Below are 922,746 nucleotides of genomic sequence, written 5' to 3' on the forward strand. Positions count from 1 at the left end.
GAGACGAGAGTACATGGGTTCGACGCAATGCGGTTGAAGCTTTGGGCATGATCGGAAATGCGGGAGGAGAGGTATGTCTGGCATTGTCCAAGGTGCTTGAAGCATCGATTCGTATCGAGGCGTATGATATGGATGCTTTGAATGATATAAGCAATCAAGGGCATATTTTGAACAAAATCGGTTATACAGCTGCATTGTCTCTGCTCCGCACGTGTAGGGAAGATGACGCTCCATTCATCCTTCGTTCCTTGGAGATGGCCCTGCATAGTAAGGATCGTTACGTAAGAGCCTATGCATTCGAAGCGTTGACACATCTGCGTACAGATGAATCAGTGGATATTCTAATCCGGTATTATCGCACTTCAAGATGGTGTCCTGATACGAACAAAGCGAGTACGTTTTAGAATAGTATAGAAACGGTATATTTGTATATAAAAATTATGTAAAAAAGGCACCCTCGACGTTAAGTCCGTGGTATGATCCCCTTACGATAGACTGTGAGCCTCAAGTTCATACTTATGAGCTGAAGCTGCAGTTTATTGGAGGGGATTTTGTTAAGGAGGAAAGACTGAGCTGTGCTTGAAATCAAAAGTTTCATTGGAACGCATGATCAGGATTGGGAAGATGAACAGCAGTGGCGACACCCGTATCTGGAGATTACCGTCATACTTGAGGGTAGCGGCATATTCCGTAGCGAAAATGATGAATGTACGGTGCATGCTGGACAAGTTGTCTTAATCCCGCCGAATGTTCCGCATTCTTTTCATGCCGTCACACCGATACGTTTTGGAGTACTGTTGATTCAAGATTTGCCTATCTCAACACGTGAGCTGTTCAATCGGATGATTACAGACGATCTTCCGCGTATCATTACCTTGTCTCCGCTGGATCAGGAGCATTATGAACTACTGTTCCGTGAGTGGTTACGAGCGTTTGCATCGACCTTGAAAGAACGCGAACGAAATTATACAGCTTGGATTGAGATCCTATTGTTATTTTTGAGTGAGCACTCATACGCTGATCAGCAAGCGCTTTCAATAGCGCGTGTAGGTGATTTTATAAGAGAGCATTTAAGCAGCCCCATTCAAATGTCGACGTTAGCGGATATGACTGGACTTTCGGAGGATGGTTTTCGCAAAAAATTCTTCAAAGTGTATGAGATGACTCCCAAACAGTATCAGCAAGTATGCCGATTGGCGGAAGCGAAATGGCTCCTCAGCTCATCCGATAAAGACATGCAGACCATCGCGAATCATATCGGTTTCTCACAGCTGCATTCATTCTCATTATGGTTCAAAAAACTAGAAGGCTGTCCCCCCACCGAATGGAGAAACAGCCAGCGTTTATATCATCAATAATGATGATGAATTAATGTGGATAAACATTGTCGAACTCGATACCGCAAGGGCCGCCGTCCGGATTCGCCTCAAGGTCAACAGGGGTCCCGTCTGCACGGAATAGTGGACGGTAGTGTGTACCGATATGCGTCGCGGATGCATTGGCATAATGGCAAATAAAAGCACGTCTAAATTGATCTTTCGTCTTATTACGGTAGGACCCGTGAATCAGGTTTCCGTTGAAGAACAGTACATCACCTCGATCCATGATGGCGGGAATCGCTTTCTCCTCCTTAGGAGGTTTTACATAGTGAGTCGTAAAGGATTCATTCGAATCAGCAAGTTCAGGACACACGATTTCATAATCACTGGTCTTCGGAACAACAAGTAGTCCCCCATTCTCGAGTGTTGCAGGATCGATAGCTGTCCAGGCAGCAATACAATTACCGGGCTCTACTTGCAAGTAAAAATTGTCCTGATGTAGCGCCTGTCCGCGTGAGCCCGGAGGCTTGTAATAGAACATACTCTGTGCAGCCAGTGCCTCTTCTCCATATAGATCTTCGAGTGCATCCAGTACAGGTCTATGGAGCATATACGACTTGGCTGTTTCGTTAAAACGATGTGGATGCATGACACGAGGATAACGTTTCAGAGGATCTTCAGCTCCTGCATTCATATCAGGTTCGAAATGACCGGGAATATGCTGATTGCTTATGGCGTCAAATGTATCATCAATGATTCGAAGATCTTCTTCACTAAATAAACCTTTGACGATGACATACCCCTCAATTTGAAAATGGGATAATTGTTCTGGAGTTAGCTGTTTTAGTACTTTATTCATTATTTATTCATCTCCTTGTTTGTGCGAAATGATATTGTTCATTGACTTTAGCTTAAAACAATACATAGGGGAGAAGAAGTAGCATTTTGGCTATAAACTGCATGGATGCTGCTATAGCTTAAACAGAAGTGGAGGATGAAGGATGACTCCTCAATTCCAAGTAGACGATGATACAGGGACCCCGTATGGGAACATTTTATGTGGACATTTTGTAATGAATGATACCTATGTACTTCGCAGGCCTAAGGCTAGAGGTGACTGGTTAATGGTGTACACCCTGGGGGGAGAGGGATATTTTTGCACCCCGGAGGGAAGGAAAGAGACTCGAGCAGGACAGGTCACTCTCCTGCGTGAAGGCGTGCCTCATGAGTATGGGACCGTACAGGGTAAGCATTGGGATTTCGTGTGGGTGCATTTTCATAAACTCCTTGAAATGAGCTATTTACCACAAGAGGAAGTACTGGTCGTTCCCATATCTGATGAATATTCTCAGCAGAGGGTCATGTCCGCAATGGATCATATTGTATACCTGACAAGAGATCGTTCAGATTACTGGTATGCCTTATGTGAGAATTCAGTTCGAGAGATTGTACTGCTTATTGCACAGCAGCTACAGACGAGACGCGATCCAAGAATTGTGTCTGTACTTCAGAGATTGTCGCAGTCTATGCAAGAGGAGACTACGGTTGGAGATCTGGCAAAAGCAGTCGGTCTGTCTTCTTCCCGATTATCTCATCTCTTTAAACAAGAGGTTGGTGAGGGAATTATCGAGTATGTGAACCGAATGCGAATCAAGCAAGCGGCCTTATTCATGGAGCATATGGGAAGGTCAGCCACGGAAGCTTCATTAGATGTAGGATTCAATAATTATAATCATTTTGCAGCGCTCTTCCGTAAACAGATAGGCGTTAGTCCAAGGGCGTACCGGCAAGAAAAAGGAATGCGTTAAATATTATAATCGAAGGGTTGGGAAACGAAATGTCACTGAGCATTGGATTAATTGGTACAGGTGGATTTAGCAAGGTACATGCAGATATTCTTACTACAATGGACGGAGTGTCTGTTAAAGCGTTCGTTGGGACTAGCCTCGATAAGGCTGAAAAGGCAGCGCAAGGTTATGCTTCAGCCAAAGGTTACGGGGATATTGAGCACATGCTGGATGCGGCGAAGCCGGATGCTGTGTATGTTTGTGTTCCACCTTTTGCACACGGAGAGATTGAGCGCAAACTTGTTGAGAGAGGGATACCATTCCTCGTCGAGAAGCCGCTTGGTATTAATCTTGAAGCTCCGCAAGAAATTCTCAAAGGAGTTACATCTTCTGGCTTAATTACCTCTGTTGGATATCATCTCCGTTATACGGATGCGGCATTAAAGGCAGTGGAAGTGCTGCGTGATCGGAAGACGGGTATGGCGCTTGGCTACTGGATGGGGAATATGCCACTCGTTTCGTGGTGGAGAAAGCAAGATGGGTCTGGGGGGCAGTTCATCGAACAGACTACGCACATGGTGGACATGCTCCGCTTCTTGCTTGGCGAGGTGGATGAAGTGTACGCGGCATTCGCTCAGCGAGCCATGCATGAAATACATGATGGGGTTACCGTCCCGGATGTAGGAACCGTGACCTTGAAACTAAAGAGTGGGGCTGTAGCGACTATCTCGAATACATGCATGCTTCCGACTTCTGAAAAGGTGGGACTAGCCATTTATACCGATCAGGGTAGCGTTGATGTTCTAATGGATAAGCTCATAGTGAAAGAGAATAGTGGGTCGGTAGAGTATCCGAATATAGCGAATGCTTATCAACGGGAAAATGAAGCTTTTATTCATGCTGTACGAACTGGTGATACTTCGGGAATCTTGTCTAGCTATGAAGATGCTTTCAAGACGATGGAGATTACATACGCCGCGCAGCAGTCAGCGGAGACGGGAATGCCGGTGAAGCTATAAGTAAAAGAAAAGAAAACAGCAGTGAACTTGGAGATGGGAGTTTGCTGCTGTTTTTGTTGTATGGGTAGGTGATATTCCCGAAGTTTGTGGATATGGTAATATTGGAGGTGATTGATGTGAAATTGTATTCAATTATCAAAGACGATTTTGACTAGTGAACTCGAAGAAGGTCAAATATCCTCAAAATCCTTGAGAGAGTGATTAAAATTGCGTAAGTCTATGATATGCATGTTTCTACTATTAATACTAATGGGGTGTTCTGAAGACTCCCAATACAAGGGAATTGAATGGGGGACATCAAAAGAAGAAGTAAAGAAGATCGAATCCTTAGAGCTTTTAAATGAATCAGATAAGGAATTAGAATATAAGTATAATACAAACTTAGTTGAAGAGGCTGTACTTCGATATTCTTTTGATGCGAATCATAATGGTTTAATAAATAGAGTTGTAGAATATGATTTCAATAATGAGCAAAATGAAGACCGACTGAAAAACTTAAATCTTGTGTATGAAAAACTGGAAACTGAATATGGAACTGGTAGGTACACAAAAGATTCAGAGTTCCAGGGTTATAGTTGGGCTGTAGATGATACATATATTCGAGTAGTATTATCAGAAGGAACTAAGGGCTCAGTATTCGTTATTTATTACGATTATGAGCATTATAAGGCAATACTAAATAACAATTGAAAGGTTGATATGATGTATCAAAAGAGTAGATTACTTCGTGAATTTTCTTGCTATTAAGGCCATAAGAAAGGTGTGATTTATCAATGATTTACCGTTCAATAGTAGATACTTTTTTCATAATATTTATTTCCATAACGGTATTAATTACAGGTGCTGTAACGCTAATACCTCCGTTCATTGATAAAGAAGCATCAATATCTATCGTAATAACTATGTCCGCTATCTTTATGATTTCAGCAGGTTTTATATTATGGACAGCTTTTTCTATTAAATACGTTTTCTATGAAGATTATCTATTAGTGAAAGGCGGACCATTCAGGAGTAAAATCCCTTATCAAACCATAACAAAAGCTTCTCCAACGAACGATATTTTTACTGGTTATCGAATCTTATCTTCTAGGAACGGACTTGAATTATTTTATAAGTCGGCACTACTTGGTAGTGTGAAGATTTCACCAAAGGATAGGAAAGAGTTTATCACTGAGTTAAAAAAACGATGTCCAAATGCAGTAATTCAGGAATAAACCATTCAAGTAATTGATATTACGAATCTCCTTAATGGGGCTTTTTTTTATGCACTTTCTTCTACGGTTCCATAACCTTATTCCATTCTAAAACGTTACTATTTATAGAACGACAAAGCCAATAATGAATTGTTCAGAAAAGAGAGGGAGTTATGAAAAGCATCATTATAATCATAGTATTCTTGATGTTACTGCCTGATTGTAATCCAACCAGTTACTCACGCTCAAAAAGTAGTAAACCAATAGAAACGGCTTCAACAGGAACTCCGATGTACTTAGATGAAGGGCAATATGCAGGGGATCAATTGGAATTGATCAAACTCATAAACCTACGAATGAAATACTTGTGGGAAGTAGATGAGACAAGTTATATGAAGTTGTTTCATAAGGAAAGTCCGATTAGCGGCATTCCATCATTTAAAATTAAAAGTACAACATTGAGAAGTGAAATCACAATTCGTGAGCACAAAAATGTATATCAAGCAGTAGTAAGCGTCACTGAGTTAAGATATGACAATGCGGAGGAAGAGAATCCAACCTATGTTTTTCAAAAAGATAAAACTAAAGGCGCTGAATGGTGTATTCGAGATATCGATTAAGGGTGGAGAACCAAATCTCTAACAAAGGATGAAAGTTGATAATGAGGAATCTATTCTTGAAGGTTGAATGGACGACAAAGTCGAAGGAAATGGATGCGTTATTGGCTATGGATGATCTAGAGATCTTAGAATTAGGGTCAGGGATGGAGGCAACTGTATACAAAGTAAGTTCCACAATGATGAACCGGAGTTATGCGTTGAAATTATGGAATAAACGCCTTCCTACGGATGTGGAGAGGCAGTATCATGTGCTATTGCAATTACTTGAGGCAGGAATGTCTGTCTCCAAGCCATATGGGTGGGGACGGAATTTAAATGGGGAATATATCTTACTCACAAGTTACGATGGTGAGCCACTCCCTTTTAATAGCGTACATAGTAGTCATATGAAAGTAATCGCTCATCAGCTTGTAAAGATCCACAGTCTAAGACTATCTTATTTGGAGGAATACCTCCCCCAATATGATGACATTATGGGCTACTTCTTCCCTCGAAATGAAGTGCACTCTGACATCTTGGAGTTATTACAGAAAATTCTTGAAGATATTAATGTTAGAACGAATTGTCTCATTCATGGAGACTACAACCTTGGCAATATTCTAATCGATCAAGGGCGGTTTACTATCATTGATTGGACCAATGCTCAACAGGGAGATAGTAGGTATGATTTTGCTTGGGCTAGTTTCTTAATCAAGATTTATAATGGCGAGAAATGTTATGCAGAGTTTGTTAAAACCTACATCGAACGTATTCCTACGGATGACAAAGACGTTTATTTGTTTGAGATACTCGCATGTCTGAGATGGATTTGGCTCAGTCGTATAGCGCCCATTCCCTTACATAAAGATACTCTACATCGTGTGAAGAAATTTATAGAGGATCATAGAGAATTAGAAGACATTGTTTTAAAAATGTAAAAGATCAGAAATGACTTCGATTTTGAATTAATAAAGGCGCTAACATCATGTAACAACGAATAAACAAATAAAAATCGAGGATGAGAGAATGAATTCAAATATGCTTAATGATTTTGAACAGCAGTTGAAAAAAGCAAAGATCAAGAGTTGTCTTATGATAAGGGAAGAGCATTTGATTTTTGAGTACTACAAGAATAAAAAAGTTAAAGCTAATCCACAAAAAGTCAATTCGTGCACTAAAAGTATTCTATCCATACTTATTGGAATTGCAATTGATAAAGGATATATAAAAAGTATTTCAGAGCCAGTTAGTTGTTATTTTCCTGAACTCATTCATAATCTCGTTGATCCTAGGAAGAGATCTATCACGATTGAGGATTTGCTTACAATGTCGGCGGGGTTTGACTGGCCTGAATTCGGTGAATGGAATTACTTTGCTCCAATGGTGTTTAGTTCTGACATTGTGAAATACGTGTTTGAGCGAGAACTGCAAGATAATCCAGGGGATAAAATGAATTATAATTCTGGTTGTTCACATGTATTAACAGCAATTTTACAGAAGGCTACAGGAATGAAAGCTAGTGAATTTGCAAACCTTCATCTCTTCAGACCTTTAGAAATTACGAATACGAATTGGTACGAAGACAGTAAAGGTATTAATCGAGGCGCTGACGGCTTAACTATGAGTACTAATGATATGTTAAAGATAGGGACCTTGATTTTGCATGAAGGTGTTTGGAACAATAAATGTGTTGTGTCTGCAGACTGGTTGAAGAAATCCACACAACCTTATTATTTAACTTATGAATCTATCGGCCATTATGCATATCATTGGTGGGTAAGAGAACTAAATACCAAAAACGACGAAATGAGTAGAACTGAATTGATTTTTGCGTTGGGATATGGTGGTCAGTATATATGCGTTGTGCCTAAATTAAGAATGGTTATTGCAATAACTAGCGAGCTCTACGAGGATTCGATGAAACCATTAAGAATACTTGAAAAACTCATTGTTAATATCCAAGGGATTTAAAATAGAAGGGAGATTGATTTGATATGTCTGCTTGGCCTAATCTTGTTAGTCTTGTGTTTGGAATTATCGCATGGATTGTCCCAATATTTAATATGTCTAGATATGATGAACGTTCTAGAAATTGGACTACTCTTTCCATGGTAAGCATAAGTGCTTGTGCCATTTCGTTATTTTTCCAGACACTTAGTTTCTATGAACGTGTTAAGGCTGAAGATTGGACTGCTCTTAAGGATACAGTAAGTGTTATCGCATCTGTTCCAGCAATTCTACTCATCGGTACAATCACACTGAATGTAATTACATTATATGTATACCGTAAAAGGGCAGCGTAAAGAATGTCGATTTGAATGTGTGCCAAGATTAGAGAGTGGTGTGATGCTATAGAGAGGGTTTTTAAAATATGAAAAATAGAAATAAAAATGATTTTAATACTATAAGTTTACGCTTAAAACTCTTATTATTTTTGCTTCTGTTTGTGTTCATATCGGACACAACATTAATGTTACTAAGTTTTAATGACTATCGTTTTATATTTGATACCTCTGGATGGAAAACTCCTATTTTAATTAATTTAATATTTGTACTTTTAATATTTTTTATAACTAGAAAAAAAATAGTATGGGTACCGATTATTCTTTTGCTTTTTTTGTTAGTAGCAAATCATTTTGGCTTTTTAATTATGGATTGGCATTATACCCAAGTGGTCTCTCCTAAAGGTACGGAAACCCTAATTATAAAATACCGCCAAGCAACATTAGGAGAAAGTCATTACTCATATGAATTCTATCAAAAATCTTATTCTATCTTAATGAAAAAACACATTTATGATGACATGGGATTTATCATTTTTAATGGCCCTTTAAATGCTAGACAAGCATTAGGAATTGACGATGCTAACTGGTTGAATGAAAAAGCAGTCATCTTTGAAACAGCAAACGGTAGAAAAAAGATTAATTTATACTAAACTATGAGGGACTCCAAAAGCTTCATTAAATAGATCCTTGTCACAACTATAATATATCCCAAGCCCTTGCTATTGTTGGTTAGGGTTTTTTCTATCTAATAAAAATTGGTATACTCCAGTAAAAAAGGGTATTATTGTATCCTCATTCAGATAGGTAATATATAATAGATATAACTAAAAATTATCAAAGGAGAGTAATTAAATGTGATGCGTTTTAAACTATTACAACGAAAACAAAAAGAGAAAGATGTTACAAGTGAGCTTAATTTAAGAATGAATATATTCTTTTTTTCTACATTTATTATATTTTGCATCATTATTATTCGGCTTGCCATTCTTCAATTTGTTGAGGGTCCTGAGCTTACCGAGCAAGAGAATTCTGGTCGAACAAAAAATGTCCCTCTTCAACCGGTTAGAGGAAATATTATTGATGCTTCCGGAGTTCCTATAGCTTTTTCTAAGCCGTCAAATGCACTCTATGTAACTTTATTAAAGAATTACGATAACAGGACAGAAATTGGTAAGGAGAATCTTCCTGAAATTGAATCTATTGCAGAGGATATTTATCGAGTATTTGAGAAATATGGAGACAAAGAGGGAGAGAGGCTGTCAGTTGAAGAAATAGTAGCACAATTGGATATTCAATTCAAAAAACAAGGAGGATACGAACCCCGAAGGATAAAAGGTGATCTTACTGAGCAAGAAGTAGGCTACTTTTTAGAGAATAAAAACACCTTTCCAGGCATTGAAATTATTGAAGAGAATAAACGATATTACGATAAAGATAGCGTAGCTGTTCAGACAATTGGATATCTTAGGTTTTTCAAGGGTGTCAAAGATTCAGAAAAATATAAAATAATCGATGAACAAAACAAAAAACAAGAAGATCCTAGCTTAATATATACCGAAGACGAGTATGTAGGTAATGATGGTTTGGAAAAAATGTTTCAGGAGGATCTTCGAGGTAAAAATGGTTATATGAGCATACCTATTAATCCACAGAATATGGTTGATGGTGTCCCAACACTTATTCCTCCTGTGAAGGGTAATAATGTCTACACCACTATTCATAAAGAAATTCAGCTTCGAACTGAACAAGCAATTTATGATCAATTGAATTGGCTAAAAACAACACAATTTTCAGGACGTACACATCCAGAAGCCCAGACTGGATATGCTGTAGCTATGGAAGTAGATACGGGCAGCATTATTGCTATGGCGAGTATTCCAGACTACGATGCTAACGTTTGGACTGAGGGAACAAATGAGTGGGATAAAGTAAAGCCCTATTGGGGGAACGGTACAATAAGTCCCTATAGTTCTGGAAAGTCTGTAAATAATTTAGAATCTGTTATATTGCTTGGTTCTACTATTAAACCATTAAGTGTACTAATTGGACTTAATGAAGGTTTATTTAATGTGGATTCTTATTACCCTGATAAGGGATATTCTGAATTCGGTAGGGATAAAACAAGAGTTCGTAACTCTCAATCCAAAGTTTTAGGATCAATCGATCCCTCAGCTGCTCTCCAGAACTCTTCTAACGCTTTTATGGTCGATATGGTTGGTAGAAAATTATTTGATAAATATGGAGCCGAAGGAATAGAGGTCTGGCATAAATATATGTTGGAATTTGGACTTGGAATCCCTACCGAAGTTGGTCTTCCTGGTGAGTATCGGGGCAGATATGAGTATAAAAATATAAAACAAGCCGGAAGCCCACTAGCAGCATTAGCCTATGCCTCTTTTGGACAGTCTGGTAAATATACAACAATGCAGTTGGCACAATATGCTACTACACTTGCGAACAAAGGAAAACGTATTAAACCACAGCTAGTAAGTGAGATAAGAGATCAGGAAGGAAACGTCATAAAAAAGTTTAAGCGTGAAGTATTGAATGAAGTAGACTTTCCAGAACCTTATTGGAATGAAGTTATAAAGGGAATGAATACTCAAGGTATTAAATCATTTGAAGGTTTTCCATATGATTTCGCTCGAAAAACAGGAACATCACAGCAATATATTTTCGATAAAAAAATTAATGCTGATAATGGTATTTTTATTGCTTTTGCACCCCGAGAGAGTCCTAAACTGGCAGTAGCTGTTGTGATTCCTGAAGGTGGTTTTGGAGCTTATAGTGCTGCTCCTGTTGCACGTAAAATCTTCGATGCATATGATGAAATATACGGCTTAGACGGTACACCACATCCTAAACAGAAAGATACCGCAGGTCAGAAAGACTAGCTGGTAGGAGACTACTTATTGATAGAGGGAAACCCATATTTTTAATTACAGGTGCAAGTGGATCAGGAAAACAAGAGGTTGGTCTGATCGGATATTGAATAATGCATATACGGCATTTAGTACATAAAGAACCATGCTCGAAAGGATGAATGATTATGGTCGATTGGCGGCAAAGGGGGTAAAGAAACATCATAGCAAGATCCTAGGCTAATAATTTAGTAAAGGGTGATAAATTTGAAAATAAGATATTTTTTTGTGGTGGCGATGTTGTTCCTCAGTATGTCCCTTTTAACGGGGTGTGTGCCTGGAGATGGAGCAAATAATAATCAAGACCTTGCGGGATTCTTCTGGGGGATTTGGCATGGATGGATTGCTCCCATCTCATTAATCATTGGATTGTTCAACCCTGATATTCGAATATATGAAACATATAACTCGGGATGGTGGTACGATTTTGGATACTACATCGCGATTATAAGTGGTTTCGGTGGGATTTCACTATTTCGTCGCAATAAAAGAAAGTGATATTGATCTTGACTAAATTGCATGGTTGGTTTGATGAAAGAATGAACCGCTCGAAATGAGCGGTTTTCTAATGTTAAAGATAGTCGATTACGTAGGAGATAAGATACTGCGTTTGCAACGAAAAAGATTAACGATGAAAGATTAATAATAAAGGGAGGTTTACTAAAATGAGTAAAGCTACATTTTCCGGATCAGCGATGGTGCTTCTTGTGAGTGATATTGAGAAATCAATTGATTTTTATAATAGGCTTGGTTTCAAAGAAGAATTCATTGGTGGTCCAGATGTTCAACATGTACATATGACAAGAGATAGCGTAACGTTTATTCTCCATCAAGCACGTGATCCTAAAGATGTAAGATCATTTTCATCGGTTGAAGGTGGATTATATTTCGATGCTTTCTGTTATACCAATGTGCGTCAATTACTAGAAGAAATAAAAGATAAAGATATCCCAATTGTTAGAGGCCCTGATTTAAATGATTTTTTCAGTGAATTTACGATTCAAGATGTAGATGGATATAGAATTTCGTTTGGAGGAAATGGTTAGAAGGGATTCAGAACATGCAAAATTTCTTATTAGTTGTTTTCATTTTTGTATTTTTACTAGGTATAACTTCAGCTTTGATTTATAGAAAAAACACAGGGAAAACAATAGTAATTATATTAATTATGATGTCAATAAACGCATGTATCTTTTTTACAATCTTAAAAATCCATGATAATACCCTGAGGAAGGAAATAAAAAATGTAATAGCATCAAGAAATGGTGAGGTTGTGGATATTCGAAAGATTCAGATAGAAGATGCTGGCTCAACACCGTTTCATGATGAAGTTAGTAGCAAAAATCTTATATATAAAGTGGAATACAAAAAAGATAATCATTATTTTATTGCATGGTATAGAGGCGTCAATACTATAAATGATATACATAGTCAAAACCCTGGTAGACATGGAATGGGTATTGGTGAGAAATGGATATTTATAGAGGGTGAATAAGGAAAATCTAATTGAAGGCTGGTACCTTATTAAAATAGTGTACATAAGTATGGATTACTTAATTTGAACATCGGATGTATAATTACGGAAGCTGTAACATGACAAACACCTCAACCTAAGATAAAGCTATCTAAGGGTGGGGTGTTTTGTATTAGAATTAGAATGGAACTTTTAAAACATCAACCTGATAGTATAAAGTGACAACGCTATAAATAGGTTATATACGGATATTTCCCGTGCAATATTCTCAAGTATAATCGGAACTTTTTTAAAAGATTCCAAATAACTTGTTGATTTCATGTCCGAAAAGTAGTCTCAAAAAAAGTTAAATAAACGTATGTTTATGTACAAAGGAGAACTCTGAGAATGTATCTTGTGTGGAAGGATTATGATCAATCGTATGCGAACGAAATCAATCAATGGTTGAAACATCATGATACCTATAAGTATACAGAAATAGAAGACTGGCATGTCTCATATAAAAATATCATTGATGGAATCGATTTTTATTATGCCAATGGTTCTGACGGAGAGAAGTGCTACTACAAATTAAATGATGATTATTATTGTAAAGTGGTATTTGATCAAGAACAATTGATTGCTGTATTAGATGTGTATATTAATCCTCTGGGGACAGAAATTATCATAAACCCGATCATTGTTTCTCCCAGCTATCAAGGAAGAGGGTATGGGACTTTGATCATTAATGAATTTACCATACATAGGAACAAAATTCTCAAAGAAGGTGCTTTTAGCAAAATCAGCGTGGTCATAGAAAGAGGCAATATCCCCAGTATTAGATGTTTTGAAAAGTGTGGATTCATGTATGTGAACGATAGTGACAACGGTGCATTTTTAATATATGAGTATGAGCTTGTTTAGAATATCATCACATATTTTCTATGAATAATGGGAATTAATCTACTTATTGAGGTGAGATGATATGCCAATACACTTGGAAACTGAACGATTAAAATTACGTCCTTTCTATAATACAGATGCAAAAAGAGTTCAAGAACTAGCAGGAGATATAGAAGTAGCAAAGACCACTCTGGGGATCCCTCACCCCTATACTGTTGAACATGCGGATCAATGGATTTCTAATCACAGTCAAAATATTGAAGCTGGGACGATCTTTCCACTTGCCATCGTATTAACCAACAGTGAGGTTTTATTAGGAACTATGACATTAAGAGTAGATAAACAGCATAATAAAGGTGAATTAGCCTATTGGGTCGGAAAAGACTTTTGGGGAAAAGGTTATGCTACAGAGGCTGCTTCTTTAATAACGAAATTTGGTTTTTACGAGATTGGTTTAAATCGGATCTGGGCCATGGCGATGTCTAGTAATCCTGCATCGACGAGAGTTATGCAAAAAGTAGGTATGAAAAAAGAAGGAACTTTAGTAGAGCATATTAAAAAGTTTGATAAGTACGAGGATCTTGATGTTTATGGAGTCTTAAAGAATGAATTTATGTAACATATCGAAAGTGAGAAAAATATTAACCGCCACTTGGCAATAATGGGCGGTTAATATTTCGCAATAAATGAATAGAATACAATTATTGAAGGTTCAGTTCGACTATTTTTCACAGGCGATTAAATCTTTGTCTCGATCGAGTTTCTTATTTGCATTATAGAGATCTTTAGAAACATGAGGTTTATATTTGGTTTTACCACCTTTGTTTTTTACGGAAGAGGATTGGGCAACTCCACCTTTATAATCCTTGCGCAGTTCTGTGCAGTTTTTATAGGACTTAACGTTTGTAGATGCACTAACCGTAGTAACATTTAGAACCATAAGAAATGCGACACACACAATAGTAGCTTTTTTCATAATAATACCCACCTTTTAGATAATGAGTATATCTTAACTGGTATTCTTTTCTTGCTCAACTGTAAAATTAATAAGAACTAACATTTATATTGATGGGGAATCTGTTACATAGTGAACGTCTAACGGATTTATGATTACAGCCACTGTGAAAAAATAGTAAGTAAGACAACTCGGAGGTTATAAATTGTCCAGAATTATGATAGTCGGGTCGGGTGGATCGGGTAAGTCTACATTCGCTAAAGAACTTGGAGATATCTTGAAAAAGCCGGTTTATCATCTAGACGCATACTATTGGAAGCCTGGATGGACACCAACACCCAACGATGAATGGGATCAGTTCTTAAATGAAATCCTTTCAGAAGATGAATGGATTATCGATGGAAATTATGGGAGAACTCTTGAATTAAGAATGAAGAGGTCAGATGTTATTATTTTTTTCGATTTGTCCCCATGGATTACAACGTACAGAGTCATTAAACGAAGAATTAAGTACCATGGCAAGACTAGAGCGGATTTAAATGAAGGATGCCTAGAACAATTAGATTGGAATTTTGTGAAATGGGTGTGGAATTTTCGGAAGAATAAAAGACCGGAAATACTAGATAAGATACATAGGAATGGACAGAACAAGAGGATCATTATCTTTAAGGATAGAGCCGAGGTATCGAATTGTTTGAAAGCAATTAGGGTAGAGGGAGAAGGGTACTTCGAAGAGAGGCTATATAATCCTGCGAGATATTCACAAGGAGTTGAAATAGAATGATGATATCAAAAGTTGAAAATTCAGATCTAAAAGAAATTCTTGAACTTCAATACAGAGCGTATAGAAGTGAAGCTGAAATTTATAATGACTATACGATTCAACCACTTGTACAGACAATGGATGAGCTGGAATTTGAACATGAAAATCTCGTTATATTAAAAGCAACTGAAAATAATAAAATTATAGGCTCAGTTAGAGTAAGCGAAGAGAACGATGTTTATAAGATTGGTAAGCTGATCGTAGATCCAAGTGTTCAAAATCAAGGTGTTGGTACAAAACTTATGCAATATGTTGAACAATATTTTAATCACGTTCAAAGATTCGAACTTTTTACAGGTCACAGAAGTGAGAGAAATCTATATCTATATAAGAAGCTCGGTTATAGGCCGTTTAAACAAGAAGAAATAACTAAAGATTTAATATTAATAAGCATGTACAAGGATATTCATGAAGCGGAGATAAGTTGATAGTGTTCCCGGGGGTGTAGAATGAAGCGGAAATACGCAGATCGATTAGATTGGTATCGAGTATTAAGGAGAACCTATGCATGTGAATATATTGAAGAAGCTGAGTTTAGCGGGCATATTTCTCTAATCAGTATTGATCAAGTCAGTTCCCCGATAATAATAAGAATTGGTGATGAAAATCTCTGTCTTGCAAATGACGGATACTATTGGATGCAGCATTTTCCTGAAGGATCTAATTATTGTGTAACTACTATGCTAAATGAGAACAAAGAGATTATCCAGTGGTATTTCGACATATCGAAGAGCATTGGGCTGAATGAAGAAGGGGTACCTTACTGGGATGATTTATACATAGATATTGTAGTTCTCCCCAATGGGGATTTTTACATTAAAGATGTAGATGAACTTGAAGATGCCTTAAATGAAAAGAAAATTGACGAAGACGATTTTTTGCTGGCTAAGAACACATTGGATGGATTATTACAGGAAATTACATCTGATGAGAATCATATTATGAGGAATAGTATGAAGCATTTTGAATATCTATTAACTTCAAATATAGAAGGGGAATGAGCTTGTCGAATCCGAATAAAGGAAGATGAATTCATGAATATAATTACTAAAAACATTATTAACCATGGTCATTACATCCATTATGTGGATACTAAAAACGAATCAGATGATGCTTTAATTCCATTATTGATATGTCCGGGGTTGTCTGAAACTACCGAGGAATACGTAGACTTGTTGATTAATATTCTGCCGAGGAGAGGAATAGTTTTATCCTTTAGAGGTAGAGGTCAAAGCGGGACTCCATTAGATGGATATGATTTAGGGCAACATGTTACCGATATTGTATCGGTAGTCGATGATGCAGGAATAACAAGGTTTCATATACTAGGGAATTCACGTGGAGTATCGTATGCGTTAGGCTATGCAAGGAGCAATACGAATAAAGTCGCTTCACTAATCTTGATAGACTATCCTTTAGAGCATAAAGCGATGTCTGAAGATTGGGCAGATGATTATATCCATAATTATTTAGTACCATGTAATCGTATAGACAATATACGTCCTGCTGCTGTTCGAGGAATTCAAAAAGAATCAACACAGGAATCTTTACAATTTCACTATGAAGAACCGGTACTCGTGATTCGAGGTTTACTGGAAGGATCTTTGGTATCTAATCATGAACTAGAAAAATACAAGAATAGTTTTATGAATATAGAAATAGAAGAGTTTCAGAAAAGCGGACATGATATAAGAGTTACAGAAAGAGCGTTATTATATAAAAAGATAATAGACTTCATTGATTAAGAATTTATCACTTATATGTTTAATTAAAAAAAACCGCCAAGAGCAGCCGGATAGGCACTTTTGACGGTTATTTCCCTTAGGGGATAATAAGATATAAATGCTATTTGCTAGTATTTCGTTTCAAAACCTCATAATCTGCAGTCGTATAATTACCCATATACCACAGGGAAACCCCATGAAGTCCATAATACTTGGCCAACCAGATCTTGGCCTCAATGCTCCGTTCATCCTCGTACCAGATCACATGACTTCCACGGTCATCTTCAAATGTAATTTTCTCTAAAAAGTAAGGATAAGAAAATGCGGTTTTGCTTCCCGACTTAGCTGCTCGCTCCTCTACCAGTTTAATGGCTGGATTCTCAAGAGTCACCGTACCATCCTTGCGCGTAATCCATTGATTCGCTTGCTTCGAGATCCCCAGAACGATTTTCTCCTTAGGAATATCCTTAAGAACAATCTGGATGGTTTCATTGACTAATGGAAGCGGGGCCGAAGGCAAGTTGCTCTCCAAATGAGTATAGTCATAGGCCATCACAATCACTTGATCCGCAATTTGACCGATTTGACGTAAGTCATAACCTTTGTACCATTCCGTTGGCGGGACTGCTACCGATAAGGTGAGTCCATCAAGACTTTGACTTAATGCCTTCAAAAAGTCTACAAAAGCAGATCGTTCTGAAGCATTCAACAAACCTTCAAAATCGATAGAGATCCCAGTAAAGCCATACGTATTATTCTTCATTGTATCTTGGACGGATTGAATGAATGCCTTCTGCGCCGGAAGATCCTTCAGAAACTTGCTTAGCTTTTGATCCTTGTTATCTGAAAATACACTAAGCTCTTTCTGGACTTGATACTGGTCAGCAACCTGGATAGCAGACTCCCAGCCTTTCGGTACAGAATAAAAACTACTATTCAGGTCTAGTGAAGCTGTTCCATCTGCTTTATAAGACAGTTCGGACCAACCGAATTTCACTTCATTCATGAACTGCATCTGCTGAGCCTGTTTGAAGGATTCAATAGCGTAATATCCAATGCCTGCTACTTCCGTTTCCTTCATTCGTTCATTAATCATGCGTTCGATAATGACCGCAGCTTCTTTGCGGGTAAGGGAGGCTTTGGGTCTGAATCTACCTGCTTCATCACCAACCATCATCCCGAGCTGGGCACTGTAATAAAGATCTGCTTGATAGCTTGTATCAATTTGAGTAGCGTCTTTAAACTTTCGTTTATTGGCTTCTGCCTTCCAGCCTGAGTTACTCCATGTATCCTGCTCCTGCTCATCCAGTTCTTGAAGCAGCATACGTCCGGTGAGTACAGCGACCTCTTCGCGTGTAATCTCTTGTGTAGGTTTAAAGCGATTATCCTTGATCATAAAATTGATAAGGTCTTGATCATAAGCACTCTTAATATAAGGATAGGACCAACGTTTTGGGTCCTGCATATCTTGTAATTTCATCGACTTTGCTGAAGTGGATCCAATTTGAAGCGAAGCCATTAGCATTTTTATAAAAGCTTCTCTAGTCAGCACCGCATCGCCTTTAAACGTACCTTTTCCCATACCCGAAATCACACCTACTGCAGATAGCTTGTAAATACTGCTGGCAGCCCAATCATTCGAAACGTCGGAAAAAGCCTTTGTCTGTGCGCTATATGCCATTGTGCTGCTTGAACCTGCACAAAGCATAATACCCATCGAAAATAAAGCGATTTTTTTAAGCATATTACCCTCCTAATGTTCACTCTCTAAAAGTTTAAAGTCTCGAAAACTCTCAGATATCTGTGATAGAATCATACAAACAGCTCACAACTAACCCTTATTCTACCATTACGAACATGTTCTTTATAGTATTATTTTACATGTGAGATTGTTTCGCTGATCATCTATGATTCAAAAACAGGTATTAAATGTTATTTGATGATGATCTACTAAACTTTGAAGCTAAAAGAGAAAGGGTGGCAATATGAATATTTTACAGAGTATTATAGGACTGCTGATTTTAATTTTTGGAACGGTAGCGGGCGTGTATTCAGGGAACCTCCTCATATTAATCATTAGTTTTACTTCGGGATTTTTACTGATATCTCTATCTAAATTGGTCGATAATCTAACAGATATAAACCATAAGTTACTGGGTTTGCCTTTTACAACAAGTCAGTTAAATACAATCCTAAAATATTCACCTCAATATTATGTTGAGTCTCCAACGTTGGACGTATATCCGGATAATGAAACCTTGTATCCATTAATTAATTTAGAGAATGAGTTGTATATAAAAGCAAAAGTATTCTATAAATATCTGAGTCAAAATGAACATCAATACACATTCAGTTTGCCAGAGAAAGGGGCCATAGTTCTTAATTGTTCATCTGCGTATTATCAGGGGGTTGATTTATTCCAATATGGAGAGCAAGTTCTGGTGAAACTATCGGTTCTAAAGTTGAATATATCAATCTATAAAGATCGTTTAATTCTAAAATAGAAAACTTGAAGGGAACGGATTGGCATGGTTGTATTCCCAGATATCGAGACCCATAGACTCTACCTTAGAGAATTGACTTTATTAGATGTTGAATCTGTATGTAAACATTTCTCGGACCCCAACGTAACACAGTATATGGATATTGAGCCATGTAAGACAATGAATGAAGCAGAAGAAATCATTCAATTCCATATTCACGATTCAGGGTGTAGATACGGAATATTTCATAAAATGGATAATAAACTCATTGGTACATGTGGTTTTCACTGTTGGGTACAAGGGGAAGAGCCCAGAGCCGAAATCGGGTTTGATCTATCGAGTGATTTTTGGGGGCAAGGATTCATGAAGGAAGCTCTCGCGGAACTCATTAGGATCGGTATTAATGTTATGAAGCTTCATTATATTGAAGCAACAGTTGAGCAAGAGAATATTCGGTCACAACGACTTTTACAAAGCATGAATTTTACAAAACATAATGAGTTGAAAGACGGTCTTTTCTATTACACATTCATAGCGATGGATACTAAATTATAGATTACGATATGAGGGGGAGAATGATGAAAAATTCAAATCTGATCATGACTGGACTAATTCTAATTATAAGTTTTTTAGTATATCAAATATATGATATGAAACAAGAGGTGAAAAGGGTTGGTTCCTCTCAGCCACAAATATCGTTCCCGAATGGATTTGATATTTATGGTCAAGTGACTGGGGGGAGTAGTCAGGATGGGTATTGGCTTTTTAAAAATGATGAGAAAATATTATATTATTTTTATTATGATCCAGAAACGAATGAAATCGTAAAAACGGAGCGAGGTATATATGATTGATATTTCAAGTATTGACCCCAAACAACCCATTAAGATTATTGTTGGAGCTTCAGACCTGGTGGATATATTCGTTGTGCTGTTCCGGATGGATATTTCAGGAATGAATGGTATCAGAACATAGTGCAAGTGGGTGGGCCTGGACCCAAAGATCACCCAGCAGCGAGCCATAAAATTGTACATAATTACAAAACACTTAGCAAGTTATTCAATGAGGCAGGTTTTACTGTCAAACTGCTTGAGTACTGTGATGAAGCGGGTCAGTTTCATTATAACGAGTGGGATCCAGAAGAAGGTTTTATTTATCGATCGTATCGTTATGACCATAGAAATAATAATGGAGAATTAGACTTTGTATCCTTAATCATAGATGCGGTTAAGGGATAGATGGAGGACAATAATGAAGGGCTGCTTAGCTTGCCAAAGTATTCATGTCAAACAAACCAGTTCATATGTAACTAGATTATTACTGTCGATTTATATATTCTTATCTTTTTATTTTTTCACGGGGAGTGTAGATTACGGAGCGCTAATTGCTTTGATACCGCTCTTTATTCCTTATAGATTTGTGTGCTCTGACTGCAAAAGATACTATTTTAGGATGCCTGCATTCAGGGGTTACCATAATTTAGGAATAAGAAATATTCAAGATAAATTAGTTCTAGCAATGCTACCTTCCATGCTTACAATTACACTTTTAGTATATCATTTTCCATATACTGGCCTTCAGCGCATTGTGTATTTAGTAGGGATATATTTTATCAACAGTATGATAATCTTTATTAGTTTATATAATTCTAGAAAACTAAATAAAACACTAAAACTTTTAGTAGGGGTATTGACCATTCTAACGACTGTTTTGTTCTCTGTGCTATCTTATCCACAAGATTCAAGGGAAGAAATCTTAGATCTGATATTCAATTAATACATTTTTAATTACTTTTTATTTATTTACTGCATTCATCATTCATCACTCAAGTGAAGGCTGGTAGGAGCATATCATGACGATCATTGGACTAATTTAACGAGGGCTTACAAAACATCCGAAATGATAAGCGCAGCTTTGGGGATTGACTCTATTACTACAGATGAGCGACTTAGGGAGATTAACTGCGGGCTTATCGAAGGGACAACTGAAGAAGAGCGGATCTTACAATGGGGAGAGGAGTGGCGCCTCAAGGATATCGGAATGGAGCCCTATGATGAAGTCGCAATGCGAGGAATCGAATTTCTCTATGAGATAAGCATTCAGCACCCTGATCAATATGTTCTAATCGTGAGTCACGGAGCGCTAATAGGGTTGACTTTACAACGACTATTACCTGAGTTTTTCACCAAAACATATATTGATAATGCGGCATTAACCGTGATTGAACGTAATAGAGATAATATTTGGCAATGTAATCTGTATAATTGTACAAAGCATTTGGGAAGCAGATAACCTTCTGGATGAATTTAGCGGCCCACGCCATAATGCATTTTCTTTATTTAGAACCGCCATAATGGCGGTTTTTGTAAGGAGTACATCTATTGCCTCAGGCATTGGGAACTCCGCTCGTGATCGACTAATCATTCGGCGTGAACATGCTTATTTGCTGCCTAAGGGCAAAGAGCTACCTTTTTATCCAAAAGGTCCAGTTTTTCGGATCAGTTAAGAAAGAAAAACTCCCTTCTTCATGCGTAGAAAGGGAGTTTGTTGTCATAACTAACTTGTTTAACACTTATAAGGAGCTGCGTAATGAACTTAAATCATACCAGATTAATTCTAGTTGAAGGAATACCAGGGTCGGGTAAAACATCAACAGCAACGTATATCAAGGACTGGTTGGAGAGAGGTGGAATACCCACTCAATTGTATCTCGAAGGTGATGTAAATCATCCAGCGGACTATGAGTATGTTGCTTGTCTTGGGATTAAGGAATATGGAGAGCTGAAGGACAAGTTCCCAGAATTAACGGATGTATTAGATCAGGTTACTGATGATGTACAAGAATATAAACTAACTAGCTATGGAAAATTACAGGAGCAAATTGATACAGAAACCTATAAAGACTTAATCGATGCGTTAAGACAATCGGATGTATATAATCTTTCCCTAGATCTATATCAAGAGTTAACTGTTGAAAAGTGGCAACAATTCGTTAGAGAAGTTCAACAGACTCGTGAAACGGTGGTATTAGAATGTTGTTTTATGCAAAATCCGGTTACGATGATGTTTGGGCGATTTAACTGCCCTGAAGAGAAAATCATAGACTTTATTAAAAGGCTAGAGCAGATCATAATTCCCTTGAATCCTAAGCTCATTTACTTCTATCAAGATGATATTAGATCAACCATTGAACGAGTTAAAAAAGAGCGTTCAGCAGAGTGGCTGAGACATTTAATATGGTATTTTACGGAACAAGGGTATGGAAAAGAAAATGAATATCAAGGCTTGAATGGAGTCTATGAAGTGTTGAAGAAACGAAAAGAATATGAGTTAAATATTGTAGATCAATTAGATATGAATACAATATCAATGAATAATTCTGCATTTCATTGGGATGTTGTATTACAGGACGTAAGAGATTTCTTGCATGGAGAAGACGGAATGACCAGAACTTTAAGAGAGGAATAAAAGGAAGATGTTCCCGGTACGTAAAACCCAAAGGTTGGTCCTTAGACAATTGCGGCAAGAAGATGCAGCTGATGTATATCATTATTTTTCAACGGATGAAGTAACGGCGTTTTATGATTTGGATCGTTTTACAGAGGTACAGCAAGCAGAAGATTTAATCCAGTTTTGGAATGATAGATTCGATACAAGGGATAAGATGGGGAATTACGCTTAGATCAGAAGATCGGGTTATTGGAACGTGTGGGTTTTTTAATTGGTCTAAGAAACATTATAAGGCTGAAATAGGGTATGAATTATCACCTGAATACTGGAGCCGAGGGTATATGACCGAAGTACTAGAATCTGCTATTGATTTTGGGTTTAAAGATTTGGGATTCAATCGAATCCAGGCTTTGATACATCCTGAGAACGTAAAATCTAGGGGATTGTTAGAGAAATCAGGATTTACGGAAGAAGGATTATTGAATGAGTATTACTTTAAGAAAAACAGATTTGTGGACGCGGTAATATTCTCTAAATTGAAAAAGGAGTGAAGCTTATGAGTGCTTCTGATGTTGATAATATTTTTCAACTCTCTGAATTAGGGTTTAAGGTCATTAGTATTTTAATCATCGTAGCGATAATTATAGGGTTAATTGCTTTATTCATTTTTTTCCGAGTTTTAGATGGGAAGAAAGTTATGTTGTTCGGTTTGCAGTTCATTGTTCTAGGTTTTGTTTTCAATGCGATTGCTGATTTTCGGATGTATTATCCTAGCTTAAGTTTCATTACCATCTTCATTGGGATAATCGTAAGTACTATTGGATTGTGTAAGCGGGATTAAGTGTGTTGAGGAATTGGCTTGTTTTGCAGAACATACTTTTGAATCAAAAAGAGAGGAGTTCAAATGAAATCTTTTAGAATATTCGCTGTCTTATTCGTTGTGTCAGTCCAATTCCTGATATCTGGTTGTGCACAAGATAATAAAAGTCTAATACTTGGAGTCTGGGAAGGTAATCAAGCAACTCAGAAAGTCGGAAGTGATGAGGAGCATTTTAATTATTTAGAAATAACCGACACTACGATTCATGCTAAACATTTTAATATGGTAGCAATCGAAAGTGGAATACCTCAAAAGAAATTTAATGATGAAACAAAGGATATGAAATATGAATGGAAATCAGAGAATGAAATTTTAATAGAAGACTCATTATTTGAAGTAGAATTAAAGAAAAATGAAATGATTTTAAGTAATGAGAATATTGAAATAAACTACTCAAGACAGCGTTAAGGGCATGTAGTCTCGATTTCATGTCATTTACTGGGAATGACTGGAGGAAGAGCACATTGAAGATTTCTCTTAGTAAGGCAGGTTTAACCGACGCTTCTGATATTCTTGAAATGCAAATCAAAGCATTCATGCCCTTGTTACATAAATATCAGGATTATGAAACAAGTCCTGCGAATGAGACCATTGAACGAATAATTAGTCGAATGAATCAATCATTCTCGGAGTATTACATCATTAAAAACATCTCTAATCCTGTTGGTGCTATTAGAATCATCAGAAAAAGCAATAAAACATACCGTATCAGTCCTATATTTATTCTACCGGAACATCAAGGTCAAAGAATTGCTCAGCAAGTATTTGCAATGATCGAAGAAATGTATAATGACGCAATCGTGTGGGAACTAGATACCATTCTGCAAGAACACGGAAATTGCTATCTATACGAGAAGTTGGGTTATAAGAGAACGGAACATATAGAAGTGATAAATGAAAAAATGACAATCGTGTTTTATGAGAAGCATATGACCTACCTGGACGTGAACATGTAAACACTATAAGATAATAATTCAAAACCACAAGAAACAATAATGAAAGGTGCATCTATGATGAAATCAATAAAAATTATGATATTCGGTGCAGCATTAATTTTAGTTAGTTTATTCATTCAAGGAGAACCGGGAATAAGATTTTATGGAAATGAAGTTTTTATTGGGGCTATTGGATTCATTCTAGTCTGTGTGGGCCTCTTTATGAAAGAGGAGTAAGAAGATTTTTCTGTCGCACCTAGTTGCTGACTTTGCGTGGGCCTTACTGACTAAGATGAGAGCTATCTAGGTCAGTTGGGTAACACTTACTTTGGACATTTTTAGAGATTTGATAATATTAATTTCATATAACAATGTGTTATCGATCTTATTGTATTTGTATAATCAATGAATAGTGGATGACAGTAAGAGCTTATCGAGGGAGGGGAAATTGATTATGCAAGCAATGCAGAAAGTCGCAATGATCCTTGTGAGCATTGCTGTGGCCTTGATGATTGTTGTACTCGTAAATAGCAATTATACGATTAAGACCAGTTCGGAAAACTATAGGGAGTCTTCAGATGCAAACATTGAGATATTCCCACGCTCAGAAGAACAAGCTTCCGAAACTCCAACATCTATTAGAGAAGCAGGGAGTATAGAAACTAGGGACGGCAAAGATTTTTTTATAAGGCTCAGTGGTGAAGGGAGCAATAATTTTGGAGAGCTGCCGTTTAGAAAAGGAGAGTCGTTCACACTTTCAGTGAGTAGTGAAGAGGTAAGATCACTAGAAATTGGACTAAAGTCTATTTCGACTGAAAAAGTGTACAAAGAACTCGTGAGAGAAGGAACCGGGTCCGTGGTCATTTCTATTCCAGAGGACGGGAAATACCGAGTCTATATAAAAAATAAATCTTCAGATACTGCAGAATTCAAGATGATCCTTAGTAAGGCAATTGAGGGACCTATCGTATAGAGAGAACGGGAGGAGTAATTGAGGATGAGGATATTAGTAACTGGGGGAGCAATCATTCGAGACAACCAAGGTAGGATATTACTCCAAAGAAGATCTGATTACGGTAATTGGGGACTTCCTGGCGGTGGGATGGAAGCGGGTGAATCTATTGAAGAGACTATGATACGAGAAGTATTTGAGGAGACAGGATTAGAAGTACAACAATATGAACTTTATACGGTTTATAGCGGTTCACGCATGAAGTATAGATATCCTGACGGGAATGAAGTTGTTTTCGTTATGTTTATTTTTAATGCTAGGGTTGATTTAGAGGGGAGAATTGCTGAAGACAGGAAAACTCTTATTTATTCCGATGAAACTCGAGAATCATTAAAACTTGAATTCAAATCAATCGAGGATATTAATATTGAAGACATAAGTACTGTACAAAGACCTGTATTTGATGACCTAAAGAAAGAGGTAAGTACATTATTAAGGACATAAAGAAATCACTACAAGATACATAACAAAAATCAAAACATGGAGGCAATCAACAATGACAAATCAATTAGCCAAGGAAATTTATGAGATCGCTCATTTAACAGGTGAATTCACTCTAAGATCGGGACAGGTTTCGAGTGAATATTTTGATAAGTACTTATTCGAATCAGATCCAGTTATATTATCTAAGGTCGCGGAAGAATTATTTGCTTTATTACCTGAAGGAATTGAAGTACTTGCCGGTTTAGAGATGGGAGGTATACCTATCGCCACTGCCCTCTCACTGAAGTCAAATATTCCTGCCGCTTTTGTACGAAAAAAAGCAAAAGAGTATGGAACCTGCAAGCTTGCTGAGGGAACTAGTATTGTAGGTAAGCGGATTTGTGTAGTAGAGGATGTAATTACAACCGGTGGGCAAGTGATTTTAAGTACCCATGATTTAAGAGAAGCGGGAGCTATCGTTACGGATGTAGTATGTGTCATTGAGAGAAATCCAGAAGGCAGAAGTAAGTTAGAAGAGATCGGACTTAAAGTACATTCGTTATTCAAAATGGAAGAACTACTAAGCGCGGGAAACGTTAGATAGATAATAAATTAATCATTTTCTGAATAAAAGGAAGGTGTCGTATGGAAGTAAGACAAATGGCAACAGCTTTTTTGTTTAACCAAGACAATGTATTGATGATGAAAAAGGAAAGAAGTAAGATATTTGATTTCGAATTTTGGGGAGGTATTGGAGGACATCTCGAATATGAGGAGCTAAATCATCCCAAGCTAGCAAGTTATCGCGAGATTGAAGAGGAAACTGGATTCAAGAAAAGCGAGATTAAGAACTTTAGACTCAAGTATATTTTAATAGAAAGTGGCAGTGGAGAAATTCGTCAGCAATATGTTTATTTTGGTGATACGGAACATACGAATTATATATCTTCCGATGAAGGCGAATTATTCTGGATACATAAGAATGATTTATTGAGTTTACATATGTCTAAAATTATTAAGTTCACGATCGAACATTATTTACATAATCCAAATTCAGAACATATTTATGTTGGAATAATTACGACGAGCAAAGAACAGATACCTAGTATTCAATGGTCGATGCTTGAAGAGACAAGTACATTTTAAGGTGTATAAGAGTGTGAAATGGCTATAGAAACTGAATTCAACTTCTTATAACAGCGGTATTTTGATGACATTTATTTGATTTTCTGAAAAGCATTTAGGATTTTCATATCGAAATACACAGAGAGTAGGTGTGCACTCTGATTCGAACTGCTGCAAGGGCCATCATCATTCAAGGAGGTAAACTACTTGTCTTAAGAAGAATAGGTGCTCAAGGGGTCTTTTACGTTCTCCCGGGTGGAGGACAAAATCACGCCGAAAGTATTACAGATGCCTTAAAGCGGGAAGTTAAGGAAGAAACCGATTTAGTTGTTTTAAATCATGAGTTACTATTTATTAACGAGTTTATAGCTAAGAGAGATTCACAATTTTATGAACTGGAACCGGATGTACACCAGATTGATTTTACTTTTCTATGTGAAGTAAGAGCGGATAGAGAAGCTAAAGTAGGACAGACCCCAGATGTACATCAAATCGGAATAGCCTGGATACCTTTAGATGAAATTACTGATTATATGGCGCATCCGAAGCAAGACCATAATTTTATAATGGGTGCTCCTACAAGAGATGTATTAGCTGAATGGATAATAAATAGAAACTCAGTTGAAGTACCAAGATTTGTTGAAGGTTGAATCAATTTGAGTAGGGGAGGAGAGAAGCATATGAACCATAAAATGCTTGTAGTTGTTTACATCCTAACGCTTACTCTAGTTCTTTTTGGCTGTCAGAATATCAAGGAAAATAATAGTTCGAACACATGGGGAAATAACAACAAAATCAGCACAGAAGATATTAGTGAAATTAAAATACAGAACAAAAAAGACTCTGCTCGGAGTCTGACTCAGCAAGAAATTAAAGTGTTTATGAATGCAATCAATAATAGTGTTTACAATCAAGGAAAACTTGATATTCGACCTCCTGATTATGAGGTGGAAATAAGCTTGGAGAGTGGCCAGGCCAAGAAATTATACTTGTGGATAGATGATGGTGGAGATTTATTTATGGATGAAGATGAGAGTGGACATTATATTTTAAATGAAGCAGACCGGACAGAACTTAAAGATATTTTTAAATGATTCATTTCCAAAAATCTGGAGATAAAAAGCTAATCTAACCCTATATTTATTGCCAATTCCTTCATTCACATGATATTATTGTGATATCACATTGATATGTAGGGGGTTTGTAGAAATGCATGAGAAACAAGCATTCAAAATGAACGGTTATTACGGTATTATTGTGTCACTGCTCCTTATCGTACTCGCTGGATTTATGTTTATTTCCACGGATACGGTTAGCGCAGCTTTGGTTATTCCAGTTCTTTTGTTCATTGTAGCTTTGTTTATTCTTTCAGGCATAACTGTTGTTCAACCAAACGAAGCCAAAGTGCTTACATTATTCGGAACGTATATCGGTGTAATTCGAGAGCAAGGGCTATGGGTAGCTATTCCCTTAACCGTTAAGTCGAGAGTTTCTCTTCGTGTCATCAACTTTAACAGTGAAAAGCTAAAGGTAAATGATCTGGAAGGTAATCCGATTGAAATTGCCGCCGTTGTTGTATATAAAGTATCGGATAGTGCAAAAGCTACGTTCGATGTAGAAGATTACGAAGAGTTTGTTCAGATTCAAAGTGAAACAGGCATTCGTCATATTGCAAGTCAATATGCGTATGATCATTTTGATAAAGATACGGATATGTCCCTACGGAAGAATAGCGATGAGATTGCTGACTTTTTGGCACAAGATCTTCAAAGTCGTCTGGCGGTAGCTGGCGTTGATGTTATGGAAGCACGTATTATGCATCTCGCTTACTCATCTGAAGTTGCATCTGCTATGTTACAAAGACAACAAGCACAGGCCGTATTATCAGCACGTAAAGTCATTGTAGATGGGGCTGTCGGTTTAGTGAAAAGCGCAATAGAGCAATTAGCGGCTGAAGGGGTAGTTGAGTTAGATGATGATAAAAAGGCACAAATGGTGAATAACCTGATGGTTGCGATTGTTTCTGAAAAAGGGACGCAACCTGTCATTAATACAGGAAGCATCCACTAGGATTAACTAATGGCCAAACGAAAAGCTTACCCGCTAAGAATTGACCCCAAGCTCTATGACGCGCTTGAAAAATGGGCAGATGACGAGTTGCGAAGCGTCAATGCTCAAATCGAGATTATTTTAAAGGAAGCAGTGAAGAAAGCAGGAAGATTGAAAAAAGATAGTGATGACAAGGAAAGTCATGAGTAGGAAGTAAATAGTGTCTAAATAAATACAGAATGAGTAGTAAAAAGGATAGATACATCAGATCATCTTATCTGTTATGTATCTGTCCTTTTGTATTATAAGAGGAATTAGTCTAGAAATACCGAATTTTAAGATTAATTAATTCGTATAACAACGTATTTTGGAGTAAATGGATTTGGTGCCAAACTCTAAGGGAGGAATGATCATATGAAAGAACACACCATTAAAAGCCAGGAGGATCTCTTCAGGTTGCTAGATTCCCAATTTAAACCTTCAACTCATTTTTGGGATCCTTTTTATTCAGATCGGGAACGAAAGGTTCCCTTTTTCAACAATAAACCAGATGAGAATTTGGTTTCTTATGTACATACTGGCATGATTCAAAGGGGCAGAGTTTTGGAGTTAGGATGTGGGCCTGGAAGGAATGCTCTTTTTCTAGGTGCTAATGGATTTGATGTGGAAGCAGTCGATATATCTCAAGTAGCGATCGATTGGGCCAAAGAAAGAGCGGCAGAGTTATCTTTGGATGTTCAATTTAAATGCCAATCGGTTTTCGAATTATCTCCAATCAACGAATATGATCTTATCTACGATTCAGGGTGTATGCATGGACTACTTCCTCACCGCAGGATTCAATATCTTAAGATGATTCATGATGGATTAAAGTCTGGAGGATATTTTGGTTTAACTTGTTTTGCTCCAGGATTTGGTGGATTAGGCGGGCCAGAGTTTGAATTGAGTGATTGGGATGTATATGAAGAGCGGGGAATGAGAGGCGGGCTTGCATTTACAGAAGAAAAGATTCGATATCTTTTGTCTGATAATTTTGAGTGTATTGAATTAAGGATGATGAAGGAAATGGATAAAGACAGTGAACGGTTCGGTGTGCCATTTTTGTGGACGTCGCTGTGGAGGAAAAAGTAAGAATTATGAAGTGCAAGTGATCACAAAAAAAGATACATAAAGAGGGAACCCCATTGGAGTTAATCGCTGAAATACTTGAAAGTGAAATCATTGAAAGCAGTAATGAGCTTGAAAGTAAAAAATTTAATGTTAGAAAATCATCCAGAGCGGTAGTTGTAAACAGTGACGGAAAGATTGCCTTATTATTTGTCTCCAATAATAATTACCATAAGCTTCCTGGTGGTGGTGTTGAAGAAGGAGAGAACTTACATGCTGCTCTGAAACGAGAAATCATAGAAGAAGTTGGATCACAGATAGATATCATGGACGAGATAGGATTGGTCATTGAGTACAGAAATAAACATGAATTACTTCAATTATCCTACAGTTACTTCTGTAAGGTGGTAGGAGAGATTGGCTCGCCTAAATATACTAACCAAGAATTAGATTCAGGTTTCCAGCTTATTTGGATTGGAATTGAGGAAGCGATTTTAATACTTAGGAATGATAGACCTAACAACTATATCGCGCAATTTATTCAGCGAAGAGATTTAGCGATTTTAGAGAAGGTTAGAGAAAAAATGTAAGTAGTGAATGGTTGCTTTGAAAATAGCTAGATGAAGTACTAAGAAAAAAATATTAATAATAGTAAAGGAAAATGCATAATGTCTTTTTCATTTGAATTGTTTAGAGAGCGTATTGACCGGATAGCCAATCGGATTAGAGAATTCGGTGGAGAGGTTCAGGAACTAATCATTAAAGATCCTGCTACGAAAGATCAAATACAATCCGTAGAGAATAAGTTGGGCGTCTTATTACCGGAAAGTTTTAAGTATGTCTTGTTAAATTTCTCAGCTGAATTTAGTTTTCGCTGGTATTTACCAGATAATTTTGAACTTCCTTATGAATATAGAGGGGTTTTTAGTGGACGAGTTTACTGGAACTTAAACAAAATTGTGGAGCTTGATGAAGAGAGACGAGGATGGATCGACCATGTTTTTCCTGATCCAGAAGACAATTATGATAAAGTGTGGCACCAGAAGCTAGCTTTTCTAGAAGTAGGGAATGGTGATTATTTTGCATTTGATTTAAGTAAACAAACAGAATATCCAATTGTATATTTGAGTCATGATGATGGTAATGGACATGGTTATACGCTAGGCCATAATTTTATTGCGTTTATTGATAATTGGTCAAGAATTGGATTCGCTGGACCTGAGGACTGGCAGTGGATTCCATTTGTTCTAACGAGAGAAAGTGGAATAGTACCTGAAAGTGATTTAGCTCATGAGTTAAGAGATTTTTTAGACATAAATATATAAGTAAGGTGGAAAATACGAAATAAGGAGTCTTCATATGGGAGTTCAGTTAAAGAATTCAAATCAAGTTTCTGGTGGAGGTGAGGAACATAAATATGTTTGATATTCCAAGTGTCATTCCTCATCGATATCCATTTTTAATGATAGACCGGATTACAGCGATAGAACAGGGCAAATGGGTTAAGGGTTATAAGAATGTGACATGGAATGAGTGGTATATTACTGAATCACATCAATGTATGCCGAGTATGATGATTGTGGAGGCATTAGCGCAATTGGGAGCATTTGCAACAATAGAGCAAGAGAAAAGTTTAGGCTTTCTTTCGTCTATTAGTGGTGTGGAAATTTTAGGAGAGGCATATCCTGGTGATCGAATTGAATTGTTTTATGAGGTTGTGAAGAACCGAAGAGGCTTTGTACTAGGTAGAGGAGAAGCTACAGTTGAAGATAAAGTCATTATCAGAGCAGAAGAGATTATGATATATATCCAAAAGTCTACTGAGGGATAGTTCATCAGAGAGAAAAGAGGAAAGCGGAATTGATGCCGGGTTTCCCACTTGATCGGGGTTTATTCGAATCCAGGCACTGAATAGAGGAATATCTAGGGGACAGGAATACGAATGGATTTATTACTGAGCTGAAAGAGTCTAGTTTATGAGAATAGAAGACTGGAGATACGCTGCTCTATGCGAAAATAAAATAATACATATTGGCTGAAAAGGACTGAGCATACGAGCTCTAGTCCTTTTTCATTGCTTAATCATCTTCCAGATATTAGTATGAAGGTGCTAGATGCTGTTACTTCTGGTACAAAATTATTGATGTAAAAAGGATGATACTCATGAGACAACGTGCCCAAGCAATAATTATTAGAGATCAAGCGATGTTATTCGCATATGGGATGGCTTCTAGCCATAACCAATTACGTCATTCTTTCATTGGTGGAAGGATCGAACAGGGGGAAACTCCAGAGGAAGCGGTTTTACGAGAACTGATGGAGGAAGCTCAAGTAAAAGGGGAGATTCTTTTTAGGTTCAATCAAGAAATAGCAGAAGGACATCATACCTTCCTGATTGATATTGGGAACCAGAGCTGTAAGTTAGGATGCGACCCAGAAGAGATGCACCTAACTATGGATGAACGAAATCTGAAGGATTTAATCTGGATTAGTTTATTAGATAAGGAATCTTTTACAGAATGTGATCGTGAGTATATTGCAAGATTAATTAATGAATGTAAAGAACGTGATTATTATCCAGAGTGGCTTGGTAGTTTGCAGGAAATAATAGAAGAAGTAGAGGGCCATGCTGTATAAGAAGAGGTATTCGTTCATGTTTTATGTTAATGCAAGGGCCTTTATTGAACGTGAAGAGAATGGCACAACGGAAATCGTTATTCAAACTCGAAATAAAAAGAACGAGCAAGCATTGGAATTACCAGGAGGAAGATTAGAACTATATGAACCCATCTTAGATGGGTTAAAGCGTGAGGTTTTCGAAGAAACAGGTTTAACAGTTGTTGAGGTGGAGGGTAGTGAGAAGCGTATCGATACCCGGGGAATTAACCCGGATTTCGAAGTGGAATGCTTGGAACCTTTTTGTGTATACCAGACGGTAAAAGGGCCAGTAGATTCAGTAGGGATGTACTTTATTTGTAAGGTGGAAGGAAGTCTCCTGACCGTTGGGGACGATACAAAGGATGTTCGATGGGAAACGGTAGAAGAGGTTAATAGATTAATGTTTGAAAATCCAAGGCAGTTCTCTGATGTAGATCGGGCAGGGTTGCAATATTATTTAAAACATAGGGTTTAAGAAAGCTTTTGATTAAGAAGGTCTATCATTTATAGTAGAAGTTATGACAAAAGGAGGAAGTCTGATTTTTAATCTTTTACCAAGGAACAAGCATGATTTCGAAAAAGTAAATGACTTAAAAAAATTACCAAAAGAAGACATCGTTCAACTTATACCGGAATTGCTAGGTTGGCTTCAAGATATAAACTGGCCAATAGCTATCAATATATCACAAATCCTATTAACAATCCCTGAAGAAACAATCCCACACATAAGTCTTGTACTCTCAGGTGATGATGATATTTGGAAAGAATGGTGCCTAAGATATTTTGTCATGGAATTACCGGATGAGTTGATACTATCTTTACAAGAAGAAATTAAGAGAATAGCTTATACACCAACGAAGGGAGAAGAACTTGAGGAAGTACATATTACAGCTCTGGAAATTCTAAAAGATTTAAAATAATGCGAAACACCGTATAAAGTGAGGTCAAGTCGTTCATGAAACTATACCATTTTAGTGAAGAGTCAAATATTCAGGTCTTTGAACCAAGGAAGATATACAATCAGGCAGAGGCAAAGGTATGGACCATTGATGCATATCATGCTCCCCATTATTATTTTCCTCGCGAATGTCCGAGAGTGTGTCTATGGCCCAAAGAAGATACTACTGAGGATGATCTAGTAAAGTTCTTTGGAATGTCAAAGACTAAGCGGATTGTTGCGATTGAGACAGGTTGGTACGATCGGTTAAAAAAAGGAACAATCTATAAATACACGTTTGATTCAGAAGGATTTAAATTAGAGGAACCGAATGCAGGTTATTACACCACAAATCTTACCGTTAAACCCTTAAGTATCGAGAAAATTGATGATTTGATAAGCGCAATTTTACATGAAGGGATAGAGCTGAGAGTGACCCCCTCATTAATCCCATTGAAAGAACGTATTTTAGAGTCTACGGTCAATTTCTCTATGATTCGTATGAGGAATGCGGTACAGGAGTGATAAAACTCTTAATGATGAAGGGAGCTTTAATATGATTATTTTTGCTTATATCGGTATATATTTAATGCCAGTTATAGCATACTTCTTCATTGTTGCACTATTAAGAGCCGTTAAAAAAATCGTTAAGAACAAACCCTATAAAGTAGAATTGTTCTGGTCAGGATCTTTATTTGCACTAATCGTTTGGACCATAAGCATGCTAGCTTTTATGGCTACACAATATTAAAACGAAAAGGAATAACATGATGAACCACATTTTATATCATTATTTTGATGAGGATATGGGTCCATTTAGAAATCTATCCAGTTTAACTGCTGAAGAAGCGTTAAACATTTCTAAACAAATAAGACTTGAGGGAAGAACATTCGCGAGTCAGAGATCGTCAGATTACTTAACGATTAGAAGAGATTTGGAGAGGAAGGCAAGAGAACAATTTATTGCAAAAGGTGGAAATCCGAAGAGGAATTATCCCCATTACATGACTTTAGGCGCGTGTGATTGGCTCGAAACATGGTATGTGAAACCGAGCAGACTAGCAATAAATTGGAATATGTTCGTAGAAGATTCCATTAGTTTTACATATGGTGATCTTTTTCCCACAATGAGGTATGAGGATAATAAACCCTATAGTAAACAAGTGTATACCAAACAAGAAATAATGAAAGTGATAGAGGACTTTGGATTTCCGCAACATTGGAACAGACATGGAGACAAGGGGCCGGAAAGATATATTGAAGTGCAGGTTTGGGATGACGAAGTGATTAAGAACTATTTTAGGTACACATAACGCTTGGGGTGATGATGAATGTATGGTGTTATCGCTTTATTCGATGAACAAACAGAACAGATGATCAGAAACATTTGGGATGAGCTGACGGAGAGATCTATATCTTTTTATGCAGATGAAGTGGTAGATAGAAAGCCTCATATTACGCTGGCGAGCTATAACCATTTCATTAAATCTGATTTTATAAAACAAATGGATGATTTCTATAATAACGCCCCCGAATTGGATATTTCATTCAGCTCTATTGGATCTTTTTTGAGATCAGGAGCATTGTATTTCACGCCCATTGTCACAAGAGAACTGTTGGATTTCCATTCTAATCATCACAAACGTTTTGTACTGTTTAACGATGATCCTGAGTCTCTATATCTGCCTGACAGATGGATACCTCATTGTACAATCGCGAATCGATTGTCACCCGAGAAGTTAGCCGAGGGATTTCACTATTGTTCTAGAAGGAATGACGCGATCTACGGAAAAATAACAGAAGTGGCCATCATTGAATTTATGGATAAGAGTAATGTGCCTGTAATCTATTCAAAGAAATTAGAGAGGTAGTACGTTAATGATTGAAATTAAACCACATTTCGTAAGATCAGGCAGACAAATTGAGGAAAAATACGGGGTTAGAAACTGGTTGGAACTTATACACACGGAAAAGCAATATGTAAATATCGATAATGTTGAAGAAGTATATGAAATCATACATGATGATAAATTCTCAACTCGACATATTCAGATGCTCTTTACTATTACATATGATCAAGAAGTTATCGCCGGATTTAATGTGCCTAGTGCACATGATTTATGGCTGACATATTTAAATGCTGCTGAGGAAGTAATTAACTATGGTGAATCTAGACGACAATATGGTATTGACCCATACATTATAGAGTTGAAATCGCTTAATCAAGAGTTCCTTCATCTATCCATCTACCAAGAGTTTGATAGAACTAATAAGTGTGTGGATGCACAGCTTCCATATCAAGCGTTCTTGGTCTCTTTACTAAAAGCTATTCAACATTTTTATACTAAAATGAACAATGACTATGAACAATCCTTCGAGGATGAGAGAATAGAAATACGAGTTGAGAGTCTTATATGCCGAGTTGTGAATTATCCTATATAGAAGCGGTGATATCAATGATCATTAGAGACTTCAAACCTAGTGATTTAGAATTTTGTGTCGAGTTATTTATGGATGTATTCAACAGTGAGCCTTGGAACGATCAGTGGACAGATGACAGGGCTAAGCAATATTTAATGGATTTTGTAAGCACACCGGGTTTTATTGGCGTAGTAGCAGCGAACGACTCTGGAATTCATGGTTTTATTTTTGGAGTAAGTAAGTGTTGGTGGAAGGGGAATGAATTCTTCATTCATGAATTGTGTGTTAGATCGGATTTTCATCGCGCTGGAACTGGAACAAACATGCTTCAATATCTTGAGCAGACATTAACTACTGAGGGCATAGAGGACATAGCTTTGCTTACGAACCGAGATATACCCGCAGAGAAGTTTTATGTGAAGAATGGCTTTAAGGAAGTCAACAGAATAGTCTTTTTAGCGAAAAACCTCAATGGATAATATGTGGTGGAGGTGAATATACATGAGAAGAGCACATTTTTTAGTTTGTATTCTTGTCATGATTGTTCTGTTAATGGGATGTCAGCGATATTCTGAGGTCTTTGTTAAAGAGGGAGAAATTACAGGGATCGATAAGGAGAAGTCCCTTATATATGTGGATCGAGACCCGATAAAAATTAAAGATACTAATGAATTTACTATAGGTCAAACTTTGAGAATAACGATAGAGGACCGATCACCAGACGATGATTGGAATCCAGATGATTTTAAGGTAAGGGAAATTGAGTATATCGAATAAAGAGCTTGAACTGAAATCTTCTTGGTATGATGGGAGTGATTGCATGGAGAGGGAAGCTGGGTTTTGGATAAGATTAGGTGCTATGGTGTTGGATGGTCTGATTATTGGGATTCCATTAGGTTTTCTTTCTTATCAAATTGACGGAGGAATGGATCGGGAACCGATCACTGACATTTTGTCGATGTTATACTCGCTGCTACTACCGATATTCTGGTATGGTTACACAATTGGAAAGCGTATTTGCGGGATACGTATTCGGAAGGTATATGATCATATGCCTCCCAGTTTCGGCACCATGTTAATGCGCAACGTTGTCGGGGGCGTGGTCTACGTATTGACTCTAGGCATAGGATTAATCGCAAGTATTATTATGATCAGCATGAGAGAAGATAGACGGTCACTGCACGATTTAATCGCAGGCACAGAAGTGGTTTATGATCGTGAATAGTAAGCGTTCTAGCCTATGGCTGGGGCGCTTTTTTTATTGTGTGTGGTTATAAATGGTATATTATTATAATTAAGGATATTTAATTCTACGTATATGAGGATGTGATCTAATGTTGAATTACACCAACACAACGAAAGAATTATCGGAAAGCGGGATTGATACCGCAATCATATCGGTAGGTGCAACCGAACAGTTTGGGCCGTATTTGCCTATGCACTTGGATAATTTAATTGCTGAACGTTATGCAGAAGAATACGGAAAAGCTTTAAATGCATATGTACTACCAACGTTACCGTTCAATACTTCTGAGGAACATGCGAATTTCAAAGGGACAGTAACGATTAGCCCTAATCTAATTTCAACCATGTTGGAGGAAATCATTATTAGTCTAATGAGGCAAGGGTTTAAGAAGTTTGTTGTATGTTCAGGCCATGGTGGCTCTTATTGGGAAGGGGCATTTATCAAACACATCAATTATAAATATCCAGAGATAATAGTCATTCATCCACATCATAATCATGATGCTTGGGTCTTAGCCATTCAAGCAGCAGAATTAGAAGGATTAGATGAAATGCACGGTGGATTGTTATCCGTATGTACTGCGATGTGGCTATGTCCAGATAAAGTGAAGTTAGAGTCCATGGGATCCTCCATTCCTATTGAGAACAAAAAGTATGCTGATTTTATGGGCTGGGACAAGCTTACCTCAGATGGGTGTTGGGGAAGCTTTGAACCGGAATTGTATACTACTGAAGAGTTAGCTCAAAAGGGTATGATTTTTTGGAGTACATATATGAAGAGGAAAGCGGAAGGTCTTAAAGAACTATTAGAAGACGCATATCATAAAAAAACCTGTGGGTGAATGAAAGGAATGATTGAGGAACATGAAAATGATAGATTTAAACGCGTTTCCAGCCCTGTCTGGCGTAATGGATTGGGGGATTGTTCAAGCTAAGTTTGTCATAACAGATAGGATAGACGAAAGCTTAGTAAGTAACGTCAGCATCATACCTTTTTGCGGAAGCAAGTGTGTTGTCTTTCAAATCGATAATGGGAACTGGGAGCTTCCCGGGGGCACATTAGAAGAAGGTGAGCGATATATAGATGGATTAAGGCGAGAAATGATGGAGGAGCTTGGAGCGGAGCTAATATCCTATCAAGTATTTGGTAACTTTAATTGCTTATCCCGTGCAGATCAACCGTACAAATCCCATATTCCTCATCCTAATTTCGTTCGTTTAATCGGTTATGGAGAGGTGAATATCGTTGATGTTCCATTAAATCCAGAAGATGGCGAGACAGTTGTAGCCGTTGAATTAGTGGATATCGAAGAAGCAATCAAGAGATTCGAAGACATCCAAAGGCATGATATAGCGGAGATGTATAAGCTGGCCTACATGATTAAGGAGGCAAAATGATTAAATACAATTTATGCTTAATCAGACAAGGAGGACATTGTCATTTCATAGCTTTTGTGAGAGGAGAAATGATTTATGAGTATATTTAGCAGCTATTTGTACATAACCGTAAGTGATTTTAAGCGTTCCGCAGAATGGTACAATCAACATTTTGGATTTCGAGTTGTTAAAGAAGATGCATTATTCTTAGAGCTTCGGAGTGAGTTTGGTGTACGAGTGATGCTAATTATGAATGAGCCAAGCATTAATTCACATATGAATTATTCAACTGGAACACAAGCTGCCTATGGCTTTGTAGTACATAACATTCACGAGATCTATCAGAAGTTAATATCCTTAGGAATTGAAGTTACATCGATGAAGGATTATGAAGGAACTTCTTTTAAATTCTACGATCCAGATCGTAATATTATTGAGCTATGGGGTGATTATCCAGAGGCCGGATGGACTACGTTCGAACAAATTGATGATTAGTTTTTTTTATAATGAAAGGGGGGAATTCATGTTTCTAAATGGTTCGAAAGCGGGAGACAGGATACAGTTATCAGGGAAGTCAAAATTCAAATTCAAAGATAAGAAAAAATATTTAATTGAAGATCATAATTAAATAAGAAGTAATGACCTACTTATTCCTGCAGATAACTTCTTCAACATCGTGGATAGGACTCGTTGATCTTTTTCAAGGAGGAGGTTCACTATGAATCGCGGAGCCAAAATAACAATAGGCATATTCTTAACTATATTCGTTTTGATCGCGAGTGGATTTTTATTTTATCGTAATCTATCACCGGAATTTATGCCAACGAATATAACAATTGAGAGTACAATACATAAATTGAACGCAAATGAATATATGGTTGAATTACAAGTGAATCAAAAAAAAGATGACTATCATTCGAATATGATTTACCCCATCATACCGGGCAAAGGGAATATTTCCTTCATTCAGGATGATGATCTATTTACACCTTCTTCTATCGGGAATGACCACGCTAGTCTTCAGATGCTTACGAATGAAACTTCAAATATGCCAATGGCTCAAGAGCCTTTTGGATTCGGGATTCCAGGCATGAAGGGGATCTATAATATGAAATTCACGGTAGATGCATTAAGTGAAGCACAAGAGAATTTAAACCCCCAAATTTACTATATTCATAAAGAGAAACGTTACGGTAAGGATCTAAGCTGGATTAAGGGTTTCGAGATGACAGTTGAATGATTATCGTAACTTTTCAGGTGCTAACTTCGTCAAACATATAATAATCGCTATTATGCGATCGTTTATGGAGGTACACTATTGTTGAAAAAAATTATTATTCTAATGCTTTTATCCATTGTATTTACCTCATGTAGCTCAGATCCCATTCAGGAGAACATTTCATTACACAAGAATATGAGTTTTAGGGAGGCAAAATCAGAAGGCTATGTTGTTACAGGACCATCTGGACTGGCTAATGTGGATAGACTGGAAGAGTTCTATGAGGATGTTCAGAACAAAGTTAAGAATCGGATCACAATCGCTCACTATACAGATGAAGGAGATCCGATCTATATTGATCTGGAGTTTGATGGAGAGAAGTTTATATATGTTTACGATAATACATGGGATGCATTCGGAGGACAGGATAAAGGTGTGAACGAGGCAACTTGTACAGAACTGGGTAAACGGGTAGGTCCTTATGGAAACCTAAACGGTACAGAATATTATCTCACCTCGTGCAAGGATGACGTTGGGTATAGCAGTCCGGAGAAGAAAGAGTACTATTTGTTATTTGTTAGTGATGGAGAGAAGTAGTATGAAATAACATCATTCGGATGGAGATGAGAAAAATTCAACAACTAAGCTATCGCCTAGCTACATCTGAAGACGCTGAATGGTTAGCCACAATGAATAAGGAATTAATTCAAGATGAACGCAGTGATAATTCAATGGCTCTTGGAGAACTGGTTACTCGAATGTATCAATTCTTAACAGAAGGATGGAATGCAGCCATATTATTGTTAGATGACGAACCAATTGGCTACGCTCTATACCTATTAAGGAACAATTTATATAACAATAAAATCAAAGAAATTTATATTAGGCAATACTTTATCAAGCGTGAATATAGGCAACAGGGGATCGGTAAGCGGGGGATTGAGTTACTTGAAGAGGAGCTTTTTCCAGAGCATAGTACCTTGGTCATTGATGTACTAAGTGTTAATGAAAGTGGATATCGATTTTGGGAAGCTATTGGATTTGAACCCTACTATATAAACATGAAAAAAAAGAGTGTAGATCAATACTGATTCTTCAATGTTCAGGAGTGAACTTAGATTCGATATATTGGAGTCTTATCTAATTTTCCAGAGTCAATACAAGATATTATGCGAAAAAGTGTTGAAATGACTCGAATGAATACGGGAATGATTATTAATTTTGCTATGAATTACGGTGGGAAAGCTGATATTATTCAAGCCATTCATAAATGCATTGAAGATCACCCGAATTCAAGTGAAATAACGGAAGATATAATGGAATCCTATTTATACACGAAGGGTTGCCCTGCCCCAGATCTCATTATTAGAACGAGTGGAGAAAAAAGATTAAGTAATTTCCTCTTATGGCAGTCGGCTCAATCAGAGCTATGGTTTACAGATACATTATGGCCTGACTTCAATTTGAATTTGTTGTTATCGGCGATAGATGATTATAGAGAAAGAAAGGTTAGAGAGTATGCCTGATCCTATTATTATTGTTCCTTACGATACAAAGTGGCAGATAGAATTTAAAGAAATTGGAAAGGAAATAAGACAAGCTCTTGGTCAGACAGCAATACGAATAGATCATATTGGTTCTACTTCTATAGAAGGCCTCGATGCTAAACCAATAGTAGATATTCAGGTTTCTGTAGCTAGATTAGAGGCCATAGAGCTATATAAATCTCACTTCGAAAGAATTGGCTTCAGACATAGAGTCGACAACATCGATTTAACGAAACGATATTTCCGAGAAAAACCAGGAAAAAGGAGAGTACATATTCATGTTCGAGAGTCGGGAAGCTGGTCAGAACAATTTGCATTGTTATTTCGGGATTATTTGAGAGTTCATCCAGCCGACTGTAAGAAATATGCTGAAGAGAAGTATAGATTGATGGAATTATTCAAAGATGCACGTGAAAGGTATGTTGAAGGGAAAGAACCCGTAATTTGGGATATTATGACAAATGCAAGTCGGTGGAGTCAAGAAATGGGCTGGAAACCAGGATTAACCGACGTTTAATTCAATTACTTATTATGTAGAAGGTAGTGTGACCCATGCGCAAAAAAATAGAAGAGTTTTCTTTAAATGCTTGGCCGGCATTACAGACATTTCTCTATGACGGTTGGCTTTTACGTTTTGCTGACGGATATACGAAGAGATCTAATTCCATTAATCCTATTTACCATAGTCATGAACAGAGCCTCCAAGAAATCGAAGAGAAAATCCGGAGATGCGAATCATTATACTCCCATGTTGGACTTGATACGGTCTTCAAAATCACTCCTTTTGTGATTCCTGAACATTTAGACAGCATTTTGGAACAGCAAAGCTATGAAGTTCTTGACCTTACAAGTGTTCGGATCTTGGATCTATCAGAGATGGAGGAGCCTCAAACTAACAACGTGACAATACAAGCTGAAATTAGTAATACATGGTTAGAGGTTGTAAGTTCGCTTAACAACCTCACAAAAACACATACAGAAATCACAAGAAAGCTATTATCTAGTTCATATTTGAAAAAAGGTTTCTTTACACTGTACGAAGATTCGATTCCTGTTGCTTGCGGAGTCGGAATCATTGAACAAGATTATGTTGGACTATATGACATCGTTACGGATCATAGTTATCGAAATCGCGGATACGGAATGGAATTGGTTTTACATATTTTGAAGTGGGCCAAGGCAAATGGAGCAAGTCATAGTTATTTACAGGTGCTATACAGTAATGAGCCAGCCAATCGATTATATGAACGACTCGGTTATCGAGAGATATATACATATTGGTATAGGCGTAAAAAGAGAGAGTTGGATTAGATATAGATAATTAGGAGGTTATTTGGTTTGAGAGTCATTAATTTTGATTACCCAGTTATTCAAAAGTCATATAAGACAGTAAATCTACGAGATCTATCATTGTACATATTTTACCCTAAAGAGAATAGAGGTCATAGACCGGCTATTTTATTTTTTAATGGAGGAAGTTTTAATAAGGGTCCACATACTCCTGCTCAGTTTCAACATCAGGCCCATTATTTTTCATCTATAGGTTTGGTAGCGATTTGTGTGGATTATCGAAACGGCCATGATGAGGGGTTCGTGCCAGAACAAGCTATATGTGATGTTAAATCTGCTGTACGCTGGGTGAGAGATAACCATGATGAAATGGGCGTAGATCCGAATCGAATTATCATGTGTGGAGCATCGGCTGGTGGATATATTTCCGTCTCGTCCATCATGTTTCCGGAGATCGATGATGAAGAAAACACTACAGATCATGTACCCAATGCATTGATCGTGTATGCAGGAGGGATGGATGCAATAGACATTATGAATCGCCTTTTTCCAGAGCGAGTAGAGAAAGCAGAAAGTGTGTCCCCTATGCACCATATTAGAGCGTGTTTGCCATCAACACTTTGGATGTGCGGAACAGAAGACATTTTATATGAACAAAATATAGATTTCACTGACCGAATGCGGGCATCGGGAAATGAAATTGAATGGATAACATATGAAGGTATGGATCATGGTTTCTTTAACTACGGAAATCATGACAACATTTATTTCAATAGGACCATGAAAGATATGGAGAATTTCCTTAAAGACGGAGGTTACATCAGGTGAATAAACCAAGAAAGCTGGGACAAAATGACTGTGTTCAAAGAATGTATGCCTAGTGGAGAGAGCTTTATTAAGCTTGTGGATAGTACGGGATGGAATGGGATAACGGATAAAGGACCTAAAAGATTAACTGAGGCGTTAAGGAATAGCTGGTATGTCGTTTCAGCCTTTGAAGAAGATGAACTCATTGCAATGGGTAGGGTTATTTCAGATGGTGTATTTCAGGCTCTTATCTGCGATCTGATCGTGCTTCCCGATTATCAAGGAAGAGGGATTGGAAGCGAGATAATGAGACAACTGTTATCGAAATGTTATGAGAATGATATCTTAATGGTCCAGCTATTTGCAGCTAAAGATAAGCATAGTTATTACAAGAAATTTGGTTTCGAGGCAAGGCCGACGGATGCACCAGGGATGAGATGGATGAATAGAGATATTTTTTAGGGAGTAAAGTCAATGAAGCGAATTTATCTCGTTAGACACTGTAAAGCTGAGGGACAAGAGCAAACAGCCAAGTTAACGACTGAGGGTGTAGCGCAATCTCATCAGCTTGCTGATTTTTTAGACAAAAGGGACATTGATTATATTGTAACAAGTCCATTTGTACGTGCCATTGAAACGATAATCCCCTTTTGTAACAGAATAGGCATGGATTATTCGGTGGATAACAGGCTGGAAGAAAGAGTATTAAGTTCGAAGAGTCTAGATAATTGGATGCAGTTCTTAAAGGAATCTTACGAGAACTTGGATCTTGTTTTTGAAGGTGGAGAGTCTTCTAGAGAAGCCATGATTAGAGGGATGGAAGTTATTCATGAGGTTATAAATGGACCATATCACAATACGGTAGTTGTAACTCATGGTGCATTGATGTCACTGGTTTTAAAATATTTTGATAGCTCAATAGGGTATGCCGAATGGAGTAAACTTACGAACCCAGATATTTACGTCATAAGCTATGACTATCAGAGGGTTGAAGTGGAGCGAATTTGGAATTAATGGGAAGCGTTACTATTTCCGTATTTAATAAGGGTCGATGATATTAGAGCAGTATTTGTGTTTGGTAACACGCCACCCTATACCCTTCAAGGTAGTGAGTATTGAGGAGTATGCCGAGACAATAAATGATGATTATAAGTTTCAGGTTTGATCATCGCATAATTTAGCAACCAATTGCTACTGTTGGTGTAATAGAGGAGGTTCTTTATGGAGATCCACGGAGAGAAAGTTATGCTTTCCAGAATTTCAGTTAGTGATCTGGATTTTATTTACAGGATAGAATGTGACAAGGATTTATGGTATTTCGAAGAATCGGTAGAGTCAGATGAACAAGTTGTTCGAGCTAAGTATTTACATAAAATTAGTGAGGGCAACCAATCAAATAGCTATGACTTCATTGTACGTTTAAAAGTGGATGGTCAGATGGTTCCAATCGGTCTTGCGCAAGTGTGGAGTTATATAGACTTCCGAAAAAGTTGGGAAATAGGATTTGCAATAATTCCGGAATATGGTGGCCATGGGTATGGAAGTGAAGCAGCTAAGCTATTGTTGGGTTATGCATTTGAACAGCTAGATGCTCATAAAGTGGTTGGTATGTGCAACGCTAAAAATATTCGTTCAGAAATGCTGATGAGACATGTTGGTATGAGGCAAGAGGCGATTTTTAAAGAAGAGCTAATGTGGCATGATCAATGGACGGATCAGTATTATTTTTCAATACTGGAAAGAGAGTTTTTGAAGGCAGATAACAAAGAAAGAGGGATATGAAATGAAATCACCAGGCGGCTCAATATTTCCATACTACTATAAGGGTGGGGAGATCCACTGTCTAAAGTATGGAAATAAATATAAAGATGCGGACGCTCTCTTTCATGTGATGAAGCAAGAGGAGGACTTTATATTAACTACAAATCGGCAATTAAAAGTCTGGGTTGATTTCTATAAGACTTCTATTACTGATAACGTATTGATAGCGTTTGTTGAGAACATAAATCGTCTAAACGGACATATTAACAAATTAGCTGTCGTTGGATTATCCAGCTTCAATATATGGAGACTGAAGAGGAAAATAAGAAAAACGAAGCTCTCATTGAACATATCATTTTATGCAGATCCAGAAGATGCGAAAACTTGGTTAGTGAGTGATAGATAAGTGACCAACTCTAGCAGAGAGATCAAGAGTTTTGTATCTACTAACAACGTAGTATAACTATGTTAATTATTAATTATTGGGCCGTCACCACAGATGTGGCTAGTAAAGGAAGTGAACACGGTTCGAACAATAACGAAGAAGATATTGATATGGATGTTAGTCATTGGAACACCAATATTCATAATTTTTTATCATTGGCCGAAGGAAATATCCCGAACCTATTCTGCGATGGAGTATAGGGATGACGAATATAGACCCGTTAGCTTAAAGCTGGATCTTACAATAAAAAAGCAGCTGTTCTCGAAACATTTAATCGATGGTTCGATTGAAATTGATGGAAGTGAATTTGAAGTATCGAATCACTTAGTTTTTACGGGGAGAGAAGAGACGAATGACGGAACCATGAAAATTGCAGGCACAAGTAATCCGTTAAAATCTATTAAGGATCATTTATTTGGTGATACCTATGAATTTGGACGAAGAGTTATCGGATATAATGGCTTCACATTTACGGAAGGCGAATCAATGACCATAGTTATAACGAAAGATTTTAAGTATTTGAGTGCGTTCAGAACGGACGGAGAGAATAGTCTATTAAATTATATACCACCCGCGAACAATATGAACGATGTGCAAGAAGTATCACAAATTTTATTCTCACTTCCCTGAATTCGCTGAAGACCATATCAAAGGAGTAACTATGTACAGACTCATTGTAAGTTTATTGATCGTCATTTTGATTACAGGATGTGCCGGCAAAAATGAATCAACTCAAGAAGATGATATGAATCGTATATATTCTATAGAGTTAAATTCGATTGAGCCCGAACATGTAGATAAGGTATCAACGTGGCTAGATAAATCTCGTATTGAAGCCAAGGAGAAGCAGTATTTTCTATACTCTGTTAAAGATGATAGCAGTGAATATTCCTATGAATATGTTTACGGAAAGGGCTTTACAGATTACGAAGTAACACTAATTCATTCGAAGAGTCAATCTAACCAACAAGGCTCGATTCATGTTACAGGACTTTCATGGAATGATACAGGAGATAGCTTCGTGAAAATTAAATACAGGGATAAGTCCATCGACATGATCTCTCTGTCAGATGTACCAATAGCAGAGAAACTAAAATAAGGGGGGGATTCTTTATGAGTAGAAATCATTTCATTATTACAGGAACATCACGGGGGATCGGGAATCAATTGGCCAAGATGTTACTGGAGAATGGCAACGTTGTCCATGGCATCTCGAGAGGGGATTCACCTGTTCTTAGTGAGCATGAGAATTACACGCATCATCCATTTGATTTAGGTCAAATATCCAGTATACAAGATTTGCTGCTGCATATCTTCAGTCTAATGGATCTAAGTAATTCGGAAATGATATGCCTGATCAACAATGCAGCGATGCTTGAACCACTGAAGACAATAGATAAGTGTACACCTGAAGAGATTAACTTGAATCTCCAAACCAGTCTAATTGCCCCGATCGTGTTGACATCTTGTTTTATGAATCAGACGAGTGAAATGCACTTAAGACGAAAAATCGTCAATATATCCTCCGGATCAGGGACCTATCCAGCACCAGCGATGAGTGTGTACTGTACTGCAAAAGCTGGAATCAATATGTTTACTGCCTGTGTTGGAGCAGAACAAGCGAATCAGCTATTCCCTGTCGAGATTGTTGCTGTTGATCCAGGCATGGTAGAAACGGAGCTACAAATGATCGCTAGAGGAAAGGCTGATGAACAATTTGAGATGGCAAAATATTTTCGACAAGCACATGATACAGGCCAGCTACTCTCAACCGAGACGCTAGGAGAGCATTTACTGCGTATCATTGAGAAGAAGATCGAACCTGGAAAGCTTGTCGCGTATAGTGATATTTAATCTTTCGAAGCGAGTGATACCATCTAACGAAGAGTCAATGTCGTGTCGTGAAACATTACGATCATAACAGATCTAAGGGGGAGTATCATTCAGATGACAGAAAACATAGGAATCAGTAAGAAAGAGCAGTCTTTTCTTAATAGATGGTCGGTTATTAGAAAAAAAGGGAAGGTCCGTTATATCATAACCAGAGGGTTAATACACGGACTTTCAATATTCTTAGTATGGTTCATAATCACATTAGTAGAGATTCAAATGTCTGAATACAAACAGGCTTTATATACTCCAGAATATTTAATGAAGAGAAGTACGACGTGGTTAATAACATATTTACTCATTGGTCTGGTCATTGCGCAAGGTAGCTGGAAGGCGAAAGAAGACAAGTTTAGATACCTATCCTAATCAGTTAAGAGAAAAATCCATCCGGCTTAGTGGTTGAGTCACCTGTAACTTCATTCAATAAGCCGTTTGGATAGTAATTCTTAATCGGGATGGATTAAATGAGCTCCACCATTTTGATATAGTTGGCATTTTGGATAAGGGACAGCAGTTGCTTCATATCGTATTTCACAGGCAGCTTCACCGTTAGATTCAGGATAAGATCGGCCGTTTCACTCCTTTTCTCTGCGTGGAAATGCAATACGGTTACACCTTTCTTGTGTAGCAATTCCTGAATATAATCAACGGAACCTGGCTCGTTGTTCATGATAATCGTGATTTGTTCGGATCGAGGTGAGCTAAGCCATCCATTTCCACTGTGTAGCAGCATCTGGGCTACTACAATCAGAATCGTCACACCTATTCCTACTTCGTAAAGTCCAGCAGCTATTGCCATACCTATACCCGCAGTTGCCCATATGCCAGCAGCAGTGGTTAGGCCCTTCACGGTTTGTCTCTGCATAAATATCATACCTGCCCCAAGAAATCCGACTCCACTTACAACCTGAGCAGCAATCCGTGATGGGTCAAGTGCAATATCACTGTTTCCTATAATGTCTTGAAAACCATATTTGGATATCACCATCATTAATGATGCGCCGATAGCTACCACAAAATGAGTTCGGATTCCGGCTTCCTTCATTCGGCTTTTACGTTCATATCCAATAATCAAACCACAAATGCCCGCAATAAGTACTCGAAATAAATAATGGTATTCGATGATATTCGCCTCCTCATAAACAGTCTTCATAGAAATAAGTGACATTATATCATACAAGGCTAAAGGGATAAAAATACGCATGTATTACGAATATCGTAACTTCCATTTGGGAATGAGCCATTTATGTGGTACGATTTTAGAGAATAATTCTTAATGATACATAGAGAGCAGGTTTATCTTGAATGACAGAAAATAGACAACAACGCTACCGCTTCAGTAATGCACCCATATGGGATTTGCAGCGGGCTTATTACGAAGAACAAGGCACAAAGGCATGGAATAATGATCAGGTTCCGCAATATATAACCAGTAACCCGATGATTGCTACTGCTTATGCAGAAATGATATTTGGATTTCTAAGAGATCAAGCTGACAAAGGTGAAGTAACAGAAACGGTAACAATCGTTGAATTGGGAGCAGGAGCGGGACGTTTTGCATTTCATGTGCTCCATAAGCTGTGTGAACTGAGAGACTTCGCAGGAATACAGTTACCACCTTTCCGTTATGTTGTCACTGATTTGCCCATTAAAAATGTAAATGCTTGGCGTGAACATCCAGCGTTCCAACCTTATATTCATGAGGGGATCGTTGACTTTGCTCGGTTTGACGCTGTACATGATACGGAGCTTAACTTGGTTGTATCGGGTCTCACCATTAAACCGGGCGATTTGAAGCAGCCACTGCTGATCATCGCGAATTATTTCTTTGATGGGATTCCACAGGAACTAATTTACGTTGGTGATGGTCATATTTATGAAACAGATGTGTTGGTGGAGACTCCTCCTGAAGCGGAGTCCTTGAAGCCTTCAGAAGCACTTAGTCTATTGAAACTGAATTATGAGCATCGCAGGGCACCTGAATATGAAGCAGATGATTACCCGTATCGTGATGTAATCGCCTATTATCAGCAGGAACTTGAAGATTCACACATTCTATTTCCTCATGCTGGACTTGTATGTTTGGAGCGATTGAATCAACTATCTCAGGCAGGGTTTCTACTGCTTACGGCAGATAAAGGTGACCACCTTATTGAGGATTTTAAATTCGCTGAACCACCTGAATTAATTCGTCACGGCAGCTTCTCATTTACAGCCAACTATCATGCACTTAAACATGTGTTTGAGCAGAGGGGGGCAGAGACTCTATTCACAGCCCATCACTATAAGAATATTAATGTTGGCTGTATATTTATGCTGGACAAGCCAATGACCTATACGAATACCCGCCTTTCCTTCCGGCAGTTTATTGAACGCTTCGGACCCGATGATTTCTTTAGTATGAAGGAATGGGTAGACCCGCGTTTAGAAACGATGGGACTGCAGCAAATTTTGGCGTTTTGGCGTCTAGGTGGGTATGATGCAGAGTTCTTCATCCAGTGTGCAAAAAGGATCTCAACTCTGATTCCTGAAGCTTGTGATGAAGAATTGCAGGATATTAAAAGAGGCATACACATTATGTGGTCATCGAATTATGAAATGGAGCAGCGTTATGATCTAGCACTGGACGCAGGGCTACTATTGTTCGAGATGGATATGTATGTGGATGCGATGCAGTTCCTTGCAACGTCTGTGGAAACAGACGAAGATGAGCCTGTTCCGACCGTTCTTTATTGCCTGGCTATATGCTGTTATGAGCTTGGTCTGGATGAAGCGGCGCTGGAATATACACGTGAAGCGCTTGTTCTTGAACCAGGGCATGAAGAGGCTTTGGCTCTGCTGAAGTGTTTTGAGTAAGCGATAAGTTTCTTAAACAAAATAGTACAAACATACGACCGAAGCCTAGGATAAGGATATCTAGGGTTTCGGTCGTTTTTTCTATGTATTCCTCAGATCTGATGCTTGAAAGGTTCTTTAAGGTAGATCACGAATTAAATATAGATCTGAACCTAATATATTGCTCACAAAAATAATTTTGAGAACCCCCCAACCTTTTAACATTTCCACACACTATTTATTTGATAGGAATTTCTGAGAGGTAATTGCAGGAGGCGACAGATGAGGCACTTAAGTCAGAGTGACAATGAAATAGCAGAAATAATCCGGCCATTCATTAAACCCATCTTCGGGTTTGCGATGAACCGGGTAAAGCAGCGGATAGAAGCAGAAGACCTGGCACAGGAGATCCTGTTACAACTACTAAAATCGATCTCTTCAGGGGCGAATATTCAGAACATGGATGCCTATGTCTGGACCATCGCGAGGTATACTTGGGTCAACTGGTTGAAAAAGCGTACGCACATGCCCCAATCGATTGAGGTCAATGGGATGTCTGAATGGCTGCTCGATCATCAGAAGGAGCCGCTTGAACAACTGATAGAAATTGAGGCTTACCGGATGCTGCGCAGGGAAATCGCGTTTCTATCTGAAATTCATCGCCGAGTCGTTGTTCTCCATTACTACGATGGCCTAAAGCAAATTGAAATTGCAGGCATCCTTGGTATTCCTGTTAATACAGTGAAATGGCATCTGAGTGATGCCAAGAAGGAATTGAAAAAGGGGATGAAACGTATGAGAACAACGGGTGTTTTAAGTGTAAATCCAATTAAATTGAATGGTATTGGTCACTCCGGTACACTCGGGAAACTTGGTGAGACAAATGATTTCCTTGGACGCACCTTGGCTCAGAATATCGTATATGCAGCTTATCATAAGGCACTGTCTATTCATGAAATCGCTCAAGAATTAGGGATGCCACCGTCTTTGCTTGAAGCTGAAGTTGAGCATTTGAGTGAATACGGTTATCTCATTGAAGTTGTTTCAGGAAAATATCAAAGTAATACAATCATCTGGGATACAACCACTGAACATATTGAAGCGGGGCATCAGCATTATAAAAATTGTGCTGGTGAAATTGCTGATTTACATTTTGAAGCATTAATGGACATTCGTAAGGATATTGAGGAAAGTGGGGTGTATTTCCCGGATCAAGACTTTAACTTCCTTCTCTGGACTTTACTGCCCAAGAACATCGAAGAACAGTCTTGGCGAAGTCGCCCAGCAGAAGTAAACTTTCACGCGGTTGCTCCAATGAGGAAGGATGGGGGCCAGTATATCGCTTATGCAACTTTAGAAAAGAGCAAACAACCGGAGTTAACCTTTGATCCACATAATTATGATATTTGTGGTACAATGACTCGTTATCAGGAAGGTAGCTCCCTATACCTATGGCAACTTAATACACATTGGAGTGACCGGGAAGGTTGGCGGGATCTTCACTATAAAGATGTTGAGGTTTGCAGTCAGTTTTGGAATGGGGGATTACCCGACGACGAATCTCACCGTGAGTACTATGCTTTTCTTCTTGAAAAAGGTTATATCCGAAAATCAGAAGGGAAATATCATTTTAATGCCGTTTGGATTGATTCACCTGAAACACTTCAACGTTTAAATCGAGTTATGCCGGACTTGTCTAGTCTTTACACACCAGCGGTTACTAAGCTGTATGAGAACATGCTAGAACTGAGTATTCTAAACCAACCGAAACATCTGGAACCACAGATTGCTCATTTAGTACATGGGAGAGTCTGTGGGGGAATATTGACCGCCTATGTACTGAAGCATCTTGTAGATAATGGAAAGCTGCAAGAGCCGCTATCACATCAGAAGAAGACGATCACTACCTGGATGGGTCCGGTTAAGTAAAATAGAATAGCGTTTGAAAAGGCCATTCAATGGAATGGCCATAAAACTTTACACAGACATGGAACAGGTTTTGCATTCTGACAGCAAAAGCCCCTCCACCGTTTTTGGCGGAAGGGCTAAAGTGATCATCTAAACTGTGTTATTTAACATCTTCCTCTTTAAGTTGTCTTTTTCCCCTTTATAGTAATCAACGGTCTTACCCTCTGTAATCTTCCAATCGCTTTCCAAGAGTGTAATTATTTCGTGGAGCTTTTCAATGGCCTTATCATATTTCCCTTGAATTTCATATATGTGAGAAATCGCTTCTAATGAATCTGAATATTTTGGATTTGGCTGTAATTCGTAACCTTTGGAGTAATATGCGATCGCTTCATCGTATCTACAGAGTTTAGCCATGCAGTCTCCTCTAGAGGACCATGCAAGCCATTCATCTGGATAAAGGTCGGTCATCTGCTCCCAAAGAGCTAATGCCTCAGCAAGATTACCTTCCTCCTTGTATATCAGACCTCCATATAATTGATATAAATAACTTGGATGGATAGTATTCAATTTTTCTAGAGTTTCCCGAGCTTCAGTACATCTGCCATCTGCAATGAAGTAGTTCATAAGCCACTTATAAGCTGGCCAGTAATCCGGATGATTAGACACAAAATTCTTATAGTACGCTATGAGTTTATGGTTATTGGAGAAGTTCCAGTCAAACATGACTCCATTCTCTCCATCGCGCAAAGCATTATGATTACTCTTTTTATTCGGATCTAATATCAGTGCATCCTTGGCATAATGGGAAGCTAATTCACGGTGCTCATTGGAACGATGAATGTGTAACTCAGCTAGCAAGGTGATACATTGGGATTTTTTTTCGTTATCATTTCGTTTTTCTTTAAGAAATTTCTCTGCATAATTAAAATCATCATTTGATATAAAATGTTCAGTATAAATCATATTTTCAATGCGTTCTATATGTGTATCATCGGTTAGTGCAAATAGCTCATCAATGGTAACACCCAAAATTACAGATAAACTAGGAAGAGTTTGAATGTCAGGCATGGTTACGTTGTTTTCCCATTTGGATATGGCTTGGGATGACATATTCAGTTTTGTTGCAAGTTCTTCTTGAGTCATTCCTTTTTGTAAACGTAGTGTTTTAATCTTCTTTCCTATCTCAATATTCATTATTTGAATAACCTCCGTTTTATATCATTTCGACTAGTCCATTGCATTATAGCTTTTTGGCTTAAATTTCCTCAATGACCGCGTAGTTAAACGAATGAGCTTAACAGTTACATTACCGTTCACATTTTTAATTAAGCGTAACACCTTCAGGAAAAAGAAATTGCCTCTCGAAAAGGAGGAGGGACCTAGTTCACGAATAGATATAACAACCATTTAATAATATCGGAGGAATTAAAGACTAATGAACATATCAGATATCCGATACGAACCTTTCAGTGAACAAGATTATAATGCAGTTAGAGAATTATTACGTACTGACATCGAAATAGGACAAGACATCCTTCATGTACTTGAAGAATACCCGGAATTATTCATTACTGTACTGTATGAAGATAAGCTTGTTGCGCTTGCCCAAGTAAACAAACCTGGACCACAGTCGTATTTAACCGTGTTCGTGGCTCCACAGATTCGCAGGCAAGGAATCGGATCAGCAGTTGTAAGGTATGGTGAGAGCATATTACGAGCTGGTGGAACTCAAAAAGTCAGAAGTTCCTTTCTTGCCGGTCGTCCTTCGTCCGTTGCGTTTGCACGGAAGCTTGGCTATGCCTCTTATTTCTCCTCGGCCTACATGCAGCGAATAGGGGATCCTTTTCAGATCGAGAAGCTCCCCATAAGGATGTACACGGACGAAGATTATTTTTCAAGTCAATCGATGTATGCCACAGCTTTTCATGAAATGCGCGTCCGTGTGGGTAGATTTCCTGATTCTGTGATTGCAGAGCCTAGCGAAAATGAGCGGCAAGCTTGGAAAGAGAATGCTAAGGACTATTTCGTATACGAATTAAATGGGGTAATAGTAGGGTTTAGCCATATTCATGGCAATGAGATTAGTAGTGTTTCAATACGTACAGACGCTCAAGGGCAAGGGATAGGAAGAAAATTTATGATGTATTTATGTAATGAGATCTATCAGCGCGGATACGAAACGGTCAAGCTTTGTTGCGTCATCGGAAATGATAATGCCAGAAGTCTCTACGATAGCCTTGGATTCAGGGAAATGTATATTAAGGACATGATGGTAAAAATGTTGTGAGATTAGATGACAGATTTAATTAGGGACATGGAATGATATGGGCTGTGCAAATGGATGATGTACTCACCCTGCAATAGTTGAACTGAATTAATCGGATGTCTTGAAAAATATCTTGCTACTCTTAGAAAGAAGGGAGGTCGTTGGGATGAATGTGCTGGAAAATTTAAATAGGGCATTAGACTATATTGAACAGAATTTGGAGAACGAAATCGACGAATACGAAATAGCAAGGCGTGCGTATTGTTCGGTTCACCATTTTAAAAGAATGATCTCCTATCTGGCAGACATTTCACTTCAAGAATATATCCGCCGTAGACGTCTAACGCTCGCAGCATTGGAATTACAGAATAGTGCTGTGAAAGTGATTGATATCGCCATCAAGTATGGATATCTTTCACCCGATGCATTTACACGTGCTTTTCAAATTCAGCATGGAATCACACCAGCAGAAATGAGACTGACGAACCAATCACTAAAAGCATATCCCCAAATGACCTTTCGCTTATCTATTGTAGGGGGCGAGCCGATGAAATTTAGAATTGAGAACAAGGAAGCTTTTCAAGTGATCGGGATTACCAATCGAGTTACACCGATTGAAATGGGTGAACACCCTGGTGTCGAGCAAGTGTGGAGTTCAACAGATCCTAACACGTATGCCGAGCTGATATCACTTAATAACGTCGAACCATTTGGAATTCTTCATGTGGATGTAGGAGAAGGGGGGGGACGTAGGAAGGGCGATTACAATTACTATTTCTCAGTTGCTTCAACAGAGTCATGTCCGGTCAAATTCTCTCGGTTATATGTACCGAGTATGACCTGGGTAGTCATTGAAGTGAAGGTTCCTTGGGAGCCAGAGAAATGGAAGCAAATTTATGGAGAATGGTTCCCTTCCTCAGGTTATGAGCAAATTGAAGGGCCTACGATACAGGTTGGACCAGAAATCCAAGTAGGTGTAGAGAAGCAGGTATTTACCGAAGAAGTTGAGGTCGAATATTGGATACCTGTTAAGAAAGTCCGGTAGAAGAATTTAATAAAACATTAAAAAAACTCGTCCTCTGCCTAGAAAGCACTGGACGAGTTTTTACTACTATATAGCTTCAATTAACGATTTACTTGATCTGGTTTTATTTGTAGGTGGACATGAATAATAATCATGGTTTGATCATCCTTTTTGTCTTGTGTACTTTAAAACTCGTGAATATGTTGAGCAATCACATATTTGAAAGCGAGCTTGCTTCGGGCTACCATCCCATAAGCGGGTAATGGCCACACTAACGATGTTTAGGACTTTCTGCCACGGAGAACTGAATTACTTCATCGACGTCGTATTATTTCCACGTCGTTACGGTTTCGACAGGCAGGCGGTAGGTTTGGAACCCCTCGCTGGCTGCTTTTCCGATGGAGATGAGCATAATTGGAATGTAGCGCTTTTCATCAAGACCCAATGCATTGGCGATTTGATCTTTCTCGTAGCCGCCAATAGGGTTGGTATCATAACCATGTGCACGTGCAACAAGCATGAGTTGCATGGAGACGAGACCTGCGTCGAGGATGGTGGTTTCTCGAATTACAGTCTCGGACATAGCTGCGTACATCGGTTTGAATGCGTTCAATTGATATTCTTTTATGTCAGCAGGCATGTAGCCTAGTTCAACCGCTTTACCATAAATCTCTTCGGCATAATCAAAATTATTCATATCTGCAAAGACAGCAATGACTGCTGATGAACTTAACACTTTATCTTTGTTGAATTTAGCGAGATCGCCAAGCGCTTTTTTTCCTTCTTCGCTATCAATAACGACAAAACGCCAAGGCTGCATGTTGATAGAAGATGGGGCAAGAGTAGCCTTAGCTATGATCTCTGTCATTTCCTCACGGCTTATTTTTACATTTGGATCATACGTTTTGATGGAACGGCGTCCATACACGATTTCGTTGAAGTCGTTTGTTTTTTGATATTTACTCATATTTATCCCTGCTTTCTTTGTGGTTGAATAATGTTTGATGGGTCAATGATTGATACGTCAATTAATATAATGCAAGGATAGGTGTAATTGCAACTCGGAAATGAATGAATACACGTAAAATAATGAATACTTTTCCATATCTGAATCTATTAAAAGGACTAACAAATTCAAGAGCCATACAGGAATGAATCATTAGAATAGAGTGGAATTTTTAATATTATTGGATATAATTACCTATAATATCTTCATTCTTTTTGATAGTTTTTGTGTGTAGATGTAGCAGGGGAGGGAATCATGACTAAACATCAATTGATACTAGATGTGGCTGGTGTGCTAGTCACTAATATATCCCCACGTTATTGGGAAGAGATCGCTGAATTAGGTAACGCTACGAATAAAGATCTCAAGACGATGTTCAAGCTACATATAAGGGATCGGTATTGGTCAGGAGTTTTACCTGAAGAGGCTTTCTGGGATTGGCTCCGAAAGGAGTGTCCAAATGTCGAGGTCACTGTGGCTAAAACGATGCTGTCTAAGCATCTTCAGACCATGCCAGCTTTTGAACGCATCCCTGAATGGAGTCATTTAGCTGATGTTCACCTGATAAGTAATCACCGTGAAGAATGGTTGACCCCGATATTAAAGCCTTTGGCTCCCTACTTACACAGCGTAACTGTATCAAGTAATGTAGGGTACTGTAAGCCTCAAGCTGAGATTTATGAGCTAGTACAATTGAAATTAGACCGGAATCGTCCAGTCACTTATGTAGATGATCAACAGAAGAACTTGAAGCCTGCTCAGGATTTGAGATGGAATACGGTGTTAGCAGACCGAGAGGGACAATGGATAGAGCGTGTGGAGTTTATTCTTGGTAATCGTTGATGTGGAGGGGAACGTATGGCAGTACAATTCGGGGATTATGTGATCAGTACAGATAAGGCGCGCTTAAACTATGAAACGATCCATTCGTTAATAGGTGGGAGTTATTGGGCGAATAATAGACCCAAAGAGCGAATGAATCGGGCGATTGAAACCTCTCTTTGTTATGGAGTGTATCACGGGAATCGACAGATTGGATTTGCTAGAATTATTACAGACTGGGCAACGACATACTGGCTGTGTGATGTGATCATCGACGATGAATATCAAGGACAAGGGATCGGCAAAAAACTGATCGAAACGATTACCACAAGCGAAGATCTTAAAGACTTATCCGGGTTTCTAGGAACAGCTGACGCTCATGGGCTTTATGAGCAATATGGCTTTCAGCGGAACGCTGACCGTTTTATGGTACGTCGTCCATAATAGAGGACAAGTCTATCAACGTTGCGTCATGACAAGACCAGGTGTTCAAGAGCACCTGGTCTTGTCATGTATATCTTTCTTTTCTTACGATAATCTCGAAGAATTTGAAAGGGAGCCATAACCATGGAATCTTTTGAACTCTTCGGGTGTCATGCCTTCTAAGCGTTTAAATACGGTGCAGAAATAACTCGGATGTTCGAACCCGGAGCGCTTAGCGATTTCTCGGATTTTTTGATGTGGTTCCAGAAAAATAAGTTGCTTACTAAGGTTAATCCGCTCCCGATTCACATATTCCATAGGCCTTACGTTCATCGCTTGCTTGAATAAATAGCATAGGTACTGAGGAGTCACATTGGCCTTTGCAGCAAGCTGTTCGATGGTGATCTGGTGCTGGCACTGCTGTTTGATGTATTGGATCACCGGCTGTAGCCGCTGAACACTTTGATGTATCGTGTGTTGACTCGTGTTTACACGCTGAGCCAAATCCAGAAGAAAGTTATAGATCAGCTTAGAGCAGCGTAAATCCATATATGAATCTTCTAATGAAGCTGCTCTAATGATTGCGAGTAGATCGGCCTTCATGTGAGCAAAATCCGTAATATCAAACACATCTGATTGCCGGACCCCTGCTAGGTCGAGTAGTGGACTACATTGAGATCCTTCCATTGAGAGGAAGATGACGCTCCAAGGCTCGCTGACTGCATGATAATGATGAGGTTCGTCTGGAAATAGACAGATCGCTTGTCCTGCTCTTGCCTTCTTCACTTGTCCATCTACATAGATGACACCTTCACCCGACAGAACAAACAACCATTGATAAGAGGAGAAGCCGCTTGGTCTTCGTACAGTCTCCTGATTATTCCACTGGCCCGTTATCGTAAGATAGACGGGAAGTCGCTTGGTTGAATCGGTAATTAATCCGAAATAAATGGAATCGATCATATCAACCGCTCACTTTCATATTTTTATATCATCATGAATATTGTTTAATAGAAATAAGAAATTCCTGACTCTATAATATGAATATAGTAATAGAATACCTCATTTACATAAAACTATCGAACAGGAGTGACACCACTTGAATAAACAAAAGCTAGCTTACCAGCCCCCTTCAAATGGTTATCCCGAATGGAACAATAATCCGGAGACTTTCCAGTTGAACCGTATGGATGCTCATTCAACCATGATTACTTACGATTCTTTAGAAGAGGCCTTAGCAGGAAAGTTGGAGCAGTCCCGTAGCTACTGTTCTTTGAACGGAATGTGGAAGTTTGCATGGGCAGAGAATCCGAATAGCCGAATCGTTAATTTTTATGAACAAGATTATAACTCCGATGCTTGGGCCGAAATCCCGGTACCATCACATTGGCAGCTGCAAGGATACGATTATCCGCATTATACGAATGTGATCTATCCGTGGGTTGAGCAAGAGGATCTAAAACCTCCTTATGCTCCGACGAAATACAATCCAGTCGGTTCTTATATCCGCACGTTTACGGTGCCAGAAGATTGGAAGGATCAGCCTGTATTTATTAGCTTTCAAGGGGTTGAATCCGCTTTCTATATTTGGCTTAATGGAGAACTTGTAGGATATAGTGAGGACTCCTTCACGCCGTCTGAATTTGATCTGACGCCGTATCTTGTTCCTGGTGAGAATAAGCTTGCGGTGGAAGTATACCGCTGGAGTGATGCAAGCTGGCTAGAAGATCAGGATTTCTGGCGGATGAGTGGGATTTTCCGGGATGTATACTTATTTACGGCTCCGGATGTTCATATCTATGACTTCCACGTTACTGCTGGATTAGATCACAATTATGAACATGGCTCACTATCTGTTAAATCTCGCATCCATAACTACAGTGAAACGGATCATAGCAGCGTTACTCTGGAAGTCCAACTGTATGATGAGGAACATAATCCCGTATGGACGAGTGCTCTGTCTGAGCAAGTTTCAATCGGTACGAAGCCGGAGGAAGTGTTGGAACTTGGGGCTGAGGTAGGTTCACCTAAGAAATGGAGCGCAGAGTTTCCTCACCTGTACACACTTGTCCTTGAACTAAAAGATCAGGATGGTCAGACGGTACAATATATTAGCTCAAAGGTTGGCTTCCGTTCTTTTGAAATTAAAGATGGTTTAATGAAAATAAATGGGGAAACCATTGAGTTCAAAGGTGTAAACAGACACGAGTTCTCCCAAACGAAGGGGCGGGCGATCGGTGAAGACGAAATGCTGGCCGATATAAAGCTCATGAAAGCATATAACATTAACGCTGTGCGGACCTCGCATTATCCGAACCATCCGAAGTGGTATTCGCTTTGTGATGAGTACGGATTATATGTGATTGATGAAGTGAATCTGGAGACCCACGGAACTTGGACCTACGGGCAAAAGGAATTGGAAGATACCCTACCAGGCAGCAAACCCGAATGGCGGGAGAATGTGCTGGATCGTAGTAAATCCATGGTTGAGAGAGATAAGAATCACCCCTCCATCGTGATCTGGTCTCTTGGTAATGAATCGTTTGGTGGGGATAACTTTATTCATATGTACGAGTACTTTAAAGAAGCAGACCCATCACGTATCGTTCATTATGAAGGTGTGTTTCATTATCGTGCTTCAGAGGCAGCATCAGATATTGAGAGCCAGATGTATACGCATGTCTCAAACATTGAGAAGTATGCAAAGAGCAATCCACAGAAGCCTTTTATCGTATGTGAGTACAGTCATGCCATGGGGAATTCTTGTGGTGGACTAAGCACCTACTGGGAGTTGTTTGATCGCTATCCGGTGCTCCAAGGCGGCTTCATCTGGGACTGGATCGATCAGGCTATTCTTACACGAAATGAAGATGGACAAGAGTACCTAGCTTATGGCGGAGATTTCGGGGATTCCCCGAATGACGGAACGTTCTGCGGAAATGGATTGATTTTTGCAGACCGAACGGTGACCCCGAAAATTTATGAAGTGAAGAAATGCTATCAAAATGTTAGATTTTCCGCGATTGATTATGATCAAGAGACGGTAAGTATTTCGAACCGGAACCTGTTTACGAATCTGGTTGACTATGATTTACAATGGAATGTGTTAAGGAATGGACAGCCTGTGGCTGAGGGAGTCCATCAGGTTGATATTGCACCTGGTGCTACAGTAGCTGTCGGGATTTCGGAGGCACTAGCGGCTTGCTCCGGTGGAGAATTCAGTGATGAATATGTGTTGACTCTTAGCTTTGTGTTGAAAAAAGAGCAATTATGGGCTGATAAAGGCCACGAGGTAGCCTTCGAACAATTTGTATTAAAAGTAGGCGACGATGCAGAAGTTATAAACAAGGACAAGAATTCTGGAAAACCAGTACAAATCACGGAACAAGATGCGCTTATTAGCGTAAGTGGTGATGATTTCTCCTTGAAGTTTGATAAAGCGACAGGCGCTCTAACATCGTACATGTATGCAGATACGGAGTTTATGAAGCAGACACCAGTTCCTAATTTCTGGCGTGCATTGATAGACAATGACCGAGGTAACAATCTGGAGGAGCGCAGCGGTGTATGGCGTACGGCAAGTGCGGAAAGAACACTGAAGAACCTAACCTGTGAGCAGGGTGCGAACATCGTGACGATCGAGGTGGTGTACTCGTTACCAACATCACCTGAGTCTACTTGTATATTGACCTACACCGTAAATGGAGAGGGAGCAGTACAGGTACAGCAAGAGCTAACACCAGGGGCAGATCTGTCCGAAATCCCTGAGGTGGGAATGATGTTCGAGCTGGAAGGATCCTTCGATACGTTGACTTGGTATGGAAAAGGCCCATTTGAGAACTATTCAGACCGGAATACAGGTGCGAAGATAGGGCTTTACTCAGGATTGGTCAAAGATCAATGGGTTCCATATCTCCGCCCGCAGGAATGTGGGAACAAAACAGAGGTGCGCTATGCGTCCATTCATAACAATCAAGGGCTTGGAATGGAAATTCAAGGTCTGCCGAAGGTTGAATTGAATGTACTTCCATTTACACCAATGGAGATTGAGGCTAGCGATCATGCCTATAAACTTCCAACATCAGATAAAACCGTTGTACGCGTAATGAGCCAGCAAATGGGTGTTGGTGGTGATGACAGCTGGGGATCGAAGCCACATCCAGAATATACACTTTATGCAGATCGAAGCTATCGTCTATCCTTCTCATTTAAAGGAACGAAGAAATAAGAAGTTTTGATCTGATTATGGAGCAGCATCCGTATTGATTATTAGGATGCTGCTCTTTTTGTATTCAAATGACACGATGAACGAAGCTCCTTGAGATTATACATCTAGGGAGTATTGAATTATCTGTGACATGTCGTAATTTTATATATGGTTTGTCGTATACTTCTACTAAAAAAATGATTCGTGATGTGATACCTTTATAGGTGAATGTCAGGATATTATATATCGGGAGGTAAGGCGAAGTGAGCATTAGAATCGGCAAGATTAGCTACTGGCACGTTCATGCTTGGGATTACACAAAACAAGCGCAGGAACATGATGATACAGACATCGTTGCAGTTTGGGACGAAGATCCGGTTCGCGGAAAGAAAGCTGCCGAGAAGTTGCAAGTTCCTTTTTATGATCATTTAGATGACATGCTTGCTCAAAAGGATATCGACGCAGTCATTGTTGATGCACCTACGAATAGACACCGTGAGGTTATGGTCGCTGCTGCTAAGGCAGGTAAGCATATTTTCACTGAAAAGGTGGTTGCACCTACGCTCGCGGAAACCAATGAAATTGTGTCTGAAACGGAGAAGCAAGGCGTTAAGTTAACGGTCTCGTTACCCCGCTTAAATGACGGTTATACCTTAGCTGTTCAGGACGTGCTGAATCAAGGGCTGCTTGGCAAAGTTACATATGTTAAAGTTCGCCTTGCTCATGGTGGAGCTCTTGCCGGCTGGCTTCCCGATCATTTCTATAGTTTAGAGCAATGCGGTGGTGGCGCCTTGATCGATCTAGGATGTCACCCGATGTATTTGACCCGTCTATTCCTTGGAGAAGAAATTACGGGTGTAAGTGCAAATTTCGGTTATATCACAGGTAAAGAGGTTGAGGATAACGCTGTTGCAACACTTCAAACAGCATCAGGAGCGATCGGTGTTGTAGAAGCCGGCTTTGCGAACAGTCATTCACCATTTACCATCGAGATTCACGGAACCGAAGGAACTTTATTGTTCGGAACACCAGAAGAGAAGCTTCTGCTGAAAACGAACCTTGCTAAAGATGAGACACCAGCTTGGACAGAGATCCCGGTATTCGATTCTCGTGAGAGTGCATTCCATCAGTGGGTTGGTCACATCCAGAACGATACAACCGCTGACGATAATATCGCTATGGCTGTTGAGCTGACAAAGTTAATGGAAGCTGCGAATCGTTCAGTTGCAGAAGGAAAAGTAATCAAGCTGGAAGAATTACAAGCATAGAACGATGGATGAGTTAAAGAGAGGCACTACTTTTCCTTATGGAGTGATGTTTGAGAAGCAGGATATGCTCGAACGCCTGGATATTCGGATTTCATGGGGACATTATGAGATTCATGTATTAAGGTTTCATCTTACGAAATTTCCTCCGGGAAAAGTGGTTGATTTTCATAACCATGCCGAGTTCGAATTTCACTTTATTCCAAGAGGAAAAGGTAAGGTAATTCTCGAAGAACAATCCTACTCCTTATCGGAAGGAATGTTCTACTTAACAGGTCCTGGTGTTATGCACTATCAAGAGGCAGATGCGCAGGAAGATATGGATGAGCTCTGCTTGCACGTGAATATTACGGAGAAAGCAAGAGATGAAGTGGACCCGTGGGAAGCCGCAGAGGCCGAGGAGTGTATCGAGAAGTTACAACAACTTCCTCTCATTCCAGCCTATGACTCGCATAAGGCGATGAGTTGTTTTCTTGAAGCTTACCAAGCATGTGATGGTAAGTTCGCAGGCTACTATACCTCTATTAAACATTTAGTGGTTAGTATTTTAGTGAAAGCAGTAAGAGCTTACGATTCTGATGGGATTCGAGTAGAGGCGCCAGTGAGGGATATGCTCTCCTACCGTTATCAATATGCCATTCATTTTATGGAGGCTAATTACTCAGCTAGTCTTACACTGGAAAGTGTAGCGGAGAAACTGAATATTAGTCCAAGGCAGTTACAGCGGGTATTCAAACAGATGAATCCGAGCAGTTCATTCAGTAAAGTGCTTGAGGATATTCGATTGGAAGCCGTATGCCGAAGGTTAGAGGAAAGCTCCTTACCGATTGAGCAGATCGCGCAACTTGAAGGGTTTACGAATGCCACCTATTTACATGCTGTGTTTCGCAAGCGAGTGGGTATGACGCCTGGCGCTTATCGCAAGGAACAACAAAATAAAAACTATGAAAAGTGAAGGTGATTAAGAATGAGTAAAGTATATCGTGTAGGAATTATCGGATGTGGCGGTATTGCAAACGGAAAGCATTTGCCTAGCTTAAGCAAGTTGAAGAATGTTGAGCTTGTCGCTTTTTGTGATATCGTTGAAAGTCGTGCAGAAGAAGCAGCGAAAAAATTTGGTACAGACGAAGCAAAAGTGTATGCTGATTACGCAGAGCTTTTGAAAGACAATACGATTGATATTGTTCATGTTCTTACACCGAATGATGCTCACGCTGAAATTTCAATCGCTTCACTTGAGTCCGGTAAGCACGTCATGTGTGAAAAGCCAATGGCTAAGACGGCTGCTGAAGCAAGAAGCATGGTTGAAGCGGCTAAGAGAACGGGTAAAAAACTCACGATTGGATACAACAACCGTTATAGACCTGATAGCTGGCATCTGAAGCAAGTATGTGAAGCGGGAGATCTTGGTGATATCTATTTTGCCAAAGCACATGCAATTCGTAGAAGAGCTGTACCTACTTGGGGCGTATTCTTGGATGAAGAGAAGCAAGGTGGAGGTCCACTTATCGATATCGGAACCCACGCACTTGATTTAACACTGTGGATGATGAATAATTATAAGCCGAAAGTTGTTTTGGGAACGAAGTATCACGAGCTTGCGAAAAAAGAGAATGCAGCAAATGCTTGGGGACCATGGGACCCAGAAAAGTTCACTGTAGAGGATTCAGCATTCGGTATGATCGTTATGGAAAATGGAGCAACTGTTATGCTGGAGTCCAGCTGGGCTCTTAATTCCCTTGAAGTGGATGAAGCGAAGTGCAGCTTGAGCGGTACCGTTGCTGGCGCGGATATGAAGGGCGGTCTGCGTATTAACGGAGAACAACACAGCCGTTTGTACACGCATGAAGTTGATTTGAAGTCTGGCGGAGTCGCTTTCTATGCAGGTAGTTCGGAGAGCGATGCAGATATTGAAATGAGAAAATGGATTGAAGCGGTTGATCAAGATCTTGAGCCGGTTGTAACACCTGAACAAGCTTGTGTCGTTTCTGAAATCCTAGAAGCTCTTTACGAATCCGCTCGCACAGGAAAAGCTGTTTACATGAATCAGGGGTAATAAACAAGGGAAGCATCTTAACTTATCGAAACAACATCAAGAGACTTATTAGCGCATTAGATGCTGATGTATTAAAAAGGAGCTGTGTATCCATGACAACGACCAAACACGCTATCGTAATTGTAGGCTTTGGCGGTATGGGAAACTACCATTCTAAACTAATCAAAGACAATCAGAAAGTTGAAGTTACTGGAACTTATGATGTTTTGGAAGAACGGCGCAAAGCGTCTGTGGAAGCGGGTTATCCTGCTTACGAGAGCTATGAAGCTGTTCTCAATGACCCTAAGGTAGACGTTGTTCTTATAGCTACACCGAATGATGTGCATAAGGAATTGGCAATTAAAGCTTTACAGGCAGGTAAGCATGTGATCTGTGAAAAACCGGTGACCCTTTCTGTAAGTGACTTTAAAGAGATTCTCGCTGCTGCAGATGAAGCTGGACGAGTACTTATGGTTCACCAAAATCGCCGCTGGGATGAAGATTTCTTGACTGTCAAGCAAATGTACAATGAGAAGACGGTTGGGGATCTCTTCCGAATCGAATCCAGAGTCCATGGAGCTAATGGAATACCAGGAGACTGGCGTCATCTTGAAGAATTCGGCGGAGGTATGCTCCTAGACTGGGGAGTGCATCTGTTGGATCAGATGATCTTCATGGTTGACAGTAAGATCACGAGTCTGAGCAGCCGACTTAGTTTCATTCTAGGTGATGGTGTAGATGATGGATTTGAGGCTTATCTTCAATTCGAAAATGGTGTATCTGCTGTAGTCGAAGTAGGAACGACGAATTTCATCACACTGCCTCGCTGGTATGTGAAAGGTACCGAAGGAACGGGTATCATTGAAGACTGGTCCATGAACGGTCGTATCGTTACTCGAAATCAGGATGCTGTAAAAGTGGAACCGAAGCCAATTCAAGCAGGGGTAGGTTTAACCAAGACGATGGCCCCTCCTTCAGAAGAAGCAACCATTACGGGTTCACTTCCAGAAGCGTTCCGTCAACCTAGTAGCTTCTTCGATAACTTCGCAGATATTATAGAAGGCACAGCAGAACCAATCGTTAAAAATGAAGAAGTACTGCGCGTACTGAACATTATTGAAGCTGTATTTGAGTCGGCTAGAACAGGCGAAACGTTGAAGGATTTTGATATATATCCTGCGTAACCTGAAAAATTAGTCCACATTAAAAAGTACCACTGCTCTCGAAACTCATTCAGAGAGCAGATGGTACTTTTTTTATGGGAAGTTATATGATCTATATTCCAAATAAAAAAAATGTTGAATTTTCAATCCGAATATTCTCGATCTTTGCGCAGTATGATGGGATGAACATATCGCGAAGGGGGAAAATGTGTGGTATTGAAAGGACACAGTAATGGATTAATGAGGTGGCTAGTAACGACTATGGCTTTATGTTGGCTGCTAAGTACTTCAATCGTCAACGCCTCAGATTCCGAAATAGTATTGGATCCAGTAATCGACACAGTAACGATTAGCGAAGATGCCAATCCGGCTGGAGAGATGGAGATGGCTAGCGAAGATGCAAGTACCGCAGCGGATATGGATACGGATCGTGAAGATGTAAATAACGCATTTGGTGGGGCAGTGACAGCGTTAAGCATTGGTGGGGTCTCGGTTACAAATATTGCGAATAACGGTGGCAATTACGGAACAAGTACCCTTAATAAAGCCATTGACGGAAATCCGGCTACGCACTGGGAGACGGGCACACCGAATTCCTCCAGCTTTACGAACAAGGTTACTTTCACTTTTGATCAGGTGTACACCCTATCAAGAATCGAATACCTCGTTCGTCAAGGCGCGGATTGGAAGGGATTTCCACTTCACTACAAATTATATGCAAGCGCTACCGAAACAGGTGAGAATTTTACTCTATTCAAAGAAGATACTTACGTTTCAGCCATCGGCACGTCCATCGAATTTGAATTTCCAAGCATCGATGCCCGCAGAGTCCGTATGGAATTCGTTCAAGCGAAAGAGAATTGGGCGAGCATCGCCGAAATCTCCTTTCATCAACCGGATGCCCTTCGAGATCAATTTAAGCAGGTCTTTACGGATCAAACCTATTCGAAATTAACCCCAGCTTACAATAACACATCGTCCATTCAGAACTTAATTAATATAGCGAGCGGTCATCCTGATGAGAGTAAATATATACCGATTCTGAATGACGCGCTTACCCTGGTCAATCAACCAACGGCGTTTGATAATAAGCTCTTTACTGCAATACAGCGCGGCAATATTAATCAAGAAGCGAGCCGTGGACAGATGGATTCTAGGCACACCATGGTTCCCACAGGCTATTATGTCACGCCTGGAGAAACGCTTCGTGTCTATGTAAAAGCTGATTATAATGGCATCCTTCCACAGCTTGTGTTAGGGCAGGCATTGACCGTAGGAGGAAACTGGGGAAGCTGGATAAAAGTCTACGATCTGGTGCCTGGGATTAACATCATCAAAGCTCCTCCATTAGCCGTCGATGACACGGATGGAAGTAAGATTAGACCTGCAGCAATCTATTTGCAAAACCAAGCCTATCCGAATCAACAGCCCTACGCGCCTCAGATTCGTCTGGTGGGTGGGACGAAGTTCCCAATGTATGTTCATGGGGTAACTAATGTGAACGATTTCATGTCAGAACTCACAACTTATGTAAGTAATGTGGAAAACAATGACTTATATTTTGATTACGATACGATCGTAAGTTCAGGGCAACCACCTAAATTCTACAACATCATGGAGCTCGTAACCGATAATACCATTACGACCACAAGTGCGAGAGCTGCACTAGAGGGGCTTAATGAGCAGTTTACCAAGAGTGGTCAGACCATAGCTGATACAGCAGAGACTTGGGAGAGATTCTATAGAGTCATGAACGAATATTCAGGTTTTGATGCCAACGACCCGAATCCTCTTCACCATGCGCCGAACAGCATGATGATGTCTAGATTGTTTACGAAGGGAGCTCATGCTTGGGCCGGCGGTGGACTTACAGGATATCAAGCCTATGACGATTTGAATAATGGTCCGCGTACGGGCGGATTTGCCAAAGAACTCATTCAGGTGGTTGGTCCTGGAGGAGGATGGGGCGAAGCTCATGAATGGGGACATATCTTTGACAATTATGCAATTGAAATTGGCGAGATTACGAATAATATGTACGCCTTACGTATGGAACGCGAGTTCGGCCTTGCTTCAAGAATAGAACGCGAAAACCGCTGGGATACCATGAGAAGGTTCAATGAGGGAGAGGCGGTCGAACTCAGTGTATTCGAACAAACAGCGATGAATTATCAGCTTGAAATAAAATACGGCTTAAATACGTTATATCCTTTAGTTAATCGTTATTTACGTGAAGAATCTTTAAAAGGAACATTTGCAGGATTAGACAAATGGCAGACGATGGCGGTTGCAATGAGTCGTGTTATTGGTGTGGATGTCACACCACACTATGCGCACTACGGCAAATCCATGGATCTTCAAAAAGTTCGTGATCTGGTAAGTGGACTGCCTGTACTGCCGGACAAAACTTGGCTGATTACCGACAAGTCCCGTACGCTTGGGAATTTCGTCAACGGAGCTAAACCGCAAATTACATCGGTAGACCGTTTTGATGTAGGCGTAGAGCTAACCCTCGGAATAAATGAACCTTCGAATACATTGCTTGCCTATGAGATTTATCGAAATGGAGTGCTGCTGGGGATTAGTTATGGTTCAACTTTTGTAGATACAACGGCTCAGCCTAATCAGGTCTATGAATATGAGGTTATCGCTTATGATGGCAAAGCAGTCGCTTCACCAAAGAGCGACAAATATTTGCTTCGCGGTAAAGCAGCTTCCATCTTTGCAGCAGATTGGACATTCAATGCAACACCTGCTGCTCAGTCGGCATTCCCGCTTGCGAATGCTTTTGACAAGAACACGGGCACTTTCTTCGAGTCACTCAAACAAAGTGGTAATAAGACGATTACTATTGATATGAAAAAGGAGTTCTATATCAAAGGTTTTTCCTATGTTGCAAGACCATTCGATCAATGGGACGAAGGTATGTTGGTTAACTATAACTTCTATGTGAGTCTGGATGGAACGAACTGGACGAAGGTAATTAATAATGGTACTGTACCGAATCCGAATGCTAGAGGGAACAACTATAACAACATTAATCTGCCTACCATTACCAAAGCGAGGTATATTAAGCTGGAGTCCTTGTCTGTTGTGAATGGTACAGCGCTTGCGGTAGCTGAATTCTCAGTCACGGGAAGTGAGACATTATTTGACCCGAACGGCACGTACAAAATTATTTCCAAATCAAGTGGGAAAGCAATTGGGGTGCAGGATGGTGCTACGGCGAATGGTTCTCAGGTGAAGCAGTTTACTTATATGAGTAAGGATAGTCTGCACTGGAACATTGTTCAGAACTCCAATGGTACCTTCAAGCTTGTCAATAAGCTGAGTGGTAAGGTGGCGGATGTGAACGGTGGCTCGACTGCGAATGGCGCGAATATTATTGTGTATGCTGATTCGGGAGCAGCTAATCAACAATGGCAGCTTTCTATAGGAACACAAGGCTATTACACAATCACAAGCCAACATAGCGCCAAAGTCATGGATGTAAATGCGAATTCAATGCAAGATGAAGCGAATATTATTCAATACGCACCAAGCGGAGCGAATAATCAACAGTGGAGTATTGTACGAGTGGATTAGTAAATAGAATAGACCCAGATCAGCGGATATTTGGCCGATCTGGGTCTTTGCTGTATTATCAAACGATGCAATTTGCTTATAGCGTATCTGTTTTTAGATCAAGCCAGTTCATTTCATCCGTTGTGAGATGAATCAGTGCGCCTTCCTCACAGGAGCGCAGTTCTTCTTCACTTTGAGCTCCGATTAGTGCGCATGTTGGAAATGGTTGATTGAGTACATAAGCGAGTGCAATCTGGATTGCAGTGGCACCTTTGGATGCACCAAGCTGCTTAGCACGTTCTAGGCGCTCCCAATTATCGTCATTGTAGAATACACGGACAAGATCCGCATTGTCACGGATTTCTGGTGAGAATCTTCCGGTGAAGAATCCTCTAGCTTGTGAAGACCAGGACAGGAGTGGAAGTTGTTGCGCTTCATGCCATGCACAAGTTTCTTCATCTGCGGACACACAGCCAGACCAGAAGGGCTCATTGGGCTTAGCTAGACTGAGGTTTGGGCTGCTAAATGAGAAGCCGGCAAGTCCATTCGCATCTGCATATTCGTTCGCAGCTTGAATGCGTTGCCAGGTCCAATTAGATACCCCAATCGCACCAACCGTTCCAGCTTTCACATATTCATTCAAGGCTTCTACAATTTCACCAACAGGTATATTCGGATCATCCCGATGAAGGGCGTACAAATCGATGAAATCGGTCTGCAGGCGTTCAAAGCTTGTTGTAATATCTTCACGAATGTGTTTGGCAGTAACACGAGGACCGTTGTGATCATGATGAGCGCCTTTGGTTAAAATGACCCACTCATCCCGGTTTCCTCTTTCCTTCATATAGCGCCCGATGACTTCTTCACTCTGACCACCACAGTATATATGTGCGGAATCAATAGAGTTACCACCGCTGGCAAAATAAGCATCTAGGTTGGCAGCCGCTTTCTCATAGTTGTCATGATAAAAATAATCAGAACCCTTCATTAAGACAGAGACAGGTTTATTCAATCCTTTAATGGATATCGTGTTCATATTCTCATAACTCCTTTCAACTTTAGAGAGTGACTCTAATTCGTTCATGGGCAGAGCGTAGACAAGCATCGATGACCTTCATGTTGTTTATAGCATCATCGACTCCGTATCGAACCGGCGCGTTGTTCAGAACGACACTAGCGAAATGATCTCCCTGTTCACTATAGGCATTTACAGATGGAACTGGCATTTCTTTACGTTCACCATTCTGGGTAAGGAAGATACTGGCACCATTAGCTGGGAAACTGTAAGCATGAGGCACTTCAATAATTCCTGTAGTACCGATGATCTCCAGTGGATTCCGCCCTGCAGCCCACATACCGCAGTCAAAGGTGAGTCCTACATTTCCGTCAAATTCAATCAGGCCAGAGGCCATCATATCTACGTTATCGTGTTCTGGGGAGAAGAATGCTTGGACTGTTACAGCTTCAGGTTCAGAACCAAGTAAGATTCGGGCAGCGTTGATCGGATAACAGCCGATATCGTAGATCGAGCCACCTCCCCAATCTTTTCGGAAACGTACATTCTGAGAATGACCTGAATTATTAAAAGTAAAGGAACTGTGAATTGCACGAATCTCACCAATAGCTCCTGAATCAAGCAAATCTTTAATGATATCGTACCGCGGATGATAACGATACATGAAAGCTTCGCTTAGATGAACACCAGCTTTTGCTGCAGCTTCCGCCATGTCAACTGCTTCGGCTTCCGTTAGTGCCAGTGGCTTCTCACACAGAATATGCTTTCCAGCTTCTGCGGCTCGGATCGTCCATTCCTTATGCAGATGATTCGGTAGAGGAATATAAACAGCATCAATACTAGGGTCTTCCAGAAGTTCTTCATAACTACCGTAAGCTTTCGGGATTTGAAGTTCTTCCGCTGTAGTTGTAGCTTTATCAATATCGCGGCTCGCGATAGCTGTTACTTCATTCAATTCGGATTGTTTAAGGCCGGGAATAACGGCACCTTTGGCGATATTGGCGCAGCCTAAGATACCCCATTGTAGTTTGCGACTCATAAGAGATAATTCAGCTCCTTCGGATGAATTAATATTATATTGCGATTATATTAGACAGGAATTAAAATTAATATAATATTATTTTGCAGTCACTTATAACAATATTGTCATGGAGATGCGATTCGAATGAAAAGACAAATTCACCTGCTAACACTACCGCAAATGCCATTTTTTTGTTTCCCGGAATCGGTCGGTATTTATAGAGATGAACCTGATCATCGTGTTTTTCGAAAGGCTGGGGCGCTGAATAACTTCAATATTCACTATGTCGCTTCTGGCAAAGGATATGTAGAGGTAGATAATAAAGTATATGAGCTTGGGGCGGGGGAGGCGGTACTGTACTTACCGATGCAGACCCAGCGATATTACAGCAGTGAAGATGACCCTTGGGATGTGAGGTGGATCCATTTTTATGGAAGTGGTCTGCAAAATTATTTCATTGAGCGGGACTTTCATAAAAGTCAATTGTGGAGTTTGCGTCACCCAGCTGCATTTGAGCAGGCACATGAGGCGTTGCTTCTAGAAGCGGAAACGCATCGGATGCTGGATTTACCGCATCTATCAACATTAACCTATGCTCTACTTGCGGTTTTCGTTGAACAAGCTTCTCCTTTAACTGGAAATAAACACAACACCTCAGGCAAGCGTATTCTGGAGCTGCTTCCCATGATGCAGCAGGAGGCGGCAGAGCCATTTATTTTAGAGGAATGGGCAGAGAGGCTTGGGGTCAGTTCGTATTATTTTTGTAAACTATTTCGAAGTGTCATGGAGATGACACCGATGGATTTCATTACACGCTGTCGTCTTCAGATGGCCAAGCAGTGGTTACTGGAGAGGAAGGATATAACGATTGGCCAGATTGCAGTAGATGCCGGATACCCGAGTGTTAGTTACTTCAATAAGCGATTTATGGAGCATGAGGGGATGACACCATCCGAGTACAGACGATTATATGAAGTGTAATATTTAAAATGAAAATGATAGAAACAGCAATAAGCACCTGTAAATCGAGCGAGTTATTCGCCGCTTACAGGTGCCTTTATTCCTCAGGCTTCACACATGATCATGATCCTGAGTCCGAAATATTAATCTAAAAGATTAGTAGGAAGAAAGATTTTGTAGTATATGCTGGCTACCTCGTTCTAACACCATTGGATAGAGCTTTACTTTTTCTGGTGACATTGCTTTTACTTCCTCATAGGCAGCTGCGGAAGCATAGATGGTGTCCGATCGCTCGAGCTGTTGAAGTAGATGTTCAGTATCATCGATACTAGAAATATAAGGATGGATATTGGTTAGACCAGCTTCTTGAACCCGGTTTACCATCCACTGTGCACCGGCTTTGCCCAAACATACAAATGTAACGTTACTGCCGGATTTAAGTTTAGAAATATCGAGAAGTGCTGACATGTCAACGGAAGCCCCGATGATGTGTATTTTTTTGTCCAGCTTTTTGAGTAGGTCTTTCACTTCGGTATCATGATTTAGAGTCGTGATGATATGCGTAAACGATTTAAGCGCCTTCATTTGATCCTTTACGGAGCCTCTCAAATCCTCTAAAAAGATAGAATGAACATCTGCGCCCGTAAAGCGCCTGATCGCTTCTAGGTAGAAAGGGTGATCATGCTCTTTGCACTCTATAAAAAGGATGTGTGCTCGTTCGTGTTTCACGTGATCTCTCATGAGAATGAACGCAAGTGATGCTGTGAAAAATTCATCCAGCGAAATACCCTTCGACTCCGCATCTTCAATCGTACGCAGAATCAGTTCATACATTGGTTTTCTACGGTAGGATAGGTCCTCCACGCATTGGTTATCTAGGACTTGTGTTCCTCGTCCCGCAAGCATGGATACAATCCCCTCGTCTTTTAACTGGTTATAGACCATATTCACGGTGTTGCGGTTTACCTTGAGCTGCTCTGCTAGATTTCCTGCAGCCGGAAGTAGATCCCCTGGCTTAATATGTCCAATTCCAATTAACCATTTAAGCTGTTCTTTGACTTGGGTACTAACACTGAAGGTCGTATTCGGATCGACTTTAAGGATAAAATCATCATTCATATCCAACATTCCAACCTCTTTTCATAGATCGGTAGTTATTTAACTGTAACGAATTACGAAGGACTAAGCAAGAAAAACTGTTGACAGATAAAGTAAAGTTCGTTTAAATTACAAACAACCAAATAACTAGTTAATTGTATATTATGGAGGAGTTAGATGAAGAATACCGTGTTGGTTAGCTTACGAAGTGTCTTGAAGAGCAATAGTCCGTTAACAGTTCATCCGAGAAATATGATCATCGGTTTTTTGGGAGGTGCGATGTCCATTGGACTACTCGCTTTATTTTCCTTAAATGGTCATAGTATCTGGATTATGGCGCCTTTTGGTGCGAGTTGTGTCCTTGCATTTGGTGTATGGGATGCACCGCTATCACAACCAAGAAATATCATCGGTGGACATCTCGTGTCTAGCTTGATCGGACTTTCGGTTCTACATTGGTTTGGTGATGGCATAATTGCTATGGCTGTCGCTGTGGGCGCTTCGATTAGTCTTATGCAGCTGACCCGGACCACTCATCCTCCTGCTGGTGCAGATCCATTAGTCATCATCATGTCAGGAAGCAGCTGGTCTTTTCTTCTGACACCTGTGCTTGCGGGTGCTCTCGTTATTGTTCTCATCGCACTCGTTGTGAATAATGTTGTTAAGGATCGAAAGTATCCGACCTTCTGGTGGTAATGATCCAACTCAAAAAAGGCAGGTTTCAATTCGCCAATGTATGGCTTTTGAGACCTGTCTTATTTTAATTCTAATAAAATCCGAAAATAAGTTTACTTTTACCGTTAGCAAGCGAAGAAATCACATGAAATGGGAAGTAAGATGTATTTATTGTTACATCGAACTACTTTTCATAGGAGGCTAAGCGCATGAGCGGAAAGTTAAGTGAAAATGAAGTGCAATTTTATCAGGAGAATGGTTATCTTCTCTATAAGCAGCCGTTGTTCAGTGCAGAGAAACAAGCAGAGCTAACGAGTATATTTGAAGAACATTGGGAACTTATCGGACGGAAGCTAAATAGTGAACTTGATACTCCGCATTTTCGAGATGAGCGGCTGTTGAAGTTTCTGCTAAGTGATGAGGTCCTTGATCTGGTCGAGCCTATCATTGGACCGAATATCGGTCTTTGGTCCAGCCATTTTATTGCGAAGGAACCGCTGAATGGCAAACAGACGCCATGGCATGAGGATTCGGCTTATTGGGAAGGAAGACTCGACCGTTTCGATAAGATTGTAACGGTATGGCTTGCGATCGACCCAAGTAATAAGGAGAATGGGTGTATGAGGGTAATTCCAGGTACACATAGGAATGGATTTTCTGAGTACGAAGAGGTAGACAGTAACGAGAACATTTTCTCAACAGAAATCAAGTCCCATTCCATCGATGATTCAAAGGCTGTATATTTTGAGCTGGAGCCGGGAGAGTGCTCCCTGCATGATTCTAGAATTATTCATGGTGCTCCAGCCAACAAAAGTCCTCATAGACGATGTGGTTACACGATGAGATATTTCTCTACGGAGGCGAAAGTACTACCGGAACGTAATGAGAATTTTAAGGTCTGGTTGGCACGGGGGAAGGATATTGCTGGTAATTCATTTGTGAACGCTTAATATTATGCACGGAAGGAGACGGGGAGATGTTAGATAACACCCATACACCAGAGAGATTGAGGAATGAGCATTTTCTGAACATGCCGTCTCCTTTTCGGATTTTTCAACATGAGATTGATCATCCGATTCCTACCCATTGGCATGAGTTTTTCGAACTAGCTTTTGTCGTATCAGGTGAGGGTAAGCATGTGATGAACGGCATAACTCAACCTATTCGACGTGGGAGTTGCTTTCTATTAACCCCCGCTGATTTTCATGCCATTATTCCGACACGAGGGCAGACGATACAGCTTTATGATGTGATTTTTTTGGAACAATTTATTCGGGAACAAGTGATCGATCTATTGTTCGAGGGGCGGACACAGTATGTTCATACCTTTAATATCGGGGAAGCGGATTTGATTGAGCAAGAATATATTCGGCTATGGGAGGAGTCTGAGAATCCTCAGAAGGGTGGGGAACTCATCAGGCAAGGTGGCTTAGAGCGGATATTAATTGATCTAGCCCGAAAATGTCCTACTTTATCCGCATCAATATCAAAGTACCCGATGGAGCAAGACAATAACCAGATGAATCCACTGATACGGAAAGCACTTCTCTACATTCACCATCATTTCAGAGAGCCTCTAACGTTAAGAGAAACGGCTGAAGTGTGCGGACTGTCAGCTAATTATTTCAGTGAGTGTTTCCGGAAATATACGGGATTTACATTCCAAAGTTATGTTTTAAACCAAAGATTATTGTTTGCTAAAGCGTTGCTACAGACGACAAAGTTGCCGGTGACGGAGATATGTTATGCTTCTGGATTCAATACGATTGCTCATTTTGAGAGAGCTTTTAAAAAAAGCTTTGATCTATGTCCAAGGGACGTAAGAAAAGGTTAAGCTTGCTTTTAGACCTGACACAAATCATGTGCCAGGTCTTTTTTGGTACACAGAGATTTACATCTTTCATTTATTGCTTTGGCTTATACTCCGTTGGAGATTGACCGGTCCAGCGGCGGAATTGTCTAGAGAAATGGCTCGCTGATCGAAACCCCAGTTTCTCTGCAATATCGGCGACAGACAGGTTTGTTGTGACAAGAAGCTCTTTAGCAGAATTGAGCTTCTGACGGCTTATATATTGTCTTGGGGATAGACCATACACTTTAGAGAAAAGTTTGCTGCACTGGCTCCGGCTCAGATTCAGTTCTTTGGCTACGCCAGCTACGGACATTTCATCATTTAAGCCTTGAGACAATCTCTCTTCAATAGCATGAGCTACATCTGTGGCTGGTAAAGGACCATCTCTAGTGGGGGCAATCGGTGGTGCTGGTAGTTCACGAAGTAAAGTAAGTAGATCATGGATGATTAGTAGGGTATAAGACTGGAGTAGCAACTTGTCTTCGAAGCGAAACTCCGGAGCTGACTCTTCTCCGTCCTCTGCATGATTACGCTGTACGATTGCCTCTAACTCTTGAATGTGAGAGCTAAGCTTGGTGCGCTTGGCTACATCGTGAGGAATATGCCGATAAGGTGCACTAGCCAGCATACTACGAATCTCTGGAACGTCGAGATCGAAGTGAACGTTGAAATACCCGTAAGGCAAGTCTGATTCATTGATCAATTGATGTCGGACCCCTGATTTAATAAGAAGCCAATCTCCCGTATGTAACGTAATTGTATCCCGATTTATCTCTTGAACGACTTCGCCTTCAAGACAGAAGAGAAGCTCAAATAGGTGATGATGATGTCTTGGGTAATACCATCCTGGAGGATGAACACCGAAATGGCAGCCTGAGACTTGTAACGTGTTTATTAAATAGGGGAATTCAAATAAATATCCCATAGGATACTCCTTTTTAGGTCATGACGTTTCTAACCTTATTTCTAGATACAACTATCATAACATGTGTGAATGACTAGTAAATGTTTATTTGGCACAAATGGTATAGAACATGCCCCATTTGGAGATTGAGGGTTTGCATCATTTCATGGATGATAAAAGTGAGCGTTTTCAACGTACAGAAAAATAATGAGGTTTTTGTTTATTATACTTTTTGGAGGGATAAACTTGGCACAACTAACAGTAGCGAATAAACAATTTCAATGGGAAGATAAACCATTACAGATCATCTCGGGTGCGATTCATTATTTCCGCGTAGTTCCTGAATACTGGGAAGACCGTCTCTTAAAACTGAAAGCTTGTGGATTCAACACGGTTGAAACCTATTTAGCTTGGAATCTACATGAGCCTGAGGAAGGACAGTTTTGTTTTGAGGGTATTGCAGATGTAGAGAAATTCGTTCGGACCGCTGAGAAGGTTGGTTTGCATGTCATTTTACGACCAAGTCCATATATTTGTGCAGAATGGGAGTTTGGTGGATTGCCATCTTGGCTGCTCCGTTATTCGGATATGAAAGTTCGCTGTATGGATGAGCTGTTCCTGAAAAAGGTTGACAGATATTACGATGAGCTCATTCCGCGCCTGGTTCCTCTGCTTAGCTCCAATGGTGGACCGGTCATTGCGGTTCAAATTGAGAATGAATACGGTAGTTATGGCGATGATCATGACTATATTAATTACTCTAAAGAGGCTCTTATTAAGCGTGGTATTGATGTTTTGCTCTTCACTTCTGATGGTCCTGGTGATGGTATGCTTCAAGGTGGAACGGTTCCTGACGTAGTTGCAACTGTGAATTTTGGATCTAGACCTATCGAGGCATTTGAGAAGTTAAGAGAATACCGTTCTGAGGATCCGCTTGTCTGCATGGAGTTCTGGAATGGATGGTTTGACCACTGGCTCAAGCCGCATCATACGCGTAGCGCAGAAGATGTTGCGAAAGTGTTTGACGATATGCTGCAAGCGGGCGCATCCGTGAACTTCTATATGTTCCACGGTGGAACGAATTTTGGCTTTTATAATGGTGCGAATTATGGTGACAAGTATGAAGCAACAATTACGAGTTATGACTATGACTCCCCGCTATCCGAGTGCGGAGATATTACTGCTAAGTTTGAAGCTGTTCGCAGTGTTGTCGCCAAGTTTAAAGGGGTAGATGTTTCAGAGTTACCTGAGTTGCCAGCACCGTTGCCGAAGAAGGCGTATGGTATTGTTTCCATGACCCAACAAGCTGATTTGCTTGAACAATTGACTCAAGTCTCCGACCCTGTGAAGCGTGTAACCCCTGTTCCGATGGAAGAGTTGGGTCAAAGTTATGGATTTATCGTCTATTCAACTCAGGTGTCTGGACCGCGTTCAGGGGAAAGCTTGTATATTCAAGAGGTTCGTGACCGTGCTCAGGTATATCTGGATGGAGTATACCAAGGTACAATTGAACGCTGGAATCCGCAAAGTTTACCGTTACAAATTCCTGCTGAAGGTGCCCGCTTGGACATCGTGGTCGAAAATATGGGACGTGTTAACTATGGTCCGAAGTTGTGGGATCATAAAGGGATTACCGAAGGCGTTCGTTTGAACAATCAGTTCTTGTTTGATTGGACGATCTATCCGTTACCATTAAATGATACTTCCGCAGTTACGTTTAGTGATATTTCAAACCATGAGTCTAGCAGAACCGATCGCCCGAACTTCTATAAAGGTGAATTCAATGTCGATGAGACTGCTGATACATTTGTTCGTCTAGATGGATGGGGTAAAGGTGTACTGTGGATTAACGGCTATAATCTTGGTCGTTATTGGGAGCAAGGTCCTCAGAAGACGTTATATCTACCTGCTCCATTGCTCAAAGAAGGTCTTAATGAGATCGTTATTCTAGAGCTGCATCATGCTGAGAAACCTCAAATTGAGCTGGTTGATGCACCGGATTTAGGATAAAGGCATATGTAACTTATGCCGTAATAGAAATACACTTCTTAGAATAGTAGTTGGAAGAACCTCCGGGTTTAACTGATAATTCTAGGGAGTGTGTTTTTTATTTCAACAAAAATGCGTAACAGATACTAAGTATTGAGGAGACGATTTACTTGTCGGCGATCAAGGAACTTTATAATGAAGATAGAGCATAACGAAAATAAAACAAGCTGACTCCTTAAGTAAAGGAGTCAGCTAACTGATATTCAAAAGAAATTCGCGGCCAACAGTGATTGGAAGAATGATCCGCTTTCGTAGTGATGCCTGGACTAATAAATTTTATCCAACTAACATAGGTGGTTTTCTAGAGACTTTTTTATTTCATGCTCCCCAGACTCTCGGCATCGGCATAGACTCTTTGCCAAGCTCTGCGGATATGTATTTCAGCATGAGTTCCGACTTTAAGGAAGCAAACGCAGGGTCATCCCATAAATTATTAAGCTCTTGCGGGTCTTCCTGCAAATCAAAGATTTCGCCATATGTTTGATTATAGTACACCGTGATTTTATATCGTTCATTCACATAAGTCTTCTGATGGATCGTGGTAGGTTCATGTCGGAACTCGCAGATAGCATGGTCTCTTGCAGACGCTGCCGATCCGGTCCACACCTTACTCTGATCAACACCGGTCATGGCGTAGGGGATAGGGATATCACACAAGGATAAGAATGTAGGCGCTAGATCAACTAAAGATTGAATGGCCTCGGAAGTTTTTCCCGCCGGGACATGCCCTGGATATCTGACGATGAAAGGTAATTTGATGAGATCTTCGTAATGGAATCCGCCCTTCGCCTGCAGTCCATGCTGACCGAAGAAATGCCCATGATCCGTGGTGAATACAATAACCGTGTTATCGGTAAGTCCGAGTTCATCCAACTTATCGAGGATCTGACCGATATATTTATCCATCATGCTGATCATACCGTAATACGTAGACATTTGTTTTTTCTTGAGCGAGTCATCCAGCTTTATATTCTTGCCATATCCATAGTATAGATGTGAATGATAGCCGTGAATTCCCTTGCCACTTTCGCTCAAATGAGAGAAGTCCGGTTTCTCTTCTTGTGTCATTCCGAAATGCGGAGGGTTCTTCTCATGCTCTCCAGGCACAATATCAGGAACCGTTAAATCCGCTTCATCGTACATTGTATCCCATGGTTCAGGAACCAAGTACTCAGGGTGAGGATCAAAAAAACTAGACCATAAGAAGAAGCTCTCATCTTCTTCTTGATATTGTTCTAGTAGAGCATTGGTGCGTTCGGCGATCCAAGTATTGTAATGATATTCCTCAGGAATGGGCCATTTGTAAGAAGTGTTCGGATCCATCGTCCCCGTTGGAGCTAGGAAGTAATCTCGCCAGTTCGTACATCCTTTCTCTTCCATCCATAATACATAATGCTGGCCTACATGCGCCTCATTCGTATGGTTCCTTGCAAGTTCAACATGATCGAATCCATAGAAAGGTTCTTTAAAAGCTTTCCAATAATCAAGATCCTGCATGAGCGGATAAGACTCTAAAGAAGGAAACTCATCTGTCGAACGAAGCTGCTGAAAATGAGCCTTCCCAATAAGAGCGGTATTGTAACCAGCCGCTTTAAAGTCTTCTCCCACGGTATGACGGTCTTCAAGGAGCTTCGTTCCAAGTGTCCAAGCACCGTGTTGACTTGGATACATACCAGTTATAATGGAAGCACGGGTTGGTGTGCATGTCGGATTGGGACAATAAGCCCTACCAAAAGTCGTTCCTTCTCTGGCTAGACGGTCTAGATTAGGTGTACTGATCTCATCATTGAACATGCCAATCGTATTCCAATGCTGTTGATCACTTGTAATAAGTAAAATGTTCGGTTTCTTCATAATAAATGAACACCTCCATCACTTATTCTATCGATAGAAAAGGTATAGAAGAATGGCATGTTGTCAGGTGAATTTATCATTTTGTCAGGTGGAATCTTGAAAAACAAGGGTGGATTGTATGCAGGATTATGGTCACGAAATCGCAGAGTACCTTTACTATTTACCAGAATCTTTAGATAAGGAAGGGGTTTTCTGGCTGCTAAGAGCAGGAATAATGACGGCTAAGCCAGGATATTATGCGGGGCCGAAGCGTATTAGCAGCTATAGTATGCATTTTGTTAGCAAGGGGAAGGTAATACTGAAATATGGCCGTGAGCAGGTTGTCCTGGAACAAGGAGATATCTTTTGTCTATTCCCCATGCAAACCTATGTTTACCGTGAATATGAAGATACGGATAATCTGGAGATGTGCTGGCTGAACATGGATGGGCCGGGAATGGAACAAATGCTGAAAAGATCAGGCTTCTCACCGTCCTTGCCTTACGTACAGAATCGATGGACTCTGTCCTTACAGAAGACGATTAATTCTATTATCGATCGGATGAAGCAAGATAAACCCATAACATCTGCCTTACGCTTAGAAAATCAAAGTCTGTTATATCAGCTATTCTCACAACTTCTGGATGGAAGTCGGGAAGAGTCGAATACAGAGCCTGACAATTGGTTGAAGCGGAGCATCGAATATATTGAAATGCATGCAGCCGAAGGGATCTCGGTACAACAGGTAGCGGAATGGGCAGGGGTTAGTCGTACGTATTTTTCCACAATGTTCTCGAATCAGACGGGGATGACACCGATGATGTATATTACTAAAGTTCGGATGGATCGAGCGATGCGTATGCTCGTGGATACAGATTGCTCGATTACGGAAATAGCCTATACTTTGGGATACCCGACGCTCTATTCCTTTACAAGAGCCTTTAAGAACAAATTTTCGCTATCTCCAACCGAATACCGCAATCATTCAAAGTCATTACACACGATTCGAGCTCCTAAAGAATAAGTGATGATCCCATGGGAGAGGGTGAAATAACAAATTAAATACCCAATATGTGGTGGGGTGACGCATTTTTCACCGTTTTTGATTCGAAAAGACTGTATACATCAGGATAAGATTACCGGTCTTTATTATAGAAGAAACTCATAAGTAGGTGTATTTAACCATGATACATAATGTTTAATAATGGAAGATGGAAGAGAGTCCCGGTGCGGGACTCTCTTCTTATTTTTAGTAACATCCTAATTATTTACAATCCTTTAGTGACGCGGTTTATTGCGGTTTGCATGTCGTACTTTGGTATCAATTTTGTAATATCTATGGATAATGATGTAAAAAAGACCGGAACTTTAGCAGTTTTTCGGCGTTTAACTAATCGATTCAAGAAAATTTTCTGAAAACTGTATCTCGTTTTAACGTGATCTACATCCCATTGCTCCCTGTTCTACCTATAGATGATGCGGGAACGGGGATTGTTAATCGATGCAATGAAAATGAGAACATGGCTCAGTGGATTTCTTTTGAATTGCTGATAAATAGGTGTTCGGACTGTTTAGGGCAGGAGAGAATCCTGTTGCTTCTTTTTGCCTACGATGGTGATTAGAAAAGTTGGTAAATCAGGTGCATAGCGCTGAGGACGTTGTCAGACGTAGAATTGCCTGTATAGCTGTTGCCGACAAGCGCAGCACAACAGACCGAAGAATTTTGGAGAACATGGAGAAGGTGAGTTGAGAAAGACAATGAGCAAAAGAAAACGATGGATGCTGCTAGGCATACTAACCGTCGTACTGCTCTGTGGTGGTGCCGCCATTTTTGGATATTTTCAATCCTCATTAACGACGTTCGCGGATGCTGATGGGAAGAAGATGAAATTCAAAACAGAGGGTACAAGCTTTCTTCTATACGGTGAGGATGAGCAGTGGAACGATATTTTTGTGAAAGGCGTCAATCTGGGAGCTACGGTTCCAGGGCATTTCCCCGGAGAGCTTCCCGCGACGGAAGAGGATTATCTCCGCTGGTTTAAACAGATTGATGATATGGGAGCAAACGTTATACGGCTGTATACCGTACACAATCCGGTTTTCTATTCAGCACTTGTGAAATATAACCGGGATAAAGGTGAAGACCCGCTTTACTTTATGCAGGGCATTTGGTCACCAGAGGAGCAGCTCATCGAACAACAAGACGCTTATGCGGACAATATTCATCAGATGTTTAAAGATGAGATACGAAAAGCGGTTGCTGCAGTGTACGGTGATGTCACGGTAGAAGCGAAGCACGGGGCATCAAGCGGCAAATATAAGACAAACGCAGGGAAGTATTTAATGGCATGGCACGTTGGTACCGAATGGGACCCGGCTATGGTTAAAAATACGAATAACAAGCATAAGGATGTTTCTCTTCACGAAGGTGCTTATTTCTCCGCGGCACCAGATGCAAGCCCTTTTGAGAATTGGCTCGCCGGGCTTCTCGATTACACAGCTACGGAGGAGCAAAAATATGGCTGGCAGCATCCGATAACCTTCACGAACTGGGTTACAACCGATGTTCTTGAGCATCCGGGAGAGCCATTGTTTGAGGAAGATATGGTTTCTGTAGATGCCAGACATATAGAACCCGTGAATTGGGATGCAGGGTACTTTGCTTCCTATCACGTTTATCCGTATTATCCTGATTTCTTCCGGACGGATAAAAGCTTACAGACGATTTCTGATGGGCAGGGAGGCTTCAACACCTATAAAGCGTATCTACGAAAACTCAAAGCGGAATATAAAGATATGCCTATTATGGTGACGGAGTACGGAGTCCCTTCCTCTATGGGAGTCTCCCATCATGGCCCTGGAGGTCGTGATCAAGGTGGGCATGATGAACAGGAACAAGGTGAGATCAACGTATCCTTGACGAAGGACATCTATGATGAAGGCTACTCAGGCGCGATTCTATTCATGTGGCAAGACGAATGGTTTAAGAAGACCTGGAATACGATGCCCTTTGAACTTCCAGCGGATCGTCGGTCGTTCTGGTTGAATGTGTTGACGAATGAAAAAATGTTTGGTGTTCTAGCCATGCAGCCTGGCAAAGAAGAGCAGATAACTATCGACGGCAATCTGGAAGACTGGGATGAACTGCCTAAGGAAGAAGTTACGCATTGGGAAGGCAATACCGAGGGTGTTAAAGAGATGCGGATAACTCACGATGAGGCATACCTCTACATTGGGATGAAGCTTGATCAAGCGTTTGACCCGAAGCGCTCTAAACTGTATATCGGTGCAGATACGATTGATGGTGGTGAATTGCCCGAGGAAGAGTTGGTAGGTCGAACCATAACCGGTGGCGGACTAGAGACATTAATCGAATTAGGCCAAGATCGTGAGTCTCAGGTTAAAATAGCTCCGTCTTACGATTTTCATCAGCGTCTTTATGGAAAAGACGGATATTGGATGCTTCCAGAGGAGGAAGAGGGCACTGGTTCTGATCGTTCAAATAAGCGAATCCAGTTCAACGAATGGAAGCTTGGAATCAGCTTATTAATGAATCCACCGGATACCCGCTTTGCTCATCCATTTGTCGATGAGAAAGTCGGACTGCTGAAGCGAGGGTCAAGTGATCCGGAAGCACAGGATTTCAGTTCACTTTCGTCATGGCAGTATCAGGGTGACACTGTAGAGATGCGAATTCCGTGGATGCTTCTGGGATTCTCAGATCCAAGCTCGCTGCAAGTCATTGATTACAGCCCAATCGAGGATCGTAGAACATTTAAGACTACAAAGATTGAAGCGATAAATCTGTTGCCGTGGATTACGGAGCGAACCAAAACGGAGCAATCTGAAAGTAGCACCTCTACGAAGCAATTAACAGAGGGTCAATCAGGTGAAGTACTCAGTTTGGATAACGCCGCTACCTATACATGGGAGCCATGGGAAGCAGTCAAGTATAGTGAACGTTTGAAGAAAAGTTATTATGCGATGCAGGAATTTTTCAACAAAATACCTGATATACGCAAAGAATAATAGAAATGAGAAGGAGGAACCATCGGATATGTTTTCAAATTTAGCCTTGGCTTATATGTTTATCTATGTCTGTCTAGGCATGATCGTGTTCGGCATAATCCTGTTGTTCCAAATGAAAATGAAGCATAATGCTGAACTTAGACAAATAGAGCAGTACACTGAGAAACACCGTGATTACTTCATTTACGTGCAGGCTCATCTGCATGACGAAGTTACACTTGAACTTCCACCAGGGGTACTCAAACCGCTGGAACGCAGAGTGATTCAAGATAAATTCATGGAGTGGATCGAACAATTTAAAGGTGATGCACGGCAGAAACTGATTGGTTTGTGTAGTGAAGCTGGATTTGTTAGTCAAGAAATACGTGCCCTTTCAAGTATTCGATATGGTCGCCGGATTGAAGCAGCTTATCGACTGGGTGGCATGCGGGCAGAAGAAGCTGTGCCGGCTCTTGAAGCATTGCTGGATCGAACGAAATATGGACCACAGACGATCATTATTGCTCGGGCTATATCCAAGAGTGCCTCTCGTCCGGATCAGATTCGTGCGATGCTTGGGAAGCTATTATCTTATAACAAACCGATTCATCATATGGCGGCAGATATATTGCTGGAAACTCAGCTCGATTCAGCTTCGCTGATCCGTAAGCTGCTTGATGATCCGAACCCAGACTTAGTCAAGATTGCTTTAGTTGCCATGTGGGGACAAGCCGTACCTTCTGTCGTTCCTGCCCTTAATCGACTTGTTGGATCTGACCAGAAAGATGTACGCGCTGAAGCAGTCAAGCTGTACCTTAGCTCCAATCCAGCTTTAAAAGACGAGACTATAACACAGCTGATGAATGATGAAGAGTGGGAAGTAAGAGCAGCGGCAGCTAAAGCGCTTGGTTTACTTCATGCGGCAGGTAGTATACCCCTTCTGACCGCTGCACTTGAGGATGAGAGCTGGCATGTTCGTAATAACAGTGCTGAAAGCCTATCTTTACTTGGAGAGCAAGGCTTTGAAGTTCTATGCCAAGTAGCATCTACAGGGGTGGGAGTCGCGAGGGAGACAGCAATCCACCGAATTGAACGAATGATGGATAAAGAGAACAATCATAAAGCCGTTGAGCAGATGGTTGCATTTAACAAGAATAAATTGATGTATGAAAGTTATTTCGGTATGGAGCCGAACAAACGGACTGTACAAATGGCAAGAGTAGGAGGGGATTCCACTGCTTAGAGATATCCTGCTTACTTATGGAATGATAGCCATTTACTACGCTATGACCGTCAACGTGCTGTATTTTGTAATTCTGATGTTCTCTTTCAGAAATATCGGGAACATTTTCCGAAGATCCGTGTATTCCAAATTCAATACCTTATCAGGTTCGGAGTTGGTTCCGTCAGTTTCGCTACTGGTTCCGTCCTATAACGAAGAGTTAACCATTATTGAGAATGTTCGCTGTCTGATGACTCTGAATTATCCGACATATGAAGTCATTGTAATCAATGATGGGTCTTCGGATCAGACATTAGACGTACTTATTAAGGAATATGGGCTCAAACGCGTTGAAAATCCCGAGTTTAGAGGGAAGATTAATACGAATAAAGTCCGCGGAGTTTACCATAACGAAAGATATCCACATCTATTGGTTATCGATAAAGAAAATGGTGGGAAAGCAGATTCCCTCAATGCGGGGATTAACATGTCTCGTTATCCACTTATCTCCTCCATCGATGCGGATTCATTATTAGAAAAAGACGCACTCATCCGTATGGCAAGGATGTACATGGAGAATCCAGAGGAAACGGTAGCCATCGGCGGTGACGTTCGTATTGCTAACGGCTGTGTAATTGAGAATGGAGCGGTGAAGAATGTATCTCTGCCTCGCAGGATCTGGCCGATGTTCCAATCCATCGAATACCTAAAAGCGTTTCTTGGTGGACGGATCGGCTGGAGTCACATTAACGGGCTCATCATCGTCTCCGGAGCATTTGGTTTATTCCGAAAGGATTATGTCATTGCAGTTGGAGGTTATCGCGGTGGTTATCCTGGTGAGGACATGAACATTATTATCAAGCTGCATCGATATATGCTCCAGAATAAACTTAAATACCGGATTGCATTCTGTCCTGAAGCCGTTTGCTGGACCCAGGCACCAGATAGCTATCACATTCTGTCCAATCAGCGCAAACGCTGGGGCCGGGGGAATCTGAAGAACATGATCGAGAATCGCGATATGTTGTTCAATCCGAAGTATAAGACCATGGGCATGATGACGATGCCGTACAACATTTTTTTTGAAGCGTTAAATCCTTACTTTAGAATCACGGGCCTGCTGGCTCTGATAGGATATGTTTTGATGGATATGACCAATTGGCAGATTCTTGTTGTGTTCGGACTTGTGAACATTCTGAGTGGCTACTTGCTCAGTGTAGGAGCACTTCTGTTGGAGGAAATTGCATTCCGCCGATATAACAAGCTGTCTGATCTGGTGAAGATGCTCTTTTTCTCAGCGCTTAAATTTGTTGGATATCATCAATTGGGTGTGCTGTGGAGAGTGCAGGGCCATATTCAATACATGCAAAATAATAATTCCTGGGGAACGATGACTCGGCAGAGCTGGAAAGATAAGAATGAGGCCGCCTGACAACAAGGCCCGTATGATTTTACATTTAAGCATGAATGATGAGAAAGGTGGATTTGATCATGTCTCAAACCGCAACATTGCAAAGAGAGAAAGGTACGGAGCTATACAATCTTTTGATACAAGAGGTACGTAAAGATCCAAGCGGGACGTGTGCCCTCCTATTTCTTTATTGCGCCGGAGATTCGCCGGGTCTAGAGGATCAGGTGAAAGGATTCTTTAACCCAATGTCCGGTATACAGGCGGAGGTCCGGAAGGACCCCGTCACCAACACCTTGGCGATTATTCTTCCGGGGGTGACGCTGGATGCAGCCCATTATCAAGCACTGCTTCTGAAGCAGCTTTTGCTTGATAGGAATGAGAATGCTGATCTTCGAATCACGCTGTCTGTGAATTCTGAGGCTCCTTCGCCAAAGATGCTTAAACAGATGGCTGAATCGACTCGTCTAAGCTCATCATCTGATATTCAGATCTTTAGTGAAGATGAATCCGGATCGGATTCAAGTCGTATTCTGATCGTTGATCATGATGCTACAGTGCGTGAATTTTTACAGATTCGCCTAGCCATGCAGGGATATGAAACGCTTGAAGCGGTGGATGGCCTAGAGGCGCTGGAGATGATTCCTAAGTGGGAGCCCGATCTGGTATTAACAGAGCTGAACTTGTACGGCATCGACGGACTTCCATTTATTCATCATATTCAGCAGTTAGATGTGAAGGCACCGCCCAAAATAGTCGTGTTAACCGAGAAACGGGTTGAGAAGACGATTAGTCAATGCTTCCAGAATGGTGTAGATGATTATGTAACAAAGCCCTTCTCACCCGTGGAACTGGATGCTCGCATTCGTCGTTGTCTTCACTAAACAATTGATTCACCCGCTTGTGATCTTCTTAAGATAATACACCAATGGAGGTAGATAGTTATGAACGAAGAATTCAAAACTTTATTAAGCGCAATTGAGACGAAGAAAGCTGTTCTAGGGGTAGTTGGACTCGGGTATGTAGGTCTTCCTTTAGCTGTAGAGATGGTTAAACAAGGATTTACGGTTGTTGGTATTGATCTGGACCCTGACAAAATTGATCGAATTTACCGAGGCGATTCGTATATCTCCGATATATCATCCGAAGAACTTGCAGCTTGTATGCAAACAGGAAGATTTAAGCCTACAACGGATTACAGTATGATTGCTGTGATTGATGCAATTAGTATCTGTGTTCCAACACCGCTGAGTGAGAATCAGGACCCGGACACTTCTTATATCACAATGGTTGTGGACCAGCTCAAGCGCTTTATGAAGCCGAGATTGTTGATCACCTTGGAGAGCACTACATATCCTGGCACGACGGAAGAACTGATTCAGACGGAGATTGAGGCACTTGGCTATGTTGCAGGCAAAGACTTCTTCTTGTGCTTCTCACCAGAGCGTGTCGATCCGTCGAACAGCCGGTTTAATACCCGTAACACACCGAAAGTTATTGGCGGAACGACCGAAGCCTGCTTGAAACTTGGGGAGGCATTGTACAAAGAATATGTCGATACCGTGGTACCTGTGAGCTCTCCAAAAGTTGCGGAGATGTCCAAGCTGCTTGAAAATACATTTCGAAGCGTGAACATCGCTTTTGTGAATGAAATGGCTATGATGTGTGACCGCATGGGAATCGATGTATGGGAAGTCATCGATGCTGCGGCAACGAAGCCTTTCGGATTCATGCCGTTCTATCCGGGTCCAGGAATCGGAGGTCACTGTATTCCACTTGATCCGATGTACTTATCTTGGAAAGCGAAGGGCTTCCGCTTCTACAGTAAATTTATCGAGCTTGCGCAATCGACGAATGACAATATGCCTTACTACGTTATTACGAAGACAGCGACGATCTTGAACGAATATGCGAAATCAATCAAACGTTCGAACATCTTGCTACTCGGAATGGCTTATAAGCCAGATATTAGCGATCTTCGCGAATCACCAGGACTTGAGGTATATGAGCAATTCAAAGAGAATGGAGCGAATGTAGATTACTATGATCCACATGCAAGTAGCTTCGTTGATAAACATGGTATAACCGTTCACAGCGTGGACTATGACATGAACAAATTCCGTAAATATGATTGTATGGTCCTTATTACGAACCATAGCAGTCTGGACTATAGCTTAATTGCTTCCATGGGCGTTCCAATTCTCGATACTCGTAATGCGTTCAAGACCCATGCACAGCCTCATATCTACAAAATCGGTCACTCGGTTGAGCACGTCGCGGAACCGGGCGAAGCGGTGCTAGTTTAAGGTGAACCGGAGGAGAAGGATACGTTTTTTGTCGGCAAAAGCCAAGTTGTACATCTTTGCTGCGATCTTCTGTCTTTTGCTGATCATCGTTCTTCTCCCATCCAAGGCCGTGAAACAAGATAAAGCCACATGGCTTTGGGATTCGAGTATCATTCGCAGTGATTCCGATGAGATTATCGATTTCAGCAAAAGAGAAGGGGTAACAACCATATTTCTTCAAATTCAAGAAAAAGTGGAGATGGAGGAGTATCGCCAATTTATCCGTGCTGCACACCACGCGAATATTTCCGTTCATGCTTTGGGTGGTGAGCCGGACTGGGCTTATGCTGAAAAGCGAGAAGAAGGAGAAGAATTATTGTCCTGGCTTGAGGAATATAACATGGATTCAGATCCAGAAGAGAGATTTGAAGGAATTCAACTGGATGTAGAGCCTTATATTTTAAAGCGCTGGGAGCGTGAGCAAGAGAAGGTTGTCGAGGAATGGAGCGGCAATATGGATTCTTGGCTTCAGGAAGCAAAACGTCAGAAGCTAAACATCAGTGTGGCAGTTCCTTTCTGGCTGGATTCTATTCCGGGACCAGGAGAATCAGATAGTTTCAGTTACTGGATTCTGGAGCGCTCAGATAGTGTTGCGGTGATGTCTTATCGTGATGACGGAGAGAAGATGTATGAATTGTCCAAGGAAGAATTGGAGCAAGCAGATGAGCTTGGGAAATCGGTCTGGATCGGCATGGAGCTGACGGATACGGCAGAAGGAGAGCATCTAACCTTCCATGGTAAAAGTGAGAAAGTGATGAATGATGAAGCGCAGCGTGCAGCTAAATTAGGTACGCCGCATAAGTCATTCGCTGGTCTTGCGGTCCATCATTATGAAGCTTGGCATCGGAAGTTGACAGCTTCTGCTGAGGAGAAGCATACCAATTAAACAACAAGCAAAAAGGAAGTAGTACCCATCCGGGGGTCCTGCTTCCTTTTTGCATTAGCCTAGTGAATGATCTTCGATTCCCTAGCTCTGCGCACGAGATGGTTACTAGCGCGGTTAATAGGTCCTTTCAGTCCGATGCCAACGACAACAGCGACTGCGGCAAAAATCATGAGGATGAGTAGATCTCGTTGGACGATATCCCATAAGATACCTCCCACTGCTTCACGCATCATACTGATTGCATAGGTGAATGGAAGATAGGGGTGCAGTGATTGAAAGAAAGCCGGCGTCATCTGAATTGGAAATGTTCCCCCAGCGCCAGCGAGTTGAAGTACGAGCAGAACAATCGCCATGGCTTTACCTACATTTCCAAAGACCGATACAAGCGTGTACACAATCAGCATAAACACGGAGCTAATAAGAACAGCAAATAGAACGAACCATACGGGATTAACAACATAGGTTCCAAGAATGAACAAATCACCGATTGTGACGAACAGCGCTTGGAAGACAGCAATCGTTAAGAAGGTAAAGAAACGGCCGAAGTAAACTTCAATGCTGAGGTAGTTTATATTTTCATGGTGAACTTCAACAGTCAATAAGGATACCAGAAGCAAGGCCCCGACCCATAGTGACAAGGTTGTAAAAAAGGGTGACATCCCTGACCCGTAATTCGGAATCGGATAGAGTCTATTCTCCTTCAGCACGACAGGCTCTGCGAAAAATTGACTCTCCTTCTCGAAATTGTTCTTGAGTAAACTAATAATTTCTTGGAGCTCTCCGCCTTGTTCCAGCTTCCGGAAGCGGTCTGCCAGATTCTTGATTTGCTGCTCAGCCTCGGGAAGTCGGTTCTGCACGGATAAGGCTTCTTTGCTGCCAGCCGCAAGCCCTGAACTAGCATCTTGAAGCAACTGTTTTACATCAGGTACGGCCTTTAGTGCTCGATTCAGTTCCGTTTGAACGGTTTGAGCCATGGTTCCGGTCTTCGCGAGCCCTGCCGAAATCTGTGGACCAATTTCGGAGTCGTACCGGTTAAGGATTTCACTTGATACTTTCGCTACATCGTCTGCAAGTTGCTTCAATTTTGCAAGCTGTTCAGCGCTAACCTCGCCATTCTGCTCTAATGCGACTTCTGCATCCTGAAAACCTTTTTGCAAAGATAACCAACGGTCACGAATGGATATTAGATTAGTGGCTGCAGTTGCTGCACCTGAACCTGGAAATGCTTTATCTAGTTTCCTGAACAACTCCGATAGTCGTTCTGCAATGTGTGCAACTTCTCCAGCACGATCACTTCCTTGCTTCAAAAGAGTTTTGACCTCTTCAGGTGAAATATCGGATTGCTGAATTCTTGAGATGACCTGCTGAACTGAAATGGCGGCTTCATTCAGGATGGCCAGGTCTTGTTTCACGCGCGGTTCGAGAGACTCGGAAGAAGCAGATACCTGCTGAGCAAACCCTGCCAGAGCTTCTGCTGTCTTTTGCCCTTTTTGTGCTATTTCCTCCAGTATGGGTAGTGTCTTCTGTGACTCGTTGACCAGCTTTGAAGCAGAGTTCATATCCTTGATGGCCGTATCCATCGCCCGGTTGAGATCAGGAAAATGACTCTCTATGCGGAAAACTAAGTTCTCAACTTTCTTAATTGTAGGTAATTCATTCTCTAGCTCAATACCGAGCTCATTAAAGATTTGAAAAATTGCTCCGTTTGCGGTTTGAATGAAGTTTTTACTAACCTCTTCAACGATACCAGAAGCACCCTTGCCCGTAACCTTAGGAGCGACAGCATTAATTTTTTCATTCGTATAATAAATAATCTCAGCTTTAGATAGTTCTTTTGAAAGGGCGGTTCCAATACGGGCTGAAAAATCTGCAGGTATGATGATAGCCGCATAGTCATCACCATGACGGACGCCCTTTATAGCAGAATCTTCATCCGTAAATCGCCAACCGAGACTGTGATTATCTTGTAATGAACGAATGATTTCCTCCCCAGCATTAATGGAGGTTCCGCGTAAGCTTGTGCCCTGATCGAGATTAGCTACAGCAATAGATATGCTCGACGTTTGGCTGTACGGATCCCATGAAGATGCGATATTGAACCAGGCATATAGAGAGGGAAGGACGGCTAGACCCAAAATGAGCACAGTCGCAACCCAGTTTGTTGTTATATTTTTGAGGTCGGTGATGTAGATATGGATAATATTCCGGATGATTTATCCCTCTCTTTCAAGTTCATTTTAGGCTAGTATGCCGCGATTGTTGAGCTAGAATACCGAAACCGTATACTTTGGAAAATATCGTCCGGATAAGAGACCATATCTTTTTGTTATAATGAATAGATAGTTTCTAATTGGGAAGGGAAAGAAGTGTATGATCTTACATAAAGGCGAAGTATTATTTCATCAAGGAGATAGCGGTCAATTCTTATATCATATTAAGAGCGGATTATTTAAGGTAACTCGATTACATCAGAACGGGAATATAGTGTTGTTTAATATCTTGTATCCAGGTGAGACCGTACCGCATCATTCATTAATCAGTCCTAAAGAAACACATGGTACGGCTACAGCAGTCATTCGAAGCGAGATTGAGATTATTCCGGCGAACGAATGGTATCGTGAACTGCAAGAGAATCCGGAGAAACCATTGGAAATAGCAAGATTATTGCAGGAGAAGTTGCGATTTATGCAGCAGCGTCTTGATCATCTGACGGTCGGTACGCCCGCTGAACGGCTTGAATTACTAACACAGTGGATGAACGATTATTCCCAAGGAATGGATTTAGCTGAAATATTGACCCAAGAAGAGATCGGGCAGTTAATTGGGGTACGGCGTGAGACGGTTAATCGATTGTTAAGAGGCGTGTAAATCGTCTTTTATCATGAAAATGGGGATGTTAGATGTTGCATCATCAAGGCAGCAGGTGGATGATAGGGCTTCTGATCTGAAAAAAAAGAGGGATACCTATCCTCTATGAGGACAAGTATCCCTATGCTGGTCGACCAAGTCATTACGCGCTTTTTTTCGAGGATCCTGATCGAATCAAGGTTGAAATTGTAGCGCCTGAGAATGATTAGCCTAATTTTATGCTTCTAAAGATGCTGCGGGTCCGAAGAATTCATAATGAATATTTTCGTCTGCTACGCCCAGTGCCTTGAGGTTCTTGTAGACTGAAGCCATGAACGGTTGAGGTCCGCAGAAGTAGCAGTCGGACAACCGAGCTATTTTATCTGCTAAGAAGGATTCATCGATGTAGCCTTCTTTATGGCAAACTTCACCTTCGCGTGGGCATTCATAAACAATGTAGGTGCTGAGTTGCTTATGTTTTGCTGCAAGCTGATCAACATGGTCTTTCATCGCATGATAACTGCCGTCGATCGCAGCATGAATGTAGGTTACAGGACGCTCAGGTTGATTTACGAGAACTGTTTCAAGCATGCTGATCATTGGAGTTAATCCCACACCACCACTAATAAGCACAAGAGGTTGATCATTCTTCATATCTAGAGTAAATGATCCAGCTGGCGCACTAAGCTCTACAACTGTTCCAACCTCAGCATGGCGATGAAGCCAAGATGAGACAACACCTTCTGGTTTCGTATCTGTTGCGTCTTCGCGCTTAACACTGATTTTGTAGTAGTTCTGACCAGGAGCTGTAGATAGGGTATAGTGACGGATGTGAGAATACTGTTCTCCATCTGGTTTAACACGCAATGTAATATATTGACCTGGTTCATACTGAGCAATTGGTTGTCCATCTTCCGGCTTTAGATAGAAGGAAGTGATTACGCTACTTTCTTGTTCTTTACGGTCAATAATGAAGTTACGATAGCCTCTCCATCCACCCGTAGTTGATTCGGCAGCCTGATACATTTCAGCTTCTACACTAATAAATGCATCTGCGATGACCTGATACGCTTTACCCCAAGCATCAATAATTTCTGGTGTAGCTGCATCACCGAGCACTTCTTGAATAGCAGCAAGCAATGTTTCACCAACAATAGGGTAATGCTCAGGCAGAACGTTAAGTGCGCGGTGCTTCTCACCGATCTGTTTTACAACGGGTAGAATGTTCTCTAATTGATCAATGTTAGCTGCTGCAGCGTAGACTGCACCAGCAAGTGCTGTTGGTTGTTTACCCTGACGCTGATTCGCATGATTAAAGATGTTCAGAAGCTCCGGGTGATGGTGAAATAGCTTTTGGTAAAATACAGTCGTTATGTTTTTCCCGTGGACTTCCAGAACGGGAACCGTGGATTTAATAATTTGAATAGTTTGTGTGTCAAGCATTGTAATATCCCTCTTCTCCAAAGTGCTAAATATCCTTGCCCTATTAGTATATCCAGCATAGAAGAGGGGGATTAGTGATTATGATCACACTGCATATTTCAGATTGATGAACATATATATTATTCATAAACCCTTTCTATGAATGTCTTCGATGAAAGCGAAAGAAATACATCATAGAGAGCAAGCTGTTTAGTTAACATTATAATTGTGTTATAATATATTTAGCGAAAGATTGAACGGAAGGTGATTTCACCGGTGAATCCCTGCGTCAGTTCAATCTATTTAATACAAACAAAATTAACAACAAGAAAGGATCAGGATACCATGTGTCCCCGAAGGACGAATCCCCAAAGGACGATTTGGAAACGTTATGATCTCTCATACACTTAGCTTCTTCCGTAGAGCAAAGTCGGACGTCTGAAGACAAGGACAGCCTCTGCGAAGGGAAGGAAGCTTTGATGCGAAGGATGAACTCCTCAAGGGTACCTTACCGTGGAGGTTGGCCGTTGTCTGACCAATCTACTAGGACTAGAGGGAACCTGTATGAGGACAAGAAAAGACATCAAAATGTTGATGTATACTATGTTAGCTATGTTATTCGGAACTTTTTTATTAGCGTTTACTTATTACCACATTAACTTTCAGAACCATTTATCAGAAGGCGGATTTATGGGGCTAGCCCTACTGGGCAAATATACGTTAGATATACCGCCGGCACTTAGTATGCTCCTGATGGATATACCTGTGCTAGTGATTGCCTGGTTTTTAAAGGGTCGGAAATTTATTCTGAATACGATGATTGCATCCGGCATGTTTACATTCTTTTATGCCATGATGGAACGTTACTCTCCGTTAGTGATTGATCTTAACCATAACTTACTGGTAGCTGCAATTTTATCGGGAATACTTACTGGTTTTGGAGCTGGAATTGTTCTTCGCTTCGGCGGAGCGACCGGTGGAGACGATGCGATTTCCGTTTTGGTGAGTGAATGGAGCGGAATGAAGGTGGGAACGGCGTTCTTCCTTATGGATGCCGTAGTACTTCTATTATCGTTATTCTACATGCCGCTAATTGAAACATTATATACAATTCTTGCTGTATCCATTGCTGGACAGATGATTACGATTACGGCAACGTATGGTCTGGTCAAGAAACCAGCACGTGTGCAGCGAAATAAGGTTACTCGGACCGCACCGCAATCGGTTGGAGGCCGTTAATTTTATTACGAGAAGCTCGCCCGGATCAGGGCGAGCTTTTTTAGTGTGTGAAGTAATGATATGCATTATTGAAAGCCCGCTAGGAGTTACAGATTTAACAACCGTGAGTCTAGGATTTCCGATGCTTGGGATGGTTATCATTCCATTCTTCAGCCTTAGATGTAGCGATTGCAATGGCACGACCTTCTTCATAATCTTCTTCCAGCAGTGCATTCGCAATCTCGATAGCTTTGTTTCGAACACGTGGCTCCAGATTTTTCATGGATGTGGGGTAATCCTCTTTATTCCAAGGCATAACATGTCCCTCCTCAAACTCAATTTAATATGTACTTACCCTTTTACCTCGATTGTAATCGAAACAAGAAAAAGCCCTCTGCTAAGAGGGCTTTTGATTCAGGTCTATTCAAATAGTTGCAGATATTCAGCATATCCTTCTTTCTCCATGTCCTCTTTTGGGACAAACCGGAGAGCAGCAGAGTTGATACAGTAACGTAATCCGTTCGGGCCGGGGCCATCCTCGAATACATGACCCAAGTGGGAATCGCTGTGCTTACTGCGGACCTCTGTACGTATCATCATATGGCTTAGATCGGCTTTTTCTTTAACATTATACTCACGAATTGGACGGGTGAAGCTTGGCCAACCACAACCAGCGTCATATTTGTCTAGAGAACAGAAGAGAGGCTCTCCAGAGACTATATCAACATAAATTCCTTCGCCATGATGATCCCAGTACTCATTACGGAAAGGTGGCTCTGTAGCACTGTTTTGTGTCACTTCATATTGCAGCGGGGTTAGACGAGATTTGAGTTCTTGTTGATCAAAGGATGCTGACCAATGGGATTCAATGAAATCTTCACGTCCAGAACCTTTACGATAACGCTTGTAGTGAGCTGGGTTTTTCTTATGATAACCTTGATGATATTCCTCAGCCTCATAGAAATCACTTGCCGGAATAATAGAAGTTACAATTGGTTTGTCAAATCGACCACTTGCCTCAAGCGCCTGCTTAGATGCTTCAGCCTTTATCTTCTGATCTTCATTATGATAGAAAATAGCTGTACGATAAGAAGCACCTCTGTCATGGAATTGTCCTCCGGCATCGGTTGGGTCAATTTGCTGCCAGAATAGCTCAAGCAGCTTCTCGTATGGGAAAACTTGAGGATCGAACGTTATTTGTACGGCTTCATAATGTCCCGTTGTATTCGAACAAACCTGTTCATAGGTTGGGTTCTGAATATGTCCGCCGGTATAACCGGAGACAACCTTAATGATGCCAGGCATCTCTTCAAAAGGAGAGACCATGCACCAGAAGCATCCTCCCGCAAATGTGGCTAGCTCTGTTGCGTTAGATTGTATATTATTCATGATATCCCTCCATAGTCATAGATAAATGGTTGCAATCTTCATTATATCGCATTTTAGTGCAGTAACCAAAAAAATACTATATCCGCTTTTTTCGTCGGTTTAAACCATAGTAAATTGCGAAACTGATTACTGCAATCCCGGCAATCATGAATGTGATCATCGTAACCTGAACCGGATGATTGGCAAGCCCATTCCCAAGGAAGGAATAGATAAAGATTGCAGGGATCTTTCCAAGACCGGAGGCTATCGTATAGATCCAGAAAGGAATCGATGCGACACCCGCATAGACATTGACCGCCATCTGCGGAACAATTGGTATCAATCTTGCGATAACCATGGTTTTGAAGGGATGCTGTTCTAATGCGGATGTAAATCTATCCAGTGACTTGAATTTGGCTAGAAACCTTCTTCCAGAACTCCTATAAATGCTGGCTGCTGCTGCGTAGATGATTATTGCGGCAATGGTCGTACCAAGCCATGCAACAAGGCCCCCCCAGAAAGTGCCATAGGTATATCCTAATACAGCGATGACGGCTTTATAAGGGAGGATGGGAAATAGAGCAAGTACTGTTGCTAACCCAAGAAGTAGTAAGAAGGAATCATTTGTTTGTAACCATTCGAATATTTCATTTCTATAAATAAACGCGAAGATTAGCGCTACGATATAGATAACAGGTGTGATCCATTTTTTCATAAAGATTCCTTTCTACACTTATAGAGAATGGATTGTATAGGACAATCATAACAAATTACAGGCAAAAAATAATAGTTAGCCAAGAAAGTAAGCCTTATGCTATAATATGTCCAACCGAATATTTCCCAAAGGGGAGTAGCTTTAAGCAGTAAAGTCGTCATTACGGGATCTATTCAATCCCCGGCTTTATTGGCAACGAATTATAGTTGTTAGCGAGACCTTTGCCTATTCTTGAATAAGGTAAAGGTCTTTTTATGTGTCTAAAAAGCGCCGTTACCTTATTTAAGGGGATGGCGCTTTTTTTTCATGGGATGGAGGTCATCGGGAAGAGGAAACATAGAGACATACAAAGAAAGGTGGGGGAAGCATGGATATCATGACCATGGAATTTTGGATGGCACTCCTGTCAATCGTCGTCATTGACTTGGTGCTGGCTGGAGACAACGCGATTGTCATCGGTCTTGCAGCTAGAAACGTGCAGAAGGAAGACCAGAAAAAAGTAATTATTTGGGGTACCATCGGTGCGATTGTAATCCGCATTGTTGCCACGCTTCTGGTCGTTCAGCTCTTATTAATCCCGGGCTTGAGACTGGTCGGAGGTCTGGCATTGCTGTGGATTGCCTACAAGTTGCTTGTAGATGAGAAACAACATGAAATATCTGCAGGCAGTCAAATGTGGGCTGCAATTCGTACGATTATTATCGCGGACGCGATGATGGGACTTGATAACGTACTTGCCGTGGCAGGTGCAGCAGAAGGCGACTTCATGCTTGTTATTATCGGACTTGCAATTTCGGTTCCGATTATGGTGTGGGGAAGTACTCTCATCCTGAAGTTAACGGATAAGTATCCCATCGTCATTACAATTGGAGCGGCTGTACTAGCTTGGACGGCATCCAAAATGATCGTGGAAGAACCGATGATCCACAATTGGTTTGCTAATTCGATCGTGAAGTATGGCTTTGAACTTGTCGTTGTTGCTCTTATTATTGGTCTGGGCACATGGATCAAGAAGAAGAAAGATGAAAAAGCAAAGCATGATCCTGTTCATGTCAAAATGGTGGATTAGGCATTATTTTTAATTATGACCATAAAAAAGGTATAATGACTTCATGGACAGAAGGAAGGCTGCTGACAGTGCTTCCCTCAGCATGAGGAGGAGAAATTTATGGAATCTGCGGACAAATCCGTAGAAGAGCGGATTGTGGAAAGTTACAGACAAGATGAGGATATGATGATTCTCGTCTTTGCACAGTGGTGTGTAAATCACAGTATAGATCCTGCTGAATTATACAGAAAGGCTTATCCTGATCAAGTAGAGAATGAGTCTTTAACGCGTGTGCTTGAATTAACTGTTCCTAAAGAAGAAGCTGGAGATATTCCGGATCAGACATTACTGGGAGTACTCTCTTTGTTCGGTAATGATGATCTAGCGATGACCGTTACCGAAGCCATTAAGCAACGGGATCAAGTCAAATCCAGTCCTAACGAATAAGTTCTTATCATTCATACCTATACACGAAAGCCCCCTGTTTCAGGGGGCTTTGTGCTGCTCATATGTACAAATGAATAAGTTCTACATGGATGTTCGACTAGCCATTCGAAATTGTTTAGGTGATATGCCGAATCGTGAACGGAAAACTCGGTGAAAATATGTATAGTTCGCAAAACCAGATGTTTCAGCCACATCTTCAAGTGACATTCCGCTAAATATGATTCTTTCTCGTGCCATATCAATGCGAACGTCCAGCGTATATTGCATAATCGTTGTACCGAATGCCTCTTTAAACAGATGAACGGCACGTGACACACTAATATCAACATGTGCAGCCACATCTTCCAGTTTAAATATGGATGAGGCATTTTCTTCGATATAATTTTTCATGCGATGTGCAAGATACAGTTTAGGCGTAGTGGACGGTTGCTCTGAAAGTAAACGATCGACCTCAAGGCAAAGTACACGGACAGTGTAATCTGATATTTCTGGACAAGGATTCGATAAACGCCGCTGCTCCATGATCACCTGACGGAAGAGTCCGATATGACGTTCATCGAGTGGGATACGAATCCGCGTAGGTCGTCTGCGTGATTGCCACCAGGAGTCTACCCAAGGTCCTTTGAAAAAAATGTGATAGTCTCCGCTTTCTACAATGGATTCTCCCTGTGGATTTATTTCTTCATCGATCCTCAATTCATAAGGTTGTCCAGGGCTGAATATGAGAAGATCACCTGATTCGATAAGTGATAACTCATTGTCGATTCGAGCGCGACAGCGGCCATCGGTTTGAAGGCGCATTAGATAGGTATCAAAACCGTTTAACATCGTCATTTCGAATGGTTTTCGATGAAACGAGAAATTGGCTGCCATGACTTGTGTGGAAATATCTTCAAGCATTGGTGAGTCCCCTTTAAACAAAAAATAATGACCAGATTGTTCATGTTTTGATCATATAATTCATTTTAAATGAATTCATTTCAGAATACCATGATACTAGTTGCTCGGGCATCTTCACAGTCATAAAGTGACCATAATAATCGAGCAATGATGGGGGCAATTAGCGTCAAGCCTATTACAATACAGATGCCGATACACATGACGGGAATAGTGGACATCGAGAACGGCGCCATTTTAACCATGATTACGAATGAAACAATATGTTTGGTCGCTCTGGGGTAACTGCACTTGACGAGATAGCTAAAGGCTCTCTAAACCCAACCCACCCCTTGAAGGAGGAAATATAAGTGTCTAAGACATTAAAGATTGGAATTATCGGATGCGGTGGCATCGCAAACGGCAAACATATGCCAAGTTTGAAGAAACAGAAGCAAGCAGAGATGGTTGCGTTCTGTGATATTATTCCGGAGCGTGCAGAACAAGCTGCAGCAGATTTTGGTGCAGAAGGCGCGAAGGTATACACAGATTTCCGTGAACTTTTGAAAGATGGAGGTCTGGATGTCATTCATGTATGTACGCCGAATGATTCTCACGCCGAGATTACCATCGCTTCTTTAGAAGCTGGTAAGCATGTAATGTGCGAGAAGCCAATGGCAAAAACAGCTGCCCAGGCAAAGGACATGCTTGATGCTGCGAAACGTACAGGCATGAAGCTGACGATCGGCTACCAAAACCGTTTCCGTAATGACAGCTTATACCTGAAAGAAATGTGTGAGAACGGTGAGCTAGGAGATGTTTATTTTGGAAAGGCATTAGCAGTACGCCGCCGTGCAGTCCCAACTTGGGGTGTATTCCTTGATGAAGAGAAGCAAGGTGGGGGACCATTAATCGACATCGGTACACATGCTCTTGATTTGACACTCTGGCTAATGGATAACTACAAGCCGAAAAGTGTAATGGGATCTACATTCCATAAACTTGGTGGACGTGAAAATGCAGCGAATGCATTTGGTCCTTGGGATCCAAAAGAGTTCAAGGTAGAGGATTCGGCTTTTGGTTTCATCACGATGTCCAATGGAGCTACCATTGTTCTTGAATCCAGCTGGGCTTTGAATGTAGTTGAGACAGGTGAAGCTAAGACTATTCTTGCAGGTACTGAAGGTGGAGCGGATATGAAGGATGGTCTGCGCATCAATGGTGAAAAAATGAGCAGACTGTATGAAACCAAAGTGGATCTTAGTGCAGGCGGCGTTGCATTTTATAGTGGATCATCGGAGAATGAAGCAGATCGAGAAGCAAGACTTTGGATCGAAGCTGTTCTCGAAGATAAAGAGCCAGTAGTGAAACCAGAGCAAGCCTATGTGGTTACACAGGTGCTTGAAGCTATTTATGAGTCTGCCAAAACAGGTAAAGCAGTCTATTTTGAAGATTAAGCTATTGTAAAATTTAATTATACTTACTACACAATGAACCAGGAGGGATCGTATGAAACTCGGAGTATTTATGGTATTGCTAAGCGGTCGTAAATTGGAGGATGCACTTGATTATGTAGCTTCAAAAGGTCTTAAGGCTGTAGAAATTGGGACAGGTGGTTTTCCTGGCAACGCTCACTGTAATCCAGCAGAACTACTTGAGAACGAAACTGCACTGAAGAACTTTAAAAATGCGGTTGAATCTCGTGGTCTAATTATTAGTGCGCTAAGCTGTCATGGTAACCCACTTCATCCTCAAAAGCAGATCGCTAAGGAATTCCATGACACATATGTAAAAACCGTAGAGCTGGCAGAAAAGCTTGAAGTTCCCGTCGTAAATACGTTCTCCGGTTGCCCTGGTGATCATGAGGATGCCAAATATCCGAACTGGCCTGTAGCGCCTTGGCCTAATGATTTCCAAGAAATTTTGACTTGGCAATGGGATAACAAAGTAATTCCTTATTGGACCGAGTGGGGGAAATATGCTGCTGATCGCGGAGTGAAGATCGGTCTGGAGCTTCATGGTGGATTCTCAGTGCATACCCCTGCTACGCTGCTTCGCTTGCGTGAAGCTGCAGGAGAGGTTATCGGAGCGAACCTTGATCCAAGTCACATGTGGTGGCAAGGTATTGATCCGGTTCAAGCTATTCAAATTTTAGGTCGTGAAGGAGCAATTCATCACTTCCATGCAAAAGATACAGTCATTGATCCCGTGAACGTGAATAAATATGGTCTAACAGATATGCAATCCTACACGAATATGATGGATCGTGCTTGGCAGTTCCGCAGCGTAGGTTATGGACATGATTTGAAAGCTTGGGCAGATATGATGAGTGCTCTGCGTCTCGTAGGCTATGATTATGTTGTAAGTATTGAGCATGAAGATGGTCTAATGTCCGTTGAAGAAGGTTTCTCTAAAGCGGTTCAAAACTTGCAGCAGGTATTAATTGAAGAGCCACTTGGTGATATGTGGTGGGTGTAAGGCTCAACACTTTGAACATGTAATACAATAGGGGGAAACAAACAATATGTTGAATGTTACCATTTGGAACGAGTTCGTTCACGAGAAGATTCATGATGAGGTTAAAGCGGTATATCCGGAAGGAATTCATAAGGTATTAGCTGATGGATTGAGCGATCCTGAGTTTAACATTCGAACAGCAACCTTAGATGAACCGGAACACGGCTTAACAGATGAGGTTCTGAACTCGACAGATGTGCTCCTATGGTGGGGTCACATGGCTCACGATCGTGTAGAGGACGTAATTGTAAATAAGGTTGTTAAGCGGGTACAAGAAGGTATGGGTCTGATTGTACTGCACTCGGGGCATTTCTCGAAGCCGTTTAAAGCACTAATGGGTACAAGTTGCGATTTGAAATGGCGCGAAGCGGGAGAGCAGGAAATTCTGTGGTCTGTGAATCCAACTCATCCAATTATGGCTGGAGTGAATAGCCAGATCATACTGGAGCATGAAGAGATGTATGGCGAGTTTTTTGACATCCCTGCACCAGATGAGCTGATTTTTGTTAGTAACTTTGAAGGTGGAGAAGTATTCCGGAGTGGTTGTACTTTCAAGCGTGGACAAGGAAACATATTTTATTTCCGTCCGGGACATGAAACGTATCCTACGTACTACAATCCTGAGATCATTAAGGTAATCTCGAATGGTATCCGTTGGGCGGCACTAAATGCCCTTACAGTTAAGCCTGTATTCGGAAATAGCCAGCCTGTCCGCTCATTGCGGGTTCTAGTTTAGTCAAATTCTGTTCTGAATAGAAGGTTGCCCATAGCGATATTTGGGCGACCTTCTTTTTGCTGTTTCATGCATACAAAAGGTTGTAACTGGGTAAATGTATATATTAAGTAGAATCTTATAAAATATTCCCCCTTTTGTATTCGGTAAGTCATCGCTATAATAGATAGATAATATAGAGAGACAACAATTTACAGATCAATGGTTTTCAGTTCCAAGAATATATGGTATTATTATATGTACTAACTAATTGTAAGTTTTATGAAGAAACACAACTAGGTAGTGTGACTCTGTAAAGAGGTGAATGATATGGAAGTTACGAATCTCTGCTTATGTCCTCGTTTTGAGTCCGCATTTGCTTTCCTAGGAAAGCGCTGGAACGGGCTGATTATTCAGACACTGATGAGTGGTCCCAAACGTTTTAAAGATATTTCAAACTTCATTCCATCGATGAGTGACAAAATGCTGTCCGAACGAATGAAAGATTTGGAAAGTGAAGGGATCTTAATCCGGCATGTTTATCCTGAAACTCCTGTTCGGATTGAATACGAGTTGACTGATAAGGGAAGAGCACTGAAACCCGTTATGGAACAGATTTCGAACTGGGCTGAGCAATGGGTAAAGTAAAAAGATAAGATGTTTCACAGAAACCCTCGCCCAAAGCTTAGTGCTTTGGGCAGGGTTTTTTCTAATTTAACAAGAGTACTTGCACCACAAGTTGTCCTGTGTAGTATAATTTGAAAAAAGCTCTGAAACACATTCAAGGAGGCGATTCTTTATGAAAGATACGGTCAAACTACCGCATATTCATTATGGACAAGAGGAAGCCGCCGAGCTTGAAAGGGCTTCGTTAAGAGTTCAGCATATTTTTGATAAGACTCAAAATCTTCTGGAACAATATTTGCCCGTCTCATTAAGAAATGCGCTATCTGGAATAGAGTCAGATGCGAGGGATCAAATGTACTCGATCCGAAGCAATCAAGAAAGTGGAATATTTCAGAAATGGGTTAAGAGTCCAAAAGGATGGAAGTGTATCGGATACGAGAGGTACAGCGAATTGCTGATGGATGGAGATTCATCGAATTCGAGTTCAATCATGGATGCCCAAGAAACAGCTATACTCCACGACAAGGGCCTAACCGGCAGAATGCTGCAAATGGTCATTTGGTCTTTGTTCGAGAAGATACAGCTCCTACATCCATTTTTGGGTGATGATCCGTTTTTTACTGACGATGAAATGGAAGCTATATCTGATTACTTAGTACCAACATACTTAAGTCCTTTACCCTTGAAGGAAAGAGGTAAAGATTTCAAGACCCTTTCGACGAGAATTCCTTTATACCAGGAGCATGTTCCAGCGCCTTCATTAGTTATGTCCACAGAAGGTGTCAGTGTATCGGGCAATTGGATGACAGGAGTCGATCTAAGCTCAAAAGGTTTTACCGGTCTTCGTCCATATTTGAAAATCCCTCAAGGTGGGCGAGCATATTTGAAAGCGTTAATTGTATAAATGAGATAATGATGAGACAGTGAAAACTGTCTTTTTTTTTCATCTTTTTCAATTAATTTTGTGAAAGTATTCACAATTGGTGTGAACATAATCACAATAAGCATTAAATTTTAAATGTATAATGTTGCCATAGAGCATAATATTGGAAATTCAAAGCGCGGGACATTCAAATCTGAACATGAGGACGGCTTGCTGACAGACATATCAAGCAGGCTGGTTATGCCTTTAAGGAGGAAGAGAACATGACTGGAGATCACAAACAAAAGCTAGTTGTCGTTGGTAATGGTATGGCGGGGATCAGTACGGTGGAGCAAATCATTAAATTAGGTGGCGCTTATAATATTACCGTGTTCGGCAGCGAACCACACCCGAACTATAATCGGATTATGTTATCTTATGTACTTGAGGGAAGCAAAACGGTAGATGATATCGTACTGAATGATTGGAATTGGTATAAAGAAAATGATATTACACTTTACACCGGAACAACCGTCACGAAAATAGATGAAGAAAATAAGGTAGTGGTGGCTGAGAATGGTCTCGAGGTTCCTTATGATCGAGTAATCATTGCCACAGGTTCAAATCAGTTCATTCTTCCCGTACCAGGTAGCGACAAAAAAGGTGTTGTTGGTTTTAGAGACATTGCTGATTGTAGCCAAATGCTTGCGGCGGCTAAGTTGTATAAAAAAGCTGCGGTTATAGGCGGTGGTCTTCTGGGTCTTGAAGCTGCTAAGGGGCTTGTCAATTTAGGCATGGATGTTACAGTCATCCACTTGATGAATGATCTTATGGAGCGTCAGCTTGATCATCAGGCATCGGCTATGCTACAAGCAGAGCTGGAGAGTCAAGGAATAAAGTTTGCCATGGGCAAGCAGACGGTTGAATTATTGGGTGAAGATCGAGTTACCGGGCTTCGTTTTAGTGACGGAACAGAATTAGAAGCGGGGTTTGTCGTCATGGCTGTCGGGATTAAACCGAATGTGGACGTGGCACAGGCGAGCGGAATTGAAGTTAATCGTGGGATCGTGGTGGATGATTATCTTCAGACATCGATGGCAAACGTGTATGCTGTCGGAGAATGTGATGAACACCGAGGGGTATGCTACGGCCTCGTAGCACCCTTATTTGAACAAGGTATGGTGCTTGCGAAGCATCTATGCGGTGTAGACACCATGCCATATGAAGGATCGGTCGTTTCGACCAAGCTGAAAATCAGTGGAGTCGATGTATTTTCGGCCGGTGAATTTATTGAAGGTCCAGAGCACACTGTCATTGTAGCTAAGGATGAATGGAAAAAAACATATAAAAAGATTCTGCTTAAAGACAATGTGATCGTTGGTGCTGTTTTGTTCGGAGATGTGACTGAATCGGCAGCTCTGCAGAAGCTAATCAAGCAGGAAGCCATAATGACAGATGAAATATATAGTACGGTAATGGGTACAGGGTGCTGTGGTGGAGGCACTAACAAAGGAGCTTCGGTCGAAAACATGGCAGACGAAGAGATTGTCTGTGGATGTAATGGGGTAACCAAGAAGACCATTGTGGATGCGGTAACGCTTCAAGGCCTGACCACTGTGGATGAAATTAAAGCATGTACAGGTGCAACCCGTTCGTGCGGCGGATGTAAACCCGTTGTTGAACAGATCTTGCAATATGTCCTTGGAGACGGTTTCCAAACGGTAGCTAAGCAAGGAATATGCGGATGTACGACACATAGCCGTGATGAAATCGTAGCTGATATTCGTGCCAAAGGATTGAGAACGACCGGAGAAGTTATGAACGTTTTGGAATGGAATAATCCTGAAGGGTGCTCGAAGTGCCGCCCAGCAATTAACTATTACTTAGGTATGATTTATCCTGAAACCCATGAAGATGAGAAGGAATCGCGCTTTGTTAATGAACGGATGAATGCTAATATCCAGAAGGATGGTACGTATACAGTCGTGCCGCGGATGTATGGAGGCGTGACGACACCGGAGGATTTGAAGCGAATTGCAGACGTCTCGCTCAAATATGACGTTAAGGTCGTGAAGGTGACGGGGGGACAGCGCCTAGATCTTATCGGTGTGAAGAAGGAAGATTTGCCTAAGGTATGGGAAGAGCTCGATATGCCTTCGGGTTATGCCTATGCTAAATCCCTTCGTACTGTAAAAACTTGTGTAGGTTCGACGTTCTGTCGTTTTGGAACACAGGACTCGATGGGGATGGGAGCGCAGCTTGAGAAAAAGTTCGAGAGACTGGATCTTCCCGCCAAGTTCAAGATGGCTGTAAATGGCTGTCCACGTAACTGTGCTGAATCGTGTACGAAAGATATTGGTATCGTTGGTAATGACGGAGGTTGGGAAATTTTCATCGGTGGGAACGGCGGAATTAAGGCTCGTATCGCAGACACTTTCTGTAAGGTGAAAACGGATGAAGAACTATTTGAAGTATGTGGTGCTATTATCCAGTACTATCGTGAAACAGGTAACTATCTGGAGAGAACTTCGGAATGGGTCGAACGTATGGGGCTTGATCATATCAAAAAAGTTATTGTTGAGGATCAAGCAGAGCGTAAAGCTTTGGTGGAAAGAATCGAGGTTGCTCTACAGCAGGTCGAAGAGCCTTGGCAGAAAGTGCTTAATGACAATCAAGTCCGTAAAGCTTTATTTCAAGATGCTAGTCCTGTAGTTGCTGAGTAGATTGTAATAAAGGAGATGATGACATATGAAGACAAGTCAGTATATAGCTATTGGGAAAATTGACGAGTTTATGGTGCGAATCGGAAGGGTTGTGGTAATAGAGAACGAAGAGATTGCGGTGTTCCGCACATCTGATGGACGATTTTTCGCGCTAGAGAATAAGAACCCGCACCCGAAAGGCGGGCCGCTTGCGGAGGGAATTGTGTCAGGACATTATCTATATGACCCTTTATACGACTGGCGAATTGACTTGGAGACTGGAAATGTGCAGGAGCCTGACAGTGGAAAGGTCCAGACTTATACCATCCGTCTAGAGGATGATATTGTACAGATTGCCTTGTAGTGAATAGCCATTACTCGGAATAACAATTCAGGAGGTACCCCTATGTTTACACAGGGAGTGGAAACCATCATTGAAGCAGCAGTCAAGAAAAAGGAACAGATGAGTGCCAGTATGACTCGTTATATAGTCTCAGCTATGCTTGCCGGCGCCTATATTGGAATTGGAATCATTCTGATCTTTAAGTTGGGAGCTCCGTTTGCAGTAGAGGGATCACCGCTACAGACTTTAGTCATGGGTGCATCATTCGGGATTGCGTTGACATTAGTTGTTTTTGCAGGAGCGGAGCTGTTTACCGGTAACAATATGTTTTTCACGATGAGTACTCTAGCTGGGCGAACATCCATCAGAGATACATTGAAGAACTGGGTGATCGTATTCCTTGGTAACCTTGGTGGGGCAGTGCTTCTTAGCCTGTTGATATGGGGAACCGGCTTGTTTAAAGCTATTCCATCGGATCATTTGCTCTTTACGGTTGCAGCTAATAAGATGAATACACCGTTTATGGAGCTGTTTTTCCGAGGCATCTTGTGTAATTGGCTTGTCTGTCTCGCGCTGTGGATGGGAAGTCGTGCGAAGGAGGACACTGCGAAGCTCATACTGATATGGTGGTGCTTATTCGCCTTTATTGCTACGGGTTATGAACACAGTGTAGCGAATATGACACTTCTGTCCTTGGCAACGATACTACCCGGCCATCCAGAAACGATTTCAATAACCGGCTGGGTTAGCAATATGATCCCAGTTACGCTTGGTAATATTATTGGAGGAGCCTTGTTCGTTGGGATGGCATACTGGTTCATTTCGCCGGTAAAAGGAAAAAAGATAATGTAATTTACATCAAAACATAAAGAGAAGGGACGTTCTAAAGCCAGATGTGTGGCTTACAGAGCGTCCCCTTTGGTTATATCCTCCAAAACAGTCTACCGGTGTTCTACTAAGTCAATCGCACCCAGTACGATATGGGCAAGACCGAACCCGAGAATTCCCGTTGCGGCAAGTTTGTACTTACTGCTGCTAAATAGAGCGGCGCCAGAAGCAGATACTACTGTTCCAAGAACGGCAGGAATCAAACCTTCTCTCATGCGAAACACTCCCTAGTGATTGATTTGGAAAGACCTCGTTATTGTGGACTGTGTATCGTTTTTTATGCACACCATAACAAAAAGACACCCAGAATCACATTTCATATTCGGGTGTCTTTAAGCTATCTATACAAACAGATTAGATCCGGCAAATTTCATGCGGGCATAGTTCACAGTGGCATATTTCTTGAAGTGCAGCTAAGTCTTTAATAACGATCATCCCGCTGATATATTCCACAACATCTTTCTTACGAAGATCACTGAGCATTCGGTTTACGCTCTCACGAGTAGCTCCGATCATATTTGATAGATCTGTATGTGTAATTTTCTTATTAATAAGAATCGATTGATCTTCAAGCGTCTCACCATAAGTGTTACTAAGACGGATCAGCGTTGAGCTAAGGGCACCCGGTTTACCATACATCATAAGGTCTCTAAATTTCGTTTGTGTAATACGATGATGGATTCCCATCCATTTCATAAAGTCGATCGCAAAATCACAGTGTTGGCAGATAAGGATTTCTAAATCTTTATGTTCAATGACTCCGACTTCACTTTCTTCAAGAACTTCAGCCGAGAAGCTGTGCTTCGTGCTAAAGAATGGATCCGCCTGACCAACCATGTCGCCAGCTTGATACATATATAGTATAAGTTCTTTTCCTTCGTCAGTCGATTTCGTTAATTTAATACGCCCACGCTTAATGTAATATAATTTATCTGAAAAATCACCTTCCCAGAAGAGATGTGATCCTTCCGGTATGATACGATCCTTCATGCTTACAAGCAGACGATTTAGATTTTGCTCCGAGAAACAGCTGGTATTTCCTTGGGTTACCATGACACTATCCAATGTTTTCATGTCTATATCCCCTAACTCCTTCATATTTTCGGTTAAATTTAAATTAATTATAACGTGAATACATTCACTTGTGGGGGAGGAAACCAAGGTAAAAGTGGCGAAATTTCAAACATTGTGATTATTTTCACTTTAAACAAGGGGGAACAAGTGCAAGAATACACAGACAAATGCATCATAGAAGCGATGTAAGCGTTTCAAACCATTTCAGAAAAAACATTTAACTTTGTGAAATAATTCACTATCTTTTTAGAGATCCCTGTGATATGATCAAGGTGTAGAGAGATAATAAACATTTTTTTACAGGAGGATGAGGGGAATGGCTATCAAGAACAATGGAGTTACTCAGGTAAAGGAGCAAACAGCAGGTGAGTATATTCAGGGTTTAATTGACAAAGCGAAACGCGCAAGTGAACAGTTTAAAGCTCTCAACCAAGAGCAGATTGATGGGATTGTTCAAGCAATGGCACTTGCAGGTCTAGAGAAACACATGCATTTAGCTAAATTGGCAGTGCAAGAAACTGGGCGAGGTGTCTATGAAGACAAAATCATCAAGAATATGTTCGCTACTGAATACATCCACAACAGCATTAAATATGATAAAACCGTTGGCGTAATTGAAGATAATCCATACGGTAACTATCAGAAGATTGCTGAACCTGTTGGGATCATTATGGGGATTACACCTGTAACGAACCCAACGTCAACCACCATTTTTAAAGCTCTCATATCCATTAAGACGAAAAATCCAATTATCTTCGGGTTCCATCCATCCGCACAACAGTGCAGCCGGGAAACAGCCAAGATATTGCTGGAAGCAGCGGTGAAGCACGGTGCACCGGAAGATTGTATTCAATGGATCGATGCTCCATCCATGGATAAAACCAATACACTAATGAACCATCCTGATGTTGCATGTATCCTGGCAACTGGTGGATCTGCAATGGTTAAGGCCGCTTACAGCTGTGGTAAACCAGCGCTTGGAGTAGGACCTGGTAACGTGCCATGCTTTATCGAAAAGTCTGCCAATCTTGATCAAGCCGTTAATGACCTTATCCTCTCGAAAACTTTTGACAACGGTATGATCTGTGCATCGGAACAGGCTGTTATTATAGAAGAAACTATTTTTGAACAAGTGAAGAAAAAGATGATTGCTAGCGGTTGCTACTTCGTGAATAAAGAGGAAGCTGCTAAGCTAACCGCTGGTGCTATCGTAGCAGATAAATGTGCCGTAAATCCGGCAATCGTAGGTCAACCAGCAACGAAGATCGCTGAAGCATGCGGTATTGAAGTGCCGGAAGGAACGAAAATCCTTGTTGCTGAGATTGAAGGTGTAGGACCGAAGTTCCCATTGTCGGCTGAAAAGCTTAGCCCAATTCTAGCTTGCTACAAAGTGAAGAATGCAGAGCAAGGGATAGAACGTGCTGCTGAAGTCGTTGCTTTTGGTGGTATGGGTCACTCTTCGGTAATCCATTCGAACAATGATGAAATCATTCAAAAATTCTCGAATCGTATGCAAACTTGCCGTGTGCTTGTGAATCAGCCATCTTCGCAAGGCGGAATTGGTGATATCTATAATACTAACCTTCCATCGCTTACACTCGGTTGTGGATCGTATGGACGCAATGCAACATCTTCGAACGTAAGTGCTGTCAATCTCATTAACGTGAAAAGGGTGAATCATCGTACGGTGAATATGCAGTGGTTCAAAGTGCCGAATAAAATCTATTTTGAAAAAGGATCAACACAGTATCTTGCTAAAATGCCGGACATTACTCGGGTAGCGATTATAACGGACCCCATGATGGTAAAACTCGGATATGTGGAGAGAGTTGAACATTATCTGCGTCAGCGTCAGATTCCTGTTGCTATTGAAGTATTCTCTGAAGTAGAGCCAGATCCATCGACAACAACGGTTGAACGTGGTGCTGAGATGATGAAGAGATTCCAACCTGACTGCATTATCGCACTTGGTGGGGGATCGCCGATGGATGCTGCTAAAGCGATGTGGTTGTTCTATGAATATCCAGATACAGATTTCAATAACTTAAAACAGAAATTCATGGACATCCGTAAACGGATTTACAAATACCCTCGTCTCGGTCAAAAAGCGAAGTTTGTTGCGATTCCAACAACATCTGGTACAGGATCGGAAGTAACCTCGTTCGCAGTTATTACCGATAAAGTGCTTGGAAATACGAAGTATCCTTTGGCTGACTACGAGTTGACACCTGATGTAGCGATTATCGATCCGGAGTTTGTATACAGCTTGCCAAAAACGGCTGTTGCCGACACGGGTATGGACGTTCTGACACACGCGATCGAAGCTTATGTATCGGTTATGGCAAACGACTATACCGATGGTCTTGCAATCAAAGCAATTCAACTCGTATTCCAGTACCTTGAACAGTCGGCCCTGACAGGCGACAAATTGGCTCGTGAGAAAATGCATAATGCTTCTACTTTGGCAGGTATGGCCTTTGCGAACGCATTCCTTGGTATCAACCACAGCTTGGCTCATAAATGGGGCGGGCAGTACCATACGGCTCACGGACGTACCAATGCGATTCTAATGCCACACGTTATTCGTTACAATGCTAAGAAGCCTACGAAATTTGCTGCTTGGCCTAAATATACTCACTTCGTTGCGGATGAAAGATATGCTGAGATCGCACGCATTCTCGGATTACCAGCTCGTACAACGGAAGAAGGGGTTAACAGCTTGATTAATGCCATTCGTGAGTTGAACAAGAAACTGGGTATTGAAGAATCGTTCCAACAGCTGGGCATTGATCCAGTGGACTTCGAAAATCGGGTAGAGTACTTGGCTGATCGTGCATTTGAGGACCAATGTACGACTGCGAATCCAAAGCTGCCACTTGTAACTGAGCTGGCTGATGTTTATCGCAATGCATTCTATGGACGTTTCTAACAGAAACGACAACTAACAAACAGCCCTTAACACAACGTGACTAATATCACCAATCTTGTGATATTAGTCACAGATGTATATATTGAACAGGACTACAATAAAAGTGTAAAAACAATCTCAGATGATAATTCTTACAGTTTCAAGTTCGCAATCAAACAGGGGATAGCGCCCAACATTGTGAAAAGCGTCACATTTATTGATCTGGGATGTTGGACATGAGAAGATATACCATAAGCTCATGCCTCAACAACAGAACATAAATTGGAGGGATCAGAGATGTCGGTGATTGAGAAAGAAATTAAAGACGTTCAGTCCGGTTGGAGAGGGTTCAAAACAGGTAAGTGGGCAAAAGCAGTAGACGTAAATGACTTTATTGCTTTAAATATTGAGCCATATTACGGTGTTGATGACTTTTTGGTTGGACCTACAGCGAATACAACAGCATTATGGGATATTGTATCCGATCTAACCAAAAAAGAGCGTGAAGCGGGCGGCGTATTGGATGTGGATGTAAACACACCTTCTACGATTGTGTCGCACAAACCAGGCTATTTGGATAAAGAGAAGGAACAAATCGTTGGTGTACAAACCGATGAGCCTTTTAAACGTTCGATTCAGCCATTTGGCGGAATTAAAATGATGATTGATGCTTGTAACGCCTATGGTTTTGAACTTCCAGCAAGCATCGTGGATATGTTCACAAATATTCGTAAAACGCATAACCAAGGTGTATTTGATGCCTACACTCCTGAGATGCGTGCAGCACGTAGAGCAGGTATCATCACTGGACTTCCAGATGCATACGGACGTGGACGTATTATCGGTGACTATCGCCGGATCTCACTATACGGTATTGACTTCCTCATTAAAGATAAATTGAAAGAACTAAGCAGCCTCGAAGTTGATGTGATCGATGAGCCAGTGATCCGTCTTCGCGAAGAGCTGTCAGAGCAAATCCGCGCACTGAAAGAATTGAAGCAAATGGCGGAAATGCATGGCTTTGATATTTCCAAGCCGGCAACAACAGCTAAAGAAGCATTCCAGTGGTTGTATTTTGGTTACCTGGCTGCAATTAAAGAACAGAACGGTGCAGCGATGTCCCTTGGACGTGTATCCTCGTTCTTGGACATTTACATTCAGCGCGATTTGGCTGAAGGTACACTGACTGAAGAAACAGCACAGGAACTGGTTGACCACTTTGTCATGAAACTTCGTATCGTTAAATTCTTGCGTACCCCAGATTACAACGATTTGTTCAGTGGTGACCCTACTTGGGTAACAGAATCCATTGGCGGTATGTCTGTGAATGGTGAAACACGTGTTACGAAGAACAGCTTCCGTTTCTTGCACACCCTTTACAACCTTGGACCTGCCCCAGAACCAAACTTGACTGTATTGTGGTCAGAGAAATTGCCTGAAGGATTCAAGAAATTCTGTGCAAAAGTATCTATCGAGACAAGCTCGATTCAATACGAGAACGACGATCTGATGCGTCCAATCTACGGTGATGACTATGGTATTGCTTGCTGCGTATCCGCTATGCGTATCGGTAAACAAATGCAGTTCTTCGGAGCTCGTGCGAATTTAGCTAAAGCCCTTCTGTATGCTATCAATGGTGGTCGTGATGAGAAATCTGGTGCACAAGTAGGACCTGAATTCCCTGCTATCACTTCCGAGTACCTGACTTATGATGAAGTCATGAAACGCTTCAAACCAATGATGGAATGGCTTGCGAAGCTGTACATGAATACACTTAACGTAATTCACTATATGCATGATAAATATTCTTATGAGCGGATTGAAATGGCTCTGCATGACCGTGATATCCTCCGTACTATGGCATGTGGTATCGCTGGCCTGTCCGTTGCAGCAGACTCACTGAGTGCCATCAAACACGCAAAAGTGAAACCGATCCGTAATGAGGAAGGTATCGCTGTTGATTTCGAAATCGAGGGAGATTTCCCTTGCTACGGTAATAACGATGATCGTGTAGACAGCATTGCTGTTGAATTGGTTGAGACCTTCATGAGCATGATCCGCAAACATAAAGCTTACCGTGATGCATTGCCAACACAGTCTGTACTCACCATCACTTCGAACGTTGTATACGGTAAGAAGACAGGTACTACACCAGATGGACGTAAAGCGGGAGAACCATTTGCTCCAGGTGCGAACCCAATGCATGGACGCGACAAAAAAGGTGCACTTGCTTCCTTGAGTTCTGTAGCTAAGTTACCTTATGAACACAGTTTGGACGGAATTTCGAATACATTCTCCATTGTGCCGAAAGCACTTGGTAAAGAGAAAGATATTCGTGAGAAGAACTTGGTAGCTATGATGGATGGATATTTCGGTAGCAACGCGCATCACCTTAATGTAAACGTATTTGATCGTGAACAACTGATGGATGCGATGGAGCACCCAGAGAACTATCCTCAGTTGACAATCCGTGTATCTGGTTATGCAGTGAACTTCATTAAACTGACCCGCGAACAGCAGCTAGATGTTATCAACCGTACTTTCCATGGTTCGATGTAATAAGGACGGGTAATGTATTAACAATTCTTGGCTTGTCACAGAGCGGATACGGAAAGGATGACATCATATGATAAAAGGTCATGTGCATTCCATAGAAACGTTTGGTACAGTGGACGGTCCGGGTATCCGCTTTGTACTCTTTATGCAAGGCTGCTTGCTCAAGTGCCAGTATTGTCATAACCCGGATACTTGGGCATTGAATGAAGGACAGGAGATGGAAGTTGAAGAGGCGCTTGCTGAAATAGAGCCATATCTTCAGTATTACCGTTCTTCCGGTGGTGGTCTCACGGTTTCAGGTGGAGAGCCAACCCTACAATATCCTTTCGTTACACAGGTGTTTAAGGAAGCTAAGCGTCGTTGGAATCTTCATACTACACTTGATAGTAACGGTTACAATGAACCGGAGAAAATCCGTGAATTGCTTGAGAATACAGACTTGGTATTATTGGATCTGAAGCATATTAATGATGAGAAGCACATTAAACTGACAGGAAAGTCGAATGAACGAACTTTGAAGATGGCACGCTGGCTTTCCGATAATGGTCGTAAGATGTGGATTAGACATGTATTTGTTCCAGGTATCCATGACCAAGAAGAAGATTTGCTTGAGCTCGGGCGTTTCATTGCAACTTTGAATGGGGTAGAGAAGTTCGAGATTCTTCCTTATCATCAGATGGGAATATATAAGTGGGAAGCTTTAGGAAAAACATATCCACTCGATGGAGTGCCTACGCCAACCGAAGCAGAGGTTGCACGGGCTTATGAGTTAATTGAGAAGGGTAGAATGGAAGTTCTATCGGTATAGGATTCATATATAATCATACTTGGTCATGTTACACATACCCTTGCCTATTCAGGCAAGGGTATTATTGTTTTATTAGAAGATTTTATCCCTATGTAAGAAAAATATAGTTCTATCGTAACTTGAAACCGCTTTCTATAATGAATATATAAACACAAACATTTTTTAGGAGGGTCAAATAATCATGAAGAAAAAAAGCCTAGCACTGATGATGTCGCTGCTTTTGGTTACTTCGGCTTTTGTGTCTGGTTGCGGTAGTAACAAGACAAGTGAAGAACCAGCTAAAGGAACAGATACACCGCCTGCAGCAAGTACCGAACCGTTTGAAATGACAATTCGACACACACAAGTTGGCGATGCTAAGAAATTCAGACTGGCTTTACTTCAAGATGTCGTGAAGAAGACGGAAGAAGCAGTACCTGGATTGAAACTAAATCTGGATGCTGTAGATTCGGAAGTGAATCGTAAAGAGAAGCTGAGAGGCGAGATGGCTTCCGGTAAACCACCTGAGATTTTTGATGTGTTTGGTAGCCCTGATGCTGGTGTGTATGCGAAAGAGGGCTTGATGCTGGATATTACACCGATCATTGAAGAGCTTGGTATTAAAGATAAATTCACAACTTTGGATCCATTTACACGTGAAGGTAAAGTATACGGATTGCCAATTGGTGGTTCAATCGAAGGGATCTTTTACAATAAAGAGTATTTTGACCAAAAAGGATTAACGGTTCCTAAAACACTTGCTGATCTAGAGAAGATTGCTGAGACCGTTAAAGCTGATGGTAAAATTCCATTTGCACAGTCCTCTAAAGATGCTTGGATTCCGTTAATGACAACAAACAATCTATGGGCTTACTATGCAGGACCAGAGATTACTTACGGATTTAAGACTGGTGAGACGAAGTGGACGGATCCTAAAGTGGTAGAAGGCGTGAAGAAGCATCAAGAGTGGGTTGAAAAAGGGTACTACAAAAAGGGTGAGCTTGGGTTCGAATATGCAGATATGAGAAACCAAATCATTTCCGGCGAAGCGGTCATGATGATGGACGGTTCTTGGGCTAACAGCGTATTCAGAGATCCGAAACAAGCTGGTGATATGGTAGGAAAGATTGGATTTTTTAACCTGCCTCCTGTAAATGAAGGTGATCCGGTAGTTGTCATGCAAGATGCGAACAATGGTTATGGCTTCTCAGCTTCTATTCAGGATGACCCTAGAAAGATGGCTGCGGTAAAAGAATTCATCAAGAACATGTGGACGGATGAAATGCAGCTTCGTGGTCTGAAAGAAGATGGCGTATTGCCAGCGATGAAGATGGATGTAGCGACAATGAACTCTACGTCTGATGAGGCGATCATGCAGGATATCTTCAAAGCCGTAAGCGAAATCGACAAATCATTCCCTGCGTTTGATGCATTGGTTCAAGCAAGTGTAAATACGGCACTGAGCCTTGGAATTCAGCAGGTGATCGGCGGCGAAATCGATGCTGAGAAGATGCTCCAAGATGTACAATCTGCACAAGATGCAGCCAATTCATCTGAAGAGTAATTAAGGAAGAATAGTTAGGGAGAGGGCGCACCCGCTAGACTGGGGGTGCCCTTTCCGCTAAGTATAAGACATGAAACTACGGAGGTTACCATGAATAAAGCGCTGAGAAATCCTCTGATTTATATTCTGTTTGTTCTGCCGGCATTCATCTTGTTCTTGGCCTTTTTCATCTATCCTATTTATACAGCGATCGATAACAGTTTTACGAGCTGGAATGGGATATCTAAAGACGTTAAGTACATTGGTTTTGACAATTACACGCGAGCATTTGATGATATTGCTTTTTGGAAATCCGTTAGAAATAATGTGTATTTCATTCTATTTTCATGTTTTATCCAGGTTCCTATAATTATTTTCTTCTCATTACTTATTGCAAATGTTAAGAAACTTAAAGGTCTTTATAAAACGGCTGTATTTGCTCCATCTATCATGTCCACCGCTGTAATCGGTATTTTGTGGGGCTTCATTTATAACCCAGACTTCGGTTTAATGAATGAAATCGTGGGTTTGTTTGGAGTCGAGCCGATCTACTGGCTGTCTGAGAAGAAATGGGCTATGATCTCGATTTTGATAACTAACGCCTGGCAGTGGACCGGATTTTATATCGTTATGGTGCTTGCCGCGATTATTTCGATACCTAAAGAATTAGATGAGGCAGCTGCGATTGACGGTGCAACCGGATTTCAGAGAGCAATCAAAATTACACTTCCACTAATTATGCCGATTATATCCGTTGTCATTATGTTATCTATCGCTGGAGCGATGAAAGCTGCAGACATTGTTCTCGTTATGACCAAAGGTGGTCCTTTTGGTTCAACTGATGTAATGGCAACCTACATGATTCGATATGCTATTACGAGCTTCCAGCATGGATTCGGAAATACAATTGCTGTTCTAATCTTTGTATTCACCATGATAATAACGGTAGTTTATCAGTTGCTGATTGCAAGACGTAACGAAAGGATTGAATACTGATGAGAGCATTGAAAAAATCTATCCCACACATCTTTTTATTAGCTTACATGCTCGTCATTTTATATCCTTTTCTCTTCGTATTATTCTCTTCCGTGAAAGTGGATAATCAAGCAATAGCAACGAATCCCTTCGGACTTCCGAATACATTCGTATTTGATAACTATGTAAATGCTTGGGTGAATGCCAAGATTAGCACTTATTTCTTTAATAGTTTGTATATTGGTATCTTATCTGCGTGTTTATCCATTCTGTTTGCGGCAATGCTAGCTTTTGCAGTAACTCGAATGAGATATAACCGAATCAGCGCGATTATATTTCAGCTCATATTAATCGGTATGTTGATTCCGAATAACTCCCTCTTACTACCAATTTACGGTATAATGAAAAAACTAGATATCCTTAATACACATATGGCTCTGATCTTGCCTTATGTTGCGAATGCTATCCCGTTCTCCGTAATCATTCTTGCCGCCTTCATGCGTTCATTGCCTGGTGAGATTGAGGAAGCGGCTGTAATTGATGGATTACGATCGGGTGGCTTATTTATGAGAATTATTCTCCCATTGACAGTGCCAGCCATCGTAACGGTTTTTATTATTAACTTCCTAGGTAACTGGAACGAGTTCTTGTTAGCTAACTATTTCTTATCGAACGAAGAACTAAGAACACTTCCTGTCGGCATGGTCGGATTTAGGGATGCGTACAATACGAATTACGCGCAGATGTCTGCCGGAATTGTATTTAGTGTACTGCCTGTCCTAATTATATATGCGATTCTTCAAGAGAAGATCATTGAAGGAGTAACAGCAGGCAGTGTGAAAGGTTAATTTACAATGAATTAGGGGATTGTGTATGAACCTGAGGAACAAGTTGTTTACAGCATTTTTAGGACTAATCATCATTCCTTTACTTGTATTGGGTTTGTTCACCTTCTTTGTCACGTATAACTCAATAGAGAAGAAATACAGTCAGCAAGCCGAATACTCCTTAAAAGCGATCAGTTACAGTATATTAAATGTATTTGATGAGATGGAGAATGTAACGGATAGTGGTATCGCATCATCGGTTTTTACAACTGCGCTAAAAGCCGATGATCCGGATTCTCAAGACTTTATTACGAACTCGGAACAACTAACATTGAATGCGAGTCAGCGGAATTTCCGTAACCTTCTATACAACCATCCAGCCATCAGCTTTGCATTTCTATACAATATGAATAGAGAGTCGAGTCATGTGCCGTTATTTACGAAGGAGAATTTCGGTGCCCTTCCGTTTACCGAGTTCAAACAGAGTCATCTCTACGAGGAAGTCATTAAACTTAACGGGGTTCCAAAGTGGATCGCACCGCATGAATATCCTGAACTCAGTGGAATGGAGCCTGTATTTACACAAATTCGACTTGTGAAGAACATGGAGACTTTTCGTAAAGAAGGGATTCTCGTTGTGCAGATTAAGCGACTTGAATTCGAACGGATTTTCCGTAATTTGACGATTCCGAATAATCTGCAAGACACATCGTTCTTACTTGTGAATGATGAGGGTCTGATTCTTTTTGATCCAAGAGAGCAAAATGACGGAAATAATATGAACACGTTCATGAAGCATGATATCGATTATCAATCCGAATATCAGAGCTTTAAGTCTCAATTTAATGGAGAAGAGAGTGTTGTATCGATCCATAAGCTTGAAGGGTATCCATGGAGCGTGGTTTCCGTAACAAAATGGGATTCGTTATCCCAAGAGGTCACCTCCTTTGCAAAGTGGTTTATTGTCATTCTAGGTCTTTGCTTAATTACGGCAATCGCCTTTAATAAATTTTTCATGAACCGTATTACAGGAACGATCGCAGTCATTGTTCGTTTTATGCGCCGCGTGGAAGATGGGGACCTGAGTGCTAGGGTTGAGGAAAAGGGTGAGGACGAGCTCCTCCTCTTATCAAAAGGATTTAACGATCTGATGAATCGTATCAATCGATTATTCGACCAGATTCGTAATGAGCAGCGATTGAAAACAGAAGCGCATATGCGGTTGTTACAAGCTCAGATTAAGCCACATTTCCTTTTTAATACGCTAGAATCTATCAATGTTCTTGCTGTTCAGAATGAGGGACGTAAAGTCAGCGAGATGGTATATCGTTTGGCTAGCATTTTACGAATTAGTATTCAGGATAAAGAAGAGATTACACTGGAAGAAGAACTGAAGTATTTAAGAAGTTATTTGGAGATCCAGAAGTTCCGTTTCGAAGATGTGTTTGATTATGAGATTGATGTGCCCAAAGAGTTGTTGTCGTGCCGAATCATGAAGCTAACTCTGCAACCGCTTGTCGAGAATAGCATTCAGCACGGCTTTGAAGGCATTGATTACACAGGGAAACTTTTGATCAAAGCATGGAGTGAACGTGGGAATCTGATTGTTAGTGTTGAGGATAATGGTCTGGGGATGTCTTCTAAGCAGCTGTCGGTCTTTGAATATATGATGCCTGAAGATAAAGAATCGCCTCTTATGGATGGAAAGGACTTAAAGTTGAATCAGGAAAGACGGGGGCTTGGTATTCGCAGTGTCGCCGATCGAATTCGAATTCAATATGGTGATGGATATGGGTTATTTATATGCTCAAGCCAGCCTGGAGGTACAGTGATACATTGTGTGATACCCAATTATGATGGGGGGGAAGGGCAACGTGCTAAAGGTATTATTGGTTGATGATGAGGCCCCTATTCTTAATAATCTTAACAAGGTCGTTCCTTGGAAGGATATGGGCATGGAAGTGGTTGGACTTGCTCGAAGCGGGATGGAAGCTCTTGTCATTGCAGAAGAGCATGATCCTGATTTAGTTTTATGTGATATACGTATGCCGGTGATGGATGGATTAACGTTTATCATGAAATTAAGAGAAAAAGGAAGCACAGCAGAAATATTTTTGCTCACGGGTTATCAAGAGTTTGAATATGCTCGTGAAGCAATCAAGTTACGTGTTAAGGATTATATTAGCAAGCCGATTAATTATTTTGAGTTACAAGATCGAATTCGTGAGATCGGTGATGAGATCCGGAAGAAGCAGGTGAAAGAGAAATACTTCACTTCGGTTTCTTTAATCGATAGTGATCCAGATCCTGATTCAGTCAAGAAGCCACCCGAACAATTGATGATGTCCGCTCTTGATTACATTAATACACATCTCGGTTCGGATTTGGGGATTGAGGAGCTTTCAGACTATCTTGGAATTAGCTCCAGTTACTTCTGTCTATTGTTTAAGAACCATGTGGGTATCACTTTTGTTGAGTACCTAACGAAGCAGCGTATGGAAGCAGCCAAGTTCCTTCTAACGAACAGCGATAAAAATATCGCTCAGATTGGTGCATTTGTCGGTTACCATGAACGGCGCTATTTCACAAAAGTGTTTCAGAAGGCTACCGGAATGACGCCATCCGAGTTCAGAGAAGTATGCGGAAGCTCTAATGCGTTGTAAGATGTTGTTTGTATCAATTATTAATGAAGAAGGTAGGTTAGTATGTTATGAATTGGAAGGTCTCAGATTTAACCCTGGAACAAAAGATTGGTCAGATGTTTATTTGTGGTTTTGATGCTTTAACACCGAATGAGCATGCCAAAAAATTGATCCAGGAGCATCATGTAGGTGGTATCGTATACTTCCGCAGAAACGTACAGAAACTCTCACAATTATCCGAGCTGTCTTCATCCCTCCAGCAACTGGCTGCTTCTAGCGGTGAGCCGCCACTTATCGTTTCTATCGACCAAGAAGGTGGTATGGTTGCAAGAATTGATCATGAAGGGATCAGCCGGATTCCAGGTAATATGGCACTAGGGGCGGCTGGAAGCACGGATTATACTTACGAGGTTGGAAAGATTGGAGCTAAGGAACTTAGAGCTCTTGGTGTTAATATGAATTTTGCTCCTTGTATCGATGTAAACAACAATCCATTAAATCCAGTAATAGGCGTTCGATCCTTTGGAGAAGATCCCAAGACGGTTGCTGCTCATGGCGTAGCTGCAATTAAGGGTTATCAGGAAGAGGGTGTTTCCGCGACGGCTAAGCATTTTCCAGGTCACGGAGATACAAGTGTAGACTCCCATCTAGGTCTGGCTTCTGTGCCTCATGATCGTACTAGACTTGAACAAGTGGAGTTATATCCATTCAAAGAAGCTATAGCAGGTAACGTCGATGCCATTATGACTGCACATGTTAGCTTCCCGGCTATTGAACCAGATCCCATTCCAGCTACGTTGTCATATGCTGTATTAACGGGACTGCTCCGTGAAGAGCTAGACTTCGATGGCCTAATTATTACGGACTGTCTAGAGATGCATGCGATAGCGAAAGAGTTTGGAATACCAGAAGGCGCTGTTCGTTCTATTGAAGCAGGTGCAGATTGTGTGCTTGTCAGTCATAGATTGGAACTACAAGAATCAGCAATCAAAGCCGTTGTTGAAGCTGTTAAGAGTGGACGTATAACGGAAGAGCGCATTGATTCCTCCGTTGAGCGGATTTTATCTCTTAAGATGCGAAATGCAGAGAAGGCAGCGAACTTACCAGCTGTTGATATTGCAGAAATAAGTAGCAGTGCTGAAGCATTATTGTTTGAAATTGCAGCTAAAGGAATTACACTTGTACGAGATGAGCAGCAGCTACCTTTAGACCGTGAAGTGTCCACACTTGTATACTGGCCAGAGTTATTAAAAGCGACCGAGGTAGATGAAGCTTGGAGTCGTTCCTATACGTTAGGTGACGCAATAGCTGCGAGCAAAGGGAAGGTAGAGGAAATCCGCATCGGTACTGATTTGACAGATGAGGAAGTTGAGGCGGCTGTCCAAGAAGCGAAACATTATAAGCAGGTTGTCGTAGCGACTTATACTTCCGAGAGCAAGCTTTCTTCAGGTCAACGTAAGTTAGTCGAGAAACTAATGCAGCTTGGATCAGTGAAATTGATTGTTGCTTCAACACGTAATCCTTATGATTTGAATGAGATTTCTCAGGTCCCTACATATCTATGTTGTTATGAGAACACACCATTTTATATGGATGCACTCTCAGGAGTATTGTATGGAGACGTGATACCGGAAGGGAAACTTCCGGTAAGCTTGAATGATGTTCAGGAATCAGGTTCGAAGGCGAATTAATTCATAGATTTATAGAGTCGGGAGCCCTGTCAACAGAGGGGGAATCTCCCGGCTTTTTCTTTTTTGGAAGAAATATAGCAACTTTTACCGGAAGTGGGCGTCTAATACTATGATGTTTAGATAGAGAGAATCAAAATCACACAGGAGTTGAAGGAGCAGAAATGAAACTTAAGAGAATGTCCATCATCACTGTACTTGTCATGGCACAGATATTATCTGTTGTGCCTGTGAGTGCGCAGTCTTCTGCTGTCATCGTACCCGGTCAAGATATGGTTCAATCCGAGGCGACGAACAGCGGACAATTAGAACAACAGCAATCTCTAAAGTTGCAATCACAAGAGGCAGATGCCTCAAGCCATGCGACTAAGTCACCATTGACACCAAATAACCCGTCGGAAGCCGTTGAAGATACTTCATCATCAGATAAGATCAATAATAATGAAATGAATGGCAAGGACAACAATCAAGAAGAAGTTGAACAACAAGAGCAATTGGAGCAAGAACCGATTCAGCAAGATAAACCGGTAGTCGATGAAGTGGAAGAGGATAAAGATAGCGAGAAGTCAGATGACCAAAAGGGTCAGGATGAAACCGAATCCCTAAACACGGAGAAACAGGAAACGAATACTTTAGCTGTATCCAGTAATGAGCTTGTACTAATCATGAATAGCGCCGATATGTACCACAATGGCAAGTTCTATAAGGCAGCTCAGCCAATGGCTGTCAAGAGTGGGGTATCATATATTTCGATTCGAGCTATGGTTGAGCGGGCTGGTCTGAAACTTACATATGATAATTCTACGAAAGAAACCATTATTATTAAAGACGGCAATGAGCTTCGTTTTAAAACGGATAGCAGTATTTATAAGGTTAACGGTGAGTCACGGCAAATGAAGGGGCCTTCCTATCAATACAAGAATACATTTATGGTGCCTCTCACTTCAATTACACAAGCATTAGGTATACCTTATAAAGTAAATCAGCCCGAGAAGAAGATCATTCTAGACCTTTCTTCTATGACCGGCGGAAGTGGAAACGGTGGTGGAGTAGTAGATCCCGAGCCGCCTATCCCGAATGAATCAGGTCTTATTCTCATGATGAATAGCGATAAAATGTACCACAATGGAAAGCTTTATATTGCGGGACAGCCGATGGCTGTGAAGAACGGTGTATCCTATGTAGCCATTCGTTCATTAGTTGAGCGTGTTGGGCTGAAACTGGCCTATGACAGTTCCACGAAAGAAACAGTAATTACTCGTGGGGCAGATACATTGCGTTTCAAGACGGATAGCAAAGTCTATACCGTGAATGGTGTAAAAACTACGATGAAAGGTGCAGCATATCAATCCAACAATGTATTTATGGTACCGCTGACCTCGATTACACAGGCCCTAGATATCCCATATAAAGTGGATCAGACGAATAAACGGATTATTCTTTCTTTGAGTACTAAGCCAGTTGCTTCCTTCACCATCGAGAATGATGAGATTTTTGCAGGACAGACAAAGGTGAGGTATAAGACAAGTCCTTACTCTCCATTGGGTCTCCCAATTATTGATGAGAAGTGGGAAGGTAGAGAGGAGATTTTTGCAGAGCCTGGTGTGCGGACGATTACATATTCCGTTCAGGACTCAAGTGGTGAGTGGAGTGATCCATATTCGGTAACCATCGAGGTATTAACTCCTAACGAACCGCCGGTTGCTATGTTTATCACGGATAAAGATGAATACAAGATGGGTGAACGAATCACTTATACCGATCAAAGTACGGATGATGAGAATGCGATTGTAAAATGGGATTGGGATAATAATGCTGAAGCATTTTTCACACCTGGACCCGTAAAAGTTGGATTGACTGTAACCGATAAACATGGTGCTACGAACTATTATGAGAAGACACTTATCATTACATCTGAAACGTTATATACACGTGAAGAATTCAGTCAGCTATTCTCAAAAATCGGTGAAAAATACATCTTTGACGGCTCTAAGGTTCCGTCGATGGAGGAGTTTCCTTACTCAAGAACTTCTGAACCTACCACGCTAATCCGTAGTAATAGTCCAGAAACGGTATACACGGAAGGAATCGTATATCGCGAAACAGGGATCGGATCGACTAGATTTATGATCCATCATTTGAATGCTACAGGTAAACGGATGAAAATGTATGTCGTTGCGACTAATATTAATGACACCAATGCCTTGTTAACGACACAATATGTAGGATTTGGCGGTCCAATTAATATTCCTACAGCTACGGGTAAGGCGTCTGTACAGAGATACTTAGAATCCATGCAGTCCGGTAAGGATTATCAGTCGATCTACCTAAAACCAGGTGAGAGCAGAGTCATTTTACAGGAGCTGAGTGCGACTCCGATGAAGAATGAACAAGTAATTTCGATGTTTGCAGATCTTTATACGGATTCACCTGTTCGTTATGATATTGTCATGATTGAAGAGAACAAAGACCCTATTCAAAAGCTTCCTTTCTTAAGACTACATCCGAGTGATGGAGTCCATAACCGGGGTACTTATTCGGATGCTACACGTATCATTGAATCGAATGAACTGATTGGTAACACACCTTCTCGTCTTGCAATTGGTGATAAGGTAAGTGATCCGAATCTAGTTGGTCATGACGGCATAACAGGTTATCAGACCTCTAATTCAGGTAATTTTGGTGTTGTCTACCGCATAAAGTTGAATCGAGTAGCTCCTAATACATTGATTTCATTTAATCCCCGTGGAGGTAAATACATGGGCGTTGTTATGGTCAATGGAAATATCGTAGGTGCACCGAACTCTGCTGCGTCTTCTGCGCCTAACGAGGCAAGTATTCTATATCGTACGGGTACCTATGAGCAGTCTGTGGAAATTACGTTTACAGCTGCACCGGGTAGCAGCTTACCAATCAACTTCCTATTCACGCCATTGCCAGAATTGAAATCGAATTAAGGTTAAACCTAGCCCCAAGTGTCCGATTAAGAGGAACTTGGGGCTTTTTATGTCTATTGATCAGTTCCTTTGAGATGATTTTGAATTCTGTCGGTGTCTACCATAGACTTGTCTCGTTGACTAGGCACATTTTTTCATGCATTATTAATAGATGACATGAAAGACCTAGACATTTAAGCGATCAGGAGGTTAACTGCGTATGCTGACGACGGAACAGATCATAAACGGCATGTCCGAGAACGGGCTGCGCATTACCGATCAGCGTAAGACACTTGCCAAATTATTTGGAGAACATCCAGGGTATTTAACAGCTAAGGATGTATACGAATATATGGGTAAGAAATATAGTGGTCTCAGTTTTGATACGGTTTATCGCAATCTTAGAGTATTATATGATCTTGGTGTGCTGGAACAGGTTGTGTTTGAAGAAGGTATTAAATTTAGAGCGAGCTGTAATGAAGAACATCATCATCATCACATGATATGTCTTCAGTGTCAGAAGACTTATCCGATCAAGTTTTGTCCGATGCAAGTGACCGATGGTCCAGAGGATTTCCAAGTGGTTCAGCATAAATTTGAAGTATTCGGATATTGTAAAGAGTGTGCCAAGGATACGACAACACTGAAGAAAAACACATCACCACATAAGACAAATTCGTGTGAAGATGGAAAGACGGAATCTTTATCATGAGTAAAATTTCAGCTAGTCGTGTTGTAAAGGTACCTATCCACATATACCGTAAGTTCATTTCACCCTTGAAACCGGCTACATGTCGTTTTTATCCTACGTGTTCTGCTTATGCTCTGGAAGCTATCGAAGTGCACGGAGCGCTGAAAGGATCATGGTTAGCGGCCAAGCGTATTGCTCGCTGCCATCCTTTTAACCCGGGAGGAATTGATCTGGTTCCACCACGTAAGGGGGCTTCGAATGATGTGGAAGTTCAAGGCCCGTGACAAGTAACCTTGACACCCGAAGGGTTCGTTGATTATATTGAAGTTATATATGCATTTCCGAGGAAGAGATAAGTACGAAAATCAAATCTTGTACAGAGAGCCGGGGAAGCTGAAAACCGGTCAAGGTTATTTTTGGAAAATGGTCTTGGAGGAACCACTTTTGAGCGATCCAGTTCGTCTGGACGTAAAGGAGTGGCGTGATCCAGCGTTAATGGACGGTCGTCTTTGAATAGGCGGTCGGTGAGCCTGTTGCCCGTAAGGGTACAGGGAATTTGGGTGGTAACACGTGAGATAACTCTCGTCCCATAGGGATGAGGGTTTTTTGTTGTGTTTTCACAGACCAAAATAAACGATAAATTAGTGAAAAGGATGGGTTAATCATGACAGACAAGAAGACATTTTATATTACGACACCGATCTATTACCCAAGCGACAAGCTGCACATCGGTCACGCTTATACGACTGTAGCAGGTGATGCTCTGGCACGTTATAAACGTCTGCGCGGTTTTGATGTTCGCTATCTGACAGGAACGGATGAACATGGTCAGAAGATTGAACGAAAAGCAGCTGAAGCGGGTAAGACACCACAACAATTCGTTGATGACATTGTAGCGGGCATTAAAGATCTGTGGAAGAAGCTTGATATTTCGAACGAGGACTTTATCCGTACAACAGAAAAGCGTCATACGCAAGTTGTTCAAGATGTCTTTGAACGACTGCTTGCCCAAGGTGATATTTACAAAGGGGATTATGAAGGTTGGTATTGTACACCATGTGAGTCGTTCTTCCTTGAACGTCAGCTCGTAAATGGTAACTGCCCAGATTGTGGCCGTCCTGTTGAATTGGTAAAAGAGGAAAGTTATTTCTTCCGTATGAGCAAATACGTAGACCGTCTCCTTCAGTTCTATGAAGAGAATCCGGACTTTATCCAGCCGATCTCCCGTAAGAACGAAATGATTAACAACTTTATTAAGCCGGGGCTTGAGGATCTTGCAGTTTCTCGTACTACGTATGAGTGGGGAGTTAAGGTGAAGAGCGATCCGAAGCATGTTATTTATGTATGGATCGACGCGCTTTTGAATTATATCACCGCGCTTGGCTATGGAACCGAAGATCGTTCTCTGTTTGATAAATACTGGCCGGCAGATGTACATCTGATGAGTAAAGAGATCGTCCGTTTCCATACGATTTACTGGCCGATTATTCTCATGGCTCTAGACCTTCCACTTCCTAAAAAAGTGTTCGCTCATGGCTGGCTCTTGATGAAGGATGGTAAGATGTCCAAATCTAAAGGAAACGTTGTCGATCCTGTAACCATGATTGATCGTTATGGCCTCGATGCACTCCGTTATTATCTACTTCGTGAAGTTCCTTTCGGAGCTGATGGAACATTCACACCGGAAAGCTTTGTGGAGCGTGTTAACTCTGATCTTGCGAATGACCTTGGTAATCTGTTAAATCGTACGGTTGCGATGGTTGATAAGTATTTCGGGGGAGAGGTGCCAGCTTATCAGACCGGAGTAACAGCATTTGATGCAGCTATGGAAGAAGCGGCAAAGGAAGTTTACGACAAGGTAGAAGAATCGATGGAGAATATGGAGTTTTCGGTTGCACTAACAGCTATCGGTCAATTCGTTAGCCGTAGCAACAAGTACATCGACGAAACACAGCCTTGGGGACTCGCTAAGGATGACAGCAAGCGTGAAGAATTAGCTTCGGTGATGAGCCATCTGGTTGAATCACTTCGAATTTCCTCCATCTTGCTGCAACCATTCCTTACGCGCACTCCTCAGAAAATCTGGCAGCAGCTTGGTATTCAAGAAGGTGAGCTGACAACCTGGGATAGTGGACGTGCACTTGGCAGCATTCCTGCCGGCACGAAGCTTGTTAAAGGAGATCCGATTTTCCCTCGCTTGGATGTTCCGCAAGAGGTTGCCTACATCGCTGAGGCTATGACAGGTGGCACGAAAGCTGCAGAAGAAGCACCGAAGCCTGAGGCACCTGCAGAGGATGAAGTGATTGAACATAAAGAGGAGATCGGTATCGAAGATTTTGCTAAAGTTGAGCTTCGTGTAGCTCAAGTTATTTCCGCTGAACCGGTTAAAAAAGCAGATAAACTGCTTAAGCTTCAATTGGATCTCGGTTATGAGCAGCGTCAGGTTGTATCTGGTATTGCAAAGTTTTATAAGCCGGAAGACCTCGTTGGTCGCAAAGTCATCTGTGTAACGAACTTGAAACCAGTCAAGCTTAGAGGAGAATTGTCTCAAGGTATGGTACTGGCGGCTTCAAAAGGTAGCGAGCTTACGCTCGCAACAGTACCGGATAGCATGCCTAACGGTGCGATCGTAAAATAAACCATCTCTTACTTGAATGGTTCATTTCAGAACGGTATACCCTGTTAATGGGGTGTACCGTTCTTTTTACATATTTAAAAGTATAAGAACATACTCTTAATAGTAATTTTTACGATTTAGTTGACAAGATCTTTCAGATGCTCTTATAATCTTGTTAGTAATCATTACGATTAAAACAATAGATCGGAGAGTAAACATAAGATGAAACATAGAATCAAAGCAGGTTACGGAATACTGATGTTAGCATTAATAATGGGTCTAACCGCTTGTGGAAGCCAAACAGATGGCGTTGTAGAGGGGAAAGTAAATGTCGTAACGACGATATATCCGATCTATGAGTTTACAAAAGAGATTGGTGGAGACGAAGTAAATGTTATAAATCTCCTTCCGACTGGGGTAGAGCCTCATGACTGGACACCGAAAAGTCAGGATATTATTAATACATCGAAATCTCAATTGTTCCTTTATAATGGTGCTGGTCTTGAAGGATGGGCTCCTTCATTTTTGAAAGGACTTAATAAAGATACGCAGGTTAAGCCGGTAGAAACTAGTCAAGGAATTGAGCTTATTGATTCTGAAGGGGACGACGGTCACGGACACGGAGAAGAAGGAGATCATGGTCACCATGTAGACCCTCACACTTGGGTAAGTCCAAAGTCTGCTCTAGTTATGGCACATAATATTCATCAAAGTCTTGTAGAAGTCGATCCAGATCATGCGGCCTATTATGATGAGCGTTATGCTGGACTTAAGGAAAAGTTAGAAAAACTAGATGAATCATTTACAACACAATTATCAGGACTTCCTAAACATGAAATTGTTGTGTCTCATCAGGCATTTGGTTATCTGGCCCGGGATTATAACCTGGAGCAATATGCTATTATGGGCTTGTCTCCAGATGCTGAGCCTCGTGCACAGGACCTTGTTAAGCTGACGAAGACAGTGAAAGAGAAAGGTATACGCTATATTTTCTTTGAGGAGCTCGTATCGGATAAACTAGCTAAGACCTTAGCTTCTGAGACCGGTGTGGAAACGCTCGTACTTAACCCTGTAGAAGGCTTAACGAAAGAACAAGAACAGAATGGTGATAACTACTTCACATTGATGGAGAAAAATTTGCAAAATCTCACTAAGGCTTTACAATAGTAAGGTGGATCACAAGGTTTTGAGAAATCTTATGTTTATTAGCAAAATAATGAGAAAGGCGGCCAAGGTATGATACCAGCACCACAGGATTGTCACGAATCGATTATACAACTGAGAAATATATCATTTTCCTACCGGGAGCAGCAGGTCATCAAAGATCTTGATTTTGCCGTCAAAGAACGCGATTTTGTCGGAATTGTAGGTTCCAACGGAGCGGGGAAAACGACCTTACTGCGAATGATCGTGGGTTTATTGCCAGCGACTGAAGGCAGTGTTGAATTATTCGGTCAGAAGGTCCGTAAGTTCAGGGATTGGGAGCGAATCGGGTATGTTCCGCAGAAGAACGCCTTTAATCCACTGTTCCCAGCAACAGTGCGTGAAGTCATTATGTCAGGACTTTATTACCGAAAAAATATGTTCCGTCGCATCGGCAAAGAGCAGCAGCAGAAATGTGATGATGCACTTGAAGTCATGCGTATACAAGATATAGCACACAAACGGATTGGTCAGCTGTCAGGTGGACAGCAGCAACGCGTCTTTCTTGCGAGGGCGCTAATCAACCGTCCGGATTTACTCATTTTGGATGAGCCTACGAAAGGAATCGATTCGGAGACCCAAGCAAGTTTTTTTGAATTGATCACCCATATGCATGCACATCACAATATGACCTTCTTGATGGTGACACATGATCTGGATATGGTAAATGGCTATTTAGGCACTTCTCCAGTGCAGCAGAACGGGAAAATTCAATTTTTTGTACGTCACTCACATGATATTGAAAACTGTACAAAACAAGATCTGCAACACTCACTCGTTTAATAAAATAAGATGATATAAAGTTAAAGCTGCGAAGGAGACGTTTTCATTGCTTGATATAATACAAAGTGATTTTTTTCAGCGGGCACTCCTCGGCGGTATTCTCATCGGTGTTACAGCGCCGCTGATTGGTATCTTTTTGGTGCTGCGAAGATTGTCCATGATTGGGGATACACTCTCCCATGTAACAATTGCAGGTGTGGCTCTCGGTTTTCTTATTGAAGTATATCCGCTGGCTGCGGGACTTGTATTTGCCGTGCTAGCTTCATTCGCGATAGAGAAGCTTAGAAAAGCTTACAAAAGTTATGCCGAACTATCGATCGCCATTATTATGTCCGGTGGGGTTGCACTGGCATCTCTCTTTTTCACATTAGGAATGGGTTATAATACCGATGTGATGAGTTATTTATTTGGAAGCATCTACACACTTGATACGACAGATCTATACATGGTAGGCGGAGTTACAATAATCGTTATCGTAGTTGTGAGCCTGTTCTTCAAAGAGTTCTTTCTGCTTAGCTTTGAGGAAGATGCAGCAAGTGTGAGTGGTTTACCAGTTAAACTGATGAATATGCTGATCACTGTGCTAACAGCGCTTGTGGTGAGTACCGCGATTAAGATAGTAGGCGCCCTGCTTGTATCAGCCCTGTTGACGATTCCAGTGGCGATTAGCTTGCTTGTGGCAAGAAGCTTTAAATCCTCTGTGATTCTCTCGGTTATCATTTCGGAGATTGCTGTTATAGGAGGTCTTATACTGGCGGGAGGGTTCAACTTAGCACCGGGAGCGACTATTGTTTTACTATTAATTGCTTTACTTGTAGTAACGTTGCTTGGTAAAAAGGGTTTTACAACATAAAGGGGGAGAAGATTGGCTGATATTAATGTCGGTATTGCGTTCGCCGCGGGTCTGGCTTCTTTTATATCTCCATGCTGTCTGCCGTTATACCCGTCTTACTTGTCTATTATTACAGGGATGTCTGTAAATGAACTTAAGACAGAACAGAACCGGAAGGAGGTGCGCACGCGTACACTTACGCATACGCTTGCGTTCATCCTTGGGTTCTCTGCTGTTTATTATTCACTTGGCTGGGGAGCTGGAATATTTGGTGAAATATTTATAGAATACCAGGATTTAATTAGACAGCTTTCTGCTCTTTTAATCATTTTAATGGGTTTGATGCTTGTAGGAATTTTTCAACCAAGATTTCTAATGAAAGACCGGAAATTTGATTTCAAATCAAAGCCGACCGGATACATAGGCACATTTTTGTTTGGCATAGGGTTCGCTGCAGGGTGGTCACCTTGTGTTGGCCCAATTCTTATGGCTATTATAGCGCTTGCTGCTACTGAACCAGGGACATGGTTCCCTTTAATCACATCATACTCTTTAGGCTTTGCCGTTCCATTCTTCGTACTTGCATTCTTCATCGGCTCTACTCGCTGGATCTTGAAATATTCAAGTGTCTTAATGAAGATTGGTGGCGTGCTTATGATTATTATGGGGATTCTGCTCTTCACGAATCAAATGTTCAAAATCACAATCTGGCTGCAGTCTTTGACTCCAGATTGGTTGAAATTTTAAGTGAAGTAATCAATCTTAGCTTTAGGGAAATGTTCAAAGATCCGCTCTGTGATGAATTCGCGCAGGGCGGTTTGTTGTTCTTGGGGATATACATATTTATATTGTCCCCAGCGGCCCCACTTTTGTTTACGCTTTGCAATATCCATTTCCAGCTTAGATTTCGGATATCTTTGTTCGATTAGATTTTTGGCTGTTTTGGTGAAACGGTGTTGAATCATTTCAAAGGTTAAACCATCTGTTGCATCTTTCGGCAGTTTCATTGCCAGGCGCTCTAGAAGCTCAGCATAGCCCTTTTCCCAGCCGTCATACCATATAATTGGAGCTATGATGAATCCTAGTGGATATCCAGCGTGAGCGATCTTAGCAGCGGCCTCAATGCGTTCATCGAACCGGGAAGTGGCTGGTTCAAATTGACGAATGACATAGTCAGCATTGATGCTGAATCGAATTCTTGTATGATTATTATGCTTAAGATCAAGCAAAGGACCAACATGATGAAACTTGGTGACGAACCTTAATCGGCCGAACTCTTCACCTGCCATGAATGTAATTAATTCTTGAAGGGAGTGGGTAATGTGCTCAAGCCCTACAGGATCCGAAGTACAAGCCGCTTCAAATGTTGTTATTTCAGGTGCTCGTTCCTCGATATATTGCTTAGCTGTGCGAAGAATATCCTCCGTGTTAACATAAACACGAATGTAAGGTTTAGCCCCGAGTGTTGTCTGCAAGTAACAATAATGGCAATGACCCATGCAACCTGTAGAAATAGGAATGGCATAGTCTGCTGAAGGCTTTGATTGATCGAATTTTAATGTTTTTCGCACACCCACAACAAGAGTTCGCTTTGCAATCCGGTATTTTTCTTGCTCGGTTTCACCCGGGAGATTTGTAATACGATTGTGGGATGTCGTCATACGATGCTCAATCCCTCTTGCTTTAACAAACTCCATAATTTCTTTACCTTTTGGATACTCTAAAGCGCCTGGTTCAAAATAAACAAGGTCTGGAATAAAAGCTTTAGTACTCTTTAAAGAGCGAGCAGGGCGTTCGATTGTTTTTACCGTCACGGCAAGCCATCCTTTCAACTCAGAGGTACATTTAGTCTGCTCTCACATAAGTGGTTCAACACGTGCCAATTATTCGAAGGAATCGGGCCAGGACTTGCCAAGTACTCTCTGAAACATGTATCATAACATGTGCAGGTAATATGGTTTTTTTAGTAAGACGTAATTTTTAGAAAAGAGGGAAAAAGATGCCGACACCCAGTATGGAGGATTATTTGGAGCGCATCTACAAGCTGATCGACGAGAAGGGATATGCGCGCGTTTCGGATATTGCCGAAGGCTTGGAAGTACATCCCTCATCCGTCACGAAAATGATTCAGAAGCTTGATAAAGATGAATATTTGATTTACGAGAAATACCGTGGTCTCGTGCTTACGAGTAAAGGTAAGAAGATGGGCAAGCGGTTAATGGCACGACATCAGCTTCTGGAAGAGTTCCTCGGATTAATTGGTGTTCTTGAAGAGAATATTTACAAGGATGTTGAAGGAATCGAGCATCATTTAAGTTGGGATTCCATTACTCGAATTGAAACGCTCGTTGAATTTTTCAAGCGAGATGAAAATCGCATTCAGGAATTACGTGACATTCATAACGAATTAGTCAGCGAATCTTAACAGGGCATCTGTCCGCTGGTGACAGATGCTTTTTTGCTTTTGTATGTTTACCTGCAAATCTATCAATGCTGGAGGATATGTGGAATGAAGTTTCGTAGATGGTTGCTTTTGTTGTTCATATCAGTACTATGTCTCCCGTCCTTTGCCCCCCCTGCCCAGGCCAAAAGCCCAGAGATTAGCATTATTCTGGATGGACAAAAATTAAACAGCGATATTTCACCATACATATTGTCCAAGGTAAACGTGACGATGGTCCCTACCCGTGTAATAAGTGAGGGACTCGGGGCATCGGTTCATTGGAATCAAAAAGAAAAAACAGTAACGGTTTCGAAAGATGGCTCAAAACTTGCAATGACTTCTGGGCGAAGCACCGCTCTAGTCAATGGCATTTCTATTCCTTTGGATGCCTCTGTTCAGATCAAAAATGGCAGAGTGATGGTGCCTCTTCGGTTTATTAGTGAAAACCTTGGTTTGACTGTAAACTGGAATCAGGCTGCACAGCAAATTACGCTAACTAGTGTACAGATTATTCCTCCACTAGAGCCTGAGAATCCACCTGTACACAATGACAATAAGGTGCGTGGTGCATGGATCTCTACAGTATTTAATCTGGATTGGCCAACGACCAAGAACAACATGCTGAAGCAGCAACAAGAGTATACAGCGCTACTTGATAAGCTACAGGATACCGGGATCAATGCCGTGTTCGTTCAAGTTCGTCCTGCTGGGGATGCGTTATATCCATCAGCATTAGTTCCGTGGTCTAAGGTGCTTACGGGTAAGCAAGGTGTTGACCCTGGATATGATCCATTAGCATTCATGGTAGAGGAAACCCACCGAAGAGGAATGGAGTTTCACGCTTGGTTCAATCCATTTCGAGCGAACTCCGATTTATCAACGGCTACACTAGCTCCTAATCATGTTGCTCTGTTATATCCTGAATGGATGATCAAGGTTAACAACCAATTGATGATCAATCCTGGTATCCCAGAAGCTCGTCAGCACATCATTGATACAATTATGGAAGTTGTAAATGGGTATGACATTGATGGAATACATCTGGATGACTATTTCTATCCTTCGAACACAACGATTAATGATTCAGCCGCTTATAAGTTGTACAATATTGGAAAATACAAGAACGTTGGGGATTGGCGCAGAGCGAACATCAACACATTTGTGCAGATGCTTGGAGAACGTATCCACCTAGCTAAACCAAATGTTGAGTTCGGTATTAGTCCATTCGGTGTATGGCGGAATAAGTCGGTAGATCCAAGTGGGTCAGATACCGCTGCTGGAGTGACGGCTTACGATAGTATGTATGCTGATGTACGGACATGGATTCAGAACGGATGGATAGACTATGTGGCACCACAGATCTATTGGAGCATGAATTATGCGCCCGCGGATTATGACAAGCTTGTAGACTGGTGGGTAAAAGAAGTCAGTGGTACCACAGTAGATCTATTAATCGGTCACGCTGCGTATAAGGTTGGCGATCTCACTCAAGAGAAGAGTTGGCAAAGTGCATCTGAGATTATTGCTCAATTAAAATATAATGAACAATACAGCGAAATTGGTGGAAGTATCTTTTTTAGAGCTAAAAACTTAATAAACAATCCTCTAGGCTTACTTGATCAATTGAAATTATATTATCAATCCTAAAACGCAAGTCCTAGAGGAATGAATGATCCCCCGCTTACATACATAGTCAGTAGACCATGTGAGCGGGGGATTTATTTATGCACATCAATGCCGTATTTGAAGGTGGAGGAGTCAAAGGAATCTCACTAGCAGGAGCTGTGAAAGCAGCAGAATTGGCTGGTGTACATTTCAGTAGAGTGGCTGGTACATCATCAGGATCCATAATTGCGGCAGTTCTTGCAGCAGGCTATACGGCAGATGAAATGAAAAAGATTATCGAAGAGACACCGTTTCAATCTTTGCTGAAGCGAGCACCAATCTTTAATGCTCGGGTGGTTGGGCCTGCACTTCGAGTGTTGATTAAGAAAGGTCTATACTCTGGGGAGGCGCTTGAGAATTGGGTTCGTCAAATATTACTGGATAAAGGAATCTTTACTTTCTCTGATATTCCTGCTGGAAAGCTGCATATAGTGGCTTCGGATATTACCAATAGCAAGCTGCTCGTCCTTCCGGATGATCTTCGGCAATATGGGATTAATCCACTTACATTTCCAGTAGCCAAGGCAGTGCGAATGAGCTGTAGTATTCCTTATTTTTTTGACCCTGTCATATTACGTTTAATCGGTGCACCCGCCCGAGGCAAATCCTTCAGTGAGCAGTTTGTTTACATTGTGGATGGTGGACTGCTTAGTAACTTTCCTCTGTGGCTATTTGATCTACACTCCAAAGAAGGTCCAAGTTCGCTTCCTGTTGTTGGGTTCCAAATGGTGGGGAAGAATAAGAACGAACCTCATCAGATTGATGGTGCGTTTAGTATGTTGACAGCGATGGTTGAAACCATGTTGTCTGCACATGATGAACGATATATTGAGCAGCACAATCGGGAGCGTACGATTAAGATTCCTACGCTTGGTATCAGTACAACGCATTTCAATTTAACATTAGAGGAGAGTATGAGCCTGTATGAATCGGGATTGTCAGCCGGGAAAGCATTCTTTTCTTCTTGGAAGCCAGATTGTGGTCATTAATCTTCGAAAAAAACCGCCCAAGTAAGCGCTAAGCGCTGACTGGACGGTTTTTTTAATGATATTTTGGCAAGTCATCAGACGAGTCATTCTTTCCTTTTTGACCGTCGATCACTTGAAATGGATATTGCTTACGTTTGGTTGGTGAGCTGCTTTTACGAATGCCATTAGGCTTCGCTGCCATTTTTGCTGCGGTTCTCTTTGAAGGTTTTACTTTAGGCCGTTTCGCTGTGCGATAACGAGTTGGTGGGAACTTATACAGCAGGAATACGATGCCAATAACGGCCAGCGGAATCAAAAAAACAGGAGAGAACAAGTTTCTCACAATTCCTAATACAGCTAGTGCAATCATAATCCAAAATACAATGTATTGAATTCTCAGCCTTTTCATGGCTTACTCATCCTTTCGCGGGATCCAAAACACTTCCTGCCAGAGGCTGTTGAACTGATACCTTTTCATATTGAGCATCCAGTTCACGCATCCGATTGAAGGAGGCAATGGATACTTCCACTTGATCATCGCTTGGTTCTTTTGTTGTCAAGAGTTGAAGCCAAAGTCCAGGATAACCCAAATATCGGAGTACAGGCACGTCTCTAAGTGAATTCGTAAGCTTCAAGAACTCAAAGGATAAGCCTAGCACAACCGGCAGAAGAGCAATCCTCTGGATGATCCGCTCTGTCATGGTATCCCAATGAAGGACAGAGTAAATCACGACGCCAAGAACAATGGTGAGCATCATAAAACTGCTACCGCAGCGGTAATGAAGGCGAGTGTACTTTTGTACATTCTTAACGGTTAACTCTTCGCCAGCTTCAAATGCTGATATTACTTTATGCTCCGCACCGTGGTATTGGAATAGACGCTTGATGACAGGCGTAAGAGAAATCCCCCACAGGTAGGCGAGAAGCAGAAGCAGTTTGATTACGCCTTCTACCAGATTATGAAGTGTTTTACTTTGAAATGAGTCACCGAACAAAAAATCTTCTACAAATACAGGAACAAGTGTGAACAATAGCTTACCAAATATGAAAGATAATACGCTGACTGCCGCAACGCCAATAATCATGCTTAGACTCCAGCCGGACTCTTCCTTTTCTTTCTGCTGCGCACGTTCCTCTGGTTCAAGAGTATCATCAGCATAGGCATCTGCCGAAAAATTCAGATGTTTGGAGCCCTTAATACTCGAATCTATAAGGCTGACGATGCCGCGAAGAAGCGGAATTTTACGTAACTTACGAATCCAGGACTTGTCTTCACGCGGCACCTCTAGAAACTTAATTTCGTGGTTTTTTCTCCGTACAGCTGTGACGTTGACATGCTTTCCGCCGAACATAACGCCTTCAATAACAGCTTGACCACCGTAGCTAACCGGAGCTGATTTTTGGGACAACCATTTCACCTTCCTGTCTAATAGTAAGAACTTTAATCCTATTGTATCGAATTTTTGAAGTAATTTCTAGTTGGATTAGGCTTTCAAGAACGGAGCATAATAATGACATTAGAAGAAGCTTCTAAATTTAACATGAAATCTAATACCACTGAGAGGAGCTCTGGTAAGTATGAGTCAATCACATAAACAATCACAGAGAATCCATACCAATCGATTTTTCTTCGCGTTGGAGCTAGGATTCTACGCTGGGTTTATCTGGGGAGGTATCCGTTGGATTTTTTATGCATTCCACTTTAGCTCCATACTTCCTGGTTTTTTGTTAGAGCCGTTTTTTAAACATTCTTTTCTAGAGAGCACGGCAGGGCAAGTAGCTGGCTGGCTATCTTTTATTGGATTGTCTATCATTGCGTCGTTGTTATATGTGTATGTATTCCGCAGAGCTAAAGGGCCCTGGCCTGGGATTGCTTATGGAGTTGTATGGTGGGTTGTGCTTATGATTGTGATCGCACCGCTGCTGAATATGAGTCCGCCTATGAAACAACTCTCTTGGGATACTCACATATCGGAAGCTTGCTTGTTTTTGCTGTGGGGATTGTTTATTGGCTATACAACAGCAGAGGAATACACGGATGAGAAAACACGCGAACCAGAAGAAGCATTGAGCTGATGCAAAAAAACTTCTCAAGAAGATACCGCCTATGGTAAAATAGCATTTGGTTATTTGACGAAAAGGTGGGGAACCCCATGAAATCCATATGGGTGATTAACGGACCGAACTTGAACTTGCTAGGCATCCGTGAGCCGGGGATCTATGGTTCGCTTAGCCTGCAGGCTATTGAAGATCGTTTACGCAAGGTGGCAGACAATGCCGGAATTGAAATTACCTTCTTTCAATCGAATCATGAGGGTGCCATTATTGATCGGATTCACGAGGCCATGGGACAGGCAGAGGGGATTTTATTAAATCCTGGTGCACTAACTCATTACAGCTATGCGGTTCGCGATGCGATAAGCTCTGTGAAAGTTCCTACTGTTGAAGTGCATCTTTCTAACATTCATGCTAGAGAAGCTTTCCGTCATACCTCGGTCATTGCGCCGGTGTGTGTGGGTCAGATCTCTGGGTTTAGTGCTACCAGTTATGAGCTAGGTATACATGCACTTTTGGATGTATTGGAGCAGCCGAATTCGTAAAGTAATGTTTTGTTTTGAACGGGAGAGGAGACTGAAGTAAATGGCTAACAAACGGGTTGAACAATTGCGTGTAAAGTTACAGGAACAAGGACTGTCGGCAATGCTAGTAGCAAGTCCGATCAACCGACGCTATTTGACCGGCTTTACTGGGTCAGCTGGGTATGTACTTATTACTCGCGATCAATCTTACCTCCTGACTGATTTTCGTTACATGACGCAGGCTCCGGAGCAAGCGATTGGTTTCCAAGTCGTTGAGCATGGACCTAAATTGATGGACACGGTAAAAGAACTACTAGCATCTGAGGGAATTACGTCCCTTGGATTTGAGCAAGAGCATGTTACATATGCGGTGTTTACCAGCTATACGGAACAGCTTAAGCCGGTAAGTCTAGTGCCGGTTTCAGGTCTTGTAGAACAACTTCGTATATTTAAGGATCATGAGGAACTGCAAGTGATGCAGCGTGCTGCTGACCTCGCAGATGCAACCTTCAGTCATCTCTTAAATATTGTGGGTACAGGTAAGACCGAACGGGAAATCGATCTTCAGATGGAAATGTTCATGCGCAGTCACGGTGCGACCTCGTCTTCGTTTGATACGATTGTTGCATCAGGTGAGCGTTCAGCCTTGCCTCATGGTGTAGCTAGTGAACGAGTCATCCAAGGCAATGAATTTATCACATTTGATTTCGGTGCTCTTCTGGACGGATATTGCTCGGATCTAACAAGAACCATTGCGATCGGTACACCTGATCCGAAATTAAAGGAAATCTATGATATTGTTCTTGAAGCTCAACTGCATGCGCTCGATCATATCAAACCTGGTATGACTGGACGCGAAGCTGATGCGTTGTGCCGCGATATTATAACAAAGTATGGATACGGCGAGTACTTTGGCCACAGCACAGGTCACGGTCTTGGTATGGAGGTTCATGAATCTCCTAGATTATCCAAGGCTAGCGACGATGTGCTTAAGCCTGGTATGGTTGTTACAGTTGAGCCAGGTATTTATTTGCCAGGGCTTGGCGGAGTTCGCATTGAGGATGATATTGTGATTACCGAAACGGGTATTCATATTTTGACAAGCTCAAGCAAAAAGTACACCGTTCTTTAGAAACAAAACAACTTGTAAAGACATCAATGAACTTATTTTAGGAGGGAATCGAATGATTTCAGTCAACGATTTTAAAACAGGATTAACCGTAGAAGTGGATGGAGATATTTTTACCGTTTTGGATTTCCAGCACGTTAAACCAGGTAAGGGTGCTGCGTTTGTTCGTTCCAAATTGAAGAACCTTCGTAACGGTAATACCGTAGAGAAAACATTCCGTGCTGGTGAAACGATTGGTCGTGCACAGATTGAGAACCGTGGAGTTCAATATCTGTATGCTAGTGGTCAAGAGCATGTATTCATGGATAACGAAACTTATGATCAGTTCAGCTTGACTAGCGAGCAGCTGGAGTGGGAACTGAACTTCTTGAAAGAGAACATGAACGTTAACATCATCAGCTATCAAGGGGAGATCCTTGGGATCAACCTGCCTAACAGCGTTGAATTGAAAGTTGTAGAAACAGAGCCAGGCGTTAAAGGAAATACGGCTCAAGGTGCTACAAAAACAGCTAAAGTTGAAACTGGACTGAACGTACAAGTTCCTCTGTTTATTAATGAAGAGGATGTTCTTCTGGTCGATACTCGTGAAGGTAAATATATTTCCCGCGCGTAGTCTGCATAGGAAATGCTAAGGAACTGCCTCAACAGATGGAATTAACTGTTGAGGCAGTTTTTTTTGTGGACTTTTTTTCCAATATAGTTATAAAAATAGTTATAATGCATGATATCTATATGTTTTTTGTCGAATTTTCAGATGTTATCTGAAAATTCTTGACGCAACCAAGCATTTTCGTATTATACTGTTTTAAAGCGAGAAACCAAAAGATACATAATTGAATAACTAGTGGGGAGTGAAGGAAGCGTTGTCACTGTATGTCATGAAATTCGGAGGCAGTTCTGTAGGGGATACGGAACGGATGCAGCGCGTCGCCCGAAGAATCGTTGAGAAGCAAGATGAAGGTCACCAATGTGTAGTTGTTGTATCGGCAATGGGAGATACAACGGATGATTTAATCGACCAATCTAAAGTATTGAATCCAAATCCTCCGGCTCGTGAGATGGATATGTTAATGACAACAGGTGAACAGATTTCGATGTCCCTGCTGTCAATGGCTATTCATGGCTTAGGACGTGAGGCGGTATCATATACGGGTTGGCAGGCTGGTTTCCGTACGGAGCCGGTGCATGGCAAGGCTAGAATTACGGATATCTCTCCCATTCGTGTGAACAGAGCGCTGGATGAGGGGAAGATTGTCATCGTTGCAGGCTTCCAAGGGATGTCAGACGACGGCGAGATCACAACACTCGGTCGTGGCGGCTCCGATACAACAGCTGTTGCACTCGCGGCAGCTATTAATGCAGACGTATGTGAAATCTATACGGATGTGGATGGTATCTATTCGACAGATCCACGTGTAGTGAAATGTGCGCGTAAGCTGAAAGAGATTTCCTATGATGAAATGCTGGAGCTTGCGAATCTTGGTGCTGCTGTTTTGCATCCTCGTGCTGTAGAGTATGCGAAGCATAACCAAGTTAAGCTTGTTGTCAGATCCAGCTTTAATTATAACGAAGGTACGGTTGTTAAGGAGGAAGCAAGCATGGAACAAGGTGTAGTTGTAAGTGGTATTGCTTACGATAAGAACGTTGCGAGAATCAGTATTTTGGGAGTAGGCGATTATCCGGGTGTCTTGGCTAAGATGTTCGGCGAACTAGCTAAAGAAGGCATTGATGTAGATATTATCGTTCAAAGTGGTGTAATGAATGGTGAGGCTGATTTCTCCTTTACCGTGTCTCTCAGCGATCGTGAGCGTGCACTTTCTGTCATTCATGGTATTCGTAACGATCTTCCTTTCCGTGATGTGACATCAGAGGATAACTTGGTGAAAGTATCCATCGTTGGTGCTGGTATGGTCAGCCACCCTGGTGTAGCTGCACAAATGTTTGAAGTGATCTCGAAAGAAGATGTCAGCATCAAGATGGTTAGTACATCTGAAATTAAAGTGTCTTGTGTCATTGAAGGGTCCAACCTACAAAAAGTTGTTCAAGCTCTTCACACGGCTTACGGTCTGGATACAGATCAACAGGCAATGGTTGGTGGACCACAAGATCGTAGATAAACAACATAAACTATCGTTAAATCCTGGTCTTTCATAGGCCAGGATTTTTTGCGTTCTTTTTCTATGAGAATTAAAAAAAGTAGAGATAAATCAAGAGAGGGATGCATATTTTATCACATCACGTAAAAAAGGAGGTTTCAGCATGTTGGACAAGTTTGTAGCTGGGATGGCGTCACTTCGGATCTTCTCTGGTAGTTTAGAGATCATAGCTGCGCTAATCATGCTCAGACTCAACCAAGTCGACAAGGCGCTTGCGGTTAATTCAGCACTGGCTTTTACAGGTCCTCTTATTCTGATTTTAACAACAACAATCGGTCTTGTAGGCATGGCTGATAAGTTGTCTTGGGGAAAGATAGGCTGGGTATTGTGCGGTGTCGCATTTCTTTTATACGGGATATTAAAAAAATGATAGATTCGCTGCATAAATTCGGAGTACAAGCATACATATGTGAATAAGAAGTACTTCAAGAAAAGGACAGCTTGGGGGAAATTGAAATGATAATGAATTGGTTGGAGCTGTTTCCCGAAAACGTAAAACGGCTTCTGCTACATCTGCCGAAAGGTGTTCTTGAAAGGTTGGAAGAAGTTCGGATTCGTGAGGACCGTCCGCTAGAAATAAATGCAGGAGGCAAATTTCACTTCGTGAGTCCTGACGGAGAGCTGACTCAAAGGCCTCAAGAAGCGTACAAGCCGAGCCGGGAAGATGGTCACAGACTGCTGGATCTGATAAGTAATCACTCTCTCTACACGATGGAAGAAGAACTCAGAAAAGGATTCATCACAATACCTGGGGGACATCGGATCGGTCTGACTGGACGAACCGTGCTTAGTGGTGGAAGAGTTGAACACATCCGGGATATCAGCGGGTTTAATGTCAGAATTGCTAAAGAGATAAGAGGAGCAGCAGACGAGATATTACCATACCTGCTTGATATCAAGCGGAAAAGATTGTTCCACACACTCATCATGTCACCACCTCAACATGGAAAGACAACTCTTGTTCGTGACTTGGCTAGGCAGGTTAGCTCAGGCTTATGGGGAAGATCGAACGTTCACTGGCCAGGGCTAAAGGTTGGGATTGTTGATGAGCGTTCTGAAATTGCTGGCTGCAAGCGCGGTGTACCTGGGTTTGATGTCGGTCCGAGAACGGATGTGCTAGACGGTTGTCCGAAAGCAGAAGGCATGATGATGATGCTGCGTTCGATGTCTCCAGATGTATTAATTGTGGACGAGATTGGCCGACCAGAGGATGCAGAAGCTGTCATAGAGGCACTTCATGCTGGAATCAGTGTCATTGCAACAGCACATGGTTCCTCTCTCCAGGATATGAGGGGACGGCCTGCACTGGCTGCTCTAGTAGATAACCAGATGTTTGAAATGTATGCCGTGCTAACACGTTCTGGGGATGAGAGATCATTCAGACTTCACGATAGTGGACAGCGTACACTGCAGACAACAAGGGGTAGTCGATTGGATGGTGATGCATTTGCTTAAATTGATCGGGGCGGCGATTGTGCTAGTCGCTGGAACATTAGCAGGATTCTTTCAAGCCCAGCAGTTTGCGGCAAGGCCCAGACAGATTCGTGAACTCATCTTAGCTCTACAAAGGTTAGAGACAGAGATAAGCTACGGATTTACTCCTTTACCCGAGGCTCTTCAGAGAATTGGTAACGGTCTGCGTGAGCCACTAAAATCATTATTTACAGCTGCAGCGAGGTATATGAGTCCTGAATATGGTCTATCTGCTCAAGATAGCATACGAAGAGCATTAGATGCTTATTGGAGACGAACTAGCATGAAATCCGCCGAACGGGATGCGTTGGAGCAGCTAAGTGGTGTACTTGGCACCAGCGACCGGCAGGATCAAATGAAGCATATTGCACTCACTGCTAGCCAGCTCAAACATGAGGAAGCTGCGGCTAGAGAGGACCAAGCGAAGTATGAAAAAATGAGCAAAAGCTTGGGACTGCTTGTTGGAGCGTTGATCGTCATTTTGATCTTTTAGCGAGGTGCCAAGGAATGAATATAGAAGTGAATGCCATTTTCCAGATTGCAGGCATCGGCATCATCATTGCGATGATCCATACTGTGCTGAAACAAATGGGAAAAGAGGATATGGCTCACTGGGTTACGCTCATCGGGTTTGTTGTAGTCCTGTTTATGGTTGTGCGGCTGCTGGATGATTTACTCCAGGAAATAAAAACGATATTCCTCTTTCAGTAGGTGGACAATGGAAATCATCCAAGTCGTAGGTTTTGGCTTATTAGCCACCATACTCATACTGGTTGTCAAGGAACAGAAACCACTTTTCGCCTTTCTCATCGCAGTAGCAGCAAGTGTAATGATCTTTTTGTTCCTTGTTGGGAAGATTGGGAATGTCATTCAGATGCTGGAGAACCTTGCAGAGAGCTCCGGTGTGCAGATGATTTACCTGAAAACGGTACTGAAAATAATAGGGATAGCTTACATTGCCGAAATGGGGGCACAGGTCGTAAGAGATGCTGGACAAGAATCCATTGCCTCCAAAATTGAAATGGCGGGAAAAGTACTGATTCTTGTTCTCGCTGTGCCGATCATCAGCATCATTATCGAAACGGTTTTGAAGCTCCTGCCGGCTTGAGAAAGCGGGGGATGACATGAATGAGCGACTGCATAATTGCAGGAGGCCCCTAATCAGAATGCTGCTGGCCCTGTTTGTACTTATGATAACTGGTTTAGGCTGCTGTACGGTCAGTGCAGACTCACCTGCTGATCAATTTATTGAAGAGCAGACGAAAGAGCTTCCCACAAGTCAGGTTGAGCAGTATTGGGATCAGTTGATGAAGGACTACGGAGGTTTTTTTCCAGAAGGTAGGACCCCTGCACTGATGGATATGCTGCTTCCAGGGGGCGATGGATTAGGATTAAAGAACGTTCTGTCCGCGATTGGTAAGTTTATGTGGCATGAGGTGCTCTACAACGGCAAGCTGCTAGCTACAATTGTGATGCTAAGTATCATGAGTCTCATCTTAGAAAATTTACAGACAGCCTTCGAAAAAAGCACGATTAGTCAAGTGGCTTACACGATCTGCTACATGGTCGTTCTTGTTATAGCAGTCAACAGCTTTAACATTGCGATCGGATATGCAAGAGAAGCAATCGACAGGATGATCGATTTTATGATGGCGATGTTGCCATTGTTGTTCGCGCTGCTCGCCTCTATGGGGAATATGGTTACTGTTTCAGTAACCCACCCTCTTATCATATTTATGGTTCATACCGTAGGGACGTTAATCAGTACAATCGTGTTCCCTTTGTTATTCTTCTCGGCATTGCTTCACTTAGTAAGTTCACTGTCCGAGAAGTACAAGCTGACACAACTTGGGAATCTGCTGAGGGGCATCGGAATGGGAGTGCTTGGGGTTCTGCTAACCGTATTTCTTGGTGTCATTTCTGTACAAGGTATTACGAGTTCAGTAACAGATGGTGTGACGATTCGGACAGCCAAGTATGTAACGGGGAATTTTGTGCCGGTTGTAGGTAAAATGTTCGCAGATGCGACAGACACCGTTATCTCCGCATCACTGCTTGTGAAGAATTCGATTGGACTTGCCGGTGTCATTATCATTTTATTCCTTTGTGCCTTTCCAGCCATTAAAATACTCACCTTGGCGCTCATTTACAACGTTGCTGGAGCGGTCATGCAGCCACTAGGAGACTCTCCAATTGTCACTTGCTTGCAAACGATTGGTAAGACGATGCTATTCGTATTTGCAGCTTTGGCAGCGGTCAGCATGATGTTCTTTCTAGCCATTACAATCATATTAACTGCTGCGAATGTCACCGTCATGATGAGGTAGCGATGACTTTAAAGGAGGAGATCGTAAGTGGAGTGGCTTGGCGAATGGTTAAAAAGTGTGATTATGATCGTCATGTTCGCTGCCTTCGTCGATCTCATCCTTCCAGGAAAGTCAATGCAGCGCTATGCAAGATTAGTGCTGAGCATGCTGATCCTCCTGGCCCTGCTTCGTCCGGTCATCAATTTGCTGACCGTTTCTCCTGAGAAGCAGCTTGCACAAGAGTTTGAGCGACTGGATAAAGGGAGCGATCTTCCTAAAGAAGCGGAGCTTGAGTATATTTTAGCCGAGGCCGAGAAGCTCAAGAACGTACAACAGAGTCAAAGTCTACAATGGGCTGGAGAAGAGGTTGCTAGGCAGATGAAGGATCAAATAGCTGCAGAGACGAAAGAGCAGGTTGGTGAGGTGAAGGTCGTTCTAGCCGCACCTAGTGAAGCTACGGGCAGTGCAGTGATCACATCTGTTCTAGTGAGTCTTAGAGAACCAGAAGACCCGAGTATTAATGCAGATACGACAACAACAACAAGAGACGAATCTAAAGGTGTAAAGCCGATTGATGATGTTCGGGTAACTGTGGAGATGAACTCGAGTAGTTCCAAGAACGACAAAGCCAGGACGGAAGATTCCATAGAAGCAAACAAAGTCATGGAAGCGAGAGCGGGTCCAGTAAGGGATCTTTTAAGCAGTCGTTGGAATTTGAATCCTGATCAAATAGAGGTACAAACTTTAGGGAGTGACCCAAATACCAAATTATAACGGGGGTGATGAGGTTGGGGAAGTGGCTGAAGAAGGTTGAGCATTGGCTTGGTGGGGGTGCTGGCGGAATCAAGAAAATGCAAACATTCCGTTGGTTAATTATTTTAGGATTGGTTGGCGTTGCCATCATGCTGTTTAACTCCTTCGTTCACGTAAAGAAGCTCGATAATGAGAACATTGGCCGTGAACCGCCAGATACAGCAATGACAACGTCTGTCCAGTCACCTGCTGGAGACGGAGTCAGTGAGTTTGGGACGATCGAGCAGGAATTCGAAGAAAGAACCAAATCCATGCTTGAACAGATTGTTGGGGTTGGCGATGTGCATGTCATGGTTACAGTGGAATCGACAGAAGAGATTGTGGTGCAGCGCGATGTGAAAGACACCCAGGAACTTACGGAGGAAAACGATGCTAATGGCGGAAAGCGACATGTAACAAGCTACACTCGAGACGGAAGGATCGTTACTTATGATTCTGCAGGGGATCAGACACCTATCGTTACGAAAAAAGTAAAACCGCAAGTACGCGGTGTGATGGTAGTCGCCAAAGGGGCAGAGAATGAGACAGTTCGCAATCTAATTATTGACGCTGTCCAAAGAGGTCTCAACGTTCCAAGCTACAAGATATCCGTTGTTCCTAGGAAGCAGGAATAGAATATCAATAGCGAGCCGATCGTTATTCATGCGTTTATTTAAAGGAGGAAGTATTCTAAATGAATAACAAAAGACAAACAATTTGGTTAGTTTCGATGTTAAGCCTGATGGTCATCCTCTCCGCGTATTACCTGTTTACTGACGACTCTGGTAAAGCGACGCCACCTGTTGCGGATAGTACACAAGCGAGCAACCAGAAGTCAGGAACAACTACAAGTACAATGGATGAATTGGTATTGAATGAAGTTACACCTGAGGGCATGGTGGGAGATTCCGGCGCAAGTGAAGTAACAGATAGTGTGGCAAATGATGAAGGCAAGAAGGATTCAAGTGAAGGCAAGCAAGATCAAACAACGAATGAAAAAGAAAACGGAAAAACGACAGAACCAAAAGAATCAAAAGAACCTAAAGGTGATGCAAAAGCAGGTGAATCAACAGGTACTGAGGATACAGCTAAGACTGAAGAAGATATCCTTGGGGAAGTAGCTGCACAAGCGAATTCAGCAGGTAGCAAGATTGAAGCTTATCAGCTCGATCGTGCGAATAAAAATATGAAGTTGTATGATGAGTTGATGACAAAGCTTGGAAATCAAGAGAACACTGCAGAAGAGACAGCTCAAGTGACAGAACAATTGAAAACTTTGGAAGAAAGAGAGCAAATCCTTCTAAGTCTTGAAGAAGAGCTGCAACAACAATACGAAAAAGCAGTGGTAAAAGAAGAAAATAATAGATATAACGTTGTTGTTCTAGGTGATCAATTAGATGCCAAAGGAGCAGCTGTCATCGTAAATAAAGTGATGAGCGAACTGAAGGTTAGCCAAGATAAAGTAAGTGTACAAATCGTTAAACAATAACATTTGAGAACGAGTATAGAGGATACTGTCTCCCTTCAGCCTACAATATGAATGAGTCCGGGGAAACTCTGGACTCTTTCCATTTCTTTGGATTGTGATATAATACTCTAAGCTATTGACTGACTGTCCGAAGTAGGGCTTCTAAGAAAGTGAAGGAGTGAGAGTCTAACATGTTTAAATTAAGCGAGATTAAGGAACTGATTAAGCTAGTGGATCAAACCACTGTACAAGAATTAGAAATTGAAAGTGAAGGTACACGTTTATCCATTAAGAAACCTGGTACACCAGAGGTGGTTAGCTTCCAGCAAGCTCCACAAGCGGTTATACCTGCACCTCAGGTTCAATATCAGGCTGCCCAGCCGATTGCTACAGGAAATCAGCCAGAGACGGCTAGCAATGCTGCACCAGCTGCGGATGCATCAAGTTCACTACATAAAATTGTATCTCCCATGGTAGGAACTTTTTATCGTTCTCCATCTCCTGAAGCTGCTTCATTTGTAAGCTCCGGTGATAAAGTGGATGAGAAAACAACGGTTTGCATTATCGAAGCTATGAAGCTTATGAATGAGCTTGAAGCGGAGATCAAGGGAGAAATCGTAGAAGTACTAGCCCAAAATGGGCAATTAGTCGAATTCGGACAGCCTCTTTTCTTGGTGAGACCGGATTGATTTCCATACTCGCAGAGAATCAGAGCTAACTTGAGTCCGAAGGAGGTTACTTGCATGACATTTCAAAAAGTGCTAATCGCGAACCGTGGAGAAATCGCTGTTCGTATAATCAGAGCTTGCCATGAGCTTGGCATATCTACGGTAGCAGTTTATTCGGAGCCAGACCGTGAATCTCTTCATGTTCGCCTTGCGGATGAAGCTTATTGCATTGGTCCAACTCTATCGAAAGACAGCTACTTGAACTTTACTAATATTATGAGTGTTGCAACCTTAACTGAATGTGATGCAATTCACCCAGGATACGGATTTCTCGCAGAAAATGCAGATTTCGCTGAAATTTGTGAATCATGCAACATTACTTTTATCGGACCTTCTGCAGATGCGATTACACGTATGGGAGACAAAGCCGTAGCTAAGCAGACGATGAAAGACGCAGGAGTTCCGGTTATTCCGGGATCTGACGGACTTGTTGAGGATTTGAATGACGCGATTATCGTTGCCCAAGAAATAGGATATCCAATCATTATCAAAGCTACCGCAGGTGGTGGAGGTAAGGGGATACGGATCGCTGAAGATGAGGAATCACTCGTTAAACAGATTACAGCTGCCCAGCAGGAAGCACAGAAGTCTTTCGGTAATGCAGGAGTATATCTGGAGAAATTTTTAACTGGCATGAAGCATGTTGAAATTCAGATCATTGCTGACAAGCACGGGAATGCTGTTCATTTGGGCGAACGTGATTGTTCAGTACAGCGTCGTCGTCAGAAACTTGTTGAGGAAGCACCATGTCCGGTGTTGACTGAAGAAGTACGTGAGCGCATGGGAGCGGCGGCTGTTCGCGCAGCTGAAGCGGTTAATTATTCCGGCGCGGGTACGCTTGAATTTTTGCTAGGACCCGATGGACAGTTCTACTTCATGGAGATGAACACTCGGATTCAAGTTGAGCACCCAGTAACTGAAATGGTTACCGGTGTTGATCTCATTAAAGAAATGATATCGGTAGCGGAAGGTCATCCGTTGTCCTTTACACAAGAAGAAGTCGTTATTAACGGCTGGTCGATCGAATGTCGTATTAATGCCGAGAATCCAGATAAGGGCTTTATGCCTGCACCGGGAACGATTCAATTTTATCTGCCTCCAGGTGGTCCGGGTGTTCGTGTTGATAGTGCGGCTTATCCGGGATATACAATTTCTCCGTATTATGATTCCATGATCGCGAAGCTAATCGTGTGGGCTCCAACTCGTGAAGAAGCGATTTCCAAAATGAAACGTGCCCTAATGGAATTTGATATTGAGGGAATTTATACAACGATACCTTTCCATCAGAAGCTAATGAATCATCCTACTTTTTTGAAGGGTGACTTCGACATTAAGTTTCTAGAAGAAAATGAGATTTAATATGTTTTTTATCGTTTGTCATTAGCATGGGCAGATGATATAGTAAGTTTAATAATAAGAAGCGCATGCCTTGTATCGTCCTATGCATCCGCAAACTTATTTTGAAAGGTGTGTTGAGACATGGTAGATTCTTTACCGACAGAATTTGATCGTACGGATATTGGTCAGATTCAAATCGCTCCGGAAGTTATTGAAGTTATTGCAGGGCTTGCGACGGTTGAAGTGCGGGGCGTTGCTGGAATGAGCGGTGGATTTGCTGGCGGGATCGTTGAATTATTAGGACGTAAGAACTTGTCCAAAGGCGTTACCGTTGAGGTAGGTCAGCGCGAAGCGGCTGTAGATGTATCCGTTATTGTGGAATACGGCCACCGTCTTCCTGAAGTAGCTGGTGAAATTCAGCGTAACGTGAAACGCTCAATTGAGAATATGACAGGACTTACGGTTGTGGAAGTCAACGTACATATTCATGACGTTCATTTCGTAAAGGCTGCCGAGAAGAACGAAGAGATTGATATGATTCAGCGAGTGAAATAAAGCTATACCTTAGCCCCCGACAGATATGTCGAGGGTTTAATCTAATTTTAAGGAGGCTGTGCTGTTCGTGGCTAAAATAGTGGACAGACTTTTGCTGTTTATTTACAGCTTAAGTATCGGCGTGATTTCTGTAGTTGCCATCCTCCTCTTGAGCGGCGCTATACCTTATGAATTAACGTTTGCCCAAGAGCAGCGTTTCTTCTTAATAGCTATTATTGTGGCTGCTGTCCTGTTTCTGATCAGTATTCGTTTCTTCTATATCTCCATTCGCCGTGACCGCACGGTTACGAATTCGATCGATCAGCGAACTGAATTCGGAGATATCCAAATTTCGGTAGAGACAATAGAGAATCTGTGTCTTAAGGCTGCCTCAAGAGTACGTGGGGTTAAGGATCTAAAATCTCGTATCAAGGTATCCCAATCGGGATTAGAGATTGCTATTCGTGCTGTGGTAGATGGTGAGGAATCTATTCCGACCTTGACTACAGACGTCCAGAAGCAGGTACATGACTTCGTTGAGGATACGACAGGAATTCCTGTTTCAAGTGTATCCGTATATATTGCTAACGTGGTACAGGCACCGAGCTTCAAGAGCAGAGTGGAATAGAGGTGAGTTTCCCAAAATGCCATGGAAACAAGTGTGGGAGAGTCACGGCGGACGTATATTTGGTGTTATAAGCGGCATTATATGCGGTGTGATTTATTTATTATCAGGTTTTTGGGATATGCTGTTCTTTGCATTAGTGGTATTTATCGGTTATACCTTCGGTAAACGAAGGGACTTACAGCAGGGCTCCCTGTTTCATTGGCAGGAGTGGGGGCGCTGGCTGTTTGAGCGTTGGCGGCCGTTTAAATGAACCCTGTGATATGCTTTCTCCGGAAAAATGCCGAGACATGCTGTATCTCGCCCGTTTTTGCGGAGAGAGCCGCTCACAGGTTTTTTTTTGCCGTAAATTATTACTCTTTGATCATACTAAACACAAAATGGATTTCAGACAGGATCCACAGGAGGAACATAATGAAAAGACGTGTATTAAGAGAAATTGCAGTTCAATGTTTGTACCAAATGGAGATGAACGAGGTGGACAGCGCAGAAGCTGTATCTATGCTTCTCTCTGAAGCTGCAGAGGAGAACGAAACCGAACGAGAGATTGGTGACGAAGCGAAAGTTAAAGAAATCGTACTTGAGCTTGTTAATGGTTCCTGGGCGGCTAAAGAAGACATTGATGCGGTGTTAACACATTATTTGAAAGGCTGGCAGGTTAGTCGTTTGTCTCGTGTAGACCGTCAAATCCTGCGTCTCGCTGCTTATGAGTTGGCGTTCCGTGAAGATGTGCCAGGAAAGGTAGCTGTTAACGAGGCGATTGAACTTGCTAAACATTTTGGTACAGATGAATCCGGTAAATTCGTTAATGGTGTTCTTGGACGCATGCTTCAGGAAGTGGACGATGTGAAAGCTAAGCTTAAGAAAGCTTAGAGGAGATGTCTTAATTCTTATGGATTCAATTCAAGTGTAACCATTACTTTCGGTTTAAGGGAGAGGTTGAAATGACAGCAGAAATCATCAGCGGCAAAATGGTATCAGAAGAAATTCGGGGAACGATTTCACAAGAAGTTCAAGAGCTTTTGAGCAAAGGGGTTCGTCCAGGTTTAGCGGTGGTATTAGTCGGTGAAGATCCTGCTTCTCATGTTTATGTGCGTAACAAGGAGAAGGCATGTCATGATCTCGGTTTTTACTCGGAAGTACATCGTTTGCATGAAACTGCAAGCCAAGAGGAAATTTTGATTCTCGTGGACAAGCTTAACGCTCAAGATAATATTCATGGGATTCTCGTTCAGCTGCCACTACCTAAACATATTGATGAAAAAGCAGTAATAAATGCGATAGCAGTTGAAAAAGATGTGGATGGTTTTCATCCGATTAATGTAGGTAACCTTGTAATTGGTGATGACAGTCTACTTCCATGTACTCCTGCCGGTGTTATTGAACTTATCAAACGAACAGGTATAGAGATGTCTGGGAAACATGCAGTTGTGATCGGACGCTCCAATATTGTAGGTAAGCCGGTATCACTGCTCCTTCAAAGAGAGAATGCCACGGTAACGATGTGTCATTCCCGGACGTCCAACATGGATGAGATTGCTCGTATGGCTGATATTCTAGTCGTTGCAATCGGCAGAGCCAAGATGATTGATGCAAGTTATGTTAAACCTGGAGCTGTTGTGATTGATGTCGGTATGAATCGTCTAGAAAACGGTAAGCTTGCTGGAGATGTGGATTACGACAGTGCGAGGGAAGTAGCGGGCTATATTACGCCAGTTCCAGGCGGTGTAGGGCCGATGACAATTACGATGCTGATGCAGAACACGCTGCTGGCTGCGAAGCGTCTGAATGGACTCGTCTAAGATGAAAACCTCAGATCAGCAGCATGTCTTATCCGTCAAGGATTTGAACCGATATATCCGTATGAAAATGGAAGGCGATACGAGACTGTCAGATGTGTGGATCCGTGGTGAAATTTCTAATTTCACTCATCACTCCAGCGGACATATGTATTTTACGCTAAAGGATGAGGGAAGCCGAATTCGAGCGATTATGTTTGCCACTCATAACCAGAGACTACCCTTTATACCGAAAGAAGGGGCCCGAGTTATAGCCAGAGGTAACGTCTCGGTATATGAAAGGGACGGACAATATCAATTCTATGCGGTTTCTATGCAGCCTGACGGAATTGGAAGTCTATATCTTGCATATGAGCAGCTTAAGAAGAAACTGGAAGAAGAAGGTCTGTTTGCTATTGAACGCAAACGTCCTCTTCCACATTTTCCTCGCACAGTTGGTGTGATCACGTCTCCTACAGGAGCTGCAGTTCGCGATATTATGATTACAATCAAGAGACGCTTTCCTCAAGTGAGAGTTATTCTATATCCTGTACTAGTACAAGGTAAAGGAGCAGCACCATCCATCGTTAAAGCTATAAGTTCAATGAATGAAATGGCCGAAGCTGATGTACTCATTGTAGGTCGCGGTGGAGGTTCACTTGAGGAACTTTGGGCATTCAACGAAGAAATGGTAGCACGGGCTATCTATCAGTCTGATATACCAGTTATCTCAGCGGTTGGGCATGAAACTGACTTTACGATTGCTGATTTTGCCGCTGATGTGCGGGCAGCAACACCTACGGCAGCGGCTGAGATTGCTGTGCCGAGTGCGATCGAGTTGAAATCACGTATACTGCAGCGTGAGCGTCAGCTTAGACAAGGACTAGAACACAAGCTTCGCCGGAGTAGTGAACGTTTGCAATCATTACAGCGGTCCCCTGTACTCGTGTACCCTCGTCGATATATGCTACAGCACGCTGAACGCTTAGATATGTTGAAAATGCGCCTTCAGGGGGCAGTTAAATCTCAGGTTTCCAGAAATCATCAAAAGCAGATTTCTTTGAAACACGGTTTAATGCGTCTTAGTCCGCATGTACAAGTTCAAATGGCATCTCGTAGGCATGAAAGTGCTCATCGTCAATTAACGGGCGCGATGCAAACGATGATGCGTGAGAAGTTACAGCATCTCCAGTCGGAAATCAGACATTTGGATGCTTTAAGCCCGCTCAAAGTTATGTCACGTGGGTATAGTCTTGTCTATGACGAACAGGAATCCAGACTTATTAAGACTCTGAGTGATGTCCAGCCAGGAGATCTAGTTAATGTGTTAGTTAGCGATGGACGATTACAGTGTCAAGTGTGGGGAATGAAGGAGGATGACAATCGTGGCGAATGAAACGGAAATGAGTTTTGAGGAAGCATTGGCACAGCTCGAAACGATCGTAGGCCAACTGGAAGATGGAGATGTTCCGCTTGAAAAAGCGATCGATCTTTTTCAAAAAGGAATGCATCTATCTCAAATGTGTAGTCAGAAGCTTGAGCAAGTAGAACAAAAAATCGAGATGATTGTGGAAGAGGGCGGAGAATTAAAGCGTCGTCCTTTCGGAAATATGCTCGAAGAATCGGGTGATACTAGTGAATAACACATCCCCGCTTGATCAATATATGAATGAGATTAATGACCTAATCTCAACCGAATTGTCTGTAATGATGCCTGAGGAATGGGATGTTCCGACTAGTCTCAAGGAATCTATGCTCTATTCTCTAATGGCAGGTGGAAAGCGTATGCGCCCACTGCTAGTCATCGCAGCTTGTGAGGCTGGTGGTGGAAAAAGAGAGGCAGCTTTACCAGTAGCATGTGCTGTTGAAATGGTACATACGTATTCTTTAGTGCATGATGATCTTCCAGCCATGGATAACGATGATTATCGACGTGGCAAGCTAACCAATCATAAAGTGTACGGTGAAGCAGCTGCAATACTGGCAGGTGACGCTTTACTAACACATGCTTTTTATAAAGTTGTTCAGACAAGCCGTAAATATGGAATTCCAGCAGAACGAGTTCTTTCAATTGTGGAAGATCTAGCTGAATATGCAGGTCCACGTGGTATGGTTGGTGGACAAGTTGCTGATATGGAAGGCGAGCAGGGATTGACTAGTCTTAAGCAGTTGGAGTATATCCATCTACACAAGACAAGTGATTTGATTATGTTCTCTCTTATGGCTGGTGGAAGAGTAGCTGGAGTGACGGATGCACAACTGGACGCACTTAGAACCTATGGACATCACATCGGTTTGGCGTTTCAGATTCAGGATGATATCCTTGATCTAACCGGAGATGAAGCCAAACTAGGGAAAAAGACTCAGAGTGATGTTAAACAACAGAAGGTAACCTATCCTTATTTCATCGGTCTTGAGGCCTCTAAGCAGGAGGTCGAACGGCTGACAGCTGAGGCAAAGGCCGTTATTATGCAGGGTGGATTTTCGGATCCTCAGCGGCTTATCGAAATTGCAGACTTTCTAATGTCACGGGATCACTAATCCCGATATTACTTGTGGGCTGTTTTTTTATGATATAATGTCTAAGATAAATAAAAGCTATGAAGCTCAGAAGAAATGGTGGGCTGTACATGAATGACAAATCTAAACAAGGAAAGCGGGGAGATTCTTCGTGCTGCTTCCGAACATACAACAACCAGAACAATTAAAAAATCTATCAGTTGACGAATTAGCTGATCTTGCAGGAGAAATCCGGCAGTTTTTAATCGAGAAGCTGTCTGTAACTGGTGGACATCTCGCATCGAATTTGGGAGTGGTTGAACTCACGCTAGCCTTGCATTATTGTTTCGATAGTCCTCGGGACAAAATGATATACGACGTGGGTCATCAAGCTTATGTTCATAAAATATTAACAGGGCGTATGGATCATTTTGATACATTACGCAAGTATAAAGGATTATGCGGGTTCGTAAAACGTAATGAGAGTGAGCACGATGTCTGGGAAGCTGGGCATAGTAGCACATCCTTGTCAGCGGCTATGGGTATGGCTTTAGCTCGTGATTTGAAATGTGAGGATAATCGGGTTATTGCCATGATCGGTGATGGCGCATTAACCGGGGGGATGGCTTTTGAAGCACTCAACCATATCGGACACGAACAGAAGAAGCTTATTGTTATTCTTAATGATAACGAAATGTCCATTGCTCCGAATGTGGGTGCAATGCACAATTACTTAAGTAAAATTCGTTCTGATCGTCACTACTTACGAGCTAAGGACGAAGTTGAAAGTCTGCTCAAGAAAATTCCAGCCATTGGCGGAAAGCTTGCTAAGACAGCTGAGAAGATGAAGGATAGCTTGAAGTACATGATGGTCCCTGGCATTCTTTTTGAAGAGCTAGGATTCACTTATTTAGGACCCGTTGATGGTCATGATTTGAATAAATTGATTGACACATTGCGTCAAGCAGATAATGTGGATGGCCCCGTACTTATTCATGCGGTGACAACGAAGGGTAAGGGCTACCGTCCAGCGGAATCAGATTCTCATAAGTGGCACGGAATCTCACCGTATAAGATTGAATCGGGACAGGTACTTAAGGCAGTTGGCAATCCAATGTATACTGAGGTTTTTGGCCAGACACTTATTGAACTCGGTGAGCAAGATGAACGTATTGTTGCTGTGACGCCTGCAATGCCAGGTGGCTCTGGATTAATACCGTTTAGTGAAAGATTCCCTGATCGAATGATTGATGTGGGAATTGCTGAACAACATGCTGCAACCATGTGCGCAGCGCTTGCTATGGAGGGAATGAAGCCGGTATTTGCCGTCTATTCTACTTTTATGCAGCGTGCTTACGATCAGATAGTACATGATATTTGTCGTCACAATGCTAATGTCATGTTTGCGATTGACCGAGCCGGATTTGTCGGTGCTGATGGAGAAACGCATCAAGGTGTTTACGATATCGCATTTATGCGGCATATCCCCAATATTGTATTGATGATGCCGAAAGATGAGAATGAATTGAGACATATGATGAAGACAGCGCTTGAATATAATGATGGTCCAATTGCATACCGATATCCGCGTATTAACGTCACGGGTGTTGCTATGGATCAAGAGTTAGTACCTATCCCAATCGGAAAATGGGAGATGGTCCGGTCCGGAGAGGGCTGTGCGATTCTTGCGATGGGTCCTATGGTTCAAATTGCAGAAGAAGCAGCAGATATGCTTAAGCGTGAAGGAATTCAAGTTCAGATTGTAAATGCACGGTTCCTGAAGCCGCTAGATGAAGATATGCTTAATGAACTGGCTTCATCAGGTACAGCTATGATTGTACTTGAAGAGGCATGTCAAGCGGGAAGTCTTGGAAGTGCGGTACTTGAATATTTTGCAGCTCAAGGCATGCATGAGGCTGTTGTATCCTTAATGGGCATTGAAGATCGTTTCATCGAGCATGGTAGCATCAAAGAACAACGAGCAGAGGTAGGCTTGACCACAGAAGCGGTATGTGCTGAAATTCGTGGGCTAATCTCATCCAGTTCTGCTATGGCAGGTAAGAGAAGTTTCTCGTCCTAATGACAGATCAGGAGACCAAGATGGATTCAATACAAAAAGAACGCATTGATGTCCTGCTTGTGGAGCAGGGGTTTTATGAAAGTCGTGAGAAAGCCAAGGCGGCCATTATGGCCGGCCTTGTATACTCAGGAAGTGAGCGGATTGAGAAGGCGGGTATGAAAATACCACGAACCACCGAACTTAGAGTAAAGGGATCTGTTCACCCTTATGTTGGTCGAGGTGGATTGAAGCTTGAGAAGGCTCTCAAAACATTTGGTATCGATATGACGGGACGAACGATGCTCGATATCGGATCATCCACTGGTGGTTTTACGGATTGTGCGCTCCAGCACGGGGCTGAATATGTGTATGCCATTGATGTTGGTTATAATCAGCTCGACTGGTCTCTTCGTAACGATGAGCGTGTCTGTGTAATGGAGCGAACGAACTTCCGTTATGTAACGCCTGAGGACCTGAACGGACCTCGCCCTAATTTTGCAAGTATTGATGTATCTTTCATCTCCTTGCGAATTATATTGCCACCACTGCTTGCTTTACTCGATAGACCTGCGGATGTTGCTGCTCTTATTAAGCCACAATTCGAAGCAGGTCGTGAGAAAGTGGGTAAATCGGGGGTTGTAAGAGATCCTAAAGTGCATAAGGAAGTTCTTACTCAAGTACTCACATTTGCGCATCAATTAGGTTTTGAACTAAAAGGTTTAACCTTCTCTCCCATAACCGGAGGAGAAGGAAATATCGAATTTCTGGCTCACTGGCAAGTTATGCCTGAGAGGCTAGCCCAATCGGAAGAACCGGGGATGGATTCACAACAAGTTCCGGATCAGTTGGGCGAGTGGATTGACAGCACTGTACAGCAGGCAGCTCATACATTTACGGGAAACTCATCGAAATGATGGGTTTCTTTTGCTGAAAAAAAGGAGTTATTACTTGTATCTCGAATACAAAGTTCGAGGTGAATAGGGATGAATGAGCGTTATGATGGGTTTCTCATGATTCTAATCGGAGTTGTTGTCATTATACTGCTTGTATGGCGACTCAATCGCTGGCTTATATCACCAGGAATCAGTCAACTACCGGGTGTGCCCATCAATGAACGTATTCAAGATCATCCTGCAATTGAGCTTATGGAACGTGAAGGATATGATGTAATTGGGGGTAAGGTAAAGATAAACCTGACCTTTGATACAGACGAACTTACGCTGCAAAGCCGACTTTTTATCGATTATGTTGCATCAGATGATAATGGAGATTTGTATTTGGTCAAGCTTTCACGTGACCGTTTGCCAATGGACTTTACAGGAAGTGGTATCAGAGACCGGTTAATGCCTTTTATGGTGATGTACCCGGAATGTGCCGGATTACTGTACATTGACCTGAATGAAAATGCTGTCCGGCGAGTGACCATGGAATGGTCTGACGAGGAATGGACCTTAAACGACGATTAAATCAGCTTAATAAATTCGGGAGGCTTCTTAATGAAGGGACAACGACACATAAAAATTCGGGATATTATTACCCATAGAGAAATTGAAACACAAGATGAATTAGTTGAAGCACTTAGATCCGAAGGCTTCCAAGTGACTCAGGCAACTGTTTCTAGAGACATTAAAGAATTACTACTTATCAAAGTTCCGATGGATGATGGACGTTACAAATACTCCATGCCGACGGATCAACGCTATAATCCAGTTCAAAAGTTAAAACGAGCACTTGTGGACAACTTCGTTCATATAGATCGTACTGGAAATTTGGTTGTCATGAAGTGTCTACCGGGTACAGCCAACTCCGTTGCTGTGTTACTGGATAATATGGAGTGGTCTCATATCATGGGTACAATTTGTGGAGATGATACCATTTTATTGATCTGTCGAACAGATCGTGACAGTGAGCAAGTCGTATCACAAATTATGGGATTCATTTCATAACCCTACGGTTATTGAACAGTTAAGTCGGAGGTGCTGCATATGTTAGTGACGTTATCGATTCGAAATCTGGCGGTTGTAGAGGCAGTAGATGTGCATTTTTTTCCTGGATTCCATGTACTGACGGGTGAGACGGGTGCGGGTAAATCGATTATTATTGATGCACTTGGACTTGTTGCAGGTGGACGTGGGTCAGCAGATTTGATTCGTTACGGCTGTGAGAAGTCAGAAATTGAAGCTTTGTTTGATTTGCCGAGTGCACATCCCGTGTGGGGAACACTGGAGAGATTGGGTATTGAAGGTGCACCTGAAGAACATTTGTTAATACGAAGAGAGCTGACATCTCAAGGGAAGAGCACTTCACGGATAAATGGTCAATTGGTTAACTTAAGCATGCTTCGTGAAATTGGTGAGCAGCTTATTAACATACACGGGCAACATGAACACCAGAGCTTACTTCGTTCGGACAGGCACCTCAGCCTTCTTGATACTTATGGGGACCAATCGATTGGACCGATTAAGCGAAAGTATCAGGATCATTATAGCCAGTTTATCAAGGTTGAGAAGGAATTAAATGACTTGCTTGAATCCAGTCAAAAAGCATATCAGATGCTTGATATGTACCGTTTTCAATTAGAGGAGATTGCTGCAGCAGAATTGAAACCTGGGGAAGACGAAGTGCTTGCTGAAGAGAGAAACAAGCTTTCTCATAGCGAGAAAATGATGGATTCTGTGGGAAGCGCATATGAGCTTCTATATGGATCTCAGGGACTTGAATCAATAAGCCGCGCTTTAACGCGAATCGATGATGTATCTAGTTTTGATGAAAAAGGATTGAAGCCCCTTGCAGAGCAACTTCAATCGGCTTATTACCAGTTGGAAGATGCAGTTTTTCAATTGCGGGATTACCGAGATCAGATTGAATTCAATCCAGATCGATTGGATGAAATAGAACAGCGTCTAAATATGATATCCGGACTGCGCCGGAAATATGGGGATAATGTAGAGCAGATTTTGGAATACTACAAACGCATTGAACAGGAGACAGATCTGCTTGAGAATAAAGATGAGCATATTGAAGCGCTCAGAAATCGCAGAGATAAGCTCTTAGAAGGGTTATTAAAGCTTGCTAAAGATTTGAGCGCCATAAGAAAACAATGTGCCAATGATTTAGCGAGACAAGTGGAGCGGGAACTGAAGGATCTCCAGATGGAGAGAACTTCACTCGAAGTACGGCTAGATCTTCAAGATGACGCTAATGGGTATGAATATGAAGGAAGACGTGTCCGTCTCAGCCGACAAGGACTGGATACTGCTGAGTTTTTAATATCCCCCAATCCGGGAGAGCCACTAAGGCCGCTGGCAAAGATCGCTTCCGGTGGTGAACTTTCGCGAATTATGCTTGCCATGAAGAGTATCTTTGCTCGACACGACCAAATTCCTGTTCTCATATTTGATGAGGTTGATACGGGTGTCAGTGGGCGAGCGGCGCAATCGATTGCTGAAAAGTTGTATATCCTGGCCAAGACATGCCAAGTCTTCTCCATAACCCACTTGCCACAGGTCGCTTGTATGGCTGATCATCAGTATTTAATTGAGAAGAAGCTTTATGATGGAAGAACGATGACACAAGTTGAATCTTTAAATGAAGATGGACGTGTAAAGGAACTAGCAAGGATGCTCGGTGGTGTCGAGATCACAGAAAAAACACTGCATCATGCCCAGGAAATGCTCAATTTGGCGGAAGCGCAAAAAGCATCCAGAACGGCATTGGGTCAATGATTGACAGTTATAAAAGCCTGAGGGCAGGGTTAACTTAAAGGTACGCAATTGGCGACCAACCTTTTCGTCAAGCGGAAGAAGAAAAAGGGAGCGTGACAGCCATTGAACCCCAACCTCAGGAAAAAACTGCTCGGTTTTATTCTTGCCTTCTTTCTTTGTTTCGTAGGAACTGCTGAACCTGTACAGTCTTTAGCCGCATTACCTAATGAAATGAGGTTGTTTACTGGACAACAGGCGAATTTGAACTTGGCTGTGCCGGTTCAGGCACTCGCTTCGGTAGACCGTCCTGATGTGCTTCAATTGAACGGGTCCTCAGAGTCAGCGTTAAATGTTTCTCTGAACCGTCCATTGCAGTTGAACCCTCAACAAACTGGTAAGGCCGAGGTTACCCTGAAATTATTCGGTACAATTCCTCTGAAGACAGTGCATGTTAAAGTCATGCCCGAACTCAAGGTATATCCGGGCGGCCAAACGATTGGTGTTAAAGTGAAGTCAGCGGGTATATTGGTTGTTGGTCATCACCTTGTGCATTCCAATGGAGCGAAGACTTCACCAGGAGAAGCCGCAGGTCTTAAATTGGGAGATCTGTTGACCCAGATGGATGGTACGGTACTTAGTGATGTAACTAAAGTAGCTCAAATCGTTGAAAATGCTGGCACTAGCAAAAGACCTCTTGATATCACTTTTAAACGAAATGGTAAGGAGTTCAGAACAAAACTGACACCATCTTACGACGATGAAGATCGTTCTTGGCGTCTTGGTTTGTACATTAGGGATTCAGCAGCTGGTGTGGGTACTTTAACCTTTTATGCGCCGCACCAGAAGGTGTATGGAGCTTTAGGACATGTTATTACTGACATGAACACACAAACACCGATCGAAGTAGGAAGTGGACAAATTTTACAGTCTAATGTAACTTCAATTTCACGAAGTGAACAAGGTGAGCCTGGTGAGAAGCGAGCTCATTTCCTAAAAGATAGCCGCATTCTGGGGAATGTTGAGCGTAATACCCACTTTGGCATCTTCGGTAAAATGCATGAAAAACCAAGTCATAGTCTCTATCCAGAACCTATACCGGTTGCATTTGCTGATGAGGTTAAGACAGGGCCTGCAGAAATATTGACTGTGGTTGAAGGTCAAGAGGTCGAACGTTTCAAAGTAGAAGTCATTCATGTTTCTCGTCAGGATGCTCCGGCAACAAAAGGAATGGTTATCCGCATCACCGATCCTGAACTAATTAAGAAGACCGGTGGTATTGTACAAGGGATGAGTGGAAGTCCAATTGTTCAGAATGGTAAGCTAATCGGGGCAGTTACTCATGTGTTTGTGAATGATCCAAAATCAGGCTACGGATGCTTCATCGAATGGATGCTTCAGGATTCAGGAGTGCTTCCTTCGAGTCATAGTAAGTCACACAATCTTAAGGCAGGTTAATGCCTTAAGATTTTTTTGTCGCAAAAAGCCGAAATATTAATGAATTTGAAATAAAATATTCATTATAAATCAAGATCAAAAAAAAATAAAGAAAAATAATTTTCGACAGAAGGAATTTAAATGACTGTGTCGAAAACTTTATTTACAAGAAATTTAACAAAAACAATTGATTTGATAAAGGAGGAGCACGAATTGCAAAAAATTGAGGTTTTATTGGCAGACGACAACCGTGAGTTTACTAACCTGCTTGGAGAATATATTACGGACCAACCTGATATGGTGGTTTCCGGGATTGCCTACAATGGCGAGGAAGTTCTAAGTATGATTGAGGAAACCGGGAAGGTACCTGATGTGTTAATTCTTGACATTATTATGCCTCATTTAGACGGCTTAGGTGTTCTTGAGCGCCTGCGTGATATGAATTTATCTCCACAACCAAAGATTATTATGCTTACAGCATTTGGTCAGGAGAACATTACTCAGCGTGCCGTGCAGTTAGGTGCTTCTTATTACATTTTGAAACCATTTGATATGGAAGTACTCGCCAGCCGTATTCGTCAGTTGGTAGGGGCACCTAACAGTATGTCCGCAAGTGCTTCATTTAGTACCATGAAATCAAATGTTGTTCCGATGGGCAAAGGGAAGAATCTGGATGCTAATATAACTTCTATTATTCATGAAATTGGAGTGCCTGCTCATATTAAAGGGTATCAGTACTTACGTGAAGCCATTACGATGGTTTATAACAACATTGAAATTTTGGGAGCGATTACGAAGACGTTGTATCCGGCAATTGCTGAAAAATTCAAAACAACTCCATCGCGTGTGGAACGTGCAATTCGTCATGCGATCGAGGTGGCTTGGACCCGTGGGAATATAGATAGTATCAGTCACTTGTTTGGGTACACAATCAATATTTCCAAGTCTAAGCCGACGAATAGTGAATTTATTGCGATGGTAGCTGATAAGCTCAGAATCGAACATAAGGTTTCTTGAAAGGGTTAGGAGTATTGAGTCTTCTTCAATATTAGGTGACCAATGCGTCACTTCTTTAGTGGATGATGAGTATATCATCGATTCATTAAAGAAGTGACGTATTATTTATAATATGCTCATTTTTGAATGGGCAGGGAATTACATAATCAATGAAGAAAAGAAGATATGGTGGCATTTAAGCCGGTGTATTGCGTATGCATTAACCATTTTCTTTCAGGGGGAAAAAGACAATGAAGAAAGTATTGGTACTTGGGGGTACCCGTTTTTTCGGAAAAAGATTGGTAGCGAACCTGATTGGCAGCGGAGCTGAGGTGACCATATTAACAAGGGGAAACAGTAAGGATGAGTTTGGTGAATCTGTGAAAAGGCTTTCAGCTGATCGTAAAGACTTTGAAAGTTTGAAAAAGGCAGTCCAAAGTAGCGATTTTGATATCGTGTATGATAATATTTGTTATACTCCAGAAGAAGCGGATTATACGGCTAAACTTTTTGCTGGGCGAGTAGGTCAATATGTTCTAACTTCTACACTTTCGGTTTATGATTTTGCAGACCATCCATTGAGGGAACAGGATTTTGATCCTTATCGGTACCCGATCATTACGAATGATCAAAGGGAGTACAGTTATAAAGAAGGGAAACGTCAGGCAGAAGCAGTACTCTTCAGTCGGCATGATCTGAATGTGGCAGCCGTACGTTTTCCAATCGTTCTAGGGATTGATGATTATACAAAGAGGCTGCTATTCCATATCGAACATTCGCTGAAAGGCGAGCCGATTGGCCTACCTGCACCTGATGCGCGTATTTCTTTTATCCATGCGGAAGAAGCAGCGCAGTTTTTGCAGTGGGCAGGGGAAGTGCGGTTCGAAGGTCCTGTTAATGCGTGCTCCAACGGAGAAATCTCAGTACGTGAAATCATGGATCTCATTTTACAGGAAACGGGAAGAACCTCCACGTTGCAGAGCTCAGCTGGAGTGGATCATATGTCACCGTTCGGCATTCCTGGAGATTGGACAATGGATAACAGCTTAGCAGAAGCTGCAGGATTTTCATTTTGGAGCTTGAAGGAATGGATGCCAGAACTTATTAAAGAGTATATGAAGATGATGAATTCGTAGAGTAAAACAGCAGATTCATTAGAAAGGAAGATCAACATGAATGACACCATTGTAAATTTGACGAATCAGGCAAAAAAACTGCAGGAAGAAGGACAATTAGGTCTTGAAGCTGCAAAGCTCGTCGAGCAGTTGCTTGAGGAACTCGAAATCATAACACGACAAAATGTGAACCTACGGAAGGCGGCACTAAAATCCTCCTCGAAGCAGGCTCGAATGTCTAGTAAATTGAAGGATGCTCTGATGGAATAGCGGCTATAAGGTTAAATAGTGTCAGGTAATATATCTATGCGAAAACAAACACCGGAGGTTATGACCCCCGGTGTTTGTTTATGAATGGTGATAGCAGTAGATTAAGTTTGCGCAGTTGTATCTGGTTTAGCTGGACGTTTCTTCTTGAATCTAGGGCCTACGTAATTACGCTTCCGGTCGCGGAATAATATCCATCCTCCCAAAAAGCTAATACCAATTCCAAATAGAAGAAGTCCACCGCCGAAATGGAGCCATTCAAATGAAGGATTTGTAACTTGATCGTCACCATGCACAGCGATATATGAGAAAAAGGCGTCTTTCATCATTAAAAAACCAATCATTGCCAAGAAGCCGGGTATAACCAAAATAATGATGGCAATGAATCGAGAGATCATAATTTTCATACAGGGTTCCTTCCTCTGTTGTAATATGAAAAATCTACTACTTATCATACCTTTTTCCACGGATGATGTCTATTTAAGAAGCTGAATCCGATTTGTAATACATAAAAAAGAGAGTACAATAATAGAGAAAAGAAGTACATAATGCGGAGGTGCCAACTATGGCGATTACATGTGATGTGGCGATTCTCGGTGGCGGTACCGGCGGCTATGTGGCTGCCATCCGAGCGGCTCAATTAGGAAAGAACGTTGTGATTATAGAGCAGGACAAACTAGGTGGAACATGTCTCCACCGTGGCTGTATTCCAAGTAAATCATTACTGCGAAGTGCAGAACTATATGCTGATATGAAGGAAAGCGAGAGCTATGGTATAGAGGCGGATGGTGTTCGTTTAGCATTCGATAAGGTTCAGAAGCGAAAAGATAATATTGTGGAAAAACTCCATCAAGGCGTACAGTATTTGATGCGCAAAAATAAAATACAAGTTATTCATGGTGTTGGACGTGTAATCGGGCCTTCCATATTTTCTCCACGAAGTGGTGCTGTAGCTGTAGAATTAGCGGATGGTGAAATGGAAACGATTGTTTCTACACATCTTATTATTGCTACAGGATCGCGTCCTCGCCATTTGCCGGGGTTAGAGCCGGATGGTAAGTATGTAATGACTAGTGATCATGCATTGCTTATGCAAGAGCTGCCAGCTTCGATCATTATTGTTGGTGGAGGCGTAATTGGTGTGGAATGGGCATCCATGCTTCATGATTTTGGTGTGGATGTTACAATAATTGAATCCTCTTCACAGATTCTTCCTGCTGAAGATGAAGAGATAGGCAAGGAAATGAACAGACTTCTTTCGGGTCGAGGTATTAAGATCATGACGGGAGCAGAACTCCTAACAGAGTCATATGAGGTCAAGGATAATCAAGTTACGCTTCGTGTTAATTACGAAGGGCAGGAGCACCAGCTGAATTCGGATAAATTGTTGATTTCTATAGGCCGAATAGGTAATGCTGAGAATATTGGACTTGAGAATACGGATGTGCGTGTTGACCGTGGATTGATCGTTGTTAACAAGTTTATGCAGACAACGGAACCGCATATTTATGCGATCGGAGATGTAATTGGTGGTCTTCAACTTGCTCACGCTGCGAGTCACGAAGGATTGGCTGCCGTACATCATCTTGCAGGTGAACAAGAAATGGCGTATCGCAAAGAATGGACACCTCGTTGTGTCTATACTAGACCAGAGGCTGCGAGTGTTGGCCTTACGGAGAAGCAGGCGCTGGCACAAGGCTACGAGGTTAAGAGTGGTAAGTATCCTTTCTCGGCAAATGGGAAGGCGCTTGTATTCGGTATGAGTGATGGATTCGTTAAAGTAATTGCAGATAAGGCCACGAATGACATACTAGGTGTTCATATGATCGGGCCTCATGTAACTGAACTCATCGGTTCCGCCGCACTTGCTCAGGTACTTGATGCAACCCCTTGGGAGATTGGTTCTATGGCTCACGCACACCCAACATTGTCGGAAATATTAGGCGAAGCTAGTCTGGCTGTAGACGGAAAAGCAACAGGTATTTAAACTGCGAGAGCCTATAATGAGCAATCCCTCATTTCTTTTTCGGGAAAAAGGGATTATAATAACATTAAGCCAAGTCTTAGTACCAGGTTTTAATACTAGATCCGTAAAAGGGGATTTAGATCTGTATTTGAATCAAAGGTATGATTCCACGGACGGTTGGTGTGATGAATTAAGGAGGGATCTCCATGAAAGAGCGGGAAACAATACTCAAGAAAAACAGGCATGAGCAGCTTGGATTGACAGACGGTCAAGTACTGGACATGTACAAATATATGGTGCTGGCGCGAAAATTTGATGAGCGCAACATGCTTTTGCAGCGTGCAGGAAAAATTAATTTCCACGTTTCAGGAATTGGGCAAGAGACATGCCAAGTAGCGGCAGCTTATGCTCTGGACCGGGAGAAAGATTACTTCCTCCCTTATTATCGGGACTACGGGTTCGTACTAACTGTGGGCATGACGCTAAAGGAACTTATGCTCTCTGCATTTGCAAAAGCAGAAGATCCGAATAGTGGCGGCCGTCAAATGCCAGGACACTTCGGAAGCAAGAAGCTTCGTATTGTAACAGGTTCAAGCCCTGTAACGACTCAAGTTCCTCATGCTGTCGGATTTGCTTTAGCGGCAAAAATGCAGAAGAAGGACTTTGTTTCTTTTGTTACGTTTGGAGAAGGTTCGAGTAATCAAGGTGATTTTCATGAAGGCTGTAATTTCGCTGGCGTGAATAAGCTGCCTGTCATTATTATGTGCGAGAACAACCAGTACGCGATTTCCGTTCCACTTCATAAACAGCTTAGTGGTAAGGTAAGTGATCGTGCACTCGGATACGGATTCCCTGGAATCCGTGTAGATGGTAACGATGCGCTGGAAGTGTACGCAGCTGTTAAAGAAGCTCGCGAACGGGCAGTGCGAGGCGAAGGTCCGACACTGATCGAAGCGATGATGTATCGTTTGTCTCCACACTCGACCTCTGATAATGATCTGGCTTACCGTACGAAAGAAGAAGTCGAGGAGAATTGGAAGAATGACGGCGTAGCTCGCTTCAAACAATACTTGACGGACTTAGGTTTGTGGGATGATAACAAAGAGCAGGATCTAGTAGCTCAGCTGAACCTAGAAATTAAAGAAGCGACGGAATATGCTGACCGTGCTCCTTTCCCGAAGCCGGAGGATACACTTCGTCATGTGTACGCCGAGAACGAAGGAGGAGTATAAGATGGCTCAAATGGAATATATCGATGCGATTCGTTTAGCGATGAAGGAAGAGATGGAGCGAGATGAATCTGTATTTGTTCTTGGGGAGGATGTCGGCGTAAAAGGCGGCGTGTTCACGACAACAAAAGGGCTAATTGAACAGTTTGGTGAAATGCGTGTAATGGATACCCCGCTTGCGGAGTCAGCGATTGCTGGTGTTGCCATCGGAGCTGCGATGTATGGAATGAAACCTATTGCGGAGATGCAGTATTCTGATTTCATGCTGCCTGCAACCAATCAAATTATTAGCGAAGCAGCCAAAATCCGCTATCGTTCCAATAATGATTGGAGCTGTCCGATTGTCGTTCGCGCGCCTATTGGTGGCGGGATTTTCGGTGGGTTGTATCACTCTCAGTGCCCAGAATCGATCTTCTTTGGTACACCAGGTCTTAAGATCGTGGCTCCGTTTACAGCCTATGATGCTAAAGGATTGTTAAAGGCTGCTGTACGTGACCCAGATCCAGTTCTGTTCTTTGAGAACAAGAAGTGTTATAAGCTCATTAAAGGTGATGTGCCTGAGGATGATTATATCGTACCTATTGGTAAAGCCAACTTGCTCAGAGAAGGTGCAGACATCACCGTTATAGGATATAGCCAGCCACTGCATTTTGTACTCCAAGCTGCTGAAGAGCTTGAAAAAGAAGAAGGAATTACTGCACATGTACTAGATCTCAGAACACTGCAGCCGCTTGATCAAGAAGCGATCATTGAGGCAGCTCGCATGACTGGAAAAGTTATGATTGTTCATGAAGATAATAAAACCGGTGGTATTGGAGCCGAGGTAGCAGCAATTATTTCAGAGCATTGTTTGTATGACTTGGATGCTCCAATCATGCGTTTATGTGCTCCGGATGTGCCTGCGATGCCAATCAGCCCTCCAATGGAGAAATTTTATATGCTGAACAAGGACAAAGTGAAAGAATCAATGCGTCAATTGGCGCTCTATTAAGATACAAGGAGTTGTGAGCATGTCTGAAAATGGGAAAATGACCGATGTGGCGATGCCGCAGCTGGCGGAATCACTCGTGTCCGCTACGATAGGTAAATGGTTAAAACAACCTGGAGATCAAATTGAGCAGTATGAGCCTATTTGTGAAGTGATTACCGATAAAGTAAACGCTGAAATACCATCAACGATGGACGGCTTCATGGGAGATATTTTAGCGGAGGAAGGTCAGACGGTGGCTGTAGGAGAAATCATCTGCCGTATATCTTCTACTTCAGGGGGAGCAGTTGTTGACACGGCAGCTCAGGTAGTTCATGAGCCCACGTCCAGTCAACAGGCTCCTTCATCGGACCAATCTATGCGCAGTCGGTATTCACCTGCAGTACAAACACTTGCTGCGGAGCATGGAGTTGATCTTAACCAAGTAGTTGGAACAGGGATGGGTGGACGTATTACTCGCAAAGATGTTCTTTCGTATATTGAGCAAGGAGGGACAGCTAAACCTGCAGCAGAACCAACTGTTGTTCCTTCAACATCAAATAATCCGTCCTCTACATCATCTTCTTCGCCATTTATAGGAATGGTAAGTCCACCTCAGGCTGAACCAAGTCCTCCTGTAGGAACGGCTATTCCGAATGTTAGACACTCGGGTCTCCATTTAACAGAAATGCCGAAGATTCCTACCATAGAAGTAGAGGGAGCCGGAAATGGTCGATCAGATTATTTTGTTGACGTGACTCCGCTTCGGAATACGATTGCACGCAATATGCGTCAAAGTGTATCGGAAATTCCTCATGCGTGGACCATGATTGAGGTTGATGTGACCAATCTTGTGCTAATCCGGAACAAGTTGAAAGATGAGTTCAAGCGTAATGAAGGTGTTAATCTAACGTATCTTGCTTTTCTGTTGAAAGCGGTAGTGAACGCAATCAAGGATTACCCGATCATCAATTCGTTCTGGGCTGTTGACAAAATCGTTGTAAAACGGGACATTAACATCTCTCTTGCCGTTGGAACCGAAGATTCGGTCATTACGCCGGTAATTAAGCGAGCGGATCAGAAGAACATTGCTGGTTTAGCCCGTGAAATTGATGAGTTGGCTCGAAAAACTCGTGAAGGAAAATTGAAGTTTGACGATTTACAAGATGGTACCTTCACTGTGAATAATACCGGTTCATTCGGGTCTATTTTATCGTATCCAATCATTAATTATCCACAAGCGGCTATTCTAACTTTCGAATCCATTGTGAAGAAACCTGTCGTCATTAATGATATGATTGCGGTTCGGTCGATGGCTAACCTTTGTCTTTCATTGGATCACAGAATTCTTGATGGGGTCATTTGTGGTCGGTTCTTGCAACGTGTGAAGGATAACTTGGAAGGATACACACTTGATACTAAGTTGTATTAATGACTAACATCTAAGAAATGCATACACTCGCTCGTCTAAGGATTCTTAAGTAAAGTGATTTTTTTAGGGTATTCTAAGAAAGAAGGCGTAGTAAGATGATAAAAGCATTAGATGTGTCGTATACGCCACTGCTTGATTATGGAACAGCCTGGGATATACAAAAAGAGCGGGTGAAAAGTATTGATCTGGGGGAGCGTAATGAATGTCTGATGCTCCTCCAGCATCCCCCAACGTATACGATAGGCTCGCAGAGGCATCCAGAGCATCTCCTTCTCAGCCGCGAACAGCTAGAAGCTAAGGGGATTGGCCTGTTCGAAATTGATCGTGGTGGAGATATTACATATCATGGACCTGGACAATTGGTGGGATACCCACTGCTCCTTCTGGATGGTGGTAAGAATCTGGATCTTCATGGGTTCTTAAGAAGTGTTGAACAGGTTATTATTGATTATCTTCTCCAATTCGGCATCGAATCCGGACGCAAACCGGAGTATACCGGGGTTTGGGTTGGGGATAAGAAAATATGTGCGATTGGTATGAAGTTCAATAAATCTCGTCATCATCGTGGATTCGTAACAAGTCATGGTTTTGCGCTGAATGTAAAAGCCGGCATCGAAAAGGAAGGGTTTACAGGCATTATACCCTGTGGAATTCAAGAGTACGGCGTAACTTCATTAGAGGAATGTACGGGTAAGGAGTTTCAAATAGAGGAAGTTGCCCGGGGGATTATTCCCTACTTCACCCGGGTTTTTCCCTATGAGATACAGCTGCAAGCAGCTGACGCCTAATTCGGCGGCCATATGTTAAGTTTTAGCGCAAGAGTAGAGGCTCTAAGACAATAAATAAAGTGGAACCGATCATAGCGGCCAGCATGAGATAAATAACGATACGAAACCATTTTTTACGTTGCATTGTGTTACTCCTTTGGTTTAAGTTTAAATGATGTACATAAGGACTTAGTCCTTTATGCATTAATCGTACAAGCACATTGTAACTCATCTAAGAAGGAGAGGGAAGTCCAATGATTTCACAAGACCGTATTATAAATGAGTTTATGGAATTGGTTCAAGTGGATAGTGAGACGAGACATGAAGAGCAGATTTCTGCTGTGTTGAAAGAGAAATTTGCTAGTCTTGGACTGAACGTATTTGAGGACGATACCAAGGAGAAGACCGGTCATGGGGCTGGCAACTTGATTATTACTTGGGATGCGGAACAGGCTGAGGAAGCAGCTAAGCTTTTATTTACATGTCATATGGATACCGTTACACCAGGCAATGGTATTAAGCCTATCCTTGGTGAAGATGGATGGATTCGTAGCGATGGTACGACGATCCTAGGATCTGATGATAAAGCTGGGATTGCAGCTCTTCTAGAAGCAATACGTGTCATTCAAGAGAACAAAATCCCACATGGTAAGATCCAGTTCGTGATTACTGCGGGTGAAGAATCGGGCCTTGTAGGTGCGCGTGCACTTGACCCTAAATACTTGGATGCTGATCTCGGATATGCACTGGATTCGAACGGGGAAGTAGGAGCTATCGCTGTAGCAGCACCGACTCAAGCCAAGGTGACGATGATCATTAACGGCAAATCTGCCCATGCTGGAGTGAATCCAGAAGATGGAATCAGTGCCATTCAAGTTGCGGCAAAGTCGATTGCGAAAATGAGCTTAGGTCGGATTGACGAAGAAACGACTGCTAATATTGGAAAATTCCAAGGCGGCGGTCCGACAAACATCGTGTGCGATTATGTACAGATTGATGCTGAAGCTAGAAGTATTGTACAGGAAAAAGTAGAGAAGCAGATTAATCAGATGCGTGAAGCTCTGGAAACTACGGTTCGTGATTTTGGAGCAAAATGTGAGTTCCGTAGTGAGATCATCTACCCTGCTTTCAGTTACAACGAGAAAGATGAAGTCGTTCAATTGGCACAACGGGCAATTGGTGGATTAGGTATGCCTAGCCGAACCTTCCCTTCAGGTGGAGGAAGCGACGCTAATATATTTAATGGTTTAGGTATTCCAACGGTAAATCTTGCCGTAGGTTATGAAGAAATTCATACAACAAATGAGCGAATTAAAGCTTCAGATTTGGTCAAAGCAGCGCAAGTTGTTGTAGCCATTATCCAAGAAGCAGCTAAGGTTGATTCTAAATAACAAGCATAATGATACGAAATCTTTGATAGATCCAAAACAAAAAAAGCACCTCTTAGGACGGACATTGGAATAAACGTACAGTTTATCCAACGAAAATCTAAGAGGTTCTTTTTATAGGTCAATGAAGTGAGAATATTAGTTAAGTATGGATGATTGATCTAAACCGTACTTTCTACGCTTCTGGGCAGGTGTCCAGCTCGTGTGCCACTTCGTGTTTTCAACAATATGAAGTGCAGCATTGATACTATGCATGTATTCTAATGACTGTTCTTTTACTGTTCTTGTGCTTTCAATACGAGTCATTCGTGATGTAAGGGAGAGAAGGGCTGAATGTAAGTAGCAGGCAGCTTCTCCAAACCTCGCATTCGTATGCTCGGCTTGAGATAATCGTAAATTTTCAAATATTGCAGACGCTTTATCATATTCCCTCTGATCATATAATCGTTCAGCAGCGATAAAGTGAAGTTGATTACTATATGAAGTTGAATTAATCCTTGGTAGTTCAACCATTTGCTTCAGAAGAGAATCAACGAGATCGATGTAACCTTCTGTATACAACATACAGATGAGGTTGTGTTTCTCGAGATCATCTTCTATGGATAGCATATAATCTGCTTCTGTTACCATTCCTACTGATAATGCGGCCTTGGCTATCTGAATGCGTTCTGAATCAGATGGAGGTAAATAGGGGAGTGTACCACTTAGTCTCCAGTTGCACAGAAAAATAGCATGGTTAATAAAACAGCGATCCCCTTCTGAGGGCAAATGAAGGATTGTACACTCATACTGTAGACGAGTTAATAATGTTAATGCTTCATTGAGACGACCATCGTTAATCAGACAGCGGGCATGTTTGATGCCTGATTCAGTGTCATTGTATTCGGCCATGTTAAAGCAGTGTACAGCCTCTTTGTAGGCTCCGATTTCAGTGAGTGCATTCCCAAGCTCTGAAGGTGGAATGGAATGTGTTGATAATTCAGCAAGGAGACGTGTGAGTATGTCCGCGTCATTGATCCCTTGTTTGTGGAGCATTACAGCCCATTCTCTTAATGATGATGAAGTGTAAGGTACACCGAAGCATAGTGCTTGTCTGAAAGAAGTTGTGGCTTCATCGCATTTATTCATTCTGGCGCTTAGACGCCCGTATTCAATCCAACTTAATGCGGAGCCTTTCTTTTCCGTAGGTGATGAAGGATTTACTTGGATGGCATTAATTGCTCCTCGTTTGAAGTACTTCAACGCTTCTTCAAAATGACCACGAGACTCGTGCCATTTCCCAAGCTCATAATCATCTGATGGTGGTTCTGTATGATGTTCGGGTTCTCTATTTATTAGATGTCGCATTTCGAAACCTCCCAATAATAGAACACATAAACAGGCATATTAGTCATGGTTTTTGTAAGAAAAAAATAGAAAAAAGTCGAATTTTGATTCTAAAGACCTAGTTGATTGCTCATTTTTTGCATTATTTATTGGATTGAAGAAGTTCAGCAATCGTGACTTCTGGCCCCCACTGCTTTTGCCATTGTTTCAACATGACTTTGATCTGCCAAGCTTGTCCAACCATATGTATGGACTTTGTACCTTGATAGCTTTTCATTGTCACATACCTTCTCTCATATGAAGTTTGATATAATACACCTTATGCACTAGCATGGGCAGACATGCCGTTTTTAAACAAAGGAGGCCATAATATGAGTGATCTCGGGAATAAAGAGCTCCATTCAAGTAATAAATCTTTAGAAGAAACAACGGTATCTACAGAACAGATTTTTGAAGGGAAGATTATCTCTTTACAAGTGGATACAGTGACACTTCCTGATGGCAACCAAGCAACAAGAGAAGTCGTTCGGCATCCGGGAGCTGTAGCCGTTCTCGCACTGCACGGTGATAAAATGCTGGTCGTGGATCAGTACAGACAACCTTTAGGGCGTTGTGAAGTAGAGATTCCTGCTGGGAAATTAGAACGTGGGGAAGATCCTCTCGAAGCTGCTAAACGTGAGCTGCAAGAAGAAACGGGATATACTTGTGGTAAGATTCGAAAACTACATTCTTTCTATACCTCGCCTGGGTTTGCAGATGAGATCATCCACCTCTACTTGGCTGAGGATTTGGAGTTAGGGGAGATGAATCCGGATGAGGATGAATTTCTTGAAATGTCAGAAATCACGTTGGAAGAAGCATATCAACTTATAAAAGAAGAACGCATCAGTGATGCGAAGACAATCATGGCTGTTTATGCGTGGAATATGTACAAGCTTACAGGTGTTATCTAATATGGATACTACGTCCCATCAGGAAGTAACCGCGGACTTGCGAGAGTATTACTGTGATATGCACATTCATATTGGACGAACACAAAGCGGTCAAGCTGTAAAGATCAGCGGGAGCAAAAACTTGACCTTTGAGAACATAGCTAAGGAAGCAGCAGAACGCAAGGGAATAGAAATGATTGGAATTATAGATTGCCATTCTCCATCGGTACAGGATGATATTCGTGCATGTCTTGATGAGGGTTTAATGAAGGAACTTGATGGCGGAGGAATCGCGTATCAGAACACGGTTATTTTGATGGGCAGTGAAATAGAGATTAAGGGTACAGGGAAAGGGGCAGCTCATGTATTGGCATTCTTCAGAGACTTGGATACCATTCAAGATTTCACGAAGTGGATGTCACGTTATATGAAGAATGTCCAACTTAGCTCCCAGCGAATATACGTGGAGCCAAGAGAGCTACAACAGGAAATATTGGTACGGGATGGTATTCTCATTCCAGCACACGTATTCACCCCACACAAAGGTCTTTATGGCAGTATGGCAGATCGAATGTCCGAGGTATTCGATTTAAATGGGATTGCTGCTATCGAGCTTGGACTTAGTGCCGATTCAAGCATGGCAGGTTATATTTCTGAGATGGATAACTATTCGTTTCTAACGAACTCAGACGCTCACTCTCTTGGTAAAATCGGGCGTGAATACAATTCGATCCAGATGGCTTCTCCCTCTTTTGATGAGTTTAGAAAAGCACTTGCACGCCAGGATGGAAGGTATGTTGCAGCGAACTATGGACTTAACCCGCTTCTTGGGAAATACCACCGAACGTACTGTTCAAACTGTAATAGTATTTTAGATGAAGTGATGATTGTATCCTCGAAGGATAGATGTCCGCTCTGTGGAAGTTTAAAGACAGTACAAGGGGTCTTCGATCGGATCATGTCTATTGCGGATAGAGAAGAGCCTTACTATCCTTCTCACCGGCCTTCTTACCACTACCAGGTACCGCTAGAATTCATTCCGGGTCTAGGTAAAGCAGTGATGTCCAAGTTACTTGCTGCGTTCGGTACAGAAATGGCAATTCTACATCGAACATCTACTGCTGATCTTGCTTCTGTTGTTGGTGAGGGGATTGCTAACCGTATTGTTGAGGCGAGAAATGGAATCCTCGAACTATCATCTGGAGGCGGAGGAACCTATGGAAAAGTTGTTCGGGATTCGAAAACTATGAAATCTATTCGATAGTCATAGACGGTATCAAACTCACATAGTGTAGAAATAGGGACAGGAAAGGAGACTCTATTTCATGCATTTATTAAGGCAAAGTTTTAAGGAACAGATGCCACTATATGTTTTTGTTGCCGTTCTTTTTTTAGTTGGAGTTCTTTTTGGAGCTTTAATGGTTAATGCATTGTCACTAGAGCAGCAACAGGATCTTGCCAGCTATTTAGATCATTTTTTTCTGACAATGCATGAAGGGGCTGAAGGCCAAAGCGCACCTTCTTTTGGTAGTATCGCAGCACTTCACCTGAAATGGATCGGTTTAATCTGGATTTTGGGGCTATCTGTCATCGGTCTTCCGGGAATACTAATTCTGGATTTTCTCAAAGGGGTATTGGTTGGTTTTACAGTAGGGTATCTTGTAGGTCAATATTCTTGGAAAGGATTGCTGTTTGCTTTAGTTTCAATTGCACCACAGAATATGCTTATCATTCCCGTATTAATGATGAGTAGTGTAGCAGCAATAACCTTTTCTTTATATATCATCCGAAATCGACTTCTAGCACAGCGTGCGGGAAGTGTGACAAAACCATTTGTATCCTATGTCGGATTAACTTTTGTCATGGTTATGCTCATGTTAGGCATTTCTTCATTTGAAACATGGATTGCTCCAAGTATGATGCGTTGGGTAGCGCCTATGTTACTTCCTGCAAGCGGCTTGTAGGATGTAGCAAAACCGTTTGACTTTGTTTGCAAAGTCCCCCTATAATGAAAGAAGTGAACAATTACGTGCAGTGATTTCCAAGGGGGAGGGAAACGATGGAAGCACGGATCGACAAAATCAAACAGCAGTTACAATCCCAAGGCTATAAATTAACGCCCCAAAGGGAAGCCACCGTCAGCGTATTGTTAGAGAATGAGGATGATCATCTCAGCGCAGAGGATGTTTTTATGCTCGTTAAAGAAAAAGCTCCCGAGATCGGTCTGGCAACCGTATACCGTACCCTCGAGCTTCTGAGCGAGCTGCATGTGGTGGAGAAGATTAACTTCGGCGACGGCGTTGCCCGTTATGATTTGCGGACAGATACGTCTAAGCACCATCATCATCACTTAATTTGTACCCAATGCGGAAGCATGGATGAGATACGTGAAGACTGGCTCGGACCACTCGAAGAGCGGCTTGAGAAGGAATTTAATTTCACGGTTCATGACCATCGTCTTGATTTCCATGGCATCTGTTATCGGTGCAAAGAAAAGGGAAAGCAAGATAATAACGAAACTTAATGCAATAGCAATAATCTGTGTTTGATTACGCAGGTAGCCCTCTTACGGAGATACAAGTCTCCGAGAGGGTTTTTTCAACTTTGAAGGTTCAGTTACATAGGATTGGTTTACTGTTTCTATACAGCAGCTATATAACATTTATACATTTTCAGAGTTAATTCATGTGATCAGCTTATTCACGGGCGTCATAATACATGAAATAAGCTCATAGGCTTGGGTGACAGAACTTTTTCAAGTTATCTCATGAAAGAGAGGCGCCTTGCTTATGATTATTTCTATAAGAAGAGTTGGAGCTTTTATAAGGTTTATCCTTATGTTTAGTGTTCTGACTTTGTTTTTTTACTATACCCTTGCTCTCGTTAATGAATGGGTGATGCCGCATGATCCATATCGAGTGCCAGTAGGGCATGCTGTAAAGGCTTTTCAACCTGAAAATTCAATGGACACATGGGTAACACCTCGAGACAGACTTCGCTTATACTATTGGTATGGTGAATAAATGTCTGCTGAGGATGGAAAAGCAGTGATAAGGAGCAGAATATCTCATGAAGCAGTATTTGGACGATTATATCTCTTTCTTAACGGAGGAGAGAGGGTTGTCACGCAGTACTACAGAGTCTTATCGCAAAGATATCGCGTTGTTGATCGAGTTTGCCGAGCAGCGTGGTGTGAATGAAGCGGCGGATGTGAATCGTACGCTTCTTAGTTTATACCTTGGAAATCTGAGGCAACGAGGTAGAGCTCCGTCCACGATGATGAGATGCACCGTTTCCATACGATCTTTTTTTCAATATTTGATGCGTCGTTCTATTATTGTGCAAGATCCTTCAATTCATCTTGAAGCCCCGAAGCCGGAGCGCAAGGTCCCTAAAGGACTTTCTATTGATCAAGTAGACAAGTTGTTGAATGCACCAGATGGGTCTACTCCTCAAGGAGCTAGAGATAAAGCGATGCTTGAGCTGCTGTATGCGGCAGGTATTCGTGTCTCAGAACTGGTGAATCTGGGTGTGAATGATGTGAATACAGACATGAAGTTTGTACGATGCACTGGAAGCTCAGGTAGAGAGCGAATCTTGCCTATTAGTCCACTTGCTGCACAAAGTGTGGAATGGTATGTAAACGGTATGAGGCAGAAGCTGCTAAAGAAAGATGATGAAGAAGAGGGTCTATTTCTGAATTCATTAGGTACTACGCTAACACGTCAAGGTTTTTGGAAGATCATTAAGAAATATGGTAGAGAAGCAGGGATTACAGAAGATATTACACCGCATACACTTCGACATTCCTTTGCTATCCATATGCTTGATAATGGTGCGGATCTTCGTTCCGTACAAGAAATGCTTGGACACTCTGACATTTCTACAACACAGATGTACCAGACGCCGAGGAAAAGTATGAAAGAAGTATATGAATCTCACCATCCACGAGCAGGAAATTAATGAATATATAAGTTTCCGTCGTAATGGTAGTCCTAGAATCAAAACTAGATGAGTTCCTAACCAATAATCAAGGAGTGATCAACATGTCAGACAACACCAAACATCGTTTCGAGCGAATCTGTTTTATTGTACTTGACAGTGTGGGGATCGGAGAAGCACCGGATGCTGCCAAATTCGGAGATATTGGGGCTCATACCCTTGGGCATATTTTGGAACATAATCCTGATTTGACTTTACCCAATCTTCAGAAGCTTGGTCTAGGTAACATCGCTTCCTTACCGTCTGTTGCTCCTATGGACGCACCACTAGCTTATTATGGTAAAATGCAAGAGCAGTCCGTAGGTAAGGATACGATGACGGGCCACTGGGAATTAATGGGACTTAGGATGAATTCACCTTTTAATTCATATCCGCAAGGCTTTCCATCTGCACTTATAGCTCAGTTTGAACAACAGACTGGACGTAGAGTCATTGGGAACAAACCTGCCTCTGGAACAGAGATCATTGAAGAACTTGGGGAAGAACAGAAGAAGACTGGAGCATGGATTGTATATACCTCTGCGGATAGCGTGTTTCAAATTGCAGCTCATGAAGAGGTAATCCCACTGGAGGAGCTTTACGCAGCTTGTGAAATCGCCCGCCGGCTTACGCTACAGCCTGAATTCTCTGTTGGGAGAGTCATTGCACGTCCTTATGTGGGACATCCCGGGAAGTATATTCGTACATCGAATCGTCGTGATTACGCTGTGAAACCTCCAGAGCCAAGCGTGATGAATGCACTTGAGCATCATGGGTTGGATGTGATATCCATTGGTAAGATCAATGACATATTTACAGGAGAAGGCATTACGAAATCGCATCCGACCAAAAGTAATGAACATGGTATTGAAGTAACGCTTGCAGAACTAAGTCAAGATTTTAAAGGCTTGCTGTTTGCGAATCTGGTTGAGTTTGATTCACTCTATGGACATCGGCGTGATCCGATGGGATATGGACAGGCATTAAAAGTCTTTGATCAAGCACTTCCGGATATCATGGACCGCTTGAATGAGAAAGACTTGCTTTTGATTTCAGCAGACCATGGTAATGATCCGACACATAAAGGCACGGATCATACTCGGGAGTTTGTGCCTTTACTTGCTTATAGTCCGGGTCTTAAAGCCCCAGGAAGTCTAGGTGTGCGGACGACCTTTTCGGATGTTGGTGCAACCATTGCGGACAATTTTGGGTCGAAACCGCCAGAATACGGCAAAAGCTTTTTATCACAACTAAAATAAAGATGGATTGGGAGAGGTGCTTGAATGAGTACGTTAAATCAGGGGATTATTGAAGAAGCAGCAGCTTTTATTCGTGGAAAAGGCGGTGTGAGGCCAGAGGTTGGACTTATTCTAGGTTCTGGGCTTGGGATATTAGCTGATCTCTTGGAAGATTCCGTTTCTATTCCATATACGGATATTCCACATTTTCCAGTTTCAACGGTAGAAGGTCATGAGGGAGAATTGTTACTTGGGAATATCAAGGGACGTCCTGTTGTTCTCATGAAAGGGCGCTTCCATATGTACGAAGGATACGGTCCGGAGTTGACTGCATTTCCAGTCCGAGTGATGAAACAACTTGGTGTCAAAAGTCTGCTTGTCACGAATGCAGCAGGTGGAGTCAATACAGATTTCGAACCAGGTGACTTGATGCTCATCACAGATCACCTTAATATGACAGGTCAAAACCCTCTAATTGGACCGAATGATCCGGCGCTAGGTGTACGTTTCCCGGATATGTCAGAAGCTTATAGCCGTCGGCTGCGCAAACTGGCTTTGGATACCGCAGAGAGCCAAGGCATCACACTTCAGCAAGGTGTATATGCAGGTTTACTCGGTCCTACATATGAAACGCCTGCTGAAATTGTAATGCTGCGTACCATTGGTGCAGATGCAGTTGGAATGTCCACGGTATCAGAAGTCATCGTTGCGCGTCATTCGGGTTTGGAAGTGCTAGGTATATCCTGCATTAGTAATATGGCAGCAGGCATACTAGACCAACCTTTGTCTCATGATGAGGTAATGGAAACGGCTGAGAAAGTGCGTGAGAAGTTCCTAGGTCTTGTGATGGCCATCATTCCAGGTATGTAAAGACCATAAGATCGATTGAGGTATTGATGGATGAGTTCACTTCCGGGCATGCTAGTTGTAAACAATTTGGGAGTGAAGCTTATGGCAAGAAGAAATAGAAGATATGTGGTGCCCGGAGCAGCTAAGCAGATGGGAGCCTTTAAAGCAGAAGTTATGAACCATGAGGGCTATGTGACGGACCCAGGACATCCTGATGATGTAAAGTATGAGGTAGCCAAAGAACTTGGAATACCTCTAAAGGCCGATGCAAATGGTGATCTGACAACAGAAGAAGCAGGCCAGATCGGTGGGAGAATCGGCGGTTCCATGGTCCGTGAAATGATCCGTCTTGCTCAGCAGGAGCTGGTGGACCGTGAGACCCACAAATGACCGGATTCATATGGATTGGTATCTAGGTCGTGCACATGCTAAATAACGAACGAGAATGGTTACTCTATATGACAGCCATTTTCCGTAACTTTTATCCTGAGCAGTTGGCACTAAACACTTCCATAATTTCTCTATTTGAAAGATATGGATATATTCACCATATGGATAGTAGTTCTTTTGGATAGACCTCAAATATCTTTTAATACAAGTGAGCCCGTCCTTTAAGGATATGGGCTCATCTTTTTTTTGATTATCAATGCTATAATAAACCCCGTTTACTACAGGAGGATACGAAAACCTCACTGGGGAATGGAGGGAGATTATGATTACGAGAACATACAAAATGAATGCTGGACTGTTGTTTGTGGTTGCTTTGCTTTTAATAGGATTTCAGTCTCCGGCTTATGGAGAATCGACAGGGAAAAAGGCAACATGGCTATGGCAAACAGAGTTAATATCAGATGGTGGGGAGCAAATCCTTAATTTCGCTCGTGAAGAAGGCATTAATCTGATTTATTTACAAATCAATCGAAAGCTACCGAAGGAACTATACGAAACATTTATAGAACGTGCACATAACGCACAAGTGGCTGTACATGCATTGGGGGGAGACCCGCGTTGGGCTTTACGAGAACATCAGGAAGATATGTATGGTCTTGCTAACTGGGTTGTTGATTATAATGCTAGTGTATCGTCTGAGGGGCGATTTGATGGTATCCATCTTGATATAGAGCCTTATGTCCTTAACAGATGGGCAACAGAGCAGGGAGAGATCATCTCATCTTGGAAGGAGAACATTGAAGTCTTCCTGAGTATTGTATCAGGGTCAGACTTAGAGCTTGGGATCGATATCCCATTCTGGTTTGATTCGATTCAAATGGCTGATGGACAATATTTAAATGAGTGGATGATCAGGTCGTTTGACCATATAACGGTACTTGCATATCGGAATCAAGCGGATACTGATCATGGCATCATTGCTCAATCGAAACATGAGCTCGAACTCGCAGATCGTCTGGGGAAGCAAGTTATTATTGGTGTAAATACGATGGAAATGCCGGGTGAGAAACATACAACATTTTATGAAGCTGGCAAAGAACGAATGGATCAGACACTTGAGTATGTAGCAGAGGCACTGAGTTCACACCCTTCTTTTGCAGGTCTGGCAGTGCATGATGTACTCCACTGGCAGAACATGCCCTCTAAGGGGGATGGGGAAGATACAGGCTCTGGGGAAGAGGTTCCACCTGTTGAACCTGACCCAGATCCGGAAACGGGTGAACGTGTCCCAGATGCTAATCCTGTTGCACGTGATTCTATGGTAAGAGGAACTTACATATGGGAAGCAAAAGAGGTTATCAATAACAGTGAAGAAATACTCAAGTTCGCCGAAGAGAAAAATTTAAATTGGCTTTATGTTCGATTGGATTTAGAGCAACCATTCAGTGCATACCGTGCATTTGTTAAGCAAGCAGCTGAAGCAGGGATTGAAGTTCATGCAATGGGTGGACACCCGATATGGGCGCTTCAAGAGAATCGTGCGAAGATGTTAAGACTTATAAAGTATGTGAAAGAATACAATAGATCGGTCCAAGGTAATGAAAGGTTTCATGGTATCCATTTAGATATTGAACCTTATGTTTTGCCAGAATGGAGAATGGATTCACAAAGGGTCATCTCAGAATGGACCTCAAATATGGAATTGTTCGTGCAAGAGCTTAAAAAAGATTCTAATCTACAAGCAAGTATGGATATGGCGGTATGGCTCGATAAGTACACCGTTCCAGGTACTGAAATGTCTCTCAGTAAATGGATGATTGATCAAATGGATCACATCTCTCTCATGGCATTTAGAGATACAGCGGAAGGTTCCAACGGCATTGTTAAAGTGACAAAGGAAGAGATCGCTTTTGCAGATGAATTGAATAAACCGCTCATCATTTCTGTGGAGATGAAAGAAAGTCATGAAGGAAATCATATTACTTTTTATGAAGAAGGTTCAGCTTACATGGAGGGTGAACTTGCGAAGCTCCAAGAGATCCTGAAGGAATCTACCTCATATACCGGAAATGTGGTACACGCATATGAATATTGGAAGAATGGTAAGCCTTAATCTAAATATCTTTTTTTTTATTAAGTATAGGAGATATCCGTTACAATCTGGAATAATTTACTTCCAACCTGACAACAATGGGAACAGACCCGTTTATTGAGAAGCGGGATATGTCATTACGATTGTCAGGAGGGGACGGAGTTGAAAAAGGCGTTTATTGCCGGGATACTATCACTTAGTATCGTATTTTCACTGGCGTCAGCAGGCTATGCTGATGAGAAGAAACCTAGCGGGGCATCTGATAGTGAGCTTGCGCCAAGCGCTAGGTCTGCAATTTTGCTGGATGCGGATACCGGAACTATCATTTATGAGAAAAACAGCCATGATAAGTTGCCTCCGGCCAGCATCACGAAGATTATGACGATGCTGCTTACGATGGAGGCCATTGAGGACGGCAGGCTGAAAATGACTGACAAGGTGCGGACTAGTGATCGTGCTGCTTCGATGGGAGGATCCCAAATATTCCTTGAACCGGGTGAAGAGATGACGGTCGATGACATGCTCAAGGGCATCGCAATGGCCTCTGGTAACGATGCATCCGTAGCCATGGCAGAGAAACTTGCTGGTTCTGAGGAAGAGTTCGTGAAGATGATGAATGAGAGAGCTGCTGAACTTGGGATGAAGAACACTCATTTTGCTAACTGTAATGGACTCCCGGTTGAGAACCACTACAGCACAGCTCATGACATTGCATTGATGAGCCGTGAACTGCTGAAGCACGAACAGATTACGAAATATACAGGAGCATATCAGGATTATCTACGTAAGGAGACACCAAAGCCCTTCTGGTTGGTAAATACAAATAAGCTGGTTCGTTTTTATCCTGGAGCAGACGGACTTAAAACCGGTTATACTTCGGAAGCAAAATTCTGTCTTTCTGCAACGGCAACTAGGGACGGCCTTCGAACGGTAGCTGTTGTACTTGGGGCGCCAGATACGAAAAATCGTAACAATGAAATCTCTCGCATGTTCGATTACGGCTTCGCTCAATACAGCAAGCATGCAATTTATAAAAAAGGTGAAATGTTAGGCAGCATCCAGATCTCCAAAGGGACTGTGCCACAAATGCAGCTTCAAGCAGAAGAGAACTACAGTGTTCTCGTTAAAAAAGGTGGGAAAACAGCGGATCTACGTCATGAGGTGACCATACCTAAGAGCATTAAGGCACCTGTAACGGCTGGACAGGTCGTAGGTAAGCTGTCCGTTTATCAAGGGGATCTGCTGGTGAAGGAATTTGATCTCAAAGCACCTGCAGAAGTGAAGAAAGCAGGATGGTGGAAACTATTTAAGAGAACGACAGGAAAGTTGTTTCATGTAGATTGATAGGAGTTTTCTTCTAGTTTTGTCGGGGGGCAGGAATGTCTTTCGCAGGTGTAGAAATCTTTGTTCATGTAGGGAGGAGAGTGAGCAAACATGAATCTGCATGTTGAAATGGAGCACCAGCGGCATGTGTTGATCGTCAGACTATCAGGGGAACTGGATCATCACACGGCTGATCACGTCCGGATGCAGCTGGATGAAGCCATCCAGCGTCGCCAGACGGAGCATCTTGTGCTCAGCCTGAAAGATCTTGAGTTTATGGACAGTTCGGGATTAGGTGTAATTCTCGGGCGGTATAAGTTCATCAAGCAAAAAGGTGGGAAAATGGCTGTATGTGATGTTAACCCACCCGTGTATCGTCTGTTAGAAATGTCAGGGTTGTTTAAAATCATGCCCATTTATGAGAACGAGAGTACTGCACTCTCGGGTTTGGAGGTTGTGTCATGAGTGAAGGGAAAACGCAGCATAATTTCATGACTCTGGAGTTTGCCGCAAGATCGGAGAACGAATCCTTTGCCCGAGTGGCTGTGGCTGCGTTTATATCTCAGCTTGATCCGACGATGGATGAACTCAGTGATTTGAAGACCGTTGTCTCAGAAGCGGTAACTAACTGCATTATTCATGGCTATGATAGTAATCCGGATGGTGTAGTAAAGATTGAAGCTGAGATTGACGGTGATATGATTTCTCTTGTCATTCAAGACAATGGACACGGCATTGAGGATCTGGAAATGGCCAAACAGCCGCTCTACACGTCAAAGCCTGAGCTTGAACGCTCCGGAATGGGATTTACGATTATGGAGAACTTTATGGACGAATTTGATGTCATTAGTGAGCCGGGAACCGGCACATCGATCAAAATGAAAAAAAGGATCGAATCCAAGAAAGCTTTATATAATTAGGGGTTGGACAAATGGATGCCGATGTGAAGAAGACTTCGCAGACTTATTTGGACGACGCGGAGGTTAAACGTTTAATAGCACTTAGCCAAAGCGGAGACACAGTTGCCCGGGATACGCTCGTTAACTGTAATATTCGTCTTGTCTGGTCGGTTGTGCAGCGGTTCATGAACCGGGGGTACGAGCCGGAGGATTTATTCCAGATCGGTTGTATCGGTCTTCTGAAATCCGTAGACAAATTCGATCTCAGTTATGACGTAAAGTTCTCGACGTATGCCGTACCGATGATTATAGGGGAAATTCAGCGTTTTTTAAGAGATGATGGAACGCTTAAGGTAAGCCGTTCTTTGAAAGAAATGGCTAACAAAGTAAGGAAAAAACGGGACGAGCTATCCAAGACGCTTGATCGTTTACCAACGATTAAGGAAGTTGCTGAACAGCTAGGAGTGACCCCCGAGGAAGTGGTATTTGCCCAAGAAGCGAATAAACCGCCAACTTCCATTCATGAAACGGTATTTGAGAACGATGGAGATCCGATCACTTTGATGGATCAGATTGCGGATGAGTCACAAGAACGTTGGTTTGATAAGCTGGCTCTAAATGAAGCTATCGGTGGCTTGTCTGAACGTGAAAGACTCATCGTATACTTACGTTATTATCGAGACCAGACCCAGTCTGAGGTAGCAAGTCGTCTCGGCATATCACAGGTTCAGGTTTCCAGATTGGAGAAAAAAATACTTCAAAGCATTCGTAATCAGATTGCGCAGTAGCACAATCTTTACCGAATCGTCTAAACGCCGTCCCTTAGGGACGGCGTTTTTGCATTGCTTGAATTCGGATCTAAAGAGAGAGTGTAATAATTACTCCCTGCATATGGAAAGGTAAATAAGAGTAAGGAGAGCTTTTATTTCCCATACTAACGGTAATTTAGCAGTAAAGGAGTGTTCCGGATGAAGGTTAGTCCCACTCCGACGGTGTTTCTGCAATTAAGGAGCCGTATTCGCCTACCCAGAGATCAGACCGTCAAACTCGGAGATGTTGCTTTTATTGTTTGTGATCCTGAATGGGAAGATCCATTGCGTAGCCTACCTCTTGTTCAACCGAAAGATGGGGATGGTAACCGGCTTCTGATGGATTTAATTCTGATCATTCCAAAGATCCGTCAATTGATTCCGAACGTTCAGATTGAGCCGATGGGAAATCACCATACTTTAGTGGAGTTAGTTGGTCCCTCAGCTAAACCGTCCCGCTTTTGGTTTCCGATTGTTTGGTTGCTGTTGTTCTTTGGATCGGCTTTAACGATTATGAATTTTCATGCCGATGTCAACATGTTGGAGGTTCAAATTCGAATCGTTGAGATGGTCACAGGACACAGAGATGAGCATCCCTATTTGTTCCAGATTGCCTATTCGCTTGGGCTCGGTTTTGGGATGACCGTATTTTTTAATCACCTGTTCAAAAAGAAATGGAACGAGGAACCCACTCCACTTGAGGTTGAGATGTATTTGTATCAGGAAAATCTCGATCAATTCGTTGTTGCAGAAGAATATCGAAAGATGAAAGTGGCAGAGAGTCTGTCGCAGGTATCTGATGTGAAATTGAAGGGGAAAACATGATTACGATCGTGCAGCAAATGATTTCCATCATCCTCGGAATAGCTGGTGGCATTGCCGTAGGTGGGGGGGTCATTGCGCTCATTATTGTGCTCGATATTATTCCGAGGCTTTCCCAGTTGACCTGGACCTATGACAAAGTCCACTGGTATGAAGGCGCTCTGATAGCAGGTTCCCTCATAGGGACAATCGCTGATTTCTGGATGTGGAAAACATCCTTAGGTCCTGTGGTAAGCACACTTATTGGTTTGTTCTGCGGTGTGTTCATTGGAATGCTTGCAGCAGCTTTAACTGAAGTGTTAAACGTTCTACCGATCTTGTCCAAGCGGCTGAAGCTGACTCAATATCTATTTGGCTTATTGATGGCTATGGTCGCTGGAAAGGTCGCTGGTTCTTTGTTCGATTGGTTTATTTATCGACAGTAGACTAGCGAGGGTAGCGAGAATTAAAGGGGGTAAAGTAGATGGATGATAAGACGGAGCTTACTGGAAATAAAGCAGAAGACATACCACCCGTTCCACCTTCCGAGATCAAGAAGTTGGATGAGGAAGCTTTGATTAAGAAAAGAGACAGTGAAACTTCGGACAGTACCTATGAGTCTATTTTGTATTGGCAAGGTTCAGATGAAATTCCGGGACGAATGAAGGATCTGAAAGCCATATTAGCTGAAGTCATGGGCCTTGGAGTTTCCTTTGATATTGTATTTAGAGAAATGACCATCGGAGGAAAAGAGACCGGCCTTTTATTTATGAATGGTTTTATTAACTCAGGGGTAGGAACAGAGATCCTAAAGCGGTTAACGTATTTAACACCTGAGGATATCGAAAAACATGCTTTTTCAAGTATCAAGAATAAGTACATTCCATATGTACAAGTGGAGTCCACTTCAAAGCTGAGTGAAGCTATTAGTAAGGTCATGACCGGAATGAGTGCCTTTTTCATTGAAGGTGAACAATCGGTCATTATGCTCGATACAAGGGTATATCCTTCTCGAAGCCCAGACGAACCGGATACGGAGAAGGTCGTAAGGGGAGCCCGAGATGGTTTCACTGAAACATTGCTTACCAACATCAACCTGGTACGGCGGCGTGTTCGTGACCCGGGGCTTCATAGTGAAATCATGCAGGTCGGAAGACGTACTCAGACGGATGTTTGTATCTTATTCATTGATGATATCGCGGATCGTGAACAGGTGGAGGCGGTAAGGCATAAAATTCAAGAGCTTGATCTTGAGGGTTTACCCTTAGGAGATAAGCAGCTTGAAGAAGCAATCGTAAATAAGGGCTGGCATCCTTACCCTCTTGTACGATACTCGGAGCGGCCGGATGTCGTCGCATCCCACTTACTTGAAGGAAGAATAGTTGTGATGGTAGATACTTCACCAAGTGTGATGATTATGCCATCCACGTTCTTTGATTTGTGTCAGCATGCGGAAGAGAATCGGCAAACGCCTTTTATGGGTACCTATCTACGTTGGGTTCGATTTGGAGGCATATTTGCTTCCATGTTCCTTTTACCATTATGGATGCTTCTGGTTATACATCCTGAATTGAAACCGCCGTATTTAGACATTCTTGGTCCTCAGGAAAATGCGAAAATTCCGATCATCGCTCAATTCTTGATCGTTGAATTTGGGGTTGACTTGATGCGTCTGGCAGCGGTCCACACACCTACGCCTCTAGCCTCTGCGATGGGCTTGATCGCGGCTATCCTTATCGGGGATATCGCTGTGAAGACAGGGTTGTTTGTAAACGAAGTGGTACTATATATGGCTGTTGCAGCGATTGGTATGTTTGCAACTCCAAGTTATGAGCTGGGACTCGCCAACCGAGTTGTTCGGCTGGTGCTCTTAATAGCAGTGGCACTGTTCGGTGTCAAAGGTTTGGTAATCGGAACTACGCTACTCATCTTGATGCTTACTACGCATCGGTCGTATAACTCCTCCTACCTGTGGCCGTTCATACCATTTAGTGCAAAGGCGATGGGAGAGGTGTTATTCCGTAAACCAGTGCTATACTCTAGGAGACGTCCTGCTTTGAATAAGACTCGTGACAGCAGTAAGATGGGTCCTGAAATGAATCCTAAACGAAAACAATAATAAATAACACAAAGGTTATGTTGAAAAATCCATTTTATTACGATTCGTTGTCTGCTATACTGTGAACAATTATTCGATTATCAAACTTTTCAAATATCGATCGGAGGAATTGTGAGCATGTTTTTACACGGTACTAGCAGAATTAATGATCTCGGACATCTTGAAATTGGTGGGTGCGATACAGCTGATCTAAGAGCCCAGTATGGAACCCCTCTTTATATTGTAGACGAGCAATCGGTAAGAACCCGTTGTCGTGAATACATCGATGCTTTTAAAGCCTCAGGTCTTAAGTATCAAGTTGCTTATGCAAGTAAAGCATTTTGTGTCATGGCTATGTGTCGTCTTGCTGAAGAGGAAGGTATGTCTCTTGATGTCGTGTCTGATGGCGAGTTGTATACAGCTCTGGAGGCAGGTTTTCCAGCAGAACGTATTCATTTTCATGGCAATAACAAGACCCTGGATGAAATCGAAATGGCATTGAATGCTAACATTGGCTGCTTCGTTGTGGACAATGAGATAGAGCTCCACTTGCTGCAGGCTGTAGCAGCTGAGAAAGGCCGTCAAGTGAAGATCTTGCTTCGTGTAACCCCTGGGGTAGAAGCACATACCCATGAATACATTTCAACGGGTCAGACGGACTCTAAATTTGGATTCGATATCGGAAATGGTTCTGCATTTGAAGCTGTTAAGCTAGCGGCAGCACAAACCAATCTCGAGCTTCTTGGATTGCATTCACATATTGGATCACAGATTTTTGAGGTTGAAGGTTTCCAGATGGCTGTGCAGCGTGTTGCAGAATTTGCACGTTCGGTGAAAGAGGAACTTGGTGTAACATTTAGTGTTGTGAATCTTGGAGGCGGATTTGGTATCCGTTATATCGAAGGAGATACACCTCTTCAAGTATCCCAGTATGTTAAAGCCATTACAGATTCTGTAAAGACTCATTTCGCAGGGATCAGCGCTGAACTTCCAGAAATCTGGGTTGAGCCAGGTCGGAGTATTGTGGGCGATGCAGGAACAACACTATACACCGTGGGAACTAGTAAAGATATTCCTGGTGTGCGTAAATATGTTGCCGTAGACGGAGGGATGACCGATAACCCTCGTCCTGCCTTGTATGAGTCTCAGTATGAAGCCATTCTAGCTAACCGTGCGAATGAGCAGAATGAAGAGAAGGTATCTATTGCAGGTAAATGTTGCGAGAGTGGCGATATGTTGATCTGGGATGTAGAGTTGCCTAAGGTAAAATCAGGTGATTTGCTCGCAGTTGCATGTACAGGTGCTTATAACTATTCCATGGCTAGCAACTATAACCGTATTCGTAAACCAGCGGTTGTGTTTGTTAAAGATGGTGTAAGTGATCTGGTCGTTCGTCGTGAAAGTCTAGAAGATATTGTTAGACATGATGTTGTTCCTCAGCGAATCCAGAATAAGCAGACAGTATTGAGCTAAGGTTAATATTAGGGCAAGGGTCGCACCTATACTTCGGTATTAGGCTGAGACCCTTTTTTCTTGTTATCTTTGTTTGCATGAGATGTTGCAAATGAGATACAATGGGAACGTAATCAAGACATGGAAATGTGATGGATTGTATATCAGACATTTCGATTAATCGACTAAGGAAGTGAAGAGAAAATGAAAAAAGGTACAATTGAATTAGAAAACGGCGGTATTGTGGAAATCGACTTTTTCCCTGAAGAAGCACCGAACACTGTTGCCAACTTTGAGAAATTGGCGAATAGCGGTTTTTATAACGGACTAAGCTTTCACCGTGTAATTCCAGGCTTCGTAGCTCAAGGCGGATGCCCTACTGGCAACGGTACTGGCGGTCCTGGGTACACGATCAAATGTGAAACTTCTACAAACACAACGAAGCATGATGTAGGTGTATTGTCCATGGCTCATGCAGGCCCTAACACTGGCGGAAGTCAGTTCTTTATCTGTTACGGTCCTCAGCCTCACCTTGATGGCGTTCATACTGTATTTGGTAAAGTAACGAGCGGTATGGAGCATATTAACAATGTGAAGCAAGGCGACAAAATGAAAGAAGTTAAAGTATTTGAAGCTTAATACTTTAATATAGGACAACCTTCTCTCGTTATTTTGATAACGAGAGAAGGTTGTTTTTTTTGTATAAAATCAATGATTTGAATGGTACACATTGGAATGAATCGTAAGTAAGTGTATATTATTCACTTGCTTTTTGTTTTTCTATTTGTTAATATGCCATTAACTTAATACAGCAAGATCCTTCGGGGCAGGGTGAAATTCCCTACCGGCGGTGATGGACGTGATGAGATAGTCGAAACAAGCTATTCGTCACGTACTTAGTCCGTGACCCGGATATACGCTAGAGGCATTTTGATAAATGCTGAGTATATACGGTGGACCTGGTGCAAATCCGGGACCGACAGTATAGTCTGGATGGGAGAAGGAGAGAAGACATACCATTTTTTGTGGTAGGTCTCATAGAAGCAACCGTTTATTTGGTGTGCGTGCATATTTTCACAAAGAGTCGCAGCTGATTTGAGCCAGCTTTTTTTGGCTTTCATTCAGATTCTGTTCCTTTGGTAATATTCAGCATATCTTGTTTGCTTCTGTCTACAATATTTAATCTCCCAATTTAAGTTAAGCCCTGTTTGGATTTAATCATCCAGACAGGGCTTTTTTGTGCCGAATGAAGTGATCCGCAAGGAAGTTTCATGTTCGATTCTAATCTCTGCTTGTAAAGCGGGGTGTAAGACCTTGAGGAGGGGAGATGTACTTGAAAGAAGTAATGGATGATGAATTTTATATGTCATTAGCGCTTAATTTGGCTGAGCGTGCACAAGGTCAGACTGGTATCAACCCGGTTGTCGGTTCTGTCGTAGTGAAAGATGGCATGCTGGTTGGTATGGGTTCTCACCTTGAAAGAGGAACACCTCATGCCGAAATTCATGCACTGCAAATGGCTGGCAATAAAGCATATGGTAGCACAGTATATATTACACTTGAGCCTTGTAGTCATTATGGAAAGACACCCCCATGCAGCGAGAGATTGATCGCTGAGCGAGTTAAACGAGTTGTGATCGCAACTGAGGATCCTAATCCACTTGTTTCAGGCAAAGGTATTCAGATGCTGCGTGAGGCAGGAATTCAGGTCGATATAGGAGTACTAAAGCATCGTGCTAACAAGCTTAATGAACCGTTTAGAAAGTTTATAACAACGGGTAAACCGTATGTCACACTAAAAACGGCTAGTACTCTAGATGGCAGGATCGCAACAAAAGCAGGGGATAGTAAATGGATTTCTAATGAAGCGGCGAGAGCTAGAGTGCATACGCTTCGCCATCGGCATCAAGGTATTATGGTTGGAGTATCGACCGTAATCGCTGATGATCCTCTCCTAACGACCAGGCTTACTGTAGATGGACTGAATCCGATTCGGATTGTGGTTGACTCTAAGCTAAGGATACCTTTGGACAGCAAGATGATTCAGGATCATGCCGCTTCGGTCATTATACTGACAACAAGTCATGGGGATAAGAATAAGCGAATTGAGCTTGAGAAGAAGGGGGTTGAAGTTATTGCTTGCGGTGATGGCCCCCAAGTTGACCTGCAGCTTGCAATGACCTTGTTAGGTCAAAAAGAGATTGGATCCATTCTTTTGGAAGGGGGAGGAACGCTAAACGGGTCTATGCTAAAGGAAAGGCTTGTGGATTGTATCGTCCTCTTTCTGGCTCCGAAAATCGTAGGTAGTATGGGTGCCCCTTCAAGTTTTAACTTTAGTGGTGCAGAGCTAATGAGTGAGGCGATAACTTTGACAGAACTAGAGATTGAACAACTTGACAATAATTTATGTATTCGTGGAATACCGGCCTATTCATAATCGTATTCTTTTAAGTCGATTTCCTATTTGAATCAAGCTAAGAAGAAGAGGTGTTATATGTTCACAGGACTGGTAGAAGAAATCGGTGAGATTCGACGGATTAGTCGAAAAGGTGAAGCTATGGTTCTTAGCATCTCAGCATCTTTCATTATGGATGACCTAAAGCTCGGGGATAGCGTGGCTGTAAACGGCGTATGTTTGACGGCAACGTCGATCATAGATAAGAAGCAGTTCACCGTAGATGTGATGCCGGAAACATTTCGAAGTACCAATCTAAACGAACTTCAGGGGGGGAGCAAGGTGAACCTGGAGCGAGCGATGGCTGCTAGTGCAAGATTTGGTGGACATATTGTCCAAGGACATGTTGATGGCACTGGAGTGATCCGAAGTGTTCAGAGAGATCAAAACGCGGTTGTCTACGAGATTGCTCCTTCGAACACAAACTTGTTTAAATACATTATTCCTAAAGGTTCGGTCACTTTAGATGGTATTAGTCTTACCATAGTTAAGGTTTATGAAACTTCTTTTACCGTATCGATTATTCCACATACGCTTGCTGAAACAGTTCTTTCATTCAAGCTGGCTGGTGATACGGTGAACATAGAGAATGACATTTTAGGTAAGTATGTGGACCATCTTTTACATTATGGTTCATCAGAGACAGATGATAAGAGATCAAATCGTGGAATAAGTCATGAATACTTGTCTGAGCATGGCTTTGCATAATAGAGCATGTACGCTCTATGAGAAAGAAGGAGAATGAGCTATGGATGATCAATTCGAGTTTAGCAGGGTTGAAGACGCGATTAACGACCTGATGGTTGGGAAAGTTGTTATCGTTGTTGATGATGAGGACCGCGAAAACGAAGGAGATTTTATTGCTCTGGCGGATAAAGCAACACCAGAAGTCATCAACTTCATGATTACAGAAGGTCGAGGCTTAGTATGTGTGCCGATCACACAGGCAAGAGCACGGGAATTAGATTTGAAACCGATGGTAACTCAGAATACAGATGCTCACGGAACAGCTTTTACGGTATCTGTTGATCACAAGGATACGACAACGGGTATTTCTGCTTTCGAGCGTTCACTTACCATTCAAGGGATATTGGACCCGAACGCCGTGCCGACTGATTTTCGAAGACCAGGGCATATGTTTCCGTTAGTAGCGAAAGATGGTGGTGTTCTCCGACGTGCTGGCCATACCGAAGCAGCCGTTGATCTGGCTAGATTATGTGGTTCTTATCCAGCAGGCGTGATCTGTGAGATTATTAAAGAGGATGGTACGATGGCACGTTTGCCTGATCTAGTTCAAATCGCCAGAAAGAATGATCTGAAGTTGATCAGCATTAAAGATCTAATACATTATCGTAACGAAAAGGAAATGCTGGTCAATCGTGAGGTTTCCGTGCGTATGCCTACCGATTTTGGGGAGTTTCAAGCGATCGCTTATACCAATGAGGTGGATAACAAAGAGCATATTGCACTTGTTAAAGGTTCGATCGATGGTGATAAACCTATTCTCGTACGCGTCCACTCCGAATGTTTAACGGGAGATGTGTTTCATTCGCATCGTTGTGACTGCGGTCCTCAGTTCGAGGCAGCGCTTCGACAGATTCAAGAAGCGGGAGAAGGCGTTCTTTTATATATGAGACAAGAGGGGCGAGGGATTGGACTTATTAATAAATTGAAAGCCTATAAGCTTCAGGAAGAGGGACTAGATACAGTTGATGCTAATCTGAAGTTAGGTTTTCCAGCAGATCTGCGGGATTATGGGATAGGAGCACAGATTCTGAAGGATCTAGGTATTCGTCAAATTCGTCTCCTAACTAACAACCCACGTAAGATTAAAGGACTTGAGGGATATGGCCTTGAGGTTGTAGAACGTGTACCGATACAAATGCAGGAGAATAAAGACAATTCGGGTTATCTTCATACGAAGCAAGCCAAACTTGGTCATATGCTGAAATTTTAAATACTACTATTCCAATTTGAAAGGTTGATGATTTAGCATGGCACATTATTTTGAAGGAAATCTCGTATCCGAAGGTTTGAAGTATGGAGTCGTTGTTGGGCGCTTTAATGAATTCATTACAAGTAAGCTATTAGGAGGAGCGCTTGATGCACTGAAGCGTCATGGTGTTCAGGACGATGAGGTGGATGTGGCTTGGGTACCAGGAGCTTTTGAAATCCCGTTGATTGCCCAAAAAATGGCGGAAAGCGGGAAATACGATGCAATAATTACACTAGGTACTGTGATTCGAGGATCTACCACACATTATGACTATGTATGTAATGAGGTCGCTAAGGGAGTATCTGCGATTAACTTGAAATCCGGTGTACCAACGATATTTGGAGTTGTGACTACGGAGAATATTGAGCAAGCGATTGAGCGGGCAGGGACGAAAGCGGGCAACAAGGGTTGGGATTCCGCAATGGCAGCGATTGAGATGGCAAACTTGACGAAACAGCTAAAATAGTGCTTATTTAATGTAGTGCCCTTTTTTTCAGGGCACTACATTTTATTTTTTGTGGCGGGAGGATTCACCGTGACCGTATTATACAAGCTGGAGACGTTTGAAGGACCGCTCGATCTATTGCTTCATCTTATAGATAAAGCGGAAATTGACATCCAGGATATCCCCGTCAGTGAGATTACCGAACAGTACATGGCTTATCTACAGAATATGCAGGAGTTGGAGCTGGAGATTACAAGCGAGTTTTTGGTTATGGCTGCCACACTGCTTTCGATTAAGAGTAAACTATTACTGCCAAAACCACCGGTTATTGAAATGGACGAGTTTGACTATTATGAAGAAGATGATGTTGACCCACGAGCGGAACTCATTCAGCGATTGATTGAATACCGGAAATATAAAGGGATCGCAGAGCACCTTCACGAACGTGAATGGGAGCGAAGTCTCATCTATTCGAAGGAGCCAGAAGACTTAACGCCATTCATGCCTGTTATGGAAGAGAATCCAGTTCTGGGATTGCATACATCGGATCTTATTGCTGCCTTCCAAAAGGCGCTTAGCAAAGCGGTCAAGCGTACTTCTTATGCCCGCATACAAAGGGATGAAATATCGGTAAAAGACCGGATTGGACAGGTGATACATACTCTGGAAAGTGCTGGACCAGGCGGAAGAGTATTGTTCTCCAAGCTGCTGCATGAAGAGATGGTAAGACATGAAATTGTCGTTACTTTTTTGGCGATTCTGGAGTTAATGAAGATGAAACAAATATGGTGTTTTCAAGAGAAGTTATTTGATGACATCGTAATGGAGTGGAGAGGGGAAGTAAAGTTTGATGGATTTTCCGAAGCTGAAATCGATTATTGAGGGACTGTTATTCTTATCTGGCGAGGAGGGATTGTCGGTAAAGCAGATGACAGAAATTACAGAGCAACCGGCCGACATCATATTGGACGCTCTGAACGAGATGAAGAGAAACTGTGAAGAGGAGCATCGGGGAATTCAAATTATTCAAATTGCAGGTAGCTATAAACTAGCAACTTTGCCTGATCATGCGCCGTACTTTGAAAGGCTGGCCTATTCTCCTTCTCGTTCGTCTCTGTCGCAAGCCGCCCTCGAGACATTGTCTATCGTCGCTTACAGGCAGCCAATTACACGCGTTGAGATTGAGGAAATTCGCGGTGTAAAAGCTGAACGTGCCATTCATACGTTGACGAATAAGGGACTCATTGAAGAAGTTGGCCGAGCAGAAGCGATCGGGAGACCGATCCTGTATGGTACGACAAAAGCATTTTTGGACTATTTCGGATTGGCAAATATAAAGGACCTTCCAGAGCCTTCACAATTTGAAGCGGATGCGGATAGCTTGGAAGAAGAGACACAGATGCTATTTGATAAACTCGATAATAAACAGCTAACATTTGACGATGTGAATTAGAATGAGATGAAGAAGCCGAAGGGGGATCCCAAGGCTTCTTTTTTTGTTATCCATTCTTTTTCGAATCATTTTACGGATTATTTGCCATACTAAGCCAGAGAGTTGTTTAACAACGTTTTGGGGGTTACAGTGTGGGGATATGGCTTATTCTATTAATACTGGTCGTGCTTATACTGATTACTCTGCTGATTCTTGTCTTGGCGTCCACCGTTACATTTCGAATACACATCATACTTCGGAGTAAAGAATATAGGATGATGGTTAACATTCGATTGTTGTACGGAATGATAAATGTTCAGTATGAAGTACCTTTTAAACTAACGGATAAGGGTGTGCGATATACAGATAAATCAATTTCATCTGACCGATCGAAAGGAAGAATAGACGAACCGGAAGAGGAGTCAGAGAATAAGAGAGAGTTCAGTTTCAGTAATTACCAAGTCTTGGTTCAAGCGACGAAAGGTCTCAAAAACTGGTTTCTCAACACACTATCCATTATTAGGTTATCTGAAGTACACTGGGCAACATCGCTCGCCTTGGATAATGCAGCGGAATCAGCAGTAGCAGCCGGTATGGTTTGGGGAATCAAACATACCATTCTAGGACTGTTGTCCTTTCACCTTAAATTAACGAATACACCGAAGTTACAAGTGCATCCGGACTTTAATGGACCGCCCCAAGTTTCTACAGATCTAAGCTTTGTTATTCGAATCACCTGTGCAAGAGCTATATTTGCAGGGCTAATGTTAATGGTTAGGATTGTATCGATTAAAGGTGGAATGAAGATTTGGAGGCGGACCTTGTTCCGTACATGATATGGTCAGGATATGTGTAGCTTACGGAAAGATAAAAGACATACATATTACATGCACCATCCGAGCAAACTGAACATAGTGCAGGGATGCCCTTATTTTTATAAACAGCAGAGGAGGAGTCATCATGTCAGATCACCCCATTCAAGGGTTAATGCAAACCGCAATGGAAAACATTAAGGCGATGGTGGATGTTAATACCATTGTCGGCGATCCTGTAAATACACCGGATGGAACCGTCATTCTTCCGATCAGTAAAGTCGCTTTCGGCTTTGCAGCGGGGGGGAGTGACTATAACGCCGATCATGGCGGTGGACGTGGAGGGGATACTCAAAACAACAATCCACGTTCCCTTCCTTTTGGTGGTGGTAGTGGTGGTGGTGTATCCATTCGCCCAATCGCATTTCTTGTCGTTGCTAAAGAAGGCGTTCATATCGTTCCACTTGATAATCAGACACATCTGTTCGAACGTATGATCGATGCTACACCTTACTTGCTTGAACAAATTCAATCCATGTTTCAAAGCGGAACGGGTGCTTCCAATTCAAGCCAAAACGGAACACAGCCATCACATTGATCTGCTTATGAGATCCCTTCCGGTTTACCGGAAGGGATCTTTACTTTGCTGTGGGTAGCTTGTTAAACAGCTAATAATGAACTCTGACAACGGAAGGGACATACCCTCAAGCTTTTCCGCATATACTTGTACAAGATTTTAAGATCACCGGAGGCTAAAATCATGAATCAATATTACCGTTTCACCTTAATTGGATGTATTACCGCTTTTCTGATGGTATTTAATTCAGTGTTACCTGTTCAAGCTGAGCCTCAAAATGAACCTTATGGCGGACCTTCTAACCACGCACAAGCGGCAGCTCTGATTGATGTAACATCAGGCCGATTGCTCTATAGCAAGCGTGGAGATGAACGTATGAGAATTGCAAGTTTAACCAAAATCATGACAGCGATCGTAGCCATTGAGCGAGGGAATCTGAAAGATTCAGTCAAAGTTACCAAAAACTCATTCGCCAAAGAAGGATCATCTTTGTTCTTGAAGCTGGGTGAAGAAATGTCACTTGAGAACTTGCTCTATGGTTTGATGCTTCGCTCAGGGAATGATGCCGCCTCAGCCATTGCTGAGCACGTAGGGGGATCTGAGGAAGGCTTTGTGCTCATGATGAATGAGAAAGCTACGGCTCTTGGACTAAGTAACTCTCACTTCATGAATCCACATGGACTAGATCATGACGAACACTATTCATCGGCTAACGATTTAGCCAAGTTAACAGCATACGCGTTGAAGAATCCGACATTTAAGGAGATTGTAAAGACACCGGTTAAAAAGGCACCGAATCCGAATGAGAAATGGGATTACAAATGGGATAACAAGAATAAAATGCTCCGTTTCTATGAAGGCGCAGATGGTGTTAAAACCGGCTATACGAAAAAAGCTTTTCGCTGTCTAGTCAGCTCAGCGACAAGAAATGGTCAGCAGATTGCAGCAGTTACTTTGAATGATGGTAATGACTGGAATGATCATTCCAATATGCTTGACTATGGATTTGACAATTTCCCTCTCCATCAGATCGCCGCAAAAGGGCAAAAGCTGCAAGGTTACTCACTTGTAACGGGTACAGGTTTTTCATATGCCCTTGCAAAAGGTGAAGAAGATCGCGTATATAAAAAGCTTGTCCTAGATAAACCAAGAAATCCGGATTTGAGTTTTGGTCTTAGAGGCTTTGTAGAAATATCACTTGACGGTAAAAAGATTGGACAGGTTCCAGTGTTTGTAGAAGGTAGTCGTTTACCGGAGGATGCCCTTCAGGATCAGCCCGAGAAAACGACGTTCTCACATCAAACCGATAATGAAACCCTTTGGCAGTCAGCTGGGCATATATTAAGGCATATGTTTGGTGGTGCTAAATAATCGTATAAGCTTTTGGGAGAGAGCCTTGGACGAGGAGAACAGGGGGAAGAAAGATGATCAATGTGATTTGGATGGGAATGATTTTGGTTGGTTTTGTATTCGCGGCTGTGAGCGGAAATATCGACAGCGTGACCAAAGCGGCATTTGATGGCGCCCAGACTGGTGTGACTGTCTCTTTTGGGTTGATCAGTGTACTAGTATTCTGGCTTGGGATGATGCGGCTTGCTGAAGATTCAGGCATGCTAGCTAAGGTAGCTAAGTTAATGGGGCCTGTCGTTCGATTCTTATTCCCCGATGTACCTAAGAACCATCCAGCAATGGGATATATATTGTCCAATATGAGTGCAAACCTGTTCGGATTAGGAAACGCAGCCACTCCGATGGGCATAAAAGCGATGCAGGAACTTCAAAAGCTTAATCCGGATAAAGATACAGCGACTCCGGCGATGTGTACTTTACTTGCACTTAATACGGCTAGTATTACGATCATTCCTACCACACTTATAGCGATTCGGATGAATTTTCAATCGGCTAGCCCGACGGAGATTGTAGGTACAACGCTTTTAGCCACAGCAGTAGCAACAATGGCTGCTATTCTAGCTGACCGGTGGTATAGAGCACGTACAATCCGTAAGAACAAACCACCTGGTGTAGGTAAAGGGCTTAGTAGTACAACGGTAAGCGGGGAAGGGTGAGTTATAGGTGCTGACGTGGATTAACACGATATCCGCATGGTCAATTCCGATCATAATCGCTTTTATTCCGCTTTTTGCCTACACCAAAAAGGTGCCCGTGTACGAGTCTTTTGTAGATGGAGCCAAAGACGGATTTTCTACGGCAATATCCATCATTCCTCATTTAGTGGGCATGATGGTGGCCATAAGTGTCTTTCGCGCTTCTGGTGCATTGGAGTTTATGGTGGGGTGGACGGCTCCCTTCCTGCAATGGCTCGGTGTTCCGAGTGAAGTATTGCCCTTAGGGATTCTAAGGCCATTGACGGGAACTGGCTCTTTAGCCTATACCACTGAGCTGATACGTGCCTATGGTCCTGATTCTATGATTGGCCGAATTGCTTCTACCATTCAGGGAAGTACGGATACTACACTTTACGTATTGACTGTATATTTTGGAGCAGTAGGTATTCGGAATGGTCGGTATGCGTTAAAGGTGGGGCTTTTTTCAGATGTAATTGGTTTCATCGCGGCTATCGCTGTATGCTTGTTTGTCTTCGGATAAACGAGCTTTTTTATTTGTATAGGACAAATGACCATATCCGTAGTAAGACACCCGCATATACTGTTGCATTCAGGGCACATCAATTCGAGGTGATGATATGGTGTTTGAAGGCTTTGTGATACATGATACCGCATGTGATAAAGAGACGAAACCGCAAAACGTGGATTTTACGATTCATAAAGATGGATCAGTATCCACTGCATCTGTGTTACTTGAATCGGAGTTTATCCATATATGTCTGGTTGGCAATTTCAACCGTGAGTATGATGCTATGAGTAAGGAACAGAAAATGCAACTTTTTGCTGCTAGTAAAATCATTTCAGAGTTGTCTAGACGCTATTCTATCTCCCCGCTGTACCTATTTCCACATTCTGAAACATGCCCGGGAGCACATTTTCCATGGAACGAGCTTGTGATTTATCCTGTAGGTGGGTATCATTAGACTTGAGGTGACCTATCGAACATGGAGAGATTACAAAAAATTATGGCACAGGCTGGGATAGCTTCCCGCCGCAAGTGCGAAGAATTGATTTTGCAAGGAAAGGTGCAGGTAAACGGGGAGGTCGTAACCGAGCTCGGTACAAAAGCGGATCCCGATCAAGATATGATCACGGTTGCAGGCAAACCGATCAAGAATGAGAAAAAAGTTTACATTATGCTAAACAAACCAAAAGGTGTTATCACGAGTGCTTCCGATCCGGAAGGCCGTAAAATCGTATCGGATTATCTAAAAGGCGTGAAAGAACGCGTATATCCGATCGGACGGCTTGACTATGATACGGAAGGTCTTTTGTTGCTCACGAACGATGGTGAATTTGCGAATCTGCTTAGTCACCCGAGGTTTCATGTACCAAAGACGTATCTTGCAACCGTTAAAGGTGTTCCGCACGGAACAGAGCTGGACAAGCTACGTCAAGGTATTATGCTGGAAGACGGCATGACCTCGCCTGCAGAGGTGGAATATAAGGATGTGGATCCGGATAATAAGCAATCCGTTATCGCCATCACAATACATGAAGGACGTAACCGTCAGGTTCGTCGTATGTTTGAAGCGATATCACATCCAGTTACCCGCCTAAAACGTGTTTCTTATGGAGACTTATTACTTCAGAACTTGAAACGTGGTTTGTTCCGTCATTTAACTGCAGATGAAATTAACACACTCAAGCAGCAGGCAAAATCAGCCAAGCCTGAAGGAAGTCCCCGCAAAAAACGTTAAAACCTGACACATAATATTCAAATTGGAACGCAGCATTTATGGCAAATATCGTTATAATTGTTCATAGGATGTTCACACCTCCTTCGAACAATATGATGGATGTCATAGAAAGGATGCTGCTTCTTTTATGGGCAAATCAAAAAAAACAGTTCAAATCATCATACTGTTGATTGTTGTTCTATTAGGTGCTTATGCTGTGGCAACCGTTGTTATGGGCAATGACGGGATCCCCAGAGAAGGCGATAAAGCTCCTGACTTTCAATTGCTTGGATTGGACGGTAAGGTACATACCATGAAGGAATACGAAGGTAAAGCCAAAGTTATAAACTTCTGGGGTACTTACTGTCCACCATGCGTGAGAGAGATGCCAGCTCTTCAAGCTCAGCGAGAAAAATGGAAGAGTCAAGGAGTCGAAGTTATTGGCATTAACGCCGGCGAAGATAAAATGACCGTCGAGAATTTTGTTGCTCAGACTGGCGTGGAGTTCCCAATCCTAATGGATCCGGATCGAGATGCGGTAGGAGATTACAAAGTTGGCGCAATGCCGGCAACCTATTTTGTGTCGTCTAAAGGCGAAATCGTTCACATTAAGATTGGAGAACTAGATTTAAGTACCTTAGACAAACAAATTGAACAGTTGGTGAATGCAAAATGAGTCAAGGATCACAACCTTTAATAACGAACACGAAATGTGAGTGCGGACATCAAAATCCGACAGGTACGGTATTATGTGAAGCCTGTGGTAAACCGTTGACCGAGGACGCAGAATCTCAGACCGTTTTGGAAATGCGATATGATGGCATAGCTCGTCGTTCGCAGAAAAGTAATCCTGGATTTATTGACCGGATATGGAACTTTTTCTCGTCTGTAAAAGTAGCCATCTACTTAATCATTCTGACGTTAGTTGGTTCGATGCTCGGGACAATTTTCCCTCAGGAAAGCACCTTTTTGAACATAGATCCATCCACATACTACAAACAAGAATACGGGAAATTAGGACATGTATATTATCTACTAGGTCTTTCCCATACATACACATCATGGTGGTTCGTTCTTCTTCTCGTTATGATCGGTGCGTCGCTGGTTATTTGTAGTTTAGACCGGGTTCTGCCGCTGTATAAAGCTCTAAGCAGACAACGGATTCCCAAACATATGTCTTTTCTAACTCGTCAAAAGGTAACCTATCAGACACCAATTGCTGAAGATGGGGCGAAGTGGGTAGAGCAGATAACCCCGCTTATACGCAAAAAAGGTTACCGAGTTCGGACAGATGGTGGTACGCTGCTTGCTGAGAAACAGCGATTTAGTCGCTGGGGACCCTATGTGCTTCACATTGGACTTATCGTATTTCTGCTTGCAGTGCTTGCAAGAGGATTGCCCGGAATGCATATGGATAAGCATATCGGCTTCCCTGAAGGGGAGAGTAAGAAAATTCCGAATACAAGTTATTATTTGAAGAATGATGGTTTTCGGGTAGAGTTTTATACCGAAGATGACATGCCAAATGAATTTAAGAATAAAGGTAAAGTGCTGCCTAAATTGTTCGAAACTAAAGCCATTCTGTATATGTGTGAAGCAGATTGTGATGATTTGACGAAGGAACCGAAGTTAGTCGAAGTCGATCGTCATAATATTCAAGTGAATGATCCTATGAATTACAAAGGACTTATGGCGTATCAGTTCGACTATGATCTGAATCCCGTAATTCGCTCTGTCTCACCCGTATTGGTAAATGCGAAGAGCGGTGAAGAATATGGCAAGTTCACCTTGAACATAAGGGATCCAGAACGGGAGTATAAGGTTGGAGATTATACGCTCAAGTTAACAGAGAAGTACTCTGATTTTGGGTTGAATGATCAAGGCCAACCGGCTAATTTATCCTCAAGTCCCAATGCACCAGGCTTTTTATTCCAGATTTTTGGGCCTGATCTGCCAGAGACCGGCGTTCAGTATTTTTACTTCCCGAAACAAATTGACAAGGAACGTTTTCAGCAGGATGCACTTAATGCACAGTTAGCTGGAGGCACGGTCCCTCTCAATCTGGATGTGACGAGTATGGAAGATGTCGATTTGTCCAAATCAACCACCTACTTGAACATACGTGTTGATAAAGTTATGCCTTTCATATGGATCGGAGCCGCAATAGGTATGCTTGGTCTGATCATGGGCTTCTATTTCCAGCATCGCCGGATATGGCTTCGGATCGATAATGAGATGTTAACTTTGGGAGCGCATACGAACAAGAATTGGTTCGGATTGCGACGGGAAATATCGGCTGTACTCAAGCAAATGAACATCGAAGTAGATGAGAAGTCACTGGAGAATAATAGGGGGAGTAAGCCATGACGTTAGTGGATTTTAGTAGCGATGTGTTTATTGCTGCGTTCTTACTTTATTGTTTATCGTTTAGCTTTTATGGTTTAGCGGTGTGGGGTAAACGTTTTAGAAAGACGAATCCTGAAGCTCATGTAGCGAAATGGGGTAAAATTGCTTTCGTTACGGCGGCTATCGGCTTAGTCTGTCATCTGGTTTATTTCTTTACACGCTGGGCAGGTTCTGGACATGTACCTGTCAGCAATATGTATGAATTTATGACGTTCTTATCAATGGCTATCATGATTGCATTTCTGGTCTTATTCTTTCTCTATAAAAAATCAATGCTTGGTTTATTTGCACTTCCACTAGCCATTATAATCATGGCGTATGCAGCGGTGTTTCCTCAAGAAGTTCAACCGCTTATTCCATCCTTGAAATCATACTGGCTTGGAATTCATGTAACAATGGCTGCACTAGGTGATGCGTTCTTTGCTATTGGTTTTGTAGCCGGGTTTATGCACTTGCTGAGAACGGTTGATTTCAATAATAAGGACAAGCAGTCTCGCCGTGAACAAAGATGGCTTGAATTATGTATGTTTGCTGTTGTCGTATTAATTGGTTTTATCGTATCGGTCTACAGTTTCCGTGCTGCGGGTTATCATGCTGAATTCAATCAGACGAATGTTGACCCTAAGACAGAAATTAGTAAAATAGTTAAAGTGGATTATAATATGCCTCCACTTGTTGCACCATATAACAGTGAAACTGTTGAAATGCAGTCTTTTATGGGAATGAAATCCCCGCTTTTTGAAGCACCATCTTGGATGCATGGTATCAATGCAGGACGTAAATTAAATACCGTTATATGGTCTCTCGTGAGTGGTTTGATCTTATACGGCTTAATTAGACTAGCGTTGCGTAGACCTATAGCGAAAGTGATTCAACCCGCTCTCAACCGACTTGACCCGGATGACTTGGATGAAATCAGTTACCGTGCAATTGCAATCGGTTTTCCAATCTTTACGCTAGGTGCACTCATCTTCGCGATGATCTGGGCACAAATTGCATGGGGCCGTTTCTGGGGTTGGGATCCAAAAGAAGTTTGGGCACTCATTACATGGTTATTCTATAGTGTGTACCTTCACCTACGGTTATCCAAAGGATGGCAGGGCAAGAAATCATCATGGCTTACAGTAATCGGCTTTATCGTCGTTATGTTTACACTCGTTGGCGTGAATTTGATTATTGCAGGTCTCCATTCCTATGCCGGAACAGAATAATATGATAATGTTATACAAGTAAATTAGATTTTGATAAAAATCAGAAGGGTCCTCGAACCAAATGGATGAGGGCCGTTCTGATTTTCCCTAGAATGAAGGAGATGTTACCGATGACAGAGCATGGAAATCGCATCCTCGTGGTAGATGATGAAGAACGCATTAGGCGACTACTCAAAATGTATCTGGAGAAAGAAGGATATGAAATTGATGAGGCAGAAGATGGAGAAACAGCGCTTCGGAAGGCGACAACCGAAGATTACGGGCTGGTTCTTCTTGATGTTATGTTGCCTGGAATTGATGGCGTAGAAGTGTGTTCGCGCTTGCGTCAGGTGAAATCAACACCGATCCTTATGCTGACTGCTAAGGGTGAGGAAATTAATCGAGTACAGGGTTTTGAAGTTGGTGCTGACGATTATGTTGTGAAGCCATTTAGCCCGCGTGAAGTTATTTATCGGGTGAAAGCAATTCTTCGTCGTTCTTCTGCGACTGCTTATTTATCGAAGGAAACTACACCAACGAATAGCATTGTATTTCCGCATCTTGTTATTGAGCATGATGCTCACCGTGTCACTGCGGGTGGACAAGAAATTAGTCTTACACCTAAGGAATATGAGCTGTTGCATTATTTGGCATCTTCCCCGGATAAAGTCTTCTCGAGAGAAGAACTTCTGAAAGATGTATGGAATTATGAATTTTTTGGTGATCTCCGTACTGTAGATACACATGTGAAACGATTACGTGAGAAATTGAACAAGGTATCGGGCGAAGCAGCGGCTATGATTACAACCGTATGGGGAGTAGGTTACAAGCTGGAGGTTCCTAAGTAAGTGAACTTTTGGAGATCGCTTGTCGGAAAGCTGTGGATAACGATAACCTGCCTTGTAGCATGTGTCCTACTGACACTTGGCCTGTTTCTGCTTCCTTATATTGATACTGTATTTACGAATTCCGGAGATATCAAACGGTTATTTACCTATGCGTCGATTATCGGATTTTCGATGACGACTTTCTTTGGTTTATTTCTTCTTACGAAGATCACACAACCGATGCAGAAACTTATCCAAGCAGCGAATGCGATCCGTAAAGGGAAGTATGGAACACGACTCGATCTCGTTACGAGTGATGAGATTGGTGAGTTGGCTAACACTTTTAATCATATGGCAGCGGAGCTGGAAACAACGATCCGAAGTCTGAATCATGAGAAGGAGCATTTGGCTAGCGTGCTGCGCAGTATGAGCGATGCTGTAATTACTTTTGATAATAACGGTGATGTTGTACTAGCTAATCCCCCCGGTCAAGATGTGATGAAGACTTGGCAGGGGTTACATTGGGATGAAGATTTAGAAGGTGGGGGCTGGGCAGCTGATGTGATGCCAGAACCTCTGAGTGCGTTGTTTTATAAAACGATGCATGAAGGTAAAGATCAGAGTGCCGACTTGCATGTAAAACAAGGGGTCTGGGAGGCCCATATGGCTCCTCTATACTCGGATGATGTTATTCGAGGTGCTGTTGTAGTTCTGCGTAATATAACGGAGCAAGTGAAGCTAGAGAAGATGCGTACAGACTTTATCGCGAACGTCTCCCATGAAATACGTACCCCGCTGTCCATGATGCAAGGCTATAGTGAAGCGCTTCTTGATGGAATGGCTGCGTCTCCTGAAGAGAGTGAGGAGCTTATACAGGTGATCCATGAAGAGTCGCTTCGAATGGGTAGATTAGTCAAAGACCTTCTGGATTTAACAAGAATGGAAGCGGGACATTCTGAACTCATGTGTCGTAGCGTGGACGCCGAAGATTTGTGTGAGCGGGTTTATCGTAAGTTCACAGTTCGGGCAAAAGAGCGGGACATCGACCTTCGACTAACGAAATTGAATTCGAATCTATTACTTGCTTCAGCAGATGAAGATAAGTTAGAGCAAGTGATGACGAATTTGCTCGATAATGCTTTTAGACATACGCCTTCTGGGAAGGTTATAGAAATAACAGCGGATCGTGTTCAGAATCAACTTGGACCTGCCGTTAAAATCGTTATATCCGATCAGGGGGTAGGCATTCCGTCAGAGGATCTGCCGTTTGTATTTGACCGTTTTTACAAAGCTGACAAGGCCCGTGTACGCGGTGAATCCGTTGGTACGGGGATTGGTCTTGCCATAGTTAAAAACATCGTAGAAGCGCATAAGGGTGCGATCTCCGTTCATAGTGTTGTTGGTGAAGGTACTGATTTCACCTTCTACATACCGGCGGAATGAGTAAAATAACAGCAAATATTTACAAAATACAAAAAACACCTTCGATGAAGAAGGTGTTTTTTGTTGAACGATAAACATTAATCTTGTTCTACGTGGAACAAAAGCCCCCGAGTTCGGCACTAGCAGCTGCTAGTACTTGGTACTCGGAGGCTTAATTATTTATGATATGAATTAAGGAAGTACGATTTCTTGAGCTGTGTTCAGATCAGTGAGTCCCGTAAGCTTAACAAGAACATCCTTTGGAACGTCCTTATCAACAGTTAGGAACATGATCGCTTCACCGCCGATAACTTTACGGCCCACCTGCATGGATGCGATATTGACATTGTTCTCACCCAGAAGGGTTCCGACGCGTCCGATAATACCTGGCTTATCGTTATGGGAGATTAGGATCTGGTGTCCTTCCGGTGCAATATCAACTGGGAATTTGTCCAGACGTACAATTCGCTCGCCATAACCGTGAAGTAGTGTTCCGGCAATCAGACGTTCGCTTCCATTTTGAGATTTCAATGTAACCGTCACGAGGTTCGTGAAGCCTTTTGTCTTAGGTGTCTGTGATACCACCACGTGAAGATCACGGCTCTTCGCAAGGTGCATTGCATTAACAATGTTCACCTCATTACCAAGATGACGCTCGAGGATGCCTTTTACGATGTAACGAGTCAGGGCTTGTGTATCCACTTCCGCAAGATCGCCAGCGTAATCAACATGAATCTCGTTTACGGCATGGGCTGTAATTTGTGCTACTGCACTACCAAGTTTCTCACCAAGTGGGAAGTAAGGTTGAAGTTTATTCATTACATTAGCTGCCACGAGAGGGAAGTTAACCGCATTCTTAAACGGCTCATTCCGCAGAATGTGGAGAACCTGTTCAGATACATCGATCGCTACATTCTCTTGAGCTTCCACAGTGGATGCGCCCAAATGAGGAGTAACAATAACTTTTGGATGCTTCAGGAAAGGGTGATCCTCTTGTGGTGGTTCATGTTCAAATACGTCAAATGCAGCTCCAGCTACGATTCCTTCGTCAATAGCTTCAACAAGTGCTTGTTCGTCGATGATTCCACCGCGAGCACAGTTAACGATACGCATACCAGGCTTCATAATTTCGAATTGTGGCTTTGCAATCATATGACGAGTTTCAGGAGTGAGTGGTGTATGCACAGTTATGAAATCTGCATTCCGGATAATCGTGTCTACGGAAGCAAGTTTCACTTCAAGTTTATCAGCACGCTCCTCAGTGAGGAAGGGGTCGAAAGCAAGGATGTTCATGCCGAATGCTTTTGCACGCTTAGCAACTTCGCTACCAATACGGCCCATACCCATCACGCCAAGAGTCTTGTTACGGAGCTCTACACCTAGGAAGGATTTACGATCCCAAGTGCCAGATACCGTCTTCGCATAGGCTTGAGGAATATGACGCGCTAATGCAATCATCATAGCAAAAGTATGTTCAGCTGTTGTGATTGTATTACCATCTGGAGCATTGATAACAACAATACCGCGTTTAGTGGCTGCTTCAAGGTCGATATTATCTACACCAACACCAGCACGGCCTACAACTTTAAGATTCTTACCTGCATTCATAATATTTTCTGTTACACGAGTCTGACTTCTTACGAGAAGTCCGTCATACTCTCCAATAATAGCAATAAGCTCATCTTCTGAAAGACCTGTCTTTTTGTCTACTTGTACGTCAGGTGCATCCATAAGCTGCTGGATACCCAAGTCACTAATCGGATCCGATACCAAAACTTTAAACATGGTTTCTCTTCCTCCTCAGTACTCTCTAATTATAGTTTGCTAGTTAATATAGAATAAGGATTGTGCTGAAGCACATTCCGTTACACCCGACTTAAGCGACGCGGTAATGCGGCAAAGGGAATAGCATATAAAAAAAACCCCGATCCGCATACTACTTCCGTAGTAAGGGACGAGAGTTATTCGTGGTACCACCCTTATTCACTGCCATATAGGCAGCCTCAAACGGCCTATCAAGGCCTTGATTGGTAACGGATATCATCCGATTACGCCTACTGAAATTCAGCGGAATATCTCAGGATCGCTCAAGCACACTTTTCGCCGCCGATTTGCACCCACCATCGGCTCTCTGTAGACGTAAGAAGCGTCTTTTTTCCATCATCGGTTTTAGTCGATTAATTTTTTCATAATGTATCATGGCTTTTACGATCATGTCAATAGGTATTTAGGGATGTATCTAAAGTTATGATCAGTGCTTTATCAAGGCGTGAGCCTTGTAATACGGGCGTTTTTTTTGCTATGATGCTTATACCCACTTATTTTATGACTGCTCATAGATTAAGGTTAGTAGCATAATTTTCAGTTCAGCATTTTGCATAATGCTCACTTATACACTTTTATTTTTCAAAGAATAAAGAGACAGGCAGGCTAACATGAAAAAATTCAAAATCAAAATCAAGAAGATTGAGCCGCATCAATTAAATGACCGGCTGCTGTTGATTAATCTATATTTAACCCAAGGATTGACGTTGATCATCGGCCTCATCTGGATTCTGTTCCAGAAGCAGAATCCCATTCAATTGCTTGCTCTACCATCAAATAATCATTTTATCCTTTGGGGGCTAGGTCTTGCTTTAACAATGTTAGCCATTGATTTTGTTCTATCCCGTATTGTACCTGAGAGTAGCATGGACGATGGTGGAATCAACGAAATGCTGTTCAGTAAAAGGCCCATATGGCATATCATTCTTATTGCATTTATCGTAGCAGTATGTGAAGAACTGTTATTCCGAGGAGCCATTCAACATGCTTTTGGTCCTTATTGGACGAGTATATTGTTTGCCGTTATTCATGTTCGTTATTTGAGGCATTGGATTCCTACGGGTTGGGTGTTTTTGAGCAGTTATGGTCTTGGATACATTTATATTGAGTCTGGATCATTGTGGGCACCGATTATTTGTCATTTTGTCATTGATTTAATATCAGGTATGATGATTCGTTTTCGGAGGAAGGAAGATAATGAACGAGCTTAGCAGAATGGATAGACATCGGAGCCGAAATAAAGGCCGGAAAAATAGTAAGGCTGCATCGAAGGATACAGTTTTTCGTTCAAAAGAAAACAAAGAAAATCTAAATTCAAGGTTGGATTCTAGATCACAGCATAGTACTAGCAAGGATTACTATGATTCTCAGCATAGAGCCCCTGAGGATGATGTGCTGCGTAGATCAAGATCTAGAAGAGAGAACAATGATGCTCAGTTAGATGAAGAATCAGCACCGTCTAGAAGCAGCACACATCCTTCACAAAAGGTTAGAATGAGCAAATGGTTTGTTAATTCACTTATTGTTATTTTTATCCTGTTGATGGCCGGTCTGCTCATTTGGGGACTGATCGGTGCACCACCCCTGGAGGAAATACTTTGATCTTATGGATAAGTTTAATCCTACTGATTCTTGCTTTATCTACTTTGCTATGGATGAGAAAGGAAGCGACCGGGTACCGCGTAAGAAATGAAATTGTGGAATCCCAGTCGATTCCTGAATGCTTTGATGGCTATAAGATTCTATTCATTACTGATATTCATCGTCGTAAGTTAACAGATGAGAAGTTACTAGAACTCAATCTTAAACCGGACTGCATCCTGCTTGGTGGAGATATTACGGAGAAGGGTGTCCCTTGGGAACGTGTGAGTTCAAATCTACAGTCTTTAAGCCGAATTGCACCTGTCTACGGGGTTTTAGGTAATCATGATCTGTATGCAGGTAAAGAGAAGCTGGAAGCGTTATTTAATAAATTTGGACTTACGCTACTTAAAGACAAGACGGTTAGATTAGAGAAGAATGGGCTTTCCATCGCACTAAGTGGTGTAATGCAGCCTGCAACACGCAAACATCCATACAGTAATTTTAAAGGCCATGCCAAAAAAGATCAGTATCACATCATGTTAGTTCATGATCCGATTTGGGTGATGGGGAAGCGCAATATTTTCGCAGACCTCGTCTTAGCTGGGCATACTCATGGAGGACAAATTGTTCTCCCTCTATTTGGAGCGGTTCGCTTAGAAGGTTTTTATAAGAAATATAGTGCAGGTTGGTACAATTTAATTCAAAAGTCTTCTGCCGCGGTACCGCTGCTTATTAGCCGAGGATTTGGCACTTCTCATATTCCTTTACGATTAGGTTCTCCATCTGAACTACACCTTATCACGCTTTTGAAAAAGCCTTGATCCAATCCGCATATGCGGAGGAGGGTCAAGGCTTTTTGCAATCATATTAATGTTTAGCTTAATGCTTAGCAATACCTGTTATGTAGGCAGCGATTAATTTATCTCATCTTTAGCTCAATATTCTGCGGATCTACAAATTGATAACCTTTTTTCTCAAGTTTGGTTAAAAGTTTGTCTAAAGCTTCGACTGTCCATGGAAGCTCATGCATGAGGATGTTGCTACCCGGATGAAGTTGATCCATGACGTTGTTGATTACGGCTTCAGGGTTGTTTTTACTTTTACTTTCCCAATCTAATGAACCGTTAGACCATGTCATGAATAACAGATTATTATCATTGGCAATTTTCTTTACATGATCTCCTGCGGAACCGAAGGGAGGTCTGAAGAACTTAGGCTTTTCTCCGATTGTATCCATAACAATCTTTTGGACATCTTCGATTTGTTTTTTGGCTTCTACTTGACTTTCTTTCTTGAGATCGATATGGTCCCAGCTATGATTTCCAATAATCTGTCCACGCTCATGAATTAATTTTAATAAATCTGGGTTTTGTTTAACACGATATCCATTCACAAAAAAGATAGCTTTAGCTTCATGCTTATCCAGTGTATCAATCAGACTATTAATCATTTTTTCATCTTTAGGTCCGTCGTCAAATGTTAGCAACACGACCTTTTCTTCAGTAGCTTTATCATTAGGTACAATATTAAACACTTTGTTAATGTGATACTGAGGCTTAACAGGAGTTTGTTCCGATGGTTGTTTTTCATTTGTATCTTCTTTACTTGTATCTTCTTTGTCATTTGAAGAGTCAGATGACCCATTAGTGTTTGTTGAGTCATTAGCGTCTGGAGTGACTTCTTCCTGATTAGGGTCTTTAACGCTTTGGTGTCCATTTGTGGGTGTCTCAGTCTGAGAGCCTGTTTCCGGATCTTTATTAGCCCCTTCTTGATTTTGTCCGCAAGCGCTTAGTAATAAACTTGCCGCGAGTAATAACGTAGTTGTCTTTTTAACCATGATTCCATCTCACTTTCCTGTTTTTATGCCGCATGAGTTGTTACTTACCCGAGAACACTACATATGAGTTTATCATAGAAGGAGGTAATATTTGTGAGAACTTCGTCGTTTATATACGGAGCTATTGTCGGTATTGCTGTCTACCGTTTGTTCTCCAGTAAGGGCATTATGTCATTCTCTTCAATGGTGAAGGGCGCAGATATTGGCCAGCTGGCAAGTACTGCGAAAGACATGATGAAAGACTATAACGGTAGTTCAAGTAATTCAAGCCGCTCAAGCCATTCGTACAGCACAAACCAAGGCAATAAAAGCCAAGAAAGCGTGCGTCCCAGTTCAAGCGGGGCTGCCATATCTAATCAATCCACGGGAAATCAACATGGGGAGCAGGCATCGTCTAATTCGAAGGCTGCCAACTTAAAGCAGCTGAAAGAGTTTATTCGCACGAACCCAGATATTAAACAAGAAGTTGAACAAATATTAAAAGAAACTCATACGGTCATACCGGGTTTGTAAACATTTGAACCGGATTCGAATCATTCTAAGGAAGTGTATTCCTTAGAATGATTCTTTTTTTTATAGGTACATATTTACGTGCATTTGTGGGTATTAAATGATAAAATCATTGTATAAAACTATTTTTGGAACGTCATCATCCAAGAATCATAAATTGTTATAACTTTTTTTGTTTATAGAGGAGGATCCTGTCATGAAAATAGAACGCTTGAGCCAAGATAAGATACGGATTTTCCTCACGTTTGACGATCTGAGTGAGCGTGGGATCCAGAAGGAAGAAATGTGGCAGGAAATACCCAAAGTGTATGACCTGTTTACAGAAATGATGGATCAGGCTTACAGTGAACTCGGATTCGATGCCACAGGTCCTTTAGCGGTTGAAGTGTTCGCTCTACCCGCACAAGGTATGGTGGTCATTGTAACGAGAGGAAAGTACGATCACCACTTCGGCGGCTTATCTGAAGATGAGATGCCAGATGAGATTTATGAAATGGAAGTAACTTTAGAACAAAGCGGCAGCATCGTTTATTCATTTAACGACTTCGAGATGCTAATTGAAGCCGCCCATATGTTGAACGATTTAGTCGACGGGGCAGGCACGCTCTATCACTATTTGGATAAATGGTTTTTATGGATGGATCCCGATCAACTGAACAGTGAGAAGCAGGCAGCTGTTGTTGCCTTGCTTGCTGAATTTGGTCAATCGTCTCCGGTAACAGACGCCGTTCTAGAGGAATATGGGAAGACAATCATGCCGCAACAAGCGGTAGAAAACATCTGCCTCCATTTTGATCGTAGTAAATAAGCAAGTGTGGGCATGTGAGGGCGGTGGCCGGACTACAGGCCCGCAATTAACAGAGGGGGAATTCGGTGCTGGTGTTCTCGATCATTGCGTCTGCTTTGGCGCCGGGTCTCGCTTTGCTCACATATTTTTACCTGAAGGATAGGTATGATCAAGAACCGTTGCATATGGTTGTCAAAGTGTTTTTGCTCGGATTTCTGATCGTGTTTCCCGTGATGATCTTACAACGGGGAATGATATTATGGCTTGGCGATAACCCGGTGGTCGAATCTTTGATCATTTCAGCGGGTGTAGAAGAGTTGTTGAAGTGGTTTGTATTATATCACCTTATATTTAATCATACGGAGTTTGATGAACCGTACGATGGCATTCTGTACGCAACAGCAATATCACTTGGTTTTGCAACGGTAGAGAATATTATGTATGCCTGGTACAGCCAAGCGGCTTTCGGGCCCATGTTAATTCGAGCGTTACTGCCGGTGTCCGGACACGCAATGTTCGGCATTATAATGGGGTATTATTTCGGGCATGCTAAGTTCCCAGGAACTAAATCAAATCGAGTCTTCTTGATACTATCCTTGCTTCTACCTTGGATGTGGCACGGACTTTACGACTTGATCCTCAATATGATGACTAACTATTGGTTGTGGTTTATTATTCCTTTGATGGTTCTCTTATGGTATGGAGGAATGGGTAAAATCTCACGCGCTAACAACCGATCTCCTTTTCGCTTTATTAAGCGAGATGAAGAGGTTAAGACTTAACAATATAGGACACACTTCATCGTAGAGCCCCTTGACTGTCAGTCAGGGAATGAACGATGGAGGTGTCTTTTTTTGTGCGTGTAAAAGTGAAAATACGTTGTAAAGCATGTGGGGAGAGATTCATATTACGAGGGCGTAAAGAACAAGGGCGCATAGAAACAGGCTTTAAACAATGCCTTTGCGATAACCAGAGCCAATTTGAAATTGAGGAAGATTTGTAAAGGAAAACTGTAATAGGTATGTTTTATAAACAATGCATAAGACTTCTTTCTTCTACTCAAACTAACGTCAGTGAATAGAAGAAAGGAGATTTAGCCACATGTATAAACGTATTAGTGCCGTATTGTTCCCGGTGGTCACTATTCTATTGGTTGGCTCACTTATGTGGGGGAACCAGGTTAAGGAAGATCGGAACAGTATTCAGATTAAAGCAGAGAATCAGTATCAACGAGCTTTCCATGATTTGTCTTTTCATATGGACCGAATTCACGGAGAAATTGGTAATACTTTGGCGGTAAATTCAGCATCTCAAGGCATGCATCGTAAGGGCTTGATGAATGTCTGGAGACTTGCTAGTGAAGCCCAAAGTGAGATAAACCAACTTCCACTTACGATGCTTCCTTTTAGCAAAACGGAGGAGTTTCTTTCACTGATCGCAAACTTTACTTATAAAGCTGGCGTTCGTGACATGACAAAGGAACCACTTAACGAGAATGAGGTTAAGACATTAAAGTCGCTGTATGCGAATTGTGGTGAGATTACGAAGGATTTGGAGAACGTACGTAATACTGTTCTGGCAAAGAACCTTCGCTGGCTTGATGTAGATACTACAATGGCTAAAAATCATCAGCAGGCAGGCAATGCGATTATTGATGGGCTTAGTTCCGTTAATAAGAAGGTCGAGACATACCCTGAACTTGATTGGGGGCCATCGGTCACTAGCATGTATGAGACACGTTCTGTAAAGATGCTCTCTGGAGTGCCTGTAACGGAAAAAGACATTACCCGTAAAGCGTTGAAATTTGCAGATGCCGGGTCTAATGCGAGTTGTAAGGTCATAGAGAACGGGAAGGGGACAGATTGGGAGTCCTATACTGCGACTGTGCAATCACCAAAAGGAAGTCCACTAACGATGGATTTTACTCGTAAAGGTGGCTTACTCACTTCTTACAGAGATGATCGTCAAGTGGGGCCCAAAAAAGTGTCTATAGATGATGCTATGAATAAAGCTGAAGAATTTCTAGCGAAGAAGGGTTACCGAAATATGAAGGCAGTTAATGCTGATCCATATGATAATCTGGTAAACTTCACCTTTGTTCGGAAACAGGATGATGTGCTCATCTATCCGGAGAAGATGACGGTTAGATCTGCACTCGATAACGGTGATGTTGTTGGTTTCCAGGCGAATGAATTTGTGTACGAGCACAAAGATAATCGTGATATTCCAGAACCTAAGCTGAGCCTCTCTGAAGCTAGAAAAACATTGAATACAGATTTTGAGGAAGTGTACAGTCGCAAAGCTTTGATTAAAAATGATCGTTCTGAGGATACTCTCTGCTATGAGATCGGTGGAAAAATCAATGGTGCCCAGTATCGCCTCTACATTAACGCAGATACCGGCCTTGAAGAAAGCGTTGAGATTATTAGAGATTCTGCAGCAGACGTACACTAAAATTTAATGATTAACTTGAAACGAGTCTCCTAACTTGGAGGCTCGTTCTTTCGTTCTCTGAAGATTTTATATCTTTAGCAACTGGACTGCGTGGTATAATGAATTTTGTTGATATTATCCAGGTAGAAGGTGAAAGGTTTGTATCTTAAAATTAATGATATCTTGTTTATCCAAATGGATACGGGAGACGAAAAAGAATCGAAAATTGTTTACAAATCAAGAATTTGCGAAATTACCGAAGACGCTATTTTTATGGAGGTACCGATTCAGGAAGGCACAAATCGTCTGAAAAAATTGTACATAGGGGACGAATTATCCACCTATTTTTTGACAGAGGGTGGTATTAAAAATTATTTTAATACGTATGTTTTGGGATTTCATGAGGATGTCATTCGTCAAGTCAGGATTCGAAAGCCTGATCCAGAGGAAATAACGAAAATTCAAAGGCGCAGTTTTTTGCGGGTTCAAGCCGAATTAGAAATAGCAGTTAGTCATAAGGATGGCAGACGTTATGTATCCACAACAGAGGATGTTGGAGGTGGCGGAGTATCTTTTTATGCGGGGCCTGATGAATTGATTAAAGAATCAGACCTGCTATCCTGCTGGCTACTAGTTCCTTATAAAAACGGTTCAGTTGAGCATGTTCCTTTCGAAAGTGAAGTTGTACGGGTCAAAGAACTTCTTAATGGCCGAAAACTAATCATGCTTAAGTTTAACAGCATTGTAGATATGGAGAGGCAGAAGCTGATCCGTTTTTGTTTTGAAAGACAATTCGACTTCAGAAATCGATAGAATAAAATAGAAGTGAGAATGCCATCCTAACTGGAAAAGATAAAAGGTGGTTATGTCTCATGACTAGAGTAGATGTGAGAGAAATTGAAGATGGGACTATAACAGAGGTTAAGTTAGATCCATTAATAGAGCATGTTGACTTTCTTGGTAACCTAATATTGAGGATTCTGAAATGGTTGGGAATCAGTCTCCTTGTGATACAGATGCTGTTACATATTGATGGAACTCGGCCTTATCTCTCACCAGTCTATCGAATGGAAGGAGTGCCCATAGATACAGGGAATGTAAAGGATTGGATGGATGTAAAAAAGCCTTCTTTTTTGCATCACTCTAGTTAGTGTGGTATAATTTTCACGTCGCAGGCAATGCCTGCTTTTTTCTTGAGGCTCATGTTTGAGGAGGAATGCCCCGTTGGTTATGCAGGGTACTGAGAAGAATGACAGAATAAATATTGCCATCGACGGACCTGCAGGGGCGGGCAAAAGCACGGTTGCCCGGATGGTGGCGAACAAGCTCCAGTATATTTATGTAGACACCGGAGCCATGTATCGGGCTGTCACTTGGTATATGCTGAATGAAGGAATTTCTTCAGAAAATCCCGATAAGGTGCTTCAAATCGCGCAAAATATGGTGATTGAATTACAACCACATGAAAATGGACAGTTGGTTCTGTTGAACGGGGAGGATGTAACACCATATATCCGCTCTCATCAGGTCAGCTCAGAAGTATCTCGTTATGCTCAAATTGAAGGCCTTCGTAATCAGCTCGTTGATTTACAGCGACAAATGGCATTGCGTAAAGGTGTCGTAATGGATGGACGAGATATCGGAACAACTGTATTGCCAGATGCAGAGGTCAAAATTTTCATGACGGCAAGTGTCAAGGAACGTGCTCTCCGCCGATTCAATGAATTGGGTACTGCGGAAGGAGTATCTTTGGAACAACTGGAATTGGATATCGCGACGCGCGATCGCTTGGATCAGGAGCGCGAGGTGTCGCCACTTCGCTGTGCCGAGGACGCTATAGTTCTGGACACAACAGAGATGAGTATTCATCAGGTTGTAGAAGCGATACTTTCTTACTGCACAATTCAAAAGGATGGGGAGAATTAGACATGATCTATGTGTTCTGCAGAGCGGTAGTTCGCGGGTTGTTCGCCGTGTTGTACCGGTTTGAATCCGTTGGCGTACATAACATTCCTGCGGAAGGCGGTGTGATGATCTGTTCCAATCATATTAGCCTTAGAGATCCAATATCTGTAGGCATACATGTGAAGCGACAGGTCAAATTCATGGCCAAAGCCGAATTATTTAAGATTCCGGTATTCGGCTGGTTAATTCATAAGCTGGGAGCGTTTCCTGTGAAACGCGGTGGTGTAAGTAAAGAATCAATTAAGACATCACTAAACATCCTACGCAATGGTGAAATAATGGGGATCTTTCCTGAAGGTACGCGGAATTCGGATGCCGAAGCAGCCAAGCGTGGTGCCGCAAGCTTTGCACTACGTAGTGATGCTACAGTAATTCCGGCTGCTATCATTGGGGATTATAAGCTTTTCCGAAAAACAAAGATTATTTACGGAGCTCCTGTAGATTTATCGCGATTTAAAGGGGATAAATCACCTGAGGCTTTGAATGAAGCCACTGCACTTATTATGAAAAGTATTAATGAAATGCGGGCTACAGGAAAACCTACCGTGAATTGATGTTTTTATTAAATCGTGTATAAAATACATGAACATTATGGAAAGCTATAACAACAATTATGTTTTGAACTTCGCATAAGCGGGTTTAAATAAATGGGGTTTGAATTGAGGAGGTTATTGACATGTCGGAAGAAACAAAAAATGTTGAAACACAAAGCCAAGATCAGCTGGACCAAATCGTATCCTTGAAAAAAGGGGACACCGTGAAAGGGACGATCGTCAAACTGGAGGATAACCAAGCTTATGTAAGCATTGGATATAAATATGACGGAGTAATTCCTGTTCGCGAATTGTCTGCTGTTCAATTGGATAACGCATCTGATGCGGTTCAAATTGGCCAAGAAGTAGAATGCAAAGTTGTCAGCATTAACGACGACAAGGAAAGCTTGGTTCTTTCCAAACGTGCGATTGATTCTGAAAGCGCATGGGATGCACTTGAGAAGCATTTTGCAGATCAAGATGTTATTGAAGTTGTTGTAGCTGATGTTGTAAAAGGCGGTTTGGTAGCTGACGTAGGTGCTCGTGGATTCATCCCGGCTTCTATGGTTGAGCGTCATTTCGTTGAAGACTTCAGCGATTATAAAGGTCGCACTCTTCGTGTGAAAGTTAAAGAACTAGATCGCGAGAACAACAAAGTTATCCTTTCCCAGAAGGATGTTTTGGAAGCTGAATTCGAAGCTAACAAGCAAAAAGTTATGGCTGAGCTTCAAGAAGGTCAAGTGCTTGAAGGAACAGTTCAACGTTTGACTCAATTCGGCGCATTTGTTGATGTAGGTGGCGTGGACGGGTTGGTTCATGTATCCGAAATCGCATGGAGCCATGTTGAGAAACCAGCTGATGCTCTTTCCGAAGGGGACAAAGTGACTGTTAAAGTTCTGAAAGTTGATCCTGAAAAAGGAAAAATCAGCCTCAGCATTAAAGCAGCACAACCAGGTCCATGGGAAACAGCTGCTGAAAAATTCCAAACAGGTGACGTTGTTACGGGTCAAGTTAGACGTCTCGTGAACTTTGGTGCATTTGTAGAGTTAGCTCCAGGGGTTGAAGGTCTGGTGCATATTTCTCAAATCTCTCATAAGCATATCGGAACTCCACAAGAAGTTCTGAAAGAAGGTCAAGAGGTTCAAGTTAAGATTCTCGACATCAACGCTGACGAGAAGCGTGTAAGCTTGAGCATTAAAGAGACTGAAGAAGCACCTGCTACTCCATCTCCAAGACCTGAAAAGCAGTCTAAAGGTCCTAAAATCGACCTGAAAGACAATCCTAACGTATCTTTGAATAACCAAGGTATGAGTGTAACGCTCGGAGAACGTTTCGGCGATAAACTAAGCAAATTCAAGTAAGGCCCCGAAACGAATGACCGGTCAAATGACCTATCATAATTAAGTCGGCGGACCCAGTATTGGGTTCGCCGTTTGTTTTTTAAGATTTACTGCATACAGATGCAGTAAATTGGGAATGAAACTATTAGAAACTGAAGATGAAACGTTAGCCAATTGTAACGTTTTTTGCTATGATGATAATCGTAAGCATTGACAGGAGGAGTGAATATGGCAAGACCCGTAGTGGCTATTGTCGGCAGGCCGAATGTCGGTAAATCGACAATCTTTAATCGCTTGATTGGCGATCGGCTAGCCATCGTTGAAGATAAACCAGGGATTACACGTGATCGAATATATGGCGGTGCTGATTGGAATGGCAAGCTATTCAGTGTGATCGATACCGGTGGAATCGAGATTGACGGCGATGATATGATTTTGAGATCTATTCGCGTACAAGCGGAATTGGCTATTGAAGAAGCCGATGTAATTGTGTTTATGTGTGACGCGAAGTCGGGAGTTACCGGCTCCGATGAAGAAGTTGCACAAATATTGTTCCGCTCTGGGAAGCCAGTCATTCTGGCAGTAAACAAAGTGGATAATATGAAGAGAGCAGAAGATATTTATGAATTCTATAGCCTTGGTTTCGGGGATCCTATAGGTATTTCAGGAAGCCACGGTACCGGTATAGGGGATTTACTCGATGCTGTTGTTGAGAACTTACCTGATTTAACAGATGATGAGTATGATGATGATGTTATCAAGGTAGCTCTAATCGGGAGACCGAACGTTGGTAAATCCTCACTCGTAAATGCTATTCTCGGTGAAGAGCGGGTAATTGTAAGTGATATCGCGGGTACAACCCGTGATGCGATTGATACGCCCTTTGAGAAGGACGGTCAGCGTTACGTATTAATCGATACTGCGGGTATGCGTAAACGTGGTAAAGTTTATGAGACAACGGAGAAGTACAGTGTTATGCGTGCCATGCGTGCGATTGAGCGTGCAGATGTAGTTCTTGTGCTTATTAATGGAGAAGAGGGCATTATCGAACAGGACAAACATATTGCAGGATATGCTTATGAAGCGGGTAAAGCTTCATTGTTTGTTGTGAATAAATGGGATGTCGTGGAGAAGGACGACAAGACGATGCAGAATTTTGAGAATAAAATTCGCGATCATTTCCTATTTATGACTTATGCTCCGGTTGTGTTCCTATCTGCTAAGACAAAACAACGTTTACAGAAATTGCTGCCTGTAGTGAAGCATGTTGCTGAACAGCATACGCTTCGTGTACAGACTCACTTGCTTAACGATGTTGTTTCTGATGCAGTAGCGATCAATCCTCCACCTACAGATAAAGGACGGAGATTGCGAATTAACTATGTAACTCAGGTTGCCGTTAAACCACCAACAATGGTTGTATTCGTAAATGATCCTGAAATGATGCACTTTTCATACGAACGGTACTTAGAGAATAAGATACGTGCAGCATTCAACTTTGAAGGGACACCTATTCGTATATTCACAAGACGAAAGTCTGATGAGAGTTAGGGGAGAGTAGCTTGATTCTTAAGATCGTAGCGATTATTTTATGTTACCTGCTGGGCTCAGTGAGCTTTAGTGTACTGCTAGCGAAGATTCTTAAAGGGATCGATATTCGTCAGCACGGCAGCGGAAACGCCGGAGCAACGAATACGCTCCGCGTTCTCGGTAAAGGTCCAGCTATTCTTGTACTAGTACTCGACGTTCTAAAGGGTGTTGCAGCTGTTTGGATTGGTAAGTGGCTTGGTGGGGACAATGTATGGATGCCTGGATTATGCGGAATTGCAGCGATAGCTGGACATAATTGGCCTTTATATTTCCGTTTTCGTGGTGGCAAAGGCATAGCAACTGCTATTGGTGTGTTGGTGTCGCTATGTTTCCTACCGGCTCTGTATGCAGGAATTATTGCGATTCTATCTATCGTATTTACTCGCTATGTATCGCTGGGATCGCTCATTTTTGTAGTGTTGACACCTGTTTTCATCATGATCATGAATTTTCCTTGGTCTGTATTCTGGACAAGCCTGATCATATGCATTTTTGCTATTTGGCGTCACCGCACTAACATTGAGAAACTTGTGCAGGGACGGGAAAACAAACTTGGATCTGGTGGTAGCAGAAAAGGGGGGAAACGCGTTGTCTGACAAGGTGGCTGTTTTGGTCGCTGGCAGTTGGGGAACGGCCCTAGCCAGTGTGCTGGCTTATAACAAACTAGAAGTGGTTGTATGGACGCGTGGTGCAGAACAGGCTAGAGAAATTAACGAGGAGCATACGAACAACCGTTATTTACCGGGTGTTGAGTTATCGCATCGTTTACGAGCAACAACCGATATGAGCGATGCGGTTGCTAATGCAACTGCAGTATTGATTGTTGCTCCCTCATCGGCTATGCGCGAAGTTTCCAAGCAACTCAAGACCTACTGGACTGAAGAAATGCTAATCATTCATGCAACAAAAGGTTTTGAGACAGAATCTTTGAAACGAATGTCTACCGTCATCTCTGAAGAGCTTGGGTGTAATGAAGGGGATATCGTTGTTCTTTCGGGTCCGAGCCATGCCGAGGAAGTGATTAGGAAGTGTCCTACAACTGTCGTGGTGGCTTCTTCGAGTGGTAGAGCTGCAGCAGCACAAGATTTGTTCATGAACGCTTATTTCCGCGTTTATACAAACCGAGATATGATTGGTGTGGAACTAGCAGGTGCTCTGAAGAACATCATTGCACTTGGTGCGGGCATGTCAGATGGATTGGGCTTTGGAGATAACGCCAAAGCAGCACTGTTAACACGTGGTCTTGCCGAAATCTCTCGTATAGGTGTGGAGATGGGGGCGAATCCTCTAACCTTTGCTGGTCTTGCAGGGATTGGTGACTTAGTTGTAACAGCAACGAGCCGGCATAGTCGTAACTGGCGCGCAGGATCACTCCTAGGTCAAGGTAAGGGACTGGATGAAGTATTGGAGTCGATGGGCATGGTTGTAGAAGGAATTCGTACGACCAAGGCGGCATATGCGATCTCTGATAAGCTTGGTGTTCAGATGCCGATCGTTAATCAGCTATATCATGTGTTGTTTGAGGATAGAGATCCGAGGGTTGCAGTTGAAGCCCTTATGGGTCGTGATCCAAAGACAGAAATGGAAATGATGCCTCAAGAAATATGGGAGCAGTGGCATACCTAGCTTATTCACCATTCAACCTTCTACCTCATATATTGATGTGAGGATTGCTGGAGGAGGGGTGGAAATGAGCAAAAACTTTCCCAAAGATGTACTGAACGCTATCAATAAAAAAAGCGGCAAACAGATATCATCAGGGGCTGTCAAGAAGCTAGCTGGAACGGTTAAGCCGTCTACGATGCAGAACGAAGCCCAGCTCCGTCAACTGATTAAGCAAGTATCAGCTATGGCTAATGTGCCAGTTAGCGAAGAGACCGTTCAAGAAATTGTCAGTGCCGTTAAGAAAAGCGGTATGAATCCAAGCAACATGGAAGCATTGATGAAGATGATGATGAACAAGTAGGACATTATCTGTCCTGCAATTAGAACAAAAGGTGTATTCCTTCTTGGAATACGATCTTTTGTTCTTTTTTTTGATGTGAGAGATAGATGAATTCGTGATATAATGGGTTGAAATATTTTGTCGATAGATTGGAGCGGGTTGTCGTATGGATCCAATGCAAAAAATGTGGTTGTCTATGATTGCTTTGTTGATTATGGGAGTATCTGTCGTCATAGTGACCTTTGCTCGAAGTAAGACGAAAGGTGCTATACGGATGGGGTTATCCACCGTTGCTTTTTTCATGATGATCATTGGGTTTATTGCTGGGCTAGCCTCTATCACCTAGTTGACTATTCATCAAATTGATCCGTTGTGGTTATAAAGAAGAGGTGGAGCATGATACATAACTTATTGCCCGAAGATTTAAGAAAGTCTCTTATCATGACAGGGAAATCATTGAATAGAACTGATTTATTCTGGCTGTTAGGCGGAAGCTGTGGTCTATTTCTGCAAGGCGTTAATCTGAATAAGGACCCGCGTGACATAGATGTGTATACCGATATCGATGCTGTATCAGCGTTGCATCAGGAACTGGAACTATGGGCGGAGGATGCGCCTCATATCGATGAAGAGGGAATATATAAATCTGTACTAAGTCATTATGAAATTGATGGGTACACGACTGAATTAGTAGGTGGATTTAGGGTTACTTCGCAGGAATCCGTTTATCAAGTTAAGATTAAGGATTTACTCTACGCTTATGCTCCAGAAGTGTCAATAGATGATACAACATTTCGGTTAATGCCACTGTCTCATGAGCTTGTGTTTAACATTTTAAGGAACAGAAGTGAACGGTACGAAGCGATTGCAGAAGTGATAAGGCAGCAACCAGAGAATCATGAAGAGCTATTAAGAAAGATCGTGTCACAGTCTCAATGGAGCTGTTCGCATCTATCCTTAATTAAGCAATTGACGAGAATATCACTATAGAGACTTATTTACAATATCATCCGGAAGGAGTGGATACGGTGGACTATGAAGTTACTTTTCAACCCGAAGGTAAGAAAATAAAGGTTCGCCCGAATACGCATGTTCTGGATGCTGCACGACGGGCTGGAGTGAGGATTCCAACGCGATGCGGTGGTAAGATGGGCTGTCTGATGTGTAGGGTACACATTGGAGATGAAGAGAAGTCTCATTGTATTCCTCCATCAGAAGCAGAGCGTAGAAAGCTTGGTTCGCTTATTGATCAAGGCACAAGGCTATCCTGTCAGACTGTAGTTACAGGTAATCTCGTGGTTGGTGTTCCCGAAGATCCACTTAAAGCTGCGGTTCGTAAGAAACTTGAGGCTGCGAGAAGAGGGGAAGCTGACGATTTTATTTAATGTAGATAAGGATGATGTGAATTGAAGTCGATTTTCTCTAATGATAAGAAGAGGCCGGTAAGAAGAAGTAAAGTTATATTTTCAACTTTCCTTCTCAGTATTTTGACTATTATTATGTCGGGATGTATGTATCAGAGTGAGGCAGAACAGGAGAATACGGTTTCCTATCGTGAAAGCGTGAAGCGTATACAATCAGCAGTTGATGACTTTTATAAAGAACAATCGATTCTTCCCATTATAACGGCAGATGAGCAAGTTCCAAGGTATGAGAAATACAGAATTGACCTTAATAAGCTTAATAAGATGGGCTACATAGACGAAATTCCGAAGACAGCTTTCGAGAACGGCGGCGACGGTTATTTTCTCATTATAAACGAGGAAGAAGATCCAAGTGTTAAAGTGATGGACTTGAATACACAACAAAAGGTGAATGAGGTCCAAATGTCTGTTAATAGGTATAAGACGGCGAATAACGGGGAGCTTCCGAAAGGAACTGAGCTGTATCCTGACTTCTCAACAGTAGATCTAGCCAAGACTGATGCTAAGAATGTGAAGCTGAAAAGTGTATTTTCGGGTCAGGAAGTTACTTTTATGATGGATAACAATGGAATAGTTTATATCGATTATGCCTTTGATATCATGCAAGCCATTCAGAAAGAAGAGTCAGAGCCTACCAAAGATGAAGATTTAAGAATCTATCTTGAGCATGCCTCTTATTTTGTTCCTGTGAAGTCAGTTCCTTATTCCTGGCAGGATAACCAACCTGTAGCTAAATTATAAAACTAGCAAAACCCGCTGAGAAGCGGGTTTTTTGGTGTCTATATTCTGTGAAAATAACTTGTAGGCATATTAGAATGTTTCGGAGCATATCCATAACCGGAAAGCACAGTTCGGGTTTCACTGGGTGCCCGGCGGGTTTTACAAAAAAAAGGACGGACATATCCGGGCAACCGTCATATTTTGATTCCCGGTACATATGATGTTACTAGTCCAAATGCATGTACGAGTTACGCCGCTTTGCCGTTTCCATGTCAATCGGATACCGGCGGCGGACTGCTGGCGGCGTGGTAAAGGCTGCTCAATTGTTGCAATGGCTTTGGCTGTGAGATGGAACACGAAGCGGATGCTCTTAAAGCATTTTTCCTTCGGAGTAATTTGAGGAGGGGATCTCTTTTGGAAAAAGTGGACATTTTTAAGGACATAGCCGAACGAACTGGAGGGGACATATACTTAGGTGTCGTCGGTGCTGTCCGGACGGGAAAATCAACCTTCATCAAGCGGTTCATGGAAACGGTCGTGCTTCCGAACATAACGAACGAAGCTGACCGAGTAAGGGCTGTCGACGAGCTGCCGCAAAGCGCTGCCGGCAAGACGATCATGACAACAGAACCGAAATTTGTACCAAACAATGCGGTGCAGATCAAAGTAACGGAAGGCCTTGAAGTAAATGTACGTCTCGTAGACTGTGTAGGATACGCAGTTGAAGGCGCGAAGGGTTACGAGGATGAGAATGGTCCGCGTATGATTTCTACACCTTGGTTTGAAGAGCCTATTCCTTTTCAAGAGGCTGCAGAAATCGGGACTCGCAAAGTTATTCAAGAACATTCGACGCTCGGTGTTGTTGTGACAACGGATGGCACGATTGCAGAAATTCCACGCAGCTCCTATGTGGAAGCGGAAGAGCGTGTTATTGCTGAGCTTAAGGAAGTAGGTAAGCCGTTTGTTGTCGTCATTAACTCCACTCGTCCAAGAGGGGAGGAAGCACTGCAGCTACGTAGTGAGCTCGCTGCGAAGTATGACATTCCAGTAATGACGTTAAGTGCAGCGACGATGACAGAGGATGATGTGACGGGTGTTCTCCGTGAAGTTCTCTATGAATTCCCAGTACATGAAGTCAATGTTAACTTGCCGAGCTGGGTAATGGTGCTTAACGAAAACCACTGGCTCCGCAGCAACTATGAAAATTCCGTGCGCGACACGGTGAAAGATATTCGCCGTCTGCGTGATGTGGATCGTGTAGTCAGTCAATTCATGGAATATGACTTTATCGATCGCGCTGGACTAAGCGGTATGAACATGGGGCAAGGTGTTGCTGAGATTGATCTCTTTGCACCAGATGAGTTGTATGATCGGATTCTCATGGAAGTGGTTGGCGTAGAGATCAGGGGTAAGGACCATCTGTTACAGCTCATGCAGGAGTTCTCTCATGCGAAACGTGAGTATGACAGGTTTGCTGAAGCACTCGAAATGGTCAAAACAACAGGTTATGGTATTGCCGCGCCATCACTCGCTGAGATGGCACTTGATGAACCAGAATTGATTCGTCAAGGGACTAGGTTCGGCGTTCGATTGAAAGCTACGGCTCCGTCCATTCATATGATCCGTGTGGATGTTGAATCGGAGTTCTCACCAATTATCGGTACAGAGAAGCAGAGCGAAGAATTAGTTCGTTATTTGATGCAGGACTTCGAGAACGATCCTATCAAAATCTGGGAGTCTGATATCTTTGGTCGTTCGCTTCATTCCATCGTACGAGAAGGTATTCAAGGCAAAATTGCTATGATGCCAGATAATGCCCGCTATAAGCTCCAAGAAACGCTAGGGCGTATTATTAACGAGGGTTCAGGCGGATTGATTGCGATTATTCTATAATTCATAGAATCTGAGCTAAGAACAACCATAAGTCGGCTGATGAAGCCGATTTATGGTTGTTTTTTACTGTTTTGAAGGTGAACAGATGTAAAACGCTTGAAATTATGATTTGGCTGTATTACTATAAGTTTGTTCCGCGTCATGCATCAGAATGCAGCGAAGGGTGAAAAATGCCCGGTGTACGTATATTTTGCGGTAAAACGGAAACAGTGAATACCAAGTGAAGTACATCCTTATTAGGGAGGTGAAAGAATGAATAAATCAGATCTGATTACTCAGGTGGCTGAATCCACAGAGCTTTCCAAGAAGGACGCAACTAAAGCGGTTGATGCTGTTTTTGATGCTATTTCACAAGCCCTGCAAAATGGAGATAAAGTCCAATTGGTAGGTTTCGGAAACTTCGAGGTCCGCGAGCGTTCCGCACGTAAAGGCCGTAACCCGCAAACAGGTGAAGAAATCGAAATCCCTTCGAGCAAAATTCCTGCATTTAAACCTGGTAAAGCGCTCAAAGACGGAATCAAATAAAGATTTCTACATAATACCTAAAAAGCAAAGGTCCGTGAATTCGTTCACGGCCTTTTCTTTTCAATAGCATTGGGGGAGAACACGGTTATGGAAGATGTAAAAAACGGTGATTATTTTGTCGTTAAGGCTCTGGAAAATGGAGTTCAGGTGATCGGGTTGACCCGTGGACAGGATACTCGTTTTCACCATACCGAAAAGCTCGACAAAGGTGAGGTTATTATTGCTCAATTCACAGACCATACCTCCGCTGTCAAAATCCGTGGAAAAGCGGAAGTCATGACGAAGCACGGTAAGGTTGAATCAGGTTCTTAAAAGACTGAAGAGACAAAAAAGAAGGGCAGCCACAGGTCAATGCGACCAAGGGGCTGCCCTTCTTGTTATTACACCAATTTCAGATAATCAACGATCGTTAACAAACCAAGATCAAAATTCTCTAAGTTAAAATGCTCGTTAGGTGCATGAAGGTTCTCATCTGGTAACCCGAAGCCCATCATAACGGCGGGAGCATTTAATGTACTTGAAAGCTTCTCCACGATCGGAATAGAACCACCGTCTTTAGTGAATAGTGCGCGAGTTCCGTACACATTCTCAAAAGCATCAGCTGCTTTTTGAAGCATAGGGTGAGAAGGATCGATATTAAAAGCGAACGCTTTTTCCTTAGGTTCAAATGTTAACTTGGCTCCGACAGGTGTATGTGCGTGTAAATGCGCTTCAATGGCATCGAGTACAGCTTGAGGGTCTTGATCAGCGACCAAGCGGCACGTGATTTTTGCATGAGCTTCCTTTGGAATGACAGTCTTACTGCCTTCGCCTTGGAATCCACCGTACACCCCATTTAGCTCGAGTGTTGGACGAGCGCCGACGCGTTCCACGAAGGAGAACCCTTCTTCACCGAACAGCGCTTCCAGATTAAGATCTTTTTTGAGCTGCTCCTCATCAAACTGTTGCTTCGCAAATTCTTCTCGCATCTCAGGAGATAGTTCCTGAACACCATCATAGAATCCATTGACACTTACCCGGCCGTTCTCATCGTGTAGTGAAGCTAGCAGGGTGACCATAGCATGGAGCGCATTAGGTACGCCTCCACCAAATGATCCGGAGTGCAGGTCAGTATTAGCTGTGTCAATCGTTAGCTCCATAGAGCACAGACCACGAAGTCCTGTCGATATAGCAGGTTTACCAGGGGATAGCAGTGAGGTATCAGAAATCAAAATAGCATCGGCTGCTAGCTTGTCCTTGTTCTGCTCCAAAAAAAGCGGCAGGTTAGGACTCGAAACTTCTTCTTCCCCTTCAATACAGAACTTAATGTTGACTGGTAACTCTTTTTCTTGCTTTAAGATTGCTTCCACCGCTTTAACATGAAGAAACAATTGGCCTTTATCATCAGTAGCACCGCGAGCATACAGCTTGCCGTTACGAATAGAAGGTTCAAACGGTGGGGTTTCCCACAAGTGAAGTGGATCTACAGGTTGGACATCGTAGTGGCCATATACCAGCACCGTCGGTTTACCTTCTGCATGCAAGTAATCAGCTGTAATGATTGGATGTCCCTCAGTTGGATGGACCTCCACGTGCTCAAGTCCAGCATCTACTAGCTTATCAGCAAGCCAATTAGCAGCCTTGGTAACGTCACCCTTATGCTCCGATATAGCTGAAATACTTGGAATGGATAACCACTCTTTAAGTTCATTCAGGTGTGTTTCGCGATGTTCAGCAAAATATGCTTTATAATCAACGCTCATAGTTCATAAATCCTCCTTCAAAAATGTAACCAAGATAACAGCATCAGTTTATGCAGTTCTTTATTATTCTATCGCTTATTAAGAAAATACGAAATAACGAACATAAAATCGTTCCATAGTTAACGAAAGGCATAGCTTGCTCTTTTTATTTGTACAATAAGGTATGGGGTTGGCGTAGGTGGATGAAAATAAGTGTAAGGAGGTCTTAACATGAAATTTTTCACGCGTTCTTCTGGATTGTGGGCACCGGTATTTATTACAATCTTATTCCTTGTACTGCTCACTGGACTGCGTTCCGGTATTAGTTCACAGGAACTACGCAGTGTCAGCGCCTTTCAACCTCACTCTGGTACAGAACTATCAGATGAAAATCTTGTGGATGAACTCAGAGCGTTACCTCTTAATCTAAGGATTGGTCAGGCAGATTGGGATAACGGCGCATTGTATCTCGACATGAGAATAGCGGAGGAGCCGTTGTCAATTGAGACACTATACAAGGATCTGGCAACGATTCTTTCTTTCAGCTTTGAGGATAAAATGAATGTCAATCGGCTCTTACTTAGGTTTGAAGCCGTTGACCCTTGGTCGCAATCTCGTTATTTGATACTCGCTGCGAACGCGAGAAGATCTGAATGGGATCACGGCATGTTGGAAGAGTTAAAACAATTGAAGAATGAACCATTTTCCGAGAGATTGGTGCAGGGGCTTCATCTTACATTAACAAATCTCTGGAAGAAGCAGTTCATTCATAGTTGAAAGGGGTAAAATAGTACATGTCAGGCGTTTACGTGCTTGTATGATGTGTTATAATAGATTGGATTATGATCACGACTGGACTAAAGAACATCAAGTGCACGGAGGCTGAGGATGAAACCGTATCGCGTTCCCGAGTTAGCAAGAAAGTATTTAAATTACGACATGATTCAAAAACACACGGAGCTTCCTGTTTTCCCGGATGCTCGCGTTCATTTGTTATACATATTTTTACAACATTCTGGTAGGAATGTATCGGAACGTGATGAGCTGTACGCGCTGGTTACTTCATTGGTTCAGGTAGGACTGGATACACATGAAAGTATTGATACAACAGCTGGGAATCAAGGTGAATCAATGATGCGTGATAGGCAGCTTAAAGTACTAGCAGGCGATTACTACAGCAGCCGGTTTTATAATCTGCTCGCAATGAGCGGGGAGATCGAAGCTATCGCACTGTTAAGCAAAGCTGTTAGTGACGTCAATGTTCTGAAGATGAAATTGTACGGAAAGATGAAAGGCGTGCTTCTGTCAGCAGAAGAATACTTGAAGTACATGGTACAGCTGAACATGCAGCTGTTTCTTTCTTTTACTCCACTGATTGAGCCTTCCATTCAAGGGACCTGGAAGACATTGATGAACGAGTTAACATTGTGCGAGACCATTGAAAGAGAAGTGGATCGCTGTATCTCACCGGATGACGGCAAGCATGGATATGCATTTTGGTACGTTCTTGAACGGGCCAATGAAGAAGAGAAGAAAATGATGATCTTGAAACGGGTAGATTCGAGGGATTGGACAAAACTGATGCTGAAATATAAAACGACGGATGATTTACTCGAAAAATTGCGGAATTCCGTCAAAGCCATTCAATCAGCATTGCCAGTCTTGAACGACGAAGTACCTTCTGCTCAGATTGGTCAGATTCTCGAACCATTTATTCAAAGACTGAGCAGATATCGAGCTGCTGTTAGGGAAGGATAGGTGACTGAGTTGGGGAATGATACGGTGAAGCCTGTAGTGAAGCATGATGAAAGCAATAAACCGAAAGAGGACTATGTTCATTCAGTGTTCGAGAGCATCGCAAGCAAATATGACATGATGAATGATATCAACAGTTTCAGGCAGCACAAATTATGGCGAAAGTTTGCAATGAAGAAGATGAACATCAAACCAGGCAATACAGCCATTGATTTATGCTGCGGTACTTGCGATTGGACGATTAGCATAGCAAATGCAAGTGAAACTGGACACATAGTTGGACTTGATTTCAGTCAAGAGATGTTAAATGTGGGTCGTCAAAAAGTTGAGAAGAATGGCTTAGACAAGCAAATTACACTCGTACAAGGCAATGCGATGAGTCTTCCTTACGAAGATAACTCTTTTGATTATGCGACCATCGGATTCGGTCTTCGTAATGTTCCGGATTACACACAGGTATTAACTGAAATGAAACGAGTTGTAAAGCCAGGAGGAATGGTTGTTTGTCTTGAACTTTCCAAGCCTACATGGCAGCCCTTTAAAGGTTTATATTATTTTTATTTTCAAAATATTATGCCATTAATGAGTAAATTGATTGCGAAGAAATATGAGCAGTACAAATGGTTACCCGAGTCATTGGCACTTTTTCCGGGCAGGAAGGAGCTCGCTGAAGTATTCCGTAGCATCGGGCTGACCCGTGTAGAAGACCATCCCTTGACCGGAGGAATCGTAGCCTTACATATTGGGATCAAGGAGAATCAGGATGTTTAAAAAAATAGGCACATATCTTGAAATGATAAAAGTGGAGCATACCTTATTCGCTCTGCCTTTTGCGTTTATGGGAGCGATACTGGGATCCGTGGTCGTATTCAATCACTTACCTTCATGGGGAGACATTGGATGGATCTTTCTTGCTATGTTTGGAGCTCGGAGTGCTGCATTTGGCTTAAACCGTCTAACGGACCAATACATTGATGCGAAGAACCCACGTACCGTTGGACGTGCGATTCCTGCAGGTTTACTCAAGCCGATTGAAGTTATACTTTTTATTATCTTATCGTTTGGCGTATTCTTCTGGGCCACGGCTGAACTGGACTCATTTGCATTTCGATTACTTCCTATTGCTATTTTTATGCTTATTTTTTATTCCTATACAAAACGCTTCACATGGCTTTGTCATGTAGTTTTAGGACTCACGACCGCACTTGCACCTCTAGGAGGATGGGTGGCTGTCACAGGGCAAGTGGATTATAAAGCGTTCATCTTCTATATCGCACTTGCATTCTGGACTGCAGGTTTTGATGTGATCTATGCTTGTCAGGATCAAGATTTTGATAGTGATGAAGGACTGTACTCTATTCCTTCGCGATTCGGGTTGAATAAGGCACTGTGGTTCGCTCGTGGGTTTCATGTCATAACAGCAGCCGGTTTTATTATCTTGTTCGTCGTGACACCTCTCAGCTGGTGGTACTTGATGGGGATGATTATTGCGTGTGGTATCTTATTTTATCAACATTACATTTTATCACCTAGAGATATGAGCAAGCTTCAGACGGCATTTTTTACGATGAACAGCACTTTAAGCATTGTATTATTTGCGTTTACTTTGGTTGATCTGGTGGTGAAATACCTTTAATGGATACAAACCGGAGAAAAAGCTGGGTTGTAGGTATTACGGGGGCGAGTGGGAGTATTTATGGTGTGCGTTTGACTGAATGTTTATTAAAATTAGGTTTTGACGTACACTTGATTATTACGAATGCAGGCTGGCGTGTGCTGAAAGAGGAGTTGGACTGGCAGGCAAGCAATCGTGAGGCTATTCTTGAAGAGAAGTTTGGTGATATGGGAGGTAGCGTTCATTATCATCCGATCTCCGATATCGGTGCGAGTATTGCCAGTGGCTCGTATCTTGTGGAAGGCATGGTTATTATGCCGTGTTCGATGGGAACATTATCGTCAGTAGCTCACGGATCATCAGATAACTTAATGGCACGAGCTGCCGATGTTATGCTGAAAGAAGGAAGAACTTTAGTACTTGTACCTAGAGAAACACCTTTGCATGCGATCCATTTGGAAAATATGCTGAAGCTTACTCAACTAGGTGTTAAGATGATTCCTGCGATGCCTGCCTTCTATTTTAAACCGCAAAGCTTGGATGATATTGTGAATTTTCTAGTGGGGAAAGTACTGGATAATCTTCGAATCGAACATCAATTGTTTAAAAGATGGGGTGACTAGCATGCCGGGATCAGACATGAAGACCGTGATCGGCAAGATCAGTTATACCAATGCTTGGCCTTTATTTTATTATGTGGATCCAGAATCTCTACGTACACCAGCTCATGTGGTGGTTGAGGTACCGGCCATTCTAAATGAAGGTATGAAAAAAGGGGATATCCACATTGGTGCTTTATCCTCTTTTGCATATGCTGAGGCAGCGGATAAATTGCAACTGCTACCAGATTTATCAGTAAGTTCTGATGGAGCAGTGAAATCGATTTTATTGTTCTCCCGTGAACCAGTGGAAACACTGAAGAACGGTACGATTGCGTTGACCAACACTTCAGCGACATCGGTTAATCTTCTTAAGATATTAATGCAAAAAGCGCTCGGCGGAGCTCCTGAATATATAACGATGGAGCCTGAACTGGAAGAAATGATGGAAAATGCTGACGCAGCTCTGCTGATCGGCGATAATGCCATTAGAGCTTCTTGGTATAACCAAGGTAAATATCATGTGACCGATTTAGGTGCATGGTGGAAGGAATGGACAGGGTGTAGCATGACGTTTGCCGTCTGGGCAGTTAATCGTGATGCGGCTTCTAATAATCCTGAAGCTATGGCTGAAATCGCACGCATGTTCATGGATAGTAAACGACGGAGCTTAAAGGACCTTAGTCCGATTGTAAGTGAAGCAATAAGCAGAATTGGTGGTACAGAATCATATTGGCAGAGGTATTTTAGCAACTTGTGTTATGATTTTGATGAGCGACAGCAGAAGGGCCTTCGCTTATATTTCAAATATGCTTATGAGCTTGGTTTGCTACAACATGATGTGATACCGGAACTTTGGAGAGATAATATTCGGATGCAGGTGAAAGAATGAAACGACTGGACATTTTCGGAGCACTAAAGAAAGATATGGATGTAATTGAAAAAGAGCTTTATCGCAGCATAGAAGGTGATGATTCACAGTTGACTGAGACCTCGTTACATCTTCTTAAGGCAGGCGGTAAACGTCTTCGTCCAGTCTTTGTGCTGATGGGCGGCAAATTTGGTAATTATGACATCGAAAAGCTTAAATATATTGCCGTTCCTCTGGAATTGATTCACAGTGCTTCACTTGTGCATGACGATGTCATTGATGATGCAGAAACGAGAAGAGGCAAGCCAACGGTTAAGTCCAAGTGGGACAATCGAATAGCCATGTATACCGGTGACTATATTTACGGTAAGGCGCTCTTGCTAACTACGAAATTAAGGAACCCCGAAATTCATCGCATCTTATCCAAAGCCATGATTGAGATGACAATCGGCGAGATGGAGCAGATCCGCGATTTTTTCAACACAGAGCAAGACGTTAGACGTTATCTTTTGCGAATTCGCCGTAAAACGTCACTTTTAATCGCAATCAGTTGTCAGCTGGGTGCTATCGCATCTGATGCAGATCGCAATATTGCTAGTAGTATGTATCGATTTGGGTATAATGTAGGCATGGCCTTTCAAATTCAAGATGATCTTCTCGATTTATGCGGAACAGAGAAACAGATTGGTAAACCGCCAGGCAGTGACATGCGTCAAGGGAATATAACGCTTCCTGTCATTTATGCCCTTCAGGAGCCAGATTTGAGACAATCATTGCTTGAAGAAATAGAACGGATTCATTCATTGAATGGACAGTGTGATGTTAGTAAGGCAGTAGAAATGATCAAATCCAGTTCAGGAATTGCTCGTTCTGAGGAGCTAGCGGATCGTTATATTCAGAAGGCGCTTCATGCGCTTGATACATTACCGGATATTAAGACTAAAAAGCAATTAAAAGATATTGCGAACTTTATTACAAAGCGTTCATATTAAACTGCAATTGAAGGCCTCACTGTTAAACTTACGTTGAAGAATGTAACATCACATGTATGAAAATGGAGCGTGATGAAACCAATGGAACGTACTTTTTTGATGGTTAAACCGGATGGTGTTCAGCGGGGGTTGATCGGAAGGATCGTCACTCGACTGGAAGACAAGGGATTTAAACTTGTGGCAGGCAAATTTCTACAGATTACAGATGAGCAAGCAAAACGCCATTATGCAGAGCATGAGGGCAAAGATTTCTTTGGTAATTTAGTAGGCTTTATTACTTCCGGACCTGTATTCGCTATGGTGTGGGAGGGAGATGAGATTATCACCTTATCTCGCATGGTTATCGGAAAGACGAATGTAAAGGAAGCATTGCCAGGAACAATTCGAGGTGATTTTGCATCTCATACACCTCATAACTTAATTCACGGTTCGGATTCACCAGAAAGTGCGGCACGTGAGATTGCTAACTTCTTTAGCCCAAATGAATTGGTGCAATATGAGAAGAGCATCTCTCCTTGGAACTAAAATTCTTATTTAATACAGGATGGTACAATGAAGGAATATGAACAAATAGTACAAGACCAAGATTATATTGGCTTTATTCGAAGTATAGAATCGAGTACAGGAATTAATCTTGCGGATTATAAAGAAGCTCAAATGAAGCGGAGACTCACCACCCTACGTCAGAAATATGGGTATCATACCTTCGCTTCTTTTTACGAAGGTATGATGAAGGAAAAGTCTCTGTTACAAGAATTTCTAGATCGGATGACGATCAATGTATCGGAGTTTTGGCGTAATCCGAATCGGTGGGAGGTTCTGCGTGATAAGGTCTTGCCTGAGTTAAATGGTACAGGCTTTAAACGTCTAAAATTGTGGAGCGCTGCTTGTTCGACAGGAGAAGAACCTTATACGCTTGCGATGATTTTAGCTGAACAAAACTTACTCGCATCGAGTACAATTCTTGCAACGGATATCGATGATGGAGCACTTGCCAAAGCTAAGCAAGGGCTGTACTTGGAAAGATCGTTAAAAGATGTACCGAGTACTGTTGCTGCTAAATACTTTACGGAAGAAGGAGCCTTCTACCGATTTAGTGAACAACTGAAAAAGGAAGTCAAGTTTCAGAAGCAAAATTTATTGACGGATCGATTCGATACAGGCTTTGACTTAATTGTATGTCGAAACGTAATGATCTATTTTACTGAAGAAGCAAAAGACAAGTTATATCAGAAGTTTGCTACGAGTTTAAGACCTGGGGGCATTCTCTTTGTAGGCAGTACGGAACAGATCTTTAATCCTGGCCAATATGGCCTGGAGTCCGCTGAAACTTTCTTTTATCGCAAACTTAGAGATTAATCTGTTTTGAATAAATATGGCCATTATATCTGATACTATGAATTGATGATTTATATTCAATCGGAGGTCAGTCATGGATAAACGAAAGGTAATTACCGCGTATCAGCGCGGATTGTTCAGTGTGCAGGAATGCGGTCAAATTCTTGGCCTTGAAAGCTTTCAGATTAATGCACTATTGGATCCGCAGCAGACTTTAGGGCATGGTCCTTGGAAGAGACCAGTACGTCATTTGAAATAGCTATACGTAAAGTGCACTTCTCATCCGTTGATGGGGAGTGCTTTTTGGTATGTCCAATTTCTTGTCAAAGCGGAATAGCTATACTATAATGAGCAGAAGATATTTACGGATTTTAGTGATTCAACGTCCTAAAAGTTTAAAGGGGGAACGCATCATGAGTTTACGCTTTTTGACCGCGGGTGAGACGCACGGTCCTCAACTCACGGCAATCATTGAAGGACTACCAAGCAACCTAAAGATTGATTTTGAAGCACTGAATTTTCAGTTGCAGCGGAGACAGAAAGGATACGGTCGTGGCCGCCGCATGCAAATTGAGAAGGATACAGCGCAAATCCTTGGAGGGGTTCGTCATGGATACACGACGGGAGCACCGGTTGCACTCGTTGTTGAGAATAAAGATTGGACGCATTGGCGTAACATCATGAACATTGAGCCGATTGAAGGAACAGATGAGGAGAAAAGACGTGTTCATCGTCCCCGTCCAGGACATGCGGATTTGAACGGTGGTCTAAAATATAATCTTACAGACCTTCGGAATGTACTTGAGCGTTCTAGTGCACGTGAAACAACGGTTCGGGTTGCGTGTGGTGCAATTGCTCGTCAATTTTTGGAGCAGTTTGGCATCAAAGTAGCAGGTCAAGTTATTCGCATTGGGGAAATCGAAGCACCTCCTCACCATCTATCCATCGATGAGTTGATTGCTCTCACAGAGGAATCATCCGTTCGTGTGGTGGATAAAGAGACCGAGAAGAAGATGGAAGAATACATAGATTTAATTAAGAAAGAAGGCGACTCCATCGGTGGGGTTGTAGAGTGTATTATTGAAGGTCTTCCTGTCGGACTTGGAAGTCATGTACAGTATGATCGTAAGCTCGATGGAAGAATCGCTCAAGGTGTAATGTCGATCAATGCTTTCAAAGGTGTTGAAGTAGGCATCGGATTCGAAGCAGGTGAATTAAGAGGCTCTCAAGTTCATGATGAGATTCTGTATACTGAGGAGCGAGGATATCACCGTGCAACGAATCGATTAGGTGGTTTTGAGGGAGGGATGACGAATGGAATGCCAATCGTCGTTCGTGGTGTCATGAAGCCGATCCCAACGCTTTACAAGCCACTGCAAAGTGTAGATATTGATACGAAGGAAGCATTTACAGCTCAAGTTGAGCGTTCGGATGCATGTGCAGTTCCAGCTGCAAGCGTAGTTATGGAACATGTAGTAACTTGGGAAGTCGCTAAGGCATTTTTGGAGAAGTTCGGTGGCGATTCCATGGAAGAGATTCATGCGAATTATAGAAATTATCTTGCTCAATTGGAGAATTATTAAGTATGAGAACATTACAGGTAGAACTAGGCGATCGTTCTTATCCTATATATATCGGGTCAGGATTACTTCAAAAGATTGGAGAATTGAGTCTCCAGCATGGCATTAAAGCGCAAAGCCCTCATTTGATTGTAACCGATGAATCCGTAGCCCCGCATTATTTGAAAAAAGTAGAAACACTGATGGCTGAGGCTGGATATGTAACTGTATCTCATGTGGTGCCGTCAGGCGAGACCTCTAAATCATTAACTGTATTTGAACAGGTAATGACTACAGCTATTGAAGGTAAGTTGGACCGTAACTCTGCTGTTTTCGCTCTAGGAGGCGGCGTGGTTGGAGATCTTGCTGGATTTGTCGCCGCTTCATATATGAGAGGTGTTACCTTTGTTCAGCTGCCTACAACAATTCTTGCTCATGATAGTAGTGTTGGGGGTAAGGTTGCCGTAAATCATCCACTCGCTAAAAATATGATCGGTGCATTTCATCAGCCTGTGATGGTTTTGTACGATGTTGATACACTGTCTACACTTCCAGCAAGAGAAGTGTCCGCTGGTTTCTCTGAAATGGTAAAACACGGACTTATTCTTGACGAGGAGTTCGCTTATTGGTGTAGAGACAATGCCGCAGACTTACTCTCACTGGATAAAGAGAAACTCGCCTACGGTCTGGAACGTGGTTGTGCAATTAAAGCGGATGTTGTTTCACAGGATGAGAGGGAGGGTGGACTTCGAGCCATCTTAAACCTAGGTCATACGATTGGACACGCGATTGAGGCTGTAGGTGGATATGGTCGCTTTTTACATGGTGAGGCGATTTCAATTGGTATGGTTGGTTCTGCGATGCTTGCTGAATCGTTAGGTAGAGGGAGCCAGATTTTGCAGGAAACGAAGAAAATGCTTAGTGCTCTGAATTTACCTATTGAACTACCGGCTGATCTTTCTGTAGATGAGATTATGGATGCAATGCAGCATGACAAGAAGTTTACTGAGGGACGCATGGTATTTATTGTTCCAGATCGAATCGGAAAAGTGAGCATTGTGAAAGATGTATCCGTGGAATCCGTTCGTTCGATCGTTGAACAGCTTAAAAAGGAGAGATAACGATGATGAATCGTGGTATACGCGGAGCGACAACCGTTACGCAAAATGACGAGCAAGAGATTTTAAGAGAAACTGTACTTCTATTGGACGAAATAGTGAAGAGAAATGATGTACAACCTGAGGATATTTGCAGCGTTTGGATTACAATGACGCATGATTTGGATGCGACTTTCCCTGCTAGAGCGATTAGAGCGCTTGAAGGTTGGGATTTGGTTCCACTCATGTGCTCTGTTGAAATTCCAGTTCAGGGTAGCTTGCCTCTCTGTATTCGCTTAATGGTGCAGGTGAATACTGAGAAGAGTCAGAAAGAAATTAAACATGTCTATTTAAACGAAGCTCAGCGCCTTCGTCCGGATTTATCGGTTTCTTCAAATTAATCCTAAATTTAGTGTTGCATTGTACAGGGTCCATCCTGTATAGTGATTATCAGAATAGTTGAGTAGAGTTTTAGATGAGTATAGTTGAGCAGAGAAGAGCAGAGCAGTTTAGGATACATCATGAAGCGGTTAGAATAGACCATATTTGTAATAGATAAGAACAGTATCTTGTGATCCGGTTATGTCTTTGTCATACCTATAACCGTGATTATGAGTAGTGATTCTTTATCTTATATGGTTTCGTCACTTTAGACCGTGCTCTTTTTTTCATATACTTATCGATAATAGACCTCTACTTTGGTAGAGGTCTTTTTTGTATTATTACAACATTTAAGAAAGAAGGAGGGATTGATAATGGCTAACCCATCAATGGAACAAGTATTATCCATGGCTGGACAATATAACTTGATTCCTGTTGCTATCCGTTTACTGGCGGACATGGAAACACCAATCCGTATTTTTCAGAGGTATGCACAGCGGGAGCGGGCATTTTTATTGGAAAGTGTAGAGGGTGGTGTACAGTGGGCACGTTATTCATTCATTGGAACGGATCCTTTCCTTTTGATATCAGGTAAACAAGGGCACATCGAAGTGGAAATGAACGGGAAGCGGAAGCAGTTAACAGGAAAACCAGTAGAAGAGTTGAAAGCTTTACTTCGTTCCTATCGTAGCCCACAGCTAGATGAAATGCCTCCCTTTACTGGAGGAGCCATTGGGTTTTTCGGATATGATCTTCTTCAATATTATGAAAAACTACCCGCTCATACATTAGATGATCTGGGTATGGATGATATTAGGTTTATGTTCTGTGATCAAGTCATCGTATTTGATCATGTGAAGCAGCAAATTCTCTTGGTTGGTAATGTTCATGTTAAAGAAGGCGATACCGACGAGGATATTAGGCAGTCATACATGAAGTTATGCCGCAAGCTTGAAGAGACGGCAGAACAATTGCAAGAACAAGGACCAAGGGAAAATGTAAATTCCCGCGGCATTCCTACGGATGTGGACTTAGGTGAAATTAAGTCGAATATGACGAAGGAAAAGTATATGGATAATGTGGATAAAGCGAAGGAATATATCCGCGCTGGAGATATTTTTCAAGTAGTGCTATCTCAGAGGTTCCATATAGAAACAGAAGTATCTCCTCTTCATGTGTACCGTGTATTAAGAACATTGAATCCATCTCCGTACATGTACTACTTGAAGATGGATGAAGAGATTATTGTTGGAACTTCCCCTGAAGCTTTAGTCAAAGTAGATGACAGAAGGGTGGAGACAAGACCTATCGCAGGAACACGTCCACGTGGTATCGATGAATTAACGGATCGAGCGCTCGCCGAAGAGCTTCTAAAGGATGAAAAAGAGCGAGCGGAGCATTTGATGCTTGTAGATCTAGGCCGAAATGACCTGGGCCGTGTCTCTGAATTCGGGAGTGTGAAATGTGATTCATTTATGGAGATTGAGCGCTACTCTCATGTGATGCATATTGTCTCTGGCGTATCGGGTAAACTTCGCGAAGATAAGGACTTCTTCGATGCTTTCCTATCCTGTCTTCCTGCCGGGACTGTATCCGGTGCACCGAAACTTCGGGCTATGGAAATTATTGCAGAGCTGGAGCATGAAGCTAGAGGGGCTTATGCAGGGGCGATTGGATATCTGGGATTCACAGGTAACATGGATTCATGCATTACCATTAGAACGATTATCTTCCGAGAAGGTAAAGCATATGTGCAGGCTGGGGCGGGAATTGTTTGGGATTCTGAGCCGGAGAAGGAGTACGAAGAAACGGTAAATAAAGCTAAAGGGATGTTGAAGGCCATTCGTGTTGCTGAAGAGATGTTTCCAACTGAAAAAAAACCTGTAAGTACAATTAATCAAGATTATCTTTACGAATACACGCCTAACTAAAGTATTGGAGGAGGAGAGGAACATGAGTATTATGGATACGGTACAGTCCAGCATATCTAAACTGATAGAAGGTCATGATTTAGAGCGCTGTGAGGCTAGAAATGTCATGCAAACCATTATGGAAGGCAGAGCGACCCACTCACAGATAGGGGCTTTGTTAACTGCACTTCGTATTAAAGGGGAGACTGTAGAGGAAATTACAGGCTTCGCAGAAGCGATGAGAGGTTCCGGTGGGCGGGTTGTAACCGAGTGCAGTCAATTATTAGATACATGCGGAACTGGAGGATCTGGCATCCATAAATTCAATATTTCTACTGCCTCAGCCATTATCTCTTCTTCAGTATCTGTGCGTGTAGCTAAACATGGTAATCGATCCGCCTCTGGACGTGCAGGCAGTGCGGACGTATTAGAAGCGCTTGGGGTGAATATTCATTTAACTGCAGAGCAGGCGAAGCGATGTCTGGATGAGATCGGAATCTGTTTCTTGTTTGCCCAAATCTATCATCCTTCGATGAAGCATGCAGCAGCACCGCGAAAAGAACTTGGGATCAGAACCGTATTTAATATGCTGGGTCCACTGACGAATCCAGCAGGTGCAGATCGACAACTACTAGGTATTTATGACCTTAATAAAACGGAAACGATCGCCAAAGTGCTTAAAGAACTCGGACTAAAGCGGGCTATGGTCGTAACAAGTCATGATGGACTGGATGAGATTAGCATCTCTGCACCAACTCGTGTATCTGAGCTCCGTGGTGGGCAAATTCAAACCTATGATATTCATCCAGAAGATCTTGGTCTTGAACTTCATCCGATGCATTCAATTCTTGGTGGTGATGCGGCAGAGAATGCTGCTATCATAGGAGCTGTGCTCCAGGGTGAAAGAAGCCCTTATAGAGATATCGTATTAGCAAATGCAGGAGCTTGCATATATGTCTCTGGATTGGCAGATAGTCTTGTCGAAGGTGTGAGTAAAGCCGCAGACGCAATTGATTCTGGCGTTGCTCAAGCTAAATTAGATCAGCTTATCACAATGACGGGGGAATTAAGTTATGTATCTTGATCGAATTGTTGCAACGAAACAAGAGGAAGTGGCTAAGCTTCGCGAGACCTTATCGATTCCAGAAGCTTTACATGAGATTTCATCACTTCCTCTAACAAAAGGTTTTATTGATGCATTATCATTACGTCGAAATCGAGACATGGGACTCATCGCTGAGGTGAAAAAGGCATCACCATCTAAAGGGTTAATTCGACCGGACTTTGATCCGGTTCAGATTGCAAAGGCTTATGAGGCAGCAGGGGCAGACTGCTTATCTGTACTTACGGATGTACAATATTTCCAAGGAAATGGATTATATCTTACAGCGGTGAGAGAGGCAGTAAGCTTACCTTTACTTCGTAAGGATTTTATTATTGATGAAGCTCAAATCTATGAAGCACGACTGATTGGTGCAGATGCGATTTTACTCATTGCAAGCATTTTGGAAGTAGAGCGAATTGCGGAATTTATTGCTATTGCTGATTCTATAGGGCTGGATTGCTTAATAGAGGTGCATGATCGCAAAGAACTAGATGCCGTACTTCAATTGGATACAGCCAAGCTTGTAGGTGTGAACAATCGAAATTTGCATACATTTGAGACGTCATTAAACACAACGGCAGAATTAAGCCGTGATATACCTAATGACGTAATATTGATTAGTGAGAGTGGTATTGCTGGTAAAGATGACATGCATTTCCTTGCTTCAACAGGCGCTCAAGGTGTGTTGATAGGTGAATACTTCATGCGACAAAATAATATTGAACATGCTGTTCTAGATCTGATGGGAAGCGTTAAGAATGCTCAGCCAAGTGGCAAAGGAGCACGGTAATATGACGAATACCGCAGTAAAAATATGTGGACTTCAAAGCGTTGAAGTGCTAAAATCGATGATAAACTTACCTGTGGATTATATCGGATTTGTATTTGCCAATAGCCGCCGTCAGGTTACTCCTGATCAGGCGGCTGAACTAATCACCGTGTTGAAGCAGTGGAAGAGCGGAGAAATACCTTCCTCTGTTGGAGTGGTTGTAAACCCCGAGATGGAGGAACTAAAGGAACTTCTTCACACGGCCAAATTAGATGTTCTGCAGCTACATGGACAAGAATCGCCGAAATTTTGCCGGGAAGTGAAAGCGAACTTCCCGGTTTCCGTTTTTAAGGCAGTTTCGGTGAAAGCAGAACAATTGCCGGAAGAGCATATTGCCGAGCTCGAACATTACGCCGGATGTATTGATGGTCTCTTGATTGATACATATGATCCGATTCATGGCGGCGGCTCTGGACGAACTTTTGGCTGGGATGTGATCCCGTTTTATAAGGAATGGGCTAGGCAACAAGGGATTCCGCTGTTTGTGGCGGGAGGTCTTGATTCATCGAACGTAGGAACATTGATCAATGAATACAAACCCGACGGAGTGGATGTATCAAGTGGGGTTGAGTCTGCTCCTGGTGTGAAGAATATAGCAAAAGTTACAACATTCGTAGAAAGGGTGAAACGGATTATGACAGTGCTTCCGGATCGTAACGGACGGTTTGGCTCTTTTGGAGGGCGATTCGTTCCTGAGACATTGATGAATGCTTTAATAGAATTGGAAGAAGAATACAATCGGTTTGCAGAGGATTCTGCATTTCAAGAAGAGATTGCGTATCTGTTGAAACAATACTCCGGCAGGGAGACACCACTTTATTATGCTGAACGATTAAGTAACCATCTTGGTAAGGCGAAGATTTATCTAAAGAGAGAAGATTTGAATCATACGGGAGCGCACAAAATCAATAACGCTATTGCGCAGGGCGTTCTTGCGAAGCGGATGGGCAAAAAGAAGGTTATCGCTGAAACGGGCGCTGGTCAGCATGGTGTTGCAACTGCGACAGTAGCCGCATTACTTGGCTTGGAGTGCAAAGTGTTTATGGGTGAAGAGGACACAAAACGTCAACAGTTGAATGTCTTCCGGATGAAGATGCTTGGAGCGGAAGTAGTCCCTGTCACATCAGGAAGCCGAACACTGAAGGATGCAGGTAACGAGGCACTCCGCTACTGGGTTAGTAACGTGGAAGATACTTTTTATATTCTGGGCTCAGCAGTTGGTCCACATCCATATCCGATGATGGTTCGTAATTTCCAGCGGATTATTGGGGATGAGACACGTCGCCAAATTCTTGCAGTAGAAGGACGTTTGCCGAATACGATATTCGCACCTATTGGTGGAGGTAGTAATGCAATTGGAATGTTCTATCCGTTCCTGGAAGATAGCGAGGTCGCACTCGTCGGAGTGGAGGCTGCAGGTAAAGGTGTAGAAACAGAATATCATGCTGCAACAATGAGCAAGGGAACACATGGCGTTTTCCAAGGTTCTATGAGTTACCTGCTTCAGGATGAGTATGGACAGGTGAAAGAAGCTCACTCCATATCAGCCGGATTAGACTACCCGGGAGTGGGTCCTGAGCATTCATACTTGAAAGATATTGAACGTGTGAAATATGTACCGATTACCGATCAGGAAGCGATCGAAGCTCTTCAACTTCTCAGTAGAACCGAGGGGATTATCCCTGCACTAGAGTCTGCACATGCTGTAGCCCAAGTTGCAAAGGTGGCTCATGAATGGAACGAAGATGATATTGTTGTGATCTGTCTTTCTGGCCGAGGCGACAAAGATGTGGAGTCCATCATGGCGTATACGGGAGGGAAATCGATATGAATCGAATGGATGTAACCTTTGAACGCTTGAAAAAGCAAAATAGGACTGCATTGATACCGTTTTTGACGGTAGGTGATCCTAGTATTGAATTAACACTCGACATCATTGCTGAGGTCGAAGCAGCAGGTGCAGATATTGTTGAACTGGGTGTACCTTACTCCGATCCGCTTGCTGATGGACCTGTCATCCAGAGGGCATCTGAAAGAGCGTTAAAAGGACACGTAACAATACGGACTTGCATGGAGGTCGCATTAAAAGCTAGAAAAGCGGGTAGTCAGATGCCTTTCATCTTGTTTACTTACTTTAATCCAGCACTTCAGATGGGATTGGATGTCTTCTTTGAGGAACTGATTGCCCATGATATCAGCGGATTAATCATTCCTGATCTTCCTATTGAAGAGTCTGAAGAAATCCGAAGAAGAGCGAAGGAGGCTAACGTACACCTTATACCACTCGTAGCCCCAACTTCGCATGAACGTATCTCTAGAATTGTAAGTGATGCAGATGGCTTTATCTATTGTGTCTCCTCGCTTGGGGTGACAGGTGAGCGGTCAGATTTTTATAGCGGCATCAATGAATTTATTGAAACTGTGAAAAAATACAGTAAAGTCCCAGTCGCAATCGGCTTTGGTATATCCAATGGTGAACAAGTAGCTAGATTCTCTGAAATCTGCGATGGTGTTGTAGTGGGGAGCGCGATTGTTCGTCAGATTGAATCTGTCATACCATTGTTATTGCAAGAAAATACGAAGCAAGAAGGGCTTTTGCAAATCCGCCAATTTGTGTCACAATTAAAAGGAAATAAAGTTTACGAAAGGTGAGTTGATAATGATGAAGCCTAAAGCTAATATTGTGAATCTGCCGGTATACCAACCCGGTAAACCTGTTGAAGAAGTAAAGCGTGAGTTAGGTTTGAGTGAAGTTATTAAGCTGGCTTCTAACGAGAATCCATACGGATGCTCTCCTCAAGCAAAAGAAGCAATTATTGCTGAGCTTAGCAATCTTAGTGTTTATCCAGATGGAAGTGCATCTGAACTGACTGGAGAGCTTGCTTCAAGTTTAGGTGTTAACAAGGATCAGATAATTTTTGGATGTGGATCAGATGAGATTATTGCACTGATTACAAGAGCGTTTCTTGATCGCGGAGACGAGACGATTATGGCTGACCAGACCTTCTCCGTATATAAGAGCAATGCCGATATTGAAGATGCTGTAAGTATTGAAGTTCCGTTGGTGGATGGGAAGCATGATCTAGATGCAATGCTTGCTGCGATTACAGACAAAACAAAAATCATGTGGATCTGTAACCCTAACAACCCGACAGGTACGATTGTATCCGAAGAAGAATTCGTTCGGTTTATCGATGCTGTTCCTGCTAGCGTCATGGTCGTTCTGGATGAAGCTTATTATGAATATGTAATGGATTCCTCATATCCTGAAAGCATGAAACTCCTTGAGCGCTATAATAATCTAGTTATTCTTCGTACATTTTCTAAAATTTATGGATTGGCATCCCTTCGTATTGGTTATGGTATTGGTCAAGCTGAAACTATTAAATACATTAACCAGGTGCGTGAGCCTTTCAATACGGGACGTCCAGCTCAGGCTGCTGCTAAGGCCGCGCTTCGAGATCAAGACTTCGTAGAGAGTTGTCGTCAGAACAACGCAGAAGGAATTCGTTATTTCCAGCAGGAGTTCGATCGTATGGGGCTTCAATATTTCCCAGCTCATGGTAATTTTGTGATGGTTGATGTGCGTACATCAGGCAAAGATGTATTCCAATCACTCTTAAGCAAAGGGATCATTGTCCGCCCGGGCTTCTCCCGCTACCCGAGCTACATCCGTGTTAGTGTAGGTACACCTGAACAAAATCAAGCGTTTATTGGGGTATTAGAACAAGTCCTGCGTGACGTGAAGTCGCCAGTATAACCTTTGTTAACGCAATCTTGAAACGAGTGAGAGAGATAAAATGACAAACAAGACAACAACAAATATCGCAATATTTGGCGTGGGACTCATTGGTGGGTCTCTCGCTCTATGTTTCAAAGGTAAACCAGGAATAACCGTTACAGGTTATGCCCATCGTCAAGATTATGCAGATCAAGTCATTGCCCGTGGCGTCGTGGATCATGTGACGTTATCACCGGAAGAGGCAGCAAGAAATGCTGACTTTATTTTTCTATGTGTACCTGTCGGAAGTTTAGAGTCTTATATAACCCTGCTTAGCACTTTACAGTTAAAGCCAGGGTGTATTATTACAGATGTAGGAAGCACTAAAGCTAGTATAGCAGAATGTGCTTCAAAATTAGTGCTGAAAGACGCCTGCTTTATTGGTGGACATCCGATGGCTGGATCTGAAAGATCTGGGGTTGGTGCTGCCTCTTCATTATTGTTCGAAAATGCCTATTACGTATTAACACCGGCAGATGGAGTAGAAGAAGATAAAGTTTCAGAGCTAGCTGATTTGTTATCTCATACTCGTGCTCATGTGGTTACGGTGGAGCCTTATTTACATGACCAAATCGTAGGAGCTATTAGTCATCTACCCCATATTATTGCTGTAGCGCTGGTTAATCAGATCTGTGGTTACAATGAAGATAACTCCTTGTATCAGACACTCGCTGCTGGTGGTTTTCGGGATATTACCCGCATTGCCTCTAGTGATCCTGTTGTATGGCGTGATATTCTGCTTAACAACCGGACGGTTATGCTACCATTGCTTGAAGATTGGAATAAAGGGATCGTACAATTCATGAATATGCTTAGAAGTGAAGATGGATCGTCAATTGAAGAAGCGTTTCGCCGAGCAGGAGAGTTCCGTAATGAGCTTCCAGAAAGACGAAAAGGTGTCATCGCATCACAATATGATCTTTACCTTGATGTACCCGATCATCCGGGGATCATCGGTCGGATTACAACGGAGCTAGGGCAGAACAGCATTAACTTAAGTAATATTCAAATTATTGAGAGTCGTGAAGATGTGCCTGGCCTAATGCGACTTTCCTTCCGCAATGAACGTGAGCAAGAGAGAGCAAAAGATCTGTTATTATCTAGAGGATACATGGTTTACCATTAAAATTCCCTGATTTTTTATATTACGGAAATATTTAATTTATTATTGTTGACAAAATGAAAACGTATACATATAATAAAAGTACAGTATGGTTTCTCTCCACTCCTATCCAATAATTGCACGTTTGTGCGACCGCCTTCCTTTAGGGAGGCGGTTCTTTTTTTGTTGTAATCCCTTACACTTTGGGTAATATGGTTAATAATGGTGTGTCAAATCTAGTAAACCTGATTCTTTCTCCAAAATATGCTACAATGATAGATATGGTTTGTAGAAGAATAGGGAAAATTGCCAAAAACACCAAAATACATAATAAGATTAGGCATCACGAGGTGTGAAGTATGGTTTGACGACAGCATTGTGAGTCCTTGTTCTAGTTTTATCGTTTGGAAGAGAACAAGACACACTGATGGCGAGGGAGGAAATAAAAATCATATGACGGATTCCCAATTGATATTTGAGATTAAGCAAGGAAATATTGATGTGTACTCGGAATTAATGAGAAGATACCAACGTAAGATTCTAGCTTTTGTATATCATATGTTAAAAAGCGCCAATCTGGAATTATTAGCTGAGGATATTTGCTCGGAGACATTCTATAAAGCCTTTAAAAGCCTTCATTCATTCCGAGAAGTAGATGCATCGTTCTCCACCTGGCTCTATACAATTGCAAGAAATACCGTACTAAGTGAGCTGCGTAAGCAGCGTAGTGGTACACTTCCCCTTGAAGAGAGCGGTGTTATTCCTGTAGCACCTCTTGAGATAGCTCCTGAGCAGGCAATATTGCGAAGTGAGCGAGTTACTTTAGTCCGTGAAGCTATTAATAAATTACCTGAAAAGCAGCGTTCTGCGTTAATTTTGCGTGAATACGATCAGCTTGATTACCAAGAGATTGCCGATATTTTAGGACAAACTGTAAGTTCGGTCAAATCTCTCTTGTTTAGAGCACGCAGTAGTGTGAAGATTCAGCTTGAGCCCTATTTCTCTGAGCCTGTTTACAAGGAAATTGAAGGGATGAGCAGCAGATGAATTGCGAGGAAGCCCAAGAGCTGATGGAGTATGTCTGGGATCTCCCCGACAATGATCTGAGGCGAATCAGGCTGAGACAGCATGTGCAGACGTGTGGCTCGTGTGCAATGGAGTATGAAATGTGGGAAGATAGTCTAAGACTAGTTCATGCGCTTGAGCATGAGGTGTCCGAGGCCCGTGCAGAAGCGATCAACCGTAATGTAATGGACCGGATCTATCGTGATTTTCCAAGACTTGTTGAAGAGAATGAGAAGGGGAAATCCGTTGGTCGAATATTCCGTAAGCGACTCACCATATTAATCTCAGGCTTTGCAGCTCTATTTGGTGTTAGTTTTTTGTATTTCTTTTTGAAGGGGAATACGCATAAACTGCAACCTGAAATACCGACAACAGGTATACTACCTACAGGTGTTGTGGGGGATGGCTCGGCGGTAACCGAGAGTCAGCAATACGTTATACCTAGGATAAACAGTGGGATTATAGATCCATTGGTTGTGAACATGGACCCCAGCCAACCTCAGTATTGGATGCTTTTATCCATTCTGGGAGTAGGTCTGGCTTTGTTCTTTTTAATGAGGCTAAACAGAATATCAAGACGGTAATTTATTATTACCTAAGACACATTTTTAATGTTTACAGTAGGAGGTTTCAAAGGATGCTGATTGGTTTTATACGTCATGGCTTAACAGATTGGAATGCACTGGGCAAGATTCAAGGACAGACAGATATTCCGTTAAATGAAGAAGGGCGTCTTCAAGCACGAATGCTCGGTGAGCGTCTTCTTCAAGAACCTTTTAAATGGGACTATGTCATTAGTAGCGGGTTGTCTCGTGCTGAAGAAACAGCCTCCATTATTGCCTCTATACTAAATATTCCAATGCTTGAGCCTGATCTTCGTTTGCGTGAGCGTGCTTACGGCCAAATTGAGGGATTGACGGCGACTGAACGAGAAACTCGTTATGGTGCGGAATGGCATCTGCAGGATTTGGGTCAGGAGAAAGATTTGGCGCTTCAGGAGAGGGGAATGGCTTTTCTAGAAGAAATGTGGACAAAGTATCCAGATCGTAATGTGCTTGTGGTTAGTCATGGGGGCTTTTTAGCTCAGCTTTTCCAGGTGTTGTATAAAGATCGTCAAAAAGAAAGAATCGGAAATCTATCCTTGACCATACTAGAGAAGAAAGATGTGGATTGGATACCGCATCTGTTTAATTGTACGAGACATTTATTGGAGAAACAGCACTGATCCGAATATTCGGGTCAGTGTTTTCTTTTCAATTGAAAACCAAACTAACAACATAGAGGAGACTGAAATAATGCAAAAATTAGTGCAAATATCAAAGCATGTTGCTTACCTTCCCCCATATCAGGAAACGGATCGGCCTTTACTGGCAGCTGTTTCAGGAAATAAATACACTCTTTTAATGGACGCAGGGAACTCAGTGAGTCACGCTAAGCTCTGGTTGTCTCAACTTGCAGACCTTGGCATCACAGGAGATTGGCTTGTTCTAACACACTGGCACTGGGATCATGTTTTTGGATTGAGTGAAATGGCTATGCCTGTCTTTTGTTATGAAGAAACGTTTAAGAAAATCCAAGAATTACAGCAACTAACTTGGGATGATACGGCACTGGATGAGCGTGTGGAAAAGGGAATTGAGATTCCTTTCTGTGCTGATGCGATGAAGAAAGAGCTTGGATCAGAACGAGAGATTGTGATTCCATCGCCGAATATCACTTTTTCCAATAAGATGACAATGGACTTAGGTGGCGTGAGTTGTATCATTGAACATGTTGGTGGGGATCATTCATCTGATTCTGTGGTTCTCTATGTTCCTGAGGAAAAAGTTCTATTTCTAGGTGATTGTCTGTATGCGAATATGTACGCCAAAAAGTGGTGTTACACAAGAGAGAAAGTGATGGCTATGATCTCAAAGCTTGAAGAGTATGATGTAGAGCTAGCTATCTTGTCTCACGGCGAGAAACCTTTGGCAAAAGACGAATATAAGTCGTTTATTGAAATGTTAACCTCATTGGCAGAAATAACGCATCGTGAAAAAGGAGATCAGGAGCAGATCACGAATTCGATGATATCTGTCTTAAATAGACCGCTGAATGATCTTGAAATCGAAACGATACAATTTTTCATCCATGGTTATGAACAATAATTGTGCGTCACTTATAGGGAGACCCTTTTACGGGTCTCTTTTTTTGATGTTAATGGAACGGGAATAGAGTTTGTCCTTCTACTGATTTATTTAAATGCATAAAAATGTGTTAAACAGAGCTTCCTAACAAAAGAATAAAAAGTTACACAAATCATGTTTATAATAACGCAAATCCGTTAAAAATGTGGACAACAACATGTTAGAACATGTATCAAATGGGCTGAACATCCCCATAATGGAAGTAAAACGATGAGGGCGATGGAAGATGAATCTAGCGGATATGCTCACTTATGCCGACATTGGACAATTAAGCAACATAGCCAGCTATTACGATTGCGAATGCAAGCGTAATTCCAAGCACGATTTAATACAAAGCATCCTGATTAAGCTTGGCAGGAGGGATTATTTCGAAGAACTGGTGGGACATTTGTCTGAGGCAGATCTTAGATTTCTGAACAGCGTTGTATTCGATACACGTAGTGGCTACAGCTTGGAGGAATTAACTGCAACCATTCGTCAAGCATCCGCAGAAAAAGCAGATGATGAAAAAGGCAAGTCGCAGAAAGTAGAGAGTCCTCGTGAAGCTGTTGCAAGATATCGACGGAGTGGATGGCTGTTCAATGGATTTACGCATTCCACCAAGTATACCTTTCAGGTGCCATCTGATTTAAAACAGCGATTTCGTGATGTTCTCCGAGGAAGGCTTGAAGAAAGATTGCAGTCTTCTGAAGAACCTGAGGCATATCGGGATGAGCAGGGGCTTATATCTGCCGATATGTTGCTGTTCCTGAAATATGTCGAAGGTCAAGAAGTTGAACTTAATGCTGAAGGGTTTATGTATCGTCGATATCAGCAGCAATTGATGAGCTCGCTCCATATTCAAGAGTCGTTGATATCCAAGGGAGCTTGGAGATTCGGTTATGGTCGATCCTGTACAGAATATCCAGACAGGTTTGCACTTCTCTATGATTATGCCTATGCACGTCAATGGATCAGGGAAGCAGGTACCAGGTTGATTCTTACTGATCGTGGCAAGGAATTTCTGGATGAGGGAAAAGAAGAGAGTGTGTTGCAGGTATTCCGTTTTTGGTTAAGACTTTATAAAGGTGCTGTTCCTAACTTGTCCTCTTTAGTGTACTGGATAAGTAAGTGTGCGAAGGATTGGGTTACAACGGAATCCCTTTATGAGTCTTTAGGTTGGCTCATTCGCCCCTTCTATTACGATACTCCTCAAGCCATTTTGGATCAGCGTATTCTACGAATGTTAATGCATTTAGGAATGCTGCGAATTGGAGAAGGTGAGCAGTCAGGGACTGTAATCCGCATGACAGTTCTCGGTCATAAAGCTGCTGAGGCGTGTCTACATATTGGCGATAACGAAGATTTTTTGCATTGACAGAATGAGGTTCTGATTGCTACAATCACTCCCACTAATTAAAGGGGTGATCCTAAATGAATTATGAGTTTAAAGGATTATGGCCGTCTATTCATCCTTCTGTGTTTGTTGCTGAGGGTGCGAAAAATATTGGAGATGTAAGAATCGGTAGGGATTCAACCGTTTGGTTCAACGCTGTACTTCGAGGCGATCTGGCTCCAATTATTATCGGCAACAAGTGTAACATACAGGACGGGGTAGTAGGACACGTCAACGATGAACAGCCATTAATCCTTGCAGATGAAGTATCTGTTGGGCATTCCGCCATAATTCACGGTTGCAGAATTGGAAAAGGCAGTTTGATTGGGATGGGGGCCATCGTGTTAAATGGTGCTGATATTGGTGAATACGCTTTAATTGGTGCTGGTTCCATTGTAACAGAGAATAAAACAATTCCGCCTTATACGTTATCATTAGGAACCCCTGCTAAGGTGATTCGTGAATTAACCGATGACGATTTGGCTCGAATGAAGCGAACGATGGAAAGTTACGTGCAAAAAGGGAAAGAATACAGGCAATTCTAAATATCGGTTGGAGGTGCATCCTAATGGATAAAATGAAAGTAACTTACGAAGTAATGTTAAGTCTGGCTGCGGAGATGGTATGGGACGAGGCTTTGCGAAAGCATCGGAGTGAGGAACTTTACAAAGGAATAGACGAGGCGTTGGCTTCGGGCGACGAGTTGGCTTTCCGAAACCTGACGGATGAACTGAGGACTTTAAATTGAAGAAATGCTTATGCATTTCTTCTTTTTTTTTTTGCTTAAAATGAAAGGGAAACGTATAATGAAGAAATTAACAATTGGAGAAAGAAAGGATGCACAGCATGAAATTCAGTGAAGTGGATGAACAAACTTGGCCAGAGCTGCAGCCATATTTTGATACGTGTGTCATACCGTACACCGGTTTGAGCGGACGTGAGACTCCATTGGAGGTAACTTCAGCATTAGAGAGATTAAGAGATTTTATGGATTTAGTAGAGGTTCCTTTTAAGGGGAGGGTCGTTACATATCCTGCCATTCAGTATGGAGGAGAGTCTGCTACAAAGCTACTAAACGACATTTGTCATAATGTCAAATTTTCAGGGTTCCGCTATGTGATCATTATGACAGCTGATATAGAGCTTTCGCAAAGTGATGTTCCTGAAAGCGCATTAGTGCTTTCCCAGCCTAGAATCAAGGCTTCTGGAGATAACCCATTATCAGCAGCTGTTGCGAGGTTAATCAGTGAGTTGTGGAAAAAAGAGGAAGGGTCTTAATTGTGACAGAAAACCGACAATTTATGTAGATATAGCTGGAAGCAGAGCCAGAATTAAGCTTCCAATTCTTGACGGTCTGTGGTGCCTAATATATTATTATTATGTCCTAGTACGTCGTGTGATATTAATCATTGAAAACACTTAGAATGGTTGACAAAGGGGGTTGAACACAGAATGAGTCACAACCACAATGACGAGCATGAAGAGTCGCACAAACCACCCCGGCTAAAAGAAATGTCCCGTAGACAGTTTCTTACTTATACGTTGGGCGGCGCCACAGCTTATATGGCGGGTGGAGTAGTACTACCAATGCTCCGGTTTGCCGTGGATCCTATTCTTCAGGATAGTGAAGAAGGGGCGTTCGTTAAGGTAGCTGAATTGAGCAAGATTACAAATGATCCACAAGAGTTTCATTTTGAATTGAAACAGCAAGATGGCTGGTATGCCAGCAAAGCTTCACTGACAGCTTGGATTCGTAAAGGCGACGACGGAAAAATCCTTGCGCTTTCACCGATTTGTAAGCACTTGGGGTGCTTGGTCGGATGGAACAACAACAAGAATTATCCAGACGAGTACCACTGTCCATGTCACGGCGCGCGGTACACACCAGATGGCAAGAACCTTGCCGTTGCACCTAAGCCGCTTGATATGTACACCGTCAAAGAAGAAAACGGCTGGATTTACCTCGGCGAGATCGTACCAAATACCGTAGCGAAATAGGAGGCGTAGATTCGGATGTTGAAGAATGTCTACAACTGGATTGACGAGCGTCTCGATATCACGCCGATCTGGAGAGACGTTGCGGACCATGAGGTTCCGGAGCACGTTAACCCCGCGCACCATTTCTCCGCGTTTGTTTATTGTTTCGGCGGCTTGACGTTTTTTATTACTGTAATCCAGATTTTGTCAGGTATGTTCCTGACGATGTATTATGTACCCGATATTATAAACGCTTACGCTAGTGTTGAGTTCTTGCAGACGAAAGTGGCTTTCGGTCAAATCGTCCGTGGTATGCACCACTGGGGAGCTAGTTTGGTAATCGTAATGATGTTTCTACATACGATGCGTGTATTCTTTACAGGCTCATATAAAGCGCCTCGTGAAATGAACTGGGTTGTTGGTATGCTGATTTTCTTTGTGATGTTGGGTCTCGGTCTGACGGGTTACCTGCTTCCTTGGGATAACAAAGCGTACTTTGCTACAAAGGTTACACTTGAGATTGCAAACTCAGTGCCTTGGCTCGGACCAATCATTAAGGAACTGCTGCAAGGCGGTACCATTGTTGGTGCCGAAACGTTAACTCGTTTCTTCGCCATTCACGTGTTCTTCCTTCCGGCTGTACTGCTCGCCCTATTGGTAGGGCACTTTATCATGATCCGCAGACAGGGTATTTCCGGACCACTATAAGAAGAAGGGAGGCATATTCATGGCACACGGACACAAATCTGATGAAAAAGTAGTATTCGTAGGCGATTCCCGCGTACGTAAAGGTAATGGTTTTATTACTCCACCAGACTATACGGCGTATCCCGGAAAGTCAGAAGCATTTATACCAAACTTCCTTTTGAAGGAGTGGATGGTAGGGGTCGTTGTGCTGGTAGGCTTTCTAGTATTGACCATTTCAGAGCCTGCGCCTCTCGGCTATCCGGCCGATCCGAGTGCATCTGTAATCCCCATGCCTGACTGGTACTTCTTATTCTTATACGAATATTTGAAACTGCCATATGCTTCTGGTGATTATGTAGTACTTGGAACCTTGGGTGTTAGTGGAGTAGCCTTCGGAGCTTTGTTGCTAGTTCCTTTCTTGGATACAGGAAAAGAACGTCGTTTCTACAAGCGTCCGATTACTTCAGCTCTGATGTTTCTATCTATTATTGCCGTCATTTACCTGACAAATTCCGCTTGGACACACTACACGCACGAGTTGGAAGCTTCCGGGCAGAAACCGGAACATATTCAGCGTGAAGAAGAAGCGGAAGAAAAGCGTGCTCAAGGTCTTCCAACGTCGAATGCTAAGCAGCCTGAATCTGAAGAGATTGCCATCGTAGATAAAGATAATCCTGCCATGGAAACCTTCAAAAAGGCAACTTGTATTTCTTGCCATGCTGCTGACATGAAGGGCCAGGGGAATGCCCCTGGTCTTCGCGGAGTCGGTGATTCGCTTGATAAAGCGGCTATCGCTGGCATTATCAAGAACGGTAAGGGTCAGATGCTTCCGATGCATGACACTGCTATCGCTGCAGGCGTGACGGAAGAAGAGCTTGATCAATTGGCTGAATGGCTTGCCAGCCAGAAAACTGCAGAGTAAAATAATGATGAACCTGATCGTATCCTACGATCAGGTTTTTTAATGAAGCAAAAAAGATTCTCATTAATAACTGGACACAGTGGAGCAGGAGGATGTGAGGTTGTCAGTTACATATTTATGGAGCCGTGAATTTTTATCGAAGCGTCTCATTCTGTGGGTATTACTGATCAGCAATGTGTTGGGGACGGTTTATGGTTATATCTGGTATGGGGGTCAGCTTTATAATACCGCGATGAACCACTCTCTATGGCAACTAATATTCGTTCCGGATAGTCCGACAGCGAGTTTGTTTTTCAGTTTGGCGCTAATTATGTTGTTGTATCCTCCCAAACAGCTGGCAGGTTTATTATTTCAGCAATTAATAGAAGCGCTTGCTGTAGTTACATCCATTAAGTATGGCATTTGGGCAGTAGCCATGATCTTTGCTGGGGCATCGCAGGGAAGTGAGCTGATATGGCAGGATTGGATGTTGGTTGCTTCGCATACGGCGATGGCCGTTGAGGCGCTGATCTTTGTAAAGCTGCTTCATATAAGGTGGTCTGCATTGACTGTAGCCATCATGTGGACGCTTTTAAATGATACAGTGGATTATACCTTTGGTGTATTTCCGTATCTCCCAGGGCCTCTCTATGACCATTTAGAAGCCGTGGAAGCCTTTACGTTTGGTCTGACCCTGTTCAGTGGGGCGTTGGCGTGGATCGCTATCAGACGTTCCTTATCAAAGTCTAAGTATCGTTAATATGTTCTAGTGACATCCCTTCTGCCATACATTATGGTTAGGAGGGATGTCCCATGTTACGGAGATTATTTCAATGGTCAGCGGGTGTGTCCGCTTTTTTCTTACTGATCGGATTAAGTATTGGTGGAATCGTTTGGGGGAGTCCCAATTCCAATGGAGACCGACCTTCACCGGCCGCATCCATTCAAGCCAAGGCACTAAACCTTGAGGTTGAGACGATGTACAGGCTTGTAGAAGAAGGGAATTTGCAAGCGACTTTAGAGTCTTTGAGGAAAATTCAAAGCATTTTCGAAGCATCTTCTTTTCAAGGTTTGACAAGTGTTGAAGGAATACATGTACTAGCTGAAAGTATAGTAGAAATGAAGGAGACGACTGCTAGTAGCACGCTGGACCCGAAGCAGTGGATGATGTCTGCTGGTAAACTCCGACTTGCAGTGGACAGTCTGACCCATCCCAAAGATGGGATCTGGCTTCAATATTATAAGCTTATGCGTGAAGATCTACAGATGATGGAGCAAAGTGCTGCTAAGCAGGACCGTGATGGGATTAAGAAAGCTTATGCTCTATTGGAAGATCATTATGAGTTAATTCGTCCAGCTCTTGTGATGCAGCGTAAGCAAGAAGAAGTATCGATGATAGAGTCGTGGTTGTCTCATGCGGGGGGTGCAGTTTCAACAGCTAGCCCAGCTACGGTAAGAGAGATTGTTCCACAAGGAGAAGTAATCGTTAACTTATTATTCGGCAAGAAAAAAGATGAACCGGCACTTGCACAACTGAATGAAGTTGAGGGTCCGTGGTTCTGGCAGTTGCTCTTCGCCGCATTTATTCTTTCAGCGCTAACGTTTGCCGCGTATCGGAAATACCGTGGACTAAGAGATGGATATTATCCGTGGTTTCCTAAAAAATCTTGAGATTAAAAAGCCCGGAATTCCGGGCTATTCTTCTTTAAATCCTTCTCCGTGCACATCGTTTACATCATTAATGATGATGAAGGCTCGTGGATCTAAGGATTTTGTAATTTCATTCAAACGACGAATTTCCTGTCTTGAAACGACGCAATAAGCGATATATTTGGACTGCTTAGAATACGCTCCAATTGCAGGAATAAGCGTTACCCCCCGTTCGAGTTCCTGGGTAAGGCGGTCAGCGATGTCAGGAGCATTGTCACTAATAATTGTACAAGCCTTGGCGGAATAGGCGCCTTCTTGTATAAAGTCAATTACCTTCGAAGTGATGAACACAGCTACAAGAGTGTATAGAATCTTTTCAAGCGGAATATACAGCAGAGATGCTCCAATGATGATAATGTCTAATGCTAATATCACTTGTCCCATGCTATAACCTAATTTACGGTTCAAGATGCGGGCAATGATGTCTGACCCTCCGGTAGTCCCCCCGAAACGAAATACAATTCCAAGACCAGCACCTAAGGTTACTCCGGCATAAAGTGAAGCCAGGATGTAATCATGTTCCGTATGGAACGGTGTGATCCAGCCTTGATCAATCCATTTCTCAATGAGCCATAGAAAGAAAGTAAGTGAAATAATTCCGAGTCCTGTATAAATGGATTGACGTCCACCTAATATCTTTAAACCAACAAGAAAAAGAGGAATATTCAGCATAAGCGTTGATAGGGAGGGAGGAATATTGAACGCATAGTTCAAGAGAACGGTGATACCCGTAACACCACCCTCCATCAATTGATTGGGAATGATAAAGAATAGCAAACCGAATGCATAGATCGCTGTACCAACGATAATGGGTATAATCATTTGTAGTTGATTGACTATTTTGGATTTTTTCATAGGTAGCCCTCACATTTGTTATAGGAATGTTACGCTATCCTATAACTTCCGTATCTTTTCCCAAGGATATACCCTTTGCATTACAGAATAAAAAATATTTGTTTTCAAATGGGCTTTACGATAACATAGTTGTAAAACCTTGCCGATTATTGCGACTGGTAATCATTGGTGGACAGCATGAAGGAAGGAGTGCCCGTAATGGAAAAATCAATGGCAGAAATGCAGCGTGAAGTTGATCGTTATATATCGCAATTTAAAGAAGGCTATTTCAGTCCTTTATCCATGATGGCGCGGATGTCAGAAGAGGTAGGGGAGCTTGCCAGAGAGGTCAATCACCAATTTGGAGAAAAACCTAAAAAACCTGACGAAGCCGAAAACTCCATTGAGATGGAACTCGGTGATATTTTATTTATTGCGATCTGCTTCGCGAATTCACTCGGTATCGATCTAGCGGAAGCCCATGATAAAGTGATGCATAAATTTAATACAAGGGACGCGGATCGCTGGACGAAATTGAACACGGATTAGGCAGTGAATACATATGCTGTACCAAAACCCGCAGCGGGGGAGGGACAGCCAATGAAAGATGACATTTTTATACAAAAGGCGTATCATTTCATCTTGCAAAATGATTTCGAAGAAGCACTCCGTTGGTTTGAAGCAGCTATTCTTGCGAATCCTGGAGATGCTGAGGTGCACTATCGTTGTTCAATAACATATGGTCGCAATGGTAAGCTCTCAAAAGCGATCCATCATGCTAAGGAGGCCGTGCGTCTTCAAGGGGATAAACCTGAGTATCATCTGCATCTCCAGCATGTTGAGGCGCTTGAGCTGGTTCAGAAGGCACGGAAGATGGTAGATGGTAAGTCGGCCACTGAGCCGGCCGAACTTTATCAAGCTGTGAGTCTCCTGAAGTCAGCCATTGCTAAAGATCCATTGTATTCAGAAGCTTACGTGTGGCTTGCACTTGTATATAGTGAATTGAATGAGCATCCGCTTGCCATTAACACTTTAAAGGAAGTTATCGGTTTATATCCGCAAGAGAGCGAACTTCAACATATAATGGAGGAACTGAAAAAGCGTCTGAAGTCATATGTTCTGGATTCACCAACAGAATAAGAGTGGAGGAATGTTTGAAATGTCAAATGTAATCCGAGTTGCGGTCGTTGGAGCTGGCGGCCGCATGGGTAAAGAAGTTGTAAAATTGGTTTTGCAGGACCCAGATCTTGAGCTAGTTGCTGCTGTCGGACGGGGCGATCGTGGAACCGATGCGGGAACACTGGTCGCACTTCCGGAATGTGGAGTAATGGTGACTCATGATCTGGAGATGGCTCTCGTTGAGCATAAACCGGATGTGATGGTTGATTTTACTACACCGCAGTTTGCTTATGTCAACACTGCACTCGCAGTTAAACACGGTGTTCGTCCTGTTATTGGGACAACTGGGTTCACACCAGAACAGATCGAAGAACTGGACGAGCAGTGCAAGGCTCGGGGGATCGGAGGTTTAATTGCTCCGAACTTCTCAATTGGTGCTATTCTGATGATGAAATTTGCAGCGCAGGCAGCAAAGTATTTACCGCATGTTGAAATTATTGAAACACATGGTGACCAGAAATTGGATGCTCCTTCTGGAACTTCCATTAAGACAGCAGAAATGATTGCTGCGAACCGAGAAGAGCTTCGTCAAGGGAATCCGAAAGAGGAAGAGATGATTGAAGGAGCGAGAGGCGGATATTATAATGGTTTCCGTATCCATAGTGTGCGTCTCCCAGGTGTTTTTGCACAGCAGGAGGTTATTTTTGGAGGCTATGGCCAAAGTCTTAAGATACGGCATGATTCTTATGAACGGGCTGGTTATATGCCAGGTGTGAAGATGGCTGTCGAGAAGGTTATGGGATACACGGGAATGATATACGGGTTTGATCACTTTATTGACTAGAGAAAGAGGGAAGACATAATGAATATTGCATTTATAGCACATGACCGGAAGAAAGAAGAAATGGTTAACTTCGTCATCGCTTATGAAAAGGTATTTATTGATCATAGCCTTTACTCAACAGGGACAACCGGAACCCGGATTATGGAACAAACGGATTTACATATTCACCGCTTTATGTCCGGTCCGTTAGGCGGAGATCAGCAGATTGGGGCTCTAGTTGCAAAAAATGAAATGGACCTAATTATTTTCCTGCGTGATCCATTGATGGCACAGCCTCATGAACCAGACATCAATGCACTTCTTAGACTCTGTGATGTTCAGGGAATTCCACTTGCAACGAACATTGCAACGGCTGAAGTTCTTGTAAAAGCACTTGATCGAGGGGACTTAGGTTGGCGAGAGCTGGTTGATAAATATAAACCGGGTACTGATATATGAGTCAGAAACTGGATATCTTGATCTTTGGAGCACATGCAGATGATGCGGAGATTGGGATGGCAGGAACGATTGTTAAGCACACCACAGCAGGTCTTTCAGTTGGTATTTGTGATTTAACGGCAGCGGAGATGTCATCGAATGGAACGGTTGAGCTAAGGAAGGAAGAAGCGAACCGTGCTGCACAAGTGTTGGGGTTAACCATGCGAAGTAATTTAGGATTGCCGGATAGGGGATTGTTCGTATCACCTGAGAATATTGAGTGCGTAACGGCTGAGATTCGAAAGTATTCGCCGTCGATTGTGTTCGCTCCATACTGGGAAGATCGACATCCCGACCATATTGCCTGCAGTAAGTTGGTGGAGGAAGCCGTGTTCAATGCAAAGCTTCGTCGATATTTACCAGATCAGCCTGCTGTGAAGGTGGACGAGCTGTTCTTTTATTTTATTAATGATCTTGGCAAGACGGATCTCATCGTCGATGTCACGGATCATTATGGGATGAAGGAAGAAGCGTTATCTTGTTATCGGTCGCAATTTGAGAAAAACCATGAGGACGCCGTCTCTACTCCACTTACAGAAGGATATATTGAACGTGTTCGAGCTAGGGATGCACTTCTTGGACAGCGCAAACTTATTCCTTATGCAGAAGGTTTTGCGACAAAGTCACCTTATAAGGTTCATCTATTTAACTCCAAAGAGACATATTAATAAGACATAGGCGATACGAAAGGAGGCCTCGATATGAATACACAACAGCCGTTAAAAATAGGTATTACTTGCTATCCCTCATTGGGCGGCTCGGGCGTTGTAGCTACGGAACTCGGAAAGTTGCTCGCAGAACAAGGCCACCAGGTGCATTTTATTGCACACAGTATCCCATTTCGTTTAGGAAGTTTTCATAAAAACATTTATTATCATGAAGTTGAAGTGAATGATTATTACGTGTTCAGGTACCCGCCTTACGATCTTTCGCTTGCTACCAAAATGGCCCAAGTGGCTAAAATGCAGCAGCTAGATGTTCTTCATGTCCATTATGCAGTGCCTCATGCCGTATGCGCATTTTTGGCGAAACAAATGGTAGGCGATCAACTGAAGGTAGTAACAACCTTGCACGGTACGGACATTACCGTACTTGCGCAAGATGAATCGCTGAAAGATTTGATCCGACTAGCTATTAATGAAAGTGATGCAGTGACAGCCGTATCACAAGATTTGATCCGAGAAACACGTGAGGTGCTCGATATTCATCGGAATATTGATCTCACCTATAACTTTGTAGATCACCGTGTTTATTATCCGAGAGATTCTGCATCGCTTAGACGTGATTTTGCCGATCCGAGCGAGCGGATCTTGATGCATATATCAAACTTCAGACCTGTGAAACGTGTAGCAGATGTAGTTGACATCTTCGCTCGTGTGAATGAGAAGGTTCCTTCTAAGCTTTTACTCGTGGGAGAAGGTCCAGACTTGCCTAAGATCCAGTGCCGTATTCAAGAACTCGGACTTAGTGACAGAGTGCATTTTCTCGGGAAACAGGATGAGATTGCGCATGTTATCTCGATGGCAGATGTCCTGCTGCTTCCTTCAGAGAAGGAAAGCTTTGGGCTTGTTGCATTAGAAGCAATGGCTTGTGGTGTACCAACCGTTGGTTCTCTTGCAGGAGGCATTCCAGAGCTCATTACCCATGGCGAAACAGGATTCTTAGCTCCAATAGGAGATACAGATCAAATGGCGGAATACGTGATTAAGGTGTTTAATGACGATCAGCTTATTGCTGATCTAAAAGAAGCCTGCCTTCATAGAGCAAAAACGATCTTTTGCAATGAGGCCATTCGTAGTAAGTATGAAGAAATTTATTACCGAGTATTGGGGCGGGAGGCTAGCGAGCTGAATCCGGTGTGCGGATAAGCTCGTCTCGCGTCCGTTTTTTCGGATAGAAGGAACGGGAGACTGATGTCTGAACAGCACCAAAGTTTAGCGTGGCAGTACGCAGACTCCGATTTGGCAAATGGAAGTGCTAAAGTGATCCGTACGCTGATTGATCATGGTTATGAAGCGTATTGGGTTGGAGGCTGCGTCAGAGATGAGTATATGGGCCGCAAGGTAAGCGATATGGATATAACAACCTCCGCTTTACCTGAAGTAACAAGTACAATATTTCCGAAGGTCATTCCTACCGGAATTAAACATGGTACGGTTACAGTTATTGAGAATGGACAACCCTTTGAGGTTACAACGTATCGAGTAGAGAGTGGATATGAAGATCATCGTCACCCTACACAAGTTACTTTTGTAAGAGATGTAGAGGAAGATTTAAGGCGGCGGGACTTCACCATGAACGCGATGGCACTCGGCATCGACGGTGCATGGGTGGATCCATTTGGAGGACGAAGTGATGTTGATCTTCAAATGATTCGCTGTGTGGGAGATGCCAGAGTTCGATTTCGTGAGGATGCGCTGAGGATGGTTCGTTGTATCCGCTTTGCTTCGGTCTTCGGTTTTGCTATTGCAAAGGATACGTGGAAAGGGATGCTGGAAGTTAGAGATACGTTATCGTGGATTGCTATGGAGCGTATTCGTACCGAAATGGATAAAATGCTTGCTGGACCTGATCCACTAAGAGGTCTTGAGTTGATCAAGAAGAGTGGTTTGTACAGCAAGATGAAAGTACCTTTTCCATATGTAACGGATAACCCTACAATTATTAGCGCTATCCCAGTGGTGGACACTGTTCAACTGGATATTCGCTGGGCGCTGCTCATTCATGGATGTGGAATATCTAGTAGTGAAGCGGACAAGCTGCTGAGAGAATGGACATTCTCTAACCGGCGTAGAGAAGTAATCATGGGATTGCTTTCTTTTCAAGAAGCTTGGTTTGAACAAGCTCGGGGGATAGATCTTGCTGCAGATCGTCTGCTATGGATCAATCTAGTGCTGAAACACGGTACTGATACTGCTGAAGCATGGATCCTTATGCAAGAGGGAATACAGGCGGTCTCGAAGTGCTTGTGCAATGGAGTTTCACTTGAGCAGGTACGACAGTGGCTTGAGGCTATGCATATTAGAAGCCTAAAAGATCTGAAGTTGACTGGTAGTGAACTCCTACAAGCATTAAATCGACGCGGAGGACCCTGGATGGGGAAGGTGTTACAGCATCTTCTGGTGAAATCGGCCGCTGGATTTCTTCCGAATGATAGAGATATATTGATTGAAGAAGCAAAGCAGGTGATTGAACGTGAAGAACAATGAAACGTTAACTCTTCTAGATATTTTTCTAGAACAGCCTGGGGAATTTCTTTCAGGTGAAGAGATTAGCAGACGTCTATCCATTAGCCGGACAGCGGTATGGAAGCAAATTAATAAACTCCGAAATAGTGGATATGAATTTGAAGCTCTGCCGCGTCTTGGTTATCGCTTAACCGAAAAGGCAGTACCTCTTGATCCTGCTTTACTGGCAAAGTGTGTTGAAGGGCATTCATTTGGTCAGCAAATGGAACTGCTCGATTCCACAACATCGACACAGGAGGATGCAAGGAGACTCGCTGAAGCAGGGGCGCCGGAAGGTACAGTTGTGATCGCTGAGGAACAGACGGGTGGACGTGGACGAATGGGGAAGAAGTTCTACTCTCCATATGGTAAAGGAATTTGGATGAGTATCGTACTGCGTCCAACCCAGCCACTGCATCTGACACAGCAATTGACTCTCTTGGCGGGGGTTGCTGTTCGTAGAGCCATTCTCAAGACTACCGGCGTTGAAGCCGGGATCAAGTGGCCTAACGATCTTCTGATCGAGGGTAAGAAAGTGTGCGGCATTCTACTTGAGTCGGCAACCGAAGATGATAGGGTACGTTACTGCATTGCTGGTATTGGCATAAGTGCGAACTTAAGAGAAGAAGATTATCCGGAGGAATTGAAGCCGATAGCTACTTCACTCCGAATCACAAGCGGTCACAACGCCGATAGGAATGAGTTAATTGGTTCAATACTGAATGAAATGGAGTCTCTCTACGAACTCTATAATGAACAAGGTTTTGAGCCTATCGCTTCGTTATGGGAAGCGGCATCGGTAACATTGAACCGTGAAGTCAGTGTGCACTCCTCAAGAGGTGTACTTAAGGGAACAGCTGCAGGTCTACATTCTTCGGGAGCCTTACTTGTAAGAAATGAAGATGGAGAGTTAGTTCCTGTCATCTCAGGAGATATTGTGCTTCAGCCCCTGAATGAAACAAGGTGAAAAAATAACGATTTTTTGATATACTGTCATCAGAGGCGGTATCTGCTTATTGGGAACTGCACTCTGAGGATAGAACGAATGATTAGGAACACCTTCATAACTGCTTTGCCGGTTACGTTGGATTCTGCTCTGAGCCGAAAGGACCGAGACAGAAGGGACGATCGCGAGTGACTCTTTTTTGCCTTTCGGACTTTTTAGCAAATTAATGCTAAAAGGTTTTTTTTGTTTTGTATAACATTAACTGAAAGGGGCTTGTGTCACATGGCAAGCAAACAACCGCTAAACATTGTAAAAATGAAAAAAATGAAAAGTGATGGTGTACCCATCAGTATGCTGACTGCGTATGACTATCCTTCTGCCCAACTTGCTGAAGAAGCAGGAGTCGATATGATTTTGGTCGGTGATTCTTTGGGTAATGTTGTGCTTGGTTATAATTCAACCATCCCCGTTACAATGGATGACATGGTGTATCATACTCGCGCAGTTGCCCGGGGTGCTGAACACACGTTTATCGTAGCAGATTTACCTTTTATGACGTACCATGGCAGTCTGGATGAATCACTCCGCAATGTACGCCGATTAATGCAGGAAGGCCATGCCCATGCCGTTAAAATGGAAGGTGGAGCGGAAATCGCAGATACCGTTAAACGCATTGTGCAGTCCGGCGTCCCTGTTCTGGGTCATATTGGACTTACACCGCAGTCTGTTAACCAAATCGGAGGTTACCGAGTTCAAGGGAAGGACGCAGCTGATGCAGAGCGTCTAATGAACGATGCAAAGGCGCTAGAAGCAGCTGGAGCTTTCGCGGTAGTGCTTGAGCTAGTTACGGAAGAGACGGCAGCTGAGATCAGTAAGGCACTGTCCATTCCTACAATTGGTATTGGAGCTGGACGATATTGTGATGGGCAAGTGCTTGTCTATCATGATGTTCTTAAATATACTTCTGCTTATAGAGACAAAAGATTCGTCAAAACGTACGCTGATGTCGGCACGATTATTCGTGAAGGCATTTCACAATATGTAAAAGAAGTGAAGGAAAAGTCTTTTCCTGCAGAGGAGCATGTGTTCAAAGCCCAAAGTACGCATAAACCTTCAACTTCCCTTTACGGAAACGAAAAAGAAAAGGTGAGTTTAAAATGAAAGTGATTCGCACAATCGAAGAGTTGCGAACAGAAATTAAACACCGGCGCAGCTCGATCTCAGGCCCGGTTGGACTCGTTCCAACCATGGGTTATCTCCATGAAGGGCATGGGAGTTTGATGCAGCGTGCACGAGAGATGGCAGGGACTGTCGTACTCAGTATTTTTGTGAATCCCATTCAGTTTGGTCCAGGGGAAGATTTTGAAACGTATCCCCGAGATGAAGAACGTGATCTAGCTGTCGCACAATCTAATGGGGTAGACATCGTCTTTATACCAGATGTGCAAGAAATGTATCCACAGCCGACAAAAACGAAAGTAGCTGTATCGGAGTTGACGTCTCTTCTATGTGGAGCTTCAAGACCTGGGCACTTCGATGGGGTAACCACCGTCGTGAATAAGCTTTTTAATATTGTCAAGCCTGATTTCGCTTTTTTTGGGATGAAGGATGCCCAGCAGGTAGCCGTGATTGAACAGATGGTTCGTGATCTGAACATGGATATTGAGATTGTACCTTGCCCGATCGTAAGGGAACAAGACGGTCTGGCATTGAGTTCACGTAACGTATATCTAAAGCCAGAGGAAAGAGAACAGGCACTCGTTCTGTCGAAGTCCTTGAAGACGGCTTTGGAACAGCTTGAGAATGGAACCGTTGAAACAGCAGGTGAAGTGCGTGAGTTGCTAAGCCGTATCATATCTGAATCGTCCATTGCGGTAATCGACTATGCTGAGGTCCTTTCTTTTCCAGAATTGACCCCAGTGGAGAATGAGACAAGGCTTGCGGATTCGGGGAGTACGACAATAATGGCGCTGGCGGTACGTTTTGGTAAGACGAGACTAATTGATAATGCATTATTCCAAGCGAAAGAGGGTATTTCTCATGTTTAGAACAATGATGAAATCCAAGATCCACCGTGCAACTGTTACGGAAGCTAATTTGAATTATGTTGGTAGCATTACGATTGACGAGGACCTAATGGATGCAGCAGATCTCCTTGAGAATGAAAAGGTTCAGATTGTAAACAATAACAATGGAGCGCGTCTTGAAACTTATGTTATTACAGGAGAACGCGGCAGTGGTGTTATCTGTCTGAATGGAGCGGCAGCAAGACTTGTTCAGCCAGGTGATAATGTAATTATTATTTCTTATGCCATGATGTCCAAAGAAGAATATGAGAACCATCAACCAACTGTAGTTATTGTAGATGGTGCTAACAAACCGATTATTACCGAGCATCGTGAGATTCATGCAACGATTCGATAAAGAACTGCACTCCAAAATGTAGCGCTTGTTTCGAGAATGAAAAAGTCCGCTTTAACAAAAAATGAACTCATGCACGACGCACTGATCTCATTTTTCTGCTAGGGGTGGGATGCAATCCATGTTTCAGCATGTATTCGACGAAATGAACAACATGTTAGATGAAATTGTGAAGCATTACCCTTCCGCACACGGTCCCAAGAAACAGGCGCTGGCTCATAACTGGAACTTGCTGAAGAGCATGAGCGAAGGTATCATTGACGAATGGCTTCATTTTGAAGAGAAAATGGCTTTATTCCGTGAAAGTGCAGCTACAACTCCGGTTTTTCCGCCAACTGAATCACCTGAATTGCAGCTCGATAGCTTTATTCGCGGTCAAGGTTACTACAAGTTGCTGATGTTTAGGCCCGCAATTACCCAGTTTGCTGTAGCTGCATCCGTTTACCCCGAGAGTTTACTGATCCGATTATATAAAGCGATGGCTCATCTGCACTTGGGTGAAACGGTAGAAGCTTCAGATTATCTAATGTCGATTCTGCCACTCGCAGACGATAAAAGGTTTCTGCAAGCTATGATCTATAATGCACTGGGTTGTATTCAGGTTATTAACGGAAGGACAGAGAATGCACGGGATTATTTTACACTAGCTATTCAAAGTGATCCTACGCTTCCCGATCCACTCAATAACCTGGAAGTTTGCCACAAAAACCGTGGTCAGCTGCAATACGGAAGTCAATTGATATCGCTGTTATGAATAGGAGTCTGTGCAAAAACGATGCCCACTCGGTGTTCTTATGTCGAGTCTGCGGCATCGTCTTTTTTATGTCTATAATGTTCAAAAGGCGTGACTTCTGTTATGCTGTTATTTAGACTGGAAGGAAAGGGATTTATACGAACATGAAATTTGCCGTATTGGATTTTGAAACCACGGGCAACCAGTCAGCCGATGAAATCATTCAAGTGGGGCTGGCCATCATCGATGAAGATCGCAGTATTTCCCGAGTTTACGGCTCTTATGTCAATCCCGGGATTCCGATTCCACCGTTTATTACAGGTTTAACAGGTATTTCGGACAGTGATGTAGCAGATGCGCCTTCACTAGAGGAAATGATGATGGAACTGGTACCAATGCTCGATGATGTTGTACTTGTGGGTCATAATGTGGCCTTTGACTTTAATTTTTTACAAAATGCACTCGACCGCTGTGGCTATTTGCCTTTTAGCGGACGGATTCTTGATACGATACACTTTTTGAAAATTTGTTTCCCATCACTAACATCGTATCAGCTTGGGATGGTATCATCCCACTTTGGCTTTGAGCATGATCGGCCACACCAAGCAGACAGTGATGCACTGGCTACCGCATATGCGCTCTTGAAGTGTCTTGAAGAGCTTGATCAGTTACCGCTCATCACGATTCAACGACTTAGTGATCTTTTTGCAGATGAAGACAGTGACCTAGGTTGGTTCTTTGACGGAATGCGAGTGAATTTAGAGAATCAAGCCCTTCAGGAACCAGATAACTTCACATACTTCCGCCAGTTTGCTCTGAATATAGAGGATTGGACGGAGATGGCGCCTCCACGGGCTGAGAATGAGAACAATCCGCTTGCAGATGTTTCTTTTGATGAATACATGTCTCAAGTACGCGACAATCTTAGAGAGACGCTTCCTCAATATGAAAGCCGTGACGCTCAGGACATTATGTTCGAGGAAGTCATGACTGCTTTAGAAGAAGATAAGCATCTTCTGATTGAGGCGGGGACAGGGACGGGCAAATCATTAGGATATTTGCTCCCTTCCATATATCAGAGTGTGAAACAAGAACAGAAGGTCATGGTCAGTACACATACCATTAACCTTCAAGAACAGCTTCGTGAACGGGATATTCCATTAATGACAAAGGTAATACCGTTTCCGTTTAAAGCCGCCGTCTTCAAAGGAAGACAGCATTATTTGTGTTTGAGAAAATTTGAACATAAAATAAACAGAAGAGATTTTAATACACCTAAAGAAGATATCATTACATCTGCTCAGATGATTGTCTGGTTAGCACAGACAGAGACAGGGGATGATGAAGAGCTTAACCTTGGAGGTCGGGGTGGAGATTACTGGGAGACGGTTGCAAGTGAATCGGACTCTTGTTTAGGCCGTGCCTGCCCGTGGTTCCGTAAATGCTTCTACCATCGTGCGAAACACGAAGCAGGAATTGCAGATGTAGTCATCACGAATCATTCGAAATTGTTCACCGATGTGAAGGCGAATCATCAGCTCTTGCCAGCCTATGAACGGCTTGTCATCGATGAAGCACATCATTTAGAGGATGTGGCAGGTAAGCATCTAGGGCTTAACTTGAAGTATTTCACTGTGGTTCATACGCTGACTCGCCTATATAAGGATAGCCGTAATGGACAGCTGCCAGCACTGCGTCAACTGCTTCAAACCTCAGCACATGAGAAGGCAGGGGATTGGACATTAGTCATTGATCGGATCTATCCTGATCTTCTAACGGTTAAGGAGAGTTGGGATCGCCTAAATGATCTCCTTTTTGGTCTTTTACCTGAGCGTGGAGATGCTTCAGGTGAGGTGGGGCAATTTACACTTCGTCTATCGCCCTCTAAGAAACCTAAGGATTGGGTTAGCTTAACAGAACTTGAGAATCAAATATATGTAACCTTAGGTGAAGTGGTTCGTCAGGGTGATCGGCTCACTTCTGAGATTCGAGAAGAACTGGATGATTATAGTGCAGATAGTTTGATTACAGATATTAATGGGCTCTTTAAGGATTTGGCTTCCCATCGTGAGAATTTGAAATTTTTTATGACATTGAATGATGACGGTATTGTTTACTGGATGGAGGCCAATGGGAATTTCCGCAGCAAATCTTTGCAGATGTACGCGGTGCCTGTTGATGTAAGTAGTCAGCTGAAGGAATTGTTTTTTGATAAGAAACAGAGTGTGATCCTAACGTCTGCTACCCTATCTGTAGATAAATCGTTTCAGTATATGATTGATAACTTGGGACTTCAAGAAGCTTCGGAACAGGGACGATTAAACACCGTTCAACTTCCTTCTCCTTTTAATTACCGGGAGCAGGCATTATTGTTAATTCCGAGAGACTTTCCGAGCGTAAAGGGAACCGTCGGAGATCCTTTGTTCGTAAATACTTTGGTCCAATCTCTGTCAGATACGGCCATGGTGACGCGGGGGCGCATGTTAGTGCTATTCACCTCTTACCGTATGCTTCGTCAGGTATATGAGCCTTTGAAAGAAGCCTTGTCATCTAGTGACATCGCTGTTCTTGGACAAGGCATGGATGGAACGAGTCGAACGAAGCTGATTCGCAGGTTTCAGGATAGCAGTGCTTCCGTTCTTTTGGGAACTAGTTCGTTCTGGGAAGGTGTTGATATTCCAGGGGAGGCTCTAACGTGCCTTGCTATTGTCCGTTTGCCATTTCAACCGCCAAATCATCCGCTTGTTGAGGCGAAGAGTGAATTACTTCAGCAACAAAAGAAGAATCCATTCATGAAGTTATCTGTGCCACAGGCTGTTATTCGCTTTAAACAAGGCTTCGGACGCCTTGTAAGAACAGCACAAGATAAAGGAATCGTCATTGTATATGATACCCGTGTAATTGAATCATACTATGGTAAGCACTTCTTGTATTCACTACCTGGACCGAAGATGGAGCATATGCCAACAGAGCAAATGGTTTCTCGGATCACGGAGTGGATGGGGAAGGAACAGGAACATTAGAATATTATTTTGAGTTTATTATTAGGGGGAGCATGCATGAAATCGGAAAAAATTTCGGAGGCCGTAGTACGCAGACTGCCCGTTTACTTACGTTACCTAAACGAACTTCATGTTCGGGAGGTAGCAACCGTGTCCTCGCAAGAGTTAGGACAAAAACTAGACTTGAACCCAGCACAGATTCGCAAGGATCTTGCATATTTTGGAGATTTCGGTAGAAAGGGAATTGGCTATGATGTCACATACCTGATTGAAAAAATCCGCCATATATTGAAGCTTGATCAGCAGATTAATGTAGTGCTTGTTGGTGCAGGTAATCTTGGTCATGCCTTGTCTAACTACAACGCGTTCTTGAAAGATAACATGAAGATTGTTGCTATATTCGATGCATATACTCCGAAAGTGGGTACATCCATTAACAATATTGTGGTTCAGCCTATGGAAGAATTGACTTCAACGATTAAGGAGAAGGGAATTCGGATCGGTATTATTACAGTGCCCGATGTCGAGGCGCAAGCTGTAGCAGATAGTTTGATATCAGCGGGGATTGAAGCGATTCTCAATTTTGCTCCAACGATTCTGAAAGCTCCACCACAAATTCGCATCCATACGGCGGATTTCACGACAGACCTTCAAAGTTTGGCCTATTACTTAGTTAATGGAAAGGAAGATGCCGAACATGACGAATCATAAGTGGATGATCAAAAATGGTACCTTTGCTGTCCTCCAGGAAGAGAAATCTATTCTGCGTGGATATATGGTCGTCGAGAATGATCGTATAACTTACCTTGGCGAAGAAGAACCGCAGGTCGAGGCCGATATTGAAATCATTGATGGTACGCATCTTTTCTTTATGCCCGGTTTAATCAATACACATGGACATACAGCGATGTCACTTCTCCGTGGATATGGAGATGACCTCGCACTTCAGGTATGGCTGCAGGAGAAAATGTGGCCAATGGAAGCTAAATTCACAGCGAATGATGTATATTGGGGTTCTTCCCTTTCGCTAGTTGAAATGCTAAAAGGTGGCACAACAACGTTCCTGGATATGTACGACCATATGGATCAGGTCGCTGCAGTAACAGAACAATCAGGCATGCGTGGTGTGTTAACCCGTGGTGTCATTGGACTATGTTCGCCAGAGGTTCAGAAGCATAAATTGGATGAGGCTACAGCTTTCGCCAAGGATTGGCATGGAAAAGCAGACGGCCGTATAACAACGATGATATCACCACATGCTCCATATACTTGCCCTCCAGATTACATTGAGAAGTTTGTTCAGGTTGCACACGATCTGGATCTGCCACTGCATACACATATGTCCGAAACCGCTGCAGAAGTACAGCAGAATGTTCAGGATTATGGTCTGAGACCCGTAGCTCATTTACAAAAGCTAGGTGTATTCTCCAGACCGACTTTAGTAGCTCATGGAGTTCATTTAACGGATGAAGAGATCGAAATTTTGGCAACTCATAAGGTTGCTGTATCTCATAACCCAGGGAGTAATCTTAAACTGGCGAGCGGTGTAGCGAGGGTGCCAGAGCTTCTTAAAGCAGGCGTTACGGTATCTTTAGGAACAGATGGTCCCGCTAGCAATAACAACCTGGATATGTTCGAGGAAATGCGCTTAGCAGCTCTCATCCATAAAGGTGTTACGGGTGATCCGACAGCAGTGCCTGCATCGGAAGCACTTCGTATGGGTACCATCTATGGAGCTAAATCTCTATTCTTAGATGAAATTGGTACGCTCGCTCCAGGAATGAAAGCAGATTTTATTGCGTTGAATACGGATCAAGCCCATTTCTTACCACACACGGATTTCATATCACATGCCGTCTATTCAGCAAGTGCGAAGGATGTGGAACATGTATGGGTCGATGGTAAACAGATCGTCAAGAATGGTAATTGTTTAACGCTCGATGAAGAGAAGATTCGCCGTGAAGCCCAAAGTGCGTTCGAACGGCTGTTAACCCTTTAGGGAATAACAAGGGAGCGAGGAACGCCGATTGAAGAAAAAAACAAAGTGGATACTCTCCAGCGTTTCTGGAATTCTGCTCATATTATTGGCTTGTCAAATTTATTATTCTTATGTCATGTCTGATGTTTGGAAAGAAGAAAATGCGGCTATTATAGCAGCTCAAGAACATGGTGGACTGATTAAGAGGGATAAAACTTATAAATCAGTCTGGGACAAGGATAGTTTGTATTGGGTTATTACAGGTCAAAATGTTGATAACAAAGACATTATTGTATGGGTTAAGTTTACAGAAGAGCATAAACCATTCGGAGGAGCCGACACGGTTCATACAGAATTATTAAGTGATGGTAAGTCTGAAGCGCAGATAAGAGCTCAGATCAATTCAGATTTGCCTGGTGCTGTAATCGAACGGCTCGTCCCTGGAATGTATGAGGGTGAGTATGTATGGCAGCTGCTGTATAACCTAAATAATGAAACAAAATACCGATTCTACCGTTTTCAGGATGGTCGTCCAATCGGCGAAGACATTACATTACCGAACCAGTAAAGCATAATTACACTCCATTCATTAGGATGGGGTGTGTTTGATTTATATATGTAAGCGTTTGCATAAAAAATAATTAAATAGTTTTTAATATTTTCACAGCTTGAAAATGAAAAAGTATATAAGATGTGATATACTCATATTTGTATTTAACGTATACAAGTATATGTTAGAAGAAGACATACGTTATATATGCATCATAAGATAGACCGACTATATATCATCTATTTAACAAGGAGGAACTTCATTGAAACTACGTATTGTTCCTATCGTCCTGACGGTCGTTATCTCGGCATCGGTACTTTTTGGTGGATGGTATCTGTATCGGCAAATGGCTCTTCAGAATCCGTTGGCCAATGTGGTATCACAGTATGAAGGCGTAAAAAACTCTCAAATTGATATTAACCAAGATACCGTCACTTTGAAACTTGATTTAAAGCCAGACACGAATTTACGTGGATTGGTTGAACATATAAACAAAGAAGGTAAGGCGGTCGTAGGAAAACGCGCATTAAAAATTGAGGTTGAAGATCATTCATCAGAACAGCTAAATGAGTGGTGGGATGATGCGATGTTATCCGTCGCCGAAGCGATGGATAATAAACAATACACGGATATTCAGACATCTTTGAATGAATTGGCAAAACGCTCACCTGAGTTAAAAGCAACTGCGCAGATTGATGATCAGAACGTATATGTAAGTTTATCTGATGGAAAGTCTGGTAAGTTTATTATTTTGCCTCGTCAACCGGGCAAAGTGGAGGTGTGGAACCATGCCTAAGTGGTCCAAAGAAGTATTCATCGGATTCATTCCTGTCCTGTTTGTGTTTCTGGCCTTTATTGGTGTGAACATCGTTCCGATTCTGATTGCGGGTATGCTTGTTGGAACTCTTCTCTTCATCGCGAAGATGAAAGGGGGAATTGCAGTAGGAGCGGGAGGGGATCGTAAACGTAAGAAAGGCTCCCCCATGAAGCTGACCTTTGAAGAAATTGGAGGCCAGGATAATGCCAAGCAGGAGCTAAGAGAAGCGCTTGATTTCCTAATTCGCCACGAAGAGATTAAGAAGTTCGGGATCCGGCCACTGAAAGGGATTCTTCTTACAGGTCCCCCAGGGACAGGTAAGACTCTGATGGCAAAAGCAGCAGCTCACTACACGAACTCGGTATTCGTTGCCGCTTCCGGTAGTGAATTTGTTGAAATGTACGTGGGTGTAGGTGCTGGTAGAATTCGTGATTTATTTAAAGATGCTAGAACACGTGCAGCAAAAGAAAACAAACAAAGTGCCATTATTTTTATTGATGAGATTGATGTCATTGGCGGTAAACGTGAAGGTGGCCAGCAAAGGGAATATGATCAAACATTAAACCAACTGCTAACTGAAATGGATGGTATCTTTACTTCTGAGGCTCCTCGAATTCTTGTCATTGCAGCTACAAACCGTAAAGAAATGCTGGATAGTGCGCTTCTACGTCCAGGACGTTTTGACCGACATATACAGGTGGACCTTCCGGATAAAAAAGGACGTGCGCATATTCTAAATTTACACGCTGGAAATAAGCCTCTTCATAGCGATGTTGATCTGGAGAAAATTGCGGAAGAAGCTTATGGTTTCTCAGGGGCACAACTTGAAAGTGTTATGAATGAAGCTGCAATTTATACCATGCGTGAGAATGAGGAGTTCATCCACCAGCGCCATCTATCATTGGCAATTGATAAAGTTATGATGGGAGAACGTTCAGACCGTGAGTCTAACTTTGAAGAGAAGAAGAGGGTCGCAATTCACGAGTTGGGACATGCTATCATGGCAGAACTCGTAAGACCAGGGAGTGTGAAACAGGTAGCTCTAAGTCCACGAGGAAAAGCATTAGGCTATGTACGTCACAATCCGCAGCAGGAGCAATATCTCTATACGAAGTCCTTTCTAGAAGAGCAGATTATGATTGCACTTGGAGGAGCAGCAGCAGAAGAGATGTATTATGGCGGACGTAGTACGGGATCAAGTAATGACTTTGAACAATCACTGAACATCGTGGAGACGATGATGAAATCAGGGCTAACATCACTGGGTATTATCAACATGAATATGGTTACAACCGAAGAGCTGATGAAAGAGAATAATATGATTCTGGAACAATTAATGAATAGAACGAAACACTTGCTAGAACAAAATCGAGCAGTTTTCGACAATTCTCTCGACATACTCTTGAGAGAGGAAATATTGTCCGGAGATCAATTCAGATGTCAATTTCGTGAAAATGCCCTTTTACCAGCATAAATTGTTATGCTGGTTATTTTTTTTTACTTTTTTGTCATGCTAAGATATGATTATATCTTGTGCCTTATAAAATGTATTATTCGACAAAGAAGGGTACAATATTGTTTACAGATAAGGAAAGGGTGGAACAGAAACCATGTACTTCAAAAAAATCGGCGTTATTGGCGGAGGGACTATGGGGCAAGGCATTGCAGAAATGCTGGCAGCCAAAGGTCTTGATGTTATGCTGGTAGAGAAAACCCCCGAAAAGTTAGACTATTCGTATGGGATGATTGAGACCAGCCTCGACAAACAGCTCGAGAAATGGGGCATTACCCAAGCGGAGAAAAAGTTAATTCTTGGACGTATTCAGAAAGTAACACATTTTGCTGAACTAAGTGCCTGCGATATGGTGATAGAGACAATTACTGAGGATTTAGAATCTAAGAAACAAGTATTTGCACAGCTTGATCAAGTATGCCCAAGTAACATCATATTAGCTAGTAACACATCCTCGCTTAGTCTCACGGAGCTTGCAAGCTCTACGATGTATCCTGAGCGTGTTATTGGTCTGCACTTTATTCATCCCGTTTCTAAAGTGGATCTGGTTGAAATTATTCGCGGCTTGAAAACTTCAGAGCATACGTTTACTGAAACGAAACGTTTCGTTGAAGAAGTAGCTGATAAAAAAGGAATCATGGTGTATGAGTCACCAGGTTTTGTATCCAGTAGAATGATTTGCTTGTTAATTAACGAAGCACTTCATCTTTTGCAGGAAGGTGTAGCTTCTGCGGAAGATATTGACGATGCGATGAGAATCGGTTATAGCTTCCAATATGGTCCTTTGGAAATGGCTGATCGCTTCGGTCTTGACTCTGTACTTGCTGCGCTTGAGCGTATGTTCCGTGAATTCGGTGAACTTAAATTCCGTCCATCTACCGTGTTGAAAAAGATGGTACGTGCTGGTCATCTTGGTGTGAAGACGGAAGAAGGCTTCTTTAAGTACGACAAGGATGGTGACCGGATATGAATATTCTCGTAATTAACGCAGGGAGTTCTTCCCTTAAATATCAATTGTATAACATGACTGATGAATCCGTATTGGCTAAAGGTCTGGTTGAGCGGATCGGGATGGATTCTTCAATTCTTACGCACAAACCAACTGGAAAGCAGGATGTAACTGAAGTTAGTGAAATTCTGGAACATACGACTGCAATTCGTAAAGTGCTAGGAATGCTGACGGATAAGGAGCATGGCGTAATTTCATCCATACAAGAAATTCAGGCTGTAGGTCACCGCGTTGTTCATGGTGGTGAATCCTTTAAAGAGTCAGCTCTCGTTGATGGGGATGTAAAAGCAGAGATTCGTCGTCTGTTTGACCTTGCTCCACTGCATAATCCTGCAGCAATGCTAGGTATCAAAGCGGCAGAATTGAACATGCCAGGCGTTCCTCAGGTGGTTGTATTTGATACAGCATTCCATCAAACGATGCCTGAAAAATCTTATCTGTACGCTATTCCTAGAGTTCTTTATAATAAATATAAAGTCCGTCGTTATGGTGCTCACGGAACGTCCCATGAATACGTGAGTAAAGCTGCAGCCGAATTCCTCAATCGTCCGATTGAAGAATTGAAGATCATTACTTGCCATATCGGTAACGGTGCTTCACTTACCGCTGTTAAGGGCGGTAAATCCATTGATACTTCCATGGGAATGACTCCACTTGAAGGTCTTATGATGGGTACACGCAGCGGTGACTTGGATCCCGCTATTGTTCCTTACGTCATGAACAAGGAAGAACTGACAGTAAACGAAGTAAACTCGATGCTGAATAAACACAGTGGCTTGCTAGCCATTTCAGGAATCAGTAGCGATATGCGTGAAATTACGGAAGGTATGGAAAAAGGTGAACCGAATACTACCCTCGCCTTTGACATGTACGAATATCGTGTACGCAAATATATCGGGTCTTATGCTGCAGCCTTAAACGGAGTGGATGTCATTGTATTCACTGCAGGTGTGGGTGAAAATTCCGTAGTTCTGCGCCAAAGAGTGCTTGAACAGTTGACTTATCTAGGTGTTGAAATTGATGAGGAGCTGAACAAAGTACGTTCAGGGGAACCGCGTCGTATTTCCACGAAGAATTCCAAAGTGGAAGTGCTTGTTATCCCTACAAATGAAGAATTGGTCATCGCACGGGATACACACCGCATTGTAACAGCTTCAAAATAGTAAAGAGTAGTTCAAAGGGAGAGATTATTGCATGTCCACCAAATGTGTGATTCGTCACGTCAGCCAGCACGTCGGGGAGACGGTTACGATCGGCGGCTGGATCAACAACAAACGTTCCAGCGGAAAAATTCAGTTCCTTCAGCTTCGTGACGGAACGGGGTATATCCAGGGCGTCGTTGTAAAAAGCGAAGTTCCTGAACAAGTATGGGATGATGCTAAAAGCTTGACACAAGAGAGCTCTTTGTATGTTACGGGTATCATTCGTGAAGAACCTCGTAGTCAATCAGGATATGAAATGACTGTTACCGGCATTGAGATCATTCATATTACTGAAAACTATCCAATTACACCAAAAGAGCATGGTGTAGATTTTCTGATGGATCACCGTCATCTATGGCTTCGTACACAGAAGCAACGTGCGATTCTAGTTATTCGTGCGGAAATTGTTCGTGCAATTCAAGAATACTTCGATATGAATGGATTCACGCTTGTTGACCCTCCGATTCTGACTCCAACATCAGCGGAAGGTACAACGAACCTCTTCCATACAAAATACTTCGAAGAGGATGCTTACTTGACTCAAAGTGGTCAGCTATACATGGAAGCAGCTGCGATGGCGCTTGGTAAGGTGTACTCCTTCGGTCCAACATTCCGTGCTGAGAAATCCAAGACTCGTCGTCACCTGATTGAATTCTGGATGATTGAGCCGGAAATGGCTTTTACAGATCATGAAGAAAGTCTTTGTGTTCAAGAACAGTTCATTAGTCACGTGGTTCAATCTGTTGTGAAGAACTGCCGCAAGGAACTGGAAGCGATCGGACGGGATATTTCGAAATTGGAAGCTATTCAAGCTCCATTCCCACGAATCACATATGATGAGGCAATCGAGTTCTTACAATCCGAAGGTCATGAAATTTCTTGGGGTGAAGATTTCGGGGCACCTCATGAAACGGCTATCGCTGAGAAATACGAGAAGCCAGTATTCATTACACATTACCCAGCTAGCTTCAAAGCGTTCTACATGAAGCCAGATCCAAACCGTCCTGAAGTAGTGTTGTGTGCTGATATGATCGCTCCTGAAGGTTATGGTGAAATTATCGGAGGTTCCCAGCGTATCGATGATCCTGAATTATTAGAAGAACGCTTTAAGGAACACAACCTTTCCATGGATTCATACCAATGGTACATGGATCTCCGTAAATACGGTACGGTTCCACACTCCGGATTCGGTCTTGGACTAGAGCGGACTGTAGCTTGGATTTGTGGTTTGGATCATGTCCGCGAAACGATTCCATTCCCTCGTACACTGTATCGGTTGTATCCGTAAGTGGTGAGAGAATTGATGAATAACGCTAACGGTGCTGGAGAGTCTATCTCTTGGGCAGCCGGTGCATCAGCGGGCATGAATCAGGGTATGGCCGTGATACCTTACGCACTACTTCGTTATTACCATATATTAGGTATGAATAGCAGCGAGTGTATATTAATGATTCATCTGCTTGGATTTCAACAGGTGGAACACAAAGGTTTTCCTTCTCTAGAGGAGTTACAGCAGGTCACAGGGGCTAGTGCAGAAGTGCTGGCTATGACCTTGCAGAAGCTCATGAAAGAAGGATTTCTAGGTATAGACGAGCATGTTGATGAAGAGAGAGGCATACAGTACGAGCGATATAATCTTAGCGGGTTATATGCAAAGCTCGGTCATCTGCTCGCCAAAGAGAATGAGGAAGAAGCAGTAAGGGCGGCTAAGTCTGTTGTCCATACGGATTCTATGAATCGGTTTAACGTACCAGCTCCTTCGAAGGCTGTTTCAGAGCAAGAAGAGCGAAATCTTTTTAGTATCTTCGAAAAAGAATTCGGCAGACCTTTATCTCCAATGGAGCTTGAGACGATCTCCGGTTGGGTGGATCAGGATCGTTATCCGGATGAGCTTATCTTATTGGCTCTGAAAGAGGCAGTGTTTGCGGGGAAAGTCCATTTCCGATACATTGATCGCATACTGCTTGAATGGAGCAGAAACCGTGTTCGTACTGCCCAAGATGCTAAAGCGTACACACAGAAATTCCGAAATATAGGTAGATAGATCGAAAGCACGTCCTTTATGGACGTGCTTTTTTGATGCTGGGTTTATTGTATACTGGGTAATATAAGACAATATAAGTTGATGAAGCAGATAGTAAAAGCGGGGGAGATATTCGATGAACGAAGCTGTGCTGGTTATCGAAGATGAACAAAAAATTGCAAGACTGCTCGAAATCGAACTTGAATATGAAGGTTACCGAGTAGGGAAAGCGAGCAGTGGAACGGAAGGTCTAGAAAAATATAGATCAGAGAACTGGAATCTAATCTTGTTGGATATTATGTTACCTAACATGAGCGGCATTGAAGTATTGCGCCGAATTCGCCAGCATAATGCGCAGATTCCAGTTATTCTGCTAACGGCTAAAGACTCCGTTGAGGATAAAGTTTCAGGTCTTGATCTTGGGGCGAATGATTATGTGACAAAGCCCTTTCAAATCGAAGAACTGCTGGCACGTATACGGGCTGCATTACGCTTAAGCAGTACAGCTACAAGTATCTCCGAGACTGAATCAAGCATGGAGTCAATGGCCTGGTTAAACATTGCAGATTTAAGGCTAAATGAACGTACACGCGAAGTAATTCGAGGTGGGGATCATATTGAGTTGACGCCAAGGGAATATGATTTGTTAGTATTTCTGCTCAAGCACCAGCGACAGGTATTACACCGTGAACAAATATTACAGGCAGTATGGGGATTTGACTATTATGGAGACACCAATGTTGTAGACGTATATATTCGATATCTTCGCAAGAAGGTCGATCATGGACGGGCTACTGAGCTAATCCATACCGTACGCGGAGTCGGCTATGTATTGAGGGAACAAGTATGAAACTGAGGAGTAAGATTTATTTGTATTCCTCTGTTTTGTTTGCCGTTTTATTATTCATTGTGAACATAGCAGTTTATGTTCTGTTTGATCGCATGTCAGTAAGTGATGAGTTAAAACGTGCTGAGGCGGAGGCGGAATCGATTGTAAAAGGAATACAGCAGTCGGCCAGTACCATTCCACCGGATGACTTGCTCCGAGCTTACGCTCCACTGGATGGAATGCTGAGAATTGTAAGGTCTGATGGAACCAGCACTTCTCCAGTGATTACATCGAAAGAGCAGGAATTAAGTGAATTAAAATATACGTACGAAGAGCATCGTAGGGTAGCGCGTATCAGAGTTGAGGGCACGGGCTATGCTTGGGTATCCGTACCTGTGATCTGGCCTGATGGTAATGTGGTCAATGTACAAGTGATGGAAAGTATGAATGAAACAGAGAATCGTCTTCGGGTGCTTAGGACGGTACTTATCATAGTTACATGTATTGCACTCATTCCCGCGATTGTTTCAAGCCGGATTTTAGGAAACCGGATGATGAATCCAATTACTTCCATGATAAGAACGATGAGAGAGATCCTAGGGAGTGGACATTTCAAGCGATTAAAACTTGGAACAGATTCGAAGGACGAGCTTGCAGAAATGGGAGAGACCTTTAACCAGATGATCGACATGCTTGAATCAAGCTTTGAGCGCCAGGAACGCTTTGTTTCAGACGCTTCTCATGAGCTCAAAACCCCGTTAACCATTATAGAAAGCTATGCGAGTTTACTAAAACGACGGGGAAAGGATCGACCTGAGGTATTTGATGAAGCTGTTGAAGCGATTTTGTCCGAATCCATTCGAATGCGTGAAATGACAGAGCAGTTGCTAATGTTAGCTAGGAAGCCTGAGCAGTGGAGTGTACACGCTCAACAAGTGAATATTACGCAGACGGCTTTGGAATCCGTACGTTCCTTTCAAAATGCATACCATCGTGACATCTCTTTTACTGGGGACCTCCCAATATGGCTAGAAACAGATGAGAGTAAGCTCAAGCAACTCTTGTTTATTCTACTCGATAATGCACGTAAATACAGCGAGGGACAAATTTCGGTTCAAGTTGGTGGGAATCAAACTGAACATTGGATTCGAGTTACCGACACAGGGATTGGCATCCCGAAGGAAGAACTTGAAAAGGTTTTTGATCGCTTTTACCGCATCGATCCTTCTCGAACGAGGAAATTTACTGCAGGTGGTTCAGGGCTCGGTCTGTCTCTAGCAAAAGATATTGCACAAGTGCTTGGTGTTCGGATCGAGCTGGATAGCAATTTCGGAGAGGGCACGACAGCATCTATTGTTTTCTCCGCTTTCTCAGGAGATTCTAATCTTCGCTAGCTATACTGAGGAATAAGATAGGATGGAGAGGTGATGCGCATGAAGCAGCGAGAAAAACGATGGATTCCGCTTGCTGGGGCGCTGGGATTAGCTGCAGCTATAGCTATCCTACTATGGCTATGGCAACCATGGAGTACTCAAGATAAAGAATTGACGGCTGAAGAGGCAGAACAGGTCGTATTAGGACAATATGAAGGCGATATCGAACAAATCTTTTTGGAAAATGGGCAATATCAGGTTACGCTTCGCTCGGAGAACGGGTTATATCAGCTAGGTCTTGACGCAGCCTCCGGTACCATTCATTCCATTCGCCAAACTGAAAAGACAGGTGATACACAGCAAAAAGCACTACTGAGTCGAGATCGAGTGAAGGCAGCCTTGCAAGCTCGTACTGAAGGTCAGATTGATCGGTTAGAGCTCATTAGTCGAGATGGGGAACCTGTGTATCAAGCGGTGATTAAGAAGGAGAATGGAGAGTCTGTAGAGATTATGGTAGATCCATATACGGGCAAAATACTTATGACTCAAAATTTAGAACCATCTCCTCAAGTGAATGATGAGGATAAGTCAGCCAGACTACTGAATGAAGAGGAAGCGTCAAAAATTGCTCTTACTGAAATTCCTGGAGTTGTGGATGATGTTGATCTTCGGGACACGGATAGTGGCATTCCATACTATCTGATTGATATTGAATTGGAGGATGGTCGTGAAGCAACGGTAGAAATTAATGCGATATCGGGTGCGATTCGTTCAGTTACTTGGGATGATGATGAATCCGATAAGGATTCATAATATTATATCTGGCTGGTACGTTCGTTCTAAGGTGATTCTATGAGGGACTGACTCATTCTTTGAGGTTTCTCATCAAATTCTAATCTTTCTCTTTCCGGCCTCTCATTCAAGTTGGATAATCTAGATGTGTAGGCAATGAATGAGCCATATTCTGAAGGAGGAATAGATGATGAAACAAAAATTGTGGATCGGTACTTTAGGTGTTGTGATGCTTCTTGGAGGTACAGCTGTTGTTGGTGCTAGTGGGAATACCGGCAGTTCAAATACGTTAGGAGCGAAGGCTGCTTCTCAAGGTTACATTACAATGGAACAGGCTAAAACTGCTGCCTTAAAGGAAGTTAAGGGCCATGTGGACGATATAGACTTGGAACGTAAGCAAGATAAAGTATACTATGAAGTTGAAATCGATCAAGATAACGGTGAAGTGGATGTCCATATTGATGCCATAACAGGTAAAGTGCTTGCAGTACTGAATAAAGATGCGAAAGATGATGACGACGATGACCGTGATGATCTGAATAGTTCTGCTGCAGCAGTTAAGATTACATCAGACCAAGCTTCGTCTATTGCTACTAAGAAAGTCAGCGGTGGTAAAGTGGTGAAAGTGGAACTTGATACGGATGATAATCGCTACATTTATGAAGTCGAGCTTAGAACGTCGAATGGTGAAGCTGATGTGGATATCGATGCCGTAACAGGTAAGGTGCTGTCCATCGATCAAGATTTCGATGATCACGATGAATAAGATTATTTCAGGAAACTAGTCGCTTACTGCTAATGTAAGAATTGATACAAAAGTGCCTTAAGAAACTTCTCATGACTTTGAGAGGATGCCTTAGGGCTTTTTTTCATATATATGAGTCCAATCTTTTTTCTGTAACTTCTTGTAGAGTGGGAGGAAGTGTTAGGTTATGATTGAATCAATGAATTGGAAGGTGGTTTGTCGCTGATATGAACTATAAAAATGTACTATTTGATCTGGACGGAACACTCACAGACCCCAAGGTTGGAATTACAAAATCGGTTCAGTACGCTCTAGCTAAGTTCAATATTATCGAACCGGATTTAAGTAAACTGGAATTTTTCATAGGTCCACCTCTTCAAAACAGCTTTATGGAGGCTTATTCCTTTACAGCGGAGCAAGCATGGGATGCAGTTACACATTATAGAGAATATTTCAAGGAACAAGGAATTTATGAAAATGAATTGTATGAAGGAATTAAAGAATTGCTTGAGCTTCTTAAGTCACAGGGAAGAGACTTGTTCGTTGCTACCTCGAAACCTGAGGTATTCGCTCTAAGCATTTTGTCTCACTTTGAATTAGACTCCTATTTTACATACGTCTGTGGCAGTGAGCTTGATGGTACTCGCTCGGATAAAACAGAAATCATTAAGTTCATCGTCGATAAGTATCATTTGAATCCTATGGAAACGGTTATGGTTGGTGATCGGAAGCATGACTTGATCGGCGCACACAACAATAACATCCATAGCATAGCTGTAGGCTTCGGATATGGAACGGAAGAAGAGTTAATTGCGGCTGAACCGACGTATAATACACAAACTGTGAAGGATCTTCTAATGGCATTTAGTATGATTGAGGTTTGAAGTACATAGAAAGAGTTGATCAATAATGTATTCATTATTTCTATATAATTGGCAGGTTCGTGATGAGTGGTTTGAAGTACTGAAGGATTTGCCTATCGAAGAGCTTACTGCGGAACGAGGTGGAGGAATCGGATCGATCATAAAGACTCTGTTTCACATTGTGGATGTTGAGTATAGCTGGATTCGAGGAATTGAAGGGTATGATGACCCAGCCCCTCTGTTTGAAGACTTCTTAAACATCCAATCGATACAGCGGTTATCGGATGACTATAGGAAAGATTTGCTGCAAATTTTGGGGACACTGACGGATGATCGAGAACTCAGAGTCGTGAAAGTCCCTTGGGATGAAGAATCCTATCGGTATGGTGAGATTCTACGCCACGTTATTGCTCATGAAATTCACCATATGGGACAGTTATCGGTCTGGGCGAAAGAGCTTGATATCGATAGAGTGACAGCTAATTTTATAGGTCGGGGACTTGGAAGGAGCATCTAACAAGGAGGGAGTATGCGGAAGAGAGTGTGAGATTTGAATGACAGGAACATAAATGTGATCAGGGAATAAGCATATGCTGGTTGAATAGTTGCATAGTTAGATATCGAACAAGAAACCTGCTTAGGCAGGTTTTTGTTTTTTATCGCTATGAATGTTAAAGTTAAGGTTAGAGATAACTATTTACTTGGAGGTAACACCATGTCTGGAATCGCAAAAAACTTAACGGAACTCATAGGAAATACGCCGTTACTCGAACTATCTAACTTTAATCAGAAGCATCACTTACAAGGTAAGGTGATTGCTAAATTAGAATATTTTAACCCGGCTGGAAGTGTAAAAGACCGGATTGGATTCGCTATGATCAAAGATGCTGAGGAGAAGGGACTACTCAAACCTGGCTCGATCATTGTAGAACCGACAAGCGGAAACACGGGGGTTGGACTTGCATTTGCTGCTGCAGCGCTTGGGTACAAGCTTATCATTACACTACCTGAGAGCTTCAGTGTGGAGCGTAGAAAGCTGCTAGCTGCACTCGGAGCTGAGCTTGTGTTGACACCTGCTAATGAAGGGATGTCGGGTGCGATCAAACGCGCAGAGGAAATCGCAGCTTCGACACCAGGGGCGTTCCTTACCCAACAGTTCGAAAATCCGGCGAATCCAGCAATTCATCGTAAGACTACAGCAGAGGAAATATGGCGTGACACGAATGGTGAAGTGGATATATTCGTAGCAGGTGTAGGTACGGGCGGCACCATTTCAGGTGTAGGTGAAGTACTTAAGGTGAAGAACGCTAGTGTTAAGATTGTAGCTGTAGAGCCGGCAGATTCTCCTGTGCTGTCTGGTGGGAAGCGTGGAGCCCATCAAATTCAAGGAATTGGTGCTGGCTTTGTTCCAGGCAACTTTAATAGAGAATTTGTTGATGAGATTATAACGATCAGTAATCAAGATGCCATTGAGACAGCTAGAGAACTTGCGAAAGTTGAAGGCCTGCTCGTTGGGATTTCGTCGGGTGCAGCAGCTTTTGCAGCGAAAGAGCTCGCGAGTAAGCCAGAGAACAAAGACAAGAATATCGTTGTTCTGTTGCCAGATAGTGGCGAGCGGTACCTATCTACGAATCTTTATGAAGAAATGTAAATTCTCTAATTAACTTTATATACGAATAGAACACAAAGAACAGCGACGATTACGGAGCTGTTCTTTGTGTTTATATTTATGTTATGCTTTACAGTGCCTTCTAATCATCAGGACATTTCACAATCAAGGAGGATATTTATGGGGAGTCGTAAAGAAAAACTGATATTTGCAATCGTAACCGTTATTTATCTGTGCATCTTCTATTTGGCATATAGTTGGTTATGGGAACAATGGGTGCCTTGGAACCCTCCATTAACAGATGTGTTGTCCATTGTTGTGTATGTATTAGTTATCGTACCGATATCTGCTATGGCTGGAGACTTCACCATCCGTAAAGTATGGGGTAAATCAGGAAATGACCCTAGCGTCGATGAAGAATATTGAGGTTGATAGTATAATGAAGAACGTCGAATGACGTTCTTTTTTTATTTTTTTATAAAAGTGCAGGGTTTAGATAAATGTCAGACGTCTATTATTAACGGGAAGGAGGGGAGAGTCATTGAAACAGAACGATTAATCACACGCATCTTGCAGGGCGATCAGGGCGCTTTTCGAGAGCTTGTAAATATGTACAGTAAACATGTGTTTCATACAGCGTATTCGGTACTTCGGGATGTTAAGGAAGCAGAAGATGCATCCCAGGAAGTATTTATCCAAGTATTTAAAGCTCTCCCCCAGTACCGTTCTGAAGGATTTAAAACATGGATAACTCGTATTACACTAAATAAATCGATAGATTTGAAACGAAAAATAGTAAGGCGTACCCCTGAACAACAAGGAGAACGCGAAGAAGAGCTTGAACGGATTCCTTCCCAGGATGAGGATACTCTTAACTTATTGATTCATAAGGAAAAGAAACATGAGCTGAGGCAAAAAGTGCTGAGTTTACCGGATAATCATCGTGAAGTGATAACAGCTTTTTACTTAGAAGAAAAAAATTACGAGCAAATTGCCTGTGAGCTTGGCGTGACTGTTAAAACGGTTGAATCAAAGCTCTACAGAGCTAGACAATGGATTCGAAAAACATGGAAGGAGGAGAAATGGAGATGAACAAGGAGACATCCGATTGGAGATTACAAGCAGAAAGATATATAAAGGGAGAGTGCTCGCCAGAAGCTGCAGCTTCTTGGGAAGCATTAATGCTGTCAGAGGATGCTGCTCTCGAAATGTATATTCAAGCTATGTCAGAAATGGAAAGCGAACTCCCTGATATGGCTGATCCCGATGATTTCACAGATCGAGTGTTGGCGGATGAGGGAATGATCCCTTACCGTGCCCGTGTTATTCCACTTTCGTCCGACAGACCAAGGAAATGGTATGAGAAACCATTGTTTCATTATACCGTTGCTGCTTCCATTACACTTGTTTTCATGTTCTCTGGCACGTTTGACCGGCTGTTTCCTGAGGATACAAAACATAGACTTCAGCAATCCGAGTCTCCATCTTATAGTGAACAATTAATGGAAAAGACGACGAATTGGCTTGACCTGATCTTGCCAAGATAATTTTTGATAGGGATGAAAGGATGATGCTTTGTGCAACCGCAACGCAATAAAGGGCTTGCATTTATTATGAATGTTATTCCCGGGCTAGGTCACTATTACTGGGGAAGAAGAGGAAGAGCTCTGCTATATCCTGTGATGTTTTTTGGTATCTTGATGGCTGCTTTTGTTCTAGCGATTGGGACTCACGATGATAGTCCGTTAATTCTTGGTTTTCTGGGTGCCCTTTTCATATGGGGTGTTAGTATGCTCGATTTGTTGATCGCTTTGATTAGACATACACCGACTATGATTATTCACGACGAGTATGGACGTCCGATCTCAGTCCCTCAGGATAAAAATGAAGATACAGAGAGATTTTATACCATTCTGTTATCTTTTATTCCTGGACTTGGACATTTTCAATTAGGTTTGATGCAGCGTGGTCTATCTTTCTTGATCTCATTTTTCGGACTCGCGACCATTCTTATGTTTCTTGCAGGTTTAACTAACGAGTCTGTATTCCTTCTGTTTCTTGGCATGCTGCCAATTATCTGGCTCTATTGTATGTTCGATGTGGTCCAATTGGTACACCGCAAGCAGGCTGGTGAAATGATTCTGGATCGTACGTTATTTGACGAACTGGAATCCAGTCGTGAGGAAGGTCGCCGTAGCAAAGTGTTCGCAACAATCCTTTCAGCGTTTCCGGGAGCAGGTCAGATGTATCTTGGTCTTCAGAAACGTGGGTTGCAAATGATGGTCTTGTTCCTAGGCAGCATATATGTGACGGATGTACTGAGACTAACCCTATTCTTTTTCCTCATTCCGCTGATCTGGTTTTATTGTTTCTTTGACGGATTGCAGCAGGTGGGTCGTTATGGTCGTGAACCCCTTCGTGATATACCTGTGATTGAAGGCTTTGTGAATCATCAAAAGTGGCTTGGATTAGGCTTAATCATACTAGGTGTCTACTTCGTATTTACAAGTGTCGTTCTACCTTATCTGGAAACTATATTTCCGGAAGCCCAAATTAGTTACCAGATTCGTAATTTCCTGAAAACGGGGATTGTATCTATTATACTGATTGGCGGCGGGATCAAGCTAATGGCCGGATCTAAAAAAGGTAAACGAGAGGAGGTACATTACCGTGAATCAAAATAGTCATCTAGCGGGTTATGAACAAGTCCCACAAACGGCGGGTCGACAGTGGAGAGTGGGAACGCTCTCCATGGGCATCTCACTATTACTGCTTGGATTGTTAGTATTAATCAGTCAATGGAAAGGCATAGAAGTGTTCGATTATGCACTGAAATGGTGGCCGATCGTGTTTGTACTCCTTGGGGTTGAAATTGTGGGATACACCTTATTTTTCCGAAAAGGGGAGTATGTAAAATATGATGTGTTCAGCATGTTTATCGTCGGACTTCTCACCATTAGCTGTATTGGTATGGCTGCCCTTAGCTCTACTGGTGTAATGGACTATATTCGCCGTGAGACTGGAGCGGTATATAAGACTGTCCAACTACCGGATATTCGAATGAATGTACCTCAAGGGGTTACAAAGGTTATTGTACAGGGGAGCTACATCTATAACGTGAAGAAAGATAACAGTAGTTCAGATGAATTACTTGTATTCGGGAGTTTAAACACATCGGAAGCTGAATTGCTGAAAGAAGAGGGAACCTTGTCCGAACTGATCCAGACGAAACAAGCGGGGAATATACTATATATAAACTTATCAGATCCACCATACAACAAATTGAATGGAGGGTCGAATCGGCTTGATGTGACGGTGTCAGCTCCATCATCGTTAAAAATCATTGTACGTGATTCTAACGGAGAAGTACGATAAGAAGAGTGATCCAATAAGCAAGTAACATAACAAAAAAATGTAAAACGAAGCTGAATCCGCTTGTTTTACATTTTTTTTGTTTGTTATAAAGTATTCATTTTATTTAGACTGAGCTGCATTAAGAAGCAAACGACGGTACGTATATTCAAAAATGAATTCAAAAGCTTCCAAATGGCGTTTCGCTTCAAATGCATTCTGTCCCCACGCATAAATACCATGATTACGAAGCAAGATGCCTGGAACTGTAGGATCAAGTGCATCAGGTACAAGCTCTGCGATTCTTGGAATGTCCGCATAATTTGGAAGAATTGGAATACGGATTGCCGCATCTTCCTCCCAAATATTAAAGGCTTTGATAAGCTCAATGCCTTGAGCCGGAACATAACCTTGTTCACCGTACCAATCGCTGATCAGATTGTTATCGATCGTGTGGACGTGAAATATTGCTCCACAGCCAGTCTTACGGTAAATCTCACAGTGGATTAATGTTTCGGCACTTGGTTTCAGCCCTGTTGTTTCACAAGGACGGCCATCCTGATCTACGAAGAGATAATCCTCTGGTGTATGTACAGATTTATCTTTGCCGCTTGCTGTAATTGCAAAATGGAACTGCTCTGGCGTGAACTCACCAACTCGAACGGATAAATTACCGCTTGTGCCAGGGAACCATCCACGAGACGCGAATAATTCTTTAACACCCTTAAGTTCGCTTAGCGCTGTTTGTTTATGTTCCAGCCGAATATCAGAAAAACTCATTTACAGCACCCCCTGGTTCTTTTTCAGTTTCATATCTTCAAGGATTTCATGGAACGTCTCGAAAGGAACATGGTTAACACCAATCTCTTTACAGCGCTCCGTGAGGGTTGATCTAGAATAGACCAGATCGGCCTTTTTAGCACCTTCAAAGTCAGTCACACTGTCTCCGATTAATATTCGGGTATATTCCCCAGCAGGGAAGTTACTCATTACGGTAACCTTGCACATACCACAGTCATTGCTGCAAGGCTCCTGACATGGGTGAGGCCATGTAATTTGGATCTTCTCACCTTCAAAGTCAGCACCATTGCAGAAGATATGATCAGCAGGAATATCAAAAGGTTGAAGCAAAGGTTCAACAAAGAAGTCAATACCACCGCTTGTTACATAAAACGGAATTTTGCTAGCATTTAAGTAGTCCAAAAATTCACGGAAACCATCCCGGATGACAGCCTGTTCCAGGGCATACGATACGATTTCATCTTTTCTAGAGGAAGGGAACAAGGCGAACATGCGCCCGACGCCTTCACGAATTGAAATATCTTGGTCCAGTACTGCCTGCATGACTGTTTCATAACCTTCTGGTTTGAAATGTTTCATGATGGCAACGATGTTGTCATTCGCGGTTATAGTTCCATCAAAATCGCAAAAAATGATCGGTGTCTTTCTAGATGTCATTCTTATCCTCCCCATATATCAAGAGCAGCTCTCAGCTCAGGATGTTCAGCAGCATACTCGGCTAGGGATGTTCTTTCCATCGTTGCCTGAATAGCTTGTACAAAAGCGCGGCCTCCAGCTTCGGTTCCCATCGGATGACCGTGAATACCTCCACCTGCATTTACTACGACATCAAGTCCAAAGTCACTTACGATTCTTGGAACAAGACCTGGATGAATGCCAGCAGAAGGCACTGGCATACTGCGTTTCACGCCTAGATCAGCTTTATGAAGCTCATCTCGAATGGCAAGATTCTCTTCCCGCGGCATCGTTACAGATCCGTAAGGAGAAGGGAACAGAACGAGATCTGCTCCAGCAAGGCGCATTAGTTGACCAAGCAGGACAGGTGCAGCTATTCCGTAATGTGGTGATGGGTACAAAGCGCCTGCAAGAGCAGGGTGTGCCGCGATAGGGATGTTAATCTCTGGATCGGAGCTAAGCTCCTGCAACACATCGTAACCATATGACAAGACGTTAAAGAGCAGTGCATTCGCCCCAGCATCTATTGCCCGCAGAGCTTGATCTTTCAGACCAGAAGTGCGTCCAGTTAAGTTGGCTGCGTATAGAAGCTTTTTGCCGGTTTCCTGCTCGACTTCAGCAGCAGCTTGCATACATAGCTTCACACGAGTCGCAATCGGTGTCAGTTCATTCTCGAATAGGATCTCATCGTCCTTGATTAGATCAACCCCACCCCGAGCTTGTCTCACAAACTGTTCTCTAAGCTCACCTGCATTAAGGCCAATAACGGATTTGAAAATACTCATAAGCAAAGGTCGATCAAATACACCCAGTTGTTGCCGAATACCTTCAATACCGAATTTCGGGCCAGGGAAGGCAGACAGAAACTCAGGAGATAGGTCCAGAGAAATGAGTTTGATTCGTCCATCCATTGAAATTTTTCCGAATATTGTAACGAGGAGCGCAGGAATATCACGACTGAAATTAATGTCGGGATATGCTATTCGAACATCTGCATATCTGCCTCCAGGCTCGTTATCAGGTGATTCGTGAATTTCAACGGCATAAACTTCGCCAAGATGTTGCTGAAGTGATTCTTTCTTGGCTTGCGGAAGTTCAGTCCAGCTACCAACGGTCATACCAACAGCGATGGATTCAGCTTTCTTACGGAAATCAGCATGGTCATCGTGGATACGGTAAGTTGCTATACATCTGCTCATGAGGTTTGTCCTTTCAGCACTGCGCCCATTTCACGAGAGCGCTCGGCACAACGATTTACTGCGGCAATAACGGTTTCGAAAAAATCGCCTTGATCCAATCTTTCTAGTGCGGCTTGTGTTGAGCCGTTAGGTGACGTGATTTTAGCACGCAAAGCTGAAGGGTGTTCGCCGGTTACTTGAACCATACGAGCAGCACCCATAATCGTCTGTAGGGTAAGTTCCCTGCTCTGATCAGCTGTGAGACCACCCCGAATACCTGCGGCAGTCATTGCCTCCATCAGATAATAGAAATAAGCGGGTCCACTTCCGGAAATGCCTGTCAGAATATCCATCTTATCTTCCTCGATGATGGTCACATCTCCGACTGCTTCGAACAAGGTCATCACAAGTTGACGCATTTCTGAATCGATTTCTTTGGAGAAGGAAATACCAGTTGATCCAAGCCCGATGGAACTTGAAGTGTTCGGCATGGTTCGTGCAATAGGCTGCTTTTTACCAAGCAGATTTTGAGTCGTCTCAATGGAAAGGCCTGCAATAACGGACACCAACAATTGATCATCTGATAGAATCGGTCCGAGCTCTTTTAATACTTTTGCCGCATCCTTTGGCTTTATTGCAAGTACGATGATGGGAGATGTTTTTAAAATCTCTAGTTTTTCCTGAGCGTCATTGCTTACTTTCACAGCATAGCGATCCTGTAGTTCTTGCAGACGCTTGGTGTTGCTTCTATTCAGCATTGTAATATCTTCAGGACGCATGACTGAACGGCTAGATAAACCGCGTACAATGGCTTCAGCCATGGAACCTGCACCATAGAAGGTGATTGCCTTTTCAATCAAAGGCCGATTCTGGGGAGATTGGCACATGAGTTGTTCCTCCTTCTTGATTCTATTGACGGATTTGACCGTTGCCATGAATGACATATTTGGTGGACGTGAGAGATGGTAATCCCATTGGGCCACGGGCATGAAGCTTTTGCGTGCTAATTCCGATTTCAGCACCGAAGCCGAATTCGAAACCGTCTGTAAAGCGGGTGGATGCATTATGATACACGGCTGCAGCGTCTACTTCTTGCAGGAATCGCTCTGCATTGTCTTGTGATTCGGTCACAATGCATTCGGAATGTTTAGTACCATATGAAGCTATGTGATCCATCGCGTCTTCTAGACTGTTTACCACCTTGATGTTGAGCACATAATCATTATACTCGGTAGCATAATCCGTTGACGAGGACTGTGTTGCCCAAGGCACTAGTCTCAACGTTTCTACACAACCACGGAGTTCAACATTCGAGTCACGGAACTTTTGTGCAATAGCTGATAAGTGTGCTTCAGCAAAATTTTGGTGAACAAGAAGTGTTTCCATCGAATTGCATACGGAGGGACGCTGTACTTTCGCATTTAAGCTAATGGCCTCTGCCATATCAGGTATTGCAGAAGCATCGATAAATGTATGACAGATACCAGCTCCTGTCTCAATAACGGGTACTGTCGCATTCATAACAACATTTTGGATGAGAGAGCTTCCGCCTCGTGGGATAATCACATCTAGGAGACCGTTAAGCTTCAACATTTCATCAACGGAAGAGCGATTTGGGTCCTCAATCAATTGTAAAGCATCTTTAGGCATAGCGGATTGTGCCATGGCCTCATGCAGTACCTCAACAATCTTCTTGTTAGAGGAGAGAGCGGAAGATCCGCCGCGCAGTACGACAGCATTTCCGGTCTTGAGACACAGGCCAGCTGCATCAACTGTCACATTGGGACGTGCTTCATAAATGATACCGATGACACCGAGTGGAACGCGAGTCTTACGAATGTGCAGTCCATTCGGACGTTCTATAACTTCAAGTGTATCTCCGACTGGATCAGGTAGCTGAACAATTTGACGAAGACCTTCTGCAATGGCTTCAATCCGCGATTCATTCAATGCTAGGCGATCCAACAGGGAGGGGGAGGTACCTAATTCTTTTCCACGCTTTAGATCTTCGGCATTGGCTTCAATAATATCAGCTGAGCGGTGAACAAGTGCATCTGCCATGGCTAAGAGCGCTTCGTTTTTCTGAGTTGTGTTCAGCTTGTTCAATATGGAAGTTACATTCTTGGCTAGTCCTGCCTTACTTCTTACTTCACTCATCATTTATTCCTCCTTCAAAATTCTATTTCAATGTTATCCATTCATCACGGTGGATGACTTCAAGACGATGAACTTCTCCGATCGTGCTAATAACTTCTCCACTTGGTAGACCGATAATGGTCTCAAGTTGATCGTCATCATAATTGACGATACCCCGTCCAAGCCTTTCATTGCAGCTATTGATAACTTCAACTACATCACCCGCGTGAAAACTACCTTCTACACGCTTTACACCAACAGGAAGGAGACTGTGCCCCCCATGTAGCAAAGCATCTTGAGCACCATCATCAACGACAATCCGTCCTATCGGTGATGACATAAATCCAAGCCACTGTTTCTTCATGGGAAGAGAGGATAAATGTGTGGCGAAATAGGTGCCTTTTCCATGAGATGACAATGTGTTTTTCAGATCTCCTGGCTCGTTAGCCTTACCAATAAATACGGGGACTCCACCACGTGTTGCGATTTTTGCTGCGTCTATTTTGGACCTCATGCCGCCAGTTCCGACACTTGAACCAGCTCCTCCTGCGAGTGCGTATATCTCATCCGTAATCTCTTGAACCTCTTCAAAACGCACAGCATTTGGAGCTTTCCGTGGATCAGCTGTATATAGTCCATCGGTATCTGTCAGAATAATGAGTTGACGTGCCCTTACAAGGTTCGCAACCAAGGCTGATAATGTATCATTGTCTCCGAATTTAAGTTCATCGATAGAAACGGTATCATTCTCATTGATAATGGGGACAACCCCTTGTTTCAGTAGTTCATCAATCGTCATGCTGGCATTGTTCATTCGTTTGCGATTGGCGAAATCGGTCCTAGTCAGTAAGATTTGTCCTGCAATGAGGTTTCGTGCTGCAAAGGCGTTTTGATATGAACGCATGAGTAAAGCTTGGCCTACCGCTGCTGCTGCTTGTTTCTCATGTAGTAGACGTGGGCGAATATTGTAGCCGATCTTTCGGAACCCAGCAGCCACAGCGCCTGAAGTAACAAGAAGTACTTCATGTCCTTCTTCACGGAGAGCGGCAAGCTCACCCGCATAAAAATCGATGGCTTCTAGGTTTAGTTCTCCCTCGTCCGTAGTCAAGGAGCTACTTCCAATCTTTACGACGATGCGTGAAGGCATCGCTATCACTTCCTCTGTATAATGTTAGGGTTAGAAAATAAAAAAACTTTCGTCCTTAATAAGTAAAGGACGAAAGTTATAACTTCCGCGGTACCACCTTTATTGATGAGTTTCTCATCCGGCTTTGACCTTGTAACAGAAGGGACTGTCCTGCCTGTTAAGGCAAGGCCGCTCGGGGGTAGGATTCGGAAAGGAAGCTACGGCAGATTCTCTCAGCCTTCGGAATCTGCTCTCTTATCGTGCATTTATCTTTCGTACTGGTCCCGTCATCACGTTTAGTTATCGTATTCTACTACTTGAAAGAATAACACAAGAAAAGCTTGATTTCAAAGAAAACCCTACCGGAACAACCCGAGCTTTCCGATGCGTTCTGCCGCTTCACGCAGTCGATCCTCGCTGCTGAGCAGCCCAATTCTTACATATCCCTCACCATGGGTTCCGAAGCCTACACCAGGAGCGACGGCAACATGAGCTTTTTCAAGCAACAGGTCTGAGAAGGAGACCGAAGTAAACCCTTCAGGAACCGGAAGCCAGCTGAAGAAAGATCCTGCAGGTTTCGGTGCATTCCAACCAATGTTAGAGATAGCATCAAAAAATGCATCGCGTCTGGATTGATATTGACGAACAAGATCTTCAACACAAGTCTGGGGAGCTGTCAATGCTTCAGCAGCTGCAGCTTGAATCCCACCGAACAGACTTACATAAATATGATCTTGGAGCTGGTTAATCAGTGAAATTAATTTGGGATTTCCAAGTGCAAATCCGACTCTCCATCCAGCCATATTATAGGTTTTGGATAAAGTATAGAACTCCAATCCGACCTCTTTAGCGCCAGGCGTCTGCAGAAAACTAATAGGACGCTGTCCGTCAAAGCCGATAGCACCATAAGCGAAATCACTTGCGACCACGATGCCGTGCTTTTGAGCGAATGCAACCGTTTCTTCATAGAAAGAGAGCGGAGCCGTTGCTGAAGTTGGATTATTCGGATAATTTAGGAACATGAGTTTCGCTTTTTCCCGATCTGATGAAGAGATAGCACTGAAATCCGGTAAAAAAGCATTCTCTGCACGTAGCGGCATAAAACTCATCTCAGCACGAGCAAGTGCTACCCCTGACCAGTAATCCGGATATCCGGGATCTGGAACGAGACATAGATCTCCAGGATTAAGCAGGATTTGGGGAAGCTGTACCAGACCTGTTTTTCCACCAAATAAGATGGCTATCTCCGTTTCCGGATCCAGTTCAACGTTGTAATCTTCCTTGTACCGTTGAGCCATAGCCTCTTTAAGGAATGAGTGTCCTGTAAACGGTGAGTATTTATGATAGAGAGGGTTTTCTGATGATTCCTTCAATTTAGAGACGATATGTGAAGGAGTCGGTTGGTCAGGATTGCCTTGGCCTAGATTGATAACGTCATGGCCCTGGGCAACCTGCGCATTCACTTTAGCAACCAGCGTTGCGAAAAATTGGGTCGGTAGTGTAGCCATGATGGAAGCGGGCTGTATTGTAAAAGGTTCCTTCATATTAGACATATATGTATCACTCCGGTTCTAAATGTAAATCCATAGGATGAATGTATGATCAATCCTTTAGAATTTAAGAAATAATTTAACACGATTTATCCGAGCTGTATAGAGAGATTTCCGCTTTTAATATTGAAATTACTAGCTTGTGAGGCTATGATGACTACAATTCGTAATAAAACAGAACGTAAGGATAAGCAATTCCAGTGCTTAAAGTTCTAACATACAGGTGAAAGGGGTTAAGATACCATGAACATTGCACTTATTCAGTCTTATATTGAAGTAGGAGATCCCGCAGCGAATCAAAAACGGATCTTTGATCATATGGAGAAAGCTATGGAAGCTGATCCGAAACCTGATATTCTAGTTCTTCCGGAAATGTGGAATACAGGTTACGCGCTTGATCGAATTCAAGAGATTGCAGACAAGGAAGGACGAGAAACAAGAGAGAATTTAAGCTCGTTTGCTCGGAAGCATCGTGTCCAGATCATTGGTGGATCTATTGCTGAAAAAATGGATGAACAAATCTATAACACCATGTACATATTCAATCGACAAGGTGAACAGGTTGCGAAATATTCTAAAATGCATCTATTTCGTCTCATGGATGAAGAGAAGCATCTTCAGGCCGGAGATGAGGCAGTCACGTTTGAACTTGAAGAGGGTCTGATCGCAGGAGCATTGATATGTTACGATATCCGATTCCCAGAACTCGCTAGAACGCTTGCGTTAGAAGGGGCGAAAGTGTTATTTGTTCCAGCGGAGTGGCCACACCCGAGATTGAACCACTGGAGAACTCTTCTTATTGCTAGGGCTATAGAGAACCAAATGTATGTTGTTGCATGTAATCGTGTTGGAGATAGTGGTGAGACTTCGTTCTTCGGACATTCGATGATTATTGATCCTTGGGGAGAAATTGTAGCAGAAGGTGGAGAAGAGGAGGCCATTATTACAGGAAATCTAGACAGTTCTCTTACGGATTCGGTACGTCAGCGGATTCCTGTGTTTGAAGACCGTAGACCAAGTTTGTATGGACTAAAATGATATAGCGGTTTGGTTTCATCTCCTGACGAGCGGGTATACTATGGGTAATCCCTTATAAGGAGGTCTAGCATGATGACCAACAACAATGAAAAGAGCACCAACCAAGAGAGTATGGAAGAGCAAAAGGATCAATTCCGGAATTTTGTTGAGGGTGTAACTGGCGGCGGACATGGGACTGGGGATGATGAAGCGATTCAGGAGACATCTCGTGTTGCAGATAAGCAGAATCGCTTGATTGACAAGCATAATTTACGTAAATAATAGCAGGATGCTAAAGAGGCTTATCCCTAGGGATAAGTCTCTTTATTTCTATATAAATATAGATCACTGTTTGCTGTTGGTTCCTTCAGAAGCAAGCACACTCATGATTTCCTTGAAGGTTTCGATAAAGGCATCAGCAGCTTTGGATAAATAACGGCCATTCCGATAGGCAATTACAAGTGTACGGCTTGGAACAGGCTCGGCTAATTTTAAGTACACAGGAATAAATTCACTGCGCTTTGCTCGGGCGATGAAATGGGGAACTAACGTAACGCCCATGCCTGTCGCAACTAAGGATTGAACTGTTTCGATGTTGTTGCTCTCAAATACGACATTAGGTTCAAATCCAGCTTCTCGGCACAAATCGAAGGCAAGCTTGCGAAAACCTTGTCCTTTTTTCAGTAGGATAAAAGCCTCATCCTTCAGTTCCGCAAGGTCGATTAACTGATCAGGATACTTCTGTGCGCGAAGTGCAAGTGGATGCTCCGGCGGTACGGCTAAATCAATCGTCTCTACCCCTACCGGTACATACGATAAAGAAGGTTCAGTTAATGGTAAGGATAGAAGACTTAGATCTGCCTTACCACTAGCTGTAAGTTTCTCAAGGTTTATTGAGGAGTCTTCCATTAATGTAATTTCAATATCCGGATAGGACTGTTTAAATGCCGGGAGAACTCTTGGGAGCAGATGCGACCCTGTGATCGGCATACTGCCGACCACCACTTTGCCTTTTCGTAACTGAGAAATATCAGACATTTCTTGACGAAGCTGTTCAACGGCATCCATTATTTTTTGAGCATGTTCAACAAAGCTAGCTCCTGCATGTGTTAGTTCAACGGTACTCGTATTACGCTGAAATAGTAGAACACCAAGCTCCTTTTCCAATTTGGACAATTGCTGGCTGAGAGAAGGCTGGGCAATATGAAGCTTCTCTGCTGCGCGTGAAAAATTTTTGTCTGCGGCAATTTGCAGTGTGTATAATAGTTGTCTGAATTCCATTCAAATCACTCCGTTATAGGTTTAACCTATTATTGTAGTTATATTATATAGGCTTTGGTATTTATTTGAAAGAAAAAAGAGATATCGAATATATTGATCTGGAACTTATAGATGTTACCTATTGCTTTTATAGCTTTTATATCTTGGAACAATGAGACAGGAGAAGATATAATACAATCAATCGAAAGGGAAGGTAAATCTTTCTTTTCACATGGATCGAATGAATTAATGGGGTGAATATGATGAGTAAAAAGACGATGTTCGAAAAAATTTGGGATAACCACGTCATTCATCAGGAAGAAGGTAAGCCTGGTATTTTGTATATCGACCTGCACTTGGTTCACGAAGTAACTTCTCCGCAGGCTTTTGAAGGGCTTCGTCTTAGCGGCCGCAAGGTACGCCGTCCTGAATTGACTTTCGCGACAATGGATCACAACGTTCCAACGAAAGACCGTTTCAACATTACGGATCCGATCTCGAAACAACAGATTGATACACTGACACAGAACTGCCGTGATTTTGGCGTAACGCTCTACGATCTCGATACAATTGATCAAGGTGTTGTTCACGTCATGGGCCCTGAGCTTGGTTTGACACATCCAGGTAAAACGATTGTATGTGGCGACAGCCATACATCTACGCATGGTGCGTTTGGAGCTTTGGCATTCGGTATTGGTACAAGTGAGGTTGAGCACGTAATGGCAACCCAATGCTTGCAGCAAGCGAAAGCGAAGACAATGGAAGTTCGTTTCGTGGGCAAGCGCAACCCGGGTGTAACGGCTAAGGATATGATTCTCGGCGTAATCGCAAAGTATGGTACGGACTTTGCTACGGGTTATGTTATCGAGTACACAGGTGAAGCGATTCGTGAGTTGACAATGGAAGAGCGTATGACGGTATGTAACATGTCCATCGAAGGTGGAGCAAGAGCCGGTATGATCGCACCAGATGAGACCACTTTCGAATATCTTCGTGGACGTCAGCATGTGCCGCAAGGAGATTACTTTGACCGCGCTGTTGAAGCTTGGAAAGAGCTTGTGACTGATGAGGGTGCAGCGTTTGACACTGTACTGGAGTTTGATGTAGAAACATTAATTCCACAGGTTACATGGGGAACGAGCCCAGGTATGGGAACAGATATTTCTTCAACCGTTCCGAACCCAGCTGATTTTACAACAGAAAATGAACGTAAAGCTGCTGAAAAAGCACTTGAATATATGGCTTTAGTTCCAGGAACGCCTATTTCTGAAATTCCGATTGATTATGTGTTTATCGGCTCTTGTACCAACGGCCGTATTGAAGATCTTCGTGCAGCGGCAGCAGTAGCTCAAGGGCACAAAGTGTCTGAGAATGTAACGGCGATCGTTGTTCCTGGATCTGGACGGGTTAAAATTCAAGCAGAGAAAGAAGGCTTGGATAAAATCTTTATCGAAGCTGGATTCGAATGGCGTGAAGCTGGCTGCAGTATGTGTCTAGCTATGAATCCAGATGTATTGAAGCCGGGTCAACGTTGTGCTTCAACATCCAACCGTAACTTTGAAGGACGTCAAGGTCGCGGTGGTAGAACACACCTCGTATCTCCTGCTATGGCAGCAGCTGCTGCAGTAAAAGGACGTTTTGTTGATGTTCGTGACTGGAATTTCGTAAATAAAGAAGCTGTAGTCTAAGAAGGGACGGGGAAATACTATGCAAGCATTCACAAAATTCACAGGTATCGTTGGACCTGTTGATCGGGTCAACGTTGATACAGACGCTATTATTCCTAAGCAATTTCTTAAACGCATTGAGCGGACAGGGTTTGGACAGTTCCTGTTTTACGAATGGCGTTTTGATGAAGCGGGAGCTGTGATTGATAGCTTCTCATTGAATCAACCTCGCTATGAGGGAGCTTCTGTACTTATCTCGAGAGCTAACTTTGGATGCGGATCTTCACGTGAACACGCTCCATGGGCAATCATGGACTATGGGTTCCGTGTAGTAATCGCGCCATCATTCGCGGATATTTTCTACAACAACTGCTTCAAAAACGGTATTCTGCCGATCAAGCTGTCTGAAGAGCAGGTAGAAGATCTCTTTCAGCGCACAACTGCTCAGGAAGGCTATCAGTTGACTATTGATCTAGAGAACAAGAGTATCTCCGATGGTCAAGGACTGAATATTGAATTTGATTTGGATGAACATCGTCGTCAGTTCTTGCTTCAAGGATTAGATGATATCGGACTAACGCTGCAACATAAAGACGAAATTGATGCTTATGAGAAGAAGCATGCAGATCGTTTGTTCGCTTAATCTCTCAATTGAATCTACAAAAGGTTACAAGATTATTAAACTTCCATTTCCGGTGTAGGAAATGGAAGTTTTTTCTGTTATTATGGGTATAATATACAGCTTTATGAGAGACGGACTTCATTTACTTGTCGGCTTATGTCCAGATTACCTTCAGCGGTATGCTGAAAAGCTTTTGCAAACAATGGATGATTGAGGTGGATTCATGAAAAGGTTAGGGTTTTTAATGTTTTTGCTTGTTTTTTTGCTAGCGTTTCCAAAGGCGGGTGATGCTGCTTCAGCCAGTGCTAAGATTTTCTTAGACGGGCAACAACTGAATTTGTCGTCTGGCGTGCAAGTGGCGAACGTAGATAACAACATCATGATTCCTATTCGTGTTGTGTCCGAGAACCTGGGATTTAAAGTCGATTGGGAGAAAGCAAGCCAGTCTGTTACCGTTCAGAACAGTATTACCACAGTGAAAATGGTTGTTGGTAGTAAGACAGCGCATATTGATGGATCTCAAGTAAGTATGAATATCACACCGGTGCTAAGCGGTCAGACCACACTGGTACCCCTTCGTTTTGTAAGTAGTCAGATGGGGATGGACGTAAAGTGGGACAACCAGAATAAGGCTGTATATCTGTCTTCCTCCGGAAGTATGACGGATCCTTGGATTGATGGCAATGGAACACCAAATGATCCTGATACCGAGGTTCCAAGCACTCCAACTGAGCCAGTGAATCCATCGCTGCCAGGAACACCTGGATCACTCGCATCGATTGATGGAATAAGCTTTAGCGAGAATCGCTTGATGATTGCTACCTCAGGGAATGTGAAACCTAATGTTTTCAAACTGAGCAGTCCAGAACGTATAGTAGTAGATTTACCAAATACAGCTTTCTCCGAAGTTTTCGGATATGAACATACGCTGAACACTAAGAATAGTGGCGAATTGTCTGTAACTGGTTATCCCGATGTATCATTGATTAGATATGCCCTGTTCAGTGATTCACCTTCAACAGTTCGCGTCGTTATTAATCTGAACAATGCAATGGATTATACAGTTACTACTGAAAATGATGGTCTAGTATTTATTAATCTGAATCCACCCGAGGCGGTTCCTACACCTCCAGTAGGATCGAACGGTAAGAAAATTGTTGTACTTGATGCTGGGCATGGAGGAAGTGATCCTGGTTCCAATAGTGTTACGGGAAAGAAAGAGAAGGCATTCAACCTTGCTCTTGCTCAAAAGGTAGAGAAACTTCTAAAAAATGAGAAGAATATCGATGTTATTATGACACGGAGTGATGACTCTACACTGGGTCTTAAAGATCGCTCTAAAATTGCGAATAATCTTAATGCAGATATATTCGTATCCATGCACGGAAATAATAGTACTGCCGGTTCGCCTACTGGAACGGAAACCCTCTATACAAGAGCGGAAAGCAGTAAGCTTGCCCAAACCATCCATAAACATTTGGTCAAAGCAACCGGTCTTAAGGATCGTGGTGTAAAAACTCAAAATTTAAGTGTTACTCGAGAGACTAAAATGCCTGCGGTTCTGCTAGAGGTCGGATTTTTGAACAATAAGAACGATGAATCTCAAATGTTTAGTGAAGATTTTCAGAATCGTGTTGCAGAAGGGATTGTAAGTGGTATTAAAGAATATCTAAATGTACAATGATAGATCAAAAATTTAACTACAAAGGGGGACAATCCATGAACAGAAAGTATTTGATTACAGGTCTGTTGTCACTTGTCCTGGTCCTAAGTGCTGGATGCGGCCAGAAACCGGAGGCTGCCCCGATCGAGCCAACACCGACGACACCTGAGCAAGTAGTAGACGTAGAGACCGTGAATAAAGAAATTACACCTCCTGAAAACAATGAGACCGAGAAAACTCCAGCGAATACGGGAGGAACACAAGAAGTTAAGACGGGCAGCAATAATGCGAAAGCAGAAGCGAAAACGGCTACCATCGAACTCTACTACACGGATCCAGAACTATTAGGCGTAGAGAAGACTTCGAAAAAAATTGCGTATACAGATGAAGAGGACAAGTATAAGAAAGCATTTGAGGGGCTTCAATCGAGTACAGATGATCAATTTGTTCCGTTATGGAGAGATTCCATTAAACTGACATCGGTGAAGTTCGAGCAGGGTGCTTTGACCTTGGATATTGTCAAGCCTGATGAAGCGAACTTGGGATCAGGTGGAGAAATGTATGCTATTGAAGCATTAAGAAATACTTTTTTTCAATTTAATGAAGTAAAGTCTATTGAATTATTGGTAGAAGGCATGAAGGTTGAGAGTCTTATGGGACATGTGGAACTTGAACATCCTATGACCCGTTAAACCGTATTAGTAGTTGTTTTGAACTATATATTGTCTTCATTAATAATACTACCAAACTCCTATTTCTTTCTTGAAATAGGAGTTTTTTTGGTTAAAAGGGAATAAATTCGCAACTTTAATAAATAGGGTGCGTCTATAGTTTGTCAGGTAATGTCGGACAGGCCGAGGTCAGAAACGCCAATCTATGGCAGAACAATAGGATGGTAGGGGTGAATGATGAAGAAGTTCGGTATTTTATTATTTCTGTTTGTCATTATGGTGGCTTTACCTAAAGGAGTGGATGCAAGTTCATACAGTGCCAAGATTTATCTGGATGGAAATGAATTGAACTTGTCATCGGATGTAAAAGTGGAAAATATAGGTGGAACGGTGATGGTGCCGATTCGCGTAATTTCCGAGAACTTAGGTTACGCCGTAAAGTGGAGTAAGGCAACTCAGACAGTAACGGTGAATGACAGTGAGATAACTGTTGAAATGGTCATCGGTAGTAAGTATGCAAAGATCAATGGACAGAGTATGGAGATGAATAAGGCTCCATTACTTCGTGGGGGAACCACAATGGTGCCCATCCGTTTTATCAGCGAACAGATGGGCTTGAATGTTAAGTGGGATAACAAGGAGAAAGCTGTATATCTTATTACCCCGCCAACAAGTAATCCAAACCCTGGGGGTGATGGACTTGCTACAATCAACGGGATAAGTTTTAGTGATAATCGCCTGATGGTTGCTGTATCGGGCAACGTTAAACCTAAAGTAATGAAGTTAACAGGCCCTCATCGGATTGTGATTGATGTTGAAAATGCGAAGTTCTCTGATACATTCAGCAGCAATAATACGATTGATTCCAATTTGAATGGACAGTTGTCTGTTACGGGAAATCCAGATGTGAAGTTGATTAGATATTCACTTTTCAATAATGATCCTTCGACTATACGGATCGTAATTGACCTCAATTATGCGAAGAACTATACACTTCAAGGTACAGGAACTGGTTCTGGTGTGTTCATTGTTGATCTTAACACGACGACAACCGAACCTGCTCCGCCACCAGGAACGGGTGGTAAGAAACTTGTTGTTATCGATGCTGGGCACGGGGCACATGATCCGGGTGCTGTAAGTTCTTCTAAAAGACAAGAAAAGGACTTTGCTCTTGCTGTATCTCTAAAAGTAGGGAAGTTGCTTGAAAAAGAGAAGAACATCGATGTTGTTCTAACAAGAAGTGATGATACTTTCTTGGAACTGAAGGACCGCGTGAAGATTGCGAATAATCTGAAGGCAGATGCCTTTGTTTCTATCCATGCTAATAGTGGACCTTCTGCAGCTACAGGTACGGAGACCTATTATCAAAGAGATTCTAGTAAAGCGTTAGCGAATACGATTCATAAGTATCTGTCTAAAGCTACTGGGTTTAAAGACCGTGGTGTGAAGTATGGAAACTTCCATGTTATTCGTGAGACAAATATGGCGGCAGTCCTGCTTGAAGTTGGTTTTATAAGTAATAAGAATGATGAGACTCAGCTCTTCAACAGCGCATTTCAACAACGTGTAGCAGAATCTGTTGTTGTAGGATTGAAAGAATATTTAAAGGTTAAATAAGTTGAAAAGAAGATTTCAGGAGGTGGGCATATGAACAAGAGATTATGGTTCGTGGGCATGCTTGCAGCAGTCATGGTGTTTAGTGCTGGCTGCGGGCAAAAGCCCGGAGCAGCTCCGGGAGATACGACGGGACAAAACACAACAGGCACGCCCTCGCCTGGGGTTGATCCCGATCAACAGCAACCGGCTGAGGGTAACAATCAGACGGGTACGACAAACGGTGCAGGTACGGGTGAGGTGCCGAAAGATGATAAAAAAACAGAAACCATCACATTGTATTATACCGACCCAGAGTTGTTGGGGCTGAAGAAAGGTTCAGTAGAAATCACATTTAAGAACGATAGTGAGAAATACGAAGCTGCCTTTAAAGCTCTTAAAACTAGCGATCAAGAAGATCTAGTTCCATTGTGGGAAAAGGTTGAGTTGCTTTCTTCATCTTTTGCGGATGGAAAGTTGACACTTGATCTTCAAATCCCAGCTGAGGCTCATTTTGGAGCAGGTGGAGAATCTTTTGCTGTAGAGGCAATCAAGGATACTTTCTTTCAATTCGATGAAGTAAAATCACTTCAGCTGCTTGTCGATGGGAAACAGGTTGAGAGCTTGATGGGACATGTAGAATTACAAAATCCTGAAACTCGGTAGTGACGGTTTGAAGGAGATCACGATCTGTTGTCGAATAAAGGAATATTGAGGAAGCAGCAGATAGGAGAGGGGAAACAAAATGGTATCAAGTCAAAATAAACAATATCATTCCAAAAAAGTGGTCTCCGCCGTCATGGCCGGACTTATGGTATTAGGAACAGGTGCAGCGACTACCGCTGCTGCAGCAGAACAAACAGCAGTGAGTGCACCAGCTTCAACATCTAGTCTCTTCAGTGACGTGAAGTCAGGTTTCTGGGGAGAAAAGTATATTTATCAATTAGCGGCGCAGGGCATTGTTATGGGAGAAAACGGGAAATTTCGACCTAACGATCCAGTGAGCCAACAAGAGGCTGTTACAATGGCGATCCGCTTCTTAAATCAACAAGCTAGTGATAGTAATGGCTTGGCCACGACATTACCGACAAATATGAAAGTTAGTAGTTATGCAGTTCCTTATGTCAAATTGGCGCTTCAGCAAAGCCTGCTCGACATGAAGAAAGAATCCGCCTATTCCGACCCTAAAGTAACGTGGGGAGCCAAGAAAGCCTCTCGCGAGTGGGTATTGGAAGTATTGGTACGTGCCATTGGACGCACGTCTGATGCTAAGGCAGCTATGAATAAAGCGACGGGCTTTGCGGATAACGCCAAAATTTCACCAGATCGGTTAGGGTTTGTGAATGTAGCCGTTAGTTTGGATCTTGTCCAAGGTGTTAGCGGTAATAGATTTGATCCACAGGGAGCGGTAACAAGAGCTCAAATGGCGACATTCTTAAGCCGTGCACAGGCACATATTGAAACAAATTATGCGAATCAATCTAAAGGCTATGTTACTTCGGTAGATAGCGGAAAGCTTGAAATTTATGTTGACGGTAAACCAAGTGTATTTACGCTTGATGGATCAACTACATATTTCGAGAAAGATTCAGCTAAGAGATTGTCGAATTCCGATATTAAGCCATATACGATGGTGACTGTTATTGGTAAAGACAATAAGGCAGCTTATGTTGAAATATTAGATCCGAATCAAAAGGTTGAGTCGTTTGAAAGAACGTATGCACGTTTATCACCGAATAACGTGATTTGGTTCGACTCTAACAGTACATTTGAAGAGTTGTCTTACGATGCGAATACGAAGTTCTTAGATCAGAATGGTAATGAAATTGATCCAAAGACAATGGCCGCTGGAAGTGTAGTAACGGTTGAGCGGGAAACATTTACGCCGCAAAAGCGAATCGTTGCCATTCGTATAAAGAACGGTTTGGTTAACAAGACAGCAACAGGAACCGTGCAATCGGTGGATTCTGTTAACAAAACGATTTCGATTAAAGATGCATCGAGCACAGTGGTGGATTCTTTCAAATGGGACGACAGTACTTTGATTCAGTATCAGAACCAATTGCTTAGTCCTTCAGAATTGAAGGCAGGTTCTGTTGTAAGTTACACCGTGAAAAACAGTGTCCTTCAAAAGGTTGAGATTAGTCAAAGTGTAGACCGTACAGTTACAGCTATGCTGTATAACGTAGAAAGTAATGGAAAAACCATTACTTATAAACGTTCAAACAGCAACCAATTAGAAACAAAGTTTCTGGTTGAAAAGCCAGAGCTTGTGATCAGTGGAATTGCCCAACCTGTGTTAGGTGATCTACTGGCTGATGCGACTTCAGGAGACCAAGTTGAGCTTACCATTAACGGCGAAGAGAAAGTTACTAAGATTCAAGTATTAGGTCGTCAGATGGAACAAATGAATGGCGTAACCGTCGTTTCATACGATCCTAAGAAACGTTGGTTGATGGTTAGTGATGATAAGAGCCTACCTAAAGTCATTATTTTGGATGACAAAACTAAGCTAGACTCTTCTTCTGGAAGCACCTTGTCTGCTGTAGAGGGACTTCTCGGAGCGGGCCGGAAAGTAAACATTACACATATTGGAAACCGTGCCCTTTCTCTTGAAGTTGTGTATAAGTATGATGGTAAAGTTACAGCTATTAATACGACAACCAAGACGGTTACGATTCTGACTGCAGAAGGACAAAGTATCAGTATTCCTTACAACACACCTAAGGTGGAGCTGTACAGCAAACCGGTTGCTTCCATCTCGGATATTAAAATTGGCGACGAGGTTTCTGCACAGTTATCAACTAATCAAGATAGCTTGTTCAGTCTGAGAGCCAAAACATCCGTTCAGTTTGAAGTAGTATCTACAGAAAACACCCTGAACCGTGTTCGGGTGAAAAACGAAGGTATTACGAGTGAGTTTTATACGGATAAGGCTGTTCTAACGGATGAGAATGGTCAAGCCATCCGCATTAATGATCTTCGTGCAGGAACACTGATTAACGTAAACTTTGTGGGTACAACTGCAAGCTCTGTTCAGTATGTTAAACTATCTCTCGGCCAAGTGATCGAGGTTGATGCTGCTGGAGGTGCGTTTACAGTAAAAGCATTTAATGGCGCGAATGAGAAGTTGAGTACGTCAGGTAAGGTTAAAGTCATTCGTGGTGGAGTCGTTTCAACGAATCTGAACACGCTGACTGGTAATGATCGAGTAGAGGTTCGTAAGGATATCGATGGAACAACAATTGTGAAGGTTCTGGATTCGTTAACGCGTTCTTTCTGGAGATATGACAATGGAGATGTGTTTGTAAAGCGCTCCTATACAACAGAGAATTATCGTTTCCCAGCGGCCTCAAATGTATATGTTCATGAAAAAGACCAGAACTTGTCCGTGCAATCCCTTAAAGAAGATGATAATATTGTACTGTATTTCAACAACGGAACCGTTGTAGAGATCGTGAAACAATAGTTATCACTTCGAAATACACGAGAAACACCGTCTTGATGCGGGGCTTTGTCGCATCAAGACTTTTTTTTGCGGGAGGGATCTTGTTATGAACTCGGCCACGGTACGACATATACTTGATACGATAGAAAACATGTTTCCGGATGCACACTGCGAATTACTTCATGAAAATGCTTTTGAATTGACAATTGCTGTTCTATTGTCAGCACAGTGTACGGATGAAACAGTCAACAAAGTGACCAGAGATCTGTTTCAGAAATATAAAACACCGCAGGATTATGTCGCTGTACCGATTGAAGAGTTGGAACAGGATATTCGGCGGATTGGGCTATACCGTAACAAGGCTAAACACATTCACAATCTATGCCGATTATTAATCGAGCAGTATGGTGGTGAGGTGCCTGAAGCTCATGATGAGCTGGTGAAGCTGCCTGGTGTCGGGCGAAAAACCGCGAACGTGGTCGTATCGAACGCTTTTGGCGTACCTGCTATTGCAGTGGACACCCATGTGGAGCGTGTATCGAAGCGTCTTGGCTTAGCCGGATGGAACGACAATGTGCTTGAAGTGGAGAAAAAGCTGATGAAACGAGTACCACGAGAAGAGTGGACCTTAACACATCACAGGCTTATCTTTTTTGGAAGATATCACTGCAAAGCCCAAAATCCACAATGTCAGGTATGTCCACTACTCGACGTATGTCGTGAAGGCAAGAAGCGTATGAAAACGTCCATGGTCAGGAAGAATAAGGTACAGACCGCAAGGAGTAAGAATTAGACAAGAGAAAGAGGATGGGATTATTATGAAATGCATCTCGGTTTACACGGATAACTTTGAATTGTTCTCCGACATTTTTGAACAAGTGGTTGAGAGCCAACTGGAAGAAAATGAAGAAAAAGAATTAGAAGGCGTAACTTACAGCAACTCGGGAGAAGCTCCAGAGCATTATTTAGAGCGTATGTCTCAAAAACCTGAGGTTGTTGTAATGCGCGACAAATCGAGAGGTTTAACGATTCTGCAACACGGGAGTGTTTTTGAAATTCTTATTCCTGAAGCAGAAAATGCAGCTCTTTCATAAACCATACTTATTGGTTTCAAAAGATCCGGCCCTAAAATAGGGCCGTTTTTTTTATTTTACCTGCTGACAAGTGATTTCTTTACAGCTCCAGCGATGTTACAATAAAATGATCTGAGAATATGTGACATTTATTATAGATAAAGATGGACAGGAGCGAGGGATGACATTGAAAGTAGTAACTGAACATGAAACCGGATACAGTACTGATTTCTTAAAGGCTGTTAAAGATCAATTTATAGGGTGGAATGATGAGTCGTCTGCAGCTCTGACGGAGGATTTAATCCGAAAGCAAGCTGCGGGAGAATTGACGCTGGCGTTTTGTGGACATTTTTCAGCTGGGAAATCGAGTATGATCAATGCCTTATGCGGTAAGAAGGTGCTTCCTTCGGGTCCAGTTCCAACAAGTGCGAATGTCGTGACCATCCGCAATGGCGCTGCCAAGGCGGTGATCCACCGTCCAGATGGTGGGCTAGGGGAGACGATGCGCGTTAGTACAGAGGAACTTGCTGCTTATTGTAAGGAAGGTGGCGAGTACTCTGCTATTGAAGTGTGGGATGATGTACCGATCCTCGGTGAGCAAGGCGTACTTATGGATACTCCGGGTGTAGATTCAACAGATGATGGGCACCGGCAAGCGACACATTCTGCACTTCACATGGCTGACGTTGTGTTTTATGTGATGGATTATAATCATGTTCAATCCGAAAGTAATCTATTATTCGCCAAAAGCTTATCCGATTGGGGCAAACCGCTGTATTTGATCGTGAATCAGATTGATAAGCATCGAGATGAAGAACTGCCATTAGCTTCATACTTAGAAGAGGTGAAGAAGGCATTTGCGCAGTGGAAGGTTCATTATAACGGACTGTTGTGTGTCTCGCTTAAGGTATGGGATCATCCCTACAATCAATGGGAAGATTTGAAATCGGTCATTGGTAAGTTGTTAGATAGCCGTAAGGCGCTTTTGGACTATAGTGTCGAATGTTCAGTTCGTCATGCCGCAGAACATCACGTTGAAGCATTTACCCGTAGTCACCAGGAAGAGAAGGATCAATTACTGGCTGAAATGGGCGGGGAAGCAGCTGTAGCTGCGTTGAAGGCTAGAATGGAGGAACTGGAGCGAGAGCATAGCAAGCTTCGTGAGCTTCCGGATGAGGTGAGAGGGGAGCTGCGGCGAGAAGGAGATACACTTCTAGCGAATGCGAATCTCATGCCTGCTGATATTCGGGATTTAGCATTGTCCTTTTTGGAAAGTCGTCGGAGTGGATTTAAGAAAGGCTTCTTGTTTACTTCTTCAAAAACGGAGGAAGAGAAGTCTCGGAGATTGGATGTCTTTCATGAACGCTTAACAGAACAAGTGAGAGCTCAGGTAGATTGGCATGTACGTAGCCTAGTTAAGCCTTTCGTGGAAAGGTTTGAACCTTGGAGCACGAATTGGGATGAAGCGATGGATACATTACTTCCTTTCCTTTCTAAAGATCAAATTACGAATAGCGTAAATGCAGATGCGGTACTTTCAGGCGAGTATGTGCTGAATTATTGCAAGATGCTGTCCGAGGAAATCAAGGGCAGCTATCGTAGAGCTGTATCGGATATTGCCGATCAGCTCCGGGTATTGGCGGCGGACGATGCCGCAGTCCGCCTGGAAGCGCTGGAGGGCCAGCGCGCCGAGCTGCTGGCGCAATCGTCCGCTTCCGCCCGCTATGCTGCATTGCAGCAAGCGGAAGCGGACCGCGCCCTCGCGGCGGCACAGCTGGTGCCGCCGCTTACCTCCCTCACCCCCGGCCTCCTGCCGGAGGTGAGGGAGCCGGCTGCGATGCCACAGGCCGCAGCCAGCAAGAGTTCCCCTGCTGCGCAGCAGGGGAACGGCGCCCCTGCGCCCCGGCGCAGCGCGCCACAGGGCGCGGCCGGGGGCCGGCGCCAGCGGCTGGAAGCCGCGGCAGCGCAGCTTCGCGCTGCAGCTCAGCTGCTGGCGCCGCACCCTGCGCTTGCTTCGCCCGCGCGGGATCTGAATGCTCGCGCCGATGCGCTCGCAGGAGGCACGTTCACACTCGCGCTGTTCGGAGCGTTCAGTGCTGGCAAGTCTTCCTTCGCCAATGCACTGCTTGGCGAATCGGTATTGCCCGTTTCGCCTCATCCAACAACAGCTGCGGTAAACCGAATTGTTCTCCCCACCGAAGAGTTTCCTCATGGAACGGCTGCTGTGCGGATGAAGACAAAAGAAGTCTGGTGGGATGATCTCAAGTATTCATTTAGTGTACTTGGATTAGCGGAACCGAGTGAAGAGAACTGGAGGAAGACAGCGAATGGTCTAACACCTGATGGTGTCCATCCAGCCGGATTGCCTCATTATGGCTTCCTCAAAGCAGCTGCAGCGGGATTTGAAGAAATGAACGGGAAGCTAGGTAGCATCCAGTCTGTAGGGATGGAAGAATACCGTGGCTTTGTAGCAGATGAGACCAAATCCTGTTATGTAGATGGAATTGATCTATATTATAGCTCACCTCTTACGGAGCAAGGGATCGTGTTGGTAGATACACCGGGAGCGGATTCTCTGCACGCCCGTCATACGGGGGTGACTTTCAATTATATTAAGAACGCGGATGCGATTGTATATGTGACGTATTATAACCATGCTTTCTCCAAAGCTGATAGACAGTTCTTGTCCCAGCTGGGTCGGGTTAAAGATAGTTTTGCGCTAGACAAAATGTTCTTTGTCGTAAATGCGGCTGATTTGGCTTCGTCTTCGGATGAGCTAGAGGAGGTTGTCTCTCATGTGCGTACGAATCTGATTCAAAATGGAGTCGCAAATCCACATATTTATCCGGTTTCTAGCTTGTCCGCTCTGAAAGGTAAGGTTCATGGGGATGATGAGAAACTAGATGGCTCAGGATTTGTATCATTCGAATCGTCATTAGAACGTTTTGCGGTTGAAGAATTACCTGGATTATCCTTAAGGGCAGGTTTAGACGAAGTAACCTCTGTAAGGCGGAGGGTTGAAGCATGGGCAGAGTTAGCTGAGCAGGACGAGGAATCTAGAAGCCGGCGTATTGAAAGGCTTGAGACAGTACGATTAAAGGCAAAAACTGATTTGGAAGCTTTGAAATCACTGGATTTAACAAGAGAAATCACACAGGAATGTGGGGAGCTTCTCTTTCATGTCCGTCAACGCCTTGATTATGCAATGGGAAGGTTCTTTCAGGAGGCATTTCACCCATCTGTTCTCAGGGAAGATGCAGGAAGCTTAAAGTCTGCTTTTGCCGCATGTGGACGGGATCTGGAGCGTACACTGTCCATCGAATTGGATCAGGAATTCTGGGCGACCACGCTTCGGTTGGAACAGAAGGGGCGAAGATTAACGGAAGAGGCTGCTAAGCAGACGGCGCAAGCCGTAGGGGAGATGACCGAAGGACTGGAGTTTTCTATTCGACAGGTTAGGGAATGGTCAGCTCCGTCACTAGAAGAAACTGAATTGAAGATTACAGAGGATTGGCTTTCTTATTGGTCTAACTTTAAGAATCCGAAACATTTTTTTGAAGGCAACGGAAGCTTGAAACTTCGTGATGCAGCAGAGCCTAAGGTGAAGGAAGCTGTGACACAACTTGTGAAACTACGCGAAGCACAGATGGCATCCCATTATGCCAATGAAATTGCCCTTTCGTTAGATCTTCATGCTGTCGTGCTTCAAGAGCAACTGGAAGAATCACTTCATGCGATGCTTTTGTCCTTACAGGATGGACAGTCACCCGAAATATGGCGTTCACTTGCATTAGAGCTTTCTAAAATGGAAAGCAAGTGACCAAACACTCACGTTAATTTGTCTACATGATGATTTTGGGCTGAATTAATTAGCAGATATTCTTTTGAGTTGTTTCGTATTCTATTTTCAAGGGAAGCCGGATTATAAGTCCGGCTTCCCTTTTGTTATGCGCGCGAAAGGAATTTGTGTTTTAAACTGCTTGTTACAAGTCGTTAGGGGCGGAGAAGATAGCTGATAAAAAGCTAAATAAATAACTTTAAAATGAGTGATTTTGAATGATCTGATATGGAAAAATGGAGCCGTTTTCATATCCTCAGTATTAACGAGAATTACTGACTATTTAATCATGAAAGTATGAAAAGTTGCACTAAACGACTCGTTTAAGTCTCATTAGCTCATTTATGACGGTTTATTCTCTTTGCCGCCTTAACGGGTCGATGATAAACTTCATAAATGCTACATAACTGAACGTTATTAATCCAAAGGAGGAAAAACATGAATGTTCTCAGGCAACTGCAGGGCTTCTTTTGGGAGAAACGAAGCTATCTCTTTCTTTCCATACTGTGTCTGGCGATCGCGACCGCACTTGGCCTCGTGTATCCGAACCTGCTGCAAAAATTGATTGATGATGCAATCCTGCCCGGAAATTTTGGTATTGTGCCAGGACTTGCACTAATGGTGGTGGGGGTGGTAGCCCTCAAAGCGTGTATGCAGTTTCTTCATGGCTATTTTGGTGGACGACTGGGTAACTTTTTAGCTTATCGTCTACGTAACGCCTGCTACGAAAAGCTGCAATTTTTATCATTCCGTTACTATGACACAGCACGGACGGGTGACTTGATGTCACGGTTAACGGGAGACCTTGAAGCCATCCGAATGTTTATAGGCTTCGGTTTTGCTCAAATTTTGAACCTCGGATTGATGGTGACCTTCGGCTCCATTATGATGTTCTCGATCAGTTGGAAGCTTACTTTGCTTACGCTGGTTAGTATGCCATTTCTTGTATTTACAGCGCTTAAATTTGAATCCAAGATTCATCCTGCGTTTCAGGAGATGCGACTGGCTTTAAGCTCTTTAACAACAGCTGTACAGGAGAATATTACTGGGGTTCGGACGGTTAAATCCTTTGCTCGTGAACCGCACGAAGTAGAGAAGTTCTCCGGACGAAACGAACGCTACAAATCGAATCAGATTTTTGCATCATCCTTGTGGGCACGTTTCTTCCCACTCATGGAATTATTCGCGAATATAAGTGTCGTTGTCCTACTGCTTGTAGGGGGAACAATGGTTATTAACAAAGAACTTTCGCTTGGTCAATTGGTTGCCTTCTTCAGCTTGATGTGGTACATCATTGGGCCGATGTGGGGCATTGGTTTCCATATCAATAACTACACGCAATCCAAAGCTTCAGGTGAACGTGTATTAGAACTACTGAATCAACCGATCGATGTGGAGGATCGCCAAGATGCGATTGAGCTAGATCCGAAATCCGTAAAAGGTCATGTGGTATTTGATAGCGTAACCTTTGCTTATGGCAACAAGATGGCTGCGGTTAAAGATATTAACCTGAATGCACCACCCGGATCTGTTATTGGTTTTCTCGGAGGCACAGGATCAGGTAAATCTACGATTATTCAGCTTCTCATGCATGCCTATAATGTGAATTCAGGAAGTATCAAGCTTGATGGAATGAATATTAAAGATATTAAGGTTCGTAGCCTTCGTAGTCAGATTGCTACTGTATTCCAAGAAACCTTCTTGTTCTCTTCAAGTATCCGCAATAATATTGCTTATGGAATGAAAAATGTAAGCATGGATGAGATTATTCGAGCAGCGAAGCTAGCAAAGGCACATGATTTCATTATGGAAATGGAATTAGGCTATGACACAGTGGTTGGTGAACGCGGTATGGGACTATCTGGTGGACAGAAACAGCGGATTGCAATCGCTCGCGCACTCTTAAAAGATCCAAAGATCCTCATACTAGATGATGCGACAAGTGCGGTGGATATGGAAACGGAGCATGAAATTCAATCCGGTTTCCAAGAGGTTATGAAGGGAAGAACAACCTTTATTATCGCTCACCGTATATCATCACTGCGTCATGCAGATGAGATTCTGGTTCTAGATGAAGGTAAAGTGGTCCAGCGTGGTAAACACAATGATCTGATTAAACAGGAAGGTCCTTATCAGGATGTATACAAAATTCAATATGCGGACCTCATTGCCCGAGGCGTTACAACGGCGTATGAGGAAGGGCAGGTGAAATCATGAGTTCGGAGATGAACATCGAGAGGAAGCCAAAATTGAAGGCTTCCCGTTCTAACAAAGAATCGGGGACAACGGGGGAACGGTTCGTATATCAAGATGATGATGTGATTGAGAAACCATTTAACTGGAAGCAATTAACCCGGCTAATATCTTATATGAAGCCTTATGCGAAACAGATGATACCGCTTATCGTTGTTCTCATGATCATTGGTACCATCACGAAGCTTGCGGTTCCATATCTGACAGGTGCAGCCATTGACCAGGCTATTGCTCCTGAAAAAGGTAGTCCGAGTTTAAATATGCTGTATAAGATTACGATTACTGTTCTTGTACTTTATATTATTCAATACATCACAGGAATTTTCCGAATCAAATATACGAATATTATAGGCCAGCGGGTCATTTATGACCTTCGTGCAGATCTGTTCCGGCACATTCAGCGTTTGTCCTTCAACTTCTATGACAAACGTCCAGCAGGTTCAGTTCTAGTCCGGGTTACGAATGACGTTAACTCTTTACAGGACCTATTTACGAACGGTGTCGTCAACTTGTTGATCGACTGTGTACAGTTAGCCGGTATCGTTATTATCTTGCTCTTAATTAACTGGAAATTAGGTCTGGCTGTTATTGTTACGGTACCTATTATGTTCTTCATTTCAACGGCACTGCGTATAAAAATCCGCAGAGCTTGGCAGGAAGTTCGAACGAAGAATTCTCGAATTAATTCCCACTTGAATGAATCGATTCAAGGAATCCGTGTAACGCAGGCTTACACGCAGGAAGAAGAGAACATGAAGTTCTTCGATCATATGAATGCGGATAGCAAGAAGTCTTGGGATAGGGCTTCTGCGATGAACCAAGCATTTGGTCCACTGATCGAAATTACAGGTGGTTTCGGATCTTTGATCCTATTCTGGCTTGGAGCAACGCTAATTCAGAGCGGGGAACTTACCGTAGGTCTCTTGATTGCCTTCTCAAACTATGTCGGTAATTTCTGGGAACCAATTAACCGTCTGGGTCAAATGTATAATCAGCTCTTAGTAGCGATGGCATCATCGGAACGGATATTTGAATTTATTGATGAGAAGCCTAATATTGATGACGCTCCTAATGCTAAGAAACTTCCTCAAATTAAAGGTGATATCAAACTAGAGAAAGTGGTATTTGAATACGAGAAAGGTCGTCAAGCATTGAAAGGGATTGACCTGGATGTAAAAGCTGGGCAGTCGATCGCTCTCGTAGGGCATACTGGATCTGGTAAGAGTACGATCATTAATCTTTTGAGCAGGTTCTATGATATAACTGATGGTAAGATCACGATTGATGGATATGATATTCGCCAGGTAACGGTTGAGAGTCTTCGTCATCAGATTGGAATTGTGCTGCAAGATACCTTTATATTCTCAGGAACAATTCGTGACAATATCCGGTTTGGTCGCCTCGATGCTACCGATGAGGAGATTGAAGAGGTAGCCAAAGCGGTCGATGCGCATGAGTTTATCATCAATATGCCGAATGGTTATGATACGGAAGTGGAAGAGCGAGGTAATATGTTGTCTATGGGTCAAAGACAGCTATTATCATTTGCAAGAGCGCTTCTTGCAGATCCTCGAATTCTTATCTTGGATGAAGCAACGGCAAGTATCGACACAGAGACCGAACTCAAAATTCAAGATGCATTAAAGGTGCTTCTGAAAGGACGTACTTCCTTCATCGTTGCACACCGCTTATCGACGATCAGACATGCTGATTTAATCGTTGTCTTGGATCATGGTCAAATCATTGAACAAGGAAATCATAACCAGCTTATGAATATGCAGGGAACCTATCATGGATTGATTGAAGCTCAGTATAAATTTTTGTAACATTTAAGTGAATAATATTCGTATAATAGAGAGAAATTTGTCGGAACCCTCTTGCAATCTTCATCAGAAACTACGAAAATAGATAATGTGGAGAAGATATCATACGAGAAGGGAAGCATGAGGGTATAATGAGCATGGATAGCGTTTTGTCTGCGCCTGCACTGCTGATTCGAACGTTTGAGAAAAAAGATTTGGAATCTGTCACGTCTTTAATGCGCGAGTTACATTATCCAACAACGCTGAATGTAATGCGTGATCGGATGGAAATGATGAGCGCAAACCCGCTCTACTGCAACATGATTGCAGAGCTAGACGGTAAGGTAGTAGGTATGATGATGCTTCGTCAGGTCAAATCCTTCGCAGAGACTGAATGGGCAACTCAAATCACTTCGTTGATTGTAACCTCAAGCTGCCGCAGCCAAGGAATCGGCAAACGATTGGTACGCGGTGGAGAGAATTGGGGAAAACAGCAGGGAAGCAACCTCTTGTTTCTCACAAGCGGCAACCGGGAAGGTTTAGCCCCGGCACATGCATTTTTTGAACATATCGGATTTGAAAAAGCAGGCTATCAGTTCATAAAGCAACTGTAGTTTAGCCTTTTTCTCCAACCCGCTCCCTCCGTTAGGGAACGGGTTTCTCTTTTTTGTAATAATACATAATTGAAACCGTGGTATTTCGCAACATGCAGAATCATAGGAGTAACGGCCTATTCTTTCAATTTATTGAGGGAATAGGCCTTTTTTGTGTTCTGTATTGCAGGTAGCGGATGTTGTAATCCAGAATATACATTTGGAAAGCGGTATCATTTATGAGGGTTGTATGGATAAGTATTCATCTACATTGAACAAGTGAAGGAATAAAGGACGTGTGAGATATGCTAAAGCTGATATTGGTTGATGACGAAGAGGACGTTAGAGAAGGTCTGATGGAGCAGATCCATTGGGAGAGATATGGATATATCGTTACTGATCGTGCTGAGAATGGACAAGAAGCGATGGAGATGATTGAACGGAGCAGGCCAGACGTTGTCGTGACTGATATTCAGATGCCCTTTATGGATGGCCTTCAACTAGCAGAGTGGATTCGGGAGAATTATCCGCTGACAAAGGTCATTATTTTAACAGGGTATGATGAATTCGAATATGCCCGTAAAGCTATAACTTTGCAGATTGATGAGTATGTTCTGAAGCCCTTTTCATCTCAAGAACTCATTCAAATATTACTTAAGGTGAAGGAACAGATTGAAGCGGAAGTAGCTCAGACTGAGAATATTCACCTGCTTAGAGCCCATTATGCACGTAGCTTACCTATATTAAGAGAAATGTTTTTAGCTGAGTTGATGACAACTAGGATGTCGCTTGAAGATATAAAAATGAAGTGCGAAACGTTTAACCTTACTCTTACGGAAGGCTCTTATCTTACGGCAGTCATCTCACCAGATACATCTCCATCTTGTTCAGAAGCCAATACCGAGAACTCCAAAGAGACGGTATCTCTGCGTAATGGGAACAACCGAAATCTTCAACTGTTTGCAGTTCGTAATATTGCAGATGAATTAAGCGACTCAGATCGAAATCTTGTTTTTATAGCAGGTGAAGAAGTTATTCTAATTACCCATGGGGATCTGAATGCTGAGAGTTTGATCAAGCAGACTTTTCAGTTACTTGAAGTCATTCGTGAAAAGGTGGAGAAATATTTAAAACTGACCGTGACCATAGGTGCATCAGCCATTAGAAATACACCCGAAAGCCTTTATTTATCTTATCAGGAAGCAAGGCAGGCCGTAGATTATCGACTAGTACATGGCAATAATCGGGTTATTTGGATTGAAGATGTTGAAGCCTCAAGAGCCTCTCAGCCTGTCATAACCCTTGATGAACGCAATGAACAAAGACTTATTCGTAGTATTAAGGTAGGGACAGAAGAGGAACGGAGATTGGTGATCTCTTCCATGTTTGAAGAACAAACGGTGGAGACAGCCTCGATTCAAGATTATCAGATCTATTGGTTAGAGATTGTGGCGCTTATTCTCAGGCTCACGAAAGAGAGTGGAACGAATCCGCAAGAGTTATTCGGTTCGGATATGAACTCATTAATAGAGATTACTTCATTCACTGGACCCGACGAACTAAAGAACCGTCTACGGCAGATTTGTGACAAGCTTGCTTGCAATTATGAATCTGAGCGGCATTTCAGCGCAAGGAATGCGGTGGAAGAAGCAAAAGCTTTTATACATAAAAATTATTCTGATAGCGATTTATCAATTGGCAGCGTATGCAAGTTGCTGCATATAAGCACAGGATATTTCAGTTCTATTTTTAAGAAAGAAACCAAGATGACGTTTGTAACTTATCTGATGCAAGTTCGCATGAATGCAGCCAAGGAAATGCTGCGAACGACAACGTTGAAGGCGTTTGAAATTGCAGAGAAAAGCGGGTTTTCCGACCCCAATTATTTCAGCTTTTGTTTTCGTAAGACGTTCGGGATTTCACCGAAAGAATACCGTACAGCCGGGGAAGGATGAGGAAGCGATATGGTACGGAGAATTAGACGTTTCTTTCGTTTGAAAAGCTCTGTTTCAGATCGACTTCTATTCCGCTTCCGCAGCATTCAGGTGATGATTACTTTCCTAATCTCAATCATCACCATGGTTGTTGTATTGGTGGTCAGTTTCATGCTTTACGATAAGTTCTCAAGGACTGCTGAAGAGAATGCTTACCTGAATATCCAGCAGATTATCGAACAAGTTAGCAGTAACCTGGAGACTTACGTAAAGGGAATGCAAGATATTTATCGTGTGGTAGAGGATCAATTCGATGGCAAGCGTACCGACAACAATTCTTCGTTAAGAGGGCAGTTATCAACACTATTACAGACTAGAGAGGACTTAGTATCTATAGCATTATTCACGATGGATGGTGAGTCCGTTATCAATGTACCCGCTCAGCCGATGATGGAGAATACAAGATTGACTTCACAAAGCTGGTTCGAGACCTCGATCCGAAACCCTAATCAATTGTCTATATCAGCCCCACATATTCAGAACCTCTACCAAGGCCAGTACAAATGGGTTGTATCCATGAGTCGGGTGATCAATTACCGAGCCTATGGAGAGACGCAAAAAGGTGTACTCATGGTTGATATTAACTTTCGTACGATTGATGAGTTAAGTTCTCAGGTTAGTCTTGGGAAAAAAGGATATGCCTACATAACCGATTCAGTCGGGAATATTGTGTACCACCCGCAGCAGCAACTGATATACGCAGGCTTGAAATATGAGAATATGGAGCCTGTGCTTAAGTACAATTTTGGTAACTATACGGATCTGTCTACAGGCGAGGAACGTTATATTACCGTTCGATCTGTGCAGCCAATTGGTTGGAAGATTGTTGGTGTATCATATCCCTCTGAGATTGTGACAACGAAACGTGATTTGGGAGAATTCTTGTTATGGTTCCTCGCAGCTGTATTGGCATGTGTCATTATCATCTCTGTATTCGTTTCTGCCAAGATCTCTCAACCGATTCTACGACTAGAGAAATCCGTGAAAAAAGTAGAGCGGGGAGACTTCTCTTCTCCAGTAGATGTTAAGGGGTTTGTCGAAGTAGAGCGTGTATCTCACCGATTCAATCTGATGGTGCAGCAGATCAGAGAGCTTATGGAACAGATTATTCTGGAGCAGGAAGCCAAGCGAAAAAGCGAACTTGATGTGCTTCAAGCACAGATCAATCCTCATTTTCTGTACAATACACTGAATTCAGTTATTCGGCTTGCGGAGAGAGGGCATAACGAGGAGGTTGTAAAGACCATTACCTCATTATCGAAGTTGTTCCGGATCAGCCTTGCTAAAGGGAATAACATTATCACAGTCAGGGATGAGCTTGAGCATGTCCGGAATTATTTGATTATTCAAAATATACGTTATAAGAACAAATTTCAATTTGTTATTGAAGCAGATGATCAGGTGTTGGATTGTCTGACCTTGAAATTGATCCTGCAACCCTTGGTTGAAAATGCAATTGTACACGGTTTGGAAGAGCAATATGACCCTGGAATGATTACGATTAAGGCCGTCTTGGATCAACATATTGTTCGGTTTACGATTGCTGATAATGGACTCGGAATGTCTCCATCGAAACTAAAGGACGTGATGAGTGGTGAATCTGAGGGAGGAAAGGGCTCTGGCGTGGGCGTAAAAAATGTGAATGAACGTATTACCTTGGCATACGGTCCTGAATATGGATTGTATTATGAAAGTGAGCGAGAAGAAGGGACGACCGTGACAGTTACGATTCCAGCGCAGTGGCCAAATGATCGTTCAGAAGGGAGGATCTCTTCATGAAACGACCTTGGGGTATCTTTTTAACGATGGCTATGCTGCTTGGAATGACGAGCTGTTCAGGCGACCTCCCAGACAATAAAGTTCGGGACAAAATGCGTTCCATTGATATGATCGTAAAAATGAACCGAGGAGACTACTGGAATACGGTAAGGATGGGCGCTCTTGTCGCTGCCAAAGAGTATAATATCGAGCTGAATTTCAAAGCTCCATCCAGCGAAGATGATATCGAAGGTCAGATTCAGATGGTGGAAGAAGCTATTGAGTATAAATCGGATGCGATTGTCCTTGCAGCGAGTGACTACATGGAACTGGGACAGGCTGCAGATAAAGCTGCATTTTATGGCATTCCTATGGTTTCATTGGATGCTGATGTTGCTTCGGCTCGGGTAGAGACCCGTATAGGAGCGAATAACTATGATGCAGGTCAGAAAGTTGCACAGCGTTTGGTCGACCTACTAGGTTCATCTGGAAAAATCGGAGTGGTTAGCTTTGTCAAAGGTGCATATGACGAAGCTGAGCGAATGGAAGGATTTACGGATTACATATCTCGTTTTCCTGGGATAGAAATCATGGAAGTTGGATATTGCGGATCAGATGAGAATCTGGCAGCTGACATTACGGGCAGAATGATTAAATCCTATGACTTAGATGGTATTGCTTCCCTGAACAGTGTTTCATCAGTAGGAGCTGCAAGAGAGATCCGAGCACTTGGTCTAGGTGGTCAAGTTAAGCTGGTCACTTTTGATAGTACGCCGGAGATCATTGAACTTCTTCAGGAAGGAACGATTCAAGCAACGCTTATCCAGAACCCGTTCAGTAATGGCTATCTTGCTGTTCAATATGCTGTAGAAGCTCTAGAGGGTAGGAAGGTACCTGAACGAGTCGAAACGCCTACCAAAATGATAGATTTAGATAATATGTTGTGGCCGGAGAATCAGAAACAATTGTTTCCTTTTGTAAGATGAAGATAATCATGAGAATTTTCATAAAACAGATGAGAATTTTGTATTAAGTTCATTTCCTTTTTCCGTAATAATGAGAACGTAAACAACGTTATGTCCGAACCATATAGAGTAAATAGGAGGTCATTGTTGATGAAAAAGGTAACATCCGTATTGCTTGCAGGCGCTCTTTTAGGTGGTGCACTCGCTGGTTGTTCCAGTGATGGATCGAAGGAAGGAAGCGGAGGCAAGGAGCCAAAGATTGGAGTTGCAATCTACAAATTTGACGATACCTTCATGACAGGGGTAAGGAATTCCATTAAAGAAAATGCCAAGGGTATCGCTAGTGTTGATATTGTGGACAGCTTAAATTCACAGCCTACACAGAATGATAAAGTGGATCTTTTTATTAGTAAAAAATCAGATGCTCTCCTTATTAATCCGGTTGACCGGACTGCAGCAGGTGTCATCATTGATAAAGCGAAGGCAGCGGACACTCCAGTCGTTTTCTTGAACCGCGAGCCTTTGCCGGAAGATATGAAGAAGTGGGATAAGGTGTATTACGTTGGAGCGAAAGCTGAAGAATCCGGAACGATGTCAGGTGAACTGATTGTGGATTATTGGAAAGCTCATCCTGAAGCAGACAAGAACGGAGATGGAGTTCTGCAATATGTCATGCTGATGGGTGAGCCAGGACACCAGGATGCGGAGCTGCGGACCAAGTATTCCGTTGAGGCAATTGTGAATGCGGGTATCAAAGTTGAGAAAGTTGCTGAAGACTCCGGCATGTGGGACCGCGTAAAGGGACAGGAGAAGATGGCAGCCTTCCTCGGATCACACGGAGATAAAATCGAAGCTGTGCTCGCAAATAATGATGATATGGCACTTGGTGCAATTGAGGCATTAAAAGCAGCTGGTTATTTCAAAGGTGACAAAGTGATGCCAGTTGTAGGTGTTGATGCGACGGCTCCAGCTCTTGAAGCGCTGAAAGATGGAACGATGCTCGGAACGGTTCTAAACGATGCGGTTAACCAAGGGAAAGCTTCCGTTAAGTTAGCTTCATTACTAGCAAATGGTGAGACACCAACGAAAGATAATGCTGGCTTCGACATTACCGATAACCAATACATCTGGATCTCGTACAAAAAGATTACAAAAGACAATATGGATGATGCAAAATAGCAGTCTTTTGTTAAGTACAGCAGAGAGGAGCGGACAGCGGTTCGCTCCTTTCTTATACCTCATAGAAGGCTATGGCTGTTGAATTTGGTATTAGTCCAAGAGCCGCAGTATGGATTTGAAGGAGGCAAACGCATGACAGAGCAGCCCTTTTTACTAGAAATGAATGAGATGACTAAGGAATTTCCAGGAGTTAAAGCGCTTGATGGAGTTACGCTGAAAGTTCGTCCAGGTACGGTACACGCACTGATGGGTGAGAATGGAGCGGGTAAATCGACGCTAATGAAATGCTTGTTCGGGATCTACTCAGCAGATGGTGGCGAGATACGTCTGAACGGAGAGGTCGCAGATATTCGAAATTCTAAAGATGCGCTGCGTTACGGGATATCGATGATCCACCAGGAGCTCCATCCCATTCCTTTTCGAAGTGTCATGGAGAACATATGGCTCGGTAGGTTCCCTACCTCTGGCCTTGGACCCATTCAATTTGTGAATCATAAAAAAATGAGAAGTGATACCGAGGAATTGTTCAAAGATATCAATATTGATATTGACCCCGATATTAATGTAGGAAAACTGTCCGTTTCCAAAATACAATCCATTGAAATAGCAAAAGCAGTTTCCTATCAATCACGCGTTATTGTTATGGACGAACCGACCTCTTCTTTGACGGGGGTTGAAGTAGAGCATTTATTCCGAATCATTCGTGATCTGAAAGAACGCGGCGTTGCCATTATCTATATTTCACACAAGATGGAAGAGATTTTACAAATATCTGATGAAGTTACAATTATGCGGGATGGAAGAAAGATCGGCACTTGGCCCGCCGGCGAACTGACAACCGATCTGATCATCTCCAAAATGGTTGGTCGTGACCTGACGCAGCGTTTTCCAGAGCGTGACAATGTACCGGGTGACGTACTGCTGGAGGTCAGAAATTTGACTTCTGTTGTCCCTAAATCATTTCAAGATATCACATTTAACTTGCGCCGAGGTGAGATTCTTGGTGTAGGGGGACTAGTAGGAGCACAGCGTACAGAATTAATTGAAGCTCTGTTCGGACTTCGGGACATTGCTTCTGGCAGCATGTTGCTGAATGGTAAACCGATTAAGATTAAGTCGCCTGAGGATGCGAAGAAATATGGGCTTGCCCTATTGACTGAAGAAAGACGTTCCACCGGAATATTCCCCGTATTGTCCGTGCATGAGAACGGTGCTGTGGCTAACTTAAAGCGGTATCCAAAGTTCTATATTTTATTGGACGAGAAGAAGAAGAAGACGGATGTCAAGATGATGGTTGAGAAGCTCCGGACCAAGACCCCTTCCCAGAGGACACGAATTATGAATCTTTCAGGGGGAAATCAGCAAAAGGTCTTACTAGCCCGGTGGCTGCTTACAGAACCAGAAATTTTACTGCTGGATGAACCGACTCGGGGGATCGACGTTGGTGCGAAATTTGAAATCTATAGCATCATCGCTGATCTAGCTAAGCAAGGAAAGAGCATCATTATGATCTCGTCCGAAATGCCGGAACTTCTTGGAATGTCAGATCGTATTCTCGTCATGTCTGAGGGACGATTGACCGGAATTCTGGATAGGTCAGAAGCGAATGAAGAAATCATTATGCGACTAGCAGCTCAGCATTAGGCAAAAGAGAGAAGGAGAGAGTCTATGAATACGCTAAAAGTTCGTAATTTTGCGTCAGAGAATGCTATTTATATGGTATTGGTCGTACTTATTCTTGGTATTACGCTTTATGATCCTGCATTTTTTTCCGTACAGTCGCTGCGAGATGTATTAATTCAGTCTTCGACTAGAGCAATTATTGCTTTAGGTGTGGCATTCATCCTGATTACTGGTGGAACAGATCTATCGGCAGGCAGAATTGTTGGATTGTCGGCAGTTATATCGGCTTCTATGCTTCAAAGGTCAGATTATTCGAGTCCTTTTTTTCCGGATCTTCCATATATGTACTATATTGTACCGGTCATCCTTGCGGTACTCGCAGGCGTAATATTTGGATTTATCAATGGTGTGATTGTTGCTAAGTTTAATGTACCACCATTTATTGCGACACTCGGGACAATGGTTGTTGTCTTGGGGGTTAACTCCTTATATTTTGATATGGAGCCGAACAATTCACAGCCAATCGGTGGATTGCGTCCAGATTTCACGAATGATCTAGGAACGGGATTTATCGGCGCTGGTGATTTCCGGATACCTTATATTGTGCTCATTGCGATCGCGGTCGCCTTTGTTGTATGGGTTATCTTTAATAAAACACGATTAGGTAAAAATATGTATGCGATTGGTGGCAATATTCAAGCTGCACGTGTCTCTGGTATTAATGTAGCTCGTAATTTAATTATCATTTACTCTATTGCTGGAGCGCTTTATGGCTTGGCGGGTGTACTTGAAGCTGCTCGAACGGGCGGAGCAACGAATAGCTATGGTAATATGTACGAACTTGACGCTATTGCAGCCTGTGTTGTTGGAGGGGTATCCACAACAGGCGGAATTGGTACAGTCCCGGGAGTGATGGCGGGCGTTCTCATTTTTACGATTATCAATTACGGTTTGACCTTTATTGGTGTCAGCCCATATTGGCAGCTTATTATTAAAGGATTGATCATTGTAGTAGCTGTGGCTTTTGATATGCGCAAATATGCTGCAAAGAAATAAGCATAAGAATTAATTCAAAGAGAAATCTTAGTCCGATGCAAATCGAGGCTAAGATTTTTTTTGTTATTTATTGCAAAAATAAAGTGCTTTCAAACATTATAATGTTTTCATTTACTTTGACGTAGAGCCGTGATATCTTAAACATTATAACGTTATATTATAAAAAGGTGATGCAGGTGGAAGAGAGAATCATACTATCTCATGTAAAGCGCGTTAGTGGAGAAGAAATCGATATCATCATCGACAATGGCAGGATTACAGCGATTACATCTGCCGGGGATGGAAGAGGTGGTCGGATCGTTAATGGCTTAGGGGCTTATGTGTCTAGCGGTTGGATCGATATGCATGTTCATGCCTTTCCAGAGTTTGATCCTTACGGGGACGATATGGATGAGATTGGTATTAAGCAAGGCGTTACAACGATTATTGATGCAGGAAGCTGTGGAGCTGATCGGATTGCTGATCTGGTCTCGAACAGGAAGCAGGCCAAGACTCGTGTATATGCCTTCTTGAATATCTCGCGGATTGGTCTAGCGCGAATTGATGAATTGTCTAGACTCGAATGGATTGATCGAAGTAAGGTTATGCAGGCAGCCGAGATGTACTCCGATTTCATTGTTGGATTAAAGGCACGGATCAGTCGAAGTGTGGTTGGTGAAAGCGGGATAGAACCGCTGCGAATTGCGCGTGAGCTTTCCGGTGCTACTCATCTTCCGTTAATGGTTCATATCGGATCAGGACCTCCAAATATTGAGGAAGTGGTTCAATTACTGCAGCGTAAAGACGTAATTACTCATTATTTGAATGGCAAGAAGAACAACTTGTTTGATGATGAGGGGAAGGCGCTTCCAGTGCTGCTAGATGCGATTGACCGTGGCGTTCATTTGGATGTTGGACATGGGACAGCTAGCTTCTCCTTTCAAGTAGCTGAAGCAGCGAGAAAACAGGGCATCGGGCTTAATACCATTAGTACTGACATTTATAGAGGGAATCGTGTGAATGGTCCCGTTTATAGTATGAGTTCTGTGCTCTCGAAATTTTTATACCTGGGCTATTCGCTGGATGAGACTGTAGCTGCTGTAACAACGAACGCCGCGGAGTGGCTGGGTAAGCCTGAACTTGGAAGAATTCAAGTGGGTGATGTCGCGAATCTGACACTGTTTTCTGTTGAGAATAGAGAAGCGGAACTCGTTGACTCTGAAGGCGATAAGCGAGTAACCAATCGAGTGATTGAAGCAAAAGGAGTGGTTATCAATGGGGAATTCATTGAATGCGAAATACGGTCTTAAACGAGTTATTAATGCCAGTGGACGCATGAGTATTCTAGGTGTATCCGCACCAACGGATACGGTTATGGATGCGATGAAGCAGGGTGGACAGAACTATGTGGAAATCGCTGATCTGGTTGATAAAGCAGGCGATCACATCGCACGTATACTGGGATCTGAAGCAGCGGTCGTAGTTAGCTCAGCTTCCAGTGGTATTGCTCTGTCCGTTGCAGCGATTGTAACGGGGGGGAACCGTCGTCTAAGTGAGCGTCTTCATCAGGATAATATAGAAAAGAAAGAGATTATTATTTTGAAAGGTCATAATGTGCAGTACGGCGCGCCTGTTGAAACGATGGTTTATTTAGGTGGAGGAAAGTTGGTTGAAGTTGGTTACGCCAATGAAGGTCGAGCTGAGCATATTGAGGATGCTATCTCGGACAAAACGGCAGCAATTCTTTATGTTAAATCTCACCATGCAGTTCAAAAAAATATGATCTCTGTTGAAGAAACATGGGAAGTAGCTCAGCGTAAAGGTGTTCCGATGATCGTCGATGCAGCCGCCGAAGAAGACATACATAAATACGTGAAGTATGCGGATCTAGCTATTTATAGTGGCTCAAAAGCACTCGAAGGTCCGACTTCAGGAATTGTCGGTGGTAAACGTAACTATATCGATTGGCTGAAAGTTCAGTTGCATGGTATTGGTCGCAGCATGAAGGTGGGTAAAGAAACTACATTTGGTTTATTGCAAGCACTCGATGAATACATCGTCAAAGTGGATAACAGCGAGTCTGAAAGAGCTGAACTACAGAAGTTAATGGCTCTGAATGACATCAATGGGGTGCGTGTATCCATCATTCAAGATGAAGCGGGGCGCGCGATTTACCGTGCTAGAGTTCAGATTGATCCAGAGCAAACGGGCACAACAGCGAAGGAAGTAGCTAGCGGCCTTCAAAACGGGGAGATTGCAATATACACTCGAGATTATGGTGTAAGACAGGGTTATTTTGATATCGATCCAAGGTCATTAATGGGTGACGATATCCTTGTTATACAATCCAAAATAAGTGAATTAACAGGGGGAAGATAAAATGTCCAATATATCAAACCGTTTATACAGAGGTCGTGTTGCTTTAAATGTACTAGCTAACGATGTTGAAAACGCAAAGGAAGTTTTTGAATCCGCAGAAGGATTCGTGCTTGTAGGTGTCCTATCTAAAGATTATGCTACTGTAAAAGAAGCTGTAGCAGCCATGAAACAGTACGGCGAAGAAATTGAAAATGCAGTGTCGATCGGTCTTGGAGCAGGGGATAACCGTCAAGCTGCCGTTGTTGCTGAAATCGCTAAGTATTATCCAGGAAGTCATATCAATCAAGTGTTTCCAGCAGTCGGTGCAACCCGTGCTAATCTCGGTGATCAAGATAGCTGGATTAACAGTCTCGTATCTCCTTCAGGTCGACCTGGTTACGTGAATATTTCAACAGGTCCTTACAGTGCTGCACAGAGTGAAGCAGCAATTATTCCGATTAAATCTGCTATTGCACTCGTTCGTGATATGGGTGGAAATGCTTTGAAATATTTTCCGATGCAGGGCCTTAGTCTTGAAGAAGAGTATCGCGCGGTTGCACAAGCATGTGGAGAAGAAGGTTTTGCGCTTGAGCCTACAGGTGGGATCGACATGCAAAATTTCGAACCGATTCTTCGTATAGCACTTGAAGCAGGCGTTCCTCAAGTGATTCCTCATGTGTACTCTTCCATTATTGATAAAGAGACCGGTGACACTAAAATTGAGGATGTTCGCGAGCTACTCTCCATTATGAAAAAGTTGGCGAATCGTTATGCCTAAAGCAATAGCTGCTTTTGGTGAGGTCATGATGCGTTTGCAGGTTCCTGGATATGACTTGCTTACGCAAGGCAACACCTTAAACTACACTTTTTCAGGCACAGGAGTAAATGTTATCTCCGCTTTAGCGCGTTATGGACATTCTGGATACCTCATTTCCCGATTACCTGTTAATTCTCTAGGTGATGCAGCTGCAGCTTATTTAAGGAAATTAGGTATTGCTTCAACGTTCATTCATCGTGGCGGGAACTATTTAGGAATGTATTTCTTGGAGAATGGGTTTGGTGTTCGTTCAAGTCGTGTAACGTATACGAATCGTCTTGAAAGCAGTTTTAATACCGCTCCTGAGCACGAATATGATTATGCCGAAATAGCTACTCAGATCGATGCGGTTCATTTTTGCGGAATCGCGCTTGCTATGAATGATCGTGTGAGAAATCATATGAAATCATTAGCACAAGCTGTGAAACAGCACGGAGGAACTGTTATATTTGATTGTAACTATCGTCCATCTTTATGGGGGGAAGACGGCTATACCGCTGCAAAACCACATTATGAAGATATGCTTAATCTCGCAGATATTGTTATTATGAATGAAAAAGACGCGATATTTACATTAGGAATGGTAACGAGTAAGCTTGAACGTGAAGAGCAGCTTACAGACTTGATTCCTATTGTTGCGAAGAAGTATCATATTCAAGTAATTGCGGGTACGCATCGATCGATCAACCACGATAATACGCATTCACTGTGCGGGTATATATTTAAGCAGGATCAATTTGTATTATCGGATAAGCTGACTTTTGCTGTGTATGATCGAATTGGTGCGGGGGATGCTTTTGCGAGCGGAATTATTCATGGTGAGATGGAGGGTCTTTCACCGGATCAGACTGTACAGTTTGCCGCTGTATCCAGTATGCTGGCGCATACGGTGTCAGGGGATACCCCTATGGCATCTGAAGCGGATATCCGTCGTGCTATGACTGAAGCTGTAGGCGATGTAGAAAGGTAGTGGATTAGTTGTGAGCTTATCGCGAAAAGATAGGCCATTGTATTTGCAGATCAAAAATATTATTAAAGATCGCATCCTTTATGGTGTGTATACGCTCGGTTCCAACATTCCTTCAGAGCCTCAGCTGGAGAATGAATTTGGTGTGAGCAAAATAACTGTAAGAAATGCGATTCAGGAGCTGGTTCAAGAAGGCTATTTGGAAAAAGGAAGTGGAAAGGGTACGAAGGTGATTCGTATTACATCTACCTCTAAATTATCCAAGTGGAAACGATTCACCGAGGTTCTGGTTGAGGAAGGTCATCGCATTCATAAGCAATGGCTGCGTGTAGAAACGATTTCGTGCGAGAAGAATTCCGAGCCGAATCGTCTTTTTGGAGATCAATGCCTCAGGCTTGAACGTGTTTATTTTCTGGATGATGCACCGTATATTTATTACACGCACTATTTGACGCATACAATTGGTGAGTTGGACTTGCAAGATCTAAACGCACAATCATTATACGAGCTTTTGGAGGATCAGAATATTTCACTTGATAAGCTTCGCGATGAATTTGATGTACAGGCTCCACCCGAACATATTGCGACAATTCTACAGGTTACTAGTGGAAAGCCGCTCTTAAAGAGATCGCGATATTCTTATGATGAGCAAGGTCATGTAAAGGAATATAGTATCGGGTATTACAATACGGCGCTTCAAAACTATGTTGTGAATTATAATGTGTAACTCAGATCCAGCTCGTTAATAAGAGACTATCCTGTAGCGATGAATCGCTTAGGATAGTCTTTTTTTTGTGTTGTTCGATGGTTCTTTCCAACATTTGAAGGGTAGATGAAGGTTTCGAATATGTTACAATGTGATCGTAGTTAATTACAAAGTTGTAACTAAATCGAAATTAAGGAGATGTTATTTTTTGAATAGATCCATGGTTAAAAAGCTTGTTAGCTTAGGGTTTGCCGCAGTATTGTCTGTTGGAGTTATGCTTCCTGCTTCTGCGTCTGCGTCAGCAGCTACTCCTAGTGTATCTCAAGAGACCATTCAAACTTTGCAGCAAAAATTACAGCAGTATTTAGAAAGTCAAGGATGGACTGGGAGCTTTAATTGCATTGTTCAGAAGCCTGTAACGAAACCTGAGCCAGAAAAACCTTCTACGCCGCCGGAAGTAGAAAAGCCATCAACACCTGCGCCGCCGACGAGTCAACCGAGCGAACCAAGTAAGCCTAGCCAACCAAGCCAACCAAGCAAGCCTAATGAACAACCGAGCGAACCAAGTAAGCCAAATCAACAACCAAGTGAGCCTAGCAAACCTAATAAGCCAAGTGAGGAGAATGCATCTTTTGCTAATCAAGTAGTAACGCTTGTGAACAAAGAACGAGCTAAAGCCGGACTTCCAGCACTTACCGTACATGAAAAGTTGACAGGCATGGCTCTCGATAAAGCAAAGGATATGCATGATAACAAATATTTCGATCATACTTCCCCAACCTACGGATCACCGTTTGATATGATGAAGAAATATGGCATTTCATACGGATATGCGGGTGAGAACATCGCTATGGGGCAACGTACACCAGAAGAGGTTATGAACTCTTGGATGAATAGTGATGGTCATCGTAAGAACATCTTGTCTGCTAACTTTACTAAGATCGGTGTCGGTTACTACAATGGATATTGGGTTCAAGAATTTATTAGCGAATAAATCGTAAAGTAATAATTAAGCAGGAGGGATAATCCTCCTGTTTTTTTATGCATGGATATGCTTTCATTTGCAAATTTTACATAGAAGTTTTATGTTTATGTACATACAGTCACTTCGCTTGGTAAATATATGTTATTGAATATCACATTAATCGGGGAGGACGTCCTCATGCATTCTTCAAAATGGATTTGGCGGATTACCGCATCGGTCTCCGTAATCGTAACTATTGTGTTAATTATCGGGTTTATATATGCCTATCAAGATATAAATTCACCTCAATCCGCATCTTTAAGTTCACAACCTAAACCGTCAGAGAATCAAGGTGAATCGGTTACTACACCACAGCAAGATGAACAAGGACGTGAGCAAGCATCTAGAGAGCTCCCTCCTTTACCAGATGAATTAAAGATCACGGCGATTGGAGATTCTTTAGCTAAAGGGACCGGAGATAATACGGGGAGTGGATTTGTCCGTAGGAGCATTCAGATACTGAATGATGGTGGGCGCAAGAGCGAGCTACTCAATAATCTTGCCATTAACGGTTTGACTACAGAGGCACTTTTGCCGAAGTTAGAAGAGAAAGGTGTCCAGTATGCATTGCAACAAGCCGATCTGATCCTTTTGTCCATCGGGGGGAATGATCTGTTTCAAGGAAGTGGCATTATTGAGAGTGCGAAGACTGGTTTAGAGGAACTTGATCCGAAGCAGTTAATGCAGGCTGTCCCACAAGCAACACAGCGCTTGAAGGAGATCCTGAAGCAATTACGAATTATCAATCCGGACGCAAGGGTGATATATGTCGGTCTTTATCATCCTTTTGCTGACTTAAAGGAGCTCCTATTACCTGGAAATATCGCGGTTTCCACTTGGAATTATGCTGCACAACAAGTTGTGAATAGTGACCCGAATATGGTGATGGTTCCTACATTTGATTTGTTTCAGGGGAAATTAGATGTTTATTTATCCTCGGACCACTTTCATCCGAATGGTGAAGGATACGAGGCCATTGCGAAGCGGATTGCACAAGGGATCTTGTAGTTGTAGTAGCCTGTGATGTGAGGGGAGTGAAATACAGATGAACGATGAACAAAAAGAAGTTGTTTTGTCCGTGGAGAATGTGAAGAAGCGAATCGGCCGAAAATGGATCATTCAGGATGTTACATTTGACGTTCGAGCAGGTGAGATCTTCGGCTTCCTCGGACCGAATGGTGCGGGAAAAACAACAACGATTCGAATGCTTGTCGATCTTATAAAGCCTACGAAAGGTCGCATTAAAGTGTGTGGTTATGACGTAAATACTCAACAAGAGAAAGCCCTTGCGTTTGTAGGATCTATCGTCGAGAACCCTGAAGTTTACACTTATTTAACTGGCTGGGAGAACCTGGAGCATTTTGCGAGAATGCAGCCTGGCATTGGCGAAGATCGGATTCATGAAGTTGTTGATATCGTGCGATTGGATAAACGTATTCATGATAAGGTAAGTACATATTCGCTTGGTATGCGTCAACGTCTAGGTATTGCACAAGCTCTCTTAGGCAGGCCCAAGCTTCTGATTCTAGATGAGCCAACGAATGGGCTCGATCCGAAAGGGATCAAAGAAATGAGGGAGTTCATCCAGCGTCTTGCTGGTGAAGGTTTGGCTGTATTCGTATCCAGTCACCTCCTAAGTGAGATCCAGTTGTTATGTGACCGTGTGGCGATCATAAGCAGAGGTAAGGTGCTTGCTGTGGGTGGAGTTGATGAGCTTATTGCAGGGAGTACTGGTTATGTTGTCTGGGACTTGTATCCTGCTGAGGTAGGAGAAAGCGTGTTACGCAAGATTGCGGAGTGCGAGGTTATGGATCATCCTGAGTCTCTTCTGGATGATTCGATCTTAGCTGGAATGTCTACTGAAGCTATCGTGACGCGGATTCAAGAGGAGCATACAGCCCGTGCGGTAAAACAACTTGTTGCAGCAGGGGTAGAAGTTCGCGGTGTAAGCCGAATCAATCCAACGCTGGAACAGTTGTTCCTTCAGATGACGGAAGGTGAGAGTATTGAGTAGCATACTACCGCTGATTAAGAATGAAACGATTAAAATTGTGAAGAAGAAACGCTTTTACGTTATTCTATTGGTGCTGCTCGTTCTGGTTCCGATGTTTACATATGCGCAGATGAAGTCAGCCGAGCGAAGTCAAGGGAAGTTTAATGGGGATTGGCGCTTGGAATTGCAACAGCGAATTACGGATAATGAGAATTCCCTTGGAAGCGATCGGGTACCAGAGGAGTGGAAGCAGTACCGTGCTGTTTTTATTCAACAGATGCAGTATTATCTTAAACATGATGTCAATCCGAATGAACCTAATGGTGTTAACTTTACCCGTGAATTTCTGAACAATGCCGTATCTTTGTTTATTCCACTGCTCATAATGGCTATTGCCTCAGATATTGTGTCTGGTGAACGGACAACCGGTACAATTAAAATGTTATTAACCCGACCTGTGAAAAGATGGAAGATTCTCCTGAGCAAGTTAATCGCACTGGTGATGTTCGTTTCACTGATCATTTTGGCAACCTATGTGATTTCTTACTTGATCTCAGGTCTCGCCTTCGGTTATAAAGGATTTGAGCTTCCTGTATTTACCGGTTTTCAAATTATTGGGTCAGAGGTAGATATGTCAGCAGTTCATGCGGTTCCGCAGTGGAAGTATCTTCTTATGCAAGGCGGACTGATCTGGTTTGTCAGTCTCGTTGTGGCTGCGCTGGCATTTATGGTGTCAGTGCTTGTGCGCAGTACAGCAGCTAGCATTGTCATTATGATGGCAGCTCTCATAGCAGGGAATATACTAACCAACATGGCGTCTGCATGGAATAGCGCTAAGTATTTATTTATGGTGAATTTGAGAATTACAGATTATCTTGCGGGAACTTTACCGCCAATTGAAGGGATGACACTCAATTTTTCCCTAGCTGTTCTAGCGATATGGGCGGCAGCGGCTGTGATCATTTCATTCACTGTCTTTACGAAACGGGACATTTTGAATTAAAATGAACGAGGTATACAAAACATTTGTTTGCATTTTGGGGGTGCTAACCCCCCTTATAGTGAAATATGAAGGAGGAGCATGAATGGTCGAACAGATCGATAGGTTTGCAGAGTCATCACAGAACGGCCCAGATGGCCGCTCGGGATACGATGCTGACGACATTCAAGTGCTCGAGGGCCTAGTTGCTGTACGCAAACGGCCAGGCATGTACATAGGTAGCACAAGCTCGTCAGGTCTGCATCATCTGGTGTGGGAAATCGTAGATAATGCGGTGGATGAGCATCTTGCGAAGTACTGCTCGAGAATAGATATAACTTTACACAAAGACAGTTCAATTACGGTATATGACAATGGCCGAGGCATTCCAACAGGAATGCACAAGACAGGAATTCCAACACCGCAAGTTGTATTCACGATACTACATGCGGGTGGAAAATTCGGAGGTTCAGGATACAAGAAGTCCGGTGGTCTTCACGGTGTTGGTGCCTCGGTTACGAATGCATTGTCAGAATGGTTAGAAGTTGAGATTTATCGTGATGGTAAAATCCATCGTCAACGCTTTGAATATTGGCAGGATAAAAAAGGAATTGAGCACGTAGGAGAGCCGGTAAGTGGGCTTGAAGTGTTAGGGAATACGAACAAGACAGGCACGAAGGTAACCTTTAAGCCAGATACGCGTGTCTTTTCGGCTGGAATTCATCTGAATTACGATACACTTGCAGAGCGACTTCAGGAAATTGCTTTCTTGAACTCGGGTCTACGGATTGTACTGAAGGATGAGCGAAGTGGGAATAGCGATGAGTTCTTTTATGAAGGAGGAGCCAGTCAATTCGTTGAGTTCCTGAACGAAGGAAAGGATGTCCTTCATGATGTCATTCACTTTTATGCCGAAAAGGATGAGATCGAAGCGGAAATTGCGCTGCAATATAACGCAGGATATACCGAAACGATTGCTTCATTCGTTAACTCTATTCCAACGCGGGGTGGAGGAACACATGAAACAGGATTTAAGACGGCTTATACGCGTGTTATGAACGACTACGCCCGTAAGAACAATCTTTTGAAAGAGAAGGATAAGAATCTTGAGGGTAACGATCTCCGTGAAGGTATGATGGCTGTAATCAGTGTCAAAATGTCTGAAGTGGAGTTTGTAGGTCAAACGAAGGATCAGCTTGGTAGTGCATCTGCACGTAGTACGGTGGACAGCATCGTTACTGAGAAAATGCAGATTTTTCTAGAGGAAAATCCACAGATCGCTCAGACCCTTCTTAAGAAGGCGATTCAAGCATCCAAGGCACGTGAAGCAGCGCGTAAAGCCCGGGATGAGATGCGAACGGGTAAGAAGCGCAGTGAAAGTTCCAACCTCGGCGGGAAGTTAACACCTGCACAGTCCAAAGATTTCACTCGTACTGAGCTATTCATCGTAGAAGGTGATTCAGCAGGTGGGTCTGCGAAACAAGGGCGAGATTCTAAGCTTCAAGCCATTCTGCCATTGAAGGGTAAGCCGATGAATCCTGAGAAGTCGAAGCTTGCTGATATTTTGAAGAATGATGAATATCGTGCGATTGTAGCGGCAATTGGTGCTGGAATCGGTAATGAATTTACAGCTTCAGACAGTAATTATTCAAAAATTATTATCATGACCGATGCCGATACGGATGGAGCGCATATTCAGGTGCTTCTTCTCACATTCTTCTACCGGTACATGAAACCACTCATCGATGCAGGCCGAGTTTATATTGCACAGCCACCACTTTATAAGATCTCAAGTAAGTCAGGCAAACTTCAAACGGTGAGATATGCTTGGCATGAAGAACAGCTTGCGAATTACTTGAAGGAGTTCAAAACTTATGAGCTTCAGCGCTATAAAGGACTGGGTGAGATGAATCCCGATCAATTGTGGGAGACTACGATGAATCCGGAATCAAGAACTTTGCTGCAGGTTCAGATAGAGGATGCAGCAAAAGCGGAACGACGAGTATCTACACTGATGGGGGATAAGGTCGATCCCCGGAAGCGCTGGATCGTAGAAAATGTGAACTTTGCAGAGTTTGAGGAATAGAAGGTGAAGTCATGAGTTTATCAGAACAGTTTTTACCGGCCTTTCTAGAAGAGATTGTGGGTGACCGCTTTGGTCGGTATTCTAAATATATTATTCAGGACCGTGCGATACCTGATGTGCGTGATGGTCTAAAGCCTGTACAGCGCCGTATTCTGTACGCCATGTACGATTCCGGCAACACACCGGATAAACCGTATCGTAAATCCGCCAAAACGGTCGGGGATGTTATGGGTAACTATCACCCTCACGGTGACTCTTCAATCTATGAGGGTATGGTTCGTATGGCACAGCCGTGGAAGATGGGACATGTTCTCGTAGACGGACACGGTAACTGGGGGTCTCAGGATGATGACCCAGCTGCAGCAATGCGTTATACCGAAGCACGTCTGTCACCGATCGCGATGGAATTGCTTCGAGATATCGAGAAACGGACAGTGCTCTTTAAGGATAACTTCGACAATACGGCTAAAGAACCGGTTGTCCTTCCTTCTCGTTATCCGAACCTACTAGTAAACGGTACGAGCGGGATTTCTGCTGGTTTTGCTACCGAGATTCCACCTCATAATTTACGCGAGGTAATTGATGCTTGTATCGCTGTAATGCAAAAGCCAGATATTGAGCTTCATGAAATTATGACATTCATTAAAGGTCCGGACTTCCCAACTGGCGGTATTATTATGGGGGGGACGGGGATTCAGGACGCTTATCGGACAGGCAAAGGCCGTGTCTATCTTCGTTCGAAGACAGATATTGAATCTCTACGTGGTGGTAAGCAGCAAATTGTCATTACCGAAATTCCATTTCAAGTTGTTAAAGCACGTCTTGTCACAGCGATGGAGAACATCCGTATCGAGAAAAAGGTTGATGGTATTGCAGAAGTTCGGGATGAGAGCGGACGCGAAGGCCTACGGATCGTTGTAGAGCTGAAAAAAGACGCAGATGCGAACGGTATTCTTGCGTATCTCTTCAAAAAAACAGATCTACAAGTGACTTACAACTCCAACATGGTTGCGATCGTTAATAAAACTCCGCAGCAGCTTGGTCTAAAGGCGATGTTAGAGGCCTATATTGCCCATCAGCGCGAAGTTGTTACCTTCCGGACCCAATATGAGCTGGAACGAGCGGAAGACCGTGCGCATGTATTAGAGGGCCTAGTCAAGGCTCTTAATATATTAGATGAGGTTATTGCGGCAATTAAAGCCTCCAAGAACCGTCAAGACGCACAGAATAACCTGCAATGGATGTTTGGATTTACAGAACGCCAAGCTGATTCCATACTGACCCTTCAGCTTTATCGTCTGACCAACCTGGAAATTCATTCACTTCAGAAGGAACTGGATGAGTTGACGAAAAAAATCGAGGGTCTTCGCGCGATTTTGGACAATGACAAGAAGTTGATTTCCGTTATTCGTAAAGAGTTGATGGAAATTCGCGATAAGTATGGTATTGATCGTCGTTCATTAATTCAGGAAGAAGTAGAAGAGATTAAGGTGAATCTTGAGGTGATGGTTGCAGCTGAGGATGTACTTGTCACGCTCTCGAATGACGGATACATCAAACGTACGAGCATGCTGTCATTTAATCGCTCAGGTGGGGAGCCTGACAGCTCAGGCGTAAAAGAAGGTGACTATGTCACCCGTGTGCTAGAGGTAAACACCCTTGATAATCTGTTAATTTTCACACAGAAAGGGCAATACTTCCTTCTACCCGTGCACCAGATTCCAGAGTACAAGTGGAAAGAGGCGGGCACAGCTATTGTTAACGTCATACAACTGGCCAAAGAAGATGAGATTGTGTCTGTCATCCCGGTATCCAATATCGAAGAAGAAGGGAAGACGCTTGTCTTCGTGACTCGGAAAGGCCAAGTGAAACGGACGGAACTCAAGGAATACGCTACGAAACGGACTGGCGCTGTTGCCGCAGCAAAAGTTGCAGCAGAGGATCGGGTGCTTACTGTAACTTTAAGTGACGGAACGAAGGATATCATGCTATTTACTAAAGATGGCATGAGTATTCGGTTCCAAGAGCAAGAGGTTAACACTATGGGACGTGTCTCTGGCGGCGTAAGAGGTATTCAGTTACGTGAGGGTGATGAAGTAACAGCTGCTTTATGGGTAATGGAGGATGAAGGTGAAATATTGACCATGACCGATCTAGGATATGGTAAACGCTCATTACTCCTTGACTATCCTACTCAGAGCAGAGGTGGAAAAGGTATCGTCACCTTTGAATTCAAGGAAGGCAAGCGTGTGAAACCGAATGGTAGTCGGATCGTTGGAGCATTCTATTGTAGGGAACCACTTCGAATTATGGCGTACAGCCGAGAAGGTACTGCCTTTGCTATTGATTCTGAGAAAGTACCGATTCATGAACGTAAATCGATTGGTAAGCTGTTAGCCGATGTCGGTAAGAACGGTGAGATCACAGACTTACTTCTGACTCCTGAGTTAAAGCATAATTCTTCAGATTAAAAACAATTTTGTTAAGTAGACAATAGAGTTTTACTGCACTAAAGGACACCGAATTCCTGTTATGGAATTTGGTGTCCTTTTTGATGCTGAAGAAGGTTTGATGGGAGAGTTGCACGGCTCTTGTCGAATGTGTGAGATGTCTGAAAAAGCTTGTCAGTAAAGGGTTAGCGGCATTTGTCGGATGCTTAGAGATTATATTTTTTATCAAAAATAGCAGGAAAAAGAAGCTTTTGGCACGAAAGTTAATCATATAAAATACCGGAAATTCTGGTCGCTGAACTGTAATCTTTAAGCTGATTATTCGTAGTTTTTTCATGGAGAGGAAGGAGTTAATGATGATGCATACGAACGAATTTGCAAAAGTATGGTCTAAGCTGGCCAAGGATTATAGACTTCATATGGAGAGTGGTCTTGCACCTGCATTGACTGAAGCTCAGCTCACAGTGCTGGAAGTATTAGAGGAACAGAAGAGAATGAAGCCTTCTGACTTCATACCTTATTTGGCAACAAGCCCGGCTGCTGTAACGATGCTGCTTGACCGGATGGAGAAGAATGATTTGATTATCAGGCAACGCGACGAAAAAGATAGACGAATCGTTTGGGTTACAATCTCAGAACGTGGACGAGCAGAGGTAATGCGAGGGATGCAAGTTAGAGAAGATTATTTATCACATGTTCTTAACCGCATCTCTTCACATAATCAACAGCTCCTCGTTTATCTGCTGGGTAAAGTTAGTGCTGCTCCGCAGGAAGCTGGTTAGGGTAGGGGGTACAACGAGGGGATGAATCGCTCCTACAAGGAGTGTTAACCTGATGAAATAGGAACACCCCTGTAAGATCTCTCGATCTTACAGGGGTGTTCTTGTGTAAGGGTCTATTGGTAGTTCTTTAACTCTTCAAGGATCCGAGCAGTATCAAATGAATTCCATGGATGTATCTCAGGAGGAGTCGATTCAATGCGTATCTCTTCCTTTGTGACCGGATGTGGGAATCCAACAAGCGCTGACCAAAGAGCAATCTGCTGACCAGCTTTGTTGAACCCTTTTCCATATCTTTGATCTCCGTAAAGAGGGCAGCCGGCATGGCTGAATTGGACACGAATCTGATGAGGTCTGCCTGTATGAAGCTCAACTAGAACGAGGCTCATAGCGCCTGCTGTCTCAAGAACAGTATAGTCAAGTATTGCTTCCTTAGAGCCCTCAGTCCCTTTAGGAACGACGCTGACTGTGTTGCTGCGGCTGTCTTTGTAAAGCGTATCGATTAGTCGTCCGGTCGGCTTTTTCATTCTTCCGTGCACTACAGCTACGTATAGCTTGCGAAAATTCCGGCTACGAACAGCTTCTGACAAGCGAGAAGCAGCCTTTGACGTCTTCGCGAAGACCATAGCGCCTCCAACTGGGCGATCCAGACGGTGAACGAGTCCAAGGAATACATTCCCGGGCTTGTTGTAACGAACCTTTATGTCATCCTTCAAAATCGTCAGCATATCCGGATCTCCGGAGGAATCCTCCTGAGAGAGGATGTTTACAGGCTTACTGACGCCTAGTACATGATTATCCTCATACAGGATTGGGATATCTGGATATTTATCTTTCATGTGAGTCATAGGCACTAAGATTCCCAGCGACCCAAAATACCACACGGAAGATTCAGGCCTGAGTTGGTTATTGGAAGTCCAATCTCACCTGCACTAATGCTGCCGCCGTATCTTGGTTGCATGGTCATAGAGAGCATGTTCTTCAATACGGTTGGTGATATGCCTGTTGTATACGAGTTAATCAGCATGAAGAGTGGATTGTCAGATAGAATATCTAAACAACTCTCAAGGAACGGGTATAAGCTTTGTTCCAGTTTCCAAGTCTCTCCGCTAGGTCCACGACCGTAAGAAGGGGGATCCATAATAATGGCTTCGTATTTATTACCACGGCGCTGCTCGCGTTGTACGAATTTAAATACATCATCAGTAATGAACCGAACAGGACGGTCTGCCAAACCAGATAAAGCCAAGTTCTCCTTCGCCCATTGGACCATACCTTTAGCGGCATCGACGTGAACAACCTGTGCTCCAGCGTATGCCGCAGCGACCGTTGCTCCACCTGTGTATGCGAATAGATTTAGAACTCGAATTGGACGCTGTGCATCAGCAATTTTATTCATCATCCAGCGCCAGTTCGCAGCTTGCTCAGGAAACAAGCCGGTGTGCTTGAAGTTTGTCGGGCGAATATGGAATTTGAGTTGATCGTAAGAGATACTCCAACGCTCAGGAAGTTGCTTTTTCATATCCCAATTACCGCCACCTGACGAGCTGCGGTGGTAGTGACCATGCACATTTCTCCATACACCACTATCATTCTTTAGAGGCCATATAATTTGCGGATCCGGACGACGCAGAATCACATCACCCCAGCGTTCAAGCTTTTCTCCGCCTCCCGTATCTATAACTTCATAATCTTTCCAATCATCAGCTACATACATGTTGAAAACCATCCTTCAAATAGTCATTTAAGCTTTATTGTACAACATTTACTGCGTATATTGCCACAGCTTGTGCATATGGAGCTTCTCGCCTCATTCTTAGTGTTCTGGTTTTGTTTCAATGGTTAGTCCTTCGACATGCTTTCGATTCATGAGCTTTCGCTTTTTGCGATTTTCTTTGCTTTCGAGAACGATGTCCAGATCATAGTCATCCGGATACAAATCTTTGCCTGCAATATGCAGCTTGAGACGTTTGTGATTGATTTTGAATTTTTGTTTCTGTATAAGAACACCCACCATGCCGCGAGAATCAATCGTTTCGTAGACAACACCTGTCCGGTTCATTGATGACACGTATACACTATCCCCTAGTTGATAGGAAGGAAGTGACCGAGCAGGAGCGGGATTATCATCATGATCCGCTTGACGTTCAATTTTGTCTTCTAGTTGATGAAGTGGCGCCGAAGCTTTCTCTAGTGACGATGTGTCCTTAATCATATGATCTGCAGGAGTGGAGTCAAGTGTCATACCACTGATTGTTGTGTCTTTTTCACTCACAGACTTACTGTCTTTCGTGAATACTGTACCTTCCTGGGTTCGCCCTGCTTCTGATATTTGGCGGGAGCGAGTGATGATAGAAGATGGGATACCTAATTTTTCGGCTATAACGAAAGCGTAACTCTGACCGGCTTCTCCGATCTTTAATCGGTACTTCGGTTCTAGTGTTTCCGTATCAAATTCCATTCGTGCATTTTCGAAACCAGATGTCATTGTGGCGAAATTCTTGATTTCGGTAAAATGAGTCGTTACCACCACGGTTGATTTTCGGCGATAGAGCTCTTCGAGCACAGCGATAGAAAGTCCAACCCCTTCTCCAGGATCTGTACCTGAAGCCATTTCGTCTAACAGAATCAAAGTTTTGCCGTTGGCGGTATCTAGAATGTGTTTAACATTTCTAATATGAGCGGAGAATGTGCTGAGTGCATGTTCAATGCTCTGTCCATCACCGATATCGACGGAGAGATGTTCAAATACGCTGCACATACTATTCTCCTCTACAGGTATGAGTAAGCCGGATTGTACCATCAAAGTTAACAAGCCTACCGTTTTCAGTGTCAAGGTCTTACCGCCTGTGTTCGGTCCTGTAATAATTAGAGACCGATAATTGTGTCCGATTGTAAAATCCAACGGAACCATGTGAGACCCGATCAGAGGATGGGTAGCTTGTTTAAGTGAAATAACACCTTGATCGTTCAGCTGAACGTCTCTTCCACCGATCGACAATGCATATTTTCCTCTTGCGATGATGAAATCATATAATCCTACGGTGTCGGTATTCAAGTTCAGTTCATGGTTATATTTCTCAGCTAGAGCGGTTAATTCACTCAATACCTTGGTTTCTTCACGAGCTTCATCTGATTGAAGATAACTGAGCTCCATCTGAAGACTAGAGACTTCGGTTGGTTCAATATAGACGGTCTGACCGCTTGCTGATTCATCAAGCACAGTGCCATTCACCAGTCTGCGATGTTCTTTTTTAATAGGTAGAACAAATCGTCCATTCCTTTTGCTGATCAGCGACTCTTGCATAATATCCTTGTGTTTATGAAGTAGGCTATCCAGTTTGCGTTTAATCCGTTCTTCACACACGATGATTTTCTTGCGAATTTTTGCCAGGTCTTTACTAGCTGCATCAACAACACGACCGCCGTGAATACATTGCTCAATTTCTGTTAGAAGCGGTGTTAACTCATACATGGAGGAAGCGTATGAGGCAATGGTAGGAGCGATTTCACTCTTGCTAGTCATATAACGAATGAGCTGCCTACAGCTGCGTAAAAATTGCACTATGTGTGTGAAATCTCTTTCACTGAGCACATATCCTGTTCCAAGTAACTGTAAAACTGGCTCGATTCCTTCAAGTGATGGGATTGGAACACTCGCACCTGCACGGAGAAGAGTGCGAGCTTCCGCAGTCTGATCAAGCTGATGGCGGACAGCTTTAAGCTGGGTTAGTGGTTTCATCTCAAGAATATGCCTTTTACCAACATACGAAACAGCGAATCGTTCCAAGTCTTGCTGCACCTTATCGTATTGAAGTTGTTTTAGAGTGGTTAAATTCATGCGGATCATAACTCCTTTTTCTGTGATTTATACATTCCTGAAGCAGCCCCGGGCAACAAAAAAAGGCAGAGAATGAACCATAGGTTCACTCTCTGCCTTTAGACAAGTCTGCCTGCATATACGATGTCTGGTTAGAATATGCCGACTAAATAACAGCATACTCGTAAAAAATCCGCGCTGAACACTCAGCACGGATAAATAGACGCCAATATACAGGATAGACATCCTGGGCTTCAATTGATATCCGTAGTTCTTAACTAATTGCATAGACGGAAAAATCCACAAGAAAATAAACATAGCCATTTCGGACTATGATTCAAGAAATTTCCAGTCTTATGAAATTTGGTTAGTTAAGAACGCTCACCGACATCAAAATCTCTCCTTAAATAGAAGGTATGAAATAAATATAAATTTTTTTATAGGTGAAAGTCAAGGTGATATATGAAGTAATTCTAAAAAAATAGCCAGTCATTGACGTTGTTATAGGTATCGAAAAAGTATCAATTTACGTTTAAATAGTTACAATCTATTCATAATTTCATGAAACGGACACAATTTAGACGTAAATTGTCTTGCTGGATGTGTTACCTTATTATGAGTAACTTGGAATAACTAATGGCTGAATCCAAGCGAGCATAACGTTTGGTACGGGGGATCTTAATTTTGGGGTGAATGTTTATTTTTATAAACTAGGAAATACCTCTTTCCGAATCCGGCAACTAACCTCGGAAGCAACAAGGAGGAAAACATCATGAATAACATACTGAAGAAACTTCTATTATCCGGAGCGATTGTTGCTTCATCATTCGCTCTTAGTGCTAATTTTGCAAGTGCCGCAACGTCTTCCATAAAGGTTCAAATTAATGATTCACTAGTATCATTCCCGGACCAGAAACCATTTATTGACGCAAAAGGATATACGCAGGTACCGATTCGCATGATCGGAGAAAAGCTGGGTGCAACGGTTAAATATGAGAAAGTTAACTCATACATAGTTAAGGTAACAATTAAAAAAGGAAGTACCACAATTGTACTGAAGTCAGGTTCAAGCATTGCTACTGTTGGCTCCAAACAAGTTAGAATGGACACAACGATGCGCGTGGTAGAAGGACGTTCATACGTTCCACTTCGTTTTGTTACCGAAACATTCGGATTCACGCTCAAATGGGATTCTAAGAACAATATTGCTATGTTGAGTACAGATGGCAAAACCTATAAACCAGCTTGGACAGCTCCAGCGCAAAGCGCATCCAAAGGAGCCCGGGTAGTGACTGAAGCTAAGAAACACTTAGGTGTTAAATACGTATGGGGCGGTTCTTCTCCATCGCAAGGATTTGACTGCTCTGGCTACATTCGTTATGTATATGGCAAAATGGGTGTGAGCTTGCCGCACAGTTCCATTTCGATGCATGATAACCATGGAACTCCAGTTTCAAAAAGCAATCTTAAACAAGGTGATCTGGTATTCTTTATCACCAATAAAGTTTCAACTTCGCATGTAGGTATTTACATTGGGAATAATGAATTTATTTCGGCTACAAGTAAAGGAATTACGATCGCGAACATTAACAGTTCCTATTGGGGGCCGAAATATAATGGTGCAAACCGAATTTTTTAATATCGTGAATAGCAAAGGGTTGTCTCCACGTCATCATTGATGACAAATCGGGGACAGCCCTTTTTTTGTGGCCAATATGTTTTGGGGGATGTCCGTCAATTAATGTAGTAGGTCACGATCTTCGGGAAATTTATCGAAATGATATGCTGCATAGGAGCAAGCGGGATTGATTTTCAAATTCTCTGTTCTAGCATAATCGATGACTTTACGAATAAGCTTCTCGGCAATTCCTTTACCCCTTAATGAAGAGTCAACAAAAGTATGATCTATGCTAATAACATCATTACCGAGGGATGTAAAAGTGATTTCGGCAACGTTCTTTCCTTGTTCTTTGATATAGAATCGTCCTGTATCTGACTGAATTTCCATCATGGATGTTAACCTCCTTTGATCTATTTTTTATTTACCCGAATTTAGTATGCTCTAAACGATTCTCTATAGGCAATACACCCTATGCTAGGCGTCTGCATATGATGAGGTAAGGATAATTCAAAGGAGTGACGATATGACAACATACTCGACTCACCAAGTCGTGTATCAATGCGACCAACATACAGCGAACTCATTGATGCAGCACAAGGAAAAAGTACATCATACGTGCAAAAACGCTGTAAATCGTAAAGTGCGGATACAGACGGTCGATAATGAGATGATCGAGGGAATCGTAGTAGGCGTGGACGCAAAATTCGTATATCTTAATATTGATAATGGTGGTTCTCGTGGATTCTATCCGGGTTTCCCACCGCCAAGACCCCCGTATCCCGCCTATAATCCCATTCTTCCGTTAGCTTTGTTTAACTTACTAACCATCAGTCTATTGTTATAAGTATGTGGCAAGATCATCAGATGGAATGAAATGATATGAAAGCCTGTGTGTTTTTCCGCAGGCTTCTTTTAGTTAAGGGAAATATTTACATATAAATAAACATCATAATCTAGCTTCGTCCTCATAACCATTTACAGAAAGGATAAGTAATCTGGTGTTCCAGTGCAGTGGGTTGTCATTCAAGAGAGGAGGAGGAGGTATTTGTCATCCACCCCAGTAAAGAAAGTGCATTCTAACCCAAGCGGTCTGTCCAGAAGGAAATTCAGATTTAATCGAAATGATTGGATGGGTTACTTATTTAGTGCTCCATTGATTATCGGTGTGCTTGCATTTGCGATCTACCCTATGTTCGCGGCTCTCTTTATGAGTTTTCACCAGACATCAGGACTTTCTTTGAATGGAAAGTGGGTGGGATTGAACAATTACAGTTATGCTTTACAGGATTCGATATTTTGGCAAGCGCTTTCAAATACATTTGTCATGGGAATATGGTCCGTACTACTTGGTATTGCACTCTCGTTCATCCTTGCAAGTATGATTAACAATCTTAAGTGGCATCTGGGAAGGAATTTTTTCAAAGCGGTATACTTCCTGCCGAACGTGGTATCAGGTGTTGCTACAAGTCTTCTGTTCTCATTCTTGTTCTTCCCGTCTAAAGAGGGACTGATTAACTTCATAATTAACCTTATTGGTCTTAATCCTGTCGGTTGGTTCACGAACCCGGATGTTTCACAGTATAGTATCGTCTTAATGAGCTTATGGGGAGCGCTCGGGTATAACACGATTATTTTTCTTGCAGGACTTCAAAGTGTTCCACGTGATCTTTATGAAGCGGCCGAAGTGGATGGGGCTGGTACTTATCGTAAGTGGCTGTATATAACGATTCCTTATCTACGACCCATTTTTGTTTTTATGCTTATTATGGGAACGATCGGTGGGATGAAAAGATTTACGGATGTTTGGCTAATTGGAGGCACAGCTGGGAATCCAGGAGGAAGTCTGATGACGGTTGTACTTTATATTTACCGAAATGCCTTCTTGGCTTCTCAAATGGGGCTTGCGACAGCCGTGTCCTATCTATTGTTTCTAATGATACTCATGTTGACCGTATTCCTCATGCTTCTTAACCGCCGGAAAGACAGTTTAGATTAAGTTAGAGACTTAGCAAATCGATTGAGTATACGTAGATCGGAGGGTATCATGGCGGATACGACTTTAACTGAGAAAATGACGAGGCGTAGAAGGATTTCAATGAATCAACTCCTGTTAACAGTTGTTCTGTTTTTAGGTTCATTTCTTATGATTGTACCTTTTCTCTGGATGCTAGTGACAAGCTTCGATTGGGGGGCGAGGCTTAATATTACCTTTCCACCGAAAATTTGGCCAGAAGACCCATCAATTAGAACGTTTGAAGTTGCTTTTACAAATATCAATATGTTCAAATATATCGGCAACTCAGCCATTGTTAGCGGAGGTGTCATTATTGTTAGCTCGCTTTCGGCACTGCTATCAGGGTATGCGTTATCGAAGCTGCGCTTTAAAGGGGCTAATCTGGTGTTGTTGCTTGCGTTAAGTACGATGATGATTCCGTTCGAGATGACAATGATTCCACAGTATCTGCTATTCAGCAAGCTAGGCCTGGTGGATAATTATCTGGCATTTTATCTGCCTGCAATGAATTATGCATTTGGAACTTTTTTAGCTAAAGCATTCTTTGATCAGCTCCCAAACAGTCTAAGAGAAGCGGCGGTACTAGATGGGGCGAAGGAGATCACAGTCTTTAGTCGCGTGTATTTACCATTATGTACTCCAATTATTGCTACGATGATTATTCTCTTGTTCCTTGGGGTGTGGAATGACATGTTGTGGCCACTCCTAATTCTAAAATCAGCTGCCAAATATACGATTCAAATCGGCCTCGCTATGTTCACCTATAACAATGGTATAAATCAGCAACCAGCTATTATTATGGCCGCTACAACAATTAGCCTCATTCCGGTGATAGTTGTGTATTTATTTCTTCAGCGTTACATCATCGAGAGCATCGCATTATCAGGAATTAAGCAGTAAAGAGCAATGGATTGCCAATCCCATAGGAGGTGTAAGGAAATGAAAAAGACATTTTTACTCATCATATCCTTGGTGCTCGTTATTTCATTAGCTGCTTGTTCGGGAGGTTCAAAGATCGATGTGACTGGCGGTGTGAAGATTGAACAAGTGTCTGATATGAAAGGAACGGTTCGCGTTGCTCTAGCCGGGTGGCAGCTCGATAACGGGATCGACGCATTAACAGGTAATCCAACCATAGGTCTGAATGAATATTTGGATAAAACGTTTAAGATCATGTACCCGAACATCAAGCTAGAGGTGTATCAGATTCCATGGGAGAATGTAAAGGCGAAGCAATCCGCGATGCTGCTCTCTGGAGATGCAGATATATTTTATACAGCGGGTGCATTTGCATCGCAGTGGTACCAAGAGGGATTACTGCGTGATTTGGATGATCTAATCGCCAAAGATAAGACATTTGATCCTAGCACCTATCTAGAAGGGATCATGAATAACTCTTATAGTACGAAATCACCTGATGGAACGAAGCAATTCGGCATTCCGGTAGCTCTTGGTCGCCGAATGGTTGTATACGATAAGAAGCTCTTTGAGGACTGGGGTGTTGAAGCCCTATCTGAGAAGCCAACTGTCCAGGAAATATTAGAGAAAGCTAAGAAAATGACCGGCAAAAATCCAAAAACAGGGGAGGACAATTTTGGACTGCATTGGAGTGGTAACTCCCTGAATGGTTCGACCTTTGTTGCTATAACGTTAGCTTTTGGAGCAAAGGGGGCAGAAGGGACCTTAAAGGATAATAAGAGCATTAAGTGGCATCTGAATTCCCCTGAGATGGTGAACGTTATGGAATGGCTCAAAGAAGCATCGAAGCTTCCGCCAGCTGGTTTTGTGAATGGGCAAGGAGCCGAGAATTTTGGTCTGGAAAAAAATAATATTGCGATTGCGCTCGATTCATCGGGCGGTTCTGCAATGAGTGAATACCGAACGAAGAAGAATAAAGACAATTTGGATCGATTTGAGCCTGTAATGAATGTAGGACCTAAAGGTGAGGGCTGGGTTGCGGTGGATCCATTTATTATGGCGAAAAAAGCTAAAGACGTAGATGCATCATGGGAAGTAATGAAGTTCCTTACAAGTTATATGACACAAAAATATATGTATGAAATGTTCTCTAATACGCCGACCTTGAAAAATGCGGATTTTGTAACGGCAGAGGATAAGTTTACGAAGAAAGCACTAGCAATTGCTGATGTAGGTCACTCCGAATTAATGGATGAGGCGAATCCGTTCTTTATGAGTGATATTATTCCGGCAGTTAACGGTTTTATCAGTCAGGCAGCATCAGGAAATGCACCAGATATTCAAAAATTCTTGAATGATCTTCAAGCTCGTGCAGAGAAATGGTCAGCTAATCTTAAATAATGAGGAGGACTATCAATGATCAGAGTTGGTGTGGTTGGTGCAGGTATTATCGCTACAGAACATTTTAAACACATCAGTGCTAACGAAAGAGCTGAATTGGTCGCCATATGCGACATTGCATTTCCGGTTGCAGAAAAGGCTGCTGTGCAATATGGAGCAGTACCTTACACAGATGTTCGTGAAATGCTGGATAGAGAGAACTTGGATGCATTGTTCATATGCGTGCCTCCATTTGCGCATGGTGAGATCGAAGAGATCGCTGCTCGTAAAGGGATTCATCTTCTGGTCGAAAAGCCACTTGGACTTCATATGGAGCAAGTAAGGCGTAAGGCTGCGATTATCGAAGAAGCAGGAATCATTACAAGCACAGGATATTGTTTAAGATATATGGAAGTGGTACAGCGTGCGAAGCAGTATCTTGTAGGTAAAGAAATTGGTATGGTTCGAGCCTATCGTTTCGGTGGTTTGCCTCCAACGGCATGGTGGATTGATCATTCCAAATCCGGTGGTCAGCTAGTAGAGCAGACGACACATAATTTGGATTTGATGCTGTATTTGGCTGGTGGTGTACAGAAGGTATATGCAGATATGGGGCTGCTGTTAAATCAAGATATTCCAGAGATAACCACTCCGGATATTGCATCGGTTAATCTTGTGTTCGAATCGGGGGCGCTCGGACATATTGATACCGGATTTCTCCCTCAGCCTGATGACAGGTCGTCCTTCGAAATTATGGGCAGAAACTTTAGGCTTTCCATTGATGGTATGAAGTTGACGATCGTGGAGCCTGAGGGAACAATGACTTGGCAGGGTGCAGGTAATTTCTATAAACAACAGGATGATGCCTTCATTCATGCGGTTAGTACGGGAGATACGAGTCTGATCTTTGCGCCTTATCGTGAAGCTATGCGAACGCTTGAGGTTACATTAGCAGCGAATCAATCGGCAGAGAGCGGGTTGCCTGTAAAGCTAATATGATTTAAATGAAATCATATATGTTGGTTCTAAAACCAGCCATAAGGCTGGTTTTTTTATGTGAAGAAATAAATTGACACTGGACTCTATGGGAAATGATGGAATATTATAGAAATATTAAATAAAAGGGAGTTGGAGTTATGGATGATCACAAAAATATAGCAATCCCCGTATTAGCTGAGCAAGTTAGTCGATTAGCAAAAGAAAAAGGATTCACGATGTCTTGTGACAATTTGACAGGGAGTCTATTGCGGTCACTCGTTTCTTCAAAACCAAAGGCGCGTATTTTGGAATTAGGTACGGGAGCTGGATATTCTACAACTTGGATCTTAGAAGGCATGGATCAGGAATCAAGACTTACTTCTGTTGAATTCGATGAGCAATACGCAAATATCGCCATTGAAGTCATTCAAGATCCTAGAGTCGATTTTCATGTCTGTGATGGCGGGGACTTTATAGAGAAGAATAAAGATCAGAAGTTTGATATTATATTTGCGGATACATGGCCTGGTAAATTCTATTTGGTCGAGGAAGTGCTGGAAATGGTAGAACCGGCTGGGCTTTATATTATTGATGACCTTAATCCCCAAGTGAATTGGCCTGAGGGTCACGGAGAGAAGGTTGTGGAACTTATTGATATGCTTGATCAAAGAGGGGATTTTCATAAAGTGAAATTAGATTGGTCCACAGGCATTATGATCATGACAAAAAAATAATAGTCTCAAAATTCATATACCCTATTTATGGAATTTGATGTAGAATGGTGGAAGCTTTGGAATAAGCCCTAAAGCATAGGGCTATGTACCGGATATCACTATCATTCGAAGAAAAAATAAAAATATAAGAATAGTCATAACCCAGCTAAAGATAGCTGGGTTTATCTATTACGGGCAAGTACTGAGAAAGAGGTAAGGAATTGAAGAAGCATATCGTATTCGACTTTGATGGAACTCTCGTAGATTCAGTGGATGTTGTGGTGAAGGTTTATAATGGATTGGCTCTTAAATACAAGTTTAATACATTAAATTCGAGCGATTACCGGATGATGATGAATTTATCATTAAAAGAGAAGATTAAAGCACTTAATGTTCCTATGCGTCGAGTGTTCTTAATTAAGAGGTTTAGTCAAGAATTTAAAAATAATTACAGCGTTCATTTGAAATCTCTTCGATTCTTCGATGGAGTTGTAGACGTAATCAAACAATTGAATGAAAAGGGATATACAATATCCATTATTACATCAAATTCTAAAGCAAATATTTTAGAGTACATGGAGCACCAAGAGGTTTCCTACTTCAAACAGGTCATGTCATCTAATGGGTTGTTCGGCAAAGACAAAACGCTCAAAAAATATATGAAAGATAATCAACTGCATAGTTCAGAGCTAATGTATATCGGGGATGAAGTGAGAGATATTCAGGCTTGCAAGAAGAAGAATGTTGAGGTTATTGCGGTTACATGGGGTGTTGATCCTAGAGAAGCTCTAGTTATCGAAAGGCCGGATCATCTTGCAGATGAACCGAAAGATATACTTAGAATATTACAATCTAATTTGTGAGAGGAGATTATTTGATATGATCTTAGAGGTTGCCATATTAAATATTAAACCAGGCTTAACGGAGTCATATGAGGTTGCATTTAAGGAAGCATCGACCATCATAGCACGGATGAAGGGATATATCAGCCATGAGATCCAACGATGCATAGAGAACGACCATCAATATATCTTACTGGTGAAGTGGGAAACCTTAGAGGATCATACGATTGGTTTTAGAGGATCAGATGAATATCAACAATGGAAGCAATTGCTTCATCATTTCTATGATCCTTTTCCGACGGTTGAGCATTACCGGATGGTTGAATAAAGGATCAAGCGAAGGAGAATCATTACGTTGAGATACATTTTTAAACCAATGAACAGGCACATGGCTGAAATAATTTGCTCATGGGAATACCCTGCGCCTTATGATTTTTATAGCTTTGATTCTAGCGAAGAAGCGATGGAAGAGTTACTGAATGGCGAGTACTTTGTAGTGTTGAATCGAGAGAATCAACTTACGGGATATTTTTGCTACGGTCAGTCTGCCAGAGTTGCTGGGGGGTACCCGGCTGGTATTTATCTTAATGAGGAACGTCTGGATATAGGGCTTGGAATGAATCCGGCCTTCACGGGTCAAGGCCAAGGACGTATATTTGTAGCTGAGGGACTGCAATTTATGAAAGAAAGATACTTACATGATCGGTTCCGACTCGTAGTAGCATGTTTTAATACTAGAGCCAAGAAAGTGTACATAGAGAATGGATTCATGGAGAGAAGCAGATTCTATAGTGAAGTGAAAGGGAAAAAAGTAGAGTTTCTGTGGATGGAAACGGTATGATCTGAATTTGTATGGCTCAGGAGGTAATTCGATGCAGTTTAAGATTGCCAAACATGAAATTCTGGTACCCTTGCAGCACATCTCAAGAATAGCCACTTCGAAAGTGATCCCTATACTCAGTGGTGTTCTAGTTATCGTTAATCCTGATCGAATGATATTAGTCGGCGGTGATTCTAATAATATTTTGCGATATGAGCTGAGTAAGGATAAATTTGAGTATGCTGAATCTGGCTCCATCGTGCTCCCCATAGCTAAGCTCTATGAAATGATAAGAAAAATGGATGGAGACTGGATTCAGATCCAGCGGATAGCTAATCATAGCGTACATATTGTGTGTGGAAATTCAAATTTTCGGTTAGTAGGTATGGATGCTGACGAATATCCTGATGTGCGAATGGAACAGAGCGGGCAGCAGATGATGATTAATGGAGAGAAACTGAAGGAACTCATCAGTCAGACGATGTATGCGATCTCTTCACGAGAAGAAACGCCTCTACTCACGGGTATACATATTCAATTGCATCACGATCAAGTTCAATTCACAGCTTGTGATAGACACCGAGTTGCGAGAATGACAGAGTGGTTGGAATGTGAAATTTCAGAAGAGAAAGTAATTGCGGGAAAGACATTAGCCGAGATAAAGAACATTGTAAAAGACGGGGATCCTGTACTCATCGATATACTTGATCATCGTGTGATTTTTAAACAAGGAGCCTTTACCTATGCAGTGACACCTTTAGAGGGCAGGTATCCAAATATTGAAAAGATGATTCGTATGGAATCCAGCTCTCGTGCAGTAGTATCGACAAAAAACTTATTACGCACGCTCGAGCGAACAATGATCATCTCGGATCGCGGGAACGGATTTATTACTACAATGCGAAAGAATGACGATCACCTTAAGATTTTTTGCCAGGGTGAGAATGGTTATTTGGATGAAATGATTACACTAGAGCGTCATGACGGGGACAGCTATGAGATTAATTATAATACTAAATATGCAATTGACGCTTTAAAAGCCATTCGAACAGAGTATACTGCTATTCATTATAGTCATAATCAAAAACTTATTGTGTTTAAAGCCGATGAACAGGAGAGTTCTGTGCACTTAATTATGGGAGCTTTGAAATAATAGGAATGATAGCATGTCCTTTGAGTAAAGGACATGTTTTTTTTTTTTGATTAAACCAATTTTATATTTACATACATTCTGTATGTATGTTATTTTATGGATAACACATTCGAAAGAGGAGGAATTTGGAAAATGAAACTAAATAGCTTTTATCCGGTAATTATGAGTGAGAAAGTTGCTGAAAGTGCCTTGTTTTATACGCAGTACATGGGCTTCGAGATGGTCTATGAAGCAGAGTGGTATGTAAGTTTAAAATCTTCAGGGGATATACCGTTTGAACTGGCACTCTTGGATGCTACACATCCCACAATTCCTCAAGCGTATCAAAGAAAAGTCCAAGGTATGATTCTGAATTTCGAAGTGGACGATGTGGACCAGGAATATCAAAGATTAATTATGGATCATAAACTTCCGCTATGCCAAGATATACGTGATGAGGATTTTGGGCAACGTCACTTCATCATTTCTGATCCAAACGGTGTATTAATTGATGTCATAAAAGTGATCCAGCCTTCTGAAGAAGAAAGCAGCCATTATATCTAATCTTTTTCAGTGTAGAGCTCGATTAATAGAATGAGGAATTAAGACAGGGGTTAAGCACACAATGAGAAGAAGCAAGGAAGAGACCAGAGAAACGATCAGTAAACTTATTAAGGTTGCAAGATATCATTTCACTTATAAAGGTTATGCAGATGCTGCCTTGGAGGAAATTGTAGAAGAAGCGGGAGTGACACGGGGAGCACTCTATCATCACTTTAAAAATAAGAAAGAATTATTTCAGAACGTACTGGAACAAGTGCAAGCAGAAATTGCAGAATGTGTAGAGGAAGAAGCGGCGAGAAGCGAAGATGCTTGGGAACAGTTGTATTTAGGTTGCCAAGCATTTATATCCGCTGCTATTGAACCTCAGAACAAACGGATCTTACTCATAGATGGGCCTGCAGTTTTGGGATGGGATAGCTGGAGGAGGATGGATGAACTAAATTCGATGCGATTGATGCGTGAACAACTATTGATGATGCAAGACGAAGGGTATTTAAAACCCATATCCATCGATGGATTAACACATATGCTATCAGGAGCACTTAACGAAACTGCTTTATGGCTTGCGCAATTCCCAGAAGAAAAAAGAGCTATTGAAGAAACAATGGAAGTTATTCAACTCTTATTTATAGGTCTTAGAGCAAAAAGATAACAAAGTATAATTTTCTCTAAAACAGATCAAGTTTTTGATCTGTTTTTTTTATGTTCATTTTTACATGGTCATTTACAAACTGTATACGACAATGTACAATGTTTGTATATTTACCGACGGGTTAATTAATTGATTATTCAATATTAAGTACATAGAAGATGGATGGAGGGACGGCATGACATCTAGAAGAAAAGCTATTATTGTGGGTGCTGGTCCAGGAGGATTGGCTGCGGGAATGTTACTTGCAGGCCGTGGATATGAAGTCACGGTGTATGAGAAACAATCATATGTCGGTGGGCGCACGTCTCGTGTAGAGCTAGGTGAATATCGATTTGATCGTGGAGCAACCTTTCTCATGATGCCTGAATTACTCGAGGAACTATTCACTTCGGTAAATCGCTCGCTTCATGACTATGTAGATTTAATTGAACTAGATCCGCTATATCGATTGAAATTTGGAGATGTCAGCTTTGAGGCGACATCGAATCGCGAGTTAATGAAAGAGCGAATTGAACAGTACTTTCCCGGTAACGGGGAAGGGTATGAGCGATTTATGAAGGAGGAAAAAGTAAAGTTCGACCGTATTTCGCCTCTGCTCAAACGACCTATCGCGCGTTTGACGGATTATATACGTTCGGATGTTCTTAAGGCTCTGCCAAAACTTAACGCAATGGATACGGTTTATGGACGTTTGTCGAAATATTATACGGACGAACGTCTCAAATACGCGTTTACCTTTCAAGCCAAATATCTAGGTATGTCACCTTGGGAATGTCCAGGAACATTCTCCATCCTGTCTTACTTGGAACATGAATACGGACTCTTCCATCCTATTGGTGGCGTCAATCAGATCTGTACTGCTATGGCTGAAGTGATAAGAGAATATGGCGGGAAGGTTGAGACTTCGTGCGGTGTAAAGAAAGTTCTACATCGGAACGGTAAAGCAATAGGTGTGCAATTGGAGAATGGGGAACGGATGGACGCAGATCATGTCGTTATCAATGCCGATTTTGCCACAGCGATGACGCATCTATTCGAACCTGGTGAGCTTAAGAAATATACACCTGAACGGATTGCTCGTAAGAAATATTCCTGCTCTACCGTCATGCTCTATTTAGGTATTGATAGGAAGGTCGATATGCCGCACCATACTGTGCTGTTCTCAGATGACTATAAGAAGAACGTAAACGAAATTACGAAGCTTGGTGTGTTGTCCGATGACCCTTCCATATATGTTCACAATCCAGGCATCAACGACTCGACGCTAGCACCGCAGGGTAAGACCGCATTATTTGTCTTAATGCCTGTCCCTAACTTGACTGGAGAAACAGATTGGTCCGAAGCCAGCGGACGTGTTCGGGAGCGAATGCTTGAACGTTTGGAACAAGAGTCAGAGCTTTCAGGAATTTCCTCTCGAATTGAAATAGAAGAGATGGTTACCCCTCAAGACTGGCAGGATCGCTTCCATGTGTATCAAGGAGCTACCTTTAATTTGGCCCACTCCCTTGACCAAATGATGCATCTACGCCCTCATAATCGCTTCGAAGAACTTGGGAACTGCTGGCTTGTTGGTGGAGGGACTCATCCGGGTAGCGGACTTCCAACAATATGGGAGTCAGCAAGAATCAGTGTGAAACAACTGATGGAGCAGGATCAACGTGCTGGATATCGTATAGATTCAACGGTCCGCACATCAGAGGAGGTTACATTATGGAGATAGGTATCGTTGGTGGGGGAATTGGCGCGCTAACGACCGCACTGCTGCTTAGCAAACGCGGTTTTGAGGTCACTATTTATGAGAAAGAAGCGCAAATTGGTGGACGAATCGCTTATCAGACAGATGAAACGGGCAAATACCGAATTGATCGCGGTCCAACCATCGTGTTGCTTCCAGATATGCTCTTAAGCATTTTAGAAGAAGGTGGAATTGAACGCTCAAGACTGCCCCTTATGGAATGTGATCCATTATACAAGATTCATTATTCTGATGGGACATCTTTTACGAAACATCGAAATCTAGAATTACAGCTAGCAGAGCTTGATCGATGCTTTCCGGGGGAGAAAGAAGGATTCTTACGTTATATGCAAGACATGGAAGAAGCATATATAAGTGGTTCTGAAGCATTTTTGAGCCGACCATTTGTGCAGAAGGGGCATTTCTATACATGGCATAACATGAAATTACTGCTTCGTATGAAAGCATACAAAAGCGTCCGTGCGTTAGCAGCTGATTATTTCCGAGACGAAAGGCTGCAAGATGCCTTCTCGCTTCAAACTTTGTATATTGGTGGTGCTCCATTCAAATCTCCCGGTCTATATACGCTTATCCCTTACGCTGAACATGCGTTCGGAGTGTGGTATCTCAAGGGAGGTTACGCAGGTCTCATCTCAATTCTTCGTGAAGAGCTGGAGAAGCGTGGGGTAAAGATCATCACCCGTTGCCCTGTAGACAGAATATTGATTGAGCAGGGTCAATGCCGTGGGATTTCATCGGGTGGAAAAGTCTATTTGCATGACTCCATCATATTTAACGGGGATTTCCCTTATCTTACGGACATAATGCCGGAAGGAGCCAAAGGGGCTGAGTCATCCAAAAAATCCTATCAGCCATCATCGGGATGTTTTCTTATCTATCTAGGTTTGAATAAACGCTGGGCTGAAGCGGGGATTCATCAATTCTTTCTTCCGGAATCCTTAAACAATGGTCTAAGACAATTGTTTGTCGATCAACAAGTGCCGAATGAGCCTGCATTTTATTCCTTCTACCCTACAGCGTTGGACGAAGAAGCGGCACCTGAGGGCGAAAGTGTACTGTACTTGCTCGTGCCAGTCCCTCCAGCAGGTGAGGTGGAATGGGAGGGGCGGAAAGATCAATTGACAGAATATATACTGGATGAAGCTGAACGTAGAGGGTTTCCAGGACTGCGAGAAGCGATTCAGTGGATGGATATACGGACGCCGGATGATGCAGAGCGAGAAGGGATGTACCGAGGCGGTAGTTTCGGAATCGCACCTAGCTTAGGACAATCGGCGGTATTCAGACCGCAAATTGTTCCTTATCCAGCAATTCATGGACTTTACAGTGTTGGAGCATCCGTTCACCCTGGTGGGGGTGTCCCGATTGTTATGCAAGGGGCACGTTTACTAGCCGACTATCTAACAAAGGAGAGAGAAATATGCAGCGCGAAATCAGTTTGACCTTGTGTGAGGACATGATTCGTGAAGGATCTTCTACGTTTTATAAAGCATTCAGCTTTCTTCCATCTCCGCGGAAAGAAGCAGTATATGTGATTTATGCATTTTGCAGAATGATTGATGATGCGGTGGATGAGCCGGAGAAGGCCTTTTACACGATAGATGAATTAGAGTTTCATTTACACCATTTGGAACAAGCAGAAGGACATTTTATCTTTACGGCTCTTAGATGGTTGTTTGATCAGTTTCCGAATCTTGGTAAGGAGCCGTTTTTCAAACAAATGGAAGGTCAGCGACGTGATTTAGTGCGATCTCATTATGATACGATGGAGCAACTGGAAGAATACTGTTATCTAGTTGCTGGTACTGTAGGTGAAATGCTGCTGCCGGTATTGCACGACTCCCCTACAGAGGACATTACGAATTCGGGGATTTACTTAGGCAAAGCTATGCAGATTGTAAATATTGTACGGGATATTGGAGAAGACCGAGCAAGAGGAAGAAGATATGTACCTCTGGAATTAATGAAGAAGCATGGATATTCTGAATCAGCGTTTGCTGAAGGGGATATTAATCCAGCGTTTATTCATCTTATTCATGAACTTGAGGGGCTTGCTAAACACTGGTTTGAATTGGGACTTCGCGATCTGGATAGCTATCCGAGCAGAAGTGCGTTCAGTATTGAGCTTGCGGCTAAGTTTTATGGAGCGATATTGGATGCGGTTAAGGACAATCAATACCGTGTGTTTACCGATAGGGCCTATGTAACAGGAATGAAAAAAGCCGCTATTCTAACTACGGTAACTCATCGCTTCGGTATATCTATGTTGAAACAAGAAAGCAGCGCTGTCTCATGAAGATGCGTTATTTATTCTGGGGCTGGTACGCGATCGGCCTTGTCCTCATGCTTGCATTTTATGTTCCGGACTTTTTACACTTCTCAAATGGACTTTTTCTAATCTTTTTTGCTCTTTATGCGCTTCAGCTTGAAGTACAGGATCGAGATACATTTATGCAATCGAATGGGATTCTAGGCAATCGCCCGCTATCTATTGTCATGAGAGCTCTAGTTGTTGGTGTTGTTACTTATGTCCTGGAGGGAATAGGAACACAGACGGGTTATCCCTTCGGGACGTATCATTATAGTCATACGCTCAGCTTGTTTGGAGAAAGTGTTCCGCTTGCGATCGGATTTGCATGGATTGGCGTCATGTCTTCGGCGATACTTCTATCAACTGCTACAACCAGATGGGGTCGAGCTCTACAGGCTGGATTATGGGCATTACTATTTGATCTCGTACTTGACCCTGTTGCCTTTTCCAGAGGTTTTTGGGAGTGGCAAGGAGATGGGATATACGCAGGTGTACCTTGGCAAAATTTTGCGAGCTGGTTCGTGACGGCTTTTCTACTCTCGTGGCTGTATCCGCTTCGAATGCCGAATCGGAAACCATTAGCAGAAGGTGTGAGATTGTATCAGGGTATGCTATTGATGTTTGGTATTTTGGGAATCAAAGAGGGCCTCTATACTCCTTTCATGATCTCGTTAGTGGGTTCGGTAATCGCTGAGGGGGTTCTTAGATATGATCGAAGCACACAAAAGCAAAAGCTTTGAACAAATTTTTCATACATACAACAAGTATTATTTGCTTCGACGTCATTTTCATAGTCTTACACTTCGGGGAACGTTTGATCATGAGGATACAACGAATAAACCTATTCTGTATATTATGAATCATAGCTCTTGGTGGGATGGATTGCTTGCCTACTATGCTATTCGTACATGTTCACGGAATGACCATTATATCATGATGGACGAGAAGCAAATGAACCGCTACCCTTTTTTTCGCAAGATTGGGGCATTCTCGATTGATAAAACATCTCTGAGAGGAATTATGCAATCCCTTCATTATGCCGGCAAACTACTGGATCGTGGAGCATGTGTTTGGTTATTTCCGCAAGGAGAGATTTATCACTCAGAGATTCGCCCTCTTCATTTTCAATCCGGTTGCGGTTATCTCCTTGCCGAGTGTGAAGCAGCTGCTGTGGTCCCTGTCACGATGATCAGTGCTATGCTGCAACATCAGAAGCCTGATGTTTCCCTATGGGCAGGCGAGCCGATTATTCAGAATTGGAAAAAACTCGGTCGTAAAAAAACGGTGGAGGAGCTGCGTATTTCACTAGAGAATCAGCTTAACATTCACCGTCAGCTCGTTATTTCGGAACAGAACACGATTTCGGAACAATTTATACCGATTCTTGAAGAAGGACGGTCAACTAACGATATATTTGACGATTTCCGAAAGAAGGTGGGCATATGGAAAAGCTTTTTCTAATTACGCTGATCATTCTGATGATTCAGCTTTTGTTCGTTATCTGGAATGTAAGGCAGATGCCCAAGTTAGAAAAAACGAACAATTTCAAGGAGAGCGATCGTTCTCCTCTCATTTCCATCCTCATACCGGCTCGTAATGAAGAGAGGAATATTGGGGAGTGTTTAGCATCCTTAGTTCAAAGTAATTATAAAAATTTACAAATTCTCGTCCTGGATGATCGATCAGAGGATCGTACCCCAGAAATCGTAAAGTCTTTCGCCTCCCAAGATGAAAGAATAAAGCTAATTGAAGGAAGTCCTTTACCGTCCGGCTGGGCTGGTAAAGTATTTGCTTGCCATCAGCTATCTAGACATGCAGCAGGAGAATGGTGGCTCTTTATGGATGCAGATGCCAGAGTAGCGCCTGATGGGATTACCTCAACGCTCCAGCTAGCTAAAAAGCAGGGGCGAGGATTAATTACAGGCTTTCCTTATCAAGAAGTCCGAACATTTTTCGAGAAGTTAATCGTTCCATTAATGACCTTTACAATCGCTTGTCATTTGCCTGTACGGTTGGTTCGGAAATCTCGTGACCCTAAGTTTGTGGCCGCACACGGGGCATTCATGTTTATAAATCGTGAAAGCTATCGGGTGAGTGGAGGTCACAGCGCGATTAAAGATCAGATTGTAGATGATATGGCGCTCGCTCGAAGAATGAAGGAGGTCGGTGAGCCTGTCACATTAGCCTATGTGCATACAAGTATAAGCATGCGGATGTATCATAATAGCAAAGAGGTATGGAATGGATTTCGAAAAAATATATATGCAGGACTTGGTCGTCGTATTTCGCTCTTATTACCCATATTAATCACTTATTTCATGCTATATGTACTTCCATCTTTATTGCTGCTTGTCTTCTTGCTTGACTGGATAATTTCACCGAATTCACCCGTTGCGACAAGTGAGATGTTCTTCTGGGCAACGGCTTGCATGTTGCTTGGTATGGGCGTAAAGTTTGCAGCTGATCGAAATAGCGGACAACCCGGTTGGTTATCCATTTGCATGCCGCTAAGCACAATGCTCTTAATCTTACTAGCACTTGATTCATGCCGTGGTGCATATTCTAGCAAAGGATATCAATGGAAAGGCAGGAAATACACATGAAAAAGGCTATCGTCATTGGTGCTGGACTAGGAGGGTTATCGTGTGCAATACGTCTAGCGACTTCGGGATATCAGGTTACGGTGTTTGAACAACAGAATGCTGTAGGAGGGAAGCTGCAGCGGGTAGAATATGAAGGCTACCATTTTGACCGAGGGCCTAGCACCATTACGATGCCCGAAGCCTTTGAACGAGTGTTCCGAACCGCGGGGCGACGAATGGAAGACTATTTGGACATGTATAAGATTGACCCATCTACACGAAACTTTTTCGCAGATGGTCATATTGTTGATATGAGTAGTGATATTGAGTGGATGAAGGAGCAGATTGCCGCTTACAGTCCGCATGATGCGAGCCAGCTTAATGCATTCTTATCTGAGTCGAGAGAACTCTTTCAACAGGCGGATCGACAGTTCCTAAACACCCTGCTTCTAGACATGAAAAGCAAACTGAAGCCACAGCTCATATCTGCGCTACTAAGGATTCGCCCCCTAACATCACTACAAAAGCTGCTTTATCGTTATTTTCGTCATCCCAATACGCTGGCCATGTATGGAAGATACGCAACTTATGTCGGTTCATCACCTTATCAGTCTCCTGCGATCTTCGCGATGATGGCACATTTAGAAGGCACGCTAGGTGTTTATGGAGTGAAGGGAGGAACCTCTGCTATTCCGGCTGCATTTGAACGATTGGCTCGTGAACTAGGTGTAGAGATATATACTGGAGCTAAAGTCAGAAAGTTACTCATCCATGATGGAGAGGTAAGAGGGGTGGAGAGTGAACGAGGTGCCATGAGTGCGGATGTAACGATTGCAAACGGTGATGTATTGTCTATATGTCGGGATATGATTCCTGCACTTCATCGTCCTTCCATGTCAGACTCTAAGATCGCCGCTTATGAACCTTCGCTCTCGGGGTTTGTATCCTTAATCGGAGTAAGAAAGCATTATGAGCAGTTATTACATCATAACGTCTATTTTCCTGAACATTATGAACAAGAGTTTCAGGATATATTTGGAGCACTGGTTGCTCCGTCGAATCCTACAATTTACATCTGTCATTCAGGATACTCTGAACCGTCCATGGCCCCTGAAGGTGGCAGCAACTTGTTTGTGCTTGCCAACGCACCGTATACTTCATCCTCTTGGAATTGGGATATGGAACGAGGGAGATATGGAAGTTCACTTATAAAGCGACTGGAAACTCGAGGTTTAGCGGGAATAACAAGTGCTGAAGTAAAACGGTTCTATACACCAGAGGATCTTCAGAAAGATACCGGAGCATATCGAGGTGCAATATACGGAATTTCATCGAATTCAGCGAGACAGACGTTCTCACGTCCAGCCAACACTTTAAAAGGTTTGAATCGATTTTGGTTTGTGGGCGGAACAACGAATCCTGGAGGCGGAACTCCAATTGTCACATTATCGGGGCAACTTGTGGCTGAGGAGATTTTATCTCGAGATGGAAGAATATAATATCTGAGTCAGTAGGCCGCTTCAAGGGTTATCCTTAGGTAGTCGTCTGACTTTTTTTGTCTTGTAATACATATGTAAAGCACATTGTTAAAGGAGGAGTTTGATTTGAAAAATAATAAAAAGGTATTCATGTGGATATTTTTTATATTCGTACTATGTGCCCTACCTTTCTTATATTATTCTGAAGAATATCATATTGAGAATAATGAGAAGTCTATACAGACAAATTTAACAAAATGGTTAAATCGGGGGAGTGGGGGAGAAATGAGCCCTCACGTGAAAGAAATTGTGAGGTTGGGTGCTTCAGATACCTATATTACTTTATTTCAGCTAGAAGATCACCGTATTGGCTATGCTCAGATGATTATGGGATGGAATGGCAAGTTGAAGATTGGACAATCAGGATATGGAACCAATGAAGTATCCTATCGCAATATAGACACGAATCAAGGGATGTATGGAATTGTAATTGGTTATAATATCGATTTTAAAATAGACCATCTATTCGTTGAACTTCAGCACGAAGAATTCAGTTTTTCAACAGATATTTCTCAAGATGAATTATTCATCAAGTTTGAGAAACTACCAAAGGATTTAAAAGAAACTTATCCAGCCCGTATAACTTGCTATGACCAATATAATAATGTAATTTAGTTGACCGCCTACCTATTTGGCGGTTTTTTTGCAAATTATATCTATTAAATATCCTAATCTTTGGTAAAATGCTAAGTAAGCAAATTAGGATAATAAAAAATAATAAATATTTCCATTTTTTAGTTTGGGTCATAGACATTATAACGTTTGATTTGATATATTGTTTGTATATTCAGTTAAAGTTGTTATAATCAATAACAAGCTAGAATAATGGGGCAGACTGGAAGTGAGTTAAGATGCAATCCAAGAATAAGCCGTTGTACATGATCATTTTGGAGGACTTGAAAGCCAGGATATTAAACGGTGAGTTTAAAGCGGATCAGCAGCTTCCAACGGAAGTGGAGTTAGCTGAGCAATCAGGCGTAAGCCGAATTACATCTAAGCGTGCACTGATTGAATTAGAGCGAGAAGGTCTAATTTACAGGAAACGGGGTAGCGGTAGCTACGTAAAGAAGCAAGATAATGAACATAAACTTCCAGAATTTACGACTATGCATTCAATGTCGAATCCGAATCCCATTATCTCTATGATCTTGCCATATCTAGCAACGAATGAACTAGAATATATCCAAGGAGCATCGGAATATTTAGACTCCAAGGGGTATTATCTAAGCATTCATTACAGCAATTGGGACAAGAACAAAGAGAAGGAGCTTTTACTCCGAGTTCCGAAGATTGGTTCGAGAGGTATTATCTTATATCCAATGAGCACGATGATAAACATCGATGTTTTGAATGCGCTTTATTGGAATAATTACCCACTCATCATGATTGATCAATACATAGAAAGCTTGCCGGTTACAAGTGTCGTTTCAGATAACTTGGAGGGTGGATATCAGGCAACCAAGAAGCTCATTGATCTAGAACATAAGCGAATAGCATTTATATCAAGCATTAGCATAGAGTATCGCAGTTCAGTTAGAGATCGTTATCAGGGGTATTGCAAAGCGCTTCGAGATCACCATCTTCCCGTGGACCCGGAGCTCATCATTACCGATTTTTATGAAGAAGCAGATGAACAAGAGGATAAGAATGCGTTTTATAAAACTATGATTTCACGTCTGATGAATATTGGGGTTACAGCCATTCAAGTAGAGCATGATCATTTGGCTGTAGACCTGTTACGTAGTGCTTTAGACATGGGGATTCGAGTTCCGGATCAGTTGTCAATTATTGGGTTTGATGATCATATGATATCCCGTCTGGTAGAGGTTCCCTTAACAACGATATCACAAGATTGTAAGGAAATCGGTCGCCGAGCAGCTGAGCTCATTGTTCAGCAGATACAGAGTCCAGACAAGGCTGCTCAGCAGATAACTGTACCTGTTTGCTTAATCGAACGAGGTTCGACATCATCTCCAAGTCTATTTAACCTCGTACCTACGCAGAGAAAATAATAAGCTGAACTTCTATAAAAGTATAAAGATTTAAAGCTGTTCCTTCACAGGAACAGCTTTTTTAATTGTAAATGTAAGCATTTTCGAAATAAAAGGTATAATTTTTTACACAAAATTGAAATTAGGTATATTCACTATTTACAAAGAAGATTTATCCAATTATAATAGCTCCTATGAGTGGTGTATTAGATATACTTAATACATAATATGTAGCAACAGGTATACCATTTTATTTTTTTGTCTTTGATGTAAGCGCATTCTTAACAGGCGCGTTTTTGCGCGAAAAGGGGTGATTTGTTTAACTAGAGTTCTGTTAACTAGGACTTAACGCAATTAAAGCTTGTTAAAAATTAAATCTAATAGAAAAATGGGGGTTTTACAGGTGAAGAAATTCAGATTACTTCCTATGTTGCTCATCGTTGTACTGATGACCTTTATGATCGCTGGCTGCTCTGGCGGTGGTGATAAGAACAATGCATCACAAGAACCAACTACGGATACTCCGAAAGAAGATACAGCAGTTAAAGATCCTGAACCAGCTGCAGAAGATGAAGTTAAGTATGATCTTAAGGGTGAAACGATCCGAATTGGTGTTTGGTACGATGATGCTGACCCAAGATTGGTTGCAGAGAAAGGTCCTGCTGAAGAATTGCAGATCAAATTGATTGAAGCAGCAGAGAAGAAATACAACGCTAAGATCGAATACGTAAAGTTCGGTGATTATGGTAAATACATTGAGAACTTTACAACGACTTCACTTTCCGGAACTCCTTTTGCAGATATCGTTCTGCTTGAATTGTTCTGGGCCTTCCCAACAATGGTCAACAAAGACTTCATTCAGCCTGTGGATAATATCCTCGATCTGAATGATCCGAAATACACAGCTTGGATGAAGGCGGGTGGATCTTATAACGGTAAGCAGTACGGTATGACAGATTCATCTCCATCTCCTTACGGTTTCTTCTATAATAAAACACTAGTTCAAAAGCTTGGCCTTGAAGATCCTTATGAACTTCAGCAAAAAGGCGAATGGACTTGGGATAAATTCCGTGATTTTGCTAAAAAAGCAACGAAAGATACGAACGGTGACGGAAAGACGGATATCTACGGTGTAGCGGGCGCTTACGGAACGATGGACTTCTTGACTGAGCAATTTGTTTATACAAACAAAGCTTCAGTAGATAAGAACGAAAATGGAGAAACAGCATTCTCCCTTGATAGTGAAAATGCAATCCAGGCGCTGCAATTCGTATCTGATCTTTACAATAAAGACAAATCGATTATGCAACCTATACCTGAGAATGCAAGCAAAGAGTTTATTGCAGGTAAAGGTGTCATGTACGGTGCATTTAGCTGGGAGCTTAGCGGTCTGTTAGAAAGCATGCCAAACCAAGAACTTGGCTATGTGTTCTTCCCGAAAGGACCTAAAGCAGATAAACATGTTACATACACTCCATTTGCGAACATGTTCATGGTTTCTAAATACTCTAAGAATGCTGAAGTAGCTGTCAAAATCTATGATGAAATCAGTCTCCATGAAGAAGGAAGAAAACTTTCCAAGCAGAGCTGGGAAGCATCCTATCCAAATAAAGAGTCACTCGATACAAGAGGACAAATGGCTGAGAGCATGGAGTATATTTCTTATTATGCCATTCCAGACGGCGGGGACTTATTCAAAAGTGTAGTTAAAGATATTACAACAGGTAAAATTTCTCCAGCAACAGCAGTAGATAAAGTTAAACCTCAGTTTGAAGCTAATATCAAGAAAATGCTTTCTGAAACCAAATAACTGTAGGATAGAAACTCTAGATGCGTACCCCTATTCTTCATGATGGAAAATAGGGGTATCTCTTAGAGAGAAGGGGTGGGTCCAATGCGGAAACCAATCATGAAAGTAGCACTCGTACTGCTTTTGTTGATTATTGCAGCTGGCCTGTTTTTTTCCTTTAGAGGTGGAGCAACTCGTGATTCTGCAGATTCCATTTCTCAAATACCACCTGAGCTTGACCTAACCGGCATTGGGGGGACGCCTAAGAAGGGCGGTTATGAGGAATATTTAAGCAAATTCACAGACGCCAGTTCCTCAGTGGAGAATGTCATCATCGAAGGGGAAGATTTCAGCAAGGTAGATGGCATGAAGACCACAGTATTGGAAGATTACAAAGGCAGACAAGGAAAAGCACTTCTCACGGAAGAGACGGGTTCCGTTTCTTGGGATGTACAGATTAAAAAAGCTGGGCTTTACAATATTAGAATGGATTTTTACAGCGAGGCAGGGAAGTCCTCCGACATAGAACGCGAATTACAAATAGACGGCAATATTCCTTTTAATGAGGCGAGAAGCTTCATTTTTAATCGTATTTGGGGTAACGAGAAAAATACGTTTGATCGTGATGACCGAGGAAATGATCTCGCTCCGAATCAGGTTGAGACTCAAATGTGGAGAAATGAAGCATTTAGGGACTCGACAGGCTTTTATCAGGATCCTTTCCTATTTTACTTTTCGGAAGGCAAGCACACCTTGACCTTAACTTCTGTACGAGAGCCGCTTGTCATCGATCAGTTGATATTGTCTCAGGAAGAACTGACGCCTACATACGATGAAATAGCGAGTAATTATAAGCAGGACAGCCTTAATTCATCTGAGGAAGTCTTCATAAAACTACAGGCTGAAGAGACATTGTATAAATCAACACCAAGCCTACTTCCTTATAATGATCGTTCCAATCCTGCGGTAGAACCATTCCACGTCTCCAAACTACGGAATAACGCGATGGGTGGGTACGCGTGGAGATTACCAGGGCAATGGATCGAATGGGAATTTGAAGTTCCAGAAGATGGACTGTACCAGATTGCACTCAAGAATCGACAAAATTTCTTAAGAGGAATGTCATCACTCCGTACGGTTTATATCGATGGCGAGGTTCCGTTTAAGGAACTTAAATCGTATCCTTTCCCGTATAGTGCAGATTGGCAAACGCAAGTCATTGGCAAGAGTAATACAGAACCCTATCTCTTTGAGTTAGAGAAGGGCAAGCACACGATAAGGATGGAAGTTACGCTTGGAGATATTGCACCGATTCTTAGATCTGTCGAATCTACCATTCTAGAGCTTAACTCTATGTACCGGACAATCATTAGTTATACCGGAACTGTTCCGGATCCATTTCGGGACTATAACCTAGAGCAGCGTATACCGGAGATGACAGAACTGTTCAGTGAAACGAGCGAACGTCTCTATAACATTGCGAAAGCGCTAGAAGGTCCTTCAGGGAAAAGTGATGATAAAACTTCGATCATTAATACTGTGGCATATCAACTAAAAGATATGGCAGATAATCCGGAGACTGTTCCATCAAGGGTAGAAGCATATAAAGCGAATGTTGGTGCACTGAGTTCTTGGATGCTCACCATCAACGAACAACCACTATCGTTAGATTATCTTATTGTAAGCTCCCCAGGTGCTAAGCTTCCAAAGGCTAAGGCTGGGAAGTTCGATAAGTTTGTTACAGATACAGAAGCATTCTTAGCATCTTTCTATGAGAATTATGATGATTTCTCCGCGGATCAAGATGACAAGAAGAGTGTAACGGTGTGGGTTACATCGGCTCGAGACCAAGCCCAAGTGATTAAAAAATTGGTCGATGATCAATTCACCGCAAAGACTGGAATTCATGTCAATCTGAAGCTCGTCGCAGCAGATGTTATTCTTCCATCTACGGTAGCAGGTAAAGGACCCGACGTTGCGATCCAGATCGGAAGCGACTTGCCGGTGAACTATGCCAGCCGGAACGCACTTCAGAATTTGTCTGAATTTAGCGACTTTAACACGGTGAAACAGCGATTCAATGAAAGCGCACTGGTACCTTTTGAATACCTTGAGAATTATTATGCTCTTCCAGAAACACAGACCTTCCCGATGCTCTTTTACAGAAAAGACATATTGGAAGATGAGCTGAAGCTAGAAGTTCCTCAAACCTGGGATGATGTCTATGCGATGCTACCTGTATTGCAAAAAAACAATTTGCAATTTGGACTCCCACAACGACCGCTTGATTCGACGGGGAATGAGACAGCTAATACGAACATTGCGACTTTACCCATTAGCCCGGCTTTGATTATGTTTTTATATCAAAATGACGGGAATATATTCAAGGACGGTGGGATGTCGACCGATCTCGATTCCGAAGTAGCTATGAAGCAATTTAAGCAATGGACCGACTTCTTCGTGAATTACAAAATTCCGATTGCAGCAGATTTCGCTAACCGTTTCCGTACAGGAGAGATGCCAATCGGTGTTGTAGATTACACCATGTATAACAAGCTAAATGCCTTTGCACCTGAGATTAAAGGCCTATGGTCCTTTGCTCCAGTACCGGGAACGATGACGCCAGATGGAGAGATTCATAGAGAAGTGGGTAGTAGTGGATCAGCCTCAGTCATGTTCAAGAATGTAAAGGATAAAGAATCCGCTTGGACTTTCTTAAAGTGGTGGACTGAGAAAGATACACAAGTTGCCTTTGGTCGTCAAATGGAAATTCGAATGGGGACGGCAGCAAGATACCCAACTGCGAACAAGGAAGCATTAGCAGAATTGCCATGGCCTACACAGGATTTCCTTAAACTCGAAGATCAGATGCAGTGGGCAAGAGGGATTCCGGAAGTGCCGGGTGGATATTTGACTGGCCGGAACATCGACAATGCATTCCGAAGAGTTGTCGTTCAAGGTGAAGACCCGCGTGAAACGCTTGAGAACTATGTTCGAATTATGAATGAAGAAATTACGCTGAAGCGTAAAGAATTTAATCTTCCCTATGAGAAATGAGGGATCTAGAGTGAAACAACAGATCGCAGAGAAACCGATTGCTACTGGGCTTCAAAAGCCCGGTAAGCGGAAGCCGAATCAGATGCTCCGCAGTAAATGGAAAAGTAATATTGGTTTAATGAAGAAAAACAGACATGCATACGTGTTATTAGCACCTTATTTTCTATTGTTCTTTACCTTTACAGTCATTCCAGTATTGTTATCACTTATTCTTAGTTTTACAAACTTCAATCTATTAGAAGCGCCGAGCTTCATTGGTTGGCAAAACTACGCAAGACTATTTGTTCAGGATGATGTGTTTCTCATCGCATTGAAGAACACGATATTATTCGCAGCGATTACAGGGCCGATAAGTTATATTGCTTGTTTCCTGTTCGCTTGGCTTATTAATGAATTGCCACCGAAACTTCGTGCTCTTCTAACACTAGTCCTATATGCACCATCTATTGCGGGCAATACCTATTTAATCTGGACGTTATTGTTCGCAAGTGATTCATACGGTTATGCGAATTCATTTTTAATGAATTGGGGCTTTATCCAGGAACCGATTCAGTGGCTTCAAGACACAAGATTTGTACTCATGATTCTGATCTTGGTACAACTCTGGCTCAGCTTGGGTACGGCATTCCTGGCTTTTATCGCAGGTCTTCAAAATGTGGACCGTACATTGTATGAAGCGGGAAGTATCGATGGAATCCGTAACCGTTGGCAGGAACTGTGGTTTATCACACTTCCAGCGATGAGACCTCAGCTGATGTTCGGGGCCGTCATCCAGATTGCTTCGGCCTTCTCTGTTGCAGAGATTTCCATCTTCTTGGTCGGATTCCCAAGTGTGGATTACGCTGCGCATACCATTGTTACGCATTTGGTCGATTACGGTACGATTCGTTATGAAATGGGCTATGCTTCCGCGATAGCTACTGTACTGTTCTCCATTATGCTTATGACCAATTTGATCACACAGAAGCTTCTTGGAAAAGTAGGTGAGTAGGCCATGAAAATAGCTTTTAAAATGCCCAAAAGACTGAACCGGTCCTGGGGTGTGGACTTGATTTTGTTCATACTGCTTGGCGGGGTAGCTGTATTCATGTCGCTACCATTGGTGTTTACGATTAGTAACGCGTTTAAGCCACTTGATGAAATTTTTACATTTCCACCAAAGTTCTTTGTTCGGAACCCAACATTCAAGAACTTTACGGACTTGGTAGGAATCTTCAGTGATTCTTGGGTTCCGTTCTCAAGATATGTATTTAATACTTTCTTCATCGCGATCGTTGGTACAGTTGGACACGTTCTCCTTGCTTCAGCTGCTGCTTATCCGCTCGCAAAAACGCAATTTCCTGGAAGAAAGATTCTGTTCAGCATTGTCGTACTATCGCTCATGTTTACGGCATATGTAACCCAAGTTCCCAATTATATGATCATTTCATACTTGGGAATGCTCAATACTTACTGGGCAATCTTGCTTCCTGCATTCAGTATGACTCTTGGTCTCTATCTCATGAAGCAGTTCATGGAGCAAATTCCAGATGCGCTATTGGAGGCTGGAAAGATAGACGGAGCAAGTGAATATCGAATCTTCTGGCAGATTGTCATGCCGATCGTAAGACCGGCTTGGTTAACACTCATTATTTTTTCTTTGCAAAATCTTTGGACCAACGGTTCAGCTACGAGCCATAAGTTCATTTATAGTGAACAGCTCAAAACGGTGGACTATGTATTCGGTCAAATCGCAAGTGGTGGTTTGGTCAGAACAGGACCAGTGGCAGCCGTAACATTCTTGATGATGCTAGTTCCGATTACGGTGTTTATTATAACGCAGAGTAGCATCATTCAGACGATGTCCACATCGGGTCTGAAGGAATAACAAGGGGGCTTACAGATGACAAGATTTGTCACCGCTATCCTAATCGTTATGGTGCTATCCGGCGCGATTGCCCCTGCTCAAGTCTCTGCCAATGATAACTACAGCTATTCTTTCTGGGGAGAACCGGTGCCAGCACCAGATCCCTATAACCTGCAAAAGGTCATGTATGGTGACGATTGGAACATAGGCCCGTTGTCATCCCCGCAAGATTTGTACTCCGGTCAAGATGGACGGTTGTATATTGCGGATACCGGAAATAACCGGATCGTCATCTTGAACAGACAGTTGGAATTAGCTCATGTCATTTCGGAATTTGAGCGTGAGGGTCAAAAGGATCAACTGAACCAGCCGGAAGGCGTGTTCGCGGATGCACAGGGAAACATTTATGTAGCAGATACGGAAAACCATAGAATTGTAGAGTTTGATGTAAAAGGGAAGTTCGCACGTATCATTGAAGCACCGCAATCATCGATGCTTCGTAAAGGTTTTCAGTATATTCCTATTAAGGTAGGAATCGATAAGGCTGAACGCATTTATGTCATTAGCCGAGGCTCCTATGAAGGGATTATGGAATTTGATTCTGGCGGCGGATTTGTTGGCTTTATCGGGACGAACCGAGTGAAATTTAGTCCTGTCGACTTATTCTGGAAACGAATTTCAACCAAAGCTCAGCGTGAGCAGATGCAGCAGTTTATCCCGCTGGAATTCAATAATCTTGACATCGATGCGGATGGATTTATCTATACGTCTACATCAGAGGAAGAGTCAGATCAACCACTCAAAAGGTTGAATCCTTCCGGCGTTGACATTATGAGAAGTAAAGGCTATTTCCCACCGAAAGGTGATACGGGGAATTTGGAGACAGGTACGCCACCAGGTAGCTCTATTTTTGTAGATATTACATCAGACGAAGGTGGCATGTTTAGCGCACTGGATTCCAAGAGGGGCCGCATATTTACTTATGATAAAGATGGTAACTTACTGTATACTTTCGGCGGACTTGGTAGTCAACAGAGTAACTTCCGCACACCGTCCGCTATTGAAACCGTAGGCAACAAGATGCTGGTTCTAGACAAAGATAATAACCGTTTATCCGTGTTTGAACCAACACAATATGGAAGTTTAATTCGTGAGGCCGTGATTGCACTTAATCAAGGTGATAGTGAGAAAGCAACAGCTTCATGGCAGAAAGTACTTCAGATGAATACGAACTTCGATGTTGCTTACATAGGGATTGGTAAGTCACTTCTGAAGGAAGGGAAGAATGACGAGGCAATGGATTACTTCAAGCTGGGAAACAGTAGGGAGTACTATTCCGAAGCATTTAAGCGATTCCGTAAAGAGTTCGTTATGGACCATTTCGGGTCGATTGTACTTGCCATAGTCTTATTCCTGGGTGTCATTATAGCTGCTGTTAAATTAACGCGTCGTAAGAAAGCCGAAGGTCAATTCTATCAGGAGTTCGGAATCATTCGTAATCCTTTTTACACGATGATTCATCCTTTTAATGGCTTCTGGGAAATGAAGTATGAGAATAAAGGAAGAATTAAGGTGGCTCTTAGCATCGTATTCTTCCTCGTTATTGGAACGATTATCAAAAGACAATTTAATGGATTTGTTATTAACTTTAACAATCCCGATCAGCTGAATTCTCTGGATGAACTTAAGTTTATCGTGCTACCTTTCCTCTTATGGTGCGTAGCGAACTGGTCGCTGACAACACTTATGGATGGAGAAGGCAAGTTCAAGGAAATCGTGATGGCAACGGCGTATGCATTGCTCCCACTTGTCATCGTATATATCCCGCAGATGCTCTACAGTAATGTGATTACTTCAGACGAAAGTTCCTTCTATTATATGTTAGAAGCGATTGCGCTGGTGTGGTCCTGCTGGCTCCTGTTTACGGGTACGATGACTGTCCATCAGTATACGGCTGGGAAGACCATTGCTACGATGCTGTTAACGCTTGTTGTAATGGGCATCATTATATTCCTTGGGGTATTGTTCTTCAGCATGCTACAACAGATGATCAGCTTCGTGAGTTCCATCTATAATGAGATTTCATTCCGGTTGTAGCAGGCGAAAAAGGAGGTATAAAAGGTGGCCGCAAAACAGAAGAAGATTGCTGGACTCCTGTGCCTGCTGATTATCACAAGTATTGCAGCAGGAACAGGATTACAAGGGACCTTGAAACTAGACAGTGCCTCTGCAGAAGCAAAGGTGACAACAGGTTCGGGAACAGATAAACCACAACCAAGTATTAATAGCAAGACAGATTTAACGGCACCTACAAAGATTAACAAAGAGAAGAAAACAAGCACGAATAGCCCCCAAGAGCTGAAAGCTTTAGATGCGATGGAGAAAGTATCTGAGAATGAGACGCTAATCCTTTACATCAATAAAAAAACTGCCGAAATTGCAGTTAAAGATAAGCGTGATGGCTATGTTTGGTTCTCTAATCCGGTTACACGAGAAGAGGATCCGATTGCTTCTCCGTTGTATAAATCAGAATTGTCAGCCCAGGTACTCGTTAGTTATTACAATGAGAAAGGGCAGATCAACACGTTTAACAGCTATGAAGATAGTGTTGCGAAGGATCAATTCCAGGTTGACGTGAACGAAGGAAAGATCAAGGTTGTTTACCAGATCGGAAATATGAGCAAGAGCGTTGCGAATATTCCTAAGGTAATCAGTCAGGAACGTTTTCAGAGTCAAATCCTAGATAAGCTGCCGGATCAGGAAGCACGTGATAGTGTAGAATACAAATTCCGATTTGATGAGGCAAAAAAAGTCTATGAACTCCGTAAGCTTCAGGATTACATTGCGGAAGAGTTGTCTGTTCTGCTAGAAAGCATAGGCTACACAGCGGAAGATGCCGCTGCTGACCAGCAGGAGAATGGACTTGCAGAGGAAGCTGTAAAGGCTAGCGCTCAGTTTACGATCCCTTTACAATACTCACTTGACGGCGAGCATTTGGTTGTATCTGTTCCTGGGCAGGAACTTGAATTCAACAACGCGTATCCTCTTGCATCCATTCAGGTGCTGAAATTCTTCGGTGCAGCGGATACAACAGGGGATGGATATATTTTTGTACCTGACGGATCAGGTGCACTCATTCATCTCAATAGCAGCAAACCAAGTGCAGAACCTTATAACTTGCCTGTGTACGGCGATGATGGCACTTTTGATGTAAAGGATGTTATTCAGCACAATCAAATTACACGCTTACCTGTCTTCGGTCTTAAAAAGGATGATCATGCATTCGTTGGGATCATTGAGGGTGGAGATGCTGTATCCAGTATTCGTGCTGATATAAGTGGACGGAATGATTCATATAACTCCGTTGGCAGTGAGTTCAAAGTAACATCGATGGACTTCTATACACTGTCATCTGGTACGAAGACCAGTTCTGTACCGATGTTCCAAAAGAACAAATTGAATGGTGATCTGCAGTTAAGATACGGCTTTCTGTCGGGAGAATCCGCGGACTATACAGGTATGGCCGGCCATTATCGATCCTATTTAACGAAGAAATATAATCTGCAGCAACTGAGTAAAACGGAGAATTCACCTTTTGTGTTAGAAGTGCAAGGTGCGTTCCGGAAAAACAAGTCGTTTCTAGGAATTCCCTATAATTCTACGGAAACGTTAACAACGTTTGATGAAACAGTAACGATTCTGGAAGAGTTAAAACAAGCGGGTATTCCGAATGTCGACCTAAGACTTGTTGGTTGGTTTAATGATGGAATCAATCATTCTTCACCAGATGAAATTAAGGTTGTTGGTGCACTTGGTGGTAAGAAAGACTTGCAGAAGCTGATGGATTATACGAAAGAGAATGGTATCGATCTGTATCCGGATGCGGCTTTCCTTCAGAAGTATAAAGGAGATTCCGGAGCTGCTGTCTTCTTGGATCGTGGGAAAGCAAAAGTATATAACTACAATCCAGTAACCTATGCCAAGGATCTTACAAGTTTCTCACACTACATTCTGTCACCAACGAAGCTATCCAAACAAGTTGATGGTTTTATGAAAGATTACTCTAAATTATCGTTGTCCGGCTTGTCTTTACGAGATATGGGGAACGAGGTGAACTCCGACTTCAATCCGGACCATCCTGTAACTCGGCAAGAATCACTTGCCCTAATACAGAATGAAATGGAGAAGTTGAAACAGGGTACTGGTTCGCTACTGATAAATGGGGGCAACGCCTATACGCTGCCATATGCCAATGTTATCGTAAATGCGCCCACTCGAAGCAGCCGGATGAATTTGACGGATGAGGATGTTCCTTTCTACCAGATCGCGCTGCATGGATATTATGATCTGGCAGGAGCTCCTTATAACATGGATGAAGTTCATAATCCGCGTCTGTCGATGCTGAAAGCACTCGAAACGGGTTCGAACATTTATTATCAATGGTTCCATAGTCCTTCTTCCACTGTGAAGGATACCAAGTTTGACCACTTGTATGCACTTAACTACAAAGATTGGTTTGATGAGGCGGTTGCACAGTATAACGAGGTAGACAAGATCTTAAATCAAGTACGTACCGAAACCATTGTAGGGCATGAGACTCCTTCACCTGGTGTGGTTCAGACTACATTTGAGAATGGAACCCAAATCACAATCAATTACAACGATGTGGCTGTGTCCATAGATGGTGTAACCATCGAGCCGCAGAGCTATCAGGTAGGTGAAGGCGGTGAATAGAATGCTCAAAAAACCACTTACGCTAGCACAGAAAAAAGCATGGATGGGTGTATTATTCGTGACACCACTCATCATTGGCTTAATTCTTCTGTTCATTTTACCGCTGATTCAGTCGTTTCGATTCAGTCTAAGTACGATTCGGTTGGTCGAGGGTGGGTTTGCTGTTGATTATCTTGGCACAGTGAACTACACCAACCTATTCTCAACCAACCCTGAGTTCCCTCGAAGACTAACTGAATCGGTGACGAACATGTTAGTCAATGTACCGATCATTATCATTTTTAGTTTGTTTGCTGCGGTACTGCTTAACCAGAAATTTAAAGGCCGGGCTTTAGCAAGAGCGATCTTCTTCCTGCCGGTTATTCTGGCATCCGCAGCGATTGCGAATATGGATATCAGCAGTTTCGTAGGTAGTACAACCTCTGCTGGAGGCGGCGAAGACGGCGGGAGCATCATGCAAAGTTTCGAGTTGCAGAAGTTACTGACTGAATCCGGACTTGCGCCCGTCATTGTTGACTATATTACCGGAGCTGTCGATCGAATCTATGAAATTATCAGTTCCTCTGGTGTACAGATTTTGATCTTCCTTGCAGGTCTACAGTCGATTTCTCCAACGCTGTATGAGTCATCCCGGATCGAGGGAGCGACTGGGTATGAGATCTTTTGGAAAGTAACATTTCCGATGATGACACCACTAATCTTAACGAACTTGGTATACTCCATCATTGATTCATTTAGCGCGAATACCATAAACACATTGATATCGGAAACGGCGTTTAAATCGTTTGAATTCGGTCAAAGTGCTGCAATGTCCTGGATCTATTTCTTAGTTGTCGCACTAATTCTAGGGATTTCAACAGCCATTATATCCAGAAAAGTATTCTACTACGACTAATGAGGAGGAAGAGACTATGAAATCGCCAACTGAATTTGCGAATTTCATCTCGTACAAATTCAATCCTCAGGAGAAGGCAAAATATTGGCTGTGGATTGTGGTGCGAACCGTACTAATTACAGGATTTTGTTTCATTATTTTGTTTCCGTTGTTTCTACGATTCTCTGTAGCTTTCCGTGGTAAAGCAGATATTTATGATCCTACGGTGTTGTGGATTCCGAAGCATTTTACGCTAGATAATATTAAGATCGCCATCGGAGCTACGGATTACTGGTCTTCTCTATTAAATACGTTCCTGATCTCTACAGGTACGACGCTGATCCAATTGGCGTCCTGTGCACTAGCTGCTTATGCGTTTGCACGGTTAAAATTTAAGGGAAGCGGACTGTTATTTGGACTTGTCATCTTTACGATTGTTGTTCCACCACAGACGATTATGATTCCGCTGTATCTGACTTACAGATATTTTGATCTGTTCGGGATTGTTAAGGTTCTGACTGGGAAGAGCAGTCTGAATCTGATCGATACGTTCTGGCCGTTCCTGATCTCTTCCGCGACCGCTATGGGTCTTAAGAATGGTCTGTACATCTATATCTTCAGACAATTCTTTAGAGGGATTCCGAAGGAGATTGAAGAGGCATCTCTGGTGGATGGTTCAGGTGTATTTAAAACATTTTACCGAATCATGCTACCGAATGCAGTTCCTGCAATCATTACTGTTGTTCTGTTCTCGTTCGTATGGCAGTGGAATGACAGTTACTATGTATCCTTGTTCCTAAGTAAGGTTAAGGTACTGTCAACACAGCTTATGGATATGGGGATGGCGCTAGGCAAGGAACCTGATTTGGTGTATCAATCTATGCTCTTAAACACAGGTGTCCTGTTACTTATGGGACCGTTGATCATTTTGTATTTATTCGTTCAGCGCTACTTTGTTGAAAGTGTGGAGCGTACAGGTATTGTAGGATAAACGCATTGAATGAATTATGCGGCAGGTTTGGAGGATAGCTCCAAGCCTGTTTTTTTGTTTGTAGAATCATATGTTAGAATGGGGATTACATATCGTACATACTATTTATTTCAGGAGAGCTTGTTATGAACATTGAACGAATCTATAAATTTACTGGTACTAAAGAAGTGCTAATGAAGCATCTTTTAATGGTTGACTCAAGCGCACAAGTTAATTACAAATTACATAATGAAGTATTAGAAGTGATTATTCAGTCTTTTTCCAAAGATGAATTACGAGTTGAGTTTGAAAACTTTAATATGAATTATAAAAGGTACTCTACTAGTTTTTTTATTAGCGAATCGTTTTACATTGTGATTTGCAATTTTAAAACATTATACGCAGGAGAGAAATTTATAAAACCTTTACTGAAGTATCTTGATACAATTCTTGCGCTTATGCTATTTATTCCGCAGGATACCTATAATAAGATAGATCCTAAACTCATAGATTTAATTACTCAAGATTATTACTCTGAGGGTTCAGTCCAGTATGATGAAGTCGTTTATCAAGCATTTCAATCTGCAGAATGTAATATCTAATATCATCTTAAAGAGACAGGACTGGAGAATATCCATCCTGTCTTTTTTTATGTCTAAAACATATATTTTTAACATAACAATCCTATTTATTGGAAACGGTGGTATCATAAAAGGAAATCATTTACTGACTCAGACCATTGTGAAAGAGAGGTTGAAGTGTATGGTTATCTGTCCATGGTGTGCAGAGAAAGTTATTATTGTAGGCGATATATGCCCTGAGTGTAGGATGGAGGTGTTACCGGAGCATTTGAATGCTTATATTGAGATTGGAGACGACAAGGAGCCGGTATCAACAGAAGTACTAAACGAAGACTATGTTGAATTAAGTATAGAAGAAAGAATCGAGCATCGATTTAATTGTGTGACATGTGGAGGCACAGTATGTGAAATTCAAGAGGTGGCGATGAGTGGCACGGGTTTAAATAAAGTCCTCGATATTGATTACAATCATTATTTATTCGTGTCTTGTCTAAACTGCGGAATCGTAGTTGTTTATAACCCGGATATACTAAGAAGGAATAGACTCGAGAAGAGCTGAACAGTGATGGATATTGTGCTGGATTCATAGATTGAATAAAAAGGAGAGTGGATTCCAATAGAACATATTTACAAGGTGAAGAATCCTAGAGGTACACGTATTATAATTTCAATGTTGTTATTAATAGGAATTCAGTTAAATTTGTTGTTTAGGATGAATTCAATCCATAGTACATCATTTTCATCTATTTTATTTTCCACTACTATGGCCGTATTAGTTTTGTCTGTTACTCTCATTAGATTATTCAGAAAGCCTTACACTATGCATGTTAGTGAGTTTTCATTACAAATCAAAAATAGAAATCTTAAACCAGAAGATATCAAAGAGATCAGAATCCAAGGGTACTTCAAACCGCTAATTGGTATTATACCAACAGGGAAGGTATTCACTCCATTCGATCTTTGTTTTCATATAGATCCTGACCAAGAGGATAAAGCCATCAAAGAATTAAAGGAATGGGCTGAGGAGCATGGTGTGACTGTGTTCTCGAATAAGATGGTTAGACGTTGGATTTAATCAATGGAGTTTAACGGGGAGAGAAGCTGGTGGAGAACGAAACAATGATTCAAGCTAAACACCCTTCCGGAGCAGGGTTGATAGGCTTACTGATCCTTTATTTATTCATTTTTCTGAAACCCTTTAATCGCGATAGAAGCTTCAATAATAACTTTGATTATTTCATGGAATTTTACAGGATTATATTCATAGTTTTCTATGTGAGCGTTATCTTGATCTTGTTAATTAGAATGTTTGTTAAACCATTTACAATATATCTGACGCAAGATTCGATAAATGTAAGAGGTAGAATGGTCAAGGCAACCGATGTAAAAGAAATTAGAGTGCAGGTAGGGCGTTTCGGATCACTTGTTGGGATTACCCCTGTGGGGAAACGAGTAACCCCTATAGCTCTATGTTTTCGAGTGATGGGAGATGAGGTTCAAGCCATAGGTCAGATAACCGAATGGGCTAGTATGAATCACATAAAGTTGTCCCATAGACAGATTCGGAAATGGTTATAATGAAGTGCTTTTCTTAAGAATATCAATGATCTTAAACATGAGCTGAATTGCTTTTCTTGTTGTTCTGAACTGATTAAGACTACCAATAAGATAGACGTCCATTCTTGGATGATAGAATAAGAATGATCCTGTGGAACCGAAATTCCCCCACATGTTATATCGAGCAGGCATCAAGAGTGGGATGGTGCGGAATTGAACCAGTCCGTATCCGTAATCAATACCGAATGAGAACTTTGACCAGTTCTTCATTCCTTCAAAAGAATCTTCCGAGATGATCTCATGTGACACTAACGCCTTCATGAATTTCAGTAGATCTTCCGATGTAGAGATAATACCACCTCCAGCAAACTCAATACTAAGACTGCGATGGTCATTAAGTACTGTCTTATTCACATAAACATCTGCAATGGGATATTCGCTTGAAGAAAGCGGGTTGGAGTAGTGGATCATATGCGATTGCTCCATGCTAAGTGGTCGAAAGAAATAATGTTCGAATATTTGATGGAGTTGTAAACCTGTTATTGTCTCAGCGATCAGTCCAAGCAGGTGATATCCGGTATCGGAATAGTGAAAGCCACCTCCAGGAGGAAAGTGTGATTTCAAATGTTCCTTAGACCATAGTATGACCTCTTGCGGAGTCCAAATTCGAGAAGGGTCATTAAGTATCATATCGATCATGCTTTGGCCTTGCTGGGGTTTGTCTTCGAAAAAGTCATTTAGTCCAGATGTGTGTCCAAGTAAATGATGAATCCGGATATCCCGCGTGTAATCTGTTCCTTATAGATATGAAGTTTGTTAAGAAGCTCTTGCTCTACATATAAATGAATCGGGTCGTCATATGATAACTTGTTCTGTTCGGCAAGTCGAGCGAATAATACAGAAGTGAAAAGTTTGCTGATGCTGGCAATGAGATAACGCTGATCAGCATGCGCAGCAATGGTTCCACTAGAACCCTCGGCAAGATTGAGATGGACATTTCGTTTATCGGAATGCACTAATAGATAGGCATTGTGTATGCGAGCGTTCTTTTGAATAGTTGTCTGGAACATCGTTTCAATTCTCATATGGGGATCCATCAGTTCTTGTCTCCTTTCAAAAGTGGGGAGAATCAGTGCATGTATTAGAAATAAAGGGGTGGGATCAAATCGAACGAATATATAATGCTAAGAATCCGCGGGGTATAAATGTAATTATTGGAGCGACTCTATTGATGAGTATGTATGCATATACCTTAGTGAGATTCAGTTTTGATACGGATAATATTCTGGATGTACTATTTTTGGGCACGAGAATCTTAGTTATTATCCTTTGTCTTAGTACAATTGTGATTACAATAATTAGAATGTGTGCGAAACCCTTTACACTGAAGATTCAAGGCGATTCCCTATCAATTAGGAATAGAACTCTTAAGACCGCAGATATCAAAGAGATTCGGGTGCAAGGTTACTTTAAACCGCTGATTGGGATCATACCTGTTGGTAAGCGAATAACTCCTATCAATCTTGTCTTTCGCTTCTTCTCCGAGGAAGAGGATCGTGCGATAAAAGAGTTAACGGAATGGGCTAACGTTCATCAAGTAAAGGTGAAGAAATACACGCAGATTAAACGCTGGGTATAATGGATGACAATAACAGAGTATGATGCTCTATATAGATATATGTTGGCAAACTAATCTGTCCGATGTTTCGTTATAAGCTAAACAAGACTAAAGTCCAGCTTGAATCCACTCCTATGGTCGGTTTTGGAAAGGCAACAAGCCGACTAAACTAGAGATATCGTATTTTTATGAGCGTGGAGGAACGTGTGATAATGGCAGACCCTAAATTTATATATGTATTATTAACGGATACAGGAACGATGTTTACGAGATTGATAAAAAGATACACGGCAGCACCCTATAACCATGCTTCGATTGCGCTTGACGTGGATTTGAAGGAAGTGTATAGCTTTGGACGAAAATGTGCGACCAACCCGTGGTCAGCAGGATTCGTAGAAGAGGATATTCATGAAGGGGTGTATCGTCATTTTCCTTCGACCAGATGTGTGGTTCTAAGGTTAAAAGTTACAACCGAGCAGCGCGAAGTTTTGCAGAAGAAAATTCTGTTCTATAAGAAGAATAAAGAACGATACAAGTATAATCTTCTCGGATTATTCTTCCTAGCCATGAAACGAAGTTATGCCCCTAAACATGCCTACTTTTGTTCTCAGTTCGTAGCCGAACTAATTCGAGGAATGGATTTAGAATTGTGGAATCGCTCTTCTGCCTTGGTGACACCCCATGATTTTCTAATTCATCCGGATTTTGAAGTAATCTATGAAGGTATGCTTTATGATTATCCCTTATTCTGTGCTAACCATCATATACAAGAATTGCAATTTAGTTAGTTCCTGCTCATTATACATAACTCATAAGAACATCAAACAAAGGAGCTTTCCCTAATAAGGGAAGCTCCTTCTTTAATTATGTCAGTTAAGTCTTTCTCTGAACATTTGCCACGCTGCTAATGATGTTCTCTCGCATTGTAGTATCCACGGGTTGGCCATATGCAATTTCGAGTGCCCATAATACGGCTCCTGTTGCAGGAGGGACTTGTAAAATATGAAATCTGCACTGGTGTTCTGTAAGTGAGGTAATATATGTTTTATATTTATGCAGTAGGAGTGGGCTCTCAGCCTTGACCCAAACAGAACCTGCAAGAATAACATCCACTTCTAATCCGAAATCCAGATTATGCATGCAACCTACGGTTGAATAGGCAAGTTGCCGGGCAGTGTGGTCTATAATATTCACCGCTTGCTGGTCACCATGATCTGCAGCTTCGAACATGATTCGCATAAGCTCTGTATTGGGGAGTGTTCTCTCTAGAATACCATTCATAGCGTGCTCGATAAACATAGATTTATCTGGAATCTGGAGCAGCTTCATTACAGGTGAAGTCATTGATGTTACGGGTCCCATGCGATAAAAAGAGTCGTACACCGTTCGAAGAATCTTACGAGCCAGAAAATAACCACCAGCCTCATCTCCAGATAACTCGCTGCCAACGCCACCGATCTGAAGACGGTCGCCACTTGGAGATATCCCACCCGTAACGGTGCCCGAACCATTAATAGAGCAGATACCGAAACCTTTCTCACTGCCGGCCTTGATACCAAGAAAGGAGTCATTATCTACAGCATATTGTGTGAAGCCAATTCGTTCAACGACCTTACTTAAATAAATCTTCTGAGAAGGTACATCAGCGCCAGCTAATCCGAAAGCGCCAGCAACAACATGGTCCATAGATAACTGATTCCGGCTCAATAGCAGCTGAATGTTCTCATTCATGATGCGGTAGGAGCTTTCGTAGCTGTCAGGAAATCGTTCATGACTACACGTTCCCGCATGAATATGATCTATATACTTCCCAGTCAAATCGAATAGAAAGTAGTCCGTTTTACTATTTCCACCATCGACGCCAATGACATATTGTCTGTTCATCGTGACATTTTTTCTTTCGGGAAGAACTGTGGAAGGTATTCCTTATGGGCTTCTTTCAACTCTTGAAAGCAGTGATATGCAGCGTCGTAATCCCCCACAAGGGGATTCATTAACAGTGCGCGCATCGCTGCATCCTCACTACCATTCACAGCAGCAGCTACCGTCTCACGCTCATAAGCCTTTACCATGCGCATATAGTCGACGATATGTTCATTGTTGAAATCAGGGACAGCAATCGGCGTGGCACCATCTTTTCCAATCACAGCACACATCTCAACGGCATCGGAATCCTTCATGAATTTGAGAGCTCCGTGATTGCGCAGGTTAACGACATGAACCTCTTGCTTATCATTGTAGATGGCATCTACCAAGCTGATAGCAACTTCGGAATAGTTGGCTCCACCACGAGATGCTAGAAGTTCAGGCTTCGTATGCAGTTCTGCATCAGAATAGATATTTAGAAGATCATCCTCAATCTGCATACATTTCTCACCACGTGTTATTTCACTTTCCTGCAGTAGCTTAAACTTCTTCTCTTTAAAATAATAATACTCCAGATAAGAAGAAGGGATAGCGCCTACCATCTGAACAACTTCTTTACTGAATCCGCTAGAAGGAATGTTCTTCATGGCTTCGCTATTTAGTCCCATATCGAGCGCAGATCTTAAATAATCTGTACCGTCTTGTTCGATTGCCGTGATCCAGCTCAGGTGATTGAGACCTACATAAGTATAATGAGGATGATCTAGATTAAGCGTTTCGCTAATGCTTTTAAACATATTGAATGGGACATTGCACAGTCCGAGCATTTTGATATCGGTATGATTAAGTATGGCTTCCGTAATGATTCCGGCGGGATTGGAGAAATTAATGAGCCAAGCGTCTGGACACAGTTCTTTCATACGTTCTGCGATATGCAGCATGACAGGAATGGTACGCATCGCTTTGAAAAAACCGCCAATACCACATGTTTCCTGACCGATCAGTCCATGTTTCAGAGGAATAGTCTCATCCAGTACTCTGGCAGACAATTTACCTACACGAATCTGTCCAAGGACAAAATCAGCATCTCGAAGCGCTTCATCTAGATTCTGTGTTCTTGTTACACGACAAGGCAGATGCTCTGCCTCGATCATTCGTTCACAAAGCATACCGACGATTTCTAGTTTACGAGAATCAATGTCCATTAATACAAGTTCACTTATCGGTAGCGCCTCTTTGCGTTTAATGATTCCCTCAATAAGTTCGGGGGTATAGGTGCTGCCTGCGCCGATAATGGCAATCTTCAAAACCTTTCTCATGCTAACTCCACCCTTCGATAGCTGTTCTACGTGTTCATATCGTGCTCAATTTTGCTGTTAGTATATCATTGCTATTGTAAGCGCTGCAATATAAAATAGAATTAAATTTCCAAAATGATAATATTCTAGTGAAATAAAATTTCGGTCAGCAGTTGATCTATTTCTATCATAAACCTGACGTAATCATCTTGTATTTTGAGGGGATTGAGCTTATGATGAAATTGATTTTTGTAATAATGAAGAAGTAGAAAATGATTTATATTTCAATAGACTAAAGGATAAGTAGGGAAGCCAATGTCAATTAATGATAATATTTTGATTAAGATTCGAGATATGAAAGACAGCTTGACACCAGTGGAAAAAATGCTTGCCGAATACATACTAGAGAATTTAGAGGAAATTCCCCATCTATCGATAAAAAGCTTGGCACAGTTAACCAAGACTAGCGATGCATCGGTACTTCGTTTCTGTAAGACGATGGGATATACCGGTTATCGAAGTTTTATCGTCAGTATTTCGGCCTCGATTGGTTCGATGGATGAGGAGCAGAAGCATCAGTATACGGATATTCAGCCAGGAGATGATCTGTCCACAATCATTGCGAACATTTCACGTAATAACATTAAATCCATTGAAGATACCCTTAGTGTAATCAACAAGGATGCGATAGATCGAGCTGTAAAGGTACTTCGGCAGTGCAAGCGAATCGTTTTTTTTGGCATCGGTGCTTCGGGTTTAGTAGGTATTGATGCGGAACAGAAATTCACAAGGATTAATAAAATGAGTCATGCCTATACGGATGGTCATAGCCAGCTTACCGCAGCTACGTTGCTTGAGAAGAACGATGTAGCTATCTTTATATCCAATTCTGGTGAAACGGTGGATATTCTTGATGCACTTGATATTGCGAAGAAGACGGGTGCGACTACAATTGCCATAACGAAATACAATAAGAGTGAACTAGCAGATAAAGCAAATATTGTACTAAGTATTTCTACGCCAGAGCTCACCATACGAAGCGGGGCCATGGGATCACGCATTGCTATGCTTACAGTGATTGATATTTTATTCGCTGGGGTAGCTAGTGCGGAATATCGAAACGTGAAGAAATACTTGACGAAGACCCATAATATTGTATCAAGTAAACAGCGAAAATAGGATGCAGACATCGGCGAGATTAGCACTCTAGCCGGTGTCTTTTTTTGTCATAAAATAAAAATAAAAAACCATTGAAATATTTTATTATAAAATTTTATTTCAAAAACTGTTGACCGAAATGAAATTTCTCGTTAATATGCAATTATGAAATGCAAATACTGGGATAGGGGGATGGCCATGGATGAGTATCTGGCGGGATTGACGACCGAAGGGATCAATGAGAATACTCAGATGATCGATGAATGTACAACGGAACAAATGCTCCGTCTAATGAATGAGCAGGATTCCAAGGTTCCAGGCGCTGTTGCAGCAGAAATACCGCAAATTATGAAAGCGGTTGATATTGTACATCATGTGCTTAAGAATGGCGGTAAAATGTTCTACATAGGAGCTGGGACTTCCGGAAGACTTGGAGTGCTTGATGCTTCGGAATGCCCTCCTACATTTGGTACCGACCCGTTGCTGGTGCAGGGACATATTGCCGGAGGTGATGTGGCGCTGAGACTAGCAGTTGAAGGTTATGAAGACAATGCAGAGGAGGGGATCGCACTCATTGAACGAAGCGGTGTAACAGACAAGGATGTTGTCATCGGATTATCAGCAAGTGGCAGCGCGCAATTCGTTATTGCTGGACTTCAGAAAGCAAGAGAAATTGGAGCTGCAACCATCGGTGTAGTAAACAATAAGAACTCGAGGGTTGAGCCGGTGTGCGATGTATGTATTGCTCCTGTCGTTGGACCTGAGGTGATTATGGGCTCGACAAGGCTGAAAGCAGGCACCGCACAGAAGCTGGTACTGAACATGCTGACTACCTGTACGATGGTGAAGCTTGGAAAGACTTACAATAATCTAATGGTCGATTTGAAGGCTAGTAATATCAAACTGTATGACCGCTCAGTTCGTATTATTCAAGCAGCTACGGGGGTAGACGACAAGACAGCTATTGCATATTTAGAAAGCGCTTCCATGAGTTGTAAACTTGCGATCATGATGATTAAGACCGGACTGGATGCAGCCAAGGCAGAACAAGCGCTGGAAGAAAGCGAAGGAAGTCTGAAAAAAGCTTTTGCTCAGTTACAAAAGTAATATCTAAAGAGCATTGTATATTCCTAGGGGAGGTTTGTGAGTAATGAAAAAGAAAATGCGTGTATTAGCTCCTGTTCTTGCTTTGACCCTCGCGTTGTCCGCTTGTGGTGGTGGAGGCGATAAGAAGAATGAAACACCAAATACAGGATCAACAGACGGTGGTACGAAAACTGAAGCTAAAGATACGATAACAGCTCTTCTTCCACCGGTATCCGCTAATTTCCAAGATAGTTTCTCGCAACTGGAAAAAGATTTTAATGCTTTGTACCCGAACCTGACTTTGAAAATTGAGCCTGCCAGTTGGGAGGATATGACGCAAAAGCTTGATACACAAGTGAATGCGGGCAGTCCGCCAGATATTGCATTCATCGGCTCTGGTGGTCTTTCTAAATATGTTGAGCAAGGAATGCTGATGGACATCACAGATACGGCGACTAAGGAAATGGTTGAGGACTTTGATGCAGCACCAATCGAATACATGAAGCTTGGCGAAAGCCTTTATGGATTTCCAGGATACATGGAGGTTCACGCGATCGGTGGTAACAAGCAGTTCCTAGAAGAAGCCGGAATTGATTATAAGAAGATTCAAAAAGAAGGCTGGACGTACGAACAGTTCCGCGAGGAAATTAAGAAGGGTGTTGTAAAAGAAGGCGATAAGACTTCCCGATACGGCTTCGTATTTGCAACGGCGGGCGTAGCTTCCAAAGACTATCTGCAAATTTTGATCAAAAATGCAGGTATGCCACATGCCTTTGACAAAGATCTCAAATACGCATACACCAGCAAGAATTTCTTAGAAGTGCTGAAAGCAATTCGTCAGATGATCGACGACGGCTCCATGCCGAAAGAGCTTAGCTCCGTGGATGCTGGTAAACGCTGGAACATGTTCCTAACAGGGCAAACAATGATTACGGGTAAAGGCCTTGCAACGTTTGAGAACTCTGCGAACAAGAACAATGAGAAGATCAAAGCAAATGACGGAAGTGCCGTACAAGGAAGTATCCCGGTAGACTATATCGTTCTCCCTGTTCCAACTTTCGTAGGTCAAAAACAACAGTCGAGTGTTGCTGTTGACGGCTATGTCACATTCCGTGGTAAGAAAGAACCTACGCCTGAGCACAAAGCGAATGTAGTCAAAGCAGCTTATTTCCTTGCATCAGGTAAAGTAGCAGCTACAACGAACAATGATTTGTTCGCAGCACATATCACGAAGAGTGGTAAAGAAGCCGCAAAAGATATGACGATTAACAGAAATCCGGATAACGTGGCTGCGGTTGAGACCCTTCTCTCCCAAGCGACACCTGCACGCCCTGATATTCCAACAGACCTCGGTGCGAAATCCATCAAACTTGAAGATGAGGTAATGATCCCGAAACTGCAAGCGCTGATTGCTGGCGAAATCACACCGGAAGCCATGTATGACGCGGTGAAGGCAGCAGCGATTCAAGCCTTTGGTGAAGACGGCATTGTAAAAGACTAATCGATTGAACAGGATAGCCGCTTGGCCCCGCCTATGCGGCTATCCCTTATTATGTTGCTTAAACCCAAGCCGTGAAAGGAGCTTCGCATGATGAGTCAAATTGCCAAACCTATGAAAAGACGTCGTATCAAAGGAGACAGCGGCTATGGATATGTCTTTATCGCTGTTGCGCTTGTTGTATTTGCGATGTTTACTGCATATCCCGTTGTAAGTGCGTTTATTATCAGCTTTCAGAAATATAAACCGCTTGGTTCAGAATACATCGGATTTAATAACTACATGGAGACATTTGGGGATAGCCTGTTCTGGAAATCGGTTGTTAACACGGTTGTCTATACGGTGCTCACGGTACCCGTGGGGTTGTTCATCTCATTTGCTGTGGCGATCTTAATTCTACCCTTAAGAAAAAAAGTCCAGAGTGTATTTAAGGCAATCTATTACTTACCGGCAGTTGCATCCGGTGTGGCTCTGTCCGTTGTATGGCTCTGGATCTTCGATCCGATGCCATCAGGTATCTTCAACCAATTGTTAAGTGTGTTTGGAATTAGCAACAACAACTGGCTTGGCTCTAGCTCCACAGCTATGTTCTCACTTGTGCTCATGGCGTGGTTATCCAGTCATGGTACGAGTATCATTATCTATTTGGCAGCTCTCTTAGGCATTGACGAAAGTTATTATGAGGCCGCAGAGCTTGATGGTGCATCTTTCTTGAAAAAGGTATGGTACATCGTCATTCCTTGCTTGAAGCCTACCACATTATTCTTGCTTGTAACCGGCGTTATTGGCTCCTTCCAAGTATTCCAGAACGCTTACCTGATGACAGGCGGTGGACCGGATAATGCAACAACGATGGTTGGATTGCTTATTTTTAATAACGCTTTCAAATATTTCGAGTTCGGTGAAGCCGCCGCACAATCCTTAGTATTGGCATTCATCATAGCTACAATTTCCTTCATTCAATTCAAATTCATGGGCAAAGAAGTGGAATATTAAGGAGAGGAGGGCACCGATAATGGCGTTATATAACAGTCACACAGGTAAACCTGTGCGGAGACAGACCCGTAATACGGTGATTATGGTTTTACTTGTGATTTTTGCATTGGCAACACTGTTTCCAATTTACTTCATGGTGATTTCATCATTCGGGGATCCCGTAGAAGCGGGGGCGATGAGTTATTCGCTGTTCCCAACCAAAATATCGTTAGATTCATACAAATTTTTCTTCAATTATAGTGTGCATTCAGTGCGTTGGTTGATCAATTCCTTGATCGTAGCAACAACTGTCATGGTATCCAATGTATTCTTCGCAAGTCTTGCAGGTTATGCGTTCTCGAAGATTCGCTTTAAAGGCAGAGCGGTTCTGTTCTCAGTGTTGCTCGTCTCGATGATGATTCCTTATCAAGTAACACAGGTGCCTCTTTATATCCTGATTGTGAATACGTTTCAAATTCAGAATACGTATGCTGCTATGATCGTGCCTGGACTGGTTACGGTATATAACATTTTTCTGGCTAAGCAATTTATGGGTAGTATTCCTTCTGAAGTACTTGAATGTGCGAAGATTGAAGGATGCAACCAATTTCAGATTTACTTCAAAATTGTATTACCTTTATCCAAGACCGTACTTGCGGTTATGGCGATCCTTACGTTCATGGACAACTGGAACACATTCTTCTGGCCATTCCTAGTAACGAACACCATGGATATGCAGACCATTCAAGTGGGACTTAAAAACTTTAGGTTCGCCAACACGACGTACTTCGCACCGATGATGGCAGGGGCTACAATTTCTGCACTTCCCATGTTTATTCTCTTCTTCAGCTTACAGAAGTACTTCTTGGAAGGTGTAACGGTCGGGGCAGTTAAGGGTTAGCATTGGACTGAAAAGTAAGGTGTTGCACCATAACAACGATGAATACTTGGAGGAGCCATTTGCTCTAGAAGCAGGCAGTGAAGAGCGCCAACTTCTTCGTTTGTTGCGGCATGAGGCCTAATGAATTCAGCCTGTCTGTTTCTTTGGTCGGTCAGCAAATGGCTCATCTTAAATAGATAGCATGTGAACCCTGCTGAATGATTCGGCAGATGGTGGAGGTGTGTGCTGGATGATTGAGACTTGGAAGCGCGATTATACACAAGCAGTGATTGACTTATGGAATAAGGAAGCGGTGAAAGACGGGTATAAGGAGCTGACCGAAGAGAGCTTTACGTCTATTTTTCAATCGAATCCTTATTTTGATCCTGAGAATACGTTTGTGTTAGTGGAATCGGGTCAGCTCCAGGGGTTCGCCTGTGGATGTACTGGTGATGACCTGCCCCTAGGTGGTGTCGCCGGGTATATTACTTGCATTGTCCTAGCAGAAAGCTACCAAACCGATGACTATTTCACCAAGTTACTGGAGGCACTGGAGAACCGATTTAGACAACTCAGTAAAAAGCAATCGGACGTGCTTTTCTTCAACCCCATGATGCTGCCATGGTATATACCGGACACCCCGAGGCATGAACACAATAACGCTCCGGGCGTACCTGTGGATAGTGCTTTATATGATGTTCTCTTGCGTCAGGGATACATCGAACGTGCGAGGGAATACGCAATGTATTTGAACTTGTCCGATTTTCGTGTCCCCGAATCAAGTCGGTTGAAGGAAGATAAGGCAGCAGAAGATGGTTACCATGTTGAATTATTCGACCCGACTAAACATCACGGTATAGAAGAGATGCTGAAAGGATTCGATAATCCACTGTGGCAGAAGGAGATTGGGGAGTCCACGCGCAAGGGTGTGCCGGTTGTAATAGCTGCATATCAAGGTAAAGTTGTTGGTTTCGCTGGCCCTGTGATTCGTCAAGAGAATGGTCGTGGTTATTTTGCTGGTATCGGTGTTCATCCGGATCACGAAGGTCATGGACTTGGAAGTATTCTGTTCTATAAGCTATGCGAAGCGTTCAAGAACATGGGGACGGATTATATGTCACTTTATACCGGAAGTACAAATCCAGCTATACGGATCTATGAGAAGGCAGGCTTTCAGACCGTGAAGCAATTTTCAGTCATGCGAAAGGAGTTATGATGATGAGTGAACAGAAAATAACTGTACTTGCGATTGGTGGACATGTTGGCGATGCTGAATTGACAGCGGGCGGGGTCCTTGCACATCACTCCTTAAAAGGGGATCATATCGTTACATTAGCCCTAACCGCTGGGGAACGCGGCGTTCCTGCTGGACAGGATATGGCAGAATACCGGGAACAAAAGGTGCGGGAAGCGAAAGCTTTTGCAGAAATGTTAGGCGGAGAAGCCATCGTATTCGACACACCTGATGGGGAACTGAAAGACGATGAAGATAACCGCTGGGCCGTTTGTGATGTGATTCGCAGAGTGCGCCCGAATGTCATCATTACGCACTGGAAGAACAGTATGCACAAAGACCATATGACAACACATCGGATCGTGAACGATGCCAGGTTCTATGCCGGCCTGCCTTCATTCGAGCGTGAGCTTCCCGCGTTCTTCGCCTCTCGTCTTTATTATGCGGAGAATTGGGAGGATGCGGTTGATTATAGGCCTTATGTGTATGTGGATTTCTCGAAGGAAGCATTCGATCTGTGGGTAACGGCTGTGTCTCAGCATTGGTTCGTCACGGTCAGTAAGTCATTCCCATATCTAGAGTACTATAAGCATCTGGCTAGAGTACGAGGTATTGAAGCGAGAAAAGAATATGCGGAAACATTCATGATTCCAGAAGAAAGTAAACGTGTCTTGAAAGGTGAGCTTTAAACACGATCAATGACTGTAATAAGAATCTTGTTACGGTCTTTTTCTAGATGACATACATTTATGGAGGTAACGATGATCCGTAATGGAATTGATCGAATTTTAGACTACGCGCATTTATTTCAAGGAAAGCGAATTGGACTTATCACTTCACCGACAGGCCTGAATCATAAATTTGAATCTACGATTCAAATTTTACATGAGAATTATAATCTAGTGGCGCTGTTCTCGCCCGAACATGGTGTGCGCGGGGATCTGGCTGCAGGGGCTATGGTTGATACATACATGGATCCGATTACAGGTGTACCGGTTCATAGCCTGTATCGTAAAGATTCTAAGCGCCTTACTTCTGAAATGCTGGATGAAGTAGACATGGTTGTTTATGATATACAGGATGTGGGCGCACGGTATTATACATTTATTTATACGATGCTCTATGCTCTTGAAGATTGTGCGAGAGCGGGCAAGGAAATAGTTGTACTAGACCGGATCAATCCGCTGGATGGAATTACAGTGGAAGGGAACGTATTGAAGGATGGCTATCAATCATTTGTTGGTAACTATCCGCTCACTGTACGATATGGGTTAACAGCGGGTGAGATTGCACGAATGGCGAATGAACAGATGAATTGGAATGGGGAACTGCATATCGTAACATGTGAGGGCTGGGAACGGGGGATGTTGTTTACGGACACAGGCCGGCCCTGGATTATGCCCTCCATGGGATTACCACGGTTTGAATCTGCACTTCTCTATCCTGGAACCTGTCTATTCGAAGGGACGAATATTTCCGAAGGAAGAGGGACGACGGCACCGTTCGAGATGATTGGGGCGCCTTTTATCGAGGCTGAGAAGTTAGCAGATGAGATGAACGATCATCGGTTGCCGGGGGTAGTGTTTCGTCCAGTCTATTTCAAGCCTACATTCTCCAAGTTTCAGGGAGAGTTATGTCACGGTGTGCAGCTTCATATCACAGACCAGAGAGCGCTTAGACCGCTGGATACCAGTGTGACTTTAATGTATACAATTAAGAGTAACTATGTCAAATTTTCGTTTTTGCCTCCGCTAAAAGAAGGTTCGCGGCCATTTATTGATCTGCTTGGTGGGGATCATATGTATCGTAATGATCAGGTAGATGTACCAAAGCTGCTAGAGCAGTTTCGTGAAGAAAGCCGGGAGTTTTCTCTTATGAAGCAGGAGTTTCATTTATATTAAATTGAGCTGCGGTTGCTCATTCGTAGGAGCGTTAAGCTTGAAGAAAGCCCTTGGGATTTATTCCAAGGGCTTTTTCGTTATTAGATTGATTCAGTAGATGTATAAGAAATCATGGAATGGATGTGACTATTACAGAGAGCCATTCTCACCAACAAAAGTGACGACGCTTTTTGGTGGGATAACGACTTGAAACTTTCCGTTTACTAAAGGAATCGCTGATCCTTGAGTTAAGGCGGAACTATCGTTGGTCGTGAATGGGGTTAGATGTCCTGAGGTAAAGCCGTTTGGTGAGAAGTCGAGCTCTGCATTTGAATTATTATCATTAATGGCAACGATCGTAAATTTTCCGGTAGCTGGATCTTTATAGGCTGAGGTATATACGCCGAACTTCGGAGTATCTGGTGCCCCGATCCGCACGTAACCCGGTTTAATGAACTTGCTGAAGTTACCGAAAGTATAGAAACGTTTGGTCAACGCATAAGTACTTGAGGCTTTATCGACATTGATAAGACCTTCATCATTATTACCAGGAATCGCACCTGTCCAATACATCCACGCATTGACGTTGGCTTTCGTCATAAAATTATGCGTTTGTTTCGCAAATTTGAGGCCTGATCCCATACCTGGATCGTAAGAGTCAACCTTGGAGACCTCTGTCATCCACACTTTTTTGCCTTTGGAGATGGCAGTCGAGAATGGGGTTGTAGGCATCTCTGTGTTGATGATAGGTATCGGGTAATTGTGTCCTCCGACAATATCAATTCTTTCTGCAGAAGCGGGATCATTTAATGAATCCTTGATCAGATCTTCGGACCACCAAGATGATTCACCAGCAATCACTTTTGCAGATTGGACCCCTTCATTAATCATCGCTTGTTTCAAGTGATTCTTTAAGAACACTTGGAAATTGGTTGAGTTCCACTCACTGGAGTCCCACGTAAGGAAAGTCATGGAGTTAGGTTCGTTGGCAATAGAGACAGCATAGAGATCAAGATCGAATTGCAGTTTGTATTCTTTAATGAATTTCGCCATCAGTAACGCATAATCGTCATAATTAGCTTGTTTTAAGTATCCACCATTCGTTGTGGAGTTGTTCGTTTTCATCCAAGCTGGAGGACTCCAAGTACTTGCAACTAATTTATCAACGCCTCTGGCTTTTGCTTGCTGCATCACCCAGACTTGATCCGGCCTTGCATTGAAATCGAATTGACCAGGTGCAGGGTTAAACTGCGGGAACAAAGCGCCTCTGAAGATGGAGATTCCAATTCCTATATCGTCACGAAACAATAAATCCATGATCTCACTGCGGGCTGGTTCCTGAAGATCATAAATGGCATCAGACCATCCTGCTTGAGAGACCCCGAAGCCGTCAATTTCTTGTTTCACATCATTCCAATTCACACTAACATTTGTTGCTGCGTAAGAGCTGAGAGGCATTAATGGGAGTGTTACTAGTAGTGCACTCATCACCATAACCACTAGTTTGTTAATGAATTTTTTTCTCATTCCAAGCCACCTTTCAAAATGTAGTTTAACTTCCTTAGAATCCTTTCATTGTCTGCATTAAATGCAACAACATTTAACTATTATGTATGTTTATTGTATATATTCATTTCAATTTACTTACAACTCTGTGAAGAATATTTCGAACAGCAAACAGATCAAAAAAGTGGAGAACTTGTTACAAGGAGGTAAGTAGAAGAGGAACGGCACAAAATGTTCTGGATAAATCATGTAATTTGTTAGAAACTGAAACATGATACAATCATGTACGTATTAAAATATGTTATTCACTCGTTTTTTAATGGAGGGCAAAATAGTGTCAAATCAAGGTTCTACCACTAGAGGGGCTTTAATATGGTCAGGAAGAAAGTGTACCATCTTCGGCTTACCGCTTTCATTCACTAAATATTTTGTATATGAGAAAAGACTGGTCACAAGAAAAGGCTTCCTTAATTTAGCGGAGGATGAGTTGGATTTTTATAAGGTGCTTGATAAGAGTATCAAGTTACCATTCTGGCAGCGAATGTTCGGCTGTGGTTCGATTCATTTGAATGTTGCTGATGTAGATACGCCTATCAAAGTGCTTGAGTCTATAAAAGCGCCGCGTGAAGTCTATGATCATATAGATCGGATTGTCACCGATATAGCGGTTAACCATCCTATGCGTTCAGCAGCTCATATCTTAGGCTCAGTCGACCAAGGGGAGTTCTTTAATTAAGTTGTAGATAAGCAGGTGTCCTCGCGTTTTGTGAGGACACCTGCTTTTTTATTTTATATTGTAGGAGCGGTATTTAGGCAATACTTTAACTCGTAAGCAAATTGTTTAAGATCAGATGGGTTAGATTTTAAGGTAAAGAAGGTCCCTAAATCGATCCAGATTAAAAGATATTGATTTATCGCCGCTTCATGAATCCATTTTAACTCTAGATGTTTTTCGTAATGTGAGAAGTAACCTTCAAATTCTTGATTTGGGAAGTTAGATAATAAGTTAAGGAACATATTCATAACTCTATTTGTCCACCCAACAGAGACTTCTCTGCTCAGAACAGCATCTTTGAAATATCGAAGGTAAAATCTACTTCCTTCTAATTCACCTGGAATGTGATAAATGAATTCAAATTCAATGTACGTTTCTTTATTCTCACAGTCATAAATTCTAGCCATGTTCAATCTCCTGTTATGTACAAAATGCTAAACCGAATCATATTAATACTTTACCCATGATGCTTGTGATATGTTCTTTAAATACAGTGAGTTGTATAGGTGTAGCGTATTCTCGCAACGATTCGAAGCACACGATAGCATGCTTATATAATCCATCGTTTGCTGCTTTATGAGCGTAGAACAATAATTGAAATGTATAATCGATGGCTGAGTGATGTTCGAAATGATTTATTTTGTAATCTATAATTTGTTGTAAGAAGGATTGGTAGTAAGCCGTATTAATAACATCTTGAGAGGCGTGTCCCACAGAGAAAACGATATCGTGAGAGAAACGATTAATAATCGAATCGATATTGTAATTATGGTTGTTAGCTGCTTTTAGAATAGAAATCAATCCAGGTAAAAGTTCATTGCGGTTACGAGCGAGATAATCTACATAGGCATCTAACGAATTAAAGTCACCTGACAGGAGGTGAATTTCGAATCGATTTGGTTCGGAAATATACTGAAAATATTGAACTTCTCTTATGTCATCTTCGTTAAAATCTTCTTCAAACCAGTACAAATTGGAATAACGATCAATGCACTGTAGAGCTTTATCATATCTTCCGAGTTCTTTATACCCGTGACCTTTCATCAATAGACTATAGCCATAATAGTAAACAAGCGGTCTTTCAGCTAGTACTCTAATCGGTTTCATGAATCTATTCTTATAGATATGGTTGGCTCTTATGTATAGTTTATTGGATAAATCTATTAATTGCTCCCATAGTTCAAGGGAATACGTCAGTTTAATCATTTTCACGGCACTATCAAGTGTAACCGTGTCGATTTTTATTTCATTCATCTGGTTCACTTCCCTATATTTTACATAGGAGTAGTATAATTAATGTTTATTCCCAGGTCAATTCCTTACTTAGTGAGAAGATATTCTGTAGACTTTGTTGGCGAGTATGTGTTAGTTTTAACTACAATAAATGTCCATCTAAAGTGGATTATACGGAAGGATATGAGATGATGAAACGACCATCACAAACGGATTATCCGGCATATTATCAAACGTATGTGGGATTAGTACCGGATGGCAATTTGCATGAGATTCTTCTCGAACAGCAACAGTTTACTAATAATCTGATCTCATCGCTTACGGACACACAGGTGGATTACCGCTATGCTCCTGGGAAGTGGAGTATTAAAGAAGTATTAGGACATATGATTGATACAGAACGGATCATGAGTTATCGATTGCTGCGTATCGCTAGAGGAGACCAGACACCACTTGCTGGGTTTGAAGAAAATTTCTATGTGGACCATGCATATTATGAGAAACGCTCTATGGATAGTCTGCTTGTAGAATATAGGACCGTGAGGAGTTCAACCCTGAGCTTAGTGAGAGGGCTTGCTGAGGAAGCATGGGAGCGAACTGGAATTGCGAACGATAATAAAATATCAGCTAGTGCAGTGGCTTATATAATTGCTGGGCATGAGCTCCATCACCTGAATGTACTAAAGGAAAGATATTTGTCATAGTTAAAGAAATAACGAAGGGAAAGACACTGACTTGTGGGTTAGTGTCTATTTGGTATATTGGTTGTTCCGTGTAAAAAGTGGAGTTTATAATGATTTGATCAAAAGCGGAATAGATCCAATCATCGCCATAATACCGCCTAGTTTGCACATAAAGTAATAGAAGTCGCTAGGCTCATGGTCATTCGTTCATATCCATTTCAGTGAAAGGATAAATAACAAGTACTGAAACTTCTCGTATCGAAATCCGCACCAGCCATAGATGAAAAGTAGTATCGCTAACCAATAGAATGCAGGAGTTCCCTGCTTCTCATGGTATTCAGGGTAAGCTGCTTGAACTAATGAACTGGGATGGTACAATTCTTCTCCATCGCTCAAAATCCTCTTATTACCCATATAAACGGTTCCCTGAGTCACGTAGTGGCCATCCGCGTCATAGGTGGTCATTCGATGGGGTTGCCCCTCAACCCTGTACCAGTTCCCGTTCGTATATGTAATATGAAATACTGTGCCTTCCGTATTGTTGATCGTGCTGATTAAGTATTCTTCTTCATTAATAACGACAACTCGTGTATCGTCTCTAGGAACTATGTTGATTATAGGACCTCTTCTAGATTCGTAAGTGATCATACCGTTTTGTTCGCTAGCTTTCTTGTACTTTTCACCGTCTGCATAAAAAACAGATTGAGAGAAGTAAGAGCTTGCGAAGGAGAAGAGGAGGACGCCGATGATTCCCAAGATTGCTATGGTCAAAATGGTGGAGAACTTGAACGATTTGGAGGCGTGTGAGCGTTGGATCATGTTTAAGGGCGCTCCTTTCATGAAGTGGATCATTGATTTAGGTTGAATACGAGGGGCGTAGGGAACTGGTTTCACTAATATTTAAACGAGGATGTTTAGGTTTTGTTATGATAAGTTAATGAAACGCGTGTAACCAAATCAGGAATATCTATTTCTACGATAATGTTAGACGAAATACACTGTGGAGAGGGTAACATATGATAACGATTTCATGCACCAAGAAGCTATTTGAGGCTAGTTCTTTTAAGCAAGAACAAGACACAGAATTAAGCGATGAATTTTATAAATGGCATGCCAATATATTTCGTCTCGCTAGAAAGAATAATATTATTTTTATGAATAATAAGACTCGGTATTGTTTTATTTTGTTTGGAATTAAAAAAGCACACTATAAAAACTTTAACCAGATTTTTACCAGTGCACTTATAGAAAATTTAGAGGCAGAAGGGATTTCTGAAACCTTAATTAATAACTACATTAGTAATGCAGCAAGTATGAAATTCATTAAAACTTATGATAGAAGCGTAATGGGAACAATGGTTGATATGGTTATTACGACGGAGTTTTCAATTAAAGATAAACTTCCTGTTGATGAAATGAACAATATTGAATTCAATAAATTTTTAAACGATACTCCTTTAGTAAAACTGAATAAATTCCCGAACCAATTTATGAAAGAGGTTCTTAGTAATTGAAGGCATCTGTAATGTGATCACTTTTTCTTTCTCTTGAAAAAATCGAACTTAATTACGTAATCAAAGAGAGAGGTAATTGCAATAGCTCCAATTGGAATCATTGGATACACCCAAGGCGGATTATTTGGAGCTTCGCCAGGCGGGGCGTCAATTAATATCTCGAATAGGACAATACAGTAAATTATGGCCACAATAATACCTGTGATGTTTCTAGTTCTTCTTCTTTTAAACATAGATTTACCACCTCCGTTAACAAGAAAAAACTGTAAATAATAACAATGGCTATTTCTAATATAAACCATAAATGTATGTAGAGATAGGTAGTTGTATTAAGGAGGTAAAATGAAACATCAATGGAGGATCACAAAATATAATCCAGATTTCAGAAATGAGCATGGACATTATTTATTAGATGAATGGACTTGCCCATCCGAAATCGGAAAAATAATAAATGGTGATTTATTTACATTCGAGAAATATCTTTACGTGGAAAACGCATATGTAGAGGCAATAATAGAGTTCTTAAAGGAAATAAGACAGGATACTCTACGAGTTATTCAAGTAGTGTCAAATAGTTCAATGTCACAAGAAGATGAAGAGTCTGAATTATACGAGCCAGAATTTAGTGAGATCAAAATAAAAGAAGACATGATTATTAACATAGATGAAATTCGTACCCTTTGTAAGATGAATTTAAGAAATTATATCGGATTTCAGCTTTATTCCAAGGATAACTTCTTTGTACATTTTGGTTGGGATTATTATATGTACATCGGAAGTAGCCATCATTCTTGTAAAGCAATTGAGTTTGCAACGAAAAGGGGATTATTTGTGGAGGAGTGTACTTCTCCCTATTTCTTTGAGGAAACAGACACAACAAGGTTGATTCAATGGAGTGAAATAGGTGCAGAAGTACCAATCGTTATTGGTGAAGAAGTAATTAAAAATGTGCCATTAGAAGAATATCGAAATATATTTAGTTTATCAGATGAGCATCCTGTTTTCGGATATTTTGAAATAACAAAAGATCATAAGGATTTCTTTCAATCAAAAATAAATCATAAGTTGGATTTCACTAAGTATGAGTATGGATTTTGGGCTGGGGATTAAGCATACATCCTATTGTGCTTGTGCAACGTAAAAAGCTTACCAGAAATCCTTACAAAGAAAGAAAAAGGTGAGTATTTAATGATCAGAGGAATTAGTTTCGAAATTCCTAATGAATAAGGTAGATTTCTCGGGCAAATATTGAAACCTTTTAATGTAGAAGAACATAACTGGTGGCTTGGCGGCGAAGAGTCGTATATTTTAGTAGATGGGGAATTAGAAGATCTTTTTCCAGGGTTAGTAAATGATATGGAAGGTCAGACACTAAAGGATATTATCGAGAATAATGATTATTATTTGATATTTCAAGATATAAAAGCTTTTCCAAGGAACTGTAAGACAAGTGAGATTAAGACTTACGAAGAGTTTCTAAAAAGCACCTGTGTACTGGCTTTGTTAGTTGTAGATAGTTCTTATATTACCCTTTATTGCAAAGACATTGAGGTGTTAGAAAGAGTATACCAAAACGGAAAAAAAGCAAGGATATCTAAATCTAAATTACATAACCGATGAGAATGACTTTAGGACGGGGATATCTGTATGGTAGGTTCTTAAGTTCTTTGAACGTAAAGTGAGGATCCAGTTATACAAACAACCATAAAGAATGCGTTTAAACATCTGGATGATCTCACTAGTGTAGCACCGAATTTATGGCTATATAAACCAAGTAAATATGTAATCGAGATTTTCCATGATGGTACAATTAGAAAAATGCATAAATACAAGGATCAAAAGTAGGCCTAAGATAAGAGTTATCAAACTTCGGGGGAGATCATTTATGGATCAATTCAAGCTAGTTGAACCTTCTTTAGAATATCGGTATGAGTATCTAGACATGATTAATGAATGGAGTAACACGGGTGAGAAAATGATTCCATTTATATTGAGATTCGATTGTAGTAATTTTGATTCGTTTCTAGAAGAGATACATAAATTAAAAACGAATAAAGATCGAGGAGAGAACAAAGTAAATAGTTCGACTTTTTTATTGGTGAATAATGAAGGAAGAGTACTTGGTGCAACCAATATAAGGCATGAACTAAACGAACAACTACTTAAAATGGGTGGGCATATTGGTTACGGTATAAGACCTAGTGAGCGAAAGAAAGGATATGCTTCTCAATTATTAGGCCTGGCATTAGAAAAAGCTAGATCACTTGAAATTAGAAGTGTCTTAGTAACATGCGATAAAGATAATGTTGGATCAGCGAGGACTATCTTAAGAAATAATGGAAGACTAGATTCCGAGGATATCGTTGACGGAGTCGCAATTCAAAGATATTGGATTAACAATAATTTGGAATCATAAACTCTGAATATTGTCTAATCATACTAGAATGGCAAAAAGATAAAGGCGGGGGAGTATCTATGGTCGTATTAAAAGAAATAGATCGACATAATTTTTTTGATGTCATAAAGTTGAAAGTTGCGGATGAACAGACTAAATTTGTGGCAACAAATATGTTCTCACTCGCACAAGCGAAGGCATTTCCAGAATGTGAATGCTTAGCTATTTATCATGATGATGAACTGGTCGGATTTACAATGTATTGCATGGATCATGAGGATCAGGAATATTGGATTTACCGATTAATGATAGATGCTAAGTATCAGTCAAAAGGTTATGGGAAAGCTGCCATGGAGTTAGTAATTGAGAAAATAAAGGAAGATAGACAACATCGGGTCATTTACATAAGTTTTGAACCTGAAAACATCTGGGCACAGCAATTATATGAACAAATCGGATTTATTGCAGATGGTCGAGTAATCGATGGGGAAGTCGTATATAAGTTAGAATACTGATCGTTCCAGGCTAGATGTTTTAAATGAACCATTGATGTTGAAGTAGAGATCAAGTGTTTGCGCACTTGGTCTTTTTTGTATTTATGGTAACATAATAGAAAAATATGTCGTTTAAACTATGAAGTTTCGCGCTTCAGACGGGAATACTCTTTTTTATTGAAACAGGAGGTGCATTATGAGAACCATGAAAAAAAGTCAAAAACATAAATCTATCTTAGGAGTATGTGGTGGTATTGCGGAGTTTGTAGGTATATCTGCGTTTAGTATTAGATTGATTTTCCTAGTTACATTACCCGTATCGATCTTAATTTATATTATATTAGCTAATTCAATGGAAGATATGCATACCTTATAGAATGGCTTATGTATGATACCGTAATAGCAGTTGCGACAGATAACAATGAAATAACAAAGTTCTTCGTAAGTAATGAGGATACCGACAGTAATGTAAGTATAAATATTTTAGATGAAATAAAAGAAAACTCAACGATATATATTGAATCAGGAATTTTATTATGAATAGAAATTGAGGATTTTATAAGAAAGGGAATCAGAAATGAATGTAAACTTTGGCAAATATGATATACCACCAACACTTCAAAGAGTAATGCTTTTACAGGAGGAACTGGATGATCAAAGACATTTCTATCTGGGGATGAATTTTTATCTCTCGCTAGATAATTTTCGCTATTTCAATACACCTAGTGATGTTGTCGTGTTCGGAAACACGGGTTGCGATGGAATTCATTACGGATTCTTGACGGATTATGGTTCAGTAGATAATCTTGAGACCGCTCCAATTGTGTGTGTTTCTCCTATGGATTTTGACCGACCCACTCGCATTGTTGCTAACAATCTAGCGGAGTTCCTTAGGGTGAATGGTTCAGATTCAGCATTATTTTATAATGAGTTCGAGTCTGAGAAAGATTATATAATGACAAGGCAACAATGGGATGAGGAAAGTGAAAATTCGTTATATCCTCCTTCAGAAAACGATAAGTTAGTAAAAGAGAACATATTGACTTGGATAAGCGATAACATTTACATGCCTGAAATAGACAATCCTTATCATTATATTCAGGATGTCCGTAATAAACGGCAAGAGAGGGTTACAATCTCAACACAGGATGGTTTAGGGATTGTTCATCCATTATTAGAAGGGGAGAAGCATATATCGTTTAATATCGACAAAAACAAAGATTTTAACATGCTACGCCTACAGGAATTCTTGGACAGTGAACCATTCGCCTCCCGACTTGTTGTGTTCAGAGATATTCAACAGAATCACGTGCTGCCACAGGAAGCTGAATTGAATAGAGTAGTTGTTGATGCCATGAACAGCATGGGACTTACGGATGAAGCCCAGCGTTTAATGTCCGTCGTAACGGATTACTCTATGAATGCTGGTGGCCAAGAGGTGTTGCAACAACATGAATTAGTGTATGTAGTAACTGATGAGAATGAAGCGTAACACAGCAATAATAACACGATGCCTAGAAAAAATTAATGTTCAAACTATAACTGAAATTTAAACTTTGTTCACAATTCTTGGTGCGAAGTGAGTGATTTTGGATGATATAATTAATTGAGAAAGATTATCAACAACTTTCAGGTTGTTGGTTGGAGTGGAGGATTTATAAGGTAATGAACAACAAGAAAATCGTACTTCCTCATGAACATGGGGGATGGGCTATGGTTAGCGTACCGTTTCTATTCGGAGTGCTAGCGGGAACACCGCGCTGGAGTCATATCCTATTATTTATAGCATGGTTATTTTTATATCTGGCTTCCTATCCTTTATTGCAAGCATTAAAAAGAAAGAAGCAGCGCAATCATTTGCTGAAGTTCTTTGCAATTTATGGAGTCATAGGTTTAGCTGCAGTCATCTATCCGTTGATCGTCAAACCGCTATTGTTCTATTTCGGAATTCCATTCATCATACTATTGAGCCTAAACATATGGCATGTAAAACATAAATCTGAAAGAGCGATTTTGAATGATTTTTGCGCTATTCTGATCTTCTCACTGGGCGGGGCTGCTTCTTATCTGTATGGTGACGGAGGATGGAATTTTGAAATGCTGACGATTGTTCTCTACAATTTGGTGTATTTCATGGGAACTGCGTTCTTTGTGAAGACGGTATTTCGGGAGAAGAAAAATCCAACTTGGAAGAGAGTCAGTCAGATCTATCACATCGTTATTCTGATCGTCCCTATTCTATTAGGTCAACCTTGGATGATTTTGCCCTTTATATTCCCACTTATTCGTACATTCCTATTCTCCGGAAAAACAATGCGCCCGATGAAGGTAGGTATTATGGAGATTATCGGGGCTGTGCAGTTTATCATCATTTCTTGGATTGTCTATTAAAAAGAAGCCATAGCAACCGTGAAAGGTCGCTCATTATGTAGAGAAACCCTGTCCTTTATGAAAGGATCAGGGTTTCTTCGTGTTTTTGCATATTACAATGATTCCAGAAATACAGGCAGTGCGCCTACCATCATTAAAATGCCGAGAAACTTACAGATAAAATAATGAAAACCATTCGGTTCATCATCTTGCCATGAATAGCGGGGATTGATATAAAATAAGAAGTTTTGGACTTTCTCATATCGATACCAACACCAACCTAATACCAGTAGAAATACGGCAATCCAGTACAAGGGCTGAGTTCCTTGCTTCCCTTGGTACGCTGGATAAGCTGCTTCCACTAATGAACCAGGATAGAATGATATTTCTTCTTCTTCACCAGCATTGTTCAGGAGTTTTGTTCCATTGCCGGCATAGGCATTAATAGTGATGAAAGATACCATCTCACCGTTCTCATCATAACTAAGCATCGTACCCGAATGGTCTACTACTGTGTACTTCTCATCATTGGGATAATTCACATGAAATATGGGGCCATTGATATCTTCCTTCCTGGTAATTGTATAGTCCTCATTATTAATGCGTACAACTTGGACATCATTACTAGGGATCACCTCAATCGAAGGTGCGTTTCTAGATTGGTAAGTGATCAAGTTTGGTTGTTCATAGGTTTTCTTGTATTTCTCATCGTTTAGATAGAAAACGGATTGAGAGAAGTAGGATAGAGCGAAGGAGATGATTAGAACACTTACAGTGATAAAGACGGCTGTGGTCAGAAGGGTGGAGAGTTTGAATGGTTTGGAGGCGATCCATTGTTTAATCATGCGCCTGTGTGCTCCTTTCGCGAACCGGTTGTTTCTATAGATTGAGTACGCAGGGAATGGGAAGTTGGTTTCACCAGTATTTTGCATGAGGGGTTGTGACATGAGGAGATGATTAGAAGGTAAATATGACAACGGAATTATGTAGAATAGGACACACAATACATTATGGTATTATAGAAATAAATAACCAAATATGGGTGGGAATATATCCATCAGCTAAAACTAATTCTTACTTGTTTTCTTTATATGAAACTAACACCACTCTTCGACGAACATCTTTTCCTTCATAAGCTAACAGGCATATACTTCATTAATAATTTTATTTTTATGACAATCTTTATTTAGGAGGTATTCGCTATGTCCATTGGTAAAAAGAAATTCATGATTATAATTTCAATTGGTTTAAATATTATTTTTATTGTGTGCTTATATTTATTGTATCAAGAAAATACGGATATGAAAAAAGGAGCGATCCGTCAATATTCATTGCAACAAAATGAATTGCTACTTAATTTAGAAACAGCAATCCGCCATCAAGATGACAAAGTAGATTATGTTAATTCGTTAGTCGGAGCATATGCGAACACCAATCATAACTTTTATCTAACCTCAGAATATTATTCTGCTACTAATTACTTAAATATTCCTAAGAATATAAGTATCCTCAATTCCCCTACGGTTTCAAGTATCATTGTTCAATCGTTAAATAACCGAATAACTGATAAATCAGACAAGGATGTAGAACAGGAGTTTAAAACGTATATTTCACAAGTTTCACAAGTTGTAGATACACTGGATTTTGTAAATAATATTAATGGTAAGAGTTTAAAGGAACAGTATAAAACGTTAGACGAAGTTAGCGATCTAATTGATGGATTCAATTTAAGAAGGTAGTATCTTTTTGAAAAGTAATGTATCAAATAACTTATAAGTGAGGGTTCGATAAATCGAGCCCTTACAAGTAGATGTCAAAGAATTAGAGGTAGTAACCCGAAAGGTATACGCTCTATCTTTTGTTCACTCCCCCATTTGTAAATCATTTCCGTTGCCGAATGACGAATCCCTTTCTATAATAAATGACATACAACTTCATAATCTGGATGAAGTATACGGGAGACAGACGATGGTCTGGCCGAAGGGGCAAAACTCTCAGGCGCTCGCACCAATCTGCAAGATTGGACGTTAGCAGGACCGTATATGGACAGAACTCTGGAGAGACTCCGCTCGAGCGGGGCACCGAAGGGGCAAGACGTGATACATACGTTCAAACTCTCAGGTAAAAGGACAGGGATTGCAGAGATTGCATTGTTATTCGAAGTGAAATTTTTCACTCATCGTTGTATTTGCTATTCTGCAAAAATGTCCCCAGAGTCAAATCACCATAGATTTGGCTCTTTTTGTGTCTTCTAGACACATCGACATCATGAAGAAGAGGGGATTCGAAAATGGATCAGTTAGAACTGTGGTTAAGTCGTGTGAATCAATTCGTATGGGGGGCGCCGCTTCTTATACTGCTGGTAGGGACAGGCATCTTTTTTACCATTCGACTTGGATTGTTACAGGTGCTGAAGCTTCCGCTTGCACTTAAATTAATATTTACCTCGAAGAACGAAGGGCAGGGGGATGTGAGCAGTTTCGGTGCGCTGGCTACGGCCTTGGCTGCTACGATTGGAACGGGGAATATTGTCGGTGTCGCGACAGCGATTCAGATCGGTGGACCGGGTGCATTATTCTGGATGTGGGTTGCTGCTTTTTTTGGAATGGCTACGAAATATGCAGAAGGTGTGCTTGCGGTTAAGTACCGGAAGGTAGATGAGAACGGGCAGATGTCAGGCGGTCCGATGATTTATATTGAACAAGGTCTGGGTAAACGATTTAAACCACTTGCTATATTCTTTGCTGTGAGCGGTGTGCTGGTCGCATTATTCGGGATTGGTACATTCCCGCAAGTTAATGCCATTGTATCCTCTGTACAGTCTAGCTTAGGGGTACCGACAGTAGCCACAGCGATTGTGATAACTGTATTGACGCTTCTGGTAACCATGGGAGGAATCAAAAACATATCGAAGGTCACTTCGAAAGTTGTTCCGATGATGGCAATTGTATATATCCTAACTAGTTGTGTTGTGTTGATTGTGTTTGCTAACAAACTTCCAGATGCTCTGCTACTCGTATTTCAGAGCGCGTTCAATCCGACCGCAGCAAGTGGCGGTTTCGTAGGTGCAACCATCATGATGGCTATTCAGACCGGGGTTGCTAGAGGTGTGTTTTCGAATGAATCGGGCCTTGGTAGTGCACCCATTGCCGCTGCTGCAGCTAAAGTGAAATGGCCAGCAGAGCAAGGGTTGATATCGATGACGGGTACATTTATTGATACGCTCATTGTATGTACGCTTACTGGCTTGACGCTAATTGTAACGGGTGTTTGGGATGGAGCGGCACTTGGTGCTGAGATGACTCAGACGGCGTTTGATGCTGCGATGCCACTGGGGTCACTGATCCTGATGTTATGTTTAGTCTTGTTCGCTTTTACGACGATTTTGGGTTGGAACTATTATGGTGAACGCTGCATCGTCTATTTATTTGGTGTCAAATCCATCTTGCCATACCGTATCGTGTTTGTTTTACTTGTGGGTGTGGGTGCGTTTATTAAGCTACAGGCTGTCTGGGTACTTGCGGATATCGTCAACGGACTGATGGCGCTGCCGAACCTGATCGCATTACTTGCTTTATCTGGGGTCGTTGTGGCGGAAACGCGTTTGTATTTAAAACATCTAAAAAAGAATTAAAAATAATGATGTTTAACCAGACGATAGTTGACTGGTCATCTTTCGGATGTGTTAGCATGAACAAATAGGTGTAATGGAGTAATGCACGAATATGAATCATATGTTTGAGAAAAAGGTGATACTGATGAACAAGGGATGGTGTAGCTTTTGGGGATAGCTTATTGTCTTGTTATTGTCATTGTATTAGCTGTTTCCTTTGGATGGATCAGGAGTAGAAGGGGCAAGTGAGGTTTACATTAGTCCCCAAGCAATACTCACTTCCCTCAGGCACGATAAAAATTATTTAAAAAAGGGAATCCCCAAGGTCCATAGACCTGAAAGGGATTCCCTTTTTTATAATTTAGAAATTCATATAAATAAACGATGACGTTTCACCCGAGAAGAATAAAATGCCTAACACTACGGCGATCATGGCGATGGCACCCGCGACTGTGACTAGACTTAGATACATCACGCGAGTAATTCGCTTGCCAAGTGAATAAACCTCAGGACTCTCTTGTTCCTTACTGCGTGTCTGTAATTCCAAATGATCTCAGCCTTTCATATAAAATTTCACCGAAAATAGTGCTTCCATCATCAATGAGATGGGATGCGTCATGATAGTACTCATGAGGAATAAGATTGCTCTCTTCCTTGTTGAACTCGATGAACGGATAATTGCGAGACTCTATTAATTCCTGATAGGCCCCCATTACGATGTAGTAGTCATTCCAATCGAGCATATGATGTTCATCAATCATTTGCTTATCCAGTGGAGCGGTATAGAATACAGCTTTTTTCTTATGCTCATCCAGAAGGTCCAGCGTCTTCTCCATCAGGAACAGACCGAAGCTTTTACTCTTGTCGAAGGGTTCGTCCCATGCGTACAGAGAAGTAAAGTGCTTAACAATCTCTTCTTGCTGATTCTCTTTGAGCTTATCAAAGGAACGATACGGCGGGATATAGGTCGCTGCAATCCCTTGCTTAGCATCTCGTACCTTTTTGACCTCTCGACGGACGTATTCGGTTGTGGTGCGCGTCTTGAAGAATCGATAGTTAATGACATCTCGATCATGATATAGAGTCCAGTGGTTTAAAAGCCCGGTCGTTAGGATGTCATGGACTTTACTTGGTACTGATTCTTTATCTTTATGATTGAATTCATTTAGCCACTGTCTAGGAATATTCTGATCCAGCTTACTCATCAGTGTCGGGTATATGGATACCGAGGGATCGTTATCAGTGACTGACAAGATCCCATAGTTAATTTCATAGACTACATAATCTATTTTATCAATTATTGATGAGAGAATGGCATAGGTTTCTGCAAGACGAGCGCCGGATAATCCAAGATTGAGTACGCGCTTGTCCTCTAAGTGTACCTGTATGATGCCAGCGGGGGTGTTCCACGCATCTTTAACCGTCGTTCCATATACGGTGGAGGCACCAAACATACCGATTACGGGTGTATCAAAATTTTGTTTCTGTAAATATTCAAGCCAAATTGGTGTATATACGATGGAATCATATAGAGGAACGCGAAGATTTTTCTCCGCATTTTCAACAACTTCTTGTCGGACATCCTCCACAATCGTATCTGCCCACCTGGTGACTATAGCTAATCCAACCATGGCCAAGATGACCATGAGAATCAGCAGTCTTTTTATTGGAAGCTTGCTAAACATTATTTCTTTTACCTCACTCTCTGAGCCTTATCTCAGACCAAACAGTCTTAACATCAAATCCCAGCCATCCATCACGGGCAGAACGAAGAATACCCGGCTTAGAGTCACTCCGAAAAAAGTCACGCCGATTGCAAGCAAAGTCGTTCCTGGTTTCAACCATTTCGGTACGGGCTTGAGCTTAGGTTTTAGCTCTTTCAAATAGAATCGATGAACACATAACATGACGCCGTGGAACATACCCCATAATACAAAATTCCATGCTGCACCGTGCCATAAGCCCGAGACCGTCATGGTACACATTAAGTTGAAATAAATGCGTAGGGGAGGAACTCTACTACCTCCGAGAGGGAAGTATATATACCGAGTTAGCCAAGAACCAAGTGATATATGCCATCTATTCCAGAACTCGGCGATACTACGAGCTAAATATGGGAAACGGAAATTCTCAGGGACAACAATCCCGAATAAACGAGCCGTACCGATCGCAATGTCCGAATAACCCGAGAAGTCAAAGTAAATGACAAAGGTATAGGCTATTAACGAAATCCATAACGTCGCCATGTCAGAATTCGCAATTCCAGCTTGGGAATACACGGGTTGCGCGAGTAGATCGATGGTACCTGCTAAGACTAACTTCTTAAAAAGACCGATCCCGATTCGGGTAACGCCTGTGATAAGATGATCCATTCGAAAGCGAGCCGTCAATTGAGGATAGAACATTTGGAATTGTTTAATTGGGCCTGCTACCATCGTGGGAAAGAAGAAGAGAAACGAAAAAAAACTTACTGGCTTATGCTCAGGAAGGTTTCCGCGTTTGCGCTCAACTAAGTAATGAATTAACTCAAATGTGAAATAAGATATTCCGAGAGGTAATACGATGTCTTCTGCTTTTGGCAGAAACGGCTGATGAACGAAAGATAGTAAATCATTGATCGTTGTGATCAGCATGTTACTGTACTTAAAATAACCGAGAACAAGAATGACACCTATGATCGCCGCTGCGTAAATCCACCTGTTTGTTTTTTTGATAGCTATTTGAATAAGTACGAATGCAATAATAGCTTCGATAAGCAACAAAATTATAAAAGATCCGGCATAGTAGTAGTAGAAAGTGACTCCAGCTGCTACTAGTACTAAGGGTCTTAAACGGATTGGACTTACATGGTAGATCACAACGGCCAGTAACACGAAAAGCCAATAAAACCAGTCTGTATACATCATAATATTACTTCCACCATCCGAACCTAATACTCTATAATTTCTTTCAGAAAATTAATAATACCACGAAATTAAATAGTTATCGATCAATTATCCATGCCTTAGGTAGAAACGCCAGATATTTCAATCTATTAACTTTTGAAACTAATATAATATTACATGAAAAAACCGCCAGGTTAGGAACCAGCGGTTATGATTTGAATTATTTAACGCGTTTGCCAAGAAGGATCAACAGCCAGATGAAACCTGCGCCTAATATCGCATGACCGAGACCTGCGATGTGAGGCAAGAAGCTAATGTCTCCACCATTCAATTGCAGCATACCGCGAGTTGTCATCGCACCAATCGTAATCAACAGGCCGAGGTTATAGACGATATACCATACACCAAAGGATTTTGCTTCATGAACTTGAAATACCTTGGCTAGAATCAGAGCAATCATAAAGAACATAAATCCGAGGACGAGAATGTGCGTGTGAAGCGCTACTAATACCGTATTTCCCGTAAAATCACTATGTTTCGTTATTTCCCGATAAAAAATACCTGCTATTAGCCCGAGAACAGCATAGAAAAAGGAAGTGTAGTAAAGTTTCTTCATTAAGATATCTCTCCTTTATAATATAATTTAATCTTATCATCTAACGACAGATTAGCATGTGAATAAGAACACAATATGAACTAAATATTACAAAAGTGATACTATTCACGATGAAAGAGAGAAGATCCCTATAATTCAAAGTTGAAGGGTAGAGATCTTTATCCTTTAACTACAAATAGGACTGCTCCAGGTTACAAGACCCGGGGAGCAGCCCACAACTTATCGTTATGTATTTAGTTAACCAGTTCCCTTACCTCTTTAAGAGAGTATTTGCCGATCTCCTTCTTAGCTTGTTTCTGTTGTTCTGGGGTAAGATCAGCATAAGGAATGCTGTCCGGATTTGTTTCGTAGTATTCTACCACTTTTCCATTCTCCACATAATATTGAGCCATTTCTTTTGTAACTTTCTTTTGCTGGATAGGGGATAGTGCGGTAAAGTAATAATCATACTCGGAACCATCTGTAAAATGGGATCCCCCTTTTTCTTCAGTTGTATATGGTTTATCTTTGAATAGGGTGACTTCAGGCGAAACTTTTGCGGCCCATACAGCGGTGGATGTCCCTATAGCACCCATGACAACCAGCGCTGCGATCGTCATAAATACAGTGCGTTTCTTAAACTTCTTCACATTCATCATCATCGTTAATCTCCTCTTCAATTGTTGTCCATTTCCAGATAAGGAAGCAGCGAACCGGACAGGTAAATCCCGTGTTCCGATCATGACATTCAGGATGGTCTCACCATATCTTTTTCGCTCGGCATATGTCATACCTCGAACGACTTCTTCATCACAAGCTATTTCACTCCAGAAATGAATGTCTTTACGTAACAAGTGAACCAAAGGATTGAACCAGTGCAGGCAACTTACAACTAATACAAGCATTTTCACCCATAAATCTTTGCGTTTGAGGTGAATCAGTTCGTGGTTAATGACCATGCGAAGCTCTAAATCTAGTTCCCTGCTTGCGGGTAGCAGAATCGTTGGCTTCAAGAGTCCAACAAGAACAGGGCTTTTAATGTTAGAGCAATAGGCAAGGTCCACATGACGTTTAATTCCAAGCGCCTGCCTAAGGCTAGATAACAGTTTATAATCTTCGTTGTTTGGTGAAGAGGGTGAACTGGTTTGATTTAGGTTTTGTATAAACTTCTTGTAGCAGTAGATCTGCCAACTCGCAAAGAGCAATGCCCCGATCCCCCAAAGGGTGAGTAAGATCCATGCACCTTCGGCAGGAATAGATAGCTTTAGGAGTTCATCTGACAAAGAGGTTGAAGTTGATACGAATACCTCATACGATAAATCAGCACTATATCCATCCATAGCTGGCTTTGAATTAAAGAGGTCGATAACCCCCTTCACGATAAAGGCTACCGGTAGTATGTAGAACCAAACAGCCATTTTTCCTAAGTTATACCGCCATTTCGTAGGTACGACAAGAGAGGGAATGAGGCGTAAGAGCAAAATACAACCCGTAATGGTACTACCTGCAACCGTAAGCGTGATCAGCAGTTGGAGAGTTTGACTCATATGTACACACCTACCTTTCGGAGAACCAATGTTTTAACTCTGCGATATCCTTCTCTGAAAGCTTGTCACCGTCATATAGCGCGGAGATCATATTCTTTACGGAACCCTGATATAATCCATTCAAAATATTTTGGGTCTCCCATACCTTGTAATCTGCCTCTGAAAGGGAGGAGACGTAGGAATTGATCCGACCATGCCTCGTTGCAGTTAAAGCTCCTTTATCCACGAGTCTCGATAAGAAAGTAGAGATTGTCTGGGATTTCCACGCCTTCCCTCTCTGTGCGAAAATCTGCAATAACTCGGTTGAAGTTACCGGATGCGCACACTCCCAAATCACTTCCATCAGTTCCATTTCTGTATCAGATAACTTTTGCACTTCTTCTACGATATTCACCTTCTCACTTCTAGTATGGAATGTATTTAATCACTACACGGTGTAGTGACATAAATGTACTACAGTGTGTAGTATGTGTCAACCTAGTTATACCTACCTTTTGCTAAAACACATCTTTCGACCTATTAGTATGTAAATACAACCATAATGTAGTAAAAAATCGTCTTTCTTGTCATAAAAAGCCCTCTTATTCGCATCTATTCAGGGAATTGGAACTATATACAAATTTTTATCAATTTCTATAATTAAGTAAACATAACCATTTTAAAGAAAAAAGGAGAGTGTCTATGTCTAAATGGAAGTATCCCTTATCTAGCAAAATGATTCAACGCTCTATCAGTGTATCGCTTGGTGCTATGTTATTCGCTTTACCGGTAACGGTTTCTGCTGCAGAGGTAACGATTGAGAAGAATGTATCGAATAGCGGGATAAGTCATACGATCGTCATCAGTGAGAACAGTTATGAAGGAAGTTCACTTTCCGTGGGTGAGAATCATTTTCTAACGCTCAAAGAAATCGAACGTGAGTGGGATGGGATCGATCCAGACTACAAGCCCGACCAAGCAGTTGACGCCGTGAAATCCGTTCTGCCTGAGAAGGAATACGAGTTCCTATTTCCGAATCGATTAGGATCACCAGAGTGGTTTAAGGTTGCCAAAGGCAAGGAATATTTCAAAGAGGATCAGAAGGATTACTTCTCTTATGAAAACCTAATTGCTGCTGTAACAGAGGTTTCGAACATTAAGCTTAAGATTAGCACCCGTAAAGGTACGAATAACTCACAGGAGATACATAGACTGGATAAGGATGCTAGGATTGAGACATTAATCTCTCGCTCTTCGGATTTCAATTCCATTTCGAATCGGAACAAAGAAATTGAAACCGTTATCATTGATTTTGGAACATTTTTGAAAGAAGGATTTAAGAAGGATCGTAAGCGTGAGCTTGCAGCATTCCTCGCGAATCTTGCGCATGAGACGGGCGGCGGCTGGGCCACTGCACCTGGTGGTGAGCTGAAGTGGGGGTTATTCTGGAATGAGAATATTGCAGGCAGAACGGGTGTTAATAAAGATGCGTTTGTGGACCCAGGAAGTAGTGAGCTCTATCCAGGAGTGAAGGACAAGCGCTATTATGGTCGGGGTCCGATCATGCTTAGCTGGAACTTTAACTACGGTCTGTTCAGTTCAATTATCTATGGAGATAAAAATATACTGCTTAAAAATCCAGAGATTGTAGCTGCGGATGGAAAAGTCGGATTTATGACAGCTATTCTATTCTGGATGACGCCGCAATCACCAAAGCCTTCAGCACATGATGTCATTATTAACAAGTGGAAACCTTCAGCACAAGATCTTGCCAAAGGACTGAGCCAACCGGGGTTCGGGATCACGATTATGGTGCTGAACGGTCTGGAAGCCAATCTTGGGGAAACGGAAGGTAGCTCAGTGAAACGCCGTGCCGGACATTATCGTGATATTACGAGCCGGATGGGTGTAGATATTACGGGTGAGAAGATTGATACACTGGGTATGAATCCGTTTTAGAAGCTTGATCAGGAGCTGTTCCAAATCGTGGAGATTTTCTGCGAGGGGACAGCTTTTCTCTATGATGTCTATTTAAAGCTCAGCTACTCTATTAAAATAAAGGTAACCAATGTTCGTTGCTGGCATCATAAGGAGGGTTACCTATTTCCATACAGACTCAAATTCGAAATCTACCATCTTCCCCAGGTGTCTATCTAATGAAAGATTCGCTCGGTGGAATTATATATGTAGGTAAATCAAAATGCTTAAGAAAAAGAGTTCAATCCTATTTTACAGCATCTAAGTCTCACACTCCCAAGATTAAGAAACTTGTAAATCATGTGAGGTCAATTGATCATATCACGACAGATACGGAATTTGAAGCTCTCATGCTGGAGTGTGAATTCATTCAGGATATAAAACCGATGTACAATCGCAGAATGAAGAACCCTCTAGCATATACCTATCTAGAAATCAGGCAAAAGGATGGTTTACGTCGTATTGAAATTACGAATCAACCAAACTTTGAAGAAGGGACCCTGTGCTATGGACCCTATACAGCAAGCAAGAACGCAATGGAAAGGGCCATTCAAGGAATACAGGAATGCTTAAAAATAGCTTGTAATCAATCAGCTGCTACGCATACTCCATGTTTGAATTATTCAATTGGACTGTGCTTTGGTATGTGCTTCGGCGGAGAATCCGCGAAGAAGTATGAACAATTAATGGACCGCTTCATTGCGCTCCTCAATGGAGCAGATAAGAGCTTGTACGATGAAATAGAACAGAGTATGCTGAGCGCAGCTGAACAGTTTGATTTTGAACGAGCAGCAAAATACAGAGACTACATGACAGCTATGAACTTTATTCTGAAAAAGGAAGAAGTCCTTGGCTTCACAGCAGAGAGTAGTAATATTGTTGTTGCTGAGCATATTGACGATGAAAAGATGAAGATTTTTCTGATTAAGCGAAGTACGATTCTCAAATCCATCACATTTAATATGGAAGAGATGAGCCCCGAACAATTACGCTTAGAGATTAAATCGTTGATTCGAAGTGAGTTTACGGGTCGTGATGCTGTCTTGAATACGAGGGTTATGCGTGAAGAGATTGATCGAGCACAGATTATATTTAGTTATCTTCGCAGTAACGGAAGCAAGCATATGCTCGTACCCGAGGACTGGACGACTACTGGGGACTCCTCTGATTTGGATCAGGCACTTGAACATTTGGTGAGTGAAGTGCTGGAATAGTTTACCGTCATCAGGTCTAGGATGCGTTTGATTGAGAGCGCTAATTAGCGCAATATAAGAGGAGAGATATTATGGAGAATAACTTATCCAAAGGACATCCAATCTGGTTTTCAATTATGCTTGGGTTAGGATTAACTTTATGGATTGCAGTAGCTTCTGCTGTTGCGACCATTGCGGAGTTGCAAGACACCGGAATCATGATTACCCAAGCTTGTGCTTTCTTCGTGATGGCAGTCATTGTTATGGTGTACATGAGAAAGAAGGATCGCTCACTTGGAATATTCGGATTTCATAAGCTGGATAAGCGCAAAGATAAGGCAGCTCTTTATTATATTCCATTACTAATTATCGTGCTTATTCAACCGATGATGGGTGGACTGAATACAGAACTCACTGCAGCTAAGATCATACTTATCATTGTTTTTTCACTACTCGTTGGATTTACGGAAGAATCCATATTTAGAGGGATTATAAGGGCGAAGTTGATACATAAAGGACCTGTATTTTATATTGTGTTCTCCTCGGTCTTTTTCGGACTTTTGCATATGGCTAATGCATTTAGCGGCAGTGATTCCCTCCAGATCATCTTACAAGTGATAAATGCTCTCCTTATCGGCTTTATTCTGGCTCTGCTGATTGAGACGACCAACAATATTATTCCTTTAATCGTATTTCATTTTCTATTTGATGCCTTAGCTCAAATGACGAGAAGCGACATCGCAGATAAAGAAATCATGATCGTTTCCGTGCTTAATATTATATACTTACTTTATGGAGCTTATCTCGTGTTCGTGTTATTACATAAAAGAAAGACAAATATTCAAATACAAGCCTGATGGGCTATAGTGTAATGTATAAGAAGCAGGCTGACCTAGCGGCGTCTAGGGCACAGCCTGCTTTCGTTTTGGCAATAAATTTGAGAAGATAGGGATAGAAGTCGAGTTAGAGCAGAAAGGCGGACGAGTATGAAAGATCACATGGTTAATTATGAATTTACGAAGCGAGACGAAGATAATTCTTATGAAAGTATAAAAGGAGCCGTTCTAATGCTTCAAGGGACGGCTTCAGATGTAGGCAAAAGTATCGTTACTACGGCATTATGCCGTATTTTTGTTCAAGATGGACTTCGCCCTGCTCCTTACAAATCACAAAACATGGCACTCAACTCTTATGTGACCATGGAAGGGAAAGAAATCGGAAGGGCGCAAGGCGTTCAGGCTGAGGCTTGTGGAATTGTAGCAACAACGGATATGAATCCCATATTGATCAAGCCGATTAAAGATATGCAATCGCAGATTGTAATCCATGGGGTTCCTGAGATGCAGATGAGTGCTATGGATTATCGGACACAGTTTTTACCGAAAGCAAAAACCATCGTTCTAGAAGCGCTAGATCGTCTTCGAGAGGAATATGATATCGTTGTCATGGAAGGTGCAGGAAGTCCGGCTGAGATTAATCTCAAAGATCGGGATATTGTGAATATGAATCTGGCTGGATGGGCGGATGCACCGGTTCTGTTGATTGCTGATATTGATCGCGGTGGTGTTTTCGCATCTCTCGTGGGTACTCTCGAATTGCTTGAACCTCATGAGGTCAAGCGGATTAAAGGTTTTATCATCAATAAATTCAGAGGAGATGTTGAATTATTAAGGCCGGGGCTTGATTGGCTTGAAGAAAGGACAGGCATTCCGGTTCTTGGTGTTCTTCCATACATTCAGGATATGCGTATAGAGGCAGAGGATTCGGTTGTGCTGGATGAACTTCAGTATCGAAGACAACAAGAACGGGAGCTCGACATCGCTGTTATTCGATATCCTCGAATTTCTAATTTCACGGACTTTGATGCGCTAGGATATGAACCTGATGTGGTTATTAGATATGTCAATTCAGTTCATGAGCTTGGCATGCCTGATGTCGTTATTCTTCCAGGAACAAAGGATACGATCAGTGATCTGAACTTCCTAAAGGATCGTGGACTGGATCAAGCCATTCTTGATCAAGTTCACCGCAGAAGTGTCCAGCTTGTTGGAGTGTGCGGAGGTTATCAGATGCTGGGGGATTGGCTATGCGATCCACACGCGGTAGAAGGGGAGGCTCGGGAAGCTAAGGGACTCGGTTTGCTTCCGGTAGCAACGACCTTTCTTAAGGTGAAAAAAACGGTTCGAGTCAAAGGAAAGTTAATGCCGGATCATTCGCTGCTTTTGTCCAGATCAGATTCCAACTCCTTTAAGATTGAGGCGTATGAGATACATATGGGTGTAACGAAGCGAGCCGATCTAAGTGGCGATCAAGAGTTTCGCTCTATTTTTAGGTTAGTACAAGACCACGAAGAGACCGAGATTACCGATTCGAATGCAGCACATGAAGAAGGATGGGCTACCTCAGACGGCACCGTATGGGGGACATATCTGCATGGCTTATTCGACAATGATGATCTCCGGCGATCTTGGCTTGATGGAATTCGAGCGAAGAAAGGACTTCAGCCCATTTCGCAGACATTCAATGCCCATGAAAGAAAGTTTGAAGAATTTGATCGCGTCGCTGATATTGTTCGGGAACATCTTGATATGAAACGGGTATATGAAATTGTGGGTAGTAATAGAAGGGGGACTTACTAAGAATCGCTTCCCAAGTAACTTTATAACAACAGCTTCAGAAATTTTATAAGAAAGGGTGTTGGTTCGCTATGCGCTTTCTCGTACTGACACTTATCCTCCTGATTACAGGATGTCAGACAGGCGATGTCAAGCGGTTAGGCCATGAAGAGCAGCAATCAACGCAGAAGGTGAACAAACCAATGGACAAGCTAAACCAAGCACTTTTATTCGCTGCTGAGCAAGGGAGTAAGGAAGAAATAACAAGTTTATTAGCAGGCGGTGCTGATATTGATGCTAGAGATCGTAATGGTAGAACATCTGCAATGATCGCTGTTCACACGAAGCAATTGGATGTATTCGAATGGTTGATTGAGCAAGGTGCAGATATCAATATTCGCGATAACCGCTTAGACAATCCGCTTCTTTATGCAGGAGCAGAAGGAATGCTTGATTTCGTGAAAGTGGCTGTAGCGGCAGGGGCGGATACAACCATTACGAATCGTTTTGGCGGGACTGCGTTGATTCCTGCGGCAGACAGAGGTCATGTGGATATCGTGAAGGAACTGCTTACAACGTCAGATGTTAATATTGATCATGTCAATAATTTAGGTTGGACGGCTTTGCTTGAAGCAGTAATCTTAGGGGATGGGGGACAGAAACATCAAGCTATAGTAAAGTTGTTAATAGATCATGGCGCTGACGTTAATCTAGCAGATTCTGATGGGACGACCCCGCTACAACATGCAAAGCGTAGGGGTTATCAAGAAATGATAGAAATGTTAGTTCGCAAGGGCGCTAAATAAGTTTTACTAATTTCATCTATGGGAAGATCGGGAGGGTTTAAATTTATGAATACATCCTATTGGGTAACGAATGTAAGATTAGAATCTGGATATGTACGGGAAGAGGGACAGGTTACAGGAACAGAAACTAAAATCTCTCATGTACGGATCGATGGAGGTAGGATAGCTGAAATTAGTGAGACTATAACAGAACAGTATCGAGACTTGCCTAAATACGATGGGAAAGAGTTGTTGATGTTACCTTCTTTTGAAGAGGCACATATTCATTTGGATAAAACTTATTTTAGTGCTCCTTGGAGGGCTGTGAAGCCGATAGGTAGTATCTTCGAGCGAATAGAGGAAGAGAAAGTTTTACTTCCGAAATTGTTGTCTACAGCGCAAGAACAAGCAGAAAGCATTTTGCAACATATACAGGCTTTAGGCTCTACCCATGTTCGCACCCACTGTAATATTGAGCCTGTTAGTGGGCTGAAACGGCTGGAAGCGACAAAACAAGCCCTAAACACCTTCTCAGGGAAACTCTCACACGAAATTGTAGCTTTTACACAGCATGGTTTACTTCGTTCCAATTCGGTAGAGCTTGTGAAGCAATCTTTAGCAGAAGGAGCGACCCATGTAGGTGGAGTTGATCCTTTTACGGTCGATGGAGACATCGAGAAGTCGCTTCAGACGATGGTGGAGCTTGCAGTTCAGGGTGATGCGGGTATCGATCTTCACTTGCATGATGGAGGAGAAGCTGGTAAACAGACGATCACTAGGCTCGTAGATCTGACAGAAGAAGCGGGGTTAGCTGGTAAAGTGACCATAAGTCATGCCTTCTGGTTTGCAAAAGCTGATCCCCAGGAGGCCGAGCAACTAGCCGCTCGTATGGCTTCGCTGGGCATGTCAATTGCTTCCACCGTTCCTATTGGAGGAATAGTGATGCCACTTCCGATGTTACATAAGCAAGGTGTCCATGTTAAGCTTGCTACAGATAGCCTTACAGATCATTGGTCTCCTTTTGGAAATGGAGATTTACTAGAGAAAGCTGGTCGATTTGCAGAATTGTATGGCTATAGTCATGAACACTCATTATCTCAATCTCTTAAATTCATTACTGCCGGGATTACGCCCCTGAATCAAGAAGGTGAACAGGTCTGGCCACGAGTGGGAGATGAAGCGAGCTATGTATTGGTTCATGCAAGCTGCTCTGCAGAAGCAGTAGCAAGAAGAAGCAAGCTACAAATGGTATGTTATCAAGGCCGGTTTGTAAGCGGGACGTTGTAGTATAAGAGAATAGGGAGGAGAGTCTCTATGACGGATCAACCTAATTACATTGCACGGATAAGGGAAAAGGTTGGACATGAACCGATTTTTCTCAACTTCGCTGGTGGCATCATCTGTAATGAGCATAACGAAGTTTTATTACAACGTAGAGGCGATAGCGATTCTTGGGGATTTCCAGGTGGAGCGATGGAATTAGGGGAATCTGCCGAAGAGACTGCGATCCGTGAAATATTCGAAGAAACGGGTTTGACTGTTTCCATAGAAAGGCTTATCGGTGTCTATACGAAATATACGAATCAGTATTCGAATGGTGATCGGGCCCAGACGATAACGTTTTGTTTCGAATGCAGACCTGTCAACGGGGAGTTGACGGTAGATAATTTGGAAACATTAGAGCTCCGATACTTTTCGGTAGATCAGTTACCACCGTTATTCACTGAGCAGCATCAAGATGCATTTGATGACTGGGTATCAGGAAAGTATGGGGTGTATCGTTAGGTTTAAATAAAGATGAGCTTATAGGCATTGGTTGGTGGGTTAAGTTTCGTCTGGAATACAATAAGCAGGTCGATCAAGGGAACATCCTTGGAACGGCCTGCTTTTTTTTGATAAACATGAATATAAATTAATAAAACTGAACAAAAATGAATGAAACTGATATAAACACCCTTGTATTACTGGATAAAACAGCATATAATCGAAGTGTATTTGGAATATTATGATAATTCAGGAGGGGAAATGCATGGTTCAAGAAGGAGCAGGACTATTTGCGGAAGAACGTCGCGACAAAATTCTTTCATTACTAAATCAACACAAACGGGTCTTAGCCAAAGACTTGGCAGAAACATTCCAGATCTCGATTGATACGATCCGTAGAGATCTGAGCATGATGGAGGAACAAGGGCTGCTTCAGAAGACACATGGCGGTGCTATTCCTAAGGTAAAGGTTAGACAGTCCCCGCAGCCTTCTGAACATCGATATGGCGCAGGTTCAGCAGAAGGAAATGCAATTGCTAAATTAGCGGTATCCTATATAAGAGAGAAAGAAACGGTGTTTATCGGCAGTGGTTCTCTTTCATATGTATTATTGCATCATCTTCCTGAACAGATGCCGCTTACGATTGTAACGAACTGTATGAAGGTAGCCGATGCCTTACGTGAACGGGAATGGATCGAAACTTATTTCATAGGTGGTCGTGTGAAGTCTTCGGGCAATATAACAGATGTCCTTGCACATGAATTTGTTCGACAATTTAAGTTTGATCTTAGTTTCATTACAGGAGGTGGCGTCTCAGATGAAGGTATATTTGTAGCTTCTCCTGAAGTCGCTGCATTTGGGAGAGCTGTCTTCTCAGTATCTCGCCGGCGTATAGGTTTAGCCACCTATCATTCGATAGGGAACGATGGTTTTGCAAGAGCAGGATCCACAGAGGATCTCGATTTGTTAATAACCGATGAACAAGCGGATCAAGAAGTGGTTGAACGAATTCAGGCACTCGGTGTTGAGGTTCGCATTGCGCAAGTAGAAGATGTAGAGTAAGAAGGACTTGTTACTCCTTAACGGATAACTATGATAGAAAACTCGAATTGCAACGAGCAATGTCTTAGGTGAATCATTCACCTAGCATTGCTTTTTTTATGCTAGTATTACAAGTCAGCAATTCACTTGGTATCTAACTTAACAATAGAGTTCAGTACTTTGACCAACTGCTCTGGTGTATTTCGGCCCGTCAAAATATACCACAACTTCTCCTTATCATAAGACCAGCCTGCATCCGAAATAACTCCCTCTTTAGTTTCAAAAGTAACGAATTGTCCGCGTGTCGCATCTGGAACAGGAGTCGCGTCATTATTTAAACAGAGCATCATTCGTTCCATTATATTTATCGCATGATTGGGGTTCCTTGCCCATACAATGTACTCCCAATTTGAATGGTTCCAGATCAATATATTTTTATCTAGGTAATAATCAACGTGATATCCGCGGAACGTAAAGGAGCCTTCAGGCTTTTCAAACATATCTGATGTGGCAAACGGTTTTTTTCGATAAACAGGAAGTGTGCCAGCTGACATGGTTAACTCATCGTAAGGGAGAAGATTGTTTCGATTGACAAGTTTCTGGTGACGCGAGCGGGAAATACGAAATAAATAATGATCTTTATTCACATCCAGTTGGCTAACAAATAATTGGCCAATTCGACGCGTAATTGCAGATGTAGCTACAACAGTGGGGACATAAATGGGAACTTTTGATTTCTTTAATTTTTCTGTAGTTTGTCGATCCCATCTAAACGGCTCTACTGACTCATCTTGATAAGCATAAGTGACAGGAGTAAAACAGAGTAGCAGGGAGATGAAGAGTAATAATGATTTGTGCATTTTGCACCTCCTCACCTATTATTTGTTATGATTTAGGTTTTATGTAATGGTCTACAAAAAAGAGTGAAATGATGAAGGTGAAAGGGGCACTTGGTTTGTTGTAGAATGAAGATAGATTTATATTAGGAATGGAGTAATTAGGGTTCCCAGCTCCTGACGTTAGTCGTCAGGGGCTTTTTATTGTAGATTTACTGATATTTACTAGTAATGTGGAATAGACATGGAACAGAAGTGGAGAAATGTTACTAGCCTTCTTGGTAGACAGGCGAAAAAAGTACCTGCTATGATGGGTATAATATTAGAAATGTAATTTGATTTGTTGATAACAAGTAATCATCCCCGTCTCTAGACGGAGGAAGAAGCCGTACCTGGGTCTGTTGGTTAATTCATAGGGATCAAGTATGATGAATAGGCATGAGACGGTTTCGATAAATTAGAGAGACGTGAACCGGAAGGATGGAGAAGCATGCAATGGATTAAGAAATTGGATCAATCGATATTTTATTGGTGCAACCAGAGATTAAGCAGTCCTGCCATGGATCGATTGTTCGCCTTTATTACCCATTTAGGAGGAGCTAGGTTTACGATCATCTGTGCGTTACTTTTACTGTGGTTTGCTGAAGGTGAATATAAGAAAGTAGGTGTTCAAAGTTCGATAGCACTTGCTGTCAGTCACCTCATCGCAGTCCTCATTAAGAAGTCAGTACGGAGAAATCGTCCTTTTCGCATGCTGAATTCTGTGAGATTAGGAAACTACCCGCTCAAGGATTACTCCTTTCCATCCGGTCACACTACGGCAATATTTGCTTTTCTAACACCAATCATGCTAGTTTCGTCGCCAGGCGTAGGTCTTGTGTTGTTCATTCTGGCCTTACTGGTTGCTTTGTCCAGGGTCTACTGGGGGTATCATTATCCGCTAGATTGTGTAGTGGGAGGAATGATTGGATTTAGTACCGCAATGATATCTTCTTGGCTGATGGTAAGTTAATATCGCGAAGGAGGAAATATGGTGGAAAGCTACAAACGTGAACAAATATTGATTTTATCTGGTTCACTTGGTGAGGGGCATATGCAAGCGGCAAAAGCGATTGTTGAAGCTTCGTCTTTATATAAACCGAATGTAACGGTGAAAGTGGTTGACCTTATGGCTTGGATTCATCCCCGTATGCATGTGATTGAACGCTATTGTTTTAAGCAGTGGGTGAAGCATTTTCCTTCACTATACGGGTACTTATATCAAAAAACTCGTGCGGACAACCCGCTTACATATCTGTTAAAACAGTTTCGTACATCCAGTTTACAACGATTGTGTAAGTTAATTCAGGATGTGAAACCATCCGTGCTTGTAAGTACATTCCCACCGGCTTCAGCAGCTATTTCAATGCTCAAGGAGAAGGGATTGACGAATCTACGTTCAGTGACGGTAATTACGGATCATTCGGATCACAGTTACTGGATTCATCCTAATACCGACCTATATCTCGTTGGTTCAGAAGAAGTTCAATCGGCACTGATAAGGAAAGGCATTTCAGATACAAAAATCTCAATAACAGGCATCCCTGTTCGCCCATTTCATACTCAGGTTAGTAACAAACAACGTTTGCGTGAGAAATTGGGCGTTGATCCATCATCGTTTGTTGTATTGGTGATGGGAGGTGGCTGGGGGATGATAGATGATACCTTTATGGAACAATTACAATCGGAGCATCTGTCACAAGTACAATTCGTTATCATCTGTGGACGTAATGTGAAACTAATGCATAGAATGCACGAATCTTTACACGACAAGCACAATGTTCTATTGCAGGGGTTTGTCGAAGGGATTAACGAATGGATGGCTGTTTCGGATTTGTTGATCACAAAGCCAGGTGGATTGACCACTTCGGAGGCACTTGCACAGCAGCTACCGATGTTACTATTCGAACCACAGCTTGGCCAAGAACGGGACAATGCAGCTTATCTGATTCAAAAAGGAGTTGCAAAGCGTTGCGAGGTAGAAGGATTACCATCTCAGTTGAATGAAATGGTTCAGCAACCGGAGTTACTGAGACAGATGAGAGAGAAGGCTGGGGCGTGCAAGCAGCAGAATTCTGCCAGTCTAGCGTTAACGCAAATATTAAAGACAACAACTAGTGATTCTGTAGCAGTAGATAAGAATGCAGTTTCTATTCCACAATACGCTTGACGATAGCTTCGGCTTCTTGATGGAGCGATGAGGAGATTGAGATGAAAAAATATATTGTATTTGGAGCTAGTCAAGGATTAGGAGATGCCTTTGTCAGGGGACTTCCAGATAAGGGGGACCACGTTTGGGTGATTTCTAGAAGACGTCCAGATAACTTGGATTTAGATGATGGAATCTATAGAACATGGATTCAAGCTGATTTGTCTAAAGAGGATGCTGCCAGCATTATCATAGATTCACTTCGAGAAGAGACGCTGGATGTACTTATTTATAATGTGGGTATTTGGGAAAAAGAAGGATTTGAAGATCATTATAATTTCGATAATGATGCCCCAGCTGACATAGCTAACATCATTCATGTGAATATAACCGCAACGATTACTTGTATTCAGGCTCTATTGCCGAATCTAAGACAATCTGAAGCCGGAAAGATCATTTTGATCGGATCAACGGCTGGATTAGATCACACGAATAACGATCAGGTATCGTTTGTTGCTTCAAAATACGGATTGCGTGGTATAGCAAGTGCTTTGCGGGAGCATGTGCGGAAAGATGGTATTGCTGTAACTTGTATAAACCCTGGAGAGTTAGCTGCAGAGATACCGTTTGAAGAAGGAGCCGATAAAGCCATCTCGAAATATAACGGCACACGAATTCCCGTTCAAGATATCGTAGCTCTTGTAAAGTGTGTGGTTAGTCTATCCAAGGCTGCTTGTGTCAAAGAAATCCATGTTCCTGCTATTACTGATCTAAATGCCTAATCCTTTATACAAAGAAAATAAATCGCAGATCTTAATGGCGATAATATAATCGGATTTAAGATCTGGTCATTAAAACGACGCTCCATTTTGTTTTTAAAGGAGAGTCGTTTTTTTTTTATGATATCTATAAATATAAGTATTCTCAATTACTTAATGGTTTCCTCTGGCTCTATAATTGTAGGTATTGTAACGGTGAACGTTGTGCCTTGCTCTGGCTCACTAACGATGGATATGGCTCCGCCATGATTATGTATAATATTGTGCGTAATCATAAAACCTAGGCCAGTCCCTGTTTCTTTTGTTGTGAAAAAGGGTTGTCCCAACGCTTTGATCTGTTCTTCTGTCATACCACAACCTTCATCCTGAACATTAACCCGAACTTCATTATTACATGTAAAGACATAAATATGTATTGTGCCTCCTTGGTTCATGGCTTCAATAGCATTTTTGAGTAAATTAATAAATACTTGCTTCAACTGATTGGCTTCTCCATTAATCCAAATGGATTGTTCGGTGAAGCTCGGAAGAATCTCTATATTTCTCATAGAAGCTTGTCCGCTCATGAAGGTGATTACCTGTTCGATGATAAGTATGAGATTCATAGGTTTACTATGATGAACAGCTTGTGGCTTAGATAATACTAGTAACTCATTGACGATAAACTCAATCCGTTTCAATTCGGACTCTATAATCGAGAAATAATGTTCTTTTTTGTGCTCCGTAGAACGAAGAAGTTTCATAAATCCATTAATCGCGGTTAACGGATTTCGGATCTCGTGCGCTATACCGGCGGCCAACTGCCCAGCTGTAGACAATTTTTCGGATTGCATGAGTCTTTCACCCTCGATCGTTTGCGCAGAGATATCTTTGAAAACACCCAGGATTGCTCTCTTTCCATTAAGTGTGATGGGGATTGAGAATCCTTCCACATATTTCTGTTGTCCATTTAAGCAGTGGATCAAATATATAACTGAACCTACCGATTTATGAGAATAGTATTTTTTTCTACGTTCAGAAAGCCTATCGTGATTGGAAACGTCGACAATACTGTTCGTAGACATTCCAATTAATTCATCCACACATTCAGCCTGAAGTAGTTGAAGACCAGAAGGATTTACATACTGAATGACCCCATGATCAGTAATGAGCACAGCTAGAGGTAATCTCTCTAAAAGTTGCTGGAATGAGTCCTCTTTCTCATGAAGATTGGTCTTCGTAAAATGAAACTGCGTCTCCATTTGTCTTATCATCGTCTTGTTCTCAAATTGTGCAAAATAATAGAGAGGTAAATTATGATGATCGCGAATGATTGAAATGCTAATTCCTAGAGATAAGCGATATCCCAACGGATGGTTATAATACTGCTCTAATAGCAACTTTTCCAGTACCTTAGTCTGAAGTGGAATTCCGTGTTGGACGATGTGATGGATGAGAAATTGAGCTTCTTGAGGTATTCGGGAAGGTGAAGTTAATTCTTCCATATGAGTTCCCAGGAGATCACATAGTGCTGTATTTATCTTAATGAGGAATCCATCGAATGAGATAAGAGCCATACCAATCGAAGCTTGAGTAAAGGCAAAATCATAAATATGCTCTTCATTTGGGAACAAGGGGGAATCTCCTCTCTTTATCATTCCAGATGAGGTGGGTTACTCATATTATAATCATTAGATAGAAATCAGCAATGCTTGTGTGCATACCGTTGTTTACTTTTCATTTCGTTACATTGACCGGACAGAAGCCCGGGTTCGCTAAGCATAGAGATTCTGTAAACTGGGGTTCACGTTTGGAGAGTTCCTTGAAATAGCTACTAATGATGTGATTAGCACTGATAGATCCATTGGCGAAAGTCAGTGATGATAAGGTTTGGACATGTTGGTAGTAATATTTCTTCTCGCGTCTAGGAAGTTTGTAGATGGATGGGGGAGCGTGGGTCACGATGTCAAGAATATTAGCGTAACGATAGGTGTTCTGTACATATTGTTTGAAGACATTCGAGAAGGCGGGATCACCGACACGTGGGGACCCATAGGTATATAGATGAGGTGAGGTGTATGGTGTGTTTACTGCTATATCTATAGCACATAAAGTCGCTAAAGCCGCGCCTAGGCTGTGACCCGTTATGAATAGAGATTTGTCAGTTGACATCCTTGAGAGAGCTGCAATAATCCCGAGTCGTGCCGAAGCGTAAATATCTGTAAATCCTCTGTGGGTGAAGGTGTCTTGCGGTATATAATTGAATCTCTTCTGTGAGGCAATCATGTCAGATACCCAATCAATAGTTGTGCTAGTTCCTCGAAAGGCAATAATAATCTGCTCTGGTGATTCCAAAATATATCCGAATCGCTCCCACACATTATTAATGGACTTTGCTTCAATCGTATAGTGGAGCTGAAAGTTGAATGGAACAATGAAAGAGCCATCAACGCTCAAAAATTGGTCATAGGTCTGACCGCAGATTGCCGCTAAAAAAATTGCCCAATGATCTTGACCATCCATCGTATTCATATGAATCCCGCCCTTCGACTTCTTCCTAATCTATATTAGGAATAGAAAGGAGAGATGCCTGTATGAGCAATTCTCGACAAAATGATAATAAGGGAGCGAATAAAGGGGCAGTCCAAGTCAATTGACCTAGACTGCCCCTTCTTATATTCTACCGTGCAGTTTATTGTTCTACTATTGCGATGATCTCATCTTCTAGATCAAGCTTTACCTTGTCACTGTATGTCCGAATATCATATTCAGAGTACAAGTAACGGAGTATCGCTTCAATCAGATTCGATTCGATCAAATACTGGCTTCGGCTGTTAACCCAGACCTCAGCGGTAAAACCAGTATCTTCTTCCCAGCTCAGTTCAACCGTAACATCTGTAGGTTTTACACCTTTGCGTTCAGCTTGATGCAAGCATACCGCATTGATGATTTCATCCATCGTCAGAATCATAGATTAGTACCGATCGTCACGGCGATCGTTCTGACGACGACGATTTTTAACTGCGCGTACAACAGCCATCACGACCATAATAAGAACCCAAACTGCAATCAGGTTAATGAGAAGACCCATGATGTTACCAAGCATACCCATGCCAGCAAACATTCCGCCGAACAGCATACCTGCAATACCACCAATCATAAGACCTTTCATCAAGCTACCGCCACTGAAAAATCCTGGCTTCTTAGCTGCACCAGCGGTACCCGATGTGTTGGACTTATTCGAAGACGATTGAACATTGTTGTCTGCTTTTTTAGGAGTAGAGTTGTAAGTTTTAGGTGAGGACTTAAAACCACCGCCACCTCTTCTAGCATCAACGGAGTCTGGAGCAATTACCATCAGGAACATAGTAAGCGCCACAAAAATTGCAAGTACTTTTTTCATCGTGTTCTGTTGAACCTCCCAGTAAAATTAGAATTTAAGTCATAATGAGTAATACGGACAATCTCACGTTATGGTTTCAAAAAAAATAATGAATCATGAACTGGTTGTCTGCATTTTGTGCTGTTTCAGAAGTTTCAGAACCCAGTCACACCATTTCAGTTCCGTTTCAGCCATCATTATGCCTTTGGAAGCGAGGATGAAGTTGCTGAATTCCTTGCTGCCGAAATGACATTGGTCCTCGGGGATTTTCTGTATAATCCCTTCGTAGTACTGTTTTTTCTCTAGATAGATGCTGCGACGTTCCTCGTAAATGTCAAACGCAATACCAATATCAGTTAACCATAGGCAAAAAGTGCGCAATGACAACTCGTCTTTTGTAACAGACGGTGCAATCGGAAGATGCATCCAATCGCGTAGTTTCTGCATACCAGACTCAGTGATGACATAAATCTTCTTGTCAGGTTTATCGCTTTGTTGAACCCAGCGAGAGCTAAGGAGCTGTTTATCCTCCATGCGAGCTAGAAGTGGATAAATCTGACTGTGCTTTGCTTGCCAAAAAGGTTGGATACGGAGCATTAACTCATAACCAGATGATTCTCTACGCGCGAGTAGACCCAGCAGGCCATATGACAACGTGTTCATGTACATAACTCCCTTTGAAACATAATCGCGGAACCTAGGATGTAAATTCTCACCCTAAGCTGGTCCGTTTGTTCAAAGTGTACACTGAAACTGTATGGTTTGACAACCTGAAGCCGGAGGAGCAACAAAAAAAGCATAAGCTGATGAACAGCCCATGCTTTTTTGTGAACAATCAATGACAATTTTCTGTTATTTATTGTAACCTTCAACAACCAGATCTAGTGCTCCGGTGGTTGGGTCAATGACCATACCATGTACAGGAATGTTTGGCGGTAGAAGCGGGTGTTTTTTAATGACACCAACTGTATGCTCAACAGCAGCCGTAACGTTATCGAAACCACGCAACCACTTGGTTAGCTTAATGCCAGAGTTTTCAAGGGTTGACATTACCTGCTCGGAAACGCCTCGTTCAATCATTTCTTGGATCATGTGATCCGCATTCAAGGATGCCATGCCGCATTCATGGTGTCCCACGACAATAACTTCATCAGCACTTAGTTCGTATATGGCAACGAGTACACTCCGCATAACGGAGCCGAATGGTTGAGAGATAATTCCACCCGCGTTTTTAATGACTTTTACATCACCATTCTTAAAGTTCATAGCTTTAGGCAGCAATTCTACGAGTCTTGTATCCATACAAGTAATGATAATGGTTTTCTTATTTGGGAATTTACTAGTGCGGTACGCTTCGTACTCTTTGTTCTCGACAAAAGTGTGGTTATGTTCCATAATTTCGCTAACATGTGACATTAGATAGTTCCTCCTAGTATATAAATATATAGTATTGCAATAATGTTATGGTCTGGTATCTACCAGTTGGATGTTTGTTCCATAGCTCTGATTACGGCTATCTAATCGAAAAGAGCTTAGCCCCGGAAGAACATCTAATTTCATAAAATCTTCGAAAAAAACCTCTTGCCTACGGTTGATGACGAATGGAATGGAGTCGCCAGTCATGACGACAACATCATCGGGATCCATTTCGTTAATGATTTGTAATCCCGGTATCCCGTTTACAGCACAGCCGCATCCTTCAGTGTCATATATAAGCCTAACACTGCCCGGCGTTTCACCGATCTGTTCCTTCAGCTTCCTTTCCGCATCTACGGTCAGTTCAATGTTCATGGCTCTTAGACACTCCTTTAATTATGTACAAATTTAAAATCTCTACTTAAAAGTTGATTATAAACCTTCTAAAAAGTATCATCAATAGTGAGCATTTTACAAAATGAATCAGGGTTGTTCAATCGACAATATATTGAGTCAATTATGACTACTCTTCTATATATTGTGCCGGAGATCGACTGATATCGAATTTTGAAAAATGTTGATAATACAAAAACTACATATTTGAAAGCAGGTGGCCCCATAATGAATGCACAGTTTACAGAGCGCTGGGAACAATTACAACAATTGATGCGCAAAATAATAAGTTACTCAGAAGCCGTTGGTTTATTACATTGGGATCTGCGAACAGGAGCTCCGCGTAAGGGAGTAGAAGCTCGTTCTGAAACCATAGGTATGCTTTCTACTGAAGCTTTTAAACTTCAAACATCTGCAGAAATGGGCGAATTGTTAGATTTTTTTGCTCAACCGGACATCGAACAGCAGCTAGATGAGACGAAACGACGTATGGTCGAAGAGTGTCGCAAGGAATATAACCGCAGCAAGTTAATACCCGAGCAAAAGTTTAAAGAATATACAGTGCTTGCAGCTCATGCTGAATCGAAATGGGAAGATGCCAAAGAGAATAGTGATTTTGCTGGTTTCGAGCCGTTCCTATCCAAGATTGTTGCATTCAAGCAGGAGTTTATTGATTATTGGGGCGTAAAAGAAACGCGTTATGATACGCTTCTAGATATGTACGAACCTGATTTAACTGTACAGAAGGTCGATGAAGTATTTGATCGATTACGTGCCCGTCTGGTTCCACTTGTGAAGTCAATTTTGGATTCGCCAAATAAACCGGAAACTGGATTTCTGGACCAATTGTTTGCAGATGAGCAGCAGGAGAAATTCGGACTGTTTATTTTGGAACAGATGGGTTATGACTTTGAAGCAGGTCGTATGGACGAGAGTGTTCACCCTTTCTGCACGGGACTTAACATTGGGGATGTTCGAATTACAACCAATTACCTTCAAGACGATGTCACCAGTGCTATGTTCAGTTGTTTACATGAAGGTGGGCACGCACTTTACGAGCAGAACATTGATAAAGAACTAGAAGGTACGCTTCTTGCGACAGGTACCTCCATGGGAATTCATGAATCTCAGTCCCGTCTTTGGGAAAATATGATCGGACGCAGTCGTCCATTCTGGAACCGCTACTTCCGTGATCTGCAGCAGCATTTTCCAGATCAGTTCAGCTCCGTTGAGGTGGAGGAATTCTACTGTGCGATTAACAAAGTAGAAAATTCACTCATACGGATCGAATCCGATGAATTAACGTATAACCTCCATATCATTATCCGATATGAAATTGAGAAGATGCTGTTTAACGAGGGTCTATCTGTAAAGGATCTTCCAGAAGTGTGGAATAGAAAATACAAGGAATATTTAGGCATTATGCCGCCGAGTGATGGATTAGGTGTGTTACAGGATGTTCACTGGTCAGGAGGAGATTTTGGATATTTCGCCTCCTACTCACTAGGCAATATGTACGCTGCTCAATTTATGCACACCATGCGTAAAGAGATTCCAGATTTGGATAGCATGATTGAAGAGGGCAACCTTAAACCTATCAAGGAATGGTTAACTGAGAAAATCCATAAGTACGGTAAAAGTGAGACACCGGCCGAGATTATCCTTCGAGTGACCGGAGAAGAGCTAAATCCAGATTATCTAGCGGATTACTTGGAGACGAAGTATAAAGAGATTTATAAGCTATAAAGAAAAATATGTTCTTTCATAAGGACAGCTGCTCCGATTTAGGGGTGGCTGTTTTTTATTGGTAATACAGGCGCTTAACCATTCACAGTCCCTGTGCATATGCTGAAAGGAAAAGTGTGGTTAATGGAATGGAGGCTTTGAAGAATGCACAAAAGATGGTTTGGCATGATGTTAACGATTCTGATTGTATGCGGGATGGCGTTAGCGGGTTGTGGTGGTGGCGGATCAGGGACAAAGGTGAAGATCGGTGAGGTGACACGTTCTATTTTTTACGCGCCTCAGTATGTGGCAATTGAACAGGGATTTTTTAAGGAAGAGGGGCTTGATGTAGAGCTTCAGACGACCTTCGGCGGAGATAAGACGATGACAGCCTTACTCTCCGGCGCGATTGATGTAGCATTGGTAGGCTCGGAGACGTCGATATACGTGTATCAACAGGGAACGGATGATCCAGTCATAAACTTTGGTCAGTTAACCCAAACGGATGGAACTTTCCTTATGGCTCGTGATCTTGACGGAGAATTTGATTGGAACATGTTAAAAGATAGTATTTTTCTTGGGCAACGTAAGGGTGGTATGCCACAGATGGCAGGTGAATTCACACTGCGTAACAAAGGTATTGATCCTAGAACGGATCTGGAATTAATTCAGAATATCGATTTTGCGAACATTGCTTCTGCATTCGCCTCAGGGACAGGGCAATTTGTGCAGTTGTTTGAACCACAGGCATCTATTTTTGAAAAAGAAGGCAAGGGGAAGGTTGTCGCTTCTTTCGGGGTTGAAAGTGGACATTTGCCTTACACCGTATTTATGACTAAACAGAGTTACATTAGCAAGAATAAGGAAACGGTGCAGAAATTTACGAATGCGCTTTATAAAGCACAACAATGGGTGGATTCACATAGCGCTGAAGAAATTGCAGATGTGATTATTCCTTATTTTAAAGATACGGAGCGGGATATCGTGGTGTCTTCAGTTAAGCGATATAAAGAGCAAGGGACATATGCAACCGATCCCATACTGGATGAACAGGAATGGAACAATCTGCTGGATGTGATGGATCAAGCTGGCGAGCTGAAGGAACGAGTATCCCGAGATAAGATCGTTGATAACAGTTATGCAGAGAAAGCGAAGCAATCCGGAAAATAATAGGCAAACATCCATTTCGACCATGAAGGGAGAGAGCGACATGATACCGGTGGTTGAACTTCGGAACATCGCACATGTTTACGTGACCGACCGGGAAGCCCTTCTTTCTGTTGAAGGGATTCAATTTAAGGTGGATAAAGGTGAGTTCGTTAGTCTAGTGGGACCAAGCGGCTGCGGCAAAACAACGATTCTGTCCATCATAGCTGGACTTCTCAAGCCTTCACAGGGGGAAGCCAAAGTAAAGGGTCATCTGGTGAATGGACCTTCTCCTGAAGTGGGCTATATGCTGCAGCAGGATTATCTATTTCCATGGCGGACGATCATGGACAATACACTAATTGGTTTAGAACTGACAGGCAGATTGACGGAACAGACGAAGAACCATACAGCCGAGCTTCTTAAAGAAATGGGGCTTGCAGCAAGCAGTAGGTTATACCCGCCGCAGTTGTCTGGTGGTATGCGCCAACGCGTCGCGCTTGTTCGCACACTCGCTACAGATCCTGAATTATTACTGCTCGATGAACCTTTTTCAGCATTGGATTATCAGACTAAACTTCAACTTGAAGATCTCATTGTAGAGACGCTTCGTGAGCGGAATAAGACAGCTATTCTAGTTACGCATGACTTGTCTGAGGCCATTGCAATGAGTGATAAAGTCATTTTGTTAAACAGAAACCCAGGTAGGGTTCACCGGACATTCGAGGTGCCGGAGCATATTCGGCGTTCGCAACCTTTTTATGCTCGTAAGGAACCTGGATTTAATGAGTTATTCCATGAAATATGGAGCGAGATGGAATCCATAGGAGGTAAGGAGTGAAGCGATATGACTGATTCTGATTCGATTCATACCAGCTCGAATTCCTTGGATTCCGGCTGGCTCGAAAGCATACATGCCCGTCATATGCGCCATAAACGCAAAATCAAGCATCGTGTAATTTTGGTTCAGACTGCGCTATTAGTTTTGTTTTTTGCCTTTTGGGAACTGGCTGGTCGTTCGAAGTGGATTGATGTACTGCTGTTCAGTTACCCAACTAAAATCTTTGTGAACATTTGGGATGATATGATCACGGGAGAGTTGTGGGGGCACATAGGGGTCACCGTTGGGGAGACAGCGGTTGGATTTTTGTTAGGAACGTTGTTAGGAACAGCGCTTGCTGTTTTGATCTGGTGGTCACCTTTTCTGAATCGGGTGCTGGATCCGTATATGGTTGTATTTAACAGTATGCCTAAGGTCGCTTTAGGCCCGATATTTATCGTAATGTTCGGAGCCGGATTTACAGCAATCGTGGTCACAACGCTATCTATAACCGTTATTGTAACTACGCTAGTTGTTTACAACAGTTTTTCAGAGGTTGATTCTAATCTGATCAAGGTTGTACGAACATTTGGGGGTACGAAAGCTCAAGTTTTTAAGCGAGTTATTCTTCCAGCCTCTTTTCCAGCAATCGTATCGACTTTGAAGGTGAATGTTGGTATGGCGTGGGTGGGTGTTATCGTTGGTGAATTTCTCGTAGCAAAATCCGGTTTAGGATATTTGATTATGTACGGATTTCAAGTATTTAACTTTACGCTAGTCCTCTCTAGCTTGCTAATTATCGCTGTTGTAGCTACGGCTATGTATCAGATGGTTGTTTATATTGAGAAGAAGTTGTTGAAGCATCGTTAGATATAAAGTTGAGTGTTTTAACTTACTCGGACCCTGGTAGGTGCTCAGGTTGTTTGGATAATGAAAATCGGATACCATGAGAATACGATAAAGACAAGAGAGGGTTGCTCATGGGATTTCGTATTATCAAGACAGCAGTAGCAACGATGCTTGCTATTTTGGTTACCGATGCATTAAACATTCCGGGAGCAACATCAGCCGGTTTGCTGGCGATCTTGGGCGTAGATGTGACGCGAAAGCGCAGTCTGCGCTCTGTATCGGCGCGTTTTTTTGCATCTATTCTCGGGTTGATTCTGGCGTCCGTTCTGTTCTATTTCTTTGGCTTTCATTATTGGGTGCTTGCTTTATATATCCTTCTTGGTTTCCCTCTGATCGCAAAGGCTAACTTTAAAGAAGGTATTGTTACGAGTTCTGTCGTTGTATTTCGTGTGTTCGGTTCAGAAGAGCTTAGTGTGGATATTTTCCTTACACAAGTGGAGTTATTGTTGATTGGACTTGGTTCAGCGATGTTAGTGAATATGGCGTACATGCCTAAAAGTGAGGGTCGTCTGATGGAGATCCGTCGTGAAGTGGACGGGCTATTCTCTGTCATATTCAATCATATTTCGCAGACGCTTCGCGATCCGAATCATATATGGGACGGTAAGGAACTGATCGAAGCGAATCAGGCCGTAGAGCGAGGACTTCAAGAAAGTAATCGTCTCTTGGAGAATCAGATGCTGCAACCCGATGTCGCTTGGAATGTATACTTCTATATGCGAAAAGAACAGCTCGAAAACATTCAGGCGATGATGCATCTGATCTCCCAGGTCTATGAGAGACTGACACATGGGGAACTTACAGCGAAGTTGTTCGATCAGATGAGTAAGGATGTTGTCACCGAACAATATACCGGGAAGACAGAGAAACTTTTGAATGAGTTAGAAGTGATATTCAAAGATATGGATCTACCGCATACAAGAGAAGAATTTGAATTGCGCTCTGCGATTCTACAGTTGTGCCGTGAACTAGAGTATTTCTTGAAAATTTCTAAGAAGAATAAAGCACCGACAAGCAAGACTAATCCGAATCGCTTGAAAGATAAGGGATAAGATAATAGAGAATGGCTCATCTCCTCAAATTTGTTTTCAAGACTGTGTTAAGGCAAGAATTAATGATGCATTGATGCCCATATATTGAAGTAATGCAATATGATGATGTGCGAATAGCTTGGACCTTTGACTCGTGTCCACCAGATTAGGGAGAAGAAACAGTCCTGTTTTCTCACTTTTATAATCTTTTTCTGCTATTTTTAGCATCATATGAATTTATTTGGACCACTTCATTCAACATTCGCCCATCTCCTGCATACACATGTATGGAATGATTGTATGGAGGAGGTTCGAAGATGTCATTGAGTAGTAAACACCAATGTAGAGAGATCATTACGAAGGCGATCTGCGGCAAGGGTCGTAAGTTCTCTACCGTAACACATACCGTGACTCCGCCCAATAATCCAACCAGCATTTTGGGGGCCTGGATTATAAACCATCAATATGAGGCGGTTGCCGCCGGCGACGGAATTGAAGTTATTGGTACTTACGATGTTAACATCTGGTATTCCTATGACAAAAATTCACAGACCGATGTGGCAAAAGAAACGGTAACTTATGTAGAGCGTGTACCTTTATCTTACTTGGATCCCAAACATCGTGCCTCTACGGTAGAAGTGTCCGCGGAAGCGACTCAGGAACCGAGCTGTGTGGAAGCAAGCGTCTCTTCTAATGGCAAAAGTGTTCTCTTGCGCGTTGAGCGTGAGTACTCCGTAGAGCTTATTGCTGAGACGAAGGTCAATGTGAAGGTATGCGGACTTCATCATGGGGATTATGAGGACAAAGAATTTGAATTCGTCGGCGGCGGGGAAGACGGTGATTACGAGGACCTCGACTTTGATGAGCTGGAGGATGAGCTGTAAGCCTTCCCTACCCGGCAACATAGTACAGCATATGCAGTGGGGGCGGCTTTGCAGAGGGCAAACGCCCTCTTTTTTTATTTTAATCTTTTCTTAGGGAGGGTTTAAATGTGGCAAGAATGCTTGATGACCTCACAGAATTATATTCAAGCGAATGGATCTCTCCAGAAACCATGAATGCACGTTTAATACGCTCGGGTGTGCCTAGTCGAATTCTTCACAGCCAGAGAAGCAATAGGGAAAGATTCAATGCAAGATACCGTATTAGGGTCAATGGACTGTGTTCAACGATTGTGACGCCGTCTATTCGAGGTTCGAAAAGTGGTGGTTTAAGCATAGGCGGAGTTCTATCAAGTGGTCATGAAGACGGACTGTTTAGAAGAATGGAAAAGGCGGCTATTCGAGCACTGTACACCGTAGGAACAGATGTTGGGGAGGTCGAGATCATAGCTCTTCCTGGCCGGCGTTATGCGGTGAATGAAATCATACCAAGGAAGATGAATCCGCCATTACTAAACAGTAAGCTGGTCGATTCTAAGGGGCAAGACGAAGAGACTCGGATACTTATGGGGATGGACCCGGAATTTATTCTGGTAAATAAGGAAGGGGACGTCGTTCCTGCTTCCCTGTATCTAGATCGATATGGGATCGCTGGGAGTGATGCTGTGCGTGTAGGTGATGAAGTTAGCTACCCTCTCGGGGAGCTTCGCCCAGCGCCGCATGCTGATCCGGATGGGCTTCTTAAGGCTATGCGAGCAGCTATGCATACTGCGCAGCAGTGCATTACGGATACATCCTTGCAGTGGAGAGCCGGTGGATTGCCAGCTCCTGGTTTGCCATTAGGTGGGCATATTCACTTTAGCGGAGTGCCCTTAACGATGTCTGTTCTTCAATGTCTAGATAATTACTTAGCACTTCCCTTAGCGATTGTAGAAGACCCTGCTGGTCGAGGGCGACGTCCTCGGTACGGGTTTCTTGGAGATTTTCGCATCCAACCCTACGGCGGTTTCGAATATCGGACACTTCCAAGCTTCATGGTATCTCCGTTGATTTCGAAGGCATCGCTCTATATAGCTTATCTGATCGCGCTACACCATGACAGATTACGTGCTAGACCGCTAAACCGAGAGAGGTACCATAAAGCATATTATGGAGGGATGAAGGAGGTCCTCAGAGAAGTTGCTGAGAAGCTACACCAAGATCTTACACGTCTTCCTGAATATCTTACATACAGCAAAGTTATTGATCGCTTATTTGAACAGATCAAAGAAGGACGGAATTGGGATGAGAGTCGTGATATCCGTCCCCTTTGGAATATTCCGGCCGTACCGTGACCTTCTCTTGTTTTCTGTTATAATAGAGGTCAAGCTAGAAACGGCATGGAGGTAACTCATGGCAAAATATACGCCTATGATTGAACAATATTTAAGTGTTAAGGAACAAGCGCAGGATGCGTTTCTTTTTTTCCGTTTGGGAGATTTTTATGAGATGTTCTTTGAAGACGCCGTACTTGCGTCTAAAGAACTAGAAATTACGCTAACCGGTCGTGAAGGTGGCGGTGCTGAGAAAATTCCGATGTGCGGTGTGCCCTATCACTCTGCAGAGGGCTATATTCAGCGTCTGATTGAAAAAGGATATAAAGTTGCCATATGTGAACAGATGGAAGATGCGTCGGCTACGAAAGGGATGGTACGGCGCGAGATCGTTCGTGTCGTCACGCCAGGGACGATCATGGATGGCAAAGTGGTTCATGAGAAGTCTAACAACTATATGTTATGTATCACTTCTCATGGTGGCCTGATGGCTCTTGCGGCGTGTGATCTATCTACAGGAGAACTGTATGTAACTTCCGTTCCCGCTTCACATGAGTGGCTGCGTGATGAGATTGGTATCTATGAACCCTCTGAAATTATTGGAGATGAAGATCTGCTGGAGATCGTTTCCTCCCATACAGTGGCTTTTAGTCGTCCTATTGTACGTACACCTTGGGAAAGACGGGATGATAATTTAGTTCGATCACAGTTTGGGGAAGCGGTGTGGGCTCGGTTAGACGAAGAAAGAAGAGCGTGTGTATCTCTGTTAATCGGCTACTTAAGCGAGACCCAAAAGCGTTCGCTTGGTCAACTTACACAGATTTCTTCGTATGAACCAGGTCAGTACATGGTTCTAGATCCATTTACACGCCGGAACCTGGAATTGGTGGAAACCGTTCGAGAACGTTCCAAGAAAGGATCTCTACTATGGCTGTTGGACCGGACAGAAACATCAATGGGTGCTCGTTTAATGAGACGACGCATCGATAAACCCCTTCTACAGCGTAGCCGCATTGAAGAGCGTCTTGAAGCTGTGGACCATCTGTATAACCAGTATATACTCCGCGAAGATTTGCGGATGGCTCTTAAAGAGATTTATGATCTGGAACGATTGGTCGCAAGGATTGCATTTGGTAGTGCAAACGGTCGGGATTTGAACGCTTTGAAGCTATCCTTGCGTCAAGTTCCGATGTTAAAGAGTCTATGTGCTGAATCTGGCTCTGAAACGCTTCAGAAGCTGGCGGATGCTACAGATGTGTGTGATGATCTGTGTGCACTGATTGAAGAATCTATTGTGGATGAACCACCTGTATCGGTACGTGATGGAGGGATTATTAAGCCGGGATACCATGAACGACTTGACGAACTGAGAGAAGCAAGTACGAATGGTAAGCGGTGGATTGCAGAGCTGGAAGCAAGAGAGCGTAGCGTAACAGGAATCAAATCTTTGAAGATTGGCTACAACAAGGTATTTGGTTATTATATTGAAATTACGAAATCGAATATCGCTTCCCTGCCTGAGGGCAGATATGAACGCAAACAGACGCTAGCCAACGCGGAAAGATATGTTACTCCAGAGCTGAAAGAGAAGGAAGGACTTATTCTTGAGGCGCAGGAAAAGATGGTTGACCTCGAATATGCGCTGTTTACAGAGCTGCGTGATCAACTGAATACACAGATTTCTAGACTACAGAAGCTTGCTGAGAAGATTGCAGAGATTGATGTTTATCAATCATTGGCTGCTGTAAGTGCAGAGCATCGTTTCGTCAAGCCAGAGCTGAGTGAAGGTTATGATCTGATCGTAGAAGGTGGACGACATCCGGTTGTAGAGGCTGTCATGAAGGATACGTCCTTTATAGCGAATGGTACGGAGCTTAAGAAGGACGGCTCATCGATTCTGCTCATTACCGGACCGAATATGGCTGGTAAGAGTACCTATATGCGTCAGGTGGCTCTGGTGTCTATTTTGGCTCAGATCGGATGTTTCGTTCCAGCTGAAATGGCTTCACTGCCGCTCGTTGATCGGATCTTTACCCGGATCGGCGCTGCTGATGATTTGATTGGTGGGCAGAGTACGTTTATGGTGGAGATGGCAGATATTCAGGTCATGACGGAAAAAGCGACACCGCGAAGTCTGATTATTATTGATGAATTAGGACGGGGAACTTCAACAAGTGAAGGAATGGCAATCGCGCAAGCAGTGATTGAATACGTTCATGATCATATTGGTTGTAAAGCACTTGTCTCGACTCACTTTCACGAACTTGCCCATCTGCAGGACAGCTTAACGGGTCTTAAGAATTACTCGATGGCCGTGCAAGAGAGCGGTGACAAGGTTCATTTTTTGAGAAAACTCATTCCAGGTGCGGCGGATAGTAGCTACGGCATTTACTGTGCCCGTTTGGCTGGACTTCCTAGCAGCATCACGGAGAGGGCCTATGGATTGCTTCAAGGGCTTGAGCAGGCGTCTTACGTCGCAGTTACTGGGGAAGTAATTCATTCGTCTGAAAAGCAAGCCATGAATCCGGAAGCAGATGCATTCACCAGAGAAAAAGCTTTGGTGTATGACACTATAACGAATCGTGATTCGGGTCGTGATGAGGAAGGATTGGATCAAGGCAAGGATATTTCTACACAACTGCAGAACGACAATGCTGTTGTACAGCTATCCATATTTGGTGATGAAGAATCCCAGTCCACAAAGTCTTCTTCCGTAGAATCGGAAAGTACGGCAAGGGATTCTGATCGTGTCGATCCGAAGGTCATGGGGATTATTGAGGCTGTAAAGTCAGTCGATGTCATGAATATGACGCCTCTTCAGGCAATGCAGCTACTAAATGAATTAAAGATGAAAGCAAATCATTTATAAATGATATAAGTCTATAAACGGGGGTAGGAAACATGGCTAAAATACACATATTGGACGAGCATATCGCCAACCAAATCGCAGCCGGTGAAGTGGTGGAGCGGCCTGCCTCCGTCGTGAAAGAGCTGGTGGAGAATGCGATTGATGCAGGAAGCACGAAGGTTGATGTAGCCGTAGAAGAAGGCGGTCTGCTAAGTATACGGGTAAGTGATAACGGTTCAGGAATAGATCCGGAGGATTGTGAGACAGCGTTCTATCGACATGCAACCAGTAAAATCGCTCAAGGACGCGACTTGTTTCATATAACAAGTCTAGGATTTCGAGGAGAAGCACTTCCATCGATTGCAGCAGTATCCAAGGTCAAATTAGTTACCTCTAATTCTTCAGATGGACGAGGAAGAGTTCTTGAAATTGAAGGCGGACATCTCAAGGTCAATGAGGAAACAGCAGCACCGAGAGGGACCGATTTCCTAGTGAAAGAATTGTTTTACAATACACCAGCAAGGCTGAAATATATGAAGACAATTCAAACGGAACTTGGTCATATCTCGGACTATATGTACCGATTAGCTCTTTCTCGGCCGGATATTGCTTTTACAGTTCGTCATAATGGGAACACACTCTTACAGACGCTAGGTAATGGTGACCTTCTTCAGGTGATTGCAGCAGTCTATGGTACCCAAGCAGCCAAATCCATGATGCCCATTAAGGCAGAGAACATGGATTACACCTTATCGGGATATATCAGTCGGCCTGACTTTACAAGAGCGAATCGAAATGCCATGTCTTTTATTATTAACGGGCGTTATATTCGCAATTATGGTTTGAGCCAAGCTATTTTGAGAGGATACCACACCCTGCTGCCCATTAATCGATTTCCTATGACGGTTTTGCAGTTGGATATGCATCCATCACTTGTTGATGTGAACGTCCATCCTTCTAAACTCGAAGTTCGCTTCAGTAAGGAACCAGAACTTTATGCTTTCGCAGAAGAGGAAGTGCGCAAGGTGCTTATGCAAGAAGTCCTTATTCCTCGCCCTGTGAAGCAGAACATTAGTAAGGATGCAAATGCGTTTATTCAGGAACAGTTTCATTTTTCGAAAAATAATTCTGAGGGAAATCGAGATAAAGTACCTTCTACATCTGCTTTGGATCTCGATAAAGATGAGAGCTTTAAGAATCTTATAGACAGAGAAAAAGGTAGTGTTTCGTCTTCAGGAGGAGCATCTTCAAACGTTGGAGAAACGCCAAGAAATCCAGGGTCTTCTTATGGTCAAATTGAGCGAAGTAGGGCTTTCTCGAATGCAGGATCATTTCAGATGAAGGAGTCAGCAGCAACGACGTATCGATCTGACTCTCGTGCTGGTGACAGAGCAGTTCCTAGTAAGCCTGCGATGACACAAGAGTGGCTTCAGGCTGCAGGAGGCGTAGCTCCAGAGATACCACCTTTTCCAGAGTTGACGGTCATAGGGCAGCATCACGGGACGTATCTGATTGCTCAGAATGACACAGGTCTTTATTTAATCGATCAACATGCAGCACATGAACGGATTAATTATGAATACTACTATGAAAAGTTCGGGAAACCAGCTGATGCATCCCAAGAACTGTTATTACCTATCACATTAGAGTTTACGCCTTCCGAATCGGAAAAAGTGAAAGATCGATTGCATTGGTTCGAACAGGTAGGAGTCTATTTAGAGCATTTTGGAGGTCAGACATTTCTGGTCCGTTCACATCCATTCTGGTTCCCTAAAGGGGATGAGAAGGAACTGATTGAAGAGATGGCGGAATGGGTGCTCAGTGAACGAAATATTGATTTAGCTAAATTGAGGGAAACCTCGTCCATATTATGCTCGTGTAAAGCTTCAATCAAAGCGAATCAAAAACTTACAGAGCAAGAATCAGCGAAGTTAATTGAACGTTTAGCTGCTTGTCGGCAGCCGTACACTTGTCCGCATGGTCGTCCAATCGTTGTTTCTTTCTCAATTTACGATCTGGAGAAAATGTTTAAACGCGTCATGTAAAGCAGCAAGGAGGAAACTATGATTATTACCACAGGAGAGGCGGAAGCGCCTGCTCTCGTTGAAAGGGCCAAGTTATTGGCGGAGGAAGTGGGGTGCCAGTATGTAACCCGTGGCGGCCAATCGCTTAGAAGGCTTGCTATAAAATTTGGAGAAGAGGATATATTGGTAGTATTGGATGGACATGTCCGCTTAGGAGGACCTAATCGGGAAGTCCTAGAGTTCCACCCTAGTATGGGATATGTAAGGTTAAAGCGTGTGCTTCGAGGGGACCCGGATCCGATGCTCGAAGCGACGAGAATGGAAGAGGGAGATACCGTATTAGACTGTACAGCTGGACTTGGAGCTGACTCACTCGTATTTTCCATCAAGAGCGGTGAGCGTGGTAGCGTAACGGCACTTGAGAGCTCGTTCCCACTCTACGTTTTCTTGAAAGAAGGTCTGCGTTCTTACCAAAGCAATCTGAAAGCAAGTGATGAAGCAATGCGAAGAATTCAAGTTGTGCATGGTCATCATTTAAATTATTTAAGGTCTTTGCCAGATAATAGCGTGGACATTGTATATTTTGACCCTATGTTTCGTGAACCGTTAACAGAATCGGCTTCGATCAATCCCCTTAGACATTATGCAAACGGCGAAGCACTTGATGAGCAAAGTGTAAAGGAAGCAGTAAGGGTTGCGCGAAAAACGGTTGTTCTAAAAGAAAAGCGGGGAAGTAAAGAGTTTTCACGTCTAGGTTTTACCGTTCCTGAGCGGAGTCAATCGAAAATAACGTACGGAGTGATAAGCATTGAAAGAGCAAACTAAACCCAATCTCCTCGTGCTGATTGGTCCGACAGCTGTAGGTAAAACAAAAATGAGTATCGAACTTGCCAAAACGTTTGGCTGCGAAATTATCTCAGGCGATTCCATGCAAGTTTACCGTGGGATGGACATCGGAACGGCAAAGATATCCAAGGATGAAATGGATGGAATTCCTCATCACCTAATTGATATTCACGAACCGGATTATCCCTATTCTGTAGCTGAATTTCAGGAACAGAGTGGAAGGTTGATTACAGATATTACGAACCGCGGCCGCTTACCATTTATTGTGGGAGGCACTGGCCTCTATATTGAATCCGTATGCTATGGTTTTCAATTCAGTGAAACCGGTGCTGATGAGGATTTCAGGCAGGAACAATTTAAGTATGCGGAGGTTCATGGTGCCGAGGCACTTCACCATAAGCTGGAAGAGGTTGATCCTCAAAGTGCCACGAGATTGCACCCGAATGACCTCCGTAGGGTTGTTCGTGCTTTGGAGGTTTTTCATTTAACGGGCAGCCCTCTATCAGCTCAATTAGCTTCTCAGAAGAAGGAGTCACCTTACCATCTTTGCTTGGTCGGTTTGACAATGGACAGGCAAATGCTATATAACCGTATTGAAGAGCGCATTGACTTGATGCTGCATCAGGGATTGGTTGAGGAAGTCACCAAGTTGATGGATAAGGGCTATGCTCCAGGCCTCGTATCTATGCAGGGATTAGGTTACAAAGAGATCGTATCGTATCTTCAAGGCGCTTATAGCTATGAGGAAGCAGTAGAATTATTGAAGCGGGACACACGTCGTTTCGCGAAGCGTCAACTATCTTGGTTCCGTCATATGAAGGACATTGAGTGGGTGGATGTCACCGACTCTCAAAATTTTTCTGCTAATTACGAAAAAATCCATGGTATAATAGCAGGAAAGTTTCTCTCAAATCTTGAATATACTTCAAAACAATCAAAATGAATCATTGGGGGTACGGCTAATGAACAAGTCCATAAACATCCAAGATACGTTCTTGAACCAACTGCGTAAAGAGAACATTCCGGCCACGGTATACCTGACTAACGGCTTTCAGATTCGTGGGACGATCAAAGCATTTGATAATTTTACGATCGTGATCGATAGTGACGGACGCCAACAAATGGTATACAAGCATGCCATCTCTACGTTCATGCCGCAGCGCAATGTTTCCCTGATGCAGGACAACACCAACGAATAATCTTGGTTATTTTTAGCAGGGATGATTTATTTGAAACTTTTCGGTGAATAATTCGTTTAGTTGTATAGGAGTGCAGAGGAGCAACCTGAGAAGGTTGTTCTTTTCTTTCCAAGGTGCAACAGATATCTCATAAGAGGGAGTCAGGAGGGGAACTATGGCTGGTAAAGATCGAGATCAAATGTCCAGGGTGAACAAAAACAAAGAGACCCCTAAGACATCTCAAAAATCAAAAAAGAAGAAAAAAGGTAAAGGAAAACGAATTGGTTGGGCGTTGTTCTTTACGGCGGTCATCGCTATATTTTGTGCACTAGCTGGCTACTTGTTTATTATGGTCAGCGGTGAAAAGCTGCTTGAGGAGAATAAGGACAAACTTACGGCATATGGCTCATCGAAAGTATATGACCGAAATGGGACGCTGATGGGCGAACTTTCAATTCAGAAGAGCGACCCAGTTAAGAGTGAAGATATTCCACAGCTATTGAAGGATGCTTTTGTAGCAACCGAGGATAAACGCTTTTATGAGCATAGTGGTGTGGACATCTGGTCGATTGGACGTGCAGCGGTAAAAGATATTATGGCGCGTTCCATGGTTGAAGGTGGTAGTACCATTACCCAGCAACTTGCCAAGAATATTTTCTTAACGCGGGATAAGACATTTTTCCGTAAAGCAACTGAGGTTTCGATTGCGCTCGCACTCGAACGAAACAATACCAAGGATGAAATCCTTGAGATGTATCTGAACCGAATTAACTTCGGTGGTCCATATTACGGAATTAAAGCTGCATCTGAACGTTATTTCGGAAAGACTGATTTGAAAAAGCTTAAGCTATGGGAGATCGCTACTTTAGCAGCTATGCCAAAAGGGCCTTCTAAATACAATCCGCTGAAGAATCCGGACCTCAGTAAAGAGCGTCGTGCTGTTGTACTAACACTCATGGAGGAGCAAGGATATATAACGGCGAAGGAAGCTGCAGAAGCTAAGAAGGTAGATTACGCCTATGAACCACCTGCTAAGCAGCAGAAGTATACGGCGTTCATCGACTATGTCATGGAGGAAGCGGAAGAGAAGTGGGGCCTCACAGAGGACGATGTCAATATTGGCGGATATCAAATCTTTACAACGATGGATGCGAACGCTCAGCAAGTGCTTGAATCCGAGTTCAATAATCCAGATAACTTTGAAAAAGGTGTCGGTGATGCATTGATTCAAGGGTCCATGGTGATTATGAACCAACATACAGGCGGAATTGTTGCCATGACTGGTGGTCGTGAATACCAACGTGGTGGCTTTAACCGAGCGACAGATAGCCGACGTCAGCCTGGATCGGCATTGAAGCCGATTGCTGTGTATGCACCAGCTCTCGAGACTGGTGGTTACAATAAAGACTCTCGACTTAGTAATCAAAAGCAATGTTTCGGCAGTTATTGCCCGAATAACCTGCATGGATACTCTGAAACGGTAAGTATGCAAGATGCTATTCAACGTTCTGAGAATATACCAGCGGTATGGTTGCTAAATAAGATTGGTGTAAAAACCGGTCACAGCTTTGTTGAGAAGATGGGCATTAAAGTGACCGAAGAGGATAAGAATCTATCGCTTGCGCTCGGCGGGATGAGCGTAGGTACGAATACGTTTGAAATGGCCCAAGCATTTGGTGCTTTTGCTAATGGGGGCGAATTAAACGAGGCTTATGCGATCAAGCAGATTAAAGATAATAAGGGCAAAGTTATACATGAGAACAAAGGTAATAATCGAGATCGTGTCATGTCCGCTCAGACAGCGTCAGAGATGACTAAAATGATGGAAAGAGTTGTACAAGATGGTACTGGACGGAACGCAAGAATCAGTCGACCGGTTGCCGGTAAGACAGGTACCACTCAAAGTGGATTGAAAGGCGTTAGTGGTGTACGTGATGTGTGGTTCGCTGGTTACACACCTGAACTAACCGCAGCAGTATGGCTTGGTTATGATGAGCCGAATGCTGAACGTATGTTGCGTCAGAGTAGTCCAATGGCAGCTGCATTATGGGGTAAGGTCATGGAGAAAGCTGTGCAAGGGTATGAAGCGAAGAAATTCCCAACTACTGAAGTGACCCCACCGCCTGTGGAGGAACCGCCTGTTGTAGAGCTTGAAAAAGTCAGAAACCTGACTGGCTCATATGATCCACAGACTCAGAAAGTTAATTTGAACTGGAGTGCAGTTAATGGTGAGGGTATCGTTTACCATGTGTACCGTAAAGAATCTTCTGAATCTGATTACACTCAAGTAGTGGATACATCACTAACTACAGCTGATGACATCACAGCCATGGAAGGGTTAACGTACAGTTATTACGTTACAGCTTACGATCCTGCTCAGGATCTCGAGACAGAGCCTTCGAATATACTTGAGGTCGTTACAGCTGGGGTAGCACCTCCAGAAGAAGAACCGGAGGAAGAACCGGATGACAATGTAGAACCTACTCCGCCGGTAGAAAACCCAGATGAGGGTGGTAATAACTCGGGTGAAGAGCCTGGGACTGGTGAAGGAAATGGCGAGGGTAACGGTGGCCAAGATCAAGGAAATGGAAATGGTCAAGGTGGCGGCGAAGGTAATGTTACCCCTCCAGATCAAGGTAATGGCCAAGGAAATGGCCAAGGAAATGGTCAAGGTAATGGAGGACAAGGTGGCAATAGTGGCACCAATAATCCCGATAATGGTACCGGAGGTGACACCGGCGAAACTGGCGGTGAGACGACCGTACCTGGCACGACTCCACCTACCGATGGAGACGCTGTAGATCAGACAGCTCCTCAGGAAGTTCAGGGTACCGAATAAACGATTATGAAAATGAACGAATTGAAGCCCCCGCATTGATGCGGGGGCTTCTTTGTTTTGAGTGTGAAAGTTAAATGTGGTAAGCTGAAGTTACGATATGGGGAGGAAAAGTTCCATGAAACGTAAATTCGGAGACCGGGCGAATTGGCGCCGCATTACCCGCCGGCACTTCACTTCCCGTTATGTGGAATGTGATCAGTTTACAGGATATCTTACCTTATATACGATTTACGGCCTGAAAGAGCCACTGTGGAAAACTTACGGGCAGCATACATACCGCATTGCGGATAAGGGATATTCCTGGTTACAGTACTATCCGAAAGACAGTCACTTTATAGTGACAGCTATGTTCGATGACAAAAGGCATATTGTTCAATGGTATATTGACATATGTAAGAAGCAGGGTGTTACCGATCAAGGCGTTCCATGGTTTGATGATTTATATCTCGATGTTGTTGTTAACAAGAATGGTGAAGTGTTCTTGCTGGATGAAGATGAATTAGAGGATGCGCTTCGGAAGAGCGACATTACCCGAGATGATTACCGGCAAGCTAAAGTTACGGCCCGAAATCTGCTAAGGGCAATTGACGCACATGAATTTCCTTACTTTATGATGTCTCTTGCGGATCGAGATCGTTTGTTTCATAACGGAGAGTTTAGGAGGAAAACATAATGCGTCAACCACAATACTCAGGGGTGCGAAGCACAGGTTCTATGAAAAGTCGTCTCTTTCTTAAAAGGAGTCTTTATGGAGTGTTTGCACTAATCCTACTTGGAATGATGTGGACTGGGTATGTTTATCTTCAAATCAATAAGGTCGAAAGTACGGTCACAGAGAAGGCGGATGTCGGGATCATTCTTGGTGCTTCGATGTGGGGAGATGAACCTAGCCCAGGGTTGAGAGAGCGATTACAGCATGGGCTGAAACTCTATGAAGATGGATTCTATAAATCCATCATCGTTAGTGGCGGTTTAGATGCTCCAGGGTTAAAGTATACGGAAGCGGAAGGAATGCGTAATTTTCTTGTGGCTAATGGTGTGCCAGAACAAAATATCCTTTTGGAAAATGAAGCTACTAGTACATATGAGAACCTGTTGTTCAGTAAGCGAATTATGAAAGAACACGGATTTAATTCTGCGATTATCGTAACACATGACTATCATGGTAGGAGATCACTTGAAGTTGCTCATACACTTGGCTATGATCATCCGGCGCTTTCTATCACGACCTCTTCTGTACTTCCTATGGTAAAGCATAAAAGTCGTGAGGTATTAGCCTATACGAAGTGGACTGCAGACAAGATATTTATCAAGCTTGGCTTGAAGTAATGAAAACTTCTAATAACCTGCTAATAAATAGAATACATTGGAATAGATAGTCAGCCTTTTGGATAATGAGGTGAGGAGCTATGAATGGACGTGTAACGGCCACCAGCAATCGGGCTGATGGACGGCCTTCGAGACAGATTAATGTTGTGCTCCGCAGTGCTGAACCTCCACTTGTCAGCTCTGCAGTTCCCGAGCAGGAACCGGCCCCATCGCCGAGTCCATTGACACAACATGTTCTATTCCAAGAAATTCAAAAAGAGCTCGACCAACTGGTTGGGCTTGAGCAGATTAAAGATTTGGTTTACGAGATTTATGCATTACTGCAAGTAGCTCAGATGCGATCAGTGGCTGGTTTGTTGAGTGGAGGACATGTGTTTCATATGATTTTCAAGGGGAATCCAGGTACAGGGAAAACGACGGTTGCCAGAATCGTTGCGAAGTTGTTCCAGAAGATGGGGGTTCTCAGCAAAGGGCACTTGGTTGAAGTGGAGCGAGCAGATCTTGTAGGGGAATATATTGGTCACACCGCTCAGAAGACAAGAGATCTTGTGAAGAAAGCAATAGGTGGTATTCTATTCATTGATGAGGCGTACAGCTTGGCACGTGGTGGGGAGAAAGACTTCGGTAAGGAAGCGATCGATACACTTGTAAAAGCGATGGAAGATCACAAGAATCAATTTGTGCTTATTTTGGCAGGGTACTCTGATGAAATTGACTTCTTCATGTGCAGTAATCCGGGGCTTCATTCCCGATTTCCGATACAGATGGATTTCCCGGATTATAATATGGATCAGTTGATTCAAATTTCGGAGTTGATGGCTAAAGAGAGAGATTATATCCTGATGCCACAGTCGATGATTAAATTAAAGGAACATCTACAAGCTGAAAAAGATAGTCACATTCATGCATTTAGTAACGCAAGATATGTCCGTAATGTAATTGAGAAATCAATCCGTAACCAAGCCGTTCGGCTACTCAATCATTATGTCGCTGGGAATCCTAGCAAACTAGAGTTAATGACACTACGTCCGGAGGATTTTAAACTTCCGGCGAGGGGTATAACGTAAATATACAATAACGTAAATATACAAATATGAAATCAGTTACGTTGTCCTTGTAGGACACTGATAACAAAGGGAGCAATGAATATGGCAAATGAAACACACGAGACGAAGACGAATCTACCGGATAGGGCCGTTCTGGTAAGTTTAGTAACAGATCAAGTGAAAAGGTCCGGGATCAATACAGAGCATTCCCTTCAAGAGCTGGTGCAGTTGGCTGAAACGGCAGGAGTTCAAGTTCTTGAAGTCATTACACAGAACCGTGAAACACCTGATACGAAATGGTTCATAGGGAAGGGTAAAGTAGAAGAACTCCGCATGGCGATTGATGGTTTAGAGGCCAATACAGCGATTTTTGATCAGGAACTGTCTGGAGCTCAGGTTCGCAACCTGGAAGAAACGCTGGATGTCAAGATTATTGATCGAACCCAATTAATTCTGGATATATTCGCACAACGAGCGAAGACGCGTGAAGGTATTATTCAGGTTGAGCTGGCTCAGCATAGCTACTTATTGCCACGTTTATCGGGTCATGGTAAAAATCTGTCACGCCTTGGCGGCGGTATTGGTACCAGGGGTCCAGGGGAAAGTAAGCTAGAAACGGATCGTCGACATATCAGAGGACGAATAAGTGATCTCAAACGACAACTCGATGAGATTATGAAACACCGTGTTCTCCAGCGTGAACGCCGCAAAAAAACAGGTGCTGTTCAAGTTGCTTTGGTTGGATATACGAATGCTGGTAAATCGACACTTCTTAATCGATTAACCGCCGCTGATGTTTATATTGAGAACCAGTTATTTGCAACGCTTGATCCTACATCCCGAGTGCTGGAGCTCCCGAGTGGTAAAGAAGTTGTATTGACGGATACGGTTGGGTTCATTCAAAACTTGCCACATGATCTGGTCGCAGCCTTCCGTGCCACACTTGAGGAAGCGAATGAGGCTGACTTGATTCTGCATGTGGTCGATGCGTCTTCTGAAATGCGAGAAGAGCAGATGAAGACGGTGCAGACTATTTTGGGAGATCTGGGTGCAGGAGATAAACCACAATTAGTCCTATTTAATAAAAAAGATGCATGTGATCCGAAGCAGCTAGAAATGCTTCCTTCTGGAGAAGGGTACCTCAAGATCAGTGCATATGATGAAGAAGATATGGAGGCTGTGCGTCTTGCGATACAGGATCATCTCTCGGGTGGTACCATTAAATTCCGAATCGCAGCAGATCGTGGTGATGTAAGCTCTATCCTTTATCGCATTGGAGATGTTGTAGAACAGACTTTCGAAGATAATGACATTATCTATGAAGTTCGAGTGAATAAAGCTGATTATGAAAAGATGGGCTACATGCTCAAGGATTATATTGAAGCATAGAGCTATAGAGTATGAACTGAAATACAAATATACATGAGAGATACTAGAGGAGAGACTGGCGCGTTATGGCAAGATTTTCACACGAGATTGAAGAATTAAGTATTAAAGCAGAACGTAAAATCGCAAATCGAATTCAGGAGATCGATCGAATTGTTGATCGAAATCAGTGGAAAGTCATAGAAGCATTTCAGCGTAATAAGGTGAGTGACTTCCACTTTGCGGGATCCACTGGATATGCTTACAATGATCGTGGCCGAGAAGTAATAGATGAGGTATATGCAGACGTATTCGGGGCTGAGTCGGCCCTGGTACGTCCTCATTTTGCTTCTGGAACGCATACAATATCGACTGCTTTGTTTGGAGTTCTAAGACCTGGAGATGAGTTGCTCTACATAACTGGGCGTCCATATGACACCCTCCATAAGGTGATTGGTGAAACAGGAGATGGAACGGGATCGCTGAAGGATTTTGGGATCTTATATCGTGAAGTCAATTTGCTTGAAGATGGAGGAATCGACTGGGAGGGTGTTGAGGAAGCCATTACTCCTGCAACTAAAGTCATTGGTATCCAGCGCTCACGGGGATACGACTGGCGTTCTTCCTTTACGATTGAACAGATTGGCGCGATGGTGGACAAGGTTAAGGCGCTTAAATCAGACGTTATCGTGTTCGTAGATAATTGTTATGGTGAATTTACGGAAGAGCTTGAACCAACACAGGTAGGCGTCGATTTAATGGCTGGCTCACTCATCAAAAACCCTGGTGGTGGGATTGCTGAAACTGGTGGTTATATTTGTGGGAAACAGAAGTATGTCGATCAAGCCGCATATCGATTGACAGCCCCTGGTATAGGCCGTGAAGTAGGCGCGATGTTAGGAACAACACGGGGGATTTATCAAGGTCTGTTCCTGGCTCCTAACACGGTGGGACAAGCTGTAAAAGGTAGTGTTTTTGCAGCTGCCATTTTTGCAGAGGTCGGATTTGTAACCAAGCCAGCTTGGAATGATCAGAGAACCGATCTTATTCAAGCTGTTTCTTTTTCGGGACCGGATCATCTGATAGCCTTCGTACAGGGGATACAGAGAGCTGCTGCAGTGGATAGTCATGTTGTGCCTGAACCTTGGGATATGCCTGGATACGAGCATCCCGTAATCATGGCCGCAGGGACTTTTATTCAGGGAGGAAGTCTGGAATTATCTGCAGACGCACCGATTCGCGAGCCATACATTGGATATATGCAAGGTGGTCTCACATATTCACATGTTAAATATGGAGTGCTCATGGCACTGCAAACGATGAAAGACCGAAATTTGTTGTAAGGTTTCCTGACATATGGTTGACATATCGTAGTAGGAAATATACAATGGAACAGAAAAGATCACTTGGAAGGTTGATGATTAATGGGTGATGAGATTCGGAGAAATATGGCTCTGTTTCCGATTGGGATTGTCATGAAGCTTACAGATTTGTCTGCTAGACAAATTCGTTATTACGAGCAGCACAGTTTGATCGTACCTGCTCGGACCTCTGGCAATCAACGCCTATTCTCCTTTAATGATGTTGAACGCCTTCTAGAGATTAAAGCTCTAATCGAGAAGGGTGTCAATATCGCAGGAATCAAGCAGGTGATGAATCCGGTAACGAAAGAATCAGAAGAGGCAACAGTAATTACCCCTGATACTGAAACTAGACGCAGGGAGATGTCGGAGACTCAGCTCCGTCGCCTGTTGAAACAGGAATTAATTACGGCTAAAAGACCGGGGCAAGTGTCTTTAATACAAGGGGAGTTGTCCCGGTTTTTTAATAAATAAACATATACAGATCTTGTAAGGGAGAGGATAGAATGAGTTACTCGAAAGACGACATTCTGCGCATTGCCAAAGAAGAAAACGTTAGGTTTATCCGCTTGCAGTTCACCGATTTGCTAGGAACGATTAAGAACGTTGAAATTCCAGTAAGCCAACTGCCTAAAGCTCTTGATAACAAAATGATGTTTGATGGCTCTTCTATCGAAGGCTATGTACGGATCGAAGAATCGGATATGTATCTTTATCCGGACCTTGATACTTGGGTTATCTTCCCATGGGTATCACAAGACCGTGTAGCTCGACTGATCTGTGATGTTTATATGCCAGATGGTAGTCCGTTTGCAGGGGACCCGCGTGGTATTTTGAAGAGAAGCTTGAAAGAAGCAGAAGAAATGGGCTTTACTTCTATGAACGTAGGACCAGAACCAGAATTCTTCTTGTTCAAGACAGATGAAAAAGGCAACCCTACAATGGAATTGAATGACCAAGGTGGATACTTTGACTTGGCTCCTACCGATCTGGGTGAGAACTGCCGCCGTGATATCGTACTGACCCTGGAAGAAATGGGATTTGAAATTGAAGCATCCCACCACGAAGTAGCTCCGGGTCAACACGAGATTGACTTTAAATATGCTAGTGCGATTAAAGCAGCTGACCAGATTCAAACGTTCAAACTCGTTGTTAAGACGATTGCACGTCAACATGGTCTGATTGCAACATTTATGCCTAAACCACTCTTTGGGGTGAACGGTTCCGGTATGCACTGTAACATGTCTCTCTTTAACGGTAAAGAGAACATGTTTGTGGATGAGAGTGATCCGTCAGGCCTTAGTGAAACAGCACGTCACTTTATGGCTGGTGAGCTTAAGCATGCGCGTGCTTATGCTGCTATCACGAATCCAACAGTTAACTCCTATAAGCGTCTAGTTCCAGGATACGAAGCTCCTTGTTACGTGGCTTGGTCTGCTAGTAACCGTAGCCCGATGATCCGTATTCCAGCTTCCCGTGGACTTAGTACTCGTGTAGAAGTTCGTAACCCGGATCCAGCAGCGAACCCTTACTTGGCTTTGGCTGTAATGCTTAAAGCCGGTCTTGATGGTATTAAACGCAAGCTTCCATTGCCTGCTCCAATCGACCGTAACATCTATGTGATGACGGAAGAAGAGCGTATTGAAGAAGGCATTCCGAGCCTTCCAGCTAACCTGAAAGAAGCACTGAACGAGCTTCTTCGCAGTGAAGTGATCTGTGATGCTTTGGGTGACCATGCCTTGTCACACTTCTATGAATTGAAAGAAATTGAGTGGGATATGTACCGCACACAAGTTCACCAATGGGAACGCGATCAATACATGACTTTGTACTAATACCTTCAGCCCTTGGCGCTCTAAGCGCCGGGGGTTTTTATTATTATGATGAAAGCAAGGAGGGCCAAGCTGTCCTTTTTCACATCATGTTCCTATCATTCTTGTAAAAAAAGGACTACTAACGGTTCCTCATTACCTACACTATGAAGTCACTGTTTGAATAGAATAGATTTATGAATGAACAGGAGGTGATCCTATGATAGGAAGAAGAAGTAGAAGAGTAAAGGTTATTGTCCTGAGACCTGGTGAGAAAGTAGTTGTTGTGTGTAAACATCATCGATGTTAAGTTGCGTAGATAAAAATAGCAAACCATAGTAAGTTGCTTTGGTTTGCTATTTTTATAAGCACAAGATACAGAAAAAAGCTACCGCTTGTACAAAGACAATGCGGTAGCTTTACATGTTCAAGTATTCATTCAGCGCTTTAATGAATATCTCTAAAGACACCTACAACTTTGCCGAGAATCGTAACATGGTTTAAGCGTAATGGCTCATAAGTTGGATTCTCCGGCTGAAGACGAATATGGTCTTTCTCTTTATAAAAAGTTTTCACAGTGGCTTCATCTTCCTCAGTCATAGCAACAACAATATCACCATTGTCGGCGGTTTGTTGTTGACGGACGATTACATAATCTCCATTGTGAATCCCAGCTTCGACCATACTGTCACCCATAACAGTAAGCATGAACACCTTGTTGTCACCAACAAAATGCTGTGGTAGTGGAAAGTAGTCTTCAATATTCTCTGTTGCAGTGATCGGAACCCCGGCAGTAACTTTACCAACTACAGGAACTCTAGAGATCGTGTGGGTAAATAGATTACTATTCTCCGATTCTTCTTGACCAAGCAACTCAATTGCTCTTGGTTTTGTAGGGTCACGGCGGATTAAGCCCTTCTTCTCCAAACGGTCAAGATGACCATGCACTGTTGAACTGGAAGCAAGTCCAACAGCTTCACCGATTTCTCGTACGGAAGGCGGATAGCCTTTACTCCGAACTTCGTTGCGGATAAACTCCAAAATCGCCTGTTGGCGGCTGGATATCTTCGACATTCCGTATCAACCCCATTTTAGTAACGTTTGGGAAAATTATATCATAGAACTTCCGTTCGTACAAACATAAGTTCTAAAATATTAAGAACAACCGTTCGTAAAAGTATTGAAACAAACAAGTGTTCGTGTTATATTAAATGCATAAGAGAACACTTGTTTGGGAGATGATGATAAATGAGATTCACTACATACCGCAGTATTTATGAAGGTCAATATCAAGAAGAACTTAACGAGATTACATTTTGGGATCGGACCATAGATTTTATGAAGACTCGTATCGGTAAGCTCACATTAGTTATTCTTATATTTGTATCAGGATGGACAGGAGCGATATCCGTATTTGCAGGAGGATTGGACAAGCCAGTAGCTGAGAAGAATGTAATCGTCCAGCCTGGTGACTCGCTCTGGGGGATTGCAGCAACCCATAAGCCTAAAGAGATGGACACAAGAGTATATATAAGCTCTATACGAGAAATTAATGGGCTGAATGGACCGGATATTCAAGCCGGAGATGTACTCTCTCTACCTCTATGGTGAACGTACGGATAGGACAATGCTAGATTCAATATCTATAAAGATAATGGTATAATAATAGAAGAGCGCGCATGTACGAGCTTGATAAGGAGAGGCTTCCTTGACAAGCTCTTTTTCACATGTCAAAGTTAAAAGTGAATTTTTTATTGGGGGCGAAGGAATGGATATCGATGCATTGGTAGAACGTATTAATGTTCTAGCTAGAAAACACAAAAATGAAGGGTTGACGGAGGAGGAATCTAAAGAACGTTCCGAGCTTCGTGAAGTCTATCTTAATAATATTCGGAGAAACTTCCGACAGCAGTTGGATTCGATCGAATGGGTAGATGAAGAGAAAGACGGATCTGGACTTAAACATTAAGTCGTGACCGGGCGTCTGCTCGAGTAATCTTTTCATTATAGATGTAAGCGAAGAGGAGGAGACCTATGTCTCGATCATGGGAAAGAAAAGTCAGCAAGAATATGTCTCAGCTTAACAAGCAGCGTAAGAAACAAGGCCAATCCATGTTGGGGACCACGACAACAGGAGCGAGTGATGGGGATGTATTTAAAGGGCGCAAATTTGTGCTGCCTATCGTTCTTGTTGCATTAGCAGTTCTTTATGGACTACTTGGCATAGCAACTGCTGAAGCAGGTAATACAGTCCTGAACTGGATTGGCGTAAGTTTGTACTTACTTCTCGCCTTGATGATTTTTTTGCGGAAACCATTTTTGAAAGTTGGACGTAGCACGCTTTCTACATTTAAATTTAACCGTGAACGTAAATTGTCAGCATCCGAAATTTCAAAAATTAAGATTTTGCAAGGATCTGTAGTCATCGAGAACAAAGCTCGCGGAGGAAACTGGGTATTCTCACGTCTTATTAATCGTTATGATACCAAAGCGATGGGAGAAAGACTTGAGGAGTTCGCTAAAGTAAATAATATTCCTGTAGAGCATGAGTAATAGTTACCTGGTTCATCTAAGAGATATGTAAAGGGAGATGGGTAGAAGATGTCGGTATCTGCGGTACTATTTGATCTGGATGATACATTATTGTGGGATGAAAGAAGTGTAGAGGAAGCATTTGAAGCAACATGTCAAGCTGCAGCAGAGAGCACTGGAATCGATGCCTCTGCTCTGCTTGCTGCTGTTCGAAGTGAAGCTAGATCTTTGTATGAAACATATGACACCTTTGCATTTACCAAAATGATTGGTATTAATCCTTTTGAAGGTTTGTGGGCTAATTTTACGGCTGGAGATCAGCCGGAATTCCGCCGTCTGCAGGAGCTCGCACCGATGTACCGCAAAGAATCCTGGAACAGAGGGTTAAAATCTCTAGGGATAGATAACGAAGAATTAGCAGGGGATCTTGCTGAAAAATTCGGGAAAGAACGCAGAGAGCGGCCATATGTCTATGAGGAGACCTTTGATGTTCTGAAGAAGCTCCAGGGGAAAGTAAAACTTCTCCTTCTAACGAACGGTAGTCCTGATCTTCAACAAGAGAAGCTGGACGGAGTTCCGGATTTGGCTCCTTATTTTGATCATATTGTCATTTCGGGGAGCTTCGGTAAAGGGAAGCCGGATGTATCCATCTTTACACATGCACTGGATCTTCTCGGTATCCAGCCTGAAAATGCTGTCATGGTTGGAGATAAGTTGACCACTGACATTAAAGGCGGCAATGCCGCAGGACTGACGACGGTATGGATTAATCGTACAGAACGTGAGAAAGATCCTGAAATCGTACCGGCTTATGAAATTCAGAATTTGAATGAGCTTCATGCTATTTTATCTTCTTTGTAATTTATATGGTGAATTAAAATAATAAGACTTGCCGTCTGACTCGCTTGGATAAGCGATCAGACGGTTTTTTAGTTTTGTTTTATAAATGTATGAGAAACGTCACACAATTGTAAGCGATAGATCATACAAGATAATCCAGATTGCTGTATAATGATGGAACAATTATGGATTAAATGAATAAGTAATGGATAAAATTTATGACTTCAAAGTAGGTGTTAGCTTGATTAAGAAAAAGTACGCTCTGATTTCTGTAATGGTCTTAATGGCATTTGCCTTGGCAGCTTGTAGTGAGAGTAAAGCGGATCAAAGTGAAGAATTGGTTATGATGGATCCAATCCTTGTCGATCTTACGTTGAATGCCGAGAAGGTTTCAGTAGGAGAGAAAGTACTCATTCAAGCAAAGGTTACACAATCTGGTGAACCTGTTGAAGATGCCAGCAAAGTAGAATTTGAAATCACTCGTGAAGGAGGGGGCATGAAAGTCACAGTCCCCGTAAAGCATGTTGAGGACGGGAGTTACGAGTTAAATAAGTCATTCAATGAACCAGGAACATATCGGATTATTTCACATGTGACTGCTCGTGGTCAGCATTCCATGCCTTTGAAAGAGCTAACGGTAACCGAATAATAACATGGACTATTAATGGATCGTGGATGTGTTTTGATTGTAAAAAAACAAAAACAGCAGCCTAACCATCCCACCGGATGTCCAAGGCTGCTGTTTGACTATCGAATAAATTAGATCAATACATGAATGCTTAATATAAGCCAGGGTCTGCTACAGGTTCAGCGATCCAGCCGTTCTCTTCGATAAAGAGGCGAACTGCAATAATTTGACGATTATCCATCAATGTGAAAAAGTGGGGTGTGTTTTCGGGTACAGAAATCACATCACCGGGTTCAAGTTCAACATTGAAGTAACCTACGTCGTCAGTTCCTTTAATGATAAAGATACCTTTACCACCTACAATTGCACGGATTTCATCTTCTGTATGTGTGTGTACTTCCTCAAACTTTTTCAATAGATCTTCCAGATTAGGAGTCGACTCAGAAAGAGTGATCACATCCCAAATTTTATATCCACGGCGGGAAGCCAGGTCACGGATTTCTTCATCATAAATATCGAGAATACGTTTCTTCTCTTCATCGGTCAAGGCGAAGTTCGTTTGCAGCTCCTCAGGCAGCTTTTCAATGTTCCAGTGCTCATAAATAACTTCTTGTTTGTTCAAAAAATCCCGAACATTATCGACTCCAGTAATCCGCTCGTTCGTGTTACGAATAACGATTTCTGCCATTTTCTATCCCTCTTTCTCCACTTGGATTAATAAGTATTATATCGTTGCCGCTCTTATTTGTCACCAGAAAATTATCATTTGAAGCTGAAATAGCGCACATTTCCTCAGATCTCGTTCTTTTCTATTGAAATATATTCTGTTACACTAAGAGCTAACGTTTTGCCGGGAGGGGTACACATTGAGCAAACCAAGCTTACAGGAAGTACTTAAAGAACGAATATTAATCCTTGATGGTGCAATGGGCACCATGATTCAACAAGAGGATCTTTCAGCAGAAGATTTTGGTGGAGAGGAATTGGATGGATGTAATGAAATGTTGGTGCTGAAGCGCCCTGATGTCATACAATCCATTCACGAACAATATTTAGCCGCTGGTGCGGATTTAATTGAGACCAACACTTTTGGTGCAACCTCCGTTGTACTTGCTGACTATGATGTACCTGAGCTTGCTCGTGAGATCAATTTGGAAGCAGCTCGCCTGGCACTTGCTGCTGTTGCGAAATATTCAACACCCGAGAAACCGCGATATGTAGTCGGAGCCATGGGACCAACAACGAAAACGCTGTCGGTTACAGGTGGTGTTACATTCCAAGAGTTAATAGATAGTTATGAGGAACAAGCTGTAGCTTTAATTGAAGGTGGCGTAGATGCCCTCTTACTTGAAACTTCTCAAGATACACTTAATGTGAAGGCCGGTACGATTGGTATTCGTCAAGCCTACGATAAGACGGGAGTTAAGCTCCCTATTATGATTTCAGGCACGATTGAACCGATGGGTACTACATTAGCCGGACAGAACATCGAAGCATTTTACATATCACTAGAACATATTGAACCGATATCGATTGGACTGAACTGTGCCACAGGTCCAGAATTTATGAGAGATCACATTCGCTCTCTTTCGGACATGGCTAAATCAGCAATAAGCTGTTACCCGAATGCTGGGCTACCAGATGAGAATGGTCATTACCATGAATCTCCGGAATCCCTTGCTCAAAAAATGGGCGCTTTTGCAGAGAAGGGTTGGCTGAACATTGCGGGTGGATGCTGCGGTACTACTCCTGAGCATATTCGTGCTTTATGTGATGTTATGAGCCAATATCCACCACGTCAACTCGACGGTTCACATTTGCCAGCACTTTCAGGAATTGATCCGGTATATATTGAACAAGATAACAGACCTTACATGGTTGGCGAGCGAACGAACGTTCTCGGATCCCGAAAGTTTAAACGTCTCATCGTGGAGGGCAAGTACGAGGAAGCATCTGAAATTGCTCGTGCACAAGTGAAGAATGGCGCACATGTTATCGATATTTGTGTACAGGATCCGGATCGTGAAGAGACAGAAGACATGATTAAGTTTCTGGAGCTCGTCGGCAAAAAGGTAAAAGTTCCGCTTATGGTGGACACGACAGACCCAGAAGTTATTGATCTCGCACTTAGCTATTCCCAAGGTAAGGCGATAATTAACTCTATTAACCTTGAAGATGGGGAAGAGAAGTTTGAGAAGGTTACTCCGCTTGTTCATAAGTATGGAGCTGCCGTTGTTGTAGGAACGATTGATGAGAGTGGGCAAGCAATTAATCGTCACGATAAATTGAATGTAGCACGTCGCTCATATGACTTGTTAGTGAACAAGTATGGTATTAAACCGGAAGATATTATTTTTGATACCTTGGTGTTTCCCGTAGGGACGGGTGACGAGCAGTATATTGGTTCTGCGCAAGAAACAATCGAGGGTATTCGACTTATTAAAGAGGCCATGCCTGAATGTCATACAATTCTAGGTATTAGTAATGTCTCCTTCGGTCTTCCTGAGGCCGGAAGAGAAGTTCTGAACTCCGTGTTTTTGTATGAATGTACTAAAGCAGGTCTTGATTATGCGATTGTGAATACAGAGAAACTTGAACGTTATGCTTCCATTCCGGAAGAAGAACGTCGATTGTCCGAAGATTTGATCTATCGTACGAATGATGAGACTCTTGCAACTTTCGTAGCTGCTTTCCGGAATAAAAAGGTTGAGAAGAAAGAGAAGATATCGAATTTAAGTTTAGAAGAAAGACTTGCGACTTATGTAGTTGAGGGAACGAAGGAAGGTCTAATTCCTGATTTGGATGAAGCCTTAAAAAAATATGGTGCACTCGAAATTATAAACGGGCCGCTTATGGCAGGTATGACAGAAGTTGGCCGTTTGTTTAACAACAATGAGTTAATTGTTGCAGAAGTTCTTCAAAGTGCGGAAGTCATGAAAGCGTCAGTTGCTCATCTTGAACAGTTTATGGAGAAAGATGAGACATCGGTTAAGGGCAAGATTATGCTTGCAACTGTAAAAGGTGACGTACATGATATCGGTAAAAACTTGGTTGAAATCATCCTCTCTAACAATGGTTATGAAATCATTAACTTGGGTATAAAAGTACCACCGGAGCAAATTATCGAAGCCTATCGCCGCGAAAAGCCAGATGCTATAGGTCTATCAGGTTTATTGGTGAAATCAGCTCAACAGATGGTTCTAACCGCACAGGATTTGAAAACCGCGGGTATCGATGTTCCTATCATGGTGGGCGGTGCAGCGCTTACTCGTAAATTTACGAGAACCCGTATAAGACCAGAGTATGAAGGCATGGTGCTGTATGCAAAAGATGCCATGGATGGTTTAGATATTGCTAACAAGCTTAGTGATCCCGTACAGCGCAAGGAAATTGAAGATAATGTGAAGGCGGAAAGAGAAGAAGATACGACTGAAAAACAAGTGGAGAAGAGATTGCCTGAACAGACAAGAGTGAAACGTTCGAAAATATCTTCTGAGGCACCTGTCTATATACCGCCAGACATGGAGCGACACATCATAAGAAATTATCCGATATCGCACATTCTTCCTTATATAAATATGCAAATGCTTCTTGGGCATCATCTGGGTCTTCGCGGTTCTGTAGAACAGTTATTGCAGGCACAGGATCCAAAAGCAGTTTCCCTTAAGGCTACAGTAGATGGTATATTACAAGAAGCAATACAAAATGGTATTATACAAGCTCATGCAATGTACCGCTTCTTTCCGGCTCAGTCGGAGGGAAATGATATTCTGATTTATGACCCAGAAGATAAAAAGACGGTTCTTCACCGTTTCAGCTTCCCAAGACAGAATGTAGAACCTTACTTGTGTCTATCGGATTTCTTACGATCCGTTGATAGTGGTGTAATGGATTATGTAGGGTTCTTAGTCGTTACAGCTGGACATGGTGTGGGTCAGCTTTCCTCTGAATGGAAAGACAAAGGTGATTATCTTCGTTCTCATGCGCTGCAGTCTGTAGCACTCGAAACCGCAGAGGCACTTGCTGAACGTGTTCACCATATGATGCGAGATTCTTGGGGATTCCCAGATCCAGAAGATATGACAATGAAGAGACGTCTCGGAGCAAGGTATCAAGGAATAAGAGTGTCGTTTGGTTATCCGGCATGTCCAGATCTAGAGGATCAAGGACCATTATTTAAACTAATGAAGCCGGAGGATATGGGTGTGCATCTTACCGAAGGTTTTATGATGGAACCTGAAGCTTCCGTTTCAGCGATGGTGTTTAGCCATCCTGAGGCAAAATATTTTAATGTGGATAAAGCTTAAGCATAAATTTTAGATGTGGATGTAGAAACGATGAAATCCTCCGAAATTTTCGGGGGATTTCTCCGGTTTACACACATGGAAGGGGAGAAGAGTATGGAACTCTATTTTTTAGGGACAAATGCAGGGGTTCCTACACTGCAGAGAAATGTCACCTCAATCGCACTGCGATTACTAGAAGAACGTCGCAGCATGTGGTTATTCGATTGTGGTGAAGGTACACAGCATCAAATACTTCGCTCGTCATTGAAAATGACTCGGCTTGAGAAAATATTTATTACACATCTCCATGGTGATCACATTTTTGGCTTACCTGGTCTTTTATCAAGTCGTGGAGCCCAGGGTGCTACATCTCCTATCACGGTATATGGCCCGAAGGGAATAAAAGCATACATCGAAACATCACTCGAACTTAGCCAGTCACGCGTTAACTATCCTCTAGAGATTGTAGAACACAGTGGCGGTATTCTATTCGATGATGATGGATTCTGTGTAGAAGCTGCATTACTGGAGCATAGAGTGGAAAGCTATGGGTACCGAATTATTGAGAAGGATCGTCCTGGTAATTTGGATTTGCAGAGATTGGAATCCTATGGTCTAAAGCCTGGGCCGATGTACGGTCGGCTAAAGCGCGGTGAAAGTATAGAGACGCCGGATGGGAAGACTATTTATGCAGTAGACGTTTTACTTGCTCCGAAAAAGGGGCGTATTGTTACTATTCTTGGCGATACAAGACCTTGCGCTAATATTGTGCCCCTTGCAAAAGATGCAGACCTATTGGTTCATGAAGCAACGTTTATGCATGAGCTGGAGGACACAGCACATGAATATTACCATAGTACAGCGCTTCAGGCAGCTCAAGCTGCATTGGAAGCGGGTGTGAAACAATTAATGCTTACGCATTTCAGTTCCAGATATAAAGATATTGAACATTTACAACCATTGTTAGAAGAGGCACGACAAGTATTCGAGAACACGAAATTAGCGGAGGATTTCGGGCTTTATTCAGTTCAGAGATAAGAGGAATACTACGAATTATTTTCCGGGAAAGCGCAGGATATGACAAGGGTTAGTGCTAGTCACACGACTTGGACAACCTTCGATTGGATTCGACCTGCATGGATGTCGTTTATGAGGTTAAGCTGGACATCAGTATAGTCATGACGTTCTTCATCGTGCTATGGTTGCAGGCTAAGGTGCCATCTCTTACAATAAAGATATTGTGTGTAACTAAGAATTGTAGCGAACTAATATGGTGCTCAATACATGAACTACAAGACTTACTTTGTGAGCTATATTCAGCTTGTTTATGATATTAATGATTAATACAATGAATAAAGACGACTGAAGAAGGTGTTATTTATGGAACAAGTAAAAGGACTGCTTATTGATCTTGATGGAACACTTTATCATGGGAAGAACATGATTGATGGGGCGGATGCTCTCATCGGCAAGCTCCGCGAGAAGAATATTCCTTATTTGTTTGTGACTAACAACTCCTCTCGCACACCGGAGCAGGTTGCTGCACATCTTATAGGAATGGGAATTCCAGCTTCACCCGAAGAAGTGTGTACATCATCACTTGCAGCTGCAAGTTATATTGCACATGAATCTCCGGGCGCAAAAGTGGCGATTCTGGGAGAAGAGGGGCTTCGTCAAGCACTTAAGGATGCTGGTTTAGAGGTTACGGAAGAGCAACCGCATTACGTGGTTCAGGGAATCGATCGCTCTTTTAGTTATTCATCGCTGGCTAAGGCTGTGCAATGGATCCAAGGAGGAGCCATTTCGGTGTTGACGAATCCAGATTTACTGTTACCTTCGGATACTGGATTAACACCGGGGGCAGGTTCTCTGGGTGCGGCCATTGAAGCAGCTTCTGGTGTCAAGCCGGTAGTTATCGGGAAGCCTTCTTCAATTCTTATGAAATACGCTACTGACCGCTTGGGATTGTCTCCAGCAGAGACCGTCGTTGTCGGCGATAATATGAGAACGGATATTGCTGCGGGAGCTAATGCTGGTTGTAGGACGGTGTTAGTGATGACCGGCATTACAACCTCTGAAAATATGGAATCCCATATGACTGCTGCTGGTGTTCGTCCGGATTATATTTGTCAAGATTTATCCGAAGCAGCTGATCTGCTATGTACTGAATAAATACACAATCACCACAACTTAACATGCACGACACGAAGGGGTAGATGAATCATGCCGGAACTTCCAGAGATGGAGAACTATCGAAGAATGCTGTCTGCCAGTATTCTAAATAGACCGATAAGCAAAGTTATCGTTAATCGGGAAAAATCAATCAATGTTCCTTCTGCTGAATTTGTATCCAACCTAATTGGATCAAAAGTAATATTTGTGGAGAGAAGAGGGAAACACCTGATCTTTCATCTGAACGATGGACGACGTCTGCTACTACATCTCATGCTTGGCGGGTTACTATACATGACACGGGGAAGTGAAGAACGTCCATCTAGGTCAACACAGATAGAAATTGAATTTGGTGATAAAGTACTATATTTTATAGGTCTTCGTCTAGGGTATCTACATATGATATCTGCTAAGGAGGCGGAGGAGGTTCTGAGCCAACTTGGGCCCGAACTACTTGACCGGAGGATGACAAAAGAACGTTTTGTAAGTCTCATGATGAAACGTCGTGGCGCACTTAAAAGCTTACTCGTTAATCAGCATGCGTTCGCTGGTATAGGGAACTGTTATGCTGATGAGATCGCTTTTGATGCGAAAATTCATCCAGCAGCTAAAATTCAAAATATGAATGAGGAAACGCTGGAGCAACTCTTTGAGAGCATACAAAAGGTACTTCGTGAAGCAACGGATGGCGGGGGTTATATAGAAATGCCATTTACAGAAGATGATCACTTAACAGGTCAATACAATGAACAATGTAAAGTATATGACCGCGAAGGTGAGCCATGCGTTCGTTGCGGTACTGAGATTGTCAAAGTGGAACAAACTGGGCGCAAAGTGTTTTACTGTCCGACATGTCAGCATGAGCAATAAGATCCGCATAGGAAGTCATGTTAGTACAAGAGGTGGCTTTATCGGAGCGGCTCGAAAGAGTGAAGGAATCGGAGCTAGGGCATTTCAGTATTTCCCGAAAAACCCGCGTAGTTTACATATAAAAACGCCTGATTTACGGGATGCCAGAGCTTGTGCAGCTTATTGTGAGGAACACGACCTAGCTTCGATTGCACATACTCCTTATCCTACGAATATGGGTATCGGCCTTTCTAGAGGAGAAGATCATTACAGTTTAACGGTTGAATCTTTGCTAAATGATCTAATCATTGCAGAAGCATGTGGTTCACTTGGTATTGTTGTTCATTTTGGACATCTAAAAGGCGAGCATGTTCTAAAGGGTTATCAGAATATTATACAATGCATGAATGATGTACTCTCTGCATGGCATGGACAAGCCAAGCTATTGATCGAGAACCAAGCAGGAGACCATGGTGATATGGGTATGACGTTAGAGGAATTGGTAAAGGTAAGGGAGCTTGCAGACCAGCCTGAAAAAATCGGATTTTGCTTGGACACCTGTCATTTATTTGCAGCCGGCCAGTGGGATATTCAGCATACAGATGATCTGATTGAAAAAGGTACAGCTCTAGGGTATTGGGATAATTTAGTGGCAGTCCATCTCAATGATTCGAAATATGGTTCGGGATCAAGAAAAGATCGTCATGCACGCGTTGGTCAGGGGATGATAGGTACCAATGCACTTAAAGCTCTGGCACTATCACCGGAACTAAACGGGACAGCCTTTGTACTGGAAAGTGAAAAGGGAGAAGATGGGACACACCGAGAAGATATTGCCGAAGTGTTGTCCTGGTCTTGAATAAGGAGGGGACATAACATGATCCATCTATATTTAGATGATTGGCGCTCATGCCCCAAAGGCTTTGCACTAGCTCGCAATGGGGAAGAGTGTCTAATGATGCTCCGAGAATGCGAAGTGGATATTCTTTCACTTGATTATGAGCTAGGTCCAGACCAGATGAATGGTGGGGATATTGTAGCGGCTATGGTGGTTGAAAAGCTTTATCCTCGTCAAATTTATTTGCATACGTCAAGTCCATGGGGGCGAAAAAAGATGTATGAGATGTTATACGAACACATGCCTGCCGATGTTCGTATTCATAACGGTCCTATGCCTGATGAGATTTTAAGGAAGGTAGCATCAGGTTCAATATGATAACTGTAACTGAACGTGAACTAATCGAACGCCTAGATTGGCAACAGCGTTTAGCTCAGCGAGATAAACAAACTTCCCCCATGGTCGTGTTTCTGTATACTCCACTATGTGGCACCTGTGGTGCCGCTAGAAAAATGTTGGATGTTACGGAGCGATTGATACCTGAAGGAGTTTTGCTTGAGGCAGATGTGAATTTTTGTCCAACAGTCGTTCAGCGGTATCAAATCCGGAGTGTTCCTGCACTTTTAGCTATGTCGGGCAAGGCGGGCGAACCTCCTCGAGTACTTTACCGTATGGGATCGGTGCAGGATACATTAAATTTTATCAGGGATGTGATTCAGTGATTTCGATGCAAAATGTTTGCCTCAGAAGAGGAGAACAACAAATCCTGAAAGACGTATCGCTTGAAATGGGGCCTGGTGAGAACTGGGTTATCCTCGGTAGGAACGGATCTGGGAAAACGACACTTTTGGAAATGATGACAGGCTATATGTTTCCCAGTGAAGGAAGAGTTGAAGTTCTAGGCAATGTCTATGGACGATGCGATGTACGCGAAGTTCGTAAAGATATAGGTTATATTAGTCAATCTCTGATGGAGAAATTATCACTCAGTGATCCCGTCTGGGAAGTCGTTGCTACGGGAGCATTTGCTTTTCTACGTTTTTATCAGACAATACCTGTAGATATAAAAGAACAAGCCTTAGCGATGCTAGATGAAATGAATTTTAGCCATTTGGCTGATCATCCGCTTGGAACCTTATCACAAGGGGAGCGCAAGAAAGTTATGCTTGCAAGATCTCTGATGGCATCCCCTAAATTACTTATACTTGATGAGCCTTGTGCCGGACTTGATCTGTATGAGCGTGAGAAAATGCTCTTGGAGATTGATCGTTTAAGAAAGCGGGATATAGCCGTAATCTATGTCACGCATCATATTGAAGAAATTGTTCCTCTTTTTACGCATGTTGCATTAATAAAAGATGGCCAATTAGCAGGGTCAGGACGTAAAGAAGAGGTCCTTAATAGAGAACTTATAAAACAAACTTATGATATTAATGTTGATCTGGAATGGGACAGAGGACGTCCTTGGATCAAAGTAATTTCTGGAGGGTAATCCATTTGGTTGAACACAACGCAAGTCAAAAGCAAGATAATGAACAATATTCAGCAAAAATAATATGCACAGCAAATCATGGATTTGCTCCATATGCGCAGGAAGAATTACGTCGTCTTTTTGGCAGTTTAAAAAGTACAATGCTCATTCCTGGAGAGGTATTCGTTGTTACGTTAGGAGCGACAATTCAAGATGCTGTAGAACGCATCACGGAAAAATCTCCAGTGTTTCTGCGTCATGTGTTTCCTGTACTTATGGAAATTCCAGGGGAAGACAAGGAACTCGCTTTTGAGCAAGTAGTCGCTTATCTGCTAAAGCGAGATTATATAGAGGGTAGTCGTGTTTCCGTACAAGTCAGAAAAGCAGACGGAAGCACATGGACGGAAAGCCCGGGGATTCTACGTGATAAGCTTCAGGAAGAATTAGCACCACTAGAAGCTGAATTTACAGTCCTAAATCCGGAATGGGTGATATCCTTATTTGTAGCCAAAACGGCTTGGTATCTAGGCGTATCACGACCTGAAAACAACTTATCAGACTGGAATGGTGGTGCAATTCGGTTTCAGCGTGAGGAGGGTCAAATATCCCGTGCTAAATTCAAATTGCTTGAAGCAGAAAAGGAGTTCGGCATCCCGTTCTCCTCTTTCCGAAACGCGCTAGACATTGGTGCTGCGCCTGGTGGATGGAGTAGTTTCTTGCTTGAAAGAGGGCTCAAAGTCACTGCGGTCGATCCGGCAAAAATGCACGAATCTTTGTTGGATCATCCTAACCTTAGAATTGTGAACAAGAATGCATCTGATGTAAAATTTAAGGAAGCACAGTTTGATTTATTAGTGTGTGATATGAGTTGGAGTCCTAAACTGATGGCTCGAATGGTTACAGACTTGCTTTACTCATTAGCTTCTGGTGGCACGGCGGTAGTCACTGTTAAGCTCTTGACCAAGAAACCGATGGCTTTGGTTCATGAGATCATGGATATATTTGAAGATTCTAGAATGCAAATTCAGGGTGCAAAACAGCTATTTCATAATAGAGATGAAATAACTCTATATATGATTAAGTATTAGAAACTAAAAATCTCTTTACAAGAAGCATAGATTCGGTCTATAATGATTCCAAAATTAACCAAAGGAAAGTAATGGGAAAGCATCCCGCAAGATCAAGCACGGTTTACCGTGAATGATCAGCGGGATGCTTTCTTTTTTTTTTCAGCTATTGTAGTAGAAATGAGGTGATCGTATGAATCATGCTTCGAAACTTGAACATGGAATGATGCTCGGAGGTCGTTATCGAATTGATCGTAAGCTTGGTGAGGGCGGCATGAGCTGTGTGTATTTGGCGGAGGACATAAAGCTTCCTGGTAAGAAATGGGCGATTAAAGAAAGTGTGACTCAACCTGGAATGTTCCAAACCGTTCAAGCTGAGGCCGAGTTACTGACAACACTTAATCATGCTCGTTTACCGCGAATTATTGATTTTTTTCAACCTGACGAGGCTGGATACACCTATATGGTTATGGATTATATCCAGGGCATGACACTAGATAAGTATTGTCGACAATATCGTGGGCATTTGAGCGCTGATTTTATTCTCCAACTGACGCATCAATTGTTAGAAGTTCTTGAATATCTTCATACCCACCAGCCTCCTGTTGTATTCAGAGATCTTAAGCCTTCTAACATTATGTTGACCGAAGAAATGGAAGTGAGGTTGATCGATTTCGGCATTGCCCGTTGCTATAAACAGGAACGGAGTGAGGATACTGTTAAGCTCGGGACGGTCGGTTTTGCAGCACCTGAGCAGTATGGAGGTGGTCAAAGTGATGCTAGATCAGATCTATATGGATTAGGGGCCCTTCTTCTTTATCTGATAACGGGTGGGAAGTACAGTGAATGGTTTGCAGGTGTGGAACAGCATATTCGAGGAGATATATCGAAAATGCTACCACCTGTTATCAAGAAGCTCCTTCAATATGATCCGAATCAACGTTTTCAATCGGTTCATGAAGTCAGGCAGTGTCTTGCGTCTAGTCTTATTTCAGATCGTGGGCTAGCAAGCCGGACACAGAGCATAGCAGGGACGCTGGTTACCGCGGTACTAGGCACCTCACCTGGAATAGGGACGACACATAGCAGTATTACAATCGGGCATTTTTTGGCTCGTAAATACAATAAGGTAGCTATTATTGAAATGGGCACAGATCTTCAGGCGTTCACAAGGATACAAGAAATTGCAGAAGGCTCACCACCAGGATCTGTCCGTAAATTTACGATTAATAGCATTGATTTCTGGCGGCAAACAGCAAGAGGAGATGTGATATCTCTTCTTGCAGGAGGATACGATGCGGTAGTGCTGGATTTAGGTGCTTATCGGGATAACGAACGTCTGGAAGAATTCATACGAGCAGATGTACCAATTATCATTGGTTCAGCAGCCGAATGGCGTCAGCAGGATGTATTGACACTAGTACGCATGTTGGCACGACATGAACATGCTAAGCGCGTTTATGCTTTACCACTTGCCTCAGCCAAAAGCATTCAACAGCTTCGCAGATTACTAGGAAGTAATAAAGTTCTTGCTCTACCCCTTCATACCGATCCTTTTTCCTATTTAGAGGAAACGGAAAAAGCAATAGAGCACATATATGAGGGTATTATTAAACCCAAAGAACGCAGGAGAAGATTTCGCTTTGCTTGGGGCTAAACGATGTTTTGAAAGGAGTATATGTAGATGCCAATTATCAGGCAGCGCAGCAAGAAACTGCTGTATGCCGGGTTCGTCGGAGCCGGATGTATGAGCGTGATTTTGTTAGGAGGGTTTTATTTTATACAGAATGATAGTGCCAACCGTCACGCAGAGGAGAAAGATAAGTTTCAGCAGAGAATTCAATTGTTGGAGGCATCACAGCTAGATGATATGAAATCGATGAGAATAGCTTGGGTTCCTCTAAAGGATATTCCAGCAGGACAATTTATTAATAGTGGAGACTTGCGTGAAATTCGTCTTCCTTTAGATGCATCTCCTGAGAATCTCCCTGTCAATAAAGAAGAAGTTACAGGGAAAGGTACGAAGATTGAACTGAGGAAAGGTACACCCATCACTTTAGGTATGCTCTTCTCCGAAGAAGCCACACCAAAAGATCTGCGGAATAGGGAAATGAAATCTATCTATTTACCAAGTAACTTGAAACAGCAAGATGTTGTAGACATTCGTATTCAATTTCCTACGGGTCAGGATTACATCGTGCTGTCTAAGAAGCGAATTGATAAGCTTTCAAGTCCAGCCTTCTGGACGACACTTAGTGAACAAGAAATTTTGTTATTTTCAAGTGCCATAGTCGATGCCTATATTCATAAAGCTTCACTCTATGCTCTTACATATGTGGAACCAGGGATGCAAGATAAGGCTGTACCGAATTACCCTCCGAATCAGGAAGTCATTAAGTTAATCAAGAGCGATCCTAACATTGTAAAAAAAGCCGAAAAGCAACTGGAATCCTCTGTTCGGACTGCTCTAGATCAGGATTTGAGCAAAATAAAGCAAGTTGATCAAATGCATGCAGCAAATGAAAGTGAGTACATTTTCGATCAAGGATCCCAAACCTATGACAGCTGGACTTCAGAGAACACTATTGCGGATAACAAGGAATTTATTCCGGATCATTCATCTTCAGTCTTGCCTCTAGATGAGGTGGAAACAGAGGAGAAGAAGGACAGGATGACTGAGGCAAACGACATTCTAGGTGGACAAAGTAATAAGGAGGATAAGGATAGGGACGAAGACAGAGATATGGAGACGATTTTTACAAGTCCATAATTACTGAAGGATGGGAGTAGACCATTTATGCAAACTTGGATATTTGCGGGCATTTGTGACAAGAGCGATTTACTCATGTATCTGTGCAAAATTTTAACACATGCGGGGAACAGAGTGCTCCTAATTGATGCAGCTCTTGCAAGAAAGTATACACATTGTATTGGTAGATTAGATCCACTGATGTCAATAACAGAATTTGCAGGATTTGATGTAGCAACAGGTTTCGAGCATTACCACGAAGTGGTGCAATACCTCAAGGAAACTGGAGAATTCGAATATGACTATTTTCTGGTTGATACAGAGAAAGAATGGTTTCTAAGTGAAGATGATTGGGATCAGGCAGATGCGAAAGTCTGGGTGAGTAGCTTTGAAGTGGCAGGGCTGATGAAAGCGGCTAGCTGGCTCGAAGAACTGTCTACTCGAAAGAACAATCAAGGTAGACGAGCTTTTCATCGAGTGTATTTGAATGTCATAGAGGATTTCACGAACGATGACTATATCGAAAGTTATCTGGGCTGCGCCCAGATCCAGTGGATGGATGAACCTGTTAGAATTCCATGGGACGAAATTTCATTTGCACTCAAGATTGAGAATGAGCATGCTGGAAGACTACGAATTAAACCACTGTCCAAGCGATACAAAAAAGCACTCATAGAGCTAGTAAAAAGACTAAGCGACATGGAGAATCGTCAGATAAGACGTTCATTCCGACATGCTGAGAGGAGATGGGCATGAAGACGATTGCATTATGGAGCCCACTGCCAAGTGGGAGCGGGATAACAGCTCTTGGAGCCACATTACCGTTAGTTTTGGCGTTAGAGTTTAGATTGAAGACGTTATTATTGCACGGCGGAGGTAGTGGGGAACGTGTAGAACAAGCTTTTTCGCTCAGAAGCTATTCCTTAGATAACACATTGGTGACATTTCAAGATCATGGTATGAGTGCAGTCGAACGATTAGCTAGAAGCGGTAGGTTGTTGCCTGAGAATTTTCGAGATTATACAGCTTCAATTCTGCCAGATCGAATGGACTTTCTTGAAGGTAGTAAGGTAAGCGATTCTGAGTTTAGTGTCAAACATGAAGGGCTCATGACCCAAATCATTGAAACAGCGATTCGAGGATATGATGTCATTGTAGCCGATGCTGGAAATGGTCAGCCCGATGTTATGGATAAAGAAATATTAATGACAGCGGATTTAATTCTTATTGGAGTGAATCAAAACTTAAGATCTCTGGAAAAGATTTTGGAGCATGGAGCAATAACTGACTGCTTACAAGGTAAAGAAATAGGTTTTGTAATCGGGCGTTATGACAGATTCAGTCACTGTACAATTCAAAATTTGAAAAGACGCTTCGGTATAAAAGGAATGGTAGAAGGAATTCCTTATTGCTCACAGTTAACAGATGCATGGAATATGCGTTCGGTTCAGAGTTGTATTCAAAGAGGGAGAGGTGGTGGAGAACGAAAAAGAGAGACCCCGCTTTATTATGCTCTTAGGCATACCGCGCTAGCTTCAGTAGAACGACTCGGGCTTCCTTCTACTGGATACACGGAGAGGGGTGCTTAGATGTTCTCGAATTCACTCTTGAATTCGCTATGGATCGCTTTAATTGTGCTCTTGGTTTCTATATTTCTCTATATTCGGTGGTTGAGTGTAAGAAAAAAATCATTTCACATGGAACATGGACCAGAGCAATATTCACTACAGGCTATGACGGATTTTGTAAAAGAAACTCTTCATCAAATGACACACAGCCAGTTATCAGATCTTGGATTACATGAAGAAGAATACCGTAGGCGCCTGAGCAAGCGAAGCGAATTACGACGTGCACTGAAGGGGTGTGTGTCAGGAGATGTGCTCGATAAACAATATGTGAAACAGTTTTTGAAAGAATTGCTAGTTAAAAGCTTGAAGTTAAATGAGACGAATATTAACATCTCCATTCCATTCGAACAGCATGAGGCTTTAACCCCTCAGGATCAGTTTGAGATTATCTTGCATTTGTACAAGCAGCAGTTTCAAGATCATGCATTAGCTGAATTATTTGAGAGGTATCAATTGTCTAAGCCACGGGTTATCCCTGAATACGGAGAAGACAGCGTATATGCCATAACGGTAGAAGACATTGCCTATATATATGGTAATGAAATTCGTACGTTAACCTTTCAAGAGAAACTCGATATTGTAGTTCAAAGAATTTATCAACAATATAAAGGGTTTTCTGTAATTGATGAGATTCGCGATCAGCGGATTGATGGAGTGAGTGGTGGAGTTAGTGGAACACTCGGTCATTCCACCACACAGCATTTTCCCATAAAACCCGTATTAGAAAGAAATATAAATGTAGAAACTTCGCTTTCTGAATGCGAAAGTGTGTGGGTTTTTTACAGAGGCATTTCGATTCATATGGGCTTTTTAACATTCGGAAATGTAAGAGAGTTAAAGCGAGTATGCCAGAACATCTATAAATACAATCACCCTGGACAATTGTCAGAAGCAAGCGGTTATAAGGTAAATGAAATGAAGGATGGGTCTCGGGTTGTTGTGGTGCGCCCGCCATTCGCGGAGTCGTGGGCCTTTTTTGTTCGAAAGTTTGATGTCAATAGCACCAGTCTGGAGCAGCTTATAACCGGTAAAGGTGCCGAAATTCCAATTGAGCTGCTGAAATATTTAATGAAGGGAAGCCGAATTACAGCGATTACGGGAGCGCAGGGATCAGGGAAGACGACTTTACTCATGGCTATGATCAGGCATATCTATGCTTCTTATACGCTACGTGTTCAGGAGATGTCATTCGAGCTTCATTTAAGAAAAATATATAGCAGGCGAAATATATTAAGTTTCCGAGAAACAGACCATATCCGTGGTCAAGACGGATTGGATTTACAGAAAAAGACAGACGGGACAGTTAATATCCTAGGTGAAGTTGCAAGTGATGAAGTTGCCTCTTGGATGATCCAGATGTCTCAAGTTGCAAGTCTATTTACGGTCTTCACCCATCATGCGAAGACATTTAATGATTTAGTCCAATCTCTTCGAAATTCATTACTAAAAAGCGGAATGTTTCGACAAGAAGACATCGCTGAACAACAAGTAGTGAGCGTCATTAACTTCGATGTTCATTTGAAGCGAGACTCATTCGGTAATCGATACATTGATAGAATTACAGAATGTGTTCCCTGTGATCGTGAACCCTTTCCGGAATGGCTTCCACCTGACGAGCAGCGTAGAACCATTGATATGGTCAATCAATATGTGGAGCTGAGTGCGGAGCATTTTCGAAGACAGAACAGACCATCTTCCTATATATCACGAAACATTGTTGAGTATATAGATGGACGATATGTAGCTGCAGAACCTATAACGACGCGAAGTATAAGAGAGATGGAAGAGCAGATGCAACCACAGGATATTAATGCTTTCAGGACCTTTATCGCGAAGGGATGGGGAGGGTCGGCGTGACTACAAAAGACATACTTATATACATACTCTTCGTATCTTTAATGATATTCGTTGGGCTTTATGGAGCGATGATTATTATTCGAAAGAAGAATGGTCATTTCGAAGATGCTGTGGACCAGCATAATACTCCGATTACAGGGCTCATGAGAGATAAGCATAGACAATGGTTTCAATTTCTTTATATCTATACTTTAAAACTGCCCGTGTTGTCACGATATGTAAGACAAATCCGTAAGAAGCTTTCTATTATTCATCCGTATGATGAAATATCACTTCGATATGAAACAATGAAGATTGTATGTGCTGTAGCTACTGCTGCTGGCTTAACGGCTATTCTGTTAATCTGGATGAGTCCAGGTGTGGGATTTATGTTGATCGCTTTGCTTGCCGCTATTGTGATTCATGATCTAATCATCGATATTTTCATGAACAGATTAGAGAAAAAACTCTTGCTTCAATCCATCGAGTTATTCTCAAGTGTGAGGCATCACTATCAACAGCATGGCATGGTGGATGAAGCGATCTATGAAGGTGCAGAGATGGCTGGTCATGAAATTTCTATTCATGCCCATCGTATTTACAACGCGTTGATCTCTCAAGACCCAGAAGAACAGTTAGAGCGTTATTATGAAACCGCGCCTAATCGATATTTGAAAGCCTTTGCGGGTATATCACATCTAGTTATGGAGTTCGGTGATCATGCGAAGAAGAAAAGCTCTATATTTCTTCAAGGTTTAAGTGGCTTAACGAAGGAAATTCAACTAGAAATATTACGTAGGGATAAACTGGATTACTTGTTAAAGGGACTAAACATTATTGCGTTAGCGCCTGTATTATTTACGAAACCGATAGAAAACTGGGCGCGTGGAAGCTTTCCATCGATGGATGAATTCTATATGAGTAAATTAGGCTATATCACTAAAATATCAATCTATGTTGTCATCATTATTTCGTACACACTCTTACAGAAGCTACAACAAAATAATGAGTCCGATTATCGTGCAGGTTTTGATAAACCGTCATGGGAGTCAAAGCTATTTAGGTTGAAAATCACAACAGTGCTAGTAAAACTTATGGCCCCAACGCCTGGTACGCCAAAATATGAATCACGAATCAGATTACTTAAGGAGAGTAACACTCGATTACGTATTGAATGGTTTTACATTCGAAGGCTTGTGATATCACTAATTGTACTGCTAACCGTACTGTCAGCCTGCTTATTTCTACATTACAACGCGAAACATCAACTCCTATATGCACCAGTTTCACAAGTATCACTGTTCGGCAAAATGAGTGCGATTGAGGAGAAAGAAGCACAAAATTGGGCTGAAACGGATCGCGAGACAATGGATAATTTGAATCATTCACCGGAAGTTACAATTGATCAGGTCAAAGCGACGGTGAAGATCGTCGGCGATGGAAAAATGACTCAGGAGCAACTATTGGCGAATGCGGAGCGGGTGCTATACAAGCTTCAGCGCTATAACAACGAATATTTAAAATGGTGGGAAGTCATCTTAGCTTTATTTTTGACGATTGGAGCATACTATTTTCCACTTTGGACACTCCTATTTCACCGGAAGGTCAGAAGTTTGGAAATGAAACATGAGGTTTATCAATTTCAAACGGTCATCTCCATTCTGAGAGGAGTAGAGCGTATCTCTGTCGAGGTTATTTTAGAATGGATGAATCGTTTTTCGATGATGTTCAAGGTTCCGATTCAGAAAAGTCTATTACATTATGAGCATGGCGCAGACTTAGCACTACAAGAACTTAAGGAAGATATTTGGTTTCCGGACTTTCAACGTCTAGTGGATAAGTTGTTGTTAGCCGTTGATAAAGTCCCAATTAAAGACGTTTTTGACGATCTGGAAGGGGAAATGGCTTTTATATTTGAGCAGCGAAAGCAAGAGTATGAACGTATGATTGAGACCAAAGCAGCTTGGGGACGTATGATCGGATTTGCTCCGATGTATGCACTCATCTTTATGTATCTTGTCATTCCATTGATCGGCATGAGTTTTACGCAAATGAATGCTTACTATGAACAAATTCAAAGACTGTAATTAACACTAAATCGTCTCCAGAGTGGGACAAGGAGGATAAGGTATATGAATAATGCATCTTCAGCTCTAAAGGTAGCCGCAGGTATTTTTTTAACCATTGCTTTGATTACGATCGTTGTTATTTTATTTATTTCTGCACAGGAAGCAACTAAAACGGCGCAGAACAATTTTTCGGATATCCAGACAGAGCTCTCTCAAGCCGCATTTACGGTATATGATAGTACGACGATAAGCGGATCTCAAGTAACCAATGCACTCCGTAAGTATAAAGATAAGGATCAATTCGGTATTTTTATTAAGACAGGAAAAAACCCTGCGGGGCAATGGTATGGTAATGTGTTGGATTCAAATGGTTCTGTGGAGCATCCGGATTCCCGCCAAGGTAGTATCGTTCAGACATTAAATGAGAAAAGCACCGAGTATGTCAATCCTAGTGGAAAATTTAAAGCTTCGATTGTAAAGGATGATTCGAATGTGATTAGAGGAATTATATTTATTCAGTAAATATAAGTGAGAGGCTATTCATATGCGAGAGCAAACGATAACAATGATTGAATGGTCAGTAGCGATAGCTTTGTTCATGGGAGCTAGCTGGTTCTCCTTCCAAATGCAATCTGAGATCGATGCAGGGTTAGAAGCAGCTAACAAAATGGCACAAGAGCAGAACTCGGCCATAACAACATTTGAGATGAGTGGTAGTGTCATGAAGGATACATTTACCTACCAAGGCAGTGAGGTATTGTTTATGCTTCGACAAGTTGAGAAGGGGGAATATGAAATGTCTGTCGATGACGTTGTGTTCTCTTCAGGGATAAATCCCGAGATTTCGGACATTTCTGTCATTGATGTTGATGCAACATACGAAGCACGCTATACATATACAACCGACGGTAGAATAGTCCGTATTCAGCAATTTAAAGTGAGGTAAGGAAATGGCGAATTCAGTTTCCAAATGGTTTGCGGCATTTCTGTCGGTCCTACTTTTATATATGGTGCCAGCGGGTGAAAGTGCAAGGAGGCAGGATGATTTATCTAGAATTGTCGTATATCAATCTGTGACAAAGTTCGTGGATAGCGTCCGTATGAAAGGATATATAACACCTCAGATGTATCAGGATTTTATGCGAGAGCTGGATGTCACAGGTAATCTGTATGAAGTGGAAATGGAGCATCAGCATAAGAAATATGAACCTGATTATAGTGATCCTGCAGATAACGGTACTTTTCAGGATAGCTATTCTGTCGTGTACGATGCTTACTTCGAGCGTGAAATACTCAACCATCTGTTCCCAGAATCCTCACCACCAGAAGATTATCAAGGCAGAGTTTATAAACTAACAGCAGGGGATTTCCTCCAAGTGAGGGTAAAAAGCCTGAATAAAACGCCATCATTACTGTTGTTTGATGCGCTTACTGGATCAAATTCTGGAGAAAAGTCTGCTATCGTATTCCCGTATGGAGGGATGGTTTTGAATGAAGATTACTGACTTAGCTATTGTATTTACAGCGATTTTCTTTCCATTCTTCATGCTAATCAACATGCATGCACAGAATATGACCGATACTACTTTTGTCGAAATGAAGTATTCTGCAGGATTACGGACGGCTGTTCAAGATGGTGGAGAAATGCTGAATGTGAATGAGATGCAGTCAGAGGAAGCGGGGTATGAATCCTCCAAGCGGTTTCGTGCTGACAAGGATAGAGCGTTAGCTACATTTTCGAAATCATTGTATATCAATATGGGGATCCAGGAAGATCAACAAGCACAATCAGCACTTTGGTGGTACATTCCTGCATTTGTTGTTATTGATTATGATGGTTATTACATATATTCCATGCAATCATATTTAGGTCCCAGTGATGAAATGAATTACCATCATACTTGGAGTCCTAAAATTCCTTATGCCTATTCGGACGGAGATGGGAACAGTATTCACTTTACACTCGATAAGCGGGTCGAAGTATATAATAGCTCCACTAAGACTTGGAATTCGGGTTTACAGGGTGAACTTGTCAGGAGAACAGGCGTACCTCTTCTGGATCAATCAGAGACGTTTGAAGAGATTAGACGATTAACTATCGTCAATACCGTACAGAATGACTTGGCTTATTACATAAAACGTCATAATACGCTAGCTTTAAGAAATGGTATTTCTTATCAGTTCTCCTTGCCTACCATCGATCAAGAAGAATGGGTTAACACCATTAATGATATTGGTCTGATGGCTTTTGTACAGGGAATCCCCATGGGTGATCGTTATTACAATAACTACTCCTTTGGTGGGGGTAGGCTAGTAAAGACGCCTGTTTATTATGGTGGTGTGGAAGCAGGTACAGGCAATAAATACGTTTACCGTAATACATGTCCTTTTCCTTATGAAGTTCGTGAAGTTTTTGGCAGTCGAAAAGAAGCAGCTGCTTTCGGTTATAGGGAGAAGAGTTGTTATTATGATGCTGGTTAATAATTAAGGTTTCGACTTATACGATGTCTGTGATACAATGAACTCTTGACTGTGATGCCTTTTTTAACATGAATTGAGTTTATTTATATAGACAGGAGTTACCGTAAATATGAGTTTATTGACTGTAGAGAATGTATCCCATAATTTTGGAGACCGGACGTTGTTCAAAGATGTATCCTTTCGTCTTCTTGCAGGTGAACATGTAGGTCTGGTTGGCGCAAACGGTGTTGGTAAATCAACATTAATGAATATCCTTACAGGCCAGCTCTTAAAAGATAGTGGGAAAGTAGAGTGGACACCAAAGGTTCGGTATGGTTATTTAGATCAACATACGAAGTTGACACCAGGAAAGACTATTAGGGATGTTCTGAAGGATGCATTTCTTCCGCTGTTACAACAGGAAGAAGAGATGATAAAGATTACGGAGAAGATGTCTGATGCTACTCCGGAAGAACTTGAAATTTTGCTTGAACAAATGGGTGATATACAAGAACAGCTTGAGATCGGCGACTTTTATTTAATTGATGTGAAAGTTGACGAAATGGCAAATGGACTTGGTCTATCTGTTATTGGTCTCGATCGTGACGTAGCTTCTTTAAGCGGAGGTCAGCGCACCAAGGTTCTACTAGCGAAGCTGCTTCTTGAAAAGCCGACAGTACTTCTATTGGACGAGCCAACGAACTATTTGGACGTTGAACATATTGATTGGCTCACGCAGTATTTGAAGCAGTATCCGTATGCATTTATGCTTATATCACATGATACAGAGTTTATGAATCAGGTGGTTGACGTTATTTATCATCTGGAATTTGCTAAATTAACGCGTTATACGGCGAATTATGAGAAGTTTCTTGAAATGGCGGATATGAATAAGAATCAGCATATCGAAGCCTATGAGAAACAGCAGGAATTTATCAAAAAGCAAGAGGATTTTATTCAGCGGAATAAAGCCCGCTATTCTACCTCAAGCCGAGCGAAGAGCCGTGAGAAACAACTGGATCGTATGGAACGCATTGATCGACCAGAAGAAGCAGCTAAGCCAGTCTTTAATTTTAAAGAAGCGCGTGCAAGTGGTAAGACTGTCTTTGAAGGTATGGACTTTGAAATCGGTTATGACTATCCGCTATTACCTAAGATGAATATTACCATTGAACGTGGTGAGAAGATTGCAATTGTTGGCTGCAACGGTGTGGGTAAGTCGACCCTTCTAAAGACAATTCTAGGTAAATTGGCCCCATTCAGTGGGAAGACGTATCAAGGTGATTATTTGTTCCCCGCATATTTCGAGCAGGAGGTTCGAGCAGGAAATTTGACGCCAATCGATGATGTATGGAATGAATACTCGCATCTTAATCAACATGAGGTGCGTGCACATTTGGCACGTTGTGGTCTGAAGAATGAGCATATTACTAGGCCATTGAAAGCTTTAAGTGGTGGTGAGCAAGCGAAAGTTCGTCTTTGTAAACTCCTTATGCGTGAGAGTAACTGGGTTCTGTTTGACGAGCCGACCAATCACTTAGATGTTATTGCTAAGGAAGAGCTCAAGAGAGCATTGAAAGAGTATAAAGGCACTGTGTTGCTGGTTTCTCATGAACCTGATTTTTACGAAGACTGGGTGACGAAGATCTGGAATGTGGAGGATTGGTCTCAGCAATCCTAGATAAGTATGAAAGCCACTCTAATTGGAGTGGCTTTTTTTAAATCGCTGATTGATCGTATGAGGAGAGGAGTGTTCGGGATTTTGAAAGAGTACCAGGAAAGTCGTTATTCACGTCAGGAGCGTTTTGCACCCTTTGGTGTAAGTGGTCAAGAGGCGATTATGGATCGGCATGTACTTATTGTAGGGGCGGGTGCGCTTGGGAGTGCGGTAGCTGAAACATTAGTCCGAGCTGGTGTTGGTAAAATTACGATTGCAGATCGAGATTATGTGGAGTGGAGTAACCTTCAGCGTCAGCAATTATTTACGGAACAGGATGCGGAAGACCAACTCCCTAAAGCGGAAGCGGCACGTATACGTTTACAATCCATTAATTCAGAAGTGCGGATCGAATCACATATTATGGATGTCAGAGCAGAGGAACTAGCTGATCTCGCTATATCCTGTGATTTGATCATGGATGCAACTGATAATTTTGATACGCGGCTTATGATAAACGATATTTCACAAAAGCTGAATATTCCTTGGATTTATGGAGGATGTGTGGGTAGCACCGGTATGTCGTACACCTTTATTCCTGATCAAACTCCATGTCTTAACTGTTTGCTTGGAACGATTCCTTTAGGTGGTGATACATGTGACACAGCGGGGATACTCCCTCAGGCAGTACAGGTAGTAGCAGCGTATCAGACATTAGAAGCAATGAAGCTTCTGTCAGGAAATACGAATATGCTTCGAATGAAACTGATCTCTTTTGATTTGTGGCGAAATGAATCTTTCGAGATGAAACTTGATTCTGCTAGAAAGGTTGATTGCCCATCATGTGGAGTGGATCCTGTATATCCATATTTGACAACAAGCAACCAGACCAAGAGTGAAGTATTATGTGGAAGAGATACAGTTCAAATCAGACCTGCGCGAAAAATAAAACTAGATCTGTCCATGCTCGCTGACCGTTTAAAAGGTCTTCCTGAAGGGAAGATCTCGCAGAATCCGCATATGGTTATCTTTGAAATGAGTCGTTATCGTTTGGTATTCTTTGCAGACGGTCGCGCATTGGTTCATGGGACCTCGGATCTGATCGAAGCCAAAAATCTGTATTACCGTTATTTAGGTTAATAAAATCATGTTGCTGTATCACATCCATTTCTCTATTGAGGAATGGATGTTTTACATTTGAGGCAATCTAAAGGTTAGTGATATTCAGGCGATCAAGAATATGATGTCGCTTACCCTAGAAGTGAAAGAGGGGGAGCCCTTTGGAAGAACCAGTCCTATTAGCAATTTCGGAAACTGTTGCGGTAAGTCGATTACGAAGTATACTCGAATCGTCTGGCTACGCTGTCCATTCTGCGGATCATCTATCTCAGGCGATTATCCTTTTCCAGCAAGTGAACTTTGTAATGATTATTGTGGATAGTAATTTATCTGGAATGCATGATTTTGATTTTGTACGCAGAATACACAAGAGTGAACACAGGATACCGGTGATGGTTTTGGGCCATGATGGATCGCTCGAAGCAGCAGCAGCTCTCGAGGCAGGGGCAAACGACTACATTTCTGAACAGATAGATGAACGTGAATTGTTAGCAAGGGTTAATAATCTTTTATTCTTATTTAACTATGGAAAAGAACGGAAAAATCAGAAAATTGAGCTTCGGGATTTAAGGATTGAGCCTCTAAGTAGGCAAGTTTTTAGAGAAGATCAACCCATCGAACTGACTCAGCGAGAATATGATCTTCTATTGTATTTATCCAAAAGAGCCAATCAAGTATGTTCTAGGGAAGAAATATTGAGCCATGTGTGGGATTATGATTTCCATACAGGTACAAATGTAGTAGATGTATATATTTTGCATTTGCGTGAGAAGGTTGATAAGGGTAGGAAGTGGAAAATGATTCGGACAGTTCGTGGTGCAGGATATATGCTTAAAACAGCTGATTCAACATAATGAACATGAATTTTTTATATTATAAAAATATTCGCTGAGCTCGTGGCTCACTGCAACAATAAAACAAGCTGACTCCTGTTCTTACAGGGAGTCAGCTTGGAATTTGAGTTATATACTAAAGTACACGACGTGCTTTCAGATAAGTTTTTTTCCAAGTTCCAGAATTTAGGTTGGAAATTGTTACCCCAGGTTTACCATAAGTGTGAAGGATTTTACCGTTTCCTGCATAAACCGCTACGTGAGTTACATTTTTACCATTAGCACGGCTTCCGCTTGAGAAGAACACCATGTCGCCTGGTTTGAGGTTAGCTTTGGATACAGCTACGCCTACTTTGGATTGTTGTGCAGCAGTACGGGGTAAGTTTACACCATACTTTTTAAAGATATGTTTCATGAAAGAGGAGCAGTCAAATACTTTTGTTGTGCTTGTGGAAGCTCCGAATTTATATGGTGTTCCCATGTATTTTTTACCGAAGTTTACAACTTGTTGACCTTTGGTTGTTGCATATGAACTGGAGCTGGAAGTTGCAGCGTCTGCCTGGGAGGCAGGGGATACTGCTAATAGTGTTCCAAGTCCCATTGCTGCACTGATGCTGATAATTGCGGCTTTCTTAATCAAAGTCTGTTTGTTCATGATGTATGACCTCCAAGAATTTTGTTTTTGTCTCTCGCTTGAACCGAGTATAACAGATTCATATACGTCCTAAATTATGGTAAAACTAATGAAACCTATGGTGGTCAAGGACTGAAAGCGTATTATTAAAAAACCATTAAAAGTTACAAAAGAGTAACAAATTGATCTGACCTTGTTTTAATAGCAACAAAAAACCCTTGATTATCAAGGGTTTTTTGTTGCTATTAACGTATAGATGAAAATAACAAAAAAGTAACAATCATTGATCTTTACTCTGAATGATGAGTAGTAATCCACCTTCTACCGAAACAGTTCCCCGATGACCAGAGAGGCGGTTACTGATCCCTAAGGACTGTCCAATCTTCAGTGTTGCTTGATGAAGTGGGTATTGAAAGCCTTCCAGATTGATACCCGTTACCTCAGGTGTGAGGGGGAGGAGGGAAACGTAAGTAAATCCTAGGTCTTCAACTTCGCAAGTTGATCCTGTTAGGGTAATGAAATTATGTTCGTCCAGAATGGAGCAATGAACATGGTGCTGAACCCCTCGGAGCAGCATATGTATGTTAGCTAGTGTGTGATCTATTCGTGTACCAGTTCCACCAAGTATAAGAATTTCAGAAGCATCACGCTCAATTGCGACGTCGAGGGCGAGTTCAGTGTCGGTTAAGTTTTTGTCGATTGGATCACATTTTACGGTTTCCTTGCTCTTGGAATTGACCAATTCTAGTTGTTCCGCTGAGATAGAGTCAAAGTCACCTACTGATATATGAGGCGAAATTCCGTTTTCTATTAAAAATAGAGCTCCGCGATCTGCACCTATAATATAATCATTCTCTTCAATTATATCTAATATTTGCAAGGATAAATTCCCGCCAGTAAAGATTAAAGCGCGTTTATTCGCCACATTAATTCCTCCCACATGTAAAGCTTGTCATTTTATATCAGTATAGATCAGTTTTTGTGCTTGCACAATTTCGTTACACACGGATAAAATGAGGGTATCAAATGATGCGAAGCGGGGGAAAGACATTTTGGACATGCACGTGTTTGAATTGTTAAGCATTATAGGTACGGTAGCCTTTGCCATGTCCGGAGCTTTCGTTGCCATGGAAGAAGAGTATGATATCCTGGGTATACTGGTGTTGGGCCTTGTAACTGCATTTGGTGGAGGCGTCGTTCGAAATGTTCTAATAGGTGTTCCAGTTACAACATTATGGGGTCAGGGAGATTTAATATTACTCGCCATCATCTCTGTGTTTGTCGCATTTGTTCTTCCTATTGGATGGATTAAACATTGGAAAAGAACGGAGGCCTTTTTTGATGCGATTGGCTTGTCGGCTTTTGCAGTGCAAGGTGGTATTTATGCTTCGCAAATGAATCACCCACTCATTGCAGTAATTGTTGCAGCTGCCTTAACGGGTATTGGAGGCGGGGTCATTCGGGATTTATTAGCCGGGCGTAAGCCTTTGGTGCTTCGTGATGAGATCTATGCCGTGTGGGCAATGGCAGCTGGTGCGGCTGTTGGGCTCGGAATTAGCAATTCGACATGGAAGCTGTTAGGGTTATTTGTAATTGTTGTTGTGTTCAGAATGCTTTCAGTTCATTATAAGTGGCGTTTACCAAGACGTTCACTTGGAGAAAGCAGTACCTCAATTAATGTGGAAAAGAATCTGCCTTTATAAGTCTTGTATTCGTATCATATTGTTTGTAGGAAAGGAATGATAGCAAATGATCTCTGTTCTATTTGTATGTCTCGGTAACATATGTCGCTCTCCCATGGCTGAAGCTGTGATGAGATCCAAAATATCGCAAAGAGGTTTAAGTGATAAGATATCAGTGGATTCTGCGGGTACAGGAGATTGGCATATTGGGAAAACACCGCATGAAGGAACACGTAAACTTCTCGATGACTTCCGTATAAGTTACGAAGGGATGAGAGCTAGACAGGTGGAGAGTCGCGATTTTTCTCATTTTGATTATATCGTAGCTATGGATGACTCGAATGCTTCCAATCTTCGTAAAGTCCCTGGTGGGGAAGAGGCAGAGATCGTAAAGCTTATGGACCTTCTTCCAAACGAGAAATTGCGCGAGGTGCCAGATCCGTATTTTACAGGTAACTTTGAAGAGGTTTATCGACTGATTGATACAGGTTGTGATGTACTGCTGGACAGGATCGTAAAAGAAAAGTTATAATGGGCACTGACAAGCGGATCACAAGTGCCGCTTTTCTTTTTCGACATAATGTAAGCGCGTGCAGAAGTTGACGGGTGATATAAAAAAGATGAACAAAGCACATTCCATAAAAAATGCGCGCTTGTTCATCTTTTTTTGCAAGTGATTCATTAAGACTGGAAGAAGTACATAAGTGCTGCTGGAAGTTCCTTTTGCCAAAATCCCCACAGATGGCGTCCGTCTTTTTCTTCGTAATGAACTGTGGCGCCGCGTTCTTCAAACAGTTTTTTGGCAGAGCGATTAAGTTCTACGAAATTATAAACACCCGTATCCGTCGTATAGTTGTCCTCTTGCAAGCCAACAATCATGAAGATGTTAAGCCAGGACAAGTCTGTCTCCAGCGCGATGATATGTTGAGATTGGTCGTAGAACGCACCGGACATGCAGATGATTCTTGTGAATAACTCAGGATAACGTAGAGCTAGATGAACCGAGACACTACCACCTAGGGAATCTCCAGCTAGTATTCTTTCTGATGGATCTCTGCGTACGGGATATTTCTGCTCAATGTAGGGAATAATTTCTTCGGCGAAGCATGCTAGATAAGCATCGAATCGATTACCAAATGGAGCATATTCTTCTGTGCGGACTTTGGTATCTACTTCAACGCCAACAATGATGAAAGGTTCAATCCCTTCTTCTAATATAAGTTGGTTAGCCCAAGTAGCAATTCGTCCGAAGTTGAAAAACTCTTCTCCGTCCTGGCAGTACACCACAGGGTAACTAAGAATTTCGTTATAACCAGGAGGAAGATAGATTCGAAGAGTTCGATTCTCCTTTAGGTGGCTGCTAAGTATTTCCTCTTTAACTATGGTTCGTTTTAACAAGCGGGCATCTGTCATCATTCGTCACCTTTCGATGGGTAGTTTTGAAAAGCTTCTAACAATAAGTTAAGATTAATCTGTTGTCCTAAAGATACTGCTGTGCTGTTATGTTTGTCACACTGTTATACAAATTACTTAAACCTGTTATACATACAAAAACAAAAAAATATGAAATTTAATGAGGTATTTCTTTGACGTTTGGAGTAAAACAGGTGTATAATAATTCTATAACAGCGGAACTTGATATTCAAATATTTATTGAGGTGAAGAAAATGACCAAGGTTCCTTACGAAGTATATACCGAGGAAGTCGATACACTATCCGTACTTTCTCCGGACGGCGAAATCATTAACAAAGATCTTATGCCGAAGTTAACTGATGATCAATTGAAAGAAATTATGTATCGCATGGTATTTACACGTACCTGGGACGATCGTGCCGTTAACCTCGGCCGTCAAGGACGTCTCGGTTTTTATGCTCCAGTGTCGGGTCAAGAAGCAACGATGGTTGGTAGTGAATTTGCTTTAGAAAAAGAAGACTTTGTATGTCCGGGTTACCGTGACATGCCACAAATTGTTTGGCACGGCCTTCCGCTATATCAAGCATTCTTGTACTCCCGTGGACATCAACACGGTGGTCAAATTCCTGACGGTGTAAATGTATTGATGCCGCAAATCATCATCGGTGCTCAAATTCTGCATGCGATGGGTATTGCTATGGCTTATAAACTTAAGAAACAAAAGCAGGTTGTTATCACTTACACTGGTGATGGCGGTTCGTCAGAAGGTGACTTCTACGAAGGTCTAAACTATGCAGGTGTATACAAGCTTCCAGTTATCTTCTTTGTACAAAACAACGGGTATGCGATCACAACTCCATTCTCTAAACAAACAGCGGCTCTTTCCATCGCCCACAAAGCAATAGCGGCGGGTATTAAAGGTGTGAAAGTAGACGGCATGGACGTTCTTGCTGTTATCAAAGCGGTTCAAGATGCTGCTGAACGCGGACGTAACGGAGAAGGTGCAACATTGATCGAAGCTGTAACTTATCGTTTCCGTCCACACTCCTTGTCCGACGATGCTACAAAGTATCGTTCTAAAGAAGAAGAGGGTCAATGGAACGAGAAAGATCCAATTGCTCGTCTTGCGAAATATCTTGAGAAAAAAGGACTTTGGACAGAAGAAGATACTGCTCGCATTAAAGACGAAGCGAAAGCTAAAGTCAACGAGCAAATTAAGAAAGCTGAGCAAACTGAAAAAATGACTATTCCTGGTCTGATTGACAGTATGTTCGAGCAAACACCTAAACATCTTGAAGAGCAAAAAGCCGATTTCCAATAAAAATCGGTTCCTTTTTGCCGCGGTGAAGAGCGCTGGGCTTTCCTTCAGGGGGAAGTTCCTTCTTCACAGTGGATCTAGTATGAATAAGGGTTGCTTTCGATTAATGATACGGTATAACAGCCAAGCATATGTGATCTGTAATGTCTAAGGAGGAAATGAAGCAATGGCACAAATGAACATGAAAGAAGCGATTCGTGACGCAATGCGCGTTGAATTGAACCGTGATCCAAACGTCCTCATCTTTGGTGAAGACGTAGGTAATGTCGGCGGTGTCTTCCGGGTAACTGAAGGCCTGCAAAAAGAATTCGGTGAAGAGCGTGTATTCGATACACCGCTAGCTGAATCTGCAATCGGTGGTATGGCTGTTGGTCTTGGTATCCAAGGTTTCCGTCCAATCGCTGAAATTCAATTTGTTGGATTTATTTTTGAAGCACTTGACCAAATCGTTGTTCAAGCTGCTCGTATGCGTTACCGTTCTGGCGGCAAGTATAACTCTCCAATTGTTTTCCGTACACCTTTTGGTGGCGGCGTAAAAGCGGCTGAGTTGCACACGGATTCCCTGGAAGGTTTAATTGCACAAAGTCCGGGTATTAAAGTGGTAGTTCCATCTAACCCTTACGATGCTAAAGGTTTGCTGATCTCTGCAATTCGTGATAATGATCCAGTATTCTTTATGGAACATTTGAACTTGTACCATGCTTTCCGTGCGGAAGTACCGGAAGGCGAGTACACTGTAGAACTTGGTAAAGCTAACGTAGTTCGTGAAGGTTCTGACGTGACTATCATCGCTTATGGCCTGATGGTTCATACGGCAACTAAAGCGGCTGATCAGCTTGAGAAGAACGGTATTAAAGCAGAAGTCATCGATTTGCGTACGATCTCACCGATCGATATCGATACAATTGTTGAGTCTGTTAAGAAAACTAACCGTGCGATCGTTGTTCAAGAGGCTCAAAAATCCTCAGGTGTTGCTGCAGAAGTTATTGCACAAATTAACGAAAAGGCGATTCTTCACTTGGAAGCACCTGTGCTTCGTGTATCTGCACCGGATACAATTTATGCATATGCACAAATTGAGGACGCTTGGTTGCCAACTCCTGCTCGCATCGTAGCAGCAGTTAATAAAGTAATGGAATTTTAAATAGCTGTACATCTAATTGCAGTACATTTCTAGGGAGGTTTTACAGTTGGCAAAATTTGAATATCGTTTTCCAGAGCTGGGTGAGGGTTTGCATGAAGGTGAAATCATCAAAATGCATATCAAACCGGGCGACAAAGTAACAGACGACGACATCATCATGGAAGTACAAAACGACAAGGCAGTCGTGGAAGTTCCTTGTCCCGTTAACGGTACGGTTCAAGAAGTTTTTGCCAAAGACGGTCAAGTATGCCGCGTAGGTGAAGTAGTTGCGATCATCGATGCAGAAGGCGACATCCCTGAACAGGAAGGTCACGCTGAAGAGCAATCTGCTCAAGAAGCTGACGCAGCTAAAGGTAGTGCGGATACACAATCTTCCCCTGCAGCAAACGCTCCCGCGGATGCTAAAGACGGCGAAGCAAATGGTTCTGCTCCTGCAGCACCTAACAAAGATGTACTTGCAACTCCAAGTGTGCGCAAATTTGCTCGTGAGCAAGGTGTAGACATTGCACAAGTACAAGGCAGTGGTAATAACGGTAAGGTTACTCGTGAAGATGTGGAAGCATTCAAGAATGGTGGAGGTCAAGCAGCAGCACCTGCAGCTCAAGCGACTACTGATTCTAAAGAAGCAGCACCTGCAGCAACTTCCGCAGAGGTTGATACTCGTGCAGAAGAAGAGCGCGTACCTTTCAAAGGTATTCGTAAAGCGATCTCCAATGCAATGGTTAAATCGGCTTACACAGCACCTCACGTTACAATCATGGACGAAGTGGATGTTACCGAGTTGGTTGCATTCCGTACTCGCATGAAGCCTATCGCTGAGAAAAAAGGAACAAAAGTTACTTATCTTCCATTCATCGTTAAAGCACTCGTTGCGGCTTGCCGTCAATTCCCTGCTTTGAACGCTATGATCGATGAAGAGAATAACGAAATTGTCTACAAAAAATACTACAACATCGGTATTGCAACAGATACAGACAACGGTCTGATTGTTCCAGTTATCAAAGATGCTGATCGTAAGAGCATCTGGATGATCGCTGACAGCATTCGTGATCTCGCAGGACGTGGACGCGATGGTAAACTGAGCGCGAACGAAATGAGAGGCAGCACGATCTCGATCACAAACATCGGTTCTGCTGGCGGTATGTTCTTTACTCCAATCATCAACTTCCCTGAAGTTGCAATCTTGGGTACAGGCCGTATTTCCGAAAAAGCGGTTGTTAAAAACGGTGAAATCGTGGCAGCTCCAGTAATGGCACTGTCCCTAAGCTTTGACCACCGTATTATTGACGGAGCAACAGCTCAAAACTTTATGAATTACATTAAACAGCTGCTCGCTAACCCTGAGCTGCTTGTTATGGAGGTGTAACATATGGTAGTAGGAGACGCTTCTCTTGATATCGACACGTTAGTCATTGGTGCAGGTCCTGGTGGATATGTGGCAGCTATTCGTGCTGCACAGCTAGGTCAGAAAGTTCTGATTGTAGATAAATCTGAAGTTGGTGGCGTATGTTTGAACCGTGGTTGTATTCCTTCCAAGGCTCTAATCTCTGCTGCTCATTCCTTTGAGTCTGCTAAGCACGCTGAAGCTTTTGGTGTTAAAGTTGGCGAAGTATCTGTTGACTTTGCAAAAACTCAAGAGTTCAAAAACGGTGTAGTAAAAAAATTGACTGGCGGCGTTGGTGCACTCTTGAAGGGCAACAAAGTTGAGATTTTCAACGGCGAGTGCATGTTCATTAACGAGAATGAAGCTCGTGTCTTCAATGAGCATGAATCCCCACGTTACCGTTTCAAGAACTGTATCATCGCGACAGGTTCCCGTCCGATTGAACTGAAAGCTTTCCCGTTTGGCGGACGTATCCTGTCCTCCACAGAAGCTTTGGAACTGCAAGAGCTTCCTAAGAGCCTTGTTGTAATCGGTGGCGGCTATATCGGCGCTGAGCTTGGTCAAATGTTCTCCAAATTTGGTACGCAAGTAACTATCATTGAAGGTATGGATTCCATCTTGAATGGTTTCGATCCTGACATGACAAAACTTGTAGCTAAGAACATGCAGAAGTCCGGTGTTGAAATCGTGACGAATGCAAAAGCTGAAAGTGCAGAACAAACGGATAAAGACGTAACTGTTAAATATTCCGTGAATGGCGAAGCTAAAGAAATCACTGCGGATTACTTGCTTGTAACTGTTGGACGTCGTCCTAACACAGATGGCGAGCTTGGTCTTGATCTGATCAACGTTGAGATGACTGATCGCGGTCTAATCAAAGTTGACCACCAAGGACGTACGAACCACCCGCATATCTTTGCGATTGGTGATATCGTTCCAGGTCCTGCTCTGGCTCACAAAGCATCTTACGAAGGTAAAGTTGCTGCTGAAGCGATCTCCGGACTTCCATCTGTTGTAGATTACAAAGTAGTACCTGCTGTTGCCTTTACAGATCCTGAGTGCTCAAGTGTGGGTATGACCGAAGCTCAAGCGAAAGAACAAGGTTACAAAGCTAAATCCGCTAAGTTCCCATTCGCTGGTAACGGCCGTGCATTGTCACTGAACAGCCCTGATGGTTTCGTGAAGATCGTGGCTGACGAAGAAACAGGTCTTGTACTTGGTGCACACATTGCTGGTATCGAAGCTTCCAACCTGATTGCCGAAATCGGTCTTGCGATCGAAATGGGAGCAACATTGGAAGATATCGCTCTAACAATCCATGCTCACCCAACACTTGGTGAAATCGTGGCTGAAGGTGCTGAGCTTGTTCTCGGTCATCCAATCCATGTGATGGCCCCTCGTAAATAATAACGATTTACGATAATAACCGATATCGGTTATTTCAAGAGACTGTTCATGCTGGTCTAATAAGACCGGTGTTGAGCAGTCTCTTTTCGTTGTGTTTTCGGTAAGAAAGTGATCGCTTTTTTAATCATGCTTCGTGAATACGGGTGTGGTACACTATTAGTTGATAACTAGAAATAATAAAGGTGGGTTTTACGTTGAAAAATTACTTGGAGTTACTACAAGATATATTGGACAATGGGATTGAAAAAGGAGATAGAACAGGTACTGGTACCACGTCTGTATTCGGACGCCAGCTCCGGTTCGATCTATCCAAGGGATTTCCACTCGTAACCACAAAACGGATACACTTGAAATCAGTTGTACATGAACTTCTTTGGTTCCTCAGTGGAGAGACTAACATCCGTTACTTGAAGGAAAATGGAGTTCGGATCTGGGATGAATGGGCAGATGAGAATGGCGATTTAGGCCCGGTTTACGGCTCGCAATGGCGCGCATGGGAAACACCTGATGGTAAACATATCGATCAGATTGCGAATGTAATTGAATCGATTAAGCATAGCCCAGATTCAAGACGTCATATCGTCAGTGCATGGAATGTTGCAGAAATTGATAATATGAAGTTGCCACCATGTCACTTCGTGTTTCAATTCTACGTTGCAGGTGGGAAGCTCTCCTGTATGCTTACAATGCGCTCTGTAGACTCTTTCCTTGGACTGCCTTTCAATATAGCTAGTTATGCGCTTCTGACGCATATGGTGGCACAGCAGTGCGATTTAGAGGTAGGAGAATTCATTTGGTCAGGTGGGGATGTTCATATCTACTCTAATCATATGGAACAAGTTAAGACACAATTAGAACGTGAGCCTTATCCATTGCCGGAGCTTGTGATTAAGAGAAAACCGGACAGCATTTTTGATTACACTTTTGATGATTTCGAGTTTAAGGACTATCAGCACCATCCAACGATTAAGGCGATTGTAGCGGTCTAATTTGTTATATAATGCCTCAGAACTAACAGATAGTCATGGGGAAGGAGAGATAAATATGAGTATATCGATGATATGGGCAATGGGACAAGACCAGGTGATTGGACTTAATGGCACAATGCCTTGGCGTCTCCCTCGGGACATGGCTTTTTTCAGAGAAATGACGTTGAACAAAACGATCTTAATGGGTCGCAAAACGTGGGAGTCTTTTGGAAGCAAACCTCTGCCACAGCGTGAAAATGTTGTATTGACAAGGGATGAGGGATTCACCCTAACCCCAGAGCAAGGTATCGTTATTCACCATCTTGAGGATGGAGTGAAGCTGGCTCAGGATGGTGAGTTGATGGTCATCGGTGGATCACAGATCTATGAACAGATGCTTCCTTATGCCGACAAACTTATTGTAACTTTCATTGATTCTGCGTTTGAAGGCGATACGTTCTTTCCAGAAGTGAACTGGGAGGATTGGACAGTAACAGATGAGGTTCAAGGAATTACGGATGAGAAAAATCCGTATTCGTATCGTTTTGTAACATACGAGCGTAAATAATATACGATATTTCCTTCCATTCAGTTTCATTTCATCTTCGTTCTTCTTAGTAGAATAGTACAAATGATTGTGCAGATAATCCATTTAACAGAGGAATTGACAAATGCTACGATGTTTTACATTAAAGAAGACATTTAGCGCGAAATCACAGTGTACAAGCGGTGATAAAAGTTTTTCTTAACCTGAATAGAAAAAATGAATCAGGTTAATGGCCATTTTTGGCCCCTGAAATGGATAGTAATCTTATGTTTTATGATATGATGAAAAGTACAATCATACATGTTATTCAGCACGAAGAGAACGGATGGGGGAAAATTGTATGTCAACACCAACAGGATTTATGGAGTACGAGCGCCAGCTTCCGGCTGATCGGGATCCCGCTGAGCGCATTAAAGACTGGGAAGAATTTCATAAGCATCTAGCAGAGGAAGAGCTCCAGACGCAAGGAGCGCGTTGTATGGATTGTGGAACGCCATACTGCCATACAGGCATAGATATGATCGGTGGTACTTCAGGGTGTCCAGTACACAATTTGATTCCAGAGTGGAATAATCTTGTGTATCGTGGGTTATGGAGAGAGGCGCTTGAACGCTTGCACAAGACCAATAACTTTCCGGAGTTTACTGGACGCGTATGTCCTGCACCATGTGAAGGCTCTTGTACGGTAGGTCTGATTGGGCAGCCGGTGACGATTAAAAGTATTGAACAAGCCATCATTGATCGAGGCTTTGAAGAAGGCTGGGTTGTTCCTCAGCCACCAGAGAAGCGAACAGGTCGAAAGGTTGCTGTCGTTGGGTCAGGACCTGCAGGACTAGCAGCAGCAGCCCAACTTAATAAAGCTGGGCACTCGGTCACTGTGTATGAGCGGTCTGATCGAGTAGGCGGTCTGCTTACTTATGGTATACCGTCTATGAAGCTTGACAAATCTGTAGTTCAGCGTCGCGTTGATTTACTGATTGCTGAAGGTGTTGAGTTTATTGTCAATACCGAGATTGGAAAAGACATACCTGCGAGGGATCTAGTTGATCAATTCGATGCAGTAGTGCTGTGTGGCGGGGCTACCAAGCCGCGTGAGTTTAATATTGCAGGTAGCGAATTGAAAGGTGTTCATTACGCGATGGACTACCTAAACGGAACGATTAAGAGCTATCTTGATTCTGGTCTTGAAGATGGTAATTACTTGTCCGCTAAGGATAAGGATGTCATTGTTATTGGTGGCGGGGATACGGGTTCAGACTGTGTTGCTACAGCACTTCGTCATGGGTGCAGCAGTATTACTCAGTTCGGCACACATAAGCAAGCTCCACTAGAGCGGGACTCTATATCCAATCCATGGCCGCAATTTCCTAACGTATACACACTAGATTACGCTCATGAGGAAGCTAAAGCATTGTTCGGACAGGACCCTCGTGAGTTCTCTATCATGACAACTAAATTTGTTGGTGATAATGAAGGGAACCTAAAGGAACTGCATACGATTCAAATTGAGCGGATTGTAGATGAAACAGGTCGAAAAGTTTATCAGCCTATACCTGGTACTGAGAAGGTCTTTCCTGCACAGCTTGCGTTGATTGCTATCGGATTTGATGGACCTGAGCAGACTCTTCTGGAACAATTGGGTCTTGAAAGTGATCGTCGTACTAATGTAAAAGCACCTTATGGAAAATATACGACAAATGTGGATAAAGTGTTTGCTGCTGGAGATATGCGCCGTGGTCAAAGTTTAGTCGTATGGGCAATCAATGAAGGACGAGAAGTGGCTCGTGAAGTTGATAAGTACCTAATGGGCAGTACCGTTTTAGTTTAATCCGATCTCAACCTATGTTATAATTAAATATCATTGTTCATAAGGACTTCGCTGGGGCGGAGTCCTTTTTTGGAGTCCATATGGGAGAACCACTTGTGGTTTTCTATTCTGGATTACACGGGAAGGAGAGGTTACGTGAAGACGCTGGTCATTGCCGAAAAACCGGACATGGGGCGAAATATCGCTGCGGTGATCGAACCTCGGGCCAAGAATAACCGGTCCTACTTAGAAGGAGAACAGTACATTATTACATGGGCGATCGGTCATCTGGTTGGTCTCGCGGAACCTGATGCATATGATCCGAAGTATAAGCGTTGGAACATAAGGGATTTACCGATTATTCCAGAGCAATTTCGAATTGTGCCAAATCCGAAGACAAAAGATCAGCTCAAAGTTATTGGTGATGTGGCCAAACGCTGCGATCAGATTGTAAATGCCTGTGATGCGGGGAGAGAGGGGCAATATATCTTTGCCTTAATACAGCAGCAACTGAAGCTGCATCAACCTGTAAAGCGTCTCTGGATATCGGATTTGACACCAGAGAGCATTTTACAGGGGTTTGCACAGCTAAAGGATGGTTCTGAGTTCGAAGCTCTGACATTAGCTGCTCGCGCACGAAGTGAAGCGGATTGGCTAATTGGTATGAATGCTTCGCGCGCATTTACAACTCGTCATCAGACACTTCTATCTGTAGGGAGAGTTCAGACTCCTGTTCTTGCACTGATATATGACCGTCAGAAAGAAATTGAAGCATTTGAATCGCAGACATTTTTCGATGTCAAAGCTACATTTCGCCAAGAGTCACTTGAATATGTTGGAACATGGCAAGGGGAACGGTTAACATCTCAGGAGAAGTCTGACGAGATTGCTGCCAAGGTGAAAGGGAAGAACGGATCCATATCCAAGTATGAGGTTAAGGAGACGAAAGAACATCCGTTTAAACTCTACGACTTGACTTTGCTTCAACGTGAGGCTAATGCGAAGTACGGTTATTCTGCCAAGAAAACGTTGGATATCGCACAGGGATTGTACGAAAAGCATAAAGTGATTTCGTACCCGCGTACGAACTCCAACTATGTGAATGAGCAAAATATTGAAGGTATGCATAAAGCTTTGAACATGCTGAAATCAACTTCCTACAAATCAATGGCAGAAGCCGCTGATCCAAGCCGGGTGCATAAGAACAACAAGTCTGTCTGCAATCCGGAGCGGGTAGAAGATCACCACGCTATTTTACCAACATTGAAGCGACCGGGCACATTAAGCAAGGAAGAACAAAATATTTATGAACTGATCATCATTCGATTTTTATCCCACTTCTATCCACCTGCGATGTACAAGCAGCATACGGTACTTACGGAAGTAGAGGGAGAGACGTTTAAGACGAACATCAAAGAGCTTTTGTCACTGGGCTGGAAAGTTTTGATTCAGCAAGATAAAGATCGAAAGTCCTCCAAGTCCACAGGAAAAAAAGGTAAAGATGATGAAGAAGAGGAATCGCAAGAGTGGAATGATCGATCGTTTGATGTGCAGGCGGACAAGCCCGTTCAATGTACGAAAAGTGAAGTTAAAGAAAAGGCAACACAACCGCCCAAGAGCTATACCGAGGGTACACTGCTTAAAGCAATGGAGAGCGCCGGTAAGAGCATGGAGGATGAAGAGCTGCGTGACGTCATGAAGGATAGTGGACTTGGAACGCCAGCTACTCGCGCGGCTACGATCGAGCGGCTTAAGAATGTTGGTTATATTACGATGCAGGGCAAGAGGATCACCGTTACGCAAAAAGGGAGGACAGCTATAGAGCTCATCAGACATGCAGGAGTAGAGCTCTTGGCCTCACCCGAAATGACAGGACAATGGGAACGACGGCTCCACCAAATATCGAAGGGGGAAGCTTCTGCGGATGTGTTTATGAAAAATGTGCAGAAGTTTACCATTTCCATCATCGATAAGGTATCCACGCAGCGTCCTGCACCTCCATCTATGTTTGGCGATACCGAAGATGCAAAAGGGAAGAATGGGCGCAGTTCCACACGTAGTCGTGGGACCGGGTCGGCTAGCGCAAGTAAACCATCTTCTCGATCTTCTGCAAAAAGTACCGGTGTAACTCCAGCTACAAGCGTTGCTTCAGATCGTCCTACTGCTGCACCCGCAGGTATTCGCGTTCCACTTGGAGAATGTCCTGTTGCAGGCTGTGGAGGGCAGATTATTGAAGGAAGAAAAGGTTATGGTTGTTCTCATTTCAAATCAGGGTGTAAATTCGTCATATGGAAAGAATTTGCGGGCAAAAGTATTTCACAATCCATGTTGAAATCACTGCTTACGAACGGGAAGACACAGCTCCTGACGTTCAAAGACAAGAGTGGAGGAGCTTTTAAAGCTCGAATCGTGCTTAATGAATCAGGCAGCGGTCAACTAACCGTTGAACGAGAGGGTTCAGGTTCAGCAATTTAAACGATACACATCTGATTCAACAACATAAACAGAGCCATGGATGGAATTGATTCCCATACTTGGCTCTGTTCTATTCATATAGAAAAAGGTTGTCCCTCCGTGTAGTTTTTACGTCGAGGAGACAACCCTTTTTTATTATGATGTCGCTACTGCATTACCTAAAATGATGTCAGGCACCTCAGTTAAAGCGGATACGGTATAGAGTACATTATGTGGCTCTTGTTTCAGCTCAACCAGATTATAGTGCCATTCGCGTTTTTGCTTGATATAGATGCTGTTGATTCCAGCTGTAAGAGCAGGAACAACATCCGTTCTTAAAGAGTTCCCGATCATCCATGTCAGAGAGCGATTAAATTGTCCAGCGGAGAGAATTTCTTCAAGCGCTTTTACATTTTTATGCTGTCTTATATAAATGCGATCATCGAAGAAATCAGCCAGCTTCATTTGTTCGATTTTACGCTTCTGTATACGGCTTTCGCCTCCTGTATACAGATATAGTCTGTGTCCTTCATTCTGTAACGTGTCCAGTGTTTCCACCATGCCGGGATAGGCTTCAATTTCTTGATCGTAAACACTAAGACCTAGCTTGAATAGCTGTTCTTCTTCGTGAAGGACAGGTGTCTTCTGGTGTTGGTTGCAGAAGAAACGGTACGTATCAATCAAAGATTGAGGGAAATTTGCGCTTGCGAATCCAAGTTTGTCTACACCAGCAACATCAATTTCCATCTGTTTGGTACGCACTTGTTCGGTAGTCACCCCATACTTCTCAAACCAACGTGTCATTAGCTCGAAAAACTCGCCTAGAATCAAGTCGAAATACTTGTTGCAATGAATCAATGTGTCATCCATATCAAAAATGATATGTTGTGAGTCTTTGCTCATTTTTCTCACTCCTTTATCCACTTATATCTCTCTATATTGTTTATTTATTTTAAGATAACCTAATATAGGATTCAAAAAACATTTGAAGCTCAGCAGCTCCATCTGGACGGAGACTGAAGCGCTCCGTTTGATCACCGGCATTCACATGAGAACGAAGAAGTCCTGCTGCTCTAAGAATAAGTAAATGATGCATGAGGGCATCGTATGGCTGATTCAAGTTAGATGCAATATCATTCACGGTTTTGGGTTCATCAGCGACAAAACGAAGTAGCCTTAGCCGGTCAGGATCTGCAAGAGCTTCCGTCATACGTAGTAATACTACTGGCGGGTCGTCCTCATTTTCTTCAGGCACATCAACAGGGTACTGGATGAGGAGTAGTTTATCATAGAAGCAGTACGTATTAATAGGCCTAAAGTGCACACATGGAGTGAGCAGGATAGAATCGACAGGTATATCATCTAATATGACGCCACCTGTAGCATATTCAATGAGTCTTTCCGCTTCCATTTTAGGAAGAAGTACTGCTTTTTCCTGTGCATCTTCATAAATGAGTGGTTTAATATCGTGTTCGATCTTAGCAAAATAGTGTTCATACCATAAACGAAGCAGTGGCGGATAATCCTTTTGAATACGTGCTAAGTACTCTTCTGTAACAGAGGGCGTATAATTGAACAGCCGGGGGCCCAAATCCGCAACTTCCGAATGTTCAACCCAATCAAGAAAGGAGACGACTTCAGGATCTCCTTCACGTAAAATAGCTAGAGCATAAAGTACATCGTAATCAAAAAATGGCCAATCGTGTGCTTTTTGAAGCTCAGTACGGACTTCATGGGGGAGACGGGCATCCATATCCGTAATTAAATGTGAGCCGATATCAAGATTGTCGGTCCATTTTCTCGTTACATAGATCATAAAGCTGCCGATCAGTTCGTATACCACGGAAACGTCTATGCTTACTTTATACTTCATGAAACCAGTTCCCTCCCGATTAATGACATTGTTTTTATTATGGCTTGTATGGATCAGGGTTGTCTACTATAATGTTCATCTGGCAAATTTTTAAAGCTTGAAATAAAGAGGGGGATACAGCGTCGTGTCAGTCACAGCTCAAGCTCGACAAGGAAGAATGCACTATTTTATTTTGATATCGGTTGTTGTAGCTGCAGGGTTAAGTCAGGGTATGCTACTTCCTGTATTAGCGATATTTTTGGAACGTATGGGCGTCTCTTCTTCGATGAACGGGCTTAACGCAGCAGCATTATATGTTGGTTCATTTGCTATGACGCTCGTTGCAGAAAGAGTATTAGGTCTAGTTGGATTTAAAAAGCTCATTATCGCTGGTCTTATTCTTGTTATGCTCTCATTAATTGCGTTCCCACTGGTTCCAAGCGTTGGAATCTGGTTTGTGCTTCGAATATTGGTCGGTGTTGGCGATAGTGCACTTCATTATGCAGCGCAGTTATGGGTACTTATGATGTCATCTGCGAGTAATCGTGGACGAAGCATATCATTTTATGGAATGTCTTACGGACTTGGATTTAGTATAGGACCGCTTGGGATTATTCTTCTGAATTACGGTGAAGCAGTGCCTTTCATTGTACTCGGGTTATTATTTCTGTTTGTTCTATTGATGGTACTCTTTAAACTTCCGGATCTGAAGCCTGAACGACATTCCTCAGGTGAAGTATTCGAAAAAGGCAGATTCAGAAAAAGCTACCGCTTAGCTTGGTATGCACTCATGCCAGCATTTCTATATGGCTACATGGAAGCAGGCATTAACAGTAACTTCCCGGTGTATGGACTTCGAAGTGGCTTCACGATAGAACAAATATCTTCTTTGCTACCGTTTGTCGGTATAGGAGGCCTTATTCTGCAGCTTCCACTTGGTATTTGGAGTGACAGATTCGGTCGGAAACGAGTGTTGACCGTAGCAGGCATTGTAGGCGGCCTATGTTTTATTCTGATTCCTGTAGCAGGGACGAGTTACTGGCCTGTACTTATCCTTCTAACCATTGCAGGCGGGCTTGTGGGCTCGTTCTTCTCTCTTGGTCTTGCCTATGCAGCAGATATTCTTCCAAGAAATTTGCTTCCTGCTGCAAATGTAGTGGCATCATTTCATTTTAATATAGGAAGCATTGCAGGTCCAAATATAGGGGGTACATTAATCCATATAGGATGGACTTCAGGTATGTTTATTCTGCTTGGTGGAGTCTATATTGTTTTTGCTTGCTCAAGCATATTCTTTAAAAATAAGTCACTAATAGAGTGAGAACGTTTGTTCTCATGGCAATTGCTTTCGCTTTCTTCTAAACTAGAGTATAGAAAAAGTTACTCGACGGGAGAGACGAGAACATGATAAAAGTGGAACGACTGATAAAAACAGTGAACACCGAGAAAAAACCGGTGTTGAACGACATAAGTTTTCAGATGGAGAAAGGCGAAATGATCGGCCTAATTGGAGCTAGTGGAAGCGGGAAAAGTTTGCTCCTAAGTTGTTTAGCTCTTCGTGAAAAATGGGATTCCGGTCGATTTATGATTGATGGCGAGGATGTACTCAAAAACGGGGGAAAGCGAAAGATTAAACGTGAATGGGCATACTTAGAACAGAACCCAACTTTAAATGTGAATAGAACAGCACTTAAGAACGTTCTGATTGGGCAATCCAGCCAAACTCCATGGTGGCGGATGCTAACGGGGATGGTACGCTCTGATGATTACATGGGCGCTATGGATACGATTGAGCATCTTGGTTTACTCGATAAAGCCCACAATAAAGGAAATGCTCTTAGTGGTGGAGAACGCCAGCGAATTGCCATTGCTCGTGCATTGGTTCATGGAGCTAAGGTTATATTAGCGGACGAGCCGGTCATGGGGCTGGATCCGAAATCCGCTGAACATGTTCTGCAGACCCTAAAAAAACTATGTGAAGAAGAGCGGATAACCGTCATTACTGTCGTTCCCATTGAACATGCAGAGCGGTATTGTTCTCGAATTATTGGACTTTCGGGTGGACAGATTGTTGTTGATGTTACCGGGCGTCGTTTGACTCATGGGGAGAAGAACAGAATATAGTTCTGTCAAATAGGTGATTGAAATAGAAAGAGTTGATGCTTTTGAAATCTAGAATGATGAAGGCAGCCATCTCGGGGATGCTTATGATGGTTCTCGGGGGGTGCAGCTTTATTAGTGACCCTGTATCATTGATGACTAGACCTGATCTTCCGGCGGATAAAGAGACTTTGATGGGAGCGATTAAATCCCAGATCCCCGAAAATAGCAGTATTATTCGTCCTAGAAGCAATAATGATCCGAGCTCGATCCGCGTAGAAGATTTGAATAACGATGGCGTAATGGAGGCTGTCGTATTTTATATCACACCGAATGAAGATGTTCAGATTCATGGCATGATTCTGCAGCAACAGGGAAATACATGGGCTAAGAAGTTGGATTTTGAGGGAGAAGGCACGATGCTCGAATCCTTTGACCTGATCGATATAACGAATGATGGCAACTTGGATATTGTTGTTGGCTTCTCACGGGGCGAAGATGATGTTCAGAATGGTCTCGTAGTGTACACCTATGCGAATGATGCGTTAGAGAAGGTTATGCAGCTTCCATATACCCATTTTGAAGTGACTGACTTGAATGGAGATAAGATTAAAGAGTTGACCGTAGTATCTTTACAGAAATATGAGCTATCTTTCATCACAACCTATCAGTTCGATAAAACTACACATGACTTTAAGGAATTGGCGAAGCTTGATTTGGGACAAAATGTTGAGAAATATTACAATATTGTCTCAGGAAAAGTAGCTAAGGACAAAGAAGGAATTATATTAGATACATCTATAGTTTCTAACTCCTCTACATCCAAGCTTATCGTGATGGAGAACGGTGAACTGGTAGATGTTCTGAAGGAAGATGCAGCTTATAAAGAACTCCCTGTGGAAAGTGAAGACATTAATGGAGATGGAATTCTTGAAATAGGATTGCTCGAAGAGCCGATCGGCTGGAACAGTGATATTCTAGAAGATATTCCATATTTCTATAACTATTATCAATGGGATGGTAAGACGAACTTAGCAAACATGAAGAACGGTCTGAGATTTGTTATCCAAAGATATCAAGATCCTGATAATAGGTTCTTCTTAACCTTCCCGTCCGAGTGGAAGAACCAACTTACCGTAGATCCCGATTCAGATAAGAATCAGTACCTTAAGTTTATTATGCTGGATACACAAGAGGTTGTAGCAGAAGTGAAATTCTTCTCTCTCCGTGAGTGGGAGAATGTGAAGAATGATTGGAAAGTTCTGGTTCGTAAAAAAGACCAGGTGATCGGTTATAGAGGAGACAAGCTGACCAAGAATGAGAAGAAGAATAACAGCGATGTGGCTCCGATTGAAAGAAAGGGGAATTAGACGTTGAGTAAAGTACTTATTTTAGAAGATGAAGAATCAATCCGCAGTTTTATTGTAATCAACCTCAAGCGTAACGGCTTTGAAGTTCTGGAAGCAGGAGATGGTCTTGAAGCGCTGAACCTGTTGCAGTCTGTACCTGACATTGATATTGCACTTCTTGATGTTATGGTTCCAGGCATCGATGGTTTTGAAGTTTGCCGGCGAATTCGGGAGACTAACGAACGGATCGGTATAATCTTTTTGACAGCAAAAGTTCAGGAACAGGATAAGGTGTATGCGTTATCTGTTGGAGCGGATGATCATGTCAGCAAGCCGTTTAGTCCAACTGAGCTTATCGCACGTCTACAATCCTTACTGCGTCGCGTAAATGTACAGCGTGCAGGTACAGCTAAAGTTTCCTTTCAATCTGGTCCTTTCACACTGGATTTAATCTCTAAGTTATTCAAGAAGAATGGGAAGGCCGTCGAGTTAACACCGACAGAGTTCTCACTCGTACAATTCTTCCTGGAGAAAGAAAATACACCACTCAGTCGAGATGTCCTTCTGGATCATGTATGGGGCAAAGAGTATATGGGTGATCCGAAAATTGTTGATGTTAATATTCGCCGTCTTCGTCAAAAAATTGAGAATAATCCTTCCGAGCCTGAATTTCTGCAGACGGTGTGGGGTCACGGCTATAAATGGAAGGGTCAGGGCCAATGATCAAAAAAGGTATCCGCCGGCAGATTGTTCTACACTACTTCCTAGTCGTGTTTATGGCATTGCTGCTGGTGGAGATTATATTTTTACTTGCGATCCGCACCTATTACTATGATAGCGTGCATAGCCATATCGCGAGGCATATTGACTATACAGACGATTATTATCAGAAATTCAGATTAAATGAGGATGATACGGCTAAGCTGACCGAGATTATCTCCTATTTTGAATTGACAGGTACAGAGCTTCAACTGCTCAATACATCTGGAAAAGTGCTGATCACTTCGAATAACTTTGATTCGGATATGACGATCAAGACTAGTGATGTGACTCAGGCCTTGGCTGGTGATACAAGTCGCTGGGTCGGAAAGCAGCAGGGAACCGGTCAAATGGTTATGGCTGTATCCTACGCACTGCAAAATGGAGGAGAGAATGAGTTTATTCTAAGATATGTGACTTCTCTCCATAAAATTAATAATAAACTTCTCAATATAACGCTATGGGCTGTTTTCATTGGAGCTGTGGTACTAGCGACCGTACTCGCTTTTAGTATCGGACTTGCTAATTCCATCGTGAAACCTCTAAATAACATCCGAGCAGTCTCTGCTCAGATGGCTAAGGGACGCTTTAACGTTCGTATTAAAGGGGATTACAAGTACGAGCTCGGGGAGCTATCCTCCACGCTGAATTATATGGCACAGGAGATTGTAAGAAGTAACCAAGTCAAAGATGATTTCATCTCATCCATCTCTCATGAACTTCGAACCCCATTAACCAGCATTAAAGGTTGGAGTGAGACGTTAACTTCAGGGGGATATGATCCAGACGAAACCAAGATCGGTATGCAGATCATCACGAAGGAAACGGATCGCTTAATTGGTCTTGTTGAAGAAATTCTGGACTTTTCCAAGCTTCAGCAAAATGAGATGAAGATGGTGATGGGTATTGTCAGTCTGCGTGAGTTGTTACAGGAGATTATGCTGAACCTGTGGGCTAAAGCAGAGAAAAAAGGTATTGAGATTAAACTTGAGTCAGAAGAAAAACCGCTGATATATGCGGATGCTAACCGTTTGAAGCAGGTATTTCTGAACCTAGTAGATAATGCAATTAAATTCTCACACGAGAATGGAGTTATCATACTATCCATTGAACTCGAAGAGAAATACGTGACAGTATCGGTGCGTGACTTTGGGATTGGAATTAGCGAAGAACATATACAGCGTGTAAAGGACCGCTTCTTCCAGGTGAACCATGTTAATGGCGGTACTGGGCTTGGACTTGCCATTACACAGCAGCTAGTGGAGCTTCATCATGGAACGCTTGATATGGAGAGTGAACTGGGGCAGGGGACAACCGTGAAGGTGAAACTACCTCTTCCTGAAGGGAAAATTCCTGAAGCGGGAGGATTCGATCATGCTGATGATGGCACAGAAGGACCACAACCCAATAATCCAGTAGTCTAAATGTTTTGTTTTACTCTGTGGAGAGGGGGAAACGAATGGAGTTTAAGGTATTGGAACGATTTGAAACAAAGAAGGGTTACTTTGACATCGGACTTGCTCAGGCAGAAGATACAGAAGATATGTTAATGATTTTTCAGAAGACATCTGTACTTATGGTTAAGCAAGGACTCAATCAATGGACACCCTCTATCTTTTCTCTTTCGTTAATGGAGAATTATATTGATGAAAGAGAAGTCTATCTTCTGAAATTCGAAGGAAAACCAGTGGGTATTTTCACTCTTCAGGACAGTGATCCTTCTTACTGGGGCGATCGCAATGATAATCAATATGATTATTTGCATCGGCTTGCTATTCTTCCTGAATATCGTGGGTTACATCTTGGTGAGGCAATGATTCAATTCGGAGAAAAGCGAGTTCAAGCGAAGGGCAAGCGAGGTCTTCGTCTCGACTGTGTATCTCACCTAGAGAGTTTAAACCAGTTCTATAGCCGACAAGGCTATGAATTTGTTGACAAGCAGAATATGGGCACACGAGAAGTGCATTTGTATGAGAAGCGATTTCCTTTGTCTTCGTAAAAGGTAGTGTTCTTTATACATCAAAAAAAGCGATCCGCAGAAATGGGATCGCTTTTTTTGAAAAGAACATGTTAAAATCTAGGACGAGGAAACATTGGCACGTAGTCGGCCTTTTTCGTATACCTCTTGTAGAAGTCGTGATGGTTGAGTACGCACTGAAGGTTTTGGCAGGACAGTTTCATGTGGTCCTACTACAATAACTTGGCCTGGTGAACCTTTAACAACCGCACCATCTTTGATGACAGCACCTTCACCTATGATTGCATGCTCCACATGTACGCCTTTACCAATCTTAACATTTGGCATAACGACACTGTCTTTAACAGTGGAGAGTTTACCAATTTCTGCCCCACAGAAAATGACGGATCTTTTGGCTTTACCCTCAAATGTGCAAGTATCATGAATAAGACTATCCATGTTTTCAAGAGGGCGATTGCGATGTGCTGTTAATTTAGTACGCCAAGGACGAGTGAACATCGGCCAATCTTCTTGTTCTAAGATGAGATCTGTTTGATTCAATACATCCATATGGGCTTCCCACAGACTTTCTACGGTACCAACATCACGCCAGTAACCTTGAAACCGAAATGCATGTAAAGCGTCGTTAGAAGACAGCATTTTAGGGATGACGTCTTTCCCGAAGTCATGACTCGAATTCGGGTCATCGGCATCCTGAATCAGATGTTCTTTAAGGTAATCCCACCGGAACAAATAAATTCCCATCGAAGCTAAATTACTCTCAGGTTTTTCAGGCTTTTCGGCAAATTCAGTGATTTTTAAATTGTTGTCTACACTCATGACACCAAACCGGCTAGCCTCTTCCCAAGGTACTTCCATAACTGAAATGGTTGCATCTGAGCCTTGCTGAATATGCGCATCCAACATTTCTCGATAATTCATATGGTAAATATGATCACCAGATAGTACAAGTACATGTTCAGGGTTCTGCTCATCTATATAAGCAATATTCTTATAGATTGCATCTGCAGTTCCTGTGTATTCTTTTTGTTCCGTATTGTAGGAAGGGAGTAGGGATGGATTGAATCCCCAAGGTTCTCCTTCTCCGATATGCTCATGTAAAGACTCAGCTTCATATTGCGTAAGTACTCCAACGGTATTAATTCCGGAATTTACACAATTGCTGAGAGGAAAATCGATAATACGGTAGTGACCGCCAAATGGTACAGCGGGTTTCGCCAGCTTGGACGTTAAAGGAGCTAATCTTTTTCCTTCTCCTCCTGCCAATAGCATGGCTATGCATTCATTTCTCTTCATCACGTTTCCCTCCCAAGTATTTTTCAACGTAGTACATACATAAACGAATATTAAAGGGTCTGAAACGATTATATTGAAATATATTTATGAAAATTACATTTTTATTTCCAGCCATCATTTTTTATTTTCATTATGGCTACAATGGGGTAATAATCATTTATTGTATATCTAGAAGCAGGTGATGAATTGATAGGTCAAACGATTTGGGAAGGAAACATAAGCTTGGAAGATGTGTACTTATATCATGAAGGTAATTCCTACCACAGCTATCGCTTTATGGGGGCACACCCTACGCAAGAGGATGGCGTGGATGGTGTACGTTTTACAGTCTGGGCTCCAAATGCAAGGCATGTAGGTCTTGCAGGTGATTGGAATCGTTGGGATGGCTCTAATGATTCATTATTTAAGATACCCGAATCCGGCATTTGGAGTCGTTTTTTTCCGAATATAGAAAAGGGAGCTTTATACAAATATCACATTACCGGTCCCTATGGTGAAACTTTCTTAAAAGCTGATCCTTATGCATTCCAAGCAGAAGTTAGACCAGCAACCGCATCAGTGGTCACGGATTTATCTGGTTATCAATGGAATGATGGTGCATGGAAGAGGAAAGCTAAAGCACCTTATCAGAGGCCAATGAACATATATGAAATGCATTTTGGAACATGGCGACAAAAAGAAGATGGCACCTTTTATACTTACAGGGAAATGGCAGAGCTATTGATTCCATATTTATTAGAAATGAGTTATACCCATGTTGAATTCATGCCGCTCGCAGAGCATCCATATGATCTATCTTGGGGATATCAAGGAACGGGTTTCTTTGCCTTAACAAGCCGCTATGGATCAGCGCATGATTTCATGTATCTAGTCGATCAGCTTCATCAGTCCGGTATCGGAGTTCTGCTGGATTGGGTACCTGCTCACTTTGCGAAAGATGCCCATGGTTTAAGACAGTTTGATGGTACGCCGCAGTATGAGTACGCAGATGCACAAAAGGCGGAGAAGCCGGGCTGGGGAACACTGTCTTTCGATTATTCCAAACCTGAGGTTCGTTCATTCCTTATTTCCAACGCCATTTTCTGGATGGAAACTTTTCATATTGATGGACTCCGTGTTGACGCGGTGACGAGTATGATTAGACTTGATTTTGAGAAGACAGAAGCTCAATTCAGCCGGAATGAACAAGGTGGATTAGAAAATTTAGAAGCGATCACTTTCCTTCAGGATCTTAACAAAACAATTTTTGAATACTATCCGAATGCCTTGATGATGGCTGAGGAATCGAGTGCATGGCCTGGGGTTACATCCCCCGTAGACCAAGGAGGACTTGGATTTAACTATAAATGGAATATGGGTTGGATGAATGATACGCTTTCTTACATAAAAGAAGAATTCAGAGCTCGTCCGTCCCATCATAATTTGCTAACTTTTCCGATTTGCTATGCTTACTCCGAAAACTTTACGCTTCCTTTATCGCATGATGAAGTTGTCCATGGAAAAAAATCATTACTTAGTAAGATGCCTGGTACATACGAACAGAAATTTGCAGGACTACGAGTACTACTCGGTTATCTAATGACTCAGCCTGGCAAAAAGCTTCTGTTCATGGGTGGTGAATTCGGACAATTTATCGAATGGAAAGATGAGGAACAGCTTGACTGGTTGTTGTTGGATTATGACTCACACCGTAAAACACTGTGCTTTACTGCTGCTCTCAATCGGATGTATGTAGAGCAAAAAGCGTTGTGGGAATGCGATCATAACATGGACGGATACCAATGGATATGTGCTCATGATGTGAATCAAAGTGTTATTTCCTATATGCGAAAGGGCAAGAAGCCAGGGGATACGCTCATAATTATTATTAATTTTCAACTCTACCAACATGAACGATATCGAATAGGAATGCCAAAGTCCGGACAGTATGAGGAGATTTTCAATTCGGATCTGACGGAGTTTGGTGGAGAGGGAAGAGTGAACAACGGGATCTTAAGAACGGAGAAGAAGCCATGGCATGAGCAGCTTCAAAGTCTTGAACTTACGGTGCCTCCACTAAGTATGATCGTATTAAAAAAGAAACCACCTCGTCCGCGTAAAAAAACAGTAACGATCGATTAGCAACCAGAGGATGTAAACTCTTCGTTCATCAATCGTGAAACGGGACAAGCAGCTTTAAAGAGTAAGAAAAACAATAGAGGGGGAGAATAGAGTAATGAAATTGTTATTTACAGCCGCAGAATGTGTTCCTTTTATAAAGACCGGTGGGCTAGCAGATGTTATCGGGGCACTGCCAAAAGCGTTGCAGCGAGCGGGTGCAGACATTCGTGTCATGTTGCCGAAATACCGTGGTATCTCTGATGAGTACCGTGACCGGATGGAGCATATCGGGGAAACTCGTGTACAGGTCGGTTGGAGACAACAGTTTTGTGGAATCGAAAAGTTAGTAGAAGATGGAGTGACGATCTATTTTATCGATAATGAGTATTACTTCGGAAGAGACGGCGCATACGGATATATGGATGATGGTGAACGGTTTGCATTTCTGAATCGAGCCATTCTGGATGTGTTACCGATTATCGATTTTCAACCTGATGTGATCCATTGTCATGATTGGCATACGGGAATGGTACCTCTACTTCTAGAAGCAAATTATCGTCATGAGTCTTCGTTCTATAACGAGATCCGGACCGTCTTTACGATTCATAACCTGTTGTATCAAGGCGTGTTTCCATATGAAGTACTTGTTGATGTATTGGGGATACACAGCCGTTATTTCACCCCTGAAGGTGTCGAATATTATGGTAATGTGAATTTCTTAAAAGCAGGAATTGTATATGCAGACCATGTTACAACCGTTAGTCCAACGTATGCAGAAGAAATTCAAACTTCTTATTATGGTTACGGACTCGATGGGTTGCTCTCATCCCTTGGAGATAAATTAAGCGGTATTGTAAATGGCATCGATACGAAAAGTTATAATCCATCGACGGATCCATTTATTGCAATGAAATATCGGAGTAATTTGAACAAAAAAGCTCAGAATAAAATGGAGCTGCAGAAGGAGCTTAATTTACCTGTTGATGCAAAGATCCCGATGATGGCTATGGTTACAAGACTTGTTGATTCTAAAGGTCTAGACTTAGTTATACGCATATTGGACGAGCTTCTCTATTATCAGGACATGCAATTTGTAATCTTAGGTACAGGAGATCCTTCCTATGAGCATTGGTTCCGTGAAGCGGCAAACCGGTATTCTAATAAAATGTCAGCTCAAATCTGGTTTAATGAGCCGTTATCACGTCGCTTATATGCTTCTAGTGATATGTTCCTTATGCCCTCGAAATTCGAGCCCTGCGGTATCAGTCAATTAATCGCTCTCCGTTATGGAAGTGTACCCATCGTGAGAGAGACCGGTGGTTTGAATGATACAGTTCACGCCTACAATGAGTTTACTCAAGAGGGCAATGGTTTTAGCTTTAAGAACTATAATGCACACGACATGATGAGTACAATAAAACGTGCGATTTCGATATATGGTCAACCCGAACACTGGAAACAAGTAACCAAGAACGCATTCTCAGGTGATTATAGTTGGCAAGTATCGGCACAGCAGTACGTTGATATCTATCATAAAATTTTGGATTAGATGATTTTATCGGGAGGCAGTCCTATTGACAGGACTGCCTTTTTGTTTCGTAAATATTTAGTGATTGAGAATATACAAATCATGGGTATACTACCGTAAGGACAATTTATTATTCATGAGAATTCAGATGATTTGAATAAAAATACATAATAGGACTATGGATGCATTTGTGAACAATGTTTGAGGTGAAAGATGGATTAGAATAAAAGTCGAAATAAATCCCATTAAATGGTGGGGGGGAGTGTTAGGGTATCAACATGACGGGTAGACGATTACCTGAAAGTATATATTTTCATTGTATTCGAGTGTTCGTCCCAAAATGAATCATTTGACCAATGTTATATAAATTCATTAATATAAATATTAATACATTATTAAATATCAGGAAAAGTCCGTTGCATATTCATGCAACATCATTTATAATGACTCAGTCGCTTACATTTGATGAGAAAGATAAGGGGAGATTCAAGGGTCATGAGAAGAAAAATAACGACTTGGATGTTTCTCTGCATGGCTATGCTGCTGGCATTTGGCAGTATCGCTAGTGCGGAAGGAGAGAAAAAGACGGTCATCCTCGGAACAAGCGCCGAATATATGCCGTATGAATTCCATAAAACGATTGATGGTGTTGACACCATTGTTGGGTTCGATATTGAGATTGCTAAAGAAATTGCCAAGGACATGGGAGCGGAGCTCATTATAAAGGATACTTCCTTTGATGCATTACTCCCTGAACTGACTACAGGGCGAATCGATTTTGTAATATCAGGTATGAATCCTACCGAAGATCGAAGAAAAAGCATAGACTTTTCTATTCCTTATTACAAAGCTGAACAAACGATCGTTGTTCGTAAAGAAGATAAAGATAAGTTCAATACAATTGAAAGTCTGGAAGGTGCCAGCTTCGGTGTGCAGAAATCTTCGGTTCAAGAGAAGATTGCTAAGTCTATTCCAAATGCGACCGTCGTTTCTTTAGATAAGATTCCCGATTTAATGCTTCAGTTAGAAACTGGGCGTGTAGATGTCGTGATCACAGAGTATCCTGTTGCGAAAGCCAACATGGATGAAGAGAAAATGGCCATTACCGATGCCAAACCTAAAAGTGAAAACGATGAATATGCAGTTGGTGTCAGAAAAGGTAATGAAGAACTTTTAAAAAGTATCAACGCAACACTTGAACGCCTCATCGCTGATAACCAAGTCCAGAAATTTGTTGATGAAGCTGGTGACCTGGCTGCGGATCGGGTAAAAGAACAACTTAATACATTCGAGTACTTCTGGAAGTATCGGGATTATTACGCGAAAGGCGTACAATATACATTGCTGATATCAGCGCTTGGTGTTCTCTTTGGATTTATACTAGGCCTTGTGATTGCATTATTGCGGATGTCTGGTAATTCAATCTTGAAATTCATAGCTACCGCCTATATTGAAATCATGCGCGGAACTCCGATGCTTGTGCAATTGTTTATTATCCATTACAGCTTGGCCTCATTCGACATTAAGTTCACACCGATTCAATCAGGTATTCTTACCTTGTCCTTGAACAGTGCTGCATACTTGGCTGAAATATTCCGTGCGGGAATTCAAGGTGTAGATCGTGGTCAACTCGAAGCTGCTCGTTCGTTAGGAATGAAGAAGAGCCAAGCAATGCGTCATATTATTTTGCCACAAGCATTAAAGAGTGTACTGCCTGCAATCGGCAATGAGTTTATCGTTATTATTAAAGAGTCATCTATCGTTTCGTTTATAGGTGTTATGGACATCATGTACCAGGCTCAAATTTTGCGTGGAAGCACCTTTGCAGCATTAAATCCGCTGTTAGTTGCAGCTGTGATGTACTTTGTTCTGACATTTGTTCTTTCGAAATTGCTCGGGGTCTTGGAAAGGAAGTTGAGTGCTAGTGATAACCGTTAAGGATCTTCATAAATCATATGGCAAGGTTGAAATTTTAAAAGGCATTGATGTTGAAATAGCAAAAGGCGAGGTTGTTGTAGTCATCGGACCAAGTGGATCGGGGAAGAGTACCTTTTTACGTTGTCTGAATTTATTGGAGCAACCCACTAGCGGAGAGATTTCGTTTGAAGGTGAGAAGATTACGGCTAAGAAGCATAACATCAATGCAACTCGTGAAAAAATGGGGATGGTATTCCAGCAGTTCAATCTATTCCCTCATAAAAGTGTTCTGAGTAATATCACCTTAGCACCGATCCAAGTTCAAGGGAAATCTGCTGTAGAAGCGGAGAGAATCGCAGAAGATTTGCTTAAATCCGTTGGACTTCTTGATAAGAAGGATGCCTATCCTTCTCAATTGTCAGGTGGTCAGAAACAGCGTATTGCTATTGCAAGAGCTTTAGCAATGCAGCCTCATGTGATGCTCTTTGACGAACCTACTTCAGCACTGGATCCTGAAATGGTAGGAGAAGTATTAGAAGTGATGAAGAAGCTTGCTGATGGTGGCATGACGATGGTCATCGTAACCCATGAGATGGGTTTTGCTCGTGAAGTCGGAGATCGGATTTTGTTCGTTGATGGTGGTAAAATTGTGGAGGATGCAACACCGGAACAGATCTTTACGAATCCTCAGCATCCACGGACGCAAGAGTTTTTAAGTAAAGTTTTGTAATCTTTTTAAGATGAAGTAAGTGCATTTAACAGCGGCTCTGGTGCCTATTATGGCGATCCAGAGCCGCTTTTTTGTGTTTATACCAGCAATTTCATAAAGAAAAGGTTACAAGATTGTGATATATTCGTAATCGTTATACAAGGGAGGCATCAAGAATGAAACAAAATATGAAATGGTGGCAAAAGAAAGTCAACCGCAATACAAGCGGAAAGAATAGTAGAGGTAAAACGGTGAAGCTATTATCTGCGGCAGCACTTGCTCTATCATTAGCTTTTGGGGCATCCACAGTTCCGGTAGAAGCAGCAAGCTCAACGCATGTTGCGAAGCAAGGTGACACCTTCTATCTTCTTTCGAAAAAATATGGTGTTAATTTAAATAAACTAATGCAAGCAAATCCTAAAATCAAAGCCACAAACATTTATCCAGGCTTGAAGATTAAAATTCCTACGACTTCTACAGTGAAGTCAACTTCGACTGCAGTCATGCTTCCAAGTTTAAGTGTGGATTCTAGTAATAAAGTGGTAGAAGCTTGGGGAAAAACTTTTAATTATAGCAAGACTATTTCGGTGAAAGCATCAGCTTATTCGGCAGCTGCAAGTGAGAACGGAGGCTGGGGAGCTGTTGACTATTTCGGCAATCCTCTTGAACTCGGGACGATCGCTGTAGATCCGAAGGTTATTCCGCTTGGAACCAAGGTGCTTGTGACGGGACATTCGCATCCAGGGTTGCCTAAAAAAGCATTTGTGGCTGTGGCAAGAGACATTGGTGGAGCGATTAAGGGCAATCGAATCGATATCTTCATCCCTGGTTCTCAGAAATCAGTGAGTGAATTTGGTTTTCAAAATGTAAAACTATTTGTCATTAAATAATAGAATAGCAATAGCGTTATTAAGAAGACGGGAGAATTAGTATAATACTATGTTCTCCCGTTTTCTGTTTATTTTCCTTCAGGTACACCAAGCATGTCAGGTAGCGTTACAAATGTGTAGCCCTTGCGCCGTAGTTCAGAAATAACTTCTGGCAATGCATCAATGCTTCCTTGCAATTCCGATCCTACTCCACCGCCCGCATGTTGAAGGATAATTGCACCAGGACCTGTGGCAGACAAAATGTTTTCTTTAACTTCTTCTTTGGAGAGGCCTTTCCAATCTAATGAATCTACATTCCAGTTCACTACTTTATAATTATTCTTACGAGCCCAGCGAAGCTGCTCCTCGTTAATTTCACCATACGGTGGTCGAATAAGCCGTGGCTCTTGTCCAGTAATAGACTTTAAAATACGATTTGTACGTTCTACCTGATCTCTGAACTCATCAAGTGTAAGCTTGTTGAATTGGGCGTGATTGTAGGAATGGTTTCCAATCGCATGACCTTCTCGTTTTATGCGCGCTAGAAGGCTAGGATGTTTTTTTGAACGCGTTCCAACCGCAAAAAAAGTTGCCTTTACACCTTCTTTTTTCAATACATCCAGTACTTTAGGCGTGAACCGAGGGTCTGGTACGTCATCAAAGGTCAACGCTACCTGCTTGATACGTGGTCCTCTCACACGAAAAGTGTCGGGGTATTTTTTAATGAGTTGGCTAAGAGTAAGGCCAACAGGTGGATTAGTGCGTTCCTTATCCTCCGTTTCTCTATGCTCGGACATCACGGATGAATGGATAGGGCTCTGAAGAAAGGAGCTTGTGATCTGGACGACGGTTTTCCCATAAGGTGTAATATTCACTTGTGGAAGCATTAGTGCAATGAATATTAAACCCCATACACGCGCGTGGTTTAGCATCATTCCTCGTCTCCTTTTCTCTTTTTGTTTGGTATACCCATCTTTATCCTTAATTATGCTTATCTTCTAGTTAGGAATGTGTTTTTGGTTTTAGGATGGAAACGTGTATAATAGCCATTGGATAAGATCAAATAGGTACGGAAGGAATGTGATCGTTTGGCTGATTTATTTACACCCTATAATTTTAAAAACTTGACACTTAAGAACCGAATCGTGATGCCACCAATGTGTCAGTATTCCGTTCTTGCAGAGGATGGTATTCCAAACGATTGGCACTTTGTCCATTATGTAAGTAGAGCTGTAGGCGGTACAGGTCTAATAATTGTAGAAATGACAGGCATTCATCCAGATGGACGAATTTCCAATCAAGACACAGGATTGTGGAGCGATGAGCAGATTCCGGCTTTTCGGAAGATTGTTGATGGCGTTCATTCATATGGCACAAAAATAGGTATACAATTAGGTCACGCTGGTCGTAAAGCACAAGATGCTAAGCCACCCGTGGCTCCTTCGGCTATCGCTTTTAGTTCCCAATATCAAATGCCTCGGGCGCTCACGAAGAGCGAGATCGAAGAAATGATCTTAGCTTTTAAGGAAAGTGCGCGAAGAGCAGTGGAAGCTGGATTTGATACAATCGAAATTCATGGAGCACATGGTTATCTTATTCATCAATTCCATTCCCCACTTACGAATCATCGTGATGATGAATATGGTCAGGACCTTGGACTGTTCGGTGAACAAGTAATAATGGCAGTTAAGGAAGTGCTTCCCGAGGGCATGCCACTTATCATGCGCGTTTCTGCGCAAGAATATGTAGATGGTGGTTACGACGTTGAATATTGTGCTAAGCTCAGTGAGAGATATAAAAATGCTGGCGTTGATATTTTCCATATCACTTCCGGCGGTGAAGGCCCAATTGGCTCAGAGGGTGGACCTAAGGCCGAACCTGGCTATCAAGTGGAGTTGGCTACAGAATTTAAACGCTTGCTTCAAGTTCCAGTGATTGCAGTTGGATTACTTGATGACTTTGAAGTGGCGCAAGACGTGGTGCTTTCAGGTAAAGCAGATTTAGTCGCCGTAGGAAGAGGTATGCTGCGCGATCCATATTGGTCTGTACATGCGTCTAAGGCTCTAGATGGAGAACAAAAGGTTGCGAAACAATACCAGCGAGCTTATAGGTAATCATTGGTAAATATTGTTGGAGTAATTGATAGAGATAAAGCAAAGTCCGGTATAGATGCCGGGCTTTTTTGTCATCTTTGCAAACCTGTGAACTGTATCACTGACGTTTAGACGATTTCCGTGCAAAGTTAGTGGGATTAGACATGAGCAGGAGGTCTTACGATGGCAACAGTGATATCGAACAAGAAGGTAGCGGAGGGAGTCGGCCTGCTGGAAGTGGAGAGCAGCCTTGGGGGTAAACCGGGACAATTTTATATGCTGAGGGCTTGGGATAAGTACCCTTTACTCTCAAGACCGATTAGTATTTTTGATGCGGGTGAAGATCGAATTCAATTTCTTTATCAAGTCGTTGGCGAGGGTACAAGACGGTTCTTCGAACTTCGTTCTGGTGATCAGCTACAGATTGAAGGACCGTTCGGGAATGGTTTTCCAGAAGCAAATGGATCCGTTGCACTTGTTGGTGGTGGAATTGGGATTGCGCCACTGTACTATATGGCCAAAACGATAAAGAATGCAGATATATATCTTGGCTTTAGTAGGGAGCCATATCTTACGGAAGAATTCCAGCGTGTGAGCAATCAGTTACATATTCAGGTCGGGGGGACGGTTCTGGATCAAATTAATTTCAGAGATTATAAGACGGTTATAGCATGTGGTCCCCACGGGATGCTGAAAGCAGTTCAAAGTATGCAAGAGGAGATCGGAGTGCCTAATCATGTGTATGTGTCATTAGAGAACCGGATGGCTTGTGGTATTGGGGCCTGTTTAGTGTGCAGTGTGAAATGTAAGGATGGTCGCAAAAAAGCGTGTACCGACGGACCTGTATTTCCGGTGGAGGAGGTTGTTTTCAATGATTGATATGCGTTGTGAAATCGCTGGAATATCTTTTAAAAATCCAGTTGTTATGGCTTCGGGTACGTTCGGATTTGGGCGTGAATATGGTAAGCTCTATGATATTAATATACTGGGTGGATTGAGTGGAAAAGGATTAACACTACACCCAAAAGAAGGAAACAATGGGGTTCGGGTGTGCGAGACGGCTTCAGGCATGCTAAATAGTGTTGGACTTGAGAATCCAGGAATTCAAGCTTTCTTGGATCAAGAATGTCCATTCTGGGAAACGCTTAATACCGTACGCATTGGTAATCTCGGCGGAGGCTGTCTTGAGGATTATGTAACTGGTGCGATGCTGATTCAGAATGATGAAGATGCTAGACGGAGATTGGGCAGATCTGCTGTCGATATGATTGAACTGAACATTTCATGTCCGAATGTTAAGGAAGGTGGGATGGCCTTTGGTATTCAGACAGAAGCTGCACAGAAGGTCGTTCGTGCAGTTCGAAATGTAGTAACCATGCCGCTAATAGTTAAGCTGTCCCCTGGCGCCGAGAGGCTCGCAGAGATGGCTTATATGTGTGAGACAGAAGGTGCGGATGCCGTATCCTTAATAAATACCATATCTTCAATGAAGATAGATGTAAGGCGGAGAAGAAGTGTGTTCGATCATGGCTATGCTGGATTGTCTGGCCCTGCTATTAAACCGATTGCTTTGCGGATGGTACATCAAGTGGCGAAAGCGGTGAACATTCCTGTCATTGGGATGGGTGGAATTGCTTCAGGTGAAGATATCATCGAGTTTATTATGGCAGGTGCAACGACCGTCCAGGTAGGTACGGCAAGCTTTGGCGATCTTCGAGCAGGTGAAAGAATAATTGAAGAACTTACTCATTTTATGGATACTGAGAAAATTAATCACCTAGACGAGATTAGAGGTATTGTTAAATAAAAACTCAATGCTTTAGCTTGGTTAAAGGGAGGCGCATATGACGAGAAACTTTGGTGAAACTTTAACATTGGATGAAATCGATGTTGGAAGGGATAAGCTTATTGTCATCAAGGGCGGAGATGCTCATATTGGTGCAGTATCTACAGCATATTTTGAACAAAAAACCCCCTTAACCATTAAGGTTGACACCATGTCCGTCCCAGGCCATAAGGAGCATCTGTTAACCGATACAATCGCTCGTCAATGTGCAGAGCACCTGGGCCAAACAGTGACAGTTGTGATGGGAATCCATTTTGATAATCTGAATAAAAGTGAAATTGAAGACATTGTTATATTAACGGAGAACCTAGTGGATCGTTTTCTAACGAAGAAAAATCTAAAGAAATAAACTTGTTTACGAAAAAACTGAAACGTTTATTTAAGTTGTCACGTAGATAATGAACATAAGAAAACATTTAAGTCTGCTGGGAGGCACGAAACCATGTCCATTTTCAAAAGATTACGTGATTTAACCATGTCCAACATTAACGCTATTATTGACAAAGCCGAAGATCCAATCAAAATGACTGACCAATACATTCGGGATATGACCGAAGATCTTGAAGATGCTGAGAAAGCAGTTGCTTCTCAAATTGCGATCGAAAAGCGCTTCAAAGCATTGTATGAAGAGCAAGCCGCATTGGTTGAGAAACGTACACAACAAGCACACACAGCTGCACAAGCGCAGAACGTTGATCTTGCTCGCCGGGCGCTTGAAGAGAAGAAAACAGCGGAAGCGAAGAGAGACGAATATAAAGCAAGTTATGATCAGAATAAGCTTGCTGCAGATAATCTAAGAGCTAAGCTCGAAGAGATGCGTAAACAACTTACAGCAATGAAGAATAAGCGGGAGACATTAGTTGCTCGTTATAACGCAGCTAAGGCACAGACTGAAATCAACAAAGCGATGAACGGATTTAGCTCGGATTCTGCATCTTCTGGTCTAAAGCGTATGGAAGAGAAGATGCTTCAGATGGAAGCGCGTGCTGAGGCAAGCAATGAAATGAACACGAGAGAGAAATCGCTCGATGAAGAGTTCGAGAACCTTGGTAAAGATAAAGTTGTTGAAGATGAACTTGCTGCATTAATGAAACAATACGAGAATAAAGATCAATAATATCGACGTTTTATCGTGAATGAGTGAAGTTTGAAGAGGCGAAGGGGATAGCGCTTAACATGCGGTTTTCTCCTTCGCTTTTACATGAGTTGTATGTTGAATATGGAGGCTTAAGTGGATGAATTTTGATGTGATCTTAGGGATTACGGTATGGACCGGTGTCGGGGCACTGCTTCTCTTTGTGCTTATGTATGTCGACTCTTTGTTTACAAAGTATAAAGATCTGGAAGAAGTAAAAGCAGGAAACATGGCGGTTACAACACGTCTTGTCATGAAGCTACTTGCACAAGGGTATATTTTGTCTGTATCGATTGGGACTTCACCACATCTGGTAGAAGCTATTGTAGTATCTATTGTTTCGTTTGTAATTCTGCTGATTCTGGAAAAATTAGCGGAGCTGATGCTTAAACTGCTTGGTAATATTGATCTGGATAAAGGAACGATGGAAGGCAAGACTGGATATGGATTGTTTGCAGGTACACTTCATATTGTAGGAGCTTTAATTATTACAGCCTGCCTATAATCATGCATAAATGTGATAGGGGATTGAAAGAATGAGCGTGTGGAAAAGAATAGGAAATTTATTTGCGAAACCAGAGCCGCCGAAGGTAGAAAAAAGTATGTTGCAGCTTAACCCTGGCGACATTTGTGAAGTTTCACTTGTGACCTATGAGGTTACGGGTCGTGTACATAACCGTGCTCGTAATGCGGTTGTTCTGACACTGCAAGATGGAAGTAGCATTGCTTATCTTCATATCGAAGAGCGGGAAACGGTTCAGTATGCATTATATACACCGATTGATGGACGACTGGATGCACCTGATGAAGTGCCTACGATCATTGAACTTGATGATGGTGTATATCATCTTGAGGAAGAATACGGTGGTCATGTGTCGATTACAGGACGCACCCCGTTCACGCAAAGCGGTGAACAACATGTATGGCAGTATCAATCTGATGATTATCGTCTTGTAAGGATTGAATGGCAGAATGGGCGATTTATGCTCTATGAAGGAGAGAAAGTGATTCCGGGGGATGTTAAAGTCATCCGGGCTTAGGAGTGGTATCATGAAGCGACGCTCTTTATTATCGATCAAATTATTATTAGTTCTTAGTTTTCTTGTATCACTTCTAAGTGGATGTGGGGCACCACCGAATGTTAAAGAATCCTACCCATTAGAATCTGTGAATCGGGATGGGGACTCAAGTTCATATGTCTATCGTGCAGCAGGCAAAAGTGTGCCGGTTGTTGCAAAGGAATTGTCGGAAGAGAATAAACCGGATGATATGTCTGCCGAGAATAATGAACGCATGTTCCTTGTATATGGCGATGACTTTTATCATCTGCAGCAAGATCCAGCGAAGCCGGAAGATACTTTAATCGAGATCGATTCCAAAGAGTATGTTAGACGTAATTATGACTCAAGCTTCCTACAGGGATATTTAACAGCTGTTTTGATTAGCGACTTGTTTGATTCGTTAAGTGGTAAATATAGCGGCGGTTACCGTGGGTATACAAGCAAGGACGTGTATAAGCCGAAAGACGGAACCTATCGTAAACCGACAGATAGCGATAAGAAGGTTGCCCCTCCGTTGACGGTAGATCGAAGCGGGAAAATTTCAAGACGTGGTCAGAGTAGTAAAGTTGGTTCGGGTGGGAACATTTTTAAAAGAGAACCGGCAAGTGACCAGAGTAAAGGTACGATTAAACGAGGTGAAAGTGGAGGCGGCGGTGGACTTTTCGACGCACCAAGGAAATCTTATAAAAAACCTAAGACTCGTATTGGATCAGGGAAAATCGGCAGAAGAGGTCGAAGGTAGATTTGAAAAAGACGTGTGGCATATCAATGCCATGCGTCTTTTTTGCTAGGAATAGAGTATATAATTTGCCAGCAACAGAAATTGAAGTTATAACTGTTTTATAGGGCTAAGAGCTCGTTTAAAGATCAGTCGAAGCAAGCCCATTGGAAAGAGAGGACACTACACATATGAAACAACAACATATTACGAATGATAAACCAGACATTAACGGACTAGACCCTTATAGATTTCAGCGTAAAGCGTTGCAGGTACATGATGCACAAGCACTAGTTAAGGGATATGTGAAGCGGGTAACATCCGAAATGCTCGACCTGGAAAAAAGTGACGGGCGTGTATTAGCATCTGACATTGTGGCACCGCATCCATACCCGACCTTCCGCCGTTCTGGAATGGATGGTTATGCAATAACAGCATCAGATACTGAGGTGTGTGGTGATGGTGAGACTATTTGGTTACAAGTTATTGATAATATTCCTTGTGGTGCGGTATCAGAGAAAGTGATTGAATCGGGTGTAACATCCCGAATTATGACAGGAGCACAAGTTCCCGAGGGAGCGGATGCGGTGGTCATGCTTGAAATGACGGAGAGCAGGACCGAAGGTGAAACGGAATGGATAGGCATTAAAAAAAGAATAGAGAAGAATAAAAATATCACCCCCATTGGATTAGAGCTAAAAGGTGGAGAGGTTATTCTCAATCAAGGAACTCGGATCGGACCAGGTGAAATATCGGTCTTGGCTACATTTGGTGTGTCCCAGGTTGAGGTTATGAAAAAACCGGTTGTTGGTATTTTTTCGACAGGTACCGAATTATTGGATATTCGTGATCCGCTAGAGCCTGGAAAAATTCGTAACAGCAATACTTATATGCTTGCATCACAGATCCGTGAAGCCGGAGGTGAACCGGTCTTAATGGACGCGATTCCAGATGATATTACAATGGCTAGAGAAAAGGTGGAAGAAGCGCTAAAACGATATGATATTGTTGTTACAACAGGTGGGGTCTCTGTAGGAGATTTTGATATCATGGGTGACCTCGTCCGTAATGGGACGATGACAATGTTGTTTAACAAGGTAACGATGAGACCGGGGAGTGTAACAACGGCTGCGGTTCAAGAAGGAAAGCTATTGTTTGCTCTATCAGGAAATCCAGGAGCTTGTTATGTTGGCTTTTTACTCTTCGTAAGACCGACGATACGCCAAATGCTTGGCATGGAGGATGCTTATCTTAAAGAGTGGGACGCAGCGTTAGGTGTAGAATATAGCAGGGTGAATAATTTCACTCGTTTTGTCAGAGGGAGATTGGATGTTAGAGAAGGAAGATTGGTAGCGATACCAGCACTATTGGACGAATCTAATGTAATGATTACGATTAAAGACAGCTCCTGTCTCATCGTTATTCCTCCTGAACTAAAAGGTGCTACTGTTGGACAAAAGGTTAAAGTGTTATTACTGCCGGGAACTTTGTCATGACAAGCGTGTGGCAATTTGTTGGGTATAAGAATAGTGGTAAAACGACATTAATATCGTCACTAATTCCTTTACTAAAGAATAGAGGGTTCAAAACTGCTGTTATCAAACATGATGTACATGGATTTACTCTTGATCACCCTGGAACGGATACTAATGAATTTCATGAGGCTGGTGCTGATGCTGTGGCCATCACTTCGCCTTTTCGTACAGCGGTTATCCATGAAGAAGGAACAAGTTTAGAAGAGTTGATCATCCCGTTACAAAGGTACGATCTCATTCTGGTGGAGGGGTTTAAGCAGGAAGCCTATCCGAAGTTATTACTCCTCAGAAGTAGCGAGGATATAGAACTAATAGATCAAGTAAGTGAGGTTAGAGTGCTTATACTGAATCCGAATATGGACAAGAATAACGAGCTACTTCTAGAATTTCAGAGAAGTAGCTCGGTTCCAATCTTTGATTGGAATGAAGTGTCTAAGATCGCTGAGTGGATGTGTCATAAAATGAACAGACTACGAACTGAATAATGGTGTGTTTAGGATGATTCAGTGCGGCGTTCAATGGCTTCAGACATCGTCTTGTCGGTGAGATGTGCATATACTTCTGTCGTTTCTGTTGATGCATGGCCAAGCTGTTCCTTAGTTTTATAAATGTCATTCTGGAGATAATAATCTGTGGCAAAAGAGTGACGAAGCTTGTGCACGGTAAGTGAAGGCTTGCCGAAGCGTTTGGCATATTTAATGATCATCGCTTGGATCGCTCGTTTCGTCATTCTCTGGCCTTCGACTTGTCCATTACGAAGTGCTACGAACAGCGCTTTTTCTCTCTTAGGAACTTTATAACGGGACTGTCTAAGTGCTAAATAATGCTCCAGATCGTCTTTCGCTTGAGCGCGGAAATAGACAGGGGTCTTGAACGTTTCGTCATTATTACCCTTTCGGTAGACATGCAGCATCTTGTTGTTCATATCGAGATCACTAATGTTTAGATTTACAACTTCAGATACACGTAGACCTGAGTTTAAAATTAGACTAGTTATGCAGGCATCTCTCTCTTTATTTAGTTCATGAGCGTACAAGGCTTGCTTATTGTTAGCGACATCAACCGCATAGCCTTCATGGATGTAGCCAATAAAGTCGATGAGTTCCTCATCCTCAAGAATTTTACCTTTAAGCTTAGCTGCAGTATCTTTCGGTTTATGTATTCGTTTATTCTCGACCTTTGCCATTATGTTGCGCTTAAGAAGAGGATAAAAGTCCTCATCCTCTGCGATTTGGCTTAAATAATGAAACAAGGATCGAAGAGAGGACATCTTACGTGATACGGTGATCCGAGAGTTGGTACCCTCTGTTCTCGTTGTCAGATAGAGACGGTAACCAGTTACACTTTCCATGCGAAGCGTCTCAAGTTCCAGAAGTGTTACCTTGCTGTTATGCTCTGCTTCTGAAAGACCTTCAGAGCGAAGCCAATTAAAAAAAGTTTCGTAATCCCTTACATATTCTAACAAGGTGGATGGAGAAAGATCGGGCAATTTATAGTCGATAAACTGCTGTACGTACCAAGGCATAGAAGGGACTTTTTCATCTAGTTTTTTACGGTCAATGCCTTTTTGTATGTTCATGTGTATCACCTCTTAAGAATTCATATTGAATTGTAAAATAATGAATCAAAACGATTGAAATATTTTAGTTAGATGCTATGACATGTCATGCATGTCTCTATAGTTTACCATAACGTGCAGGATACTAACTATGTATGGGAGGAGATATCGATGTTCTCACGTGACAAAAATACTAATGCGATGGGAATCCGTCTGGTTCCGGGCAAACAAAAGAATGTGATCGAAAACTTAATGCAATTTTATTTGTATGACTTCACCCAGTTTCTAGATATAGATGTAACAGAGAGGGGCGACTTTGCTCCGTATCCTGGCCTTGCTGAATACTGGATTAAACGTGAAACGAGATTTCCGTACCTGATTACCTACGACAATAAACCAGCTGGGTTTGCATTAATTGATCGTTTAGATGGTGAAGATGAAGTTGATTTTTACTTGTGTGAGTTTTTTATTATGAAAAAATATCGTCGAAGCGGGTTAGGTACCTGGGCATCGCATCAATTGTTTGATCGTTTGAGAGGACGCTGGAAAGTAACACAAGTGAGTACGAATACGCCTGCACAGGCATTTTGGAGGAAGACAATCGGGGCTTATACGGACAATCAGTATACGGAAAGAGTAGACCCGGAGCGTGGAAATCCTTCGCAATATTTTTCAAGTGCAAATATTTAATGAGATTAATAATTCAGGTTATTAACAATAGGGGATTACGAGTAGCTTACATTAGTAAAGTTTCTATGTAAATTTAAATCATAAGAAGAGTTATTTGATGATTTGCATTCATATGCTTGCATAAAGGGTAATTAAAAGGATTATCTTTTTTATAAAGGAGGGCTGATACATGGAGCGAAGAACTTTCGGTCAGACGGATATGCAGGTAAGTATTCAGGGCTTTGGTGGTGCAGAGATCGGACAGGCGGATCAGAGGACGGTGGATCGGCTGCTTCATAGTGCTGTTGATGCTGGATTGAATGTGATAGATACAGCTGAGTGTTATGGGAATAGCGAGGAATTGATCGGTAAGTCTTTAGTGGGCCGAAGAGAAGATTATTATCTGTTCACCAAATGTGGTCATGCTTCTGGGTTTGATTATTCGGATTGGGATCCTGTTATGCTTAAACAAAGCATCGATCGGAGTCTGAAGCGTCTGAAAGTTGATTATGTTGATGTGATTCATCTTCATAGTTGTTCAGAAGAAATACTTCGACAAGGAGAGGTTATTGAGGTTCTAAAGAGGGCTAAGGAGCAAGGGAAAACGAGGTATATTGGATATAGCGGTGATCACACAGATGCGTTATATGCGATAAAGACAGGGGTATTTGACAGTTTTGAGACCTCTGTAAATATCGCAGACCAAGAAGCAATCGAACTCACTGTCCCTGAAGCTGTAAAAAGAGGCATGGGTGTGATCGCTAAGAGGCCCATTGCTAATGTAGCATGGAAAAATGACATAGTTAGCGAACAAGCGTATGCCTATCCATACTGGGTACGACTCAAAGAACTAAAATACGATTTTCTGGAGGATATTCAACTCGGAGTTAAGACAGCACTCAAATTCGCTCTGAGCGTTCCGGGAGTTGCAACCGCCATTGTTGGAACGTCTAATCCCAATCGATGGGAACAGAATGCAACGATGTTATTGGATGGAGGACGATTGTCTCAAGATGAATACAATGAAATCCGCTCAAGATGGACAGAGGTAGCCAAAACCGATTGGGAGGCAAAGTTTAAGGATTTATTAAAAGTAATTAGAAGCGGTCACATCATATTTATTATGTAAACTCTAAGAAGTTAGAAACGCTCTGAACCGTCTAATAATTTGTTGGTTTATTAGGCGGTTAAATAAAAAAGCGAAATGCCTTGCATAAAGTTTCGTTTGTGTGGTATTATAAGTACATAGCAAATAAGAAAACCTTGTGATTCACATATTGAAAAGGTTGCGACTTATGCTTGGCAACTTTTTCAATATGTGAATTTGTTATTTTGTACGCTATAATTTCAGAAGAGCATGTTAATAAAATTTTGGAGGTTTTTACATTATGGAAACAGGAACAGTGAAATGGTTTAACGCAGAAAAAGGATTTGGATTTATCGAAGTAGAAAACGGCAACGACGTTTTCGTTCACTTCTCAGCAATCCAAGGCGACGGTTTCAAATCTTTGGACGAAGGCCAACGCGTTGAGTTCAACGTAGTTCAAGGCAACCGTGGTCCACAAGCTGAGAACGTTGTAAAACTGTAAATCTATGAATAAAGAAACTGTCCTTAACCCATAAAGTTAAGGGCAGTTTTTACTTTAAGGAGGGGTTAGGATGTACTTCAGAAAAAAATCGTTAGAAGAGCTTCCTCAAGAAGAGACCGCGGTTTGGACATGTGAGAAGGAAGAGTGCAATGGCTGGATTCGTGATAATTTTGCCTTTGAGCATCAGCCAACATGCCATCAGTGCAGCTCACCAATGATCAGAAGTATTAAGACGCTGCCCCAACTGGTTAACTCGAATCATGATATGAAGGCTCTTGCAAAAGGAATTAAAATTTCCTAAAAGGAAATTTAATAAGTTATTTTAAAGATGCCTATGAAGGTGTCTTTTTTTTGTGGATCGGAGGAGAAGAGCTGTGAAGATAAGAAGATTTCAAGATGAGGATATAAATCAGATTGTGAATTTGTTTTATGATACTGTTCATTCGGTAAATAAAAAAGATTATACGATAAAGCAGCTCAATGTGTGGGCTCCTCCAGGTGAACAGGTGACAATACGAGAACGATGGCGGGAGTCTATGCATCGCAATATCACCTTAGTTGCACTTGTGGGAGAGACTATCGTTGGGTTTTCAGATATGACTATTAACGGACACCTGGACCGTTTATACATTCATAAAGACTATCTAAAGCAAGGGATTGCAACAGCATTAGTACATAATCTAGAAAATGAGGCTAGAAAGCTGAAGTTAGCTGAAATAGATACCGAGGCAAGTATCACCGCAAAACCTTTTTTTGAACGTAAAGATTACAAAGTGATTCATAAGCAGTCTGTAGAAAGAAGTGGTATCTTACTGACTAACTATATTATGATTAAGAGCTTGCTCAGCTAAATGATAACTCAATAAAATCGCCTACTCTAGGCGTTTTTTTTGTGGGGAAAAAGAGGTGTGAATCCGTTATGTAACGATACTAATCGCATTATATTTTCATCATATGAAAAATTCACAATAGATAAAAACTGATCGCCTCCTTATGTACTTTATCCGTAAAAAACCCCAGAGTAGAACTTCTTTGTTACATATACATAGACAAAAGACACATCATAAATCCAGATTAAGCAAATTACAAGCTTTAATTTTTACCCCTTATTTAGAGGAATATCCCCCTTTGATTACGACCGACGTTGGCATAATATTTTATTAAGACAGCTAGAGATTCTGGTTGTTACAAATATACTTAGGGGGATTCAAAGATGAAAAGGTCTTCATTAATGCTTTTGAGCTTAATATTATTGCTCAGCATGTTTATGGCTGCATGCGGTAATAAAGGCTCTAACAATTCTGCTGGTGAAGGTGACAAACCGGCACCGGAGCCGACTAAGAAAGAAGAACCAGCTAAGGAAGTATCTCTTCGTGTCTTCTCGACATTTGGTGGTACAGACGCAGCTCGCGAAACATTCAAAGCTCTTTTGGATGACTTTACTGCAAAACATCCAAATGTAAAAATTGAGAACGATGTCATGTCTGCAAATGATGACGGTTTCAGAACAAAAGTAAACACAGATATGAACAGTGGCAATGAGCCAGATCTGTTGTTCTACTTTATCGGAGCTGATGCTGAAGGTTTCGTGAACGCTGGTAAAGTTGTTCCATTGAACCAAATCCTTGATGAGAACGCGGATTGGAAAAATGGATTCAGTGAGAATGCACTTGAGTTCGCTAAGCAAAAAGATGGAAACATCTATGCTGCTCCACTAACTGGTTTCTATGAAGGATTGTTCTACAATAAAAAGATTTTTGATGAGAACGGTTTGGAAGCTCCAACTACTTGGGAAAACCTGAAGAAAGCTGTTACGACACTTTCTGCAAAAGGTATTATTCCTCTTTCCGTACCATTTGACCAATCTCACTATTTGATCGAGCACACGATTCTTGCTGCTGCTGGTCCTGAAGGTCAAGATAAAGGTCTGGCTAATGGCATCGAACCAAATTGGGAAAAAGCATATTCTGGAATGAAAGAGCTTTATGATCTAGGCGCATTCCCTAAAGATGCTGCTACTATCGATTTAAGTATGGCAGGTAACTATTACAGTGAAGGCCTCGCTGCAATGATTATTGAAGGATCATGGGCAATAGGTGGATGGAACGAAGATGTGAAGAGTAACACTACTGTAGTTCCTTTCCCAGCTATTCCTGGTGGAGCAGGAAGCGGTAACGACATCGTTGGTGGTTTTGGTTCTGGATTCTACGTTTCCAAAGCAGCATATGACAATGCAGATAAAAAAGATATGACAGTAGAATTACTTAAATTTATGACATCCCCTGATAGCATTAAAAAAATCGCTGAAGCAAACGGCGGTACTCCTGCAGCGGATGTAGAAATTGCTGGTTTACCACAGGCTGCTCTTGATGGTTTCGCAATGCTTCAAAATGCTAAATCCATCAGCTCACCAGTTGATAGTAAAGTATCCCAAGAAACTTTCTCTAATCTTCGTGCTAGCGTACAGCAAGTTGTAACAGGTGCTAAAACTCCAGCGCAAGCGTTAGAAGATGCTAAGAAAACTGAGGATGCTAACAAGAAATAGGTTAAATCGTTAATACGGTACCCTATATGTTATTGCGCCGCCCCTCTGAATCATTTGGGCGGCGCAATCATTTAATTCATTAATCAAGAAAAATAAACATCAAAGGTGATAATTATGAAGGGTGATCGGAAGTATATTTTGATGTTTTTGTTTCCAACGGCTCTATTCTTAACTGTATTTTTGTACTATCCGTTCTTTAAAAGTTTGTATCTCAGCTTTTATCGTACATCTGGTTTTTTTGACAAGAAATTCATTGGATGGGATAACTACGAGCGGTTATTTACGGATAAGCTCCTGGGTGCAGCAACATTAAATACGTTGGAAATCATGTTATACGTTATTGTGTTCCAGGTAGGTATCGCGTTAGTTCTTGCGGTTATGGTTGATAATATTACGAAGCTCAAAGGATTCTTCCGAACCGTATTTTTCTTTCCAGTTGTAATATCCGGAACGGCAATTTCTTTATTGTTTGTCCTATTTTATAACTATAACTTTGGACTGCTGAACAACATACTGGCTAACTTCGGTATCGAAAAAGTGCTGTGGCTTGATGAGAGTAATGCACTGAGAGCGGTGTCGATCCCGACCGTATGGCATTATGTTGGTTTCTACTTTGTATTGTTCTTGACGGCGATGTCCAAGATTCCAGCTGACTTTTACGAAGCTGCTAAACTTGAAGGAATAACAGGGTTTAAGAAAACGACGAAGTTAACAATCCCATTGATTCTAAGTGATATTAAAGTCGTTATTACACTAGCTATCACGGGTACGATGAAGGTATTCGAATTCATCTGGGTTATTACGTCTGGGCAGAATGGCACTGAAGTACTCGGTACGTACATGTACAAAAAAGCAATGGTGGATCAAAACTTTGGTTATGGTTCGACAGTTGCAATTTTCATGGTTGTTTTCGGCGTGTTGCTTGCCCTTCTTGCCAACCGCTTGTTAAAAAGTGAAGAAATTACATACTAAGCTGTTATTAGGGGTGTACTATTATGCAGCAAGTCATTAAGGAAGAACACGTAGTGCGGCATGTAAAAAGTAGAAAATTTAGTATTGGCAGCGCCCTAATGTATGTTATCTTGACAGCCTGGGCTATGACAACGATATATCCGTTGTTTTGGATTGTAAATAACTCCTTTAAAGCATCGAGGGATGTTATGAATAATTCATTTAAGATCGCTTTTGATCCAATCTGGCTAAACTATCAGAATGCATTTGATCGTATTAACATTGGTAGAAGCTATATTAACAGTTTGATCATGTCAGGCAGTACCGTATTGTTGGTACTCCTGTTAGGCGGATTAACCGCGTATGTACTGTCTAGATTCTCATTCAGAGGGAAAAAGACGATTTTTTCAATTCTCTACGCAACATTGTTAATCCCTGCATTTGCTACGGTTGTTCCTGTCTATGAGATTTTGATTAAAACAAGTTTAGTTAACACGTATTCGGGATTGATCTTGCCTCAGACCGCAGGTAACTTAACTTTTGCCATTCTCGTTATCGCAGGTTATATGGCAACCATTCCGAAAGAACTTGAAGAAGCTGCTTTCATAGATGGATGCAATAGATGGCAAATGTTTATTAAGCTGTTTGTTCCAATTACAAGACCGGCATTTGCTTCAGTAAGTATTTTTGTATTCTTGTGGTCTTATAACGATTTGTTCTCTGCTTTGATCTTCGTAAATAAAGAGAATGTTCGTCCAATCGTTGCTTTATTGAATGAGATCAGTTCACAATATGGCACGGATTTTGGGTTGATGGCTACAGCAGTTGCTCTTACCGTAATTCCAGTATTAATCGTTTACTTATTTATCTCGAAGTTTATCGAGAAAGGTTTGACTGAAGGAGCTGTAAAAGGCTAATCAGGAAGTCACTATTTCATTCAAATAAGCCCAGGTAGGAAGCGTGATGCGCTTTCTTCCGGGGCTTATTTCTATGGTTGAATGTAAAAACCGCTTGAATAAGTGATTATTTCATCATATGAAAAATTCACAATAATAAAACAAAAAATATACACGAACTTAGTTAATTCGAAAAAATCCACCAACCTTATCAACCTATCTACTAAAACAATGTATTAATAGGAGACAACAAAAACAAAAAAAGAAAACACGTTAAAAACATTCCATTTTTATACGTTTTGACAGTAGCTTAAGAGAATGAGAAAATATGTTTTTAAATGAACAAACAATGATGGAGGCATAATGATGAGTCAACGTTTTCGAATAACACGATCCATGCAAGAGAATAGTGAACAGCAAACCATTTCTTTGGATGAATGTACACAATATTTTGCATCCAAACCAGACTTCATGTACTCTCCGATTTTTACTGTGAAAGGACCGGAGAGTACGATGTCAGTCGAGGGAGATTTCTTCATGTGGCAGCATGGCGAACTTGAGATTCCATTTCGTCTTTACATGGGAGATATATATGTAGCCCTGACAAACGAAGCAGTTGTGCCCAAAATGATTGAAATCGCAACAGACTTACATGCAGATGTAGTTGAAGGTTAGCTACCCGTGATTTAAGGTTGGGATTGATGGAAGGGGAGGGGAGGAAGTAACCGCTCCCCGCCAAGCATCCAGCTGCCTTTGCACTTCAGTTCTTACCTCATCAATACCCGCGTGTTTTAGCTCTGCGTTAAACTTAGGTAGGATGGAGTCAATATCAACAGAACCTGTCATAAGACTTGGATAGTATTTTTTCCAGACCGTTTTAATAGCATCCATCTGGATACTTAATTTGGATAGATCCGGAGTGAATCCAAGTACCGAGGAATTGATTACTTCATCATTGTATCTGATAAACTGATCCCACTTATCAATAGGTTCCGGGTTATCACCACCCATGGTTTTTAGAATAAACCAGTTGCCTTGGGTATATTGAACTCCTGCATAGCTTGCTGGAGCATCTGGAATCGGATTGCCTTCACTATCTTTTCTAGGAATAGGAACGACTTGTCCAAGTTCACTTAGGTTGTAATGTATACCTTCAATACCATAATTGAATAGGTTGCGTATTTCGGGGTCGGTATTGAGTAGGTTTAGAAACTTCATGCTTTCTACAGGATGTTTAGTATTTGCATTCACGGCCATGATGCCTCCTCGAACCGACTCTGTTGTAACAACAGTAGGGGTTACGGGATTGGATACAACCTTATAACCACGATCTTTACTCCATGTCGTATCTGAGAGCGGGCCGCCACCTGAAGATTTCCAGAATACTTTAGCACCACGTTTAAGCCCACCAGGTTCCCGAAGCGCTGCATCCTTATTAATAAAGCCTTGTTTATAATAACTCCGTAACGTGTCTAATACTTTTCTTGCTTCCTCTGTTTCAAAAATATTTACAATCCCAGCATTCGGGTCTAATGACTTCACCATCAAGGGAACTTTGTTGTTCACAATATATTCGTAGCCATACAGTGCGAAGAAATTGTGTGAATCCTGATCCAATTCCATAGGTATGTATGAAGGCTCTTTCTGTTGAATCATCTGAAGTAATGGTTCAAGCGATTCCAGAGTATTGTACTTCTTGATATCAACATTGTACTTATCCACGATCGAAGCAGGGTACATCCAGTGATCACGGACAGCAAGCTCTTTATTGGTAGGTACTCCATAAATACCTCCATCCTTCATGCGAACCCCTTGCCAAAAGGTTGGATTAACACTTTCATACATATCCTTACCTAGACTCATTAGGTAATCATCCAGTTTCAGCCATGCCCCTTGCATAGCTGTGGTTGAATAATTCGTTGCAAAAGCAATATCAAAAGAACTTCCGGCAGATATAAGCGTGTTCAGCCGATCCTCATACTCTTGCCAGCCTACCTTAATATAAGTTACTGTCACGCCGATTTTACGCGCCATGATTTCATTGATCTTCGCATTTACAAGCTGGAGGTCTTTGTCTGGTTCTCCAATGGTGTAATAAATTAGATTGACAGGTTCATCGGTAAGCCTTTCTATGTCATTCTTGCTAGGTTCCTGGGTACAGCCGGTCATATACAAAGAGAGTCCCCCTAATAGACCAATGACCATCATAATAATAAATCGATGTCTAGAGCACTTTAGCATCGGATATACTCCTTTCTGCCGATTCGTTAATAAGCTTTCACCGCAGATCAGAAGGGGATTTTCCGAAAAAGCTTTGAAAGTGTGTATAGAAATAATTGAGATTGTTGTATCCAATAGAAAATGCGATATAAGATATCTTCTCATCTGTTGATTGAACTCTTTCTTTCGCGAGCAGCATTCGGTAAGCCATTAGATATTCCGAGAACTTTATCCCTGTTTCTTTAAGAAATATTTGACCGAGGTAGGTGCTGTTCATTTGAAAACGCTCTGCCACTGATTTCAAAGTGATATTCTGAGCGTACTCTGTTTTGATCATTAAGAGAATACGATTAACGAGCTTCGACAGACGATCATAGTTAATCTCGAGTACCGGATCCATATTGTTGCGCTCATTGCTATGATTGCCTATCGTACCACCCAGATCTTCAACAATAATCTTCTCAATGACTTGCTGCAGCTTAGTGCGTTCAATGGGCTTAAGCAGATAATCTTTGACACCGCAGCGAATAGCTTCTTGGGCATACTTGAATTCACTATAGCCGCTCATGATAATATATTTCGTGGGGACGTGTAGTTCGTTAAGTTTTCGTATCGCCTCATATCCGAGATTCTTACCAACACAGACATCAAATATAGCGATATCCGGCATCATATCGACAACCTTAGATATGGCTGATTCAGTTGATTCACAGGTTTCAATCCGTCCGAATCCATACTGTTCCCAGTCCAGAATTCGCTTCATGCCCTCCAAAATCTGAGGTTCATCATCCATAATTAGCAGTCTGTACATGTTCAATCACCTCTTTAGAAATCCTGACAGAAATCTTCACTCCAGCTTCTTTGTTATTCTCAATTCTCATAGAAAAGCAGTTGCCATAGAAGAAGTGGAGTCTCGTATTTACATTTCGTAATCCAATACTCTTCGATGAATGATCTTCATTGTTGGACAGTGTATTCCGAATTGCATTTAAACGCTCTGTCTGAATACCGCGCCCATTATCAACAAATTCTAATACATAGTGATCTTCAGCTTCAAAGCCGTTAACAATATAGAGGTTAAACTCATGACTAGCGATAAATCCATGAAGGAAGAAATTCTCGGCCAAAGGTTGCATCCAGAATTTAACGGTAGGAATCGAGAGTAATGCGGGTTCTACATTGACTTGATAATAGAAGCGCTCGGGATACTTAAACTCCATGATCTCTAAATACTTCTGAAGCAATTCCAACTCGCTTTCAATTGGAATAATGTTCTCCTTTTTTACAATTTCTCGATAGAGGGACCCAAGTGTTGCAATAGCGTCAGCTGTGTCTCGATCTTGATTCACGAGTGCTGTGGAGCGAATAACCTCTAAAGTGTTGTATAGAAAGTGAGGGTTGATTTGATGTTGAAGCGCTTTCATTTCGGTTTCCTGCTGTTTTATTTTAAATAAATATTCATTACGAATATGTTTATCTAACTGCTGAATCATATCATCTAATTCGCGTGCAATCATTCCGTATTCATTGCGACGATAACGAGCAGGGCGATTAGGTGTGAAATTAGCTGTTTTTACGCGTCCTATCGATTGAATGATTCGGTGAAGGAAGCGAGCGTCATCGCGCATATTATACACAATAAGTAGGAGAACACTAACTACCGTTGTTAATACAATAAGCAGGATTGTACGTATCATCCCTACATGCTGCTGAATCAATAGAGATATATCAACAATATTTACGAATTTGAAATTGAATTTGCTAGATGAAAAGGTGACAAAAAAAATGTGTTTCAAAGGACCTTTTGAAATAAAACCATGACTGCGTCCATTGGCCGCCACTTGAAGAGAGAGTTCCTTTAAATCAGGGTCCTGATTATTCCCTATTAGATAGATCTCGCCAGAGGGACTAACTGCTGCAATCTTGCCTAACTGATAGTTATGTATCGATTTGAAGATTTTTTCACTGTTGACTAAGAAACGTAGCTCTCCGAATTCCTGAGAATGAAGAGGTCCATCTGTTAGTTTTTTGCGATAAACGAACCCTTTTATAAGCGTATCGTGAAATATTACATCTGTATTCGGTACCCCGAACATGAAACTTTCACTTCCGGTATCATTGAAAGATATGACATTACCGTATTGAGGAGTATGTAAACTGATCTGCGTAATCTCACCTTGCGCCCAGCTGTACAGGTAAGTCTTAACGTCCTCAGGAAAAGAGACAAGGGGTTGAGAGAAATGACTGTTGTGAAGTCTGTTCGTTAAATACCCCTCGGCACTTTGACTTAAGAAGCTTCGAGCATCATCCATGAGACCACGATTGGAGTATATACGCTGCATGTAAGCTTCTATTCGATCTGCATCGTACTGAAGCCCATTTTCAACACCGGCGAATGCTTTAGCAGTCTCAATCCGGGCATCACTAAACCATTGATTCAGAAGCATTATAAAGGTCAGAATCCCAAGTGTGAGTCCAATGGTCAGGACGAAGATGACATAAGCAATAAACTTTTGGCGATAAATTTTAATTTGTAAAAATGAGCTCATACGACACCTCAATTGCTGTAGGTCATCTGAAAGCTAGCGATATTTCACCATCACTTTAACATGATTACTATACAGTTTCATAGATCATAAGAAAAAAAGCATCCCTTATAGAGTGTATCTCGATAAGGGATGCGCAAGAATCAAATTTTACTTGAAGTAATTATTAATTTGTTCTTGTGCAGCGTTCATAATCGTATCCATACCTGCGGACTTTAATTCAGCTGTAATTTTTGGAACCATTTTTTCTGGATCAGAAGCACCTGTAATTAACTCATATTTGTATTTATCCCAAACCGCTTGGCAATTGGCCACCTCTGTTTGAAGATCTGTAATATCGAGTGCGAATCCTAGTGCTGTGGATGATGTAGCTACATCATTCAGCTTTTTAACTTGTTCCCATTGGTCTTCTGGAGCCCCTTTATTGACCGCTAAGTTGAAGAAAGTACCTTGTGTATAAGCAGCCAGTGGCCAAGTATCCGAAGTACGTTCAATCACTTTTTCACCATCAACATTTTGGTAGTCTACGCCTAACTCGCCGAATGCCAGCATATTACGCAATTTTGGATCGGTATTCACGAGTTCAAGATACTTCAGTGCTTCTTTCTTATATTTAGAGTTCGCCGAAATTGCGTTAAGAGAACCTTGGATGGTACTTGTTGTGTATATAGGTCCATAGTTTTGAACCATATCATACTTTTGAACAGCATCGTTAATTTGCCAGCTTATTTCTGCACCAGGAAATGCCTGAGCTGCAAAGAACGGTCTACCTTTGTCATTCTCCGTCTTAGTCGGAGCATCTGGGTTGATGAGTCCGTCTTGGTACCACTGATGAAGAAGTTTGAGATTATTCATGATATCGGGCTGTTCAAGGACGGAGACGACCGTGCGTGATGTATCATCTGCTTTTACGCCGATAGGAGCGAAACCAAGTGTCAAATCGTCATAAGCATTAAAGAAACCGTTTAAGCCTTCACCTTGTGTCATTGGCAATGGATAGAAGCTTTTGCCTTCAGCTTTCATAGCACGTAGCGGCTTATCAAGATCCTGAAGAGTTTTGATACTATTGATATCAATGTTGTACTTCTGCACATATTTATCATCGAATACCCAGTACTGCGTTAGAGCTGAATCTTTATAAGTAGGAACGGAATAATACTTCCCGCCAATCTTTGTACCTTCCCATACTTTTTCAGGTATCAATTTATATAAATCAGGCGTTTCACTTTGAACCAAGTCGGTAATATCAGCAAGAGCACCCATGGCGACCTGCTTGCTGTATTTTCCACTGTTGGTGAACATGATGTCAAATGGTTCTCCTGTATTCACAATCGTGTTGATTTTGGTATCCCATTCACCCCAACTGGCTACTTTAATATCAATTTTTACACCAATCTTCTCAGCTGTGTAGGCATTCATGGCTTCAATTGCTTTGTCAAAGTTGTTAGGGACTTGGCCGCCAATGGTCCACCAGACTAGAGTTGGGATGTCCTTATTATCGGTTGTGTTTTCCTTGGGTGTGTCTGGTGTTGTGCCTCCATCTGTTGTAGGTGCTTTCGAACCACCACAGGCTGCTAGAGCAGTCAACATGAATGTCATTACGCACAGGATGGAGATGAACTTTAAAGATCTCTTCATTGCAATTTCCCCCTTTAGGAAGTTGTTTCACCGTCTTAGACGAACAGTGATCTATCATAAACCAAGTGAGCTTGGTTTATTTCGTCATTAGCCTTTTACTGCGCCAACCGTTAGACCCGAAATGAAATATTTCTGGAAGAATGGGTAAGCGAAAGCTACAGGAAGAACAATGAGAATGGCCACTGCCATCCTTGCTGATTCTTTTGGCATGGTAGCAACGAGTACGGCGTAGCTTACCCCCATGCTTGCGGCATTTTTGGCGAGTGCATCAACATTACTCATTAAGCTGTTAAGCAGGGCTTGCAGAGAATATAGGTTCTGGTTATCGATGTATAACATCGATTGAAACCAGTCATTCCAATAGGCAAAACATAGGAACAGACCAATGGTTGCAATCACAGGCAGCGAGATCGGAAGGATGATCGAGAAGAAGATGCGTAACTGGCTTGCGCCATCTATCTCTGCTGACTCAATTAATCCATCAGGAATCGTAGTTTTGAAAAAGGTTTTGCAGATAATCACGTTAAAAGAGGAGACAGCCAGCGGGAGAATGAGTGCCCAGACGCTGTCTTTTAATCCTAATAGATTCGAGTTGATAAAATAGCTAGATACCAGACCACCATTGAACACCATAGGGATGAATACTACCCAGGTTAGAAAGCCCTTCAATTTGTAGGTCGGTCGAGAAATGACATAGCCCATTGAGGTAGTAAGCAATACACCTAGAACTGTGCCGACCAAAGTAACAAGGACAGATACACCTAGCGCACGTAGAATCATCGAGCCTTGGTTAACAATATAAGCGTAAGCTTCCCCTGAAAAAGCAACGGGCAACAGATGGTATCCTGTCTCGCGAATGGAATTCTCACTCGATAGTGAAATCGATAGTACAACAATGACAGGTATGACACATAGCAGCGCCAAAATAATAAAAATGAGGTTGAACATGATGTTTACGATTTTGTTTGTACGATTAAATCTCTCAAGCCCCGAATCATAAGCGGTTCTCGTTGCCATATCCTAACCTCCTTACATCATCGCGCTATCTGGATCAATTCGGCGAACAATCCAGTTAGCGATTAATATCGTTGCGCAGCCTAGAACTGATTGTATAAATGCAGCAGCAGATGCCATTCCGACTGTAGCGCTCTTTAATTGCTTGTAAACCATGACATCAATCGTGGTAGATACGTTGAAGAGAGAGTTCGAATCTCTTGTGACCTGATAGAATAACCCAAAATCGGTATAGAATATCCGCCCAACGGCTAGTATGAACATCATGACAATCACGAGTTTAAGCATAGGTAATGTAATAAATCTCGTCTGCTGCCATATAGAGGCTCCATCGATCACAGCCGCTTCATAGTAAGTGCTGTCAAGGCTTGTGATGGTTGCCAGGTAAATGACCATGCCATAACCTAATCCCTTCCATATGTTCAGGAGAATTAAGAAGTAAGGCCAGTATTCGGGCGCCATATACCAGTTGATCGGATCGCTGCCCAGACTGACAAGTGTCTGATTAACAATCCCTTTATCAAAGCTTAGAAATGCCCAACCTACAGCGGATACAACAACCCAAGATAAGAAGTAGGGGAGAAACATCATGGTTTGATAGACTTTACTAGCTTTACGGCTATGTAGTAGTCCGATCATGATTGCGAAAAGAACAGGTAATACAATTCCCGTGATGATAAAGATAATGTTGTATCCTATGGTATTTCGAATAATGATCCACGCGTCATTCGACTTGAACAAAAACTCAAAATTTTTAAAGCCGACCCAAGGACTGTTGAATACATTACTGAGGAAACCGCCGCTAATTCTAAAATTTTTGAAGGCAATAATGATTCCGAACATAGGCAAGAAACAGAACAATATGTACCATATCGTTGTCGGCAACGCCAAGAGCGTCAATTCTGTATCATGCTTGTGCCAACGTATTCGTAAGCGCTTTCGTTTTTCTTTTGGCTTGGATATTGAGCCCATGTCTGTAACTCCTTTCGGTGTTTAATGGCTTTATCGTGTTATGCTCATTGTATAGGAGAAGGATCGGATAACTCTAGATAACAAACTTGATACTATAGTCAACAAACGTTAGGTTCGTATAATATTGTTTATAGCCAACAAAACACGTAGATTCCTAAATATGTTGTACTACGTGTTTTGCTGGCAGTCCTCATTAATCTTTTATAGAATTATCATTTATCAAGCAGGGGGAATACTTTGAGGATTGTTAAATACATTGTTGGGATCATATTTAGCTTTTACTTTTCGCAATCTAGAAAAGTTAGATCCATAATAGACGGGTCCGGAATTTTTAATTCCTTGATCTGGTACATTAATATAGGAACCAACGATGAATGGCTGCAGTTTTCGGCGTGTGTTGCGAGTTAAAGTTATATTTTTAGCGGCATCGGAAGGCTTGATCCATGAGCTGTTCCATTCCACGTAAAATTTCACTTTACGCCAGTAAAATGCTGTGGCTTTTGGTGATACACGACTTACGGCTCCACCCCAGTTCAGGAAGAAGAATCCTGCAGTAGAATTGGCTTCTGCCTTTTCTAAAAATTCTCGCATCGACTTAATTGCCTTATTAGGGAAAGGACACTTTGCGAAGCCGGATGAGAACTGATTGCTGTACCTTTGAGTAAGCACCGGATCAGGAGCTAACAAAAAGTTAACAACTTGTGGGTAAGGTAGTAACCGAATTGTTTTCTCTGTTGGCGTTCCGATACTTGTGATTGGGCTTAATAGTCGAATAGCTTCTTCTGTTGAACCGAGGAATAGGCCTTCCATGGTGACATTTCCACCCTTTTTCGGTCCAATATTTAATTCACTTCCAAGCCTAGTGTCGACGGAAGGAGCCCAGCGTTGCCATGCTTTTAATACTTGTTCGAATTGATCCCATGGCCAAGTAACCTTATATACGGTTGCTTTTGCTGGAGCACGACGAACTTTAAATTTGTATCTTGTGCAGATACCAAAGTTACCGCCTCCACCACCACGGGATGCCCACAGAAGATCAGCGTTTTGTTTATGATTGGCTATGATCACTTTTCCATTAGCATCAACCATTTCAAGTTCAATGAGGTTATCACTTATTAGGCCGATCGTCCGCTGTAGCGGTCCGATTCCTCCGCCGAGTGTGATCCCACCTATTCCCACTGTAGGACTGTCACCAAAGGGGGCAATGAATCCTTGGGCAGCAAGGGATTTGGCTATTCTTCCTACTCGATTGCCGGTCTCAACAATAACGGTTCCATTTTTCTTATCAAGTTTAATTTTCTTCATATCACTTACATCGACTACAATACCACCATTAACCTGTGAAAGATTGGTTTCAAGTGCATGTCTTCCACTTCTAGCCCGGATGGGGATACGATTCTCACGGGCCCATTTAATGGCGTTCGCGACATCTTGAGTTCTTTGTGCAAAAACAAACACTTTTGGAAATCTGTCAGTATGGGGATCCCAATTCTTTCGTGCTGCTTCATAACCTGGATCACCGCGGAAAATAACCTTTCCCGTTAGTTTTGTTTGTGACTTCAATAACAACATCTCCTAATCTGTAATGTTATTGCACCGGAGTTCAAGAATCACGGCACCGTACATCATATGGAGAACTACATACCAGGGTATAGGCCACTAGTGTATGACCTTAAGCATTTATGTGATATAAGGTATAATGAAAGCCCTTATTAATGGATTCAATCACAGAACCACTCCTGTCTGAAAAATCGAGGACGGTGGTTCTTTTGTTATGTGATCTACTGTGTAAAAATTAATTGTGGGAGGACGATGAAAGTGTTTAATGACTTCAAGGTCATGGATGAACTTCCAGTATCTATTCAAGTGAAGGAATACGTAAAACGATTGATTATAAAAGGTGCTCTACAAGCCCATCAAAAACTCCCTTCCACGCGTGAACTTAGCAAGCTACTTCATATGAGCCGTAACACCATTATTTCCGCCTATGAAGGATTGGAGGATGATGGTTTTGCCTACACCATATCTGGTAAAGGTAGCTATGTCGCAGAAACTTTAAGCCATGTACCAACTTCGACATGGGAGCTGAATTGGAGTAATCGTATAAACGACCGTGCAAAACAGGCGTTGGAGTTAGATCGAATGGAGCGTGGTGTACGTGCAGAGAAAGGTAAAATTTCCTTCACCAGCATTGCACCTGATGAGAAATTATTCGACCTTGATAATATGAAACGGGCATTCCAAGATCGGATGTCTTTAGAGGGAAATGTATTACTTAACTATGGGTACGCCAAGGGTTATAAGCCACTAATTGAATACTTGCTCCGGTATATGGCACATAAAGGTGTCGATTTGAAAGACAAAGATATTCTGATAACGAATGGGTTCACTGAGGGATTTGATATCGTCTTGTCCGCTTTAAGCAAGAAGAATGGCTCCGTTATTTGTGAGAATCCAACGCATAATACCGCCATTAAGAATCTGAAGCTGCATGGGTTCGATATTACGGGGATATCTATGGAGCCGGACGGCATCAATCTGCAGGAGCTGGAACAGGCACTATCTGAAAAATCTTTCGATTGCGGATATTTCGTTCCTTCTTATCACAATCCGACAGGCATTGTGATGTCGCCGCAGAAAAGACAGTTATTCATGAAACTGATGCAAAAGTATCAAGTGCCGATCATCGAAGATGGATTTAATGAAGAGCTACGTTATTCCGGCTCACATGTGGCACCCTTAATGGCAACCGCGGGACAGGGCAATAGTGTTATTTATTTAGGAAGCTTTTCCAAAGTCTTATTTCCCGGTCTTAGAGTAGGGTGGATCTTAGCAGATAAAGAATTGATTCATTATCTGGAAAGTATCAAGCGTGCTCGCAGCATTCATACATCTACTGTGGATCAGTCGATCCTGTTTCAATATTTGTATAATGGAAATTTCGAGAAGTATCTGAAGAAAGCTAGAGCGGAATATAAACGAAAATATGAATGGACGAAGCAGTGTTGTGAAGAATTCATTCCATATGAGCGTCTATCTGGCGATGGGGGGCTACACCTTTTTGTCACCTTTGAAAAAGATTTCGATACGAGAGAATTGCTTGCAGCGTGCTCAAGTAAGGGAGTTGTTTTTACGCCAGGAGATATGTTCTTCACGAAGGATCATGAAGGAAGAAATACAATGCGGTTAGGTTTCTCAAGAGTTGCAGACGAAGAGATTATTAAGGGAATTCGGATTATTGGCGAGACAGCTAAACAACTTATGGGATAGAGGTGCGGACATGAAGGTTGGCGTCATTATGGGTGGTACTTCATCGGAGCGTGAGGTATCGCTTAGAACGGGTGAAGTTATGCTTGCTCACTTGGATAGAGATTTATATGATATAACACCTATTGTTATAGAGAAGCGGGATGAATTGATTCATAAAGTGAAAGGAATTGATATTGCATTACTTGCTCTTCATGGATCTTTTGGGGAGGATGGCACGATACAAGGTACGCTAGAGACGCTAGGTATTCCCTACACAGGAAGCGGAGTTTTATCGAGCAGCGTATGTATGAATAAGGATATGTCGAAGAAACTGCTTCGCGCAGAAGGAATTCAGACACCGGATTGGCTCTGCTGGAACGGTATGGAGGAATATGATCCGAAAGCTGTCTTAAAGCTCGGTTATCCGGTTATTGTTAAGCCTAATTCTGGCGGATCAAGTATCGGGACAGAGCTTGTAACAAGTGAGCAAATGTTGTTGTCTGCAGTTACGGAAGCTTTTCGCTGGGATGAGTCAGTTATGATCGAGAGATACATTAAGGGAGAAGAAATTACATGCTCTATTCTTGATGGGGAACTGCTGCCTATTATCGGCATTCGATCTGCGCATTCAGAATGGTTCAATTATGAGGCTAAATATGAGGATGGCGGAGCGGAAGAACAGGTCATCACATTGCCAGCCGAGGTCAATGTACGTGTACGCACAGCAGCGATAGCGTGTTATAAGCTATTGAAATGCAGCGTGTATGGTCGTGTGGACATGATATTGAGAGATGGTATCCCTTACGTTCTGGAAGTAAACACATTGCCTGGTATGACGACGAACAGCCTTCTTCCCAAAAGTGCGAAAGCAGCAGGAATCACTTTCAGTCAATTGTTGAATCGAATAATAACATGCTCATGGGAAGAACAAACAAGCAAACGAGGAGAAATGAGTTATGTCGAATGAGTTCATTACACCGCGAGTATTGGAAATACCCCCTTCCGGGATTCGTACCTTCTTCGAACTAGCTAACGGAAATAATGATGTGATATCACTCGGAGTCGGTGAGCCTGATTTTGTAACACCGGAAAAAGTTCGAGCTGCTTGCATTCGTGCTCTGAACGAGGGGAGAACAACGTATACACCTAACGCTGGCCTCTTAGAGTTGAGAGAAGAAATCGCTTCGTATCTGGATCATGCTTTTCATCTAAACTACGATCCATCGAGTGAGATTCTCGTAACCGTTGGAACTAGCGAAGCTGTTGATCTGGCTCTTCGAACTTTCATTGAACCCGGTGATGAGGTCATTGTTCCTACGCCAACCTACATTGCTTATGCACCGATTGCTCACCTGTATGGCGGGAGTGTGGTGGAGGTTGATACATCTGCAGAGCAGAATTTCAAGCTCACTGCACAAGCGCTAGCGAAGAAAATAACACCAAGATCAAAGGTGCTTATGCTGAACTATCCGAATAATCCTACAGGTGCGGTAATGACCGAGCAGGACTGGCAGCCGATTGCAAAGCTTGTTATAGAGCATAATCTAGTTGTCATCTCAGATGAAGTTTATGCAGAGCTTACTTATGATCAGCAGCATGTTAGTATAGCTTCACTTCCAGGCATGAAGGAACGGACAATTGTTATTAACGGTTTTTCTAAAGCATTTGCGATGACGGGTTGGAGAATTGGTTACGCTTGTGGTAATCGAGAACTGATCGCAGGGATGCTAAAGATCCACCAATATACGGTAATGTGTGCACCTATTATGGGCCAAATTGCAGCGATTGAGTCACTCCGTAGCGGCATTGAGATGAAGGACGAGATGAAGGCTGCTTACGACGAACGTCGAAAGATGTTCGTTAAAGGACTAAGAGATATCGGTCTCGTCTGCCATGAGCCGCAGGGTGCGTTTTATGCTTTTCCTTCTATAGCACACACAGGGCTTACTTCCGACCAGTTTGCCATGAGACTTCTTAACGAAGCTGGTGTTGCCGCCGTTCCAGGATCTGTGTTCGGTTCAGGTGGAGAAGGATATATTCGATGCACATATGCAACTTCAACAGAGAAGTTGTTAGAGGCACTTGATCGAATGGAGGGCTTTATAAATAAACTTAATAAAGCGGAGAAATATGCGATTTAATCGCTTGAAATGCACCTCAATTGTGAGATACAAAATTGCAATTGAAGGTGCTGTTTTGTTGTATTTTCATGTGTACAAACTTTAACGGTGGAGTGAAACCAAAAGGGAATAGTGAAATTCACCCAAGTTTGTATCAACTATATACAGGGTATATACATAGTATAATCAGTAAGGTAAAGTTAATAATAATGACACACATTGAGGAGGGCATCCATAGTGGATAATGAAAAATCATCAAGAATGAATCTCGGCTTTGTCATTTTGTTAATCGGTGTATTTATGGCTGCTCTTGACAATGGGATTATCAGTGCTGCCTTAACTAGTATTAACTCTTCGTTTGAAGTCAGTGCGACACAGGGCACCTGGGGAATAACTCTCTACACCTTAGGGTTAGCGATCATGACCCCTATTGTCGGGAAATTATCTGATCGATTCGGAAGAAAAAAGTTATTTTTAATTGAGATTGCTATTTTTACAATCGGTTCTATTGGCGTAGCGATAAGTCCTAACTTCACCTTTTTCTTAGCAGCTCGACTCTTTCAGTCCTTTGGCGGTGGAGGTATTTTCATTATCGCAAGTTCGCATGTCATTAGTACATATTCGAAGGAAAAGCAAGGAAGTATGCTTGGTTTATTGGGTGGTATGAGCGGAATTGCGTCTGTCATCGGACCAAACATAGGAAGTTTTTTGATTGATGTAACGGGTACATGGCATTGGTTGTTCTTAATTAATGTCCCTATTGGTATTTTGCTTGTGATCGGGGGCATTTTCTATTTACAAGAAACTAAATCCAAGGTTATGGCTAAAATTGATTTCCTTGGTATTTCCCTATTGTCATTTTCAATTCTAAGTATCATGTTTGCCGTTAACAATCTAGGGTCAGGTAATTTGTGGAATAGTTTACTTAACTTGAATGTGTTAGGATTATTAATTACAGGAGTCATCATTTTTGCAGTATTGATCTTTGTGGAGAAAAAGAACGAACAAGGCGATACTGTCGATCCTATTCTACCTTACAGTTTATTAAGTAAGCCTACCTATGCAGTAACGATGATTATGGCACTTCTTTCGGGTACCTTCATTGGAGCTGTTATATTCATTCCTTCTTTTGTGGAGCAGGTACTTGGCATTCCAGCAGAAAATTCAGGTTATTGGATGACGCCACTTGCTATCGCATCAGGGATTGGAGCAGGTGGGGGCGGATTCTTTGTAGATAAACAGGGACCCGTGAAAACCTTGATTTTTGCAGGAATTATCGCAATTGTCGGTTACGGAGGACTTGGACTATTCGTAGATACCAAGACAACATTTATTATATTCTCGGTTATAGCAGGGATTGGTTTTGGTTTTGTATTAGGTGCTCCTTTAACCGTTCTCACATCAAATGCAGCAGGTACACAAAAAGGTTCAGCGCTCGGAACACTTTCTGTAGCCAGACAAATTGGATTGACCATTTCTCCGACAATCTTCGGTGCATTTATTCAACGGGGATTTAGTAATATGGGGGCGATCATTCCTGAGAAGCTACAAGAACATGGCGTGGATACAACTAAAATACCGCTAGATCAGATCGAGAAACTAAGTAAGGGTTCCTACAGTGATATTCAATCTAATATTGCACAAATCCCATCCGAAAATGTACGTACAGCATTGCTTGAAGCCTTCAAAGAAGCTTCTCATAATGCTTATAAGCCTATTTATTTACTTACTGCCGTAATGGCGATTTTTATCATTATTTTATCTGTGGTCTTCCATAAGCAATTTAAAAAAGATGCTTTAAAAATAGAGGAAAATCTAGCCGAGCGTTAATGCAAAAAAATATAGAAATGATTAAAACAGGAGCACCTCTGCTTTTTTATAGAGGTGCTCCTGTTATTTTGATAGACAATCGTATTAATTCAAATATACGGTATCGAACGGGTATAAATCTTGACGCCGACGGAATTCACCAGGAGATAACTCCATGTATTGGCGGAACACTTTTCCAAAATAACTGGAACTGGAGAAACCGCATTTTGCAGCAATATCCTGAATGCTTTCGTCAGTTCGTCGTAACATAGTTACAGCAGCTTCAATTCTTCTTCGTTGTAAATATGTAAGTGGAGAGTCGTATTGTTCCTTTTGGAATAATCGACAAAGATAGGAGCTAGAAACCCCGCATTCTGCTGCAATCTCATCTAGAGTAAGCGGCTGTGCATACTTTTCACTTATAACATGCTTAGCCTGTAGAATCGCTTGATGGCTCTTTGCCGTGTCCTCTGAGATATCATTTAAGTTAGGTCCTAGAAATGAGATCATCCACCTGTACAAAAGAGCTGATAATTCTGATGGATCTGAAATCCGATCAACGGATACCGCTCGATATAGATTCCAAAACAGAATGATGGGCTGAGAAGATTCGTTAATCTGTAAAAGAGATCCATGACGCTCAATAATTCTTTCCCACATCCGGATCACATCTTCTCCACGTGCATTTAGCCAAATAAATGCCCAAGGTTCCTTTCCATCAACAGGGTAGTAATAGCGATGACGACTAGGTACTCGGACGAAAAAACCATATCCAGGTGGAAGATCATAAGTTTGTCCATCAAGATCAATACGTCCCATGCCACTTAACGTGTATTGAAAGATAACATGCCCATGGTCGCGGCGATGTTGCCCATCATTGAAATACCCTGTCGAAGCATCATTGGTCCATCCGAGTGAATCGAGCCGAAAGATTGGGAGGTCGTCTGAATAGCGAAAAGCAAAAGATCCTGTGTTTAGCATGAAAATCCTCCGGTAAATATTTTTCTACTCTTTATATCGTATACTAAGCTATTTAATGAATTTCAGCAAAATCACTTTGTAAATGAGGTCAATATTTTTATATTTAGGGCAATATGTTAAGATTGCGACAATAAAATTGAATTGCTATGATCATTTTATAAAAATCAATATATTTGATAGGAGGATACAAGACATATGTCAGAGCAAACTTCGCTTTTTCAAACAACTTGCTTGCACTCGCTCGTAAAAGTCTTTCCGGATGAAACCTTAAGCGAGCCCTCATTGCAAAGAGGAACAGCTTTATGGTCAGAAACGTTCAGCTTTCAAGTTGCGTATCGATCCGAAAATTCTATTCATCCTCTTTACATATCCGTTTCCTCTGAATTGGGATCGCAAGTCAGTATACGTTCGGTGGGGCTTTCGCCATCGGAATTACCGACCTACTCATATTCGGACGATTATGTCTTACGTAAGACGCCGGGACTATATCCCGATAAGCTGTTACCGATCCCGAAGGAAGGTATTCGTGCATATCCGGGCCAATGGAGATCGGTATGGGTGACAATAAACTTGCCATCGCTTGCTGAATGGAATCAAACGAATAGTAAAATGGATCCATCCTTTGAAATTAACATTTCGTTTGAAAACCAGGCTGGAGATCAGCTTGGTAGTGAACGTTTCGTTCTAGATGTTCTATCTACTGAATTACCTAAACAGAAGCTCATTCATTCCGAATGGTTACATTGTGATTGTATCGCTTCGTATTATAAGGTTGATATTTTGGGGGAGAAGCATTGGGAGCTCATTGAACGTTATGTAGAAGGGGCGGTTCAACATGGGGTGAATATGCTTCTCACTCCTTTGTTTACCCCACCCCTAGATACGGCAATTGGTGGAGAGAGGCCGACGGTACAGCTCGTAGAAGTTGAGTGTACAATGGAGGAAGAATATCGTTTTAATTTCGATAAACTATCTCGTTGGTTAGAAATGTGTAATCGTGTAGGCATTCAATATTTTGAATTCTCACATCTATTTACGCAGTGGGGAGCAAAGCACGCGCCGAAAATTATAGCGACAGTTCACAAGAATGGTGAAGCGAAGAAAGAGCAAATTTTTGGTTGGGATACCGATGCTAAGGGAGATTCCTATCGTCATTTTCTATCCCAATTTCTACCGGCACTCGCCTCTTATCTTGAGGAACGCGGATTAACGGAACGATGTTATTTTCACGTTTCTGATGAACCGGCTCTCGATCAATTGGAAGATTACCGGAGTGCTCGGTCGATTTTAAGAGAGTATCTAGAGGATTTTCCATTTATAGAAGCGCTATCGGATTATAGTTTCTATGAACAAGGGTTAGTGCCAGTACCCATACCATCCAATGATCATATTGAGGAGTTTTTGGAACACGATGTTAAACCGCTTTGGACCTATTATTGCTGTGGTCAGTCGGTTGAAGTTTCCAATCGGTTTTTCAATATGCCTTCATCCCGTAATCGAATTCTAGGCTACCAACTTTATAAATTTGAAATTCAAGGGTTTCTTCACTGGGGATATAATTTCTGGAATACGCAATATTCCCTTGAAGCGATAGACCCTTATCAAGTGACTGATGCTGGTGGAGCATTCGCATCTGGAGATGCTTTTGTTGTCTATCCTGGTCATGAAGGCCCGATCGATTCCATCAGGTGGGAGGTCTTCAATGAAGCGCTACAAGATCTGCGAGCGTGTGAATTATTGGAGTCGCTCATTGGACGTAGTCAGGTCCTCGAACTGCTTGAAAAAGGGCTGGATTCGCCACTTACATTCCGGAACTTTCCTCGCGATGCGAGTTGGTTGTTATCGAAGCGAGAAGAGATTAATAGGCAGATAGCTGTTCACTTATCAGATAAATAATATAAATGGAGTTTATCACGTACAGCCCATTCTCTTAGAGAGAATGGGCTGTACGTTTACTAATATAAGCATGATCTAATGATGCATTAAGCTTGGTTTAGCTGCTGAATCACATTTTTAGCATAAGCATCCGTAAATTTTACACGTCCATGATCCTGAATGATCTTACCTTCCTTCTTACGTTGATCCAGCCAATCTGAAATAAAGGAAGGGGCATATCCACCTTGACCGAATTCTCCACCAAAAGCGATAATATTTTGATAAACATCCAAGTATTGATCACGACTCGTATCAGGGTAAGATTTAATATATAACCAAAACTGTACATCATACATCAAATGCGATAATTCATCAGCATGAAAAGAAAAGTGACCTTTTTCCTCGACGATTCGCGTACAGATCCTACGAATTTTCTGTTCAATCTGTTCCACTTCAGTTACTCGAGAGCAAAGTTCCTCTAACAAAGGAGAAAAGTTGCCGCTAGCGACTCTATATAGATCAGCTTCCTTATCTTCCTCAGAAGTATCAAATTCCTCTTCGCTGATTAAACCTCTAACAAATGCTTCGAAATTATCCGCTAGGAACGTTATTTCATAATCATCTTCCTGATCGACGTGAATGACTTCAGGTTCACCATCTCGCCCACAATTTCGGTAATCAAGCATCACGACGTCATGTCCTGCGGAAGGGCAATCGCAGATTACAACACCGATATCTGGATATCCCCATTCCTCAATCATAAACGGGCTGCCTAAGTCCCCGCATAGTGAATAGCTCTTATCACGGCCGATGCCTAGGATTCCAGTAATGGCAATATGATCCTCAGCCCAAGAGGTGGGTTCGTCTGTTCTAAAACAGGTATTCTTGGGTACTCCTCCGTTATGGTGTTTCATTAGTGCAATGTAAGAAGAAGGGAGCTTGTAACCCAGTTCTTGTTCGATCGATTGAATGAGTTCATCGGTTGGTGGATCGGATTGGTAGGAATCTTTCGCATACTCGCTGTCTTCCCAAAAATCATCTAATGACAAGTTTGCAAAAGGAAGCTCGCTTGTTGTACCTCCGAGAATTTCTTGCTTAGCTTTCAACTTGGCAGCAATTCTTTGCGCTTCTTTTCGCTGTTTCTCGGCCTTTTGAAGACTCCAGCTTAACCATAATTCGGTCTTCTCATCAGCTGGTTCTAATAGGTCAGCTTTACGAAAAGCTTGAAGTGCATCCTCATATCGTTTCAAATGATAAAGGGCATAACCTACCCGAAAATGCCAAAGTGGATCTTGCTTGCCAGCCTCGCTGATTATTTCGAATTGATGGAGTCCTTCTTCATAAAGTCCTAGGTTGTTATAAGCTCTACCCAGACGATTGACAGCATCATATTCTCTATCCTTCTCAGGGATAGCTGTCAGCGCATCTACAATACGCTGATGATCATCATCTTCATGCCACTGATCCAATTGTTCGATTAATGAATAGTCCATGACAGCCTCCAACATGATAATTTGGTACAACTTGTACAGCACTCATAGTAACAGCAAAAAATGGATGTGTACATGCAACTTAAATAAAAGTAATCCGTCTAAATATTCGCAATACAATCAAATCAACAGGAAGCGGGAGACTAAAATGTACAAATTCGTGTTTATTAAAATCATGGCTGCAATTATATCAGCAATTGCATATACAACTTATAATTCTTGGACAATATACACACCAGTATCCGATAGGCTTACCCATACTTATTACTATTCATTTATGGGAATATTCGCTATCAATTTCGTTCCAAGCTTCTTCATTTTCATGATTTTAGGAGTCATTTTATCGCCTATTGTTGATAGTGTAATTTATAGGCGTTTTAGTGTAAAAGGGATTAAAGGTATTCTAACGATTATATTGGCCTATTTAATGCTGGGTATGGTAGGTGGCATGTTCGTTAGTCTATTCTTTTTTAAAATCAATTTTATATCTTATTTCATTTATGTCTCCATGATAAGTGCTATGGTTTTTTTATGCGTTCAATCCATCTTGCAATTCTGCTTATACAAACGTGGTGTCCTTCATAAGAAAATAATGGATTGATAGGGATTGGGAGGAATGTGTTACGCTTGTAACCTATCTAATTTCCTAGGGTTACGGCAAATACATAGAAAAAAAAGGGTGTAATCATGTTGAGTAGAAAGAAAGCTTTAATAATTATTGGTGGATTTATTCTTATTGTAGTTATTGCTAGTTTGTCTTTGATTCAAGATCCTGATGATAATAAACCAATAGTTGCGGGTACAGAGACGATTATGATTGATTATGAGGCGAATTTTATAAATGTAGTCCTTCCAGGCTTTGAAAATTTTGAAACTGCCAAAAAATTCGGCTTTGAAAGTTTTGCTGATATTGATCCCAATCGTACTAAACTGGTTGTTAAACAAGAATTGTATCCAGAAGGTGGTTATTATGTCGGGAAGGGTATGGGTGAACTCTATATCAATGGGGTTAAATATGATTTAGCCATCGAAAGCTCACTTGTGGAGCATGAGAAATTAAAGTCAGGTGATACACTCCTATGGGGTAGTTTTGATGGGAAGATTAAACTTGATGACGAAAAGCCTCTATCTACAACGGTTAGCTTCACTATGATCCCTGAAACAGCTAAAGGGGGTTATTATGTCATGCTAGGAGGAGTCTTTCTACCTTTTGGCAACGATTCTTTTGACTCAGATGAAATTAGAGATATTGTTTACAGGCGTGTTATGGAACAGAAGGAAAAGAATTAACTGGATTTACATGCAAGCCGCCATTAAGGCGGCTTTTTTTCATGTCCGCCCGGCTTGGGCGATAACTCGGCTGTTAAAGTCCGTAGCTCTCGAATAGCAGGAAGTGGTGTGAGAGGTCGGTTACTCAATTAATGAGTAGCCTCCTACTCGATTTGAAGGTTTATGTGTGTAGTAATTATGGACTTGTAAAATTCAAGGTTTTGGATGTTTTACTGCAATCCAAATTCTACTAAGCTAATCGTTATGAATCATATTCGTGATCTAACAGAGAGGAGAAGACATGAGGGACCTAGTTGAGGATAATCTTAAAGCCGTGAGGAGGCAGATGGAGTTGGCTTGCCAAACCTCGGGGCGCAGCATTAAGGACGTGCAATTGTTGTTGGCGACAAAAACAGTACCTCTTGAAAAGCTGCAGATGGCTATACATATGGGGGAGACGCTATTTGGGGAAAACAAAGTGCAAGAGCTTCGTGGGAAATTTCCGCTCATGCATCAGGATAATCAAGTGGAGTGGCATTTTATCGGACATTTGCAAACCAATAAAGTAAAGGACGTTGTCAAATTTGTAACACTCATTCATTCAGTGGACCGTTTGAAACTGGGGCAGGCTCTGCACCAGCAGCTCGTCAAAGAGAACAAGAGCATAGATATTCTTGTACAAATAAACACGTCTTACGAAGAAAGTAAATTTGGTGCACCTCCAGAGATGGCACTGGAGTTAGTGGAACAGTTGTCCCAGTTTGAAACGCTAAACGTGAAGGGCTTAATGACGATTGGAAAATGGAATGCTACAAAAGATGAGACAAGGCAATGCTTCCGATTATTGAAATTGATTCAAACCCAAATTAGGAAGGCAAAGTTCCCGCGTGTTGATATGGACATCCTCTCGATGGGTATGTCTAGTGACTTTCAGGTGGCTATCGAAGAAGGAGCTACGATCATTCGCGTAGGGACGAGCGTATTCGGTCAACGCTATTTGCCGGATGGTTTTTACTGGAATGAGAATGTGAGGCAGGACGATTAGGAGAGAGGCAGGAGAACACTTATGAACATAACAGACCCTTCGATGCGCGGACGCGATGTGATATCGCCGATGATTGCAGCTTTAATATCTGTCATTGTCAATTACGGGGGCACATTTATCCTTGTGTTCCAGGCAGCAAAAGTCGCGGGATTGAGTCCCGAAATGACAGCTTCTTGGATTTGGTCAATATCTATTGGTGTAGGGGTAACTGGGATATGGCTAAGTTATCGATATCGGGAACCGATTATTACAGCTTGGTCAACACCAGGCGTGGCTTTTCTTGTATCGGCATTAGCTGTCACACCTTACTCGGAAGCCATTGGTGCTTATATTATCTCTGCTATAGGTTTTATTCTTTTAGGATTATCAGGAATGTTTGAACGTTTCGTCCGGCTCATTCCTCCAGGAATCGCTTCAGGACTTCTAGCAGGTATTTTACTACAGTTTGGTATTTCAGCTTTTGGAGGAGCAAAAGTTGACCCCTTGCTTGTTGTTTTCATGTTTGTTACTTATGTCGTATTAAGACGGTTTACATCTCGCTATGCGATTGTTGGCATACTGGCAATCGGATTGATTTATTTAATTGGCATGGACAAGGCGGATTTCAGTACAATCCAGTTGGCAATCGCATCACCTGTATTTGTCATTCCGGACTTTTCATTCCAAGCTTTATTAGGTGTTGCCTTGCCGCTCTTTATTATTACGTTGACGGGACAATACATGCCTGGAATGTTCGTACTGCGGAATGACGGGTTCAAGACGAGTGCAAATCCGATACTGACCATTACGGGATTGGGTTCGCTCCTAGCAGCACCATTCGGTTCACACGCATTTAATGTAGCGGCCATTACAGCTGCAATATGTACTGGAAAAGACGCACATGAGGATTCAACAAAGCGCTATATAGCAGGCATTGCTTGTGGCATTTTCTATATCTTTGTTGGTATTTTTGGTGAAACGTTGGCTGCTCTGTTTATGATTCTTCCTGCTGCCTTTATCGCAACGTTAGCCGGATTGGCTTTGCTTGGCACAATTGGTAGTAGTCTTGCGGGTGCTTTAACAGATTCCACCGGACGTGAAACCGCATTGATTACGTTTCTAGCAACAGCTGCGAATGTGACCTTGCTAGGCGTCGGCGGTGCATTTTGGGGACTTGTCGCGGGTTTGACAGCACATCTATTCATTCATGGAAAATTTTATAAACGGCAATACAAACCGAGTGGAATACAACAATCCGAATAAAAACAATATGAGACGTAGTGTATCAGAAAGAGTGGTGTTTACGCTGAAAAAAAGTTACTTATTTCCTACCTACAATAAATTCCCGATCACACTTGTGAAAGGAAGTAAAACAACCCTGTGGGATGATGAAGGGAAATCTTATTTGGATTGTATGTCTGGCCTCGCCGTATGTAACTTGGGGCACGTTCCAGATCGAGTAAAGTTACGGATTCAGGAGCAATTGGAGCAAGTATGGCATGTATCTAATTTATTTCATATCAAGGCGCAGGAAGATCTTGCTGAGAAACTTGTGACCATCAGTTGTGCGGATCTCGTTTTTTTCTGTAATAGCGGTGCTGAAGCAAACGAAGCAGCTTTCAAATGTGCGCGTAGGTACCACCAACGTGTACATGGAAATGAACGATATGAGATTATTACGTTTGAACAATCTTTCCATGGTCGTACACTGGCTACCTTGACAGCTACAGGACAGGAGAAGGTAAAGGACGGATATTATCCACTTCCTAAGGGGTTTTTATATGCGCGTTATAATGATATCCAGAGTGTAAGAAGCAAGATCACAGGGAAAACAGCTGCGATCATGTTAGAACTGGTGCAGGGAGAGAGCGGTGTTCATCTTTCTGAACCAGAATTCGTACAAGAACTAGCAAAGTTATGTAAAGATAAGGGAATCCTTCTGATTGTCGATGAAGTGCAAACCGGAATAGGAAGAACGGGAAGTATGTTTGCCTACGAGCATTATGGAATCGAGCCGGATATCATTACACTGGCAAAGGGGCTGGCGAGCGGACTTCCAATTGGAGCTATGATGGGAAAGGAAAAACTTAGGGAGGCTTTTTCAGAAGGGAGCCATGCATCCACGTTCGGCGGATCACCTCTTTCTACAGTCGCGGGGCTTGCTACCATTGAAACATTGATGGAACACGGATTAATTGAACGAGCAAAGAAGGCGGGTGCATATGCCCAAGATAAACTGGAAAATGAATTGAAACAATTTCCGATTATACGTGCGATTCGGGGGTTAGGACTGCTCATCGGTATCGAGATTACGGAACCGGTTACTCCAATCATTCAAAAGTTACATCAGAACAGGCTACTTGTCTTGTCCGGAGGAACGCACGTCATCCGATTTATGCCAAGCTTATACATAACCAATGATGAAATAGATCAAGCGGTCCTTATATTAAGTAATGTACTGAGAGAACTGGAAGGTATCACAAATTAATAGACGACCCTTGCGGAGAAGCCTCTGTTTATAGAAGCAACTCCGCCAGACGATCAATGCCTTCCTTAATGGCCATTTCATCTACTTTAGCAAAACCCAGTACCCATCCTTTTCGATCACTTTCTAAACAATACATGCTAAGAGGATAAACGCGTACTCCCTTTTCCAATGCTAAGTCCGTGACCTCTACTTCGTCAAATGATTTATCAGCTTCAAGAAGCATATGCAGCCCCGTTTCTACACCACTTAGCGTAAAGTGCTCGCTCAGACCTGCCGAAACGATGGCTTTCGTCATCGTCTCGTGTCTGCGACGATATATATTTCGAACTCGTCTCATATGACGCATGAAATGGCCATGTTCCATGAAATGAGTTAGCGTTATTTGCTCCATAATCGGAAGATGACGATAAGTTAATTCATGGACTTGCGCAATTTGACGAATGGCCACTTTAGGACCAATGATTGCTGATAACCGAATACCAGGGGCAACCATTTTGGAGAAACTCATCATATATAAAGTGTTCTGGGGTGACTTGCTGAACAAGGTTGGAAGAGGGTCGCCGCGATATCTAAATTCGCTATCGTAATCATCCTCAACAATCCAGAACCGATTCTGAGAAGCTAAGTGTAACAATTGTTGTCTGCGAGGTTCCGACATAATGACGCCAACCGCACATTGGTGGGATGGTGTAACGAACACGAGTTTGGACGCAGGGTGAATATGTTCTACACATAGCCCGTACTCGTCAACCGGAACGGATACAACTTGCATACGTCGATAGTTTAATGCCATCCAAGCAGCAGGGAAGCCCGGATCTTCAACCGAAACCGTTTCTCCTTCATGTAAAAGAGCTTGGGCAATTAAATCAATACTATGTTGCGCGCCCGAGGTTAATATGATTTGATCGAGTTCCACATGAATACCCCGTTCAAGTGATAAATAACGTTGAATCTGTTCTCGTAGCGGTATGTATCCATAGGCATTGCCATATGCCCAATGATCGAGATCTGTTTCTGTGGAGGCTTTTAAAAATGATTGTCTCCAATTCTTTTGAAATAGTTCATCTATGTAAGGCTCATGTGGACTGAAATTGATCTCTGCTTGTTGAAGATCTTTGTTTCCGAACCAACGATGTAAATGGCCAATGGCAGAGTTTAATATTGGCAATTCAGGAGGAAGGGGGCCATGTGTGCGAATATTCTCTGATGGCGAAGTCGCATATGCCCCTTCGCTAACTCTTGTTCCACCTCGACGAGAGGTTACAGTGTACCCTCGACTGAATAACTCCTCATAAACAATTTGTATGGTTGAACGCGAAACACCAATTAACTGAGCAAGTTCACGGGACGGGATCAGCAATTCTCCCGGTGGCCATTTTCCAGTTGTGATATTATGGATTGCTTGGTCTAGAAGTTGCTGCCATATGGGTCGTTTGTCATCTCGGTTAACAGTTAGCATTCACTCACCTCTAGTGGTTTTGTAGTGGTTATGGACTGAACTAAACTCATATTAATGGATATGTAAGAAGAATCCAATGGTTGATATACTATCATGACAATCATTGCATCTGCAACACAAAAGAATGAGATAACAAATGTTCGGATGGAAAGGAAGATGTTCATGAAATATTTAGAATTATATGACAAACCTGTGGCTAATGTTATAGGCCAAGAGCTAACGCGGCAGCGAGATCATATCGAACTGATTGCATCGGAGAATTTTGTAAGCCCTGCTGTTATGGAGGCATCTGCTACCGTGCTGACCAACAAATATGCGGAAGGGTATCCAAGAAGAAGATATTATGGGGGATGTAAGTATATCGATAGAATTGAGGAACTTGCTATTCACCGAGTTAACGAACTTTTTGGTGCTGAACATGCGAATGTACAACCTCACTCTGGAGCACAGGCGAATATGGCGGTTTATTTCGCTTCGGTTAAACCAGGTGACACGATTTTGGGCATGAATTTATCCCATGGCGGCCATCTTACACACGGGAGCCCTGTGAATTTTTCAGGAAGATTGTACAATTTTATTCCTTATGGTGTTGACGAACGAACCGGGCGTATTGACTTTGACCAAGTGCGCAAGCTCGCTCATAAGCATCATCCACGTATGATCGTTGCAGGCGCAAGTGCGTATCCACGTACGATTGAGTTTGAGGTGTTCGCCCAAATTGCTGCCGAAGTTGGGGCTCTATTCTTTGTGGATATGGCACATATTGCGGGAATTGTTGCGGCAGGTTTGCACCCTAATCCTGTGCCCCATGCACACTTCGTTACGACGACAACGCATAAAACGTTACGAGGACCAAGAGGTGGTATCATCATATGCCAAAAACCATGGGAACAAGCCATTGATAAAGCGATATTCCCCGGATCACAGGGAGGTCCGCTTATGCACATCATCGCAGCAAAAGCAGTTGCATTAGGCGAAGCGCTGCAACCAGAATTTAAAGTTTATATAGAAAAAACGCTTGAAAATGCTAAGGTTTTTGCAGAATCACTAACAAATGAAGGGTTAACTATTGTATCGGGTGGAACCGATAATCATATTGTTTTAGTGGATTTGCGTTCGATTGGACTCACGGGTAAAGAAGCTGAAACTATACTTGATGAAGTGGGGATCACGGCTAATAAAAATGCAATACCTCATGACACGGCAAGTCCATTAGTAACGAGTGGTATTCGCTTTGGAACTCCTGCGATGACAACTAGAGGATTGGGACCGAAGGAAATGAAAGAAATTGCCCAGCTTATTGGACTTGCTTTAAAAAATTCGAAGAGTTCAAACGTTAAAGATCAAATATTGGGAAGGGTACGTGAGATCACGACACAATTTCCTTTGTATGAATAGGAGTACGAACAACAAGGGTACCAACACCGAATCGTAACAAGATCATTTACCTTGAGTAAGTTCTGTTTGTCGAAAAGAAGGTTAAAAATATCAAACTGTATCTCAATTAAGAATGGTTGACGAACTGTATTTTACGGATGGCTTGCGGGATTTAATCCCGTAAGCCATCCGTATTTTTATTTATGTGAAAACCCTTCAAATTCAATGTAATCCATTCAAACTATATGATTGTTAACCTTAAATATATTTTTTTGGTTTACAATAAAAGATTATCAGGATATTATTTATTCATACATAGATGTCGACTCTAGTAAATTCTAAACTTGAAACAAAGTAATGGAGGACAAAAAGTGAAAACAAAAGAAATGGTATTTGCAGCTTTATTTGCAGCATTCATTGGGGTGCTTGGTTTGATTCCACCCATTCCACTAGGTTTTATCCCCGTACCTATTACTGTACAAACGTTAGGCGTTATGTTAGCGGGATGCTTTTTAGGGAAAAAGACAGGTACGATCAGTATCGTTTTATTTATCATATTAATTGCGATTGGCTTACCTCTATTATCTGGTGGACGAGGGGGGCCATCCGTATTCGTATCACCAACGGTTGGATATCTCCTTAGCTGGCCAGTGGCCGTATTCTGTATCGGATATGCAACAGAGAAGATATGGCCAAAGTTAACCATCTGGAAAATGATCATCATCAACTTCGTATTCGGTGTATTACTGATCAGTTTAATCGGAGCTCCGGTTATGGCTCTGATCACAGGTACATCCATCTGGGCAGGACTTGTGGGAGCGACAGCTTTCTTGCCGGGAGACTGTATTAAGGCAGTTATTGCAGCTATTATTGCTTCACAATTGAAATCTGTTAGCCCGATTGAAGAGAGAGTAAACAACGGATAATTCATAATTAAGCAAATCAAGCAGTTCAACTTAAATCAGTACATAGGTGTGATAAAAAGATGAATCTAGTTGAATCATTTCTGAAATATGCATCCCAGAAGCCGGACCATATAGCCTTATCTCATGGTAGAGAGAGCCGAACGTATTCGGAATTAGTACAGAGGATGAAACGAATCGCACAGGGACTACTCCAGTATGGACTCATTCAAGATAAAGTCGCTATTTTGTCGATGAATCGTATTGAATTTGTGGAAGTATTTCTTGGGGCTGTTTATGCAGGATGTGTACCGGTTCCCTTAGATCCGAAATGGAGTAGTAAAGAAATAAATACGATTATTCAAGAGTGTAAGCCAAAAATGATGTTTACGGAGACTAGATTCGTTAAGAATCTAGTCTTTCAGGCTAGAGAAACAAAAGTTCTAACTTTTAGGGATAAAGAGGAAGGTTCCTATGATCAATGGATTGATTCTCTAAAACCGGAAGCTACGATGGATGATACGAATGAATTATTATTCATTGGTTTTACATCAGGAACAACAGGTACGCCCAAAGGGTTTATGCGTACTCACGCATCATGGATTAGAAGCTTTGCAGCGACAAGCGAAGCATTTGAACTAGACCACATCGAGCACATGACTGCACCAGGTCCACTTGTTCATTCCTTATCGTTATTCGCACTAATGCAGAGCCTGAGTAGTGGCTCGACCTTTCACATGATACAACACTTCAGTGCAAGAGAAGTTCTTGACCTGTGCGAAAAGTTTCCTAATATGATCTTGTTCGTCGTACCGACGATGATTGAGTCCATGCTGGAGCAGGCGATCCCTGGGAAGACTCAAGTTCAAGCCATCATTAGTTCAGGTGGAAAGTGGACGGAAGGTTCCAAGCAAAGGAGTAAGGAAGTATTTAAATGTGCAAAAATGTATGAATATTACGGCTCATCCGAATCAAGTTACATTAGTTATTTGAATGTTAATGACGAGTTGAAAATGAATTCCATTGGCAAGCCCTTTTCAGGGGTAGAGATATCAGTCCGGGATGAATATGGTAAGGAAGTACCCACTATGGTTGCTGGGCAGCTCTACATACGTAGTGAGATGATGTTCTGCGGCTATTATCATTTACCTAAAGAAACGAATGAAGTGTTCAAAGACGGTTGGCTGATCCTTGGAGATTATGTATATCTGGACGAGGATGGTTACTTGTATTTAGCAGGACGATCTAAAAATAGGATGGTGACCGGTGGACTTAATGTATTCCCAGAGGAAGTAGAGTCTGTACTGCTACAGCTTCCGGAAATTCATGAAGTCATGGTACTAGGTATGCCCGATCCTTATTGGGGAGATCAGGTTACGGCACTTGTGAAATGGACAGGAGCAAATCGGTTATCTATAGAAGAAATTAAACAATATAGTCGTCAGCATTTAGCAAGTTTCAAAGCACCTAAACAGCTGGTCACGGTAGAGGAGTTCATTTACACGAGCAGTGGGAAGATAGCTCGCCAAGCGATGAAAGAATACATGAAGAGAGTGATCTTATGACAGAAGCGGTGATTGTTATGGCAAAACGTACACCTATTGGCAGAATGGGAGGCGTTCTAAGTCAGCTTGAACCAGAAAGCTTATTATCGCCACTTATCAAGCATATTGTAGCTGAAACGAAATTACCTCCAGAATCGATTGATGATGTCATCATCGGTAATGTTGTGGGCCCAGGTGGAAATATTGCAAGAGTTGCGGCACTTGAAGCAGGATTGCCTGTCTCTGTTCCGGGCGTTACGATTGATCGGCAATGTGGTTCAGGCTTAGAGGCTATTAACATAGCGACGCGACTTATACAAAGCGGTGCAGGCGAGATCTACTTAGCAGGTGGTGTGGAAAGTACAAGTCGCGCACCATGGAAAATGGAAAAGCCCCACACATTAATGGGTTTACCTAAGCTATATACTCGGGCTCATTTCACCCCAAGCAGTTATGGCGATCCGGAAATGGGTATTGCCGCAGAGAATGTAGCTCATAGATACAATATATCGAGAGAAGAGCAGGATCGATATGCTTTAAAAAGTCATCAAAAAGCGATACATGCACAGACAACGGGGCGGTTTCTACAGGAAATTGTACCTCTTCATGTCCATAATGAGTGGATAACGAACGATGAATGTCCAAGAGCCAATACGAGCTTTAATAAGCTGCAGCAACTCAGGCCGATCTTCTTGGAACAAGGGACGATAACGGCGGGTAATGCCTGTCCGATCAATGATGGGGCTGCTCTAGTATTAATCATGTCTCGTGAAAAATGTGAGGAGTATAGGCTAAAGCCTATTCTACGTATCGTGGATGCTCAAGCAGTTGGAGTTGATCCAAATGTGCTTGGTATGGGTCCCGTTCCTGCTGTTCAAAAGTTGCTTAGTCGTAACCAGCTGTCCGTGGATGATCTTGACATCGTGGAATTTAACGAAGCATTTGCCTCACAAGTATTGGCATCACTGAATCAGCTTCAGATTCCAGAGGAGAAGGTGAACTTAGGAGGCGGTGCACTCGCTATTGGTCATCCATACGGTGCATCTGGGGCTATTTTAGTAACACGTCTATGTGCTGAAATGCTATGTAACCCTTATAAGAGAGGTCTTGCTACGCTAGGTATTGGTGGTGGTATAGGAATAGCGACACTTGTAGAGGCCGTGGAATGAACAGGATTTGGCATCAACTTCATGTTACAACAGAGTGGATTACTCTATATGCACGCAGTATCGAAGCCCCCCTGCAGAACATAGAAGGGAAAATGATGGCCCCTGCGACAATGCCCATTATTTTCTGGCAAGAGTTTGATATTCCATGGCTGGTTCGGAGTGAATCTTTGATTCACGGTTCGCAGTCATTTGCATATGAAGCACCACTTATGGCAGGAATGCTCTTAGACTGTGAGTTAGCATTAACGAAGGTTGAACGAAAATCAGGGAGTAAAGGGAAAGGGATACTGACATTGTTAACCCATACTCTGACTGGTAGATGCGGTGGTCAGCTTATTTTCACAGCTGAAACGGTGTTAATTCGGGTAGGTGATGAGCATTGAAGAAACGAATATCGTTTGAATCCATCCAGCAGTATGCATCGGCTTCTAAAGATGCAGCAGACATTCATCTTGATGCTGAAGCTGCAGCATGTGCTGGATTCAAACGGCCTATTGCACATGGGATGTATATCATGGGATTAGCACAATCCCTATATATTCAAGCACATCCTGAACAATGGATCACATCGTATGAACTGAGATTTTCAAATCCACTTTATGTTGAGTCGGAAGTGGAATTTGAATTTGAAGTGGCAGCTGACTATATTTTAGTGAAGGTTACTGGAGAGGATGGAGAAATGATTGCATCCGGGACGATGTCAGTGAAAGAGAGGCAGTCATGAAAGAAGTAGCGATCATCACAGGATCAACGAGGGGCATCGGGCGCAGTATTGCGGTGAATCTAGCACATTCCGGTTATGAGGTTGTTGTGAACGGGACCAATCAAACACTAATCAATCAAGTCGTACATGAAATTCATGAAGCGAATGGGGGTGCGATGGGGTTCTGTACCGATGTTAGTGATCCTAATCTAGTTACTGATATGATAGATGCGGTTACAGCTGAATATGGACGCATTGACGTTCTAATTCATAATGCCGGTAATTTACAGGATCAACAATGTCTTCGCATGACTGATGAAGAGTGGAAGTCTGTAATGGACACGCATCTTAATGGCGCATTTTATATGATAAATCGCGTTTTGCCGCACATGCTGAACAATGGAGGAGACATCATTCTGATGACTTCTACGGCTGGATTAATAGGTTCGATTGGGCAGATGAATTACAGTGCGGCGAAAGCGGGAGTACTCGGCATCGTGTGGACACTAGCAGCTGAATTAAAGAAACATCAGATCAGGGTAAATGGCATTTCACCAGCAGCTTTAACGGATATGACGGAGCCTGTTATCAACCACCTAAAGCAGAAGTATGATCGGCTGAATGAGCCATTTCCAGAATTTTGGCGGGTCGGAGAAGCAGAGGATATTGCTCACTTCGTGTTATCTCTACTTGCACAGCCCCATCCAGAGTTAACGGGTGAAATATTTGGTGTGAACGGCTCTAAGGTAACGAAGTGGCAAAAGCCTCAGCCTGTCTTTTCCGAAAACAATATTGACGCATTCTTCGCTACATGGTTAGAACAGAAGGGAAGTACATAAATGCTTACATTTAATCAAGTTGATTTTTATTATAAAAAGGGCCAGCCTGTGTTAGAAAATATCAGTTTCACCATCGAATCAGGTGAGTTCATAGCGATTGTTGGTGCGAACGGTTGTGGTAAGTCTACCATTGCAAAGCTGATGGATGGACTGGTACTTCCGAAGGGAGGTAGCGTACAGTTTAACAATCTTAACACCTCAAGTCCGGAGGATCTGATCCAACTACATGAACAGATCGGTCTTGTTTTTCAAAACCCAGAAGATCAATTCATTACGACAACCGTAATGGATGAGATATTGTTTGGGCTCGAGAATATTCGAGTGCCAAGGGAAGAAATGCTCGATCGTCTCCATCATGCATTGAAAGCTGTTTATATGGAGGGTTATTTAGAAGCGATGCCTCATGAACTTTCTGGTGGTCAGAAGCAGAGGGTAGCCATTGCGGCTATTCTGGCTATGCGCCCACAGATGATCATCTTCGATGAGGCAACCTCCATGCTTGATCCCAAGGGAAGAGAGCAGGTCATTTCGATTATGCATGAGCTGCACCAGCAGGGCATGACCATCGTATACATCACACATCATATGGAGGAAGTGCTATCCGCTGAGCGTATGCTTCTTATTCATCAGGGGAAACTCGAATATGATGGTGATCCGCTAACTTTCTTTGAAACGACGAATGCTACTAATTATCAATTACAATTGCCTTTTGCCGTGAAGCTCCATCAAAAGCTGCAACTCCAAGCACCACTGAATGCGGATTGGAAGGAGATGATTGGCTCACAATGGTCTACCAACTCAACAAAATAAGTGTTCATTATTCTGGTCATACAGCCTTGCACGAAGTAAGCTGCACCATTCAAGAAGGAAAGTGGATATCTGTTATCGGGCAGACTGGTGCAGGCAAGTCTACATTTGCTAAAGTGTTGAAGGGATTGATTGCCGACATTGAAGGGGAATATCTGATTGATCATCAGCCCGTTACTAGAGACACGAAAGGGCAACTAAAGGTTATTCCTGATATCGGATTTGTATTTCAATATCCAGAGCATCAGCTGTTTGAAACAACGGTCCATAAGGAGCTCGCCTTTGCACCGAAACAACATGGATACACAAGTAATCAGATCATGGAGAGAATTCAGTCGATTTTGCCTCAAGTAGGTCTATCAGAAGAGATCCTTCCATTACCGCCATTTCAATTAAGTGGAGGACAGAAGCGACGGCTAGCAATCGCCTCTGTGTTCATGATGGACCCGAAAGTACTGATCGTGGATGAACCAACAGCGGGACTTGATCCGGTCAGTCGTGTAGCTATGTTGCGGTTATTAAAAAATTGGCAGCAACAAGACAATCGAACCCTTATCTTCGTGTCACACCAGATGGAAGATGTTGCAGAGTACTCTGACGAGGTCATCGTATTTCAAGGTGGAGAGATCATGGGGCACTATGATACTAACACTATTTTTATAGAGAAATCTCAATTATTAGAAGAACTTGGTTTATCACTGCCAGAATCTATACAGCTATTAAAGTTGGTAGAGGAATTATCAGGCGTTAGGATTCAAGTGGCAAGCTGTAGAGAAGAAGATATTATGAATGCAATCATGTCAATCTGGAATACAAGGAGCGTCTAAATGGCTAATACCGTATTAATAGGTCAATACATAGAGACGCATTCTATATTTCACCGACTGGACCCTAGGACAAAACTCATTGGCATCGCTATGATTATGCTGAGCTTTCTGATGCTAGACTCTAGCTTAAGCTATGTGATTGCTACCCTTGTTGTTACTGGTTTGTTGATGTTATCGAAGATTCCGGCTCGCGTGATCTGGAGAGGTATCAAGCCTATTGTATTGATTTTATCCTTTACATTTCTATATCACGTGATCTTCACGAAAGGAACAGTCATTTGGTCTTGGTCATTCATTGAACTAACGAGGGAAGGCCTACGTAATGGGATTCAATTCGTCTGGCGTATTGTATTACTGGTCTTGTTAACTTCCATTCTAACATTAACAACAAAACCGCTAACACTCGCTCATGGTCTTGAAAAATTGCTGTCACCACTATCAAAGCTGAAGATTCCTGTGGAGCAGTTTTCGTTAATGATTGTTATTGCGATCCGGTTTATTCCAACAATTCAGCAGGAGCTAGATCGTATACTCCTCGCGCAAAAGGCCAGAGGCGTAGACATAACAAGTTTATCGCTACCTAAGCGCTTGTTAGCGTATATCCCGATTATAGTGCCACTACTGTTTACAACCATTCAGCGTGCTGAACAACTGACCTACGCTATTGATGCACGTGCTTATGGTAACGGCAAAGGAAGAACTCGCTTTGAACAATTGGAATTTCAGAACCTAGATTATCGAGCTGGTGGAATAGCCATAGTAGTTGCATTGATTCCAATCGTATTAAACTCAATTGGGATCTGAACGATCTTATAGCGGAGGAGCACAAGATGAAATGGAATACTCGTATTACTGAATTATTGCATATTAAATATCCAATCATTCAAGGAGGATTGGCTTATTTAGGTTATTCAGATCTGGCTGCTGCCGTTTCGAATGCGGGTGGACTTGGACAGATCACAGCTATGAGTCTTCCGAATGAAGAGGCTCTTCGTCAAGAAATTCAACGTGCACGGCAATTGACAGACAAGTCTTTTGGTGTGAACTTTGCAATTGGCATGCATGGTGTTTCCTATATGGATCGAGTTGAGGTTGCGATTGAAGAGGAAATACCTGTAGTAACGATCACCGGCGGAAATCCTACCGAGATTTTAAAGAGACTTGAACCTACTAATATACATGCACTGGTGCTTGTTTCTTCAACGAGACAGGCACAAAAAGCTGAACAATTAGGAGCATCTGCAGTAATCGTGGTGGGACAAGAGGGTGGAGGACATCTGGGGCGTGACGATGTTGGAACCATGGTACTCGTTCCTCAGGTTGTTGATGCCGTATCAATACCTGTTCTAGCTTCAGGGGGGATCGGAGACGGTCGAGGATGGATGGCTGCTCACGCACTTGGTGCAGAGGGAATTGTAATGGGTACGCGATTTATTGCTACGCAGGAATGTGTTGATGCTTCTAATTCCTATAAAGAGGCGCTAATAGAGAGTTCGGAAAGGGACACGGTCGTCATAAAACGCTCAATCCATTCTCCTGCCAGAGTATTACGAAGTGAGTATGCTGAAAGAATCCTTGAAATCGAGCAAGTCTCACCAACATACGAAGCTCTAAAAGATTATATTAGTGGCGAATCCAACAAACGCTGGATCTGTGATGGCAATAAGAATGAAGGTTTTGGTTGGGCAGGCCAAGTCACAGGCATGATACACGATATCCCAACCGTATCTGAGTTGATAAACAGAATGGTTAAAGAAGCTGAGCGTATTCGAAGAGAGTGGGGAAGTTAGACATTAAAAGGGAATCTTTATAAAAAAACATTTCTCGTTAAAAAAATAGACAGCTGATAGCTGTCTATTTTTTAATTGATTTGTATCACTATTGAACCAAATAAGGGATTAGCCGTAACTTGAAATCGACGCTATTCACTTTCCATACTCCATTGATATAGATCAAATTACAGATTTGATCCTCTACATAATCCTGATCACCAGTTAAAGTGGGACCGAGTACCGTAGATTGTATCCAGATAGCGGAATTCTTACTTGTATAATTAACAGTGGTTACTGGAGGTTCTTGGTTTAAATCCGTCGATCTTAATTCGTTATTCTTCATAATGGAATCAATGAAATAATCCGTAAAAGATGCTTTGAAATGAGAATTTATATTTTTAATTAACGATAGGTCTGCTGCTTCATTCAATTTCTGAGATAGTTGCTGCAGTCGAGTGCCAGTAATTTTTTGGACGGGTTCATAGGTTGGTTGCTTGATGTTCACCACAATTTGCAATCCATCCAATGTAAGATGGGCTTCTTTGGATTGTTGATTCCAAGTCACATTTGCACCTAGTGACTGACTTATAAATCGAAGCGGGACATAAGTAGAGCCATCAATAATCTGAGCCGGAGAGTCAGTCTCAATATATTTAAGGTCGTATTCAAGATCTTCAGAGACAGATGGAGTAAGCACAATTCCTCGATTAACGTTTGTCGCTAGTAGAATTTTAGTATCATCTTTTTGTAAGGATATGGTCTTTTCGTTCTGATACCACTTCACAGGTATATTCAATTGTTCAGAGACAGCTCGTAATGGAATGAAGACACGATTATTGAGTATGAGCCCATGGTCTATGTTAGCATCTTGTTTCGCCGCATAAACCGGAGATGAAAGCACGGGTACCATCAGTAAAACGATCGCAGCCAACTTTAAAGTAACTCGTTTAAACACATAACCCCTCCTATGATTACTAAACTTATCCAATATCTTAGTTGTACATTACACCCATGAGTTATTAAATTCAAATAAAAAAACTGTTTTACGTGTTTGCTCGTCTTCATTCATAGAACGTTTTATAGAGAAAGGAAAAAGAGAGGAGATCATGATGGGCTCCCAAGCCGAGATGAAAAAGGTGGTGCTGGCAGGAACGGATGAAGAGACCGATTTTTACCAGTCCATTATAGAACACCAAGATACACTGATCAGTATTGCATATAGTTACTTGCGCAATCGGCATGATGCCCTCGAAGCCGTGCAGGAGATGACTTGCCGAGCATGGGTTAAGTATTCAACATTAAAAGATAAGAAGGCATTTAAAGCTTGGATCATTCGTATCTTGATCTATGTTTGTATTGATGAACAGAGACGACGTAAACGGGCAGTACTGTTGCCTGATGAAGAGTTGGAAAAAGCCACTCATGAACATGTTTTTGAAGGATTCAATCATGACAGACTTGTGATATGGTCTCTTCTGAAAAAGGTAAAACCCAAGTATCGCCATGTGCTGCTTCTAAAATACTACAATGACATGACATTATCAGAGATTGCTGCGATTTAAGTTTAAGAGTATGGCCGCCTACGATATTGATGGAGGTACATTGGAGTCTGCGATACGAAATGACTATATACAGGTGATCAACAAGTCGGCGAAATCAGGACCTTACCAGATTACCATCGATGCCGTTACTGCAGACGAGAACAAGTTAATCTTGTTGTATACGGCTACATCAGATTCGACTCAGGAAATATATGATGTGAACAGTGTTCGCATGACAGACATACAAACAGGTCGTTATCTAGGGAATACGTCGAAAATTGGTGGCTTGGAAGGTCAGAGCTGGCAGGGGCGTTCAACGTTAGAACTTGATCGTAGTAAGCCTTTACCGAATCGTATTGAAGTCGATTTCCAAATTGCCTCCGTTGATCCCGGTAAGCTTTCTGATCCCAAGACAGGCACGATCCGTTCAGAGATGAACTATTCAGAGCGAATAAAGGTAGAGTTCGACTTGGACCCGAAATTTTCTTTAACCAAGACGGAGATATATAAACCGGATCAATCGTTCATGCTTGGCGATCATCAAGTGTTGTTATCCAAGGTTGAAGTTTCTCCGCTGATGACAAGAGCTACATTCGTATATAATCCTGGGAAAACAAATAATTTTAAAACTAGAACTTCAATTAGCGAAATGCTTAATCACCATGAAATTGTCTCAGAAACGGCTGAAGGGAAAATGTACAAAGCGCCTAGTATCTCAGGAGGCGGAACTGAGGACGGGATGCAGTATGTATTCGGCAGCAATATGCTGGATGAGCCCCAATCAATCGTTATGAAGTTATCTCCTGAACTCAACAGATCAAAAACAACAGTACAGGAACCTGAAGAGCCTGTAATTGAGCTTAAAATAAAATGAGAGTTCTTAAAAGTTGATCCTATATGGAGAATAGGCACCTAGCGTTCGTGTTTAGTCCACATTAAGTCGCCTTATTGGCTCAAAATCAGATCATTCATAAAAGAAAAGAGCAGACCTAAATGCGTCTGCTCTTTTTTTCTGTAATAACAAGAGCGAAATCGAGATAATTCACGATAATAAGGGTGTTGAGCCTTTGTAATCGGTATCATGAAATTATATCCGGCATTTTTAAACCGATTTGTGTCTCTTTGGATCTTTACAGTAAGTACGGGATGGGAGTAAGATTCATTCATAATCTTGAATGTGATTCCAGTTTGGAAGCAACATTGAATAGTCCTAGATCGCTGAATTCTTAATCAGAAGCGGGGGAACCATTAAGATGAGGCTAATCTCATCTCAGGGGTGAATCACTTGGCTAGTTACTAAGTGTAGGGATACTTTCGATCCCGAATCCGTCAGCTAACCTCGTAAGCGTTATGAAAGAGGATTTGTCGTGAACTTTGTTTCTTCAAGTCACGGGAAAGTCCAACTTTCCTGTGGCTTTTTTGATGTGCCTAAATGCTGATACGGGACGCCGTAAGACACATCCATTCCTTTAATTTTATCCACTGGCGGTGAACTAACGATGGCAGCATTAAAAAGACTTTTGATAGGTCGACCATTGAAATCGAACGAGTTAGGAGAACAAAAACTTAACAAGAAAAAAGCACTAGCCATTCTATCCTCGGATGCTTTATCATCCGTGGCATATGGTCCTGAACAAATCCTACTTGTTCTCATTACAATAAGTGGAGCAGCTCTTTGGTATTCAATACCTATTGGGATCGGAGTATTGGTTCTACTAACGGCCTTGATACTTTCTTATCGTCAGATCATTTATGCTTATCCGCACGGTGGTGGAGCGTATGTTGTATCTAAGCAAAATCTAGGAGTTCTCCCTGGACTTGTTGCCGGGGGTTCTTTACTCGTGGATTATGTTTTGACTGTAGCGGTCAGCGTCTCAGCAGGAACAGATGCATTGACTTCGGCATTTCCAGCACTCCATGAACATACGGTGAGTATAGCTGTTGCATTTGTCATACTGATCACAATTCTAAATCTCCGTGGAGTAACCGAATCTGCTACGGTGTTAGCATACCCTGTCTATTTATTCGTATTTGCATTATTTATTTTGATTGTGGTGGGTATGTACAATATATTCACGGGGCATGTTTCTCCAGATTTACATGCTCCGATCGGTACGCCAGTTGCTGGAATTAGTTTGTTTTTACTTTTAAAGGCATTCGCCTCAGGAAGTTCGGCACTCACAGGCGTTGAAGCGATTTCCAATGCAATTCCTAACTTTAAAGACCCTGCACCTAAAAATGCAGCAAGAACACTAATGGCCATGGGAATCCTATTAGCTGTATTATTCTCAGGGATTGTATTCCTTGCCTATTATTATGGGATAGCACCCACAGCGCAGGAGACCGTCGTATCTCAAATAGCCAATCAGACTTTTGGACGTAATTTTATGTACTTCTTTATCCAGGGAACTACAGCACTTATTCTTATCCTTGCTGCCAACACAGGCTATTCAGCATTTCCACTTCTTGCAGTTAATCTAGCTAAGGATAAATTTATTCCCAGAATGTTTACCGCACGGGGAGATCGGTTAGGATATTCAAACGGTATTATGATTCTCGGCTTCTTATCCATACTGCTGATTATTGCTTTCCATGGTCAAACCGAGCACCTCATTCCCTTATACGCAGTGGGTGTATTTATACCATTCACACTTTCTCAGACAGGGATGATGTTGAAATGGATTCGCGAGAAACCGGAAGGCTTTATGCCAAAACTATTAATTAATACAATAGGTGCCGTGATCAGTTTAACGGTATTCCTAATGTTCTTCATGACTAAGTTTGCTCAGGTATGGCCATTCTTTATATTCTTACCGGTCATCGTGTATCTGTTCTATCGAATTAAGAAGCATTATGATGCTGTTGGTGAACAACTGCGCATCACAACTTGTGAACCATCGGTTGAAATCAAAGGTAATGTTGTTATTCTACCGGTGTCAGGAATAACTCATGTCGTTGAGCATTCATTAAACTATGCGAAGTCTTTATCAGCTGACCAAGTTATTGCACTCTACATTCCGTTTGAAAGAGAAGAGTTAACTCGATTCGAAGAAAAGTGGAAGAAGTGGAGACCCGATGTTAGGCTTGTGACGATAAATTCTCCATACCGGAGTATTATTCATCCATTAGGTAAATTTATTGATACTGTGCAGCGTAAAGCGGCTGAATCTCAATATCAAGTAACAGTCGTTATTCCTCAATTCATTCCTAAAAAAGGCTGGCAAAATCTACTTCATAACCAAACCAGTCTTATGATTCGTGCATACTTGCTATATCGGAAGGATGTCATTGTTACGACGGTTCCATATCACTTAAAAAAATAGATGATATATGTTTCAGCTCTGACCTAAATAGGGGTCAGAGCTATTTCATATTTATTGTGCTGTAGGCTGAATACTGGAGATACTTTTGGTTTCGAATGGCAAAGTAAGAGTGAATTTATAAATATTATTTAATAATTTGAATGTCAGGGTTCCTCCGTGCAACTCAAGTATATTTCTAGCAATAGAAAGCCCTAATCCAGCTCCTGTTTGAATGCCATCGCTATTTCGTGAATGATCAACTTTATAGAAACGCTCAAAGAGTTTATCTTCTTGTTCTTTCGTGAGTGAATTTCCTTTGTTTTCAATCTCTATTGTCACCTGTTTATTATCTGTCATCATTAAAATACGAACAGTTCCTGGCTTTACAGAGTACTTTAGGGCGTTCATAAGTAAATTATCAATTGCTCTGGCGATTTTATCACTGTCAATGAGGATAATAATAGGATAATCTTCGATCTCCTTCACAATATTAATGCCATTCTCTTGAGCGAGAGGTTCAAATTCAAAAAGTAATTGGTCTAGAAGTTGAACGACATCTACCTGCTTTAGATCCAAGTGGGACTCGATCGAAGTAAGTCTGGTATATTCAAACAAATCATCAAGCATTTTTTTTATATGCATCGTTTTGTTAAAAGTATTTTGAACAAAACGCGTATATTCATCTGTATTCTGGAATGAATTTGTTCTCAAGAGCTCTATATAACCAATTATACTTGTGAGTGGGGTACGTAAGTCGTGAGAGATGCTTGTTATCATCTCCATCTTGGAGATTTCGAGTTCACGTTCCTTTTTGATCTGCTGTTGTAATCGTTCTGCCATCAAATTGATGTTAGACGCGACCTGACCGAGTTCATCTTGTCGATGAACAGATACCCGATAGTTCAGATCACCCCCCGATATAATTTGGAGACCGCGTTGCAGATTGATTAAATCTTTAACTATAGGGCGTGTTAAAACTAAGAAAGTAAATACAAACAAAACAATGTACAAGGGAGTAATAAGATAAGGAAAGTAGCTTAGAAACCAATTCCACTCCATTTCATTACCAACCCTTAAGACTAGTAAAATAAGTACATTATTTATCGCAATAGCAATAATAAAACTGAATACCATTCTGATTAAAATATTGACCTGGATTTTTTTGGTTTTTTTTAGTTTTTGATTAGTCAATTTTATATCCAACTCCCCAAACCGTTTTGATATACTGGGGTTCTCTTGGAGATTCCTCTATTTTTTCTCGTAAATTACGGACATGAACCATCACTGTATTATCTGAATATCCGTAGGGTTCTTTCCACACCTTCTCGTAAATTTGTTCCGTGCTGAATACTTGCCCTGAATGGCTTGCAAGAAGTACTAGAATATCAAATTCCAACGGGGTTAATGAAATATCCTTACCGTTCAACTTTACGGAATGTTTAGTTTTATCAATAACAAGATTTTTGATATGGATAAGAGAATTATATTTTTTTGTACCTAATAATGATTGTCGTCGCATTTGAGCTCTTACTCGAGCAAGCAATTCTAACGGATTAAATGGTTTTATCATGTAATCATCAGCTCCGGTAGTTAGACCTGTGATTTTATCAATATCTTCTTGCTTGGCTGAAAGCATGATAATCGGGGTGTTTGAAACTTCCCTGATTTTAAGGCAAGCCTTAATACCATCCATTCGGGGCATCATAACATCCAGAATGATCAGCTGGACAGAGGTTGATTGTACTATCGTTAGCGCTTCTAGACCATCTGCTGCTTCAATGACATGGTAGCCTTCATTCCGCAAATATACGTGAATGACATCACGAATCTCTGCATCGTCATCTACCACAAGCACAGTGTACATGATATATTGCTCCTTTTTTTAGCTATAAGCGAAAATGTATTAAGTTCAGGTGTCATAGTTAATTTAAAGCGTCTCCCTTTTGCGACAGGTATATACAAAAGCAGGAGGGAAATTGAAGGGTACGAACTCGATCTTTTCAATGATTAATTTTTCCGAAAACTGTTTTTTCATTTGAAGGGAGTATTGAAAGGCGATAAAAATCCCACCTGGTTTTAGTGCCTCTATAATCTGATTTAGTAAAGTTTCTCGCATTTCACTGGCGAAATTAAAGAAAGGTAATCCGCTAATAATACAGTCAAGCTGATCTAAGTTATTAAGATTCATTTTTTTTACTAAGTGACAAGCATTTGAATAACAGACGAAATCCGGGTAACTTGTCTTTAAATCAGTTCTCATTTTCTTATCCATTTCGAACAATAACACTGTTGTTGAATCAGTTAACTCTGTCTTTATGAAACGTGTGATAGCACCTGTACCTGACCCGAGCTCTGCGACCGCTTTTACCTCATTCCAAGGTACGGACTGAACCATTTTAGCTGCTAGAAATCGAGAACTGGGTATAACACTCCCCACTCGTTGTGGATTTTCGAGAAATTTCCCTAAAAAAAGTAAAGATTCACTGATATTCAACTGTTTTTCCCCCATTATCTATTCCTCCATTTTTTTGAATTCACGATTATTGATCCAAGATACATTGCCAGATATCTTTGTTTTTTCGATATGAAAATAGTAACGAAAAAATCTGAGGAATTAGCGAGGATAAATCTAAAGAAATTCTGAAGATACTTAAAAATGCACGAAAAAAACAGCGTTAGGCTTTTTTTAAAGCCAACGCTGTTTTTTTTGAACAATCAAAAGATTAAACCCATTATTCGTTATCCATATCCAATAAAATGTTAATCATACTTGATCGGAATTCACCACTGTACGTACATTCATCGATTTCTGTAAGGTAAGTAAACAGAAAGTAACCGGTCACATCTTCAATCTCTTCATCAATGGCCTCTGATGCCTTAGTTAGATAACAGAATTGAATGGTTTCTTCCGGATTTAGGATACCTAATGGGTATGGACAGCCTTGAAGCGGAATTTCGTGCTCACCCTCTAAAATAACCACACCTTTCTCAAAAACGTCTATGTCTTGATTCCATCCGTCCAAGCTGAACTCAGCTGCGAGTGATCCAGTATTCGTGACCGTAATCGTAAACGATAGTAATTCGCCAAGTCCAACCAAGTAATGATCGGGAATGGCTGTCACCATGAAGTTTGGAGCTAACAATTCAACGGTGACCTTATCGGAAAGTGACATTTGACGAATGAGACGACCATCTGGAATACGGAATGTAAATGTAACAGAAGCTTGATTTTCTGCAACAATGGATGTTGGGGGAGGAGCTTTTATCTTCTCTACAATTGCATCAAAAGTCACCTTCACTTGTTGATCCGGTCTTATTGTCCCTAGAAAAACCCCTTGTGAAAGATTGGCTCCATGTACTGGATTACCATCCATAAGTATACTTCCAGGAACGAGAGATAGGTGTTTCGGAAGAAGGTCTTTTAGGGTAGCATCCACGGCGAAATCGCCATCATTGCTAATGTCGCATTGGTAGCGAAGTATGCAGCCGATCGTAGCTCTTTGCTTATTAACACTTTTTCTGATAATTACGAGGGGCTGGATTACATTAACGAGAAGTTCATTCGACTGAACAGAAAGCTCTTCACTATCAACCGAGTATTGTAAATACCCCTGCAGGGGAAAAGGATTGGTCTCCACCGAATCGCCAATTCGTAGATTGACTTTGATACATATCGAAGCACCAGGTGCAATAGTACCCAGAGGTATACCATCCTCAGGTTGAATTGTTGGATTATGCATATCGTCAATCACGACACTCCCTGGAACGAACGTCACTCCTGATGGCAGTGGAACATAGATCACCGAACTGGCAAGTGCAACATGCCCTTGATTCAATACCAATAGCTGATAGGTAATTATATCTCCGCTGAACGTCTGGTTTGTGCTGACTTCTGCAATCAGTGACACAAAATAGGGGAGTACGGTGATTGATGTCGAATTGGAGTGAATTGTACCAGTAATCATCCTTCCTTCTAGCGAGCGGAACTTATAGTCGGCTCTTCCCATATTGCTGACTTCGAGTGAAGAAGGGATGGATACTAATATCGCCTGAAAAACGACAAAAACCGAAGAGTTCATATACACTTTTCCAAGGTTAACACCATCATTCGGGTTGGCACCCGGAAGCGGAACACCATCTTTTAACAAGCTGTTAGGGATAAAGGACATCTCCTTAGGTAAAGTATCATACAAGATGATATCCGCATCACGGTTGCCATCATTCTGGATCGTGAAGCTATAAGTTATGGTCTGATTGAGTGTAACTATCTTCTCATGCACAAATTTATTGAATTTCAAGATTGGACCGACCCAGGGAGTATCGACCGTATTGGAATAGGCTACGGACTCTGCCCCATTAATACTAAAACGGACCATGGTTTGATTTTTTAGTATAAAATCTGGGGTCAGTCCGGACTTCATAGCGTCGTCACCTGTACCTGGAATGTAACGATTACCGTTACGTTTGGAGCAATTGTACCGATAGTGATGCCCGTATTCGGATTCGCGGTAGGCCGTGAAAGACCGTCAACGGTAACGCTGCCCGCTACAAAGACCGAGCCTGTTGGAACAGGGTCAACTAGCACGACGTTATTGACAGCTTCAATTCCATTATTCGTCACGCTAATACTGTACGTAATGATATCACCAACGACAGCATCAATGGATTGTGTACTTTTGACAACTGAAATATCTGGAGAAGAGACCGGAATTGTTACTACATTCGATAATGCCGTACCTGTACGGATCTCACCGTCCGGATGCTGGAACGTATAATTTACGGTAGCTTGATTCACAAGCTGCTGTGGATTTGGCAAGGTATCGACTGTTACCTCCATCGATACGGAAACAAAAATAGTGGTTCCTGGATTAATTGTGCCAACACTAAATCCGGTTGAAGGGTCTGCACCCGGCTGTGGAATTCCGTTTACCTGAATACTGTTAGGAACAAATACTGCTCCTGCAGGGACTGGATCTGTAAGTGTTCCTATTGCAGGTAAATTACCTGTATTCGTGAGAGCTACATTATATACGATTGTATCTCCAACCGTTGCATTAGACGTGTTAGCACTTTTTACTGCATTAATGATCGCTTGGAAGACTTCAATGTTATTGGTATTTGAGAAGGTTGTTCCCGAGAAGGCGCCCGACGTAAAACTTACAGAGGATTGATTCGACAGTTGTCCTGTAGCTGGTATTGAAATAACGGTTACGTTAAAAGTAACTGTCACAACAGCGCCTGGAGCAATCGTGCCGAGCGATATACCAGTGGCTGGATTCGCGGTCGGTACGGAGGTTCCATTCACTGTAACGCTACCAGACACAAATTGGGTAGCAGGTGGGATCTTATCAGAAAACACCACATTCGTCACATTTTCGATTCCATTATTTGTGATCGTAACGGTATAAGGAATAACTGTTCCGAATGAAGCGTCTGTAAGCGTAGAAGTTTTGACAACGGACAGGTTAGGAGCGGATACCGGTATTGAAACAATATTGGAAGTGATGGAGCCATTGATAACCCGCTGATCCGGTAGGGTATAGGTATAGGTCGCAGAAGCCTGATTGATCAACTGTGCAGATGCTGGTACAGCATCTGCAGTAACAGAGAACATGACGACCGCCTCCGTTGCAACCACACCGAGTGGAATACCTGTAGAAGGGTCCGCCCCAGGGAGCGGTTGGCCATTCAAAAGAACACTGTTAGGCTGAAAAGTTGTTCCATCAGGTATCGTGTCGGTCAATGTGACGGATGCTCCGAAATTACCAGTATTGTTGATTGCAATAGTGTAAGAAACCGTATCCCCCACGGTCGCGTTAATTGTATTTGCACTTTTCACAGCGGTCAATTTGGGCTGATAGATCGGTGTTGAAACCGTATTTGAGAAAGTAACCCCCGAGAAAGTTCCGGATGAGAAGGTTACCGTAGATTGGTTATTTAAAGCTGATGTAGCGGGAAGCGAAGTAACTGTTACTTGAAAGATCACCGATACGGTGTCACCAGGAGCAATGGTTCCTATGATGACGCCAGTTGCTGGATTGGCGGCAGGGCGGGCTGCTCCGTCAACAGTTAGGGATCCTGTTACAAATGTAGAACCTGTGGGAATGGGATCGGTGAACTGAACGTTACTCACACTGGCAATTCCAGTGTTGGAGATCTGTGAAGTGTAAGTCACGGTATCTCCAACGGTTAGTGCCGTTGATGGTGTGCTTTTGACGACGTTAACATTCGGTGCTGAGACTGGAATGGATACCGTATTAGATAATGCTGTTCTTGTTATGATACGTCCGTCAGGCAAAGTAAAGACAGCAGATGCAGTCCCTTGATTCACGAGCTGCTGCGGAGAAGGTAATGTGTTGATCACAACCGAGAAAATGACCGTCGTCGTCTGACCAGGTCCAACAACTCCAGCATTAATACCGGTGATTGGATCGGCACCAGCTTGCAGAGAACCGTTCACCAGCACACTGTTTGGAACAAATGCCGTTCCAGCAGGAATATTGTCAGTCAACTTTACTTGTGCTCCAAAGTTGCCTGAATTGTTAATCTGAAAAGTATAGCTTACCGTATCACCTACACTTGCATTGGAGGTATTGGCACTTTTGGCCACGGTTGGCACCGAATTATATACTGGCGTTGTGACCGTATTGGAATTGGTTAAGCCCGAGAACGCACCTGATGTAAAGGTTACAGTCGCTTGGTTGTTTAGCTGGCCCGATGGGGGTACCGAGTTAACTGTTATGCTGAAAACAACCGTGGTGGTTGCTCCTGGATTGATCGACCCCAAAGATATTCCGCTCAAAGGGTTTGCCGACGGAGCGGCGGTTCCGTTGATTGTTACACTTCCGTTAACGAAAGCTGAACCGCTCGGAATAATATCTGTGAATTGCACGTTATTTACAGTTTCGATACCAGAATTGGTTACCGCTGTCGAATAGATGATTGTGTCACCTACGGTTGCTGCAGTTGACACAGTTGATTTAGTAACACTAACGTTTGGTGCGGACACTGGGACTGTTACTAAATTTGACACAGCAGAGCCGGTTAGTAGCCGTCCATCAGGTGGTGTGAACGTGAAATTTGCACTGGCTTGATTCGACAAAAACTGTGGGTTCGGAAGGGTAGTAACGACCACTCCAAAGGTAACGACGACGCTAGTATCAGCATTGACAGTACCTAAACTGATCCCAGAGACGGGGGATGATCCCGGTACGGGACTGCCATTTACAATAACGCTGTTAGGTGTAAATGTTGTTCCGGCAGGAATTGGATCCGTCAACGTAACGGCAGCACCAAGGTTACCGGTATTGTTAATCGTAATTGTATAGGTGATAGAGTCACCTAAGGTTGCATTGGATGTACTTGCACTTTTAACAAGTGAAATCTGTGGTTGTATAACGGGCGTTGTTGTGACATTGGATGATGTGGTTCCTGAGAAAGTTCCCGAAGTAAAACTAACGGTTGATTGATTGTCAATCTGTTTAGGAATCGGCATAGTTATCCTCACCTCAAAAGTTATGGTAGCCACAGCCCCAGGGGCCAAGGTACCGATTGAAATTCCCTCGGACGGAACTGCTGACGGACGTGATGTACCGTTAACAGTTACGCTTTGAGGAATAAATGATGTATTAGCAGGGATGTTGTCAAGTAAACTGACGTTATTCACATTGGATATGCCATTATTTGTGACAACACTGGTATAAGTCAGGATGTCACCCACGACAACAGAAGTAGTGGAAGTTGTTTTGACGATACTTACGTTCGGAATCGTTACGGGAATGGTTAGCGAATTGGATGTAGAAACAGCAGAAATCTGCCGTCCACCAGGCAAAGTATAGATGTAAGAGGCGGTTGCTAGATTCGTAAGTTGGCGGGAGGAAGGCAAGGATGTGACTGTGACCACAAAGCTGACTACTGCTGTGGTTCCCGGTTGAATCACACCTATAGGGATTCCTGTTATAGGGCTGACTCCCGGTACAGGTAAATCGTTGATCAATACACTGTTTTCGATAAAAGTGGACCCGATTGGGATATTATCAGTCAACGTCACAGAAGCAGCCGTATTGCCGGAATTGCTTACTTGAAACTGATAGTTAAAAGTATCCCCTACAGTTGCATTCGTTGTACTTGCACCCTTATTGATGCTTACAATGGCTTGATATACAGGGGTAGTAACCGTATTAGATTGAGAACTTCCGGTAAAAGCACCGGATGTAAAGCCAGCGCTTGCCCGATTACTCAGTAGAGCAGGACTCGGTAGAGACGAAATCCTTACCTTAAAATTAATGATGGACGATGATGAAGCGTTAATTGTCCCAACAGAGATCCCATTCACTGGAGTAGCATTTGGCGAAGACGCACCGTTAATCGTCACACTTCCGTTGACGAACGTTGTACCTGCCGGAATCCCATCGGAAACAATGACATTGTTAACGGCTCCAAGGCCATTATTAGAAACCGTCAACGTATAAGTTAATAGATCCGACACCGTGACGACGGATAAATCAGCAACTTTATTAATCGTAACATTCGGGGAGGAAGCCGCGATCGTCAAAGTATTGGAATTTGACGAACCTGATAAGCTCCGCCCGCTCGGAAGCTGATAGTTATAGGTCCCAACTGCTGAGTTGACTATTGTAGGCGGCGAAGGGAGTGAATTCAGGACGACCTGGAAAGCTACGGAGACACTTGCACCCGAAGCCACGGCCCCTACAGTAATTCCTCCGGTAGGTGTTGCCCCCGGAATTGTTACACCATTCACAGTCACGCTATTCGGCACAAATGTTGTACCCGCAGGGATATTGTCGGTTAACGTCACTTGAGCTGATATATTCCCCGTGTTACGGACCAGAAGCGTATATTGGATCGTATCCCCGACGGTTGCGTTAACGGTATTAGCGCTTTTAGCAATCGAGATGACAGGTTGGTACACCGGTGTGGTTATCGTATTGGACAATGAATTGCCCGTAAACGTTCCGGAGCTATAAGAAGCCGTCGATTGGTTGGATAGGCTTGCGGGATTTGGCAGAGAAGTTATCGTAACTTGAAACGCTACACTGATGGTACTACCTGCAGCCAATGTACCGACAGGAATGCCGCTAGATGGATTGGCTGCAGGGACACTAGTACCTCCGATCGTAACACTTCCAGAGACGAATGTTGTACCTGCAGGGATCCCATCGGTCAGGACCGTATTGGTTACAGCTTCCGTTCCATTATTCGTAATGATGGAAGTGTATGTGAGCGTCTCACCAACCGCTATATCAGATAGATTAGCGCTTTTGGCAACCGTAATATTTGGTAGCGTGACCGGAAGGGTTATGGTGTTGGATGCAGCTGATCCTGATATTGTTCGACCAGCAGAAGGCTGGAAAGTATAGGCCGCGGTGGCCTGATCGACCAGTTGCGGTGGAGAGGGCAGGGAGTTTACAAGTACTTGAAACGTGACCGTTGATGAGGCTCCTGCTCCGATACTTCCGATTGATACACCTGCTGGGGGATTAGCCCCCGGGATAGCTGATCCATTCACAGTGAAGCTACCACCAACATAAGTGCTTCCTGCCGGAATATTATCGGAAAGTGAAACGGTAGCAGCAATATTCCCTGAATTGGCAACCAATATCGTGTAAGTTACGGTCGATCCAACCGTTGCATTCACTCGATTAGCACTTTTCGTTAGGATGATATTGGGTGACAAGACTGTTACGGTAACTGAATTAGAGGGAATGACTCCGGTTATCGTAGACCCACCGGCGACACTTTGAAAAGCAAAGGAAGTATTTGCGGTATTTACGAGAACTGAAGAGGGCGGCTTGGAAGTTATGGTAGCTCTGTATGTAGCCGTAATAGATGTGCCAAAATTCAAGGTTCCTAGAGGTGCACCAGCGACAACATCGTAGGTTGGTCTCGGAATGCCACCGATAGTAACACTCCCGCTGACAAGAGTAAGTCCTGTGGGAAGAATATCAGAAAGAACCACACTGTTTGCATTGGCAGTACCGGTATTACTTACAGTAACCGTGTAAGTTACTACATCACCGATGATACCACTTGAGACATTAGCACTTTTTACGACATTTATTTTGGGTGCATTTATGTCTACTTGAATTGCATTGCCATTGACGGCATAGGCGTCTCCTGACGTTGTTAGGATGAGAACCGCTGAAGACTGATTGTTTATTAGTCTTGCGGAGACATCGACGTTCGTGATATCCCATCCTTGCCTGCCGCCAATGATGTTCGTTCCAGGAGTGCCGTTAGTCTGATTTCGGTTGCCGAACGTGCCTGTTGTATCAAGCACACCTGAATTATTATTGATTTGTGAAGCGAAAAAATTGTTGGCAAAGTTGTTGGGACCTGATAGAGCCGCTGCTGTGGCAGAAGTCGGACCAAACAACGCCTGATCACCGGTACGGTTGGCGTCTCCCTCTTGAGCACTGAATAATGCTCTGCCACCCAGCGCACCTGATACTGGGGTAGCAAATCCAGTAAGTGTTGTGGTAACAGGATCAGATGTCGATTGCACCAGCACAGCACCAGCTCTGATCGACATATTACGGAAAGGAAGCGTAGGGTTCTGGTAAATCACTCCGAGCGTCCAGCCTGCATGATTGCCTGTTGGATCATTGTTAATAACTATAGTGCCAACAACATTTCCGGTCGTATAAGTGCCTGCACCGCCTGCCTGAACGAGTGATGTAACATTGGCAGACCGGACATACGCAGTTACACCATTTCCAAAATCAATGGAATTAGCTGTAGCTGAATCGGGGGTTATGCTGTTCGTTCCGACGGGAGTAGTGAATGTAACCGGATTATTAATAAATGCGCTGAGATTAATGCTTCCTGAGATTATATAAGAACCGCCCCAAATCAGTTCGGCATAAAGAATCGTGCTGCCTGTTGGAATGCTCAGAATTGCCGATGAACTGTTGTTCAGATAGTTGCTTGTCGTACCCGGAGGATAAGTGCCATAGACAGAACTCGTATTAATTGTTGAAAAAGCACCAATGCTGTCCGATGTACCCGGTACCCCCGCAGTATCTGAACGACTTAGACCGAGAGTATTGCCTGTGAATGTGACAGCACCCGTCGCATTAAATGTTGCTCTGACGATTAGAGGAATAATTTCACCTCCTTAGGACATTCCGTATATTCGACGAAAAAATATCGTGGACTCGACTAAGCATATGAAATGAATGTTGCATTTAGCCCCAAATATTTGTAAAAGTATGGATGAAAGAGACTGATTTAAGTTAGCGTATACGCTGCATTCATGCGGCTTTACTATTTGGAGATGATGGCATGGTTGACACAATAACAAAGGGTGACATATAATCAAATGCCACCAAAACGGTATTTATCATCTTTTGGAAGGTTTGAAGCACCAAGATACAAGAAACAATGGTTAGAGATACACAGTATTAGCGTTCCTATTTTCATTAGAGTACTACTACATAAGAATACAACTATGGAGAGAACCGACTGTAAATCATAACGCAGCCGGTTTATGTTCGTTCGGAGCATTTTCCTTACTTGAGTTAAAAAATAAAGATTAGTGAAAGGATGTTAATGATGAGTGAATCGAATCAGGAATATATCATCATCTCAGCTGCGAGAGAGAATAATCTAAAGAATGTATCCTTACGGATCCCCAAACGAAAGATCTCGATCTTCACGGGGGTATCTGGATCAGGAAAGTCCTCGATCGTCTTTGATACCATTACTGCAGAATCTACGCGTTTGTTGAATGAAAACTTTAGCATGTTTGTTCGTAATTTTTTGCCTCGCTATCCGCAGCCAGATGCAGACGCGATCGAGAATCTAAGCATGGCTGTAATCGTTGATCAGAAGCGTCTTGGTGGCGGCTCTCATTCCACGATGGGCACGATCACCGATATATCTCCCATTCTCCGTCTTCTATTCTCAAGAATAGGTCAGCCTTATGTTGGAGGAGCGCACATGTTCTCGTTTAACGATCCACAGGGGATGTGTCCTGAGTGTAACGGAATTGGCCGTAGTCTTAACGTTGATATGAGTAAAGCTGTGGATATGTCTAAGTCCCTTAATGAAGGAGCAATCATGCTTCCTGGTTATGCGGTAAACAGCTGGGAATGGAACATGCTTGTACAGTCAGGAAACTATGATCTCGATAAGAAACTGAGTGATTATTCTAAAGATGATATTGAACAGCTTCTTCATGGCAAGGCTAGAAAAGTAAAGATGGATTTTGCTGGAAAAGAAATGAATGTTACCGTCGAGGGTGTTATTGAGAAGTTTACAAACAAGTACATCAAGCAGGATGTAAAGACAAAGTCCGAACGGACGCAACAATCCGTTGCCCCATTCATCTCCGAAGGTCCTTGCACCAGTTGTCATGGTGCTCGACTTAGCCAATCTGCACTTAACTGCAAAATTAATGGACATAACATTGCCGAGTTGTCGGCGATGGAGGTCGGACACCTCATCCGCGTCATTCGGGAGATTGATGATGCTGCTGCGGCACCGATCGTAAAGTCCCTGATAGAGCGGCTTCAACATCTGGTTGATATTGGGCTGGACTATTTGACACTTGACCGTGAAACCGATACTTTATCCGGTGGTGAATCCCAGAGAATCAAGATGGTGAAGCACCTGAGCGGAAGTCTGGTCGATGTTACTTATATTTTTGATGAACCCAGCGTGGGCCTTCATCCTCGAGATGTCCATAGGTTAAATGAATTGCTTCAGAAATTGCGCGATAAAGGTAATACCGTACTTGTGGTAGAGCATGACCCTGATGTGATTAAAGTGGCAGATCATATCATTGATGTCGGTCCACACGCTGGCAGTCGGGGTGGTAACATAGTATACGAAGGAAGCTATACTGGACTTCTGGAATCGGGAACTTTAACGGGGACACATATGAAACGACCACTACTGTTAAAGAATGAATACAGGAAGCCTTCAGGTAAGTTGACTATTAAGGACGCTAACCTGCACAATTTGCAGAACGTGAGCGTAGATATTCCATGCGGCGTACTAACTGTTGTGACCGGAGTGGCTGGTTCGGGTAAGAGCACACTGATTAATGATGTATTTCTCCGTAATCATCCAGACGCTATCGTTATCGATCAATCGGCCATAGGGGTGTCAACACGTTCTAATCCTGCAACCTATACGGGGATTTTGGATGATGTGAGAAAAGCCTTTGCTTCTGCGAACAAGGTTAGTCCAAGCTTATTCAGCTTTAACTCCAAAGGTGCTTGTGAGAACTGTCAAGGCTTAGGCGTTGTTTATATTGATCTTTCATTCTTCGATAGCGTGAAGTTACCATGCGAAGTATGTGGAGGAAAAAGATTTAAGGAAGATGTTCTGTCTTACTTGCTTAATGGAAAATCAATTGCTGATGTACTTGAGATGACGGTAGAGCAAGCTTTGGAATTCTTCCAATTAAAAGAGGTAGTTCGTAAACTACAGGCGCTGAGTGATGTAGGTTTGAATTATATAACACTTGGTCAACCACTGAGTACACTCTCAGGCGGGGAATGCCAGCGTATTAAGTTGGCAAGTGAGCTACATAAGAAGGGGAGTATATATGTGATGGACGAGCCTACTACAGGATTGCATATGTCAGATATCGGTCACCTTATGGAGATTATGAATCGTCTTGTAGATGCGGGTAATACGGTGATTGTCATCGAGCATAATCTCGAAGTGATCAGCCAAGCGGACTGGATTATTGATATGGGACCTGATGGTGGCAGCAAAGGTGGGCACGTGGTATTTGAAGGTACACCTTCACAGATTATTCATGCCGAGCAGTCCATTACGGGCAAGTACTTGAAATAAATTAGGCTTTCTAGAGATCCATGTATTATGTATATTGAAAAGGAAGTGACTATGATGGATTTTGAAATAGTTATGCAGGAACTCGAAACGCTTGGGAAGGAACGCCTGAAAAAGATTTACATGAGTAATGGTGCGCACGAGCCCCTCTTCGGTGTAGCAACAGGCGCAATGAAGCCGCTTGCTAAGAAAATCAAGCGTAATCAACCTTTAGCAGAGCAACTATACGCCACAGGGAACTACGATGCCATGTATTTTGCGGGAATTATAGCAGATCCAATGGCAATGACTGCGGAAGATTTTGAGCGTTGGATAAATGGTGCATATTTTTATATGCTGTCCGATTTTGTGGTTGCAGTAACTTTAGCAGAGGCAGAGATTGCTCAAGATGTAGCTGATCAATGGATCGCAAGTGGTGAAGAGCTTAAAATGTCGGCAGGTTGGAGCTGTTATTGCTGGCTTTTGGGTAGTCGTCCAGACGCTGAATTTAATACAAGTAAGCTTGCAGGTATGCTTGAACAAGTAGAACATACAATCCACAATGCTCCGAATCGAACGAAATCGTCTATGAATAACTTTATCTATACAGTTAGTCTTTCTTACATACCTCTCCACGAAAAGGCGATTGAAACTGCTAAGGCTATAGGTCCAGTGGAAATCAGACGTGACAATAAAAAAAATAGCATCTTACATGCTTCCGAAAACATTCAAAAGGAAATTGATAAAGGAAGAATTGGTTTTAAACGCAAATATGTAAGATGTTAATGTAGGGGTGAAAGGGATGGAAGTGTTTACTGAATTTGTAGAGAAGATCGATAATCAGCAGCACCGAGCTCGAACAGAAGAGATATTGGGCTGGGTTGCTAAGAAATATCCTGAACTACAGCCAAAAATTGCTTGGAACCAGCCTATGTTTACTGATCACGATACATTTATTATTGGCTTTAGCGTAGCTAAACAACATCTGGCTGTTGCCCCCGAAAAAGCAGGGATTAGTCAATTTTCTGACGAAATAATTCAAGCTGGATACGATCATACTAAGGAACTGGTGCGTATCAAGTGGGACAAGCCCGTTAATTTCTCATTACTTGAGAAGATGATCGAGTTTAATATTTTGGATAAGGCAGACTGTTCAACTTTTTGGCGTAAATAGAGGTTTAATAGAAGTATATATTAGATGTAGAAGCCACCTTATGGTGGTTTCTTTTTCCATAGTCATTGCAATTGAGAACAGATCCGAAAACCTGATTTATCTGTTATGGAACGGTTTAGTAAATTAAAAAGGCTATTTACTGAAAGAAAAAGATAAACTTGATCATATCGACACTTCGAATTTGGAATGTCAATAGCAACGTGTGTTATCATAATAAAGCAATGAGTAATTTAAGCAGAGATAATACTAGGAGGGAGTACTCATTAATAACGTCGCTATGAATGAAGCCATGAGCATGTTAAAGAAAACGAGCCGTACTTTTTATATACCAATCAGCTATTTGGATATAGGAATAAAGGAAGCTGTTGCGTCTGCCTATCTTTGTATGCGGGCAATAGACGAAATTGAAGATCATGATGACCTTAATGATGAATTGAAAGTTGAACTATTACGTGGTCTTTCTGAAGTATTCAAGACCCACAATGTCACAGAAGAAGCACGAGTATTTCTAGCGCCTTATAGCTCCATATTACCGGAAGTTTCGATGAGAATCGGTGATTGGGCTCTTCTTTGTCCTGCTTCTGGAACTGAAATTGTATACCGATATATTTCTAAAATGGCGCATCATATGGCTGACTGGGTTCAAAACGGATGGCACATACATACAGAAGGCGATTTGGACCGGTATACCTACAGCGTAGCTGGTATGGTTGGAGAAATGCTATCGGAACTTTGGTTCTGGCATGATGGAACACAGTCTGATTCGACTAAGGCGGTTGCTTTTGGTAGAGGATTACAAGCCGTTAATATTCTTAGGAATAAGAAAGAGGATAATGAACGTGGTGTTGATTTCTATCCGGATGGCTGGGGATTTGATGAGATGAAACAATATACACTTCGTAATTTACAAATTGCTGATTCGTACATTGCAGACTTAAAAGATGGCCCAGCATTAAAATTTTGCAAAATCCCATTGGCACTTGCCCACGCTACAGTTAAGCTCATGTCTGCGGGTGGAAATAAGTTAACAAGAGATACGGTTCTCAAAATTGTGAATCGGGTAACTGGATAATTTAGTTTTTCTACAACAATATCCTTGGATAAAACCTCCTATGAAAGCTAATTTGATTTATTAGCTTTCATAGGAGGTTTTGCTATGATTTAATACAATATAGATGCTTAAGAGGAAGGAGTGTAACAAGGCATCAAACACATCATAGACTACGGTCATTTAGGAGAGAAGGAGACAATGCTTAGAAGATTTTTCTCGTATTATCGACCGCATCGAAGGTTATTCATCATTGATTTTACTTGTGCGGTCTTTGTTGCTATCTTAGAATTGGCATTCCCAGTTGCTGTGCAATCCTTTATTGATAAGCTTTTGCCCACTGGAAATTGGTCAATGATTATTACGGTCAGTCTCAGTTTGTTGTTGTTTTACATATTAAGCTCATTCATGCAATATGTTGTAAATTACTGGGGCCACAAGCTCGGTATTAATATTGAAACTGATATGAGACAACAGCTTTTTCAGCAATACCAGCGCCAATCGTTTAAGTTCTTTAATGATCGTAAGACGGGTCACCTCATGAGCGGGATCACTAACGATCTTATGGATATTGGTGAATTGGCACATCATGGTCCGGAGGATTTATTTATTGCCATTATGACCTTCTTCGGTTCTTTCTTCATCATGATGCAGATCAATGTACAAATGGCCTTGATTTCGATTTTCATATTCCCATTCTTATTGATATTAATCGTGATCACGAACATGAGGATGAATAAGGCTTGGAAGAGGATGTATTCGGAGGTAGCGGAAGTAAATGCGCGCGTGGAAGACAGTGTATCCGGTGTTCGGGTGGTGCAGTCTTTTACGAATGAACAGCATGAAGTTTCATTGTTTACTAAAAATAATCTTAAGTTCAGATCTGCCAAGCTCCAAGGCTACAAAGTCATGTCATTTAGTATGTCTGGCATCTACATACTCACACGTTTAATAACGTTATTAGTATTAATCTACGGAGCTTGGATGGTACATCAAGGGGTTCTTAAGACGGGGGAACTGGTCGCATTCATCCTATATGTGAATATTCTCTTTAAGCCCGTCGATAAGATTGCGGCTCTGCTCGAGATGTATCCCAAGGGAATGGCAGGCTTCAAACGATTTACGGAACTAATGGATCTCGAACCAGACGTTCAGAATACCCCGAATGCCAAAACCGTATCGAACCTGAAGGGGGATATTCAGTTCCAAAACGTAAGTTTTGCATACAACGATAAGCAGAATGTGCTGAACTCTGTATCGTTCTCGATAAAAGCCGGAGAAACCGTAGCGTTTGTTGGACCTTCCGGTGCAGGAAAAACCACAATTTCTCAGCTTATACCAAGATTCTATGATGTGACAAGCGGCAGCCTCACCATTGATGGGATGGATGTGCGGGAGATAACTAAAGAATCATTGCGTTCACAAATTGGTATCGTTCAGCAGGATGTTTTCTTGTTTACCGGTACGTTAAGAGAGAATATTGCTTACGGTAAACTGAGTGCTACGGAAGAAGAAATCTTAGAGGCTGCTCATAAAGCCAATTTAACTGAAATGATCAAGCAATTACCAGATGGACTGGATACACAGATCGGTGAGAGAGGCTTAAAACTATCAGGTGGTCAGAAACAAAGAATCTCTATTGCCAGAACATTTCTGAAAAATCCAGCTATCTTAATCTTGGATGAAGCGACTTCAGCTCTAGATACGGAGACTGAGAAAGCGATTCAGGATGCACTGACAGAACTTGCGGAGAATCGGACCACAATTATTATCGCCCATCGATTATCCACAATTAAAAAGGCAGATCACATCTATGTTGTAACGAATGAGGGAATCGCTGAGGAGGGTAATCATCAGGAGTTAATCGATCAGGATGGTATCTTTGCCAAGCTGCATGCTGCCCAGTTCCATTAATACATGATCCTAATAAATACGAAAAACCGAGGTTTCTGCATGAATGCGGAACCTCGGTTTTTTATAAGTTTGTTCTTAATTCTCGGGATAAAAGCTTGTGATGTTAAAGCATTGATACAAGCCATATATGACGAGTATGATTGCTATAATTACAAAAATTAAAGCTGCAATTCTTGAACGATACAGGTCATTAAATTTGACAGTCACTTGCTGTTTTTTTCTACACATGTAGTGAAAGAAGTATTGCATGGTTACGATATAAAACCAATCCGATACCCTGCGGGGGTTCGTAAAACTATGAAATACGCCATTTTCGCGGAATGCAAAAAATAAGACTTCTTTTTCCATCGTCTTTCTACTGCTATATTTTTTGAATTCTCGCCCTAGTAAAAAAGAAATGAGTATAGGGCCGACAATCATACCAGATACAAATATAAAACCATTCTTAATAACATGAGTCCAGTATGGGCCGATGAGGTTAGTGTAGAAGTCAGCGAAAATCAAGTGAGGTATCTCCTTCGTGTCAGTCTCATATTTCTTTAACCAATTTACCTTCACTTCTTCGGCGTATCAATGACCTCTTTATACCATTGTAAAAGTTGGTTGTAAATTCGTTCTTTATCCTGTTGTTTTAATTTTTTGTTCTTCCCAATTTCGAGGAGTAATTCCTGTGCAACAATATTCGTATTTAATTCTTCCACAGCATGTTCTGGAGCTCGCTTTAATCTTGAATAAACCTCTTTTGGTTCTATCTTGAATCGTTCGCAGAATTTATTAATAAACTGTTCACTAGGCGGTTTAACGCCTCGTTCTATCTCAGAAATATAGTTTGCGCTTAGGTCAAAGTCACAGCCGAGACGGATCAGAGTCTCTCCGTGATGTTTTCGTATAGACTTGATATATTTTCCGACTTCAAGGTATTCTGGCGTCACTCGTTTTTTATTTTTGATTTCTTCATTCATATGAAAGATCCTTTTCACGGGAATTAATGTGTGTTCTTAATCATGAAACATGTTGTTATTCACATGCCCAAGTATAAGAGGAAACATGACCCAATCAGAATGCTAAGGCTTCCCTAGTGTAAGACGACAAAAGGCTGGTCCCATATTTGTTTCGTTTTGACATTCGATATTCTAGCAGTTTTTTTTTGGTTTGAAAACCCCGTTCTATTTAGTGCCAAATGCCATAATTAATGACCTAATTTCAAGCATAACCCATGGAGAAGAATCAATATACAGATGAGTACGTGTTATATATTGGAAGTTGACTAAATTAATGCTTGAGGATTAAATTGAGTACATGATAGTAAGCGCGGACAGGATGACTGAATAAAGAATAAGTCGTTGAAAAAGTAAGCGCTAAAAGGTGATTTAAGATTAATTATAGCGAGATTATGAAAAGCGAGGTAATGACAACATGAATTACAGAGAAAATCTGCAGCGAGAAGAAACAGAGGCCTTGGAAAATTTACGTCTTGCTCGGGAAAATATGAACTTACTAGCAACCGGTGCTCGGATGCAGGAACAGAGAGCTCGCTATATTATCAGTAATCGCGTAGAAAGCGCTTTCGATGAATTGGAAACTATTGTTCTAGACGCTCTGGAAGCTCGAAAGACAGCGCTTAAGGCACGGCAAACTTATGATGATGCACGCTTCGACTATTCGAACATACTCTGGAGACACTGGAAGTACATAAGAGAGGAAATAATAAAGAGTGGATCACTCGCATAATTAATACATTGAAATTAAATAGATACTCACTTGCAGGAAAGAATCGATTGGTTGTTGAATATATCCGAATACGGCATTAAATATCAGGCGTAAACTAGTTACACCTTAGCCGCAGGAGGATAACAACATGAAATCGATCACTGTTCATAGCCTTACGGAAAAGTTTAGTTTGGAAGTACTTGCAGGTGCCAATCGAATGGATCGTGTCATTACACGTCCTCAAACACATAGACCTGGACTCGAGTTTGTTGGGTACTTCGATTTTTTTCCAATGGAACGAGTGCAGGTACTAGGACGTAAAGAAATCACCTATCTGTTGACACTTAGTATAGAAGATCGACAGTTGCATATTGGCAATATCGTTAAATATCATCCGCCTTGCTTTATCGTTACGTCGGGACAACAAGAGATTCCTTATCTGACCATGTTCTGTGATCAAGAGGGCATACCGTTGCTCCGTACTACCGAGAAGACAACTGATTTCATTGCGAAGCTGGATAGTTATTTGGTTAAGGCATTAGCACCAGAAATGTCGATACATGCGGTTTGTGTGAATGTAGCGGGAATAGGAATCCTACTCCGAGGTAGATCAGGGATTGGGAAAAGTGAGACGGCCCATACACTCATTCGAAAAGGGCATCGGTTTGTAGCAGATGATATTGTAGTACTTAAAAAGCTCGGACCTACAACACTTCTTGGTACGCATAACGAGACAAGTCGTGAGTTTCTAGCCCTCCGTAGTCTTGGTTTGATCAATGTTGTACGTCAATATGGACGTACCGCATTTCAAGATGAGACTCGAATTGTGCTAGATATCGAGCTGTCCCCGTGGCAGGAGAACTCACTTAATAATGAACTGGAAGTGGTACCACAATTCACTGAATATCTCGGTATTCAAATTCCACATATCGAAGTTCAACTTCAGCCAGGTCGTGATGTAGCTAGCTTGATTGAAGCGGCAGCTAATAGCTGGTATCTTAAACAATTGGGTTATAGCGCTGCTGAAGATTTTATGCAGCGAATCGAAAACAAGATGCAATCATGAAAATACCTTTTAAAGAGTCGCGTAAATCGCGGCTTTTTCTATTTATTTTTCTTATGAAGAATATTTTAGTTATGATATATAATTATTAGATAAAATGAAAGCGATACCATGGATGTTATTAGTTAATGTATAGATCTGGTAGGGGGAGTCGAATGAAGAGATCGATCTATCTGCGCTTACTGATTCAACTTGCGGTTGTCATCGTTGTCAGTATTAGTCTACTGGCATTGTTATTGTATAACTATACATCCAACTTATTAAAGGATGAGATTGTTGGAGCAAATATAGAGTTGCTATCTCAAACTATCAAAATCGTTGACCAGACGATGAATGAAGTACAACAGATGACTACCTCGCTCAGTTTAAACTCAAGTGTTCTGAAATCAGTTATGTTACCTTGGGTCTTGGAAGATGAATATCGCTTTTTGCTTGAAACCTCTCAAACCATTGAAACAAGGATTACCTCTTCAAATTATATTCATTCGATATATTTATATAGTGCAAATAATAAAAAGCTCATATCCAGTTCAGGCATTAACAAATTAAGTGAGTTTTCTAATCGTGAAACATTAGAGCGTTTCTTAAGTTCAAAGCTTACTTCAACATGGGTGGCTAATCGCTTAGTCTCCAATGCTAACGGGGAGGAGCATTTGATTAGTTACATGGTCAGTACACCATTTAGAAACCAGAAGAAGATGGGTGCATTAATCATTAATTTGAAGGAAGATGTTCTCTATAATGCTGTTGTGAACACGAACAACCGGAAACTTGGTAACGTAGCTATTTTGAACAGTGACGGAGAGGTATTGTCTTATAAAGATAAGAGTGTGTTGCTGGATCGCTTTGATTGGGTGGATATGTCGGCATTCAGCGATGAGAAAAGCGGTTACTTTGTTCAAAATATGGATGGGACGGATATGTTCATCACTTATTTACGTTCTCCGATTAATGATTGGATATATGTAACGCTAAATCCCTATAATGATGTGTTTAAACGGTCACAAGATGTTATTTTAATGACCATTTTGATTTCGGCAATCGGACTTGCTGTTGGATTACTGCTAGCATACATTATATCCAATCGTCATTATCGACCTATTCATAACTTGGTACAAGCACTTGCACTGAACACGGGAGGACGTCAGAAACACCAAGATGAATTCAGTTATATTCGTACCTCAATTGACGCGATACAATCAGAAAATAAAACATTTCTTCTTAAGTTTCAAAGCCAGGAGTTACTGCTACGTGATCATTTGCTAATGAACATATTATCTGGCAACTTAACGGATGAGGCCGAAACGAGAGAGCAACTAGATTATTATCAAATGGACTTGGGACAAGCTAATTATATTGTACTTGTGTTAAGAGTGCATCTTGTGACGGACCACATAGCCGTGCAGGTGGATGAGAAGATGAAAAACTGGATTTCTTTCCAGCTTAGAACGATTGTAGAGCAGCTTGTTGTAAAGACTTACAAAGGTGCATATATCGGTGCTTATCATAAGCATGATGTTATTATTGTACATCGTGAGGAGTGGCAGAGTGATGAGCGACAAGCAGAAGAAATGAAGCGTTTCGCTGCAAAAATACAACAGCAGACTGCTGAGAATATTGAGTTGCTTGATGTTATTACCATTGGTATAGGCGGCTTATATGAACGACTAAGCGATATCCACCTATCTTATGAAGAAGCTGTTGAAGTCTTGAATTATGAGAAGGTCTCTGGTAAAGGCAGTATTATATCGATACACGACCTGAATGTAAACCGTGCGAACCGCAACTCCTTTATAAACTATCAGCAATGTATTGACAGCCTAACAAGTGAACTGAAATCAGGTAATTATGATAAAGCAGTAGAAACGAAGAACATGATCATTGAACAGCTTCAGCATGATGAGCAATCAGGAATGTATTTGAAGCATGTTATATTATCTAATCTATTCAATGCCTTAGTTAAGGTACGAATTGAACTTTCGCTGTCCGATGAGGATATCGAGAGCAGTACATGGCATTATGAATTCTCTAAACTCAGGACCACAGAGGAAATGAGCATATATCTCTTGCACATCATGGAGGGTATTTCTAGAAGCCTTGCGTCTAGAAGTCACTCGAAGCATTCCGAGGTGATGATGAAACTGGTTGCCTATATTCGGGAGCACTATCAAGAGCCGCTCAGTCTTCAGCTTGTATCAGATATGATCTATATGAATAGCAACTATGTATCCAAGCTGTTTAAGAACACAACGGGTATGACATTTATTGATTATTTAACGGAAATTCGATTCAAGGAAGCATGTCGTTTACTAACTGACACTGACCTAAGTATTAACGATGTTGCTGATATGTCTGGTTTTAATAAACAAAGCTTAAATCGGACGATTAAAAAATTTACAGGTCTAACCCCGAGTGAGTATCGAAATAAAGAAATTGAAAAGCGGCTGCAATAGCCGTTTTTTATTTTCGGAACTTTTACCAAGCTATTTATCAGCATAACTTCAATGAAATGAAGCTAATCTGATCAAATGATACTCCAGAATTTCAATAAAATCAGTCTAATCATAGCGATTGATTCTTGTTGGCTCATGAGAATGCACCTTATTATGAAAGTGCTTTCAATAAAGGAGTAGAAAGGAGGTTAATATCTTGGAAACACCTACAACGAGATTAAGTGTTCAGATAAAGAGAAGTAAACTGGACGGTGTCAGACGAGTAATACGTTATCGTAATTTGTATCTGATGCTGCTCCCGGCACTCGCTTACTACATCATATTTCATTATTACCCCATGTACGGTGCAACGATTGCATTCAAACAGTTCAGTATTATTAAGGGGATCAGTGATAGCCCATGGGTCGGTTTGAAGCATTTCGAGGCGTTAATGAAGCTAGATAAGTTCTGGGAAGTATTCTGGAACACGATTGTTATTAGTTTGTACAGATTATTCTTTGGCTTTCCCTTGCCATTAATTGTAGCGCTTTTACTTAATGAAGTGCGTAAATTAATCTTTAAAAGAACGGTTCAAACGATTATTTATTTGCCACACTTTATTTCATGGGTCATTATGGGCGGGTTACTTATTAATATGCTGTCCACAGATACGGGAGTTGTGAATCAGTTTATACGCTCACTCGGAGGATCAAGCGTTGGGTTTCTAAGTGATGAGTCTTATTTCCGTTCTACGTTAGTGGGCTCCATGATCTGGAAAGAGTTTGGCTGGAATACCATTATCTATATGGCGGCTTTAGCTGGTGTGAACCCTTCGTTATACGAAGCAGCTTGGATGGATGGAGCGAATCGTATGCAGCGTATTTGGCATGTAACACTGCCTAGTATTCGAGCAACGATTATGATTCTGTTGATACTACGGATTGGAAGTTTGATGGAAGCGGGTTTCGAACAAATATTTGTATTGTATCATCCAGGTGTATACCGTGTTGCTGATATTATAGACACTTATGTATATCGAACAGGATTAGCTGATGGTAAGTTTAGTTTAGCGGCAGCCATAGGATTATTTAAGTCGATTATAAACTTTATCCTATTAATCTTGGCTAATCAGCTTGCACGTAGAAAGGGTAATCAAGGTATATTCTAATTCGAATTTATTCAATCGATAGCTATTACGAATTAGATGTAGGGGGATATCACACATGAACAATTCCGGGCTGGGTGCCAAATTATTTCAGGTATGCAATTATACTTTCCTAGGGTTGATCACTTTAATAACCCTTTTTCCGTTCTGGGATTCACTCATTGTATCTATTACACCCATAAATGAAAGCATGCAATCCAGCTTGCACTTATTTCCGAAAGCGATTACATTCGAAGCTTATGAATATATTATTGGGATGGAGCAGCTTTGGAAATCGTATGGCGTGAGTATCTTTGTTACCGTTTTCGGTACGATTCTGAGTATGATCGTTACTACATTAGCGGCTTACGCATTATCTAAAAGTTATTTACCTGGCGGTAGAGCGATCATGTTCTTGATTGTATTCACCATGATGTTCAGCGGAGGAATTATCCCTACCTATCTTGTTGTGAAGCAACTTGGCATGATGAACACAGTGTGGGCAATGATTATGCCACTCATGATACAGACTTATAATCTCATCATTATGCGAACCTTTATGACTTCGGTTCCAGAAAGTCTTGAAGAAGCAGCACGTATTGATGGATGTGGTGATTTTCGTATTTTATTACGGGTGGTACTCCCATTATCTATGCCGGCGATTGCAACGATCTCATTATTCTATGCGGTCTCCAAATGGAATGAATTCTTCACAGCAGTCATGTATGTGACAGATAAGGACATTTGGCCGTTACAATTATTTATGAGAGCAATGTTAATTGACAATGAAGCGATGTATCAGACAGGAGGGGATAGTCCATTCCTTCTTGGACAATCGATCAAGATGGCTTCGATAATGATTTCAACGATTCCGGTTATGATGATATATCCATTTTTCCAGCGGTATTTTGTACAAGGCGCAACACTTGGCGCAGTTAAAGAATAGAATTTAAAGGGGGAGAATTTATGAAACAGAATACAAAACGGAAAATGATATCAATCATTTGTTTATTTCTTTCTTTCAGCATGCTAATCGGTTGTTCCGGTAACAGTGGAGAAACTGTAAAATCTCAGAACAGTTCAGACTCAGCTTCTGGTAATGAAGAGCCGCTTAAAATCGTGTATCTAACACCGGGAGATGCGGCAGCAAAACCCATTCAACCCGGTGACCGTATAATTGCAGAGATCAATAAGCGTTTAGGCATTGATCTAGAAATTAAGTTTGTACCCGAGGGCGGCTTTGAAAAGGTTAATGTAGCGATGGCAACCGGTGATTTTCCGGATTTAGTCACAGCGCAGTATCCATCCTCCTCGTTAAGTCAATGGATTGAGGAAGGATTACTTGTTCCTTTGAATGATTTTTTGCCTGAAATGCCGACGGTTAAGGAAAAGTTAGAAGGTGAACTTGCATGGACTGCTGTTGACAGTAAGTTTTATGGTTATCCTTTTATCGAAGAGAAATTAAACGCAACTTTAGCTTATCGCGCTGATTGGCTTGAAGCGTTGAAGGTAGAGCCTCCAAAAACATTAGATGATTTCTATGAAGTGTTAAAAGCAATTACACATAACGATCCCGATCAGAATGGAGCAAATGATACTTATGGCTTAACAGGTTCCAAGTCAAATGGTTTTAACGGTTCTTTTAACTTTATCTTTTATGCTTATGGTTTGCCTTATGGTGACTGGGTTTTGGATGAGAACGGAAAAGTTGCACCTGCATTCGAACATCCTGCATTTAAACAAGGCGTAGAGTACATTCATAAGTTATGGAATGAGAAACTGATCGATCCAGAATATTTACTTAACGATAATCAAAAGCGTGAAGAGAAGTTCTTTCAAGGTAAGGCAGGATTTATGATTACTCCGCTGTTTAGACATGTTAATAGACTAGAAACAAGCTTGCAGGAGTTAACGCCAACAGGAAAACTAGGCTTTATTGATCCTCCAGCAGGCCCAGAAGGTAAACACGGTGTTGTTGGTAAGCCGAAGGGAGGCTTATTTACAGCAATTACTACTAAAGCGAAAGACCCTAAGAAAGTTGCAATGTTCCTCGAGTTCATGCTGTCACCTGAAGGAAGAGAGTTATTGGAACTCGGACTTGAAGGGGTGCATTATACGAAGAATGGGGACGAAATCAAGTACAATGAAGAAGAGCGTGCAAAAGATAACTTCGCATCTAATGGCTGGTCCCACCCACTGGCATGGGGGAATGTTGTGTGGCCGTTAACGCGTAATTATCTTCCACAAACTGAACCTCAGGCTGATCGTGCGAAACAATCTGTAGAAATCGCGACAGCAAATTTAGTGCCGAATCTAGTAAATACGACGACTCCTGAAGAAATCGAGTTTGGTGGTGTATTCGGAACCGGTATTTTGGGCGAGTTAACCAACCAATATTACATTGATATGATTGCAGGGAAGCTAGAGATTGAGAGTGGATTAGCAGAGTTATCTAAAAAGTGGCGCGAACAAGGTGGAGATAAAGTACTAGCAGCAGTTCAAGCAGCCTATGATGCTCAGTAAGAATGTCCATATTAGACAAAAGAATGACTCGTATTTTCAAATACGAGTCATACCTATTTCAGTAAAATGATGAGAAAGCCGCATTGTAAAATGCGGCTTATTGATTAACCAAATGAAATACGATCTCAAACATGATAGGGGGGAAGTTACGGACGATTTACTCGAGGTTCCATTTCATGTTGAATGCCACAATAAATACTAGGAGGAAAGACTTGTGAAAAAAAGAAAAGTAGCACTAGTAACTACACTTATGGTTGCGCTTTCAACAACTCCGATTCATGTGTTTGCAGGAGATTCCATACCACCGACCGGTGACGCAGCTTATAAGAAAAATCAACCCATCACACATGGATACAGAGCAGTGGACATTGAGAATTGGTCTCCAGAGACGGATCCGGATGCTGAACGATTGAGAGCCCATGTTCCATTACAAAATAGAAACCAAGCGTTTGCAGCAACACAAGCGAATCCTAAGCTTAGTCCTGAAACTGAGTTTTTTAATCTGACTGGGGATTATGACTTCTATTTCTTTGGAGCAACACCTTACAACAATGAGTTCTCGAACTATTTATATAATTTCTGGCAGTACACAGACTATTATGGTGGCTGGCACGGACAGACAACAGAAGATGTACCGTTAAGCTTATATGACCCTAATGAATCATGGGAGAAGAGGGCTTTTGAATTTGGTATCTTGGACCTGCCCAATCCGGCATATACAAATGCAGCGCACAAAAACGGCGTGAAATCGATAGGTACGCTATTTATCCCTCGTGGAGGTCAGCCTTATGATCTTTTGCTTAAACAACGTGAAGATGGGACGTTTCCTGTAGCCGAGAAGCTCATTGAGATGAAGGAATACTTCGGTTTTGACGGGTATTTCTTTAATCAAGAGACATCGATCAAACCTGAACATATTAAGAAATATAAAGCATTCACAAAAACATTGATTGATGCAGGAATATACACACAGTGGTATGACACGGTGGATGATACACAGGGGAAACTGACCTATCAGCCGTCGCTTATTCCATCCCACAGTTCTTTTATTCGAGATGACGAGATGGGTGGAACCATTAACAACTCTGTATTTATGAATTATAACTGGAATTCACCGGATGGTTGGAATAACGGAGATAGCACGGATCAAAGGTATATAAAGAAAACCGTTGAAGAAGCGAAGAGAAGAGGGATTGATCCGCTAAAAACTGTCTTCTCTGGTGTAGAGGCAGGAATGGGCAGCTTTGGAGGAGCTCATAACTCGACTCGAAATTTGGATGTTATTTTAGATCAAGAGACAGGGAATCCACTGACATCGATCGCAACATTAGGTGGAAACTTTGTTCAGCATGCATTGGATGAACATCTAGGCGATCCGAGTAAGAACCTTCGCGGAGATGATGATCATCAGTGGATGATCGCTGAGCGTGAACGCATGTGGTATACAGGCGTTAAGATTGATCCTACAAATACGGAAGAACAGAAAGGGTACGCAAGACCTGATGTCGGTGTGAAAGACGCTTCGGAATGGACAGGGATTTCTAGATACATCACAGAACGTTCTGTCATTAATGACAGCACATTTGTGACGAACTTTAACACAGGACATGGGATGAAATACTATATGAATGGAAAAGTATCCAATGATGAAGAATGGTCAAACATCAATGTACAGGATATTCTTCCGACGTGGCAATGGTGGATCGATACAGAGGGAAGCAAGCTGCAAGTGGATTTTGATTATGGCGACAAGGTGGAAAACGGTGACAAATTCACTTACCAACAGATTGGCGGATACAAAGGGGGAAGCTCTTTAGTTGTAAACGGAACTTTAGATGCGAAGAACTTCCTACGCTTGTATAAAACAGATTTAGACATTAAGAATACATCATCAGCATCGATTACGTATAACAAGACATCAGCCAAAGATCGATCAGAAATTCAGTTAGGGCTTGTCTTTAAAGATGCACCGGATCAAGTTGAATATATCACTGTACCTAAGAGCGGTGAGAGAACAAAAGGCTATGTTACAGTAGAACTCGATTTAAGCGCTTACGACAATAGAGAAATTGCAGCTCTAGGACTAGCATTTGATCCTAAGGGTGAATCAATTCAAAAGTATCAAGTGAACATTGGTGAGCTTAAACTCACAGATGGGCAAAATTACACGCCTAATAAGCCAATCGGGTTTAAAGTCAAAGATAGATTTACTACCGATGAAATGAATGTTACATGGAACCTAGAAGATTATAGCAAGGTAAAACAATACCATCTTTATGCCCAACTGAATAATGGTAAAGAGGAATTTTTAGGCGGTATATATGGCGATAATTTCTATGTGAAAAACTTAGATAAACATGTTGAGTCTCTAAAATTAACGGCTGTTGGACGTGATCATACGGAAAGTGAGCCAGCTATCATTCAACTTAACAGGAAGAATTTCATTTCAAATGTAAAAGTTGAAGCGAACTCTGAAGGATTGAAGATAAACTGGGGAAGAGAAAGTCGTGGTAGTCATATTCGATTCGACCTAAGTTTTACCGATGGTAGAAAAGATACGTACACCAAAACTGTTGATAAAAAACGGGGATCTGACCAATTCGAAGTACCAGTAAAAGATGATGATCGGTATCTATTGAAAATATCCACTTTGGATTCGAAAGGTAACATCATAGACACGATCAGTTCAGCGGGTAAAATGAAAGATGTTTTTGCTGAACCTTTTGATGGAAGCTACTATATCGATGGTGCAAAATTAGGTATAGATGTACCTTCTTCGAAAGATTGGTGGCATATGTACATTACGATCAATGGGGAAGCTGTAAAACCTGCGAAAAAGTATAATGGCGAGACAACCGATTACTTTATTCGAGGCTATCATGACCTAAAAGGAATGGCTGTACCTGCTAAAGGGTCCATTATTGGTATTTCATTAGAAGATTATATGGGGAATATGTCAGAGACAAAATATATAACCGTCAATTAATTATTTGTTTCTAATCCTATTCAATAGGTTCTGGAAAGTATCCGATTAACTTGTCGTTTAGAATAAGCGAAGCAAGTTAATTTAACTAAAGATGAGGTGTCGGTTATGGGAGTTATACCGTATAACATTACAGCAGCAGACAAAGAGAAATTTGATCAAGATGGATACTGGATCAGTCCCAAATTGTTAGATGACGAAACGATTAATCGTCTGCGAGGCGCTCATGAGCGAATATGGAATAAAGATTACGATGGAAATGGTCAACCTCTTCATGATTTCAAGCTTTCTGATAATCCTTACGCTCTTCGTAAATTCGATAATGGCTGGTGGGTAAACGATGAAGTTCAGCGTGTTGTCACCGATTCGAACTTAGGAGAAATGGCTGCGAATCTGCTGAATGAGGACGAAATTCGTCTTTGGCATGATCAAGTCATTTATAAGCCGGGTACGTCAGGGCAAGAAACCAATCTAGGTAATGTAGGCTGGCATCAGGATTACGCCTTTTGGCGAGCAAGTAATACAACCAATATGGTAACGGTGTGGATTGCTTTGCAAGATACGGATCTGAATAACGGTGGTATGATGACGATTCTAGGTTCACATAAGTGGGGTGCTGTCGAGGGAAGTGATACTTTCTTCGAGCAGGATATGGAAAAGCTGAAACAGCGTTTTGCAACGCGTGAATGGGTAGAGGAGCCTTGTATTCTGAAAGCGGGTCAAGCAAGTTTCCACCATGCACTCACGTTTCATGGATCTTCAACGAACTTCACGGATCAGCCGCGACTATCGATTGTTGCTCATCTAATGCCTGGAGATACATCCTACCAAGAGGGAAAAGCTCGGCATGATAATGTTCGTTTGCTCGGACCTCGTCCGCAATTCGGACAGAAGTTCGATAATGAATTCTTTCCGTTACTGTATTCCAAGTAAGAAGTAATAATACTAAACGATGAATAGGAGGAGGGAAATATGATAACAAACTTACCTCCACAATTAGGGAATACACTACGAAGCTATAATCTAGTGCCAGGCTGGGCTAAGCTACCTGCTCATTTAGTGTTTGGGTATACTCATGGCATTGTCGTAGATCAACAAGATAACGTTTATATTTTTCATGCTGGTGCACCTTCTATTTTCAAATTTGATGAGTTTGGTAATTTCATTTCGGCTTGGGGCGAGGAGTTTGAAGATGGTGCACACGGATTCTATCTTCATAAGGATCAAGATGCTGAATACCTCTTTATTACAGACACCGCTCGTGGTCAAGTTGTGAAAATGGATCTAAACGGAAAGCACTTGTTGACACTCGGTACACCAGATCGTCCCGATATATATAACGAAGAATTGCAATATATCCCAACTGACGTGGCTGTTTCGGCACATGGTCATATTTATGTAGCTGATGGATACGGACAAAGCTGGATTCATCAGTATACCGCTGCAGGTGAATATATTCGTTCTTGGGGTGGAAAAGGTTCAGAGCAGGGACAATTAAACTGTCCACATGGCATTTCCATCGATACACGCAATGGTGTAGAAGAAGTTTATGTTGCTGATCGTGGTAATCATCGAATTCAAGTCTTTACTTTAGAGGGCGATTTCAAAAGAGATATTGTTGATGATATGGATCAGCCTTGCAGCTTTTACTTTCATGGAGAGGACATGTACTTTCCAGACTTGAATAGCAGGGTTACGATTTTCGATAAACAGGATCGATTGATCTGTCATTTAGGTGAAGATCAACAGGCTTATAAACAAGCCGGATGGCCGAATTTGCCTAAGTCATATTACCGAGATACAAAGTTTAGCTCACCACACGGTGTGTGTGTCGATTCCAAAGGTTCTGTTTATGTTGCTGAATGGATTTCCGATGGACGTGTAACAAAACTTACACGCGCTTAGTTTACCTTGATTAAATATGTAAACCTGCAAGCCCTAATGGATTGGGACTTGCAGGTTTATTTTATGTAGAAGATGTTTATAGACACTCGATATTTGATATAGTATTCTAGCCATATAAAAAGGAGGTAAACGATGGAAAAACAATTAATCATTGGCGATGTATTGAACGAACTGGCAATGACGCGCCGCGTGCTTACGTCTTTGCCCGATGAGAAATTGACATGGAGACCTCACACAAAGTCGATGACATTAGGTGGCCTGGCTACGCATCTAGTTAACTTACTGAACTGGCAAATGGCTATTCTTCTTTATCTTGAATTGGATCTTTCGACTATGCCTCGTCAAAGGGAAGCTTTGGAGAAATGCGAAGATTTGCTACAGGAATTCGACACAAACGTCGCCAAACTTGAACAGCTGCTATCTGAATCTGACGTAAAAACACTCGCTGAGGAGTGGACCTTGCGAAATGGTGAACATATCATTCTTCGTCAGCCCCGAGCCATTGCACTTCGCACCTTTGGATTAAGTCACATGATCCATCACCGAGCTCAGCTTGGAGTATATTTAAGACTTCTTGACATTCCGGTGCCCGGACATTATGGTCCATCTGCCGACGAGTTGGGACAATGATTTTTGGCTTAAAGAAGATCCCATCTTCAATGCAAGTATATGTTGATTCATCAGAGAAACGACACCAATTGTACCGGCGAACTTTAATCGTCGTTATTATTTCTCAAATTTTCGGAGGCGCAGGTCTTGCTGCAGGAATTACGGTCGGTGCTCTTGTAGCTCAAAATATGCTAGGTACGGATAACTTTACGGGAGTACCCACTGCATTGTTTACATTAGGATCGGCAGGAGCAGCCTTGCTAGTCGGCCGTCTCTCCCAGCGCCATGGACGCAGTATTGGACTAGGGATGGGGTTTTTAACGGGTGGGATAGGAGCGATCGGGGTTGTGATCGCCATGATGACAAATAGTTTTATGTTACTCTTACTATCATTACTAATCTATGGCGCTGGTATGGCAACGAATTTACAAGCACGTTATGCAGGGACAGATCTAGCCAGTTCTAAGCAGCGAGCCACTGCAGTCAGTATGGCAATGGTGTTCACAACATTCGGTGCAGTTGCAGGTCCGAATCTAGTGAATGTTACAGGCGATTTCGCTCTTTCACTTGGTATTCCTAGTTTAGCTGGACCATTTTTATTGGCCGCAGCAGCTTACATCCTTGCAGGACTCGTTCTTTTGTTTTTCCTACGACCAGACCCTTTATTAGTAGCGAGTGCCATTGCTTTACGTGAAAAAGCGGATGGAAATACTCTTTCTGTGAATGAAACAAGTCATAGAGCATCAGGTAGACGCGGTATCACGATTGGTGCCATGGTTATGATCTTAACGCAAATTGTCATGGTGGCTATCATGACAATGACACCTGTACATATGAAACATCATGGGTATGGATTAGGTGATGTTGGTCTCGTCATTGGTATTCATATTGGGTCTATGTATCTCCCATCTCTGATCACCGGTATTCTGGTGGATAAAATCGGTCGTACTGCGATGGCTATGGCTTCTGGAGTTACTCTCCTGCTGGCTGGAATAGTAGCTGCTATTGCACCCGTTGATTCACTTCCGCTTTTGATCCTTGCGCTTTGTTTGTTGGGATTGGGATGGAATTTTGGTTTGATAAGCGGTACAGCATTAATTGTCGATGCAACAACACCCCTAAATCGTGCTAAAGTACAGGGTTCTGTTGATGTTTTCATTGCTCTTGCGGGAGCATCTGGTGGAGCATTTTCTGGTACGGTGGTAGCTCATTCCAGTTACGCAACCCTTGCATTGGCCGGTAGCATGCTTTCATTATTACTGATTCCAGTTATGCTATGGCGACGGCAAGACAAAAGTGAGAAGCAAGTCCATTTATGATGAGAAACCGACTCTGTGTTTAGAGTCGGTTTTTCATATTGCAACTATGATTTATCATAATTAGGACTGTTCAGTAAGCTTCTCTACTCTTTTTCTGAATAGTAACTTTCAGGATAGTGAACTTAATTACTTTTTCGTATACCCCCTAAAGACTCCTGGTGACAAGCCCTCTCGGTTTCGAAACATGTTTGAAAAATGGCTGATATCCGAAAAACCACAATATTCAGCTATTTTTGCAATCGAATATGTGCTGGAGGACAACAGTTCCTTTGCATGATCCAGTCGGATATTAATTAGGTACTGATGCGGTGGAGCTCCGTAGCGCTCACGAAAAACGGCTCGGAATCGAGAAGTGGAAAGATTGGCTCGCTTAGCTAAGTCTTGTATGTTCAGTGTTTCGGCAAGATGAAAAGAAAAATAAGACGGAATCCAATCTAGATCATGTGGATGACTTGATCTAAGACTGACAGGATTAGAGTGGTCTTGAATGATGTGATGAAGGAGCTGGGTGGCTAGTGCTTGCGCCTTTAATTTGGATAAGGGCTTCGGTTCAAGCCAGCTTTCTATCATATCCATTAGCAAATTACGATAAAGGTATGACTTGCTTGGCTCTAGCAGAACCGGAATGGCTAAACCTTCGAAGTCGTTAAGCCTTGGCTGCATGAGATGCTGGAAGGAATGTAGATCGATCTGACCAGGTTTTGTTGGAAAGCTGTTCTCTCTTTCCGTATGGAAGAAAAAGTCCATATGAGCAAAGGGTGTTGCATTATCAGCAAAGGCTTGTAAATCATGAACAGTTCCAGGTTGAAGTAGACAGAATTGCCCTTCTAAGAGCTGATATTTAGTTCCATCGGCAACGACCGTGAGTTCTCCTTTTTGTATATAGATGATCAAATAATCGAGAAGTTTCCGGTATGGAGAATAATAGGCGGAACGTACCGCGAAATCGCTTTCTCTTATGTAGGGAACAATGGGATGGGTGTTAGCAAATGAGTACAGATTCATGTAGTCACCTTTAGATTCAGTCATTTTATACAAGTAAAACGATCATGTCATATAAAGACCAAACTGTCAAAACCTCTTACAATAGCCATGTAATGAATGAACGATTGAAAAGGAGATGAACCCTAATGAGCAAAATCAACAACCTTCCTAATTTGGACGAGGCGTATTATCTTCCAGATGAGCAAATCCGTAACTACCAGCGCGATGGACATACAATTGTGAGAGGACTGGCGAAACACGATGAAGTCTCCGTTTATCAGGAGGTTATCAGTGATCTGGTAAAAGCACAAAATAACCATACCAAACCGCTGCATGAACGGGATACGTATGGTAAAGCATTTATTCAAATCTCAAACCTATGGAGAATGAGCGATTCTGTTGAAAAGTTTGTTATGGCACGTCGTTTTGCAAAAGTAGCTGCTGAGCTGATGGGAGTACCGTCCGTAAGAATTTATCATGATCAAGCATTATTCAAAGAACCCGGTGGCGGACATACGCCATGGCATCAGGATCAAATATATTGGCCATTGGACACTGACAAAACAATAACGTTATGGATGCCACTTGTTCCAGTTTCAGAGGATGTCGGGTCTATGACCTTTGCTTCGTCTACCCATCGTAATGGATATATTTCGAAGCAGGAGATTTCGGATGAGTCACACCGTACCTTTAAGGACTACATAGAAGGTAAGGGTATAGAGCAAGTAAAGTACGGCGCCATGGCAGCTGGAGATGCTACTTTTCACGCGGGATGGACCCTCCACAGCGCTCCAGGCAATCCAACGGATCGCATGCGTGAAGTGATGACCATTATCTATATGGCGGATGGGCTGACTATTGCTGAACCAGATAGCAATGCAAGAAGAAGTGACTTAGAAAATTGGTTTCCAGGATGTAAACCAGGAGATATTGCAGCAAGCCCCCTTAATCCTATTGTTTATCCATAGCTCTTTTAGCGGTAACTTATATTGTAAAGCGAATAATAAAAGAATTATGACAAGAAAACATGATAGGGATCAAACAATAACAGCCACGGCACTACCCCAAGTCTTCTTGCTTGGGGTCTACCGCGTTTTTTGTAAATTTTAGATTGCGAAAAAAATGAGGGCACGATAGAATGGATTTGTATGAAAAACCTAGGTTTTGTATAAAAAAACAAAGGGTGGTTGAATGGACAAAAAATATTGGGTGCCAGCTTTGGAGAAAGCTGATGGGATATTACGTCTTGTGTCAGAAGAACCTCATAAGTATCGATTAATTGATATGTCCAATGAGCTTAGTATACATAAGAGTTCTATGTACTCCATATTGCAGACGATGGAAGCGCTTAATTGGGTGGAAAAAAATATTAACGACACGTATGCTATCGGCTCTGCGACAGGGAGGTGGGGCAATGCTTACTCGCAAGGGCAGAATTTGATCACGTCGTTCCACCAAGAAGCGATCGTAACGAGAGACCGTCTACAGGAGACGATTCAATTGGCCCAGCTTGAAGGTGATGAAGTGTTATATCTAGCTAAGGAGGAAGCGCCAACTATAGTCAGGCTAGCCTCTGGTCCTGGTACGAAGTTTCCTGCTCATGTTACTGCGCTCGGAAAAGTGCTGTTGTCGTTCTTAGATGATACGGAGCTAGATTCTTTATATCCGACACAAGAATTAACGAGTGCTACTGAGTTTTCATTGAAAACGAAGACTGATCTCGTAAAGCAACTGAGGATAATACTCGACGAAGGGATTGCCTTCGATGAACACGAAGTTATTGTTGGGTTCTGCTGCGTTTCAGCCCCAATCTTATCCCAATCAGGTGAAGCAATCGCTGCCGTGAGCTGCTCCATGCCTCAGCATATTTGGGAGAAGAAGAAGGAGTTAGCAGAAGCTGAAATTCGTCAATTAGCGAATCGTTTATCTCATTTCTATGGAGGCAGCAAATGAGATTAGAAAATAAAATCATCTTAATAACGGGAGCAGGTTCCGGGATCGGTAAAAGTTCGGCAATGCTATTTGCTCGTGAGGGAGCAACTGTAATTGTAAACGATTTGAATGAGGCTAAAGGAAGAGAGACTGTAATGGATATTCATGCTGCCGGAGGAGAGGGGCATTTCATTCATGCAGACGTGACAAATCCGGAATCTGTACTCCAGATGGTAAATCAAATCATTGAAAAATATGGTCATATTGATGTGCTCTTTAACAACGCGGGAATTAGTGGCGTAGGAGCTTTGCATGAAATCGAGCCTGAGGCATGGGACCAGGTTATTCAGGTTAATATTCGGGGAGTATACTTGCCTTCCAAATATGTACTGCCACATATGATGGAACGTAAATCTGGTAACATTATCAATATGTCATCCTGCGTAGCAGAAATTGGTTTAGCCAGAAGGGCGTCTTATTCAGCAACCAAGGGAGCAGTCTTAGCACTGACGAAGTCCATGCAAGTAGATTACGCTATATATAATATCCGAGTAAATGCCCTATTACCTGGTACAATCCTAACACCATTCGTTGAGAATTACCTAAAAACATCCTACGATGATCCAGAAACTGCGATTGCTTCTATCAAGAAACGTCAGCTAAGTGAGGAACTCGGTTCACCTGAGGATGTTGCACAGGCTGCATTATTCCTTGCCTCGGATGAATCGAAATTTATGATGGGCTCTCCCCTGTATATCGATGGAGGCGCTACTTTCGGAAAAAATGCGTAAACAGCAGTAAATCACAAAAGCAAATGGAAGGGGCTTTAATAATGAAACTATTAACATTTGTTCGAGAGAATAACTACCAATTCGGGGTCGTAACAGAAAAAGGTGTACTTGATGTTGAAAGCGCATTCATGCATGCGCCAACACCCAATGGGGAATCTGTACCGATGACTGTTCACGAAGTGATTGACGGTGGTGAAGCAGCTGTATCGAGGCTTGCTCAATTTGTAACACAAGCATTGGAGTTGGTTGATAACGACTGTTCATACCTGATCGATGAAGCGAAGTTGAAACTCGGTCCCTGTGTGACCCATCCGAATAAGATCATCTGTGTCGGTCTTAATTATCGCAAGCATGCAGAAGAAACGAATGCATCGATCCCTCAATATCCAATTCTGTTCAATAAATTCAATAACACATTGACCGGACATGGCGAGGATATTCCTCTACCAAGAGTATCGAAGAAAGTAGATTACGAGGCGGAGCTCGTCATCGTGATCGGAAAAACGGCTAAGTATGTTACTAAAGAGGACGCGCTTAATCACGTGTTTGGTTATTGCAACGTGAACGATCTGTCCGCGCGTGACTTGCAGTTAAGGACACAACAATGGCTATTAGGCAAGTCATGCGATAAATTCTCTCCTCTTGGACCGTATCTGGTTACAGCGGATGAAATCGGAAACCCGAATGAATTGGATATTAAATGCACGGTCAATGGAGAGGTGCGTCAGTATTCAAATACGTCGGACATGATATTCCAATGCGACGAGATCGTGAGCTATATTTCGCAACATATGACTCTTGTACCTGGAGACATTATCCTGACCGGAACACCTGAAGGTGTCGTCCTCGGGTATCCCGAAGAAGAACAGGTTTACTTAAAGGATGGTGACATCGTTACAATCGAGATAGAGAAACTGGGTAAGTTGACGAATAGGCTGGTTAAGGAAAATGAATTAGCGTAAGGGTGAAGAAGTTCGAGAAACAAGACATCGTTTGAGGCTGGTCATTGATTAGAAGGAGGTAATTATTTATGGAACATTCTTACACTTCACCAACGGAACAACCGATCATACGCTTCCAGGTCATTACTGATACCCATATCACGACGAATCCCGAGCACGTTCACAATTTACAATTTGGCCAAGCGTTACGTGATATTAAGGCGACCGCTCCGGACAGCGTCGGCATTATGCATGTCGGCGATTTGACAGATTCCGGCGACGATAAAGAATATGCAGAAGTTCATCGCATCTGGAGTGAGAACAGAATGGGATTACCTGATTTGCTGGTGACGTCCGGCAATCATGATGTCGCAGATCAACCGTGGCGAAAGGATGCCGGCACATGCGATTGGCGGGAGCTTCTTGGAAACTTTATGGACAAAACAGGAATGCCGGGCCATTATCACGATCATTGGATCAACGGATACCATTTTATTTTTCTGGGAACGGAAGAAGGGACTAACGAATTCGCCGACTTGTCGGAAACGCAGTTAATCTGGCTCGATGCTAAATTGGCGGAGAAGGCAGCTTCCGGTAAACCGAAATTCGTTTTCCTGCATCAACCTTTAAAGAATACCGTTGCCGGCTCTTCAGAAACCCAAGGTTGGTACGGAGTTAACCAGGACGAAGAGATGAAGGCGATCTTGAACTGTCATCCGCAGACCATTTTATTCACAGGCCATACGCATTGGGTACTCGTCTCGCCCAATACAATCTTTGGAGGTAACGGAAGTGCGACTATGTTTAATGCTAGTTCAGTCGCGTATTTGTGGACGGACGAAGATGTCAAAAAAGCGGGTAGCGAAGGGTTTTTCGTGGAAGTGTACGAGGAGAGCGTACTTGTTAGAGGCCGTGATTTTACAACTGGTACTTGGGTGGAAGAAGCACACTTTACGGTAAGGAATGCACTGGCTTCTGATCAATCAGGAAATCAATACTAGTACTTCTTGAAGATGAATAGAGGTGAAGAAAGGTGCTTCTTACTGAAAAAACGGTCATCGTGACAGGAGGCGGATCAGGAATCGGTGAAGCGATTGTACGTTTATTCGCCGATCAAGGCGCGAAGGTTATAATCGAAGACTGGAATGAGAAGGAAGCCACAAGATTGGCAGTGGAGCTAGTAGCAGCCGGACAACATGCTGCAGGAGTGATGGCTGACGTTTCAAAGGAAGCGGACGTCCGTGCGCTAATCCAAGAGACCCTAGACGTATATGGTCAGCTGGATGTAATCGTGAATAACGCAGCATCATTTTACCTTACTGATGAAGATATAATACATACACTACATTCTCAAAACTAAGGAGATGTACAAAATGATGATAACTAAAGTAGAAAGCTTTGTCTTACATGTTCCGATAACACCGCCGATTACAGATGCGATTAACGCAGCCACCCATTGGGGATTATCCGGGGTTCGTATCTTTACAGACGAAGGCTTTGTTGGATACGGTTACACGGGGACTTGTGCTCATGGCGATGATATGATCGTCGATACGATCGATAAATATTATGCACCTCTTTTAATAGGCAAAGATCCATTTATGGTCAAAGCACTATGGGATGATATGCGTTTTGGAAAAATGCATTGGATCGGCAGATCTGGAATAGCGCATATGGCACTTGCAGCTGTGGATATTGCGTTATGGGACATTATGGCGAAAGCCTCGAATAAACCACTATGGCAATACCTTGGAGGAGCTAAATCTAAACCGATTAAAGCTTATAATACAAACGGCGGCTGGTTGAACTGGTCGAAAGAGCGCCTGCTTAAGGATGTAACTGAGATTGTAGAGTCAGGCTTTACAGGCGTTAAAATCAAAGTCGGTAAGCCAGATCCGCGTGAAGATTATGATCGCTGCAAAGCAGTACGAAAGGCAATCGGCGATGATGTGATCTTCATGATCGACGTCAATCAGCAGTGGAATATAAATACCGCCATGACATGGGGGAAAAAGCTAGAAGAATTCGATCTGTTCTGGCTAGAGGAGCCGCTCAATCCTGATGATATTATGGGTCACAAAAAACTCGCTGACGAGTTAAACGTTCCTATTGCTTTGGGGGAGCATGTGTATAACAAATATGCCTTCAGAGACTATATACATCAAGGTGCAATCGAATATTGTCAAGTTGATGTAACCCGTGTAGGTGGAATAACGGAGTGGCTGCAGGTGGCAGGCTTAGCTGCTTCTTACGATATTCCAATTTGTCCGCATGTTGGCGATATGGGCCAAGTTCATCAACATCTTGTAGCATCTACACAAAATGCAATTATGTTGGAATATATTCCTTGGATCCGTCACATTTTTGAAGAGCCTGCGACTGTAAGTGAGGGGCATTATGTACTTCCTGAAATGCCTGGAGCTTCGACAACCATTCTGCCTAAGTTTTTCAATGAGTACCGAGTGAGATAAAGCTAATAAAAGGGAGATAAGCAATTGTGATTCGATCTGGAAGTGTGATTGGCGAATGATGGACATCTATGAAGGAAGACAACGATACTACAGGTCTTGCTTTTCTTTATTTGGGAGGAGCAATAAAGAATGAACAGGATTAAAATGGAGTCGCCGAATAGCAAAATCAATGCGGAGTTTGCTGTACAAGATTTTGAAGGAAAGAAAGGATGTTTAACCTATCGGGTTCGCTATTCGGGGAGGCCGATTTTGGATTGGTCACGATTAGGATTTGAGTTGATGGACGTACCGGATTTGATCGACGAGTTCGAGCTTGTACGTTCCGAGTCAGCTGAATACGATAGCGATTGGGAACCTGTAGCGGGAGAGAATAAACGTATTCGTGATCACTATAAGGAATACGTCATACATGTAACGGAACGGAACAAATTACGACGCAAGCTCTTGTTGACCTTCAGACTTTACGATAGCGGAGTTTCTTTCAAGTACAGACTAGAGAGATGCGAGGGGATGAAACGGACAGCCATTCGGAAAGAGCTAACTTCGTTTGCTTTTCTCGAAGACCATGTTCTGTATGCTACCTATACAGCACAAGGCTCTTATGAGAAAACGACAATCGGTAAAATGAAGCAGGGCTGCGAGCGACCGCTTGTGCTTGAATTCGACGGGGGACCTTATATCGCCTTGGCAGAGGCGAAACTTGTTAACTACGCGAGAATGAAGCTGTCCCGCGAAGAAGGATCAAGTTTTACACTTACTTGCGAGCTGACCGGCAAGCCCCTCTATTGCTTTCAGGAAGAAGAGACGCTGAGAGATTTGAGCGAAATAAGCATGGTCAAGGTAACGGCTGACACGTCGTTTGATACGCCTTGGCGCGTCATTATGCTAGCGGATACGCCGGCTCATCTGTATGAGCAGAACGAAATGATTATGAATTTGAACGATCCTTGCGCGATAGCGGATCCTTCGTTCATTCGCCCCGGTAAAGTACTGCGTGAAATAACGCTTACGACTGAGGGCGGAATTGCCGCAGTGAATTTTGCCGTGAGGCATAACATACAGTACATCGAGTTCGATGCAGGTTGGTATGGAGTAGAATATGATTGGGCGTCCGATGCAACATCGGTGTCGATCGACCCTGGACGGTATAAGGGGCCACTTGACATGGAACTATCGATACGTTATGCCAAAGAACACGGAATTGGCGTGATTCTGTATATTAATCATCGAGCGATGGTTAATCAACTGGACGAATTGCTGCCCCTATTCAAGGAATGGGGAGTCGACGGGATCAAGTACGGTTTTGTCGAAGTAGGCACGCAGCGCTGGACGTCATGGCTACACGAATGCGTACGCAAAGCTGTTAGTTATGGCTTCGTTCTCACGATTCACGACGAATACCGACCAACCGGCTATCAACGTACATATCCCAACCTGCTGACGCAGGAGGGCATTCGTGGAGATGAGGAGAAACAACCTGCTGAAAATACGTTGACTATCGTATTTACCCGGATGCTTGCAGGACCTGGGGATCATACGGTTTGTTACTTCGATAAGCGGGTTGACGAGTATTGGAGCCATGCTTATCAGTTGGCTAAGGCGGTCGTCTTGTTTAGTCCACTTCAATTCTTGTATTGGTACGATCGGCCTGTCGGTTCTTTTGCCGCCGGTGCTGATATCATTGAGCAGGCCGAAGAGACTCGGGATTATGCTTCCCTTGCGAATATCATAACCGAAGAGCCAGAGTTGGAATTTTTCGACCGTTTGTCGACGACTTGGGACGAGACAAGGGTGCTTCAAGGCGAAATCGGAAAATTCGTTACGATGGCCAGAAGAAAGGGAGATGACTGGTTCGTAGGCGTCATGAACGCCCAAGAAGAGCGGACTTTCGAAATAAGTTTGTCATTCTTGTCGATAGACCGGCAATATATCACCACGGTTTATTCCGATGAGGATACGTTACAAACTAGAACCAAGGTGAAAATCGAAAAGATAGAGGTTACCAAAAACAAGATCATAAAATGTAAAATTGGTGGAAATCAAGGGTTGGCTATGAGAATCGTCCCTATTAGTTGAGTGTGAAAATGTAGACTAATATCATTTTGATTCATATAGAAATGCACCCTAACATTGGTCATTGTAAACATAGAAGTATGCTTCAATGAACAATGAGGGTGCATCTTTCAGCTACAAGGAAGTTAATACAATAATGATGAACAAAACTCAGACAGGCTAAGCCCTGATTTCCTCTTAAATATCTTTCCGAAAGTGTGAACATCGGCATAACCAATTTGGTGGGCTATTTCTGTAATGCTCAAATTGCTCTGTATAGCCAGTTCTTTAGCACGTTCTATTCGAAGTTGGATTTGGAATTGCATTGGAGTAATATTATACGTCTTCTTGAAACGCAAAATAATATAATTTTTTGTCCATCCAGAGAGCTTCTCCAACTCTTCGTATGAGATATTTTCGGCAAAATGATCTTTTACATAGTTTTTCAACAAAACTAGGTTCGCATGTCTTCGTTTATTCTTGTTTCCGGCTTCAGTGTGTTCTGAGGGAGCTGCTATTTTGTGATTGTTTTTCTGACTACTCAAAATGGTATAGATAACTTCCATCAATAATGACTGTGAACGAAGCCGATGCAATCGTTCAGGTTGATGATACTCGGCGGGTATTGCTGTAAGGTTTGATTCAAGGGAGGTGTTCTCAAAGTTTCCAAGGTAATGTATACGAGGAAGAAGCTCTTCAAGCGGAAACGGGGTTTGACCAAAATGAAATACTATAGAAACGCATATATACGGTAAACCTTTAATGGTCTTTACTTCATGCTCCTCGTTTGGAAAATGCAGAATTAGATCGCCTTTTTTCGTCTCATAGTGGCGATTTTCGATCCTATAGGTCGCTGCACCAGCTATTACATATTGAAATTGATATTGTCGGATTCGTCTTGGGCCTATAGTCCATCCCGTAGACGCATTAAAAACATGTGCGAGAGAGATATAGGGCGGGAAATAGAATCCCTCAACGAGCTGTGCAGCTTCGATGGGTTGTAAGAAAATGACTTCTTCAGACAAGCGATTCACCTCTAAAACAGAGTATAGCACACCTATGTAGCAACGAGAATATAGTGTTCTATTGGAAACCTATTTGTAGATATGAGATAAATACAAACGAAAATAGAACGTTTACATTATAGGTATATCATAATATATGAGAAAGGGCAGTGTGCCGATCTATGGGATTTAAAATAGGAGTTGTAGGTGCAGGTCAGTTTTCGAAGTGTTTTATTCCTTTATTTCAAGCTCATCCTTTCGTTGACGAAGTTGTGTTGGCAGATCTTCATCAGAATCGGGTTGAGAAGTATGCTACTGCTTTTGGTTTGAAACAAACGTACTCTTCACTTGATGATTTACTTCAAAGTGACGTGGATGCAGTAGCCATCTTCACTCAACGGCATTTACATGGCGAGCATACGATCAAGTCGCTTAGGGCCGGCAAACATGTATATTGTGCGGTTCCGATGGCACAATCCTATGAAGATATAACATTGATCTTAGAAGAGGTTACACGAACGGGTCTGATCTACATGACTGGGGAGACGAGTTACTATTATCCAAGCTCTGTGATATGCAGGGATCGCTTTAATGCAGGACAATTCGGTCGTTTTGTTTACGGTGAGGCTCAGTATCTACATGATATGACTCATGGATTTTACGATGCTTTCAAATACTCTGGAGGAGCAGATTGGAAAAAAGTTGCCGGGATTCCCCCTATGTATTATCCTACACATTCCGTAAGTATGGTTCTCTCCGTCACGGGAGCGAGAGCTACCCACGTTTCTTGCCTGGGCTATACTGATGAGCATGAAGACGGCATTTTCCGAAAAGGTGCTAATTTGTGGGATAACCCGTTTAGTAATCAGAGTGCTCTTGTTCGTACATCTGATGGAGGCATGATGCGGTTTAATGAATTCCGCCGCGTCGGCTGGGGAGGTAAGAACAGTGTTTACATGAGTATGTTCGGCACGAACGGGAGCTATGAGGAGCATGCTGGGGGATCGGTATGGTCCAACTTAGAATGGGGTGAGATCGAAGATTTGACTTCTGATCTTGCATGTAAGGACGAGCACATGAATCTAGATGATGAAGGGATCCATCGTGTATTAAAACATGATTTCGGAGTATCACTGGCGAAAGTACATCATAGTTATCGTTTGCCTGAATCTTTCAGAGGACTTCCTAATGGGCATTCTGGCTCTCATCAGTTCCTTGTAGATGATTTCCTTAAAGCTGTGAAGAGCAACAAGCTGCCACCAAATCATGCATGGAGAGCGGCAGATTATATTCTTCCGGGTTTGATTGCCCATGAATCCTCCCTAAGGAACGGTGAAATGCTTGAAGTTCCAGACTTAGGGAAGGCACCCGAGAGCTGGGGAATGCTAGATCCTGATAGTTTTGTTGCATATCGATAATCAGTGCGAGGGCCATTCCGCGCGAGATGTGTTATGGCCTTCTTATTTTTATTGTCTAGAATATGATTTTGGTTACAAGATTGATGTTATTGGCTAAATACAACTCATCCTAAAGCGGTTACAATGGAGCAATCTGGGTGATCCATTCAAGAGCACTTACACACTTACATGTTTAACAGTACTGAAACTATCATTTATTGGGGAGGATGAATTCATTCATGGGTGTAGGAACCATTATAGACATCTCAGATTATGGGGCAATTGCGAATTCAGGAAATGATGCCAGTCAAGCATTTAGACAAGCAATAGCTGCTGCTAAACAAGCTCAGAAGCCCGTCGTGTTGAATATTCCTTATGGGGTATATGATTTTCAGTCTACATCGGCTGAAAAATTACCTTACTATATTACGAATACAACTCCACAGACCGATACGCCAGATGCGCTTCGAACAATTGGTCTGTTATTTAAAGATATGGATAACATTACAATTCAAGGAAATGGCTCAACCCTAATGTTCCACGGTCTTATGACACCGATCGCATTCGATCATGTGACGGATGTCCATCTACATCATCTCAAAATTGACTTTAACCGACCTGTGATGTCAGAAATCACCATAACGGCTACTGGTATCAATTATCTTGAAGCATCTGTTCATCCCGATTCATGGTATACGGTCAACGAGGGAAGGCTGACCTGGATCGGTGAGAATGGTTGGAGTCATAGTCAGATATCAGCAGGATTGGCACAACAGTATGATCCGATTAGCAAGAGAACTTGGCGGAGTTGGAATCCGGTTTCGAATGCTTCTAGTGTAGAGGATCTTGGAAGTAGAACAATACGTTTGAATTACGACGGAAGTCCAGATCAAGGTGCTCAAATTGGACAAGTTTATCAGATCCGTAACACAGTACGTTATGAACAAGGTGCTTTTGTGTACCGAAGTAATAATATTAGATGGACGGACGTAGATTTCTACGCTGCGCCTGGTCTAGGTATCGTCAGTCAATATTGTGAAAATCTAGAATTCCTTCGATTAAACTTTAGACCAAGAGAAGGAAGCGGGCGAACGAATGCTTCGATGGCTGATTTTATGCACTTTTCAGGTTGTAAAGGTGATATTCAAATTGTAGATTCTAATTTCTTCGGCGCACATGATGACCCGATTAATGTTCATGGTACACATCTAAGAATTATAGAAAAACCAGCCGCCAATCAGATCAAAGTTCGATTTATGCATCCCGAGAGTTGGGGATTTGATGCTTTCTTAGTAGACGATCGAATTGATTTTATCCAAGGTTCAACCTTGCTTCCATATGGAAGCGCTACAATTACAGGAGTAAGCCGTATTGACGAAACGGATATTATTCTGACACTCGATACCGAAGCTCCTGCTTCGATTGAGTTCAATCATGATGTTGTAGAGAATATAACATGGACAGCCCATGTGACCATTACCGGTAATACTTTTGAATCGGTTCCAACCAGAGGTGTATTGGTTTCTACACGAGGAAAGGTAAGAATTGAGAAGAATACGTTTAACAAAATGCACATGAGCGCTATTCTAATTGCGGACGATGCCGAAAGCTGGTATGAATCTGGGATGGTTACGGATGTAAGCATTAAGAATAATCTGTTTATTGAGAACGGGGCACCAGTTATCTATATAGCACCAGAGAACAAACAGTATGCTGGTCCTGTACACCGTAACATAACGATCGAAGGCAACAAATTTCAGATGTTAGACAATACCTTGTTACAGGTTAAGGATACACAAGGGTTACAGTTTTTAAACAACGAGATCATTAGAGTAAATCCTTCATCAAGACCTAATGATCAACATGTCATGAGCTTGACTCAAAGTCAGGACATTGTGATTCAAGGGAATACGTTCAAAGGAGAAGGCGTCAACCTTACGATTCAATTGCTTCAGATGTCTACAGACATGATCACGGTAGCACCTGAGCAACAGTGTTATGTGATACAGAAGAATGAAGTAATGAATTAGCTTATAAACACAGCTCCATTCATTGTGCATGATAGTAAATTCAATAAAATCCTAAGATCGAAGGATTTGTGATCATCTCTTCCTTCAGAAGCTCCCTTTGTTTCGCCGGATATCTTTGAACAAAATCAGATTGATTAGGAGGGCTGAATTGGTTATCTACAAATGGCGAATCCGGCGATCGTTGTTCTGGAAATTATCGGTCTCGTATCTTCTTGTGCTGATCATACCCATACTAATCAGCAGTTTCGTATATTATGTGGCAGTGTATACGGTCAAAAAAGATGCAATGCAGCATAATTTACTGATGCTAGAACAAACGAGATTGATTATGGATACCCGTCTTCAGGAGATAGAAGGGGTCGGCAGACAGATAGGCCTCGACTCTAAGCTGAATTCACTGATGAATGCGGGAAACATCGAAGAGGGATCGTCAAAACATTACCTTGTCTGGAAGGCGGTAAACAACAGTCCGAATTTCCATGCAATCAACACGTTTGTCCTGAATCACTTTGTTTTTTTTCGTAGCAACTCCGTTGTACTCTCATCAGATACGGCATATCCCGATATAGAATGGTTTTGGAAGAGCCTGTTCCCGAACGACAATTCGCTTGATAAGAAACAATTTCATCGAATGCTTTGGAATCGCTTTCACCAATCCACGTTTTTGCCTGGCGGTCAAGTAACATTGGATAATAAACAACAACAAGTACTTTATTTTCTACATTCCTTTCCTGTTGATGCTATTAATAACCCCCTCGGTGTCGTTCTGATTATGATTGACCAAAACCAAATTAATCAGTTATTGACCCAACTGGATATTGGCGAAAGCGGATTGATATACATAAGCGATGAAGAGGGACAAGTTGTCACATCTGTTACGGGTAAACAGACGAAGATCGCTCCAGAGGTTCTTGCAACTACATCTAACGAAGAAGGTTTTTTCAAAACGGAAAACGGGGAAGAACTGTATGTTTCGCGAACGGTTTCTAGTCTGAACGGTTGGAACTATGTATCTGCTGTACCTGCATCTATGGTGCTTACCAAAGTACAATACATTAAAAATATCACTATCGCAGCGGCGCTCATTACGATTGTGTTAGGCATATTCTTTGCTCTATTTCTTGGTTATCGCGACTGGAAGCCTATTAAGCAATTGCTTCAACAGTTACGAGGATGGCTCGGTCATGGAGAGGAGCGATACACGAACGAATATAACGATTTGAACGACTCCATTTCCCGTTTGATTGAAAATCACGACCTACTTAATGAGAAGGTTCAAGAGCATATTCCGCTACTTCAACAAGCATTCTTTCGCAGATTACTCTATGGTGAATCTATAGACGATAAAGAAATCGACATATTCCAGAAAAACGTAGGATTGGACATTTCAGAACGAAGTTTTTATGTGCTTCTATTACGAGTTGATGAAATGGAAGGCAACACGAATGATCCCAATCTGGAAGAAATTCGTATGTTAAACATTGTCATTAAGAATTCAATCGACCTTTCGATGGGGCATTTGACGTATTTTAAGTATGATATCGACGAGAATAAATTTGCCCTTATCGTAGAGTACAACCACGAAGATAAAGACAGTCAACTCGGGATCGAAGAGGCGAATTCAATTATCCATAACTTGTCCCATACTCTGGATCGCTATAGTCAAATGCGGTTGTCTTTTGCTTTCGGTAAAGTTTATAAAGGCATACGCGATATATGTTTGTCTTTTTTCGAGGCTAAGCAGGCTTTAGAGTATGCATTGAGTAAGAAGCAGGGACAGAGATTTGCGCGGTACGAAGATATTCCGAAGGAAAGCGATAAATACTACTTTCCCATAGACTTGGAATTAAGGTTGATCAACAGTATCAAATCTGGTAATGAATCAGATGTGAAACAAGTATTAACACTTCTATACAGTGAAAATATTCAGACAAGGAACCTATCCGTTCCAGATGCTGAACAGCTTCTATTTTTAATGATTGGTACGGTATCCAGAGGAATGGATCAAACAAAAGCTTTAGCGATTCATGAACTATCCATCGGAAAACTACAGAGGAAAGACAGTATCGAAGAGATTTTTTCAAAGATTGGACAAGCGTATCTTGATTGTTGCGAAGCCATTCAATTCAAAAATCAAAACGCTAACACAGAGCTACGTAATCAAGTGGACTATTTTATCCAGCAGAACTATATGTACGACCACTTAACTTTGTCTATGGTCGCAGATGAATTTAGCTTTACGGAAGCAATGATGTATCAGTATATTAAGGATCACCTTGGAATGACATTTAGTGACTACATTGAAAGCTTGCGAATTAGACAAGCTTGCGAACTATTAGGAACTCGAGAGGTGCCGATTAAGGATGTTGCGTTAATGGTCGGTTATAGTAGTGATCGATCGTTTCGGAGAGCTTTTAAGCGTGTAATGGGGGTTTCTCCCATGGCATATTCAGTTAACTAAGATAACCCATTTCAAAATGAGTTGACCCTTGCTTTGGTCTCAAAACCAGACAAGGGTCCTTTTTATAACGTCAATATGGGTTTGGTCCGCTCCTTAAATAATGTCCGGCATCTATCTTCATGCCTTAATTAGCTCCAAATCCTTCGTTTTTAAGAATTGTCCGCACATCAAATCATGTCTGTTGTGAATATTCAATCGTCCATGATAACTTGTATGACAGATTCATATATGACGAGTGAGGGGAGGTGAACGAAATAATGAAAGCGCATACGCAGTTGGTTCAACAGAAGCCACCGGTAAAAGTAAGAATGGGAACTGTCTTGAAAAAAATGCGGATTCATTGGCCGCTGTATGTCCTACTGTTACCACCAATCATTTACGTTGCTATCTTCAACTATCTTCCAATGTACGGCGTGCTTCTTGCCTTCAAACAATATAAGCCGCTTGAAGGTATCATCGGAAGCCCTTGGGTTGGGTTCAGTCACTTTGAACAGTTTTTCAGTTCTCCTTCTAGTTGGAGAATAATAAATAACACGATTCTTATCAGTTTATATTCCCTTGTCGCTGGTTTCCCGTTGCCGATTCTGCTTGCTGTGGCACTGAATGAAGTTCGGATCCAGTGGTTTAAGAAATCGGTACAAATGTTAACTTATGCGCCGTATTTTATCTCCTCCGTCGTTCTGGTTGGGATCGTCATGCAAGTGTTAGATCCGCGTATCGGGCTGGTCAATCAATTCATCCAGCTTTTTGGTGGAGAACCGATTAATTTCATGGGGGAACCACAGTCTTTCAGATCAATCTATGTCTGGATGGGAATCTGGCAAGGGACTGGGTATGGGGCCATCATCTATTTAGCCGCACTAGCAGGGGTAAGCAAGGATTTACAAGAGGCAAGCATTATTGATGGTGCAAGTAAGGTAAGAAGGATATGGCATGTTGATTTGCCAAGCATAAGACCTACCATTGTCATCTTACTCGTACTAAGCATCGGTGGGATTATGAGCGTTGGATTTGAGACGATTTATTTGATGCAGAATAATTTGAATCTTTCTGTTTCCGAAATCATTTCAACCTATGTATACAAAGTGGGGCTCATCAACTCTAATTATGGATTTTCTACAGCGATTGGTTTATTCAACTCCATCATTAATTTAATCTTGCTTATCATCGCCAATTTTACAGCGAGAAAGCTAACGGACTCCGGGCTTTGGTAAGCGCGGGTTATGAAAAGACTCTCGTTGCCTTGACTACTGTATATTTGCAATTCACATTTCAGAAAGGGTGGCATTATGAGTAAATTAATAAAACCAACAGTCGGGGATCGGATATTCGACGTATTTGTATATTTACTATTAAGTGCGGGCTTTATAGTCGTAGCTTACCCACTCTTATATGTGGTTAGCGCATCGTTTAGCGACCCGCAAGCCGTTGTTTCAGGGAAAGTGTGGCTTTTTCCTGTGAAACCAACGCTAGAAGGTTATGTTGCCGTGTTTAAAAATTCGCAAATCGTTACCGGTTTCATGAACTCTTTGTTTTATATGGTGGTTGGTACAACATTAAACATCGTTATGACTGTGTTTGCAGCATATCCTCTTTCTCGTAAAGAGTTGCAAGGCAGAAGTGCCGTGACGCTTTATTTCGTAATCACAATGTTCATTTCGGGAGGGTTAATCCCTAGTTACTTACTTGTAAAAAATTTGGAATTATTAGATACCCGCTGGGCCCTGATCATCCCAGCTGCGATGTCTGTATGGAATGTCATCATCACGCGGACATTCTTCCAAGTAACCATTCCGCAGGAACTCTATGAAGCAGCACAGCTTGATGGAGCAGGAGATTTCCGTTTTCTAGTCAGTATAGCCATTAAACTATCAGCTCCAATTATCGCTGTGATGGCACTTTATTACGGCGTCAGTCATTGGAATACGTACTTCAGTGCACTCATTTATTTGAAATCGCCAGAGTTGTTTCCGCTACAAATCATATTGAGGAGCATTCTAGTGGTGAATAATATTGACCCTACCATGGTCGTGGACTTTGAAGTATTACAGCGCAAGCAAGGGCTAACTGATGTTCTGAAATACGCTGTCATCGTAGTGGCTAGCGTTCCGGTACTCATCATCTATCCATTTGTACAAAAATATTTTGTCAAGGGTGTAATGATTGGCTCGATTAAAGGGTAGCAGTGAGGCATAGCAGCGTAAATCCAATACATTTTAATGGAGGTTACAATGAATAAGAGATTTCATTTGGCCGTTATCTTTATTATTATTCTTGCAATGATTACTTCTGGATGTTCCTCTAAAAGTGCAAGTAATGGTGTTTCTGAGGAGCGTGAAGACGTAGCTACAGGAGATACATTTCCTATTGTTAAAAATAAAACGAAGCTCAAATTTCTAGTCATACAAGACCCCATGATTATTGATTTCAAAACGAATGAGTTTGTTAAATGGTATGAAGAGAAGACAAACATTGAAATCGAATGGGATGTACTTCCATCCGATTCAGCTACGGAAAAGGTAAATCTGATATTAAACAGCGGAGATCTGCCGGATGCTTTTTTCGGGGTGCGATTTAATGAAGAACAATATGCAGTCGGTCAACAGATGTTTTTACCATTAGACGATATGATACCCAAATACGCACCGAACTTCGAAAAAGTTATGAAGAAACATGATGGATTGCGTGGGATTATTACTGCCACGGATGGGAAGATTTATGGCTTGCCTTCATGGAATGACTGTTATCATTGCAGCATGTCACAAAAACTATGGATTAATAAACACTGGTTAGATGAGCTTGGACTGAAAGAACCGGAAACAACGGAAGATTTTTATCAGGTATTGAAAGCGTTTAAAGAGAGAGATCCGAACGGCAATGGTAAGGCGGATGAAATTCCGTTTGCCGGAGCTGTAAAAGGATGGAACACAGATCCAAACATCTTTCTTATGAATGCTTTCACCTATTCTAATTCGGATGATTTGAAACTCATTGTGAAGGACAATAAAGTAGAAACAATTACGAATAAACCAGAATACCGCGAAGGATTGAGATATATTCAGCGTCTGTATAAAGAAGGATTGCTTTATAATCCATCGTATACCCAAAATAACGATCAATTGAGGCAATTAGCTGCTAACCCGGATGCCGAAATATTAGGGTCTTTCGTTACAGGTGCGAATGTCAATATCATAGGTGAGACAACTGTTGGTCCAGAGCGATATAGACACTACGTCGCAATGGCACCACTCGAAGGCCCGAATGGCGTTCGATATGCGACCCATTCCAAATATGATGCTGCTGTCCCTGGAGCATTCTATATTCCGGCTACGAGCAAAAATCCTGAAGCTGCACTTCGTTGGGCTGATTTCCTGTATACCCTGGAAGGAGCAACTACAAAAAAAATAGGGTTAAAAGGAATAGGATGGGAAGATTCCAAACCCGGGGATGTTGGATTAAACGACGAACCAGCCCTTTACAGAACACTTATTCCTTATGTCGAGGAACCACAAAACCATTCATTAATGCAGATTGGTATCAATTATGCACCAGAAGATTTTCGGTTTGGTGAAGCGGTGGATCCGAATGTAGATCCTTTTGCAGCAGAAGGGCTAGAGAAGATGTTGCGAGATGAAACGAAGAATAAATATGAGCCATATGCTCCGAAGACCGACTCATTATCTGTATTACCACCTATTAAGCTGAAGGATGAAGATAGTCAACAAATCCAGACAATCTCAGTTGAACTGGCTAACTATGTCAAAGAATCGACGATTCGCTTCATCACGGGAGATTTGAGTCTAGATAAGGATTGGGATAATTATGTGCAGAATCTGGACAATATCGGTCTTGGAAAATATTTGGATGTTTACCAGCAAGGTTATGAACGTCAGTACAATGAGTAAAATCGGAAAAGGCAAGAAGATGAACTCTTAAAGAGGTGGTAAGAACATGAATTCATTCTCTTCATCTCAGCATGCGAATGACTGCTTGCAGTTCTATATATCAACGGAAGGACGAGATCACTGGTCCGGAACATTGGCTGAACCTAACGACGAACAGACGGATGGACCATTTGCCACAATTGGCAAAGCGAGAGATGCGGTGCGCTCGATGAAGGAGTCTGAAAAGCTTCCAGAGTCGGTGACGGTATGGCTTCGTGAAGGAGAATACACGTTAACGGAAGTGTTAACATTTAGACCACAAGATTCAGCTTCTGTCACTTATGCCGCTTACCCAGGCGAAACACCTGTGATCAGCGGCGGCAAGCGAATTACCGGATGGCGGGAAGAAGCGTTCGGCTCCCAGAAAGTATGGGTTGTCGACATTCCGGAAGTAGCCGAGGGCAACTGGTATTTTCGCCAATTGTTTATAAGTGGTCAGAGAAGACCGAGAACTCGTTTGCCCAAACAAGGTTTTTTTTGGATGCAGGAAGTGCCGGGGATTAACGTACACGAAGAAGGAAAGGAAGGTGGTTTGTTCGATGGATCGGATACGTTCGTATGTCGGTCTGGCGATATTGAGCACTGGCGAAACTTGACCGATGTGGATGTCGTTGCTGTTCATTTTTGGATCGAAGAGCGGATGCCAATTGAAGCATTTGATAAACGAACCGGTACGGTGAAATCGAGCCGAAGAAGCATGTTCGCACTCCGCGATGACGTTGCTAAGCGGTATGCCAAATATTACGTGGATAATGTATTTGAAGCGCTTAGTGAACCTGGCGAATGGTATCTCGATCGAGACACCGGAAAGCTATATTATATTCCGATGCCAGGAGAGTCGCTCGAAGATCTAGAAGCTTACGCTGGTGGATTAGATCAGTTTCTTCGACTTGAAGGGGAGCCTGATAAGGGACAATATGTTGAGCACATCCAATTCAAGAGGATAACGTTCAGATATAGCGACTGGTATCAGCCGCGAGGTGGTGGAGAGCGTTTTGAGCGCTTTGGCATTGATTTTGCTGCAGCACCGCAGGCTGCCTTTAATATTCCTGGAGTAATCCATATGGAAGGTGCAAGATATTGTGCAATTGAGGATTGCAAAATCGAACATATTGGTTTCTACGGGATTGAATTATCTGAAGGCTGCATGTTTAATCGTATTGTCGGAAATGAAATAATGGATATGGGAGCAGGAGGTATCAAACTGGACGGTTCTGATGCAGAGGGAGCTGTTAGCTGCCGAACGGGGAACAACCGGATCACGGACAACACGATCTGTTCGGGAGGCCGTGTATTCCACAGTGCCGTAGGCGTATTATCTGTTCATTCTTTCGGTAATGTTATCTCGCATAATCATATCCACGATTTGTATTATACCGGCATTTCCTGCGGATGGGTGTGGGGCTATGCTGAGAGTGTTTCGAAAAATAATATCATCGAGAAGAATCATATTCATCATCTCGGACATGGATTGTTAAGTGATATGGGCGGTATATATACGCTTGGTGTCCAACCCGGCACAGTCATTCGTGGAAATATGATCCATGATATCGAGAAGTGCAACTACGGCGGTTGGGCGATTTATCCGGATGAAGGTAGCTCACATATACTTATTGAAAACAACATCTGTTACAATACGAGCAGTCAAGTGTTCCATGAGCATTACGGGCGCGAAAACATCGTGCGCAATAACATATTCGCATTCGGCCGTGAAGGCCAGGTGTCATTGAGCCGAGCGGAAGAGCATACCTCATTTACTTTCGAGAGGAACATCGTTGTCTCGGACAGCGAACCTATCTTTGTCGGTGGGTACAGCGGTCAGATGGATAAGTGTGGATTCATCAGCGATTTGAATTTGTACTGGGATGTGTCTGGACGGGAGCCGATCAGCGGTAACGGAGGGCCCGACCAAGAAGCTCGTTTCTCACTTAATCGAATATTAACATGGGTAGAATTGCATGATTTAGGTTACGATTTGCACTCGATCTATGACGATCCACGCTTTATTGCTTTGGATAAATATGATTTTACAGTACAGGAAGATTCACCCGCGCTTGCTCTAGGTTTCAAGCCGATCGATAATTCAGATGTCGGGCCACGTCCCTCCGGAATGCGAGAGTAATGGGTACAGACATTGTGAAGTTCCGAGGCATGTAATAATGAAGTAAATATAGTACTTAAGATTAAATGTTGATTTAATGGCTGCCGATAGCAATAGATCGGCGGCTTTTTTATTAAGAGCTCCTCTAAGTATAGTAACAGCGCAATTTTATAGTCCTCTCTAAATGACTATTAGTGAAGAATAAAATAGCTGATATTCATTCATTCTAATCATGTAACCGTAACAGTAAATTTTATTGCCTGATCTTGAACATTCTGACGTATTTGGAACAATAGACGGTAAACAACAAGGAGAATTCGCTCATGCGTCACAGAAAAAACATGAAAATGAAGAAAGTCAATGTGTCCCATTTGGAACAATACAGCCAACTTCTACGATACGTTTTTCAGGTTACTCATAATGATCTTCATAGAATAGGTTGGGAAGAACACGAAATTATTAGTGCTAAATCACCCGTACTGCAACAGGCTGATGTACTTGGGTGGTTCGATGGAGAGAAGTTGGTTTCTCAAGTTGCAACTTATCCTTTTGAGGTTAGAATATTCGATCGTACGTATGCCATGGGTGGGGTCACGGGTGTGGGTACGTTCCCTGAATACTCAGGACAGGGTCTCATGAACAAGTTATTGTATCAGGCTTTAGCAAATATGAGGGATAAACAACAATCCATTTCCTACTTGTATCCTTACTCCATTCCGTATTATCGCCGCAAGGGATGGGAGATTATCTCTGATAAAATTGTGTTTGAAGTTCAGGATTACCAATTACCAAAAACCAAGCACGTACCTGGAAATGTAGCACGCGTTAATCCTGAAAGTGAGGATGTGAAAAGGGCGTATGAACGTTTCGCATTACAAACGCATGGAGCGATGTTAAGGGATGAGCTTGCTTGGAGTGAATATTGGCGCTGGGACTCTGATGATTTGACTGCTGCAATCTATTATGGGGAAGAAGGAGAACCTGACGGTTACATTTTGTACTGGATCGAGGAAGAAGTCTTCCATGTTAAGGACATGATTTTTATTCATGAGGAGGCTCGCAGTGGACTTTGGAATTTCATCAGTGCTCACTTTTCCATGATATCTAAAGTAATTGGTAATATTCACACGGACGAACCCCTTGCCTTTTTGTTAGAAGATGCGGATATTAAAGAAACAATCTCGCCCTACTATATGGCTCGGATCGTAGATATTGAGCAGTTTATATCCAAATATCCATTCAAGACTGCCACAGTTGATCGGGAGTGGACATTTACCTTACAAGATCCTTTACTTACTTGGAATCAAGGAGTGTTTACGTTACGTATTCATTCTGATGGCACAGGTGAAATCGTAAGAAGTAACATGCGTAGTGATGATAGCATCAGTATACAAACGATGACCACAATGCTGCTCGGTTATAAACGACCCGAGTACCTGTATAAGATAGGTCGGCTCTTATGTGCACCTGAAACACTTGATTTATTAGAAGATGCTATTGAACAGCATACACCTTATTTTTCAGATTATTTTTAAAAAACCTAGGAATATTCATATAGAAAGTCGCATAATACGTGCGGCTTTTTTTATGATACAAGTGCGATGAAGCTTTAAATATTTCGTGGAAACATTTTCTTATTAATAGTAGTGTATTTAATAAACTACTTATTTTAAGGAGTGGTCGATATTAATGATTAATTATGATGGACGTAATTTCGTCTCTGTTGAGAATAGTGATAATGGTGAGGTTTCATCGAAGACGCATTTTCAATACAAACAAGAGGGTTCTATTCTCACAGCTTCATACTCAGGTGGAGATATTATCAAAGGATGTATGATTGGATTAGTTTATGAAGATGGAACTTTACTGTTTAATTATAGTCATGTAAATAGAAAAAATGAGATAAGGGGAGGGACATGTACCTCTAGGCCGAAAATCCTTGAAGACGGTAGAGTACGTCTGTATGAGAAATGGAAATGGACTGATAAAGATCAGAGTGAAGGTGAATCTATTGTTGAGGAGCTTGCTTCTATTCGTTAAACATTAAAATCATAGTTTATACTTAACATTAATTTAACGTGCAGGATCAAGTCCTATATTTCAGGTAATATTCATCACAGAAGATTATAATACCCTTAGGAGGAAAAAGATGAAATTCATACTCATATTCGGTCCACAAGCTGTAGGAAAGATGACCATTGGCCATGAACTTGAGAAAATCACGTCTATGAAATTATTTCATAATCACCAGACGATTGAACTGCTAAGTCCTTATTTTGGATTCACTCCTGAGATGTGGCGGTTGTCTGATCTTTTTCGCAAAGAAATTTTTGAGCAAATGTCTCTAACTGATAGCCCTGGATTCATGTTCACGTATGTCTGGGGATTCGATCTACCAAGTGATTGGAAATATGTTGATGAACTGTGTGATATCTTTGAATCGAAGGGCCATGAGGTATGTTTCGTGGAGTTGGAAGCTGACATAGAGGAACGTCTAACTCGCAACAAGTCACCACATCGATTGAATCATAAGCCATCTAAGAGAGATATCGAACGATCCGAAAAAGATTTAATTACAACGATGGAGCATCATCGATTAAACTCCCTACCTGGGGAAATCACAAGGGAAAATTACATACGTATACAAACTTCTTCTCAGACGGCTGCAGAAACAGCATTATTGATAAAAGATCGATTCCAGCTTTAAAACCAATGACCTGATATTTTACTGCATGAAAAATCAGGCGGCTTAAATAACCGCATGATATGCTCCTTTTTGAGAGGGGGGATTGCTATGGATTGGCTTCAACGAATGAACCATGCTATCAACTATATTGAAGACAACTTGGAAAATGATATTGATTATGATCAGATTGCCAGAATTGCGATGTGCTCGGTGTATCAATTTCAGCGCATGTTTTCATTTGTACTTGAAGTACCATTATCTGAATACATAAGGCGCAGGAGGCTCACATTAGCTGCTTTTGATTTAAAGAACAGAATGAATAAAGTGACGGATATTGCCCTGAAATACGGGTATGAAACTCCCGAATCATTCTCACGAGCTTTTCAGAATCTTCACGGGTTGACTCCTACATCTGCACGCAATGCTGGAAGTCAGTTAAAAGCTTATCCACGCATCTCCTTTCAAATCACATTAAAAGGAGTTGTCGAGATGAATTACCGTATAGAAACAAGAGGTGCATTTCAAGTTTATGGATTAGAAGATATCTACAGCTACGATCTTATTTCAAACCCAGAAGGAATATCAATCCCCGAGGCTTGGGAGAACCTCTATAAAAATGGAGAATTTGATCGATTAAACCAATCGGTACAAGGGGACTGGCGAGGCGAGGGTCATTTCAGTAAGGAACTTGGAACGGTATTTGCCTACGATTCTTACCGATTCACAAGCAATACGACCTTCCCTTACCTTATCGGTTGTTATAGATCGGAGAATAGTAAGGTTAACGGGTATACCGTAGTCGATGTTCCAGCATCTACCTGGGTAATATTTTCAACAAAAAGTGATGGGAACGGCAGCGGTAATTATGATTTGAGCTCTTTAAAAAATCGGATATTCTCAGAATGGCTCCAAACATCGAAGTTGAGCATATTAGACGGTGGTAATTTCGAAATGTATTGTACGGACAAAGATGGATATGAGTATTGTGAGTTATGGTACCGAATTGAGGATAATCTAACAAGTCTATCTGAGAAATAACGTTTGAAGTATAACCTTCTTTGTGTTAATATAAGAAAAATTTGGATTTGATAGGGAGAAATGGTGTCATGATAATTGTTGTTCTTAATCAGTTGATCTAATAACTGAATATATGAGGTTAGTGAGGAGTTAACTACAGTACACATCTGTACTCAAGCTTCTTATTTAGTGCACCTCATATCATTAAGAACAACAGCAATATCATATACCGCATTCTCCAAGTTGCATTCAGGAGATATGAGGCTACAGATGAGCTATGTTCATCTGTGGTCTTTTTTGTTGTCTTAAGATCGCTGAAAGCGCGTCCAAATAAGGAGTTACATAAAAGGAGGAATATAGCATGCAATTCGTTGAATGGTCCGTTGAGGCTGACTGTTATGATTTATCGAGTGAATATAGCATTCGAAGGGCAGATCCCGAAGAATGGGGAATATATTGTTCAGTCTATTATGATATGCGTTATATTGGATTTTTTAGAGAACAAGGTTTTGATAATTCACGTAACAACTCGTTTTGGATCTATAGAGGGGGATTTAAAATCGGTGGGGTGAGGATCTCACCTAATACCATGTATCACTTGTTTTTTATTCCTCCATTTCAGGAAACGTTTGAGGTGCTTAAACTCCTTAAACTTACTTTGATCAGATGGTCGGATAGAACAAAACCGATAAAGGCTTATGAAATTCTTCCAGACCAAGTTAGTTTATTTACACGGGCTGGATTCTGGCCTGATGAATTTAGATGTCGATGGATGCAGCGCCCCACAGATCATTTCGACGTTGTTTGGGGTGACACCCTGATAATTAAGAGTCCTCAAATTTTGGACAATGGGAGAGGGGAAATGCGGTACATTAATGAAGATGAAATTGCTCAGAGTGACTTTCAAAGCTTTGTAGGAGGTTTTGAAGCTGTAAGGAGGAAGAAATCTTCTCTTGAAGACTTTATACCTGATGAAGATCCTAATTATACAAATGACATATTAGTGCAGGCATCGACACTTGTTTATGATAAAGATACCGGTCTGCTAGTTGCAAACTGTCGTCTGTGTTTACAAGATAATCAAGCAGCCGTCTACAGCATTGGTGTCCTTCCGATGTATAGAGGAATGGGACTTGCTACAAGTATGTTAAAAAGAGCGCTGACTAGTCTGAAGGATCATTATCCTATACTAAGGTTGTACGTCATGGAGGGTAATGATGCAGAATCCGTTTATCTAAATCTCGGGTTCGTTCCAGGCGTCCAAGAGATACAGAGTATGTGCATTCCTATGAATCAGTTGTAAATAGAAACGAATACGGCGAGTATGTTTATTTATATAAAGGGAGTTTTCAATAGAGAAACTCCCTTTATATTTGGAGCGAGTTATACCAGTGTCCAGACAATGGTGGGTACTTGCTTACTCTTCCCGATGCTTTTCATCATTATCTTCAACAGTTTCGCCTGCTTTGTTCCCTAATGCTGCACCTACAATTCCTCCAACAGCAGTTCCAATAGGGCCCAAGACGGAACCTACCACAGCGCCCATAGCACCACCACCTACAGTTCCAACAGCTTCTCCAGTATCAATGCCATTCGTGTTGTTACTTTCAGATTCACGGTTTCGATTGCGGTCTTTGTTTTGAGTCATGTTATCTCACTCCTCCATTTTTGTTAACTCTGCTACTTTGAAGCACAGTCCAAAGTACATCTTACCCTCTTAAACCTTAAAGAATTCATCAGTATAGCGATGTATGTGGAAAACCTGAGGGCTCTGCTATTTGCGTAAGGTCAAATAAATCTGACTTGTTAGGTGAGGAAGATAGTGGTATCCTGCGAAATAGAGATGATCAGATGTTTAACTTTTTTATTTATATCTAGGAAAAGGTTTTAATAAGCTGACTATAAATGAATGTTAGGAGTGGAAGTGCTGCATGGTTATATCACTCAAAAATGTGTCATGGCGACGAGATTCGACAATGATCTTGCGAGATATGAATTGGACAGTGGAACAAGGGCAGCACTGGTGTATCGTTGGCCTTAACGGTTCAGGGAAGACCACGATGCTGAATGTTGTAAACGGATATATTTGGCCAACAACGGGGCAAGTCGAAGTGTTGGACCATCGTTTTGGCGATGTGGACCTTAGAGAGCTTCGTAAACGAATCGGATGGGTCAGCACCTCTTTGCAGCAGAAGCTCTACGGTCATCAGACGGCACTTAACATTGTCCTTAGCGGCAAATTCGCAACAATCGGCCTCTATGACGAGACGGGTGAGGAAGATTTAAAACAAGCAAATGATTTGATGGAATTTCTCGGGTGTACTTCTTTGGCTGCTCGTACATACGATACCCTCTCGCAAGGACAGCGTCAGAAAGTACTTATAGCTCGTGCACTTATGGCTGATCCAGATCTATTGATCCTTGATGAGCCTTGTACAGGTCTTGATATCTTCGCCCGGGAGCAGCTGTTGCAGATGATCGAGAAGATTACACAGCAGCCTGGTGGACCTACTCTGTTGTATGTAACGCATCATATCGAAGAGATAACATCTTGCTTCACGCATACGCTTCTAGTGAAGGACGGAGAAATCTTCAAGGCGGATGAGACAGTGAACTGCTTGCAGTCTGATGTGCTTAGCGAGTTCTTCAATACTCGCGTAGAAGTGCAGGAACATCATAACCGTAAGTGGCTTACGCTTCCTGATGACTAGATGATCGGTTTTTTGGATGAAGTTACTTATAACAGGACATAACAACGTATCTATGATATGATGAATGAAACCTATTGGCATTCCACTCTTCAGAGTGGGGTGCCTTCGTTTGTATCTATAGGTTTTTTACATTTAATGTATTACTATCTTAAAGGATGTGGAGGGTTGTGATGCTATGTTTCTCTATTTGTCCCCGATCAGGGGAGGTTCGACAGCTGCTGTGAAAGCGCTAAGATCACTCAAGTAAAGGAGAGGTAGAGCATGGCTACATACATTCATACCGAAAGACGTACACGATTAAATGCTTCCGGACTGCGTAATTTACGCTTGGAGGGGCGCTTGCCGGGGGTTGTATTTGGAAAAAACGTGGATAACGAAATCATTCACATTTCATCTAAACAATTTGAAAAGTGGTTGAAGCAAGGCGCATCTGGTTTTATCGAATTGAAGTCCGATGAGGGCAGATCGCTTACGGTATTATTAGAGGATATTCAACGGAATCCAGTAACTCGTGTTCCTCTGCATGTTGACTTTCAACTCGTACAAACAGGAGAGATCATTCGTACGAAGCTAGCAGTTAAGATCATCGGAACCCCGCTAGGAACGAAGTCAGGAGGGGTTGTACAAATCCAGGATCCATACGTGGAAGTGGAAGCCTTGCCGAAGGACCTACCGTCATCAGTCGAATTAGACATAAGTGCTATGAATATCGGAGATACATTATTTGTGAAAGACTTAAACCTGCCGCAAGAGTTGACGGTCATCTCGGGAGATAACGAGCTTCTTGTATCCGTGTCGAAGCCATAATAGGCTAGACAGAACATATATTTTGCCATGAAATAGAAAATGAGTCCGGTCATATACAATGTACCGGACTCATTTTTTGTTATGAAAGCAAATACGATAATTAGATCGTTATATCGATTAAATTAGGCGGCAGGAAACGGGGCGATTCATTTTTTTGTTTGAGTAGTCCGTCAATCGTAATGGAGTTATAGGCGTAATCTGTTAACCGTCATCCGTTTATGCTTAGGAGTCGATTTTAGGTTTAGTTTTGCTTGTATCCGACAAACAACAAACGGTTGCCCACACTTTCCCACCGGCCGGCATACGCCGGCTTCAAACCTGCAAGAACAAAAAGTATTGTAGGCTTGAAGCCGGCGTATACCCATTAGTCCATATACTTCGCAGCGTCAAAACTAATCTTTGAGTGATGATTAGCATGTTCAATTAAAGAGGATAATTTTGTTACTTCGCGTTCTTTCTTGCGCGCGCTTGCCTGATAGGCTTCGGGGTCGTATAACGCAACATTAAACAATGTAACCGAACCATCGTGTCCGCGGCTACTCTGACGCTCTAATTTCTTTCGTGAGCCAAGATGTGAGAGCTGTCCAATTTCAATGCGAATTTGTTTGGCAAGCTCGATCGCTTCCATGACAGTAATAGGACTACCATTCCAGAGAATGGTCTCAGTTGTATTAGAAACCGCCATTAATAGATCAAGCCTTCTAAAATCATCTGAAACGGTATTGATTTCTTCGGTAATTACATCGACACTGCGTGCAGGAGTTTCAGCTGTTTCTCCTTTTTCAATGATGGTACTGCTATTATTCATTCTCTCTTGCATTAATTGATTCAGGAGACGATTCATTGCAGCTCGAACAGCCAGGGCTTCTGCCATTGTAATATGACTCATGTATACATTCCCCTCTTTAGATAGTTAACGAAGTAAGCTTGCTTTATATTAGACGAACCCCATCACAAAAAGTTGCGGATTGAATTGGACCGTAGTGACTCATGAGTAGTATAAGTCCAATCTTTCTTGTAGTCCTTGTAAGAGTTCCACAGGTATCTCTCTAACTTTGATATCTCTACCAAGGAAAAGTAGCCAATTTGTCATTTCGGTTAATTCTTCTGGATCATAAACATGGATAAAGGTCTTTAAGATCGCCGTAGTTTGATAAGGGTTCGTATAGGATAAAGATTGCTTTAAAGGATGGTATTTTTTAAACTGGGAGATCGCTTTTGGGCCAAGTTCTATAACAAGGTTGATTTCTTCTGCCTGTTTATTTAGTTGTTCTACAATCTTTTTCTTGCTTGCTCTCTTTTTCAAAAGGTAAGGCTTGATATCGGTTAGATTGTCTACAGGAATAATCCGTCGCTTTTCATCCTCGAGGTCAAAACCTTCAATAAACCATACGCTTTTCTCACGAAAAAGATGCAAAAGATAAATCGGGTAAGATTTAATCTCGCTCTGTTCTTCAATGGAAACGAATAAATATTTGTCTTTGAGCAGAACTTGGATCAGCTTTTCTAACATAGGATGGGGAAGATCTGAGAGATCGAGAAGGTCAGGATTATGGGGATTGGTCCCTTCAAAAAGTAGTATTTGATTCAAAAGAACAAGGTCATCTTGCTGGTTTTCGGAGATGAGACCTAGTAATTTTTCCGCTAAAGATTGTCGGCTCTTCAAATAAGGAAGTTGTTGATTCCTTGTAGCCATAAAAGCAATAAAGAGCGCTTTAATTTCATTGTCCGTAAAGCGGACGGTGGGCAGCACAGAGTTATTCATCACAAAATAACCCCCGTCTCTGCCTACTTCGGCGACAAGTGGCATTCCCATTGCTTCAATTTCTCTTATATCGCGTATAGCTGTCGAACGTGAAATATTAAATTCACGCATGATTTCAGTAATGGTGAAGTGAGCGCGGTTATTGATGTACCGCATGATGATATTAATTCGTTCTACTTTTTTCATCGGACTCCCCTAAACAGTATCATTATTTGACATGATTTAAGGTTATTATAAACCCATCAAATGAAAATACAAATCATCTTTAAAATTCCAAAAAAAGGAAGGTTTTTGATTATGGCGAATTATACTCTTGAGGAAAAAGAAAGTTTTATCGTTGTAGGCATTGGAACAGAATTAAAGAGTGATTACACGGATTATGTAGGCATCAATAAAGAGAAAGCGGATTTTTGGGAGACCGTGAAACAAGATGGAAGGCTAGATGCACTCAAGAATGTTGCAACAAATGACTACATTTTTGCTGTGAATGAAGCGGTTAATAACAAAATGATGTATTATGCTGGTGTTATGACAGAGGCATCGGTACCCAATGCAACCAGAATGATTCAATTTCCTAAGGGGGAATACTTAGTTGTAAAAGGCGAAGCCGCGAATGCTGATGAACTTAGTAATAAACTAACTAGCATTGCCTTTGGTCAAGCCTTGCCAGAAGCTGAGCATGTTGCCTACGTTGGCGGACCCAATGCATCCGTTGAGATGGAGCATAGAAACGACTCCGTTTATGGAGAAATGTGGATTCCTGTGGTTAGGAAATAATGAGATTTGGGGGAAAGAGTATGTCATATGTCGTTGATTTTAAAAATGTGTCTACGATCGGTTTAGAGTCTTCACCAGTAGCCGAAGCACTTGCTGGTCTCAGAGCTAATGAAGCTCGTTACTTCATGAACAAATACAAGCATGAGTTCACGGTTATACCAGCAAGTGAGAGTCAAGAGACAATTGAATATGTGAATCGTATTCTGAACGAAGAACGTAACATTGTGTTTGCAGCCAAACCCTTAGAAACCTCACGTTTTCAGGTGGAAAATATTCAATTTTCATATATCTTTTATGAGGATGGCCTTGGAATCAACGTCATGTATACGGTTGATGACCCCAAGAAACGCGCTGTTGGTTTTAAGCTTTCTGAGGGGATGGAAGTTCCTAAAGAGTTAGAAGGGAAGTTTAAGTTTGCTAGGCAGAAATCTAAATTAGCTGGAACGATTCGAGGCTCGTTTTTTGTAATTAAAGGAGAATATTAAATTATTCCCCATCGCATAGGGAGCGTGAAAAGAAGTGATTAGTCAAATTGGCCAAGTTATGCTGTATGTGAGTAATCAAGAGGAGTCTAGAACTTTTTGGACTGAAAAATTGGGGTTTGAGATTATTTCTGAAGAAAACAATGGTCCAATGAAGTGGATTGAAGTTGCTCCTAGAGGCGCAGCAACAAGCATCGTTCTTCACAACAAGGAGATTGTTGCTCAGATGAATCCAGGTATGAATTTAGGTACTCCGTCGATCATGTACTTCACGGAAAACCTAGATGAATTATACAATGATTTAAAGAACAAGCAGGTCACTGTTGGTGATATCGTTGAACTCCCTTCGGGTAGAGTTTTTAACTTCGCTGATCATGAAGATAATTATTTTGCAGTCATGGAAAAGCAAAAGTGATAACAAATTCATAAAAAACAGCTGATCTTTATGATCAGCTGTTTTTTCATACCTTATATCAGCACACGCAGCTCTTTAACCTCAATATCAAAACGTATTTTCCCAAGTGTAAGATCGATATGGTGATGGTGTGACATAGAGAGAAGAATCTTTTTTAACAAACGTAATATAGGCTTCACCCTTCACTGTGGAAGATACCCATTTGTATTCCTCACGGAGCGTACCTTTGCCAGATAATGCGCCAGGACCACCAAATATTTTGACGACCTCATCATAGGTCATTCCTTCTTTCACAGTGGCAGTGCTTTCAGCTGTAACATTTGGATAGCTCAAAATAGGCAAATCCTTACCCTTATATATCATCATATTTAGATAACTTGGTTTAATGGGCCCTGAAATAATAATTTCATTGAAGTTATCACGATAAGCTTCTGGGGCTCCAAATAGGTCTAAACTAGGCTTCTTGGCAAAAAGATAATCCAGATCGAGTGCGTTGAAATGATCGGTATTCAGCGCAAGGAACTTCTCATAATTAACAGTAGGTTTACCAAAATCCTTAACCTTACGCAATTGTTTATCATACACATCTTTCTCAAAATCAGACGGGATCAAGTTCACACCCAAACTAGAAACATATATATCTTTGTGCTGAGCATCCCAGCGGACATCTATACCGAGTAATTCACCTACAAATCTTAAGGGTACAATCGTTGTTCCATTCATAATCTGACTTGGTACATCGGACTGAATATATACTACATCTGATTGACTGTTATTATCCAAATGAGAGCTAGTCGTTTTAGTGGCCTTGTTTTGACCTATAGGTAAAGTAACTTTATAGGAAGATTTCTCATCAGAGTAGGCAATCGTAACTATTTTCTTTTTTGAATCCCATTTCACATCATGACCTAAATATTCAGATATAAATCTTAGAGGCATAAGAGTACGACCATTTTTTATAATGAGTTTCTGATCTAGTACTACTTCTTTGGTGTTTACTATTACTTTAATAGCATCCTTAGCAAGAGCTGTAGTGTTTGATGCCAAGAAAAGAGTCAGCAGCATGAACGTTATTCCTATCACCTTTAATCTCTTTAACATTTTTCTCTACTCCTTTGCTGTTAGATATCTGATAGCTGAAAATATAAATATGCAAAGAATTATAGCAACAATCGGATAAATAAACCAATTTTAGTATGTTTTTCTGTAGAAGTGACACGATGTTCAAACACCAATGAATAACATTTGAATTGTATACAATAATAGGAAGATGAAGAATCGGGATCATATAACAGGAGGGTTCAAAGCTTGAGTCAATCTTCTAATCATTTGTTGATCGCTGCTTTAGGTGGAGTGAACGAAATCGGAAAGAACATGTATATGCTCCAATATCATGAGGACATCGTTGTCATTGACTGCGGATCTAAATTTCCTGATGAAAGTCTGCCGGGTGTAGATCTTATTATTCCGGATATTAGTTACTTACTGGAAAACCATAGTAAAGTCAAAGCACTCATCGTAACTCATGGACATGAGGATCATATCGGAGGAATCCCCTATTTGTTAAAGCAGTTAAATATTCCGGTATATGGTTCCTCGCTCACGATTGGTCTTATAAAAATCAAACTTAAAGAGCATGGCCTTCTTAATGAAGCGAATCTGCATGTCATCGATGTCAACTCGACAGTAGAAGCAGGGCAAATTCAAGTGTCGTTTTTTTCGACGAGCCACAGCATACCTGACTGTTTAGGTATTGTTTTTCAGACGCCAGAAGGAAATGTAGTACATACAGGCGACTTCAAATTTGATATGTCTCCCATAAATGGACCCTATCCGGATCTGCATCGCATGGCGGATATTGGTAAGCAGGGAGTCAAGGTACTCCTTTCTGAGAGTACGAATGCTGAGAGACCAGGCTTTACACCCTCAGAGCGATCGGTTGGTGAACACATTCTAGATGCCTTTGTAAGGGCTGACCAACAGGTGTTTATCTCGACATTCGCTTCGAACGTGAACCGAGTTCAACAGATCGTAGATGCAACGATCAAAACAGGACGTAAACTCGTTCTACTAGGCAGGAGTATGGTCAATGTCGTATCTGTTGCTAAAGAGCTTGGTTATTTAAATATTCCCGATGATTTACTAATTGAAGCGGATGAAACCGAAAAGTATCCAACTCGTAAAATCGCCGTGCTGTGCACAGGAAGTCAGGGTGAGCCCATGGCAGCACTTTCTAGGTTAGCCAGCTCCCGTCATCCCCATATCGAAATTTTACCGGGTGATACCGTAATTATTGCAGCAGGGCCTATCCCAGGAAATGAACGAAATCTGTCGCGTGTCATCGATAATTTGTATGTTCTTGGTGCAAAGGTGATCTACGGATCAGGGTCTTCAACGGGTATGCATGTTTCCGGTCATGGTAGCCAAGAAGAGCTCAAATTGATGATGACATTAATGAAACCAGAGTACCTAATCCCCGTTCATGGAGAGTTCCGGATGATGTATCAGCATCGACTTCTAGCGGAGTCGGTGGGCATTCCGAATGAAAATGTCTTTATTGTTCGCAATGGTGAAACAATCCAAATCAAAGAGGGTAAGGCAATACATGGTCCAACAATCCCTTCAGGGAACAGTTTGGTGGATGGATTAGGCATCGGGGATGTAGGGAATATCGTTCTTAGGGACCGAAGACTATTATCATCGGATGGTATGCTCATTATCGTAACCACATTGAGTAAAACGGAAGGTCATATGCTTGTGAAACCGGAGGTAATCTCCAGAGGATTTGTATTTGTTAAGGACTCCGAAGAGCTAATGAACCAAATCCTTACCCGTGTGAACACAGTGATGGACAATTTGACAGATTCGGAAATGAGTCAGTGGAGTTTAATAAAGCAGACACTTAAAGATCAAATCGGAAAGTTTATATACACTCAGACCAAAAGAAGACCCATGATCTTGCCGATCATCATCGAAGTGTAGACTTTATGATTTAGATACGAGAAGCTGGAGGATCATAAGCGTCAAAATATCAGTATTATAAGTCACCATTAGGGTAGCTTTTTTGTATTTATTAATTGAGATTAGTAGTACAATCGATCAATATTTTCTCTATCAGAAGCAGCTATATTATTTTAACATTGGCCCCATTGCTCATCATCACGTATAATTAACTTGAATGACAATACCATTACTACTCAGAGAAATGGAAAAGTACATGATGAATAAGGAGAACATATGAGACATTACGATTTTCTACCAATCATACTAGGCAGTGATGAAAACGCCTATGGCAATGCTAGATTGATCCATGAAACTTATCAAATCAAACCATTACTACTATGCACTCGGCTCTTAATACCAACCATGAACAGTAATTTGTTCGACCTTGTTCAAATCGATGGATTTGACAATGATTCAATTTTTCCAGGGGCTCTACTCTCTGTATTAGAGAAACACGCTGCTCCGAACAAAAAAATAGTTGTTATACCTTGCTCAGACTATTATGCAGCTATGTTGACTAGGCATTATAGCAAATTTAAAGGACTCATTAATAATCGCTTTATTTCCGAAGAATTGCTCGATACATTCGATACGAAAGATAAATTTTACAAGTTATGTGAACGTTATGGACTGGATTATCCACGGACGATTGTTTGCGAGCCGCAAGATCGCTTAACTGCTTTGGAAGAGATGGATTTTGAATTTCCGATTGTTGTAAAGCCTGAGAACAGTAATGCCTATGCTTATTTGCACAGTGATTTCGAAGGCAAGAAGAAGGTGTTCTTTTTTAACTCTAAGAGTGAGTATCTAGAGATGGTTAAGAATATGAATAAATCCGATTACACAGGAAAACTAATTATTCAAGAATTTATTCCTGGTGGAGACAGTTCGATGCGAGTCATCAATAGCTATTCTGATAATGATGGAAAAGTAAGAATGATGTGCTTAGGACAGCCTGTACTAGAGGAATATGCTCCAAAAACACTCGGAAACTATGCTGCCATCATCACTCGTTCGGATGAAGAGATATTTAAAAAAGTACAAACGTTTCTTGAAGAAATCGGTTATGTTGGTTTTTCCAATATTGATATGAAATATGACAGCAGAACAGGCAAGTACATGTTGTTTGAAATTAATCCTCGACTCGGTAGAAGCAGTCTGTTTGTCAAAGCTGCTGGTCTAAATATGATTGCTGCACTTATAGATAACGTTGTTTATGATAAAAAAGAAGAGTGTGTATATAGTAAAAAGGTAGGCTTGTGGACCAATGTTCCGAAAGCGGTATTGGATAAATACGTTACGGATCCTCAATTGTCCAATGAAATTAAAGCTCTTTATAAACAAAAAAGGGTGCTAAGATCCCTTTGGTATAAAGAAGATTTAAATTTAAAAAGAATGTTAAGAATTGCGAGATATAATTACGCCCATATTAAGAATTTCAAAAGCTACTTCTTTAGTAAGGAATAATGTAATTCAATAAAGATATTCATCGAAAACCACATGTGGATTAATCGCATGTGGTTTTTTGTTGAGGAAATAGATATACAATTAATGGGATTGGTGAAACAATAATATTTAATTTGAACCTTATTAGGTAATCGAGCCAATATCAGGTGTAAGTTCTTAAATGGAGGCCGGCCCCTATGAATGAAATGGATATCAAGCCTTGGCTCATCCGGATGAACCAAGGAGATGAAGAAGCATTCCAGACTGTTTATCATTTAACGCGTGATAAGGCTTATGGTTTAATCTATTATCTGGCTCCGAACAAGCACGATGTCCCTGACATTATGAGTGAGGTGTACATCGAATTGTTCAAGAGTCTGGATAAGTATCAACAGGAGCAGAAGTTCGGTTCATGGTTTAATGGCTTAATTATTCGACAAGTTCGAAATTGGAATCGGAAGAGCTGGCGGAGGTTTCGCATTATAGAAAAAATGAAAGGGATGATCTCTGAACCACCCCAATTGGCGATAGAGGATCGAATATCCATCTTTAGTGATCGCCTAGAACTCATTTCTATGCTTGAAACTTTACCATTGAAACTCAGAGAGGTAGTCGTTCTTAGGTATTATCAGGACTGTACGCTTGAAGAAATCGCTCATTTGCTTGAAATTCCATTAGGCACCGTAAAATCAAGACATCACCATGCCCTGAAGCGGCTGCGTCATATGTATAGTGAGTGGGATCACAGAAAGGAGCGGGACGGTTATGTCTATTGAACAGAAATTAAAAGATGAGTTTAAGCAACACAACAAAAACATCGTGTGTCCCTCTTCTATAGATTTACGAGTAATGAACCTCTACAGGGAACGAGTGATGGAGAAGAGGGGAGAACATTTGATGAGAAGAAATAGAAAATGGTCCAAGGCGGCCTTGGTCGTTCTAATCATTACGGTCTTAAGCGGCTTTGCGTTTGCAGGGAGGACACTTCTGTTTGAAGAAACCAAAGGGAACTTAACGATTTCTGCAGAGACATTACAAGGGGTAGACTTGAGTGAAACTCAGCTTGAGAGCATCCGTAAGGCTCGAGAAGTAGTGAATAATCAGTTAAATGTTGGAGAGTCCGCTGTTGTCTATTTAAGCGCTTTGGACAATGTCAGTAGCTTGCCAATTATACCAATGATCCAGCCAGATCTAAACAACGACCTGAATAGTTGGAGAACCGAATTGTTAGAACATCATTTTAATGTGTTGCCGCCAGATACATTACTAGGATCATACACGTTCGCTGGGGGCATGAAGAAGTATCCTTTTGGAACGTTGGAAGGTTCAGAAAGTGATATGAAAGCATTGGCCCAGGAATTGAAGGCTGGAAGCGAATCCAGTGGAAAAGAATATTCGTGGAAGAAAATAGACTCTACATCCTCATTGCCGCTCATGACCTTTACCTCTGTATACCGGAATAAGAATCAAGATACGTTATATTATTTAATCCAACAAATCGCTCCGGATTCAAAAATTAGGTTGAACATGTTAACCCCTTCCTCCACAACATTTGAAGAACTAGACTTAAATGGACATACCGCTCGATATTTTAAGAACAACTCGTTTGTATTTACAGACAGTCAAGCTTACCAAGAAATCAGTTGGATGACTGAAGAAGAGGGGCAAGCGACTGTTTATACCATAGGAAGCGATTCGCTTGAGATGACAAAAGAGCAACTGATTGAAGCTGCAAATCAGTTATAATGTGATGTCGAAGCCTACATGAATTGCCCCTTGTAATTAAAAGAAGAGGTCAGCCAGTATAACTGGCTGACCTCTAATGATTTATAAGACAAAGCATCATAATTGCTTTCCTTCTTGCTATGACGAACCGACCATGAAGGGAAGCGATGCTTGATCACTCATTACGCTTGACCGAAGATAATTTCTTTCACTTGGTCTTTATCCAACCTCTTGATAACTTCGGTGATTAATTTCACCGCATTTTCGAAATCATCACGGTGGAGAATTGCCGCATGTGTGTGAATATATCTTGTCGCTATTGAAATCGCAAGCGATGGAACGCCTCCTGCAGTCACGTGAATGGCACCAGCATCTGTACCGCCACCTGCAACATAATCGAATTGATAAGGAATCCCGAGCTCATCAGCTGTATCCGTAATGAAATTACGTAGACGGCGATGTGAGATCATGGATCCGTCATAGATGAGAATTTGCGGACCTTTGCCCATTTTGGCCAAAGCATCTTTCTCACTTATACCTGGCGTATCACCAGCGATCCCAACGTCAACCGAAAAACCGATATCTGGTTGAATGACATTGGTTGCCGTTTTCGCTCCACGTAAGCCAACTTCCTCTTGTACGGTACCGACACCATAAACGGTATTTGGATGCTCGACATCTTTCAATTGTTTCAGAACATCGATTGCTATAGCACAGCCAATGCGGTTGTCCCATGCTTTGGCCATTAACATTTTTTCGTTTTTCATCACCGTAAAATCACATACAGGTACGATAGAATCCCCTGGACGAACACCGAATTCTGTAGCTTGCTCTTTGCTTTGTGCTCCGATATCGATGAACATCTCTTTTTTATCTACTGGATTTCTACGGGCTTCTGGCGATAATATATGCGGGGGTTTAGAGCCGATGACGCCCGGAATATTCCCCGTGCGAGTCATAATAGTCACTCGCTGAGCAAGCATCACTTGCTCCCACCAACCACCAAGCGGTTGAAAGTAAATAAAGCCTTTGTCGTCGATCCGCGTTACCATGAAACCAATTTCATCCAAATGGCCGGCAACCATAATTTTAGGGCCATCAGAGACTGAGCCTGTTTTTCTGGCGATCAAGCTGCCGAGATGATCAACAGTCACTTCATCAGCATAAGGGGTGATATGTTCCCGCATCACGTCGCGTACTTCATCTTCATGCCCAGGTACGCCATTAGCGTCGGTTAAAGCTTTTAACATTTGTAGGGTAGAGTCCAAGGATGTCCCTCCTTAATTAAAATTGAATTTCAATTTATTATATATGAATTTACAGGTCAAGTCATTACTGGAAAGCGATCTTTGCTTACGAATATAAGCCTTGAATTCAAAATATCCTGTGGGTATGGGTAGCGTTCAATCATAAACCAACTATTATCAATATCAATGGATACTAGCTTATTAGTGCGTTGTTCTATAAAATGTATGTATAAAATGAAATTGGGTTTCATCTATTGAAACATAAGTGGTGTTAATACCGAAATGACTTGGATAGGAGTGTGGTTTTAGATGAGCAGTAAGGAACGGTTTTCGAGCCGTGTCGATTCGTACGTGAAGTATCGTCCCAGTTATCCGAAAGAGCTTATAGATTATTTGTATGAAACAGTAGAAATTGATGGCGAGATAGCCGATATTGGAGCCGGGACAGGAATATTCTCAAAGCTTCTGCTGAACCGGGGAAGCTGCGTAACCGCAGTGGAGCCCAATCAAGCTATGCGCCAATCTGCCGAATCAGACCTAGGAGGAATACCTGGATTTCGTATGGTCTCGGGCTCAGCAGAGGAGACAGGGCTGCCCGATCAATCGGTGAATCATATCGTGTGTGCTCAAGCCTTTCATTGGTTTGACCGTGATGCTGCCCAAATGGAGTTTCGTCGGATCCTGAAACCGGGTGGAAAGGTGGTACTGATATGGAACTCTAGGGTCACGCAAGGAACGCCGTTCCTGGAAGCGTATGAAGAGCTGCTTCTTACCTATGGAACCGACTATAAAGAGGTGGATCAAAAGAACATTTCGCACGATACGCTTACTACCTTTTTCCGGTCAGGTGACTTGAACGAGGAAAGGTTCTTCAATCGGCAGATCTTTGATTATGAAGGATTATGTGGCCGTTTGCATTCATCTTCTTACGCCCCTCTTCCTGACCATCCGAATTTCGAATCCATGATGAGTGAACTGCGTGCTATTTTTGATCGAAATGAGCAAGATGGTTTTGTGTTTTTTGCTTATGAGACCAAGGTATATTGGGGAGAAGTTTAATTATTATATTCCCCAAGATTGTGCAATTTATAGTGATTTTCTTATCATAAAGAAACCGTAATTAACATAGCTATCCTGTATGTAAGATAGATTATTATATTAATACTGAAGTGCTGGGTATGAGCTTAGGAGAGTCATCTCTTGAAGTCCATACCTTTTTGCATTTTAGAATATGAAGGTGAGGAGGGGGGGGGATGCAATACTCGTATCCACAACATATCTGTTAATTGCTCCGTTGATTCGGATTCGATAAGGAGGTTATAATCATGAAAAAGATGTTGCTAAAGTTATTCGTGTTAAGTCTATCAGTACTTGTTCTAATGTGTGGAATGCCACTGGCAATGGCTAATTCTGAGAGTGTTATGGCGTCCTCAGGTATTAATACGATGGTTGGAGTGAAGGAGGAAGTTCTAGTGGGTGGCGAGAAGAAGGGGAAGAGTCAGACTAGTTATTCTAATACACAGAACCATGAAGCTATTAACCGAGATGCAAATCTTTTGCCTTCCAATAGTTTGTTAAGTGTCGAAAACGTAGCGGAAGATGAGGAGAATGTGTCACTAGGTAATACCACGTATTATGTGGATGATCTGAACGGTGTGGATACCAATAGTGGTACAGGTCAAGATCAAGCGTGGAAGTCATTGGAACAAGTGAATGCGTTTACATTTTTGCCGGGGGATAAAATCCTATTCCGTGCTGGAGGAAAATGGTTCGGTTCATTGCAGCCGAAAGGCTCGGGTTCTAAGGGGAAATCGATTGTCATTGGTAGGTATGGTGAAGGTAACAAACCCTTAATTGAAGGGCAAGGACTCGTTGAGAATACAGTGTCACTCTATAATCAAGAGTATTGGGAAATCAGCCACTTAGAGATTACGAATAAAGGAGTACAGGCAGCTACTTCCCCACGCCGCGGTGTGCTCGTCATGGGAGAGGATTATAAGAAGGGGACTCAAACAAATGTGACCGATGTTCATGTGCTGAGCGGTATATATATCCATGATCTCTACGTTCATGATGTGAATGGTGAGGATAAGAAGGATGTAAGCGGAAGTGCAGGGATTCAATTAAGTGTCCGAATTCAAGGTGTTGTGAATAATGTTCCGGATTCGAATCGAATCATTCAGCGTACAACGTTTGACGACGTCAAGATTGTGAATAACGAGATCCGTAATGTGGCGAGATCGGGCATTGTTACTTGGAACGATTGGAAGAGTAGAGCTCTAATTGGAAGCTCGTATGGCAGCAGCGAACGAACACCTTGGACTCCAATCACCAATGTTATCATTCGCGGTAATAAGCTCTATGACATTGGTGGCGATGGTATTGTTCCGCATATGTCTGACGGTGCGCTGGTCGAATACAACTTCTTAGATGGATACAATCGGACATCGTCTGGCTACAATGCTGGTATGTGGACTTGGAATGGAGATAATACGCTTTATCAGTTCAACGAAGTGACACGCGGCTTCTCAACACGAGATGGGCAGCCATTTGATTTTGATCACGGGTCCCAAGGGATTATCTATCAATTCAACTATAGTTATAATAATGATGGTGGTAACCTGCTGATCTGTTCGGATGGAAGTGGTGGTGAAGTGCGGAATGGTATTTATCGTTATAATATAAGCCAAAACGATAAATATCAGATATTTACCATCTGTGGTGCAAGTAATGCAAAAAACATTCAAATCTATAACAACATTTTCTATGTCAAAGAAGGAATGAACACCAATCTGCTTGTCAGTCAAGGCGGAGCTGTTGAAGTGAAGTTGTTCAATAACGTTTTCATTAACTATGGTTCGGGTGGATATACAGCAAAACCAAGCTGGACTTATAACAATAATGCGTTCTATGGTAACCGTGTTCCATCCAAAGAACAAATTCCAGATCCATTCATGATTACAGAAGACCCGTTACTTGTGGATCCTGGCAAGGCAGGCACCGTGTTAGGTGTTCCTGGTGTAATCGAACCCAATCAAGTGAAGTGGGATGCACTTCAAGGTTATAAGATTCGTGATGATTCACCACTCATTAACGCAGGACGATTTATTAGTGTAACGCATAATCCTGGTGTTCGTGATTACTACGGAAATCCAATCTATAATGGGATACCAGATATCGGTATTCACGAATATTCAGGAGAGATTTTTCCAGATGTAGATCCGTTCGAACCTGTGATTCCAAAACCGCCAGCGGTTATTAAAAATGGGGACTTTGAGAATATCGCACAGCACGGACCACGAGATCCATGGGATTATATGTGGAACAACGGCGGGGGTATTGTAAGTGATGGCAATGCGCATAGCGGAAACTACGCAGGTGTCATCAAAAAAATTGCGGCAGAAACCACAATTGAGCAGACCTTTGCAGTTCAACCAACAACTACTTATCGGATTAGCGCGTATACCAAGGTGTTGGATCCACAGTTGGAAATTATTTTTGGAGTTAAGGGGTTAGAAATCGATGAAAGCCTGCGCGTAACTTCCTCAGATTATAAGCTAGAGACAATAGAGTTTACGACTGGAAACAGTACGAAATCGGCTACGGTCTATTTCTATAAGAAATCTGGTCCTGCAGCAAATGCTTATATTGATGATATCAAGATTGAGGAAGTCGTTGCAGTTCCAATCGATAAAAGTAAATTGCAAGCTGAAATCAATCAAGCAATTAAGCTGCAATCGGACACGGTGGTAGGAACACTCCCAGGGCAAGTATCTAAAGATGCAAAAGATATATTAGGTAATGCCATCACAGCGGCTGAGGACCTGTACGATAATAGTGAAGCGAAGCAATCGCAAATCGACGCGGCCGTTGTAACACTGAGCGCAGCTATAACGGAATTCAGAGCGGCCATTGTACCTGCCCAGCCGGATGTTCCAACGACGACACTAACTGGTGACAATACGATAAAAGCGGGAGATGTATTCACAGTTACATTGGGACTTGATCAGGTAATAAGACCCGTGTACGCACAGGATATTTCATTGAATTATGATGTGAATCTGATGGAATATATGGGGGGAGTCTCCAGTGTTCCCGGCGTAAGTATCGTGGATAAAGTGACTGATACCAACGGAAAGCTTCGGTTTATCTTAGCTAGTGAAGGTGCAGCACATGCGGTTTCCGGAAAGACAGATGTGCTTAATCTTTCTTTCCGAGCCAAGGAAGTGGAACAATCTGTCTCAGGGTTAATTTCTGTCTCCAATGCAACCATAGCAGACGATGAGGGGACAGAAGTCACGATCGGCAACTCCTCCATGTGGATACAGGTGACTGTCGTTTCTCCAGGAGTACCAGGCGATTCGAATGGAGACGGGAAATTTAGTATCGGTGATTTGGCAATCGCAGCTGCGAATTATGGTCTCACCAGTCAAGATCCTAATTGGGTGAATATTAAAGCATCTGATGTAAACGGAGATGGCGTAATCGATATTGAAGATCTAGCAGGAATTGCGAAGAAGATTGTAATGTAAGTACTAAGGGCATCCATGCATGAAAGATGGATGCCCTTCTTTATGGTGCTTAATATGAACGAACATGAGGTAGATGGTAGAAATTGATTAATGGATAAGTTAGACTTAATGAAGTAGGTTGAGTATAAGTTAGTTTTACTTTTAATTTGATAAATGGAGCTACTAGAATGAACATAAGAACAATTCGAACAGAAGATAATCATGACATTGAAGCAATTATCCGCCAGTGTTTAATTGATTATGGCGGAAATCGTGCGGGATTAGCATGGGAAGATGAAAGTTTAAGCCATTTGTCTGACTATTATAATCATGAGGGCAGAGCTTATTGGGTTGCGTTTGATACGAACGGCAAGATGCTTGGTGGCTGTGGGATCGCACCCTTCGGCGCCCCGGAAGACCAGGTATGTGAACTGCAGAAGATGTACTTAATACAAGAGGCTAGAGGAACAGGAATTGCAAATGAATTGCTGCAGATCGCTTCGCAGTTTGCAGAGCAGAACTATCGAGTTTGTTATTTGGAAACTCTGCAAACGATGCAGGCAGCAAATCACTTTTATAAGAAACACGGGTTCCGATTGTTGGAGTCACCACTCGCAGGATCTGAGCACTTTGCTTGTGATGCTTGGTATATCCGGGATTTATAATATTACCAATATCTCATTGGACAAACAAAAGACGCAAGTAAGATAGATCGCAGGTAACGATCTACTTACTTGCGTCTTTTTTGCGTGTAAACTTTTAAAAATACAAGTCTTGTAGCTTATGTACTTAAAACAATATTATGTAAGGGATTCCTCGATGCTAGTAGTATTAATTATAAACATTGGGAATCATACCTGTGAACTACACGAAAGCCGATGTGCTGAAATCAGATATTCAAGACAGATTAGGGTGATGATTAACATTGAAACTATTAACACTTAACACACATGCTTGGATCGAAGAAAACCAACTTGAAAAAATAGAGCAGCTTGCTCATTTTATCAATGAACATGATTTTGATGTCATTTCACTTCAAGAAGTCAACCAATTGATGCAGGAAGAAGCACTTCCTGCATCGGAACTGACCTATTTCTATGAAGCCGAAGAGAATACAGTCGTCAAAGTAGATAACTATGCTTACGTACTTCGTAGACAGTTGAAGCATGAATATTATTGGTCTTATATTCCGGTTCATACGGGATATGAGAAATACGATGAAGGTCTTGCGATTTTATCTAAAACACCGATTCAGGAAGCTTTCGGGGCTTACGTTTCGAACTTGAGGGATTATGATAACTATAGGACACGCAAGATCATAGGAATCAAGACGGTTGCAGCTGGAATCGATACCTGGTTTGTCAACGGGCATTTTGGGTGGTGGCAAGATGTAGAGGAACCATTTAAACCACAGTGGGAGCATTCTCTAGCTGTAATGGAAAAGTATATTGCTTCTAAACCCGCTTTTATTATGGGGGATTTCAACAATGCAGCTCATATTGAAGGAGAAGGGTATTCCTTAGTAACACAGAGTGGGTGGCAGGACTGTTATGAACTTGCCGCTCAGAAAGACGATGGTTTCACTGTCGTTAAAGCGATTGCCGGATGGGAAGAGAATGAGCAGAAATTACGAATTGATTATGTATTCACGAATCGAGAGATTCCTGTTCTGTCTTCGAAAGTCGTATTGAATGGTACGGATCATCCAGTGGTCTCAGATCACTCTGGCGTCGTTGTGGAAATACATGATAACGATTGGAAATCTACCAATGGATAATAATGACATTGACATCCTTTGGATTTTCCAAAATAATAGATATTAATTGAATACTGGTACCTTTAATTCAGTCCAGAGAGGCTGACAAGGACAGCGGATTTTTATAATCTTGCGTAAGATTAGGCGTATTACCGGTTTTGGGGTATGCCGTGTCTTTACGCGGGGTTATGATGCAAGAAGAGGCTACTTGTCAGTATATAACTTGACGAGTAGCCTCTTTTTTTTCTGCTTATTTTGGTATCAGGACACTTACTTTGGGGGTATTCTGATGAGCAAACAAGATCAAGAGTTTTCGTGGCAAGCGGTACCGAAAGCGCAGAGAAATCATATTGGGAAGACGTTCTCCGTCATGTTGGCGTTTACGTTCTTCTCCGCTAGCATGTTGGCAGGAGGGACTCTCGGCGTCAGCTTGACGTTCATGGAGTTCATAGGAATTGTACTTGCAGGTAATTTGGCACTAGGGATTTATACTGGGGCGCTGGCACATATCGCTGCTAGAACGGGTTTATCAACGCATCTACTGGCAAAGTATTCGTTCGGTGAAAAAGGGTCGTACCTTCCTTCGTTCTTGCTAGGTTTCACACAGGTCGGTTGGTTTGGTGTAGGTGTGGCTATGTTCGCAGTTCCAGTCGCTAGAGCAATGGATTGGAACGTGTATCTGTTAATCTTCGTGTTTGGTCTTGCAATGACAGCATCAGCCATTTTCGGCATTAAAGCTTTAATAGTTCTCGGTTATGTTGCGGTCCCAGCCATTGCTATTCTCGGTGGTTACTCCGTATTTGAAGGTGTGGAAAAGCTAGGCGGTATTCAAGGGTTGTTTGATTACACGCCGACACAGTCTCTGACCACGGCAGCAGCATTGACCATATGTATTGGATCATTCATAAGCGGAGGAACACTAACGCCTGACTTTGCAAGATTCTCTCAGACATCCAAGCAAGCGGTGACAGCAACAGTTATTTCATTCTTCTTGGGAAATTCACTCATGTTCTTGTTCGGTGCGGTTGGTGCAATGGCTTATAATCTTGCTGATATCTCGGAGGTTATGTTCCTGCAAGGTTTGATGATTCCTGCAATCATCGTGTTAGGATTAAATATTTGGACGACTAACGATAACGCACTCTATGCATCTGGCTTAGGCTTCGCTAATATCACGAAAATCTCGAAGAAATTCTTCGTCATCGTAAACGGTATTGTAGGTACGATATTCGCTATGTGGATGTACAACAATTTTGTTGGATTCCTAAATGTACTGGGTGCTGCGATTCCGTCCATTGGGGCGATTATCATTGCAGATTACTTCTTTGTGAAGAGAAGAAACTATAAACCGTTTGCCGAGATGACCTTTAAAAAGGTAAACTGGATAGCGATGATCGCTTGGGCTATCGGTGTTGCCTTCGCTCAACTGGCACCTGGAATAACACCATTGAACGCACTTATAGGAACGGCTGTGGTCTACATCGTGTTGATGGTGATTGTTCCTGCAAAAGAATCTACAGAAAAGGGGAAAACAAATGATTATACAGAACGCAAAATTGCGGGGTAAAGAAGGTCTATGGAATATCGTTGTTAAAGACGGGAAGTTCGAGCAAATTACGCAGTCAATGGAAGTTGCTGCAAACGATGAAGTAATCGATGTCAAAGGCTCGCTTGTACTGCCGCCTTTCATTGAACCACATATTCACCTGGATACAACGCTTACGGCAGGTGAGCCTGAATGGAACTTGAGCGGAACTCTGTTCGAAGGAATCCAGCGTTGGTCAGAACGCAAGGCATTCCTCACACATGAAGATGTTAAAACACGTTCCAAAACAGCACTGAAGTGGCAAATTGCACAAGGTATCCAGCATGTAAGAACCCATGTGGATGTCACCGATCCAAGCTTAACTGCCGTTAAAGCAATGCTTGAAGTCAAAGAAGAAATGGCACCATTCATTGATATCCAGCTTGTCGCTTTTCCACAGGAAGGTATTCATTCCTTCCCGAATGGTGTGGAATTGATGGAAGAGTCTTTGAAGATGGGCGTTGACGTTGTTGGCGGTATTCCGCACTTCGAATTCACAAGAGAATATGGCGTTGATTCGATGAAGGTTGCATTTGACCTTGCTGAAAAATACGACCGTCTCATCGATATCCATTGCGATGAAATAGATGACGAGCAATCCCGTTTCTTAGAAGTCGTTGCCAAGGAAGCTTTAGAACGCGGTCTGGGATCACGTACAACCGCAAGTCATACGACGGCGATGGGTTCATATAATGATGCTTATACGTATAAATTGTTTAGATTGCTGAAGATGGCTGACCTGAATTTCGTATCCAATCCTTTAGTTAACATCCATTTGCAGGGACGATTTGACACCTATCCAAAACGTAGAGGGCTGACACGCGTCAAAGAGTTACAGGAAGCGGGTCTTAATGTATGTTTCGGTCATGATGATATCTTTGATCCATGGTATCCGCTAGGCACAGGTAACATGCTTCAAGTACTGCACATGGGTATCCATGCTTCACAACTGCTTGGTTATGACCAAATCGTAAATTCGATTGATCTTATTACGAAAAATAGCGCAAGAACATTACACATTGAGGATATGTATGGCATTGAAGAAGGGAAGCCAGCGAACTTCATCGTACTTGAAGCAGAGAACGAATATGAAGCAATCCGCAAACAATCTGCTGTGCTTTACTCCTTCCGAGGTGGACGCAAAATTGCGGAAACGAAGCCACGCGAAACATCGATCATCTTAGACGGTGATTCAGAAAAAGTCACTTTTAATAAATAATAAAATAAAGCGTGTATGGCTTTAATCAGGACGTGCACTTTACTCAGAAATCCCCTCTTCGTGGATAGGATAAGGAACTCAAGTGATCGAGATCTCTTCCTACGATATAAGAGGGGATTTTTTTGCGTATTTTAGGTGTTTCAATCATTCAACTATATGTGATAATTAAAGGTAATATATAATTTAAAGGTAGAGGCTAGGACGATAGCTTAGAAGGAGGAACAAGAACAAAATGAGAAAACGCATAATAGGTCTTGTCTGTATAAATTCAATCTTCAGGAAGCCAACTGATTGTTAATGGAAGTTCTATCCCTCATAAGGTAATTCCAAGGGATGTATCTGAGGCAGAGGCTAAGCGACTTCGTGAAGAAGCTGGTTATTCATCCGAGGGGGTAACAGGAGGAGTCATTGTTGAATTGAAAGAAATCGATCTAGACTCCTGAAAGAGGATGGACTGACCTAATTTATTTTCTTTCTTGTCTTTACTCCTTGGACAATAAACATAAGCCCCATTAAGAAAAATAGTATATTACTAGAATTCAACATGTGTTGTTCAGATAATAAGTCTTTAGTTATCGAATAAATTTGGATGACCAATATTAAAGAAGCATATAAAAAATACATGTTAGATTTGTCTTTGAATATTTTCATACCGACTAACCGTACTAGAAGTGTTATTGCAATTCCGTAAACTAAGATTATTCCCATAAAAATTAGAGCTAAAATCGAAGCATTCATTATTAATTCCTCCTTACAGCAATCATCTTAATTACCATAATATCACATCCGTATTTCTTATTGTCTCCTTTTAGGATATCCATTTTATGATTACATACCATAAATCTCGTTAGTGGGACTACATCATTACGGGAATTAGGAAAAAGACATAGCGAATAAGTATTGGGAACTTGAACGTTATAAAATGCATTTAATCGAAGGAGTGTGAACCCATGGATTGTACAAAGATTCATGTTAGATCGTTCAACCCCAAACGGCCAGGGTCCCTTGTCGCCGTCATGATGACTGTATCGGAATATCTTGGTGCGCTTTACGGGAACGTAGCGGAGACGAGGGTTGGCAATTCATACGGTCCTTGTGCCGAGTGCGGCGGAAGTATTGCGTCGCCCGGGATCGACCACAGTCGAATGATTGCTCCAGCATTGTCGCTCAAGAATGGCGCCGTCCTCTTATGGGCCGGAACGGATTGTGCGCCAGTTCCGAGAATTAAGCAGTTAGCAGCGATGATTGGAATAGATTATCTGAAGCCACTCGAGGAGCAGGATCCAGAGTTTATTTCCGTCCTGCTGTATGGGTATGACAGGGAACCTGTATCGTTTGTACATAATAAAAGATTCCGTACGGATTATTATCGGGGCTGTGTTTCCGATCTTCAATCCATGATTGATGCACGCACGACTAGCAAAGGAAATTTAAGGATGATATCGTTTTTCTCCAAACAAAGAGAGTGTTCGGCATGCCAGGGAACTGGGTTAAGCGAGGGTGTGTTGGATATTAACATCGCCGGTCTTACACTAGCTGAGTTGAACAAACTAGCTATACCCGAAATGCTCACATTTGTCCATTGCCTGCGGCAGTCAATGGACTTGCATGAGTTCGAAATCGTCGAACCAATTATCAGCCATCTCTTCCCGATACTTTCCTATTTGAGTAAAATCGGACTTCGCACGCTACCACTGAACAGCGCTTGGCGCGGTCTTCCGGCCTTATCTTCATTAATAAATCAAAAGTGAAAAATACTACTTACCAATATCTTTCAGAATCCTTTGCTTCATTGACATCAATGAAAACATACTATTATACTTTTACCGGTAACAAAATGTGCTTGTAATGCTAAGAATAGAAAAGGTGTGTTTATGTATCAGGGAAAATCGAGAAAAATCGTCTTCACGCTGCTTGGGTTATACACGTTATTAACCTTGTTCTTCTTATTTCTAGGATTCAATCGAGCTAGCATCAATCCAGAGGGTTTACGGTATAGCTTCATACCTAGTGGAATTCCTCTACACTTTCCCATGGGAAAAGACTTTCATATTTGGTTTTTTGAATGGGGGAATTTCTTAGCCTTCATTCCATATGGAATCCTCATCCCGCTTCTGTTCCGCACAACATTTATCCGGTTTATCAGCCTATTTGTTCTTTGTATTACGATACTAGAGACTATTCAAATGTTTACGGGTCTAGGAGCATTTGATATTGATGATATCATCATTAATACAATCGGGGCGGCAGCAGGATATGTAGCGCAGCGGATTGTATCCCAGCGCCGGAATTCAGTAAGTGGAATGCTTAGAATCCTCCTGAATGCAATTCTTATCTCAGCAAGTACAATTATTCTCGTAGGCGGTGCCAACTATTACTTGGAGAATGGCGGAGGTGACACCGTAGCTTTGAATGAAGTTGATGTAACAAAGGGAACGGTACTATGGGATGAAAGTCTTACTGGATTTACTGCAGCCCAATCAAAGATTGAGCCAAAGATTAATCTTTACAGCCATAAGAACACTAAAAATAATGAGTTTTCGTTCCTTTTAAATGGTGAATATACGAGAATGGAAGGGTATGTTGCAATACCGAATGACGTAGACATCATGAACGGGAGAAGTGACATCATATTTGAGGCAGATGGATCAGAAATTTATTCAATTGGATTAGGAGATCATCAACCAGATTCATTTCAGATTCCCTTACAAGGGGTAGAGGAGCTAACCGTTAAATTTATCAGCGATGGACCAAATCGAAAGACCAATATCGTAATATGGGACACTACACTTACAGAAGCAAATGTAGGACAAAAGCTCATCAATAATATTCGCTCCTTGTTTTAGGCGGGCAGGATCGTCAATGAATGATGTGGAATAGATAATAAAATATCTATACCAGGGGGTAGTGAAATGGCTTTTCCGACCCATATTGTATCCGCAGGAGGAATTGTAGAGGATGGAGATGGAAATATCCTATTAGTGAAAGCTCATGATGATGGTTGGGTTTATCCTGGAGGGATAACGGAAGTAGGAGAGAACTTAATCGATGGATTAATTCGAGAAATTAAAGAAGAGAGTGGAATAGTAGCCGCTGTTAGCCATATAATTAGTGTGGTTTCGAACACAGCGATCCATAAGTGGTATGATGGTGAAGCGGATGTGCCTACGAAGGTTATGTTCGATTTCGCCTGTGTCGCTGTCGGTGGAGAGTTAGCAACTTCTGATGAGACGAGCGACTGCAGGTGGGTTCCTAAGGAAAATGTATTGGATTTGATTACTTTACCAGCAATCCGGACCCGTTATGAAGCTTATTTGAAGTTTACTGGCTCTGTACATTATTTGGAATACACAACGTCAACCACATCAGAATGCACTATCAAGCTACAACGGAATATTTAACATAGTATTCATTCAAGTCCAACTCGTTGGACTTTTTTTATTTTAGGTAAGTGAACTTCCTATATTATCTTTATGAATACTTTCTGTTCCTGCTTCAAGCGCAGTTTTGTAATACATACATTTATGTTCGATAACTTCCATGGATTTTTTCAATTCTTCAATCTGATGTTCAACAGCAGCTTTTCGTTCCATAAATAAGTCATATCTTTGTTGTAAGGTTGCATCTCCATCAGAACACCAATCGATAAATTTCTTGATTTCTTTGATGGGCATTCCCGTAGATTTTAAACATTCAATCACTTTTAAAGCGCCTAGATCAGACTCTTTAAACACTCTTATTCCAGTGGATGTACGTTCTACAAAAGGCATCAGACCTTCCTTATCGTAATAACGCAAAGTGTGTGGTGTAAGGTTTAGTTCTTTAGCAACCTCGCTGATCGAATATGTAGTCATCATGTTATGTCCCACTTTCTGTTCTATAGACTTCGAGTTAACTCTATGATCATGCGGATATTAACACGTAGTCTATTTCTTCGTCAATAAGTAGGAATAGTATTGTATTTATGACTTGACTTAGAGTTAACTCTAGGGATTAACATTTATCCATAAAGAGAAGTAAGTAGGAATGCTATTGAAAACGTAGTGTTTCTATCGCTCTCTTCGAATTTAGTATTAGGAGGTTTTTTATATGATAAAAGCTAGAGCGCGGGCCGTAGATGGACCAGATCAGCCATTTCGGGAAGCTGAAATTAAACGACGGGATCTTGATTCACGCGATGTCTTGATCGATATCAAATACTCTGGCATATGCCATTCGGATATACATACTGCTCATGGTGAATGGGGGCCGGTGAATTATCCGCTTGTACCAGGTCATGAAATTGCGGGTATTGTTACGGATGTGGGAGCAGAAGTTACAAAATACAAGGCTGGTGACCGCGTAGGCGTAGGCTGTATGGTTGATTCCTGTGGCGACTGTGAGAATTGCCGTAATGGAGAAGAGCAGTACTGTCTTAAAGGAAATATCCCGACCTACGCTGGTGTAGATAAATATGGCGAGCCAACACAAGGCGGGTATTCTTCCCACATCGTCGTTACCGAAGACTTTGTTGTACGAATTCCAGATGCTATTGAACTTGATGTAGCGGCACCATTACTATGTGCAGGCATCACAACGTATTCACCGCTTAACCATTGGGGAGCTGGCCCAGGTAAAAAAGTAGCGGTGGTTGGAATGGGTGGACTCGGTCATATGGCTGTCCAAATTGCCCATGCTATGGGTGCTGAGGTAACGGTTCTATCACAATCATTAAACAAAAAAGAGGATGGCTTACAGTTTGGCGCAGCTAGCTACTATGCCACAAGCGAACCTGAAACCTTTGAACAACTTGCGGGTTCATTTGATCTGATCTTGAATACGGTAAGTGCAAATATTGACATTAATGCATATTTTGGATTACTCAAGCTTGATGGAACCTTAGTAAATGTAGGTGCTCCAGGAGAGCCATTATCCGTTAATGTAATGTCCTTGATTGGTCATCGCCGATCTTTTGCAGGATCAATGATTGGAGGTATTAGAGAAACGCAGGAAATGCTAGAGTTCTGTGCTCAGCATAACATTGTACCTAAGATAGAAGTGATAACGGCGGATGAGATTGATTCTGCATATAAACGCGTGTTATCTTCCGATGTGAAATACAGGTTCGTAATTGACATTAGCACGATGTAATAGTTTATGTGGAGTTAGGTGGGATACGTTCCATGGATATGAAAGAATTTATTGAATATTGTAAAGACGGAAATCCCATTTCGGGTACAGATACAGATTTGCATGGACTATTGGTACAGTGTAGTTATGAAGCTCAAAAAGTTACCATGACATTAAATTCGTCTTTTCATACAAAAGAAGAAATCGTAGAGATTTTTAGTGAATTGACGGGCAGTCACATCGATCCATCCTTTATGTGTTTTCCGCCATTCTATACGGATTTTGGTAAGAACATCGTCATTGGCAAGAACGTATTTCTAAATACGGGATGTTCATTTCAGGATCGTGGTGGTATCTGTATTGGAGATGGAACAATGATCGGAATGAATGTAACTATAGCTACTCTAAATCATGGGCTCGCTTTAGAAACAAGAAATACAACTTACCCATCTCCAGTTACAATAGGTGAGAATGTGTGGATTGGATCAAATGCTACAATTCTACCAGGTGTGACGATTGGTAAGAATGCTGTAGTGGCAGCGGGTGCTGTTGTGACGAAGGATGTTCCTGAAGATAGCGTTGTAGCTGGAGTACCTGCAAAAGTTATAAAATCCATACATGATTGAATCTTTGTAAGAAGTCGCCTTTCGGCGGCTTTTTTTTAGGGAGTTTAATTACAAAATGTGGTACCATTGTGTGTATTATCCTTAAAGGAGAGAGTCATGGATAAGTTATACGACAATCTAAGTCAATTGGGTGAGAAGGAACTCCGAATGCTTTTTAATAATATCTTGCAAACAGTAGACCGCAAATATAAGAGTGGCACCGAGGAAGATAAAAGGCTAGCTGAAGGACTCGTTAATATGATTCAAGAGCATATGAATATAGTCAGCGATCATAAATTCCATACGAACGAACGAGAACGGTTTATCCATATCGTTTTTAGCCTTTCTGATGCAGGATCGTTAAAAGTAACGCTCTCTAAGATAGATAAACGTGATCAATGTAAAGTGCTAGCATTTAATGAGTGGTTCTCCGTTGGACCCATATCGAACATAGATACAACCGCTGGACAGCAAGATCGGCTCTTATGGCAAATGGAATTCGATGAGGATTTCAAAAGTGCTCAATATTTCGAACCCGCGCATCAACTTGCGAATATGGTTAAGGCGGTCAAGGATATTCCCGAGCATAAAAAGATTGTCATATGGTGTGCAGACAATGCTCATGACCAAACTGGATTACGATTCGTGTTGCATTTGTTAAGAGAACGAAAAGAGAACGTTCATGTTGTTAATGTGACCGAACTCTATCAAGCTACTGAGTTTCAATCTATAAAAGAAGTTATTGCACCCTATGCTAGCGGATTAATCGATCGAAATCATTTTCAAGCAATCGTTAGAGATTATTATGAAGGCATCCCTCTTCATTCTAGCCAAAGAAATAGGTATGAATCCGAATGGGAAGTGCTATCCAGTAGCAATCATGTTATTCGGTTGTGGGAAGAAGGCACGGTAATGGGCAAGGATGAAAATGCCCTAGATGAAATAATAATCAAGTCCATCATCGAACTGGAGGAAGAACAAGACGAGGATGGATATATTCTGGCTGGGAGTGTCGTCGGTAGGGTGCTCGATGCATCTAGACAACTCATAAGTTACTCATTCATTTCTGTTCGAATATGGACGTTAGTTAACGAAGGGATCTTGTTATTTAGAGGACTGCCTGGGGCTTTATATACGTTTTCAGTTAAGATGAAAGCACGATTGGAGTGAGAAGATGATCGGGAGGATCATACGGGTTTCGGAACAGAATCCTCGATTAGTTATCAGTATTTTTTACCCTTCGTCTGGTGGTAGTCGACTTAAAGGGATAGATCTTTATGCACCATGTCAAACGGAAGTAGCTGATATTTTCAAGGAGATGGGCGTTGATCTTGAAAATTTGAATGTCATCGATAAATTGTCAATTGATGATAAGCCAAATACTAGTAAAGGGATATGGCCAGTCCTTATCTTATCACCTGGATTTGGTGTAGAACGCGATATGTACCTTGGAATAATCTCAAATCTTGTACCTAAGGGTTATATAGTCGTCACAATTGGTACCCCATATGAATCTATTTTCACCGTTTATCCTGATGGTAGCTTAATTAAACAAGAAAAGGAAATGGCTGAACTCAAGAGCTCCGATTACAGTAGCTGGCACCAACTCTTGGATAGTCGCTCTCGGTCAATTACCGAAGTTATGGAGTACCTTGATACTCTTAATCAATCTGCCCCTGAGCTAGCAGGACTATTCGACCTGAAGAACGTTGCTGCAGTCGGACATTCGCTGGGTGGTGCCGCAGTTCTCGAAGCTGCTACGTTAGTCAAACGCATCAAAGCTGTCATTCTTCTCGATCCTAGTTTTCATCTCATTCGTGTGGATGAGATACCGTCTTCTGTTCCGGTTTTGTTGTTGCGTCAAGAGGCTTCGTCCTATGAAGCGATGGCTTCGGTAATGAATGAAGAAATTGCCCGAGATTATATTGATGGACAGCGGAATGCGTACAATATTTTAACGAATTCTCATTTTTATCGGGTAAAAGGAGCGCAACATATGTCGTTCAGCGACATTCCGCTATACTACGGTGACCTTCATGCAGAATCAGTTCATACCGCTACGGTTGAAGCCATGACGGCATTCATGGAAGCAGTCTTTCAAAGCAGACACAGACTATCTGCTATGCCACTTCATTCAAACGATACGGTTGTCCAGATTAACTCTGATGGTGATCCCATCTAATCGAGATAGAATCGGGGGATGTTGAAATGTCTAGAAAGCCAGTAGGATCAGCAGCAGTTATTTGGGACTCAGAGGGGCGAATTCTTCTAGTGAAACACAACTACGGAAAATTTAATTGGGAAATACCTGGTGGGCTGTCTGAACAACATGAGTCTGCAGAGAGTACTGCGAAGAGAGAAGTGTTTGAAGAAACTGGTTTAGAAGTTACTGTTGAGCGTTTGACTGGCGTATATTATGAACCTGCTCATGATATGCACCATTTTGTGTTTACCTGCTTATTGGAAGATACTCAACTGCCACAACCAGATGAAAACGAAGTAACAGCATGTAAGTATTGGGCATTAAATGACTTACCTAAACCAATTAGTGATTTCACAATAGCACGTATACAAGATGCATTGAATATAGATGGTAATCGACTTTTCCATGTCATCGGACCAAGGCAGTGGTTTGAATAATTATCCAGGAGGAGTGGGTAAATGAGAAAAATAAATAAAAGGAGCGTCTTTGTACTAGTTTTAACACTTCTGATAAGTATATTAAGCGGTTGTAATGCGGCGCCTGAAACAGGCTACGGAGATTTTATTATTTCAAAGGAAGACCAAAGGATACTAGTAGCGAAGAAGGTATCACAGGAGGATGCTGCAAGTAAGACGCACGATGAACTGAAACAAGACAATATCGAAATAATCAATTATATAGTCGAAGATCTCGAACTCTATAACGAGCTTGAAGCAGGTGAACAAGTTAATGTGACCCCGAAGACGAGCGCTAATGGGGCATATATCGTAATGAAATCGGATCCTCCACAAATCGTAGCAGGGCAGATAGAAAGACTTAGAGATTAACTCCCTCATAAATACAGAGGTGATAGGATTAATAAATAACGATATTAAACTAAAATCTGTTATAATATATGTTTGCTATTAATTACTTTGTATGAGGAGATTTACTATGGGGTCCACATGGTGGAAAATTTCATTTTATTTTTTGGTGTTTGTTTTTGCATTATTCATGTCATTTAATGATTATTCTCCAATTCTGACAGTTGGTCTTTTGTTCGTGGCTACTATTTTAGCATTTTCGTTGTTCTTTTATTATCCATTGTTATTAGAGAAGCGAATAAGTCGTTTAGAGTCTTTTTTGCGTAAACAGAAAAAAACACCGGCGATTTACGTTCACTATGTCTTGGCGAACAGACTAGAGGATGAAGCAGGAGAGATTATGGAGCAGCTTATGAGCAAATATAAGCAGAGCGGTACACGGGCTATCTTTCAAGCAGCCTTCGGTGTTTATCAGAAGGATATGGACATGGTTCGTGAAGCTTTGCCGGATATTCAAAAATCCGACTATCGCGCGTATTATGAAACCACTATACATATCGAGAATGGTGAGATGGATCGAGCCCATGAGACTCTGAATTCAATCAAAAAACACTGGATGAGATTAGCACTCCTAGTCGATATCGAAATGAAATCTGGCAACCAGGAAGCCGCTATTCAATATGCTAGGGAAGTAGTAACCGCTACCAGAGGTGTTAACCGCTACACACTCTATAAGGAATATGAAAGAGAATTGCCGCAAGCTGTTGAAGGCATTGGTTAGACTAAAACCATATCATAGATATTTTCAAAATAAGACTGCTATCGTTGGCAGTCTTATTTTGTTTACCACATTATCATCCATAAGTCTTGTCAGTGTTTGATTTAATGTAAGGGCATATATTCAAAAGAAGGGATTAGATATTGAATAGAGAACTTAGTGTGAATCAATATATTAAATAGGATTTTATTAGAAGGAGCGAGACATGATGTCGAAAAACAAAGAAAAAATGGTGGAACTAGACGTTGAGAAAATTAACATAGTCGATAAAGAAGGGAATTTAAGAATGTCTTTATTCAATAGTGATCTTATTCCAGACCCAATAATAGATGGAAAAACTTTAACTAGATCAGGGATAATTCCAGGATCAGGAATGTTGTTTTATAACCACGATTGTGATGAATGCGGTGGGCTAGTCTTTGGTAGCAGAACTTACACCTCTGAAGAATTTGATGGCGAATATGCAGGAAAAACAGAATCGATGTCCTCATTGACTTTTGACGGCTACAAGGGAGATCAAGTTGTCCAAATGTATTTTCATGAGAATACGGTAGGAGACCGTATGTATGGTTATACTCTTTATGATCGACCAAGTGGAGTGACAAGGGCTCGCATGGATCGGTCTCAAGATGGTTCTGTGGGTGTCAAATTATCTGATAGCAAAGGACAAGAACGTATCCGCTTAGTTGTCGATGCTAATGACGTTCCTATACTCGAATTTTTGAATGAAAAAGGTGAAGTAGTATACAGTCTTCCTCCTAAACAAAATGATTAACTAGACCCTCTATAATTTGCTACATAACAAGATCAAATGAGAAAACGATAAAGAAAACAATAAATTATCGTCGAGGTCACATGTATGAAGGTTTTAAAGAAACGAAAGTGGATTGTATGGTTTTCAGCTTTAGTCCTTATCATTACGGTCTCAATAACCATTTTCATGCAAATAATCATCCATTCTAATGTTCCAAAACTAGCAGAAGAAAGTATTGAGCAGCGGTATGCACAGCAAGGCAGCTATCCTGTAAAAGTAGAAGAAGTAACGAGTAAGAACGGAGAGGCTTTGTTTAGAATATATTATCCAGTATTTCAAGAAAACGAAACTTATCCTATGATTTCTTGGGGCAATGGAACAGGTGCCACGCCAGATCGTTATGACGAACTCTTGACTCATCTTAGCAGCTGGGGATTCATTGTCATAGATTCTTATAGCAAGACAACAGGGACAGGCAAAGAAATTATAGAGGCTGTCGATTATCTAATAGATGAGAGTGAACTAGAAAGCAGCTTGTTTTATCAAAAAATAAACGTGAAACAGATTGGTGTGGCTGGACATTCTCAAGGTTCTACAGGGGTTATTAACGCTCATACCAACTTTACAAATGGATCGTTGATTAAGACGGTTGTATCCATCGCGCTCCCGGACTTGAAGCATTGTGACCCAGAGGATGTGTACGATACAGCGCGTATTACGGTTCCATTCCTCATCCTAGGCGGCACACGAGATTTTCTAATCTCACCAGTATCAACGAATCAATTAGCCTTGCAAAGTACGAATGCAACCACTCCTGTTATGATGGGGATGGCAAAAGGAGCAGCTCATACAGCAATTCAAGGTGATGGTGGAAATCATAAAGGTTATTTAACAGCTTGGATGAGATATCGACTGTATGATGATCAGGGGGCCAAGAAGGCTTTTCATGGAGATTCCTCCGAGATGAGCCATAACCCCAATTGGGTGAACGTTATGCAAGCCAATATGGATGCTGATGAAGTTGTGCAATAATAGTATTTCAAGACATTTGTAGGGGGAATCATAGATGGATATGAAATATCCAATTGGTACTTTTCAATTTAATGATGAAATTACTAGTAGCATTAAGGATGTTTGGATAAATGAAATTGAAAATTTCCCAAGATTATTACGCGAAACAGTGAAAGACTTAGTAGATGAACAGCTGGATACAGCATATCGCTCAGGGGGGTGGACTGTTCGACAAGTAATACATCACCTCGCAGATAGTCATATGAATGCCTACGTACGTTTTAAATTGGCTCTAACGGAAGAAAATCCTGTAATTAAGCCATATAATGAAACAAAATGGGCTGAACTATCTGATTACAGATTGCCAATTGATACTTCACTCGCACTTCTAGAAACATTGCACAATCGTTGGACTAACCTTCTAAATAGTTTGACGCCAGCTGATTTAGATAAGAAATTTATTCATCCAGACTCAGGTGAAGTATCAGTAGGGAAAAATATAGGAATGTATGCTTGGCACGGTAGACACCATCTTGCACAGATAAGTTCTTTGTGTAATCGTAAGGGTTGGTAATGGTTTTGTGAATAATAACACCATAAAGTATGGTAGATATATGATATAGTCAGAATAGTTTTACTTTTCAATTTATGACGAAAAAACGGGAGTGACATAATGTATGAAAAAAGGTTTGCTCTTACTTATGGGTTTATTACTAAGCGTGGTGTCAGTAGCCTGTAACAATGATGGTAGTACACCGAAAGAAGCGGATGCACAGGATATTAAAGAGAAAGTCCATGCGTATAGTGTAAGCACTAATGAGGATGAGAAGGCATCAATTACATCACATGAACTTATCGTAACGGATAAGGGTAAGGAGACTACTTTTAACCTTCCAGAGGACGAGTTTTTTGTTTCGATTGCACCGTATGTTGAAAGTACACATGAATGTGCTATTCACTCGTTAACGGGGTGTCAAGGAGAATTAGTAGAAAAAGACTTTGATGTGCATATTCAGGATAAAGAAGGTAACGTAGTGGTGAATGAGACGATGACGTCTTTAGATAATGGATTTATTGATCTATGGTTACCGCGAGATCGGACTTATCAAGTGCAAATTAAGTATGATGGCAAAGTAGTAGAATCTGAAATTTCTACTTTTAAGGATGATAATACTTGTATCACAACGATGCAACTCACATAATTCTTCTGTAATGCTTATCAAAGTTCATGACAATAGAGCAGACTACCTACTTAAGTATCCTTCACCAGTTAATGCAGTCAATAATACTATATTCGTTTGAACTAACAAAGAACGGCGATCCTTATTTGAGGATCGCCGTTCTTTGTTTTAGTCCACTGCTGCACTTATTTGCATCGATAACCAGCTGTATATTCTAGACATGGTACTTTACTTTATCCCTTTCATATACCCTTGGATTTTTGAAGAGAACATGAAGAGTACGATGCTGAGCAGGATGGCTGCTCCACCAATGACACCAAAATAGATCATTTCTGTCGCTGGGGAATAGAACTTAACAATCTGAGCATTAATCGCTTGAGCCGCCGCATTGGATAAAAACCATAAGCTCATAGTCTGAGCTGAGAAAGCGGAAGGAGCCAATTTAGTCGTAGCCGATAAACCTACAGGAGATAGGCATAACTCACCAAGCACAACAATGAAGTAGCTGAGAACGAGCCACAACGGATTAACGAGAGAGTCTTCACCACCGAAGTAAGCTGGTAAAAGGATAACTAGGAAAGACAAGCCGGCAAACAATAAACCGAGTGCGAATTTCTTAGGTATCGTTGGCTGCCGTTCACCAAGTTTCACCCAGAACCAGGCAAATACAGGCGCTAGCAAGATGATAAATAAAGGATTTAGAGACTGGAACCAAGCTGGTCTAATATGAATGCCTGCAAAATCCAATTGTGTCCGTTTATCTGCATAATTGGCAAGGATCGTTGAACCTTGTTCTTGAATAGCCCAGAACATAATCGCTGCAATAAACAGTGGAATGTACGCGATGAGTCTGGATCGTTCCTCACTTGTGGTTCGTGGACTACGGAACATAACTATGAAATATAGAGTAGGAATCAGAATTCCCAAGATGCCAATTATTACGATCAGCGTATCAAATGTCAATAAACCTAGCGGAATCGTAATGGCAACGATAGCAGCGATAATCACTGCACTGACACCGATAGTAACGAACACTTTCTTTCGTTCCTTAGGTGATAAAGGACTTGCTACGTAAGTACCTGCAAGACCGAGGTTTTTTTTCTTCGTAAACATAAACATAATCAATCCAAGAAACATACCGATCGCTGCAAGACCGAAGCCCAAGTGGAAATTATAATCCATACCAACGGTTCCAACAATGAGCGGGGCTATGAAGGATCCCAAGTTAATGCCCATATAAAAGATACTGAATCCTGCATCTCTTCGCTGATCTTGTTCACTATAAAGCTCTCCAACCACACTGGATACATTAGGCTTTAACAAGCCTGTACCGAGCACGATCAGAACCATGGACACAAAGAATAAAGCCAGACTACCTGGTATAGCTAGAGTGATATGCCCAAGCATAATGAGTATCCCGCCGTAGAATACAGCCTTGGACTGACCGAAAATTCGATCTGCTAACCAGCCTCCAATAATCCCAGACATATAGACGAGTGAACCGTAAATGGATACGATGGCTAGAGCCGTGTTCTGATCCATGCCGAGTCCGCCCTTGCTCACTTCGTAATACATATAATAAACCAGGATTGCTTTCATTCCATAGTAGGAAAAACGTTCCCAAAACTCAGTGAAGAATAGGGTGAACAACCCTTTGGGATGTCCGAAAAATCCCTGTTGCGGAACACTCTCAACAATTTTTTGCTTGTTTACATCAGACATGCTGTCACTTCCTCCTTGGTGCATTAAATGAACGGTTAAAAGCGTCATCCCTTCATAAGGATATCCACTTTAAGTAAATTTCAACTTTAAATTTCCTGTTTAGACACTTCGGCGGACTAAAATTATACCATATGTATTGTTGATTTTACTATTAAGATGGTATGTATGCATATATTTCCAACCTTAAAAGGCTTCGATTACAGCGAATAGAGGGGTATAAAGTTTTCGACTTATGTTTTGCTTGTTTAGCCGTAGAATATATTTGAAAGCGTTATCATTCTATCTTTCTAAATAAGAAAGGAGAGAAGTAATGAGAAATTCGAAGAATAAGAAGCAGGGGGTGTTCCCGTTGTTATCAAACAGGCCTCCATCATCAAAAGTGAGCAAAGGATGGGGGAGAGGCTTAACGGTTATGACGTTATCAGCCGTTTTAACGGTTCCTATGGCCATGGCGCCGACTGTAACTTTTGCCTCGGAAGGGACCGATCATTCAGCTCTCACATTCGTGGGTGAGCAGGATCTTGCCACCCGTGCTTCACAGCTTGAGAAAGAAGCAAGAGCCTTGGGAATTCCTCTGTTTTTATTTGAAAACAGTGTACCTAAGACATTTAAAGCGGAAAAGGGAGATACCATTGAACTGGATGGCAGTCACTCAAAGGACGGTACTCACTCATTGAAATGGAATTATTCGAAAGGTTCCAAACTCATTGTGAACGAGAAAATAGGCTTTTCTCCGTATATCTCTAATAATCAAGATCAATCGATTAGTAGTTTTGTTGTCTGGGTTTATAACGAAAATCCGGTGAACGATACAGTCACTTTCCAATTTGGCAGAGGGAATCAGAAGGAAAGCTGGTTTGAAATGAACTTAGACTTTTCAGGCTGGAGAGCAGCGTGGGTTTCATTTGAGCGTGATATGAATGGAACTCCTCATCCGAATATGAATCGAATGACAGTTGTCGCTCCAGAATCGAATTCTGGGACATTATATTTTGACTCCATGATGTTATCTACTCGAATTGACCCTCGTCATCACACGCCAGATCAACAAGTTCCATTCGTGAATCCAGGCGTAACGGAGGCCGCAAATGCTCATTGGCTCAGTCTATTGGAATATTCCAAACTGACCCCTCCAGATCCGTCAGCCGAATTAAATGAAACAGCATTAAGTGGTATCCGTAATATTGAAACAAAATTCACTGAATTCATCTTCAAAAAAGCTAAAGTAACCGAGTCCTTACTGACGGATATTCGAAGCAAGTATGCCGCTTTTAACATCACTCGAGACGATAACGGAATTCGCGGTGCTTCCCTATTTATGCCTCACTTTGACCATGTTCCAGATTCCTTAAAGCCATCCTTTAAGGAACTAAGCAATACAGCAGATCTTAAAGCCTATACGGATTTAATGAATGTTGTAGCTAACACGTATCTTTCAACTGAAGATATAGCGATTAGATCCGAACTGAAATACATGTACATTAATTTAACCGATCATTTAGCGGACCAAGGCTGGGATTACGGTAGTAGTCAAGGTACGATGCACCATCTCGGCTATAATGTTCGTGGATTTTATTCTTCAGCCTTCTTAATGAGGGATGTGCTTAAGGAAGCCGGTATATTGGATCGTACTCAAAAAACGTTGTTTTGGCTGAGCGGGGCAGGAAGAATGTATACACCTAAAGATGAGGTTGTCGGCAATATTGACATTTTTAATACGACAATGAATGGGATGTTAGCTAGTATTCTAGTCCAAGAGGACTCAAAGGAAAAGATTAGGGATATGGAGAGTTTTACCTCTTGGCTCTCTCAAGGACTTCTTCCCGCTAAAGGACTAGAAGCCGCATTTAAGAAAGACGGATCAGCGTATCATCATGCGAACCATTACCCTGCATATGCAAAAGACGCCTTTAATGGCGTGACTCCTATACTTTATGTATTATCTGGTACTCCATATCGTGTAACGGAGGAAGCTCATGAAACGTTGAAAAAAGCACTGCTTGCGATGCGCCTGTATTCTAATAAAACACAGTGGCTTATCTCAGTAGCCGGACGTCATCCTGATGGCCAAGGAGCATTGGCTTTACCTCCATACCGCTATATGGCGCTCGCGGGATCCCCTAACGGGAAAGACTCGATCGATCGTGATTTGGCTGCAGCTTATTTGAGGATCGTGAATCAAGAAGATGCAACCGCCCGGCAGTTTAAACAGATGGGAATTGAAGCCGAAGCTGACCCGAGTGGATTCTGGACGATGAATTATGCCAATCTAGGGATTCATAGAAGGGAGGGGTGGCTTGTTGGAGTAAAAGGCTACAGCCGTTATCTATGGAATAATGAAACGTACCAAGATGCGAATCTATATGGACGCTATATGTCATATGGACAAATGCAAATTATGAGTTCATATAATCATCGAGATAGTGGGTATGTACAGGAAGGGTGGGATTGGAATCGCTGGCCGGGAACGACCACCATCCATCTGCCGTTTGACAAATTGCGCTCTCATGTCAGAAATGTAGACCGTTTCAGCGGTTTTGAAGAGATGCTGATTTCGGATGAAACCTATTCAGGAAGCTTAAGCCTTCAGGGTCAGAATGGCATGTTCGCGATGAAGCTCCATGAGCATCCTAAATATGACGGAACCCACAGAGCACGGAAATCCTATTTCTTTTTTGATGATCGAATTGTTGCTCTTGGGTCTGATATTGAAAATGAAAACACGTCTTATCCTACCGAAACGACATTGTTTCAAAATCACATGGAAGCACAATCAGAGCCAGTGTGGATGTCCGATACAGGAGCAATTACGGAGTTTCCGTATAAACAACAGCTCGCTCTTACACAAGATGCTTGGGTAATGGATAATAAAGCAAATGGTTATTATGTACCAGCAGGACAGACGATTTCCTTATCACGCTCGGAGCAGCAATCCAAACATCAGAAGAATGATACGGATACGGCGGGGAACTTCGCAACCGCATGGATTGATCATGGAAAAGCCCCCAAAGAAGGCACCTATCAATATGCGGTTTTGGTGGACACTACGGAACAGAAGATGAAGGAGTTTGCTTATTCAATGGAATCTACGGATCAAGCGCCGTATGTTGTTCTGCAGCAGAATCGGATGGGGCACATTGTACATGACCGGGATAGTGGGATAACCGGGTATGCTTTATTTGAACCCAATGATTCAATCAATCAAGGAATTGTAAGTGGTGTGGATACGCCCTCCATGGTCATGACTCGAAGGGATGGCGAAAAATTAGTATTAAGCGCGGTTGACCCGGATCTGCGATTGTATGAAGGTACTGACGCAGATCAGTATGATGAGCAAGGCGTGCAGAAGGAAGTGAGTATTTACTCTCGGACTTGGCTACGCTCAGATAGCATCATGCGTCCGATGAAATTGACGATTGAAGGGGAGTGGACTTTGGGATCGCTCGATTCTAGAATTCGAATTCTTTCAGCAGAGGAAGGCCGCACTGTACTGGAGATGGATTGTAAAGATGCGGAGCCGCTTGAGGTGGTTCTGTTACCGAAATAAATGAGATAAAAAAAGAAAGGCGTTACGATTCGCCTTTCTTTTTCACTGTTGTATCTGATTAGGAAATCTCCTCAATCAAATCAAATAATCGAAGTTCGTTGACTTCAGTGATGATGTCTTTGGTGCTGTCTTTATCAAACTTTTTCAACAAGCCACTGATTTGCTTTTTGATGGTTTCCACTTCGACGGCACGAATTTCGGCAATTTCTTTTCGTTTCAGCCCACTGCAGAGCAGCTTCAATACTTCAAGCTCGGACTGCGTTAGGCTAGCAATAATCTTAAAGAAATACGTAAGCTGATCTTCTGACTTTTTAATTCGGGCAAATTCGTGTCTAATCTTCTCCGCTATAATCGGGCGGATCGGTGATTGATTGTTTGCAGCCGAATAAATGGCCTCGATAATTTCTTCTTTGGGTGCTGATTTCATCAGATAATCAACGATGCCCGTCTGAAAGGCTGCGAATACAATATTATTATCCTGATGGACCGTAAGCATGATGATCTTGGTGTCAGGTAAAATCTTATGTATCTCTGAAGCGGCTCTAATTCCAGCCATTTGACTTTCCATCTCAATGTCCATCAAAACGATATCCGGTTTCTTCACTGCGGCATAGGCAACCGCTTCGTACCCGCTCTTGGCTGAACCGACAAGTGTCAGATTGTCCACACTATTGATGATTCGTTCCAGCCGTCTGCGATGGGCTTCCATATCATCTGAAATAAGAATATGAATGTTCCCCAAATGAATACCTCCCCTGAAAGAATATCGGTGGTATATTTTATACCCTCTTCACCAATGGCAATAGAATATCAAACTGTGTAAATTCCCCTAACGCACTTGTAACTTCAATTTTCCCTCCATGCCCGGTCACCACCTTATGACAGAAGGACAATCCAATGCCCCAGTTCGTAATGCTAGGCTTGGTAGAGAAAAATGGGGTGAAGATGTCATCCGCGTTCTCTGCTTCAATGCCAGGACCATTATCCCGAATTGTAACCGTGCCCCATTGATCGACTTGATTTAGCCTTACCGTGATCGTGCCAGCGGTATTTCCTAATGCTTCTACAGCGTTCTTAAGAATGTTATAGATCGCTTCATTTATCTGTTCTTCATCGATGTGGACAAGGATGTTTGATTCCGTTTTTTCTAAATAAATTTCGGCTTTTGATAGCTTAGAAGAAAACCGCTGAATCGCTTTTTCAACCGGCTGCTCTAACGGAACGGGCTTCATTTTCAAAGTGATTTCCTTCAGCTTCTCATTCGCTTGATTAATACTATTAAACGATTGCTCACATGATTCACTAATTAACTTAAGGCTGTATATCGCATCTTCATCATCTGATAATTTTTCTTGAAGATATTCCGATTCAGAACGAATGGCAAGCAGATGGTTTTTGATGGCATGAGTAAATGCACGAACCCCTAACGAGGCCGTATCGATCTTTTTTTTCGTCATGAGATTGGTATTTAAATAACGAGCTTCATTTGCTTTGTATTTAAAAATACTATAGTTCATGATGGCGATAGCAATAGCAGCAATTAGCGGAAAAAAACGATATTCCGTTAAGAATAAGTTAATTGGAGGCTGTAAGTAATTGATGAAGCTTTTACTAAATGTAGTTCTGACGAAATTGGATGGAGCCCAGTAAAAAATAAATAAATGCAAAAATGTTATGGGCAGCAAACAAATCATCATATAAAGTACATGGTCTCGAATGGACCGTAGTTTGTAATAACGGATGTAATAGTAAATGAATAATGCCAGACTGATGATGAGATAAGAATAATTCAATATTTGAAAAAACGTATCTCCTATATGACTAAACTGCTGATACAGGAGCGTAAGACGCTCGGTTTCGAAAGCTAAATCCTGAAAATAAAGGTGGATACTCGGATCGTAAAAAAGAAACTGAATTACACTGAGCGCAGCTAGACCCATGTACACAAAGCGTAACTTGGCATTCATGATCAGGTTTCTAATAAATGATATCGAAAAACTTATATATGAAAAATAAAATAGAATAATCCCCAAATTGAATAAACGGATTAAGGTATGGGTATCAAAATTTTGCAGAACAAGACGGCTCCAAGTCCCTGGGCCCAATTCAATAAACTGATTCACGATGTAGTAATAGTAATTAAATTTTGATAAATAGAGGGTGAAAGAAATATACGCCAAAATCCACCCAATCGTTAACGTACATAAGAAGAAGACGGACCTGCTGTTCAAGTTCTTATAAATAAAAAAGATTAAGATAACCATGAATATTAAACATAAGAAAATCATGAATGTAACACCTCATATAGGAAAAGAGGGGGTAAAAACATTCTACTTATTCCCACAAATGAGAACCCTTACAATGATTATATAACAAACCATTATAAAAAGGGGGACAACACATGAAAAAGGGATTTCGTTTATTTTCTCTACTTATATTATCGCTCAGCATCATCGCTGGCTGTTCTGAGAAAGGGAATGCGGGAAACGATAAAGAAACTGATGGACCCGTCCATTTGAAGATGGCTGTTTTTCCAGCTGATGAAGCGGTGTTTAAGAAAGGTTATGAAGCATTTAAACAGGATCATCCGAACATAGACATCACCTTTGAAACGTTTCCGCAACAGCAATATTATGAGAAAATCCGGATGCAGCTTTCCGGTGGTGAAGGCTATGATTTATTCACTGGACAGATGGACCAAATGATTGACACGGGGATTTTGGCTCCACTAGATGACTATATCAAGGATAGTAACATGGATGTTACGGGATATGGCTCAATGTATGAGTCCTATAAGTATGAAGGAAAAGTATTAAGCCTGCCGTTTCGTAAATCCAATTGGATGCTGTATTACAACAAAAACCTTTTTGACGAAAAAGGGGTAGAGTACCCAAGCGATGATATGACTTGGAGTGAATTCCGTGAATTAGCGAAGAAGATGACTAGTGGCAGTGGGGAAAATAAAGTATATGGTGCCTATCTGCAACAATGGCCGTCAACCTGGTATATGAGTGCGGTTCAACAAGGCGCTTCTGTAATTGATAAAGATTTAACTCCTTTTAAAGATGCTCTGCAATTAAGATTCGATCTCGAACAAGACGGTTCGATCATGAAATGGTCTGAACAGGTAACAACGGGCGCCCATTATAATGCGGCTTTTCAAAAAGGAAATATTGCAATGAGTATGATTGGAGACTGGCATGTGGCTCAGCTTCGTCAAGGTGAAACGGAAGGTGCGATGAAGTTTGACTGGGACGTAGTTCCGATTCCTCATCCTGAGGGAGTGGCCAAGAATACCTCATTAGCGTTGCCTGTTACGATCATGATGAATAAAAAAACAAAGCATGCCAAAGAAGCATTTGAATTCCTGAAATATATGTCAGGCAAACAAGGGGCAGAGCTTCTTGCATCCGAAGGCTATTTAACGGGTTACATGGATAAAGATGTGAAGGCAAGTTACCTTGGTGATGGCACGAAAAAGCCAAAAAGTCTTCATTATTTCTTAGAAACAAAAGAATATCCGGAATACCCGATGCTTCCAGGTGTTAAGAACATCGTTGTTGAACAAATCTTTAAGCAAGAAGGAGAGCTTGCTCTTATTGGACAGCGCACCGTGGATGATGCGATTCAAGAAATCGCTAAACGTGTCAAGAACGAGTGGGCGAGTAAGTACGGAGAAAAGTAATGAAAAAATGGGGGCACTGCTCTGATTTATCTTAACAGCAGTGCCCTATTTTTGAAGAAAGGATGATATACAGGCATGAAGCCCGGCAAACCAAAGAAGTCAACCACCATACGGCGAAATCGGATCACAGCTTATACCTTTCTTCTTCCAAATATAATCGGCTTCCTGTTATTTATCTTGGTTCCTGTGATCGCTTCCTTTTTCATGAGCTTTACTTCATGGAATGGGTTTGGAAATATTGAGTTTATTGGTCTAGATAATTACGTTCAATTATTGAAGGATGAAAACTTCAAAATTTCCTTTCTGAATAGCATTCTGTTCATGGTCATTTCTGTTCCTGTAACTTTATTTCTATCCGTATTAATCGCAGTCATCCTCAATCAAGGTGTGCGTTTCGTAAAGGTGTTCCGTACCGCGGTATTCCTGCCTTATGTGACAGCGACGATTGCTGTTGCTGCGGTGTGGCAATTGATTTTCAATCCAACAATGGGTCCGATCAATGGCATGTTAATGAAATTTGGAATCGATCAGCCACCCGGCTGGCTGTCTTCCCCGAGCTGGGCGTTAATCTCGGTTTCGATCGTTTATATTTGGCACTCTATCGGCTATTACATGGTGTTATTTCTAGCAGGACTGCAAAGTATTCCGGATTATTTGTATGAAGCCGCTGATCTGGATGGAGCAGGGCCGATTTCGAAGTTCTTCAAAATTACCTTGCCCATGTTGTCTCCGGTGCTCTTCTTTACCACAATCATAGGCGTTATTAATTCGTTTAAAGTATTTGATCTCATCTACGTTCTGACCGGAGGCGGGCCAGGACGATCAACTCATGTACTTGTCTACGACATTTACAATAGTGCATTTAAACAATTCGAATACGGGTACGCATCAGCGATGGCATATGTATTATTCCTGCTCATTCTGCTGATCTCGATCATTCAATTTATGGGTCAGAAAAAATGGGTGAACTATTAAGAACAACACACAGCCTGAAAGGAGTGGATATATGTCATGAATGTGGCTCCCGAAGCTTCCGTTCACACCTCTAAAGTGAAGAGGAGGAAGAGAACTTCCTCCGGACAAGTTATCAAGTATGTTGTCATCATTGTCGTATCATTAATGATGGTCCTTCCCTTTGTTTGGATGTTGTCTGCTTCATTAAAAGCAGAAACAGAGATTTTCGGCTTTCCGATTAAGTGGATTCCTGAAACCTTCCGCTGGGACAACTACAGTGAAGTTTGGACATCGGTCCCATTTCATTTGTATTACTTGAATACGATAAAGATTGCTGTAATTACGACGATTCTGGTGATTATAAATAGTTCCCTTGCGGGTTATGCGTTTGCGAAAATTAAATTCCCTGAGAGTAATCGAGTGTTTTTCATATATGTTGCAACAATGATGATTCCTTATCAGGTCATGATGATTCCACAGTTTATGCTGATGAATAAGCTCGGACTGGTGAACTCGCACTGGGCATTGATTATTCTGGGGACATTCAACCCCTTTGGTGTGTTCTTATTCCGCCAATTTTTCTTATCCATTCCGGATGAGTTGTTAGAGGCTGCTAGGATTGATGGTCTGAGTGAGTTCGGTATTTATTGGCGGATTATTATGCCACTCTCAAGACCGGCAATTGCGTCTCTTGTTATTTTTTCATTCATGCACTCTTGGAATGATTTCTTGGGTCCATTGATTTATCTGACGTCAGATAGGTTGTATACGCTGCAGTTAGGAATCCAACATTTTATTACCGAATATAACACGGAATATGCCTTATTAATGGCTGCGGCCGTTTCGGCGATTGTACCGACAATCCTCGTTTATTTCTTAGCCCAGGATCATTTTATCAAGGGTGTAGCCAATACTGGAATCAAGTGATGAGGGGGCATAAGCATGGACAGTCAACAGAAGCCGAATCTACTTTATATATTTGCTGATCAATGGCGTCGTCAGGCAGTTGGTTTTGAAGGGGAAGATCCAGTTCTAACCCCGAATATCGATGCCTTTGCACGCGAAGCAGCTATTGTAACAAATGCGCTTACATGTTCTCCATTATGTTCTCCACACCGAGCATCTCTCTTGACGGGCAAATACCCGATAAGCACGGGGGTATACACCAATTGTAAGGTAGGAGCAGATGTGATGCTGAGTCCTGAAGAAATCTGCATCAGCGATGTGCTCGCCAGGAGTGGTTACCGGACCGGATATATCGGGAAGTGGCATCTTGATTTACCGGAACGGAACATGACAGATGATCCGTTATCTGGTGCAGCAGACTGGGATGCCTACACACCACCCGGGCCTAAACGACACGGTTTTGATTACTGGTATTCCTATGGTGCATGGGATGAGCATCTCAGCCCGCATTACTGGAAGGATAGCCCGGAGAAAATTAACGTACAGCAATGGTCAGCCGAGCATGAAACCGATCAGGCGATTCAATTTATTCAGAACCGGAATGGTGAGCAGCCGTTCGCCTTATTTGTATCCTGGAATCCACCACACAGCCCATTTGATCAGGTTCCAGAGAAATACAAGAAGATGTATGACCGGAATCAAATTGTCTTAAGGGAAAATATCTCATCATCTTCACTCTCCGTCCATACCGGGGAATCGATTGGGGGCGGAATCGAAGAATTAAAAGATAAACAGTTGAACTATTTCGCTGCGGTATCTGGAATCGATGATCAGTTTGGGAGACTTCTACAAGTATTAAAGGAAGAAGGACTCGATTCGAATACAATTGTGGTGTTGACCTCAGATCATGGCGAAATGATGGGTTCACACGGTTTGATGGCAAAACACGTCTGGTATGAGGAATCCATTGGTGTTCCGTTTTGTATCCGTTGGCCTAATGTGATTCCTGAAATGCGAACAGACCTTTTGCTGAATACAGTTGATATCATGCCAACCCTGCTTCGATTGCTGGATTTGGAGATTCCGATGTCAGTCGAAGGTACGGATTTATCCGGTTTTCTGTTAAATCGTGAGAAGGGTGGCCCAGAGGAAGCATTTATCAGCGCTTATCCGGGTAGAAAGGAAGTCATAGAAGCATTTCAAGAGGCTGGAATCGATAACCGAGAATATGGCTGGCGGGCGGTTCGTACTCATGATTATACCTATGTCCTTCACCATGGATATGCACCTGGAGACAAGTTAGTGCGTTATCTTTATGATCTGAGAACAGACCCATATCAGCGTCAGCCTGAGCGGATTGAGCACATCTCCGACCATTTGCTGGCGAGAGAGCTTGAGATCAAGTTACAGCATTGGTTGAAAGAAATGAAGGACCCAATGATTACAAAGTTAGAGGTGATGTGAAATGACGATAAGTATCCAGGAAGTGCGTAAAGAAGAGATAAAGAATCTTGCACGTTACGAAAGTGCACCGGCTGTTGACCGAGCTTTTGTAGAAAAAGCTATTGAGCATGTGCTGGCGAAAATCGATCAAAGTTTAGATGTGTTCACTGAGAAATTCCCGGATTCGAGTAGTGTAAACCTTGTATATAAACCCATTGATAATGTGGAATGGACGACCAGCTTTTGGACCGGCATGTTGTGGCTTGCATATGAATACACGGGAGACGAGAAGTACAGGGAAGTTGCAGAGAGACAGGTGGGAAGCTTTAAAGAACGGATTGAAAAGCGCATTGAGGTTGACCATCATGACCTTGGTTTTCTGTATTCACTTAGTTGTGTAAGCGCTTATAAGCTGACGGGAAGTGAAGAGGCAAAAGCCATCGCCCTGAAGGCTGCTGATTTGTTAATCACCCGTTATTACGAAAAAGCCGGGATCATCCAAGCTTGGGGCGATCTTAATGATCCAAAGCAGCGTGGTCGGATGATTATTGATTGCAATATGAACTTGCCGCTGCTGTACTGGGCAACTGAAGTAACCGGAAATGCACGCTATCGTCAAATTGCCGAAGCGCATATTAAACAAGCAGCCAAGTATATTGTTCGGGAGGACGCATCAACCTTTCACACGTATTACATGGATCCGGTAACAGGCGCACCCTTATTCGGGAACACGCACCAAGGTTATTCGGATGACTCCTGCTGGGCACGTGGGCAGGCTTGGGGTATATATGGCTTCCCGCTTAGTTATCACTATACGGATGATTGGAGTTTAGTAGAGTTGGCGAAGAAATTGACCAACTATTATTTAAATCGCTTGCCGGAGGATGAGATTTGTTATTGGGATCTAATATTTACGGACGGTGAGGAAGAGCGGGACAGTTCAGCAGCCGCCATTGCGGTCTGTGGCATGCTCGAAATCGCAAAGCATTTACCGTTAACGGACCCAGATAAACATGTCTATGACAATGCAGCTTTAACGATGATACAGTCACTATATGAAAATTACCGGACGGATATCAACAGTGATGCCAATGGTATTTTAAAGCATGCAGTCTATTATAAAGGCGGCGGACGTGGTGTCGATGAGAGCTGCATTTGGGGAGACTATTATTATTTTGAAGCATTAGTACGATTGGCGAAGGATTGGAAGATGTACTGGTGAGAGTGGTGTTGCGAGGAGAAGTCGCATAAATTGCGGCTTTTTTTGTTGCTTACAGACATTTGAATCAAAATCTTCTCATAATGATTCACATTTGATGTGAACACTTATATTGAAGATATACTGCATCGCTCCAATTGCTTCTTAGACACACCTAAATTATGGGAATGTGATAGACTAATAGAAAATACTATAAGGGAGAGAGAAGGATGTCAGATCATGATGAACTAGCAGAACAAAGACGCAAAAATTTAAAGCTTATTCATTTCAGTAAAGAGGATCAAACGATAACGGAGTCGGAAAAACCAAAGGAGACATTTGCCGATGTCGGAGGATTGGAAGAGGTTAAGAAAAAAATCAGTATGAATTTCATATTGCCACTAAAGCAGCCGGAAGTATTTGCCGCTTACGGAAAACAGGCTGGAGGCAGTCTGCTCTTGTTCGGGCCTCCAGGTTGTGGAAAAACATTTTTGGCGCGCGCGGTGGCAGGTGAAATTGATGCTAACTTTTTTCATATCGAGCTGCAGTCCATTCTCTCCATGTATGCTGGCCAGAGCGAGCATAACTTACACGATATATTTAAAAAAGCGCGGGAAAGTAAACCTTGCGTTATTTTCATTGATGAAATCGATGCGCTTGGAGGAAGTCGTCATCAAATGCGGCAGCATCATGATCGCATGCTGGTTAACCAATTATTGTTAGAGCTAGATGGGCTACAAGCGGAAAACGAAAATGTGTTTGTCATCGGGGCAACCAATACACCGTGGTACCTCGATTCTGCCTTGAGACGTCCCGGGCGATTTAATCATCTTGTTTTTGTACCGCCACCTGAAGTGGCTGAGCGGCAGACCATTCTTGAACTTAAGCTCTCTGGTATGCCACTAGGATCACTGAACCTATCCAAAATTGCCGCAGAGACGAAGCATTACTCCGGTGCGGACTTAGAACAAGTAGTCAAAGATGCCGTGGAGACAGCGATGGAGCGGACATTTGAAAAAGGCGAGATCCAGCCTATTACTCAGGAAGATTTAAAGAAATCGGCAAAAGGGCGGAAAGCTACGACACTGGAGTGGTTTGCTACAGCGAAGAATTATGCGACATTTAGTGATGTAAACCGTGATTATCAAATCGTGTTGGATTACATTAAAAAACATGGCGTAAGGGCATAGTTGGAAGGAGAAGGAGTAGGTGGAGAACGTACATGAATATGCTTCCTATACTAAGGCACAGCAGCTTATTGAATGGAAGCGATATAAAGAAGCATTAAAGGAAGCGGAGCACCTAATAAGCCAAAATCCTGAAGACCCTAATGTTTTTGCGCTGATCTCGCATATACATCTCTTAATGAACGAATATGATAAAGCATTGGAGTGGTCGAATCAAGCGCTTAGAAGAAATCCTGAGCAGGAGCTAGCTTGGTTCGTACGGGTCTGTGTTTACTACGAGACGGATAAGGACCGAGCTTGCGAAGATGCTCTTCAGGAAGCCTTACGAATAGATCCATATGAGCCTCAATATTATTTTTTGCAAGCTAATTTGTATAATAAGCGGGGCAAGCCTCACAATGCAAAGACGGCACTTTCACATGCACTTGAAATGCGTCCGGAATCACCGCTATATCTTGCTGCGTTAAGCTATACAGAAGCTTTGCTCAAAAATTTTGAGGATTCTGCCAGATTGGAGAGGATCTCTCTTCAATATAATACGGAATCGTCTCAAGTGTATTTTTATCTGGGTTTGGCAGCTGGTGAGCGTGGAGAGTACAAGCTAAAAGAGACTTATATGCGGAATGCGGTTCGTTTAGATCCGGACGAGAAACAGTATCAGGATGAATTTTTAGAAGCGCTTCAGCAAAACGAAGGGCTATTTAAAATATTTTTGTGGCCAGGAAAATTTTTAAGGAAAATGAAAAGTTGGCAGATTCTACTTACCTGGCTTGTGGCAGTGTTATTGTTTAGGCCGCTCTTAATCTTATTTATCGTGTTATATGTCCTCTCACACTGGGTAACCAAAGCCATTGTGCACGTTAAGGTTTTTGGCTGGAGACGCAGAGGCATTTAAACATTTAGTCCGAGGAGAACAAGTCGCGTTAATCGCGGCTTTTTTGTATTTTTTAAAGTATTAATTCCTTTAGTTCTGATTTTTATCCAATAAATATAACTCTTGCCATATATAAAGTGTTATTTAATTGTACTGCAAAAATGGAGGTGTTTTATGGTAAGAATACGAGGTATTGTTTGTTTTTTATCCATGTTCATACTTGCGACAATGCTTTTAACGGAAGCAGCAGATGCAAAGGATGTTGCAATAAACAATGTATTAGTGGAATCAGGACTAGATAAAGAACTAAGTATTCTAAAGAATCCTGTAGTAATTAGTAAGGGGAGGGTATTACTTCCGATTCGAGAAGTAGGTGATCTATTAAACTTAAATGTTTATTGGGATCAGCGGTCAAAAACCGTATTCTTATATGGAGTTAATAAAGAAATTAAACTAACTATCGGTAGTGAAAAGGCGTACGTGAATAACAAGGAAACTTCATTAGATGTAGTTGCTAAGGTCATCAATGGTAAAACATATATTCCATTAAAGTTTGTAGCTACCGCCACTGGAGAGTCTGTTTCTTGGACATCCTCTTTAGAAAGATTAACGATGTCTAGAAGTTATGCATTGGGGAGTGATAAAGAATTGACTTATTGGATTCATCTCGATAGTGGTGAACTAAGTAAGGCGGAAATACGTGAAACTGGAGTTAGAATTGGACAAATAAAGAATCCAGACTTATCTATCTTAAAGAATTTCGATGTCTCTAAAATATCTGATTCTTCATCGTACATCGTATATAACCAAATATCGGGGCCTTCAGGAACAGTTAAAGTCTCTGGGCAGGTTCTAATTGTAAATGATCATATTGTAGACCAAGATGATTTCCTAGTCATGGGATACTACCACGTAACGAATATACAAAAGGTACGAGATCAAATTTTGCTTACAGATGGTAAAAATGCAAGATTTTTAGATACGAAAGGAAATATTCAGTCCGCATTTAACCTTACAGAGATCATGGGGAAAGATGAATTATATATGATTGAAGAATATAACAATGATTTCATGATTCTAAGGGAATATAGTTCTCAGCACCTTATTTTTTATGATATTAAAGCGAAAGAGCCCACTTATGTTCATGAGGCTATTGACCTTCCTGCGTTTGAGAAAAACTATCTGATTCAAGCAGGAATGGATCGAAACAATGAAATGGAGTACGACCATATCATTCTTTTTGATAAGGTAGACAGTATAGGGCGTTTATTGTTCAAATATAAAAGTAAAAAGACGAATAAGGTGAATACGTATAAATTAATTTTGTAGGCTTGGAAAAGAGTAAGTTTACAGAAATAATTCGGCAATGTAATTCGGATAACAAGCAAAGTTGTACATCTTATGTTAGATGTGAAATAAAAGGAGTGGATAAAGTGAGGATGTATTCAAGCAACATTAAAAGATTAATGGGTATGCTTTTTATTGCGTGTGTAGTGGGCGGTTTACTGTGGTATCAAAGTTCATTGGCTATGGACACCGATGATCAAATACCAGAAACACCACTTAACTATCTTGTGGACGAAAACGGGAAGACCTACGGTGTTGTTCATGAAGACATCTCAGAAGACTCACTACCGGACTACATATATGCCGGGAACATAAATAACATTTCAGGATATGTGTTGAAATCGGATTATCTGGGTGAATTTAGTCGCAATGTCCCAGTATACGATGTAGATGGTGTAAACATTATAGGTTCTATTCATTATGGAGCTAAGAATATGATCTTCCCTAAAAATAATAACGGACAGACTTACGGTTCTTCTGCCGATGCTTCTTCGCCGGAAATGGAACCTGAGTTAATTAGCGCAGTAGGTATCGATGGCACTAAAGGATATGTGTTGAAAAAAGACTTAGATGGTGAGAGACCAAAGTCACCGGAAGAAGCCATTGCGATACAGAACAGCAGACCACCAGGTGGTGTCGATATTCCTCTGTACGATGTTGACGGGGAAACTGTCATTGGTGTGTTTCAAATGGGTGGAAAGTAAAAATCTGTATATATACATTGACGTATATATACAGATTAATATATATTAAGAGTATGAATACATCAGCCATGCAGTTAACGTTAATAACTCTTGCAGAGCCCAATCGGTTTAACATTGTCGAATTACTGAAAAAAGGCCCAAAATCAGTTGGAGAAATCGTCAAAACTCTAGGTATTAGCCAGCCTCATGTATCTCGTCACTTACGCATATTGAGTGAGGCAGGGATGGTGCGCTCCCGCAAAGAAGCACAGCTGCGAATATATAGTCTCGAAGCTGAGCCGTTTCAAAAGTTGGATGAATGGTTTGATTCATTCAGCATTCTGTGGGAAGAGCGTCTTGATCAGTTTGAGGAGTATATGCTGGACTACAAGAACAAGGAGGGACAATGAGAGGCACTTGAAACGATCTAAAAAGGATAGATGCAGATGAAAAGAAAAACAATCGTTCTAAAAAACCATGAAAGCAGAGAACTGACCGTAGAACGTATCGTTGCCCTACCTATACATCTTGTATGGGAAGGGTGGACAGAACCCAAACATATTACGAAATGGTGGGGACCTAAAGGATGGGTAACAACCGTTTATGAAATGGATGTACGGCCAGAAGGAGTTTGGCGATACAGCCTGAAATCGAATGATAGAAGCGGTGAGGAAGCGTTTTGTAGAGCGGTATATGAAGAGGTAGAGGCACCGTACAAACTGGTTTACACAGACTCTTTTGCAGACAAGCAATGGAATGTTGTTTCGAATTCAGAAATGCTCACGTCCGTTCTGTTCCAGGAAGTTAACGGAGGAACACATATTAGTATTGTGACACGATTCGCAACTAGCGAACAATTGGATCATGCAGAAGCCATGGGAATGATTGAAGGGTTCTCTGATGCATTTGATCGACTGGAAGAATATTCAGAAACCTTAAGGGAGGGCACTATGGATACGATTATTTCAAAGGATGGAACACAAATTGCTTATAAAAAGCAAGGGAATGGTCCGGCGCTCATCATCATTTCATCGGCTGCAGCAGACCATCAGGATACAACTTCATTGGCTGAGCATTTGACATCTCATTTCACTGTGTATAATTACGATCGCCGTGGAAGAGGGCAGAGTTCTGATACTGCTCCTTACGCAGTAGAGAGAGAAGTTGAAGATATTGATGCATTAATAGAAAACGCTGGTGGAAAAGCTTGCTTATTCGGAAGTTCGTCTGGAGCTGTGTTGGCACTTGAGGCAGCAAGCTTGTTAGGGAATCGGGTGGTAAAACTCTATCTATATGAACCCCCGTTTATTATCAATGATAGCCGGAAGCCAGTACCAGCCAATTATGTTCACCAATTGAATGCACTGATCGATGCTGGTAAGAGATCAGAAGCGGTCGAGTATTTTGCATCTGAAGCTCTAGGCATCCCTGCAGAGTTCATCGAATATATGAAAGCAGATCCTTCTTGGAATAAGATGGAGTCCTTGGCACACACACTTGCATACGATGGCTTAATTATGGGATCGACTCAGTCAGGTCAGCCACTCCCCCCTAGTAGATGGACGATAGATGCTCCGACGTTAATCATAACAGGGGAGAACAGCGAACCTCTCTTCCATGACGCAGCAAAGGCGCTAGTACAGCTCCTGCCTAATGCTATAATTCAAACATTGGCTGGTCAAGACCATTCCGCTGCCATTATGGCACCAGATGTGCTGTCGAAGACTGTGATTGATTTCGAGTTATCGTAATTGATATGACGTGCGATGCTTGTTTTGATTGGTAATGAGTTTGTTCTCCTATTATAGGAATTGACCTACAGGCAGCTCGAGATTAATTGGCGATTGGCGTAGCTTTGTCTCATAGGTTTGTGCTTTCGCTGAGAATAGACGTAGCAGCACCACTACTTGTAGTAAATCGCTGGATAAGGCTCTTTCGTCGCAACTACCAATAAGCTTAACATTCGGATTCACTTGCCATGCACCAGCACGTTTGTAAAAACAGGCTAACGAAGGTTCGCATGTAAATACACCAAGATCTATATCACGCTGCTCTTCAATCCATCGGGTAGCTGCAGCGACAGTACGCGAACCTAACCCTTGGCCTTGAAAATCCGGGTCAGTTGCCACACAGCTTAATCCAGCAATGTTAAACAACTGACCTGAATGTTTAATCGTTTTGAGCACGACCCCTACATAACTAGCTAACCTGCCATCTACATATGTAAGAAATGAACGAGCATTTAATGATTCATCATGTGTCAATAGAATGGTTTCATCTTGTTTTAGGTTCTCATCTGGCCAGATTCGATTTAACATTTCAGCGATCTCACGTCGACATGAATTAGGAGCGTCATTATAGTTGAGAGATTGTACACAAGTCATCGTTATTCCCCTACTTACCATATAATTTATAGATAATAAAGTTCCAAATGTGATGATAATTAAGCCGTATTAATTGCGGTTTTTTTTTGTTTATCTAGAGTCCGATTTCATGTCATAACTATATTGCTGAGGAGGATGCTTGTCTAGACATTATTCTATATCGAGATTCTATTAAGCTAGAGATTAAGATGATTGAATAACCCGGTGCTAGATGATAATGTAAAATAAGGTCAACGCTACTAAATTAGGAATTATTCTATTGAAACGAGGGTCTGTATATGAGGGTGAAACGTATTGTTACAAACATTGATACGCAGCATGTACCCGCAGCCAAAGGCTTTTATCAAGACTTACTCGAACTTGATTTATTGATGAACCATGAATGGATTCAAACCTATGGCTTACTTGGGGAGGAGAGCGTTCAGATAAGTTTCGCTTCACAAGGTGGCTCAGGTACACCTACACCTGATCTTTCAATTGAAGTCGATGATGTCGATGCAATGTATAATCGGATGATGAGTGCGGGATATACCATAGAATATGGACCTACCGATGAGCCGTGGGGAGTTCGTCGATTTTACGTCCGGGACCCATTTGGGAAGCTGATCAATATTCTTGCACATGTTTAATTCAGTAAATTGAGCGATTTTTTTAAGATGTGCGTGCGATAGAGAAGATACAAGGAGAGAGGATTAAGCATGAATACAACCATGAAAAGCCTTCAAGAGTTAGGAGTATCACTTACTGGCTTGGATATACATAACAAAGAATTCAAACATTCCATACGAGGTTATAACGAAGATGAAGTAAATGAGTTTTTAGACGAGATCATAAAGGACTATGACCATATTGGCATTATAGTTAAAGATCTACAGAAGAAAATCATAGACCTTGAAAACAAAGTTCCTCAGACTTCTTCAAGTGATATCGAAGGGATCATGCGGAGGCTTCGTGAGGTAGAGATCCATCTTTGGGGAAGGTCCAAGGATTACTATTAAAAATTAAGTGTTTGTTTAGAGATGATTTTGTTGCAATAACGAAGGGGGGAGCATTTTTATGGTTGTTATTTCTGAAAGCTGGAAGTTGTCATCGGATATAGAGCCGAATACAAGTGATTTTCTTGATAAAGCACTCCATAGATTTTCAGAACGATACCGTCTAGCTGAGCCTTCTGTCCTCGCGTTTGTAGAAGAGGAGAGCCGCTTTAAACGCATCCGTCAAGAAACGGATGAGTTACGTAACCGGTTCATGGGTAGAACGAAACCACCTTTGTACGGGATGCCCTTTGGCGTAAAGGATTTATTTCATATCGAAGGTTTACCGACGGGTGCCGGATCCAAGTTGCCTTCTTCTGTATTGACAGGCATTGAAGGAAGTTTAATACGTCGTTTGCGTGAACAAGGTGCGTGGTTTCCCGGGAAGACCGTAACGGAGGAGTTCGCTTATGCCGGATCGATTTCAACTCGAAACCCGCAAGCACTGGAACATACACCGGGCGGTTCAAGTGCGGGTTCAGCTGCGAGTGTGGCATCAGGAATGTGTCCTGTTGCAATAGGAACTCAGACACTTCGATCTGTAACCGCGCCAGCTTCTTTCTGTGGGGTAACGGGGTTTAAGCCAAGTTATGGTCGTATCTCTATGGACGGTGTGATTTTACTGGCACCATCCATGGATACGGCTGGCATTTTCACAGTAGATATCAACTCACTGAGTATCGTCATGCCTCACCTCATATCTGATTGGAACGTTCAACAAGGAAGTCATCCATATGATCCAGAACGAAAACCGGTACTTGGTATTCCTAGTGGCATTTACATGGAACTTATGGGGGATGAGATTCGTGCGGCCTTTGAGAAACAGACGACTACGCTCATCCAAGCGGGATACACAGTAAGAACGGTAGAGATGCCTTGGGATGACTCGTTTATATACGGAGATGCCATGTTGCGATTTATTCAGGGCGAAATGGCAAGGGTGCACGAACAATGGTTTAATGAGCATAAAGACCAGTATGGTGATGCGGTTCTACAGGCCATCTTAACCGGAAAGACAATTGATGACGAAGAATTAGTAAATTATCGAATTGAACAACAGCGCTTGCAGCGTAAATTAGCTGAATTCCGGCGTGAACAAGGGATCGATCTATGGATCTCACCCGCGCAAGGAGGCGTTGCTCCACCTCATGGTGGTAAGACAGGATGGGCGGGGATGACCGCGATTTGGACGTTTGCCGGATTACCAACGATGAGTCTCGCTGTTGGGCAAGTGGAAGGGCTTCCGCTTGGTTTTCAATGCATTGCTGAATTTGGACAAGATGAAATCCTAATGAAACATGCCGAGAAGATAGCTCGATTGTTAACTATGGAATAGTAGAATTGATTTTTGGCTTTTTCGAGTTTAGAGTCTCCTGTGACTTATGGACAGGAGACTTTTTTTGTTTTAGAAATAGTTGACAATGCTTACTACTCAGTGTTACATTATACCTGTAGTAAGTAATACAGAATAGATTTTCATCAAATACAAAAGCAATCAATAAATTATACTTCCCCCTGGTATTACGCAAGAAAGACTGAATAGAGGAGGGACATCATAAAGGAGGATCACAACATGGAAAATTTAACGGAAATGCTTAAAGGTTCTCTGGAAGGCTGCGTACTGGAAATCATTAGTCGCCGTGAAACGTACGGCTATGAAATTACACGCCGCTTGAACGAGTTAGGGTTTACTGAGGTTGTAGAAGGGACGGTCTATACGATCCTTGTGCGTTTAGAGAAGAAAAACTTAGTGAACATCGAAAAGAAACCTTCCGATATGGGGCCCCCTCGTAAGTTTTATTCTCTTAATGAAGCTGGACGTCGTGAACTTGATCTGTTTTGGGAAAAGTGGGATTTTGTTTCATCAAAAATCAACGTATTGAAGTCCAGCTAGATTCATATGACCTTTCTATAGGACTCTTATTAAAGCGTTAGAATAAAAGGAGGAATAATAAAATGATTGAAATGATTAAAAAGCTAATGGGTGATAAAAAAGAATACAAGATGATGATGGCGAGGGTTGACGCACTGCCTGAAGACTATCAGTTTGTATTTAAGAAAATTCAGAACTACATGTGGAATTTTGCAACAGGTAACGGGATGGATATGTTACAGATGCAGTATGAGTTAATTGATTTATTCGAATCAGGCGCAGCAGATGGTCGAGAAGTACTTGAAATTACTGGGGATGATGTGGCTTCATTCGCAGACGAACTAGTGGCAAATGCGAGGACCTATGTCGCTAAGTATCGTGAAGATCTGAATCAGAGTATCATGAAACAACTGGGAAAGAAGTAAATTAAAAATAATAATACGGACTGATTAGCTGGTTTCATATGTAATGCGAATGATCGCCTTAGCTACTCAGTTATATTTTTAGCCCAGTACTAAGTAGTACGTATTATCAGTCATACTGAATAGTTGAATAAGGAGGAAGAAAGTATGAGCAGTGTAGCGATTTCTGTAAAAGCGCTGAGAAAATCTTTTAAAGATAAGGAGGTCTTAAAGGGAGTGGATTTTGAGGTGCGCCCTGGTGAAATATTGGCACTATTAGGTTCGAATGGAGCGGGGAAGACAACGACCATCAACATCCTATCAACATTAATGAAGCCAGATAGCGGTAAAGTGGAGATTTGTGGCTTTGATGTCCAGAGTCAATCGGATCATGTTCGCCAGAGTATCAGTCTTACAGGGCAGTTTGCTGCTTTAGACGGAGTGCTCACGGGGCGCGAGAACTTGATGATGATCGCTAAGCTGCGGGGAGTTTCTCATCCTGCTCAGGTTACAGATAATCTACTTGAAAGATTTAGTTTAATGGATGCAGCTAAACGAAGGGTAGATAAATACTCCGGTGGAATGAAACGTAGGATAGATATCGCGATGAGTCTGATCGGTTCACCAGCAGTCATTTTTCTAGATGAACCAACAACTGGGCTAGATCCTGAGGCCCGAATTGAAGTCTGGAATACGATTAAAGAACTTTCGAGAAGGGGAACGACAATCTTATTAACAACTCAGTACTTGGATGAAGCGGAACAACTGGCGGACCGTATTGCCATTCTGCACGGTGGTGAGATAATTACGACCGGAACCCTTACAGAGCTCAAAGAGATGTTCCCTCCCGCAAAAGTAGAATACATTGAGAAGCAGCCGACATTGGAGGAAATATTCCTCGCGATCATTGGCAACAAGGAGGAGAGATAAATGACAACCCATACAAGGATATTATTAGGACGTTTAATGCGTAACATCATGCGCAGCCCGGATACTATTATTACGGTGGCGATTACACCCATAATGATGATGCTGTTGTTTGTCTATGTATTTGGCGGTGCCATAGAAACAGGAACGGACAACTATATCAATTATTTATTGCCTGGAATCTTGCTGATGGCTATAGCTTCCGGCGTTGCTTACACTTCAGTACGATTGTTTACAGATGTAAAAAGCGGGCTGATGTCGCGGTTTATTACGATGCCAATTAAACGTTCTTCGGTATTGTGGGCTCACGTGTTGACCTCACTTGTGTCAAATGCACTTACTGTCGTGCTGGTTATCCTGATCGCTCTCTTCATGGGCTTTCGTTCTGGGGCTAGCTTACTTGATTGGCTCGCTGTTGTGGGAATACTAGGACTCTTTACAATGGCGTTAACCTGGCTGGCGGTCATTCCTGGATTGACAGCAGGCTCAATGGAAGGAGCGACAGCTTACTCGTACCCACTGGTATTCCTCCCGTTTATTAGTTCAGCTTTTGTTCCTACAGAAACCATGCCTACAATCGTCCGTGTGTTCGCTGAGAACCAACCTGTGACTTCTATTGTGAATGCGATTCGCGCTTTCTTGTATGAAGGTTCTGTTGGTGACGATATCTGGATCGCACTCGCTTGGTGTGCCGGCATTATGATGATTTCATACTTTTATGCTAGTAAGGTATTTAAACGTCAAATAGGATAGAATGTAAAGATTGAGAGTGTTGCTGCGTTGTGTTAAGAATAATATTTCAAAGGGAGTATACGAATGATTCCTTCTTGTTTTTCAACTTACTGTTCAAGCATGCCCTTGATTAATGAGGTTCATGAATGGTCACTGTTAAGAAAATGGTCCCTTTCAGAGGTCCATAGAGTCAGGCTTGCAACGGGTGAAACACGCATCATAAAATGGGGCAATCATGAAATGGCGAAAGAAGCCGAAATATACCACCGTTTAGTTCGTCCACTTGGAATCAAAGCTCCTGAAATTTTTGAGTATGTTCAATTGAAGGAAAGCGGAGTCATGGTGATGGAGGATGCAGGTGAACAAAATTTGGAACAACATCCACTTCCAATATATTTCCTTGAAGCAGCACGAGAATTAGCCATATTAAGAGCGAAAGCAACTGCGAATATGGATACTAGGATATCGAAGAAGGTCATGAATCATTACTTTCTTTCAAAGGATCACTTTATCATGCTGCTAGATGAACTACTGCTATCTTGTAAGATAGTAGCTCCAAGCGTTTTATTAAAACTAAAACATGGTTTCCCTCGTCATCTAGAAAAGTTATACCAAACAGTCCCAACCACAATAATACATCATGATTTTCATGCAAAAAATCTTCTGATTCAAGCGGATGGCATCATGCCAATTGATTGGTCCTCTGCATATTTGAGTCCTCATCTTGGCGATTTATATTGCTTAGTCAATGAGGCCCACTCTTCGGTGGGTCTTTCAAGAGAGGACATATTATTAGCTTACCTTGAAGTAGCTGCTGATCCAATGGTCCAGGTAAACTGGCAATTTCAAATCGGTGGTTTATGCTGGCTGATTAAGACCTTACATTGGCTTGTATATGGCGGTACAGATTTGATTCCTGGATCAGAAGCCTGGATACCTGACCTGTTAAAGGATGTAGAAGTTCTTTATCAGGAAATGGAGTAGTTTAAAATTCCCATGGCTCTCCACTTAGTGAACGAGGTTTATAGAAAGAATAATTATGAATAATTTAGAGTATAATACCTGAAAATTTTAAAAATGAGGGTTATTATGATTAGATTGTTGATTTGTATAATAGTACTGTTTAATGTTTCCTCAGTTTCATTGGATGCAGAACCTGACTATGCCAAGTGGGGAGCAATTGCCGTAAAGGAAACTCAAAAACGATACCAGGAGAAGATCGTTGATTATAAGCACATTGGTCGAAGTGAACTTGCACCGAACAAGTCCGTAGAGAAGTTCAAGTTGTGGTTAAGAGGTCAAGAAGGAAATGAGTTTGGGGTTTATGTAACGATTACATTCGATCCGTCAACTGAGAATATTCAATCCATTCAATTCGACGAAACCACGCGATAAAAGAATCTTGTATTCGTAAGAACAATAATGACAAGTAATTAAGGCTGCCAGCTTGATTGGCAGTCTTTATTGTGTGAAATAGCAGGGGATTTCCAATATCTGTAGAATAATATTGAGATATGTACAGAGGAGGGATATTCCGATGAATGTAGCCGTCAAGTTAATACGAGAATTCAAAGATCATGATAACCGGCAGAAGTTGAGAGGTTACCGGGCTAAAGTGGATCTCATTCGGAGTCGCAACTTGACAGATTGGGACGATCACCAGCTGAAATTGGAATCTCTTCGTCTGAAAAAGGAAGCAAAGTCGGGTGTGTCTTTAGATGAGCTTCTTGTTGACGCGTATGCGCTAGTCTGCGAAGCAGCGAAAAGAACGCTTGGTTTACATCCCTATGATGTCCAGATTATGGCTGCAATCGCTTTGCACGAGAGCTTCTTGATCGAGCAGCATACCGGTGAAGGAAAGACGCTCTCTGCTGTTATGCCAGCATATCTAAATGCGTTAACTGGAGAAGGCGTCCATGTGTTGACGTTTAACGATTATTTAGCAAAAAGAGATGCGCAGTGGATGGGACCGATCTATCGTTTTCTCGGCTTGACGATAAATTCGGTTCAAGCCGACATGAGCTTGTCAGAGAAACGGGAAGCTTACGGCGCGGACATTACCTATGTTACGGCCAAAGAGGCGGGTTTTGATTATTTACGCGATACGATCGCATTGGATGAAGAAGACACCGTTCATCGTCATTTTCATTATGTCATCGTAGATGAAGCGGATTCACTCCTTCTAGACGAAGCGCGAGTACCGCTTGTTATTGCTGGTAAGCCTGAATCAATGTCCAATGAGGGTGTTCGTTATGCAGACGTGGCAAGACAGCTTGTGCAAGATGAACATTACCACTTTGACGAGTTCAAAAGGAATGTTTATCTAAATGAAGAGGGGTCTGCCTTAGCAGAATCACTACTCGGCTGCGGAAACTTATACGATAGTTATAATAGTCATTTGTTATCATCATTGAATTGCGCGCTGCAGGCGGAATCATTATTAAAGAAAGACGTCGATTACATCATCCGCGAAGGTAAAATCGAGCTGATCGATGAATATACCGGACGTGTAGCGAGGAACAGGCATCTTCCGGAAGGGCTCCAAGTGGCGCTGGCAGCTAAAGAAGGCCTTCAACCCTTAGCAGGTGGGAAAATCCTAGCCACGATCACTTTTCAACACCTCCTTAGCCTATATCCAAAAATTTGTGGAATGACGGCTACCGCACATGTATCTGCAATGGAATTTGAAGAAATCTATGCGCTGCAGGTATTGCAGATTCCGCCGAACCGGCCAAACATACGGATTGACCATCCCCATCGTATATACACCCATCGTGAAGCCAAACATAAGGCACTTGTGCAAGAAATCCTATCTAACCATAGGACTGGACGTCCAATTCTCATTGGTACTTCTAGCGTGGAGGAGTCAGACAAGCTCGCCGAATCACTTGCTAATGCTGGAGTACCAAGTCAGGTGTTGAATGCAAAAAACGACGCAAAAGAAGCAGAAATCATTGCAAAAGCTGGAGAAATCGGCTCCGTAACCGTGTCGACGAATATGGCGGGACGGGGTATAGACATTCGTCTCGGGGGCGGCGATCCGCAACAAGCAGAAGTGGTCGCCAAGTTGGGTGGTTTATTCGTAATTGGAACTCATGTACATCAAAGCGTGCGGATTGATAACCAGCTTCGTGGGCGCTCTGGACGTCAAGGCGATCCGGGGGAATCTGTATTTTTCATATGTTTAGAGGACGAGTTAATCCAGCAGTTCGGCATCGACAAAGCGATTCCGCCTATGTATCGAGGTCTTAAGCAGGATGAAACCCTAGGAGAGTCGGTACTTTATAATAAAATTGAACATATACAACGTGTTATTATGGGCCAAAACTTTCATATCCGTCAGGAGCTTAACCGTTATTCCGATATGGTAGAAGAACAGAGACGTATTCAATATGAGGAACGGCTCGGAATTCTGAAAGGTGAGCCTGCGATGAGCCCTTCAGAGCAGCGTGTAAGACTTTATTATATGGACAAGTTCTGGGCTGACCATCTAGCGTACGTTTCTTACATACGCGAAAGCATCCATTTGACAAGCCTTACTAACCTTAATCCAATTGACGAATTTCATGCACAAATCATCCAAGCATTTGAGCAAATGCCGGCTAAAATAATGAGCGAGTCGGCAAAGATGCTCCTAAAGCTTGGAGGCTCTAATGATCCGGCAGAGTGGGAGAAGTTTGGGCTGAGGAGTCCCGTTTCCACTTGGACTTATACGATGAATGATCAATACATGGATTACTTGCAGAATCGCAATTCATGGACAGCAGGTACGATTATCGCATACTGGATCCGAAAAATGTTTAAGCCGGTATTCAGTTGGGAAAAATTTTGATTTTGAGTTATAGATCTAAGATAAAAATATAATAAATTTAATGAAGCCACTGATATTGGAGCAGTGGCTTCATTTATTTATAAAGAACTTTATTATTAGTTACCCATAAACTTAGACTTGATTTTTTATAAACAATGATATAATATTGACCCATCAACTATTGATAGGTCAATGAATCGAAGGGGGTCTTTATCATCTCTACATGTCTTAAAGATGACCTGCTGTATTTGCTAATACATTTAAACAAGCATATAGCAACCCGGTTTGAACGATGTGCTGGGGTTAGTCCTAATCGACTTGAACTTCTATGCAAACTGACGGGTGGCCAGATCAGCCAAACGGATCTCCAGAAAGCAGTGTCAATTGACCCCGCTGCGGTAACCCGCCATGTTAAGCAGTTAGAAGTTGAAGGAATTCTTATGCGAACAAAGTGTGAGAAGGATAACCGAATTACGTTAGTTCAATTAACCGAAGAAGGACAACGTAAAGTTGCGATGTTTAAAGCGGACAAAGAACGATTTCTAGAGGATCTACAAGCTGGCCTCACGGAATCAGAACGACTTGAGTTTATTCATGTACTGCGGAAGCTGAACAGCCAGATTCAACAAATGACTGAAACTAGTAAGACAACTAAGTAAAGAGATTAGGAGAGAATATGATGACTGTAACATCCCTAAACAATGACTATAAAGAGATTATTACGACACGGCGCTCAGTTCGTGTGTACGATCCAACGGTTAAGATTAGCCGTGAGGAAATGAATGAAATTTTGGAAGAGGCAACATTAGCACCATCATCCGTTAATCTCCAACCGTGGAGATTCCTTGTTGTGGAGAGTCCAGAAGGTAAGTCCACCCTAGAAGAGCTTGCACCAAGTAACAAAACACAAGTAGCGACTTCTTCTGCTGTGATTGCTGTATTCGCAGATATGAAGGCATTTGAAAATGCAGATGAAATTATGGGTACTGCAGTGGAAAAAGGATTTTTGCCACAAGAAATTAAAGATCAACTGATGGCTAACTACACTAACCTTTTTGAACGTTTGCCAGCACAAGCTTTTCGTGAAATGATTCTTATTGATAGCGGTTTGGTATCCATGCAATTAATGCTTTCAGCTCGTGCTCGTGGATACGATACAAACCCAATTGGTGGATTTGATAAATCCAACATTGCAGAAGCTTTCGGTATGGAGAAGGAACGTTATGTACCGGTTATGCTTATCTCTGTTGGTAAAGCGGCTAAAGAGGCACGTAAAACAACTCGTCTCCCTATTGATCGTATTGCGGAGTGGAAGTGAGGTTATGGACATGATTATTATTCATGCAGAAATGAAAGTGAACCCAGAATTAGAGGCAGAGTTTCTCGTTACTATACAAGAACTTATTGAGTCATCCCGCACTGAGGCAGGAAATGTGTCGTACAAGCTGATGAAAGATATTGAGCAGGATAACACCTATCTGATGGTTGAACAGTGGAAAGACCAAGAAGCTGTGGCAGCTCACAATACAAGTAGTCATTTTCAAGCATTCGTTGCAACAGCTCCGAAATATTTGACAGCACCGTTACAAGTTCAAGCTTTTGTAGGTCAACCTATCAACAAATAGATTAAATATACAATCAAAAGAAGTCGCGGATACCGCGACTTCTTTTGATTTGATTGCCTACTCATTGTCCAAAGCTTCAATCATAATCCGGGTGACATAATTCTCACTGCCGCTAACCGAAATTTCATCCAAAATGTACTCCTCGTAAGAGTATCCTCCAATATGAATATCATGTTCATGTATATAATCCAGCATCTTCTGATAAGTCTGTGCAATGTACTCATCTGATCCCTTATGATAAGCCACAATATAGGTGCCTTTAGGTTTGATATGATAAGTAGCACCTTTTAGATGTTTGGCTGTTTTATTGTACAGGTACGTATAGTTCCCATAGTCTCCTTTTAAAATGTTATCTCTGCTTACCATCGCACCTATAGGATAGCCCATATCTAATTCATTCTTGTACAGATCATCAATAAATTCGGCAACAGATTTCAAAAAATCTCGGTCGGAACAGTCCAGTATCGATTCACTAAGAAATAAGAGTTCTTCTTCTTGATGAATCCGTGTGATCTCCAAAATATCCACATTTAGTGCCAATTCCGTAATGTTAATCTTGGTTTCAATAATTTTTTGAAGTTGACGCAAGTCATGAATTTTCTTATCCATTTCAAGATGTTTGCTTTTCAATAGATCGATCAGCTGCAAAGGCGTCTTGTTCTCGAAAAACCGCTTGATTTCTTTTAGAGGCATGTCCACTTCTTTCAATAACTCAATGACATGAAAGAGGTCGAACTGATGATAGGAATAATACCGATACCCATTCTCCATTTTAATCTCAGGGGATAATAGTCCAATATCATCATAATGAAAAAGGGTTTGTTTTTTCACATTACACAGCTTAGCGAATTCACCTGTCGTAAAATACTTCCTTGTAATATCATCATTCATCGCTTTACTTCTCCTTGACTATATGGTTACCGGATACTTTACCATGTAACTATACCACGTATAACGTGACGGAAAAAGGAACGGAAGGGATTGACGACAGCATGAGCATTTCGTTGCGTGAGGTAACGGAAGACAACAAGGAAGAGGTTCTACAGATCCGAGTTAAAGAGACACAGTCAGGATATATTGAAACCGTGGAGGCATGTTTAGAGGAAGCTAAACGATGTAAAATGTACAAACCTGTAGGACTGTATGTAGATGAATCAGTAGTAGGGTTTGCGATGTACGGATTCTTTCCGGAAGAAGGAGATAACGGGAGAGTCTGGATGGACCGTCTATTAATAGATGCCTCTTTCCAAGGTCAGGGGCTCGGATCCCTCGCCTTGGTAGCCTTATTAGAAAAACTTAGAAGAGAATTTAACTGCGAAGAAGTGTACTTAAGTGTGTACGAAGACAATGTCGTTGCAATTAGAATGTACGAAAAAGCGGGATTTTTCTTTAACGGAGAAAGAGATGAAAATGGAGAAAAAGTAATGGTAAAGAAATTTATATAGGTAATAGGTGACAACAATGACTAGCATAAATCATTTAGATCAAACATCCATTGATCTTAGAACGAAAGACACGAAGAAACTATACTTTTCTTATTTGGTTCCTTCAATACTGGGTATGATGCTTATGGCGATTAATATACTCGTGGATGGAATTTTTGTTAGCAACGGGATCGGACCAGAAGCCCTTGCAGGAATCAACATTGCCGTGCCGATTTTCTCGATACTGCTGTCGATCTCGCTGTGGATTGGCATGGGCGGCGCGACACTGTATTCTATTGCGTTAGGTGAGAACAAACCGGAGAAAGCAAGGTCTATTTTTACACAATCCTTCTTTCTGGCTATATTTATTGTTGGTTCACTCATCATCATTGGATTATGGAAGCAACGGGAAATTGCTTATCTTTTTGGCGCAAGTGATGAGATTTTCCCTTACGTAAGAGATTATCTCTCTGTCATTCTAACGTTTGGTATTATTTATGTGATGGAGAATATATTGAGTATCTTCATACGTAACGATGGCAATCCGAAACTTGCGATGCTTGGTCTTGGGATTACGGCCATTTTAAATATTGTTTTTAATTACATTTTTATTTTTATATGGGATATGGGAGTAAGTGGCGCAGCTTATGGAACAATTCTATCTACCGCCATAGGTTTTGTTGTGTTACTGTCTCATTTTGTTCGAAAGAAAAGCATTCTTAAATTTACAGCATTACGATTCAGAGGTTCGACCATTTTGGAGATTCTGCAAATTGGTTTACCTAGCTTTATTGTAGAAGCTTCTATTGCGGTAACCGTCATTGCTTATAATATTACCTTTATGCATTTCGTGGGAGAGATTGGTGTAACTTCATACGCTGTGATCAACTATGTACACAGTGTATTTATTATGCTATTTATCGGAGTAGGAGCAGCTCTTCAGCCGCTCGTAAGTTTCCATCATGGGGCTAAACTGTATGGTAGACTTCAGCAATTCGTAAGACTTGGCCTTGTTACAGGTATATTACTCGGAATCGCAATCTTGCTCATAGGCTGGTTCGAGGGAGAGACGATCATCGCGTTGTTTGGGGTAACATCGGAACAAGTTATGATCTATACCAAGCAAGGAATAACTCTCTTCTTTATCGGATATATATTTCTCGGGTTTAATCTGGTATATGCTGAATGTTTCCAAGCTATTGAAAAAATCAAGTTATCCTCAGCTATTATTTTGATGAGAAGCCTTATTCTTTTCTTGCCCCTGCTATGGATCTTACCTACCTTTTTCGGAAGTGATTCTATCTGGCTAGCATTCCCGTTAGCAGAAGGGCTTACGGCAGTTGGGTTAATTATTGCAAGATTTACAACGAATTCGATGCAGCTCTCGCCTACGGAACAAATATCTAAATCTGGAATAAAGACAGAATCTAGACCATCTGCGTAGGATGAAAAGGAAGATCATGATTAACGAGACACTATATCGCAATTACAATTAAATAATAGGCTGCTAATATAAAAAGCTAAAAAGTCGCATTTTATGAGACTTTTTAGCTTTTTATCATTCCTGATATGATTTTATGCAAACCTGATGCCAACGCCTTCTAATAAACTAATTGGCAGATAGTGAAATCGTAAATGTTTTTCTTTTTTGTGAAGGATACTTCGGGTTGGTGCCGAATGATTTTACAGAATGACACCAAAAATGGAGGTATATTTGTGAGGGAACAAGGAATCAATGAAAAGTCCAGAATAACACTGGGGAAGCCGATTCAAGTGCGTCTAGTTTCCGACCTGCAGAAATCACAGTCCTATTACCGCGATTGTCTTGGTTGTTCTGTGGATGATTGGGGTCATGCGGAACGTGATGACCTGTGCTTCATTCTTCAGCAAGCTGTTTCAAGCGAGGATGTAAAACCAAATGTCGCTTCTGCAAAGCGCCCAAATTATCCTACAGAATGGGTAGGTCCTGACTACGGCTGGGATACTTTTCTGCATATCGGTTGGGAGGAACTAGACCAATTTGTCGAAGAAGTGCGTGCGAACGGTGGCAATATCGGAATCGAACCGTTTATGGGAGAACACGGCGATTGGGAATTTAAGAATGCCCATATTCTTGATCCTGACGGATATAACATTGTTCTTGGTGCAATGCGAAAGATTAAGTAACGATAGCAAGCCATCGTTAAACTAAAGGCGAACGACAATTGAATGATTACAAGAAGCAGCTGCTCAAATGAAGTGACCCCCAATTGTTAGACACACTCTAACAGTTGGAGGTGCAGTTCAAAATGACTGGCTGCTTTTCTTTTTTTAGGTGGATTTTGAGTCGAGTAACTCGGTCGATATATTAAGAATGTGGAAGTGTTTCCCGAACAGCTAAATGGATGGTAGGAAATACCCTTGGAAGATGATACATTTAAATAATACAAAAATACATATTATAACAACAGGGGGAAATCAAAAAGATGATTCAGTATTCTCGAAAGAAAACTAGGCTATACACCTTTCTGCTAGTAATTTTTTTGGCAGGAGTTTGCATGTTTGTGTCAGTAGATTCAGCACAGGCGAAGCAGAATAGCATGCCTGTTGAAAAATTAAAAAAGATAAGTCGATTGTCATTTACTTTGCGGGATGCTTATCAGAACTCCTATACGGTCTATATTTTCGCTCAAGATGAAAAGTCATCAACCTTGACTGAAATGGATTATTGGACCGGAAATAAACCGGGAGATAAGAATTACATAGGTACATATAAAGCCGCACTTGTTAAAAAAGGAGCTTCATACGGAAAGCTTCAATCTGTGAATCTGGGACTGCACACGATTACATTACCTCAAAACTGGCATTATTCGGTTCAAAGTAAAGAAAAGGGGACACCAGATATTCTGATGATTACAGAATGGGGAACATCCAATTTCAATCTGGCTACTCCCTTTATTATTCGTTCAGGGTCGCTGATGCCCGTGAAGTTCGTTAATCCTAATGGCAAGAAAATAGATGATTATTATCCAGCAGGGCGGGGGGACGGTGTTCGCATGCTGTCAGATGCGCGGTTGCAGTTCAAGTTTTACAATAATGCTGTTGCCAAGTATGCGGTAAATACGTTCAAACTTAATGTGAGTAAGCGTGAACTCCGTTTGGCAGACACAAGATACATGGATTACAATCATCCATCATGGCCCAACTCGGGTATGGGTGACCATGCTTACCTTGAAAGCTTGAAGACTGCTGCAAAGAAAGGGATTCTTCCCGAACAGCCTGGTATCAAGCTCGGCATGACTCATAAATCGCTCCAAAGCACTCTTAAAAAAGCTAAACTGCGAGAAAATGGTGAATGGGGTGCATTCTATGTATATCAAAACTATGCTATAGGCTTTGACTCCTATCTCCATGAGCTGGATTCCACTTCAAAAGTTATGGTATTCAATCTTTTTGCCGAAAAGCGAAATTTGTACCCGTCAACAATAAAGCTGTGGCTAGGCAAACCGAATAATGAATATTTCAATGAGGCTGAAGGTGTGTATGACATGATCTACAACTTTGGCTCAGGCAACCTGTCATTTCATTATGATGAAGAGGATGGCCAAATCTACTCAGCAACGATTTACAGATAGTCAGTTGATGGAAAGGGCACTCGAAACTATCAAATCTATAAAATCTATATTAATCAAGTATTTTCAATATCCTTAGGAGGTTAACGATGCTGTATCGAAAGCTAGGTAACACGGAAGTAAGAATTCCTGTTATAGGCCAAGGGACTTGGAAATATGGTGAAGATAAGAAGAGAGAAAAAGAGGATGTAGAGTCACTGCGTTTTGTTATACATCATGGACTTACACTGATTGACACGGCGGAGGAATATGGGAACGGAGGAGCAGAGAAAATTGTTGGTCAGGCCATCGATGGTATTAGAGATGATATTTTTCTTGTGACTAAAGTTTCTGCAAGAAATTGTTCTTACCAAGGTGTCCTTAGAGCGGCAGAGGCAAGCTTAGAACGTTTAAAAACAAATCACATTGATTTGTATCTACAGCATTGGCCAAGTCAACAGCATGAGGTTTCAGAGACGATGGCAGCTATGGTTGAGTTAGTCCGTAAGGGATACGTCAAATACATCGGGGTAAGCAACTTTAGTATTCAATTAATGAAAGAAGCAAAAAATCATTTAGGTTCTGTACCATTGATGTGCAATCAAGTTCCGTACCATCTTCATGATCGAAGTATAGAGGCTCAAATTATACCTTTTGCCGAAAGGACTAAGATGACAATAATGGGTTATTCGCCATTTGGATTTGCACCTCATATACATATAATGGGCATGAACGGTTTTCCTAAAGAGGGTTCAATAGAAAGAAATATACTGAACACAATAGGGAGCAAACACGGTAAAACAGCGTACCAAGTTGTATTGAACTGGGTTTTAAGACAGCGAAGCTTAGTTACAATCCCGAAAGCTGCGAATAAGGAACACATCGTTGATAATATCAATGCCTTAGGATGGGAGTTAGAACAAGAGGATATAGAGCAGATTGAGCGTTATTTCCCTTTGTTCAAAAAGGATTAGACTAACGGAATGTTTATGTGGAGGTGATAAATATAGATACAGATGTCTATGTAAGATTGGCTTATCTAACGGATGCAGAAGAACTTTCGAGGCTAAATCAAGAGTTTAATGGAGGTAAAAAAAGACCTCTAGATAAGATAGCTGAACGCATGAAAATAAATCATAACGAATTGATTGCCGTGGCAGAGATTAGTGGTAAAACTGTAGGATTTGGATGTGCTCAAATTTATTATTCATTTTGTTATGAAGAGCCACACGGAGAAATTACCGAACTATATGTAGAAGAAGCCTTTCGAAGAAAGGGAATTGCAATAGCAATAATTACTTGTCTGGAAGAAGCTCTTAGAACTCGTGGGGTAAGAAGTACGAAGGTTCTGACTGGTCGAGGAAATAACACAGCAATAATGACATATGAACATTGTAATTATGTTAAAGATGATGAACAATTGCTAATTAAAGGGTTGGAAAAGACTTAAATAACATTTCCAAAGCTTGAACCTTGCTTGGTTCAAGCTTTTTTTTGCTTTTTAAAAATAAATATAGAATCCATATCACAGATTGACGTGGTAAGTTATGGTATTCATCTTTTGGATGAAACATTATACAAGATTCTGCGTCAAATCTAATGGACTAGTCTCTTTCCCAGAGTTAGCCACCCCATATTATGCATCAAGAAGGAGACAGAATGAATCAAATGAAGCGTGGTTTACTAATTTTCATTACGATTTTAAGCTTGTTAAGCTATCCTATTTCCGGGTATGCTCAGGCCGAGACGAAAGAACTCAATTTTGAGGATCTTTTTAGTGAGGCTGTAATATTATCTATTGGAAGTCCAAATGCAATTTATGACAATGAAGATCGAATCATTGATGAGAATAATTATAATATTGTCCCATACGTTAAGAATCAAAGAACGCTAGTTCCGCTGCGATTCATTAGTGAAAGTCTTGGTGCACGTGTAGCTTGGAATCAGGCAACCTCGGTAGCAACGATTACCCATGCAGGGAAAGAAATAAAAATTACACTCGGTAGCAAAACAGTAATCGTAAATGGAAAGAAAACAGCTCTTGATGCACCAGCAGAATATAAACAAGGCAGGACATTTGTGCCCCTACGTGTGATCAGTGAAACGTTAGGGAAAAAGGTGTTTTATAACCGCGGAGTTCTCGTGATCAGTAATAAGTCCATTTTAAATGCTAATCGAGATGCTGAGATCGTAGATTATTTGAAATTCATATTAGAGCCGTATACGAAAAGCCCTTATACCGGTAAGACCTTGTCTAATAAGCAAATTGCAGGCTTTGAACAAAGTGTCGTATTATTGGAATCCCTTGATCGAAAGGGGGAATCGATAGGTTTTGGGAGCGCCTTTGCAGTAGGTTACGGCTTATTCTTGACCAATTATCACGTCATTAATGAAGCGAGTAGTTATCTCATCATTACAGGAAAAGATCAGGTTTATGAAGCGGCTGGGATTGTTGCAGTTGATAAGAAAAACGACTTAGCTTTAGTGAAAGCGAAGATCCGTACGAACGTGCCTCCACTTCATATCGGTTCCACTCAGAACCTGTCTAAAGGACAAGCAGTAGTTGCAATAGGAAGTCCAGAAGGATTGCAAAATAAAGTCTCCACAGGTGTCGTGAGCGGATTTCGTGTCATTGATAACCAAAGACTGATTCAATTCACAGCACCAATCGATTCTGCTAGTTCGGGAGGAGCACTATTTGATAAGAAAGGTGCAGTCATTGGTGTTACTTTATCAGGTTTGGAAGAAGGGAACTTGAATTTTGCTGTACCAATCGATTATTCAAAATCATGGATAAGTAAATATAATTCAATGACTTTCTCTAATATTTCGTTGCTGAATCAAGATCAATTCAGAGAAGATAAGCCACAACCTCCTACTGTTACCCCTGATGGGAATGTGAATGTTTTAGATGAAGTTGTCCAACAAGCTGTGACTGATCCATCGAAACAAGTTATCTACGCGATTGATGATAGAGAGTCAACCATTTTCTCATATGACATTACTCAGAAAAAGGTAGTTAAGATCTCTTATTCTTTCGACAAACCGCCACGAAAGTTAGTCTATGCACGTGGAGAACTTTACGTTATATTCAGCGATGGTGAGTATAGTCCATACCGATTCGATGGAGAACAAGGTGGAACAGTGAAGGTACTTGACCCCATTACTTTGAAAGTGAAAGATGAATGGGATGTCGACATTGATCCTTACGATATCGTGGCAGATGAAGCAGGGCATGTCTATATTACATCCGGTTCCGGACAGTGGACTTTTATGAAGAGTTATGACCGTTCTACCCATAAGGAGCTTTCTTCTTCAAGTGTTTACCATAAGACAAATATTATAATGCATCCTTCAGAAAACCGTATTTATTCTGTGGATACTCCTGTAAGCCCGCGAGATATCGATGTATTCCGGATCAGTGAAGGTAAAATTACGACAACATATGACTCTCCCTACCATGGAGACTACAGGTTATCAACCGTGATTGGTATTACACCAGACGGAAAATATATTGTTAATGGTGCAGGCTTTGTCTTTATGGCTACTAATAATAAAAATACGGATATGTACTATGCAGGGACCATTGATCCCTTTGAGGTCGTTGTTGCAAATAAGATACATACCAATAAGTTTTTTACAGCGACTAAAAACAAGATCAATCAAGTAGATACTAAAACACTAACAACGACCAAAACTTATAAGACACAAGGAACGATTGTAAAACTCTTAATGACGAAAACTCAACTTATTGCTATTACCAAAGTTACCGTTGCAGGATCAAGCATATCTAAATATGCGATAGAATTGATTACTAAGCTATAGTTTTGATTATTCCTTGTTAAAAGTAGTTTGAAGAAAAAGAATGAGTTGGCTCTCCATTTGTATGGGAGAGCCAACTCATTTTATATATGTGAGACATGATCTCCGAATACATTGAGGATTTATGTATACATAGGATAATATTAGTAGTGATTAACATACGAGAGAACTTCCAAATTCATGTCGGTGATTCTGATAGAACGGAGCAGGAAGTGCAGTAGATTGGAGTGATTGTTTTGAAATATTTAAAAGATATTCAGGAGCCGGGAATGGGGACTTGGTATTTTGAAATTGATATTGATGGGGTTGCATACAGACAGATGGTTTATCATGATGACGGTATCTGTATCACATCGAATCGAAAGCATCCTCTATATCATTTCATGCTGGCAGAACATCCACTAGATGCTAAGGAACCCTACTATAAAGAGATTAGTCAGACGGAATTCGAGGAACTCTGGCACGAGCAACTACAACTCGGTGTGGAAGATTGGAATCGGACCCAAAGTCTGTTCCCTGTCGGGACTCGAGTGGAAGGATATATAGAAGGTTTTTTTCCACAAGGTACTTTAATTAACTTACTGGAACCTCAGGCGGTAGGTATAACGGATACATCCGCTTTGAAATCTAAAACCCCTGCTGAATGGATGTATCCACGCTATCGAGTGATCGCCGAAGTATCCGGATACGATGAAGTTAATCAGTGGGTACGTCTTACTCTTGCTGAAGTGAGGGGAAGTCAGTACGAAATGGCTGAAGTTATTTAATACGGCCAATTTTGAAGGAGTTATGCAGAAGGCGGCGATCCTAGGTAGTGACTTCATTATGAAAAACAGTTTGGGGAGCTTCCCCCTAAGGAGAGAACTTACATATGGGCAAAAAGAAAAAAACCTTACCAAAAAATTTTGATGAACTAATTCATGCAGGTGACCTATCCGCATTAAAAGAGGTATTTACCCGATGCGAATTGGATGCCCGTGGCGGTTATAGTAAATCAACAGCCTTGAGTTTCTTTGAAATACCGAATGAATTGGTTCGCTGGCTTGTGGAACAGGGTGCTGATATAAATGCTGGAGATAATTATGGAAGAACACCATTGCACAATCATGCAATTAGTTGGTGTGGAAATACTGAATTGCTGCTTGATTTGGGTGCAGATCTAGAAGCTACTGATTATCAAAATGAGACACCTTTATTTGCCGCTGCAAGTTCATTTAAGCCAAAAGCGGTTCACATCTTGGTTACTAAAGGCGCAAATATCAGCACAAAAAATAATATGAGTCAAACTCCATTAGAAAAAGCTTTGGCCGTGTGCAGAAACGCAGATATTGTTAATATGGTCGAAGTAGCTGATATTTTACTTAACGCTGGAACCACTATAACGCTGGAAATGAAAGAATCTATCAAACGAATCGGAAACGACTTTGAATTTCACAGAGAAGGCTTTAATAAAGAATATTTGAAACAAACGGATGAGGCACTTCTACGTTTATATGAGTTATTCGATGTTCATCCGGTAGAGAAGCGTAAGACGTACGACGGTGCCACTTCAATAGCAGTATCAACAAAGGGATGGCAGGCGCAACATAATGAACTCTGGGATTTACTAATTCCTTCAAAAGGTCATGCGAAAACCGTACAGGGTGAAGTTATCCGTATTACTGGCAAAGTGTCATATGAAATTTTAGATAATGGCGGTATCAACTGGGATACTCAATATCGTAAAATGCTCAAAAGCTTGATACATTACTTTAACTTGGGTACGCCATTAAATCCTGATGAACTTCAGGAGGCAGCAACATTAGCGGAAGATCTTCATAACGGAAATGGCAGTGATGAACCAGCAAGACTGTGCGAACTAGCGGTGCATTGGGTACTCAGTAATCCGAATCCTATGATGTTGGAACAGCCTGACTATAAGCGTTAAGTGATTTTCGTAAAGAGAGAGCAGAGGACAGATGTTATGTCTGTAGCAACCTGACGTGGGAAGATGGTTATTCCCTGGGAACAAATAGGGGTTCTGTTCGGAACACATATTTAGCCAAACAGGAGGAGCGGTAATGGACGCAGCTGTGCAGAGGTTTTTAGATGATGTATGGAGCGAATTGATGACCATATACAAGAAAGAGAGTGAAAGAATAAATGGATTCATAGGTCATCGTTCGCTTCAGGCAGGAGTTAAGGATTTTCTTCAAGTAGCTTGGCGTGACGGAAAAATACATATAGATGTCGAAGAACCACTAGATTGGATGGACAGTTCTTATGCTATTGAAGCAGGTCGTTATATTGCTGAGCTCACGGATGAACTCATTAGATCTGAGCTTTATCCACAATTACGGGAGCGAGTAGAGGAACTCTTTTTATCAGATAAACTAGGTCTTCATTTTTTCGATTACCGATTCCAGCTCGTACTTACTTTTGAAATGGAGGACGAAGACTTAAAAATTTGCGAGCATCTCGTAAACGAAGAGAAGCTGAACGAACTCCAGGAATCATTACAAAAGTTTATAACATCCAAAATCATGGCTGATCTCCCGGTATTGCCAAGTGGGGATGACCAGTTTTTCTTTTCTCGTCACTTGATGAACCCTGATCTTATGGAACAGGAAGAAGTAGTTGTTGATCCTCTGATTCAGCGTTTATCGGACAAGCTCAGAAGTAACAGGGAACGCTTGAACGAATGGATTGACCAATATACTTCAGCTATGGATCGTTGGATTCAAGACATTTTTCTTCCTCGCTATTTTAAACGTGCAGACAGCTATTCGATGGACTGGACACTCAAGGAAGATACCCCTCTTTTGAATCTGAGTGAGGATGGGCTTTCTTTTTTTGTGTATGCCGCTTTGCAAATAGGTAAATCGAAACCGGATATCCGGGAGCAATATTTGAAGCTCGCGGTCCAACTTGGCTCAAAACAGGCAGCGGAGTATATCGAGCGAGGAAGTGGGAAATTCGATTCAATAGACAAAGGTAGCCGTGTTGAAATTCATAATAATGATGTAACTCAGACCATTGAAGTCCGGATATTGATCGAGGAGGAAGCAGCTTATGGGGAAGCGTTAGATCACATTACCGAATTGCTGCAGAAAGGATTTCCGAAGGAATATAAGCTGAAGCTGAAAAGTAAACAAAAGTACTATCTTCCTCTTAAAAAAATGGCTAAATCAGGACTGCATCAGTTTTTTGCAGGAGCGCTAACCTATCCGGCCCTTTTTCATAAGCTAGAAGTGTATGCGAATACCGCTATGGAACCCTATGCGTGGTACAAGGACACAGAGCCGAGCGAAAAGTCGGTTATGCCTGGTACCTATGCCGTTCTCGGACTGGGACTATATAGCAGCGAATATTACTCACTTGTCTCTCGTTATATGGAGATGGTAGATTCGGAGCACCAAATGATACAGGATGGTTATGCTGAGGCCTTTATTGATGCACATGGTGTGGATACGGAGCTTATACCAGTACTGGTAGATATTCTGCTTGCAGGAAATGAGGAAGCCAGGCCTGTGAAAAACTTCGTAATTGATCGGGTCGAGCTAGCGGAAGTGCTGCTTCAAGAGCTGTTGTCTAAAGAAATATATGAACGGGAGCAGGTTCTATATCGGATTTTCGGAAGCCGTACAAAGCTTGAAAAAGCCGTTAGGTCAGAACAAACGGAGTCTAAGCTTAGAGTCGTTTATGCGAAACTAATGGATCTTATAAGTTGATTGATACTAGATCGAAAAAGATCTGAGAAGTATGAAAGAGAGTTAGGTGATTTTCCAACGATAGCTCAACAAGAAGGCAGCTGATCATTGTGATCAACTGCCTTTGTTAAACTAATGGTCCCATTCGCTAACGGGGGTTTGAATTAAAAGGAGTGATAATTAATAAATTAAGTTGAAACCTGTGGTTCATCTGCAGACTGACGGCCACTCACCGCAAGCATAATCACTGCGATAATGATGAGTATAAAACAGAATATAAATGAATAACGGTAACCTACAATGCTAGCTACTCCACCACCCACAAGACTTCCAATCAGTCTGCCGATTGTGGAGGAATTAGAGTATAGCGTAGATGCATACCCAGGCATGCTTGGAAGCAGATCCTGGATGTAGCTAATACCAATTGCAGAAATAACGGCAACAAAAACGGCCAGTAATACTTGTGCTGCAATCATCTGCCACATCGTCTCTGAAATAATGATAACGAAATAATAAACCCCTCCTAGAACGGCCCCGCACAGCATCAAGATTCGGTTACTGTACTTTGCACTGAGTAAGCCGAGTACAAGCATAAAAGGAATTTCCAAGGCGGCACAAATACTGCTGACTAGACCTACATCTCTTGTTGTTCCCCCTAGATTGGTTGTAATAAAGAGTGCAGTATTTATACTGCTCATCCAGTGCGTCGTGTACATGAGTATCATAATCAGAAAAGGAAGCAAAATATTACGGTTCTGAGACAGCCGGAAATTTTTTATTTTTACATTCGCATGACTGCTATTCATTTCTGTGTTTGATTTGAGAAATAGAGAAACAAGTAGGATAACTAATAGAAAAGCTCCGATCGTACCCAAGAAAATCCCTTTAAACCCAACTGCGGCGATGAGAAGAGTACCAATTAACGGACCTGAAATAAATCCGAGAGAGAAAGCAGAACGCAACGTAGAATTAGCTAACGCAGGGTCCGTAAACTTGCTCTTTATTACCGCTTCTCTAGAAAGAGCGAACAACTGAGGCATCCCTGGTGCACCGAGAGCGGTGAATACAATCATATAAAGGAACAAAATCCAAAATTCATGAATGAGCAAGTATCCGCTATAAGCTAGAACATTACATAGCGTTGCAAAGAGATAGACGCTTTTTCGATTTAAGCCGAGGTCAGAGCGTCTCCCGATTTGCGTACTGATAAATATCCCAGCAATTAACGTGACGGCTAGATAAAGACCGAACATTCCGATAGATACGCCAAGCTGTTCTGTGAAATAAATGGATAAGAAGGGGGCGCTGAGTGAAATACCCATTCCCTGTAGTAGCATACACAAAAAGAGTAATGCATAAGAAGGAATTGAAAATAGCGTAATGAGTCGTTTAATCATGTTGTGAAGTTACTCCTCTAAATTGGTTTTGATCAATATTTATAATTGTTGTTGTTGATTCAATGATTTGAGTTCATTAATCCATGGTGTAATTTCTCAATTATAAATACCATGATAGGAATAGGCAATGAATCAAAACGATAAAGATCAACCGTCAATAGAAAAGTTATCATAGAGGAGTCAACTTATAAGCGATAGCAATTCTTTTAAAGTGAAAAGGAGCAGCGTGCCTAAGGCATCTGCTCCTTTTCATTTGATATTAACCAAACCTATAGGTGATCAACAAATTAATGATTAACATCCAACATCAATGAAATTTTCGAATAAAGGCAGCTAATGACTGATCGCCAGGTATTCGAACGCGATGGAGAGTTAAATACCCTTGTTTTTTCTCGGCGTAACCAGGTTCTGTTGTTACCGCAAATTCAAATCCAGCACGCTTAACAACCTGTATAACATTCTGATTGAATTTACCTGAAGGGTACGCAAAAGAAATAAGGGGATGCCCCAATTTCTTCTCCAGCCTTTGTTTAGCGCCCGAAATTTCGTCCTCGAGTTGGAGCGGGTTACTTTTTGTCAAATCTACATGATGCCGGGTATGTACACCAAATTCAATGAGACCAGAGCGTTCCATCTCATTTGTTTGACTCCAAGTCAAGTGATTGGGTGAACCAATAAAATCGCTGGTAGCGAATATTGTTGCTTTCATTTGAAGTTTTTTTAAGATTGGGTAAGCGACTGTATAGTTATCTAAATAGCCATCGTCAAAAGTAATCAAAATCGGTTTATCTGGGAGCTGTTGACTCATCTTCCAACTCATTAAATCCTTGAACGTGATCGTATGGAATCCTGAATTCTTTAAATGTTCCTTTTGTTTATAGAATACCTTTGGGGGCACAGAAAGCGTAGTAGATGGATTGATGCTAACCGAATGATACATCAAGATAGGAATAGATTCAGTGTTACCGTGTGAGATGAGTTGAGTTTCAGATGCGGGTTGTTTTGTCTCGATTTGTGATTGCAGAGAAGGATTTGCTTCTTGTTCCCAACCGCTTGTTAACAGACTAATTAACAACATACAAACGTGCAAAGTATACATTTTTCTCAACCTCCAAATATATCTTGTGCATTTCGAAACGAAAAAAACCAAGGGATACTTCACGATTTATTGATTTATCAGCTACATGTAAATGTTCGAATTGTCAGTCACATGCTGCCAGTGTTTGGTATAATCATCTAGAATCAATAATTTTATTCTATTTCTCATTAGCAGGGAGGTATTTTCCATCCATAACGATGAGCTAGATGATCCCAAAACACCCACCGATGAAGTAAATGATTCCGATGTCCCAGCTGAATGGGAAGAAGAATTTTGGAACCTGGAGGATGACCATGAAGAGGATGAGCTGAATCCCCCACCCCAAAGAACATGGATCAAAAAAACGATTATTATGATGCTGGCCATTCTACTTTTCGGAAATCTAATCGCTTTTATACCACAGATTTATAATCTACCAACACTACGATTTTTGAAAAAGGATTCACAGTTATCACAAGATGAACAGATCCAGCAATATAAGCAAGCCGTTGTCAACGTTAGTTTCGGTGATCGGAAAGGAACAGGGTTCAATATCGCGTCAAATGGTCTCATTATTACGAATCAACATGTCATAGATGATGACAAAGCTGGCATAATCCAATTTCTTAATGGAAAAACATATCTGGCAGATGTTATCGTCAGTGATAGTGAAATCGATATCTCGATACTTAAAATTAGAGACAATGCAAATAACCTACATACACTGGATTTGGAAACAGAGATAGCGTATCAAAAGGGCGATCCTATTCATGTCATCGGGAATCCGCTGGCATTCTACCGAATTGCCACTGAAGGCACCGTGCTAGGATTAACCCCATCAGAGAGTCGCCAACTTCCCATGCTTATGATACAAGCGCCAATTCATAACGGAAACAGCGGCAGCCCTGTTCTTAACCATAAGGGAAATGTTATTGCAGTTGTGTATGCCACAACAACTACATCACAAGGAGATCAATCTGTCACCGTAGGTCTAGCTATTCCAATCGATTACTTAGAGAAATATGAAAAGATTATGTTTGAATAGCTGTATTTTTCATATCTAAGATAACAATGATTTGGTGGTGGAATATGTTAAGGATCGGCAAAGCAGTAATTTTTGATTTAGATGGAGTCATTATAAATAGTCAAGAGTTATATGAAGAATCGCTAAGGACTTTTATACAAGACTTAGGTGTTAAAGATGTTGATTTTACACGGTTAATAGGTATGACAACTACTAAAGCATTGTCGTGTATAAATGAAACTAATGTGTTACCTGGAACTATTTCAAGTTTGACGCAGGCATTTCAGGAAACATATCAAACGGCCTTCAAACAATCGCTTAGTGAAGAGAATTTGGTTGAAGGTGTAGAACAATTTATTCTAAGGTTGGCTACCTCAAATAAAAGATTGGCAGTCGCTTCCTCGGCGGCAAGACCAAAAATTGAATTCGTTCTAGATAGATTCGGATTGACGCAGTATTTCGATTGTGTAGTAAGCGGTTATGAAGTTAAGAAGTCTAAGCCTGCTCCTGATGTATTCCTTGTATCAGCATCAAAATTAAATGTTAGTCCTATCGACTGCATTGTCATTGAGGATTCTACGAATGGAATAATAGGAGCCAAGAGAGCCGGTATGTTCTGTATAGGTTTTCGCAATCCTGAATCTAGAGATCAAGATTTGACGGGAGCAGATTGCATTATTGAGAGTTTTTCTCAAATCGATACCATGGAATAAGCCTGTTGCTTCTACAGGCTATTTTTTATGTATATTTTGAAATTTTTGATATTTTTTGTGAACCTTATCAGACCTTTGGTGATCTAATGTATAAAGAGATCGGGCAGGAAGGGGAAATGAAGTGGAAATCTATGAGAAAGCGAAGCTTGCAAAGCGAGGGGATAAAGAAGCTTTTGTATTCTTAATCCGGGCTTGTCAACAGAGTCTTTATGTTATAGCCAGATCCATTTTGAACAATGATGATGATTGTGCGGATGCGATGCAGGAAGCGATCGCTAAAGCTTTTTCGAATATACATACATTGAGAGAACCGGCTTACTTTAAGACATGGCTTATCCGTATATTGATCAACGAGTGTAATAACATGATCAGGAAAAAGAAAAGGGACTATCCGACCCCTTATGATATGAGAACAACATCATATATCGGTGACTATGAACAGATCGAGCTATTTGAGGTCATAAATGGGCTGGATGAACAACTTCAAATCATAGTCACGCTTTTTTATATCGAAGATTTATCAATTAAAGAAATATCTAAGGTGCTTGATGTTTCTATAGGAACGGTAAAATCACGTTTATACCGGGCAAGGCAGCAATTATCAGAGCTCGTCTTAAGGGAAGGAGGGAGTAAATATGAATTATCATGAGCCGGTTGACCGTGAACTTAAACGTTTGTTGAAATCTAAAACGCAAGAACTGGTTGTTCCTGATCTGGTGCAAGTGGCTGTAGAACATTCACTTCACTCACTCCCTGAACAGAATGTAACAAAAGCTTATCCGAAAAATAAATGGAGATGGGTAGCAGCGGTGTTAAGTCTCTTTCTCGTATTGAGTACGATTTCATTCTACACGGTCCCTACATTTGCTGAAATGATCCGATCTTTATTCGTTAAAAATCATCCGGATATCGGCCTATTGAAGGCACAGGAATTAGGACTCGTGCATAATCCTCAGATCAAGGTGAAAGACAAAGGTTATACGTTAGTAATCAACGAAGCTGTGGCAGATCCAACCAGAGTAACGATTGCTCTGCAGCTATTCGATCGAAAAGGCAAGCATGTACGTGATAAGTTATTCCTTAATGATGAAAACACGATTTCAATTAAAGACGATCAAGGAAATATAATCGATACCATGTATGATATGGGGTTCACGAATGATTTTTATTATATGGTTGCATTTATAGATGAACCGATGCAGACGGATAAGATTACAATCGAAGGAAATATTCATTCTTTAGGTAGAAGCGGTGATAAACTTACCCAAGGAGACTGGAACTTCAGCTTTGATATCGACATGAAAGAGGCCAATCGCCAGACTAGGACAGAAGAACTCAATGGCAGTTATACTACGCCGAATGGTATGACGGTTACCTTAAAAAGATTGACTAGAATGGTGCAGGGAGTACGTTTTGAGCTGGAGACCGAACTGGACGAGGCGGCACTAGCAAGATCCCCAGGTGATCTGTGGGAGAATCAAATGCTCAGCTTTCATTTTGAAACGATAGAAGGGGAAGAGATTCATTCGGTGAATGCGAGAAAAAGTGAATCACTATATACCTTGATGACATCTGATTCTCGTGTGATTGAAAACGGGAAAATGCACTGGAGTTATACGTTCAGATTTCTGCCTGAGAACGAACCTTATCGATTCATTCTGGATGGATATTATGTCACGGAACTAGACGGAAGCAAGTTTTCATTTAGGCCTTCAGATCTGACAGAACCTAAAACTTTTAAAATTGAAAATGATACATTTGAATTGGTAGGGGCATCATTAGAAGATTCGCAAAACGAAGATGGAAGTTATGAAACAGCCATTTCATTTTATGGGGAAATAGAAAATGAAATTTTGAATAATCAATGGAGCGCATACGATGCAGAGGGTAAGAAATATGAAGCACATTTTAGAGGCTCATCAAGTTATATAAACACGCGACCAGATAGCTGGAAAGAGGGATTGATTGAAATGGGAGATCGTAACATGCCGAATCCTTTTCAATTTCGAATTGAAGGGTTAAGTCAGATTCCTGAGGAGCTTACACTGGTTAGAGAAGTCGTAAATAAACGTTACACAGATCCGGACTGGTCAGTTTTAATTGAATGAATAGGTATCTCTATACAATACCGATAAAAGCAGCTTCGAACTAGCCGAAGCTGCTTTTATTTGATAAAAAATCCTCTACAACATGTACAATCCGTCCTTTTAGCTTAGTGGTAGCTTATTCTCTCGTGATGAATATTCTACACATTTTACTAAATACTACTGTAGAGGTGATCATACATGAGATTTCTCCGCAGTCGGTACAATCCAAGAAAAAAATATAATATGGAAACGAAAGAAATACATAACCATTTGAAGTTGAGTAATACATTATCGGAAAACTTAGGACACTTACATAATCTGTTTAATGATACACCTGATTTGGTTATTCGTACGTTTCAATACAAACAGATTGGAAGCCAGAGTGCCCTTGTATATCTAGATGGGTTAACAGACAAAGTCTCGATAAATAACGATATTCTTCGTCCGTTGATGTATGAGACAAGTGAAGAGGCTGATAATAACTCTGTAGTTACTCTCGGTGGTGTCAATGTGATCGATGATTGGAAGCAGATAGAGAATGCCATTTTACAGGGACAAAGCGTCTTATTTATCGATGGCTATAAACATGTAGAAGTATTTGATACCCAAGGATGGCCACAACGTGGGATTGAAGACCCTCAACTTGAGGCTTCTCTAAAAGGGGCTCATATAGGATTTACCGAAACCGCTAGTCAAAATGTATCCATGATTCGTCGTTTTATTGCTAATCGCGAATTGAAAATTAAAGAATACACCATTGGAAAAAGATCTAACACCAAAGTTTCTATTCTATATTTAGCGGATGTTGCACATCCAGAAGTTCTACAAGAGTTAGAAAATCGGATCCGTCAGGTAGATGTTGATTGCATTCTCAATACAGGCGAATTAGCAGAGTTCATCGAGGACAATCCATATTCACCGTTTCCACAATTCATTATGACGGAACGACCTGACTCTGCCGCTTCCCAATTATTGCAAGGAAGAATGTGCGTAATTATGGAGAGATCTCCTAGCGTATTGATTGCACCCGTTGGCATTATTTCATTTCTACAAAATGTAGATGACTATAGCACACGCTGGATGGTGGCTTCCTTTTTACGAATACTTAGATTTTTAGCATTTATGATTGCTATTTTTTTGCCAGCTATATATATTTCGATTATTTCTTTTAACTTTCAGCTCATTCCACTGGATTTGTTGATTTCAATTGGGGAATCGAGAGAACGAGTATCATTTCCTCCAATAATAGAAGCATTATTGATGGAAGTCACATTAGAGTTGTTACGTGAGTCAGGAATCCGCCTCCCTGCACCTATAGGACAAACAGTTGGTATTGTTGGAGGTATTGTTATTGGTCAAGCTGTAGTTGAGGCAGGTATTGTCAGTAATATTATGGTCATCGTTGTAGCGGCTACTGCCATTGCTTCGTTCAGCATCCCGAACTATGATTTGGCTTCTAGTCTTCGCTTAATCCGCTTCCCGATGATGATAATAGGTTGGATGTTTGGAATAGTTGGAATCGTGATCGGATTTATGATCATTGTTGCACACCTCCTGTCACTGGAATCTCTTGGTACACCATATGGGGCTCCATTAGCGCCCATTAGGTTCTCAGATTGGAAAGATCTAGTTATTCGAGCGCCACTTTGGAAAATGACCATACGACCTAAAAGTACTAGAGCGGTTCAATCGAAAAGAATGGGTTCAAACAGGTCACAGGAGGAAGAAAAATGAAGAAGTCTGCAAAACAAGAAATTACCCTTATGCAGTATATTTTCATAATTCACGGAGCACAAGTTGGCATAGGCATTACAAAGTTCCCGCTTCAATTAGCTGAGATAGCAGGAACGGATGGATGGATGGGAATCATTATAGGATGGATCGTATCCCTAGTGGCGAGTTTAGTGATCATTCAAGTGATGAAAAGACACCCAGATCAGAACTTGATTGATTTATTACAGCGTTACTTTGGGAAGTGGATTGGGAAAGTGATAACCCTTGTTATTGTTATGTATATGATTTCTTTGGCATATTTTGTGATGCAACGCATGGCTCTACACGTGAAGTCATGGGTATTGCAACCTACACCAATATATGTACTTTTAATCCTTTTTGCAATTCCGTCATATCTAATTATCCGAGGTGGTGTACAAACCATTGGAAGGTATGCAGAGCTTGTGTTCTTTATGTCTTTATGGTTACTTATTGTGTTTTTAATGCCTTTAGGAGATAGTCACTGGATTCATTTGCTCCCTCTATTTAAGGAGGGAATTCAACCGGTACTACTTTCAGCCAGTTCGTCAGTTTTATCCTTTTTTGGATTTGAAATCGCCTTTTTTTTATATCCATATCTGCAAAACAAACAAAGAGCTTCTATCGGTATCGTTTTTGCAAATTCATTAACTATGCTTGTTTATTTATACGTGACAATTGTATGTTTCGTATATTTCAGTCCAGATCAAATAACCCAATTATACGAGCCTACACTTAGCATATTAAAAGTTATTGAATTTGAATTTATTGAGCGATTTGATATTATTTTGCTTACCTTTTATATTATCGTTGTTTCAAAAGTGTGGATTCCATACTTGCTTTTTTCGGTAACTTCTATAGTTCAGGTTTTTGGTAAGAAGAATTATACACCGCTTTTGTTGATGGTATTTTTAATATTTGTATTAGTAACCTACTTCTTGAATATATCTTTCAACGACAGTGAACGTATTGTGAAATATATAGAACAGGTTGGAATTCTTATAGCGTTTGTGTTTCCACTCTGTTTTTGGTTTTATATGACAGCATTCGATCATTTGCACAGGAGGATGCATAAATGAAAAGATGTTTTAAGATGACACTTGTGCTGATAATTGTGATTGTTCTTCAGGGATGCAACGGAAGTAGGCAAGTTTTGGAGAATTTAACTTTACCTCTGATTCTTGGTTTCGATTTAGATGAAAATAATAATCTGCTCATTTATCTATCAGGTCCGATATTCAGTGAAGAGGCAAAGGAAAAAACAGAAGTTTATGAGGTGAATTCTCAAACCTTATACGAATCTAGGGGGAAATTTGATGCTAAGGCAATTGGACTAACCACTAGCGGGAAATTACAGATAGTTTTGGTTGGAAAAAAAATATTGCAACAGGATAATTGGTTTCAGTTATTTGACACTTTGTACCGTGATCCAACGTTTTCGGCGAACGCTAAAGTAGTAGCAGTTGACGGTCCTGTCTCGGATCTCATTAATTACCACGCTAAAGATAAACCTCGTCTTGCCATGCAATTAATAAAAAAACTAGAGACAGCAAATCAAAGAAGCATCACAATGAAGACGACGCTTCAAGAGCTACACCGGCAAATGTTTGAGAAAGGGCTAACTCCAGCCATCACTGAAATAACAAAGGATCAAGATATAATCATTAAAGGAACGTCTTTACTAGATATGGACGGAAAGTATGTCACATCCCTTGACATCGATAACAACAAATTGCTACCAATGTTACAACATCCAATAAAGAATGAACTCTCTATTACGATGCCTATTCCAGAAGTTGATAAGACTAATAGCATCTTTAGTTCAAATAAGATCAGTTTTACTTTAAATAAAACGTCAAAAAAAGTAAAAGTGAATTACCTAGAAGACAGATTTCATTTCGATATCAACCTAAAGATTCCGATTTATTTCAAAGAACGTTTGTTTTTATTTGACATTAAAAACAATGAAAAAGTTATGGAGAAAATGATAGCAGAACAGCTTGAAATACAATTTAAAAACCTAATTAGTAAATTTCAAGAATACGAAATTGATCCAATTGGTTTAGGATTGTATGCCAGAGCTTATAAATATGATGCATGGAAAGAAGTTCAAGATAAATGGGGACAAGCATTTAGTAAAGCAAACATCAAGGTTTCAGTACAGATCGATATCCAGGATAAAGGGATAATCAAATGATGTGTGAGCATTTAATCATTTTAGCCATCGCTTCGTTAAAAATTTTAACGGAGTGAAGTACCGTTTCTTTTTCAAACTCGGTCATATATGAAAACACTTCATCTAGATAGCTGTTTATTTGTTGATCTAACATAGTAGCTATGAATTTACCTTCTACGGTAAGAGTAAGCGAGTAAATTCTTCTATCCTGAGAATCGGGTGTTTTTTTTACTAAATTCAATTTGATTAAGGATTGGACTTGTCGGCTAAACGTTGTAATATCAGTTCCCAAAACCTCTGCGACTTGTTGCATTGAAGGTTTATGCTGCCGATCTATTTCATACAAAATGTGGCTGTGTACTAAAGAGATGTCATTTCCTTCAATATTGCAGCAAGTTTTATTCAGAAGACCAAAGCTTCGCGTCATGATTTGAAACAATTCACGTGGATTTTCCATTAAAAATCACCTCATGTCTTAGTTATACAATTTTTATTTGCAATATGCAATTAAGCTTGAATTCATTAATACTATCGTTTAATATATAAGCATTAAATTATATGCTTATGATATCTTGATTTTAATTTTTCAAGAAAGGGGTGAAATTTATTGGAACAGATGAATGAAATTGCTGAGAAGCTCAAATTGCTTGGAGATAAAACAAGGCTTACCATGTTGACGCTCCTAAAAGAAAGAGAATGGTGTGTTTGCGAGTTTGTTGATATTTTTGATATGTCACAGCCTGCAATAAGCCAGCACTTAAGAAAGCTTAAGTCTCAAGGAATTGTAAATGAAGCAAGGCGAGGTCAATGGGTTTATTATTCGTTGAATGTAGCCGATAAGCCATATATTCAAGCCGTGTTGAATGAGATACCAAGTTCTCAGGAAATACTATCATCGTTAAAAAAGGAAATTAACTGTGCTTGTGATTAACCCGTAATCAGGAATATTTAGCATGAGATTGATGGATGTTAAATATTATTCTGTTAAATACTTAAATACATAAGAATATAGTTATATATTAATTTAGTAGAGAGGAAAAACATAACTACGTTCTAGTTCAAGGTGTAATTGGAGGGTTTGTAAATTGGTTTCTGTTGTCTTGGCAAGCATAATTTTTCTTGTTACTTTAATTTTTGTTATTTGGCAGCCTAGAAATCTATCCATTGGATGGTCAGCTTGTGGAGGTGCTGTTCTAGCGCTTCTCGTTGGAGTCGTTAATTTTCAAGATGTGTGGGAGGTCACCCAGATTGTATGGAATGCGACGCTAGCCTTTGTTGCGATTATTATCATTTCATTGATCTTGGATAAAATCGGTTTGTTCGAGTGGGCCGCGTTACATATGGCTAAAGCGGCTCAAGGAAACGGAATTTGGATGTTTGTGTATGTATCGTTACTTGGAGCTGTCGTCGCTGCTTTTTTCGCGAATGATGGAGCTGCTCTAATCCTAACGCCTATTGTACTAGCGATGGTTAGAGCACTTCATTTTGACGAGAAGAAAGTATTCCCGTTCATTATCGCGAGTGGTTTTATAGCGGATACAACTTCTCTACCTCTCGTGGTCAGTAACCTGGTGAATATCGTATCGGCAGATTTTTTTGGGATAACCTTTATCGAATATGCTAGTCGTATGATTGTTCCGAATTTGTTCGCTTTGGGAGCCAGTATCCTTGTACTTTACTTATTTTTCCGTAAGAGTATCCCGCGGAAGTTTGATGGGACACAGCTTAAGCACCCATCAACAGCGATTAAAGATCCAAAAATGTTTCGTTTATCATGGATCGTGTTAGGTGTTCTACTTATTGGTTATTTTGTATGTGAGTTTGTCGGCATTCCGGTTTCTATTGTTGCTGGAGTTATCGCAATTTCCTTCCTGCTGATGGCTAGAAGAAGTCCGGCTGTACAAACAAAAGAAGTACTTAAAGGTGCTCCATGGGCGATCGTGTTTTTCTCGATAGGCATGTATGTCGTAGTCTATGGCTTGCGTAATGCCGGCCTTACTGATCTTCTCGCAAGTGCCATACAGAGTATTGCCGATCAAGGTCTGTTTGCTGCAACTATGGGAATGGGCTTTATTGCAGCAGTGATTTCATCGATTATGAACAATATGCCAACTGTCATGATTGATGCGTTAGCAATAGATGCGACAAACACTTCAGCCGCCATTAGAGAAGCGTTAATATACGCGAATGTTATAGGATCCGATTTAGGTCCCAAAATCACACCGATAGGCTCACTGGCAACTCTATTATGGCTACATGTCCTTTCCACTAAAGGTGTAAAGATAAGCTGGGGAACGTACTTCAAAACAGGGATCATATTGACTATACCGACATTATTTATAACCCTATTAGGATTATATATTTGGTTAACCATACTTTAATTCAAGCGATAAGGGAGAGAAACAATGATGAAAAAAAAGACACTTTACTTCTTATGCACAGGCAATTCATGCCGTAGTCAAATGGCTGAGGGATGGGCCAAAAAACATCTGGGTGATGATTGGAATGTCTTCAGTGCAGGTATTGAAGCTCATGGTCTAAACCCGAATGCAGTTAAAGCAATGAATGAGGTAGGAATTGATATTTCGAATCAAACTTCCGATATCATTGATCCTAAAGTGTTAAATCAATCCGACTTGGTGGTCACCTTATGTGGTGATGCTGCCGATCGTTGTCCGATGACGCCTCCACATGTTCGCCGTGAGCACTGGGGATTTGATGATCCAGCTAAAGCTCAAGGAACAGACGAAGAAAAGTGGACTGTATTTAAGCGCGTTCGTGATCAAATCGGTGAACGTATTCGAAAATTCGCTGTAACTGGCGAGTAAACACGATTCTGGAGCCGGGAGCTTTCTCGGCTTCCTTTAATTTAGAATAGAAATGATATGAAATAAACCCTGCTCAAAGGGAATCCCCTGAAAAGATATTTGGAGCATAGTTGTGATAGCCACTTGACTACAGGTGGCTATTTATATAGGTGATTTTATATAATACTTGTAAGTTACAACTATATAAGGTATAACTGGTCTAAGGTCATACTAGTGAAAATGTGAATATAATTCGTTTTTTAATACATATTTGAATTTGACTGATGGATTGGTTCTACGATTAATTACTTGCAAATTACAACTTTAAGCATTAATAAAGACGGCATTCTATTTATTATTTAAAAGCATACTTAAAGTGCGAGGAGAGAAGAACAATGAATCAAGTTTTAGATGTCATCGTCATTGGTGGTGGACAATCCGGATTAGCATCAGGGTACCATTTGAAGAAAAGCGGTTTATCATTTTTAATATTGGAAGCGAGTGGAGAAGCTGCAGGTTCGTGGCCAAATTACTATGATAGTTTAAAGTTGTTTTCACCGGCTAAATATTCATCCTTGCCTGGATTATCTATAACATCTTCAAGTGATTGTTATCCTGATCGCGATGAAGTCGTTCAGTATTTGAAAAATTACGCGTCTCATTTTCAGTTGCCGATTGCTTTTCATCAACGTGTTGAGCAAGTCTCTAAAGAATCAGATATCTTTCAAGTTCGCACTACTACTGGAGAAATATACAATGCACGTAATGTGATCTGTGCTACGGGTTCATTTAACAAGCCATATATACCAACTATAGAAGGACAGGAATATTTCAAAGGAAATAACATACATTCCGCATTTTATAAGACACACGATCCCTTTAAAGATCAAACTGTTATTGTCGTTGGTAGGGGGAACTCAGCTGTGCAAATCGCCATGGAATTAGCAGATATAACAAATACAACGTTAGCTGTACGTAAGCCCATTTCACTTATGCCGCAGCATATTCTAGGGAAAGACATACATTTCTGGTTTATCCTCACCGGTATCGATTCAAAGTGGAGGATAGGAAAGTCATTGGTAAATACCTCTGGCGTAATGGATCTGGATGGATATAAGCAAAGGTTGAAGGAAGGTAAACCCAAGCAAAAAAACATGTTTACATCGTTTTATGAAGATGGAGTTATTTGGGCCGATGGATCTAAAGAGAAGGTGGATAGCGTTATCTTTGCAACGGGATTTCGTTCCAATTTGGATTTCATTAAAGATTTAGGAGGGCTTGATGTTAATGGGGTCCCACTACAAAGCAGTGGAATAAGTACTGTTGTATCCGGTCTACATTTTGTAGGATTATCCGGTCAGCGCTCCTTTGCTTCAGCTACCATCCGTGGGGTCGGTCAGGATGCTAAATATGTTATAAAGCACATTCGAAAAAGAGACCGGTAAGGTGCACTAAACCGTTTGAACAAAATAAGACTTTCATTCCTTATCCTAAATGATGAAATGAAATGATTTTCTGAGACCTGTTTCTTCTTCAAGCTATATGAAACGAGTGGTTCAATGAGACTACATCATAGTGTCCTCAGAAAAAATATTACCTAGACGGTGGCACAATCTCTTTTATGTTCAAACTGTATTAATCTACACACATGCTTAATTTCCTCTAAAGGCACCCATACAGCGCCATAGACACTCCACATTTTCAAACGATCAGTACAAGAATGGGGTATACCTTCTAATATTTCTCCATTATTTAAGTGTACGATCATAACCTGTTTCTTCTGTATAGCTGCATTAATCTCTTTAAGCATCTTTTCCAACCTCCATGTCCTAAGAACTATATCTATTCTATCAAATACAGGAATTATTTACTATGATTAAAATTTATTAATAAGCATTATGAAGTAAGAAATGAGATATATGAAAATATGCTAAAAAGCCTTACAAGATGCAATCTTGTAAGGCTTTTTACAATAAGGTTAGCTATAGTTATCTACTCAACGGATAGCAACGATTCAACTTCAAGTGTAGCTCCAGGCGGTAATACTGCTTCCACACTACCTCTGACATGCTGATTGAGCAAAATTTCCGCATCCAAGATGGCTGCTATCCCTTGATCCGTCGAAGAGCGAATGAGTCTTCCTAATCCTTGTCGTAAGCGGAGGAGCATATATGGAAGATCCACTTCTTCATACGGTGAATTTGCAGCTTCCCGTTTAGCTATAAATACAGGATCTTCGGGCGGATAAGGCAGTGACCAGATCATAACGTTGGACAATGAAGGTCCTGGTACATCCAGCCCCTCCCATAAGCTTGCCGCACAGAGAACACTTTCCTCAGTATTTTGGAATTCAGCTATTAGATTGCTAATCTCACGGTCACCTTCATACAGCATGGTATAAGATGCGAAAGATGGATGGTGCGAAGCTGCTTGCTTAAACTCGCGGAGCTCATTCATGGTTCTAAATAACAATAAAGCTCGTCCTTCGGTACGTTCGATCAGCTTGGCCGCCAGAGCTAGCTTCTTCGAGGCAGATACGTCACTCCGAATTTCTCCATCTTGCAGAAGTTCACTCGGTGCTAATAGCTTCATCTGTTTCTCATAATCATAAGGAGAGTCTACGGAAAAAGATAAAAAGTCGCTGATTCCGAGACTTCCTGCTACGTAATCAAATGAACCATCTACCGACATGGTTGCTGATGAGAATACAATTGGCATCTGAAGACCAAATACCCGCTCCTCCAGAACTTCTTTGACTGTTTGCGGCATAATGGCTAGTGTTGCTGCACCATCTTCATTTTCTTCTGCCCAGCAAATGTAGGTATCAGGCTCACGGAACAGATGAAGCGCAGTCTGGATCATCTCCAGATGCTCTTCAACGATACGCAGCTTATATTCATCAAGCGTATGCAAGCCACTCTCAAAGACCAGTTCTTCATCAATCGCTTCAATTGTACTTTTCCAGCGATTCAGTTCTTGTATGAGCTTCTCATCCATTAGGATTCGTTTTCGATCAGAACCAGGTATCACGGTACTTTGCTCTGCGATCAGAGTAAATACGAGCTGACTTTGATCAATGGAATCTTCAATTCGTTCTGCCAGTGACTCCCTGATCTCCCCATCTAGAAGACGAGTAATAATCTCTTCATATGCACTATGCTTCAGCTTATAGCTGAGGGCATGTTGTGCCGCCGATTCGAGTAAATGTCCTTCGTCAAAGACAACTGAACTATGTTCAGGGAGCAAGGGAAGTTGACCTTCTCTTTTTCTACCCTCATAGGTCCACACATGTTCCATGTAGTAGTCGTGGGAACAGATAATAAGATCTGTAGATTTCCGATAATGATCCCGGGACAGGGTCATGCCGCATCGATGTCTTTTGTCACATACAAAACAATCTTGAAATGAATCCCAGTTGATCTTATTCCACTGTTCATCATTCAGATGGGGGTAATCTTTACGATCGCCGTATGGGTAAAAAGATTGCATCGTTCCAGGGGAGTGTACAAAATCAGGAAGATTCTCATACACGTCTTCAATAACCGCAGCATCCTCATCTTGAAGACGAACACCGTCTATTTTTTTAAGACATAGATATTGATCAGGGGATTTACCAAGCCGCGCATCAATCTGTAAATCCAAATAACGGGCAAGCTTAGCGATGTCACCTTCTTGTTTCACAAGTTGCTCAATGAGTGACTCATCTGCACAGGCAATCACTGCAGGCTTACGTGTATATCTTGCATAGTTCACTGCATAAAGCAGATACACGAGAGTTTTTCCCGTACCAACACCTGCTTCTGCAAAAATCGTTTGCTTATTGGCATAGGCTCTTTCCAATTGGTAAGCCATAAATATTTGTTCATCACGTACATCAAATCCATGTTCAGGCAACACATCATAAAATACATCCGCAACCCAATCGCCGACCTGCTTGACGAAAGATTCAGTCGGATCATACGAGAAAGGATATCGATCCAAGCTTACGCCTCCAACACTATCAAATTCTTAAATGGCAAACTCGTATTATCTCATGAATGAACAGTTTTGGCAAACTCATATAACAGATTATTAATGGTTGTCACACTAGTGTAACGAAGCCAGTTTAAGATTGTGGTCACTGACATAAGCAGTTGTATTTCCATAATTTGAAGGAGCGAAAGAATGTGAAGGGTTTTCCAAGATTATTGTTTGTTTCTTACATTATTATTGTCCTAATTCTTCTTGTTTTGGCTAATAATAAAACTGTTATCGATTCTATAAGAACGTTTTTTTGAGATAGCAGTATCCATAAGATTCCCCTTGGCTAACTCTTAAATGAATCAAACGGGATAAGGGTGATTACTATGCGTGTATTAATAGCTGATGACGAACCGGATATGTTACGGATATTAACAGCATATTTCAAGAAGGAAAGGTACGAGGTATTTACGGCCAATAACGGTGAGGAAGCATTAGAGACTTTTTATCGTGAGAAAGTGGATCTTGTCATTTTAGATTGGATGATGCCCAAGAAAAGTGGGATTGAAGTATGCCGCGAAATCAAAGCCCGCTCGGATAAAAAAGTGCTGATTTTGACAGCAAAAGGTGAAGAAGAGGATGAATTGAAGGCTCTTAGCATCGGTGCTGATGAATATATTCGAAAGCCGTTTCACCCAAAGGTTCTCGTGCTGAGAGTCAAAAAGCTGATGGGCATCGAAAAGGAACTTCGTTATCAAACACTTCGAATTGATCCGGAAGGAAGTAAAGTGTATAAAGATGATGTCGATTTGCAGTTAACTAAAACGGAATTTGAGCTAATGTACGCTCTTGTTCGCCACAGAGGCCAGATTCTAACTCGGCAGAAGTTACTGGATATCGTATGGGGGCTCGATTATTTTGGCGATATCAGAACTGTGGATACACATGTTCGCAGACTAAGAGAGAAAGTTGGTGAACAAGTGATTAAAACACATCGTGGACTTGGCTACAGTGTGGATGCCAGCGATGAATAAGTTAGGGCGTAAGTTGTCTACAAGCATAACGGTTTCCGTTCTACTCCTCTTCGTCATGTTCATCCCCCTGGAGAACTTGTTTATTCCGAAATATTATATTTACAAATCAAGAGAACAACTCAATGAAGCTGTCCTTAAAGTATCTGAACTTTCAGAAGAGAATTGGATCGAAGCGATTCCCAAACTTGAACAAGAATATAGTGTGACCATCGTGTACGATCATTTACGGAAGCCCGTAAATGAGCTTAATGATTCACTCAAGCAGCAGCTTGCGATTAAGAGAGTTACCTTGAACAAATTTTGGATTACGGAAGAATCTTTATTGAGGCTTAAGGCAAATACCCGGGTTAATAAAATCTACGATCAGGGTAAACTCAAGTCTAGCTTTTACACCAGTTTTATCCCAAAGGGTGAAATGATTGTTCTTATAGGGCTTTCAATGACCCACTTAAGCGATACAATTCAGATAATCAATGAATTCTATTTATTATTAGCGCTTTTTTTGGTTCTAATAATTGTGTTAATTGTATGGATCTTGTCATATCGAATGACCAAACCACTGAAAGAACTAGGGCAGGTGGCGAAGGACATATCGGAGCTGCGATTCCGAAAAGCTATAGTCCATACCCGTGATGAAATCGAAGAGCTGGCGGAAAGTATCAACACGATGAGTGACAAGCTATGTGCCGCACATACTGATTTATCTAGAAGAAATGAAAGTTTAAAGCAGTTTATGTCGGATATGTCGCATGAGCTGAAAACGCCGATTTCTCTAATTCAGGCTTATGCCGAAGGGATTCAAGATGGGCTTGATGACGGCAGTTATGCGACAACAATTTTGCGGCAGAATGATAACATGGCAAAAATTATTGACGAATTTTTGGATTTTTCGAAAATCGAACGGGATGAGTTAAAGCTTCATCCTGTTGACTTTAAAAGTATGTTTCATGAATGCGCCGAAAAATTTCATATCGAACTAAAATCGAAGCAACTAAAGCTTTTGATACACGATGAATTAATGAGTAATCCAGTGATCGAAGCAGATCCGGGTAAGATTAGAATGGTTTTTGATAACCTGATAGGTAATGCGGTCAAATATGCAGTAGGTGAACAAATTGACGTACATTTCCGTGAGGAGGATGGGGACATTGTACTTACTATAAGCAATCGTTTTTCAGGAGAAATTGCTGATCCATCTCAGCTGTGGGAGCCTTTTTATGTTGAGGAACGATCACGGTATAAAGCTATATCAGGTACGGGCCTCGGGCTAGCGATAGTCAAAACCGTTCTGGAACGACACGGATTCCGATATGAAGTAGAAACAGAGGGGCAAACGATCCATTTTAATATATATTTCAAAAGAATGAGCCCCTAAGCTGATAAAACCAAAAACACCTTCAGAAGATTGTATCCTTTTTTGTGATGCAATTCTTGAAGGTGTTTTTTGTTAACACCAATCATCTTGTAACTTGGTTGTCACAAGTTCCTTTTATACTGTTTCAGAACGATATAAAAGGAGTGGAATAAGATCGTGAAGTTACTAAAATATTTATGTATCAGTTTTGTTGTTTTGATTCTATTAACCTGTGGTTGTATATTCTATGCGTTTCAAATCGAACCTTATAACCTTCAAATTAAGGAATACACACTGAATGAAACCCGAGCAGATACAAACGAAATAACTATTGTGCAGATCTCTGATTTGCACATCAAAAAGGATTTCACCTATGAAAACCTGGCTAATGTAGTAGAGACAATTAACGCACAAAAGCCTGATATTGTAATATTCACAGGAGATTTGTACGATAATTATGCGAAATACAACGATGATAACAATTTAATTAAGGAATTACAGAAAATTGAAGCGAAGTACAATAAAATATCCATATGGGGAAATCGTGACTACGGTGGCGGGGCTGTAAGACAATATGCAACCATTATGGAACAGTCAGGCTTTACACTGCTAACAAACAAGAACCTGTATGTAACCCTTGATAATGGCAAGAAAATACTTTTTACAGGACTAGATGACTCTTTGCTTGGAAATCCGTTCATGCCGGATTCTACAAAAATGTATGACTCTGATTATGATATCCTGCTGACACATGAACCGGATGCTGCTATTAATTATTTGAATTATAATTATGACATCATATTAAGTGGGCATAGTCACGGGGGTCAGTTTAATATCCCATTCCTGCCTGTGGTCAATGAAATGGCAGTTACTTCGACTCGTCTTTCCACAGAATACAGCGGTGGGATGTATACATTAAAATCGGATACAGATTCAACTTTATATGTAAATACAGGGATTGGAACTACTCATATTTCTGCACGATTCGGTGTTGTACCCGAAGTTGCAGTTTTTCATATTTATATATAGCATTTCCTCGAAAACCCCTCATATTTTACATGACATAAGTTTTCTGAGAAAATAAATATCTATATAGGTAATCCAAGATAAAGGAAAGTGAGATAAGCCAAATGATTGCAAAAACAGAAGAAGACTTTAATGGTTTGAAGGAAATTGGCAAAATTGTTGCAGCTATTCGAGATGAACTGGTACAAAGAACGGTTCCTGGAGTAACGACAAAAGAGCTTGATGAAATTGCTGGAGAGCTTTTTAAGAAAGAAGGCGCAGTTTCAGCTCCAAAAAGTGAATATAATTTCCCAGGTTATACATGTATCAGTGTGAATGAAGAAGTGGCTCATGGAATTCCAGGAGATCGGGTTATTTGTGAAGGAGATATCGTAAATGTAGATGTTTCCGGTTCAAAGAACGGTTATTTCGCTGATACAGGCATCTCATTCGTAGTTGGCGAAGGAGAAGAAGCGTTAACCAAAATATGTAAGGTTGCCAAACAGGCTTTTGAAATGGGTCTTAAAAAGGCAAAACCAGGCTCTAAAAAAAGCGGGATTGGAAAAGCAGTATTCTTAACAGCAAAACATCATGGATTAACGGTCATCAAAAACCTTACAGGACATGGTGTTGGGCGTGCCATACATGAAGCACCAGACCATATTTATAATTACAACGACACAACAGATGATGAGTTATTAAGAGAAGGGATGGTTATCGCATTTGAACCATTTATCTCAACCTCTGAAGAAGAAGTATTCGAAAAAGGAGACGGCTGGACATTTATTACAAAAAAAAGCCGTGTAGCTCAGATAGAACATACGATTATCCTTACTAAAAATGGTCCGATTATTGTCACACTATAATAAATTGAAGAAGTCGATTCCTAGCTGGGAATCGGCTTTTTATATTTAAGTAGAGCCTGATAGAGGATAGCAAGGAATAAAGCATCGAGTATCGAAGCTATATATGTGCCTTGCACTGATTACAGCGGGATTAGGAGGATAAGATGGTGGAGATTTACGAGCTTAAAGATAAAGCTGAATATTTTGAAAAAGCAGTACTACTATTTTGGCAGCAATGGGGTACAGAGAGTAATTTTAATTTCTATCATGACTGTATGCTTCATTCCATAAATACAGATAGCGAATTGCCAAGTTTTTATATAGCCTTACAAAATGAATCGATCATTGGTATGTACGCATTATTGCGTAATGACTTAATTTCTCGTCAGGATCTATTTCCTTGGCTTGCCTGTCTGTATGTTTCACCCGAACATAGAGGCGATAAAATGGGTGCCTCATTACTGAGGCATGCTCTTGAAGAAACCCGAGACAAAGGGCACAACAAACTTTATCTTTGCACAGATATGGACGGATATTATGAGAAATACGGGTGGAGTCACTTCACGAATGCTTACATATTCACTGGTGAGGAGATAAAAATTTACGAGACGACGACGCTAACCTAAAGGATAGCAATCCAAAAGAAACGATCATATTCATCTAAAGTTATCATAATTATCAAGCACAAATTATGCAGTTAGAAAGGAGTAAGGTATGGCAAATATCGAGCATTTACAAACTGTACATGTTCCAGCACGGAAGATCTACGAAACTCTAACTACCGCTGAAGGATTGTCGGAAATATGGACCAGTGAACTTGTTATTCATAATCAAATTGGATTTATTAATGAATTTCGATTCGGAAGCGATGATATAACTAAGATGCGGATAGAGGAATTGATCCCTAACCAAAAAATCGTTTGGCAGTGTATCGATTCTGATCCAGAATGGATCGGTACGATTATTTCGTTTGATATAGAGGAGAGGAATGGGAAGTCTTATATTACTTTGCGTCATATGAAATGGAAAGAAGTAACGCCATTTTATCGCTCCTGTAACTATAACTGGGCTATTTTCCTTTATAGTCTCAAGTCCTATTGTGAAGATGGCGAAGGTATTCCCTATCAAAAACGTAAGTTTTAAAAATATAAGGGGGGATTTAATATGCGAGGATTTCCATTTGTTTTTCCAGTAAAAGAGGTAACTTATAAAGTTATTGGGGATCGAAAACTGAACTTTTACATTTTTGAGCCCGATTCTAAACATCATAACAGGACCGCTATATTGTTTTTTATTGGCGGAAGTTTCGGCAAAGGTCCCCGAACGCCTGCAGATTTCCAGCATCATGCAGAGTACCTTTCAACAAAAGGGATAGACGCGATATGTGTGGACTATCGAAATGGTCACGATGAAGGTTTTACCCCGATCCAAGCTATCTGCGATGTTAAATCCGCTGTCCGGTATTTACGTGAAAACTCGTTAGAGTTTGGGGTTGACCCAGAAAAAATCGTGGTGTGTGGGTCATCTGCTGGCGGATATATCGCAGTATCATCCATCATGTTTGATCACATGAATAACGACGGAGACAATATAAGCATTAACCATATACCCAATGCACTGGTGATATTCGGTGCTGGGATGGATGGTGTTGATATCATGACGAGACGCTATCCAGAGCTGCTCGATCAAGCACGCGAAATGTCACCTTACCACAATGAAAAAAAGTGTTTACCTCCCACGTTATGGATGATCGGAACCGAGGATGACCTTCTCGAACAAAATAAAGCTTTTGTTGATCGGATGATAGCGAAAGGAAATGATATCACCTGGGTCACTTATGATGACATGGAACATGGCTTTTTTCTTTACGGAAGACATGAGAATCGTCCGTTGAACGAAACCAAATTAAAGATTGAGGAGTATTTGAAGTCGATAGCTTTTTAAATAAATTATTTCCTCGTTTGTAAATCAGTGGTAATATCTATTTAGAGATGTAGGAGAGGGGAATCTATACAAATGTGGAATACCTTGAACTGATTATTTAATTGGATAGAGACGATGGCGATCCTTGATTCATAAGGGTGCGTTTATTTGTCTACTTTAAATCATTCAAGGGATACATGGTGTGGACAATTTAATTCCCATTGCCTAAGCAGATACCTTTGTATATCTGCTTTTTATTTATGGGAAAATACATCTCGATTGACGCAATCATAGAGTCCCTATATTGGGGGGGATTTATTTGGAAAGTAAAAAAGAAGAAGCACTAACTGGAGGAAATGTCTCCACTGTATATCGTCTGGGAGACACGGTTCGACGACAATTAAAGCCTGATAGTGTTAAAATTCATTCACTGCTAAAGCATCTTGAGATCAAAGGCCTACATGGCGTGCCGAAGTTTCTAGGTACTGATGAAAAAGGGAGAGAAATCTTATCCTTTATCGAAGGAGAAGCTGGTAATTATCCGTTAAAAGAATTCATGTGGTCGAATGAGTCTTTAAAAAAGATCGCAAAAATGCTTCGTCTCTATCATGATGCGGTGAGTGATTTTCCGATGGAAGAGCATTGGCATCCGATTGATAACACTCCGCAGCCATTTGAGGTGATGTGTCATAATGATTTTGCCATCTATAATATAATTTTTAATCGCCAAGAACCAATAGGTGTGATTGATTTTGATATGGCTGCTCCAGGTCCAAGACTTTGGGACATCGCTTATACACTTTACACTTGCGTTCCTTTAAGTAGGCTTTATCATACGGAAGCAGGCGAGGCTATATATTACGATTCGTTAAAAGATGCTGAGCGAATCAAACGACGAGTTAAAATGTTTTTTGATTCCTATGGTATGGAGGGTATAGATAAAGGGTTTTTAGAGATGGTACTGCTGCGAGTCGAAGGATTATGTAAAACCATACTAAGGAAAGCCGAAGAAGGTGACATGGCGTTTCAAAGAATGATCGACGAGGGGCATTACGATCACTATCAAGAGGAACTTCGATTCATTCGTGAACACGGAGAAGAATGGACTTAAGAGATAATTCTTGCAGAGCTGGTCGATATAATCGACTGGCTTTATTCAATTAATATATATTTCAAAGGTAATCCATCCTCATAATTGAGAATTGTTATCATTTATAGTATATTAATAAAGATACATATCATAGAGTATGGGGGATATATAATGCAGATATACTGGACTAAAATAAATAAGATCATTGACGAAACACCTGAGGTTAAGACGTACCTGCTAGACCGTCCGGACGACTTTACATGGGAAGAAGGTTCCCACACCCACTTCGCACTGGAAGGCTTTAATGCCGGTGATAAACCGAACCGTAGCCTGATTCGGCACATGTCCATTTCTACTTTACCGCATGAAAATTCAATAGGCATCACAACACGCATTAGAGAGCAGTGCTCTGAGTTTAAAACGATTTTAAGAAATCTAAAAGTCGGCAATGAAGTTGCAATATTTAAAACTCATTCCAATGTACCGCTAAAAAGAGAAGGCAAAAATGTATACTTGCTATCCTCAGGCGTGGGGCTGGCTACGTTCAGACCAATCGTTCTTGAATATTTCGAACGTGCTGACAACGTCAATCAAATACATTCCCTAAACGTTGATTCATCCAAACAGTTCCTATTTACTAATATATTTGAGTCCGCTCTTGACAAGAAGTTTACAGCACAATTCGTCGATAATCGCAAAGACTACTATGAAGAAGTGAAGAATCTTGCTAATGATAAGACAGGACTTTTCTATGTTGTTGGCAGTGACGAATTCCTCGTTCAGAACATTGAAGTACTACGCGAGCAAGGTATCAAGCCGGAACAGATTATGCTTGATAAGCGTGAGCAACAAATACCTGAGTTTTTATCATTCGATCTGTAAATTTCAAATCGTAGAACCCCACTGATTAATCAGTGGGGTTCGTTTTTATTTATCGATTCAATTAATTGATATAACCTAGATATCCCACACATTTGTGACTCAATCCTCTTATTAAGATAAGATCGTATTTCTGTAGTCAGCTTCATGATGTTTTGCAGATCTCGATGCTCAGTAGCGGCTATCCACTGCTTGTACTTCACGGTTTCTTCTGAATAAACGAAGTTCTGCATGATCTGCAGCAACCTCATTTTTAGCAGATGATACCCATTGTAGTATCGATAACTATTATTTGGATCTCGGTCCGCGACCACATATCCAGCGTGTTCCCAGTAACGGATTGTTGATTTAGGTAATTTCATCATTGTGGAAACTTCATTTATACTAAGATGCTGCTTTTGATATAGTGATGTTTTATCGTCTGCGAATACCTGAATATCCTGGATCAACCTCTCTAATTTCTCTTTGTCCTCGTATAAAACAACTTCCTTTTCTCTGATAATCCATAAAGCCTCATGTCGCTTGTCACGTTGAATGTTATGAATAACCTCTGTTGTTAATTCCATTCCGAAAGCAGGAGCCATGGCTTGAATACAAGACAAGTAAGCGGCATGCAGGTCCGTATAATAACGATATCCGTTCCCTGATCTTTCGGCAGAAGGAATAAGACCTTTAGCTTCATAGTTCCGTAAAGTGCTGGGGCTAATCCTATATTTTACTGCCATTTTGTGGGGACGCATCTTCATAAACAGCATCACTCCCTATTGTAAACATTACATTGATTTGTAAGATAATCTAGATACTTCATAGATTATCCTACTTTATGTGTGATCAACCTTTCAATGGGCTTCAATGTTGTACGCTTTTTATGAAAAGATAAAAAGATAAGATCGTACAAGGAATTAAAGGGATTAAGGAAGCAGTGAAAGATAGTGAGGATTGAAGTAACGGGCAGTCATTACAGATTTTAAAAAGGTCTAATAGATATGATGCTACGAATTAAGACTCCTAAATAATGGGTTGTTACATATAAAAATAGAAAAAAAGCCAATAAATTGATTTGAAAACGAACAATTTTTATATTATTATAACTAATGTTCGTGTTTTACCTATTATTCTGTATTAAGCGTAATTGATTCACTAGTAATTTTCGATGAATGAAATGGAGGAACTTGTGTTGATTTTCAAAAACCAGTACGAGGATATTAAGAGGGTTGCAGAAGATATTTATCATCATCCAGAGCTGGGATATAAAGAAGAACGAACCAAACAGATGGTGATCTCTTATTTAAAACAGCTAAATCCAGATATTCAGTTGGAGGAATTCAGTACCACTGGCTTCCGAACGACGTTAGGCGATTCAGATAAAGAGCTGCATGTTGCGTTTATCGCAGAATTGGATGCAGTATATGCTCCATCTCATATGCATGCCGACAAGGCTACAGGTGCTGCTCATAATTGTGGTCATTACACTCAGGTTGCCATTGCGCTTGCTTTATACAGTTACTTTATAAATACCCAGGCATATAAACATTTCGATTACAAAATAACCTTTGTTTTTGTACCAGCGGAGGAGTATTTGGATCTCGCCTACCGAGATGAATTAATGAAACAGAACAAAATCACTCACTACGGTGGTAAGCCGGAAGCCATGAAGCTCGGCGTCTTTGATGATATTGATGTGGGCATTTGTGTGCATGCGATTGGCGGGGAGTTTGCGAAGCGCACCATTAATATTAATTGCGATTTGGCTGGTTTCTTGTATAAGAGATATACTTTTATCGGACAGGCATCTCACGCAGGGTTCGACCCATTTTCCTCAAAAAATGCGTACAGCATGTCTACTTTGTTTAATGTAGCGGTTGGTTTAAGCCGTCAACAGCTTAAAGATTCAGAAAAGGTACGGATTAATCCGATTGTCATGCAATCTGATATGTCCACGAACGTCATTCCGAACGGAATCACCGTAGGAACGGATTTGCGGACTTTATCTGTTGATTATATGAAGGAAGCTGCAGGGAAGCTGGATGCCGCGGCCAAAGGAAGTGCGCTAGCCTTACAGGGAGATGTAGAGATTTCCACTCAAATGGGTTATCTGCCGTTTAATCAAAATCGCTACTTATCTTCTTTTGTAAAAGAGGCTTTTGAGGATACCGAGGAAATTGAAGTGTTATTGGATGCTGATCCAATTAGTGCAGCAGGAGATATCGGTGACTTGGCCTACATGCTTCCATGTATCCAGATCGGTTACAGTGGTTTTACCGGCACGATTCATGGCGATGATTTCATCGATGTCGATCCCGCATTTATATATGAGATTTTCCCGAGATTCCTGGCACAGGTGTTCGAGAAGATGAATGGAGAAATTGATCGATCTAAATTGTATAAAAGAAGTTATGAAGAATATGCCGGGCTGATTAAAGAGATTATACGGGAAGAGGAAGGAAGTCACCATGAAGAAAAATAACTTTATCTATCTCTTAATCTTTGCGTTGGTTGTCATAACGATATCTGAGATGATTGGGTTCCAAAGTATCTCCGTGGGTGGGCTATCTATCGGACTGCTACCTCTCGTGTTTGCGATCATAATTACGATGCTACTTGGGCTTAGCTTTCTGCGTAAAGGCTTCTGGAAAAAGGTCTACAGCAAGGAGAATATTGATTTTGCCGGCAAGTATCTAATCTTTATTATGCTCCCGCTTATGGCGAGATACGGTGCGGATGTTGCCCCAAAAATCAAAGAAATTCTTCAGATTAGTGGGATATTCCTCGTTCAGGAGCTCGGTAACCTGGGAACCGTTATTTTTGGTCTTCCTATTGCGATTCTGCTAGGCTTGAGACGAGAGGCTATTGGCGCTACGCTGGGTATTGGACGTGAAGGTGAGCTTGCGTACATTTCGGAAAAGTACACGCTGGATTCGAAAGAAGGAAGAGGCGTACTGTCGTTATATATTATTGGAACTTTGTTCGGCACCATATTTTTCAGCGTATTTGCACCGATTCTGCTTAGTCTTGGTTTCCGCGTAGAAGCTCTAGCTATGGCATCCGGGGTTGGATCAGGAAGTATGATGAGCGCATCTTCTGCATCCTTAGTTGCTCAAGTTCCAGAAATGGAGAGCACGATCTTATCCTATGCAGCCACAAGCCAGCTGCTGACCAGCTTTTTAGGAACGTTTACGATGGTATTCCTTGCAGCGCCTTTACAGCAATTCCTATATCGAATCTTTACACGAGGTGACAAACATGCAAACCGTGCTGCGTAATAAATACATTAAATATGGTCTGATTGTTCTCTTAAGTATCGCTATGATTCTGTTTACGCAGTTTATTAAAAATATGAAGGACCCTAGCTCAGCGCCTGTCACAGGGATGACGATCGTAGGATTGCTTTCCCTTTGGGCTTTCTCCATGATCGGAATCTTTATATCGGAGAAGTTAAATTCCTCATCCATTAGAATATTGAGAGAGTTCCCGGTATTAGGATGGGTATCGATCACTTCCCTTGTCATGTGTTTGCTTTCTGATTTTTTTGTAGAGGCTATTCAAGCCGTAAATTTCCTTTCGATTACAACACCGATCCTTACGTTCGCAGGTATTTCGGTTGCTAATCGTCTAGTTGATTTAAAGAATACTTCTTGGAAAATTGCCATCGTTGCCATTTTCGTATTTAGCGGAACCTATATTGGTAGTACGCTGGTAGCACAACTCGGATTGTATATTGCAGGAAAGTAAGAACGAGAGTAAATCGTACGAAAACCATTTAGGAAACAAGTAGGGTTATAAATAACAAAAGCACGGTAGACGTAAGTGTCTGCTGTGCTTTTCGTTATTTAGTGGGTTAATAAGAGATCTATTATTAACCTAACGGGCAATTTAACGTAATGAGATAGTTGACACATAATGCTATTGTTATTTACTATATTAAAGTGTTAGTGTATTAAAGTTTTGGCTGAGTATATAATACATAGACTTATTTAGGAGGTAGCTATGGCTATTGAAGCTGTCATCTTTGATTTTGACGGTTTAATTAGAGATACCGAAACATACGAGTTTTATTCATTTCAAGAACTTCTTATGGAGTATGGGGTTGAATTGCCACTAGAATTATACAGTTCTAGGATCGGTGGACATATTAATTCTTTTGATCCTTATGAATTTTTACAACAAAGCATAGGAGAAGCACTAGACCGAGAATATCTTAGAAAATTGAGAAGAGATAAATATGATAAGTTAATTCTTAATCAAAAAACTCTTCCAGGTGTTCAAAACTATTTGGATGAAGCCAAGGGGTTAGGTATCAAAATTGGATTAGCTTCTAGTGCACCTCGAAATTGGGTTGTACCAAATTTAGAGGAGCTGGAGCTTACAGATTATTTTTCTTGCATAAGAACCCACGAAGATGCCAAGAATATTAAGCCTGCTCCTGACCTTTATTTACAAGTTTTAGACTACTTCGGTGTTAAACCTATAAATGCGATTGCTTTCGAGGATTCACCGAATGGAGCAAAAGCGGCAAAGACAGCTGGGATGTATTGTATAATTGTACCGAACAAACTAACTAGAGAATTACCCTTTGAAGCATATGATTTACAATTGAATTCTTTAGAAGACATGAACTTAACAACAGCAATTAAATTATTAAAAAATAATCATTGAACTAACGAGACACGATAGCCCAATTAAGACAAAAAGCCATCCGATCACTTTGATCGGGTGGCTTTATTCAACTATCGGGCAGGATAGTTCAAAAAGTTTCGCGAATATACCCTACATACGGAATTATTTACGAAGTTCGTGAATAACCGTTATGTGCAATTACATATGGGGAGGGTTATTTCTAAGTTGATGATTTCACTAATTCTATCAATATTGATGTATCAATCTCCCATCGTTGTTTTTACTAAAGAAGAAATCGAGAAATATGAAGAGTTATCAAAATCAGTTAATGAAGGTCGATTAATTGACTATACTTTACAATACCCCAAGTACCGTTTTCTACAGTATTTATCATTGAAAGGAAGCTACGTGTTTCACGGTTCTAATTATCGCAATATTGATAGATTTGAACCACGCGAACAAACATTGTACAACAATGAACTAACGAAAGCTGTGTTTGCGACGACAGAACCAATATGGTCTATTTTCTATGCAGTATTTAATCGAAGTGCATTAATCGGGAGTTTTCGAAATGGATGTCTTATAGGACGAAACAAAAAGTACCATTTTTATTCAATAAATGAATCTACAATAAAGAACAATCCTTGGACGGATGGCATGCTGTACATACTACCTAAAGAAAAATTTCATATGTCTGGACAAGGAAAAGTGCAGTTTGATGAGTGGACTTGCAATGAATATGTAGCCCCAGTAGGCAAGATAAGCGTATCTTTATCAGATTTTTATTTCTTGAATAAAGTAGCTGTTCACAAAGATAAAGAGTCATTGTATAGTACTATAGTACCTGGATATTCTATAAAGCACGAACTTTATTGGCGAATTCGAAGAGGGCAAGTAACAGCGCATAACACCGTATCTACGCTGCGGTCCGTTCGGACCTTGATTCGCAAGAAGAAATAGGTAGAGAATTGGAATCAGCTCACAACTCTGCGTAGCTAAGTCCGTCGGACCCGGCGCGTAATTGACGTTGAACTAACGGGAAACGATAGTTCAATAAAAATAAGAAGGCAGCTGATCAGTACGATCGACTGCCTTTATTCAACTAACGGCAGGATTGATCAATACATTCTAGAATACCTAATATCGGATTTGATGTTAGGAGGAAGGGAAATGGAATTCATATTCATTCGTCACGGTCATGGAGAACATCTCAATGATTACCCAAATCGGTTGAATACGCTGCATCCTGGTCTTACGGAATACGGCAAGTTTCAAGTAACACAGCTACGAAATGAAATTAGGATTAATCCTGAAGATTTAGTGCTTGTAAGTCCAACTATACGTACTATTGAGACGGCAACTATTTTGAAAAATAGTAAAGACTTCATTATTTCACCATTTGTAGGTCCGCGAATGTTTCCTCAGAACCCCGAACTTCCCTTTTTCGCATGTGATCACATCCTATCTAAAACTGAAATCACAACTAGATATGCAGATATTGGGTTTCTTGATTTCGACTTGGATTGCTGGACAGAAGGAATAAATACGATCGAACAAACTATTTTTGAAGGATATGCTAAGCGGTTATTAGAGTGGATCGGTGAAAGCTATAAAAGAATATTCATCATTTCACATGATGGTACAATTACGAATTATCGGATATTCCTTGGAGAAAAAGGTTTGACCAGAGAAGATTTTCTTGGTGAGGCTGGGGTATATCAAATGAAAATATAGTTTGTTAGATGCTAAACCAACAAGCATATTCATTCGAATGTTGCTAATATTTTAAGGCTAGGGTGGTAATGGCGTTGGATATCCAAGTTCTATCGGAACGTTTTAGGATTTTTGCAGAAAGAGAGTGTAGAGACTCAAGTCTGCTTTATGAACATCTTGCAGCGAACATAGCAAACGACTTGGACTTGCTTACATTAGCCGCACATTCCAAATCGGGTCAACCCGTACCCAACCTCTTACTGGGGGCAGTTCATTATTTGCTTTTAAGTGGGGTAGAACATGAGTTGGGCGCGTATTATGCCACCATAGCCGACCAACCCAAGGAAGCTTCAGGAGCAATATTTTATTTCAAGGATTTTTGTATACAGAACGAAAATAAGATTATTCAACTTTTAGAAAGTAAACGTGTCCAGACGAATGAAGTTAGACGATGCACCTATTTATACCCCAGCTTTTGTCACATCTATAGGATATCAAAGAAGCCGCTGACTCTAATAGAATTGGGAACGAGTGCGGGCCTGCAACTTCTATGGGACCAATATACCTACTCTTATAATTCCAGCCAAAAGTACGGATCTGAACATTCGACGTTAGAGATAAGTGCAGAAATAAAAGGAGATAAGTTTCCATTTTTGTTTGAGCATAGTCCACCTGTCACACGCAGAATCGGATTAGACTTACACGTTAATAACCTAAACAATCCCGAAGATTATCTTTGGCTAAAAGCATTGATTTGGCCAGAACACAAGGAACGTAATACGTATTTTGAAAAAGCAGCTGATTACCTAAAAAGCCAGCCCATTGAACTGATTGAAGGAGACGGGATATCCATTCTTCCAGAAATTATCCCTACTATTTCTCAGGATTCATCCATATGTATTTTTCATACCCATGTTGCCAACCAGATACCGGCAGATTCTAAGAATAAACTAAGTGCGCAAATTCAGTCATTGGGTAATGAACGAGAAGTATTTCATCTCTACAACAATATGTGGGACCCTGACCTTCATCTTGATTACTATATTAATGGAAATGAACACCGTGAAACGCTAGCAGAAACAGACGGTCACGGTCGTTGGTTTAAGTGGAAATTATGAGATAAAATCCGAATACAAATAATCCGAATCCTACGATAAAATGAATACTTCTTACCATCCACCATGGTAATATTTTTAATAATAGTCCCACAAACAAGCCAAACAATATACTACCGATTACACAGATTATTGCCCCAAAGATCCAACCTATAAAAGTATCGGATGAAATGTTTAAGAAACTAGGCAGTACGATTGAATCAGTAACCTTTCGATTCTTATGGACCTCTTTAGTAGTATAAAAGCCGAACCCAATTGCTATAACAGCGACTACCCAACAAAGGAATACCAAGAACATTGTTCCTCCCAAAATCATTCATTAATAGATATCAATACATATTAATAGATATAAAAGCTTTCCTAGTATAACTGCCCCCACATTCTTACGTCTAATTCCATATTATTGAAAAAACGCTGTCAAATCGAATGATGGCACTAATATAGTAATAAGGAGAATTTCATTCATGGCTATCGAGTATAAGCTACAGGAACTTTTTCACGATCCTATCGAGAGGATCACATCTCTAGATCCAGGTTATTCTGGGCATGCGAGCGATGTATGGTTAGTCAAAACTGCTCGTGGTGAGTACGTCGTACGTTCATCCAGAATGACTGAGGCGCCGAGCCGCGAGTTTTGGTGGGGCTGTTACGATTTATTTGGGATCGACCCGAGACAAATGCGACATTTCGAGAAAAATGCTGCAATGCTCGGTTCCATTTTGGACATTCGGGTACCTCAGGTATATTCGAGAACTGATATCGATAACAAGGAGTATCTCGTTGTCGAGAAGATGAATGGTGAGACACTTCGGGCATTCATTGGGCAATCTCATGCGCTTCTTCATCAGTTAGGTATGTGGCTAGCCCAAGTCCATTTAAATCGTTACGATTACTTCGGAAACCTTTCATCTGGCCAAATTGACAGAAAAGAGTCCTTCCACGTCCACATGTCCCAAACGATCCAGCATCTTGTCGAGCGCGATTATATGCATGATCGTAAGATCAAGGCACAGGTAGATGATATTATCAGTCAGCTTATTGATCTACCCGTACCGTACCATTTTTGCCCCGTGTTTATTGATTTGGACCCGTCGCAGTTCTTAATCAAAGACGGTATGTTGTCTGCGGTCGTCGATGTTGAAGCTTATGCAATAGGCCCGCGCGAATTTGATTTTGTAGGACTAGAGTATGTGCTCGATGAGACATCTGCAGCTTCTTTCCTTGAAGGTTACTCGACGATCCTAGCTCCCCCTGATATATCGAAGTATCGCAAGGTGTACCGTTATTTTTACCGCTTGTTAGGAGTACAAGGTTCTATTGATTTGGATCAATGGTATGCGCAGCGTCCAATATTCTGAGGCCAAATGTTCAACTAACTAATGAAATCCGCTAATCGTCATATCGACGGTTTAGCGGATTTTGTGCAAAGATGATTTAAAACAAATTATACATATCAATCACACCTCTAAATCGATAGACTCAAGCTATGGTTGTTGAAATGAATACGGCCGGCTTATGTGAAGGGGTGTAAAGAATGAACGAAATTATAAAGAGCAAGCTATTGGACAAAAATGAACAACTAATCAATATGGTAATCGAACGCGTAAAGAGAGATTTTCTAGACGATATCGCAATTATCGGGCTTACAGGTTCATTTAACACAGGAGATTTTCATGAAAAGAGTGATCTTGATTTAATTATCATAAATAATACAGATAGGGGATGGGGGATATCCAGTTGCTTCATCTTAGATGACATTGGATATGACATCTATTGCACACCATGGGATACAAGAATATACGCTCAGTCCACTTTGGAGAGTCCCAATGTATCAAGCTTAACCGATCTCAAAATACTCTATTATGCAAAGCCTGAGGATTTAGAAAAGCTGAACGAATTCAGGCAAAATGCTCTTGATGCACTCTCGAATCCAATTGGAGAAGCGTGTCTTAATCGAGCAAAGCCATGGATCGATCTGGCTAAGCAGGCTTACAGCGATACAATGCTGGGTGATGATATCGGATCGGTACGATATGCATCTGCTGATGTTCTGTACAATCTAGTTAATGCCTTGGTCAGCATGAATAACATGTGTATTAAACGAGGAATCAAGCGATACTTGGAAGAAATATGTTCGTACCGCTATGTTCCAGATAATATCGAATCCGAATACATGTCAGTTATCGAAGCTCATACCATTGAAGAAATCCGAATAGCATCTTTTAATATGTTGAATAGTGTTACGAGGTTGTATAGCACGATGTGTGATAACTTAATTGTTAAACCTGTTCCTACTTTTGATAATCTGAAGGGAACTTACGAAGAATTATGGTGCAATTACCGTAATAAAATCTTGAACAGTGTCAAAACGAACGATGCTTCCTATGCCTTTCTTTCAGCTTTTGGAGCACAAGAGTTTCTTGATGAAATGGCTGCAGAGAAAGGGACCAAGAAATTTGATCTTATGCAGTACTTTGATGCAAGTGATTTACCCGTTTTGAAAAAAAAGTTCCTTGAAATGATGGATGAATATGTAGACGAATATGGTAAGGTCGGTAGAGAAGTTGAACGATTTTCAACCTTCGAGCAACTCTATACCCATTATATGAATATATAGGGTTTACCAAAGTTCTTGACTCTGACGTTAGGTCATAGTTCATACTTCTCACTATAAACGACAAGGAGTGAGAGAGATGAATATACAATCACTGCGTTCAGATCACATTTATCAAAAAGTTGCCGAAGCTTCACCCGAAGAAAAGCTTGAATTATTTAGAAACGAAATGATGGCTCCTTTTATGAAACAATTGCAGATTCAACAGATCCCTTTTAGAGCGGAAGCGGCGAATGGTTTTGACGTTATTACGTTTAATAGTATGATGCATCGATCCCCTGATCAGATAACCCCACAGATTTCGTCTGAGATCGGTCTGATTTCGTCTGAATCATTTTGGTTAGAGTGTGAGCGTACTGTGAAGAAGAGTCTGCTTCTTTTTGAAGAACATGATATTAACCTCCCGGTCTCCGATTATTTGTTTACCATTCAATTAGGGAATCCGGAAAGCCGTGTCTTAGTAATAAACGAAGGATATAGCGGTTTTGGGGGTATTCCCGGGTTTATCTGGGGTACACTCTTGCCAAATGAGTACACCATTCCTCGGATGAAGGTTGCTCTGGCGCACGAATGTAACCATAATGTGAGATATCAATTTATTCAGTGGGATCATAGCGTTAATTTGGGTGAGCTCATTGTAAGTGAAGGATTAGCTGAAAACTTTGCTACGTTCATGTTTGGAGAAGAATTCCTCGGCCCTTGGGTAACAAATACAAGTGCAGAAACACTTAACACACGTATTAAGCCCGTGCTCCGAGAGCAATTGCAATTAACGGGGTTTGATCAAATTGCCCCGTATCTTTACGGTGACGAGATCGCAGAACTTCAGAACTTTAAACCGGTCAATATGCCTTACAGCGCTGGTTACGCTTGCGGATATTACTTAATCCAGTATTACTTAAGAAAAACAGGCAGAACGATCTTCGAGGCAACAATAACACCTGCTGATCAAATTCTAGATGAAGTAAAAGGATTTTGGGATGAAGAAACCATAATTCATAGCTTGTGATAAAGAGTTAGAGGCAAAATTACGGCAGTCGGTCACATGATCGATTGCCGTTTTTTATATACCCACATTGCAGAAGATTTGTAAATGATGCGGTCACTTAACTAGGGGAGAACTCAATATAACCTGAATATTTTTTGAGACTACCACAATAGTCTTGACAACCACAGACTATCGGAGTAGTATTCGTGTATAGATTATTGCAATAGTCTACAAATCAAAGGAGTACGCGCGTATGGAAATTAAATTATTTGATTCAGAATTACAAGTTATGAATATTCTGTGGGAAGAAGGGGATCTGACAGCCAAAGAACTTTCACAAAAGTTAAATGAAAAAATCGGTTGGAATAAAAATACTACTTATACGGTAATAAAAAAATGTATCAAAAAAGGAGCAATTGAAAGAATTGAACCGAACTTTATATGTCATCCTTTAATTGCTAAAGAACAAATTCAAGAACAAGAAACAAGCGAATTGATTGAAAAAATGTTTAATGGTTCAACATCTTTATTATTTGCATCTTTATTAGATCAAAAAAAATTATCATCTAGTGATATTTCTAAATTAAAACAGATTGTTAAAGATTTTGAATAAGGATATACCATGAATATTATACAAATGAGCTTAGACGCTTCGGTCCTACTTATTGGTGTAATGTTAATTAGGTTGTTGTTTATGAATAAGATACCAAAGATAACATTATTAATACTTTGGGGGATAGTTGCATTAAAACTTATCGTTCCCTATTCTTTTTATTCAAAACTTAATTTTCTTCCATTAATTCAAAGTCTATTTTCTAATATCACGAATACACAAGGTTCAGATCTTATAAAAGAGGTCATTAAGGTTCCACAAGAATCCAATACGGTATATAGTCATTTTTCACTTGCTATACAGAGTGACTTCGTCTTATCAATATGGTTCATTGGTGCAATCACAATCTTAGTATTCTTTATAATACTTTATGTTAGAACTTATAAAGAATTTCAAACTGCTATCCCAGTTAAAGATAATTCTTATCTTAATGAATGGCTACGAAAAAATACGTTAAAAAGAACGGTTCAAATCTCTGTATCAGATAGAATAACAACTCCTTGTACATACAAACTGTTTAAACCAGTGATTATTTTTCCTAAATCATTCGATTGGAACGATGAGAAAAACCTTCAATTTGTTTTAGCCCACGAATACGTTCACATCAAAAGATGGGATGTATTATGGAAAGTCATATTGACGGTCATTGTAGCTCTGCACTGGTTTAATCCACTAGTATGGGTTATGTACTATATCGTAAATAGAGATATTGAATTATCTTGTGACGAGAAAGTAATTCGACAATTTGGAGATGAAACAAAATCAGAATATGCTTTATCTCTAATAAATATGGCTGAGAAAAGTCAAAAAATGACCTCGCTTTGCAATAATTTTAGTAAAAATGGAATCGAAGAAAGGATTGTATCTATTATGAAATTAAAGAAAACATCGATTTTGGGAGTAGCATTAGCAAGTACATTAGTTGTAGGAGGCATTACTATTTTTGCTACAACTGGACAAGCTTCAGAAGCACCAAAAATTGAAATAAACCAGCTAGATGGTAATAAAGTTTCGAAACAAGAGAAGAACGGACAAAGTGAAGTTGTAATTAATGATAAAGAAGTAAATTTAGTGAGAAACAGCCAGAGAAAAGTTGAAATCAACGGTAAAGAAGTGAAAAACAATGTTGATACTATAGTTCTCAAAAAGACAGATGAGGGTATAGAAATTGAAGGAGAAAGATTTATCTATAAAGATAAATAAGTTAATTCGTAGGAAGACAAAAATTGTAACATCAGAAGCCGCTGATTAAGCGGCTTTTTTATATTTATGTTGATCAAGAGCCACCTGTTCAATAGAGTTTGAAACTTTAGTGAAATCGCTGCTGATTAAATAATTGAAGGAAGTTTCCGAATCGATGTCGAACTGTGTTGTCGAGGGAGGTGATGTAATGTTTGTAATTGAAAAGTATTTTCTGAAGAGTGGTGGGGTTATTGAAGTTGTAGTTAAAACTGACTTGTCTCTGGAAGACCATCAAGAAGATACACTGCAAACGATTCTTGATCCAGAGATTGGCGCACTTCAAATTGCTAGTGCCAGTGCTAATGACAAATCTTATTATTTGATCCTTACTGATGAAATTGCAGCATATAAAGTAGTAAAAGCACCTTAACCGGTGTTTTTTTTATTTGGATTCATGATGCTGAGATTAAGGGTAGTTTGTTTAGTTAACCAAGTGTTTAAAGCTAAATAGAACAAATTACAAATACCTATATATGGTAATATATAAGTGTCGATACTTTTTCAAAGATACGTCACGGATAAGTACTTGACCCGAACATAATAACGGATATGAAGAAATAAATATCATTTATCTTGATTGGAAATGAGGTTTTAATCAATGAATAGAAATATTATTTGGGGGATCGTACTCTTAGCGCTGAGTTTGTTCTTTAAGCCGTTATTGTCGATTGTGGGGTTGGATGAAAACTTGTTTGGATTGCACTGGCAAGGTGAAACTGTGTTTTTACTAAGTCCATCCTTAATTCGGACTCTTCTAGCATTAATTGGAGTGTTTATGCTTATCATCGGCGGTATGCAACTTTCAAAGCAGAGGAATAAATAGTTGAAAGTATTGAGATATCCAATTTTATAGCAATGAATCTTACTCTCTACTTATATTATAACAACATCTAATAATCATTTATAGACTGTTTTTTCAGCGCCCACTTAGCTTATACTGTTATACGCAAGTCAGAACTTATAAGGGGTGTGTTTATATGGATGATCAAAAATCCAACTTGGATCCTGGTCCATTCTTTCATGGTACTAAAGCAGAACTGAAAATCGGAGATTTACTCGAACCTTTGCACTTATCCAATTATCAGGATAAAAAATCCAACTATATATATTTTACTGCAACTTTAGATGCTGCTAAATGGGGGGCTGAATTAGCTAGATCTGAATCCAAAGAGAGAGTCTATGTTGTAGAGCCATTAGGTGATTTTGAGAATGATCCGAATGTAACGGATAAACGATTTCCTGGAAATCCAACTCGTTCCTATAGGTCTAAATCTCCTTTGAAAATATTAGCTGAATTAAGTTCATGGGAAAGACACTCGGATGAAGAAATCAATCATATGCTTACTTCTTTAAAAAAGCTAAGTGAAGAAGGAAAATATATAATCTACGATTGATTCTCATGTCGGTGACAAAATCATAACATTAGAAACCGCTGATTATGCGGTTTTTTTTTGATGTTATTAAGTTAGTTAGAAAAAGATCGTTAAGTTTCGTTCGAGAGCTTCTTTAAAAGGGGAATTACAGGATGGATACCAACAATAGAATGATTATTTTAGAAGGTCAGATTATAGATTTAATAGCTGCTATCAGCACAAAACTAAGATTTAATAAAAAAATATGCCTAGAAGAAGAGGGCAGTTGTCAGAGTTTTTGTCCATATAAGAATGAGTCATCACTAATCGAGGATTCACCATCTAATGCGATAGATCTGAATGAAGAATAGATTGAGACATATAATTGTTTTATCTATAACTAGTTAATAAATCTACCAGGTGGTGAATATAATGGATGAGTCTGTTTTAGATTTTTATAACGACTTAACAGAAGATTATCATCTTATATTTGTCGATTGGCATCATGCCATTTCTTGGCAAGGAGAGGTGCTAAGTAAATTCATTCATTCAAAATTAGAGTGTCTCAGCAAAGAGGTTACCTCGCTTTTAGACTGTTCCTGTGGTATCGGTACACAAGCAATAGGGTTGGCTAATCACGGCTTCAAAGTAACAGGTACTGACTTAAGTCCAGTATCTATAGCAAGAGCAAGAATAGAGGCAGATTCTTTCGGGGTTGAAATAAACTTTGGGATAGCTGATTTTCGTTCATTGGAGAAAGATGTTTCCGGGGTTTACGATGTCGTTCTTTCCGCAGATAATGCAGTCCCACACCTTCTTACAGACAAAGATTTATATCTGGCAGTGAGCAACATGTATTCAAAAGTCAAAGATAATGGCATGCTGCTCATAAGCATAAGGGATTATAATGAGTTAGTAAAAGAAAAGCCAAGAGTTACAGAGCTTTATTAAGAGAAGACTTTAATCATATTTTGAGTACGGTTGGGTTCGTCGATATTGAATGGTGTATGCCATCAGAATCAGGTTATTTCCAGCCCATTGTAATTGCTCGGAAAAAAGTTTGATTTAAGCTAAAGGGTATACATAAAAGGAGCAAGAAACATGAAATGTTACACTTGTTTGGTACGCGGATATGATAAGCTTGATGAACCACCTATAGATGAATATGGTTATAAGACTTTTGAAGTATGTTCATGTTGTGGTTTTGAGTTTGGGTATCATGATGATGATTTAGGATATACCTATAGAAGATATCTTAAAGAATGGATAGATAAAGGAGCTATATGGCATTCGCTCCCAAAACCAGAAGACTTCGATCTGAAAAAACAACTTCTTCATATCGGTTATGTTTTATAGATCTACATATTGAAACCGATAGGATTAATCGATATAACCTTTACATTTGATCACTCAGAATGATTTAGAACCTCCTATTCGAAGCAACTAGATTTCATAGTTCTAATAGGGGGTTTTGTTATGCATCAAACGGACAGGATCGTTGCTTTAGTGAGTGGAAAGGTAGGTGATAAGTTGATGATAGGAATAAGTATAGCAACGAAGTGGGAGTATGAGACAACATTAGAACACTATGAAATAAAAGAAAATGAACGTTTCAGTTATCCTTATGGTGAGTATTTTATAAAAACAATCAATAATACTGAACTTATTTTTTACAATACCGGTGTCAGAAAAGTAAATGGTGTTGGTGGTAACCAGTATATGATTTCTAAATTCAATTTGACTAAAGTAATCGTTGTCGGAACATGTGCTGGAATAGATGATCAGTTTAGTATTTTAGATATTTTTGTGCCGAATAAAGCTGTTCAATATGATTGTACAGTAAAAGAAATTGAGCCCCTTATAAAACAATCCTTCATAATTGATATCGATTTGTCTAAGTATGGAGATGGATATTACACCGGAACAATTGGGACTGCTGATAAAGCTGTAGTTATGTGGAAGGACTATTTAGAACTAAAAGAAAACAACATAACAATTGCCGATACAGAAGCAGGTGCCATTGCTTATATCTGTATGAAGAATAATGTTGAGTGCATTATTATAAAAGGAATATCTGATTTTCCAACAGATGAAGGAAACTCTAATACACTCGAATCAAACATTGAACAAATTAATGTTTACTTGGAAAACACCCCGAAAGTTATGAATAAAATATATGCGGAATATTTAAAAAGATTTATATAGAACACTAAAAAGATAGCAGAGAGAATTCATTTATTAAAATTTTGAAGAGGGGGATTGATTTGCTGCAATTAAATACTAATCCTCAAGTTAATCTTTTACGGTCTAACAAGAATATTTTTTGGATGTTTATAGGGATGTTGATATCAAGACTTGGAGATGGAATATACTCCGTCACTTTAATAGCCGCTGCTTATGGAATAACTAAATCAGGTAGTGGAACGGGGATAGTCTTAGCATCTTTTGCAATCGCAAATTTTATCTTTGGATCTGTTTCTGGAATATTCTCAGATAAGATAAACAGAAAAAAACTAATTATTTGGTCAAGTTTTATATGTGGATGTATCATTGTGTTGATGAGTATTTTCTCCTATGCAAACATGCTTAATATTTTTATGTTATCAACTCTTTCTTTCTTATTAGGTGGGGCTACCCAATTCTTTGAACCAACTGTTAACGCTGTTATACCTTCATTAGTAAAGAACGAAGAGCTTACTGTTGCTAATTCTACAATTGGTATGACAGAAAGTATTGGTTATTTAGCTGGTCCAGCGTTGGGAGGAATTCTGCTATCTTTTCTTAGTTTGGAAACTGTTTTAATTATTAATGCGTCAACATTCATTGTTGCTATGGTTACCGGCATGTTTCTAAATGTAAATACAGAGCAAACAAAAAAAGATGGTAATACAAAATTCATTAACGAGGTCTTTCTAGGATTTAAGTTTGTTATTAATAATAAGACAATTAGAAATCTATTTCTTGTTAGCTCTGTTGGCTTATTAGCTTACTCTCCATTCTTTGTGATTTTACCTGTCTTCTTAGATAAAAATTTAACAATATCTATAGAGAATCAATCTAGTATTATAGGTTTTATATATTCAGCATTAGCATTAGGGCAATTGCTAGGCTATTCAGCTATTGTTTATTTGAAATTAAAGCCATATCAATATTTACTATTAAGTTATTTTATTCAAGCACTAGGTTTTGGATTGATTTCGTTATATACAAGTCAATATTTAATTGTTACCTCGATCTTTTTTTGTGGATTTGCTTTTGGTATATGTGCTTCTAGTTTTAATTCACTGTTACAAAAAAGTACACCGAACTATTTATTAGGAAGAGTTTACGGAGTTAATTATACATTGAGCGGGGTAATCTCTCCTCTTGGGAGAAGTGCCTCTGGTATCTTAAGTGATTTTATTGGAGGAAGGGTTATATTTGTGTTGATGGGAGCATTATATGCAATCTCAGCTGTATTATCAATGTCCTTAAAATGTGATGAAGAAAAAGATACTAAATTATATGAAGGGAAATGAAATTTTATAAAATATAATAAAGTAAATAAGAGGTCAACTATGAAAAAAATACTGGTGACTATAACAGGATGGGTATGTTTTTCAATGCTTGCAGTAATTATCTTCGTGTCGTGGCCTTGGTTGTTATTGATTATTGGAATCAATTCACAGCCGAACCCACCGCAACCAACTATCAAACATGGACAATTTCCATTTCGATTGGAATATGAGTTGAACGGGCAACGTAAGATTATTGAAGATACTTTAATATGTGAATTTGATGGATATGGATCGGATGAGGGGCAAGGTAAACATCGGAAATGGATAGGATATTTAGCCAGTGGCAAAGAGAGTTTATTACTATTGGAAGTCGATAAGCCTGTTGCCCTAGGGGGTGATGGAAAGGTTGTGAAACAAGAAATCTATTATTCTGAAGGAAGTGCACGATATTACATGGGAGATTTGAAAGAGTATGAAGAATACAGACAATCCTTTCCAAACGCTGGTTATTTCGAACAATATGAGGATGGAAGAACTAGTTACGGTGTTATTCAGGCAGATGAGTTGCTTAGAAAGTACGATATCAAATTAATAAGCTGGGATTTTACGCAGCCAATAAAGAACACTTTTGTTACATCAAAGGAATAATAGTAGTCCCTAACTCTCCCGTATTCTTAATCGATCCGCCTTCATACTCAGAAATGAATAGGACAATTAACCTTTATCATACTTAAACATAGATAATATGTATTTAATTTATCGAACTGAACCGACATTAGACTTTCTTTAAAAGTCTTGTCGGTTTTTTGTAGTCAGAACAAGCAATGATCGAGATACGTTAATTATTTAACGAGGAAATGAGATAAATCCGATAAATCTAAAACGAGTAAAAGTAACTAATTCTTTAAATCATTTGGAGGTAATATGAAAATAAGTGACAAGGTTGAAAAGATACTATACGAACCTTTAAAAAAGCATGGCTTTGCCTATGAAAAAGCATGGCTTTGCCTATGAAAAAGGTTCTAATCGTTGGCTTTTTACACGTAAGATGAATGGTCATTTCGAGTATATCGAAATAGATAAAAGTAATACGAAGAAAAAAACGATTCGAGCAGTCCTATATAATGGTTTTGCAGAAAAAGATGCAAAATTCTTATTTGACGGTGATAAATTTGGAGAATGGTTCTATTATCAAGATGAGTCTTCTCTTTGTGAGGTTTTGAAGACCCTTTTACTAATTATCGAGAACCAAGGTCTTAATTGGTTTGCGCTTAATATACCTCCTGGTAAGCCAGTACCAGATAATTTCTTATCAGAGGAAATTAAAAGTAAGGCAATTCAGTTTATGAACTCTAATTCACTTGAAACCACCGATATGAATGCATTAATAAACGTGGAAAGGATATTACTACAAAATTCGGACGGAGAGATTATTCTGTTTTGCAGTTATTTTCTTGGCGAATATTTGATTAAACATGTAGGTGGAAAGTGGGATTATGACGAGAATGGAGTGCCCTATATTAAAGATATTGGTGGTTTGGATGATTTTAGTAAAAGTCCGTATGAGGAGGTTATTGCCTTTATAGATGATCCAGGATATAGCTTAAAAGATATGCTTGAAATTTTAAATGAGATATTAGAAGAATAAAGAACTATTGGTCTTCTTGCTTATAATGGAACCTCAAATAAACAATATTAATTAAACATGTTACAGGGTCAAGGATAGTAATTTCTGCTGGAGGTATGTTATGACGTTAATCACTATGGTTGGAGCAATAACAATTATATTAGGGCTAACTCAGGTTTTGTTTACTGATACATATATTAAGGCTAATTTAACTCCAGTAAAAACGATTAAGGGTGTGCGAACGGGAGGATATATAACAATATTGATGGGACTACTCTTTATCATCTTTGATCTAATTACAGATTTTAATTTAGATTATTAGATACATATTCTAATTTAGAGATATTAGAATAAATCCTTCTGAAAGAGTAGATGGATGAGCTACAATGGGTTCGGAGGGTAAGAACTAAAAATGAATTGAACTTGCTAGCAAAGAGTGTTACTCTAAAAGTCTGTGTTCGACAATACATTTAATAAATAGTCACCATTTTAGTTGTAAAGAAAGGTATTACTTATGATAAAGGTTGAAAACCTATCCTTCTCATTTCCACAAAAAGAACTATATAACGACATTTCGTTTACGTTAGAAGAGGCACAGCATTGCGCTTTTATTGGAACAAGTGGCAGTGGTAAAAGTACACTGATCGATATACTGATGGATCCAGAAAAATATTTGTTCGAAGGCAAGTTAGAGATAGATCCAACCTGCAAAATCGGTTATGTAAGTCAGTTCTCCCAACTAGACAGTACTAAAGAAACAACTGTTTTTGAATATATCGGGGAAGAATTTATTAAGCTACAAAATGAAATAACATCTATTTGTAATGAAATGGAAACCACAACCGATATTGAGCCGTTACTCGAAAAGTATCAACTCGCTTTAGACGCATTTGATGCAATGGGCGGAGAGAATTTTGAGAGTAACATTAATAAGAAGCTAAATCTAGCGAACCTCTTGAAGCTAAGAGATGTTAGGGTATCCGACCTTAGCGGCGGGGAATTCAAACTGATTCAAGTAATGAAGGAAATGCTTAATAGTCCTGACTTAATGATCATGGACGAGCCGGATGTATTTTTAGATTTTGAGAATCTAAATGCGCTCAAAAAACTTATTAATACGCACAAAGGCATGCTGCTAGTTGTTACGCACAATCGATATCTATTGAATCATTGTTTCAACAAAATTATTCACCTTGAAAACACGGAGATCCAAGAGTTTGATGGGCGATATATTGAGTATAATTTCTCATTACTTCAGACAAAAATGGAGCTGCAAGAAATTGCAGTCGCTGAGGCTGAAGAAATTGAGAGATACGATACCATTATTGATAATCTTAGAGCGATTGCAACTATTAATTCTGAAGCATCTAGAGGTAGAGCGTTAAAAGCGAGAGTTAGATTTCAAGAGAGATTAGAAGCGCGTAGAATTAAGGCACCATTTGTTGAAATTAAGCAACCGAATATCCGTTTCGGTATTGAGAATGAAATCGAAGACAGCACTGTTGTAACAGTCAATAATTATAGTGTTGCCTTTGATGAACTGCTTTTAGAGAATGTTAGCTTTGAGATAAAATCTACGGATAAAGTAGCCATTATTGGTCCAAACGGTACAGGGAAAACAACTTTACTCCGAGATATTTTTAACAATAATCATGATTCCATTGAAATCAATGATGATGTTAAAGTGGCTTATTTATCTCAGAATCAAGGTGAGATTCTAAAGGATTCCAATACAATATTAGAAGAATTCATCGATGCAGGGTTTCAAACTTATGATGAAGTTAGATCGTATATTTCAAACTATGGCTTTGAAGGCGAAATCGTTAATCAAAAGATTGAATCGCTATCTGGTGGAGAAAAAAACATACTGCAATTGGCTAAAGTTTCTGCTAGTCATGCAAACGTACTGCTTCTTGATGAACCGACAAGTCATTTAGACACATATACACAAATTGCACTGGAGAATGCCATTAAAGACTATAAAGGTGCAATTCTCATGATATCTCATGATTTCTATTCTGTTGTAAATGGTATGGATTATGTATTAATCATTGACAATAAGACGATTAGAAAAATGAAAATGAAAAAATTCAAACAGATGATTTATGCTAGTCACTTTGATAAAAACTATTTAGAAGCGGAACAAAACAAAAAAGCAGTTGAAATGAAAATAGAATTGGCTTTAAAAGATACTAATTTTGAATTAGCAAAAGTATTGGTTGATGAGCTAGAAGAGCTAATTAAGTTGCTTTAAATTTCAGTTTTCGGATTGAAATGAATATGCACCATAATGTTGGTGAAAAAGTATCAACATAAAAGACACTGATGAAAGAATATCAGTGTCTTTTTTCTACATAGAGCCTAGTATTGATTTTTGAGTCAGGTCAGCCTATTGATTATCTCCAGGACATATTGTCGGGCAGGAATATCGAAAAATGGAAGCGAATACATGATTTAGCTCCCAATATAGGTTTGTTCACGTGATTTCAACTTTCTGATGTATAAAAGCTACATTAAACGAAAAGGAGTAACTTCCACTATGAAGGATTTACATAGTCTTGTATCAGATTACACGAAAGATAAGAAACGATTACATCTTGCTATCGGGATTATTAGGGAGGGAGATGTTGAATGCTTCTCATTTTGTAATAGTAAAAAGAAAAGTATGGTCCCTTCTGAGAATATGTTGTTTGAAATCGGATCCATAACCAAAGTTTTTACATCTATACTTCTATTAAAAATGGAACAGGAAAAACTGCTTTCTTCTGATGACACGGTTGGTAAGTTTGTACAGAACGCTAAAAACGATTATTTGAATAAAATTACCTTGAGAAGCCTTGCTACGCATACCTCTGGATTACCTATATTGGCAACCAACCATAACTTGGCCAAAAAGAGATCGAATCCTTATTTAATGTATACCGAGCAAGATTTAATTGCTTTCTTATCTAATGCTGATTACACGGATAGTATGGATTCGTTTGGTTATTCCAATATCGGTGTCGGTTTACTGGGATACATACTGTGCAAGGTGTCAGGAAGTACGTATGACGAACTGTTAAAAAAGTATATAACGAATCCATTAAAGATGAATGAGACAGCCGTTATGCTTGATTCAGAACAGAATAGTAGGTATTTGAATGGACATGCATCAACTGGGAAAAGAGTTCCTCATTGGGACAATCTATCTGTACATGAAGGGGCAGGAGGGATTAAGTCATCTATTAGAGATTTGAGTTTATTTGTCCAAGCCAATCTAAATGATGATAATCCGATAGCCTCTACACTGCAAAAAAGTCACCTCCCTATATGGATCGGTAATTCAAACCGTTATTTTGGCTGGGGTGAGGATAAACTTCTAGATAAAGATATCCTCTGGCATAACGGGGGTACAGCTGGTTTTAATAGTTATCTAGCTTTCAACAAGGAACTCCGTGTAGGAGTTGTATTGCTATCCAATTATTCTTTTTTCTCAAATTCTCTTATGGACTATTATGTTGCTCAATTACTTAAATGGATTACTAAAAAAGAGCCTACTCAAGGAACTATGATAGACTCAACAGGCAAAAAAATACTTGAAGCAATCATAAGTAGAGAACAGACACTAGAGTCACGGAAAACGATAGCTGAGTAAGCTCGAAGAAACGGCAGCCGATGAATTGGCTGTCGTCTTCTCATCTCCTTCACGAACTTTGATATAATAAGGATATCTGTACTATAAGTATGAAAAGGGAGTATACAACCATGAATAAGATTTTGCGCAGTAGCTCGGCAGAAGCTGAGATTAATACCCTTGGGGCCGAACTGATCAGCTTCAGAAAGCTGGATCCGGAAGCTGAATATATCTGGAGCGGTGACGCCACGTATTGGACAGGCCGTTCTCCGGTGCTGTTTCCCATTATTGGTGCGGCCCGGAATGGAGAAATTAAGGTGGACGGCACAGCCTATAAGATCGGCAATCACGGATTCGCAAGACGCAGCGAATTTACGCTGGTCCAAGAAAGTGACACTCACGCGGTTTACCGTCTCTCTTATGATGAGAAAACCCTTGCCAGTTATCCATTTAAATTCAACCTATTTATTACATACAAACTGAATGCAAGCACACTGGAACTGAGCTACCGGGTGGAGAATAGTGATGAACAGGATATCTTCTTCCAGCTCGGAACTCATCCGGCGTTCAATTGTCCGATGGATGACAAAGGTAGCCTAAGCGATTACTATCTAGAGTTCGCTGAATCGGAAACCCTTGAAAGGTTGTTCCTGAATTCAGACAGCCAGCTGATCAGCGGTAAATCGGAGTCCGTTCTGAAACAAGAGACCATCCTGCCGTTATCTCATGAAATGTTCGCCGAAGGCGCATTGATTTTCCGAAATGTGAGGTCTCGGCAGATTTCGCTTAGAAGTAAGCAGTCCGCTAAAAGCGTAGTTGTCACTTATAAAGGTTTCCCTGACCTCGGCATCTGGCAGCCTCTGAACGCTCCCTTTGTATGCATCGAGCCTTGGCATGGAGTAGCAGATATGGACGTCTTCGAAGGTGAACTTCAAGCTAAAGAGGGGATCATTACCCTGGCGCCGGGGGAGAACTTCACAAGTTCCCTGATTATAGAAATTAATTGACGATTCGAAGATATATGCAGGGTCCTCCACTGGTGAAGCTTGGCTTCATATCATTGCAATAGGTTCAATTTTAAAATTTGAATTTGGAGGAAACGATGAAAAACAATAATCATAAATTTTTATCCGTATTTCTTGTTGCTGGATTTATTATTGGGGCTTGTCTAGGCATGACAGTAAGTAGCTTCTTAGACCTTAACCTAGGTTTCAGTATTTCACTGGGGTCAGGTTTTGGAATGTTAATAGGCATTGTGATTGGTTCCGTAATCGATGATGAACGACAGAAAAAAGAAAAGTAATTCCAGTTAGTTTCTATGTTTGACTATAGATTTAGCCGTTTTATAACAACAGTGGACCAGAGGAGTATTATACTTCTCGGTCCATTTTTTGTAATTATGACACTGTCCACTGTGATGTTTTTCACTAAGTTGTCAGAAAAGGTTGACCTTTTCTTGAACATTCAAGGACGAACATGTGTCAGTGATTGAATTCGTGGTGAACAAAGATATAATAGCGGTACGATCAGGTTTCGCACTCGGACATTTGCCTGCATTCCATACCCGATTAATAAAGGCTCATCAGATCTCTGTTCACTAGCTAAGTACGGTATGACACAAGAATGATGTGGGCGCAGCCAATGTAGCATCTTACTTTGTGAAAAAAATCTCTTTTTACATAGTTGAGATCGAGGGACGGACACCTTTATCACCCGGGTATGGATTGTGGTGAACGACGGGCAGACCTGTTCAAAGAATGAATTTACCCCAGGATGAAACAGAAGTTTGAAAGGAGGCAGTATTATTTTGGAAATGGATACGGTACTGTGGAGCAGGCTGGTGACAGGTTTGACACTCGCATTCCACGTGATTTTTGCAACAATTGGCGTCGGTATACCATTAATGATTGCAATTGCAGAGTTCATCGGGATCCGCAAGAAAGACCCCCATTATACATTGATGGCGAAGAGGTGGGCGAGGGGATTTGTCATTTCGGTTGCGGTAGGTGTCGTGACCGGTACAATCATCTCCCTGCAGCTGGCCCTGGTATGGCCGAACTTTATGAAGATGGCTGGAAACGTCATTGCACTGCCGTTATTCATGGAAGTGTTCGCATTCTTTTTTGAAGCCATTTTTCTGGGCATTTATTTGTATACCTGGGATCGATTCAAAAACAAGTATATCCACTGGCTGCTGACGATTCCAATTGTGGTCGGGGCAGGCATGTCTGCTGTGTTTATTACGACGGTAAACGGATTTATGAACCAGCCTGAAGGTTTTGTATTGGAAGCCGGTCAATTCTCAGCGGTTGATCCGGTGCAAGCGATGCTGAATACGGCGACGTTCTCCAAAGTATTCCATGTGTTAAGCTCGGCCTATTTGACAGGGGCAATCCTATTAGCCGGAATTGCGGCCTTTGCGATGCTGAGAAAAGGAATTTCTCCTTATCACAAAAAAGCCTTGAACCTCATGATGGCTGTTGCCTTGTTGTTCGGCATGCTGAACACGCTCGCCGGGGATGTGTCCGCCAAGTTTTTGGCTGAGCATCAGCCGGAGAAGCTTGCGGCGGCAGAGTGGCATTTTGAGACGGAAAGTGGTGCGGACCTGATTCTAATGGGTTGGCTGAATGCCGAGCATGAAATTCTAGGTGCCTTGCATCTGCCGAAATTCCTTAGCTTCCTGGCCTTTGGCGACTTTAACGCAGAGGTAACGGGGCTGGAGGAATTCCCTCAGGATGAATGGCCTCCGCTTCTCGTGCATTATTTGTTTGATTTAATGGCAGGAATCGGATTTGCACTGGTTGCTATTTCGCTACTTTATTTCTTGTTTAAGATCTGGAAAAAGCGCAATGAGCTGAACAAATGGATGCTTTGGCTTATCGCACTCTGCACACCGCTCGCCTTTCTGGGTGTTGAGCTCGGCTGGTTCTATGCAGAAGTTGGGCGACAGCCATGGATTATCCGAGGAATTTTACGTGTAGAGGAAGCGGCTACGACTTCACCGACGGTAAGAACTTTATTCTTCGTCTTCTTGCTACTGTACATCGTACTTGGCATCATGTGTGTCGTTGTATTAAGACGCTTGTTCAACAATAAGCCAGCAGAAGTTGAGATGGAGAAATGGTTAAAAGAAAATCCTAATCAGACTATAGAAAAGGGGGATCCTGCACAATGAGTTACGAATTGATTGGCATCACGGTGCTCTGGCTGTTCTTGTACGGCTATTTAATTATAGCCTCAATTGATTTCGGAGCAGGCTTCTTCGCTTTCTATGCACGTTTGACGAAGCAGGATCATTTGATTAACCGTCTGATTTCCCGTTATTTATCTCCCGTTTGGGAGATCACGAATGTATTTTTTGTTTTCTTCTATATTGGTATCGTCGGATTCTTTCCGGACACGGCCTATTATTATGGCGCAGCGCTGCTTGTTCCAGCAAGCATAGCCGTAATCCTGCTTGCCATTCGCGGATCTTTCTATGCATTTGAAAATTACGGTTCCAAGAAAAGCCTTGTGTATTTGTTTTTATACGGAGCTACAGGTTTACTTATTCCGGCTTCGTTATCCGTGGCGCTGACAATATCTGAAGGCGGCTTTATTGTAAAGCTGGGTGAGACGGTTTCTCTGGATTACTGGGAGCTGTTTACCAATCCGTTATCTTGGAGCATCGTCGGACTCGCCATCGTATCCGTACTGTTTATTAGCGGATCATTTCTAGCATTTTATGCTTCTCGGGCAGAGGATCACGCTGCTCTGAAGCTGATGCGTAACTATGCTCTGTTCTGGAGCACACCGACGATTATTCTTGCATTGACAGCATTCATTTTTTTGGGTCAACACAATGAACGGCATTTTCAAAACATGATGGACTTATGGTGGTTATTAGGTCTTTCCGTTGCTTTCTTCATGATCGCCATGTGGCTGATATACAACGGACGTCGATACGGATTAGCTTTTATTTGCGTCATGCTGCAATTTTTCACTGCTTTTTTTGCATACGGAATCGGGCACTATCCTTATATTCTGGATCCGTACATCACGGTTCAGAGCAGTGCTACATCACCAGCCATGGGCTTCGCATTAGTTGCTGCATTTATTGGTGGTCTGCTCTTGTTAATCCCGTCCCTGATACTGGTCTTCAAATTATTCCTGTTTGATGCGGATTATGTAAAAGGGAAAAAGTGATTTCATTATAAGCTTGTATATAAAGGAGGAGAAAACTGTGAAAAGGAAATCCAGTCTGATTTCTCAACAAATGTCTTCACAAAGAAAAAATATAGTTCTCCTCGCAGTCATTTCACTTGCGCTTGGTGCAGCTATTTTGAGTCAGGCTGGATTACTTGCTGAAGCGGTCCAGCGGGTTTTCGTGGAGCGTGCTACCTTTTCATCGGTTATCGTACTGCTTGGCCTGCTTCTGGTTGTTATGGTTGTACGCACACTGTTGTCATATGCAAACGGTAAGGTTGGACTGCGTATGGCTGCAATGGCCAAGACGAATATGCGAGCAGCCGTACTTCAGAACTTGACTCAAGCCTCCATGCCTTCAACCCTTCGTGGGCAGACAGGCGGGAAGGTCAGCACTCTACTGGATGCGGTGGATGAGGCTGACAGTTATTTCAGTCAATACATGCCCCGGATGATGGAAGCAGCGATCATCCCGATTTTGATTCTGATCGTTACATTTACAGAGCATGCCAACACAGGTTTCATTATGTTGTTTACAGCCCCGTTCATTCCGCTGTTTATGATTTTGGTAGGGCTTAAAACGAAGAACAAATCCGAAGAAAAATATGCACAGCTGGCTGAGTTCTCGGGTACATTCTTAGATTCTCTTCAAGGACTGGTGACACTAAAAATATTCGGACGTGCTCACCGTCAGCAGCAGGAGATTGAACGCAGCAGTCTAGGTTACCGAGATGCCACGATGGGCATTTTGAAGATTGCATTTACGAATACCTTCATGCTGGAGTCGATCGTGATGCTAAGTATCGGCATTGTCGCGCTTGAACTAGCCATCCAGCTGCTTGTTTTCAAATCGATGACGTTCCACACCGCGTTTCTTGTTTTGCTGCTCGTTCCTGAGTTCTACAGCCTGTTAAAGAATACGGGAACTGCCTTTCACAGCGGTCGAACAAGTATGGGGGCTATTCATAAGGTGGAGCAGATGCTTGAGGAAACAGCAGGGAACAGCCAAGACCTAGATAGCACTGAAGGTGCGGATACCTCTGAGAAATTCGCAGAGATCGACAACATGCCGCCAACCATAGAACTGGGCCATCTCCGGTTTCAATATGCGCCGGATTCTTTCGAGCTTAAAACTGGAGAGATCACGATAGGTCCGGGAGAGCACATTGCTATCGTTGGCAAAAGCGGCTCCGGCAAAACGACATTGCTCCATCTCATTGCAGGTCTCCTTAAGCCAGTATCAGGAACGGTTCGGGTGAATGGAAGCCCACTTTCCCAATTGGATGAGGATGCATGGTTTAAGCATGTCAGCTACATTACACAGCACCCGTATATTTTTACAGGCACATTGGCTGAGAATATTGCAATTGGTGCTGGTAGAAACATTACCGGTGCTGAAATAGAGCGGGCAGCGGAGGAAGCCGGTCTTGCTGCGCTTACAGCCCAATTGGAGCATGGACTGAGTACCTTTGTTGGTGAAGGAGGCAGGGGATTATCTGGTGGGGAAAAACAGCGACTTGCGTTGGCACGAGCTTTTTTGAAGCGGCCTGACATCATTCTGTTTGATGAGCCTACCGTTGGTCTGGATTTGCACACCGAGCGGGTATTGCAGCATTCCATTGCTAAACTGGCAAGAACGGCTACGATGATTACGGTGGCTCACCGATTATATACCATTCAGCATGCTGACAAGATCTTATTCATGGACCATGGAGTGTTAGTGGATGCCGGACGGCATGAAGAGCTTATGGAGCGCCTGCCACATTATGCCGAGATGATCGATATAGAGCGCAAAAGGGGGGAAGCATCATGAATGAACTGGCTGTCCTGTCAAAGGCGATGATTCAGGAGCGAAAAGACATCTTGCTTTCGATTCTGGGTGGATTCATCGCAGGCATAGCGGGTGTGGCACTCTTTTCTGCGAGCGGGTATCTCGTTTCGCAAACCGTGTTTGCGCCACCGCTATATACTTTGATTGTACTGACCTCGACGGTCAAACTGCTGGGTCTACTTCGGGCGGCAAGCCGTTATGGAGAGCGATTGTTTTCTCACCGGGCGACGTTCTCGATACTTTCTCGTTTGCGCACCTCCTTTTTTGCCAAGCTTATTCCTTTAACGCCGGGTATATTGAATAGAAATCGAAGTGGGGATCTGCTTGCGCGGATCGTTGGGGACGTAGAGAGCTTGCAAAACTATTTCCTGCGAGTGGCATATCCCCCCATCATTGTCGTGATGGTGTTCTTGGCTACGGTGTTGTTTACCTCTGCCTTCTCGTTCTGGATTGCTCTTCTGTTTGTCATCGGCATGTTCTTAGCAGGATTCGTTGTACCGGGCATTGTTTTGCTCGGGCAGCGGAAAATACTTGGACGCGTTCGCGACCAGCGGGCGCAGCTTTCCACGGAGCTCACCGAAGTACTATATGGTTTTCGGGATTTAAAAGTATACGGCCAATTGGCACAGCGGGAGCAGCAGCTTCAGCAGGCTTCCGCAACACTTGCAGCTGAGCAAAAGCGAGCAGCAGAGAACTTGCTCCGCGGGCAAGCGATGCACACTTTGGTTACGTTTCTCATTTCATGGGGAGTGCTCGCGCTTGGAGCCTACTTGATTATGGATGGAGCACTTGCCGGGGTATTTCTTGCTATGCTAATCATGGCCTCTTTAACCGTGTTTGAAGAAGCGGCGGCAATGGCTACATTACCCGCGTATAAGGAGGATAGCGAACATGCAGCCAAACGATTGACAGAAACGGTTCAGCCTTCTGAGGTGCAGGTATCGGAGCCAGAGGGTGCGTTGTCTCTTAATCAAGCCGTTTCGTTAGAGCTATCCGGTGTTACGTTTCAATATGAAGGGGAGTGGAGACCGGCGCTTAACGATATTTCCCTGCATATTTCACCTGGCTCCAAAACAGCGATTGTCGGCCCGAGCGGGTCAGGAAAATCAACGATTATCGAATTATTGCTTAAGCTGCGTAGACCAACAGTTGGCGATATACGACTAAACGGCGTTTCAGTAATGGAGCTGGACGAGAAGAGCATCTGGGAAGCGGCTAATGTCGTGTTGCAGCAAAGTCATTTTTTCCGGGGAACGATTCGCGATAACTTGCTACTGGGCGAGGAAGAACATACTGACGAACAATTGCTGGATGTGCTGGCTAAAGTACAACTGCCAGATAGATCGTTGACTGATATGGTCTATGAAAAAGGGGAGAATCTATCGGATGGGGAGAAGCAGCGGCTGGCTCTGGCGCGAGCACTGCTCCGCAAAGGACGTCTATGGCTTCTGGACGAACCTACCTCATCGATGGATTATGTGACAGAGCAGCATGTGTTGAAGCATCTTTATGCACAGACCGCTCAAGATACACTTATTCTGATATGTCATCGTCTTACTGGATTGGAAGAGATGGATCGAATTGTGGTCATGGACCAAGGCAAGATCGTCGAAACAGGTTCTTATTCGGAGTTAATGGAGCAAAAAGGCTATTTTTATGAAATGAAGCAAATTGAACGGCAAATGATCGGAGAAGCTGCAGTGTAGTGTAATAAGTAGAAAGCCCAATGATCAGGATTTAAGAATGCTGTCTAGGGCCAAGAACAAGTGTACAAGAAGTCGCTATTATAGCGGCTTTTTTTTATTTTATCGGTATAAGTTGTTGACCTAGCTCTGGGATAATAACTTGGGATTTATTGACTAATAAAGAATATTTAAATATATTTGCATTAATATTAATCCAACACAACCCTTGGATTTTTTGGTATTTATAAATATCAAAGGTGGGACATAAATGAAAAAGATATTACTCATTATTTTTTTGTTTTCTCTTATCTTCATATTAACACCGAGCAAAATAAAAGCTTTATCATGTATCAGTCCTCCGTCAATAGAAGAATGGTTTGAGTATACCGATGCAATTGTCATTGCGAAAGTTGAAGAAATAAAAGAAGGATCAAGTCGATATAATGATGTCATCTTAAATATTTCAAAAAGTTATAAAGGAGTTAATGAAAAAACAATAACGATGAAAGAAATGGCTGATTGGGGAACAAGTGCAGTTGGTGAGGAATATTTATTATATCTGCAAAAAACAGAGGATGCATGGGTAAATGCATCATGTTATTCTATGCTGGCTAAACATGCAGATGTAGAACTGAAATTCCTTGAAAATAAACAAGAAATAAAACTTCACGAGAGAAATAAAGACGTTGCTAGTTTTATGTACTTTATCGTTTTTTTCGTTGTCGTTGGAATCCTTATATTATGTTTTAAATTAATTAGAAAGTATAAGAAATAAAATGATGATGAGTATCGGGGGAAAACATCGTGATTCCATTGCAATATAGGAACTGGAAGCCAACGAATCATATTAAATTTTGAGGAGGGGCAAGATGTTTAATTTTGAATTGGGATTAGTGTTTTTAATCGTACTAACACTAATAATTATTGCAATCTTTTATGCATTTGTATTTTTGGACTTTATCAATCCAAGTGCTCTTCAAGTTCAACTATTAGGTGTACATATGATACTGTTCGGAGTAATTGTGTTATTGGCATTTGAAGGTTCTTCTGGATATGGATTTACCTTTGGGTTAATAGGGCTTATTACAGGAATTTTTGGTTCATTTAGAGAACCTAAAGAGTCCAAAAATTGAGGTTTTTTTGAAATAACGTAACGGGTCACGATAGATCGATCATATTAAAAAGGCAGCTGATCATTGTATCGGCTGTCTTTGTTAAATTAATGGGCAGTTTAGCTTGGAAGGAAAGAGTGCTGTTTTCTAGAATTGTAGTATAAGGAACGATGTTCTCTATATTGGATTTTTACAAAGGAGATACTAATGGACTTTCAAAAGCTGGATCAAGATGGACTTACAGTGCTAGAGGAATGGTTCAAAGATGCTGAGGTATTAAACAGGTTAAATGGTAGAGTACCTTTACTACAATGGTATAACTATGTTGAGCAGAGTCCTGATTATTTCGCATGGATGGTATTTGAAAACGGCGTTTCAATAGGTCAAATTACTGTGGAGCTGTATGAGGATCAAACAGCGGCCATAGATATATTAACAAATCCTCAATTGCGTTATAAAGGATACGGTACTAAAATGCTACAAACATTACTAAAACGCTCGGAACTCTCATCAACACAGATGATAAAGGTAGGAATTGAAACTGATAATCATGCAAGTATAAATTGTTTTAAAAAAGTGGGTTTTGTTGAACATGGTTTAGATAAAGATGGACTACTTGAACTCACTTATTACTTGAATTTTAGACGAGATTGAGCTTACGGAACAAGATAGTAAAAAAATATCTATAGTTTGGGAGGCTTGTTGCGCTAACGGATATTGTAAGGTAATTATGCGCACAGAAGAGAAAAATTTACGAGATACTATCCTTCCTATAGTAAGTGATACAATACTTTAACATAATATTTGGGCAATATATCAATCCCTTTACTTAAAAGATGATCGAGGCGTATAATTCGTTAAGACATCGAAGTGAGAAGAGGGAAATTGATTATGAACAACGGCTTGGTTAATGCTATTATCGCGTATATCATGTGGGGGGTTCTCCCACTTTATTGGAAGTTGTTTAACGATGTACCAGCAGGAGAGATTCTGTCACATCGGGTTGTCTGGTCGTTTGTCTTCATGGCTATTGTCGTCGCCGTCCAACGTCGCTGGGGTGACATGAAGCGGATTGTGGCTAACCGCGCGCTCCTGCTGTCGCTAACCGCTAGCGGGCTATTGATCGCTGCTAATTGGCTCATCTTCATCTGGGCGGTCAACAACGGCCATGTGGTCGAGACGAGTTTAGGTTATTATTTAAACCCATTGCTTAATGTGCTGCTTGCGGTTGTCTTCCTTCATGAGAAGCCCAACCGTGGCCAATGGCTAGCGGTTGCCATCGCTGGTGCGGCGGTGCTCATCATCGCCATTGACTACGGACGGTTCCCATGGATCTCAATCTCACTGGCCGTGACGTTTGGCTTGTACGGTCTCGCGAAGAAGAAGATCGGACAAGACGCTTCTGTAGGCTTGCTATCGGAGACGGCTGTAGTCCTGCCGGTTGCGCTAGGCTACTGGATCTATTTAGCCATCGTGGGAAAGACGACCGCATGGACGCTCCCTTTATCCACGTTCGTCGAGCTGCTTCTTTCCGGCGTGGTAACAGCGCTACCGCTGCTTTTCTTTGCGCGAGCGGCTGCCCGGATGGAACTGTCCACGCTAGGATTCGTACAATACATCGGGCCAACGATCATGCTGTTACTGAGTGTATTTGCGTTCAAGGAATCGGTCTCACCCGTGCTTCTTATCGGCTTCGCGCTCATCTGGACAGCCCTTGTCGTATACGCTACGGCATCACTTCGTGGCACAAAACTTGCGAAGGCAAACTGACGGAGTAAACGTCCAAGCACCCGGTAACATCATAACAGCTATTTTCTCTCGAATCCGGAGGAGAATAGCTGTTTTCTTTTGGGATGAAGCACGGCGTCTGAAACATAATCAGTTGCAGGGCGGTAAAGCTGAAACCTATTTGCATGATGAAAGGAAATGTAAAAAAAGTACGAACATCAAGGAGCAATCATGTATTTGGTTGAAGTAAAATAAGTATTCATAACTCTCGATTGGCAACAGAAATTTTACAAGGTTATGTTGGTACTAGATACTATAAGAAATGAGTGATTCAATGAAGATCGTATTTAATTTTAATACTAACGAATATTCTTATACATACTGTCTTTCAATAGTTGAAGACATGCAAAGATATCTTGGGATATCGAAACAAGAAGCAGTAGATCGCATCAATAGTTTTTGGAAAGATGTGGATCTAACAGGCGATGAAGATCTTATATTTCATGAGAATCCAACTTATTGGGCTTACCAAATATTCAGTGATGATAGTGCATGGTGGAATATGAAGAAGGAAGATATTACTCCACGAAAATATACGAAATCAAAAGTTTGTATTTATCCTGATGAACCATTAGAATTCGTCACGCTGTCTGACTTCAAAATTTTAAAAGAAGACGAAAAAAATTTACTCAAATTGTACTACTCCCATATTCCTGATGAAAAATTTATAGGTGTCTTGAGAAATTATCAGAAGTTACGAGGGAACCAGGAAGATAATATGTGGTGTGTTTTTGCAAATGAATTTGATCCCTGGGATGATTTTTATTTTGGAGAAACGGGAGTTATGTACTTTATTAAATCACCTCTAGACGATCAAGAATTTGCTGTAGATAACGAGCACTTCTTTAACTATCTTGAATATGCAAGCTTGGAGTACTTAAAACGAAATCCAAAAGCTGAACAAGTTGTAAAGGGTTATTTAAATCAGATAAAAAATAAACTGGGGCTAAACAGTAAAGATGTTAAATCATGATTTATGAAATAATACAAAAATGAAGTGGTTTCTGTAGTTATAGCTCAGTTAAAAAGATACTACTATTTATAAGATGGCAGCCGATCAACGCGATCGGTTGCTTTTTCGTTATGCTAACCTGCTCTGCGAGTCATTTGGATTTAATAGATTTTTTCGTGTGAAATAGTTGGTAGACACATTAAAATGTCAGGATTTTATAAAGATATGTCCGTATAAGATAAATACTAGACGGATGGAATCATCTATTATTACTTCGAATACTCCAAAATATGCTGAGATGTTAAGTAAACAACAATTTCACGACGTATTTGACTAAGAAAGGCGTGATTATAGTAATGAAAAAAATCTATGTGGTAAACAAAACTCATTTTGACATTGGCTTTACCGATCTAGCAGAGAATGTCTTGCACAAGTATTGCCATGATTACATTCAAAACGCTATCACTCTAGCTGAAGAGTTAAGAAAAGAAGGCAAAGACTTTGTTTGGACAACAGGTAGCTTTCTTATTGAATATTACTTCAAAAACATGGATGAAGAAGCTTGTAAAAAGCTAGACGATGCCATAAAGAAAGGTTACATTCGTTGGCACGCAATCCCATGTACGTTTGAATCTGAAGCTATGACACCACAAACTTTACATTACATAACTTCAATCTCAAAGAAATTAGATGCTCGTTATGGATATAAAACTACAAGCGCAAAGATGACTGACGTCCCAGGACATACGATCGGGATTGTTGATGAGTTATATCGTCAAGGCATTAAATTCCTACACATTGGTGTGAATGGCTCGAGCTCAATTCCAGAAGTTCCAGATACATTTCTATGGAAGAATGGCGAAAGTGAGGTCATTGTCTCGTATTCAGACGATTATGGCGGCGTAATCGGAATAGATTGCATGGATAACAAGCTGTCGTTTATGCATACTCATGATAATAGTGGTCCAGGCACAAAAGAGAAAATTAATGCCTTTTTGTCAAAAATGGCGAATGAGTATCCAGATTATGAGCTTGAGATGACTTCAATGGATCAGTTTGCAAATGAAATTTGGGAAGTACGTGACCAACTGCCTGTTATTACAGAGGAGATTGGGGATACTTGGATTCACGGATTGATGTCTGATCCGAAAATCATTCGTGATTATCGGATCTTAACCAATTACATGTCTGACAACAAAATAGAAAATGATGATGCTAATTTCTACGCGATGTTAGTTCCAGAGCATACTTGGGGAATGGATATCAAACGCTATTTCAGTGACTATATGAATTATGAAAAGAAAGACTTCCAAAGAGCGCGTAGTTTAGACCAAATTACCGATCATGATTTAACCTACGCTTATGGAATTGTTAAAGATGCAACGCTTAAAGAAATGCAATACACTTATAATGAGTGGACTGATCGTTCGTACAAATTTTATGAGTCTTCATGGAAAGAACAACGTAAGAACATTGATCGTGCAATAGCTTGTTTGGAGCCTGAAGATCAAATTAACATTAAAAAACTTATCGAAGTTCCATATCATACCTTCGATAACCAAGGTAATGAATGTGGTTTGGAAGAATTGATTTCGGTAAACGGATATCAAGTTATGTTTGCAAGCGATGGTTCAATTAACCACTTAGAAAAGGATGGAACACTATACTTTGATCAGGATCATAAACTCGGGGTTCTGAGCTACACAATTGCTGGGCAAAATGACTATGATAATCTACGTTACAACTATTTGCGTGAAATACAACATAATTGGTGGGCCATTGACTTCTTAAAGCCAGGGATGGAAATACAAAAACGCATTCAATTGAATGAAAACTTCACACCACATGTTGTGAAATTAGTTAAGGAAAATGATTCGATTATTGCAACTTTAAAGTATAGTGAGCGAGCTGTGCAGGAGTATGGTGCTCCAAGAGTTGTAAAGGTTAAATATCAATTTGGAGATAAAGTCGAAATTGCACTCTTATTAAAGGATAAAGATGCCATTCGTTATCCGGAAATTTATTCTTTTGACATGACACCACGTTTGAATTCGCCGTACTTGACTAAGATTCGTAAAATAGATACCGTTATTTCACCGTTTGAAGTGGTAGGTCACGGTAATAAGTTGCAACACATGATTGAAGAGTTAATTTACGATGGTAGCGATAAAAAAATAAATATAAAACCTATTGATGCCCCTCTTTTGGGAATCGGAACTAATAACAATTTAACTTATAACAACAAATACCATCAAGACAACAATAAATTTACGTTTACACTATTGAATACAACTTGGGGAACTAATTTCACGATGTGGTATGAAGAAGATATCTTTGCTCGTTTTGAATTAGTGTTGGGATAAGAGTTTCCTCGAGCATGGGGACTCAATAATTGATTAACTATGAAGGCAGCCGATCGAAATGATCGGTTGCTTTTTCTTTTAAGGCACGCGGAAACTACTTCATAAGGTATATGCCTAATGGATCTAGTCACATTTCACAGTTTGAATAAAAAGATTCACTCTAGAAAATAATGAACTAGAAAATAATGAAAATCAGGACGAGCCTTATAAAGAATTGCTAGGAGTGTCCTTTACACGCTACTTCAAGTACAAACATGGTTGTTGAAGATCTAAAAAATTAGAATGAGAGGTCCCCCTCATGAAACAATACTTTGAGAAGGCGCAAAAATTCGGCAAATCCTTCATGCTTCCTATTGCAGTGCTTCCGGCGGCTGGTCTCTTATTAGGCATCGGCGGTGCACTATCCAATCCGAATACGATTAACTCCTATCCTTTTTTAGAAATAACATGGCTTCAACAGATTTTCACCGTAATGAGCAGTGCTGGGAGCATCATTTTTGATAATCTCGCTTTGATCTTTGCCATTGGCGTTTCCGTCGGGATGGCAAGAGCAGATAAAGGAACAGCAGGACTCGCAGCAGGATTGGCCTATTTGGTAATGAATGCATCAATCCATGCGATGTTGATTAATTCCGGGACGCTTGCAGCGGATAACCTAGCCGGTGTGGGACAGGGCATGGTGCTGGGAATACAAACGTTACAGACAGGGGTCTTGGGCGGAATTATTGTTGGATTGGTCACGGCATGGTTACATAACCGGTACAACAAAATAGAGCTTCCACAGTTTATTGGCTTTTTTGGAGGTTCTCGGTTTATTCCAATCATTTCGTCCTTTGCGGCCATATTCATCGGTCTTGTTTTATTTTTAATCTGGCCGACGATCCAAGTTGGTATAGCTAATCTCGGTAGTCTAGTGGATAAGACCGGTTATATCGGGACGCTGTTTTATGGATTTTTTCTACGTATGCTTGGTCCTCTTGGGCTACATCATATTTTCTATCTTCCATTTTGGCAAACCGGCTTGGGCGGTGTTTTGGAGGTAGCGGGCAAAGTATACGAAGGAACACAGAATATCTTTTTTGCACAACTAGGCGATCCCGCTACGGAAAAATACTTTGTGGGAACCTCGAGATTCATGTCAGGACGTTTTATTACAATGATGTTCGGATTGATGGGTGCAGCACTGGCCATTTACCATACGGCTAAGCCTGAACGAAAGAAAATGGTTGGTGGATTGATGCTATCAGCAGCACTCACATCATTTTTAACAGGTATTACTGAACCCTTGGAATTCTCATTCTTATTTGTTGCCCCAATACTGTATGTAATTCATGCTGTATTTGATGGGTTTGCTTTTATGCTGGCTCATATTTTTGAAATTACAATCGGTCAGACGTTCTCCGGTGGATTGATTGACTTTATCCTGTTTGGAATTCTGCAAGGTAACGCGAAAACGAACTGGATGTTAGTTCCGGTAATTGGTGTGATATGGTTCTTCCTATATTACTTTACGTTTAGAATTCTGATCCTTAAACTGAATTTGAAAACTTCGGGGCGCGAAGATGAAGCAGAGGTTGAATCTGTAGTGGCCTCACCTGCGAACAAAAGTACATCATTGGAGTCTGGAGAATCCAGATCGACCGCAATACTAAACGCACTTGGAGGTGCAGAAAACATTGTAGAACTGGATTGCTGTGCTACACGGCTTCGAGTTTCTGTCAATGATCAGGATAAGGTGCAAAAGGACGCATTTGCAGCCACAGGGGCTAAAGGTGTTGTATTTGTCGGGAATGGTGTGCAAGTGATTTATGGACCTCAGGTCACGGTGATCAAGAATGAGATCGAGGAAATTCTGGAAAAGGAGTGATGTAATGAATAAGCTAGACCTAATAGGGCTAAAAGGTGGTCTTGTAGTCTCTTGTCAGGCATTGGAGCATGAGCCTCTTCACAGTCCGTATATTATGGCAAGAATGGCTGTAGCTGCAAAAGAAGGCGGGGCCATAGGGATTCGGGCCAATACAGCAATAGATATCAAAGAGATAAAAAAGCATGTTGAACTCCCCGTTATTGGAATTGTAAAAAGAAATTATGGGACCAACCCCGTGTTTATTACAGCGACGATGCGTGAAATAGATGAATTAGTCGATGCTCAGGCGGAGATCGTTGCCTTAGATGCAACGCTCCGTCCAAGACCAGACGGTAAGACATTGAACGAATTTGTCAGTGAGATCCGCAGGAAATATCCTGAACTACTATTGATGGCAGACATTTCAACAACTGCTGAAGCGATAAATGCGGAGAAACTTGGTTTTGATTTGATATCTTCGACATTAGTAGGTTATACAGAGGATACAGCTGAAACTAAGTTGTACGATAATGATTTTGCCATATTAAAAGATATCGTGTCCCATGTGAAGACTCCGGTTGTAGCTGAAGGAAATATTCTAACGCCGGAGATGGCAGCCAGTTGCCTGAAAGCAGGAGCGTATTGTATCGTTGTTGGCGGAGCTATTACCCGCCCGCAGCAGATTACAGAACGCTTTGTGTCGGAGATTTCTGGATAGATATAAAAATATCAAAATACATTGAAGAAGTATCCCCTAAAAGTTAGTCATGGTGATGATATCAGGCAGCTTCTCAAAATGAGTTCGGTACACCACCTTCTTGAATCTACATTATAGATAACTCTCAGTGCCACTGAAAAAACACCTCCAAGATTGTATCCATATCTTACGACATGGTTGCATTCTCTTGAGGTGTTTTAATAATTTCATCTTAACAGATGGCCTTTTTTTGTTGTTTATCAAGTGGGAAGGATATAACTTTCTGTCGCGTCTTTACCGCTGCGTCTGGCTTATAATTAAGACATCTGTCCCTTGCTCTAGCTCAACGGAAAGTTGCAGCACTTCACTAAAAAAATCCTCCAAGACGAACAGAGTGTCGTTAATTATAACTGGAGATATTCCAAGCGAGATCGGCTTTCTTTCATTATACAAATAGTAATCTAAGTCTTTCTGTACCGTTGTCCATAACGTGCCTTTTCTAACTTCTGCCGAACGAGACGCTTGATCCCACTTCACTGTGTAGCCCATCTTTTCAGCAACCGCTCTAAGTGGCACAAACCGATACCCATGTCCGGTGACCAAGTATGTGGGATCGTCTTCTGTTTTATCTCCTCCTTTAACGATTTTAACACTGACATCTGTTTGTGACGGAACAACATTAGTTGTTCTTTTGCCTGCAGAGACGTCATCTCCCATAGGGTCGACCAAAACCGATGATGTTCCTCCAACAAAAGCTGAATGAGATACAGTGCTGGTAAAACCTAAGAGGCAACTACCAACGATGGTGAAAGTTAAAATTTTAAAAGGTAACTTCATGGCATGGAGACCTCCTTGATATTTAGTAATCTTACTTTCTATAACGTAAGGAAACAGGATAAAGTTAGGGAGTATCTATACCTAATTGAAGTATAAAGACAGTAAACTAGAATTATTGTATTATATTGCGGATTCTTAACAAAAAATGTTCGATTCATGCAAAGCAATGTTATGAAAATATTCCTATAATTTTATTAGAGAGGAGGCGCATAGTGAATAATCTTAATGCTTTTGAGAGTGTAGTGGAATACTTAGAGAATATTGTACAGTCTTCTGATGAGGTCGATTATAACATTATTTCTAAAATTGTAAGTTGCCCTGCCCCACTATTTCAACGTATTTTTACATATGTTACAGGGATTTCAATTAATGAGTATTTAAGGCGACGGCGATTAACATTAGCGGGTCATGATATAAGAAATGGCAATGAAAAAATCATCGACATAGCTACAAAATATGGCTTCAATTCTCACGCTTCTTTTACAAGAGCTTTTAAGGAGCACCACAATGTTTCACCCTCTAGTGTTAGGAAGGATGGAGAAAAACTTAATGATCATCCACGCACCTCCTTTACAGATATTAGAATTGTAGGAGGCAAACGAATTATGGCAGAGCTAAAAAAAATCGAGTATGCACAATTTGGAAGCCGGAAAGTTGTGGGTATGATGAAAATGACCTCATTTCAAAAAGCAGGAGAAGAATGTTGGAGTGCGGCATTCAAGGAAGGCGTTTTTGATAAAATACAACAAGAAGTTGAACAGTGGTTTTGTAAAGATATTGATGATTATGTTGGACTTGGGCATATGAGTAAATTTGAAGGAAAAGATAATTTTCAATATATCATAGGTAAATATGTTGAACTTGATGCACCTGTTCCAGAAAATATGTATGCAGAAGATATAGCGTCTGGAACGGTTGCTAAGATATGGATTGAAGCCGACAACCTTAACGATATTATTGATAGTGCATACTTAATTTGTTTCGAAGCAATTGAGAAAACAGGATACAAAATTGACTTTGAAAACTTTTATTGGTGTGATGTATACACATATGACCGATACTGCAAACCGATCGAAAAGGGACAGAAGATTATTCTTGATTATTTATTGCCCGTTATCAAAGATGAATAGCTTAATAGATTCAATTAAATAGGTAGATTGCTCAATCTGATCACCTAACGGCAGGATAGTTCCAAACTATTCTCGAATATCCTACATATAGACCAATCTCAAAGGAGTTATTATCACTATTAACTTATACGTATTCGATAGAGCGATAAAGGAGGTTTTGACTATATATGAATGAGCAAAGTGCAAAAAATAAGATCGCTTGGGAGCATCGTGGTTGGAAGAATGAAAACATTCCATGGGAATTTACAATTGTAGCTACTAAATAAACGAAAAATTCTAATTCAAAGATTATCTATTAAGTCACCATCGACTATAATTGAGGTTTAGATTGACTGGAGGAGATTTTATAAATTATAACGAGGTTGTTAAAATCAGTGATGCATACTTACTTCCATTAATATCTGAGTTGTATGGGTTGAAGGGATATGATATCCAACAGATTCCGCCACATAAAGGGGGATGAAATGTCGTCTATGTCTGTAAGAAAGAAGGTACGGGCGCAAAAATACTCCGAATTACTTTCTTGCCTGACAGAAGCGGGATAGATTTTCTAGCCGAAATGGAATATGTAAGGTATCTATCTGAGCACGGAGGCAGCGTCTCCAATGTCATCAGCTCCCAGCAGGGGAATTTGGTTGAAGAGATCACGCATAATAATCACACCTTCTTTATCTGCCTATTTGAAAAGGCCAAGGGAAAACAGCTGGTAGAAAATCACTATAAATACCGGGAAGACGCACCACTCTCTGAGTATTTTTATAATTGCGGAAATGCCCTGGGGAAACTGCACGAAATATCGAAAAGTTATAAGCCAGTCCATTACCGGCATAATTTTTCTGACAAATTCAATACCGATTATATAGATAAACTGATCCCCGACTCATTATCTCTGCTTAAGGAGAAGCTGGTAGAGCTCCTTAAAACCTTAGAGGGATTGGATAGGGACCGTGAGTCTTTTGGTATAGTCCATTTTGATTACAACGATGGCAATTATTCGATAGACTTTGATACCGGGCAAATAACCGTATATGATTTCGATAATTCATGTTACTGTTGGTATATGTTTGACATAGCGAGTCTCTGGACAAACGGAATGGGCTGGATACAATTTGAACCAGACATTATTAAACGCAAAAAGTTCATGGATGATTATTTTGAAATAGCTCTCGCGGGATACAGGTCCGAGAGTAGAATCGAGAATTCGATGTTGGATAAGTTGCCCTTATTTATCCAAGTAAATCTCCTGGAAGGTATAATAGATGTATTCGAGGTAATGCGGAACAACGGCGAAGAGCCGCATTGTGATGAGGAGTTGTCGTATCGTATAAAGTGTCTAGTAGACGATATCCCGTATATGGGTTTCTTTCATGAAATTTACTCGTGTGAAGAACCCTTTATGTGTGAGAAACGAGATATATAGGTATTCGTAGCATAGATAGTTGAATAAGATAAGAAGGCAGCCGACCAATATGATCGGTTGTCTTTTCTTTAAGGTAACGGGCAGGGTAGCGAAGTTTGAATAACCCTGCACAAGAGTGACACATTATAAATAGTTGTTTGCATGGTATATTGAAAAGTTTTCTTAAGGATAGAAGATTTGCTCCAAGATTTTAAGGAGGTTAACAATGGATTGGCAAAACATTGACGAAATCTACACTAAACCACCTTTTTCATTAGTAAAGGGGAATATTATCAATCTCACAGTTAAAGTTGAAGGTGATTTTGAACAATTTGAATCAAGTCCTTTAGGGATGCGAGCTATTCTGACGCATTGGATTTATCAAATTCCTGGGAAGGATATTAAACCGTTTAAACTTCAAGGGTATTCAAAAACCGACAAATCATTTTCAGCAGAATTAAAAATATGTAGGAAATCTAAAGAAGTCGATGAACTGAGATTATTTTGCGAAGATATTGCATTTGTATTTGATAACGAGGATATCTGTATTACATCTTGGGAGGTAAAGTTACTAGAAGGCTAAGTTTCAATAATGAAGAAGTGTGAGTAAAAAAACATAGTAATATTAGAAGCCGTAAATTACGCGGTTTTTTGTATTTATGTTATCAAGTCCTTGTCCAAACATAATGACAAGAACTTGGTAACATTCCAGATATGATATCATTTAAGGTTTTTGTGCGAGGTACAGGTCCATTGTGTCATATACCTTTAGACTTCCACCCAAGCAATTGATTGCGCTGGATATTTCCTTCTCTAATCCGTCTTTCACTTGTTTTGGAAGAGCTCTATGATCGGAATAGCTGTTTAATAAGGCTACATAACTCTCTGCAGTAAAGGTTCGAGTTTGATAGAACAGCTTCGAAAGACTATGACGGAAGCCGTTTTGTTGAAGGTCATCCATGATTGTTGTGCAGTCCTTAATATCAAATTCAATAATCGGTCTATTAGATGGCCGGTACTTGTTGTATATTTTACGAATCTCCTGATGTAGTGGATCATCTATTCGATTTACAAAAGGGTGATTCCAAAAGAGTGCCAACACGCCACCGCTCTTCAATAGATCATAAGTTTTGGAATAACTAATCTCTTTAGGAATCCAATGAAAGGCTGTGGCAGAATAGATTAAGTCATATGTATTACTGTTGCTGATGAATTGCTCATAATCACCTTGAATTACCTCAAAATTAGGATAAGCAGCGAATTTCTGTCTTGAAAATTCTGCTAACCTATCGCCAGGCTCAATTGCTGAAAGCTTACATTTGGTTTGAAGGATTGGCAAAGTCGCCTGCCCTGTTCCAATCCCGATCTCAAGAGCTTGTTTCGTTTCATTTATACCTGAGTATCGAATGATTTCATCGAACAACTCCGGAACATAGGTTGGGCGCCATTTATCATAATTCACTTCATCCTCGTTAAATGTAAGGCGTAATTCCATTCTATAACACCTCGCTTTATTAAAGTAATGTATGTTTGAATGGTTCTATCATAATACAATTAGCTATTCGATCACATATGTGGAGGGTGTCCAAATGATCCGTTATCCTAATTTACAAGAATGTACCACTATTGGTGTCACAGCACCTTCATCAGGTGTAGATGATTCCTTACATCATATAGTCAAGCAAGCGATCAGGCGCATAGAAGCCAAAGGATACACAGTGCATTGCTGCGAGACAGTATGGACTCAAAAGAAGGCAAAATCTGCACCTGCTGCTAAAAGAGTGGAAGAGCTAAACGCCCTACTGGAGGATGAACAAGTCGGACTGATCTTCCCTCCATGGGGTGGAGAGCTATTGATAGAGATAATAGATAGAATCGAATATGCCCGAATACAGCCAAAATGGATTATGGGCTACTCAGATATAAGTGTTTTGTTGCTGGCTGTTACATTAAATTCCGGAATCGCTACAGCGCACGGCGTTAACTTGGTTGATATAAGAGGGGAGTGTTCTGATGAGACGACTGCCATGTGGGAAGCTGTACTGACTACACGAACAGGTGAATCTGTCCAACAGCAGTCTTCTAAGTTGTATCAAAAGAGTTGGGATCACGATCACCCTTCGCCATATGTGTTTCATCTAACGGAACCTACAAAATGGCTGTCAACATTAAAAACAAATGTTCGAATGCAAGGGCGGTTGCTAGGTGGATGTATCGACGTCATTAGGCATTTGATTGGGACACCATATGGCGATGTACGGAAATTCCAGCGTAATATCATCCACAGCGAGCCGATTATATGGTTTCTTGAAAATTGTGAGCTGAATGTAACCGACCTTCGACGTTCGCTTATTCAAATGAAACTAGCAGGTTGGTTTGATCATTGCAGTGGCATTCTATTCGGACGGAGCGATGCGAACACGCCGATCAATGGCTACGAAGTTTTGGATGTGTACCGAGAGCTTGCGGAGGAGATCGAAGTTCCAATAGTTTACGATATTGATTGTGGACATGTTCCTCCACAGATGACGTTCGTTAATGGCGCAGAAGCAATAGTAGAAGTTAATAACGGTAAGGCTACCGTGATACAGTCCTTCAGGCCGTAAAAGTTGCTAAGTATCTAACGTCTTGGAGCAGTGTACCGGGTGGTAGTTGATCCTTTTTTCGTTAAGCTAATGGGCAGGATAGTTTAGAAAGGCATCAACTTCCCCCAACAGCTACATAGCAATCGAGAAGAATTCACATCAACTAGACCATGGTATAATCGAAAAAAATTGAAAATTCTGAATGTACTCGTAGACAATTAATTACATAAATTAAATCCATAAAAAAAGGGGGATGAGCACTATGGCAAATATCGAGCATTTACAGACTGTGAATGTTCCAGCCTCAACGGTATATGGAGCTTTAACCACTATAAAAGGACTTGTCTGACCACTTTCAGCACAAATAGCCCTAGAAATTTAAAGCAGTTCTACGATAAATGAAAAACGTCTTCTGTTCCAGGTATGCGAACAGAGGACGTTTTTTGCGTCTGATCCATAAGAGAAAATTGGGGCGGGGGGCGAAATTTGCCCTAATATAGGGTTTGCTTTTTAAGGAATATATCATCGTGTACGTGTGAAATATCGAGAGTTTTTCTATCCTCATGAATCGAATATAAACTTTTTGGGGTAACTCGCACGTCTTAGTATATGTAAAGAAAAAAATATATGAGGAGGTTCAGAAAATGAAGAATCAATACGCAAAGAAAATTTCTCTGTTAGTGGTGGCTGGTTTCATTTGTGCAGTGGCAATCAAGACACCTCAAGTATTATTAGCAAAACAATCAACTTCAGTACCCCAAGAGGTAACTCAACTAAATGGGATAACATTACCCAAGTTAGAAATCGGTCAAAAATTTATAGTGCCTGAACTTGAATTAAAGGAAAACACGTATGTACTTGATTACAAATTTTCCGATGTTCAAGGTGATTCCGTTGCAGACAATGTCATTCTGGTAGGTACTAAAGAAAAGTTTGATGGAAAACTGGATGCGTATGCCAGTGATTTATCTATTATAGTGCAAGATGGAAAAACCCATAAGTACTTAAAATATGCTTGGTTAAACAAAGGTACAGATGGTAGCTTGTACGGAGAGCTCGGGAGGGAACCAAACTTGATTATTGGTGACTATACGGGCGACAAAGTGGACGATATTATTGTTACAGCCCCTCAAGGAGGAAATGGGGGATACGTAGATCATCTTGTCCTATCTTGGCAAAAAGATAAATATAAGGTTGTTTTTTCGGACAATGAGGCAACTGTAGAATAATAAAATCACATCACAAAACTCGATTTCCCTATTGGGGCATCGAGTTTGTTTTTTATTAAGTCTCAATAGGCAGGAGAATAGACAAGTCGTCTAAGTAAAAACATCTGTAATTACAACACTGACAAGTATTACCTTTGAACGGAAATAGACTTTTTAAGTGATTCACACGTCTTACATAAGAAAGGCATGAGGATGATACGCGCGTATCAAAGGAGAGTTTTTCTATGAATAACAAGTTAGAGAAGAAACTAATACGTTTTATTTCGGAAAACAAAGAGGATATGTATCTTTTTGCGTTCAGTTATGTGAAGAATGCTGAAAACGCATTGGATATTGTCCATGATTCCATTCATAAGGCTTTGTTATCTTCAGAAACCTTGAAATCAGAAGGGTCCATGAAAAGTTGGTTTTACAGAATCGTGATGAATACATCGCTCGATTTCATTAGAAAACATAAGAGGATTCAAATTGTCGATGATAAGACGCTCGAATTATACATACCCTCAAATGAAGATGTCTATCATGACATTGATCTGGAGAAGGCTTTGGATGAATTACCCTATGCCTTTCGGACTGTAGTTATACTTAGATATTTTGAAGATATGAAAATTGAGGAGATTGCAGAAGTGCTTAACGAAAACATTAGTACCGTGAAATCAAGATTGTATAAGGCACTTCGCGAACTTCGAATCCAAATGAGCGACGAAACTTTCGAGGAGGTTAAGTAAAATGAACGAACATTTGGAAGGATTAAAGCGAAAATATAAGGATGTGCCAATCCCTAATGAATTGGATTTTGTTGTAAAAAAAGCTCTCAAGCAAAAAAAGAATAAACGGGTGAACATAAAGAAGAGTCTCGCTGCCGTCGGAGTAGCCGCTATTCTGTTTATCACAGGGATTAATACTAGTCCCGCCATTGCAAAAGCTTTAACAGAAGTGCCCGTGATTGGCTCGCTTGTCAAGGTAATAACTTTTACTGAATTTAAAGTAGATGACGGAACTGCCAAGGCCGATATCAAAGTTCCTGGCATTACGAACATGGAAAATAAAACATTTGAAGCCACCCTAAACAATAAGTACCTGGAAGAAAGCAAAAAACATTACAATGATTTCATGGCGGAAATGGAAGAATTAAAGAAAAATGACGGGGGTCATGTAGGGGTAAAAAGCGGTTTTGATGTCAAAACCGACAACGAGCAGGTTCTTGCCATTGGTAGATATGTTGTAAGTACGGTTAATGGTTACTCCCAATATACTTATGACACGATCGACAAGAAAAATCAACTTTTGATTACCTTGCCTAGTTTATTTAAGGATGACAGCTATGTCAGCCTGATCAGCGAGAATATTAGAGAACAGACGAAACAGCAGATGAAGGCAGACCCCGACAAGACTTATTGGGAAGAAATCGACAATATTAATAAAAATCAATCTTTCTATATTAATGATGATGGCAAGCTTGTCATCTGCTTCGATAAATACGAAGTTGCTCCGGGGTATATGGGTGTGGTGGAATTTGTTATACCGCCCGATGTGATTACCGGTGCACTAGTTAGTAATGAATATATAAAATATTAAACGATGCTTTATTGTTAATATGGAACTGCCTTAAATGATAACAATGGAGCCAAATGATTTTCAGGTGCAGTTGCCCTGATTTCGTGTGGCTTTTTCTTTTATAAATACTTTATAAATCTTTACCTTGCATGAAAAAACTACTAGAAAAGACAGCTGGAGTGTGGATAATGAAATCAGCAAAAGCAAAAAAAACATATAGGATATTATTGATCCTGGGACTTTTTATATTAGGATATTTTATTTTTGTTATGTTACAGAGTAATGCCAGTGCATCTGATAGATATGAAAGAACAGTAGACCTTTCAAAATACCCGGGAGTAGATTTAGTTACAGAAATAACAGAGACTAAAAAGTACAACATGGCGATTCACTATCCGATATTTAAAAGCGATAAGATCAATAGAGAAATAGAAGGGTATGCATCATCTGTCAAAGATGATTTTCTGGCGATGGTCGAGGAAGATAAGGAATTTTTAAAGGACCGTGCGGCTGTATTATCTTTAGCAATGGAAATCCATCCCGTAGTTGAGAATGTGTATTCCATTGTATTCTCTGAGGGAAGTTACGTCGCAGGTGCAAATGCTCAGCAAAAAACAAAGGCTTATATAGTAGACGCGAATAAAAGTCAGTTCATTCAAAAAACTGAAATCCTCAAGGATACGAAACAAAACCGGGAACAGTTATATGAACTGTTAAATAAAAAATTCAAGGAATCAAAAGAATACAGTCCTTTGCTGTTCGAAGATGAATTAAAGATCTGGGTGGCTGATCCTAACAATAAATTTAATGGCATGTATTTCACGGATAAGGAAGCTGTTTTTAAATTTGATAAATACGAAGTAACTGCCGGAGCGGCCGGTATGCCCAGCATTTCGATTCCACTGGATGAGATGCAAAAGTACCTGACCGATGAGTGGAAAGAAAAGTTGCAGATTGCGAATGATAAAAATGACAAAACAGATGATATAAATAACAATACACAGGGTAATAACAAGCCCAAAGGAGAAAAACCGGTAAAAGATGATGTTGATTCATCAAAGGGCGATAAACGAGTAGCTCTTACCTTTGACGACGGACCGCATCCTAAAAACACGTTAAAGATTCTTGATTTGCTGGATAAGTATGATGCAAAAGCAACATTTTTTATGCTGGGGAACCGGGTGGATTTCTATCCGGAGATAGTGAAGGAAATTGCTGATCAAGGACATGAGCTAGGTAACCATACCTGGAACCACAAAGATCTAACGACTCTAAGTAAAGTAGAAGGAATCAAGGAAGTGGAACGAACAAACCAGGCCATCAAGAGTGCTGCTGGAAGAGAATCAACAGCGTTCCGTCCACCTTATGGTGCCGTAAATAAACAGGTTCAAAGTGCGATCAGTAGTCCCGCTGTATTTTGGACCATTGATACCTTGGACTGGAAATCGCGTAATCCGGATGCCATATTAAATATTGTTCAAGAAAATATAAGAGATGGTTCAATCATTTTAATGCACGATATCCATGCAACGACCGTAGAAGCAGTGGAACCTATTTTGAAATACTTGAAAAATGAAGGATATAAATTTGTCAGTGTCTCTGAATTATAAAATTCAAAGACGACGAAGAGATTGTGCTAACTGGAAACGATAGCTCAATATAGACAATAAGGCAGCCCATCACTTTGATCGGCTGCCTTTGTGCAACTAACCGGCAGAAGAGTTGAGGAAATTCAAACTTTGCCCTTCTTTTATTGAGAACAAAATAGAATAATTCTCAATGCTGTAATTAATGAAATAATGGATGATAATTGATAAAAAGAATCATGCAATAAAAATCTGTACTTCATTGAGGTAAGTGTATGAATAAATATGTAATTGCTAAACAAGTCCTCCCCGATCATCTAGTAGAGGAAATACAAAATTACATTCAAGGCTTACCAAGAGTGTTATGTCTTCAATTTTTAGAAACCCCTTTTTAAATATGGAAACAAAGAAAATATACCAAAAATGGTTCGATTGTAGGTGTAATGTTTAGTAGGTTACAAGTTGTCTTTAACATGGAAAGGAATTTACATTTAGGAGGTTTCTGCATGGTGAAAGCACAAGAACGTCGGCATCTAGTCTTGATTGGCAACGGAATGGCGGGCATCAACACGGTGGAACAGATATTAAAACTGGCGCCTAGCACCTACAGGATCACCGTTTTTGGAAGCGAACCTTATCCTAACTACAATCGTATTCAGTTATCGTATGTGTTAGAGAAGAGTAAATCGATAGAAGACATCATTCTGAACGACTGGGATTGGTATTTAGAGAACGAAATAGAGCTATATACGGGAACGACTGTAACGCATATTGATACGGAACAAAAAATCGTGGAGACAGACAATGGTATGGAGGTTCCATATGACACACTCATTATTGCAACCGGTTCCAATCCGTTTATGATTCCGGTTCAAGGAGCAGATAAAGAAGGAATTGTAGGTTTCAGAGATATCGCAGATTGCGAGAACATGCTACATGCCGCAGATCAGTATAAGAAGGCTGCAGTTATTGGCGGGGGATTGCTAGGATTGGAGGCGGCTAAGGGACTGCTTAAACTTGGGATGGATGTGACAGTGGTCCATCTGTTTGAAGACATAATGGAACGTCAGCTCGATCATACCGCCTCACTTATGCTTCAGGCAGAATTGGAAAGCCAGGGTTTAAAATTTGCTACCGGTAAACAGACCGAAGAGTTTCTTGGAGATGATCGGGTCAGCGGTATTCGTTTTTCCGATGGAACGACGCTGGTTGCGGATTTCGTAGTCATGGCGGTGGGGATCAGGCCAAATGCTGCATTAGCCAAAGAAAGCGGTATCTTGGTTAATCGAGGTATTCTTGTAGATGATTATATGCGTACTTCCGTACCGGATGTATATGCGGTAGGGGAGTGTAATGAGCACCGGGGCATTACATATGGGCTCGTAGCTCCGTTGTTTGAGCAAGGGGCTGTACTTGCGAAGTATCTGTGCGGAGTGGATACGAAGCCGTATGAAGGATCAGTAGTATCTACACAACTCAAAATATCTGGCGTAGACGTGTTCTCCGCTGGTGAGTTTATGGATGCAGAAGGACTATCTATAGTGCGGATGCATGATGACTGGCGACGTATTTACAAAAAAGTGCTACTACGCGGTGGACGCATCGTCGGCGGTGTTCTGGTAGGTGACGGAAAGGAAGCATCCAGGCTCCAGCAGTGGATTCGAACAGGCTCCGTTATGACGGAAGCCATTCATGATGCGATTGTGGGGCAAGCCTCGCTCGAAACCGGGAATACGGCAGCAGAGTTGGCGGATGAGGAAATCGTATGCGGTTGTAATGGCGTGACGAAGAAACACATTGTGGATGCAATTAACGAAAAAGGATTAACCACGGTCGAAGAGATCAAGGTGGCAACAAGTGCATCGCGTTCTTGTGGAGGCTGCCGACCTGTTGTAGAGCAGATTCTTCAATATGTGCTTGGGGACAAATATGATTCAGCAGCGGCGAAACAGGAAGCAATCTGTTCTTGTACTACACTGAGCAGAGATGAAGTCGTGACGGCGATTAAAGAAAAAGGATTGATCACATCTAAAGAAGTAAGGTATACGCTGGAATGGGATAACCTTGAGGGCTGCTCCAAATGTCGTCCTGCGCTGAACTACTATCTGGGTATGATCTGGCCGGCTGAGCATGTGGACGAGAAGGATTCACGATTTGTGAATGAACGGATGCATGCCAACATACAAAAAGACGGAACATTTGGCGTTGTGCCGCGGATGTACGGCGGGGTAACCACACCGGAGGATCTCAGACTTATTGCTGATATTGCAGTAAAATACAACGTCAAACTGGTTAAGGTAACCGGTGGACAGCGGCTGGACCTGCTTGGGGTTAAAAAAGAAGATCTGCCGAAGATCTGGAAGGACCTTGGCATGCCGTCTGGTTATGCATATGCGAAGGCGCTACGTACTGTCAAGACCTGCGTCGGGTCACAGTTCTGCCGTTTTGGCACCAAAGATTCGATGGGTATGGGAATAATGCTCGAGAAGAAGTTCGAACGGTTAGATATGCCAGCCAAGTTCAAGCTTGCTGTTAATGGATGTCCGCGTAACTGCGCTGAGTCATCAACCAAGGATATTGGGATCGTAGGCAATGAGGGAGCTTGGGAGATTTATGTTGGTGGTAATGGTGGGATTAAAGCCCGACTTGCTGAACTGCTGTGTAAGGTGCGAACAGATGAAGAACTTCTGATGATTGTCTCCGCGTTCATGCAGTACTACCGGGAGACAGGCAAATATCTGGAGCGGACTTCCGATTGGATCGAACGGATGGGACTAGAGTCCGTCATGGAAGCTGTAGTCAATGATCTGGATAACCGCCGGGCTTTGGCTGAGCGAATGGAGGTCGCCCTCGCTCAGGTGAAGGAACCATGGAGTGAAATCCTGAATAATTCAAATTTAAGAGAAAGGATGTTTGAAGAGATTAGTGTCTCCACGAAACAGGATTAGAAACAGAAAGGGGATGCAGCCAAGATGGAGCCATTATTGAATAGAAATGAATACACGTATTACCTTGTTGGCACTGTGGAAGATTTCATGGAGAGACTAGGCCGGGTTGTGCGCTTGGGTAAGGAAGAGATTGCGGTATTTAAGACAACCGATGGACAAATCTATGCACTTGAGAATAAAAGCCCTGGGCCGCGTGGAGGCACGATTGCAGAAGGGATTATATCCGGGAAGGTCCTGTTCGACCCGATCTGTGACTGGAAAATTTCGTTGACGGATGGTCAGGTGCTTGATCCTGATACGGGACAGGTTCGAACTTTTCCGGTTCATCTTCTCGGGAACGAGGTACGAATTGGATTACTTAAGAATGGGGGAGGGTTGTCGCATGAGTAAAGACCTTCAGAACAAAAAAATTGTCATTGCCGGGTCGCAAAAGACGGAAGAAATGACTGAGATTATTGATCGAAGAGGTGGAGTCTCCATTGTCAGGTCACTTCAGGGATTAACGGATTCTGATCCGGCTGAAGTGGAGAAGGATGTGAAGCGTTTTATCGAGCAGGGGGCAGACTGGTTTATTTTTACGACAGGTGTCGGATTCGATGCCATGTTCCAGGCTGCGGAGCGGATTAACGTTGTTTCTGAATTCGAAGAGAGGTTGAAAGAAACCAAGATCGCCTGCCGCGGTTATAAAACAAACGCCTATTTAAAGAAATCTGGTATTCATCCCGTCGTTTGTGATGATGATGGAACGATTGCCAGTATGATCGAAAAGCTTGAGGTGTTTGATTTTACTGATCAAAAGGTGTGGATTCAGCTTCATGGCGAGCTGTCTTCGCAGCTATATCAGTTTATTCAGAGCAAGGGTGGCATGGATGTTCAGGCCGTACTGCCTTATCGTTATCATGCTCCTGAGCAGGAGACGCTTGCTTCAATCATGGGTGAACTGATGCAGCGAGAAGTAGATGCCGTTTGTTTCACAACAAGAGTTCAAGTCGGATATTTATTTGATTACGCAAGAGAACATGGACGTGAAGAAGAATTGAAATCCGTCTTTGAACAGGATGTACTGGCTGCCGCTGTCGGCAAAGTAACGGCTGAAGCGCTTCGAGATCAAGGGATAAGTCGGATAATTGTGCCGGAGAAAGAACGAATGGGTGCTCTAATCGTGGAGATCGCGCATTATTATGAAAGTCAGGAAAGTAGCATAAACGAGCGTACGAACGCCTAACTATTACTCCATACCTCACTAGCATGAACTCAATCTTCATACAATTAAAAGGAGACTGGTACCCATTCGTTGCTGCGAATACCGCATATGTGCCGCCACGGCCTTCGACATCTGTGTGGTAGGACGCTTTATAATGAATATCCTTTCATCTGTAACCTTTTGGAAAAAACTGCGTTTAAAAGGAGTACAGAGAAAGGAGAGATTATATGAATAACGCTAAAAAGATGCTTCTGCTGGTACTGATGTCTGTCCTGCTCGTGCTATCTGCCTGCAGCAATACAGGAAATGAGGAGCCCAGTAACGCGCAGAAATTGGAGGAACAGACAAAGCCACCGCAGAATGAGCAGCCGGAGGAGAGCGAGCCAGTTGATAAACCAGCAGAAGAAGCGGCCCCGGAGGAAGGTACGCCACCAACAGCCCTCGAGTCTGCCAAGACTGTCATAAATGCGCTTGAGAAAGGCGACATGAGTACAGTAGCTAACTGGGTTAGCAGGGACAAAGGTCTGCGTTTCTCACCTTATGCATATGTAGATCTGAAGAAAGACGTGCACTTTTCAAGCGATGAGGTTGCAGGCTTAATGGAGGATACGACTTCATATGTATGGGGTGCATTCCCTGGTAGAGGTGATCTTATTGAGATGCCTTATTCTGAATACCATCAAAAATTTGTATATGATGCTGATTTTATTAACAAAGGTGAGACCTCACTTAACACAGTGATTGGTGAGAGCACTACACTCAGCAATCTGAATGAGGTTTATCCGCAAGAAAGTTATGCCTTCGTCGAATACCATATCAGTGGCATCGACCCGGACGTGGAGGGAATAGACTGGCGAAGTCTTCGTCTAGTGTTCGAGAAAATAGGTCAGGATCACGCACTGGTTGGAATTGTTCATGATCAATGGACACCATAAATGTCGAGGGGCATAAATATAGTCTAATTGAAAGTCGCTATTAGCGGCTTTTTTTGTTTTAGCGGTACAAGTCCTTATCCCGTATGTCGACACCGTAGTAATCAATTCTTCGGAGAATGGCTAGAAGTTGTACCAGATTACATAGCAGAAGATTTATCAGATGCTGTTCAATGGATTATGAAGTAAAATGATTTTCAACTAACGGGCAGGATAATTTCAACCATGTAGGGAATTATCGATGTATTACCTCAGGAATTATTAAATGAAGTACAAAAATATATTAATGGAGCTATGATTTATGTGCCTATACCAAGGGGGACGTAAAAAATGGGTGGGGGGGAACTCAGTGTTTCTTATTGTACGAGAGTATCAGAAAAATAGTAATTTCAAAGAAAAGTAGAATCTAGGTCCAGTAGATATTCCAATTAATCGTCTAGTCAGAGTGGTTGGACCAGAACCAAATATGGAATACGTTGAAAATAAAGATTGGTGGAACAACAAAATCAGCCAAATTAGCGATCGCATAAAAGATGGATGGGATATGCCGCCTTTAATAGCGGAAAATAGAAATGGAACTTTCAGCATAAGAGATGGTAATCATCGATTAGGTGCTTTAGAAAAAAAATGCTACGTTATTATTTGGGATAACAATAGCTTAGAAAATATCCAACTGTGAAAACTTCATTGAAATTATAAAAATAGATGAGAGTTTACAAAATAAAAGATATGAATATTGATCTATTAGACATGCACGATAAAAGATAATGTTACTGTAGCTTGATAGATTGGGAATAATTTGGGCGGGGATTCGAAAGAGTCTCCGTCCATTTTGTATTTGTGAATTTAGAAATAGTGATTTTTTGAAAATACTGAATGTCATCCAAACTGAAAAGTATAGATGCACTGTTGGCTGAACACGTGTGGGAACACTTAACTTAACCAACCACGATAGGGCACCTTCGTCCCCTGACTAGTAGTATCGCTCCTTATGCATCAGAAACCTCTTCGAACGATCTCAACAAAGCATAACCGTAAATTAGGCATTCACACTGTCTTGGGCGAATATCTTATTGGGAAATTACTTATTAATAATTGAGGTGATACACTTGGGATACTTTGTAACTGTAGAACCAGGCGTCAACGTATTTATAGAGGACATCAATCCGAAGGGAAATAAAACGATACTTTTTATACATGGATGGCCACTAAATCATAATCAGTTCGAATATCAGTTTAATTTCCTTCCAACGCTTGGATATCGTTGTATCGGAATGGACTGGAGGGGGTATGGTAATTCGGATAAACCTTTTAGCGGGTACAGTTTCGATAGATTAGCAGACGATGTTCGCATGGTCATTGAGAAATTACAGTTAAGAAACATAACACTGGCAGGGCACTCTACCGGAGGCGCAATCTCGATTCGTTATATAGCTCGTCACAAAGGGTATGGGGTATCTAAACTCGTTCTGATCGACGCTGCCGCTCCATCAAGCGTACCAAAAGAATTTACAAATAAAATCATTGAAGATACAAATCATGACCGACCGCAAATGCTGTTAGATCAAACGGGAATTTTTTTCTTTCAGTATATTTCCAAACCGAAAACCGATTGGTTCGTTTTAATGGGATTACAAGCGGCGAATTGGGCGACTTCCGCCATTATGGTCACGCTGAGAGATGAGAATGTTTACAACGATCTCGGTCAGATCGACGTACCCACATTAATTATTCACGGAATTCATGACAAAGTCGTTCCGTTTATCCAAGCTGAGGAAACAAATAAGCTGATCAAAAATTCGATGCTAGTTCCGTTCCAATACAGCGGCCATTGCGCTTTTTTAGAGGAGAGCGATAGATTTAATCAATTATTATCTTCTTTTGCTTAACGACTCGGATTTGATGAGGAGGATATCATGCAACCTATGTTACCTATGGAAAAATATTTTGGGCAGTTTGAACTGGTGCATGCTTTTTATGGGGCTATGCCTACAGGTGTCAGCGTTTCCGAAACCGGTCGTATTTTTGTTTGCTTTCCGAAATGGGGAGACGACGTTCAATTTACTGTGGCGGAAATTGTTGAGGGTGAATTACAGCCTTATCCCAGTTTAGAAATCAATATGGTTAATCCCGTTAATATCACAATGTCTTTCGTCAGTGTCCAAAGTATCGTTGCGGATGGAAGAGGAACACTTTGGGTACTAGATACAGGTGCACCCAATTTTTCTGAACCTATTCAAGGGGGAGCAAAATTAGTTGCTGTTGATTTAAGCACGAATACAATAAGGAGAGTATATACCTTTACAGAAGATGTTGTCTTGCCAACAACTTATCTGAATGATGTTCGTTTGGATTTTCGGGTTGGAAGCGCAGGATATGCATATATAACGGATTCTTCTTCCAGAGGGCCAGGGGCTATTATTGTCGTAGATTTAAAAAATGGAAACGCGTTTAGACGATTAAGCGGGGATGATTCAACTTCACCTGATCCCTATTTCTTACCAAAAGTAGAAGGTCAAATATTGATGAATCGAAACCCGGACGGCTCGACTTTCCCATTTAGATTGGCTTCCGATAGTTTAGCGATTTCTCCTGATGGTAAGATTTTATATTATGCTCCGCTAACCAGCCGTCAACTATTCTCAATCTCAACAGAAGCTTTAAGAGACAGAAGAATAGAGGACATGAATTTATCCCGATATGTGCAGTATTGGGGAGAAAAAGGTGCGTCTGATGGAATGATCACCGGCTCAAAGGGAACCATATATACGGGAGACTATGAAAACAACAGTATCCGGAAGATATTGCCGAATGGCGCAATGGAAACCATCGTACATGACCCGAGAATTTTATGGCCGGATACTTTTTCGATTGGCCCTGATCAATACTTATATGTCATTGTGAATCAATTACATCGGCAGGCAAGATTTCATTATGGAAGAGACCTGCGGGAAAAGCCATATAGTTTACTTCGTAAGAGAATTGATGAATTCCCTGCTCCTACCTTTTCATAATGATCTTAAATGAAGGTAGCTTTCCCTCATCAGGGAGCTGCATCTGCCATTTCCGGCATATTTAAAGACCAGGCCTTGCATCATTTTGGAATGGATATCGCAGACAAGTATTGGAAAGTGCAAGAGAATCTGGTCTTTGCGGATGTTAACGGTCGTGATAGATGTCCATGGTATAATGGACCATTGCCATGTTGATCACCTCGATGCACATCATCCAGAATTGGTAGGGAGAGTCCGTCTGGACTGAATACATTGTCGTAAGGAGCGGGAGAGATTGACTTAAATAAGTCTATCATTTGGATGTTATGTTAACGGAACTCTTCTAAATTTCGTTGACGCCCAGACTACCGTTTTGTGGTAAGGAGTAGGACGTACGTTTGCGCACATGGGTTTTTTAGATATAGAGAGGACGAGAGGAACATGAATGTGGAAGTATATACATTAAATGCGTTTGCGAAAGGGGACCGTGGCGGTAATCCAGCAGGCGTTGTCTTGGAGAATGGACTTTCGTTGAGTGCTGCCGAGATGCAGCTCATAGCGAAGGAGTTGGGCTTTTCGGAAACGGCTTTTATGGAAAAATCCTTGCTTGCAGATTACAAAATACGCTATTTCACTCCCGTCAGCGAAGTTGATCTGTGCGGACATGCCACGATTGCTGCATTTGGACTAATGCATTCTCTGGGTTTGGCAAAAGAAGGGACCTCCTTTAAGATAGAAACCAAAGCAGGGATTTTAGATGTCGATATTAGCTCTGAGGGTCTTGTTTACTTGTCACAAGCTTTACCACAATTTCTTGATAGGATATCCAGTGAGGAAATCGCCCCATCTTTGGGGATGGATGCCGAGGATCTGGAAACCGGGTTGCCCATCCAGATTGTTTCGACGGGACTGCGGGACATTTTGATCCCGATTCGTAGCAGAAAGCTCATGAATGAGATTCAGCCAAATTTCGACGCTATAACCGTCATAAGCGAAAAATATGATGTGGTTGGATATCATTTATTCACGATGGATACTCCAGACGATGCTGTTGCGGAATGCCGGAATTTTGCCCCACTGTACGATATTCCCGAGGAGAGCGCGACAGGAACATCCAACGGTGCTCTGCTCAGCTATTTGTACCAACATGGCCAACTATCTTTGTGGGAAGTGGAGCACGTCATGTTCAGGCAAGGGTATTCGATGGATTGTCCTTCCGAAATTAAGGTAGGATTGCGCCTAAGTGAGAGCGGTGAAATCAACCAGGTTCGGGTTGGCGGTGCAGTGGTTGGCATTGAACGAAGACATATTACGATATAAGCGAAATCCAAAAGCCTGTTTGCAGCCCACCGTTCCGGGATCAAACGGGCTTTTTCTCTGCTACTGGTGAGGCTAGATAGAAGAGGGATGGTTGCGTGAGCTGTCGTAGCACGAAATTGCAGCATGTCGAAAAAAGTTGGATCAAAAAACATTCACTGCAACACCACTCTAAAGTCGCATTGATTGCGGCTTATTTGGTTCTGACAGGAATAAGGTCTTCGACTATTAATAGCATCCTACTAATAAATTTAGAGGTATAATGATTTGCAGAGGGAATTTTGTTAAGGACGTGATTTACTTGCATCAGTCAAGAATATTTAAGGAGCTTTCGGTAAAAGAGATACATGAACTTGTAACCTTACATTTTGGGAATTCAAAGGACATAGAGATTAATCTTTTAAAAGGTGGCCTTTTTAATACAACTTATAAGCTAAAACTGCTCCCTACGCTGCGTGAATTGGTGTTGAGGGTAGGTCCTGTAAATCGGGAGTACCTGTTAGACTTTGAACAAAATTTAATGGAAGCGGAATGCCATATTTACGAGCTGCTTACTAAAAGAGGGATACCTTGTCCTGTCCTAGTAGCACGTGATTTTTCTAAGTCATGGATCGACAGGGATTACATGATCACTGAATACATGATTAGCAAACCTCTTTCAGATGAATCCATAACAAGTGCGGCAAAAGATCAATTATTTGAACAAGCAGGTAAATGGACAGCAGAGATTCATAAAATTAATGGTCCTAAATTCGGAAGGGTATCGGACATTCTCAGGAACGAGGGGCATGATACTTGGGAGCAGTTCTTAATATCACATATAAACGAGATCTGTGTGAAATGCCGACGGTTTGGTGTATTGGAGCAAAACATAATTAACCGAATCATTCATGTGTTTGAGAACCTTAAGGATATTTATAGGGGTGTCATTACCCCCAAACTTGTACATGCTGATTTATGGGCAGGGAATATCCTTGTTACTTCTGGAAATAACGAAAATTTGAACGAACTTGCTGCGATCATCGATGTAGACAGGGCAGTCTTTGGCGATATTGACTTCGAATTTTCAAGTCCATGGATGATTAATGATTCATTCTTAAAAGGGTATGGGACATATAATAATAATCCCGAAAATCAAGTGAAAATGAATTCATATAAGTTAATTTACAGTTGTATTGATACCTATGTTTGGAAAGTTCAGTATCAAAATCAAACTGAATATGAAAATAGTAAACGAAGAACCATGGAGTTATTGAATCTATTAGAAGAGCAGATATGCATTTGAAATATCAACAATTAAATCTAGAATTATGACCTGTTGTCGTATGGACAATAACATATTCTGATTACTAATTCATTAAGCTATATTAGCTAAGAGCTAGTCAAGTTTACCGATTATGAAATTGATTGTTTCGTAACTTTAACGTAACACATGGATGTTACTCTGCTCATGGAGGTGTGATACATGAAAAAAGTAATATCAATCATGTTAGTTACAACAATATTAACAAGCATTCTTGCGGGATGTATGAATGAAAAAGTTAATACAGATCGGGAGGTGAAGTCAGGAACAAATAAGTTAGACTTTAACTTTAGTGTGGATCCGGAGACACTTGCATTTGAGGTAGAGCACAATGGAACTACAGAGAAGGCATCGGAACCATTGGATAAAATGAAAGTTTCAAATTTAAAAGACAAAGGTGATAAAATTGGCTGGGACTATGTAGACCAGGGGATTGAGGTTGCAATCGAAAAAAAAGATAAGTATGTTGATGTAACTTTAAAGTCCCTAGAAAATAAAGATAACAAATTTGCATGGCCAAAAGTGAAAGGCGATGGGTATATGCTTCCATTAAATCAAGGGAAGTATATTCCAAGCGATGATTCTATTTGGAAAGAATATTTAAGTGAAGAAAAAATGAAAGTGATTGAAGCTTTATCGATGCCTTTTTTTGCGGTTGATAAAAGTGACTATTCTTTAGTATATATAATTAAAAATCCTTATAATAGTGAAATTGTTTATAATACAGAAAAAGATATTGAGTTTACCTATACTCATGAGTTTCCAGAAATTAATAAAGAGAAGGAATATGGTTTTAGAATATATTTAACGAAAAAAAATCCAGTAGATGTTGCAAAGACTTATAAAAATTATTTGGTTGAACAGGGGAACTTCAAAAGTTTAGAGGATAAAGCTAAAGAAAATAGTAATATCAAAAAGCTATATGGTGCACCGCATGCCTATTTTTGGGACAGAACTGTAATTTCAGAAGAGAATATAAAATGGGCACAACTGAGAGACAACTTTCCCAAAAAACTGAAGTTATGGATTCAGAAATTATTAACTACTAAAGTTGAAGATGGATCAGAGCTTTCATCAGCCTTTGAAGATTTAGTTAGCTTAGATTATGTGGACAAATACACCAAGAATAGAATCATAAAAAGCTTAAGTGCCGTATTGCAGCTAAAAGAATTCTATAATCCGGAAGTATTTACTAATATAGATAAAGAAACTCAGGACACGATAAATAATGGGATAGAGAGTTTGAATTCCGTTGAATTAATTGCTCTAAATAAGAGATTATTAAAAAACATGCTTGGAGATGTGGTTGACCCCATAGAAAAATGGGCAGATTCCAATACTGTAGATGTAATAAAGGATATAAAGGAATCAGGGTTAGAAAACATGTGGATCGGCTTGGATGATTGGCAGGTAGGATTCATTAAACCAGAGTTAGTAAAAGAAGCAGAAGAGCTTGGCTATCTAATTGGTACCTATGATTCGTATCATTCAATCCATAAACCAGGGGAAGAGAAGTGGGAGACTGCTAAGTTTAATGATCCCTCACTATACGAGAATGCAACTGTAACCGATAAGGATGGAAACAAGATTGAAGGATTCCAAGGTGTAGGCAGAAAGTTGAACCCGACGCTTGCAATGCCTAGTGTAAAAGAAAGGTTAACTGCCATTTTAACTACTGGCCTAGCATTTAATTCATGGTTTTTAGACACTGATGGAACTGGGGAAGTCTTTGATGACTATTCGCCAGAACATATTACTACTGAAAAAGAAGATATTCAGGCTAGAATTAAGAGAATGGAGTATTTGCAAAAAGAGTGGGGTATGGTCGTTGGAACTGAAGGTGGAAACGATTTTGCTAACAAATCTATAGCCTTTGCACATGGAATAGAAACGCCATCATTTTCTTGGATGGATGAGGACATGAAGAATAACAAAGATAGTGAGTATTATGTAGGAAGATACTACTCGAGTACGGGTGGGGTTCCCGAATTATTTTCTAAACAGATACCTATAAAGGATAAGTACAAGAAGTTATTTTTAGATTCATACTACACAATCCCATTGTATAAATTGGTTTACAACGACTCAGTGATTACAACTCATTGGTGGGGATGGGGAACATTAAAATTTGAAGATGAAAAAACTAATAGGATGTTGTACGAGATACTTTATAATGTTCCTCCTTTATATCATATAGATAAACATGAATGGAAGAAACATAAAGAGACAATTGTAAGCCATTCTAAGGCATGGGCAAATTTCAGCAAAAAAGCAATAAAGGAAGAAATGACAGATTTTAAAATTATTACTGATGACCGACTTGTACAGATGACTGAATATGGTGAAGAATTAAGTGTAGTAGCGAATTTTTCTGAAGATGAATTTAACTTTCAAGGGAGTAAAATCCCAGGAAAATCGTTATTAATTATTGATGGAGATAATAAAACTATCTATTCACCCGCAAAGTGAGCGTGAATTAGTATTACCTAAGCCATTGTGAAATGCATAAAGAAGGGCTATGAAAGGTAATAATTACGTAGGTTCAGCCTTAGATCTGATTTCTATCGGACTAAGGCCATTTTATTTTGCTTGATCTAAAGAATCAGGCTATTGTTCCCCTTTAATTTTTATTCAAAACTTGATCTAACCAGGTAAACATGCGGTGGTTCAGCAACACCCTCTAAGGTAAAGGGTTCAGTTATGCGCACGAGTTCTTCTAAATTCGTTGCTAGGAATGTGAACTGTCCATTTTCTATTCCCTATCGAGTACCTGTATCTTTGGCCATAATGGACGCGACTAAGTTCTTAGTCTCTGGTGAACTTAAATCGGATTTGTCCCTTGTATTTATACCCAACGCCTCAGCCATTGCCCCAACTTGAAAAGAGAATAAACCGTCATTTGCTATGCAAGCAGCGAGCCTATGTTCATAAGCAGCCGCGCGCGGAGCTAAATACCCACCTAAACTAATACCCATTAACGCTATTTTGTCGGAGATGACTTCTGGGCGCTTGGTCAGGTAATCAACCACTGGAGTTACAGCAGCCTCCCAGTCATGCCTGAATGGAACTCGCTGCTCACGGATAACAGCTCCTTGTTCAGGACCCTCGAATACCAAGCAATGATAGCCTCTTTCTAAAGCAGAGGTAACGACTTGAAAATAAAGTTCTTCTGCAGTGGAATCATATCCACCATGAACAATCAGGACAGGCCCTGGATGATTCCCGGCTAAATATAAGTACCCCGGCAGCTCTGTATCTTCATAAGGAATCGAAACAATCTCCCAATGATGATCAAGCAAAGAAAGCGCATGTCTGAATGTGCTACGGCTAAGGCTCCATGTTTCAAGAATACGCGAATCCTCCGGATTGCCATGGAGAAAAAATTCAGCAGTACGGTAATAATTAGATGCACGCAAGTAGAATTCTCTCGCGCTGATCTTGTTGCCTTGCCTGCTACTCTCTTCAGCTTCCCGATGAGTACGGGTTGCTGTCTTAAGCCATTCCTCATACCAGCTTTCAAAATTGCCTTCCTCGATTCGATAAGCAGTAGATAGGCATTCGCCTACGTCCGCGCCTCCAAAAGCTGCGTAACCCATTGTGCGAAGTACATCCTTTATTCTCTACAATTTCTGTTATAGAAAAAGGGATTGTTTTCGAGGAGGCAGGTATACTCTGGTGTAATAGGATGTATGAGGTGTTAAAGTACCATACAGTTGCCAATCCCGTAGACACCTAGTATCTATGGGAGGGAAAAGCATTTGAGCGCAATCCCCTCCTAAAAACGAAAAGGCTACCGCGATGATATCCGGCGGTCTTTTGGTCGTCACCGCATCTCACACCTACATTGCCGGTGATCGAGGCGCCACGTCCTAATCTTCTACTTTCGTTTGCTATTTTGGGGGATGTTGTCAGGATATTTATAAAACAAGTATAATTAAGAGATTATATATGAGGAGCGTGAATAGTATGCGGAATAATACTAAGACCATTAAAAAGGAGAATAATATGATAATGAAAAGGACGATAACGATTGAAAAAAATAAATATAGGGATTCTTGCACATGTAGACGCAGGGAAGACTAGTTTGTCTGAAAGAATATTATTTGAAGCTGGCATCATATCTGAAATCGGAAGTGTCGATAAAGGAAATACGCAAACAGATTCTATGGAATTGGAACGACAACGAGGAATTACCATTCAATCTGCTGTCGTTTCCTTTTTACTCAATGATGTGAAAGTGAATTTGATTGATACACCAGGTCACCCCGAATTCATCTCTGAAGTTGAACGAGCATTACAAGTACTAGATGGAATCATACTTGTCGTTTCATCTGTCGAAGGTGTTCAACCTCAGACACGAGTTTTGATGAAGACACTTGTTAAAATGAAAATCCCAACCATCATTTTTGTCAATAAAATTGATCGTATGGGTGCTAGGTACGAATCATTGCTAACTGAGATACATGATAAATTGACACCTCAATCTCTGGCAATGGGCTTTGTTGCTAACATCGGTACAGCAACAGCCCGTACGGAATTGTTTACGGCAACGAACCAAGGGTTTATGGAGGCGCTAGCAAATCGTTTAGCAGATAATAATGAACACTTTCTTGAAGAATATCTTTACAATGAAGAGGGCTTAGCCCACACTGAATTTGAATCCGAATTCTTAGAACAGTTTAAGCGAGCACAGCTCTATCCGGTGCTATTTGGTTCGGCCATAATCGGTGAAGGAATCACCCATTTGATTACAGCCATACAGAACTGGTTTCCTTCTGTTCCTTTTGAAGATAATTCACCTCTAAAAGGGACAATATTTAAAATTGAACGTGGAAAGAACGATGAAAAGATCGCTTATGTACGAGTTTTCACCGGTGAAATCAAAATACGGGAGAGTCTTTCCTATTACCGAACTAATCAAGCAGGGGAACAAATAAAATTTATCAACAAGGTGACGGGGTTGCAGCATTTCTTTTCCGGAAAAACAACAAATGGAATAAGTGCAGTAAGTGGCGATATCATTAAGATTATTGGGTTAACAGAGTGCCAGGTTGGTGATGCCATCGGAATTCCTTCCATTGATACAACTGAATCTCTATTCTCTCCGCCTAGTCTAGTTACAACAATCAAAGCGTGTAACGAAAATGATACGATTCATTTATACAGAGGACTGAAAAGATTAGCTGAACAAGATCCATTTATTCAGATCAAACAGCATCCTCTTCAAGGAGAGCTATCCATTCATCTTTATGGTGAAATTCAAAAAGAAGTGATTCGGGATCAACTGAAAAAAGACGCTCAAATCGATATTGAATTTCTTGGGACGCAGCCTATTTATATTGAAAAGCCAATCTATACAGGGACATCCGTTGAAAGAATGGGAGAGAAGGGAAACCCATTCTACGCTACCGTAGGCTTTCGAATTGAACCGAACCCTCGCCGAGCCGGCATTGAATATCATCTAGAAGTAGAACTAGGCTCCCTCCCTTTATCGTTTCATAAGGCAATTGAAGAAACCGTCTATGATACGCTTAAGCAAGGACTATTGGGCTGGGAAGTTCGCGATTTAATCGTGACACTTACCGATACCGCCTATGCAAGTCCAGTGAGTACGGCAAGTGATTTTCGGAAGTTAACACCTCTTGTGTTAATGAGAGCACTAGCTGAAGCAACAACTCAAGTTTATGAACCCATTCATCGGTTCGAATTAGAGATCCCTGTGGATTCACTTAGCAGAGTTTTATATAAACTTACTCAAGCGTCTGCAACCTATTCAGATCCGATCCAGAATGATCAGGTATTCACGATTCATGGCTTGATCCCGATTAAGGACATTCATCCATTCGAGATTCAACTTCCGGGCTGGACCCAAGGTGAAGGGGTATTTTTATCAGAATTTCACGGTTATCAGATTTTTAAAGGTAAAGTGCCCTTATGCACACGATACGACCATAATCCATTAAATCGAAAGGAATATCTCTTACATGCCTTGAATTCGATATAAGTTGGTACAACCAGTATATAATCGGCGTGCAGGCAGGTTTTCATTTTAAAGTAAAAAACCATTCATTCAAAAAGGAATGAATGGTTTTTTTGATTTTCTATACTAAGGTACGGGTATAACGGGTTTTCGTATGGGGAATGATGTCACGTTCTAGTCATACGTCAATTAAGAACGAATATTGATGCTAATCGATTCTATTATATTTCCATTTTAAATTTATTAAGCTAACAGGCAGGGGAGTTTATTGATTTCGCGAATACTCTACATATGAAGTTGTTTACGGAGTTCATAGATAAGACGTTAGCCGAATAAAGATCTTAGTTTAGGAGGAGTCTATATGATATTAGAAAAAGTTATTAAAAGAATTGAAATACAAAGTGAATATAAGGATTTTGTTGATAAATACATAGATAGTATACTTGCCGAATTTAAAGATAAGATTCATAGCATTTATATGTGTGGGTCAATTCCAAAAGGAACGGCTAAACCTTTTAAGTCAGATGCAGACTTTACTATTGTATGTGTAAATCCCAAAGATATTGATTACGAGAGATTGTCAAAAATTAAAGACAGACTTTTAGAAGAATATCCATTGTTAACTAAGATTGATACGACAATTTGCCCGATTGACGATGTATTAAGTAAACCCAATGAGTGGGGGTTTTGGGTTAAGATCATTTGTGTTTGCATATATGGTGATGACATTGGTGAAAAAGTACCACCGATCATGATTTCTCCAGAGTTCATTTTAGACTTAAATACAGAGACCAAGGAGGAAGTAGATCGTGTACATAGAGGTTTACTTTCTAATGCTAGTGATAACACATTGAAATCTAGATATATTAAAGGTTACTCTAAGAGATTAATTCGTGCATTATACTCTTTGGTGTTAGAAGATACAGGTGTATGGGAAGATGACATTATTAAGATGAAGAATGCCATATTAAACTATTGTGAGATTGACTCCGCATTAGTTGATTATCTGTATGCTTGTTACTTGGAAAGTGATGTACCTGTAAAAGAGTTTCTAGGAATTGCAGATGAAGTATATAGCTATTTTGAGAATGCCTTAAATAAAATGGCTGCTTCCTGAACTTCGTTCGGATAACTAGCAATTTATGAGAAATCAGTTCTGTCTTTGGATGATAGAATGTAGACATAAGGGGTCTACATAGGGGACGCCTGATCCTGATGATAAAGGTTGTTGTGACTACATACATTTAATATTCCTCATGACCCACGAAGCCCATGAACCCGTTGAAATAGATGGTATCACTTATCGTTTCGTCGTTAATGATATTAAGCAAGCCGTTGAGGCTGCCAAAGCAAGCGCTGGTGATAAAAGTGTCGCTCTTTTGGGTGGCAGCATCTCCAGGCAATGCCTCAAACTTGGTCTAGTGGATGAGATCGTACTAGATGTAGTCCCCTTGCTACTGGGTGACGGCATTTCATTATTTGGCGGGTTAGGAGAGTGCATGAAGTTGGAGCGGGTAGAAACATCGGCCTTTGCGAGTGAGACACACCTACGATACCGAGTTGTAAAATAACGTATTATTGTTAGGTTTTGAAACAGACACCTTAAGTTAATCGGCGAAATACAGATCCTTCCTCTGCTGAGCGCCTGTTGTGACAAGCTGTCTATGATGGGAGCATTTGGGTAGTGGTATTAAACTTATTCGGTAATGGACATGGCGAGGTCAAAGAGACTACCGAATACTACAGCTATTTCACCATGTGCAAACTTGTGGATCATTATAGTGTTTTACTAAGATTCAACTTATGACAATAACCAGTGTAGCAGTCTGATGCTCAGACTGCTACACTGGTTATTTAACTATCGTTCTCTGGTTACCCATTCGTTGCTCTACGGCCCTGCAATAGCAGTTGTTAGCTTCCAGTCGTTCAGCTCATTCACAGAACAGGGTTAATATTCATGATAGCTCCAGTGGATCGGTCCAAAGTTACATGAAACCTACCGTTGCCAGTAAGATTGCCTTCGGAGGAAGGAATAATATCAAATACAATAAGCGAGTCATTGTAGGGATGCTCTGTTGTTGTGATTTGTACTTCTTGAACACTAACGTCTAGGAATGGTTGAGCCAATTGAATGGCTATCTCTTTACTTTGGTCTATTGAAATCCACTCTTCTTTTTGTGTTTCATTCTTAATTTTCAATTCTTTCCATGCCTTCATGTTGTCGAGACCGATTATTTTATTATTATTACCAACCCATACCCGCATACTGTCGTCTGTGGTTACATAAGTTGCAGTGGGTACTTCTCTCTCATCTTGCATAAGTGAAAATCCAGTCAGGTTAAAATACTTCTGCAATACCAGAGCAGCTTCTTCTGCATTATTGACTGTCAGGCTTTGGCTTTGGCCGCCACCAGGCTTTGATAGCTCAGCCACTTCTACTGTTTCTTTTAATTGGGATGATGTCCCTTGAGCATTTACCAGTGTAAATGAGCAGACAGTTATTAGCGTTACTAATCCTAATACAGATAAGCGAATAGATTTTTTCTTGAAATATTTAATCATAAGTATTCTCCTTTTGAGATGCTTGTAATTACCCGATAATCCGACCAAATCTACAGGCTACCTATTATTCCGACCGTATTCGTGCGGAGACAACCCACATAATCTTGCATAGACATGTTTCTCAGGAACATTCGCAGCGGAATGAACCGTGACGTCGGATGGACCATTGAGTGTCGATTCGCTCGGAGAATCATCGTACTTCGGTCAGCTAACAATAGGAACTACTTGCAAGGGTTCACCTGCTTTCTAGACTAGAAGTATTAGAATGTTCGTAACGTTACGTATATTAGATCTTGTAGGTAGCCAGAAGGTTACATACAATAAATCCGGTCGTATTTTTGTTAACAGGAAAACTTTGTTTGCGTTACGCTAAACGGTGAAACTATACATAAGAATCATTCTATGGAGTCAGTAACAAAAGCATTAAAAGGGAGGTTTAAGTGAAATCCATTTCTACAAGACTAAAAGTTGTTTTTCTTGGGGTAATTGTTTTTTTCACGGGTCCTTGGCTGCTATTATATATCAGTATTTCTTTAACTGAAGACCCTCCTAAACCTGTCTATACTTATGGGGAATTCCCTTTTTACTTGGAGTATGAAATCAATGGACAAGAAAAGACTGTAGAAGATACCGTCATTGTTAAGTTTGATGGATTCGGTTTGAGCGAAGGATCTGGCCGTAAATATATACAATGGAAGAAAAAATTGGCTAGCGGAAATAAGAACGTTGTCTTGTATAAGGGTGGAAAAGGAAAGGAAGTATCATTATTCTTTTCAGTTTTATATGAAGATTATCACTTGGAAGATGAGTTATACAAAGAAGATGCCTTAACCCCTGGTGTAATAAAAAAAGAGGGAAACATAACAGATCTTAGTCCATTATCTGAGTATGAATTATTAACAGAATATAACTTGAAATTGATAAAATTCGAATATAGTGAATCAATAAAAAAGTAAAATTCTTAAGAGATGACTCAGACAAAGAACGACGATTTCAGTGGTGGATATCAGCCGGAAGACCAAGAAGAAACTGTTATAAAATCAGGATGGAATATGGTGATAATTCCAAAATAACATTAATTTCCCACTAGATATAAGCATTTAAATTTAGTATTATTTTACACCGTAGCTACTGGCCAGTCCTACATTACAAAGTTTTCGGCTCCACTTTAACAGGCTACAAGGATTATGAATCTGAGTGGAGTCAAATTTCAAAAAGGACATGATAACAGCAAAAACACTGAGGTTATTAGTATAGTAGGCGATTACTGGCATTTCACAAAAAAAGTTGATCCTTCTTTAAGTTGGAGCACAAAAGATGGTGTAACTATAAGCTACTACTTCTACTTCTACTTCTACTTCTAAAGTTAATTTCACTCATTCGGATTATATTGTGCAGTAGTCTAAAACTATAATTATGGAGGGGATCATCAATTGAATACTGTTTACTTCTTAATTGGTGTAGTATTTATGTGGTGTTTTATCAATAGTTTTAAAAACTCGAAAAATCAAACTATATACAAAATTGTAGCGTCTTTAGTATTTGGATATATGTATTATCACGTTACAGATTTATTGGCTACGGTCTTCTAAATAAATTTAATATTAAAACACCCTAAAATAGGGTGTTTTTTCATGCTCTATTTCCAAACTGATCTCTCTTGTAGTAATTATTTTTTTATTCTACTATTAGTGGACTGTACCATTGATCCAGGTATGATTTATTATGGAACGAGGAAATGAAATAATACTAACTCGGACTATTGAAAAGAGACACTGATGTAGAAGAAGAAGTTAGTTTCGGGAGGCAAAAACATAGTAACAACAGAAGCCGCAGATTATGCGGCTTTTTATTTTAATGTTATATCAAGTTCTTGTCAAAACAACAAAATGGTATCTGATACAATAAAGTAAAGAACATATCGTAGGATACAGGTGGTTGTCGATGAATAATGCAACTCTGAATCTTGAAAATGAAATAAAATCCTTTAAGAAAATGGGCAGATGGAGTATCTGTTACTTAAACTTATGAATATGATTGATTCGGAGGATGATATGAAGTGTACTGAATGTGGGTATGAGTATAATTCAAATGCTGAAAATTGGGTGTACCACGGAGATGCATGTTATGAAATCAAATCCCATATAATTAATGCCCAATTGCTTAACGAAATAGCAGAACATGCGATTTCTGTAGACTCCCAGCTTGAAGAAATTAATATTGATACATGGCTAATTGATTGTCTCCCTTGCAATTCGTGCTCTCTTCTAAATATAAGAAACCAAATTAACAGGTTAGAGCTTGGGCAAGAATATGATAGCAGAGAATTATACATTTATTATTATTTTTAAAAATCTATTTGTTCTAACAAAAAACGATAGTTAATAACATTATGGAGCAGTTTGCCGTGTGGCAAGTGCTCCATTTTTCATTAAAATAATGGGGAGGATAGTTCAATCATTTCGCGAATACAACTTTATAAAAAGGTGGACAGAATATGAAAACTATATTTTTAGTTCAACATTCTTATGAGGTAGGAAATACGAAATTGAAAAAGATAATTGGACAGAAGGGTTTATAAAATGGTCTGAAGCGAATGAGCAAGTGGATAAGTTACATTCCTGATATGATGTCATCGACGGCGTCTAATAAAGATGATTAGACGCCTTTTTATTAAACTAACGGGCAGGATAGTTTTAACAAAATGTAGAATTCATACGATACACTGTTATTTGTGTGAGGACATGCTTCTGGAGAGAGGGCGGTGCTGGACAATTCCCTGGAAAACGGTCAGCAAGAGGTCTTCCGTCAGGTAGTCGCCGAAATTTTTGATTGAAAAATAATGCAACTACTTAAATTATGAATGAAAGAAGGTATAGAAAATGATTCGAGAAATTGAACAGCAATTCACTGAAGAGATCCTTACCGAAGCAATAAAGCGATATGACATTAATCAAGAGAATGTTCGTTCATTGGGCGGTTATGAGAGCTTTGTTTATGAATACCAGAAAAACAACGCATTTTTTATATTAAAAATCTCACATACAATTAGAAGATCAAGAAATAATATACTGGGTGAACTTGAATTTATAAATTTTTTGTCGAATAAAGGACTGGCAGTTTCAAATGCTGTTCCATCGACCAGAGGCAATATGGTTGAAGAAATTGCTGCAGAAAATGGTTTGTTCCTAGCCATTTCATACGAAATGGTTCTTGGAGAAGAAGTGTCGGATGAAGATTGGAATGAATCGCTTTACGAAAAATGGGGCGAATTTATGGGGAAAATCCATCATGCCACAAAGAGTTATGAATGGAGTAATCCCGCGTTTAAACGACAAGCCTGGGACCAAGAAGTTCAAATAAAGGCGGAGAAGTACCTGCGACCTGATGATGTAATGATTTCAATTATAAAAGAAAGATTAACAAAACTTACTTCTCTGCCCAAGTCCAAAGATACATACGGTTTGATTCATGGCGACTTTAGTCAAAGTAATTTTTATCTGCATAACGGCGACATTTATTTGTTCGATTTCGATGATTGCAGTTATACGTATTTCGTAAACGATATTGGGATTACATTGAGTTATGCACTCTTTTTTCCGTATAAGGAATTTGAAAATAAAACGGAATATTATAAATTGTTTTTCCACCATTTTATAAAAGGATATCTAAAAGAAAATACAATCCAAGAAAAAGAAATAGAATATTTACAAGAGATTATTAAACTTCGTTATGTATTGCAGTATATTTATTTCCATCAAGCAAACGATGTGTCAAATTTGGATGAAGAATCAATGAACAGGTTAAAAGAGATTCAACAAATAGCTGCTTCTGATGAACCTATGCTGCCGATTGATTTTGTTCAAGAATTTAAAAGCATTTATAATAGTATTCATTAATCTGAGAGCATCGTTTTTTCTAAAGTAGGGATAGGGGCTGACTCAACACAGCCAGCTCAGGTCTTATCCGGGGACAGGAACTTGGTTCCTTTGAAAGTCGCTAATAGCGGCTTTTTTTGTTTTAACGGTACAAGTTCTTTTCCCGAGCGAGCCAAACAAGGTGGTTTAGTAGCGGGTGCTAAATTGATATTCAAAAAGAGAAAAATGTTTAAGTAGCGTATCCAAACTTTTTTCGGGAATAGCAATCCATGAGAAATCTGTTCACATGTCTCAAGCTAAACTATAGTTCGTGAACAACGAAAAATGCAAGTTCCAAGTCGCTAGGCTTGTTTATTGCGACAATACCTGATACATGTCTGCATTACTCGCGCTATCATACAATCAGACAGACGGATTGTATTGAAAAAAACAAAAGGAGAAAGAAAATGAGAAAAGTAGTTGTATCTGAGTTTGTATCGCTGGATGGCGTCATGGAGAATCCGCAGTGGACGATCCAATTCCGTAGTGAGGAAACAAAGCAATTCAAGTTCGATGAACTGAAAGCAAACGACGCTCTTCTGCTTGGACGCAAAACGTATGTTAATTTTGCAGCGGCTTGGCCTAATTTGATCGAGCAAGAAGGGGAATATGGCCGGATGATGAACAGTTACCCCAAGCACGTGATTTCAACAACTCTGGAAAAAGTGGAATGGAACAATTCTTCGCTGATCAAGGGCAATATTACGGAGGAAATATCTAAGCTGAAGCAGCAGCCTGGTAAGGATATCTTGGTATTTGGTAGCTGCGCACTCGTTCAAACGCTGATGCAGCTTGACCTCATCGACGAATATCGGCTCATGGTTTTCCCAGTTGTGCTTGGAAACGGAAAACGTCTCTTTAGAGAAGGGATAGATAAGAAAGTGCTGAAACTGGCGGAAATAAAGACATTCGGTTCAGGTGTCGTTGTTCTGACTTATCTTCCGGAAAGATAAGTTTGATCAGGAAAACAACTACGAGCTTCCGGGAAAACCGTCGTCAGGGAAGTTTATCCTGACGTTCCTTTTGAGTTTTGGAGGATATCCGAAACACTGTATTCGATCCCATGCATGATCAGATGTTAATTAAACTAACGAGTCAAACAACGCTATAAGATGAAGCAAACGTTAAGTTTGCAAAATCGCGATGCATTCTGTTTTCGTGATTGGCATGTACCATAATTTCTTAGGAGGGATACTAATGAAAAAAAAGTTGTTTATTTCATTAACTGCAGTATTAATTGCTTTAACTGCTGCAATAAGCATGGCTTTTGCTAAGGGGACGATCAAAATCGTCGTAAATGGAGAACAAATTAAATCAGATGTCACACCACAGATGAGTAATAATCGCGTGATGGTTCCGATAAGCTTCGTATCTAAAGCGCTAGGAGCTGATGTAAGTTGGGACCAGAGGGATCAAACAGTGTCAATAAACAGTAAGGTAGACTCACAGGAAGATGTTTGGAATCAGAACCTTAATATAGATGGTCGCACCTGGGCGGGAATTCAAAACCTTATTACTACTTTTGTAGCAGGCTTTGACAATCGTGATGCTGAGTTGATTCAATCAATATCTGTTGAAGGATTTGATATGATTCCGATCGGCGGCATATATCCAGCAATTATTGATTATGACATTGTGGATGCTCAGATATCTAAAGATAATACGGTTAAAGTAAGAATAAAAGTTATCTATCAGGAAGAAAAGCTATTCGGAGAAAACTGGGATATTGAAATAGCTCGAGGTAAAATACAAACGATGAGACCACTAGGAAGAATTGACGTTAATGATTATACCGTATTCCCAGGACTCACCATTAAAAACCATTAACAAAACAAAGACGAGACTGCAGTCGTGGATTATAAGCTGTCAAATGGTCTTTCAATAATCAAACGTTCTGAGAAGAAAGAGGAATTGAACCAGCTTATACCAACTTGAGCATCGAGGAAAGGAATTGGATAAACAGTATCCTACAGCCCGCCTAAGAATGAATTGTGATGTGACACGATTAAATGTAATTCCAACATACGGTGCAATTAAGTTTCGAAAGAAGGCGATATTAGTGAAAAACATGCCATATTCCATTTGGATTGAGGCCGAACAATGGGCTGAAGGAGAATGGAACATATATGATGATAACACTGATGCGATAGTTACATTTGAAGAAGGTTCAAGGTGGGTTGCTTCGTTTTTCACATACAAGAACATACTGTACCTCGCTAAAAAGAATCAACAAACTGGAGAGTGCTTGCAAGGGAAGTATTTCTGGGGTAGTGATATGGTACTGGTGGATGAATGTAGTCGCAAACGTATTGAAGAAGTGGTTGAACATTTGATAATCAAGGGTGACTTTGAAGTTATATTTGATAGATGTGTCGAGGATAACATGGAAGAATGAAGACAGGATTCTATCATCAAAGGGATTGATTAGCATGACAATGCAGGATGTATTGAAGGAAGTTATAAAAAGAACCATTGCTCCCTTGTTTAAGGTAGAGGGGTTTAAGAAGCAGGGCAATAACTTTGCCCATGTCTGTTCTAACTTCTCTACAACAGTAAACATTCAGTCATCGAAGTGGAATACACATGATGAAGTTGAGTTCTTTTTCAATACTGGCATTTATATAGAACAATTATTCGGAACAGTTCATCGATATCCGAAACCATCCTTTCCAATGGAAGTAAACTCAGTTTTACGGATTCGTGGCACAGAACTAACGAAGAACGATAATTGGTACAGATTGACTACCGATACTAACGTTGATCAACTTAAACAAGTGATAATGAAAGATATTACAGATTATATACTCCCTCACCTTCGTCAGTTTGAAAGTATCAACGATGTAATCAAAGTAATGGAGTTACGAGAGAAAGATGGGATTTACGAGAATCCCCATTACTTAACGGTACTCTATTGCTCAATAGGTGAAATGGAAAAAGCGCAGGAACGCATGGTAAGAGTGTTTAACGAATTGAAGCTAGACTCCCAAAAAGAGTTTGCGTGGGGATTGGCTAACAGATTGGGTCTCAAAGTGTAATTATGGTGTGCTGTATAGATGATCAATCCATTATATTCGGCAGTATACAGAGCATCGGAGATACGACTTGTAAAATGTAATTAGAAAGGATGGGGGCATTGATTTGCTATAATCTGAACCTTCCTAACCAGAAGGACTTTATAAAGGTTACGTCAAATGAGGGACTATAAGCAGGGAAGTTTATAGTGTTTGAAGGCGTTAATTTAAAGTAATAAGGGAATTCATGACAAACGAAGCTGGTCACATGATTGAGGTAACTTCATCAACGGAAAAACCACTTAATTCTGGTTGAAAGCAGGATAAGATATGACTTGTTATAAGCCTAGTTGTCGGGTGACAAAAACATAGTAACAATAGAAGCCGCTGATTATGCGGCTTTTTATATTTATGTTATCAAATTCTTGTCAAAACATAATGACGAGAACTTGATAACATTCCGACGGATGACAAGAACATTGTTACATTACCGATATGATGTCAGTAGCAGCAGGTAAGTTTAAAAATGTGATTGTTGTTATTTGAAAATTATTCTGTGATAAAGTAACGTATATGTTCATAACTCACGATTAGCAGCGAAAATTTTGAAAGGCTATGTCGGTACTAGATACTATAGGAATTGAGTGATCACAATGAAGATAAAATTCAACTTTAATACAGAAGAGGATTCATATTTTTATTATCTTTTAATCGTTGAAGACATGCAAAGGTATTTTGGAATATCGAAACAGGCAGCGGTAGATCGCGTCAATAGTTACTGGGACGGACTAGATCTCACAGATGAGGATTATCGTGAGAAACCAGCTTATTGGGCTTATGAAATTTACAGTGAAGATCGATGTTGGTGGGATATGAAGAAGGAGGATATTACACCACGAAAGTACTCAAAGTCAAAAATCTGTAATTATCCTGATGAACCATTAGAAGATGAATATCTACCTAATTTTAAAATTGCAGAAGCCGAAGAATACAGATTAATTAAACTATTCTATTCTAATATTAAGGATGAAAATTTTTTAAATGTTTTGGAAAACTATCAGGAGTTTCGAGGGCACCGGGAAGATAGTGTGAGATGCGTTTTTGCAAATGAATTTGGTCCTTGGGATGATATTTATTTTGGAGAAGCGGGAGTTATGTACTTTATTAAATCCTCAATTGATGGAGATTATCACGAATTCGTTGTAGATAACGATCATTTCTATAACTATCTTGAATCTGCAAGCTTGGAGTACTTATAACGAAATCCAAAAGATGAACAAGTTGTAAGGGGTTATTTAAAACAGATTAACAACAAACTGGGGCTAAATTGTAATGATTTATGAAATAGTACGAAAGCATGTAATTGCGACCATTTTACTCCCTATAGGCGAGGAAGAGGCAAAAGCCAATTTGAAAAAAGCTTGGATGAGAGATAATGTGTTTGAAGGAATTGATTTTAGCCCAGGCAGAATAACTTACAATGAAACGTATAATCAAAACTATATGCTTGAAGAAGATCTATTTCATGTTTCATATAATGAAGAACTGTAGGGGGTGGGGTCTGTGAATTCTGTTAAGAGTATATCTTCGTTGGGTGGTGACGGAGACTTCAACAAAATGTTAGAACGCGTTACAGGAAGATACGGAGTATCACTAGATACTCTAAGTAAGATAACAGGAGTTAGCATGGATGTTATTGCTAGTAAGGAATACAGCGGGGGTGAACTTGCATCGCTTAGAAATTTACTAATAATACTAACCATAGGCATGGAAGAGGTTAATGAGGATGACAGAGTAAAAGGCGTTATTGAAGTTTTAAAAGATGTATTTGGCATAACCAATAAAACTATTGCTTTGTATTCAAGAGTAGATGTAAATGACATAGAAGTATTTTTGAATGGGGACTTCGAATCAATTTCTTTTGAGAAACGATACCGTATTGCGGTTACAACTTTATTTCTTCATTACCTCTGTAAACCTAGTTGATAAAAAAATAAGTTTTGGAATTGAACTTCATTATTAAAGGATGTCGATGAATCGATGTTGAATTGTGATGTCGAGGAGGTGAAATGACAGGCACGGTTCAATCTAACGTTTATATTTTCGAGAAGAAAAACGATTAAGTTACGGTCGCTCACATTAATCCGCCTGAAATCATATAATAAGTTTAGCGAACTATTAGACTAGGGATATACCAATAATTAGCTAATGATGAAAATAAAACTTATCTTTAAAACAATATCAGAGGTGAATTGTGGTAAGAAAAATAGATGATATTAGGGGAAACCTAAGATCATCTAAAAAATTAAAGAATTATATTTATCAATTAATTAATCATTCTCAATATTTTAATTATAATAATATCGATTATATAACCTATACAAAACCAAAATATTAGTGTTATTAAGTAAAACAACTCAATTCTTTCAAATGCAAACTTTAAATCATTAATTATCCAAAGAGGTGGACTTGTAAAGTAAATGAGTAGGTCTGCACTGTCAATTTTCCACTTAGCATCTAGATTGGTATAGTTTAATAATGCTATACACAAATAAATAAAGGTTAATATGTATCTTGCTCGAAACATTTTTTTCATGTAAATAACTCCTGTCAAATTTCATAAGTATATCTGCATACTAGTTTACATTATGTATAATTAGGCTCACTCCTTTAGTAATATGCGATGATGAAGATGAAGTTCAACGGGGACCGTCTACACTTAATTGAAAGCAGATAAGTTCAGAGTTATTGCGTACTCTATTATACATCTAGATACTTTTTGTTCAAATCACAAAGGGATTCCTACAAAGTTCCGCCCTGGAATTTCATCTCAAATCTTTTAAATCTTAATTTCACGGTTTTAATTCCAGTATTATTTGATGTATACCTAGTTGCTCCTTACCATCATTAACTGGAACGGACAAGAACATGGTTTGGAAAATTTCGATAGCTTTCAATCTTACAAAAAATGACTTCGGACGTTGGAATGGAATCGCAATTTACTTCGAGGTCAAGGTTTTTGTATTACGGAAAGCTATTACTTCAGTGAGGGTTACCAATGGATACTCGATAATTTCCAATATTACGATGGCGAAAAGGATTTTATTCTGCATGATGAAGGACGTTGGATGGGGCTAGGGCTCACTGTTGGCAAGAAAGTACGGTGGTAAGTGTTAATTTAACAGGGAACGATATTGAACAACGAAAGGGCTACCGAGTGATAGCCCTTTACTTAAGCTAACGGGACACGATAGCTTAATAACTATAAGATGGCAGCCGACTAGTGCGAACGGCTGCCTTTGTTAAACTAACACCTTAATTGTTTGTTGTCGGGGGACAAGAATATGGTCCCGATGAAAGTCGCTATTAGCGTCTTTTTTGTTATATCGGACTAAGTTCTTGTCCCGAGCCAAGGACAACAACTTAGTCCGATTACCTATTAGATATATATCAAATTACTTTACAATTCCGCATCTAGATTCCAGAACATGAAGAGCAACATGTGACGTTTCCATTTTAGATAGTTGATGATTATTCACCGGTAAATGTTTATAGGTTCCGTAACTTAACATCTAAATTAATTGTTTATACAATAGCGGGATTTTCGTACAACTCCGAAGGAGGGTTGTCATTTTGGTTCATAAACGGAGGCAAGAACTAAGTGGCCCTTAAGTTAATACCGAATTGGGGTAAAAACGAAATTCCGCTGATGAGTATTTTAACGATATGCATTACTAAGAGAAGGTGGGACGAATGATTAAGCTAATTGTAAGCCTGACGATGTCACTGCTGCTCCTGACAGGTTATGAATACTTTGAACTGGGAACCAACCTGGGTTACTCGGATATAGAGGATGTGGATACAAAAGCGTCCGCACCTCCACGAGCAGTAGGGAATTCCAAAAACGGTAAATTAGAAATTGTGCCAAATTCTGAAGAGAAAATTCAAACACTAGGTGCGCCGAGTTGTTACGGCCTGGAAGAGGACTATAGCATAACAGGAAACTACGATGTCGTATTTAAAACCAGGACTCATGAATTGAAAATACATGAACTGAACAATATTGAAGTGATCCAGCCAAAAAATGAAATGATAGAAATCGAGAATTTGATTCTAGGGGACACGGAATTATATTATTTTATGCCCAGGTATACCGATTGTCATGGATTGGAGTTTTATTTATATGGCGTAGACGGAGATAGCGCCTATCCAATTACGTTTATGCTTAATCATAGAACTCTTGACAAATTTCATGTTTACCCGATTGAAAAGCCCAGGGTCATAAATAATCGGCTGGTCTTTAGGGGAGGCCATGGAGCTGGAATGGATACAGTGTCAAAGTATTACTTCCGATTTGATCAAAAGAAACATCAAATGATCTTAGAAAAAGAGTTACAGGTAAAACCCGGACACTAGTCATAATGCAAGTGGTTGGGTGATGTTATAAGTAAAAGCAACCTTGGAAGGTTGCTTTTTGTACATTATAGGGAATTCAAAAGCCCAAGTACACATGAAGATTTCCCGTGGCTCAGAAGATAATCAAGAGGGCCGAGGCAATTGTTGAGGGACAAGAACTTATACCGATTGCCGAAAAGGACAAGAACACAGCGATGGTTGAAAACTTGTCGGGAGACAAGAACATGGTCCCACGAGCAACTGTTGGAGAGGAAAGGATTGTATTACCGTATGAATATACAAGGTGAACAACTGCCAGTCAATGAATCTGCACCACTAAGTTGTATATATAGTTCAGTACTTCAGATAAGATCAACTATAGTGGAGCAGTATGCCGAGGCAACTGCTCCACTTATAATCAACTGAAGGGCAGTTATTTCCGGCTTTTTTATTTTATGTTATCAAGTTCTTGTCAAAACGCAATGACAAGAACATTGTTACATTCCCGATATGATATCATTGACGCAGGCACGAAAGTTGATCAGATGTTAATTAAACTAACGGATCAAACAATACGACGAAATATTTCAACAAAGGTAGTTCCACAAATAGAATCTGGAGGTGTTTGAAATCCGAATTCATATCATCGGCGGCTCAGGAAGCGGTAAATCCTATATCGCGGCGTTATTGAGCGCTAAGCTCCAAATTCCGCATTACGATCTAGACGATATTTTCTGGGATCCTCAATCGAATGAATATGGTGTAAAGGTACCAGAAGATGAGCGTGACCTCCGGCTTAGAGAAATCAGCGGTCTCAATTCCTGGATCGTTGAAGGCGTATACAGGTCGTGGGTAGGGCCGAGCTTTGCCGCTGCAGATAAGATCGTCGTACTGATGACGCCGTTGTCTGTTCAGGAGGAGCGAATCTGGAGGCGTTATGAAGAGCGCAATGCGGCCATCATCCCAAGAAAGAAGCAAGAGACACTCGAAGGCATCCATAACTTGTTGGTATGGAATAAAGACTATAATCTGACGAAGCTGCCTAACTTGATTGGCCATTGGGACTATAAGGACAAAATGATCATCGTTCGCAATAATTTGGATCTTCTTGAACTTCAATTTATGTAACTTTCTCTTTCTTGTTAAGCTAAAGGGTAGTATCATCTAACATTAAGAAGCAAATATCCGAGGACAAGAACATGGTCCAATTACAGATTAGGCATGAATCTAATCGATGTTCGTCCGAAGTGACTAAGCTAACGGGCAGATTTGCAAAATACATAATTGTATAATAATGGCAGAATATTATTTGTGATAATATATTTTTCAGGAGGTCGTTATGTTTCTGTCCGAATTAGAATCTCAATCTCTTGATAAAAAAATGATTAACAAGATAATCTTTGAAGGTATGGACGATGACGGGCGAAATGCTGATTTTGTTCTGGTATTTGGTAGCATTACAGCCCCAAGAGTGAGGGTTCCAAAGGCAGTAGAACTCTATAAAGCGGGGCGCGCAACTAAAATAATTATGTCGGGTGGCACTTCAAATATTCCTGAAGCTCATGTTATGAGGGACACGGCAATACAAAGCGGTGTAAAAGACTCAGATATTTGGGTGGAGGATAAGTCAACAAATACAAAAGAAAATATTATCAATTCAAGAGAAATGATTGACGAGAAATTCGGATTAGAAAGGACTCGAAGAATCCTTCTAGTTACAAACTTCTTTCACTTAAGACGGTGTTATCTTAGTATGAAGACCTATATGCCAGATTGGATTGAGTATAGCCTCTCTGGGGTTTTGGATAACAATACTCGTCCAGATAATTGGTGGACCAATGAAAAGGGACGAATAAGAGTTCTCAATGAACTCGAACGATTAATACATTACACAAGAGTAAAAGAAATTGTTGATTATAAGATTAACTAGCCTTGTTCGTGTTCAACTAACGAAGAACGATAGCCCAATAAAGACAATAGCCAGCCGAAGTTTGGAATTCAGATGGTATATACTCAGGTCAAATAAGATTAAATTTCCAATACTATAAGGAGTCATTTTAAGGAGGAGTACCCTTGGCAAAAACAATTTGTCGATGTGGAGTGTTCTATCAAATCAACTAATACCGAATGATGTAGAACTTATAGTTTATACAAGTAAACAATGGGAAGAAGCTACTCAAGAAATATTTGTTGAATTTAATCAAAGTCTACGCTATTGAGTCGCACACAGAGACGGCTGAAGGGAGAGCAGAGCAATGCTAAAGGTTGATCAATAGACAAAACAGAGCATTTCTAAGATTTCGGGAGTTCTCAAAGAGTATCATAGGCAATAAAGGATATCGATGTAGAATTGTGATGTCGAGGAGGTCAAATGAGAATGGACCAACAATATAAAGTTGAAGTGTCGGAAATTATTATTTCACGTAGTGACGAACATGAACTTCAACAGCATCTTAACCAAATGTACAACACTGGCTGGAAGTTACACAGTGTTACGCCTCAATTGTATGCAGGTACGGTTCAATCTAACGTTTATATTTTCGAGAAGAAAAACGATTAAGTTACGGTCGCTCACATGAGCGGCTTTTTCTTTTACATAAAATCCGCAGAGGGGAGGTGATTCGAGTGATAAGAAATCAAACAATATACATCGGTCTACCTATCAGGACAAGTCAAAAAATCCTAAACCAAATCACTCAGGATAAGTGTCGGGGGACAAGAACATAGTCCGATTACAGATTAGGCATGAATCTAATCGATATTCGTTCGTAATTCATTAAGCTAACGGGCAGGATAGTATAACAACAAAATGGTATCTGACACAATAAAGTAAAGAACAAGCATAATTTTCTCCCCAATCTCAATTTCTCTCTCAGCTTGAACCGGTTTGATCATTATTAGGAGACGGGAGATCACCTTCATGTTCTTTCGGAGCTCTCTAGAAGGAAGAACGATAAAAGTCGACTTTTTTTAAAAAAATATTTGTATGTACACATAAATATACTTGCATATACACATAATACGTGTTAATTTAATACTTGCACATACACACAATTTATTAAGGAGTGATCTTATTTGAAAATATATGACTACAATAAATCATTGGGTCAAAAGGTTGTTACATGTTCACGATTTATTGCAAATGGCTTGAATAAAAAATTCAAAGAGCTAAATTGTCCTCTCACGTTTGAACAGTGGAGACTGATGAATTGTTTAAATCATCAAGAAGGTATTTCACAAAATCATTTGGCAGACATTGTCGATCGGGATTATACCACCGTATCCAGGCTATTGAGTACCCTAATCAAAAGTAATATGATTCGACGTGTCGCTGACGCAAACGACAAGCGGACAAACCTTGTGTTTCTCACCGAAGAAGGAAGAGGAGTATTGGACCATTTGGCAAATGTACATGTTCAAGTATTTTTGGACGAGATGGTTCGAGATATTCCGGATCAGGATATTGAAGTATTTTCCTCTGTGCTGGATCGAATCATTCTTAAACTTGAATCATGATTTGTATGGCAGCAATGGAACATATTAGCTAACAAAACACGGAGGCAGATATATATGGAAGCTATAGCACAGAATATAAATGAACAAAAGGGAGAATTGGCAACAAACCAGCGCAGTAAACTCATGATCATTCTTACTTTGGTACTTGTCATTGCTTCAATGAACACAACCATGTTTAATGTGGCCTTGCCAGCAATTGGGGAACAATTCTCAATATCACCCTCACAATCTGGATGGATCGTTACGAGTTACTTAATTATTTATGCAGTGGGTTCAGTGATTTATGGTAAATTGGCAGATCAGTTTAAGCTCAAAAATCTCTTAACCATCGGCATTTTATTTATGACCGTGGGCTCACTCATCGGGTTTATTGCATTTAATTATCCATTACTAATCATCGCAAGAATACTGCAAGCTGCAGGTGCATCGATATTGCCTGCATGTGCCATGATCATTCCTTCACGTTTTTTCTCACCGGAGACCCGAGGTCGTGCACTTGGAATGACATCAGCAGGTTTAACGTTCGGGATTGCAATAGGTCCTATTATTGCAGGTCTCGTAACAACCACATTAACGTGGAACTATTTATTTCTGATTCCGCTCCTGATGATTTTTTCTATTCCGCTTTTCAGAAAATATCTGGATGATGAAACAGGCGTAAAAAACAAAATAGACTTTGTTGGTGCATTTTCCCTCGTTGCAACGATTGTTTCACTTATGTTGGCTGTCTCCAAATCAAATCTGATATTCGGTGCTGCGTTTCTTGTTTTCCTTATAATATTTATCTGGAGAATTAAAACTGCAGCTAACCCTTTCATCATGCCAGCCCTGTTCAAAAACAAAGCTTATACCTTAACACTTTTAACCTTTGCGATGGGGGCTGGAGCAGGATTCGCATTACCGTATCTTTCGCCATTGTTGTTTGTCGATATTAATCATCTATCTCCGTTCACCAGTGGTCTCTTTATGTTCCCGGGTGCCATTATAGCAGCTGCACTTGCAAAAACGGGTGGCAAGATTGCAGATATGAAAGGTAATGCAACGTTGGCTTATATGGCAATCGTTTTATATTTAATCTGTTTCGGAGTTCTTTCGTTTGTGGCTGGTGTTTCTCCATATCTCGTTATGCTTGTATTGATCTTTGGATATTTGGCTCAAACCTATTTCCAGATTGCGATGGCTAATACGTTGTCCAATACGCTCTCCAAGGAACAGACAGGAACCGGGATGGGACTGTTCATGCTCGTTAACTTTATCGCAAGCTCGATCTCGGGAACATTTATCGGAAAAGCACTGAGTGGAACTACAAATAACGCGTTAAATCCTTTACGATCCGTTGCGGAAGGCATCATTTATAGCAACATTTATGTGGTGTTGACCTTGATTATCGTAATAATTGGAATTCTGTATACAATTGTATTGAAAACAACCGGAAAGAGAAAGGAAGCTTAATCGTTACGTGAGGACGGCCAAAGAGCGGAGAAGGAGGCTTGTCTGTTAATTATGAAGACTTAGTAATTTACGAGTTGGACAAATCGGATTATCTTATAATTGGTTCAACTAACGGGCAGATTAGCTCAACAGTTACTGAAATATTGTGTTCGTGTTATTATTTGGAAATGGGCTAATAAAAGAAAATGGAGTTGGTAAAATGAAGTTTGTCGAAGATAGATAATATGCAGAGCAATAGGTTGATGTCGGGGGACAAGAACATGGTCCCTTTGAAAGTCGCTAATAGCGGCTTTTTTTTTGTTTTAACGGTCCAAGTTCTTGTCCCGAGCCCAAGACAAGAACTTGGACCGATTGCCGTAGAGGACAAAAACATATTCCGATTACCGACGGTGATACCTTAAAGGATGTTGAAAGCCACTTCGGTAAATGTAGTTATTAAAATATATCTACTTCATCTCCAGCATACTCGGAATCTGTTTCGAATTAAGGGACGTAGAGCGGCAACCGGAATACGTTACAAAGTGAACAGACCCCAACAGATTTAAACGTTAATTATGTGTAGGATAACTGGGATCGTTTGAAACAAGTAATCACCGCGGACCAAAAGCAAGTGGCCTATAAATATAACGGTGACGATATACTGACCGAGCGTACTGAAAATGGCTCAACAAAACGTTACTACTATGATGAAAATAGCAACATTATTGCTGAAGGTAGCGTACAGACAGATGGATCCGTCAAAAAGATCTCAAGTTAAATCCGTAATGGTGATTCTCTTAACTATTGTGTAGATGAAAAAGGTAATAAACAGTACTATGTACTTAATGGATATGGTGATGTAGAGTATATGGTTAACTCTGATGGGGTTGTTTTGAACTCGTACACCTATGATTTATGGGGGAAACCTATTCGAAATCGGAAAAAGTCATGAATCCATCCTTTATTCTGGCGAGTATTTGGATGCGACAACCGACTTACAATATCTAAGATCTAGATGGTATGATCCAAGTGTGGGCCGGTTTAAAAATGAGGATACGTATGAAGGGGAATTGGGGAATCCTTTGAGTTTGAATCTTTATAGGTGTGTGCATAATAATATGTCCAATTTAGTGTGGACGATCCGAATTGTGGTTTTGCACAGCCACGGTTCGCCTCCACTATCCGCATGAGGATGGTGTTTTTGTTTGTTCTGCATACATGATGATTGGTATATAGCGTAGTTATTAGGTTTGTTTGATTCGCGTGTATGAATCCGAGGAAACACTGATGGGACGTAGTGTTACTGCAATGCCGCTATTATTGTTAACCCATACTTCATTGCAATTGTATACATCCTTGCTGGATAGCCTCATTTTCTGACAGTGTTTTGCTTGTATAATGACTTTCTTATTTACAGCTGTTAGAATAAGGCCGACTTCGTAATCGCATTTCCCACCCGTTCGCTTGACATGCCAACCTTGTTTCTGTGAAGAATAACTCAAGATACCGAAGACTAGCTCGTGAGATTTTAACGCTAATTTGTACAATTCCATTTAACCCAATCAAAGATTGAATCACTCTCCCGCCGCTAGGTGGGGGATATTTGACGCTCACCCATAAACGGTAAACAGTTCAGAGGGATTCTCATTTCATGCCTCTTCAGTAATTAGGGTTTAGTGTAACGATGAAGAAAAAATATCAATAAATAAACAAAAATGATCATTTGAATGCGGTTTCAGTTATGTTAGTTTTGAGTAGCAAATTTTACTATATAGAAGGGAAACCCATAATACAAGTTTCTCCATCAAGTGTGCCATCTGCTTTGATGAAATTCAGCGGTAAGTTGTATAGAGCAAATTAGGAGGTGTCCATTTATGTTTATCAAGTGTAAAAAGTCTATATCAGTTTATTTAATGGTTTTGATGCTGTTAAGTCTCATACCCGTTCCAGTATTTGCAGCAACTACAAATACAAGTACAAATGAAAATGTAGCATTAAACGCTATAGCAACAGGTACCAACGCTGATCCAGGAAGTGAATATTCTAATGTAGTAGATGGCGATAAAGGAGATGGATTAGATGCACGTTTATCCTCTTCAAAAAATACAAAACCTACAATTATTTTAGATTTGGGGAAGGAAAAAGAAGTGCAATTTTTTCGTTTATTTCTAGAGGGTCGGAAAAACGTTCAGTATAGAAATAATGTGAAAAAGTACAAAGTTTCATTTTCCCAAGACGATAATTTTACAAGGGAAGATTTTAGTGTCGAAAGAGAATTGGACACGTTGACTAATAGGGATGATGTATTATTATCCAAGTCAATGAATACTCGCTATGTAAAAATTGATATTGTAGAGACTCATAAAGATAATCAATGGGATAATGCAGGGATTGTGGAGTTTGAGCTTTATAAAAAACCATTGAATGTTGCTTTAGGAGTAACAGCTACGGGAAAAAATAGTGAGGGACAGGGCAATACATATGACAAGGCAGTTGATGGGGACTTTACTACGCGTTTATCTTCCTCACGAGACACATTGCCAACCTTGGTATTGGACTTGGGAGATGAAAAGCAACTACAATTTTTCCGGTTATTTTTGGAAGATAGAAAAAATGTCACCTATAAGAATAATCTGAAAAAGTATAAAGTGGTTTTCTCCAATAATAAAGATTTTACAGAAGAAGTGTATAGTGTTGAAAGAGAATTAGATACTGAAACGATTAGTGATACTGTGTTACTGCCTAATCCCGTCAATGCCCGATATATAAAAATGGATGCTTTAGAAAGCCATAAGGACAAAACGTGGGATAATGTAGGGATTGCAGAGTTTGAATTACTCGATCATCCTTTTTCGTTGGCAGATGTGGAATCTGGAAAACCTTCAATTGAGGATGCCCGTCCTACTTATAATGAAGCATTAAATACAATTGTTGTACCGGAAATTGAAGGATATAAAATTGAAAATAATGGCGCAGATTTTGAACAAATCGTCAATAAGGATTTTGAAGTTCAAAAGCCTCTCACAGAAAAAAAGGTTAAGATTGCTTTAAAGATTACCAATCTATCTACAAATCAAGTAACAATCACGAATGAATTCGAAGTGTTGATTCCAGGAATTCACAAACAAAACTCAGGAAATGAAAAGCCTTCTGTATCACCAGAATTAGCTGAGTGGTACAGCGACAGCAACAAGGAGTTTACCGCAAACAGCAATAGCAACATTGTAATCGATAATAAATATAAAGACTCTCTAGAGGATATGGCAACAGAGTTTAAGGCGGATTATAAAGATATTACAGGGAGAGCCATTGATATCGTATATGGAAATAATCCAAAGGAGGGAGACTTTTACTTTACACTGGATACCGGCGATACCTTTTTAGGGAATGAAGGGTATCACATGGAAATCAATGATAGAGTTTCTGTACAAGCATCTCATCGAATTGGAGCTTATTGGGCTACCCGTTCTATCTTACAAATACTCGTTCAAAGTGATAGTAAAAATACGATTCCTTATGGAGAGACGCGAGATTACCCTAAATACAAGGTTCGTGGATTTGTATTGGATGTTGCGCGTAAACCTTTTTCGATGGAGAGCTTAAAAGATATTGCAAAAAACATGGCGTGGCATAAAATGAATGACTTCCAAGTTCATTTAAGCGACAATTATATATTCTTGGAAAATTACGGTGTGGGTGATACGGAAGCTGAAGCTTTCAAAGCTTATGATGCCTTCCGTTTGAAATCCAGTGTTACAAATGATAAAGGTGAATCTGCAACAGCGCAAGATTACTCTTATTCCAAACAGGAATTTCAAGATTTCATTGTACAATCAAGAAGTATTGGATTAAATATTGTACCTGAAATTGATGTTCCTGCACACGCTAATTCATTTACAAAAGTTTTTCCCGAGATTATGGTTAAAAATCAAAGGTCACCACTGCAAAATAAACGTCCATTAGTAGATCATATTGACATAAGTAAACCAGAAGCCATTGAAAAAATAAAAGAGATCTTTGATGATTACACCAAAGGGGCGAATCCGACCTTTGATAGCGAAACAGTGGTTCATATTGGAGCAGATGAGTTTTTATCCAATTATAAGGCTTATCGAGATTTCCTTAACGACATTGTCCCTTATATGAAGGAAACGAATACCGTTCGTATGTGGGGCGGGCTTTCTTGGATTAAAGATAATCCAGTTACAAAAATAGAAAAAGAAGCGATTGAAAATGTTCAAATGAACCTTTGGTCAAGAGACTGGGCGGATGGAATGGAAATGTACGATATGGGATATCAATTGATTAATACGATTGATTCTTATATGTACATGGTCCCCAATGGTACCGGAGGCAGAGGAGCATATAATGACTACTTGAACACCGATGGGTTATTTAATAACTTTGAACCTAATATCTTGTCAACAAAATCAGGTTGGAAACCAGTTCCCGCTGGTTCTGATCAGATGCTAGGTGCAGCTTTTGCAATTTGGAATGACAATATTGATAAACATTCCAGTGGATTAACAGAAATGGATATGTATAAAAGATTTCAAGATGCTTTACCCGTAATGGCAGAAAAGACATGGGCAAACGGGAAAGAAAAAGGAAGTCTGGAAAACGTGAATAGTATTGGTAAAGTTGTTGGAATTGCTCCAAATTCCAATCCATTGTTTGAACAAACGTCTGAAAATGGGCAATATGCCAAATATACATTTGAAAAACAAAATGAAATGAAAGATGTCAGTAAAAACGGCCGGGCTTTATTCAATTCTGTAAATGCGTCTTTTGTAAAAGGAACGTCTTCGGAGGCGTTAAGTCTTCAGGGGAACGAAAGTTATATTGAAACGCCTCTTAATCAATTAGGAGACGGGAATACTCTTTCCTTTGATTTGAAATTGCAAGAAGCTAAGCAAGGCGAAATATTATTTGAAAATGATAGTCCATATGGGACACATGATATTCGAATAATGGAAGACGGAAAGCTAGGTTTCACAAGAGAACTTCACGACTATACATTCAATTATAAGCTTGCGATTGGAGAATGGGTAAATATCAAGATAGAAACTTCTAATTTGAAGACGTCCCTTTATGTCAATGATGAGTTTAAAGGGTATGCAACAGGGAAATACGTTCATAACGATATAACGAAAAAGGAAAACATCGGAAACTCAACCCTTGCTTTACCGCTTCACAGAATAGGTTCGAAGACGGATTCAATTAAAGGTGAGCTTGATAATATTATCATTGAAAAATCAGGTGCGGGGAAAATACCAAGTTCCAATATGACAGTCGAAGCTACATCTTCTTATAAGGGAGAGGAAGCTAACAAAGTAATTGACGGTGATAGTCTTACAATTTGGCATTCAGATTGGAGCAATCCATCATCGGTTACCTTGCCACAATCCTTGACATTTACCTTTAATGAGCCTGTGGAAATAGACCGAATGACGTATCTGCCAAGACAGGGTACTAGTAATAACGGTAATTTCAAGAATATTGATTTGTATGTGACTGACGAAAATGGTCTTGAGCAAAAGGTTATCGAAAATCAATCATTAGCAGATGACCGTTCTTTGAAAGTAATCAAATTTGCCCCGATTACTGCGAAAAAAGTAAGATTAGTGATTAACAATTCGTATGGGGACACGGAAGATAAGTGGGCGGCGGCGGCAGAAATCGCATTCTTTGCCACAGTTAAAGCGGCAGGCGCATCCGCTGTCTTGTCGGGCAGTGATACCGTTAAAGCGGGTGGCAATCTGAACGTTACGCTTGGTGTAGCAGGCATCGAGAATGCCGCATATGCAGGTGATATCATCGTTCAATATGACACGAACGCACTCGAATTTGCAGGTGCTATCTCCGCTAAGGCAGGTGTAAACATAGTGGAGACGAAGGAAATCGAAGCCGGAAAAGTACGCTTCATCTTGGCTAGCGCTGGTGCGACGTATGCGATTATCGATGATACCGACCTAATCACACTTTCCTTCAAGGCGAAGGAAGTCGAAGAAGAGGTGGTAGCAGCAATCCAAGTGACGAGCATGAAGCTGGGCCATGAAGATGGAACAGAGTCGGCGACGGCCGGCGCTGACCATGACGTAACCGTAACCGTAACACCTGCTGGATTGTCGGGCGACGTGAACGGAGACGGTAAAATCAGCATCGGAGATCTTGGTATCGTGGCGGCCCATTATGGCAAAAACAGCAGCAGCCCGGATTGGTATACAGCGAAAGTGGCGGATATCAATATAGACGGCAAAATCGATATTATGGATTTGGCCGAAGTTGCCAAAAACATCCTGAAGTAGTTTTTGACATTCTCGCACGCGAAAAAATGGAACAGTTGGGACAGTCCTATGAGGCTGTCCCATTCGGTTTTTATGTCTAAGAAATGCCCAGCAAAGGAGATTCTGCAGTCTGATTTTACTCCAATCAGTAGACAGACAGGGCCGATGTCTAATGACACAAAAGTGTCCACATTTCATAAGCACAAAAGCCTGATTGTTCGGGCTTTTTTATTTTAATGAGATAAGATTTTTGTCATGAAAAAATGCACAAATGTGACCCCATTGTAGTTTTATGACACAAAATAGAACCCATACTGGATTATGTGAATGAAGAAATGGCAGCGTTAGGTTCATCCCTGCGCTGCCATTAGTTATTTACTGATTGATGCCAATTTTTTAAGTAGATCATAAACCTTTAAGAAAGCACAGCCTCCAAGCTTACCGTTGGCCAGCCATTAACAAATTTGATCAGGACAGATCATCTCTTCAACAGCTATTTACGAAAAATGATGTTAATTTAGTCTTCACCTTCAATATAATCAATTAATGAATTTAAGGATTTATAATTTTCTTTTGGTGAAAGAACATAAAAAAATCCTGAATCTTCTTCTTTAAAAAAGGACCCCCCTCCTCCGAAATTTAGTACTATATAGGATCCATCTATTTTTTTTATGCGTACTTCTCTGTAAAAGTCCGCAGGTGGAGAATCATCGGGATCCATTGTGTGATTGTGGTTTAAAATATTCAATATTTTGATAATATTATTTTCCTCATGTGTTTCTCCGGCAATATCATCTGAATCCAACATGTGCGTTGTCACACTTACAACTTCATTGGCTGATATACTGAAAGTAGGTATTTCTGATTGACTTACTTCTTGACGATATTCAACCACATTCTGGTTGGATGAAGATTTACAAGACACCAGAATAATTAACAATAGTACAATTAAAATGATGAAACCTCCAAGCCATCTCATTCCTTTTCCCCTCTCATTTTTATCGATTTTCATTCTATAATAAATAACGCCATTAACTTCCCAAATGTTGCAATCTACGCTCAACAACGATGTGATACTCAGCGATACAATATGTTACAGCTTATGACGCTGCTTTTAAGCATGCTTAATAATAAATCATAAATATTCAGGCAAAAATAATTCAAAGTGTCCGATCATCAATCAACTTCTCATTTCCATAAACCAGTTCTCCCCAAAGCTGCGTCCTGACGGCCACTGTTGTTAAGGATTCAGAAAGCAAATGACCCATAGATAAGATTGAATAGTTTGACGCGCTGCCACAGTCTCATGCCGCCAGTTCTTTGGCATACGCTTTACCGATTCCGAATGAAGCACCGGTGACTACAGCCAGCTTGTTTCTATATGCCTACTTGTTCAAGATACAAATCCTCCTTTAAGAAATTAACTATACCATTAGGAGCCGCTGATTATGCGGTTTTTTTATTTATGTTATCAAGTTCTTGTCAAAACACAATGACAAAAACTCGATAACATTCCCGACAGATGACAAGGACATTGTTACATTCCCGATATGATTTCATCGACGGCGGCAAACAAAGATGATTAGACGCCTTTTTATTAAACTAACGGGCAGTTTAGCTTAATTCATATTGTGAGAAAAGGGATTTTCTCAAATCAGTCGAATTTGTAGATTGGCATTTGTTTCAATTTGGAAGGGAATTGATGTGGTATGAAAAATATCCAAGCTTTGGTGGTTGTCACATCGTGGAAGAACATATAACAACCGCGCCAGTGCAGCCCATGAGATACGACCCATAGACATCAAGCAATTGGTAGTTTCGTTACATATTTTGCACAAAGGTGCCATTGCGATATGGGCCATTCAGCGGCACTCACAGACTGGATGAGTAAACAATTTACACAGTATTAACCCACATTTAGAAACTAGGAAAGATAGGGGATATAATAGTGGCAAAAGTTATTATTCACGCAACAACAACACTAGATGGATACATGGCGACAAAGACAGTGGTATCGATTGGATGTTCGATTTTGAAGCCACGGACCAAGATTACGCAGTTGTCAATAAAGTCATGGAGGAAATAGGTGCCATAGTTGGTGGCGCAAACAAAACGAACACGATTGAAGAAGGACAGATACCGTACGGTGCTGAATGAATAGATTATGGCGATGAAAAATAGGCAATTCGATGAATACATGAATTACAGCTAAGAGAACTGGGTCCGATTAAGTAGGGAATAATCATATTTCACCAAATAGCAGCTCCAGTGTGCGTAAGACTGCGAAACGAAACAGCATTTTACTGATCAGCAGTATGTGGGCGGGCGAAATGTGGGATTGTCGGGTGACAAAAACATAGCAACATTAGAAACCGCTAATTATGCGGTTTTTTTATTTATGTTATCAAGTTCTTGTCAAAACGCAATGATAAGAACTTGATAACATTCCCGACAGAATACAAGAACATGGTTACATTCCCGATATAGACGCCTTTGTATTAAACTAAAGGGCAGGTTACTTTAATAAGAACGAAACCAGCTCAAGAAAATTGTTAATGATCCTTTAATAACGGGCTGTCGGGTGACAAAAACATAGTAACATTAGAAGCCGCTGATTAAGCGGCTTTTTATATTTATGTTACTAAGTTCTTGTCAAAACCCAATGACAAGAACTTGATAACATTCCCGATATGATGTCATCGCCGGTGTAATAAAGATGATTGGACGCCTTTTTATTAAACTAACGGACAGGATAGTTCAAAATTTTTCGCGAATACCCTACATATGGACCTATTTTCGAAGTTCGTTAATAAGAGTTTATATGAAAGAAGGTGGTAACTTTGAATATTGATTTCATCATTCTCCACGGATCATCTGGAAATGGAAAGACAACGTTATCTAGGAAGCTGCATGACCATCTTAGATCGCCTTATTTTGAGTTTGGCTGGATTCCGGAATTCCGTTCTTTAACACCTTCAGTTCAAATAACTCAAAGGCAAGAAGAGCAATTATTTATTGTAGAGGAACATAAAAATAATATAGAGGATGGAAACCATATTATTTGGATTGGAGTAGCCATATCTTTAGCTCTGATTACACTGGGGTTAATTGTTTATATTTTAGTTAGTTCTTAGGTGAGATTCCCCTTGGGTAAGGAGCACTTGAAAATAGATAATTGGATTAAGTTTTATCTGATTGACATTACACCTACGTTAACCTTAAATGATCTCACTAAATGCGCTACCTTCCTATGTTGGGATTTATTCTTTTTCTGACAAACGAATTAACCAGCGAATAAAAAGTGCCCCTTCTACCGGTGGCGCTTTTTTTGTTTTGGTTTACGTCCTGTGGGGAAATATATATAATTTCACGAATCGAGCTTCAATCATCGATCTTAGCCAACTTTTTATTTTACCTTCGACAAAATATGGAATAATTTACGTCTAACCCTCATAGAATTATGTAGTAGAGGTCAGTAGTGTGTAATTATCACTACGGACAAGCTGATAGAGAGGTGCTAATTAAATTGTGGGTTTGAACGAGGGCCCCAGAGAACCAAAGAGAGGAGGAAAACAAAATGGACATTATTCACGAAATCATCCAATGGTTCATACAGAACTCGGATAAAATTCAACAGATTCACGATTACATGGTAGACGAGCTCGCAAGGTACTGCAACTTGTATGTCGCTTATCACCATGTTCGTGAAATTCACAACGACGAAAACGAAGAAGAACCCACGGCTCACGATCAAGAGAACAACGTGGATCCTTCTGTTGACGTCGACAACAACAGCAACAACGCTTATTAAGCTAGAGACTGCGAATCACTTCTTAATTAAGTGTAGCCAAACGACTCGGTGGCTTGATGGGAGCTGCGAACTCTTATCAGTCACCGTGTTTCGTTTCTGCTTTCATTATAAGCTTTTCCGGGCTCGGTAATCTATATACAATTCTGTCCTGCATGTCCCTAATATATGAGCGAATGTGGGCGAATATGAAACGGAAACTGGAAATGAGAAATACGTTAACAGGTTCTTGTCAACTGTATCCAATAGGAAGCGGATTTTTAAATACAGATGGTAGTTTTACCCAGTCCTATATTGATATAATGTAAACATATGAAATTATTATTTTAATTTAGGTGGGAGACCATGGCACAATATGCATTCTTTAAACGAATAGACAACTGGGAACAAATCACCCCTAGCGGAGTTCTTGAGGAAATGAATGATCAGCAATATATAAGACTAGATTCTGAAGTTACTGTTAAAAGTGAAATTGTAAAGATTAAGTCATTAAATATTCCTCTTGTGTGCCCTATTTGTGAAGAACGGATGTATTTTAATAAAGGGTATCTCAGGGAAAACGATGGTGGCCAGTATGAAAATAAAAGTCCTTACTTTTATCATTCAAATAAAGATGCTTGTCATTTCGCAGAGTCATTACCGCATGCACTAACTAAACGCTATTTATTCTCTAAATTAAAAGAAGCTGGTTATATGGTAAAAGAAGAGTATCGGCACCTTGTGGAAGGGAAGAGAATAAGGGCTGATGTTGCTGCATTTACCGGAGAGGGAGAGTCTCCCTCTCTAAAGCTTGTTGTAGAAGTTCAAGCTTCTTCAGGTCTTTTATCATCACTAATCAAAAAAATAAATACTTACTATACTGAAAGTGCACCAACAGCATGGGTTATTCTATTAGATGAATTTTTTACGGGTTATTCAGGAATCACTGACAGCATTTATAATCACGTAACCGGGGAATATGATACTCATACTTTAGAAACTGGTGAAGAAAACTACTTTGCTGTTACAGGTAAGGACAGTAAGATATTTACTTTACTAATGAACGAATATGGCTACGTATTAGCAATCAACAATAAGGGGCATGTCTATTTAATTCGAAGAGATCCGAAAAATGAACATCGGAGAATAGCTGCAATTCTACTAAAACAATACTGGACTACACAAGACGAGGTGTATTTGATTACAAGAGTTGCTGACAAAGATATTGTACCAACCCTCAGTCTAACTCCTCTCATACGCGTCCAGGAGCTTGAAGAGCAAGAAACAACTAGCGGAGTCCCAGCGGGAAGCTATAAGGATGGTATACACTCCACCCAGGGTCATGTCGAGAGCAGTGCAATTGAAACGCCCTTTTCCGGAGATTCAAAATTTATGATCGATGAGCTAATTGGTGAAGATGCCAATAAAGCACTCAATCCATTGTCCCTAATCATGGAAACTTGGAGAGCTCAAGAGAAGGCAAGAAACGATTTATTGCTAGAGATCGCAGAAGAGAAACGATTAGCTGAGGAGAAGAAGAGAAGATCGACAGAAATTAAGCTGAGTATCTCGGAAGCCGATGAAAAAATAGATCGTAAAGAATCCTCTGCTGCTGATAAAGAGAAACTTGAAGTAATCAATAATTTTGATCTTCAAAGAAAGGCAGAAGAAAGAGCGTATATCAATCAACTTCTTCATGATTTAAACGAGGACTTCTCGTTTAACAGAGAAAATGAATTTAAAAGAAGTTCAGGAAAGCAACGTCCAAAAAATAAGATGCTTGATGAGATCGAGGAGCTCTTACCTTTATACGGAATGAAGTTAGAAAGCCCAATGGATATTTACGGATTAAATGAAACAGAGGCTCTAGATTTCATAGATTTTATAGTTGGTCGTAGTACAAACCGACCTGCGGTTAATTGCATACAAAGTCGGGATACTATTTGGGAATCCTATGTTTCGTTAACACCGAATAAACGTCCACAACTTGAACGTAATCTTTTTAAAGAAGGGCTTCCGGGATGGTTTATGGATCTTAAATTTCCTTTTGACCGAAAGCAAATAGAAACTCAAAAAAAAATGATGCGAGAGAATAAACAGATGAAATCAAGAACATTAAACAATCCCGGTTTGGAAGAGCAAATGGGATTTGATTTTTAGTATTTCAAAAGACAAAAACTAACCTAAAAATATAGTTCTTACAGTATAGTCAAGTGGGAGATAAGTAGCCACTTTACGGCGAGGAATCGTTATCACAAGAGGGAAGATCCGCTCAGGAATGAGCGGTATTCTTATAGATTCAGCGTTGTAGGAAAGTTGTAGTGAAATGATTTTACACCACCTGATCCATCGTCAACTTAATGAATGTAATGTATGAAAATCCGTTTTGGTTCCTCGTCGCTTGTTATTAATCTGGGGAAAAGGCGAGCTTTGAAAGGCTTGTCTTTTTTTTGTTGGAATGAGATAAAAGTCCTTAAATTTAGTATGTAGTATTCTAATCAGATAAACTGTTTTATAAATAAATGTAAGAATGAGGGGTACCTTATGGACGAATATCAAATTAGACAACAAATTAAAACCTATGTGGAAAGAAAAATTCATGAATTTATCAATAATTATCTTTGTAAATACAAAGATAATATTGGTTTTTTATTATTGTATCATTTAATTGCCCTTGAAAAGGAATTCATTAGTTCCTACCCAAGTCAAGGAAAAGTAGAGATATACCGTAGCTCTATTAGTTGGTTTATAGGGCAAATTAAACCCAGGATTGGGGACGAAAAACTTGATTTTCGATTTAATCAGGCTGAATTTGATTATTACTGCGAAAATATTTTGCCTGTGATAAACAACGCATACTCTGATTACAAAGTCTTAAAGGAAATAATGGATATGAGTTCTGTTACAAAGAGTCAACTTATTGAGCTTAGCCCAAGCGTTTACAAATTAATTAATTCAACTGTGTGGGGGGGATTTCTTAAAGAATATTTATACTTCAATGGAGTCCACGATAAGGAGAGAATGGAGTATGAAAGAACGGTAAAAAAACAACCGGTAGAATTCTTGACCGATAGGATAAAAAATTCAAGAGAAAAGAATTTAAAAGGTGATATTAACAGAATTGAAAGATTAATGATCGATGTCAACAAGGATTTACTTGAACTATGTTACCAAAGTACAGAATTAGACTTAAGCAAAATAGAGGGGTTTAAAAGTGAAACTATTAAGAGTGATAAAAGCCTGCTAGATTTAATTTCAGTATTTTATTATTTTTCTCAGGTGAGGCTGGAGACTTATAAACTTTCGTTGCTTGATTCGCCCAACGATCAAGCCTTATTGATTACATTTAATAAGGAGTATTTGGTACAGAAGATTAATAGAATCACCGATTTACATGTAGAGTTTATTAAAAAATGCATTACCTATTTTAGTTTTGATGGAAGGGGGACATTGTTGGAATTTCCGATACTAGAGTATAACGGAAGGGTGCATTTTATACCTTCATCCTTTCTATTAAGTGATTTGCAATTTTCTTTAACAAACGGGCACTATTTAAAAAATACCAAAGTAATCAGGCGCGATGATTCGGTTTCAAAAAGCGTAGTTTCTGAAATAACAAGTAGCTTGGGAGGTTATAACAACATTGTAGTTGTTGAGGGTAAGTATTATGAATTCACTAATGATGTTGGGAAGAAAGAAAATAGCGATATAGATGTGGCTGTCTATGACCGAAATTCGAATTCACTACTCATTATAGAATGTAAGTGGAAAGAAAATCATTACATTTCCGTTTTGGAAGAAAATTACGTTAAAATACTGGATACTCTAAATAAGGCCTACAGCAAGCAACTTAATAAGCATAAGGCTTTTCTGGAAAGCGATCTTGATAATATCAATTCTACTTTGGAGCTAACCGGGGAGAATGAATTAAGGGGATTCCCTCAGATTTTCTATATAGCTGTAGATAAAAGGTGTCAATTATATATTGATAATAAATACCTTGTACCACTTTATGGGTTGTTGACGTTATTTAAGATCCATGGTGACTCACAGAGTTTAAAACTTGAAATAGTAATTGAAGAGTTAAAAATACAGAATACTAAGGTGGATTATGTGTATATAGAGGAAAATCAGAAGGAAGTTGATATCGATAGCCATTTTACTTTAAATACTGATGATCTAAATTTAGACTATGACATTGATAAGTGAGTGTACTTTGTGAGTACCAGCACATAGCTATGGGGAGGATTTCCGTGGGAGCGACTTGGATGCAGTGTGGCATTTTGGTTATTCAATTTGATACCCAACACAGGAAAACAGAATACTTCGTGACTACGTCAATAACTATGTAAACAGATTTTCATTTTAAAGTAAAAAAAACAAACAAACCCTCATTCATGAAAAGAATGAAGTAGTTGAAGAAGTTGTCGGGGGACAAGAACATGTTCCCTTTGAAAGTCGCTATTAGTGGCTTTTTTATTTTAATGGTCCAAGTTCTTGTCCCGAGCAAAGACAAGAACTTGTACCGATTGCCGTAAAGGACAAGAACATATTCCGATTAAAGACCCCAACTATACGGGAGGACATTAATGCAGATGACAAAGTGAGCATCAGTGATTTAGCAATCACAGCAGCCTTACGGAAAAACGACTGCTGACCCGAATTGGGATGATGTTAAGCATATGGATTTCAATGAGGATAACAAGATTGATATAGCAGATTTGATGACTGACGATATGATTTCATTGACGTTCAAGTAAAGATGATTAGGCGCCTTTTATATGTAATGTGATATGCAGATCTGCAACATAGTTCCTCCATAAACTGTTGTACATGTGAACCGAAAAACTTCTTTAGTTCCTGTAACATTTCATGCAAAGACTGTTTATGATAAAAGTTCGAATATCGTGCTGTCCGCATGTTTATAGGTACCCCTCTGAACAGCAACTCATCTATCGAACTTGGGAACCAAGGGACACAGCCAGCTCATTGCTGGCTGTGTCCCTTGATTTTTCACTAGTGTACCTAACTGCAAAGTGACTACCATTCGAAATAGATATCTCTTTGGATAACATACGGAATGACCAATGGTTCTGATGCCAGAGATACAAATTCAAAGAGGTCTCATTATGTTCATTTCACAATATTATAAAGGCAGGAGTAATGTAGTTTTTAGTCGAATGATGTTATAGGGCAGTATCGGGTCTAACAATAAGGGGGAAAAGTAATGTGGAAAGATAGTGAAACGGAACTTGATTTTTTGGATTTTGACTATTTGATCTATATGTTACGAGAGATTATATCTAATGAGTCTCTTTTACCTTCAAGTGTTGGTGTTTATGGAGATTGGGGGAGTGGAAAATCAAGTCTAATAAGAATGAGTATGAAGAGTGTGGAACAAGATGAGGGGACCGTCTGTCTTGTTTTTAATGGTTGGTTATTTGAAGGCTATGAGGATGCAAAAACGGCATTAATGGGAAGCATTCTCGATGAAATTCAAAAAAAAACGAAGTTTACTGAAAAAGCTAAAAAAACTATATCAGGATTGTATAAAAGTGTAGATAAATTGAAGTTAATAAAAAATGGGATTAAATATGGTACAGATATTTTTTTAACAGGTGGAATTGGTACTCTAGCAGACATAACAATAAAGGGTATAGTTGAAAAAGTTAAGAATAATGTTGATGGGGTTGATGAGTCAGAGATTTTCACAGCAGTTCGTGATGAGTTAAGTAACAAAGAAATTAGGGAAGATTTAAAAGAATTTCAGCAGAATTTCTCTGATTTGTTAGAGGAAACTAAAATAAAACGACTCGTAATTTTCATTGATGAACTTGATCGTTGCAGTCCGGATACAATTTTAGAGACTTTAGAAGCAATTAGACTGTTCCTCTTTGCAGGTAACTCGGTATTCATTATTGGAGCAGATGAAAGACATATTTCTTATGCAGTGAAAAGAAAATTTGAAAAGATTGAGGGGCAACAGATTGATATCGGTAAGGAGTATTTAGAGAAAATTATACAGTATCCAATCAGGATACCAAGACTTAATTCAAAGGAAGTCGAGTTTTACATAACTTGCCTTTTATTTGAAAAGGATTTAACTGACGTGGAATTCCAAGAAATTATGGAATTAATAAAAGAAAAAAGAAGCGATAATATATTGAATTTTACATTGGATTATACTTTAATCTTTGAAAATAAACCTGCATTGGCTGAAAAGATTAAGGATAGTTTAATAATAGCAAAGCAACTGTCTTCTGTACTGTCAAATGGTTTAAATGGTAATCCGAGGCATTGTAAAAGGTTCTTAAACTCATTAGTTATGAGAGAAAAAATGGCTTCCTATAAATCAATTCAGTTAGACAGAAAGATCCTTGCAAAAGTTATGATGTTGGAATATTTCAAGTCACCTTTATTTAGAAAAGTTGCACAATTAGTAGCTGCGGAGCAAGGTAAGCCAAAAGAAATTGAACTCTTAGAAAAGAATCAATTAACAGATACGAGTGAGTTGAAAATATGGAAAGATGACAAATGGGTGCAGGATTGGTGTGCAATCGAACCACTTTTAAAAGATGAGGATTTAAGATCATACTTTTATTTTTCGAGATCTGCTTTGGATGAAAGATTTGACACAAGTATAGTTAAATTGAGTCCAATGGCTCAAAATATACTAGAAAAACTAGTAAGCAAAACTGCGGGAGGCCTAGCAGATGCTTTGAGAAACTATTTGGATATAAGTGACTTTGAGTCTAGTGAGATTCTTCAGTCGATTTTTAATAAAATTGTCTCTGAGACAGCCATTGATAAGGATTTATTCAAGGCATTTATTAGTTGGGGACTAACCCGAGAGTTATTGTATTCAAATGTTATAAGTAACTTGAATGGACTTACAGGCGATAGTTTAAATGCATCTGCATTACGGCTCATCAAAGAGTTTATGGATAAAACTAATAAACAAACGGAAATTTTAGAATTAACAAAGCGTTGGACAGAAGAAAAATCATCACTTGGTCCACTCATTGATAGAATATTCAATAATTAGGAGGAAAATATGGGGACATCAAGTATCTACAATGGCCCGGGTAATAGAAATCCATTGCTACCGGAAGGGTTTGAGGACGACTATGTAGATTCTGAGGAATTGGAACAGGATAAGAACGAACCTAAGGAGGAAGAAAATAAACCAAAGGGTAGAGATGATAACAACGACGCTATCTTAAGTGGTTCTTGGCAAGAAACAAAGAAATCAATGTCGCAATTTATCAACGGTACTTCCAATAACAAAGGAAGAATAGTTGGTAACTATGTTAGAGCTTCAGGTGGTTCGAGGGTAGCTTCGAGTAGGGCTGTTTCAGGGAGAAACACCACCGTTAATTTGGGAAGTTTTCTTTCAAACATTTTAAGAGATGGAATATATAGAACCCTGCAGAGCTTACAAATTGATTATGTAGGCAAAAGTGTTGAAGACTTGTTGTCTGAGATTGTGAATTTTATTTCTCCTAATTCCAATACTAAAGAGGATATAGTGGCACGTAATGCACTAATTGAAGTTGAGTGTAAAATGTATGAACTAATTATTGAAAATGGTAAGGATATTGAGTCACTAAACACGCTTAATGAAGAAATGTTTGATGAAATAATGAATAGTTATGTAACGTCATATATATTTGAGGGAATGTTAAATGATCTACAGAGTAGATTTGAAATGTATGGTGATGATACGAAGGTTGCTCAACAAAAAGAAAGAGAATTTAAAGAGTTTATTGAAATTTCAGTAGAATTAAAACTTAGGGATGTCAGGTTAAGTAAAGTCGATTATCAAGATAAGAGCATACATTCAATAGTTAAAGAAATTTATAGAGAGTGTTATTACATACTGGAGGTACTATAATGAATATCATTTGTAAAATGACCAATGATGATGACTTTACTATTGATGAACAATTTATCGAATATAACATAAGTAAGAGTGACACCTTTACCTATACTTTTTGGAGAACAAATACCGTAAAGAAGTTTCTTAATTTGCCGAATTTTTTTTCTACAATGGGATTAGATTTTTTATACATCTCTTTATTTGTATATGGAGCAGATAGAATCATAAGTAGAAAGATGGGTTATGACGCTTGGAGCAGAGAAATTACTCTTTACGTACCCATTTTAGAATTTGAAAAATGGAATAACAATAAAGTATTAGTTGAAAAACTACTAAATTATCTTAGCGGGGACAAGTGGAACCTAGAATTTAGACAAAGAGAGTTAACTAAGACTGAACTAAAGATAAAAACTAAAGTTCATGAAATAGAACTGAACAATAAAATATCTGTTAAGCGGATTTCAATGTTCTCAGGTGGTTTGGATTCTTTTATTGGAGCTATTGATGCATTAGAGGTTGAAAAAGATAACATTTTATTTGTTAGTCATTATGGTGGAGGTAAGGGAGTTAAGGAATATCAAGATAAATTAGGGGGAAGAATAAGAGATAAGTACATCATTGGCGACGAAAGATTCTTCACTTTCCATGCAGCAGCTAGAAGTGGTGTAGAAGATACAACCAGAACTAGATCTTTCATGTTTTTTTGTCATGCTGTAGCAGTCGCAACTTGTTTTAATAACCCTATTGAACTACTGATACCTGAAAATGGATTAATCTCCTTGAACATACCTTTAACAAATTCAAGATTGGGTAGTAGTAGTACGAGAACTACACACCCCTATTACCTTGGTATGTTCCAAACACTCCTGAATAATTCAGAAGTTGAAGTTACTATTAGCAATCCATATCAATTTAGTACAAAAGGTGAGATGATCCTCTCATGTAATAATTTCGATTTTCTATCTGATAATATTTCAGAAACAATGTCTTGTTCGCACCCTGATCAAGGGAGATTATTAAGAGAAACAAAATCACGTCACTGTGGAAGTTGTCTACCTTGTGTCATTAGAAGGGCATCTATTAAAAGAGCTGGAATCAAAGATACTACTAGCTACAGGGATACTGATTATTCTATTGGTGACGTTTCCCGTATAAATCATAATTCATATCAGATTGGCCTAAGTAAATTTGATGAAAAATATGCATTTTTAAATATCCAGAAATCCGGTCCAATTACTTCAGAAATTGATAAATATACAGATTTATATATAAGGGGCATGAACGAGTTGAGGGAGGTACTTAATAATTAAATGAGCAAATTTAGATATGACACCCATGTGCATATAGATTTGTACAAAAATACACAGCAAGTTATAGATTATATTGAAGCTAATAAATCTTACACTATTGCAGTAACAAATTTACCAGTCTTGTATAAAAAATATGTACTTCAATATCGCAATCTTAAATATGTACGATTTGCACTTGGTTTTCATCCGGAACTTGTATTTCAGTACAAGGAACAGATTCCCTTATTACTTAATTCCATTAGAGAATCTAAATACATTGGTGAAGTCGGATTGGATTATGTTACGCCAAATCTAGACAATCGCGAGACTCAGAAAGATGCATTTAGAAAACTAATAGGAGAATGTAATAATACAGGAGGAAAAATATTGAGTATACATAGCAGAAGGGCAGTTAAAGATGTATTATCAATATTGGGTAACACCTTCGATGGTAAAATTATTATGCACTGGTTTTCTGGTACTATAAGTGAAATGAAAATTGCAATAAATAGAGGCTACTACTTTTCAGTTAATTCTGACATGTTTAATAGTAAAAATGGTAATGAATTAATTAAAAACATGCCATTAGATAAAATTTTATTGGAAAGCGATGCTCCATTCACTAAAAATACAAAAAAAACCTACAATTTAGATTTCGTGTCTAGCGTTGAAAAAGGAATTTCAAATGTAAAAGGATTAAAGGAAGAATCTGTAAATATAATTTTGAAGAACAATTTTAATACCTTATTACAACTCTGAATTTTAAATCATGGTGCTTGAAAGTCGCTATTAGCGGCTTTTTTTTGTTTTAACGGTACAAGTTCTTGTACCGAGACAAAGACAAGAACTTATAAAAGCACAAGAACATAGTCCGATTACCGATTAGGCATGAATCTAATCGATTTTCGCCCGTAATTCTTTTAGCTAGCGGGAGGATACTTCGATGATGCCACGAATAGATACGGAAAGCGAATTAGTTTGAAACTAGCGAGGTCATAAGCATATGGGGGTTAATTCAAAAGGAAGACGGAAGTTAGAGTATTGCAACAAGACATATTATTGGAATGTCAACCTAGATGCAGAAGATTACGGACGAATCAATCTTTGTATTGTTTCAGAGGATAAGAAATTTATTGTTTCATATCATGTGGCACATTGGGAAGGCAAAATTATACAATCATAAAGGAAAATATTGCAGTTGGCTCTATTGGTGAAAATGTATATCAAATGTTATATCAAGAACAGATCGAAGAAGCTGCTAAACTTGCGTTAAATAACTTTTAAGACATATGTACAAAATACGAGTTTTGTGTAAAAGTAATAACAAAAAAGGTCTGTAGGGTCTGTAGCGCTTAATCGACGCTATTTAATTTCATTATAATTTTATTTCATCTTTTAAAATTATGTAATCTGTTTTGTTTAACTTGCTCTGAATGTGAATATATTAATGATCATATCTCACAAAATATCTTTTCATACATACGTGCATCAAACATCACAAATTCACGAATCAACTTTGGTTGTCTTTTTGTATTATCTCAATTACTTATTATTAATATGGTTAATCATGTGAAAAATTATTCAATTAATCCTATACAACTTTAGTCTTTTAGTAATTGTTACAAACATGCACTGGTATCATTTAGATCCCTCTCCTCAACTTTTGTATCAATTCCCCCTTATCATCAAGGTTGAACTTCCAGATCCTTCAAATTAAGTGACTTGATGAGATCATTCAGAAAATGATAAGATCCCTTAGTAGTAAACACGATCAACTAAATCATTAAGGAGCGTGTGTCCGTTGAATCTTCAAGATCTGAATCAGTTAAAGAGTCTTTTTGCTAAGCATGCTGACCCTACTCTATCGCACAAAATGAAAGCTTATATGCGTAATCAATTCGAGTTCTTCGGCATTCCGTCTCCATTAAGAAAAGAACTAACAACTAAATTTCTTAAAGAGTACGGTTATCCGAATGAAGATCTGGTTGCTGAAGTAATAACAGCAATGTGGCATATGGATGAAAGAGAGTTTCAGAATGCAGCTCTACAGATCATGGATATGAGAAAACGCAAGTTCCATCTGGATGATATTCAATTGATCGAACAGCTTATTACCGAGAAGTCCTGGTGGGATACCGTGGACCATATTGCCTCCAATCATGCTGGACACTATTTTTCACGATTTCCCGAACAGTTGTTTATCGCAGATCGCTGGATGGCATCCGATAACTTTTGGCTTCAACGAACAGCTATTCTGTATCAGTTAAAGTATGGACATAATACAGATCCTGAAAGATTATTCAACTACATTAATATGGTGGCGCATTCCAATGAATTCTTTATTCAAAAAGCCATTGGTTGGAGTCTTCGACAATATAGCAAATTCAACCCGGAAGCAGTTATTCATTTCGTGAATACGACCTCCCTATCCAACTTAAGCAAGCGGGAAGCATTCAAGGTCTTGAACCGGAAAAGCTCCACTACCTCATGAATTTTCGTGCAGATCTAATTCATTATTCCGTAGTTTACGATTTCGACATCTACTAGAGGCGTAAAGTGAACTTTTGAATAATCTTCTTTCCAGTTCAGATTGATCCAAGTATCTGAGTGAAAAGCGATGAGTCTACGACCAATTTCAAATCCATCATGATGTGCCTGAAGCATTTTATCTACTACAACTTTAGCTTTTCTAGTTAATTCCTCAGAAAGCTCCTCATCTAAATGGTCCAACTTCTGAAGATTATATAGATGGTCACGTGGGTATTCAATTGCCGTCACTTTTAACTTTATATTCATCCTAACATCGATGTCTCGCTGGCCTTGGGTACCCACCTTCATCGTTCTTTTAATTTTTTGAATATCCAATGTAATATAATTTTCAGGCTTCTGTTCTCCTTCTCGGTTGCTCTTTATAGTTAAGCTTGCCGTCTTTGATAACTGATTTTTCATTAGCATATATAGTAATGACTCATCTGTATTTAATGTTCCTCGCATCCTATCCCCTTGGAACAAGGCTGCGCCAGCGATCGAGGGATGTTCGTTGTTCTTAGATATATATGGAGCTGCAAAATCTTGACCAGGATCCAGCATACTGGAGCAGACGAGTTGAAGATTAACCTTCGGTACAATGGTCCTTTGCTCTGCACTCCTCACCAGATCATAGAAATATTCACCGACCAGGCTCGTTCCAGTTAATTTCAAATTGATGGCATCATGAGCACTTCCTTCAACCACAGCAATCCTTGCGTTTAAAGCACTTTTGGGATCACGATAGAATACATCGAGTATCGGATAAATACCTTGCTTCGCTAACTCCTCCCCGATTAAAATGACACGCAGCTTCGAAGAAGATACTCTACCAGAGACTTCTCTGTCGATTAATTCTCGGGTATGTCTACTCGTATTTCCGATAACGGAATGTATTTCATTAACCTGCTTCGATCCAGATTGCGAACTACCTATATCGAGTAAGGAAGTGGTCGATTGAATTTTCCCATCAGGAGTCAGGTCAAAGCCTAATACGTATGCAATTTTGTCTTGATTCAGTAATTGTTGATCCCAACAACCTGATAACATCGTTATCATGATGCAGACTGCGAGCAATACTCTACCTAACTTCACCGCATATCCCTCCTAGATTCTTTTACATTGAACAGCAAGGATATCAACAATAGCAAGAGAGGAATTCCAATTACAAATATATAACTCAGGGTAGATAAGAAATTTCCTAATATGTAGTTTGTGCGTGGTGCTTGGAATATCAATCCAATCACAAAAACAAGGAGCACCGTATAAGGGGCTGCCTTCCGGTGATCACTATGCTTCTGAAATAGATTAGCAAGTCCTCTTGATGCCATAAACACATACCCAATCAATGAAGAAGCTGATGCTACAGCCCAAAGTGAGAGAAAGTATAGATCCGGCCGCTCAAACACTGAAAAAGATAGTGCTTTTACCATGTAGAGTAAAGGCTGAGGAATGAGTTCCATCTCAGCTGGACTAAATACGATAATACTCGTGAAAACTGCGAATGCGTACAATATGGTCGTGAACATATTCGCAAAGCCTGCCGCTTTTAGTTTTCCTAGGCTTCCACCCTGCACGAAGGGATAACACACCATGAGCATCTCGTAACCTGAAAAAGAGGTCATGGCTTTATGTGATCCCTTTGCAATTTTCTCAATCCCGGATTGTCCAATAGGTAACGCATAGAGAATATTCACATGTGAATACGCATAACAAATGATGAGTATCACAACGATGTTGCAGAAAAAGACGAGTACGAAAAAACGTGCGATCGTCTGTAATCTTTCTCGCACAAGATAAAGACAGACACCTAACATCATACCCATGACGACCCATCTGGGTGTATCAATTAGGATCCAGTTCTGTACAGTTATGCTAAACTCAACAACGATAAAACTGGATATCGTGACAAAATAACCGGTGTATAGAAGTTGAGCCAGTTTACCGATATAGCGTCCGAGTAGAGTTAACAAATTATCATACAATGTATGTGTTGGAAATCGTCTGCTCAGACTCCACATGATGACAATGAACAATTGAGTCAACAGTCCGGCGAATAGCACTGAAATCCATGCATCCCCTTTGGATACGTTATGAACTCTAGCAGTTAGTCCGAGTAAGCCAACACCTATTTGAGTCTGAATAATCAAAAATATGAGCTGTCCCGGAGTAATTTGTTCTTTTGTATTAATCATTCTTCTTCTGCCCTTCAGCTGCTGATGATTGAATTTCAAGTTCTTGAGGGACTGGATCATTCGGACGCTGCTTTAACATCCACTGAGGTAACCGAACAAATGTGTCTTTCCAATCCTTCCATCTCATTGGAGCTGCTGGAGCGAAATAAGGCGTACCAAAAGACTCTAATTTGCATAAGTGAATTAGAATGATCATCATACTATATACAATTCCGAAAAATCCGAATAGAGACGCAGCGATCATAACTGGAAAACGAAGCAGTCGTACCGAACCACTCATCTCATGAGAAGGAACTACGAAAGATGCAATGGCAGTTAAAGCTACAACAATAATCATAACGTTCGATACCATACCTGCTTTGACAACGGCATCGCCAATAACGAGACCGCCCACAATCCCAATCGTTTGTCCCACGGGTCCTGGAAGTCGGATTCCTGCTTCTCGAAGTAATTCAATTGTGAGCTCCATGAATAAAGCCTCAAGTATTGGAGGGTACGGGATATTCTCGACACTAATTTTGATCGGTAGTAATAAATCCTCTGGAATCACCTCATAATGAAAAGATACAACGGCAATATAATAAGCTGGGAGCGTGATGGCAATCACAAAGCTAAATAAACGGATGAGTCTGATAAACGACCCTTGCAAAGAACGGAAACGGTAATCATCCGGCGATTGATAAAAGGCAAAGAAAGTTACCGGCATGATTAAAGCTGTAGGGCTCCCCCCCGCTAATAAAGCTACTCGTCCTTCCAACAAGTTCCCTACAACCCTATCAGGTCTTTCGGTATGTAACAGCTGTGGAAAAGGTGAGAACGATTTGTCCTCTATGTATTCTTCTATCATTTCCGTTGAAGTGATATTATCCGCGTCGATTTGGTTTAACCTTTGATCGATCTCCTCGACGAGTTTGGGATTGGCAAGATTCTGTAAGTACACAATGACCACTTCTGCCTTTGTTTCATTTCCAAGTGTGTAGCGCTTTACAACTAAATTGCGATTCTCTATCTGCTTGCGAATGAGCTGAAGGTTAATGCTGACATTCTCTACAAAACCTTCGTGTGAACCTTTCACTACCTTCTCATTACTGGGTTCAGTAACACTACGATCAAAACTCGATTTTACGTCAATAACGAAGCACTCTTCTAACCCTTCTACAAAAAGGACAGCATTCCCCTTGACAAGATATTCAATCACTTTCTCAAGGTCATCGTATTTATTGGATCTCACTGCAATGAAGATCTCATCCAAACCTCGATCTTTCGTTTCTAAGATTGGATTTAATATTTCTTCACGTATCTTGCTTAGATCACACATGGTTTGCATATATAGAAATTCACTAGTATGCCCTGGGATCGTTACCAATTGGCGTACTAAATCATCTGTATGAAATAGTGCCTTTTGAAGGTACTCAATGTTGCTTTGTACAGATTTATATACGGGCTGAGGAGTCAGTGTGGACTTTTTCGATAAAGGCTTACTTCTTCTTTGATTGTTATTAAACATGGTTTTAAAAAAGCCCACGAGCCTGCCTCCTTCTCATTATCTGAAAGTTAAGTTGTATATTCCCCACAATAACAGGAACATATTCCTTTACTAGGACTTTCAAGGGAGATTTATCGATCGGAGAGTTATCTTATTCCGTCCTTTTGATATCAGGTGAAGTCCATTCTCAATGCACAAAAAAACTGCTAACCGCATTTGAGGGATTTTTATCCCTTGCTTGCGTTTCGCAGCCTCTGTTAACTATATGCATATATTCATCATCTGTACTTACGAAGCAGTGCATGCTGACAAGCCGTTTGCAGGTCTCTCCATGTTCGGTTAACTGTGGTATTCTCCATAGCTGCAGATAGCCCTAGAAGCGGGAACAATTCCTGTCCACATCTCAAGGACATTTCCGCCATAGATATACATTGTTCTGAAACAGCAGATTCTTGTTCAGGTAATAAACGTTCTTCTCTCAATAACTGATCCCACGATTGTGTAATGCACGAATAGAAAGCTGTTTCACTACGTTTTAGATCTGTCTTTAAGGTTGTTAGTTGTTCCTCTATAGAAGGATGACTCGGTTTCTGTGCCAGAAGCTCTTCTGCTGCTTCCAGGAAGTGCTCCGCGATACCAAGCGTCACTGCTGCAAATGAAGCTTGTGCAAAAGGCAGGAATGGATACTTATAGATCATCTCATTCTCATAGGCTTGTATTTCGGTAATATCAAATGTCATCTCATGCGGTACGAAAGCATTAGTGGCTGAAATTTGGTGACTAGACGTTGCTTTCAGACCAAAAGCATTCCAGTCCGGATTGATATGAATTTGCTCAGGCCATAAAATCATAGATCTAATCACTGGAGCTTCATCAGATAAAGCTTCTACTTGCTCTTCATCGGGTTCCACAATCACATTCGCAGTAAACACAGTGGCATGTGTTGACCCACTGCAATACTTCCAGCTTCCATCCACGATAAATCCGCCTTCGACACGACGAGCCTTTCCCGTCGGCATTCCACTCCCAGCGATGACTGCATTGCGGTGGGCATATACTTTTCGACTTATATCAGGGCGCATAAACGAGGCAAAGAACCCACCTCCTGCACCAATCGTAACCAACCATCCCATGTTTCCATCAATACGCGAACATTCCTGAAATATTCTCACAGCATCAGGCAATGATGTCATCCGTCCTTCCAATTCATTCGGTACGAATATATGGAACAAACGATGATCGTATATGAGCTGAAGCACTTCCTCTGTTATCTGACCATCCTTCTCCATTCGTAAAGACTGCTCTCTGATCTTATCTACCTGCTGCTGACTTAGTAACATCTCTTTACACCGCTTTCCATTATTTCGTTCCTTCTATTCTATCATGCGTTTTCACTTAACTCTATTCTATGAGAAGTCGGTTATAGGCTACTACATAGTAAAAAGACAACTCCTTCTAGATCTTTTAATCTAGAGGAAGCTGCCTTTTGGTTGCGTTATAGTATAGGCGACAAAAGCCGCGAAATGGACTCTTTGATTCGAACCCACTTCGATCGTTCTAAATACTTCTCCATGGTAAGCAGTTCGGACACCAATATGTCTTCTCTAAAATCTTGGCTTAATTTTTGGGCAATGGCTTCATCGTATATAAACGCATTAACCTCAAAGTTAAGTTTAAAGCTTCTAAAGTCAATGTTGGCCGTGCCAACGGATGCGATTTCTTCATCCACCACGAGTGTTTTAGCATGGACAAATCCATTACTGTACTGATAAACTTTCGCGCCAGCTCTCAGCATCTCTCCAATATAAGAAAGTGTAGCCCAATACACAAACATATGATCCGGCTTATTCGGAATCATTACATTCACTTCAACGCCAGACAACGATGCTACTCGAAGCGCATCAAGCACACTCGAATCAGGAATGAAGTAAGGTGTTTGAATATAGATCGATTTACGCGCCGATGTGATCATTTTGAGATATCCGTTCTTAATATGTTCATATTCGGAATCCGGCCCACTCGTTACGATCTGAATACCTACATTGCCTTTGGAAGGTAAGTGAGGAAACAGACTGGGGAAATACACAATATCGTGATCCGCAGATGCCTGGTTCCAATCCAGTATGAATCTGGTTTGGATCGAGTAAACAGCCGTTCCTTCAATTCGAAGATGTGTATCCCGCCAATAACCAAACTTGGGGTTAAGTCCAAGATATTCATCACCCACATTAAAACCTCCGACATAGCCGATCTTTCCATCAATGATGACCAATTTACGATGATTACGATAATTCAATCGAAGGTTTATGAGACGATATTTGGATGGAAAGAATGCTTCAGCTTGCCCCCCTGCTTCACGAAGTTCTTGTAGAAACTTTGGATTGATTCTTCGGGAACCGAGCTCATCATACAACACACGAACTTTAACGCCTTCTTTAGCTTTTTTCGTTAATAAATCGAGAAGGTGCTTACCCAAATTATCCTTCTGAATAATGTAGTACTGGACATGGATAAAATCAGTAGCCTCTTCAATATCTCTAAATAGAGCAGCGAACTTGGCTTTCCCATCCGTAAAGATCTCCACTTGGTTATCTTCACTAAGTACAGCTTGATTGTGCAAAAGATTCATGGTGATTAAATCTTTATTCTGACCCGATATGTAGTTCTTAAAATGAAACTGTTCCGATCGAAAAAGGGATTCTTGAAATTTCAATCCCCGATCGAGCCCTTTTTTCTTAATATCATCCCAGTAGAATAACCGCTTACGTCTGAAGTTTTGAGCGAAGAACAGATATAGAATAAATCCGGCAATAGGAATAAGCAATAATACCAATAACCATGCCCAAGTCGATCCTACATCACGTCTCTCTTGAAAAATAACGACGAACGCAAATATGATATTTAAAAAAATTATGAGCCCGAGCAGCACCGTTGTAACGTTCATACTCAACTTCCTTTAACTCATATATTTGTTGTTAGATCAGTCCGCTGATATTGCTATCCATACAGACATTAAAGCATTAGCATACCAATAACCTCTCTCCTCTGTCTAGATGTATCAATTCCTTATATATCTCATCCCTATACATAAAAAGCGAAGAATGGTGAATACTCACTGTATTGTTATTCAGCACGTATTCCCTGATATGGAGATTGACAACATGCCTTCAAGCAAAAAAATATCCATTCTTGAAACATACTTCATATTACTCCTTGCATTAGGTATCACCAATCACGTTATTCTGATCCCTCTACTGCTTCAAACGGCAGGTCGGGATGCGTGGATGGGCGTCATTCTAACAACAGTGCTACAGCTTGTTTGGCTTTATATTTTTTACATTATAATCAAACGCACGAACCAGAAATCAATAACGCTGTGGTTTAGAGAACGCTTCGGATTAGTTGTAGGCTGGATCTTTCTAATCATCACAACTTGTTATTTCTTTCTTATGGCGCTAGTAATGCTACGAGAAACAACAACCTGGATCAAGGTCACTTATCTGCCTCAAACGCCAAAATTTTTTGTGTCGATTGTCATCGTATTATTATGTGTCTATGTTACTTACAACGGAATTCGTTCTATCGCGATTATTTCCGGTATCCTTCTCCCTTTTGTATGGATATTAGGACATTTCGTAGCGGTGACGAATCTCCAATATAAAGACTACTCCCTATTGACTCCTCTATTCGTTGATGGATATACCCCTATGCTGCGTAGCATGATTGTAGCCGGTGGAGGTTTTATGGAGCTAATTATCCTAATTTTTATACAGCACCACATATCTCGCAAGATCAGTTACATGGCACTAGCCATACTTGCTATTATGTTAGCTGGACTTACCCTTGGTCCACTCATGGGGGCTATTGCAAATTTCGGGCCATTTCAGGCGATGCAAGCCCGCTACCCAGCGTTTGACCAATGGATGCTGGTGACGATAACCAAATATATAACTCACATTGACTTTCTAGCTCTTTATCAATGGATATCAGGTGCTTTGATCCGAATTTCACTATTCCTGTTTATGATCACAGATAGCATTTCTTTCAAAAAATCTAAGTCCAAGTTGTTATTTCTACTTATCCTTGGCTTATTATTGTCCGGCTTGTCGTTAATACCCGTGATTGATCGGCAACTTGAGCTTTATGTGATGGGGAAGTACTCCTTGCCATGTCTTCTGTTCTTAGTAGCACTATCTTTAGTGATTCTATGCGCAACTGCATTCAAGCCAAGACCAAAAGGTGATTAGAATATGCATACTAAACCTAGAAACAAAATGTTCCGCAAAAACTCCAAGCCTCTTGAGAACCTGGCTCAGGCTATTCATCCGAAGACAATAGATGAGCAAACGCTACGCTCGCTGTTCGCTTCATCAGCAGATGTGGTAATCTCCAATTTCCCTAACAACACGAAAGATGTGCTACCCGCTTTAATCCTTTATTGCCAAGGAATGATTGACTCTACAATTATGACGCAGTATGTATTTCCTGATTTGATGCGCATGCTTGATACGGTAGAGGATTGGAATCAACTTACGAATGAGCTCTCTAAATCGCCTAAATGGAGTGAGCTTACGGATCATTCTCAAATTGTAAATGAGGTGTTTTCAGGGAAGATGGTTGTTTTTTTTCCTACTGAGAAAAGCTTGTATTGGATCGATATATCACAGATGCCTAAGCGACAGCCTGAAGAATCCAATACAGAAGTATCCCTTAAGGGAGCTCGGGATGGTTTTACTGAGGATATTAGTACCAATGTAGCATTGATCCGAAAACGTCTTCGAACTGCTTCCCTGAATCATGAACAATTAATTATAGGAACAAGAAGCCAGACTAAAGTTTCTTTATTATATATAGCCGACATTGCCCGTCCAGAAGTCATTGATGAAGCCAGATCTCGACTCAAAGGGTTAAAGGTTGATGCCCTTCTGAATAGCGGACAGTTGGAAGAAGGAATCTCTGACTCTTCCCTATCCCTGTTCCCACTAGTTGATTACATTGGAAGGCCTGACTTTGCAACGGAGTGTTTATTAAAGGGACGATTTATCCTTTTGGTTGACGGCTCTCCAATGGCGCTAATAGCACCTTGCAACCTTCTAGAATTATTGAAAACGCCTGAAGATTCTTATTTCCCTTACCATTTCGTCATATTCGAAAGAATATTGAGGCTAATTGGTCTATCTATTGCTCTCTTTTTACCGGGATTCTGGGTTGCTCTTACCTCTTATAATATGGACCAAATTCCGTTCCCACTGCTTGCTACTGTGACCAATTCAAGATTCGGGCTTCCCTTCTCTGCTCCCATGGAAATCTTACTCATGTTAGGAATGTTTGAATTATTCAGAGAAGCAGGGGTTCGACTTCCTAAAGCTGTGGGTCAAACCATCGCTGTATTAGGGGGATTAATTATTGGAGATGCCTCAATACGAGCAGGTCTTACGTCACCGACGATGCTTGTTGTTTCTGCAACAACAGCCGTCGCTACATTTACATTGGTGAATCAGACTTTAAGTGGAACCGTGAGTATTATTCGGATCTATATCCTCTTTTGGTCATCTATTTTAGGACTACTGGGTTTTTTTGTTGGAATGTTAAGTGTTGTAGCCTATTTGTCTGTATTAGAATCCTTTGGACTCCCTTATTTAGCTCCAGTATCTCCGCTGACCAAGAAGGATCTCATGTCTGCCATTCTCACGAAACCATGGGCTTTTATGAAGAAGAGACCCGAACTACTAAATCTCATCGACGATACTTCTCAAGAAGGGAAGTCGGAATGAAATGATGAGCTACAATGGAGTACTTAAGATAATGGCTACACTCCTGTTATTAAACTTGTTATGTGGTTGCTGGGATATTAAAGAGATACAGGACATGAACTATATATCATCTATTGGGATTGATTACAACGAAGAAGATAAGAAATTTGTTCTGTATACCCAAATGCTCGATTTCACCTCCGTAGCGAAGACTGAAGGAGGGAGGTCAAGCACACAATCTCAAGTATGGATCGGGAAAATTGAAGGGGAAACGCTGGATATGGCCATGAATAATCTGTATGATTCCGCTCAGGAACGAACTTCTTGGGGTCATATTTCCAGCATTGTCATTAGTGAGACGCTTCTGAAATCTGAGGTACTTCCTAAACTAGATACTCTAACACGATATCAGGAGATTCGAATGACACCATGGGTTTTTGGTACGAATGAATCTTTGGAACGTTTGTTCTCTTCCCCTGCATTCTTTAACCTGTCCCCATTGAATACTCTTACGCATGAGCCTATGGAGGTGTATAAACAGAAGTCGTATATAGTTCCTATACGGTACTTCGATTTTATGGCTGAAGTAACTGAGCCGGCTTATACCGTGTTGCTTCCAAATTTATCGTTTGACGATACCACATGGAAGAAGAACGATAAAGCAGACTCCAAAATCGTTTATAACGGAGTATTCGTAATGTCTAAAGGCAAACTTAACGGTTTACTTTCAGAGGACAAAATAACTGGGTTACGCTGGTTAGAAAAAAACACAAGACGTTCACCTGTTCCTATATACAAAAATAATGATCTTGGTGCTGTCCTTATCTTACAAAAACCAAAAATAAAAAAAGAAATAATCATATCTGAAGGAGTTCCGAGATATCGGATTCATGTCAAATTGAGAGGTAATGCCGTCGAGGTTCGTAAAGAATATACAAGAAGTGAAATTGAAAAGGAGACTGCAAAAGTGGTGACCGAACAAATATGGGACACTTATAAGCATGGAAAAGACATCAAAGCCGATTTATATAGCCTAGAACATCTTTTGTTCAAAAAGAATACAGCTCTCTGGAAGAAACTTAAACAATCCAGTGACTTCCTCCTCGATGAAGAATCATTAGACCTAGTAACCGTTGACGTCAATCTAGAACATACAGGAATGAAGCTCTTACCGCAAAAGGAGTGACTTTCTTCATTCTTAAAGCTTAACTTAATAGCTTATAGCCAAACCTTATGAAGAAGAGACCGTCCTTAAATGAACGGTCTCTTCTTATTTCTTACATATAATATCGTTGAACCTCTGCCGCAAGACCTTCAAGCAATTGTCCCCGCTCCTTTGATTGATCTTGATAACGTTCAATGATCTGTTGAACTTGTATATGTTCGCCCTCTGTTTCTCGCTTTAATAGCATATCATTCTTCAGCAGCATACGGAGTTCGCCGATCAGATGCTCCTGCTCAAAGTGCATTTCCACAAGGCTCTCCAGCACTTCCTTCACTTTAACAAACGATAAGGATGATGGGTTATCCATTGTAACGACCTCACTTAATCCTCTCTCTGTTAAAGAAATGCTATAATAACGCATTGCTCTTTGTTCCCCTTCAACTTGAAGCATCCCTTCCGAAATAAGCTCCCGCACACGGTACTCAATGAACGAATCTGTAACGGACTGCTCCGTATATCCGATCACTTCACCGATAATTCGAGCCGACTTACAATAATGTCCGTTTATTGCGCCTAACTTGAATGCGGCTTCGAGGATCTTGTGGTCGAAATAACTTTCTGGAACATTTTGCAGTTCCCCATCAATCAATACTCGCAGCATCGTTGACTCAGACGTTAAACAATGCCAATCGTATGCTAACTTTTCTTTCTCGTTTACGGATAGTGCCTCTCCTTGGTCAAGAAGGGTCACCAGTTTATGTTGAGGGATCTCACCTGTTTTTATATATTGACAGCGATCATTATTTAATATTTTCGTTGCGTTGATCACCTGAATGTCTGCATCCCTCGCTACATTCGCAACAAATCTTCGAAGACCACATTGCTCTGGCGCAGAGTCACCTGCCCAAATCACAATTGGATACTTGGCGAATTGCCTCGGCAGGGCTTCCCAGTCAAAAGATGCTCTCATGAGCCTCTCCATCCATGAGTCGCGTTCTTCTGAATTACTGAACCGATCACAAAACCAACGTAACCGTAAATTCGTACTCTGAGGGCTATGCTCTTTCGGTAACGGTCCAATCATTAGATTATCTTCGAGCATCACAGGAATTTCCCCTTCGTGATCTTGAAGCGCAAATCGTAAAGAACCAAGAGTAGATGCATCAAATACAATATGAAGACGTTTAATATTACGATGAAATCTTAGGGATTCCTCAATATAAGACTCATTAGCCAGACCCCACTCAGAATCAAAAGCCCATAAATATCGCTTCATCACATCATGTCGCTCTTCCGCAAGAATTCTGGCGCCATCCGTATTCATCATTGATTTGAGCTTTAATAACTTCTCATAAAAATGATTAATAGAAGTACTTCGCCCATTTCGATATTCTGACTTCGTGAACGATTCTCTCGGTCTAAGCTCCGGGTCATAGATCGCCTGGCCCTTCCATCCGGAATAGGTAAAGGTACGAGCGATTCCAATCGCACCAATGGCATCTAGCCGATCTGCATCTTGAACGATCCTCCCTTCAAGTGTAGGCAGAGGTTCACTAGAGTTATTACCGAATGACATACTGGAAATGATATCAAGAACATGTTCCTGTTCGTCTGCTTCAACACCCGCTTCAACCAACCAAGTATTCACCTTGTCTATCCCCGCTTCTTTCGAAGCATTAAGTTTCTCATCTGCAATATCGTGAAGTAGTGCAGCTAACTCACATATGTATACATTCGCGCCTTCTATCATTGCAAGTAAACATGCTGTACGAGTAACTCGAACGATATGCCACCAGTCGTGACCGCTCCCGTCATCTTGCAGTTCGGCTCTTACAAACAGTTTAGCTTGTTCTAGGATGTATTCCCGAGGGTTGCTCACCGTTCTATGACACCTCCACTATTATGTTAGTTCAAACCTTGGTCTTCATTTCGATGTCCTTAACATGATTTCCTGCATAGATTATACGCCCCTTTTCCATCTCAATCACTCGATCTTGATGATGAGGATCAATCCACTCTAAGCGGTGTGTACTCATGACGACGGTACTCGTGAGCGCTAGCTTTTGGATAAGATGTCGGAAGACCATGACCTCCATCAAATCTAGCCCTTCGAAAGGTTCGTCTAATATACAAACCCTCGGATTACCTATTAAAGCCTGAAGGATTCCTATGCGTTGTCTCTGACCACCCGAGAGCCTGAATAGCTTCGTCTTTCGCTCATTCCACAGGTCAGTGCTTGTAAGCCATTCTTTTATATGACGTTTCACTATATAGGTAGGAATGCCTCTCTGCAGCGCTTGGTGAAATAGATATGTCTTCACGCTCATTTCCGGGTACCCGATAAAGAATTGGGGTACATAACTTATGATTTGTCGTACTTCACGGGTGGTCATTTTACGATTATAGAACAAATGTTCGCTACCCCGTAAAAAGTACACTATCGTTCCTTCTGTAGGTGGAATGACCGTAGTCAACATTTGAAGTAAGGAACTTTTACCGGAACCGTTCGGTCCAATAAGATACGTAATGCCCGGTAAGAACGTTAGTGAAAAATCATCTACAACCTTACTCCCGTCAAGGATTTTAGTCACATGATTGCAATCAATGGTTATCTTATTCATCTAGTTGATTCCCCGCTTTTCGCTGGCTCAGAAGATAGAATATGAATAATCCTGCAGCTATAAGTAACATCATCCATCGGAGAGGTTCAAAGTCATTTTCTCTCGAAAAAGTGACCATTTCCTCGGGGAGAGAACTTTTGTTCCCTTCCAAAGTAATAATCCCTAGAACGAATAACATCAGAACGGATTTCCAAACACCAAACCACTGGATGAACACAAAACTAATTAAGGCACCTGAAATAACCGGAATACTCCAACCTACGATGAATCCAATTAAAGAGTTCTGAGCACCTTGATCTATGAATATGAACGACAATGGAACCGCCACAACGATCTGGAATAGCATGACGAGTATGAGGCGAGTAAGTGTCTGCTCCAACAGACTGTATTTCCCTAACTGTTCGAGAATCATTGTACCTTGATCACGTGGACGGAAAGCATAAACGATTGTCCCCAGAATGATCAAGGTTAAGCCTAGCGTCCATAAGAACAGGTCGTTATATTTCTCCGTATGATAGGTTGAAGCAATATACCCTGTAGCGACGATGGAAGCTCCCGTTGTCAGCCAGCTACGGAATCCATAGGCATTCCATTGCGAACGAATGAGTCCTAATAATCGAGAACATTGTTTTTCATTAGAAGATGTTTGTTGAAAAAGATCCAGTTCTTCCGGTTCTTGAACTACATCGCCCGCTCCATTCTTCTTAACAAATTCAATTAACTGGAACGTGTCTTCACGAGATGGCACAGGGACAGTTAAACTTGAAAGTCTTGGTTCCATGCGTTTCTCAATAGATTCCAGCTCATCTAATTCTTCATTAGAAAGCTCGTCTAGTTCGATCTTCGAATCCTTGGATGAACTCATTCCAACCCTCTTCTTATCTGAATCTTTCAACTAAAGTCCACCTCTTCTCTGCAATGACGATTTCCTTGTATTTCGTTCTTCGATGTATTGGTCTGAATCTATAACAGCTTCCAGTTGTTTAAGCCCTCTAAATAATCGAGACTTTACTGTATTGAGAGGAATCTCAAGGGTCTCCGAAATTTGTTCGTAAGATAGATCTTGATAAAATCTCAAGTAAATGATGATCCGGTGGTCTAGATGAAGCTGATTTAAAGATTCCAGCATCCATTGGCGCTCAATCTGATGATCCATAATATGTATAGTCTGCATCTCAAATAGTTCACTGTCTCGTGCCCAAGGGATTTCATGTCTTGTAGAAGCTTTCTTCCAATAATCCTTACATAGATTCGTTGCAATCTTATAAATCCATGGTTTTAACTGTTCAGGGACACGTCCATATTGGGCATGACGATATAGATTCATAAATGTATCCTGAACAATGTCCGCTGTCGTTTGTTCATTCATGGTCATGCGATAAACGTAGCCGTATAAAGGCTGATGATACCGATGGATTAAACTTTCCAATGCCGATTCGCAGCCTATGACCAGTTCACGTAATAGATCTTCGTCTTTCATGTGCTGCAAATCCTCCCCACAATAAACACTACTTTCTTTTCCAATGTGTAAAAGCCAGCCAAGATAAGGTCCATGAGATCAGACCTAATCCAGCAAAAAACAATCGATTCAGAATCAGCCACGTCTCAAAACTAATCTGTGGATCTACTCCCCAGTACGAGACACTAAGGTCAACATTTGTAAAGTGAAGAATAATCGGGGACAGCTCGCCCATCGTCCTGCCCATTGCTATAGCCCACATAACGAAGGCAAGTAGAATACCTCCAATTGTGTGACGTACCAAAATCGTGCCAAGCATAGTCAGGGCACCGAATGACCAATAGACAGGCAACATGAATAGCAAATAACGCAAATGATACATAAACTGAATATTTGGTAAGAAAAACATGACAAGGATCACAATGTAAAGAGTTCCTACGGAGTAGCCAATAAATGCACGTTCAAACAGAAGCTCCCACTGCCGAACCGGGTATGTTCTAAGCTGTTCCATAAAGCGTGAATCTATATCCAGTGAGAAAGCTGATGCCATAGCGAGAACAAATAAAAGCATTCCCGCTTGTTCATAGATTCCTGAGATTGCATCACGCTCCGAAGATAATAATCTCATAAACACAATCACAGCCAGCCACACACTAATGATACATCCCAAAAATAAGGGACTACGTAAGTTCACTCTTGTCCATATCGACATTTCGATAAGAATTCGTCTAATCATGAAGATGATCCTCATCTAGATTGGCAAGAAGTTGTTCTAGCTCTTGAAGCGGGTTATAGTGCTGATCTGAACCAACAGCCAAGTAACGGGAATACATCTGACCTGATAATGTTACAATGCGCTCCCAATCCGAAGAAGCCTGATCGATATGCTTAACAACCTGTTCTTCCATGGGCGACAATACTCTTGCGGGGCCTCTACTCGGTAAGAAATTTACATAGTAGGAACGAAAAGATGCACCCCATGCTCGCCCATTCATAGGATATTCCCGTTCGTATACCCAGTTAAGTAGCCCTTCTAAGAGCAAAGGCTTAACAGCTGGTAAATGAATTTCTTCACGTGGGAATCGTGTTTTGAAAGAGTCATTCGTCAGTGAGAAGTGATTCAAGTTCCCACCGTAAAAAATATACCCACTATATAAATCAGCCGTTTGTAGGTTTAGACCAAGCCAATCGTTCAGATAATTTATTTGATCCTGTTGATGCTGAAAGTGCCTCACACTATATTCAATAACATCTGGATGATCGATAATACGTGTTCCATTGACGCTTCGTTCTTCCGTAACTCCCTGATAGATATATAAGCCGTTCGAATTACTTCCGCTATATTCATGCTGTTCACGATTCGTTACGGGAAGCGGGAGAACCATATTTCCATTCCGCCCCGTCACAGATACATGATATCGGGTACTTCCAGGTTCTCTATAGTCAAGACTATCTTTTAACAAGAAGCCAAGGGTCGTATTGTTATGTTCTATACTAACACTTAACTCCCTCTGCCCAATTTGTGGGTACCACGCAATTGATTTTGGGAGCAGGACATAATCCTTACTTATTCCGGAATACTGCTTAACTCCTTCACTGCGATACGTATCAATTGCGCCTGAGTAATTCAACTTCAGACGAATGGCTTCGCCATTTTCGATGGGAGTGGCTGTATGAACCTCTAATACATCACCACTTCGATTCCATTCCAGTGGCTGATCACTTTGGATATCTGTCACTACGAGCTGATGATTCAGTGTTAGATGAAATATAGACGACTGATCTTGCTCGGTCTGTACTAATAGAAGCTCACTTTTCACCTGAAGTTGATTAGGTTCTGATAATTGCACGTTTAAATCCATTTCCGTAGTCTGAAAATCACTATGTACATTGGCTAATCCGTTCTTATCAACAAGTGCATTCACATCTTTCACCATATAACGAGTGCCATCATCTACATATCGGTTGACTCGAGATAAGAATTCATCGTAACTGACCCAGCCCACAGATATGACAGAGACCGAAACCACGGCAGAATATATGATCAACTTCGTCCGTTCATCTCGTAACGTTCGGCCATGATCAGCGAATAGGCAAGTTAGACCTAGAAATAGTAGTCCTAGTAGTGCAATAACAATCTGATGGATAGCAGTCCAGTTAACACCAAGTAAACCCCAACTGTCCATTACCGGATTATACCGAAACCGGGTCATATCATATGGAGCGAACCATCTACTAATGACGTGAATCGATGAGGTTTCACTCTGAGAGAATTGATATACGATAACGGGAATAATCCACAACATAGTCAGCAGCACAAAAGATAACTTATGACGTAGAAGTACAGCTATTAGCATCCCCAAGGAAACAAACATAAATATGGCAACGCTCATCTGTATAAATGTGTAACTCAAGAATAACATGATTGGCTCTTTATGATCTCCTCGTAAGCCCATCCAGATTCCTTGAATGGCAACCGTAGGTAAGGTGAAAAAAAGTCCGTATATTTGAGCTATTATCCATTTACCAAGTATCAGACGGATTGAAGATTGTGGCCACGTTCGCTCTAGTATTTCTAATCCACTGATACGGTCTTTATACAATATATAAACAGAGAACAGTCCAGCCAGTAGGACAGCAGTTGGCAAATGAAGGATCCAAGAATCATAAAAGTAGTAACTTCGGCTGCCCTGTCCATCCCCGCCTAGTTCATAACGAACCAACAGCCATACCCACATGACCACATACAATGCAGGTAAAGAGCAGAAGATGGGATTTCGTCGTAGTAGGATCAATTCCATTCGGATGGATTCATAAATGTACTTCATCATATCAACCCCTTTAAGACGGCAACATACCCGTCTTCTAAGGAAGGAGATACCTCCGTAGCTTCAGCAACAGGTCTTTTCTCAGAGATGATACGCAATCTCATACCGCCAGCCTCACGAATACCTGCTACAACGGCTCGCTGTGTGTACCAGATTTCTGCATCTTTCGTTGACATTACCGCATCCCATACCAATCCGGACGCTTTGGCAGCTAACTCCTCAATCGTACCTTGAAAACATAACTCACCTTGATTCATGATGATAACTTGATCACAGGTAGATTCCAGATCACTTACAATATGCGTAGACATCAGCACGGTGCTCTCTTGTCCCAGATCTCTAATTAGATTGCGGAATGCTAGCCGCTCAGCTGGATCGAGTCCCGTTGTCGGCTCATCGAATAGAAGGAGCTTGGGTTTACCAATTAACGCTTGCGCAATTCCGATCCGCTGCCGCATTCCGCCTGAATATCCTTTTATCCGATCATGAGAACGTTCAAGAAGATTTACCACAGACAGTACTCGCGATACCTCTTCTACACGCTTTCCATCATCATGGATACCTTTCATCGCAGCTGCATAGTTTATAAACTCTTCGGCACTAAGCTTCCCGGGTACATGAACCCGCTGAGGTAAATAACCTAATATTTTACGAATATGATAGGTTCCGTCTCCTTGTAAAGGATACCCGTATACAGAAGCTGTTCCGTGACTTGGTTTCTCAACCGTGGCAAGTAGGTTCATGAAGGTTGATTTCCCCGCTCCATTTGGACCAAGTATTCCTATAACACCTTCGTTAATTTCAAGCTCAAGCGGATTCAGTGCATTCTTTTTCCTATAGGTTTTGGATAAACCTCGTATTTGTATTGTGACTTTATTCATTTCACGCACTCCCCCTTTCTTTCTCAGCCCTAACACGAAGTAGTTTGAGAAAAGGTTCCCTAGGTTTTCACATTTTTAGTTGGATTGCGGTTATATTATCGTCATTCCAGTCAAAACTGTGACTAACAAGCGACAGAAGCGTTTCTTTTGACTCGAGAAATATAGAATGATAAGCTAACGATTCTGCTCTCATGCATAAGATAATTCAGTAAGTTACAATGTAAATCACTACATTTGGAAGAGAGGCTATTCATGACACAAACATCAAGAAGGACACCAAGAATGGAGCGTTTTAATACCATACTTGAATTGGCTCTATACGTCATTTGCAGTGGATCGTTCGTTTACTTTGCCTTTAAGGGCATGTATGCTAAATGCTTTCAAGCGGTATTAATCATTACGGTTCTATTGTTGTTACGAGGACTTGTGAAATGGACGAAGACAAAACTTCCCCCAGCGCTTCGATTCTCCATACTACTGTTCATCACGATTGCAATGCTCCTGGCTAATTTATTTAATATGTACGGCGTTATCCCTAAATTGGATAAGATTGAGCATCTGCTGTCCGGAGTTATCCTTGTTTTCGTTGGCCTGCTTGTGCTGGGCAAAATCATAAGACGACTAGGTATGACCGAGATTGCACCACGTATAGCGATCTGGTTCGCCCTGTTCTTCTCCATTGCGATGGCAGGGTGCTGGGAAATATACGAATTCACTGTGGATCATCTATTTGGACTCGTTTCACAAAATGGAAGCTTAGATGATACGATGTGGGACATTATCTGCGGAACGATTGGTGCAGTGGGAGCAGCATTATATCTAGCTTTTAAAGCAAAAAGATCCCCTCAATCGCTTATTGCAGAAGAGGATCTATAATGAAGGAACTATTTATAATACGATGAAGTCGAGATGACAACATGAACTGTAAGAGGCCACCTCAGGAAATGATTCCTTGAAAGTGGCCTTTTCTTGTAGATTTACACTTACGTTACAACGCTTATTCCCCATCCTTCAAATACCCTCTTAGCATTAATTGCAATACTGCATAAATCAGTTCCGAATCTTGAATTTCATTACTTCGAATCTGACGGATACAATCCTGAATATCTATGTATACAATTTCGATGTTCTCATACACTTCCAGTCTTTGATCCGATGAGCTTACAACATCTACCGTGTAATAGACATGTGCAATTTCATTACAACGCCATGAAGCGGGATACAACTTCCCAAGGTACTCTAAAGTTCCACACTGCAAGCCCGTTTCCTCGAACAATTCCCGTCGTGCAGCCGCTTCTAGATCTTCTCCCGCTTCTACACCGCCGCCTGGCAACTGTGTAACATAACAACCTACAGCTTTTCTATATTGCCGAATCAGAATGAACTGGTTATCTTTCCTAGCTAGCACGACAACGGATTCTGGATGATCCTTGGAAAAATACACCTTGCCATATGCATCTTCATATATCATAATCCCGTTTTTACGAAAAAAAACATTTTCTTCTCCCATAAATACCCCTCGCAAATGGATTTAACGTAAGATGAACCGACTATTATGACAAATTTCTTCTATTATTACATCAATTTGCTGTGCAGATAAATGACCTGTATGTAGTATATGTCGTGCATCCTTGGTAGCTTCTTTAAATTCATGCAACAAAATGATACTTCGTTCCCCCATCTGCTCATCTATTGGTCGCAGTCGATCACGGTTAACCAGTGTTTCCTCATCCGCTAATAAAATGACATATACGATCCGAGCAGCTTGTTCCTTCAGCTCCTCTGCTAACCATTCAGCTTCACTTGGAAAAGTTACATAATCAATGACAACATCATAATCAGCGTTGAGCAAATTATGAGCGAGGCTGGCGATATTCACCCAGGTGAGCCGGTTTGTTTTCTCACATAACCAAGGTTTCCCCCTGCCTACAATAGGAAGATGACTTATGTTATCGCCTGAAATATATGAACTTCGTTCCAGTGAATGAACTAGCTTTTTCGAGGTGGTCGACTTCCCAACACCCGCTGGTCCTGAAATGATATAAACGGTTCTTTGCTTCATAAGATCACTCCAATATTGAAAGTCTCTTACCTTCCAGCTACAAATGCTTGCGTTTTGTCACCTTGTTCATCGTGCTCTGTATATTGACCTCTTGCATATTCTGAAATAACCTTATTCCAGAAATGTTGCGCAGGGATATTCGTCTTAAGTTGGAATACTTCCCACGGACTTGAATGAAGATCAAACAACGCGATCGCCGCGAGCTTCCCAACTCCTTGGCGACGATACTTCTTCATTACAAAAAACTCTGCCATAGAGAAAAAGGTCTTCTCTGCCGTTTGAATCTTCCTAACCAGAGCAAATCCGGCATGCTTCCCATTGACTTTAAAAAGATAAGGAAATCGAAAGTCTGGCTCGGTCCAGTAATCATTTAAGTAAGGATAAGGAGCGTAGAGACCGTCTTCCTCGATATCCATATCCATATATTCTGAAAAGTCATAAGCGTAAAAATGCATTAGATTACTTATCGTTTCTTTTTCATTTACAGGAGCTGCATATACTTCAACATGGTTTAGGTTCATCCGAAATCACCTCCTCACTTCCAGAATTGCGTGACTTATTGTGAGATGTCTACTTGTATTCTTCTCCACGCACTTTAGAGTAGATCATTAGATTAATAAGATGCCCGTATTCATCTCGTCTCCAATTCCGAAGTGTACCTTCATAAGTGAATCCCGTCCGCTCCGCAACGTTCTTACTTCGAATATTCCTTGAGTCGACTCGAATCTCAAGTCGGTTTGCTCCTAGAATCGTGATCGCATAATTCGAAATGCCATCAACTGCCTCGCTAATAAGCCCTTTACCTGAACACGAACTACGAATCCAGTAACCAATTTCAAAACGTCTTGCCTTCCAATCGATGCGGTGAAGTCCGCTGCTTCCGACGAAAGCACCTGTCTTCTTGTCAAATAAATGGAGTACCAGATCTGTCCGCTCGAGAAAACTCACTCTAGCTTTTCGCACATAAGACTCCGATTCATGTACCGACGGTACGTTCATTGCAAAGGGCAGCCATTTACGGAGATCCGAAGCACTCTCTTTAATCGCATCATTAATAACTGCTCCATCACCCCATAATGGAGCTCGTATGAGCAAACGCTCTGTTTCAAAACTTTCGGGAAATTCAAGCATTATTGGATTCAGTCCAAACCCCTCCTATACTAATGATCAAACAAACGCATTTGTTTTAATTGTGTAATTAGTCGATCTACTGTCTTGCGAGGTTTTGATCGATGATCGGGAAGCAGATGCACACCTGACAATGAACCAATCTGTTCTACTACATCTTCAATGCCCGTTCGGTCTGTATTGAGATGATGCTGAAATACTTCATGTGACAAGCCTTCAATGCAGCGATTGATTTGCTGTGCTGGCCAGGAGTCTGCACGATCTCCTCGTTTCTTTAGTCTGTGAAGAAGCACCTCTCTGGAAGCACCTAATGTAAAATGGTGAACAATGATGTCATCTCGTCTCAATCTACCGACAATTTCATCAAAGTATTGAAGACTCGTAATGGTCATCGGCACAATGATAATGCTTGAGGATGTCTCATTTATGTAGCGCAACATTGAATAGTTAAACTCTCTCCACATCGGATAATCCTGAAAATCACCATGTTTACTATCACTCGGTAAGTTCTTACGAATATAATAACCAGCATTTTCAGGATCATAGACATAAGAATTCGGTAAACGGCGATGTATCTCGTAAGATGTCTGGCTCTTGCCCGATCCAAATGCACCGTTAACCCATATAATCATAGATTGTCACTCCTTCTACAAATCTTAAACCTATCCTTTCGTCAAGGACAGCTTATAATCCTATTAGACCGAATTATTCTCTGTTCATACGTGCATTCACATAAAAAGGAGATCTATTATCACAGCTTCTACGCTGCAATAATAGATCTACACGTGAAAAAGACAACAGAAGTCCTACCTCAATGCGTATAACTTATTATATCGTAGGAATCGCATCTTCAAATGAAGAAATGAGAAGTCCGCCAAATGCGGCACCTTCTGCAGATGAAGAAAGTTCGACTTTTGTTAAAAGCTCTACAGATAAGCTACGGCTATTGAATCCAGAAATCGTGTACGTAGCATCTTCTGCTTCCGCACTTGAAACAATAAGCTCCACTGGATGTGGGGAGAGGTTTAGAATGTTGATGGTCGCGTTTTTTCCAGTAGACATATCCTCATAATACGTCTTGGTTTCTCCCGCAGGCAGATAAAATAATTCAGGAATGATAAAAGCCATAATAGCAACCTCCTCTCGCTTTTGAGATAATACATAGTATTCCTCAAATCTAGTTGTGCAACGGTAGATGTCATTGCTTAACACTATTTTTATTGGAGGTTGCAAAGCTTTAAATTCAGATAATCATAGGCTCAAAAGTATTTTATGGCAAACATCCCCTTTGATTCCTTCAATTACATGAAACCCTGTAAACTCTTACACCACAAGGAATTTCAGGCTTTTCAAGCTCTGAAATTGTGACGAATCTGGTAACTATCGTGAATATTTGAACAAAGTTTGAACTCCCCGAAAACCGCAGTATTACAGTGATTTCTCTCACAACGCCCCCTCTTTGTAACAATTTGAACACAGAATGTTACATACTTCGTCATGATTAATACATTTAATGGCAATAAGTGAAATAAATGCTTTTTGCAAACTGTGAAAATTATTCTTAGTATAGATTAAGGAAAGAAACAACCACCAGATGAACAAGTATGAAAGAAAGGGGTACACCATGAAAAAACGAGGGCCGTTATTTGCATTGTTCTTGAGCTTTACATTGCTTTTATCGGGATGCAGCTCACTTACAGTTTTAGATCCTAAAGGACCTGCTGCAAGAACCCTATCTGAGACCATCATATTTTCCATTCTTATGATGCTTGGGGTTTTGGCGGTAGTATACACACTGTATATCTTTATCCTGGTTAAATATCGGGCTAAGAAGTCTAACGAAGGATACGTGCCACCTCACGAAGAGGGAAGTAAGTGGCTGGAGATCACTTGGATCGCCATTCCTATTATTATTGTAGCTATTCTGTCTGTAGTGACCGTTAAGACTACGGTTGCTGTCGAGAAGGTTCCAGCTGGTTATGAGGAGCAAAAGCCACTTGTAATTTATGCTGCTACATCAAACTGGAAATGGCATTTTAGTTATCCGGAGGAAGGAATCGAAACCGTTAACTATGTAAACATTCCTACGCACCGTCCTATTGAGTTCCGCATTTATTCATTCGGACCGATCACAAGCCTTTGGATTCCTCAATTGGCTGGACAAAAGTATGGTATGAGTGACATGGTCAACAAACTTAATTTGGTAGCAGATGTTCCTGGATCTTACCTAGGTAAAAACTCAAACTTTAGTGGTGAAGGATTCGCTCACATGGAGTTCGAAACACTGGCTATGCCAGCTGCTGATTTTGATGAATGGGTAAACGACGTGAAGGAAACTGCACCAAAGCTTACGGAAGCTGACTTTAAAAAGCTTCTTGATACGAAATTCGTAGGCAGAATGTCTTTCTCGAATAACCACTTATCATTTAGCCCTGCACCAGAAGAAGGGCATCATGGAAATATGGATCATCAAGACAACAAGACTGAACATCCTGATCCAGCAACAAAAGATGAGGCTGAGTTCGATACAGAACCAAATGTTGATCCGAACAAGCCTATGCCGGAATCCCCGGCTGAAGACAACTCAACAAACCATGAAGGACATTAATGATATGGAGGGTTACTCCCTCCTGCCTTTGACATGTACTTCGGACATCCAGAAAGGAGTTAAGCCCTTATGAAATGGGACGAATTTTTCGTTACCGGCGAACCGATGATCTATGGCGCCATGGCAAGTATCGTACTTGCAACGCTCGCAATTATCGTAGGTTTGACCTACTTTAAAAAATGGGGATATTTGTGGCGTGAATGGTTGACTACGGTAGATCATAAGAAGATAGGTGTTATGTATATCATAGCAGCCTTGATTATGCTCTTCCGCGGTGGCGTTGACGCTATCATGATGCGTGCCCAAACGGCAGCACCGGAATTAAAATTCCTAGATGCTCAACACTATAATGAAATTTTCACTACGCACGGCTTAATTATGATTCTATTTATGGCCATGCCGTTTATCTTCGGTCTGATGAACGTTATCATTCCACTCCAGATCGGTGCGCGTGACGTAGCTTTCCCACGTCTGAACGCAATCAGTTTCTGGTTATTCTTCTTCGGAGCTATGCTCTTGAACATTTCATTTGTCATCGGAGGATCGCCGGATTCCGGTTGGACATCCTACTTCCCGCTGGCAAGTAATGAGTTCAGCCATACAGTAGGTAATAACTATTACTCCCTTGCCCTCCAAATTTCAGGGATCGGGACACTGCTTACAGGCTTGAACTTTATCGTTACCATCCTTAAAATGCGTGCGCCAGGTATGACGCTCATGAAAATGCCGATGTTTACCTGGTCTGTACTAATTACCTGTGTCATCATTATCTTTGCTTTCCCAGTTCTTACGATTGCATTGCTTCTGATGATGTTTGACAGACTATTCGGTTCCCAGTTCTTTACGATGGCGAATGGCGGTATGGATATGCTATGGGCCAACCTGTTCTGGGTTTGGGGACATCCTGAGGTATATATCGTTATCTTGCCTGCATTTGGTATCTTCAGTGAGATCATCTCAACTTTCTCGAAGAAGAACCTTTATGGATATACATCGATGGTGTTGAGTATGGCCGTTATTTCAGCTCTGTCCTTCCTCGTCTGGGCTCACCACTTCTATACGATGGGTCAAGGCGCTATGGTTAACGGATTCTTCTCCATCACAACGATGGCGATCGCCGTTCCGACCGGGGTCAAGATATTTAACTGGCTATTTACGATGCGAAAAGGCCGAATAACCTTTACAACACCAATGCTTTATTCACTAGCATTTATTCCGATTTTCACAATCGGTGGTGTAACAGGTGTTATGCTTGCGATGGCAAGTGCTGACTATCAGTATCACAACACAATGTTCCTGGTAGCTCACTTCCACTACGTTCTGATTCCTGGTACTGTATTTGCGGTAATCGCCGGTTTCCACTATTGGTTCCCGAAAGTATTCGGATTCAGACTTAATGAACGTCTTGGTAAAACCGCATTCTGGTTTATCGCAGTTTCATTTAACGTCACTTTCTTCCCACTGTTCTTCTTGGGTCTGAAAGGTATGACACGTCGTACGTACACTTATTCTGCAGAAACTGGATTCGGACCACTCAACATGCTTTCCATGGTGGGTGCAATCGGATTAACGATTGGTTTCATTCTGCTTGTGTACAACATCTACTGGAGTACTCGTTACGAACCACGCGACAAAACAGGAGATCCATGGGATGGTCGTTCACTCGAATGGTCATTGCCTAGCCCAGTACCAGCATACAACTTTGCTGCTACACCTAAAATCACAAAGCGTGATGCTTATTGGTTCGCTAAACATGAAGGTGAATCATTGTACGACGAGAAGATTACGAAGATTCATATGCCTAGCAACTCCGGCAAACCTTTCATTCTCGGTACAATCTTCTTCTTCTTAGGATTCTTCCTTGTATTCAGTTGGTGGATTCCTTCCATCATTGCAGGAATTGGCGTTATCATTGTTATGGCAACAATGTCCTTCGATCGGGATAACGGATACTATATTCCGGCAGAAGAAATTGTTGAAACAGAAAACAAATTGCGGGGTGATACGGTATGAAAATAGATGCCACTCAGCCGCTTGAATACGGAACAGAGGAAAACCGTAACAAGATTTTTGGATTCTGGTTATTTCTCGGAGCTGAAATCGCACTGTTCGCTACCCTGTTTACCGTTTACTTCGTTCTAGTCAACCGTTTTGCGGCAGGCCCGAGCGGAGCTGAAATATTCGAGATCGGTCCGGTTCTTGTTGAGACCTTTGTTTTGTTAACATCAAGTTTTACCATTGGTCTAGCGATCCACGCTATGCGCCTTGGTCTTAAAAAGCAGATGATGATCTTCATGATCATCACCCTGCTACTCGGTGCAGTATTCCTTGGAGTCGAAATCTTCGAATTCTTCACTTATGTTCATGAAGGTGCGACCTTGTCAACAAGTGCATTCCTTTCCAGCTTGTTCATCCTTCTGGGAACTCACGGAGCACACGTTACCTTCGGTCTTTTGTGGGGTGGAGGAATTCTCCTTCAACTACGTAAGCACGGACTGGATCATCGTACAGCTAACAAAACTTTTATCTTCTCGCTGTACTGGCACTTCCTGGACGTTGTATGGATCTTTATCTTCAGCTTTGTTTACTTGAAAGGACTGATGTGACATGTTGAAACAGCTGTTTCCGATTAAGCATGTAGTAGGATTCGTTTCCTCCCTCGTCCTTACCGCTATTGCGCTTGTTGTGCTTATGGACCTTCCGTCCGCGGTGAAGATGGCAATACTGGTGGTTACAGCATTACTGCAAGCTTCCCTTCAGCTCGTCTTGTTCATGCACATCGGGGAATCGGATAATAAGAAATCACTTTGGATCAATATCGCCTATGCAATGTTCGTTGCATTGGTAACCATATTTGGTACACTCTTCATCTTCGTATGGGGTTGGTACGCTTAATAAGCGTTAACTAAGCCATTGAAGTTTGAAGTATACGAACAGCCCTCCTTGATTTCTCAAGGAGGGCTGTTTTTTTATGTTCATTGTTTTCTATTCCATTTCGGCAAAATCTATATGGAACCTAATTTACTCATTCTTGCTTCTCCTGCCTCTCAGGCAGTGGAAAGGTAATATCGAACCGAGTGCCTACGCCAGCTTGACTTCTCACCTTAATCGTTCCACCTTGAAGCTCCACTAGCTTTTTGACTATGGAAAGCCCCAGTCCAGTTCCACCATGTTGACGTGAACGAGACTTCTCAACCCGATAGAACCGATCAAACAGGTATGGTAGCTCTTCTTCGGCAATACCGATTCCAGTATCCTCAATCGTTATTGTTACATGCTTCGAACCTTTATGAAGATGAACCCGAATATCTCCCTGATCGGTATACCTTATGGCATTGTCTAACATGTTCAGAATAATCTGCTCCATCCTTAGTCCATCACCAACGATGAGTGGAATTTCTTCATCATAACTCCCCCTCATCACCAGTCCCTTTTCGTTCACTTTCCATTCCATTTTACGTATACTGCTGCGAACAATATCCGTCAGATCAATCCATTCTAGGGATAGACTGATCTTCCCCTCTTCCATCTTAGCGAGCTCAAAAAGATCATTCACTAGCCGCTGGAGCCGACTTGCTTCCTCCTGAATAATATCAAGATACTTATCCTTCTCCTCCTCAGAGGTATATAGCTTCTCTTTAACAACCTTCGCATAGCCTTCTAAGTATGTAATCGGTGTGCGCAGCTCATGAGATATATTCGCAAAAAACTCCTGCCGAGTATCCCTGTATCGTTGCAGATCTTTAGCTAGATCATTAATAGCTTCAGCAAGCAAGCCTATCTCATCCTTACTCTGAACAGGGAGTCTTGTTTCTAAATCTCCTACAGCGATTTTACGAGTGGCTCTCTGCATCTGAAGCAGTGGGCGTGATAATATTTGTGCAGAAATCCATGTAATCCCGAGTGCCAATAACATAGCCCCTATGCCAGACATAAGAAGTAAAGTTCGCATTCTACTGATAGACTCATCCATATGATCGGTTGATGCTAAGACATACATAGCTTGGTCTGGATCTGGGTTACCCTCACTCGCTGGTACAACCATGCCAGACACAATATACCGATTACCATTAGGGTCTTTATGTGTGAAGTTTACGGTATCCCCACTAAAGATGGACTGTACATCCTTCTTACGTATGAACGAGTGATCTGTTGGATCGTGTTCTCCTGAGTGAGCTGTGACTGCCCCCTTTTGGTTAATAATAAATATACTAACTTCAGAGAAGTCTGCAAAAGCATCCAATGAATGATCACTGGTGTTGACGGGGGAAGCCGCCATCATGACGAAGTGAGAGGTCATCTCGTTCACATTACTCGTCATTTCTGTTTGATGAAAATTAGAAAATATACGGTCAATGGCGATGCTAAGAAAAAAGATGACAATGAAGAACAACGTCATCATCCATATCCCAAGCTTTGTTCCTATCCGATTATGAATCACGTCAAATCACCAGCAGTATAAAATTTGTAGCCTATCCCCCATACCGTTTGTACCGGGTTATAACTGAGCCCTGCTTTATGTGCTTTTTCCCGGATATTCTTCACATGTGTATCAATGACTCTCGATTCACCATGATAATCATGGCCCCATAATCGCTCAACTAGTTCTTCTCTAGAAAATGCCCGGTGACTGTTCTGTGCTAATGTCAGCAGAAGATCAAATTCCTTTTGAGTGAACTCTACGGACTGATCTTGGATGAGCACGTCTCTTCCATCAGGGTGAATGGAGAGCTCTGGATAGTGAAGTTTCACTTCTTGCGGCATACTCATCTTGGATATGGTCGAGCGCCGAATTAAGGAATAGATCCTTGCAATCAGTTCTTCTGATTCAAATGGTTTTGTCAGATAATCATCCGCTCCAATGCCAAGACCATGGACTTTATCTTTCGTCTCTGACCTCGCCGTTAGCATGAGAATAGGTATCTGGCTGTGCTCGCGAATGTTTTTGCATACTTGCCACCCATCCATGTCCGGCATCATGACATCCAGAAGAATTACATCGAATGCATAGCGCTTCATTAACGATAGAGCTTCCGATCCAGTAGATGCTTCTTTTACCTCAAACCCTTCCTTCATCAGATAAATACGCAGCAAATTCCGCATATTCCATTCATCATCAACGACCAATACTTGAATTTTCATTAAGGTTTCACCTGCTCCATACGCTTTATTGCTCTAATTATACCGATTTTGGAATACTGTAATCAAAAAAACCAGTCTATAACACTTCATGTGCTAGACTGGTTCTTCATAATCTTGCTTCTTATGAATCCTGTAGTGAGTCTGATTGTCCACCCATCATGTTTGAACCTCGATGAACGTCATCCATAGGCATCATGGTTCCATTATCGTATTCTCGCATCATAGAGCCATCATGATATCCTCTCATCATGTGCCTGCTGTTCTGATCAGCATCTTCACGATCTTGCATTCTGCCTTGCATGCCTTCTTGGTCGTTACTGTGGCAATTCTGATACATTTCATTAAGCTGTTGATCCGAGGCACCCGGATGCATTTGTTTCATAAACGGCAGCATATCCTGAAAAGTCATTTGATTGGCTTCTGCATATACAGCAGACCCAATTCCGAAAGTAAGTACTGCGATTCCAAGTCCAGCAAACCATTTCTTCTTCATGATGTGATCGCCTCCCTATGAACCCATCATAATGAATAATCATGTGGTTTCTGTGTAGAGACTGTGAACCCGCTGTGAACTAATGTCCACTATGCGCATCGCCACCTGTTACGGGTACGATTTCTAACATATCGTCAATCTCGCTCTGCCCTTTCTCAGAGATTACGGTCTCGTTCCCTGTAATCCATGCGTGATTATACGGGCCTTCCGTTGGACTTTGCTTGAACTTTGGCTGGATTGACATGATATATTCCATCACAGACCCTGGCATCCCGTCTTTGTCCGTATAGAGAAGTGGTGCATGCTTTCCTAAATGTGAGAATGGAGCTACTGCTATAGCTAGTAAATCCGAATCTAAAGGAAGGAAAGAGAAGTTATGTCCCGGCGTTTCAATGCCCCATCCGAATTGGGTCTCTGGGTCCTTAAACTTGGCAAAATTGACCGCATTTTCATATGGATCTTCACCTGAGATTCTTGTAACTTTGCCATAGGCCTGTAACTCTTCAAGTACCTTTCCCGACACAACGGATTCTGGACCGATAATATAGATGTTCGCTTTTCCGCCCCTTGCTTCAAGCGCCGTGATCGTTTCCTTCGGCACTTCGTCCTCCTTGACGTATAGCAGAGACTCTGGCATATGTGCGATCCAGTTTACAGCCGGCATTGTATATTCTGGACTATCCATCGATCCAATGATGACGGATTCAGGTGTACTTCCTGAAACTTTAGCATAATACGCATCAATAGCCTCAGCTACAGCAGCGGGCTGATCCCCTTCTATTCGATCCATCTTATAGTCCAGTTCTTTAAGTTGCTCTTCTACCTTATCCGAGATCTTGCCAACGACAATCACCTGTATTCCGTCATTACTTTTAGAGCCAGTAGGTTTCAACCGTTTCAGCTCATTCCATGTTGCCTCAGGAACCCCATCATCGTTAACAAATAGAATCGGTCCATTGCTCGGATGATGAATCAAATCAGCGCTGGCAGCAGCAATCTGCCATTGATCTGAACTAACGATTACCACACTTCCTGGCCTATTGTTATCGTTCGTAGCTGTCCAGAGCGTCCTGGAAGCCAGTACAGCGGCTTCAACTGGATCCGTTGAATTAATACGCGTTGTATTTTTAGTGGCGATCCAGGGCAAGTTTCCTTTCTGTGAGAGCGCATTGCTGAACATTGAAGAATTAGATGATGTTGATTCGTTATCTTTATTCTGACATCCTGCCAATAGCCCTAATGTTACAAGAGCTGCTGCACTGACGATGACTATTTTTTTCATAAAAAGAATCCCTCCAGATTATACTCTGTCCACATCCTGGACTGTTATCAACTTACCCAACAATCATGTGGAATTTGTGTGGGAAGTGTGAGTTTTCTGAAAGGATTAAATTTTATTTATTAAATTCTATTCTTTATTGTCTGTAAGCTGAGATGAAGGATCTGTATGACGAGTTCTGATATCCCTCACCGTGTCTGAGAGCTTATTCACATAATCTTCGTCTTTAGATAACCATGCACCATAGTTACGCTTGATATGTCGCTCCGCTTGTTCAAAGGTTTCAAACTGAAAAGATAACAACTCATCATTCCATTCGACGACCCATTGACCAGAACTCGTCATAAATACGAAGATCTGATCTTCGTTGGTGGTCTCATACAACACACCCGTCTCTGTCCCTTTAATATTAAACTGATTGCGACTAGCATCTACTCTAATGGGTTCAAGTTCAAACGGCTCTTCTACATACAATCGGTATACTTCATTACCAATCGTACATCCAGAAGCCTTTGCATGTCCTCCTCCGTTAAAACGCATGGCAATAGCGGATACATCGATATGATCATGAATCGTACGCAGACTCATTTTACGGCCGCCCATGTTAAGAATGGCTATGTAATCCAAATGCGGATATTCTGTACCCAGCTCACTTGCTAATTCTGAATGATAGGATTCAGCGTATACAATCCCAACACACTCGTCTCCAATGAAAGTCTGAATCAGCTCTCTTTTTTTACGACGGATATATCGCTCGATCTTATTTTCTTCCATATTAAGTATCTTCTCTTCAAACTCATCGAATGAGAACTCCTTGGCATCACGAAGTCTGTCGACCATCTTCGCTTCAAACTCATCTACGGATATCATATAGAAGAGGTCGTTAAGACGTTTTGCTTGAACTTTATTCTCAGCCTCCCACTCCCATGTGTCATAGAGCCTGACCAGTTCTACGAATTGGTCCATCACTACAGAACGTTCCAGTAACCCCTGCTCGATCATATAATCATATAATAATGACGTAGCCGATGAAGTTCTACCATCAGCATGGTGAACATCTACTTTAGCCCACCCATAGTCGTTAAAATGCAATGCCGTTTTATGATGGTCTAACAATTGGACTTTGCCGCCTTCCTGCACATATTGATGTAGACGCTGCTCAACATCATGATTAACAGTTAAGTCGGTAATAAAGAGTTTATCCTCAGAATTCCTTTGATCTGCATTACGATTCAAAAATTTGTCTACCTGTACATTGATCCCCGTTACCGAATTATATCGAATCTCGAGATCCTCTCCGAATGCACATTTAGCTAAGATTCCACAGCCTACTCCATCCAGGTCATTATGGCTATATAAATAATACATAAATAAAACAACTCCTTGTAAAAATGTAATGTCCAGCTCTAACCTTCCCTTATATTTTCCATTTTAGTCGCCAGATCCGATACGATACCATAAAGCGCAAAAAAGAACGACCGAAGCCGCTCTATCATATTCAACACATGGTATAGATCATTAAAAAAACAGCCATCGTTTAAGGATAGCTGTTTTTTATGGGTACGACAACCTAAATGTGTTCTTAAACTTCATTAGAGTTAGAAAATCACCTGTCATTGTTAAGATTTTGTTAGAATTGTTAGAATTGTTAGAATTATCGGATTATTCCGATTTGAGTGCCCATAATGACACTTTCCCAGTTGTAAGTATTGTCTGATTTGTAATTCTGCCCGGTTGGCTGTTCTTGATTCGTCGAAGGTTTCGTGTTTAGTGATGTATTGTGATTCGCATTTGCAAAAGCTGCTGTTCCAATTCCCAAAGTAAGTACCACGATACCTAATCCCATAAACAATTGTTTCTTCATGATGTCTGCCTCCCCTGTACATCTTATTATATTAGTATTTATTATGATTTAGACATTCAATCTGTGACTCATTTGTGAAATTTTTCTCAATATAATTGATGTTAGATCATTGATCGCACTTCTCATCAAAATGAGCACAAAAAAAGAACGGCCTATGCCGTTCTATTATTAATGCATCCCATCTTAACTGTTAGGGCAGCATCTTTGACAGTCGTCCGTTAAATAAGATAACGATGTAAATCCTGCTTTCTTCAGCTTTCGTGCCGCTAGAATCCCATCTGACCATTTCGGTGACACAATGATTACTTCGTCATCAGGGCTAAGCTCCTTATCCCACACGAAGGGTAGACGTCCTAATGAAATATTTACAGATTCTTTTATGTGACTTACATCAGCTGTATATTCGGAGACATCCCGTACATCAAGTACTTTCAAATGCGGACGTTCTTGCTTGGCCTGAACGAGTTCACTGCACTTCATTAACTTTAAGCCATTCACAGGAACTGAACGCCGATAAGCATAAATTAGGATCATGCCTACAAAAAAACAAAACAGATACAACAAAGCCCTTTCCCTCCCTAAAGGTCCGTGCATAACCTTTTATCTACGATAAAATGTGAAATTACAGAAATAAGCATTACCCATTACCCCTGCGGGTATAATTTTAGGATGTCTTATCATATAAGTCAAGAGGACAGCTAGTTAACTTTTTTACTAAACACTAACTCTTTAAATTTGGAATATAAAAAGAACCGCACAACAAGCATGTACGGTTCTTCGTCTATCTATGGGGCCCGATTTGGCAGTCGTTTCACATACTCATCAGACAATTTCATGAGGCGCAGAATATACTCATAGTCTTCTCGATAAGGAGAGATATCTTTGACTGGCTTAAGCGTCTTTAAGGAAACGGCTGTTCCATCATCAAAACCATTACCCGGTACAAACATGACCTCATTGTTAAAGAATGATCCTGAAGGTAAGTAGTATCTCATTCCAATGGCATTCTTCTCAATGTTAAGTAGATCTTGTCCGAGAGCTGTGAACTGTTCTTCTCTCAAGGATATACCCATAATATTAGCGATTGTAGGCATCATATCCACTTGCCCTCCGACTTGTTCAATCCGCTTTCCTTCGGTTAAGCCTGGAATGTGGATGATAAGGGGAATGTTAAATCGGCTAACCTGATCATGATAAGGCACACCTAGATAAGATGTAATTAAACTGGAATCCGTATCTTTACTGTTAATACCTTGATGATCCCCGTATACCATCAACACGGTATTCTCCCACAGCCCATTCTGTTTGAGTGAATCAATCAGCTTACCTAATGCATAGTCAGAATAGTTTACCGAATCCAGGTAGTTACCCAGCTGGGTTCCTACAAGCTCTGTAGGAATTTCTATCTTCGAGAATTCCTCTGGAACGGTGAATGGAGAGTGACTTGAGACGGTGATGAACTGTGCATAGAATGGTTTATTATCCTGCTGCACTTGCTTAAGCTTCTCGATGCCTACACGATATAGCTCTTCATCCGATGGTCCGAAAGAATTAAAATGATCATTTGTATAATTAGGCTTATCATAATAATGGTCAAATCCAAGTGCTGGATACATTTTTATTCTGTCCCAGAAGGTTACTTCGTTTACATGGAATGTATTGCTTACATATCCTAATTTCTTAAGGAGCTTAGGTAAGCTCGGAAGTTCTTTCCCTCCAAATCCAGTAGACATTGCAACTGATCCTAATGGATAGATCGACGTATTGGATAAAAACTCCGCATCTGACGTATTCCCCTGACCAATCTGCTGGTAGATATAAGGGAAATACAATCCATCATCTGCGAGTTGATTCATTACAGGTGTCAGAACCTGATTATTTAAAGACTGATGAATCGGGAAGTTTTGCAAGGACTCCATCTGCACGATGATGAGATTCTTACCTTTACCGGCTCCAAAATACTTCGGTTCCTTCCCGATTTGATCGACATCTCGGTACGGGTAGCTTTCTTGAAGCTCTTTAATTTCATTAATAGTATCCTGTAAGCTACCTTCCGCGAGCTCCCGCTTCTCCTGATTGCTCTTCAGGATCGCAGTGACTTGATAATTAATGAAACCCATATGTTCTGCTCGTACTAGTTCATTCTCAATTCCCCACCCTTTTCGGATGTAGAGGCCTGAGATGACAACGCCAAGAATAAGCAATCCCAGCATACTTAGTTTCCATGCTGAAATTCTGCGGCGTCCCCGGAAAGAATATTGCGTAAAAGTCATTTCGCTTGATTTTGTTCTCTTCTGACGGAATCGATTTACAATCCAGAAGATTGCCATAACCAGAACATCAATAAAGAAAATGAAGTGTTCCGGTTCGATTAATGTTGAAATACTTGAGCGAACTTGATGAACCTGACCCAGGCCGGATAATGCTGTATATGTTGGTATAGAGCCAAAATAAACATTGTAGACCGCAGAAGCAAACAATATTATCGATATAATCAGGTTAAAGACCCAGTAAGCGACGTGTCTAGCCTTCATTGGAATTAGAAGTTCAAGTAAACTCATTAAGACCAGCAATGAGAATACATCGGTCAGAACCCTTCCCCATTCGACTTCATTAAACAAAAATAATCTTAGAAGCATTAATTTCAGCAGCAGGAGCAAAAACACACCGCAGAACAATGCTGTTCTTTGTTTCATGGTTCTTTCCATTCTCATTCTCCCTGTCTCTCTTTATGAAATATTATGTTAAGAATCGTTCCCTATTATAACAGGTAAGTAAACCTCATTCTATTTTGGCTCTAGTTCTTTAACACTTTTTCGCGATGACCGAACATTCAAGAATAATATCAGTCCAAGGAGCACAAGGCCTCCTCCAGCCGCTTGTAACCCATTCATAGATTCATGGAGTAACAAGAATGCGAGTAAACTTGCCCCTACCGGTTCCCCAAGCACACTCATGGATACGGTTGAGGCCGATGAGTATTTCATCAACCAATTAAAGAGCAGATGACCAAACACCGTAGGTACAATCGCGAGCAAAGCAAATATACCCCATTCGTGAAGCGGATAGCCTGTCATGGGAATGCCTGAGATGCCATTATAGAGAGCCAAGAACAATGCAGCAAAGGCAAACACGAACCAACTATAAATAAAGGATGGAATCCGGCGAAGCAGCATTTGTCCGAGCAACATATGTACAGCAACAGCCATCGTGCCAAAGAGCGACATTAAGTCCCCTGTCAGATGCGATTGACTTCCACTCATTCCTCCTTTTCCAATGAGCAGAAATACGCCAAGGAACGCAATCCCCATCCCGAGTAGTGCTGAATAAGATGTTTTCTCTTTAAAGAAGAAATAAGCGCCAATCATAACAAACACAGGCTGCAACGCCAAAATAATGGTTGAGCTGGCTACGCTGGTCCACTGCAATGACCCCATCCAGAGTAAAAAATGAAGAGCCAGCATAGTTCCGGAAGCTACAAGCTTAAATACATCAGCTCCTGTAAATTTGCGAACATCTCTTATGTACCTTAAGCTAAAAGGAAGCATAAGCAGCATCGTGAATAAAAGTCTATACATGGCTTGGATAGATACCGGTGCATCTGACCATTTTACAAAAATGGATGAGAATGAAATAGCAGTAATGCCGATAAAAAGTGGAATTGCGACCGGAATTGGAGGTTTTTGTGGATTCATGATGGTTAAATCTCTCACCTTTCGTGTATTATTAGAGAATGCTTATTATTTTGTAAGGAGATTAATTGCAGCGATATGAAGAAGAAACAACTACCTAATCGGATGAGTCCACCGAAATTTCTAGCGATTGGCTTCCTTTCCATTGCACTCATCGGCACCTTATTATTAAAACTCCCCATTTCAGTCGAACATGGCATACATACCAAGTTCATTGATGCGTTTTTCACAGCAGTATCCGCAATAAGCGTTACTGGCCTAACCGTGGTGGATACCGGAACACACTGGTCAACATTTGGCCAGATTGTTATTCTGATGCTCATCCAGCTTGGGGGTCTCGGCTTTATGACATCCGCAACTTGGATTGCACTCATGCTGAACCGAAGAATCTCTCTTCGTGAACGTATGATTCTTCAGGAAGCTATGGGTCAGTACCAGATTCAAGGGATTGTAGACCTGATTCGGCGTGTTCTCATTTATGCCTTTACCATTGAAGGTATTGGTGCGCTGCTACTGACCTTACGTTTTTGGAAAGAGATGCCGTTAACGGATGCTGTCTATCTCGGCGTATTTCAAAGTGTTTCGATATTCAATAATGCAGGATTTGATTTACTCGGCAGTATTCATGGTCCTTTTACTGGATTTGTTGCATATGGCACGGACCCAGTACTCAATATCATCAACATGTTTCTTATTTTCCTTGGTGGTATCGGTTTTATCGTTATGTTTGATGTCATGGAATATCCCAAGTGTCGAAAGTTATCACTGCACTCTAAGGTTGTCCTTACCGTGTCCGCGCTCTTGATTGGTATCGGGGCAATAGCGCTATTCATGCTTGAATTCAGCAACCAGGCAACACTCGGACCACTCTCCTATCCGCAAAAGATCATGGCTTCCTTTTTCCAGTCCATCACATCTAGATCTGGAGGAATCAGTACCGTGGATATCGGCGAGCTTCAGCAATCAACTCAATTTTTCTTAATCATGCTCATGTTTATCGGAGCAGCTCCCGGATCAACGGGTGGAGGAATCAAGGTGACCACTTTTGCCGTGTTGGTTGGATCAGTAATTACTATGATAAAAGGAAAACGTGATGTTGTGCTGTTCCGTAACCGTATCTCTGAAGCCATTGTCTATCGCGCCGTTACTTTAACGATTATTTCGCTGCTACTATTGGTCGGCTTCTCCATGTTCCTCTCAGCTACAGAGTCTAAAGACTTTCTAGCTATTCTGTTTGAAGCTGTTTCCGCTTTCTGTACTGTTGGACTTTCAATGGGAATCACCACAGATTTATCTGAAGCAGGCAAGGTTACCATAGCGATCCTTATGTTCCTCGGTCGACTTGGACCGTTAACTTTAGCTTATGCTTTGAACCGTAAACGTTACAAAGAATTGTACCGTCATCCTGAGGGCCGAATTATTATCGGCTGATATCTCACCTCTCTTGAATCACAGAACAAACCGTCCACTCCTATAAGGAGTTGGACGGTTTGTTTGTGTTTCACGCCTCCATACAATTAACAGCGCTTCGTATTATGACTCAAAACCACCTGCATCAATGGCTGCATCCAGTAAATCATCAAATAACTCGTCGTCTGCTTCAATGAGCGCATCTACTTTCAAGAACTCCTCTTCTGGTCCAGGTTCTCCAGCGAAGTTCAGACTATAATCCCAATCCTTACCTCTCTTGCTTAAAAATGTGATTTCATATTCGGTCGTTTGTCCTTCTACGGAAAACACGGCGTAGCCTACAAAATTATTCTCTTCATCACGCTGCATACCTGCGCGTTCAACGGTAACCTTAGACATGGGTACACTCTCCTTAATCATGCTTAACACTGTTGTTCACAGATCACAGTATATCATTTTTTGTTCAGATCGATTAGAATTTTTCATCTTGTGTGCAATTTAGTATAATGTGGTTATGTTTTAAAATAAATATGTAATTGGAGGGTACCACATGTCCAACTTTAAATCATCTCTGGACAAATATGCGGAATTGACCGTAAAAGTAGGGGTCAATGTACAGAAAGGCCAGACTTTAGTGGTCCATGCACCTGTAGAATCCGCTGATTTTATCCGCTTGATCGCTACTAAAGCGTACGAAGCGGGTGCCCGCCTCGTCAAAGTGATCTGGAACGATGAAACCTTAACAAGGCTTCAGTATGAGAAGGCATCTGACGATGTATTTACCGATAAGCCTAAATGGTTTGCAGGAGAAATGGTTGAACTGGTTGAGAACGGAGCAGCGGTCCTCCATGTCCTTGCTGAGAATCCAGATCTCTTGAATGGTATTGATCCAGAACGAATTGCGAATTTCTATAAAACACGCGGTGAAGCTATGAAGCAGTATCGTGCGTATCAGCAAGCTGACAAATTTAGCTGGTGTCTGATTGCCGTTCCATCCCCTGCTTGGGCTGCTAAAGTTTTCCCTGATGCTCCAGAAGATCAACAGATGGACAAGTTATGGGAAGCTATCTTCCATACCGTTCGAGTAGATCAAGATAATCCAGTAGAAGCTTGGCAAGAGCATCTTAAAGTGCTTGACGAGAAATCTGCTGTACTGAATGCTAAGAAGTATAAAGCACTGCATTACATAGCGCCAGGAACCGATCTTACGATCGAGCTTCCTAAAGGTCATATATGGGCTCAAGGGGATAGCATTAACGAACAAGGTCATTCCTTTGTTGCTAATATGCCTACAGAAGAAGTGTTTACAGCTCCACTTAAGACCGGAGTTAATGGAACTGTTAGCAGCACGAAACCACTTAGCTATGCAGGCAATATTGTAGATAAGTTTTCGCTTACATTTGAGAACGGTCGTGTGGTCAGCTTCACTGCTGAACAAGGATATGAAACACTTGAACGGTTGCTTAATATGGATGAAGGTGCTCGCTATTTAGGTGAAGTTGCACTAGTTCCTCACCAATCTCCAATTTCGGAATCGAATATTTTATATTACAATACCCTTTTTGATGAGAACGCCTCTAACCACTTAGCCATCGGAAGCGCTTATGCATTTTGCCTTGAAGGCGGTAAAGAGATGTCTCAAGAGGATCTTGTGAAGAATGGCCTGAATACGAGTGTGACACATGTGGATTTCATGATCGGTTCAGCTGATATGGATATTAACGGCATTACTGAAGATGGCCGTGAAGAGCCTGTATTCCGCAACGGAAACTGGGCATTTTAATTAAAGTCACAGCGCCGAAGCTCTAAGGAGTTAGGGTGCTGTGACTTATTATTCTTATGACCTCTCCTACCCTGTTATTGACCTGAGGTCGATTATATATATTACATGTTGATATGGAGGTACCACTATGCTTACTTTTGAGCAAAAACTAGATCGTTATGCCGAACTCGCAGTGAAAGTTGGTGTTAATCTACAGCCTAATCAAACGCTGGTTGTTAACGCAATGATTGAAGCCGCAGAACTTGTGCGCCTTGTAGTGAAGAAGGCATATGAAGCGGGTGCTAAGAACGTCAAAGTCAATTATAGTGATGAACAAGTAAACCGGATCCGTTACGATTTAGCTTCGGACGAATCCTTTCTTGAACCACCGAAGTATTATGCTGATGAAATGACTGAGCTTGCTGAGAACGGAGCAGCTTTTATGACCATCCTCTCAGCCAACCCAGACCTGATGAAAGGCGTTCATCCCGAACGTATCTCCAATTATCAGCGTACCTTCGGTTCTGCCATGGCGAAATATCGTCAGTATCAACAAGCTGATAAAATGAGCTGGACAGGTCTCGCTTTTGCTTCACCAGATTGGGCGGCTAAAGTGTTCCCCGATGCTCCTCAAGAAGAACAAGTTCAATTGTTATGGGATGCTATATTCCAGGCAGTACGTGCCGATCAGGAAGATCCAATTGCAGCCTGGGAAGCTCATATCGAGAAACTTCAGCAAAAATCAGATGAACTAAACCGTAAGAAATATCATAAGCTTCATTTTATGTCAGAAGGTACGGACTTAGTGGTTGAGTTACCTGAAGGACATATTTGGGCGCAAGCTGGAAGCCTCAATGAAAAAGGTGACCGTTTTGTAGCTAACATTCCTACAGAAGAAGTATTTACAGCTCCGCTGAAGACAGGTGTTAACGGCACGGTTCGCAGCACAAAGCCACTAAGTTATGGAGGTAACATCATTGATAACTTCTCCATAACTTTTGAGAACGGGCGGATCGTTCATTATACCGCAGAAGAAGGTTTGGATACGCTCACACGGCTTATAGAAATGGATGAGGGGTCTCATTATCTTGGAGAAGTCGCATTAGTCCCTTATGCCTCCCCTATTTCAGAGAGTGGAATCCTATATTACACCACATTGTTTGACGAGAATGCTTCATGTCACCTTGCAATCGGAAGTGCATATGCCTTTAACCTTGAGGGTGGAAAAACAATGACATCTGAGCAGCTTGCTGAAAGTGGTCTGAACGCAAGTATTACTCACGTTGATTTCATGATGGGCTCGAAAGAGCTTAATATTACGGGCATCACCCATGATGGTCAAGAAGAACCCATCTTCGTGAACGGTAATTGGGCATAAGTAAATCATTTCAATCGTAACCTGAAGAGGTAACCGAATCATCGGTTACCTCTTTTTTATATTCAAGTTTAAATGCTCCATAAACTTCCTCTCTTAAAATTTTCCTAATCACTAGAAAATATTGGGCTTTCGTGCTGAAAATGAGGTAAAATGATGGAAGGATACGGAAGAGGATACACCGAGGAGGAGATATTCGCATGTCGAATCGACTGCAACTACTCCTCGCAGCAGATTTTAATGACTTAAGTGAACCCCTTCAGGAAGAGGTTTACTACGAATTTTATGATTTGGTTTACGGACAGATTATGTACGTGCTCCGAGACCACACTGCTGTTGAGGATATCATTCAAGAATCATTCATTAAAGTGATTACGAATAAACCTACTTTTGAGAACGAAAACAAGTTAAAAGCATGGCTAAGAGTCGTTTCCAAAAATACAACCATGAATTATTTAAGAAAAAATAAAAAATACCGTAACCAAGTCGATGTTGACGGTGTTTTTATTAGTGAAGAGGAATTGGTTGTTTCTTCCACCAATATAGAACATCAAGTTGAATCCAAAATGATGGAAGAATCAATTGTGTTCTATCTTGAGCAACTGAAACCAGAATATCGGCAGCTTATTGAATTTCGATGGAAACAGGGGTTAACTTACAAGGAAATCGCTGAACTGTTAGACACCAGGGAAGACATTGTGAAGCAGCGACTCTTCCGAGCCAGGGAATCCGTTAAGAAAATGCTCTATAGGGAGTGGGGTGTTATGGATGAACAACGAAAAATATGATGATTGGTTTAACGAAGCTTTTGATGAGGCTTTTGAACGTGCTGCGAATACCACTTCTTCAGTTAATCATGACACCAAACGAGAATCCTGGCTTCAGGTTAAGCAGCAGATTGCAGCGAGAAGTAAACAAAAAAAGCGTTGGCGCAGATTTCAGTATGCTGGTATTATCGCAGCATCTATGGCCATGGGGGCTATCGTCTTCTCTCCCACACCAGTATCTCAAGCTGTTACTCCTATATATCAACAGATCAAAGACTGGGGCGACGGTATTGTAACGATTATATCCGGTAAGAATAAACCATCGACAGAAACCACAATACCGAAGACCAATCCGCCACCAGATACGTCCGAGAAAATAGATAATCTAGGTGAGAAGCTATTGTGGAGTAGCTCGTCTGCTGACTTTGATTTCACGTTTGATGAAGTCCTATCTAGGATTACATTTCCCTACACAGAATTCGGATACTTTCCAAAGGAATATCAATACAGTCAGGTCTATGTAGCTCCTGAGAATGACACTGCACCGATTTATAACATGATCGTACAGTATGTATCTTCAGAAGGAAAGCTTCTAGACGTAAAGTATACCGATCTGGAAACAGGTGAGGTTTCTGTGAGCACCCTCAGTTCTCCAAATGCTGAAACATTGTATCTGGATTCAGGAATTGAGGCAATTTATTCAAAGGGCCCAAGCAGTGCTGATTCATTACAATTCACTTATAATACTGTACTAATACACATTAATGGTGAATTAAGCAAAAAGGAACTGTTGAAGATCGCTAACAGTTTACCATAAAGAAGAGGGTGCACCCTATGGGGTACACCCTCTTCTTCTATGTATGTGATGATTAACCCATCAATAAAGATTGGGTAAACATGACTTGTTCTTCATAAGAAGAACCTTTACGAACATAATGGATCGTTCTACAACGATAATAGTATCCCGACACTGCAGTAAAGCTACTAGAGCCATTGTAGGCACTTGTATTGGATGAACTACCAGAATAGCTATCTATATCAATCCATACGGAGCCTGTCCACCGTTGAAACGTGAAGTTAACTCCAACTGAATCTACAGTTTGTGTAGCTGTTGTATTCGCAGTGATCTGAACATTACTTGAAGATAGCTTGCGGATATCAGAACTTGTATTCTTTAAATATGTAGCGAGTGGATTAATCGTGTTTATATTCATTTCTACCGGAGGAGCAGACGTCTTTGCCCCTGGTGCAAACTCTGATGCTGATGTATCAGCAGATGCTCCGCCTGCGATGGCTAAACTAAGTAACAAACTTGCTGAGAAAGCTGTGATTACTCGAGAACGCTTTTTCATTTTGGACATTTACCTCACCTGTTTTCTTTATATTTTAGTAAACATCCATATACTAACATCATATATCTCCTAAAAAATTACATCTTTTTCATCTTTTTCTGTCATGTATAGAATTTTTTGTATAACACAAAAAAGACAGTGGCTGAAAGCCACTGCCTATTACTCCGCCGGATCTAAGCGCCGGCTTCTGCTTGTATTTCTTCCTGTCTTAACAAACGTATACGTGATATTCTCTTATTCTCTGTTTCTTCTACCACGAACAAATATTCGCCATAATTATAGGATTGACCTTGATGAGGTAAGATGGCCTCCAATCGAGAAGACAACCAACCACCAATGGTATCGTAATCCTCTGTATCCACATCTAGACCAAATTGGTCATTAATTTCATCGATCAACATCAAACCATCAATAGAATACTCATCCTCCGACACGATCTCAATACCCTGCCGCTCCTCATCAAATTCATCCTGAATTTCCCCAACGATCTCCTCCATAATGTCTTCGAGTGTAACCAGACCAGAAGTTCCGCCGTATTCATCGATCAGAATTGCGATCTGGGTCTTACTACGCTGCATTCTTTTTAAGAGTTCACTGATTTGCATGGATTCAGGAACTGCAATAATGGGGCGAATAAGTGATAATTGGTCCCGAATATATCCACGCATCAGATCCTTAATGTGAATAAAACCAATAATATGGTCCTTATCCTCATCACAGATTGGATATCGAGTTCTCATGCCTTCATGAGCTATTTCGAGATTTTCCTCCATAGACAGATTGGTGTAAAGACAGATCATATCCGTACGCGGAATCATGATCTCTCTCGCTGTTGTATCCGCAAATTCAAATATATTATCTACCAAGGTCAGTTCGGTATCATTGATTAAACCAATCTCACTGCTCTCCTTCATGAGATCTCGGATTTCTTCTTCCGTATGAGCACTTCCCCGCTCTACGACAGGCGTCATTCGGAATGTACGTAGTAGACCATTAGATAAACCATTTACGAACCAGATTACCGGATACATTAATTTATAAAATACGTTCATCGGCCTTGCCGACATTAACATAATCGATTCTGCTTTACGAACAGCAACTGTTTTGGGAGCAAGCTCACCGAGTACAATATGCATTACAGCGATCAGTGTAAATGCAATCACAATGGACACGGCGTGCAGTAAGGTGTCACTAAGACCTAACATTTGAAACCAAGGAGCGATAATTGCAGCCAATGCACGCTCTCCGATCCATCCAAGTATAAGAGATGAAATCGTAATCCCTAGCTGACATGCGGATAAATAATTGTCTAGATTCCGCAGTATCTGCTGGGAAATCTTCGCCTTTTTGTTTCCTTCTTCAGCAAGAACATCAATCCGACTTCCTCTAACTTTAACAAAGGCTAGTTCCGCTGATACAAAAAAGCCATTAAGAACTACTAAGAATAATACCAAGGTTATTCCAATAAAACTCGGTAAAGGGTCACTCAATCGATCTCCTATCCGCCGTAAGAAACACTAAGACGAATAGGAACACCTCCTTCGGTTATCAAAAATGTGTGGAGCCATTATGCATAATAACGTATTTAGGACACGCATCAATTCCCCAATGGTCTCATCTCCTTTTCTTTTTTAACGTAATCAAGCTATATAAGTAATTATATAGTTATACGATACACAGTCAAACGCTCTGATATGACATAAAACCGTGATGTTACATGCTGTTTTTTGAATATCATCATTTAACACTCGTTTACACCGATTTGATGCCCTCTTAATGTTCACCCCTCATACTAGTTCTCAAATACATATTATTGAGGAGGATTAGTATCATGAAGAATGGTTCAACACGAATGACCGCTCTCTTGCTTGCCCTCATAACTGCACTAGGTGGGACGGCCCCTACCGCCGCTTTCGCAGATGGAATTGGTGCAAAACAGACAGCCGCTGCTCCGGTAATTACAATTCTACCTATTGATCGTGCTACCGTATTGGCGGGACAACAACTAGACTTTAGAGTAGAAATCACAGGCCTCTCTACAACAACAGAAGCACTCCAAGTGCTTGTTAACGGGAAGGATGCCACAACATATTTTGGTAAGAAACCTGTTCTGACTCACACCACAAAGAATAGTACCGAATATACGATACGCGATATAGCATTCAACACCCCTGGACAAGTTTCCATTCAGGTAAAAAGCAAGAATAACGGCAAGATGATTTCTAAAGCGGTCAAGTACGATGTGTATCAAGCGATCGGAGATACGAAAAAAGCCAAGAATGTCGTTCTCATGGTAGGCGATGGTATGAGCGCTAATATCAGAACAGCTGCACGCGTCATTTCAAAAGGAATAAATGAGGGCAAATTCAATGGATGGCTTGAAATGGAGAAAATGGACTCATTCGGTATGGTTACAACTTCTGGGATGGATTCCATTGTCACCGATTCAGCTAACAGTGCCTCCGCGTATGCGACTGGTCATAAAACAGCAGTGAATGCTGAGGGGGTGTATCCAGATAATACCCCAGATCCGTTAGATGACCCAAAAGTTGAAAACATCATTGAACTTGTTAAGCGAACGCGTGGAATGTCTACAGGGCTAGTGACCACAGCAGATATAACCGATGCTACTCCTGCCGCTATGGCAAGTCATACTCGTTCTCGTTATGAATCCGAATTCATTGCTAAATCTTACTTAGATCCATCTCGTAGCCCTGATGTTCTGCTTGGAGGTGGTAGAGAGTGGTTTCTTCCCGAACAATCAGGTGGAAAACGTAAAGATAATAACAACCTGATTGATACATACAAAAAAGAAGGTTATTCCTATGTATCAAGCGCATCCGAGCTAACAAAAGCAAAAACAAATGGTAAGCTAATAGGTTTATTCCGGCCAGGGAATATGAACGTATATTTCGACAGGGAATACACAAAACCAAACAACCCAGCAATTGTAGGTGAATATAAGGATCAGCCTACACTTATGGAGATGACTTCTAAAGCAATAAGTATTCTAGACAAGAACAAAAACGGATTTTTCCTGATGGTTGAAGGTGCTTCCATTGATAAACAAGCACATACGATGGATATGGAACGTTTCCTCTGGGATACAATCGAGTTTGACCAAACGGTAGGTCTTGTTAAAGAATATGTGCGTAAACATCCTGATACACTTGTAATCGTTACAGCTGATCACGGTCATTCCATGACGTTAAATGGAACTTTCTCAGTGAAAGAGTCTGCTGGTAAAACAGGAGATGAGCTTCGTGAGTTCATTGGTACGTATGCAGACTCCAAATTCCCTACCTATACGGATAAGAATGGAGATGGCTTTCCAGATCATCCCGATACAGACTGGAAACTCGCTATTGGCTGGGGCAATCACCCAGATTACAACGAGAACTATCTAACGAATCCAAAACCGATCAGTCCGACCATTCAAGACCCTACAGTTACGGATAAATCTTGGTACATTGCGAATCCTGATAAAGATTCGGATGGAATTCATTATAATGGAAACTTACCCCATGATGAGGGACAAGAGGTTCACACGTTTGATGATGTGCCGATAAACGCGTCCGGCGCTGGAGCCTCCCTCTTCAATGGCTATATGGACAATACGGAAGTCTTCCGTAAGATGATGATTGCATTGCAATTAGATCCCGTGAAAGAAAAAGTGAAGAAGTAACAACAGTATTCAAAAAGCCGTACATCCTATGTTAGGATGTACGGCTTTATATATTTATTATCTTCCAGTCTGTGGTGGATTGCCAACTACTCCAGGGTATTGGTATTTCAACGGCTCATCGAAGACTACATAATCAAGATTTACCATGAGCAGAAGAATTCTGCGTCCAGTTTGAGGCTCACTAATAATGATATGATCACGGCCAGCCGCTTCCAGTACGCCTTTGAACACTTTTGCATTCCACTGCGAGTTGTTCTCGTAAGTCATATAGAAGGTTCCTACTTTACCAAGGTTCAAACGAAGGATATTTTCAACATAGGATTGCTCAAACTGAGGTGGAGTCGGAACAACGGTGCCTCCTGGTGTCATTGCTGCGCCACTCATTACCTGAGGTGGTACGTTACCTGTATAGCCTCCAGTCCCGCGTTGCTGGCATCCTCCCTGAGTGTTGCTTGGTTGCTGAAATCCTTGTTGCTGCTGCGAGAATCCCTGTTGAAAGTTCTGCTGTTGAAGTCCAGGGTATCCATTTCCAATCGTATAGTTCACAGGTGTCATTCCGTTATTCATAAGTAATATCCTCCTTTAATAAACCAAAAGCTATCTGTATACATTCGGACAATCATCATAAGTAGGTTGGAAAAAGCAGTGGGCTTTGTACCGACCGGTGTTTTCTTGGTTATACCAAGTTGGTGGACAATCTCCTTCCGGTCTAAAGAACCACAATGCATAATTCGCAGGCCAGGTGCGTTCCCCATTTATGGCTCGCTGAGCTAATCTTCGATCCCGATCGCGCGCTCTCTGATAAAAATAGCCCTTCTGCGTCGCTTCAAATCCTCCAGGATTTTGGTACACCATGTCATTCATGTTCCGGATATTTTTGAAGTCTAGGCAGTTCGCTAAGATCCGGTTCACGCCGACATTTCCAACCATCATCATGCCTTGCTCACCTTCACCCTCAGCCTCAGCACGCATCAATCGGGCTAATAAGTCAACATCAGATGAATTCGCCTTGATAACGGCCACAGTCCCCTCCTCCTTCCTTCCTTGTGTTCACCATGTATCTTATGTGCATCTGCCTAGGGTGGTGACAATACGTTAATTAATTTCGATAAATTACGCTGAACTTACATAACCAACCATTCAACTTAACATGAGCAATCTATACTAGGCTTTGTAAGGTCAAGTTGAAAGTGAGGTATGGATAAATCCATGATACAGACGAGGCGTAAAGAAATGATGTTGGCGTATGTATTGTTAGCTCCTTCGCTGTTTCTGTTCGGTGTATTTCTGTTCTACCCGCTCCTAAAGTCCGTTTATCTTAGTCTGTTCCTAACTGATCCACAAGGTCGTGTAGCCGAGTACGTTGGAATGGATAACTTCAAAGAAATTCTCCTATCCGAGAAGTTCTATACGAGCTTTATGAACACCGTGATATTTATCGTTCTTACGGTGCCCGTTGGTATCGCAGTAGCCCTATTGCTGGCTGCGTTAACCCATAATCATTTGAAGGGAATGAAACTATTCCGATTTATCTTCTCCTTACCCATGGCTGTTTCTGTAGGTACCGGATCGATGATTTGGATGATTATGTATCACCCCACTTTAGGTATACTCAACTATTTCATGCAGTTCGTTGGACTGGATCCAATTCAGTGGTTAACGGATCCCAAGTGGGCTATGCTATCCGTTTCACTGATGACCATATGGATGAATCTTGGTTTCAATTACATTCTGATGCTTAGTGGAATGCAAGGTGTCTCGGATGATATTTATGACAGCGCAAGAATAGATGGCTCAAGACCACTACGAACCTTTGTACAAATAACAATGCCACTAATCTCCCCAACACTATTCTTCACCTTCGTAGTATCCATCATTGGGGCTTTTCAAGCATTCGGCCAAATTAATATTCTGACTAAAGGCGGCCCCATGAACACCACGAATGTGATGGTCTATAACATTTATCAAGATGCATTTATTAACTTTCGCTTCGGCATCGGGAGCGCACAGGCATTAATCCTGTTTGCTATCATTCTTCTGCTCACCATCGTACAATTCAAATTCGTTGAAAAGAAGGTGCATTACGGGTGAAGATTCGTCTCTTTCCCAGAAGCTGCATTTACATCTCATTATTGATTTGCGCTGTTCTTGTCTCATTTCCTCTGCTGTACACCCTATCTAACTCCATGATGAGCGAGGCAGAATCAGCAGTCTATCCACCACCCTTACTTCCTTCTTCCTTAAACCTGACGAATTTTATAAAAGTTATCGATACGATTCCTGTTCTTCGTTTCATTAACAACAGTATGATCGTTTCCATGTCCATTATGTTCGGGCAGATTATGACTGCCAGTCTCGCTGCATATGCCTTTGCTTTTCTTAGATTCCCAGGTAAAACACTATTATTCAGCTTGTTTCTAGCGACAATGATGGTTCCATGGGAAGTAATTATGATTCCGAATTACTTAACAATTAAAAGCCTTAACTGGCTCGATTCTTATCCAGGACTCATCGTGCCGTTTCTCGCTACAGCATTCGGAACCTTTTTACTAAGACAGTACTTTATGCAGCTCCCTAAAGAGCTCTTTGAAGCAGCAAAAGTGGATGGCTGTGGACATTTAAGAATGTTTATCAAAATGGTTATGCCATTATCCTTGCCAGGCGTGGCTACCCTTGGCGTATATTCGTTCCTAAACAACTGGAATATGTACTTATGGCCGCTTTTGACAACCAATCGAGAGGATATGCGAACCGTTCAAATCGGTATTGGCATGCTTCAGTTTGAAGAAATGAATTCGTGGAACCTCATACTTGCAGGGGTATTATTACTTCTTATACCTTCTCTTCTACTACTCGCTCTAGGACTTAAACCTTTGGTTCGTGGGATAACCGCAGGAGCATTGAAAGGTTAATGGTACGATGGTTCGATCGTTTTTTAGAACAATCACTTTTGCGGGTTTATTCCGCAATTTTGATATAGATACATACTATATATTAAAAGGGAGAGATTAACCGATCATGAAACGTATTGGAAAAAGATCCTTCACCTTGATGCTGCTCGCTTGCATGATGATTCTATCCTCAGCTTGTGGAAGTAAAACCTTATCTAATGCTCCTGAACCTGTAGCCGCTGACCCTTCAGCTCCATCCACTCCTAAAGAACCAGTTAAAGTAGTGTGGTGGCACTCAATGAGCGGGGAACTGGGAACTGTCGCCGACAAGTTAGTATCAGACTTTAATGCTGAGCATCCCGAGATTCAGGTCGAAGGCGTGTTCCAAGGGACATATGATGAAAGTTTAAACAAACTCAAAGCTTCTCTCGGGTCTGATAGTGGTCCGGCCATGATTCAGGTCTATGAAATCGGGAGCCGTTTCATGATGGATACGAAAGCAATTAAGCCCGTTCAAGATTTTATTGATGCTGAACAATATGACCTATCCGCATTGGAACCCAATATTAAGAATTACTACACATTCGATGATAAGCTGTATTCAATGCCATTTAACTCCTCAAATCCTATTCTTTATTACAATAAAGATGCTTTTATAGCAGCAGGTCTAGATCCAGAAAACCCGCCTAAAACTTATGAAGAAGTGGCTGAAGCAGCGAAAAAGTTGACAAAAGATGGACAGACTGGTGCTTCTTTTGCGATTTATGGATGGTTTATGGAACAGTTTTTTGCTAATCAAGGCGCTGAGCTTCTCAATCATGGGAATGGCCGCAGTGCTCTATCTACAGCTTCTCAAGTGAATATGGAAGCAGGTGTGAAGACACTGGAGTGGTGGAAAGGAATGCTAGACAATAAATCCTTACTCAATCTAGGACGAAAAACAGATGATACAAAAAAAGCATTTGCGGCTGGTCAGATCGCCATGATGCTTGACTCTACAGCCTCCCTACGAGGTATTGTCAGCGCTTCTGAGGGGAAATTTGAAGTAGGTACTGCTTTCTTACCAAAACCTTCTGATGGCGGCAAAGGTGGCGTTATTATCGGAGGAGCCAGCCTATGGATGCTTAACAACAAGTCGGAAGCTGAACAACAAGGGGCTTGGGAATTCATGAAATACCTTGCTGAGCCGAAGACACAAGCTTACTGGCATGTGAATACAGGCTACTTCCCGGTGACTACCAAAGCATATGAAGAATCAATAGTGAAAGAAAATTTGGAGAAATACCCTCAATTTCAGACAGCAGTGGATCAGCTCCACCAGACAGAGCCGAATCAAGCAACGCAAGGTGCAGTTATGGGTGTATTCCCAGAAGCACGTCAAATTACAGAGACCGCTATTGAGGAAGTATTGAACGGTAAGAAGTCGGCACAAGAAGCGCTGGATCAGGCTGCGAAAGAGATCACTTCAAAAATCGAAGTATATAACAAAACTGTAAAGTAACAGGTTGATACAAAAAAACATCCCAAAAGATCTCAGATCTTTGGGATGTTTTTTCATGAGTAAGGTTTTATTGGAATGAGAACATGACTCCGGCATAAATAGCTGCCACTGCACCAAGTCCACATAACAGAACTACACTTGCACCTTTACTACGTCTAAATAAAACAATCATTGCAGAACATAGTGCTGCTCCAACCAAGAAGAGTAGTATTCCAATTACACTCCATTCAAATGCCAGAGGCATACCCGTGTATTCTTGATGGAACCATCTGAAAGGCTCAGCTGCATCTGCTCCGGTTAAGGCCACAGTTACATCATGTGGAGCAGGTTGCTGATTCATAAACCCAGTCACGATATAGATTAATCCTAAGATTACTCCTTCAGTTCTAGTCCATATCGCGGGGTTAAAGTCTGGCTGACGTTCCAGTTTTCTCTTCATCAGACTTCCGTTAATAAATCCGAATACCAGAAGCGGAATAATCAGGATGTGCTTAACAAGAAGTGCTTGACCATACGGGACAACCCAACTATTTATTAAATCAGGTGTAACACCACTCATTAGATACAAACCAGAACCAATTACAATTAGAACACAAATGATAGCAGTGGGATGGAACCATCTTAGAAAAGCTCCCCATCCTGTTGTTCCTTTGTTAAAAAAGCCAACCATAAGCAGTGTTCCTGTCCATACCGCCATTGCTGTGAAATGTCCGAAGAAAGCAAGTTCTCCCTTAAATCCGAACAAAGAAGCTGCGTGATTAAATGAAGACATCGCAAAGGAGATCCCTAATAAGCTGATGGGCATCAACCAACGCATTTTAGTGGTAGGTCTTCGATGATGAATTACAGTTAGTACAGCCATGAGCAGGGATAATACCGCAACCCATGCATATTTCTCACCTTCACTAAAGGAGAACATGACTGCTTTAAACGATTGAGCGAATCCTACATCATCTTTAAAGAACATGATGATTTGAAAAATCGGAATGAAAGCACATATAGCAACAATTATAGCTGCAGCTGGACCGATCCAGACAGGGTATCTAATGCTTGGTTTCTTGCTATCAGGTACGAAAGAAAGGACGGTAATCCCCGCAAGAATCGCATATCCTAAATAGAGTAGTGGTTCACTAATCCAATACATCGATTACCGTCTTTTCCGGGATTGTTTAAGGGCGAAGAACCCTCCGATCGCTACTAAGGCGACAATCAGTACAACCCACAGTGTAGTTCCAGAACCGGACTCTGTCGCATCCGTTGAAGCTTGTGACTGCTCGGCAGGAGTATTGTCTGTATCTGCTGGCTGTTGTTCAGAGTCATTAGAAGTGTCGCTTGGCTGCTCTTGGTTCGAATCCGTTGGTTCGTCAACAGCTGTGTTGCTATTCTCTCCATTATCTCCAGGATTCTCAACAGGGCTATCTTGATCTGCTTCAGGAGTTGTTACGGGTGCATCAACTTGAAATGCATAATTGCCTTTCACTGGATGACCGTCAAGACCAACAATCTTCCATTCTACCGTATAGGAGCCTGATTCTAGGGGACTTCCTAAAGTTGCTTTCATTTCACTGTTCTCAATCTTCACTTCAGTAGCATCTATCTTCTCACCTTTATCGTTAGTGATCGTCAACGTACTTAGCGTTGAATCAATCTTCTCATTAAACGATAAACTAAGTTGCTGAACGGCTTCAGTTTCAGTTGAATTGGCCGCGGGAATGCTTGATTGAAGTTTCGAATGTGCCCAAGTACCTGCTGGGAACGCAAACACAAGGAGCATGGCGAGAAACATAATCAGGGGTTTAAACATTTTCAAGGGTGAATCCTCCTTCTTCGACTAGAAATATCTTAATTTTTAACCATCCTCATGATAACAAAGAGAACGAAGCAATACTATGTGTAATTTGTGAATAATTAAAAACACATCGGATATATAAGGATTATTGTTAACATATTAAATGTTATGTAAACTTATAATGGTTAAAGATACCTCTTGCTCGATTGAAAAACTCCCAACTGAAGTTTCTCATCTTCTAAGAAGCATCAATTTGTAACAAATTCTATTAATAATCTCATTAATAATTAATAATATTAATTATAGTTATTCTTCATAGATCATCTTTTTTGTCATGCCTCCATCTACAACCAAATGGGATCCAGTAACAAAAGTATTCTCCGGGTCTGTTAAATAAAAACAAGCACGAGCAATATCTTCAGGTCTACCTACTCGCCCTGATGGATGTTGAACATGATCCTGATCGCTTAAAGCTTCATAATCACCGGTCTCGATCCAACCTGGACTGATACAATTGACTCTGATTCCATCGGCTCCCAGACTAACTGCTAACGCATGAGTTAAGGAAACAATCGCACCTTTCGAAGCGGCATACGCTTCAGAGTGAGGTTCAGACTGGATAGAACGCGTAGAAGATATGTTCACAATAGAGCCGCCTTTTCCACGGGTCTTCATGTGTTTGGCTGCTTCACGAGATACAAGAAAACAGCTACGAGCGTTCGTATTTAATACATCATCCCATTCATCTACTGTCAATTCGTAAAGTGATTTGAAACGTGATACACCTGCATTGTTAACTACGATATGGATTGCACCCGTCTGATCAAGAGCAAATTTCATTAGGTTGACAACATCTTCTTCTTGCCGAACATCACAAGTTGTAAACCATGCGGAGTAGCCATCCTCAAGCAGGCTACGTTCTACTTCACGGCCTTGTTCTTCTAAATAGTCACTGATTATCACCTTAGCGCCTTCGGATGCATAAGCACGTGCTAATCCAAGTCCTATCCCCTGTGAAGCACCGGTAATAACGACTGTCATATCTTGAAATTTCATGGACTGCCCCCTCCTTGATAATATTGATTATATAACAAGGTGGGAGCAGTCCCAAGTATGTTCACTTATGCACTTCATATCCTCGTACGGGTTCTTGATATTGACGAGGATACCGCTCGAATTTATAGTAACGGGTTCCTTGAAAAGACAACCTTCCCTCATCACCCTCTGCACAAATGCCAAACTCATTCCCATTCACTAAAAACTCCATTCGATCTCCGCTTTCCACTTCAAAGGTCAGGTAATATGAAGTCCGGGTACGGCTGGATATGTTATCATCTGGCTGATGGCTATGTGTAACCTCGCTTCTTTTACTGACGATACGAGAATCTACGGTTAACAGTGGTTGCTTGTTATTACGGTTCCATTGCATGATGCCTTTACTGGCAGAGAGCAGAATAATACCAAGAACTACTACAAACACAACAGGCATCACACTCCCGAAAAAATCGAACATCCAAACTGAATCCGATCCCATACGCCTCCCCCTTCCGTTTTTCACCGAACTGGTTCCATGGATCCTTTCTCTTGATTCATTTATATGCGGAGAGGAAGACAACTTTAACTCAAGAATCGGAAAAATAACTCGTTTGTTGTTGGACAAGGGTAAACAAAACAAAAAGCTGATGATCTGTATCGCTACAAACCATCAGCTTTAAGTCAAAAGTTGACTCTTTTCCTTCAATTGTCTTCTTACACTTTCCCTAAGCATGTATCAGTTGCAGAAGTTCCTTTGTTTCACGAAGTCCTTCATCTTCCTCATTCTCCATAGGTAGTAAACCTTGTTCTGTCCAGCAAGCTCTACATTTTTCTTCGGTTTCACATAGGTGTGCATCATCACAGTTGTAGCACAAGCGAAGCAGGTTGACAGTCATCATATCGGTTTCGAATTTCATCTCAATCACTCCTATTTTGTTTTACCTGTTTGGTGTATCTCTTCTTTACACTTTTATAATAGCATGAAAAACCACTATAGTTTGTGATTATTTTCACAACTTTGTGAACAAAATCAAAATTGTGATTTTTTAAATTACATATGACATGTATTGAAATAAGTTGTGAAGATATAAAAAACCTTGTCTCCTGCTTAATCGCATGAAAACAAGGCTTTCGTATTTGTCATCTAACTCTCCAGTTCTTACCGCCATCTAAAGTTTGAAGAAGTCTTGAGCGTTTACCGTCAGAAGATTCTACCAACATCCAACCTACATCAGTTGAAGCAAATTGCAATTTTGATATATTGGGCAAATCAACTAGATGCTCTGTCAATTCAGGATCCTTAGGAAATGCATTCCAAGTCTTTCCCATGTTCTTCGTGTGATACACAATACCGTTTATGACACTCCAACCTTCTTGAAGATTTCTAAAGATGGGACTGATTGTTCTTTCACTTGATTCTGGCTTTAAAAGGAAAGGCACAAGTTCCCATGAAACCCCACTATCCGAAGAAAAATACCCAAGGTACACTGTCTTCTGATTTTGATCTGTGCTGGTTACAGGAATCCATACATCATTAGTTCTCCCGAGGAATTGTGGTGTACCTGGTATGTAAGAGACATAATTACTTAATTGACCTTCTTGGAATACGGCATTCGAAGCATTCCACTTCGTACCTCCATCTCTAGTTACATAGAGTTTTGACCCCTTCATCTCTTGAACAGTAGCTAGTCCCGTATAAGAATTAGCAAATGACATACCCATTAAGTGACCTGTTCGTGGTATAACCGTAGCTGGAATCCGTGATGCAGGGTAATCAGAATTCTGCATTATCGTATTCCAATTCCCCCCATTATCTATCGTTCTGAATAAGGATTTTTCCTGAAATCCAGGTGACTCCTCTCCAGCTGACATGACCCATCCACGCACAGCCGAAGTAAATGATAGAGCAGTCACTTCTCTAACCCCCGGGAGCGAAGATAACTTCCACTCTTTCCCGCCATTGGTTGTATTCATCAGAATGGTCTCCATATTTCCTTGAGCATTACGAACGATCCAACCATGATCTTTGTCCGTAAACACGATATCTTTTCCATACACAAGCTTATCTACAAAATTAATGTTGGAAGATGGCGAAATATTAACCCACGTCTCTCCATAATCCTCTGTAAGATAAAGTCGCAATGATGTTTTTGTCAATCCCCAAGCTATTCCTTCTGATTCACTCAACATATGAAAGTCAGTTAGTCTAGTCTGAATTTGATACTTACTTTTTTCCTTAGTGTCACTATTTGAGGTTTCATCGGTTATAACCGTTAAGACCTGTCCATCTTCAACAGATTCGTTATCAGTCTCTACTGGGCTCTGTTGTATCACCGTCTGTGTCGGTGTAGAAGAACAAGCAGTAATCATAAATATGAATATGAATAGCATACTCATGCTAAGACTATACGAATGATTGCGTAATCTCAAACAACATCCTCCTTCGTATTCATCAAGCGTATTCTTGTCGCTTTTTCGGTCATTATATCATACCACTCGTATGAGTATAGAACTGAACCTTTGCAGTTTGATAACAAAACTGTATCTTTTTTACTATTTTTTAACAAATGTTTAGTAAATGCATAAGGTAAAGCCTATTTAGGGAAACTTCACTATATGCAATTATAGCAAGCAAAAAGATCAGGCTCTTGGAGGTGAAATTCATGTCAAAACCGGACAATCGTAAAGATAATGTTGCTCACTTGCAAAATGCCGTACAAGATACCATTGAAAATTACCGTGAAGCTGAGAATTATCTCAATGAATACAGTGATGAAATCTCATCTTCGGAGAAAGAACAAATTTTGCAGAAGAATAACAGACGTAAGAACAGTATTTCTAGCTTCCGAGAAGAAATAAAAGATGAAGCAAATCATCAGCAAGATTAACAAGTTGCGTATATTGGAGATCGATGACCTTAGTACCGTACTTTGTCTTCAAGAAGGAGACATTCATATAAGTTAGCCTTACGAAACTTCAGATTTGACAAAATTGTAAAATAATCAGAGTGTATTCTATAGTTTTTGTGATCAAAATCATGTAAACAATACCTATTTTGATGATTTACCCCTATAATGGGTAATGGTATGCGTACAGCATTTTCCATATAAACCAAAGTATTTAGGAGAAGGAGATGATTTGAATGAGTTCTGCTACTTTTAAACCAAGCCGTATCGTCATCGTCGGAACCGGTGCAGTAGGAACAACAACAGCTTATACACTGTTGCTTCGTAAGCGTGTATCGGAGATTGTTCTGATTGATGTTAACCATGATAAAGCCGTGGGTGAAGCGCTAGATATGAATCACGGACTACCATTTATTGGTGGAGTTAAAGTTTGGGCTGGAGATTATTCTGACTGCACAGGTGCAGATATCATTATCGTAACAGCGGGAGCTTCACAGAAACCTGGCGAAACCCGTATTGATCTCTTGAAGAAAAATGCAGCAATTTTTAATGATATCGTACAAAATATCACGAAATATAATAAAGAAGGCATTCTTCTGATTGCCACGAATCCAGTAGATATCCTTGCCTATATAACACAAAAAGTAAGTGGTTTCCCAGTTAACAGAGTTATTGGCTCGGGTACACTGCTGGATAGCGCACGTTTCCGTTATTTGATTGGTAAGAACAAAAATATTGACCCACGTAGTATCCATGCCAATGTAATCGGGGAACATGGTGATTCTGAGGTACCGGTGTGGAGCCTTGCACACGTTGCTGGGGTAGATTTAGAGATGAGTGAAGAGGACAAGAAAGAGATCAGTTCCAATACAATAAATGCAGCATACGAAATTATTAATGCAAAAGGTGCTACATTCTATGCTATCGCACTAGCACTCGATCGGATCGTAACAGCTATTATGCAAAATGAAGGTGCAGTACTTACAGTCTCCACTTTACTTCAAGATTACTGTGGAGTATCCGATGTGTACCTCGGTGTGCCATGTGTTGTTGATCGGACAGGTGTAAGACAAGTTCTCGACATTGAACTCACACAAACAGAGACACAAATGTTCCAAGAATCAGCTGAAAAAATGAAAGTCGAAATTGCAAACCTTAGAGGATAGCATAACAAAAAGAACGTCTGATGACTCATGGATACATGAGCGAATCGGACGTTCTTTGTTAATGATATTTAATTAATGTCATTAATTATTAACATCACGAATTAAATGGCAACTGCATTTAGCATGTTCTTAGAAGGATATGTATAATGCTAAATAATATAGTTTACATAATATATTATATGTTACCCAATTCCCGTTGGAAGCTGAATATTTAAACGAGCGATAGCCTCTTCTTTTTCACGGCTTGTCACATGGGTATAGATCGTTGTTGTCTGTATGGATGAGTGTCCAAGTAATTCCTGAACGGTTCTTAGATCAGCACCCTTACGAAGCAACATCGTTGCAAAGGAGTGTCTTAGCTTATGGCTAGAGTATGACAATCTCTGCTGTTCAGGCACTTCCGCCTGAAATCGTTCAAAGGTTTCCGAAGCAATCTGTTGTATACAACGGATAGATAATCTTCTTCCCTTCTGTGACGTGAACATCGCTTCCTCTTTAGCTCGCCAGGGGTCAATTCTTTCCGAAATTGCCTGCTCCAGCATAAGACTAACCGACTCAGGCACTGGAAGTGTGCGCCATTTCCTTCCCTTACCGAATACATTAAGCGTCTTATGCTCTGCATTGAAATCAGATAAGTTAAGAGCATGTACTTCACCTATACGAAGCCCCATATATGCCATAAGTAGAAATATCGCAATGTTTCGTGTGCGATATTTACCTTGTACAGACTCGAAGAAACGCATTAATTCTTGTTCATTTAGAAAAGATGGGGCCCTATTCGAATCCGTTTTTGATTTTTTCACACCAGCTGCAGGGTTTTGTGTCGTCAATTCTAATTCAATCAATGCTTTGAAAAAGCAGTTCACCGCTGCATGCTTGCGATTTCTTGTAGCATCACTGACTCCTCGTTCTCGGACAGATGACAAGTAAGATATCACATGAAGCTTCTTGACTTGTTCCATCGTCTTCCCTTTCAGCGACTCCAAAAATTCATATACATCACTCAAATAGGACTTCTGTGTATACATGGTATACCCCGCATCCTTCATCCAGATCAGAAAAGCGTCTAACTGCTCTTCGTAGATGTCTTTTACATCGGTCATAGCGCTTCTCCTCCTCCTTATACTGAACATAATTTTAGCACAAATCCTTCAGATTTGTAGTAATTGCAGCAATTCATGGCATCATAAACACACAAAAAGTCCGCTCTCTCCATCATAGAGAACAGACTTATATGAGCCCGAGAATGACCTTGTTATCAAGGTTTTCCTCACACTTTAACCTGCTGTAGATTCTCCCTTAGCATTCGATGTTGGAGCCTCTTTAATGAATTTAAGCCGGCTCTCCAAGTCCATCGTTCGATTCGGTCCAACTTGGAAGGTCGATCCAGTACTAACAGACAGAATTCGAACTGAATTTATCTGAATCACGGATCCAAGTAGTTTGTTAGAGATCGTCATCTGAACTTCTTGGTCATGATCATCGATCCAATGCGGTATTTCTTCCTTAAATATCGTGTAATCCGTGAACTCTACCTCATCTACTGATGATTCCTTTTCTTTCTGCACATGAATGCCGCAGGCCTTAGAGACAATATTTCCGGACTCGCCACATATCACCACTGCACTATCACAGATACGATTGATGTACACGTTTATTATTTTTGAATTTCTCATGACTGTTGCTTCGGTTCTAAAGAGGACTGCTGATCCATGGAAGGCTCCGCACTAGGAATTAAAGAATCTGGAGGCGTATCGAATAAAGACGAGCAGTTAATGAACTGCGTATCACCAACAAGGAATACAGATGAACTACTGATGGACAACACTTTGATCTCGCCTACGGACAACGCTTTATTCACGACGTTCAGTTTCATTTGTATCCTTCTTTCCCTTATAAGTCTGTTCAATATGCTGCTTTACAGCGACATCAATATCTTTCTTCACTTGCTGAACAATTGTATCCTGCACGGACGCATCATCTAGCTTTTGTGTATTATTCGATTCCATTTGATCTACATATAAGACAATGCGAGCATCAACCTGTCCTTTAATATCTTGGATGATTAATTCCTTATGTTTCGAATCGATTTGCCCTTCCTCTGTTAAACAATCAATCATCTTAGGAATCTCATGTTCAAGATACGCATAAACAGCCTGCTGAATATTCGTGATCATTAATGCTCGCTTGGGATCAGTCTGAATTTGTTCCATAGTCTGGCCATTTACCATCACATCGTCTATTGTTTTACCTGCACTTTGCGTCATCCCAATATTTAAAGTGCCCTCAAGCTTCTCAATTTTGAGGAGATCAAAATGATATTCAATTCGCTCAATGTTCGTACTGTTTTTGCTCATTAACCCATCCACATCTTTACGTAGATCCTGCAACAATTGATCCATCTTCTCTAGTTTCTCTGATTGCCTCTTCAGTTCTTGAAACAATTGCTGAATGTAAAAAGGATGCATACAACCCCTCCTATCCTATTCTATGTAGGGGTTGTATGAATAATTCAATGAACATATTAAGCGATAAACTCCCTTAGGCTCGGTTCTGGTAAGGGAACCATTGGCTGCGGCTGCTCTTGATCAGCTCCTTGTTCATCTTCTGCAGCTACACTCTCTGCTCGATTGGTGTTATAAACATGTGAAAGAGCTTTTATTGTTCCGGAAGTACCAATTTGCAAAACAGATGAATTAGACACTGAGCCAATACGTAACTGTTGAACCGTTATACACTGATATACGGATAAGTTCATAAACCGACATCCTTAAGGAACAGACACCTGATCAACGGCATCTGGATCTAATGTATTGGTACTACTCGCTTGATTGTTTGTAATGACCGTTCCAAGAGAATCACCGACTGAGAATGAGTTAGCTCCCCCATTGTTCTTTACATTGCTGCTAAGAATTACAGACGCCGTATTTCCCACTAACACTGTGGAACTGGGGCCAACACTGTTAATTTTCATATTGCCTATTATTGAAACCACCAATCCACACTCCTTCACACTTAATCACTACGTCATTCTATGTAGATACTAGCCCAGTTGTCACTAAAAAGGTCATTCACCCATACAATACCTAAGAACAAAGGAGGGAGATTATGAGCTCGGATCTGCCGAATTTAGACTGGTTACGAGAAGATCCATTCTTCAAGAAGCACTTTCCTTTTAAAGGTATTAAAGAACATCTTAAATTCAATTCCGATGAAGTGGATCAATATGTTGAAAATGCACTACGTGAAGCAAATATGAATTCTGCATTAAAAAGTAGGAACAATTCCAAACTACAATATGAACACGTCGATACACATAATATATTAATTACTAAAATTAGAATACCAAAAGGCGTTCACCCCGAAAATATTTGGGTTCAGTTGAATCGTACCCAGATTCGAATTCATGGATTGAGTGATGAGGATGAAAGTGAGATTATCACATTACCATCACCTATTATATCCGACCAAAGTAAGGCAACATTTAAACAAAGATCACTTCAACTCAAAATGCCAAAAATGTCCTCTGGTCGCTTCAAGGACATCCCGATTCGATTTTTATGAATAATTGTTAAAAACCATCGATTTAGAACGTAACCACTTGCCTATCCAACGAAATAAAAATGCTTTAAATCATAATATGCGTATAATTTATGTTATACGCATATTTTTTAGCCGTTATTTACGTGTGAAATTGACTGATTTCCCAGCCCTAAAATGCAGAAAAAAGCCGTAATAGCGCGGCTTTTTAGTGTTTTTATCCTCTTTTATGTTATTATTCATACCGAATGCCATTCGAATGAGCTTCTAATGCATTTCTATTTACGAAAGGGTCTCCCTTTCTCGTCTAATCATTTCTAACTCGGATCACCAGACAATAACCTGGTTAAGATGTTTAGGAGTTTGTACCAAATCTCATCTGTGATTTCATGAGTGTTCGTCGTTGGAATATCGTTAGCAAATATAGTTTACATAATATATATTAAGTAAACCAATGATTATGTGGCTTAGTTTTTATTATCTTACTATAAGATGACTAGTTTTAGAGTAGTGTTTTGTGGCGGAGCTGATTCCAACCACATTTTAGGTGTTACAACAACAATATTGTGTCCCTTCTTTAACTCTGACAAATTGCGTTTATCATTTCTAAGTATTAGAATGTCTTTTGATTGTTGATCTATTATTTTCACTTTAAATATATTTTTACTTGTTCTATCTAAAACTACATCTTGTACTTCTGCCCATCGACTTTCTAAAGCATCATTTGAGTAATCTGGGTTTTCTTTCAAAACATCTTCGATTAATGAATTTTTTAAAGATTCAATCTTTTTCTCATCCACTGCTTCTAATGTTGTGTTCTTTTCTTTGAAGCTTTGTACTCCACCGGGTCTCTTAATTGTTAGTTCTTTGTTATTGTTGATATCTTGAGATGAACAACCTATCAATAGAAACACTAGTGCAACTGACATTAGACTTAATAATAAAGACCGCTCCACTTCCCTAACTCCCCCTCATAGTTAATATTGACGGGAGATAATAAGCTTAAGTTGCATATCATTATGGTTCACTTTACAGGAATAGATAATGTCTTATCGTAGGTTTTAATATAGTGGAATCCGTCCAGCAGTAATTGTTCCGGTTGGTCCGTTGTGTTAAATGAATAGGTCTGCTCCCATAGAATGTTACCGTTGTTCAGATCCCACCTCCGTGATGTGGAAATGGATGATACGGGTACTATGCTACCACCAGCTTGTATGGATAAATTCTCGGTATCCAAGATTGTAAATTGTTTTCTGGCGATAATGATATCATAGCCTGTGTCAGTTTTGGTTACGCTTCGAATCCATATCTTTTCATCACCAATCTGGATGGATTGATCTGATGGAGAGGTTATGGAAATGGGCTCTTCAATTTTCTGAAATCCAGTAAAGGTTTCAAGTACAAGTTCAATGGTCTCAATCTTGTCAGTAGGTAAGACATCGAATTCAAGTTCAAAACCCGGAGTGTCCGGGTCAGCGTGATCTGATTGCATTCCCCAAAATTTCACTTCTGTTCCATTCACATAAAGCTTTGTTTTACCTGAAAATCTCGGGTATTCATCACTATCCATTTCATAATGCCCCTTCAAGATGGTTGAAGAGGGTGAAGCCGTAATGGTGTCATAGTGAACAATTCCCTGATCGACAGAAACAGATTTAGAAATATCCTCTTTAATAATACTCTTCATTGCTTTATTGGCTTCAAACTTGAAGGAAATAGGATATGACCCTCGTTCCTTTTCATCCAGCCACTCGGTAAAAGTAACGGTTAATGTTCTGGAGAACGGACTAACCGGCTCGAATTTATACACGCCCTCGTGATGTGTTTCATATTCGCTGTACTTGCCATATCCACCTTTCCAAACTGAATCGGTCAAGAACCCTTGTATGTTACCCACATGATAACGAGGTGTACCATTTTCATTAAATACGGATCCTGTCATGCGATCAATGGTGTAATACATTAATAATGCGTTATCATCAGCTATAACACCATTAATAGTAATGACCGTGCCATCAGGAAGTGTAGTGCTTTTGTTGACGACTTGTCCATAGCCTTTCTCCGCTACTTCAGTAAAGCTTAGCGAAGACAGCTCGATTTTATTGAGTAACTTACCTCCATAATAAGCAAATGCAGGGTATTGATACGTTCCAACAATCAACAGGAGTGCTGCAGCTGATGATACAACCCACGTCATCGGTTTATTCTTTTTTTTCTTCTTAGTCGGTACTTGTATCAATGCATTTCGAAGTCTATCTTCAAGTTCTGACGGAGCCTGTACCATATTCAAGGTTTGTTTGTGTTCCTTTAATTTCTCCTCGATCGTTCTCATAACGATCACCTCCGATCATGGCTTTTAATTTTTGTAGACCTTGCGAAATTCTTGATTTGATCGTGCCTATTGGTGCACCGGTCATTTCCGCAATGGCCTGATATGGAAGATCATGTACGTACCGTAGTTCGATCGCCTCTCGCTGCCGTGAGTTCAGATGAGACAACAGTACTTGCATGTCCATCTCAGACTCTGAATAACGATATGGGTTATCTTCGGTTAATGCAGCCAGTGATTGTTCCCGCTCGTCTTCCAATGGAAGAAATCGCTCCTGTTTGCGCAGTAATGTTTTACAACGATTTACGAGAATCGTTTTACTCCAGCTGTAGAATGCCTCACTCTTTTGCAATTGATCAATCTTTTCATAAAGTGTAACTATCATATCTTCCATCGCGTCCATTGCATCATGCTCGTTTCCCATATATGTATAGGCAAGACGATAATAAGCGTCCTGATCGGCTATGATTAATTGTAATAAAGCTTCTTTGTTTCCATTTTGGGCTTGCCTGACAAGACGGCCAATATTCATGTTCTCCCCCCTTTTTCATAGATAAGAGATCGCAGAGGTTATAAAAGTTCATTTTACACAAAAAAAGGAGTCATGCCGTGGCAAGTACTCCTTTTGGAATCAACTAGATTTCCAAGTATGTAACTGTTATTGAATGGTCTATATATCTTTCTTAGAAAATAGACTCATTGTCAAGAAATATGAAGCAATGAATATAAGGATGATCCCCAGTGGAATAAAGAGCATGGATTGATCCTGCAATACATCTTTCTGATTAATCACTGATATGGCCACAGCTACAGGTTGCGACATCGTAATAATAGCCACCAGGAAAACGGCATTTATAATACCTGCTCCCTTTTTACTAAGAGCGTAGAATAGGGGCATATAGATTGAAGTTAATAATAAAACGATTGCTATTGGAACCAAGATGGCCAAGATTGAGTAATCTGGCTTACTAAACTGTGGATATACAATCTTCGCGACCCAGTGAATGCCGTAAGAAGCAAAAACACCAAAAAGTGTGATTATAATGGCAGTTAAGAATTTAGCCTGCACAATTTGCTTCCGGCTGACGGGTAGTGTGACCAAGAAATGATGATTATTGTTCTTAATGTCATTCATCGTGATTAGTGTAATTGAACCAAAAGCAGTATAGATACCAACAAAGTAAATCGAGAGTTCACTCTTGGGTATGAACGTAATACTGAATATTCCAAGATAGAGGAAAACCATCCACAAAGAACTTTTTAATGCAATGAAGTCTTTACGAAGCAGATTAAGCATAAACGCCGCCACCTTTCGTCGTAAAATACATGATGTCTTCTAATGAAGGTTGATCCAAAATAGCGTAACTGCTAAACAACAGCTCGGCTTCCTGCCTATTATCGACTAAGCCCTCGAAGCCAACTGATGTTTCTTTTATGCCAATGAACTTTTTTCGAATGTCCGAATCAAGAAGCTGTAAATCGCCTTTTACGATCGCGTATTTCTCTAACAGGTCTTCTTTCGCTTCATTAAATATGACTTTCCCACGATTTATAAATGTGATGTAATCCGCTATACGATCCAGATCGGTGGTAATATGCGTGGAGAAAATAATCGTATTTTTCTCGTCCTGCATGATGTCTGTAAGAAGATCGAGCATTTCTCTTCTAAATATGGGATCAAGTCCAGAGGTCGGCTCATCCATGATTAGAAGCTCTGCCTCATGTGATAATGCGATGGCAAGGGCTAACTTAACTTTCATCCCTTTTGATAAATCCTGCACCTTATTCTTAAGTGACAATCCAAATTGATCTAGATAGGTCCAAAATTTATGGTCGTTCCAATACTTATAAAATGGTTGAATCATCTTCATCGTATCTAAAATGGTGAGATGTTCGTAATAGAAGCAATCATCTGACACAACGCCAATACGTTGTTTAATGTCAATTTCATGTTTTGGCATTTCCAGACCTAATATTTTAACGCTTCCAGAATCGGGCCGAACCATACCAAGTATCATCCTGATCAAAGTGCTCTTTCCAACACCATTTGGACCTATTATTCCTGTTATGTATCCCTGTTTCACATCTAAAGATATATGATCAACCTTAAACAATGGGTAAGATTTGGTCAGACTACGTACTTCAATGGCATTCATAGTAGATCTTCCTCCTCAAATAATATCGACAGATGGTCAAGCACCTCTTGTCTGGACATGCTTAATTCCTTGCTTTCACGAATAATGTCCATCATTTTCTCTTCCAATCGTTTCATGCGTTGTTCTCGAATAAATTCTTTATTGGCCCCTGATACAAAACAGCCCTTCCCAACAACAGAGTCAATAAGCTGTTCCTTCTCTAGTTCTTCATAAGCACGCTTCGTCGTAATGACGCTGACCTGCAGCTCTTTGGCCAGTTGTCTAATGGAAGGAAGACTATCTCCCGCAGCCATTTCACCACTCAGGATGTTCTGTCTAATCTGATTCATGATTTGTATGTAAATGGGATCACTCGATGCGTTAGATAATATGACCTTTATGTTGTTCACCTCAATTCCGCAAAAGTATATACCGTATATATATAATATATACACTTTAAATATTATCGTCAACACATGTTTAAATTGGGTCTATTCTAAGAAACAAGAAAAAAACCCCCACAAAGATTGTGGAGGTTCTGATAATTAAAAGGTGCTTAGTGCTTTTGTGACTGATTCTGTTGTTGTGTAATTTTCAATTTCTCAGGGGTTACATCATCCCCGTTAGGGTCAACAACTTTCAAGGTAGACATGGTCGAAAGGACTTGCCCACGAATGTCTTTCAGATATTCCTGACGAAGTTTTTGTTGCTCTTCATATTCTTCCGGAGTTAGACCTGTTGTTTTCTGTTTGCGGCTTAGTTCATTAATTCTATTTAATGAAGGAATGCTCATAGTTATTATCTCCTTCCGTATAACAAGATGTAACGTACAGTTTACTTGAAAACATCCATAGATGCAATAAACACTTGTCTAAGTTTTTCTCTTACAAGATCACCAAGATGATAGTTCTGTTCTTTTCCAGTTATTTTGACTTACGCAAACATATACATATTCATCATCCCAAGCCATCTGTCCTTGGCTGCAGGCAGAACTAGAAGAAGCCGGCGTATACTTATTGCGGATACGTAGCTTGTCCCCATTAATATCAAGCTTCGAGTCTGGGTCACTCGTACCAATGCCGACATTCCCGTTATTTCGCTGTATGGTTAGCGGAGAATCCAGAACTTCACCATCGTTACTGTAGCGAACAAATTGTAGGTTGGCACCTGAATTACCTTCATCCTCTTTTGAGCTGTCAGCGCGCACAGCCCATCGAGGTGTGGTCTTATTATTCTTACCGGAAACACTAAACTGGATGTCCCGATTCGTATTCTCTTCTCCAGCCACTCGTAAAACTCCGCTCATCACATTGAAGTTCGATGAATGGGTTCGAATTTCGCTTATATCGGTATCAAAGGGGATCTCGAACCGTGTAAATAGCTGGTCTGCATACTCTCCCGTAGGCGACATCGTTGTCTCAAACGAGATATGCTTGTGATCCTGCTGTTCCGGATTGTTGGCTTTGTCATGGGAGATAATCGCCGTCTTATCCTTACCTTTCTCATCGACCCAGACGATCGCTGGCTTAGCCCTTTCGGCTGTCCATTGAAGTCGAATCAGATCAGACTGGTGCCCCTCCCGTTCGATCCATTTCTTGTCCGTTGAAAAGAGAAGTCGCTCATTGTGTGGGATACGAATATTTTCGCCCTTTTGCTCGGTTTGTTCTTCTAGCACCGTTGTATCCTCTTTATCCTTCTCCACCTCATGCTTCTGATCTGTACATCCTATCCCAATCAAACTAAAGCTCCCAAGTAAAATCATCATCATTCTAAATAATTTCATAACGTTCCCTCCGTTTATCGTCGCAACTCATTTTTATTCGGATTTCTGAATATGTCTGATCGTATTATATGAATTACCACACGTATACCCATTTCAACAAAGTTCCCGGAAAAATGATTCTTTACGTCTATATGTACTTCATTTGAAGAAACAAGTTTTTTTGTATTAGAAAAGACCTAGTCAACGTCAGATACTCCCCCAATAAAAAAACAGGAAGGGTTACTTTCCAACGAAAGTGACCCTTCCTGCTCTTTAGTTTATCATTGCAGTTATTTGGTATTAAATAATCCCGAAGGGAGTTTGGCATCCCAATTTTGTGGTGTACCTAGACGTAATGCATGTGCAATGACAGCAGCTGTATCGATGTTTCTTACTTCACCCGACAATATAGTACCTGGCTTTATAGAATTTCCTTTCGCAGCCCAGAAAATCGTCTGCTCTTCAGTCGTTTTACCCCCATGTCCTGTACCGCTCCCACCGTGGTCAGTCGTGACAATAACTAGTGTATCCTTCATCAGCCCCGCTTCCTCTAATGCTATCATAATTTTTCCAACGTTCTGATCCGCTTTCTCTAGCTGTTCATAAAACTTATCGCTGAAATAACCATGATTATGTCCAGCTCCATCCACTTCATCCAAATGGACAAAAATACTTCGTGTATTCAAGCCTTGTGATTGAATGTACTCAACCGTTTTTTCGGTTGTTATAGAATCGTTGCCGCCGTTGACTTTATAAGCGCCTGAAGAATCTTCAATGATCCCCTTGTTGATTGGCGACCAAGTCGTAAAGGATGCGATCTGTGACTTAGGTCGTTCTTGCTTCAGAAGCTTCATAAACGAAGGATAATCATTTACTTCAGGATATGGAGTGGAACCGACAATATCATTGGTCAGGTTATGTTTTGAAGGCTCCACACCATGAAACATTGAACCCCAATTCTCGGCACTAATCGTTGGCAGCATCGCTTTTGCTTCAAAAGTTGAAGCACCTTCACTCATTAATTTCAGAATATTCTTTGCATTAGCTTTTGGGTCTTTGACGGCATTACCGGCTCCATCAATTCCAATAAAGACAACACGTTTATACAGAAAATCATTTTTATAAGGCTTAAGCTTATCTTCTATGATTTGTACATCCTTACGGTCTACCTTCTTGTCGTTATTAAGATCGGCCACTTTGGACTTTTCCCAACGCTTGTCCCCTTGCTTACTACTTTGTCTCTTCAAAACTTCTTGAAGGTCCACTTTCGTGAGCAGCCCATCCCCCGTAAGATCCAAGGAATTTGATACAACGACACGTACAGAAGCCGTCTTGTTTCCATCTATGGTATGGACGGTAATTGTTGCTTCTCCAGGATCTCCTGCTATAACGGTTGGCCGTTCGTTCACTGTGGCGACCTTTGCAACTTTTTCATTGCTAGAGGTCCATTTCACATCTTGAACCGTAGCATCTATTGGAGAGAATTTTATATTCAGCGGCATAGGAGCTCCAGTCTTAATGGAAAGCTCTGTTCGATCCAATGAGATGGATTGTACAGGCGTAGGCTTTAACGGTGGAGCATTATCAAACATCAAGCGTGCATCCGTATCGGAAAGTGCGCTTCTAAATACTTGTAACTCATCCACTTTAGCTTTTAATGCAGAACCGTATTTCCCAGTGCCATCCTGGCCAATTTTGGTTGTGAACGGTGAATCCAGCGTACCCTTCATTTGCGAAATATCGACGGTATTGATGAGTACACCATCTTTATAGAATCGAGCTTGTCCTTGAGTCCGATCATGCGATACGACGATATGATGCCATTTATTATCCGCAACATCCGGCATGCTGTAATCCAATCGTTTACTTAGAGACGTTTTATAATTCCAAGTGAGAGAACCAGAACCGTTTACACCAATAATCCACCCCGTATTCGCTCCGGAATTCCAATCCTTGTTCGATATGATAGATGGATCTCCTGAGATTCCTTCTGTTTTAATCCAGAATGCAATGGAAAAATCAGTGTTTTCACCAAAACGAAATTCATCGCGATCCCCTAAATCTATGTACTGCTCTTTTGAGACCAATCGTACAGCCTGACCAATACGACCTTGAGCATATTCCGGATTACCAAAGACTTTCGCAGATACAGAACTTGGCGAGCTGTCAATCGCACTATCTTCAAATTTAAGGTTTAGTACAGAAATCGGAAGTTCTGCCTTCGCTGCAGAAGGACTTCCGACTTGGCTTTCTAGCTGTGCCGCTCCTAATGCATGAACGCTAGTACTATAAGGTGTTGTTAGTGAGATCAGTACCGCAGCAGAAATCGATGAAAT

Annotated in this window: 914 protein-coding genes, 4 pseudogenes, 4 riboswitches and 3 other annotated features (2 of these 925 only partly in view); of the genes and pseudogenes, 741 read left to right on the forward strand and 177 right to left on the reverse strand. The window is 41.4% G+C overall.

Translation table 11 applies throughout. From position 1 onward, the window contains the following. Both ACK8P5_RS08725 and ACK8P5_RS08730 read left to right on the forward strand, forming a co-directional pair. On the forward strand, window positions 1-404 hold the end of the coding sequence (locus tag ACK8P5_RS08725) for a HEAT repeat domain-containing protein (RefSeq protein ID WP_422660550.1). Its footprint begins 1,150 nt before the window's first position; only the last 404 of its 1,554 coding nucleotides appear in the window; its start codon lies off the left edge, out of view; it ends in the stop codon at window positions 402-404. Window positions 405-575: 171 nt separating this feature from the next. After that, entirely contained in the window at window positions 576-1,358 is a 783-nt protein-coding gene (locus ACK8P5_RS08730; RefSeq protein ID WP_422660551.1) for a helix-turn-helix domain-containing protein, read from the forward strand. A gap of 10 nt (window positions 1,359-1,368) precedes the next feature. Here ACK8P5_RS08730 and ACK8P5_RS08735 read toward each other — a convergent pair whose 3' ends face one another. Then, window positions 1,369-2,178, reverse strand: a complete 810-nt coding sequence (locus ACK8P5_RS08735; RefSeq protein ID WP_422660552.1) for a phytanoyl-CoA dioxygenase family protein — start codon at window positions 2,176-2,178, stop codon at window positions 1,369-1,371. A gap of 142 nt (window positions 2,179-2,320) precedes the next feature. Between ACK8P5_RS08735 and ACK8P5_RS08740 the strand changes: the two genes are divergently transcribed. From ACK8P5_RS08740 to ACK8P5_RS08810, 15 genes are all read left to right on the forward strand, one after another. Continuing rightward, window positions 2,321-3,127 carry a helix-turn-helix domain-containing protein gene (locus tag ACK8P5_RS08740; protein ID WP_422660553.1) on the forward strand — a complete coding sequence of 269 codons (807 nt, stop codon included), beginning with the start codon at window positions 2,321-2,323 and terminating at the stop codon, window positions 3,125-3,127. A gap of 29 nt (window positions 3,128-3,156) precedes the next feature. Beyond that, window positions 3,157-4,125: a Gfo/Idh/MocA family protein gene (locus ACK8P5_RS08745; protein WP_422660554.1), complete on the forward strand. Its 969-nt coding sequence runs from the start codon at window positions 3,157-3,159 to the stop codon at window positions 4,123-4,125. A gap of 228 nt (window positions 4,126-4,353) precedes the next feature. Beyond that, the gene (locus ACK8P5_RS08750; RefSeq protein WP_422660555.1) at window positions 4,354-4,815 is read left to right on the forward strand and encodes a hypothetical protein; all 462 of its coding nucleotides are present in this window, start codon (window positions 4,354-4,356) and stop codon (window positions 4,813-4,815) included. Between the two features lie 83 nt (window positions 4,816-4,898). Continuing rightward, the gene (locus ACK8P5_RS08755) at window positions 4,899-5,339 is read left to right on the forward strand and encodes a PH domain-containing protein (RefSeq protein WP_422660556.1); all 441 of its coding nucleotides are present in this window, start codon (window positions 4,899-4,901) and stop codon (window positions 5,337-5,339) included. Window positions 5,340-5,491: 152 nt separating this feature from the next. Continuing rightward, window positions 5,492-5,938, forward strand: a complete 447-nt coding sequence (locus ACK8P5_RS08760; protein ID WP_422660557.1) for a hypothetical protein — start codon at window positions 5,492-5,494, stop codon at window positions 5,936-5,938. Between the two features lie 56 nt (window positions 5,939-5,994). Further along, on the forward strand, window positions 5,995-6,855 hold the full coding sequence (locus tag ACK8P5_RS08765) for an aminoglycoside phosphotransferase family protein (protein WP_422660558.1): 861 nt from the start codon (window positions 5,995-5,997) through the stop codon (window positions 6,853-6,855). An 88-nt stretch (window positions 6,856-6,943) separates the two neighbouring features. Continuing rightward, window positions 6,944-7,888 carry a serine hydrolase domain-containing protein gene (locus ACK8P5_RS08770; protein ID WP_422660559.1) on the forward strand — a complete coding sequence of 315 codons (945 nt, stop codon included), beginning with the start codon at window positions 6,944-6,946 and terminating at the stop codon, window positions 7,886-7,888. A 23-nt stretch (window positions 7,889-7,911) separates the two neighbouring features. Beyond that, on the forward strand, window positions 7,912-8,220 hold the full coding sequence (locus ACK8P5_RS08775; RefSeq protein WP_422660560.1) for a hypothetical protein: 309 nt from the start codon (window positions 7,912-7,914) through the stop codon (window positions 8,218-8,220). A gap of 68 nt (window positions 8,221-8,288) precedes the next feature. Further along, window positions 8,289-8,852, forward strand: a complete 564-nt coding sequence (locus tag ACK8P5_RS08780) for a hypothetical protein (RefSeq protein WP_422660561.1) — start codon at window positions 8,289-8,291, stop codon at window positions 8,850-8,852. Window positions 8,853-9,059: 207 nt separating this feature from the next. Further along, window positions 9,060-11,096, forward strand: coding sequence for a peptidoglycan D,D-transpeptidase FtsI family protein (locus tag ACK8P5_RS08785; protein WP_422661419.1), 2,037 nt, complete (start codon window positions 9,060-9,062; stop codon window positions 11,094-11,096). Window positions 11,097-11,330: 234 nt separating this feature from the next. Further along, on the forward strand, window positions 11,331-11,621 hold the full coding sequence (locus ACK8P5_RS08790; RefSeq protein WP_422660562.1) for a hypothetical protein: 291 nt from the start codon (window positions 11,331-11,333) through the stop codon (window positions 11,619-11,621). 167 nt (window positions 11,622-11,788) lie between these two features. Then, a complete protein-coding gene (locus ACK8P5_RS08795) occupies window positions 11,789-12,169 on the forward strand; it encodes a VOC family protein (RefSeq protein ID WP_422660563.1) in 381 nt (126 codons plus the stop codon). A gap of 14 nt (window positions 12,170-12,183) precedes the next feature. Beyond that, a complete protein-coding gene (locus tag ACK8P5_RS08800; RefSeq protein WP_422660564.1) occupies window positions 12,184-12,618 on the forward strand; it encodes a hypothetical protein in 435 nt (144 codons plus the stop codon). 366 nt (window positions 12,619-12,984) lie between these two features. After that, window positions 12,985-13,500, forward strand: a complete 516-nt coding sequence (locus tag ACK8P5_RS08805; protein WP_422660565.1) for a GNAT family N-acetyltransferase — start codon at window positions 12,985-12,987, stop codon at window positions 13,498-13,500. Between the two features lie 73 nt (window positions 13,501-13,573). Then, window positions 13,574-14,098 carry a GNAT family N-acetyltransferase gene (locus tag ACK8P5_RS08810; RefSeq protein WP_422660566.1) on the forward strand — a complete coding sequence of 175 codons (525 nt, stop codon included), beginning with the start codon at window positions 13,574-13,576 and terminating at the stop codon, window positions 14,096-14,098. Between the two features lie 102 nt (window positions 14,099-14,200). Here the strand turns inward: ACK8P5_RS08810 and ACK8P5_RS08815 are convergent, their stop codons facing one another. Beyond that, window positions 14,201-14,455 (reverse strand): excalibur calcium-binding domain-containing protein, encoded by a 255-nt coding sequence (locus ACK8P5_RS08815; RefSeq protein ID WP_422660567.1) that lies wholly within the window; start codon window positions 14,453-14,455, stop codon window positions 14,201-14,203. A gap of 184 nt (window positions 14,456-14,639) precedes the next feature. Between ACK8P5_RS08815 and ACK8P5_RS08820 the strand changes: the two genes are divergently transcribed. Genes ACK8P5_RS08820 through ACK8P5_RS08835 form a run of 4 tightly spaced genes read left to right on the forward strand, consistent with a single transcriptional unit; the run spans window position 14,640 to window position 17,002 of the window. Continuing rightward, the gene (locus tag ACK8P5_RS08820) at window positions 14,640-15,218 is read left to right on the forward strand and encodes a DNA topology modulation protein (RefSeq protein WP_422660568.1); all 579 of its coding nucleotides are present in this window, start codon (window positions 14,640-14,642) and stop codon (window positions 15,216-15,218) included. Then, on the forward strand, window positions 15,215-15,685 hold the full coding sequence (locus ACK8P5_RS08825; protein ID WP_422660569.1) for a GNAT family N-acetyltransferase: 471 nt from the start codon (window positions 15,215-15,217) through the stop codon (window positions 15,683-15,685). Before ACK8P5_RS08820 ends, ACK8P5_RS08825 begins: the two co-directional genes overlap by 4 nt. A 21-nt stretch (window positions 15,686-15,706) precedes the next feature. Beyond that, window positions 15,707-16,258, forward strand: a complete 552-nt coding sequence (locus ACK8P5_RS08830; RefSeq protein WP_422660570.1) for a DUF402 domain-containing protein — start codon at window positions 15,707-15,709, stop codon at window positions 16,256-16,258. A gap of 33 nt (window positions 16,259-16,291) precedes the next feature. After that, window positions 16,292-17,002 carry an alpha/beta fold hydrolase gene (locus ACK8P5_RS08835; protein ID WP_422660571.1) on the forward strand — a complete coding sequence of 237 codons (711 nt, stop codon included), beginning with the start codon at window positions 16,292-16,294 and terminating at the stop codon, window positions 17,000-17,002. A 100-nt stretch (window positions 17,003-17,102) separates the two neighbouring features. On the opposite strand, the gene ACK8P5_RS08840 is transcribed toward ACK8P5_RS08835, so the two are convergent. Continuing rightward, window positions 17,103-18,725, reverse strand: a complete 1,623-nt coding sequence (locus ACK8P5_RS08840; protein ID WP_422660572.1) for a glycosyl hydrolase family 18 protein — start codon at window positions 18,723-18,725, stop codon at window positions 17,103-17,105. 241 nt (window positions 18,726-18,966) lie between these two features. Here ACK8P5_RS08840 and ACK8P5_RS08845 point away from each other — a divergent pair, with 241 nt between their 5' ends. The 53 genes and pseudogenes from ACK8P5_RS08845 (at window position 18,967) to ACK8P5_RS09105 (ending at window position 48,408) form a co-directional block, all read left to right on the forward strand. Further along, window positions 18,967-19,485, forward strand: a complete 519-nt coding sequence (locus tag ACK8P5_RS08845) for a hypothetical protein (RefSeq protein ID WP_422660573.1) — start codon at window positions 18,967-18,969, stop codon at window positions 19,483-19,485. A gap of 24 nt (window positions 19,486-19,509) precedes the next feature. Next, window positions 19,510-20,019 carry a GNAT family N-acetyltransferase gene (locus ACK8P5_RS08850; protein ID WP_422660574.1) on the forward strand — a complete coding sequence of 170 codons (510 nt, stop codon included), beginning with the start codon at window positions 19,510-19,512 and terminating at the stop codon, window positions 20,017-20,019. 23 nt (window positions 20,020-20,042) lie between these two features. Continuing rightward, window positions 20,043-20,318: a hypothetical protein gene (locus ACK8P5_RS08855; protein WP_422660575.1), complete on the forward strand. Its 276-nt coding sequence runs from the start codon at window positions 20,043-20,045 to the stop codon at window positions 20,316-20,318. Between the two features lie 51 nt (window positions 20,319-20,369). After that, window positions 20,370-20,702, forward strand: a pseudogene (locus tag ACK8P5_RS08860) (SAM-dependent methyltransferase); the annotation flags it as partial. Between the two features lie 598 nt (window positions 20,703-21,300). Then, window positions 21,301-21,756: a histidine phosphatase family protein gene (locus ACK8P5_RS08865; protein ID WP_422661420.1), complete on the forward strand. Its 456-nt coding sequence runs from the start codon at window positions 21,301-21,303 to the stop codon at window positions 21,754-21,756. A 297-nt stretch (window positions 21,757-22,053) separates the two neighbouring features. Then, window positions 22,054-22,932: a hypothetical protein gene (locus ACK8P5_RS08870; protein WP_422660576.1), complete on the forward strand. Its 879-nt coding sequence runs from the start codon at window positions 22,054-22,056 to the stop codon at window positions 22,930-22,932. A 7-nt stretch (window positions 22,933-22,939) separates the two neighbouring features. After that, entirely contained in the window at window positions 22,940-23,146 is a 207-nt protein-coding gene (locus ACK8P5_RS08875) for a GNAT family N-acetyltransferase (RefSeq protein ID WP_422660577.1), read from the forward strand. Continuing rightward, window positions 23,103-23,465, forward strand: coding sequence for a GNAT family N-acetyltransferase (locus ACK8P5_RS08880; RefSeq protein WP_422660578.1), 363 nt, complete (start codon window positions 23,103-23,105; stop codon window positions 23,463-23,465). Before ACK8P5_RS08875 ends, ACK8P5_RS08880 begins: the two co-directional genes overlap by 44 nt. 5 nt (window positions 23,466-23,470) lie before the next feature. Next, window positions 23,471-23,755, forward strand: coding sequence for a hypothetical protein (locus ACK8P5_RS08885; RefSeq protein ID WP_422660579.1), 285 nt, complete (start codon window positions 23,471-23,473; stop codon window positions 23,753-23,755). 63 nt (window positions 23,756-23,818) lie between these two features. After that, entirely contained in the window at window positions 23,819-24,202 is a 384-nt protein-coding gene (locus tag ACK8P5_RS08890; RefSeq protein ID WP_422660580.1) for a hypothetical protein, read from the forward strand. A gap of 56 nt (window positions 24,203-24,258) precedes the next feature. Beyond that, complete coding sequence (locus ACK8P5_RS08895) at window positions 24,259-24,750, forward strand: GNAT family N-acetyltransferase (protein ID WP_422660581.1); 492 nt, start codon at window positions 24,259-24,261, stop codon at window positions 24,748-24,750. A 57-nt stretch (window positions 24,751-24,807) separates the two neighbouring features. After that, window positions 24,808-24,966 carry a hypothetical protein gene (locus ACK8P5_RS08900; protein WP_422660582.1) on the forward strand — a complete coding sequence of 53 codons (159 nt, stop codon included), beginning with the start codon at window positions 24,808-24,810 and terminating at the stop codon, window positions 24,964-24,966. 217 nt (window positions 24,967-25,183) lie between these two features. Next, window positions 25,184-25,702: a hypothetical protein gene (locus ACK8P5_RS08905; RefSeq protein WP_422660583.1), complete on the forward strand. Its 519-nt coding sequence runs from the start codon at window positions 25,184-25,186 to the stop codon at window positions 25,700-25,702. A 24-nt stretch (window positions 25,703-25,726) separates the two neighbouring features. After that, the gene (locus ACK8P5_RS08910; protein ID WP_422660584.1) at window positions 25,727-26,185 is read left to right on the forward strand and encodes an NUDIX domain-containing protein; all 459 of its coding nucleotides are present in this window, start codon (window positions 25,727-25,729) and stop codon (window positions 26,183-26,185) included. Between the two features lie 52 nt (window positions 26,186-26,237). Beyond that, complete coding sequence (gene pyrE / locus ACK8P5_RS08915) at window positions 26,238-26,768, forward strand: orotate phosphoribosyltransferase (RefSeq protein WP_422660585.1); 531 nt, start codon at window positions 26,238-26,240, stop codon at window positions 26,766-26,768. Window positions 26,769-26,809: 41 nt separating this feature from the next. Continuing rightward, on the forward strand, window positions 26,810-27,310 hold the full coding sequence (locus ACK8P5_RS08920) for an NUDIX domain-containing protein (RefSeq protein ID WP_422660586.1): 501 nt from the start codon (window positions 26,810-26,812) through the stop codon (window positions 27,308-27,310). A 128-nt stretch (window positions 27,311-27,438) separates the two neighbouring features. Then, window positions 27,439-27,939: an NUDIX domain-containing protein gene (locus tag ACK8P5_RS08925; RefSeq protein WP_422660587.1), complete on the forward strand. Its 501-nt coding sequence runs from the start codon at window positions 27,439-27,441 to the stop codon at window positions 27,937-27,939. Between the two features lie 30 nt (window positions 27,940-27,969). Further along, a complete protein-coding gene (locus ACK8P5_RS08930; RefSeq protein ID WP_422660588.1) occupies window positions 27,970-28,383 on the forward strand; it encodes a hypothetical protein in 414 nt (137 codons plus the stop codon). A 115-nt stretch (window positions 28,384-28,498) separates the two neighbouring features. Continuing rightward, window positions 28,499-29,359, forward strand: coding sequence for an SPFH domain-containing protein (locus tag ACK8P5_RS08935; RefSeq protein WP_422660589.1), 861 nt, complete (start codon window positions 28,499-28,501; stop codon window positions 29,357-29,359). A 9-nt stretch (window positions 29,360-29,368) separates the two neighbouring features. Continuing rightward, entirely contained in the window at window positions 29,369-29,548 is a 180-nt protein-coding gene (locus ACK8P5_RS08940; RefSeq protein ID WP_422660590.1) for a hypothetical protein, read from the forward strand. A 204-nt stretch (window positions 29,549-29,752) separates the two neighbouring features. Beyond that, a complete protein-coding gene (locus ACK8P5_RS08945) occupies window positions 29,753-30,469 on the forward strand; it encodes a class I SAM-dependent methyltransferase (RefSeq protein ID WP_422660591.1) in 717 nt (238 codons plus the stop codon). A gap of 53 nt (window positions 30,470-30,522) precedes the next feature. Next, on the forward strand, window positions 30,523-31,035 hold the full coding sequence (locus tag ACK8P5_RS08950) for an NUDIX domain-containing protein (RefSeq protein WP_422660592.1): 513 nt from the start codon (window positions 30,523-30,525) through the stop codon (window positions 31,033-31,035). A 78-nt stretch (window positions 31,036-31,113) separates the two neighbouring features. Further along, window positions 31,114-31,770 (forward strand): SMI1/KNR4 family protein, encoded by a 657-nt coding sequence (locus ACK8P5_RS08955; protein WP_422660593.1) that lies wholly within the window; start codon window positions 31,114-31,116, stop codon window positions 31,768-31,770. Between the two features lie 92 nt (window positions 31,771-31,862). Continuing rightward, window positions 31,863-32,276, forward strand: coding sequence for a 3-hydroxyacyl-ACP dehydratase FabZ family protein (locus tag ACK8P5_RS08960; protein ID WP_422660594.1), 414 nt, complete (start codon window positions 31,863-31,865; stop codon window positions 32,274-32,276). A 332-nt stretch (window positions 32,277-32,608) separates the two neighbouring features. Then, the gene (locus tag ACK8P5_RS08965) at window positions 32,609-33,082 is read left to right on the forward strand and encodes an NUDIX domain-containing protein (RefSeq protein WP_422660595.1); all 474 of its coding nucleotides are present in this window, start codon (window positions 32,609-32,611) and stop codon (window positions 33,080-33,082) included. Between the two features lie 16 nt (window positions 33,083-33,098). Further along, on the forward strand, window positions 33,099-33,578 hold the full coding sequence (locus tag ACK8P5_RS08970) for an NUDIX hydrolase (RefSeq protein WP_422660596.1): 480 nt from the start codon (window positions 33,099-33,101) through the stop codon (window positions 33,576-33,578). Window positions 33,579-33,621: 43 nt separating this feature from the next. Continuing rightward, complete coding sequence (locus tag ACK8P5_RS08975) at window positions 33,622-34,023, forward strand: DUF5071 domain-containing protein (RefSeq protein WP_422660597.1); 402 nt, start codon at window positions 33,622-33,624, stop codon at window positions 34,021-34,023. Between the two features lie 35 nt (window positions 34,024-34,058). Further along, complete coding sequence (locus ACK8P5_RS08980) at window positions 34,059-34,565, forward strand: DUF6886 family protein (protein WP_422660598.1); 507 nt, start codon at window positions 34,059-34,061, stop codon at window positions 34,563-34,565. A gap of 64 nt (window positions 34,566-34,629) precedes the next feature. Further along, window positions 34,630-34,791, forward strand: a complete 162-nt coding sequence (locus ACK8P5_RS08985; protein ID WP_422660599.1) for a hypothetical protein — start codon at window positions 34,630-34,632, stop codon at window positions 34,789-34,791. A 19-nt stretch (window positions 34,792-34,810) separates the two neighbouring features. Beyond that, window positions 34,811-35,353, forward strand: coding sequence for a hypothetical protein (locus ACK8P5_RS08990; protein WP_422660600.1), 543 nt, complete (start codon window positions 34,811-34,813; stop codon window positions 35,351-35,353). An 18-nt stretch (window positions 35,354-35,371) separates the two neighbouring features. Further along, window positions 35,372-35,911 carry a 2'-5' RNA ligase family protein gene (locus ACK8P5_RS08995; RefSeq protein WP_422660601.1) on the forward strand — a complete coding sequence of 180 codons (540 nt, stop codon included), beginning with the start codon at window positions 35,372-35,374 and terminating at the stop codon, window positions 35,909-35,911. Window positions 35,912-35,918: 7 nt separating this feature from the next. Then, window positions 35,919-36,482: a hypothetical protein gene (locus tag ACK8P5_RS09000; RefSeq protein ID WP_422660602.1), complete on the forward strand. Its 564-nt coding sequence runs from the start codon at window positions 35,919-35,921 to the stop codon at window positions 36,480-36,482. Window positions 36,483-36,496: 14 nt separating this feature from the next. Further along, window positions 36,497-36,940 (forward strand): GNAT family N-acetyltransferase, encoded by a 444-nt coding sequence (locus ACK8P5_RS09005; RefSeq protein WP_422660603.1) that lies wholly within the window; start codon window positions 36,497-36,499, stop codon window positions 36,938-36,940. Window positions 36,941-36,962: 22 nt separating this feature from the next. Beyond that, window positions 36,963-37,238 carry a hypothetical protein gene (locus ACK8P5_RS09010; RefSeq protein WP_422660604.1) on the forward strand — a complete coding sequence of 92 codons (276 nt, stop codon included), beginning with the start codon at window positions 36,963-36,965 and terminating at the stop codon, window positions 37,236-37,238. A 43-nt stretch (window positions 37,239-37,281) separates the two neighbouring features. Next, window positions 37,282-37,686: an RDD family protein gene (locus tag ACK8P5_RS09015; RefSeq protein ID WP_422661421.1), complete on the forward strand. Its 405-nt coding sequence runs from the start codon at window positions 37,282-37,284 to the stop codon at window positions 37,684-37,686. Window positions 37,687-37,795: 109 nt separating this feature from the next. Further along, window positions 37,796-38,548, forward strand: a complete 753-nt coding sequence (locus ACK8P5_RS09020) for a creatininase family protein (protein ID WP_422660605.1) — start codon at window positions 37,796-37,798, stop codon at window positions 38,546-38,548. A gap of 22 nt (window positions 38,549-38,570) precedes the next feature. Next, entirely contained in the window at window positions 38,571-39,104 is a 534-nt protein-coding gene (locus ACK8P5_RS09025; protein ID WP_422660606.1) for an NUDIX hydrolase, read from the forward strand. 75 nt (window positions 39,105-39,179) lie between these two features. Further along, window positions 39,180-39,578: a VOC family protein gene (locus ACK8P5_RS09030; protein ID WP_422660607.1), complete on the forward strand. Its 399-nt coding sequence runs from the start codon at window positions 39,180-39,182 to the stop codon at window positions 39,576-39,578. A gap of 223 nt (window positions 39,579-39,801) precedes the next feature. After that, a complete protein-coding gene (locus tag ACK8P5_RS09035; protein WP_422660608.1) occupies window positions 39,802-40,323 on the forward strand; it encodes a hypothetical protein in 522 nt (173 codons plus the stop codon). A 174-nt stretch (window positions 40,324-40,497) separates the two neighbouring features. Beyond that, entirely contained in the window at window positions 40,498-40,899 is a 402-nt protein-coding gene (locus tag ACK8P5_RS09040; RefSeq protein WP_422660609.1) for a DUF4362 domain-containing protein, read from the forward strand. 26 nt (window positions 40,900-40,925) lie between these two features. After that, window positions 40,926-41,393, forward strand: a complete 468-nt coding sequence (locus tag ACK8P5_RS09045) for a GNAT family N-acetyltransferase (protein ID WP_422660610.1) — start codon at window positions 40,926-40,928, stop codon at window positions 41,391-41,393. 36 nt (window positions 41,394-41,429) lie between these two features. Then, a complete protein-coding gene (uppS, locus tag ACK8P5_RS09050) occupies window positions 41,430-41,828 on the forward strand; it encodes a polyprenyl diphosphate synthase (protein ID WP_422661422.1) in 399 nt (132 codons plus the stop codon). Beyond that, window positions 41,821-42,366: a GrpB family protein gene (locus tag ACK8P5_RS09055; RefSeq protein ID WP_422660611.1), complete on the forward strand. Its 546-nt coding sequence runs from the start codon at window positions 41,821-41,823 to the stop codon at window positions 42,364-42,366. The genes uppS and ACK8P5_RS09055 overlap by 8 nt, the downstream gene beginning before the upstream one ends. Window positions 42,367-42,401: 35 nt before the next feature. Next, entirely contained in the window at window positions 42,402-43,160 is a 759-nt protein-coding gene (locus ACK8P5_RS09060; RefSeq protein WP_422660612.1) for a GNAT family N-acetyltransferase, read from the forward strand. A gap of 27 nt (window positions 43,161-43,187) precedes the next feature. Continuing rightward, the gene (locus ACK8P5_RS09065) at window positions 43,188-43,967 is read left to right on the forward strand and encodes an alpha/beta hydrolase (RefSeq protein ID WP_422660613.1); all 780 of its coding nucleotides are present in this window, start codon (window positions 43,188-43,190) and stop codon (window positions 43,965-43,967) included. Window positions 43,968-44,012: 45 nt separating this feature from the next. Beyond that, entirely contained in the window at window positions 44,013-44,408 is a 396-nt protein-coding gene (locus ACK8P5_RS09070) for a GNAT family N-acetyltransferase (RefSeq protein ID WP_422660614.1), read from the forward strand. A gap of 12 nt (window positions 44,409-44,420) precedes the next feature. Beyond that, entirely contained in the window at window positions 44,421-44,960 is a 540-nt protein-coding gene (locus ACK8P5_RS09075; RefSeq protein ID WP_422660615.1) for a histidine phosphatase family protein, read from the forward strand. Window positions 44,961-45,167: 207 nt separating this feature from the next. Beyond that, window positions 45,168-45,728: a GNAT family N-acetyltransferase gene (locus tag ACK8P5_RS09080; protein ID WP_422660616.1), complete on the forward strand. Its 561-nt coding sequence runs from the start codon at window positions 45,168-45,170 to the stop codon at window positions 45,726-45,728. 1 nt (window position 45,729) lies between these two features. Next, entirely contained in the window at window positions 45,730-46,113 is a 384-nt protein-coding gene (locus ACK8P5_RS09085) for a hypothetical protein (protein ID WP_422660617.1), read from the forward strand. A 228-nt stretch (window positions 46,114-46,341) separates the two neighbouring features. Then, complete coding sequence (locus ACK8P5_RS09090; protein WP_422660618.1) at window positions 46,342-46,782, forward strand: hypothetical protein; 441 nt, start codon at window positions 46,342-46,344, stop codon at window positions 46,780-46,782. Window positions 46,783-46,813: 31 nt separating this feature from the next. Beyond that, window positions 46,814-47,251: a hypothetical protein gene (locus tag ACK8P5_RS09095; RefSeq protein ID WP_422660619.1), complete on the forward strand. Its 438-nt coding sequence runs from the start codon at window positions 46,814-46,816 to the stop codon at window positions 47,249-47,251. Window positions 47,252-47,265: 14 nt separating this feature from the next. Further along, window positions 47,266-48,006: an SDR family NAD(P)-dependent oxidoreductase gene (locus ACK8P5_RS09100; RefSeq protein ID WP_422660620.1), complete on the forward strand. Its 741-nt coding sequence runs from the start codon at window positions 47,266-47,268 to the stop codon at window positions 48,004-48,006. Window positions 48,007-48,099: 93 nt separating this feature from the next. Beyond that, a complete protein-coding gene (locus ACK8P5_RS09105) occupies window positions 48,100-48,408 on the forward strand; it encodes a hypothetical protein (RefSeq protein WP_422660621.1) in 309 nt (102 codons plus the stop codon). Window positions 48,409-48,502: 94 nt separating this feature from the next. Here ACK8P5_RS09105 and ACK8P5_RS09110 read toward each other — a convergent pair whose 3' ends face one another. Further along, a complete protein-coding gene (locus tag ACK8P5_RS09110; protein WP_422660622.1) occupies window positions 48,503-49,195 on the reverse strand; it encodes an MgtC/SapB family protein in 693 nt (230 codons plus the stop codon). A gap of 152 nt (window positions 49,196-49,347) precedes the next feature. Between ACK8P5_RS09110 and ACK8P5_RS09115 the strand changes: the two genes are divergently transcribed. Both ACK8P5_RS09115 and ACK8P5_RS09120 read left to right on the forward strand, forming a co-directional pair. Then, complete coding sequence (locus ACK8P5_RS09115) at window positions 49,348-50,898, forward strand: tetratricopeptide repeat protein (protein ID WP_422660623.1); 1,551 nt, start codon at window positions 49,348-49,350, stop codon at window positions 50,896-50,898. 261 nt (window positions 50,899-51,159) lie between these two features. Further along, window positions 51,160-52,806, forward strand: coding sequence for a sigma-70 family RNA polymerase sigma factor (locus tag ACK8P5_RS09120; protein WP_422660624.1), 1,647 nt, complete (start codon window positions 51,160-51,162; stop codon window positions 52,804-52,806). 129 nt (window positions 52,807-52,935) lie between these two features. Here ACK8P5_RS09120 and ACK8P5_RS09125 read toward each other — a convergent pair whose 3' ends face one another. Then, on the reverse strand, window positions 52,936-53,982 hold the full coding sequence (locus tag ACK8P5_RS09125; RefSeq protein ID WP_422660625.1) for a helix-turn-helix domain-containing protein: 1,047 nt from the start codon (window positions 53,980-53,982) through the stop codon (window positions 52,936-52,938). A 241-nt stretch (window positions 53,983-54,223) separates the two neighbouring features. Here ACK8P5_RS09125 and ACK8P5_RS09130 point away from each other — a divergent pair, with 241 nt between their 5' ends. Both ACK8P5_RS09130 and ACK8P5_RS09135 read left to right on the forward strand, forming a co-directional pair. Beyond that, complete coding sequence (locus tag ACK8P5_RS09130; protein ID WP_422660626.1) at window positions 54,224-55,075, forward strand: GNAT family N-acetyltransferase; 852 nt, start codon at window positions 54,224-54,226, stop codon at window positions 55,073-55,075. 145 nt (window positions 55,076-55,220) lie between these two features. Further along, on the forward strand, window positions 55,221-56,099 hold the full coding sequence (locus tag ACK8P5_RS09135; protein ID WP_422660627.1) for an AraC family transcriptional regulator: 879 nt from the start codon (window positions 55,221-55,223) through the stop codon (window positions 56,097-56,099). 307 nt (window positions 56,100-56,406) lie between these two features. Here the strand turns inward: ACK8P5_RS09135 and ACK8P5_RS09140 are convergent, their stop codons facing one another. After that, window positions 56,407-57,045 (reverse strand): nitroreductase family protein, encoded by a 639-nt coding sequence (locus tag ACK8P5_RS09140; protein ID WP_422660628.1) that lies wholly within the window; start codon window positions 57,043-57,045, stop codon window positions 56,407-56,409. A gap of 294 nt (window positions 57,046-57,339) precedes the next feature. On the opposite strand from ACK8P5_RS09140, the gene ACK8P5_RS09145 reads away from it, so the two are divergent. Both ACK8P5_RS09145 and ACK8P5_RS09150 read left to right on the forward strand, forming a co-directional pair. Further along, a complete protein-coding gene (locus ACK8P5_RS09145; protein WP_422660629.1) occupies window positions 57,340-57,927 on the forward strand; it encodes an HAD family hydrolase in 588 nt (195 codons plus the stop codon). Window positions 57,928-57,942: 15 nt separating this feature from the next. Continuing rightward, window positions 57,943-58,350, forward strand: a complete 408-nt coding sequence (locus tag ACK8P5_RS09150) for a GNAT family N-acetyltransferase (RefSeq protein WP_422660630.1) — start codon at window positions 57,943-57,945, stop codon at window positions 58,348-58,350. A gap of 84 nt (window positions 58,351-58,434) precedes the next feature. On the opposite strand, the gene ACK8P5_RS09155 is transcribed toward ACK8P5_RS09150, so the two are convergent. Then, complete coding sequence (locus ACK8P5_RS09155) at window positions 58,435-59,292, reverse strand: AraC family transcriptional regulator (RefSeq protein WP_422660631.1); 858 nt, start codon at window positions 59,290-59,292, stop codon at window positions 58,435-58,437. A 136-nt stretch (window positions 59,293-59,428) separates the two neighbouring features. Between ACK8P5_RS09155 and ACK8P5_RS09160 the strand changes: the two genes are divergently transcribed. From ACK8P5_RS09160 to ACK8P5_RS09185, 6 genes are all read left to right on the forward strand, one after another. Next, on the forward strand, window positions 59,429-62,557 hold the full coding sequence (locus ACK8P5_RS09160) for a glycoside hydrolase family 2 TIM barrel-domain containing protein (RefSeq protein ID WP_422660632.1): 3,129 nt from the start codon (window positions 59,429-59,431) through the stop codon (window positions 62,555-62,557). Window positions 62,558-62,799: 242 nt separating this feature from the next. Beyond that, window positions 62,800-63,804, forward strand: coding sequence for a Gfo/Idh/MocA family protein (locus ACK8P5_RS09165; protein ID WP_422660633.1), 1,005 nt, complete (start codon window positions 62,800-62,802; stop codon window positions 63,802-63,804). A gap of 4 nt (window positions 63,805-63,808) precedes the next feature. Then, window positions 63,809-64,756, forward strand: coding sequence for a helix-turn-helix domain-containing protein (locus ACK8P5_RS09170; RefSeq protein WP_422660634.1), 948 nt, complete (start codon window positions 63,809-63,811; stop codon window positions 64,754-64,756). A 12-nt stretch (window positions 64,757-64,768) separates the two neighbouring features. After that, window positions 64,769-65,857 (forward strand): Gfo/Idh/MocA family protein, encoded by a 1,089-nt coding sequence (locus ACK8P5_RS09175; RefSeq protein ID WP_422660635.1) that lies wholly within the window; start codon window positions 64,769-64,771, stop codon window positions 65,855-65,857. A gap of 92 nt (window positions 65,858-65,949) precedes the next feature. Next, window positions 65,950-67,020 carry a Gfo/Idh/MocA family protein gene (locus ACK8P5_RS09180; protein WP_422660636.1) on the forward strand — a complete coding sequence of 357 codons (1,071 nt, stop codon included), beginning with the start codon at window positions 65,950-65,952 and terminating at the stop codon, window positions 67,018-67,020. A 189-nt stretch (window positions 67,021-67,209) separates the two neighbouring features. Beyond that, entirely contained in the window at window positions 67,210-70,584 is a 3,375-nt protein-coding gene (locus ACK8P5_RS09185; protein WP_422660637.1) for a discoidin domain-containing protein, read from the forward strand. A 76-nt stretch (window positions 70,585-70,660) separates the two neighbouring features. Here ACK8P5_RS09185 and ACK8P5_RS09190 read toward each other — a convergent pair whose 3' ends face one another. After that, complete coding sequence (locus tag ACK8P5_RS09190) at window positions 70,661-71,599, reverse strand: aldo/keto reductase (RefSeq protein ID WP_422660638.1); 939 nt, start codon at window positions 71,597-71,599, stop codon at window positions 70,661-70,663. Window positions 71,600-71,621: 22 nt separating this feature from the next. Next, window positions 71,622-72,617, reverse strand: coding sequence for a Gfo/Idh/MocA family protein (locus ACK8P5_RS09195; RefSeq protein WP_422660639.1), 996 nt, complete (start codon window positions 72,615-72,617; stop codon window positions 71,622-71,624). Window positions 72,618-72,743: 126 nt separating this feature from the next. Here ACK8P5_RS09195 and ACK8P5_RS09200 point away from each other — a divergent pair, with 126 nt between their 5' ends. Beyond that, on the forward strand, window positions 72,744-73,580 hold the full coding sequence (locus ACK8P5_RS09200) for an AraC family transcriptional regulator (RefSeq protein WP_422660640.1): 837 nt from the start codon (window positions 72,744-72,746) through the stop codon (window positions 73,578-73,580). A 135-nt stretch (window positions 73,581-73,715) separates the two neighbouring features. Here ACK8P5_RS09200 and ACK8P5_RS09205 read toward each other — a convergent pair whose 3' ends face one another. Then, window positions 73,716-74,678, reverse strand: a complete 963-nt coding sequence (locus ACK8P5_RS09205; protein WP_422661423.1) for a GntR family transcriptional regulator — start codon at window positions 74,676-74,678, stop codon at window positions 73,716-73,718. Window positions 74,679-74,834: 156 nt separating this feature from the next. Here ACK8P5_RS09205 and ACK8P5_RS09210 point away from each other — a divergent pair, with 156 nt between their 5' ends. The 3 genes from ACK8P5_RS09210 (at window position 74,835) to ACK8P5_RS09220 (ending at window position 77,166) form a co-directional block, all read left to right on the forward strand. Further along, the gene (locus ACK8P5_RS09210) at window positions 74,835-75,353 is read left to right on the forward strand and encodes an HPP family protein (protein ID WP_422660641.1); all 519 of its coding nucleotides are present in this window, start codon (window positions 74,835-74,837) and stop codon (window positions 75,351-75,353) included. Between the two features lie 188 nt (window positions 75,354-75,541). Beyond that, window positions 75,542-76,282: a phytanoyl-CoA dioxygenase family protein gene (locus tag ACK8P5_RS09215; protein WP_422660642.1), complete on the forward strand. Its 741-nt coding sequence runs from the start codon at window positions 75,542-75,544 to the stop codon at window positions 76,280-76,282. 26 nt (window positions 76,283-76,308) lie between these two features. Next, entirely contained in the window at window positions 76,309-77,166 is an 858-nt protein-coding gene (locus ACK8P5_RS09220) for a helix-turn-helix domain-containing protein (protein WP_422660643.1), read from the forward strand. 70 nt (window positions 77,167-77,236) lie between these two features. Here the strand turns inward: ACK8P5_RS09220 and ACK8P5_RS09225 are convergent, their stop codons facing one another. Further along, a complete protein-coding gene (locus ACK8P5_RS09225; RefSeq protein ID WP_422660644.1) occupies window positions 77,237-78,109 on the reverse strand; it encodes an AraC family transcriptional regulator in 873 nt (290 codons plus the stop codon). Window positions 78,110-78,334: 225 nt separating this feature from the next. On the opposite strand from ACK8P5_RS09225, the gene ACK8P5_RS09230 reads away from it, so the two are divergent. Further along, the gene (locus ACK8P5_RS09230) at window positions 78,335-80,098 is read left to right on the forward strand and encodes a glycoside hydrolase family 35 protein (protein WP_422660645.1); all 1,764 of its coding nucleotides are present in this window, start codon (window positions 78,335-78,337) and stop codon (window positions 80,096-80,098) included. 357 nt (window positions 80,099-80,455) lie between these two features. Here ACK8P5_RS09230 and ACK8P5_RS09235 read toward each other — a convergent pair whose 3' ends face one another. Continuing rightward, entirely contained in the window at window positions 80,456-81,991 is a 1,536-nt protein-coding gene (locus ACK8P5_RS09235; protein WP_422660646.1) for a sulfatase, read from the reverse strand. Between the two features lie 118 nt (window positions 81,992-82,109). On the opposite strand from ACK8P5_RS09235, the gene ACK8P5_RS09240 reads away from it, so the two are divergent. The 7 genes from ACK8P5_RS09240 (at window position 82,110) to ACK8P5_RS09270 (ending at window position 91,839) form a co-directional block, all read left to right on the forward strand. Beyond that, the gene (locus tag ACK8P5_RS09240) at window positions 82,110-82,994 is read left to right on the forward strand and encodes an AraC family transcriptional regulator (protein ID WP_422660647.1); all 885 of its coding nucleotides are present in this window, start codon (window positions 82,110-82,112) and stop codon (window positions 82,992-82,994) included. Between the two features lie 734 nt (window positions 82,995-83,728). Beyond that, window positions 83,729-85,999 carry a hypothetical protein gene (locus ACK8P5_RS09245; protein WP_422660648.1) on the forward strand — a complete coding sequence of 757 codons (2,271 nt, stop codon included), beginning with the start codon at window positions 83,729-83,731 and terminating at the stop codon, window positions 85,997-85,999. Window positions 86,000-86,027: 28 nt separating this feature from the next. Continuing rightward, window positions 86,028-87,221 carry a HEAT repeat domain-containing protein gene (locus ACK8P5_RS09250; RefSeq protein ID WP_422660649.1) on the forward strand — a complete coding sequence of 398 codons (1,194 nt, stop codon included), beginning with the start codon at window positions 86,028-86,030 and terminating at the stop codon, window positions 87,219-87,221. 43 nt (window positions 87,222-87,264) lie between these two features. Next, window positions 87,265-88,632, forward strand: coding sequence for a glycosyltransferase family 2 protein (locus ACK8P5_RS09255; RefSeq protein WP_422660650.1), 1,368 nt, complete (start codon window positions 87,265-87,267; stop codon window positions 88,630-88,632). 59 nt (window positions 88,633-88,691) lie between these two features. Continuing rightward, entirely contained in the window at window positions 88,692-89,492 is an 801-nt protein-coding gene (locus tag ACK8P5_RS09260) for a response regulator transcription factor (RefSeq protein ID WP_422660651.1), read from the forward strand. A gap of 60 nt (window positions 89,493-89,552) precedes the next feature. Further along, complete coding sequence (locus ACK8P5_RS09265) at window positions 89,553-90,914, forward strand: nucleotide sugar dehydrogenase (protein ID WP_422660652.1); 1,362 nt, start codon at window positions 89,553-89,555, stop codon at window positions 90,912-90,914. A 28-nt stretch (window positions 90,915-90,942) separates the two neighbouring features. Next, window positions 90,943-91,839 (forward strand): hypothetical protein, encoded by an 897-nt coding sequence (locus ACK8P5_RS09270; RefSeq protein ID WP_422660653.1) that lies wholly within the window; start codon window positions 90,943-90,945, stop codon window positions 91,837-91,839. Window positions 91,840-91,898: 59 nt separating this feature from the next. Here the strand turns inward: ACK8P5_RS09270 and ACK8P5_RS09275 are convergent, their stop codons facing one another. Beyond that, a complete protein-coding gene (locus ACK8P5_RS09275) occupies window positions 91,899-94,049 on the reverse strand; it encodes a YhgE/Pip family protein (protein ID WP_422661424.1) in 2,151 nt (716 codons plus the stop codon). Between the two features lie 160 nt (window positions 94,050-94,209). On the opposite strand from ACK8P5_RS09275, the gene ACK8P5_RS09280 reads away from it, so the two are divergent. Beyond that, window positions 94,210-94,707, forward strand: coding sequence for a Crp/Fnr family transcriptional regulator (locus ACK8P5_RS09280; protein WP_422660654.1), 498 nt, complete (start codon window positions 94,210-94,212; stop codon window positions 94,705-94,707). A gap of 216 nt (window positions 94,708-94,923) precedes the next feature. On the opposite strand, the gene hmpA is transcribed toward ACK8P5_RS09280, so the two are convergent. Beyond that, a complete protein-coding gene (gene hmpA, locus ACK8P5_RS09285) occupies window positions 94,924-96,129 on the reverse strand; it encodes an NO-inducible flavohemoprotein (RefSeq protein WP_422660655.1) in 1,206 nt (401 codons plus the stop codon). A gap of 543 nt (window positions 96,130-96,672) precedes the next feature. Here hmpA and ACK8P5_RS09290 point away from each other — a divergent pair. Continuing rightward, window positions 96,673-97,347 (forward strand): YitT family protein, encoded by a 675-nt coding sequence (locus tag ACK8P5_RS09290; protein ID WP_422660656.1) that lies wholly within the window; start codon window positions 96,673-96,675, stop codon window positions 97,345-97,347. 109 nt (window positions 97,348-97,456) lie between these two features. Here the strand turns inward: ACK8P5_RS09290 and ACK8P5_RS09295 are convergent, their stop codons facing one another. The 3 genes from ACK8P5_RS09295 to ACK8P5_RS09305 all read right to left on the reverse strand — a co-directional run bounded on the left by ACK8P5_RS09295 (window position 97,457) and on the right by ACK8P5_RS09305 (window position 99,409). Further along, window positions 97,457-97,642: a hypothetical protein gene (locus tag ACK8P5_RS09295; protein WP_422660657.1), complete on the reverse strand. Its 186-nt coding sequence runs from the start codon at window positions 97,640-97,642 to the stop codon at window positions 97,457-97,459. A gap of 104 nt (window positions 97,643-97,746) precedes the next feature. Next, window positions 97,747-98,715 (reverse strand): peptide-methionine (S)-S-oxide reductase MsrA, encoded by a 969-nt coding sequence (gene msrA, locus ACK8P5_RS09300; RefSeq protein WP_422660658.1) that lies wholly within the window; start codon window positions 98,713-98,715, stop codon window positions 97,747-97,749. 76 nt (window positions 98,716-98,791) lie between these two features. Further along, window positions 98,792-99,409, reverse strand: coding sequence for a TVP38/TMEM64 family protein (locus tag ACK8P5_RS09305; RefSeq protein WP_422660659.1), 618 nt, complete (start codon window positions 99,407-99,409; stop codon window positions 98,792-98,794). A 367-nt stretch (window positions 99,410-99,776) separates the two neighbouring features. Between ACK8P5_RS09305 and ACK8P5_RS09310 the strand changes: the two genes are divergently transcribed. Together ACK8P5_RS09310 and ACK8P5_RS09315 are read left to right on the forward strand one after the other, a co-directional pair. Beyond that, a complete protein-coding gene (locus tag ACK8P5_RS09310; protein WP_422660660.1) occupies window positions 99,777-100,478 on the forward strand; it encodes a TerC family protein in 702 nt (233 codons plus the stop codon). Between the two features lie 99 nt (window positions 100,479-100,577). After that, a complete protein-coding gene (locus ACK8P5_RS09315) occupies window positions 100,578-100,904 on the forward strand; it encodes a hypothetical protein (protein ID WP_422660661.1) in 327 nt (108 codons plus the stop codon). Between the two features lie 81 nt (window positions 100,905-100,985). Here ACK8P5_RS09315 and ACK8P5_RS09320 read toward each other — a convergent pair whose 3' ends face one another. After that, the gene (locus ACK8P5_RS09320; RefSeq protein WP_422660662.1) at window positions 100,986-101,804 is read right to left on the reverse strand and encodes an AraC family transcriptional regulator; all 819 of its coding nucleotides are present in this window, start codon (window positions 101,802-101,804) and stop codon (window positions 100,986-100,988) included. A gap of 347 nt (window positions 101,805-102,151) precedes the next feature. Here ACK8P5_RS09320 and ACK8P5_RS09325 point away from each other — a divergent pair, with 347 nt between their 5' ends. From ACK8P5_RS09325 to ACK8P5_RS09360, 8 genes are all read left to right on the forward strand, one after another. Next, window positions 102,152-103,237 (forward strand): Gfo/Idh/MocA family protein, encoded by a 1,086-nt coding sequence (locus ACK8P5_RS09325; RefSeq protein ID WP_422660663.1) that lies wholly within the window; start codon window positions 102,152-102,154, stop codon window positions 103,235-103,237. 52 nt (window positions 103,238-103,289) lie between these two features. Then, window positions 103,290-104,258 carry a sugar phosphate isomerase/epimerase family protein gene (locus ACK8P5_RS09330; RefSeq protein ID WP_422660664.1) on the forward strand — a complete coding sequence of 323 codons (969 nt, stop codon included), beginning with the start codon at window positions 103,290-103,292 and terminating at the stop codon, window positions 104,256-104,258. A 46-nt stretch (window positions 104,259-104,304) separates the two neighbouring features. After that, complete coding sequence (locus tag ACK8P5_RS09335; protein ID WP_422660665.1) at window positions 104,305-105,033, forward strand: ThuA domain-containing protein; 729 nt, start codon at window positions 104,305-104,307, stop codon at window positions 105,031-105,033. A 306-nt stretch (window positions 105,034-105,339) separates the two neighbouring features. Then, entirely contained in the window at window positions 105,340-105,657 is a 318-nt protein-coding gene (locus ACK8P5_RS09340; protein WP_422660666.1) for a winged helix-turn-helix transcriptional regulator, read from the forward strand. A gap of 151 nt (window positions 105,658-105,808) precedes the next feature. Next, complete coding sequence (locus ACK8P5_RS09345) at window positions 105,809-106,540, forward strand: hypothetical protein (protein WP_422660667.1); 732 nt, start codon at window positions 105,809-105,811, stop codon at window positions 106,538-106,540. Between the two features lie 242 nt (window positions 106,541-106,782). Further along, window positions 106,783-109,221 carry a nitrite reductase large subunit NirB gene (gene nirB, locus ACK8P5_RS09350; protein WP_422660668.1) on the forward strand — a complete coding sequence of 813 codons (2,439 nt, stop codon included), beginning with the start codon at window positions 106,783-106,785 and terminating at the stop codon, window positions 109,219-109,221. Window positions 109,222-109,246: 25 nt separating this feature from the next. Then, the gene (nirD, locus tag ACK8P5_RS09355; RefSeq protein ID WP_422660669.1) at window positions 109,247-109,564 is read left to right on the forward strand and encodes a nitrite reductase small subunit NirD; all 318 of its coding nucleotides are present in this window, start codon (window positions 109,247-109,249) and stop codon (window positions 109,562-109,564) included. Window positions 109,565-109,606: 42 nt separating this feature from the next. Continuing rightward, window positions 109,607-110,395: a formate/nitrite transporter family protein gene (locus tag ACK8P5_RS09360; RefSeq protein ID WP_422660670.1), complete on the forward strand. Its 789-nt coding sequence runs from the start codon at window positions 109,607-109,609 to the stop codon at window positions 110,393-110,395. A gap of 89 nt (window positions 110,396-110,484) precedes the next feature. On the opposite strand, the gene ACK8P5_RS09365 is transcribed toward ACK8P5_RS09360, so the two are convergent. Both ACK8P5_RS09365 and ACK8P5_RS09370 read right to left on the reverse strand, forming a co-directional pair. Beyond that, window positions 110,485-110,646 carry an asparagine synthase gene (locus tag ACK8P5_RS09365; protein WP_422660671.1) on the reverse strand — a complete coding sequence of 54 codons (162 nt, stop codon included), beginning with the start codon at window positions 110,644-110,646 and terminating at the stop codon, window positions 110,485-110,487. 139 nt (window positions 110,647-110,785) lie between these two features. Then, window positions 110,786-111,505: a Crp/Fnr family transcriptional regulator gene (locus ACK8P5_RS09370; protein WP_422660672.1), complete on the reverse strand. Its 720-nt coding sequence runs from the start codon at window positions 111,503-111,505 to the stop codon at window positions 110,786-110,788. 316 nt (window positions 111,506-111,821) lie between these two features. Between ACK8P5_RS09370 and adhE the strand changes: the two genes are divergently transcribed. From adhE to ACK8P5_RS09455, 17 genes are all read left to right on the forward strand, one after another. Next, window positions 111,822-114,434 (forward strand): bifunctional acetaldehyde-CoA/alcohol dehydrogenase, encoded by a 2,613-nt coding sequence (gene adhE, locus ACK8P5_RS09375; protein ID WP_422660673.1) that lies wholly within the window; start codon window positions 111,822-111,824, stop codon window positions 114,432-114,434. 276 nt (window positions 114,435-114,710) lie between these two features. Next, window positions 114,711-116,972, forward strand: coding sequence for a formate C-acetyltransferase (pflB, locus tag ACK8P5_RS09380; RefSeq protein ID WP_422660674.1), 2,262 nt, complete (start codon window positions 114,711-114,713; stop codon window positions 116,970-116,972). Window positions 116,973-117,039: 67 nt separating this feature from the next. Continuing rightward, a complete protein-coding gene (gene pflA / locus ACK8P5_RS09385; protein WP_422660675.1) occupies window positions 117,040-117,777 on the forward strand; it encodes a pyruvate formate-lyase-activating protein in 738 nt (245 codons plus the stop codon). Window positions 117,778-117,958: 181 nt separating this feature from the next. After that, window positions 117,959-119,320 (forward strand): ABC transporter substrate-binding protein, encoded by a 1,362-nt coding sequence (locus ACK8P5_RS09390; protein WP_422660676.1) that lies wholly within the window; start codon window positions 117,959-117,961, stop codon window positions 119,318-119,320. A gap of 90 nt (window positions 119,321-119,410) precedes the next feature. Then, window positions 119,411-120,295 (forward strand): carbohydrate ABC transporter permease, encoded by an 885-nt coding sequence (locus ACK8P5_RS09395; RefSeq protein ID WP_422660677.1) that lies wholly within the window; start codon window positions 119,411-119,413, stop codon window positions 120,293-120,295. Further along, entirely contained in the window at window positions 120,295-121,122 is an 828-nt protein-coding gene (locus ACK8P5_RS09400; protein ID WP_422660678.1) for a carbohydrate ABC transporter permease, read from the forward strand. The genes ACK8P5_RS09395 and ACK8P5_RS09400 overlap by 1 nt, the downstream gene beginning before the upstream one ends. A 25-nt stretch (window positions 121,123-121,147) precedes the next feature. Beyond that, window positions 121,148-122,998, forward strand: a complete 1,851-nt coding sequence (locus ACK8P5_RS09405; protein WP_422660679.1) for a cache domain-containing sensor histidine kinase — start codon at window positions 121,148-121,150, stop codon at window positions 122,996-122,998. Further along, a complete protein-coding gene (locus ACK8P5_RS09410; protein ID WP_422660680.1) occupies window positions 122,976-123,764 on the forward strand; it encodes a response regulator transcription factor in 789 nt (262 codons plus the stop codon). Before ACK8P5_RS09405 ends, ACK8P5_RS09410 begins: the two co-directional genes overlap by 23 nt. 47 nt (window positions 123,765-123,811) lie before the next feature. Then, complete coding sequence (gene nagZ / locus ACK8P5_RS09415) at window positions 123,812-125,434, forward strand: beta-N-acetylhexosaminidase (protein ID WP_422660681.1); 1,623 nt, start codon at window positions 123,812-123,814, stop codon at window positions 125,432-125,434. Between the two features lie 161 nt (window positions 125,435-125,595). Continuing rightward, on the forward strand, window positions 125,596-128,388 hold the full coding sequence (locus ACK8P5_RS09420) for a stalk domain-containing protein (protein WP_422660682.1): 2,793 nt from the start codon (window positions 125,596-125,598) through the stop codon (window positions 128,386-128,388). Window positions 128,389-128,587: 199 nt separating this feature from the next. Then, window positions 128,588-129,079 (forward strand): Fur family transcriptional regulator, encoded by a 492-nt coding sequence (locus tag ACK8P5_RS09425; RefSeq protein ID WP_422660683.1) that lies wholly within the window; start codon window positions 128,588-128,590, stop codon window positions 129,077-129,079. After that, window positions 129,076-129,342, forward strand: a complete 267-nt coding sequence (gene yidD / locus ACK8P5_RS09430) for a membrane protein insertion efficiency factor YidD (RefSeq protein ID WP_422660684.1) — start codon at window positions 129,076-129,078, stop codon at window positions 129,340-129,342. The genes ACK8P5_RS09425 and yidD overlap by 4 nt, the downstream gene beginning before the upstream one ends. 51 nt (window positions 129,343-129,393) lie before the next feature. Continuing rightward, window positions 129,394-129,651: a binding site (T-box leader), on the forward strand. A gap of 71 nt (window positions 129,652-129,722) precedes the next feature. Beyond that, window positions 129,723-131,696, forward strand: coding sequence for a methionine--tRNA ligase (gene metG, locus ACK8P5_RS09435; protein ID WP_422660685.1), 1,974 nt, complete (start codon window positions 129,723-129,725; stop codon window positions 131,694-131,696). Window positions 131,697-131,897: 201 nt separating this feature from the next. Next, a complete protein-coding gene (locus ACK8P5_RS09440) occupies window positions 131,898-132,842 on the forward strand; it encodes a metal ABC transporter substrate-binding protein (protein ID WP_422660686.1) in 945 nt (314 codons plus the stop codon). Between the two features lie 69 nt (window positions 132,843-132,911). Then, window positions 132,912-133,661, forward strand: a complete 750-nt coding sequence (locus tag ACK8P5_RS09445; RefSeq protein WP_422660687.1) for a metal ABC transporter ATP-binding protein — start codon at window positions 132,912-132,914, stop codon at window positions 133,659-133,661. Between the two features lie 46 nt (window positions 133,662-133,707). Further along, complete coding sequence (locus tag ACK8P5_RS09450; RefSeq protein WP_422660688.1) at window positions 133,708-134,514, forward strand: metal ABC transporter permease; 807 nt, start codon at window positions 133,708-133,710, stop codon at window positions 134,512-134,514. A 12-nt stretch (window positions 134,515-134,526) separates the two neighbouring features. Beyond that, window positions 134,527-135,240 carry a cytochrome c biogenesis CcdA family protein gene (locus ACK8P5_RS09455; protein ID WP_422660689.1) on the forward strand — a complete coding sequence of 238 codons (714 nt, stop codon included), beginning with the start codon at window positions 134,527-134,529 and terminating at the stop codon, window positions 135,238-135,240. Here ACK8P5_RS09455 and splB read toward each other — a convergent pair. Next, on the reverse strand, window positions 135,237-136,307 hold the full coding sequence (gene splB / locus ACK8P5_RS09460) for a spore photoproduct lyase (protein ID WP_422660690.1): 1,071 nt from the start codon (window positions 136,305-136,307) through the stop codon (window positions 135,237-135,239). The two genes, ACK8P5_RS09455 and splB, sit on opposite strands and share 4 nt — an antisense overlap. Window positions 136,308-136,492: 185 nt before the next feature. Between splB and mntR the strand changes: the two genes are divergently transcribed. The 3 genes from mntR to ACK8P5_RS09475 all read left to right on the forward strand — a co-directional run bounded on the left by mntR (window position 136,493) and on the right by ACK8P5_RS09475 (window position 139,590). Further along, the gene (gene mntR, locus ACK8P5_RS09465) at window positions 136,493-136,918 is read left to right on the forward strand and encodes a transcriptional regulator MntR (RefSeq protein WP_422660691.1); all 426 of its coding nucleotides are present in this window, start codon (window positions 136,493-136,495) and stop codon (window positions 136,916-136,918) included. Window positions 136,919-137,002: 84 nt separating this feature from the next. Beyond that, the gene (locus ACK8P5_RS09470) at window positions 137,003-138,583 is read left to right on the forward strand and encodes a family 10 glycosylhydrolase (protein WP_422660692.1); all 1,581 of its coding nucleotides are present in this window, start codon (window positions 137,003-137,005) and stop codon (window positions 138,581-138,583) included. A gap of 77 nt (window positions 138,584-138,660) precedes the next feature. Next, window positions 138,661-139,590 (forward strand): patatin-like phospholipase family protein, encoded by a 930-nt coding sequence (locus tag ACK8P5_RS09475; protein WP_422660693.1) that lies wholly within the window; start codon window positions 138,661-138,663, stop codon window positions 139,588-139,590. A 52-nt stretch (window positions 139,591-139,642) separates the two neighbouring features. Here ACK8P5_RS09475 and ACK8P5_RS09480 read toward each other — a convergent pair whose 3' ends face one another. Both ACK8P5_RS09480 and ACK8P5_RS09485 read right to left on the reverse strand, forming a co-directional pair. Further along, complete coding sequence (locus ACK8P5_RS09480; RefSeq protein ID WP_422660694.1) at window positions 139,643-139,978, reverse strand: hypothetical protein; 336 nt, start codon at window positions 139,976-139,978, stop codon at window positions 139,643-139,645. 7 nt (window positions 139,979-139,985) lie between these two features. After that, a complete protein-coding gene (locus tag ACK8P5_RS09485) occupies window positions 139,986-140,978 on the reverse strand; it encodes a DUF1385 domain-containing protein (RefSeq protein ID WP_422660695.1) in 993 nt (330 codons plus the stop codon). Between the two features lie 169 nt (window positions 140,979-141,147). On the opposite strand from ACK8P5_RS09485, the gene ACK8P5_RS09490 reads away from it, so the two are divergent. The 33 genes from ACK8P5_RS09490 to ACK8P5_RS09650 all read left to right on the forward strand — a co-directional run bounded on the left by ACK8P5_RS09490 (window position 141,148) and on the right by ACK8P5_RS09650 (window position 168,552). Beyond that, window positions 141,148-141,645 (forward strand): YqhR family membrane protein, encoded by a 498-nt coding sequence (locus ACK8P5_RS09490; protein ID WP_422660696.1) that lies wholly within the window; start codon window positions 141,148-141,150, stop codon window positions 141,643-141,645. Between the two features lie 77 nt (window positions 141,646-141,722). Continuing rightward, on the forward strand, window positions 141,723-142,169 hold the full coding sequence (gene aroQ, locus ACK8P5_RS09495) for a type II 3-dehydroquinate dehydratase (RefSeq protein ID WP_422660697.1): 447 nt from the start codon (window positions 141,723-141,725) through the stop codon (window positions 142,167-142,169). A gap of 40 nt (window positions 142,170-142,209) precedes the next feature. Then, window positions 142,210-143,280 carry a M24 family metallopeptidase gene (locus ACK8P5_RS09500; RefSeq protein ID WP_422660698.1) on the forward strand — a complete coding sequence of 357 codons (1,071 nt, stop codon included), beginning with the start codon at window positions 142,210-142,212 and terminating at the stop codon, window positions 143,278-143,280. Window positions 143,281-143,332: 52 nt separating this feature from the next. Beyond that, the gene (gene efp, locus ACK8P5_RS09505; RefSeq protein WP_422660699.1) at window positions 143,333-143,890 is read left to right on the forward strand and encodes an elongation factor P; all 558 of its coding nucleotides are present in this window, start codon (window positions 143,333-143,335) and stop codon (window positions 143,888-143,890) included. A gap of 250 nt (window positions 143,891-144,140) precedes the next feature. Further along, entirely contained in the window at window positions 144,141-145,394 is a 1,254-nt protein-coding gene (locus ACK8P5_RS09510) for an aspartate kinase (protein ID WP_422661425.1), read from the forward strand. A 142-nt stretch (window positions 145,395-145,536) separates the two neighbouring features. Further along, complete coding sequence (locus ACK8P5_RS09515; RefSeq protein ID WP_422660700.1) at window positions 145,537-145,803, forward strand: YqhV family protein; 267 nt, start codon at window positions 145,537-145,539, stop codon at window positions 145,801-145,803. A gap of 86 nt (window positions 145,804-145,889) precedes the next feature. Beyond that, entirely contained in the window at window positions 145,890-146,888 is a 999-nt protein-coding gene (spoIIIAA, locus tag ACK8P5_RS09520; protein ID WP_422660701.1) for a stage III sporulation protein AA, read from the forward strand. Further along, entirely contained in the window at window positions 146,881-147,399 is a 519-nt protein-coding gene (spoIIIAB, locus tag ACK8P5_RS09525; protein ID WP_422661426.1) for a stage III sporulation protein SpoIIIAB, read from the forward strand. Before spoIIIAA ends, spoIIIAB begins: the two co-directional genes overlap by 8 nt. A 14-nt stretch (window positions 147,400-147,413) precedes the next feature. Continuing rightward, complete coding sequence (spoIIIAC, locus tag ACK8P5_RS09530) at window positions 147,414-147,617, forward strand: stage III sporulation protein AC (RefSeq protein WP_046680216.1); 204 nt, start codon at window positions 147,414-147,416, stop codon at window positions 147,615-147,617. 7 nt (window positions 147,618-147,624) lie between these two features. Further along, window positions 147,625-148,014, forward strand: coding sequence for a stage III sporulation protein AD (gene spoIIIAD / locus ACK8P5_RS09535; protein WP_422660702.1), 390 nt, complete (start codon window positions 147,625-147,627; stop codon window positions 148,012-148,014). Between the two features lie 58 nt (window positions 148,015-148,072). Then, entirely contained in the window at window positions 148,073-149,233 is a 1,161-nt protein-coding gene (gene spoIIIAE / locus ACK8P5_RS09540) for a stage III sporulation protein AE (protein ID WP_422660703.1), read from the forward strand. Window positions 149,234-149,260: 27 nt separating this feature from the next. Further along, window positions 149,261-149,986 carry a stage III sporulation protein AF gene (spoIIIAF, locus tag ACK8P5_RS09545; protein WP_422660704.1) on the forward strand — a complete coding sequence of 242 codons (726 nt, stop codon included), beginning with the start codon at window positions 149,261-149,263 and terminating at the stop codon, window positions 149,984-149,986. Window positions 149,987-150,000: 14 nt separating this feature from the next. Further along, on the forward strand, window positions 150,001-150,639 hold the full coding sequence (gene spoIIIAG, locus ACK8P5_RS09550) for a stage III sporulation protein AG (protein WP_422660705.1): 639 nt from the start codon (window positions 150,001-150,003) through the stop codon (window positions 150,637-150,639). A 59-nt stretch (window positions 150,640-150,698) separates the two neighbouring features. Then, window positions 150,699-151,493: a SpoIIIAH-like family protein gene (locus ACK8P5_RS09555; RefSeq protein WP_422660706.1), complete on the forward strand. Its 795-nt coding sequence runs from the start codon at window positions 150,699-150,701 to the stop codon at window positions 151,491-151,493. Between the two features lie 170 nt (window positions 151,494-151,663). Further along, the gene (gene accB, locus ACK8P5_RS09560; protein WP_422660707.1) at window positions 151,664-152,161 is read left to right on the forward strand and encodes an acetyl-CoA carboxylase biotin carboxyl carrier protein; all 498 of its coding nucleotides are present in this window, start codon (window positions 151,664-151,666) and stop codon (window positions 152,159-152,161) included. Between the two features lie 54 nt (window positions 152,162-152,215). Next, a complete protein-coding gene (gene accC, locus ACK8P5_RS09565) occupies window positions 152,216-153,559 on the forward strand; it encodes an acetyl-CoA carboxylase biotin carboxylase subunit (protein WP_422660708.1) in 1,344 nt (447 codons plus the stop codon). 120 nt (window positions 153,560-153,679) lie between these two features. Then, window positions 153,680-154,093: an Asp23/Gls24 family envelope stress response protein gene (locus ACK8P5_RS09570; RefSeq protein WP_422660709.1), complete on the forward strand. Its 414-nt coding sequence runs from the start codon at window positions 153,680-153,682 to the stop codon at window positions 154,091-154,093. A gap of 67 nt (window positions 154,094-154,160) precedes the next feature. Then, window positions 154,161-154,700, forward strand: a complete 540-nt coding sequence (amaP, locus tag ACK8P5_RS09575) for an alkaline shock response membrane anchor protein AmaP (protein ID WP_422660710.1) — start codon at window positions 154,161-154,163, stop codon at window positions 154,698-154,700. Between the two features lie 16 nt (window positions 154,701-154,716). Continuing rightward, window positions 154,717-154,950 carry a DUF2273 domain-containing protein gene (locus tag ACK8P5_RS09580; protein ID WP_422660711.1) on the forward strand — a complete coding sequence of 78 codons (234 nt, stop codon included), beginning with the start codon at window positions 154,717-154,719 and terminating at the stop codon, window positions 154,948-154,950. 161 nt (window positions 154,951-155,111) lie between these two features. Then, window positions 155,112-155,570, forward strand: coding sequence for a transcription antitermination factor NusB (gene nusB / locus ACK8P5_RS09585; RefSeq protein WP_422660712.1), 459 nt, complete (start codon window positions 155,112-155,114; stop codon window positions 155,568-155,570). Window positions 155,571-155,641: 71 nt separating this feature from the next. After that, a complete protein-coding gene (gene folD / locus ACK8P5_RS09590; RefSeq protein WP_422660713.1) occupies window positions 155,642-156,499 on the forward strand; it encodes a bifunctional methylenetetrahydrofolate dehydrogenase/methenyltetrahydrofolate cyclohydrolase FolD in 858 nt (285 codons plus the stop codon). Window position 156,500: 1 nt separating this feature from the next. Further along, the gene (gene xseA / locus ACK8P5_RS09595; RefSeq protein ID WP_422660714.1) at window positions 156,501-157,871 is read left to right on the forward strand and encodes an exodeoxyribonuclease VII large subunit; all 1,371 of its coding nucleotides are present in this window, start codon (window positions 156,501-156,503) and stop codon (window positions 157,869-157,871) included. Continuing rightward, window positions 157,861-158,118 (forward strand): exodeoxyribonuclease VII small subunit, encoded by a 258-nt coding sequence (xseB, locus tag ACK8P5_RS09600; protein ID WP_422660715.1) that lies wholly within the window; start codon window positions 157,861-157,863, stop codon window positions 158,116-158,118. The genes xseA and xseB overlap by 11 nt, the downstream gene beginning before the upstream one ends. After that, window positions 158,111-159,016 (forward strand): polyprenyl synthetase family protein, encoded by a 906-nt coding sequence (locus ACK8P5_RS09605; RefSeq protein WP_422660716.1) that lies wholly within the window; start codon window positions 158,111-158,113, stop codon window positions 159,014-159,016. The genes xseB and ACK8P5_RS09605 overlap by 8 nt, the downstream gene beginning before the upstream one ends. Window positions 159,017-159,146: 130 nt before the next feature. Further along, on the forward strand, window positions 159,147-161,054 hold the full coding sequence (dxs, locus tag ACK8P5_RS09610; RefSeq protein WP_422660717.1) for a 1-deoxy-D-xylulose-5-phosphate synthase: 1,908 nt from the start codon (window positions 159,147-159,149) through the stop codon (window positions 161,052-161,054). 20 nt (window positions 161,055-161,074) lie between these two features. After that, window positions 161,075-161,947 (forward strand): TlyA family RNA methyltransferase, encoded by an 873-nt coding sequence (locus tag ACK8P5_RS09615; protein ID WP_422660718.1) that lies wholly within the window; start codon window positions 161,075-161,077, stop codon window positions 161,945-161,947. 69 nt (window positions 161,948-162,016) lie between these two features. Next, complete coding sequence (locus ACK8P5_RS09620) at window positions 162,017-162,499, forward strand: hypothetical protein (protein WP_422660719.1); 483 nt, start codon at window positions 162,017-162,019, stop codon at window positions 162,497-162,499. A 30-nt stretch (window positions 162,500-162,529) separates the two neighbouring features. Beyond that, window positions 162,530-162,979, forward strand: a complete 450-nt coding sequence (gene ahrC / locus ACK8P5_RS09625) for a transcriptional regulator AhrC/ArgR (protein ID WP_422660720.1) — start codon at window positions 162,530-162,532, stop codon at window positions 162,977-162,979. A gap of 39 nt (window positions 162,980-163,018) precedes the next feature. Beyond that, window positions 163,019-164,758, forward strand: coding sequence for a DNA repair protein RecN (gene recN, locus ACK8P5_RS09630; RefSeq protein ID WP_422660721.1), 1,740 nt, complete (start codon window positions 163,019-163,021; stop codon window positions 164,756-164,758). A 102-nt stretch (window positions 164,759-164,860) separates the two neighbouring features. Beyond that, a complete protein-coding gene (gene spoIVB / locus ACK8P5_RS09635) occupies window positions 164,861-166,192 on the forward strand; it encodes a SpoIVB peptidase (RefSeq protein WP_422660722.1) in 1,332 nt (443 codons plus the stop codon). A 192-nt stretch (window positions 166,193-166,384) separates the two neighbouring features. Continuing rightward, complete coding sequence (gene spo0A / locus ACK8P5_RS09640) at window positions 166,385-167,188, forward strand: sporulation transcription factor Spo0A (protein ID WP_422660723.1); 804 nt, start codon at window positions 166,385-166,387, stop codon at window positions 167,186-167,188. 230 nt (window positions 167,189-167,418) lie between these two features. Beyond that, on the forward strand, window positions 167,419-168,303 hold the full coding sequence (locus ACK8P5_RS09645) for an NAD-dependent epimerase/dehydratase family protein (protein WP_422660724.1): 885 nt from the start codon (window positions 167,419-167,421) through the stop codon (window positions 168,301-168,303). 36 nt (window positions 168,304-168,339) lie between these two features. Continuing rightward, complete coding sequence (locus ACK8P5_RS09650) at window positions 168,340-168,552, forward strand: hypothetical protein (RefSeq protein WP_422660725.1); 213 nt, start codon at window positions 168,340-168,342, stop codon at window positions 168,550-168,552. A 101-nt stretch (window positions 168,553-168,653) separates the two neighbouring features. Here ACK8P5_RS09650 and ACK8P5_RS09655 read toward each other — a convergent pair whose 3' ends face one another. After that, entirely contained in the window at window positions 168,654-168,956 is a 303-nt protein-coding gene (locus tag ACK8P5_RS09655; protein ID WP_422660726.1) for a DUF2627 domain-containing protein, read from the reverse strand. Window positions 168,957-169,114: 158 nt separating this feature from the next. On the opposite strand from ACK8P5_RS09655, the gene lpdA (ACK8P5_RS09660) reads away from it, so the two are divergent. From lpdA (ACK8P5_RS09660) to lipB, 5 genes are all read left to right on the forward strand, one after another. Then, window positions 169,115-170,536 carry a dihydrolipoyl dehydrogenase gene (gene lpdA / locus ACK8P5_RS09660; protein ID WP_422660727.1) on the forward strand — a complete coding sequence of 474 codons (1,422 nt, stop codon included), beginning with the start codon at window positions 169,115-169,117 and terminating at the stop codon, window positions 170,534-170,536. A gap of 185 nt (window positions 170,537-170,721) precedes the next feature. Beyond that, on the forward strand, window positions 170,722-171,747 hold the full coding sequence (locus ACK8P5_RS09665) for a thiamine pyrophosphate-dependent dehydrogenase E1 component subunit alpha (protein WP_422660728.1): 1,026 nt from the start codon (window positions 170,722-170,724) through the stop codon (window positions 171,745-171,747). A gap of 1 nt (window position 171,748) precedes the next feature. Beyond that, the gene (locus tag ACK8P5_RS09670) at window positions 171,749-172,735 is read left to right on the forward strand and encodes an alpha-ketoacid dehydrogenase subunit beta (RefSeq protein WP_422660729.1); all 987 of its coding nucleotides are present in this window, start codon (window positions 171,749-171,751) and stop codon (window positions 172,733-172,735) included. Between the two features lie 19 nt (window positions 172,736-172,754). Continuing rightward, on the forward strand, window positions 172,755-174,143 hold the full coding sequence (locus tag ACK8P5_RS09675; protein ID WP_422660730.1) for a dihydrolipoamide acetyltransferase family protein: 1,389 nt from the start codon (window positions 172,755-172,757) through the stop codon (window positions 174,141-174,143). Window positions 174,144-174,238: 95 nt separating this feature from the next. Beyond that, window positions 174,239-174,931 (forward strand): lipoyl(octanoyl) transferase LipB, encoded by a 693-nt coding sequence (gene lipB / locus ACK8P5_RS09680; RefSeq protein ID WP_422660731.1) that lies wholly within the window; start codon window positions 174,239-174,241, stop codon window positions 174,929-174,931. A gap of 22 nt (window positions 174,932-174,953) precedes the next feature. Here lipB and prli42 read toward each other — a convergent pair whose 3' ends face one another. Beyond that, window positions 174,954-175,055 carry a stressosome-associated protein Prli42 gene (gene prli42 / locus ACK8P5_RS09685; RefSeq protein WP_156337212.1) on the reverse strand — a complete coding sequence of 34 codons (102 nt, stop codon included), beginning with the start codon at window positions 175,053-175,055 and terminating at the stop codon, window positions 174,954-174,956. Window positions 175,056-175,164: 109 nt separating this feature from the next. Here prli42 and ACK8P5_RS09690 point away from each other — a divergent pair, with 109 nt between their 5' ends. Further along, a complete protein-coding gene (locus ACK8P5_RS09690) occupies window positions 175,165-176,301 on the forward strand; it encodes a tripeptidase T (protein WP_422660732.1) in 1,137 nt (378 codons plus the stop codon). Between the two features lie 135 nt (window positions 176,302-176,436). Here the strand turns inward: ACK8P5_RS09690 and ACK8P5_RS09695 are convergent, their stop codons facing one another. Further along, window positions 176,437-177,645: a tetratricopeptide repeat protein gene (locus ACK8P5_RS09695; protein ID WP_422660733.1), complete on the reverse strand. Its 1,209-nt coding sequence runs from the start codon at window positions 177,643-177,645 to the stop codon at window positions 176,437-176,439. A 121-nt stretch (window positions 177,646-177,766) separates the two neighbouring features. Next, a complete protein-coding gene (mciZ, locus tag ACK8P5_RS09700) occupies window positions 177,767-177,901 on the reverse strand; it encodes a Z-ring formation inhibitor MciZ (protein ID WP_422660734.1) in 135 nt (44 codons plus the stop codon). Between the two features lie 94 nt (window positions 177,902-177,995). Between mciZ and ACK8P5_RS09705 the strand changes: the two genes are divergently transcribed. The 37 genes from ACK8P5_RS09705 to ACK8P5_RS09885 all read left to right on the forward strand — a co-directional run bounded on the left by ACK8P5_RS09705 (window position 177,996) and on the right by ACK8P5_RS09885 (window position 211,876). After that, on the forward strand, window positions 177,996-178,577 hold the full coding sequence (locus ACK8P5_RS09705; RefSeq protein ID WP_422660735.1) for an NUDIX domain-containing protein: 582 nt from the start codon (window positions 177,996-177,998) through the stop codon (window positions 178,575-178,577). A gap of 1 nt (window position 178,578) precedes the next feature. Next, entirely contained in the window at window positions 178,579-179,820 is a 1,242-nt protein-coding gene (locus tag ACK8P5_RS09710; RefSeq protein ID WP_422660736.1) for an endonuclease Q family protein, read from the forward strand. Window positions 179,821-179,881: 61 nt separating this feature from the next. Beyond that, complete coding sequence (gene spoIIM / locus ACK8P5_RS09715) at window positions 179,882-180,520, forward strand: stage II sporulation protein M (protein ID WP_422660737.1); 639 nt, start codon at window positions 179,882-179,884, stop codon at window positions 180,518-180,520. A 95-nt stretch (window positions 180,521-180,615) separates the two neighbouring features. Next, window positions 180,616-181,080: a Fur family transcriptional regulator gene (locus ACK8P5_RS09720; RefSeq protein ID WP_422660738.1), complete on the forward strand. Its 465-nt coding sequence runs from the start codon at window positions 180,616-180,618 to the stop codon at window positions 181,078-181,080. Window positions 181,081-181,345: 265 nt separating this feature from the next. After that, window positions 181,346-181,579 (forward strand): DUF4227 family protein, encoded by a 234-nt coding sequence (locus tag ACK8P5_RS09725; protein WP_422660739.1) that lies wholly within the window; start codon window positions 181,346-181,348, stop codon window positions 181,577-181,579. Window positions 181,580-181,625: 46 nt separating this feature from the next. Then, complete coding sequence (gene xerD, locus ACK8P5_RS09730) at window positions 181,626-182,519, forward strand: site-specific tyrosine recombinase XerD (protein ID WP_422660740.1); 894 nt, start codon at window positions 181,626-181,628, stop codon at window positions 182,517-182,519. An 83-nt stretch (window positions 182,520-182,602) separates the two neighbouring features. After that, complete coding sequence (gene deoB / locus ACK8P5_RS09735; protein ID WP_422660741.1) at window positions 182,603-183,796, forward strand: phosphopentomutase; 1,194 nt, start codon at window positions 182,603-182,605, stop codon at window positions 183,794-183,796. 24 nt (window positions 183,797-183,820) lie between these two features. Beyond that, entirely contained in the window at window positions 183,821-184,645 is an 825-nt protein-coding gene (locus ACK8P5_RS09740; RefSeq protein ID WP_422660742.1) for a purine-nucleoside phosphorylase, read from the forward strand. An 81-nt stretch (window positions 184,646-184,726) separates the two neighbouring features. Beyond that, window positions 184,727-185,014 (forward strand): alpha/beta-type small acid-soluble spore protein, encoded by a 288-nt coding sequence (locus ACK8P5_RS09745; RefSeq protein WP_422660743.1) that lies wholly within the window; start codon window positions 184,727-184,729, stop codon window positions 185,012-185,014. Window positions 185,015-185,336: 322 nt separating this feature from the next. Then, entirely contained in the window at window positions 185,337-187,127 is a 1,791-nt protein-coding gene (locus ACK8P5_RS09750) for a hypothetical protein (protein WP_422660744.1), read from the forward strand. A gap of 141 nt (window positions 187,128-187,268) precedes the next feature. Then, window positions 187,269-188,450, forward strand: a complete 1,182-nt coding sequence (locus ACK8P5_RS09755; RefSeq protein WP_422660745.1) for a D-alanyl-D-alanine carboxypeptidase family protein — start codon at window positions 187,269-187,271, stop codon at window positions 188,448-188,450. A gap of 90 nt (window positions 188,451-188,540) precedes the next feature. Then, window positions 188,541-188,894, forward strand: coding sequence for an anti-sigma F factor antagonist (gene spoIIAA, locus ACK8P5_RS09760; protein WP_422660746.1), 354 nt, complete (start codon window positions 188,541-188,543; stop codon window positions 188,892-188,894). Continuing rightward, the gene (gene spoIIAB, locus ACK8P5_RS09765; RefSeq protein ID WP_422660747.1) at window positions 188,891-189,349 is read left to right on the forward strand and encodes an anti-sigma F factor; all 459 of its coding nucleotides are present in this window, start codon (window positions 188,891-188,893) and stop codon (window positions 189,347-189,349) included. Before spoIIAA ends, spoIIAB begins: the two co-directional genes overlap by 4 nt. Before the next feature lie 11 nt (window positions 189,350-189,360). Beyond that, window positions 189,361-190,116, forward strand: a complete 756-nt coding sequence (sigF, locus tag ACK8P5_RS09770; RefSeq protein WP_422660748.1) for an RNA polymerase sporulation sigma factor SigF — start codon at window positions 189,361-189,363, stop codon at window positions 190,114-190,116. A gap of 180 nt (window positions 190,117-190,296) precedes the next feature. Further along, a complete protein-coding gene (locus ACK8P5_RS09775; RefSeq protein WP_422660749.1) occupies window positions 190,297-190,962 on the forward strand; it encodes a stage V sporulation protein AA in 666 nt (221 codons plus the stop codon). Continuing rightward, window positions 190,959-191,384 carry a stage V sporulation protein AB gene (locus ACK8P5_RS09780; protein ID WP_422660750.1) on the forward strand — a complete coding sequence of 142 codons (426 nt, stop codon included), beginning with the start codon at window positions 190,959-190,961 and terminating at the stop codon, window positions 191,382-191,384. The genes ACK8P5_RS09775 and ACK8P5_RS09780 overlap by 4 nt, the downstream gene beginning before the upstream one ends. A gap of 38 nt (window positions 191,385-191,422) precedes the next feature. Beyond that, the gene (locus ACK8P5_RS09785; protein WP_422660751.1) at window positions 191,423-193,057 is read left to right on the forward strand and encodes a spore germination protein; all 1,635 of its coding nucleotides are present in this window, start codon (window positions 191,423-191,425) and stop codon (window positions 193,055-193,057) included. 117 nt (window positions 193,058-193,174) lie between these two features. Continuing rightward, complete coding sequence (gene lysA / locus ACK8P5_RS09790; RefSeq protein ID WP_422660752.1) at window positions 193,175-194,509, forward strand: diaminopimelate decarboxylase; 1,335 nt, start codon at window positions 193,175-193,177, stop codon at window positions 194,507-194,509. 183 nt (window positions 194,510-194,692) lie between these two features. After that, window positions 194,693-195,127 (forward strand): peptidylprolyl isomerase, encoded by a 435-nt coding sequence (locus ACK8P5_RS09795; RefSeq protein WP_422660753.1) that lies wholly within the window; start codon window positions 194,693-194,695, stop codon window positions 195,125-195,127. Between the two features lie 174 nt (window positions 195,128-195,301). Beyond that, window positions 195,302-195,497, forward strand: a riboswitch (FMN riboswitch). A gap of 336 nt (window positions 195,498-195,833) precedes the next feature. Further along, window positions 195,834-196,925: a bifunctional diaminohydroxyphosphoribosylaminopyrimidine deaminase/5-amino-6-(5-phosphoribosylamino)uracil reductase RibD gene (gene ribD / locus ACK8P5_RS09800; RefSeq protein WP_422661427.1), complete on the forward strand. Its 1,092-nt coding sequence runs from the start codon at window positions 195,834-195,836 to the stop codon at window positions 196,923-196,925. Between the two features lie 57 nt (window positions 196,926-196,982). Then, entirely contained in the window at window positions 196,983-197,651 is a 669-nt protein-coding gene (gene ribE / locus ACK8P5_RS09805; RefSeq protein WP_422660754.1) for a riboflavin synthase, read from the forward strand. 40 nt (window positions 197,652-197,691) lie between these two features. Further along, window positions 197,692-198,900, forward strand: a complete 1,209-nt coding sequence (locus ACK8P5_RS09810; RefSeq protein ID WP_422660755.1) for a bifunctional 3,4-dihydroxy-2-butanone-4-phosphate synthase/GTP cyclohydrolase II — start codon at window positions 197,692-197,694, stop codon at window positions 198,898-198,900. Between the two features lie 37 nt (window positions 198,901-198,937). Beyond that, window positions 198,938-199,405, forward strand: a complete 468-nt coding sequence (ribE, locus tag ACK8P5_RS09815) for a 6,7-dimethyl-8-ribityllumazine synthase (RefSeq protein ID WP_422660756.1) — start codon at window positions 198,938-198,940, stop codon at window positions 199,403-199,405. Window positions 199,406-199,474: 69 nt separating this feature from the next. Beyond that, complete coding sequence (locus ACK8P5_RS09820) at window positions 199,475-200,266, forward strand: segregation and condensation protein A (protein ID WP_422660757.1); 792 nt, start codon at window positions 199,475-199,477, stop codon at window positions 200,264-200,266. Further along, window positions 200,235-200,837 carry an SMC-Scp complex subunit ScpB gene (gene scpB / locus ACK8P5_RS09825; RefSeq protein WP_422660758.1) on the forward strand — a complete coding sequence of 201 codons (603 nt, stop codon included), beginning with the start codon at window positions 200,235-200,237 and terminating at the stop codon, window positions 200,835-200,837. Before ACK8P5_RS09820 ends, scpB begins: the two co-directional genes overlap by 32 nt. 131 nt (window positions 200,838-200,968) lie before the next feature. Next, window positions 200,969-201,652, forward strand: a complete 684-nt coding sequence (locus tag ACK8P5_RS09830) for a DUF2953 domain-containing protein (RefSeq protein WP_422660759.1) — start codon at window positions 200,969-200,971, stop codon at window positions 201,650-201,652. Between the two features lie 124 nt (window positions 201,653-201,776). Next, window positions 201,777-202,226, forward strand: coding sequence for a GerW family sporulation protein (ytfJ, locus tag ACK8P5_RS09835; RefSeq protein WP_422660760.1), 450 nt, complete (start codon window positions 201,777-201,779; stop codon window positions 202,224-202,226). 213 nt (window positions 202,227-202,439) lie between these two features. Then, complete coding sequence (locus ACK8P5_RS09840) at window positions 202,440-203,576, forward strand: D-alanyl-D-alanine carboxypeptidase family protein (protein WP_422661428.1); 1,137 nt, start codon at window positions 202,440-202,442, stop codon at window positions 203,574-203,576. 53 nt (window positions 203,577-203,629) lie between these two features. Further along, window positions 203,630-204,271: a nucleoside recognition domain-containing protein gene (locus tag ACK8P5_RS09845; protein ID WP_422660761.1), complete on the forward strand. Its 642-nt coding sequence runs from the start codon at window positions 203,630-203,632 to the stop codon at window positions 204,269-204,271. Between the two features lie 7 nt (window positions 204,272-204,278). Then, window positions 204,279-204,812, forward strand: coding sequence for a spore maturation protein (locus tag ACK8P5_RS09850; RefSeq protein ID WP_422660762.1), 534 nt, complete (start codon window positions 204,279-204,281; stop codon window positions 204,810-204,812). Window positions 204,813-204,927: 115 nt separating this feature from the next. Beyond that, window positions 204,928-205,254: an N-acetylmuramoyl-L-alanine amidase gene (locus ACK8P5_RS09855; protein ID WP_422660763.1), complete on the forward strand. Its 327-nt coding sequence runs from the start codon at window positions 204,928-204,930 to the stop codon at window positions 205,252-205,254. Between the two features lie 21 nt (window positions 205,255-205,275). Then, window positions 205,276-206,031 (forward strand): pseudouridine synthase, encoded by a 756-nt coding sequence (locus ACK8P5_RS09860; RefSeq protein WP_422660764.1) that lies wholly within the window; start codon window positions 205,276-205,278, stop codon window positions 206,029-206,031. A 127-nt stretch (window positions 206,032-206,158) separates the two neighbouring features. Next, the gene (locus tag ACK8P5_RS09865; RefSeq protein ID WP_422660765.1) at window positions 206,159-206,686 is read left to right on the forward strand and encodes a redoxin domain-containing protein; all 528 of its coding nucleotides are present in this window, start codon (window positions 206,159-206,161) and stop codon (window positions 206,684-206,686) included. Beyond that, on the forward strand, window positions 206,683-208,377 hold the full coding sequence (gene resB / locus ACK8P5_RS09870) for a cytochrome c biogenesis protein ResB (protein WP_422660766.1): 1,695 nt from the start codon (window positions 206,683-206,685) through the stop codon (window positions 208,375-208,377). The genes ACK8P5_RS09865 and resB overlap by 4 nt, the downstream gene beginning before the upstream one ends. Then, window positions 208,374-209,627 (forward strand): c-type cytochrome biogenesis protein CcsB, encoded by a 1,254-nt coding sequence (gene ccsB, locus ACK8P5_RS09875; RefSeq protein WP_422660767.1) that lies wholly within the window; start codon window positions 208,374-208,376, stop codon window positions 209,625-209,627. The genes resB and ccsB overlap by 4 nt, the downstream gene beginning before the upstream one ends. 110 nt (window positions 209,628-209,737) lie before the next feature. Then, complete coding sequence (locus ACK8P5_RS09880) at window positions 209,738-210,454, forward strand: response regulator transcription factor (RefSeq protein ID WP_422660768.1); 717 nt, start codon at window positions 209,738-209,740, stop codon at window positions 210,452-210,454. Further along, entirely contained in the window at window positions 210,455-211,876 is a 1,422-nt protein-coding gene (locus ACK8P5_RS09885; RefSeq protein ID WP_422660769.1) for an ATP-binding protein, read from the forward strand. A gap of 171 nt (window positions 211,877-212,047) precedes the next feature. On the opposite strand, the gene serA is transcribed toward ACK8P5_RS09885, so the two are convergent. After that, window positions 212,048-213,640 (reverse strand): phosphoglycerate dehydrogenase, encoded by a 1,593-nt coding sequence (serA, locus tag ACK8P5_RS09890; protein WP_422660770.1) that lies wholly within the window; start codon window positions 213,638-213,640, stop codon window positions 212,048-212,050. Between the two features lie 162 nt (window positions 213,641-213,802). Beyond that, window positions 213,803-214,028 (reverse strand) — a binding site (T-box leader). Window positions 214,029-214,290: 262 nt separating this feature from the next. Here serA and ACK8P5_RS09895 point away from each other — a divergent pair. The 3 genes from ACK8P5_RS09895 to ACK8P5_RS09905 are packed head-to-tail and all read left to right on the forward strand — an operon-like array spanning window position 214,291 to window position 216,084. Then, window positions 214,291-214,890 carry a type II CAAX prenyl endopeptidase Rce1 family protein gene (locus ACK8P5_RS09895; protein ID WP_422660771.1) on the forward strand — a complete coding sequence of 200 codons (600 nt, stop codon included), beginning with the start codon at window positions 214,291-214,293 and terminating at the stop codon, window positions 214,888-214,890. Window positions 214,891-214,894: 4 nt separating this feature from the next. Then, window positions 214,895-215,281 (forward strand): hypothetical protein, encoded by a 387-nt coding sequence (locus tag ACK8P5_RS09900; protein ID WP_422660772.1) that lies wholly within the window; start codon window positions 214,895-214,897, stop codon window positions 215,279-215,281. Continuing rightward, window positions 215,278-216,084, forward strand: a complete 807-nt coding sequence (locus ACK8P5_RS09905) for a metallophosphoesterase (RefSeq protein ID WP_422660773.1) — start codon at window positions 215,278-215,280, stop codon at window positions 216,082-216,084. The genes ACK8P5_RS09900 and ACK8P5_RS09905 overlap by 4 nt, the downstream gene beginning before the upstream one ends. A gap of 98 nt (window positions 216,085-216,182) precedes the next feature. Here ACK8P5_RS09905 and ACK8P5_RS09910 read toward each other — a convergent pair whose 3' ends face one another. Then, a complete protein-coding gene (locus ACK8P5_RS09910; protein ID WP_422660774.1) occupies window positions 216,183-217,100 on the reverse strand; it encodes a polysaccharide deacetylase family protein in 918 nt (305 codons plus the stop codon). Between the two features lie 93 nt (window positions 217,101-217,193). Here ACK8P5_RS09910 and ACK8P5_RS09915 point away from each other — a divergent pair, with 93 nt between their 5' ends. From ACK8P5_RS09915 to mtrB, 20 genes are all read left to right on the forward strand, one after another. Next, on the forward strand, window positions 217,194-217,613 hold the full coding sequence (locus tag ACK8P5_RS09915) for a hypothetical protein (protein ID WP_422660775.1): 420 nt from the start codon (window positions 217,194-217,196) through the stop codon (window positions 217,611-217,613). A gap of 193 nt (window positions 217,614-217,806) precedes the next feature. Then, complete coding sequence (locus tag ACK8P5_RS09920; RefSeq protein ID WP_422660776.1) at window positions 217,807-218,418, forward strand: genetic competence negative regulator; 612 nt, start codon at window positions 217,807-217,809, stop codon at window positions 218,416-218,418. A gap of 65 nt (window positions 218,419-218,483) precedes the next feature. Beyond that, window positions 218,484-219,179, forward strand: coding sequence for a glutamic-type intramembrane protease PrsW (prsW, locus tag ACK8P5_RS09925; RefSeq protein ID WP_422660777.1), 696 nt, complete (start codon window positions 218,484-218,486; stop codon window positions 219,177-219,179). A 319-nt stretch (window positions 219,180-219,498) separates the two neighbouring features. Further along, entirely contained in the window at window positions 219,499-220,851 is a 1,353-nt protein-coding gene (gene ypeB, locus ACK8P5_RS09930) for a germination protein YpeB (protein ID WP_422660778.1), read from the forward strand. Between the two features lie 138 nt (window positions 220,852-220,989). Next, window positions 220,990-221,643 (forward strand): flagellar brake protein, encoded by a 654-nt coding sequence (locus ACK8P5_RS09935; RefSeq protein ID WP_422660779.1) that lies wholly within the window; start codon window positions 220,990-220,992, stop codon window positions 221,641-221,643. Window positions 221,644-221,702: 59 nt separating this feature from the next. Continuing rightward, on the forward strand, window positions 221,703-221,981 hold the full coding sequence (locus ACK8P5_RS09940; RefSeq protein ID WP_422660780.1) for a hypothetical protein: 279 nt from the start codon (window positions 221,703-221,705) through the stop codon (window positions 221,979-221,981). A 79-nt stretch (window positions 221,982-222,060) separates the two neighbouring features. Then, window positions 222,061-222,756, forward strand: coding sequence for a (d)CMP kinase (gene cmk, locus ACK8P5_RS09945; RefSeq protein WP_422661429.1), 696 nt, complete (start codon window positions 222,061-222,063; stop codon window positions 222,754-222,756). Between the two features lie 2 nt (window positions 222,757-222,758). After that, window positions 222,759-223,349 (forward strand): lysophospholipid acyltransferase family protein, encoded by a 591-nt coding sequence (locus tag ACK8P5_RS09950; protein ID WP_422660781.1) that lies wholly within the window; start codon window positions 222,759-222,761, stop codon window positions 223,347-223,349. A 122-nt stretch (window positions 223,350-223,471) separates the two neighbouring features. Continuing rightward, the gene (rpsA, locus tag ACK8P5_RS09955) at window positions 223,472-224,689 is read left to right on the forward strand and encodes a 30S ribosomal protein S1 (protein WP_422660782.1); all 1,218 of its coding nucleotides are present in this window, start codon (window positions 223,472-223,474) and stop codon (window positions 224,687-224,689) included. Between the two features lie 207 nt (window positions 224,690-224,896). Then, window positions 224,897-226,219: a ribosome biogenesis GTPase Der gene (gene der / locus ACK8P5_RS09960; RefSeq protein WP_422660783.1), complete on the forward strand. Its 1,323-nt coding sequence runs from the start codon at window positions 224,897-224,899 to the stop codon at window positions 226,217-226,219. Between the two features lie 11 nt (window positions 226,220-226,230). After that, window positions 226,231-226,854 (forward strand): glycerol-3-phosphate 1-O-acyltransferase PlsY, encoded by a 624-nt coding sequence (gene plsY, locus ACK8P5_RS09965; RefSeq protein WP_422660784.1) that lies wholly within the window; start codon window positions 226,231-226,233, stop codon window positions 226,852-226,854. After that, a complete protein-coding gene (locus ACK8P5_RS09970) occupies window positions 226,847-227,884 on the forward strand; it encodes an NAD(P)H-dependent glycerol-3-phosphate dehydrogenase (protein ID WP_422660785.1) in 1,038 nt (345 codons plus the stop codon). Before plsY ends, ACK8P5_RS09970 begins: the two co-directional genes overlap by 8 nt. A gap of 64 nt (window positions 227,885-227,948) precedes the next feature. After that, complete coding sequence (locus tag ACK8P5_RS09975) at window positions 227,949-228,224, forward strand: stage VI sporulation protein F (RefSeq protein ID WP_422660786.1); 276 nt, start codon at window positions 227,949-227,951, stop codon at window positions 228,222-228,224. A gap of 145 nt (window positions 228,225-228,369) precedes the next feature. Beyond that, complete coding sequence (locus ACK8P5_RS09980) at window positions 228,370-228,549, forward strand: DUF2768 family protein (RefSeq protein ID WP_422660787.1); 180 nt, start codon at window positions 228,370-228,372, stop codon at window positions 228,547-228,549. Window positions 228,550-228,599: 50 nt separating this feature from the next. Beyond that, window positions 228,600-229,193, forward strand: a complete 594-nt coding sequence (locus ACK8P5_RS09985; protein ID WP_422660788.1) for a hypothetical protein — start codon at window positions 228,600-228,602, stop codon at window positions 229,191-229,193. A 38-nt stretch (window positions 229,194-229,231) separates the two neighbouring features. Then, entirely contained in the window at window positions 229,232-229,588 is a 357-nt protein-coding gene (locus ACK8P5_RS09990) for a 2Fe-2S iron-sulfur cluster-binding protein (RefSeq protein ID WP_422660789.1), read from the forward strand. 102 nt (window positions 229,589-229,690) lie between these two features. Continuing rightward, entirely contained in the window at window positions 229,691-230,368 is a 678-nt protein-coding gene (locus ACK8P5_RS09995; RefSeq protein ID WP_422660790.1) for a DUF3939 domain-containing protein, read from the forward strand. Between the two features lie 393 nt (window positions 230,369-230,761). Further along, window positions 230,762-232,240 carry a stage IV sporulation protein A gene (spoIVA, locus tag ACK8P5_RS10000; protein ID WP_422660791.1) on the forward strand — a complete coding sequence of 493 codons (1,479 nt, stop codon included), beginning with the start codon at window positions 230,762-230,764 and terminating at the stop codon, window positions 232,238-232,240. 252 nt (window positions 232,241-232,492) lie between these two features. Beyond that, entirely contained in the window at window positions 232,493-232,765 is a 273-nt protein-coding gene (locus ACK8P5_RS10005; protein ID WP_379250805.1) for an HU family DNA-binding protein, read from the forward strand. 87 nt (window positions 232,766-232,852) lie between these two features. Beyond that, window positions 232,853-233,077, forward strand: a complete 225-nt coding sequence (gene mtrB, locus ACK8P5_RS10010; RefSeq protein WP_422660792.1) for a trp RNA-binding attenuation protein MtrB — start codon at window positions 232,853-232,855, stop codon at window positions 233,075-233,077. A 68-nt stretch (window positions 233,078-233,145) separates the two neighbouring features. Here mtrB and ACK8P5_RS10015 read toward each other — a convergent pair whose 3' ends face one another. Beyond that, window positions 233,146-234,507 (reverse strand): dipeptidase, encoded by a 1,362-nt coding sequence (locus tag ACK8P5_RS10015; protein ID WP_422660793.1) that lies wholly within the window; start codon window positions 234,505-234,507, stop codon window positions 233,146-233,148. Between the two features lie 210 nt (window positions 234,508-234,717). On the opposite strand from ACK8P5_RS10015, the gene ACK8P5_RS10020 reads away from it, so the two are divergent. From ACK8P5_RS10020 to ACK8P5_RS10145, 26 genes and pseudogenes are all read left to right on the forward strand, one after another. Then, window positions 234,718-235,263 (forward strand): hypothetical protein, encoded by a 546-nt coding sequence (locus ACK8P5_RS10020; RefSeq protein ID WP_422660794.1) that lies wholly within the window; start codon window positions 234,718-234,720, stop codon window positions 235,261-235,263. Window positions 235,264-235,374: 111 nt separating this feature from the next. Further along, window positions 235,375-236,244 carry a heptaprenyl diphosphate synthase component 1 gene (locus ACK8P5_RS10025; protein ID WP_422660795.1) on the forward strand — a complete coding sequence of 290 codons (870 nt, stop codon included), beginning with the start codon at window positions 235,375-235,377 and terminating at the stop codon, window positions 236,242-236,244. Between the two features lie 9 nt (window positions 236,245-236,253). Beyond that, window positions 236,254-237,012, forward strand: coding sequence for a demethylmenaquinone methyltransferase (locus ACK8P5_RS10030; protein ID WP_422661430.1), 759 nt, complete (start codon window positions 236,254-236,256; stop codon window positions 237,010-237,012). Further along, window positions 237,005-237,877, forward strand: coding sequence for a UbiA-like polyprenyltransferase (locus ACK8P5_RS10035; protein WP_422660796.1), 873 nt, complete (start codon window positions 237,005-237,007; stop codon window positions 237,875-237,877). The genes ACK8P5_RS10030 and ACK8P5_RS10035 overlap by 8 nt, the downstream gene beginning before the upstream one ends. Continuing rightward, entirely contained in the window at window positions 237,877-238,479 is a 603-nt protein-coding gene (locus tag ACK8P5_RS10040; protein WP_422660797.1) for a UbiX family flavin prenyltransferase, read from the forward strand. Before ACK8P5_RS10035 ends, ACK8P5_RS10040 begins: the two co-directional genes overlap by 1 nt. A gap of 1 nt (window position 238,480) precedes the next feature. Then, the gene (locus ACK8P5_RS10045) at window positions 238,481-239,347 is read left to right on the forward strand and encodes a menaquinone biosynthesis protein (RefSeq protein WP_422660798.1); all 867 of its coding nucleotides are present in this window, start codon (window positions 238,481-238,483) and stop codon (window positions 239,345-239,347) included. Then, window positions 239,344-240,318 carry a polyprenyl synthetase family protein gene (locus ACK8P5_RS10050; protein WP_422660799.1) on the forward strand — a complete coding sequence of 325 codons (975 nt, stop codon included), beginning with the start codon at window positions 239,344-239,346 and terminating at the stop codon, window positions 240,316-240,318. The genes ACK8P5_RS10045 and ACK8P5_RS10050 overlap by 4 nt, the downstream gene beginning before the upstream one ends. 81 nt (window positions 240,319-240,399) lie before the next feature. Continuing rightward, complete coding sequence (gene ndk, locus ACK8P5_RS10055) at window positions 240,400-240,843, forward strand: nucleoside-diphosphate kinase (protein ID WP_422660800.1); 444 nt, start codon at window positions 240,400-240,402, stop codon at window positions 240,841-240,843. A gap of 27 nt (window positions 240,844-240,870) precedes the next feature. Continuing rightward, window positions 240,871-241,677, forward strand: a complete 807-nt coding sequence (locus tag ACK8P5_RS10060; protein WP_422660801.1) for a CheR family methyltransferase — start codon at window positions 240,871-240,873, stop codon at window positions 241,675-241,677. A 73-nt stretch (window positions 241,678-241,750) separates the two neighbouring features. After that, window positions 241,751-241,915, forward strand: a complete 165-nt coding sequence (locus ACK8P5_RS10065; protein WP_422660802.1) for a hypothetical protein — start codon at window positions 241,751-241,753, stop codon at window positions 241,913-241,915. 154 nt (window positions 241,916-242,069) lie between these two features. Then, entirely contained in the window at window positions 242,070-243,239 is a 1,170-nt protein-coding gene (gene aroC, locus ACK8P5_RS10070; RefSeq protein WP_422660803.1) for a chorismate synthase, read from the forward strand. 2 nt (window positions 243,240-243,241) lie between these two features. Then, the gene (gene aroB / locus ACK8P5_RS10075) at window positions 243,242-244,336 is read left to right on the forward strand and encodes a 3-dehydroquinate synthase (protein ID WP_422660804.1); all 1,095 of its coding nucleotides are present in this window, start codon (window positions 243,242-243,244) and stop codon (window positions 244,334-244,336) included. 2 nt (window positions 244,337-244,338) lie between these two features. Next, window positions 244,339-244,713, forward strand: a complete 375-nt coding sequence (gene aroH, locus ACK8P5_RS10080) for a chorismate mutase (protein ID WP_422660805.1) — start codon at window positions 244,339-244,341, stop codon at window positions 244,711-244,713. A 354-nt stretch (window positions 244,714-245,067) separates the two neighbouring features. Further along, a complete protein-coding gene (trpE, locus tag ACK8P5_RS10085) occupies window positions 245,068-246,624 on the forward strand; it encodes an anthranilate synthase component I (protein WP_422660806.1) in 1,557 nt (518 codons plus the stop codon). A 22-nt stretch (window positions 246,625-246,646) separates the two neighbouring features. Continuing rightward, window positions 246,647-247,687, forward strand: a complete 1,041-nt coding sequence (trpD, locus tag ACK8P5_RS10090; RefSeq protein ID WP_422660807.1) for an anthranilate phosphoribosyltransferase — start codon at window positions 246,647-246,649, stop codon at window positions 247,685-247,687. Continuing rightward, a complete protein-coding gene (trpC, locus tag ACK8P5_RS10095; RefSeq protein ID WP_422660808.1) occupies window positions 247,677-248,498 on the forward strand; it encodes an indole-3-glycerol phosphate synthase TrpC in 822 nt (273 codons plus the stop codon). The genes trpD and trpC overlap by 11 nt, the downstream gene beginning before the upstream one ends. Before the next feature lies 1 nt (window position 248,499). Continuing rightward, window positions 248,500-249,144, forward strand: a pseudogene (locus ACK8P5_RS10100) (phosphoribosylanthranilate isomerase); the annotation flags it as partial. Window positions 249,145-249,171: 27 nt separating this feature from the next. Beyond that, window positions 249,172-250,368: a tryptophan synthase subunit beta gene (gene trpB, locus ACK8P5_RS10105; RefSeq protein WP_422661431.1), complete on the forward strand. Its 1,197-nt coding sequence runs from the start codon at window positions 249,172-249,174 to the stop codon at window positions 250,366-250,368. Further along, on the forward strand, window positions 250,365-251,189 hold the full coding sequence (gene trpA / locus ACK8P5_RS10110) for a tryptophan synthase subunit alpha (RefSeq protein ID WP_422660809.1): 825 nt from the start codon (window positions 250,365-250,367) through the stop codon (window positions 251,187-251,189). The genes trpB and trpA overlap by 4 nt, the downstream gene beginning before the upstream one ends. Window positions 251,190-251,199: 10 nt before the next feature. Continuing rightward, window positions 251,200-252,297, forward strand: a complete 1,098-nt coding sequence (gene hisC / locus ACK8P5_RS10115) for a histidinol-phosphate transaminase (protein WP_422661432.1) — start codon at window positions 251,200-251,202, stop codon at window positions 252,295-252,297. Window positions 252,298-252,337: 40 nt separating this feature from the next. Beyond that, window positions 252,338-253,444, forward strand: coding sequence for a prephenate dehydrogenase (locus tag ACK8P5_RS10120; RefSeq protein ID WP_422660810.1), 1,107 nt, complete (start codon window positions 252,338-252,340; stop codon window positions 253,442-253,444). Between the two features lie 429 nt (window positions 253,445-253,873). Further along, window positions 253,874-254,467, forward strand: a complete 594-nt coding sequence (locus ACK8P5_RS10125) for an RNA polymerase sigma factor (RefSeq protein WP_422660811.1) — start codon at window positions 253,874-253,876, stop codon at window positions 254,465-254,467. Beyond that, window positions 254,464-255,069, forward strand: coding sequence for an anti-sigma factor family protein (locus ACK8P5_RS10130; protein WP_422660812.1), 606 nt, complete (start codon window positions 254,464-254,466; stop codon window positions 255,067-255,069). The genes ACK8P5_RS10125 and ACK8P5_RS10130 overlap by 4 nt, the downstream gene beginning before the upstream one ends. Window positions 255,070-255,122: 53 nt before the next feature. Further along, window positions 255,123-255,710: a histidine phosphatase family protein gene (locus ACK8P5_RS10135; protein ID WP_422660813.1), complete on the forward strand. Its 588-nt coding sequence runs from the start codon at window positions 255,123-255,125 to the stop codon at window positions 255,708-255,710. A gap of 70 nt (window positions 255,711-255,780) precedes the next feature. After that, window positions 255,781-256,632 (forward strand): MBL fold metallo-hydrolase, encoded by an 852-nt coding sequence (locus tag ACK8P5_RS10140; RefSeq protein WP_422660814.1) that lies wholly within the window; start codon window positions 255,781-255,783, stop codon window positions 256,630-256,632. A 265-nt stretch (window positions 256,633-256,897) separates the two neighbouring features. Beyond that, window positions 256,898-258,028 carry a hypothetical protein gene (locus ACK8P5_RS10145; RefSeq protein WP_422660815.1) on the forward strand — a complete coding sequence of 377 codons (1,131 nt, stop codon included), beginning with the start codon at window positions 256,898-256,900 and terminating at the stop codon, window positions 258,026-258,028. Here ACK8P5_RS10145 and ACK8P5_RS10150 read toward each other — a convergent pair. Next, window positions 258,010-258,063: pseudogene (locus ACK8P5_RS10150) on the reverse strand (hypothetical protein); the annotation flags it as partial. The gene ACK8P5_RS10145 and the pseudogene ACK8P5_RS10150 overlap by 19 nt on opposite strands. Window positions 258,064-258,084: 21 nt before the next feature. Between ACK8P5_RS10150 and ACK8P5_RS10155 the strand changes: the two are divergent. The 8 genes from ACK8P5_RS10155 to ACK8P5_RS10190 all read left to right on the forward strand — a co-directional run bounded on the left by ACK8P5_RS10155 (window position 258,085) and on the right by ACK8P5_RS10190 (window position 263,282). Next, window positions 258,085-258,591 carry a gamma carbonic anhydrase family protein gene (locus ACK8P5_RS10155; RefSeq protein ID WP_422660816.1) on the forward strand — a complete coding sequence of 169 codons (507 nt, stop codon included), beginning with the start codon at window positions 258,085-258,087 and terminating at the stop codon, window positions 258,589-258,591. A gap of 23 nt (window positions 258,592-258,614) precedes the next feature. Then, window positions 258,615-258,794, forward strand: coding sequence for an IDEAL domain-containing protein (locus tag ACK8P5_RS10160; RefSeq protein ID WP_208914531.1), 180 nt, complete (start codon window positions 258,615-258,617; stop codon window positions 258,792-258,794). Between the two features lie 98 nt (window positions 258,795-258,892). Beyond that, window positions 258,893-259,324 carry a DUF2487 family protein gene (locus ACK8P5_RS10165; protein WP_422660817.1) on the forward strand — a complete coding sequence of 144 codons (432 nt, stop codon included), beginning with the start codon at window positions 258,893-258,895 and terminating at the stop codon, window positions 259,322-259,324. A gap of 174 nt (window positions 259,325-259,498) precedes the next feature. Next, entirely contained in the window at window positions 259,499-260,044 is a 546-nt protein-coding gene (locus ACK8P5_RS10170) for a ubiquinol-cytochrome c reductase iron-sulfur subunit (RefSeq protein WP_422660818.1), read from the forward strand. Window positions 260,045-260,059: 15 nt separating this feature from the next. Next, complete coding sequence (qcrB, locus tag ACK8P5_RS10175; RefSeq protein ID WP_169505773.1) at window positions 260,060-260,731, forward strand: menaquinol-cytochrome c reductase cytochrome b subunit; 672 nt, start codon at window positions 260,060-260,062, stop codon at window positions 260,729-260,731. A 19-nt stretch (window positions 260,732-260,750) separates the two neighbouring features. Beyond that, complete coding sequence (locus tag ACK8P5_RS10180) at window positions 260,751-261,632, forward strand: c-type cytochrome (RefSeq protein ID WP_422660819.1); 882 nt, start codon at window positions 260,751-260,753, stop codon at window positions 261,630-261,632. A gap of 100 nt (window positions 261,633-261,732) precedes the next feature. Next, entirely contained in the window at window positions 261,733-262,371 is a 639-nt protein-coding gene (locus ACK8P5_RS10185; protein ID WP_422660820.1) for a DUF1405 domain-containing protein, read from the forward strand. 53 nt (window positions 262,372-262,424) lie between these two features. After that, window positions 262,425-263,282: a sporulation protein YpjB gene (locus ACK8P5_RS10190; RefSeq protein WP_422660821.1), complete on the forward strand. Its 858-nt coding sequence runs from the start codon at window positions 262,425-262,427 to the stop codon at window positions 263,280-263,282. A 24-nt stretch (window positions 263,283-263,306) separates the two neighbouring features. Here the strand turns inward: ACK8P5_RS10190 and ACK8P5_RS10195 are convergent, their stop codons facing one another. Then, entirely contained in the window at window positions 263,307-264,176 is an 870-nt protein-coding gene (locus ACK8P5_RS10195; protein ID WP_422660822.1) for a YitT family protein, read from the reverse strand. A gap of 198 nt (window positions 264,177-264,374) precedes the next feature. Here ACK8P5_RS10195 and ACK8P5_RS10200 point away from each other — a divergent pair, with 198 nt between their 5' ends. The 34 genes from ACK8P5_RS10200 to ACK8P5_RS10365 all read left to right on the forward strand — a co-directional run bounded on the left by ACK8P5_RS10200 (window position 264,375) and on the right by ACK8P5_RS10365 (window position 295,602). After that, window positions 264,375-264,704: a nucleotide pyrophosphohydrolase gene (locus ACK8P5_RS10200; protein ID WP_422660823.1), complete on the forward strand. Its 330-nt coding sequence runs from the start codon at window positions 264,375-264,377 to the stop codon at window positions 264,702-264,704. A gap of 51 nt (window positions 264,705-264,755) precedes the next feature. Further along, window positions 264,756-265,295 carry a tetratricopeptide repeat protein gene (locus tag ACK8P5_RS10205; RefSeq protein ID WP_422660824.1) on the forward strand — a complete coding sequence of 180 codons (540 nt, stop codon included), beginning with the start codon at window positions 264,756-264,758 and terminating at the stop codon, window positions 265,293-265,295. Between the two features lie 19 nt (window positions 265,296-265,314). Next, on the forward strand, window positions 265,315-266,118 hold the full coding sequence (dapB, locus tag ACK8P5_RS10210; RefSeq protein WP_422660825.1) for a 4-hydroxy-tetrahydrodipicolinate reductase: 804 nt from the start codon (window positions 265,315-265,317) through the stop codon (window positions 266,116-266,118). Between the two features lie 18 nt (window positions 266,119-266,136). Beyond that, complete coding sequence (gene mgsA / locus ACK8P5_RS10215) at window positions 266,137-266,556, forward strand: methylglyoxal synthase (protein WP_422660826.1); 420 nt, start codon at window positions 266,137-266,139, stop codon at window positions 266,554-266,556. Beyond that, the gene (gene bshB1 / locus ACK8P5_RS10220) at window positions 266,553-267,263 is read left to right on the forward strand and encodes a bacillithiol biosynthesis deacetylase BshB1 (protein WP_422660827.1); all 711 of its coding nucleotides are present in this window, start codon (window positions 266,553-266,555) and stop codon (window positions 267,261-267,263) included. Before mgsA ends, bshB1 begins: the two co-directional genes overlap by 4 nt. Before the next feature lie 33 nt (window positions 267,264-267,296). Beyond that, a complete protein-coding gene (gene bshA, locus ACK8P5_RS10225; protein WP_422660828.1) occupies window positions 267,297-268,463 on the forward strand; it encodes an N-acetyl-alpha-D-glucosaminyl L-malate synthase BshA in 1,167 nt (388 codons plus the stop codon). A gap of 45 nt (window positions 268,464-268,508) precedes the next feature. After that, entirely contained in the window at window positions 268,509-269,804 is a 1,296-nt protein-coding gene (locus ACK8P5_RS10230) for a CCA tRNA nucleotidyltransferase (RefSeq protein WP_422660829.1), read from the forward strand. Continuing rightward, window positions 269,791-270,789 (forward strand): biotin--[acetyl-CoA-carboxylase] ligase, encoded by a 999-nt coding sequence (locus ACK8P5_RS10235; RefSeq protein WP_422660830.1) that lies wholly within the window; start codon window positions 269,791-269,793, stop codon window positions 270,787-270,789. The genes ACK8P5_RS10230 and ACK8P5_RS10235 overlap by 14 nt, the downstream gene beginning before the upstream one ends. A 261-nt stretch (window positions 270,790-271,050) precedes the next feature. Then, a complete protein-coding gene (gene panB, locus ACK8P5_RS10240; RefSeq protein ID WP_422660831.1) occupies window positions 271,051-271,929 on the forward strand; it encodes a 3-methyl-2-oxobutanoate hydroxymethyltransferase in 879 nt (292 codons plus the stop codon). Further along, window positions 271,926-272,816, forward strand: a complete 891-nt coding sequence (gene panC / locus ACK8P5_RS10245) for a pantoate--beta-alanine ligase (RefSeq protein ID WP_422660832.1) — start codon at window positions 271,926-271,928, stop codon at window positions 272,814-272,816. The genes panB and panC overlap by 4 nt, the downstream gene beginning before the upstream one ends. Next, window positions 272,809-273,192, forward strand: a complete 384-nt coding sequence (panD, locus tag ACK8P5_RS10250; RefSeq protein ID WP_422660833.1) for an aspartate 1-decarboxylase — start codon at window positions 272,809-272,811, stop codon at window positions 273,190-273,192. The genes panC and panD overlap by 8 nt, the downstream gene beginning before the upstream one ends. Window positions 273,193-273,310: 118 nt before the next feature. After that, window positions 273,311-273,943 (forward strand): tetratricopeptide repeat protein, encoded by a 633-nt coding sequence (locus ACK8P5_RS10255; protein WP_422660834.1) that lies wholly within the window; start codon window positions 273,311-273,313, stop codon window positions 273,941-273,943. Window positions 273,944-274,086: 143 nt separating this feature from the next. After that, window positions 274,087-276,945 carry an ATP-dependent DNA helicase DinG gene (gene dinG, locus ACK8P5_RS10260; protein ID WP_422660835.1) on the forward strand — a complete coding sequence of 953 codons (2,859 nt, stop codon included), beginning with the start codon at window positions 274,087-274,089 and terminating at the stop codon, window positions 276,943-276,945. 36 nt (window positions 276,946-276,981) lie between these two features. Beyond that, window positions 276,982-277,635: a redox-sensing transcriptional repressor Rex gene (locus tag ACK8P5_RS10265; RefSeq protein ID WP_422660836.1), complete on the forward strand. Its 654-nt coding sequence runs from the start codon at window positions 276,982-276,984 to the stop codon at window positions 277,633-277,635. Next, a complete protein-coding gene (locus tag ACK8P5_RS10270; RefSeq protein ID WP_422660837.1) occupies window positions 277,622-278,923 on the forward strand; it encodes an amidohydrolase in 1,302 nt (433 codons plus the stop codon). The genes ACK8P5_RS10265 and ACK8P5_RS10270 overlap by 14 nt, the downstream gene beginning before the upstream one ends. Before the next feature lie 115 nt (window positions 278,924-279,038). Further along, window positions 279,039-279,470: a DUF5590 domain-containing protein gene (locus tag ACK8P5_RS10275; protein WP_422660838.1), complete on the forward strand. Its 432-nt coding sequence runs from the start codon at window positions 279,039-279,041 to the stop codon at window positions 279,468-279,470. 244 nt (window positions 279,471-279,714) lie between these two features. Continuing rightward, a complete protein-coding gene (locus ACK8P5_RS10280; RefSeq protein WP_422660839.1) occupies window positions 279,715-280,248 on the forward strand; it encodes a hypothetical protein in 534 nt (177 codons plus the stop codon). Continuing rightward, window positions 280,241-281,743, forward strand: a complete 1,503-nt coding sequence (locus ACK8P5_RS10285) for an AAA family ATPase (protein ID WP_422660840.1) — start codon at window positions 280,241-280,243, stop codon at window positions 281,741-281,743. Before ACK8P5_RS10280 ends, ACK8P5_RS10285 begins: the two co-directional genes overlap by 8 nt. 136 nt (window positions 281,744-281,879) lie before the next feature. Next, window positions 281,880-282,752 carry a 3-hydroxyacyl-CoA dehydrogenase family protein gene (locus tag ACK8P5_RS10290; RefSeq protein ID WP_422660841.1) on the forward strand — a complete coding sequence of 291 codons (873 nt, stop codon included), beginning with the start codon at window positions 281,880-281,882 and terminating at the stop codon, window positions 282,750-282,752. Then, window positions 282,749-283,954 carry an acetate/propionate family kinase gene (locus ACK8P5_RS10295; protein WP_422660842.1) on the forward strand — a complete coding sequence of 402 codons (1,206 nt, stop codon included), beginning with the start codon at window positions 282,749-282,751 and terminating at the stop codon, window positions 283,952-283,954. Before ACK8P5_RS10290 ends, ACK8P5_RS10295 begins: the two co-directional genes overlap by 4 nt. A 31-nt stretch (window positions 283,955-283,985) precedes the next feature. After that, the gene (asnS, locus tag ACK8P5_RS10300; protein WP_422660843.1) at window positions 283,986-285,281 is read left to right on the forward strand and encodes an asparagine--tRNA ligase; all 1,296 of its coding nucleotides are present in this window, start codon (window positions 283,986-283,988) and stop codon (window positions 285,279-285,281) included. A 15-nt stretch (window positions 285,282-285,296) separates the two neighbouring features. Next, on the forward strand, window positions 285,297-286,037 hold the full coding sequence (locus ACK8P5_RS10305) for a DnaD domain-containing protein (protein ID WP_422660844.1): 741 nt from the start codon (window positions 285,297-285,299) through the stop codon (window positions 286,035-286,037). A 115-nt stretch (window positions 286,038-286,152) separates the two neighbouring features. Continuing rightward, complete coding sequence (locus tag ACK8P5_RS10310) at window positions 286,153-286,866, forward strand: response regulator transcription factor (RefSeq protein ID WP_422660845.1); 714 nt, start codon at window positions 286,153-286,155, stop codon at window positions 286,864-286,866. Window positions 286,867-286,886: 20 nt separating this feature from the next. Next, window positions 286,887-288,239, forward strand: coding sequence for a sensor histidine kinase (locus tag ACK8P5_RS10315; protein ID WP_422660846.1), 1,353 nt, complete (start codon window positions 286,887-286,889; stop codon window positions 288,237-288,239). A 39-nt stretch (window positions 288,240-288,278) separates the two neighbouring features. Then, on the forward strand, window positions 288,279-289,031 hold the full coding sequence (locus tag ACK8P5_RS10320; protein WP_422660847.1) for a PepSY domain-containing protein: 753 nt from the start codon (window positions 288,279-288,281) through the stop codon (window positions 289,029-289,031). Between the two features lie 169 nt (window positions 289,032-289,200). Beyond that, window positions 289,201-289,776 (forward strand): PepSY domain-containing protein, encoded by a 576-nt coding sequence (locus ACK8P5_RS10325; protein WP_422660848.1) that lies wholly within the window; start codon window positions 289,201-289,203, stop codon window positions 289,774-289,776. Window positions 289,777-289,982: 206 nt separating this feature from the next. Continuing rightward, the gene (locus ACK8P5_RS10330; protein WP_422660849.1) at window positions 289,983-290,639 is read left to right on the forward strand and encodes an HAD family hydrolase; all 657 of its coding nucleotides are present in this window, start codon (window positions 289,983-289,985) and stop codon (window positions 290,637-290,639) included. A gap of 25 nt (window positions 290,640-290,664) precedes the next feature. Further along, the gene (locus ACK8P5_RS10335) at window positions 290,665-291,135 is read left to right on the forward strand and encodes a DinB family protein (RefSeq protein ID WP_422660850.1); all 471 of its coding nucleotides are present in this window, start codon (window positions 290,665-290,667) and stop codon (window positions 291,133-291,135) included. 198 nt (window positions 291,136-291,333) lie between these two features. Next, a complete protein-coding gene (gene cysK, locus ACK8P5_RS10340; RefSeq protein ID WP_422660851.1) occupies window positions 291,334-292,269 on the forward strand; it encodes a cysteine synthase A in 936 nt (311 codons plus the stop codon). Between the two features lie 138 nt (window positions 292,270-292,407). Beyond that, window positions 292,408-292,653 (forward strand): hypothetical protein, encoded by a 246-nt coding sequence (locus tag ACK8P5_RS10345; RefSeq protein WP_422660852.1) that lies wholly within the window; start codon window positions 292,408-292,410, stop codon window positions 292,651-292,653. 27 nt (window positions 292,654-292,680) lie between these two features. Beyond that, on the forward strand, window positions 292,681-293,319 hold the full coding sequence (locus ACK8P5_RS10350; RefSeq protein ID WP_422660853.1) for an RNA polymerase sigma factor: 639 nt from the start codon (window positions 292,681-292,683) through the stop codon (window positions 293,317-293,319). After that, window positions 293,316-293,774 carry a hypothetical protein gene (locus tag ACK8P5_RS10355; RefSeq protein ID WP_422660854.1) on the forward strand — a complete coding sequence of 153 codons (459 nt, stop codon included), beginning with the start codon at window positions 293,316-293,318 and terminating at the stop codon, window positions 293,772-293,774. The genes ACK8P5_RS10350 and ACK8P5_RS10355 overlap by 4 nt, the downstream gene beginning before the upstream one ends. A gap of 30 nt (window positions 293,775-293,804) precedes the next feature. Beyond that, window positions 293,805-294,911, forward strand: a complete 1,107-nt coding sequence (locus tag ACK8P5_RS10360) for a hypothetical protein (RefSeq protein ID WP_422660855.1) — start codon at window positions 293,805-293,807, stop codon at window positions 294,909-294,911. After that, window positions 294,898-295,602 (forward strand): hypothetical protein, encoded by a 705-nt coding sequence (locus ACK8P5_RS10365; protein WP_422660856.1) that lies wholly within the window; start codon window positions 294,898-294,900, stop codon window positions 295,600-295,602. Before ACK8P5_RS10360 ends, ACK8P5_RS10365 begins: the two co-directional genes overlap by 14 nt. 99 nt (window positions 295,603-295,701) lie before the next feature. Here ACK8P5_RS10365 and mtnB read toward each other — a convergent pair whose 3' ends face one another. The 7 genes from mtnB to ACK8P5_RS10400 form a co-directional block, all read right to left on the reverse strand. Beyond that, a complete protein-coding gene (gene mtnB / locus ACK8P5_RS10370; RefSeq protein ID WP_422660857.1) occupies window positions 295,702-296,358 on the reverse strand; it encodes a methylthioribulose 1-phosphate dehydratase in 657 nt (218 codons plus the stop codon). Further along, window positions 296,359-297,036 carry a 2-hydroxy-3-keto-5-methylthiopentenyl-1-phosphate phosphatase gene (locus ACK8P5_RS10375; RefSeq protein ID WP_422660858.1) on the reverse strand — a complete coding sequence of 226 codons (678 nt, stop codon included), beginning with the start codon at window positions 297,034-297,036 and terminating at the stop codon, window positions 296,359-296,361. 2 nt (window positions 297,037-297,038) lie between these two features. Beyond that, on the reverse strand, window positions 297,039-298,253 hold the full coding sequence (locus tag ACK8P5_RS10380; protein WP_422660859.1) for a 2,3-diketo-5-methylthiopentyl-1-phosphate enolase: 1,215 nt from the start codon (window positions 298,251-298,253) through the stop codon (window positions 297,039-297,041). Continuing rightward, window positions 298,250-299,119, reverse strand: coding sequence for a pyrroline-5-carboxylate reductase (proC, locus tag ACK8P5_RS10385; protein ID WP_422660860.1), 870 nt, complete (start codon window positions 299,117-299,119; stop codon window positions 298,250-298,252). The genes ACK8P5_RS10380 and proC overlap by 4 nt, the downstream gene beginning before the upstream one ends. Window positions 299,120-299,141: 22 nt before the next feature. Continuing rightward, window positions 299,142-300,389, reverse strand: coding sequence for a glutamate-5-semialdehyde dehydrogenase (locus ACK8P5_RS10390; protein ID WP_422660861.1), 1,248 nt, complete (start codon window positions 300,387-300,389; stop codon window positions 299,142-299,144). A gap of 22 nt (window positions 300,390-300,411) precedes the next feature. Further along, entirely contained in the window at window positions 300,412-301,515 is a 1,104-nt protein-coding gene (gene proB / locus ACK8P5_RS10395; RefSeq protein WP_422660862.1) for a glutamate 5-kinase, read from the reverse strand. Window positions 301,516-301,577: 62 nt separating this feature from the next. Continuing rightward, window positions 301,578-301,794, reverse strand: a binding site (T-box leader). A gap of 59 nt (window positions 301,795-301,853) precedes the next feature. Next, the gene (locus tag ACK8P5_RS10400; RefSeq protein WP_422660863.1) at window positions 301,854-303,047 is read right to left on the reverse strand and encodes a pyridoxal phosphate-dependent aminotransferase; all 1,194 of its coding nucleotides are present in this window, start codon (window positions 303,045-303,047) and stop codon (window positions 301,854-301,856) included. Between the two features lie 240 nt (window positions 303,048-303,287). Here ACK8P5_RS10400 and ACK8P5_RS10405 point away from each other — a divergent pair, with 240 nt between their 5' ends. Then, window positions 303,288-304,082 (forward strand): carbon-nitrogen family hydrolase, encoded by a 795-nt coding sequence (locus tag ACK8P5_RS10405; RefSeq protein ID WP_422660864.1) that lies wholly within the window; start codon window positions 303,288-303,290, stop codon window positions 304,080-304,082. A gap of 72 nt (window positions 304,083-304,154) precedes the next feature. Beyond that, on the forward strand, window positions 304,155-304,343 hold the full coding sequence (locus tag ACK8P5_RS10410; protein ID WP_422660865.1) for a hypothetical protein: 189 nt from the start codon (window positions 304,155-304,157) through the stop codon (window positions 304,341-304,343). Window positions 304,344-304,406: 63 nt separating this feature from the next. Here the strand turns inward: ACK8P5_RS10410 and ACK8P5_RS10415 are convergent, their stop codons facing one another. Further along, on the reverse strand, window positions 304,407-305,342 hold the full coding sequence (locus ACK8P5_RS10415; RefSeq protein WP_422660866.1) for a LysR family transcriptional regulator: 936 nt from the start codon (window positions 305,340-305,342) through the stop codon (window positions 304,407-304,409). 242 nt (window positions 305,343-305,584) lie between these two features. Here ACK8P5_RS10415 and leuC point away from each other — a divergent pair, with 242 nt between their 5' ends. The 31 genes from leuC (at window position 305,585) to ACK8P5_RS10570 (ending at window position 347,260) form a co-directional block, all read left to right on the forward strand. Next, window positions 305,585-307,009: a 3-isopropylmalate dehydratase large subunit gene (gene leuC / locus ACK8P5_RS10420; protein WP_422660867.1), complete on the forward strand. Its 1,425-nt coding sequence runs from the start codon at window positions 305,585-305,587 to the stop codon at window positions 307,007-307,009. Window positions 307,010-307,028: 19 nt separating this feature from the next. Beyond that, the gene (gene leuD, locus ACK8P5_RS10425) at window positions 307,029-307,631 is read left to right on the forward strand and encodes a 3-isopropylmalate dehydratase small subunit (RefSeq protein WP_422660868.1); all 603 of its coding nucleotides are present in this window, start codon (window positions 307,029-307,031) and stop codon (window positions 307,629-307,631) included. A gap of 202 nt (window positions 307,632-307,833) precedes the next feature. Continuing rightward, complete coding sequence (locus tag ACK8P5_RS10430) at window positions 307,834-309,294, forward strand: N-acetylmuramoyl-L-alanine amidase (RefSeq protein ID WP_422660869.1); 1,461 nt, start codon at window positions 307,834-307,836, stop codon at window positions 309,292-309,294. A gap of 35 nt (window positions 309,295-309,329) precedes the next feature. Beyond that, entirely contained in the window at window positions 309,330-309,965 is a 636-nt protein-coding gene (locus ACK8P5_RS10435; protein WP_422660870.1) for a GerMN domain-containing protein, read from the forward strand. Window positions 309,966-310,181: 216 nt separating this feature from the next. Continuing rightward, a complete protein-coding gene (locus ACK8P5_RS10440; RefSeq protein WP_422661433.1) occupies window positions 310,182-311,561 on the forward strand; it encodes an N-acetylmuramoyl-L-alanine amidase in 1,380 nt (459 codons plus the stop codon). 30 nt (window positions 311,562-311,591) lie between these two features. Then, window positions 311,592-312,203: a GerMN domain-containing protein gene (locus tag ACK8P5_RS10445; protein ID WP_422660871.1), complete on the forward strand. Its 612-nt coding sequence runs from the start codon at window positions 311,592-311,594 to the stop codon at window positions 312,201-312,203. Window positions 312,204-312,282: 79 nt separating this feature from the next. Further along, a complete protein-coding gene (locus ACK8P5_RS10450; RefSeq protein WP_422660872.1) occupies window positions 312,283-315,006 on the forward strand; it encodes an S-layer homology domain-containing protein in 2,724 nt (907 codons plus the stop codon). A gap of 85 nt (window positions 315,007-315,091) precedes the next feature. After that, entirely contained in the window at window positions 315,092-315,778 is a 687-nt protein-coding gene (gene nth, locus ACK8P5_RS10455; RefSeq protein WP_422660873.1) for an endonuclease III, read from the forward strand. Between the two features lie 25 nt (window positions 315,779-315,803). Next, window positions 315,804-316,079 (forward strand): NAD/NADP transhydrogenase alpha subunit, encoded by a 276-nt coding sequence (locus ACK8P5_RS10460; RefSeq protein WP_422660874.1) that lies wholly within the window; start codon window positions 315,804-315,806, stop codon window positions 316,077-316,079. A gap of 160 nt (window positions 316,080-316,239) precedes the next feature. Next, window positions 316,240-319,878 carry a dynamin family protein gene (locus ACK8P5_RS10465; protein ID WP_422660875.1) on the forward strand — a complete coding sequence of 1,213 codons (3,639 nt, stop codon included), beginning with the start codon at window positions 316,240-316,242 and terminating at the stop codon, window positions 319,876-319,878. 456 nt (window positions 319,879-320,334) lie between these two features. Then, on the forward strand, window positions 320,335-322,113 hold the full coding sequence (locus ACK8P5_RS10470; RefSeq protein WP_422660876.1) for an ABC transporter ATP-binding protein: 1,779 nt from the start codon (window positions 320,335-320,337) through the stop codon (window positions 322,111-322,113). An 8-nt stretch (window positions 322,114-322,121) separates the two neighbouring features. After that, the gene (locus tag ACK8P5_RS10475; protein ID WP_422661434.1) at window positions 322,122-323,975 is read left to right on the forward strand and encodes an ABC transporter ATP-binding protein; all 1,854 of its coding nucleotides are present in this window, start codon (window positions 322,122-322,124) and stop codon (window positions 323,973-323,975) included. 128 nt (window positions 323,976-324,103) lie between these two features. Next, window positions 324,104-324,565 (forward strand): GNAT family N-acetyltransferase, encoded by a 462-nt coding sequence (locus ACK8P5_RS10480; protein ID WP_422660877.1) that lies wholly within the window; start codon window positions 324,104-324,106, stop codon window positions 324,563-324,565. A 284-nt stretch (window positions 324,566-324,849) separates the two neighbouring features. After that, window positions 324,850-326,499: a response regulator gene (locus ACK8P5_RS10485; RefSeq protein WP_422660878.1), complete on the forward strand. Its 1,650-nt coding sequence runs from the start codon at window positions 324,850-324,852 to the stop codon at window positions 326,497-326,499. A 9-nt stretch (window positions 326,500-326,508) separates the two neighbouring features. Beyond that, entirely contained in the window at window positions 326,509-328,317 is a 1,809-nt protein-coding gene (locus ACK8P5_RS10490; protein ID WP_422660879.1) for a sensor histidine kinase, read from the forward strand. Then, a complete protein-coding gene (locus tag ACK8P5_RS10495) occupies window positions 328,314-329,282 on the forward strand; it encodes a substrate-binding domain-containing protein (protein ID WP_422660880.1) in 969 nt (322 codons plus the stop codon). Before ACK8P5_RS10490 ends, ACK8P5_RS10495 begins: the two co-directional genes overlap by 4 nt. Before the next feature lie 129 nt (window positions 329,283-329,411). Next, entirely contained in the window at window positions 329,412-330,440 is a 1,029-nt protein-coding gene (locus ACK8P5_RS10500) for a galactose ABC transporter substrate-binding protein (protein ID WP_422660881.1), read from the forward strand. Window positions 330,441-330,572: 132 nt separating this feature from the next. Continuing rightward, complete coding sequence (locus ACK8P5_RS10505) at window positions 330,573-332,084, forward strand: sugar ABC transporter ATP-binding protein (RefSeq protein WP_422661435.1); 1,512 nt, start codon at window positions 330,573-330,575, stop codon at window positions 332,082-332,084. 24 nt (window positions 332,085-332,108) lie between these two features. Next, entirely contained in the window at window positions 332,109-333,119 is a 1,011-nt protein-coding gene (gene mglC / locus ACK8P5_RS10510) for a galactose/methyl galactoside ABC transporter permease MglC (protein ID WP_422660882.1), read from the forward strand. Window positions 333,120-333,295: 176 nt separating this feature from the next. After that, the gene (locus ACK8P5_RS10515; RefSeq protein ID WP_422660883.1) at window positions 333,296-334,408 is read left to right on the forward strand and encodes an amidohydrolase/deacetylase family metallohydrolase; all 1,113 of its coding nucleotides are present in this window, start codon (window positions 333,296-333,298) and stop codon (window positions 334,406-334,408) included. After that, window positions 334,374-335,477, forward strand: coding sequence for a DgaE family pyridoxal phosphate-dependent ammonia lyase (locus ACK8P5_RS10520; RefSeq protein WP_422660884.1), 1,104 nt, complete (start codon window positions 334,374-334,376; stop codon window positions 335,475-335,477). Before ACK8P5_RS10515 ends, ACK8P5_RS10520 begins: the two co-directional genes overlap by 35 nt. A 1-nt stretch (window position 335,478) precedes the next feature. Continuing rightward, window positions 335,479-336,234 carry a 2-dehydro-3-deoxy-phosphogluconate aldolase gene (dagF, locus tag ACK8P5_RS10525; RefSeq protein ID WP_422660885.1) on the forward strand — a complete coding sequence of 252 codons (756 nt, stop codon included), beginning with the start codon at window positions 335,479-335,481 and terminating at the stop codon, window positions 336,232-336,234. After that, window positions 336,227-337,243, forward strand: coding sequence for a sugar kinase (locus tag ACK8P5_RS10530; RefSeq protein WP_422660886.1), 1,017 nt, complete (start codon window positions 336,227-336,229; stop codon window positions 337,241-337,243). The genes dagF and ACK8P5_RS10530 overlap by 8 nt, the downstream gene beginning before the upstream one ends. Before the next feature lie 10 nt (window positions 337,244-337,253). Further along, on the forward strand, window positions 337,254-337,967 hold the full coding sequence (locus tag ACK8P5_RS10535) for a GntR family transcriptional regulator (protein ID WP_422660887.1): 714 nt from the start codon (window positions 337,254-337,256) through the stop codon (window positions 337,965-337,967). 187 nt (window positions 337,968-338,154) lie between these two features. Beyond that, a complete protein-coding gene (locus tag ACK8P5_RS10540; RefSeq protein ID WP_422660888.1) occupies window positions 338,155-338,940 on the forward strand; it encodes a CAP domain-containing protein in 786 nt (261 codons plus the stop codon). Window positions 338,941-339,108: 168 nt separating this feature from the next. After that, complete coding sequence (locus ACK8P5_RS10545) at window positions 339,109-339,978, forward strand: GDSL-type esterase/lipase family protein (RefSeq protein ID WP_422660889.1); 870 nt, start codon at window positions 339,109-339,111, stop codon at window positions 339,976-339,978. Window positions 339,979-340,015: 37 nt separating this feature from the next. Beyond that, entirely contained in the window at window positions 340,016-340,984 is a 969-nt protein-coding gene (locus ACK8P5_RS10550) for an ABC transporter ATP-binding protein (protein ID WP_422660890.1), read from the forward strand. Then, a complete protein-coding gene (locus ACK8P5_RS10555; RefSeq protein WP_422660891.1) occupies window positions 340,977-341,966 on the forward strand; it encodes an ABC transporter permease in 990 nt (329 codons plus the stop codon). Before ACK8P5_RS10550 ends, ACK8P5_RS10555 begins: the two co-directional genes overlap by 8 nt. An 82-nt stretch (window positions 341,967-342,048) precedes the next feature. Next, window positions 342,049-344,028 carry a DNA topoisomerase IV subunit B gene (gene parE, locus ACK8P5_RS10560; RefSeq protein ID WP_422660892.1) on the forward strand — a complete coding sequence of 660 codons (1,980 nt, stop codon included), beginning with the start codon at window positions 342,049-342,051 and terminating at the stop codon, window positions 344,026-344,028. Between the two features lie 11 nt (window positions 344,029-344,039). Further along, the gene (gyrA, locus tag ACK8P5_RS10565; RefSeq protein WP_422660893.1) at window positions 344,040-346,499 is read left to right on the forward strand and encodes a DNA gyrase subunit A; all 2,460 of its coding nucleotides are present in this window, start codon (window positions 344,040-344,042) and stop codon (window positions 346,497-346,499) included. Between the two features lie 338 nt (window positions 346,500-346,837). After that, the gene (locus ACK8P5_RS10570; protein ID WP_422660894.1) at window positions 346,838-347,260 is read left to right on the forward strand and encodes a MarR family winged helix-turn-helix transcriptional regulator; all 423 of its coding nucleotides are present in this window, start codon (window positions 346,838-346,840) and stop codon (window positions 347,258-347,260) included. A gap of 113 nt (window positions 347,261-347,373) precedes the next feature. Here ACK8P5_RS10570 and ACK8P5_RS10575 read toward each other — a convergent pair whose 3' ends face one another. The 4 genes from ACK8P5_RS10575 to ACK8P5_RS10590 form a co-directional block, all read right to left on the reverse strand. Then, entirely contained in the window at window positions 347,374-348,105 is a 732-nt protein-coding gene (locus ACK8P5_RS10575) for an RluA family pseudouridine synthase (protein WP_422660895.1), read from the reverse strand. 5 nt (window positions 348,106-348,110) lie between these two features. Beyond that, window positions 348,111-348,974 (reverse strand): class I SAM-dependent methyltransferase, encoded by an 864-nt coding sequence (locus ACK8P5_RS10580; RefSeq protein ID WP_422660896.1) that lies wholly within the window; start codon window positions 348,972-348,974, stop codon window positions 348,111-348,113. Window positions 348,975-349,073: 99 nt separating this feature from the next. Beyond that, complete coding sequence (locus ACK8P5_RS10585) at window positions 349,074-351,098, reverse strand: endonuclease MutS2 (protein WP_422660897.1); 2,025 nt, start codon at window positions 351,096-351,098, stop codon at window positions 349,074-349,076. A 27-nt stretch (window positions 351,099-351,125) separates the two neighbouring features. Next, the gene (locus ACK8P5_RS10590) at window positions 351,126-351,401 is read right to left on the reverse strand and encodes a hypothetical protein (protein WP_422660898.1); all 276 of its coding nucleotides are present in this window, start codon (window positions 351,399-351,401) and stop codon (window positions 351,126-351,128) included. A 304-nt stretch (window positions 351,402-351,705) separates the two neighbouring features. Beyond that, window positions 351,706-351,847, forward strand: a riboswitch (cyclic di-AMP (ydaO/yuaA leader). 2 nt (window positions 351,848-351,849) lie between these two features. On the opposite strand from ACK8P5_RS10590, the gene ACK8P5_RS10595 reads away from it, so the two are divergent. Further along, entirely contained in the window at window positions 351,850-352,716 is an 867-nt protein-coding gene (locus ACK8P5_RS10595) for an NlpC/P60 family protein (RefSeq protein ID WP_422660899.1), read from the forward strand. Between the two features lie 99 nt (window positions 352,717-352,815). On the opposite strand, the gene ACK8P5_RS10600 is transcribed toward ACK8P5_RS10595, so the two are convergent. Continuing rightward, window positions 352,816-353,112, reverse strand: coding sequence for a GNAT family N-acetyltransferase (locus ACK8P5_RS10600; protein WP_422661436.1), 297 nt, complete (start codon window positions 353,110-353,112; stop codon window positions 352,816-352,818). Between the two features lie 109 nt (window positions 353,113-353,221). Here ACK8P5_RS10600 and ACK8P5_RS10605 point away from each other — a divergent pair, with 109 nt between their 5' ends. From ACK8P5_RS10605 to ACK8P5_RS10765, 33 genes are all read left to right on the forward strand, one after another. After that, a complete protein-coding gene (locus tag ACK8P5_RS10605) occupies window positions 353,222-353,542 on the forward strand; it encodes a hypothetical protein (RefSeq protein ID WP_422660900.1) in 321 nt (106 codons plus the stop codon). Between the two features lie 201 nt (window positions 353,543-353,743). Next, window positions 353,744-354,694: a carbohydrate ABC transporter permease gene (locus tag ACK8P5_RS10610; RefSeq protein ID WP_422660901.1), complete on the forward strand. Its 951-nt coding sequence runs from the start codon at window positions 353,744-353,746 to the stop codon at window positions 354,692-354,694. A gap of 75 nt (window positions 354,695-354,769) precedes the next feature. Next, window positions 354,770-355,612, forward strand: a complete 843-nt coding sequence (locus ACK8P5_RS10615) for a carbohydrate ABC transporter permease (RefSeq protein ID WP_422661437.1) — start codon at window positions 354,770-354,772, stop codon at window positions 355,610-355,612. A 39-nt stretch (window positions 355,613-355,651) separates the two neighbouring features. After that, on the forward strand, window positions 355,652-357,031 hold the full coding sequence (locus ACK8P5_RS10620; RefSeq protein ID WP_422660902.1) for an ABC transporter substrate-binding protein: 1,380 nt from the start codon (window positions 355,652-355,654) through the stop codon (window positions 357,029-357,031). 15 nt (window positions 357,032-357,046) lie between these two features. Beyond that, window positions 357,047-358,009, forward strand: a complete 963-nt coding sequence (locus ACK8P5_RS10625) for a Gfo/Idh/MocA family protein (RefSeq protein ID WP_422660903.1) — start codon at window positions 357,047-357,049, stop codon at window positions 358,007-358,009. A gap of 137 nt (window positions 358,010-358,146) precedes the next feature. After that, a complete protein-coding gene (locus ACK8P5_RS10630) occupies window positions 358,147-358,722 on the forward strand; it encodes an O-methyltransferase (RefSeq protein ID WP_422660904.1) in 576 nt (191 codons plus the stop codon). Between the two features lie 200 nt (window positions 358,723-358,922). Then, entirely contained in the window at window positions 358,923-359,564 is a 642-nt protein-coding gene (locus ACK8P5_RS10635; protein WP_422660905.1) for an HAD hydrolase-like protein, read from the forward strand. A 16-nt stretch (window positions 359,565-359,580) separates the two neighbouring features. Beyond that, window positions 359,581-359,871, forward strand: a complete 291-nt coding sequence (locus ACK8P5_RS10640) for an antibiotic biosynthesis monooxygenase family protein (RefSeq protein WP_422660906.1) — start codon at window positions 359,581-359,583, stop codon at window positions 359,869-359,871. A 48-nt stretch (window positions 359,872-359,919) separates the two neighbouring features. Then, a complete protein-coding gene (locus ACK8P5_RS10645) occupies window positions 359,920-360,384 on the forward strand; it encodes a GNAT family N-acetyltransferase (RefSeq protein ID WP_422660907.1) in 465 nt (154 codons plus the stop codon). Between the two features lie 31 nt (window positions 360,385-360,415). Next, on the forward strand, window positions 360,416-361,516 hold the full coding sequence (gene dnaN / locus ACK8P5_RS10650) for a DNA polymerase III subunit beta (RefSeq protein WP_422660908.1): 1,101 nt from the start codon (window positions 360,416-360,418) through the stop codon (window positions 361,514-361,516). Between the two features lie 132 nt (window positions 361,517-361,648). Beyond that, a complete protein-coding gene (locus ACK8P5_RS10655; RefSeq protein WP_422660909.1) occupies window positions 361,649-362,059 on the forward strand; it encodes a VOC family protein in 411 nt (136 codons plus the stop codon). 61 nt (window positions 362,060-362,120) lie between these two features. Beyond that, complete coding sequence (locus ACK8P5_RS10660) at window positions 362,121-362,711, forward strand: TetR/AcrR family transcriptional regulator (protein ID WP_422660910.1); 591 nt, start codon at window positions 362,121-362,123, stop codon at window positions 362,709-362,711. A 175-nt stretch (window positions 362,712-362,886) separates the two neighbouring features. Next, window positions 362,887-364,431, forward strand: a complete 1,545-nt coding sequence (locus tag ACK8P5_RS10665; RefSeq protein WP_422660911.1) for a phytoene desaturase family protein — start codon at window positions 362,887-362,889, stop codon at window positions 364,429-364,431. Then, on the forward strand, window positions 364,422-365,909 hold the full coding sequence (locus tag ACK8P5_RS10670; RefSeq protein ID WP_422660912.1) for a phytoene desaturase family protein: 1,488 nt from the start codon (window positions 364,422-364,424) through the stop codon (window positions 365,907-365,909). Before ACK8P5_RS10665 ends, ACK8P5_RS10670 begins: the two co-directional genes overlap by 10 nt. Further along, on the forward strand, window positions 365,888-366,763 hold the full coding sequence (locus ACK8P5_RS10675) for a phytoene/squalene synthase family protein (RefSeq protein ID WP_422660913.1): 876 nt from the start codon (window positions 365,888-365,890) through the stop codon (window positions 366,761-366,763). The genes ACK8P5_RS10670 and ACK8P5_RS10675 overlap by 22 nt, the downstream gene beginning before the upstream one ends. Further along, a complete protein-coding gene (locus ACK8P5_RS10680) occupies window positions 366,760-367,518 on the forward strand; it encodes a carotenoid biosynthesis protein (RefSeq protein WP_422660914.1) in 759 nt (252 codons plus the stop codon). The genes ACK8P5_RS10675 and ACK8P5_RS10680 overlap by 4 nt, the downstream gene beginning before the upstream one ends. Beyond that, the gene (locus ACK8P5_RS10685; protein ID WP_422660915.1) at window positions 367,487-368,239 is read left to right on the forward strand and encodes a lysophospholipid acyltransferase family protein; all 753 of its coding nucleotides are present in this window, start codon (window positions 367,487-367,489) and stop codon (window positions 368,237-368,239) included. Before ACK8P5_RS10680 ends, ACK8P5_RS10685 begins: the two co-directional genes overlap by 32 nt. Next, the gene (locus ACK8P5_RS10690) at window positions 368,221-369,381 is read left to right on the forward strand and encodes a glycosyltransferase (RefSeq protein WP_422660916.1); all 1,161 of its coding nucleotides are present in this window, start codon (window positions 368,221-368,223) and stop codon (window positions 369,379-369,381) included. Before ACK8P5_RS10685 ends, ACK8P5_RS10690 begins: the two co-directional genes overlap by 19 nt. After that, a complete protein-coding gene (locus tag ACK8P5_RS10695) occupies window positions 369,378-370,859 on the forward strand; it encodes a phytoene desaturase family protein (protein WP_422660917.1) in 1,482 nt (493 codons plus the stop codon). The genes ACK8P5_RS10690 and ACK8P5_RS10695 overlap by 4 nt, the downstream gene beginning before the upstream one ends. Before the next feature lie 105 nt (window positions 370,860-370,964). Further along, the gene (locus ACK8P5_RS10700) at window positions 370,965-371,513 is read left to right on the forward strand and encodes a hypothetical protein (protein ID WP_422660918.1); all 549 of its coding nucleotides are present in this window, start codon (window positions 370,965-370,967) and stop codon (window positions 371,511-371,513) included. A gap of 236 nt (window positions 371,514-371,749) precedes the next feature. After that, entirely contained in the window at window positions 371,750-372,910 is a 1,161-nt protein-coding gene (locus ACK8P5_RS10705; RefSeq protein WP_422660919.1) for a GntR family transcriptional regulator, read from the forward strand. Window positions 372,911-373,292: 382 nt separating this feature from the next. After that, entirely contained in the window at window positions 373,293-374,699 is a 1,407-nt protein-coding gene (locus ACK8P5_RS10710) for an ABC transporter substrate-binding protein (RefSeq protein WP_422660920.1), read from the forward strand. An 84-nt stretch (window positions 374,700-374,783) separates the two neighbouring features. Beyond that, a complete protein-coding gene (locus ACK8P5_RS10715) occupies window positions 374,784-377,735 on the forward strand; it encodes an extracellular solute-binding protein (RefSeq protein ID WP_422660921.1) in 2,952 nt (983 codons plus the stop codon). Window positions 377,736-377,817: 82 nt separating this feature from the next. Then, window positions 377,818-378,726, forward strand: coding sequence for a carbohydrate ABC transporter permease (locus tag ACK8P5_RS10720; protein ID WP_422661438.1), 909 nt, complete (start codon window positions 377,818-377,820; stop codon window positions 378,724-378,726). A 3-nt stretch (window positions 378,727-378,729) separates the two neighbouring features. After that, window positions 378,730-379,602: a carbohydrate ABC transporter permease gene (locus tag ACK8P5_RS10725; protein WP_422660922.1), complete on the forward strand. Its 873-nt coding sequence runs from the start codon at window positions 378,730-378,732 to the stop codon at window positions 379,600-379,602. A gap of 15 nt (window positions 379,603-379,617) precedes the next feature. Next, the gene (locus ACK8P5_RS10730) at window positions 379,618-381,678 is read left to right on the forward strand and encodes a YIP1 family protein (protein WP_422660923.1); all 2,061 of its coding nucleotides are present in this window, start codon (window positions 379,618-379,620) and stop codon (window positions 381,676-381,678) included. Window positions 381,679-381,702: 24 nt separating this feature from the next. Further along, entirely contained in the window at window positions 381,703-384,315 is a 2,613-nt protein-coding gene (locus ACK8P5_RS10735) for a DUF5696 domain-containing protein (RefSeq protein ID WP_422660924.1), read from the forward strand. Between the two features lies 1 nt (window position 384,316). Next, entirely contained in the window at window positions 384,317-385,210 is an 894-nt protein-coding gene (locus tag ACK8P5_RS10740) for a carbohydrate ABC transporter permease (RefSeq protein ID WP_422660925.1), read from the forward strand. A gap of 16 nt (window positions 385,211-385,226) precedes the next feature. Next, a complete protein-coding gene (locus ACK8P5_RS10745) occupies window positions 385,227-386,180 on the forward strand; it encodes a carbohydrate ABC transporter permease (protein ID WP_422660926.1) in 954 nt (317 codons plus the stop codon). A 125-nt stretch (window positions 386,181-386,305) separates the two neighbouring features. Then, complete coding sequence (locus tag ACK8P5_RS10750; protein ID WP_422660927.1) at window positions 386,306-386,761, forward strand: hypothetical protein; 456 nt, start codon at window positions 386,306-386,308, stop codon at window positions 386,759-386,761. Between the two features lie 49 nt (window positions 386,762-386,810). After that, complete coding sequence (locus ACK8P5_RS10755) at window positions 386,811-387,299, forward strand: zinc ribbon domain-containing protein (RefSeq protein ID WP_422660928.1); 489 nt, start codon at window positions 386,811-386,813, stop codon at window positions 387,297-387,299. Between the two features lie 75 nt (window positions 387,300-387,374). Beyond that, on the forward strand, window positions 387,375-387,815 hold the full coding sequence (locus ACK8P5_RS10760; RefSeq protein ID WP_422660929.1) for a hypothetical protein: 441 nt from the start codon (window positions 387,375-387,377) through the stop codon (window positions 387,813-387,815). 44 nt (window positions 387,816-387,859) lie between these two features. Next, window positions 387,860-388,318: a hypothetical protein gene (locus ACK8P5_RS10765; RefSeq protein WP_422660930.1), complete on the forward strand. Its 459-nt coding sequence runs from the start codon at window positions 387,860-387,862 to the stop codon at window positions 388,316-388,318. On the opposite strand, the gene ACK8P5_RS10770 is transcribed toward ACK8P5_RS10765, so the two are convergent. Together ACK8P5_RS10770 and ACK8P5_RS10775 are read right to left on the reverse strand one after the other, a co-directional pair. Next, complete coding sequence (locus ACK8P5_RS10770) at window positions 388,313-389,074, reverse strand: serine hydrolase domain-containing protein (protein ID WP_422661439.1); 762 nt, start codon at window positions 389,072-389,074, stop codon at window positions 388,313-388,315. The genes ACK8P5_RS10765 and ACK8P5_RS10770 overlap by 6 nt on opposite strands. Then, complete coding sequence (locus ACK8P5_RS10775; RefSeq protein ID WP_422660931.1) at window positions 389,035-389,394, reverse strand: serine hydrolase domain-containing protein; 360 nt, start codon at window positions 389,392-389,394, stop codon at window positions 389,035-389,037. The genes ACK8P5_RS10770 and ACK8P5_RS10775 overlap by 40 nt, the downstream gene beginning before the upstream one ends. Window positions 389,395-389,552: 158 nt before the next feature. Here ACK8P5_RS10775 and ACK8P5_RS10780 point away from each other — a divergent pair, with 158 nt between their 5' ends. Further along, window positions 389,553-389,936 carry a hypothetical protein gene (locus ACK8P5_RS10780; protein WP_422660932.1) on the forward strand — a complete coding sequence of 128 codons (384 nt, stop codon included), beginning with the start codon at window positions 389,553-389,555 and terminating at the stop codon, window positions 389,934-389,936. A 191-nt stretch (window positions 389,937-390,127) separates the two neighbouring features. Beyond that, window positions 390,128-390,703, forward strand: coding sequence for a hypothetical protein (locus ACK8P5_RS10785; RefSeq protein ID WP_422660933.1), 576 nt, complete (start codon window positions 390,128-390,130; stop codon window positions 390,701-390,703). A gap of 85 nt (window positions 390,704-390,788) precedes the next feature. On the opposite strand, the gene ACK8P5_RS10790 is transcribed toward ACK8P5_RS10785, so the two are convergent. Next, on the reverse strand, window positions 390,789-391,799 hold the full coding sequence (locus tag ACK8P5_RS10790) for an N-acetylglucosamine kinase (protein ID WP_422660934.1): 1,011 nt from the start codon (window positions 391,797-391,799) through the stop codon (window positions 390,789-390,791). Continuing rightward, window positions 391,796-393,100, reverse strand: coding sequence for a 6-phospho-beta-glucosidase (locus ACK8P5_RS10795; protein WP_422660935.1), 1,305 nt, complete (start codon window positions 393,098-393,100; stop codon window positions 391,796-391,798). Before ACK8P5_RS10795 ends, ACK8P5_RS10790 begins: the two co-directional genes overlap by 4 nt. 294 nt (window positions 393,101-393,394) lie before the next feature. Between ACK8P5_RS10795 and ACK8P5_RS10800 the strand changes: the two genes are divergently transcribed. From ACK8P5_RS10800 to ACK8P5_RS10835, 8 genes are all read left to right on the forward strand, one after another. Then, window positions 393,395-394,258, forward strand: coding sequence for a MurR/RpiR family transcriptional regulator (locus ACK8P5_RS10800; protein ID WP_422660936.1), 864 nt, complete (start codon window positions 393,395-393,397; stop codon window positions 394,256-394,258). 177 nt (window positions 394,259-394,435) lie between these two features. Continuing rightward, window positions 394,436-395,344: an N-acetylmuramic acid 6-phosphate etherase gene (gene murQ / locus ACK8P5_RS10805; RefSeq protein WP_422660937.1), complete on the forward strand. Its 909-nt coding sequence runs from the start codon at window positions 394,436-394,438 to the stop codon at window positions 395,342-395,344. Window positions 395,345-395,387: 43 nt separating this feature from the next. Next, window positions 395,388-396,824: an ABC transporter substrate-binding protein gene (locus ACK8P5_RS10810; protein WP_422660938.1), complete on the forward strand. Its 1,437-nt coding sequence runs from the start codon at window positions 395,388-395,390 to the stop codon at window positions 396,822-396,824. Between the two features lie 90 nt (window positions 396,825-396,914). Next, window positions 396,915-397,817, forward strand: coding sequence for a carbohydrate ABC transporter permease (locus tag ACK8P5_RS10815; protein WP_422660939.1), 903 nt, complete (start codon window positions 396,915-396,917; stop codon window positions 397,815-397,817). 19 nt (window positions 397,818-397,836) lie between these two features. Then, on the forward strand, window positions 397,837-398,697 hold the full coding sequence (locus ACK8P5_RS10820; protein WP_422660940.1) for a carbohydrate ABC transporter permease: 861 nt from the start codon (window positions 397,837-397,839) through the stop codon (window positions 398,695-398,697). Window positions 398,698-398,926: 229 nt separating this feature from the next. Next, entirely contained in the window at window positions 398,927-399,892 is a 966-nt protein-coding gene (locus tag ACK8P5_RS10825; RefSeq protein WP_422660941.1) for a GNAT family N-acetyltransferase, read from the forward strand. A gap of 2 nt (window positions 399,893-399,894) precedes the next feature. Beyond that, window positions 399,895-400,599 carry a PIG-L deacetylase family protein gene (locus ACK8P5_RS10830; RefSeq protein WP_422660942.1) on the forward strand — a complete coding sequence of 235 codons (705 nt, stop codon included), beginning with the start codon at window positions 399,895-399,897 and terminating at the stop codon, window positions 400,597-400,599. Window positions 400,600-400,671: 72 nt separating this feature from the next. After that, on the forward strand, window positions 400,672-401,811 hold the full coding sequence (locus tag ACK8P5_RS10835; RefSeq protein ID WP_422660943.1) for an exo-beta-N-acetylmuramidase NamZ family protein: 1,140 nt from the start codon (window positions 400,672-400,674) through the stop codon (window positions 401,809-401,811). 129 nt (window positions 401,812-401,940) lie between these two features. On the opposite strand, the gene ACK8P5_RS10840 is transcribed toward ACK8P5_RS10835, so the two are convergent. Beyond that, window positions 401,941-403,317, reverse strand: coding sequence for a glycoside hydrolase family 30 protein (locus tag ACK8P5_RS10840; protein ID WP_422660944.1), 1,377 nt, complete (start codon window positions 403,315-403,317; stop codon window positions 401,941-401,943). Between the two features lie 313 nt (window positions 403,318-403,630). Here ACK8P5_RS10840 and ACK8P5_RS10845 point away from each other — a divergent pair, with 313 nt between their 5' ends. Continuing rightward, a complete protein-coding gene (locus tag ACK8P5_RS10845) occupies window positions 403,631-404,032 on the forward strand; it encodes a PH domain-containing protein (protein ID WP_422660945.1) in 402 nt (133 codons plus the stop codon). Between the two features lie 53 nt (window positions 404,033-404,085). On the opposite strand, the gene ACK8P5_RS10850 is transcribed toward ACK8P5_RS10845, so the two are convergent. After that, window positions 404,086-404,478: a hypothetical protein gene (locus tag ACK8P5_RS10850; RefSeq protein ID WP_422660946.1), complete on the reverse strand. Its 393-nt coding sequence runs from the start codon at window positions 404,476-404,478 to the stop codon at window positions 404,086-404,088. A 37-nt stretch (window positions 404,479-404,515) separates the two neighbouring features. After that, window positions 404,516-405,325, reverse strand: a complete 810-nt coding sequence (locus tag ACK8P5_RS10855; RefSeq protein WP_422660947.1) for a hypothetical protein — start codon at window positions 405,323-405,325, stop codon at window positions 404,516-404,518. 167 nt (window positions 405,326-405,492) lie between these two features. On the opposite strand from ACK8P5_RS10855, the gene ACK8P5_RS10860 reads away from it, so the two are divergent. Further along, complete coding sequence (locus ACK8P5_RS10860; RefSeq protein WP_422660948.1) at window positions 405,493-406,008, forward strand: DinB family protein; 516 nt, start codon at window positions 405,493-405,495, stop codon at window positions 406,006-406,008. A 186-nt stretch (window positions 406,009-406,194) separates the two neighbouring features. Here the strand turns inward: ACK8P5_RS10860 and ACK8P5_RS10865 are convergent, their stop codons facing one another. After that, window positions 406,195-406,806 carry a hypothetical protein gene (locus ACK8P5_RS10865; protein ID WP_422660949.1) on the reverse strand — a complete coding sequence of 204 codons (612 nt, stop codon included), beginning with the start codon at window positions 406,804-406,806 and terminating at the stop codon, window positions 406,195-406,197. A gap of 197 nt (window positions 406,807-407,003) precedes the next feature. Between ACK8P5_RS10865 and ACK8P5_RS10870 the strand changes: the two genes are divergently transcribed. Further along, window positions 407,004-407,501: a DUF6933 domain-containing protein gene (locus tag ACK8P5_RS10870; protein ID WP_422660950.1), complete on the forward strand. Its 498-nt coding sequence runs from the start codon at window positions 407,004-407,006 to the stop codon at window positions 407,499-407,501. A gap of 17 nt (window positions 407,502-407,518) precedes the next feature. Here the strand turns inward: ACK8P5_RS10870 and ACK8P5_RS10875 are convergent, their stop codons facing one another. Next, the gene (locus ACK8P5_RS10875) at window positions 407,519-407,734 is read right to left on the reverse strand and encodes a hypothetical protein (RefSeq protein WP_422660951.1); all 216 of its coding nucleotides are present in this window, start codon (window positions 407,732-407,734) and stop codon (window positions 407,519-407,521) included. A 109-nt stretch (window positions 407,735-407,843) separates the two neighbouring features. On the opposite strand from ACK8P5_RS10875, the gene ACK8P5_RS10880 reads away from it, so the two are divergent. From ACK8P5_RS10880 to ACK8P5_RS10915, 8 genes are all read left to right on the forward strand, one after another. Beyond that, window positions 407,844-408,611: a DUF7683 domain-containing protein gene (locus tag ACK8P5_RS10880; RefSeq protein ID WP_422660952.1), complete on the forward strand. Its 768-nt coding sequence runs from the start codon at window positions 407,844-407,846 to the stop codon at window positions 408,609-408,611. Window positions 408,612-408,749: 138 nt separating this feature from the next. After that, window positions 408,750-409,121 (forward strand): DUF2691 family protein, encoded by a 372-nt coding sequence (locus tag ACK8P5_RS10885; RefSeq protein WP_422660953.1) that lies wholly within the window; start codon window positions 408,750-408,752, stop codon window positions 409,119-409,121. Window positions 409,122-409,193: 72 nt separating this feature from the next. Further along, window positions 409,194-409,346 (forward strand): hypothetical protein, encoded by a 153-nt coding sequence (locus tag ACK8P5_RS10890; RefSeq protein ID WP_422661440.1) that lies wholly within the window; start codon window positions 409,194-409,196, stop codon window positions 409,344-409,346. A gap of 40 nt (window positions 409,347-409,386) precedes the next feature. Next, complete coding sequence (locus ACK8P5_RS10895; RefSeq protein WP_422660954.1) at window positions 409,387-409,917, forward strand: GNAT family N-acetyltransferase; 531 nt, start codon at window positions 409,387-409,389, stop codon at window positions 409,915-409,917. Between the two features lie 110 nt (window positions 409,918-410,027). Then, window positions 410,028-410,411 carry a GNAT family N-acetyltransferase gene (locus ACK8P5_RS10900; protein WP_422660955.1) on the forward strand — a complete coding sequence of 128 codons (384 nt, stop codon included), beginning with the start codon at window positions 410,028-410,030 and terminating at the stop codon, window positions 410,409-410,411. 175 nt (window positions 410,412-410,586) lie between these two features. After that, window positions 410,587-410,766: a PspC domain-containing protein gene (locus ACK8P5_RS10905; protein WP_422660956.1), complete on the forward strand. Its 180-nt coding sequence runs from the start codon at window positions 410,587-410,589 to the stop codon at window positions 410,764-410,766. Window positions 410,767-410,967: 201 nt separating this feature from the next. Continuing rightward, window positions 410,968-411,882 carry a hypothetical protein gene (locus ACK8P5_RS10910; RefSeq protein ID WP_422660957.1) on the forward strand — a complete coding sequence of 305 codons (915 nt, stop codon included), beginning with the start codon at window positions 410,968-410,970 and terminating at the stop codon, window positions 411,880-411,882. 173 nt (window positions 411,883-412,055) lie between these two features. Further along, window positions 412,056-412,781, forward strand: a complete 726-nt coding sequence (locus ACK8P5_RS10915) for a YwiC-like family protein (RefSeq protein ID WP_422660958.1) — start codon at window positions 412,056-412,058, stop codon at window positions 412,779-412,781. Window positions 412,782-412,873: 92 nt separating this feature from the next. On the opposite strand, the gene ACK8P5_RS10920 is transcribed toward ACK8P5_RS10915, so the two are convergent. Further along, window positions 412,874-413,605 carry a hypothetical protein gene (locus tag ACK8P5_RS10920; RefSeq protein WP_422660959.1) on the reverse strand — a complete coding sequence of 244 codons (732 nt, stop codon included), beginning with the start codon at window positions 413,603-413,605 and terminating at the stop codon, window positions 412,874-412,876. A gap of 357 nt (window positions 413,606-413,962) precedes the next feature. Here ACK8P5_RS10920 and ACK8P5_RS10925 point away from each other — a divergent pair, with 357 nt between their 5' ends. Both ACK8P5_RS10925 and ACK8P5_RS10930 read left to right on the forward strand, forming a co-directional pair. Further along, window positions 413,963-414,499 (forward strand): hypothetical protein, encoded by a 537-nt coding sequence (locus ACK8P5_RS10925; RefSeq protein ID WP_422660960.1) that lies wholly within the window; start codon window positions 413,963-413,965, stop codon window positions 414,497-414,499. Between the two features lie 305 nt (window positions 414,500-414,804). After that, window positions 414,805-414,903, forward strand: a riboswitch (glycine riboswitch). A gap of 147 nt (window positions 414,904-415,050) precedes the next feature. Next, the gene (locus ACK8P5_RS10930; protein WP_422660961.1) at window positions 415,051-416,394 is read left to right on the forward strand and encodes an alanine/glycine:cation symporter family protein; all 1,344 of its coding nucleotides are present in this window, start codon (window positions 415,051-415,053) and stop codon (window positions 416,392-416,394) included. A gap of 340 nt (window positions 416,395-416,734) precedes the next feature. Here the strand turns inward: ACK8P5_RS10930 and ACK8P5_RS10935 are convergent, their stop codons facing one another. The 6 genes from ACK8P5_RS10935 to ACK8P5_RS10960 form a co-directional block, all read right to left on the reverse strand. Then, complete coding sequence (locus ACK8P5_RS10935) at window positions 416,735-416,920, reverse strand: hypothetical protein (RefSeq protein WP_422660962.1); 186 nt, start codon at window positions 416,918-416,920, stop codon at window positions 416,735-416,737. Beyond that, window positions 416,898-418,058 (reverse strand): hypothetical protein, encoded by a 1,161-nt coding sequence (locus tag ACK8P5_RS10940; protein ID WP_422660963.1) that lies wholly within the window; start codon window positions 418,056-418,058, stop codon window positions 416,898-416,900. The genes ACK8P5_RS10935 and ACK8P5_RS10940 overlap by 23 nt, the downstream gene beginning before the upstream one ends. A gap of 27 nt (window positions 418,059-418,085) precedes the next feature. After that, complete coding sequence (locus ACK8P5_RS10945; RefSeq protein WP_422660964.1) at window positions 418,086-419,279, reverse strand: MBOAT family O-acyltransferase; 1,194 nt, start codon at window positions 419,277-419,279, stop codon at window positions 418,086-418,088. A gap of 199 nt (window positions 419,280-419,478) precedes the next feature. After that, window positions 419,479-419,874, reverse strand: coding sequence for a DUF2871 domain-containing protein (locus ACK8P5_RS10950; protein WP_422660965.1), 396 nt, complete (start codon window positions 419,872-419,874; stop codon window positions 419,479-419,481). Between the two features lie 233 nt (window positions 419,875-420,107). Then, window positions 420,108-421,400 (reverse strand): M56 family metallopeptidase, encoded by a 1,293-nt coding sequence (locus ACK8P5_RS10955; protein WP_422660966.1) that lies wholly within the window; start codon window positions 421,398-421,400, stop codon window positions 420,108-420,110. Between the two features lie 10 nt (window positions 421,401-421,410). Beyond that, window positions 421,411-421,794, reverse strand: coding sequence for a BlaI/MecI/CopY family transcriptional regulator (locus ACK8P5_RS10960; RefSeq protein WP_422660967.1), 384 nt, complete (start codon window positions 421,792-421,794; stop codon window positions 421,411-421,413). Window positions 421,795-422,081: 287 nt separating this feature from the next. Here ACK8P5_RS10960 and ACK8P5_RS10965 point away from each other — a divergent pair, with 287 nt between their 5' ends. The 8 genes from ACK8P5_RS10965 to ACK8P5_RS11000 all read left to right on the forward strand — a co-directional run bounded on the left by ACK8P5_RS10965 (window position 422,082) and on the right by ACK8P5_RS11000 (window position 430,776). Beyond that, the gene (locus ACK8P5_RS10965; RefSeq protein WP_422660968.1) at window positions 422,082-423,338 is read left to right on the forward strand and encodes a chitinase; all 1,257 of its coding nucleotides are present in this window, start codon (window positions 422,082-422,084) and stop codon (window positions 423,336-423,338) included. A 161-nt stretch (window positions 423,339-423,499) separates the two neighbouring features. Continuing rightward, window positions 423,500-424,570: a GIY-YIG nuclease family protein gene (locus tag ACK8P5_RS10970; protein WP_422661441.1), complete on the forward strand. Its 1,071-nt coding sequence runs from the start codon at window positions 423,500-423,502 to the stop codon at window positions 424,568-424,570. A gap of 71 nt (window positions 424,571-424,641) precedes the next feature. Further along, entirely contained in the window at window positions 424,642-425,406 is a 765-nt protein-coding gene (locus ACK8P5_RS10975) for a CPBP family intramembrane glutamic endopeptidase (protein ID WP_422660969.1), read from the forward strand. Between the two features lie 210 nt (window positions 425,407-425,616). Beyond that, the gene (locus ACK8P5_RS10980) at window positions 425,617-427,188 is read left to right on the forward strand and encodes a cobyric acid synthase (protein ID WP_422661442.1); all 1,572 of its coding nucleotides are present in this window, start codon (window positions 425,617-425,619) and stop codon (window positions 427,186-427,188) included. A gap of 68 nt (window positions 427,189-427,256) precedes the next feature. Next, the gene (locus tag ACK8P5_RS10985; protein WP_422660970.1) at window positions 427,257-427,970 is read left to right on the forward strand and encodes an ankyrin repeat domain-containing protein; all 714 of its coding nucleotides are present in this window, start codon (window positions 427,257-427,259) and stop codon (window positions 427,968-427,970) included. Between the two features lie 45 nt (window positions 427,971-428,015). Further along, window positions 428,016-429,236, forward strand: a complete 1,221-nt coding sequence (locus ACK8P5_RS10990) for an amidohydrolase (protein ID WP_422660971.1) — start codon at window positions 428,016-428,018, stop codon at window positions 429,234-429,236. Window positions 429,237-429,263: 27 nt separating this feature from the next. Then, a complete protein-coding gene (locus ACK8P5_RS10995; protein ID WP_422660972.1) occupies window positions 429,264-429,734 on the forward strand; it encodes an NUDIX hydrolase in 471 nt (156 codons plus the stop codon). 244 nt (window positions 429,735-429,978) lie between these two features. After that, the gene (locus ACK8P5_RS11000; protein WP_422660973.1) at window positions 429,979-430,776 is read left to right on the forward strand and encodes a DeoR/GlpR family DNA-binding transcription regulator; all 798 of its coding nucleotides are present in this window, start codon (window positions 429,979-429,981) and stop codon (window positions 430,774-430,776) included. Between the two features lie 122 nt (window positions 430,777-430,898). Here ACK8P5_RS11000 and ACK8P5_RS11005 read toward each other — a convergent pair whose 3' ends face one another. Beyond that, a complete protein-coding gene (locus ACK8P5_RS11005) occupies window positions 430,899-431,615 on the reverse strand; it encodes a hypothetical protein (RefSeq protein WP_422660974.1) in 717 nt (238 codons plus the stop codon). Window positions 431,616-432,081: 466 nt separating this feature from the next. Between ACK8P5_RS11005 and ACK8P5_RS11010 the strand changes: the two genes are divergently transcribed. The 3 genes from ACK8P5_RS11010 to ACK8P5_RS11020 are packed head-to-tail and all read left to right on the forward strand — an operon-like array spanning window position 432,082 to window position 434,561. Continuing rightward, a complete protein-coding gene (locus ACK8P5_RS11010; protein ID WP_422660975.1) occupies window positions 432,082-432,603 on the forward strand; it encodes a phosphatase PAP2 family protein in 522 nt (173 codons plus the stop codon). Between the two features lie 18 nt (window positions 432,604-432,621). Continuing rightward, window positions 432,622-433,800: an MGDG synthase family glycosyltransferase gene (locus ACK8P5_RS11015; RefSeq protein ID WP_422660976.1), complete on the forward strand. Its 1,179-nt coding sequence runs from the start codon at window positions 432,622-432,624 to the stop codon at window positions 433,798-433,800. Window positions 433,801-433,841: 41 nt separating this feature from the next. Continuing rightward, complete coding sequence (locus tag ACK8P5_RS11020) at window positions 433,842-434,561, forward strand: SDR family NAD(P)-dependent oxidoreductase (RefSeq protein ID WP_422660977.1); 720 nt, start codon at window positions 433,842-433,844, stop codon at window positions 434,559-434,561. A gap of 146 nt (window positions 434,562-434,707) precedes the next feature. On the opposite strand, the gene ACK8P5_RS11025 is transcribed toward ACK8P5_RS11020, so the two are convergent. From ACK8P5_RS11025 to ACK8P5_RS11055, 7 genes are all read right to left on the reverse strand, one after another. Continuing rightward, window positions 434,708-436,171: an ATP-binding protein gene (locus ACK8P5_RS11025; protein ID WP_422660978.1), complete on the reverse strand. Its 1,464-nt coding sequence runs from the start codon at window positions 436,169-436,171 to the stop codon at window positions 434,708-434,710. A 103-nt stretch (window positions 436,172-436,274) separates the two neighbouring features. Further along, window positions 436,275-437,069: a lipase family protein gene (locus ACK8P5_RS11030; protein ID WP_422660979.1), complete on the reverse strand. Its 795-nt coding sequence runs from the start codon at window positions 437,067-437,069 to the stop codon at window positions 436,275-436,277. 160 nt (window positions 437,070-437,229) lie between these two features. Then, complete coding sequence (locus ACK8P5_RS11035) at window positions 437,230-437,508, reverse strand: YxcD family protein (RefSeq protein ID WP_422660980.1); 279 nt, start codon at window positions 437,506-437,508, stop codon at window positions 437,230-437,232. Window positions 437,509-437,511: 3 nt separating this feature from the next. Beyond that, the gene (locus ACK8P5_RS11040) at window positions 437,512-437,940 is read right to left on the reverse strand and encodes a hypothetical protein (RefSeq protein WP_422660981.1); all 429 of its coding nucleotides are present in this window, start codon (window positions 437,938-437,940) and stop codon (window positions 437,512-437,514) included. 93 nt (window positions 437,941-438,033) lie between these two features. Further along, window positions 438,034-438,582, reverse strand: coding sequence for a PadR family transcriptional regulator (locus ACK8P5_RS11045; RefSeq protein WP_422660982.1), 549 nt, complete (start codon window positions 438,580-438,582; stop codon window positions 438,034-438,036). A 189-nt stretch (window positions 438,583-438,771) separates the two neighbouring features. Beyond that, on the reverse strand, window positions 438,772-439,335 hold the full coding sequence (locus ACK8P5_RS11050) for a beta-class carbonic anhydrase (RefSeq protein ID WP_422660983.1): 564 nt from the start codon (window positions 439,333-439,335) through the stop codon (window positions 438,772-438,774). A gap of 45 nt (window positions 439,336-439,380) precedes the next feature. After that, the gene (locus tag ACK8P5_RS11055; protein ID WP_422660984.1) at window positions 439,381-439,710 is read right to left on the reverse strand and encodes an iron-sulfur cluster biosynthesis family protein; all 330 of its coding nucleotides are present in this window, start codon (window positions 439,708-439,710) and stop codon (window positions 439,381-439,383) included. Between the two features lie 246 nt (window positions 439,711-439,956). Between ACK8P5_RS11055 and ACK8P5_RS11060 the strand changes: the two genes are divergently transcribed. From ACK8P5_RS11060 to ACK8P5_RS11080, 5 genes are all read left to right on the forward strand, one after another. Next, window positions 439,957-441,474, forward strand: coding sequence for a carboxypeptidase M32 (locus ACK8P5_RS11060; protein WP_422660985.1), 1,518 nt, complete (start codon window positions 439,957-439,959; stop codon window positions 441,472-441,474). Window positions 441,475-441,618: 144 nt separating this feature from the next. Next, window positions 441,619-442,623, forward strand: coding sequence for an ABC transporter substrate-binding protein (locus tag ACK8P5_RS11065; protein WP_422660986.1), 1,005 nt, complete (start codon window positions 441,619-441,621; stop codon window positions 442,621-442,623). Between the two features lie 40 nt (window positions 442,624-442,663). Further along, window positions 442,664-443,440, forward strand: a complete 777-nt coding sequence (locus ACK8P5_RS11070) for an ABC transporter ATP-binding protein (protein ID WP_422661443.1) — start codon at window positions 442,664-442,666, stop codon at window positions 443,438-443,440. Window positions 443,441-443,524: 84 nt separating this feature from the next. Further along, entirely contained in the window at window positions 443,525-444,289 is a 765-nt protein-coding gene (locus ACK8P5_RS11075) for an ABC transporter permease (protein ID WP_422661444.1), read from the forward strand. A gap of 110 nt (window positions 444,290-444,399) precedes the next feature. Next, window positions 444,400-445,380, forward strand: coding sequence for an aromatic acid exporter family protein (locus ACK8P5_RS11080; protein WP_422660987.1), 981 nt, complete (start codon window positions 444,400-444,402; stop codon window positions 445,378-445,380). 36 nt (window positions 445,381-445,416) lie between these two features. Here the strand turns inward: ACK8P5_RS11080 and ACK8P5_RS11085 are convergent, their stop codons facing one another. Next, window positions 445,417-445,587, reverse strand: a complete 171-nt coding sequence (locus ACK8P5_RS11085; RefSeq protein ID WP_422660988.1) for a hypothetical protein — start codon at window positions 445,585-445,587, stop codon at window positions 445,417-445,419. Window positions 445,588-445,676: 89 nt separating this feature from the next. Between ACK8P5_RS11085 and ACK8P5_RS11090 the strand changes: the two genes are divergently transcribed. The 15 genes from ACK8P5_RS11090 to glnA all read left to right on the forward strand — a co-directional run bounded on the left by ACK8P5_RS11090 (window position 445,677) and on the right by glnA (window position 464,224). Further along, complete coding sequence (locus ACK8P5_RS11090) at window positions 445,677-446,243, forward strand: outer spore coat protein CotE (protein ID WP_422660989.1); 567 nt, start codon at window positions 445,677-445,679, stop codon at window positions 446,241-446,243. Between the two features lie 116 nt (window positions 446,244-446,359). Further along, window positions 446,360-447,574: a putative amidoligase domain-containing protein gene (locus ACK8P5_RS11095; RefSeq protein WP_422661445.1), complete on the forward strand. Its 1,215-nt coding sequence runs from the start codon at window positions 446,360-446,362 to the stop codon at window positions 447,572-447,574. Window positions 447,575-447,632: 58 nt separating this feature from the next. Further along, a complete protein-coding gene (mutS, locus tag ACK8P5_RS11100; RefSeq protein ID WP_422660990.1) occupies window positions 447,633-450,422 on the forward strand; it encodes a DNA mismatch repair protein MutS in 2,790 nt (929 codons plus the stop codon). A 32-nt stretch (window positions 450,423-450,454) separates the two neighbouring features. Continuing rightward, window positions 450,455-452,446: a DNA mismatch repair endonuclease MutL gene (gene mutL / locus ACK8P5_RS11105; RefSeq protein ID WP_422660991.1), complete on the forward strand. Its 1,992-nt coding sequence runs from the start codon at window positions 450,455-450,457 to the stop codon at window positions 452,444-452,446. 18 nt (window positions 452,447-452,464) lie between these two features. Next, on the forward strand, window positions 452,465-453,250 hold the full coding sequence (locus ACK8P5_RS11110) for a class I SAM-dependent methyltransferase (RefSeq protein ID WP_422660992.1): 786 nt from the start codon (window positions 452,465-452,467) through the stop codon (window positions 453,248-453,250). After that, window positions 453,234-454,214, forward strand: coding sequence for a tRNA (adenosine(37)-N6)-dimethylallyltransferase MiaA (gene miaA / locus ACK8P5_RS11115; protein ID WP_422660993.1), 981 nt, complete (start codon window positions 453,234-453,236; stop codon window positions 454,212-454,214). The genes ACK8P5_RS11110 and miaA overlap by 17 nt, the downstream gene beginning before the upstream one ends. A gap of 19 nt (window positions 454,215-454,233) precedes the next feature. Continuing rightward, window positions 454,234-454,470 carry an RNA chaperone Hfq gene (gene hfq / locus ACK8P5_RS11120; RefSeq protein ID WP_422660994.1) on the forward strand — a complete coding sequence of 79 codons (237 nt, stop codon included), beginning with the start codon at window positions 454,234-454,236 and terminating at the stop codon, window positions 454,468-454,470. 154 nt (window positions 454,471-454,624) lie between these two features. Continuing rightward, window positions 454,625-457,288 carry a PBP1A family penicillin-binding protein gene (locus tag ACK8P5_RS11125; RefSeq protein WP_422660995.1) on the forward strand — a complete coding sequence of 888 codons (2,664 nt, stop codon included), beginning with the start codon at window positions 454,625-454,627 and terminating at the stop codon, window positions 457,286-457,288. 115 nt (window positions 457,289-457,403) lie between these two features. Beyond that, on the forward strand, window positions 457,404-457,961 hold the full coding sequence (locus ACK8P5_RS11130; protein ID WP_422660996.1) for a DUF402 domain-containing protein: 558 nt from the start codon (window positions 457,404-457,406) through the stop codon (window positions 457,959-457,961). Next, entirely contained in the window at window positions 457,961-458,617 is a 657-nt protein-coding gene (locus ACK8P5_RS11135; protein WP_422660997.1) for a YdcF family protein, read from the forward strand. Before ACK8P5_RS11130 ends, ACK8P5_RS11135 begins: the two co-directional genes overlap by 1 nt. A gap of 80 nt (window positions 458,618-458,697) precedes the next feature. After that, window positions 458,698-459,684 (forward strand): AAA family ATPase, encoded by a 987-nt coding sequence (locus ACK8P5_RS11140; RefSeq protein ID WP_422660998.1) that lies wholly within the window; start codon window positions 458,698-458,700, stop codon window positions 459,682-459,684. 81 nt (window positions 459,685-459,765) lie between these two features. Further along, window positions 459,766-461,052, forward strand: a complete 1,287-nt coding sequence (hflX, locus tag ACK8P5_RS11145) for a GTPase HflX (protein ID WP_422660999.1) — start codon at window positions 459,766-459,768, stop codon at window positions 461,050-461,052. 65 nt (window positions 461,053-461,117) lie between these two features. After that, window positions 461,118-462,371, forward strand: a complete 1,254-nt coding sequence (locus ACK8P5_RS11150) for an aminotransferase class I/II-fold pyridoxal phosphate-dependent enzyme (protein ID WP_422661000.1) — start codon at window positions 461,118-461,120, stop codon at window positions 462,369-462,371. Between the two features lie 81 nt (window positions 462,372-462,452). Next, window positions 462,453-462,863, forward strand: a complete 411-nt coding sequence (locus ACK8P5_RS11155) for a MerR family transcriptional regulator (protein ID WP_422661001.1) — start codon at window positions 462,453-462,455, stop codon at window positions 462,861-462,863. A gap of 32 nt (window positions 462,864-462,895) precedes the next feature. Then, window positions 462,896-464,224 (forward strand): type I glutamate--ammonia ligase, encoded by a 1,329-nt coding sequence (gene glnA, locus ACK8P5_RS11160; protein ID WP_422661002.1) that lies wholly within the window; start codon window positions 462,896-462,898, stop codon window positions 464,222-464,224. Between the two features lie 423 nt (window positions 464,225-464,647). Here the strand turns inward: glnA and lexA are convergent, their stop codons facing one another. Continuing rightward, complete coding sequence (gene lexA, locus ACK8P5_RS11165) at window positions 464,648-465,274, reverse strand: transcriptional repressor LexA (RefSeq protein WP_208914253.1); 627 nt, start codon at window positions 465,272-465,274, stop codon at window positions 464,648-464,650. 174 nt (window positions 465,275-465,448) lie between these two features. On the opposite strand from lexA, the gene ACK8P5_RS11170 reads away from it, so the two are divergent. The 5 genes from ACK8P5_RS11170 to ACK8P5_RS11190 all read left to right on the forward strand — a co-directional run bounded on the left by ACK8P5_RS11170 (window position 465,449) and on the right by ACK8P5_RS11190 (window position 468,221). Further along, window positions 465,449-465,811, forward strand: a complete 363-nt coding sequence (locus ACK8P5_RS11170; protein ID WP_422661003.1) for a LysM peptidoglycan-binding domain-containing protein — start codon at window positions 465,449-465,451, stop codon at window positions 465,809-465,811. Between the two features lie 157 nt (window positions 465,812-465,968). Further along, the gene (locus ACK8P5_RS11175; protein WP_422661446.1) at window positions 465,969-466,169 is read left to right on the forward strand and encodes a DUF896 domain-containing protein; all 201 of its coding nucleotides are present in this window, start codon (window positions 465,969-465,971) and stop codon (window positions 466,167-466,169) included. Between the two features lie 65 nt (window positions 466,170-466,234). Beyond that, entirely contained in the window at window positions 466,235-466,753 is a 519-nt protein-coding gene (locus ACK8P5_RS11180; protein ID WP_422661004.1) for a hypothetical protein, read from the forward strand. 48 nt (window positions 466,754-466,801) lie between these two features. Next, window positions 466,802-467,593 carry an HAD family hydrolase gene (locus ACK8P5_RS11185; protein ID WP_422661005.1) on the forward strand — a complete coding sequence of 264 codons (792 nt, stop codon included), beginning with the start codon at window positions 466,802-466,804 and terminating at the stop codon, window positions 467,591-467,593. Window positions 467,594-467,777: 184 nt separating this feature from the next. After that, complete coding sequence (locus ACK8P5_RS11190) at window positions 467,778-468,221, forward strand: FixH family protein (protein ID WP_422661006.1); 444 nt, start codon at window positions 467,778-467,780, stop codon at window positions 468,219-468,221. Window positions 468,222-468,351: 130 nt separating this feature from the next. On the opposite strand, the gene ACK8P5_RS11195 is transcribed toward ACK8P5_RS11190, so the two are convergent. Then, window positions 468,352-468,888: an acireductone dioxygenase gene (locus ACK8P5_RS11195; protein WP_422661007.1), complete on the reverse strand. Its 537-nt coding sequence runs from the start codon at window positions 468,886-468,888 to the stop codon at window positions 468,352-468,354. Window positions 468,889-469,066: 178 nt separating this feature from the next. Here ACK8P5_RS11195 and metH point away from each other — a divergent pair, with 178 nt between their 5' ends. The 22 genes from metH (at window position 469,067) to ACK8P5_RS11305 (ending at window position 493,255) form a co-directional block, all read left to right on the forward strand. Continuing rightward, the gene (gene metH / locus ACK8P5_RS11200; protein ID WP_422661008.1) at window positions 469,067-472,507 is read left to right on the forward strand and encodes a methionine synthase; all 3,441 of its coding nucleotides are present in this window, start codon (window positions 469,067-469,069) and stop codon (window positions 472,505-472,507) included. Between the two features lie 93 nt (window positions 472,508-472,600). Then, window positions 472,601-473,524 (forward strand): ribonuclease Z, encoded by a 924-nt coding sequence (rnz, locus tag ACK8P5_RS11205; RefSeq protein WP_422661009.1) that lies wholly within the window; start codon window positions 472,601-472,603, stop codon window positions 473,522-473,524. Window positions 473,525-473,866: 342 nt separating this feature from the next. Continuing rightward, window positions 473,867-474,658 carry a TIGR01457 family HAD-type hydrolase gene (locus ACK8P5_RS11210; protein ID WP_422661010.1) on the forward strand — a complete coding sequence of 264 codons (792 nt, stop codon included), beginning with the start codon at window positions 473,867-473,869 and terminating at the stop codon, window positions 474,656-474,658. A 51-nt stretch (window positions 474,659-474,709) separates the two neighbouring features. Then, window positions 474,710-475,528, forward strand: coding sequence for a bifunctional DNA-formamidopyrimidine glycosylase/DNA-(apurinic or apyrimidinic site) lyase (mutM, locus tag ACK8P5_RS11215; RefSeq protein WP_422661011.1), 819 nt, complete (start codon window positions 474,710-474,712; stop codon window positions 475,526-475,528). Then, window positions 475,518-476,366 (forward strand): deoxyribonuclease IV, encoded by an 849-nt coding sequence (locus ACK8P5_RS11220; protein WP_422661012.1) that lies wholly within the window; start codon window positions 475,518-475,520, stop codon window positions 476,364-476,366. Before mutM ends, ACK8P5_RS11220 begins: the two co-directional genes overlap by 11 nt. A gap of 18 nt (window positions 476,367-476,384) precedes the next feature. Next, window positions 476,385-476,723, forward strand: a complete 339-nt coding sequence (locus ACK8P5_RS11225; protein ID WP_422661013.1) for a cyclic-phosphate processing receiver domain-containing protein — start codon at window positions 476,385-476,387, stop codon at window positions 476,721-476,723. Continuing rightward, window positions 476,720-477,067 (forward strand): thioredoxin family protein, encoded by a 348-nt coding sequence (locus ACK8P5_RS11230; protein WP_422661014.1) that lies wholly within the window; start codon window positions 476,720-476,722, stop codon window positions 477,065-477,067. Before ACK8P5_RS11225 ends, ACK8P5_RS11230 begins: the two co-directional genes overlap by 4 nt. After that, window positions 477,064-477,837 (forward strand): ABC transporter ATP-binding protein, encoded by a 774-nt coding sequence (locus ACK8P5_RS11235; RefSeq protein WP_422661015.1) that lies wholly within the window; start codon window positions 477,064-477,066, stop codon window positions 477,835-477,837. The genes ACK8P5_RS11230 and ACK8P5_RS11235 overlap by 4 nt, the downstream gene beginning before the upstream one ends. 5 nt (window positions 477,838-477,842) lie before the next feature. Next, entirely contained in the window at window positions 477,843-478,904 is a 1,062-nt protein-coding gene (locus ACK8P5_RS11240; protein WP_422661016.1) for an SAM-dependent methyltransferase, read from the forward strand. A 172-nt stretch (window positions 478,905-479,076) separates the two neighbouring features. Next, a complete protein-coding gene (locus tag ACK8P5_RS11245) occupies window positions 479,077-480,540 on the forward strand; it encodes a serine/threonine protein kinase (RefSeq protein WP_422661017.1) in 1,464 nt (487 codons plus the stop codon). A 27-nt stretch (window positions 480,541-480,567) separates the two neighbouring features. Then, a complete protein-coding gene (locus ACK8P5_RS11250) occupies window positions 480,568-481,653 on the forward strand; it encodes an SAF domain-containing protein (protein WP_422661018.1) in 1,086 nt (361 codons plus the stop codon). A gap of 27 nt (window positions 481,654-481,680) precedes the next feature. Next, window positions 481,681-482,388: a hypothetical protein gene (locus ACK8P5_RS11255; RefSeq protein WP_422661019.1), complete on the forward strand. Its 708-nt coding sequence runs from the start codon at window positions 481,681-481,683 to the stop codon at window positions 482,386-482,388. Next, window positions 482,385-483,221 (forward strand): hypothetical protein, encoded by an 837-nt coding sequence (locus tag ACK8P5_RS11260; protein ID WP_422661020.1) that lies wholly within the window; start codon window positions 482,385-482,387, stop codon window positions 483,219-483,221. Before ACK8P5_RS11255 ends, ACK8P5_RS11260 begins: the two co-directional genes overlap by 4 nt. After that, entirely contained in the window at window positions 483,222-485,117 is a 1,896-nt protein-coding gene (locus ACK8P5_RS11265) for an ATPase, T2SS/T4P/T4SS family (protein WP_422661021.1), read from the forward strand. Further along, a complete protein-coding gene (locus ACK8P5_RS11270) occupies window positions 485,114-487,183 on the forward strand; it encodes a hypothetical protein (protein WP_422661022.1) in 2,070 nt (689 codons plus the stop codon). The genes ACK8P5_RS11265 and ACK8P5_RS11270 overlap by 4 nt, the downstream gene beginning before the upstream one ends. Before the next feature lie 45 nt (window positions 487,184-487,228). After that, complete coding sequence (locus ACK8P5_RS11275) at window positions 487,229-487,687, forward strand: ABC transporter permease (RefSeq protein WP_422661023.1); 459 nt, start codon at window positions 487,229-487,231, stop codon at window positions 487,685-487,687. 43 nt (window positions 487,688-487,730) lie between these two features. Further along, window positions 487,731-488,111 (forward strand): hypothetical protein, encoded by a 381-nt coding sequence (locus ACK8P5_RS11280; protein WP_422661024.1) that lies wholly within the window; start codon window positions 487,731-487,733, stop codon window positions 488,109-488,111. Window positions 488,112-488,115: 4 nt separating this feature from the next. Next, window positions 488,116-488,670 (forward strand): hypothetical protein, encoded by a 555-nt coding sequence (locus ACK8P5_RS11285; protein ID WP_422661025.1) that lies wholly within the window; start codon window positions 488,116-488,118, stop codon window positions 488,668-488,670. Then, on the forward strand, window positions 488,657-489,646 hold the full coding sequence (locus ACK8P5_RS11290; RefSeq protein ID WP_422661026.1) for a hypothetical protein: 990 nt from the start codon (window positions 488,657-488,659) through the stop codon (window positions 489,644-489,646). The genes ACK8P5_RS11285 and ACK8P5_RS11290 overlap by 14 nt, the downstream gene beginning before the upstream one ends. A gap of 109 nt (window positions 489,647-489,755) precedes the next feature. Continuing rightward, window positions 489,756-491,306, forward strand: a complete 1,551-nt coding sequence (locus ACK8P5_RS11295; RefSeq protein WP_422661027.1) for an ABC-F family ATP-binding cassette domain-containing protein — start codon at window positions 489,756-489,758, stop codon at window positions 491,304-491,306. An 81-nt stretch (window positions 491,307-491,387) separates the two neighbouring features. Continuing rightward, window positions 491,388-492,422: a ThiF family adenylyltransferase gene (locus tag ACK8P5_RS11300; RefSeq protein WP_422661028.1), complete on the forward strand. Its 1,035-nt coding sequence runs from the start codon at window positions 491,388-491,390 to the stop codon at window positions 492,420-492,422. Between the two features lie 140 nt (window positions 492,423-492,562). Further along, the gene (locus ACK8P5_RS11305; protein ID WP_422661029.1) at window positions 492,563-493,255 is read left to right on the forward strand and encodes a response regulator transcription factor; all 693 of its coding nucleotides are present in this window, start codon (window positions 492,563-492,565) and stop codon (window positions 493,253-493,255) included. Between the two features lie 115 nt (window positions 493,256-493,370). Here ACK8P5_RS11305 and ACK8P5_RS11310 read toward each other — a convergent pair whose 3' ends face one another. Further along, complete coding sequence (locus ACK8P5_RS11310) at window positions 493,371-493,889, reverse strand: C40 family peptidase (protein ID WP_422661030.1); 519 nt, start codon at window positions 493,887-493,889, stop codon at window positions 493,371-493,373. Window positions 493,890-494,148: 259 nt separating this feature from the next. Then, a complete protein-coding gene (locus ACK8P5_RS11315; protein ID WP_422661031.1) occupies window positions 494,149-494,793 on the reverse strand; it encodes a thiamine diphosphokinase in 645 nt (214 codons plus the stop codon). A 133-nt stretch (window positions 494,794-494,926) separates the two neighbouring features. On the opposite strand from ACK8P5_RS11315, the gene ACK8P5_RS11320 reads away from it, so the two are divergent. Continuing rightward, window positions 494,927-495,571, forward strand: a complete 645-nt coding sequence (locus ACK8P5_RS11320) for a trimeric intracellular cation channel family protein (RefSeq protein WP_422661447.1) — start codon at window positions 494,927-494,929, stop codon at window positions 495,569-495,571. 46 nt (window positions 495,572-495,617) lie between these two features. Then, on the forward strand, window positions 495,618-496,082 hold the full coding sequence (locus ACK8P5_RS11325; protein ID WP_422661032.1) for a low molecular weight protein-tyrosine-phosphatase: 465 nt from the start codon (window positions 495,618-495,620) through the stop codon (window positions 496,080-496,082). Between the two features lie 149 nt (window positions 496,083-496,231). On the opposite strand, the gene ACK8P5_RS11330 is transcribed toward ACK8P5_RS11325, so the two are convergent. Then, the gene (locus ACK8P5_RS11330; protein WP_422661033.1) at window positions 496,232-496,963 is read right to left on the reverse strand and encodes an alpha/beta hydrolase; all 732 of its coding nucleotides are present in this window, start codon (window positions 496,961-496,963) and stop codon (window positions 496,232-496,234) included. Window positions 496,964-497,217: 254 nt separating this feature from the next. Here ACK8P5_RS11330 and pdhA point away from each other — a divergent pair, with 254 nt between their 5' ends. The 8 genes from pdhA (at window position 497,218) to ACK8P5_RS11370 (ending at window position 508,014) form a co-directional block, all read left to right on the forward strand. Beyond that, a complete protein-coding gene (gene pdhA / locus ACK8P5_RS11335; protein WP_422661448.1) occupies window positions 497,218-498,285 on the forward strand; it encodes a pyruvate dehydrogenase (acetyl-transferring) E1 component subunit alpha in 1,068 nt (355 codons plus the stop codon). A gap of 163 nt (window positions 498,286-498,448) precedes the next feature. Then, window positions 498,449-499,426 (forward strand): alpha-ketoacid dehydrogenase subunit beta, encoded by a 978-nt coding sequence (locus ACK8P5_RS11340; protein WP_422661034.1) that lies wholly within the window; start codon window positions 498,449-498,451, stop codon window positions 499,424-499,426. 46 nt (window positions 499,427-499,472) lie between these two features. Then, a complete protein-coding gene (locus tag ACK8P5_RS11345) occupies window positions 499,473-500,792 on the forward strand; it encodes a dihydrolipoamide acetyltransferase family protein (protein WP_422661035.1) in 1,320 nt (439 codons plus the stop codon). 3 nt (window positions 500,793-500,795) lie between these two features. Further along, window positions 500,796-502,217: a dihydrolipoyl dehydrogenase gene (lpdA, locus tag ACK8P5_RS11350; RefSeq protein ID WP_422661036.1), complete on the forward strand. Its 1,422-nt coding sequence runs from the start codon at window positions 500,796-500,798 to the stop codon at window positions 502,215-502,217. A gap of 194 nt (window positions 502,218-502,411) precedes the next feature. After that, complete coding sequence (gene thyA, locus ACK8P5_RS11355; RefSeq protein ID WP_422661037.1) at window positions 502,412-503,206, forward strand: thymidylate synthase; 795 nt, start codon at window positions 502,412-502,414, stop codon at window positions 503,204-503,206. Between the two features lie 55 nt (window positions 503,207-503,261). Next, window positions 503,262-503,753 carry a dihydrofolate reductase gene (locus ACK8P5_RS11360; protein WP_422661038.1) on the forward strand — a complete coding sequence of 164 codons (492 nt, stop codon included), beginning with the start codon at window positions 503,262-503,264 and terminating at the stop codon, window positions 503,751-503,753. Between the two features lie 319 nt (window positions 503,754-504,072). Next, complete coding sequence (locus ACK8P5_RS11365; protein ID WP_422661039.1) at window positions 504,073-505,560, forward strand: glutamate synthase subunit beta; 1,488 nt, start codon at window positions 504,073-504,075, stop codon at window positions 505,558-505,560. A gap of 135 nt (window positions 505,561-505,695) precedes the next feature. Next, window positions 505,696-508,014, forward strand: coding sequence for a DNA topoisomerase 3 (locus ACK8P5_RS11370; protein WP_422661040.1), 2,319 nt, complete (start codon window positions 505,696-505,698; stop codon window positions 508,012-508,014). 135 nt (window positions 508,015-508,149) lie between these two features. On the opposite strand, the gene ACK8P5_RS11375 is transcribed toward ACK8P5_RS11370, so the two are convergent. Further along, window positions 508,150-508,896, reverse strand: coding sequence for an HAD family hydrolase (locus tag ACK8P5_RS11375; protein ID WP_422661041.1), 747 nt, complete (start codon window positions 508,894-508,896; stop codon window positions 508,150-508,152). Window positions 508,897-508,945: 49 nt separating this feature from the next. Then, window positions 508,946-509,866, reverse strand: a complete 921-nt coding sequence (locus ACK8P5_RS11380; protein ID WP_422661042.1) for an ArsR/SmtB family transcription factor — start codon at window positions 509,864-509,866, stop codon at window positions 508,946-508,948. Between the two features lie 157 nt (window positions 509,867-510,023). Here ACK8P5_RS11380 and ACK8P5_RS11385 point away from each other — a divergent pair, with 157 nt between their 5' ends. The 6 genes from ACK8P5_RS11385 to ACK8P5_RS11410 all read left to right on the forward strand — a co-directional run bounded on the left by ACK8P5_RS11385 (window position 510,024) and on the right by ACK8P5_RS11410 (window position 516,052). After that, window positions 510,024-511,166, forward strand: a complete 1,143-nt coding sequence (locus tag ACK8P5_RS11385; protein ID WP_422661449.1) for an MFS transporter — start codon at window positions 510,024-510,026, stop codon at window positions 511,164-511,166. Window positions 511,167-511,249: 83 nt separating this feature from the next. Continuing rightward, window positions 511,250-511,969, forward strand: coding sequence for a phosphonate ABC transporter ATP-binding protein (locus tag ACK8P5_RS11390; protein ID WP_422661043.1), 720 nt, complete (start codon window positions 511,250-511,252; stop codon window positions 511,967-511,969). Window positions 511,970-512,022: 53 nt separating this feature from the next. Then, on the forward strand, window positions 512,023-513,315 hold the full coding sequence (locus ACK8P5_RS11395) for a hypothetical protein (protein ID WP_422661044.1): 1,293 nt from the start codon (window positions 512,023-512,025) through the stop codon (window positions 513,313-513,315). Window positions 513,316-513,318: 3 nt separating this feature from the next. After that, window positions 513,319-514,017 carry a response regulator transcription factor gene (locus ACK8P5_RS11400; protein ID WP_422661045.1) on the forward strand — a complete coding sequence of 233 codons (699 nt, stop codon included), beginning with the start codon at window positions 513,319-513,321 and terminating at the stop codon, window positions 514,015-514,017. Next, complete coding sequence (locus tag ACK8P5_RS11405; RefSeq protein ID WP_422661046.1) at window positions 514,014-515,477, forward strand: sensor histidine kinase; 1,464 nt, start codon at window positions 514,014-514,016, stop codon at window positions 515,475-515,477. Before ACK8P5_RS11400 ends, ACK8P5_RS11405 begins: the two co-directional genes overlap by 4 nt. Before the next feature lie 35 nt (window positions 515,478-515,512). Next, a complete protein-coding gene (locus ACK8P5_RS11410; protein WP_422661047.1) occupies window positions 515,513-516,052 on the forward strand; it encodes a GNAT family N-acetyltransferase in 540 nt (179 codons plus the stop codon). Between the two features lie 78 nt (window positions 516,053-516,130). On the opposite strand, the gene ACK8P5_RS11415 is transcribed toward ACK8P5_RS11410, so the two are convergent. Beyond that, on the reverse strand, window positions 516,131-517,327 hold the full coding sequence (locus ACK8P5_RS11415; RefSeq protein ID WP_422661048.1) for a glucose-1-phosphate adenylyltransferase: 1,197 nt from the start codon (window positions 517,325-517,327) through the stop codon (window positions 516,131-516,133). A 216-nt stretch (window positions 517,328-517,543) separates the two neighbouring features. Here ACK8P5_RS11415 and glgB point away from each other — a divergent pair, with 216 nt between their 5' ends. The 5 genes from glgB to ACK8P5_RS11440 all read left to right on the forward strand — a co-directional run bounded on the left by glgB (window position 517,544) and on the right by ACK8P5_RS11440 (window position 524,471). Continuing rightward, entirely contained in the window at window positions 517,544-519,448 is a 1,905-nt protein-coding gene (gene glgB, locus ACK8P5_RS11420; protein WP_422661450.1) for a 1,4-alpha-glucan branching protein GlgB, read from the forward strand. A gap of 94 nt (window positions 519,449-519,542) precedes the next feature. Beyond that, complete coding sequence (gene glgA, locus ACK8P5_RS11425) at window positions 519,543-520,976, forward strand: glycogen synthase GlgA (RefSeq protein ID WP_422661049.1); 1,434 nt, start codon at window positions 519,543-519,545, stop codon at window positions 520,974-520,976. A 474-nt stretch (window positions 520,977-521,450) separates the two neighbouring features. After that, on the forward strand, window positions 521,451-522,893 hold the full coding sequence (locus ACK8P5_RS11430) for an ABC transporter substrate-binding protein/permease (RefSeq protein ID WP_422661050.1): 1,443 nt from the start codon (window positions 521,451-521,453) through the stop codon (window positions 522,891-522,893). Continuing rightward, window positions 522,880-523,602 (forward strand): amino acid ABC transporter ATP-binding protein, encoded by a 723-nt coding sequence (locus tag ACK8P5_RS11435; protein WP_422661051.1) that lies wholly within the window; start codon window positions 522,880-522,882, stop codon window positions 523,600-523,602. Before ACK8P5_RS11430 ends, ACK8P5_RS11435 begins: the two co-directional genes overlap by 14 nt. Before the next feature lie 167 nt (window positions 523,603-523,769). Then, window positions 523,770-524,471 (forward strand): 3D domain-containing protein, encoded by a 702-nt coding sequence (locus ACK8P5_RS11440; RefSeq protein ID WP_422661451.1) that lies wholly within the window; start codon window positions 523,770-523,772, stop codon window positions 524,469-524,471. 68 nt (window positions 524,472-524,539) lie between these two features. Here ACK8P5_RS11440 and ACK8P5_RS11445 read toward each other — a convergent pair whose 3' ends face one another. Then, a complete protein-coding gene (locus ACK8P5_RS11445) occupies window positions 524,540-525,247 on the reverse strand; it encodes a polysaccharide deacetylase family protein (RefSeq protein ID WP_422661452.1) in 708 nt (235 codons plus the stop codon). 291 nt (window positions 525,248-525,538) lie between these two features. On the opposite strand from ACK8P5_RS11445, the gene ACK8P5_RS11450 reads away from it, so the two are divergent. From ACK8P5_RS11450 to mobB, 10 genes are all read left to right on the forward strand, one after another. Beyond that, window positions 525,539-526,564 (forward strand): NADH:flavin oxidoreductase/NADH oxidase, encoded by a 1,026-nt coding sequence (locus tag ACK8P5_RS11450; protein ID WP_422661052.1) that lies wholly within the window; start codon window positions 525,539-525,541, stop codon window positions 526,562-526,564. A 162-nt stretch (window positions 526,565-526,726) separates the two neighbouring features. Continuing rightward, window positions 526,727-527,422, forward strand: coding sequence for a dihydroorotate dehydrogenase electron transfer subunit (locus tag ACK8P5_RS11455; protein WP_422661053.1), 696 nt, complete (start codon window positions 526,727-526,729; stop codon window positions 527,420-527,422). Next, window positions 527,415-528,350 (forward strand): dihydroorotate dehydrogenase, encoded by a 936-nt coding sequence (locus ACK8P5_RS11460; RefSeq protein WP_422661054.1) that lies wholly within the window; start codon window positions 527,415-527,417, stop codon window positions 528,348-528,350. The genes ACK8P5_RS11455 and ACK8P5_RS11460 overlap by 8 nt, the downstream gene beginning before the upstream one ends. A 37-nt stretch (window positions 528,351-528,387) precedes the next feature. Continuing rightward, complete coding sequence (locus ACK8P5_RS11465) at window positions 528,388-528,738, forward strand: hypothetical protein (RefSeq protein WP_422661055.1); 351 nt, start codon at window positions 528,388-528,390, stop codon at window positions 528,736-528,738. Window positions 528,739-528,831: 93 nt separating this feature from the next. Beyond that, window positions 528,832-529,506 (forward strand): PspA/IM30 family protein, encoded by a 675-nt coding sequence (locus ACK8P5_RS11470; RefSeq protein WP_422661056.1) that lies wholly within the window; start codon window positions 528,832-528,834, stop codon window positions 529,504-529,506. A gap of 118 nt (window positions 529,507-529,624) precedes the next feature. Continuing rightward, window positions 529,625-530,029: a DUF350 domain-containing protein gene (locus ACK8P5_RS11475; RefSeq protein WP_422661057.1), complete on the forward strand. Its 405-nt coding sequence runs from the start codon at window positions 529,625-529,627 to the stop codon at window positions 530,027-530,029. 31 nt (window positions 530,030-530,060) lie between these two features. Then, window positions 530,061-530,564 (forward strand): DUF4178 domain-containing protein, encoded by a 504-nt coding sequence (locus tag ACK8P5_RS11480; RefSeq protein ID WP_422661058.1) that lies wholly within the window; start codon window positions 530,061-530,063, stop codon window positions 530,562-530,564. Window positions 530,565-530,574: 10 nt separating this feature from the next. Continuing rightward, on the forward strand, window positions 530,575-531,327 hold the full coding sequence (locus ACK8P5_RS11485) for a DUF4247 domain-containing protein (protein ID WP_422661059.1): 753 nt from the start codon (window positions 530,575-530,577) through the stop codon (window positions 531,325-531,327). 167 nt (window positions 531,328-531,494) lie between these two features. Then, window positions 531,495-532,799, forward strand: coding sequence for a gephyrin-like molybdotransferase Glp (gene glp, locus ACK8P5_RS11490; RefSeq protein WP_422661060.1), 1,305 nt, complete (start codon window positions 531,495-531,497; stop codon window positions 532,797-532,799). After that, window positions 532,796-533,323: a molybdopterin-guanine dinucleotide biosynthesis protein B gene (gene mobB, locus ACK8P5_RS11495; RefSeq protein WP_422661061.1), complete on the forward strand. Its 528-nt coding sequence runs from the start codon at window positions 532,796-532,798 to the stop codon at window positions 533,321-533,323. Before glp ends, mobB begins: the two co-directional genes overlap by 4 nt. An 8-nt stretch (window positions 533,324-533,331) precedes the next feature. Here mobB and xerS read toward each other — a convergent pair whose 3' ends face one another. Further along, window positions 533,332-534,417 (reverse strand): tyrosine recombinase XerS, encoded by a 1,086-nt coding sequence (gene xerS / locus ACK8P5_RS11500; protein WP_422661062.1) that lies wholly within the window; start codon window positions 534,415-534,417, stop codon window positions 533,332-533,334. A gap of 150 nt (window positions 534,418-534,567) precedes the next feature. On the opposite strand from xerS, the gene ACK8P5_RS11505 reads away from it, so the two are divergent. The 9 genes from ACK8P5_RS11505 (at window position 534,568) to ACK8P5_RS11545 (ending at window position 541,721) form a co-directional block, all read left to right on the forward strand. Continuing rightward, window positions 534,568-535,086, forward strand: a complete 519-nt coding sequence (locus ACK8P5_RS11505) for a GNAT family N-acetyltransferase (RefSeq protein WP_422661063.1) — start codon at window positions 534,568-534,570, stop codon at window positions 535,084-535,086. A 169-nt stretch (window positions 535,087-535,255) separates the two neighbouring features. Continuing rightward, window positions 535,256-536,194 carry an aldo/keto reductase gene (locus ACK8P5_RS11510; protein WP_422661064.1) on the forward strand — a complete coding sequence of 313 codons (939 nt, stop codon included), beginning with the start codon at window positions 535,256-535,258 and terminating at the stop codon, window positions 536,192-536,194. A gap of 259 nt (window positions 536,195-536,453) precedes the next feature. Next, entirely contained in the window at window positions 536,454-536,654 is a 201-nt protein-coding gene (locus ACK8P5_RS11515; protein WP_054957841.1) for a cold-shock protein, read from the forward strand. A 70-nt stretch (window positions 536,655-536,724) separates the two neighbouring features. Further along, entirely contained in the window at window positions 536,725-536,955 is a 231-nt protein-coding gene (locus tag ACK8P5_RS11520; protein ID WP_422661065.1) for a cold-shock protein, read from the forward strand. A gap of 73 nt (window positions 536,956-537,028) precedes the next feature. Continuing rightward, window positions 537,029-537,505: a GNAT family N-acetyltransferase gene (locus ACK8P5_RS11525; RefSeq protein WP_422661066.1), complete on the forward strand. Its 477-nt coding sequence runs from the start codon at window positions 537,029-537,031 to the stop codon at window positions 537,503-537,505. A 362-nt stretch (window positions 537,506-537,867) separates the two neighbouring features. Then, the gene (locus ACK8P5_RS11530) at window positions 537,868-539,199 is read left to right on the forward strand and encodes an ABC transporter substrate-binding protein (protein ID WP_422661067.1); all 1,332 of its coding nucleotides are present in this window, start codon (window positions 537,868-537,870) and stop codon (window positions 539,197-539,199) included. A gap of 114 nt (window positions 539,200-539,313) precedes the next feature. After that, window positions 539,314-540,171 carry a carbohydrate ABC transporter permease gene (locus tag ACK8P5_RS11535; RefSeq protein WP_422661068.1) on the forward strand — a complete coding sequence of 286 codons (858 nt, stop codon included), beginning with the start codon at window positions 539,314-539,316 and terminating at the stop codon, window positions 540,169-540,171. 23 nt (window positions 540,172-540,194) lie between these two features. Then, a complete protein-coding gene (locus ACK8P5_RS11540; RefSeq protein WP_422661069.1) occupies window positions 540,195-541,067 on the forward strand; it encodes a carbohydrate ABC transporter permease in 873 nt (290 codons plus the stop codon). Window positions 541,068-541,412: 345 nt separating this feature from the next. Next, window positions 541,413-541,721 carry a hypothetical protein gene (locus tag ACK8P5_RS11545; protein ID WP_422661070.1) on the forward strand — a complete coding sequence of 103 codons (309 nt, stop codon included), beginning with the start codon at window positions 541,413-541,415 and terminating at the stop codon, window positions 541,719-541,721. Here the strand turns inward: ACK8P5_RS11545 and ACK8P5_RS11550 are convergent, their stop codons facing one another. The 7 genes from ACK8P5_RS11550 to ACK8P5_RS11580 all read right to left on the reverse strand — a co-directional run bounded on the left by ACK8P5_RS11550 (window position 541,722) and on the right by ACK8P5_RS11580 (window position 551,008). Continuing rightward, window positions 541,722-543,287: an ABC transporter substrate-binding protein gene (locus ACK8P5_RS11550; protein WP_422661071.1), complete on the reverse strand. Its 1,566-nt coding sequence runs from the start codon at window positions 543,285-543,287 to the stop codon at window positions 541,722-541,724. Between the two features lie 37 nt (window positions 543,288-543,324). Further along, the gene (locus tag ACK8P5_RS11555; protein WP_422661072.1) at window positions 543,325-544,077 is read right to left on the reverse strand and encodes a response regulator transcription factor; all 753 of its coding nucleotides are present in this window, start codon (window positions 544,075-544,077) and stop codon (window positions 543,325-543,327) included. Further along, window positions 544,052-545,815, reverse strand: a complete 1,764-nt coding sequence (locus ACK8P5_RS11560) for a sensor histidine kinase (RefSeq protein ID WP_422661073.1) — start codon at window positions 545,813-545,815, stop codon at window positions 544,052-544,054. The genes ACK8P5_RS11555 and ACK8P5_RS11560 overlap by 26 nt, the downstream gene beginning before the upstream one ends. 147 nt (window positions 545,816-545,962) lie before the next feature. After that, a complete protein-coding gene (locus ACK8P5_RS11565; RefSeq protein ID WP_422661074.1) occupies window positions 545,963-547,450 on the reverse strand; it encodes an ABC transporter substrate-binding protein in 1,488 nt (495 codons plus the stop codon). A gap of 87 nt (window positions 547,451-547,537) precedes the next feature. Further along, window positions 547,538-548,467, reverse strand: a complete 930-nt coding sequence (locus ACK8P5_RS11570) for a carbohydrate ABC transporter permease (protein WP_422661075.1) — start codon at window positions 548,465-548,467, stop codon at window positions 547,538-547,540. 12 nt (window positions 548,468-548,479) lie between these two features. Next, window positions 548,480-549,436, reverse strand: coding sequence for an ABC transporter permease (locus ACK8P5_RS11575; protein ID WP_422661076.1), 957 nt, complete (start codon window positions 549,434-549,436; stop codon window positions 548,480-548,482). Window positions 549,437-549,655: 219 nt separating this feature from the next. Further along, on the reverse strand, window positions 549,656-551,008 hold the full coding sequence (locus tag ACK8P5_RS11580) for an FAD-binding oxidoreductase (protein WP_422661077.1): 1,353 nt from the start codon (window positions 551,006-551,008) through the stop codon (window positions 549,656-549,658). 246 nt (window positions 551,009-551,254) lie between these two features. Here ACK8P5_RS11580 and ACK8P5_RS11585 point away from each other — a divergent pair, with 246 nt between their 5' ends. The 4 genes from ACK8P5_RS11585 to ACK8P5_RS11600 all read left to right on the forward strand — a co-directional run bounded on the left by ACK8P5_RS11585 (window position 551,255) and on the right by ACK8P5_RS11600 (window position 556,635). After that, window positions 551,255-552,706, forward strand: a complete 1,452-nt coding sequence (locus tag ACK8P5_RS11585; protein ID WP_422661453.1) for a PLP-dependent aminotransferase family protein — start codon at window positions 551,255-551,257, stop codon at window positions 552,704-552,706. 10 nt (window positions 552,707-552,716) lie between these two features. Then, entirely contained in the window at window positions 552,717-553,652 is a 936-nt protein-coding gene (locus ACK8P5_RS11590; protein WP_422661454.1) for a D-alanine--D-alanine ligase, read from the forward strand. After that, window positions 553,642-554,826: a guanitoxin biosynthesis PLP-dependent (S)-gamma-hydroxy-L-arginine cyclodehydratase GntC gene (gene gntC, locus ACK8P5_RS11595; protein WP_422661078.1), complete on the forward strand. Its 1,185-nt coding sequence runs from the start codon at window positions 553,642-553,644 to the stop codon at window positions 554,824-554,826. Before ACK8P5_RS11590 ends, gntC begins: the two co-directional genes overlap by 11 nt. A 216-nt stretch (window positions 554,827-555,042) precedes the next feature. Beyond that, window positions 555,043-556,635: an MFS transporter gene (locus ACK8P5_RS11600; RefSeq protein WP_422661079.1), complete on the forward strand. Its 1,593-nt coding sequence runs from the start codon at window positions 555,043-555,045 to the stop codon at window positions 556,633-556,635. Window positions 556,636-556,719: 84 nt separating this feature from the next. On the opposite strand, the gene ACK8P5_RS11605 is transcribed toward ACK8P5_RS11600, so the two are convergent. Further along, window positions 556,720-557,595, reverse strand: a complete 876-nt coding sequence (locus ACK8P5_RS11605) for an AraC family transcriptional regulator (protein ID WP_422661080.1) — start codon at window positions 557,593-557,595, stop codon at window positions 556,720-556,722. 195 nt (window positions 557,596-557,790) lie between these two features. Between ACK8P5_RS11605 and ACK8P5_RS11610 the strand changes: the two genes are divergently transcribed. Then, complete coding sequence (locus tag ACK8P5_RS11610; RefSeq protein ID WP_422661081.1) at window positions 557,791-559,491, forward strand: DUF4091 domain-containing protein; 1,701 nt, start codon at window positions 557,791-557,793, stop codon at window positions 559,489-559,491. A gap of 86 nt (window positions 559,492-559,577) precedes the next feature. Here ACK8P5_RS11610 and ACK8P5_RS11615 read toward each other — a convergent pair whose 3' ends face one another. Further along, window positions 559,578-560,963, reverse strand: a complete 1,386-nt coding sequence (locus tag ACK8P5_RS11615) for an SMI1/KNR4 family protein (RefSeq protein WP_422661082.1) — start codon at window positions 560,961-560,963, stop codon at window positions 559,578-559,580. A 687-nt stretch (window positions 560,964-561,650) separates the two neighbouring features. On the opposite strand from ACK8P5_RS11615, the gene ACK8P5_RS11620 reads away from it, so the two are divergent. The 4 genes from ACK8P5_RS11620 to ACK8P5_RS11635 all read left to right on the forward strand — a co-directional run bounded on the left by ACK8P5_RS11620 (window position 561,651) and on the right by ACK8P5_RS11635 (window position 565,741). Further along, window positions 561,651-562,250, forward strand: a complete 600-nt coding sequence (locus ACK8P5_RS11620) for a hypothetical protein (RefSeq protein ID WP_422661083.1) — start codon at window positions 561,651-561,653, stop codon at window positions 562,248-562,250. Window positions 562,251-562,530: 280 nt separating this feature from the next. Next, on the forward strand, window positions 562,531-563,274 hold the full coding sequence (locus tag ACK8P5_RS11625; protein ID WP_422661084.1) for a YggS family pyridoxal phosphate-dependent enzyme: 744 nt from the start codon (window positions 562,531-562,533) through the stop codon (window positions 563,272-563,274). Window positions 563,275-563,295: 21 nt separating this feature from the next. Further along, window positions 563,296-564,516 (forward strand): benzoate/H(+) symporter BenE family transporter, encoded by a 1,221-nt coding sequence (locus tag ACK8P5_RS11630; protein WP_422661085.1) that lies wholly within the window; start codon window positions 563,296-563,298, stop codon window positions 564,514-564,516. A gap of 7 nt (window positions 564,517-564,523) precedes the next feature. Continuing rightward, window positions 564,524-565,741 carry an acetylornithine transaminase gene (locus ACK8P5_RS11635; RefSeq protein ID WP_422661455.1) on the forward strand — a complete coding sequence of 406 codons (1,218 nt, stop codon included), beginning with the start codon at window positions 564,524-564,526 and terminating at the stop codon, window positions 565,739-565,741. Window positions 565,742-565,769: 28 nt separating this feature from the next. On the opposite strand, the gene ACK8P5_RS11640 is transcribed toward ACK8P5_RS11635, so the two are convergent. Continuing rightward, window positions 565,770-567,200 carry a PLP-dependent aminotransferase family protein gene (locus ACK8P5_RS11640; protein ID WP_422661086.1) on the reverse strand — a complete coding sequence of 477 codons (1,431 nt, stop codon included), beginning with the start codon at window positions 567,198-567,200 and terminating at the stop codon, window positions 565,770-565,772. A gap of 162 nt (window positions 567,201-567,362) precedes the next feature. Between ACK8P5_RS11640 and glyA the strand changes: the two genes are divergently transcribed. The 11 genes from glyA (at window position 567,363) to ACK8P5_RS11695 (ending at window position 577,158) form a co-directional block, all read left to right on the forward strand. After that, the gene (gene glyA / locus ACK8P5_RS11645; protein WP_422661087.1) at window positions 567,363-568,598 is read left to right on the forward strand and encodes a serine hydroxymethyltransferase; all 1,236 of its coding nucleotides are present in this window, start codon (window positions 567,363-567,365) and stop codon (window positions 568,596-568,598) included. Window positions 568,599-568,948: 350 nt separating this feature from the next. Beyond that, window positions 568,949-569,503 carry a biotin transporter BioY gene (locus ACK8P5_RS11650; RefSeq protein ID WP_422661088.1) on the forward strand — a complete coding sequence of 185 codons (555 nt, stop codon included), beginning with the start codon at window positions 568,949-568,951 and terminating at the stop codon, window positions 569,501-569,503. Between the two features lie 59 nt (window positions 569,504-569,562). Further along, window positions 569,563-571,044, forward strand: a complete 1,482-nt coding sequence (locus ACK8P5_RS11655) for an AMP-binding protein (protein ID WP_422661089.1) — start codon at window positions 569,563-569,565, stop codon at window positions 571,042-571,044. Next, complete coding sequence (locus ACK8P5_RS11660) at window positions 571,041-572,192, forward strand: thiolase family protein (RefSeq protein WP_422661090.1); 1,152 nt, start codon at window positions 571,041-571,043, stop codon at window positions 572,190-572,192. Before ACK8P5_RS11655 ends, ACK8P5_RS11660 begins: the two co-directional genes overlap by 4 nt. Next, entirely contained in the window at window positions 572,189-572,575 is a 387-nt protein-coding gene (locus ACK8P5_RS11665) for an FAS1-like dehydratase domain-containing protein (RefSeq protein WP_422661091.1), read from the forward strand. The genes ACK8P5_RS11660 and ACK8P5_RS11665 overlap by 4 nt, the downstream gene beginning before the upstream one ends. Further along, a complete protein-coding gene (locus tag ACK8P5_RS11670) occupies window positions 572,572-572,916 on the forward strand; it encodes a MaoC family dehydratase (RefSeq protein WP_422661092.1) in 345 nt (114 codons plus the stop codon). Before ACK8P5_RS11665 ends, ACK8P5_RS11670 begins: the two co-directional genes overlap by 4 nt. Continuing rightward, window positions 572,913-573,734, forward strand: a complete 822-nt coding sequence (locus ACK8P5_RS11675) for an SDR family NAD(P)-dependent oxidoreductase (RefSeq protein ID WP_422661093.1) — start codon at window positions 572,913-572,915, stop codon at window positions 573,732-573,734. The genes ACK8P5_RS11670 and ACK8P5_RS11675 overlap by 4 nt, the downstream gene beginning before the upstream one ends. Then, window positions 573,735-574,544: an energy-coupling factor transporter ATPase gene (locus ACK8P5_RS11680; protein ID WP_422661094.1), complete on the forward strand. Its 810-nt coding sequence runs from the start codon at window positions 573,735-573,737 to the stop codon at window positions 574,542-574,544. Beyond that, on the forward strand, window positions 574,520-575,368 hold the full coding sequence (locus tag ACK8P5_RS11685; RefSeq protein WP_422661095.1) for an ATP-binding cassette domain-containing protein: 849 nt from the start codon (window positions 574,520-574,522) through the stop codon (window positions 575,366-575,368). Before ACK8P5_RS11680 ends, ACK8P5_RS11685 begins: the two co-directional genes overlap by 25 nt. Next, window positions 575,369-576,172, forward strand: a complete 804-nt coding sequence (locus ACK8P5_RS11690) for an energy-coupling factor transporter transmembrane component T family protein (protein WP_422661096.1) — start codon at window positions 575,369-575,371, stop codon at window positions 576,170-576,172. Window positions 576,173-576,198: 26 nt separating this feature from the next. Beyond that, window positions 576,199-577,158, forward strand: a complete 960-nt coding sequence (locus tag ACK8P5_RS11695) for an NAD(P)H-dependent flavin oxidoreductase (protein ID WP_422661097.1) — start codon at window positions 576,199-576,201, stop codon at window positions 577,156-577,158. Between the two features lie 88 nt (window positions 577,159-577,246). Here ACK8P5_RS11695 and ACK8P5_RS11700 read toward each other — a convergent pair whose 3' ends face one another. Further along, window positions 577,247-578,095, reverse strand: a complete 849-nt coding sequence (locus ACK8P5_RS11700) for a stalk domain-containing protein (protein ID WP_422661098.1) — start codon at window positions 578,093-578,095, stop codon at window positions 577,247-577,249. Between the two features lie 151 nt (window positions 578,096-578,246). On the opposite strand from ACK8P5_RS11700, the gene ACK8P5_RS11705 reads away from it, so the two are divergent. The 3 genes from ACK8P5_RS11705 (at window position 578,247) to ACK8P5_RS11715 (ending at window position 582,004) form a co-directional block, all read left to right on the forward strand. Next, on the forward strand, window positions 578,247-578,702 hold the full coding sequence (locus ACK8P5_RS11705) for a sigma-70 family RNA polymerase sigma factor (protein WP_422661099.1): 456 nt from the start codon (window positions 578,247-578,249) through the stop codon (window positions 578,700-578,702). Next, complete coding sequence (locus ACK8P5_RS11710; protein ID WP_422661100.1) at window positions 578,689-579,555, forward strand: DUF4179 domain-containing protein; 867 nt, start codon at window positions 578,689-578,691, stop codon at window positions 579,553-579,555. The genes ACK8P5_RS11705 and ACK8P5_RS11710 overlap by 14 nt, the downstream gene beginning before the upstream one ends. A 332-nt stretch (window positions 579,556-579,887) precedes the next feature. After that, window positions 579,888-580,045: riboswitch (cyclic di-AMP (ydaO/yuaA leader) on the forward strand. Window positions 580,046-580,180: 135 nt separating this feature from the next. Then, window positions 580,181-582,004 (forward strand): APC family permease, encoded by a 1,824-nt coding sequence (locus ACK8P5_RS11715; RefSeq protein ID WP_422661101.1) that lies wholly within the window; start codon window positions 580,181-580,183, stop codon window positions 582,002-582,004. Window positions 582,005-582,055: 51 nt separating this feature from the next. Here the strand turns inward: ACK8P5_RS11715 and ACK8P5_RS11720 are convergent, their stop codons facing one another. From ACK8P5_RS11720 to ACK8P5_RS11740, 5 genes are all read right to left on the reverse strand, one after another. Then, window positions 582,056-583,117: a sensor histidine kinase gene (locus tag ACK8P5_RS11720; RefSeq protein WP_422661456.1), complete on the reverse strand. Its 1,062-nt coding sequence runs from the start codon at window positions 583,115-583,117 to the stop codon at window positions 582,056-582,058. Between the two features lie 49 nt (window positions 583,118-583,166). After that, complete coding sequence (locus ACK8P5_RS11725; protein WP_422661102.1) at window positions 583,167-583,847, reverse strand: response regulator; 681 nt, start codon at window positions 583,845-583,847, stop codon at window positions 583,167-583,169. Window positions 583,848-583,910: 63 nt separating this feature from the next. After that, on the reverse strand, window positions 583,911-584,492 hold the full coding sequence (locus tag ACK8P5_RS11730; RefSeq protein WP_422661103.1) for a class I SAM-dependent methyltransferase: 582 nt from the start codon (window positions 584,490-584,492) through the stop codon (window positions 583,911-583,913). A 223-nt stretch (window positions 584,493-584,715) separates the two neighbouring features. Next, a complete protein-coding gene (locus tag ACK8P5_RS11735) occupies window positions 584,716-586,404 on the reverse strand; it encodes a hypothetical protein (RefSeq protein WP_422661104.1) in 1,689 nt (562 codons plus the stop codon). Further along, complete coding sequence (locus tag ACK8P5_RS11740) at window positions 586,401-592,535, reverse strand: DUF7507 domain-containing protein (protein WP_422661105.1); 6,135 nt, start codon at window positions 592,533-592,535, stop codon at window positions 586,401-586,403. The genes ACK8P5_RS11735 and ACK8P5_RS11740 overlap by 4 nt, the downstream gene beginning before the upstream one ends. Before the next feature lie 151 nt (window positions 592,536-592,686). Between ACK8P5_RS11740 and ACK8P5_RS11745 the strand changes: the two genes are divergently transcribed. The 6 genes from ACK8P5_RS11745 (at window position 592,687) to ACK8P5_RS11770 (ending at window position 599,925) form a co-directional block, all read left to right on the forward strand. Then, window positions 592,687-592,842 carry a hypothetical protein gene (locus ACK8P5_RS11745; protein WP_422661106.1) on the forward strand — a complete coding sequence of 52 codons (156 nt, stop codon included), beginning with the start codon at window positions 592,687-592,689 and terminating at the stop codon, window positions 592,840-592,842. 715 nt (window positions 592,843-593,557) lie between these two features. Then, window positions 593,558-595,813: an ATP-binding cassette domain-containing protein gene (locus ACK8P5_RS11750; RefSeq protein WP_422661107.1), complete on the forward strand. Its 2,256-nt coding sequence runs from the start codon at window positions 593,558-593,560 to the stop codon at window positions 595,811-595,813. Window positions 595,814-595,867: 54 nt separating this feature from the next. Continuing rightward, a complete protein-coding gene (locus ACK8P5_RS11755; RefSeq protein WP_422661457.1) occupies window positions 595,868-596,575 on the forward strand; it encodes a DNA alkylation repair protein in 708 nt (235 codons plus the stop codon). Window positions 596,576-596,591: 16 nt separating this feature from the next. Continuing rightward, window positions 596,592-596,963, forward strand: coding sequence for an iron chaperone (locus tag ACK8P5_RS11760; RefSeq protein WP_422661108.1), 372 nt, complete (start codon window positions 596,592-596,594; stop codon window positions 596,961-596,963). A 277-nt stretch (window positions 596,964-597,240) separates the two neighbouring features. Then, window positions 597,241-598,035: a squalene/phytoene synthase family protein gene (locus ACK8P5_RS11765; protein WP_422661109.1), complete on the forward strand. Its 795-nt coding sequence runs from the start codon at window positions 597,241-597,243 to the stop codon at window positions 598,033-598,035. Window positions 598,036-598,212: 177 nt separating this feature from the next. Continuing rightward, complete coding sequence (locus tag ACK8P5_RS11770; RefSeq protein ID WP_422661110.1) at window positions 598,213-599,925, forward strand: ABC transporter ATP-binding protein; 1,713 nt, start codon at window positions 598,213-598,215, stop codon at window positions 599,923-599,925. Between the two features lie 75 nt (window positions 599,926-600,000). Here ACK8P5_RS11770 and ACK8P5_RS11775 read toward each other — a convergent pair whose 3' ends face one another. Together ACK8P5_RS11775 and ACK8P5_RS11780 are read right to left on the reverse strand one after the other, a co-directional pair. Next, entirely contained in the window at window positions 600,001-600,483 is a 483-nt protein-coding gene (locus ACK8P5_RS11775; RefSeq protein WP_422661111.1) for a hypothetical protein, read from the reverse strand. Continuing rightward, window positions 600,480-600,887 (reverse strand): helix-turn-helix domain-containing protein, encoded by a 408-nt coding sequence (locus ACK8P5_RS11780; protein ID WP_422661112.1) that lies wholly within the window; start codon window positions 600,885-600,887, stop codon window positions 600,480-600,482. Before ACK8P5_RS11780 ends, ACK8P5_RS11775 begins: the two co-directional genes overlap by 4 nt. A 454-nt stretch (window positions 600,888-601,341) precedes the next feature. Here ACK8P5_RS11780 and ACK8P5_RS11785 point away from each other — a divergent pair, with 454 nt between their 5' ends. From ACK8P5_RS11785 to ACK8P5_RS11835, 11 genes are all read left to right on the forward strand, one after another. Continuing rightward, on the forward strand, window positions 601,342-601,656 hold the full coding sequence (locus ACK8P5_RS11785) for a hypothetical protein (RefSeq protein ID WP_422661113.1): 315 nt from the start codon (window positions 601,342-601,344) through the stop codon (window positions 601,654-601,656). 127 nt (window positions 601,657-601,783) lie between these two features. Continuing rightward, the gene (gene hprK, locus ACK8P5_RS11790) at window positions 601,784-602,701 is read left to right on the forward strand and encodes an HPr(Ser) kinase/phosphatase (RefSeq protein WP_422661114.1); all 918 of its coding nucleotides are present in this window, start codon (window positions 601,784-601,786) and stop codon (window positions 602,699-602,701) included. Window positions 602,702-602,853: 152 nt separating this feature from the next. Then, window positions 602,854-605,151, forward strand: coding sequence for a helix-turn-helix domain-containing protein (locus ACK8P5_RS11795; protein WP_422661115.1), 2,298 nt, complete (start codon window positions 602,854-602,856; stop codon window positions 605,149-605,151). A 196-nt stretch (window positions 605,152-605,347) separates the two neighbouring features. Beyond that, a complete protein-coding gene (locus tag ACK8P5_RS11800) occupies window positions 605,348-606,298 on the forward strand; it encodes an ABC transporter permease (protein ID WP_422661116.1) in 951 nt (316 codons plus the stop codon). A 55-nt stretch (window positions 606,299-606,353) separates the two neighbouring features. Continuing rightward, a complete protein-coding gene (locus ACK8P5_RS11805) occupies window positions 606,354-607,220 on the forward strand; it encodes a carbohydrate ABC transporter permease (protein ID WP_422661117.1) in 867 nt (288 codons plus the stop codon). Between the two features lie 20 nt (window positions 607,221-607,240). Next, window positions 607,241-608,797, forward strand: a complete 1,557-nt coding sequence (locus tag ACK8P5_RS11810) for an extracellular solute-binding protein (protein WP_422661118.1) — start codon at window positions 607,241-607,243, stop codon at window positions 608,795-608,797. Between the two features lie 214 nt (window positions 608,798-609,011). Further along, window positions 609,012-611,783 (forward strand): endo-beta-N-acetylglucosaminidase, encoded by a 2,772-nt coding sequence (locus tag ACK8P5_RS11815; protein ID WP_422661119.1) that lies wholly within the window; start codon window positions 609,012-609,014, stop codon window positions 611,781-611,783. A 105-nt stretch (window positions 611,784-611,888) separates the two neighbouring features. Continuing rightward, on the forward strand, window positions 611,889-612,713 hold the full coding sequence (locus ACK8P5_RS11820; RefSeq protein ID WP_422661120.1) for a phytanoyl-CoA dioxygenase family protein: 825 nt from the start codon (window positions 611,889-611,891) through the stop codon (window positions 612,711-612,713). Between the two features lie 39 nt (window positions 612,714-612,752). Further along, window positions 612,753-613,685 carry a hypothetical protein gene (locus ACK8P5_RS11825; protein ID WP_422661121.1) on the forward strand — a complete coding sequence of 311 codons (933 nt, stop codon included), beginning with the start codon at window positions 612,753-612,755 and terminating at the stop codon, window positions 613,683-613,685. Between the two features lie 132 nt (window positions 613,686-613,817). Further along, window positions 613,818-614,315, forward strand: a complete 498-nt coding sequence (locus tag ACK8P5_RS11830) for a DinB family protein (protein ID WP_422661122.1) — start codon at window positions 613,818-613,820, stop codon at window positions 614,313-614,315. A 29-nt stretch (window positions 614,316-614,344) separates the two neighbouring features. Next, the gene (locus tag ACK8P5_RS11835; RefSeq protein ID WP_422661123.1) at window positions 614,345-615,613 is read left to right on the forward strand and encodes an MFS transporter; all 1,269 of its coding nucleotides are present in this window, start codon (window positions 614,345-614,347) and stop codon (window positions 615,611-615,613) included. Window positions 615,614-615,739: 126 nt separating this feature from the next. On the opposite strand, the gene ACK8P5_RS11840 is transcribed toward ACK8P5_RS11835, so the two are convergent. Beyond that, entirely contained in the window at window positions 615,740-616,642 is a 903-nt protein-coding gene (locus tag ACK8P5_RS11840) for a helix-turn-helix domain-containing protein (protein ID WP_422661124.1), read from the reverse strand. Between the two features lie 101 nt (window positions 616,643-616,743). Between ACK8P5_RS11840 and ACK8P5_RS11845 the strand changes: the two genes are divergently transcribed. The 8 genes from ACK8P5_RS11845 to ACK8P5_RS11880 all read left to right on the forward strand — a co-directional run bounded on the left by ACK8P5_RS11845 (window position 616,744) and on the right by ACK8P5_RS11880 (window position 624,808). Then, a complete protein-coding gene (locus ACK8P5_RS11845; RefSeq protein WP_422661125.1) occupies window positions 616,744-617,565 on the forward strand; it encodes a phytanoyl-CoA dioxygenase family protein in 822 nt (273 codons plus the stop codon). A 223-nt stretch (window positions 617,566-617,788) separates the two neighbouring features. Next, window positions 617,789-618,550, forward strand: coding sequence for an IclR family transcriptional regulator (locus ACK8P5_RS11850; protein WP_422661126.1), 762 nt, complete (start codon window positions 617,789-617,791; stop codon window positions 618,548-618,550). Continuing rightward, window positions 618,547-619,320, forward strand: coding sequence for an SDR family NAD(P)-dependent oxidoreductase (locus tag ACK8P5_RS11855; protein ID WP_422661127.1), 774 nt, complete (start codon window positions 618,547-618,549; stop codon window positions 619,318-619,320). Before ACK8P5_RS11850 ends, ACK8P5_RS11855 begins: the two co-directional genes overlap by 4 nt. A gap of 41 nt (window positions 619,321-619,361) precedes the next feature. Then, entirely contained in the window at window positions 619,362-620,282 is a 921-nt protein-coding gene (locus ACK8P5_RS11860; RefSeq protein ID WP_422661128.1) for a fumarylacetoacetate hydrolase family protein, read from the forward strand. A 68-nt stretch (window positions 620,283-620,350) separates the two neighbouring features. Then, window positions 620,351-621,262, forward strand: coding sequence for a metallophosphoesterase family protein (locus ACK8P5_RS11865; RefSeq protein WP_422661129.1), 912 nt, complete (start codon window positions 620,351-620,353; stop codon window positions 621,260-621,262). Between the two features lie 32 nt (window positions 621,263-621,294). Then, window positions 621,295-621,621 carry an SDR family NAD(P)-dependent oxidoreductase gene (locus ACK8P5_RS11870; protein ID WP_422661130.1) on the forward strand — a complete coding sequence of 109 codons (327 nt, stop codon included), beginning with the start codon at window positions 621,295-621,297 and terminating at the stop codon, window positions 621,619-621,621. 13 nt (window positions 621,622-621,634) lie between these two features. Then, entirely contained in the window at window positions 621,635-622,732 is a 1,098-nt protein-coding gene (locus ACK8P5_RS11875) for a mandelate racemase/muconate lactonizing enzyme family protein (RefSeq protein WP_422661131.1), read from the forward strand. 129 nt (window positions 622,733-622,861) lie between these two features. Next, window positions 622,862-624,808 (forward strand): glycoside hydrolase family 97 N-terminal domain-containing protein, encoded by a 1,947-nt coding sequence (locus tag ACK8P5_RS11880; protein WP_422661132.1) that lies wholly within the window; start codon window positions 622,862-622,864, stop codon window positions 624,806-624,808. A gap of 122 nt (window positions 624,809-624,930) precedes the next feature. Here ACK8P5_RS11880 and ACK8P5_RS11885 read toward each other — a convergent pair whose 3' ends face one another. Continuing rightward, window positions 624,931-625,809: an AraC family transcriptional regulator gene (locus ACK8P5_RS11885; protein ID WP_422661133.1), complete on the reverse strand. Its 879-nt coding sequence runs from the start codon at window positions 625,807-625,809 to the stop codon at window positions 624,931-624,933. A 161-nt stretch (window positions 625,810-625,970) separates the two neighbouring features. On the opposite strand from ACK8P5_RS11885, the gene ACK8P5_RS11890 reads away from it, so the two are divergent. The 12 genes from ACK8P5_RS11890 (at window position 625,971) to ACK8P5_RS11945 (ending at window position 642,727) form a co-directional block, all read left to right on the forward strand. Further along, the gene (locus ACK8P5_RS11890) at window positions 625,971-627,206 is read left to right on the forward strand and encodes a Gfo/Idh/MocA family protein (RefSeq protein ID WP_422661134.1); all 1,236 of its coding nucleotides are present in this window, start codon (window positions 625,971-625,973) and stop codon (window positions 627,204-627,206) included. Between the two features lie 206 nt (window positions 627,207-627,412). Further along, window positions 627,413-629,215 carry a right-handed parallel beta-helix repeat-containing protein gene (locus ACK8P5_RS11895; RefSeq protein ID WP_422661135.1) on the forward strand — a complete coding sequence of 601 codons (1,803 nt, stop codon included), beginning with the start codon at window positions 627,413-627,415 and terminating at the stop codon, window positions 629,213-629,215. 148 nt (window positions 629,216-629,363) lie between these two features. Further along, entirely contained in the window at window positions 629,364-631,676 is a 2,313-nt protein-coding gene (locus ACK8P5_RS11900) for a helix-turn-helix domain-containing protein (protein WP_422661136.1), read from the forward strand. Between the two features lie 257 nt (window positions 631,677-631,933). Then, a complete protein-coding gene (locus ACK8P5_RS11905) occupies window positions 631,934-632,890 on the forward strand; it encodes an ABC transporter permease (protein ID WP_422661137.1) in 957 nt (318 codons plus the stop codon). 75 nt (window positions 632,891-632,965) lie between these two features. Further along, entirely contained in the window at window positions 632,966-633,859 is an 894-nt protein-coding gene (locus tag ACK8P5_RS11910; RefSeq protein ID WP_422661138.1) for a carbohydrate ABC transporter permease, read from the forward strand. Window positions 633,860-633,907: 48 nt separating this feature from the next. After that, complete coding sequence (locus tag ACK8P5_RS11915; RefSeq protein ID WP_422661139.1) at window positions 633,908-635,581, forward strand: ABC transporter substrate-binding protein; 1,674 nt, start codon at window positions 633,908-633,910, stop codon at window positions 635,579-635,581. Between the two features lie 46 nt (window positions 635,582-635,627). Then, window positions 635,628-637,742 carry a right-handed parallel beta-helix repeat-containing protein gene (locus ACK8P5_RS11920; protein WP_422661140.1) on the forward strand — a complete coding sequence of 705 codons (2,115 nt, stop codon included), beginning with the start codon at window positions 635,628-635,630 and terminating at the stop codon, window positions 637,740-637,742. 302 nt (window positions 637,743-638,044) lie between these two features. After that, window positions 638,045-639,256 (forward strand): GNAT family N-acetyltransferase, encoded by a 1,212-nt coding sequence (locus ACK8P5_RS11925; RefSeq protein WP_422661141.1) that lies wholly within the window; start codon window positions 638,045-638,047, stop codon window positions 639,254-639,256. A gap of 154 nt (window positions 639,257-639,410) precedes the next feature. Further along, window positions 639,411-639,761: a n-acetylglutamate synthase gene (locus ACK8P5_RS11930; RefSeq protein WP_422661142.1), complete on the forward strand. Its 351-nt coding sequence runs from the start codon at window positions 639,411-639,413 to the stop codon at window positions 639,759-639,761. 109 nt (window positions 639,762-639,870) lie between these two features. Beyond that, window positions 639,871-640,428, forward strand: coding sequence for a shikimate kinase (locus ACK8P5_RS11935; protein ID WP_422661143.1), 558 nt, complete (start codon window positions 639,871-639,873; stop codon window positions 640,426-640,428). 87 nt (window positions 640,429-640,515) lie between these two features. Then, window positions 640,516-641,445 carry an AraC family transcriptional regulator gene (locus tag ACK8P5_RS11940; protein ID WP_422661144.1) on the forward strand — a complete coding sequence of 310 codons (930 nt, stop codon included), beginning with the start codon at window positions 640,516-640,518 and terminating at the stop codon, window positions 641,443-641,445. Between the two features lie 340 nt (window positions 641,446-641,785). Further along, window positions 641,786-642,727, forward strand: coding sequence for a GNAT family N-acetyltransferase (locus ACK8P5_RS11945; RefSeq protein ID WP_422661145.1), 942 nt, complete (start codon window positions 641,786-641,788; stop codon window positions 642,725-642,727). 114 nt (window positions 642,728-642,841) lie between these two features. On the opposite strand, the gene ACK8P5_RS11950 is transcribed toward ACK8P5_RS11945, so the two are convergent. After that, on the reverse strand, window positions 642,842-643,072 hold the full coding sequence (locus tag ACK8P5_RS11950) for a glycine zipper domain-containing protein (RefSeq protein ID WP_422661146.1): 231 nt from the start codon (window positions 643,070-643,072) through the stop codon (window positions 642,842-642,844). Window positions 643,073-643,355: 283 nt separating this feature from the next. On the opposite strand from ACK8P5_RS11950, the gene ACK8P5_RS11955 reads away from it, so the two are divergent. Continuing rightward, the gene (locus ACK8P5_RS11955) at window positions 643,356-644,135 is read left to right on the forward strand and encodes an ABC transporter ATP-binding protein (protein WP_422661147.1); all 780 of its coding nucleotides are present in this window, start codon (window positions 643,356-643,358) and stop codon (window positions 644,133-644,135) included. Window positions 644,136-644,396: 261 nt separating this feature from the next. Further along, on the forward strand, window positions 644,397-644,942 hold the full coding sequence (locus ACK8P5_RS11960) for a 50S ribosomal protein L25 (RefSeq protein WP_422661148.1): 546 nt from the start codon (window positions 644,397-644,399) through the stop codon (window positions 644,940-644,942). Between the two features lie 364 nt (window positions 644,943-645,306). Here ACK8P5_RS11960 and ACK8P5_RS11965 read toward each other — a convergent pair whose 3' ends face one another. Both ACK8P5_RS11965 and ACK8P5_RS11970 read right to left on the reverse strand, forming a co-directional pair. Next, the gene (locus tag ACK8P5_RS11965; RefSeq protein ID WP_422661149.1) at window positions 645,307-645,816 is read right to left on the reverse strand and encodes a hypothetical protein; all 510 of its coding nucleotides are present in this window, start codon (window positions 645,814-645,816) and stop codon (window positions 645,307-645,309) included. Between the two features lie 114 nt (window positions 645,817-645,930). Next, window positions 645,931-646,893: a helix-turn-helix transcriptional regulator gene (locus tag ACK8P5_RS11970; protein WP_422661150.1), complete on the reverse strand. Its 963-nt coding sequence runs from the start codon at window positions 646,891-646,893 to the stop codon at window positions 645,931-645,933. Window positions 646,894-647,004: 111 nt separating this feature from the next. Here ACK8P5_RS11970 and ACK8P5_RS11975 point away from each other — a divergent pair, with 111 nt between their 5' ends. The 3 genes from ACK8P5_RS11975 to ACK8P5_RS11985 are packed head-to-tail and all read left to right on the forward strand — an operon-like array spanning window position 647,005 to window position 648,381. After that, window positions 647,005-647,484, forward strand: a complete 480-nt coding sequence (locus ACK8P5_RS11975) for a GyrI-like domain-containing protein (RefSeq protein ID WP_422661151.1) — start codon at window positions 647,005-647,007, stop codon at window positions 647,482-647,484. 20 nt (window positions 647,485-647,504) lie between these two features. Continuing rightward, window positions 647,505-647,969, forward strand: a complete 465-nt coding sequence (locus ACK8P5_RS11980) for a phage tail protein (protein WP_422661152.1) — start codon at window positions 647,505-647,507, stop codon at window positions 647,967-647,969. Window positions 647,970-648,003: 34 nt separating this feature from the next. Continuing rightward, window positions 648,004-648,381 carry a VOC family protein gene (locus ACK8P5_RS11985; protein ID WP_422661153.1) on the forward strand — a complete coding sequence of 126 codons (378 nt, stop codon included), beginning with the start codon at window positions 648,004-648,006 and terminating at the stop codon, window positions 648,379-648,381. 87 nt (window positions 648,382-648,468) lie between these two features. Here the strand turns inward: ACK8P5_RS11985 and ACK8P5_RS11990 are convergent, their stop codons facing one another. Next, the gene (locus ACK8P5_RS11990; protein ID WP_422661154.1) at window positions 648,469-649,482 is read right to left on the reverse strand and encodes a copper amine oxidase N-terminal domain-containing protein; all 1,014 of its coding nucleotides are present in this window, start codon (window positions 649,480-649,482) and stop codon (window positions 648,469-648,471) included. 207 nt (window positions 649,483-649,689) lie between these two features. On the opposite strand from ACK8P5_RS11990, the gene ACK8P5_RS11995 reads away from it, so the two are divergent. The 4 genes from ACK8P5_RS11995 to ACK8P5_RS12010 all read left to right on the forward strand — a co-directional run bounded on the left by ACK8P5_RS11995 (window position 649,690) and on the right by ACK8P5_RS12010 (window position 654,576). Further along, the gene (locus ACK8P5_RS11995; RefSeq protein ID WP_422661155.1) at window positions 649,690-651,363 is read left to right on the forward strand and encodes a ribonuclease J; all 1,674 of its coding nucleotides are present in this window, start codon (window positions 649,690-649,692) and stop codon (window positions 651,361-651,363) included. A 255-nt stretch (window positions 651,364-651,618) separates the two neighbouring features. After that, complete coding sequence (locus tag ACK8P5_RS12000) at window positions 651,619-652,851, forward strand: ATP-grasp domain-containing protein (RefSeq protein WP_422661156.1); 1,233 nt, start codon at window positions 651,619-651,621, stop codon at window positions 652,849-652,851. A gap of 176 nt (window positions 652,852-653,027) precedes the next feature. After that, window positions 653,028-653,606, forward strand: a complete 579-nt coding sequence (locus ACK8P5_RS12005; protein WP_422661157.1) for a sigma-70 family RNA polymerase sigma factor — start codon at window positions 653,028-653,030, stop codon at window positions 653,604-653,606. A gap of 121 nt (window positions 653,607-653,727) precedes the next feature. Further along, on the forward strand, window positions 653,728-654,576 hold the full coding sequence (locus tag ACK8P5_RS12010; RefSeq protein WP_422661158.1) for a hypothetical protein: 849 nt from the start codon (window positions 653,728-653,730) through the stop codon (window positions 654,574-654,576). Window positions 654,577-654,737: 161 nt separating this feature from the next. Here ACK8P5_RS12010 and ACK8P5_RS12015 read toward each other — a convergent pair whose 3' ends face one another. Then, window positions 654,738-655,805 carry a M42 family metallopeptidase gene (locus ACK8P5_RS12015; protein WP_422661458.1) on the reverse strand — a complete coding sequence of 356 codons (1,068 nt, stop codon included), beginning with the start codon at window positions 655,803-655,805 and terminating at the stop codon, window positions 654,738-654,740. A 306-nt stretch (window positions 655,806-656,111) separates the two neighbouring features. On the opposite strand from ACK8P5_RS12015, the gene ACK8P5_RS12020 reads away from it, so the two are divergent. The 6 genes from ACK8P5_RS12020 to ACK8P5_RS12045 all read left to right on the forward strand — a co-directional run bounded on the left by ACK8P5_RS12020 (window position 656,112) and on the right by ACK8P5_RS12045 (window position 664,873). Beyond that, window positions 656,112-656,861 (forward strand): class I SAM-dependent methyltransferase, encoded by a 750-nt coding sequence (locus tag ACK8P5_RS12020; RefSeq protein WP_422661159.1) that lies wholly within the window; start codon window positions 656,112-656,114, stop codon window positions 656,859-656,861. Between the two features lie 266 nt (window positions 656,862-657,127). Then, a complete protein-coding gene (locus ACK8P5_RS12025; RefSeq protein WP_422661160.1) occupies window positions 657,128-660,334 on the forward strand; it encodes a cohesin domain-containing protein in 3,207 nt (1,068 codons plus the stop codon). A 167-nt stretch (window positions 660,335-660,501) separates the two neighbouring features. Further along, complete coding sequence (locus ACK8P5_RS12030; RefSeq protein ID WP_422661161.1) at window positions 660,502-660,978, forward strand: GNAT family N-acetyltransferase; 477 nt, start codon at window positions 660,502-660,504, stop codon at window positions 660,976-660,978. A 260-nt stretch (window positions 660,979-661,238) separates the two neighbouring features. Then, window positions 661,239-662,090 (forward strand): endonuclease/exonuclease/phosphatase family protein, encoded by an 852-nt coding sequence (locus ACK8P5_RS12035; protein ID WP_422661162.1) that lies wholly within the window; start codon window positions 661,239-661,241, stop codon window positions 662,088-662,090. A 268-nt stretch (window positions 662,091-662,358) separates the two neighbouring features. After that, window positions 662,359-663,636: a cytosine permease gene (gene codB, locus ACK8P5_RS12040; protein ID WP_422661163.1), complete on the forward strand. Its 1,278-nt coding sequence runs from the start codon at window positions 662,359-662,361 to the stop codon at window positions 663,634-663,636. Continuing rightward, window positions 663,605-664,873, forward strand: coding sequence for a cytosine deaminase (locus ACK8P5_RS12045; RefSeq protein ID WP_422661164.1), 1,269 nt, complete (start codon window positions 663,605-663,607; stop codon window positions 664,871-664,873). The genes codB and ACK8P5_RS12045 overlap by 32 nt, the downstream gene beginning before the upstream one ends. Window positions 664,874-665,332: 459 nt before the next feature. On the opposite strand, the gene ACK8P5_RS12050 is transcribed toward ACK8P5_RS12045, so the two are convergent. Further along, entirely contained in the window at window positions 665,333-665,611 is a 279-nt protein-coding gene (locus tag ACK8P5_RS12050) for a hypothetical protein (protein WP_422661165.1), read from the reverse strand. 212 nt (window positions 665,612-665,823) lie between these two features. Here ACK8P5_RS12050 and ACK8P5_RS12055 point away from each other — a divergent pair, with 212 nt between their 5' ends. The 3 genes from ACK8P5_RS12055 (at window position 665,824) to ACK8P5_RS12065 (ending at window position 668,274) form a co-directional block, all read left to right on the forward strand. Beyond that, complete coding sequence (locus tag ACK8P5_RS12055) at window positions 665,824-666,624, forward strand: hypothetical protein (RefSeq protein ID WP_422661166.1); 801 nt, start codon at window positions 665,824-665,826, stop codon at window positions 666,622-666,624. Window positions 666,625-666,747: 123 nt separating this feature from the next. Further along, complete coding sequence (locus tag ACK8P5_RS12060) at window positions 666,748-667,719, forward strand: VanZ family protein (RefSeq protein ID WP_422661167.1); 972 nt, start codon at window positions 666,748-666,750, stop codon at window positions 667,717-667,719. 66 nt (window positions 667,720-667,785) lie between these two features. Beyond that, entirely contained in the window at window positions 667,786-668,274 is a 489-nt protein-coding gene (locus ACK8P5_RS12065) for an NUDIX hydrolase (RefSeq protein ID WP_422661168.1), read from the forward strand. A 42-nt stretch (window positions 668,275-668,316) separates the two neighbouring features. On the opposite strand, the gene ACK8P5_RS12070 is transcribed toward ACK8P5_RS12065, so the two are convergent. Beyond that, on the reverse strand, window positions 668,317-668,727 hold the full coding sequence (locus ACK8P5_RS12070) for a MerR family transcriptional regulator (protein ID WP_422661459.1): 411 nt from the start codon (window positions 668,725-668,727) through the stop codon (window positions 668,317-668,319). Between the two features lie 235 nt (window positions 668,728-668,962). Here ACK8P5_RS12070 and ACK8P5_RS12075 point away from each other — a divergent pair, with 235 nt between their 5' ends. The 11 genes from ACK8P5_RS12075 (at window position 668,963) to ACK8P5_RS12125 (ending at window position 677,338) form a co-directional block, all read left to right on the forward strand. Then, a complete protein-coding gene (locus ACK8P5_RS12075) occupies window positions 668,963-670,003 on the forward strand; it encodes an NAD(P)-dependent alcohol dehydrogenase (RefSeq protein ID WP_422661169.1) in 1,041 nt (346 codons plus the stop codon). Window positions 670,004-670,035: 32 nt separating this feature from the next. Beyond that, the gene (locus ACK8P5_RS12080) at window positions 670,036-670,608 is read left to right on the forward strand and encodes a DapH/DapD/GlmU-related protein (protein WP_422661170.1); all 573 of its coding nucleotides are present in this window, start codon (window positions 670,036-670,038) and stop codon (window positions 670,606-670,608) included. Window positions 670,609-670,704: 96 nt separating this feature from the next. Beyond that, the gene (locus ACK8P5_RS12085; RefSeq protein WP_422661171.1) at window positions 670,705-671,757 is read left to right on the forward strand and encodes a DUF1835 domain-containing protein; all 1,053 of its coding nucleotides are present in this window, start codon (window positions 670,705-670,707) and stop codon (window positions 671,755-671,757) included. Between the two features lie 4 nt (window positions 671,758-671,761). Next, the gene (locus ACK8P5_RS12090) at window positions 671,762-672,769 is read left to right on the forward strand and encodes an alpha/beta hydrolase family protein (protein WP_422661172.1); all 1,008 of its coding nucleotides are present in this window, start codon (window positions 671,762-671,764) and stop codon (window positions 672,767-672,769) included. Window positions 672,770-672,795: 26 nt separating this feature from the next. Then, window positions 672,796-673,227: an NUDIX hydrolase gene (locus tag ACK8P5_RS12095; protein WP_422661173.1), complete on the forward strand. Its 432-nt coding sequence runs from the start codon at window positions 672,796-672,798 to the stop codon at window positions 673,225-673,227. Between the two features lie 21 nt (window positions 673,228-673,248). Next, a complete protein-coding gene (locus ACK8P5_RS12100) occupies window positions 673,249-673,617 on the forward strand; it encodes a DUF3221 domain-containing protein (RefSeq protein WP_422661174.1) in 369 nt (122 codons plus the stop codon). Between the two features lie 106 nt (window positions 673,618-673,723). Next, complete coding sequence (locus ACK8P5_RS12105; RefSeq protein WP_422661175.1) at window positions 673,724-674,374, forward strand: hypothetical protein; 651 nt, start codon at window positions 673,724-673,726, stop codon at window positions 674,372-674,374. Window positions 674,375-674,579: 205 nt separating this feature from the next. After that, window positions 674,580-675,146: a hypothetical protein gene (locus ACK8P5_RS12110; RefSeq protein ID WP_422661176.1), complete on the forward strand. Its 567-nt coding sequence runs from the start codon at window positions 674,580-674,582 to the stop codon at window positions 675,144-675,146. Between the two features lie 84 nt (window positions 675,147-675,230). Then, complete coding sequence (locus tag ACK8P5_RS12115; RefSeq protein ID WP_422661177.1) at window positions 675,231-676,157, forward strand: chlorophyllase/cutinase-like alpha/beta fold protein; 927 nt, start codon at window positions 675,231-675,233, stop codon at window positions 676,155-676,157. A 34-nt stretch (window positions 676,158-676,191) separates the two neighbouring features. Next, window positions 676,192-676,710: a YfiT family bacillithiol transferase gene (locus ACK8P5_RS12120; RefSeq protein WP_422661178.1), complete on the forward strand. Its 519-nt coding sequence runs from the start codon at window positions 676,192-676,194 to the stop codon at window positions 676,708-676,710. A gap of 103 nt (window positions 676,711-676,813) precedes the next feature. Continuing rightward, entirely contained in the window at window positions 676,814-677,338 is a 525-nt protein-coding gene (locus ACK8P5_RS12125) for a CueP family metal-binding protein (RefSeq protein ID WP_422661179.1), read from the forward strand. Between the two features lie 207 nt (window positions 677,339-677,545). On the opposite strand, the gene ACK8P5_RS12130 is transcribed toward ACK8P5_RS12125, so the two are convergent. After that, window positions 677,546-679,039, reverse strand: coding sequence for a peptide MFS transporter (locus ACK8P5_RS12130; RefSeq protein ID WP_422661180.1), 1,494 nt, complete (start codon window positions 679,037-679,039; stop codon window positions 677,546-677,548). A gap of 310 nt (window positions 679,040-679,349) precedes the next feature. Between ACK8P5_RS12130 and ACK8P5_RS12135 the strand changes: the two genes are divergently transcribed. Further along, complete coding sequence (locus tag ACK8P5_RS12135) at window positions 679,350-682,586, forward strand: chondroitinase family polysaccharide lyase (RefSeq protein ID WP_422661181.1); 3,237 nt, start codon at window positions 679,350-679,352, stop codon at window positions 682,584-682,586. A gap of 58 nt (window positions 682,587-682,644) precedes the next feature. On the opposite strand, the gene ACK8P5_RS12140 is transcribed toward ACK8P5_RS12135, so the two are convergent. Together ACK8P5_RS12140 and ACK8P5_RS12145 are read right to left on the reverse strand one after the other, a co-directional pair. After that, window positions 682,645-683,328, reverse strand: coding sequence for a response regulator (locus ACK8P5_RS12140; protein WP_422661182.1), 684 nt, complete (start codon window positions 683,326-683,328; stop codon window positions 682,645-682,647). A 37-nt stretch (window positions 683,329-683,365) separates the two neighbouring features. Next, on the reverse strand, window positions 683,366-684,553 hold the full coding sequence (locus ACK8P5_RS12145; protein WP_422661183.1) for a sensor histidine kinase: 1,188 nt from the start codon (window positions 684,551-684,553) through the stop codon (window positions 683,366-683,368). 434 nt (window positions 684,554-684,987) lie between these two features. Between ACK8P5_RS12145 and ACK8P5_RS12150 the strand changes: the two genes are divergently transcribed. From ACK8P5_RS12150 to ACK8P5_RS12200, 11 genes are all read left to right on the forward strand, one after another. After that, window positions 684,988-686,271 carry an ABC transporter substrate-binding protein gene (locus ACK8P5_RS12150; RefSeq protein ID WP_422661184.1) on the forward strand — a complete coding sequence of 428 codons (1,284 nt, stop codon included), beginning with the start codon at window positions 684,988-684,990 and terminating at the stop codon, window positions 686,269-686,271. A 75-nt stretch (window positions 686,272-686,346) separates the two neighbouring features. After that, window positions 686,347-687,246, forward strand: a complete 900-nt coding sequence (locus tag ACK8P5_RS12155) for a carbohydrate ABC transporter permease (RefSeq protein ID WP_422661185.1) — start codon at window positions 686,347-686,349, stop codon at window positions 687,244-687,246. Between the two features lie 36 nt (window positions 687,247-687,282). Then, complete coding sequence (locus ACK8P5_RS12160) at window positions 687,283-688,152, forward strand: carbohydrate ABC transporter permease (RefSeq protein ID WP_422661186.1); 870 nt, start codon at window positions 687,283-687,285, stop codon at window positions 688,150-688,152. A gap of 15 nt (window positions 688,153-688,167) precedes the next feature. Continuing rightward, complete coding sequence (locus ACK8P5_RS12165) at window positions 688,168-689,595, forward strand: sulfatase (RefSeq protein ID WP_422661187.1); 1,428 nt, start codon at window positions 688,168-688,170, stop codon at window positions 689,593-689,595. 1 nt (window position 689,596) lies between these two features. Next, on the forward strand, window positions 689,597-690,796 hold the full coding sequence (locus ACK8P5_RS12170; RefSeq protein WP_422661188.1) for a glycoside hydrolase family 88 protein: 1,200 nt from the start codon (window positions 689,597-689,599) through the stop codon (window positions 690,794-690,796). 206 nt (window positions 690,797-691,002) lie between these two features. Further along, window positions 691,003-691,962, forward strand: coding sequence for an ATP-binding protein (locus tag ACK8P5_RS12175; protein ID WP_422661189.1), 960 nt, complete (start codon window positions 691,003-691,005; stop codon window positions 691,960-691,962). A 19-nt stretch (window positions 691,963-691,981) separates the two neighbouring features. After that, entirely contained in the window at window positions 691,982-692,854 is an 873-nt protein-coding gene (locus ACK8P5_RS12180; RefSeq protein WP_422661190.1) for a tetratricopeptide repeat protein, read from the forward strand. 153 nt (window positions 692,855-693,007) lie between these two features. After that, on the forward strand, window positions 693,008-694,162 hold the full coding sequence (locus tag ACK8P5_RS12185; RefSeq protein WP_422661191.1) for a copper amine oxidase N-terminal domain-containing protein: 1,155 nt from the start codon (window positions 693,008-693,010) through the stop codon (window positions 694,160-694,162). A gap of 143 nt (window positions 694,163-694,305) precedes the next feature. Next, window positions 694,306-694,884 carry a hypothetical protein gene (locus tag ACK8P5_RS12190; RefSeq protein ID WP_422661192.1) on the forward strand — a complete coding sequence of 193 codons (579 nt, stop codon included), beginning with the start codon at window positions 694,306-694,308 and terminating at the stop codon, window positions 694,882-694,884. Window positions 694,885-694,937: 53 nt separating this feature from the next. Then, the gene (locus tag ACK8P5_RS12195) at window positions 694,938-695,273 is read left to right on the forward strand and encodes an ArsR/SmtB family transcription factor (RefSeq protein ID WP_422661193.1); all 336 of its coding nucleotides are present in this window, start codon (window positions 694,938-694,940) and stop codon (window positions 695,271-695,273) included. A gap of 36 nt (window positions 695,274-695,309) precedes the next feature. Beyond that, the gene (locus ACK8P5_RS12200) at window positions 695,310-696,614 is read left to right on the forward strand and encodes an alpha/beta fold hydrolase (RefSeq protein WP_422661194.1); all 1,305 of its coding nucleotides are present in this window, start codon (window positions 695,310-695,312) and stop codon (window positions 696,612-696,614) included. A gap of 51 nt (window positions 696,615-696,665) precedes the next feature. Here ACK8P5_RS12200 and ACK8P5_RS12205 read toward each other — a convergent pair whose 3' ends face one another. Then, complete coding sequence (locus ACK8P5_RS12205) at window positions 696,666-697,253, reverse strand: GNAT family N-acetyltransferase (RefSeq protein WP_422661460.1); 588 nt, start codon at window positions 697,251-697,253, stop codon at window positions 696,666-696,668. A gap of 272 nt (window positions 697,254-697,525) precedes the next feature. Here ACK8P5_RS12205 and ACK8P5_RS12210 point away from each other — a divergent pair, with 272 nt between their 5' ends. The 13 genes from ACK8P5_RS12210 to ACK8P5_RS12270 all read left to right on the forward strand — a co-directional run bounded on the left by ACK8P5_RS12210 (window position 697,526) and on the right by ACK8P5_RS12270 (window position 707,650). Continuing rightward, window positions 697,526-697,876 carry a VOC family protein gene (locus ACK8P5_RS12210; protein ID WP_422661195.1) on the forward strand — a complete coding sequence of 117 codons (351 nt, stop codon included), beginning with the start codon at window positions 697,526-697,528 and terminating at the stop codon, window positions 697,874-697,876. Window positions 697,877-697,945: 69 nt separating this feature from the next. Continuing rightward, window positions 697,946-698,245 carry a DivIVA domain-containing protein gene (locus ACK8P5_RS12215; RefSeq protein ID WP_422661196.1) on the forward strand — a complete coding sequence of 100 codons (300 nt, stop codon included), beginning with the start codon at window positions 697,946-697,948 and terminating at the stop codon, window positions 698,243-698,245. 58 nt (window positions 698,246-698,303) lie between these two features. After that, on the forward strand, window positions 698,304-699,617 hold the full coding sequence (locus ACK8P5_RS12220; RefSeq protein ID WP_422661197.1) for an amidase: 1,314 nt from the start codon (window positions 698,304-698,306) through the stop codon (window positions 699,615-699,617). A gap of 237 nt (window positions 699,618-699,854) precedes the next feature. Continuing rightward, complete coding sequence (locus tag ACK8P5_RS12225) at window positions 699,855-700,175, forward strand: PadR family transcriptional regulator (RefSeq protein ID WP_422661198.1); 321 nt, start codon at window positions 699,855-699,857, stop codon at window positions 700,173-700,175. Between the two features lie 62 nt (window positions 700,176-700,237). Further along, on the forward strand, window positions 700,238-700,579 hold the full coding sequence (locus ACK8P5_RS12230) for a DUF1048 domain-containing protein (protein ID WP_422661199.1): 342 nt from the start codon (window positions 700,238-700,240) through the stop codon (window positions 700,577-700,579). A gap of 144 nt (window positions 700,580-700,723) precedes the next feature. Beyond that, window positions 700,724-701,485 (forward strand): ABC transporter ATP-binding protein, encoded by a 762-nt coding sequence (locus ACK8P5_RS12235; protein ID WP_422661200.1) that lies wholly within the window; start codon window positions 700,724-700,726, stop codon window positions 701,483-701,485. Next, window positions 701,486-702,235, forward strand: coding sequence for an ABC transporter permease (locus ACK8P5_RS12240; protein ID WP_422661201.1), 750 nt, complete (start codon window positions 701,486-701,488; stop codon window positions 702,233-702,235). Window positions 702,236-702,454: 219 nt separating this feature from the next. Continuing rightward, a complete protein-coding gene (locus tag ACK8P5_RS12245; protein WP_422661202.1) occupies window positions 702,455-703,198 on the forward strand; it encodes a phosphotransferase in 744 nt (247 codons plus the stop codon). Window positions 703,199-703,303: 105 nt separating this feature from the next. Further along, the gene (locus tag ACK8P5_RS12250) at window positions 703,304-703,609 is read left to right on the forward strand and encodes a DUF3889 domain-containing protein (protein ID WP_422661203.1); all 306 of its coding nucleotides are present in this window, start codon (window positions 703,304-703,306) and stop codon (window positions 703,607-703,609) included. A 142-nt stretch (window positions 703,610-703,751) separates the two neighbouring features. Continuing rightward, a complete protein-coding gene (gene secA2 / locus ACK8P5_RS12255) occupies window positions 703,752-706,046 on the forward strand; it encodes an accessory Sec system translocase SecA2 (protein ID WP_422661204.1) in 2,295 nt (764 codons plus the stop codon). A gap of 227 nt (window positions 706,047-706,273) precedes the next feature. Further along, on the forward strand, window positions 706,274-706,684 hold the full coding sequence (locus tag ACK8P5_RS12260) for a MarR family winged helix-turn-helix transcriptional regulator (protein ID WP_422661205.1): 411 nt from the start codon (window positions 706,274-706,276) through the stop codon (window positions 706,682-706,684). A 20-nt stretch (window positions 706,685-706,704) separates the two neighbouring features. Further along, entirely contained in the window at window positions 706,705-707,343 is a 639-nt protein-coding gene (locus tag ACK8P5_RS12265; protein ID WP_422661206.1) for a nitroreductase family protein, read from the forward strand. A gap of 10 nt (window positions 707,344-707,353) precedes the next feature. Next, window positions 707,354-707,650 (forward strand): putative quinol monooxygenase, encoded by a 297-nt coding sequence (locus tag ACK8P5_RS12270; protein WP_422661461.1) that lies wholly within the window; start codon window positions 707,354-707,356, stop codon window positions 707,648-707,650. A gap of 57 nt (window positions 707,651-707,707) precedes the next feature. On the opposite strand, the gene ACK8P5_RS12275 is transcribed toward ACK8P5_RS12270, so the two are convergent. Next, a complete protein-coding gene (locus ACK8P5_RS12275; protein ID WP_422661207.1) occupies window positions 707,708-708,541 on the reverse strand; it encodes a MerR family transcriptional regulator in 834 nt (277 codons plus the stop codon). A gap of 101 nt (window positions 708,542-708,642) precedes the next feature. Here ACK8P5_RS12275 and ACK8P5_RS12280 point away from each other — a divergent pair, with 101 nt between their 5' ends. The 10 genes from ACK8P5_RS12280 (at window position 708,643) to ACK8P5_RS12325 (ending at window position 720,196) form a co-directional block, all read left to right on the forward strand. Beyond that, window positions 708,643-709,095 carry a GNAT family N-acetyltransferase gene (locus ACK8P5_RS12280; RefSeq protein WP_422661462.1) on the forward strand — a complete coding sequence of 151 codons (453 nt, stop codon included), beginning with the start codon at window positions 708,643-708,645 and terminating at the stop codon, window positions 709,093-709,095. A 16-nt stretch (window positions 709,096-709,111) separates the two neighbouring features. After that, complete coding sequence (locus ACK8P5_RS12285) at window positions 709,112-710,518, forward strand: MATE family efflux transporter (RefSeq protein WP_422661208.1); 1,407 nt, start codon at window positions 709,112-709,114, stop codon at window positions 710,516-710,518. 233 nt (window positions 710,519-710,751) lie between these two features. Further along, a complete protein-coding gene (locus ACK8P5_RS12290; protein ID WP_422661209.1) occupies window positions 710,752-711,240 on the forward strand; it encodes a VOC family protein in 489 nt (162 codons plus the stop codon). A 377-nt stretch (window positions 711,241-711,617) separates the two neighbouring features. Further along, window positions 711,618-712,688 carry a hypothetical protein gene (locus ACK8P5_RS12295; protein ID WP_422661210.1) on the forward strand — a complete coding sequence of 357 codons (1,071 nt, stop codon included), beginning with the start codon at window positions 711,618-711,620 and terminating at the stop codon, window positions 712,686-712,688. Between the two features lie 86 nt (window positions 712,689-712,774). After that, window positions 712,775-713,638, forward strand: coding sequence for an aldo/keto reductase (locus ACK8P5_RS12300; protein WP_422661211.1), 864 nt, complete (start codon window positions 712,775-712,777; stop codon window positions 713,636-713,638). Between the two features lie 56 nt (window positions 713,639-713,694). Next, entirely contained in the window at window positions 713,695-714,114 is a 420-nt protein-coding gene (locus tag ACK8P5_RS12305; protein ID WP_422661212.1) for a GNAT family N-acetyltransferase, read from the forward strand. Between the two features lie 209 nt (window positions 714,115-714,323). Next, the gene (locus ACK8P5_RS12310; RefSeq protein WP_422661213.1) at window positions 714,324-716,489 is read left to right on the forward strand and encodes a stalk domain-containing protein; all 2,166 of its coding nucleotides are present in this window, start codon (window positions 714,324-714,326) and stop codon (window positions 716,487-716,489) included. Window positions 716,490-716,722: 233 nt separating this feature from the next. Beyond that, window positions 716,723-717,253 (forward strand): hypothetical protein, encoded by a 531-nt coding sequence (locus tag ACK8P5_RS12315; protein ID WP_422661214.1) that lies wholly within the window; start codon window positions 716,723-716,725, stop codon window positions 717,251-717,253. A 104-nt stretch (window positions 717,254-717,357) separates the two neighbouring features. Next, window positions 717,358-718,413: an ankyrin repeat domain-containing protein gene (locus ACK8P5_RS12320; protein ID WP_422661215.1), complete on the forward strand. Its 1,056-nt coding sequence runs from the start codon at window positions 717,358-717,360 to the stop codon at window positions 718,411-718,413. A gap of 133 nt (window positions 718,414-718,546) precedes the next feature. Next, the gene (locus ACK8P5_RS12325) at window positions 718,547-720,196 is read left to right on the forward strand and encodes a DUF6138 family protein (RefSeq protein ID WP_422661216.1); all 1,650 of its coding nucleotides are present in this window, start codon (window positions 718,547-718,549) and stop codon (window positions 720,194-720,196) included. 167 nt (window positions 720,197-720,363) lie between these two features. Here ACK8P5_RS12325 and ACK8P5_RS12330 read toward each other — a convergent pair whose 3' ends face one another. Both ACK8P5_RS12330 and ACK8P5_RS12335 read right to left on the reverse strand, forming a co-directional pair. Continuing rightward, window positions 720,364-721,572 carry a sugar efflux transporter gene (locus ACK8P5_RS12330; protein ID WP_422661217.1) on the reverse strand — a complete coding sequence of 403 codons (1,209 nt, stop codon included), beginning with the start codon at window positions 721,570-721,572 and terminating at the stop codon, window positions 720,364-720,366. A 307-nt stretch (window positions 721,573-721,879) separates the two neighbouring features. Beyond that, complete coding sequence (locus ACK8P5_RS12335; RefSeq protein ID WP_422661218.1) at window positions 721,880-722,671, reverse strand: polysaccharide deacetylase family protein; 792 nt, start codon at window positions 722,669-722,671, stop codon at window positions 721,880-721,882. 352 nt (window positions 722,672-723,023) lie between these two features. On the opposite strand from ACK8P5_RS12335, the gene ACK8P5_RS12340 reads away from it, so the two are divergent. The 7 genes from ACK8P5_RS12340 (at window position 723,024) to ACK8P5_RS12370 (ending at window position 730,423) form a co-directional block, all read left to right on the forward strand. Further along, complete coding sequence (locus ACK8P5_RS12340) at window positions 723,024-723,695, forward strand: S1C family serine protease (protein WP_422661219.1); 672 nt, start codon at window positions 723,024-723,026, stop codon at window positions 723,693-723,695. A 44-nt stretch (window positions 723,696-723,739) separates the two neighbouring features. After that, window positions 723,740-724,387 (forward strand): HAD family hydrolase, encoded by a 648-nt coding sequence (locus ACK8P5_RS12345; RefSeq protein ID WP_422661220.1) that lies wholly within the window; start codon window positions 723,740-723,742, stop codon window positions 724,385-724,387. Between the two features lie 121 nt (window positions 724,388-724,508). Beyond that, entirely contained in the window at window positions 724,509-725,036 is a 528-nt protein-coding gene (locus ACK8P5_RS12350) for an RNA polymerase sigma factor (protein WP_422661221.1), read from the forward strand. Next, window positions 725,023-726,495 carry a DUF4179 domain-containing protein gene (locus tag ACK8P5_RS12355; RefSeq protein WP_422661222.1) on the forward strand — a complete coding sequence of 491 codons (1,473 nt, stop codon included), beginning with the start codon at window positions 725,023-725,025 and terminating at the stop codon, window positions 726,493-726,495. Before ACK8P5_RS12350 ends, ACK8P5_RS12355 begins: the two co-directional genes overlap by 14 nt. A gap of 177 nt (window positions 726,496-726,672) precedes the next feature. Beyond that, a complete protein-coding gene (locus ACK8P5_RS12360; protein WP_422661223.1) occupies window positions 726,673-728,208 on the forward strand; it encodes a spore germination protein in 1,536 nt (511 codons plus the stop codon). Then, entirely contained in the window at window positions 728,205-729,305 is a 1,101-nt protein-coding gene (locus ACK8P5_RS12365; RefSeq protein WP_422661224.1) for a GerAB/ArcD/ProY family transporter, read from the forward strand. The genes ACK8P5_RS12360 and ACK8P5_RS12365 overlap by 4 nt, the downstream gene beginning before the upstream one ends. After that, window positions 729,302-730,423, forward strand: coding sequence for a Ger(x)C family spore germination protein (locus tag ACK8P5_RS12370; protein ID WP_422661225.1), 1,122 nt, complete (start codon window positions 729,302-729,304; stop codon window positions 730,421-730,423). The genes ACK8P5_RS12365 and ACK8P5_RS12370 overlap by 4 nt, the downstream gene beginning before the upstream one ends. Here the strand turns inward: ACK8P5_RS12370 and ACK8P5_RS12375 are convergent. Next, a complete protein-coding gene (locus tag ACK8P5_RS12375) occupies window positions 730,416-730,859 on the reverse strand; it encodes a MarR family winged helix-turn-helix transcriptional regulator (protein ID WP_422661226.1) in 444 nt (147 codons plus the stop codon). The genes ACK8P5_RS12370 and ACK8P5_RS12375 overlap by 8 nt on opposite strands. Before the next feature lie 159 nt (window positions 730,860-731,018). Here ACK8P5_RS12375 and ACK8P5_RS12380 point away from each other — a divergent pair, with 159 nt between their 5' ends. From ACK8P5_RS12380 to ACK8P5_RS12395, 4 genes are all read left to right on the forward strand, one after another. Continuing rightward, window positions 731,019-731,333: an ArsR/SmtB family transcription factor gene (locus ACK8P5_RS12380; protein ID WP_422661463.1), complete on the forward strand. Its 315-nt coding sequence runs from the start codon at window positions 731,019-731,021 to the stop codon at window positions 731,331-731,333. Window positions 731,334-731,487: 154 nt separating this feature from the next. Beyond that, on the forward strand, window positions 731,488-732,783 hold the full coding sequence (locus ACK8P5_RS12385) for an arsenic transporter (protein WP_422661227.1): 1,296 nt from the start codon (window positions 731,488-731,490) through the stop codon (window positions 732,781-732,783). Between the two features lie 27 nt (window positions 732,784-732,810). Continuing rightward, entirely contained in the window at window positions 732,811-733,230 is a 420-nt protein-coding gene (gene arsC / locus ACK8P5_RS12390) for an arsenate reductase (thioredoxin) (RefSeq protein WP_422661228.1), read from the forward strand. 374 nt (window positions 733,231-733,604) lie between these two features. Next, a complete protein-coding gene (locus ACK8P5_RS12395; RefSeq protein ID WP_422661229.1) occupies window positions 733,605-734,654 on the forward strand; it encodes a flavin-containing monooxygenase in 1,050 nt (349 codons plus the stop codon). Window positions 734,655-734,806: 152 nt separating this feature from the next. Here the strand turns inward: ACK8P5_RS12395 and ACK8P5_RS12400 are convergent, their stop codons facing one another. Both ACK8P5_RS12400 and ACK8P5_RS12405 read right to left on the reverse strand, forming a co-directional pair. Next, on the reverse strand, window positions 734,807-735,019 hold the full coding sequence (locus tag ACK8P5_RS12400) for a hypothetical protein (RefSeq protein WP_422661230.1): 213 nt from the start codon (window positions 735,017-735,019) through the stop codon (window positions 734,807-734,809). Window positions 735,020-735,201: 182 nt separating this feature from the next. Next, window positions 735,202-737,190, reverse strand: a complete 1,989-nt coding sequence (locus ACK8P5_RS12405; protein WP_422661231.1) for an ATP-dependent DNA helicase — start codon at window positions 737,188-737,190, stop codon at window positions 735,202-735,204. 365 nt (window positions 737,191-737,555) lie between these two features. On the opposite strand from ACK8P5_RS12405, the gene ACK8P5_RS12410 reads away from it, so the two are divergent. The 9 genes from ACK8P5_RS12410 (at window position 737,556) to ACK8P5_RS12450 (ending at window position 745,302) form a co-directional block, all read left to right on the forward strand. Beyond that, window positions 737,556-738,203 (forward strand): response regulator transcription factor, encoded by a 648-nt coding sequence (locus tag ACK8P5_RS12410; RefSeq protein ID WP_422661232.1) that lies wholly within the window; start codon window positions 737,556-737,558, stop codon window positions 738,201-738,203. Further along, window positions 738,166-739,578: a sensor histidine kinase gene (locus ACK8P5_RS12415; protein ID WP_422661233.1), complete on the forward strand. Its 1,413-nt coding sequence runs from the start codon at window positions 738,166-738,168 to the stop codon at window positions 739,576-739,578. Before ACK8P5_RS12410 ends, ACK8P5_RS12415 begins: the two co-directional genes overlap by 38 nt. A gap of 156 nt (window positions 739,579-739,734) precedes the next feature. Then, window positions 739,735-740,586 (forward strand): metallophosphoesterase, encoded by an 852-nt coding sequence (locus ACK8P5_RS12420; protein ID WP_422661234.1) that lies wholly within the window; start codon window positions 739,735-739,737, stop codon window positions 740,584-740,586. Window positions 740,587-740,687: 101 nt separating this feature from the next. Beyond that, on the forward strand, window positions 740,688-741,428 hold the full coding sequence (gene map / locus ACK8P5_RS12425; protein WP_422661235.1) for a type I methionyl aminopeptidase: 741 nt from the start codon (window positions 740,688-740,690) through the stop codon (window positions 741,426-741,428). 143 nt (window positions 741,429-741,571) lie between these two features. Beyond that, window positions 741,572-742,033 carry a GNAT family N-acetyltransferase gene (locus tag ACK8P5_RS12430; protein WP_422661236.1) on the forward strand — a complete coding sequence of 154 codons (462 nt, stop codon included), beginning with the start codon at window positions 741,572-741,574 and terminating at the stop codon, window positions 742,031-742,033. 88 nt (window positions 742,034-742,121) lie between these two features. Beyond that, on the forward strand, window positions 742,122-742,550 hold the full coding sequence (locus ACK8P5_RS12435) for an SRPBCC family protein (protein ID WP_422661237.1): 429 nt from the start codon (window positions 742,122-742,124) through the stop codon (window positions 742,548-742,550). A 21-nt stretch (window positions 742,551-742,571) separates the two neighbouring features. Then, on the forward strand, window positions 742,572-743,351 hold the full coding sequence (locus tag ACK8P5_RS12440; RefSeq protein WP_422661238.1) for an alpha/beta hydrolase: 780 nt from the start codon (window positions 742,572-742,574) through the stop codon (window positions 743,349-743,351). A 298-nt stretch (window positions 743,352-743,649) separates the two neighbouring features. After that, window positions 743,650-744,441 (forward strand): aminoglycoside phosphotransferase family protein, encoded by a 792-nt coding sequence (locus tag ACK8P5_RS12445; protein ID WP_422661239.1) that lies wholly within the window; start codon window positions 743,650-743,652, stop codon window positions 744,439-744,441. A gap of 150 nt (window positions 744,442-744,591) precedes the next feature. After that, window positions 744,592-745,302, forward strand: a complete 711-nt coding sequence (locus ACK8P5_RS12450) for a dihydropteridine reductase (protein WP_422661240.1) — start codon at window positions 744,592-744,594, stop codon at window positions 745,300-745,302. Between the two features lie 29 nt (window positions 745,303-745,331). On the opposite strand, the gene ACK8P5_RS12455 is transcribed toward ACK8P5_RS12450, so the two are convergent. Continuing rightward, window positions 745,332-746,054: a MerR family DNA-binding transcriptional regulator gene (locus ACK8P5_RS12455; protein ID WP_422661241.1), complete on the reverse strand. Its 723-nt coding sequence runs from the start codon at window positions 746,052-746,054 to the stop codon at window positions 745,332-745,334. A 422-nt stretch (window positions 746,055-746,476) separates the two neighbouring features. Here ACK8P5_RS12455 and ACK8P5_RS12460 point away from each other — a divergent pair, with 422 nt between their 5' ends. From ACK8P5_RS12460 to ACK8P5_RS12650, 39 genes are all read left to right on the forward strand, one after another. Continuing rightward, complete coding sequence (locus tag ACK8P5_RS12460; RefSeq protein ID WP_422661464.1) at window positions 746,477-747,766, forward strand: M20/M25/M40 family metallo-hydrolase; 1,290 nt, start codon at window positions 746,477-746,479, stop codon at window positions 747,764-747,766. Continuing rightward, window positions 747,753-748,562, forward strand: coding sequence for a DUF3100 domain-containing protein (locus ACK8P5_RS12465; protein ID WP_422661242.1), 810 nt, complete (start codon window positions 747,753-747,755; stop codon window positions 748,560-748,562). The genes ACK8P5_RS12460 and ACK8P5_RS12465 overlap by 14 nt, the downstream gene beginning before the upstream one ends. Further along, complete coding sequence (locus ACK8P5_RS12470; RefSeq protein ID WP_422661243.1) at window positions 748,543-749,031, forward strand: hypothetical protein; 489 nt, start codon at window positions 748,543-748,545, stop codon at window positions 749,029-749,031. Before ACK8P5_RS12465 ends, ACK8P5_RS12470 begins: the two co-directional genes overlap by 20 nt. A 255-nt stretch (window positions 749,032-749,286) precedes the next feature. After that, window positions 749,287-749,955, forward strand: coding sequence for an HAD family hydrolase (locus ACK8P5_RS12475; RefSeq protein ID WP_422661244.1), 669 nt, complete (start codon window positions 749,287-749,289; stop codon window positions 749,953-749,955). A 186-nt stretch (window positions 749,956-750,141) separates the two neighbouring features. Next, window positions 750,142-750,876 (forward strand): hypothetical protein, encoded by a 735-nt coding sequence (locus ACK8P5_RS12480; RefSeq protein WP_422661245.1) that lies wholly within the window; start codon window positions 750,142-750,144, stop codon window positions 750,874-750,876. Window positions 750,877-751,086: 210 nt separating this feature from the next. Continuing rightward, on the forward strand, window positions 751,087-751,650 hold the full coding sequence (locus tag ACK8P5_RS12485; protein ID WP_422661246.1) for a histidine phosphatase family protein: 564 nt from the start codon (window positions 751,087-751,089) through the stop codon (window positions 751,648-751,650). 74 nt (window positions 751,651-751,724) lie between these two features. Beyond that, on the forward strand, window positions 751,725-752,747 hold the full coding sequence (locus ACK8P5_RS12490) for a DUF2332 domain-containing protein (RefSeq protein ID WP_422661247.1): 1,023 nt from the start codon (window positions 751,725-751,727) through the stop codon (window positions 752,745-752,747). Between the two features lie 461 nt (window positions 752,748-753,208). Further along, window positions 753,209-754,102: an aminoglycoside phosphotransferase family protein gene (locus ACK8P5_RS12495; RefSeq protein WP_422661248.1), complete on the forward strand. Its 894-nt coding sequence runs from the start codon at window positions 753,209-753,211 to the stop codon at window positions 754,100-754,102. Window positions 754,103-754,278: 176 nt separating this feature from the next. Further along, window positions 754,279-755,361, forward strand: coding sequence for a nucleotidyltransferase domain-containing protein (locus ACK8P5_RS12500; RefSeq protein ID WP_422661249.1), 1,083 nt, complete (start codon window positions 754,279-754,281; stop codon window positions 755,359-755,361). A 76-nt stretch (window positions 755,362-755,437) separates the two neighbouring features. After that, on the forward strand, window positions 755,438-756,367 hold the full coding sequence (locus ACK8P5_RS12505) for a DUF2268 domain-containing protein (RefSeq protein WP_422661250.1): 930 nt from the start codon (window positions 755,438-755,440) through the stop codon (window positions 756,365-756,367). A gap of 232 nt (window positions 756,368-756,599) precedes the next feature. Next, a complete protein-coding gene (locus ACK8P5_RS12510) occupies window positions 756,600-756,959 on the forward strand; it encodes a BlaI/MecI/CopY family transcriptional regulator (protein ID WP_422661251.1) in 360 nt (119 codons plus the stop codon). A gap of 24 nt (window positions 756,960-756,983) precedes the next feature. Continuing rightward, window positions 756,984-758,162: a M56 family metallopeptidase gene (locus ACK8P5_RS12515; protein WP_422661465.1), complete on the forward strand. Its 1,179-nt coding sequence runs from the start codon at window positions 756,984-756,986 to the stop codon at window positions 758,160-758,162. Window positions 758,163-758,349: 187 nt separating this feature from the next. After that, window positions 758,350-758,571 carry a hypothetical protein gene (locus ACK8P5_RS12520; RefSeq protein ID WP_422661252.1) on the forward strand — a complete coding sequence of 74 codons (222 nt, stop codon included), beginning with the start codon at window positions 758,350-758,352 and terminating at the stop codon, window positions 758,569-758,571. 228 nt (window positions 758,572-758,799) lie between these two features. Then, window positions 758,800-759,024, forward strand: coding sequence for a hypothetical protein (locus tag ACK8P5_RS12525; protein ID WP_422661253.1), 225 nt, complete (start codon window positions 758,800-758,802; stop codon window positions 759,022-759,024). Window positions 759,025-759,178: 154 nt separating this feature from the next. After that, on the forward strand, window positions 759,179-759,595 hold the full coding sequence (arr, locus tag ACK8P5_RS12530; RefSeq protein WP_422661254.1) for an NAD(+)--rifampin ADP-ribosyltransferase: 417 nt from the start codon (window positions 759,179-759,181) through the stop codon (window positions 759,593-759,595). A gap of 131 nt (window positions 759,596-759,726) precedes the next feature. Then, window positions 759,727-759,924 (forward strand): hypothetical protein, encoded by a 198-nt coding sequence (locus ACK8P5_RS12535; RefSeq protein ID WP_422661255.1) that lies wholly within the window; start codon window positions 759,727-759,729, stop codon window positions 759,922-759,924. A gap of 61 nt (window positions 759,925-759,985) precedes the next feature. After that, entirely contained in the window at window positions 759,986-760,504 is a 519-nt protein-coding gene (locus ACK8P5_RS12540; protein WP_422661256.1) for a class I SAM-dependent methyltransferase, read from the forward strand. A gap of 150 nt (window positions 760,505-760,654) precedes the next feature. Then, on the forward strand, window positions 760,655-760,909 hold the full coding sequence (locus tag ACK8P5_RS12545) for a hypothetical protein (RefSeq protein WP_422661257.1): 255 nt from the start codon (window positions 760,655-760,657) through the stop codon (window positions 760,907-760,909). Window positions 760,910-761,086: 177 nt separating this feature from the next. Beyond that, window positions 761,087-761,758, forward strand: a complete 672-nt coding sequence (locus ACK8P5_RS12550; RefSeq protein ID WP_422661466.1) for a permease — start codon at window positions 761,087-761,089, stop codon at window positions 761,756-761,758. Between the two features lie 59 nt (window positions 761,759-761,817). Beyond that, a complete protein-coding gene (locus tag ACK8P5_RS12555) occupies window positions 761,818-763,071 on the forward strand; it encodes an MFS transporter (protein WP_422661258.1) in 1,254 nt (417 codons plus the stop codon). A 39-nt stretch (window positions 763,072-763,110) separates the two neighbouring features. Continuing rightward, window positions 763,111-763,698 (forward strand): hypothetical protein, encoded by a 588-nt coding sequence (locus tag ACK8P5_RS12560; RefSeq protein ID WP_422661259.1) that lies wholly within the window; start codon window positions 763,111-763,113, stop codon window positions 763,696-763,698. 328 nt (window positions 763,699-764,026) lie between these two features. Then, window positions 764,027-764,698 carry a hypothetical protein gene (locus ACK8P5_RS12565; RefSeq protein ID WP_422661260.1) on the forward strand — a complete coding sequence of 224 codons (672 nt, stop codon included), beginning with the start codon at window positions 764,027-764,029 and terminating at the stop codon, window positions 764,696-764,698. 100 nt (window positions 764,699-764,798) lie between these two features. Next, the gene (locus tag ACK8P5_RS12570; RefSeq protein ID WP_422661261.1) at window positions 764,799-764,999 is read left to right on the forward strand and encodes a hypothetical protein; all 201 of its coding nucleotides are present in this window, start codon (window positions 764,799-764,801) and stop codon (window positions 764,997-764,999) included. Window positions 765,000-765,191: 192 nt separating this feature from the next. Continuing rightward, window positions 765,192-766,931: an ABC-F family ATP-binding cassette domain-containing protein gene (locus ACK8P5_RS12575; RefSeq protein ID WP_422661262.1), complete on the forward strand. Its 1,740-nt coding sequence runs from the start codon at window positions 765,192-765,194 to the stop codon at window positions 766,929-766,931. Window positions 766,932-767,216: 285 nt separating this feature from the next. Next, on the forward strand, window positions 767,217-768,311 hold the full coding sequence (locus tag ACK8P5_RS12580) for a serine hydrolase domain-containing protein (RefSeq protein ID WP_422661263.1): 1,095 nt from the start codon (window positions 767,217-767,219) through the stop codon (window positions 768,309-768,311). Window positions 768,312-768,421: 110 nt separating this feature from the next. Then, window positions 768,422-769,297 (forward strand): aldose 1-epimerase family protein, encoded by an 876-nt coding sequence (locus ACK8P5_RS12585; RefSeq protein ID WP_422661264.1) that lies wholly within the window; start codon window positions 768,422-768,424, stop codon window positions 769,295-769,297. Between the two features lie 95 nt (window positions 769,298-769,392). Continuing rightward, entirely contained in the window at window positions 769,393-769,593 is a 201-nt protein-coding gene (locus tag ACK8P5_RS12590; RefSeq protein WP_422661265.1) for a hypothetical protein, read from the forward strand. A gap of 504 nt (window positions 769,594-770,097) precedes the next feature. Then, window positions 770,098-771,465, forward strand: coding sequence for a cytochrome ubiquinol oxidase subunit I (locus ACK8P5_RS12595; protein WP_422661266.1), 1,368 nt, complete (start codon window positions 770,098-770,100; stop codon window positions 771,463-771,465). Continuing rightward, the gene (locus ACK8P5_RS12600) at window positions 771,462-772,475 is read left to right on the forward strand and encodes a cytochrome d ubiquinol oxidase subunit II (protein WP_422661267.1); all 1,014 of its coding nucleotides are present in this window, start codon (window positions 771,462-771,464) and stop codon (window positions 772,473-772,475) included. The genes ACK8P5_RS12595 and ACK8P5_RS12600 overlap by 4 nt, the downstream gene beginning before the upstream one ends. Before the next feature lie 37 nt (window positions 772,476-772,512). Then, on the forward strand, window positions 772,513-774,288 hold the full coding sequence (gene cydD / locus ACK8P5_RS12605) for a thiol reductant ABC exporter subunit CydD (RefSeq protein WP_422661268.1): 1,776 nt from the start codon (window positions 772,513-772,515) through the stop codon (window positions 774,286-774,288). Then, window positions 774,285-776,012, forward strand: coding sequence for a thiol reductant ABC exporter subunit CydC (gene cydC / locus ACK8P5_RS12610; RefSeq protein WP_422661269.1), 1,728 nt, complete (start codon window positions 774,285-774,287; stop codon window positions 776,010-776,012). Before cydD ends, cydC begins: the two co-directional genes overlap by 4 nt. 247 nt (window positions 776,013-776,259) lie before the next feature. Continuing rightward, on the forward strand, window positions 776,260-776,766 hold the full coding sequence (locus ACK8P5_RS12615) for a hypothetical protein (RefSeq protein ID WP_422661270.1): 507 nt from the start codon (window positions 776,260-776,262) through the stop codon (window positions 776,764-776,766). 94 nt (window positions 776,767-776,860) lie between these two features. Further along, entirely contained in the window at window positions 776,861-777,124 is a 264-nt protein-coding gene (locus ACK8P5_RS12620) for a hypothetical protein (RefSeq protein ID WP_422661271.1), read from the forward strand. Between the two features lie 186 nt (window positions 777,125-777,310). Continuing rightward, the gene (locus tag ACK8P5_RS12625) at window positions 777,311-777,757 is read left to right on the forward strand and encodes a GNAT family N-acetyltransferase (protein WP_422661272.1); all 447 of its coding nucleotides are present in this window, start codon (window positions 777,311-777,313) and stop codon (window positions 777,755-777,757) included. Between the two features lie 237 nt (window positions 777,758-777,994). Continuing rightward, on the forward strand, window positions 777,995-778,873 hold the full coding sequence (gene rarD, locus ACK8P5_RS12630) for an EamA family transporter RarD (protein WP_422661273.1): 879 nt from the start codon (window positions 777,995-777,997) through the stop codon (window positions 778,871-778,873). 292 nt (window positions 778,874-779,165) lie between these two features. Further along, the gene (gene cdiI, locus ACK8P5_RS12635; RefSeq protein ID WP_422661274.1) at window positions 779,166-779,864 is read left to right on the forward strand and encodes a ribonuclease toxin immunity protein CdiI; all 699 of its coding nucleotides are present in this window, start codon (window positions 779,166-779,168) and stop codon (window positions 779,862-779,864) included. Between the two features lie 335 nt (window positions 779,865-780,199). Beyond that, on the forward strand, window positions 780,200-782,206 hold the full coding sequence (locus ACK8P5_RS12640; RefSeq protein ID WP_422661275.1) for a DUF5054 domain-containing protein: 2,007 nt from the start codon (window positions 780,200-780,202) through the stop codon (window positions 782,204-782,206). 298 nt (window positions 782,207-782,504) lie between these two features. Beyond that, window positions 782,505-784,073 (forward strand): maltose/glucose-specific PTS transporter subunit IIC, encoded by a 1,569-nt coding sequence (locus ACK8P5_RS12645; RefSeq protein WP_422661276.1) that lies wholly within the window; start codon window positions 782,505-782,507, stop codon window positions 784,071-784,073. Between the two features lie 4 nt (window positions 784,074-784,077). Beyond that, window positions 784,078-784,770, forward strand: coding sequence for an N-acetylmannosamine-6-phosphate 2-epimerase (locus ACK8P5_RS12650; RefSeq protein ID WP_422661277.1), 693 nt, complete (start codon window positions 784,078-784,080; stop codon window positions 784,768-784,770). A gap of 273 nt (window positions 784,771-785,043) precedes the next feature. Here ACK8P5_RS12650 and ACK8P5_RS12655 read toward each other — a convergent pair whose 3' ends face one another. After that, window positions 785,044-785,586 (reverse strand): copper amine oxidase N-terminal domain-containing protein, encoded by a 543-nt coding sequence (locus tag ACK8P5_RS12655; RefSeq protein WP_422661278.1) that lies wholly within the window; start codon window positions 785,584-785,586, stop codon window positions 785,044-785,046. 212 nt (window positions 785,587-785,798) lie between these two features. On the opposite strand from ACK8P5_RS12655, the gene ACK8P5_RS12660 reads away from it, so the two are divergent. From ACK8P5_RS12660 to ACK8P5_RS12670, 3 genes and pseudogenes are all read left to right on the forward strand, one after another. Continuing rightward, window positions 785,799-786,716 carry a helix-turn-helix domain-containing protein gene (locus ACK8P5_RS12660; protein ID WP_422661279.1) on the forward strand — a complete coding sequence of 306 codons (918 nt, stop codon included), beginning with the start codon at window positions 785,799-785,801 and terminating at the stop codon, window positions 786,714-786,716. 481 nt (window positions 786,717-787,197) lie between these two features. After that, window positions 787,198-788,136, forward strand: a pseudogene (locus ACK8P5_RS12665) (phosphotransferase enzyme family protein); the annotation flags it as partial. 205 nt (window positions 788,137-788,341) lie between these two features. After that, window positions 788,342-788,698: a hypothetical protein gene (locus tag ACK8P5_RS12670; protein ID WP_422661280.1), complete on the forward strand. Its 357-nt coding sequence runs from the start codon at window positions 788,342-788,344 to the stop codon at window positions 788,696-788,698. A 141-nt stretch (window positions 788,699-788,839) separates the two neighbouring features. Here ACK8P5_RS12670 and ACK8P5_RS12675 read toward each other — a convergent pair whose 3' ends face one another. Continuing rightward, window positions 788,840-789,610 (reverse strand): class I SAM-dependent methyltransferase, encoded by a 771-nt coding sequence (locus ACK8P5_RS12675; protein WP_422661281.1) that lies wholly within the window; start codon window positions 789,608-789,610, stop codon window positions 788,840-788,842. Between the two features lie 94 nt (window positions 789,611-789,704). On the opposite strand from ACK8P5_RS12675, the gene ACK8P5_RS12680 reads away from it, so the two are divergent. The 16 genes from ACK8P5_RS12680 to ACK8P5_RS12755 all read left to right on the forward strand — a co-directional run bounded on the left by ACK8P5_RS12680 (window position 789,705) and on the right by ACK8P5_RS12755 (window position 808,238). After that, entirely contained in the window at window positions 789,705-790,721 is a 1,017-nt protein-coding gene (locus tag ACK8P5_RS12680) for a S66 family peptidase (protein ID WP_422661282.1), read from the forward strand. 623 nt (window positions 790,722-791,344) lie between these two features. Next, window positions 791,345-791,929, forward strand: coding sequence for a hypothetical protein (locus ACK8P5_RS12685; RefSeq protein ID WP_422661283.1), 585 nt, complete (start codon window positions 791,345-791,347; stop codon window positions 791,927-791,929). Between the two features lie 224 nt (window positions 791,930-792,153). Then, on the forward strand, window positions 792,154-792,657 hold the full coding sequence (locus tag ACK8P5_RS12690; RefSeq protein WP_422661284.1) for an RNA polymerase sigma factor: 504 nt from the start codon (window positions 792,154-792,156) through the stop codon (window positions 792,655-792,657). A 1-nt stretch (window position 792,658) separates the two neighbouring features. After that, a complete protein-coding gene (locus tag ACK8P5_RS12695; protein WP_422661285.1) occupies window positions 792,659-793,507 on the forward strand; it encodes a DUF3298 domain-containing protein in 849 nt (282 codons plus the stop codon). 167 nt (window positions 793,508-793,674) lie between these two features. Next, window positions 793,675-795,096 (forward strand): polysaccharide deacetylase family protein, encoded by a 1,422-nt coding sequence (locus ACK8P5_RS12700; RefSeq protein ID WP_422661286.1) that lies wholly within the window; start codon window positions 793,675-793,677, stop codon window positions 795,094-795,096. 482 nt (window positions 795,097-795,578) lie between these two features. Further along, entirely contained in the window at window positions 795,579-798,020 is a 2,442-nt protein-coding gene (nirB, locus tag ACK8P5_RS12705) for a nitrite reductase large subunit NirB (RefSeq protein WP_422661287.1), read from the forward strand. A 36-nt stretch (window positions 798,021-798,056) separates the two neighbouring features. Then, window positions 798,057-798,410, forward strand: coding sequence for a nitrite reductase (NAD(P)H) small subunit (locus ACK8P5_RS12710; protein WP_422661288.1), 354 nt, complete (start codon window positions 798,057-798,059; stop codon window positions 798,408-798,410). After that, the gene (locus ACK8P5_RS12715; RefSeq protein ID WP_422661289.1) at window positions 798,403-799,245 is read left to right on the forward strand and encodes a uroporphyrinogen-III synthase; all 843 of its coding nucleotides are present in this window, start codon (window positions 798,403-798,405) and stop codon (window positions 799,243-799,245) included. Before ACK8P5_RS12710 ends, ACK8P5_RS12715 begins: the two co-directional genes overlap by 8 nt. A gap of 206 nt (window positions 799,246-799,451) precedes the next feature. After that, window positions 799,452-800,159, forward strand: a complete 708-nt coding sequence (locus ACK8P5_RS12720; RefSeq protein WP_422661290.1) for a hypothetical protein — start codon at window positions 799,452-799,454, stop codon at window positions 800,157-800,159. A 463-nt stretch (window positions 800,160-800,622) separates the two neighbouring features. Beyond that, entirely contained in the window at window positions 800,623-800,835 is a 213-nt protein-coding gene (locus tag ACK8P5_RS12725; protein ID WP_422661291.1) for a hypothetical protein, read from the forward strand. 430 nt (window positions 800,836-801,265) lie between these two features. Continuing rightward, window positions 801,266-802,045, forward strand: coding sequence for an alpha/beta fold hydrolase (locus ACK8P5_RS12730; RefSeq protein WP_422661467.1), 780 nt, complete (start codon window positions 801,266-801,268; stop codon window positions 802,043-802,045). 27 nt (window positions 802,046-802,072) lie between these two features. Then, window positions 802,073-803,170: an L-dopachrome tautomerase-related protein gene (locus ACK8P5_RS12735; protein WP_422661292.1), complete on the forward strand. Its 1,098-nt coding sequence runs from the start codon at window positions 802,073-802,075 to the stop codon at window positions 803,168-803,170. Window positions 803,171-803,179: 9 nt separating this feature from the next. Beyond that, the gene (locus tag ACK8P5_RS12740; protein ID WP_422661293.1) at window positions 803,180-803,365 is read left to right on the forward strand and encodes a hypothetical protein; all 186 of its coding nucleotides are present in this window, start codon (window positions 803,180-803,182) and stop codon (window positions 803,363-803,365) included. A 225-nt stretch (window positions 803,366-803,590) separates the two neighbouring features. Then, a complete protein-coding gene (locus ACK8P5_RS12745; RefSeq protein ID WP_422661294.1) occupies window positions 803,591-804,469 on the forward strand; it encodes a PhzF family phenazine biosynthesis protein in 879 nt (292 codons plus the stop codon). Between the two features lie 298 nt (window positions 804,470-804,767). Further along, window positions 804,768-805,751, forward strand: coding sequence for a phosphotransferase (locus ACK8P5_RS12750; protein WP_422661295.1), 984 nt, complete (start codon window positions 804,768-804,770; stop codon window positions 805,749-805,751). Between the two features lie 180 nt (window positions 805,752-805,931). Continuing rightward, window positions 805,932-808,238, forward strand: coding sequence for a glycoside hydrolase (locus ACK8P5_RS12755; protein WP_422661296.1), 2,307 nt, complete (start codon window positions 805,932-805,934; stop codon window positions 808,236-808,238). A 290-nt stretch (window positions 808,239-808,528) separates the two neighbouring features. Here the strand turns inward: ACK8P5_RS12755 and ACK8P5_RS12760 are convergent, their stop codons facing one another. Then, window positions 808,529-809,365, reverse strand: a complete 837-nt coding sequence (locus tag ACK8P5_RS12760) for an alpha/beta hydrolase family protein (RefSeq protein ID WP_422661297.1) — start codon at window positions 809,363-809,365, stop codon at window positions 808,529-808,531. A 434-nt stretch (window positions 809,366-809,799) separates the two neighbouring features. Between ACK8P5_RS12760 and ACK8P5_RS12765 the strand changes: the two genes are divergently transcribed. From ACK8P5_RS12765 to ACK8P5_RS12775, 3 genes are all read left to right on the forward strand, one after another. Beyond that, window positions 809,800-811,773 (forward strand): GTP-binding protein, encoded by a 1,974-nt coding sequence (locus tag ACK8P5_RS12765; RefSeq protein WP_422661298.1) that lies wholly within the window; start codon window positions 809,800-809,802, stop codon window positions 811,771-811,773. 337 nt (window positions 811,774-812,110) lie between these two features. After that, window positions 812,111-812,866, forward strand: coding sequence for a nucleotidyltransferase domain-containing protein (locus ACK8P5_RS12770; protein ID WP_422661299.1), 756 nt, complete (start codon window positions 812,111-812,113; stop codon window positions 812,864-812,866). A 139-nt stretch (window positions 812,867-813,005) separates the two neighbouring features. Beyond that, window positions 813,006-813,320 carry a dihydrofolate reductase family protein gene (locus ACK8P5_RS12775; RefSeq protein ID WP_422661300.1) on the forward strand — a complete coding sequence of 105 codons (315 nt, stop codon included), beginning with the start codon at window positions 813,006-813,008 and terminating at the stop codon, window positions 813,318-813,320. A 364-nt stretch (window positions 813,321-813,684) separates the two neighbouring features. Here ACK8P5_RS12775 and ACK8P5_RS12780 read toward each other — a convergent pair whose 3' ends face one another. Further along, window positions 813,685-814,311: a hypothetical protein gene (locus tag ACK8P5_RS12780; protein WP_422661301.1), complete on the reverse strand. Its 627-nt coding sequence runs from the start codon at window positions 814,309-814,311 to the stop codon at window positions 813,685-813,687. 440 nt (window positions 814,312-814,751) lie between these two features. On the opposite strand from ACK8P5_RS12780, the gene ACK8P5_RS12785 reads away from it, so the two are divergent. From ACK8P5_RS12785 to ACK8P5_RS12880, 20 genes are all read left to right on the forward strand, one after another. Further along, on the forward strand, window positions 814,752-815,267 hold the full coding sequence (locus ACK8P5_RS12785; RefSeq protein WP_422661302.1) for a hypothetical protein: 516 nt from the start codon (window positions 814,752-814,754) through the stop codon (window positions 815,265-815,267). 1,926 nt (window positions 815,268-817,193) lie between these two features. Then, window positions 817,194-818,210 (forward strand): phosphotransferase enzyme family protein, encoded by a 1,017-nt coding sequence (locus ACK8P5_RS12790; RefSeq protein ID WP_422661303.1) that lies wholly within the window; start codon window positions 817,194-817,196, stop codon window positions 818,208-818,210. A gap of 425 nt (window positions 818,211-818,635) precedes the next feature. Beyond that, entirely contained in the window at window positions 818,636-819,181 is a 546-nt protein-coding gene (locus ACK8P5_RS12795; protein ID WP_422661304.1) for a dihydrofolate reductase family protein, read from the forward strand. Between the two features lie 244 nt (window positions 819,182-819,425). Next, window positions 819,426-820,055 carry a copper amine oxidase N-terminal domain-containing protein gene (locus ACK8P5_RS12800; RefSeq protein WP_422661305.1) on the forward strand — a complete coding sequence of 210 codons (630 nt, stop codon included), beginning with the start codon at window positions 819,426-819,428 and terminating at the stop codon, window positions 820,053-820,055. Between the two features lie 124 nt (window positions 820,056-820,179). Then, window positions 820,180-820,623 (forward strand): hypothetical protein, encoded by a 444-nt coding sequence (locus tag ACK8P5_RS12805; RefSeq protein ID WP_422661306.1) that lies wholly within the window; start codon window positions 820,180-820,182, stop codon window positions 820,621-820,623. 34 nt (window positions 820,624-820,657) lie between these two features. Further along, on the forward strand, window positions 820,658-821,263 hold the full coding sequence (locus tag ACK8P5_RS12810) for a DUF4304 domain-containing protein (protein WP_422661468.1): 606 nt from the start codon (window positions 820,658-820,660) through the stop codon (window positions 821,261-821,263). A gap of 629 nt (window positions 821,264-821,892) precedes the next feature. Then, a complete protein-coding gene (cdiI, locus tag ACK8P5_RS12815; protein WP_422661307.1) occupies window positions 821,893-822,498 on the forward strand; it encodes a ribonuclease toxin immunity protein CdiI in 606 nt (201 codons plus the stop codon). Between the two features lie 73 nt (window positions 822,499-822,571). Next, complete coding sequence (locus tag ACK8P5_RS12820) at window positions 822,572-822,790, forward strand: hypothetical protein (protein ID WP_422661308.1); 219 nt, start codon at window positions 822,572-822,574, stop codon at window positions 822,788-822,790. Between the two features lie 12 nt (window positions 822,791-822,802). Continuing rightward, entirely contained in the window at window positions 822,803-823,225 is a 423-nt protein-coding gene (locus ACK8P5_RS12825) for an HTH domain-containing protein (RefSeq protein ID WP_422661309.1), read from the forward strand. Between the two features lie 995 nt (window positions 823,226-824,220). Then, entirely contained in the window at window positions 824,221-824,409 is a 189-nt protein-coding gene (locus tag ACK8P5_RS12830) for a hypothetical protein (RefSeq protein ID WP_422661310.1), read from the forward strand. Window positions 824,410-824,992: 583 nt separating this feature from the next. Further along, on the forward strand, window positions 824,993-825,655 hold the full coding sequence (locus ACK8P5_RS12835) for a hypothetical protein (RefSeq protein ID WP_422661311.1): 663 nt from the start codon (window positions 824,993-824,995) through the stop codon (window positions 825,653-825,655). 107 nt (window positions 825,656-825,762) lie between these two features. After that, complete coding sequence (locus ACK8P5_RS12840) at window positions 825,763-825,942, forward strand: hypothetical protein (protein WP_422661312.1); 180 nt, start codon at window positions 825,763-825,765, stop codon at window positions 825,940-825,942. Window positions 825,943-826,255: 313 nt separating this feature from the next. After that, window positions 826,256-826,762 carry a DNA topology modulation protein FlaR gene (locus tag ACK8P5_RS12845; protein WP_422661313.1) on the forward strand — a complete coding sequence of 169 codons (507 nt, stop codon included), beginning with the start codon at window positions 826,256-826,258 and terminating at the stop codon, window positions 826,760-826,762. 211 nt (window positions 826,763-826,973) lie between these two features. Further along, window positions 826,974-827,564 carry a YdcF family protein gene (locus ACK8P5_RS12850; protein ID WP_422661314.1) on the forward strand — a complete coding sequence of 197 codons (591 nt, stop codon included), beginning with the start codon at window positions 826,974-826,976 and terminating at the stop codon, window positions 827,562-827,564. Window positions 827,565-828,011: 447 nt separating this feature from the next. Next, a complete protein-coding gene (locus ACK8P5_RS12855) occupies window positions 828,012-828,194 on the forward strand; it encodes a hypothetical protein (RefSeq protein WP_422661315.1) in 183 nt (60 codons plus the stop codon). A 515-nt stretch (window positions 828,195-828,709) separates the two neighbouring features. Then, window positions 828,710-829,150 (forward strand): MarR family winged helix-turn-helix transcriptional regulator, encoded by a 441-nt coding sequence (locus ACK8P5_RS12860; RefSeq protein ID WP_422661316.1) that lies wholly within the window; start codon window positions 828,710-828,712, stop codon window positions 829,148-829,150. 54 nt (window positions 829,151-829,204) lie between these two features. After that, window positions 829,205-830,602, forward strand: coding sequence for an MFS transporter (locus tag ACK8P5_RS12865; RefSeq protein ID WP_422661317.1), 1,398 nt, complete (start codon window positions 829,205-829,207; stop codon window positions 830,600-830,602). A gap of 260 nt (window positions 830,603-830,862) precedes the next feature. Continuing rightward, window positions 830,863-831,003 (forward strand): hypothetical protein, encoded by a 141-nt coding sequence (locus tag ACK8P5_RS12870; RefSeq protein WP_422661318.1) that lies wholly within the window; start codon window positions 830,863-830,865, stop codon window positions 831,001-831,003. Between the two features lie 176 nt (window positions 831,004-831,179). Continuing rightward, the gene (locus ACK8P5_RS12875; RefSeq protein WP_422661319.1) at window positions 831,180-831,359 is read left to right on the forward strand and encodes a hypothetical protein; all 180 of its coding nucleotides are present in this window, start codon (window positions 831,180-831,182) and stop codon (window positions 831,357-831,359) included. 130 nt (window positions 831,360-831,489) lie between these two features. Next, window positions 831,490-831,771 (forward strand): RHS repeat-associated core domain-containing protein, encoded by a 282-nt coding sequence (locus tag ACK8P5_RS12880; RefSeq protein ID WP_422661320.1) that lies wholly within the window; start codon window positions 831,490-831,492, stop codon window positions 831,769-831,771. A 54-nt stretch (window positions 831,772-831,825) separates the two neighbouring features. Here ACK8P5_RS12880 and ACK8P5_RS12885 read toward each other — a convergent pair whose 3' ends face one another. Continuing rightward, window positions 831,826-832,134, reverse strand: coding sequence for a hypothetical protein (locus ACK8P5_RS12885; protein WP_422661321.1), 309 nt, complete (start codon window positions 832,132-832,134; stop codon window positions 831,826-831,828). A gap of 321 nt (window positions 832,135-832,455) precedes the next feature. Between ACK8P5_RS12885 and ACK8P5_RS12890 the strand changes: the two genes are divergently transcribed. After that, complete coding sequence (locus tag ACK8P5_RS12890; RefSeq protein ID WP_422661322.1) at window positions 832,456-836,889, forward strand: discoidin domain-containing protein; 4,434 nt, start codon at window positions 832,456-832,458, stop codon at window positions 836,887-836,889. Window positions 836,890-837,385: 496 nt separating this feature from the next. On the opposite strand, the gene ACK8P5_RS12895 is transcribed toward ACK8P5_RS12890, so the two are convergent. Further along, window positions 837,386-837,880, reverse strand: a complete 495-nt coding sequence (locus ACK8P5_RS12895; RefSeq protein ID WP_422661323.1) for a hypothetical protein — start codon at window positions 837,878-837,880, stop codon at window positions 837,386-837,388. Window positions 837,881-838,890: 1,010 nt separating this feature from the next. On the opposite strand from ACK8P5_RS12895, the gene ACK8P5_RS12900 reads away from it, so the two are divergent. From ACK8P5_RS12900 to ACK8P5_RS12945, 10 genes are all read left to right on the forward strand, one after another. After that, the gene (locus ACK8P5_RS12900) at window positions 838,891-839,025 is read left to right on the forward strand and encodes a hypothetical protein (RefSeq protein WP_422661324.1); all 135 of its coding nucleotides are present in this window, start codon (window positions 838,891-838,893) and stop codon (window positions 839,023-839,025) included. Between the two features lie 683 nt (window positions 839,026-839,708). Beyond that, window positions 839,709-840,002: a phosphotransferase-like protein gene (locus ACK8P5_RS12905; protein ID WP_422661325.1), complete on the forward strand. Its 294-nt coding sequence runs from the start codon at window positions 839,709-839,711 to the stop codon at window positions 840,000-840,002. 443 nt (window positions 840,003-840,445) lie between these two features. After that, on the forward strand, window positions 840,446-840,679 hold the full coding sequence (locus ACK8P5_RS12910; RefSeq protein WP_422661326.1) for a hypothetical protein: 234 nt from the start codon (window positions 840,446-840,448) through the stop codon (window positions 840,677-840,679). Window positions 840,680-841,021: 342 nt separating this feature from the next. Beyond that, a complete protein-coding gene (locus ACK8P5_RS12915) occupies window positions 841,022-842,815 on the forward strand; it encodes a hypothetical protein (RefSeq protein WP_422661327.1) in 1,794 nt (597 codons plus the stop codon). A gap of 384 nt (window positions 842,816-843,199) precedes the next feature. After that, window positions 843,200-844,864: a hypothetical protein gene (locus ACK8P5_RS12920; RefSeq protein WP_422661328.1), complete on the forward strand. Its 1,665-nt coding sequence runs from the start codon at window positions 843,200-843,202 to the stop codon at window positions 844,862-844,864. A 1,018-nt stretch (window positions 844,865-845,882) separates the two neighbouring features. Next, window positions 845,883-847,700: a KAP family P-loop NTPase fold protein gene (locus tag ACK8P5_RS12925; RefSeq protein WP_422661329.1), complete on the forward strand. Its 1,818-nt coding sequence runs from the start codon at window positions 845,883-845,885 to the stop codon at window positions 847,698-847,700. A gap of 9 nt (window positions 847,701-847,709) precedes the next feature. Beyond that, window positions 847,710-848,549: a Qat anti-phage system associated protein QatB gene (gene qatB, locus ACK8P5_RS12930; RefSeq protein WP_422656687.1), complete on the forward strand. Its 840-nt coding sequence runs from the start codon at window positions 847,710-847,712 to the stop codon at window positions 848,547-848,549. Then, a complete protein-coding gene (gene qatC, locus ACK8P5_RS12935; protein WP_422656688.1) occupies window positions 848,549-849,844 on the forward strand; it encodes a Qat anti-phage system QueC-like protein QatC in 1,296 nt (431 codons plus the stop codon). Before qatB ends, qatC begins: the two co-directional genes overlap by 1 nt. Continuing rightward, window positions 849,845-850,582: a Qat anti-phage system TatD family nuclease QatD gene (qatD, locus tag ACK8P5_RS12940; protein WP_422656689.1), complete on the forward strand. Its 738-nt coding sequence runs from the start codon at window positions 849,845-849,847 to the stop codon at window positions 850,580-850,582. A gap of 1,042 nt (window positions 850,583-851,624) precedes the next feature. Further along, window positions 851,625-852,314, forward strand: a complete 690-nt coding sequence (locus ACK8P5_RS12945; RefSeq protein ID WP_422656690.1) for a DNA alkylation repair protein — start codon at window positions 851,625-851,627, stop codon at window positions 852,312-852,314. 14 nt (window positions 852,315-852,328) lie between these two features. On the opposite strand, the gene ACK8P5_RS12950 is transcribed toward ACK8P5_RS12945, so the two are convergent. From ACK8P5_RS12950 to cls, 5 genes are all read right to left on the reverse strand, one after another. Then, entirely contained in the window at window positions 852,329-853,444 is a 1,116-nt protein-coding gene (locus ACK8P5_RS12950) for a Ger(x)C family spore germination protein (RefSeq protein WP_422656691.1), read from the reverse strand. Beyond that, window positions 853,441-854,583, reverse strand: coding sequence for a GerAB/ArcD/ProY family transporter (locus ACK8P5_RS12955; RefSeq protein WP_422656692.1), 1,143 nt, complete (start codon window positions 854,581-854,583; stop codon window positions 853,441-853,443). The genes ACK8P5_RS12950 and ACK8P5_RS12955 overlap by 4 nt, the downstream gene beginning before the upstream one ends. Beyond that, window positions 854,537-856,069 carry a spore germination protein gene (locus ACK8P5_RS12960; protein WP_422656693.1) on the reverse strand — a complete coding sequence of 511 codons (1,533 nt, stop codon included), beginning with the start codon at window positions 856,067-856,069 and terminating at the stop codon, window positions 854,537-854,539. The genes ACK8P5_RS12955 and ACK8P5_RS12960 overlap by 47 nt, the downstream gene beginning before the upstream one ends. Before the next feature lie 239 nt (window positions 856,070-856,308). Next, the gene (locus ACK8P5_RS12965) at window positions 856,309-857,370 is read right to left on the reverse strand and encodes an acyl-CoA dehydrogenase (protein WP_422656694.1); all 1,062 of its coding nucleotides are present in this window, start codon (window positions 857,368-857,370) and stop codon (window positions 856,309-856,311) included. A 155-nt stretch (window positions 857,371-857,525) separates the two neighbouring features. Beyond that, on the reverse strand, window positions 857,526-858,974 hold the full coding sequence (gene cls, locus ACK8P5_RS12970; RefSeq protein WP_422656695.1) for a cardiolipin synthase: 1,449 nt from the start codon (window positions 858,972-858,974) through the stop codon (window positions 857,526-857,528). Between the two features lie 217 nt (window positions 858,975-859,191). On the opposite strand from cls, the gene ACK8P5_RS12975 reads away from it, so the two are divergent. Genes ACK8P5_RS12975 through ACK8P5_RS12985 form a run of 3 tightly spaced genes read left to right on the forward strand, consistent with a single transcriptional unit; the run spans window position 859,192 to window position 862,969 of the window. Then, on the forward strand, window positions 859,192-860,277 hold the full coding sequence (locus tag ACK8P5_RS12975) for a GerAB/ArcD/ProY family transporter (RefSeq protein WP_422656696.1): 1,086 nt from the start codon (window positions 859,192-859,194) through the stop codon (window positions 860,275-860,277). Window positions 860,278-860,280: 3 nt separating this feature from the next. Then, entirely contained in the window at window positions 860,281-861,804 is a 1,524-nt protein-coding gene (locus ACK8P5_RS12980; protein WP_422656697.1) for a spore germination protein, read from the forward strand. A 31-nt stretch (window positions 861,805-861,835) separates the two neighbouring features. After that, window positions 861,836-862,969, forward strand: a complete 1,134-nt coding sequence (locus ACK8P5_RS12985; protein ID WP_422661469.1) for a Ger(x)C family spore germination protein — start codon at window positions 861,836-861,838, stop codon at window positions 862,967-862,969. A gap of 91 nt (window positions 862,970-863,060) precedes the next feature. Here ACK8P5_RS12985 and ACK8P5_RS12990 read toward each other — a convergent pair whose 3' ends face one another. Genes ACK8P5_RS12990 through ACK8P5_RS13020 form a run of 7 tightly spaced genes read right to left on the reverse strand, consistent with a single transcriptional unit; the run spans window position 863,061 to window position 870,737 of the window. Continuing rightward, on the reverse strand, window positions 863,061-864,827 hold the full coding sequence (locus ACK8P5_RS12990; protein ID WP_422656698.1) for a DUF3658 domain-containing protein: 1,767 nt from the start codon (window positions 864,825-864,827) through the stop codon (window positions 863,061-863,063). A gap of 31 nt (window positions 864,828-864,858) precedes the next feature. Further along, the gene (locus ACK8P5_RS12995) at window positions 864,859-865,569 is read right to left on the reverse strand and encodes an ATP-binding cassette domain-containing protein (protein ID WP_422656699.1); all 711 of its coding nucleotides are present in this window, start codon (window positions 865,567-865,569) and stop codon (window positions 864,859-864,861) included. Continuing rightward, a complete protein-coding gene (locus tag ACK8P5_RS13000; protein WP_422656700.1) occupies window positions 865,562-866,464 on the reverse strand; it encodes a hypothetical protein in 903 nt (300 codons plus the stop codon). The genes ACK8P5_RS12995 and ACK8P5_RS13000 overlap by 8 nt, the downstream gene beginning before the upstream one ends. Further along, the gene (locus ACK8P5_RS13005; RefSeq protein ID WP_422656701.1) at window positions 866,465-867,049 is read right to left on the reverse strand and encodes an RNA polymerase sigma factor; all 585 of its coding nucleotides are present in this window, start codon (window positions 867,047-867,049) and stop codon (window positions 866,465-866,467) included. A gap of 28 nt (window positions 867,050-867,077) precedes the next feature. Next, window positions 867,078-867,764, reverse strand: coding sequence for a hypothetical protein (locus tag ACK8P5_RS13010; protein WP_422656702.1), 687 nt, complete (start codon window positions 867,762-867,764; stop codon window positions 867,078-867,080). Beyond that, the gene (locus ACK8P5_RS13015; protein ID WP_422656703.1) at window positions 867,757-869,856 is read right to left on the reverse strand and encodes an ABC transporter permease; all 2,100 of its coding nucleotides are present in this window, start codon (window positions 869,854-869,856) and stop codon (window positions 867,757-867,759) included. Before ACK8P5_RS13015 ends, ACK8P5_RS13010 begins: the two co-directional genes overlap by 8 nt. Further along, the gene (locus tag ACK8P5_RS13020; RefSeq protein WP_422656704.1) at window positions 869,856-870,737 is read right to left on the reverse strand and encodes an ATP-binding cassette domain-containing protein; all 882 of its coding nucleotides are present in this window, start codon (window positions 870,735-870,737) and stop codon (window positions 869,856-869,858) included. The genes ACK8P5_RS13015 and ACK8P5_RS13020 overlap by 1 nt, the downstream gene beginning before the upstream one ends. Before the next feature lie 282 nt (window positions 870,738-871,019). On the opposite strand from ACK8P5_RS13020, the gene ACK8P5_RS13025 reads away from it, so the two are divergent. After that, window positions 871,020-871,613: a hypothetical protein gene (locus tag ACK8P5_RS13025; protein WP_422656705.1), complete on the forward strand. Its 594-nt coding sequence runs from the start codon at window positions 871,020-871,022 to the stop codon at window positions 871,611-871,613. Window positions 871,614-871,734: 121 nt separating this feature from the next. Here ACK8P5_RS13025 and ACK8P5_RS13030 read toward each other — a convergent pair whose 3' ends face one another. The 6 genes from ACK8P5_RS13030 to ACK8P5_RS13055 all read right to left on the reverse strand — a co-directional run bounded on the left by ACK8P5_RS13030 (window position 871,735) and on the right by ACK8P5_RS13055 (window position 875,055). After that, entirely contained in the window at window positions 871,735-872,247 is a 513-nt protein-coding gene (locus tag ACK8P5_RS13030) for an NUDIX hydrolase (protein ID WP_422656706.1), read from the reverse strand. Window positions 872,248-872,268: 21 nt separating this feature from the next. Next, window positions 872,269-872,799: an AAA family ATPase gene (locus ACK8P5_RS13035; protein WP_422656707.1), complete on the reverse strand. Its 531-nt coding sequence runs from the start codon at window positions 872,797-872,799 to the stop codon at window positions 872,269-872,271. Window positions 872,800-872,825: 26 nt separating this feature from the next. Further along, the gene (locus tag ACK8P5_RS13040) at window positions 872,826-873,320 is read right to left on the reverse strand and encodes a GNAT family N-acetyltransferase (protein WP_422656708.1); all 495 of its coding nucleotides are present in this window, start codon (window positions 873,318-873,320) and stop codon (window positions 872,826-872,828) included. Between the two features lie 49 nt (window positions 873,321-873,369). After that, window positions 873,370-873,930, reverse strand: coding sequence for a GNAT family N-acetyltransferase (locus ACK8P5_RS13045; RefSeq protein ID WP_422656709.1), 561 nt, complete (start codon window positions 873,928-873,930; stop codon window positions 873,370-873,372). A gap of 29 nt (window positions 873,931-873,959) precedes the next feature. Then, entirely contained in the window at window positions 873,960-874,559 is a 600-nt protein-coding gene (locus ACK8P5_RS13050; protein WP_422656710.1) for an AAA family ATPase, read from the reverse strand. 196 nt (window positions 874,560-874,755) lie between these two features. Beyond that, window positions 874,756-875,055, reverse strand: coding sequence for a hypothetical protein (locus ACK8P5_RS13055; protein ID WP_422656711.1), 300 nt, complete (start codon window positions 875,053-875,055; stop codon window positions 874,756-874,758). 496 nt (window positions 875,056-875,551) lie between these two features. Here ACK8P5_RS13055 and qoxA point away from each other — a divergent pair, with 496 nt between their 5' ends. From qoxA to qoxD, 4 genes are all read left to right on the forward strand, one after another. Next, entirely contained in the window at window positions 875,552-876,535 is a 984-nt protein-coding gene (gene qoxA, locus ACK8P5_RS13060) for a cytochrome aa3 quinol oxidase subunit II (RefSeq protein ID WP_422656712.1), read from the forward strand. A gap of 69 nt (window positions 876,536-876,604) precedes the next feature. Then, complete coding sequence (gene qoxB / locus ACK8P5_RS13065; RefSeq protein ID WP_422656713.1) at window positions 876,605-878,548, forward strand: cytochrome aa3 quinol oxidase subunit I; 1,944 nt, start codon at window positions 876,605-876,607, stop codon at window positions 878,546-878,548. Further along, complete coding sequence (gene qoxC / locus ACK8P5_RS13070) at window positions 878,545-879,141, forward strand: cytochrome aa3 quinol oxidase subunit III (RefSeq protein ID WP_422656714.1); 597 nt, start codon at window positions 878,545-878,547, stop codon at window positions 879,139-879,141. Before qoxB ends, qoxC begins: the two co-directional genes overlap by 4 nt. Before the next feature lies 1 nt (window position 879,142). After that, entirely contained in the window at window positions 879,143-879,430 is a 288-nt protein-coding gene (qoxD, locus tag ACK8P5_RS13075) for a cytochrome aa3 quinol oxidase subunit IV (RefSeq protein ID WP_422656715.1), read from the forward strand. A 130-nt stretch (window positions 879,431-879,560) separates the two neighbouring features. Here qoxD and ACK8P5_RS13080 read toward each other — a convergent pair whose 3' ends face one another. The 9 genes from ACK8P5_RS13080 to ACK8P5_RS13120 form a co-directional block, all read right to left on the reverse strand. Further along, on the reverse strand, window positions 879,561-880,976 hold the full coding sequence (locus tag ACK8P5_RS13080; protein ID WP_422656716.1) for an ATP-binding protein: 1,416 nt from the start codon (window positions 880,974-880,976) through the stop codon (window positions 879,561-879,563). Beyond that, complete coding sequence (locus tag ACK8P5_RS13085) at window positions 880,973-881,677, reverse strand: response regulator transcription factor (RefSeq protein WP_422656717.1); 705 nt, start codon at window positions 881,675-881,677, stop codon at window positions 880,973-880,975. Before ACK8P5_RS13085 ends, ACK8P5_RS13080 begins: the two co-directional genes overlap by 4 nt. Window positions 881,678-881,798: 121 nt before the next feature. Beyond that, window positions 881,799-882,170: a hypothetical protein gene (locus tag ACK8P5_RS13090; RefSeq protein WP_422656718.1), complete on the reverse strand. Its 372-nt coding sequence runs from the start codon at window positions 882,168-882,170 to the stop codon at window positions 881,799-881,801. 79 nt (window positions 882,171-882,249) lie between these two features. Continuing rightward, on the reverse strand, window positions 882,250-883,452 hold the full coding sequence (locus ACK8P5_RS13095) for a cell wall-binding repeat-containing protein (protein ID WP_422656719.1): 1,203 nt from the start codon (window positions 883,450-883,452) through the stop codon (window positions 882,250-882,252). A gap of 126 nt (window positions 883,453-883,578) precedes the next feature. Continuing rightward, the gene (locus ACK8P5_RS13100; protein ID WP_422656720.1) at window positions 883,579-884,817 is read right to left on the reverse strand and encodes a DHH family phosphoesterase; all 1,239 of its coding nucleotides are present in this window, start codon (window positions 884,815-884,817) and stop codon (window positions 883,579-883,581) included. A gap of 286 nt (window positions 884,818-885,103) precedes the next feature. After that, window positions 885,104-885,313 carry a hypothetical protein gene (locus ACK8P5_RS13105; protein WP_422656721.1) on the reverse strand — a complete coding sequence of 70 codons (210 nt, stop codon included), beginning with the start codon at window positions 885,311-885,313 and terminating at the stop codon, window positions 885,104-885,106. Window positions 885,314-885,496: 183 nt separating this feature from the next. Next, window positions 885,497-885,877, reverse strand: a complete 381-nt coding sequence (locus ACK8P5_RS13110) for a rhodanese-like domain-containing protein (protein WP_422656722.1) — start codon at window positions 885,875-885,877, stop codon at window positions 885,497-885,499. 221 nt (window positions 885,878-886,098) lie between these two features. Further along, window positions 886,099-888,021, reverse strand: a complete 1,923-nt coding sequence (locus ACK8P5_RS13115) for an LTA synthase family protein (protein WP_422656723.1) — start codon at window positions 888,019-888,021, stop codon at window positions 886,099-886,101. 78 nt (window positions 888,022-888,099) lie between these two features. After that, entirely contained in the window at window positions 888,100-889,008 is a 909-nt protein-coding gene (locus ACK8P5_RS13120; RefSeq protein ID WP_422656724.1) for a DMT family transporter, read from the reverse strand. Window positions 889,009-889,083: 75 nt separating this feature from the next. Here ACK8P5_RS13120 and ACK8P5_RS13125 point away from each other — a divergent pair, with 75 nt between their 5' ends. Next, on the forward strand, window positions 889,084-890,436 hold the full coding sequence (locus ACK8P5_RS13125) for a TrkH family potassium uptake protein (RefSeq protein ID WP_422656725.1): 1,353 nt from the start codon (window positions 889,084-889,086) through the stop codon (window positions 890,434-890,436). Between the two features lie 102 nt (window positions 890,437-890,538). Here the strand turns inward: ACK8P5_RS13125 and ACK8P5_RS13130 are convergent, their stop codons facing one another. Further along, window positions 890,539-890,814: a hypothetical protein gene (locus ACK8P5_RS13130; RefSeq protein ID WP_422656726.1), complete on the reverse strand. Its 276-nt coding sequence runs from the start codon at window positions 890,812-890,814 to the stop codon at window positions 890,539-890,541. Between the two features lie 151 nt (window positions 890,815-890,965). Between ACK8P5_RS13130 and ACK8P5_RS13135 the strand changes: the two genes are divergently transcribed. The 4 genes from ACK8P5_RS13135 to ACK8P5_RS13150 all read left to right on the forward strand — a co-directional run bounded on the left by ACK8P5_RS13135 (window position 890,966) and on the right by ACK8P5_RS13150 (window position 895,136). Further along, window positions 890,966-892,198, forward strand: coding sequence for an aminopeptidase (locus tag ACK8P5_RS13135; protein WP_422656727.1), 1,233 nt, complete (start codon window positions 890,966-890,968; stop codon window positions 892,196-892,198). 127 nt (window positions 892,199-892,325) lie between these two features. Then, the gene (locus ACK8P5_RS13140; RefSeq protein ID WP_422656728.1) at window positions 892,326-893,555 is read left to right on the forward strand and encodes an aminopeptidase; all 1,230 of its coding nucleotides are present in this window, start codon (window positions 892,326-892,328) and stop codon (window positions 893,553-893,555) included. A gap of 197 nt (window positions 893,556-893,752) precedes the next feature. Further along, window positions 893,753-894,340 carry an RNA polymerase sigma factor gene (locus tag ACK8P5_RS13145; RefSeq protein ID WP_422656729.1) on the forward strand — a complete coding sequence of 196 codons (588 nt, stop codon included), beginning with the start codon at window positions 893,753-893,755 and terminating at the stop codon, window positions 894,338-894,340. After that, window positions 894,321-895,136: a DUF4367 domain-containing protein gene (locus ACK8P5_RS13150; RefSeq protein WP_422656730.1), complete on the forward strand. Its 816-nt coding sequence runs from the start codon at window positions 894,321-894,323 to the stop codon at window positions 895,134-895,136. The genes ACK8P5_RS13145 and ACK8P5_RS13150 overlap by 20 nt, the downstream gene beginning before the upstream one ends. Window positions 895,137-895,188: 52 nt before the next feature. Here the strand turns inward: ACK8P5_RS13150 and ACK8P5_RS13155 are convergent, their stop codons facing one another. Beyond that, entirely contained in the window at window positions 895,189-895,680 is a 492-nt protein-coding gene (locus ACK8P5_RS13155) for a hypothetical protein (RefSeq protein WP_422656731.1), read from the reverse strand. Between the two features lie 164 nt (window positions 895,681-895,844). Further along, the gene (locus tag ACK8P5_RS13160) at window positions 895,845-897,161 is read right to left on the reverse strand and encodes a hemolysin family protein (RefSeq protein ID WP_422656732.1); all 1,317 of its coding nucleotides are present in this window, start codon (window positions 897,159-897,161) and stop codon (window positions 895,845-895,847) included. Between the two features lie 341 nt (window positions 897,162-897,502). On the opposite strand from ACK8P5_RS13160, the gene ACK8P5_RS13165 reads away from it, so the two are divergent. Next, window positions 897,503-899,356 carry an alkaline phosphatase gene (locus ACK8P5_RS13165; protein WP_422656733.1) on the forward strand — a complete coding sequence of 618 codons (1,854 nt, stop codon included), beginning with the start codon at window positions 897,503-897,505 and terminating at the stop codon, window positions 899,354-899,356. Between the two features lie 57 nt (window positions 899,357-899,413). On the opposite strand, the gene gerQ is transcribed toward ACK8P5_RS13165, so the two are convergent. After that, window positions 899,414-899,923, reverse strand: coding sequence for a spore coat protein GerQ (gerQ, locus tag ACK8P5_RS13170; RefSeq protein ID WP_422656734.1), 510 nt, complete (start codon window positions 899,921-899,923; stop codon window positions 899,414-899,416). A gap of 30 nt (window positions 899,924-899,953) precedes the next feature. Next, window positions 899,954-900,379: a cell wall hydrolase gene (locus ACK8P5_RS13175; protein ID WP_422656735.1), complete on the reverse strand. Its 426-nt coding sequence runs from the start codon at window positions 900,377-900,379 to the stop codon at window positions 899,954-899,956. Between the two features lie 174 nt (window positions 900,380-900,553). Between ACK8P5_RS13175 and ACK8P5_RS13180 the strand changes: the two genes are divergently transcribed. The 3 genes from ACK8P5_RS13180 to ACK8P5_RS13190 all read left to right on the forward strand — a co-directional run bounded on the left by ACK8P5_RS13180 (window position 900,554) and on the right by ACK8P5_RS13190 (window position 903,748). Further along, window positions 900,554-901,447 (forward strand): carbohydrate ABC transporter permease, encoded by an 894-nt coding sequence (locus ACK8P5_RS13180; RefSeq protein WP_422656736.1) that lies wholly within the window; start codon window positions 900,554-900,556, stop codon window positions 901,445-901,447. Beyond that, entirely contained in the window at window positions 901,444-902,268 is an 825-nt protein-coding gene (locus tag ACK8P5_RS13185; protein WP_422656737.1) for a carbohydrate ABC transporter permease, read from the forward strand. The genes ACK8P5_RS13180 and ACK8P5_RS13185 overlap by 4 nt, the downstream gene beginning before the upstream one ends. Before the next feature lie 106 nt (window positions 902,269-902,374). After that, on the forward strand, window positions 902,375-903,748 hold the full coding sequence (locus tag ACK8P5_RS13190; RefSeq protein ID WP_422656738.1) for an ABC transporter substrate-binding protein: 1,374 nt from the start codon (window positions 902,375-902,377) through the stop codon (window positions 903,746-903,748). A 67-nt stretch (window positions 903,749-903,815) separates the two neighbouring features. Here the strand turns inward: ACK8P5_RS13190 and ACK8P5_RS13195 are convergent, their stop codons facing one another. The 6 genes from ACK8P5_RS13195 to ACK8P5_RS13220 all read right to left on the reverse strand — a co-directional run bounded on the left by ACK8P5_RS13195 (window position 903,816) and on the right by ACK8P5_RS13220 (window position 909,002). Continuing rightward, window positions 903,816-904,892, reverse strand: coding sequence for a copper resistance D family protein (locus ACK8P5_RS13195; protein WP_422656739.1), 1,077 nt, complete (start codon window positions 904,890-904,892; stop codon window positions 903,816-903,818). 3 nt (window positions 904,893-904,895) lie between these two features. Further along, window positions 904,896-905,552 carry a copper resistance protein CopC gene (locus tag ACK8P5_RS13200; RefSeq protein ID WP_422661470.1) on the reverse strand — a complete coding sequence of 219 codons (657 nt, stop codon included), beginning with the start codon at window positions 905,550-905,552 and terminating at the stop codon, window positions 904,896-904,898. A gap of 291 nt (window positions 905,553-905,843) precedes the next feature. Next, a complete protein-coding gene (locus ACK8P5_RS13205; RefSeq protein WP_422656740.1) occupies window positions 905,844-906,593 on the reverse strand; it encodes an SDR family NAD(P)-dependent oxidoreductase in 750 nt (249 codons plus the stop codon). A 61-nt stretch (window positions 906,594-906,654) separates the two neighbouring features. Further along, on the reverse strand, window positions 906,655-907,071 hold the full coding sequence (locus ACK8P5_RS13210) for a DUF2500 domain-containing protein (protein ID WP_422656741.1): 417 nt from the start codon (window positions 907,069-907,071) through the stop codon (window positions 906,655-906,657). A gap of 226 nt (window positions 907,072-907,297) precedes the next feature. After that, window positions 907,298-907,489 (reverse strand): hypothetical protein, encoded by a 192-nt coding sequence (locus tag ACK8P5_RS13215; RefSeq protein WP_422656742.1) that lies wholly within the window; start codon window positions 907,487-907,489, stop codon window positions 907,298-907,300. Between the two features lie 223 nt (window positions 907,490-907,712). Next, window positions 907,713-909,002, reverse strand: coding sequence for a WD40/YVTN/BNR-like repeat-containing protein (locus tag ACK8P5_RS13220; protein ID WP_422656743.1), 1,290 nt, complete (start codon window positions 909,000-909,002; stop codon window positions 907,713-907,715). Between the two features lie 233 nt (window positions 909,003-909,235). Here ACK8P5_RS13220 and tlp point away from each other — a divergent pair, with 233 nt between their 5' ends. After that, complete coding sequence (gene tlp / locus ACK8P5_RS13225; protein ID WP_422656744.1) at window positions 909,236-909,460, forward strand: small acid-soluble spore protein Tlp; 225 nt, start codon at window positions 909,236-909,238, stop codon at window positions 909,458-909,460. Window positions 909,461-909,714: 254 nt separating this feature from the next. Next, window positions 909,715-910,644 carry an L-lactate dehydrogenase gene (locus ACK8P5_RS13230; protein ID WP_422656745.1) on the forward strand — a complete coding sequence of 310 codons (930 nt, stop codon included), beginning with the start codon at window positions 909,715-909,717 and terminating at the stop codon, window positions 910,642-910,644. Window positions 910,645-910,826: 182 nt separating this feature from the next. Here ACK8P5_RS13230 and ACK8P5_RS13235 read toward each other — a convergent pair whose 3' ends face one another. The 6 genes from ACK8P5_RS13235 to ACK8P5_RS13260 form a co-directional block, all read right to left on the reverse strand. Next, a complete protein-coding gene (locus tag ACK8P5_RS13235) occupies window positions 910,827-911,747 on the reverse strand; it encodes a tyrosine-type recombinase/integrase (protein ID WP_422656746.1) in 921 nt (306 codons plus the stop codon). 174 nt (window positions 911,748-911,921) lie between these two features. Next, window positions 911,922-912,320 (reverse strand): spore germination protein GerPE, encoded by a 399-nt coding sequence (locus ACK8P5_RS13240; RefSeq protein WP_422656747.1) that lies wholly within the window; start codon window positions 912,318-912,320, stop codon window positions 911,922-911,924. Then, window positions 912,317-912,520, reverse strand: coding sequence for a spore gernimation protein GerPD (locus ACK8P5_RS13245; protein ID WP_422656748.1), 204 nt, complete (start codon window positions 912,518-912,520; stop codon window positions 912,317-912,319). The genes ACK8P5_RS13240 and ACK8P5_RS13245 overlap by 4 nt, the downstream gene beginning before the upstream one ends. Continuing rightward, window positions 912,498-913,112: a spore germination protein GerPC gene (gerPC, locus tag ACK8P5_RS13250; RefSeq protein WP_422656749.1), complete on the reverse strand. Its 615-nt coding sequence runs from the start codon at window positions 913,110-913,112 to the stop codon at window positions 912,498-912,500. The genes ACK8P5_RS13245 and gerPC overlap by 23 nt, the downstream gene beginning before the upstream one ends. Before the next feature lie 56 nt (window positions 913,113-913,168). After that, on the reverse strand, window positions 913,169-913,402 hold the full coding sequence (locus tag ACK8P5_RS13255; RefSeq protein ID WP_422656750.1) for a spore germination protein GerPB: 234 nt from the start codon (window positions 913,400-913,402) through the stop codon (window positions 913,169-913,171). Between the two features lie 12 nt (window positions 913,403-913,414). Next, on the reverse strand, window positions 913,415-913,639 hold the full coding sequence (locus tag ACK8P5_RS13260) for a spore germination protein (protein ID WP_422656751.1): 225 nt from the start codon (window positions 913,637-913,639) through the stop codon (window positions 913,415-913,417). 113 nt (window positions 913,640-913,752) lie between these two features. Between ACK8P5_RS13260 and ACK8P5_RS13265 the strand changes: the two genes are divergently transcribed. Beyond that, window positions 913,753-914,208 carry an Hsp20/alpha crystallin family protein gene (locus ACK8P5_RS13265; protein WP_422656752.1) on the forward strand — a complete coding sequence of 152 codons (456 nt, stop codon included), beginning with the start codon at window positions 913,753-913,755 and terminating at the stop codon, window positions 914,206-914,208. Between the two features lie 461 nt (window positions 914,209-914,669). Here the strand turns inward: ACK8P5_RS13265 and ACK8P5_RS13270 are convergent, their stop codons facing one another. From ACK8P5_RS13270 to ACK8P5_RS13310, 9 genes are all read right to left on the reverse strand, one after another. After that, window positions 914,670-915,113, reverse strand: coding sequence for a hypothetical protein (locus ACK8P5_RS13270; protein ID WP_422656753.1), 444 nt, complete (start codon window positions 915,111-915,113; stop codon window positions 914,670-914,672). A 95-nt stretch (window positions 915,114-915,208) separates the two neighbouring features. Next, the gene (locus tag ACK8P5_RS13275) at window positions 915,209-916,516 is read right to left on the reverse strand and encodes a DUF4179 domain-containing protein (RefSeq protein ID WP_422656754.1); all 1,308 of its coding nucleotides are present in this window, start codon (window positions 916,514-916,516) and stop codon (window positions 915,209-915,211) included. Next, complete coding sequence (locus tag ACK8P5_RS13280) at window positions 916,443-917,045, reverse strand: RNA polymerase sigma factor (protein WP_422656755.1); 603 nt, start codon at window positions 917,043-917,045, stop codon at window positions 916,443-916,445. Before ACK8P5_RS13280 ends, ACK8P5_RS13275 begins: the two co-directional genes overlap by 74 nt. Before the next feature lie 138 nt (window positions 917,046-917,183). Next, window positions 917,184-917,810, reverse strand: a complete 627-nt coding sequence (locus ACK8P5_RS13285) for an ABC-2 transporter permease (RefSeq protein ID WP_422656756.1) — start codon at window positions 917,808-917,810, stop codon at window positions 917,184-917,186. Then, entirely contained in the window at window positions 917,803-918,669 is an 867-nt protein-coding gene (locus tag ACK8P5_RS13290; protein WP_422656757.1) for an ABC transporter ATP-binding protein, read from the reverse strand. Before ACK8P5_RS13290 ends, ACK8P5_RS13285 begins: the two co-directional genes overlap by 8 nt. After that, window positions 918,666-918,998 carry a GntR family transcriptional regulator gene (locus tag ACK8P5_RS13295; protein ID WP_422656758.1) on the reverse strand — a complete coding sequence of 111 codons (333 nt, stop codon included), beginning with the start codon at window positions 918,996-918,998 and terminating at the stop codon, window positions 918,666-918,668. The genes ACK8P5_RS13290 and ACK8P5_RS13295 overlap by 4 nt, the downstream gene beginning before the upstream one ends. Window positions 918,999-919,204: 206 nt before the next feature. Further along, entirely contained in the window at window positions 919,205-919,441 is a 237-nt protein-coding gene (locus ACK8P5_RS13300; protein ID WP_422656759.1) for a DUF896 domain-containing protein, read from the reverse strand. A gap of 99 nt (window positions 919,442-919,540) precedes the next feature. Next, window positions 919,541-920,431, reverse strand: coding sequence for a hypothetical protein (locus ACK8P5_RS13305; protein ID WP_422656760.1), 891 nt, complete (start codon window positions 920,429-920,431; stop codon window positions 919,541-919,543). A 269-nt stretch (window positions 920,432-920,700) separates the two neighbouring features. Beyond that, window positions 920,701-922,746, reverse strand: the 3' portion of a protein-coding gene (locus tag ACK8P5_RS13310) for a LamG-like jellyroll fold domain-containing protein (RefSeq protein WP_422656761.1). Its footprint extends 27 nt past the window's final position; only the last 2,046 of its 2,073 coding nucleotides appear in the window; its start codon lies beyond the right edge, outside the window; its stop codon occupies window positions 920,701-920,703.

Source organism: Paenibacillus sp. EC2-1 (assembly GCF_049311625.1).
Lineage (GTDB): Bacteria > Bacillota > Bacilli > Paenibacillales > Paenibacillaceae > Paenibacillus_AQ.

What these genes read in the sequence shown, in the direction of transcription:
- ACK8P5_RS10620 (WP_422660902.1), top strand. Translation starts at nt 355,652, where the DNA reads ATGAAAAAGACATTTTTACTCATCATATCCTTGGTGCTCGTTATTTCA.
- ACK8P5_RS09180 (WP_422660636.1), top strand. Translation starts at nt 65,950, where the DNA reads ATGACAACGACCAAACACGCTATCGTAATTGTAGGCTTTGGCGGTATG.
- ACK8P5_RS11785 (WP_422661113.1), top strand. Translation starts at nt 601,342, where the DNA reads ATGAATTACAGAGAAAATCTGCAGCGAGAAGAAACAGAGGCCTTGGAA.
- ACK8P5_RS12440 (WP_422661238.1), top strand. Translation starts at nt 742,572, where the DNA reads ATGCGAGGATTTCCATTTGTTTTTCCAGTAAAAGAGGTAACTTATAAA.
- ACK8P5_RS09845 (WP_422660761.1), top strand. Translation starts at nt 203,630, where the DNA reads ATGATCAATGTGATTTGGATGGGAATGATTTTGGTTGGTTTTGTATTC.
- ACK8P5_RS10200 (WP_422660823.1), top strand. Translation starts at nt 264,375, where the DNA reads ATGGAAAAATCAATGGCAGAAATGCAGCGTGAAGTTGATCGTTATATA.
- mobB (WP_422661061.1), top strand. Translation starts at nt 532,796, where the DNA reads ATGACAAGCGTGTGGCAATTTGTTGGGTATAAGAATAGTGGTAAAACG.
- ACK8P5_RS08910 (WP_422660584.1), top strand. Translation starts at nt 25,727, where the DNA reads ATGAGGATATTAGTAACTGGGGGAGCAATCATTCGAGACAACCAAGGT.
- ACK8P5_RS11630 (WP_422661085.1), top strand. Translation starts at nt 563,296, where the DNA reads ATGAACATAACAGACCCTTCGATGCGCGGACGCGATGTGATATCGCCG.
- ACK8P5_RS10930 (WP_422660961.1), top strand. Translation starts at nt 415,051, where the DNA reads ATGGATCAGTTAGAACTGTGGTTAAGTCGTGTGAATCAATTCGTATGG.
- ACK8P5_RS10660 (WP_422660910.1), top strand. Translation starts at nt 362,121, where the DNA reads ATGAGAAGAAGCAAGGAAGAGACCAGAGAAACGATCAGTAAACTTATT.
- ACK8P5_RS12760 (WP_422661297.1), bottom strand. Translation starts at nt 809,365, where the DNA reads ATGGGTTACGCAGCTTTTGGAGGCGCGGACGTAGGCGAATGCCTATCT.
- ACK8P5_RS11950 (WP_422661146.1), bottom strand. Translation starts at nt 643,072, where the DNA reads ATGACTCAAAACAAAGACCGCAATCGAAACCGTGAATCTGAAAGTAAC.
- ACK8P5_RS09775 (WP_422660749.1), top strand. Translation starts at nt 190,297, where the DNA reads ATGAAGGTTAGTCCCACTCCGACGGTGTTTCTGCAATTAAGGAGCCGT.
- ACK8P5_RS09655 (WP_422660726.1), bottom strand. Translation starts at nt 168,956, where the DNA reads ATGAAAATTATGATCTCTCGATTCATTGCCATCATTATTTTGGTTATA.
- ACK8P5_RS11990 (WP_422661154.1), bottom strand. Translation starts at nt 649,482, where the DNA reads ATGTTAAAGAGATTAAAGGTGATAGGAATAACGTTCATGCTGCTGACT.
- ACK8P5_RS12545 (WP_422661257.1), top strand. Translation starts at nt 760,655, where the DNA reads ATGAAATGTTACACTTGTTTGGTACGCGGATATGATAAGCTTGATGAA.
- trpA (WP_422660809.1), top strand. Translation starts at nt 250,365, where the DNA reads ATGAATCGAATGGATGTAACCTTTGAACGCTTGAAAAAGCAAAATAGG.
- ACK8P5_RS11680 (WP_422661094.1), top strand. Translation starts at nt 573,735, where the DNA reads ATGCTTACATTTAATCAAGTTGATTTTTATTATAAAAAGGGCCAGCCT.
- ACK8P5_RS09690 (WP_422660732.1), top strand. Translation starts at nt 175,165, where the DNA reads ATGATTTCACAAGACCGTATTATAAATGAGTTTATGGAATTGGTTCAA.
- ACK8P5_RS12355 (WP_422661222.1), top strand. Translation starts at nt 725,023, where the DNA reads ATGAATTATCATGAGCCGGTTGACCGTGAACTTAAACGTTTGTTGAAA.
- pdhA (WP_422661448.1), top strand. Translation starts at nt 497,218, where the DNA reads ATGACCAAGGTTCCTTACGAAGTATATACCGAGGAAGTCGATACACTA.
- ACK8P5_RS11625 (WP_422661084.1), top strand. Translation starts at nt 562,531, where the DNA reads ATGAGGGACCTAGTTGAGGATAATCTTAAAGCCGTGAGGAGGCAGATG.
- ACK8P5_RS08960 (WP_422660594.1), top strand. Translation starts at nt 31,863, where the DNA reads ATGTTTGATATTCCAAGTGTCATTCCTCATCGATATCCATTTTTAATG.
- ACK8P5_RS12240 (WP_422661201.1), top strand. Translation starts at nt 701,486, where the DNA reads ATGACAACCCATACAAGGATATTATTAGGACGTTTAATGCGTAACATC.
- ACK8P5_RS10195 (WP_422660822.1), bottom strand. Translation starts at nt 264,176, where the DNA reads ATGAAAAAATCCAAAATAGTCAATCAACTACAAATGATTATACCCATT.
- ribE (WP_422660754.1), top strand. Translation starts at nt 196,983, where the DNA reads ATGTTCACAGGACTGGTAGAAGAAATCGGTGAGATTCGACGGATTAGT.
- ACK8P5_RS10305 (WP_422660844.1), top strand. Translation starts at nt 285,297, where the DNA reads ATGAATAACGCTAACGGTGCTGGAGAGTCTATCTCTTGGGCAGCCGGT.
- ACK8P5_RS09980 (WP_422660787.1), top strand. Translation starts at nt 228,370, where the DNA reads ATGGATCCAATGCAAAAAATGTGGTTGTCTATGATTGCTTTGTTGATT.
- ACK8P5_RS09060 (WP_422660612.1), top strand. Translation starts at nt 42,402, where the DNA reads ATGCGCAAAAAAATAGAAGAGTTTTCTTTAAATGCTTGGCCGGCATTA.
- ACK8P5_RS10275 (WP_422660838.1), top strand. Translation starts at nt 279,039, where the DNA reads ATGTCTGATGTTTGGAAAGAAGAAAATGCGGCTATTATAGCAGCTCAA.
- ACK8P5_RS12500 (WP_422661249.1), top strand. Translation starts at nt 754,279, where the DNA reads ATGAACGAAATTATAAAGAGCAAGCTATTGGACAAAAATGAACAACTA.
- ACK8P5_RS10450 (WP_422660872.1), top strand. Translation starts at nt 312,283, where the DNA reads ATGGTATCAAGTCAAAATAAACAATATCATTCCAAAAAAGTGGTCTCC.
- ACK8P5_RS10585 (WP_422660897.1), bottom strand. Translation starts at nt 351,098, where the DNA reads ATGAATTTAACCACTCTAAAACAACTTCAATACGATAAGGTGCAGCAA.
- ACK8P5_RS10855 (WP_422660947.1), bottom strand. Translation starts at nt 405,325, where the DNA reads ATGAATGAAATAAAAATCGACACGGTTACACTTGATAGTGCCGTGAAA.
- xerS (WP_422661062.1), bottom strand. Translation starts at nt 534,417, where the DNA reads ATGAACATACAAAAAGGCATTGACCGTAAAAAACTAGATGAAAAAGTC.
- prli42 (WP_156337212.1), bottom strand. Translation starts at nt 175,055, where the DNA reads ATGCAACGTAAAAAATGGTTTCGTATCGTTATTTATCTCATGCTGGCC.
- ACK8P5_RS12575 (WP_422661262.1), top strand. Translation starts at nt 765,192, where the DNA reads ATGATAAAGGTTGAAAACCTATCCTTCTCATTTCCACAAAAAGAACTA.
- ACK8P5_RS12510 (WP_422661251.1), top strand. Translation starts at nt 756,600, where the DNA reads ATGGAAATTAAATTATTTGATTCAGAATTACAAGTTATGAATATTCTG.
- codB (WP_422661163.1), top strand. Translation starts at nt 662,359, where the DNA reads ATGAGCAAACAAGATCAAGAGTTTTCGTGGCAAGCGGTACCGAAAGCG.
- ACK8P5_RS10810 (WP_422660938.1), top strand. Translation starts at nt 395,388, where the DNA reads ATGAAAAAGAAAATGCGTGTATTAGCTCCTGTTCTTGCTTTGACCCTC.
- ACK8P5_RS13210 (WP_422656741.1), bottom strand. Translation starts at nt 907,071, where the DNA reads ATGGGATCGGATTCAGTTTGGATGTTCGATTTTTTCGGGAGTGTGATG.
- spoIIAA (WP_422660746.1), top strand. Translation starts at nt 188,541, where the DNA reads ATGAATCTGCATGTTGAAATGGAGCACCAGCGGCATGTGTTGATCGTC.
- ACK8P5_RS11720 (WP_422661456.1), bottom strand. Translation starts at nt 583,117, where the DNA reads ATGGTATTCAGTTTTATTATTGCTATTGCGATAAATAATGTACTTATT.
- ACK8P5_RS11185 (WP_422661005.1), top strand. Translation starts at nt 466,802, where the DNA reads ATGTCGGTATCTGCGGTACTATTTGATCTGGATGATACATTATTGTGG.
- ACK8P5_RS11110 (WP_422660992.1), top strand. Translation starts at nt 452,465, where the DNA reads ATGATTATTACCACAGGAGAGGCGGAAGCGCCTGCTCTCGTTGAAAGG.
- leuC (WP_422660867.1), top strand. Translation starts at nt 305,585, where the DNA reads ATGAGTAAAAAGACGATGTTCGAAAAAATTTGGGATAACCACGTCATT.
- ACK8P5_RS10295 (WP_422660842.1), top strand. Translation starts at nt 282,749, where the DNA reads ATGAATATTCTCGTAATTAACGCAGGGAGTTCTTCCCTTAAATATCAA.
- ACK8P5_RS08990 (WP_422660600.1), top strand. Translation starts at nt 34,811, where the DNA reads ATGAACCACATTTTATATCATTATTTTGATGAGGATATGGGTCCATTT.
- ACK8P5_RS10595 (WP_422660899.1), top strand. Translation starts at nt 351,850, where the DNA reads ATGAATAACATACTGAAGAAACTTCTATTATCCGGAGCGATTGTTGCT.
- ACK8P5_RS09115 (WP_422660623.1), top strand. Translation starts at nt 49,348, where the DNA reads ATGACAGAAAATAGACAACAACGCTACCGCTTCAGTAATGCACCCATA.
- ACK8P5_RS11515 (WP_054957841.1), top strand. Translation starts at nt 536,454, where the DNA reads ATGGAAACAGGAACAGTGAAATGGTTTAACGCAGAAAAAGGATTTGGA.
- ACK8P5_RS11455 (WP_422661053.1), top strand. Translation starts at nt 526,727, where the DNA reads ATGGCAACAGTGATATCGAACAAGAAGGTAGCGGAGGGAGTCGGCCTG.
- ACK8P5_RS08945 (WP_422660591.1), top strand. Translation starts at nt 29,753, where the DNA reads ATGAAAGAACACACCATTAAAAGCCAGGAGGATCTCTTCAGGTTGCTA.
- ACK8P5_RS09105 (WP_422660621.1), top strand. Translation starts at nt 48,100, where the DNA reads ATGACAGAAAACATAGGAATCAGTAAGAAAGAGCAGTCTTTTCTTAAT.
- gntC (WP_422661078.1), top strand. Translation starts at nt 553,642, where the DNA reads ATGTCGAATGAGTTCATTACACCGCGAGTATTGGAAATACCCCCTTCC.
- ACK8P5_RS13035 (WP_422656707.1), bottom strand. Translation starts at nt 872,799, where the DNA reads ATGAAGCAAAGAACCGTTTATATCATTTCAGGACCAGCGGGTGTTGGG.
- mgsA (WP_422660826.1), top strand. Translation starts at nt 266,137, where the DNA reads ATGAATATTGCATTTATAGCACATGACCGGAAGAAAGAAGAAATGGTT.
- ACK8P5_RS12230 (WP_422661199.1), top strand. Translation starts at nt 700,238, where the DNA reads ATGATTGAAATGATTAAAAAGCTAATGGGTGATAAAAAAGAATACAAG.
- gerQ (WP_422656734.1), bottom strand. Translation starts at nt 899,923, where the DNA reads ATGAATAACGGAATGACACCTGTGAACTATACGATTGGAAATGGATAC.
- ACK8P5_RS09580 (WP_422660711.1), top strand. Translation starts at nt 154,717, where the DNA reads ATGCCATGGAAACAAGTGTGGGAGAGTCACGGCGGACGTATATTTGGT.
- ACK8P5_RS09740 (WP_422660742.1), top strand. Translation starts at nt 183,821, where the DNA reads ATGAGTACGTTAAATCAGGGGATTATTGAAGAAGCAGCAGCTTTTATT.
- ACK8P5_RS11970 (WP_422661150.1), bottom strand. Translation starts at nt 646,893, where the DNA reads ATGAAAAAAGTAGAACGAATTAATATCATCATGCGGTACATCAATAAC.
- ACK8P5_RS10605 (WP_422660900.1), top strand. Translation starts at nt 353,222, where the DNA reads ATGACAACATACTCGACTCACCAAGTCGTGTATCAATGCGACCAACAT.
- serA (WP_422660770.1), bottom strand. Translation starts at nt 213,640, where the DNA reads ATGTTTAAAGTTTTGGTATCGGATCCGATTAGTGACTTGGGTATCCAG.
- ACK8P5_RS12100 (WP_422661174.1), top strand. Translation starts at nt 673,249, where the DNA reads ATGAGAAAAATAAATAAAAGGAGCGTCTTTGTACTAGTTTTAACACTT.
- ACK8P5_RS09195 (WP_422660639.1), bottom strand. Translation starts at nt 72,617, where the DNA reads ATGAGTCGCAAACTACAATGGGGTATCTTAGGCTGCGCCAATATCGCC.
- ACK8P5_RS10435 (WP_422660870.1), top strand. Translation starts at nt 309,330, where the DNA reads ATGAACAGAAAGTATTTGATTACAGGTCTGTTGTCACTTGTCCTGGTC.
- ACK8P5_RS11960 (WP_422661148.1), top strand. Translation starts at nt 644,397, where the DNA reads ATGGCTACATACATTCATACCGAAAGACGTACACGATTAAATGCTTCC.
- ACK8P5_RS12020 (WP_422661159.1), top strand. Translation starts at nt 656,112, where the DNA reads ATGAGCAGTAAGGAACGGTTTTCGAGCCGTGTCGATTCGTACGTGAAG.
- ACK8P5_RS12175 (WP_422661189.1), top strand. Translation starts at nt 691,003, where the DNA reads ATGTCAGATCATGATGAACTAGCAGAACAAAGACGCAAAAATTTAAAG.
- ACK8P5_RS11080 (WP_422660987.1), top strand. Translation starts at nt 444,400, where the DNA reads ATGGGATTTCGTATTATCAAGACAGCAGTAGCAACGATGCTTGCTATT.
- ACK8P5_RS11540 (WP_422661069.1), top strand. Translation starts at nt 540,195, where the DNA reads ATGCAGCAAGTCATTAAGGAAGAACACGTAGTGCGGCATGTAAAAAGT.
- ACK8P5_RS10695 (WP_422660917.1), top strand. Translation starts at nt 369,378, where the DNA reads ATGAAAAAGGCTATCGTCATTGGTGCTGGACTAGGAGGGTTATCGTGT.
- ACK8P5_RS09245 (WP_422660648.1), top strand. Translation starts at nt 83,729, where the DNA reads ATGAGCAAAAGAAAACGATGGATGCTGCTAGGCATACTAACCGTCGTA.
- arsC (WP_422661228.1), top strand. Translation starts at nt 732,811, where the DNA reads ATGAAAAAAAAGACACTTTACTTCTTATGCACAGGCAATTCATGCCGT.
- ACK8P5_RS11020 (WP_422660977.1), top strand. Translation starts at nt 433,842, where the DNA reads ATGAAAAAATATATTGTATTTGGAGCTAGTCAAGGATTAGGAGATGCC.
- ACK8P5_RS12740 (WP_422661293.1), top strand. Translation starts at nt 803,180, where the DNA reads ATGAAGGTAGCTTTCCCTCATCAGGGAGCTGCATCTGCCATTTCCGGC.
- ACK8P5_RS13235 (WP_422656746.1), bottom strand. Translation starts at nt 911,747, where the DNA reads ATGACCGATGTAAAAGACATCTACGAAGAGCAGTTAGACGCTTTTCTG.
- ACK8P5_RS10405 (WP_422660864.1), top strand. Translation starts at nt 303,288, where the DNA reads ATGAACATTGCACTTATTCAGTCTTATATTGAAGTAGGAGATCCCGCA.
- ACK8P5_RS10465 (WP_422660875.1), top strand. Translation starts at nt 316,240, where the DNA reads ATGACATTGAAAGTAGTAACTGAACATGAAACCGGATACAGTACTGAT.
- ACK8P5_RS12625 (WP_422661272.1), top strand. Translation starts at nt 777,311, where the DNA reads ATGGACTTTCAAAAGCTGGATCAAGATGGACTTACAGTGCTAGAGGAA.
- ACK8P5_RS12465 (WP_422661242.1), top strand. Translation starts at nt 747,753, where the DNA reads ATGAAGAAAAATAACTTTATCTATCTCTTAATCTTTGCGTTGGTTGTC.
- ACK8P5_RS10125 (WP_422660811.1), top strand. Translation starts at nt 253,874, where the DNA reads ATGACGGATTCCCAATTGATATTTGAGATTAAGCAAGGAAATATTGAT.
- ACK8P5_RS10590 (WP_422660898.1), bottom strand. Translation starts at nt 351,401, where the DNA reads ATGGCTATGTTTATTTTCTTGTGGATTTTTCCGTCTATGCAATTAGTT.
- ACK8P5_RS13085 (WP_422656717.1), bottom strand. Translation starts at nt 881,677, where the DNA reads ATGAAAATTCAAGTATTGGTCGTTGATGATGAATGGAATATGCGGAAT.
- arr (WP_422661254.1), top strand. Translation starts at nt 759,179, where the DNA reads ATGGATGATCAAAAATCCAACTTGGATCCTGGTCCATTCTTTCATGGT.
- ACK8P5_RS10640 (WP_422660906.1), top strand. Translation starts at nt 359,581, where the DNA reads ATGATCTTAGAGGTTGCCATATTAAATATTAAACCAGGCTTAACGGAG.
- ACK8P5_RS10020 (WP_422660794.1), top strand. Translation starts at nt 234,718, where the DNA reads ATGAAATTTTTCACGCGTTCTTCTGGATTGTGGGCACCGGTATTTATT.
- ACK8P5_RS11470 (WP_422661056.1), top strand. Translation starts at nt 528,832, where the DNA reads ATGTCCATTTTCAAAAGATTACGTGATTTAACCATGTCCAACATTAAC.
- ACK8P5_RS08880 (WP_422660578.1), top strand. Translation starts at nt 23,103, where the DNA reads ATGATAGATTCGATACAAGGGATAAGATGGGGAATTACGCTTAGATCA.
- ACK8P5_RS10985 (WP_422660970.1), top strand. Translation starts at nt 427,257, where the DNA reads ATGCGCTTTCTCGTACTGACACTTATCCTCCTGATTACAGGATGTCAG.
- ACK8P5_RS12245 (WP_422661202.1), top strand. Translation starts at nt 702,455, where the DNA reads ATGGCGAAAGAAGCCGAAATATACCACCGTTTAGTTCGTCCACTTGGA.
- ACK8P5_RS09025 (WP_422660606.1), top strand. Translation starts at nt 38,571, where the DNA reads ATGAAAATGATAGATTTAAACGCGTTTCCAGCCCTGTCTGGCGTAATG.
- ACK8P5_RS10035 (WP_422660796.1), top strand. Translation starts at nt 237,005, where the DNA reads ATGTTTAAAAAAATAGGCACATATCTTGAAATGATAAAAGTGGAGCAT.
- ACK8P5_RS09265 (WP_422660652.1), top strand. Translation starts at nt 89,553, where the DNA reads ATGAACGAAGAATTCAAAACTTTATTAAGCGCAATTGAGACGAAGAAA.
- ACK8P5_RS12085 (WP_422661171.1), top strand. Translation starts at nt 670,705, where the DNA reads ATGGATAAGTTATACGACAATCTAAGTCAATTGGGTGAGAAGGAACTC.
- yidD (WP_422660684.1), top strand. Translation starts at nt 129,076, where the DNA reads ATGAGTAAAATTTCAGCTAGTCGTGTTGTAAAGGTACCTATCCACATA.
- efp (WP_422660699.1), top strand. Translation starts at nt 143,333, where the DNA reads ATGATTTCAGTCAACGATTTTAAAACAGGATTAACCGTAGAAGTGGAT.
- ACK8P5_RS12790 (WP_422661303.1), top strand. Translation starts at nt 817,194, where the DNA reads ATGATTCGAGAAATTGAACAGCAATTCACTGAAGAGATCCTTACCGAA.
- ACK8P5_RS10545 (WP_422660889.1), top strand. Translation starts at nt 339,109, where the DNA reads ATGCATTCTTCAAAATGGATTTGGCGGATTACCGCATCGGTCTCCGTA.
- ACK8P5_RS11125 (WP_422660995.1), top strand. Translation starts at nt 454,625, where the DNA reads ATGGCTGGTAAAGATCGAGATCAAATGTCCAGGGTGAACAAAAACAAA.
- ACK8P5_RS09075 (WP_422660615.1), top strand. Translation starts at nt 44,421, where the DNA reads ATGAAGCGAATTTATCTCGTTAGACACTGTAAAGCTGAGGGACAAGAG.
- ACK8P5_RS08885 (WP_422660579.1), top strand. Translation starts at nt 23,471, where the DNA reads ATGAGTGCTTCTGATGTTGATAATATTTTTCAACTCTCTGAATTAGGG.
- panB (WP_422660831.1), top strand. Translation starts at nt 271,051, where the DNA reads ATGGCAAGCAAACAACCGCTAAACATTGTAAAAATGAAAAAAATGAAA.
- ACK8P5_RS12340 (WP_422661219.1), top strand. Translation starts at nt 723,024, where the DNA reads ATGATGCTGGCCATTCTACTTTTCGGAAATCTAATCGCTTTTATACCA.
- ACK8P5_RS12210 (WP_422661195.1), top strand. Translation starts at nt 697,526, where the DNA reads ATGAGGGTGAAACGTATTGTTACAAACATTGATACGCAGCATGTACCC.
- dapB (WP_422660825.1), top strand. Translation starts at nt 265,315, where the DNA reads ATGTCAAATGTAATCCGAGTTGCGGTCGTTGGAGCTGGCGGCCGCATG.
- ACK8P5_RS12300 (WP_422661211.1), top strand. Translation starts at nt 712,775, where the DNA reads ATGCTGTATCGAAAGCTAGGTAACACGGAAGTAAGAATTCCTGTTATA.
- ACK8P5_RS10040 (WP_422660797.1), top strand. Translation starts at nt 237,877, where the DNA reads ATGGATACAAACCGGAGAAAAAGCTGGGTTGTAGGTATTACGGGGGCG.
- pyrE (WP_422660585.1), top strand. Translation starts at nt 26,238, where the DNA reads ATGACAAATCAATTAGCCAAGGAAATTTATGAGATCGCTCATTTAACA.
- ACK8P5_RS12645 (WP_422661276.1), top strand. Translation starts at nt 782,505, where the DNA reads ATGAAACAATACTTTGAGAAGGCGCAAAAATTCGGCAAATCCTTCATG.
- ACK8P5_RS11035 (WP_422660980.1), bottom strand. Translation starts at nt 437,508, where the DNA reads ATGATTCTGACGATGGATGAAATCATCAATGCGGTATGCTTGCATCAA.
- ACK8P5_RS13265 (WP_422656752.1), top strand. Translation starts at nt 913,753, where the DNA reads ATGAGCTCGGATCTGCCGAATTTAGACTGGTTACGAGAAGATCCATTC.
- ACK8P5_RS13125 (WP_422656725.1), top strand. Translation starts at nt 889,084, where the DNA reads ATGAAGAAGAAACAACTACCTAATCGGATGAGTCCACCGAAATTTCTA.
- ACK8P5_RS13005 (WP_422656701.1), bottom strand. Translation starts at nt 867,049, where the DNA reads ATGAAAGACGAAGATCTATTACGTGAACTGGTCATAGGCTGCGAATCG.
- ACK8P5_RS13055 (WP_422656711.1), bottom strand. Translation starts at nt 875,055, where the DNA reads ATGGCTTTTATCATTCCTGAATTATTTTATCTGCCTGCGGGAGAAACC.
- ACK8P5_RS12770 (WP_422661299.1), top strand. Translation starts at nt 812,111, where the DNA reads ATGATATTAGAAAAAGTTATTAAAAGAATTGAAATACAAAGTGAATAT.
- ACK8P5_RS10965 (WP_422660968.1), top strand. Translation starts at nt 422,082, where the DNA reads ATGTCTAAATGGAAGTATCCCTTATCTAGCAAAATGATTCAACGCTCT.
- ACK8P5_RS11730 (WP_422661103.1), bottom strand. Translation starts at nt 584,492, where the DNA reads ATGGGGGAAAAACAGTTGAATATCAGTGAATCTTTACTTTTTTTAGGG.
- ACK8P5_RS10390 (WP_422660861.1), bottom strand. Translation starts at nt 300,389, where the DNA reads ATGAGTGAAGTAAGAAGTAAGGCAGGACTAGCCAAGAATGTAACTTCC.
- ACK8P5_RS12515 (WP_422661465.1), top strand. Translation starts at nt 756,984, where the DNA reads ATGAGCTTAGACGCTTCGGTCCTACTTATTGGTGTAATGTTAATTAGG.
- ACK8P5_RS08970 (WP_422660596.1), top strand. Translation starts at nt 33,099, where the DNA reads ATGTTTTATGTTAATGCAAGGGCCTTTATTGAACGTGAAGAGAATGGC.
- ACK8P5_RS09865 (WP_422660765.1), top strand. Translation starts at nt 206,159, where the DNA reads ATGGGCAAATCAAAAAAAACAGTTCAAATCATCATACTGTTGATTGTT.
- ACK8P5_RS10860 (WP_422660948.1), top strand. Translation starts at nt 405,493, where the DNA reads ATGATGAAACGACCATCACAAACGGATTATCCGGCATATTATCAAACG.
- ACK8P5_RS11385 (WP_422661449.1), top strand. Translation starts at nt 510,024, where the DNA reads ATGCACTATTTTATTTTGATATCGGTTGTTGTAGCTGCAGGGTTAAGT.
- ACK8P5_RS11750 (WP_422661107.1), top strand. Translation starts at nt 593,558, where the DNA reads ATGAGTGAATCGAATCAGGAATATATCATCATCTCAGCTGCGAGAGAG.
- bshA (WP_422660828.1), top strand. Translation starts at nt 267,297, where the DNA reads ATGAATACACAACAGCCGTTAAAAATAGGTATTACTTGCTATCCCTCA.
- ACK8P5_RS13115 (WP_422656723.1), bottom strand. Translation starts at nt 888,021, where the DNA reads ATGGAAAGAACCATGAAACAAAGAACAGCATTGTTCTGCGGTGTGTTT.
- ACK8P5_RS09030 (WP_422660607.1), top strand. Translation starts at nt 39,180, where the DNA reads ATGAGTATATTTAGCAGCTATTTGTACATAACCGTAAGTGATTTTAAG.
- cdiI (WP_422661307.1), top strand. Translation starts at nt 821,893, where the DNA reads ATGAAGATAAAATTCAACTTTAATACAGAAGAGGATTCATATTTTTAT.
- ACK8P5_RS12870 (WP_422661318.1), top strand. Translation starts at nt 830,863, where the DNA reads ATGGTCCCTTTGAAAGTCGCTAATAGCGGCTTTTTTTTTGTTTTAACG.
- cls (WP_422656695.1), bottom strand. Translation starts at nt 858,974, where the DNA reads ATGAACGTTACAACGGTGCTGCTCGGGCTCATAATTTTTTTAAATATC.
- ACK8P5_RS11915 (WP_422661139.1), top strand. Translation starts at nt 633,908, where the DNA reads ATGAATAAGAGATTTCATTTGGCCGTTATCTTTATTATTATTCTTGCA.
- ACK8P5_RS09070 (WP_422660614.1), top strand. Translation starts at nt 44,013, where the DNA reads ATGCCTAGTGGAGAGAGCTTTATTAAGCTTGTGGATAGTACGGGATGG.
- ACK8P5_RS12120 (WP_422661178.1), top strand. Translation starts at nt 676,192, where the DNA reads ATGGATATGAAATATCCAATTGGTACTTTTCAATTTAATGATGAAATT.
- ACK8P5_RS10795 (WP_422660935.1), bottom strand. Translation starts at nt 393,100, where the DNA reads ATGAGAAAGGTTTTGAAGATTGCCATTATCGGCGCAGGCAGCACCTAT.
- ACK8P5_RS09515 (WP_422660700.1), top strand. Translation starts at nt 145,537, where the DNA reads ATGTTGGACAAGTTTGTAGCTGGGATGGCGTCACTTCGGATCTTCTCT.
- ACK8P5_RS13045 (WP_422656709.1), bottom strand. Translation starts at nt 873,930, where the DNA reads ATGCTTGAATTTCCCGAAAGTTTTGAAACAGAGCGTTTGCTCATACGA.
- ACK8P5_RS08845 (WP_422660573.1), top strand. Translation starts at nt 18,967, where the DNA reads ATGAATATTTTACAGAGTATTATAGGACTGCTGATTTTAATTTTTGGA.
- ACK8P5_RS11085 (WP_422660988.1), bottom strand. Translation starts at nt 445,587, where the DNA reads ATGCTAAAAATAGCAGAAAAAGATTATAAAAGTGAGAAAACAGGACTG.
- ACK8P5_RS12360 (WP_422661223.1), top strand. Translation starts at nt 726,673, where the DNA reads ATGAGATTTCTCCGCAGTCGGTACAATCCAAGAAAAAAATATAATATG.
- ACK8P5_RS10825 (WP_422660941.1), top strand. Translation starts at nt 398,927, where the DNA reads ATGATTGAGACTTGGAAGCGCGATTATACACAAGCAGTGATTGACTTA.
- ACK8P5_RS10745 (WP_422660926.1), top strand. Translation starts at nt 385,227, where the DNA reads ATGAAATCGCCAACTGAATTTGCGAATTTCATCTCGTACAAATTCAAT.
- ACK8P5_RS09720 (WP_422660738.1), top strand. Translation starts at nt 180,616, where the DNA reads ATGGAAGCACGGATCGACAAAATCAAACAGCAGTTACAATCCCAAGGC.
- ACK8P5_RS12755 (WP_422661296.1), top strand. Translation starts at nt 805,932, where the DNA reads ATGAAAAAAGTAATATCAATCATGTTAGTTACAACAATATTAACAAGC.
- ACK8P5_RS09200 (WP_422660640.1), top strand. Translation starts at nt 72,744, where the DNA reads ATGAAAAGACAAATTCACCTGCTAACACTACCGCAAATGCCATTTTTT.
- ACK8P5_RS08800 (WP_422660564.1), top strand. Translation starts at nt 12,184, where the DNA reads ATGCAAAATTTCTTATTAGTTGTTTTCATTTTTGTATTTTTACTAGGT.
- qoxB (WP_422656713.1), top strand. Translation starts at nt 876,605, where the DNA reads ATGAAATGGGACGAATTTTTCGTTACCGGCGAACCGATGATCTATGGC.
- ACK8P5_RS10270 (WP_422660837.1), top strand. Translation starts at nt 277,622, where the DNA reads ATGACGAATCATAAGTGGATGATCAAAAATGGTACCTTTGCTGTCCTC.
- nirD (WP_422660669.1), top strand. Translation starts at nt 109,247, where the DNA reads ATGAAGACAAGTCAGTATATAGCTATTGGGAAAATTGACGAGTTTATG.
- ACK8P5_RS12265 (WP_422661206.1), top strand. Translation starts at nt 706,705, where the DNA reads ATGACTGTAACATCCCTAAACAATGACTATAAAGAGATTATTACGACA.
- ACK8P5_RS11065 (WP_422660986.1), top strand. Translation starts at nt 441,619, where the DNA reads ATGCACAAAAGATGGTTTGGCATGATGTTAACGATTCTGATTGTATGC.
- sigF (WP_422660748.1), top strand. Translation starts at nt 189,361, where the DNA reads ATGGATGCCGATGTGAAGAAGACTTCGCAGACTTATTTGGACGACGCG.
- ACK8P5_RS10630 (WP_422660904.1), top strand. Translation starts at nt 358,147, where the DNA reads ATGGATGATCACAAAAATATAGCAATCCCCGTATTAGCTGAGCAAGTT.
- ACK8P5_RS10575 (WP_422660895.1), bottom strand. Translation starts at nt 348,105, where the DNA reads ATGACTCACATGAAAGATAAATATCCAGATATCCCAATCCTGTATGAG.
- ACK8P5_RS09910 (WP_422660774.1), bottom strand. Translation starts at nt 217,100, where the DNA reads ATGGTTAAAAAGACAACTACGTTATTACTCGCGGCAAGTTTATTACTA.
- ACK8P5_RS11130 (WP_422660996.1), top strand. Translation starts at nt 457,404, where the DNA reads ATGAAACGTAAATTCGGAGACCGGGCGAATTGGCGCCGCATTACCCGC.
- ACK8P5_RS12915 (WP_422661327.1), top strand. Translation starts at nt 841,022, where the DNA reads ATGGCACAATATGCATTCTTTAAACGAATAGACAACTGGGAACAAATC.
- ACK8P5_RS11830 (WP_422661122.1), top strand. Translation starts at nt 613,818, where the DNA reads ATGGAAAAACAATTAATCATTGGCGATGTATTGAACGAACTGGCAATG.
- ACK8P5_RS09085 (WP_422660617.1), top strand. Translation starts at nt 45,730, where the DNA reads ATGAAATCACCAGGCGGCTCAATATTTCCATACTACTATAAGGGTGGG.
- glnA (WP_422661002.1), top strand. Translation starts at nt 462,896, where the DNA reads ATGAGTTACTCGAAAGACGACATTCTGCGCATTGCCAAAGAAGAAAAC.
- ACK8P5_RS13230 (WP_422656745.1), top strand. Translation starts at nt 909,715, where the DNA reads ATGAGTTCTGCTACTTTTAAACCAAGCCGTATCGTCATCGTCGGAACC.
- rarD (WP_422661273.1), top strand. Translation starts at nt 777,995, where the DNA reads ATGAACAACGGCTTGGTTAATGCTATTATCGCGTATATCATGTGGGGG.
- ACK8P5_RS10670 (WP_422660912.1), top strand. Translation starts at nt 364,422, where the DNA reads ATGGAGATAGGTATCGTTGGTGGGGGAATTGGCGCGCTAACGACCGCA.
- panC (WP_422660832.1), top strand. Translation starts at nt 271,926, where the DNA reads ATGAAAGTGATTCGCACAATCGAAGAGTTGCGAACAGAAATTAAACAC.
- ACK8P5_RS10375 (WP_422660858.1), bottom strand. Translation starts at nt 297,036, where the DNA reads ATGACATCTAGAAAGACACCGATCATTTTTTGCGATTTTGATGGAACT.
- ACK8P5_RS09860 (WP_422660764.1), top strand. Translation starts at nt 205,276, where the DNA reads ATGGAGAGATTACAAAAAATTATGGCACAGGCTGGGATAGCTTCCCGC.
- ACK8P5_RS10060 (WP_422660801.1), top strand. Translation starts at nt 240,871, where the DNA reads ATGAAGGAATATGAACAAATAGTACAAGACCAAGATTATATTGGCTTT.
- ACK8P5_RS13040 (WP_422656708.1), bottom strand. Translation starts at nt 873,320, where the DNA reads ATGAACCTAAACCATGTTGAAGTATATGCAGCTCCTGTAAATGAAAAA.
- ACK8P5_RS12395 (WP_422661229.1), top strand. Translation starts at nt 733,605, where the DNA reads ATGAATCAAGTTTTAGATGTCATCGTCATTGGTGGTGGACAATCCGGA.
- ACK8P5_RS08855 (WP_422660575.1), top strand. Translation starts at nt 20,043, where the DNA reads ATGAAAAATTCAAATCTGATCATGACTGGACTAATTCTAATTATAAGT.
- ACK8P5_RS11780 (WP_422661112.1), bottom strand. Translation starts at nt 600,887, where the DNA reads ATGAATGAAGAAATCAAAAATAAAAAACGAGTGACGCCAGAATACCTT.
- ACK8P5_RS10135 (WP_422660813.1), top strand. Translation starts at nt 255,123, where the DNA reads ATGCTGATTGGTTTTATACGTCATGGCTTAACAGATTGGAATGCACTG.
- ACK8P5_RS13295 (WP_422656758.1), bottom strand. Translation starts at nt 918,998, where the DNA reads ATGAATCAGATTAGACAGAACATCCTGAGTGGTGAAATGGCTGCGGGA.
- ACK8P5_RS11755 (WP_422661457.1), top strand. Translation starts at nt 595,868, where the DNA reads ATGGATTTTGAAATAGTTATGCAGGAACTCGAAACGCTTGGGAAGGAA.
- ACK8P5_RS09035 (WP_422660608.1), top strand. Translation starts at nt 39,802, where the DNA reads ATGAATCGCGGAGCCAAAATAACAATAGGCATATTCTTAACTATATTC.
- ACK8P5_RS11605 (WP_422661080.1), bottom strand. Translation starts at nt 557,595, where the DNA reads ATGCTAAACACAGGATCTTTTGCTTTTCGCTATTCAGACGACCTCCCA.
- ACK8P5_RS10800 (WP_422660936.1), top strand. Translation starts at nt 393,395, where the DNA reads ATGTCAATTAATGATAATATTTTGATTAAGATTCGAGATATGAAAGAC.
- ACK8P5_RS12290 (WP_422661209.1), top strand. Translation starts at nt 710,752, where the DNA reads ATGATTTTACAGAATGACACCAAAAATGGAGGTATATTTGTGAGGGAA.
- ACK8P5_RS12105 (WP_422661175.1), top strand. Translation starts at nt 673,724, where the DNA reads ATGGGGTCCACATGGTGGAAAATTTCATTTTATTTTTTGGTGTTTGTT.
- ACK8P5_RS10495 (WP_422660880.1), top strand. Translation starts at nt 328,314, where the DNA reads ATGAAACGACCTTGGGGTATCTTTTTAACGATGGCTATGCTGCTTGGA.
- ACK8P5_RS09190 (WP_422660638.1), bottom strand. Translation starts at nt 71,599, where the DNA reads ATGAACACGATATCCATTAAAGGATTGAATAAACCTGTCTCTGTCTTA.
- ACK8P5_RS10915 (WP_422660958.1), top strand. Translation starts at nt 412,056, where the DNA reads ATGAACAACAAGAAAATCGTACTTCCTCATGAACATGGGGGATGGGCT.
- ACK8P5_RS08985 (WP_422660599.1), top strand. Translation starts at nt 34,630, where the DNA reads ATGCCAGTTATAGCATACTTCTTCATTGTTGCACTATTAAGAGCCGTT.
- ACK8P5_RS11260 (WP_422661020.1), top strand. Translation starts at nt 482,385, where the DNA reads ATGAAGACGATTGCATTATGGAGCCCACTGCCAAGTGGGAGCGGGATA.
- ACK8P5_RS10750 (WP_422660927.1), top strand. Translation starts at nt 386,306, where the DNA reads ATGAACATTGAACGAATCTATAAATTTACTGGTACTAAAGAAGTGCTA.
- ACK8P5_RS10005 (WP_379250805.1), top strand. Translation starts at nt 232,493, where the DNA reads ATGAATAAATCAGATCTGATTACTCAGGTGGCTGAATCCACAGAGCTT.
- ACK8P5_RS10350 (WP_422660853.1), top strand. Translation starts at nt 292,681, where the DNA reads ATGACGTTCTTTTTTTATTTTTTTATAAAAGTGCAGGGTTTAGATAAA.
- ACK8P5_RS09280 (WP_422660654.1), top strand. Translation starts at nt 94,210, where the DNA reads ATGATCTTACATAAAGGCGAAGTATTATTTCATCAAGGAGATAGCGGT.
- ACK8P5_RS08740 (WP_422660553.1), top strand. Translation starts at nt 2,321, where the DNA reads ATGACTCCTCAATTCCAAGTAGACGATGATACAGGGACCCCGTATGGG.
- ACK8P5_RS08905 (WP_422660583.1), top strand. Translation starts at nt 25,184, where the DNA reads ATGCAAGCAATGCAGAAAGTCGCAATGATCCTTGTGAGCATTGCTGTG.
- qatD (WP_422656689.1), top strand. Translation starts at nt 849,845, where the DNA reads ATGAGCAAATTTAGATATGACACCCATGTGCATATAGATTTGTACAAA.
- ACK8P5_RS09120 (WP_422660624.1), top strand. Translation starts at nt 51,160, where the DNA reads ATGAGGCACTTAAGTCAGAGTGACAATGAAATAGCAGAAATAATCCGG.
- ACK8P5_RS13215 (WP_422656742.1), bottom strand. Translation starts at nt 907,489, where the DNA reads ATGAAATTCGAAACCGATATGATGACTGTCAACCTGCTTCGCTTGTGC.
- ACK8P5_RS12540 (WP_422661256.1), top strand. Translation starts at nt 759,986, where the DNA reads ATGGATGAGTCTGTTTTAGATTTTTATAACGACTTAACAGAAGATTAT.
- ACK8P5_RS13255 (WP_422656750.1), bottom strand. Translation starts at nt 913,402, where the DNA reads ATGAACTTATCCGTATATCAGTGTATAACGGTTCAACAGTTACGTATT.
- ACK8P5_RS10530 (WP_422660886.1), top strand. Translation starts at nt 336,227, where the DNA reads ATGCCTAAAGCAATAGCTGCTTTTGGTGAGGTCATGATGCGTTTGCAG.
- ACK8P5_RS13145 (WP_422656729.1), top strand. Translation starts at nt 893,753, where the DNA reads ATGTCGAATCGACTGCAACTACTCCTCGCAGCAGATTTTAATGACTTA.
- ACK8P5_RS13200 (WP_422661470.1), bottom strand. Translation starts at nt 905,552, where the DNA reads ATGTTTAAACCCCTGATTATGTTTCTCGCCATGCTCCTTGTGTTTGCG.
- ACK8P5_RS09480 (WP_422660694.1), bottom strand. Translation starts at nt 139,978, where the DNA reads ATGAAAAGGCTGAGAATTCAATACATTGTATTTTGGATTATGATTGCA.
- ACK8P5_RS12270 (WP_422661461.1), top strand. Translation starts at nt 707,354, where the DNA reads ATGATTATTATTCATGCAGAAATGAAAGTGAACCCAGAATTAGAGGCA.
- ACK8P5_RS12910 (WP_422661326.1), top strand. Translation starts at nt 840,446, where the DNA reads ATGGACATTATTCACGAAATCATCCAATGGTTCATACAGAACTCGGAT.
- ACK8P5_RS11030 (WP_422660979.1), bottom strand. Translation starts at nt 437,069, where the DNA reads ATGAATACGATGGATGGTCAAGATCATTGGGCAATTTTTTTAGCGGCA.
- ACK8P5_RS10680 (WP_422660914.1), top strand. Translation starts at nt 366,760, where the DNA reads ATGAAGATGCGTTATTTATTCTGGGGCTGGTACGCGATCGGCCTTGTC.
- ACK8P5_RS10835 (WP_422660943.1), top strand. Translation starts at nt 400,672, where the DNA reads ATGATCCGTAATGGAATTGATCGAATTTTAGACTACGCGCATTTATTT.
- ACK8P5_RS09150 (WP_422660630.1), top strand. Translation starts at nt 57,943, where the DNA reads ATGGCAGTACAATTCGGGGATTATGTGATCAGTACAGATAAGGCGCGC.
- ACK8P5_RS11565 (WP_422661074.1), bottom strand. Translation starts at nt 547,450, where the DNA reads ATGAAGAGATCTTTAAAGTTCATCTCCATCCTGTGCGTAATGACATTC.
- ACK8P5_RS11965 (WP_422661149.1), bottom strand. Translation starts at nt 645,816, where the DNA reads ATGGCAGAAGCCCTGGCTGTTCGAGCTGCAATGAATCGTCTCCTGAAT.
- ACK8P5_RS12690 (WP_422661284.1), top strand. Translation starts at nt 792,154, where the DNA reads ATGAATAACAAGTTAGAGAAGAAACTAATACGTTTTATTTCGGAAAAC.
- ACK8P5_RS12925 (WP_422661329.1), top strand. Translation starts at nt 845,883, where the DNA reads ATGTGGAAAGATAGTGAAACGGAACTTGATTTTTTGGATTTTGACTAT.
- aroQ (WP_422660697.1), top strand. Translation starts at nt 141,723, where the DNA reads ATGAAATCCATATGGGTGATTAACGGACCGAACTTGAACTTGCTAGGC.
- ACK8P5_RS12470 (WP_422661243.1), top strand. Translation starts at nt 748,543, where the DNA reads ATGCAAACCGTGCTGCGTAATAAATACATTAAATATGGTCTGATTGTT.
- ACK8P5_RS11060 (WP_422660985.1), top strand. Translation starts at nt 439,957, where the DNA reads ATGAATGCACAGTTTACAGAGCGCTGGGAACAATTACAACAATTGATG.
- spoIIIAA (WP_422660701.1), top strand. Translation starts at nt 145,890, where the DNA reads ATGATAATGAATTGGTTGGAGCTGTTTCCCGAAAACGTAAAACGGCTT.
- ACK8P5_RS10410 (WP_422660865.1), top strand. Translation starts at nt 304,155, where the DNA reads ATGACCAACAACAATGAAAAGAGCACCAACCAAGAGAGTATGGAAGAG.
- ACK8P5_RS10840 (WP_422660944.1), bottom strand. Translation starts at nt 403,317, where the DNA reads ATGAGAAAAAAATTCATTAACAAACTAGTGGTTATGGTGATGAGTGCA.
- ACK8P5_RS09620 (WP_422660719.1), top strand. Translation starts at nt 162,017, where the DNA reads ATGAATGAGCGTTATGATGGGTTTCTCATGATTCTAATCGGAGTTGTT.
- ACK8P5_RS12165 (WP_422661187.1), top strand. Translation starts at nt 688,168, where the DNA reads ATGGACAGTCAACAGAAGCCGAATCTACTTTATATATTTGCTGATCAA.
- ACK8P5_RS13290 (WP_422656757.1), bottom strand. Translation starts at nt 918,669, where the DNA reads ATGAATGCCATTGAAGTACGTAGTCTGACCAAATCTTACCCATTGTTT.
- qoxC (WP_422656714.1), top strand. Translation starts at nt 878,545, where the DNA reads ATGAAAATAGATGCCACTCAGCCGCTTGAATACGGAACAGAGGAAAAC.
- ACK8P5_RS10285 (WP_422660840.1), top strand. Translation starts at nt 280,241, where the DNA reads ATGCCTAAGTGGTCCAAAGAAGTATTCATCGGATTCATTCCTGTCCTG.
- ACK8P5_RS09080 (WP_422660616.1), top strand. Translation starts at nt 45,168, where the DNA reads ATGGAGATCCACGGAGAGAAAGTTATGCTTTCCAGAATTTCAGTTAGT.
- ACK8P5_RS11210 (WP_422661010.1), top strand. Translation starts at nt 473,867, where the DNA reads ATGGAACAAGTAAAAGGACTGCTTATTGATCTTGATGGAACACTTTAT.
- ndk (WP_422660800.1), top strand. Translation starts at nt 240,400, where the DNA reads ATGGAACGTACTTTTTTGATGGTTAAACCGGATGGTGTTCAGCGGGGG.
- leuD (WP_422660868.1), top strand. Translation starts at nt 307,029, where the DNA reads ATGCAAGCATTCACAAAATTCACAGGTATCGTTGGACCTGTTGATCGG.
- ACK8P5_RS11245 (WP_422661017.1), top strand. Translation starts at nt 479,077, where the DNA reads ATGAATCATGCTTCGAAACTTGAACATGGAATGATGCTCGGAGGTCGT.
- ACK8P5_RS11610 (WP_422661081.1), top strand. Translation starts at nt 557,791, where the DNA reads ATGTCAGAGCAAACTTCGCTTTTTCAAACAACTTGCTTGCACTCGCTC.
- ACK8P5_RS12505 (WP_422661250.1), top strand. Translation starts at nt 755,438, where the DNA reads ATGAATATACAATCACTGCGTTCAGATCACATTTATCAAAAAGTTGCC.
- ACK8P5_RS12135 (WP_422661181.1), top strand. Translation starts at nt 679,350, where the DNA reads ATGAGAAATTCGAAGAATAAGAAGCAGGGGGTGTTCCCGTTGTTATCA.
- ACK8P5_RS12600 (WP_422661267.1), top strand. Translation starts at nt 771,462, where the DNA reads ATGAGTTACGAATTGATTGGCATCACGGTGCTCTGGCTGTTCTTGTAC.
- ACK8P5_RS09320 (WP_422660662.1), bottom strand. Translation starts at nt 101,804, where the DNA reads ATGCTTGAAGATATTTCCACACAAGTCATGGCAGCCAATTTCTCGTTT.
- ACK8P5_RS13095 (WP_422656719.1), bottom strand. Translation starts at nt 883,452, where the DNA reads ATGAAAAAAATAGTCATCGTCAGTGCAGCAGCTCTTGTAACATTAGGG.
- bshB1 (WP_422660827.1), top strand. Translation starts at nt 266,553, where the DNA reads ATGAGTCAGAAACTGGATATCTTGATCTTTGGAGCACATGCAGATGAT.
- ACK8P5_RS11045 (WP_422660982.1), bottom strand. Translation starts at nt 438,582, where the DNA reads ATGAACACGTTGTCATATGGCCTGCTGGGTCTACTCGCGCGTAGAGAA.
- nirB (WP_422661287.1), top strand. Translation starts at nt 795,579, where the DNA reads ATGGTGAAAGCACAAGAACGTCGGCATCTAGTCTTGATTGGCAACGGA.
- ACK8P5_RS09330 (WP_422660664.1), top strand. Translation starts at nt 103,290, where the DNA reads ATGAAACTCGGAGTATTTATGGTATTGCTAAGCGGTCGTAAATTGGAG.
- ACK8P5_RS11365 (WP_422661039.1), top strand. Translation starts at nt 504,073, where the DNA reads ATGTCAACACCAACAGGATTTATGGAGTACGAGCGCCAGCTTCCGGCT.
- glyA (WP_422661087.1), top strand. Translation starts at nt 567,363, where the DNA reads ATGAAATATTTAGAATTATATGACAAACCTGTGGCTAATGTTATAGGC.
- ACK8P5_RS11415 (WP_422661048.1), bottom strand. Translation starts at nt 517,327, where the DNA reads ATGAAGAGAAATGAATGCATAGCCATGCTATTGGCAGGAGGAGAAGGA.
- ACK8P5_RS10205 (WP_422660824.1), top strand. Translation starts at nt 264,756, where the DNA reads ATGAAAGATGACATTTTTATACAAAAGGCGTATCATTTCATCTTGCAA.
- ACK8P5_RS12850 (WP_422661314.1), top strand. Translation starts at nt 826,974, where the DNA reads ATGTTTCTGTCCGAATTAGAATCTCAATCTCTTGATAAAAAAATGATT.
- ACK8P5_RS10160 (WP_208914531.1), top strand. Translation starts at nt 258,615, where the DNA reads ATGGATAAAATGAAAGTAACTTACGAAGTAATGTTAAGTCTGGCTGCG.
- ACK8P5_RS13280 (WP_422656755.1), bottom strand. Translation starts at nt 917,045, where the DNA reads ATGAATATTGGCCGTCTTGTCAGGCAAGCCCAAAATGGAAACAAAGAA.
- ACK8P5_RS12025 (WP_422661160.1), top strand. Translation starts at nt 657,128, where the DNA reads ATGAAAAAGATGTTGCTAAAGTTATTCGTGTTAAGTCTATCAGTACTT.
- ACK8P5_RS10180 (WP_422660819.1), top strand. Translation starts at nt 260,751, where the DNA reads ATGGCACACGGACACAAATCTGATGAAAAAGTAGTATTCGTAGGCGAT.
- ACK8P5_RS09155 (WP_422660631.1), bottom strand. Translation starts at nt 59,292, where the DNA reads ATGATCGATTCCATTTATTTCGGATTAATTACCGATTCAACCAAGCGA.
- ACK8P5_RS09950 (WP_422660781.1), top strand. Translation starts at nt 222,759, where the DNA reads ATGATCTATGTGTTCTGCAGAGCGGTAGTTCGCGGGTTGTTCGCCGTG.
- ACK8P5_RS11575 (WP_422661076.1), bottom strand. Translation starts at nt 549,436, where the DNA reads ATGGGCTCAATATCCAAGCCAAAAGAAAAACGAAAGCGCTTACGAATA.
- ACK8P5_RS10645 (WP_422660907.1), top strand. Translation starts at nt 359,920, where the DNA reads ATGAACAGGCACATGGCTGAAATAATTTGCTCATGGGAATACCCTGCG.
- ACK8P5_RS08785 (WP_422661419.1), top strand. Translation starts at nt 9,060, where the DNA reads ATGCGTTTTAAACTATTACAACGAAAACAAAAAGAGAAAGATGTTACA.
- ACK8P5_RS09750 (WP_422660744.1), top strand. Translation starts at nt 185,337, where the DNA reads ATGATTACGAGAACATACAAAATGAATGCTGGACTGTTGTTTGTGGTT.
- nusB (WP_422660712.1), top strand. Translation starts at nt 155,112, where the DNA reads ATGAAAAGACGTGTATTAAGAGAAATTGCAGTTCAATGTTTGTACCAA.
- ACK8P5_RS10490 (WP_422660879.1), top strand. Translation starts at nt 326,509, where the DNA reads ATGGTACGGAGAATTAGACGTTTCTTTCGTTTGAAAAGCTCTGTTTCA.
- ACK8P5_RS10320 (WP_422660847.1), top strand. Translation starts at nt 288,279, where the DNA reads ATGAAGCAGCGAGAAAAACGATGGATTCCGCTTGCTGGGGCGCTGGGA.
- ACK8P5_RS11820 (WP_422661120.1), top strand. Translation starts at nt 611,889, where the DNA reads ATGGGAGTTATACCGTATAACATTACAGCAGCAGACAAAGAGAAATTT.
- ACK8P5_RS11935 (WP_422661143.1), top strand. Translation starts at nt 639,871, where the DNA reads ATGAAATTCATACTCATATTCGGTCCACAAGCTGTAGGAAAGATGACC.
- ACK8P5_RS09475 (WP_422660693.1), top strand. Translation starts at nt 138,661, where the DNA reads ATGCACATCAATGCCGTATTTGAAGGTGGAGGAGTCAAAGGAATCTCA.
- ACK8P5_RS09985 (WP_422660788.1), top strand. Translation starts at nt 228,600, where the DNA reads ATGATACATAACTTATTGCCCGAAGATTTAAGAAAGTCTCTTATCATG.
- ACK8P5_RS08850 (WP_422660574.1), top strand. Translation starts at nt 19,510, where the DNA reads ATGGTTGTATTCCCAGATATCGAGACCCATAGACTCTACCTTAGAGAA.
- ACK8P5_RS10865 (WP_422660949.1), bottom strand. Translation starts at nt 406,806, where the DNA reads ATGATCCAACGCTCACACGCCTCCAAATCGTTCAAGTTCTCCACCATT.
- ACK8P5_RS10520 (WP_422660884.1), top strand. Translation starts at nt 334,374, where the DNA reads ATGGGGAATTCATTGAATGCGAAATACGGTCTTAAACGAGTTATTAAT.
- ACK8P5_RS11905 (WP_422661137.1), top strand. Translation starts at nt 631,934, where the DNA reads ATGAAAGCGCATACGCAGTTGGTTCAACAGAAGCCACCGGTAAAAGTA.
- ACK8P5_RS08920 (WP_422660586.1), top strand. Translation starts at nt 26,810, where the DNA reads ATGGAAGTAAGACAAATGGCAACAGCTTTTTTGTTTAACCAAGACAAT.
- ACK8P5_RS10430 (WP_422660869.1), top strand. Translation starts at nt 307,834, where the DNA reads ATGAAAAGGTTAGGGTTTTTAATGTTTTTGCTTGTTTTTTTGCTAGCG.
- ACK8P5_RS12775 (WP_422661300.1), top strand. Translation starts at nt 813,006, where the DNA reads ATGACCCACGAAGCCCATGAACCCGTTGAAATAGATGGTATCACTTAT.
- ACK8P5_RS12220 (WP_422661197.1), top strand. Translation starts at nt 698,304, where the DNA reads ATGGTTGTTATTTCTGAAAGCTGGAAGTTGTCATCGGATATAGAGCCG.
- ACK8P5_RS11000 (WP_422660973.1), top strand. Translation starts at nt 429,979, where the DNA reads ATGGTTCAAGAAGGAGCAGGACTATTTGCGGAAGAACGTCGCGACAAA.
- ACK8P5_RS11975 (WP_422661151.1), top strand. Translation starts at nt 647,005, where the DNA reads ATGGCGAATTATACTCTTGAGGAAAAAGAAAGTTTTATCGTTGTAGGC.
- cydC (WP_422661269.1), top strand. Translation starts at nt 774,285, where the DNA reads ATGAATGAACTGGCTGTCCTGTCAAAGGCGATGATTCAGGAGCGAAAA.
- ACK8P5_RS11925 (WP_422661141.1), top strand. Translation starts at nt 638,045, where the DNA reads ATGCGTCACAGAAAAAACATGAAAATGAAGAAAGTCAATGTGTCCCAT.
- ACK8P5_RS12700 (WP_422661286.1), top strand. Translation starts at nt 793,675, where the DNA reads ATGAAATCAGCAAAAGCAAAAAAAACATATAGGATATTATTGATCCTG.
- xerD (WP_422660740.1), top strand. Translation starts at nt 181,626, where the DNA reads ATGAAGCAGTATTTGGACGATTATATCTCTTTCTTAACGGAGGAGAGA.
- ACK8P5_RS09810 (WP_422660755.1), top strand. Translation starts at nt 197,692, where the DNA reads ATGGATGATCAATTCGAGTTTAGCAGGGTTGAAGACGCGATTAACGAC.
- ACK8P5_RS12320 (WP_422661215.1), top strand. Translation starts at nt 717,358, where the DNA reads ATGGGCAAAAAGAAAAAAACCTTACCAAAAAATTTTGATGAACTAATT.
- ACK8P5_RS09500 (WP_422660698.1), top strand. Translation starts at nt 142,210, where the DNA reads ATGGCTAACAAACGGGTTGAACAATTGCGTGTAAAGTTACAGGAACAA.
- ACK8P5_RS11760 (WP_422661108.1), top strand. Translation starts at nt 596,592, where the DNA reads ATGGAAGTGTTTACTGAATTTGTAGAGAAGATCGATAATCAGCAGCAC.
- ACK8P5_RS10330 (WP_422660849.1), top strand. Translation starts at nt 289,983, where the DNA reads ATGAACTATAAAAATGTACTATTTGATCTGGACGGAACACTCACAGAC.
- ACK8P5_RS11860 (WP_422661128.1), top strand. Translation starts at nt 619,362, where the DNA reads ATGAAACTATTAACATTTGTTCGAGAGAATAACTACCAATTCGGGGTC.
- trpD (WP_422660807.1), top strand. Translation starts at nt 246,647, where the DNA reads ATGAGTATTATGGATACGGTACAGTCCAGCATATCTAAACTGATAGAA.
- ACK8P5_RS08890 (WP_422660580.1), top strand. Translation starts at nt 23,819, where the DNA reads ATGAAATCTTTTAGAATATTCGCTGTCTTATTCGTTGTGTCAGTCCAA.
- ACK8P5_RS12695 (WP_422661285.1), top strand. Translation starts at nt 792,659, where the DNA reads ATGAACGAACATTTGGAAGGATTAAAGCGAAAATATAAGGATGTGCCA.
- dagF (WP_422660885.1), top strand. Translation starts at nt 335,479, where the DNA reads ATGTCCAATATATCAAACCGTTTATACAGAGGTCGTGTTGCTTTAAAT.
- ACK8P5_RS11910 (WP_422661138.1), top strand. Translation starts at nt 632,966, where the DNA reads ATGAGTAAATTAATAAAACCAACAGTCGGGGATCGGATATTCGACGTA.
- ACK8P5_RS12325 (WP_422661216.1), top strand. Translation starts at nt 718,547, where the DNA reads ATGGACGCAGCTGTGCAGAGGTTTTTAGATGATGTATGGAGCGAATTG.
- ACK8P5_RS13305 (WP_422656760.1), bottom strand. Translation starts at nt 920,431, where the DNA reads ATGAAATTATTTAGAATGATGATGATTTTACTTGGGAGCTTTAGTTTG.
- ACK8P5_RS09570 (WP_422660709.1), top strand. Translation starts at nt 153,680, where the DNA reads ATGGTAGATTCTTTACCGACAGAATTTGATCGTACGGATATTGGTCAG.
- ACK8P5_RS12640 (WP_422661275.1), top strand. Translation starts at nt 780,200, where the DNA reads ATGAAAAAAATCTATGTGGTAAACAAAACTCATTTTGACATTGGCTTT.
- ACK8P5_RS12655 (WP_422661278.1), bottom strand. Translation starts at nt 785,586, where the DNA reads ATGAAGTTACCTTTTAAAATTTTAACTTTCACCATCGTTGGTAGTTGC.
- qatC (WP_422656688.1), top strand. Translation starts at nt 848,549, where the DNA reads ATGAATATCATTTGTAAAATGACCAATGATGATGACTTTACTATTGAT.
- mntR (WP_422660691.1), top strand. Translation starts at nt 136,493, where the DNA reads ATGCCGACACCCAGTATGGAGGATTATTTGGAGCGCATCTACAAGCTG.
- ACK8P5_RS12190 (WP_422661192.1), top strand. Translation starts at nt 694,306, where the DNA reads ATGCTTTTTATTGCGTGTGTAGTGGGCGGTTTACTGTGGTATCAAAGT.
- ACK8P5_RS12170 (WP_422661188.1), top strand. Translation starts at nt 689,597, where the DNA reads ATGACGATAAGTATCCAGGAAGTGCGTAAAGAAGAGATAAAGAATCTT.
- ACK8P5_RS10950 (WP_422660965.1), bottom strand. Translation starts at nt 419,874, where the DNA reads ATGAAGAAACTTTACTACACTTCCTTTTTCTATGCTGTTCTCGGGCTA.
- ACK8P5_RS09170 (WP_422660634.1), top strand. Translation starts at nt 63,809, where the DNA reads ATGGATGAGTTAAAGAGAGGCACTACTTTTCCTTATGGAGTGATGTTT.
- ACK8P5_RS11360 (WP_422661038.1), top strand. Translation starts at nt 503,262, where the DNA reads ATGAGTATATCGATGATATGGGCAATGGGACAAGACCAGGTGATTGGA.
- ACK8P5_RS11580 (WP_422661077.1), bottom strand. Translation starts at nt 551,008, where the DNA reads ATGTTGTTATTGAAGTCACAAACAAAACTAACGGGAAAGGTTATTTTC.
- ACK8P5_RS12585 (WP_422661264.1), top strand. Translation starts at nt 768,422, where the DNA reads ATGAATAAGATTTTGCGCAGTAGCTCGGCAGAAGCTGAGATTAATACC.
- ACK8P5_RS10955 (WP_422660966.1), bottom strand. Translation starts at nt 421,400, where the DNA reads ATGAGTCAAACTCTCCAACTGCTGATCACGCTTACGGTTGCAGGTAGT.
- resB (WP_422660766.1), top strand. Translation starts at nt 206,683, where the DNA reads ATGAGTCAAGGATCACAACCTTTAATAACGAACACGAAATGTGAGTGC.
- ACK8P5_RS08975 (WP_422660597.1), top strand. Translation starts at nt 33,622, where the DNA reads ATGACAAAAGGAGGAAGTCTGATTTTTAATCTTTTACCAAGGAACAAG.
- ACK8P5_RS09135 (WP_422660627.1), top strand. Translation starts at nt 55,221, where the DNA reads ATGAATGTGCTGGAAAATTTAAATAGGGCATTAGACTATATTGAACAG.
- ACK8P5_RS11735 (WP_422661104.1), bottom strand. Translation starts at nt 586,404, where the DNA reads ATGAAGTCCGGACTGACCCCAGATTTTATACTAAAAAATCAAACCATG.
- ACK8P5_RS12015 (WP_422661458.1), bottom strand. Translation starts at nt 655,805, where the DNA reads ATGTTAAAAGCTTTAACCGACGCTAATGGCGTACCTGGGCATGAAGAT.
- ACK8P5_RS12675 (WP_422661281.1), bottom strand. Translation starts at nt 789,610, where the DNA reads ATGGAATTACGCCTTACATTTAACGAGGATGAAGTGAATTATGATAAA.
- ACK8P5_RS13150 (WP_422656730.1), top strand. Translation starts at nt 894,321, where the DNA reads ATGAACAACGAAAAATATGATGATTGGTTTAACGAAGCTTTTGATGAG.
- hmpA (WP_422660655.1), bottom strand. Translation starts at nt 96,129, where the DNA reads ATGCTTGACACACAAACTATTCAAATTATTAAATCCACGGTTCCCGTT.
- ACK8P5_RS10980 (WP_422661442.1), top strand. Translation starts at nt 425,617, where the DNA reads ATGCTTCAAGGGACGGCTTCAGATGTAGGCAAAAGTATCGTTACTACG.
- ACK8P5_RS08935 (WP_422660589.1), top strand. Translation starts at nt 28,499, where the DNA reads ATGCATGAGAAACAAGCATTCAAAATGAACGGTTATTACGGTATTATT.
- ACK8P5_RS11510 (WP_422661064.1), top strand. Translation starts at nt 535,256, where the DNA reads ATGGAGCGAAGAACTTTCGGTCAGACGGATATGCAGGTAAGTATTCAG.
- ACK8P5_RS10505 (WP_422661435.1), top strand. Translation starts at nt 330,573, where the DNA reads ATGACAGAGCAGCCCTTTTTACTAGAAATGAATGAGATGACTAAGGAA.
- ACK8P5_RS09615 (WP_422660718.1), top strand. Translation starts at nt 161,075, where the DNA reads ATGGATTCAATACAAAAAGAACGCATTGATGTCCTGCTTGTGGAGCAG.
- mtnB (WP_422660857.1), bottom strand. Translation starts at nt 296,358, where the DNA reads ATGAGTTTTTCTGATATTCGGCTGGAACATAAACAAACAGCGCTAAGC.
- ACK8P5_RS08940 (WP_422660590.1), top strand. Translation starts at nt 29,369, where the DNA reads ATGGCCAAACGAAAAGCTTACCCGCTAAGAATTGACCCCAAGCTCTAT.
- scpB (WP_422660758.1), top strand. Translation starts at nt 200,235, where the DNA reads ATGGATTTTCCGAAGCTGAAATCGATTATTGAGGGACTGTTATTCTTA.
- ACK8P5_RS09390 (WP_422660676.1), top strand. Translation starts at nt 117,959, where the DNA reads ATGAAGAAAAAAAGCCTAGCACTGATGATGTCGCTGCTTTTGGTTACT.
- ACK8P5_RS08980 (WP_422660598.1), top strand. Translation starts at nt 34,059, where the DNA reads ATGAAACTATACCATTTTAGTGAAGAGTCAAATATTCAGGTCTTTGAA.
- ACK8P5_RS09900 (WP_422660772.1), top strand. Translation starts at nt 214,895, where the DNA reads ATGGATAGACATCGGAGCCGAAATAAAGGCCGGAAAAATAGTAAGGCT.
- gerPC (WP_422656749.1), bottom strand. Translation starts at nt 913,112, where the DNA reads ATGCATCCTTTTTACATTCAGCAATTGTTTCAAGAACTGAAGAGGCAA.
- ACK8P5_RS10785 (WP_422660933.1), top strand. Translation starts at nt 390,128, where the DNA reads ATGGCAGACCCTAAATTTATATATGTATTATTAACGGATACAGGAACG.
- glgA (WP_422661049.1), top strand. Translation starts at nt 519,543, where the DNA reads ATGAAATTGTTATTTACAGCCGCAGAATGTGTTCCTTTTATAAAGACC.
- ACK8P5_RS13245 (WP_422656748.1), bottom strand. Translation starts at nt 912,520, where the DNA reads ATGAAACTGAACGTCGTGAATAAAGCGTTGTCCGTAGGCGAGATCAAA.
- ACK8P5_RS09310 (WP_422660660.1), top strand. Translation starts at nt 99,777, where the DNA reads ATGGATATCATGACCATGGAATTTTGGATGGCACTCCTGTCAATCGTC.
- ACK8P5_RS11135 (WP_422660997.1), top strand. Translation starts at nt 457,961, where the DNA reads ATGCGTCAACCACAATACTCAGGGGTGCGAAGCACAGGTTCTATGAAA.
- ACK8P5_RS12160 (WP_422661186.1), top strand. Translation starts at nt 687,283, where the DNA reads ATGAATGTGGCTCCCGAAGCTTCCGTTCACACCTCTAAAGTGAAGAGG.
- ACK8P5_RS10265 (WP_422660836.1), top strand. Translation starts at nt 276,982, where the DNA reads ATGAAATCGGAAAAAATTTCGGAGGCCGTAGTACGCAGACTGCCCGTT.
- ACK8P5_RS08825 (WP_422660569.1), top strand. Translation starts at nt 15,215, where the DNA reads ATGATGATATCAAAAGTTGAAAATTCAGATCTAAAAGAAATTCTTGAA.
- trpB (WP_422661431.1), top strand. Translation starts at nt 249,172, where the DNA reads ATGACAGTGCTTCCGGATCGTAACGGACGGTTTGGCTCTTTTGGAGGG.
- ACK8P5_RS10850 (WP_422660946.1), bottom strand. Translation starts at nt 404,478, where the DNA reads ATGGCTAGAATTTATGACTGTGAGAATAAAGAAACGTACATTGAATTT.
- ACK8P5_RS11715 (WP_422661101.1), top strand. Translation starts at nt 580,181, where the DNA reads ATGGCAGCATTAAAAAGACTTTTGATAGGTCGACCATTGAAATCGAAC.
- ACK8P5_RS09710 (WP_422660736.1), top strand. Translation starts at nt 178,579, where the DNA reads ATGGATACTACGTCCCATCAGGAAGTAACCGCGGACTTGCGAGAGTAT.
- ACK8P5_RS12565 (WP_422661260.1), top strand. Translation starts at nt 764,027, where the DNA reads ATGGCTTTGCCTATGAAAAAGCATGGCTTTGCCTATGAAAAAGGTTCT.
- ACK8P5_RS12060 (WP_422661167.1), top strand. Translation starts at nt 666,748, where the DNA reads ATGTATCAGGGAAAATCGAGAAAAATCGTCTTCACGCTGCTTGGGTTA.
- ACK8P5_RS10905 (WP_422660956.1), top strand. Translation starts at nt 410,587, where the DNA reads ATGAGAACCATGAAAAAAAGTCAAAAACATAAATCTATCTTAGGAGTA.
- spoIIM (WP_422660737.1), top strand. Translation starts at nt 179,882, where the DNA reads ATGCATTTATTAAGGCAAAGTTTTAAGGAACAGATGCCACTATATGTT.
- ACK8P5_RS11220 (WP_422661012.1), top strand. Translation starts at nt 475,518, where the DNA reads ATGAGCAATAAGATCCGCATAGGAAGTCATGTTAGTACAAGAGGTGGC.
- ACK8P5_RS11920 (WP_422661140.1), top strand. Translation starts at nt 635,628, where the DNA reads ATGAATTCATTCTCTTCATCTCAGCATGCGAATGACTGCTTGCAGTTC.
- ACK8P5_RS11410 (WP_422661047.1), top strand. Translation starts at nt 515,513, where the DNA reads ATGGAGTTTAAGGTATTGGAACGATTTGAAACAAAGAAGGGTTACTTT.
- ACK8P5_RS12685 (WP_422661283.1), top strand. Translation starts at nt 791,345, where the DNA reads ATGAAGAATCAATACGCAAAGAAAATTTCTCTGTTAGTGGTGGCTGGT.
- ACK8P5_RS12055 (WP_422661166.1), top strand. Translation starts at nt 665,824, where the DNA reads ATGGATTGTACAAAGATTCATGTTAGATCGTTCAACCCCAAACGGCCA.
- ACK8P5_RS11550 (WP_422661071.1), bottom strand. Translation starts at nt 543,287, where the DNA reads ATGCTAAAGTGCTCTAGACATCGATTTATTATTATGATGGTCATTGGT.
- ACK8P5_RS12550 (WP_422661466.1), top strand. Translation starts at nt 761,087, where the DNA reads ATGATAGGAATAAGTATAGCAACGAAGTGGGAGTATGAGACAACATTA.
- cysK (WP_422660851.1), top strand. Translation starts at nt 291,334, where the DNA reads ATGTCTGGAATCGCAAAAAACTTAACGGAACTCATAGGAAATACGCCG.
- ACK8P5_RS09555 (WP_422660706.1), top strand. Translation starts at nt 150,699, where the DNA reads ATGAATAACAAAAGACAAACAATTTGGTTAGTTTCGATGTTAAGCCTG.
- ACK8P5_RS10130 (WP_422660812.1), top strand. Translation starts at nt 254,464, where the DNA reads ATGAATTGCGAGGAAGCCCAAGAGCTGATGGAGTATGTCTGGGATCTC.
- ACK8P5_RS11390 (WP_422661043.1), top strand. Translation starts at nt 511,250, where the DNA reads ATGATAAAAGTGGAACGACTGATAAAAACAGTGAACACCGAGAAAAAA.
- ACK8P5_RS10975 (WP_422660969.1), top strand. Translation starts at nt 424,642, where the DNA reads ATGGAGAATAACTTATCCAAAGGACATCCAATCTGGTTTTCAATTATG.
- ACK8P5_RS11560 (WP_422661073.1), bottom strand. Translation starts at nt 545,815, where the DNA reads ATGAGCTCATTTTTACAAATTAAAATTTATCGCCAAAAGTTTATTGCT.
- ACK8P5_RS08995 (WP_422660601.1), top strand. Translation starts at nt 35,372, where the DNA reads ATGTATGGTGTTATCGCTTTATTCGATGAACAAACAGAACAGATGATC.
- ACK8P5_RS13025 (WP_422656705.1), top strand. Translation starts at nt 871,020, where the DNA reads ATGGAGCGTTTTAATACCATACTTGAATTGGCTCTATACGTCATTTGC.
- ACK8P5_RS11330 (WP_422661033.1), bottom strand. Translation starts at nt 496,963, where the DNA reads ATGACAGATGCCCGCTTGTTAAAACGAACCATAGTTAAAGAGGAAATA.
- ACK8P5_RS13300 (WP_422656759.1), bottom strand. Translation starts at nt 919,441, where the DNA reads ATGAGCATTCCTTCATTAAATAGAATTAATGAACTAAGCCGCAAACAG.
- ACK8P5_RS09880 (WP_422660768.1), top strand. Translation starts at nt 209,738, where the DNA reads ATGACAGAGCATGGAAATCGCATCCTCGTGGTAGATGATGAAGAACGC.
- ACK8P5_RS13120 (WP_422656724.1), bottom strand. Translation starts at nt 889,008, where the DNA reads ATGAATCCACAAAAACCTCCAATTCCGGTCGCAATTCCACTTTTTATC.
- ACK8P5_RS12560 (WP_422661259.1), top strand. Translation starts at nt 763,111, where the DNA reads ATGAAAAAAATACTGGTGACTATAACAGGATGGGTATGTTTTTCAATG.
- ACK8P5_RS09000 (WP_422660602.1), top strand. Translation starts at nt 35,919, where the DNA reads ATGATTGAAATTAAACCACATTTCGTAAGATCAGGCAGACAAATTGAG.
- ACK8P5_RS12890 (WP_422661322.1), top strand. Translation starts at nt 832,456, where the DNA reads ATGTTTATCAAGTGTAAAAAGTCTATATCAGTTTATTTAATGGTTTTG.
- ACK8P5_RS10815 (WP_422660939.1), top strand. Translation starts at nt 396,915, where the DNA reads ATGAGTCAAATTGCCAAACCTATGAAAAGACGTCGTATCAAAGGAGAC.
- ACK8P5_RS10875 (WP_422660951.1), bottom strand. Translation starts at nt 407,734, where the DNA reads ATGTTTAAAAGAAGAAGAACTAGAAACATCACAGGTATTATTGTGGCC.
- ACK8P5_RS11070 (WP_422661443.1), top strand. Translation starts at nt 442,664, where the DNA reads ATGATACCGGTGGTTGAACTTCGGAACATCGCACATGTTTACGTGACC.
- ACK8P5_RS11660 (WP_422661090.1), top strand. Translation starts at nt 571,041, where the DNA reads ATGACAGAAGCGGTGATTGTTATGGCAAAACGTACACCTATTGGCAGA.
- cmk (WP_422661429.1), top strand. Translation starts at nt 222,061, where the DNA reads ATGCAGGGTACTGAGAAGAATGACAGAATAAATATTGCCATCGACGGA.
- ACK8P5_RS11665 (WP_422661091.1), top strand. Translation starts at nt 572,189, where the DNA reads ATGAACAGGATTTGGCATCAACTTCATGTTACAACAGAGTGGATTACT.
- ACK8P5_RS10715 (WP_422660921.1), top strand. Translation starts at nt 374,784, where the DNA reads ATGCGGAAACCAATCATGAAAGTAGCACTCGTACTGCTTTTGTTGATT.
- ACK8P5_RS13020 (WP_422656704.1), bottom strand. Translation starts at nt 870,737, where the DNA reads ATGAATAAAGTCACAATACAAATACGAGGTTTATCCAAAACCTATAGG.
- ACK8P5_RS13090 (WP_422656718.1), bottom strand. Translation starts at nt 882,170, where the DNA reads ATGAAGAAGAAATGGTTTGCTGGACTTGGAATCGCAGTACTTACTTTC.
- glp (WP_422661060.1), top strand. Translation starts at nt 531,495, where the DNA reads ATGAAACAACAACATATTACGAATGATAAACCAGACATTAACGGACTA.
- ACK8P5_RS13100 (WP_422656720.1), bottom strand. Translation starts at nt 884,817, where the DNA reads ATGTATTATTTATATAGCCATAATGACCTGGATGGAGTAGGCTGTGGA.
- nagZ (WP_422660681.1), top strand. Translation starts at nt 123,812, where the DNA reads ATGAATTGGAAGGTCTCAGATTTAACCCTGGAACAAAAGATTGGTCAG.
- ACK8P5_RS12030 (WP_422661161.1), top strand. Translation starts at nt 660,502, where the DNA reads ATGAACATAAGAACAATTCGAACAGAAGATAATCATGACATTGAAGCA.
- hprK (WP_422661114.1), top strand. Translation starts at nt 601,784, where the DNA reads ATGAAATCGATCACTGTTCATAGCCTTACGGAAAAGTTTAGTTTGGAA.
- mutS (WP_422660990.1), top strand. Translation starts at nt 447,633, where the DNA reads ATGGCAAAATATACGCCTATGATTGAACAATATTTAAGTGTTAAGGAA.
- ACK8P5_RS11325 (WP_422661032.1), top strand. Translation starts at nt 495,618, where the DNA reads ATGATCTCTGTTCTATTTGTATGTCTCGGTAACATATGTCGCTCTCCC.
- qatB (WP_422656687.1), top strand. Translation starts at nt 847,710, where the DNA reads ATGGGGACATCAAGTATCTACAATGGCCCGGGTAATAGAAATCCATTG.
- ACK8P5_RS12065 (WP_422661168.1), top strand. Translation starts at nt 667,786, where the DNA reads ATGGCTTTTCCGACCCATATTGTATCCGCAGGAGGAATTGTAGAGGAT.
- ACK8P5_RS09255 (WP_422660650.1), top strand. Translation starts at nt 87,265, where the DNA reads ATGACCGTCAACGTGCTGTATTTTGTAATTCTGATGTTCTCTTTCAGA.
- ACK8P5_RS10165 (WP_422660817.1), top strand. Translation starts at nt 258,893, where the DNA reads ATGAAATTCAGTGAAGTGGATGAACAAACTTGGCCAGAGCTGCAGCCA.
- ACK8P5_RS08930 (WP_422660588.1), top strand. Translation starts at nt 27,970, where the DNA reads ATGAACCATAAAATGCTTGTAGTTGTTTACATCCTAACGCTTACTCTA.
- ACK8P5_RS08840 (WP_422660572.1), bottom strand. Translation starts at nt 18,725, where the DNA reads ATGCTTAAAAAAATCGCTTTATTTTCGATGGGTATTATGCTTTGTGCA.
- ACK8P5_RS11480 (WP_422661058.1), top strand. Translation starts at nt 530,061, where the DNA reads ATGAGCGTGTGGAAAAGAATAGGAAATTTATTTGCGAAACCAGAGCCG.
- ACK8P5_RS09745 (WP_422660743.1), top strand. Translation starts at nt 184,727, where the DNA reads ATGGCAAGAAGAAATAGAAGATATGTGGTGCCCGGAGCAGCTAAGCAG.
- dnaN (WP_422660908.1), top strand. Translation starts at nt 360,416, where the DNA reads ATGCAGTTTAAGATTGCCAAACATGAAATTCTGGTACCCTTGCAGCAC.
- ACK8P5_RS12375 (WP_422661226.1), bottom strand. Translation starts at nt 730,859, where the DNA reads ATGGAAAATCCACGTGAATTGTTTCAAATCATGACGCGAAGCTTTGGT.
- ACK8P5_RS12335 (WP_422661218.1), bottom strand. Translation starts at nt 722,671, where the DNA reads ATGTATACTTTGCACGTTTGTATGTTGTTAATTAGTCTGTTAACAAGC.
- ACK8P5_RS11590 (WP_422661454.1), top strand. Translation starts at nt 552,717, where the DNA reads ATGAAGGTTGGCGTCATTATGGGTGGTACTTCATCGGAGCGTGAGGTA.
- ACK8P5_RS11430 (WP_422661050.1), top strand. Translation starts at nt 521,451, where the DNA reads ATGAGAAGAAAAATAACGACTTGGATGTTTCTCTGCATGGCTATGCTG.
- ACK8P5_RS08750 (WP_422660555.1), top strand. Translation starts at nt 4,354, where the DNA reads ATGTTTCTACTATTAATACTAATGGGGTGTTCTGAAGACTCCCAATAC.
- ACK8P5_RS10440 (WP_422661433.1), top strand. Translation starts at nt 310,182, where the DNA reads ATGAAGAAGTTCGGTATTTTATTATTTCTGTTTGTCATTATGGTGGCT.
- pflA (WP_422660675.1), top strand. Translation starts at nt 117,040, where the DNA reads ATGATAAAAGGTCATGTGCATTCCATAGAAACGTTTGGTACAGTGGAC.
- ACK8P5_RS12535 (WP_422661255.1), top strand. Translation starts at nt 759,727, where the DNA reads ATGGATACCAACAATAGAATGATTATTTTAGAAGGTCAGATTATAGAT.
- mglC (WP_422660882.1), top strand. Translation starts at nt 332,109, where the DNA reads ATGAATACGCTAAAAGTTCGTAATTTTGCGTCAGAGAATGCTATTTAT.
- der (WP_422660783.1), top strand. Translation starts at nt 224,897, where the DNA reads ATGGCAAGACCCGTAGTGGCTATTGTCGGCAGGCCGAATGTCGGTAAA.
- ACK8P5_RS09210 (WP_422660641.1), top strand. Translation starts at nt 74,835, where the DNA reads ATGAAGAATACCGTGTTGGTTAGCTTACGAAGTGTCTTGAAGAGCAAT.
- ACK8P5_RS09055 (WP_422660611.1), top strand. Translation starts at nt 41,821, where the DNA reads ATGCCTGATCCTATTATTATTGTTCCTTACGATACAAAGTGGCAGATA.
- ACK8P5_RS12235 (WP_422661200.1), top strand. Translation starts at nt 700,724, where the DNA reads ATGAGCAGTGTAGCGATTTCTGTAAAAGCGCTGAGAAAATCTTTTAAA.
- ACK8P5_RS12110 (WP_422661176.1), top strand. Translation starts at nt 674,580, where the DNA reads ATGTCGAAAAACAAAGAAAAAATGGTGGAACTAGACGTTGAGAAAATT.
- ACK8P5_RS08805 (WP_422660565.1), top strand. Translation starts at nt 12,985, where the DNA reads ATGTATCTTGTGTGGAAGGATTATGATCAATCGTATGCGAACGAAATC.
- ACK8P5_RS10740 (WP_422660925.1), top strand. Translation starts at nt 384,317, where the DNA reads ATGCTCAAAAAACCACTTACGCTAGCACAGAAAAAAGCATGGATGGGT.
- ACK8P5_RS11505 (WP_422661063.1), top strand. Translation starts at nt 534,568, where the DNA reads ATGTTCTCACGTGACAAAAATACTAATGCGATGGGAATCCGTCTGGTT.
- ACK8P5_RS09440 (WP_422660686.1), top strand. Translation starts at nt 131,898, where the DNA reads ATGAAACATAGAATCAAAGCAGGTTACGGAATACTGATGTTAGCATTA.
- ACK8P5_RS10655 (WP_422660909.1), top strand. Translation starts at nt 361,649, where the DNA reads ATGAAACTAAATAGCTTTTATCCGGTAATTATGAGTGAGAAAGTTGCT.
- ACK8P5_RS11635 (WP_422661455.1), top strand. Translation starts at nt 564,524, where the DNA reads ATGAGACGTAGTGTATCAGAAAGAGTGGTGTTTACGCTGAAAAAAAGT.
- ACK8P5_RS09360 (WP_422660670.1), top strand. Translation starts at nt 109,607, where the DNA reads ATGTTTACACAGGGAGTGGAAACCATCATTGAAGCAGCAGTCAAGAAA.
- parE (WP_422660892.1), top strand. Translation starts at nt 342,049, where the DNA reads ATGGTCGAACAGATCGATAGGTTTGCAGAGTCATCACAGAACGGCCCA.
- ACK8P5_RS09650 (WP_422660725.1), top strand. Translation starts at nt 168,340, where the DNA reads ATGAATGACACCATTGTAAATTTGACGAATCAGGCAAAAAAACTGCAG.
- lexA (WP_208914253.1), bottom strand. Translation starts at nt 465,274, where the DNA reads ATGTCGAAGATATCCAGCCGCCAACAGGCGATTTTGGAGTTTATCCGC.
- ACK8P5_RS12820 (WP_422661308.1), top strand. Translation starts at nt 822,572, where the DNA reads ATGATTTATGAAATAGTACGAAAGCATGTAATTGCGACCATTTTACTC.
- ACK8P5_RS11170 (WP_422661003.1), top strand. Translation starts at nt 465,449, where the DNA reads ATGAGATTCACTACATACCGCAGTATTTATGAAGGTCAATATCAAGAA.
- ACK8P5_RS11695 (WP_422661097.1), top strand. Translation starts at nt 576,199, where the DNA reads ATGAAATGGAATACTCGTATTACTGAATTATTGCATATTAAATATCCA.
- ACK8P5_RS12520 (WP_422661252.1), top strand. Translation starts at nt 758,350, where the DNA reads ATGTTTGTAATTGAAAAGTATTTTCTGAAGAGTGGTGGGGTTATTGAA.
- xseA (WP_422660714.1), top strand. Translation starts at nt 156,501, where the DNA reads ATGAAAACCTCAGATCAGCAGCATGTCTTATCCGTCAAGGATTTGAAC.
- ACK8P5_RS08965 (WP_422660595.1), top strand. Translation starts at nt 32,609, where the DNA reads ATGAGACAACGTGCCCAAGCAATAATTATTAGAGATCAAGCGATGTTA.
- ACK8P5_RS13285 (WP_422656756.1), bottom strand. Translation starts at nt 917,810, where the DNA reads ATGCTTAATCTGCTTCGTAAAGACTTCATTGCATTAAAAAGTTCTTTG.
- ACK8P5_RS09345 (WP_422660667.1), top strand. Translation starts at nt 105,809, where the DNA reads ATGAAAGATACGGTCAAACTACCGCATATTCATTATGGACAAGAGGAA.
- ribE (WP_422660756.1), top strand. Translation starts at nt 198,938, where the DNA reads ATGGCACATTATTTTGAAGGAAATCTCGTATCCGAAGGTTTGAAGTAT.
- ACK8P5_RS11805 (WP_422661117.1), top strand. Translation starts at nt 606,354, where the DNA reads ATGAACAATTCCGGGCTGGGTGCCAAATTATTTCAGGTATGCAATTAT.
- ACK8P5_RS10775 (WP_422660931.1), bottom strand. Translation starts at nt 389,394, where the DNA reads ATGGATCCCCATATGAGAATTGAAACGATGTTCCAGACAACTATTCAA.
- ACK8P5_RS13190 (WP_422656738.1), top strand. Translation starts at nt 902,375, where the DNA reads ATGAAACGTATTGGAAAAAGATCCTTCACCTTGATGCTGCTCGCTTGC.
- ACK8P5_RS12150 (WP_422661184.1), top strand. Translation starts at nt 684,988, where the DNA reads ATGAAAAAGGGATTTCGTTTATTTTCTCTACTTATATTATCGCTCAGC.
- ACK8P5_RS10025 (WP_422660795.1), top strand. Translation starts at nt 235,375, where the DNA reads ATGAAACCGTATCGCGTTCCCGAGTTAGCAAGAAAGTATTTAAATTAC.
- ACK8P5_RS11050 (WP_422660983.1), bottom strand. Translation starts at nt 439,335, where the DNA reads ATGTCACATGTTAGCGAAATTATGGAACATAACCACACTTTTGTCGAG.
- ahrC (WP_422660720.1), top strand. Translation starts at nt 162,530, where the DNA reads ATGAAGGGACAACGACACATAAAAATTCGGGATATTATTACCCATAGA.
- ACK8P5_RS09125 (WP_422660625.1), bottom strand. Translation starts at nt 53,982, where the DNA reads ATGAATATTGAGATAGGAAAGAAGATTAAAACACTACGTTTACAAAAA.
- ACK8P5_RS13015 (WP_422656703.1), bottom strand. Translation starts at nt 869,856, where the DNA reads ATGAAGTACATTTATGAATCCATCCGAATGGAATTGATCCTACTACGA.
- hisC (WP_422661432.1), top strand. Translation starts at nt 251,200, where the DNA reads ATGAAGCCTAAAGCTAATATTGTGAATCTGCCGGTATACCAACCCGGT.
- ACK8P5_RS11890 (WP_422661134.1), top strand. Translation starts at nt 625,971, where the DNA reads ATGGGATTTAAAATAGGAGTTGTAGGTGCAGGTCAGTTTTCGAAGTGT.
- ACK8P5_RS11275 (WP_422661023.1), top strand. Translation starts at nt 487,229, where the DNA reads ATGAATAATGCATCTTCAGCTCTAAAGGTAGCCGCAGGTATTTTTTTA.
- ACK8P5_RS11095 (WP_422661445.1), top strand. Translation starts at nt 446,360, where the DNA reads ATGCTTGATGACCTCACAGAATTATATTCAAGCGAATGGATCTCTCCA.
- ACK8P5_RS12045 (WP_422661164.1), top strand. Translation starts at nt 663,605, where the DNA reads ATGATTATACAGAACGCAAAATTGCGGGGTAAAGAAGGTCTATGGAAT.
- ACK8P5_RS10415 (WP_422660866.1), bottom strand. Translation starts at nt 305,342, where the DNA reads ATGGAATTCAGACAACTATTATACACACTGCAAATTGCCGCAGACAAA.
- ACK8P5_RS12485 (WP_422661246.1), top strand. Translation starts at nt 751,087, where the DNA reads ATGGAATTCATATTCATTCGTCACGGTCATGGAGAACATCTCAATGAT.
- ACK8P5_RS09340 (WP_422660666.1), top strand. Translation starts at nt 105,340, where the DNA reads ATGGAAGTTACGAATCTCTGCTTATGTCCTCGTTTTGAGTCCGCATTT.
- ACK8P5_RS10910 (WP_422660957.1), top strand. Translation starts at nt 410,968, where the DNA reads ATGAATGTAAACTTTGGCAAATATGATATACCACCAACACTTCAAAGA.
- ACK8P5_RS08900 (WP_422660582.1), top strand. Translation starts at nt 24,808, where the DNA reads ATGAAATCAATAAAAATTATGATATTCGGTGCAGCATTAATTTTAGTT.
- ACK8P5_RS10335 (WP_422660850.1), top strand. Translation starts at nt 290,665, where the DNA reads ATGTATTCATTATTTCTATATAATTGGCAGGTTCGTGATGAGTGGTTT.
- ACK8P5_RS12115 (WP_422661177.1), top strand. Translation starts at nt 675,231, where the DNA reads ATGAAGGTTTTAAAGAAACGAAAGTGGATTGTATGGTTTTCAGCTTTA.
- ACK8P5_RS08735 (WP_422660552.1), bottom strand. Translation starts at nt 2,178, where the DNA reads ATGAATAAAGTACTAAAACAGCTAACTCCAGAACAATTATCCCATTTT.
- ACK8P5_RS12070 (WP_422661459.1), bottom strand. Translation starts at nt 668,727, where the DNA reads ATGACTACATATTCGATCAGCGAGGTTGCTAAAGAACTAAACCTTACA.
- ACK8P5_RS13270 (WP_422656753.1), bottom strand. Translation starts at nt 915,113, where the DNA reads ATGTCAGTTGCACTAGTGTTTCTATTGATAGGTTGTTCATCTCAAGAT.
- ACK8P5_RS11705 (WP_422661099.1), top strand. Translation starts at nt 578,247, where the DNA reads ATGATGGGCTCCCAAGCCGAGATGAAAAAGGTGGTGCTGGCAGGAACG.
- ACK8P5_RS09130 (WP_422660626.1), top strand. Translation starts at nt 54,224, where the DNA reads ATGAACATATCAGATATCCGATACGAACCTTTCAGTGAACAAGATTAT.
- ACK8P5_RS12145 (WP_422661183.1), bottom strand. Translation starts at nt 684,553, where the DNA reads ATGAATGCCAAGTTACGCTTTGTGTACATGGGTCTAGCTGCGCTCAGT.
- ypeB (WP_422660778.1), top strand. Translation starts at nt 219,499, where the DNA reads ATGTATAAACGTATTAGTGCCGTATTGTTCCCGGTGGTCACTATTCTA.
- mutM (WP_422661011.1), top strand. Translation starts at nt 474,710, where the DNA reads ATGCCGGAACTTCCAGAGATGGAGAACTATCGAAGAATGCTGTCTGCC.
- ACK8P5_RS11290 (WP_422661026.1), top strand. Translation starts at nt 488,657, where the DNA reads ATGAAGATTACTGACTTAGCTATTGTATTTACAGCGATTTTCTTTCCA.
- ACK8P5_RS11225 (WP_422661013.1), top strand. Translation starts at nt 476,385, where the DNA reads ATGATCCATCTATATTTAGATGATTGGCGCTCATGCCCCAAAGGCTTT.
- ACK8P5_RS11465 (WP_422661055.1), top strand. Translation starts at nt 528,388, where the DNA reads ATGACGAGAAACTTTGGTGAAACTTTAACATTGGATGAAATCGATGTT.
- ACK8P5_RS09305 (WP_422660659.1), bottom strand. Translation starts at nt 99,409, where the DNA reads ATGAAAAAATGGATCACACCTGTTATCTATATCGTAGCGCTAATCTTC.
- ACK8P5_RS12580 (WP_422661263.1), top strand. Translation starts at nt 767,217, where the DNA reads ATGAAGGATTTACATAGTCTTGTATCAGATTACACGAAAGATAAGAAA.
- ACK8P5_RS11570 (WP_422661075.1), bottom strand. Translation starts at nt 548,467, where the DNA reads ATGGCAACGAGAACCGCTTATGATTCGGGGCTTGAGAGATTTAATCGT.
- ACK8P5_RS08745 (WP_422660554.1), top strand. Translation starts at nt 3,157, where the DNA reads ATGTCACTGAGCATTGGATTAATTGGTACAGGTGGATTTAGCAAGGTA.
- ACK8P5_RS08795 (WP_422660563.1), top strand. Translation starts at nt 11,789, where the DNA reads ATGAGTAAAGCTACATTTTCCGGATCAGCGATGGTGCTTCTTGTGAGT.
- ACK8P5_RS09250 (WP_422660649.1), top strand. Translation starts at nt 86,028, where the DNA reads ATGTTTTCAAATTTAGCCTTGGCTTATATGTTTATCTATGTCTGTCTA.
- ACK8P5_RS10140 (WP_422660814.1), top strand. Translation starts at nt 255,781, where the DNA reads ATGCAAAAATTAGTGCAAATATCAAAGCATGTTGCTTACCTTCCCCCA.
- ACK8P5_RS12985 (WP_422661469.1), top strand. Translation starts at nt 861,836, where the DNA reads ATGGCTACACTCCTGTTATTAAACTTGTTATGTGGTTGCTGGGATATT.
- ACK8P5_RS10625 (WP_422660903.1), top strand. Translation starts at nt 357,047, where the DNA reads ATGATCAGAGTTGGTGTGGTTGGTGCAGGTATTATCGCTACAGAACAT.
- ACK8P5_RS11940 (WP_422661144.1), top strand. Translation starts at nt 640,516, where the DNA reads ATGGATTGGCTTCAACGAATGAACCATGCTATCAACTATATTGAAGAC.
- ACK8P5_RS13050 (WP_422656710.1), bottom strand. Translation starts at nt 874,559, where the DNA reads ATGATTATATGGGTTAACGGTGCATTTGGATCGGGCAAGAGCCAGACA.
- ACK8P5_RS11250 (WP_422661018.1), top strand. Translation starts at nt 480,568, where the DNA reads ATGCCAATTATCAGGCAGCGCAGCAAGAAACTGCTGTATGCCGGGTTC.
- ACK8P5_RS12130 (WP_422661180.1), bottom strand. Translation starts at nt 679,039, where the DNA reads ATGTCTGATGTAAACAAGCAAAAAATTGTTGAGAGTGTTCCGCAACAG.
- ACK8P5_RS10730 (WP_422660923.1), top strand. Translation starts at nt 379,618, where the DNA reads ATGACAAGATTTGTCACCGCTATCCTAATCGTTATGGTGCTATCCGGC.
- ACK8P5_RS12435 (WP_422661237.1), top strand. Translation starts at nt 742,122, where the DNA reads ATGGCAAATATCGAGCATTTACAAACTGTACATGTTCCAGCACGGAAG.
- ACK8P5_RS10920 (WP_422660959.1), bottom strand. Translation starts at nt 413,605, where the DNA reads ATGATTAAACAATGGATCGCCTCCAAACCATTCAAACTCTCCACCCTT.
- ACK8P5_RS12965 (WP_422656694.1), bottom strand. Translation starts at nt 857,370, where the DNA reads ATGTTACTAAGTCAGCAGCAGGTAGATAAGATCAGAGAGCAGTCTTTA.
- ACK8P5_RS10045 (WP_422660798.1), top strand. Translation starts at nt 238,481, where the DNA reads ATGCCGGGATCAGACATGAAGACCGTGATCGGCAAGATCAGTTATACC.
- ACK8P5_RS11675 (WP_422661093.1), top strand. Translation starts at nt 572,913, where the DNA reads ATGAAAGAAGTAGCGATCATCACAGGATCAACGAGGGGCATCGGGCGC.
- ACK8P5_RS08770 (WP_422660559.1), top strand. Translation starts at nt 6,944, where the DNA reads ATGAATTCAAATATGCTTAATGATTTTGAACAGCAGTTGAAAAAAGCA.
- ACK8P5_RS11150 (WP_422661000.1), top strand. Translation starts at nt 461,118, where the DNA reads ATGGCAAGATTTTCACACGAGATTGAAGAATTAAGTATTAAAGCAGAA.
- ACK8P5_RS08780 (WP_422660561.1), top strand. Translation starts at nt 8,289, where the DNA reads ATGAAAAATAGAAATAAAAATGATTTTAATACTATAAGTTTACGCTTA.
- ACK8P5_RS09335 (WP_422660665.1), top strand. Translation starts at nt 104,305, where the DNA reads ATGTTGAATGTTACCATTTGGAACGAGTTCGTTCACGAGAAGATTCAT.
- rpsA (WP_422660782.1), top strand. Translation starts at nt 223,472, where the DNA reads ATGTCGGAAGAAACAAAAAATGTTGAAACACAAAGCCAAGATCAGCTG.
- ACK8P5_RS11690 (WP_422661096.1), top strand. Translation starts at nt 575,369, where the DNA reads ATGGCTAATACCGTATTAATAGGTCAATACATAGAGACGCATTCTATA.
- rnz (WP_422661009.1), top strand. Translation starts at nt 472,601, where the DNA reads ATGGAACTCTATTTTTTAGGGACAAATGCAGGGGTTCCTACACTGCAG.
- ACK8P5_RS09645 (WP_422660724.1), top strand. Translation starts at nt 167,419, where the DNA reads ATGAAGAAAGTATTGGTACTTGGGGGTACCCGTTTTTTCGGAAAAAGA.
- ACK8P5_RS09295 (WP_422660657.1), bottom strand. Translation starts at nt 97,642, where the DNA reads ATGCCTTGGAATAAAGAGGATTACCCCACATCCATGAAAAATCTGGAG.
- ACK8P5_RS10830 (WP_422660942.1), top strand. Translation starts at nt 399,895, where the DNA reads ATGAGTGAACAGAAAATAACTGTACTTGCGATTGGTGGACATGTTGGC.
- ACK8P5_RS11005 (WP_422660974.1), bottom strand. Translation starts at nt 431,615, where the DNA reads ATGCACAAATCATTATTACTCTTCATCTCCCTGCTACTCTGTTTTACT.
- ACK8P5_RS11140 (WP_422660998.1), top strand. Translation starts at nt 458,698, where the DNA reads ATGAATGGACGTGTAACGGCCACCAGCAATCGGGCTGATGGACGGCCT.
- ACK8P5_RS09260 (WP_422660651.1), top strand. Translation starts at nt 88,692, where the DNA reads ATGTCTCAAACCGCAACATTGCAAAGAGAGAAAGGTACGGAGCTATAC.
- ACK8P5_RS12455 (WP_422661241.1), bottom strand. Translation starts at nt 746,054, where the DNA reads ATGCTGTTTATGAAGATGCGTCCCCACAAAATGGCAGTAAAATATAGG.
- ACK8P5_RS10685 (WP_422660915.1), top strand. Translation starts at nt 367,487, where the DNA reads ATGATCGAAGCACACAAAAGCAAAAGCTTTGAACAAATTTTTCATACA.
- ACK8P5_RS10765 (WP_422660930.1), top strand. Translation starts at nt 387,860, where the DNA reads ATGATTCAAGCTAAACACCCTTCCGGAGCAGGGTTGATAGGCTTACTG.
- ACK8P5_RS09920 (WP_422660776.1), top strand. Translation starts at nt 217,807, where the DNA reads ATGAAAATAGAACGCTTGAGCCAAGATAAGATACGGATTTTCCTCACG.
- ACK8P5_RS12005 (WP_422661157.1), top strand. Translation starts at nt 653,028, where the DNA reads ATGAATGAAATGGATATCAAGCCTTGGCTCATCCGGATGAACCAAGGA.
- ACK8P5_RS10190 (WP_422660821.1), top strand. Translation starts at nt 262,425, where the DNA reads ATGTTACGGAGATTATTTCAATGGTCAGCGGGTGTGTCCGCTTTTTTC.
- ACK8P5_RS11340 (WP_422661034.1), top strand. Translation starts at nt 498,449, where the DNA reads ATGGCACAAATGAACATGAAAGAAGCGATTCGTGACGCAATGCGCGTT.
- ACK8P5_RS12920 (WP_422661328.1), top strand. Translation starts at nt 843,200, where the DNA reads ATGGACGAATATCAAATTAGACAACAAATTAAAACCTATGTGGAAAGA.
- ACK8P5_RS09490 (WP_422660696.1), top strand. Translation starts at nt 141,148, where the DNA reads ATGAGTCAATCACATAAACAATCACAGAGAATCCATACCAATCGATTT.
- ACK8P5_RS10880 (WP_422660952.1), top strand. Translation starts at nt 407,844, where the DNA reads ATGAAACATCAATGGAGGATCACAAAATATAATCCAGATTTCAGAAAT.
- ACK8P5_RS09675 (WP_422660730.1), top strand. Translation starts at nt 172,755, where the DNA reads ATGTCTGAAAATGGGAAAATGACCGATGTGGCGATGCCGCAGCTGGCG.
- ACK8P5_RS09445 (WP_422660687.1), top strand. Translation starts at nt 132,912, where the DNA reads ATGATACCAGCACCACAGGATTGTCACGAATCGATTATACAACTGAGA.
- ACK8P5_RS12810 (WP_422661468.1), top strand. Translation starts at nt 820,658, where the DNA reads ATGACAATGCAGGATGTATTGAAGGAAGTTATAAAAAGAACCATTGCT.
- asnS (WP_422660843.1), top strand. Translation starts at nt 283,986, where the DNA reads ATGTCCACCAAATGTGTGATTCGTCACGTCAGCCAGCACGTCGGGGAG.
- accB (WP_422660707.1), top strand. Translation starts at nt 151,664, where the DNA reads ATGTTTAAATTAAGCGAGATTAAGGAACTGATTAAGCTAGTGGATCAA.
- ACK8P5_RS10015 (WP_422660793.1), bottom strand. Translation starts at nt 234,507, where the DNA reads ATGAGCGTTGATTATAAAGCATATTTTGCTGAACATCGCGAAACACAC.
- mutL (WP_422660991.1), top strand. Translation starts at nt 450,455, where the DNA reads ATGGCTAAAATACACATATTGGACGAGCATATCGCCAACCAAATCGCA.
- ACK8P5_RS11855 (WP_422661127.1), top strand. Translation starts at nt 618,547, where the DNA reads ATGAGATTAGAAAATAAAATCATCTTAATAACGGGAGCAGGTTCCGGG.
- aroH (WP_422660805.1), top strand. Translation starts at nt 244,339, where the DNA reads ATGATGAATCGTGGTATACGCGGAGCGACAACCGTTACGCAAAATGAC.
- ACK8P5_RS11440 (WP_422661451.1), top strand. Translation starts at nt 523,770, where the DNA reads ATGAAATGGTGGCAAAAGAAAGTCAACCGCAATACAAGCGGAAAGAAT.
- ACK8P5_RS13275 (WP_422656754.1), bottom strand. Translation starts at nt 916,516, where the DNA reads ATGAGAACGATCGAGGAGAAATTAAAGGAACACAAACAAACCTTGAAT.
- ACK8P5_RS12275 (WP_422661207.1), bottom strand. Translation starts at nt 708,541, where the DNA reads ATGAATGATGATATTACAAGGAAGTATTTTACGACAGGTGAATTCGCT.
- ACK8P5_RS12525 (WP_422661253.1), top strand. Translation starts at nt 758,800, where the DNA reads ATGAATAGAAATATTATTTGGGGGATCGTACTCTTAGCGCTGAGTTTG.
- ACK8P5_RS11460 (WP_422661054.1), top strand. Translation starts at nt 527,415, where the DNA reads ATGATTGATATGCGTTGTGAAATCGCTGGAATATCTTTTAAAAATCCA.
- ACK8P5_RS12345 (WP_422661220.1), top strand. Translation starts at nt 723,740, where the DNA reads ATGTTAAGGATCGGCAAAGCAGTAATTTTTGATTTAGATGGAGTCATT.
- hflX (WP_422660999.1), top strand. Translation starts at nt 459,766, where the DNA reads ATGGCAAATGAAACACACGAGACGAAGACGAATCTACCGGATAGGGCC.
- ACK8P5_RS10380 (WP_422660859.1), bottom strand. Translation starts at nt 298,253, where the DNA reads ATGAGCAGATGTATAGCAACTTACCGTATCCACGATGACCATGCTGAT.
- ACK8P5_RS08775 (WP_422660560.1), top strand. Translation starts at nt 7,912, where the DNA reads ATGTCTGCTTGGCCTAATCTTGTTAGTCTTGTGTTTGGAATTATCGCA.
- ACK8P5_RS11770 (WP_422661110.1), top strand. Translation starts at nt 598,213, where the DNA reads ATGCTTAGAAGATTTTTCTCGTATTATCGACCGCATCGAAGGTTATTC.
- ribD (WP_422661427.1), top strand. Translation starts at nt 195,834, where the DNA reads ATGGATGATGAATTTTATATGTCATTAGCGCTTAATTTGGCTGAGCGT.
- ACK8P5_RS11845 (WP_422661125.1), top strand. Translation starts at nt 616,744, where the DNA reads ATGAGCAAAATCAACAACCTTCCTAATTTGGACGAGGCGTATTATCTT.
- ACK8P5_RS10485 (WP_422660878.1), top strand. Translation starts at nt 324,850, where the DNA reads ATGCTAAAGCTGATATTGGTTGATGACGAAGAGGACGTTAGAGAAGGT.
- ACK8P5_RS12895 (WP_422661323.1), bottom strand. Translation starts at nt 837,880, where the DNA reads ATGAAAATCGATAAAAATGAGAGGGGAAAAGGAATGAGATGGCTTGGA.
- ACK8P5_RS10255 (WP_422660834.1), top strand. Translation starts at nt 273,311, where the DNA reads ATGTTTCAGCATGTATTCGACGAAATGAACAACATGTTAGATGAAATT.
- ACK8P5_RS12185 (WP_422661191.1), top strand. Translation starts at nt 693,008, where the DNA reads ATGGTAAGAATACGAGGTATTGTTTGTTTTTTATCCATGTTCATACTT.
- mtrB (WP_422660792.1), top strand. Translation starts at nt 232,853, where the DNA reads ATGGAAGATGTAAAAAACGGTGATTATTTTGTCGTTAAGGCTCTGGAA.
- ACK8P5_RS10155 (WP_422660816.1), top strand. Translation starts at nt 258,085, where the DNA reads ATGAATTATGAGTTTAAAGGATTATGGCCGTCTATTCATCCTTCTGTG.
- ACK8P5_RS12280 (WP_422661462.1), top strand. Translation starts at nt 708,643, where the DNA reads ATGAGCATTTCGTTGCGTGAGGTAACGGAAGACAACAAGGAAGAGGTT.
- ACK8P5_RS11195 (WP_422661007.1), bottom strand. Translation starts at nt 468,888, where the DNA reads ATGGCAGAAATCGTTATTCGTAACACGAACGAGCGGATTACTGGAGTC.
- ACK8P5_RS09290 (WP_422660656.1), top strand. Translation starts at nt 96,673, where the DNA reads ATGAGGACAAGAAAAGACATCAAAATGTTGATGTATACTATGTTAGCT.
- ACK8P5_RS12590 (WP_422661265.1), top strand. Translation starts at nt 769,393, where the DNA reads ATGAAAAACAATAATCATAAATTTTTATCCGTATTTCTTGTTGCTGGA.
- ACK8P5_RS10500 (WP_422660881.1), top strand. Translation starts at nt 329,412, where the DNA reads ATGAAAAAGGTAACATCCGTATTGCTTGCAGGCGCTCTTTTAGGTGGT.
- ACK8P5_RS11285 (WP_422661025.1), top strand. Translation starts at nt 488,116, where the DNA reads ATGGCGAATTCAGTTTCCAAATGGTTTGCGGCATTTCTGTCGGTCCTA.
- ACK8P5_RS09365 (WP_422660671.1), bottom strand. Translation starts at nt 110,646, where the DNA reads ATGAGAGAAGGTTTGATTCCTGCCGTTCTTGGAACAGTAGTATCTGCT.
- ACK8P5_RS09240 (WP_422660647.1), top strand. Translation starts at nt 82,110, where the DNA reads ATGCAGGATTATGGTCACGAAATCGCAGAGTACCTTTACTATTTACCA.
- ACK8P5_RS12735 (WP_422661292.1), top strand. Translation starts at nt 802,073, where the DNA reads ATGCAACCTATGTTACCTATGGAAAAATATTTTGGGCAGTTTGAACTG.
- ACK8P5_RS10445 (WP_422660871.1), top strand. Translation starts at nt 311,592, where the DNA reads ATGAACAAGAGATTATGGTTCGTGGGCATGCTTGCAGCAGTCATGGTG.
- ACK8P5_RS12000 (WP_422661156.1), top strand. Translation starts at nt 651,619, where the DNA reads ATGAGACATTACGATTTTCTACCAATCATACTAGGCAGTGATGAAAAC.
- ACK8P5_RS12090 (WP_422661172.1), top strand. Translation starts at nt 671,762, where the DNA reads ATGATCGGGAGGATCATACGGGTTTCGGAACAGAATCCTCGATTAGTT.
- ACK8P5_RS09975 (WP_422660786.1), top strand. Translation starts at nt 227,949, where the DNA reads ATGAGCAAAAACTTTCCCAAAGATGTACTGAACGCTATCAATAAAAAA.
- mciZ (WP_422660734.1), bottom strand. Translation starts at nt 177,901, where the DNA reads ATGAAAAGCTATCAAGGTACAAAGTCCATACATATGGTTGGACAAGCT.
- ACK8P5_RS11615 (WP_422661082.1), bottom strand. Translation starts at nt 560,963, where the DNA reads ATGGACTATTCATTAATCGAACAATTGGATCAGTGGCATGAAGATGAT.
- ACK8P5_RS11320 (WP_422661447.1), top strand. Translation starts at nt 494,927, where the DNA reads ATGCACGTGTTTGAATTGTTAAGCATTATAGGTACGGTAGCCTTTGCC.
- ACK8P5_RS12975 (WP_422656696.1), top strand. Translation starts at nt 859,192, where the DNA reads ATGCCTTCAAGCAAAAAAATATCCATTCTTGAAACATACTTCATATTA.
- ACK8P5_RS10895 (WP_422660954.1), top strand. Translation starts at nt 409,387, where the DNA reads ATGGATCAATTCAAGCTAGTTGAACCTTCTTTAGAATATCGGTATGAG.
- ACK8P5_RS12475 (WP_422661244.1), top strand. Translation starts at nt 749,287, where the DNA reads ATGGCTATTGAAGCTGTCATCTTTGATTTTGACGGTTTAATTAGAGAT.
- ACK8P5_RS12430 (WP_422661236.1), top strand. Translation starts at nt 741,572, where the DNA reads ATGGTGGAGATTTACGAGCTTAAAGATAAAGCTGAATATTTTGAAAAA.
- folD (WP_422660713.1), top strand. Translation starts at nt 155,642, where the DNA reads ATGACAGCAGAAATCATCAGCGGCAAAATGGTATCAGAAGAAATTCGG.
- spoIIAB (WP_422660747.1), top strand. Translation starts at nt 188,891, where the DNA reads ATGAGTGAAGGGAAAACGCAGCATAATTTCATGACTCTGGAGTTTGCC.
- ACK8P5_RS10820 (WP_422660940.1), top strand. Translation starts at nt 397,837, where the DNA reads ATGGCGTTATATAACAGTCACACAGGTAAACCTGTGCGGAGACAGACC.
- ACK8P5_RS08815 (WP_422660567.1), bottom strand. Translation starts at nt 14,455, where the DNA reads ATGAAAAAAGCTACTATTGTGTGTGTCGCATTTCTTATGGTTCTAAAT.
- ACK8P5_RS12780 (WP_422661301.1), bottom strand. Translation starts at nt 814,311, where the DNA reads ATGATTAAATATTTCAAGAAAAAATCTATTCGCTTATCTGTATTAGGA.
- ACK8P5_RS09795 (WP_422660753.1), top strand. Translation starts at nt 194,693, where the DNA reads ATGAAAAAAGGTACAATTGAATTAGAAAACGGCGGTATTGTGGAAATC.
- ACK8P5_RS08835 (WP_422660571.1), top strand. Translation starts at nt 16,292, where the DNA reads ATGAATATAATTACTAAAAACATTATTAACCATGGTCATTACATCCAT.
- ACK8P5_RS12745 (WP_422661294.1), top strand. Translation starts at nt 803,591, where the DNA reads ATGAATGTGGAAGTATATACATTAAATGCGTTTGCGAAAGGGGACCGT.
- ACK8P5_RS11895 (WP_422661135.1), top strand. Translation starts at nt 627,413, where the DNA reads ATGAATTCATTCATGGGTGTAGGAACCATTATAGACATCTCAGATTAT.
- ACK8P5_RS10755 (WP_422660928.1), top strand. Translation starts at nt 386,811, where the DNA reads ATGTCTAAAACATATATTTTTAACATAACAATCCTATTTATTGGAAAC.
- ACK8P5_RS12885 (WP_422661321.1), bottom strand. Translation starts at nt 832,134, where the DNA reads ATGGAATTGTACAAATTAGCGTTAAAATCTCACGAGCTAGTCTTCGGT.
- ACK8P5_RS11475 (WP_422661057.1), top strand. Translation starts at nt 529,625, where the DNA reads ATGAATTTTGATGTGATCTTAGGGATTACGGTATGGACCGGTGTCGGG.
- ACK8P5_RS10475 (WP_422661434.1), top strand. Translation starts at nt 322,122, where the DNA reads ATGAACATCGAGAGGAAGCCAAAATTGAAGGCTTCCCGTTCTAACAAA.
- spoIIIAD (WP_422660702.1), top strand. Translation starts at nt 147,625, where the DNA reads ATGGAAATCATCCAAGTCGTAGGTTTTGGCTTATTAGCCACCATACTC.
- ACK8P5_RS09090 (WP_422660618.1), top strand. Translation starts at nt 46,342, where the DNA reads ATGGAGTATAGGGATGACGAATATAGACCCGTTAGCTTAAAGCTGGAT.
- ACK8P5_RS10290 (WP_422660841.1), top strand. Translation starts at nt 281,880, where the DNA reads ATGTACTTCAAAAAAATCGGCGTTATTGGCGGAGGGACTATGGGGCAA.
- ACK8P5_RS12680 (WP_422661282.1), top strand. Translation starts at nt 789,705, where the DNA reads ATGATCCGTTATCCTAATTTACAAGAATGTACCACTATTGGTGTCACA.
- ACK8P5_RS09895 (WP_422660771.1), top strand. Translation starts at nt 214,291, where the DNA reads ATGAAAAAATTCAAAATCAAAATCAAGAAGATTGAGCCGCATCAATTA.
- ccsB (WP_422660767.1), top strand. Translation starts at nt 208,374, where the DNA reads ATGACGTTAGTGGATTTTAGTAGCGATGTGTTTATTGCTGCGTTCTTA.
- ACK8P5_RS12125 (WP_422661179.1), top strand. Translation starts at nt 676,814, where the DNA reads ATGAAAAAAGGTTTGCTCTTACTTATGGGTTTATTACTAAGCGTGGTG.
- ACK8P5_RS11765 (WP_422661109.1), top strand. Translation starts at nt 597,241, where the DNA reads ATGAATGAAGCCATGAGCATGTTAAAGAAAACGAGCCGTACTTTTTAT.
- ACK8P5_RS12285 (WP_422661208.1), top strand. Translation starts at nt 709,112, where the DNA reads ATGACTAGCATAAATCATTTAGATCAAACATCCATTGATCTTAGAACG.
- ACK8P5_RS13140 (WP_422656728.1), top strand. Translation starts at nt 892,326, where the DNA reads ATGCTTACTTTTGAGCAAAAACTAGATCGTTATGCCGAACTCGCAGTG.
- proB (WP_422660862.1), bottom strand. Translation starts at nt 301,515, where the DNA reads ATGCCTTCACGCATCGTCGTAAAGATTGGAAGTAGCTCCTTGACTACG.
- ACK8P5_RS10230 (WP_422660829.1), top strand. Translation starts at nt 268,509, where the DNA reads ATGTCTGAACAGCACCAAAGTTTAGCGTGGCAGTACGCAGACTCCGAT.
- ACK8P5_RS09040 (WP_422660609.1), top strand. Translation starts at nt 40,498, where the DNA reads ATGAGTTTTAGGGAGGCAAAATCAGAAGGCTATGTTGTTACAGGACCA.
- ACK8P5_RS13205 (WP_422656740.1), bottom strand. Translation starts at nt 906,593, where the DNA reads ATGAAATTTCAAGATATGACAGTCGTTATTACCGGTGCTTCACAGGGG.
- ACK8P5_RS12615 (WP_422661270.1), top strand. Translation starts at nt 776,260, where the DNA reads ATGAAAAAGATATTACTCATTATTTTTTTGTTTTCTCTTATCTTCATA.
- ACK8P5_RS13155 (WP_422656731.1), bottom strand. Translation starts at nt 895,680, where the DNA reads ATGTCCAAAATGAAAAAGCGTTCTCGAGTAATCACAGCTTTCTCAGCA.
- ACK8P5_RS10460 (WP_422660874.1), top strand. Translation starts at nt 315,804, where the DNA reads ATGAAATGCATCTCGGTTTACACGGATAACTTTGAATTGTTCTCCGAC.
- ACK8P5_RS11405 (WP_422661046.1), top strand. Translation starts at nt 514,014, where the DNA reads ATGATCAAAAAAGGTATCCGCCGGCAGATTGTTCTACACTACTTCCTA.
- ACK8P5_RS10945 (WP_422660964.1), bottom strand. Translation starts at nt 419,279, where the DNA reads ATGATGTATACAGACTGGTTTTATTGGCTTTTCGTGTTACTGGCCGTT.
- ACK8P5_RS09405 (WP_422660679.1), top strand. Translation starts at nt 121,148, where the DNA reads ATGAACCTGAGGAACAAGTTGTTTACAGCATTTTTAGGACTAATCATC.
- secA2 (WP_422661204.1), top strand. Translation starts at nt 703,752, where the DNA reads ATGAATGTAGCCGTCAAGTTAATACGAGAATTCAAAGATCATGATAAC.
- ACK8P5_RS11180 (WP_422661004.1), top strand. Translation starts at nt 466,235, where the DNA reads ATGTCTCGATCATGGGAAAGAAAAGTCAGCAAGAATATGTCTCAGCTT.
- ACK8P5_RS10665 (WP_422660911.1), top strand. Translation starts at nt 362,887, where the DNA reads ATGACATCTAGAAGAAAAGCTATTATTGTGGGTGCTGGTCCAGGAGGA.
- ACK8P5_RS12795 (WP_422661304.1), top strand. Translation starts at nt 818,636, where the DNA reads ATGAGAAAAGTAGTTGTATCTGAGTTTGTATCGCTGGATGGCGTCATG.
- ACK8P5_RS09235 (WP_422660646.1), bottom strand. Translation starts at nt 81,991, where the DNA reads ATGAAGAAACCGAACATTTTACTTATTACAAGTGATCAACAGCATTGG.
- ACK8P5_RS10995 (WP_422660972.1), top strand. Translation starts at nt 429,264, where the DNA reads ATGACGGATCAACCTAATTACATTGCACGGATAAGGGAAAAGGTTGGA.
- ACK8P5_RS09045 (WP_422660610.1), top strand. Translation starts at nt 40,926, where the DNA reads ATGAGAAAAATTCAACAACTAAGCTATCGCCTAGCTACATCTGAAGAC.
- ACK8P5_RS11535 (WP_422661068.1), top strand. Translation starts at nt 539,314, where the DNA reads ATGAAGGGTGATCGGAAGTATATTTTGATGTTTTTGTTTCCAACGGCT.
- ACK8P5_RS11295 (WP_422661027.1), top strand. Translation starts at nt 489,756, where the DNA reads ATGAGTTTATTGACTGTAGAGAATGTATCCCATAATTTTGGAGACCGG.
- lipB (WP_422660731.1), top strand. Translation starts at nt 174,239, where the DNA reads ATGATAAAAGCATTAGATGTGTCGTATACGCCACTGCTTGATTATGGA.
- ACK8P5_RS11395 (WP_422661044.1), top strand. Translation starts at nt 512,023, where the DNA reads ATGATGAAGGCAGCCATCTCGGGGATGCTTATGATGGTTCTCGGGGGG.
- ACK8P5_RS09420 (WP_422660682.1), top strand. Translation starts at nt 125,596, where the DNA reads ATGAAACTTAAGAGAATGTCCATCATCACTGTACTTGTCATGGCACAG.
- ACK8P5_RS10705 (WP_422660919.1), top strand. Translation starts at nt 371,750, where the DNA reads ATGCAATCCAAGAATAAGCCGTTGTACATGATCATTTTGGAGGACTTG.
- ACK8P5_RS12855 (WP_422661315.1), top strand. Translation starts at nt 828,012, where the DNA reads ATGGACCAACAATATAAAGTTGAAGTGTCGGAAATTATTATTTCACGT.
- ACK8P5_RS09665 (WP_422660728.1), top strand. Translation starts at nt 170,722, where the DNA reads ATGAAAGAGCGGGAAACAATACTCAAGAAAAACAGGCATGAGCAGCTT.
- ACK8P5_RS12050 (WP_422661165.1), bottom strand. Translation starts at nt 665,611, where the DNA reads ATGAATGCTTCGATTTTAGCTCTAATTTTTATGGGAATAATCTTAGTT.
- ACK8P5_RS10065 (WP_422660802.1), top strand. Translation starts at nt 241,751, where the DNA reads ATGGATAAACGAAAGGTAATTACCGCGTATCAGCGCGGATTGTTCAGT.
- ACK8P5_RS12080 (WP_422661170.1), top strand. Translation starts at nt 670,036, where the DNA reads ATGGATATGAAAGAATTTATTGAATATTGTAAAGACGGAAATCCCATT.
- ACK8P5_RS09785 (WP_422660751.1), top strand. Translation starts at nt 191,423, where the DNA reads ATGGATGATAAGACGGAGCTTACTGGAAATAAAGCAGAAGACATACCA.
- ACK8P5_RS08755 (WP_422660556.1), top strand. Translation starts at nt 4,899, where the DNA reads ATGATTTACCGTTCAATAGTAGATACTTTTTTCATAATATTTATTTCC.
- ACK8P5_RS11840 (WP_422661124.1), bottom strand. Translation starts at nt 616,642, where the DNA reads ATGACTGAATCTAAAGGTGACTACATGAATCTGTACTCATTTGCTAAC.
- ACK8P5_RS10120 (WP_422660810.1), top strand. Translation starts at nt 252,338, where the DNA reads ATGACAAACAAGACAACAACAAATATCGCAATATTTGGCGTGGGACTC.
- ACK8P5_RS10470 (WP_422660876.1), top strand. Translation starts at nt 320,335, where the DNA reads ATGAATGTTCTCAGGCAACTGCAGGGCTTCTTTTGGGAGAAACGAAGC.
- ACK8P5_RS11685 (WP_422661095.1), top strand. Translation starts at nt 574,520, where the DNA reads ATGGTCTACCAACTCAACAAAATAAGTGTTCATTATTCTGGTCATACA.
- ACK8P5_RS08760 (WP_422660557.1), top strand. Translation starts at nt 5,492, where the DNA reads ATGAAAAGCATCATTATAATCATAGTATTCTTGATGTTACTGCCTGAT.
- spoIIIAE (WP_422660703.1), top strand. Translation starts at nt 148,073, where the DNA reads ATGCTGCTGGCCCTGTTTGTACTTATGATAACTGGTTTAGGCTGCTGT.
- ACK8P5_RS09205 (WP_422661423.1), bottom strand. Translation starts at nt 74,678, where the DNA reads ATGAATGATGATTTTATCCTTAAAGTCGATCCGAATACGACCTTCAGT.
- ACK8P5_RS11015 (WP_422660976.1), top strand. Translation starts at nt 432,622, where the DNA reads ATGGTGGAAAGCTACAAACGTGAACAAATATTGATTTTATCTGGTTCA.
- ACK8P5_RS12715 (WP_422661289.1), top strand. Translation starts at nt 798,403, where the DNA reads ATGAGTAAAGACCTTCAGAACAAAAAAATTGTCATTGCCGGGTCGCAA.
- ACK8P5_RS12995 (WP_422656699.1), bottom strand. Translation starts at nt 865,569, where the DNA reads ATGAATAAGATAACCATTGATTGCAATCATGTGACTAAAATCCTTGAC.
- ACK8P5_RS11520 (WP_422661065.1), top strand. Translation starts at nt 536,725, where the DNA reads ATGTACTTCAGAAAAAAATCGTTAGAAGAGCTTCCTCAAGAAGAGACC.
- ACK8P5_RS13180 (WP_422656736.1), top strand. Translation starts at nt 900,554, where the DNA reads ATGGATAAATCCATGATACAGACGAGGCGTAAAGAAATGATGTTGGCG.
- ytfJ (WP_422660760.1), top strand. Translation starts at nt 201,777, where the DNA reads ATGTCAGATCACCCCATTCAAGGGTTAATGCAAACCGCAATGGAAAAC.
- ACK8P5_RS12095 (WP_422661173.1), top strand. Translation starts at nt 672,796, where the DNA reads ATGTCTAGAAAGCCAGTAGGATCAGCAGCAGTTATTTGGGACTCAGAG.
- ACK8P5_RS12900 (WP_422661324.1), top strand. Translation starts at nt 838,891, where the DNA reads ATGTTCGATTTTGAAGCCACGGACCAAGATTACGCAGTTGTCAATAAA.
- ACK8P5_RS12310 (WP_422661213.1), top strand. Translation starts at nt 714,324, where the DNA reads ATGAATCAAATGAAGCGTGGTTTACTAATTTTCATTACGATTTTAAGC.
- ACK8P5_RS10925 (WP_422660960.1), top strand. Translation starts at nt 413,963, where the DNA reads ATGTCCATTGGTAAAAAGAAATTCATGATTATAATTTCAATTGGTTTA.
- proC (WP_422660860.1), bottom strand. Translation starts at nt 299,119, where the DNA reads ATGTGCCAATCTCCCCAGAATCGGCCTTTGATTGAAAAGGCAATCACC.
- ACK8P5_RS11485 (WP_422661059.1), top strand. Translation starts at nt 530,575, where the DNA reads ATGAAGCGACGCTCTTTATTATCGATCAAATTATTATTAGTTCTTAGT.
- ACK8P5_RS12725 (WP_422661291.1), top strand. Translation starts at nt 800,623, where the DNA reads ATGGAATACGTTGAAAATAAAGATTGGTGGAACAACAAAATCAGCCAA.
- ACK8P5_RS10480 (WP_422660877.1), top strand. Translation starts at nt 324,104, where the DNA reads ATGAGCATGGATAGCGTTTTGTCTGCGCCTGCACTGCTGATTCGAACG.
- ACK8P5_RS09370 (WP_422660672.1), bottom strand. Translation starts at nt 111,505, where the DNA reads ATGAAAACATTGGATAGTGTCATGGTAACCCAAGGAAATACCAGCTGT.
- cdiI (WP_422661274.1), top strand. Translation starts at nt 779,166, where the DNA reads ATGAAGATCGTATTTAATTTTAATACTAACGAATATTCTTATACATAC.
- aroB (WP_422660804.1), top strand. Translation starts at nt 243,242, where the DNA reads ATGAGAACATTACAGGTAGAACTAGGCGATCGTTCTTATCCTATATAT.
- ACK8P5_RS09315 (WP_422660661.1), top strand. Translation starts at nt 100,578, where the DNA reads ATGGAATCTGCGGACAAATCCGTAGAAGAGCGGATTGTGGAAAGTTAC.
- dinG (WP_422660835.1), top strand. Translation starts at nt 274,087, where the DNA reads ATGAAATTTGCCGTATTGGATTTTGAAACCACGGGCAACCAGTCAGCC.
- accC (WP_422660708.1), top strand. Translation starts at nt 152,216, where the DNA reads ATGACATTTCAAAAAGTGCTAATCGCGAACCGTGGAGAAATCGCTGTT.
- map (WP_422661235.1), top strand. Translation starts at nt 740,688, where the DNA reads ATGATTGCAAAAACAGAAGAAGACTTTAATGGTTTGAAGGAAATTGGC.
- ACK8P5_RS13130 (WP_422656726.1), bottom strand. Translation starts at nt 890,814, where the DNA reads ATGTCTAAGGTTACCGTTGAACGCGCAGGTATGCAGCGTGATGAAGAG.
- ACK8P5_RS11980 (WP_422661152.1), top strand. Translation starts at nt 647,505, where the DNA reads ATGTCATATGTCGTTGATTTTAAAAATGTGTCTACGATCGGTTTAGAG.
- ACK8P5_RS08875 (WP_422660577.1), top strand. Translation starts at nt 22,940, where the DNA reads ATGTTCCCGGTACGTAAAACCCAAAGGTTGGTCCTTAGACAATTGCGG.
- ACK8P5_RS09780 (WP_422660750.1), top strand. Translation starts at nt 190,959, where the DNA reads ATGATTACGATCGTGCAGCAAATGATTTCCATCATCCTCGGAATAGCT.
- ACK8P5_RS10690 (WP_422660916.1), top strand. Translation starts at nt 368,221, where the DNA reads ATGGAAAAGCTTTTTCTAATTACGCTGATCATTCTGATGATTCAGCTT.
- ACK8P5_RS09400 (WP_422660678.1), top strand. Translation starts at nt 120,295, where the DNA reads ATGAGAGCATTGAAAAAATCTATCCCACACATCTTTTTATTAGCTTAC.
- ACK8P5_RS10345 (WP_422660852.1), top strand. Translation starts at nt 292,408, where the DNA reads ATGGGGAGTCGTAAAGAAAAACTGATATTTGCAATCGTAACCGTTATT.
- ACK8P5_RS09725 (WP_422660739.1), top strand. Translation starts at nt 181,346, where the DNA reads ATGATTATTTCTATAAGAAGAGTTGGAGCTTTTATAAGGTTTATCCTT.
- ACK8P5_RS10570 (WP_422660894.1), top strand. Translation starts at nt 346,838, where the DNA reads ATGCATACGAACGAATTTGCAAAAGTATGGTCTAAGCTGGCCAAGGAT.
- ACK8P5_RS11810 (WP_422661118.1), top strand. Translation starts at nt 607,241, where the DNA reads ATGAAACAGAATACAAAACGGAAAATGATATCAATCATTTGTTTATTT.
- ACK8P5_RS09670 (WP_422660729.1), top strand. Translation starts at nt 171,749, where the DNA reads ATGGCTCAAATGGAATATATCGATGCGATTCGTTTAGCGATGAAGGAA.
- ACK8P5_RS12865 (WP_422661317.1), top strand. Translation starts at nt 829,205, where the DNA reads ATGGAAGCTATAGCACAGAATATAAATGAACAAAAGGGAGAATTGGCA.
- ACK8P5_RS11640 (WP_422661086.1), bottom strand. Translation starts at nt 567,200, where the DNA reads ATGCTAACTGTTAACCGAGATGACAAACGACCCATATGGCAGCAACTT.
- ACK8P5_RS12835 (WP_422661311.1), top strand. Translation starts at nt 824,993, where the DNA reads ATGATTAAGCTAATTGTAAGCCTGACGATGTCACTGCTGCTCCTGACA.
- ACK8P5_RS11930 (WP_422661142.1), top strand. Translation starts at nt 639,411, where the DNA reads ATGATTAATTATGATGGACGTAATTTCGTCTCTGTTGAGAATAGTGAT.
- ACK8P5_RS12075 (WP_422661169.1), top strand. Translation starts at nt 668,963, where the DNA reads ATGATAAAAGCTAGAGCGCGGGCCGTAGATGGACCAGATCAGCCATTT.
- lpdA (WP_422660727.1), top strand. Translation starts at nt 169,115, where the DNA reads ATGGCGATTACATGTGATGTGGCGATTCTCGGTGGCGGTACCGGCGGC.
- ACK8P5_RS11255 (WP_422661019.1), top strand. Translation starts at nt 481,681, where the DNA reads ATGCAAACTTGGATATTTGCGGGCATTTGTGACAAGAGCGATTTACTC.
- ACK8P5_RS10720 (WP_422661438.1), top strand. Translation starts at nt 377,818, where the DNA reads ATGCTCCGCAGTAAATGGAAAAGTAATATTGGTTTAATGAAGAAAAAC.
- ACK8P5_RS12495 (WP_422661248.1), top strand. Translation starts at nt 753,209, where the DNA reads ATGGCTATCGAGTATAAGCTACAGGAACTTTTTCACGATCCTATCGAG.
- ACK8P5_RS11655 (WP_422661089.1), top strand. Translation starts at nt 569,563, where the DNA reads ATGAATCTAGTTGAATCATTTCTGAAATATGCATCCCAGAAGCCGGAC.
- ACK8P5_RS12800 (WP_422661305.1), top strand. Translation starts at nt 819,426, where the DNA reads ATGAAAAAAAAGTTGTTTATTTCATTAACTGCAGTATTAATTGCTTTA.
- deoB (WP_422660741.1), top strand. Translation starts at nt 182,603, where the DNA reads ATGTCAGACAACACCAAACATCGTTTCGAGCGAATCTGTTTTATTGTA.
- ACK8P5_RS11380 (WP_422661042.1), bottom strand. Translation starts at nt 509,866, where the DNA reads ATGAAGTATAAAGTAAGCATAGACGTTTCCGTGGTATACGAACTGATC.
- ACK8P5_RS11175 (WP_422661446.1), top strand. Translation starts at nt 465,969, where the DNA reads ATGGATATCGATGCATTGGTAGAACGTATTAATGTTCTAGCTAGAAAA.
- ACK8P5_RS09010 (WP_422660604.1), top strand. Translation starts at nt 36,963, where the DNA reads ATGAGAAGAGCACATTTTTTAGTTTGTATTCTTGTCATGATTGTTCTG.
- ACK8P5_RS10170 (WP_422660818.1), top strand. Translation starts at nt 259,499, where the DNA reads ATGAGTCACAACCACAATGACGAGCATGAAGAGTCGCACAAACCACCC.
- ACK8P5_RS11880 (WP_422661132.1), top strand. Translation starts at nt 622,862, where the DNA reads ATGAACAGGATTAAAATGGAGTCGCCGAATAGCAAAATCAATGCGGAG.
- ACK8P5_RS11825 (WP_422661121.1), top strand. Translation starts at nt 612,753, where the DNA reads ATGATAACAAACTTACCTCCACAATTAGGGAATACACTACGAAGCTAT.
- ACK8P5_RS09215 (WP_422660642.1), top strand. Translation starts at nt 75,542, where the DNA reads ATGAGCGGAAAGTTAAGTGAAAATGAAGTGCAATTTTATCAGGAGAAT.
- ACK8P5_RS11040 (WP_422660981.1), bottom strand. Translation starts at nt 437,940, where the DNA reads ATGAAAAAAGTACTTGCAATTTTTGTGGCGCTTACTATGTTCCTGATG.
- ACK8P5_RS09020 (WP_422660605.1), top strand. Translation starts at nt 37,796, where the DNA reads ATGTTGAATTACACCAACACAACGAAAGAATTATCGGAAAGCGGGATT.
- ACK8P5_RS11230 (WP_422661014.1), top strand. Translation starts at nt 476,720, where the DNA reads ATGATAACTGTAACTGAACGTGAACTAATCGAACGCCTAGATTGGCAA.
- ACK8P5_RS11865 (WP_422661129.1), top strand. Translation starts at nt 620,351, where the DNA reads ATGGAACATTCTTACACTTCACCAACGGAACAACCGATCATACGCTTC.
- tlp (WP_422656744.1), top strand. Translation starts at nt 909,236, where the DNA reads ATGTCAAAACCGGACAATCGTAAAGATAATGTTGCTCACTTGCAAAAT.
- ACK8P5_RS09005 (WP_422660603.1), top strand. Translation starts at nt 36,497, where the DNA reads ATGATCATTAGAGACTTCAAACCTAGTGATTTAGAATTTTGTGTCGAG.
- ACK8P5_RS13195 (WP_422656739.1), bottom strand. Translation starts at nt 904,892, where the DNA reads ATGTATTGGATTAGTGAACCACTACTCTATTTAGGATATGCGATTCTT.
- ACK8P5_RS11010 (WP_422660975.1), top strand. Translation starts at nt 432,082, where the DNA reads ATGCAATGGATTAAGAAATTGGATCAATCGATATTTTATTGGTGCAAC.
- ACK8P5_RS11850 (WP_422661126.1), top strand. Translation starts at nt 617,789, where the DNA reads ATGGACAAAAAATATTGGGTGCCAGCTTTGGAGAAAGCTGATGGGATA.
- ACK8P5_RS12010 (WP_422661158.1), top strand. Translation starts at nt 653,728, where the DNA reads ATGAGAAGAAATAGAAAATGGTCCAAGGCGGCCTTGGTCGTTCTAATC.
- ACK8P5_RS09705 (WP_422660735.1), top strand. Translation starts at nt 177,996, where the DNA reads ATGAGTGATCTCGGGAATAAAGAGCTCCATTCAAGTAATAAATCTTTA.
- adhE (WP_422660673.1), top strand. Translation starts at nt 111,822, where the DNA reads ATGGCTATCAAGAACAATGGAGTTACTCAGGTAAAGGAGCAAACAGCA.
- panD (WP_422660833.1), top strand. Translation starts at nt 272,809, where the DNA reads ATGTTTAGAACAATGATGAAATCCAAGATCCACCGTGCAACTGTTACG.
- ACK8P5_RS11875 (WP_422661131.1), top strand. Translation starts at nt 621,635, where the DNA reads ATGATGATAACTAAAGTAGAAAGCTTTGTCTTACATGTTCCGATAACA.
- ACK8P5_RS12155 (WP_422661185.1), top strand. Translation starts at nt 686,347, where the DNA reads ATGAAGCCCGGCAAACCAAAGAAGTCAACCACCATACGGCGAAATCGG.
- ACK8P5_RS11555 (WP_422661072.1), bottom strand. Translation starts at nt 544,077, where the DNA reads ATGTACAGACTGCTAATTATGGATGATGAACCTCAGATTTTGGAGGGC.
- ACK8P5_RS11055 (WP_422660984.1), bottom strand. Translation starts at nt 439,710, where the DNA reads ATGAACATTGAACTGACCGTAGATGCGGAAAGGAAGCTGAAGGAACAG.
- ACK8P5_RS12400 (WP_422661230.1), bottom strand. Translation starts at nt 735,019, where the DNA reads ATGCTTAAAGAGATTAATGCAGCTATACAGAAGAAACAGGTTATGATC.
- ACK8P5_RS13010 (WP_422656702.1), bottom strand. Translation starts at nt 867,764, where the DNA reads ATGATTAGACGAATTCTTATCGAAATGTCGATATGGACAAGAGTGAAC.
- ACK8P5_RS12250 (WP_422661203.1), top strand. Translation starts at nt 703,304, where the DNA reads ATGATTAGATTGTTGATTTGTATAATAGTACTGTTTAATGTTTCCTCA.
- ACK8P5_RS09145 (WP_422660629.1), top strand. Translation starts at nt 57,340, where the DNA reads ATGACTAAACATCAATTGATACTAGATGTGGCTGGTGTGCTAGTCACT.
- ACK8P5_RS10580 (WP_422660896.1), bottom strand. Translation starts at nt 348,974, where the DNA reads ATGTATGTAGCTGATGATTGGAAAGATTATGAAGTTATAGATACGGGA.
- ACK8P5_RS11530 (WP_422661067.1), top strand. Translation starts at nt 537,868, where the DNA reads ATGAAAAGGTCTTCATTAATGCTTTTGAGCTTAATATTATTGCTCAGC.
- ACK8P5_RS12670 (WP_422661280.1), top strand. Translation starts at nt 788,342, where the DNA reads ATGGATTGGCAAAACATTGACGAAATCTACACTAAACCACCTTTTTCA.
- ACK8P5_RS11265 (WP_422661021.1), top strand. Translation starts at nt 483,222, where the DNA reads ATGTTCTCGAATTCACTCTTGAATTCGCTATGGATCGCTTTAATTGTG.
- recN (WP_422660721.1), top strand. Translation starts at nt 163,019, where the DNA reads ATGTTAGTGACGTTATCGATTCGAAATCTGGCGGTTGTAGAGGCAGTA.
- ACK8P5_RS10550 (WP_422660890.1), top strand. Translation starts at nt 340,016, where the DNA reads ATGAACGATGAACAAAAAGAAGTTGTTTTGTCCGTGGAGAATGTGAAG.
- ACK8P5_RS09175 (WP_422660635.1), top strand. Translation starts at nt 64,769, where the DNA reads ATGAGTAAAGTATATCGTGTAGGAATTATCGGATGTGGCGGTATTGCA.
- ACK8P5_RS10355 (WP_422660854.1), top strand. Translation starts at nt 293,316, where the DNA reads ATGAACAAGGAGACATCCGATTGGAGATTACAAGCAGAAAGATATATA.
- ACK8P5_RS11190 (WP_422661006.1), top strand. Translation starts at nt 467,778, where the DNA reads ATGGATAAAATTTATGACTTCAAAGTAGGTGTTAGCTTGATTAAGAAA.
- ACK8P5_RS11090 (WP_422660989.1), top strand. Translation starts at nt 445,677, where the DNA reads ATGTCATTGAGTAGTAAACACCAATGTAGAGAGATCATTACGAAGGCG.
- lysA (WP_422660752.1), top strand. Translation starts at nt 193,175, where the DNA reads ATGTTTTTACACGGTACTAGCAGAATTAATGATCTCGGACATCTTGAA.
- ACK8P5_RS13030 (WP_422656706.1), bottom strand. Translation starts at nt 872,247, where the DNA reads ATGGGAGAAGAAAATGTTTTTTTTCGTAAAAACGGGATTATGATATAT.
- ACK8P5_RS11725 (WP_422661102.1), bottom strand. Translation starts at nt 583,847, where the DNA reads ATGTACACTGTGCTTGTGGTAGATGACGATGCAGAGATTCGTGATGTC.
- ACK8P5_RS09695 (WP_422660733.1), bottom strand. Translation starts at nt 177,645, where the DNA reads ATGCGACATCTAATAAATAGAGAACCCGAACATCATACAGAACCACCA.
- ACK8P5_RS12650 (WP_422661277.1), top strand. Translation starts at nt 784,078, where the DNA reads ATGAATAAGCTAGACCTAATAGGGCTAAAAGGTGGTCTTGTAGTCTCT.
- ACK8P5_RS10145 (WP_422660815.1), top strand. Translation starts at nt 256,898, where the DNA reads ATGAATCTAGCGGATATGCTCACTTATGCCGACATTGGACAATTAAGC.
- ACK8P5_RS12620 (WP_422661271.1), top strand. Translation starts at nt 776,861, where the DNA reads ATGTTTAATTTTGAATTGGGATTAGTGTTTTTAATCGTACTAACACTA.
- ACK8P5_RS10310 (WP_422660845.1), top strand. Translation starts at nt 286,153, where the DNA reads ATGAACGAAGCTGTGCTGGTTATCGAAGATGAACAAAAAATTGCAAGA.
- ACK8P5_RS10940 (WP_422660963.1), bottom strand. Translation starts at nt 418,058, where the DNA reads ATGTTTAGCAAGCTTCCAATAAAAAGACTGCTGATTCTCATGGTCATC.
- lpdA (WP_422661036.1), top strand. Translation starts at nt 500,796, where the DNA reads ATGGTAGTAGGAGACGCTTCTCTTGATATCGACACGTTAGTCATTGGT.
- ACK8P5_RS12450 (WP_422661240.1), top strand. Translation starts at nt 744,592, where the DNA reads ATGCAGATATACTGGACTAAAATAAATAAGATCATTGACGAAACACCT.
- ACK8P5_RS11155 (WP_422661001.1), top strand. Translation starts at nt 462,453, where the DNA reads ATGGGTGATGAGATTCGGAGAAATATGGCTCTGTTTCCGATTGGGATT.
- ACK8P5_RS10725 (WP_422660922.1), top strand. Translation starts at nt 378,730, where the DNA reads ATGAAAATAGCTTTTAAAATGCCCAAAAGACTGAACCGGTCCTGGGGT.
- ACK8P5_RS08955 (WP_422660593.1), top strand. Translation starts at nt 31,114, where the DNA reads ATGTCTTTTTCATTTGAATTGTTTAGAGAGCGTATTGACCGGATAGCC.
- ACK8P5_RS10990 (WP_422660971.1), top strand. Translation starts at nt 428,016, where the DNA reads ATGAATACATCCTATTGGGTAACGAATGTAAGATTAGAATCTGGATAT.
- gyrA (WP_422660893.1), top strand. Translation starts at nt 344,040, where the DNA reads ATGAGTTTATCAGAACAGTTTTTACCGGCCTTTCTAGAAGAGATTGTG.
- ACK8P5_RS11280 (WP_422661024.1), top strand. Translation starts at nt 487,731, where the DNA reads ATGATTGAATGGTCAGTAGCGATAGCTTTGTTCATGGGAGCTAGCTGG.
- pflB (WP_422660674.1), top strand. Translation starts at nt 114,711, where the DNA reads ATGTCGGTGATTGAGAAAGAAATTAAAGACGTTCAGTCCGGTTGGAGA.
- hfq (WP_422660994.1), top strand. Translation starts at nt 454,234, where the DNA reads ATGAACAAGTCCATAAACATCCAAGATACGTTCTTGAACCAACTGCGT.
- ACK8P5_RS12365 (WP_422661224.1), top strand. Translation starts at nt 728,205, where the DNA reads ATGAAGAAGTCTGCAAAACAAGAAATTACCCTTATGCAGTATATTTTC.
- msrA (WP_422660658.1), bottom strand. Translation starts at nt 98,715, where the DNA reads ATGAATAATATACAATCTAACGCAACAGAGCTAGCCACATTTGCGGGA.
- ACK8P5_RS11835 (WP_422661123.1), top strand. Translation starts at nt 614,345, where the DNA reads ATGCAAGTATATGTTGATTCATCAGAGAAACGACACCAATTGTACCGG.
- spoIIIAC (WP_046680216.1), top strand. Translation starts at nt 147,414, where the DNA reads ATGAATATAGAAGTGAATGCCATTTTCCAGATTGCAGGCATCGGCATC.
- ACK8P5_RS12720 (WP_422661290.1), top strand. Translation starts at nt 799,452, where the DNA reads ATGAATAACGCTAAAAAGATGCTTCTGCTGGTACTGATGTCTGTCCTG.
- ACK8P5_RS08870 (WP_422660576.1), top strand. Translation starts at nt 22,054, where the DNA reads ATGAACTTAAATCATACCAGATTAATTCTAGTTGAAGGAATACCAGGG.
- ACK8P5_RS10050 (WP_422660799.1), top strand. Translation starts at nt 239,344, where the DNA reads ATGAAACGACTGGACATTTTCGGAGCACTAAAGAAAGATATGGATGTA.
- ACK8P5_RS12380 (WP_422661463.1), top strand. Translation starts at nt 731,019, where the DNA reads ATGAATGAAATTGCTGAGAAGCTCAAATTGCTTGGAGATAAAACAAGG.
- ACK8P5_RS12195 (WP_422661193.1), top strand. Translation starts at nt 694,938, where the DNA reads ATGAATACATCAGCCATGCAGTTAACGTTAATAACTCTTGCAGAGCCC.
- ACK8P5_RS09015 (WP_422661421.1), top strand. Translation starts at nt 37,282, where the DNA reads ATGGAGAGGGAAGCTGGGTTTTGGATAAGATTAGGTGCTATGGTGTTG.
- ACK8P5_RS10790 (WP_422660934.1), bottom strand. Translation starts at nt 391,799, where the DNA reads ATGAACAGACAATATGTCATTGGCGTCGATGGTGGAAATAGTAAAACG.
- qcrB (WP_169505773.1), top strand. Translation starts at nt 260,060, where the DNA reads ATGTTGAAGAATGTCTACAACTGGATTGACGAGCGTCTCGATATCACG.
- ACK8P5_RS13240 (WP_422656747.1), bottom strand. Translation starts at nt 912,320, where the DNA reads ATGAGAAATTCAAAAATAATAAACGTGTACATCAATCGTATCTGTGAT.
- ACK8P5_RS11945 (WP_422661145.1), top strand. Translation starts at nt 641,786, where the DNA reads ATGCAATTCGTTGAATGGTCCGTTGAGGCTGACTGTTATGATTTATCG.
- ACK8P5_RS10325 (WP_422660848.1), top strand. Translation starts at nt 289,201, where the DNA reads ATGAAACAAAAATTGTGGATCGGTACTTTAGGTGTTGTGATGCTTCTT.
- qoxD (WP_422656715.1), top strand. Translation starts at nt 879,143, where the DNA reads ATGTTGAAACAGCTGTTTCCGATTAAGCATGTAGTAGGATTCGTTTCC.
- ACK8P5_RS12410 (WP_422661232.1), top strand. Translation starts at nt 737,556, where the DNA reads ATGCGTGTATTAATAGCTGATGACGAACCGGATATGTTACGGATATTA.
- ACK8P5_RS13135 (WP_422656727.1), top strand. Translation starts at nt 890,966, where the DNA reads ATGTCCAACTTTAAATCATCTCTGGACAAATATGCGGAATTGACCGTA.
- ACK8P5_RS11310 (WP_422661030.1), bottom strand. Translation starts at nt 493,889, where the DNA reads ATGAACAAACAGACTTTGATTAAGAAAGCCGCAATTATCAGCATCAGT.
- ACK8P5_RS09095 (WP_422660619.1), top strand. Translation starts at nt 46,814, where the DNA reads ATGTACAGACTCATTGTAAGTTTATTGATCGTCATTTTGATTACAGGA.
- ACK8P5_RS09425 (WP_422660683.1), top strand. Translation starts at nt 128,588, where the DNA reads ATGCTGACGACGGAACAGATCATAAACGGCATGTCCGAGAACGGGCTG.
- ACK8P5_RS10400 (WP_422660863.1), bottom strand. Translation starts at nt 303,047, where the DNA reads ATGTCTAATATGAAGGAACCTTTTACAATACAGCCCGCTTCCATCATG.
- ACK8P5_RS13165 (WP_422656733.1), top strand. Translation starts at nt 897,503, where the DNA reads ATGAAGAATGGTTCAACACGAATGACCGCTCTCTTGCTTGCCCTCATA.
- ACK8P5_RS12880 (WP_422661320.1), top strand. Translation starts at nt 831,490, where the DNA reads ATGATTTATGGGGGAAACCTATTCGAAATCGGAAAAAGTCATGAATCC.
- ACK8P5_RS09220 (WP_422660643.1), top strand. Translation starts at nt 76,309, where the DNA reads ATGTTAGATAACACCCATACACCAGAGAGATTGAGGAATGAGCATTTT.
- ACK8P5_RS10870 (WP_422660950.1), top strand. Translation starts at nt 407,004, where the DNA reads ATGATAACGATTTCATGCACCAAGAAGCTATTTGAGGCTAGTTCTTTT.
- nth (WP_422660873.1), top strand. Translation starts at nt 315,092, where the DNA reads ATGAACTCGGCCACGGTACGACATATACTTGATACGATAGAAAACATG.
- ACK8P5_RS11545 (WP_422661070.1), top strand. Translation starts at nt 541,413, where the DNA reads ATGAGTCAACGTTTTCGAATAACACGATCCATGCAAGAGAATAGTGAA.
- aroC (WP_422660803.1), top strand. Translation starts at nt 242,070, where the DNA reads ATGAGTTTACGCTTTTTGACCGCGGGTGAGACGCACGGTCCTCAACTC.
- ACK8P5_RS09940 (WP_422660780.1), top strand. Translation starts at nt 221,703, where the DNA reads ATGACTAGAGTAGATGTGAGAGAAATTGAAGATGGGACTATAACAGAG.
- ACK8P5_RS11955 (WP_422661147.1), top strand. Translation starts at nt 643,356, where the DNA reads ATGGTTATATCACTCAAAAATGTGTCATGGCGACGAGATTCGACAATG.
- ACK8P5_RS11075 (WP_422661444.1), top strand. Translation starts at nt 443,525, where the DNA reads ATGCGCCATAAACGCAAAATCAAGCATCGTGTAATTTTGGTTCAGACT.
- ACK8P5_RS12330 (WP_422661217.1), bottom strand. Translation starts at nt 721,572, where the DNA reads ATGATTAAACGACTCATTACGCTATTTTCAATTCCTTCTTATGCATTA.
- ACK8P5_RS08830 (WP_422660570.1), top strand. Translation starts at nt 15,707, where the DNA reads ATGAAGCGGAAATACGCAGATCGATTAGATTGGTATCGAGTATTAAGG.
- ACK8P5_RS10615 (WP_422661437.1), top strand. Translation starts at nt 354,770, where the DNA reads ATGACGAGGCGTAGAAGGATTTCAATGAATCAACTCCTGTTAACAGTT.
- ACK8P5_RS12980 (WP_422656697.1), top strand. Translation starts at nt 860,281, where the DNA reads ATGCATACTAAACCTAGAAACAAAATGTTCCGCAAAAACTCCAAGCCT.
- ACK8P5_RS11375 (WP_422661041.1), bottom strand. Translation starts at nt 508,896, where the DNA reads ATGAGCAAAGACTCACAACATATCATTTTTGATATGGATGACACATTG.
- trpC (WP_422660808.1), top strand. Translation starts at nt 247,677, where the DNA reads ATGTATCTTGATCGAATTGTTGCAACGAAACAAGAGGAAGTGGCTAAG.
- qoxA (WP_422656712.1), top strand. Translation starts at nt 875,552, where the DNA reads ATGAAAAAACGAGGGCCGTTATTTGCATTGTTCTTGAGCTTTACATTG.
- ACK8P5_RS09395 (WP_422660677.1), top strand. Translation starts at nt 119,411, where the DNA reads ATGAATAAAGCGCTGAGAAATCCTCTGATTTATATTCTGTTTGTTCTG.
- ACK8P5_RS09100 (WP_422660620.1), top strand. Translation starts at nt 47,266, where the DNA reads ATGAGTAGAAATCATTTCATTATTACAGGAACATCACGGGGGATCGGG.
- nirB (WP_422660668.1), top strand. Translation starts at nt 106,783, where the DNA reads ATGACTGGAGATCACAAACAAAAGCTAGTTGTCGTTGGTAATGGTATG.
- ACK8P5_RS11445 (WP_422661452.1), bottom strand. Translation starts at nt 525,247, where the DNA reads ATGTCCGAGCATAGAGAAACGGAGGATAAGGAACGCACTAATCCACCT.
- trpE (WP_422660806.1), top strand. Translation starts at nt 245,068, where the DNA reads ATGGCTAACCCATCAATGGAACAAGTATTATCCATGGCTGGACAATAT.
- ACK8P5_RS11795 (WP_422661115.1), top strand. Translation starts at nt 602,854, where the DNA reads ATGAAGAGATCGATCTATCTGCGCTTACTGATTCAACTTGCGGTTGTC.
- ACK8P5_RS09110 (WP_422660622.1), bottom strand. Translation starts at nt 49,195, where the DNA reads ATGAAGACTGTTTATGAGGAGGCGAATATCATCGAATACCATTATTTA.
- ACK8P5_RS12215 (WP_422661196.1), top strand. Translation starts at nt 697,946, where the DNA reads ATGAATACAACCATGAAAAGCCTTCAAGAGTTAGGAGTATCACTTACT.
- metG (WP_422660685.1), top strand. Translation starts at nt 129,723, where the DNA reads ATGACAGACAAGAAGACATTTTATATTACGACACCGATCTATTACCCA.
- ACK8P5_RS12225 (WP_422661198.1), top strand. Translation starts at nt 699,855, where the DNA reads ATGGAAAATTTAACGGAAATGCTTAAAGGTTCTCTGGAAGGCTGCGTA.
- ACK8P5_RS09225 (WP_422660644.1), bottom strand. Translation starts at nt 78,109, where the DNA reads ATGGGATATTTATTTGAATTCCCCTATTTAATAAACACGTTACAAGTC.
- ACK8P5_RS11740 (WP_422661105.1), bottom strand. Translation starts at nt 592,535, where the DNA reads ATGTCGATCAGAGCTGGTGCTGTGCTGGTGCAATCGACATCTGATCCT.
- ACK8P5_RS10675 (WP_422660913.1), top strand. Translation starts at nt 365,888, where the DNA reads ATGCAGCGCGAAATCAGTTTGACCTTGTGTGAGGACATGATTCGTGAA.
- ACK8P5_RS13105 (WP_422656721.1), bottom strand. Translation starts at nt 885,313, where the DNA reads ATGAAGAAACAATTGTTTATGGGATTAGGTATCGTGGTACTTACTTTG.
- murQ (WP_422660937.1), top strand. Translation starts at nt 394,436, where the DNA reads ATGGATGAGTATCTGGCGGGATTGACGACCGAAGGGATCAATGAGAAT.
- ACK8P5_RS09470 (WP_422660692.1), top strand. Translation starts at nt 137,003, where the DNA reads ATGAAGTTTCGTAGATGGTTGCTTTTGTTGTTCATATCAGTACTATGT.
- ACK8P5_RS12570 (WP_422661261.1), top strand. Translation starts at nt 764,799, where the DNA reads ATGACGTTAATCACTATGGTTGGAGCAATAACAATTATATTAGGGCTA.
- ACK8P5_RS09140 (WP_422660628.1), bottom strand. Translation starts at nt 57,045, where the DNA reads ATGAGTAAATATCAAAAAACAAACGACTTCAACGAAATCGTGTATGGA.
- ACK8P5_RS12200 (WP_422661194.1), top strand. Translation starts at nt 695,310, where the DNA reads ATGAAAAGAAAAACAATCGTTCTAAAAAACCATGAAAGCAGAGAACTG.
- ACK8P5_RS09840 (WP_422661428.1), top strand. Translation starts at nt 202,440, where the DNA reads ATGGTATTTAATTCAGTGTTACCTGTTCAAGCTGAGCCTCAAAATGAA.
- ACK8P5_RS12370 (WP_422661225.1), top strand. Translation starts at nt 729,302, where the DNA reads ATGAAAAGATGTTTTAAGATGACACTTGTGCTGATAATTGTGATTGTT.